Raw genomic sequence first — 922,746 nt, 5'->3', positions numbered from 1 at the left:
GATGCTTGGGAATCTGATCCATTTTTACCAGAAATTCGTGATGGTAAGTTGTATGGTCGTGGCAGTGCAGATATGAAAACCGCTTTAGCTGCAATGGTGGTTGCTTCTGAACGCTTTGTCAAAAAACATCCAAACCATAAAGGTTCAATTGCCTTTTTGATTACCTCAGATGAAGAAGGTCCATCGATCAATGGTACAGTCAAAGTTGTTGAGACCCTTGAAGCACGTCATGAAAAAATGACATGGTGCTTGGTCGGTGAACCTTCTAGTACTTCAACATTAGGGGACATTATCAAAAATGGTCGCCGTGGTTCTTTAAACTGCGTTCTTACCGTCAAAGGTAAGCAAGGTCATGTTGCTTATCCTCATCTTGCGATTAATCCTATCCACACAGCATCAAAAGCATTGGCTGAAATGTGTGAGACAGTATGGGACAATGGTAATGAATATTTCCCAGCAACATCTTTCCAAATTTCAAATATTCAAGCGGGTACAGGTGCAACCAATGTTGTGCCTGGCACAATGACAGTGACCTTCAATTTCCGTTATTCCACTGAAGTGACTGCGGAACAATTAAAAGCCCGTGTGCTAGAAATATTAGATCGTCATCAAGTCGATTATGAAGCACAATGGACTTTATCTGGTTTACCATTTTTAACACCTGTCGGTGAGTTGGTAAATGCGGCAACAACAGCAATTAAAAATGTCACAGGAACAACTGCTGAACTTTCAACCAGTGGTGGTACTTCGGATGGGCGTTTTATTGCTCCTACAGGTGCACAAGTGCTTGAATTAGGCGTATTAAATGCAACAATTCATCAAATCAATGAGCATGTTAATATTGATGAACTTGACCCATTAACCGACATTTATGAGCAAATTTTAGAACAATTACTGACCTAATCATATTGGTCAAAAAAAGGAATGCATCGCATTCCTTTTCTTTTATTCGCTTAGCTCTAATTCTTTTTGAATCTTCGCTAAGTTAGGGACATGGAAACTTTCCTCACCTACTCTCACCATATATAAAATGGTTTCATCCTCAGACTGCTGCTCCTCGTCTACTACTTCTGAGATACGTAAACGAATCGAACGTGGCATTTCATTGCACAATAAAGCAAAACGTTCATTTGCGGAATCACCTTCAATCACCAAAGCAACCCCTAAAGTTGTATGGGGATCGCTCACACGAAATACAGGTAATTTACGCTCATGCCACTCTACTGTTTTCACTTGTGTTGGACTATCGAGTGCGGAAATGACAATATTTTGTGGCAATAACATTGGTGCTTTTTCATAACAATCAATGATATATGCATCAATAAAACCCGTTGATACCGTAATAAGGTGCTGAAGCTCCTGTGTATTGGTTTGATCTAAAATCGATCCTTTGCCATTTTGAGACATCATTACTCCTTATTGTGCAACCAACAAATTCTGAATATTTTCCAACAAATCAGCTTCTTGGAATGGTTTACCCATATAATTCGTCACACCTAAACTAAATGCACGTTCACGATGTTTTTCACCTGTTCTTGAAGTAATCATAATGATTGGCAACTCATGATGAATTTCATGGTGGCGAATCCAATTGGTCACCTCAAAACCATCCATACGTGGCATTTCAATATCAAGCAACATTAAGTCTGGTTTGACATTTTCCAACTGCTCAATAGCATCTACACCATCTTTGGCAGTGATGACATCAAAGTTATGACGTTCAAGCAAACGCGAAGTCACTTTACGTACTGTCACTGAGTCATCCACAATCATTACCAAATGACGCTGATCACGGTGACGCGTTAACTCTCGTTGATCATTCGCTGCTTGACGTTTATTACTCAAAGCCTGACGTGCAATATTTTGTGCATCTAAAATTAAACAGACTTGACCATCACCCAAAATTGTTGCACCGGCCACAGCGCCAATTGATGTAAATTGCTTGCCAATTGGTTTTACAACAATCTGTGAGCGTGAACCAATCAACTGATCGACCAATAATGCTGTATTTTTACCGCTGTTATTTTTAATCAGCAGCACAGGTAAAGAATGTGCAATACCGGAGAAACGTGGCATTGGTTGGTGCGCCACAAACTCAGCCATATAACGTAAATTATAGCGTTGCTGATCGATGACAAAGTCTTCTTTATTACTATGGAAATATTCTTCCAAGGTACTTGGTGCAATACGTACAATACGGTCAATTTGTGATAATGGTACAGCAAATTGCTGATCACCCACTTTCACCATCAAGGCATCACTCACGGCAACAGTAGTTGGTACACGAATGGTAAAAGTTGAACCTTGACCGAGTACCGAAGACACTGAGACTTGCCCACCAAGTGACTTAATTTCACTTTGTACCACATCCAATCCAACACCACGCCCAGAAATCTGAGTAACTTGTTGCGCAGTACTGAAGCCATGATGAAAAATATATTGCAATATTTCTTCATCAGACACGCTTTGATCAGCTTGAATCAAACCATTTTGCAATGCTTTGGCTTTGATGATTTTCGGATCAATTCCCTTTCCATCATCCTTAAACTCAACCAAGACATCTGTACCTTGACGACTAATATTCAGCTCAATGCGTCCTGTTGCAGGCTTATTACATTGCTCGCGAATAGACGTTTCTTCAATACCATGGTCAATTGCATTACGTAACATGTGTTCTAATGGAGACATGAGCTTTTCAAGAATATTACGATCCAATTCACCTTCTGTATTATGTACAATCAGCTCGGTTGGTCGATTTAAACTTGAAGCCGTTTGACGTACCAAACGTTGTAAACGGGGTAATAAGCGGGTAAATGGTACCAAACGAGTACGCATTAAACCTTCTTGAATTTCAGCTTGAATACGTGCTTGTTGTAACAATAAACCTTCTGTATCACGAATTTTTTCAGCCAATGTGCTCTTAAAATCCACCAAGTCCGATGCAGATTCGGCAAGTGACTTAGATAACTGATTTAAAGAAGAATATTGGTCCATTTCAAGTGGATCGAAATCAGCATAACGTGAATTTGAATCACCATGCTTAGCAATAATTTGTGACTCTAATTCCCCTTCCATTCGGCGTAACTGATCTGCCAAACGTTGAATCGCCAATTCCATTTCCGACAGCGTATTACCAAACTGCCCCAAATCCATTTCAATACGTGAACGGTTAATTGAGTTCTCACCCGACAAATCGATCATTTTTTCAATCAAGTCTGCCGAGATACGAATCATCTCATTGCTGTTTTCAACTTGCTCAACTTGCCCCCATTCACCCAACATTGATGGTGGTTCAGTACCATCACCTTGAATAAACTCAACGCTCTGATTATCCCAAAAGATATCATTGCTAATTATTTTTTCAGGTAATTGTGCCGATACATCAACATACTGAATATTTTTAAGACCCGTTTTGATCGAATCAAAATGCTCATAATTATTCGACAAAATGGCATTTTTCAACCAATTAAATGCTTTACTCAATAACTGATCATAAGCATTTGAGTTGAAATTATGCAAACCAAAACGTTCAAATGTATTTTCTAATTCATATGCAATATCAGATATTTGTGTATAACCAACCATTTTTGCACCACCTTTTAAAGTGTGGGCAATACGTTGTAATTGCAATAATAGACTACGACTACTACGCTCATCAAACCATTGATCTAAAATATCATCAGCACGTGCCAATAATTCTTCAGCTTCTTCTGCAAAAGCATCTTGTGCCACATCTTCGACTGAAGAATCATTTTGTATCGCAGCGACAGATCCCACTTCATCAACTGGCGCTTGTGCTTCAAATTGCTGAATAGAATCAGACTGCCCTACATGTTCAGGCTCTGCAACGGCAGAAGGCTCATCCGATGTATCGAATGCAAGTTTGATCGGCTGTTGCTTTTCAATAGCTTGCAAAAGACCTAAAAGATGAACAGCTGGATAATCAATCCCTTGTTCACGAATCACTTGAATACGTTCTGCAATTTCATCCTGAACCATACGAATGGTTTGCATCAACGCCGCATTTACAGGAATTTGTTGCTTAATAATTCGTTCATAAATTGATTCTAAATGATGGGCAATCAGACCAATATGCTCTGCTTGTACCATATTCGCACCACCCTTTAAGGTATGCAAATAACGCATCAAATTATTTAATGACGTCAGATTTTGGCTATCAGAGAACCATACCGTTAAATCCTGATCAATCCCCACCAACAGCTCATCTGCTTCTTCAAGGAAAATATCCAAGACCTCAGCATCAAAGTCTTTAAAACTATCGGCAGAATGTAAATATTGCTGATCTTTTGCAATCAGATTAAAGATTTGATTGCTATTAAATTCAGCTGTCGCTGCAGTTTCAGGAACAGTGATCGTTTCCAAATCTACAGTTTCAAGTGACTCTGTCTGTGCAGAATCCACAGCTTCAATCTGTTCAATGTCTTGTGTAACATAGTCATACAATTGTTCTAAAACATGTTGACCATTTTCATTTAAAACGACGCGTTGACCAGATGCTAATGCATCAAATAGATGAATAAACTCTTGATGTACTTGATTAAAAATCTCAAATACATAATCTGTATTCAGTAAACGTTGATCAGCCAATATATGTTCATAAGCAACTTTTAATGCCAAGCTAATATCATGAATACCTTGTGCTGCGCGGTTGTCTGTATGTTCAATTAATACATCAGCTTCACGCATTAAGCTTTCAAAATATGCTGGATATTCAACTTTGGCTTTTTGATCAAAATCAAATTCAGCATCAAGCAAATGCTCAATATCTAAGTCAACCAGTTGAGAAACGAGATCTTGCTGATGCTCATTACTTTCTAAATATTCAGTTTGGAAATCATAACGTTCCCAAGCATCATTAAACTTTTGACAAATAACTTTTTGTTGTTCTGAACTATTTTCTTGCACCAGTGTATGCAAATAATCTCGAACAAATTCAGTATAATGTATTAAAAGTGCATTTTCATTGGTGCTATGCTGTGTATCGTCTTTTAACAAAATTTTAAATAATTGTTCAACTTTACTACTCGCATGAAATACATCATCCACATGCGCCATCGCTGAACTACCACGCAAGGTGTGTAATGCACGAATCAAACGATTATAGTGATCTGCGGTATGCTGTTCAATGCTTAAGAACGTGTCAATTGACGCCAGATGTTCTTCAGACTCTTCAATAAAGATTGCAATAGTCTCGGCCAGAAATCGACGATCCTCAGCTTCGTCAACCGCCTCCTTGTGATTCTCAAGTGAAGTTTTTTCAGACGAAATAACTTCTGGTTGTTCTGGGATAGTCACAGGACTTTCAGGAATTACAGACTCTACCATAGCAGTCGTTGGTTTTGCTTGTGCTATAACCTCAGCCGCATCATCGGTTGTAGAATATTCTAAGCCTGTCAAAACATCTGCACTATTTAATTGCGCTGAAAGTGCAAGTAATTCTTCAAGTGCTGGCTCAATACTCAGATTTTGTTGAATCTGTTGTCCCAACAAAACCAAAGGTCTTAAATCTAACTGATGCGCTTGTGCTTTGGCAAAATCATCATGCAGCTTAAATTTATAAATATTAAATACCGCATTGACATATTGCTGTAATGGTTGAGATAAACTCAAACTTTTAGCAATCACACGATTTAATGTATCTTCAACCGTCCAAGCCAACTCACCTGATGACTTTGCGCCCACCATACGACCAGACCCTTTCAAAGTATGGAAATTACGGCGAATTACAGTCAAAAGTTCAGCATCTGACGGTTCACTTAACCATTGTGTTAACAACGGCTGAACATTTTCGATGATCTCTTCGATCTCTTCCACAAAGATTTCTAAAATTTCAGGATCTTGGTCCACAAATTCGTCTTGGGGAAGATTTATATTTTCAACTAAATCTTTTAATATTTTTTTCATAGCTCAGGCTTCTATCATAGTTCCTTAGAGGGACTAAAACCTATCAACAGCTTAATTTTATTAACAATAAATTAAGTGATCTAAGCGTGATTAATACCCAAAGAATACTTTTACACAGTACTCTTTGGGTTGCTAAATTATTGCTCTGGTAATTTAAAGTCAGATACAGATTGACGTAACGAGTCTGCCATACTTGCTAACTCTGATACCGAACGTGCTGTATCAAACGTCGCAGTGGTCGTTTGCGATGTAATCTCTTGTACAATATTCATCGTATTTGCAATATGACCTGCTGACGCTGACTGTAGTTTTGCTGAGTCAGAAATGTTTTCAATCAATTTTGCCAAGCTGCTTGATACGCTTTGAATTTCATCCAAGGCAACACCGGCATCTTTCGCCAAATGCGCACCACGTACAACTTCCGAAGTGGTTTGCTCCATTGAGATTACCGCTTCATTGGTATCTGTTTGAATGGTTTTTACCAGTGTTTCAATCTGTTTAGTTGCTGAAGCTGAACGTTCTGCAAGACGTTGTACCTCATCGGCTACGACTGCGAAACCTCGACCTGCTTCACCTGCCATCGATGCCTGAATTGCAGCATTCAATGCCAAGATATTCGTTTGATCGGCAATATCGTTAATCAAAGAGACAATGTTACCAATCTCTTGTGATGATTCACCCAAACGTTTAATACGTTTAGACGTTTCTTGAATCTGTTCACGAATCGTATCCATACCTTCGATTGAACGGTTTACCACTTCCGCTCCATTCGATGCAATTTGTACCGAACGTTGTGCTACGTCTGCTGATTCAGTCGCATTGGCAGATACGTGCTCAATCGATTGTGCGATTTCATTAATTGCGGTAGACGCACCTGCAATTTCTTGCGCCTGATGCTCAGATGCCTCAGCCAACTGGTTAGTAATCAACTGAGTGTTTTGGGTATAGCTTGCAACTTCTTGAGACGTTTCATTGATTCGCGATACAAGGTCACGTAATTGGTCGATTGCAAAGTTAATCGAGTCGGCAATTGCACCCGTAAAGTCTTCCGATACTGTTGCATACGAACTCAAGTCACCATCCGCTAAGTCAGCAATCTCATCAAGTAAACGTAAAATTGCATTTTGGTTACGGTCATACTCATCTTGTAAACGAGTTACACGAACTTTATCAGCTTCACCACGTAAAGTTAAAAGTTTGAATACAGAGAATAAGAAAATACCAAGCATGATCACTAATAATATGCCAGGAATAACCGTCGTTGCCCAAGAGCTACTGCTGAGATTATTTAAATCTTTTAACAGCTGGTCAGATTTAGCAAAAATATTCGTCGATGCTTGACGTACTTTTACAATTTTTGAAGAGTTCTTTAAAATACTATCTGATGCAGATTTTAAGACATCATTATAATCAGACTGTATACTTTGTAATGACTCACGCATAGAAGGTTGATCAATACGTGTTACACCAAGCTCTGTACTTCCTTTAAGTTGAGCATCAAGATATGCACCAAATGTTTCGGTGTCAGCATTAAAGTCATCTGCCGATGCACGCGCATTTTCAGAACCACTTAAAACTGATGAAATAGAACGTAAAATACGTTCGGCGATAAACACTTGGTTTTTCGCCAACACAACCTGTGAACTTGGCATATTTTCACGTGCCATTTGGTTCACCATTAAGTTGTATTCTGCCTGAATTCCAGGAATAACATCACTCATGGTAACGTTAGTATCATATAATTGATTAATTACTTTTTGTTCAGATGCAATTAAACTGATATCTGCTGAGACTTCTGACCAAAGTTTTTCTACTTTTTTCATGTCCGCATTTGATGAGTGAATATCTTTAACAATTTCCAAGTTTTCATCAAATTTCTTTTGCGATGCAACAAGATCTTTAATCGTATCTTCTTTACCAGAAGCCGTTGCCTCTGTCGCCTGACGAGACATGGTTTGAGAAAGTAACTTTAACTCACCAATACTACGTGTTAAGTCATTGTTTCGTGGAACATTATACAATAATGTAAGCAAACAAATTACAGCGACAATGATGGTCACCAAAGCTGTAATCAGATATGGTTTCGATTTATCACTGTCGCCGAATAACTTGGAAAACTGATCCAATTGCGTTTGCAACTTTGATGCTGCAATTGGATTATTTTTCTGCGTATTTTCAGATGTATTTTTCTTTTTTAGCTTAAAGCCCATTCAGCTTCTCCCCGAAACGCTTAACCTAACATTGAGCGTAGAAACTCGTTTATTTAAATTTTTCCGATGCATTCATGTATTTAGGATCACTCAACAATTGGCTGAACAAAAATATATTCCACGCACGATTATGCTGTTGAAAATACCCTTGACAGTATGTTTTTAGCTTCTTTTCTAAATTTTTGTTTTCTGAAAAAAAACTTTTTTTATTGAAATGTTGAATCCCCAAAACTTGATCTACAATCAAACCGACATAATGATCATTATGGCTAATGCATAAAACTTTTTGTGTTGGTGTAAACTGACTTCTTTGTCCAGAAATAAAATAGGTTAAATCTGATACTGACAGTAAACGTCCCCGAATATTTGCAAGTCCTTTTACCCAATTTTGTACGTTTGGAACTGCTGTACATTTAGGTGGGTAAATCACTTCGGTCACTTCACCTAGTGGAGCAACAAAATATTGCCCCATCATTTCAAATGCAATGCCTGACCATCTATTTACTTCACTTTCTTTATCAACGTAGTTTTGATTTCCACGTTTGGACAGGCGAAGTAATTCGATAAATCCATTTGCTGCCATAATTATCCCGTCGTGAGATGCTGTTTAATCACATTGATTAAGACACTCTCATCAATTGGTTTGGTTAAATAATCACATGCACCTTGGCGTTTTCCCCAAACACGGTCAGTATCTTGATCTTTAGTACTGACAATCACCACAGGAATATGCTTTGTAGTTGCACCACGTGCGATTTGACGTGTCGCCTGAAAGCCATTTACGCCCGGCATCACAACATCCATCAAAACCAAATCTGGCTGTTCAGCTTGCGTTAACGTAACTCCATCGGCACCATTATTGGCTTCTAGAACATCATAGCCATGCCGACCTAAAATTTCTTTAAAGCGATACATCTCTGTAGGAGAGTCGTCTACGATTAAAATTTTTGCCATCTTATTTCCCCATTCAGAATTTAAAATTAAACATGTTTCCGAATAGCATTTAATAATTCATCTTTACTAAATGGTTTAGTTAAATACTCATCCGATCCTACGACCTTTCCTTTTGCTTGGTCAAATAAACCGTCTTTACTTGACAGCATAATCACAGGAATATTTTGATAACTCTGAGAATTTTTAATGAGAGCACAAGTTTGGTAACCATCTAATCGAGGCATCATAATATCAACAAAAACAATATCAGGATTCGCATCAGCAATTTTTGAAAGTGCTTCAAACCCATCTACTGCAGTGATGACTTCACACCCTTCACGCTGCAATAGTGTTTCAGCCGTTCGACGAATCGTTTTAGAATCATCGATAACCATGACTTTTAAATTTTGGAATTTTTCTTCCATTTAATGCCCTTCCCCATAAATTCAGAATTTGACATTCCGAATACATTTATTTTTTGAAATTTATCATCCTTATTTAACATGCATTTGCCCACTTTATCAATCAAGATTTCGCATAAACTTAGGAATCATGTTTAAAAGCACTATAAAACAGCGTTAAAAGCAGATTTACAGTTGATTAAGGAACTTATATATTCTTAAAATAGATCGCAAATTATCGTCTAATTTTAACGTAATTAAAAATAATTATTGAGTCACATTCTGCTTTATTTGGGGAATTAATCATGCTGCAGACTTGGTCTTGGCAGGTGCGATCTAAAAAGTACTCCACAGTATTTTTTCAAACACTTGTGATCGGGGTTCTAAACATCTTACTATCAACCTTATGCTTTGCTACAGATGCACAACCCAAAGCAGTTTGGTATCGTTATTATGATAAAGGTGTTGCTAATATTAGTAGTACAGTCACGCCTGCACATATTCGTCATGGCTATGAAGCTCTAGATGCAAATATGCAAGTCATTCGTCTTAATCGTCCTTATAATGCCGAAAAAGATGCTCAACAATCTACCTCGCGAGCTGCACAAGCCAAACAGTATGAGCAAAATGCGCGCCTTAAACGTGCATATGGCAGTAGCTCAGTTGCCATCAATAAACGTGATGAACAATTAGCAAGTATAAAAAAACAAATCTCAATGCAACAAGCTCAAGTGAAACAGTTACAAAATGACCGTATTTTACTTAAAAGACAGGAAATGGAACATTTTCGTAAAGGAACCTCTGTACCTCTTCATTTAAAACAATCGATCCAATACAACAGCGATCGAATCAATCAAACCAAGAAAAACATTGAAACCTTGCAAAATAATTATCAGAAAACACAAGACTCTTATAACAATATTATTCAACGTCTTAAAGCAATGGAATAAGATGAAATCATGGCTTTTTTTCTTCTGCGCATGATTTATCTTCCTAAAACATTGCGCATTTTGACACCAAAAAATTTATCCTGACAGATAATTTTCATCAAAAGAACATTATCAAATGTTCCCTTGTTGGTTTTATCGTATAATCTCCACTTTAATGCTTAAAATTTTAGGACAGTTTCCATGCGCGCGAGTCGCTTTTTATTTGCAACGTTAAGAGAAACCCCAAATGATGCGGAAGTTATTTCACATCAATTGATGCTACGTGCGGGGATGATTCGTAAATTGGCTTCAGGTTTGTATACTTGGTTGCCGATGGGTGTACGTGTGCTCAATAAAGTTGAAGCGATTGTACGTGAAGAAATGGATCGCGCAGGCTCATTACAAGTATTAATGCCTGTGACACAGCCCTCTTCTTTATGGGAAGAATCAGGTCGTTATGTACAATATGGTCCTGAACTTTTACGCTTTAAAGACCGCCATAATAATGACTTTGTCCTTGGTCCAACACATGAGGAAGTCATTACCGACCTCGCTCGTAATGAACTTAAAAGTTATAAGCAACTTCCTGCTAACTTTTACCAAGTACAAACTAAATTCCGTGACGAAATCCGTCCACGTTTTGGCGTAATGCGTTCACGTGAATTTGTGATGAAAGATGCTTATTCTTTCCACGTTGACCAAGCGTCTTTACAAGAAACTTATGATGTGATGTACGATGCATATTGCAAAATTTTCACACGTTTAGGCCTAAACTTCCGCCCTGTTCAAGCAGATACAGGTTCAATTGGGGGTTCAGGCTCACACGAATTCCACGTGTTAGCTTCAAGTGGTGAAGACGATATTGCTTTTTCAACTGAGTCTGACTATGCAGCTAACGTTGAAATGGCAGAAGCTGTACTTGTTGGCGAACGTGCTGCACCAACACAAGAAGTAAAAATCATTGATACACCTGATCAAAAAACAATTGCAGATGTTTCTGCATTTTTAGGAACTGATCCTACTCATTCAGTAAAAGCTTTGTTGGTTCAAGGTATTACAGATGAAAAAGGTCACGTCCCTGTAGTCGCATTATTCTTGCGTGGTGATCATGAACTTAATGAAATCAAAGCAGAAAAACATCCTTTAATTGCAGCACCATTAACTTTTGCAACTGAAGCTCAACTGCAAGAAAATGGCTTAACAGCAGGTTTTTGTGGTCCACAAGGCCTTGTTGAAAAAGGCTTAACAGTCATTATTGACCGCGCGGCTTCTGTACTTTCTGACTTTGTTGCTGGTGCAAATGTGGTTAACAAACATGCAACAGGTTTGAACTGGGAGCGTGATGCCAAATTTACTGAAGTTTATGACTTGCGTAATGTGGTTGAGGGTGATCCATCCCCCGATGGTAAAGGCACACTCCTAATCAAACGTGGCATCGAAGTTGGTCATATTTTCCAATTGGGTAAAAAATACTCTGAAGCACTTGGCTGTAAAGTATTAGGTGAAGACGGTAAGCCGATGGTCGTCACCATGGGTTGTTATGGTATTGGTGTAACGCGTGTTGTTGCATCTGCCATTGAACAAAATTTTGATGAAAAAGGCATCATTTGGCCTGCTGCGATTGCGCCTTTTGAAGTGGCGATTGTACCCATGAATGCACATAAATCTCCTCGCACTTTAGAGGCGGCAGAAGCATTGTATACAGAGCTACAAGCTGCGGGTTATGATGTATTACTTGATGACCGTAATGAGCGTCCAGGTGTGAAATTCTCTGACTTAGAGCTTACAGGTATTCCACATCGTATCGTGATTAGTGAAAAAGGTTTGGATGCAGGAACTTTTGAATATAAAGGTCGCCGTGATGCCGAATCTGTGAATATTTCTAAAGAAGAATTATTGGCTAAAATCGCTCAATAACCCCATATCAAAATGAAAAATCCCGCTCAGTGCGGGATTTTTTATGCAGACCAACTTAAAAAGTTAGCAAAATGTGAGAGAACCGTAACAGTTACGATAAGCAGGTTCCAATAATGTAATATTACCGTCTCGAGCATTACTTGTACTTGCAATATTATGAACCAAACTGCTTACTTTATCTTCAATATTAAGCGTAAAAGCATCCTGTAAATACATACTCCACCCTGTTGGTACTGCTTGTGCATACCCTGGATATTTAATCCCTTGTTTAGATAATGCAATACCAAAAGTATTTGAGTTGACGTCAATCTGATGCACATTTTTAAGATTATATGGCATGATATAATCATTTAAGGCTGCTCGGGTTGTTCCTAAACCACCTGCCAATTGATCTTTAATATAATTACCCACCCCACCTTTTAATACAGGCATCAAACCATTCGCTAGAGCTGTACCTAGACTCCCACCACAAATAAAGCCAATGAGTCTGACACAAGAGCGATCCACTACTAGCCCATTCATAATCTCATCAACTACGCCGCCTAGGCCAATACCTTGAATTTGTGCCTGTGTGACTCGATTTCCAATCACAGAAACGATTAAATTATTACGTTTTACCGTCTGATAATCTACTGTTAAATCTCGATAATCAACATAAGCAATGAGAGGAATACCTAAAATTTGTGCATTATCTAAACCCAAATAAGCACTTGCATCAGTATAACGACTTCGTCCTGCCGCATCACTACATACATCTGGGGCTTTACAGGTGACAGCCACATCCGTTTCACCTAACATAGATAAGTTAGCTACACCTGTTAAGTAACCACTAAAACTAGTTAAATTACCAAAACTTAAAGGACCTACAGCTTTATCTGCACCAATCCGCACACCCACGACTTCACGTGTTGCTGCTGTGTCTGCATTTTTTACTGCAAATTGAAAAAATGGATTTGTTAAAACAAAATCTTTTAAATTACTTTGGTTAGAAGCGGCATTATTTGAGTCTGCCCCTTTAGGTTGATTAGTTAACGTCGTCGGTAAAGTAATACAGGTACCACTTGCATTGGTTACACAACCAAAGGAAACATCAGAAATATCAATATCACATCCCGCCTTGCCTGTAGCAGAACTATTCGTACCGCCACAACCCAATTGTAGAGATTTCATATTAGCATTGAGTTGAACCTCAGCTTCCATTCCTAATGTATAAAATGATAATCCATCTTGCTCTTGCCGATTAAGAGAATACAAAGCCTGTCCTTGGGTTGCAGACAACTCATCATCGGTCATTTGCACCAAATGTGTGTTTGCGGCTACATTCACGTCAGATGTATTTTCTAAATCTGCCGAATGTGCATAAGCAAATGACGTCATGATTGACAATATTGCTATAGATAAACTTTTCATAAGTTCACCATTCCTTCATTTTTGTTTTTCTTGCTCATCCCAACCATGAGATAACTGTTTATTTCTTACCTCACTATAGGCTAGCATAACTTAATAATAAATGTAAAAAATACAATTTCCGATATATCGTAACAAAAAAATCTAATTTTTACATTTATAAAATTTTCAACAACTTAGTCAAATTTCACATTGCGTAGCAATTTCAATATAAAGATTAAAATATTACGATGACATTTATCAGATTAATTCAAAATATCACTCACTAAATGACAACATTTATTATGAACACTTAAAGCGCCGATTACGGCGCTTTATAGGCACTCTACAATTAGATTATCGTGGAGAGATTCCCAAAGTACTACGGATATTTCCACCCGTCATGACAATTTGTCCTAAAGTTTGAGCTGGAGGTAATACTGTGCTGCCTGTATTTTTAGGATATAAATTTACATCTGCACGTAAAACATTTGCAGGTGTTTTTGTCGTATTTAAATTTACAGAATTCGTAAACTCTACGGTTGTAGCACTCATATTTAATTTACTACTTAAGCTCATATTGCCAGAAAGACTTTCCAAGCCTAATTGGGACGGTGAGTCTGCACTTGTACTACCCGATTTATCACTTATTCTTAAATAATTTCGATTAGTATTCCCCGGCTGATCTGCATTTAAAGCAACATCACCATAAATCAATAAGCCTGATCCGCTACTTGGTGCGACAACCAAATTTGCTGTTCCATCTATACGTGCAGCAAGACCAAACAATACATCGGTATTTTTACTAAAGCTATCACTCGCAACAAAGCAATTACTTGCAGTAGAATCTTTACAAGTTGATGAAACAACACGAGAACCCGGTAATTGTCCAACAGCCAACTCTGCATCTAAAGCAGCGACTAATTTTGGTACATATATCCATAATCCACCAGTAATAAAACTTATATTCCCAGTTAAGTCTGCAAGTAAATTAATATTTCTTAAACCTGCATAATAGTTTACTGTTTCATTGTTATTAAATTGGTTTTTTGCACCATCAATCAATAACATGGAAGTCGTTTGAGAACCTGTACTGTTACGCCCCTCTGTACTCATGCTTAAGCCAAAACCAATACTCTGCTTATTATTATTTGCATCTTTTACACCATATATACCAAGGTTTGCATTCAAGTTATAAATAGGTAGACCTAAGCCCCATGAACTTCCTGCATTCGTTACAGGATTTATTATACTGTTATCAGCGACAAATAATCCTTGACGTGCAATAGCTTGAAAGTCCATGCCCCGCACAGCAACAACTAAAGCATTTGATGGCGTAGAACCTGGCGTGTTATACAAAGCTGTTTTCAGTGTTGAAGCAGCAGCAGATGAATTTCTAGCATATATCTTATTTAAAAGTGCACTAATAGGAAAATCAATCGTATTGGTCTGCGCAGCATTGATATAAACATCACCGAAATCTATAAATGCCGAATCACTATTCAAAGCTAGACTTGTCGCTGTATTACTTCGAATTTGTAAAGGTGTTAAATTACCATAACGTAAAACATACGCATTTTTACCTGACATTCCTATATCAAAATACGTTTTTTGGGTACTTGCCGCATCATTTTCAAAATCAGCTTTCATTTGTAGATGTAAGCCACCTTTACCCGCTAAATTACCCGTGCCTGTATTTGCTGATCCCGAAGTTGCTGCACCTAAAGTTGAGTCTTGTGTACCATTAACTTTTATATATGCATTTTTTAATGTGCCTGAAGCACCAATTCGACCAAAACTTGAAATATTAGAGTCTAATCCTGTTGCCTGATAGGCTTTATAATCCGAACCTACATTTTTTTTGTAGCGTAAATCTAAATTAAGACCTGGTTGTTTCTTACCAGAAAAATCAGGGTCATCGACATCAGCAAGAACAACTCTATTTATATTCGAAGTCTCATTCTTTTTATTGGTGGATAAAACCAAACCTTCCGCTGGGTCTATATACAAATAGCCATTTCCAGCAAAATTAAAGTTAAAGTCTTTAAATATGAGTTGATTATATTCAGTCGCATTATTTAATGTATAAAAAAGATTTGCATTTTTTAAGCCAAAACCTAAAGAGACTGGACTCCCCCCATTAAACAAGCCATTTTGAGTTTCTAAAGAAAAGGTTAAATCCTTTCGGTTCTGAAAAGTTAATGCACCTAAAGACTGACTGCCAGCCCCTGTACAATCTGCAGTAATACCCGCACCATTAGGGCATACAGCCAAATTACCAATATGCATCGTTGCAGGTCCAAAAACTGCACTTAAACCTAAACCATTCGATGCTGTCGCACTTGCTCCTGGTTTTCCCCCCACATCCGCAGTAAATTTTGCACTTAGCCCACCGGAACCATAAGGGGTAGTTTCGATATTTCGCATACTCACATTCAGTACGTCGTCCGCACCTGTCGTGGTTTGCGTACTATCCTTCCAATTTACCTCTCCAATTTGAACTTTGTTTGCTTCAATCTGTAAACTGATACCATCTTGACCTGAGATCTCACTCAAAGAACTATCTTCTAATTCTTGCAATGCAAAACAATGTTGCGCACATAAAATACTCAACGTTAAAATATTTAACTGTATTATTTTTTTTCTCATCACTTATCCCTACCTGTGACATTTATTTTCGCTTAAATGCTGATAAGCGGTTTTTTTAGCAACGTGAAGCACTCGAACCATTACAACCAAAAATTTTAAGCGTTCCTGCGATTGCTAAATTTCCATGCATATTTAGACCTGTAAAGCCTGTTTCCTTACCTTGATCAAAAACAGAAGCATGATTGGCAGCATAAGTTGTATTGTTTAAATAACCTTTTTGGGTGGTACTATCTGTCTCAATCTGTAAGGCTGCATAACCAAAATTACGAATTTTTAAAGGCTGAAAATAAGTTGGCGTTGTTGCACCATCATCACCAAAACGTAATTGAAGTGCTGTACGACTACCATCACCCGTTTGTGCCAAAGAAACTCCATCTAGTTGGAATTTTTCTAACTGTAAAGTTCCTTGCAATTGTTTAAAGACCAACCACTGTATATTTCCTGAGCCATCTTTACGATTATTCGGTGAAATTGCTAAACGACAATAAGCAGTATCACCAGAACATTCATATACTCTAGATAAAGAACCATCAGTGGTTGCCTTATGATTTAAAGACAATGTCCAACTTAAATCTGCACCACCTTGACCATTGATCTCACTCAATGTTTGATTATCTAATCCTATCAACCCTGCATGTGCGGTTGAAACCAAGAGTAACAAAGAACTCAATACTATTTTCATCATTAAGCTCCTTATAAACCCGTAGTGGTCATTTTAAAATGCTGAATTAATAGACCATCAATGACGGCAGAGCCTAAATTGACATCTGCGCCTGTGCCCTTCATCACAATGCCTGAAGTCGTTGATGCTTTATCTGCATTCATGATTCTATCATTATTTGAAAACGCAACTTTACCAATAGAAATACTACTATGCGTTGCGGTTGTTCCTTGATAATTAGTACCACCTATTGAAACTGTAGTACCACAATAACGTACGTTACACGTTGAACCGGTATAAGTGGTACTATCTAGGTTGCCATAATCAGTATAAATTTTATTATATACGGCTGCTTGATTTGGAATACGTGTCAATTCTAAACTGAGATTTTTTCCATCGGGTGTATCAATAATTAAAGGTTGATAGATACTTCCTAAAACAAGATTGATATTTGGACTATATATATACAGACCTTCATTTGTATCAAAGACTGCTGCTGCCCCACCATCAATCGCAGGCGTCTTTAAGTCTTTAGCTGCACCCGTGGTTTCACGGGTACTGATTCTTAATACTTTATCTGCCCAAGTACCACCATCTGCATTAAAATGCGTATTTAGACGCAATAATAGTCCAGCGCCTAAAGTATTATTATAGGTTGATGACAACCCACCTGTCCCTGTTGTTGCACCATCTAAAGTTTGAAATAGGCGTATTTGAGAACCTTCTAATAGCAAACCATTTGCAATCATTTGGACACGAAGCTTTTCTTCTAAGCCTTTTGAATCGATTGGTGCACCTGTATCAGGGTTCACAGCAGATGTTGAACCAGCTGTTGTTTGGTTACGCGCAAAAATATCCCCCCATAGACCTAATTTAATCGTTTGAGTATTTAAAGGCTGAATACCCACTTGCGCTAAAGGTGCTTCTAATTGTAAATAACTTAGATCTTTTGACGTACCTGCAAAATTTGGAACATTTTTGGTATCAACACTCAATATCCATGGATTTTTTTCTGTGCCAGAACTCACACCGACATTACTAAAACGTGTCGTTACGTTATTATCATTTTGAGAAAGTGCTAAACCATACAAGAAAATATCTGCTTTTTTAGCACCTGCATTCGTTGCAACGGATGTTAATGGTCCTACAGGAATAATACGAATTAAACCTGTATCTTTTGTTCGATCGCCCCATGATGCTTGTGGGTTTGCCACATTATCTTCAGCTTTTTGGAATACCATTTTAAAATTTTCAGGTAAAAAGGCCACGCCTTCACCTGTTGCCTCACTCAAGCTTTCATCGGTCAATGCTTCTAAGGCAAAACATGACTGTGATAACCCAAGTCCTAGCAGTGAAGCCAGTACCGTCTTTTTCAAGTTTACTGTATAACCGAGCTTAGTCATCTTGACCTTCCTATGTATACAATGCTCCGCACCATATTTTATTTTTCTAAAATTTCTTTGTTTTGAACAAATGACCATCTTTTTGTTCAAATAGGGCAATAATCCAATTCTGCCAACCTTTTCTCATTTTCCATTATGCTGAAAAATTTATCAAATGCAAAAAAAATACGATTTATCGTCCATTTTTCCGACAAACGTATGTTTATATAAAAAATCATAAATTAAATCAATATATTACATTTAAATAAAATCCACATTTCCACGATAAAATCGTGTGTGCTGAATTAATATTTATATACAAAAAAAGCAAGTGAGTCACACTTGCTTTTAAATGCTAAGGGGCTTTTAAGCCTTAGGTAAAGTCACACCTCTTTGACCTTGGTATTTACCACCACGGTCTTTATAAGAAGTTTCACAAACTTCATCAGATTCAAAAAAGAGCATTTGTGCCACACCTTCACCTGCATAAATACGTGCTGGTAAGTTTGTAGTATTTGAAAACTCTAAAGTTACATGACCTTCCCACTCTGGTTCTAGCGGGGTGACATTTACAATAATGCCGCAGCGTGCATAGGTTGATTTTCCTAAACAAACTGTCAAAACATTACGTGGAATACGGAAATACTCGACGGTACGTGCTAAAGCGAATGAGTTCGGTGGAATAATACACACATCAGATTCGATATCGATGAAGCTTTTATCATCAAAGTTTTTTGGGTCGACAATTGCAGAGTGCACATTGGTAAATACTTTAAACTCACGTGCGCAACGAACATCATAACCGTAGCTAGATACACCGTATGAAATTAGCTTTTCACCATTTGCATCTAAACGAACTTGGTTTTCAGCATACGGTTCGATCATCCCGTGTTTTTCGCTCATTTCACGAATCCAACGATCAGACTTAATTGCCATGTATTTTTCCCAAAATGCTTAACTGTATAACTGAACGTACTTTAACTTAAAATGCGTTTGATTGAAATGTTAAGCGCTTTAAAATTCAGGATTGCATGATATTCATACAAACCGCTATAGACTCAAAATTGCCGAATAACCAATAGGCACAGAAAATCCAAACAAGATTACAGAAGCTGTGCGCTGCATATTAAATGGGTTAAGCCAAGCAATTTTATTTGAAGTTAATTTTTTCCCTAAAAAGATCCAAAAGAACGCAATGGGAATAATTAAAACCAAGAAAACGAGCATGTGTGATACATAAGCAGCAAAATTATGCCAAACAAAACTTGGAAAAATTGCAGATGCAAAAAGTAAGGCTTTTGGATTCAGCAAAGTTGCACAAAATAATGCGCTTGGGCGAATAGTCGCCTGAGAATAATTTGGCTGTCGCTCTGCCTTATGCCAAAGTTTAAATGCTAAATAAATAATAAATACTGCACTAAACAATTTTAAAATGACAGGAATCATCGGAAATTGTTTGGCTAAACTGCCAATCAAAGCACCCCAAATCGTAATCGAAATAAAATACCCCAATGCTTCCGCAGGAATCAGGCTTAGAGATTTACGCACCCCCACTTGGATGCCAGAAGATGCCAACAATGTGTTGGTCGGACCCGGAGTCAATAAAATGGTGACAATGAGCCCAATAAAAAACCATGAAATCATTAAATGACCTCACTAAATTATTGAGCGCAGATTAAATCAGTTGCTCAGACTTATCAAAAAAATAATTGTAAGTATAGATCTAAATTTTGGAAAAATATTGAAAATAATATTAAATATCAATAAAATAAAAAATATTTACAATTTATTACTTTTAAGTCATTTTATAGTAACAATCGAGATAAACTTTTATTTTTGAACATTATTTATGCAAAAAACTGAATATTCTGTACTTTTAAGCCATTTTTCAGCTGAGCTTATTATGATTTATTCATATTTTTAGAGAAATAACATTTTCCTATTGTTTTTATAAACAATCATGCACAATAACCTCTTACGATTTACGTTTAATGATTATGGCGAAAAATTTCTTCAAATCATGGCTTCCTTCCCCAGAAAAAGTCAATCATCTGAAAATTATGAAAATTTTCGGTCAACATACATTGAACCCTCAGCTTTGGTATGTGAATCGTCGCTCTATTTCCAATGCCATGTTTATTGGTACATTTTGGGGTATCCTGCCAATTCCCTTACATAGTGCTTTAATTATTTTAACAGTCTTAATGTTTGAGGCGAATTTGCCTATTGCCTTACTCTTGGCTTGGATTATGAACCCATTCACGGTTGTTCCTATTCTCATTTTTGCCTTTTGGATTGGTGCAAAAATTTATCAAGTGAAAATGATCAATCAAGACATGCTTCTAGGTGTATTTCATCAAATTATTCATTGGATTCAAAACTTTGGTCATGGGCATATTGATTTTAGTCTAGCTAAAATCTTAGCCACAGGTTTATTTTTTGAAGCTTTATTGTTTGCGATTTTATTTTTTCTCGGTACACGTATTTATTGGCGTTGGAGTGTCGTGCGCAAATGGCAAAATCGACATTTAAAATTAGACTAATTTTTAATTCAAGACTACTTCAATCAATTCAGAATATCCTCTGGATAAATCACCATTTAACCATTGCCAATTTTCAACCAGTTTGATGACATCGTTTTCTAATAATTCTATTTTGGTTTGACACTTTCCTGTACGTAATTCACCCGAAACTGTTAAATGTTGATAACAAATTTCAAAGCGATCATCAGACAGCATTTGCCCGATAATTGAGCCAATTTGTACCACACCACCCTCATATTTTGCGGTAATAACTTTACCTTTTTGTGTGTAATAAAACCGTGTTGCACCATTCACATCACCATTCGCTGTATTGGCAAGGCTCATAAATACTTTATTATTGAGTAAATTTAAATTTTTCATCATCTGATCCCATACAGTTCATCATTGGCCTACGCCATGACAAAGAGCAAGGCGTAGGATGACAATATCAGAAAATTCTTTGTGGGTCTTTTTCGACTTTAGTCAGTGATTGGGCAATTTTTTCTGCTATCGCAATATAGTGAGGTGCAGCATCATCTCCAACCACCACAGAAGGCTTACCTGCATCTACATTTTCACGAATTTGCACATTTAAAGGTAAACGTCCAAGCAGTGGAATATCATATTGTTGCGCAAGTTGATCGCCGCCACCTGTACCAAAAATTTGCTCTTCATGACCACAGTTCGAACAAATATGTGTAGACATATTTTCGACTACACCTATCACTGGAATTTGTGCTTTATTAAATAATTCAATGCCTTTTACCGCATCCATTAATGCAACGTTTTGCGGTGTTGTTACAATCACTGCTCCTGTCACTGGTATACGCTGCGCCATCGTTAATTGGATATCCCCTGTACCTGGTGGCATATCAATCATCAGCACATCTAAGTCAGGCCATAATGTTTGATTAAAGAGCTGCATTAAAGCGCCTGTTGCTTTTGGTCCACGCCAAGCGACAGGTGTATTTTCTTTACCAATCAAATGCCCAATAGAAAGCACTGCCATGCCATAAGCTTCAAGCGGGACAAAATTTTCAGCTTCAATCATTGGGGTTTGCCCCGAATTTCCAAGCATAGTAGGAATACTCGGTCCATAGATGTCTGCATCGAGCACACCGACTTTTAGTCCTAATTTTTGTAAAGCCAAAGCTAAATTTACAGTCGTTGTCGATTTACCTACACCACCTTTACCTGAAGACACCAAGATGACATTTTGAATCCGTGGATGCTTAGGTACATCACGTTGTTGGGGTGCGGCTTTTTGGATAGGCGGATTATTGGGATCAATTTCAGTTTGTGGCTGCGGTGCTGAAGCATCAACGACAGGCGGTAACTTTTGGCTTTGATTCTGAGTTTGTGGTTTAGAAGAACAGCTATGACCTTCTTTGCCATGTTGATCACTTGAACAGCTATGACCGTGTTTATGATCATGTTGAATTTTTTGTTGGATCACATGCATATTCAATTCTTGAATACCACATTTTTCCAAAGCATCAGCCAAATCATCATGAATTTTTTGTAAATGTTCAGCTTCCTCAGGAAAAGTATTAATCGTAATTTGTAAAACTTGCCCTTGTACATTGACCTGTGTAATACGATCTTTTAAGGCATTTTTTGAGTTTGGCAAAATATAATTTTGAAGCACATGTTGGATTTCTTCCTCTTTCACCTCTTGTGCAGGAGAAAAAACCGATTTTAAAGAAGAAAGCCACGACATATATTTGCTCCAAAAAGTGAAAATGCACCTAAAACACCTATAGTCTATCTGTAAATGAAGCTTAGGTTAAGTGAAGTTGTATCAAGCTTTTTGAATGTACTTATAAATCTTAGTCATTTGGTTGGTTTTAGTTTCATTTTCATCATCAAAAATGAATAAAAATTAGATTCTTAGTCTTTAAAAATGCACTTCATTCATCTCAATAAAGTGCATTTTTTAAATCGCTTCAGCAAATTTCACATTAAACTTGTTGATCTTTATCTTGCTCATCCACTTTTGCCGAATCCTCTTTTTTGAATGAATTAATTTTTTCAGTTGCAGCTTTTTTTAATTCGTCAAATTTCGTTGTCGCTTGTGCTTTGAGTTCATCAAACTTGACCGATGCTTCTTGCTTCAGTTCATTGGCTTTAAGTTTAGCCTCTTCAAACTTATGTGATGCTTCAGTTTTCAAATGCTCTAATTTTTCCTGTGCCTGCTGCTGTGCATCACTCCATTTGGCTTTAGCATCCTCTAACTGTGAATGTGCAGCATCTGACTGTTCTGCACTCTCTTGTTTAAGATCATGTTTTAAATCATTTAGTTTTTCTTCACCTGCAAGTTGCACTGACTTTGCTTCATACTTGACATCATCAACTGCTTTTTCACCTGCAAATTTTGCCTCATCTGCTTTCAACTTAAGATCATCTTTTAACTCAGATGCTTTTTCTTTTAAATCATTCACTTTTTTTTCAATTGTCATGTCATTATCCTCTGAAGTATCGGTATGCTGTAAATTTTAAGCTTAACAATGCTTATCAATGATTTAGTTATACACTGTTTTTTACAGTGATGAATTATTACACAGCAATTTGCAATAAATACCATACGCAATGTTACGTATGTAACTTTTTGCTACTCTATTATTTATAATCTATTTTTCAATCATTGACGAATCATTTATTGCGCTGAACTTTTTCAATTTTAAGATAAGATGCTAAATTCTATATGATCATGATGGAATAGCTCATGACACCCGAAATGATTCGTAAGATGATTGCCATTTGCAACGAAAAAATTGCCAAAAAAGGTGAAAATGTCGAACTGTCCTTTTATGCGTTTTTGCTAATAAAAATGATGATCCTAAAACTTTAATGCAAGTCGTAACCTGGTGGATTCAAACCCACAAATTAGATCATTTTTGAAAAAGCCATCAAAATGAAGCTTTTGATTGAGAATAAAATGGATGAATAAACTTCTAGAAAACCATTGGTGGGGAATTGAGTTGCATTCAGCCATTGTGACATACGATACCCTTTCATGGCTCAGTGATGCTTATCAGTTAAACTCACAATCCTTCTATGAATTATCTGAGGATTTATTACAAATTGAATTTCCTCAAAAAGATTTGATCATCGATGTCGGTTGGTATAACCCTTTTGGCACTCGAAAAGGTTTTTTTCGTATAGTCGTGATTAAAAATATGGACTGGGAAAAACCATTATTCATTAAAAATTTTAGAAAAATAAATATACTGAAACAGCAAGTTTCAATACTGATTCAAACTATTGAACAAGGTCAATTTCAATAAAATGCAATGTGAAATAAGAGGTTATTTGTCATTTTTATAGTGGTGGAAACTGTAATCGTTTATATTTTCGGAACAATGGCAAAGCAGGTTTAAACACCCATTTTTTATTTAATATTTTCAAATAGATATAATTTCCACTCCAAATACCAATCAACAAGGGTACAGCAAAAATACTCAGACTGATGACCGCGAAAATTAGGCTTTCTATAGCTAAATACCAAATAAATCATTACAGTAATCTTTAAATAATTTATCAATATCTTTAACTCTAAACTTAGTTCGAATCGCCTTGACTCGTGACCACATATTTTCTATTGGATTTAAATCTGGACTATATTTAGGAAGCCACACAATGTAATGGCCTGCACAACGTATCAACTCCTGAAGTCTTTTCCCTTTGTGAAAGGTCGCATTGTCCATAATCAAAACACTGCTTTCTTTCAACTTAGGTAATAAATCCTGTTCAATCCAACATTCAAATACTTCTGTATTCACAGAACAATTAAACACACCAACTGTCAACAATCTATTTTCGATAATTGCACCGATCGCATTACTGCAATTCTTCAACTGCCAGTTAAATTCACCTTCAGCACGTGTTCCTTGAAGGCTATAACTATGAGTTCTGGTACTTTCACTTTGAAAACCACTTTCATCTATGTAAATCAGAGGCAATTTCCCTTCTAAACACTCTATGAGATTTTGAAATTGCTGACGTTGATTTTGATCTGCTTTAGGATGCTTTAACGTCTTTTTTTACGCGATATTCCTGCGGCATGTAATGCATTAAATACCGCATGAGTGCTTACTCCTAAACGTTCAGCTCGCTCATACTGATAATCATCAGGATATTGTTCAACATCCTTCAATATTTGCTCTCTGCTAATTTTAGCTGGACGGCCAGGAATAGGTTTGTTTGTAGTGGACTTTTTCCAGTTCTGAATCGTTTGTATACAGATGTTAAAATGCTGTGCTGCTTTTCGCACAGACATTTCATCTCGAATCATAATTTCTATGACTTTGTCTTTAAAATCTTTTGAATATCCCATATCTCTATTGTTCTATAGTTTTTAGGATTTGGCTATATAATTTCAGCCGTTCTGCCATCAAGCAATTGAAACAAGAAAATCAGACTCAGCCAAAGTGGAGTAAAGTAACGAATAACTTTAAAAAAACGTTGTATTTCAAATATTTTATGTGGCGTTTTTAAACATCTAAACAGCAAGCAAAAACTAAAAAATGCCATGATCATTAAAAAAGGCGTGAGATAGAGCATAACTTCTATACCCCGTTGTGCACTACGCGCTGAAGCAGCCACAAATAAATCGCCATGGTAAAAGTTTAAAAACAAACAAAAAGGGATCACAAGACTAAATACCGACACGATACTGGCGAAAAATGCCGAAAATAATAATGACCAAGATCTCATTTTTATGATCCTTTTTGAACTTGGTCTTATTCTGCCTGATTAAATTGTGATTTATATGAGAGAAATGTGAAATTTAAGTGAATTTGCTTAAGATTTAACTGCCCCCATAAAACTGATTGCACCAAACAACCAAATAAACAAGACAAAACAACGCCCTTGATTAAAATGATTTAAATCAGTCCCATGTAAAATATTATGCCGTGTTGCTGTGACTATAGAACTGGTATCCATTTTATAGGCAGCAAGTTCTGAGAAATACGGGTTTAGCTCATGCGCAATTTTGGCTTTATGCCACAAGCTCTTAATTTCATGACCTTTTAAGCCTGGGACAATTTTATAGACATCGACAAATTTACTGTCTTGCTGTTTTAAATAACCATGCTGAATCAGAAGATCTGTCAATAATCCTTCCAATTGTGCATACAATATTGGCGCACAACCTGCATAAAAACCCAGTTCGTACAATTTAAATGCTTCTTGAATCACATTTTTGCGTAATGCTTTATTGTCACCGATTTCTAAGCGATCGAATACTTGAAAAAATTCAGTTTGAAAATGCTCGGTATTGACCACTTCTAAAAGATTAAAGCTTTTTAAATCTTCAACGCGATGAATATCCTGCCAAAAATAGAGTAAATACAATGCATCATTGGCGACCTTCGCATCCAACTCCTGATTTAATTCGTCTGCAAGTACAGCAAAATAAGGCTCTTGCTTCGCGAATTGATGTAAGCATTTCTGTAAATAGCCATGTTCATCTTCTGCAATCTCTTCAAGATAGAACTGTGCTTCTTTTAAGATCTGTTTTCCAAGTTGTTGCTGGCTGCCTTTATTTTGTGGAATACGGGTGACAGGTTGGTCAAAATCAAAATCGTCATCATAAATCATGGTCTTAGCACTTTTCCGAAATCAGGCAAGACTCAATATCATAATGTATTCATAAGACAAAAAAGTGATTTAAAAAACATTTCACCTATTCTGTTGTGCATCTTGCTAGCAATTACGCTAAAATCAATGCCCTTGCATTAACTTTGAGAAAGAGAGTTATATCCGTGCGAAATATTTTAGTCACTAACGCCCTTCCATACGCAAATGGTCCTATTCATATGGGTCATTTACTCGGTTACATCCAAGCAGATATCTGGGTTCGTGCCATGCGTGCAATGGGTCATAACGTGACTTATGTCTGCGCGGATGATGCACATGGAACAGCCATCATGCTGCGTGCAGAAGCGAATGGGATTACACCTGAAGCGCAAATTGCCAATGTGCAAAAAGAACATATCCGTGACTTTGATGGCTTCGGCGTACATTTCGACCATTATGATTCAACCAACAGTGACGAAAATAAAGCACGTTCTTCTGAGATTTATATCAAAAACCGTGAAGCAGGCAATATTGCAATTCGTCCTGTGACACAGTTGTTTGACCCTGAAAAACAAATGTTCTTATCTGACCGTTTTATTAAAGGGACTTGTCCAAAATGTAAAGCAGAAGATCAATACGGCGACTCGTGTGAAGTTTGTGGTACAACATATAACGCAACAGAATTATTAAACCCTCGCTCAACCTTGAGCGGTGCAACGCCTGTAGAAAAATCATCTGATCATTACTTCTTTAAACTGCCAAATTTCTCAGAATATTTGCAAAAATGGACACGTGATGAAAATCGCTTACCTGTGTCCATTGCCAACAAATTAGATGAATGGTTTGAAGCAGGTTTGTCAGACTGGGATATTTCACGTGATGCACCATATTTTGGTTTTGAAATTCCTGATGCACCAAATAAATATTTCTATGTTTGGGTGGATGCCCCGATTGGCTATATGTCGAGCTTTGAAAACTACATCAAAACCAAACGTCCTGACTTAAGTTTTGATGATTATTGGAAAAAAGACTCACAAAATGAGGTGTATCACTTTATTGGTAAAGACATCGTTTACTTCCATGCATTGTTCTGGCCTGCAATGCTAGAAGGTGCCAACTACCGCACCCCGACAAGCTTGTTTGTGAATGGCTTCTTGACTGTCAATGGTCAAAAAATGTCGAAATCTCGTGGTACGTTCATCAAAGCGGAAACCTATTTACAGCATTTAAACCCTGAATATTTACGTTATTACTTCGCATCGCGTTTGTCAGATAAAGTGGAAGATTCTGATTTAAATCTTGATGATTTCGTTCAAAAAGTAAATTCTGACTTGGTTGGTAAAGTGGTAAACATCGCCAGCCGTTGTGCAAAATTCATCAATACTAAATTTGACAATAAATTATCTGCGACTTGTGCAGAGCCTGAGTTGGTACAAAGCTTTATTGATGCAGGGACATCGATTGCTAAAGCCTATGAAGCGCGTGAATTTTCGACTGCAATCCGTGAAATCATGGCACTTGCAGACCGTGCCAATCAGTATATTGATGAGAAAAAACCGTGGGCACTTGCGAAGATTGAAGGCGAAGAGCAACAAGTTCATGACGTTTGTTCTGTCGGTATTAACTTGTTTCGTCAATTGGCGGTTTACCTTGCACCTGTGTTACCGACACTTGCAGCACAAGTTCAAGACTTCTTAAAACTTGAATCTTTCGACTTTGCTTCAGCTCAAAGCATTTTGGTTGATCATGAAATTGCACAGTTCCAACCATTAATGCAACGTGTTGACCCGAAAGCAGTTGCAGCCATGGTGGATGCATCTAAAGAATCTTTAGGTGCACCTGCTGAAGCGCCAAAAGCTGAAAAGAAAAAAGAGAAAGCCAAAGAGAAGAAAGCTGAGCCTAAAGTGGGTGAAGCTGAAATTATCGGTATCGACGACTTTATGAAAGTTGACCTACGTGTAGCGGAAGTTTTAGACGCTGCTACGGTTGAAGGTTCTGACAAGTTGCTTCAACTCACGTTAAATGTCGGTGAAGCTGAACCACGTAATGTATTTAGCGGTATTCGTGAGTTCTACCAACCTGAAGACTTAAAAGGCAAATTGGTGGTGATGGTGGCAAACCTTGCACCTCGTAAGATGCGTTTTGGGATTTCAAACGGTATGGTTTTAGCTGCAGGTAATGGCGAAGGTGTTTGGGTGATTTCACCTGAAACTGGTGCTAAAGCAGGCGATAAAGTGTCTTAAGGTTTTAAATCTTAGATAAAAAGCCTCTACAATGTAGGGGCTTTTTTATGAAACATGAAATTTCATTATTCATATTTTATAGAGAATTATAAATTAATATTTCCATCACATTTAAAAGTGGTTTTTTCAACTAACTCGATATCAGATCCTGTACTAATAGAGGCATTATCAACATCAGCATCATAATGATTTTCAAAAATTTTAAGCTCAATAAGTTCTATATTTGCTTTACCTTTATAATAACATTGCTTTTCATACTGCATTTCTTCTTTAGGTATAACTGCTTGAGGATTATAAATTGCCAACTTATTTAAAATAGGCAACCATTCATTCTCATCATCTGACTCGGCGTTATGTAATTTTGCAACCACGATATTTCCTGCTATTTTTGCGGGTGATATTGGCTGTAATAATTTTAATTCTAAGATACTTTCATGTACATCATGATAATAATATAAGAATTCAACCAATGATGTTGTACCATCACGTTTAGATTCATAACTAACCATTTTCGTGCTTTCAGCAAAATTTTGTGCAAAAATAGAAGGTGAACATCCTAAGATGAACAATATAAATAAGAATTTAAAATTAGACATAATTGACTTTTAAAATAAAATTAAACACTTATATTATAAAATAAATATTTTAATTTAATATATTTTTATAAAAATGCATTTCATATCTTCATTAATTAATTTAAATACATATTTTGCATCAAAAAGCCTTAAAAATAAGTCTAATAATCCATTTTTTAAAGATAACTAAAAAATGGAACTTCAATCATGAATATCTTGATGATTATTAAAATATCAGAGGCTCAAATCACTCTCAAACATCTAAAAATTTTGACTATTCCACTCACTACCAAAATGATCAAAATCCAAAGTTACAATAATTGTCATTTATAAAAGTCAACCAATATACCTCTAATTTTCAGCATCTCTGAAGATTAAGACATCAATTAATTCTTTTAATTCTATTTGATTGTTAATAATACAATGCACCTTGTACTTGCTTATCAGCAACTGATATTTGTGAAATCGGCCTCAGTTTTTCACCCATTTTTAATAAATTTTGTATAAAAATATTCTGTAGAGGCGTTAATTCTACTTTGCACACTTCACATTGATAGCTATAACTCACCGAATTATTCATAAAAATGAGAGAATATCCCTCTCTATTCTTCACAAATAAAAACTCATCTTTCACATATTCGGCACTTTGTGTCAAATACAAATAATCATCCCATTCATAATAAGAAATTTTAGATCTATCTAGATTAAAATAACCTTCTAAGCGCTTATCATTAGATACATGAAGCTGAGATAAAATTTCAATTATTCGATGAACTGAAATTATTTTCGCCCTAAATTTTTTCCCAATTAAATACCCATATTCATTTCTAAACCATTCCCCTTCAACCAGTTCAGCTTTGATCACATGCGCTTTCAATACCTCTGTTGGTCGATCATCTAGACCATTGAGTTCAGAATGAGGTGGTAACCAAAGTAAATCATAAATGCCATTGCTTGTATTCTCTCCCTCAGATTCAAGTAAAACAATTTCATAGCTTTCACCTACTATCGGTAAAAGCTCAGACAATTCAATAATTGATTGCCAGCTTAAGTCCCATTTGGTTCGTGTCCAATTTGCCGAGGCAAGTAATTCAATTTTATTCTGATTCATTGCTAGCCTTATGGATGGATTACTTCATCCCAAAAATTAATTTCAAGCCAAGCACCGTCATCACCCCACCTGCAACACGGTCAAACACTTTCTTAAACTTCAAATACACACGACGCGGCTTTTCGGCAGACAAAGCAACTGCAACGAGTGAATACCAACCTGCATCAATAAAGAAGCATAGCATTGGTAAAACTACATAAAAATAACTTGGAATCTCTTTCGGTAAAAGTGCAGTAAAAATACTGGCTAAAACAATCGCAATTTTCGGATTACTCATCTGCGTAATCAAACCTAAACGATACGCTTGTTGATAACTCATTACAGCAGTTACACCATCTGCCTGTTCCATCGGCTCTTTGGCATGTTTAATAATTTTATAAGCTAAATAAAGCAAATACAGACCACCACAGATTTTTAAAGCCAAATATGCAGATGGCACAGCAAGTAAAATTGCCTGTAAACCCATGACTGCCAACAAGCCAAAAATCGCTGCGCCTGTACCCGTACCTAAAGCAGTAAAAAGACCATGCTTACGTGAAATCGCAATCGAGTTTTTTGCTACATAAATAAATGTAGGACCCGGACTTATTGCACCCAACATCAGTGCTAAGGTAATCGAGCCTAAAACAATCAAAGATTCCACGAAATCTACCTAAATTAAATTTTGAGCTATTTTAACCGATACTAAAAAGAAATAACGAACTTATTTATATTTTCTTCCCTCTATAAATTTTCAAAATCAATCTGAAAAATTAATTTTGGGCAAGCAAACGATAATCTTTGTCATGCACAGGTACCCCCCGATGATCATAGTACGAGATTGTTCCTGCATTTTCTGAGCTGTAGATTCTTGTGCGCTACAACCGACTAAAATAAAAGTGAATAATAAACTGAATGTGATCGATATTCTTTTCATGACATATCCCCTGTCATTTTCTTATCCATGCAGCATAGCAGCTTTGATTAAAAATACAGCAAATAAAGATTACTAAATTGTTTCAATTTTATACAAAATGAAATTTGTTAATCCATCACAATTCTATAATTTGCAGCACAAGGATTTTGCACAACTACATTTTGAATTGCCAATTCATGATCCATCGTATAAGTATATTCAAATCTAAAATCACCATTCGTCTCAAAATTTACATTTGATAATGTACTGAATTTTTTAAATTGTGGTACTTTATTATTTAAGACTAAACGTACTCTAAAATCAGGCACACTATAAAATACCAACGAATGAGGCATATTTTTTAAGCCTGTTTCGTAACTTACCATACAGCTTTGAGCATCATTAATCGCTTGAAAATCTGCATAGTCTTTCCGTTGGTTCTGTGCATTAATCACCGTTAAAATATGTCCTGAACCCGTTGCACCCAATAAAAAACCCATTAACGTTGGACTAAACTGATACACATTGGCTGTTCTCGACCAATCTTCGATTAAAACTTCACGATGACCTTGAGCATCATATAAAACATAGTCACAGTTATAACCCTCCGTATTGCAAAATTCTCGTTGGATTTTGATTTGACCTGCCTGCCCTAAAACCTGTGCTTGAGGATCTGCTTCATAGGCAATCGGTTTAATTTGATTCTTTGCTAAAACCACATGACTATTCATCAAAATCACCATGACCACAAGTGTTTTATAGTGCCACTGCATCGTATATTTTCCTTATTGTGAATGAGCTTAATTATTTAAACACGGCGATGATTTTACAGTGTAATCTTTTCCCCCCGTCCGATAGGATTGGGTATCGATATGAAAACGGTTATTGCCATATACGCCAAATCCCATTTTATATCGCTTCCCTTCTTTGCGCCAAAAATCACATAATTTTTTTTGCAATTTTTTGACTGTCGGCTTTGTGTGTTTCTTTAGGATTTAAGATATGAAAATCCACTGCAAAATTTTGTAGATGTTTACTTTTTTTAGCACCTGCGACACAGCGATTTAATTCAGGATTTCGATAAGTCGCTGTAATCGTATAGGTTTTAAAATATTCATTTTGATGTAATTTTTCTAATAGTATTAAACTTGATTTGAGATTATTCCAATATTTTTTGGGTGGAATACTAAAGCGTACATGCTCACAACTTTTTGGTACAAAGTTTCGATTGGTCACTAACTCCATCAATGGAGGTGGTGCTTTCATAAAACCAGCAAAAAAGAGCTGATATTGTTTTAAAGCGTTTGGGTCTTGTTTTGATTTCCAGGCCTGATATTGTGCATTTAATGCTGAGTTTTCTTGTTTTTTTTGACTATTTTGCTGTTCCAAATTGGGCTGTTTTGAACAGCTACTTAGTAAAAGCATACTGCTTAGAATAAAACTGCTTCGGATAAAATTTTTTATTCTGATTTTGCTCACAATATGAATACTCTAGTTATTTTAAATCAATAGATTAGCTCAAATATTTTAGATAGTTTTGATATAAAAACATATTTTCATTTACAAAAAAGTACAGAGCCTTTTATTTACAACGGACAAAAATGTCCGTTAAATACAGCTAAACTTTTTGTGTCATCGTCCAATTATGCTTAACCGCCAACAACAAGCCGCTCAAAATCGAGAAATCTTACTTGATGCAGCCCTGACTATTTTTAGAAAACATGGTATTCGTGCGCCACTACAAATGATCATGGATGAAGCAAATGTTGGACGTGCAACGTTTTATCGTAATTTTGCAGACCGTAGAGCATTAGTCATCGCCTTGATGGAACAAGCTTTGCTGCGCTTAGAAGAACGTGCAGCACAATTTGCTGATCGTCCTGATGGTTTTATTTTATTGATTCAAAATCATGTGCATAACTTGCCCTATTTAACGGCTTTAATGGAATATTGGCGAGTCATCGAACGGCAAGACCCTGTCTTAGTCGACCTTTATAAAAAGCGTGATGAGATCTTACAACCTCTCATTGATTGTGCAATCAAACATGGGGTGTGTCGTGCTGATTTAACACCTAAAGATTATGGTTTAGCAACAGCGATATTACGAGCATCTTTTCAAGGCTTAACTGATGATGAACAAATCAAACTCGCTACCCGTGCTGTTGAATTGTTAATCAGCGGTATTAAAGCCTGAGTTAGCATCCCATGGATCGTACACCTCGTTTACTTGAACCAGCACCTGATTGGACGCCTGAAGAACGCCCTACTTTACCGGGTTCTCCAGCTGCAATTGCGCATTCAATGCCAAAAAAGTTTTTATACTTCTTTATTGGTTTATTTGTTGCGCTGATGGGTAGCTTAAGTAATGGTTTTATTACAGCCAATTTACCCTTAATTCAAGGTGAATACTCACTTACACCGACACAAGCAGCATGGATTCCTGCTGCCTATGTCATGGCAAATATCAGCTCAAACTTGGTTTTATTCAAGGCGAGACAACAATATGGGTTAAGACTTTTTTCAGAAGTTGGACTCGTACTGTTCATCTGTGCCTTAGTGTTGCATATTTTTGTACACACCTTTGAAATGGCTGTCTTTGTTCGTGTAATCAGTGGATTAGTTGCCGCACCCTTAAGTTCATTAGGCATGTATTACATTATGCAAGCTTTTAAACGTGCCAATTTTGGTCGTGGGCTGTATTTAGCTTTAGGGTTTCAACAGTTAGGTATACCGATTGCATGGATCATTTCCCCGTATATTGTGGATGTCAATGATTGGTCAATTTTTTATACCTTTGAACTAGGCTTGGCACTATGTTGTTTGGCGATGGTAGTTTCACTCAAACTCCCTCGTAGCTTGCGTATTGCTGTCTTTGAAAAACAAGATTTTTTCACTTTTGCCTTGCTTGCACCTGCTTTCGCTCTTATTTGTATTGTGCTCACACAAGGTCCTATCGTGTGGTGGTTTGAAGCAAAATGGTTAGGTTATGTACTGATCCTAGGTTTTACCTTGTTAATGATTGGACTGACCTATGAGCACTTTCGGGTCAATCCCCTGATCATCACACGTTGGCTAGGGACATCCTCTACATTGCGCTTTATTTTAGGTGCATTTGCAATCCGTTTTTTAATGTCTGAGCAAAGCTATGCAGCGGTGAATTTTCTTAAAGCGATGGGTATGGGACCTGATCAATTTGTATCGTTATATATTGTGATCTTGCTTGCGATTGCTTCTGGTACTATTTTCAGCGCTTTGACTTTTAAACGTGAGCGGATTGTGTGGCATCTGCTATTTGCAGTGTCTTTGGTACTGATTGCTTGTGCTTTAGATTATCATCTGACCAGTGATGTCCGTCCTGAAAATTTTTATTTAAGCCAATTTCTCATGGGTTTTGCCAGTGGCTTATTTATTGGACCTTTGTTATTAACAGGTATAGTCAATGCACTGCAAAAAGGTCCTTCGCACATGGTCACTTTTATTGTGTTGTTTTCTGCAACACAAAGTTTTGGTGGCTTAGTGGGCAACTCATTTTTTTCAACATATCAACAATATCGCACTCAAAATTATAAAGTAGAATTGATGAGTGATTTATCTCAAACCGATCCTGTGGTTGCACAACGTTTGGCTTTGTATGAAAAAAATGCCAGTCAATATACGTTAGATCCAAAGTTAGAAGATGTTCAAGCACAACGAAATTTAGACCAAATTATTAGTCGTGAAGCACAAGTACGTGCCTATAACGATGTGATTGCTTTAAATGGAATCTTTGCAATTTTATTGCTGATTTGGGGTAGCCTTAATATTGCACGAACGTATTATCAAAATAAAAAACAGCAAGTACTCAATAATAGCAGTTAGCTTTACTTGCCAACTTAGATGGAGCAGATCCAATTTTCAGCAGATTGAATAGATTGAATGAATGAGTATAACCATGAGCCAAGATCAAAAAAGTGAACAAAGCACGACCACAGAAAAAGAGACGACACCGACAGCACCACAAGCTGTGCCATCGAGTAAATTGATTCCCACCGCCAAACGTACGTTATTTTTCATGTTCATTGTCCTGTTAATGGGCATTGCTTTGATCATGTATGCTTGGAAAATTGGTCCATTTCAAAGTGCTATTGAGTCCACCGAAAATAGTTATGTCAAAGGTAAAACCACGGTTTTATCCTCACAAATTAATGGCTATGTTAAAGATGTCCTTGTCACCGATTTTGATCATGTTAAACAAGGTCAAATACTGATGCACATTGACACTACAACCTATGATCAAAAAGTCACACAAGCAAAATCAGGTGTAGATCAAGCACAAAATAATCTATCCAATCAAACCCAAACTATCGAACAACGCAAAGCAGATATTGTGGCAGCACAAGCCAAAGTTGAACAAGCGCGCGCAGCTTATGAACTCTCAATCGCACAACAGCAACGCTATCAACAACTCGGCAATAGTGGTGCCGCTTCAAAGTCTGAACAAGACAAAGCCGCCGCAGATGCAAAAAATAATTTAGCCTTACTTCAACAAGCTCAAGCCAATGTGCTAGTGACACAGCAAGCCCTCAAAACAGCACAAGTTTCTGAAACTGGTTTAGCTGCTCAAGTGACCAATGCCAAAGCACAACTCGACCAAGCCGTGACCACCAAAGACTATAGTGTAATTCGTGCACCCATGGATGGACAATTAGGTGAAGTCAATCCTCGGGTTGGACAATATGTTGCCGCAGGTACACAACTGATGTATCTGATTCCACAACAAAGATGGGTGACTGCAAACTTTAAAGAAACCCAAATTGCCAAAATGAAAATTGGTCAAACTGCAACATTTACTGTTGATGCAATGAATCATCAAAAATTCACAGGAAAAGTTGAAGAAATATCACCTGCCGCAGGCTCAGAATTTAGTGTGCTTAAAGCAGATAATACAACAGGTAACTTTACCAAAGTGGTACAACGAATTTCTGTGCGTATCGCGATTGATGCCAATCAAAAAGGTTTAGAGCATTTACGTCCAGGAATGTCAGTGGTCACAAGTGTCGATACAAACTCTTAGCATGGTATGTCAGAATATCTTTTTAAAGCCTAAGGTTTTTAATGGTTACAATAGGCTTAAATTGTTTTGATGATCACTGTACATGTTTGATGATATTGCCCAAGGTATTACAGATCAGCAGATTTTTGTTGATGCACCTATTCAACTGACCATTCGGCGGCTTGATCAGATTCATCCGCAAATTTCAGGCAATAAATTTTTTAAACTGAAATACAACTTTTTAGCAGCCCAACAACAAGGCAAAACCTCACTGATCACTTTTGGTGGTGCATTTTCCAATCATATTGCGGCTACGGCTTATGCTGCAAATCGCTTTGGCTTTCAAAGTATAGGCATCATTCGTGGTGAGGAACTTGCCACTCAGCCACTCAACCATACGCTTGCGACAGCACAAAAATTGGGTATGCAACTTCACTTTGTGTCACGTAAAGACTATCGTTTAAAAGACAGTGCCGCTTATTTAAATGCACTTGAAACCCAATATCCAAACAGTTATATCATTCCTGAAGGTGGAACAAACGCTTTTGCCATCCAAGGTTGTACTGAAATATTATCTGCGGATGACCTAAATACTTACGATGTGATTTGTTGTGCGGTGGGTACAGGCGGTACGATCACAGGTTTAATCGAAGCCAGTACAGCACAACAACAAATTTTAGGATTTTCCGCGTTAAAAGGAGATTTTCTCAGCACCGATGTGGCACAGATGACAGAAAAAAGAAACTGGAAAATTTTAGATCATTATTGCTGTGGTGGGTATGCCAAGACGACCATTGAACTCTTACAATTTATTGAAAATTTTCAAAAAAAATATCAGATTCCACTTGAGCCCATCTATACAGGAAAAATGCTTTTGGGTATTTTTGATTTGATTAGTCAACATTATTTTGCAAAAAACAGTCGAATTTTGGTGATTCATAGCGGCGGTTTACAAGGTAGATCTTTATAAGCTACTGTTTAATTGCAAATCGCCACTTAAAAATCAAATGACCGTAGAATTAGTTTTGCACGAGCTTATTATCATTCAAAGCAATCAAACCTTTGATTAAACGATAAACATCCCAAATAAATACAACCAATAAAATCACAAAACCAACCAAAACAACGGCTAAAAGTGCACCTACGATATAGCCTACCAAACTGATCCAAAAAGTTTTGATTTGATAATTCAACGTGAATTCGGCTTAAGCAGATTTTAATTCAATAGGTTTTAAAATCTGCTGAATTCCTGAATTATATCCATTCACAAGTACCAACGCATATAAGGTTAAAGCTGAGAATATTGTCGTCAATAATCCTATTTTTGATCTATGGCGAGTGTGTTCAAGATCAAATTGACTTTTCATCAAATTAAATGGTGCTTCAATAATTCCACGTTTTTTTAATACAGCATGATCAAATGGATCTAAAACTTGTGGTTTCATATTTCTTTTTACACGTGTAATCAGTTGAACACCAACTTCTGCAAGGCGATCCTTCCAATTCTTACCAATATAGCCACGATCACCAAACAACTTACCTTTTAATTTTGAGTGTTCTATTAATTCTGGTAATACTTTACGGTCATCAACGTTACCTGTTGTTATACAATAAGAAACTAAGCGTCCAACATGATCGCAAATCAAATGAATTTTGAAACCATAAAACCAATCTACAGAGGTTTTCCCCCGACTTGCGCTGTCTACAAATACACGGTGTTGCTGAATACGTTTATTATGACACACAGCTAATTTGGTAGAATCAATAAAAGCAATTCCAGAGGATTGCACCTTTAAACTCTCAATAAGAGCGACAAAATACATCACATATTTTGCTTTTAATTCAATGAATCGGTTATAGCTAGGTAAGTTTGGAAAGTAAGAGCAAAGAAAAGGCTTAGCCCAATAAAGATAAAAAGCCTTGAAGTTTCTACTCCCTGTTAGATGAAACCACAATAATAAAGTGAGAACTTCAGAAGCACTGATTTTACTTTGGCGCAATCGCTTAGCTTGTCCTGAAGTAAGCCTATATTGTTCAACATTGTTGGTAATATCAGCACAAAAATCATCAATTAAACAAAAAAGTGTTGTAAGCTGTGTATCGATAGGCATTTGAGGTTATTCAGTTTTTTGTCGTGATTAAATTGTGACTCAAATGCCTATTCTTTATCAAATTTCTTATCCCGAATTCACGTTAATTCACATGACTTTCTAGCCATGTACCACGCATATCATCACGTTTAACATAGTTCATAATAATTGCAATAAGCCATGTAAAACCGACCACATAACCTGCAAGATACAAAATATATGTGATTTGATTATATTGTTTTAAAGATGCAATTTCTGCATCTGTCTTTGTTAAAAAATTCATGATTTTACCTTATATTTATGTACACTATTTATACTACAAAACATTTTAAGTTTCATTTAAGCTGTCGTACAAAAAAATATTATTTGCAAATTTGTTTTAACTTACGGCTTTTATTTCATCCTGTGATCACTGAAATTTCATCGCATTTTGTCTATAATGCGCTGCTTTCCTATTTTGATTTGAGTGTATTTATGTCTTCCAACGCCTATGATGTTGTTGTCCTTGGTGCAGGTGCTTCGGGCTTAATGCTTGCAGCCAAAGCCGCACAACGAGGTCGCAAAGTTTTAGTCGTGGAAAAAGCCAACAAAATTGGTAAAAAAATCCTAATGTCTGGCGGTGGTAAATGTAACTTTACCAATCTCTATGTCGAGCCTGAAAATTTTATTTCGCATAATCCCCATTTCGTCATTTCAGCACTCACTCGTTATACCAACTGGGATTTTATTGGAATGGTGTGTGAATATGGCATCGAGTATGAAGAACGTAAACACGGGCAACTCTTTACACTCAATGGCGCTAAAGAAATTTTAGCCATGTTACTCAATGAATGTGAAAAAACGGGTTTGGTCGAAATCAAAACCAGCTGTGAAGTCAAAGCAGTCAATGCCATTGATGAACAAAATTTCCAAGTCGCAACCAATATCGGCTACTTCCAAGCACAATCTGTGGTGGTGGCAAGTGGTGGCTTGTCTATTCCAACACTCGGTGGTTCAGACATTGGCTATAAAATTGCTCAACAATTTGGCCATCATATCTTTCCCACACGTGCAGGCTTAGTTCCCTTTACTTTTTCAGATCAATTTAAAGAAGTGACCACGCGTTTAAGTGGGAATGCCGTTGAAGCAACCTTATCGAATGAATTAAACAGCTTTACTGAAGCACTGTTATTTACCCATCGTGGACTCAGTGGTCCAAGTTCATTGCAACTGTCTAACTATTGGAATGTCGGACAAAGCTTTAAAATCGATTTTTTACCTTCAGAAGAATTATTCACATTTTTAAAAGCTAAAAAACAAGCACAACCCAAAGTTCTGCTTCGCACCCTGTTGGCTGACTTATTGCCCAAAAGTGTCGTACTTGAACTGCAAAACTTAATTTGGGCAGAATTTGCAGAGATAGCGATTGGACAACTCAGTGATGAAAAACTAGAAAATATTGCCCAGAAACTACATCAGTTTGAAGTTAAACCCTCAGGGACAGAAGGTTATCGTACTGCCGAAGTCACCTTAGGTGGGGTCGACACCACAGAAGTTTCTTCAAAAACCATGGAAAGTAAAAAGCAAAAGGGCTTGTTTTTTATCGGTGAAATCTTAGATGTAACAGGTCATTTAGGTGGCTTTAATTTTCAATGGGCTTGGGCTTCAGCACATGCAGCTTCAGAATATGTGTAATATGGTATAAATAAAGAGCACTCTTTTAGATGTTGACCTTATGAAACTTCATCCCCCAAGTGTGAAGTTTCATAAAAGATCTGCTGACAATTACTCCAAATAATCTGTTCTGAATAATATGATCTGTTGATTGTTTGCAACACGTTGCATTGCAATATTCATCAATACATATTCTGTATTTTCGGTTGTGTCAGCTTTACAAATCTGTTGATAAATATGATGTACAAAAGCAATAATTTTCATTTTAATTCCTTTTTAAATTTCATGTTTTATTGAAACTTCACATTAATATAAATCCAATTTATTTAATAAATATGAATACTTTAAATTTATCCAATAAACAGAAAGTTATCTACATTTTGTACAAAATATTTTCTATATATTCACTTAAATATTGTGAATATTCTCACTCTTCTGGTGCTTTTGCTGTTTCATCTGTTTCTTCAGGCTGGATGATTTCTGCTGTATGCGTTTTTTTAGGCTTAGCAAAAACAAATTTATAAGCACTGACTAAAAACCCCACTGTAATTCCTGCAATCACAATAGGAGCAATAAATTTATTCGGCTGTTTTTTTGACACGTTATTTCTCCTCATTTATGTTTCATTTTTCAAATAAAAAGATCGATCAGAACATCCTGATCGATCTTCATCATAAATTACAGGTTAATTCAGGTCATCTTTCAACGGATAATCAGAATTTGAATCTAGTGCAGGCTTTACTTGATCTAAAGTAGATTGATATTCAGATTCAATGGTCGGTGTATCAGTCGTTACTTGATTTTCTACAGGATTTGCTATTGTTGATTTTTGTGCCAAAGGATTCGGTTTATTACCTTCTTTCTTTGCTTTATCAATCAAATCCGTCAATACACGCTCCGCAGGTTGACGACCACCTAAACCAAATGCCAAAGCAAACGCAACTGCCACTGCACCCAAAGTTAAGCCAAATGCTAGATTTACAATCGAGTCAGCAATACCCATTGCACGTAGACCCATTGCAATGACAAGCCCCATGATCAGGATACGAACTAAATTACCTAACCAACGTGAACTGTTGTATTCACCGCGTTGCACCACATTTGCCACAAGGTTTGCCAACCAAAACCCGATTACTAAAATCACAGCACCGAGTAAGATATCCGCACCGAACTGGATAAACATCGAGATCAAGCCACTGACTTGCTCGAAGCCTAGACGGTTGGCTGCTTCTGATACAGCAAACAGCATGGTAAAAAATACAATCAGATAACCAACCACGCATGAAATTTTGGTTTGACCGAGAAAACGCTGTACATCGAGTTTTGCAGGAATCTCATCTACACCTGTCCCTGCAATGATTTCAGCAACCAAACGCCCAACAAAGCGAGAAACAACATATGCCACAATTAAGATCAGACCTGCCGCAATAATATGCGGAATGGCATTCATGATTTCAGCCAACATTGCAGTAGCAGGCTGAGAAATCGCTTGAATGCCTAATGCTTCAAATGCCACAATCAATGACGTAATCATCACAATGGCAAAAACAAATGAACCTAGTAGTTTAGATAAACTCCCATTTTTAAATAAACCAATTTTTTCAGCTTGCGCTTGTAGATTTAAACTATTGCTTAACCCTTCTACAATGCCACGTACAATTTTTGCTAAGATATAACCAACAAAAATAACCACACCCGCGATGAAAATGTTTGGTAAATAAGAAATAGCCTCATTGACCATATTTTGCACAGGAATCAATAAGCCTTGTAGACCTAAAATTGACAGTACAATGGGAAGGAAAAGCAATAAGATTAACCAATAAACAATATCTGCAATATTGTGACTAATTGGATTTACACCGACTTCTGCACTCAGCTTTTCATCGAGCTGAGTACGGTCTAATAAATTTTTTAGCCCGACTTTGACTAAATTGGCAACAATCCAACCCACAAAACCGATCGCAATGGCGGCAAGAAGTTGTGGAATAAACAATAAAAATTGCTGAATCATGTTACTAAATGGACTGCTGATACTGCTCAGATTGAGTACATTTAATGCACCAATCACCGCGATCACCATCACTACCCAAAAAATAACTCTCGAGACAATATTTTCAATATTTGAACGATGACCTGTCGCATTAGACAATTTTTGGTTTGTGCCTAACTTGGTCAATATCTTTTTAATCCCTGCTGCAATAATCAGTGCAATAATCCATCCCACCAATAAAATGACGATTGCAGCAATAATGGGTTGAAACTGTTCCCAATAATACAGGGCATCTAAATGACCACCACGCGCAACTAAAAATTCATTCATTTGTTATCCCCTTTTTTATGTTGAGGTTTTAAGTGGCTTAATTCAATTTCGTTTGATCATTTTTAAAGCACACCCTCACGTTATCTTGTGTTGTTTTTTTATTCAATTTTTAGCAGCATAAATACAACAAATATAAAATTTAAAAACTCTAACGAGCTGAACGCTGTTAGAGTTATTTAGGGTTTTCGATTATGAATTTTCAGCGTTTAAGTATATAAAAATATAATAAACAATAATTTATAAAACAGAATGAGCTTACATCCAATCTGCAAGCATATACACAACTAAAGCAACAAGAAATAACCCCACAAGAATCAGCATATACACAGGTAAACGTTTTTTCTGTGTGGTCTCTTCAGTACTTATAACATGTGCTGGTCTAGAAAAGTCATGTTTCATTTCTATACTCCTTCTCCATGTGATGCATTTTTATACTATCAGGTGATCATGTTGCGGTGTGTAAATTAATTTAAATGAAAGTAAAGCGTCTATTTCATGGCAAGATTTTGAATATCAGCTATACTAATGACCCTCTTATTTGGCTATGGACAATATGGCTTATCAACGGCAAAGTGTCTGTTTAGACTTAGACACAGATGTCACTCATCAATGCTTTTTGCATACCACACGTGATGAACATTTAATTGGGATCATTGAGTTTACAAAGCAAAGCTATGTTCTCAAATGGGGAGATTTAGAATATTTTCGCCGCCGTACTGAAGAATTATCCGTCATGCCATTTCCTGACTGTATTAATGCCATGATTATTGATATTCGTAATGTTGCGCCTTTTTTAGATGCAGAAGTCCCGATTATTCCTTGGCGTTTGGTTGAAGAAGAATGTCCGATTCGCATCGTTGTTCCACAAGAGCGTTTAGAGTTTTATTCTGGTTTTTTTGAACCTACATGGCTCAGTACGGACATGGAGTCTGCCATTTATGAATTACGTGAATTTATGGATATGTTCGTACATTAAGCATCAAAAAAGAGCATTTATATCATCTATAAATGCTCTTCATTCTAAAATCTAAGCTTTAGAAATATTCTACCAATAATTTTCTACAGCAATATTACCTTCACCACGTCTATTCATGCTCAAACCACGTGCCTTTAAAGCATCTTTGGTGTCATCCACCATTTGTGGATTTCCACACAACATCACGTGTGTCGTTGTAGGACTAAGGTTTAAACCGACTGCCTTTTCCAATTCACCATTTTCAATCAAAATTGGCAAACGATCATGTAAAGCAGCCTGTGGGTCTCGGGTAATAATCGGCACAAATTTAAAGCCTGTGTGCCCTTCCCCAAAAGTCTCAACGATTTCTTGAATACGGTCTACATAAGCCAGCTCAGCTGCTGAACGTACACTATAAACAAGCGTAATAAATTGATATTTCTGCCAAGTTTCAAAGTCTTGTAGCATGGAAATAAAAGGCGCTAAACCCGTTCCTGTCGCCAACAACCATAAATCATGCGGCAAAGGTAATTGATAGCGAGTTAAAGTTAAAAAACCATAGGCCACTTTTTCCAAATACAATTCATCTCCCACTTGTAGATGTTGTAAATTAGAAGTAAATGCACCATCTGGTACAACGATCGAAAAAAACTCTAAGGTTTCCTCGAACGGAGAAGAAACAACAGAATAGGCGCGCACCACCAAATCATCTGCAACTTTTAACCCAATACGTGCAAATTGCCCTGCGGTGAATTTAAAGTGTGCGGGTCGTGTCATGGTGAAGCTAAATAAAGTATTGGTCCAACGGTGTACAGATAAAACCTTTTCTACACTAAATTTTTCAATTGACATGATTTCAACGTGGCATGAATGACTATGCTCATGGTAGCATGTCAGGATAATTTATCGTATTTATTTCAATTGACTTCTTTCATCAAATCCAGTTTTTTGTTCATAAATCACCAATTAAATGGATTTTTAAAGCTTATGAAAAAACGTCTCAGCTTAAGGCTATTCACATGCGCATGACTTTACGTCAACTGGCTGTTTTCGTAGCAGTCGCTCAAGAAGGTACAGTAACCAAAGCCAGTGATGCTGTGCGGCTGACACAAAGTGCTGCCAGTATGGCTTTGGCAGATCTTGAAGATGGGTTGGGTGCACCTTTATTTGACCGCTTAGGAAAAAGACTACAACTCAATGATTTAGGTCGTTTTTTACTTCCACAAGCTTTAGAAATTTTAGGTCGTTGTGAATCTTTTGAACAAGCGGCCAAAGGTGAATTACAAAGTATCGACTTACGTATTGGTGCAACACTCACGATCAGTGATTACTTAATGCCTGATCTAATGGCCGATTTTTTACAAATCCGCCCACAAGCACATTTACAGTTACAAGTCGGTAATACCCGTCAAATGATTGAGGCAGTCAATCAATTTCAATTAGATTTAGCACTCATTGAAGGGTCATGTCATTTACCACAGTTACAATGCATTCCTTGGCGTGATGATGAACTCGCTGTGTGCTGCTCGTCCAACCATCCTTTGGCAAAATTAAATCGTCCATTGACCCCTGAGGATTTTTATACTGTTCAATGGATTTTACGTGAAGAAGGTTCAGGAACACGTGAAGTCTTCGATAATGCGATTTTACAAGATATTCCTGATGCCAATATACGTTTAACACTTGGACACAATGAAGCTATTCTAAAAATTGTCGCAGGTGGTTTAGGAGTATCGTGTATTTCTAAATTAGCCATTGAGCCTTTATTAGAAAAACAACAATTGGTTATTTTAAAAACACCTTTTTGGACACTGACTCGCCCGCTATATATGCTGGTACATCGCCAAAAATATCAAGGTCCAGGTTTACGTTCATTCTTGCAGTTCTGTGAAGATCAAGTCGAAATCCATACGCATTAACCTCATCATGGTATAGATTAAAATGATCAATGCTGCCGATTATCTTAAGGCAGCATTTTTTTGTGCAGCATTTTTCTTTTCTTGCTCTAATTTATATAAATTCAGCTTAGCCTCTTGCGCTTGTTGGTGCTTTTGATATTTTTGATATGCCAAATAACTCACGGTTGCACCAAGCACTATGATAATCACAGCGATCAAATAAAGTGGATTGACATAAATTTTACGTTGTTTTTTTTCTTTGATGGGCTGCCATTTGCCATATAAAATTTGGGTTTTTAGATTTAGATATACCGAGTTTTCTTTAAAACTTGATATTTCCTTCAGTACTTGCTCCTTCGCTACTCTTGTCTCTATATTATTTTGCTTTACATCACTTTTAGTCACTGCTGCCTTATCTAAATCGATTGTTTTTAAGATTTCAGATGACTCTGTTTTGCTCACAGCACAGGATGTAACATTTTCATGTTCCACTTTAGACTGTTCAGGCACAGCATTGTAATGTGTTAATTTTTCCATTTGATCTGAAGAGACTTCTAGACTTGGTTGTTCTTGTATAATTTCAGGCTGCTTCGAGACATCAATCGGATGCTCAGACGGCATCATGATACTTTTTTGTACTTCGTCACCTGTCTTTAACTCAGTAAAAGGCTCATCCGTAATTTGTATGACTTTTTCAGCGAGATCTACATTTTCAATAATTTGAAAAGATAACTCTTCTTGCTTAACAGATGAAGCACTCTCTATATCATCGTTGATATTATGCTGTGGTGGATGATGCTCAAATATAGGCATATCTTGTTTTTTTACAACAGAATGATCTAAATCAATTTTTAAATTTGATGAAGCTTGAGAAACATCAATTTCATGGATCACTATACTTTGAACTGGTTCTAATACTTTAGCCTCAACCTCTAGGACAGCATCCTTGGAATTAACCTCTTGTATAATGCTATCTTGTGCTAAAGACGGTATATCAACTTGAATTTGATCATCTTTCAAAAAAGCGTGGGTTAAGGGCTGTAACTCTACATCGAGCAATGCTGTACTCGAAAGTGCTGTATCGGGTAATGGAGCTTGCTCTAAATCACTTGATGCTATTGCTATTGAGGAATCTCTATCTATCTTAGATCCATGACGATGATCTAAAGTTTCATTAATCTGTGGATGTGAGGAGCTTTCACGTTCTACATCATCTGCTGGAACTGATGATAAATATTCATTCAGTTGCAATTTTGCTTGTGGTGTCAGCTGTCGAATCACTTCCGCAATATTGTTTTGTGCTTCAACTGCTTCAACTGCTTCAACTGCTTCAACTGCTTCAACTACTTCAACTGCTTCAACTGCTTCAACTGCTTCAACTGCTTCAACTGCTTCAACTGCTTCAACTGCTTCAACTGCTTCAACTGCTTCAACTGCTTCAACTGCTTCAACTGCTTCAACTGCTTCAACTGCTTCAACTGCTTCAACTGCTTCAACTGTTGTACGACTTTCATTTAACAAACGCAATTTAGCAAGCGTAGATTTACGACTCATACGCTTAGACTGAACATGCTGTTCTTCTATCAATTGTGAAGTATAAGAGGTTTTTGTATGTTGTACTTTTTGAGTCGCATTTTTAATATCTAAACGTACAATACAATTGGCGCTCAATTGATCAGCACTTTCTAAAACCGCACATTTAATTCGTTCATTTAGCTGAGGCGGAATGTCTGAATTTGGGAAATCAGACAAATGAAAATGAATGATGCGTTGATCTTGAACGAGTTCAATAAAACCCTTCTGTTCTTCAACATCATATTGAACCACGATCCCCTTATAGAACATAAATCAATTCTCTAATTTTTATAATAATTTCCGACAAAAAAGGAAGCCATAAAGCTTCCTTTTTATATTACTAAATTTTAGTCTTTTTGCACACTACCAAAAATTTTATCGCCTGCATCACCTAGACCAGGAACAATATAACCATTTTCATTTAGACCTTTATCAATTGAAGCTGTAAAAATAGTCACATCAGGATGTGCTTCAGTAACTCGTTTTATTCCTTCAGGTGCAGCAACAAGTACCATGACGCGAATATCTTTACAACCACTGGCTTTAAGCACATCAATTGCAGCGACTAAAGATGATCCCGTTGCAAGCATTGGATCAATAATCATCGCCAAACGATTTTGTACATCAGGCACTAGTTTTTTATAGTAAGTGCGTGCTTCCAAAGTTTCTTCATCACGCTCTAAACCGAGTACAGAGACTTTTGCACTTGGAATTAGATTAAGAAAACCATCTAACATGCCAATCCCTGCACGTAAAATAGGGACAACTGTAATTTTTTTACCGGCAATACGATCTACAGTCACTTTACCATTCCAACCATCAATTTCATGATCACATACAGGTAAATCTTTAGTTGCTTCATAAGTAAGCAGCATTGTGACTTCTTGCGCTAATTCACGGAAATTCTTAGTACTAATATCTGCACGACGTAATAAACCTAATTTATGACGAATAAGTGGATGGCGAATTTCTTGAATAGACACGGGAGTACACCTAAAAGGATAAAAGTAAATATTCACTATTATAAATGTTTTTTATATAAGATATAAGAAAAGCCCCCAATGTTTGAGGGCTTTTTTTGTTAAAACAAATCGTATTGATAGATTATTGCTGTTGGCTTAGCATCATATGAATAGGTGATAAAATTTCAGATTTAAGCGCTAAGTCAATCAATGGGTCTGGATAAACACCAATGATCAAGACTAAAGCAGCTGCACCTAAAACCATAAGACCACCGACTTTTTGTCCCCAATGATCAACAGCATCAATACGAGGATTTTCAGGTGGGGTCATATACATCACAACCATCACACGTAAATAGTAATATAAACCAATACCACTACCCACAATAATCATTGCAGCTAAGAACCAGTTTTGAGCTGTCACAGCAGACATCACCACAAGGAACTTACCAATGAAGCCCGCAGTTAATGGAATACCTGCAAGAGATAACATCATCACAGTTAAAGTTGCAGTCAATACTGGACGGCGCCAGAATAAACCACGATAGTCTGCAAGTGATTCAGCTTCATCAACATTGTTATATGGACTTGACATCAAAGCAACTGCACCAAAAGCACCAATCGTTGTTAATGTATAAGTCGCAATATAAACCGTTACACTGCCTAAGCTTGCATAGGTTGTGCTGACTAAAGCAATCAATAAATAACCAAAATGTGCAATCGAAGAATAACCTAAAATACGTTTTAAGTTTACTTGACGTACAGCAAGGAAGTTACCGACCAAGATTGAAAGTACTGCAATTACAGTAATGATTGTCACAATTGAAGGGACTAAAATTGCACCCGAAGTCAAAATGTAACGTACCAATAAACCAATCGTTGCAACTTTTGCCACAGTCGCCAAGAATGTTGCGATTGGCGCAGGTGCACCTTGATAAACATCAGGTGTCCATTTGTGAAATGGTGCAAGAGAAAGCTTAAAGCCAATTGCAAAGATAATGAGACCTAGGCCTAAGATCACCATTGGTTGTTGAATGACTTGGAACAATGCAGGTACAGCATCATAGAATGCTAAAGAACCTGTATATGCATAGATATATGCCATACCCATCAACAACATTGCAGACGCAGTTGCAGAAAGAACTAAATATTTAATTCCCGCTTCTAACGATTTTGAACGTTGATGTGTATAAGCCACCAAACCATACATCGGAATCGACATTAACTCTAAGCTAATAAAGAACGATGCAAAGTGCGAACTTGCTACCATTAACATCGCCCCTGCAACAGAGATCAACATCAAGATATAAAGTTCTTCACGATGGTCTTTATAGGTTTCAATGTATGCATGTGACAAAGTACAACATGCTAACGCAGCAACAATCGCAAGCAATTGATAGAACAATGTAAATGGGTCAACCATAAACATGCCCATCACATTTGATGGTGCGAACGCACCACCAAACATCATGATTATCAAATCAAGCGCCGCAAGGTTTAAACCAACCACTGAAGCTGTTGCAATCAAATTATGATTACGTTTGATTGCCGTTAAGATCATCACCACGACTGCAGTCAAAGCTACAATCATGACAGGTGCCAAAGGCATGAGATCCGAAAATGACATTGTAAAATTCATGACTATTGGATCCCCGCATTTTGTTGAGAAACAACTTGCTGCGTTGCTTCAACGGCTTCTTGAACAGGAATATAGCTATTTGCAATCCACGCCATGCTTGAGTTTGAAACATCTAAGAATGTTTGTGGATGCATACCTAACCATACCAAACCGATTACACAGATCATCAAAAGACCGATTTCACGTGCGCCAAGATCTTTTAACGGAGCTGTATAATGCTGTTTTTGTTGCTCATTTGGTGTACCAAATAATGCTTTGTGGATCAGGATTAAACCATAAAGACCCGCAAATACTAAACTGATCGCTGCAATGATGGTAAACATTGGGAATTTACCAAATGAACCCATCAAAATCAGGAACTCACCAATAAAGTTACCTAAACCAGGAATACCGACCAACGCCGCAATAAAGAACATTAAGAAGAATGGTAAATATTGGAATTGACCACGAATACCACCCATCAAACGTAAATCACGTGTATGTAAACGCTCATACACTTGACCACACATAATGAACAATGCAGCAGAAGATAAACCATGCGCCAACATCATGATCATCAAACCTTGGAAGGTCAAAATATTACCTGCATAAAGTGCAAGTAACACGAAGCCCATGTGCGAAATAGATGTGTACGCAAGTAAGCGTTTCATATCTGTTTGTTGGAATGCACACCAAGCACCGTAGAAGATACCAATTAAACCAAAGATGATTGCAATATCTGCAAATTGTGCCGATGCTGCAGGGAAGAACGGAATGACGAAACGTAATAAACCGTAAGCCGCAGTTTTAATCAAGATACCCGCTAAGTCGACAGAACCTGCTGTAGGTGCTTGCGCGTGGGCATCGGGTAACCAACCATGTAATGGAAAAACAGGAAGTTTTACCGCAAAACCGATGAACATACAGATCATCAATGCATAAGCAATATGTGGTGCTTGAGCATCTAATGTACGTGCAACAGCCATTAAGTAATAATAGTTGAAGCTGATATTGCCAGACATCATGTAGCCATAGATCACTAGACCTAGGATACCCACAAGCATGATCAGACCTGCAACTTGTGTATAAATGAAGAACTTGGTTGCAGCATATACGCGTGATTTACCATCCGCGCCTTTATGCCCCCAGAGTGCAATCAAGAAATAGATTGGTACAAGCATCATCTCCCAGAAGAAGAAGAACAAGAACAAATCAATTGCAAGGAATACACCAATCACCCCACCTAAAGACCATAAAAGGTTTAAGTGGAAGAAACCAACATTCTTTTGAATTTCACCCCATGAACAACCGACTGCAAGTACACCGAGTAATGCAGTTAAGCCGACCATCAAAAGTGAAAGACCATCTATCGCTAAATGGATATTAATCCCTAAAGATTTAATCCATTCAACTTGAAATTGTGCAGCCCAAGCTGGGACTTGTTGTCCCAACTCATAGGTAAAACCACCTTGACTCCAAAGCACACCTGTTAAGCCCAAAGTAATGAGCATCCCCACGAGTGCAATATAGCGAGGCAAATGTTCATCGAGCTTATCGACTAACCAGCAAATAAAACCTGCAATGAAAGGTACAAGAATTAATGCGGGTAAAATCCAGTTATTTGCTTCCATCTTATTTCCCCACTACCTGAATCACGATCAAGATCATCAGCAATACCACTACACCGAGTGACATACTTGATGCATATTCACGTAATGAACCTGTTTGACGGGTACTTGTAAACTTATTACCACCTTTCACAATCGCAGGTAACATGAGCCATAAACCGTCAATTGGATCACGACCTAAGATTTTTGCAATCAATAAATAAGGTTGAACAAATACAATGTTGTATAACGAATCGAAACCAAATGCATTACGGCAGATATTGGCAAGACCTGTACCAAATGATGTTGCAGCAAAGCCTTTTACCGCTTGGTAAGCAAATGCGAACAACACAACACCCACGACTAAACCTGCAAGTGCAATGCCGACTGCTGTATATTCAGCAGAATGCATACCGTGCATCAATTCTTCAGTTGGCACATTGAATACAGGAATTTGCGCAGCAGTCAGTGCTTTTTCCACTGGTGCTTTTAAGAAATAAGCCAAACCTGTTGACAGTACAGCAAGGATACCTAAAGGTAACCAATATGTTGCACCTTTGATTTCGTGATAAGGCGTATTTTCTTTGCCAAAGAATACAACCCAGATTAAACGGAATGTATAAATAGATGTTAAGAATGCACCTGCTACACCCACCCAGTACAACCAACCAAATGCTGCATTTGCTTGACCTTGTACCCAAACTGCGCCCAAGATCGCATCTTTAGAGAAGAAGCCAATTGTTACGAATGGAATCGCTGCAAGCGCACCACCACCGATGGCGAAACATGCAAACAAAAATTTGTTTTTGTAGAACAAGCCACCCATTTTGAAGATGTTTTGTTCGTGATGGTAAGCCAAAATCACCGCACCAGAAGACAAGAATAATAATGCCTTGAAGAATGCGTGAGAAAGCATATGGAATAGGCCAGCTTGATAAGCTTCGGCACCCACCGCCATAAACATATAACCGAGCTGACTCATGGTTGAGTAAGCCAAAATACGTTTGATGTCGGTTTGCACCAATGCTGCAAAACCAGCCACCAATAATGTTACTGCGCCTGTAATCGCAATGAATTGCATAATTTCAGGTGTCATTTCAAACACAGTGAACATACGGCAGCACAGGTAAACACCTGCGGTTACCATTGTTGCAGCGTGGATCAATGCAGATACTGGTGTAGGACCAGCCATTGCATCTGCCAACCATGTTTGTAATGGAATTTGTGCAGATTTACCCGCAGCACCTAAGAACAACATGAGTGAAGTCCAAAGCGCAAGGTTATGATCAAGTGCTAAAACTTGTGATGCATTGGCAACGATTGTACCGATATGCAAAGTACCAAATTGTTGATAAAGCAAGAACATCGCAATGAGTAAGAAAATATCACCCACACGTGTTACGGTAAATGCTTTGATCGCAGCCATACCATTTGACGGGTTTTGATAGTAGTAACCAATCAATAGATAAGAACACAGACCTACGCCTTCCCAACCTAAGAATAACAACGCTAAGTTGTCACCCAATACAAGCACGAGCATGCTTGCTACGAACAGGTTGAAATAAGAGAAGAAACGTGCGAAATCCTCTTCACCACGCATATACCATGTTGCGAAGATATGAATCAGAAAACCTACGCCCGTGATCATGCCCATCATTAACAATGACAAGCCATCTAAACTTAAAGTAATACCTGGCGCAAAACCACCAACGTTAAACCATGTCCATAAATTTTGAACAAATACAGTTTCACCGCTGTTGATAAATGCCATACCGCTGATCAACGCAAACAATGCTGAAAGACCAACTGAACCCGCACCAATAATCGCAGCGACATTTTCAGGAAGTTTATTACGTCCTGCCGCTAAAAGGATAAAACCAATAAGCGGAAATAAAATCGTTAAATATAAAGTACTCATCCGCGCATCTCACTAGCAGCATCTACATCCAAGTGATGGAAGCGATGATAGAACTGAAGGACGATCGCAAGACCGATACACGCCTCTGCTGCTGCAAGCGTCAAAATTAAGATAAACATAATTTGACCGTCTGGTTGTACCCATGCACTACCTGCAACAACGAATGCTAGCGCAGCAGCATTCATCATGATTTCAAGGCTCATTAACATAAATAAAATATTGCGTCGTACCATTACACCGTAAAAACCGAGTGCAAAAAGGATAGATGCAACGATTAAACCATGCTCTAAAGGGATATTGCCCATTATTGTTTATCCTCTTCTGCACTTGGTTCACGTTTGCCTAAGTGGAATGCTGCAACCAATGCTGCAAGCAATAACATCGCGGCTACTTCAACCAATAATAAGTAGTGTGTAAAGAGTGCTTGACCAACTTCTTTAGGGCCGACCATTTGCGTCCCTAAAACATGTTGTGTTTGCGTATAGTCTGAACCTAACATCCAAACCAAACACAAACCCATCAAGAAACTCATCAATGCTGGATAAGCCCAAGCATCAGAAGTCAACCATTTACGCTCTTGATCAACAGTATGTTGACCAAGATTGAGCATCATCACCACGAAGACGAACAACACCATGATTGCACCTGCATAGACAATAATTTCTAATGCAGCAGCAAATGGTGCGCCAATGGTTAAGAAAATCCCTGCAACGGCAAGCAGTGACACGATTAAGCTTAAAAGTGCATGTACAGGATTCGCATTGGTCACAACACGAACTGTAGAAACAATGGCCACGAGAGCCATTAAATAAAATGGCCACATCATGGTAATAAGCTCCGTACGTCAACAGGTGCGCTTTCACGTTGCGCTTGACCTTTTTCTTTACCATCAATTGCCATACCCGTTACACGATAGAAGTTGTAATCTGGGTATTTACCAGGACCCGAAATGAGTAAGTTTTCTTTCTCATAAACAAGGTCTTGACGCACATATTCACCCAACTCGAAGTCTGGTGTTAACTGAATTGCAGTTGTTGGGCACGCTTCTTCACACATCCCACAGAAGATACAACGTGAGAAGTTAATGCGGAAAAACTCTGGATACCAACGTCCATCTTCTTTTTCAGCTTTCTGTAATGAGATACAGCCCACAGGACATGCAACCGCACATAAGTTACACGCAACACAACGCTCTTCGCCATCAGGATCACGTGTTAATACGATACGACCACGGTAGCGTGGAGGTACGATTTGTTCGGCTGGAACTTCAGGATATAAAATCGTATCACGTGGACGAGTGGCATGGGTAAATACCATCCATAACGAACGAACGATTGATCCTACGCCAGCTAGAATTTTATACATTTTGTACTCCCTGCTGTCCTAGGCTTGATTCATCAGAATCACAGCACCAGTCACCAAAAGGTTAACCAATGCAAGTGGTAAACATACTTTCCAACCAAAGTTCATCACTTGGTCATAACGAGGACGCATTAACGAACCACGTGCCAAGACAAACATCATCACAAAGAATGCTGTTTTTGCAATGAACCAGAACGCATCTGGAATGAATGGAATGTTTAAGTTAAATGGTGCTAACCATCCACCAAAGAATAAAGTCACGATCAAGGCAGAAATTAAGATGATGTTGACGTATTCAGCAACGAAGAACATCCCCCATTTCATACCACCGTACTCGACATGGTAACCTTCAGCCAATTCTTGTTCAGCTTCTGGTTGGTCAAATGGATGACGATGCGTTACCGCAACACCCGCAACCACGAAGATCATGAAACCAATGAATTGTGGAATCACAAACCAAACATCACGTTGTGCTTCTACGATTTCACGTAAGTTGAATGAGCCTGCAATTGCAACTACACCCATCAATGAAATACCCAAGAACACTTCATAAGAAATGGTTTGTGCAGCAGAACGTAAACCACCTAATAATGCATATTTGTTATTTGATGACCAACCACCGAATAACACGGCATACACTGCGATACCCGCCATTGCCATAAAAAACAATAAGCCAATGCTCATGTCTGCAACACCTAAATAAGGTGAAACAGGAATAACCATGAATGACAGTACCGCAGTTGCCATTGCAACTGCTGGTGCTAAACGGAAAGTCAGTTTATCAACAAACTTTGGTGTCCAGTCTTCCTTGAACATGATTTTCAACATGTCGGCAACAATCTGGAACATACCGCCCGGACCTACACGGTTCGGACCATAACGGTCTTGCCATAAACCGAGCAAACGGCGTTCAATGAACGACATTAGTGCTGCAAGCAACACCACAACCAACAAGATCACAATCGCTTGAATCACGCTATATGCGATTGGCCAATCTTGTGCCCATGTCGGGAGGGCGCGTAAAGTTTCGTTCATGAATTACACTCCTACCGCCACAGATACAGGCTCTGCAAGAGAAACGGTCGGCGCTTGTCCAACTGGATATCCGATATAACCTGTAGGTAAATACTCAATCACTTGAACTGGAAGACTGATTGAAGTCTCACCTGCTTTCACAGTAATTTTCTGACCATCTTGTACGTTCAAGCGTGCTGCATCTTGCTCACCCACAGCAAACATTGCTTCAGGAATACGAGATTCCATTGCAGGTGTTTTCACGGTGAATTCACCAGAAGCAAAAATATGGTGCATTGGCACTAAACGGAAGCTATCTGGGTTTGCCACAACTGCTGCTGGTGCAACATAACTCCGTGCTGGACGTTTAGGTAAACGATCGAATAGACGAACGCCAGAATCACCACCTTTTAAGTGACCACCCACTTCATCTTGGTATTTGTTCCAAGACTGTGGAGAGTTCCAACCTGGTGCCCATGCAAATGGAACCAATGCTGCAGGTGTCTGATTCCCCACATAACCTTCCATAGAGAACGTTAATGCTGAGTCGACATCGACTGGTTGTTTTGGCTCATGAACATTAAGTGGCGCACGCATCGCAGTACGACCTGAATAACGACGTGGTTCACGCGCAATTTTCAAACCATGTACACGATAGCCTGCATCAGGTGCAACATCTTGAATCGCTTCAAGTGCAGGTACATTATTCACAACGCTTTCAATCACGTCATCAAGTAATGTCCAAGAAATCGCTTTGCCTTTCACACCGGTTTCAATGGCATGTAACCAGCGCCATGATTCTTTGATTGCAAGTTCTGGTTTGTAGTAGCTTGGGTCATACACTTGATAGAAACGTTGTGCACGTCCTTCTTGTGAAACCACTGTACCATCACCTTCAGCGAAACTCGCAGCAGATAAAACAACATCCGCAGCTTTTACAGTTTCAGTTTCAGAATGGTCGAGTACAATCACGCTTTGCGCTTTATTAAGCGCGGCTTGAACTTGTGCAGCAGGTAAACGACGGAATAAGTCATTTTCCATGATGATGATTGAGTCATAATCTTGTGCAAATGCTTGTTCTAAGCTTAAACCACCAAACAATGCCAAGCCCATTGAGTTCACTTCAGGAACAGTCAATGTTAAACCTGCTGTTGAACCAAGATTCTGTGCAACTTGTGCAGCAGCTTCCATGATCGCAGCATCTTGTAAACTTGTACCCGAGATAATGAGTGGTTTTTTCGCAGCTTTTAATGTGTCAGCAATGGTTTGTGCAAATGCTTTTGCATCCTCATCTAAACCAAGAATCGCTTCACCTTTTACGCCCGCAGCAATCGCAAAACCTAAACGCGCAATGTCATTTGGAGAAGCAACCACTTCACCTGTCGCAACATCAGCAAGACGTGTTTGCGTCGCAGATAAGATGTAAATTGGAGATTTGGCATCTTGACCAATACGTTTAACAGGCTCTGCTAACCAATCTTGTGTACGACGTTCTGCAGCCATTTCTTTGGCTTTGTTTTTCGCAGCTTGGCGAACAGACAATGCCATACGTGGTGCAGTTTGCGTTAAGTCTTCACCTAAGATCAATACTGCATCGTAGCTTTCAATTTCACGCATACCTGGGTTATAAACACCCTCTGTTTGCATGATTGATGCAGCTAACTCAACCAAGTTTTGCTCTTTTTGAGACAGACCTGTTGAATAGTGCTCTTGACCCACCAACTCACGTAATGCGAAGTTTGACTCAAGTGATGCACGTGGCGAACCAATACCCAAGACTTTTTTGCCTTGAACATTTGCAATCACTGTATCCAATGCTGTATCGACTGAAACTGTTTCTACAGCAGTCCCTTTACGGAATTGTGGTTGACGAGGACGATCTTCACGGTTGACATAACCTGTACCGAAACGACCTTTATCGCAGAGGAAGTATTGGTTTACTTCGCCATTGAAACGGTTTTCTACACGACGTAGTTCACCATAACGTTCACCCGGAGAGATATTACAACCTGAAGAACAGCCTTGGCATACGCTCGGTGCGTATTGCATGTCCCATTTACGGTTATAACGTGCGGAGTGAGTTTTATCGGTAAATACACCTGTTGGACAAACTTCAGTCAAGTTACCCGAGAATTCAGACTCTAAAGTCCCTGACTCAGGACGACCAAAGTAAACACGTGACGCATTGGCATATACACCAAAGTCAGTACCGCCCGCATAGTCGTTATAGTAACGAACACAACGGTAACATGCGATACAACGGTTCATTTCATGTGCAATGAACGAACCTAATTCTTGGTTGTGATGTGTACGTTTAGTAAAACGATAACGACGACGATCGTGTTGTGTCATCACAGTCATATCTTGTAAATGACAATGACCACCCTCTTCACAGACTGGACAGTCGTGTGGGTGGTTGGTCATTAAGAACTCAACGATCGATTCACGAAACGATGTCGCTTCTTTATCTTCAATTGAGATATAGGTATTGTCAGATGCAGGCGTCATACATGACATGACTAAACGCCCACGCGTATCTTCAGGATTCGCGTATTGCGTCACAGCACATTGACGGCAAGAACCGACAGAACCTAAAGCTGGATGCCAACAAAAATATGGGATGTCGATGCCTAGACTCAAACATGCTTGTAGCAAGTTTTCCGAGCCATTGACTTCATACGATTTTCCATCGACATGAATTGTAGCCATAGTCGAATTCCTTAAGCTTGTTCTACGTTGCGGGTTTGAGCAGCTGCATTGACAACTTTCGCTTCAAACTCGCCACGGAAATGTTTGAGTGCGCCCATAAGTGGTTCCATCGCACCTGGAGCATGGGCACAGAAAGTTTTACCAATCCATAATTTACGGGTCAATTCCTGTAAATGATCGATATCTTCCTGTTTACCTTCACCATTCTCAAGTGCTTTAAGCGCTTTAACCGCCCAAGGTAAACCATCACGGCAAGGTGTACACCAACCACATGACTCACGCGCAAAGAACTCTTCCAAGTTACGTGTAGCTGAAACCATACATTGAGTTTCATCAACCACCATCAGCAAACACGTACCTAAACGTGAACCTGCTTTCATGATGCTTTCAGCATCCATAGGAAGGTCGATATGTTCAGCAGCCAAGAAGTCAGTCGATGCGCCACCTGGTAACCATGCTTTAAGTTTCAAGCCATCACGCATACCACCGGCATGATCTTCAATGACTTCACGTGCAGTTGTACCAAATGGTAATTCCCATAAACCTGGGAATTTCACTTTACCTGATGCACCGTAGATTTTCGTACCTGGATCTTTAGACTTGCCCGCAGACAAACCAATATACCACTCAGGTCCACGCAACATGATTGCGGGTAAGTTGTTGTACGTTTCTACGTTGTTTACAATCGTAGGACGACCCCAAGCCCCTGCAACTTGCGGGAATGGCGGTTTAGTACGTGGATTTGCACGACGACCTTCAAGTGAGTTAATCAATGCGGTTTCTTCACCACAGATATAACGACCTGCACCAGTATGTACGTGTAAATCAAAGCTCCATCCTGAATCCAAGATATTGTCACCCAAATAACCTTTAGCACGAATTTGTTCTAAAGCTTCATTTAAGTATTGTGCAGCTTCGATGTACTCACCACGAATGAAGATATAACCTTGCGTTGCTTCAAGGGTATAACCAGCAATCAACATCCCTTCGATCAATTGATGTGGAAGTTTTTCCATCAACAAACGGTCTTTAAATGTTCCTGGTTCCATTTCATCGGCATTACAGATCAGGTAACGTGGACCACCATCATTGGGTGCCATCAATGACCATTTAATCCCTGCTGGGAAACCTGCACCACCACGACCTTTTACGGTAGCAGCTTTAATCACTTCAAGCACATCTTTCGGCGGCATAGAAAGTGCTTTTTTAAAGCCTGCATAACCTTCAAGTGCTTCGTAGTCATCTGCACTACGAACAGACTCTTGCTTACTCAAACGCCAAGTTAATGGATGAGTTTCTGGGTTACCGTCGCCATAAATTGGTTTTGGTTCAGTATTCATACATACTTCTCCAATAACTGTTTAATTGATGTCACTTCAACCAAGCCGTGAGTATCTTCATCAATCATCAAGGTAGGACCTTTGTCACAATTTCCTAAGCAGCAAATCGGCAATAAAGTGAAACGACCATCAGCTGTCGTTTGACCATATTGAATACCCAATTCACGCTGGAATGCTTCTGCCAAAGTTTCCGCACCCATCAAGAAACATGCAATTGAATCACATAATAAAATTACGTGACGCCCCACAGGTTGACGGTAAATACGGTTATAGAACGTCGCTACACCTTCCAAATCAGCAACGCTAATTGTCAATAATTGAGCAATTGCATGCAACTGTGCATCATCCACCCAACCATTACGGCGTTGTACGCACTTTAAGGCATCCAAAGATGCAGCACGTGGGTATGGATAATGACCAATGTGATGTTCAATTTCGTGGATTTCTTCCGCAGTCAAAATCCCTTCAACATTCACACGTGGCTTTTTATCAGTCAAAATCATCATAATGCGTTTACCCCTTAGCGATCCACGTCAGCCATAACGACATCAATCGTCGCTAAATAAATGATCAAGTCAGATACAAGACTGCCGTTAATCACGGAAGGAATTTGCTGTAAATGCGTGAAGGTTGGTGTACGAATACGGGTACGGTAACTCATGGTTGACTTATCAGAAGTCAAATAGTAGTTCGATGCACCTTTTACCACTTCAGCCATCACAGATGCTTCACCTGCAGGCATTACAGGACCCCATGACACGCTCAAGAAGTGCGTAATCAAAGTTTCAATATCTTGTAAAGTCTTGTCTTTTGGTGGTGGAACTGCCAAAGGATGATCCGCTTTATAAGGACCAGATGGCATATTATCCAAGCACTGTTTTATGATTTTTAATGATTCTTCGATTTCACGATAGTGAACCATCACACGCGCATACGCATCGCCTTCATACTCAACAGGAATTTCGAAGTCATAATTTTCGTAACCACTGTATGGACGATATTTACGAACATCGAAATCAATCCCTGTCGCACGTAGACCAGTACCTGTTACACCCCAAGCCAATGCAGATTTCGCATCGTATTGTGCAACATTACGCGTACGACCAATAAACACTGAGTTTTTCAATGCTGCAGTATGGTATTCCTTCAAACGTTTTGGCATCCATTCGAGAATTTCACGAATCAGTTTTTGCCAGTTGTTTGGAAGATCATGCGCTGTACCACCGATACGGAACCATGCTGGGTGCATACGGAAACCTGTGATCGCTTCAATCGCGTCATAGATTTTTTGACGGTCAGCAAACATATAGAATACTGGGGTCATACCACCCGCATCCTGAATCGCAGTACCGATATACAACAAGTGGTTATTGATACGGAACAGTTCAGACATCATGACACGGATACATTGTGCACGGTCAGGAACAGTGATTCCCGCCATTTGCTCCACACCCATCACATAAGGCATGTTTTGCGCACAACCACCTAAGTAGTCCACACGGTCTGTATAGGGAATGAAGGAATGCCAAGTCTGACGCTCAGCCATCTTTTCCACACCACGGTGGTGATAACCAATATCAGGCACACAATCTTTCACTTCTTCACCGTCCAACTGCAAGATCACACGGAACGCACCATGTGCAGATGGATGGTTAGGACCCAAGTTCAAGAACATGAAATCTTCGTCGTCATTACCACGAGTTAGACCCCAATCTTCAGGTACAAAACGAAGATGTTCTTGTTCGAAATCTTGTTTAGCCTTGTCTTGCATATACGGCGTATATTCAGTCGCACGTGCGGAATATTCTTTACGTAATGGATGACCTTCCCAATACGTTGGTAACAAAATACGACGGAGCATTGGATGCCCTTCGAAATTGATCCCAAACATATCGTAAGCTTCACGTTCGTACCAGTTGGCATTCGGCCAAATATTGGTCGCTGTTGGAATGTTAATATCATTCTCATTCAACGCAACTTTAATACGAATATCACTATTGCGTTCTAACGATAACAAGTGGTAAAACACTGTAAAGTCAGATGCAGGCAATCCATCACGGTGTGTACGTAAACGCTCATCTACTGCAGACAAGTCAAATAGCATCACGTATGGACGTGATACTGTACGCAAGTACATTAAAACTTCTTGTACACGTGCGCGCTCAACCCAGACCGTTGGAAAATCTTCAAACGTTGGTTGCACGTAAAAGTTCTCACCAAATTTGGTTTTGAGATCTTCTACAATCGCAAATGCTGGGCGTGAATCAACAGGAGTCGATTCTGGCATAGCAATTTCAGTTTCAGCCATTGGCTTGGCTTCCTATTTAATACAAATTCTGTCAAATTTCCCGATGATCACAGCCTTCAGCTATGTCAAACATTCATCAGAAAAAATTACTCAATTTCATCCATAGAGCGTAAGTTTTTCACTGCAATACGTTCAGCGTTCTTACGGTCGCGTTCTGGCATCATCTTTGGCTTATACACTGGCTGAAGATCATCACCGATTACCGCTGAAAGCGGACGACGTTCTAATTGAATTTGGTCTTGCAATAACATCAGCGCTTGAATCAATGCTTCTGGACGCGGTGGGCAACCTGGCACATAAACGTCGACAGGAATGATCTTATCCACACCTTGTACAACTGAATAGATATCGTACATACCACCAGAGTTTGCACATGCACCCATTGAGATCACCCATTTAGGTTCAAGCATTTGCTCGTACAAACGCTGAATTACAGGTGCCATTTTAACAAAGCATGTTCCTGCAACGATCATCAAGTCTGCCTGACGTGGTGAAGCACGAATAACCTCAGCACCGAAACGTGACAAGTCGTGCACACCTGTTAAGGTAGTTGCATACTCTACATAACAGCAAGAAGTACCAAAGTTAAAAGGCCATAATGAATTTTTACGGCCCCAGTTAACAGCTGTATGTGCCAAATCCTCTAAACGAGTCATAAACACATTTTTATTCACTTCTTCTTCAAGCGGATCTGTAACAATCTGACGATCTTGAAGTGGATATTGATCAGCTTCTGGATTCGCACGGGTTAATGTATATTTCATTCCCGACTTACTCCTTATTCAGTGACATAGTCGGTGTTTTCGATTTAACACGACCAGATGATTGAGCTGGAATCGTACCAGTAGGATCAACAACCAACTCTTCAATAGAATTGAAGCGTGTGATTTCAGCAAGATCCATATTTGGCGAACCTATCTTAGCTTTAATTCCTGCTGCCTTGCGCTTATCAGAAGGTGACCAATTTAAAGCCCCTGTAGATAATTCATAAATCAAACCAACAAGTAAAACTAAAATAAACACAGCAGCCGCTGCAAATCCTATCCAACCTACTTCACGAACAGAGTTTGCCCATGCATATAGATAAAGTGCTTCTAAGTCGAACACGACAAAGAAGATTGCAACCAAATAGAATTTTGCAGATAAGCGGATACGTGCACCACCAGCACCTACCACACCTGATTCAAATTGCTCTTGCTTCGCACGCCCCCATGCTTTACCCCCAAGGAGTAAAGGGACTGTGAGCATAAAGACACATAGAAATGTAACGCCGATCACGAAGGCAATGATTGCCCAATCGTATGGAGTAATGGCACTCATGCGGGGATAACTCCTGGCAGGCCTATTATTAACAAAGAATGTATGTATTGGCCTAAAAATACACCAAACACAAAATAAATCTGAACAATTGTACCCGATTGGTATCATCTCTTGCTAGTTTATAACTATAAGTCTTTTGGATGATTTTTTAGTCTTTTGGGGTATTGACATATATTTCAGACTCATACAATGCCTAATAATCGTATTATTAAATCAACAATACAAAAATAATAAGTTTTTCCAAACACATACCCTTTCTTTTGATTTTTTATCTTAAATCATTTACTTAATTTTAAACTCTATCTAATTTTTATGTCTAATTTTCCATATTTTCACAATTTCATGCCTTTTTTATAGCAAAAATTAACCGCAAAGATATTTAAAATATTTTGTTACATTCTTCAAAAAAAACCAAATGCAAAACCAATTAAAAATCTTAGAATTATCAAATAAAGATAATATATACAAAATTAAATACAAATTATTAAATTAAAAACCATTAAATTATCAAAAATATTTTACAATCGACACAGCTGACCAACACTTTACGATTACATAAAGAAATATTGCCTACTTCTCACCTACCTTAAGGACAATGCACCACAAAAGACACGACTCAAAAATGATAAAATTTAAGCAAGTTTTATTTTTCAATTCAATAACACCCCATTAATAAAGTTTATACAATTCATTAAGTTGTTCTGTGTATGCTAGAAAATAATAATAAGGAGTACAACACATGAGCATGAACTTTGCACACAAACCCAATTATTTTTTATTTGCTCAATTATTAGTTCGTCATATTGAGGGGTATATCAAAAAACATCCCGATGCCAATAATGCAATCTTCGATTTACGTGATATTTATGAGCTTTTTCGTCAAGATTTAGCCTCAACCACCACCAATTTAGAGGGTATTTTAAATATTGCAGACGAATATACGATTGACACCCTACATGGCGATCAAAAAATTATTAGCGAATATAAAATTGATGCTGAACAAAATAGCTTATTGATTGATTTTAATCCTGATGCGCTACAAGCTTTACGTGATGGCAAACCGATCATTGCACCTGATGCAACCTTACACCAATAAGTTAAATGCCTCTCAATGAAAAACTCGCAATGAAAACTAAAAAAGCACCGAAATCGGTGCTTTTTTTACAACAGGACTTAAACAAGCCCTATCACTAATTACTTCACTTTAAGTTTATTTCTATGTGCCGGCCAAGACATTTTAAAACGTGCACCACCTAAAGTTGGGCTTCCATCGACCTCAATCGTCCCACCAAACCAATAGGCGATTCGACTGACAATTGACAACCCTAAACCATAACCACCAGAAGCACGTGTACGACTGTCATCTAAACGAGCAAAGGCTTCAAAAATACGTTTACGATCTTCCTCAGGAATGCCCGGTCCATCATCTTCAACACAAACATAAGCCATACCTGTATCCGCATCAACACCACCACTAATATAAATACGATCATCGCAATAACGAATCGCATTACCGACTAAGTTTTGTACCACACGATGTAAATAACGGCGTTCTGCTTCCACGACTACATCACTAGACAATGGAACAAGATGTATTTCTTTTTGAGTTTTCAAGGCTTCTGTTTCAACAGCAACCTGATCTAACACATCGACCAAAATAATTTTTTCAAAATTAAGAGATGGCGTACCCTGCTCAAGCTTAGCATAGGTCATGATTTCATCAATTAACGTATTTAAAGCTTCAATATCTTTATCAATCATTTCCATCTGTTGCAAACGATATTCATAATCGTCTTCGTCTGCCAACATTTCCATACCAAAACGGATTCGAGCAACAGGGGTTCGCAATTCATGCGAAACTGCACGCATCAACTCCCTTTGTGCTTCGATCAAGCGTTGAATGTGGTCTGACATACTATTATAGCTTGTGGCTAAGCTTGCTAACTCATCATGCCCTTCTACAGGCACCCGTTGTGACATATCACCTGTCTTCATGACATCCAAGGCATCATTCACCTGTTTCAGTTTACGTTGCATTGGCACAATCAAGCCATAAACCCCCAGACACAGTAAAAACATACTGAGCAAGGTGATACCTGCAGCAAGTTTTACTGGCATCCAATTAAACATAGGTACTGGACCGATCACGAGCGCATCAGTTGGAGAGCTTGGCAAAGGAGAAACTATAGATATAGTTGTACCACGTACGGTTGCACTGTCGCGCCATAAAATAACAGGCTGATCTGAACGCAAACGTCCAAGTTGCTCAGGATCTAAATTAAGCCCCGAAACCTTTTCTACACCCACATGGTAGTAAAAATGTTGCTGAATTTTTTTCAGATACTCCTGCTCTTGCCCCGGATAGTAGACCAAATAATCCATGATAAAGACAGGAAGAGCTTTCATTTGTCGCTCTGCAAACTGATCAACTTTAATATATAAATAATGTTTAGGATCATTACGAATGCCTAAAACTAAATACGCAATACCATGTTCAGCATCATAACGTACAACAGCTTTTTGACTTTCTATACGTTTATTTTCAGTGCGAGAAAGTTCAACTTTACTGGCATCAACATAATGAATAGGAAGTTCTAATAAGTCGGAAGCATCTGAAATCCAATCTATTCTTTGTTGTTCAGTCTGTTGACGTGCCACCCCCTCACTGATGACATAAGAAATACCATCCGTTAGAGATTCACGATATTCTTGCGCACGTTGATAATTAATAATCTGAACAAGCAAATAGCCAAATAAAGCAACTAAGACGACAAGAATAACTAATCCTGCGTAAATACGCAGGAATATGCTGTGTTTGGACACGAAAACAACCTTATATAGAGCTAAATCCCTAACCAGAAAATAGCATTACATCCCATTTGTTTCTTTAACAAATAAGTACCCTTTACTACGTACAGTTTTAATGCGTTTTGGATTTTCAGGATCATCACCAATTTTTGGACGAATACGTGAAATACGCACATCAATCGAACGGTCTTGACCATCATATTCAATCCCACGCAGACGTTCAAAAATATCTTCACGTGACAAAATTCGTCCAGCATTAGATGCCAACAACCATAAAAGGTCATATTCTGCACTGGTGAAATCGACTAGCTCGCCGTTTAAAGTTACAGAACGACCACCGTTATCAATCACAAGATCATCAAACTCAATACGTTGTACTACTTCATCTTCTGGCGCTTTGTCTGTACGACGCAGTAAGGCACGAATACGCGCTAAAAGCACACGAGGTTGTACAGGTTTAGCAACATAGTCATCTGCACCCATTTCCAAACCAAGCACTTGATCCATATCTTCCGTACGAGCAGTCAACATCAAAATCGGTTGATGATAATGTGGACGAACTTCACGACAAACGGTTAAACCATCTGCACCTGGTAGCATCACATCTAGCACCACCATATCAGGTTGTTCAGCAATAATACGACGAATTGCACGGTTGCCGTCTGGCTCTACCCCAACCTCTAGCCCATTACGGATTAAATACTCTTGTGTTAAACGGGCTAAACGCTCATCATCTTCTACAATTAAAATTTTTGGTAACTTTTCTTCTTGGCTCATCTATTTGCCCCTGTATTTGACTTTGTGTCTGCTACAAATCTCGCAGATTCAACACACTATGCTTTGCAATATACACACGTTTACATTGTAAACAAGACCCTATTCACCAAACTGATACATGACAGTAGCATTTTGTTATATTTTATTAACTATTGAATTGTAGATAGTTTTCTATCACACCTTTGATGTTTTTTAAATTTATTCTATTTTTTACTACGCTAAGGCACGTTTTTTATACAATTTATTTCATTGTACACATTCTGTCTTTTTAAACGCACTGTTTTTAGTTATCCACAAGGTTATCTATAAGCAGCTTTTACAGAGTTTGCTATGCTATGCCCTTGTCTAATAAGGCATATATAAAAACTCCACAAGAGACCCTAAATATTGCAATTTTTTTTCAACTTTTTCAGAAAGAAAATTATCGAAATGTCAATATTGATCTCCCCTAATTTTTACCGTATCTTGTGTCCTAATTTACATTAAACCACTAAGTATTGTGTTTAGTCCTCAAACATCTCGACAACATATTTCTTCTATGTTGCTGCGATTCAAATGGTCCATAAACATAACAATGATGACAATGGAGCTACGCTGACAATGAACGCCATTACAACCCCAGGTCTACTTCAAGTGATTAAACGCACTGGTGATGTAGCCGCTTTTGATGCAGATAAAATTTCTGTAGCAATTGGTAAAGCTTTTTTGGCTGTAGAGGGTCAACAAAGTGCAGATTCAAGCCGTATTCATGATCGCATCACTCAGCTCACTGAGATGGTAATGAATACTTTTAATCGTCGTTTACCTTCAGGCGGAACAATTCACATTGAAGAGATTCAAGACCAAGTTGAATTGGCGCTTATGCGTACTGGCGAACAAAAAGTTGCTCGTGCTTATGTGATCTATCGTGAACAACGTTCTGAAGCACGTAAACAAACAGGTGCACATCACCACCCTACTTTACAAATCACAGATGCGAATGGTCAGCTACAGCCTCTAGATTTGGGCAAACTTCAAGCCACGATTGAAAAAGCAAGTGAAGGCTTAGAAGGCATCAATGTTCAAGCCATTGTCGATGAAACAGTTAAAAACTTATATAACGGTGTAAAACAGTCAGACATCTCAACCACGATGATGATGGCAACACGTACACGTATTGAACAAGAACCGAACTATACTTATGTGACTGCACGTTTACTCCGTGATGATTTGGTTGCAACAGGTCTTAAATTTTTAGGTCTTTCTGAAGAGACCTTAGAAAATGATGCTTTAGAAACCTACTTAAACAAAGGTGTTGAGTTAGAGCTGTTATCTGCTGACTTATTGAACTTTGACCTTAAAAAATTGGCAGCAGCGATCAAACCTGAGCGTTCAAACCAATTTACCTATTTAGGCCTGCAAACTTTATTTGACCGTTACTTCATTCACTCAGATGGCGTGCGTTTTGAACTTCCTCAATTGTTCTTTATGCGTGTTTCAATGGGACTTGCGTTAAACGAAGAGAATAAAGAAGAACGTGCAATCGAATTCTATGACTTATTGTCTAGTTTCGACTATATGGCATCTACACCAACATTATTTAACTCTGGTACTTTACGTCCACAGTTGTCGAGTTGCTACCTCACAACAATCCAAGATGACCTATATGACATCTATGGTGCGATGCGTGACAATGCCCTTCTTTCTAAATGGGCAGGTGGTTTAGGCAATGACTGGACACCAGTACGTGCTTTAAACTCGTACATCAAAGGAACAAATGGTAAATCTCAAGGTGTAGTGCCTTTCCTTAAAGTTGCCAACGATACTGCAGTTGCAGTCAACCAAGGTGGTAAACGTAAAGGTGCGGTATGTGCATACCTTGAAACTTGGCACTTGGACATTGAAGAATTCCTAGAGCTTCGTAAAAACACAGGTGATGACCGTCGTCGTACACACGATATGAATACTGCGAACTGGGTTCCAGACTTGTTCATGCAACGTGTCTTTGAAGATGCTGAATGGACTTTATTCACACCATCTGAAACACCTGACTTACATGATTTGACTGGTGCAGAATTCGCTGAACGCTATGCGTACTACGAAGGCATTGCCAAAGAAAAAAACATGCTTCATAAGAAAATCCGTGCGAAAGACTTATGGCGCAAAATGTTGTCAATGTTGTTTGAAACTGGTCACCCTTGGATCACATTCAAAGACGTATGTAACCTACGTTCACCACAACAACACGTGGGTGTCGTACATTCTTCTAACTTATGTACAGAAATCACTTTAAATACCAATAAAGATGAAATCGCAGTATGTAACTTAGGTTCGATCAACCTTGTTCAACACGTACAAGGTGGCAAACTCGACCGTGAAAAACTAGCACGTACAGTTAAAACTGCGGTTCGCATGTTGGATAACGTAATTGACATCAACTACTACGCAGTTGAACAAGCACGTAATTCAAACTTGAAACACCGTCCAGTGGGTATGGGGATCATGGGCTTCCAAGATGCTTTATATGAAATGAAGCTTGCTTATGGTTCTGATGAAGCTGTCGATTTTGCAGATGAATCGATGGAAGTCATCAGCTACTACGCAATTGAAACTTCAAGCAACTTGGCTGTTGAACGTGGTGTTTATTCAACATTTAAAGGTTCATTGTGGGATCAAGGGATTCTACCAATCGACTCTTTAGACATCGTTGCTAAATCACGTCCTGAACGCATGTTCGAAGTTGACCGTACAACTCGTTTGGATTGGGACACTTTACGTGCCAAAGTTCAAAAAGACGGTATGCGTAACTCAAATGTGATGGCGATTGCACCAACTGCGACTATTTCAAATATTTGTGGTGTATCTCAGTCTATCGAACCAACATTCCAAAACTTGTATGTAAAATCTAACCTTTCTGGTGAATTTACAGTGATCAACCCGTACTTAGTACGTGCGTTAAAAGATCGTGGTCTTTGGGACTCTGTGATGGTCAATGACTTGAAACATTTCGAAGGTTCAGTACAAAAAATTGCACGTATTCCTGAAGAATTAAAAGCCATTTTTGCCACTGCATTTGAAGTTGAACCACGTTGGATCGTTGATGCTGCGTCACGTCGTCAAAAATGGATCGACCAAGCGCAATCGCTTAACCTTTACATCTCAGGTGCAAATGGTAAGAAACTTGACCTAACTTATAAGATGGCTTGGTTACGCGGTCTTAAAACGACTTACTATCTCCGTGCATTGGGTGCAACTTCTGCTGAAAAATCTACCATCAATACGGGTGCATTGAACGCAGTTAAGCCAACTACGGTTGCAGCGCCTGTTGCTGAAGCTAAACCTGTTGCTCCTGCTGAGGAAGAAGGTTTCGCCAACGCTGCTCCAGTTCCACAAGCATGTTCAATCGACAATCCTGATTGCGAAGCTTGTCAGTAATTAACTAAAGGTATCTACTCAGAATATAGGCTACGCTAGTGGCCTCTCTGAAAATTTCAAACGTGGCTACGTGGCATAGTTATTTAGAATGAATAATTATGAAAAAAGAAATAGATATCTTTGGATGGAAATACAAACCATCTGTTAGAGAAATGACAGTAATTCAATCCATGATGGTACTAACAGTAATGTGCTTAATACTTACTAAAGGATTAAGATCGCCTTTCGCCTACAAAATATATGGCGGTATAAGCATTCTAAGTGGATTAGTATTCAGTGTTAAAACGTTTTTTTACTAAAAATCATCCGTGATTTTTAGTTTTAGCAAATTTACAGAGGCTAAGAGATGCTCCATTTAAGTCATAACTATGAGTTAGGCATAATTGTCCTGATCTTAGCCTTTTTAGTTTTTTATGTACCTATGGCATACGCATTCTTTGCCATTCGTAAGCAACAAAAGCGTAAGCAAAATAAGTAGTGTGGATATCTAATCTTTCGAACAAGATTAGAACAATCATCGGCAAAACTTAATTTTGCTTACACAGAATGAGCGTATAGTAGGACATCTCTCGTTTGAGATGTCTAAATAAAAGATATAAAGCAACGAAGAGAGAATTGATATGTCTATCCTAAGTTGGGACGATTTCGAAGATGATGAACCGAAACAAGCTGCACAAGCTCACCAGCCTGCGCCCGTCGAACCGAAAAAAACGACTGATTCGCAAGTGGTATCTGATGCACAGCACGCATCGTCGACTGTGGCAGCTACACAACCCGCTCGAACCTATTCAGCAGGAACAACAAATTCAGCCGATCCATTGGCAAGAGCATCTAACGCTCTAGAAACCTTAGACGTTGCACCAGGCTTAGAAGAGCTTGAAATGGGTGCGCAACGTGTTCAAGTTGATGATAAAGCGATGATCAACTGTCGTGCTGACTTAAATCAACTTGTACCATTCAAATACGAATGGGCTTGGCAAAAATATCTTGACGGATGTGCAAACCACTGGATGCCTCAAGAAGTCAACATGAACCACGACATCGCACTTTGGAAGTCTGAAAATGGCTTAACTGAAGATGAGCGTACCATTGTTATGCGTTCTTTAGGTTTCTTCTCGACTGCTGACTCTTTGGTAGCAAACAACTTAGTATTAGCGATTTACCGTCATATTACTAACCCAGAATGCCGTCAATACATTTTGCGTCAAGCATTTGAAGAAGCAATTCATACCCATGCTTACCAATACTGTATCGAATCTTTAGGTATGGATGAAGGCGAAGTCTTCAATATGTACCGTGAAGTTCCATCAGTAGCGCGTAAAGCAGCTTGGGGCTTGAAATATACGCAGTCTTTAAGTGATCCTACGTTCAAAACAGGCACACCTGAAAATGATCAAATCTTACTTCGTAACTTGATCGCATTCTATTGTGTACTTGAAGGTATTTTCTTCTACTGTGGTTTCAGCCAAATCTTGTCGATGGGTCGTCGTAACAAGATGAATGGTGTTGCTGAGCAATTCCAATACATCTTACGTGATGAGTCTATGCACTTGAATTTTGGGATCGACATGATCAACCAAATCAAGATCGAAAATCCACACTTATGGACAGCTGAGTTCCAAGAAGAAATTATTCAAATGATTCTTGAAGGTACGATGCTTGAGATTGAATACGCACGTGACACCATGCCACGCGGTGTATTAGGCATGAATGCGGCAATGATGGAAGAATATTTAAAATTCATTGCAAACCGTCGTTTAGCTCAATTAGGCTTACCTGAACAATTCACTGGTGTGAATAACCCATTCCAATGGATGTCTGAAATGATGGACTTACGTAAAGAGAAGAATTTCTTCGAAACACGTGTAACAGACTATCAGACTGGTGGTGCGTTAAGCTGGTAAGCTTGTGCCTCCGTATTCTCATCAATAAAAAAGGCGCTTTCTAGCGCCTTTTCTTTTACTCAAATATTATGCAGGAATACGTAATACTTGACCTGGAAAAATATCATCCGCATTTTTTAACAATGGACGATTAGCTTCAAAAATTTTGTTGTACTGATTCGCATCACCATAAAATTCTTTCGAAATTTTAGATAAGTTATCACCAGATTTAACTGTATAAAACTTGCTTTCCGGTTCTGGGGTCGCTACGGTCAACTGATCATCTACCTGTGCAACATGGTCGATGTTTCCAACAGCCAAAATAATCTTTTCTTTGTCTGCCTGAGTTTGCACTTGCCCTTTTACGGTTGCCAAATCTGAAGCACCATTATAAGTCACAGATAAACCTGCTACAGGCAAGCCTAATGCTTTGATATGACCCAATAATTTATTTGCAATTTCTTGTGCAGATGGTTCAGCAGGAGTTGTTGGTGCTGCCTGTGGTTCAGCAGGTGCTGTATTTTTTTTACCGATACCTTTTACAAAATCAAAAAGACCCATTATGTTTCTCCGTATAAATTTAAGTTTTATTTAATCAAGGATTATAAAAATTTGTACTCCATTTTTATAACTAAAAAATATACTGAAATCGGTTGTCATTGGTGACAGAAACGTAACGATATGTAAACAATGTTTTTGATTTATAAATAAAAAAGCCACCGTAATGGTGGCTTAATCGCTGATGATGACTCATCAAGCATTCAACAGATTAACCAAGTTTTTTAGTTACATAGTCAATAGCTGATTGAACAGTTGTGATTTCATTTGAATCTTCATCAGGAATCGTGATGTCGAAGTCATTTTCGAAAGACATTACAAGCTCAACTAAGTCTAAAGAGTCAGCACCTAAGTCATCCATGAAAGATGCTTCGTTTTTGATCTCTTCAGCTTTCATACCTAATTGTTCTGCAACAGCTTGTTTAATGCGTTGTTCGATATCGCTCACAGGAATTCTCCTCATTGCTTGTGGCGGCGTTTAATTGCCTATAGTTTAATTGAATATTGAATTTTTTCAAAGTTAATACATGACATTAAGCCATGTATAAACCACCATTTACGTGTAATACTGTACCTGTGATGTAACTTGCACGTTCCGAAGCCAAAAAACTGACCGCATTTGCGATGTCTTGTGGCTCACCAAAACGATTTAACGCTACTTGATCACTCATTTTTTTGCGAATGTCTTCACTCAACTGCTCAGTCATTTCTGTTGCAATAAAGCCTGGTGCAATGCAATTTACAGTGATTTGACGGCTACCCATCTCTTTTGCAAGGCTACGGCTAAATGCTTCAATACCTGCTTTAGCAGCAGAATAGTTTGCCTGCCCCGGATTTGCAAAGTGTGCAACCACAGAACTGATATTAATAATGCGACCAAAACGCGCTTTAGTCATGCCTTTCAGCACACGTTTAGACAAACGGAAAACCGCTTTTAAATGAATATTTAAAATATCATCCCAATCTGCTTCCGACATACGCAGTAACAAATTATCTTTAGTAATCCCTGCATTATTCACCAATACCATCACTGAACCATATTTTTGTTCAATATCTGATACCAATGCATCAATAGCATCACCATCGCGCACATCTAAAACCGCACCTACACCATTTTCTGCAAATGTTGCTGTTAATTGTGTCGCGCCTGCTTCAGAAGTCGCCGTACCTACTACAAAATAACCGTCTAAGATAAGTTGCTGAGCAATGGCTGCGCCAATCCCTCTACTTGCGCCTGTCACTAATGCGACTTTGCGTTCTTGTGTCATGCAATTTTTCCTTCTGCCACTAAAATGGCATTCAGCGCATCTTCCATACGACTTTGCGTGTCAATTGGAAATGCTTTTTCAATGTTCGGCAAACGTTTTGCAAGATTCGCTAAGACATTACCTGGACCACATTCAACAACATATTGAATACCTTGGTCTTGCAGATATTGCATGGTGTTCGTCCACTGTACAGACTGATACAATTGTGCCGTCAATGCTTGGCGTAAAGCCGTCACATCACTTGCAATCGCTGCGTTGACATTTTGTATTACAGGAATAGTTGGTAGCTCAATGGCAGTTTGTTCCAAAGCTTGTGCGAACTGCTCTGCCGCAGGCTTCATCAATGAACAATGCGAAGGAACGGATACAGGAAGTGCAATTGCTTTACCTGATTGCTCTTTGGCTTGTGCCATAACGTCTTGCACCAATGCCGCAGACCCTGCGATGACCACCTGACCATTTGCATTGTAGTTTGCAGCTTCGACTGAGCCTTCAGCTGCTTGTGAAGCAGCTTGACACAATGCGACCACTTGGGCATCTTCTAGCCCCAAAATCGCAGCCATTGCACCTGCACCTTGTGGTACAGCAGATTGCATCAATTGACCACGTAAATGCACCAATTTCACAGCATCGACCAATGAAATTGCATTTCCTGCCACCAATGCGCTGTATTCTCCGAGTGAATGCCCTGCAAGGTATTTAGGTGCAACACCACCCAAATCTAACCATACACGCCACATCGCAATACTTGCTGTTAACAAAACAGGCTGAGTATTTTCTGTTTGATTTAAACCTTCACCGCTTTGGGCAATATTCCATAAGTCAAAACCAACAGCCTCTGAAGCTTCTGCAAATGTTTCTGTCACTACAGTAAACTGTTCTGCAAGTTCAGCAAGCATGCCTACTTTTTGTGAGCCTTGACCAGGAAACAAAAATGCAGTTTTCGTTGCTTGAGCTGCTTGCTCCAGTTGTTTAGTAGACATATAAAAGTCCTTTCTTCATACCTAGCTCGTTTCCGATGCGGCAATTTAACACTAAAAAAATAAAAAATTAATTGCTAAATACAACAAAAATTCAAGACAAAAAAAAGGGAGCGAAATGCTCCCAATTTTTTTCACTAAGCTTTCGCTTAATGCATCAACAATTATTCAGCATCAGCTGCTTTAGCGAATAATTGACGACCACGGTAGAAACCATCTTTAGTCACGTGGTGACGACGATGAGTTTCACCTGTAGTTTGGTCTACAGTTAATGCATTCTCGGTTAAAGCGTCATGTGAACGGCGCATGTCACGGCGAGAGCGACTTTTACGGTTTTGCTGAACGGCCATGATGGCTCCTTACAAAGATCGAAAAAATGGATCAGAACAATTCGGTTGTCTTAACTAAACATTATAACACAAAAATTAGTTAAGTTTACCCTTTAAACCTGCTAAAACATCAAACGGATTATCCCGTTTTTCTTCAACAGCGTCCTGATCGACTGGCTGATGTTTATGTTCACAAGCATTATGCTTAGGAGACATTGGCATCAACGTTATCAATTCATCTTCTATTAGAGAAAGTAAATCCGCAGTCGCAGGAGTATTACTTGCATAATCACCCTGTTTTGTGGCTTCACTTTCGCCTAAGACGATGTAATCAGCATCCTCATCCAAGCGCTCTATCAGTGACTCATCATCGATCAAGGCTATATGAAAATCTGAAACAAGTTCAATTTCAACAGGCTCCAAACAACGTTGGCATTCCATTGGAACTTTTGTTTCAGCATGTCCATCTAACCATACGATGCGATGATAGGCATCCATTGATAGTGTACAGTCTATATTGACCAATTGATTATCAATTGATCCAACAGCTTCACGAGCAATACGAACACAGCGAGACAATGGCAGTGTACCTGACCATGTAAAGCCCTGTTCAGCCCATTTAAACGGCTCAATCTGTGCCGGAAAGGTTTTTGCTGACATAATTAAGGCGGCAATTCTACAAATTCATCGGTACTCTGTCAAAGATTAAGATACAATTTTGTACTTATTTAGACAGATCATTTGGGTAATTTAAGTTATGCATCAGTTGCAGCCGCAACCTGAAGTCACCACTTCATTACAGTTAAACACTGATTTAACTTCAATTTCTTCTAAAAAATCAAGCCTTGTGCAACGTTTACAATGGTGTGATTTACAAACTGAAGTTCAACAGGTCGATTGGCTTATCTTACACTTTAATCTTTGGTTTTCCCACTTAAATGTACAACTTGTTCGTGGAGACTTTGAACCTGAGTATTTTCCTGCGACGGCAGACCACCCTGCTCGCATCCAATTTGCCCATGGTTATTTTAATAGTGCGCTACATGAAATTAGCCATTGGACGATTGCAGGCGAACAGCGCCGCTTATTACCCGACTTAGGTTATTGGTATGCGCCTGATGGTCGTACTGCTGAACAACAAGCACTATTTGAACAAGTCGAAGTGAAGCCACAAGCGATTGAATGGTTATTTGCTCAAGCTTTTGGACGAAAATTTCGTGTGTCTTTAGACAATCTCACCGGTGAAGGTGGCGATGGCGCAACATTTAAAGACCGTGTTTTCGCCCAAGTGCAGTGTTATTTTTCAGGAGAAACCGTACTGCCACGAGATGCAAAACGATTTATAGAATGTATCTGCTCTTGCACACGAGGTGGCAAAACATTACAAAGTCACGAGTTTCAACGTGAAATGCTTGATTAATTTACATAAATCAACATAGTGACATTGCAACTGAGCTTTTAAGCAAGTGATAATGAATGAAAAATATTCAGGAGAAAAAATATGCTGCATTTGAGAGTTCATCCTGACAATCCTCAGCCACGTTTAATTAGCCAAGCGGTAGAACGCATTCGTGCAGGAGATGTGGTGGTCTATCCAACCGATGCGGCTTATGCGATTGGCTGTCAGATTGGGAATAAAAATGCCATGGAACGTATTGCACAAATTCGTGGCTTAGGTCCAAAGCATCAATATGCCATTATCTGTGCAGATTTATCTGACATTGCCACTTATGCCAAAGTCGACAATGCGATGTATCGCCTTCTGAAAGCCAATACGCCTGCTGTTACCACATATATCTTACCTGCAACAAGTGAGGTACCTCGTCGTTTGATGCATGCAAAAAAGAAAACCATTGGTTTACGTGTACCTAGTAATGCAGTATGTCAAATGTTATTGAAAGAATTAGGTGAGCCACTTTTGACTAGTACTTTGATTTTACCAAATCAGGATCAACCTTTGGATGATCCTTTTGATATTGAACAACAGCTCGAAAAGCGTATAGATGTTTTTATTGACAGTGGTTTAGGGACACTAACCACAACCAGTATTGTTGATTTATCAGGGGCAAATCCTGAAATCATCCGTCGTGGTGTGGGGGATGTCAGTGCTTTTGAATAAGCTGTTTTAAGAAATAGTAAGTCTATGACTTTGTTTTGATCTGAGCCGTTTTAATCTTAGCTGATATTCAAGACTTTCCTGAAGATACAATGATTTACACTGAACAACCTTAGTGTTTACACTCAAATACTAAGGTTATTTAGGATGAAAAAATATTGTCTTCAAATAAAAAATTGAATGTTTTAGAAGCGGCTCAAATGGAAGCCTCCTGCTTTTTCAGCCCATATCATTATGCAAGATGATCTAAATTTATGCTCACTTTAATTTGTTATGAAATTTAAGATGCTTTAAATCTAAAGATCTAGATCATTCTCTAGTTTGCAAACGCTTTTTTTGCTGACCTTTTGCATCAAAATTTTCAGGATTGAGCCAATTTTCATAAGCTTTTTGAATACTTTGCCATTCCTCATCAAGCATCGAAAACCAAGCCGTATTACGATTATTGCCTTTAGAAATACGATCTTGACGAAAAATTCCCTCAAATTGAAAGCCAAAACGTAATGCTGCTTGTCTTGAGGGTTCATTTAAGTCATCACATTTCCACTCAACACGTCTAAATCCTTGCTCAAAACACGCTTTTAATAATAAATAGATCGTTTCAGTTGCAGCAGCACTACGTTTCATTTGATGTGAAAAATATACATTACCAATCTCAATGACTGCATGTTCAGAACGTTCATTCATCAATGCAATCCAACCTAAAATCTTTCCGTCAACTTCAATCAAAAAATGTCTTGCCTCTGTAAAACCAAAATTTTTTTTCAATGCTTGTTCTAACTGGACTTGAAAACTAAATCTTGAGTACGGCAAATATGTCCAACAAGCGTGATCTGGTTCGCTTTCTATAGCTTTCCAAAGCGCTGAAAAAGCAGATGTTTGTAAAATGTCATTGTGAATAGGAAATAAGCGCACATAGTTTCCTACTAGAATATCTTCTTGAATTTTTTTTGGCTTTTCTCGCACCACAGTTTTACCAATTTTTTGCCCAAATTCATTAATTTGGTATTTTTGATAAGTCAGCATTTTGAGTATTTATAGTCAGACATGAAAGAATAATATGCCTGTTTTTTGCTATTTTCTCTAGTAAAACACCGCTTATTTGTTAGACAAAAAACTGACCATTATCACGCAAGAAAATATTCCCTATTTATTTTCAGGTTTTTTTCACATTTCTGCATAATAACAATTTATTCCCATCGCATTTTAATTTAGAATATAAGCACTTCTATATTCAATGCAATTCGACTATCACTTCACCTCTCCTATTCTTGAAAAGTGATCTCCCGAATCGCCTAACATGCCTTTGAAAATTCGCGTGGCTAAAAACGGTAATGACTCAATCAGTCCATAACTCAATGGAAAGCATTCCACAAATTCGAGTACTCGATGAGTGGCAAGATTCGATCCCTGAGGATTTATACATTCCACCTGCTGCATTCGAAATTTTGCTTGATCATTTCGAAGGGCCACTCGACTTCCTGATTTACCTGATTCAAAAAAATGGTTTTGATTTACTTCAATTAGACATTGCACCCATTGCAAGTCAGTATCTGTCCTATATGGATAGCATGAAATCTTTAAATATCGAGCTCACTGCCGATTATATGGTGATGGCTGCACTGTTAGCAGATTTAAAATCTCGTTTATTATTGCCAAAACCAAAATCAGTTACGCTAGAAAAAGACCCTAAACAAGCGTTGATTGATCGATTAGAAACCTATTTAAGAATTAAACAAGCTGCCGAACGTTTAGGGCAAATGCCTGTGTTTGAACGTGATATTTTCCCTACCCATGTTTCTCTTGGGCAAACAGCAACTGTATATGAAGGCTATACAGCTGAAATGCTGCGTGACGCTTTATATTGCATTTTTAATCGTCCTGAACCCGTCATTCATAAGATTGAACATGAGCCTGTTTTGCTTGGGGAACGTATTGCATATATTGAAAATATGATCACCTCTGGACAGGTTTTAAGCTTTGAAAGTCTGCTTCTGCCCACCCAAGGTCGTATGGGCATGGTTGTTACGTTTATGGCAGTATTAGAACTCACCCGTCAACAAAAAATACAGATTATTTCTACTGGACTTGATGCGCCGCTTGCAATTCAAGGAGCTGCCGCATGACCATAGATCAAAATAATGTATTCAATGTTGATGAGTTGCATCATGAAGTTTTAATGCAAATAGAAGCCATCATTTTTGCTAGTGATGCACCTGTTTCTATTGCTCGCTTAAAAGAAGCATTTCAAAATCAATATTCGAAACAACAGTTGCAAAATTATTTACAGCAATTGTCAGTTTTACAACACGGTCGTTCAATTGAATTGGTCGAAGTTGCACAGGGCTTTCGTTTTCAAGTCCGTGCCAAATATCGCAATATCATTAGTCAAGTTTGGCCTGAACGTCCAACTAAATTATCCCCGTCACTGTTAGAAACTATTTCAGTGATTGCTTATCATCAGCCCGTAACCCGAGCTGATATTGAGCAAATTCGTGGAGTGACAAATAATAGTCAGCTACTCCGTACTTTATTTGAATGGAACTGGATTAAAGAATCTGGTTTTCGCGAACTCCCAGGAAGACCTGCGTTGTTAGTTACAACGCCACAATTTTTAAATGCTTTTGGTCTAGCGTCTTTAGATCAATTGCCTCCCCTACAGGATGCCAAGGAAGCTTTTATGGCATTGGATGCGCAAGCACCAAAGTCGTGAATAGGTACACTGTTGATTATTATTTCTAAGGTTATGCTGTCATGAGTGAAAAGTTGCAAAAGGTACTCGCACGAGTAGGATTAGGCTCCCGCCGTTATATGGAAGAAGTCATTGCTGCTGGTCGTGTGAGTGTCAACGGTCAAGTTGCTCAAGTGGGTGAACGTATCGAACCAACCGATGAGCTTCGCATTGATGGTCGTAAAGTTCAGTTCCAAATTGAAGATGAAATTCGTCGTCGCGTGTTGATTTATTACAAACCAGAAGGCGAAATTTGTTCACGTAACGACCCGGAATCACGACCTACTGTATTTGAACACCTACCGCCAATTGCCAATGATCGTTGGGTTATGGTTGGTCGTTTGGACATTAACTCAACAGGTCTATTGTTATTTACCAATGATGGTGAACTTGCAAACCGTTTGATGCACCCTTCAAATGAAATTGAACGTGAATATGCTGTACGTGTGATGGGTGAAGTAACGCCTGAATTACGTAAAAACATGCTAAATGGTGTGGTTTTAGATGACGGTCCTGCGAAATTTGAATCATTTACTGAAATTGGTGGCGAAGGGATCAACCGTTGGTATCAAGTGGTGGTGAAAGAAGGTCGTAACCGTGAGGTACGTCGTATTTTTGAATCACAAGGTCTAAAAGTCAGCCGCTTATTACGTACACGTTATGGTACCGTGATTTTACCACGTGAGCTACGTACAGGTCGTTGGGTAGAATTAGATAAACAAGACATCGATAACTTAGCGAAAATTGTTGAGTTAAAACCGCGTCAAGGTACGGGTTTATTTGGTATGGCAAAACGCCGTAACGAACGTATGCAAGACAAACCAATGGCTGCACGCCGTGGTGGTTATCTACGTCAACAACGCCGTGATAGTGATGATGAGCAAGGTCATAACAACCATCACCGTCAGGACAATCGTCAAGATCGTGCTGGTTACGGTAACCGTGATCGCAATGATTTCCGCTCTGAACGTCCTGCACCTGCACGTTTTGAAGGTAATCGCGACCGCAATAGTAATAACTTTAACAGCCAAAACCGTGATGAAAATAAATTTTCACAACGTAAACCGTTTGGTTTAAAAAAAGGTTTTAACAAACCCTAATTTAGTTATATAGAACCTTTATTTTATATCCCCATAAGTTAAACACAATTTATGGGGTTTTATTTTTCTTTAAAGCCAACTAATTTTGAGCATCTTGCCAAAGCTGATATAAATGAAAAGGCAGATTCACTTGTCTTTGAGTATAAGATAAGCCTTGTTGCTCATGCGGAGCATCTCTTAAAATTTCCGCAATCTTCGCTGTAGATAAACCAAAAGGTTCGGCATCAGTATTAGAATAGGCATAGACAACTTTTTCGATACCTGCCATCCGTAATGCAGCCAAACACATTGGACATGGTTGTCCGCTCGCATAAACCACGCAGTCTTTCAGCGATATACTTTTTAGATTTTGTGCAGCCTGACGCAACGCATTAAGTTCTGCGTGTGAGGTTGGATCACCTGTAGTCAAAATTTGATTTACCCCTGTGCTGACGACAACATCATTTTTCACAATGACAGCACCAAATGGACGACCACCTTGCTCAATATTTGCTTTGGCAAGTTGTACAGCTTGGTTCAGGAAATCCATATCATTCATCTATATCAACCATTTTCATCATATTGAATACATTATTCTAATACAGGAATCTCAACCCACTGACAGTGAGGAAAATGTTTTGCCAGATAATTTTTTAAATAGTCGGCAGTATCTTTGGAAATCAGTTCATCTTGCGATTGATCATTTAAATTATAGGCCAAGGCATACAGCTCTAAACCACGACTTTTGAGTGCTTCTAGACTTAAAATGGTATGATTAATACTCCCCAAACGCCCTGAAGTGACCAAAATCACAGGCAGTTTTTTTGCAGCGACATAATCGATCGTCAGTAAATCTGTGGTGAGTGGTACCATCAAACCACCTGCACCTTCGAGCAAGACAATTTCATATTTTTCTGCAAGTTGTGCTGTGGCATTTTCAATTTTCTGAAAATCAATCTCACGACCATCTAGTTTGGTCGCTAAATGTGGCGATGCAGGATAAGTAAAAATTTCAGGCATAGTCAGCTTGCTTTCATCTTCAGGAAACCAGCCCATGCCCATAATCTGACGATGCTGTTCAATATCTTCCGAAATGTATACATTGCCCGTTTGGATGAGTTTTTGCGTGATGGTTTTCTTGCCTTGTTCATTCCAAAGCTTCGCCAAATAGCCAGTGGTATAGGTTTTGCCAATGCCTGTGTCGATTCCACTGATAAAGTAAACTGAACCTGTCATGGCATTCTCCGTGCAATACAATAAATCGGATGATAGGTTAAGGGATATAGCATTTGACCTGATTCATCACTGAATAAAAATTGTTGATAATCCTGATAAAAGTTCTGCAAACTTTGCTTTGTCCAACGAAAATTGGAAGCCGTTGCAGTCACTCCTGTGGCTTTTAAATGCTGTAAAACTTGTTTGGGATGCTGAAAATTTAAAGCGGTGATCTGCTCAGAAAGATGTAATATTTCAAAACCATTGTTCTGTAATTTATCCTGAAGATGTTCAAGACTTAAATAATCCAAACCTTGTCCTGTTAAAGCTTTTATTTCCTGTAGGTTTTGCTGTCCAAATGTGGAAAAACAAAAATAGCTTTCTGTATTTAAACTATGGAATGTTTTTTGTAAGATAGCCGCCAAATTTTGCACCCATTGCAAGGCTGAACTTGAGGTAATTAAGTCTAAATGCTGTGGAAATTCAAGCTGTTCAATATCACCTATGAGATAGTCGATTTTAGAATAGGTTTGAAAATGTTGCTGAATTTCAGGATACAGGTCATTTAAAATCAAATGATCAATCTGCATATTTTTAAGCAATAAATGACTTAAATTGCCTGAGCCACAACCGATTTCAAACACCTCTGCCAAATATCCACCAAACAATTCAGGACAATATTGTCCAATTAAATCAAATAAATGCTGTGCAATCTTCTTTTGTACAATGGCATGTTCAACATAACTTTGCCCTGCCTGTGCAAAACGGCGTGCCACTTGTGATTTATCTATTTTTAAATGATTCACGTTATTCATCACATGCTATTTACAATAAATCTATCAACTGATGGAGATCAGTCTGCTGAATTTGTGCGGTCAATGAAATACGCAAACGGGAACTGTTTTGTGGCACAGTCGGTGGGCGTACAGGCATAATATAAAAGCCTGCATTTTGTAAAGCTTTAGCTTTCCCCACAGTTTTTGTAGATTCACCAATAATCACAGGCACAATATGCGAGGTCGAAGGACAATCAAAACCTTTGGCTTGAACAGCTTGCTGTAAATATTGACTAAGCTGTTGTAAATGCTGACGCTCCGCATTTAAATGCAGGACTTTTTTAAATATAAAATCTGTCCATGCCATACAAATCGGTGGTTGTGCAGTACTAAAAATCAGCGGACGCATCGAATTAATCAGATAATCCCGAATAACTTGATGACAAATCAGATAACCGCCAATCGACGCCATTGCCTTGCCGAATGTTCCAACCAAAAGGTCAATCTCACCCATGACGCCATATTGTTCAGCACAGCCTAAACCGTGCTCGCCACGCACACCAATGGCATGTGCTTCATCGACATAGAGCATCACCTTTGAAAATTGCTTTTTAATCCGCACCAATTCCGCCAAATCGGTTTCATCTCCATCCATACTAAAAATGGATTCGGTGACAATGATGATCCGTTCAAATGCATCATCTGCATGATATTTCTGTAAAAGCTGAGTTAAATGTATCAAGTCATTATGACGATAACGCACATATTTCGCAGTCGATAAACGGATGCCATCAATCATACTGGCATGAATCAGTTTATCAGCAAGAATCAAAGTTTTACTGTCCGCAAGCGCAGGTAAAATCCCAATATTCATGTGATAACCACTGTTAAATAACAGCGCAGAGCGACCATGAAATGCCTGACTTAAACTCGCTTCGAGCTGTTCATATTCAGAGAAATTTCCTGTCAATAAACGTGAAGAAGATGAGCTCATCCAACGTGCTGTATTTGGGGTTTCATCAAAAAACTGTTCACGTAGATGAATGTTGGATCCTAAACCCAAATAGTCATTTGAAGCTAAATTCAACATCTTTTGATCATGAATGATGATGTAACGATCTTGCTGAATATTGGATGTGAACTGTCGTAGATCGCCTTGTTGCTTTAAAACATCCAATTGCGTTGAAAAATGATCGAGCAGACTCATTGCGGTTGCTCCATGTTTTGCACCACTTCGACCAATTGTTCTAATAAAGTTGTTAATTCAACTTCGGAAATAACATAAGGTGGCATCACATAAACCAGTTTTCCAAATGGGCGAATCCAAATGCCACGGCGCACAAACTCCTGTTGTAAGGTTTTCATATCCACATTAAAGCTGAGTTCTACTACACCAATTGCGCCAAGTACACGTATATCTTTCACATCATCAAGCTGCGCAAGTGGTTGTAAATGTATACTGAGTTGCTGTTGAATGCGTTGAATATTGCTTTGCCAATCTTGTGAAATCAGCAGTTCGGTACTTTTGGCTGCAACCGCACAGGCAAGCGGATTTGCCATAAAAGTTGGACCATGCATAAACACACCTGCCTCACCCTGACTGATGGTTTCAGCAATTTTTTGGGTTGTAAGTGTTACCGACAAGGTCATATAACCGCCTGTCAGACCTTTGCCGATGCACATAATATCAGGCTCAATGCCCGCCCACTCCCATGCAAAGAGCTTGCCTGTACGTCCGAAACCTGTGGCAATTTCATCAAAAATCAGCAGGATATTGTATTTTTCACACAGTAACTTGGCTTGACGTAAATATTCAGGATGGTAAAAGCGCATTCCCCCTGCACCTTGCACAATCGGCTCAAGAATCAATCCTGCAATATTTTCATGCTGTTCTGCCAACGTTTTTTCGAGTTCGGCAATATCAGTTTGATCCCATTCATCATAAAAGCCAACTTGTGGCGCAGGAACAAAGGTTCGATTGGGTAAACTTGAACCAAAAATCTGATGCATCCCTGTGACAGGATCACACACGGACATCGCATTCCATGTATCGCCATGATAGCCCGAACGTGGTGTGACAAAGTTGGTTTTTGCAGAATGACCCAAAGCAGTCCAATACTGTACCGCCATTTTTAAAGCCACTTCGACTGCAACTGAGCCCGAGTCTGCATAGAAAATTTTATCCAGACTGGGTGGGGTGATTTTTAATAGTAATTTTCCAAGTTGAATCGCAGGATCATGGGTAAAACCACCGAACATAATATGCGACATATTTTGCAGTTGATCCGTCACGGCTCGATTGAGTTCAGGATGGTTATAACCATGAATGGCACACCACCAAGACGACATACCATCAATCAACTGACGTCCATCTTCCAGTTCAATGATCGCACCTTGTGCCCTTTTGACTTTAAAGGTCGGCAATGGGTTCGTCATGGATGTATAAGGATGCCAAAGATGTTGTAGATCAAACTGTTGATCTGTTAATTCACTCAATGAATTAGCCAATACATCGGTCATCCTAAACTCCATTCCATTCGGTACAACAAAAATCTAATTTACAGATCTTAAACCTGTGCGGTTTAAATTGAAATTGCGATTTTTGCCAGTCATCCTGCAAATTATTCTATTTTTTGTAAATATTGGCAGATTTTGTCAGTTATATCTTCATAATGAAATACAGGACAGCCGTGAGAGCCATTAATCAGCTCTGCTTTTAAAAACTTCGCATCTAATTTTTGCAGATTTTCGCAGACTTTGTAACTAACTAAGTAATCTTGCTTTGCGAGTAAATGATATTGCTTTCCTGTATAATTTTTCAGGATACTGACAAGATTTAATTGTTCCAAAAGTTTTAAACCCGCTTCAAGCAATTCGATTTTTTGTGCTTGAAGCAAACTTTGCAACATGATGAAATCTGCTTTGGCAGTTTCTACACCCTGACAGACCATAAAACCAAATTTTTTTAAAGTCGCAATTGCATTGTGTTCAAAAGACTGCTTAAAGCTTTGAAATGTCGTTTGTGGCATTGCCGTGTGCCATTGTTCATTTTCTACAAAGCAAGGATTAGAGGCTAAAGTGATCAGCACTTTTTGTTCATCATATTGTTGATCAATCTGATCAACCAATAAAGTGGCCAGTTGCCCACCCAAAGACCAGCCCATGATCACATCAAAATCTTTGGCTTTTTCGACATGCTGTTGCAAAACATACTGATCTAAAGCATTAAAAATATTAATTAATTCAACTGCATGACCTTTATTTTCTAAAGCCTGTTGAAGTGAATTGAGCAGTTTAGTACCACCGCCCCAGCCTGTAATGAGTAGAATTCGTTGGTTCAATTTAACAGCCAAAATAATATTGATACTTCATTAGACCATGCTTAAAATTCAAGGACAATCATCATCACAAAATCTAAATGACTATCGCTTTAATTATTCACAATCCAATCAATGAATTAGAAGAAAGATCAATCCCCATTTCAACTGAATCATTTTTTACTGATGCTTGGCAACCTCTTGCGAAAGTCTTGAATTTAGAATGGATTCCTCTATTTCAAACAGGTGTTTTTATTACGAATGAGGATAAAGATGAAATCTTGGACGAATTAATTTTATTAATCAATAATCTAAACCTTATTCAACTCACCCAAATGGAAACTGATTACTTTAAAACACGATTAGATCTATTAATAAAAAAAATATCTGAGATTTTTGCATTAAGAGATGGAATTACCATTTATATTGGATAATATTATTTTGACTACCTTTCCAAATCGACCAACAAAGTTGCTTTATAACCTCTTTCCCAATTTTGTTTAAAAGCTTCATGCATCGCATCAATGGCAAACTGACTTTCACGTCCAATGTGCTGTGCTTTGGCAATATCTTCAGCACGCATATCAGCAATCAAATAATTCTGACCTTCTAATTCCACATGAAACCACGACTCAACCAAAAACCCCTTCTGCTTTTAAGGTTTCAATGGCTTCATTTTTTTACTGAGATAAACATATAATTTTGCTAAGATCAAAATTCGGCTTCTTTTAGGACAGGCATAATGAAAACTGCTCAATATGTTGCAATCACCATACTCGCAAGCTTGTCCATTTTTACAATCCATAGCCAAACCTATGCACAAAGTTCTATCTTTTCATCAACTGAACAAAAACAATGGGTTGGGAAACCTGCGCCTGCATTTAAGCTACAAGATCAAAATGCTAAATGGCACGAACTTAAACAATATAAAGGCAAATGGGTGGTACTGTATTTTTATCCGAAGGATAACTCGCCTGGTTGTACCCAAGAAGCTAATGAATTCAAATCTCTATATCCGCAATTTATTAGAAATAATGCCGTGGTTTTAGGGGTAAGTTTAGATGATGTGCAATCGCATCAAAAATTCTCTGAAAAATTAGGCTTAAACTTTCCAATTTTAGCCGATGAAAATCATCAACTTGCTAATGAACTAGGTATTGTACGTAATCTTGGAATTGTTAAAATAGCGAAAAGAGAAACTTTTTTAATTGATCCGCAAGGTATTGTGACTTATTACTATAGTAGTGTAAATACCCAAACGCATGCAGGGCAAGTTTTAGCGGATATTCAAAAGTTTGCTCAGAAATAATTAGAATGGATAACTTATTAGCAATTTCAGAAAATTATAAGATCATAAACGCACATGAGACCGTCTATTTAATAACACCGAAAAATCCTCATTCTCCTTATGACATCATCATCGGTGATTTTTATGGCAATCCTGAAGTTGCAATCATTGATCACAATGAAAATTGGTGTATATCCGCAGGTTGTGGTTTTATCCTCTATTATTTGAATGAGCCTTTTAAATCATACAGCTACAATACATTCAACAATCAATATGATGAATATTATCGTGATCCACCGAATATGTGGTGGATTGAAAATTTACAACAGATTTCTGATTCTGAAATTTTAATTACCAAAGAATTTGGTGAGCAATATATTTTCAATATACAAACCAAACAGTTTACAGTTCAAAATGGTGAATAAAAAAGCCCTTATACATTCATATAAAGGCTTTTAATATTAATTCATTAAATACGCAGATTTAACTCACATTTGCGATTGAATATAGTTTGGTAAACCAATTAACTGAATTAGACGCATTTGTTTTTCTAGCCAATAAGTATGGTCTTCTTCGGTGTCGGACATTTGCTGACGAAGCATATCACGAGTGACATAATCGCCCTTTTCTTCACACAATTTTACGCCTTGCGCTAATTTTTCACGTACATGATATTCAAGTGCTAAATCAGCTTTTAAACAGGTTACAACATCCGTACCAACTTCAATCTCATCACGGTTCATGTTTGGTGTGCCTTCAAGGAACAAAACACGGCGGATTAACGCATCGGCATGTGCGCCTTCTTCTTGGCTTTCATGATCGATCCGTTCAAAGATTTTACTTAAGCCCCAATCTTCATACATACGGGAATGAATTAAATATTGATCACGTGCAGCCAGTTCACCACCGATCAACATATTTAGATAGTCTATAACTTCTGGATTGCCACGCATTTCAATTACTCCATACCTTTTGCCACATTATGGACAAGTTTCTCTTACAATGCAAAAGATAAAATGTGTAAGTTTATGATTTTTATAAAATTAAAATGAGAAACATACGCATTTACAGTCACATTCATAATTTTTTTAGATAAAAAATAAGCCTTTGCAACATTTTCATAAATAAAAAAATGATAAATTTGAGCCAATAATTCAATTTTAAAATTTGTAACGATTCGCAATAGCACTGATTTGCACAGTGACCAGTGAGAATATTCATCTTTCGTTGATTAAGATGTTATAAACAGGTTTAGCATGGTTGTATTTTATGCTGTGCATTTAATAAAAAATAAAACCCATTTCTCAATATGAAAAATGGGCTGTCGTGCAATTTATGCTAGACCAGATATGTCGTAGTAAAGTTTAAATTTTTCATTTAAAAGTCAAAAGTTATCCCTGCTTTATAGGTACGAGCACCACCCACCAAAGCATAATTTTCATTAAACATGCCTTCCCAGTATTTCTGATCTGAGACATTGTCAACATTTACGAGGAAAGTCGTATCTACACCGCCCAATTTTGTCTTATAACGTGCACCGACATCCACAATGGTAAAATCAGGAAGTTCTAAGGTATTGGCATTATTCATATATTGCTTACCTACATAATTGACACGTGTGTTGACATTTAAACCATCAATAAACGGAATGGCATAGTCTAAACCAAGTGATGCAGTCCATTCAGGCACACCAAAGACGCTATTGCCTTGGTTCGTTACCCCTTTGCTAATACCTGCTTTGGTTAATTCAGCATCGTTATAGGCGACATTAGCCAATAGATTTAAACCGTGGACAACTTCACCTGAAATCGCCCACTCGACACCACGTGAACGCGTTTCAGCATCATCCGTTGTGATCTGATTAATGTCCTTATTGGTTGCACTTGAATACGGCATCACCATGGTACTTGGCTTTTCAATTTGATACAGAGCTAAAGTATTCAACCACTTACCTGATTGATATTTTGCACCCACTTCATATTGCTTCGTTTGAAATGGTGCAAATGTCACACCTGCATTAGCATCATTGCTTAATGTACTATCAACAGTTGACCCTTCTGATAATCCTTCCACATAACTTGCGTATAGAGATAGATTTTTACCAAAAGGTTTCACCACAATGCCTAGGCTAGGTGAAAGTTTGTCTTCACTATAGGCGGTATGTTTCTGTAAGTTTTTCGTGTCAATCTCTTGATAACGTGCACCTAAAATCAGTTGTAAACGGTCATCTAACATTGAGAGCTGATCAGTTAAAGTATAACTCACATAGTGATTATCCCCCATTGGTGCAATTTCAGGTCTTAGCAAAGGCATATGACCTTCATTCGATGGCTGATAAATATTGGTATTAAATGGTACAGCCGTTGCACCTTGTCCTTTATGCTGATCAAATTTACGGTTTAAATAATCTGCTCTTAAACCTAAAGTATGTTTGATTGAACCTGTTTCGAATTTTGCCTCAAAACCTGCATTGGCTGAAGTATTTTGCTCTTGTGAGCCAACACGATAATATTGTGAAGTTGCATCACCTTGCGCATTTTGCAAAATCATACGTGTACCAAACAAATGCCCTGCATATTGTTTTTCAATATAACCCACGCCGGCAAAAGCTTTTAGATCTGGAGTAAATTTATACTCCCCAGATAACCCCACAAAATTACTTTCTGTATACCCTTTTAAGTGTGGAAAGTAATTAGAGTCTCCTGCGGGTGCTTTAACAACATGGTCAAGTTTTTGCATGGAGATCATGGCAGGTGAGCCCCCTTTTCGGTCATCCCGCACAGCATAGGAGTCAAAGTTAATTTTGACTTTGTCTGTGGTATAGTCCGCAGCAATTGCACCTGAAATGTGACGATCATCCATTCCATCAATCGTATGTTCACCCTGACCATAAGTACCATTTACCCGTATGCCAAACTCTTGGTTTTCACCCAAACGGCGTGAAATATCAAAACCTGATGTGTAAAACCCTTCATCTTCAAAAGCGCCCGACACTTGCGTAACTTCTTTGTCAGCACGTTTAGATTTCGCAATCACTACGCCGCCAACACTACCTGTCGGTGCGACTCCTGAAACCAAGGCATTTGGGCCTTTCAACACCGTTACACTGTCTAAGAACTCAGTGGGCACACGACCATAAGGTGCCATTCCAAACAGACCGTTAAAGGACATATCTTCATGGTTTAAATCAAAACCACGGATTTTAAAGTTTTCGTTTAAATGCCCTTGGTTACTGGTAATACGGATACCTGGATCATTTTTTAGAACATCCCCAATGGTTGATGCTTGTTGTTCTTCAATCAGTTGTTCGCTGTATGAAGTAAGGCTAAATGGCGTATCAATAATTTTTTTATTTCCTAATGGACCTAAATGGGTCTGTTGTTTGAGTTGGCCATTGGCAAAAGTCTCATTATTTTTTTGTTTTTGTGCTTGTAACACCACCTCAGGTAATGTGGTCACTTCATCTTCTGCTGATACACTTGCGCTAAAAGTGCTGGTAAGCATGGCAAGTCCAATCGAACTGACTAATATTTTTTTTGAAAACATAGAAATAAACACACCATTGATAATGAGAATTATTATTATATTCATAATCAGTTTGTTTAATAATTGTAAAAATTAATCCTAATTTAAGTTTTCATTCAAATAAACAATAATAAATACCATTCTCATTTATATTGTAAGAGTGATTGAAAATTCAACCGAATGATTAAATTTCAATGACGTCTATCGTCCCCTACAGATTTAATATTCAACCTCTGAACATTAAAAAGCGAAAGACTGCATAAAATGATTTATTTTTATTTGCGCATATAAAAGGAGAGCCTAAACTCTCCATCATATCACTCAAAACTTATTGATATTGTTGAATAAATGCTAAAAATTCTTGCTCATTCATCACGGGTACACCCGCTTTTTGTGCTTTTTCTAACTTAGAACCTGCTTTTTCACCCGCAACCACACATTTAGTTTTACTCGAAACACTCCCACTGACGCGTGCACCTAAAGCTTGTAGCATTTGCGTTGCATCATCACGTCCCATGGTTGCCAATGTTCCCGTAATCACCCAACTTTCGCCATTTAACGGCTGACGGGTTGGTGCTGTTGGTGCATCCCAATGAATGCCTGCTGCCAATAAACGATCAATCACCTCAAGATTATGTGGTGCTTGGAAGAAATCTGCGATCCATTCCGCAGTAATATCACCCACATCAGGGGTTTTCTTCAATGCATCTACATCCGCTTGACGTAAAGCTTCAAACGTTTGGAATGTCTGTGCCAACATTCTTGACGTATTTTCCCCAACACCACGAATCCCTAAAGCATAAATAAATGCAAATAATGTGGTTTTCTTACTATTTTCAATCGCATCAAATAAATTTTGAACAGATTTCTCACCCATTTTTTCAATGCTAAGCAACTTTTCACGGTGTTCATGTAAATGGTAAATATCTGCAACATCATTCAATAGGTTCAGATGCAATAAAGACTCCACCCAACGCTCGCCCAAACCTTCAATATCCATAGCTTTACGTGAAACAAAGTGGCGAATCGCTTCAATACGCTGTGCTGCACAATACAAACCACCTGAACAACGTGCCAAAGCCTCGCCTTCAGGCATGACCACAGGTGAAGCACAGACAGGACAATTTTCAGGTAAATGTACTTCAACCACATCATTTGGACGGAATTCTAACCAAACTTTTTCGACCTTTGGAATCACATCACCACTACGATAAACACTGACCGTGTCGCCAACCCGCACATCTAAACGATGAATTTCGCCAATATTATGTAAAGTCACATTCGATACGGTTACACCACCCACTGCCACAGGATTTAAACGTGCTACAGGAGTGAGCGTGCCCGTACGCCCAACTTGCCAATCAATTTGATCAACAGTAGTCAGCGCTGCCACCGCAGGGAATTTATAAGCCGTTGCCCAACGGGGTTCACGACTTAAAAAACCCAGTTGTTGTTGCTGTTTTAGTGAGTCAACTTTGACTACCATACCATCGATTTCAACAGATAGATTTGGACGTTGTTGATTGATTTGTTCGTATTTTTCTTGAACTTCTTGAATACTGCTACAAACAAAATGCTGTTCACCAATGGCAAAACCAAAATTGGTCAGCCATTCCAAACTTTCTGACATTTTTTCTAAGCCATGATGCGGTTCACATTGTGCAATGCCATACGCATAAAATGCCAAAGGACGTGCGGCTGCAATATTTGGGTCAAGTTGGCGTAAACTTCCTGCTGCCGCATTACGTGGATTAGCAAAAGTTTTTTCACCTTTGGCTTCATTTTCCGCATTGAGTTTTTCAAAACCTGCTTTCGGCATCAACACTTCACCACGCACTTCGAGTAAGCGCGGTATTGCAACTTTGTCTGATGAAAGCACTTTCGGTAAGTTGCGAATGGTTTTCACATTTTGGGTAATGACCTCACCTGTTTCACCATCCCCACGAGTGACACCACGAACCAAGACGCCATCTTCATACCACAGTGAAATCGCCAAACCGTCAAATTTCAGTTCGACATCATATTCAATTTTTTGATTCGGTAAGCGCTCTTCCACACGTTTTGCAAAAGAAAATAATTCTTCTTTATCAAAGACATTGCCCAAAGATAGCATCGGTACTGTATGGGTAATGCTTTCAAATTTAGACAATGCCTTGCCGCCTACTTTATGGGTCGGGGTATCTGCTTGAACAAGGTCAGGATACTGCTCTTCCAACGCTTTTAATTGGTGAAAGAGTTGATCATATTCACTATCAGCAATGCTCGGTTGATCCATCACATAATAGGCATGATTATGTGTTGCCAAAATTTGAATCAATTGACGCATTTGAGAAATGACGGCAGTGTTATCCATATTGTTTTCACCCTATAAATAGGCGAAAAGTCCGCCCTAATGAAGTTTGATGGCAATTATAAAGGAATTTTGTGGCAGGATATAAGTCAATGCTTTGTGCTTTACGACAAAAATTGTCGTACTTATCTTTCAATAGATGGTATGCGCTATTTGAGTTTTTTATATTTTCCCATCAAAACATTTAAATCGGCATGCATAAAAATAACCCCGTGATCTTGATCACGGGGTTATGCTTCAATTGAGTCTTTTCTTTAAGCTTCTTGTTCAGAGCGATAATCAATCGCTTTATGACGCCAATGCTCTTTTAATTGTGGCGTAAACTCCAAATTATTTTCATCATAGACCGTACCATCCACTTCACGTGCAATCAAACCTGCAATACTTGCCATGGTGTCAAAGCCTTTTTGTACGTTGCTATGTGGTAAAGCGAGGAAAAATGCTAAACCTTTCACTTGCTCAGTTGACAGCGTTTCTAAATCAAAACCAACAGGACCTTCATCCGTCAAACGTAATACAGAGAACATGAGTGGGCTTGGCTCATCGATATTTTCATAACGATGGAAACAAGACAATTCACCATAACGTAAACCATATTTCAGCAACACTTTTAAGGTTTTATCGCCTGACAATGCTTTACGTGGATTTGGATAAACATTCAGTGCAATAATACTTTGCGCATTGGCTAGCGTACTTTCATCATCAAAACGTTGTTGTTCATGCAAATGCACATCCAAAATACTGCTTTCTTCATCAAATTCTTTGATTTCAGCCGTTTCAATATTGGGATTTAAGCTAAATTCATCTACAGGTTTTTCTTCTTTTGCACCAGCAATGGCATCTTTTTGCTCAGGCTCTACATGTGTTGCGGTTTCAGCTGCTGACTGTTCAAGTTCATCAACTTTTGCAACATTTGCTGTTTCAACCACTTTTTCAGCGATCGCGTCTTTATTTTCTACCGACTCAGGCGCAACTTCAGTGCTAACAGCATTTGTTTTGTGTTCAACATTTGCTTCTTCTGTGACCTGTGTCTTCTCTAAAGGATTTAAATCAGGCTCTACACGTACTACTTCTTTGGAACTATCGGCTTGGAGTTGATCACGAACATGACGTGGAATAACAGGCTGATTACTTTCTGAGTTAATGTGTAACTCAGATTCTAAAGAAGGTGCTGCATCATCTGATTTGCGTAAAACCATTCTTAAACCAATAAGAATAATAATGACTGCAACAACAATCCCAACGATTGTGGTGATTTCCATACTATGACTCCGCGGCTAAACCGTATTCTTTTGCCTCTTCCAAATTTACAGTGACGAGTTTTGATGTTCCCGGTTCGGGCATCGTCACACCCAGCAAATCGGTTGCCATCGTCATTGCAACTTTATTATGCGTAATGTAAATGAATTGGACTTGTTCAGAAAGCTCTTTTACCAAATTACAAAATCTTCCTACATTCGCATCATCTAATGGCGCGTCAACCTCATCTAATACACAGAAAGGTGCAGGATTTAATCTAAAAATAGAAAAGACCAAGGCTAATGCAGTGAGTGCTTTTTCCCCCCCTGACAACAGCGCCAATGAACTATTACGTTTTCCTGGTGGACGAGCCATCAATTTAACACCCGATTGCCAGTCATCTTCAAGACTTAAACTCGCCTCGCCACCATTAAATACTTTCGGGAAGAGCTCTTTGAGTTCAGCATTTACTCGATCAAAAGTCGTCATGAAGAGTTTTTTGGTTTCTTGATCAATACTTTTCATGGCATTTTTCAGTTGCTCAACCGTATTTTCCAAGTCTTGCATCTGATGGGTCAGTTCTTCATGGCGTTTTGACACTTCTAAATATTCTTCTGAAGCAGCCAAGTTCACTGCACCTAATTTTTCAAACCGACGTTGCGCTTGTTCTAAGTTCTGTTGATGGCTGAGCAAATCAATAGTTAAACCTTGTTTAACTTTGGCATTTAAATCATTGAGCTGATCTGAATAATGTTGCAAATCAGATTTTGCCACTTGCCAAGCCAAACGCTTTTCTTCTAACTGGGTACGTAACTTTTCATCATTTTGCTGATGTAAATGACGCATTTCCGTCAAAGTTTGCTGCTTAGACTGTACACTATTTAGCTCAACTTGCCAGTCTGCCCACGTTTTCTGTAATTTTTCAGTCAATTGTGATTGTTCAGCATATTGGCTTTGTAGACTTGGTAATTCAAGTTGGATCGGCTCGACAAATTTCTTTGCCTGATCCATTTGCACAATAATTTGTTGGTATTGTACTTTTGAAAATGTTAAATCTTTTTCAAGCAATTCAATTTGTTGCTTATTCTGTTCTGCTAAACGGCGTGTGCCTTCAAAATCTTGCTGTTTGAGTTGCAACTGTTGCTGTTGTTGCTCAACCTGTTCATTTAACTCATCGAGTTTATATTGCAACGTTTTATATTCAGGAAGATTTTGTTCAAGCTTGAGTAAGAGCGAATGTATATCGATTTCAAGGTCATCTTTCTGCATTGCATCTTCTTCAAGTTGCTCATCCAATTGTTGTAATTGACTGTTTAACTGAACTTTTTGCAGTGCAAATGCTTGTGACGTACTTTGCTGTTTGGCAATTTGTACATCAAACTGTTGTACTAACTTTTGCTGATTTTTGAGTGTGTCTTGATCAGCTTGAAGCTGTTTTTGAATATTGCTCATTTGCTGAGTTAAGGTTGGCAAGACACTTTCAGCTTCTAGCAACTTAGGCTGTAAATCTGTCAATAGATTTTCAATTTCTTCGAATCGGATACGATGACTTAATGCACCTTGCGCAGCTTGGCTCGATTCATCATAAAATAAGCCAATCACCCAATCTTGCCCAATATGATAACCATCCAAGCTCAGTAGACTTTGCCCCGTTGTGAGTTGTGCTTGAAGGCTCAAAGCCTGTGCAAGATTTTCGACCATCGCGACTTGATGCCACAAAGAATATTGTGGTGATTCAATCCAATCGGCTAAACAAGGCAAGCCATTGAGTTGAATTTTATCATGTGAATTTGATGCTTTCAGCTGACGGGCTATGCTTTCGCTAAATGTTGAATTTGAATCAATAACCTGCGCAGAAAGCCATTTCGCTAAAAACTTCTCGACCAATGCTGCATGCGCTTTGCCATGTTCATTTAACCTTAATACTTGCATCAATTGCACTGTATGTGCATCGGTTTTGATTGCACTTTTTGCCATCAATTGATTTAAGTTTTTCTGTTCTGACTGCAATACTTGCACTTCAGACTTTAAGCTCGAAATCTGCGTTTTTTGCTGATTGATCTGTTCTTGCAGCTGCTCTAACTGAACCTTCGATTGTGTAATGTTATTTTCCAACAACACAATCTGTTTTTGAGCCGTTGCTTGATCTTGCTCAAGTTGTTGTATATCTTCAGTCTGAAATTGACTTTGTATTTGAATCGCTTGGCTTTTTAAGGTGTCTTTTTGCTGTTCAATTCGAGCGACATTCTTCGCAAGTTGTTCAATCTGTGCCTGCATCTGCGCTTTTTGCTGTTGCTGCTTTTCAACTTGGTTTTTGATCTGCTCAAATTGTTTTTGTGCTTCACCTTGCTGTGCTTTTAAACTTTCACGACTTTGCTGACTCAGCAACATTTCAGACTCTAATGCTTGTAGAGTTTGACCTTGTTCAGCGACTTGAGTCAACAAGCCATCAAGTTGTAGTTCAAGCAATTGAATACGTTCTTTGGTTTGGACTTTTTGTTGTTCTAATTGTCTGAGCATGTCCGAATTTTGTTGGAATAAACCTTGCTTTTGCTCTAAGGTCATCTTTAATTCAGACAATTTTTTCTCTGCCTGTTGCCACTCAAGTTGCAATGGCGAGGACTGTTGAATCAAACGCTGGAATAATTCACTCGTCGCAGCAAGGTCATGCTCCAACGTAGTCATATCTGAGCGAACCAATTTAAAATGTTCGCCCAATTCATTCATTTCAACAGAATATTGTTCTTGTAAGCGTGAGCTTTGCTCGCACTGGAACGACAAAATTTCAACTTTTAAAGTACGAATTTGTGTTTCTAAAGTTTTATATTGAACAGCAGACTCAGACTGGCGTTTCAGTGTTTTTAACTGCGCTTGTAATTCACTGGAAATGTCTTCTAAACGTTCTAAGTTTTGTGTGGTGTGTTCTAAATGTTGCAGTGTTTCTTTACGGCGCGCTTGGTAACGAGAAACCCCTGCGGCTTCTTCAATAAAAACACGCATTTCTTCAGGTTTAGCATCGACCAAGCGGTTAATCATACCCTGTTCAATGATTGCATATGAACGTGGGCCTAAACCTGTCCCTAAAAAAATATCGGTAATGTCACGGCGACGGCACTTGGTGCCATTGAGAAAATATTCTGATTTTCCATCTCGGTTCACTTGGCGACGAACTGCTAATTCGGAATAGGCATTATATGCACCACCAAGTTTGCCATAGGTATTTTCAAAACGCAGCTCTACACTTGCCATACCTACAGGTTTACGTTTGCTCGTCCCTGTAAAAATAACATCCTGCATACTGCCGCCGCGTAATTGACGTGCACTTGACTCCCCCATCACCCAACGAATGGCATCAATCACATTGGATTTACCACAACCATTGGGTCCGACTACAGCAGTACGGTTTGCTTTGAATTGTAATGTTGCACTATCGGCAAAAGATTTAAAGCCTGAAAGTTTTAAGCTGCTTAAACGCATAATGTCCTAGTTACTTAGCAACGCCTCTTAGCGACGCGATCGCCTCGCCCATGCGAGTTCAATTTGTTTCATACGTGCCAGCGATTCCAACACGAGATTACGCAAGTGTCGACAAAAATCTTCCATAAATAAAGTAGCTTGTTGTGATTTTCGGATTAAAATTGCATCAATCACGAGTTTTATGAGTTCTAAAGCCTCTTGTAGCTCGCGTCTTGAAGTATTTAAGGTTAAAAAATAACTTCGACGTAAAGATGGAAGTAATTCTTTATAAAACTTCATCAAATAAGGATTTCCAACCATATCTTGCTGTTCTGAAAGAAATTGGAATATGCCATCGTAGAATTTTTCAGTATTGCCTTGTTTCACCTGCTCAATCAGGTGAGTCAGCATTTTTTGCATTGCTTCGGCTTCATGGTTACGCCATGTTTCACTCATACGAGAAACGATTTGCCCAAGCAATAAGGCACTGGTGTCAAATAATGCACGAACTTGTTGCGCTGACATTTCAGACACAATCGCGCCACGACGTGGATAGATTTCGATGAGATGTGTTCTTTCAAGCAACAAAAGTGCTTCACGTACAGAACCTCGACTGACATCGAGTTCTTTGGCGATCCGTAGCTCCTGTATACGCTCACCTTCAACCAATTCACCACTGATAATTTGCTCACTGATGTGCTTGGCAATTTGCTCTGAAAGGCTATCCACTTCTTCCAATTGCATATAAATCCTATCTTTAATTTTTTATTTTTCGACAAGGTTCTAACAATTTCAATTGTCTATATTTTAGTTTTACCTTATTCAACCTGTTTTAAACATGACATTGTCAGACAATATTCATGCATTTTAGGTCAACTTTGTTTTGGGAAAAAGCGCCTTTGGTCGGAAATGAATTTAAACCAGCATGGTCATTTACCGATATTGCACAATAACATTTGATGACAACTGTGACTCACCTCAAGTAATTCAAACCCATTGAATTAAGGAATCTCTCGTTTCAAGATTGATCAAATACATTAAATATAAATCATGTAAAAATGATGATCTTTCTTCACCCTCTAAAAGCGATAAAAGTAATTTAAAATCTACTGCATTCAACTTTTCTAAAATTTCATTCTGCAATCGCATAAATCACAAATTCAATAATAATTTGTTCGACCTTTGAAAACTTTGTTCATAATCGTAGATGAGATGTCCTATAACTGTTTCGAATTCAGCATCACTTTGATGTCCATGATCAATCATTTCTTCATAAAACTCATGTAAAACACCAAGTTTCAGCTTAAATAAATAATAGCCATCAGTGCTTCTCACCTACTTTCAGTCATGAATAACTATTAAAAAAATGGCATTACACCTTTAAAGATAAAGTAACAACCAATCACCGTGAGCAATCCCGCAAAACACTTTTTCAACATTGCTGGTGAAAGCGCATGTGCAACTTTCGCACCAAATTTTGCCGTAATAAAACTCATGATACTAATGCCAATAAAAGCATAAATATGCACAAAACCAATGGTATTCGGCACATTGATTTGCGCTTTAGCTCCAAAGAACATAAAACCGAGTGCACCAGCAATTGCAATGGGTAAACCACATGCTGCTGAAGTCCCGACAGCTTTTTGCATGACCACACCATTTTTATTGAGATACGGTACAGTCAAACTTCCCCCACCAATACCAAAAATTGCAGAAGCAACACCAATACCACCGCCTGCCAAAAGCTGCATGGTGCTTGAAGGTAATTGCTTGGTTTCATCTACTTTGACATTTGCCCCTTTAAACATTTTATAAGCCACCCAAATGGCAAATAGCCCAATAATCAGTTGTAAATTTGCACCCGATAGTAAGCCTGCAACGCCTGCCCCTAAAAATGAGCCTAAAACTAAGCCAGGTGCAAGATTTTTCACAACATTCCAAAGTACCGCACCATTTTTATGATGCGCCATCAATGAACTGATCGAAGTCACCATAATCGTTGCCAATGATGTCCCCAAAGCAAGGTGCATAATCACCGCAGGGTCATAGCCCATTTGGGTAAAAACAATATAAAGAATAGGAACAATAATTAAACCACCGCCCACACCAAATAGCCCTGCAGCAAAACCAGCGATTGCGCCAATCCCTAAATATATGATTAACTCCATAAATATTTTTCCATTCTCTTCTATTCAACATGGACTTAGAAACACGTCATCTACGCGAACTGCTGAGCAACGCACAGCAACTCCCTGAAATTTTGCTGTTAAAACATAGTACTACATCAACCAATGATGATGTACGCGACATCGCATTAAAAGGAATTAAAACGGTATTGGTGTGTAGTGAAATACAGACTCAAGGTCGAGGACAGCATCAACGCGAGTGGGTTTCTCCGATTGGGAATATTTATTTAAGCACATTGCTACAAACGCAAACAACAATAGATGGTCGTTTAGCTTTAGAAATTGCGTTAAATATCTTACAAATGCCAAGTCTTAAAAATTTGCCGCATTTGCAAATCAAATGGCCAAATGATTTATATAGCTCACAAGGGAAATGGGGCGGGATCTTAGTTGAACCCATTTCACCCAATGAAGCCATTGTCGGTGTAGGGATTAACTTACTGCCTTTACCACAAGCGCAACTTGACCAACAAGCCACATCTATTGTGCAGTTGGGCGTAGAATTTCCAAATCGTATTCAAATGATCAGTGAACTTTATCTTGCTATTCATCAAGCAGGACAATGGTTTGACCATGGCTGCTACAACCTTGCTGCTCGCTTCAATCACTATGCTGCATTTATGGATAAGAATGTATATTTTGAACAAATTAAAGGCAATATCGAAGGTACTTTTAAAGGTATCAGTGATGATGGATCTGTTCATTTACAAACAGCACAAGGTTTAATCAATGTCTACCAAGGACGTTTACGTCTCGCAAATCAAGGTGAACTATGAATACTCACGATAAAAAACTTTGGTTAGACATTGGCAATACACGTTTAAAGTATTGGGTCACAGAAGCAGATCAAATCGTTGAACATGCTGCTGAGTTACATCTACAATCTCCTGCTGACTTACTTTTAGGTCTCATTCAACACTTTAAAAATTTAGCCATTACTCGGGTTGGAATCTCTTCTGTTCAAGATAAAAAAAATAATCAACGCATTGAAAAAATTTTAAAGCTTCTTGAGGTCCCTATCCATTTTGCCAAAGTTCATTATGACTATGCTGGGCTCAAATGTGGTTATGATGACCCCAAACAACTTGGAATAGACCGTTGGCTCCAAGTACTCGCTGTGGCAAATCAAGATGAAGATTTATGTGTGATTAGTTGTGGTACTGCTTTAACCATTGACCTCACACAAGGTAAACAACACTTAGGCGGCTATATTGTTCCAAATTTATATTTACAACGCGACTCACTGATTCAAAATACCAAAGGTATTAAAATTCCAGATGCTGCGTTTAATGAACTCTCTCCTGGACGCAATACCATTGATGCTGTACATCACGGGATTTTCTTAGGTCTACTCAGTACTATTCAGCACGTGCTACAACAATCCCCACGCAAATTGATTTTAACAGGTGGTGATGCCCCCTTATTTGCTCAATTTTTAGCAAAATATTCACCTCATGTTGAAGCTGATTTACTGCTCAAAGGTTTACAAATTTATATTGAGTATCAAGCAAAATAAAGCAATAGAATGTCTAGAAAATAAAAATTTAATGCTCAAGCCAATGCAAAAAACAAGGATATTTACATGTCTCAGCTAAAACCATTTTTCAGTGTGAGCTTGGTCAGTATCATACTGATCGGATGTGCCAACTCAGCCCATATGGCACAACAAAAACCACTTGAAATCAATACTCTTAAAATGGAACAGCCGCTCGAACACAAACAAAAAGATCAACCGATTATTGCCTATTTTTCACCCAAAGCTGCCGAAGCATCAGATTTTGAAAATACCACTCACTTAGATACAGTGGGTGCGGGCTACTCTACCACTCCTGTAGAAAATGGTTACTATCGTAAACTGTTAGATCGTGATCAATATGGACGTTACTTGGTGCAAGACTTTTTCCAAAACAGCCATAAAAAACAAACCGATCCTTATTGGATCAAAGAAGTCTCAGCATTAAAAAGTTTTGATGGTATATCTTCTGATGGACTCATGGTGGCTTATTATGAAAATGGCAATATACATATCAAACATCATTATAAAGACTTTAAAAAAGTCGGAAAAAATGAGTATTACTATGAAAATGGGCAACTTGCTTTTGCAGAAGAGATTGTCAGTGATGAATTGATTTTACAAAAAATCTGGTATGACAATGGCAAACTCGCTGCCGATCTAAAAATAAATCCAGCGGATAACAACTGTATTTTTGACAGCAAGGTTTGGGATGAAAAGGGACACTTGGTAACAGACAGTGAAAAAATTGACACGATTTTGGCAAAATTAAATTCGTATTTTTAATGTGTACCCAACCATCCCTCACAATACTGCTTCATATTTACAAATTTATATTGAAAATCAATGATGATGCTGCAAAATAACAGTGCAGCGAATACTCAGCTTTATGTTTAATCTGTTAAAGCATATTTATAACAAGTGTAAAATAAGTGAACTTTATGATGCCAAATTTCAAACAACTTTTTTTGATCAGCCTACTTGGACTTTCAATTACAGGGTGTAGTCAATTACAGACCAATAACTCCACTGCTATTTCTAATGAAATTAAACAACAACTGCAAACAGAAGAACCTATTGTGGCATATTTTGATAAAGATGCCAGTTTAGGTGAAGAATATGACTCAGGTTATTCAGCAACGCCATTAAAAGATGGTTACTACCGTAAGCTTTTGGGACGCGACAAAGATGGACGTTTCTTAGTACAAGATTTTTATCAAAATAGTCATAAAAAACAAACAGCTCCTTTTTGGATCAAAGAACCTTTAGCTTTACGTAGCTTTGATATTATTTTCACGGATGGCCCAATTACCACTTATTTTGAAAATGGGCAAATTGCATCCACAGCAAACTATAATGAAGGTATGGAAGTTGGTCTTTCCAAAACCTTTTATCACAATGGGCAACAAGCTTATGAATATGAAATCGCAGACCCTGACCTTCATTCATACAAAATTAAATTTTGGTATGAAAATGGCAAACCTGCTGTTGAAGGTTTTGCTGCCTATGAAGACGATAAACCCACTTATAATGCAAAAGCATGGGATGAACAAGGACAGCTTGTGACAGACAATACCGAGATCAACAATATTGTTGAAAGTATTTATGAAAAAACCAATGAATAACTATTTTAATCACTAAAATACAAAATTTCGGGCGGTAAATATTCGACTGCCTGATTTTTATCTTGATATTTTCAATATTAGATTGAATTTTACTTGTTTATATTCTGTGGTATCGCAATCAATGGGCTTAATTTGTCCCATAACTGAGGAAATTCAGTAAAGCCATTGTACTGCATAAAATGCCCAGCAGATGGTACTTCAACCAATTGCGCATGGATCGCTTGCCCTAAACGAATACTCAACTGTGCAGCAACATAAGGATCATTATTCGATAAAAATACAAAGCGTTTCTGAATTGCAGTATGAATGACAAATTCATCTATTTTGGCTTGTTGAATAAATTCATTTAATTCAGGCAATGCAGGTAATAATGCTTTAAAAGGTGCTATTAAAAAAATTGCCTTAATTTTCTTCGTTTTGAGTGCTTCTGATAAAAAATCTAAACTACTCAAACAACCTAAACTATGCGCAATCACAATACTATTTTCATCCAAAGGGGAAATTTGCATGTGTAAGCATTCTTTCCACACGGCGTAATTCGGTGCATCTGCATCTTCTAAATGAACAATCTCACACGTAGCCCCAACAGATTGGATTTTCTGTGCAAGCCAAGGAAACCAATGATTTTCTGGTGCTGCACGATAGCCGTGGACAACAAAAACAGTATTCATATTAGATAACGTGAATTCGGCTTAAGCAGATTTTAATTCAATAGGTTTTAAAATCTGCTGAATTCCTGAATTATATCCATTCACAAGTACCAACGCATATAAGGTTAAAGCTGAGAATATTGTCGTCAATAATCCTATTTTTGATCTATGGCGAGTGTGTTCAAGATCAAATTGACTTTTCATCAAATTAAATGGTGCTTCAATAATTCCACGTTTTTTTAATACAGCATGATCAAATGGATCTAAAACTTGTGGTTTCATATTTCTTTTTACACGTGTAATCAGTTGAACACCAACTTCTGCAAGGCGATCCTTCCAATTCTTACCAATATAGCCACGATCACCAAACAACTTACCTTTTAATTTTGAGTGTTCTATTAATTCTGGTAATACTTTACGGTCATCAACGTTACCTGTTGTTATACAATAAGAAACTAAGCGTCCAACATGATCGCAAATCAAATGAATTTTGAAACCATAAAACCAATCTACAGAGGTTTTCCCCCGACTTGCGCTGTCTACAAATACACGGTGTTGCTGAATACGTTTATTATGACACACAGCTAATTTGGTAGAATCAATAAAAGCAATTCCAGAGGATTGCACCTTTAAACTCTCAATAAGAGCGACAAAATACATCACATATTTTGCTTTTAATTCAATGAATCGGTTATAGCTAGGTAAGTTTGGAAAGTAAGAGCAAAGAAAAGGCTTAGCCCAATAAAGATAAAAAGCCTTGAAGTTTCTACTCCCTGTTAGATGAAACCACAATAATAAAGTGAGAACTTCAGAAGCACTGATTTTACTTTGGCGCAATCGCTTAGCTTGTCCTGAAGTAAGCCTATATTGTTCAACATTGTTGGTAATATCAGCACAAAAATCATCAATTAAACAAAAAAGTGTTGTAAGCTGTGTATCGATAGGCATTTGAGGTTATTCAGTTTTTTGTCGTGATTAAATTGTGACTCAAATGCCTATTCTTTATCAAATTTCTTATCCCGAATTCACGTTAGATAGTTCTTCTTATCAATTGTTTTAGCAAATATAGCATAATTTAAGTTTAAATTTTTTAAAATATTATCCACAAAAAAGAGCGCTTAAAGCGCTCTTTTCAGATTATCGGTTTGGATTATTTTTTAGGTTCATTATTACCAAATAATGGCCCCATACCACCACCGCCACCAAATTGTTTTTGTAAGCCACTTAATGAACGCATCATTTTTGCCATCCCTGATGGATTGGCAAATTTTTTCATCATTTTGGCCATTTGTGCATGTTGTTTGATCAGTTTATTCACTTCAACAACATCCATACCACAACCCGCTGCAATACGTTTTTTACGGCTTGGATTCATCAAATCTGGATTACGACGCTCTTTGATGGTCATCGACTGGATAATCGCTTCCATCTTTTTCACTTGCTTTTCAGGGTTCGTTTGTGCAATTGCATCTTGAATTCCTGAATTACTCATGCCAGGCAACTTATCCAAGAAGCCCATCATGCCACCCATCTTATTCATTTGTTCAAATTGCATCAGCATATCTTCAAAGTTGAAGCTGCCGCCTTTTTGCAATTTTTTCGCCATTTTTTCGGCTTTTTCTTTGTCGATTTTACGTTCAACTTCTTCGACAAGAGAAAGTACATCACCCATACCTAAGATACGTTGTGCAACACGCTCAGGATGGAATGGCTCTAAGGCATCAAGTTTTTCACCCATACCTAAAAATTTGATTGGCTTACCTGTGATTGCCCGGACTGAAAGTGCCGCACCACCACGCGCATCACCATCGGTCTTAGTCAGGATGACCCCTGTCAAAGGTAATGCATCGTTGAATGCCTTGGCTGTATTGGCTGCATCCTGCCCCGTCATCGCATCAACGACAAACAAAGTTTCAGTTGGATTGATCGATGCATGTAATGCTTTGATTTCGTCCATCATGTCATCATCGACATGTAAACGCCCCGCAGTATCGACAATCAAGACATCATTGAAATTGATCTTCGCTTGTCCAATCGCACGTTGTGCAATTTTGATTGGATCTTCGGATGCTTCAGACTCAATAAAGTCCACACCGACTTCAGCTGCAACAGTTTGCAACTGTTTAATTGCCGCAGGACGATAAACGTCAGCAGAGACCATTGCCACTTTTTTCTTTTGACGTTCTTTTAAGAAACGTGCAAGTTTTGCAGCAGTTGTAGTTTTACCCGCACCTTGCAAACCTGCAAGTAAAATCACCACAGGTGGTTTTGCAGCCAAATCTAAGGTTTCGTTGGCCTCACCCATCATTTTGGTGAGTTCGTCATAGACAATTTTAACGAAAGCTTGACCTGGTGAAAGCTGTGTCATCACTTCCTGACCCAATGCCTCTTCCTTAACTTTCGCGATAAACTCACGAGTTACAGGCAGAGCAACATCGGCCTCGAGCAGTGCCATACGCACTTCACGTAAAGTGTCTTTAATATTATCTTCGGTCAGTTGTCCTGAGCCAGTAACATTTCTGAGACTCTGCGTGAGTCGTTCTGTTAAGGTATCAAACATTGCGAAATCCGCTTAAAATAGTTGTTGCAAAAAAACTTTCTGAAAAATAGAACTTTTATGCATAAGATGCTATAGGATACTTGAGTTCATATCGAATTTATATCTTATAACATGAATATTTATCATCCCGAAAAAGGTTTGACATGATTAGCCTCCCCTTGGTGTATACCATTTTAGCATTAATTGCCTATACCACATCATTTTGGTATTTATTTATGCATCTAATGTCTAAACGTGCGCCAAACCATTGGTTTATTGGCGTTGTCTTAGGCTTAGGGCTATTGTTACATGCTGCTGTACTGTATAACAATATGATCACCCCGTCGGGGATCAATTATGATGTATTTAATTTAATGTCTTTTACATCAGGTTTAATGTTGTTACTGAGTGTATTGTTTAGTACCTATCGACCTGTCATTGCGCTAAATCTATTAGGCATCCCTGTAGCAGCTTTAGGTCTAATCTTAGGCTTTGCTTTTAGTGTCCCTCGCCAGTTTATTGAAATGCATTCTTTAGGTTTAGATACGCATATCATTTTATCTTTATCTGCTTATGCCGTGTTATTGATGGCAACCATCCAAGCTGTACTGATGTGGTTACAAAATAGGGAACTCAAGAAAAAACAAAAAAAACGTGTTTGGGTCAACTTATTACCCCCCTTGCAAGTCATGGAATCCTTGCTGTTCGATATGTTGATCACAGGTTTTGCTTTATTAACGGTCGCACTGGGTTTTGGTTTCTTTACCGTTGAAAACTTCTTTGCACAACATTTAGCACATAAAACGGCATTTAGTATTATTTCTTGGTTTGTCTATGGTGCATTATTGCTTGGGCATTATAAATTTGGTTGGCGTGGTCAAAAAGCGATTCGCTTTACCATTATTGGATTTTTCCTATTAGCCATTGGTTTTATTGGTTCTAAATTTATTTTGGAAATGATTTTGCATCGTTAAACTTTCATACAAAGAGGCAAAAGAGAAAACCGAATCTCTCACTTTTTTGATCCAATATTTGCGCTAAATATCAGAAATAAAAATAAAATATCACTTTTATGACTTGCGTAAATATACGATTGGATCTAATCTCTTAAAAAAACTATGTGTATATATTTCACCCAAAAGGATTTTAAAATGACAATACCAACACATCCACCATTAGAACAACTCAATGCGATGACACCTGAAAGATGTCAACAATGTGATCAAATCTTTTTATTTAAAGATGCAGATCTCAATGATGATGGCGTAGTCTCTACCATTGATGACGACAGCTATTGTACATTTTCATGCGTTACCGAGAAAAAATAGTACGAGATGAGAAAATGTTTTATTTATAGCCAATCTATAAATGAACGTGATGAATTCAATATCTATATAACTTGATCATGCGCCTCATAAAGTTATAAAGAGGAATCGCATTGCATTTTGATCATTAGGGTACTCGTCTAATTGAATATGCTTAAAATGAATAATTTGAGTTTCAAATGACCAAGGAAATTGGCTTTGTTGTACGATCTGTTGCAGCATGGCTAAATCTTCTCCTGCAAGCCCCGATAATTCGCGGCGTTCAGACCATTCTCCTTTGTACAGATCGTTCCTATGATAAAAAACCAAGCCTTCTTTTTGAATTTTTCTGGGCTAATTCATTCTGATTCATTTTAGAATATTCATAGCAATTTGCATCTTCATTAAAAACTCTTTTCAGCTGAGGCGATGTTAAAGGCTGATTTCCCCCTAAGTAAAATGTATCAGGTAAGTTTGAATCAAAGTGAATGATTAATTGCTTTAACTTAGGCTGCATCCGATCTTGATAATCTACCTGGGATAAATCTGAAAATTCTTGAATAATAAATTTGGGATATTTTCACTTGTCCAATGAAATTGAAGCGTATTAGCTTGAATTTCATAGTTTCCAGCTAGAGCAGTAGCATAAGCAATCACCGCAAATTGTCGATGAGGTAATATATAAAGTGCACCGCCTTGTAAAGCATATTCACCTTCAAGCTGTGGGTTTGCCCAAACCATAGGTGTGCTACATAACAAACTGATGAACAGCATTTTATTTTTTTTCATTTTAATTGTCCGATCCGTATAAATTTATATGTACGTTGAAATACTTAATCGTCTGTATGTTTATTCACAGCTTACATTGCTAGACAATCATCTCAAAAAACCGTATAACGCTCCTGTTTAGATTTCGCATTTAGGTAATTCATTGAAACTCGTTCTTGCACCCATGGAAGGCTTAACCGACCCTATTATGCGTGATGTACTGACATCTGTCGGCAGCTTCGACTGGTGTGTAACTGAGTTCATTCGTGTCACAGATTCGATATTACCCGATCATATTTACCACAGCTATTGTCCTGAATTAAATAATGACGGTAAAACAGCGGCAGGTACACCTGTCCATGTACAGTTTTTGGGAAATAATCCTGACATGCTTGCAGCCAATGCAGTGCGAGCTGTTGAACTAGGTGCGCCTGCGATTGACCTTAACTTTGGCTGTCCTGCAAAAACGGTAAATCGTCACCGAGGTGGTTCCGTACTCTTAGATGAACCTGAAGTGGTGCATGAGTTGGTTAAAGCTGTACGTGATGCTGTACCAACACATATTCCTGTCTCAGCAAAAATGCGTTTGGGTTATATGGATCGTAACTTCACTATGGAAAATGCGCATGCCATTGAAGACGCAGGCGCAGCATGGGTAACGGTACATGCGCGTACCAAAGCTGATGGCTATACCCCACCTGCTTTTTGGGATCTATTACATCCTATCCGTGAATCACTCAACATCAATGTCATTGCCAATGGTGAAATTTGGACCAATGCCAATGCAAAACAGTGTCAACTTGAATCAGGCTGTGAAGATTTAATGATTGGTCGTGGTGCAGTGACCACACCTGACTTAACCCAATGTATTCGCAAAAATACCGATGAAGCCTTGATTACATGGAACGAATTACTTGGTTTACAGATTCGGTTTTTAAATGGCAGCTATAAAAAAGAAATGAATATGGTTGGGCGTTATAAACAATGGCTCGGCATGATGTCAAAACATTATCCTGAAGCCAAAGCCTTGTGGGATGAAGTCAAGCGTTTGAAAAAAATTGATGAAGTGGTTGAAAAACTTAACCTTTCCAAAAATTGATGAGGTACATTCACACCCTTACTGTTTTAAACCTTTCACCTCTACAATGACCGTCGGCAAACTCCATGCACCCCCTGCAAAACCTTTGCACATGCCTGTCGTTGAGTCTAGGGTTTGTACATAACGCTGACCATTCCACGTCCATTCAGTCTGAGACCAACAATCACCTATACCACGACCTTTATGATTTTCAAAAAGTTGATTGTCTGACTCATCACTGATGGATGTACTGACCAATTGTTTGACTTGTGTCAGTTTTTTATTCATGACCCAAACGCCTGTACCAAAATTATATGCGCCTGACCAACAAGGATGATGTACGATGCTTAATTCCGAAGTAATTGGTGTAATGACCACGCGATCTGACTCAAAATAATCTGATTCACCAAATAAAGTCGGGCAATCATCTGTGTTGGTGGTCGGCTTCAACAAGCGAATAATTTTTAATGCTTGTTCGCTTTTTGGCAAAAGTTGAGTTTCTTTGCCTTGCATCACGTCTTGTGCCACCATAATCGGCTTAGCTTCAGCTTGCAGTACATGTTGATTTGTATTTTGCCCTTTTTTAATCAATGCAGAAGATGTTCCAAGCCTTTTTTGAAACTCATCCATTTTCAATAAAACAGCACTCATGCCTTGTCCTGACAATCTAAAATTTTGCTTGCCTGCTTCAAAGGTCACCGTTGCATCACGTTGTGCCGTGGCTAATAAGGCTTTAATTTGACTGGGATTGAGCGTACTCGATTCAGTGCTATTATTCACCCAACCATAAGATTTGCCATTTATTTTAAGCTCATATTGAGCATGTACATTTGGGTTATCTTCATTTTCACCAAACTGTACTTCAGCAACTACAGGCATATTTTCACCTGCTTTTCGAGTCAACAGTACACTGACAGGAGACTCAAAATCCTCATCAGACTGATACCCTGCTGCGCGGCATGTTCCTGTATTATCACAGCTTAATTCCCAATCTTTATGTTCAAAACTCATTCCTTGTATGGCAGCAAAACTTGTACCATTAAAGAATATAAACAAAATCCCTAAGCTTATTTTTTTAGGTAAATGCGGTGTCATATCAGCATCCTATTTTTTAAATTTGAGTTATATTTAAATCTTATCTTAAACACATCTATTGTTATCTTGTGGAACGATAGACTTGTTAAAATGCCCGACTGTGTACCGTTCCATTAAAATTTAAACAATCTTCGATCCGCACTTTTTGCACAACTGAAAGCTCATCCAAAGTAAACCAACGATACGCTGAATGCTCAGCACTGAGTTGAATTTCGGCACATCGATCTAACTGACATTTAAAAATAAAAGCATGGGAGTTCACGGCTGAATGAAAATACACACCTGATAAATACTCGATCTGTACCTTGCATCCAATTTCTTCGTGACATTCTCGTATTAAAGCCTCATGAATAGTTTCACCAACATCCAAACCACCCCCAGGTAAGCCCCATGCATGATCGGCATAGGTGGCTTTTAACAATAAAATTTGCTGCTGTGCATTACAAATGACGGCATGTGAACTCATTCGGTAAAAATCATGAAAACCCATGGCTTTATTTCCTTAACGCGCCAAATAACATTTTGAAAAAATCAAACGTAATGCATAGACAATTGCCATAATGAAAACGGCATAACCAATCTCTGGCACCACATAAGGAATACTAAGCACAATGATTGTCGTCAATGGATACAGCCATTTTTTCATGCCCTGTAAATGATGTACTTCGTGTAATAGCCATAAACTTGCGCTATACATAACCAAAGGAATCGCCACCAACCATCCCCCCCATTGTGCCGAAATTTCGGCTTGATGGGTACTAATATCTACAGCAGCCGCTAGACTTGCACCCAGCGCCGCAATACTAATAAAAATAAAGAAATGCCCATATCCCCAAGAAAATGCACGTTTACGGCTATTTAGACGATCCGCAATTTCATGATCAAAATATGCCCACCAGACTGTAAACATCATGATCAAACCGCCGATCATTAAGAAAATAAGCTCAGTACTGACATGTTGATGTGCCAATGCGTCACTGATCGCAGCATAACTTCCCACAATCGACTCGCCTAATACAATAATCGTCAGCAGCGAATAACGCTCTGCAATATGATGTGGATGCCACGGTGTCATATTGGCAGATTCTGCCCAAATCGGCACACATAATTCAGCGATGACCAAGATTGCAAAAAGATAAACACTAAAATGAATCGGGCTAAAGTGAAAAAATAACCATCCGATTTGTACAACAACAATCCCACATGCATAACGTAAAGCTGTAGTTTTTCGTGCAGGATCACTGATGGCAACCCGTAACCATTGACTCACTAAAGCAAAGCGCATAATGGCATAACCAATGATAATCACATCAAAGTCTTGCTGTTGAAATGCACTCGGAATACCTGCTGCCAACACCAAAGAACCAATGATTTGGACAAAAGTCATGACGCGATATAAGGCATCATCATTGTCATAGGCAGACGCAAACCAACTAAAGTTCATCCATGCCCACCACAAAGCAAAAAACACCATGCAATACAGTAATATTCCATGTGCAAGATGATTTTCAACAATGGCATGATGGAGTTGCTGCCCTGCTGTTGCAATGGCCACCACAAAAATCAGGTCAAATAATAATTCTAAAGAAGTGGCAACCCGATGTTTTTCATGTGGATCACGAGGAGACAATGGTTTTAACCATTCATACTTTGCAAAAAATGAATTTGACATAGATCAATTTTTCTAAATATTTTGCACTATTTTAGCGAGAAATATGCCACTTTTCTGTTCTATATTTTGCTTTTTTTATCGATATTTCTTCTTTTATCATGCCATCCGAAAGTTGACATATTCCATGTCAATCTGCTCATTTATCACTCTTGATCTATAACAGCATGATATTAAAACACTAAAGTTATACCACTAACTTCAATTTTGGTTTAACCTTCAAATCAATTGCTTTTTTCGTCAGTATATTAACGGGCATAGAGATATGTTGATGCAATAAAATCCATTGTTCATCTTTCTTTTGTAAACATAATGTTGTACGACACCACGGCATTTGTAATATTGAACTCAATTGTGGATTTTCCACTTTGGTATAACAATATAAAAATGCCAAATCACCTGAGACATGAATTTTAATATCACGTCTACGAATATCCATACTCGAGGTAAAATATGGACTAACTTTTTCTAATTCTGTTTTGTATTGCTCAAGCCCATTTAGCTGTGAACTCACATCAAATAAACTGATGTCATCGGCATAGTGCTGAGTCATTTTTTCTAAATCATTATTTTTTAGTGCATCGTCCCATTTTTGTATTTGTGTCAGAATGTTTTTTGCAGTAATAGGATCACCATCCACCTCATATTTCATATAATTATTCTCACTAAATATCAATAAGTGTGATTAATTTTACATTTTTAAAAGTAAACCACAATATTAGTTTGATTATTTTTTTAATTATTTTATGTAAAAACAGCAAATTAATTAAAGATATAATTTAAATAAACTTAATAAAAAATCAAATCAAATCAAATAAATTCCAACTAATTGCCATTTTATATAATGGCGTTGAAAAATAAATTGAGTTTTACCTTGCGAAAATGTTGGCACAATCACTTGAAAAGTATTTAAAGAAATATACTGTGCTTCAACTTTATTTGGATGGATTGTTATGACATGCTGCTTATCTTTTTCAGATAACCACTGATTTGAGACTTGCTGATTAAGTGGTTTGGTTTCTTGTATCATAACGGCGGTTACATGAGATATTTTGAGTTGAATCACTTCTTTGAGTGCCTTGCCCTTCATTAAAACCATAATGCTTTCGGGGGTTACAAGTGTCTGCACGACTTGCCTTGCAAGTTGATCACTCACACGCTCACTAAAACGCCCGAACCAAGTATGATTATTTTCCAAACCTAAACGACTGATTATTTTTTGTTGAATTTGTGGTTCTAAACTTGCTTGTACACGAGGATAATCAATGTATTGAGAAATCTTCGCGGCTTGATTATGTTGTATCGCTTGATTGATTTGGTACAACATCCAATAGGGTGAAGCAAACCAAAGAACAAGAGACAACATTACAGAAAAACTCAAAAAATAAGATACTTTTCTCATATGCTGTCTCTTGAATCATGATCTGATTTTTAATCAGAATATGATGGAATATTTATGCCTTTTTCACAAATTCAGATTTGAGTTTCATACTCCCCACACCCTCAATTTTACAGTCAATATCATGACCATCACTCGCATCGGGCAATAAACGAATATTTTTAACTTTAGTACCGACTTTAACCACAGCAGATGAACCTTTAATTTTTAAATCTTTGACAACCGTGACTGTATCGCCATCATTCAAAATATTGCCAAAGGCATCTTTAATCATATGCTGTTCATCTTGTACGGCCTGCTCTCCTTGTGTCCACTCATGTGAGCATTCAGGACAAATCAGTAGATCACCATCTTGATAAGTGTACTCAGAACTGCATTTTGGGCAATGGGGTAAAGACATAACAACCTCAAAATAAAGAAAAAATAATGTCCACTATAGCGTAAAAATCATATAAAACCTAAAATCCCGTATTAAATATATGGGTTATGTTGCATGTTTTTTAGCATGATCATAAACGTTGTTTTATTTGAATTTTCATCTTATTTTTGTCTTGTTGCACCGCTCAGGTCTATATTTCTTTAGTATATGCAAACTTAAAAATTCTACTCGTTCAATAAAAAAAGCATACCTTTTCGTATGCTTTTTATTGGATATGTCACTGAAATTTATTTTAATTCACCTAATTCTTCTTCAGTAAAGTCATCTTCATCAAATGCATCATCAAAGACATAAGTGGTGCATCCCCAACCATCATATTCACCGTTAAATTCTGTCGCAATTTTGTTGAACCATTCTTCAAGATCAACAATATCGGTATATTCAGGAAGTAAATTGACAAAAACAGTAATCACCCATTCATTGGGCTCAATTTCTTCATCAAGATACATTGAGACTTTTTGTTCTTCTAGTAATAAATGTAATGCACATTTTTCAGCAAGTGCTTGGGTTTTAAAATACATTGAAAATTCAATTTCATGTACTTCATCTAAATCATCACCATCTTCTTGCATTTGCCACAATAAATTGCCGTTATCATCATCAGGGAATTGTTCAAAATCGCGTGTCATTTTGGTGTCCTTGTTCTGTTTGCCATTTTTCTAGATTTAGATTAACTGAGTTTTATTGCAATTTGGCGATTAAAGTTTTACTGAATATGAAATGAGCAAATAAATTTAAAATTGATTTCCCACATTCAACTCCTGCCACGAACAGCCTTGACCCTTTAGATTAGATCCCTTTTTCAATTAATTTTTCTATATATTTTCGATCTTTAATACTGATTTGTGGTTGCATTTTGATATTTTGAATCGTGAATAATAAATCTTGGTTATTCTCTCGTTTTGCCTGCTCTAAATACTGATTTATCTTTTCTAAATCTTGAGCATCAGCGGGAGTAAAATCATAAATCATGACAATCGCACCCATCATCAGCAAAATATACAACATAAATCTTCGATTTTCCTTTGTAACTTCATAGGGTGACAAACCTTTAATGGTGATATAAATCAACCAAAAAATGATTCCACCCCATGATAAAACTAACAATACAATTAAAATTATTTGAGCAATTGCAGGCTGTATCATTTTATTATTTTCCAATGTTATAAAGAGTGAGATTTATAAAAAATAATGAAAATTCTAATGAATCTTAAAAAGGTACATCTCCCTGAATGATAACTTTTTCACCATTTAAAGGTTGTATAAACTCTAAATAACTTGCATGTAAAGCCATACGTTTTAAAGGGCTTTGCTTTGGATCAGGATGATAAATTTTATCGCCTGTAATCGGATGTCCAATATGCATCATATGCACTCTTAATTGATGTGAACGTCCTGTAATGGGTGTGAGTAAAACCCGTGTAATATCTTGCTGCTCATCATAATTTAAAGCTTGATACAGTGTTTGGGCTGATTTACCTAGCTCAAAATGCACCATTTGACGAGGACGATTTTCCCAATCTGTGATGAGTGGAACATCTACACTGCCCTCACCGTCTAATTTTCCCTGCACCAAAGCAATATAATTTTTCTTCACAGTACGCGCCTGAAACATTTTACTGATCGCGACTTCCGCATCTCTATGTTTCGCAAACATTAAAATTCCAGAGGTTGCCATATCTAAACGGTGGGTGATTTTAGCATTGGGAAATTGCTCTAAGACACGAAAATAAGCACTATCATGATGTTCAGGTAAACGCCCCGGAACGGACAATAATTCTGCAGGCTTATCAATGACGACCAAGTCTGCATCTTCATAGAGGATAGCAAGGGGGTCTTGGGGAGGCATATATACAAAGGTTTGATCTAAAGGCATGTCAAAAAAATCAAAAAAATTGTGAAGATTTTAAGTTTTACAGTACTAAATCGCCAGTAAAAATTAATATACTCATTCAGAGACTCAATTTTATACTCTGATTTATTTTACCTCACCTTAATTCATGATATTTCAGACTAAAAACTCCCGTATTATTGAGCAAATTTAAGCTATATTTCATTGCTATTATCATAAAAAGCAAAATTTTAAATTTAATTTTTACCTTATCCAACGCCTCAACCCTATTTTCAAACTGTCATTATGACTATGCTAGGAGTACATAAAATCATGCATGATTGATAAATCTTTGTACAATACAATGACTCAGTATTGGGATTCAAAGGGTTAAATAAATATGAAATTTCTACATTTAGGATGTATTTTATGCTTCGCAGGATGTACTACAGTAATAGAGCAAACACCTAAACAAACTAATCCTTCCACACAGCACGCCTTACAACAAAGCGTATATCAATACACTCAAGACCAAACCCAATATTTATCAGCTTTTCATGATTTAAATCAAGATGGTCAACCTGATGCTCTAGTATTACTACAAGGTTTAGACTGGTGCGGCTCTGGTGGATGTACCTTATTGATTTATCAAGGTTTACCTAATCAGAAATTTAAATTAATCAATAAAACCACGGTTATAAACCCACCTATTTATGTCAGTCAACAACAAAGTCATGGTTGGAAAAATTTAGTGGTGCAATCTCGCAATCAAGGTGCAGTGCAATTAGCTTATAATGGAATGGCTTATCCAAGTAATCCATCCCTACTTCCTCCCCTAACCACACAACAACAAGCTCAAAAGATGCAGCTTTTAATTGCAAGCAAATAATGCTGCATCGTCTCATTTATTATATCAAGACAGATTATACTGCCTTGATATACCTATTTTTGTTGCTGTGCTGCATACCAAGCATTAATATCCTGCTTTTCAATGGCTTTTGCCATCAATTCAGGAAATTGATCGGGGGTACACGCAAAAGTGGGAATGCCTAATGCCGCAAACTTTTGTGCATTTTCACGGTCATAATAAGGTGTGCCCTCATCTGACAGTGCCAATAAAGTAATAATTTGTACACCACTATTGAGCATCTCAGCCACTTGTTTAAAGAGCTGTTGCTCACTGCCCCCTTCACATAAATCTGTGACCAACACAAAAATTGTTTCTTCAGGGCGGGTGATTTTACTACGACAATATTTAATCGCTTTAGCAATGTCCGTACCACCACCGAGTTGCGTTCCAAATAACACATCTACAGGGTCTTCAAGCAATGGCGTTAAATCAACAATTTGCGTATCAAACACCACCATTTGTGTGGTCACAGCCCGAATACTTGCCATCATCGCAGCAAAAATACTCGAATACACCACCGAGGGTGCCATCGAACCGCTCTGATCCACACACAGTACAATATCTTTTAAGGAACTGCGCTGGCGTGGATGTCCATGCAGTTGTTCAGGAATAATAGTTTTGTATTCTTCTTGCCAATGTTTTAAGTTGGCTTGAATGGTGCGGTGCCAATTAATATCTTGAATACGTTTTGGACGGCGCGTATGGGCTGAACGGTTGACTGAACCTTGAATGGCTTGCTCTAAACTTTGTTTTAAACGTCGCTCAATTTCCTCAACTAATTTACGTACCACAATACGGGCAGTTTCTTTGGTTTGATCAGGCATCAAGTGATTTAAGCCAATCAAAGTCGAAACCAAATGAATATCAACTTCGATATTTTCTAATAATTCAGGCTCTAGCAACATTTGTTGCAAGTTCAAACGTTCAAGCGCATCTTTTTGAATGATTTGCACCACAGAACTTGGGAAATACTGACGAATATCGCCCAGCCATTTGGCAATACGTGGACTAGAACGCCCTAAACCACCACGTTGTTGCTGTTGCGTGTTATATAACACATCTAAACACTGGAACATATTTTCATCATCACTCGACCAATACTCAGGTGATGACTGCTCAGGACGTTGACCTAAAATTAAGCGCCAACGTCGTTCTTGTTCTTGGGTATTTTGATTAATTTGTGACATCAGAACCCTCTTTTAAATCAGCTTTTTCAGCGCCATCTACACATGCAAGTTGAGGATGAAGTAAATTTCTTAAATTCAATAAAGTGTTATAACCACGCTCAAGATTAAATTGATGAGGCAGTTGCGCAATATGTACTGTCACCCCTGATGCTGCTTTTTCTGCAATTTTCGCAGATTCACTTGGACTAAAATCACTGGTTGAACGACGTAAAATAGGCAGAATATTGATAAATTGTTCTTCGGGTAAATCGCCTAGCCATGCATTCACCAAGTTCCATAAATTATCTTCATGTAACAATAATAACGCTTGATCACTGATAAAGCCTTCGAACCAACCTGCACTATAATCAACGGTTTGCCCAACCGATAAAGCTTGTGATAAATAATGTTCTATTTCATCTAAATCAAGCAATTGCTGCTGTTTTGCTAACTTGGTAACAGAGCCATGCAAATAACCATTCATATAGGTTTGTTGCAATAATTTGAGTATTAAGTCTTGCCAATATTGATTGAGCGTTGCATTGTCTAAACGCTGTAACAACAAATAAAGGCTATTTAACTGCTGTGCAGTTTGTTTTGCCATATCATCATTAATGGACTGACAATACTGTGGTAATGACAACATTAAACGTATGCTGAGCTGTTGAATAATTTGAAATAATTCATGCTCAGAAAATTGACGGACGCTACCATAACGCAAAGCTGTGACCAAAGGTGTTAAAGTCGCAAGCAATACATCAGGATCTTGGTGCAAGGTTGATAAAGATTGTAAACGCTGTAAAGCCACAGGCAAACTACGGTCTAAACCTGCCAGCAATATTTGCTCAATATATTTAGCAACAGTTGATAGATCATCACTATGCTCAATTTTATCTTGAATATAACTTGCGGCTGCATCAGCAATGGTATAGCCCCAAAGTGACATTTCATTGAGGTATAAACTGCTTTCAGGTTGCCATGACAATTGCCAGTTTTCTTTATAATTTCCTCGACCTGATGAGTAATTTTGTAATTCTGCCCATGCCAAACCCAGCAAATTTACCCGATGAAAAAACTGACTTTTACTTAAATCAAAAGGCTGACGCAAGTCCAGTTCAACCCCACGATGTACCGCTTCAAGCTTTAAACGCAACGACTTACATTGTTTTAAAAAGTCTTGTTGTATTGGTAATTCTGAATAATCTTCAGGTAAATGCCCCAGTTTTTCTGCCAATAGCATCTGATTCATGATCGGCTCAGGCAAATCATAACCATGATGCAGCACACTGCGAATCGCTTCTGTTAAATCATCAAGATCAGGAATACGGCGCTCACGCAATTGTAATAAAGACTGAATTAGTTGCGTTGCATCAATAATTTGCGCACTTGAGGCATCATGTCCTGCCTCACGCAAAGCATTGGCAAACTGACTGAGCCAATCAATACTAATTTTTTCAGCATCGACTTTGCCTGCAAGAGCTTGCTGATAATGCTTCCATAAATGTGCATACCAACCCACCGCTTGAATACCTGCACCATAACCACTATCACGATGTAAACGTCCATGTGTCCATGCAATCCAAGCGGATTCAATCTTGGTTTTTGGCAAACCTTTTAACAGTTGATTATCATCTTTTAAGCTTGTTTTTAAATCCACTAAAACAGGTGCATGCCATGCACCACAAATCACCACGATACGTTCAAAGCCCTGCTTCTGTGCTTGGCGAATGATTTTTCGCATAGACGCTTCGCGGTATTGTTCTATCAACTGATCATCATCAAGTTCAGTATTCGGATTTAAACTGTTTAAATAATCGCGAATTTCAGCCATTGCTTCATTGATCGACTGAAACATATCACCCGCATGGGGTTGCTGTTCAACCAAGTGTTCCCAAAAACGTTCGCTGTCCTGATAACCTGCTTGATGGGCTAAAAGTGCGATGGGATCATGACGATATTGCAAAAATTTGCGTTCTTCATCTGAGATTTCAAACGCATCTTCTTCATCTTCATCAATGCTTTCATTGTTAGCAGCTGATTCATCAGAAGCAGCATCAGCAAGCGTTTCATCAACATGCTCATCTTCAGATTTTTCTTCTTCTGAATCTGTCTGTTGTTCAGCTTCAAGCGCTTGTCGTACCTCTTCAGCCTGTTTTTCCAGTGCAAAACGATGCTGACAGGCTAAATCCATAAATTCAGTATGGATTTGATGTTTTAAAGCAAATTGTAATGCTTGCCATTCGGGTGAAAATTCTGCAAAAGGATAAAATATCGCACGTGGTCGTTCATCTTTTTGTACAGGCGTGTTGATGAGTAATGCAATCGGTGGCTCAATTTCAGCATGGCTGAGCTGTGCAATACGATCATTCGCATCAGGTGGTCCTTCAATGAGAATACAGTCAGGTTGCAACTGCTCTAGTGCATTTAAAACACTTCGAGCAGAGCCAGGACCATGATGACGTACCCCTAAAATATAATGCATGGGCAAATCCTTTGACTGTAATTATTCTAAATCTCGGCAAGCTTGGTAAATCTCATTCCAACCTTCACGTTGTTTAATGACGGTTTCGACATATTCTTTCCAAGGCACCACATCTTGCACAGGGTCTTTGACAATCGCACCTTGTAAACCTGCAACTAAATCATGGGCATTTAAACTGCCATCACCAAAATGCCCTGACATTGCCCAACTATGGCTCATCACTGAAATCGCTTCGGCTGTGGATAATGTCCCTGTAGTGCTTTTCAGTTTTTGCTTACCATCTACTGTTTTACCTTCACGTAATTCACGGAAAATGGTCACAAGGGTTTTAATGTGTTGATCGAGTGGTTGAATTTCAGGTAAAGATAAGCTACGACCAAGCGAGGCAACACGTTGTTGCACAATTTCAATTTCTTCAGCAATAGTGGCAGGTGGTGGTAAAATCACGGTATTAAAACGACGTTTAAGTGCCGATGAAAGTTCATTGACGCCTTTATCACGGTTGTTGGCAGTCGCAATCACACTAAAACCTTGTACCGCTTGATATTCAATGCCTAACTCAGGTACAGGTAGATTTTTTTCAGATAACAATGTAATCAAAGTATCCTGTACATCAGCAGGAATACGGGTCAACTCTTCAATACGAGCAATTTTTCCTGTACGCATCGCACGTAACATTGGGCTTTGTACCAAGGCGTCTTCTGTAGGACCTTTGGCAAGTAACTGTGCATAGTTCCAGCTATAACGTAAAGTATCTTCACTGGTGCCTGCTGTCCCTTGAATGAGCAAAGTACTGTTACCACTAATGGCTGCAGCTAAATGCTCAGAGACCCAAGATTTTGCTGTTCCTGGTACACCAAGTAACAATAAAGCACGGTCAGTGGCTAAAGTTGCAACCGCAATTTCCATCAAACGACGATTACCAATATATTTTGCTGAAATTTCAGTCCCATCAGGTAGCGTCGTCCCCATTAAATAATCGACGACAGCATTTGGTGATAACTCCCATTGTGCAGGACGTTGTTTTTTATCGTGTTCTTTTAAGGCTGTGAGTTCATGGGCATATTGTTGTTCTGCTTTGGCGCGTAAAACTTGACTCATGTCAGTATCCTTTTTTATCTAAAATGAAAGTGAGGTTTATTGTTTATTGAGGATCGCCACTTTTTGTTTGGCAATGCTATTTAAAATATCAAAACGACTAGAATCTAAATCTTTTAATGGGCTAATTTCAGTTGGATAGCCATAGACCACAAGCCATTCATACAATGGATGCAATAAATAGGCATATTCCTGCTCTTCCTGTAGATAGATTTCCGCCAATAAACGCTCAGTCAGTTCTTTGGATAAAACACCTATCTCTGACGCAGGCAATGGTAAGCGTTTCCAAACATCCAATAAAAAATCAGGTTCATGACGTTTACGGGCTTGGCGTAAATGCTGCACCATCAAATGATCACGTTTTTCGATGCTCAGTAGCGGATACAGATATTGCATATTGGAAGCAAAACGGATGCTTTCGAGTTCTTCTTGATCATTTTCATAGAGCCACGTTGCTAAATCGGCACGTTGCTCATGAAAACAACGAAAACAAAATGCATCTAAAATGTGATTTCGCTGATTTTTATATTTCAGCTTCAGTAAACTCTCCCAGGTTGGGAAAATCTGTTGCCAATAGGACAAAGGCATCGCTTTTAAAATAAAATATAAATAGTCTTCAGCTTTACTCGATTGTGAGAATTTTATTAAATTTTCTTCAATATCCAGCTCTTTAATGACCTTACGTTCATTGCCATTTGCAGTGTAATCAATGATATTGAGTTGTTGTAATTGTTCATCCAATTCAATGCTCATTCGCACGATCATACAGCGATTTTTAGCATCAAATTCAATGACATTTTCCAGTAATTGCAGCATTTTTTGCGTATAAGTATGTTCAGAATCATGCAAAAACAAATAGTGTAAACCTTGCCCTAAAGCTTGTTCAGGTTTCTTTTGATGCAATGCAGTTAAATATGCAACATGCGGGGCAAAAAATGAAAATGGCGTATTTTCAATCCAGTCTTTACGCTGTTCTTTATCAATACGTTTCCATAAGGCTTCAAAATTTTGATGAATAAAATCGGCATGTTCAAGTGCAAGGTTTTGAAGTAAACGCTCAGCAGGACCTTTACTTAAACTGGCAAATTTTGCATCTTCTTCATCAATGGGTTGTTGCAAAATCAATGTCTGATGTAAAATTTTAGCCACTTTTAAACGATTATCCTGACGCAAATCCTGCAATTTATAGCTTCGTTCAGGCAATGTTGCCGCTAATAGCACATCATTATTGGCAACATTCAGTACATCTAAAACCAAATGTGGCGCAATCGCCTGTTTCTGCAAACGAATGAGATGCAAGAGATAATTCATCCAAACAGGCTTATCATACTGAAAATTATATTGATTAAGTTGAACAATACTTTTAATTAGGCTATTCATACCCCGTTTACTAGGTGTAAATGGCGTTTCATCGTCAGCTAAGCGAGCAAGTTGTTGCGCTGAACAAGGATAAGCTTGTTGTGCAGACACTTGAAAAAGTGTCCATTGCAGATTTAAATCCAATACATCCTGTTCATCACTGACAAACTCAGAAATGGGCGCAGGTACATGAATCGGTTGTTGATAATGCTGCCCAAGGGTGAGTTTAAGTTCAAGTTGCTTGGTAAATTGTTCTAAAGGTGAGCTTATAGACATTGGTAATGCGCTCCTTGCCAAAGACTAATCAGTTGCAGTTCTAAACCATTCCACTCTAAACCTGCATAAAAAGGTTGATTACTCACCATCATCCATAACGAAGTAAATTGATCAGTACTGAGTGAAATCGGCATCATATGATGTGTCGAATCAATCAAATAATAACGCTCATCTTTTTGACTTAAACGCACAGGATTCATCCACCAAAAACTGGTCAGATGCATCGGATTATGACTGAGCTTTTCTGCATGTTTGGCTAAAGCATCTTCAAAACACACAAAACCTTGCGGCGGTTTATTTTCAATTTTAATGGCATCAATATCGTTGAGTGTGACTTGCTCTGCAAGTTTCAAACGTTGTTGTTCTACCCCAGGATAACGCTGTGCTTTGAGTTTAAAATGATGCTGACTTGGTAGGGTTAAGCCATAACGTGTATGCGGTGCAATATCAAAATCTAAAATTAAATAATCTGTACATGTTTTCTCGTCCCATAACCATTGACGACGAAAATTCCCTTTGGACTGTTGTAATGCTTGTGTACGAGAAGCAAGCACACTTAACTGTAGCTCTTCTGTACTTTGGCTTGACCAAAAATCACTAGCAAGGTTAATGCCCATCAACTGACGTAATTCTTGCTGTAAATCTAGAGAAAGTTGTGCTCTTTTTTGCCATAGTTCAGCAATCAGATATAAACGCGCAAGCCAAAAAGCACTGTGCTGTTGCCAATTTGGCTGATATAGCGCACTTGAAAATTCATCAATCCAAATATTGATTCCCGCAGCCTGACCATCTACCAAACGACTGGTAATTTCATGAAAAAATTGTCGTCCATTTTGTGAACGCACTTCACCTAAGCCTAAATTGACTACATCTTTCAGCCACAGTTGCAAAGCATCAATGGCTTGGTCAATTTTTTTATCACGTGATTCTTGACGCTTAGCACGTGCTGCTTCATCAACAGGTTTATTGGCTTTTTCGGCTTTTTTCTCGGTACTTTGCGTGAGTTTGTCACGCCATTTTGTGACCCGTTCAGGAAATTGTGTTTCATCTTCCTGAATTTGAAACTCGGCGGGATGTTCTTGATACACCATCAGTAAAGCAAGCGCATGTTTACAAGGACGTTTAAAACTTGGGCAACTACATTCACATTTTAGTTGGGGTAAAAAAATAGCACTTTGATAAATCGCACTCCCTTTGATTTCTGCCCAAACCCATTGATCTGTAGAAGCACCTTTATTATTCCAGTCATTGACTTTAGCCAATTTTTTAGCCGCTTTCTCTGAATTTGCATCAGGAATAATTTGTTGTATTTGGTCTGGCTGAATCGTCAGCAACATAAAAAGTCCTTATGTTATTTTTTCATTTTAAATTTCATTTGCTCAATCAATGTATATTTTTCATTTTAATAATTCAACGGAAAAAATCAGCTAAACGACAAAATTTGTCGTTAATGTTTAAGTCAAAATATCGGTGAAATTTTAGAAAAATTAGAATGCTCATACAACTTTTGTGGTTTTGGATTTAAGTTTATTGTTATTTGATTGTTTAAATTTTTTAGGGTATTGGGAAAACATCGTATGGTTTACTTCAACTATTAAAACTTGGTAAGTTCTAATCCTATTGCCTATAAACTTTTGGTCTATAGCGTCCTAAGCCGAATCGAGATCTTTTGGATTTGTACTACACTCACGTTATACGCAACTGGTAGCAGGCTACTCTTTTCGATCCCATCACACCCTTGAGATTTATAGTAGCCCAATGGCTACGGGATTAATTTCCTAAGATCAGGCAATTTTGCATAAATTTGAAAATATTTTTCACGATTTTCTGAATATTAATAATTTTTCCCATTCAAGCAAAATTTGTGCATTTTTTTACGTTATTTATGGTTAAAAATGAGATATTTTTCTTTGCTTAAACCTCATTTTGTATTTATACGGGAAAAGACTGGATTTTAAATAGTGTGTTAATGTGAGATTCAAATAACCACTGAATGCGCTGTGAGCGCTGCATTCAAAATATAATGCCGAGTGATACTTTAAAATCTGCGAAAAGCTCAATTTAAAAAAGTATAAATCACCATGAATCATGCAGAGGGTGAAAATATAGATATTGTGTTTTCAAGCGAAGATCTGACTGATCTAGAGAGGGACTTTTTTGATTATATATTGTTATGCTAAAAATTTTTTAGGGTATTTGGGAAAACGTTGTATGGTTTACTTCAACTATTAAAACTTGGTAAGTTCTAATCCTATTGCCTATAAACTTTTGGTCTATAGCGTCCTAAGCCGAATCGAGATCTTTTGGATTTGTACTACACTCACGTTGTACGCAACTGGTAGCAGGCTACTCTTTTCGATCCCATCACACCCTTGAGATTTATAGTAGCCAAATGACTACGGGATTAATTTCCTAAGATCAGGCAATTTTGCATAAATTTAAAAATATTTTTCATAAAAACTCGATTAATTCCAATTTTTTTCCTTTTAATCGAAAATTACTCATTTTTTACAGCGTAAAATCTCAATTCAGCAGAATTTTTATCTCTCTTCTACAGTTCTCTTTCTTCAAAATTTATAGATGAAGCGCCAATTTAGACTGGCTGTCCTTATAAAATTGCTCTAGCTGTTGTAATTCAGCATTTAAAAAACACAGTAGATACTGCCTTGCCGTAGCAAAGTCTAATTTTTTGAAAAAAATATAATCTTTGGTTTTACGGGTAATCAGTCCAAATACATCTTTTTGTGGCACGATAATGGCAACATCACTTTCAATTTTAAACTCTAAATCATCTAATTTTGAAAACGCGTTTAAAGTGAATCGAAGGCTTTGTTGGCTTTGCAAATCTGTAATCGTAAAACTCGCATTTTCACTATTAAATTGTAGTTGCCTTACCAAAAGTTGCCGCCAAGCAATACTGTCAAATTTGATCAAAGCCTGAATGGCTGTGAATTTTTCTAAAAACTCATCGCCACCTTCTTGTAAATTTTTCGGTGTATGTACCACTAAGTCGAATGTTTTCATTGTTATTTTCCTATTAAACAAGTGGATTTTAACAACTTATCTTATATTATCGTTTTTATTTCCGATAAAAGAACATTTTAAAAATCGATCATTTTCAGCATGATTTCTTCAGTTTTGGCAGCATTTTGGACATGCTTGTATTTTTTCTTTAGGCCAATTCATGCGTGCACGTTTATGTGCTAATTCTACATCAGCAAAATAACCAATTAAAATTTGATGATAATTTTTTGGCAAATCTTCACATCCTTGCGTTGCATTATGTAACTGATAGACGCCATTACTGAGTGGATTTTCATCTATGATAAATTTAAGCATGTCCATTCCATCACCTCTGAACTATGATTTTATTTTCAATAATCCCATAAAAAAATTATGGATATATATTTATCTAAAAATTATGATTTTTTTAGATAAAAATCAAATGTTTTTCGAGATCAATACCATGCAATATTTTTCAAAATATGTTGATCAACTCTTTATTGGTATTGGCGATTTATAATGGTGCTGAGGCTATCTTATTTTTCTTTTTTAAACGAATCCAACGTATCACCCAAATCATGGCAATAATACCCACGATGACCACGAGAACAGGAACAAGGAAGGACAAAATTGAAACCACTAATGCACTGATCCATTCACCTGTTGACACTACAGGATTAGCAATTCCTCCTGTCGTTGCAGTGGACAAGCCACGTACTGCAACTGTGCTCAGTTGTACTGCTGACGCTGTCCCGCCCCCAACAATAATTGCTGCTGCCCAACTGGCAAAGGGTGACATTTCTCCTGTGCTCACCGCCATCGTGGTCAGTGTGCCTGCAACCATTGCCGCAGGTGTAGAAATGGTGTCCAACGCATTGTCCACCCAAGGAATGTAATAAGCTCCAATTTCACAGACTGTAGCGACTGCAAGCCCAATACAAACCGATGGCATTGCCAACCATTCAAAGCCTTTCATCGGCTCAAACCATCCTGTTAAGGATGCTACACTCATCACAAGTAATGGGACAAATACACGAAAACCACAGGCAGCGCTTAATCCAATGCCAATGCACAAGCTAAGTATTGTTTCGATCATCATGCGTCTACCTGTATTTTTTATGGATGAATGGATAAGGTAGCAAAAAGCCCTATTGAGTAATAGGGCTTTTTTTTAAAACAGGGAGTAGCTGTTTTGCTTGTGCTGCTTAGGCATTCTTGTTGTTGAATTGATTGCCAAGGCATTTGGTACACGGTGGTAAACGATCTGTACCAATTTCTAAGTAGGTGCGGTGTCCGCAGTTGACACAAAAATAGAAGCCTGTTCCAGGTTTTTGACCAGCCATTACCATTTTTGTTCTCCATAGGTTTTTAGAAATGGTGAATAAATTATAGGCTGTTTTTTGTGTTTGTCTATTGGTCATTTCGACAAATGATGATGGCATTTGAGCAAAAAATACTTAAACCGTTTTTTTTATCAAATATCTCTCAATTTGTGACATATTTTACACTTTTTTCTGTTTTGTTCGCTTAAAAAGACTCAAATGAATTGAATTTCCTATGTAGTCAAATATGTTTCAAGTTATTTCTGCATCAATATTGGCATTCCGTCCTCGTCAAAGGATACGCCTCGCTCAATTAATTTTTCATATGCTGCATGATGGACTACGCCCCTTTTATTCACTTTAGCTTCGAGTAATCTGCATAAAGTCGCTTCGCTGACATTAGGATGATTCACCACTTCTATGCGTACACCCCAAAATTTGTCATCTGCAAAACGGTCAAGGATGTCTGCGTCTGCATCAGGGTTCATGGCAGCTGTAGCCCGAATCGCTTGATTGGGGTCTGTTAAAAAGGGTTCGAGTTCTGCTGTATTGGAAGCACTACATGCCAAAATATAGCGACGTTCTTCTTCAGCTTTTTGTTCGGGGGATTTTTTGGGCAATGGAAAACTCCTATTTATTTCTATTCAATTTTCTCGATTTTCTTTGGATTTTAGATTTTGGTTTTCTACTTGTTTTTTGTTTAGAACTTTTATTCTTTTCTGTGCCAAAAATATCCTCTCGTCGTATACGATGTAGAGATAATGGAACCTTCTTTAACTCATACTGTTCATCTACTAATGTTTTAAAATAAATTTCATCAAAAATATCAGCATCTTCCATTGACAGAGGTATATAGTCTGCTTTAGCTGAAATAAACCCTTTTAAGCCCCCTTGATATTTTAAATAAGCTCCCACATATTCCAACTCATCCATACTTAGTACTTTATTATGCAACTGATTTCTTTGTGATAAAAACTCATAAAAATCAGAATAATTTAGCTCTAAATGATCCCATGCCTGAACAATGCTATCCAAATTTGCAATATCAATAACCCATGGATATATTTCATCTTCATTCTTATCCAACAAGTAATTCAAATTACAACCAAGAGCTCCAAAATCGTCCCTTGTCACACAAATAGTATGAATAACTTTAATTTCTGCTAAAGGAATTTCTACTAAAAGTCTCCCTTTTTTTGTATATAAAGTTAATTTTTCATCCTCAATCACTCGTTTTTTTAAATTATTTGCTTGATCAAATGCTTTCTGTAACCCAGCGTTACTTTTAAAATGGTCTCTGATTCTAGTAAAAGCCTTTTCAGTATCACGCATTGGTTCTTTGGGAGGTGATGCTTTAGCCTCAACAATTAACAACACACCATTATCATAAATGACTAAATCATGCTCATTCCTTGAATTTGCATTTTCAAAAGCACTTTCATAAAAATCAGCATTACCACTGCATAATCTTTTAAATAATTCGGTAGTCTTTGTCTCTAACTTTTTATCTCGATTTTGAATAATTTTCTGAGCATTTTTGGCTTCTTTAAATAAATAATTTTCCAAAAAATTAATTATAGAAATAAAAAATGAATTATTCAGTACATAGTAAATTTTATTTTCCTTAAAAAATAAAGCCTTAAATGCAATTGGATTTTTATCAGTAATATAAGTTATTTCTTCTGCATCACCTCTTTTCAGACCAAAAATAGACAATATATTATTATATTTTTCTTCTCCTATTTTTTCTGAAATTTTAGATGACTCAATTGAAAATAATTCAAGAGTATTTTCAAAAAGTCTTTGCCCTCTTCTCTTTAACTCTTCGTCATTTTCAATACTATTAATTTCAGTATTATAGTTTTTAATATTCACTTGGAGCTTTTCTAAAAATTTTTTTCTACTTTCTTCTAAGTAGTTATAATCTTCTTGTAAATCATCCATTTTTCTTTGGATTTCATTCTCTAAAGAGCTTGCAAAATTAATTAAATCTTTTACTGTAAAGCCATAAGCATCATTTACTAATGGAGAATACTCGTCAAACCAAAATAAAATCCATTCTCTAATTTGATGAGAGCTTAATGTCTTACTTGTAAAAAAATAATGAATAAACGCTGACATTGCTACGAGTTGTGCTGTTCTATCGTTCTTATCTGAATCAAAATAGCTATAAGTATAAAAATTGAATATTTTGTTTAGTAAGTTACTAATTTTTTTGTCTAACTCCTCACTAAATTCAATAGGATTTTTGGGCTCTTCTTGTGATGCAGCTAAACCTAATAGATAACTCCCTTGCTGAAAGGGGGAACTTAATACCTTTGATTTTCCATGATTAAATTCATACTGTCGCCTACTTACAAAATTGACTAAAGACTCTAAACTAATTATTGTTGTTAATTGTTTTAACTCATCTATAGCTGTTAATAATTTATCATGTAATTCTGATTTCATCACATTCTCAAAATCTAAAGACCCCACTTAAAAGTAGGGTCTATTTACAACAATATCAAATACTTTTAGCTTAAATTATCAAGCCACATTCCCTTCCAAGAAATCCTGTGCAAAGCGTTGTAACACACCACCCGCTTCATAGACATGCACTTCTTCTTCCGTATCCAAACGACAAGTTACAGGCACTTTAATGATTTCATTTTGACCATTCTCAGTCGAACGCTCAATCACCAAAGTCAAATCAGAGCGAGGTGCAATATTACCGATCACACTATACAACTCAGTACCGTCCAACTTTAACGTTTTACGATCCGTTCCAGCTTTAAACTCAAGCGGTAACACGCCCATACCCACCAAGTTAGTACGGTGAATACGCTCAAAACCTTCCGCAACAATCACTTCTACACCTGCAAGACGAACACCTTTCGCAGCCCAGTCACGGCTAGAACCTTGGCCATAGTCCTTACCTGCAACAATGATGAGCGGTTGCTTACGATTCATATAGGTTTCAATCGCTTCCCACATACGCATTACTTCGCCTTCAGGCTCAACACGCGCCTTAGAACCCTGCTTGATCGTACCGTCAGAACGAACCACCATCTCATTGAACAATTTCGGATTGGCAAATGTTGCACGTTGTGCCGTTAAATGGTCACCACGGTGCGTTGCGTATGAGTTAAAGTCTTCCTCAGGCACGCCCATTTTATGTAGGTATTCACCTGCTGCCGAATCCATCATGATTGCATTTGATGGTGATAAATGATCCGTGGTGATGTTATCACCCAAAATCGCAAGAGGACGCATATTGGCTAACGTACGTGGCGCAGCCAAAGCCCCTTCCCAATACGGCGGACGGCGAATATAGGTACTTTGCGGACGCCAGTCATATAACGGACTTGCTGCCTGAACACGTTCACCCAAATCAAACATCGGGATATACACTTTTTTGAATTGCTCAGGTTTTACCGCTTCCTTCACCAATGCATCAATTTCAGCATCTGACGGCCAAATGTCTTTCAGGTAAATTGGATTACCGTCTTTGTCATTACCCAACGCATCTGTTTCGATGTCAAAACGAATCGTACCTGCAATCGCATACGCGACAACTAAAGGTGGAGATGCCAAGAATGCTTGTTTTGCATAAGGATGGATACGACCATCAAAGTTACGGTTACCTGAAAGAACTGCGGTTGCATACAAGTCACGGTCAATGATTTCTTGCTGAATCACTGGATCTAACGCACCTGACATACCATTACAAGTTGTACATGCATATGCCACGATACCAAAACCGAGTTTTTCTAAATCGTGTAATACACCTGCTTCTTCCAAATACAAAGCAGCCGCTTTAGAACCCGGTGCAAAAGAAGTTTTCACCCAAGGTTTACGTACTAAGCCAAGCTCATTTGCTTTACGTGCAAGTAAGCCTGCTGCAACAGTATTACGTGGGTTAGAAGTGTTTGTACATGAGGTGATTGCTGCAATGATGATTGCGCCATCAGGCATTAAGCCTTCAGCTTCTTGAGCTTTAGCCGCTTCTAAATTACCTGCAATACCTTTGGCTTTAAGGTCAGCGGTTGATACACGTGCATGTGGGTTTGATGGCCCTGCAATGTTACGGGTTACAGTTGAAAGATCGAAGCGTAATACACGTGGGTATTCTGCTTGCTTCATATCAGAAGCCCAAAGACCAATTTCTTTGGCATAAGTTTCAACCAATTTGACTTGTTCAGATTCACGACCTGTTAAGGTTAAATAATCAATCGTGTTTTGGTCGATGTAGAACATCGCCGCAGTTGCACCATATTCAGGGGTCATGTTGGAAATCGTTGCACGATCACCCACTGACATGCTGTCTGCGCCTTCACCGAAGAATTCTAAATACGCACCAACCACACGTTCTTTACGCAAGAACTCCGTCAATGCCAAAACGATATCCGTTGCGGTAATGCCCGCTTGACGCTGACCAACAAGCTCGACCCCGATAATGTCAGGTAGACGCATCCAAGAAGCACGACCCAGCATTACATTTTCTGCTTCTAAACCACCCACACCGATTGAAATCACACCCAATGCATCGGTATGTGGTGTGTGTGAGTCTGTACCCACACAGGTATCAGGGAATGCAATACCACCACGGTTTTGAATCACTGGAGACATTTTCTCCAAGTTGATTTGGTGCATGATGCCGTTACCCGCAGGGATCACGTCGACATTTTCAAATGCTGTTTTGGTCCATTCGATGAAGTGGAAGCGGTCTTCATTACGACGGTCTTCAATCGCACGGTTTTTCTCAAAGGCATCTGGGTCAAAACCACCATATTCTACAGCCAGTGAATGGTCTACAATCAACTGAGTCGGAACGACTGGATTGACTTTAGATGGGTCACCGCCTTGGTCTGCAATCGCATCACGCAAACCTGCAAGGTCTACAAGTGCTGTTTGTCCGAGAATGTCATGACATACCACACGTGCAGGGTACCAAGGAAAATCGTGGTCTTGTTTACGGTTGATGAGTTCTTTTAAAGATTGTTCGAGAATGGCTGGGTCACAACGGCGTACCAATTGCTCTGCCAAGACTTTAGATGTGTATGGAAGTTTTGCGTATGCGCCTGGCTGAATATCTTCTACGGCTTGACGCACGTCATAATATTCGAGCTGGGTACCTTGCAGGGGTTTGCGGTAGTTGTTATTCATTACGTGTGCCTCTTGCATCATTTTGTACTGCGTTCTAATGGCTGAATAGTACACTGTCGAAAAGCCATTTCCCAAATCTTTTATATTTCATATAGTTATATATAAAAATAGGGGTTTTAGAAATATTTGGTAACATATTGCTCGATTTATTTTTCTGAAATGTGCATTTTTTATAAAAATAGCGGAAAATAAGCTTAATTCTTTAGTATTAGATTTAAGATAAGTGAGCAATTCATGAGCAATTTAGCTTTCTCCTCGTTTACTTTAATTGGTGTCGATGCACTGAAATTCTTACAAGGACAAGTCACTGTCAATGTTGAAGCTTTGGCTGAAAATGTAAACCAGTACACAGCAATTTGTGATTTGAAAGGTCGTATTCACTTTGGTTTATGGCTTAAAAAACGTAATCCTGAAGAGTTTGAGATCGTAACGACGCAAGATCAGGCTGAGGAATTTGCCAAACATATTAAAAAATATGGTGCTTTTTCTAAGATGAAACTTGAACAAGTTGGACATGTTTTTCCAACAGTGAATGGCACGACAACTCACTTTTCTGACGTTGAAACTGATATCTCTGCATGGAAAATTGCTGCGATTCAAACAGGTCAAGCTTATATTGATCAAACGATTGAAGGTGTTTTTCAACCACAAGAACTCCGTTTACATCAACGTGGTGGTGTCAATTATGACAAGGGCTGTTATTTGGGTCAGGAAGTGATTGCCCGTCTTTGGTTTAAAGCAAAACCGAAAGCATGGTTACATGTGATTCAAGGTTCAGGTGCTGCTCCTGCTCAAGCTGAGCAACTGAATAAAGGCGTTCAAGTGGTCAATAGCACTGCTTTTGAAAATGGTTTTATTGCGCTTGTGGTGGCTCGACCTGAAGCTTTGGCTGAGCTTGAAGTGACTGTTTTAGACTTACCTGAAAGTTTAAGTGGTGATGTGGCTCGTCCTGTTTAAAAAACATAGATCACGTGAAAAAAAGCGTGATCTTCTTTTCCAAAGTAGATGATCATTATGAAATGTGCGCCTGCTGATTTATCTTTTTTATTTCAATTACCTTATTTAACATTAGCTCGTCATCAAACAGCTCTTCCATTTTTATTACATCATGTTCAACTCGCTGATGAACTAAGCAATATTTTAACTGCTTATCCAAATTTAAAATATCGGTGGTGTTTCAAAAAGTATGCTGACATTAAATGAAGCCATTATTGATGTAAAAAAAGGTTAAGTCGAAAGCTTTAAAATGGTTTTCAATCTTTTTTGAAAAATTACAACTCCTTCTAAAACCGCGCCTAATTCGATGCCTTATTTTGCAATTATTACCTTCAATACCTACAGTAAAAAATTTACCAATACTTTGCTTGCAGTTTTTAAAAGCAGTTATGAAACTGTCCCAATGATCACTTGCAATTCGGGTGTAGTGAATACCTAATTGTTTAAGCTTTGCCTTCAATCGTTGAACTGTAGCTAAGTCTCTTTTACCCCAAACATAAGCAACAATCTCACCTGTTTCTCGATGGTAGGCGTAAATAAGCCATTGTTTATTATTTTTATTTCCCACAAAAGTCCAAAACTCATCAACTTCAAGAGACTCATAATGACTTTGTTTAGGCTGAATTTGGTAGGTCGATTCGGTTAAAGTACGTAAAACTTTACCGATACTGATTCGCTCAACTTCAGCGATATCTCGTATACCACTACCTCTGACCATCAACTGTAATATTTTTCGAGTAATGCCTGAATGACATCCTAGATAGCTCAGAGCATGGTCACCAATAAACTGACGTTTACAGTCTTTGCACTGATAGTTTTGTTTCCCATCTACTTTGATGCCATTTTTCTTTATACTGTCACTGAGGCAGGTTGGACATTTGATTTCTAGAGTTATTCGCATTTCTCTATTTTATCAAAATTCAACCTGCTTTGTTTCAGCATACTTTTTGAAACACCACCAAATATCAACCTTTAGATTTTTATTATATTTTACATAAATCTCTGAGCATTATTGATGAAGATGTCATAACTGACTTAATGTCAAAATATGGATGGCAAGGAAAAATCATTGCCGCCTTTTTATGTTTTTTAGCACCTGATCCAAGCTACAAAAATACGATCAACAATGCTATACAACATACTCCTAAAAGGAATCAATGATTATTGCATCTCGCTTTATCTGAGTTCTGCTCAGACAATACCACCCCATATTTTTCAAATGAAATCTATACGTGTTTTAAAAATTTCCGAAAGAATTTAATACCCATCCGTCAAGCAAGATCAATCCGTAAAATCCCATATGAAAATTTAGAAACAGTAGAACAGCAACAAAAACTTTTGCTAAAAGAAATTTACAACTCCAAAGGCAAGGAAGCTGCTCATCAATTCATGAGGAATTCGATTTTTTATAATCTATTTTTTAGTTTCAAATAGAGCAATTATGAAAGTCATTTTCAAATCAAAATTAAGAGTTCTACGAGTATATTTTAACAAGCATCTAATATGTAATTGAAAATAGACAAAAATAGCCTCTAAAATTGATGACTAATCTTTCTTCCTCACATAATAAACCACCCCACCCCGATCATCGGAAAAATAAAATGAATTTGCATCAATTTTATAAATATCAGCAGGTCGACCATTTACTTTTTTACCCACTAAAAAACCATCCATAAAGGTTTCAAGTTTTTGCCCTTTACGCATCATCACAATTTTATAACCATGACCAATCTTTGCATCGGTTGAACCGTGTAATGCGACTAAAAAAGCATTTTTAATCGTGTCATCCGTGTTCGGATCATCAAAATAATCAAAACCTAAGGCCGAAGAATGCGATGGGAAATAGGCATAAGGCGATGGCACATTTTTACAGCCTGAGGCACGTTTAAACTTAGGGTCTGCAAAAACTTTTCCACCCGCTGAATAACAAGATGGCCAACCATAATCAGTATTCGCTTTTAGTGCATAAAATGTTTCATCAGGTTTATTTTTCCCTAAATGATCTGAGCCTTGATTGGTGGCAAATAAAAAGTTGCCAATCCATTTCAAACCCACTGCATTACGTAAACCTGAAGCATAAATTTTCTGCTCTGAACCATCAGGGTTCATTTCCAAAACAGTTGCCCGAACTTGTTCTTTCTCTACACAGGCATTGCAACTTGAACCGACTGAAACATAAATTTTACCATTGCCACCAACTGCTATCGTTCGTGTCAGATGCCAACCGCCATATTTATAACTTAAGCCATAATCAGGAAAAGTCGCCAGAACTTCAGACTTAGCCGAAGGTTTTATTTCACCTTGCGTGAATTTACGACGGGTGAGTTGATGGGTTTCTGCAATATAGATCCAATCCTGCCCGCCCGCATCTGTATAAAATTGTACTGAGTTTGGATTTTTTAAACCTGTCAGATAAGGTGTGATTTTGCTGAACTTTCCTGTTTGTGGATTCCATTCATCTAAAATATAAATACTGCCTTTATTATTATCAGACAGGTCATACATATCGGTGACAAACATTCTACCGTCTGGAGATTTAGCAAAAAAACGTACACGTTTTAAGCCTTCCGCAGCAGGAATAATCTCGTAATTTGCAGGTAAATTTAAGGAAAATTGCTGACCATTTTTCAGGTGAATTGGATGTGGAACCAATTTTGGTTGCTCAGCGAAAATGCTTGTTGAACACATTAAGCTGATGAGTAATATTGACCCTATTTTTATCATTATTGCATTCATCTAATTCAATATGAATTTTTATAATATAAACTGAATAAACAACAGATCACAAGATTCTTTTAAAAAAGAAAAAATCAAGCTATATGATTGTTTTATATAATTTTAAAATAAATTAAAAATCAAGTTTACAATTTTAAAGCATGCATCTACATCAGTGTGCCATATCTCGATTTAAAGTCAGTGAGCCGCAAAGCTTACTTTACTGCTCAACTCAATGATTTAACTCAGTTAAAGTAAATATTCTTGTCTTAAAAACCATGAAACAGCTTATTCATATCTTTACAAACATAGTCTTTAAAATGATAGGCACGGGCATGTTTTGCATCAAATTTTGCCGTCAAATCGCCTTTTTGAAAAATATAAACCCGATCTTCTTTACTGATCAGATATTCACTGCCCAATTTCATCAATAAAGCATCAATTTTATCTGCATCTGCAATACTTTCATCTTCAAACACTTTTGAATAATTGCGCTTAATGGTTTTAATAAACATGCTCTACTCTACAGTTCAATTGAATAGGAGAATTTAAACAAAATCTACAGCAAAAACCTATTTGAAAATGCAACAAAAGCGGTCATTCCTCTATTTCAATCTTGTCTAAAGCGAAGGATGCCGATAAAATTGCCACATCATGTGTTATCGCGGCTGCTGAACCCGATCAACTCATGAGTTTTAAAATAATGGACACTCACTATTTAGTTTTAGAGCAAACCAAAGCACCGCCACACACCCCAAAACGTAACCGAGCATGGCGACGTAAAAACAAATTTTTATATCGTGGGCGTGATTGCAGACATACTTCAACATTCTGGAAGCCTGAAAAACGCTTTAACTTAATGTCAGGGCGACCATTTAAATTAAAACGAGCAATGCAATTAGGCTTTGAATATCCACGAATCTCCAACCAACAAAGACGACTCAATGCTCAACATGAATACTGGAATTCTATCAATTGAATATTCTTTTTATTTGTAGTCGTAACCAATGGCGTAGTCCCACCGCAGAGCATGTCTTTGCCGTGGGTTATGGCATTAAAACCCGCTCGGCAGGCACTAGTCGTCACGCGAAACATACCCTTTCATCCAAAGATATTGCTTGGGCAGATCTTATTTTTGTGATGGAACAAAAGCATAAGCAAAATATCAAAGAAAAGTTTCCCAAACAGTTACAACATAAGAAAATCATCGTACTGGATATTCCTGATGATTATCACTATATGGATGAAGCACTGATCGAACTGCTACAGGATATCATTCCACCTTATTTAGATGATTTTGCATAAATTTTAATAATTTTTCTCAATAAAATAATTACAGGAATAGGCTATATTTTTTTAAATAACTACGCCAATATCCAACCAATATTTTTTCGAGATTGATTATGAAAACGTGGTTTACTGCGCTTAGTCTGAGCTTTTTTGCCATGACTGCAAGTCATGCAGACATTAAAACCGTAGAAAAAAATCTTAAACAAAATTTTCCAGATATTCCTGTTAAATCTGTCAGAACATCTGCTGTGAAAGATATCTATGAAGTCTATATGGGTGGGCGCATTGTCTATACCACCGATGATGCAAAATACTTTTTTGTCGGTAATCTCATTGATTTAAAACAGCAAAAAAACTTAACAGAAGAAAGTATGCAAGTTTTAAGTAAAATAGACATTGCACAACTTCCACTGAACCAAGCCATTAAAAAAGTCAAAGGTAAAGGTGAACGTGTCATCTATTTATTTAGTGATCCTGACTGTCCATATTGTCAAAAATTTGAGCATGAACTCCAAAAAATTGACAACTTGACTGTGTATTTATTCTTGTATCCAATTCCAACTTTGCATCCTAATGCAGTGAATATTGCTAACCAAATTTGGTGTTCAAAAAACCCATATCAAGCATGGCTCGACTATACACTTGAGAAAAAACAACCCTCAAATCATAAAGTATGTGCTACACCCATCACGAAAATCGCAGATTTAGGCAAGCAACTTGAAGTTGAGGGTACACCGACCTTTTTCTTAAAAGATGGTACTCGTATTTCGGGTATTCGTAGTGCAGAAGACTTAGAAAAAATTCTAAAATAAAACTATTAGGATGGTGACGATTCACCTACGCTCCACCATCCTTTTTTACAATCACAATATCATTTTCGAAACTTATTTTTTCAGTTATATTTAACCTCTGACACCTGTGAAATTATTTTCATACATTCATACTTTTATTGATTATTTTCGCTGTAAAAAAACATCATAAACCTTTATTTTTAAGAACTTAAAACGATGAAAAAAAATCTAATCACCTGCGTAATCTTAAGCCTAACACCATTGACTTTTTCGACTGCCAAAGACGTAGTGATAGAGCCTCGTATTGCTACCTCACCCGTTGAAATCATGCCACGCCCCATTCAAATTATCACAGCAAAAAATGAAACAGCAATTCAACTGAAAAGTGTCAAAACACAAGTGGAAATCATCAATGGTTTAGCTGAAACAACCGTGGAAATGCAATTATATAATCCAAATACGCGACCACTAGAAGGAAATTTAGAGTTCCCATTGCAAGAAGGTCAACAAATTACGGCGCTGGCTTTGGACATCAATGGTGAAATGCGTGATGCTGTACCTGTGCCCAAAGCCAAAGGACAGCAAGTTTTTGAAGCCATTGAACGGCGTAATGTAGACCCTGCTTTGCTTGAACAGACTCAAGGCAATAATTTTAAGCTGCGAGTCTACCCAATTCCTGCACAAGGTACGCGCACGGTTCGTATTCGTTACCAAGAAGCGTTAAGCCAGAGTTCACAAGATAAACGCTATCGCTTACCCTTACAATTTGCCAATCAAGTGCAAAATTATCAGCTTGAGATCAGCATAAAAGGTGTTGAAAATATACCTAAAAGTGAGCAGTTAACCTTTACTCGCAACGCAAAAAATGAATATCGTGCAACGCTTAAAAATCCAAAACTCACCGATCTCAAACACATCGATATTTTGATTCCTACTAGTCAACAAGCCCAACTATTTACACAACATTTTAAAAATGCTGATTATTTTTATGCCGAAATTCCTGTCGTGGATATGTCACAAGCACGTCCGCTACCAGAAAATATTGGCATTTTATGGGATACGTCTTTGTCTGCTCGACAACGTGATCTACAAAGTGAACTTGCCTTACTCGATGCATATTTTCAAAAGATACAAAATGCGACCGTTGAATTAACTCTGTTACGTTATAAAGCCTCTGCACCACAAAGCTTTAAAATTAAAAATGGAGATTGGTCAGCACTGAAAAAGTTCTTGGAAAATGTAGTATACGATGGGGCAACGCATCTTTCTGACTGGAAAAACAACAGCAATATTCAAGAATATTTATTGTTTAGTGATGGCTTAGACAACTATGGTCTGCAACAAAACATTCAACTCAGTGACAAGCAACGTTTATATACGATTCAAGGCAATGCCCTGAACTTAGATCATCAACAATTACGTCAACTTGCCGAAAAAAATCATGGGCAATATCTATTTTGGCAAAATACAAATGAGTTTAAACAAGCACAACATGCCCTACTCCATGATCAAAGCCGTTTAATTCAAGTCGATGGTAATGGCATCAGTGAATTATATATTCCATCGTATTTTCCTGAAAATGGAATTGTGCGCGTGTTTGGCAAATATTCACCCCTGGTCGGGGATCAAGCCGCCTTAAAGCTAAAATTAAACAATGGCGAGCAACAACAAACTTTACAATTGCCCTTTAACAACAGTTTGAACAGTCAACAAGTCGCAGCACTTTGGGCAAAACAAAAAGTCGCACAACTACTGCCACAAGAAACGCTGAATGAACAAGCCATTCAAAATCTTGCACAAGACTTTAACCTTGTGACGCCTAACACCTCTTTGATTGTCTTAGAAAATTTAGATGATTATGTACAATATAAAATTCAACCACCTGCAAGCTTAAAAGCGGAGTATGAACAACGCATCACTGCTCAACAACAAAGTATGCAGCAAAAACAGCAGCAAGCTCTTGCCCGCAGTATTGATGAATATAAAGAACATCAACATTGGTGGGAAAAAGATTTTCCGAAACAAAAAATCAAGCCAAGTCATACCGAAAAAATGGCCAATGCACCTGTAGTTGAAGTTGCACCTGCTCCTCAAATGCCCGCACCTGTCTCTGCTGAATATGCAGCAGATGCAATTGCGACAGATTCAGTTGCGGCTACAACCGAAACAAGAGAAGTTTTACAAAGCCGCAGTCAAAAGGCACAGCAACGCAGCAGCAATACACCACAAAATATTACGATTGAGATTCAGGCATGGAAAGATGACGCACCCTATGTCGCACGTTTAGAAAAAGCATCGAAACAACAAGCGTACCAAATCTATTTAGATGAACGTGAAAATAACTTAAACAATCCATCATTTTATTTAACTGTTGCGGAGATTTTTAAGCAAAAAGGCTTACATGATGAAGCCGTTTTGGTCATTTCAAATTTAGCTGAATTAAATCTGGAAAATCGTCATGTTCTACGATTATTGGGTCAGCAGCTCATGTTGCTCCAACAATATGGAGATGCGATTGTGATTTATCAAAAAGTTTTAAACATGGCAGAAGAAGAGCCACAATCTTGGCGTGATCTTGCTTTGGCCTATGCAGAAAACAAACAATATGATGATGCAATTCGCACCATGTACCATGTGGTAAGTCATGAATGGGATCAGCGTTTTGGTGGTATTCATTTAATTGCTGTAGATGAATTAAACAACTTTATTGCCAAAGCACCAAACAGCCCTGCGATCAAAGACATCGACAAAAAATTAATTCGTAATCTACCTGTGGGAATTCGTGTGGTACTGACATGGGACAGTGATAATTCAGATATGGATTTGTGGGTGGTCGACCCGAATCAGGAAAAAACCTATTACTCAAATCGTCATAGTGCACAAGGCGGTAAAATTTCCAATGATTTCACAGGGGGTTATGGTCCTGAAGCATTTTGGTTAAGGCAACCCATGAAAGGTGAATACAGCATCAAAGCACATTATTATGGTGACCGTCAGCAAATCGTGACTGGACCGACGACTGCATTTGTGCGCTTAATTCGTGATTGGGGAACCTCAAAACAAAGCGAAGAAATTTTACGAGTGAAAATGACCAAAGATCGACTGCAAACAGGTGAAGATGGTGCAGTATTGATTGGTAAATTTAAGGTGAATTAAGAAGCCATTGTGAAGTACAACATCTGTTTAATAATCACTTTTTTGAATAGATGTTGTCACCTACACAATATATTCTTTAAAATAACATTAAATAACAAATATTTAAAAACAGAATATTTTGTATACATTTTCACACCTATTCATCTGTTTGCCTCACAATACCATACAAAAATTAAAGAAAAACACGCCTTTTAAGGCTTTACATCTTATTTTTAGAGCACTTATGATGAAGCCACGAAAACTACAAAATTTCTTTCAGGAAGAAATGCTTCAATAAGGTTATGTATCAATGAAAAAAATTCTACTCTCTGCATTACTCAGTTTTTCTTGTGTAACTGCTTTTGCAGCACCACAAACCTCATCTGTCGATCCCAAATTTGCAAAAGTTGAACAACTGATTCAAAAGAAAGATTTTAACGCAGCCTATAAAGAACTTGAAAGCATTGCTAAAACAGGTGATGCACAAGCTTTATATAATTTGGCATTTTTAACTCAAGCAGGTCAAGGTACTACAGTTGACACTAAAAAAGCCTTGCAATACTACCAACAAGCTTCTGACAAAGGTTATTCTGTTGCAAGTTATGCACTTGCCAAAGCCTATCAAACAGGTGAATTAGGCGTTCAAGTCGATCAAAACAAAGTCCGCCAATACTTAGAGAAGTCCTCAAAACAAGGTTATGACGATGCCACTGTCGAATATGCTGTACAACTTTTCTCTGAAGACAAAGCAGAATCAGACAAATTGGCACTGCAAAAGTTAGATCCTTTAATTAAAAAAGGTAATATGCAAGCGATCCACGCTAAAGCACTGTATGACATTAGCCAAGGATTTAAAAATAAGAAAATCGAATCTGTACAACAAGGCATCAAGTCCATCCAAACACTTGCACAAAAAGGCTATATTCCTGCTTTGTTAGCAATGGCAAATATGATGGTAAAAGGCGAAATCATTGAGCAGAATTTACCTGAAGCAAAAAGAATTTATGAAGCTTTAGCCAAACAAAACGTGCCTACAGCCAAAGAAGCTGTTGAAGCGATCAATAAAATGATTACCAATAAAGCTGCGAATCCTGCAAAAAAATAGATATCCCCATATCATATAGACTTAAATCTTTTAAAATGGCAGTCAAATTGACTGCCATTTTTTCTTGATAATACATTGTAAAATAAAAATTATTTAAAAATCCATTCTCGTATTTCACAACTTCCCCACTCAATATCTGTAATCTTTTGTAAATTAATCTTGCTAAATAAATAGTCTTTGTGACACTATATTTATATAGGCTATAAGACACTATATAGAGATGTAAAGATGTCTATTCAAATTAAAGATTCAAATAACAAAATAATTGCTGTGAAGACCAGACAATTTTCAGGCGGAGAACGTCACGTACAGTTCGAAGCAGATGAACTCACGCAACGTCAAGGTCAGGTTTATATTCAAGCCAAAATCAAGAATAGTCAGGATTTGATGGATTATTTGTTGATTGAAAATGTATTGATGAATCAAGGTTTAACAATCAATTTGGAAATTCCGTATTTTCCTTATGCACGTCAAGATCGTATTTGTGCAACAGGTCAGGCATTTTCACTCGACATTATGACCAAACTTTTGAATATCAATACTGAGCAATTTCCAAAGCAACGTCATTCCATCAAAGTTTGGGATGTGCATAGTGTGGTATCTGAAAAATTATTGGGCGAAAACACATTATTTAATAAAGTGATTAATGTTCAACCTAGTGAAATTATTTTAAAAAGCCAAGCCTTAACAGATATTTTAACAGCTCAAGATACAGTATTGATTTGCCCTGACGCAGGTGCAAAACAGCGTACTCAAGGCATTGCGGATGTAATCAATGCTCATCGAGCAAGCGATATTGAGATTGTCTATTGCGAAAAAAACCGTGATCCAGTCACAGGTAAAATTCAAAACTCACATGTGCATACGACTGATTTATCAGGCAAAACAGCAGTCATTACAGATGACATCTGTGATGGTGGTGCAACCTTTATTGGTATTGCCGAAGAATTGAAAAAGTTAAACTGCGAACATGTGGTGCTCTATGTCACACATGGCATTTTCAGTAAAGGTTTGGCTGTATTTGATGGAAAAGTTGATCGGATTTTTACAACAGACAGTTTCCCTCAAATCGCCAATGAAAAACTATCAGTGATTCATTTTGACAGCAATGACTAAACGATTACCTAAATAAAGATATGATTAACTTAGGAAAATAAAAATGAGCTTAAAATTAAATCCACTCAATGCCATCGACTTTTATAAAGCAGACCACAGACGCCAATACCCTATTGGCACTGAATATGTCTATGCCAATTTCACACCACGCTCGGCTAAATTGGCAAAAATGTTGCCTGATTTTGATGACAAGATTGTATTCTTTGGTTTACAGGGTTTTATTAAACACTTTTTGATTGAAACATGGAATGAAGGCTTTTTTCAGCAAGATAAGAATAAAGTGGTTAGCACTTATAAACGCCGCATGGACAATGCCTTAGGTGATGGCGCAGTGCCTGTCGATCACATTGAAGCTTTACACGATCTAGGCTATTTACCTATTCGTATCAAAGCCTTAGATGAAGGCAGTCGTGTCAATATACGTATACCTGTATTGACCATTATCAATACTTTACCTGAATTTTTTTGGCTCACCAATTATTTGGAAACGGTGTTAAGTGCTGAGCTTTGGAAAAGTTGTACCACAGCGACGATTGCTTTTGAATATAAGCGTTTATTGACTGAATATGCAATTAAAACTGGCGCGCCTTTGGACTTTGTTGCAATTCAAGGACATGATTTTAGTAGCCGAGGTATGAGTGGTATTTATGATGCAACCCAGTCAGGTGTAGGGCACCTCACCAGTTTTATCGGGACAGATGCGGTGTCTGCGATTGATTATGCTGAGGAATATTACAATGCTGACGGTGTTATTGGTGTTTCTGTTCCTGCAACCGAACACAGCGTGATGTGTATGGGCAGTGAGGACAATGAAATTGAAACGTTTCGTCGGTTAATCACTGAACTGTATCCTTCTGGTGTGGTCAGTATTGTGTCGGATACTTGGGATTTTTGGCGAGTGATCACTGAGTTTACGGTGGAGTTAAAAGCTGAAATTCTTGCTCGCCAACCAAATGCAATGGGTTTAGCAAAACTGGTGTTCCGTCCTGACTCAGGCGACCCTGTTAAAATTTTGTGTGGTGACCCTGATGCAAAAATCGATAGCCCTGCGTATAAAGGCGCTGTGGAATGCTTATGGGAAATCTTTGGTGGTACAACAACAGATAAAGGCTATAAAGTTTTAAATGAACGTGTCGGTTTAATCTATGGTGATTCGATTACTTTAGAACGTGCTTCAAACATTCTTCAACAATTGGAAGCCAAAGGCTTTGCATCGAATAACGTGGTGTTTGGGATTGGGAGTTATACTTATAATTACATGACTCGTGATACTTTTGGTTTTGCTGTCAAAGCCACTTGGGGACAGGTCAATGGCGTTGCTCGGGAGTTGTTTAAAGACCCGATCACTGACTCAGGGATTAAAAAATCGGCAAAAGGTTTACTGCGTGTTGAAAAATCAGCAAATGATTTTGAGTTATTTGATCAGCAATCTGCCGAACAAGAGCAACAAGGCGAGTTAAAAACAGTGTTTGAAAATGGTCAGTTGATTCGTGAATGTCGCTTGGATGAGATTCGAGCTAGATTAGCTTCAAACTTATAAATATGCGAATGCTCTCCTTGTAACAAAATTGGTTTCAAGGAGAGCAAATTTATCCATAAGAAATTTTAGCAATCATCTACCCACAATTCATAATGGTCTAGATGATTATTTTTAAAATAAAATGTAATTGATTTATATTCGTCTTGTTCTGATGAAGCACTGAAACGATTGGGATTTTCTTCATCCAAATCAATCTTGCCTTTAAAGATTTTTTGAAAATTGGCTTTGGTCATCGAGCCATCTATTTTTTTACCATAGAAAATCACCGCATTATTTTTAAGCATGTGGACGGTTTGAATTCGATTGTAGCCATTGACCGTAAATGATCCAAAATCATATTCATCTGGAAATTTTCCACCATTACATTCATCTGGCTCACCTTTAATCACTTTTATGGGCTTTGGTAGTGTTTTTAGATTCAAATCAAATGAATGATATGTTTTACCATTGATCACAGGTTGAATGGTTTTATCTGCAAAGGTTAAAGTCGAAACGCAACATAATACTGAGATAAATAACGTTTTAGTGCTCATTGTCTGTTCTTATTGAATTTAGCGATGAATCGACATCATAAAGACTCGGTTGCAAACAAACAAGTTGGAAAGTGCTTGGCGAATATCCCCCTACCCTGTAATAATCCGAATACTCATCCACGTTGAAAATAAAGTGAGCCAGACCGTGACATTTACATCTGAACAGGAATTTTTATCCAACTATAATAAAAAAGACTTTGATGCACCTTTGTTCACGGTGGATATGGCAATTTTTTCTGTTGATGCAGGTCAACTGCAAGTGTTGCTGATCAAACGTTCTAACTTTCCTCAAAAAGATCAATGGGCTTTGCCGGGTGGTTTTGTCGATTTGTCGAAAGATACCGATTTGATGGCTTCTGCTCATCGTAAATTGGTGGAAAAAACAGGACTTCAGTCACCACATTTGGAACAAGTCGCGACTGTTGGCAATGCTACACGTGACCCACGGGGGTGGGCAGTGACATCTTTGTATTTTGCGCTGATTGATTTTAAAGCCTTTCAACGCGTTGCCAATGAACAGACCGAGCAAAAGCAAACCGAGTATAGTGAATGGTTTTCTATTGCCGATGCTAAAAAATTGGATTTAGCCTTTGATCATTTACAGCTTTTGGATTTGGCGGTAGAGCGTCTAAGCAGTAAAGCTCGTTATACAGCACTGCCTGCGAGTTTAATGCCTGAACTCTTTACCCTGACTGAATTACAGCAGATTTATGAAATCATTTTAGGGCAAAGTTTGGAGAAAAAATCCTTTAGACGTCGTATGATTGAAGCGGGTGCGGTTGAAGAAACAGATCAATCCAAAATTGCAGGCAAACGCCCTGCGCAGTTATACAAATATGCTTTGGACAATTTTGATTTTCATTTTCCACGCATTTTGGAATATCCGAGGGAAAATCACACTGAAAAGTAATCATTAGAGTATAAAATGCATTTAGAACTTAAACTTTTTTTTTGGATGGGTACAAATCAATCCAAATGTAGGATCAATTTAAAATCTTTAATTTAAACGATCAAAGCTGTGGCATATAAAATATTGGCAAACTCGACTCATAGAAAACATGCTAAATTATATATAGCATTTCAAACACTTGAATTCACATGACTGTACGCTTTCTTCATACTTCCGACTGGCATTTGGGACAATTTTTCTATAACCATTCCCGTCACTATGAACATGAGCAATTTTTGGCATGGTTACTTGAGCAAATCAAAGAAAAACAACCGCATGCTTTACTCATTGCAGGTGATATTTTCGATGTCATCAACCCCGCATCTGCTGCACAAAAACAACTTTATCAATTCCTCGCCGATGCACATGACCTCGCCCCACACATGCAAACCTTGATGATTGCAGGGAATCATGATTCGGGATATCGCATTGAACAAGTTGAACCTTTACTTGAAAAATACAATGCTAAAACTGTCGGTGTGATCCACAAAAATAATGAAGGTTCAATTAATTTAGACCGTTTACTTATTCCTATTTATGATACAAAAAATGATGAAAATAAAAAAATTGTTGCTTGGTGCTTAGCTCTACCCTTTTTACGTCCTGCTGAAATTACAGGTTTCAATGAGCAAACCACCAACAACCAAAACGCAATTACTTATTTACATCAACAGATTATTGCCGAAGCAATCAAACGAAAAACAGCTGATCAAGCCTTGATTTTGATGTCACATGCACACATGCAAGGTGGCGAAACGTCGGACTCAGAACGCCCAATTATTATTGGCAATGAAGAGGCACTTTCCACTGCCCTGTTTGATGATGTGATCGACTATGTTGCGCTTGGGCATTTGCATAAACCGCAAAAAGTCGGTCAGGAAAATATCCGTTATAGTGGCTCTCCGATTCCGCTTTCATTTAGTGAAATCAACTATAAACATCAAATCGTTGAAGTGATGATTGATCCAACAAAAACGGATGAAACACGTTTTAAATATGAAACTGTTTTAATTCCTCGTAAAGTTGATTTATATAAGTTTTCAGATCCATTACCAATTGTTTTGGAAAAATTAAAAGCTTTACCTAGTGGTGAAATTGACAATATTGACCATCGTCCATATATAGATATCCAATATTCAACAGATATTCCACCACAACCAAATTTAAGACAACAATTTGAAGATGCTTTACCCAAAGGTCGTTATCGTTTGGTGCGGATTTCACGTCAATATTTAGCTTCTGAAAAATCGGGCAATGAACAATCTCAAATTAGTTTAGCACCACCAACGCCAAAAAAACTCTTTGAACAAATTTGGCAAAAGCAAGGTTATGCCACTGATGATGCTGTGCTAAAAGACTTTCTAAGCTTGGTACAAGAAGCCGAAAAATCACTTGAAAATGAGCATGAAGGTTAAGGATTTGCCATGAAAATTTTATCTATTCGTATAAAAAATTTGGCATCTCTTGCAGGTGAGCATTTTATTGATTTTGAATCCGAACCTTTAGCTTCCGCAGGCTTAGTAGCAATCGTCGGGAAAACAGGTGCTGGTAAATCGACCATTTTAGATGCCATGTGCCTTGCGCTATTTAATAAAATTCCACGTTTAAAAGACAGTGATGGTAAGTTGCAAGATGTTGATGGCACAGAACTTTTAACCAATTCTCCTCTAACCGTATTACGACGTGGCACGGCGCATGGTTTTGCTGAACTGACCTTTGTCGCTCAGGATCAAAAACATTATCTTGCCCGTTGGGAACTGAAACGTTCACGTGAAAAAGCAGATGGAAAACTGCAAAGCGTACAACGTTATCTAAAATGTATAACCGATGGTGTGGTCGTTGCAGACAAAGCCAAAGCGGTTGATGCAAGTATTTTCAAAATCACACAATTGAGCTTTGAACAATTCACCCGTGCCGTCTTACTCGCACAATCAGAAGTCACCGCATTTTTAAAAGCCCGTGATAATGAACGTGGTGAATTACTTGAATATTTAACTAATTCTTCAATCTTTGGCAAAATTGGTCAATTGGCTTTTGAGCGCACCAAAGCTGTTGCAGTCAAACGCAAAGAACTTGAAAATTTACTGGGTCATATTGAAATTTTATCTGATGATGAAGTGGCTGAATTATCAAATCAATATCAACAAGTTGAAGCTGAATATAAAAAATTTGAGGCTGAAAAAACGCAACTCACGACCCAACAACAATGGTTTGAACGCAAGCAACAACTTGAAAGTGAAATTTTGGTTAAGCAACAGTTTGTTGATACACAACTCAAAGCACAACAAGATTTAGCACCTGAACGTGAGCGTTTGCATCGTTTAGAAATCTTTTCTGAAATTCGCTCAACCGTATTTCAACAGCAACAATTACTCAAAGCTGAACAACAACTTGCACCAAAAATTCAAAAGCAACAGCATTTATTTAGTGAGTTAAAAAATCGGTTTGATACACAAAAAACTGCGTTTGTTCAGGCTGAAACCGCATTAAATGAATCACAAAATTTTGAAAGTGTTCATTTTGAATCCATCAATCAAGTCCGTCATTGTAATACTGAGCGTGATCGAATCGGAGTTGAATTTAAGAAAACTCAAACGAAACTGAATGAATTAGAAAGTAATCAGCAACCTTTATTTGAACAGAAAAAAAACCTTGAACGACAGATTCAGCAGATTACTGAACAGCAAAGTTTAGTGAATAAAAACCTTGCTGAAACACAAAAATTTTCGAGTTTAGATCAGGGGTTAAATGCGCATCTACAACAACTCAATCAATTTATTCAGCAATATCAAAATATTGAAAATCAGTTCGGAAATTTAACACAAGCTGAACAGCAATTATCTGCTCAAAAAACTCAGCATAAGCAAACCATTGAACAAAACGGAACGATTGAGCAATTAGAACTTCAAATTGAGCAAGCTCGCCAGCAACGTGAGCAAAAAATTCAGCAACGTAATCAACTGGATTTAATTCAGCAAAAATTAACGCATTTTTTTGAATTAAAAACTGAATCGCAATGCTTGAATGATCAATTGCAAACTGCATCAACTCAACTTGAGCAATCTGAAAAAGAAGCATTACAAGCTGAGCAAGACTTTCAAGCTGCAAAAACCGAACGTCAAAAATTACAGGAGATTTTGCAACAGCAACGCTTACTGCATGCTGAAAATATTGAACATTTACGTGCTGAGTTGCAAGATGGTGAACCTTGCTTAGTTTGTGGTAGTACCTCACACCCTTATAAAGTGGATGATGCTGCTGTATCTAAAACCTTATTCGAACTGCAACAGCAACAAGAACAGCAAGCCATTATCAAAGAACAAGAAGTGTTTAAAATTTGGCAAAATTCTCAGCAAGTATTCACCAAATTTAAAACGGAACGAGAACAACTCCATTCATCTATTCAAAGTAATGCTAATAAAGTTGCTGTTGCTCAAAATACGCTACTTGCACAAGTTGATGCTATTAAAATCAAATTGAATTTAACTCAATCTCAAGTTGAAATTTCTGCTCAAATCAAACAACTTTTTGAACAATATCAGGCCGATATTCAGCAGATTGAAACGCAATCGAATCAATGGGTTCAAAGTATTAAAACTCAGCAACAGCTCAATCAAAATATCCAACACGCTGAAAATTTATTAGATAAAGCAACTCAACTACAACAGCAGGTTCAGCATATTGTCAGCGCATTATCCGATGCTGAAAAACATACATGGCAACAACACAGTACGAAGACAGCACAACAGATTTCTAATCAACTCAATCAACGCTTAAAAAATTTAGAACAAGCTGAAAAACTGCTGAAAGATTTTGATCAATTTAAACAAAAATTGCATGCGTTGACTTTAAATATTGAACATATTTCGAAGCAAGTAACGGATGCGAAACAAGCATTGGATGAAATCAAAATCAAAGGTTTGCAAAATACAGAAACGGCGAAACAACTGATTTTGCACATGACAGGTTTAAGTGATGTAAAACCGAATGAGTGGCTCATTCAGCATGATCAAAAACGCCTGCAAATACAAAATCAGTATCAACAACTCAAACAAAGCTTTGAACAGTTGCGCGTTCAATTTGAGCAACAAAAAAGCCAACTTGATCAACTCAATGCACAATTACAGCAGAATCAGAACAATGCTCATGCAGTGAATATTGAGATTCAAAATTGGTCGAATCATCATTCTGATTTTCAAACGACAGATTTGACCGAACTCTTACAGATCAGCCCTGCTCAAGAACAGCACATCCGTCAGCAAGTGCAAAATGCTGAACGCTTGTTGAATGAAGCAAGTTCTGCACTTAAAACCATGCAAGAACAAAGGACTGAACACACAAAAATGCAACCTGAGATTAATTTTGCTCAATTACAGCAATTGATTGCAGAAAATGCTGAAAGTTTAAAATCACAATTGGACGTTCGAGATCAACTCAAGCTAAAACTCGAATTGCATCAACAGAATGTAGCGAAGCAAAAACAATTTGCGGATCAAATCCAAGAAGTACAACAAGAGGAACATCGTTGGGGTAAAATTTCAGGCTTAATGGGCGATGCCACAGGTAAAAAATTCCGTGATTATGCACAGCAATATAATTTGGATATTTTACTTGAACATGCCAACCAGCAATTGGCGATGCTCTCGCAGCGTTATACCTTAAAACGTTTGGACAACTCACTAAGTCTAGCCATTATTGACCATGACATGGATGGTGAAACGCGTTCTGTGGCTTCACTTTCAGGAGGTGAGTCATTCTTGACAGCGCTTGCACTATCACTTGCAATTGCCAATATGGCATCAGGTTCAATGAAAATAGAATCGCTGTTTATTGATGAAGGCTTCGGAACTTTAGATGCCTCATCGCTACATATGGTCATGAATGCACTCGATCAACTGCAAAATCAGGGGCGTAAAGTTGTGCTGATTTCACATATACAGGACATGCATGAACGGATTCCAGTGCAGATTCAGGTCAAGCCTTTAGGTGCAGGCGCAAGTACCATTGAAGTGGTCAGTTAAAAAATGGCAACCTGTTGTTTGCCATTTTTGCATCATATGATTTATACATGCCTAACTTTCATCAGGTTTGATCTTCCAACCTTCAATTTTTTTCTAATGCATCTAAAGTCACGTCATAATTGCTAAGAAATTCTTCTGTTGTTGCTTGTGTTGCAATAAGATTTTTCAATGAATCTTCATGACCATGCGCAAATACAGTTGTCGTATTTAAAAAATAATCCCAAAAGCAACGTGGTCATTTCTTCATAACATTATGTTTTTATTAAAGGTATTTTCTACTTTTAAAAAACACCTTAACTCTCGTGTCTTTTCAATCACGATCTGCTGGGAATGCATTCGGTGGCGGTGCATATTTATTGGTCTGTTTCTGCTCTTCCTCTGGTGCTTTTAACTCATAGACCACTGTACCAATGATCCCTGTATTTTGAATTGAACCATTGTCCGAGTTTGCTGCATACGATTCTTCAGGTTTTCCAAATGTAAATGAAGCCACTGCGTCGGCACTTTTACGGAAGCCTTCAATGGTTAAAGTATCATGGGCATGTAAGACATAACCTGAATTACTGCGTGATGCTGTACTACCATCAATCACATCCACACCATCCACACTCGTCACGATCTCAAATGTTTTACTGGTATTATTTTCATAATGGAGTTGATAGCTTTGTCCTTCACGTCCTGCCAAAAAGTAATTACTACCTACGCGATACAAAGGAATATTCTCCCCACGATCATCAATAATCGTCAGGCTAATTTTACCCCCTGCAATTGAGATTCCTTGAATCGGTTTGCCTTGGTATTGTTTATCGGCATAACGGACTAAGGTTTCTGCAATCGGAGAATCTGACTTACGTTTTAAATCGACCTCGGTCACGGAGGAGTCAATTTCATCGCCCCATTTGGTTCCGAGTTTTTCATCACTTGCAACATCATTATTGGCATCAGTCGCAGCAGCATCTGCACTGGTTGTTTCACTACGTGTTGAGGGCTGTGTACTATTTTCTTCTGTTTTCTTCGCACATGCGGCAAGAAATACACACATCAGTAAACATAAAAAATAATTTATAATTTTCATCATGATGACCTTTTTTCAAAGATGACTGGGCATCTATTCGAAATTGATTATTTTCAATTGAATAGTCATTTTTAAGGCACTCGGATTATTATCAAGCTGAGCATAACCTGAATATTTCATTTTCTCTAATGCTTATTTTTTGTATTTATGTAACATTATAACATTATAAAAACTAGTCCGCAGGGAATGCATTTGGTGCAGGTGCATAACCATCATTTTGTACTGATCGTTCAGCTTTTGGTACTTTTAATTCATAAACCACTGTGCCAATGATCCCAGTATTTTGAATTGAACCATAGGTACTATTTGCTGCATAAGATTGTTGTGGTGCACTAAAAGTAAATGATGCCACAGCACGATTACTTTTCCTAAATCCCTCAATCGATATTGAACTATAAGGTCTTAATACATAGCCACTTTTTTGTCGAGATGCCTGACGACCATCCAGTACATCTAAACCATCTACACTTGCAACAATTTCAAATGTTTGTGCACTGCTATTGTTATAATGCAATTGGTAACTTTGCCCATTTTGACCTGATAAAAAATAACGCTGTCCTTCTCTATATAATGCTAATGTTCTTCCATGATCATCCAATATCGAAAAACTAATTTTTCCAGATGCCAATGAAATACTGTTAATACGACGTCCTGAAAATTGTTGATCTGCATAGCGAACTTGCGTTTCATCTACGGGCTGATTCGCCCCTCTTTTTAAGTTGACGTGTTGCACATAAGAACTGACATCATCACCCCATTTTGTGCCTAGCTGTTGACTCGCATCAATAAGATTGCTGCTACTCTCGGTTTGAATGGCTTTGGCTGAGTATTCTGCATGGCTGTTTGGCTACTGCTGAACAGGTTGTGATGTACATGCCGCAAGTAATCCAACCCAAAGCAAAGACAATAAATAATATGGCTTCATCATCTGTCATCCTGTTATTCAATTATTTTATGTAAAAAATGATTTAACTTCATATAAACAGATGTGAAACCAGTAATCTGTAGTCATTTGTAGGATAATTTTTATCCTATTGGCTAAGATTTAAAAATCTTTCAACGACGTTTTTATAATGGTCGTAATGTCAAAATTTGCTCACTACGTCCAAATGGTCCATGTATGTCGTGCAATACGGAACTGGTTAAGCCAATTCCATCCTCACCATACTGTTGCACTGTTTCTAAACCTAACCATCTACCTTGGGGTAAACGATATAAATGAATTTGTAAGTCTAGATTTGGAAAGCCCCATGTAAATGGAGGGCTTTGTCGTGCAACAATCCCATTTGCGGTGTCAACCATACCCATCAATTTGACAAATGCTGTGGTTTCTTGACCTTCCACCATATCTAATTCATTACTTAACCACACGATGCCTGCACCTTGACGGCGCTGTTCTGTACGCGCCTCAATAGATTTGATATAGCCTCCCGGCCACTGACGGATGTCATGCCAAATGGGTAAGTTGTCTGGCGTTCCAATTTTTTGATCTTCTAAACCTGCAACATCTTGGCTGTTATTGGTCATCATGCGCCATGTTCTTGCCACGATACAGACTTTGCCTTGAGCTACCATTTCAGATTCAACCAATTCAATGGTTTTTCCACCTCGAATGACTTTAGTGGTGATGCTAAATTCACCCCCTGCAATGAGTCCAAAAATATCTAAACTGATTCGTCCAATACGCACATCATCTCGTGGAGAGAATTGTTCTAGTTCAGCACAGATAATTCCTGTCGCAGGTGCCATATGCTGTTCATGTTCATTCCATGCACCTTGTGCATGAAGCGTAGATTGGTAATGTGCAGTGACCACGCCTTGTTCATCGACTGAACGTTTTAATAACTGATAATAACTCGACATCTTCTTCCCTGCAGCTTGATCTTTAAAATATTTTTACAGCAATTTATACAATTAAATCGCTATATTTTTGTACTCAATTTAGCAAGAAATGTCCAATTTTCAGCAAAATACTGAACCCTATAGTTCAGTATTTTCATATACTTTTATCACGTTTCTATCACAGTTTTGAATAATCTCGTGCACCAAACAAAGCCGTTCCCACGCGTACCATCGTTGAACCTGCTGCAATAGCAGCTTGCATATCCCCTGACATTCCCATACTTAAAGTGTCCCAATCTTCAGGATGCGCATGTTGTAATTTGACTTGCTCAAACAATTGTTTTGCATCAACAAATGCCTGTGTATTATTCGGTGCAGGAATCACCATTAAGCCCCGTAGTTTTAAGTGCGGAAGTTGACTGATGTGCTGTACCAATTCTTCAACTTCACTCGGTTGGCAACCATCTTTACTGTCTTGATTATCGATATTAACTTGAAGACAAATATTGAGTGGTACTTGCGCCACTGTTCTTTGACTCGACAAACGTTCCGCGATCATTAAACGGTCAACGCCATGCACCCATGCAAATTTCTCTGCCAGATGTTTGGTTTTATTGCGTTGTACATGACCAATAAAATGCCACTCAATATCTAAGTCTTGTAATTGTTCAATTTTATCTAACGCTTCTTGTAAATAATTTTCACCAAATGCACGTTGCCCCATATCATACATTGTTTTTAACATTTCACTTGGATGTGTTTTCGACACCGCCAATAATTGCACCTCATCCACATCACGTTGAGCAATGTGACAAGCATGTTCAATCTGTTCAAGGACAATCTTATAGGCTTGTGTTAAATCATTCATGGGCAGTGGTCTCATTTAAAAAAATTTCAGCTTTCTTGTTCATCAAATGTTGGTTATGCTGAACGAAAGCCTTATCATTCTACAAAATAATTAAGTAAATAGGTTTTACTTTGGGGACATTATGGACATTACAGAACTACTAGCATTTTCCGTTAAAAATGGTGCATCAGATTTACACTTATCAGCAGGTATGCCACCCATGATTCGTGTCGATGGTGAAGTGCGCCGTATTAACTTACCTGCATTTGAGCATAAAGATGTACACCGTCTTGTTTATGACATTATGAATGATAAACAACGCCGTGATTATGAAGAACAACTCGAAACTGACTTTTCCTTTGAAGTCCCAGGGGTGGCACGTTTTCGTGTCAACGCATTTAACCAAAATCGCGGTGCAGGTGCGGTATTTCGTACCATTCCATCTAAAGTTTTGACTATGGAAGACTTAGGTCTTGGGCAAATCTTTAAAGACATTTGTGATTATCCAAGAGGAATCGTGTTGGTCACAGGTCCTACGGGTTCAGGTAAATCAACTACCCTCGCTGCGATGCTCGATTATATCAATGACAACCGCTATGATCATATTTTAACGGTAGAAGACCCGATCGAGTTTGTACACCAGTCTAAAAAATGCTTGATCAATCAACGTGAAGTCCATCGTGATACACACGGCTTTAATGAAGCACTACGCTCAGCACTGCGTGAAGACCCTGACATTATCTTGGTCGGTGAGATGCGTGACCTTGAGACCATTCGTTTAGCCTTAACTGCTGCTGAAACAGGTCACTTGGTCTTTGGTACGCTCCATACCACTTCTGCGGCAAAAACCATTGACCGTGTGATTGACGTATTCCCTGCTGAAGAAAAAGACATGGTCCGTGCCATGTTATCTGAATCTTTACAAGCCGTGATTTCACAAACCCTACTGAAGAAAAATGGCGGTGGGCGTGTGGCTGCACATGAAATTATGATCGGTGTACCTGCGATTCGTAACTTGATCCGTGAAAATAAAGTCGCACAAATGTATTCTGCGATTCAAACAGGTGCCAACTACGGTATGACCACACTCGACCAAAGTTTAAAAACATTGGTCTCTAAAGGCACGATCAGCGCACAAGTGGCACGTACTGCGGCAAAACAGCCAGAATCATTCTTATAAGAAAAAGTAAATTTGGGGAATTAGAATGGATTTTAATGATTTGCTTAATATGATGATTGAGCAAAAGGCATCGGACTTGTTTATTACTGCCGATGTTGAACCATCAATGAAGATTAATGGTCAAATTGTTCCTGTGGTCAAAACTAAATTGACTGGAGAATTGGTCGGGCAAATTATTCACTCAATCATGAATGATAAACAACGTAAAGAATTTGCCGAAACGCGTGAGTGCAACTTTGCCATTGTCAACAAAGACAAAACTGCACGTTTTCGTGTCAGTGCATTTCAGCAACGTGATCAACCAGGGATGATTTTACGTCGAATCGAAACCACGATTCCGACCATGGAAGATTTAAAGCTACCACCAATCTTAAAAGATCTCGCCATGACCAAGCGTGGCATTATCATTTTTGTAGGAGCAACAGGTACAGGTAAATCGACCTCTTTGGCATCATTGATCGGTTACCGAAATCAAAACTCTAAAGGTCATATTATTACCATCGAAGACCCAATCGAGTTCGTACATGAACATGCAGGCTGTATTATCACCCAACGCGAAGTAGGCATTGATACAGACTCTTTTGAAGTCGCACTGAAAAATACTTTACGTCAAGCACCTGACGTCATTTTGATTGGTGAGATTCGTTCTCGTGAAACCATGGATTATGCGATTGCCTTTGCTGAAACAGGTCACTTGGTCTTTGCAACCCTGCATGCCAATAACGCCAACCAAGCCATCGATCGTATTATTCACTTCTTTGAATCAGACCGTCATAGTCAATTGTTTATGGACTTGTCCTTAAACCTCAAAGCCATGATTGCGCAGCAACTCATCCCAACCCCAGATGGCAATTCACGCCGTGCGGCAATTGAGATTCTCATTAACTCGCCATTAATTTCAGATTTGATCCGTAAAGGTGATGTACATGAAATCAAAGATTTAATGAAACGCTCACGTGAATTGGGTATGCAAACCTTTGACCAAGCTTTATTTGATCTTTATAAAGCAGGTCAAATTACCTATAAAGATGCGCTAAAACATGCAGACTCACCAAATGACTTACGTCTACAGATTAAGCTTGATGAAGAAGGTGGTGCACAGTTATTGAATGCCAACAACAAACTAACCTTTGACGGTCAATAATCATTTTTTAAAAGCGTGTAAAAAGGGAGCTAAACCACTAGCTCCCTTTTTTAATTTGTTGTATTTATGTGATTTTATTTCTTACGAAATGCTTCTTGGCATTCTTGTTCATCACAATAACCATAGAGGTTTAATGAATGTCCTGTAAGATTAAAACCGTATTGCTCAGCAACTTTATGCTGCTCATGTTCAATAATATCATTTGTAAATTCAATTACTTTATTACAGTTTTGGCACACAAGGTGATCGTGGTGATCCTCTTGCATGATTTCAAAAACAGAGTGATTATTTTCAAAATGATGGCGCTGAATAATTCCAGCTGCCTCAAATTGTGTTAACACACGATATACGGTCGCAAGACCCACATCTTCACCTTGTTCAAGTAATGTTTTATAAATGTCTTCCGCGCTCAAGTGATGTTGTCTTGAATTTTCTAATAATTCCAAAATCTTGATTCGTGGTAGGGTAACTTTAAGTCCAGCTTTGCGTAAATCCTGATTTGAAATAGGCATATAAAAGGGTCTCTCAACAAATTTTAAGTTGGAATATGCAACAGTCTTGAGATGCAGTATGATCTATCCATAGATCAATTGCATCATAATTAATTTGGGATAGTGTAGCAAAATGCAAAAAATCATGCTGACGTTATTCGTCGCTTCTTTACTTGGTGGATGTTCAGTATTCGGTGTCTATAAGGTAGACATTCCACAAGGAACACCACTCACCCAAGCCCAGGCCTCAAAAGTTCAAGTCGGTATGAGTTATCAACAAGTCCGCTTTTTGCTAGGCAGTCCAACTGTAACAGATCCATTAAATCCACTACGTTGGGACTACATTTACAACTACATCCCTGGAACTTACGCGAAAAAAGCAAAAATTCCAGCAGCACATGGGCAACACTTAAAAATATATTTTAATGAGTCAGGAATTGTGTCTAATATTGAAGGATTAGAGACGATCCCAGAATCTCAACCTGGTTTGCCTGCTTCCAAAGAAGCAATTTTGAATGCGCCTCCACTATAGTCAATTTAGAATAAAAAGAAACCCCTTAGCTAGGGGTTTTTTATTATCAAGTAGATAGTTTTAAGCGATCAACAAAATAAAGTACTATTTGGATAATAATTGGCGATAACGATTGCCACGACAATAGCGTCCAACAGGATTTGCCTTGGCGCGATTACGGCGAATATCTTTCGGATTGATGGTCAATGCACGATAAATTTCCACCCGATCCCCTGCTTGGAGCAACTGGTGTTCATCCGCGATCTTTAGCCCAAAAATACCCAACTGATATTTCTCAGGTAACTCAATCTGCGCTTGGATGCCACTTTGTACAATTGCATCCAAAGCCGTCATACCCTCTTGAAAAGCAACAGCGATATGAAACTGCTGCGTTTGAGTAGCATATGCCACCCAAACTTTAGATGTTCGATCCAGCGTCATTAGAACAATTGTCCCACTAAAGCAATGATTGCAAGCACAATCGCTAAAGGTGACACAATACGCACCGCGATACGCCAAATATTATAAAATGCCTCATTGCTGAAATTCATTGCTTTACGCAAATGACTGATCTTCATGATCCAACCCACAAAAATTGCATAGATTAAACAAATCACTAAACCCCATAACATCAAGATTGGATTGAAAATCACAGCTATATTTGGAATTGCCCATACCAACAATGCCACCAACACAATCACAAACTGTAAAACAGGTGCAATTTGACGTTGGCTTAACTGCTCTTTTGCCAATTGTAATAACAAGGCTGCACTTGCTATTGCGGCAAAACATACCGTATATGCAGGGATTTGTGCGGATACAGCAAAGAAACCAAAAGCAATGACAGCAATTAACTGTGCCAACCAAATTGGCAGTACAACACCCGTTGCAGCACTTTCTTTTGCATGCAAGGTGTTCGTCTGCCAATACAAACCTAGTCCTAAGCCACTCGCAACCAATGCCAAAATCGCTGCATTACCCCACTCCTTAAATTCAATAGCGGTGACATGCCAAGGCTGTAAGGCTGTACCAAATACATTTGCTACAATCAAAGAAGCAATCACAGCCAATGTCGTCAACACGACTAAAATCTGACGAGATAAAAATGACAATGCAAATGCCACCACCGCACAGATCACAAAGAATACATTGGCTTGTAAACTTAACTGTACACTTTGCAAAGCATTCACAGTGATATTAGATACAATTGCGCCTGCAAGAAATGGAATAAATACGACGGAAAGCCACCCCACAATGCGCCATTTTTGTGAAGCATCAGCATCACGTGTCAAAGCAGCCAAAGCGGCAAGCGGACTTTGTTTCGAACGTTTTGCAAGTGCAATTTCTAAATAGGTGATTGGCAATGCCAAAAGCAGCATAGTTGCTAACCACAATAACCAAAAATCAATTTGTCGATCAAACTGAATATCGAGACTTGGCGCTAAGCCAACAATAATCATAAATGAAAGACAAAATGCCATGAGCGGCGATAACCATCGTGACATAGAATAATCCTGCATGAGGTGTTTCGTAATAAAGTGCTGCTATTTTGCCTTTGTCCTCAGTGAAAATCAAAGTTTAGGCATAAAAAAAGCAAACCAAAACCTCTGGTTTGCTGCGCTAATAAGAATCTTATTCATTTTATTTCAGTTTTTATTATCTCAATTAATAGAGTTAAGAGAAAAAGCGTTGAAACCAGTTTTTGCCTTTTTTCTTTTCATTTTCACGAATAATCCCCATCATATTATGTTTCACTGCCCCAACATAATCTGCATCATCGTGTTGAATATGGTTAATCAACCATTTTGCTAAGACTTCACTTAACTCATTTTCAATCGATTTACCGTCTTGAAAATCTTGGCGATAACCCTCGATACGCTTAATAAATAAATCATGTACGCGTTTATGGGGTACACGATATTTATAATTTGCTTCTTCTTGCAAACTTTCTTCAAATGTAAAATGTGATTGCGTATAATCAATAATATTATCTAAAACTTCTTTAACTTGTGCACGATCAGAGACAATATCAACATTTTGCAAATCATTAATATAATCTAAAATGCGTTTATGTTGATCATCGATAACCTCTATCCCTGTATTATATTCAGGAAGCCATTTCATCTTCATCGCATTGCCCCACACAAGTTAAAATATTTTCACAATCATTCAGCTACATCATAAACCTTTAAAAAACAAATAAAAATCAATCAGATTAGTCGGGATTCACTATTTTTTATACAAAAAAACATAAATTACTGTTTTGTATTAATATTTAATATAATGCCAAGTAAAACAATAAAGTATTTTTTAACCAATCTATAGTTTGATTTTAATATTATATATAAAATATGATTTCTTAAAATAAGCTAATAAATCAAGAAAAAGTTAAATAAATATCAGTGATAATATTTATTTAAGCAGAAACAATATCAGAATATATTAGACCTCTTGCGAAAGTCGTTATTGCAAGTTCATTCGGTTTACCAGTACAGCGATTAAGTTAATGCGTAAACCGAATCTTTTTCGTCTATTTCGATAGCGTTCACTTAGTATTCTAAATCTTTTCAATTGACTGTTAATATGTTCGATTACAACTCGTATTTTTCCAATCATTTTATTGTAATTTTTCTCAGCATCAAATAAGGGGAAATTCTTCTTTTTCTTTATTGGCATCAATAATTTAAAGCCATCTTGCTCTAACCCATAGTACCCTAAATCGGTTATAACATAGTCACAATGTTTGAATTTCTTAACTGTTTTTCTTGCCAATTTAATATCATGCTGACTGCCAGACGATATATCTACTCCTATGATTTGTTTGCTCTTCGGATGATAGATCACTTGAGCTTTTAACGTATGTTTCTTCTTTTTACCACTGTAGAACTTACTCTGATTTTTTTTTCGGGCGTTCTATTGAACATTCTGTAGCATCAATAATGACCCAGTTAAATTGTTCGTTTGCTGTGGTAATGCTTCGTTTGGGCAAGGTAAAACGTCTTGATTTCATTAATGCATCTTCAACCTTTTTAATAGTTCGATTCACATTACTTTCAGCGATATGGTAATTTACAGCCAATTCCAATTGAGTGCTGTAATTCCGTAAGTAATTGAGTGTTAATAACAATTGATCCTCTATAGCTAAAGTATGAGGACGCCCAGATTTCTTTTTAAGTGATTCTGCTTCTTTTAAAACTTCGACCATTTCACTAAAAACTGGTCGAGGTACGCCAACCAAGCGCTGGAATTCAGAATCTGAAAAACGGTTTAATTTCTGATATTTCATGAAATCTATATTGAGGCAGTTTTTACTTTCGCAAGAGGTCTATTGAAAAAAAAATAATACACACCCCTATGATAGTATTATTTAATTAATATTGATCCGCTTTCGTAACACGTTTTAAACTTGGATCTTTCGCTTCACGCTGCAAACGTTCAACGACAGTCAGTGCTTGTTTAATCGGTTGTCCATTTTGAAATAAAATCATTTCACCCGCTTGATATGCATGCCACACTTCATTATTGGTTAAAGGTTCAGTGGTAATCACTGCAACCCGATCCTCAGGTGTCGTGACTTCACTAAAATCAACTTCAACATCAAGATCAATCAGACTTGCGGGTTGGAACGGATATTCACGCACAATCCAATGCAGTTTTGTAGTCGCATAGCTAAAAAGAGCCTGCCCATTCGATAAACAAAAGTTAAATGTACCGTGTTCAGCTATTTTTGGAGAGATTTCTAGAAGTGCAGCAAAAATCTCATTTAAAGAGGGTTCATGATAACCAAATTTTTCTACTAGTTTATCCAATAAATAACAAAAGGATAATTCACTGTCCGTATTGCCTACAGGGGTAAAACGCCCCGAAAGTCTTGGATTAAAATGATGTAAATCACCATTATGAGCAAAAATCCACTGCCTCCCCCACAACTCACGGACAAAAGGATGTGAGTTTTCTAAAGTGATTTTGCCTTGTGTTGCTTTACGGATATGTGCAATCACGTTACGTGACTTGATCGGATAATTACGAACCAACTCTGCAATCGGAGATTCAACTGCAGATTGATTATCCACAAATAAACGACAGGCTTTGTCTTCAAAAAAGGCAATGCCAAAACCATCTGAATGATCAGATGTTATTCCTGCTCGTTGAGAAAACCCACGAAAGGAAAACGTAATATCTGTTGGTGTTGCACAGTTCATTCCGAGTAATTGGCACATAATCTTTTATTTGAACATGATCATTATGTGAATATTGTGCATGAGTCACACTTCGCTTGCAAATCTGAATGTTTACAAACGAAATGTGCTTTTCTTATATTATGAACGATTGACCATTTTATTGAGCACAAAATGCTTGGCAATTTCATTGACATCTAAAAAGACAAAATAATCTAAACAATTAAATTGTTCATCATGGTAAGCCTGTTGTGACAAACGAGCTTTCATTTTCAAATACACATCAAATAATTTTGGAATACGTTCATCTTGTGGAAAACTAAACTCAGGATGGATCGGTTCATAACTCGGTCGTGCAGGAACATGAATGGTTTGGCTTTGATCTAGTTTTTTAATAAATTGATGGGTGTAATAGGCACGTGCTTTATTGTCTTCTAAGCGAATCGAAACACAGCCCATTAAATGTTTAGCTTTCATTTTCCAAAGCACCATCGGCACTAAATTTAACCATAAAATCGACAATGCCTTACCATTACGATAGCGCGGATGTACACAGGTGCGTCCAATTTCAACAATATTGCTTAAATGTGAAAATTGAGAAATATCAAATTCTTGAGCACTATAACTATTTGCTAAATCATCGCCTTGTACCAATTTTAAACGAGTATAAGCAACAATTTCATTGCTCCATTTATCACGCAAAACAGCATGATGACAATCTAAGTCATATAAATCTTGGTCTAAACCATGTTCAAATTGGATACCAAATTGTTGTGAAAATTGTTCTGCGCGAAACTTTTGAATCTCTTTGAGTTGTTTAATGTCTTCTGCCCATTCAAATTTATAATGTAATTGTGCTTTTTTAGCACGAGTTAATGGGAAGCTAATGTTTTGTCTGTATTGATTTAATCTTGCAAACATAATTTAGAACTCCTTGTGCTTTTCATCACACTAGAGAATCTAAATGACAAATGAATGACTAATTGATGACCATTCAAAAACAAATACATGTGTCTTCAATAGAAGCTAAATTTTCATCATAAAAAAGCCAGTTTAAACACTGGCTTCTTCAGTTGACGATTTTAAAGGATTAAGCACCGCTTGGCTTTGTTCGGTTGGTGATCAAAGTACCGACCCCATGATCAGTAAAAATTTCCAATAGCGTTGCATGTGGCACACGTCCATCCACAATATGTGCGCTCACCACGCCACCTTTCACAGCATCTAAAGCACAACCAACTTTTGGAATCATGCCACCATAAATCACACCTGTATCGATCAGATGATCAACTTCTTGGGTAGACAAACCTGTTAACAGATTTTTATTTTCATCCAAAACACCAGTGATGTTGGTCAGTAAAATAAGCTTTTCAGCACCTAAAGCTTCAGCCACTTTACCTGCAACCAAGTCGGCATTAATGTTATAGGTTTTACCCTCTTCATCGACACCTAAAGGTGCAATGACAGGAATAAAATCACTTTGGGTAAACATTTCTAAAACATCGGTTTTAACGCCAGTCACTTCACCGACTAACCCTAAATCAATGTGTTGTACTGAACCATCCTCCTGGATTTTTTCCATCAATAGTTTTTTAGCACGTAATAAATTACCATCTTTACCCGTGAGACCAATAGCACGACCACCATGTTTATTGATCAAATTTACGATAGATTTGTTCACACTACCGCCAAGGACCATTTCTACAACTTCCATCGTTGCAGGATCGGTTACACGCATCCCATCGATACGGTCAGATTCACGACCGAGTTGTTTTAAAAATGAATCAACTTGAGGACCGCCACCATGTACCACGATTGGATTAATCCCTACCGTTTTTAACAACACGATGTCACGTGCAAATGAGCTTTCCAAAGCAGGATCAGTCATCGCATTGCCACCATATTTCACGACTAGCGTTTTACCTGAAAAGCGTTGAATATACGGTAACGCTTCTGTCAAAATTTGCGCTTTGTCAGTGCCAGTATGTTGATGTGGCATTACGCCTCTCCCATGTAGAAATGATATTAATGAGCTTTCAAAATGTCTTGAGCAATCATAGGATAATGATCATGCAACATAGACGCAAATGTTTGTCGAATTTCATCTAAACGTGATGGATTGTCGGCATCAAAACGTACTGTAAAAAACTCACCCGTATTTGATGCTCGAATAATGCCAAATCCATGATCAAAATCAAGTCGAATGCCATCTATTTTAATCAATTCTGCACCATAACCTGTGCTCAATTGTTCAATTTCACTCAACACTTTTTTAGGATTCGTACTATGCGTACTGATATAAGTATCTTCGGTATAACAACGTTCAGGATAAGCTGCCAACACTTGCGATAACGTCGTTTCCTTGGGCGATTCACATAAATATTCCATTACACGCAACGCTGCATAGATACCATCATCGTAACCTAGACCACGTCCATCATTAAATACATAATGCCCTGCATATTCGCCGCCAAAAACAGCCTGCCCTTTAGATTGGGTTAAATATTTGCGTAAAAAACTACTGCCCGTACGAATCATGGTGGCTTTACCCCCCATTTTTTCAATAGTTTCACGTACCATAGAAGAACATTTCACATCAAAAACAATTTCACGATGTGGATTGGCACGCAGACAAATCTGTGCAAATAAAGCCATTAAACGATCTGCAGAAATAATGTGCGCATTTTCATCTAAAATCACCACACGATCGCCATCGCCATCCAGTGCAATCCCAAGATCAGCTTGATGAGTTAAAATATTTTGTCGTAATAATTCCAAATGTGTCGCTTGAGATGGATCAGGTGCATGATCAGGAAAATTACCATCGGCATTACAGCGTAAAGCAATCACTTCACAGCCAAGTTTTTTCAAAATAATATGTGAACAAAATCCTGCCGAACCATTTAAACCATCAATCACCACTTTCAAGGGTCGTTTTAAATAAATATCACGTAAAATTGCGGCTTGATAGGCTGTACAAAATTCTGTTTTGATTTCAGGTTTGACTTGTGGCACGACCATTGCTGATTTTTGTTGTGCCAATACATGCTTCGCTTCTTGACCCACTGCTTGAATCATATCAGGACAAGGGGGCTCAGCATTGATAATCCACTTTATCCCATTGTCAGTTTTAGGATTATGACTCGCAGTCACAATAATGCCATTGCCCTGTGTTTTTCTTGCAGCAAAATACATTTGTGGCGACGCACAGCAGCCAATCGAAATCACTTTAAAATGATGTTGTAAAAATACATTTTCTATAATTTTGGCAAAAATTGGACTCGTCAAACGTGCATCATATCCAATGACAATCTGGTCTTGTTGTTGTTGCTGATATTGTTTTACTAAAGCTTGCGCAATACAGTAAACCAATTCAGGTGTTAATAATTCAACTTTTCCACGAATATCATATGCACGAAAAATATGATGTGGAAATTCTAAGGAATTGATCATAAGCAATACTTCTAATGACTTCCGCCCTTTAGATAACCAATATAGAGTCACCTTTTTATAATGGGGACAAAATCAAAATGATTTAAAATTGTTGATATAACTATAGGCAAATATAAAACATATTTTAAATATACTTTTGGTTACAAAACGAGAAAAAATGACAAAAAGCCTGATTAACAGGCTTTTTTATCTAAAAAATTACAAATGTAGATCAATTCTGACCTGTATGTCCAAAACCACCTGCACCACGTTCAGTCGCTTCAAAATCATTGACTAAATCAAACTCAGCTTGTACCACAGGCACAAGTACATATTGTGCTAAACGTTCACCAGGCTCTAAGGTAAATGTAGTCTGTCCACGATTCCACACAGATACCATCAATTCACCTTGATAATCTGAATCAATCAAGCCGACCAAATTACCCAAAACAATACCATGCTTATGTCCTAAGCCTGAACGTGGTAATACTAAGCCTGCAAAACTTGGGTCTTGAATATAAATCGCCAAACCTGTTTTCACTAAAACCGTTTGACCCGGTTCAATTTGTGTCGCTTCATCTACACATGCACGTAGATCTAAACCTGCTGAACCTGTTGTCGCATATGTTGGCATTGGCCATTCTTGACCTAAACGCTGATCAAGTACTTTGACTTGCACTTTCATACTAAAATCCTATATTGAACACAATGAAAACTAAAAATCTCTCTTATTCCCACACAGGTCAGAGAGATTTAAAAAATAACTAAAAAGGGTATATTAACGTTTTAATAACGCTTTTAAATTTTGTAGATAATGCTGTGCTTGCTGTTTTGGATCGACATTTTCAGCGAACTTTTTCTTGCGTCCTAACCAATCCAACTCATCTTGTGGCAACTCATCTAGAAAACGACTTGGGGTCATTTGCTTCATTTGTCCGCCATTTTTGCGCTGTTCCGCCAAGGTCAAGGTCAAGCCCTGTTGTGCTCGAGTAATCCCCACATACATCAAACGGCGTTCTTCTTCGATGGTTTCAGCCGCAATCGAGTTTTTATGCGGAAGCAACTCTTCCTCTAAACCCATGATATAAACAAATGGAAACTCTAAACCTTTTGATGCATGCAAGGTCAACAGATTCACTTTATCCGTGTCTTCTTCTTCCTGTTGCTGTTCAAGCATATCAAGCAACACCATTTTACGAATCACACTTTCAATGTTTTTTTCATCGACATCTTCGGCACGATTAATCAAACTTTGGATACTGCTATATAGCATTTCTACATTATCCAACTTGGTTTTTTCTTGCGCAGGTGTGGCAGCAGATTCACGTAAATAATCAATATAGCCCGCTTCATTCATCATCTGACGAATTTTCGGCACAGGCTCATCATCATCTAATAGTTCACGGGTAAAGTCTTCAATAAAACCTGCAAACTCAGCCAGTTGTGTCGTCGCTTTTTTCGGCATCACCATGGTAAGACGTTGATCACTTGCAGCCGCTAAAAGTGATAAATGATTTTCTTGAGCAAATAAACCCAATTTTTCCAATGTCACAGGACCAATCGCACGTTTTGGGGTATTGATAATGCGTAAGAAAGCACTGTCATCTTCAGGGTTAATAATTACCCTTAAATAACTCATGATGTCTTTGATTTCAGCACGCGCAAAGAAAGACTGACCACCTGAAAGTTTATAAGGAATTTGCATTTGACGCAGTTGGGTTTCGAGTACACGGGCTTGGAAATTTCCGCGATACAACACCGCATAATCTTTCCAATTTTTCCCATTCATCAATTTATGCGTTAGTAAATCTTTCACTACACGTTCAGATTCATCATCATCATTACGACAAGTAATAACACGAATGACTTCACCATGCCCTTTATCACTCCACAATTTTTTATCAAAAATATGCGGATTGTTGTCAATCACATGGTTTGCTGCTTTTAAAATACGACTGGTTGAACGGTAGTTTTGTTCAAGCTTAATCACTTTTAAATTATGAAAGTCTTCTTTGAGCAATGCCATATTTTCAGGCTTTGCACCACGCCATGCGTAAATCGATTGGTCATCATCACCTACGGCAGTGAACTGCCCCATCACACCAACCAGTAATTTCACTAAAATATACTGTGCGGTGTTGGTGTCTTGATATTCATCAACCAGTAAATAACGAATACGATTTTGCCAACGGTCACGTACTTCGGCATTGTCTTGTAACAACCGTGTTGGCATCACGATTAAATCATCAAAATCTACGGCATTATAAGCACGTAAATTACGCTCATAAAGTTGATATAAATGGGCAAATTGCACATCTTCTGTGGTTTCACAGGTATTGTGCGCTTGCTCAGGTAAAATCAGATCGTTTTTCCAATCCGAAATTTTCTTCATGGCTTTGGCGATCAAATCTTTACTTTCTGCACCTGATAAATTATCGCGATGCATCAAATCCATCAAAATACGTTTACAGTCATCAGCATCTAAGATCGAAAAGTTATTTTTTAAAGGCGTATGCTTCAACTCTAAACGCAATAAATTCAAACCAAAGGTATGGAACGTCGATACAGAAAGGCCTTTGCCTTCTTCTTTACCCAGCAGTTTACCCACACGCTCTTTCATTTCACGAGCAGCTTTGTTGGTAAATGTCATTGCCGTAATACGATGTGCAGGAATGCCACACTGTTGTACCAAATAGGCAATTTTACGGGTAATCACTGAAGTTTTGCCTGAACCTGCCCCTGCAAGTACTAACAAGGGTCCTTGAGTATACTTCATGGCTTCAAGTTGCTTGTCGTTCAACTGACTTGCTTTTGACATTGTTCATCCTCTAAAAACTTCGAGCTAGATTATAGTCATCAAAAGCGATCTTGCCTAATTTTTCATGCTTTTTTGCAAGCTTTTTCACAAATAAAAAACCACCCGAAGGTGGTTCTTTAAGTCAATTTAGAAACAATAATTATTTAGTTTCATAAACTGTGATTTCTACACGACGGTTTTGTTCACGACCTGCAGCTGTTGAGTTATCAGCAACTGGCGAAGTTGAACCATAACCTCTCGCTGTCATACGAGACGCAGAAATACCTTGAGTCGCAAGATAGTTCAATACTGAACTTGCACGGCTTTGAGACAATGGAATATTGATTGAATCATTACCTGTGTTATCGGTATGACCATGAATAACAAGTGCTAATTTACCAGCTGTACCACCTTCAGCCAATACACGAGCAACGTCATTTAACGCTGATTGGAATTTAGGTTGAATTGATGCTGAGTTTGTCGCGAAAGTTACACTTGGCATTACCATATTGATTGAGCCATCTGGATTACGGTTTACATCAACACCTGTACCCGCTAACTCTTCACGTAAACGTTTTTCTTTACGATCAAGCAGTGCTCCTGCACCTGCACCAACAACTGCACCAATTGCAGCAGCTTGACCCATTTTATCTTTATCAGCATTTGAATACGCAATACCAGCGCCTAATAATGCACCTAAGCCAGTACCAATTGCTGCTTTATCATATTCCATATTTTGGCAACCAGAAAGTGCCAAAGCCCCTACTACCGCTGAGATTACAAGTGCACGCATTACATGCCTCCAAGGTTGGTGTTTTTCTATGTTAGAAATAATGATTTAAATTATGCGCTTAAACCATTGACATTTTGTTAAAAATATCCAAATTCGTTACATTTTGAAATAAATAACCGAGTATTTTCAGTGTAGTTCATCATAATTTATACATAGTTAAGAAATCAGACTTTTTAATTGCATAAACAACGACTATATTTAAAAGCAGTCATGCGTACATAAAACTCTTTTTTAGGACTTTTCTATGTCATCTCAACAGCAGAAACACCCTTTTTTAAAAAAAATAAGCAAAGGCTTTACTGTCGGTTCTGTGATTACAGGAAGTACTTTTTTTCATGGTCCACCTGTATTAGCACTCGGATTAACCAAACTCTTTAAACAATCTAAAAAAGTTGATGAAACCAATATTCAAATTACCAACAGTTGGTTAAGTGTCAACAATTGGCTCATCGACCATATCTTACCTGAAACACAGTGGGAGATTTCAGTCGATCAAAATCTCGACTTAAATATGCAAGGTCGCTACCTTATGACCTGTAATCATCAAAGTTGGGTCGATACCACAGTCAATCAATATTTTGGCTTAACCCGTATGCCACTGACCCGTTTCTTTACCAAATGGGAACTTATTTTTATTCCTTTTGTGGGACAAGCCTTTAAAATTTTAGGCTTTCCAATGATGAAGCGTCATAGCAAAGCACAAATCGAAAAAAATCCAGCCTTAAAACATCAAGACATGGCAGAAGCGCGTAAAGCATGTGAACAATTATTGAGCCAACCCTTTACGTTATTAAACTATCTTGAAGGTACACGCTTCACCCCTGAAAAACATCAACAGCAACAGTCCCCCTATCGTAACTTACTTAAACCGAAAGCTGGCGGATTAGCTCTCGCATTGAATATTTTAGGTGATCAAATCGATGCCCTGGTTGACATGACCATTGTCTATCCTGATGGTGCACCAGGCTATGGCGAATTTTGGCTCGGTGAAGTTCCACGAATCGTAGTTAATCTACGTAAAATCGAAATTCCAACATGGGTATTGGGCGGTGACTATGAAGAAGATCCAGAATACCGTGCTAAATTTCAACATTGGGTCGATGAGTTATGGCAAGACAAAGATCAATTGATTAGTTCGATGAAACAAAAATATCAAAACTAAAATCAGATAGAAACCAATAAGGATCGTTATGACAGAACAGGCTACAGCGAAGCAAAAAAGTATTCGCCCACAACATCACAATACTTTGGGTTGGAAAATGTTTTTAGTGTATGACATTTTCATGATGGCGATCATTGTCTTCAACCTGTTTTGTCTATGCGCTAACTTATTTTTAATGAGCAGTTTTGGGCAATTATTTTTTAATGAAATTTATTTGCCTGAAGTTTTAGCTTTTTATAAATCAGACTTACATCCATGGGTGATTAAAACTGAAGGATGGTTTATTTTATTTTTAGTAGTTGAACTCGCCATTCGTTGGTTGATTGCCATTATCTACAAACATCATCAGCGTTGGTTTTTCTTCCCTTTTATTCATTGGTATGAAATTTTAGCAATTATTCCTTATTTACGTTTCTTACGTCTAATTCGTGCAGGCATTATTGCCTATCGTTTACATGAGTTAGGCTATAAAGTTATTCCTGACAATATCATGAAAAAGGTATTGTTTTATTATCGCGTGGTGATGGAAGAAATTTCTGACCGTGTTGTTGTTTCTGTCATTGATGGGATTAAATATGAGCTTGATACCAGTTCAAGTCATAAAAAAATTATTCATGAATTGGTCGATCATCACCGAGAAATATTTGCTCAGGTCTTAGCAGAGATTTTACAAGATACGCTCGCCACCGAACTCAAAGCACAACAACGCTTCATTGCAGACAACGTTGGGCAAATCGTCAAACAAGCGATTGAAGATACCCCTCAACTGACTCAACTACTCAGACTGATTCCCATTGCAGGTGGCATGATTGAAAATCAAATCCAGAGTATTGGTCAGCGTTTAGGTGAAAACATTACTCAAGGATTGATTGCTCCTTTAACTGCTGGTTCACATGCTCAGCCGAACCAAATTTATATGCTCATTTCTGACAAACTAAGCCAATTAAACATTGAAAATAAAGCCTTAGAACAATTGGTCGAATCAGCAGTCTATGAAAGCTTAGCGGCGATCCGTAAACAAGTGAAAATTAAACAATGGCAGATTGAACTCGAAAAATATGACCAAGCCAATGATTAAGTGATTCAAAGATTGAGCAAATCAATGCAAATATTTGTATCTATGCTAGAGAAATCGTTCAATTTGTTCTAGCATTTGAGCAGTTTTTAAAGTTTGACTTTATTTATCATTTTCAGGTGACGAGCCTTTAAGGAATAGTTATGGCTGATATACGGATTACAGGCAGAATGGTTAATTTTACCCGATTAATCTTCGATACAAATGATCATGATGCTATCCGCCAGCAACTTAGCGCTATGATGGCAGAAACTTCTTATCAAGGGGCTTTGGTCGTTCTCGACAGTACTGTTGAACAAGAACTCATTGCGTTAATTCAGCTATTAATTAGCCTAGATTTACAACCGATGGGCGTGATTGATGGCATTTTAAGCGAACAAGCTCAAGCGATTCAATTTCCAATCCTGCCTTCTGACCGACCTTTACAACGTATTAAAGCAACGAAAGAACAGGTGGTTGCAGCACCCACAACAGCTTCACCTGCACATGACAATACAGATGCACCATCGAAAGTTACACAACAACACACTACGGTTAGCCATATAACGTCTTATCATGACGAAATTCTGCGGACTGGACAATGTTTAGTACAAGATCATGGTGACATCATTTTGAATGCTGGAATAAATAGTGGTTCAGAAGTGATTGCTTCTGGAAATATACATATTTATGGCAGTGTTCGTGGTAGAGTGATTGCAGGTGCAGGCGGTAATAGCGCTGCAAGAATTTTTTGTCATTCCTTAGAAGCTGAATTGGTTTCTATTGCGGGAACATATTGTGTAGCTGATGATATTCCAACGGAATTCATCAAAAAATCTGTGCATATTTACTTGAATGACCAGCAAGAACTTGAGTTTTCAGTTCTGCAATTTTAATGTATAAATTAACACCATAATAAACTCCCCTCACAAAGGGGATGAATGACCATAACAGGAGTGGATTCGGTGGCCAAAATTGTTGTCGTTACATCAGGCAAAGGTGGCGTAGGTAAAACTACAACAAGTGCATCTTTTGCAACAGGACTAGCCCTTCGTGGTCATAAAACTGTTGTTATTGATTTTGATGTCGGTCTACGAAACTTAGACTTGATCATGGGTTGTGAACGCCGTGTCGTTTATGACTTCGTGAATGTTTTGAATAATGAAGCCCGTTTACAACAGGCTTTAATCCGTGATAAAGACATCGAAAATCTTTATATTTTACCTGCATCACAAACCCGCGACAAAGATGCCTTAACAGACGAAGGCGTTGCACGTGTGATGGATGAGCTTTCACAAGAGTTTGATTATATTATCTGTGACTCTCCTGCAGGGATCGAACGTGGTGCTATTTTGGCAATGTACCATGCAGATGAAGCAATTATTGTAACCAACCCAGAAATTTCTTCAGTTCGAGATTCTGACCGTATCATCGGAATGCTAGACAGCAAAACCAAGAAAATCGAAAACAACGAAGGACGAGTACGTAAACATTTATGTATCACACGTTTCAACCCAGAACGTGCCGACAAACAAGAAATGTTAACTATTGATGATATTTCAAAAGATATTTTACGTATCCCGACTTTAGGTGTAATTCCTGAATGTCCAAGCGTGCTACAAGCATCCAACGAAGGTAAACCTGTTATTTTGTATACAGAAGCAAGTGCAGGACAAGCTTATGATGACTTAGTTGCTCGTTTCCTTGGTGAAGAGCGTCCATATCGACATATTACTGTTAAGCCTAAAGGTTGGTTAGCGAGATTATTTGGAGCGTAAGAATGGCGGGATTTTGGAGTAAATTATTTAGTAATGATGACAAGCCTTCAAGTGCGCAAACTGCTAAAGATCGTTTGAAAGTCATTGTTGCCTCTGAACAAGGTTTAGGCAAACGTTTGAGTCAAGATAAAATTGATCAAATGAAAAAAGAAATCATGCAAGTTGTGAACCGCTATGTCCGTGGTGTAGATGAACAACATATTCAAATGTCTGTACGTTCAGAAGCAAACATTGAAATGCTAGAAATGAATATCAATTTACCTGAAGAACGTTAATTTCATTATTGATTAGTCAAGTGAATTGATTCAGGGCAAAATATGAGACAAGCTGTATAGAAATTTGATTCTATTCAGTTGACTTACAGCAGCGCTGCAAGTCATTAGGTGAGCTAAAGCAATGCTTGACTCATCTAATCTCATATTTTGCCCTTTTTTATTAGACATAATTCAGAAAACCTTTGCAGTATTCCTTATAAACAGTTTTTCAAAAGCTTTTTATAATACTGAAGAATGTCAATTTTTTATTTTGAGGAGATGCTGTTATGGCACTTTCACAGCCAGCAACGTTCAATGAGGAATGGTCGGACGAGCGTGTTTTTGCCTATTTAGATCAGTTACCTCCTGCAGGTGTCAATGCTGACTTTCATGTGCTTTATCATGCTTTTAAACACATGCGTCCTTTTGACTATGAGCGCCTGTTAAATAAATTTATTGCAGATGGTCGTGACATCAATGCAACCAATCCTGAAGGTCAACGTATCCATGACGTGATCAAACAATATCCTCGTCAAAAAGATGGCTTTTTAGAAGTTTTAGCAAAATTTGCATAATCACGAATAAGATTAAAAAAACCTGCACAATTGTAGGTTTTTTTTATGGCTAGAATCAACTTTTAAACCATTTCACTCAAAATTTATAATTATTTATTGATAATTACTTATTAATAGACCTCTTGCGAAAGTCGTTATTGCAAGTTCATTCGGTTTACCAGTACAGCGATTAAGTTAATGCGTAAACCGAATCTTTTTCGTCTATTTCGATAGCGTTCACTTAGTATTCTAAATCTTTTCAATTGACTGTTAATATGTTCGATTACAACTCGTATTTTTCCAATCATTTTATTGTAATTTTTCTCAGCATCAAATAAGGGGAAATTCTTCTTTTTCTTTATTGGCATCAATAATTTAAAGCCATCTTGCTCTAACCCATAGTACCCTAAATCGGTTATAACATAGTCACAATGTTTGAATTTCTTAACTGTTTTTCTTGCCAATTTAATATCATGCTGACTGCCAGACGATATATCTACTCCTATGATTTGTTTGCTCTTCGGATGATAGATCACTTGAGCTTTTAACGTATGTTTCTTCTTTTTACCACTGTAGAACTTACTCTGATTTTTTTTTCGGGCGTTCTATTGAACATTCTGTAGCATCAATAATGACCCAGTTAAATTGTTCGTTTGCTGTGGTAATGCTTCGTTTGGGCAAGGTAAAACGTCTTGATTTCATTAATGCATCTTCAACCTTTTTAATAGTTCGATTCACATTACTTTCAGCGATATGGTAATTTACAGCCAATTCCAATTGAGTGCTGTAATTCCGTAAGTAATTGAGTGTTAATAACAATTGATCCTCTATAGCTAAAGTATGAGGACGCCCAGATTTCTTTTTAAGTGATTCTGCTTCTTTTAAAACTTCGACCATTTCACTAAAAACTGGTCGAGGTACGCCAACCAAGCGCTGGAATTCAGAATCTGAAAAACGGTTTAATTTCTGATATTTCATGAAATCTATATTGAGGCAGTTTTTACTTTCGCAAGAGGTCTAATAATTAAATAAGATCCAAATGCAGTAAATAATCCACCAGCGATACCATCAATCCATTTTGCTGCACGTTGATAAGCAGTTTTAAAACGGGGTAATGAAAAAATCAATGCCACAAAGACAAACCACATCAATGTTTCCACGCCAACAACCACTAGCAAAACAGCATGCATTTGATCTAATTGAGGATTTGCAAGAAACATAGAAAAAACACTACCAAAGTAAATCACAGCCTTCGGATTAGATAAGTTCGTCAACAAACCTTTCATAAAAAATTTAAAATGGCTTTTAGGCAATTCAACTTCAACGATTGGACTATTTATTTTTTGCTTAGAAAATGCAGATTTTAACAACTGAAAACCTAACCAACATAAATAAATACCGCCCAATACCAACATGACCTGTTTAAACCAAACAAATTTTTCAAAAATATAATTTAAGCCTATTAAAGCAAAAAATGCCCACAGCACTACCGCAACTGTAATTCCCAATACCACACACATTGCTTGAGTACGAGAACGACTAATCGCAGTTTGAGAAACAATAAAAAAATCTGGACCTGGTGTCACTAAAGCACAAAAATGAATAAAAACTAAGGTACTTAATGCCAATAACATGAGAGATCCCCTATTGGGTGAAAGAACATCTTGAATTGAAAATGATTTATTTCAAATTAAAAATCTCGCTGAATTAGCCACTAAGTGTGCTACAAAATTGCAATGAGCCGAAACTCATTGCAAATCTCAAGTTAAACTAAATCAAACTAAAATTTCTCGTTTGCCATTTGGTCCCATTGCACTCACAATGCCCTGTTCTTCCATCTGGTCAACAATACGTGCAGCACGGTTATAACCCAAACTAAATTTACGTTGTAAAGATGAAACAGATACTTTACGTGTTTCTAGCACAAAAGAGACGCACTGATCATATAAAGCATCACGATTTGGATCAGCATCGCCATCTTCAAAGCCTTTTGATGTTGGCTCTTCATCATATGGCGTTAAAATCTCGTCAACATAATTTGGATCACCACGTTCACGCCATGCATCACAAATTCGGTTGACTTCATCATCTGAAATAAATGCACCATGTACACGTTCAGGTTCAATTTTACCTGGTCCTAAGAACAACATGTCACCATGACCAAGTAAATCCTCTGCGCCGCCTGCATCTAAAATAGTACGTGAATCAATTTTACTATTGACACGCAGAGCCACACGCGTCGGTATATTCGCTTTAATTAAACCGGTAATCACATCGACCGATGGACGCTGTGTTGCAAGAAGTAAATGAATTCCTGCTGCACGTGACTTTTGAGCCAAACGCGTGATCATTTCTTCTGCTTTTTTTCCCACTTGCATGATCATGTCTGCAAATTCATCAGCCACAATCACAATCGAAGGTAATGGCTGTAAGCGCGGTGCACGTTCTTGTGTCGCTGAATCTGATGGCTTCCATGTCGGGTCGATTAAGTCTTCACCATTGGCGATTGCTTCTTCAACCTTACGATTATAGTCTGCCAATTTACGGATTTTTAAGAATGACATTAATTTATAACGGCGTTCCATCTCATTCACACACCAATTCAGCGCACTTACAGCATCTTTCATGTCCGTTACAACAGGCGTTAAAAGATGAGGAATATCATTATAGTTAGCAAGTTCGAGCTGTTTTGGATCAATGAGGATCAAACGCAACTGGTCAGGTGTATATTTCAATAACATGGATAAAATCATCGAGTTGACTGCAACCGATTTACCTGAGCCTGTTGTTCCTGCAACTAACATATGTGGGGCTTTACCCAAGTCAGTAATGACAGGATTGCCTGAAATATCCTTGCCCATCGCCATCGAAAGTAATCCCGAAGGATCTTTAAATGTCGGAGTTTCTAATAGTTCAATTAAACGTACCATTTCACGGGAACTGTTCGGCACTTCAATACCAATATAAGGCTTACCTGGAATCACCTCGACCACACGTACCGAAGCCATTGACATAGAACGTGCTAGATCACGTGAAATATTGGTCACTTTAGACGCTTTTACCCCTGGTGCAAGGTCTAATTCAAAACGTGTGACTACAGGTCCTGGTTGTGCTTCAATCACTTTGGCTTTAACATTAAATTCTTGTAATTTAATTTCCAATAACTCAGACAAGCGTGCCAATTGATCAGCCGTGAAGTTTACTTTTTTATTAGGATCGACCTTATCTAATAATTCATAACCAGGTAATGTTGGCAAATCACGTCTTTTTTGTGCAACTTGCATTGCACGAGACATTGGTCGACCTAAGGCATCCGTCAATGGTGCATCTAGATCAAATTCTTCATCTAAAACATCATCTTCAACAGGTTTACCTGCTGTTTCTTGCCAAGCCGCTCTAAATGCATCTTTATCAGAAGAAATACGTGACTTTTCTTCTTCAGACACCACTGAAGTCATTAAATTCGTTTGAATTTCAGCTTTTACCAAAGGTGAAGATTGTGCATAACTGCTTGCTCTACGCACTTCAGGCTGAACATCAGTGACTTGTTCAATAGATGCATCAGCCAAATGTGCTAAATCATCTAACTCTGCAGCTAAACGGTCAGCATCATGACTTGAGTGAGGCTGTTGTACTTGCGCCAAACTTGGGAGATCAAGATCTAAAGAATGCCCTGTTGAATGTGCTTCAGCTGCTTGACTAAATGGACGGTGTACATCTGTTGCAGTATTGTCTTTAGGTACAACCGCCAATAAATCATCAAAAACTTGGTCATCATCCCAATCTAAATCTTGCACATCATGTGTAGAGTGTTTGAGGACTGTCGTATTCTGCTCCGTATGGACTATGTTGTTATTCAACAAATCTGACGACGAATGAACATGATCTTTATGATCTTCTGAAGCACGTAATAAGGCATCAATATCACGGTTATGATCTTGATTTTGTTCCAAAGGCTTCCAAATTTCACCCGTAGGGACAAAACGTTTACTGTCTTCTTGTAAACGGCGCGCTTTTGCTAAAGTTTGTTCTAATTCATCGTCATCATTTTTATGTTCAGACAATACTTTTTGTTGGATGTTGTGCTCTTGATCCACCATATCATCAAACAAACGCGCAGCGACTTGTTCATGTTTTGTTGCTGTCGCTGTTTGAGCCACACTCATTTGTGCAACAACTTCAGTATGTTCTTTCTGCTGTTCTCTCTCTATTGCTTTTTTGGTTTTGACAACAGGTTTAGGTTCAGCAGTCAAATCATAAGCAGACTCACTTTCGGGTACATTTTTATAAAATAAATCTTGTAAATATGCTGGTGTTGCCTTAAGCGTTGCCCATGTTTTATTCCACTGAATACCAAAGGCTAAAGTACAGAGTACGCCAAGTAAAATGAATAAAAATGCACAAGCACCATAAATGGTCAACAACTGAGAAAGGCTTTCCCCCAACTCATACCCAATAATTCCACCTGACGCATTTGCCAAGGTATCTGCAGGGACATTCCACAATAAATACAATAAACTTGATGTGGTTAGTAAGATAAAAAATTGTGCTGCGTAGCGAAAAGGTTTACTCAAAAAACTTCTCGGCCACCAGACTTGAATCGCTTCAACAAAAAGATAAAATGGAATGAGTAAACTCGCCCACCCTAAAAATCCAAAGAGTAAATCTGCAATCCACGCACCCGCCACGCCACTGGCATTAGACACTTGTTGCGTGTCACTCGAGATATGCATCCAGCCTGGATCAAATGGGGTATATGTCACTGTCGCTAAGAACAGGTAAATCCCAAATGAAATCAAGAATAATGTTAATAAAAAGCGCTGTGCATAAACACTCGACACCGCAGTCATATACTGTCCTGTAACCAATTATTCATTAATGTACTTTTGATGAAACGAATTACTTTCTTCATGCAAGAAATCTTTATATTATGCACCTGTTCTTACAAAAAAGATGCAAGATTGTTGCAGTATGTTGTTAAGTTATTTGTATATATTCGGTATATGGTTCAATTCGATTTAGCTCATCAGTTTTATCGACATTGAACAACCCCAATCACATTCAACTTTCACGTATAATTTTAGCAGATTCTATATTTTCTGATATAAAAAGGATGGCATAAATGAGCGCTCGTCACTCACGTTTAATTATTTTAGGTTCTGGCCCTGCGGGTTATAGCGCTGCTGTTTATGCTGCACGTGCCAATTTAAAACCAACTTTAATTGCTGGTATGCAACTTGGCGGTCAATTAACCACTACAACTGAAGTAGATAACTGGCCAGGTGATCCAGAAGGTTTAACAGGCCCTGCTTTAATGGAGCGAATGCAAGCACATGCTGAACGCTTTGGTACAGAAATTCTGTATGACCATATTAATGAAGTTGATTTAAAAGTTCGTCCATTTGTGCTCAAAGGTGATATGGAAGAATATACGTGTGATGCGTTAATTATCGCAACAGGTGCAACTGCACAGTACTTAGGTTTAGAATCTGAACAAGCGTTCATGGGGCAAGGTGTAAGTGCTTGTGCAACCTGTGATGGTTTCTTCTATAAAAACCAAAATGTCATGGTTGTAGGTGGTGGTAATACTGCTGTTGAAGAAGCATTATATTTATCAAATATCGCATCACATGTTACTTTAGTACATCGCCGTGACAAACTACGTTCTGAGAAAATTTTGCAAGACCATCTTTTTGAAAAAGAAAAAGAAGGCAAAATCAGCATTATTTGGAATCATGCAGTTGAAGAAGTTCTCGGGGATGATGCTTCAGGCGTAACCTCAGTCCGTTTAAAATCAACACTTGATGATTCTCAGCAAGATGTTGCAGTAACAGGATTATTCGTTGCAATTGGTCACAAACCAAACACAGCAATGTTTGAGGGTCAACTTGAACTACGCAATGGCTATATCCAAGTACACAGTGGCACAGCTGGCAATGCAACTGCAACATCTGTGGCTGGTGTTTTTGCTGCAGGTGATGTTGCTGACGATGTGTATCGCCAAGCAATTACATCAGCAGGTTCAGGCTGTATGGCGGCACTAGATGCTGATCGCTATTTAGATAGTTTAGAAAAATAATTTTCTATCTTGAATGTAAAAAAACCGTCAGCAATGGCGGTTTTTTTATTGATATTTATCATTTTTAAATACAAAAAAATGCTATTTTTTTTAAAAGATATAGCTCTTTATGATCAAATAATTATATCTATTTATGACAACTTATATACACAGTCAAAACAGAAAAATTGTTTTCAACAACCTTCATTTAGCCACTAAAATATCTTTTAAAAATCAAAATGATACCCCTATTATATAAACAGAAAAATTGATCAGGATTTGCTTTTAAATACTACGTGATCTACAACATACTATATTCTTTAAAAGAATAAAAAGCTGCTATAAAAATTTCACTGTTATCCGAACTATTTAAAATACATGATATTAATCAATATTTTCCTTTTAATAGAATTCCAAATGATGTAATAAAAATATCTACACAAAAGTCATTTATTCACCAAAGAAGTGATGTAAGCTGTGCCTTGTTAGACATTTGCAATCTTTATTTTTTATGATTAAATTTTGAATCAAATGCCTATTCTTTAGAAGCTTTCTTACTCGAATTCACGTTAAAACCGATCTATTTAAGGATAAAAAATGAGCAACACATGGACTGATGGCTATCAAACAGAAGTGAATTATACGTATGGTTATTACAAAGATTTAAGCCCGAATTATCAAAAGTTCTGTTTATTGCTTAATGGTGTTGATAGTCCTAGTTCAAATGAACAACATTTTCATTGTGAATTAGGTTTTGGGCAAGGGGTCAGTCTAAACATTCATGCAGCTTCGAATTTAGGACAATTTATCGGTACTGACTTCAACCCTGCTCATGCTGGACATGCTTCAATGCTTGCAGAACATAGTCAGATCCCACATCAGTTTTATGACGCGAGTTTTGAAGAACTTCTCAACAAAGATTTACCGATGTTAGACTCTATCAGTCTACATGGAATTTGGAGTTGGATTAGTCATGAAAATCAACATATTATTTTAAAATTTATTCGTAAATACCTTAAACCAAATGGCATTGTTTATATCAGCTATAACTGCGTTACAGGCTGGGCAGCAAATATTCCGATTCGTGAATTATTCCATAGTCATTTTAAGTTTAATAGCATCAGCAATAATCCCATTCAAAAAGTCAAAGATTCGCTCGCCTTTAGTGAAGCATTATTACAGCAAAACCCTAATTTTGCGAAACGTAATCCGAATGCGATAAGCAAAGTCCAAGACTTACAAAAGCAAAATCCAAACTATTTAATTCATGAGTATTTAAACCAAAATTGGCAATGTTTTTCATTTCAACAAGTTGCACGCATTTTAGAAGAGGCAAAACTCACTTATGCATGCTCAACAGATTTAAACACTCAATTAAACAGTATTAACTTCTCAGAAGAGCACCAACAATTTTTAAATAAAATTGAACACCCTATTCTTAGAGAACAATGCCGCGACTATTTTGCCAATACACAATTTAGAAAAGATTTATTTATCCGTGGTAAAAATAATCTCAGCCCATTAGAAATACAAACTCGCTTAAGAAATACAGCTTTTGTTCTTTTAATAGCACCTGAGCACTTACCTAAAACCATCACAGGATATTTGGGTGAATTTAACTTAATCCAAGACATTTATGAACCATTAGGCAAACTGTTCAAACAAGAGAATTATGCTCCGCAAACCATTGCTGATATTGAAAAAAAATTACTAGACCAATCTTATGCAAAAATTTTAAATGCATTGGTTATTTTATGCCATTTAGGTTTCGCACAACCTTGTCAAGCAGAAGTCTCTCAAGAAACACTACAACACGCACATCAGTTAAATCGTTTTATTTTAGAACAAGCCAGTTTTCACAATAACTATCAAGTTTTAGCCTGCCCTATTTCTGGTATTGGCATTAATGCTGATCAATTCACGCAATTATTCTATCGTGCACATTTTATTGACGGCTTAAAAACAGCAAAACAGTTTGCTGAATATGCTCAACAAGTATTGAATGATTTAGGTTGGTTTATCATTGATAAAGGGGAAACGATTACAGACAAAGCAACAAGTCTGACACTCTTGCAAGAAAAAGCTCAACTCTTCCTTGAACAAGATAAAATTAAAATTGCTAAACAATTGAAACTTTTTGCATAACTTCTGCAATACATGACTAAAAAAGATCAGCTAATATAAAGCTGATCTTTTTTTATTTGATACATATGCTGAATCCTTCAAAATTTAAATTCCCTGATCCTTTAGAATATGACCCTGATGGTGAAGGATTAATTTGTATTGGTGCAGATCTCACTCCATCTACACTATTTGAAGCGTACACTCATGGACTATTTCCATGGTTTTCAGAAGGTGAACCAATTTGTTGGTGGAGCCCTGAACCCCGTTGCATCATCCGACCACAAGATTACCATCCAAGTAAATCTCTCGTGCGTAACATGAAAAAGTTTGATTATAGAATTACAATCAATCAAGCTTTTGAACAAGTCATTCGTTCTTGCTCCCTGCCTAGAAGCTATGCTGATGAAACATGGATTTCAGAAGATATTATTCAAGGTTACTGTGCACTATTTCAAGAAGGTTATGCCTATAGTGTCGAAGTTTGGGATCAAGATAAAGTCGTTGGTGGTTTATACGGTGTAACAATTGGTCATGGCTGTTTTGGTGAATCCATGTTTAGTACACAAACCGACGTCTCTAAAATGGCATTTTATACATTAATGCTGCTTGGTCATGAAAACCAACTGCCTTGGATTGACTGTCAATTGGTCAATGATCACTTACTCAGCCTCGGTGCCTGTACACTTTCTCGTCAAGACTACTTAAAATCGTTACAAGATGTAATTAAACACCCCTCTATAGATTGGAAAAGTTATCAAGAACGTGTATTTTCAAGTAAAACAATAGCGCAAACTGCAAAATTAATGGACTGAAAATAACTGGATAGGAACACTTGGAGGGACATATCGTTATGAACTCATATCAACCAAAGTCCCGCTTGAACGACTTACAATATTATATTACCCCACCACATGACTGTAGCTATTTAGCTGAAAAATCAGCACGTATGGTGTTTCTAGACCCTGCACATCGTATCGATGTCGTGACATTATCAGAATTATCACGTATGGGCTTTCGCCGTAGCGGTGATTTTGTCTATCGACCTGAATGTCATCTCTGTCGCCAATGTTTGTCGTGCCGTGTGCCTGTCAACGAATTTAAAATGAACAGCTCACAGAAAAAAGCATGGAAGCGTAATCAAGACCTCACGATGAAAATCGTATCTACACAAGATGCAAATATCACACACTATAAACTGTATGAACGCTATATCAATGAACGCCATGCAGATGGAGATATGTTTCCTCCAAGTTATGACCAATTCGAAAAATTTTTAATCCATAGTTGTAGTGACAGCTTTTTTTTAGAGCTTTGGAAAGATGATCAACTGATTAGCGTATCTACGTGTGACACACTTGATGACGGAATATCTGCCGTATATACGTTTTTTGATCCTGATGAAAATCGTCGCTCATTAGGGGTTTTTGCGATATTAAAACAAATTGAATATGTAAAATCGCAACAAAAAGACTATGTATACTTAGGCTATTGGGTGCCACATTCACAGAAAATGAATTATAAGTCTCAATATGCACCCTTTGAATTACTACTTGATGGGCAATGGCGACACATCGGTCGCCATTTAGATCAAGAAGAAATTAACAAATTAGGGAATATGCTCATGACAACCTTACCTTCTGAATGGAATGAACCCATCATAAAATAAGTATTTGATATTTCAAACTTTAAATAACTGTGAAAAATCATCTGTAAAGCTTTTTACCATGATAATCGCATGTTCACGACCACCGTCTTTGTTCGGATAATAATGTTTACGCAGATCAATTTGATGAAAATCAGACTTTTCATATAAAGCAATTGCCGCATGATTAGATTCACGCACCTCTAAAAAGACCTGAATTGGATTGTTTTTTAATAATTGAATAGATTCAGCTAATAATTGATAACCCAAGCCTCGACCTTGTTGCGCTGGATGAATAGCCATTAGCAATAAATTTGCTTCATCCAATACAGGTTGTAAAATACAAAAACCAACCACCGTTCCTTGTATTTCAAGTACCGTACTCTGATAACTATCAATAGCTTCTTGAAATTGCTTTAAGGTCCAAGGATGCGACTGAACAAGATTTTCAATCTGAGCAACAGCATGTAAATCTGTGCTTTGCATTAAACGAATCATCTTCGTTCATCATCTTTTATTAACAAAAATCAAATTATAAGAATTTCTATGTAGAAGTCTAATAAAAAAGGAAGATTTATAAAAATCTTCCTTTATATGAATCTAATCTATCAACATTAAATCCCTAATTTTGTTTTCCATGTCTGTAATAGTTCAACCGTATCTAAATCATTTGGATGAAAACTTGGACGGAAATATGCCAACATTTCTTTAGTCATTCCTGCAATAATCCCTTTTGATGGACTATATGCATATTTATAAATGATGCCTAATTCTTTCAGATTGAGTTTGCCGTCATTTTTTAATAATCGAATGACAAATGAAGATTGTGCACTCAAAATTAATGCCATTGCGATTACTAAGGCAGTGCTACGCAAAGCATAAGCTTTTATGCCTGTACCAAATACACCCTCATATACATCAAATGCAACTGCTTTATGTTCATTTTCTTCCACTGCATGCCAATACCACATATAAGACATGGTTGGATCCGTCATTAGTTCTTGAATATGCGGATTACGCAATAACTCTGAAGCAATTGTTGCAGTAAAATGCTCAAGTGCTGTAGTTGCAGTCAAATCTACCATTTCTTGCGTCATACCAAATGGCTTCACTGCACGAGCAAACCATTTACGTGTCGCTTGAATCAAACGCCCTGTTTCACGTTCGTACTTTGCTACGTCATGACCATATTTTTGTGCTGATGCATTAAAACCCACATGCTCTTGAGTATGCATTGCTTCTTGACCAATAAAAGCACTAATCTCTTTTTGCAAAGCCTCATTGTCTTTAATCGCAGGGTGATAACGTACTGCTCGTACTGAATCGATAAATAGCTTTTCACCATCAGGAAACAATGCTGATAATGCTGTCATAAAATGAGTAATACCTGCAGAATTATTTGCCCAATACTCTGGCACATGATCAAAATTAAAATTCATTCGACGTACTGGGAAAGAAGCACCTGCACGATTAGAAATATTGACTTTTGCATTCATTAAAACAACTCCTATTAAGTGAATGACCACTTAAATCTTTTGTGATTTTTTTTCTTATTTTTATATTACGTTTTTATCGAATTGAAATAATTGCTGATCAGGTCAAACAAATATCACTTAGGGACATGAAGAACTATCATAAGAAATAAAGTGAACAGGAAAATCTTCAAGACAATGACTAAAATACAACTTTAATCAAATAGAATATAAAAAAATGATCAATGAAATAAAAAGAACAACATCAAAAACTTAATATGATTTTAATTCTATTAATGACAAAAAAAGCGCCCCAAAGGAGCGCTTTTTTTACACAATCAGTGATTATGCAGTAACTTTAGAAACTACACCAGCACCCACTGTACGACCACCTTCACGGATCGCAAAACGTAGACCTGGGTCCATTGCGATTGGGTGGATCAATTCTACTGACATTTCTACGTTGTCACCAGGCATAACCATTTCAACGCCTTCTTTCAAAGAGATTGCGCCAGTTACGTCAGTTGTACGGAAGTAGAACTGTGGACGGTAACCGTTAAGGAATGGAGTGTGGCGACCACCTTCGTCTTTAGAAAGTACGTATACTTCTGCGTCGAATTTAGTGTGTGGTTTGATTGAACCTGGTTTAGCCAATACTTGACCACGTTGTACGTCTTCACGTTTAGTACCACGTAGAAGAATACCACAGTTCTCACCTGCACGACCTTCGTCAAGCAATTTACGGAACATTTCTACGCCAGTTACAGTTGTTTTAACTGTATCTTTAATACCAACGATTTCAACTTCTTCGCCGACTTTAACGATACCAGACTCAACACGACCTGTTACTACTGTACCACGACCAGAAATTGAGAATACGTCTTCGATTGGCATTAAGAATGCTTTATCGATTGCACGTTCTGGTTCTGGAATGTAAGTATCAAGCGCTTCAACAAGTGCAAGTACAGCTGGAACACCGTATTGACCATCTTCACCGTTAAGTGCAGCTAAAGCTGAACCACGGATTACTGGAGTGTCATCACCTGGGAAGTCGTAAGTAGAAAGAAGTTCACGAACTTCCATTTCAACTAATTCGATTAACTCTTCATCATCAACGATGTCACATTTGTTTAAGAAAACAAGAATGTAAGGTACACCTACTTGACGAGAAAGAAGGATGTGTTCACGAGTTTGTGGCATAGGACCATCAGTCGCTGAACATACAAGGATCGCGCCGTCCATTTGAGCAGCACCTGTGATCATGTTTTTAACATAATCGGCGTGTCCTGGGCAGTCTACGTGCGCGTAGTGACGGATTGGAGAATCGTATTCTACGTGAGAAGTATTAATTGTAATACCACGTGCTTTTTCTTCTGGTGCAGAGTCAATTGCAGCGTAGTCTTTCGCTTCGCCACCAAAAGTTTTTGCACATACAGTTGCAATTGCAGCTGTTAAAGTTGTTTTACCATGGTCAACGTGACCGATTGTGCCCACGTTTACGTGTGGCTTATTACGTTCAAACTTAGCCTTAGCCATGAGTTCTTCCTTTTTAAACTACTCATGTAGGGTCACTACATGAGCACTTGGTTTTTAACTATGTATTAGTTGGGCTTATAGTAATCGAAAGATTACTCGTCGTCACCTTTTTTACCACCATTTTGGAATTTAGAAATGATGCCTTCAGCCACGTTACGTGGAGTCTCTGCATATTTAGCAAATTCCATAGAGTATGTCGCACGACCTTGAGACATAGAACGCATTTGAGTTGCGTAACCGAACATCTCAGCAAGTGGAACTTCTGCACGAATCGCTTTAGTACCACCAGGTAAATCGTCCATACCTTGAACCATACCACGGCGACGGTTTAAGTCACCCATGATATCGCCCATGTAGTCTTCTGGAGTTTCTACTTCTACTTTCATGATTGGTTCAAGAAGGATAGGATCCGCTTTCATGAAACCATCACGGAAGGCATAAGAACCTGCCATTTTGAACGATAATTCGTCAGAGTCGACATCGTGGTAAGAACCGTCGAATAATGTCGCTTTGATGCCTACAACTGGGTAACCAGCAAGGACACCATTCTTCATACGTTCTTGAATACCTTTGTCAACCGCACCAAAGAATTCTTTAGGTACTACACCACCAACAACTTCTTCAGCGAACTCGTAATCTTTACCAGCGTCTTCAGCAAGCGGTTCTAAACGTACGTATACGTGACCGAATTTACCTTTACCACCAGTTTGACGTACGAATTTACCTTCTTGTTCAACCGATTTTTTGATCGTTTCACGATAAGAAACCATTGGTTTACCAATGTTTGCTTCTACACCGAATTCACGTTTCATACGGTCAACAATGATGTCAAGGTGAAGCTCACCCATACCCGCAATAATCGTTTGACCAGATTCTTCATCTGTACGAACGCGGAATGATGGATCTTCTTTTGCCAAACGACCTAAAGCAACTGACATTTTTTCTTGGTCAGCTTTAGTTTTAGGTTCAACTGCAAGTGCAATTACTGGCTCAGGGAACTCCATACGCTCTAGTGTAATTACATGATTTTCATCACATAATGTATCACCAGTTGTTGTATCTTTAAGACCTACACACGCTGCGATATCACCCGCACGAATTTCTTCGATGTCGTGACGATCGTTCGCATGCATCTGTACAATACGACCAATACGCTCACGTTTCATTTTCACTGGGTTATAAACAGGGCTACCTGCTTGAAGAACACCAGAGTAAACACGTACGAACGTTAAGTTACCCACGAATTTGTCGTTCATGATTTTGAACGCAAGTGCAGAGAACGGAGCTTCATCAGACGCTTCACGAGAACCTTCAGTTTCGTCTTTGTCGTCAAGAATACCTTTGATCGCTTCAACGTCGGTTGGTGCAGGTAAGAATTCAATTACAGCATCCAACATACGTTGAACACCTTTGTTTTTGAATGCAGAACCACACATCATTGGCTGAATTTCGTTTGCCAAAGTACGTGTACGTAGACCGCCAACAATCTCTTCTTTAGTAAGATCGCCTTCTTCTAGGTATTTATCCATGAGTTCTTCTGATGCTTCCGCAGCAGCTTCAACCATGTTAGTACGCCATTCTTGCGCTAATTCTACCAATTCAGCTGGGATCTCACCGTATTCAAACTTCATACCTTGAGATGCTTCATCCCAGATAATCGCTTTCATTTCGATCAGGTCAACAACACCTTGGAAGTTTTCTTCTGCACCAATTGGAACAACGATCGGCACTGGGTTTGCGCCCAAGCGAGTTTTCATTTGTTCTACAGCACGGAAGAAGTTCGCACCAGTACGGTCCATTTTGTTTACGAACGCAATACGTGGAACTTTATATTTGTTCGCTTGACGCCATACAGTTTCAGACTGAGGTTGAACACCACCTACCGCACAGTAAACCATGCAAGCACCGTCAAGAACACGCATAGAACGTTCAACTTCGATTGTGAAGTCTACGTGCCCCGGTGTGTCAATTACGTTGATACGGTGTTGATCAAACTGGTTACCCATACCTGACCAGAAGCATGTTACAGCTGCTGAAGTAATGGTAATACCACGTTCTTGCTCTTGTTCCATCCAGTCAGTAGTCGCAGAACCTTCGTGAGTTTCACCAAGTTTGTGGCTTTGACCTGTATAGAACAAAATACGTTCTGAAGTTGTTGTTTTACCCGCATCAATGTGTGCAGAGATACCAATGTTACGGTAACGAGAAATTGGGGTTTGACGAGCCATGATTTCTAGCATTCCTAAATTTTGTTGTTTAAAACAGGACGCATCAATAAGTATTGATGCGTACGGATACTTAATACGGATTTAAGCGCAACTTAAATTCCCGCAAATCCCCCACTTTGGTAGAGGGCGATGTTAAATCGTGCTGCAATTCGCATTAGTATTCTCCTGATAAGGGACTGTTTTAGCCGCTTAGAAGCGGTAGTGAGAGAAGGCTTTGTTGGCTTCAGCCATACGATGCACATCTTCACGTTTTTTGATTGCTGCGCCTTTACCTTCAGCTGCATCAAGCAACTCACCAGCAAGACGTAAAGCCATAGTTTTTTCAGAACGCTTAGCAGCAGCATCTACTAACCAACGCATCGCTAAAGCAGTACGACGGGATGGGCGTACTTCCATAGGAACTTGGTATGTAGCACCACCAACACGGCGTGCTTTTACTTCGACCATTGGACGAACTTTTTCAAGCGTAGCTTCAAAAAATTCAACTGGGTCTACTTTGTTTTTTTCTTGAACGCGGTCTAAAGCACCGTAAACGATACTTTCAGCAATAGATTTTTTACCATCTTGCATTACGTGGTTCATGAATTTAGCGATTGTTTGGCTACTGAACTTCGGATCCGGAAGGATTTCACGAGCAGCAACTACGCGACGTCTTGGCATTTTAAACTACCTATAAATATGACACTTCAGGTTTATCCAGCAGCAGTACAAAGTGTCATGTACTTTTCGCTGGCCTTACTACACGTCGCTTGAATTTCACAAAATAAATGCAGAAATCAGACAAGCGAGACGATAAAGGATTGCAGTTCTATAATCTTAAGATTGAATTCTGAAAGAATTATTTCTTAGGACGTTTAGCACCGTATTTAGAACGAGACTGGTTACGATCTTTCACACCAGCACAGTCTAAAGAACCACGAACGGTATGGTAACGTACACCTGGTAAGTCTTTAACACGACCACCACGGATAAGAACAACACTGTGCTCTTGTAGGTTATGACCTTCACCACCGATGTAGCTAGAAACTTCGAAACCTGAAGTTAAACGCACACGGCAAACTTTACGCATTGCTGAGTTAGGTTTTTTAGGTGTAGTTGTATAAACACGTGTACAAACACCACGACGTTGTGGACAAGCCTTCAACGCAGGAACTTTAGATTTTTCAACTAAAGTTGTGCGACCCTTACGGATCAACTGATTTGTTGTTGCCATATGGCAATTCTCCCGTTAATAAAAAGCCTCAAAAAAATACCGCTTTTTGAGGGCATGCAATTGTAAGTCAAGATGTAAAAATGGTCAACATTCGACACTTATCAAATATTGACCATCTCTGTATTTTTTCAATCTTTTTTAGATGTTTTTTCCAACTCACCTAAAATAAATCTTATGTATGTTATTTTAAACTTTTTTATTGCGGTTAGATTTTGCTGTCGCTTCAACATTTTGCGTCACAGCTTCGTTTTCACTCGACTGATCAATGACTGTTTCTGCGTCAACATTTGCCTGTGTATCTTGTGCATCTTTTGTTGCATTTTTTTCATCTGCTTGCGATTTTTCGGTCAATTTTGCTGTTTTTACAACCTCACTCGCTTGTGATTCATCAGTAGAAAGCGAATTTTCTGTGGCAACATGCGCTTTGGCTAAATCTGCAATACTGATTTCTTCCTTACTTTTAAGTTGCTGAGCCTCATCTTTTGTCAATACTTGCACATCTTGAATAACGTCATTTTCTACAGTTTCTTCAATCGCAGGAACGGAAGCTGCATCTTCTTGCTCTGGTGCTTGTAACAATAAACTGGCTTGTGTAAGTAAGATTTCTGACTTTTCAAAAGCAGCTAAAGCACTTATATTTTCTTCAGGATGTTGCGCTTGATATTGTTGCGCCCCTTTAAATACAATTTGTGCTTTTTCAGTCGCATCATCAACCAATTTCCAACTATAAGTTGCACTAATGCTCATACATGCTAAGGGTGCAAGTTTAGTCACAATTTTAAATTGGGGTAGATTGTCCAACCAAGACCATTTCCATGTACCATCTTGATTACTTAACCAATTTTTCAATACATCAGATGAGGTGCTTGATCCCACTAATTGTTGAAACTGACTGACATCATGGGTTTGTAAAGTGGTGGAAAATGTTCGTACCGCAATTAACAACGCTTGTTTTTCCGCCACAGAACCTAGATCAATTTTTTTGAAAATAAATTCAACAATCTCATGATCCTCAGGCTTCAACTCAAAGCCATGTGCACGTCCTGTTTGGTAAATACTACGCAAAGCTAGTGCAATCGATGTTGGCACATCAATCGCTGAACCAATCACACCTGTTGCACCTGTAAATGCACCTTGAATAGCAGCAAGGATTTTATTTTGATTTGCTAAAGCTTGGCTAATGCGCTGTGAGCGAGCTGGATCTTGGGTGAGTTCTTTTAAATCTTTGGCACCGACTTCTTTGAGCAGCTTATCAACTGAACTACTCTCTGAAACAAAATCATTCAATTTATCAAAAAAATAGTCTGACATTTTGTCATTTAATTGTGGTGAAATAAATGAAGCTACATTATTGATTTTTGTATAATGTCGTCCTAATAACTGACTCGATACTTTGGGTAAATGTTCGCGCATCATCTGTTGCGGGTTATCATATTGTTTTTTTTCAAACATGCTTTGATTACGGGCTTTGCCTTCCACAACTGAATCTTTTGCAGGGCTTTGATTGAGCTTAGTGACAGAATTAGGCGCAACATGATTTAACATATTTAAACCTGTCGCAGTTATTTTTTTAGCGAGTCCAAATGTATTGGATAACATGCGCTTTGTCTGTTTATTATTAGAATCTGCCATTTGCACTCTACTCCACTCATTTTTATGGGTTTAGCCCAATACTAAGGATTGTGCATGATTATCTCAACTCTAATTGTGTACGTTTGACGAAAAATATAAAAAACCATAATACCGTTACACAAAAATATATACATAAGTCACAATTTGTCGCATTCATGCTAACAATGCTGGCGCTCCCTGTCATGCCTCGTTATGATCAATTATATAACTGAATATCAAGATGATTCACAATATGGATAATAATCGACAATACACCTTAAAGCTCAGTGCTGAACAAAAATATGCTAATGAGTTAAAACGCTTAAAAGAAAAAGACCAAAAGCGTAAACCACAAGGTTGGCAACTTTCAGCCTATGCCGTACGGGATTTTATCTTGGGCAACGCTCAGCTCAATATTCAAAAGAAATTTTATGGCGATGATGCTTTGGTTGATCGTGCCTTAGTTACCTTAATGGGCAATCAAGGTCTAATGCTGGTTGGGCAACCGGGCACAGCCAAATCTATGCTGTCAGAACTCTTAAGTGCCGCAATTAGTGGCAACTCTCAACTTACGGTACAAGGAACCGCAGGAACCACCGAAGACCATATTAAATATTCGTGGAATTATGCCCTATTGCTGTCTGAAGGTCCTTCGGATCGTTCCTTAATTCCATCCCCTATTTATTTTGCTATGCAACAAGGAAAATTGGCACGCTTTGAGGAAATTACCCGTTGCCCGCCTGAAATTCAGGATGTTTTGGTATCATTATTGTCTGAAAAACAAATGATGATTCCTGAAATGGGACAAGATTTCAGTGTCTCAGCACAACATGGTTTTAACTTAATTGCCACGGCCAACTTACGTGATCGGGGTGTACATGAAATGTCTGCTGCACTGAAACGCCGTTTTAACTTTGAAACTGTGAAACCTATTCAAAACCGTGCCTTTGAGGTGGAGTTAGTACAGTTACAACTCAAACAACAAGTCGGTGATTTATTTTCAGAGTTAACCGTACCACCGCAAGTAATTGAGCTGCTTGTCACTATTTTCAATGAATTACGTACAGGTCAAAGCTTACAAGGTGCCAACTTAAAAACGCCTGATGCAGTCATGTCAACGGCGGAAGCGGTAAATATTGCGCATGCAGCAAGTTTACAGGCAATTTATTTGGGCAATGGCGTACTGCAAGCTGAACATATCGCACAGCAATTAATGGGTGTAGTATTTAAAGACAATCCTGAAGATGCCAAACGTCTACGTTATTATTTGGACAGTGTGGTCAAAGAACGTGCACGCCAAGATCAAGATTGGAAAGCCTTTTTTGATGCTAGCCGTGAGTTTTAACCATGGCAGAATTTCATGCAGCAGCACTGCCTGAACGACTGCAACAGGCATTTCAAGCCAAGCAAACGCTCGCCGCAGCACAACAGGTTTATTTTGCGCCTATACGTCACCATAGCCCTGCTTGTGCCTATGCCTTGCAACATTATATTGAGGCATTACAACCCACACATATTTTAATCGAAGCACCACATCGCTTTCAGTTTTTACTTGAAGCTTTATTAGATGAAAATACCCAACCCCCAATTGCAATTTTTGCACAAGCACAACAACAAAAAGCCACTCAAGCAAAACAATCGAATCAAAACCAAGATACACAAGGCAATCAAACACCTGCACTGTTTTCAGCCTATAGTCAAACTACTTTATTATTCATACAGGATTCGAAAAAAACTTGAAATAACTCATCGACTGAGTCGATCAACCATTCTTTACGCTTACGTTTAACCCATGCCCACATCTGTTCTATAGGATTTAAATCAGGGCTGTATGCAGGAAGCCAAAGAATTTTATGCCCTTGTTGTTCCAATAACTCCTGAATATCTGCTCTTTTATGAAATGCTGCATTATCCATAACCACTACACTATTTTCAGGTAATGCTGGTATGAGGAATTGCTCTATCCAAAAATGAAAAACATCTGAATTGATTTTGCAGTCAAATAAACCGACTGAAAATAACTTACCCTCATGGATTGCTCCAATGGCATTGGTCTGATTCTTTAATTGCCAATTATATTGCCCTAAACAAGGTACTCCTTTTCGTGAGTAGCCATGAGGTCTGTAATCATGTGACTTAAAACCACTTTCATCCACATAAATAATCGGGTGGTTTGTTTCTAATTCATTCACTTGCTGAATAAATTTATCCCTAAGCTTTGTATCTGCTTTAGGATGGCTTAACGTCTTTTTTTAACTGTAATATTTAAGCGCTTTAATGCAGCACCAATAGATGAAACACCACAATTAAAACGTGCAGCACGTTCATATTGATAAGCATCAGGATACTTTTCAACATCTTCACGTAAAGCATCATCGTTAATTTTAGAAGGTTTCCGTACACGAGTTTTTTTAATCTCTATACGTTTCTTCCATTCAACAATGGTATTTTTATTAATTTCAAATTGTGCAGCTACCGCTCGAATAGAATAACCTTCCTCAAGTTTAGCTAAAATTTTACGTCTAAAATGTTCTGAATAACTCATTGCACCATTGTATTGGTTTTATAATGATTTGACTATATTACCCATTTTGTGAATATTCGCCTGAATGGGTGGCATTAAAACAAGGGGCTGTACAACACGCAAAAATTGAATTTATTGATCTGTCTTGGCAAGAACAAAGTGCTTTTAAATTGGCAAATGACTCCTTAGATTGGTCTCAAAAAAATCTGATTTCTGAGCGTTACTTAGCGCATAGCCAATATATTCAAAATCTTGCACAGCAGTTACATTGTCGTAACCATGATGAACTTTGGGATCATTTATTTGAATTACAAAGTATTTCTAAACTCAAGCAAGCTGAAAAATTTTTCGAGGATGTCTTTACATGGTGTTCATTGGCACGTTTGGACTATGAACAGGATGTGCTATTACAAGAAGCATCGTTGCATCGTGAAGATTGTATGTGGCAAAAAATCCAAGCCTGTTTAAGTCCTGAGCATAAAATTTTGGTGGTCACAGGTGGTTTTCACACCTTGGCTTTGATTGAAAATTTAGCAAAAAAAGACACAGCAAAACGCTACCCTATTCAGGTCAATAAAAAAGACAAATGGCAGGAAAATGCATGGTTAATTCGTTATAGTTTTGACCGTTTAGATGCGCTAAATGGTTATGCGTCAGGTATGCCATCTCCCGCATTTTATCAACAGTTCTGGCAAGATTTGAATCAAGGACAAATCGATGATGCTCTCATTCAACAGCAGTTTTTAAAATATCTCACTGAAATTTGTCATCATTTAGAGGATAAAAAAGTTCTAGATGTCACCGCATATATTGCACTTAAAAACACGGCTGAACTCGCATTGCAATTGGCACATTTGCGCGGTCATTACCGCCCAAGTCGTTATGACCTATTAGATGCTTTACAAAGCGCCTTAGTCAAAGGTGAAGTGGACGATGGGCAACAACTGTTATTTCAGGAAATTTATACATATTTAAGCGGGCAACAACTGGGGAATGTCGCTGTACATCAACACAGCCCCGCACTGTTACAAAATATTTTCAAACAAATCGAAAAATATCGTTTTAATGTCAGCGATACAATTCCTCGCCATCGAAAACTTGATATTTACCGCAAGCCTTTACAGCAAGAAATCAGTCAATTTCTCAATTTACTTGAATTTGTCGATTGTGGCTTTGCACATCGCTTATCAGGTCCAGATTTCACCCATGGCGCGGGCATGGATTTGCTATTTGAAGAATGGCGTTATGCGTGGTCACCTTCGGTTGAAGCGCGTTTAATTGAACTTGCAGAATTAGGCGATCAATTACCTCACATCGCTTTAGGAAAAATTCTCGCTTTACAGCAATATCACCAGCAAAATGGGCTCGGACAATCGGCATTTGAAACCGCAAAATTGCTGACTTTAGCCTGTCGTTTGGGCTTAAAAGAACAACTGAATATTTTACAACAACAGTTAGATGATTATTTAGAAACAGATCAAAGCTTACACTCAGTCGTGGCTGCTGCACAGCAATTGTATTATCTATGGAGTGGTCGAAAGTTATTACAATTGCCTGAACACATTTTACAGCACAGTTTAGTGCGTTCAGTGAAACAAGCTTGTTTCTTACTCGAACAACTATATGACACCCATGAAGATAAAATTGAAGAAAATTTAAATAGTTTTAAGACTTTACATCATTTAATTTTGTCAGTTTCTAAACTAAAACTGCAACAAGAAAATGATGCATTGCTCGACTTATTTTATCAGCATATTGAACGTCAGCAATTTGATCACTTCCATCTCAGTAAATTAAAAGGTGCTTTGGATACCTTAATGTTTCTTGATCATCGGATTGATCAGGAACAATTACAGCAGTATTTAAAAATTGCCTTTGCTGTCGGCTGTGATGCCAATGAAGCTGTGCAATATGTGCAAGGAATGTTTGCAATTGCACCTGAAATTTTTGTGCAATCCCCCATTGCCATCAGTGCTTTATATGATTTGGTTAAACATTGGCGAGAAGAAACCTTTTTACAGATTTTGCCTGATCTGCGTTATATTTTCAGTCAACTCAGTCCAAAGCAAAATTCTGCTGTTTCACAAAAAGTCGCCCGTATGGCAGGACTTGCTGAAGATGTGATTCTAGATCAAGCGCACAGTCATATTAGTGAACAAGACATGTTACAGGCTGCTCAGTTAAATCAACAATTACAACAATTTTTACAGCATGATCAACTTGAGCATTGGATTACAGGAGTGGCAAAATGACATCCAACAATACCGCACCATCCGATGTAGACTCAGATGAAAATGTATTGGACAGCCTAGAAGCTGCCCGACGTTGGCGACTCATTTTAGGACGTTATTCCGATCAAAGTTTATCAGCAGCCCATTTGTCAGGTGAACAACTGAGATTAGAACGCAATCTCGATTATTTATATCAAAATGAATATAAACGCCGTGGCGTTCAACAAGGCTCTAAGCGACATGGTGGACTTGAAGGCTCACAATTGACCGCAATCAATTGGCTCAATCAAAGTCGTAAATTATTTCCCAAATCTACCTTTGAACGTATGCAAAAACATGCGCTCGAACGCTATCAACTGCAAGACTTACTTAAAGACCCTCAAAGTATCCGAGCGTTAACACCTCATCCTGCCACAGCCAAAGCCCTGCTCAGTATGCGTGGACATTTAAGTACTGAAGCCAAAGAAGCAGTACGTGATGTGATTCGCCAAGTGGTTGAGGAATTATTACAAAAAATTCGCACGCAATTTTTGCAGTCACTACAAGGGCGACGCAATCGTTTTCGTCGTACCCATATCAAGCAAGCGCAGAATTTTGATTGGAAACGCACCATTCACACCAATCTGAAAAATTATCAACCTGAACATAAAAAGCTGATCATTCAAAATCCAATTTTTAATGCTCGGGTGCAAAAGCATTTATCTTGGGAAATTGTGCTGTGTGTGGATCAGAGCGGTTCAATGCTTGACTCTGTCATGTATGCCGCAATTTGTGCCAGCATTTTGGCAGCATTACCTACAATAAAAATCAGCTTGGTACTGTTTGATACACAAATTGTTGATCTCAGTCATTTAGCACATGATCCTGTCGAAGTGTTACTCACCGTACAACTTGGTGGCGGAACCAATATTGGTCAAGCCATGCAATATTGTGCTCAAAAAATTACGCAGCCGAATCGTAGCATTTTGATTTTGATCAGTGATTTTGAGGAAGGAGCCTCGGTTCAGCATTTGTTAAATACGACAGCGCAACTGAATGAACAAGGCTGTAAATTGCTTGGACTTGCAGCTTTGGACAGTCAAGCCAATCCTGTTTATGACAGCAACATGGCACAAAAATTACAACAACGTGGTATGCAAATCGCTGCGATGACACCTGAGCATTTAGCCACTTGGTTTGCGGAGGTGATGCAATGATTGGACAAATTTATCTGCATTATGATGAAGAAAGTTTAGCCTTACATAGCAACACAGGCTTGATTCGTCGTGCCAAAAAGTCACTTGAAGAGGTGCAACTCATTGAAGGCAATACTGCACCTTTGCAATTTAAAGTCGAAGAATTTGAAGTATGTTTACCAGAACAAGGTATTACCGAAGCACAATGCAACTGCCCTGCTCAAAGTTGTTGCAAACATATTCTCAGCAGTATTTTTTGGTTACAGCAAAATCAACATATCACTCAAACGACCATTGAAAGCACTGAACAAAATAATACACATGAGCATCTAGAAACTGCGAAAAGTCCTGCTCGCCTTGCAGAAAATGTCAAAGCAATCGCGACAGAAAGCGTTGTCCAAAATTCAGCGTTAAACACAGTTTTAGCCCTAAAAGACAGCACATTATTTAAAAAAATAGGCAAAGCACAAACCCGTTTAGCTTTTGAAATTTGGCAAAATTTTTGTGAGAATAAAGACTCTTGTTCTCTTGAAATATCAACTGAAAAAATCAGTTTTAAAACCACATTCAGCGAAAATCCAATTTTATTTTTCCCGCCAACAGCTTTTGACGGGATTTTGTCAGATATTAACGACAATAAAAAAAACGCTGTACATTTAGCCTGTATTGCCTATGTATTTCATCTGCATGCGCCTGAACAATGGCAATGGTCGGAGGATTTAAAACAACAACTTCATCTCAATCATTCACACACTTTAACCCCTGAAGACGTTGAATTTATCCAAGAACTACAACAACTTTGCCAACACTTTATTCAGCAAGGTCTCTCTCATATCGCTAAAGAATCTGTCTTGTCATTGCACATTTTAAATATGCAAGCACGTGCGCAAAATTTACCTCGCTTGGCAACACAGTTAAGACAGTTACACGGCATGATGCAACAGTTGCTAGAAGATGACTTTCAAATGGACGAACAACAGATTTTCTCACAACTCGCCTATTTAAACGCTTATTTATTTGCCTTACAAAACAGTCAAAACCAAGCTAAAAATTTCAAGCGTCTCAAAGGCACTATGCAACGTGATTATCAAGAACAGAGTACAGAACGCTTAATTCCTTTGGGCTGTGAATGGTGGCAAACCGACAGCGGTGCACAAGGTCTAACACTTACGTTTTGGGATGTAGAACAACAGCATAGCCGTGAAGTCACCCAAGCCCGAGCCAATCGTTTAGACAGCACATTTGACAAAAATAGTGTGGCACAAACAGGCATTTGGGGCACATCTTTAGATTATTTACTGAGGCATCAGATTCAACTCAATATTTCCAAAGCAAGCTCTGAGGTCAATCTCAGTGCGAGTGCAGACACTCGGTTTACTCAACTTGCAAGTTTTCAAGACCTGACGTTAGATGATTTTCAACAGTTGAATATCGGGGTTAGTCGTTGGTCTGATCTCGTTCGATATGTGCAACCTACCTCAAGTTTGGAGCAAAATCCGTATCGTTATGTATTACTACGCCACCAACAGATTGATGCACCTGAACTGAATGAACAGCAACAATGTTTTGAATGTCGTATTCAGGATGATGATGCTTGTCATTTAAAACTCACTTTACCGATTGAAATTGAATATCAAGTTCGGATCAAACACCTCACTACGCTTATTCAAAAGAATGAAAAAATTGTAGCAACACTCGTGCGTTTGGACACCTCACAACAAAATATTCAACTCATTCCATGTAGTGTCATTTTGCAGAAAAAGCAACATTTGGAAATTTTCAGTTTGGACTACCATCACCCGTCCTATAAAAAGAGCAGTTTGGGCGAGTTGATCACAGGTCGGATCGAAAAATTACTGCAACAAAAAAAACAATGGCAAAGCCAACAGCACTATTCTGCTTTAGATATTGCCATCAGGCAAACCCAATCTGTGCTTGAGTTTTATGCCAATACAGGACGTGCTGTACTCGATCCGCAAGACAAACTTAAATTACAACATGCTGCACAATTATATGAGGACTTGGGCTTGGCAATATTGCAACGTAGTATTCAAACAGGCATCGAAAGTGATAATTTGCCAGCGACTTTACTAAAATGGCGACATTTATTTTTACAAATACAGCGATTGTCTTCTCGCTTACCGCTATAAAATTCAATTTGGAATGATCAACCCGATGTACGACAAAACAAGACCTCTAAAAACCTAAATGAAGACATCAATAAAACACCTTTAATAAGTCAAGTTATGTCGTACAACGCCAAAAGCATGCTTCAATTCTTGTGTTATTTTTCTAAGATAGGAACATATTTTTTTAATCGACTTCACTGATCTACCCTGAAATAAAAAATACATTTTTTCAGAATAGGAATTTTTTATAATGCTGAATAATTTTATGTCAAAGCTTGAAACTTTATTTTCCAATAAAGGCCATCAACAAAACAATGAAGTAATTCATACATTTAATGAAACACAAAAGAATAATGTAAAAAAAGTTTTATCGGTATTTTTACCACTCAGCGAAATTGAGGAAGGCTTAGAGCAAGCGATTAGCTTATTTATTTTTACAGGTGAAAACCCAGAAATATTACTCAAACTGAATCAACTCCCTGATGAAAAAGCCAGTGACTTGATCGGTAGCCCTGGTACTTATGAATGGTATTGGACAAATATCGAGCTCAACAAAGCACAAGAAAAATTAAAAAATCAATCTATTAAATCACGCCAGCAACTCAATGATGATTTATTTGATACCTTAAATAATGAACAGATTATTCGTTTGGGCAAAGTATATGAAAGTATTACCCAACAAAAAAATTATAAAGAACTGTACGCGCCTATTCCTGTGTGGTTTCACTATATTGTGGTCGATGCTTTGGTCACATTGCAGCAGCGTCATGGTTTTAGTGAACTTGATGCAAAAAAACTGATTAAACAACAATGGACATTGGCTAAATTAGAGCAACTTTTAGCTGCAGATGAACCCACTTTGGCGCAACATTTACCGCTATTTCTATTCGAACGAGTCGGTTGTAGTAGTTATTATACAGACCGTATGAATTTAATTTTTGAACTGTCTGATACAAATACTTATATTGAACAACATCTTGATATCTTCAAACAAGAGGTTCCAAATCTCAATGTCGATGGGCAAACTGTATTTTTAGATTATTTAAAAGCTCAACCTGAGATTTTAAAGCAACTTCCTGAATTAATCGTAAAATTAACCATTGGTCGTTCTAAAACCATTCGTGATTTGGCAGTAAGTTTACTCAGCCAACTCAATGCAGAAGACAGTCAACGTTACTTACAGGACTATTTAATCCATGGTTTAAGCAAGGAACGTGGTTTTGCTGCAGAACTTTTAGCACGCTTAGGTGAACATAACCTTGCTGTTTTAGAACAAGCTCTTGAAAGTGAAAAGCAAAAATCTGTACAACAAGTGATTTTAATGGCTGTACAACGCTTAAAAGCAGTACATGAGTCTACTCACGCTACACATATTGAAATTCCAAGTTTTAGCCCCTTGCTTGCACAAAATATTCCTTCTGATTTCATTGATGTTTTACAAGATAATTTTGATAAAATTCTAAAAAAAGCCGAACAGTCTGCTGCGGCTGAAATCGAAGAAAATAAAAATCGTAGTTATCGTTCAGATTGGGCGCAAAAAAATTTAAAGCGTTTAAAAAACGTGAAAATTAGTAATTTTAAAGTGTTGTTAGATCAGGTAAATGGTCAACCCTCCCGAAAACCCTCTGAACAAGATACTCAGATCATCACCTATCAAAAAAATATACAAAAATATCCTGAATATTCACTGATTCATGCAATGCGCATTCATGTTTCTCGTAGGGCGGATCAAACGATCAGTTGGCGCACCATTTTTGAGGATGTACCACCTTCCCTATATGCGAATGTAGAGTTACGTCAAATCAACCAAGCACTCCAAGATATAGGATGTAGCAATACTGAGCGTCAGATCGCACAAGGTATGTTAATGTCTTATTGGAATAATTTAGATGACTATATCACCGAGCCACAACAGATTTGGCCTTTTTTTGCTGAACATCCTGAGTTTATCAGTGAAGCATTGGGTTTAAGTCCATCTTTAGAAGAAAGTGCCTACTATCAATTTGAAGCCATCAAAGCGATTAAAATTTTAGAATATTTCCCAAGCATTCCACAGCAATTTATTCCCCGTTTACTTGAATATGCTTTAGGGGAAAATAAACGTCTGCGTTTCGACGCACAGCAAGCTTTACAAACGTTGCCAGAAATTCATTTACGTGCCATTGAAGCTTTAGACTCAGGTAAACAGGAAATTCGCATTACTGCCATTGAATGGCTCGCACGTTTACAACGTCAGGAAGCTGTTAAACCACTAAACGCTTTACTGAAAAAAGAGAAAAAGGAAATCGTTCGTGCCGCCCTACTCACTGCTTTGGAAAAATTAGGACAAGACATCAGCCCTTATTTGTCTGAAAAAGTGTTACTTGCTGAGGCTCAACAGGGCTTAAAAGCGAAGATTTCCAGTAGTTTTACTTGGTTTGATGCCAAAACTTTACCTGAATTATCGTGGAAAAATGGTACAACTGTAAAAGCCGAAATTATTCACTGGTGGGTGGTGTTGGCTGAAAAACTTAAAGACCCAAAAGCCAATGCACTTTTTCAACGTTACTTAGATTTACTCGATGAAAAAAGTCAGCAACAGCTTGCCAACCATCTATTACATCTTTTTATTCAACAAGATACTTTATCTCCTACTTTAGAACAAGCGATGGAGGTCGCAACCAAAGAAGCACCACAACGCCTACAAGGCTACCGAGATAGTTATCAACATTATGGACATAAATACCCTGAATATTATGGGCATTATGCAACCATTACACTTGAAGAAGTCATTGAAGAAGTTAAGCGTCAACAACTGTCAATTTATTTAGGTTCAGCGATTAAAAGTAAAGGGATGTTGGCACTCACTTATCCCGCACAAGGTAGTTTTGCTGTAAAAATGCTACAAAATTATATGAAGCAGCACTACCCTCGCCGCTCACAAATTGAAGCGATGATTTCAGCATTATCTCTCAGCAATGATCCATTAATCATTCAATTACTATTATCATTATCACGGCGTTATCGCACGACCTCTGTACAAAACTTAGCGACCGATTTAGTCACAGAAATTGCTGAACGTAATCAATGGAGTAATGATGAATTGGCTGACCGCACGATTCCAACAGCAGGATTGGATGAAAATGGTATTTTAAACTTAGAATATGGCACACGCTTATTTACAGCGATCGTCGATGATAAAGACAAATTTGTATTAAAGAATGAAGAAGGTAAAGTGGTCAAAACCTTACCTGCAGCGCGTCAAAATGATGATGAGAGTTTGATTAAAGAAGCAAAAGCATTATTCAGCAGCAGCAAAAAAGAATTTAAACAGGTCGTTGACATGCAAACAGGTCGTTTGTATGAGGCAATGTGTAGTGAACGACAATGGAATGTTATGGAATGGCAAGAATATCTGTTTCAACATCCAATCATGCAGCGTTTAATTCAACGTTTAGTTTGGCTTGAAGTCACTGAATCAGGTGAAAAAATCGCGTTCCGTCCAAGTGATGATGGCTGCTTACTGAATCTAGATGATGATGAAATTGAACTTAGTAACACCAGCAAAATTCAAATTGCACATGCCGTGATTGTCGGTAAAGATCATGCAGATGCATGGATGGCACATTTTAAAGACTACAAAGTCAAATTTTTATTTGAACAAATGAGCCATCATTTACCTGAACTCACCGATCCCAAAGCCAATCAAATCGAAGATCGCAAAGGTTGGATCACAGATACTTTTACTTTACGTGGTATCGTCAACAAACTCGGTTATCAACGCTCAAGCATTGAAGATGCAGGCTCATTTGACCGTTATAGCAAACCATTTAAACAATTGGGTATCGATGTACAAATCGTATTTAGTGGCAGTTATGTCCCTGAAGAAAATATTCCTGCGGTTCTGTATGACTTAGAGTTTGATCAACTCGGTAGCCGTTCTTGGAACTCAAATCGTCTACCCTTAAGTGAAGTTCCGCCAATTCTACTGGCTGAAAGCTACGCAGATTATTTGAAAGTTGCAGATGCATGTCGTGGTTTTGACCCTGAGTGGGAAAAGAAAACGCCTTGGTAAAACAAGTAAGATTTTCTCAAAGCTGCTCTTTTGTGAGATAAATTTGAGTAGCTTTGTCTTATTTTGCAAATATTTTACTTTTCATATTTATTTTTAAATACGGCAAAAGTAACTTGTAGCCAAGGATTGACCAAAAAGTCAGAGGATCAGGTAAATAAAGTCAATCCTTGTAGAATCTATATCTTTCGCCATTGCGATAGAAAACTAAAAACGCTTAAATGAGCCCATTGTATCGCTTATTTTAAAATAAAGGACTTTGTATGAATCGTCGTGTTGTGATTACGGGTATGGGTATTAACTCATGTATCGGAAATACCTTAGAAGATGTGACCCATTCTTTACAAAATGGAATTTCAGGCACACGTCATAACCCGACTTATGAAGAACTCAATTTTAAAAGTCATGTCAGTGCTGCGGCTGAACAAGATTTTGACCATATTGACCGTAAACTTAAACGTTTCATGGGCGTATGTGCAATGTATGCCTATAATTCTGCGGTAGCTGCGGTTGAACATGCAGGTTTAACTCCTGAACAATTGGGTGGCAATCCACGTTATGGTATCGCAGGGGGGTCGGGTGGTAACTCTACTGCCTCTGTTGCTGAAATGATTAAATTACTTGAAGAAAAAGGCGCACGTAAGGTTGGTCCTTTCTTCGTTCCACGTAATATGTCAAATACCATTACTGCAAACGTCGGTGTAGCCTTCAAATTACAAGGTGTTGCACACTCAATTACTAGTGCTTGTGCCACTTCTGCAGATGCGATTGGTTATGCATATAACCTGATTCAATTGGGAAAACAAGATTTAATGCTTGCAGGTGGCGGTGAAGAAGATCATTGGTCACAAAGCTTATTATTTGATGCGATGGGCGCACTGTGTTCTAAATACAATGAAACACCTGAAACAGCATCACGCCCTTATTCTGCTGACCGTGATGGTTTCGTGATTGCAGGCGGTGGCGGTTTCGTGGTTCTTGAATCACTGGAACATGCTCAAGCACGTGGTGCAAATATCTTGGCTGAAGTGGTTGCTTATGCTGCAAACTCTGACGGTGCTGACATGGTTGCACCATCAGGCGAAGGTGCGACACGTTGTATCTTGATGGCACTTGATGAAGCAAAGCAACACGGCGTAGAAAGCATTGACTATGTAAATACACATGGTACATCTACACCTGCAGGTGATGTAACTGAGTTAAAAGCCATGGAGCGTGCTTTTGGTGAAGGTCAAGTTCCACCATTGAGTTCAACAAAGTCAATGACAGGTCATAGCTTAGGTGCTGCGGGTGTACAAGAAGCCATTTATTCTGTACTGATGATGCAAAATGACTTTATTGCACCAAACATCAATGTCACAGAATTAGACGAAGGTGCAAAACCATTCGACATCGTACTTGAAAAACGTGATGCAAAATTGAATACTGTCATGAGTAACAGTTTCGGTTTTGGCGGTGTTAATGCATGTCTCATTTTCAAAAAATGGGAAGGCTAATTTGAAAATGGTTGATCTATTACTCCAATAGGTCAACCACTTCCGCACTGCCCTTTACATAAGGGTGATTTGATGGATGCTCCTTCTGATGCTTTCCTCTGGGTAAAAGCATTTCATATTATTGCAGTGGTCTGTTGGTTTGCTGCATTGTTCTACCTCCCACGCCTCTATGTTTATCATGCGATGAGCGAAGATCAGCTTAGCCATCAACGCTTTGAAGTGATGGAACGCAAATTATATCGAGGCATCATGTGGCCTTCGATGATCATCACACTGATCACCGCCCATTTCCTCGTGGATTGGGGGGATGCAACACGTCATTATCACGAAGCACTGTGGTTCTATCTGAAAGTAGGCTTAGTGGGTTTATTGGTCATTTATCATTTTGTTTGTGGTTATTACCGTAAAAAACTCATTGGCAATGCACATTACAAATCACACAAATTTTGGCGTTTTTTTAATGAATTACCCACCTTAATTTTACTTGCTGTGGTTATTTTAGTGGTGGTTAAGCCCACATTTTAAGCCCCCATATTTTAAAAACCTCCACACGGAGGTTTTTTAATTTTTTGGCTTATATAAAATTTCAAATACCCTAAATATCCATTGAGCAACTTATTTTTAACAATCCTTTTTATTGGGAATATTCACCACCACAATGCAATCAGCGCACTAATGATCACGAAACCCAAAAATGTACTGATCATCAACGGTGTTAAGGTTTTTTGATCTTGCAACTGATAGGCTTGTGAGAAAATAATAAAAGCCGCAGGCATCGGTAAAGCCGCAATAATCGTACCTGCATAAAGCATTTCCTGACTGACATTTGGCATCCAAGACAAGCCTGTAAATACTGCTAATGGCATTATGATCATTTTAGCAAACACCAAAAATACACTTTCCATATCAATTTTTTGAATTGATAAACCCACCAAACCACCACCAATAACAAAAAGTGCAATGGGTGAAGCTGTTTTACCTAGCAAATCTAATGCTTGATGCAGTTGAGTGGGTAATTGAATCTGAAAAAATGCAAAACTCAAACCCAAGATCACCGATAAAATCACAGGATTTTTTAATAACTTAAGTAAAGTCTGACGGAGTAATAATCCAAGATTTTGCTGTTGCTGCAAACCCATTTCAGCCAAAGCCAACACCATGGTCACTATGATGACATTTTCCACAATCAAGGTTAACGAGATATAAACGGTCGCCTGATTTCCCATCAGCAAGGTTAAAATTGCAGTCCCAATAAAGCCCGTATTTGACATTGCACCGCCCATCGCAAATACCGCAGCATGGCTAAACCGATGTTTAAAAAAGTAATAAAAAACCAGAAATACAGTCAAATATAAGAGAAAAGACACAGTCGCATAGACAAAGAAATAGCTTGGATACCAAATTTCATGCAAATCTTTAGAAGCCAAAGCCACAAACAATAATGCAGGAAGAGAAATGCGAATCACAAAAGCACTCAGTGCTGAAATTTGTGCTTTATCAATAAGATTGATTTTTACACTCAAATATCCCAAAAAAATGAGGATAAAAATAGGTAAAAGCACTGAAAGTACCATTGGGTGAATCCTTTTTCCGTATGGTAAAATAAAAAGAGAAATATATCCTAAAATATATTTCTCAAAATCTTAAATACCATTAAGGCATAACTTTTTACTCAAATGGCGTAAAGAGACTTTTCAATGCATGGGGCTGACAACGCAGATATTGTGGTGCAATAGCCACTTGTGCATTCAACACAGCAGCTGCATGCCAAGGCCAACGTGGGTCATACAAAATTGCTCGTGCCAATGCAATCGCATCAGCTTGTTTATTTTGTAAAATATTTTCTGCTTGTTGTGGCTCAGTAATCAAACCTACCGCAATCACAGGAATATTCACATGTTTTTTGATTTCAGTAGCAAAAGGTACTTGATAATTTGCACCGATTTGAATGTTTTGCTGTACATGTAAACCACCTGAAGAGACATGAATATACACCGCACCGCATTGTTCCAATGCTTTAGCAAGGTCAATGCTAGAAGAGACATTCCAACCGCCCTCTTCATCCATCCAATCTGTTGCTGAAATACGTACCCCAATTGGATAATCAGCAGGCACTGCGGCTTTCATCGCTCTCGTCGCTTCTAGAGTCAGGCGAATACGATTTTCAAAACTGCCACCATACTGATCTGTACGGTGATTAGACAATGGTGACATAAATTGATGCAACAAATAACCATGTGCTGCATGCACTTCTATTAAATCAAACCCTGCCTCTACTGCACGTTTTGCCGCAGCTGCAAAATCAGCAATGATTTGTTGGATCTCATCAACGGTCAATGTATGTGGTGCAACATCATCTACATTAAATGCAATGTTACTCGCTGAAACTGTTTGCCATCCTAAATCTTGCTCAGGTGCAATCTGTCCCTTGCCCAACCAAGGTTTATCCGTAGAAGCTTTACGTCCTGCATGTGCTAACTGCACAGCAAAAGGCATCGGTGAAAGGGTTTTTACTTTTTGCAGCAACACCTGAATTTTGTCACGCTGTCTATCATTCCATAATCCGACATCGGCATAGCTAATTCGACCTTCTGGCTGTATGGCTGTTGCCTCAATGATACACAACCCCGAACCTGACAATGCGTAATTTGCCCATTGCTGTTCATGCCAATAGGTCACTTCACCTTGCTCAGTGGCAGAATATTGGCACATTGGTGCAATGATGATTTTATTATTGAGTTTCAGTTGTCCAAATTGAATCGGTTGAAATAGCAATGACATGTAAATTTTCCTTAAAATGCTTTTGTAATATTTAATCCTGCGCTCCAATTCACCCCATCCGCAGGTTCAAAGAAACGCCCATTTCCATCATTTACAATCACAGAACCAATATAATTTTTATCAAAAACATTATCTACACGCGCAAAGGTTTTAATTTTCCAATCATGATTTTTCCAAATATACCCCACATTGGCGCTGGTCACGGTATAACTTGGCGCAGCATCACTATTACTATCATTGACATAAATTTTATCCATATAACGAACATCTATGCCCGCATTCAAACCTGTTTCAGGTAACCATCCCAAACTTGCATAGGCTTGGTTTTTGGCAATCCCAGGAATGACATTATCTTTTGGAATTTTACCCGCAAGCACTTCATGTTGATCATTTAAAATTTCAGGAACATCTGCATTAAACGTAGCATCTAAATAACTATAAGAGGCTTGTGCCGTGAAATCTCGCCATAATTTTTTATTCCAAGACAGCTCTAGCCCTTCACGTAACGTCTGCTCTGCATTGCGAAAGGTATTTCGTCCATTATTTGACTGCCCTGAGATAATGTCGTCTTGGGTTTTACTTTGAAAAATTGCTACGGTGAATTGCCCTAAACGATTTTTGGCTTTCAAACCGATTTCATAATTATCACTTGTCGCAGGTTTTAACGCAAAATTAATGCCTGACGTTGCCAAGGTTGGATAAGCCATTTCAGTAAATGTCGGCGTTTCAAAGCCTTTAGAATAACTAAAATAACTCATCAGATGTGGAGAAATATCCCAAGTCAAAGCAGCAGAAGGTAATACTTTGTCATAATCCGTTTTACCACTATCATTGCCATTATCTTTATCGGCAATATATTCAGCACTTCTATAATAATAATCTTTAGATTCATAATGAACATTACTATAGCGTAAACCTGCATCTAATCGCAGTGCAGGAACCAACTGCCAAGAGGCTTGCAGATAAGGATCTAAATTCCATAAAGTATTTTTTTCATCACGACGCAGATCACCCTTTACCCCATAATTCGGCTGATTTTGCGGATTTAAAATAAAGTTTTCATAACCTTGACGGTCTTCATTCATTGCATCATAAGCCACACCTACACTCAATCGTGTATTTAGCAATAACGCTTTGCCTGTCCAACGCAGATCTACACCATAATAATCACGATCAAAATCAATCACTCCCCCAGCATGTCTAGGGTTCATTTGACTTGTTGATGGTTTAGACTTGCCATAATTATCCAATCCAAGATTTGGAGATATTTCACCTTTTGGAATCGATTGATACTGGGTCACTTCACGATGACCAAAATATGCCATTGAATAAAGTTCATTTTGATCATTCAAGGGTTTAGTCCAATTGATCCCTGTTTGCGTTTGATTAATTTCTTTTCGGACATCAAATTGTTTTAAAAATGGAACTTGTTGTTTCGGATTGGCTTGCCATTGTTCACGGGTCAATCCTTGTGGATCATCGGCATTGATATCAACATGATTCACGGTCCAATTAATTTTAGAACCATCCTCCAAATCCCAACTGAGCTTGGCATTACTGAGGACTTTTTTCGCATCACTATGTTCACGATAACCATCTGTCGCAAAATACGACGTACTGAGCACATAACTCGGCTCATTGGCTTGATCTGCACCGCCTTGCAAGACAATGTCGGCACGATTTTTATCATGACTCCCTGCCGAATATCCTAATTGTATCGAGTCTCGCCCTTGCCCTTCTTGGGTTGTGGTTAATATCGTTCCACCTGAAGAATTACCATACAAGGCTGAAAATGGTCCTCCAAGAACTTCTATATCTTTTAAGCTACTCAAATCAATATTCGAAGTTTGCCCTTGACCATCAGGCATTGTTGCAGGAATCCCATCCACATATAAGCGAATGCCACGTACGCCAAACGTTGAACGTGCACCAAAACCACGCATCGACAACTGTAAATCTTGGGCGTAATTTTCACGATTATTCAGTTGTAATCCCGGCACCCCTTGCAATGTTTCAGTCAGATTAACCCCGAGATTATTCGCTTGCTCTTTTTGTTCAATCCGATAAACCGAAGCAGGTGTATGCAACCATGTCGTATCGCTACGCGTTGCGTGTAAAGTCAGTGTATCCAAAAGCTGAACGGGTTCTGATGTCCCCGTTTCAGCATAAAGTTGTTGACTAATACATGCTGTTAAACAAAGTAAGCTAAAATTTAGAGAGATAAATCGTATATTACTTTGCATCAGCATATTCCTTATGTTTGTTTTACATTTTAAAAATAAGACTAGAAAATAACTTTCGAGCCGAATCCAACCACAAAAGCATCATCCACTTTATTTGTTGCACCTGGATGTACAACATACTGAACTAAAGGACGTAACATCAACCATGGGGTTGGATAATAGGAATAATTAAGTTCCATATTATATTCTGCACTTTGATTCAGCACTGCAGCTTTAGGCGCTCGATAGCGCTCATTGACATGCACGCGATTCACAGCAAAACCTAAAATATCATTGGGATGACCATCAAAAAGACCAATATATTTCAAACCGAGCTGCTGAGAATTATCCACTTGTGTGGTGGTTTGATCATGAAAGGTAAAATTACCAAAGCTATGTAAACCACGGCGACCTTCGCCTGTAGACGTCAGTTGTTGTTCAAATGAAAGCCAACCACCATAACTGCGGTCTTTACCGACTGTACCTGCTTTATAAGCAACATCATATTGATTCTTTGCATCATCAGCCGTATTGTACAACAGCCCTGCACGGTAACTACCTGCTAAATTGTTAATTGCTGTTTTCGGAGACCATACGGTTTCAGCTAAAATATTAATCCCATCTGCATTTTGGGTATCTAAATTCCAACCGTGACGTTCTAAAGCATTTTCAGGGTTATATTCAAACACACCCACTTGTGTAAACAACTCAGGTTGTATTTGCCACTTTACACGCCCGCCCCATTGTGAAACAGGTGTGTTGTACCATAGCTTACCTTGCCATTTCCCCATCTGCGCAGCACAAAAAGCATTGCTTTGGAAATCGCATGCCATTGTATTAAATTCTGTTCCCAAGCCCATGCGCCCAATACGGACATTCACGCCTTGTGCTTTAAAATTTTTTTCAATATATAATTCACTCAAACGACTCCCTGAGTTACCACGCCCCCAATTGGCTTGAGAATTGGCAAATTGTGGTGCACTTGGGTCTTGAATCCCTTCCAAACTGGTACTTTGCCCCTGACGAGCGGTCACCATAGCACGTACCGTCACCCCATCCCAACCAGCGAGTTGTTCAAGATTTAGCGTTGTTCCTGCGGCAAATTGTGTCCCAAATGTCGGCGATTGATGTGCGTCGTAACCACCGTCCGCCAAATATGAACCATCCATTGCAATATTGGCATCAAATTTAATACCTTGTTCTGCAAGCGCAGTGCGTTTACCGCCCCAGTCTCCTGTTAAAGTTTTTCCATTGGGGTCAAATGCAGATTCTGCATGTGTAGCTGACATTAAAGAAGCAGTTGAAATTGCCAATAAAGAAAGCGCAATAATTTTCATAGCAGAGCCTAATTTAAAACTGTATAAATTTTGTTTGTAGGGTGTTAGATATCTATAATTAAGAGAAACATCACATTTACAACCTACAAATATGCTGCAATGGCATTGCTTACAATGGATGCCATTACAGTTTTATTACAAGAAAATTACACATTTTTATGAACTTCCACTAGGTGATTATTTTTATGAGTAAATAAACTTTTTTTTATATAATATCAGCTCATCTTATTACCAATTGTTTAGTATTATTAAATTTTACTCACTGAATCCTCATTTTGTCTGTACATGTATTAACAATGTACCATCGCAACTGACCTGTATATTTTTAGAAAACTTTCTTGAACTGACAAATTTCACTACAATATTATTCTTATCTTATTATTCTCCTGTTCAACCGCCTTATGCCTGAATTACCAGAAGTTGAAACTACCAAAACCAGTCTTTTCCCATTACTTGAGCAAAAAGTAATCTCTGTACAAGTTCGGGAATCACGCTTACGTTGGGCAATTCCTGATGATCTATCAAAATTAGTTGGACAAAAACTGATTCAACTAACTCGCCGTTCTAAATATATTTTGGCTGAATTTGAACACAATACCATGCTTTGGCATTTGGGAATGTCTGGCAGTTTTCGTTTATGTGATGCACATGAAGAACTGCGTAAACATGATCATTTAATTATTGATTTTGAAGACATTCAACTCCGTTACCATGATCCACGCCGCTTTGGTTGTATCCTTTGGTTAGATGAACACTCACAAAGTAAACTGATTGACACTTTGGGTCCTGAACCCCTCAGTGCTGAATTTACAGCAGAATATTTGACTGAAAAATTAAAAAATAAACAAACAGCCATAAAAGTTGCCATCATGGACAATCATGTCGTGGTCGGTGTGGGTAATATTTATGCAACCGAAAGTTTATTTAATTTAGGCATTCATCCTGCCCAACCAGCTAAAACACTGAATTCAACCCAAATTGCTAAATTAGTAATTGAAATTAAACGTATTTTAAAGCAAGCCATAGATTTAGGTGGATCAACCTTACGTGATTACACTAACGCTATGGGTGAAAATGGTTATTTTCAGCAAACCTTACTCGCATATGGTCGTGCAGGTGAAATGTGCGTAAATTGTGAAACAACATTAGAAAATTTAAAACTTGGACAACGTGCGAGTGTATTTTGCCCACAATGCCAACCCTTAAAAAAAATCAAAGTCGTTCACCCCTCATCAAAAGGTAAATCCCAATGAAAACTGCAATTGCTCGTCATATTTTGGTGAAAGATAAGGACTTAGCTCAACAATTAAAACAAAAAATCTTGGATGGCGCTGACTTTGCTAAAATTGCTAAACAGCACTCTACTTGCCCTTCAGCGAAAAAAGGCGGTGAATTGGGGGAAATTAAAAAAGGGGATTTAGTTGCGCCCATCGACAAAGCTGTGTTTAGTTTAGCTGAACGCGAACTTCATGGGCCAATTAAAAGTCAATTTGGCTTTCATTTGTTAGAAATCAAATTCCGTATGGACTTTTAAAATTGAAATAACAATAAATTAAGGACTTTGTTCTAAGCTGTTATAGTTTTCAATAAAGTCCGCATATTCATTGATATAGCTTCTAAACATCTCTGCACGAGTAGCAAAATAAAACACCTCATTGCCATTTCTAACAATATTTTCAGGCGTTTTACCATTGCAAAAACCATGATTAGAAAAGACAGCTGACTTCAATGTACTGTAATGCTGAATGGCTTGCGCCTCACTCTCGAAGCCAAAAACCAACATCGTAAAGTCTGGAAAATACTTTTTCTTTTCACCTATTCCCACTTTACTCTTTGCAGTGTAAATTCGTAATCCTTCGCCTTTAACTTGGAGTACTTTGTTCAGATCACAATCATTTTCTGACCAATTTTTACCACTTTCACTTTCAAATAACTCAAAATTTTGCTTTAACAACTTGACTTGTAAAGCATTCATTAAGACTTCATTTTCATTAATATTATTGGCTTCTATTGTTTCATATTGTGTTTTTTGATTAGGAATATCTTCAAAAGTCAGTTGTTGATTTAATTCTGATGTATTTTCATTCTTGCTATTGGGCAGTGCAATTTTTTCTAATTCAGGATCTACTTTACTTTTTTGGGGTTCACTACATGCAAATAGACTGAAAATCATTAAACTTATCAGTAGTTGTTTTTGCATGTTCTCTTCCCTTCCCTTAATTTTAAATCCTTTATTCATAGTACACATAAAAAACGGTACCTCAAAGTACCGTTTAATATACATGATAAATACTGAAAAGGATTATTGACGTTTTTTCAATTCATCACGAATTTCACGTAATAATTCAATATCTTCTGGCGTAGCTGCAGGTGCTGCTTCCACAGGTTTACGAATTTTATTTAAGAATTTAACCAACAAGAAAACCACCCAAGCTAAAATTAGGAAGTTTAAGAAAATTGTAATAAAGTTACCGTAGGTTAGAACGTTAATTCCCGCTTTAGTCAACTCATCTAAAGATTGTAAATTGTTCGGATTATCTCCTAATACGAAGAATTTTTGCGTAAAATCAACACCGCCTCCTGTAATCACAGTGATCAGTGGCATAATGATATCTTTCACAAGAGAGTCAATAATTTTACCGAATGCACCACCGATGATGACACCGATCGCCATGTCCATCATATTGCCTTTGACAGCAAATTCTTTAAATTCTGAAACAATACCCATGTGTATCTCCACGCTTGCTTTTGCGTACTTTTTATGTGACGAAGTATACATTAATTTCTAATATATATTTCCGCCTAATTTACTAGGTTTTAAAGAACTTTCTATATTTTTTTTCATTTTATACAAAAAGTATACTTTTCCACGATTTAATATTAGTCTGAGCCCTTAGGATTACTCAAACTAAAAACTGGCTTTGCAATAAAATATTCGACAAATAACATGATTTTCAAATCATACGCACCATAGCCCAAATCAACCAGACATTTAGTTTAAGCATAAAAAAACCGCCAATATATGACGGTTTTTTTGAAACTGTAAAATTAACCGTTACGGTTACGTTTACGTTCGTTTTCAGTCAACCAGCGTTTACGGATACGGATTGACTTAGGCGTTACTTCAACTAATTCGTCGTCTTCGATAAATTCAAGCGCTTGTTCAAGCGTAAATTCAATGTGCGGAACGAGAGTCAACGCATCATCAGTACCAGAAGCACGTACGTTAGTTAACTGTTTCGCTTTAGTTGGGTTAACAGTCATGTCGTCTGAACGTGAGTTAATACCAACGATCATACCTTCATAAACTTCTAACTGAGGTTTAGCGAATAGACGGCCACGGTCTTGTAAGCTGAATAGTGCATAGCCCAAGCAAGTCCCTTGAACCATAGAGATCAACACACCATTTTGACGTTTTGCAACAGTACCTTGTTTCATTGGACCGTAGTGCGAGAAGCTTGAAGTCATGATACCTGTACCTGAAGTCATAGTTAAGAATTCAGAACGGAAGCCAATCAAACCACGTGAAGGCACAGTTGCTTCAATACGGATACGACCTTTGCCGTCAACTTCCATATTGGTCATTTCGCCTTTACGATGACCCATTTGTTCCATGACAGCACCTTGATGCTGTTCTTCAACGTCAAAAGTTACATTTTCATACGGTTCTTGTTTCTCACCGTCGATTTCTTTGATGATTACTTGTGGACGTGATACACCCATTTCGAAGCCTTCACGACGCATGTTTTCAATAAGAACTGAAAGGTGAAGCTCACCACGACCAGATACTTTGAAACGGTCAGGACTGTCAGTATCTTCAACACGAAGTGCGACGTTGTGAATCAATTCGCGATCTAGACGTTCACGGATATTACGTGAAGTCACAAACTTACCTTCTTTACCCGCAAACGGTGAATTGTTGACTTGGAAAGTCATCGAAACTGTAGGTTCGTCTACAGAAAGTGCAGGTAAAGCTTCAACTGCTTTCGGATCACAAATCGTGTCAGAAATATGAAGTTCATCAATACCCGTTACACAAACGATGTCACCAGCAGAAGCTGATTCAACATCAATACGCTCTAAACCATGGTAACCCATAATTTTTAAGATACGACCGTTACGTGTTTTACCGTCTTTGTCGATGACAGTTACAGGTGTATTTAATTTCACTGAACCACGTTGAATACGACCAACACCGATAACACCAACGAAGCTATTATAGTCGAGTGAAGACACTTGCATTTGGAATGGACCGTCAACGTCAACTGCTGGTGGCTCAACGATATCTACAATTGTTTCGAACAACGGCGTCATGTCTTCAGCAAGTTCTTCCGGTGATGGACCCGCCACACCACGAAGACCTGAAGCGTAAACGACTGGGAAGTCTAACTGTTCGTCAGTACCACCAAGGTTATCGAATAAGTCGAATACTTGGTCAATTACCCAGTCTGGACGCGCGTTTGGCTTGTCAACTTTGTTAATGATCACGATTGGTTTCAAACCACGTGCGAACGCTTTTTGTGTTACGAAACGCGTTTGTGGCATTGGGCCTTCTTGAGAGTCAACAAGAAGAAGTACGCAGTCAACCATTGACATTACGCGTTCAACTTCACCACCGAAGTCGGCGTGTCCCGGGGTGTCGACAATATTAATACGATATTCAGTATCAGTACGTTTATCTAACCATTTAATTGCAGTGTTTTTTGCAAGAATGGTAATACCACGTTCACTTTCAATAGCGCCAGAATCCATGACACGTTCAATCTCGCCCGCACGTTCACCGAGCGCACCTGATTGTTGTAAAAGTTTATCAACTAAAGTTGTCTTCCCGTGGTCGACGTGAGCAATAATAGCAATATTGCGGAGAGTTTTAATATCTGACATGTAAATTCGATACGCCTAAAGTTTGAGGGCAAATTATACAGAAAAATCTTAACTTTTAGTAGTGACAGTTTATGGACTGTTACAAGTTTTTTTCACAATAACGGGCTTTTTATTTTGTAAAAGAGTGTAAAGAGATTAGAATAGCACCATCTTGCCGCTGTTCTCCCACTCCCATGTCCGATTTAAATACCTCTCAAGAGCAACAACAAGGTCAAATTGATCTTGTTTATGGCTTAAATGATCGTCCAAAACCGTTGATCGCATTTTTTGCAGCTCTACAACATTTACTTGCCATTATTGTCCCAATCGTGACACCAGGTTTGCTCATTTGTTTAGCGCTCGGCGTTTCCACACACGATACCAACATGATTTTATCCATGTCTTTGGTCATTTCAGGGATCGCAACCTTTTTACAATGCAAAAAAGTAGGACCCTTTGGTGCAGGATTATTGATTGTCCAAGGGACTAGTTTTAACTTTATTGGTCCGATTATCGGGATTGGTTCAGCAATGGTTGCTGCAGGCACACCTGTAGAAGCGGTCATGGCTTCGATTTTTGGTGTTGTCATTGCAGGCTCATTTATTGAAATGGGTGTATCACGTATTTTACCTTGGGTGAAAAAACTCATTACCCCATTGGTTACAGGTATTGTCGTACTACTTATTGGTCTGACTTTAATTAAAGAAGGTCTAATCAGTATGGGTGGCGGCTATCAAGCCATGGAAAATAAAACCTTTGCCAGTACTGACAACTTAATTATGTCATGTACCGTATTGGCCATCATCATTTTACTCAACCGTTTTAAAATCGTATGGCTAAAAAGTTCTGCAATCTTGATTGCATTAGTCATTGGTTATGCGCTCGCTGGCTATATGGGTTATCTGAATTTTTCAGGTTTAAAAGATGCACCATTAATCCAAGTACCAACACCGATGCATTTTGGTCTAAGTTTCTCTTGGAGCTTATTCATACCCATGGCATTTATTTACCTCGTCACTTCTTTAGAAGCAATTGGAGATGTCACTGCAACCTCTAAAATCTCCAACCAACCTGTTGATGGTCCTTTATGGATGCAACGTATTAAAGGTGGTGTACTGGTCAATGGTGCAAACTCATTCCTTGCAGGGATTTTTAATACTTTTCCAAGTTCAGTATTTGCACAAAATAACGGTGTAATTCAGCTTACAGGTGTTGCAAGTCGTTATGTCGGCATCTGGATCGCGATCATGCTGATCGTTCTTGGCCTATTCCCTGCGGTTGCAGGTGTGATCCAAGCTGTTCCACAAGCTGTACTCGGAGGTGCGGTCATGGTGATGTTTGGTGCAGTGGCTGCATCAGGTATTAACATTTTGTCAGGTGTTAGTCTTGATCGTCGTGCATTATTGATTATTGCAATTTCTTTAGCACTCGGTTTAGGGGTTGCTCAAGTTCCTCAAATTTTAGAGCATCTTCCTGAATTACCACGTAATATTTTTAGCTCTGGTGTGGCAACAGGCGGTATTTCAGCTTTGATCTTAAATTTAGTTTTACCTGAAACTAAAAAATAATTGAGTAATTCCTTATAATGCCCAGTTTTGACTGGGCATTATTGTTCAAACTTTTCTAATGGATGGTGATTATGGAGCCAAGCAGTGAAGTTGTCATTCGACAGCATGACTACCTTTCTGGACGTGTATTATTGGTCAATGCGCCAACGGATGATCTACTTTCAAATTTAGCTCATGACATCGAAGCCAGCGTTTGGACATGGAATTTTAATGAATTTCAATATTTCCAAAACTTAAAGGCCAATGTGCATTTTGGTACAGATTTACCTACGCATGATTTTGATCAAGCAATCGTATTTGTGCCAAAATCAAAAGAATTACTCAATTATATTTTGCACAATTTAGTCAGCCGCTTAGCAATAGGTGCGTCTATTTTCCTTGTTGGTGAGAAAAAAGGCGGTGTTGAACGAGCATCAAAACAGTTACAGCCCTTTGGTCAAGCCATCAAATTGGACAGTGCTCGTCATTGTCAAATGTGGCAACTGACAACTGACAAAACGGTACATGCAAAACCTTTAGCAGAATGGGTTCAACATTATCCAGTTGCAACGCCTGCAGGCGAACTGACCATTTGTGCGCTTCCGGGCGTGTTTAGCCAAAATCGTCTTGATGTCGGTACTGCAGTGTTGTTACCGTATTTATCACAAGTGACTTCAGGCAAAATTGCTGATTTTGGTTGCGGTGCGGGTGTGATCAGTGCATATTTATGCAAGCTAAATCCGAAAAATCGTATTTTTGCTTTGGATGTAGATGCTTTTGCTTTAGCATCCACCCAAATGACCTTTGAAAAAAATAATTTACCCCTAGAACAACTCGAAATAAAAGCAGTGACAGGGATTGATGATGCGCCATTATTTTTGCACGCGATCGTCAGCAATCCTCCATTTCACCAAGGAATTCAAACCGATTACAATGCCAGTGAAACACTGTGCAAAACTGCAAGACGACATTTAAAATCAGGTGGCGAATTATGGATTGTGGCGAACCGCTTCCTCAATTATCCATTACTTATTGAACAAAGTTTTGGTCAATGTGCGACCAAAGCTGATCAACAAGGTTTTAAAGTGTTATTCGCCAACACTCAAAAAAATCTTAAGGAAGCATGATGAGCGGACAAGATCATCCTCAACTCAAGCGTAAGCTCGGCGCTCGACATTTAAATATGATCGCCATTGGTGGTTCAATCGGTACAGGTTTATTCCTAGCATCAGGTCAAACCATTGCCACAGCAGGACCCGGCGGTGCATTACTTGCTTATGCCTTGATTGGTGTCATGATTTATTTCTTGATGACCAGTTTAGGCGAACTCGCAACACATAACCCAACATCAGGTGCATTTTTTACCTATGGTAATAAATATGTCGAAGAAGGTTTTGGCTTTGCACTCGGTTGGAACTACTGGTACAACTGGGCAATTACTGTTGCCTTTGAATTGGTGGCAGTTCAATTCATCATGAAATTTTGGTTCCCTGATATTCCTGGAGTCTGGTGGAGTGCAATCTTCCTTGCCATCATTTTCTTTATCAATGCCTTAACTGTGAAAGGCTTTGGCGAAAGTGAATTTTTATTTTCATTGGTTAAAGTGATTGCAATCATTTTCTTCATTGTGATTGGTTTATTCATGATTGGTAAAATTATGCTTGATCCAACACAGTCTGTGACCAAAAACTGGACCATTGGCGAAGCACCTTTTGTGGGTGGTTTCCAAGCCTTAGTTGGCGTGGCTATGATTGCAGGATTTTCATTCCAAGGGACTGAAATGGTTGGGGTTGCTGCGGGTGAGTCGAAAGATCCAAAGAAAACCATTCCAATTGCCATTAAGCAAATTTTCTGGCGTATTCTATTATTTTACATTTTATGTATTTTCATTATTGGAACATTGGTTGCTTATACCGACCCAAGTCTCAAACTTGCTGCCGAAGGTGATGGTAATATTACCCTTTCACCATTTACCCTGCTCTACGAAAAAGCAGGGTTAGCTTTTGCTGCAGGTTTGATGAATGCCGTGATTTTAACTGCAATCATGTCTGCAGGTAACTCAGGTATGTATTCTTCTACCCGTATGTTATTTGATATGGCACGTCAAGGACGCGCACCGAAATGGTTTGCTAAACTTGATCTACGTGGCGTACCAATGAATGCCTTGTATGCAACAACTGCGATTGCAGCACTGTGTTTCCTGACCACGCTTTTTGGCGAGAATGAAGTCTTTACATGGCTATTAAACATGTCAGGAATGTGTGGCTTTATTGTTTGGTTAGGTATTGCAATTTCGCATTATCGCTTCCGTAAAGGCTATTTGGCGCAAGGTTATAAATTAGAAGATTTGGCATATCGTGCAAAATTCTTCCCATTTGCCCCTTGGTTTGCGTTCATTCTTTGTACCATTGTTGTCCTTGGACAAAACTATGAAGCATTTCTCAACGGTGACTGGATGAGTGTACTATCGACCTATATCAGTCTTCCACTTTTCCTCGCAATTTGGCTGATCTATAAATTTAAAAATGGCTCAAAATTGATTGCCTATAAAGATATGGATGTAAAACCAATGGACGAAGATAAAGCATAACTGTATTAAGCTTCATTTTATTACAAGCGCTTAGCCCTATTTCGATAGGGCTTTTTTATTGCAAAATGAATATTTTAATTTTTTTAAGCTAAAAATATCAATGAATAAACAATAGGTTAAATATTTTAAGATTATAAATTTATTTAAAAATGAAATAATAAATCGTAAGCTCTCCTTGACAGTCAACTTTAAATGCTTAAAATAGCGCCAAATTCGATTCATCTTTTCCAAAAGATTTTATAGGAGGACATCATCATGCTGACATTGGAAAACACAACAAACTAATACAGCAATGATGTCGCTCACGGACACTTGCTGTACCAAAGTGTCCGAATGCCAAGATTCTAAACCTAGTATTCGCTGGGTTTTTTTATGCCTGAAAAAACAGGTAAATAGAATTATTCGGACAAATATAAAATTGCTTAGAGTAAAGATCATGGGCATACAAAAAATTCTGAACGCCAAAGCAGATTATGGCGTTCCCGTAAAAATTTATACCAACGACATTGACGAAGAAAGCATGACCCAATTGCGTAAAATGGCGCAATTGCAATTTATTCATTCCCATATTGCGGTCATGCCTGATGTGCATGTCGGCAAAGGCGCAACCGTAGGTAGTGTCATTCCGACCAAAAATGCCATTATTCCTGCCGCGGTGGGCGTAGACATTGGCTGTGGCATGAATGCGATGCGTTTGAGTTTAAAAGCAGATCAACTGCCTGATAATTTAAGTACATTACGTAATGCAATTGAGCGTAAAGTACCTGTTGGGTTTGAAATGCATAAGCAAATTAAAGCCAAAGCTTCAACGCTGATACCACTCGATAAACGTTTAAAATTGATTACCGATAAACACCCTGCGCTTAAACGTATGCTGCGCCATTTCGACTCGACATGGCAAAAGCAAATCGGCACACTCGGTGGTGGTAACCATTTTATCGAGTTGTGTTTAGATGAAAATCATGATGTTTGGATCATGTTGCATTCAGGCAGTCGAGGTCTTGGTAATGTAATTGGCACCTATTTTATTGAACGTGCCAAGAAAGAAGCCCAAAGCCGTTTTGGTCATGTACCTGACAAAGATTTATCTTACTTTGCCGAAGGTTCAAACAGTTTTGATGATTATTTTGAAGCCCTAGAGTGGGCACAAGAATATGCTTATGAAAACCGACGTGAAATGATGCGTTTGATTTTAGAAGCCATTCGTCCACTACTGCCCAGCTTTCAAATGACCAAAGAAGCGATTAATTGTCACCATAATTATGTGCAAAAAGAACTGCATTTTGGCGAAGAGGTTTTTGTGACGCGTAAAGGTGCGATTCGTGCAGGTACAGAGGAATATGGCATTATTCCCGGTTCAATGGGAGCAAAATCTTTTATTGTTAAAGGGAAAGGTAATCCCGATTCATTCTGCTCATGCTCGCATGGTGCAGGTCGAAAAATGAGCCGTAGTAAAGCCAAAAATCTGTTTAATCAGCAAGATTTAATTGCCCAAACTGAAGGAATCGAATGTCGTAAAGACAAAGGCGTGGTGGATGAAATTCCAAGTGCCTACAAAGATATTGATGAAGTGATGGCAAACCAAACCGACTTAATTGAAGTGGTGCATACTCTCAAACAAGTCATGTGTATTAAAGGCTAAAAATAAAAGGTCAATCTAATGAAGCTGAAAAAAATGCCAAAAATTAAAGCCCGTAATCCTGTTGCACTATCCCCGCTTTTACATAAAAGTGGCATGCATGAAGCAGAAAAACCCAAAGCACAACATCGCCGTGACCGTAAACACTCGAAACAGTAGTTACGTAAAACTGATTGGGCACATGCTTAAATGCTCACCTGATCAATGCTAAAACATCAGGTTCAGCAAATTCGTTTGCTGAACCTATCTTTATCTCATATTTATGCTTATTTCTATTTTTAGCTCAATGGTGTAGCAGCTTGATAACAATGAATTACTATGGCTTGTTGGCAAATTCCTTCTGCTAGGCGCTGTTTTTCAAAAACATCTCGTTGCATCGCATCTAAACTATCAAAAAAGCAAATTTCATCTTCATCAATACTATATACCAAAGAATGATTCCCTACGCCCTCTAAATCATCATAAAATACAATCACTAAAGCTTGATTTTCTTCTATTTCATGTTGAATACTTTCATAACTTAGCGCAGGTAAAACCGCAATACCAAGTTGTTCTGCCTCAAAATATGCCACTTGCTCTTTCACATGCTGATCAGGATCAGGGTCGCTATAAAAAGAGACTTCAAATCCCATTTTATACAAAGCAACAGCCAAGCCAATACTAAAAGTACCATCTTCAGCATCATGCCGAGAAAGTTCAATCAATTGTAGCGGCTGAATATCTAAACCATACTGTCGAACCACACACCATAAGGCAAACACCCCACAATTGGAGGGTAAATTTAAAATTTCATCAGGCATGCTCACGGTGTTTAATCCTCTTCTATATCAATGCTGAATATAACATTCTTAAAGTATCAACATAAAAATTGGCATAAAAAAACGACTCCGAAGAGTCGTTTTTTATCACTCAGTGACTCAATATTATTGAGCTGGTTGAGCAAGAACAGTACGGCTACCAGAAATCGCAGCGAATACGCGACGGTTCATAGCACGACCTTCTTTAGTTTTGTTGTCAGCAATCGGTTGATCCCAAGCGAAACCTTGAGTAGACAAACGAGATGCATCAATGTTGAATTCGCTTACAAGTGCAGATTTAACAGAGTTAGCACGAGCTAAAGATAAACGTTCGTTTAACTTACGTGGACCAGTGTTATCTGTGTGACCTTCAATACGAGCAGTCGCATTCGGGAATTCATTTAACTTCTCAGCAACCTTAGCGATTTCTGGTTTGTATTGTGCTTTGATATTTGATTTGTTTGTATCAAAGAATACACGAAGTTCCATGTTAAGTGGTTCAGTGATTTCTTGAGGTGGTGGAGCAACTGGAGTTGGAGCAACTTCAGGTACTGGAGCAACTTCTACTACAGGCGCAGCAGGTTTCAAGTGACCACCAAGAACTACGTTAAGACCAGCAAGTGCTGTGTAGTTCCAGAAATCTTCATCGATGTTATAAGTTGCACGAGCTTCTGTACGAAGAGATAGAGCATCGTTTAAGCGCCAGAATACACCTGCACCAGCGTTACCTAAAGTACCTTCTTCACCATCACGATAGTTTAATGCAGGTGCATCAAAATCGTATTTATAGTGACCAGCACCTAACAATACGTAAGGTTTGATTTTGCTGTCATAATCTTTAGTGATTAAATCAGAAGTAACATAGAAGTTACCGTTGATTTGTTGTTGCTTATATTCACCTGCGTTAGGGTCAACATCACCTTTAACTTGGTTATATTCAGCTTCGAAACCTAACCATGGAGTTAATTCAACACCAAGCGCAGCACCAACAAATAAGTCATCTTGTAATTCATGGCTATCTGTTAAGTTACGGTTGTTGTGCTCTGTGTCTTGGAATGTGTAACCTACTAATAATGGAGTTACAGTTACACCAGCGTTAGCAGCAGCGAATGGCGCAGCAACAAGCATAGCAAGTGCGATACGACTCAATTTCATGGATATCCTCCAGAGATAACAAATTGTTGTTCAAACTCAGCCTAAAATTTTTTGGCTTCCTGAGATAAGCTTTTTATACCCCAGTATTATTTTTAAGCTACTCACGTTGAATCATACAAACACTTGAGACTTTTTCCAAGTGCTTGATAACTTTAATCAAGCTTATTATTGACAAAATTACTTACAATTTCCGTTGTAATTCGGTAAATTTTTACTCGATTATATTTGTGAATACCTTACTCTTTTCACTAACCGTTATTTTAGCAGTAAAACAATACGATAGTAATACATATTTTAAAAACTTATCGCTAACTGCATAAATAATTAGAAAAATATTAAAACTCATAAACTTAATCTATTCAAAAGTAGAATAAATCATGTATTTTTATTGTAAACAAGAGGGCGTTTCCCTGATTGAGCTAATCACTTGTATCTGTATTATTGGAATTATTGCATGTATTGCAACTCCACACTTCCTCCACATACTACAAGAAACTGAACAAAAAAATATTTTTCCTTTATTGGATCAACACATCAAATTTGCTAAAAATAGCGCAATATTACATCACAGTGATATTGTCATTTGTTCTTCTGTCGATCTAGATACCTGCCAAAATGATCAATGGAATACAGCGATCATCATTTTTATTGATAGAAATCATAATCAACAACATGATATGAATGAACAATTATTACAACAAACCAAAACAGAATTAAAATATGGCAATCTTAAATGGAACGGCAATAGTACTCATCGTAAATTATTAACATTCAAAGGTGATACTGGTTTACCAAGAGGTGCCTATGGAAGTTTTTACTATTAGACCTCTTGCGAAAGTCGTTATTGCAAGTTCATTCGGTTTACCAGTACAGCGATTAAGTTAATGCGTAAACCGAATCTTTTTCGTCTATTTCGATAGCGTTCACTTAGTATTCTAAATCTTTTCAATTGACTGTTAATATGTTCGATTACAACTCGTATTTTTCCAATCATTTTATTGTAATTTTTCTCAGCATCAAATAAGGGGAAATTCTTCTTTTTCTTTATTGGCATCAATAATTTAAAGCCATCTTGCTCTAACCCATAGTACCCTAAATCGGTTATAACATAGTCACAATGTTTGAATTTCTTAACTGTTTTTCTTGCCAATTTAATATCATGCTGACTGCCAGACGATATATCTACTCCTATGATTTGTTTGCTCTTCGGATGATAGATCACTTGAGCTTTTAACGTATGTTTCTTCTTTTTACCACTGTAGAACTTACTCTGATTTTTTTTTCGGGCGTTCTATTGAACATTCTGTAGCATCAATAATGACCCAGTTAAATTGTTCGTTTGCTGTGGTAATGCTTCGTTTGGGCAAGGTAAAACGTCTTGATTTCATTAATGCATCTTCAACCTTTTTAATAGTTCGATTCACATTACTTTCAGCGATATGGTAATTTACAGCCAATTCCAATTGAGTGCTGTAATTCCGTAAGTAATTGAGTGTTAATAACAATTGATCCTCTATAGCTAAAGTATGAGGACGCCCAGATTTCTTTTTAAGTGATTCTGCTTCTTTTAAAACTTCGACCATTTCACTAAAAACTGGTCGAGGTACGCCAACCAAGCGCTGGAATTCAGAATCTGAAAAACGGTTTAATTTCTGATATTTCATGAAATCTATATTGAGGCAGTTTTTACTTTCGCAAGAGGTCTATTGTAGTAATTACGATCCATCCAAACATTTACGCTTCAAGATGGGACAAATGGCAAATTTAAATGTAGCCTCAACAATAACATGTTAAAAACTAGTCTCTAGCGTCTAGAGTTCTATAGACATTCTTCTTTATTCTATATCTTTTTTTTATATACTGCTTAGGCTCTGGAAACAATCAACAACAAGTGAATTGGAGAATACAACAATGACTGACATCGTAATTGTCAATGGTGCACGTACTGCAATGGGCGGATTTCAAGGGAGTCTGGCGAGTGTCACTGCACCTGAACTAGGTGCGACTGTAATTAAAGAAGCTGTGTCTCGTGCGGGTTTAGACACAAACGATGTAGAAGAAGTCATTATGGGCTGTGTGCTTCCAGCAGGTTTAAAACAAGGCCCTGCTCGCCAAGCCATGCGTAAAGCAGGTCTTCCTGACTCAACAGGTGCTGTAACCATCAATAAACTATGTGGTTCAGGAATGAAAGCCGTCATGCAAGCTGCTGATGCGATCAAAGCAGGTTCTGCCAATATCATCGTTGCAGGTGGTATGGAGTCGATGACCAACGCACCGTATTTACTACCGAAAGCACGTGGTGGTTACCGTATGGGGCATGGCGAAGTTAAAGATCATATGTTCTTTGATGGTTTAGAAGATGCTGAAACAGGTCGGCTCATGGGATCTTTTGCACAGGATATGGCAAATACCCGTGGCTATACCCGTGAACAAATGGATGAGTTTGCAATCCGCTCTTTACAGCGCGCGCAAAAAGCCATTACTGAAGGTTATTTCGCTGACGAAATCGTTCCTGTCACTGTTTCAGGTCGTAAAGGCGATGTGGTTGTTGATCAAGATGAACAACCCTTCAATGCCAATATTGAAAAAATTCCGACATTGCGTCCTGCTTTTGCTAAAGACGGTACAATCACTGCTGCCAATGCCAGCTCAATTTCAGATGGAGCTTCAGCTTTAGTTTTAGCTTCTGCTGAACTTGCGGCACAAAAAGGTTTACAGCCTCTTGCTAAAATTGTTGCTTATGCTTCAAACTCACAGCATCCATCTGAATTTACCATTGCGCCTGTAGGTGCGATTCAAAAAGTTTTAGACAAAGCTGGCTGGACTGCTCAAGATGTTGATTTATGGGAAATCAATGAAGCATTTGCTATGGTGACTATGTGCCCAATCGATGATTTCAAATTGGATGCTGAGAAAGTTAATATCAATGGTGGTGCTTGTGCACTAGGACATCCTGTCGGCTCTACTGGTTCACGTATTATCTTGACATTGATTCATGCGTTAAAACGCACGGGCGGTAAAAAAGGTATTGCTGCACTATGTATCGGTGGTGGTGAGGCAACTGCTGTTGCAATTGAGCTTTTATAATTGCTCAATAAATAAGGTCTGATTTTAATAAAAAATCCCTCAACATTGAGGGATTTTTTATACTGTCGATTCATTTCAAAATAATCACTCTAACAATGACTAAAATAGAATAGCGCATGATCTTATGCTTACTTAAATTTGTGGTATTTAAGATGCGATTTCAGCTAAAACTGGGGCGCGAACGAAGTATTCTCTATATTCATCATTTATGTAAAAACGTTTTCATTTTTACATTTGTTGTTTACGTACTGAATGTCATCATTCATACAAACTCACACATCAATATTGGAAAACTGAGCAATAATCGTTAAACCAATCGTAATAAAAGCGATGCCTAACCAACCTGCAAAATCGATATTTTGCCCAAGAAATGCTTTTGCCAAAAGTGCTGTTGCAATTACGCCAATGCCTGACCACAACACATATAGAATGCCTGCCTGCATAAATTTCAATGCATAAGCTGCACATGCAAACGAAATCATATACAAAACCAATGCAATCCCTTGATCAACTTTATTTACCAAACCATCACCCTTTGCCGAATAAAAAGTTGACAATACATCGGTAGCGATTGCGATCAATAGCCAAATGACCCCAGGATTTATTTTTGCAAGCAATAAAGACATGGTTATTTTCATTTTATCATCATGGGCGGATTTTAGCCCAAACGACTTAAAACCACTAGTATGCAAAGATGTTCCAATGTACTTCCAAGAAAAAAGGTGAATATAACATTCACCTTTTTATCAAATACTGAGTTTAATCAAAGTAACTCTTTACGCAATTGTTCAGGTGACTTCATTGACAACAAACCTGGGGCAACATCAAATGCAGTCTTGGCACCATACTGCTGCATTTGGTTTAAGCGATAACATGCACGTGCATATGCAACCAATACACTCGCGGTAAACTCAGGATTACTGTCCAATTTCAGTGAAAATTCAACCACTTGATTTTGTTCAGTGCTGGTATGACCACTACGAATGACAAAACCGCCATGCGGCATTTTTTGATGATCTTTTGCCAAAGTTGCTTCATCAATGAAATTTACAGTCGTATTATAATCTGCAAAATAGTCCGGCATGGTCACAATCGCTTGCTCAACGACATCTGCATCTGCGCCTTCTGCAAGTACAACATAACATTCACGATGATGTTTTTCTTTGGTACTTAAGGTTGGACGTGCACCACTACGAACTTTTTCAATCGCATCGGTTGATGGAATGGTGTACTGAACACCCGCTTTCACACCATCTACACGGCGAATTGCATCCGAGTGTCCTTGACTCAAACCTTTACCCCAAAAAGTATAGGTTTCACCATCAGGCAATAATGCTTCACCAAATAAACGGTTGATCGAGAACATGCCTGGATCCCAGCCAATTGAAATCATGGCTGTTTTCTTATTAGCTCTTGCAGGAGCATCCACCGCAGCAAAATATTCTGGAATACGGGCATGCGTATCAAAACTGTCCACGGTATTGAACTGAGCTGCCAGAATTGGGCCTTGCTGTGGCAAATCATCTTTAGAGCCACCACATAAAATCAAGACATCAATTTTATCTTTAAAATCATTTAAAGAATCCATTGCATATACTTGTGTTTCAGCAAAGCATGGAGAAACTGTTGCAGGTTCACGACGGCTAAAAATACCGACCAATTGTAAATCTGGATTTTTTTGAATCGCAGTTTCAACACCACGCCCTAGGTTACCGTAACCGACGATACCAATACGAATTAAATTTTGCATAAGAACGATGTCACTTCTGATGAGAAAGTTAAAATAGCCCAGCACAAAAAAATGTTGCCATTTTTTGACTGTTTATAGGCTGTATAAAGAAGATTACAGATCAGGATCGCTGATATTCAGACACAGACACCTTAACATATTAAATTAAAATTAATAGAAAACATGTAGATATAATTTTTAATTTTCCATTTGTTCAATCATAAAAAAGCCTGCTTAAAGCAGGCCTTTGAAACTTCAAATTGAATCAAGCACCCGTTTGATAATGTGCTTTTGGTACAGCCGTTGACGCTTGGTACGGGTTTTTAAAGTCATTTAAACCCGCAGCCGCTTCAGTAATATCTTTACCTTCTTTAATCACGAAAGTATCAAAACCTGAACGCTTCATGTAGTTTAAAACATCTTTAAATACATCACCTGTTGCACGAAGTTCGCCTTGGTAACCTTGACGGCGTAATAACGCAGCAAATGAATAACCACGACCATCATTAAAACCTGCAAAATCAATAAAAATTGCGTCGAGCTGGTCAAGTGGAAATTGATTCACTTCAGGCGAAGTGTCCACCGTAATGAACAAGGCTTTTTTACCCGTTACATTTGCAATCTGATCTAACTGTTCTACAGTTAAAAGTACGTCACCTTGTGGTAACACCCCATCTTCACCAATGATTTGGTAAGTGTTGTCTGCAATCGTGCCATCTTTAGAGAGGACTTGAAGTGCTGTATTAAGCATATGCACGCTCCTTAAATGGTTGAATGCCAACACGACGATAGGTTTCGATAAACGCTTCACCTTCGTTACGTAGGTCAAGATAAGTATTTAAAATTTCTTCAACCACATCAGGCACTTTTTCCGCTGCAAATGATGGCCCTAAGATGTCACCAATAGACGCATCATGATCTGCATTACCACCTAAAGTAATTTGGTAGAATTCTGCGCCTTTTTTATCAACACCTAAAATACCAATGTTACCCACATGGTGATGACCACAGGCATTCATACAACCTGAAATATTTAAGTCAATATGACCCAAATTGTATACCGTATCTAAGTCATCAAAACGGCGTGAAATGGCTTCTGAAATTGGAATCGATTTTGCATTTGCCAGTGAACAGAAATCACCGCCCGGACAGCAGATAATATCAGTAATAAAACCAATATGTGCACGAGCAAGATTATTCTGTTCAAGCACTTGCCACAATTCAAACAAATCTTTCTGTGGCACATCCACCAATGAAATATTTTGTTCGTGTGTGGTGCGTAATTCACCGAAGGTATATTTGTCTGCAAGATCAGCAATCAAATTCATCTCTTCCGTGGTCATATCACCTGGCGCAATCCCTGCACGTTTCAGTGAAATCGTCACGATACGATAACCTGTCACTTTATGGGCATTGGTGTTGATATTGAACCATTGTTTGAATTTTGGATGCTCTGCAAACTGTGCTGTGAAATCTTCATCTGCATAGTTTTGATAGTTAAATGGTGTGAATTCTTCATCCATTTTCTTCAAAGTTTCAGCATCAATTTTCAAAGTTTTAATGGTTTCAGCAAATTCTGCTTCGACTTTTTCAGCAAATACCGCAGGCGTTAATGCTTTAACCAAAATCTTAATACGCGCTTTATATTTATTGTCACGGCGACCATGTAAGTTATATACACGAAGTACCGCTTCAAGATAAGCGATTAAATCTTCACGTGGCAACCATTCACGGATCATGGAACCGATGATTGGCGTACGTCCTAAACCACCACCTACTTTAATTTTGTAGCCTAATTCGCCAGCTTCATTACGCGTTAAATACACACCAATATCATGGAAAGATACTGCTGCACGATCAATCTCAGCCAAAGCCGATACCGCAATTTTGAACTTACGTGGCAAGAAAGCAAATTCTGGGTGGAATGTTGACCATTGACGGATCAACTCACACGTTGGACGTGGATCTGCAACTTCACCTGCAACCACACCTGCATATTGGTCAGTGGTGGTATTACGAATACAGTTCCCTGAAGTCTGAATCGCATGCATTTGAACTGTCGCAAGTTCAGCAAGCATATCAGGTACATTTTCCAATGCAGGCCAGTTGAACTGAATGTTTTGACGGGTTGAAACATGCGCATAACCACGGTCAAATTCCTGAGCCAATTCAGCAACTTTGCGTAATTGCTTTGAGTTCATCAGACCATATGGCACGGCAATACGTAACATCGGCGCATAACGCTGTACGTATAAACCATTTTGTAGACGTAATGGACGATACTCATCTTCAGTGAGTTTACCCGCTAAATAACGTTCCGTTTGATCACGGAATTGTGCAACACGTTCATTGATCAGTTGCTGATCGAAATCAGTATATAAATACATGGCGTACAGCTAGTAGTTTCATTATAACGATGCACAATATAACGAGATTTAATCTATCAGCGAAATGCTTTTTTTACATATTTCATAGCGGTTTTATTGATAAGCATGCTGCAAAGACATAAACAGCAATGCTTTGAAAACATTTCACTAATGTATTTACACTATTGATATTTTTCTTCATTGCTTATCTATATTTGTGATAAGAATCATTCCACTACCATACGGACTGTTGTATTGTAATTCAAAGTGTTAAATATGTATTTTCCCAATATTCTTGTTTAAATTCACCTTCACGCAATTGCACATAACGCCCATATACATGGTCTATCGCGATGCAATCATCAACATCCAATACACGGTCAGTATGTTGTTTTTGCCAATGCTGTGCAAAATTTGCCTTGCCCTTTTCTTTAGCAGCCTTCGCATTTTGTGCCACCACCAATACATAGCGGTGTAACTCACCAAACTCATGGGCATCGTAACCACCCAAATTGATCAGCCACAACTTTTGCTCAGATGCATTCGGCTGCGCATTACTCCACTGAATTTGATATTTTTTATTTTCAAACTCAAGACCTGAAACTTTCATCCAAGCATCGATATGTAAACCTTTTTGCTCACCAAACCATGCGCTTTTCAATTGCGGATAAATGTCTTCAAGTGAGTCTCCCACAGCAAGCACAACATCATGCACTTCAGTATTGGCACGTGCATGACGACCACCCAACATCACAATAAACAAACTTGGCATTTCCAATCCTTTATACAGCACCAGCCACATGTAAAAATTTGAGTAAAATTAAAGCACCTAATGATAATACGGCATTATTGAAAAAATGAATCAATAACACATGCCAAATATTGCGCGTCCACAAATAAATAAGATTTAAAAACAAACCTGCTGTCATAAAACTGATGGTCGCAATCACATTGCCATCAAAGTTATGATAATGAATCAAACCGAATAAAATAGAGTTGAACAACACTAAAAGCACACGCCACAGCCACGGCGTGATAAAAAGCTTTTGCAATAAAGTATAGCGAAACACAATATCTTCGAGTAAAGCTGTAAATAAAGGTCCAAGGCTAATCATGAATAAACTAAAAAATGGAATAGTTTTAGGATCAATCAGCGCGGTCTGTTCAGTGTTTGTATCTGTAATTATCGGTAAAAATTGTCGAGTGATGGAGACCACCACTTGCAACAAAACAGCCCCAACAATAACCAACACACTCGAACGCCAAAACGCGCGTTTATATTTCTGCCAATGCGCATAGAGCATGTCTTTATATAAATAACATACGATGGCGAATAAAATGCCACGAAAAATTGAATCACCTAACGCAACATTGGCACTCATCCCCCAAAGACGCTCTAAAAATGCCCCATTTAAGAAAATGAGTGGGATAATCAATAAAGCAAAACTATCGCGCCATTGCCATGTAATTTTTTCGGGAAATTCTTCTGCACGTATCAATTGAACAAAATTTGACATTTTAATTTTTAAACATAATGATCTATCGTCGCTATTATCCCGAATTGAACAAGCGTAGGTCTGTGCATCTTCTGTGAATTTTTAGACAAAAAAATCCCCCTTAAATTAGGAGGATTTTTGTTCAAAAGCTATGCAAAAGCATCTTGCTAGATATTTACATATCGACCATTTCTACACCATCAATGCGGGCAACCGTCATCAAGTCTTTATCACCACGACCAGAAACAGTTGCAATGATGATTTGATCTTTATCCATCGTCGGTGCAAGTTTGGTCACGTATGCCATCGCATGTGAGCTTTCTAGTGCAGGAATAATCCCTTCAATTTGAGTTAAATCACGGAAACCTTGCAGTGCTTCAGTGTCATTGATCGGAACATAATCAACACGGTGCATATCTTTTAAGAAACTATGCTCAGGACCTACACCTGGATAATCTAGACCCGCAGAGATTGAATGTGTTTCAATGATTTGACCTTGTTCATCTGACATCAGGTAAGTACGGTTACCATGTAATACCCCCACATGACCTGCATTGAGTGGTGCTGAATGTTTCCCTGTTTCAATGCCATAGCCTGCTGCTTCGACACCATAGATTTTTACATCTTGATCGTTTAAAAATGGATAAAATAAGCCCATCGCATTTGAACCACCACCAACACATGCCACTAAAGCATCAGGTAAACGACCTGCTTGTTCTAGAATTTGCTTACGTGCTTCACGACCAATGATCGATTGGAAATCACGCACCAATTGTGGATATGGATGCGGGCCTGCCACAGTACCAATCACATAATAAGTAGAATCAACATTGGTCACCCAATCACGCATCGCTTCATTTAATGCATCTTTTAATGTTTTAGAACCACTTTCTACAGGCACAACTTTTGCACCTAACAAACGCATACGGTACACATTCATGGCTTGACGTTTAACATCTTCTGCGCCCATGTAAACCACACATTCCATCCCTAAACGTGCTGCAATTGTCGCGGTTGCTACACCATGCTGACCTGCACCCGTTTCAGCGATAATACGTCTTTTGCCTGAAAGTTTAGCCAGTAAAGCTTGTCCAATGGTGTTATTCACTTTATGAGAACCTGTGTGATTAAGGTCTTCACGTTTTAAATAAATTTGTGCACCACCCAACTCTCTCGACCAACGTTCAGCATGATATAAAGGGCTTGGACGACCCACATAATATGCCAAATCACGGTCAAATTCTGCCAAGAACTTTTCATCTGTTTTCATGCGGTTATAAAGATTTTCTAGATCTTCTAACGCCGCCATCAAAGTTTCTGATACAAAACGTCCACCATGGATCCCAAAATGCCCTTTTGCATCAGGAAATTGGGTATAGTCAATCACTTGATCTTGTTGATTACTGTGCTGATCCACGTTGGACTCCTTGCATAAACTGTTGAATAAGTTGTTGGTCTTTTATACCTTTTGCGGACTCTACACCGCCACTGACATCGACTGCATAAGCAGCTGTTGTCTTGATCGCATCTTCAATATTTTCAGGTTTTAAACCACCCGCCAAAATTAAAGGCAGATCAAGTTTTGGGAATTTTTCCCAATCAAAACTGTGTCCTGTTCCACCTTTCAGTTCAGGATGCCATGCATCAAGAAGCATAGCACTTGCACCTGCCTGTTGATATTGCTCAATCTCTGCAATCACATCTAAATCTGCTTTGACTTGGATGGCTTTATACCAACGACGTTGATTGTCTTGTGCAATTTTTTGGCACTGTGCAGCTGTTTCATCGCCATGAAATTGTAAAATATCCAATGGAACTTCTGCCAACACCTGTGCGATCTCCTCGCTGCTTGCATTGACAAATAAGCCAACAATACTGACATAAGCAGGAATATGTTGTGCTAGAACTTTCGCTTGTTGAATACTGACAGCACGTGGACTTGGTGCATAAAAGACCAAACCAATCGCATCCACACCTGCATTGACTGCAGCATGAATATCTTCTGTACGGGTGATTCCACAAATTTTGGCACGTGTTCGCATCGTTCTAACTCTAATTCCATTTTATAAAATAGAGGTTGTTTCTATTTTAACACCGTCATTGTAATGCAATTTTTTTAATCCTGTCCGTTTTGTTTTAAGTTTGCTCTTAAAATATTTTTTGGCTATCTCCATACACCGATATCTGACTATTATTACAATAAAAAATAACACCTTTAATGAAATATTCCATTTCAAAATCTAATTCTTCACCTAAATCATCTTTGATTAAAACTTTTACATCGGGTTCGATTTCAAGTTCTATCGCCCACGGTTCTACAATCACTGTAATTTTTTCTTTCGCACTATTTTTAAATCTCAATTCTTTCATTTTTTCTTACTGTTTTTTATATTGTTTAATTGAATATCTAACTTTATACTGCGCGCAAAGACAGCAAGTCTATAGCTTCGGCTTTGGGAAGTTGGTGAAAATCCAACACTGCCCCCGCAACGGTAATAAAGAATCTTATTTCGTTTAAATTTTTCAATTTAAGCAACTGTACATAACATGACGTATGGGAAGGTAGAAATAAGTGGAATATTGACTATTCTATATTTAAGTCCGGATACCAACTTGTTGTACCTCTCAACTCAATCATTCACGTGGGGTGAATGTATGGAGCATCTCATGACTACTTTTTTTAAACCTACTGCGCTTGTAGGTGCTGTCGCTGCTGCGATGGGGATTTCTGCTACTGTTTTTGCGGCAACACCAACAACTCAAGACATTATTACCTTAGACCCTGTCGTCATTACAGCAACACGTGCTGAAACAAAAGTGAATGAAGTCCCTGTACGTATTAGTGTCATTGACCAAAAAACGATTCAACAGTCTCCAATTGCAGATTTAGGTCAATTATTGCAACGTGAAGCGGCTCTAAATATTGTACAAAGCGGTGGTATTGGTCAACAAACATCTGCGTTCATTCGTGGTACAAACTCAACACATGTATTGTTTTTAAAAGATGGTGCAAGTCTAAATACCGCATTAGATGGTGGTGCAAGTATTCCATATATTGATTTAAGTGATGCGGGTCAAATTGAAGTCTTAAAAGGCCCCGCTTCTGTTCAATATGGTACAGATGCCATCGGTGGTGTGATTAATGTCCGTTCAGCAATTCCAACCAAACCCCAATTTTTCGTCACAGGCGAAATGGCTGAAAATAAGACTTATAAAACTGTAGTTGGTGCAGACTTCGCTCAAGATGGCATCTATGCGCAAGTTCGCAGCCAACGTCTTGAGAGTGATGGAACAACCGTCACCAATAAAGATAAAAATCGTGCATCTTATGACCAAAAAGGCTACAGCGCTAAAGTGGGCTATGAACAAGAACAATATGGTGCTGCTGTCAGCTTAAGTGAGAATAAAGGGACCAATGTTTACTATGGTGGTGCTCAAGATTTCTTTAACCGTCTAATTAATGTCAATGGTCGCTTTAATTTCACGCCTGATTTAATTTTAAATGCACGTTATTCTAATTTTAAAGATGAGTTAACAGGGAAATCATACCTCAGTTATTTCAACACAGAACGTAACGAAGCTGATCTCAATTTACGTTGGAAATTTAGCGAACATCAAAATGTATTGATCGGTGCTTCATTAAATAATGCAGATATAGAAAGCTTATCAATCATTGGAAAATCTAAAAGTCTAGACTCAGTCGGCTATTATGTTCAGCATCAATATGATCATGCAGGTGTTCATACCCAAGCTGGGGTGCGTGTAGAAGACAATGATCAATTTGGAACACACACTGTGGGTCAACTTGCTGGGCGAATCCAAATTGCACCATTAACCAGTATTTATGCAAACATTGGCAGTGCATTTAAAGCACCTACAGGGAACCAACTGTATTACATTTACGAAGATACGCAATGGGGCAATACCTATGGCAACCCAGACTTGAAACCTGAAAAAAGTCTTTCTTATGAAATAGGACTTGATCAAAAGCTTGCTTATGGCTTATCAGCTTATACGTCTATTTATCAAACTAAAGTAAAAAACTTGATCGAATACACATATGGATATCCTGATTCAACCTATCAGAATGTCAGCAAAGCCAAAATGACAGGTGGTGAAGTCGGTTTGAAATGGAATCAAGATGATTTATTTTTAACCACTGAATATGCTTATGTGAAAACAGAAAATGAAGACACAGGTTACGAATTAATTCGTCGTCCTCGCCAATCTTTCACGGTAACAGCAGGTTTAGAAAATCAAACCTATGGAATCAGTACATCGGTGATTGCGAAGTCGACATCGAAAATTTCAAATTCAGCCAATTCAGCAACACTACCTGGGCATGCAACTGTAGATTTAAATGCCTATTGGAATATCAGTCCTTACGCTAAACTGTTCACAAATATTAAAAACATGGGTGATGTGAAATATAAAACTGCAAACTATTATGCAGATGAATATTACATTAACTCAGGACGCCAAGCGTCTGTTGGTGTGACATTTAAATACTAAGATGCTTTAAGCTTAGACAAAAACTTTTGAGGATAATGCCATGATGAAGGCATTATCCTTTTTAATGTCATTGAGTTTTAAAACTTTCAAGGAAAAATTATGGGACACCGTTTAAGTAAAATCTATACGCGTACAGGTGATGCAGGCACCACAGGTTTAGGTGATGGCTCTCGTATTGCAAAAGATGACTTACGCATTGCAGCTTTGGGCGATGTCGATGAACTCAACTCCATTGTGGGTGTTTTACGTTCCCAAATTGCACTCAGCACAATTGAGAAAAAAGCAGATTGGGACAAATCTTTAAGCCTGATTCAGCATTGGCTATTTGATTTAGGCGGTGAAGTATGTATTCCAAATTACAACTTACTACAACCGATTTGTGTGGAATTTCTTGAACAAGACATTGACCGTATGAACGAAGACCTGCCAATGTTAAAGGATTTTATTTTACCAGCAGGCACAATTGTATGTAGTTATGCCCATCAAGCACGTGCTGTATGTCGCCGCGCAGAACGCAGTTTGATGACCGTGCATACACGTGATCAAAATATTCAAGCAACCGCTTTACAATTACTGAATCGTTTATCGGACTGGTTCTTTGTCGCATCACGCACTTTACAACGAGCGGAAGGCGGTAGCGAAGTACTATGGCAAAAAAATATTAATGAGACGATTTGATCAAAAATTGATATAAATGAGATGGAATTATTTATAGCAATCCTCTCCCTAGCTCTCTCCTTTTAAAAGGAGAGGGAACCTCCATTATAAATTCAATATAAATGACAACTCGACATACAAGAAATTTAATCATCTCTATTGAATATTTTGAGCAGAACAACAATCATCTTTTTTGTTAGATTGACCAAACAGGGCTCATTATGAAAATTATCGGACATCGTGGCGCACGTGGCGAAGCACCAGAAAATACCTTGGGGGGATTTCAATACATCCATGACTTAGGTATTCGTGCGGTTGAGTTTGATGTACGCCAACTCAAAGACGACGAACTCATCATTATGCATGATGATAATTTTTTGAGGACTACAGGCGTTGAACAAGCACTATATCCCCTAAAAAGTACCGAGTTGGACACCTACAACCAAGCACATATTTGGATGGATTGGGCAAAACAAGTCACGCCTACACTGAAACAATCACTCCAGATCATGCAAGACTTTCAACATATTGAAGTGGAAGTGAAAGCAGTTGAAACAGAAGCACAAGCTGAAAAATTAACTTTAGAATTACAACGCCAATTACAAGGTTTCGAACACAACGCGGTGATCACCAGTTTTGATCTGAAAATTCATCACGCTTTAAAACAACAAGGTACCCAATTTAAACAAGGCTTACTCATTGAAAAGGACATCGGTGAACGTGCAATTGAACAAGCGCTTGATCTTAACTGTGTTCAAATCGGTTGGATGGATCAACTTGCTCATGATGACATCATTAAAAAAACGCAAGCGGCACAACTCAACATCAGTGTATGGACAGTCAATGACATTGAGCGTGCCAAACATTTACGTGAACTAGGCGTTCAAGGTTTAATTACCGATTTTCCTAAAATGATGCAAATAGCCCTACAGCAAAAGCAATAATGCTGCATTAAAATTGTGGATTTTTGTTTTTATTTTATTTAAACCCCACAAATGAAATGTAACTTTATATATAAAATCAAAAACTAAGCGAAGTTTCATGCACATTTTCCACACATAAATTAACTTAAATTTGCACAAACTTCGCTGTTTCTTTTTTCCGATTAATCCCATCAAAATGATGTTTTATTCTGTTACTGTTTCGTACAATACAGTTGTACAATAATGCTAGTGGATAGCTGTTATAGCATGTTAAAATTCACCCATTACAGCCCTATAAAAAGTCGTTGGCTGTATCATATTTTTACCTCATACTTTAAGGTTCTTAGGAGTGCTGTTGGAGATGAATGCTCCCCTACCCAAAGCCCCAATTAACTGGATCGGTGTATTTGCGTTAGTTTTTTTACCTATCGTCGCACTGATCGCCATTCCTTTATATGCTTGGCATCATGATTTCAGTACTGCGGCGTGGATCAGCTTATTCGTACTACTTGGTTTAAGTAGTTTAGGTATTACTGCCGGTTACCATCGTTTATGGGCACATCGTGCTTATGAAGCGACTGTGCCACTTAAAATTATTTTAATGATCATGGGAACTTTTGCCGTTCAGAACAGTATTTTGTTTTGGGCTTCAGGTCACCGTACTCACCATCGTCATGTCGATGATGTTGACCAAGATCCATATTCGATTAATAACGGTTTTTGGTATGCACATATCGGTTGGATGTTACGTAACTATCCTGCCTCAGAAGCCAATTATAAAAATGCACCAGATTTACTGAATGACAAAATTGTCATGTTCCAGGACAAATATTACATTCCATTGGTTATCATCGTTCATGCTTCGATTTTATTGCCAATTGGTTGGGCTGTTGGTGATATTTGGGGGGTGTTGTTATTAGGCGGTCTATTGCGCTTAATATTTAGCCATCATGTCACCTTCTTCATTAATTCATTGTGTCATATGTGGGGCAAACGTCCTTATACAGACGAAAATACAGCACGTGATAACTTTATTCTTGCCATTGCAACATGGGGGGAGGGTTATCATAACTATCATCACATTTTCCAGTACGACTACCGTAATGGTGTGAAATGGTGGCAATATGATCCAACAAAATGGCTCATCTGGACTTGCTCTAAAGTTGGCTTAGCAAAAAATTTACGCCGTATTCCAAGCTTTAATATTAAAAAAGCAGAATTGGCAATGAAGTTTAAATACGCTGAACAAGACTTGGCTGTGTATGGACATGATGTGAATGCTGATATTTTGGCAATGAAACAAAAAGTGGCGCAAGAATATGAAGCATTTACCCATACGCTCAATGATTGGGCGAAGTTAAAAGAGCAAGAGATTCAAGCGAAAAAAGCCGCTGTTGCTGAAAAAATTCACCAAATGGATGGAAAACTTAAAGTTGATTTTCAGTTGGTTGAACAAAAGCTGAGTTACCATCGTTCACGTTTAGAAACTTTAATGCGCGGCATTAAAAAGAACGTCGTTTCTTAATCTCAATCTGAATTGACTGAAAAGCTCCAAAATGGGGCTTTTCTTTTGGCTTTTTAAAGCCCTTTCTTCGTTTGATAAAGATAACTGATACAATATTTTTTATCGTAGATTAAGTTGATTTTGAATTGAAATATATTGAATTTCGAAATTTTCATAATGAACTTCCATCTCACTGAAAGATAAGTTTAAAGCTTCGAATAAACTTTGAAATAAGTGTTGTGAAGATTTTAAACTTGTCGTGTAAATTTCAGAAAATTGGATTGATTTTTTATAAACATGAATAAAATAATAATCTCGATCAAGCTTAAATAGAAAAATTTCTGCTTCACCTAAGCCGTCACTTTGTTCAAAAAATGAATGGTAGCCTTTTCCTTTCAACACTTCATCGAGTGCAACATTGACACAGCCTATCTCTGCCACACTATTTTTAGCAAAAATTGGTAACTGCTCTACTTCTACTTGTTCAATCATGTTGTCATTCTTTTTAATTTGCACAGCTTATCCTATAACTTTGCTATAGTTTTCACAAAGCCATTGTGATGACCTGTTATGAAATTCAACCCACGCTACCCATCCCTCAACCCAAAACTCTACCATGAGCAAATGCCCTCACCACTCAAAGGGGCAAAAGCAGGACATTTCAATGAAGCACTTGCGGATGATCTGCAATGGTCTGCGGATGAAAAAGCGCAGTGGGTTGAAATTTGTAGCGGACAAAAAACTTTTCCTGAATTTCACCCTTTGGCAATGGTCTATGCAGGACATCAATTTGGACAATGGGCAGGACAACTCGGTGATGGACGAGGTTTATTGATTGCCCAAGTTTTAAATAAAGAAGGTCAAACCATCGACTTGCATTTAAAAGGTGCAGGCTCAACGCCCTACTCTCGCATGGGTGATGGTCGTGCAGTACTGCGTTCAGTAATTCGTGAATATTTAGCAGGTCATGCGCTGAATTCTCTAGGCATACCCTCAAGTAATTCCGTCGGTTTCACAACTTCTGAACAAAGCGTACAACGTGAAAAGTTAGAGCTTGGCGCAATGATGCTTCGTACATCTGACTGTCATATTCGTTTGGGACATTTTGAATGGATCAATCAATATCAACCTGAATTACTCAAAGAATTTACCGAAAAATGCATCGAATGGCATTATCCTGAATGTCTTGATGCTGAACAACCGATTCTGGCCTTTGCCACCAAAGTCATTCAAAATACAGCCGTCATGATTGCAAAATGGCAATTGGTGGGTTTTGCCCACGGTGTGATGAATACCGATAATTTAAACATTACAGGTTCAACTTTAGACTTTGGACCTTATGGTTTTATGGAGCGTTTCCGCCCGAATTGGATCAACAATCACAGTGATTACAATGGTCGTTATACCTACCAAAACCAACCGAGTATTGCGCATTGGAATTTATGGAATTGGCTCAACAATTTAATTCCTTTGGCAACACCTGAAAACAAAGAGCAATTTAAACAAGACCTTGCCGCTTGTTTGGAACATTTTGAGCCAACATTCTTAGAACATTATACCCATGGTTTATGTCAGAAAATGGGGCTACCAAGCTTCCATAAAGACAGTTTTGACTGTGCCATGGCATTTTTAAGAATTCTACAAACAGAGCAACTCGACTATACCGACAGTTTTATTCGGTTACAGAACAAACACTATGAAGCCATTAAAGATGACTGCTTAGACCGTCGTCAGTTTGAAAGTTTCTTAGCACAATATGAAAGTATTCGAACAAACCAAGACACGGAGCAACTCGATGCAGAAATGATTAAAGCCAATCCTGTGTATATTTTACGAAATCACATGGCACAAAAAGCGATCGAATTGGCGGAACGTAATGATTTTTCAGAAGTAAATCGTCTGTTTAAATTACTCAGTCAACCATTCAGCAAACAAAGTAATCTGGAAAAAGCTGAAGACTTAGCACCTTTACCTAGTGATGTGCCTGAAGTCATGGTGAGTTGTTCCTCATAAATCAATGTTAAATTACCAATGGGTAGCTTGTCCTACCCATTGTCATTCAAGAGAAAATTTAAACAATATCACCACGATATAAGTAACTCATTTTTTATAAAATATTGGTTAAATAAACAAGTTATTTTAACAATGAATAAAAACATTATTTTCTTGATCACCTTGATTATTCTTGCAATTGCAGGGGCTTTTGCTTATCAAAAATATAATCAATATTTACCGACCGCATCACAAGAGATACAGGTTGAAAATTTTTCTACCGCACAAATTCAACAGATTCGCCAAAATACCCCCATAACCGAAGTTAAAGTGTATAAAGCTAAACGCCTAATTAAACTCATGCATCGTGATCAAATCATTCAAAGCTATCCCATGCGTTTGGGCTTTAATCCCATTGGACATAAAGTTCAAGAAGGCGATGGTAAAACCCCTGAAGGACAATATATTTTAGATTGGCGTAATCCGAAAAGTGCATTTTATAAGTCGTTACATGTATCGTATCCCAATGCACAAGACCAAGCCAAAGCCAAAAAACTTGGTGTTTCTGCGGGTGGTGATATTATGATTCATGGTTCTGCAACCACTACACAAGTCAATAAACTCCCCAAACTCATGACCTATTTGCCACAAAAAGATTGGACATGGGGCTGTGTTGCTGTTCGCAATGTCGACATGGATGAAATCTGGAAATTGGTGGATGATGGAACCATAATCACGATTTATCCATAAATAATCTGTGCTTGATATAGGAAATAAAAACATGCATGAAGATGAGATTCAGACATTGGCGATACAGATCGCAGCACAGCTTCCCTTGGCTGAACTCAGCTATCCTTTTGGTGAAGATGTTCGTGTTTTTAAAGTCATGAATAAAATTTTTATGATGAGTTTTAAACATGCAACTCAGAAAATTATTAATCTCAAATGTACGCCTGAACAATCTGAAATTTTACGGGATTTATATCCCTCTATTCATACAGGCTATCACATGAATAAACAACACTGGATTTCAATCTATGCCGGTGAAAAAATTGATGCACAGTTGATTGAAGATTTAGTCGAGACCTCGTATCAATTGGTGACAGAGCAATTGACTAAAAAACAAAAACAAGTACTCGCGATACATTCAGCCATTTAATAATTGTTTAATTTACAAGATGTCGAATGAAAGAAATCACAGTACGCATTAAAAAAACAAAAATATGAAAAAAACCTTCAATAAACCACTGATCAAGCAGAACTTCTTGTGCTACATCCGACTTCCAGCTTCGTCTTCCTTGTGAATATGGTGCAATAAAATAAGTCAAAATAAACAAAATAACCATAACAACAAGCAAAATATAATGCTGCAAACCTGTACTCAAAAATGCGATTAGACAGCCAAAAGCAGAAAGAAAAAACAGCACTGCAAAAAATCGACGAAGATGGTAATAATCAGAGGTGTTAGACATGTCATTTTTCTATAGATGTTATTCGATTGTGTTACGTTCACAAAAGATCAAGATCAAAACGAGTTCAAAGAGTGAAGTATCATTTTTATAAAATACATGATTCAACGTCGTTTTCATCATATAAATATGAAATTGATTGTCTGTTTTTTAATTGCTGTTATCAACACTTATACCCAATATCTGTGGATAAACCTGTGTTTATCCACAGATAATGTTTCAGATTGTAACTTTTTTAATCTTCTGGATATTCAAAACGGTAGCCTACACCATAAACCGCTTGTACCCATTCATGACGATTACCTGTTTCCGCTGCCTCTGAAATTTTACGACGTAAGTTCTTGATATGGCTATCAATAACACGATCAGCAACATCAAAACTGTCTGGATTAATATGGTCTAAAAGCTGTGCACGTGAATACACTTGTCCCACATGCTCTAAGAATAACTCCAATAAGCGGAACTCAGTTGGTGTTAAATTCAACGATTTTTGTTGATACCAAATGCGTTGTTGTGCTTTATCCATGCGGAATAAATTATTTTCCTCAGGCTCTGCTTTACGTTCTAAACGGCGTAACACAGCTTGGACACGTGCCACCAATTCTTTAGGGCTAAACGGTTTACAGACATAATCATCCGCGCCCATATTTAAGCCCAAAACACGGTCAATTTCTTCTGTACGTGCAGTGACCATAATAATAGGTAAATCAGACTGTTCACGCACTTTACGGCAAATGGTTAAGCCATCCATACGCGGCACCATCAAGTCTAAAATCATTAAACTCGGTTTACGTTGCAAGAAGCTATCGTAAGCTTCTTGTCCATCATGAAACATACTGACTTCTAAGCCTGCTGCTTCTAGATAATCTCGCACCAATTGCGCAAGTTCCACTTCATCTTCGACAAGCATAATATGCTTCATGTTGTATTTTCCTCTTTTAACACTTTGTTTATTTTGGGAAAGTTAATTTACAACGCAAACCACCCAATGGAGAATGCTCAAAACTCAACTTACCACCTAAGGCTTGGGCAATTTTACCTGATAATGCCAAACCTAGACCTGTACCACCTGTACTACGTGTCCGAGAATCATCCACTCGATAAAAACGCTCACCAAGTTTTGCCAATTGCTCATCACTTAAACCCAATGGACTATCATCAACATAGATCGTCCAACTTTGTGTATCTTGTACGGTATGAATCTGTACTTCACCACCTGCTTCAGTATAGCGAATACTATTCCCCAACAAGTTCACCATAATTTGTTTAAAACGATCTATATCTAATTGTAATTTTGTACCTTCACCACTAACTTGAATTGATAAATTGGCTTGTTCAAATTTCGGTCTAAAGTTTTCAACTTCTTGCAAAACCACATCCCACGGATCTACGTCAGCAAAATAGCATGTCAGTTGCTGTGCTTCAGCTTGCGCTAAATCTGCCAAATCTTGGGTCAATTTCTTCAAACTGGTAACTTGACGCAACATCGAATCAAAATGTTCTGGTGTTGGTTTTCTAATCCCATCTTGCATGGCTTCGATTTGCGCCTGTAACACCGCTAAAGGTGTTTTCAGTTCATGTGATGTATCTGCGACCCATTGACGACGTGAATGTTCATGCTGATCCAAAATAACTGCCAACTGATTAATTTCTTTAGATAAATCACCCAACTCATCATTTCGCTTAACGACAACTTGATGTTGATAATTCCCTTGGGTTAACTCACGTGTTGCATGTAATAAGCGTTGAATCGGCTTTTTAAAATAAGTTGCTAATAATAATGCTGCAACTAAACTTGCAATCACAGATAAAATATAAATGAGCAGTAAAAAGCGCTTTTGATTACTAAAAAAATTAATACTTAAAGCATCATCCTGATCTAAAACAGGTTTTAAGCCCAAATAACCCACGACTTGATCTTTGACAATAATCGGACGAAATGAGACTTGATCTTCTGATGGCTCACCAATAATGAATTGATGTTTCGCATCATATAAAGATAAACGAGAACTCAAACCTAAACGGTCAGGCATTGAAATAAAACGTTTTTTACCTTCTTGCTTCAAAGAAGATACCGCTGTTTGACTCTTATTATTTTTTTCAACTGGTTTAAAAAAGTTTTGATTAGCACTTAAGGGAAATTTTAAACCTTCAAAAGGTTGATATTCGGAAGGTAAATTTTCTTGCAGCATTTGCAATTCAGCAGGATCAAGTTTTCTTTGATTCATGCCCGAATCTTGGCTGATCTGACTGACTAAAGTATGCTCTTTAAAATAACGCTGTTGCAAGGCAATATCATACTGACGTCGCAACCACCAGCGTGATAATTTATCATAATCATCAGGTGCAGCTTCCCCTTCAATTTGTAAAATTTGTGCCTGAACAGCATTGCCCCAGTCATGGTACAAACCATATACGCCCGCCAAATTTTCAATTAAATGATCGAGTTTTTGCATCTCTACATCTGCAACATATTTCGCGAAATTTTTCTGCATTGTCCAATGCAACACACCCAAACTGACGGTCGTAATCACTAAGGTCGTAAGTAAAACCGTCAAAAATAAGCGTAATGCGATGGGGACTCGGCGTATGTTCAAATTAACTCTCACACATTTTCTTCTTTATTATTCATTGTAACCAACCATGTTGGAAAATACTCTCCATTGTTTCTACATCATTATTATTTAATCTTTAAGCATTTAAAATATTAATAAGATCATTGGAGTAAACACAATGCAAGCTCACACTAAAATCGCACTTGTTGCTGCTAGTATTCTGAGTATGGGGGCATTAACTGCCTGTCAATCGACGTCTAGTTCAAAGCCTGAATATGCTGGGCATATGATGGGACATCATCATGACCGTCAGATGAGTCCTGAACAACGTGCCCACTTCAAACAAATGCGCGCTGAACGTCAAGCTTTTCATGAACAAGTTCAAAAAGCCTGTGATGGTAAAACAGTAGGTCAAACGACCCAAGTAAAAGCAGGTGACAAAACTGTAGATGGCACATGTAATATGGTGTTTAAAGCAGATCGTAAAGCATTACGTGAGATGCGAAGCGAATTTCGTCAAGCTCAAGGTCGTATGATGCGTGATCATCATCGTGGTCAACATCATATGCAACAAATGACCGAAGAACAACGTGCACAATTGCAACAGCAACGTGAGCAAAAGCGTACTGAACGTCAAGCTTTTCATGAACAAGTTCAAAAAGCTTGTGCAGGACAAAATAATGGCCAACCTATTCAAGTCAAATTAGGCGAAAAAACTATTACTGGAACATGTGTAGTTAAGTTCCAAGCACAAAAATCTGTGTAACCGATGCAATCTATTCCCCCGATAACAGATATAAAAGCATCATAAAACTTCAAAATCTGTGAGATTAAATCGCCTTTCGGGGCGATTTTTTTAAACTAAAATAGAAAAATGACTGACCTTCAATGAAAGCGTAGTGATCAGCCAAAAATGCCACACTTTTTATGTTTTTTGAGATAAAAGTAAAGCAATTATGTACTGACTAATTTTTTTGAATTCGTCATTCTGACAAACGCATGTTTGGAAATATCTTTTTACGATTTTGACTATTTGTGAACATAATTTCTTTATAAAACTGTTTACACTCAAGGGACTTACAAGATTGATACTATTTTTCTTTGACTTTACAGTCACAGAGAAATCACACAGAAATACTTGTACGTTATTATAAGTTGTTGCACGATGTACATAACAACTATGTGTCGATGAAGACATGCATCGTATTTATTAGGATTATAAATCTGGTTTAACCAGTATTGAGGAAACCGATATGCCACAATACAAAGCACCCTTACGTGATATGCAATTCGTTTTACATGAATTATTAAATGTCGAAGAACACTACGCTAAACTCCCTGCATTTTCTGACACCGTAAGCCGTGAGTTGGTTGACCAATATTTAGAAGCTGCGGCTGACTTTTGTGAAAATGAACTTTCTCCACTCAATCAAGTGGGCGACCGTGAAGGCTGTACATGGAATGACGGTGTAGTAACTACACCAACTGGCTTCAAAGAAGCATATCAAAAATATATTGAACTTGGTTTCCCATCGCTTTCTGTACCAGAAGCACATGGCGGTCAAGGTTTACCTGGTTCATTAGGTACCGTTATTTCTGAAATGGTAGGTTCTGCAAACTGGGCATGGGGTATGTATCCTGGTTTGTCTCATGGTGCAGTACGTACCATTGAACATCACGGTTCTGCTGAACAAAAAGATACCTATTTACCAAAACTTGTGTCAGGTGAATGGACGGGTACCATGTGTTTAACAGAATCTCATGCAGGTTCTGACTTGGGGATTATCCGTTCTAAAGCTGAACCACAAGCAGATGGTAGCTATGCAATCTCTGGTGAGAAAATCTTTATCTCAGCAGGCGAACATGACATGGCTGAGAACATCATCCATATCGTATTGGCACGTTTACCAGGTGCACCGAAAGGCACCAAAGGTATTTCTCTATTCATCGTACCAAAATTCAATGTCAATGCAGATGGCTCTCTAGGTGAGCGTAATGCGGTGCGTTGTGGTTCGATTGAACACAAAATGGGGATCCATGGTAATGCTACGTGCGTCATCAACTTTGATAACGCAAAAGGTTTCTTGATCGGCCCTGAAAATCGCGGTCTAAACTGCATGTTTACTTTCATGAACACTGCACGTATTGGTACGGCTGTTCAAGGTTTAACCGCTTCTGAGTCTTCTTTCCAAGGCGCGCTTGCTTATGCGAAAGAACGTTTAGCGATGCGTTCACTTTCTGGCCCTAAAGCACCTGAAAAAGAAGCAGATCCAATCATCGTGCACCCTGCTGTACGTAACATGTTAATGACGCAGAAAGCTTTTGCTGAAGGTGGTCGTGCGCTTGTTTACTTCTTGTCTCAATATGCCGACATTGTCGAACAAGGTGCGACAGAAGAAGATCGTAAATTTGCTGACAATATTTTGTCTTTATTAACACCAATTGCGAAAGCATTCTTAACTGAAACTGGTTCAGAATCTGCAAAACACGGTGTTCAAGTCTTTGGTGGTCATGGCTTTATTTCTGAACATGGTATGGAGCAAATCGTACGTGATACACGTATCTCTTGCTTATACGAAGGTACAACTGAAATTCAAGCACTTGACTTGCTAGGTCGTAAAGTTTTAGGGACTCAAGGTGCAATGTTGAAAGACTTCACTAAGATCATCCATAAATTTATCGAAGCAAACAAAGACAATGCTGAATTAAAAGAATTCTTAGAACCACTTGCTGCGCTTAATAAAGAGTGGGGTGATCTAACCATGCAAATCGGTATGAAAGCAATGCAAAATCCAGACGAAGTGGGCGCTGCAGCAGTTGATTACCTATACTTCTCTGGTTATGTAACACTTGCATTCTTATGGGCTCGTATGGCACTTGTTGCACAAGAAACTTTAGCAGCAGGTACAACCGATGCAGATTTCTACAATGCCAAAGTAACCACTGCACGCTTCTACTTCAAGAAAATCTTGCCACGTGTACGCTCACACGTAGACGTAATTGCAGGCGGTCTAGAGCCTTTAATGACTTTAGATGCTGAACACTTTGCATTTTAATTGATTAAAAAACTGTACCCATGCGTGCAGAAATCGAGAAAGGACAGTCATAGCTTTGATTGTCCTTTTTCTTTATAAATACACATCATCAATCTTTGGTTGAATAACACCATTGAACGCTTTGTTTTAGACTAAGATTGACACAGATACAAACAAAAAACAGGTGAATGAACTATGCCAATTTATAATGCGCCTCTTGCAGATATGCGTTTTATTCTTAATGATGTTTTTAATGCAGAGCAATTCTGGCAAGCGAACGAAAACCTTGCTCATTTAGATGCAGCAACCGCTGAAGCTATTTTGGAAGAAATGGCTAAATTTGCACAAAATGTTACCCTTCCTTTAAACCGTACAGGTGACGAAGAAGGTGCACACTATGAAAATGGCAAAGTCACTACACCTGCAGGTTTTAAAGAAGCATTCAAACAATATGCTGAAGGTGGTTGGATCGGCTTAGGTGCTGACGAAGAATGGGGCGGTCAAGGCATGCCAAAAATGCTGACTGTACTTGCAGATGAAATGTTATTTGCAACCAACCCATCATTCATGCTCTACCCGCTTCTTTCAGTCGGTGCAGGTATGGCGTTAAACAGCTATGCATCTCAGGAACAAAAAGAGACTTACCTGCCTAAAATTTACTCTGGTGAATGGTCAGGTACCATGTGTTTGACTGAGCCACATGCAGGTACAGACTTAGGCATTATCAAAACCAAAGCTGAACCGAATGCAGATGGTACTTATAACATCACAGGTACAAAAATCTTTATTACAGGTGGTGATCATGATCTTGCTGAAAACATCATTCACCTTGTTTTGGCAAAAACACCTGATGCACCTGCGGGTTCACGTGGTATTTCTCTATTCATCGTTCCGAAATTCATTGTCAATGCTGACGGTTCTCTAGGCGAGCGCAATACTGCAGGCCCGGGTTCCATTGAACACAAAATGGGGATCAAAGCATCTGCAACTTGCGTGATGAACTTTGACGCTGCTAAAGGCTACCTCGTAGGTAAAGAAAACGAAGGTTTAGCGGCAATGTTCGTGATGATGAACTACGAACGTTTATCGATGGGCATCCAAGGTCTAGGTGCTTCTGAATACGCTTATCAAAATGCTGCGCAATATGCGACAGATCGTTTGCAAGGTCGTAGTGCTCAAGGCGTTCAATCTCCAAACAAACCTGCGGACAGCATCCTTGTTCATGGTGATGTACGTCGTATGTTGTTGAATGCGCGTGCAAACAACGAAGCCTCTCGTGCTTTTGCAGTGTATGTCGGTCAACAGCTTGACATCACTAAATTCTCTACAGATGCTGAAGCTGTAGCAGCTGCAAATAACCGTGTTGCCCTGCTTACACCTATCGCAAAAGCCTATTTAACAGATACTGCATTTGATGCTGCAATTGATGCACAAATGGTCTTTGGTGGTCATGGCTTTATCCGTGAATGGGGCATGGAACAATGCGTTCGTGACTTGCGTATTGCACAAATTTACGAAGGAACCAACGGCGTTCAATCACAAGATTTAATTGGTCGTAAAACCATTAAATGCAATGGTGCATTTATTGCAGAATATATTGCGGAAATCCGTGATTTTGCCAATGATCTAGATTCTGACTTAAACTTCATTAAAGATGCAACTTTAGACGTTGCAACTGAAATTGAAGTGGTGACTCAGCGTATTCTTGAACGTGCTAAGGAACATGCTGATTTTTCTAATGCTGTAGCGGTTGATTACTTACATGCAGTTGGTTTACTCAGCTTTACTTATATGTTTGCACGTATTGCCAAAGCAGCATCAGCGAAAGAAGGTCAATTCTACCAAGACAAATTGGCATTGACACATTACTTCATTCAACGCGTGCTGCCTGACCTAAGCTCACGTATTGCTAAAATCAAATCTGGCGCAGAAGTGATTATGGGCTTTAGCGAAGATTACTTTACTAATCAGGCTTAAGCTCTAAATTTTAAAAAGTTTTAAACTTTGAAAATGCCCTCAGCTTGTAAAAGTTGGGGGTGTTTTTTTATAGCTTTTACTTTTACACCAAAGTAAGGAAATCATATTAAAAATGAATATTATAGAAATAGGTACAAAAGAATTCTCTTTTTCTATTCTTAACAAGTACACTCATAAGAATCTAATAGCTTTGAAAATGAATATTAATAAGCATTCATATGGAACTTTTGATTCACCAACATATATTCCAAGCTTCATTGGGAGCTTAAAAAATTTAATACAAGACCCGATTTATAAAAATGATAATTTAACTATAGAAAATTATTTAGAAAACCTAAGTACAAATCATGAACTAACTACTCATTACAGACTAACGTTAGAAGAAACCTTTGACGACTTTTCAAAAGTTGCTGTGAGAAACCAAAACTCCATTTTTTTCTTGTTTAAATTACACAAAGATCCATTTTTTTCATACCCAAACTTAGTAGAAGGAATCATTTATGCTGACCATGTTAATATTAATTCTGTAAATTCAGCTCTTGATGATTTGATTGAATACATAAAAGTACTAACTTAAATCATAAAGCACCCCATCTAAGCTAATATTTTTTTTGAATTATTTAAAATAATACCTCCTCACCGACTCCGCCATTTGAGTATTCTTATTTTCCAACGCCTGCGCCACATTTCCAGCATCTACAGCACTGCGATTTTGACTGACTTTAAACTTACCGATGATTGAATCTATTTTGATTTCAATCGCCACAATTTTCTCTAATTGCTCTGCTATAAAATCATTCGGGGCATCACCCATTTTCCATGGTAATGGCTGAGTCGCTTCATGCGTTCGAGTAAGTCGAGCCAACACGCCACGCAAATATTTATCATCTTCAACTTTACGAATCTTGCCTTTCACATGCACCACCCGATAATTCCAGGTCGGTACAACTCGATGATGCTCCTGTTTACCTTCATACCAATTCGGTGAAATATAAGCCTGATCGGCATGAAATATCACATAAGCAGATTGGTCATTGTCCAACAAATGAAATAATGGATTGGCTTTCGCAATATGCCCTCGCAGGACTCCATTTGCATCTACTGAACGATCTAACTCTAAAGGAATATGATTGGCTTCAATTTCACCTTCATGAACGACCATTAAACTCCCTAATGGATTGTTTTCGACTAAGTCAAAAAGTTCTTTTAAATCTTCTTGTTTAAAGTGTGTTGGTAAGTACATTGATAATTAATACTCTTTTGAACCGTCTGGGCTGGTTTTAAATATCTCAGGTAATTTGGCATTTTCAGTAAAAGCCTCACCTTTGAAAATATTAACCACTTCAATTTTACCCATGATTTGCTGATTAAACTCATCCAAACGTTCCGCAGGTATCCACATTTCCTGACAAAAATCATCACCTACAGTATGTACTTCAAATTGAGCCAAATACTCATCTGCCAACTCAAAACGTGTGACATAACCGATGTAACCACTCGCTTGATCTTTGGTATTCCAATCTAATGCAATCTTTTCAGCATACTTTTGATTGAGTACAGGATAAAAAATAGGTTGCCAATACAGACGTGGTGGAAATGCTCGAAAATTTGTACTTTCAATTAAACGGTATTCAAATAATCCAACAGGGCGATATAAATACATATTTGTCCTTATTTTTATCAAAATTGATCTTTGTATTGATCTTAATTGACAGATTAATATTTTCAAAATTTTATTTGCTTCACAACTCCCTTTCATGTGCATGAAATTTGCATGGTTTTAAATAACTTAAAACTTAGGCAATGGAGGACGATATGAATAAAGACCCGCGTATAGAGAAAATTGAGAAAATCCTCGATAAATTTGGCAATCTTGCTGTTGAAGCCTTTCATTATTTAGCACTTTTTATTATTGGCTGTATGATTGCATGGTCGGCGGTACATACCATTGTAGAAATTTTAACTGTTAAAAAATATGCCAGCATTGATGATATTTTATTGTTATTCATTTATCTAGAACTCGGTGCAATGGTTGGAATTTACTTTAAAACCAACCATATGCCTGTACGCTTTTTGATTTATATTGCCATTACGGCACTGACTCGGCTACTAATTTCAGACATTCAACATGATCATAAAGCGGATATAGATCAAATTATTATTACAGGTTCAATTTTAATTTTAGCGATTTCCATTTTAATTGTGCGTTTTGCTTCATGGAAATTTCCTTCCGTGATTCGGGAAAAACAGCACGATCATCCTGTACCACATGGCAAAACCCCACGCCCAGAAGACGATGAACTGGCTTAAAAAACCACTTACCCCTCTCCTCAAGGAAAGAGCATTATGTTGAAGGTCGATATCTATTGCTCTAGCGATCATTAGGGATTTGAATATAACGCCCATTTTCATAGATCCAATGCATACCGACCTGAGGATCAGGCAAGCCATAACGGCGCCAGTCACTAATCAGCATATATTGTGAACTTTCAATCCGCCCACCGTCACCATTGACATAACCATAACTGCTGCCCGAAGACTGTGTCTGGGTTGGAAATTGCTGTTGATAAATAATCGTCACGCCATTCTGTGGTGGGTAAACAGGATAAGGTCGACGTGGATAGTTTTGATGTGGATAATGCGGATAATTTGGATAAGAATTTCCCCATTGCCCATAATTTTGTGGTGGTCGAATGGGAATCTGCTTGCTTTGGGTTAAACCGTTTTGATCTGTATATTGATAAGTTTGCGTTGGAATTTGATGCTGCCGACGTTCAACACTCCGATACCCCGTCCAATCTCGTGCATCTGCATAGAGTGTGGTTGAAAATGCACTACACATCAGTGTCACTACACTCAAGTTGAATAAGTTTTTCACCTCAACCTCCACCATAAAACCGTTTAGTTGTTATTTTAATGCCAAATCTGAGATAAATAATGAATATTTTATACACAATATGAAATGGCATTTTAGTATTAACTTGATTTCATTTAAGTCATTTAAAATACAATCTGCTAAGATATTCTTTTTTGTCGGATGGATGCTGTACTGTGGCTGAACTGAGTTTTGACCGTTTACATCAATTTTTTTGTAAAGTACCAAGTGTGCAAAAAGCGTTTATTGACAGTTATGGTACGGATGGAAAATCGGCATGGTGGTTTAAATTTCAGATTAATATCGAACACCCTTTGGCTTGGCAAACGGTACAAGAATTGGGACATGTGCTGAATTATATTTCAAAAAATGAACGTCTTCCGACTCAATTTTTACCTGTTTCACCACCACCGTATATGAATGGTGAAGCAAAACAATTTTTAGCTTGGGTCATTCAATGTAATCACGCAGACTTTCCACCAGATGTCGTCTGTGACTGGTTAGAAGCGCGTTTACCACAACCCGTTGAAGATGAAAGTCAGTGGAAAATCAAAACTGATTTGCATGAACTAGATAAAATCTCAGATAAAGATTTAGATAAAATGGTGCCACCGAATCCACAATAAAAGATGCTCTGTACTCATGCCATTTTAAACATGAGTACAGCATTATTTTTAGTTTGGTGGAAATTGAATGTTATCAATTTTCTTTTTAATGGCAACGAGCTGTTTAATTTCTTTGGCTTTTTCTACATTTTTAGAAATACCTAAACCCTTTTCAAAAGCGACTTGGGCTAACTCTAGGACATCTATATTATCACTGCCATTTTCATAAGCTTTTACTGCCCATTGATAATTTTCAGGTTCATCCTCTATAACAGCCAATGAATCCATTGCTTGCAGTTGTCCCTTTTCAGCGGCACGCTTAAATAAATTGATACTTTCTTGAAACAATTTTTGTTGATCACTTTCCCCAGTTAACTGACGATATTTCCATATTGCCAACTGATTCATACCATTCACATCACCAAGAGCAACTGATCGTTCTAATAATTTTTCAGCTTTCTGAACCAATTTCGGGTCATCTTCTAAAAACATCCATTGTAAGGCAAGCTGATTCATTGCAACTGTACTATTTAAATCAATGGCTTTGAGTAACCACTTCTGTCTCTTATCATTCTCCACTTCTTGTTTGGCAAGATGAATATATGCATCTGCATGACCTTGTTTAGCCTGCTTTTCATAAAATTTTTGAACTTGCTTTTGTATTTCAACAAGATCTTTATCAGTAAAAATATCTGAAACATCATAAAGCTGTTTATCATCTAAAATCTCAAGTTTAGCCAGAATACGCCCCTGATCTGACTGTTGTTTAAGTTTAGACAGCTTTTGATTTAACACATTTCGTACTTCAGCCGTAATCTGTTCTCGAGATGGGGCTTTTAATTTAACTAAATCTTGAGATGAACAGATGCTGCTTTCAAAACCAAAATTATCAAGTTTACTTCCAGCTTTAAATGCAGAATATGACCATTTACATGCTTGATCTGAGTATTCATTGGATGCAATAAATGCCATCATGATCATTGCATCAGCAGATATTTGTGCATCATTTTTCACGATTGGCTTTAAAATTTTAATTTGTTGCTCTAAATCAGAAACGCCATTATTAAGCTTATCACTATAATATTCAAAGAATATTTCATACATGGCAGTATAATCACCAAGTCTTGCAGCATTAAAAGCCAATTTTTTATATTGACGGTTACTTTCAAATAAATATGGATTTAAATCCATCTTTTGATAATATTGCGCCAACAAATACATCGCTTCAGCATCACCTTCATCCGATGCTTTTTTTAGTAAAACAATGGCTTTTTGATGGTCAATACCCACTTTTTCACTACCTGTTTGCAACTCTTTCGCCTGAGTGACTAAAGGATTTTTGGCAAAGGTCGATACTGAACTCAGTATTAATGCAATTGATATAGTTAAAGCCTTACAATGTTGTTTAAAAAAATTCATTTATTGTTTTCTCTCAAATTCAAAAGTTTAATTCTTTATTTCGATTAAAATTAAATACCAAAAACTGCTTTTCTAGTCTCTTCTTTTTCAACTAAGTTTTTTAACTTTTTCTGTACTCGATCTGCTAAAACTTTATCCTTCGGTACACCTAAGCCTTCAGAGTATGCTTTATACGCTATTTCTAAAATACTTTGTTCTTTTGTCCCATTTTTGTAGGCTTCAACTGCCCAGAAATAACTGTCAGATTCAGCTACAGCTTTTGAAAGATTTTCCATCGCATTGAGAGAATCTAGTTCTGCGGCAGACTTTAATAGTTCAATTGAATGATCAAGCACTTCTTGATCTTCACTTTCATTGTAAAGCCAAGTTCCTAATACCCCCATTGCAATAGGATCATTTAAAACAATTGCTTTTTCTAAATACTTTCGTCCTAGCGCTACATTCTGCTTAGATCCATTCTCGCCATATAAATAGTTATAACCTAAATCTGTTATCGCAATACGATTATTTAGTGCAGCAGCTTTCTCAATCCATACATCGTGGTTTTTGTCACCTAAATATTCATCTGCGAGTTTTAAATATGCATCACTATAACCTTTCTTTGCTTGTGACAAATAAAAATTCTTTATTTCACGATTTAAATTATCTTTGAAAGTACTCAAATTTTTATCTAATTCTAAATTTCCAAACCGCTCTAACAATATAATTTTCTCTCCAATTGAAGGCTTAGAAACTAATTTATATTCTCCCACTGCGTCCTTTAATTGTTGTATATATTTATTTTTAAATTCTTCAGTTGAAGGTAACTTTAATTTTTTCAGTGCTTCTTCTTCACAAAACTGCATTCGATATCCTGCCCCCCAAATATCTCCAGTCTGCAAGCCTTGATTTAAATAATCGCATTGTTTTAAATTATATCCTCGATCGCGATACTGTTCATTCAAATCTGCTATAGCAAGAAATGCTCTACTATTTCTTTCCTTCGCCCCTTTTATAATCAATGGCATTAATGCATTTATTATTTGTTTTTTATCTGGTGTTTGAAACATATTTTCCTGAATTTTAACTTCAGAGATTAAATTATCTATAGCATCCCAGTTACCCTTTTTAGCTGCTGAAATTCTCAACTCATCATTTAAATATGGGTTTTCTGGTAAATATCGAAAAGCTGAGGTGAAATTATAATACTGACTTAATAAATACATCGCCTCTGCATCACCTTCATCAGAGGCTTTTTTCAGCAATGCAATGGCTTTTTGATGATCAATACCGACATTTTCACTGCCTGTTTGCAACTCTTTGGCTTGAGTGACTAAAGGATTTTCAGCAAAGGCAAAAGGCGAAATAAATATCCCTATGGCAAGAATCGATGTTAAAAAAAATGATGTTTTAAATTTTTTTAAAGTTTTATGGTTTTGCATGATTTTTTGCATATTTAGGCTCAAGTTTTTAATTAAAATATTTTGAGCAGCAATTATGCACTGAATCATTCACCATTCAGTACATAATTTACAATTTTATAAATCAAATCAAAATGTTGACAGACCACTCCATTCCATAAATCGATACACGCCATATTTGAATGTCGATTCATCCGCAAACTTTGAATAATCCACACTCATATTGCGACCATTTAAGTTCGACCAAGCCGTATTAAAATACTGTGTCGCATCCAGAAAAATCTGCTGTTGCGGATTGCCCACAACACGTAAATCTGTTTCCAAATTATAGTTTTTCAGATTACGTGCGGTAAAATTGGCAGAACCTAAAATCAACTCTGCAGACTGCGCATTACGTTTGATGATCATCTTGCTATGACATTGCTCGCCTTGTGTATTGCACCAACGCACATCAACACCTGCATCATGCAATTCAGATGCCACTTGACGGTTTGGAATGCCATTTTTCTGACGACCGAATGCGTCTTTATTTGGATCAAGCAAAATACGCAATTTCACACCACGTTGCTTTGCAGCAATCAATCCTTTGACAATTTTACGCTCTGACAGATAGAACATTGCCAAATCAATTTGATCATTGGCTTTTGCACTGTCTAATAAATTTAAAACTGCATCATAAATTGCGTGTTCAGTCAGCACTTGCACTTGTGGATTGGCTGGACTTTCAGGTAATTTCCCCACGATCACAAAAGGTGTATCTCCACCTGACATCTGTGCCACAGGTTGTTCAGACTTCAACACATCAGTTGCGACAGCACCATTCACCATCAATGCCACATTAGAATGACGAGAACTGCCATCATGCGGATTTGCCGAAGTGACAATCGTTTTCCAACCTTCGTTCGTATCAACCACAATGGTTTTACGGTGATTGGCTTTGAAATTAAATAAGTTTAAATAACTACGAAGGGTGATCGGCTCTTTACCAAATGGATTGTTTAACCAACCTTTTTCAGCATTATTGCCGATATCTTGGCAGCATAAATACCAAAAACCAGACCATGTCGGATTTGAAGCCCGTAGCGGGGTAAGATTGGTTTCAATCACCTCAATGCCACCTTGACGCAATTTACGATATTGTTCAGGGGCAATTCCACCATAAACAGAGTTAATGGGGTCAGTAATAAATTTAATTTCCAATGTAGGATTGACCACTTTTTGATTAATCAATGCTTCGGTTAATTGATGGGTTAATGCTCTTTGCTGAACTTTAGACTCACCCACCTCACTGTTAAATAGAAATATATCCACCACGATGGTGGTTTTTGCTTGTTTAATCAAAGCTAAAATTTGATCAAAAATATGATGATCTAGCTGCTGTTTACCTTGTGCATCAATATAGGTTTCATCTGCAATAAATTTCACATCAGCATACCGTAAAGGTCCAGTAAAATTCAGTCCTTGTGGTAAAGATTTCACTGTATGATAAATCGCAGAAGATAAATAACCCAATGCCAATGCAGCAAAGATTAAACTTAAATAACGACGTTTTGACCAATTCAACTTACTGTGAATTTTATGAAAGATACGCATATTAAAAAACCTAGTCTACTGCTGTCAGACTAGGTCGAATCTCTTTTATTTTCAATAACGATTTGGTGAATGAATTTAAATTTTAGAATTTATAATCCACACCGATGACAAAGTTTCGTCCCATTTGTGGAATGGTTGACAAGAATGAGCTATGTTCATAGACCGTTTCATCGAGTAAATTATTGGCATTCAAATAAACTTTGGCAACTTGTTTATTGGCAAACGGATGCTGATAAGCCACACCGACATTCACCATATTGTAGCCTTTGGTTTCTCGCTCATAAGAAGCAAATTTATCTTGATTAAACACATGTGAATATTCAGCAGAACCTGACCAGTTGTCATCAAAATTTGCATTTACACGTGTACCTAAACGACCTGCGGGCACACGAGGCGCATTTTCATTGTCAATTTTGCCACGTACATAGTCACCAAAAATCGTTGTTTTATACATATCATTCCACTGATAAGCCACTTCTGCTTCAGTGCCATAAAACTTGGCTGCATCTTGGCTATATTCAATCAGACGGAAATTTTCGTACTGATCCAAAGTTTTGGCATAAATGTAATTATCAAACCAATTATGATATAGATGAACATGATAACTGAGCTGATCTCCATCATAATGCAGCCCAACTTCAACATTATTTGACTTTTCTTTGTCTAAATTTTCATTGCCTAATTCATAAGTATTGGTCGCAAAATGTCCACCCTTTGAATATAGTTCTTGTGCCGAAGGTAAACGTTGCTGATGCGATGCCGATAAAGACAATGTGTAATCTGGCTTAAATTCCCAATTTGCTGCACCTGAAACAGAAAAGGCATTGCCATCAAAGTCTTTTTGCGTTGAATCAATATCAATTTTTTGATGATCAAAACGAGTCCCTAACTCTAAATGCACATCACCTAACTGACGATGCTCTAAACCAAATAGACTATATTTTTGAGTTTTATTCGGTGCAAAAATCGCTTCTTCACCTGAAATATCGAGTTTTTGCTGGCTTGCTTGTAGCCCCCATACACCTTCCCACTGCGCTAAAGGATTGTGCACCAATTCAATACGCCCTTCATAACCTTTACTTTTGAAAGTGGTCATTGCCTCATCACCTTCAATTTCATCATGTTGATAATCTGTATAACTGGCTTGAGCACGTAATTTTTTAAAGCCAGCAAATGGATTGTTTAATTCTGAGCGGAAATCATAACGTTCCGTTTTTAAATCGATCCATGGTCCTGCACCTGAGTGATCATGATCATGTCCTTCGTGATCATGTGCCGATTCATCTTCATGTTCATGGTCATCATGTCCGCCACAATGTAAATGATCGCCATGTGGATGACATGATTCATACTCATGACTATGTCCGGGTAAACCATATTGATCTTGGCGGTTGCTATAAGACACACCTGCAAAACCTCGTTCACCAATCCAAGATAAACCAACATTGACATTGTCTGATTCAGAGAATGTATTGCCCACACGACGCTCTTTCGTGCTGTGTGTATGATCGCCATGATCTTCGGTTACGCTATAATTGGGTGCAATATAATCATTGGCTTCACGCTTTAAACCTTCAACTCGCAACGCAACATTTGAGCCTAAGCCGACTGTCACCCCCGCATGTGCTAATTTTTCATCATTACCTGAGTTATAGCGTAGGCCGACATCCCCTACATAACCGTCTTTTGGCATTTTTGTGGCAATTTTAGAGTCAACAACATTGACTAGACCACCGACCGAGCCCGCACCATACAATAAAGTCGAAGGCCCTCGAATCAATTCAATTTTTTCAGCCAATTGCGGGTCGACAGTGACCGTATGATCGGGTGACAAACTGGATACATCCATACTTTCAGTGGCATTTTGTGTGACTTTTACGCGTGCACCTTCTTGCCCACGAATCACAGGTCGGCTTGAACCTGCACCAAAACTATTAGAATACACACCTAATTGTTGTTTTAGTGCTTCACCTAAAGTAGAGCCACCTTGCTGTAAGGTGTCCCGAGAAACGGTTTGATCGGCAACACCAAAATCTTGCTTTGACTGTTGTAAAGGATGTGCGGTTAAAGTCAATGTATCTAATTGTTGAATGCCGTCCTCATTGGCAATCGTTTTTTGCTGTGGTGTAGCTTGTTCTTCAGCCCAACTGCTTGTAGAAAAGACAGTCAAAATAGAGAGTGTCAAAATATGTTTTGAAAAAGACATGTGATTGCGCTCGAAGCATCATATTTTAAAATTATTGTTATATTATAACATTTCAATATAATTGCAATAAAAAACATTCTGCTTATCAGAAATCGTTAGAATAATAGAGTTTTATATTTTATTTTTTTGATATGCCTTTTACCATTTCTCATGCTGTTTTAGCGCCACCGATTTCTAAACTGACAGGACATCGTTTGCCGATTGCTGCATTGGCGATTGGCTGTATGACACCTGATTTATATCGTTTATTTACCGATGCAAATTATGATCAATCACACCAATGGTCAGGCTTGATCTTTCCCAATCTATTAATGGGCTTATGTTTCTGTGGACTTTGGTATGGGTTGTACCGCCCAATGCTATTTGCCTTTTCAGGGCTTAACAAAGCGTTAAATCTAAAAAATTTAAATGATTACTCAGGTTTTATACTCAGTATTATTGTGGCAGTTTTGGTTGGTGTGACCACGCATATTATTTGGGATGGTTTTACTCATGTTGATTTTCGAACGGTTGCGTTTAAGGACGTGTTAAGTCGCCAAATTTCTATTTTTCAGCATAGTTATCCTTTACATCGAGTTTTACAAATTGGCATGTCAGCATTGGCATTACCCATTCTATTTTGGATGATTTATCGCCACCACCAGCATTTTAGGCATACACAACCGATCCATAAAAATATTAAAATTTATGTCATTGCACTTTTTTTTCTCTCTATATTTTCAGGTTTTTTAAGTTACTTCAATTTTTCTGAAAGTCTCACTGCAAGTACATTTTCCGATGATTTATATCAGTATATCGGCAGATCAATTAATTATTTCTTTAGAGCATTTTTAGTCGTTTTTAGTTTAGGCAGTTTGATTTTTATCATTTTGCAGAAAACCTGTGCAATATTTTCCAAATCTTAAAATCTTTCATTATTTTAATTGAGCAATCCGCGTGAATTTTTATAGTTTTTCGCCCAAGTCCTTGTGACAACATGCTCAAAGAGGCATAATCTCAGTTTACATTTTTAGGCGGTGCGCTGTTTACGTACCCGCTTCCTTAACCCATATAGTTGGATTTCTAACGCTATGATGCGAACTCATTACTGCGGCTCATTGACTGAAGCCCAAATCGACCAAACCGTGACATTATGCGGTTGGGTTCACCGTCGCCGTGACCACGGTGGTGTAATCTTCCTTGACATGCGTGACCGTGACGGTCTTGTTCAAGTGGTGATTGACCCTGATACTCCTGAAGCTTTTGCAACTGCAGACAAAGCACGTTCAGAATTTGTATTAAAAATCGTAGGTCGTGTACGTCGTCGCTATGAAGGCACAGAAAATGCCAATATGGTGAGTGGTCAAATCGAAGTTTTAGGTAAAGAAATTGAAGTTCTTGCTTCATCTGAAACGCCTCCATTCCCATTGAATGATGAAAACGCAAACATTTCAGAAGAAATTCGTTTGAAATATCGTTTCTTAGACATCCGTCGTCCAGAAATGATTGACCGTTTACGTTTCCGTTCTAAAGTGACTAACTTAATCCGTAATTACTTAGACGAACACGGTTTCCTTGACGTTGAAACACCGATCTTAACACGTGCTACACCTGAAGGCGCGCGTGACTATTTAGTGCCAAGTCGTGTTTCAAATGGTAGCTTCTATGCACTTCCGCAATCACCACAATTATTCAAACAATTGTTGATGGTGGGTGGTGTAGACCGTTATTACCAAATCGCGAAATGTTTCCGTGACGAAGACTTACGTGCGGACCGTCAACCTGAATTCACTCAAATCGACATCGAAACATCGTTCCTTAACGATGACGATATTATGGATTTGATGGAAGGTATGACGGTTAAGATGTTCGATGAACTTCTTGGCGTGAAATTCGACAAATTCCAACGTATGACTTATGCAGATGCAATGCGTGACTATGCATCTGACAAACCTGACTTACGTATTCCTTTGAAATTGGTTGACGTTGCAGACATGATGCAAGACGTTGAATTCAAAGTATTCGCAGGTCCTGCTAAAGATCCTAAAGGTCGTATCGTTGCACTTCGTGTACCAGGCGCAGGCTCACTTCCACGTAGCCAAATCGACGAATATACTAAATTCGTGGGGATCTACGGTGCGAAAGGTTTGGCTTATATCAAAGTCAACGAACTTGAAAAAGGTATCGAAGGTCTTCAATCTCCAATCGTTAAATTCATCGAGCCAATCGTGCTTGATTTGTTGAAACGCGTTGGCGCTGAAAATGGCGACATCGTCTTCTTCGGTGCGGATAAAGCCAAAATTGTAAATGATGCAATGGGTGCGTTACGTATCAAAATCGGTCATGACATGAACATGGCAACTTGTGAGTGGGCACCACTTTGGGTTGTTGACTTCCCAATGTTCGAAGAAACTGATGACGGTAAATGGACGTCTGTTCACCACCCATTCACACTACCAAAATCAAGTGTTGAAGAAGTGAAGAACAACCCTGGTCAAGCACTTTCAGTTGCTTACGACATGGTCTTGAACGGTACTGAAATCGGTGGTGGTTCACTGCGTATTTATACTTTAGAAATGCAAAAAGCGATCTTTGAAGCGCTTGGTATTTCTGAAGAAGAAGCAGAGGAGAAATTCAGCTTCTTGTTAAATGCATTGAAATTCGGTGCGCCTCCGCATGGTGGTTTAGCATTCGGTCTTGACCGTCTTGTCATGTTGATGACAGGTTCATCTTCAATCCGTGACGTAATCGCATTCCCGAAAACCAAGACTGCTGAATGTCCATTGACTCAAGCACCAGCACCTGTTGAAGCAAATCAATTGCGTGACCTTGGCATTCGTTTACGTGAAAAACCAAAAGCTGAAAATAAAGAAGCTTAATTCTTTATTTGAGTAATAAAACCCTGCCTTTGTGCAGGGTTTTTGATTTTTTACGATGAATATTTCCCCATATATTGACTAAAATGATGTTTTGATTGTTTTTGATAACTCATCTGACTTTAAAAGTGTATATGATGAGGTACGCCAAAATAAATATTTTGAAAGTTGGAAATTTCATTCATTTCCATCCTCATTTTGTTCATAAGATTTTTCAAATACCTTGTATTTTAGCCCTGCAATGTTTCTGACGTATTCCTAATCTTTATAGCATTTTATTTCTTCCATTTATTTTTTCTCATCATTCAATCTGTCAGATCTTTTTATGTATTATATTCTTAAGTTTATAGCACGCTTTCCATTGGGTGTCTTACAACGCTTTGCCATATGCATTGCAATAATAATGCAGTTTTTTAACTCCTCAATAAAACGAAATACCCATATAAATCTAAAAGTTGCATATCCCACTTTAAGTGATTCCGACCATCATGTCATGCTCAATGAGAGTATCAAAAGCCAATATATGACCTATCTAGAGTCAATCAAATGTTGGGGAATGCCTGCTGCTTATAGTTTAAGCTTGCTTAAAAATATCTATGGTGAAGAGCATTTTGTAAATGCATTAGCAAATAAAAAGGGCGTTATTCTGGTCGTTCCACATTTTGGTTGTTGGGAGCTTTTAAATGCATGGATCAATGTATACGCCCAACCTCTCATCATGTACAAACCGAATAAAGTTGCAGGGATTAACCGATACTTATTAGAAGCACGTCAAAAATCAAATGCAAAACTTGTCCCAACAGATGAAAGTGGGATTCGAGCAATTTTCAAACATTTAAAAATGGGGGGATTAACGGTGATTTTACCTGACCATGTACCTAAACAGTCCGGTGGAATTTACTCTCTTTTTTATGGGCAAAATACGCTTTCAAGTACCTTGGTTTCTAAACTTGCACAGAAAACACAATGTAATGTGATCGGTTTAAGCTGCATTCGCAATACAGACCATCGTAGCTTTGACGTGCATTGCAATCGCCTATCTCATGAAATTTTATCAAAAAACTTACAGCATTCTGTGGATTGCCTCAACCAAGAAATGCAAAGAATCATTGACGGTGCACCTGAACAATATATTTGGTCATATAAACGTTTTAGAAAAAATGCTGATCAAATCAATATCTATAAAAAATCTTGACCTTATCATCCGCTCTATTTTTTACAGACTTAGATTTAAGGAATATTATAAAGTCTAACTCAAAAATTAGTTGTGCTTATTCAATTGAGATTAGGCCTTAAAAATGGCATACTAATGGTGCTCTTTGGAACGGTAATTTCTCTCATGGCTATGCGTCCCGATGTTCGTCGTCATACGATCATTCTTATTGCGTTTTCACTTATTCAATGGGGCTTTGTCTTATATATACTCAATCATCAATTGTTTGATTTAGACAAATATCAACGTATTTTATTATTTTGCTTGAGTTGTTTTGGTGGTGCATTTGTCATTATGGGGGCACTTATCTATTTAGTTGTGAAAGGCAATGCTGATGATGGATAATAAATTGAATCATCATTCAAAAAAAATTTTATTTATTATTGATGATTTAGGCCGTGGTGGAGCTGAAAAAATTACTGCTGATTTAGCATCCTGTTTAGCTGATCAAGCACATCAGGTCTCGGTTGCAGTATTAAGCAATGATAAAACAGTACAAATTCTAAATAAGAAAATTCATTTTATTGATTTGAATATCCGCTCTGAATTTGCCTTTGGCAAATTATGGAAAAACAAAAAGCTGAATGATTGTGAAAAACGAACCATCGACTCCCTGATTAACTCCACATCTTTCGATTTGATCATTTTAGGTCATCATAATGGTTATTATATCTACGATGAATTATCTCAAAAAGATAAAGTATGGCATTGGATCCATGCTGAACTCATTGAGTTTAGAAATACCCAAAACCCGCTAAAATTATTAAAAGAATACCTTCGACAAATTCGTAACCGAAAAAAATTTAAAAAATTATTTAACGGGAAAAAATGCATTACTGTCAATTCTGACCTGGCTCGGCGCTATCAAAAACTATGTCCAGACAGTCAGCTTACCAACATTGCCAATGGTACTAAAATTATTGCTGCTCCAAATCCGTCTCAGGCTTATAACAAAAAATGGGACTGCATTTTTGTTGGTCGCCTGGTTGCGATTAAACAGGTTGATCATGCGATCAAGGCATTTTTACAAAGTGGTTTAACAGGGAAAATGGCGATTATCGGTGAAGGTCCTGAACGTAACCGCCTGGAACAATGGGTACGATCACTGAATACTCAGGACAAAGTTGAATTTCTTGGATGGATTGAGCAACCTAAAACCTATATGCAACAAAGTCAATGCGTCATTATGTCTTCATTTTATGAGGGGAGTCCTGTCACCTTGCTAGAAGCGATTTCATTGAATATCCCTGTCGTCAGTTATGCGTCCTCTACGGGAATTACAGACTTGTTTACAGAAGAATATAAAGCACTATGTCTGGCTGAAAAACAAAATATTAAAGAATTGGCACAGAAACTGTATACCCTTGTAAACCACCCGATACAATACAACACTGCAATGCAAAGAAATATTAGTATTGATCGAATGGCAGAACAATTTTTACAACTGACTGAGCAGCATTAAAGTCATCAGAAACATCATGATTTGAAACGCTCTACAACAGCGGTGACAAATTGATTATGCGCTTTCGCAATTTGCTCAAAACAATAGACGTCCAATGCTTCTTTCTTGGCTTGTTGCGCCAACTGTAGCGCTTCTTCTGGATGAGCGATGAGATATTCAATCCCATTTGCAAGATCCTGTGCATCACCAAGTTTGGCCACCCAGGCATTTTCACGATGTTTACATACTTGCATAGGACCAATATGATCGCTACTTAAAACGACTTTTCCCCATCCAAAAGCATCAAGAATGCCAAGAGGTTGGATATCATTTAATGATGGTATAGCCATCATATCCGCACGATGATAAATCTCGACTTTTTGCTGAGCATCCACCCATCCAGGGAACTGAACTAAATGCTCAATGCCAAAATCTTGTACCATTTTTTCATATTCTGCTTTGTTCTCACCATCTCCTGCAAGAATTGCATTTACCTGAATATTTTTTTGATTGAGTAGATGAATCGCTTCAATTAAAATATGAACACCCTTGTTTGGAATCATCCTGGTCAACATTGCGATTGTCGGCGGAGTCCGTAGTGGCTGTGGTAGAGCGGGTTCATTAGGTAAGTGTATTAAATTGGAAATGACAGCATGCATTTTTTTGGCATTTTGTGCCTCTGTCATTCTTTGCTGAACTAAATGCTGAATATGCGGTGTAATGTGTATAAATGCATCAGCCCTCACAGTACGCTTGACATTATGGCTATGATTAACTGCAATCACTGGAATTTTTTTGGCCATCCCCATCATTGCATTCTTAAACAACCAGACTGCTTTTCCACTATGTGCGATGACAGCATCAGGTTGCTGTTCCAATAAAAACTTACGAATCTTCATTGCGGCATTGACACTATAAAAGCCTGTATTTGCAATGACATGAATGGAGCGGTTTCCACTGCTCAAATGCTTATTTTCTTCACCACGTAATAAAACAACCTCATGTCCACCCAGTTCCAATGTATCTGCTATATTTAACATGGCTTGCCAACGGCCACCTGTCGCATCACCATAAACTGTGTTAATAATTTTCATGCCACAAAGAATCCTTGAATTAATTAAACCTATTACTTTTAAAGCTTGGTCAATTATAAATTATTTGATTCAAATTGAGCCTTAATTAGTTCTTCTAATTTTATCGCATGATATTCATATTTAAAATCATTTAAAATTTGAATATCAAAATGTTCTGGGGAATAAAACTTTATCCAGCCACGATTTTTTTTATCAGCATAATATTTTTCAAATTCTGAGTTTAAGCGTGTGCCAGCGAAATGTGCAATTAATACTGGTTTTTGCAACATCAAACTTTCACTCACCATCGAAGTCGAATCTGGTGAACAAATAATAATATTTGCTGCATACATTAAATCCTTTACTGGTGTCTTATCTCCTTCACCCACCAGTATCAAATGCACATTTTTATATTGTTTTAAAACATTTTTCAAAGCTTGTTCAAATAATTTTGGTGTTCTTCTAGATGTTGAAATAAAAAACTCATCTGCACTAAAATTTTGTGCAAGGTTTTCCAACATGATAATCCAGTCTTCAACGGAACCAATTGAAACATCATGTGAATCAGCACCAATCAAAACACTCCACACACCTGTGCCAGATTTTAAATTAAGTTTTTGACGTGCACCTTGTTCATCTTTATCTAAATTAAAACTCAACAATTTATTGGGTGCAATAGGATAGTAAATAAATGGTGACTGCCCTGCTTTATTTTCATCAATGGTAAATACTGCATCAAATGCACTAGCTGGCATTCCTCTCAATGACGTTGCAATAATATTTTTGGCGGGAACATCAACGCTGCTTAAATATACTTTTAACAATGCATTTGCTAGCAAAGTATCACCACCTGCAGAAACGATATATTCGATACTGTCTATATCCATATCTTCAAATTCATCAAGATCAAAGATTTGCCCCAACATCCACGATTTTGAAAAAAATTTAAATCCCCACATCAAAATTTTCTTTTTAAACTTAGAAATCGTCTTTATTTTTATATATTCAACTAAATATTTTTGATCTCGATTTAATATTGTACAAATACCTTGAGTCTGCGTTTCATGACCAGGACGACCATCTGTTATGGCGAGAATCATTGGCTTTTGTAAATCTTGCATGAATTTATCCAAACTTTATTTATGTGAATGTTGTACTTTCATATAGACATCAATAGTATGAGCAATCATTTTATCAAAGCTAAGTTGCTGTTTTGCTAAATCAAAAGAAATGCCGAATTTTTGACCAATATCAGGTTCGTTTATATAATGCTTTATCAATTGCTGTAAAGCATCAGGTTGGTTAATTTCACATAAAAACTCACGTGGAATAAACTCTGACATCATTCCAACATCAGTTCCAATCACTGGACGCTGTAACAGTAAAGCCTCACTCAAGGTATAAGGCCCACCTTCACGATGCGATGAAATGATTAATGCTTCTGATTGGTTAATTTGTTGATGAATATGATCAGAGTATCCATACAATTTGACGCGATCTTGTAAATCCAATTGCTCGATTAAATACTGTAATTTTTCTTGCTCTTCACCATCACCGATAATCAATAATTCATGTGAAATATCTTTCCAAGCACGGATCAAAACATCAAAACCTTTCACTTCATTTAAGCGACCAATCGCAAGAAATTTGTGGTTTCGCTGCAATGCAGTAACAGGTTCAGTCACAACAGCTCCGTTATAAACGACACTGACTTTATTTGGCTGATTAATTTCATTTGCTAAACGTTGACTCACTGCAATAATTTGATCAAAAGCTAGATAAGCTTTGATATTACTTTTCAAACCGTGCATGGTGACAACACTTGGAAAATCAAAACTAGAAATCATATACTGTAAAAATTTTGCAGTTTTTGAAGCATGTGCATGTAATACATCTGGTTGTGTTTCAAGTATTTTTTGTTTTAATTTAATCTTAGTAAATGGATTATGACGGCTGCCACTCATATCCATTTCAATAAAATTAACCTTTGGACTCATTAAAGGTAAAAAACGTGAATGTGCAATTAAACTTACATCATGAAACTGAGCTAAACCGTTACTCAATTCAATGACATGCTTTTCAAGCCCACCATCTTCGTTACTTGCCATGACCATTGTTATACGCATGATCAGCCCTCACGCTTGCCAAGTTTAAGACGGAGTTTGACAACAAACATTGAATCCTTACCGCTGATTTTAATCCGTTGTAGCTGCATAAAGTCAGGGCTTAGACCATCAATGCCTTCTTTGGTGGTAACTGCATTGTGATAACCTACCTGTTTTGCCAAATCGACATCACGTTGTGAATAGATTCCAAAGGGATAAGCAAAACTTGTCACCGCTTGCTGAGTCAGTTGCTCCAGTTGTATTTTAGAGTCCTGTAACTCATGCAGACACTGCTCATCCGTCAGTTTATCCAGATTGGCATGAGTTAGGGTATGTGACCCAATTTCAACCACAGCACCTTGTGCCAAAAAACGGACTTGTTCATCATTAAGTTTAGGCTCACGTGCCAATTCACCACTATTATGATGAGCTTTTTTATAAGTAGACCAATCACGATCATGACGATCAACCACTACATAAATCGTGGCTTTGGCTTGATATTTTTCTAAAATAGGATAAGCATTTTCCAGATTATCCAGATAGCCATCATCAAAAGTAATGGCAACCGTTTTTTCAGGGTGTTTGCCCCAATTCTGCTGTAACTCCTGCATAGTCACAAAGTGAAAATCTTGTGCTTTCATCCATGCGATTTGCTTTTCAAACTCAGCAGGTTTAACTCGTAATTTATTGAACTTCGCACCCTCTATATGCTCGCGCACCATGTGATACATCAGAACACGCGGACGTTTCCAGTCTACAGCAGGTTTCCACCATGCATATTTCATGCTAAATGCAATCATTAAAACCAACAGTAAAATGAGAATATAAATCACGGTCATGGCCAGTTATTTTGCTAAAAGATATGTTGCCACACGATCTGCTTCTTTAAAAGTCTGTGCTTGTGGTAAATCGGCAATGTTTTCAGCAGTGGAAATCAAATGCGCTGTCAAAATCTGATCGATAGATTGCGTGATTCGATCTTGCTTGCTGCGATCAATTAAAATCGTCCCAACTTTACATCCTGCCGTCAATGCCTCAAAAATCATTGAAACACTGTCCTCTGTCACCCAAACTGCTTCTGCTAATTGCATTTGTTCAAAAATCCAGCCTTGTGGTGTTTGCTCTACAGGAAAAATTTGTAATTTTTCTGCATATTTTTTTTGCTTTAATTGACTCAAAAAATCTGCGGGTGTACGTCTTGATGTGGTTAAAATGATATCGCCATGCGGATTTTGCTGAACAATATTTTCAATAGCAGCGAAAACTTTTTGATCATTCCATGTATGACGTTTCGATGAACCACCCAGTGCAATCAAAATGCGACCTGAAATATGTCGTTGCTCATCGACAATGGGATTCAGCGCGCCTCTGCTCACAATCACATTGCCCTGTTCTGTCACAGCATCATGTTCAGGAATCACAGCATAATCAAACAATGAGCATGGAAAATTTGGCTTCATCAAAATGACAGTTTTTGCCTGTTTATAGACTTTCCCTAATAGCAATACACGTAACTGCGTATGGCTTCCCACCCCAAAGATATAATCAGGTGTTTGTTGAAGCTGAGGAATTTTATGTTGCATCATTCCCATAATTAAAGGAAAAATCGAAAGCTCCACAATTGAGATTTCTTCAAAAGTGACAGCTTGCTGAGATTGTCTTTGCATCGCTTTAAACAAGCCCATTGCCTGTGAACGATGTCCTGCTTTTCCATCACTGACGTAGACAATATGCATGAAAATCCTTATTTAACCACCATAAAAATCATAAAAAAAGGCGAAACCAAGTTCCGCCTTTTTATCTTAACCGATCAACTTATTTTACGTAAGTCAACCAATGTGCATATTTAGGATCTTTGCCCTGAACTGCATCAAAGAATGCTTTTTGAATTTTCTCAGTGATCGGACCACGCGCACCAGAGCCGATTTCACGGTCATCATACTCACGGATTGGCGTTACTTCAGCAGCAGTACCTGTGAAGAATGCTTCATCACCAATGTAGAATTCATCACGCGTAATACGACGTTCAAATACTTCAATACCAAGGTCTTTCGCAATAGTAATGATGGTTTGACGAGTAATCCCATCCAATGCACCACCTGCAATATCAGGTGTATGCAATGCGCCATCTTTGACTAAGAATACATTTTCGCCTGAACCTTGACATACATAACCCTGTGGGTCCATCAACATTGCTTCGTCATAACCAGCTTGAGCAACTTCTTGATGGGCAAGAATAGAAAGCGTGTAATTGCCCGCAGCTTTTGCCTTACACATCGTCACGTTCGGGTGATGATGCGTAAATGATGAAGTTTTAACACGAATGCCTTTCGCCATTGCGTCATCACCAAGGTAAGCCCCCCAACTCCACGCTGCTACAGTTGCATGAATCGTGTTGTCTGTTGCAGCAATCCCGAGTTTTTCCGAACCAATGAAAATGATTGGACGTAAATAGCAAGAAGCTAATTTATTTTCACGTACAACATCAATTTGAGCTTGTTCTAAAGTTGCTTGATCAAATGGAACTTTCATTTGATAAATTTTTGCAGAATTTAACAAACGTTTTGTATGGTCTTGGAGACGGAAAATCGCGGTACCATTTGGTGTTTCATAAGCTCGGACGCCTTCAAACACACCCATACTATAATGTAAAGTATGGGTTAAAACGTGAACTTTCGCTTCACGCCAATCAACCATTTGTCCATCTTGCCAAATAAAACCATCACGATCAGCCAAATTCATGGCACACACTCCAAATTTTTACACTATTATTCACTTTCCAAAGCGAAAGCCGCTGTTGGATCAATTAATCTTTGCCATAACTTACAAACGACCTCTCGGGTATCGTGCCAATCAGCTGCGCTAACTTGCATATTATGATTTGCAAGTGCTAAGCGATGGCTCTCGGCGCGTTCACTAAGATAAGCTTGAATCAGTGCGGATACATCGTCGCTGGATAAGCAACCTGCCTTTGCGGCATCCTCAAGAATTCTAACATTGTCGGAATAATGGGCGAGATCAGGATTCGTCCCACTCCAGGCTAATACAACATACTGTGCCATAAATTCAATGTCAACGATACCACCTGCATCCTGTTTTAAATGAAAAATTCCATCTTTTTTCTGTTCTTTTGAAGAACCTAGATGATCTTTCATCTTTTGCCGCATTTTTAATACTTCTTGTCGAACTGTTTCTTCTTCTCTCGGCAAGGTCAGAATTCGACAACGTAGTTGCTCAAACTTGCTTCTTAAGATTGCTTCCCCTGCGATAGAACGTGCTCGTACAATGGCTTGATGCTCCCATAACCATGCATTCTTTAATTGATATTGTTCAAATGCTTTTAGACTGGTCACTAAAAGCCCAGCTTCACCTGATGGACGTAAGCGCGTATCCACCTCATAGACTCGACCATCGAGTGTTTGCGTGGTCATTAAAGACATAAATTTCTGTGCAACGCGCATAGCAAATTCAAAACCACTAATGATTTTCATGCCATCGGTATCGGCTTGCTCATCCATATAATGAATAAATACTAAATCTAAGTCCGAACCATAACCCAACTCAATTCCACCCAATTTACCATAGCCTGCAACAACAAAAGCCATGTGATCAAGTGAACAGCGCTGTCCTTCTGCATCTAATGGATAACCATGCCGTTTCGCCACAGTTTGATAAGCCAAATTTAAAGTCGCAATGACAGATACTTCAGCAATATCAGTCAGTGCATCTGAGACTTTCATGAGGGGGCTTTCAGCCAGTACATCACTTGCCGCAACCGTCAGAACATTCGATTTTTTGAATAAACGCAATACACGCATTTGATCTTCAACTTGATCAATCTCAATGCGTAATAACTGTTGGCGTAAAGAATCTTCCAAATCTTTGCGTTTTGGCAATTCAAAATCCATCGACAAAAATTCATCTAATAACACTGGATAATGAGTCAGCTCTTCACAGATCCAAGGGCTTACCGTTGCCATTTTAACTAAGCGCTGCAATGCCCCTTTGCTTTCAATGAGCATGACTAAATAGACAGTACGGCGCATCACCGACTCGACCAAAGGCATCAAACGCATGAGCGCCACTTGCGGTTTATCTGATTGTAAAATCGCTTCAATCAAATGCGGCCAGAACTCTTTTAAGCGCTGTACTGCTTTGGCAGGAAGTTTTTTAATGGCATGTCCGTACCAAAATTCATGAATTAAATTTTTTGCATTTTCATCTAAGACATTTTCTAATTGTTGCTCAAGTTGGCTAAAACTTTCCGCAGGTGAATCGTAGCCTTTTTCTTTAATTAGATGTTCAAATTGGTAAATGACTCTACTACGCTTTTCATTTAATACATCAAGAAACTGTTGCCAATCCTTAAAACTCAAAGTATCAACAATACGCTGTCTAAGTTCTGGCTCAGTTGGCAAAGATTGGGTTTGTTGATCATTCAATGCTTGAATAGCATGCTCAACACGACGTAGAAAAAGATAAGCATCCTCAAGATCTAGAACTGATTGTAAGTCTAGTAGTCCAACTTCACCCAAGTGTTTTAGGCTAACTAGGCATTGCCGATCTTGTAATTCTAATTTTGAACCGCCATAAATCAGTTGAAATACTTGAACAATGAATTCAACCTCGCGAATCCCTCCAGCACCTAGCTTAATATCATCAGCAATATTACGACGTGCAACTTCGCGCTCAATCATGGCTTTCATTTCACGCATCGCTTCAAAAGCCGTGTAATCCACGTACTTACGGAAAACAAAAGGTCGTGTCATTTCTAACAGCTCATCCCCCTCTTTTCCACCAGATACGATACGCGCTTTAATCCATGCATAACGCTCCCATTCACGTCCATGCTGACTGAGATATTTTTCTAATGCCACATGACTAATGGCAAGTGCGGAACCATCACCCCAAGGACGTAAACGCATATCAACACGAAATACAAAACCATCTGCGGTGATATGCTCAAGCAAATAAATCAGCTTTTGTCCCCAATGAATACAAAACTGTTGTACATCAACACACTTACGACCGTTGGTTTCACCCTGTTCATCAAAAGCAAAAATCAGGTCGATATCACTCGATAAATTCAGCTCTTGCGCACCCAATTTCCCCATTGCAATGACAATCAGATCTTGCACTTTGCCATTATAACCAATCGGTTCTCCATACTTGGCAATCAATGGAATTCTGGCAAAATCTTTAGCCGCATTAATACTTGCATCTGCAAAATCGGAAAGTTCACGTGTTAAAGTAACCACATTTGTAAGCTGATTAGCATCTTGCCAAATCCAACGAAACATTAAACGTGCACGTAAAATACGAATGGCTTTCATCCATTGCAATTCATCTGAAATTCCAACTAAGGTTTCATGCACATATTGTTGAATTTTTTCGGTTGAAAGCGAATACTGAAACTGATCAATAGCATAATCTTGTTCTAAAAAAGCCTGATGTAAACTTAATACTTGTTCTGCGTATTGACTGGCACGTAACGTTTTTTGCAATTGCTCAGCATTCATTTGGAAAGAGCCTATACTTTTTAATTCACCTTATCTTTATAACAGGTTATCACTGCCACGGGCAGATTTCAGAGGCAAATTTCCGGCATTTTTAGTCAAAATATTAGACATCACGAACGCTTTGCGCTCTACTTAAATGCTGTTGATGAATGTTTTATACATTGTTTTTCTGACACGTTTTTTTATCGATTGATGCTGTCACTAAAGCTTGATGACTGTGCTTCGCTGTAGGCAATATCAAAGTAAAGACTGTCCCCTCTCCTATTTTAGAGCTCACTGAAATCACACCATGATTTAAATCAACAAAACGTTTACATAGAACCAAACCTAAACCTGTTCCTCGCTCACCAGACGTTCCTTTAAAGCTGGCATTGATTTCAGGCTCAAAAATGTTCTGCATTTGTTGTTCTGTCATTCCAATCCCTGTATCACGGATTGAAATTTCAATGCCTTCTAGACTTTCTTTTGCACTAAGAATGACTTTGCCTGAACCATCAACATGAGTAAATTTCAATGCATTCGAAACTAAGTTTTGAATAATCGAAGTCACCATATTGATATCAGCATATACTTTAAGATGCTCCGGCACCTCATCCACTAACTGAATATTTTTTTTGATAGCCAACATATTCAGCACATCATAAACAATCTTTGTAGATTGTTTTAAATTGAAGTTAATCGGGTGATAAACAAAGCGCCCGCCTTCTGCCATTGCCCAATTCAGTAAATTCTCCAATAACGTATAAGTTGACATGGCAGTATCGTATAAATATTCAGCAATATTCTGAATACTTTCACGATCTAATGTATCTTGCTCTTTCGCTAAAACCTCAGAAAAACCAATCAAGCCATGAAATGGTGCTCGTAAATCATGTGCAATGATTTGGAAAAATTTAGTTTTACTAAAATTGAGTGCACACTCTTGTTCATAAAGTTCTAAATAATTTTCCGACTCTGTTCTTTTTTCTAAAATCGTCACCAAACCAGAACTTAATTCATCTAACAAACTCATTTGTTCGACAGTAATATCTTCCTCAGCATCATCAAAAAAAATGACCTGACCAAATGATTCGCCTGTTTCACTATATTTAAAATTTAATCCCACTACACGTTGGTGAGGTATATTTAAACCACGTAAATGTTGTGAAAATTCTTGATAATTATGATGTTTGGCAGTAATCATTAAATCTTGTTCAAAATAAGGCAGTAAACTTTTATTTTTTTCGATAACGAGCATTCGAAAATCGTACAATGACTCGGTATACCAGGCATAAGGTTCATCATGAAACGAAAAAATTGCTTTTTTTAAATTCAATATGCCACGTGCAACCCGCATATAACGCTCAATTTTATTATCCGAGCTATTTACACCCAATAATAAAGATAATTTACAAGCGCTTAGCTTATCAGCCTCACTCATTTCTAAGAGTTTTAATGTCATGGCTGCCTCATGAGGACGAGTAAAAAGAATGTATGACTCAGCTTATTTACAAGATGTCACATTTTATAATATAACAACAATATGTCTAGAATAATACAACCTTCTATCGATAATAATTCCAAACTCTATTTTATTTAAAAAACACCACAAAATCAATTACATAAAACTATGACATATAAATTAAAATATAGTCCTATACTTCATTTAGATCTGTTAAATTATATTTACCTACATTTGATGATTTTCTAAATCAGATTTATAAACCGAAAAATAGATATATATCCTTCATATAAATTATATTTTAATTTAAATACCATCAATCAAAAATAGATAAAATTAAATAATGTTAAAATTTTACTGATTTTCATTGATATATTTAGTTTCTATCTTATACAAATAATACAATGACCGTTTTCTATTCTAGCTCTATTTTGTTCGATGCTCATACGTCATTACTGTACACCTAATTAAGCATATTTAAACAAATTCTGTTATCATGTCACTAAGTTATAGATTTGCAAATATTGACAGGTTGTGTATTGTTTCGCCAGAACACACACGGTGTTCAATGTGTGAGTGTTTGTCGCGATATAAAAATAAGAAATACTGCGCTGTTACAATTCACTCTCATTCTACACCAAACTTATCCTACACAAGTTGTTCTGTGTTTTGTCGTATAGATCAAGAAACTGAAGGTATTTTCAGATTTACAACCCATGTGACAGATCTCGTCATGAAGCAGTCATACAAGCTCTAGTATCATTTTTTAGCGAAATGTCGTTATCACTAGATCTTACATTGACTGAAAGGAAATGAACATTGATACTTTCAATGTTTTTATTTAAGCAAATCGGTTCGTAGGGACTGAACCACAAGTTTAGTCCTCAAAAACATAATCCAAAGCAAGGGGCTATATATGGCTGGTGGAAAGTCAACTATCATTTACACATTGACCGACGAGGCGCCACTGTTAGCGACCTATTCTCTGCTACCGATCATTGAGACCTTTACTAAGCCCGCTGGCGTAGAGATCGTTAAAACCGACATCTCTGTTGCTGCACGTGTGCTTGCAGAATTTACAGACTATCTAAAAGATGAGCAAAAGGTTAACAATAACCTTGCTGAATTAGGTCGTCTTACTCAAGATCCTGATACCAATATCATTAAATTGCCAAATATCAGTGCATCTGTTGCTCAATTAACAGCATGTATTAAAGAGCTTCAATCGAAAGGTTTTGCGATTCCTGATTATCCAGAAAATCCAACAACTGATGAAGAGAAAGAAATTAAAGCACGTTATGGCAAATGCTTAGGTTCTGCTGTAAACCCAGTTTTACGTGAAGGTAACTCTGACCGCCGTGCACCTACTGCCGTAAAAAATTATGCAAAAAAACATCCACACTCTATGAGTGAATGGAAACAGTGGTCACAAACCCACGTTTCACATATGGATGAAGGTGACTTCTATCACGGTGAAAAGTCAATGACTTTAGACCGTGCACGTAATGTGAAAATGGAATTGATCACCAAATCAGGTGAAACCATTGTTCTTAAGCCAAAAGTTGCGCTTCAAGACGGTGAAATCATCGACTCTATGTTCATGAGCAAAAAAGCACTTTGCGACTTCTATGAAAAAGAATTAGATGATTGTAAAGAAGCGGGCATTTTGTTCTCTTTACACGTTAAAGCAACCATGATGAAAGTTTCACACCCGATCGTATTCGGTCACTGTGTGAAAATTTATTATAAAGAAGCGTTTGAAAAACACGCTAAATTATTCGCTGAACTCGGTATTAACGTAAACAACGGTATGGCAGGTCTTTATGAAAAGATCGAAACCCTACCAACTTCTTTACGCGAAGAAATCATCGAAGATTTACATGCTTGTCAAGAACACCGTCCTGCACTTGCAATGGTTGACTCTGCAAAAGGCATCACGAACTTCCATTCTCCTAACGACGTAATTGTAGATGCTTCTATGCCTGCAATGATCCGTGGTGGCGGTAAAATGTGGGGTGCTGACGGCAAACCTTACGACTGTAAAGCAGTAATGCCAGAATCTACGTTCGCACGTATTTACCAAGAAATGATCAACTTCTGTAAATGGAATGGTAACTTTGACCCACGTACGATGGGTACTGTTCCTAACGTTGGTTTGATGGCGCAAAAAGCTGAAGAATACGGTTCACACGACAAAACTTTCGAAGTTCCAGCAGCTGGTGTTGCAAACATCACTGATATCGAAACTGGCGAAGTGTTAATGTCTCAAAACGTGGAAGAAGGCGATATCTGGCGTATGTGTCAGGTGAAAGATGCACCGATCCGCGACTGGGTTAAACTTGCTGTAACTCGTGCTCGTAACTCTGGTATGCCAGCAATCTTCTGGCTTGACCCGTACCGTCCACATGAAAATGAATTGATCAAGAAAGTTCAAACTTACTTGAAAGATCATGACACTGCTGGCTTAGACATTCAAATCATGTCTCAAGTACGTGCAATGCGTTATACACTTGAACGTGTAGCGCGCGGTCTAGATACAATTTCTGTAACAGGTAACATTTTACGTGACTATCTCACAGACTTGTTCCCAATCATGGAATTAGGTACTTCTGCGAAAATGCTTTCTATCGTTCCGTTAATGGCGGGCGGTGGTATGTACGAAACTGGTGCAGGCGGTTCTGCGCCTAAACACGTACAACAACTTGTTGAAGAAAACCACTTACGTTGGGATTCTTTAGGTGAGTTCTTAGCACTTGCTGTTTCTTTAGAAGAAATGGGCATTAAAGAAGATAACGCGAAAGCAAAACTTCTTGCGAAGACTTTAGACCAAGCAACAGGTAAACTGCTCGACAACGATAAATCTCCATCACGCCGTACAGGTGAGTTGGATAACCGTGGTAGCCATTTCTATCTTGCTAAATTCTGGGCTGAAGCTTTGGCTGCACAAGATGAAGATGCTGAGCTTAAAGCGAAGTTTGCACCACTTGCTAAAACACTTGCTGACAACGAAGAAAAAATCGTTGCTGAACTTGCTGCAGTGCAAGGTAAAGCTGCTGATATCGGTGGTTACTATGCAGTAGATACAGCAAAAGTTGATGCAGTAATGCGTCCAAGTGCAACTTTAAATGCAGCACTTGAAGCAGTACAATAAGTGATCTAGCACAAATTTATTTGTGTGATAAAAAACCGATGCCAAGGCATCGGTTTTTTTATTTATAAATGCAAAACTTATACAGATGATTTTTCAATCAACATCGCATCACCATAACTAAAGAAACGATATTTGCTTGCCACTGCATGTTGATATGCATTCAAAATATTTTCTTTATTTGATAATGCCGAAACCAACATCAGTAAGGTTGATTCAGGTAAATGGAAGTTCGTAATTAAACGATCTACGACACAGAACTGATAACCTGGATAAATAAAAATCTGTGTATCCCCTGTCCAAGCGCCAATTTTCCCACCACAAGCTTGTGCAGCACTTTCGACTGCACGTGTTGCCGTTGTACCAATGGCAATCACTTTATTACCACGAGCTTGCGTATCTTGAATCATTTTTGCAGCAGATTCTGATACTTCACACCATTCACTATGCATAATGTGATTTTCAATATCTGTGGTACGTACTGGCAAGAAAGTGCCTGCACCAACGTGTAAAGTGACAAAAGTTTTATTCACACCTTTTTGGGCTAATTTGGCTAGAAGGTCTTCATCGAAATGCAAACTTGCTGTTGGCGCTGCAACAGATGCTAACTTAGTCGGGTTATTAAAAACTGTTTGATAGCGTTCAGTGTCAATCGCTTCAGCTTCACGATTAAAATATGGTGGAATCGGTAGCTGACCATAAACCTCTAAAACTTGTAAAATAGGTTGTGAAAACTCCACGACAAATAAATTTTCATGTCGACCAGTGACAGTCACTTTGACTCCATCTTCACCAATAAATAATTCAGCGCCTGCTTTGGGAGAATTACTGGCTTTGATATGACAATGGGCAATGGTTTGGTCAAAAATACGTTCAACGAGAACCTCGACTGCACCACCTGTTGCACGCTTACCTTTAAGGCGAGCTTTCATCACTTTGGTATCATTTAACACCATTAAGTCACCTTCTTCGAACAAATCTAAAATATCGGTGAAATGATGGTCTTGGTATGACCCATCTGCATTGAGATGCAGTAACCGTGATGCACTACGTGTGTCTAAAGGATAGCGAGCAATAAGCTCATCGGGGAGGTCAAAGTTAAAATCAGAAAGTTGCATAAAACGAAAATTTAGGAAATAAAACTCGACGTAGTATAGTCTTTTTTATACTTTATCGCAGAAATTGCTGCTTTTTAATCCAAAAAAATCACATCTGAATTAAAAATAAACAAATGTGAAATATCTTGATTGACAATGATCTGAAAAACGCTATTATAGCCACACAACCTCTCCCGAGGTGGTGAAATTGGTAGACGCGGTGGACTCAAAATCCACTGTCAGCGATGACGTGTCGGTTCGAGTCCGACCCTCGGGACCATATATATGAAAAGCCTCTAAGCGCATTAAGACTTAGGGGCTTTTTTATTATCTAAATCAATAGCATACATGCTTTTCTGAGTTTCATCCATAGATACCTCATAACCTGAAAACAGGGTGGTTGTGGTAGATAATGAGTACCCAATTTTTGTTTTAGGTACTCATGGTACAGTTCTATGGCTAAAACGATAAAACCATTCATAGTCACTCAAATTGAAGCAAGCACAGCAAAAGAAAAAATTACAACCTTTTAGAGGGTAACGGTCTTTACTTAAGAATTAGACATTCAGGTACTAGAATTTGGATATTCCGAAGATGATAAAAAAACCCATCAAAAGATGGTTAGGTATGCCTAAAATTTTGGAGGCGATTCAATCAATGAATTCATCTTCACCATCAAACCGTCAATATAGATAATCCAAAACATTGAAAATTATGAAAAAATATATCCTACTTTAAAGTATTGAAGTGAATTCACTTTAACAATTACCAACCAATAACCCTGTTGAGGACATTTCCCACTGCTTTAATCGAAACTTTATAATGATCTTAAAGAAAATTTATTCCTGAAGTTTTGAGCGTAAATGTGTGATAAAAATCAACCAAATCTTTGGGGTAATATAAGTATTGATGTAAGACTGTATCATTTTCTATCTCTAACAGAATAACAGCGCATGCTGCTTCAAAAGCCCAATATCCATAATAACCGCCGTCAGATGTGTGAGCATCATACCAAGGTGCTCCTGATAAATCTTTGTACCAATTCTTTAAAAACTGACGAACAAAACCTAAAGAAGTTTCATTATCTTGATTTGAAAATGCTTCACATAATAATAAATAAGGTTTTGCAACCAATACTGTTGAGCAATCATATCTATTTTTATCTGAAAAAGATAAATACTCTTCAATTAACCAATCTTGAGCGACATTTTCTTTCTTTTCACCGTCAATCAATTTCGCAACTCTAGGTAGTAAATCCTTTCTGTGGAGTAAGTAACACAAACTGATTAACCAAATACATGGACAATAGCCATCAATAGTAAATAATTCAAAAACTGGTAAGTTTATATTTTTATGATAACTTCTTAATTTACTTCCATACTGCTCATAATAATCAATGACTATTTCTAGTTGGCTTCTCATGAACAGTAAACTATTGCCAGCTGTATATTCCAATATAAGCAGATTTAAATAGTTCTCTGCGACTAGAGCATAAGAATATACCCATCTTTCTTCTAGAGAATGACCAACACCTGTAGGATTTACTTTAAAAGTTTCAATAGTATCCAGAGTTTCTGCCTTGAATGTTTGGTACATTTGAGGTGTTAGAAATTGTTGTCTTCGTTCCAATTGTGGTAAAGCCATTATCTTCAATTACCTAAATTACTTGGATTAGATCCTGTTAACCTACCTTTATTATCAACAACTTTACTGATATTAGATTCTACCCAAATACGAATAGGTTGATGTATGCTGATAAAAATGGAGATTTTAGCTTGATAAAAAAAATAAACTTATTAAAAGTTTAGCATGAGCAAAAAACAAAAGATTGATACGGCACCCTTTAAAACTGAAGCGATTAAATCAAGTAAAGAAAATACCTCTGAAACGGCACGACAGCTTAGTATATTTCCATGCAAACGCAGTCGAATTGGCATCATAAAAAGCAAAGACAGGAACACTCGTTGGCTCACAGCAATATTGTCCTGACCCTGCTGCTTTGCTCAAAGAAAATAAAAAACTCAAACAGCAACTCAAAATAATCAGCACAAAGGGAAATAAGTACCCAAATCGATACCCAGTGCTAATTTAGATCCAGTAAAAACTGCTGTGTTAAAGCGTTCAAACAAAGCTTTCATTTTCAATTCATATTTAGTCTTTATCATGACTAGCAATTCACCATAAAAACATGGGAAAATAGTCAACTTTTGCAGCAATCAATCAGCGAACTGTTTTTTCGCCAGATTTAGGTCATTTATGAAGTTTGAAAAATTAGGTCAGTCGGGACGTGCCCGTCGTGGTCGTTTAACCTTAGAACATGGTGTTGTAGAAACGCCTGTGTTCATGCCAGTCGGCACTTATGGCACGGTCAAAGGCATGTTGCCGCGTGATATTGAAGATATTCAAGCTCAAATTATTTTGGGTAATACTTTTCATCTTTACTTGCGTCCTGGTTTAGATGTCATTCGTGAACACGGTGGTTTGCATGAGTTTATGAAGTGGGGAAAACCAATTCTCACTGACTCAGGTGGTTTCCAAGTCTTCAGCTTAGGCGCAATGCGTAAAATCAAAGAGGAAGGTGTTACTTTCCGCTCACCTATTGATGGCTCAAAAGTCTTTTTATCACCTGAAATTTCAATGGATATTCAGCATACATTGAACTCAGATATCGTGATGATTTTTGACGAATGTACGCCTTATCCTGCAACGCATGAAGAAGCACAAAAATCATTACAGCTTTCATTACGTTGGGCGAAACGTTGTAAAACTCAGCACCATGATGTATTAAAAAATAAAAATGCATTATTTGGCATTATTCAAGGTGGCATGTACGAAGACCTGCGTGAAGAATCACTCAATGGTCTAAAAGAAATTGATTTTGATGGTTTTGCCATTGGCGGTTTATCTGTAGGTGAACCTAAAGAAGAAATGATTAAAGTTTTGGATTATTTGCCTGCAAAAATGCCAGAAGATAAGCCACGTTACTTGATGGGTGTTGGGAAACCTGAGGACATTGTTGAAGCGATTCGTCGTGGTGTAGACATGTTTGACTGTGTCATGCCAACCCGTAATGCGCGTAATGGGCATTATTTCGTGACTGATGGTTTGGTGCGTATTCGCAATGCTAAATATCGTCATGATCAAAGTCCACTTGATCCACATTGTGATTGTTATACTTGTACAAATTTTACCCGCGCCTATTTATTCCATTTAGAAAAATGTGGCGAAATGTTGGGTTCAATGCTCGGTACGATTCACAACTTACGTTATTACCAACGTTTTACTCAAGATATTCGTGATGCTTTAGACAATGGTACCTTTGATGAATTTGTCGCTGATTTCTATCAACGCCGTGGCTTAGAAGTTCCACCTTGCCCAGTCGATGAATAATCCTAAGGATGGCGTATTTTTCATTCATCAGGATTTGCGCTGAGCTACAAGACCATGTAAATTGCAGAACAAGTCAATTTAAATGTCATGTTTTTGACACCCGTTATTTAACTTTAGGAAACTAAAATGAGTTTATTTATTTCTGCTGCTCATGCAGCCGATGCACCTGCACAAGGTCCAAGCATGATGGCTAACTTATTGATGATTGCTGTTTTTGTTGCAATCTTCTATTTCCTTATTTGGCGTCCTCAAGCAAAACGTGCTAAAGAACACCGTGCACTGATTGAAAGCTTAGGCGTTGGCAGTGAAGTGGTTTTTGCAGGTGGCTTAATGGGTCGTGTGACAAAAATTGACGGTGACTTTGCAGTAATTGAACTCAACCGTGGTAATGAAGTAAAAATACAACGTGCAAGTGTTATTTCAGTACTCCCTGAAGGCACATTAAATAACCTTTAATCAAAAAGTAGTCGTGCTTCTTGCACGACTTTTTAATTTTAAGAAGAAAGCGAATGCGTTACCCTGCATGGAAATATTTACTGATCCTCGTTGTTCTTGTGGTCAGTACATTATATGCCCTGCCAAGTTTGTATCCTGATGAACCTGCTGTTCAGATCTCTGGTGCCAAAGCTGGTACGCAGATTGATCAGTCTGTCATACAAAAAGCAGAGCAAATATTAAAGAGTGACAATATTGCCACTCATGACAATACCTTTACCAACAATGCAGCATTGTTGCGTGTAAGTTCATCTGATGCTCAGCTCAAAGCCCAAGAAGCTTTGCGTAAAGGTTTAGGTGAAGAGTATGTTGTTGCGCTCAACCTTGCGCCAACCACGCCAGAGTGGCTACAGAAAATTGGTGCAAAACCAATGAAACTGGGTCTCGACTTACGTGGTGGTGTTCATTTCCTACTTGAAGTAGATATGGACAAAGCAATTGCACAACGCATGGAAACTTCGGCAACTGATCTACGTCGTGATTTGCGCGAACAAAAAATCAAATTCAACAGCTTAACGTTGAATAACAACACGATTACCTTATTATTTGCAAATAATGATGATCGCGCTGCTGCGATGGATTTTTTACGTCGTGATGGTAATAAGTATGACCAGCAAGCGCTTGCAACTGAGACAGGCTCTACTCTGAAACTCACTTATAATGATACGACTAAACAAGAAATCCAATCTTATGCTTTAGATCAAAACTTAACGACTTTACGTAACCGTATTAATGAGTTAGGTGTGGCTGAAGCTTTGGTACAAAGTCAAGGTAGCAACCGTATCGTGGTTGAATTACCAGGTGTTCAAGATACTGCTGAAGCAAAACGTGTATTGGGCCGTACAGCGAACTTAGAATTCCGCTTAGTGTCCGATTTGAATGATCAATATGTCATTCCAAATGGTCAGTCTAATGGTCAACCAATTCCACCGGGTACCGAGTTATTTGCTTATGAGTCATTAGACAGTGGCAAACAGCTATTGTTAAACCGTAACCGTATCTTAACAGGTGAACGTGTTCAAAATGCATCAAGTGGGTTTAGTCAAGATACTGGCGGTGCTGAAGTCAACATTACGTTAGACAATGCTGGCGGTAAGCTCATGGCAGATGCAACGCGTAATGCTGTTGGGAAACGCATGGCAGTATTGTTTATTGAAAATAAACAAAAAATTGAATTCATTACAGACCCAACAACAGGTGTACAAACTGAAGTACGTACACCATATACAGAATCTGTGGTCATCAATGCAGCAACGATTCAAGCTGTGCTAGGTGCTCAGTTCCGTATCACTGGCTTAGACTCGCCACAAGAAGCGGCTGAACTTGCATTGATGTTACGTGCAGGTGCACTTGCTGCGCCAATGTATTTCGTTGAAGAACGTATCGTGGGTCCAAGTCTTGGTCAAGAAAATATTGATAAAGGTGTACTTTCGACCCAAGTCGGCTTCATCCTTGTTGCAATTTGGATGGTGGTATTCTTCCGTGTGTTTGGTGTGATTGCTGACTTAGCATTAATGATTAACCTTGCCATGCTACTGACCATCATGTCATGGATTGGTGCTTCTCTTACTTTACCGGGTATTGCAGGTATCGTCATCACCATTGGTATGGCTGTTGATGCCAACGTACTGATCTGTGAGCGAATACGGGAAGAAATGCGATGGGGTGCCTCCCCTAAACAGGCCATTGTGGCGGGTTATGATCGTGCTTATAACACCATCTTCGACTCGAACTTAACCACCTTTTTGGTTGCATTTATCTTATTTGCGATTGGCACAGGCCCGATTAAAGGCTTCGCTGTTACTTTGATGATCGGTATTGTTTGCTCAATGTTTACTGCGATTACAGTGACTCGCGCTATCGTACAGATCATTTATGGTAAAAAACGCAACTTGAAAAAGTTGAGCATATAGGAGATCGATGATGACTGATGTGACTCAACCTCAAGAGCAAAAAGCCAAAAAGTATGGTCGCCCTGATGATGAAAAAATCATCAACTTTATGAAGATTGCGAAACCAGCGGCAATCCTTTCGATCATCCTCACGATTGGTAGTATTTTCTTTATTGTCACCAAGGGTCTAAATTTAGGTTTAGACTTTACTGGCGGGGTTTCTGCTGAACTCAACTATCAACATGAAGCAAAACCTGCTGACGTGATTAGTACTTTAGATAAAGCAGGCTTTAAAGATGCGGTAGTGCAAACCTTAGGGTCAAACAAAGATTTAATTGTACGTATGCCAGTACAAGATATTAATGTTGAAGACTTAAATAACGCACTGACTAAGGCTGTACAACTGCCTGGTAACGCAGCAAATGTCCATAAAGTGGACTCTGTCGGCGGTCAAGTCGGTAATGAGCTTTATATCCGCTCTGCGGGTGCTGTTGCGCTTGCAATGCTGCTCATGCTTGTCTATGTCACTATTCGCTTTGAGTTTAAACTCGCACTGGGTGCAGTGTTATCTTTGCTCCATGACGTTATTGTAACTGTGGGTATTTTTGCCATGATGCAATGGCCATTTGACTTAACAGTTCTCGCTGCGATTCTTGCCTTAATCGGCTTCTCACTCAACGATAATATTGTAGTTTCAGACCGTATCCGTGAAAATTTCCGTAAGATTCGCGGTGCAAGTCCACTTGAAGTCGTGAACTCAGCATTGACTGAAACACTACGTCGTACTATTCACACCTCGATGACACTTTTGCTTGTGGTTATGGCCATGATGTTCTTAGGTGGTGATGGTTTACATTGGTTTTCTGTTGCCATGTTCATTGGGGTATTTGTCGGTACTTATTCTTCAATCTATATTGGTACAGCCTTCGCTTTATGGCGTGGTCTCAACCGTCAAGACTTCATTGTTCAGGTTAAACCTGAGTTTGAAGATGAAGAACAAATTCCACATTAAGGCACTATTTTAAAAATAGCCCATCTTCGGATGGGCTTTTTTATTTCTGCATTTTAAACAAGCAAATATTAATGTTGAATCATCTTAATTTGAGGAAAGGCGAAGCCCTTGCATGAGTGTTCTGAACGCCATGCAATGGTGAGCATACAATTTGGCAAACGATAATTTTGATAGGCAAATACCCCAATCAGAGGATGAGTACATATTCCCCCATGATCAAAAGGGTGTACTTGGGTATTCAAAGTATTCAAACTCAAACGAATACCTAAACCTGAGGCTTTTAACACCGCCTCTTTGGTTGTCCATACCTTAAACCAATATTCTGAGTCAAATTCTACATCTTGCCATGTTTGATATTCTTGAGGATGAAAAGCATGCTTTGCCAATGCTTCAAAACGCACCTTTCGATCTAGATCTTCAACATCAACACCAATGTCTGCCATATTTTGAGACATAATCAAAGCATAGTGCTGCTGGCTATGAGAATGGTTAAATGCAATTTTTTCAAGATGTGCTAAATAAGGCTTACCAAATTCGTTGCGCAGAATATCTGCTTCTGAAATATGGTGCTGTAAAAATACAGACAGGTAATGATTACGCTGCTGATAAATTATGTTTTTTTTATATTGATGATATTCAGGTAAATTTTTAAAATCTGATTTGACTAAATGAATAAATTGAGCCAATGGTTGAACATGGACTTGAATCGTTCTGTTTTTCACTGGCTCAATCATACTCACTTCACATTAAAATTTAGCAATGTCACCTTTCAAAGCAACACCAGCAACGGCTGTACCTTTTGCACAATCATATGTTGTTGTACTACGTGTTTCATTGGATTTATAAAAACTCACGAGATTAGTGACTGCATTTGCACCACGAGATTTTGCCGTATTTTGAAATTGAATCAAGGCTGAACGTAATACATGGTCACAAGCATTCTCTGCTGACTTACCAAAACCATTGGTCTTTTTATTGGTGACCAAACCTTTTTGAAGTACCTGCCCACCCGACTTGGTACCTGCCAAATAAAATTTTACAGAACCATCTAATACGCCATCAGCAACAGCGCGGTCAACAGCTTCTTGGAAATTAAATTGATGGATTGAATCTGCTGCTTGTACAGAAGCAATGCCACTTACGCCTAACGCTAAAGCGATTAAGATATTTTTAATAGACATGTCGTTACCCTTGTTTATGATCTATTTTTTTGAAAATAATGGACGTATTAATACCTCCAAAAGCGAAATTATTACTCATCAATATTTCGGCATTTATTGTTCGAGCTTTCCCCACAATATAATCTAAATCGCCACAAAGTGGATCAATATTTTCTAAATTTAATGTCGGAATAAATTGCTGTCTTTGCATCATTTCTAGGCTCAGCCATGCTTCAATTGCACCACAAGCCCCCAATGTATGCCCAAAATAACTTTTCAGCGAGCTGATCGGTTTACGCCCTAGCACCCGTGCGGTTGCCTGTGTTTCAGCAATATCCCCCTGATCTGTTGATGTGCCATGAGCGTTAACATACTCAATCTGATCAGCATTAATGTTGGCATCCTTCAATGCCAATTGCATACAACGTCCCATCATCTCTGAGTCAGGACGGGTCACATGCTGACCATCGGTATTGCTACCATAACCGATAATTTCCGCATACATTGTAGCACCACGTGCTTTGGCATGTTCATATTCTTCTAAGATTAAACACCCCGCACCCTCACCGACCACTAAACCATCTCGGTTTTGGTCAAAGGGACGTGGTGATTTTTCAGGTTGTTCATTCATACCACTGGTCGCCAACAACACATCAAAAACGGCACAGCCTGCCGCACTCAGTTCTTCTGCACCACCTGCAAGCATCACAGTTTGCTTACCATACTTAATGGCTTCATAGGCTTGACCGATTGCCATTGAACCTGAAGTACAGGCACTTGATGTTGGCAATGTCAGTCCTTTTAAACCGAAGTACACGGTCATATTGACTGCACTGGTATGTGACATCATGCGGATATAAGTGGTTGCATTCATTTTATTCATATTATTTTGCAATAACATAGAACCAAACTCAGCGACTGCATCGACACTGCCCGCAGATGAACCAAATGCCACACCTGTTTCACCGTTTTGTAAAATCGGATCATTCAGCAAATTAGCATCGATCAAAGCTTTTTCTGCACAGATCACAGACATTAAAGCCACACGCCCCATGCCACGTGTCACCTTACGGTTAAAGTGCTTTGGCGTTTCAAAAGACTCCACAGGTCCTGCAATCTTACAGCGTAAATCGGTAAATATTTCCCATTCAGGCATGTAGCGAATACCACTTTTTGCCGCAGCAAACTGTTCAAAAATAGAGTCTGCTGTCTCACCTAATGAGGTAATACCTGCCATTCCTGTCACCACGACACGCTTCATTAGATCAAGCCTCCGTTGACTGAAATGACTTGTCGGGTGATATAACTGGCATCATCACTGCACAGAAATTTCACCACTTTTGCCACTTCATCGACTTGCCCCATGCGCTGCATTGGAATCATTTTCAAGGCATGTTCCTGTACATCTTCACTGACCATTTCTGTTTCAATCAGACCAGGTGCAACGCAGTTAACCGTAATTTTACGTTTTGCCAATTCCAATGCTAAGGCTTTGGTGGCACCAATCAGTCCTGCTTTGGCAGCACTATAGTTCACCTGTCCACGGTTGCCCATCACGCCCGACACCGAAGACATCGTGACAATACGCCCGCCTTTTTTCAGACGAATCATCGGCATCACCAAGGGTTTTAAAACATTGTAAAAACCGTCCAATGAGGTGGAAATCACCTCATCCCAATCATGGTCAGTCAATGCTGGAAATGCCGCGTCATGGGTTAAACCTGCATTCAGCACCACACCATAAAATGCACCATGTTCAGCCATGTCTTTTTCTAATATTTGCTGTACTTGCACTCGTTCAGTCACATCAAATAACAGCGCATGACTTTGTCGTCCCATGGCTTGAATTTCAGTAACCACTTGCTCTGCTTCCACTTTTCGAGAACGTGCATGTACTGTGACATCAAAACCCGCTTGCGCCAATTGTAATGCAATCTCTTTTCCAATACCTCGGCTTGACCCCGTTACTAAAATTCTTCTTGTCACACGCTTATCCTAATATTTTCTCATCTTTTCAACTGACGAATGTTATTCAGGTTCATACACACTTAACATGGCATTGATTGTATGTTCTTGATACTGAATTTCACAGGCAAATTGTCCCAATCCTTCATGCAGATACTGACGCTCAGCACGAATGGTCACAACTTCACCCATGGCAAAATATGCAACAGGTAAATGCAACTTTCTTGTGCCCAAAAGAAAACCTATTTTGGGCCTTTGCCCCACTTTTTGACTTTGCGCTCCAGCATATAAACTCACCGTTTGTGCCATCAACTCAATGCTTGACCACGTTGGTAATCCTGCTGCTTCACAAAACATCAATGCAGGTTGAATAGTGAGTGTCGCCTCTGCAAAGTTTTCGCCAACCTCAACCAAATCATCCACGAAAACCATTGGCTTTTCATGAGGTATAAAATCAACAGCAGCTAATTTTTTTGAAGCATTCATGGCAATGTGGTTCCAAAAATTAAACTAATGTTGCTACCGCCAAAAGCAAATGAGTTCGACATGACATAGCTGATTTTTTGTGTCAATTGTGCATCTTCAACAAAATTGTGCATATCCAATTCAGCATCGAATCGTGTATTTTGATGTAAAGGCAACCATGTTTGATCCTGTAGAACCTGTGTGCAAATCATGGCTTCGATTGCCCCTGCTGCCCCAAGGCAATGCCCTGTTTTATGTTTGGTACTACTTAAAGGCACTGCATAATCCTGAAATACTTGCTGAACGGCTTTAATTTCCATTGCATCATTTTGCGGCGTTGCTGTGCCATGCAAATTTAAATAACCAATATCTTGTGCTTTTAGCTGTGCTAAATCCAAAGCAGCTTGCATGGCTTTGGCTGCACCTTGCCCTTCAGGATGTGGTGCCGAAATATGCCACGCATCCATCGACTCACCTGCAGATATCAACATGGTTGGAGCTATTTGCTTTGATAGTAAAAATAAGGCGGCTGCTTCACCAATATTGATGCCATCACGTTGTTGCCCACAAGGCTGACAAATCCCTTGAGATAAACTTTCAAGACTATTAAAACCATTTAAGGTGAGTTTACATAAAGTATCAACACCACCGACCAGCACAGCATCTGCAAGCCCAGCATTGATTAAGCGTTGCCCCGCAGCCAATGCTTTAGCACTCGAAGAACATGCTGTTGAAATGGTATATGCGAGCCCCTCCCAAGCCAAATATTGCTTTAGTGCTTTGGCTAAACTGTCCATTTCCTGTTTTTTTTGCACGACTTGAACGGTTTGATCACCTTGGAAATAACGTCGTAACTCAGGTTCATTATCTGCAATCCCTGAGGTCGATGTCCCGATAATAATCGCCAAACGTTTAGGGTCAAATTGGGCAGTATAAGTCCGTAGCTCGGCTTCAATACGTTGTAGTGCAGTCAAAGCAAAACGTAAATTTCGAGTTTCAACCGCTTTTAAGGCATCAGGCACGGTCTCAATTAAATCAACGGAACAGGCACCGACCCAAACCTTTTTTTCTACAATAAAGTCTGATCTTAAGCTCAAGGTCTGATCCGTTTGGGTTAATGCTTGTCGCATCTGTACTGCATCTGCACCCAAAGCAGACAAGCCCACACTGAGTTGAATGCCAACGGCTGGATTTTGCGTATCAATCTGTTTAGACATTCAACATTTACTCATTATTTTCTAACGTATTTGGCACGGGACTAAAGACCATTTGGTAGGGTACTTGCAGATTATCCAATTCAATCTGTGTCGCGAAATGTCGTATATTTAATACTTTTTGTTTTTTAATTTCAACATCTTGAATTTTCACATCTGCAGCATCCACATATTGTTTTACATGAACCTGTTCAGGTGGATGTTGAATAAAATTGGGATAAGTTGCAAATAAAATATCACGTACCACAAACTCAAAAGGTAATAATTTCATTGCATCAATACGCTGCTCTACTGTGACCTTTTGCCCATCAAAATGCACTTTAAACAACTGCTGCCCTGTTAAGCTTAAAGCCAGAAACTCCAACTTTTGATCTTGCTGTTGTTGATACAGCAAAAAGCTAAAGCTGTGTTCTTGCCACTGCACTTCCACTTGATCTTGACGTTGGTATTGCTGCGCAGTCCATTGCGTAGTCGCCAGACCTTGAGCTTTGGGCAAGAGCTGCTGACATGCACTCAAGGGTACCATCATCAGCAACGCTAAAAAGCTATTTTTCCATCTCATTCGCATTCTTCGATTCCAATAACAGCTGCTTGTGGCTGATCTTCTCGACAATATGCTGCCAAAGTACTCAAACGTTGCTTGGCATTTTTATGAATCGGGTTGTGCTCATCCCATGCATAGCCTGCTAAAAGCGATGCAATCATACGGCGAATTTTATCATTTTGAGTTTTTGAAAAAACCACATCCTGAAACTCACCCTCATACCAAGACTCCACATAGGCACGGAAGACTTTAATCCCTTTACGTAGCGGCTGTTCATAGTCTTGCATCCAATCTACAGCTTGCCCCTGAAGCACACGTTCAACCAAAGGCACTGCTAAACTTGATGACTTCAAAGCAATCGTCACACCTGAAGAAAACACAGGGTCTAAAAACTCACCTGCATTGCCCAATAATGCATAATTTTGACTCGCCAAGTGTTTCACATTAGCAGAATAACCCACCAAAGTTCGCACAGGAGTATCAAACTTTTTATTACGCAGTACATGTGATAAAGCAGGATCATCCGCTAAAATGCGCGCAAATGTTGCCTGCAAAGTTTCAGGACTGGCATCATCAAACTGATAATGATCAAAAAAATCTTGTTCAGCGACTACGCCAAAAGAGGAACGACCATCTGCAAATGGAATCAACCAATACCAAGCGCGTGGATCTTTTTCATGTACGGTAATCAAAATCTTTTCACGATCAAAATCAGGATCATCTAAAATTCCATCTTCAATATGAGTAAAAATCGCACGACGCACAGGAAAATTAGACGGACTTTCAAGGTCTAAAAACTTCGGTAAAATGCGTCCAAAACCACTTGCATCAAGTAAAAATTTTGCTTGAATTTGATATTGGACCGCTTGCTCATCTTTAACCGTTAAAATCGGATGTTGAGATTCAACATCCACTGCGATGACTTCATGTCCAAAACGAATTTCTGTACCATATTCTTCAGCTTGTAATGCCAATAAATGGTCAAAATTAGCACGGCGTACTTGCCAAGTCGTACCTGGACCTTCGCTAAATTTTTCAGTAAAGTCATAGAAACTACGCTGTTGACCTTTTAAAAAAGCTGCCCCATTTTTAAATTGAAATGCATATTCTTCCACATGCTTTCGAACAGTGTCTAATAAACCTGCTTCTTCTAAAAATACCATCGATTGTGGTAATAAAGACTCACCAATTGAAAAACGAGGAAAATATTGTTTTTCAATGATGGTCACGGCATAGCCTTTTTTGCGTAATAATGCGGCTGCTGAACTCCCCGATGGACCTGCACCAATAATTAATACATCTGTGTGTTGAATTGAATTCATGATTTCCCCAAATTTTAGCTATTTTGCTGATTCTTTTAAAATAATAGAATGTTGATGATCTGCTTTCGTAAAAATAGTCGCGTAAATAAATGAAAATATCACGCCAAATAAAACCGTTAAACCAAAACAATGAATGGCATATGTCGAACTCAATGACAATAAACCAAAACCGAGTAAAGTCGACATCATACATAAGAATAATGCCATACCGACAACTTGTGGATGATCATGCCCATGCCGATAAAAAATCGCATAATCCACCCCAATCCCGATAATCAAAAATGTGCCCATAATACTGAACAAATTAATTTCTACCCCAAGCCATGCTTGGACAGCAAAGGTACTGAGCAATGCCAAACTGACGGGTAAAATCAGTGCAACAATCGCATTAACACCATAAATCAAAGTCAAACCGATCAGCAATGCTGCCAAAGCATAAAGCAGCAAGTATTGTGCTTGAATACGATGATTGTGAAACAAAGTTGATAAATTACTCACCGGCTGCAAAAATTGAATCTGTGCTGTTTGTAACTGCTTCAATGCTTGTACCTGTTGTACGCCTTGCACCATCACCAAACGCTCATGTGCATTGACCTGTAAAAATGCCAAAGGATGCTGTGCAAAATCAGACAGGCTTAATAACGGTTGCTGTGAAAGTTGTTGTTGCCATGCCCATACATCTGCCACATCGAGTTGCATTGCTGTGGCATAACGGCTCAACTCAGCTTTTGGAATCTGTTGTAACAGTTGAATATTGGCACGTTGTGTGGCTAAAGACGGTACAGATTGCCCAATCGCTTGTGTACTTTGTAATACACCCTGTTGCTGTAAGTGATTTAATTGGATCAATAAATCTTGCTCAAGCTGTTCAATTTCAGCCGTATTTTTGCCACGAATGACGAAATAATCATTACTTTGCTGCTGCCCAAAACGTTCCCGCACATAGCGATCTTCTTGTTTCAGCTTTTGGTCCATACTTTGTAAATTACGAATATCATCATTGGCTTTAAGAAAATATAGACTGCCTATCGACACCACTGCGATGACGGTAATCATGCCAAAACGTAAGGTGTTACGCGTTAAAACATAGTCACGTGCACGCCCAATAAAGCGCAAGGTATCAATTGCAGGCTGTGCATTGAGTGCCTTTAAACGTGGCAATAATAAAATACTGGTGATCCACGCAGCACTTAACCCCACAATGGAGAAAACTGCAATCTGCTTAAAGCCCGGAAAGGGTGTAAATGTCAAAAATACATATGCAACCAAAGTCGTCATCAAGCCCATAAACAGACTTGGCAAAACAGGTTTTAGAACCTTAAAACCATCGACTTTACGATGCTGTGATTGCAATGCCATAAAATAAAAAGAAAAATCGACACACACCCCAACTAGACTGGCACCAAACACCAAGGTCATCAGATGGATTTCACCAAATACCCAATGCGTAACCGCAAAAGCCACCAGACTGCCACTACTGACTGCAATAAATTCCGTCAGCATTGGACGTAATGAACGGAAACCAAACCAGACCAACAACAACACACCCAAACTTGAGCCTAATCCGATTGTCGAAATTTCTTTTTCAGCCGACTGCGTACCAAAGCTTGAAAATAATAACGTCCCTGTCCAATGGGTTTTTGCCCCGATTTTTTGCATCTCTGAATCGAGATTATGCATCCAAGTCGTTGTATTTTCTTGATAATCAATATTATAAGGGCTTTGTGTGAGTAATAAATTAAAAAACCGTGAATGTCCTTTTTCATCATGAATGGTGGCAAAGCCCTGTTCCATTTCAATGCTTTGGTCTGTTTTCTGATTGGACAGATTCATTGCAAAACGCGGAAATAATAACAGCGGATCTTTTTGCAATAATTCAGCCGTGATCGGCATTCCCGGACTCATCACTTGTAATAAAGCTTGCTCTGTAATCGCGGCATAATCTTGCTGTTTTAACGCAGTTATATCTTCTGCACTTAACAACCCTGCATGGTGCTGATAGAGCGTTTGCGCAAACTGATCAGTGTCTAATTGTGGTTTTAATGGCTGCCATAACGCAGTCTCAGCGACCCGTTGTTTCAGTAAATCAGTCGCATGTTGTAAAACCTGATCATTGGGCGCATCTATGACCAAAAACAATTGATTATTCAACTGTTCACTGACATATTTTTGCGTTTGCTCAGAGGCTTTGTCTTGGTTTTCTTTCGGTAACAGTGCAAAAATATTGGTTTGAATATGAATATCACGCTGCACCCATGCATAGGCTAAGCAAGAGATCACAATCAATAAAATAGCAAGCCACAGCGTAGTGAGTTTATTTTGCCAATTTGAAAAGAGCATCTTCTGTCGCCATCATTTGAACAGGTTGGGTCGTATGCTGACTAAATAGAATGGTCGTTGCATTATTGGCTTTTTCAGTGATCACAATACGGTCCACAAAGCGCTGACCTTGTGCATCTACACGCACAAATAGCTTTTTAAATAAGCTACTTTTTGGGGTTAATGTTACATTCCATTGCGTTGGGGAATAATGGGCTGAAACGATATTAAAGTTTTTTGCCAATGCCGCTTCATTGCCTGACATCAACTGTAAAAACATGGTGGCTACTGAGCCATAAGGTGATTTATCAATTTCAATTTGGCTCAAAGTCCGTTGGGTTTTTTGCACCAATTTTTTTGGAGTCACAATCAAACTGGCTTGTACAGGACTTTGAATCTGCCATAACACACCATTTTGTTTGGAAAATAGAACCTCACCATTGGACACAAAGGTTTTATTCAACGATGCCAATTTCTTTTGCTGTTGAAAATTCGCACGTACTGTTGGTGTGGCTGACAATTGTTTAAAGATCTGCCCCACTTGGCTAGTTTGCGCAAAACTTGTCGTGGAAAATGTCATACTCAACACCACCGCATACAAGCACATCCACAACAACTTCAATAGCAGAGCAGATGTAAATTTCGTCTGCTGTAGCGCCAATGCTTGCAATGCGACTTTCATATTTTGCATGACAATTTCCTCTAAATTCACACTAAGCAGGCTGAAAAGCCGACCATGCATTTAAACGTTCAAACAGGACAGATGGCGATTGAAAACACATTTCACGCGTTTCAATATGAACGGCAACCTGTGAGGTAAAGCCTTTGGTCAAACGCTTGCCTGAGTCTGCATCAAAAATCTGATATTCAATTTTCAGACGGTTTTCCCATTCTTTTAAAATGGCACGCACACGTATTTTTTGTTGAAACTCGATGCCTTGTACATAACGTACATAGCTTTCAATGACCGGCCATGCATAGCCCGATTGTTTCATTTGTACATAGTTATACTGAAATTCATCGAGTAATTTACAACGTGCGATTTCAAAATATTTGATGTAGTGCCCATGCCACACAATGTTCATGGTGTCGATATCATGAAATGGTATTTCAATGATTACATCAGCATGCATAACTCAGCTCCATTTCAACTGTTGATCATGACCATTGAGCAAATCAAACTGTTCAAAACGGTCAACCAAACGCTGTAAATCCTGTTGTAAAGGGCGATCTTCCTCTACAAAGGTGAAGCTTTCAAGCACCCACTGTTGGAACTGCGTTAACACCTGCCCCAATTGTGTATTCAGTCCTTTGAGTTGAATTGCTTGTACTGCGGCACAACTGAGTGCTGCCATCACTTGCTCAGTCAATAGGATCACTCGGCTAGCATCACGTGCAGCAATGGTGCCCATACTAACTTTGTCTTGATTGTGACATTCGGTCGAACGTGAAAAAATTGAAGCGGCAACGGTTTGTTTTAAGGCTTCTGCCGTCCATGCTGATACCCCAATTTGCACAGCTTTAAAGCCATGATTGAGTGGCAAACGCTCAAGACTTGAACCTGTTAAATTACGCGGCAAACCATGATTCATCTTGTGATCGACCAATTGTGCAAGCTGTCGATCCATTAAATCGGCAATATTGGCAATCATGATTTTTAAACTGTCCATGGCTTGGGCAATGTGTCCACCATAAAAATGCCCACCATGTAATACCCGTAAATTGACAGGATCAATCAAAGGATTGTCATTACTTGAATTTAATTCATTTTCAATAAACTGACGCAGCCATACTTTAGAGTCTTCAAATACCCCAATCACATGCGGTGCACAGCGTAATGAATAACGGTCTTGTAAACGTGGGCTTTGGTGTGCTGTCTGTACTTCACTGTTTAACCAATTGCGTAATTGCGCCGCAATCTGTTGTTGCCCCTGATGCGGTTTTTGTGCAAATAAAACTTCATCAAAATGGCTCGGATTACCCTCTAAAGCCAAGACATTCATGGCTGTGACCAAAGTACTGCTGAGTGAAATCTGTTCCGCTTTTTTATAGTTCAGGCATGCGATGGCGGTCATGACTGCAGTACCATTCATCAGTGCCAAACCTTCTTTTGGACGCAGTACCAAAGCCTCAATTTTCTGTTCAGCATAAACTTCTGCAATTGGAACGATTTTTTGCTGTGACTGCAAATACACATCACGCTCACCAACCAAAGCACCTGCAATATAAGACAATGGTGTTAAATCACCACTTGCCCCGACAGAACCTTCAGATGGAATCACAGGAATAATATTTTCATTGAGCATCCAAACCAGACGTTCCAACAATGCCAAAGACACACCTGAATAACCACGTGCCAAAGAACATAAACGTGTCACCACCACAGCACGTGCAGTGATTAAATCAAGATTCTGCCCCAAACCACAGCCATGAAAGCGTGATAAATGCAGGGGTAATTCGTGCACCTGATGCGTTGGAATTTCTACAAGACACGAGTCACCATAACCTGTGGTCACGCCATAAATTACCCCTTCATCTTCAAGCAACTGATCTAAAAAATCAGCACCACGTTGAATCAACTGACGCCATTCTGCTGTTTCAGGTAATGCCACATGGCAACGATGTTGTGCCACAGCCACAATCTGCTCGATGGTTAATGCCTGTTCCCCGACGACTAAAACTTGCATATTGTTATTTTCCAATTATTTATTCCAAAAATGATAAAAATTAAACCATTGATATGGTGCACGTATGCAATGTTGTTCTAGCAACTGTACATACTGTCGTGTAATGCGATGGATCGCAGCAGTACGTTCACGGCGTGGCAATTGCATTTTCTCAGCCAACAGATGGATATGCACATCAAAACCCTGTTGTTGACGATAACAAAACACCGCTAATAACGGCACTTTCAGCAAATTTGCCAAGATCCATCCACCTTGAGGCCAAAGTGCATCTTCACCTAAAAACTGTACACTTTGCACACGGTCTGACTGTACAGGTACACGGTCAGCCGCAATCACGACCCATTCCCCTTGGTCAACTTTATCTTGTAGCAGTAAAGCGGTGTCTATTCCTAACTCATCGACTGCAATCAGTCGTACATCGGCCTTACTGTTTAATTTTTTAATAAAATCATTAAACTTGGTGGCATGCTTTTGATAAACCAAGACATTAATTTTTTGTGTATGTTCTGACTTAATGGCACGTAACAATTCGGTATTGCCAAAATGTGATACAACAATAATCGCTCCCTTTTGATAATGTGCCCGAAAATGTTCATGCCCATGCAAATTCAGTTTTTGCTCAGAAATATGCCCCAACCAACCTTCAATTTTATCTAAAAGACATTCGCCAAATTGCATAAGATGGGTATAACTATTTGCAAGCGTAGGTGCATGAGTAAACGGTGACTGTTCACCTGCAAATTGATGTAATTTGCTGAGATATTGCAAAGAAGCTTGCTTCGCGGTTTTAGAAAATAGCCAATACCACATAATCACAAAGTACAACACGATACGACATAAAAAACGCCCCCCTAAACGATAGAACCACAACATCAGCATCAAAGGCAGTGCACCACCTTTTTCTTTGAGCTCATTCCAACGCGGTGATCCTGCTTCAGACATCTGCCGAACCTTTATATTTATTTTTGAGCAGTTTAGGCAAGCGCAATAACATTCCAGCAAACAAACGAGAATGCGCTTGAGACATGCCTAAATTATCTCGCCACACATGAAAGTGTGAAATACCTTGCTCAGGATAAATTACTTTGGTTGGTACATTAATAAAAGGGATATTTTCCCATTTCAGACGCACTAAAATTTCACTGTCAAAGCCCATACGTGCTTGAAATTTTGCAGTATTTAATATTTGAATGGTCGCTGCCAATGGGTAAATCCGAAATCCACACATACTGTCTTTAATGTCAAAAGACAGACTATTGATCCATACCCAAATATGCGTTGCATAACGTCCATATAAACGCTTTTTCGGTACAGTGTCATCAAAAATGGGCTGGCCGATCACCATTGCTTTTGGGTGCTGCTGTGAGATCTGTAAAAACTTAGCGATATCCTGCCAGTCATGCTGACCATCTGCATCAATTTGTAATGCATGGCTAAGACCTAAATCAAAGGCTTTTTGCAGCCCTGTCATGACCGCTTGCCCTTTGCCTTGGTTCATTGCATGTTCAACCAAAATAACATGTTCACACTGCTGATCTAGTATATGCAAGAGCTGTGTGCATTCAGCATCACTACCATCATTTACCACAATGACAGGCAAGGCAAAATCATTTAAATGCTCAAGCAATGCTTGAATATAATGTGGATGATTATAAACAGGGATCACAAAACCATACTGCGCCATATTCATCTCCTAGATCGTATCGGTTTGCTGTTGCAGTACAAACAGTAAACGCCCTGATGCCAAAAGCTGTTGTTCTGAGCGCATTTGGAAATATACTTTGTGTTGTTTACGCTCTAAAAGCAAAGTCACCACAGCAAAAGGTTTAATCAAATCTTGAAATTTAAGTTGCTCATAGCCATTGCACCATGCTAAATCTGCCCATGCTTGTTTTGCAAACTGCTGAATAAATCCAATCTGCCCAACACCAGGATAAATAGGATAATTCGGAAAATGCCCCTTAAAACATTCAAGTTCAGGTGGAAATTCCAATAAATATTGTGCAGATTCTGCAGTATATGACTGATTCAGGACGACGGGCGTCAATAAAGGCTGAAACAAAGATTGCATCATCTGTTTATTCAGTTTGGATTGACTGTTACGAGGCAATTGTGACAAAAAGCGCCATTGCCGTGGTATTGCTATACTTTCTAATTTATCAGTTAGTTGTTGTTTGAGTTGTGCCACAAACTGTGCTTTACCGACTTGCGCTAAATGCTGTCTTGCACTTTCAGATAAAACAGCGACACACACTAAAATGTACCGATGTTGTTTTTCAATTAACAGCGTATGACATTCAAGCACATCGGTTAAAGTTAAGATTTTTTGCTCAATCGCATCCAAACTTAGCCGTTTTTCTTCAAGTTTAACAATACGATCTAAACGTCCAAGTAACTGAAAAGCAGATTGAGTTTGTGCTGCATCTACAGCCTGCGCACGATCACCCGTAAAAATCCAGTCGTCAGTAAATGCATGATTGGTTTTCACGCCTAACTCTTCTTGTGCTGTGACCTGTATTTCTACATTAGCAAAAGGGGTCCATATAGCCTCATCCTGCTGACGATGGGCGATTCCACCTGTTTCTGAGCTCCCCAACACTTCCACAATCGGACGATTCAGCAAAGGGCGTATGCCTGACTCTAATTTTCCACCCGAAGAATATACAGACTGACAATCTTGCAATACCACGTCCCTTGTCCAACGCTTCAATAAAGCAGGACTTGAAATCACATAATTTTTACGTTGCAAATGCTTTAATTTTTGCTGTACTGCGACCACATCTTCGGGAAAGGCGAGCTGTGGAAGATAAAAACTGCGCCCCGTTGCTAAAGGCAAAAGGAGTTTAAATAACAACCCATAAATATGCTGATGACTGACCGTTGCGATGGCAATACTGTCCTGATCTAAATCAAAACTTTGATCTAAACCTTGTACTTCATTCAGCAGTTGACGCAATGTTCTGGGAATTTTTTTCGGTTGTCCTGTAGAACCCGAGGTATAAAAGTAAACTTGTGCTTGTGTCAGAAATGCATCATCTAAAAGGAGCGAGTCACAATAAAATGGTGCTTTTACATCTGTAATATGTTCTACAATCGGCTGAGGGCTTAAAAAATAAATATCTTGTGCTGCCAATTCAAGTTCCAAATCTTTCACACGATTCGGTGCCAACAGCAGTTCTTTATTGGCCAATAATGCTGCAAAAAACAGCACCAAAAATGTATAGCTGTCATTTTCCCAAAGTGCATATTGTTTTGCTTTTAACTGTTGTATCGCATTGGCTTGCTGACAGACCTCTTGCCAAAAATCACGAAAACTGATTTGACCCAAATCTGCTTGGACACACAATGTTTTCAAAGATTGGATATGCGTTTGGAAATGACACAACAACATTTTAAATCACTCTTTCTTTTGGTTATTTAACTCAGCCAATTGCTGCTGATTTAAACGCTGATGGCGTTTACGCAAAATAAACTCACCTAAAAACAAAATTCCCATCAACATATAGGAAATAAAGCCATTATAAATGACCCAAATTTTCATGGGTGCAGCGATCACCGTATATAAAGCAATGGCAGCATTAAATACAAAAAAAATGCACCAAACAATGGTGACCTTTCTTGTCCAAATCACCCCTGACTCAGGTAAATTCGGCTCAACCAAACGCGCAAAACGCTCAATCATTGAAGGTGGTTTGATTAAGGTTGAAGCAAAAATAATCCCTGCTCCCACACTCATCAATACCGGGTACATTTTTAACCAAGCATGCTCTTGGAGCAATAGACTAAGCCCACCACACAGAATGGCAAACCATGTCAGTGGCAAGAGTAAGGGATGACCTTGACTGAATAATCGGATGATACCGAGGACAATCAAGACGACACTGACCCAAACGAATTGTCCTTGAGATAAGCCCCAACCAACGAAAAAGGGATATGCAATCATTAAAATGACAACAATCCCTTTAAAAATATGCTTCATTCAACTGACATGTTTTGAATGACCGTCACCACATCTTGAACTGTGCGGACATTTTTAAAGTCTTCAGGCTGCACTTGCTTCCCTGTTAATTCTTTAATTTTCACAACTAAATCAATCGCATCAATACTGTCTACATCTAGATCAGAATACAAATTTGAATCCAACTGAATATCATCAGGTTCAATTTCAAATAACTCTTCCATCCACTCACGCAGTTTTTCTAAGATTTGTTCTTGTGTTAACATCTTATCCTCTTATGCTTTTTGTTGGCTTTCAACCAAAGCCACTAAACTTTGAATTGATTTAAAATGCTGTTTAGTGTCTGCTGACTCAGCATTGAGATGAATGTTGTAGCGTTTTTTCAATGCTAAACCTAATTCTAATGCATCAATTGAATCTAAACCTAAGCCATCCCCAAATAAAGGGGCTTCAGTGTCGATGTCATCTATGCTGATGTCCTCGAGTGCAAGTACATCAATAATCATTTGTTTTAATTCATCAGCAAGATTGCTCATTGTTGGATAGCTCTTGATTAAAAAATTGTTGAAGTTTTTGATTTAATTGACGAACACGCTTTGGCGAAACCTGAGTATCCTCAAGTAACTCATCAATTTGAATCGCATCTAAAACTTTGATTTGGATATGAAAAGGTTCAGATGGCACGTGATACCATTTTTCATTTTTGGTTAATGTCGATGGCGTACAACGAATTAAAATTGGACGAATAGGCACATTGGCACGTAATGCAATATTGGCTGCACCGCGTTGAAACTCATTCAGTATTTCACCTTTCGCTGTGCGTGTTCCTTCAGGGAAAATCAATAAGGAAGCCGCATGATCTTCTTGCAATCGTGCGACACAATCTTGAATAAACTGCTCAGAACCTGCATTTAAAATATAGCCTGCTGAACGTACTGGACCTTTAGTAAATGGATTTGACCACAGCGCCTCTTTCACCACACAATTGGCTTTTTCCATCAGTCCAATTAATACGACGACATCCACCAATGTTGGATGATTCGCGATCACCAATTCTTGACGGCTTTGTTGTAACTTTTCTAAGCCTTCAATGTCATAAGTCATAATGCCCAATTTGACCATCATTTCAGTAAAACCTTTGAAACTGTGGCGAATCACTTGCTGTGCACGATTTTGTCGAATTTTGGCATCGGAACTCGATAAATTCACCAAAGGAGCAATAATCCCACCGATCGCCACACCACCTAAGCCAAAACTAGCAAAACTGAATCCCGTTGCACCCACACGCCAAGCATAGTTTATTTTTTTACGAAGTTGTTTCATCATTCACATCTTGACCAAGCACCACAGCTTGACTGTGATGGGTTCGTCCAAAAATTATAAAAATTATCTGCATCTAAATATTTAGGTTCTACTTCTCGCACAGCACGTTCATCAAGTTGTACATTTTCCGCCCTTAAATCCAATACAGCAGCAAAGGCAAAACCTTGAAATGCTTGCTGTTCCACATAAATATCTGGCAAGGCTTGGTCATAATATACCACCATTGCCCGACCTTGAGGACACATGGTTTTTAAATACGCATAAGCCTCTAATACTGCTTCAGACCAATTTGCACATAAACTGGTAGAGAGCGTTGCATCCTGACATAAAATCGAATACAAACCGCCGATTGCATTGTGTACAGAGGTTGAAAACTGTGTCGGTGAAGGCGTTAAACCTTGCAAAACATCTTGTAGAATTTTATAGGTTTTATGTTCATCACCATATTGAGATGCCCATACAATATAATCTACAGGGTTTTCCTCAACACATTCAATGGCAGTATTTAATGCTAATTTTGCAAGAGAAGATAATCGTCTACGCTGCATGGCAGGAATATGCTCAAGCGCAGGCAAACTTTCTCCTGCACAACGACGATATTTAAACTGTGAGATATTCAATTGAATCATGTTGAATCTCTGCCTACGGCATCACTATTTTCTATTTTTTTGCAACCTATAAAAATTGCGCGATGATTATATCACTGCATATAAAAAATACTCATCAAAAATCAATCTGTTTTTTGTATTTTTCAGTAAAAATATTTAACCAAATGAGCAAAACCCAAAGCGAACTTTGGGTTTTTCTTTTGAAAAAATATAAAGTAATGAAAGTTAACGATTAAATTTTTTTTCTGCTTTCTTAAATTTCTGAATATAACGACGACGACGTGCTGCTGTACGCTCATCCACCTGAGATTTACGTCCTTCAAATGGGTTTTCCGAAGTTTTAAAATCAATGCGTACAGGTGTACCTTCTAACTTGTAGACTTTACGGAACACATTTTCTAAATAACGACGATAGTCCGCAGGCGTTTTGTCGACTTTATTCCCATGAATCACAATCGTCGGTGGGTTCTGTCCGCCCATATGCGCATAACGCATTTTGATTCGTTTACCACTAAACATTGGCGGTTGATGTGCATCAGTCGCATCATTCAAAATTTGTGTTAATTTTGCAGGTGAAACTTTTAAGTGTGAAGAATCATAAGCACGATGAATCGAAGGATATAAATCCCCTACACCTGTGCCATGTAATGCTGAAATTAAATGAATTTTTGCCCAGGGAATAAAGTCAAAACGACGATCGACATCCAATTTACACTGTTTGCGGTCATACTCAGACATATTGTCCCATTTGTTAATGGCGATGACCATGGCACGCCCTGCTTCAAGCGCATAACCAATTAAATGTAAATCTTGTTCAACAATCCCTTCACGTGCATCCACAACCACGACCACAACATGTGCATCTTTCATTGCCTGTAAAGTTTTCACAACTGAGAATTTCTCAATCATTTCATCAACTTTACCTTTACGACGTACCCCTGCGGTATCAATCAGTGTATATTGGCGACCATCACGTTCAAAGGGAATATAAATCGAGTCACGTGTTGTCCCTGGTTGGTCAAATGCCACCACACGTTCTTCACCCAATAATCGGTTAACTAAGGTTGATTTACCGACGTTTGGACGCCCAATAACAGCCAAACGTAAACCCGTCGCTTTATCGTGCTCTGCTTCATCTTCATCTTCAGGAACATCCGCAAGGACATCTTCAAGCATTTGCTGCACACCACGACCATGACTTGCAGCCACTTGTAGGGGCTCACCCATACCAAGTTTAAAGAACTCAACCAAAGCCGCTTCAGCATGTACGCCATCGACTTTATTGGCAACTAAAAAGACTTTTTTACCTAAGGTACGAAGCTCACGGGCAATTTGTTCGTCTGAAGCCAACAAACCTGCACGTGCATCAACTACAAATACAATGATATCAGCTTCATTGATGGCAGTTTTTGACTGCTCCGCCATGTAGGAGTCAATTCCTCCTTCATTTTCACCAATACCGCCAGTATCAACAACAATAAACGATTTATTTTGGTATACAGCATCACCGTATTTACGGTCACGTGTAAGACCTGCAAAGTCTGCAACAAGTGCATCACGACTCTTGGTAATCTGGTTAAATAACGTTGATTTTCCGACGTTCGGACGTCCAATGAGCGCAATTACGGGTTTCATAGATTAACCTTAATTCAAGATCAGCCAGTTGGACTGGTCTGAACATCAGAGAGCGAGGAAGAATGTGGGAGTAAATAATACTCCACGATCTTTCGATCAAATTCACTAAAATAAAGAACTCGGGGTATTGATTTTCAATCACCCCGAGTCATAAAAAATATATAGGTATTAGTTTAACACATGCGTTAAAAAAATTAACGGTTCTGCCAAACAGTTAATTTACCTGTGCGTGTTGCAACATACAGTTGATTATCAATCACACGTAGTGTACGTACTTCACCACTGGTTTTTGCACGCCCCACAATTGTACCTGAGTTAGGGTCAATCAGATGCAACACACCATCCAAATCACCGGCAACTAAATATTGTCCAAGAACAACCACATTACTCAGTTCACGATTTAACAATTGATCATTTGACCAAATGACTTGACCCGAAGTTAAGTCAAATGCTGCAACTTTACCATTGGTTTGCGCAACAAAAACTTTATTATCATACACTTCTGGACGTGTTGAACTTCCTGCATCAACACTCCAAATCACACGTTGTGAAGCTAAGTCCAATACAGTGACTTGACCTTGATAACTATTGGTCACGACAAACTGACCCGCCACCACAGGTTCACCATCCACATCAATAAGACGCTGAATATCTGAGCGACCATCTGTCACTGCAACACGGCGCTGCATACGTGGCATACCCGACAAACTATCAATCGCATACACATAGCCCGTCGATGTCGCTACCGCAATGGTCCGTGGATCTAACTCTACAGGTGCAGCTTGACCACGTAAACTAAATGATGCATTCGATAGCTTGTATGTCCATGCTTGTTGACCTGTTTCTTGATCAAAAGCATAAACCGTACCATCATTGGCAACCACAATCACACGCCCCGTTTGGATATGCGCTGGGCTAATAATCGCACCAGAAAGCTGTGCTGCCCATTTTTGCTCACCTGTTGCTTGATCTAAAGCAAACAATTGACCCTTACTATTACCAACAATCACAAGCCCTTGTGCTGCTTCAACACCTGAACTCAAACCGTTTTTAGATACTTTTTTTGACCATAAGCGTTGTTTACCTTGGTATGCTTCAACTTTACCATTCGGATCAAGTAAGAAAATTTTACCGTTATCTGCATCAAGTCTTAAACGTAAAGGATCTTCTTTTGCAGTCGAAGAAACACTTTGCGAAAACACTTGGACAAGACCTGTTGCTTGCGCAATCTTAGGAAGTGGGTTGGGTTTAACTTTTTCTTCTTTGACTTTGTTGCTTGAACAACCAACCAATGCAACTGATAATATTGCCAAAGCAAAAGGTATTTTATATTTTCTATCCATTAAGACTCATCCACTTGTGTTTCTAAGATTGGGCGTTCAAAATCAGGATCATCCACTAATACGCCGACACTTTCGAGTTTAATTTGTAAAATTTGACGCTCTTGTTTACGTTCCAATAACGCATCCCATGCAGCTTGATATGATTTTTTAGCATTCTCAATATCATTTTTTGCCACATAAACATCACCTTTCATTTCTTCCGCAGTCGATTTGAATGTAGGTTCATTCACTGCAGATAACGTTTTTAAGGCTTCATCATATTTCTTTTGTGCAAATTGTGCATCTGCTAGACGAATTTTAACAGCTTGTAAAATACCTTTATCGTCAATTTTAGAGTTTTCGACTTTTTTCAGCTCACGCTCAGCTTTGGCATAATCTGCTTGATCATACGCCAATTTAGCCATAGTAAATTGGGTCTGAATCGCCTGAATCGAGTCTGGATCTTCTTTAACGAGCTTATCTGCTGCTGTCGTTAATGCCGCTGTTGCTTTTGCATCACCATTTGCCGCATGTGCTTGATCAAACAATTGCTGCACTTTGGCAGTCTGATTTTGCGCTTTTGCCAAATTATTTTTTTGCCAATACTGCCAACCAAAAAAGGCGATCAACGCAATGAGAACCCCGCTCACCATAGCTGAGCCATATTTCTTAAAAAATGACTTCAAACTATCTAGTTGTTCTTCGTCAGTCATTGCGCTCATAAGATTGCCCTTTTATTCATGTTTTCAATTATTTTGCAGAAAATTTTTCTATAGAAAATGCAACTAGATCAGTCACGGCAACTTCATGCTGCTCAGCAGTTGCAAGTTCTTTCACCAAGACCTGCTGTGCTGCGGCTTCACGCTCACCATAAATCAATGCGTAAACTGCACCCGATTGATCCGCTTTTTTCATTTGGCTCTTCATCGAACCTTGTGAACCTGTTTTCAAGCGAATTGAACAATTTGCAGCATCCAGTTGATCACGAATTTGCTCAGCAAGTACCAACGCCTGACCTTGAGTCGCAGGGTCAGACACCAAGAACATTTCACATTCACGTACGGGTGTATTGTCTTCCACTTGCTCAAGTAGAAGTAATAAACGCTCCATTCCCATCGCAAAACCAACAGCAGGAACAGATTGATCAGGCTTACCTTTTAACTGTCCAACTAAACCATCATAGCGACCACCTGCACATACTGTGCCTTGTGAACCTAAATGTGTTGTTGTCCATTCAAAAACAGTTTTATTGTAATAATCCAAACCACGTACTAATTTTTGATTAATTACAAATTTTATACCTGCATCGCTCAAATATTGCTGCAATTGAGCAAAATGCTGCATGGTCTCTTGACCCATAAAATCATGCAATTTTGGCGCATTTTGCAAAATTTCTTGGGTACGTGCATCTTTTGAATCTAAAATTCGAAGTGGATTGGTACTTAAACGACGTTGAGAGTCTTCATCTAATTCTGCTTTGTGTGCATTTAAAAATTCAACCAATGCCGTACGATATTCAGCACGTTCATCTGACTCACCCAAAGTATTCAATTCTAATTGAACTTTATCTGCCACGCCCATGCGTTTCCACAAACGTGCAGTCATTAAAATCAGTTCTGCATCTTGGTCAGGTGTAGCGACACCAAAAGTTTCCACACCAAATTGATGAAATTGACGATAGCGCCCTTTTTGTGGCTTTTCATAACGGAACATTGGCCCCACATACCAAACACGTGGGTTTGCACCACGCAGTAAGTTATGTTCAAGCATAGCACGCACACAACCTGCAGTTCCTTCAGGACGCAAAGTCAAAGACTCGGGTGGATTACCTTTGTCTAAGAATGTGTACATTTCTTTTTCAACAATATCCGTTGCATCACCAATTGAACGCTTGAACAAATGGGTCTGCTCAACCATCGGCAAACGAATTTGTTGATAGCCATAGGCATCCATCAACGATGCTAAATGCTGTTCTAAACGTCTCCACGCAGGCGTTTGCGTTGGAAGAATATCGTTAAAACCTTTAATTGCGACAATTGAACTCATGACTTACTCAGAAAAACTTGTGCGGATAATCTCTTTAGCTTTCGCTTCTTCAAGCTCTACAATACGTTGACGAACCATTGCTTCGATTTCATCAACAAGCTGATTAGTATCAATCAAATGGCTCTTTTCACCATTACGATAGACCAATGAGCGTGGGGCTGCCCCAACCACACCAATATCAGCTTCTTTCGCTTCACCTGGCCCATTCACTTTACAGCCAATCACCGAGACATCCATTGGTGTGCGCACATCTTCTAAGCGCTCCTCCAATGTTTGCATCACTTTGATGACATTAAATTCTTGACGTGAACAACTTGGGCAAGCAATAAAATTAATCCCATTAGAACGTAAGCCTAATGATTTTAAAATATCAAAACCGATTTTAATTTCTTCTTCAGGCTCTGCTGCCAAAGAAATACGCATGGTATCGCCAATGCCTTCCATCAACAAACCACCCAAAGCAATGGCTGATTTTACTGAACCTGTGCGATATACACCTGCTTCAGTCACCCCCAAATGCAATGGATTGTCAATTTGTGCAGACAATAAACGATAAGCATCCAGGGTTAAAAACACATTCGATGCTTTCACTGAGACTTTAAACTCTTGGAAATCCAAACGATCTAAAATATCAATATGGCGCATTGCAGACTCAAGCAAGGCCTGACCTGTCGGCTCACCATATTTTTTTTGAATATCTTTTTCTAACGACCCAGCATTTACCCCAATTCTCATCGAAATATCATGATGTTTTGCCGCAGCAACCACTTCACGAATTTTCGCTTCCGAACCAATATTCCCAGGATTAATACGTAAACAATCCGCACCAAAGTCAGCGACAGCAAGCGCAATTTTATAGTCAAAGTGGATATCAGCAACCAAAGGCACTGAAACACGTTTACGAATTTCACCGAAAGCTTGAGCTGCTTCCATGCTTGGCACAGACACACGCATGATGTCCGCACCAACGTCTACACAACGTTGAATCTGTGCAACAGTCGCTTCGACATCACATGTTTCAGTATTGGTCATGCTTTGGATGCTAATCGGTGCATCACCACCAACATACACTGAACCGACACGAATTTTTCGGGTTGGACGACGTTTAATTGGATTTTCAATCATTGTACCGCTCGACTTAATTTAAATTAACGAGATAAACGGAATTCTGCTTTCCCGTTCACAGTATATGGAGACAATGAAATCTGTTCATTATTAAGGCTTAATGACACAGCAGCAGCATCATCAAGTCGAATCTGGAATGGAGATTCACCTGTCAATGTTAATGTTGATGATTGACGACCCGTCGCCAACACTTTACCTTTGCTATCCACAATATTGACAGAGGTTGGGCGGCTAAAGTTCAACACCATCTGATCGCCAGAGCTATGACTTGAGCTATTGTTCATCGACAACACTTCAACATCGGATTGTTGTGGTTTGGCATCTGAACCGTCATTTTTACTTGATGACCATTTTTGAATCCCTGCAACCACCGCCCAAATCACCGCCAATGCAATCACGGCAATTAAAGCACGTTTCAACCATTTTTTGTTGCGATCACTGTTAGAACCCGGCAATTTCCCCATGATTTTAATCGGAGAATTGTTTAATGCATGGTTGGGCATCAATCCAGTATCATTTTGATAAATGTCATCAAAACGTTGAATGATTGCAGTTGCATCAACATTCAAATATTTTGCATACGAGCGATAATAGCCTTTAATAAACGTGGCTTCAGGCAAAGATTTATATTCATCTTTCTCTAAAGCTTCTAAAGTTTTTAAAGGCATATTTAAGTCTGTAGCAACGGCTTTAATATCACGATGCTGTGAAACACGAACTTGACGTAAGTACTCGCCCGGACGCTGAACATTTCCTAAACCATTAGGTGCTACGTTTGAACCAGTAGGTTGCTGTGAATTAGGATTTACTTCCATACGGCCTCAGTACTGTACTGTAATTGCAAATAACGTTGATATTCTTGGCTTTCAGGAAAAAGTGCGCGTAATTGATTGACCAATACTTGCGACCCCATCTGATCACCATTCGCTCTCGCGATACGAATTCCGATCCAAAGCGCTCTTGAGTCTTGATTTTTCTGACCCACTAAACGCACAAACTGCTCATACAGTTGACTGGCTTGAGCAGTTTGCTGTTTTAAATATAATAGTTCTGACAACTCGATTAAAGATATAACAGAATCTCGATTGACTTGTAGCGTTTGCTTGAACGTTTTTTCAGCATTCTCTTTATCGCCTACAATCATATAGACTTTACCGAGATTTTCCAAAGCTCTATAGCGTTGGTCATAGCCTAAAATCGCACCTGCAAACTGCAGTTGTTCAATGGCGTCATTATAACGCTTCATCAAATATAAGTAAGTCCCATAATTATTACGGGCTTGTGCATTGTCTGGATCACGGGAAATAGCACGTTTAAAATAACTATCCGCTTTATCCATGCTGACTTTACTGCCTTCTTGTTGCAGTAAAACCCCCATCATCATATTGGCAGTCGAATCACCTGAATCAATTTCTAAGGCTTGATCAAGTGAACGTTTTGCGGCATCTAAATCATGCGTTCGAATATATTCAGCAGCCAATTGAGTACGTACTTTGACTGCTTTTTCAGGATCTTTTTTTAAAACTGACCCTGTTTGTGTCGTTTCACAAGCCGTCAAGAACACAGCACAACTGATTGCAGCGACTGTGATCAATTTTTTGTACATATGATTTCTCAAAGCTTGCTCCCCATATTTAATTTTAAAAATGGTCAACCTTGTGAACGCAAAATCTCGTTCTGCTGCGCAACTTTTTTCTTCCATTGTTCTGCACGGCGAGTACGGTCAGCCACCTGACCAACCAATTGACCACACGCAGCATCAATATCATCACCACGTGTCTGACGAATCGTACACACAAATCCTGCATCAGACAAAGTTTTTTGAAAAGAAATAATTCGATTACGGCTTGAACGACCATAAGGTGCATGCGGAAACGGATTAAATGGAATTAAATTAATTTTACTTGGTAAGTTTTTCAACAACTTAATCATTTGCTGTGCATGTTCAGGCTGATCATTCACCCCTTCTAACATGACATATTCAATGGTGACATGTTTACGTGAACTTTCATTGCCATCTTTGGCAATATAACGCTGACATGCTGCAATGAGTTGTTCTAATGGATATTTTTTATTAATTGGTACTAATTCATTACGCAGTTCATCATTTGGTGCATGTAAAGAAATGGCTAAAGCAACATCGATATCCTGTGCCAATTGATCAATTTTTGGCACCACACCTGATGTAGACAAAGTCACGCGACGTTTAGACATACCATAAGCAAAGTCGTCCAACATGATATTCATTGAGCTTAAAACAGCATCATAGTTAAGTAATGGCTCACCCATTCCCATCATCACAACATTGGTCACCGAGCGTTCACGCTCTGCAACTGGCACTTCTTCCATATACGAGTAGTTCGCCATCCATAACTGACCAATAATTTCACTCGGCGTTAAATCACGTTGAAAACCCTGTTTACCTGTTGAACAAAATGAACAGTCCAATGCACAACCCACTTGTGAAGAAATACATAAAGTTTTACGCGAACCTGTTTTATCTTCAGCAGGAATTAAAACAGTTTCAACCAATGAGCCTTCCCCTTCGCCCACTCGGAACACCCATTTACGGGTACCATCTTTTGAATAATTACGATGTACGACTTCTGGTGCTTCAATCACACACACTTTTTCTAATTTTTCACGCAACTTACCTGAAATATTAGTCATTTCAGCAAAATCTGTGACGAAAAATTGATGAATCCATTTCATCACCTGTCCTGCACGGAATTTTTTCTCCCCCATATCTTCGAAGAATTTTTCCAATTGTGGACGTGACATGCCCAGTAAATTCACTTTCTGTACATGTGTTTGCTGTGCAGATTTTGATGATGCAGGCTTCTGTTCATCTTGCGTTAATGACGAAGCGACAACTTCAGAATTCATGAGTATTACCTAAAAAACATGCCAATGGGTAGGATTCGTTCAATATTCGAACATTAAAAATAAAAAAACCAGACAAGCAGTATAACACTTATCTGGTTCAGGGTCTGTTTACAATTTACAAAACGTAAAACGCTTCTGTGAATTTTAAGACAACCCTATTGACTCAGAATTAACGAGTACGTGGGCAAACTTCAGTTTGAGCGAAGAAGTAGTTTACTTCACGGTCAGCAGAAGCTACAGAGTCAGAACCGTGAGCAGCATTTTCATCGATGCTTACAGCGAAATCTGCACGGATTGTACCAGGAGCAGCTTCTTTAGGGTTTGTAGCACCCAAGATTTCACGGTGAGCAAGAACTGCGTTTTCACCTTCAAGAACTGAAACAACCACTGGACCAGAAGTCATGAATGCAACTAAGTCAGCAAAGAAACCACGTTCTTTATGTTCAGCATAGAAACCTTCAGCTTCAGCTTGAGAAAGGTGTTTCATTTTAGTCGCAACGATTTTAAGACCAGCTTTTTCGAAACGAGCAAAGATATCACCAATGTGGTTTTTAGCAACTGCGTCTGGTTTTACGATAGATAAAGTACGTTCAATAGCCATTGATTGGCTCCTTAAGTCAAATTGACACGAAAATTTTGGCGCATTATACCGAATAATGCGCGATTTTCCGCTGTTTAAACTGTAAAAAAATGATTTTTTAGACAGATTGGGTTGATTTTTTAACTTGCTTCGTCAATCCAAGCCATTTGGATCGCCTCTAGCAACCCTTCCGTTGACTTGGTTGGGTCATCACTAAAGTCAGGTAATGCACAAATCCATGCATGTAAATCTGTAAAACGCACCCATTGCGGGTCAACATCTGGGTGAGCTTCATATAGCTCAATTGCGATATCTAATGTATCAGTCCAACGTAAACCCATTGAGGTCATCCTATCCGTTCAATTTATTGAACTACTTTAACAAAATCCGTAGCGTTGCCAAAATAGATTTTATTTTTAAACCTGCTGATTTTTCATCGACTCCACTTTGATCAACTAAAATATTTACAAAGCAATACTCAGAAATGGTGCAGCGACCAAAATCAAACTCGCTACCGTTGCCCCAATCAAAGCCCCCACAATCACATCACTCGGATAATGCAAACCCAAGACCATACGTGACAATGCCACTAAAATTGTAAAAGGCATCATGATCAATAACAACACAGGGTGAATATAACCAAGCACGACTGTCGTCATCACAGCGTGCAAAGTATGTCCCGAAGGAAAACTAAAATGATCCAATGGACGCTCACCTAAACGAATCACTTGATGTACTTGGTATGGACGTGGACGTACTGTTTTATGCTTTAATATTTTATAGATGCCTGTGCCAATCAAGGCACTTAAAACCACATATAACAGTTTCAACCCATAGAGCAAACCTTTGTTCAACCAAACAATAAACAACATTAGGTACCAAAAAGCACCATCCCCCAACCGACTGATCACTTTAAAAAACACAGCAATATGTTGTACGTGTGACAAATTATTGAGATATAAGCAGCCTTTTAAATCTAAATCGAGTATTTTTATTTTGGTCTCTTTAAAATTCATTGTCGCTCTCCTCTCTATCCGAGATGATTTTAAGTCACTAAAACCTGATCTTGCGTGACTTGATAAAGTGCCTGTTCAAATTGTTGTACCGCCTGTTGCCAACCAATATTTTGCACATCACGCATCGCATGTTGCCCCATGTCATGCAAAATCGAATTGTTTGGAAGTCGAAGAATATTCTGAATAAATTGATCTGTTGCACCCAAAGGACAGATCCAACCTGTTTGTTGATGTTTCACATAAAGTTGTGTGCTTGCATAGTTATACGCAACGATCGCCAAACCACTTGCCATCGCCTCAAGCACCACATTACCAAATGTTTCCACCTGACTTGCAAAGACAAAGACATCTGCACTCGCATAAGCTTCAGCAAGTTGCTGACCACTCAAGTTCCCTGTAAAAATAATATGTTCCGCAGCAAGCATTTGTTGCAAACGCTTACGATCAGGTCCATCCCCCACGATGACCAATTTCACTTTTTTATTCCGACAATTTCTCATTGCCGCATAAGCATCAATCAAAACATTGATTTCTTTCTCAGGAGATAAACGTCCGACATACAATAAAACAGTGGTATCTTGGTCAACACCCCACATGCGTCTCAGCTTTTCTGAGCGATGTTTTGCCGAAAACTTTTCAACATCCACCCCTCGTCCCACCACTTGCATTGGACAAGTCACACCAAATTGGCGCAATGCTTTTTCAGTATCAACACTAGGGACACAAGTAAGCTGCGTATTATTATGAAACCATTTCAAATAATGCTGCACCGGTTTTACTAAAAATGCTAAATCAAAAAATCGGCTAAACTCTTGAAATGGTGAATGAAAACCACTTGATACAGGGATACGTTTTGCCTTCGCCGCATGTAAAGCCGTAAAACCTAAGGGCCCTTCAGTCACGATATGAATAATATCTGGCACAAAATCAGAAATTGCTTGGGATACTTTTAAATATTGTGGCCAACCAAAACGCATATCAGGATATTTTGGAACGGCTTGAGCTGTCACTAAGCACTCTTTATTGGGCGAAAATTCATAACATACATGTTTTTGTTTTGGGCGAATCAGTAAAATTTTATGCCCTTGTTTCTGCAACCCCTTGCATAACTGCATCAATGACATTGCTACCCCATTAATTTCAGGCGGCCATGTTTCTGTCACAATGACGATTTTCAGCCGTGGACGAACAAGTTTTTGAAGCGTATTTAAATTCTCTGAAATATGAGTGGGATTTTTATTTTTCTTTAAATAAAATTTAAAATAGTCTGGAAATTCTTGTTGTTTATACAATAAGGTTTCTGCGTACGTCTTGGTCATACGTTTACCCCAATCTTCTCTTCATTTTTGAATAGTTTAAATTTTCTTTTTTACATTTCGATGATGATGCAATGACGTTTTGCTTACAGCATTATTGTTTTGTTAAATTGAATTCTAAAAATGCATAAAATGCTTCATTACGAACGGAATAAATATATTGATGATTAAACATACTTCGCACACACTCAGCAAAAGGACCTATTGTATTTGTCCAGTTTTCTAACAATACTCCCCTCTCACTCACCCTAGACACAATTTCAAAAGATGTACCCTGATAAAACTGTGCACAAAAACCAATAGAAACTGAAAGCGGCTCTGCATAAGAGCGATTTAATTGTGATTTTTCTTGTTCAGTTAAACTATTTTCATATTCAACGGCTTGTTCTTTCAATAGGTCATAATCTATGACTTGTGCATGAACACCTCCCACCATCAAGACTAAAAATATTTTCACAACCTGTTTTAGCATAAAAATTTAACCTAAATTTAGCCTTAAATCACCAACAAATATGCTCATTACATCCCTTGAGCTCTGTGCATGTGCCCCCTAGACCATAAAGTATCTCCTAGGGGTTACGCATATTATCGAAAATTAAAAGCTAAATTCGATTTAATAAGCCATTTTTCACTTGATATACTCGACCACCTCCAAAATCAATTTGCTGTTTTTCACCATGTAAATTTGGGAAACCGATGATTTTATCAAGTTGTGGCGAACGCTGAAATTGTCCTGTTTTTGGATTATACATCCAATAAATATAACGCTTATCTTCTACAGAATAAGACTGTGAAATATCAGATAAAATGACATCATAATAACCATCAAAGTTAATATCCATATAACCTATACTTTTTGGATAGGCAACAAACCCCGTCAAGGACTGAATCGTCTGATTATTACTTTTATTAACCACATCTACACGCTGTAAAGGCGCACCATAGGTTGTCGTTTGATCACCACTATAAAATTTAAATACAAATGAAGGCTTGTTGCTCACTTTCACAGCTGGTTCAAACTGAATATTTTTACCAAAAGTATCACCGCCTGCTGAGAGTAAAGTTTTGAAATAACCCGTATTTGCATTTAACGTTCCCGTCAACTGATAAGCACCATTTTCAATTGCATCAGTTTCAGAATTTACTGACTTTAGCGTGAGTTGATCTGCTTTTTGTAAGCCTTTAAATGCAATATTTTTATTTTCTACTAAATCCGTCAGTACCGCATGTGGATTCCAAATACCCGCATACAGACTTAAAAAATAACGTCCTTCGGTAGAACGCAACATCCGTTGCATAGAAACACGAACTTCGTTCAGCGGTTTAAACTCTTTTGAATTTATTACAGTTTCAGCATGATTTAAATTTGAAAATGTTATAGCAACCATGCCCAATAAAATTTTAAATTTCATAATTTCACCACATTTAAAAACAGCAAAATAATGCGTAATTTATCACAAAAAAAAGCCCACTCAATAGAGTCGGCTTTTATAAAGTTAAAAACTTAAACTTAGTTTTTCTTTTATCAACAATTCTATTTACTTGAATTCAAAGTATGAACGAGGACTAGCAAAGTACTGCTTTGTTATGTTTTAAAGCATGTAGTGAATACTCATTTCTTTAGAACATAAAAAAGCCCTTGTTTTAACAAGGGCTTTTTTGACTCAAAAATTAGAACTTAGTTCTTTTCTTTATCAACGATTTTGTTCGCTTGAATCCAAGGCACGAAAAATATAGTAAAGCATTGCTTTGCTATATTTTGAGGCACGTAACTTTAATTTTGATCTATTAAAAAACCCACTCAAGTTGAGTGGGTTTTCGCAATCAAATCAATCGATTCAAGAAATTAGTTTTTCTCTTTATCTACGATTTTGTTTGCTTGAATCCAAGGCATCATCGCACGTAACTTGTTACCAGTTACTTCGATACCATGCGCCGCGTTTTGACGACGACGAGCTGTCATAGAAGGATAGTTCAACGCACCTTCTTGGATGAACATCTTCGCGTATTCACCAGATTGAATACGTTTAAGTGCATTACGCATTGCTTCACGAGACTGTTCGTTGATCACTTCAGTACCAGTTACGTATTCGCCATATTCAGCATTGTTCGATACTGAGTAGTTCATGTCCGCGATACCGCCTTCGAACATCAAGTCAACGATCAATTTAAGTTCGTGTAAACATTCGAAGTAAGCCATTTCTGGTGCATAACCCGCTTCAACCAAAGTTTCGAAGCCCATTTTAACCAATTCAACAGCACCACCACAAAGAACTGCTTGCTCACCGAATAAGTCAGTTTCAGTTTCTTCGCGGAATGAAGTTTCGATAATACCAGTACGACCACCTCCAACACCTGAAGCGTAAGAAAGCGCAACGTTACGTGCATTACCAGAAGCATCTTGGTGAACAGCGATAAGATCAGGTACACCTGAACCACGTTGGAATTCTGAACGTACAGTATGACCAGGCGCTTTTGGAGCAACCATGATTACGTCAAGGTCAGCACGTGGAACAACTTGGTTATAAAGAACAGAGAAACCATGAGCAAATGCTAGCGTTGCACCTTGCTTGATGTTTGGCTCAATTACGTCACGGTAAAGTTGTGATTGGAACTCATCAGGCGTCAAGATCATAACTAAGTCAGCTTGAGCTACAGCAGCAGGAACTTCTGAAACTTTAAGACCAGCATTTTCAGCTTTTTTCCAAGAAGTAGAACCAGCGCGTAGACCTACAGTTACGTCAACGCCTGAATCTTTAAGGTTAAGCGCATGCGCATGGCCTTGTGAACCATAACCAATGATTGCTACTTTTTTGCCTTGGATGATAGATAAGTCACAGTCTTTATCATAAAAAATTTGCATTGCTGTCTCCGCTTAAATGCTTTTGTTTCCTTTAACTTAGTTGGTACGGCTTTATTGTGTACTGGTCAACTAAGCCTCTCCTTTTTTCTAGGAGAGGAGTATAGGTGAATAAATTAAATAGTTAAAACTTTTTCGCCGCGTGCCACGCCTGACACGCCCGAACGTACAACTTCAAGAATGGTATTTTCAGCAAGTGCGTCAATAAAACCATCAATTTTTTCAGTTGTACCTGCAATCTGAATGGTATAAGTCGTTGGTGTTACATCGACAATTTGTGCACGGAAAATATCGGCTGTACGTTTAATTTCAGCACGTGCTGAACCTAAAGCCTTAACCTTAATGAGCATCAATTCACGCTCAATATGTGCACCCTCTGATAAATCAACCACTTTTACTACTTCAACCAATTTGTTTAGTTGCTTGGTAATTTGCTCAATTTTGTGCTCATCACCATACGTGGTTAATGTCAAACGTGACAAAGTTGGATCTTCTGTGGGCGCAACATTTAATGTTTCAATGTTGTAGCCACGTTGACTAAATAAACCCACCAAACGAGAAAGCGCACCAGCTTCGTTTTCCATGAGTACAGAAATTATATGTCTCATTGCGTACGCTCCCCTTTAGACAACCACATATCTTTCATTGATTGACCCGCGATCAGCATCGGATAAACATGCTCTGAACGATCAACCATGACATTAATAAATACGCATTTATCATTAATTGCCATTGCTTCAGCAAGTTTAGATTCAAGCTCGTCCGCATGGTCAATTTGAATCCCGACATGGCCATAAGCTTCCATCAATTTAGCGAAGTCTGGTAATGACTCAACATAAGAACTTGAATGACGACCTTCGTAGTTCATGTCCTGCCATTGCTTAACCATCCCTAAAGCACGGTTATTCAAACACAGAATTTTCACATTTAAGCCATATTGCTTACATGTTGAAAGCTCTTGGATACACATCTGAATCGATGCTTCACCTGTAATACACACCACTTGTTGATCTGGGAATGCAAGCTTAGCAGCCATTGCATATGGTAAGCCTACACCCATTGTTCCTAAGCCACCCGAGTTAATCCATTGACGTGGACGAATATAGGTGTAGTACAGTGCACCAAACATTTGATGCTGACCTACATCAGAGGTAATAATCGCTTGGCTGTTGGTCACTTTATCGAGTGCTTGAACCACTTGTTGTGGTTTCATTACACCATCTTGACCTGCTTCATATTTCAAACCATGAACTTTGCGCCATTCATTGATTTGATCCCACCAAGCTGCAATTGCTTCTGGATTTGGTTTTGAAACATTCATTTGTTTCAATTGAACCAACATTTCTTGTAATACAGGCTCAACTGCACCCACAATCGGGATATGCGCCATAATGGTTTTAGAAATGGTTGCAGGGTCAATATCAATATGAATGACTTTAGCATTTGGACAGAATTTAGCTGGATTATTGGTTACACGGTCATCAAAACGTGCGCCAATGGCTAAAATTAAATCTGCATTTGCCATGGTCATATTGGCTTCATACGTACCATGCATCCCCAACATCCCCACAAATTGTGGATCATTACCAGGGAAAGCACCTAAGCCCATTAAGGTATTAGTTACAGGATAGCCCAATAAATGTGCAAGCTCCGTTAATAACGCAGAAGCATTGCCTTGAACCACACCACCACCTGTATAAATGACAGGACGTTTTGCATTAACCAGCTCATCAATTGCTTTACGAATCTGACCAGAATGACCACGATGCGGCGGTTGATACGAACGCATTTTCACCTTTTCAGGATATTCGTATGCAAATTTTTCAGCAGGATTTGTTGCATCTTTTGGAATGTCAACAACAACTGGGCCTGGACGACCACTTGAAGCAATATAAAATGCTTTTTTAATAATTGCAGGAATTTCGCTTGCATGACGCACTTGGAAACTATGCTTCACGATTGGACGAGAAATACCGACCATATCCGTTTCTTGGAACGCATCCTCACCGATTAAATGGCTTGCAACCTGACCAGACAAAATCACCATAGGGATTGAGTCCATATAAGCGGTCGCAATTGGCGTTACGGTATTGGTCGCACCTGGACCAGATGTTACAAGTACAACACCTGTCTTACCTGTCACGCGTGAGTAAGCATCAGCCATGTGACCTGCTGCTTGTTCATGACGCACGAGGTAATGATTGATTTTCTCTTGTTGAAATAGCGCATCATAAATATGCAAAACTGCGCCGCCTGGGTACCCAAAAACATGTTCAACGCCTTCGTCCGCCAATGCACGAACAAGCATTTCACCACCAGATAAAAGTTCCAACGTATTCACCCTAATCTTTTTTCCACAACACTATGGGAGACATAGTTTGTGTTTTCATTCATTGATTTGTGTGCTCTGTTATAACACACATATTTAATAGTTTTTGCAGCAATAAAAAATTAAATCATCACACAGCCGTTTGGGCTGTATAAATCACTAAAAAATGTTGGGATAAACATCTTTCGGTTAGGTTCGACTTCTCGGCTTAGAGAAAACGTTATTGCTTGCTTTGATATTTTTATTCGAAGGGTGATCGAATAAAAGCATATAAAACTGTTTCAGCATTTTTGTTGTTTTAGCAAGCAAAGTCAAGGTTTCTATTCGCTTTTTTATTGATTATTTCCCATACGCATTTTTTTTAAACTATTCCTTTTTTTTAACTTAGTTATAACTAAATTTTCAAATAGTTATAACTTAATAAATTTATGATAAAAATCTGCATTCTTTTAAAATTTTGTTTAAAATAACAGCACGCAAAATCACAATAACAATTTCTTTATTTTAAGTCGCTTTGCAACACCGCATACTTAAAATATTGATAAGTTCAGTAATAAGGTTTAGGTATGTATCATCTAAAAAAATTAAAAATGGCTTTGATTTCAGGGATAGGATTACTCTTAACACTTGGCGTGACTGCTCCAAGTTTTGCCAAAGAGTATTATAAATGGGTCGATCAAAATGGGTCGACCCATTATTCAGAAACCCCTCCGCCACGTAATGCAAAGCACAAAACCACGGTAACAACCTACGGGCACAATGTTTCAAGTTCAGCAAGCGCTGCTGCACCTGCAAATACAGCACCTACAAATACAACGACAGCAGCACCTACAAATGATGTCCCGCATACAGACCAACAAAGTGAGGCAAATGCTGCACTACAAAAAGGTCTGTTAGAGCGCGCACCGCAATAATTAAAAAATGCTATGAAACAAAATAGCAAAAGCCTTTCAAAATGAAAGGCTTTTTTATGGTCATTTTAGATTGAGAGATTGAGTTCTTTAAAATTTAACTCACATCGACACATTGCGTTAAATAGCAACCTTTTACATAAATTGCGTGCGAAAATCTGACATTTTTTTAGGTTTTAAGCTATGCTGTGTGACACATTTTAACTTTGTTCTTATTAAATACGTTTATTTACTATGACTAATCCTCACATTGACCCTGAATATCAAGCGAGTGCAATTGAACCTAACGTCCAACAAGACTGGGAAACTCGCAAAGCATTTAAAGTTGCCGACACTGTAGAAGGTCCACGTCGTTATATCCTCTCGATGTTCCCTTACCCAAGCGGTAAACTGCATATGGGTCATGTGCGTAACTATACCATTGGTGACGTGATCAGCCGTTTTCACCGTCTTAAAGGTGAAACTGTCCTACAACCTATGGGGTGGGATGCCTTTGGTCTTCCTGCTGAAAATGCTGCGATTGCTCACCAAGTGGCGCCTGCAAAATGGACATTTGAAAATATCGCTTATATGCGTGACCAATTAAAAAAATTAGGTCTTTCAGTTGACTGGGATCGTGAATTTGCCACCTGTACCCCTGAGTACTATCACTGGGAACAATGGTTATTTGTTCAGCTTTATAAAAAAGGTCTGATTTACCGTAAACTTTCTACCGTAAACTGGGATCCTGTAGACCAAACTGTTCTTGCCAATGAGCAAGTGGAAAATGGTCGCGGTTGGCGCTCAGGTGCATTGGTTGAAAAACGTGATATTCCAATGTACTACTTCCGTATTACCGACTATGCACAAGAATTATTAGACGATTTAGACACTTTAAAAAATGGTTGGCCACAACAAGTCTTGACCATGCAACGCAATTGGATTGGACGTTCACAAGGGATGGAAATTACCTTCCCTTCAGCGAATACAGACGTTTATGCTGATGGTTTAACGGTATATACCACGCGTGCTGATACCTTAATGGGTGTGACTTATGTTGCAGTAGCAGCAGAACACCCTATGGCATTAAAAGCAGCTGAAAGTAACCCCGAACTTGCAGCATTTATTGAAGAATGCCGTATGGGTTCAGTCGCAGAAGCGGATCTTGCAACTGCTGAAAAGAAAGGTATGGCAACAGGTCTTTCTGTTAAGCATCCTGTGACTGGTGAAGAAGTGCCAGTTTGGATCGCGAACTATGTGTTGATGTCATATGGTTCAGGTGCTGTGATGGCGGTTCCTGCACATGATGAACGTGATTTTGAATTTGCCAATAAATACAACTTGCCAATCAAACAAGTGATTGATGCCAAAGGTGCTGATGATGCAGATTACTCTGCAACTGAATGGCAAGAATGGTACGGTTCTAAAGAAGGTAAATTGGTCAATTCAGCTGAATTTGACGGTTTAGATTTCCAAGCGGCTTTTGATGCATTCCTTGCAAAATTAGAACCACAACAACTTGCAAATTCTAAAGTTCAATTCCGTTTACGTGACTGGGGTGTATCTCGTCAGCGTTATTGGGGTTGTCCAATTCCAATGATCAACTGTGACAAGTGTGGTCAAGTACCAGTGCCTGAAGAACAACTGCCTGTGGTATTACCAACGGATGTTGTTCCTGATGGCTCAGGTAACCCACTGAATAAAATGCCTGAATTCTATGAAACCAAATGTCCATGTTGTGGTGGCGACGCACGTCGCGAAACCGATACTTTGGATACTTTCGTAGAGTCGTCTTGGTATTATGCACGTTATGCGTCTCCTGATTTCACGGGTGGTATGGTGAAACCTGAAGCTGCACAATCTTGGTTACCAGTGAACCAGTACATCGGTGGTGTAGAGCACGCGATCCTTCACTTACTTTATGCACGTTTCTTCCATAAATTGATGCGTGATGAAGGGGTAGTTCAAGGCAACGAACCATTCACTAACCTTTTAACACAAGGCATGGTCCTTGCTGATACTTTCTATCGTGAAGCTGAATCTGGTAAGAAAACTTGGTTCAACCCTGCTGATATTGAGTTAGAAAAAGACGAAAAAGGTCGTGTTCTTTCTGCAAAATATAAAGGTGATGGTCAAGAAGTTGTGGTTGGCGGTCAAGAAAAAATGTCGAAATCGAAAAATAACGGTATCGACCCGCAAGCCATTATTGACCAATACGGCGCAGATACTGCTCGTGTCTTCATGATGTTTGCTGCTCCACCTGATCAATCACTTGAATGGTCAGATGCAGGTGTTGAAGGTTCAAACCGTTTCTTAAAACGTGTATGGCGTTTAACCACAGGCTTCCTTGAAAAAGGCAACAATGCATCTGCTATTGATACTGCAAAACTATCTCAAGATGCGCAAGATTTACGCCGTAAAACGCATGAAACGATTCAGAAAGTCGGTGATGACATTGAACGCCGTCATGCCTTTAACACTGCAATTGCTGCGTTAATGGAATTGTTAAATGCCAATAACAAGTTTGATGCAAAAGATGACAATGATATCGCGGTTGCTCGTGAATCGATCATCACATTGCTGACTTTACTTGCACCATTTGCACCGCATTTAAGTCAGACTTTATTAGCGCAATTTGATATTGATTTAACTACAGTATTATTCCCTGCTGTCGATGAGTCTGCACTCACGCGTAATACGCAAACAATCGTGGTTCAAGTCAATGGTAAGCTTCGTGGTAAGTTAGAAGTGTCTGTAGATGCGTCTAAAGATGACATCTTGGCACAAGCGAAAGCTTTACCTGAAGTGCAACAATTTTTGACAGGTCCAACCAAGAAAGAAATCGTTGTACCAAATAAATTAGTGAATTTGGTGGTTTAAAATCCTTACAACCCTTTCTCCCTCTGGGATGAGGAATATATTCCGCAAGGGGATGAGGGTTCTTAAATAAATTACCTCTCCCCTTGCGAAACAGTGTTTCTCATCTCCTAAAAAGAGAGGGAATTTAAGGCTAAAAACAAAACCCTAACAAAGCCCGTTGTCATTCAACGGGCTTTGACTTTACAATCCATCCCAAGATCTTTAAATTATTTTCCATTTTGGAAAAATCAGAGGACACCACATGCATTTGGTTCAACGTGTTGCCGCAGTTGTATTAACTTTGGGTTTCAGTGCAGGCTTAGTGGGTTGTGATTTCCATTTAAAAGGCACAAACCAATATGTAACCCCTTTGGTTTATACCAAACTTAATCTACAACTTCCTAAAAATACAGACGATCTAGAAAGTAAACTGAGTGTTTATTTGACAGCATCAGGCGTACAACTCGGCAATAGCAGTGATGCCTATGTATTACGTGTGTTAGATTACAAACCGATTCGTCATGAACTCAATGGTCAATTGATTGAAACCCTATTACGTCTCAGTGTGACTTTTCAAATTGAAGATCAACAAGGTCATGCGATTACTGAGCCACGTACCTTGACTGCATCACGTAGTTACCAATATGACGTTGCGACGGTCAATACCGATGATCAACAAGAAAAGTATTTAAAACAAGTTATTATTGATGATATTGCACAACAAATTAGTCGTCAAATCTCAGCAAATCGTTTACCTAAAGCGCAACATTTATTGAACCCAGCACCACAAACTGCACAGTAATCTGATTTAATTATGAAACTTGACTATCTCCAAGCCTTAAAACGTGTTGATGAAGCTCGTGGGGCTTGGATTATGTACGGTCAAGAACCGTTATTAGAACAAAATCTACTCGATGCTTTTCGTAAAAGTTGGAGTACGCACGACATTGAACGTCAACGTTATGATTTAACGAGCGTCAGTGATTGGAAACACGTATTTAATGCATTAGATAGTTTGTCATTGTTTTCTCAGCATTTGGCTGTGGAAGTGCATGGCAATATTAAGCCTGATGCCAATGGACTCAAACAACTTAAACATTATCTTCAACACAATGAGCATAATTTATTGCTCATTGTAATGCCAAAACAAGATACAAATAGTTTAAAGTCTAGTTTCTTTCAAACCGTTGAAGCCAATGGGGTTATGGTACAGCTTAGTGCCAATTCCCCCAAAGATCGTCAACGAATTTTAACCATTGAAGCTGATCAATTGGGTATTCAATTGGATCAAGATGCTTGGCTATGGCTTGAACAGCATCATGAGCATAATTTATTGGCTGCAAAAAATAGCTTAATGCGTGTTGCCGATACATTTCCTGAACAAAAACAGATCAAGATTGAACATCTATATGAATGTTTACAGGATCAATCACGTTATAACAGTTTTGACTTAAGCGATGCATTTTTGGCAGGAGATTTTGCTCAAAGCATCAAAATTTTAAATTATTTATTTGAATCAGGTGAAGCACCTAGTCTATTGTTATGGACGATTAGTAAAGAAATGCGCCTGTTGATGCAATTGTATGAACAGCCGCAAAATGCTTTACAGCTTGGCATTTGGAAAACTAAAATTGCCACTTATCAGCAAACATTACGCCGTTTAAATCCACAAACCTTTTTATTATGGCCCGCGTTATTACTCAGCATTGATGCCTCAATTAAAGGTTTAAGTCAGGAAAATCCTGAACATTTAATCCAGCAAGCGATTGCTCTACTGTGTGGAAAAAGCTTATTCACCAACCACTAAAGAAAATAATTATCATTTAGCTTTGTGAAAAAATTCACTGTTTATCCTTATTTACATCTTATAATTTAACCAATTATCTTAGTTTACCTGCGACCATCATGCCAAAAATAAAACCGTCCAAAATCATTGTAATTGTGGTCTGTATTGCCATTATTGCTGCAATTTCATGGTTTATGTTGAAGCCAAAAGATGAAAAACCGCAGTTCATCACCTCAGAAGTAGTACGTGGAGATATTGAAAATGCTGTCCTTGCCACAGGAGGTCTTGAAGCCACAAAAATGGTCAGTGTCGGCGCACAGGTTTCAGGTCAGGTCAAAAAAATGTATGTTCAACTTGGTGACCAAGTCAAACAAGGTCAATTGATTGCACAAATTGACTCAGTACGCCAGACCAATGATTTAAAAACGGCAGAAGCCAATATTAAAAATCAACAAGCACAGTTGGCAACCAAACAAGCGACTTTAGCAAAAGTTGAAGCTGAATATAATCGTCAAAAAAATATGTATGCACAGGATGCAACATCAAAAGCTGAATATGAAAGTGCACTTGCTGCATTTAAAACTGCACAAGCAGATATTACTGCAATGAATGCACAAATTGAACAATCACGCTTAACACTTGCAACAGCAAAAGAAGATTTAGGTTATACCCAAATCCTAGCACCAATGAATGGTACAGTCGTAGCAATCGTCACGGAAGAAGGTCAAACCGTAAATGCGAATCAAAGTGCACCAACGATTGTAAAACTTGCTCAACTCAATACTATGACCATCAAAGCGCAAATTTCTGAAGCTGACGTGATGAAAGTAGAAGAAGGTCAAAAAGTTTATTTTACAACTTTGGGTGATAGTGAGAAAAAACGTTACGCAACTTTACGTCAAGTAGAACCTGCACCTGAGTCGATCAATACTGAAACATCAAATAACAGTTCATCATCTTCAAGTAATGCTGTTTATTATAATGCTTTGTTTGATGTCCCAAATGATGATGGCAAACTGCGGATTGATATGACGGCACAAGTGTATATCATCCTTGCTGAAGCAAAAAATGTACTGACTGTTCCTGCTGCTGCATTGCAAAGTTCAAACCGTCCACAACGTGCTAACCGCAATAATGCCGATAAAAAACCAGAAACAACTCAGAAAGACAAAACAGACCGTCCACAACGCTTAGAACTCACTGCGGAGGAAAAAGCTTTAATCGATCAGGGCAAAGCATCTGTGTCGATAGTTCGTGTCGTGCAAGCAGATGGTACAGCCAAACGTCAACAAGTTTTGGTTGGTTTAAACAATCGTGTCACTGCTGAAATTATGCGTGGTCTTAAACAAGGTGATCAAGTGGTCATTGCAGATGGTTCTGACACCAGTAATGATTCAGCAAAACGTAGCAATCGAGGCGGAATGAGATTTTAATCATGAATCAGCATCAGCAACCTCTACTTGAGGTGAATAATCTGATCCGTGAATTTCCCGCTGGTGATTCGACTGTTCAGATTTTAAAAGGGATCGACTTAAAGATTTATGCAGGTGAATTGGTTGCCATTGTTGGTCAGTCAGGTTCAGGTAAATCAACTTTGATGAATATTTTAGGTTGTTTAGACAAACCTACTTCGGGCAGTTATCAAGTGAAAGGACGTGAAACACGTGAACTTGAACCCGATGAACTGGCACAGTTACGCCGTGAATATTTTGGTTTTATTTTCCAACGTTATCACTTATTGGGTGACATCAATGCGGCAGGCAATGTAGAAGTTCCTGCAATCTACGCAGGGATGAATCCCACTGCCCGCCAAGAACGCTCTAAAGCATTGTTGACTGAACTAGGACTAGGTGAAAAAACTCAAAACCGTCCAAACCAATTATCAGGTGGTCAGCAACAACGTGTCTCTATTGCACGGGCGTTAATGAATGGCGGTGATGTGATCCTTGCTGATGAACCAACAGGTGCATTGGACAAGAACAGCGGTATAGAAGTGATGCGTATTTTACGTGAACTGAATGCCAAAGGTCATACCATTATCTTGGTAACCCATGATATGAATGTGGCAAAAAATGCAACGCGTATCATTGAAATCAGTGATGGTAATATCATTTCAGATACACCCAACACCCCCGAAGCTGAAAGGATTGCAGCAACAGAAAATGCACTTGATGGTATAGAAAAGCAAAAAAAATCTTCTGCTTGGCGTTCGATATTAGACCGTTTCAGTGAAGCTTTTCGCATGGCATTATTGGCCATGAATGCACATCGTATGCGTACATTTTTGACCATGCTTGGGATTATTATCGGGATTGCTTCGGTCGTTTCGGTTGTGGCGCTCGGGAATGGCTCACAAAAACAAATTTTAGAAAATATTAGCAGTTTGGGTACCAATACCATCACGGTATTTCAAGGGCGAGGCTTTGGAGATAACTCCAAAACTGCTCAAGTCAAAACCCTGATCCCTGCCGATGCCGACGCCTTAGCAGAACAACCTTATGTACAAGCGGTCAGCCCATCAGTTAATTCAAGTTTAACTGGGCGTTTCAAAGATACGGAAGCTGCAATTACGGTTAATGGGGTCAGTAGTGACTTTTTTGATGTCAAAGGCATGATCTTTACCTCAGGACAAGCTTTTGACAAACATAGTGTGATTGAGCGTGCTCAAGATGTGGTCATTGACACCAATACAAAAAATACTTTTTTCGCTGATGGAACAAATCCCGTTGGACAAGTCATTTTATTAGGGACTGTACCCAGTCGAATTATTGGGATTGTAGATGCTCAAAAAGGGATGATGGGCTCAGACAGTTTAAATGTCTACCTGCCCTATTCAACAGTGATGAGTCGTATGTTAGGGCAATCTAACGTACGCAGTATTATCGTTCGTGTGAAAGATGAATATCCTACAGCAATCGCAGAAAATGCCATTCTCAGCTTACTTGAACAACGTCATGGTACACAGGATGTCTTTACCCAAAACTCTGACAGTATCCGTGAAACCATTGAACAAACCACTGCAACAATGACCTTACTCGTTTCAGCAATTGCCGTCATTTCTTTGGTGGTCGGTGGAATTGGCGTCATGAATATTATGCTGGTATCGGTGACTGAACGTACCCAAGAAATTGGGGTACGTATGGCTGTGGGTGCTCGACAAAGCGATATTTTACAACAATTCCTGATTGAAGCGATTTTGGTTTGTATCTTAGGCGGGATTTTAGGGGTGCTCTTATCTTTAGGAGTTGGTCAACTGATTAGCCACTTTGCGGGTGATAGTTTCCAAATGGCGTATTCTACAACCTCAATTATTGCAGCTTTCGTCTGTTCAACCTTAATTGGTGTGGTATTTGGCTTTATTCCTGCCCGTAATGCTGCACAACTTGATCCCGTCGATGCTCTCTCACGCGAATAAACAGAATAAGGAAATTATTATGCAAATGAATTTAACAAAGCTTGCAACTGCCTTAATTCTTGGAAGTTCTTTGGTGGGATGTGCGGCTGTGGTAAAAACCCCTTATCAAGCACCTGCGGTTGATATTCCAAACCAATTTGCCTATAGCAAAGTCAATCAACAACAGATTCATACAGCGCTAAATGCCGACCAATGGTGGAGCTTATTTGGTGATGCTCAACTCAACAGTTTGGTTGAACAGGTCATTGCAAAAAATGCAGATTTAACTGTTGCTGGAATCAATTTACAAACAGCTCGCTTAAAAGCGGGTTTAGCTCGTGATCAACAAGGACCTCGTGTCAACTCAGGCGTATCGACAGGTCATTCATTTGATTTAAATTCAGGGGATGACAGTGCGAAGGGTTTATCGCTCAGTACAGGCGTCAGTTATGAAGTTGATCTATTTGGAAAATTGGCTCGTCAAACCGAAGCGGCAAAATGGGAATCTTTAGCGACCGAGCAAGATTTACAAGCCACAGGGCAAACACTGATTGCCACGACAGCAAATCTATATTGGCAATTAGGTTATTTAAATGAACGCTATAGCGTAGCACAGCAAAGTTTATCCACCACGCAAAAGCTCTATGAACTGGTACGCACGCAATATCGTGCAGGTGCGGTTTCAGGCTTAGATTTGACCCAAGCAGAACAGTCTGTACAAAGTCAAAAAGCCAGTTTGAGCCAAATTGAACAACAGCTGGTCGAAACACGTACTGCTTTGGCGGTGCTATTACAAATTCCTGTACAGCAGCTGAATATTCAAGAACCCAAAAAACTGCCACGCATCAGCTTACCGTATATTGCAACAGGCTTACCTGCCGATATTTTGTCACGTCGCCCCGATTTACGTGCTGCTGAGTTACGCTTGCGTGAAGCGCTTGCCTCTAAAGATGCAACCAAAGCCAGTTATTATCCTTCGATCAGTTTGACAGGGAACTTAGGCTCAAGCAGTACTTCACTCACCAATTTACTCAAAAATCCTGCACTAACACTCGGTGCAAGTTTGAGTCTGCCCTTTTTGCAATATAATGATATGAAAAAGGACTTAAAAATTAGTGAATTGGATTATGAAAAAGCCATTATTCAATATCGTCAGACTTTATACCAAGCCTTTGCTGATACTGAAAATGCACTTTCAAATCGCATTGAATTAGATAAGCAAGTTGCTTTGCAGCAGAAAAATTTAGAACTGGCTGAGAAAACTGAACGTTTAACAGATGTACGTTATCGCAATGGCGCGATTGCTTTAAAAAATCTGTTAGATGCGCAAGAAACCACACGTAATGCACGACTGTCTTTAGTACAAGTCAAGCAAAATCAATACAATGCTTATGTGACCTTAATGCAAGCACTAGGGGGTAGCCCGATTCAGCAATTACCAAATATCACTAGCACTGAAGTCACACCATAAATTTCATATAAAAAAGGCACTGAATCCAGTGCCTTTTTTACCATCAAGTCATAAATAACTTATTCGCTATCCATCATTGATGCACTCATACCCACAGTATTGAAACCTGCATCTACATACAAAATTTCACCTGTAATCCCATTTGCCCAAGGTGAACAAAGGAAAAGTGCGGCATTTCCTACATCTTCAATCGTCACATTACGTTTTAACGGGGCAATTTTTTCATTCGCATCTAACATTTTACGGAAAGATTTAATACCTGATGCTGCTAAAGTACGGATTGGACCTGCCGAAATCGCATTTACACGAATCCCTTCAGCACCTAAGCTCGATGCCAAATAACGCACACCTGCTTCTAAAGATGCTTTTGCCATGCCCATTACATTGTAGTTTGGCATCACAACTTCAGAACCTTGGTAAGTCAATGTGAGTAAGCAACCTTGACGCGCAAGCAATAACGGTTTTGCTGCACGCGCCATCGCAATAAAGCTATATGCGCTAATGTCATGTGCAACTTTAAAACCTTCACGATCGGTAACTTCAGTAAAGTCACCATCTAAGGTATGTGCAGGTGCAAAGCCGATCGAATGCACAACACCATCTAAACCGTCCCAATGTTTTGCCAACTCAGCAAATGCATGATCAATTTCAGCATCAACAGCAACATCACAAGGAAAAACCAAAGTAGAACCAAATTGCTCTGCAAAGTCGTCTACACGTTTTTTCAATTTTTCGTTTGGATAAGTAAATGCAAGCTCTGCTCCTTCACGATGTAGCGCTTGCGCAATACCAAATGCAATCGATAATTTACTTGCAATTCCTGCGATGAGGAAGCGCTTACCTGCCAAAAGTCCTTGTGCCATGAAATTCTCACTTACAATAAGTTTGTATGCATAATGCCAAGAGTTTAATCAGAACAAAATTGCATAATCCACCTTTTTTCAGAACTTTACTCAAATCATAAAAAAATCGCCCATAAAGGACGATTTTTGAATTTATAACAAGGTGAAAACTTAATCATCGCCTTGCAATAAGCTAAATAAACGCATGAATGAATAATACATCCAAACTAAAGTAGCTAATAATGCGATACCACATAGCCATTCAAACGCTTTTGGTGCACGTTGTGCAGCAGCATTTTCAATTAAATCAAAATCTAAAATTAAGTTCAATGAGGCAATAACCGCAACAAAAGCAGCAAAGCCTATGCCCAACCAAGAACTTTCAAATAGCCCAGGAATGCTTGAACCAAATGCCAAATTCATGATGAACTGCACAATAAAAACTAATGCAATCGCAATCGTTGCTGACATCACAATGGATTTAAATTTTTCAGTGGCACGAATAATTTTAAAACGATACAAACCAAACATCACAAAAGTAGTGACAAAAGTTGCCAACAACGCTTGTAACGGTACACCTGGAAATTTCAACTGGAAAATAACCGATGCACCACCTAAAAATGCACCTTCAAACAGCGCATAAGGAATTGCTAAAACACGTGCAGTATTTGGTTTAAAAGTTGCAACTAATGCAATGATGAGACCGCCAATTGCACCAACCATTGCAGCTGCATAGGCCATACCAAAATTCATGGTTGCAAAACTATAAATGAAAACACCCAAACCAAGCACAGCAGCAATCACAGTCATCAATATCGACTTTTGAATTGCACCCTGCACGGTCATCGGCTGACTGTAGTCCGCATGTGTTTCCACACGGGTTAAAATAGGGTTATTACTTTGCATATCTCAACTCATTGTAATATTTAAAATATAAAGGGATTGTAAAACGAATAATTGTCAAATTAATGTACAGCTTACTTCTTTTTGTAACAAAAGCAAAAATGTTGCCTAAATTAGTATAACTTAATTTTTAAAAATACACAGTGCATAAAAAAGAGGCAATTTCTGCCTCTTTTAATCATTTTCAATATGCAATTAATCTTGATTTGAGATAAAGAAATACTGACGATAGTATTTTAACTCCGCAATTGAATCACGAATATCATCCATTGCTAAATGTGAGGCATTTTTCTTCAGACCGCTCATAATCTCAGGGCGCCAGCGTTTTGCCAACTCTTTTACAGAAGAAACGTCTAAATTACGATAGTGGAAATATTGTTCCATTTCAGGCATTAAACGATGTAAAAAACGACGATCTTGGCAAATTGAATTACCACACATTGGCGATGATTTTGGATTGACCCATTTCTTTAAAAATTCCAAAGTCTGTAACTCTGCATCACGTGCAGTCAATTTACTACGACGGACACGTTCAATCAGACCTGACTGACCATGCTGTTTGGTATTCCACTCATCCATTGCATTTAAAATAACATCTGATTGATGTACTGCGAGCACTGGACCTTCCGCAAGAATATTTAAATGATCGTCCGTTACAATGGTGGCAACTTCAATAATTTGATCGTTGTCCGTATCAAGACCTGTCATTTCAAGATCAATCCAAATCAAGCGTGTATCTGGGGTGCTGCTGCTCATAAAGTGCAATCTTATTAGGCTATAAAACATGAATAGTAGCAAATTTCTGACATCTGCGCTGTAATTCATTCGTTCAGCATGTTATTTTTGCCTTCTTATTTTTACGGTTTTTTAGGATATGAATGGCTTTAATTCGTAAACGTCGTTTAACTGAACAGCAACAACGTCGCATTCAGAAACAACATAAAACACGTCAAGAAGAAATCGACACTTCAAATGACCTCGAAGGTTTAGTGGTCCAACATTATGGACGTCAACTTGAAGTACAAGCCCTTTCTGTTCCTGATCAACATCCTGAAAAACCGCAAGTTAAAGCAGGTGATCCCGAACCCTTTTGGAAAACCATTGAGCTAGACAGTGTTTGGCGTTGCCATACGCGTACCAACTTAGAACTTTTGGTCACAGGCGATAAAGTCAAATGGCAAGCTGATCCCAATACAGGTTTAGGGATTATCACAGCCATTCATCCACGAACATCATTACTCACCCGCCCTGATCGTTATCACAAAGTTAAACCCGTGGCAGCTAATATTAGTTTGATTGTCATTGTCTTTGCAGCTTTACCCGAACCTGCACCGACACTGATTGACCGTTATCTGGTTGCTTGTGCTGATGCCGATATTCCTGTGTTATTGGTACTGAATAAGTCTGACTTACTTAAAGAAAATGATCCTATTTTAGATATGCTTAAAGAGTATCAAGCTTTAGGCTATGAAGTCCTCATCACACGTTCTGATGGTGATTTGACGCCACTCGCACAACGTCTTGATAATGAAACGGTTGCTTTTGTGGGGCAATCTGGTGTGGGCAAAAGCTCTCTGATCAATGTCATCGTGCCTGATGCAGCGCAAAAAACCAATATTATTTCTGAAAACTCAGCTTTAGGACAACATACCACCACATCTACGCGTTTAATTCGCTTTGGTGAAAATGGTGCGCTGATTGACTCACCGGGCATTCGTGAGTTTGGACTTTGGCATTTAGATTTAGAAAAAATTGATGCTGGATTTTCAGATATTGCCAATTTTTTAGGGCATTGCCAATACCGCAATTGTACCCACACGCATGAAAAGCAATGTGCACTGAAACAAGCTGTTGCCGAAGGTGAAATCTTAGCAAGACGCTTAGACAGTTATTTGCGCTTGGTAGACGAAATTACCGAGGCGCAACAAAAAAATTAATTTTCTTTAAATCTAGCCTTGAAGCAGTGATTTTGATCACCATATATATAGGCTATACTCGACACAAATTTTGATTGTAATTAGGTGAATTGTGGAACGTTGGTTTGAGTTTATGGGGAATCACCCCTTCTTATTTGGTGTTTTAGGGGTTCTGATCATTTTGTTCTTCGTATTTGAAGGTCAACGCAGTGGTCGTAAAATCTCTCCTCAATCACTCGGTATTTTAGTGAAAGCAAAAAATGCCATGTTGATCGATTTACGTGATGCCAAAGATTTTAAAGAAGGTCATATCAGCGGTAGTCGCAATATCCCTTACAGCAAAATTACAAGTCATTTAGAAGAGTTAAAAACTGCTGATCGTCCATTGGTCTTTATTTGTAATATGGGTCAAGTTGCAGGCAGTGCATTGCAACAAGTCGGTCATACAGATAGTTACCGCTTAGACGGTGGTATTAGCAATTGGAAAGCCCAAGGCTTACCATTGATCAAAGCGAAATAAGTTTAAGGAGTTGAAAATGACTGCTAATGTAATTGTATATTCTACAGTTTCTTGCCCATATTGCGTTCGAGCAAAACAACTTCTTGAACGTAAAGGTATTGAGTTTAAAGAAATTAATCTTTCAAATGAAGCACCTGAAGTTCGTGTAGAACTCATGCAACGTACAAAACATCGTACAGTGCCACAAATTTTTATTAAAGATCAATTCATCGGTGGGTTTGACCAACTTTATGCGCTTGAAAAAGCTGGCAAACTTGACGAATTACTCGCTTAATCACTTCATAATATTTAAGGAATATAAAGAATGAGTGAAGAACAACAAGCTCAACCACAACTTGCTTTAGAACGTTTATATGCAAAAGACTTATCTTTTGAAGTTCCTGGGGCGCAAGTTTTTACTAAAGAATGGCAACCTGAGCTGAACATCAATTTGTCTTCTTCTGCTGAAAAAGTAGACCCAACACACTTCGAAGTTTCTTTGAAAGTGGTTGTTCAAGCGAACAATGGTGGTGAGACTGCTTTTATCGTTGATGCAACACAAGCGGGTATTTTCCTGATTGATGGAATCGAAGAAGAACGCTTACCTTACATTTTAGGTGCTTACTGCCCGAACATTTTGTTCCCATTCCTTCGTGAAGCGGTGAATGATCTTGTCACTAAAGGTAGCTTCCCACAATTACTTCTTACTCCGATCAATTTTGATGCTGAGTTTGAAGCAAATATGGAACGTGCTCAAGCCGCTGCTGCTGAAGGTCAAGCTTAATTTTTTCGAATTAAGTGTTGATTGAAAGACCGCTTTATGCGGTCTTTTTTATGACTTGGATTCTCAAATGAAGTGCAACAGAGATTAAATTATTGGAAGGAAGCAAGATGAGCTAGCATTTTGCTTCCGACCGACCAAAGTCAAAGTTGCATCATGAACTATACTCATCTTACTCAAGAAGAAAGATATCAGATTTCCACATTGTTACGTGAAGGTTTTTCTAAACGTTATATCGCCTGGAGGCTAAATCGTTCACCTTCCACTATTTCTAGAGAAATAGCACGCAATCGAGCAAGGAATGGTTATTTCGCTCAACATGCCCATAAATTAGCTTGCAGACGGCATTGTCCTAATCCTAAAAGAATCTCTCGAGAGGTTTGGGCACAAGTTATGGCTTACCTTGAACTTCAGTGGAGCCCCGAACAGATTGCTTCTCATGTTTCAGTCAGCCTGCATTCCATATACAGGTTTATACAGCAGGATAAAAGCAGAGGTGGTGTGCTCTTCCGCAACTTACGTTTCAGAAATCAAAGAAAGAGAAAATATGGCTCCATTGAGACTCGTGGCCAACTGACAAACCGCAAAAGCATTCACGATCGACCTGCTGAGATTGAGCAGCGCTCCCGTTTCGGTGATTTGGAAATAGATACGATTGTTGGCAAGAATCACCAACAATCCCTGGTTTCAATTGTAGATCGGAAGACAGGTTATCTTTGGCTGAAAAAGTGCAGCACGCGCAAGGCTGAGGAAGTTTGCCAGGCTACGATCAGATTATTGGAACCGATCAAAGCACACCTAAAAACAATTACCGCGGACAATGGTAAAGAATTCAGCCTGCATGAGTATGCTGCTCAGGAATTAGATATAGATTGGTATTTCGCTGATCCCTATAGCGCCTGGCAGCGTGGAACAAATGAAAATACGAATGGATTGATCAGACAATATATTAGAAAAGGCAGTGACTTGAATGACTATACGGATGCATATATTGCAGAAATTACTCAACGCTTGAATCATCGTCCAAGAAAAAGACTCGGCTTTAAAAGTCCGAGTCAGGTATTATGGCAACAACATGGTGTTGCACTTCAAATGCTAATCTAAGTGATAAATTTAAAAATGACTAAAGCTTTATATCTGGTTGTTCATCAGAGCTATTTATAGTTTGGTTTACTTAAACGACTCCGTAAACACCCTCCTTAACCTCCTAAGCCTCAATTGTAGGATTATTTTCTTACTTATCTTATCGATAAAAAGATGGAAATACTTTTAGATTATCCGTACTTTTCTCATATTTCATGTCATAAAAAACCGCATCTCAATGCGGTTTTAAAGGGAGCAGGTTTAACGCGATGCTTCAACTGATCAATTTAACGATAAATTTTATGCCCTTGATCACGAATCTCAGCAATTTTCTTTGCTTCTATTTTAGCATGGTCTAAGTGACCACCTTTTACCAGCGATTGAGTTTTATCAATTTCTGCAATGATCTGATCATATAATTGCGTTGAGGTGACCGCTTGCGCTTCGCCACGACCTTTGAGTTTAACTTTTTTAGCATCATTTGCAGCTAGGCGCATATTATCTAAAGCTTTATTGGCTTCAGCAGCATTATTACTCTGATTAAATGCTTTATAGTTTTTTGCAAGTGTTTTCATATTCTCTTCTAGACTTGCAGCAAAGCTCATAGAACTCATGACACATGTTGAAGCAAGTAGAAAAGTGGCTAAAGTTTTTTTGATCATCTCGATCATCCTTTAAAACTGTGGCTGTCAATAAAAATTAAATAGCGCAATACTGTTATATTTATTGTCCATTTATATGCTTAAACATAAGTTAAAATCATTCAAAATTGCAAATAAAAAATGCAACGGATTCGTTGCATTTTCTTAGACTAATTACAGCTAAAATCTTAAATAAACGATTAAACAGGCTCTATTTCGTGATGTAAGGCATCGTGAATTGCTTCAATAAGTTGCTGCGCGATCTCCTGTTTAGAGGCTTTTTCTAGATCACGTTTTTCCATTTGGTATTGCTCTGCAAAAAATACGGTCATGGCGTTTTGATCTGACGCAAAACCAATATCTGTACGGGATACATCATTACAAGCAATCATATCGAGCTTTTTAGCCACCAATTTTCCTGCAGCATATTCTTCAACATGACGTGTTTCTGCTGCAAAACCCACCATAAATGGACGTTTCTTTTGCTGTGCAATCGTTGCCACAATGTCGGGATTTTTAATCAATGCGACATTGAGCTCATCACCCGCTTTTTTAATTTTATGTTCAGCAACTTCAGCCACTCTATAGTCTGCTACGGCTGCTGTCGCAATAAAAATATCACAGCCTTCTTCAAGCTGTTTCATGCTTTCATCTAGCATCTTTAAGGCAGATGAAACATTAATACGTTTTACACCATTTGGTGTATCTAAGCTCACAGGACCTGCTAACAATGTCACTTTGGCTCCTGCACTATAACATGCTGCTGCAATCGCAAAGCCCATTTTGCCAGTACTATGATTTGAGATATAACGCACGGGATCAATCGCTTCACGTGTTGGCCCTGCCGTAATTGTCACTCGTTTCCCTGCCAATAAACCAAATTTTTCTGCAATCGCTCTTTGTGCTTGATGGAAATAATCTTTGACTTGATCTGCTAAATGCTCAGGTTCAGGCATACGTCCTAAGCCAACATCGCCACAAGCTTGTGAACCTGCATCAGGCATAATGACATGTACACCATCTTCAACCAGAGTATTTAAATTACGCTGCGTTGCTTTGGCTGCCCACATTTGCTGATTCATCGCAGGTGCAACCCAAACTGGCGCTTTGGTTGCTAAATATAAAGTGCTGAGTAAATCGTCTGCTAAACCAGCCGCAAACTTAGCAAGGGTGTCACAACTTGCAGGGGCAACAAGGAGCAAATCTGCCCAACGTGCCAGCTCAATATGCCCCATACCTGCTTCAGCTTCTGGGTTTAATAATTCAGTATGGACGGGATTTCCCGACAACGCTTGAAATGTTAATGGGGTAATAAATGCTTGAGCGCCATGGGTCATCACCACACGCACGTTAAAACCGTAATCCTTTAAACGGCGGACGAGAATGGCACTTTTATATGCGGCAATTCCGCCTGTGACAGCGAGAAGAATATTTTTATTAGAAAATACACTGAGATCGAAACTCACGATCAAGTCACCTTTCTGTTGCAGTGGCGCTCACAATAGCATTAAATAATCTAGATCCCAAGACATTCACTTGGGAAATTGAAAAGTAAAATAAATCAAAATAGTGAATAATAATGAATAATTCCACTAAAACGACATCAATTAAACAATGGCCTGAACAAGAACGTCCAAGAGAACGTTTACTCAACCAAGGGGCTGAAAGCTTGTCTGATGCTGAGCTTTTAGCAATTTTCCTACGCTCAGGCTCAAAATAACATTCTGCTGTAGAGTTGGCACGTATACTCATCCAACATTTTGGGCATCTCAATGCCGTATTTGATGCAACATCTGATGAAATCAAACAGTTTCATGGTATTGCAGATACCAAATACTCTCAGCTCATGGCAGTTAAAGAACTTGGACGACGTTATCTCAAACAACAACTCTATCAAGGCGTAGATTTAAGTCGCTCCGATTTAATTGGTGATTATCTACGTTATGAATTACTTGGTGAACGTCAGGAAGTCTTTGCCGTTCTATGTTTGGACAGCCAATTACGCAAACTTAGCTTTAAAAAATTATTTTATGGTTCAACTAACTATTGTGATATTTCAATCAATCAACTATTACGCTATGCCATACAAAAACAAGCCAGTTTTATTGTAATCGCGCATAATCATCCCAACGGCGCTGCCGAACCTTCTATTGCAGATCAGCAGCTTACTCAACAGATTTTAAAAGCATGTCAGCTTGTGGAAATACAATTGCTTGATCATATCATTGTCACAACAACACAAAATTATTCATTTGCTGAACATCAACAAATCATTACCACGGGTTTTGTACCAAATCATATTGACAATAACCATTAATGTGAGGAAGATCATAGAAAAATAACAGATTCGATTTACATGATTGTTCGGGAACAAAACGACACTTTTAAACTACTTTTTTCATGGCGTGGTACAATTTTACCGAAGGTTTTACCGCCTTTAGGTTTTGTCATGCTGATTTCTGCGATCGTAGGAGGAATTGAATATACGGGTTTATATCGTTTCCCAGAATTACCTTTAGTCGGATTTACTTTAATCGGTGTTGTACTTTCAATTTTTTTAGGCTTTAAAAATACAGCTTGTTATGATCGTTGGTGGGAAGCCCGAAAACTTTGGGGAATGCTGATTGCCAATGCACGACATTTTGACCGAGACTGTCGTATGTTTCCTCAAGGTCGTCGTGAACGTATCATTCAACATGTAATTGTTTTTGCAAATGTATTACGCGATCGCCTACGTCACCAAACCGCAAGTCCAGATGTTTTAGTTGAAACCAGTGGTATGAGCCAACAGGCTTTAAAACAACTCTATCAACAATCTAATGCACCTCAATACACACTCAGCCTAATCCAATGGGAACTGATGCAAGCGCTAAAAGAAGGTGAAATTTCCGATATTATTTATACTCAGCTCAATGAGCATGTCAATGAACTCAGCCTCGTACAAACAGGTTGTGACCGTATTGCCACCACGCCTTTGCCCTTTGCTTATTCTGTGTTGCTCAATCGTACTGTCTATTTCTTCTGTTTTATGCTGCCCTTTAGTTTGGGCTCATTATTGGGGTTAGGTACACCACTTTTGGTCGGAATTTTAGCATACACATTTTTAGGCTTGGATGCTTTAAGCTCTGAAATTGAAGAACCTTTTGGTACCCAAAGCAATGATTTACCCTTAGATGCAATGGTTCGTACCATCGAAATCGAGCTTTTAGGCACTTTAGGTAAACCAACACCACCACCGATTCAGGCACAGGATCATAATTTGTTGTAATGTGTATTTTCTGTTCTTCATCTCCATTGTTCCACCTAAATAGTGAAAATGAAATTAAACAGAACGCATTAACGAAAATACTCCCAAATCCCCACTTGTCCTTCTTTTACACGTGGAATATTGCCGAGTTTAATCCAAGGCATATGACTACCATGAAAATCACTTCCGACAGAAACCTTTAAAGTAAATTGTGCAATCATCCGATCTACCATTTGTCGGGTAGATAAAGTTTCTATCGCAGGTGGAAGTTCTACAGCGTCCCCCCCAAATTGGGCAAAAATCTCAATCAAATAACGAATATTCGTTGCTGATAAATCATAACGTGTGGGGTGTGCCAAAACAGCAAAACCTTGGCTGTCATGAATCACTTGAATGGTTTCTGCCAAACCTAAACCATCAAATTTTACATAGGCTTTTTTACCTTCTTTGATATATTTATCAAATGCTTGTTGTACTCGACTCACAATGCCTTTTTGCACCAATATTTTAGCAATATGGGTACGTGTCACTCGATCTGCCTCACCCTCTACCATCAATAAAACTTCAGGATAAATATCCTGCCCAATGAGGGGAATAAGTAATTGGCAAATTTTTTCGGCACGTTCAGCACGAATACGTTTTTGTTCGGCAAGTAATTTCTCTAATGGCGCAGGATTTTGCATATTCAGCGCCACAATATGCACACCATAGGTTTTTTTAGTGGCAGGACGTGACCATTGACTTGAGATTTCTACACCTGAAATCAGTTGCATGCCTAAGGCATCAGCACATTTTTTCGCACGTTGTACACCATCCATCGTATCATGGTCAGTCAATGCAAAGGTCTTTATTCCCAATGCATGTGCAGCTTCAATCAGCTCTTCAGGTGTAAGTGTTCCATCTGAAATATTACTATGCGTATGTAAATCGACACCAATCATTGTTTGTATTATGCTAAGTCACCAAAATTTGATGACTCTACTGTAGCATGAAAGCGCTATTTGATTATTTACCAATTATTATCTTCTTTTATTTTTATAAAACGACAGATCCCAAAGATAACCATCACCCATTATTAGAATTAGTGGGAAGTACAGGCAATGCAGACCAAAACCATATTTTAGTTGCAACCTGTGCCTTATTAATCGCAACCTTAGTGGTTTATGGGTGCTTATTCTTCGCACAAAAATTCAGACTGGAAAAAATGCAATGGTTTATTGTCATTATGTCTGTCATTTTTGGTGGAATTACCCTCGCATTTAGTGATGTGACCTATATCAAACTTAAAGCAGTCATCTTAAATTTAGGCATTGGTATTGGCTTTTTAGTTACACCATTCTTCAATAAAGAACGTTTACCAATTATTCAAAAAATGTTAGGTTCGATGCTTGAACTCACACGCCAAGGTTGGATGCGCTTGAACTGGGCATGGTGTGGTCAATTCTTCCTACTCGCTGCTTTACATTACTTTTTCGGTTTCTTGTATATGAATGGCAAATATTGGGGCGAATTTACCGCTTTTGGCGATATTATCGTATCCTTGAGCTACCTTGCTGTTATACTATTTTGCTTGCGAAAACATTTTAAATCTTCAGAGTAAATCAGGTTTTTTCCATGCCTTTATTTGTGATTACCTGTACCGATCGAGATGGTACAGTTGAAAAACGTCTTGCTGTGCGTCCTCAACATTTGGCACGTTTAGAAAAATTAGATGCCGAAGGTCGCGTCATTGTCGCAGGCGCTATGCCAAAAGACCGTGAGAATCCACAAGCAGGTTTTTATGGTAGTACCATGATTTTAGATTTTGAAAGTCGTGAAGCATTGGATGAATGGTTGCAGGATGAACCTTTTGTCAAAGAAGGTGTGTATAGCCACGTTGATGTTAAACCATTTAACAAAGCTCTACCAAAAGGATAAGCCAATGCGTGTTGTTGTCCAAAGTTTATTGGGTTTTTCTTTATTCTGCTCGTCTGTCGTTTGGGCAGAACCGACAGCTACAACACCAACCAATCAAGCTGCACAAATTGCTGCGGCAACGCCTCCCCCAAAACCCTCTATTCTGCCTGCGGTTGCGGGTGCTAATGCGATTGTACAAAATCAAGCGCAAGCACAGGAAAATAAACCATTAACCGCAGAACAGATCATCAAAGAAAAAGCCGCGCAAGATGCCAAAGTCAAAGCTTTGGTCAAAGATCAAGCGACTCGCTTACAGCAGCTTGAAAAAGCCAATTTGGAAGCATTATCACAAAACCAAGAGTTACAATTGAAAAATGACAATCTTGGTGTGCAAGTTCAAGTTTTACAGAGTGAACAAAGTGCACAAATGTTTTTATACGGCGCCGCAACCATCGCTGTGGGTGTATTATTAGGCTTCTTGATTGCCAGTTATATCTATACCAAGCGTCGTCGTCAGTGGTAAGCCACTGACCTCACCGACTTGATTTAAGCGTTCTATTTAAAATTTCAAAAGGTATATAACATTGCCAAATACCATTCAAACTGCTGACTTGGATTGGCAATGCGTTGATGGAATTGAAGTTCCTGTCTCTAAACAATTTGGTGATGTCTATTTTTCCAAAGACAATGGACTACTCGAAACACGCCATGTATTTTTAAATGGCAATGATCTTTCCACCCGCTTAGCCGATTTACATGATTTTGAATATTTCACAGTCGCTGAAACAGGTTTTGGCACAGGTTTAAATATTTTAGCGTTATGGCAACTTTGGCAACAGGTTCGTCCTGATAATCATAGCCATTTACATGCCATCAGTGTTGAAAAATTTCCATTGTCCAAAACGGATCTGATACGTGCTTTAAATGCTTGGGACGAACTCAAGCCTTTAGCAGATCAACTGATTCAGCAGTACCCTTTACCTCTTGCGGGTTGTCATCGTCTAAACTTTCCATCTGAGCGCTTTTCCATTGATTTATGGCTCGGTGACGCACAGGATGTTTTCCCCATCATTCCAAAAACCACATCGGTGAATGCATGGTTTTTAGATGGTTTTGCACCCGCGTGTAATCCTGATTTATGGGCAGAACATATTTTCAATCATGTCGTGCGTTTATCTGATTATGGGACGAGCTTTGCCTCATTCAGTGTTGCAGGTGTTTTAAAACGAGCTTTAAAACAACATGGCATTTCTATTTCACGTCCCAAAGGTTTTGGGCATAAACGGGAAATGCTCAAAGCGATTTGGATTGACCCCGAAACACAATCAGCGCCGCATAACAATGATGATGCAAAGCAACATCGAGAGGTAGTGCAACAAAAATCTAAAGCCAATGCTACTCAACATGATAAACAACGTTATATTGCGATTATAGGCGCAGGAATCGCGGGCTTAAGCTGTGCTTGGGCATTTGCCGAGCGTGGGCATCAAGTGAGCATCTACGACCAATCAGCGCCATTGGTAGGTGCTTCGGGTAATCCCCTCGCGTTACTTAACCCTAAACTCAGTCCGATTGCACAAAGTGCAGATCATCTGATGACCTTGTCATGGCAATTTGCACAACATTATTACCCGCAATTTAAAGCCTTTCGGGCAATTTCAGTGCAGCAACTGATTCAAAAAAATCTGCAAGAGGCTTTAGATTTAGTCAATGATTATTCTTCTGAGGTTTTAGAATATTTCACTGCTGAGCAATTAGATCTGCAAACCCACTATGCCAGTGTGCAACTTAAACAGGCAGGTGCAATTTCACCGCAGCAACTACGTGATCAAATCCTTGCGCATGATTTAATTGATTTTAAAATCGCACAGATTGAACAATGCCAAAAATTAGACAATAAACAGGTTCAGCTTTTAGATGTTCATAAAAATATCTTAGGGCAGTTTGATCATGTTGTGGTGTGCTGCGCACGTGAAAGTCAGAAGTTTTTCTCACACTATCCACGCTTAAGGGCCATTCGCGGGCAAGTGAGTTGGCTCAAAAATACAGGATTGGCTTTAAATCCCCAACATGCCTACAGTTTTGGTGGTTACTGTATGCAACTTGATGCTGAACATTTGATTTTAGGTGCATCATTCCATCCTGAATGCGATGATTCAGCTGTAGCACAAGCCGACCATGTGCATAACTACGAACTTATCCACAATGCCTTTCCTGCCTATGCTGAAGCATTGCCTCAAATAGATAGTTGGCAAGGGCGTGCCTCTGTACGTGCGCAAACATTGGACTATTTTCCTGTACTTGGGCAAGGCGTAGATGATCTAGAGATGTATAGCTTTGCAGGCTTAGGTTCGAAAGGTTTTTTATTTGCACCGCTTTGTAGTGAAATTTTAGCAGCATTGGTTTTAAAGGAAGCCTGCCCTATTTCGCAAAATTTATTGAATATGCTCAGTCCTACACGTGGTCGAAAAAAGATCAGGGTGCGTAAACCCTATTATCAAGCACCACAAATTTAAATTTTTATTTATGCTCAGAATTTAAAACGCTTCTATCATTACAGAAAAAGCGCCTTGCGGCGCTTTCCTTTATGCTTCTTGCTCTAAAGGCAAGCCTGCATCACGTGCTGCACGTGTACCACCCATAAGTACGACATAATCACGAGAGCTATCTAAGCTTTCTAACTTTTCAGCTGCACGTGGGGCTTTACTACCACCGCCACATAAAATGTATATGGGTTGATCCGAATTCACTTGAGTTAAGCTCTCCGCCGATAAATTATCAATAGGCTGATTAACAGCACCTTTGATATGACCTTCAGCATAAGCTTTTTGATCACGGACATCCCAGATAATTGCATTTTCTGGGAACTCAAATGTTGTAATTTCTTGTTTACGGATCATTGCGCACTCCTTTGATGTAAACAACACTTGGCAAATGAAGAAAACATCCCTAGCATCTCAGATATTCTTTCCATTTGTAAAGGTCTAAACTATGCCATCTTTCGATATTGTTTCAGAATTAGAGATTTTTGAAGTAAATCATGCCGTTCAGAACACACAAAAAGAGATTGCGACTCGATTTGACTTTCGTGGTCAAGACGTTTCGATTGAAATTAATGAAAAAAACAAAGAAATCAAAATTTCAACTGAAAGCGATTTCCAATGTGAACAAGTCTATACTATGCTTGAAAATCATTTCTTTAAACGCAAAATTGACATTCAAGCACTTGATCCACAAAAAATGACAGCTTCAGGTAAAAATGTGATTCAAATCATCAAACTCAAAGATGGTCTTGACTCTGATACTGCAAAAAAAATTAATAAAGCCATTAAAGAAAGTGGTGTTAAAGTGCAATCATCTATTCAAGGTGACAAAATTCGTGTAACTGATAAAAAGCGCGATACTTTACAGCAAGTCATGGCATTTTTAAAAGAACAGCAGTTTGGTGTCCCACTCCAATTCAATAACTTTAAAGACTAAGGTCTTTTCATCAGGGATCTCATATGACTCAGACCAATCGTTTAGCAAAAATCGTCAAAGCAACATCTAAATTGCCTTCAGGTATTCGTAGTACCGTTTTAAGCAAAGCGTTTGGTCGAGTCGTCCCGATGGTGGGAACGGCAAAACTACGTTATATCGACATCACACCCTCACGTGTCGAAGTCAAAATTGAAAATAATAAAAATATGCAAAACCATATCGGACAAGCGCATGCGTGTGCGATGGCCTTAGTGGCAGAAACTGCGACAGGTTTTGTGACAGGTATGAATATTCCTGATTCATGCATCGTCCTCATTAAACATATGAATATTCAGTTTAAACGCCCATCAAAAGGTGGGTTAACTGCGATTGCAACATTAACCGAAGAACAACGTAAGCTCATGCAAGACACCGAAAAAGGTGAAACTGTTGTCGCTGTCACAGTCACAGATGAGTCAGGTCAACAACCTATTGAAGCAGAAATGTTGTGGGCTTGGGTATCAAAAGCACATCTTAAAAACAAATAAATGTAAATAAAACTTACTTTTGAGTAAGTAAAAATTTTACCAAATCACTCAAAATCAGAGACGAATATTCACTATATTCTCTCGTATTTAATCTTCAAGATGGTGTATATAAACATCATCTTGAGAATAATCATGTTGCACGCTACTTTAAAAAAAGCGCTTATTTCTAATGCTATTGTACTGCCATTACTCATCACTGCATGTAGTCAAAGTCCAATACAAAATTCACAATCTTCAGCTACAACAACGCTCACAACAGCACAAAACAGTGCAGAACAAAATAAAAAAATCGTCATCGATTTCTATGAAGGTGTATTTTTAAAACATCAAGTCAAAGAATATGCTGATCGTTATATCGGTGATCAATATATTCAACACAACCCACATGTCCCTGATGGTAAAGCACCATTTGTCAATTATTTCATAGGACATTTCAAAGAGAATCCTGAAGCTAAAAGCGTGATCAAACGTGCTGTTGCAGAAGGAAATCTGGTCTTTTTACATGTACATTCAACACAAAATACACAAGACCGTGGCGTTGCCATTGTCGATATTTTTAGAGTAGAAAATGATAAAATTGTAGAGCATTGGGATGTACAACAGGCTATTCCTGAACAAAGTGCCAATAGCAATACGATGTTTTAAAGTGAATATTTAAAATCACATAGACATAAAAAATCCCAAACATAATTGGGATTTTTTATTTTTAATCTTTACAAAAAGTTAAGCACTTTGCGATGCAGCGTATTGTACTTTCACTTCTTCAGGAATTTGACGTTTATTCCCAGCAACATCAACAGCAACAAAGGTAAAGACGCCTTCTGTTACACGTTTTGCTGAACGAGAACTGTCATGACTATCCCATACTTCAATCTGCATTTGAATTGAGGTATTCCCCACTTTTAAAATCTTCGTATAACAACTAATCACGTCACCGACTTTTACAGGAACTAAAAAAGTCATCTGATTAATTGAAATCGTTGCACAACGTCCTTTACTAAAACGTTCTGCATGAATTGCACCTGCCAAATCCATTTGCGAAACGATCCATCCACCAAAAACATCACCACTCCAGTTGGTATCCGCAGGCATTGCGATGGTTTGAAGGGAAAGCGTACCTTCAGGTTTTACATGAGAATCTGACACATGAACTCCAAATTGGTCAATTAACTAAAAAGATTTTAACTGCTCATCTAACCAATCTTGTAACTGGCTAGAACGTAAAGCGCCGCTTATTCTAGCAATTTCTGTGGTTTTATTCATTAAAACTAACGTTGGAATACTACGAACATTAAATGCACTGCTCAAACGCGGGTTTGCTTCCGTGTCAATTTTAGCAAATACCACCTGTGGATTATGCTTTGCAACTTCTGCAAAATGTGGTGCCATCATTTTACAAGGTCCACACCAATCCGCCCATAAATCAATTAAAATGGGTAAATCACTGTGACTGACAAAATTGCTAAAATTTTGTTCATTTAACTCAATTGGTGCGAGTGGAATAAGCGCTTGATGACATTGACCACACGTGGGTTGTGCATCTAATTTTTCATCAGGTACGCGATTTTTAGCGCCGCAAGCTGGGCATACAATGATCATGAGCTCACTCCAATATGTTGATGTAAAAACTCTAATTGGGTCAAAATGGCTTTTTCCAACCATTGCCCATGATAAATATCATAATGAGACATGTTCCATTCGTAATATTTTACAAATGGTGCAATATTTGTTGCTGTTTCACGGCTAGATGAAATAGGAACAACACTGTCTTTTTTCGCCGCAATAAACAACACAGGAATATTAATCCTTCTCACGATTTCAATCGGGCGATAGCGAATCAAATTAAAGAACACCCGTGCAGGAACTTCACCACTCCAATAATAATCAGGATTGACTATCGACATATAACCGTTATAGCTGTCCCTTGTCGGAATAAAACACAAACTAAAAGGATGTACCACAGGCAATGTTTTTGGCTGCATCCCTATTTTTGCACTCATATAGTCTTGGCTAGAGAGTTTCAGCGCTTTCGGTAAATGATGAATCGGATAAAGTTTAGCCGTTTCAGTACCATCCACAAAAGGAATTTGCACCATGACCGCTTGAATATTTTTCACTTCTGCTGCGAGTGTTAAGACATATCCCCCACTGAGTGATGTTCCCCACAACACCATTTTACGTGAGTTAATACTTTTTTTACTACTCACGTAGGTGATCACTGTTTTCCAATCTTCTAATTGATCGGTCAAGGAAATTTGTTCACGGGGTTGCCCAGTACTCCCCCCCCAATAACGATAATCAAATAGTACAACCGCATAACCTGCTTGAGCAAAACGCTTGGCATATTCGATTAAACGAAATTGTCTTAAGGCTGCAAATCCATGCGCCATCACAATCACTGCTGGTTTTTTTATATTTTTAGGTCTATAGAAATCAGCAGCAATCACCTCCTGACCGCTTGGAACATACAGTGGTTCGACTGTATAAGCGTACATAGGCACTCCATTCCATTATATTTTGTTGGTTTTATCTTATAAATCTACTTCATTACTAAATCGTAATACAAAGCTTAATGCTATGATACTAACATAGTTTTTTTAAATATTGTGGAGCATCATCATGAGTGAAAATGTTGGATTTGCAGGCCAAATTGGTCCTGAACATATTTCCCAAGTTGTTGAAAAAGGTTTTAAATCGATTATTAATAATCGCCCAGATTTAGAAGGTGGTGCTGAACAACCAACAAGTGCTCAAATTGAGGAAGCTGCACGTAATGCTGGCTTAGATTATGTACATCAGCCTGTGGTTGCAGGTCAAATTACAGAAGTAGATGTACGTACTTTTGCGAATCATTTTAATGAACTTCCAAAACCTGTGCTAATGTTCTGTCGTACAGGGAATCGTTCAAACAACCTTTACCAACTTGCAAAACAAATGGATCTCTTAGATGACTAAGAAACAATTTACCTTTTGGATTGTTTTTCTTTGTTTTAGTATTTCAAACACTTTTGCAGAAACACTTTTTGATCGAACTACACTGACACCATCAGTCAGTGTAGCGGGGAAAATGACTATCGATAAATTTCAAGTTTTGCTCACTCAAGGCTTTAAATCTGTCATTGTGAACCGACCTGATAATGAAAGGGGTAATCTTGTTACAGCATCTCAATTGCGTCAAATATCTGAAAAATCTCAAGTCAGTTTGGTTTATCAGCCTGTCATTTCAGGTAAGATCTCACAACAAGATGTCATTGAATTTTCAAAATATTACAATAGTTTACCCAAACCTATTTTAATGATTTGCAAAAGTGGCTCAAGATCAACCTCATTATTTAATCAAGCAAAAGAGGCGGGACTTCTTCATGAATAAAGTCATTTTAGTAATTATGAGTGTTGTACTTTTAAGCGCTTGTAGCAGTATGAATGTTAAACCAACTGTTGGCGTGAGTATGGGGGCGTCGATTTAAATTAGAAGAAATATGATATGGTGCTATTTGCACCATATTTTAACTGTGCTATCTTTACATAATATAAATAAATTTATACATACATTTCAAATCATTTTTTTGGGGTACTCATGAATTTTCTGAAAGGAACATTAGCATTAAGTCTGTCTTATTTACTCGTTGCGTGTGGCGGTGGAGGTAGCGATGGTTATTATGATAATAAAGTTACTGATAATATACCTCCAACAACACAATCTGAAGAAACTATCAAAGCACAAAAAACATTAGATCTACTAAAAACTGAAGGGCAATATTTATTTGGAAACTATGATCCAAATGATTCTACAACGGCTAAAGGCTATATTGATCATGCTTTAGATACATTTTCTCAAGGTCCACTACAGCTAGCTATAGATGCAAAAAAACTATTTGATAAGGACAAAACAGCTTTCTATTATCGTGAAAAATGCATGGACTCTGGAACATATGCAAATACTGGCTGCTATATTCTTTTCGGCGACAATGTGATTAAAAATGCCTTAAATAATATTAACCCTCAAAAATATACTTCTTGGGATTTTGATGTAAACGATAATGAAATTGCAGGAATGAAACTTTCAGAAGATCAAATTAATAAATTTACCGGTAAAACAATGATCATCATATTTGATAATCGTAATACTGATAAAAAATATAATGATATTTGGGTCACTGGTGTATTTGGATATCCATACAAACAATCGTGGGGGCTCACTCAAACTGATCAACTAAGAATTGTTTCTATGAATGAAGCTGATAGTAACTATCAAGTAACATTAACTTATGATGATGAGACTACCGAAACTAAAGGTGCTTTAAGTATTTATAAAGACCCAACTTCAAAAGATGGTGAATTATACGTACTCCAAAACAATTCATCATTTGACGTTCTTACAAATGACAACCCAAATACTCCTGAAGTAGAACCTGTATCCTTTACAATTAATTCAATTCCAGGTGATAATTCAGCTTTAGCTACTTATCGCATTAAGTCAAACCTAACACAAGTACTTAATTTACCTAATGTATCAGCAATTTCAGGTACACGTATCGAAAATGAAACTCCATCAGCCAATACCCAAAATTTTACGGGAAGTATTTATCTTGAAGGTAGAAATATTTTTACATTTAAACAAGCCCTAAATGGTTCAATCTTGAAATTCAAACATGCACTTAATGGTATTACGTTTGAGGGACAATCTGTCAATCAGAATGGTAAGATTAGCACAACTTTAACTCAACCAAATAACATCAAATACTAATGTAAATATTTGCAAGAAAGCCTTCATTTGAAGGCTTTTTTTATTATATTCTTTTTAAAATAGTGAGTTATGAGTTATTTTTTATGTACGATATTATTATTATTGGTGCTGGTACAGCAGGCATTTCAGCCTATAAAGAAGCTGCAAAATACACTTCAAACCTACTGATCATCAATGATGGTCCTTGGGATACAACATGTGCACGTGTTGGCTGCATGCCAAGTAAAGTGCTGATTTCAAGTGCAAATCGTCTATATGATATACAACACGCAGATGAAGTTGGATTAAACATTAAAGCAGAGATTAATACGACACAAATTATGCCTCATGTCCGCCAACTGCGTGACCAATTTACACAAGCAACATTAAAAGATGTAGAAAGTTGGAATTCTACCCATAAAATAAATGGCAAAGCCAAATTTATTAATTCCAATACAATCGAAGTCAATCAACAACAATTTCAAGCAAAAAGTTTTATTATTGCCGTAGGCTCAACACCAAGTTTTGATGTTGCATGGAAACAAGAACTCAAAGAACACCTTATTACCTCAGATCAAATCTTTGAATTAGAGCAACTTCCTAAATCACTCGCAGTCATTGGCAGTGGTGTAATTGCAATTGAGCTAGCACAAGCCATGCAGCGTTTAGGTGTAAAAACAACTGTTTTTGCACGAAGTAAGAAAGTCGGTTCACTTTCTAGCCCACAATTGCAAGAATTAGCACAACAAACTATTGCCAAAGAAATAAATATTTTATTTGAAACACTGCCACAAAAAGTTGAAAAAACAAAAAATGGTGTAAGAATTCATTATCAACTTGGAAATGAAAATATAACTTTAGAGGTCGACTACTTATTAATAGCAACAGGTAGACAATCTTTGCTGAACACCTTGAATTTAGAAAATATTCATCCTGAATATCAAGACCTAAAAAAACTTCCGATCCATCCCCAAACGAAGCAATTAGCAAACTTACCTATTTTTATTATTGGAGATGCATTTACAAATACACCTATTCAACATGAAGCAGCTCATGAAGGTAGAATGACTGTACACAATTGTCTAAATACCCCAATTAAAAATATTAAGACATTAACACCACTTGCGATTATGTTTAGTTCACCTGAAATGGCAACAGTAGGACAGAGTTATAAAGCATTAAAAGACAAAGAAGTTGATTTTATCACTGGTTTCGCATCCTATCAAAAACAAGGACGTGCTCTTGTACTCGGTAAAAATAAAGGTGGCATTGAAGTTTATATTGATAAAACATCACGAAGACTTTTAGGTGCAGAACTTTTTGTAGAATCCGCTGAGCATATGGCACATTTACTTTCTTGGATGATCGCTGAAGAAGTAACACTTGACGATCTTCTTACAAAACCCTTTTATCATCCAACACTTGAGGAAGGATTGCGTACTGCTTTCAAACATGCTAGAAGACAATTAAATCAATAAAATATAATAAGGAATAATTGAAATAATTATTCCTTATTTATAAATACTATTTTCCCACCCGCCATAAAAAACACCCCCAACCGTATGGTTGGGGGTGTTTTAAATTTAAAAGCTGGCGATGACTTACTCTCACATGGGTAATCCCACACTACCATCAGCGCTAAGAGGTTTCACTTCTGAGTTCGGGAAGGGATCAGGTGGTTCACTCTTGCTATTGTCGCCAGCAAACTGTTATGGATACTCGCTATGGTCTTATTTAGATGCCACGGCTTTCAACCAAATGAGTTATTAACAGGATAATTTGAGTTGCTATTGTAACTAGCTTTTGAACTAAATCAAGCATTTTGCTTTGAATTCATTGAAACATACAACTGTTTGGGTGTTGTATAGTCAAGCCTCACGAGCAATTAGTATTGGTCAGCTTCATGCATCGCTGCACTTCCACATCCAACCTATCAACGTCGTAGTCTTCAACGGCTCTTTAGAGGACATAAAGTCCTAGGGAAATCTTATCTTGAGGTAGGCTTCCCGCTTAGATGCTTTCAGCGGTTATCCCTTCCGAACATAGCTACCCGGCGATGCGACTGGCGTCACAACCGGTACACCAGAGGTTCGTCCACTCTGGTCCTCTCGTACTAGGAGCAGATCCTCTCAAATTTCCAGCGCCCACGGTAGATAGGGACCGAACTGTCTCACGACGTTCTAAACCCAGCTCGCGTACCTCTTTAAATGGCGAACAGCCATACCCTTGGGACCTGCTTCAGCCCCAGGATGAGATGAGCCGACATCGAGGTGCCAAACACCGCCGTCGATATGAACTCTTGGGCGGTATCAGCCTGTTATCCCCAGAGTACCTTTTATCCGTTGAGCGATGGCCCTTCCATACAGAACCACCGGATCACTAAGACCTACTTTCGTACCTGCTCGACTTGTGGGTCTCGCAGTTAAGCGCGCTTTTGCCTTTATACTCTACGCGTGATTTCCGACCACGCTGAGCGCACCTTCGTACTCCTCCGTTACTCTTTAGGAGGAGACCGCCCCAGTCAAACTACCCACCAGACATGGTCCTCGTCCCGGATCACGGGACAGAGTTAGAACCTCAATATTACCAGGGTGGTATTTCAAGATTGGCTCCACCGAAACTAGCGTCTCGGTTTCAAAGCCTCCCACCTATCCTACACAAGTAAGATCAAAGTTCAATGTCAAGCTGCAGTAAAGGTTCACGGGGTCTTTCCGTCTAGCCGCGGGTACACCGCATCTTCACGGCGATTTCGATTTCACTGAGCCTCTGCTGGAGACAGCGCCCCCATCATTATGCCATTCGTGCAGGTCGGAACTTACCCGACAAGGAATTTCGCTACCTTAGGACCGTTATAGTTACGGCCGCCGTTTACTGGGGCTTCGATCAAGAGCTTCGCTTACGCTAACCCCATCAATTAACCTTCCAGCACCGGGCAGGCATCACACCCTATACGTCCACTTTCGTGTTTGCAGAGTGCTATGTTTTTAATAAACAGTTGCAGGGGCCTAGTTTCTGTGGCTGCTCTCAGCTCAGGAAGCAAGTTCCATCACCAAAAGCAGCGTACCTTCTCCCGAAGTTACGGTACCATTTTGCCTAGTTCCTTCAGCAGAGTTCTCTCAAGCGCTTTGGTCTACTCGACCTGACCACCTGTGTCGGTTTCGGGTACGATTCCTGTGTAACTGAAGCTTAGAGACTTTTCTTGGAAGTATGGTATCAGCCACTTTACTGTACAAGTACAGCTTGCTATCAGTTCTCAGCATAGAGTACCCCGGATTTGCCTAAGATACATGCCTACAACCTTTCACCTGGACAACCAACGCCAGGCTGACTTAACCTTCTCCGTCCTCTCATCGCATTACACAGAAGTATTGGAATATTAACCAATTTCCCATCGACTACGCCTCTCGGCCTCGCCTTAGGGGTCGACTCACCCAGCCCCGATTAACGTTGGACTGGAACCCTTGGTCTTTCAGCGAACGGGTTTTTCACCCGTTTTGTCGTTACTCACGTCAGCATTCGCACTTCTGATACCTCCAGCAGACTTCTCAATCCACCTTCATCGGCTTACAGAACGCTCCCCTACCACGTATACATAGTATACATCCGCAGCTTCGGTACTATATTTTAGCCCCGTTACATCTTCCGCGCAGGCCGACTCGACTAGTGAGCTATTACGCTTTCTTTAAAGGGTGGCTGCTTCTAAGCCAACCTCCTAGCTGTCTATGCCTTCCCACATCGTTTCCCACTTAATATAGATTTTGGGACCTTAGCTGGCGGTCTGGATTGTTTTCCTCTTGACTACGGACGTTAGCACCCGCAGTCTGTCTCCCGGATAGTACTCATTGGTATTCGGAGTTTGCATCGGTTTGGTAAGTCGGGATGACCCCCTAGCCGAAACAGTGCTCTACCCCCAATGGTATTCGTCCGAGGCGCTACCTAAATAGCTTTCGGGGAGAACCAGCTATCACCGAGTTTGATTAGCCTTTCACCCCTATCCACAAGTCATCCCCTGGCTTTTCAACGACAGTGGGTTCGGTCCTCCAGTTAGTGTTACCCAACCTTCAACCTGCTCATGGATAGATCACCCGGTTTCGGGTCTATACCCAGCAACTATACGCCCTATTAAGACTCGATTTCTCTACGGCTCCCCTATACGGTTAACCTTGCTACTGAATATAAGTCGCTGACCCATTATACAAAAGGTACGCAGTCACCGAACAAGTCGGCTCCCACTGCTTGTATGCATGCGGTTTCAGGATCTATTTCACTCCCCTCACAGGGGTTCTTTTCGCCTTTCCCTCACGGTACTGGTTCACTATCGGTCAGTCAGGAGTATTTAGCCTTGGAGGATGGTCCCCCCATATTCAGACAAGGTTTCACGTGCCTCGCCCTACTCGTCATCATTATATGTGCCCTTTCGTGTACGGGACTATCACCCTCTACGGTCGCACTTCCCAGAGCGTTCCGCTAAAACACATATAACTTAATGGGCTGATCCCCGTTCGCTCGCCGCTACTGAGGGAATCTCAATTGATTTCTTTTCCTAAGGGTACTGAGATGTTTCACTTCCCCTCGTTCGCCTCGTATGACTATGTATTCATCATACGATACCTACCTTATGGTAAGTGGGTTTCCCCATTCAGAAATCTCCGGATCACAGGATATTTGCCGCCTCCCCGAAGCTTATCGCAGGCTATTACGTCTTTCATCGCCTCTGACTGCCAAGGCATCCACCACATGCACTTAATTACTTGACTATACAACCCCAAACAGTCGTTCATCCCTACAAGTAGGATAACCAACATTACAGTTTGAAGTACTGTGTATCTAAACACCGTACAGCTTCAATCTAAATTCATATACCAAAACGCTTGATTCAGTTTTATCGCTAGTAACTCATTTCTTGTAGTTGCCTACTTGAAACGAGTATGAACAATTTATTTCAACTCAAATATATTCTGTTAATGATTCACTACGTCTTCGTCAGATCGCAGTCAACTGTGATAAATCACAGAGCTTAATAACAATGCAGCGTATTATACGCTTCTTTATCACTAAGCTCTATAAGCTATCATTTTATTTGCTTGTTTATTAGCTAGTTAACATTCCGTAAGAATGTGGTGGAGACTAGGAGAGTCGAACTCCTGACCTCCTGCGTGCAAAGCAGGCGCTCTACCAACTAAGCTAAGTCCCCAGCTTAAGATCTAAAATATCTAATTCCCTGTACTCAATATTTAATTTTTCAATTAAATAATGTGTTCGTCAGAATGGTGGGTCTGACAAGACTTGAACTTGTGACCCCACGCTTATCAAGCGTGTGCTCTAACCAACTGAGCTACAGACCCTCAGATACTTCAATGAAGAACAACTTGTTGTGGATTCTTACCGATCGTCAATCTTTCGTTAAGGAGGTGATCCAGCCGCAGGTTCCCCTACGGCTACCTTGTTACGACTTCACCCCAGTCGTCGGCCACACCGTGGTAAGCGTCCTCCTTGCGGTTAGACTACCTACTTCTGGTGCAACAAACTCCCATGGTGTGACGGGCGGTGTGTACAAGGCCCGGGAACGTATTCACCGCGGCATTCTGATCCGCGATTACTAGCGATTCCGACTTCATGGAGTCGAGTTGCAGACTCCAATCCGGACTACGATCGGCTTTTTGAGATTAGCATCCTATCGCTAGGTAGCAACCCTTTGTACCGACCATTGTAGCACGTGTGTAGCCCTGGTCGTAAGGGCCATGATGACTTGACGTCGTCCCCGCCTTCCTCCAGTTTGTCACTGGCAGTATCCTTAAAGTTCCCACCCGAAGTGCTGGCAAATAAGGAAAAGGGTTGCGCTCGTTGCGGGACTTAACCCAACATCTCACGACACGAGCTGACGACAGCCATGCAGCACCTGTATGTAAGTTCCCGAAGGCACCAATCCATCTCTGGAAAGTTCTTACTATGTCAAGACCAGGTAAGGTTCTTCGCGTTGCATCGAATTAAACCACATGCTCCACCGCTTGTGCGGGCCCCCGTCAATTCATTTGAGTTTTAGTCTTGCGACCGTACTCCCCAGGCGGTCTACTTATCGCGTTAGCTGCGCCACTAAAGCCTCAAAGGCCCCAACGGCTAGTAGACATCGTTTACGGCATGGACTACCAGGGTATCTAATCCTGTTTGCTCCCCATGCTTTCGTACCTCAGCGTCAGTATTAGGCCAGATGGCTGCCTTCGCCATCGGTATTCCTCCAGATCTCTACGCATTTCACCGCTACACCTGGAATTCTACCATCCTCTCCCATACTCTAGCTCCCCAGTATCGAATGCAATTCCTAAGTTAAGCTCAGGGATTTCACATCCGACTTAAAAAGCCGCCTACGTACGCTTTACGCCCAGTAAATCCGATTAACGCTCGCACCCTCTGTATTACCGCGGCTGCTGGCACAGAGTTAGCCGGTGCTTATTCTGCGAGTAACGTCCACTATCTTTAGGTATTAACCAAAGTAGCCTCCTCCTCGCTTAAAGTGCTTTACAACCATAAGGCCTTCTTCACACACGCGGCATGGCTGGATCAGGGTTCCCCCCATTGTCCAATATTCCCCACTGCTGCCTCCCGTAGGAGTCTGGGCCGTGTCTCAGTCCCAGTGTGGCGGATCATCCTCTCAGACCCGCTACAGATCGTCGCCTTGGTAGGCCTTTACCCCACCAACTAGCTAATCCGACTTAGGCTCATCTATTAGCGCAAGGTCAAATGATCCCCTGCTTTCCCCCGTAGGGCGTATGCGGTATTAGCGTCCCTTTCGAAACGTTGTCCCCCACTAATAGGCAGATTCCTAAGTATTACTCACCCGTCCGCCGCTAGGTCCAGTAGCAAGCTACCTTTCCCCGCTCGACTTGCATGTGTTAAGCCTGCCGCCAGCGTTCAATCTGAGCCATGATCAAACTCTTCAGTTTAAAATCAATAGTGTTTTATTCTAAACACCAAATCTGGCTCATCAATTTTCTGACATTAATTTCTCAAATAAACTTCGAGTAATTTCTACCATCAATCAATGAAAATAATTTCGATCAATCAACCAGTAAAAATCCACACAAGTTGTTCTTCATATTCTCTTAATGATCTTCTTAATGCTTCGTCAGCATCAAGCTAGGTCGGCTATATTACTCTCTATCTTTAGAAAGTCAACATGTAATGAAAATTATTTTTAATCCTTCCTTCTAAAACCCAACTTAATCAATTCAACCAAGTCATTGTTTTATCAGAAGTTTTAATCTTCATCACCGCCGATGGATGTGCATTCTACAGTATTTCAGATACGACGCAACCCCTTTTTTGATTTATTTTTTAAAAAGCTTATCGCTTGCTTATTTATTCTACAATTTTGGCTGTTTTTGTTATTTTTTGAGCGTACATGGCATGATATTCATTGCTTCATCCGCTTTTTTTTCGTCATTTTCTTTTTCTTGCCACTTTAAAGGACGACAATCAATGTATTCACAATAGCCACTTTCTCCTGTTTCTTCAATTCCATCAATATTTACACAATATTTAAAACTGCCGACATAACCTGCTGCTAGACCAAATTTATAATCACCACGGCTTTCTGCATGGATTTCTATTTTTCTATTTCCATTTTGAAAAGTCCAATAAAACTCTCGTGGTAAGTACATTTCTTGGTGATTAGGTGTTTTTACTTTTGGATACACTCGCAAAATTTTGAAATGAACATCTTCATCAAACATCTCAGCGATTGAAGTTTGCGCATCTCTAAAATAAATACGCGACTGTACGATTTGATTAAAGTTATTACGAATCTGTCCTAACAACAATTGACGTTGATTTTGCAGGTTAATAATTTGATAGGTAAAAAAACACAAAGGTAAATAAGGAATATTGATTGCGCGAGCATATTCAAATGAACCCATTTCATCAATGTTGTAACTTTGTCCCTTGTAACTCAGTTCACCCCGACAATGACACAGCAAAGACCAATGATTAAAAATACCTAATTTTAGTTTGGTGAAATGTGAAATGATCGGGGTAGTTTGAATTTTAAGATCAAAACTCAGCTCGTCATCTTGGCGCGTTAATCGAAAAAATGGAAAAGTACCTTGTAATATTTCTTTATTTGAAAATTGATAAAAATCTGATTTGAAATTGCAATCATTTTCAATGGAATAAGAAGAAAAATGCCCAGCCATATGCGCACTACAACTTACAATAATCGTTGCTGTATCCAAAGCTGTAGTGTGAATCGCATCTTGATTACGTAATATAGGAATGTTGGATTGCCCAATGATGCTCAGGAAATTGAGGTAATATAAAGGTGCGGGTAGATTAGGAATCATCAATCCTTGATGAATAATTTTAAATCGTCCACGTTGTGGATGATAATCGAGCTTTAGCGGAAAAGGAGCCTGATTGAGCTGTTTGGATTCATCGATAAAATTCATGAACAACTGCATATCAAACTCCTACTTTTTATTAGCTCACCGCATTTTTTCTAGCCAGAAAAGTGGTTATAAATCCAGACATGGCATAGATAATTGAAATAATAAGAATGCCTACAGGAATATTATAGGTCACTGCTGCCAAAATAAATACAGCGATTGGTAACACGAAAAATGGGACACGTTTACGATCAACAGTTTTAAATGAATAATATTTGATATTGGAAATCATCAATAATCCTACAGCGACAATAATCACAGCATTAACAATTTGAATACCGATATCTTTCAAATCAAAAATAGCGGGAAAATCTCGTCCAACCCAGACCAATGAAATGATCATCACAGCGGCTAATGGACTTGCAACGCCAATAAAATAGCGTTTATCGACTACACCGATTTGCACGTTAAAACGTGCTAAACGAAATGCAGCACATGCGGTATAGACAAAACATGCAGCCAAACCGATGCGACCGAGATCATGTAAACTCCAACTGTACATCAGGATTGCAGGTGCAACACCAAATGCCAATAAGTCAGAGAGCGAATCAAATTGTTCACCAAATGCACTTTGTGCACCTATTGCACGGGCTACACGCCCATCTAAACCATCAAATAAAGCAGCAAGGAAAATTGCGTAAATCGCTTGGGTAAAATCACCATTCATACTGGCAATAATTGAGTAAAAACCCGATAACAATGCAGCAGTGGTGATTAAATTTGGCCACAAGTAGATCCCGCGACGTTTGACCTTTTCCCCTTCATAGGTATGCTCCACCTCTTCGACTTCAAAGGTAATACCGTCAAAAGCATGATCATCGTGCGAAGAAGGATTGCTTTCAGGTTTATTTATATTTGTCATTGTTCGATCCTACTGTGACCTTTTTCATCAATTTTGCTTATTCGCCAACTAACCAACGTACTGCTGCATGACCACCATTTTCACTCATACGTAAATGTGGAAATAGCCATTGTAAAGCTTCATCAGCATCTTCAGAGAATTTCCAAGGTGGATTAATCACCAATAGACCACAACCATTTAAACCTACAGGCGTGTCATCTGGCCAGACACAGACTTCACACACCAACTGACGGCGAATGCCTGTTTTGATCATTTTCTTTTCAAAGCGTTCAATCATGGCACGATCTTTAATTGGATACCAAACTGCAAAAATACCTGTAGGCCATTTTTTATAAGCTGCAACTAAAAGTTCTACCAATTGAGGAAAATCTTTACGCTCCAACTCATATGGTGGATCAATCATGACCAACCCACGTTTTTCTTTCGGTGGAATCACACCAAGTAAGCCTTCATAAGCATCACGCTCATGTAAGCCTGCACGTTTGTCACGAATATTATAATAAAGCTGTTGAAATACATCTCGTTGCATTTCAAAAATAGTGGCTTTATCTGTTTCACGCATACCTTCAAGTGCAAACCACGGCGAACCTGGATATGCCCCTTTGCCTGAACCTGCACGCATATCTTCAACAATTTTAAGATATTGTTTTACGCCTTCAGGCGCATTACGCTTAATCGAGTCATCTAATTTGACCAAACGGTGAATACCATTTAAAAATTCACCTGATTTTTGTGCTTCTGCAGTCGATAAATCGTATCTACCCGCACCACCATGCGTGTCTACATAACGATATGGTTTATCTTTGCCATTTAAACGTGCCAAAATTTGCAGTAATAACACATGTTTCATGACATCGGCAAAGTTGCCTGCATGGAAATGGTGACGGTAATTCATGTTTTGATTCATTCCTAAGTTCAACAACTATTTTAGCACGAAAAAATATTTCTTCACTGTCCCGTTCTTGTTCTAAAATAAAGCCTTTATTTTTTCGTTATTTTTTGGATATGTATGGATGTGATCTTTCTCCCAAAGTCTTGGAATGTTGATCAAATTTTAGATGATTTAGATCAACACGGTTTTGCCATTATTGATGATGTTTATCCCACAGACTATTTACAAGCACTTGTACTCGAATGTACCACCCACCTTAATGAATTTCGTGCTGCTGCCGTTCAAAATGGTGTCATCAGCAATATTCGTAGTGATCATATTTTATGGATCAATGACAATTTAGACATTGCCCAACAACATATCGACACATTAAAACAACTCTCCAATACATTAAATCGTTATTTTTATTTAGGAATCAATGAAGTAGAAGCACATTTTGCTTGTTATAATGCAGGCGAATTTTATACTTTACATCGTGATAATCCACAAGGTAAAAATGGTCGAATGATCTCCGCTGTGTATTATTTACATAAGCAATGGCAAGATGATTGGGGTGGTCAATTACATCTACAAGATAAAAATAATCAATGGCACTATATCCACCCTAAACCCAATCGTCTTGCGATATTTCAGAGTGATTTATTACACGAAGTCATTGAAGCTAAACATCAGCGTTTATCCATTACAGCATGGCTGCGTTCAGATCAGCAACTATTATAAGTTTTACGCTTTGTTCTTTTTAGCTGCTCATTATCTTTAAATTTAAATATTCATCCTCATATATAGCGCTATTGAAAAATGAGGATGAAGGCGCATGTTTGAAAATACAAAACAAATCATTGCACGTATTGGTGAAACAGACCAAATGTATTTGCAAGAAAACACGCCTGAACTCGCTTTGGAACGAGCTGACTTACGCTTGCAATTGGTGGTACTTAGCCATGTACGCCAAGAACAAATTCATTTTCTACAAGAAGCCATTGTATTGCTTGAAAGTGCACGTGTGGAATATGAAGAAATGCCGATGAGTTTATATCTCAAATTGTCGCTACATTTAGCTAAAGCCTATATGTTGTATTTTGAAATTACTCAAGAAAATCGTTTTGCATTAATTACGCAGCAAATTTTAAAACCATTAACACCGCATGAACATAATGAAATTTATTTCTTCCTTGCTTATGCCTCTGCGGTTAAAAATGAATTGGCCTTAACACGACATTGGCTCAGTAAATATGTGAAAACTGAACAATGTGATGTAGCATTATTGCAAGAACATCCTGCCTTTAAACAGGTACGTCAAAACACATGGTTTAATGATTTAATTCAACATAAATTACATTAAGCTTTGAATTTAAAACAAAAAAAGATGGTGAAATACCATCTTTTTTTCAGTTTGAAATAAATACTTTTAAGCCGTTTGTAGTTTATAGGCATCCATGTGTAATTGTTGATTTAGTTCATCAATCCACATTGCCCAATCATCATCTTGAACCAAATGACTGATTAAAAAGTCACGTTGTGATTTATTCCAAAATGGCGCGTCATGCAAATTTTGACTAGATGTTAATTGATGAGTACGAATATAGAGCTCAATTGCAGCAGGACTATTTGCCAAACCGAGCTGAGAAAATAATAAGGCTAAAGATGGTTGAGTGTTCATGAGCTTCCTGCCCTCCCTCGGTAAATTTTTATCGTTCAAACATTTATGAAGCTTATCCAATAAATTTATATCAATAAAATTGTATTTCCTTATACAACCAACTTATAAGAATTTAGACAAAAAAAATAGTCCTAAGACTATTTTTTGTTGTTTCAATTTGTGATTAATTTTCACACACTTATAGAAAGCATAGACATTCTATTTAAAATCTAAGACTTATCTGCCAATAACTCGTTCAGTTCATCAATCACCAAAGCCCAATCGTCATCTTTACGCCAATGGCTTGCAATAAACTCACGCTGTGAATCACTCCAAAAACTCGCTTCATGTAGCATCGCCCCTTGTGGTAGCTGATGTGTTGCAACAAATTGATCAATTGAAGCCTGATCTGAATCCAATCCCAATTGATCAAATAACAATTTAAGTGTCGGTTGTTCATCAAACATAGAGGTGGTTCCACTTGTTTGAACAACTAAAAGCGTATTTATAAGTGATATTCCGCTCTAGTTAAGCCACCTTGTTTTGTTGGGGTAGCTGATCATAGTAAAACTCATTTGGTGTCATTTTGTCTAGACTCGAATGAGGTCGTTTCAGATTATAAAACTCAAAATATGCACTCAATTGCTTTTTCGCATCTGTGACACTGCTATAAGCTTTGAGATACACCTCTTCATATTTAACGCTCCGCCATAATCGTTCAACCATCACATTATCTACCCATCGACCTTTACCATCCATACTGATTTGAATGCCATTTGATTTCAATACATCAATAAATGCATCACTGGTGAACTGACTGCCTTGGTCTGTATTCAATATTTCAGGTGATCCATATTTTTCAATCGCTTCATTTAAAGCCGAAATACAAAAATCCACCTCCATACTAATCGATACCCTATGCGCAAGTACCTTGCGGCTATGCCAATCAATCACAGCACATAAATAAACAAAGCCTTTTGCCATAGGGATATACGTTATATCAGTAGACCACACTTGATTACTGCGCTGAATAGCCAATCCTTTGAGCAGATATGGATATTTACGGTGAGCTTGATTAGCCTGGCTTAAATTTGGTTTGCAATATAACGCCTGAATACCCATTTTCTTCATTAAAGTACGTGTATGACGTCGTCCTATATGATGCCCTTGACGATTCAACAAATCACGCATCATACGACTGCCTGCAAAAGGATATTGCATATGTAATTCATCAATACATCGCATCAGCTTCAGATCTGATGAGCTAACAGGTTTTGGGCGATAATAATAACAACCACGAGAGACTTTCAGTAACTTAGCTTGTTTAGATACTGAAATCTGAAGTGAGTGATCGATTAACTTTTGTGGTTGAAGCGGCCCAGTTTCTTCAACACACCTTCTAAAAAATCAATTTCTAATGCCTGCTCACCGATTTTTGCATGTAACTTTTTAAGATCAATGGGAGGTTCTGATGGAGCTTTTGATTGATCGAAAGCTTGTGAGGAAGCTGAGATCAATTGATTTTTCCAGTCAATAATTTGGTTTTGATGAACATCAAACTCAGAACTCAATTCAGCAAGTGTTTTTTCTGCTTTGATCGCAGCAAGTGCTACCTTAGCCTTAAAGTCGTTTGAATGATTTCTTCTTGGTCTACGTGCCATAAAATACTCCATATATTGATGTTTATAACATCATTTGAGGAGCAGAGTATCACTTATAGGAGTTGTTCAAATTTCCGGATCCATCTCTCATATTATTTTCCTGCGTTGCTTATTGTTAAAGTTTAAATTGACGATATCACTTTTAAAATTAACTGTTTTTTATTCTAAATTCAGCATGATCTTGCTTTATTCTTGTTATTGTTTGTTAATCATTTTTATCAACGAATACCAATAAAAAGCACCCCCAAATGGAGTGCTTTTTTTAATTCAATCTAAAAGATCAACGATCTTAAAAATTCAATTATTTAACCATGTCAGCAACTGCTGCACGTTCGCCTTCTAACTCTTCTAAAGTGAAGTTGATACGTTCACGGCTGAATTCGTCGATTTCAAGACCTTGAACGATTTTGTACTCGCCATTTTCGCAAGTTACAGGGAAACCGAACATTACACCTTCAGGAATACCATAAGAACCATCAGAAGGAATACCCATCGTTACCCATTCACCGTTTGTACCAAGCGCCCAATCACGCATATGGTCGATCGCAGCGTTTGCAGCAGATGCAGCAGAAGATAAACCACGTGCTTCGATGATCGCAGCGCCACGTTTACCAACAGTTGGAAGGAATACATCTTTGTTCCATTCTGCATCATTGATTTTGTCTTTTAAGCTTTCGCCGTTTACTGTCGCAAAACGGTAGTCAGCATACATTGTTGGAGAATGGTTACCCCAAACAGTCATGTGTTTGATATCAGAAACTGCAACGTTCGCTTTTTGAGCAAGTTGAGTTAACGCACGGTTGTGGTCAAGACGTAACATTGCTGTGAAGTTTTTCGCAGGAAGATCTGGTGCAGATTTCATTGCGATATAAGCGTTCGTATTTGCAGGGTTACCTACAACAAGAACCTTAACGTCACGGCTTGCAACTTCATTCAATGCTTGACCTTGACCGATGAAGATTTCACCGTTCACTTTAAGTAATTCAGCACGTTCCATACCTGGACCACGTGGACGTGAACCAACTAAAAGTGCATAATCAGCATCTTTAAATGCAACTTTAGGATCATCAGTACCGATCATGCCTTCTAATAATGGGAATGCACAGTCGTCTAGTTCCATCATTACGCCTTTAAGCGCAGCTTGAGCTTTCTCAAATGGAACTTCTAATAATTGAAGGATAACTGGTTGGTCTTTACCAAGCATTTCACCACTAGCGATACGGAATAATAAGCTGTAACCGATTTGACCTGCAGCGCCAGTAACGGCAACACGAACTGCTTGCTTCATGTAATTATCTCCAATTGAGGATCGTTAATGTGATTAAAGGACTATTTCCATTTAATCGAATTATCATAAACGCCAAAGATTGTACTCCAATCTTTTCCGTTATGCATTTAAAAGAAAATGATTTTCAACAAAAGTATTATAGGAAAAATAAATAAGTGCTTTCAAAACCTTAATAGGCACCTTTTATGGAAAAACTATTTGGGCAATTTGAAACCAATTGACTTGAGCATTGTTTATATTGACCATTTACTTTGTAACAGACTTCAATTTCAGTCAAAATTGTGCTTGATCGACTGCTTTGGCAAATAAAATTCAGACTATTTGAAGGCAAACTTGGGTTCAGTTTAGTAAATTGTGCTTTTAATTGATTGTGATACACCACTCGACTGTCTGCACTAGTCAGATCAGCAGGAATTTTTAATTTTTCAGCCAAATTAATCATTGTCCTAAAATATTGACTCGCATTCATGGGGACACACCCTCCAACACTCGCCCAAAGTTGGGTTCGTGCGTTTTGATCGGGCATCACACGAGCAACAACTTTAGATTGTAGTGGCGTAAGTGTTGCAGATGAAGATGTTTGGCAATCTTTTTGTGTGGTTTCAGGTAGTAAACCTGTAATGGTCAGTGAATAGCCTTCTAAACATTTACGTTGCTTTTGTTTAGAGCTATCCAAAGCACAAACCGCTGGCGTCAACTGTATTTGCATTACATAACCTTGTGGTCGTGCGGGTGCAGCAGATGCATCCATTTTAAATAAGAAAAATCCTGTGCAGATCAATACCCACACACGAATTTTTCTTTTCAAGCGATTCAACACAACGTTCTTCATTGTAACCATGCACACAAAAATTTATTACAAAATCATCCAATTCTGTTATTCAAAAGCTCGAATGGCAATATTTGGCATACGGCTTTCAATGACTTGTGGTCCTTGCCCGAGTAACATGCCGTAATGTACCGCATTGGTCATCACATTTTTTACATAATCGCGTGTTTCATTCAGTGGAATCGCCTCAGTATATTGATCTGCGGCTAAACTGCGATCATTTGGCTGCCAACGTTTAGCACGGTTTGGGCCTGCATTATACCCCGCTGTCGCTAAAACAGGATTATTACTTAACTGTTGTTGAATCATAGATAAATAATATGTGCCATAGCGAATGTTGGTATTTGGATCACTCAGTGCGGCAGGATTATAGGTTTCACCCATTTGTCGTGCAACTTGCTTTGCTGTCCCTGGCATGATTTGCATCAGACCACCTGCCCCCACATGTGAACGAGCCGCAGTGACAAAACGACTTTCTTGACGCATCAAACCATATGCCCAAGCAGGGTCAATGCCAACATTACGACTGTGACTGACAACTAAAGATTGATGTGGTGTGGCATAACGATACGTATAGTTATGCTTCTTCTTGGTTCGATCTGCTGCATAAATTGCACGATCATACCACCCCATATTCGTCGCACGTTGTGCAGCAGCAAGCAATAAACCATCATCTTGTTTTAAATACGCTTGGCGCACTGCCCAGTTCCATTCACGATTGGTATAACTCGGATTGGCATTGATATTTTTTAAGGCAAATGCACGGCGGAAATGAATATCTTGATTCAAACGTTGCACATCGCTTGACGATGGTTGTTCCTGACTCAAACCGTCATTATATTTTTGACCAATATGATCTCTTGCTAAGAGATTATGGTAATCATCGCCTGACATTGCCAAACGTTTAAAAATTTCTTCGGCAGTCTTTTTCGAGGATTTATCACCCCGTTGTTCAGATGCACGTGCTAACCAATATTGCCAACGATCTTCTTGTTTTTGTGTCACACTCATGCTCTCAATCGCACGAATGACACTTTCCCATGCCCCAAAACGAATGGCTTGTCGTGCATAAATTTCAGCCTCTTCTGCACTAAATGGCGCACCATAACTGGCATCTAAACTTTCTAAGACTTGGCGATTGAAATTATTTTTCATCACCGTTGTCCCGCCAATATAACCGACTGTACGGTATAAATACTTTTGTACTGTATCAGGCACACCCTGAGCAAGGCGTGGCACAGACTGTAAGGCAGAGGTTAAATCAGTGTCTGCAGCACGCCCTAAAGCAAATATCATATAAGCATAATCTGTAACATTGGCTTTAGGTGCTGTCCATAAATAATTTAATGGATTGGCTTGAATCTGATTAAGTTGTGCCAATGAAAGATTAACACCGATCGACTGTGCGGTAGCAATGGCTTGTCCAGACTGCCCCGCACGAAGCTGTGCATAGAGTCGCTGTTGACGATCTTCAGCCGTCAATAACGGACTAGACAACATTAAACGACCTAAGCCATTACATGATTCAGGTTGAGAATTGGTCGCCAACCAAACATCTTTAAACTCAGCAAAGACTAAGGAATCGCCTGTTTTGGCACGTACTTGTGCCATAGCACAACTTTCTGCTTGGTCTGGATTAGACACATAAGCCAAAACAGGTTGAGCACTCGCAAAGTCGGCTTGTTTTACTTTTTCTTCGACATAATCTGCAGCAAGCTTTTCTGCCATAGCAGACTGTGGGTAACGCTGTGCAAAGCTCACAATATTTGCAGCAGGTTGAAATGCTAAATTTGAATTTAACGAGAAATATTCTGGGTAATATCCTAATGCATCATTTTGCATGGAATACTTGTATTGCTCTAAAGCTGCTGGATTATTGGCATTACGAAGTACATCATTAAATTGTTCTTCTACAGCCTGCGTGACTTGTAAACCTGCACATGCAACTAAACCTAAAACACACGATGTTATTTTATTTTTTTTGATTGATTTTTGATTTAACACGTTTTCTCTCACCAAGGTATTGTTATCTTGCATGGTTAACCTTTTTCAACATCGCACGAAATAACGTGTAGTTTAATTATTCTCATGCTTTTCTACTGTTCTGTTGTGTAACCTTATGATTCAACGTTATTAATTTTATCCATTTTTCGTTCTTTTTTAGCATGATTTGAATATTCATCTTACTGTATAGATTTTTATTATGGCTTTGTATGTAAATACTGTAAAATGCGCTACTTTATTGGTTTGACGAAACGTCACTCCATTTAATTTTTGGTTTTATATAGGATAAACACCTCCATGACGGTTCAAACCTTCATCCCCAATGGTGCCAAAGCTGCCTCAGAAAACACTGTTCTCCAGCCACAGCACACCCCAGCAGACGGTACAGTGAAAAAACTGTATATCGAAACGCAAGGGTGTCAGATGAATGAGTATGACAGTCATCGTATGGCAGATCTTTTAGGCGATTCACACGGTTATGTACTGACCACTGATCCTAAAGATGCAGATATTCTCCTAATGAATACCTGTTCAATTCGTGAAAAAGCACAAGAAAAAGTGTTTTCTGAATTGGGTCGCTGGCGCAAACTCAAAGAACAAAATCCAGATTTAGTGATTGGTGTCGGTGGATGTGTTGCTTCGCAAGAAGGTGACAATATTCAAAAACGTGCGCCATATGTCGATATGGTTTTTGGTCCACAAACCTTACACCGTTTGCCACAAATGCTTGATCAACATCATGATCAAGTCGAAAAACCGAAAAAAGAAAAAATTAAATTGGTCGATATTTCATTTCCAGATATTGAAAAATTCGACTTTTTACCTGAGCCACGTGTGGAAGGTTTTAAAGCTTTTGTTTCGATCATGGAAGGCTGTTCAAAATACTGCTCTTTCTGTGTTGTACCATATACACGTGGTGAAGAAGTTTCTCGTCCACTTGATGACGTTTTAGCTGAAATCGCAGGTTTAGCTGAAAAAGGCGTGCGTGAAATTAGCCTTTTAGGTCAAAACGTGAATGGTTACCGTGGTGAAACCTTTGAAGGTGAAATCTGCACCTTTGCAGATTTACTGCGTTTAGTCGCGGAAATTCCAGGGATTGGTCGTCTACGTTACACAACTTCACATCCACTTGAATTTAATGATGATTTGATTCAATGCTACCGTGACTTACCACAAATGGTTTCACATTTACATTTGCCTGTACAAAGTGGCTCAAATGATGTGTTACAAGCAATGAAACGTAACCATACTATCGATGTTTATATCGACAAAATTGCGAAGTTACGTAAAGTTCGCCCAGATATGCATTTATCTTCAGACTTCATTATTGGCTTCCCTGGTGAAACTGATGCAAATTTTGAAGAAACTTATCAGTTTATTCAAGATTTAGATTTTGACCATTCTTATAGTTTTATCTATTCAAAACGTCCAGGTACGCCAGCATCTGAACTTGCAGATGAAACGCCTGAGTCTGTCAAGAAAGAACGCTTGGCTAAAGTTCAACAATGGATTAAACAATCCAGTATTGAAAAAACTGATGCCATGCTTGGAACCATCCAACGTGTTCTAATTGAGAGTGTTTCCAATAAAGATCCTAATTTATTGGTTGGAACCGCAGACAATACACGTTTAGTAACATTTATTGGCGATGCGAATTGGGTGGGACGCTTTGCAGAGATTGAGATCACAGAGATTAAAACCTTAAATTTAGTTTATGGTGAACTCTTGAATCTTGAGCCTGACGTGTCGTAATGTAGAGCTATCCATTAAGCTTATAAAAAGGATATCTCTTGACTGCCGAAATTCGACGTACAGTAGCTTTTCCTGGCATTTCTATGGAACGTTTAAAAAGCATGCTTGGTGCTTATAACAGCCATATGAAACAAATAGAACAACGTTTAGAGGTCAAAATCTCCCATCGAAGTGAAGCTTTTTTTATCGATGGGAAATTAGATGCTGTTGAAAGAGCAGAAATTTTATTGCAACGTTTATATGACGAAGCTGAATTTTCTGCTCAAATTAGTGCAGATACCGTTCACCTCATGATTCAAGGCAGCCAAACTGACCGAGAGTTACAAGCTGATTTATCAGATAACGAACATACAGGGCTTGAAGCCATTTGGCTGCAAACTCCTAAAGGGCGTGTTAATCCACGCGGCATCAACCAAAAACGTTATGTACAACGTATTTTACAAAGTGACATTTCTTTCGGGATTGGTCCTGCAGGTACGGGTAAAACCTATCTTGCTGTTGCTGCCGCAGTCGACATGCTTGAGCGCAACGAAATTCAAAGAATTTTACTCGTCCGTCCTGCTGTTGAAGCGGGTGAAAAGCTGGGTTTTTTACCCGGCGATTTAACTCAAAAAATTGACCCCTACTTACGCCCACTTTACGATGCCTTGTATGAAATGCTTGGCTTTGAAAAAGTCGCAAAACTCATTGAGCGTCAAATCATTGAAGTTGCTCCCCTCGCCTATATGCGTGGTCGTACTTTAAATCATTCTTTTGTTATTTTGGATGAAGCGCAAAATACTACACCTGAACAAATGAAAATGTTTTTAACGCGTTTAGGTTTTGGTTCACGGGCTGTCATTACGGGGGATATTACCCAAGTTGACTTACCACGTGGTCAACAATCAGGTCTTGCACATGCACTGCGTGTACTTGAAAATGTCAAAGAAATTCATATCACACGTTTCCATTCTCGTGATGTTGTTCGTCATCAATTGGTTCAAAAAATTGTTGAAGCTTATGAAGGATGGGAAGGTGAACAACACCGTTTAAGTTCTGCTGCACGTGCTGAGCGTAAAGCGCTACAACAAGCCCTCATCGCAGATAATGACCTCAAAGCAGATGCACAGGACTAAAACGTTATACATGGTTAAAGTTAAGGATTCATTTTGAAACTTAGTTTATCGTTACAACAAGCGTTTGAGGCACCTGAATTGGTACTCAAACGTGCCTATGTAAAAAAAGTCGTTGAAACGACACTGCGCTTTATTGACACACAAAGTGATTGTGAAATTGGTATTGCCTGTGTGGATGTCGATGAAAGTCACAAACTCAATTTAGAATATCGTGGTAAAGACAAACCGACTAACGTGCTGTCTTTCCCAAGTGATTTGCCTGATGAAATGGCTCAAATCTTAGATACATTCCCCATTGGTGATTTGGTGATTTGCATTCCTGTGGTTTTACAAGAAGCGCTTGAACAAGAAAAAACACCAATTGAGCATTTCACACATATGCTGGTGCATGGCTCTTTGCATTTAATGGGTTATGACCATGAAACTTCTGAAGCTGATGCTGAGGAAATGGAAGCTTTAGAAATTGAGATTTTGACAAAATTAGGTTTCGATAATCCTTACACCATCAAAGAAAGTTAATATCAACTTTCCTTGCAAGATAAGTAATGTCAACATTGCTTATCTTGTTTTTATTTGAGAATAAGAAAATCGTTACACTTATACGGTAAAATTACAAAAGTTAGTTCTATCACCGCAAACACCTTTTATCTATACTGTCAAAGTCCCTAAAAATATTAGATAATTTATCACTTAAATCATGTTCGACCGCCTATTCAACGAGTTTTTAGATGCCCTCAAACGCAGTATCTATTTAAGTATGGGTGCGCCAGAGAATCACGATTTAGATTGGGATATCCTTGCAGCTTCAATATTGAGCAAGCTCTTTATTGTCGTCATCTTAATCGCATTTTTTTGGCTACTGAGTCGGGTTTTACGGCTTTTTGTTCGCTATATATCTAAAAAGTTTAATACTAATCCAATCATTACAAACATCATCAACAATACCATTCACTTTTTTTGGTTACTTGCCTCAGTCATTACGATTCTTTCGCAATTTGGTTTATCTGAAAAATATTTACAAGCTGTTTCACGCGCTGCGATTGTTTCTTTGATCTTTTATATGATTTGGATGCTATTTACCAAACTCACTATGCGTTTCTTAGATCGTTTTTATATTGATGATTCGTTAAAACAACTGTTACGTAACATTATTTCTGTGCTCCTCGTCATTTTTGGCATCGCAGCCATCATGGCACAGTTTGGCTTTAATATTATTTCGATTATGGCAGGTCTTGGGATTGTCGGGATTGCAGTGAGTTTCGCCGCTCAGTCCACATTGTCTAATTTTATTGCGGGTATTACAATTTTAATAGAACGCCCTTTTCATATTGGCGACTGGGTGCGTATTAATAAATTTGAAGGAAAAATTACGCAAATTTTACTCAGAACGACCCATATTCGTAACCGTGATAATTTATTGATTATTATTCCAAACTCAACCGTTGCCAATGCCGAGGTCACCAATTTAACTGCGCATGAAAGAATGCGTTTTGAAAGTTATTGCCGTATTTCACTGCATGAAGATATTGAAAAAGCACGTCAAGCTATTTTAATGCGTTTAGACCAAGAAGATGAATATTTAAAAACCCCTGCACCGAGTGTTGATGTGCGTGAATTTGCAGAATCAGGCATCGTGCTGATTGTGCGTTATTGGCTCGAACCCTATCAAATGGAGCGCTTACCTCGTATTCAAGAAAAGTTACTAGAACACGTCAAAGAAGCCCTGCAAGATGCCAAAATTGAAGTACCCTATCCACATCTACAATTACTGCCTCAACCTTTTTCAAAGCAAAATGAAAATGAATGAAATACATGAATGAACAAAACACGTTAACCACATTGTGGACAATTCAAGACTATTCTTTTTATGAAAAAATTTTGCAAAATCAAATTATTTACCCATACTATTCAGATCACATAGATCGACGTTGTGTACATGGCTACCAATGGCTTATCCAGCAAATGAATATGCGTATTGGGGCTTCATCTCAATATGCCAGTTGCCCAATCTGGGCATGGTATCAATGGCAATCATCCACACAGAAGCGCCCTGATTTGAGATATTCAGGACATTTAAGCAAAGGAAGCAAAGCGGTTCGCATCGAATTTCAAAAGAAAAGCCATGAGATTTTATTGTCTGATTTTGATTTATGGCATTATCCTTATTCTTTTAAATCATATATCCCTTGTTCAACAGCAGATGAAATTCAATTTAATGAAAAATTAAAAAACTTAGGGCTAGAAGATACTGATTTTTATCAATTACCTAGAGACATTAAACAAGAGATAAAAACCAGTTGGCAACATTGTTTTGATTTAAACTTTGACCATACTGAGTACAGCCGTATCGCTGAAAATAAATGTATTCAAGCCACTCTTTGGTCACTGAGCATTGATGAAATCGTCACAGTCGATGAATTTATTGCTCGTTAAAATGTCCTCAATGCACTTCAAACTCAGATTCAGCAGGATCAAAACGCCAAGTTCGTATAATTCTCAGCTCAGAAATATCTTTCATATTGGCATCAAAATTTCCAAACGGCGCACCTTTACGCACTGAGTTTTTTGCAGCTTCATCTAAAATTGGATGCCCTGAACTTTCAATCAAACGAATCGCACGAATACCACCTGAAGCATTCAAGATCACCATTAAACGAACTTCACCCGATAAGCGTTGTTGTTTTGCCTCATCAGGATAATAACGGTTACCATACAATTCTACTTTGGCACGAAACTTCTCCAAATAAGCTGCTGAAGCGTCTTTTTTCGCTTGAATACCATCCACAGTTTTAATTTTTTGCTGTTTACTAAAATTTTGCTGTTTTTGTAAATATTGTGCTTCTAAACTCGCCACCATGGCTGCTTTGGCTTGAAATTGACTTTGCAGCTCATCCATGGCTTTTTTACGTTCATTTTGTTCTGCTTGTTTCTGCCAACTGAGCACAGTCATCAATACTTTTTCTTCAAACTTTAATTCACGCTTTTGCTGTACTTTTTCCAACGCTTCTAACTCTTGCTCACCAACGCTTAGATCTTTTGTCTGTGCGGGCATATCACTCGACATACGGTGCTTTTCACGAAATACACCAGAGCCTTGTTGGTCTTCTTGCGCTAAAAAGTCTGCATCTTTGACTTCATCTGCACTTGGGCGCAAGGTCACAGCAATGTCTTTGCTATGATGTAAATCATGTTCTTTGGGCTCAGCAAACTGTAATGAAATAAAAACCAGATGCAGTGCAATCGCCACTACGACAGCACTTAAGAAGATATTGTCTTCCCACCAAGGTAAAAAAGCCTTAGATGAAATCTTCATTTTTTTAAACATGACAATTGACCGCCATTCCCCAACTGAATCAAAAATAAAACTATTTTAGCATTACACTTTTAATACTTTTCAGTGCTGCTTTTAATAGAAAATATATCATTAGAATAAAACGTTAAAATGGTGCATCTAAATTTGCTAAACTGCAAGAATAAAGCTTGGAAATTTTAAACAAATCGACAAGATACACCGAATAAAATGAAGCTGATTTGGAACTCACTTATGCCGTCGCTACTTTCTAAGATTGCTCAACGTATTCAACGTATTTACCAAAAAGCTGGGGATTTTATTGAAGAAGAACGTGAGTTCCCTATATCACAGGTTTTTCTCAATGCCACTTTTCAACGTTTTGTCACTGACAATGTTGAAATTTTAGAAGACTTACATGCTGACTTACATAATGATTGGCTACGTTTATATGCAACATTGAATGTTAAAGGCATGCATCTAGTCTTAGGCGTAGATCTTAAACTCATTCAAATGGAATTTAACAAAGACATGCAACTCATCGTCTTTGAACAAATTAGCAATACCGAAGTCATTGAAGCAACTTATCCCAATTTTTTCTATAAGCTTGGGGTTAATGCTGCATTATTTTTCTATCAAAAAATTCTAAAAAAAGACCCTTTGGGCATGATTTTAGAAAAATTTAATGTATTGACTGTCAAAGATGAACTTTTGCATTTAGACCTTAATCGTTGGCTTGGTGACAAACGCTCAATTATGGATACCCTAAACAAAGTCCATATTAATCATGCTGAACTGAGAGAAACTGAACTTGTGGTCATTGGCAATGTCAATCTCATGGCACTATTTAACAAAGTAGGGAGTAATGACTGGGATGACGACTCCGCTGAGGATGATTTTATTGAAACGGATGTCACACCAATTCAACAAAAATAGCTTAAGCCCATGTTTAAAATGAAAACTTTGAAATAGATGTATGCAAAATAAATACACAAATTCACATATTTTGCTTAAATTCTAAGTTTTTCTCCTTAATTCAGTCGCATAATAGCTATATCGCGTCAATTGCATAGGATATTCCTTATGGCAACACAATTAATGAAAAAAATGAGTCTTACCACAGGGCTTGTTGCAGCTATATGCTTCACAGGTTTTTCAAGCCATGCTCTTGCCATGAGTCCATTCCAAGCCACTTACCAATTTTCCTATAATGGTAAAAATATGGGTTCGGCTACCCGCACCTTGAGCAAAAATGGTAACAATTGGAGTTATGTATTTGCAGCTAAAGCAGCAGCCATTGCCTCTGCCACAGAAACCAGTAATTTTTCTTTAAACAATGGTCAAATCCAATCCAATAACTTCAGTCGTACCAGTAAAATTTTGGTTCATAATGACACTATGACCATCAAGTTTAATCCAAGTACCAAAACTATTAACACCAATAAAAGTAATAAAGCCCGTTCTTTTGCTTGGAAAGCAGGTGCATTGGATGAGTTAAATGCTGAGTTACAAGTTCGTGAAGACTTAAAAGGTTCAGGCTTAAAATCAAGCTACCTCATTGCAGATGCCAAAGGTTTAGACACACGTCATTTTGTCAAACAAGGTAATGAGTCTGTCAAAACCAGCTATGGGACCTTCGATACTATTAAAGTCGTACTCACTCATGATAACAAAACCAAACAATCGATTTTTTGGTTAGCACCGAAGTTGGATTACTTACCTGTAAAAATGTCACACCAAGATGGTAAGACATCTTATAATCTTTCTCTGACAGGCTACAAAAAATAAGCTATTTTCCACTTTTCGTGAAATTGAGCTTGCTTTTTTCTTGGTGCTTTTTAAAATACGCCTTTGCTTGAAAAAGCACCTTGCCCTTAGAGGATTCTTCCCGTGTACGCACTAGAACAGAAAATCTTGGCTGAAGGTATCGTTCTATCTGATCAGGTTCTGAAAGTCGATTCTTTTTTAAACCATCAAATTGATCCTGTTATGATGCAGCAAATTGGTCAGGAATTTGCGCGTCTATTTAAAGATGCAGGTATTACCAAAATCATTACGATTGAAGCTTCAGGTATCGCGCCAGCAGTAATGGCCGGACTTGAGCTTGGTGTTCCCGTGATTTTTGCACGTAAATACCAATCTTTAACGTTAAAAGATGACCTATATCGTTCTAAAGTTTTCTCATTTACTAAACAAGTTGAAAGCACCATTGCGATCTCAAAAAAGCATATCAGTGCAGGTGATAAAGCCCTTGTTATTGATGACTTTTTAGCAAATGGTCAAGCTGCTTTAGGACTTGCTGATCTTATCCATCAAGCGAATGCTGAAGTTGTCGGTATTGGCATCGTGATTGAAAAATCATTCCAATCAGGTCGCCAACTACTTCTTGATAAAGGTTACCGTGTTGAGTCTTTGGCACGTGTTGAATCTTTAGCAAACGGTACAGTTACTTTCGTTCAAGAATAACTGTAACTGTTTAAAATTGGGCGCTTTAGGCGCTCTTTTTTATTTCTGATCGAAAGGATAAATACTTTATTCATTCATTTCTTAAGTTGACTCGACTATATTATTTACAAATACAAAAATTAGGTCACCACCAGAATGGATTCACTCACACAGCAACTGACGCATTTATTAAATGTGCAACAAATTGACCAATATCTTTTCCAAGGTCAAACCAATCAACTTTTTGGTTCACATTTATTTGGCGGACAAATTTTAGCACAAGCTTTGATTGCTGCCTCTAAAACTACAGACCGCCCTGCACACTCCCTCCATGCTTATTTTATTCGTAGTGGTCGCACCGATTTACCGATTTTATTTAAAGTTGAAAATTTACGAGATGGTTCAAGCTTTTCAGCACGACAAGTTCACGCATTACAAGATGGTAAAGTCATATTTTCAGCAATGCTGTCTTTTGCGCAACCAGAACAAGGGTTAGAGTTTCAAATTTCAGCACCTGACTATCCTCACCCTGACACACTCATCCCTGAACAAGAGCATAAAATGATGATTGTGAATGATATTCCTGAAAGTCGCCGTGCCATTGTGATGCAACAATTTAACTTATTAATCCACCCTGTTGAATTTGCGAATCCATTTCACCCCATCAAAGCAGATACACAATATGCTGAATACTTTAGAAGTTTTGATAAAATTGAAGGTGAATTAGATACTATTGCAATGCATCAAGCCATTGCAGCTTATTATTCTGATTATAATTTACTCACCACATCTTTACGTCCGCATGGTGTAAGTTACGCCAACGGCGGTGTGCGCAGTGCAAGTTTAGATCACACCATACATTTTCATCATCATTTTCGGGTCGATGAATGGATGCTATATGACATGTATGCCACGCGCTCTAGCCAAGCACGCGGTTTAAATTTTGGTGAAATGTGGCAAAATGACCGTTTGGTATGTAGCGTTAGTCAAGAAAGTTTGATGCGTCAACGTACGTTTAGATCAAATCAGTAAAAATGATGAAAACCAAAATTATTCTTATGTCGGTGCTCTTATTGGCATGTACTGGGTTGATTGTATATTTCTTTACCCCAACCAAAACGATTTATTTACATCCTGAGGCAATAGGAACTTTGTATGATCAGCATACTGGACGCCCTTTAGCGTATAAGACGGGAGATATTGGTTATTACATGGCTGCGGATCATCGCTTCGAAAAAACCTTATCTGCTCAAGGTGCTTTTCAACTGCCTGCTTTTGAAATTCATTATAAATTTTTTAGACCCAATATGCGTAAGCTAGAAGGTCCTTTACAAATTTATATCGCCTTTGAAGGCTATGAAGGGAAAATTTATGATTATTCAGAAGTGTACTGGCAGCAAGTCCCTGATGAAAAAAATTCACCGCATATTTTCAATAAAATCAATGTCGGAAAAATTTATTTAAACCCTAAAAAATAATCAAAAATTTCTTTGTATTTGTTACATGAATGATAAAAATCAAGTGTTTGAATGAGTTACAATTTAGATGTCATAAGATTGAAATCATGACTTCAATTCAATCTAATAATGAATAGCATCAACAGAATAGACAAAGGCAAATGGACTTTATCCGAAATGAGTACTGATCAATGACTGATGAAATGGTTGTAATCTGCCCTAAGTGTGGTTCAAGTGAAATCGAAACACGTAATCATGAACAACTACTGCAAAAAGCAGGTGGCGTACTGCTTAGCTCAGCGGGCGCAGCAGCAGGAACTGTCGGCGGGGCTGCTTCAGGTGCATCGATTGGCGCTGCGATTGGAACTGTTGCAGGACCATTAGGCGTGATTATGGGAGGCACGATTGGGACGTTTGTCGGTGCAATCAGTGTCGGAATCACAGGTGGATTTTTAGGACATCGCTTTGGTAAGAAAGCGGGGGTGATGGTCGACCAGAATATTTATTTAGATTATGTATGTAAAAAATGTAAGCATCGTTTTAATATGACGACCAATACAAATGCAAATCAAAAACAACTCAAATAGAGCCCCATTCAGAAAAATACTTTGTGCATTACAAGATTAAATTTTAGAAAGTGAAAGTCACTCACTTTCTAATTTCATCCAAAATGAAATGAAATTACTTTGATCGCTCTGCCTTCTATTGAATCATCGAATGAATAGCATTGATCAAAAAACCATTAAAAGGTCTTAGGATCAATTTTCATATCATTAAAATTGAGTATTTTTAATCATTTTCCGATTTTCTAAATCAGCATTTTGAACATATTTTTTTGTTTTAATTCGTATTCAATACATAAAATAATGGCTCTCTAATCAACTCATATAAATACTGTAGACCAGAGAACCTTGCACACATATTAAAGTGCCATTTTTTTCACCACTTCACCCAAGCGTTTGCCTTGTGCTTCACATAAAACTTTTTCATCTTGGCTTAAACTTAAATCATGACGTGGACCACTCACATGAGTTGCACCATACGGCGTCCCCCCTGTTTTTGTATTCGACAATGCAGGCTCTGCATTGGTTAGACCCATGATCATCATGCCATGATGGAACAATGGAGGCAGCATCGTTAACAGTGTACTTTCCTGACCACCATGCATTGAACCTGAAGAAGTAAACACACACGCAGGTTTATTATGTAAAGCACCATTGAGCCAAAGACTTGTAGTCTGATCCCAAAAATATTTCATTTCAGATGCCATATTGCCAAAACGTGTTGGTGAACCTAAGGCTAAACCTGCACAATTTTGTAAATCATCCAAAGTACAATAAATATCACCTTCTTCTGGAATACTGGCTTGCGCTTCTGTCACCACGGTTGATAAATTGGGTACGGTACGTATTTTTACAGCAACCCCTGCTGCTTCAATACCATTGGCAATTAAATGTGCCATTTCTTTGGTTGCACCATATTTACTGTAATACAGAACTAAAACATACATTTGCATAATTTTTTAAAGATGTAAAAAAGAAAACTATACGGTATTTTTCTGTATTTTTGGTTAAGCTGTAACAGTAAATCTAGATAAACATGATGAAAATAAATTGAGATAGACAAAATATGATGAATTTACTGAAAAAGCTCCCCTTTTATGACAAAACTTGGTTTCAGTTTATTCTGTTTGTGATTCGTCGTTTTGAAGCGGATCGTTGTCGTGATCAAGCAGGCTCTTTAACCTATACCACGTTATTTGCTGTTGTCCCGATGTTGACGGTTTTTCTAGTGATTATCTCCTCGATTAAAGCACTTGAACCCGCTCGACAGCAGTTGCAACAAATGATTTATAGTAATTTTTTGCCAAAAACCAGTATTGCTTTTGACAAAGCCTTTAACGTTTTTACGCAAAACTCGAGCAACTTAACCGTAATCGGGATACTTTTCCTCTTCATCACCACCGTGATGATGCTAACCAGTATTGAATCAGTCTTTAATCGTATTTGGCGTGTCCAAGAAACCCGCAATGGTATAGTCGGCTTTATGCGCTATTGGACGATTATTTCTTTAGGACCAATTTTGCTCGGCAGTGCATTTGTGATTTCATCAACTCTTGCATCAATGAATGTACTCAGTAACAACTTTGCAGGTTACCAAGTGGATGGCACAGCATTATTATGGATTATCTCTTTTGCCTTAACGGTGCTCGGCTTTTTCATTTTATATTGGACTATTCCAAACCGTAGTGTACCCGTAAAAGCTGCAGCAATTTCAGGTCTATTTAGTGCCATTGTTTTTGAATTACTGAAAAACTTGTTTGGTTTCATTATGACCAACTTTACCAGTTATACCATTGTTTATGGTGCTTTTGCCGCAGTACCTATTTTCCTATTATGGATTTTTATGTCATGGAATATTGTATTACTAGGGGTTGAAATCAGTTATGCACTTACTGCATTTCATACAGGTAAAATCCAAACTCGTCATCCTATTTTAATGTTATTAGACGTTTTAGAGTTATTTTATCAGAAGCAAAAAAGTGGCAAAGCTGTGAGTGATGCAGAAGTGCTAAAAATTTTGGGCCGTGGTGAAATTGGGCGTTGGCCTGCTTATGTCAGCATGCTAGAAAAACAAAATTTAGTGACACGGACAGACAATAACGAATATGTATTGGCACGTAATTTAGACACTATTGATTTTTGGACATTTTATACTGCCTTACCTTATCCACTACCACGCCGTCAGGACGTTGGAAATATTCACCCTGATGATGTTTGGATGCAACGTATTGGTCCTGCCTTGATTGAGTCGGATGAATACTTGGCTGCGAAATTATCAATTCCACTTTCAACAATTTTAGAGAATAAATAGCAAAATCAAATCTCTTCTGAGATGATCCATTGTTTTAAGCTCAATGGATCTACTCGTTCCACTTTAAGCGGTATTAGTTCTTGTTTTGCTAATCATTGTTAATGATCTATACGGTGAAAAGAGGCAGCATCTAAATGATATAAATAACCATAAGTGCGACCTTGTAAACTGACCACTAAAATTGCCAATAAAAAAGGGCTGTAAAACTACAGCCCTTTTCATCTTAAAATATTGACCCATATAATTTTTCAACTATGCATTGATATGAATCACATGCTGAAAAATTATATGGCTTGCTGCTCTCGATTTTCACTCTCAAGATAAGCCTCCAAAGAGTCATCTAAAGCATATAACCACGGTGTATGATGCGGTTTCGACATTTTACCCGTCATGACAGAACGATAAGTTTTATCTCTAAAGTTCATAATGCCTTCTTTTTTATGCTTTTTCCATTGCATAAAAATATCATTTACGGCATCAATGTCAAAACTAGGATAATCGGTGGCTGCTATCAATTGTTTGATATATTCGCCTTGGAATTTCACCATTTGCTCAGGCGTTTTTAACTTACTTTCACGTGCCATCCACATTTGAGAGTGTGCTTGCATGTCAGCCGATGGAGGTAATTCAATTTTCCCCATGATAATGTCACGCACATACCAAGCTTGTGCATCGAACATATTGAAGGTATACCACTGGTCTTGCATACCCAAATAGAATAGTTTTGGATTATTTTCCCAAACCACGCCTTGATATAAAGATTGTGGATACAAGCAATTGTGCGTTTTGAGTCGTAAATCTTCCGCCATATAAGGAAAATGGTGCAAATAACCCGTGCACAGGATAATCGCATCAATTTTGGCAGAACTTCCATCACCAAAATAGGCTGTATTTTCATCTACTTTTAGCAGATGCTGCTTTTCAGACCAGTTTTTTGGCCATTTATAGCCCATCGGTTGACTACGATAACAACTATAAATTTGCTTTGCACCATATTTATAACATTGTGAACCAACATCTTCGGCAGAATAGCTACTTCCAACAAGCAGCACGGTTTTGCCTTTAAATTCAACAGCATCACGAAAATCATGTGCATGTAGAATTCGACCATTGAATTGATCAAAACCTTCATATTCAGGAACTTTAGGTGTAGAAAAATGTCCTGAAGCAACTACCACATAGTCAAACTGTTCCGAATACACTCGATCTTGTGTGTGGTCACATACGTAAACTGTAAATTTTTCCGTTACTTGATCATATTCAACATGACGTACTGCTGTATTAAAGCGAACCTGATTTTTCACACCAGCCTTTTCAACACGTCCTTTGATGTAATCCCAAAGTACCGCACGTGGAGGATATGAAGCGATTGGCTTTTTAAAATGTTCATCAAACGTATAGTCTGCGAACTCCAATGCTTCTTTTGGTCCATTAGACCATAAATAACGATACATACTTCCGTGTACCGCTTCGCCATGTTGATCTACACCTGTACGCCAAGTGTAATTCCATAGTCCGCCCCAATCGTTTTGTTTTTCGAAACATACAATTTCTGGAACTTGTAGACCTTTGGACTTTGCTGATTGAAATGCTCTTAATTGAGCCATGCCACTAGGACCTGCTCCGATAATTGCAATTCGGGTCATTGCTATCTCCATTAGTTTTTGAGTTCTTTGAAAAAGCTCCTAAAATGATGAGTTTAGCTAGCATTCAGATGCTACAGACATCATTTTTTATGATAAAAAAATAAGAACAAATAGAATCTGAATTTCAAGATCAACATCATCTTTTAAATTAGGATGCAGAGACAAATGAATATGAGTTCTTAGAGAAAAGTACATTGTTTATCCAACAAAATATCTCTAAATAAGAATAAAACTCATACAAAGAATAGACACCATATCACAAAAATAGATTTTATTTACCGATATCCATCAATTTAATGAATAATAATTTGTTACAACAGTTTCTAAATATTTCAAATAGTTATTTTTAACAATCGTAAAAAAAGCAGATCAAGTTATACTTAATCTGCTTTTCATCCATCGAATCTGTACTGAATCAAAATCAAAACAACATCAAATTCAGATGTAATTCCAAGTTCATGAATGAATTACTTCACAAAGCTTTTCCAAACGAAATCTTGATTTTGACCATTCAATGTCATCGTCAGTTGATCACCTGAAGCCAATGCACCCACACCAGCCGGTGTACCAGTCATCACTACATCACCTGGCTCTAAACTGAAAACTTGGCTTATATCCGCAAGCAAATAACCGATGTCGAAAATTAATAACGACGTATCCCCCTTTTGACGGACTTGCTCATTCACGGCAAATTCGAAAGTAATTGCATCCCAAGCTTTGACTTCATCGACACTGACCCAATCGGCAAGTACACATGAACCATCAAATGCTTTCGCACGTTCCCAAGGTTGACCTTTTTTCTTTAAGTCATCTTGCATATCACGCAAAGTTAAATCTAGACCAAGCGTGATAGCACCAATAGCTTCTAAGGCTTTCTCAGGATTAGTTTCACCCTTTAATGGCTTGTCTATACGTAAAGTTACTTCACATTCATGGTGCAAACTGCCCCAATTTTCATTCCAAGAAATACCTTCTTGTAAAGAAATCAAACTACTGGGTGGCTTAATAAATAAAACAGGACGATCTGGTGTTGCATTACCTAATTCTGCAATATGCGCTGCATAGCTACGACCGACACAGACAATTTTCGATGGACGTGTACTCATAATCTTCCCTTTTTCATATTAGTTTTGTTCGTATTAGGTTATTTTTTAAAAGTATTGGCAAATCGTGTTTGATCAGCTGAGTCTGCAAAAGCACGTTTCGGTACAATAATCACAGTACGATTTTTCAACTCAATCATATAAGTTAATTTGCCTTCCAAAAAATGTTGTACATCACTATATTGGAAAGATTTTTTAGGACGACCACTAGAAAAAATTTCTGCATGATCTTGAAATAATTCAATTCCTTGCTCACTTTTACCAAATTGGTATTTAATAAACTGGCGTTTAAACATCATGGGTAAAAACCAATAACGCATCAAGCCTTGCAGTAGCAAAAAGAATAGACCTAAAAAAACATAGTAACGTCCAACTGTTGCCATGCCCAAATACACGCCATATCCTATAATTGCAATGCTGACCAAAGGCGTTAAAAAACGTGAAATTTGCTTTTTGCCTAAGGTTGCAAGCTTAAAACCGTCCTGTGATTCTTCTAGATTAAGATAATAACGTGCAGATAATGCAGGCTGAGTGTCTGACATAGTGCTTCAATACAAAATTTAACGATGCCAAGATATTACACCAGAAATGACATTTAGCACTGCGTTTTCATGTTAATTTACATGCTTAATTTTAAAGTTTAGGTCAATTCAAAAAAGATCATTTTCATGTAAAAGATAAATCTAAAAATGCAGTACAAAAATAAGGATGCAAGGATGAAACTTATTCAAAAAACCCTATGTACATTACTTTGTGTAAGTGCAAGTTCGTTCAGTTTTGCCCAACTTGTGACATGGAGCGACAACATTCCGAGCAGTCTAAAACCTTTTCAAAATAGTGCACAGCAACTTGCGAGTTATGTACAGGATGATATTTTTATCTATCCTCAAGCAGCAACCAAAACAAGTTTACCCACATTAAAAGCCAACCCGAACCCAACTGCACGCTTCACCTCTGCGGCTATTATTGTGCCTGTTAGTAGCCAAGAGGTGGCAAAAACTTTAAGTAATTACACTCAATATGTCGGCTTATTTCCAACCTTAAAAACAGCAAAGTTGCTTGAACAAAAAGGCAATGTCAGCAAAATGCAATATCGCGTATCAATTCCGACACCCATTCCTGTACTGAATTTTAACGAAGATATCGTGATGCAACATCAAGTCTCTAGCAACAGTATTTCCACAATTGTCATTGATGCACCACTCCCCTATGCAGTTGGCAAATTAGAATGGTTTAGCTTAGGGGATAAAAAAACCCTTGTGACACTGACCCAATGGGGTGACACAAATCAACCTAAAGGATTCTTATTTAAACAAATTTTAAATGCAATTCCTGAAGCCAAACTTGGGATTCCAACAGGTACAGGTGCTTTTGTTCTAGAGTCATTACGACAACGCTTTGGAACAAAAAATGTCATTGCACTGAATGCTGGACAATTACCTGAACCTAAACTGAGTGCTGCTCAACTACAGAAAATTGATGCTTTAAGTGAAAATACAGGACAACCCGTGAGCATTGTGAACATGCCGACAACCGTACCTTATACGCATGGACGGGAGATGTTACGCTTTACCACTACCTATCAATCCTTTAAAGAAACACCGCAACAATTACAAAAATGGCTACAACCCACTTCTTACCAAAGTGTTTTTCCGCGTCAAATCAAGAAAATCACCACATCAGCCCTCACAGTACAAGGGCAAGATACCGATTTTAAAGTCAGTATCGGTCTCGGTGTAGTCAGCATTCCCTTTGACTTTAAAATGCATTTTAATTTTCCAAAAAGCAATGAAAATAACTTTTTCGCCAATGGCGGTGATTTACGTTATCTCAAAGGGCAAGTCCAACTCAATCCGCAAGATACAGGTACATTTATGCGTGTAACGACAGCCGTCAAAGTCGATGAAAAAGCACCTTTCTTACTCAGAGCTGCACGTAGTTTGCCATATCATGATATGTTACCTGCCGTAGGTGGAAATGCTGTATTTACTCAAAAAATTAGAGCGCAAAGCAAATCATAGGACAAAATAAACATGTTACAGGGACGCAGTCGATATTTAGTCAGCACATTCGCATTGTTATTGATTGGATGTGAAAAAATGCCTGAATATCAAGTCCCTATTACCCTTGAACCGCAATATACTTTTGTTGCACCTCAACACATACCTGAATTAGATCGGCATGGTTATCTATTATTTAATACCACTGCCTTCAGTCAGAAACCATTACATAAAATTTATGATGAATATCGCTTTCATTATGCCCACTTTAAATGCCCAATTAACGACAAATTTGAAGTGAGTGGCTCTATTGCTGCAGATGAACTGGAAGACAATCCGATCATTTATGAAAATCATCATTTTAAATATGATGTTTTATTTACGATCTGCCCTGAAAATGACGCATCCAAATTAGAATGTATCTATGACTTTAAACAATTAAAAGCATTGCCTAAAGAACTTTCTTGTCGTGTCATTTTTGGACGAATGTTTGGGCGTAGTGCTGTAATTTCAGAAAATATTAAAATGGATATTTCACAGCTTGAACATGCAAAAGTGTATGAACCACCTCAGCTTAAAGAAAATCAATAATATATTTTTTAGACACAAAAAAACCGCAATTAAGCGGTTTATTGTCTATTTTACATCTATCGATGATCAAGTTGGTGCGCTCAGAGAGATTCGAACTCCCGACCCCTTAGTTCGTAGCCAAGTGCTCTATCCAGCTGAGCTATGAGCGCGACGTCTTGATGGGAGGCATTATACGCCTTTTCACTTTATTGAAAAGACTTTTATATAACTTTTACAACTGAATGTATATGAATTAAACATTCGTACAATATATTGTTGATTATTCATTCAAAATAGATTGTATGCAATAACAATTATTCCACTAACAAATCTTTCGGATTGATTGTGTCACCATAAACAGGTTTTAAGGTTTTTTCATAGGCTTGTTGGATCACACCTTCTTTAGCTAATTTCTCTAAATCTTGATTCAACCAATCTAATAATTCCTTATCGCCCTTTTTCACTGCTGGTGCAATCAAATCATGCTGACCTAAACTGGTGATTCCCACGGTATAGTTAGGATTTTCTTTTGCCCAAGCCAAAACCAATAAATTATCATGAGCCAAAGCTGCACCACGACCATCTTTTAAAGCATCGAAAGTTTCCGTATTTTGCTCATATTTCTGCAATTTGATTTCAGGATGTGACTTGGTAAAGAATGAATCTGCTGTCGTGCCTTTATTGACCAATAAAGTTTGGTCTTTCAATTGTGCCACATCTGTAATCGGTTTGGCTTTTGGAGAAACAACGCCTAAAGATACTTTCAAATATGGCTTAGAGAAATCAACCACCTCCTGACGTTCTGGTGTGACTGTGAAATTGGCGAAAATAATATCCACCTTATCCGCCTTTAGATATTCAACACGATTAGCTGCCTCAGTTAAAACAAACTGAACCTTGTTTTCGTCACCCAATAAATCTTTCGCAACGTGCTTAGCAATTTCAACATCGAAGCCTTGATTTTTCCCTTGCGCATCCAAATAACCAAAAGGTGGCTTATCGCTAAATACTCCGATACGTATTACACCATTTTTCTTAATTTGCTCGATTGTTGAAACTGTTTTTTCTGTGTCTGTCGTCTTATCAGGTGAAGTAGAATTTTTATTACATGCGACTAAACCTAAACTCAATACAGAAGCGACCAAGAGTTGAGTTACATTTTTTATGGCGATGTTCATTTTATTTTCCTCTTATTGATTCAAAATTATTTTGCTGTGACATCTAAAAAGACTTTTGCATCAACGCTTTCACCATAAATTGGCTTTAAGGTTTGGTCATAAATCTTCTGGATTTCACCATTTTTTTGTAGTGTCAAAATTTCTGTATTGAGCCAATTGAGCAGTTGGGTATTGCCCTTTTTCACCGCAGGTGCAATAAAGTCTTCATTGCCAATTTGTTGAATTCCTGCGGTAAATGTTGGATTTTCTGCTGCCCAAGCCAATGCATAGGTACTGTCTTGAGAAATCGCATCACCACGCCCATCCTTCAAAGCATTAAAAGCATCGGTATTTTGTTCAAATTTCAACAAATTGATTTTTGGATAATTTTTGGTGAAATAAATATCAGAGGTCGAACCTTTATTCACAATCAAAGTTTTAGCTTCAAGCTGTTTAATATCGGTAATGGCTTTGGCTTTTGGTGAAACGATACCTAAAGCTGCTTTTAAATAGGGCTGTGCAAAATCCACAACTTCCTTACGTTCAGGTGTAACAGAAAAACTGGCAAATACCGCATCTGCTTTACCCGATTTTAGAAACTCCACCCGATTCGCCGCCTCAGTCACCACAAATTCAATTTTTGACTCATCACCTAATAGGTCTTTGGTGACTTTCTTAGCTAAAGCGACATCGAAGCCCTGCGGCTTACCTGCGCTGTCGACATAACCAAAAGGAGGGTTGTCAGCAAATACTGCGACACGAAACACACCATTCTTTTTCACTTGTTCTAAAGATTGATCTTCTGCAGATTGTTGCTTGGTCTGATGGTCTGTAGGTTTCTGACAGGCAGAGAGAGAACCAACAAGTAAAAGTGTACTTGTCCAAATACCCATCGCTTTTAAGTTTTTTAATACAGTCATTTTTACAACTCTAATTCTAGTAATTCAACATATTTAAAAATGCTTTAGCACGTTCAGTTTTCGGCTGTTCAAAGAACTGTTCAGGTGTGGCTTGTTCGATGATTTTGCCTTTGTCCATAAAAATAATCCGATCTGCAACCTTACGAGCAAAGGACATTTCATGGGTCACGATCAACATGGTCATGCCATCATGAGCGAGTTTTAACACCACATCTAAAACTTCACGTACCATTTCAGGGTCTAATGCTGCGGTAATTTCATCCAAAAGAATCACTTGTGGTTGCATCACCAATGAACGAACAATCGCAATACGTTGCTTTTGTCCACCTGAAAGTTGGCGCGGATAATCCAATTTACGATCATACAAACCCACACGTTTTAGCAATTTATCCGCAACTTTTTCCGCTTCTGCACGATTCCTTTTTTGAACTTTCAAAGGACCGAGTAGAATGTTATCAATCACATTCATATGCCCAAAAAGCTCATAATTTTGGAATACCATGCCAATTTTTTGACGGACATCGACCCACGGTACATCCTGTCCAAGTACGCCTAAACCCTGCAACGTGATCGAGCCACTTTGGATTTTTTCTAAGCCATTTACACAGCGCAATAAGGTGCTTTTTCCACAGCCTGAAGGCCCAAGAATAACAACGACCTCACCCTGTTCTACGTCCAAATCAATCCCTTGTAAAATATGACTTTCTGCAAATGATTTCTGTAAATGTTGTATAGATAACAAAGCCATAATGAATCTTTACTCCCAAACTTTTTCTAAATGGGTCGCTAAACGTGACAAGGGATAACAAATAATGAAATATAAAATAAAGATCAAACCGTAAATCCACAGTGAAGCGTTGGGCACAATTAAAAGTGAATTTTCAATAATTTGTTGTCCTACTTTAATCACTTCGATCACACCAATAAGCACCGCTAAAGAACTGGTTTTCACCATACGCGTAAATAAGTTGATTGCACCTGGTGTAACTCGTTTTAAGCTCTGTGGAAAAATGACATAAGTTAATGTTTGAATTGGGTTGAGTCCTAGCGCATAAGCTGAATCACGTTGATGTTGATCTATAGATGTTATTGCAGCACGGACGAGGTCGCCCATTTCCGCTGTACCCCATAGGACAAATACAACGATACAAACAGCCGTTGCTGAAAATTGCCAATTAAACCAAGTGGCAAAACCAAAATAGAAAACAAAAAGCATCACCAAAATAGGAATAATACGGATGGCTTCTAAATACAGTCGGCAAATTGCTTTCACCAATAAATTTTTTGATGTCATGATGACACCGAAAATCGTGCCAAAAATCGCGGAAAAGAATACTGAAATAAAAGCAATTTTCGCCGTCACCCAAAGCCCTGCGAGAAGTCGTTCAAGATGATCGGGTTGGAATAAATAGTTAAACTCCATGACTCACCTTCCGACTACGAAATTCTAAATAACTGGTGAGAATGGAGACTGGCAGTAAAATAATCAGATATGACATGACCAATAAAAACAACGCTTCTGTGGTTTTGTAATCCATGCCAATTAAGTCTTTGGTCAGGAACAATAATTCCACTACGGCGATTGCACTGACCACTGAGCTTTCTTTGATCAGGAATAGACAGTTTGCTCCAATCGCTGGGATTGAGACAGCCAAAGCTTGCGGAAAAATCACATATTGAAAAACTTGAAATCGGTTTAAACCAATACTTTCCCCTGAATCAATTTGCCCCTTGGCAACTGCTTGCAGACCTGCTCGAAATGCTTCTGCCATATAGCTTCCCCCTAAAAAGGTTAAGCCAATCACACCACAGGTAAACCCATCAATTTTGATCCCTAACTTGGGAAGCCCGTAATAGAGGAAAAAAAGCTGAATCAGCAAAGGTGTATTGCGTGATATTTCAATATAAATTTTGGCGATTTTATCAAATACACGTACATGATAAGTGATCAAAATACTGCAAATTAAGCCAACGACGATTGCAAGTAAGATACTGATCACTGAAATTTTTAATGTGGTCAAAGTCGCTGAAACAAACTGTGGCATCACACTGTAGATATATTGCCAATTCAAAGAAGTCGTCCAAAATATTATTGTTTTGCTTTGTGCTAAAGCAGAAATAGTGATTTTGGATTATCTTACTGTGATTATTTTTACTAAAGAAATATGTTAATAGAATAAGTATTGCTAAAATAATGCAGTGCATTCACACAAGCGATATAATTTCCACAAATTCAATTTTTACCAACAAATAAAATTTTAATAAAAGGAAAAAATGAAAGATTCTGAAAATGCAGTAGATATAAAGTTAATTTTTCAATTTTTCATGTGCTGTCTCGTTGCCATTGTCTTTTTATCATCAACTTACCTAGAGTTTTCAGATTATGCTCAATTCCAACATAAATTAAAAAACAAAAATTGGGTTCAAAAAACAATGGAAATAACACCTCAAATGGAGATTGAGATATTCCATTACCGAAATCATCAATCCAAAATAATATTTAAGGAAAACCAACAAGAGATTTTCTCCAAATCCTGTAATGGGCAACTCGAACTGATTTGTAAATATATTGAAAACCACGAAATTCAGATTATTTCACTTAACTTTTATACTTTTTTAGACAAAAACACTAATAATTACAATGAATTCCTTCTCAACACAATCGCATTTAAAGACAAACAGGGACAGCTGCAAACTTTCCCATACATGACAGACGCTCCGAATTCGCCTCAATATATTGCAGAAATAAAAACAGAATTTCGCAGCTTTTTTATCTTTGCATTTTTGAAACATTTAATTTTTGCAATCATGTTTTTAGGATTCAATCTATCTTTCAATGTCTTTAAAAAATCGACGATAAAATTGATTAACAATCTCATCATTACGACTTTTTCACTCAGTTTTATCTCATTCGTCATCCGGTATTTTTTGCTCTAATAGATCATGCAATTTAATTAGCACTGATCAACTCTAATTGTTCCATACAAGATGCACAAAAAAACACCACTTCATTATCAAAGTTCTGAATTTGTAATTCGTAGACAAAACCTGTCATGGTACGATTACAACCATCACACTGCTGCAAGTTGAAATGGCAAATAAAATCAACATGCTGGTAAATATAATATCCATCTGTATATTTTTTCATGTTCTTTTCAGGGCTTCTATTCTTATGCTTATTTTAATGTTTTTAGTTGGCGGATAGCGTGATGAATAAGGGTTGTGCGACAAGAATAGTCGTACCATATTACATTTTAATAAAAGCTATAGACTTACTCTTAAATTTATTGTTTTATTAACTGAACCTTTAAAAAACAAACAACAATAATGAGCGCTTACTCATCCCTATATTTATCCAATACACCACTTACAGAACATCTTGTATCTGATGAAAATCAAGGTTATTTTGCAAAAAATCTTGTGCCTTTATTTTGGCTATCGCTATTCACTAAGGAAGATATTTGTTTGTATCAATCAAACCATGAAAATGCATATTCTTTCTATTTCTTACAAACAAAGCGAATGAATGCTATTTATAATTTTCAAAAGCACTTCGGGATATGGATTCATTTCAATTATCAGGCCTTTCAACTTGCATCTTTATTTTTAGAATTTCTAAAAAACAGAAATGAACAATATTTGACACTTAGACTGGATGATATTTATGCAATAGGTTGTGAACCTGATGACACTTTTGTACGCAATGATATTTTGAAAATGTTAGATTTTTTCCCGCTATTCTTGAAAAACCCAAACTTTAAAAAAGTTAAAGCGACCAGTTACGTAGATTTATCTATAAAGCTATATTTGAATGATCAACTCAGGAATGGATTAGATGCTGACATGTTTCAACTCGTTAAAAGTAATCCACAAAATCAAGTTCGAGAATCTAAGAATAATTTAAAATCTTTTTTTTTCAAACATATTTAAATAATAATGACAACTTATCAAATTTCAGACACAAAAAAACCGCAACATGTGCGGTTAATTCTTCAAGTTGGTGCGCTCAGAGAGATTCGAACTCCCGACCCCTTAGTTCGTAGCCAAGTGCTCTATCCAGCTGAGCTATGAGCGCAATACTTGTGTGTCAAAATATTGACGATTCGTTACTTTCGATTAACTTATTGGTGCGCTCAGAGAGATTCGAACTCCCGACCCCTTAGTTCGTAGCCAAGTGCTCTATCCAGCTGAGCTATGAGCGCGACATAAGTAATCGTTGGCGGTGAGAGAGGGATTCGAACCCTCGATACAGTTGCCCGTATGCATCCTTAGCAGGGATGTGGTTTCAGCCACTCACCCATCTCACCGTAACGAGCCGCCATAATACAAACTAAAACCTCATTCGGCAAGTCATGATTTAAAAAAAATGCAGTTTTTTTGCCTGATTACATATTTTTTAAACAATTTTTATAAATTTGTACTTTTTTTAATCCAAACAGCGCTTTAATCCAATGAATTTTTTGATAAATCTGCATAAATTTAAATTTAAAACAGTTTATTGCAATCAATTACGTGCAGTATTTGCCTGTTTGACTTATGCTAATCCTACCTTCTGACTAGAAACCACATACATGATGAAAAATTGGGTCGATCCTGAAGCGAAAGCTGAAGCCGAACGTTACGACAATCCTATCCCAAGTCGTACCCTTATCCTTGAAACGATTGAACAAAAACAAGAACCTCAATCACACGCAGATTTAGTAGATCTGTTTGAAATTGCTGATCAAAAAAGTATAGATGCGCTGAGCCATCGTTTAAGCGCAATGGTGCGTGATGGTCAGCTGATGAAAGATGGTTTTAAATACCAACTTATGGCGGATCAACCGATTTTAGATGCGACGGTATACGTTAACTCCAAAGGTTTAGGCGTTGCCAATATCGATGGTAAAAAAGAAGAATTTTTACTGCCTGAACGTGAGCTACGCCAAGTCTTCCACGGCGACCGTGTCAAAGTTCAACAGACTTCCGTAGACCGCAAAGGCAAAGCATGGGGCTATATCACCGAAGTCACGCAACGCCGTGTGAAACAGTTGATTGGTAAAGTCGCTGAGTTTGAAGATGAGTATTTCATTCAACCCGCAAATCCCAATGCACATCAACCAATCACATTAGAAAAAGAATTGATTGAGCATGCCAAAGCCAAAGTGGGTGATTCAATTCGTGTCGAAATTGATGACTATCCAACACGGGATGAATTTGCCACAGGTCATGTCATTCAATCTATGGCAGACAAAGCGGATACCGAAATCATTATTCCTCAAACCATTTTGGAATATGGTCTACCGTATGAATTTCCTGAAGAAGTGGTCAAAGAAGCTGAAAGCTTTAAAGAGCCTTCAGAAAAAGACCGTGTAGGTCGCATCGATCTACGTGATTTACCGCTTGTCACCATTGATGGTGAAGATGCACGTGACTTCGATGATGCAGTCTATGCGGAAAAACGTCCGGGTGGCGGTTATCGTGTCATTGTGGCTATCGCAGATGTGAGTCACTATGTTCGTATCGGGAAACCGTTAGACGATGAAGCACAAGAGCGTGGTACTTCGGTGTATTTCCCACATTTTGTGTTACCAATGTTACCTGAAGCACTGTCTAATGGTTTATGTTCACTCAATCCAAATGTCGACCGTTTATGTATGGTCTGTGACTTGAATTTGAGTCGTGCAGGCCGTGTGACCAAGTTTGAATTCTACCCTTCTGTGATGCATTCAAAAGCACGTTTGACCTATACCCAAGTTGCACAGTATTTAGATGGTGACAGCAAAGCAGTACCTGAAGACCGCAATGTTCGCAAATCATTAAATACGCTTTATCAACTCTATGAAACACTCAAAGGTTTACGTGCTGAGCGTCATGCAATGGAATTTGAAACCGTTGAAACCTATATGACCTTTGATGAGTTAGGCGGAATTAAAGAGATTTTGCCTCGTTCACGTAATGTCGCACATAAACTGATTGAAGAATGTATGTTGCTTGCCAACGTGGCAGCAGCAGAATATTGCTTAAAAAATGAAGTGCCAATGTTGTACCGTGTACATGAAGCACCTGAATTTTCACGCATTCAAAAAGTTAAAGACTTTGTCAAATTACTGGGTTTACCTTTCCCTGATCAACCCACACAAGCTGATTATCAGAACGTCATTGAAGCAACCAAAGACCGTATCGATGCGCCAAGTATTCACGCCGTGTTATTACGTTCAATGATGCAAGCGTATTATGGTGCAAAAAATGTCGGTCACTATGGCTTAGCGTATGAAGCCTATACCCACTTCACATCTCCGATTCGCCGTTATCCCGACTTGTTATTACATCGTGCCATTAAAGCGAGTTTAACCAGCAAACAATATCCGCTTTCAGGTGCAGCATTGGATGATGCAGGTGAACACTTCTCTGCAACTGAACGTCGTGCCGATGAAGCATCTCGTTCTGTCACCTCATGGTTGAAATGTCACTATATGCATCAGCATATTGGTGAAGAATTTGTTGGTGTGATCAGCGCAACCGCTGAGTTTGGACTATTCGTCACCCTGAAAGATTTGTATGTGGATGGCATGGTACATGTCAGCCAGTTGGGCGATGACTATTTTGTCTTTGATCAAGCGAGTCAAACCTTAGTTGGGCAAAATCGTGGACAAGTCTTTGGTTTAGGCGATGAAGTTAAAATCAAAGTTGCAGGGGTCAACCTTGAAGAACGCAAGATTGACTTCGAGCTTTTACAACAGCTTTCTCATGCAGGTCGTGTGATTCGTAGCCGTGCGCCACGTGTGGCAAAACCTGTAGCCAAAGAAGAGGTTTTCGCTGAACGTCCTGCGAAAAAAAGCAACTCTGAATCTTCGAATGTCAGTGAAGATGGAGAACGCCCCATTCGAAAGAAAAAATCCAAAGGAAAACCTAGCACTTACAGCAAAAAGCCTGCTAAAAACACTGCAACGAAGTCTGAAACGAAGACTAAAGATAAAGTAAAGAAAAAGGCAAAAGCGAAAAAGAAAAAGTCCAATGCAAAGACGAAAAGTGAATAATTAGATGTAACAATAAGAGCGCTTCGGCGCTCTTGTTTTTTATAATTGTCCAAAATTTATTACCATATTATGGTTTTAATTTATTGCCAAAGCTTGATTTCCCCTATCAAAAGCCCTACATCTATCCATAACAAAGCATATATTTGGCATAAAGACATGACATTAGAAAAGGCGACTTTACCTGTACCCCAATTCGATCAAATCACTTTAGAGAAACTAAAACAAAATATTGAACAAGCCATTCAAGATGGACAAGATTTCTTAAATGAACTTCAGCAAGTACCTGAAACGTTACAGCAACAACTGCAAGTATTAGAAAAAATTGATACGCTTGAAAATAACATGAGTGAGTCATGGGGGATTTTGTCACACCTAAATGCCGTGATGAACAACTCAGAAACCCGTGAAGTATATCAATCGTTATTGCCGAGTCTAAGCGAATATTACACACAACTGGGTCAGCATGTTCCACTTTACCAAAGCTACCAACATGTATTTGACAATGCGATTTTTAACGACCTACCCGCCGCACAACAAAGTGCCATTAAACTCGCTTTACGTGACTTTAAACTGTCTGGTGTCGCTTTAGAAGGCGAAGCAAAAAAACGTTATGCAGAAATTTCAGCACGACTTTCACAACTGTCCTCAGATTTTTCTAACCATGTATTAGATTCAACCCAAGCATTTTTCTTACCGTTAAATGAACAACAACTCAAAGGTTTACCACAAAGCAGTATCGAACTATTAAAACAGTACGGTCAACAACGTGAATTAGACCAAGCTGTTGCCACTTTAGATATTCCATCTTATTTAGCCATCATGACCTATGCTCAAGATCGTGATTTACGTGAACAGCTTTATAATGCCTATACCACCCGTGCTTCAGACTTAGCAGCCGATCCACAATATGACAATGCCCCTGTCATGGTTGAAATTTTAAGTTTACGTCAAGAAATGGCAAAACTTTTAGGCTTTGACAACTATGCAGAATATTCATTAGCTTCAAAAATGGCACCTGATGTTGAAACCGTCAATCAGTTCTTGGTTGACCTCGCAGAACACGCACGTGCACCTGCTGAAAAAGAAATCGCTGAACTGAAAAGCATTGCAGCACAAGATGGCATCAGTGAATTACAAGCATGGGATACCACGTATTATTCAGAAAAACTCAAAGTTCAGCAGTTCAATCTTTCACAAGAAGATTTAAAACCTTATTTTCCAGCACCAAAAGTGATTCAAGGCTTATTTAATGTCGTGAATCGTCTCTATGGCATCGATGTGATCGAACGTGAAGCACCACTTTGGCATCCAGATGTACATTATTACGAACTTGAAGATCAAGGTTCAGTGATTGGTGGTTTCTATTTTGACCTCTATGCACGTAGTGGCAAACGGGGTGGCGCTTGGATGAGTGGTTTCCGTTCACGCATGCAAACTGAATCAGGCCTGCAAAAACCAATTTGTTATATGGTTGGAAATTTTACCCCACCTGTTGGTGATCAACCTGCTCTGCTGACACATGATGAAGTCAATACATTATTCCATGAGTTTGGACATGGCTTACATCATATGTTAACAGAAGTGGATAATATTGCGGTGGCAGGCACACACGGCGTAGCATGGGATGCTGTTGAACTACCAAGTCAGTTTATGGAGTTTTGGACTTGGGACAAAGACAGTCTAGACCTGCTTTCTGAACATATTGAAAGCAAGCAAACCTTATCTGAAGAGTTATTAAAATCTTTACTTGATGCACGTTTCTTCCAATCTGGAATGCAAACTTTACGTCAAATTGAATTTGCCTTGTTTGACCTTAACATCCACAAACTTACACCTGCTTTGGATGCAAAACAGATTCAAGCCACTTTAGATGACATTCGCCAAAAATTTGCTGTTGCCCCTAGCACAACAACAAACCGTTTCCAAAATAGCTTTAGCCATATTTTTGCAGGTGGCTATGCCGCAGGTTATTACTCCTATAAATGGGCTGAAGTTCTTGCGAGTGATGCCTTTGATCGTTTTGAAAATGAAGGTGTTTTCAACACTCAAACGGGGCAAGAATTCCGCAAAGCCATTTTAGCAGTGGGGGGAAAAGATACTGCTCTAGATGCTTTTATCAATTTCCGAGGTCGTGAACCTAAAATTGATGCATTGTTACGTCATCAAGGTTGGACGAATGCCTCTAAAAACGCTTAAACTACGCATGTAAAATTAATTATGTGGTGAGTGTATGAATATCAAACGTCGTTTCATTGCAGGGGCTAAATGTCCAAGATGTGAGGCGATGGATCGAATCGTCATGCTCACCACTGACGATGCTGAATGGATTGAATGTATCGAGTGCGATTATTCTGAAAACCGCCCTACTTATGTAGATGCGCCTGAAGAATCTGCTGCACCTGATGAAATTGGGGTCATTCAATTCAAGCCTCGTTCTTCAAAATAAATTTGGATTAAACATGCAATTAGATACAAGAAATAATTCTAAACTGATGTGGTTTATTGCTGGGGGATTGATCATTATTGTAGCTTTAGCCAGTGCATTATTTTGGCTTAAAGCAGATCAAGATCAAACAAAAACTGTAACGCCTGCAGAAACCAAAGCACCCGCTAAGGCAGTAGCGCCACCATTGGCACAGCCTGTAGAACAAACAGCTACATCAGAAACAACGACACAAACCTTGGTCGATTCCTCTATTTTACAAGAGCCTGTTTCTGAAAATGAAAGTCTTGCTAAAGAAGAAATTGCAAAACTTGATGACATTCAAACACAATTAAAAGATCAACAACAGTCTTTAGAATCACAACATGCTGATGCAGATCAATTGATTAAACTCAAAGAAGAGCAATTAAAACTACTTGAACAACAACTTGCTGCTGAACAAAAATAGTCTTAATACTCCAATTAAAAAACACTATTCAACTCCATTTGGATGGTGTTTTTTAATTGCTCACCACTTCTGCACTTTATCTTAGCACTACACTTTCCATCAAAAACAAATACAACTATACGTATTAGCCGCATCATTCCAATTACAGCTATAAACCACCTGATTTTACAGCACTGGTCCTTTGCATTATCTTAAGATCAATCATAGACATTCATTAATAAAAACTGTTTTTATACAAACGGACATGCAAGTGATGTGATCCCATGAGGCAACTTTAAAGCTTGATTTAAATAGAATCGACTGAAAACAAAAAAGCACCCGAAGGTGCTTTAATGAAATGAAGTTGTTACTTATTGGTATACCAATCAAACATATTGAGTAAGTATGGAACAAACGTCACAATCACAAGAGCAGAGAACAAGACGATCATCGGCAATAACCAACGTTCATAACGATAATAGAAGCTTGTATACTTCTCTTTCGCTTCCGCATCTGCGGCGGCGACCTCCTCATCCCCAACAGAGAGCCTCGTCAGCAAGTGGTTGAGTGCAACAGGTGGTGTCACATAACCAAACTCGAAAGCAACCAATACAATCATCCAGAAATGAATCGGATGGATGCCATTCTCATACGCTACAGGTGCAATTGTTGCAGCCACCAAAATCACCGCACCAAATGGATCTGTCGTCATACCAATAATCGCAAGCAAGATCGCAAGGAATGCCAATGAAAGCATGATGCTACCTAAATGCGTCGGTACCATTGTCACGATTTCACTACGCTCGATCAGACCACCCATACTCGCTGAAAGTGCCATTAGAATGATCAAAGCACCGATATGTCCAACACTTTCAGATGAGGCGAACCAGATCGATTGACCAAAGCTACGTTTATGTTCAGCCGCACTACCATGTGTGCGTAAATATTCAGAGTTTTTCGCATGTTCTTGTGCTAAAGCAGTATTGTACTCAGGCACAGGAACGCGGTCCCCCCAATATTTATCAAATAAAATATAAGCCAATAGCATGATTGGAAGAATCACAGGGGCTGTAAATTCATCCATTTGTGTATCTAAGCCATAGCTATAGAAACCCACAACCCATGCGGTAATTACCACATATGGAATCACAGGAACCAAAGCTTTCAACATGCCAGGGACTGCAATTTTTGGTGAATTAATACGGAATTTATCTTCTGCAAGGTATAAAGACACACCAAGGAAAATAAACGCAGTTAACCAGAAGACATAAATACCATGATTAAATAACTCATCAGAAGTAACATGACGGCTATCTAACATCGAAATCAAGATCACCAATAGACATGGACGTAATACAACACCCAGTGAACCAGACATCGCTGAGACTGCAAGTGCATACTGACGGCGTGCACCAGAGTTCCATACTTCACGATAGATAATCGCACCCGCTGCCACAACGAAGATCCCTGAAGCACCTGTATACGCTGTTGGAATCGCAGCAGCAATCAAAATGATCCAAGTTAATGTTTCTGGCGCAAGGTTCCATGGACGTAAGATCGCAAGGAATACGTCCATGATTCGTGTTTGTGTTAGTAACATACCTGCCCAAATAAATAGGGCTAAGTTCAGGAAGATTCCTGAGAATTCAACCAACTGACCAAGGTAAATACCTTGCCCCATTGGATAATCCATAAAGAAGGTAAATGCAATACCCGTGACAATCGCCATAATGGCATATAACGGAATACTGATGAGCGCAAGCCCGATATTTCCACCTTCTTTGGCAGTTTTTGGAATCGCGAAAAACTGATACAAACTAATCAATGTCACACTGACAAACAAGATCAACCATAGCCAATATCCCCAAATCGTCTCATAAGTTGACTCTACCCCTGAGCTCATAACAGACTGATATTGACTCCAGACAGAGTATGTCAATAAACCATTACCCAAAATCATGGCAATTGAATACACTCTGAAATCGAGTTTCGTTGTTGGTGGACGTAAACTAATATGATGCATTTTCAACGACGCAGTAATCGATGAAATCATGACCATAAACAGTAAGATCAAGACACGGTTTTCTGTACCAAACTTAAACAACCAGAAAAATCCCGTTTCCATCGTACGATAAGAACGAATAGAAGGATGCTGCTCCATATGCTTCATTGACTTATCATAAAATGCAAATTTTTCTTCACATTCAGTTTTAGCCGCTAAAAAAGATTGACGCACATCAGCTTCAGATGTCACCCCAAAGAAACTGGCATCTGGATCGCTTGCCTCAGCCTTCATACGCTCTTGCACAAGCGCATCAATATTTGGATTTCGTTCACAACTTGGTTTAGTGGGTTCAGCTCTTAAAAAGGAATATTGCATTCCTATTTTTTCGTCACCGTATAGACGTTCGCCTATACGTAACATTTGCCCATGAATCATTTCCCCTGTACCAATCAATAAGGTCAACAAGAGAAGTAGAAGAACGAGAAAAGTTGAGATCCCTTCTGTCCATATACGACCAATCAGCCCTAAGCCTGATTTATTTTCTGCACTATCATTCATGATAATTCCATTTTTATCTCTAATCTTATAAATCTTTTATAAGACTAATTTTTTTATAAGTTATGAGTAACGCGGAAGTCCTCATTTCCTATTTTTATGTCCACTTGCAAATCTGCATGTTTTTTTAAATTAAAAGAATGGCAGTGTTACATTTTTTTTCATGCATTTTTGTCAAGTATAAAACGATAAATGTAAATTAACGCACTTAAGTCTATGCATTAATAAGCAATTTAAGATAAAAAACAATAGATTCGCTCCAAATAGCAGAGAAATATTTTTATTTCAGTTGCTTAAATACATCCTCATTTTATATAGAGCATAAATTGCAAAATAGGAGGCTTATCTTTTAAATGACATTCGTTAAGATTTATTCTTATTTTCTATAAAAAGCTGCTGATAGAGCAAATACATTACGGCTAAAATTGCCCCCCAAAATGTACCCACCAAATGCGCTTCAACCAAAACTGGACTACCTATGAGCTGCGCTGTACCAATTTGACCAAACGTATTTTCCCAAATGAGTTTTGCAACCACCAAACATAAAACCAATACCGCAAAATTGCGCTCTTTACGAAATTTTAAATAGAAAAATGCAGCAGCAACATATAAACCATGCAATACACCCGATAGTCCAGCATAAGCTTCAATTTCAGGATAAAAATAATAAAAACTTAGGCTACATAAAGGAGCTAAAATCAAAAGCAGTAAAATGATAAAGCGATTTTGAATATGTGGGAATATAAAGGGCAAACATGCAAATGCAATCATATTTAAGGCAAAATGAATCCAACCCACATGTACCCAATGTGCAGTCCACCATCGCCAAATTTCACTAAAAAATGTATAACGCCAATAAATGAAAGTGGACTGGAAAATTTGCAAGCAAGCAGCAATACATATGCAACTTGCAATCAAGATCATACGTTTCTTGAGTTGTATTTCTTGCATATCCAGTTCCTCTAAAAAAACAAGAAAAGCCGAAGCTTTTCTTGAGTATAAATACAAAAATTAAATTTCAATGTGTATTTTTGCAGTTAAGGTGTTGCACTTTCTGGCGTAGCTTCTTCAGTCGGTGCAGCTGTTTCTTGTTGAGCTGGAGCAGCCCCAGAATCCTCCGTTGCAGGATCGCCTAATCCCTCAAATAAAGAATCATCGCCTGTTGCACCTTGCTCATCCCAGAATACAGTCATACCATCATCTGCTGCACGCACACCTGTATGTTCAGTCCAATAACGGTCTGCAATCGCTTGTACCATTTGCCCTGCCATTGCATCAATCAATCTAAACTCTGGATTAACAGGTTTATCTTCTTCACGAGATGCAGCATAAGTTCGTAATGCTTCACGAATACGTGCATCATCACCACTGGCTTGAGCAGATACAGCATATAAAGCATGGGCTAGACGCACACCTTTTTGTTCACCGATTTGCATAGACTGTTTCAAAGTTTGATATGGATCAGGCTTACCTTCATCCGCACCAGGTAATAATGTCCAAATCACTGCACGTGTCGCCATTGGCGCACCCCAGAATTTATTATTATCCAAACACGTCATACCACGTTCGACAATTGCTGCGATATCCTTTGGAACGTTTGCTGCACCACCTGAATTAATATCATTGGTCATCGCTTGCAAACCACTAAGCATTCCCAAGAGATAAATGGTCTGATCTAAATCTTTTTTCATCGTTGGGCAAGAATCACCCAATGTATATTTATATTTGGCTTGCCAACGTTCAGCAAATAACTGATAGCCGGCATACTGACGATTTGCAGCCAATGCAGCCCAACGTTTTTGCTCTACTCGTGCATCTTGCGCTTCTGATACTTTACCGTCTTTTGAAGCACGTAAATAACGCAACTCCGCCTCTAAAGCACGATTTTCAGCACATATCCCTGCCGCAGAGTACAGCAATACAGCCATACGAGTTGGATCAGCCCCCATATCTTTGGTTGCCATCACAGCGGGGGTTAAAGCACTACCGGATTGGCATGCCATATCTGCATCATTACCTGCTAAAATGGGTGGCACAATATGATTTTCACTAAAGCCTAAAGCGACATTTGCCCCAGACTTAACCACATATGAACAACCAGATAAAATGGATGAAGCAACAATGGCAGTCACCATAAATTGCCCAATTTTTTGGACTTTAGACATACTTCCTGTCCTCTATATAATTGTGTTTATGTCCTTTTTACTTAAAATATCAGATGCTCTATTTGATGAAAAGAGCAATAACTCTAATTTTATTAATATAATTTGCCACAATCCACATAGAAATGAATTGACCGCACAATAAGAACTAGCAAATTTTAGGCAAAAAAAAGTAGCATTGCGACGGTTCAGCACATGCTACTTATTAAACAATAAACCCTCAAGAGAGTTTGTTAGTTTTGAGCTTTCTTTTCTCAATCTGTTCCCTCAGCACAGTTCCTAGTCTTCCTACCACAATCGCAAGAATAATTGCGACCACTAGAAACAACCATTGTTGAACTTCAGTCATCTCGAAATTCCTCATTTGCTGTTGGTAGGTTTAATGTACAGGTAAAATTTAAAATTCATAAATATAATTGTCTAACAATCCATTTTTTTGCTTAGTTTGTGTGATTTTAGTCTAACAATCGATTATTTTGTACTTAATACACATTATAAGATATTATTTTTAAATAATTTTATAAAATTCAACCCAATTAAAAAATGTCCAACAATTAACCTAAGTTTGCATGTGCTTTTAACATTTTCCAGCTTTTTAAGTCACATTGATCATGCCAAATAATGATATTTGATGACTTATTGAGCGCATTGATATCCTCAAAATAGATCACAATATAAAAAAGATGATCCACCATTTTTTTGATTTTCACCCGTTGAATGACTGTGTCTTGCGTCATTTTGACCGACCAAAGATCTACATCCAACTGTTCAAATTGCTCAATTCTTGCCTGCCTATGCCAAAAACACGCTGAAATAAGCAACAGAAAGACCGCAACCAACCAAATACCAAGACTCAAAATTTGAAATAAAATTATGCTAATCACAAGACCGAAAAAAAACTGAAACCCATATTTAAATCGACTAGGTTTCAGTTGAAAACACGGATAAAAATTAGAATTAACCGTGGACATATTTTTTTAATTTAATAATAAGTTGTCTTAATTCAGGTTTTGGTGGCTCAGAAACCTCCATAAACCAATCTAGCAAATCAGGGTCTTCCTGATCCACTAACTCTTTAAACAAGCCTTTCTCTGTCGCATCTGCTTGTAAATAATATTGCTTCACATAAGGATCAAAATAAACATCTATTTCTTTTAAACCACGACGTGCACGATAAATGACTTTACGCTCTTCCAAAGTTAATTCTTCAAACATTGATTTTCCCCGAAGATGATAGTGAGCAGTATTTTACCTGATTCCATCATAAATACTTGAGTATATATGTCGATTGGCGAAATATATCAATATTTAATATCAAATGAGCATTCACCTCATTGAGACTAGCTGAATGTTCACTTAATTTATAAATATTAAACAATAATTTGGAATAAAAAACATGCAATCAGGCGCAATTCGTCCATTGGCAAATATGCTACCTCGCAATTTATTTAATGCTGAACATGAAGCATTTCGTGAAACAGTCCGCAAGTTTTATGAGAAAGAAGTCGTACCCAATATCGCCAAATACGAAGAACAACAACACGTTGACCGTGATTTATGGAATAAAGCAGGCGAAATGGGCTTATTGTGTGCAACCATGCCAGAAGAATATGGTGGTTATGGTGTAGACCGTTTATACAGTATGATTTTGATTGAAGAACAAGCCTATGCAATGGATTCTTCAACAGGTTTTTCATTACATTCTGACATTGTTGCAAACTATATCAACAACTTTGGTAATGAAGAACAAAAGAAACATTGGTTACCCAAAATGGCATCAGGTGAAGCAGTAACTGCCATTGCAATGACCGAACCTGGCACAGGTTCTGATTTACAAGGTGTACGTACCACAGCCGTTTTAGATGGCGATGAATATGTCATCAATGGTTCGAAAATCTTCATTACCAATGGTTATTTATGCGACATGGCAATCGTCGTGTGCAAAACAGGCAATACAGACAAAGGTTCTGCTAACTTATCTTTGATCATTGTTGAAGCTGACCGCGCAGGATTTAGCAAAGGTAAACCACTCAACAAAATAGGGATGAAAGGTCAAGATACCTGTGAGTTATTCTTTGAAGATGTCCGTGTCCCAAAAGAAAATTTACTGGGTATGGAAGGCATGGGGTTTATCATGCTTATGAAAGAATTGGCTTGGGAACGTATGCTCGTTGCGATTATCTGCCAAGCAGGTGCTGAAGCTGCATTTGCACATACCGTGCAATATACGAAAGATCGTAAAGCATTTGGCAAACCCATCGGTGCGTTCCAAAACACACGTTTTAAACTTGCTGAAATGCGGACTGAAATTGACTTCTGTCGTGCTTATCTAGATCGTTGTATGGAACTACAACTTGAAGGCTCACTTGGTGTAGATGCAGCCGCAGCCGCTAAATATAAAATTTCTGAATTATTCTCAAATGTTGTCGATGAGTGCCTACAACTCCATGGTGGATATGGCTATATGCTCGAATACCCAATTGCTCGTGCTTATATCGATAACCGTGCAAACCGTATTTATGCAGGGACCAATGAAATTATGAAGGAATTGATTTCTCGTTCACTTTAAATACGGTCAATGCTGTCTTCATATAGAACTTAAAGCATCTTCCTATTAGAAGGGAGATGCATTCTCATTAAAATTTATTTTTATAAAAAAAGTGATCAGTTTACTTAATATTCACATTTAAACATTTATTCAATCGCAATATTTAAGTAATTCTTTTTAAAAATCCTTCAACCAATTCTAAAACGTCATGCTGTTTTTCTTGATGAGGAAAATGTCCACAAGCCTCAATAATCGCCAATACATTTTCACCCTGCCCTCGCTCAACGAAACGTCTCGGTTGCGCTAAAGTTGCATATTCATCATGTTCGCCATGAATCGCCAAAAGGGGACATTGAATTAAAGTCAAATACTCATCCAAATTCCATGTTACAAAATCAGGTGAAAGCCATGTTTCTGTCCATGCATCTAATACCCATTGTGTTTTGTCTGCATGGTATTTAGCTAAACGATTAAATAATTTTTCATTTTTAAAATTTTCTTTAGCTTGCCTAATCCCTGCTAAAGTCACGTCTTCTACTTGAGATTGCGCAGACACTGTGATTAAAGCTTGGCATTGCCTTGGGTAAAGTGCAGCACAAACACTAGCCATACCACCACCTGCACTATGCCCCATTGCAATAAAAGTATTGGTGGTGTTTCAAAAAGTATGCTGACATTAAATGAAGCCATTATTGATGTAAAAAAAGGTTAAGTCGAAAGCTTTAAAATGGTTTTCAATCTTTTTTGAAAAATTACAACTCCTTCTAAAACCGCGCCTAATTCGATGCCTTATTTTGCAATTATTACCTTCAATACCTACAGTAAAAAATTTACCAATACTTTGCTTGCAGTTTTTAAAAGCAGTTATGAAACTGTCCCAATGATCACTTGCAATTCGGGTGTAGTGAATACCTAATTGTTTAAGCTTTGCCTTCAATCGTTGAACTGTAGCTAAGTCTCTTTTACCCCAAACATAAGCAACAATCTCACCTGTTTCTCGATGGTAGGCGTAAATAAGCCATTGTTTATTATTTTTATTTCCCACAAAAGTCCAAAACTCATCAACTTCAAGAGACTCATAATGACTTTGTTTAGGCTGAATTTGGTAGGTCGATTCGGTTAAAGTACGTAAAACTTTACCGATACTGATTCGCTCAACTTCAGCGATATCTCGTATACCACTACCTCTGACCATCAACTGTAATATTTTTCGAGTAATGCCTGAATGACATCCTAGATAGCTCAGAGCATGGTCACCAATAAACTGACGTTTACAGTCTTTGCACTGATAGTTTTGTTTCCCATCTACTTTGATGCCATTTTTCTTTATACTGTCACTGAGGCAGGTTGGACATTTGATTTCTAGAGTTATTCGCATTTCTCTATTTTATCAAAATTCAACCTGCTTTGTTTCAGCATACTTTTTGAAACACCACCAAAGTATTGATTTGAAAATGATCTAACAGAATAGGCAATATTGATTTGGCTTCTTGTGCAACAAAATCAATAGCTAAGGGATGATCTAATGCAGAGGAACAACCAAATCCTAAACGATCATAAGCAATGACACTACGCCCTGTCACCATTGCCAATTTTTCAGGAAAATCACGCCACAATTCCACACTTCCCAGTGATTCATGAAATAAAATAATCGGTGATTTTTGCTCAAAAGTGCAATCCTTTTGCCAATGCTGTGCAAATAATTCAGCCTTTTCAATTTTAATTCTATGCACTGAATGTATAAGCTGCATCATGTATTCATCCTAAATTTATAATGAAAGCTGAATATTTTTAGCATATTTTATCGTAATAAAAATGAACCCTTTGGTCTTGAAAATAAAAAAGGAGCTTTCGCTCCTTTTCTGATTCCCTATTTTAATTAAGAAACCAATTTAGGCTTTTTTGCCGCTTGTGCTTCACGCTTACGAAATTTCAACACACCATCATCAAACTTAGCATGTTTCAATTCTTTACGGTCTGCAAGATAGTTGTTCGTCACTTTCCAAGGTGCATGTTTACCTTGTTTAGGCATCACATCAGCAGCACGTGCAATATAACCCGATGATAAGCTTCCCATAACGGTGTCTTCCATCAATTCAGTTGCATCACCTTGTGGAACCACCTCATCATAGCCTTTCTTATCCATATAATTGAGGAGACGAGTAATATAATCCGCTGCAATATCAACTTTAAGTGTCCACGATGCATTAATATAACCAATAATCATCGCCATATTTGGGACATCACTCACCATCACACCTTGATACAACATATGTTGTGAGGTATTTAGCGGTTTACCATCTAATGTTGCTTTAATACCACCTAAAATCTGAATTTCCAAACCTGTTGCAGAGACGATAATATCTGCATCCAAATGCTGACCTGATTTAAGTTGAATGCCTGTTTCAGTAATTTTTTCAATATGATCCGTTTCAACACTCGCTTTACCAGAACGTAAAATCTTAAATAAATCACCATCAGGCACGACGCATAAACGTTGATCCCATGGATTATAGCTTGGCGTAAAGTGTTTCATATCCACTTTACCTTTTAGCTGCATTTCAATTGATTTTAATAACAATTTACGCAGTACTTTAGGCTGCTTTTGTGCAAGTGCATAAATACCACGTTGCATACCAATATTACGTGCACGCGTCAATTTATAGGCTAAATCTTCAGGCAATACTTTGCGCATTTTGTCATACACAAAATCCACCGATGGAATTGATGCAATATAGGTAGGTGAACGTTGTAACATGGTCACATGACCTGCACCCCCTTTTGCCATTGCTGGAACCAAGGTAATTGCTGTTGCACCACTACCAATAATCACAACTTTTTTACCTGCATAATCTAAATTTTCAGGCCAAAATTGTGGATTAACAAACTCACCTTTAAAGTTTTCTTTACCAGGATAATCAGGCTGATAACCTTGGTCATAGTTATAATAACCGGTACAACCTACCACAAAGTTTGCTATCCAAGTCTGTAATTGACCATTCGGATCTTCAATTTCCACAGACCATTTTTTTGTTACCGAATCATAATTCGCAGTGCGTACCCGATGATTAAAATGAATTTTATCCTTAAGTTTAAATTCATCAACAACTTCAGAAACATAACCTTTAATTGAAGCACCATCTGCAAGTACATTTGCTTTTTGCCAAGGCTTAAAATTAAAACCAAAAGTCGACATATCCGAATCTGAACGAATACCAGGATATTTAAATAAATCCCAAGTACCACCAAAACTATCTCGGCGCTCAATTATTTCAAACGAACGTTGTGGCGAATTTTTAGATAAATGTGCAGCTACTCCAATACCAGAGATCCCTGCGCCTACAATGAGAATATCAACTTGCTTTTCCATTTTCTTTTTATAACCTTTTTAAGAGTACATTTTTATTAAAACATAAATTTGACAATACACAATGTCAAGTTTGACTTTTTCTGACAAAATGCATGTCACTTGAGGACATTTTTAATATTTTGTCTAACAATTATTATTCCGAAGCATAAAAAAGGTCGGTATAAAAACCGACCTTTTCAAGAACAACCGAAGTTCTTAGAGAAGTATTAGTTTACTTCACGATCTACAAGTTCTACATAAGCCATCGGTGCAGCATCACCTGCACGGAAACCAGCTTTAAGAACACGCAGATAACCACCGTTACGTTCTTTATAACGAGGGCCTAGAACGGTAAATAATTTACCAACAGTTGCTGCTGAACGAGTACGAGCAAACGCTAAACGACGGTTTGCAACAGTATCGTTTTTAGCTAAAGTGATTAAAGGCTCAGCTACACGACGTAACTCTTTTGCTTTAGGAACAGTAGTTTTGATTAACTCATGTTCAAACAAAGAATTCGCCATGTTTTGGAACATCGCTTTACGATGACTGCTTGTACGGCCTAATTTCACACCACTATTACGATGACGCATGGTGATAGTCCTACTTAATTAACGGCTACGATAGGCAAAACGATCGTCCATACGCAAACTAGCTGGTGGCCAGTTTTCTAAACGCATGCCGAGTTGTAAGCCTTTTGAAGCCAGAACATCTTTGATTTCAGTCAACGATTTTTTACCTAAGTTAGGAGTTTTTAATAACTCAACTTCAGTACGTTGTACTAAATCACCAATGTAGTAAATATTTTCTGCTTTCAAACAGTTAGCAGAACGAACAGTAAGCTCTAGATCATCTACTGGACGAAGCAAGATTGGGTCAACTTCTTCACGAGGTTCTTGAGCCACTGGCGCTTGATCTTTCTGAAGATCAACAAAAATTGCAATTTGTTGTTGCAAGATTGTTGCCGCTTTGCGGATCGCTTCTTCTGGATCTACAGTACCATTTGTTTCAAGATCAATGACCAATTTATCAAGGTCAGTACGTTGTTCTACACGCGCATTTTCTACGGTATAAGAAACACGTTTGATTGGGCTATAAGAAGCATCTAACTGTAAACGACCCACTGGGCGAGTTTCGCCTTCAGGGAAGCGTGAGTCAGATGTTTCATAACCACGACCTTGAGCAACTTTCAAGCGCATTTTTAATGAGCCTGTAGCACTTAAAGTGCCGATCACATGTTCAGGGTTAACCACTTCAACATTATGTGGCAAACGAAGATCAGCAGCAGTTACATCGCCAGGACCTTGTTTTTCTAATGTTAAATATGCTTCGTTTTGATCGAACAGCTTAATAGACAATCCTTTTAGGTTCAGCAAGAGCTCGACGATGTCCTGCTGCAAGCCTTCTAAAGTACTGTACTCGTGCTCGACACCTTCTATTTCCACTTCAACCACAGCAGCGCCAGGCAAAGAAGATAATAGAATGCGACGTAAAGCATTCCCCAGAGTATGACCAAAGCCACGCTCTAAAGGTTCTAGAATCACTTTCGCCGAGGTCCCGCTTGCCGCTTCGACCTTGATCGCTTGCGGAGTAAGAAACTCGTTTGCAGTACGCGTCATTATTGCTACCTCAAGGATTATTTAGAATACAATTCTACAATCAAGCTTTCGTTGATTTCAGCAGGTAAATCAGAACGATCTGGTGCAGCTTTAAATGTACCTTCAAGTTTCGAATGATCTACTTCGATCCAAGGAGAAGTACCACGTTGAGCAGCTAATTCAATTGCGTTTTTAATACGTAATTGTTGTTTAGCACCTTCGTGAACTGCGATCACGTCACCCGCTTTAACTTGGATAGACGCGATATTAACGCGACGACCATTTAAAGTGATTGAACGGTGAGATACAAGCTGACGAGCTTCTGCACGTGTAGAACCAAAGCCCATACGATAAACAACGTTATCTAAACGGCTTTCAAGCAATTTCAACAAGTTTTCACCTGTTGCGCCTTTAACACGAGCAGCTTCTTTATAGTAATTACTAAATTGACGCTCTAACACACCGTACATACGACGTACTTTTTGTTTTTCACGTAATTGTAGTGAATACTCAGATTGTTTACCACCACGAGCCCCGCCATGTTGACCAGGCGCTTTAGCAGCTTTTTTAGTTTTGACGTCAAAAGGTTTAACGCCAGATTTTAATTGCAGGTCTGTCCCTTCGCGGCGAGAGAGTTTGCATTTTGGACCAATATAACGAGCCATGAATGTTTCTCCTTACACGCGACGTTTTTTAGGTGGACGGCAACCGTTGTGCGGAATTGGAGTCACATCGGTAATGCTGTTAATTTTATAACCCACTGCACCTAATGCACGAACCGCAGATTCACGACCAGGACCAGGACCTTTTACAAGGACGTCCAAGTTTTTCAAACCGTAATCTAAAGCAGCTTTACCAGCAACTTCAGCAGCTACCTGAGCAGCAAACGGAGTTGATTTACGTGATCCACGGAAGCCTTGTCCACCTGAAGTGGCCCAAGCCAATGCATTACCTTGACGATCAGTAATCGTAACAATGGTGTTATTAAAAGAAGCGTGAATGTGTGCAACACCTTCAGAGACGGTACGGGTGACCTTCTTGCGTGTGCGAGTATCTTTAGCCATCTTTTAGCTTCCAGAAATCTTATTTCTTAATAGGTTTGCGCGGACCTTTACGGGTACGTGCGTTAGTTTTGGTGCGTTGTCCGCGAACAGGCAAGCTGCGACGATGACGAAGACCGCGGTAGCAGCCTAAATCCATTAAACGTTTAATGTTCATGGAAATTTCGCGACGTAAGTCACCTTCGGTTGGAACCTTAGCAACTTCAGCACGAATCGCATCAAGCTGAGCATCATCTAATTCACGAATTTTAGTAGTTGTAGCAACACCCGCAGCAGCTAAGATAACTTTAGCAGTATGGCGACCAATACCAAAAATATACGTGAGAGAGATAACAGCATGCTTGTTATCCGGAATGTTTACACCGGCAATACGAGCCATTCAAATTTCTCCAAAAAGGCAGTAGAGATAATCAACCGCCCCACAAAAATCTTGAGGGGCGGATAATAACCTAATTAGCCTACTGAAATCAACAGGTCTTAATTAAATTAACCTTGACGCTGCTTATGACGAGGTTCAGCGCTACAAATTACGCGAATAACCCCATTACGACGGATAACTTTACAGCTACCACAAATTTTCTTTACAGAAGCTTGTACTTTCATGATGAAACCTCTAAGTGCGCTTATCCTTTAGGATGAGCAGTCGTTTTTCTCATTAACGTTTGATTGTCATATTGGCGTGAAGTGAGATGTGCTTGTAGCTGAGCCATAAAGTCCATCACCACAACAACAACGATCAACAATGATGTACCACCAAGGTGGAACGGAATACCAAAAGAACTTTGCAGAATCATTGGCATCAAACAAATCACAGTAATATAAATCGAACCAATAAACGTCAAACGATTAAGAATATGATCTAAGTAACGAGCAGTTTGCTCACCTGGGCGAATACCAGGTACATAAGCTCCGCTGCGTTTCAAGTTCTCTGATACTTCTTTAGGGCTAAATACAAGTGCCGTATAAAAATAACAGAAAAAGATAATTAACGCACCAAAGAGCACCAAATACAAAGGTTGTCCAGGCGACAATACGAGTGCCAAATCTTGAAGGCTACGTTTTACAATTCCTGCATTTGGATCAGCACTACCCAACCATTGACCTAAACTTGCAGGGAACAACAATAACGAACTTGCGAAAATTGCTGGAATAACCCCTGCCATGTTAATTTTCAATGGCAAATGTGTTTGCTGTGCAGTGAATACACGACGACCTTGCTGCTTTTGAGCATAGTTAACAGGTATGCGGCGTTGCGCTTTTTCAATAAACACAATCGCTGCAAGTACAGCAACCGAGAGCAATCCAAAAATAGCCAAACCAATTAAACTTGACTGACCATTATCTACCGAAGTAAATGCTTGAATTACTAGGTTTGGTAAGCCAGCAACAATACCTGCGAAGATAATCATCGAGATACCATTACCAATACCGCGCTCTGTAATTTGCTCACCCAACCACATTAAGAACATCGTACCTGCAACTAACGATGTTAGTGCTGGAATGTAAAATGCCAGTCCAGAAGTCAAAGTAATACCTTGACTAATTAAACCTGCACACATCCCGATACCTTGAACAAATGCGAGTAAAAGTGTGCCATAGCGTGTGTACTGATTAATCTTACGCTTGCCCTGCTCGCCTTCTTTCTTTAATGCTTCCAGCGAAGGAACAACCGTTGACATTAACTGCACGATAATCGATGCAGAAATGTATGGCATGATCCCTAACGCAAGAATTGACATTCGCTCTAATGCCCCGCCTGAGAACATATTAAACAAGCCTAAGAAGGTACCCTCATTAGCCTTGAAAAAACGTTCTAAAGCGACATTATCGATACCTGGTAGCGGAATATGCGCTCCTAGTCGAAAGACCACCAATGCACCAATTAAGAACATTAATCGGCGTATAACTTCACGATATTTCACATGAAACGGTTGACCTTTCATCATATTCACATGACCTGAAGAACTAGGAGACATACTCACTCGCGATTACTCCTCGACTTTACCGCCAGCAGCTTCTACAGCAGCTTTAGCGCCTTTAGTCAAAGCAACACCTTGTACAGTGAACGCACGAGTAATTTCACCAGAAAGAACGATACGAGCACGTAACATATCTTTACGTACAACATTCGCAGCTTTCAAAGTTTCAAGTGAAACAATATCACCTTCAACTTTAGCAAGTTCTGACAAACGTACTTCAGCAGTTTTCAAAGCCAATTGGCTAGTGAAACCGAATTTAGGTAAACGACGATATAACGCAGTTTGACCACCTTCAAAGCCTGGACGAACGCCACCACTTTTACGTGATTTTTGACCTTTGACACCACGGCCACCGGTTTTACCAACGCCAGAACCGATACCACGGCCTAAACGACGGTTTTCACGTTTTGCACCTTCAGCAGGTGCAAGCTCATTTAAACGCAGAGTCATGGCTTATTCCTCTACACTAACCATATAGTAGACTTTGTTGATCATACCACGGTTAGAAGGAGTATCTACCACTTCTACAGTATGACCAATACGACGCAGACCTAAACCTTGTAGGCAAAGTTTGTGATTTTTCAAACGATGCGAAGCAGATTTAGTCTGGGTAACTTTAATCGTTTTCATGATTGATTACCCTAAAATTTGTTCTACTGAAAGACCACGTTTTGCAGCAACTTTCTCTGGAGAAGTCATATCACGCAAACCATTAAAAGTCGCGTTTACAACGTTTGCAGCGTTTGTAGAACCATAACATTTAGTCAATACGTTACGTACACCAGCAGCTTCAAGTACCGCACGCATAGAACCACCAGCGATTACGCCAGTACCTTCTGATGCAGGTTGCATGAATACACGGCTAGCGCCATGACGCGCATTGATTGGGTGTTGTAAAGTACCGTCAACAAGATCAACAGTGATCATGTTACGACGTGCAGCTTCAAGTGCTTTAGAAATAGCAGCTGGAACTTCACGTGCTTTACCACGACCAAAACCTACACGACCATTACCATCACCAACCACAGTCAATGCTGTGAAAGAGAAGATACGACCGCCCTTAACAACTTTGGCTACACGATCAACGGCAACCAGCTTTTCAACAAGACCTTCGTTTTGTTCAACTTTAGCCATGATTAGAACTCCAAGCCGTTTTCACGAGCAGCATCAGCCAAGGCTTTGATACGACCATGATATTTAAAACCAGAACGGTCAAACGCTACTTTAGTAACACCAGCAGCTTTCGCACGTTCTGCGATTAAAGCACCTACTTTAGTAGCTGAATCTACATTACCTGTAGTACCGCTACGTAAAGATGCATCCAAAGTAGAAGCTTGCGCTAATACTTTGCCACCATCTGCTGAAATAACTTGCGCATAGATGTGACGCGGCGTGCGGTTTACACACAAACGAGTCGCACCCAATGCACGAATGTGCAAGCGTGTGCTTTTTGCACGACGCAAACGGGATTGTTTCTTTTCGTTCATAAGAACCTCGCGCCTTATTTCTTCTTAGCTTCTTTACGAAGAACAACTTCGTCAGAATAACGAACACCTTTACCTTTATAAGGCTCTGGTGGACGGTAACCACGGATATCTGCAGCCACTTGACCTAAAGCTGCTTTATCAGCAGATTTAAGAATAATTTCAGTTGCAGTTGGAGTTTCAGCAGTTACACCTTCTGGAAGGTTGTAGTCGATTGGGTGTGAAAAACCAAGGTTAAGGTTAACAACGTTACCTTTAACCGCAGCTTTATAACCAACACCAATGAGTTGTAACTTGCGTTCGAAACCTTCGCTAACACCTTTTACAAGGTTGTTAAGAACAGCGCGAGCAGTACCAGCTTGCATCCAAGCGTCTTTCGACTCAGCTTTAGGAGCAATGTGAAGTTGACCTTCTTCCTGTTTTAGCTCGACCAGCGCATGCAGGTTGAAAGACAACGTACCTTTGCTGCCTTTCACTTCGACCTGCCGGCCGTTCTGAGTAACTGTTACACCATTAGGTACAGTTACTGGGGCTTTAGCCACACGAGACATGAGGAATCACCTATTAAGAAACAAAAGCAATAACTTCACCACCAACGCCCGCAGCACGTGCAGCGCGATCAGTCATGATGCCTTTGCTTGTAGAAACAATTGCAATACCTAAACCTTGCTTAACGCTAGGAAGTGCATCTTTACCGCGATATTGGCGTAGACCTGGACGGCTTACACGTTTCACAGTATCAATAACTGGTTTGCCTTCGAAATATTTTAAAGTAATAGTCAAAGTAGCTTTGCCTTCATTATCAGCAACTTCTACGTTTGAAATATAACCTTCTTGTTGAAGTACGTTCGCAATCGCAACTTTCAACTTAGAGTTTGGCATAGAAACAGTTTGTTTCTTTGCCATTTGTGCGTTACGAACACGTGTTAACATGTCGGCAACGGTATCTTGCATACTCATTTATAGTCGCTCCTTACCAGCTTGCCTTAACAACGCCCGGTACATCACCTTGCATTACTGTGTCACGTAATTTGTTACGGCTTAAGCCGAACTTACGGAAGTAACCATGAGGACGACCAGTTAAACCACAACGGTTACGAAGACGCACTGGAGATGCATTACGTGGTAATGCTTGTAACTTCATCATCGCTTCGAAACGCTCTTCATCAGTTGCATTTACATTTGCAATCGTTGCTTTTAATTCAGCACGTTTTGCAGCAAATTTTGCAACTGTTTTTTCGCGTTTCAATTCGCGATTAATCATACCTTTCTTAGCCATATCGACCTCTTATTTGAATGGGAAGCCGAAACCACGCATAAGCGCACGGCCTTCGTCATCAGTGCGAGCAGTCGTAGTGATGGTGATATCCATACCACGAATACGATCGATCTTATCAAAATCGATTTCAGGGAACATAATTTGTTCCTTGAGACCCATAGAGTAGTTACCACGACCGTCAAATGATTTCGCAGAGAAACCACGGAAGTCACGGATACGAGGGATCGCAATTGAGATCAAACGGTCTAAGAATTCGTACATTTGTTCGCCGCGTAAAGTAACTTTACAACCAATCGGCCAACCATCACGGATTTTAAAACCAGCGATTGATTTACGAGCTAAAGTTAATACTGGTTTTTGACCAGCAATAGCTTGCATATCAGCTAAAGCGCCATCTAACAATTTCTTGTCAGCTGAAGCCGCACCAACACCCATATTAATGGTAATTTTTGTGATGCGAGGAATCTCCATCACGTTCGCCAAACCAAGTTCTTCTTTCAACTTAGCTCGGATTTCGTCGTTATAACGCGTTTTAAGTCTGGCCATAGCCTATTTCAACCTATTACTTCGCTACCGCCACTGATTCACCATTTGACTTGTAAACGCGAGTTTTCACGCCTTCAGACACTTGGTAACCAACACGGTCAGCCTTTTGGGTTGTAGCATTAAAAATTGCCACGTTTGAAATATGAAGCGAAGCTTCTTGTGTAACGATAGCGCCTTCAGCACCTGTTGCACGGTTCGGCTTTTGATGCTTCTTAACCAAGTTAAGGCCTTCTACCATAACACGGTCATTAGAAACAGACAGAACAGTACCCTGTTTGCCTTTTTCTTTACCTGCGATCACAATTACTTGATCGCCTTTTCTAATCTTAGCCATGATTGCCTCTATTATAGAACTTCAGGAGCCAATGAAATGATTTTCATGAACTGTTCAGTACGAAGTTCACGAGTCACTGGTCCGAAAATACGAGTGGCAATCGGAGCCTTGTTGTTGTTCAAAATAACTGCAGCATTGTCATCAAAACGGATCACAGAACCGTCTGGACGACGAATACCGAATTTAGTACGAACCACAACAGCATTCATCACGTCACCTTTTTTAACACGGCCACGTGGAATTGCTTCTTTTACAGTAACTTTAATAATGTCGCCAACAGAAGCATAACGACGATGTGAACCACCTAGTACTTTGATACATTGTACGCGGCGAGCACCACTGTTGTCTGCTACGTCGAGCATACTTTCGGTTTGAATCATTGCCCTACTCCAAAACCGAGTCGCATCACCGGTCGCAATTTCGAAAGGCTCAAAGAGTACTCGAAATTAACCAATGATGCAACCAGAACGTTAATTACTCAGCAGCAGCTTCAACTACTTCAACTAAAGTCCAAGACTTAGTTTTAGAAATTGGGCGGCTTTCTTTGATGCTTACTAGGTCGCCAACTTTAGCAACGTTGTTTTCATCATGAGCGTGTAATTTAGTTGAACGGCGGATTGATTTGCCATACAACGGGTGTTGAACGCGGCGTTCAATAAGAACAACAATAGACTTGTCCATTTTGTCACTTACGACTTTGCCAGTTAACGTGCGAACTGTTTGCTCACTCATTGTCCGTTCCCCTGTTTTTCGGTAAGGAGTGTCTTGATACGAGCAATAGTTTTACGAGTAAGCGCAACTTCATGCGATTTACCCAATTGACCAGTTGCTTTCGCCATACGAAGACGGAATTGGTTAAGCTGTTGCTCATCAAGCAAAGCTGTCAACTCTTCTACCGATTTTTCACGTAGATCTTTAGTTTTCATTACATCACCGTCTTAGTAACGATAGTGGTTTTGAACGGAAGTTTAGCCGCTGCAAGCGCAAACGCTTCACGAGCCAATTCTTCACTAACACCATCCATTTCGTACAAGATCTTACCTGGTTTGATTTGACAAACCCAGTATTCCACAGAACCTTTACCTTTACCCATACGAACTTCTAATGGTTTTTCAGTAATTGGTTTGTCTGGGAAAACACGGATAAAGATCTTACCACCACGTTTAACACGACGACTAATTGTACGACGACAAGCTTCAATCTGACGCGCAGTCATTTGACCACGTTCAATAGATTTAAGCGCAACAGTACCAAAAGATACAGTGCTACCGCGATGTGCTAGACCAGTGTTACGGCCTTTTTGTACTTTACGGAATTTAGTACGTTTAGGTTGCAACATGGATTATTCTCCTTTTTCAGCAGAACGATCATTGCGACGACCACGACGCTCTTGACCTTCACCACGACCACGACCACGTTTAGCTGGACGCTCTTCAGCAGGAGCAGGGTTCATGACTTGTTTCATGCCACCTAAGATCTCACCACGGAAAATCCATACTTTAACGCCGATCGTACCGTAAGTAGTCTCAGCACGCATAGTTGCGTAATCAATATCAGCACGAAGCGTATGCAAAGGTACACGACCTTCACGATACCATTCAGTACGTGCAATCTCTGCACCACCTAAACGGCCTGAAACTTCAACTTTGATACCTTTAGCGCCAGCACGCATTGTGTTTTGAACCGCACGCTTCATAGCACGACGGAACATTACACGTTTTTCTAATTGAGAAGCAATTGCTTCAGCAACTAGACGCGCGTCTAAGTCTGGACGATCAATTTCATTGATACTTACTTGCGCAGGAACACCCATAATATTGGTAAGTTCACGCTGTAATTTCTCAATGTCTTCGCCTTTTTTACCGATCACGATACCTGGACGAGCAGTGCTAATTGTTACTTTAGCAGCGCCTGTAGGACGTTCGATAAGAATATTGCTGATCATTGCATTCTTAAGTTTTTTAGTCAAAAACTCACGAACTTGCAAATCTTTAAGCAAGTATTCAGCGTATTGTTTCGGATTCGCATACCAGTTAGCGTTATGACGTTTCACAACACCTAGGCGGATACCGATTGGATGAACCTTCTGACCCATATCAAACCCCTACCTTAACGGTGATGTGACAAGTACGCTTAGTAATACGATCTGCACGGCCTTTAGCACGTGGCATAATACGTTTAAGGCTCATGCCTTCATCAACGTAAATCGTAGTTACTTTAAGATCGTCTACATCTAAACTGTTATTATGTTCAGCGTTTGCAATTGCAGATTCCAATGCCTTTTTAACCAAAACTGCAGCTTTTTTGTTGCTGAAGTTAAGGATGTTAAGCGCGTGAGCAACAGATTTGCCACGGATTAGGTCTGCAACCAAACGAGTTTTTTGTGCCGAGATAGCGGCACCGCGTAATTTAGCAGTAACTTCCATCATAGCACCTTAACGTTTAGACTTCTTGTCAACACCGTGACCACGATAGGTACGAGTTGGCGCGAATTCACCTAATTTATGTCCAACCATATGTTCAGATACAATCACTGGAACATGGTTACGACCATTATGTACAGAAATTGTTAAACCAACAAAATCTGGGAGGATCATCGAACGACGCGACCAAGTTTTGATCGGCTTACGAGAATTACTCGCTACAGCCGCTTCAACCTTAGCGAACAAGTGCGCATCGACGAATGGGCCTTTTTTCAGAGAACGAGGCATTGTCAGATTCCTTTACTTGTTACTTAACGCGACGGTCGCGAATGATCATCTTAGTCGTACGCTTATTGGTACGAGTCTTGTACCCTTTCGCTTTTTGACCCCATGGGCTTACAGGTTGAATACCTTTATTACGCCCTTCACCACCACCATGTGGATGGTCTACTGGGTTCATCGCCATACCACGAACGGTAGGACGAACGCCACGCCAGCGTGATGCACCTGCTTTACCAAGTGAACGAAGGTTGCTTTCTGAGTTAGATACTTCACCTAACACAGCGCGACATTCAACGTGTACTTTACGCATTTCGCCTGAACGTAGACGAATAATCGCGTAAGAACCGTCACGACCTAACAACTGAGCAGAAGTACCAGCAGAACGTACTAATTGTGCGCCTTTACCGATTTTAAGCTCGATGTTATGTAATGTAGAACCGATTGGCATGTTGCGAAGTGGCAAGCAGTTACCTGTACGAATTGGAGCATCGTTACCAGATTGTACTTTATCACCAGCACGAAGGCCTTTAGGTGCAATGATATAACGACGTTCACCGTCAGCATAAAGCACAAGTGCAATATGAGATGTACGGTTAGGATCGTATTCAATACGCTCTACAGTTGCAGGAATACCATCTTTGTTACGTTTAAAGTCAACAAGACGATAGTGCTGCTTATGACCGCCACCAACGTGACGAGTTGTAATGTGACCGTTGTTATTACGACCACCAGTACGTTTTTTAGCTTCTACCAACGGTGCATAAGGCGCGCCTTTGTGAAGATGGCTATGAACCACTTTCTCTACAAAGCGACGTCCTGGAGACGTTGGCTTACATTTTTGAATAGGCATAATTCTCGTCCTTACTCCGCTGCGTTTTCAGCGGTATCGCCCAAGTCAGCCATTTCAACATCTTGGCCAGCTTTCAGGGTGACGTATGCTTTTTTAACATCAGAACGACGTCCTAATGTACGACCAAAGCGCTTAGTCTTACCTTTAGTGATAGTCGTGTTAACTTTAACAACTTCCACACCAAACAATTGTTCAACTGCTTTTTTGATTTCAAGTTTGTTTGCATCAAGTGCAACTTTAAATACTTGAACACCAGCAGTCTCACCTAAAACTTGTGCTTTTTCTGAGAATACAGGTCCTTGGAGGACTTGATAGATACGTTCGTTGTTCATCCGAGTTCTACCTCAATTTTCTTAGCAGCAGCAACAGACATTACAACTTTATCGAACGCGATCAAGCCAACAGGATCGATCCCAGCAGCATCAACCACATCAACGTGTGGAAGGTTACGTGCAGCTAAATATAGATTTTCATCTACAGCTTCAGTAACGATTAATGCGCGAGTAGCGTTCAAGTCGTTAAGTTTTGCAAGCAATTCTTTAGTTTTAGGCGCTTCAACAGCAAACTCTTCAACTAATACAAGACGATCTTGGCGAACAAGTTCAGCTAAGATACATTGCATTGCACCGCGGTACATTTTACGGTTCACTTTTTGTGACCAATCTTGTGGACGAGCAGCAAAAGTTTTACCACCACCAACCCAGATTGGGCTACGAATAGAACCAGCACGAGCGCGGCCAGTACCTTTTTGACGGAATGGTTTTTTACCACCGCCAGAAACGTCTGCACGTGATTTTTGTGCTTTTGAGCCTTGACGACCACCAGCTAAATAAGCTGTAACAACTTGGTGTACAAGCGCTTCATTGAATTCACGACCAAACGCAACTTCAGACAATTCAACAGCAGAGCCGGAAACAGTATTTAAATTCACGTTATTTCCCCTCAGGCCTTGATAGTAGGACGAACAGTTACGTCGCCACCAGTAGCACCAGGAACCGCGCCTTTAACAACAAGAACTGAACGTTCAACGTCGATAGCAACGATTTCAAGACCCTGTGTAGTTACACGTACATCACCTAGGTGACCAGGCATTTTTTTGCCTTTGAATACGCGACCAGGAGTCTGGTTTTGACCTGTAGAACCGATTACACGGTGAGATACAGAGTTACCATGTGTAGCATCTTGCGTACGGAAGTTCCAACGCTTAACACCACCTTGGAAACCTTTACCTTTAGATTGACCAGTTACGTCAACAACTTGACCTACTGTGAACAAGTCTACACCGATAGTTCCACCAACTTCACGACCTTCAAGATCAGCTTCTGTAGCACGGAATTCTTGAACTAAACGACCAGCTGCAACACCTGCTTTCGCAAAGTGACCTTTCTGAGCATTAGTTACGCGAGATTCGCGACGTTCACCAGTAGTGATTTGAATCGCTTGATAACCATCAGTTTCAAGCGTTTTGATTTGAGTGATACGGTTAGGATCAACCTCAATCACTGTTACAGGTACAGAAACACCAGCATCTGTAAAGATACGTGTCATACCGCACTTGCGACCGACTAAACCAATAGCCATGTGCATAAACCTCTAAAAAAGCGGCTTAATTAACTTAGAGCGTTAATTAACCGAAAGCCTTAACCCAATGCGATCTGAACATCAACACCAGCTGCAAGATCCAATTTCATCAACGCATCTACAGTTTTATCTGTAGGCTGAACGATATCGATCAAACGTTTATAAGTGCGGATCTCATATTGGTCACGCGCATCTTTATTTACGTGTGGTGATGTTAAAACGTTAAAACGTTCAATGCGTGTAGGCATTGGAATTGGACCACAAACTTGCGCACCAGTACGTTTTGCTGTTTCTACGATTTCTTGAGAAGATTGATCAATTAAACGATGATCAAAAGACTTAAGACGGATACGAATTCTCTGGTTAGACATACCAGTTAACTCCAAGCCAAATATATAAAGAATCACTCCTGACGCATCTCACCCCACTAAAAAGGCAAGTGTCAAGAGCAGTGAAAATCACTAAGGTCGTGATCGATGCCACGACTGTAACGATCTGGGTAACTTTCTTCGTTACCCAACCCTTCGTATTAAAGGGTCGCCCATTATAACGATTGTTTAACGCTTAAGCAAATATATTTAGCATTTTTTAATTGTTTTTAAATAGTTCATCAAAATCAATCTGCTTAAATCTCAAGCAGACTTTTTAATGTCTTAAGACATAATCAATCGCCTGATTTAAGATTTGATGACCTGCCATAAAATCATCTTTTGGCGATATTTTTAAACTCTCTAATGGCTGCACATAATGCCCTTGAAAGACTTGCTGATCTTCTTCATGTTCAATAAAGAGCCCTAAACTTTGTGGGGTAATTTCAGGATGGAACTGGAAACCCAATACATTTTTCCCAATCTGATACAGCTGATTTCTACAAATTTCGTTTTCAGCCAAACGTACAGCACCTTTAGGAATATCAAAGGTTTCACTGTGCCATTGCATGACTCGCATTTTCTCAGGCAATTGAAAACAAAACTCAGGTGTGGCCGTACTTTTATATACGGTTGTCCAACCCAGCTCTTGCATTGGATTACGATAGACATTTGCACCTAAAGCATTGGCGATCAGCTGCCCACCTAAACACAAACCAATTGCAGGTTTCTCTGTTGCCAAATATCGGCGTATCCAACGCTTTTCAATTTTTAACCAAGGATAATTCGCTTCATCATTCACACTCATTTCACCACCCATAATGATCAGCAGATCCACATCATCGACTTGAGGCAGAGCCTCTATATCTAATGCGAAATCCTTAGGTAAGGCATAAAATTCAGTTGCTGTAATGTGTGCATTTAGGGATTTTAAATAGTCATAACATGCGCCAAAATCTTCGCCTGCAATATGTCTAAAATAATGTACTTTTAATTTTTTCATCTGAGCACCATTTTTGTCATAATGTCTTTGATCATGATTTTAATTAAGCAAAAATGAAGCCAAATCCTTTTTAATTTATAAATATTCACATTTTAAAACTTTGCGCTACATGCTTTCTGTGTTTCTCTTTAATCATCTTTTATTGGTATCTAGAGCCTTGTTGTGAAACTTCATCCGCAAACTGCTTTGGTTCATGCTGAACGTAAAGCACCTCAATGGATCAACACGATTCAACCCCCAATCTATCGTGCATCTACCATTATTTTTAATGATACAACAGCATTGTTTGATCGGCATTGGACTGATCCGTATGACTATAGTTATGGTACGCACGGTACACCTAGCACGTTCACACTAGGCGATAATATTGCCCAAATCGAAGGTGGTGAATATTGTCTATTATGCCCAAGTGGTCTATCTGCAATTAATTTAGTCAATGCTTGTTTTCTAGCAACAGGAGATGAGGTCTGGGTTGCAGACAATATTTATGGTCCTAATATGGAACATTTGCGCAATTTAGAATCACGTTATGGCATTATCGTTAAAGTGTATAACGCAATTGATATTAATAGTTTTCAACCCACAGAGAAAGCCAAACTGCTTTGGTTAGAAGCAGCTGGATCAGTCACTTTAGAGTTTCCCAACCTGATCAATTTGGTAAAAAAAGCCAAAGCCAACAATATACTCACAGCACTTGATAATACGTGGGGCGCAGGTTTAGCCTTTAATGCCTTTGATTTCAGTCAGGAGCATTTAACTGTAGATATGACTGTACATGCCTTGACTAAATATCCAAGCGGTGGTGGTGATATTCTCATGGGCTCTGTGGTCACGCGTGATCAAGCTTTACATCACAAGCTGTTTCGCGCACATGCGATTCAAGGCATTGCGATTTCAGGTGATGATGCTGCACAAGTCCAACGTAGCCTAGCATCTATGCAACTTCGTTATGAAAAACAATCTCAAAGTGCTATAAAAATTTTACAATGGTTAAAAACACAAGATGCTTTTGCACAAGTGCTTCATCCTGCTGACCCTGATAATATCAGCCATGCTTTTTGGAAAGAAACTTGCCAAAATGAGCAAAGTGCGGGTTTAGTCAGTGTCATTTTTAAAGCTGAATATGACATGACTGCTATTCGTAAATTCTGTGACCATTTAAAGTTATTCAAACTCGGCTTTAGTTGGGGCGGTCCTGTGAGTTTAGTGATGTTATATAACTTAAATGATATGCGCCATTTGGAACATTCACATTTGCAAAAGGGTTTGTTGGTACGTTTCTGTATTGGCTTGGAAGATGCGGATGATTTGATTGAGGATATTGAAAATGGATTGAAGGCACTTCTAGGTTAATTTATCACACCCCTCATCCTAACCTTCTCTGAGCCACACATGGCGCAAGAGAAGGAACTTTTCATTAGCCACTCATTCATAATAAAAACAGTTTTACTACACCTTTAATTCATGGCATTTTGTATAACAACAATGAGATAAAAATTGAATTCAACAAAATACTCAAACTCAAATTAAAGCTATAGGAATAACAATGGGTACACCAATCGTCATCGCAAAAAAAACTTCAGATACTTCACAAGACATCGTATTACATTCACAATTTGCTAACCGACATGGCTTGATTGCGGGAGCAACAGGTACAGGTAAAACCATCACCTTAAAAGTCTTAGCTGAAAGCTTTTCTCGTATTGGTGTACCCGTATTTTTAGCTGATGCCAAAGGTGATGTGTCGAGTATTGCTAAAGCAGGATCAAGCAATCCTAAATTTGATGAACGTATTCAAAGCTTAAGCATTGAAAGTATTCCTTTTGCTGCATCTCCTACAATTTTTTGGGATCTCTTTGGTGAACAAGGACATCCGATTCGTACCACAGTTTCTGAAATTGGCCCTTTACTTCTTGCACAAATATTGAATTTAAATGAAACGCAAGAAGGTGTGCTCTCGGCTGTATTTCGTATTGCTGATGATCAAGGTTTACTTCTGATCGACTTTAAAGACCTCAAAGCCATCCTCAGCTATGTCAGTGAAAATGCAGCTGCGCTAAAAACTGAATACGGCAACCTCTCTCCTGCCAGTCTTGGTGCAATTCAACGAAATTTGTTAGCACTTGGTGATCAGGGCGGTGATCGCTTCTTTGGTGAACCAAGCTTAGACATTATGGATTTCATCCAAACAGATTCCAATGGACAAGGTTATATCAATTTATTGGCTGCGGATAAATTAATCAATATCCCAAAACTCTATGCAACATTCTTACTTTGGATGTTATCTGAGTTGTTTGAAAAACTACCTGAAGTCGGTGATATGGATAAGCCCAAATTGGTATTTTTCTTCGATGAAGCGCATTTATTATTCAACAATACAAGCCCTGCATTACAAGAAAAAATTCAACAAGTGGTACGCTTAATTCGTTCTAAAGGTGTCGGGATTTATTTTATCACCCAAAGCCCATTAGACATTCCAGAAGATGTACTTGGACAATTAGGTAATCGTGTACAACATGCGCTTCGTGCATTCACACCAAAAGATCAAAAAGCAGTCAAAACCGCAGCAGATACCTTCCGCGCAAATCCTGAGTTTAAAGTCGATGAAGCGATCACCGAACTTGCTGTAGGCGAGGCTTTAATTAGTTGTTTAGATGAGCAAGGCACACCTCAAGTTGTGGAACGTGGCATGGTCATGCCGCCTTACTCATCATTTAGTCCAATCACCTTAGATGAACGTAAAGCACTCATGACACAAAGTATCGTTGCCGGCGTATATGAGGCTGAAGTGGACCGTGATAGTGCCTATGAAATACTACAACGTAAAGTCGCTGAAAGTACTCAGCAACAAGCTGCTATCAAAGCCGCTGCAGAACAGGAAAAACAACAGCAGATTATAGAAAAACAACAAGCCAAAGCACAGCAACAGCAGGAAAAAGAAGAAGCCAAAGCAGCAGCGGCAAGAGCTAAAATGACTCAGGATGTACTCGGTACATTCGCCAAAAGTGCAGCACGCAGCCTAGGGGGGACAACAGGTCAAAAAATTGTGCGTGGTCTGCTTGGCTCATTATTTGGCGGGAAATAATCCCTTCTCTTATTTTTATAATTACTGATTAAATAAGGAGTATTTAACTATTCCTTATTTACTTTATGGTTTTTATTTCAAGAAAGCTTGCTATTTCCCCCTTAAAAATGTATTTTAAATACATCTTATAAACGCAAATAAAAAAAGGCCTCCCATGACCCCTCAACATATCGAACTTGTTAAATCTACAGTGCCTGTACTACGTGAAAATGGCGTTGCCTTAACGCAATATTTTTATAACCGCATGTTGAATAATAATCCTGATCTAAAAAATGTCTTTAACATGGATCATCAAAGTAGCGGTCGCCAACCTCGTGCACTCGCTGCTGCAGTTTTAGCTTATGCAGAACATATTGAAAACCCAAGTGTTTTAGCTAAAGCCATTGAACACATCACCACGAAACATGTCAGTCTAAATATTCAAGCAGATCAATATGCAATTGTGGGTGAAAATCTTTTACATTCAATCAGTGAAGTTTTAGATGTCCCATTTGAATCAGAATTAATTGCTGCGTGGAAAGAAGCATACTTACAACTTGCAGATATTTTAATTAATGTCGAAAAAGCGAAATACGATGGCTTAGCAACACAAGAAGGCGGCTGGAAAGGTTGGCGTGAGTTTGAAATTACTGCACTAGAAAATACGGAGACAGGTAAGAAATTCACACTAAAAGCAAAAGATGGTCAAAGCCTCCCTGCTGCTGAAGCGAGTCAGTACATTTCAGTAAAAGTACAAGTGCCAAATCACAACATTCAACAACCTCAACAGTTTACTTTTGCAACAGCACAAAACAATACTGAATATCAAATTGAAGTTAAACCTGTAGAGACAGCAACTGAATATTCTGTTGCAAATATTCTATTAGAAAGTTACAAAGTTGGTGACAGCTTAGAAGTCACTGCGCCATTAAAAGGCTAAGCTAAACTTCTGTGTACTTAAATAGGTCAAACGATGTTTGACCTATTTGATTGATTTAAAAATTTATACTCTTACCCAATCATTTTTCAATATTCTATTTTGATTTCTTTTCATCATTCATTCAGTCAGATTTATTTTCAATTTTTTTGCTTTCAACAAGTTTCACGTTAACATAGTCTTAAACTCACCAACTGAAAGCGTTATGCAGTTAAATAAATTTACCGATTACGCACTTCGCCTCGTCTTATATACAGCAAGACCTAAAGATATGCCCTATACCATTGCTGAAATTGCCAAAGACTTACAAGTTTCAGAAAATCATTTGGTTAAAATTGTACATTTTATGGCAAAAAAAGATTGGCTCATCACCACGCGAGGTAAAGGCGGGGGCATTCGCTTAAATCCTAGTGTTCACAGTTTAAAATTAGGCGAGATGGTTCGCATTTTACAAGGTCAAGTCCCAATCGTAGAATGCAATACTCCGCCCTGCGTTTTACGTCGTAATTGCGGATTAAAAGGTATCTTAGATCAAGCTGTTGAGCAGTTTTATCAAGTATTAGATCAATATACGGTTGCAGATGTGTTACATCGTTCTAATGGTACAGCGCCATCGCAAAATTCACTTATTGCATTGATTCAACTCGGATGATGCTTGTTATTTTTGAATTTATAGCAAGAAATTCGTCAGATGCAGCTTGATCATTTATACTAGGCATAATTTTTAGTTTGAAGTTGAATTATGCATCGCAGCAGTGGAAAGTCGAAAAACAGTAAAACAGCAAATGCGCCTCGGCAGAAAATTAGCTACGAAAAAAAAGTCGATTCAGCTATTTCTGAATATGCGAGTACAGCACTCAATTGGCTACGCAAAGCTGAGTTTTTAATGAGTGCACCCAAACTCGACCTATGTGTAGAAGACACGGGGTATGAGGTTGCATTTGCAGGTCGTTCAAATGCGGGGAAATCTAGCGCAATTAACGCCATCACCAACCAAAAACAACTCGCACGTGCGTCAAAAAAACCTGGTCGTACCCAAATGATCAACTTTTTTAGTTTGGGCAATCCAGATCAACGCTTGGTCGACTTACCAGGTTATGGTTATGCAGCCGTTCCCGAAGCAATGAAAATTGTTTGGCAGAAAGAATTGGAAAATTACCTGATTCATCGCAAAAGTTTACAAGGCTTAATTTTACTGATGGATATTCGCCATCCTTTACAACATTTTGATGTCATGATGTTGGAATGGGCATACTCTCGTCAGCTATTTGTCCATGTATTACTCACCAAATCTGACAAACTCAATCGTGGACCTGCCAATAAAGCACTTTTAGAAGTGAAACAAGAATTGAAAAAAATGAAATTAAATTTTTCTATTCAATTGTTTTCATCTTTAAATAAAGAGGGCTTAGAAGAATTAGCAAGCATCATGGGTGGTCGTTTAAATTTCACGTTAGACAACCCAACAGGTTTTGACTTAGACAGCATTCCAGAGTTCTCTGATGATGAGATAGAAGAGACTGACTTATCAAAATTTGATGAAAACTTAGTGAATAATGTAGACCAGATCAAATAATTTTGTAATTGTCTGACCAAATACATCACCTATTGATATTTGAATGTCCTAAATTGCTAATAACTATTTAGGACATTTTTTTATACTAAATATAAAATGTGTAGTAACAGATTAAAAAAATTAGGACACTGTAATGAAATTATTATCGAAATTAAAAAACAGTAAGATTGGATCGTCTATTCAGTATCATATCAAACCACGAAAGGTGAAGTTTGAATGGCAGGAAACCCCTATTGATTGGATCCCAAATCAGCCTTTTGCAAGCTATTTTATTAATGAAATTAACAATATTTTGCCTGCGGGTGAATTTTGGTTCTGCCGCCTTTATAACCGTGTATTACCTAAAGTCACTGACGAAAAATTAGCAGAAGATGTTCGTGCTTTTATTCGCCAAGAAGCCATGCATGCTCAAGCACATACATCCGCAAATAAAGAATATTTAACTGTGCGGAATATTGATATTCAACGCAACCTAGATGTGATGGACTTTCTATTTGGTAAGTTATTAGCAGATCAGCCTTTAGGTTTAAAAATTCCTGAGGCTCTTGATCATCAATGGGATCTATTCCGTTTAGGCGTTGTCGCGACTGTAGAACACATGACCTGTGTTCTTGGTAAATACGCACTTTACAATAAAAAGTGGGGCGATCTTGGTGCAGATCCCAATATGCTTGACCTAGTGAAATGGCATGGTGCTGAAGAAATTGAACACCGTACTGTCGCATTTGATTTATACCGTCATTTAGGTGGTGGTTATATTTCTCGTTATTACCAAAGTGTGATTGTCATTGCCGCAGTACTAGGGTTATGGGTAGATGGTGCAGCACATATTATGGGACAAGACCCTCGTTTTGCCGATAAAAAACCTGCGGTATATAAACCATGGATTTGGCGTGAATGGGCAAATATTGCACAAAAAGATAATCGTATTATGCCTCATCCTCTTTGGTTGGTTTCACAACAACTTGGTTATTTGATGCCTTGGTATGACCCTGTACATGAAGCGAAAACTGAAGATGCAATTGCATATTTAGATCAGTCTCCTGCTGCTAAGCGCGCACTCCCTAAAGTTGCCTAAACAACACAAAATCACAATTGAGTTCAAACATAAGATCTGTATGCACAAAGTATGCAGATCTTTTTTTATTGCTCGATTTAATGTATTTATAATGTTAAATTACAACAAATATCACAATAAATGAGAAATTCGTGATGAATAGCATTATTTTATTTTTCCAAAAACTCTTTGGAATATTCAAAGCCTCAAGTCAACAACTACAGGCTGAACACACATCTAACATCAATCAATCAACCTCTGCAATTTCATATTCAGAACAACTTATTCCTGCACTTAAACATGATCATCAAGCCTTGATCAACTTATATGGTCAAATTTCATACTATATTTTATCGCAAAAATATGACGCAATTCAGCAAAATCTAGATACGCTCAAAACTGAGTTTAATCGTCATATCATGCAGGAAAATGTCAGTTTTTATTGTTATCTTGAGCAAAAATTTATTCAAAATCCTGAACAGCTCGAAACCATCAAATTTTATCGTAAAGAAATGAACGGTATTTCCCATGCCTTTATTAAGTTTATTAAAAAATGGCAAACAACCGCTATTTGTGATGATAATATTGAAGAGTTTCGCACTGAATATGAAACCATTGGTCAAGTATTAGCACAACGAATCAATCAAGAGGAAGACCATCTTTATACAATGTATCAACCCTCATAAGCTCTAATCATAGGATTACATTTCCCGAGTATGGCGATCTACCACCACACTGATCATCATATCGCCTTGTACATTCACCACAGTTCTCACTGTGTCCAACAAGCGATCAATTGGGAGTAAAATTGCAATTGCTTCAGCGGGTAAGCCTACTGATTGCAATACCATAATCATCGTGACCATGCCAGCACTTGGAATCCCCGGTGCTCCTAAAGATGCAATCATTGCTGTCAAACAAACAATCACTTGTTGTCCGATACTCAGATCTAATCCCATCAAATTTGCAATAAATAAGGCGGCTGCAGCCTCATATAGTGCCGTACCATCCATATTTAATTGTGTACCCAATGGAATCACAAAACCTGCTGTCTGAGGTCTCACACCTAAATTTTCCTGTGCACACTTCATCGACAGTGGCATTGTTGCTGAACTTGAACTGGTCGCAAATGCAGTAATTAATGCAGCACGTGTACCTTTAAAAAAGGTGATTGGATTCATTTTGCCAAATATCCACAGCAGTAAAGGTAAGACCACTGCCCCATGAAAAATGGTTGTTCCTGTTACCACCGCAGCAAATTCTGCTAAACGGCTCAAAATTGAAAGATCTTCAGTAGAAATCAGCTTCACCAATAATGCAAAAATACCGATTGGTGCGAGCTTCATTACCCAACTCACAAGCAGCATCATCACTTCAAAGAATTGCAAGCTTAAGGCACGAATGCTGTTAAATTTCTCTCCACCTTTCACCAATGCCGCCCCTAAAAACAGTGCAAAAACAACAACTGCAAGAACGTTGCCCTCTGCAAATGCTTTAAAGGGATTAATTAAAGTATTTTGAATAAAATTGGTAAAAAATGAGCTTGGGGTTAGGGTATCTGGTGTTTGATGACGATTCATTGCATCTTGAAATAACGCAATGTCTACCCCTTTACCCACATCAAATAAATGGGCACAGGTGAGACCTAAAATCAGCGCTAAAGTTGTTGTCGTTACACAACATGCTAAAGTGATTTTCCATGTACGACTGAGTTGCCCACCCGCCTGTAAGTTGGATACCCCCACCACAATCGAGCTAAAAATAAGTGGCACGAGCAGCATTTTGAGTAAACCAATAAAAATACTACTGGCTATCCCTAATGCATAAATACTGGTGTCAAAAAATTGGGTTTCAGGAAATTGGTTGAGTAGAAATCCAAATGCGACTCCTAATATTGCAGCAATTAATATTTGCGTATTTAAGCTCATCTTCACTGACTATTTTTCTTGAATTAGCAGAACTATGCCATTGAAAGCATGAACAATCGAGCATTTTTTGTGACAAGTGTTGCACTAAAAACACAAAAGCCATCAAAAATTGATGGCTCTTTATATATTTTTATAAATAAAATAAAAAACTTAACGTTGCTCGATTTCACGCATACGCATCAAGCCTTCTTGCACTGTGCTACAGACCAATTCACCATTTTGCCACATACGTCCATGATTCAAACCACGAGAACTTGCAGTCACCGTTGCATCCATGTCATATAACATCCATTCATCAGCTTTGACTGGTTTATGGAAATAAATTGCATGATCAATACTGGCAATCTGAATACTTGGACTTAAATACGTCATTCCGTGTGGACGTAATGCTGTCACCATAAAGGAATAATCTGAGTAAAATGCTACAATTGACTGGTTTAAAGCCACATCATCTGCAAGTTGTTGTGGCAGCTTTTCATAGGTTTTCATATAAAATGCATTTAATGGCGCTTCAGGTTGTGGCTGAAATGGATTACCGATATTAATCGGTTTAATTTCTACCTGACGTGGGCGCATAAATGCTGCACGAATATTTTCAGGAATAAAACTGATTAAATTTTCTTTTAATTCTTGTTCCGATTTCAACTCATTAGGCGCTGGATAATCAGGTTCAGCAACTTGATAGTTCAAACCTTCTTCAGGGGTAGCAAAGGACACCATCGCTGAAAAAATGGTACGTCCATGCTGTATAGCACGCACTTGGCGACTTAAAAAGCTTTTACCATCACGCAGTTTATCAACTTCATAAATAATCGGGGCATTAATATCGCCCCCATAAAGAAAATAGGCATGCATCGAATGTGCAGGACGGTCTGCGGTATAAGATGCTGCACGCAATGCCTGACCCAGCACTTGACCACCAAAGACACGCTTACCCACAAGGTTACGACTTTGCCCACGAAAAATATGTTCTTCAAGCTTTTCCAGTGTAAGTAAATCTACGAGATCTTGGGTTAAAGCATTCATATAAAACCTATTCTTATTTGGGCTATAGTGAAGTAAAATTCCACATTGGCCTGAAACTTTAGATAATGGTGGTTATTCTGCCATAATTTCAGAGTGATTTACTAAAGTTTCATAAACAATGTCGTCACTTATTTTTTTGTTATAATTCTTAAAAATACGATTTTTAACGATAAAATTGCATACGATCGTCATGATTTATTAGAAAATGACATATTGTTTAATGGCAATTTTTTAATATTTAATGGGTTTTGACCCAATACAATATGTCTAGGTGCTAGGAGTAAATATGTCCAAGAATGGTTTTGGTCAAATGTATCGTCGGCTTTCCAGTAAGCTACTTGACCTTGTGGTCACACCACATGTTCTTGGAGAGGTTCCTACCCCAGAGACTCCCCTCTTAGCCCATGAAAATAACCAAGAGCTTGCTGTAACACCTCCCACAAAAGTTGTGTGTTACGTTTTACAAAATTATTCACGTAGTAATGCGTTAGTTGTAGATGCGGAAACACGCCGTTTAAATTTACAACCTGCACTCGACCCGATTCAACTTGAAAGTCAAAAAGAAAAAGCCGCTGTTATATTTTTACAAAATAATGATGATGTACAGTTTTTAGGACAGCACAGCCATGCTTTTCCACCTCGTCTTGTACGTTTAATTGACTTTATTGAACAACATCCTGACGTGAATGTTGAACTGATTCCTGTGACTGTGTTATGGGGACGTTCACCTGATAAAGAAGATTCATTATTTAAACTTCTATTTACAGATACATGGGCAACACCAAGTAAAGTGAAGCAGTTGGTGAATATAGGCGTGCATGGTCGTCAATCCTTTATTGAATTCCATGAAGCAAAATCTTTACGTAGCTTAGTGAACTATGCAAAAGAACAGCATCCAAATGTTTCTCCTGTTACTTATATTGTCAATCAACTGAATGATTATTTAGACCGTCAGCGTGAAGTGGTACTTGGTCCCGACTTATCAGATCGCCGTAACGTGATGCAATCTTTAATCAAATCACCCGATGTACAGGATGCCATTCGTAAAGAAAGTATCCGCTCAAAGATTAGTATGATTGAAGCAGAGCGCAAAGCGGTTGGTTTTGTCAATGAAATTGCATCTGACTATTCTGCATCAACGGTTCGTTTTGCAGAAAGAGCTTTAACACGTCTATGGACGCAGTTATATGACGGTGTAGAAGTTCATAACTTCAGTACAGTACGAGAGTTGGTTAAAGACTATGAAGTCATTTACACCCCATGCCATCGTAGTCATATCGATTACTTACTGCTGTCTTATGTGATCTATAAACGTGGCTTGATGGTGCCATATATTGCCGCAGGTGATAACCTCAATATGCCATTTGTTGGGCAAATTTTACGTGGTGGCGGTGCATTCTTTATTCGTCGTTCATTCCGTGGGAATGCGCTTTATACATCTGTATTCAAAGAATATTTATTTAATATTTTATCACGCAATACCCCATTAGAATACTTCATCGAAGGTGGTCGCTCACGTACTGGTCGTTTATTGCCACCGAAAACAGGGATGTTAGCCATGACAGTACATGGCCATTTACGTGAAAAAGCCAAACCGATTGTCTTTATTCCAACCTATATCGGTTATGAGCGTTTGATGGAAGGTGCGACCTACGTCGGCGAAATGAATGGTAAGGCTAAAGAATCTGAATCAATCTGGGGTATTATTCAAACCCTGAAAAAGATTGAGCGTATCTTTGGACGTGTACATGTCAATTTCGGTGAACCTGTTTTCTTGGATGATTTACTGAAACAACACGGCGCAGATCAGATCAAAATTGAACACAATGACGATCCGATTCCGCAAGAAATTTCCAATGCGGTCAATAGTTCTGCCAATGCTATTCTGGAAAATATCAACCGTGCCGTGGTGATCAATCCTGTTTCGTTATTGTCCCTGATTTTATTAGCGACACCGAAACACACGCTTGATGAAGGTATTTGTGTTAAACAGCTCGATACGTATCGCAATTTGCTGACTGCAATTCCGTATGACGGTCGTACTCAAGTTACCCCTCTTTCAGGCAAAGAAATTATTGCTTATGGTCTAAAACTGAAATTAATTAAACGTGTTCAACACGTACTTGGCGATATTATTGCGATTGAAGACAATCAGGCTGTTTTACTGACTTATTTCCGTAATAATATTTTACACGCCTTTGTTTTACCTTCACTTATTGCTGCATTGGTTGAGCATAATGGGAAAATCAGTAAGGCTGATTTACTCAATGTGATTCGTACGCTTTATCCATTCTTAAAAGCTGAATTATTCTTGAAATGGAAAGACAGTGAAATCAAAGCGCAAGTAGAAGAGTATGTAAATGCGCTAGCCGAAGCGAATTTGATTTTTGTCGATGATGAAGATTTTATCTACTGCCCTGTGCCAAACTCGGAAGATCATAATCAGCTTGCAGTATTGGCTGCACCTGTACGTCAAAGTCTTGAGCGTTATTACATGACTCTGGCTTTGATCACGCAACGTGGTTCTGGCAATATTTCAATTCGTCAGGTTGAAGAGCTGAGTCATCTTGTTGGTCAGCGTTTGTCTGTGTTGTATGAGTTCAATTCGCCAGAATTCTTTGATAAAGCCTTATTCCAAAGCTTTGTGAAAGTCTTAACTGAGCAAGGTTATATCAAGACCAATGAAGACAATGCGATTGTATTTGATGCGCAATTCCGTAATGTTGCACAATATGCCAACTTGGTGTTGGATGATGTAACTTTGCAAATGCTTCAACACATTACATCGTTTACCGATGATGAGTTAAAAGAAGCGTTGGATGCTTTAGCTGCACAACAAGCGAAGAAGCGTTTGAAACGGAAGAAGAAGTAATTTTTTTGCGTTCCCTCTCCTCTTCAGAGGAGGGGGTTTAAAAGTAAAGTTTAGAAATATTGTTTTTATGATCAGAAACTTGAATTGAGAATTTTATATGGAAATTAATATATTTACAGATTATGGTGAAGTTGATCAAAAAATTATTGAAAATTATGCTGAAAAATTAGGATTTAAATTTCCAAAATCTTATATAGAACTTTTAAGAAAACATAATGCACTTAGACCATCCGACAATTTTTTTGAAATTTTTGATGAAAATAATAATAGCATAGCAGGAGGCAGTATCTACTTTTATGGTTTCGGTTATGAAGATTTTGAAATTTGGGATGATGAAGATCGCTTACGATATCAAAATTCTATAAAAAGCTACGATGCGATAGAATTAAATCAACCCGATGAGTGTATGTATAAAAATATGATTGTATTTGCTCAATGCGCCAATGGTGATTACATTGCGTTTGATTACAATCCTAATTTAAATTCTAATAATCCTAAAATCGTATTTCTATCACATGATGAATTCACGAAAGATATAGATGAAGAATATAAAATGTTAGCAGTGACTATTGCTAATGATTTTGAGTCATTTATGTCTTTATTAAAGAAAGATGATTTTTAAATAACTCAAAAAACAATATGGTATATCATAATTTTTTTTTACAAAGAAAGTTTCCAAATCTTTCAGTAAATGGCTGATTATCTTTAAAAAACTATCAGAACCGATTAAATCCATTTTTCATCTTTATTGCCATATAGAAGATTATGGAATATATGAATTACACAAGGCTGTTAAAGCCCCAACTTGGGCCATTGATATCTTTACGATTAAAAAGCAAATTATTGAAGTTATAGAAAATTCGACTGAGTACATTGAGGATATTAATCTTGTTACAGGCAATGAGTTTGATACGAATGAAGAATTACAGGATTGGTTAATTCCGATTAAGAATAGGATTTTGTCTTTATAATTTTGATATCACATATTTTACAAAATCTTCCTAAAGGTCAAACTCATTCTCGCCTGATCTGTTTCATGTTTTGGAATAGCATGTTGCCATTCTTTCTGCACACTTTGAGTCATATAAAGCAAACTCCCCGAAGCCAACAAATACTCTTTCGTGATTTCAGGATTACCTATTTTTCTAAATTTCAGAATCCGCTCACTACCTAAAGACACGATCGCAACACCTGTTTCAGGGTACAGAATATCTGTTTGATCAGAGTGCCATCCCATACGTGCCTGACCATTTTCATAAAAATTAATCAAACAATTATTCGGCTCAAAACCCAGTACATTTTCAATCTGAACAATTAACGGTTTTAACTCCTCTAAAAAAGTCACTTCAGGATAAGACATTTGAGAATAATTATAAGCCTTACCGAAACTTGCCGTTTTACGCGCGGTCATGCGACTATCCCATACAATTTTATGACTTAAAACCTCGAATAATTTTTGTGGGTCTTCTATAAAGTTATCAATATAAAGAATATCTTTCATTTTCTTATAAACACTTGAATCTAATCATTATGAAATATCACTATAACAAGTTTAATGCTCAAACTTAAATCCTGATTAATCTAATCTCCCCGCAAAAATCCTCTTCCCCGTTTCCCTATCACTCTCCAAAACCAACTCAGGCAACCCCATCTCACGTTGAATCTTTAAAATTTTCTCATGCAAAGGCTGAGGATGATTATCGGTACAAATATATGATTTTTCAGGATGTTCCACGTGAAGCAAACGCGCTAAGAAATTGGCAAGATCATCAATATGAATCCGATTTGACCAATGAATATTCGGATAAGTTTTTGTTATTTGAGCAATTTTCACCATTCTTTCAGATGAAATCCCATAAATCCCTGTCGGACGTACAATTACACATTCATTTGGATAAGCCTGTTGCCATAAAGCTTCCATTTTTAACAGCAAATGACCTTGTTCATCACTAGGGATCGTTGGCGAATCATCATTGATGATTTCACCATTATTCTCACCATACACACGTGTAGATGACACCACGATAATTTTCTTTACAGGATGATCTTTTAAAGCATTTACAATGGGTTTTACAGAATCCACATAAGTGTGCGTGTAAGCTTCCACAGAACTTAAAGTGCTATTTCGAGATGGTGCAAGTAACACATAAACCGCATCGACAGGTTTGATTTGCGATAAATCGAGCTGATGAATGTCTTGAATCAAATGTTCAGCAAAATCATCCTCTTTCGCGCTACGGCTGACTGTGGTAATTTGGTGATCTTGTTGAAATAATTGTTTAGCAACACGCTGTGATGTTTTACCATAACCGATAAATAGAATATGCATCAAACCACCTATTTTCAAAACTGATCCATCAAGATCACTAGAACCTAAGTTGAGGGGACATGGCTGCCGTCCATCAATTGCAAGGGGTTGGCAATGCCGCCGCTGCTTTACTTGAAAAACTGAATATTTTCACAACAGACGATCTGCTGTTTCATTTGCCACGTGACTATGAAGATCGTAGCACGATCATTCCCATGAACCAATTACAGGTTGGGCGTAGCTACCTCATGGAAGGCGTGGTCAAATCGATTGATATGCCACCCGGAAAGCGTAAGTCGATGGCGATTTTGCTACAGGATGATTTCGGCAAAGTCACCTTACGTTTTTATCATATTTATAAAGCCTTGATGGATCGTGCCAAAGCAGGCAACCGTTTAAGAATCTTTGGTGAAGTTCGAGTCGGCGCACGTGGTTTAGAGTTATATCATCCTGAAATACAGCTCATCACCGAACATACGCCTTTACCACAAACTGAACTCACGGCAATTTACCCTGCGACCGAAGGCTTGACGCAACCTAAACTGCGTGACTATGTCAAACAAGCACTGAACCATCATGCCGATGATTTACCTGAGCTATTGCCTGAGAAATTTACCAATGGCTACGCTATGAAACAAGCGCTTGAATATATTCACCATCCTCCTGTCGATGCCAATATGTTGCAACTGTCACAAGGTTCACACCCTGCACAGCAACGGCTGATTTTTGAAGAATTGGTGGCACACCAAATCAGTTTATTGACTCGTCGTGCTTATATTCAGCAAATTTCAGCACCATCATTTTCACCAAGTAAAACTTTTGCCAAACAACTTTTGGCAAGTTTGCCTTTTGAAATGACAGGTGCACAAAAGCGTGTGTCGAATGAAATTGCCAAAGATTTAAAACAAAACAAACCGATGTTACGCCTTGTTCAAGGTGATGTCGGCGCAGGAAAAACCTTAGTTGCAGGTGTTGCCGCCTGTCATGCTCTGGAAGAAGGTTGGCAAGTTGCCTTGATGGCACCAACTGAAATTTTAGCCGAACAGCATTATCTAAATTTTAAGAAATGGTTTGAGCCACTGGGTTTAAATGTGTCATGGCTTTCAGGCAAGCAAAAAGGTAAAGCACGTACAGCAGCAGAACAAACTATCAAAGATGGTACGGCGAATGTTATCGTCGGTACACATGCGTTGTTTCAGGACAATGTCGAATTTGCCAAACTCGGTTTAGTCATCATCGATGAACAACATCGTTTTGGGGTCGATCAGCGTTTAGCCCTGCGCAACAAAGGTCAGGACAACACCACGCCACATCAATTGGTGATGACCGCAACACCGATCCCACGAACTTTGGCAATGTCTGCTTATGGCGACTTAGATACCTCAGTGATTGATGAACTTCCACCCGGACGTACTCCAATTCAAACGGTGACTATACCACTCGACAGACGTGAAGAAGTCTTACAACGCATTGCCAAAAACTGTGCTGAGGGCAAACAAGCCTATTGGGTCTGTACCCTCGTTGAACAGTCTGAAACTTTAGATGCGCAAGCGGCAGAAGCCACGTATACGGAAATTAAAGAGCGTTTTCCTGAACTCAATATCGGACTTGTACATGGCAAAATGAAAGCCGATGAAAAGCAATCTGTGATGCAACAATTTAAGGACAATGAATTACAGTTACTCATTGCAACCACAGTGATTGAAGTCGGTGTAGACGTACCGAATGCTTCGATTATGGTCATTGAAAATGCTGAACGTTTAGGACTTTCACAACTACACCAATTACGTGGGCGTGTGGGTCGTGGCGCAACAGCAAGTTTCTGTGCCCTACTGTATAAAAATCCGCTGTCGCAAAATGGGCAGGAGCGTTTACGCATCATGCGTGAAACCAATGATGGTTTTATCATTGCCGAAAAAGATTTGGAAATACGTGGACCAGGTGAATTACTCGGCACCAAACAAACAGGAGATATGGGCTTTCGCGTCGCCAAACTTGAAAGAGATGATCATTTGCTCAATCAAGCACATTATGTCGCAAGCCAAGTGTTAAAAGATTATCCTGAAAATGCAGAAGCATTACTGAAAAGATGGTTACCTGAAGCACCTAGATATGCGTATGTTTAAATACCTCTTTACAAAATAAAAGAAAAAATCACAAAGGAATTTGCTATCGCGTTAGGCGACATGGATGTCGCCGTTGGGCAAGGGCATCATGGACGTGCCCTTTGCCCAACAAAGAGGTTTTTTTACTTTTGTCCAGTCAAAAGTAAAGAATTGCCTACACAAATTCATTTAAACTTTTCACTGTAAATTAAGGCAGTGCAAACCTTAAATTTATATTACCCAACTTTGATTGAATGGTATTAGAATCAATATTCAAAAATAAAAAAGAACAAAAATATGCTCCAATTTATCAACCAACTACTCTACAAAGGCGTACAAAGCATTTCCCCTTGCCTGCTTTGTGGTATCGACCGCCAACAACAGCATTCACTCTGCAATGATTGTTGGGAACAACTGCCTTGGTTTAAACAACATACTATACGCCATGAACAAAATATCCTTTGCGCACATCACTATGATTTTCCAATCAATCGCATTATTCAAACCTATAAATACGAACAACAACTGCAATATCAAAACTTACTTGCTCACAGTCTTTTAAATTTAAGACTTCCAAAAGTCCAAGCCATCGTGCCCATGCCAATTTCTACAGAACGCTTAAAAGATCGTGGCTATAACCAAATGCTGCTCATTGCCAAAATTATGGCAAGAGAACTCAAAGTCCCTGTCTGGCAACCTGTGATTCGTGCAGCACAACATTCACAAAAAGGGTTAAGTCGAATCGAACGACTGGAAAATATTGAAAACCAATTTCAAATCATCCCTGCTGAAAAACGAAAATATAAAAAAGTATTGATTATTGATGATGTAGTGACAACAGGAAGTTCAATTCATGCACTCAACCAAGCACTAGAAAAATTAGGTTGTCAGCAGATTTATAGTGCATGTATCGCTGTTGCTGGAACAAAATAGCCCTCTTTGCCTTTGAAAGATGAGATACCGTCTTGGTAGTCAATCAGGTTTTGAGATTATTCGACCAATAAATAATCTCTTTGATAGGCAGTCTGATGTTTTAAAACGCCATAACACAGATGTATAAGCTTGCGCATTGCAGCACCTAAAGCACACATTTTATTTTTACCCTGGCTTAATAATCGTTGATATAAAGCTTCAATGTGTGGATTATATTTAATCGCTGTTAATGCTGACATATACAATACTGAGCGTATTTTACTGTCACCTGCTTTTGATAAGTGACTTTGCTTGTTGACTGAACTGCCAGACAACTGATGTACTGGAACCAAACCTACATATGCAGCAGCTTGACTTGCTTTTTCAAACTTGTGCGAATGAAATAACCCCAACAGTAATAAGCCTGATCGTTCACCGATTGAAGGAATAGTTTGCAGTAATTTCAAATCCTGTTTCAATGTTGGATCTTGATCTATGTGATCATTTATTAACTTATCAATATGTTCAAGTTGCTGATTTAAATACTCAATATTTTTTTCAAGTAATTTAATCACAACAACAGAGGTATGAGTGGACTGTGCCTTTTCAAGTCGATTCTTTTCCTGCAATAGACTACCTAGATAGACATCTCGTCTGCCTAGTAAAGCTTTTAATAATCTGACATTTTCAGGTTCAGGCTGCCATATGATTAACTTTGCGGTGTAACCATAACGTGAAAGAGCTTCACTATCAGCTTTATCCGTTTTATTTAGCATGGACATGCCTTTGGCAAAGGCTCTTACTCGTGAAGGATTAGCCACACAAACCTTTACACCTGCATCATATAGATAATATCCCAAATTCTCATGATAAACCGAAGTCGCTTCCATGATTGCTGTCACTTGATCAGGTTCAATTTTAAGAGTGATGAGCCATTTGAGCAGACTGCCAAAGCCACTTTCTGTATTAGTAAATATTTTATTTTTTCTTTTTCCAGTCAAACCTTGAGGGAAAATGCAACAATCTATTTTGGTTTTACTGACATCAATACCTAGCATAATCATGGTGATATTCCTTGAGTTTAAGCTATGATTTTTATCCCATTAACCATCATCTTACCTTGTGAATACAGCATCAAAGTGCTTAGTTACCGTTCAGAGTTGTATGAGGGATAAGGGCAAATTGTAGGTTTTATCTCAGGTTCAAATTTAAGATTTTAGCAGCATTCCAAACTCTACAATTTGCGTATAGTGGTAGCTAATCACTATATCAATCAAGATACAAGAAGCATTGCTTCACAAGTAAAGAGGGTACTTAGCCAAGATTCTCCCTACACCACGGAATCACGACTTCATTGGTTAAAGGAGCAAGCCAAGTTGGATCGTCATCCAAAGCAATCCATTTCATCTCTGCAATTTCAGCATCAATTTTCGGCGCTTGATCTAAGGTGACGTGATAAACATAGCTCACCAATTGATGCCCTGCTTCATTGGCTGCACGCGTTTCAAAACGACCAATAAATTGCTGAATGTTTGCTTTTGCACCAATTTCCTCTGCAATCTCACGTAACATGGTGTGTTCAGGTGCTTCATTTTCTTCTAACTTACCACCCACCTGCATAAAGAAGTCAGTATTTTTCTTTCGAACCAACAGCAATTGATTTTGATCATTTAAAATAATGGCAGCAGCAACAGTAATAACGTTCATGATGACTAAAAATAAAATACACAATATATTGTGATATTATTTTATTTAACATGCAATATATTGTGTTTTAGATAAATGTAAAATGTAAATAATCGCTGTGTTTTAATTAGTCAAATTTTTTTATCTGCGTCATCCAATTTAACCAATTCTTCACGGTCTTTTACCCCCCATTTGGGTTCAGGTGCTTGATAATTTTCAAATTTCAATAAAATTTCATCCAAAGCATCGGAATAAATCAATTGATCTGTAAACCTTGCTTTAGAAAAACCTTTATTCGTGGTCAATTGGATAAATTTTAATAAGTCATCATAAAAACCTTCGACATTTAAAAATGCACACGGCTTTAAATGAATCCCAAGTTGTGCCCATGTCCATTGTTCAAAAATTTCTTCGACTGTACCTGCACCACCCGGCAATGCAATAAATGCATCCGCAAGTTCAGACATTTTCGTTTTACGTTCATGCATATTCTTTACAATATATAATTCAGTTAAATGTGGATGTGCAAGTTCTCGCTCAACCAAACCTTCTGGAATCACCCCAATGACTTTGCCACCAACCGCTAAAGCACTATCTGCAATAATCCCCATTAGGCCAGAACGTGCACCACCATAGACTAATGTTTTCCCTTGATTGGCGATTGTTTCGCCAGTCAGTTTTGCAGTAGCTGCAAAAATTGGATCTGTACCAAGAGATGAGCCACAAAAAATTGCAATAGAATTCATGAATTTAACCTATTTTAAATTTTATTATGCAACAATTGTAAAATGTATCACAATTTTTTTTTACAAAAGAGCAATGTAATCCGTGTTTTTACTGAAATCCTTGTCTAAAATACACGCATTGATTGAACACTACAGCGCAAGGAAGAAAAGACACTATGCTTGAAGCCTTTTACGCCACTGAGCGCGGTAGCTTGGAAGATGCCACCATTAATGGTGGATTTGATCTACATCCTGAACTGGTCTGGATTGATCTTATTGCACCCTCACAAGAAGAACAAGAATGGGTTTTAGATGCTTATGAGCAAAATTTTCCAACGCTAAAATCATTGGAAGACATTTCATCATCTGCTCGATTTTATCGTGATGATGATGGGATTTTACATATCAGTACTTATTTTTTAACGAAAAATAAAAATTATCAAGTTGAAGATGATCCTGAAGACTCATCCAACATGCTTGCCAATGTACAAACGGTTGCTTTTATTTTACATAAAGATCGTTTATTTACTTTGCGTGGCGAAAAACTTGTTGCTTTCCGTGCTTTTCGTGCACGTGCACGCCGTAATGACTACGATATTGACTACAAAGATCCAACTTGGATTTTATTGGGTTTACTCGAAGCCAAATTGGATGAACTTGCGGATATCTTAGAAGATGTCCACAAGGACTTAGAACTATATTCAACCGAAGTACTCAATGTACGTCATCGTGAACAAATTTTAGATTTGGATGACATGATTACTCGCTTAGCACAAAAAGAGGACATGATCGGAAAAGCACAACTCTGTCTCATCGACTTACGCCGAGTTTTGACCTTTCTTTCTCGTCCTCGTGCTTTGGGCAGTCATATTTATGATGCAGATATTCGAGAGCTCAGTGAAGATGTTCGCTCATTGGTTGAACATGATGCTTTCTTGTTTCAAAAAGTTCGATTCCTACTCGATACAACGTCAGGATTCATTAACACCGAACAGAATGATACGATTCGTCGATTCTCGATTCTACCTAGTATGCTTGCACCTCCGATGCTCATTGCCAGTATTTATGGAATGAACACTGAAGTTTTACCTTTTGCTCATGGTACAACGAGTTTTTATGTGGTCATTAGTATTTTGATTGCATTCTTTGTTGGACCACTGATTTATTTTAGATGGAAAAAATGGATTTGAGCAAGCTTTGAGGCATTTCTTCAAAGCGAAGCGCAAAAAACACACCGAATCTACAATCCTGTTAGTATGTTTTTACATCCATTCTATAAAGCAAACTTCAAAATGCTACAGTTGTAAAAGAAAAGCACCTTTCGGTGCTTTTCTTTTTACTTTAACAATTTAAATCAATTTTAAATCATCTTGTAAATGACAGGCTTGAATGATCTTCATCATTTTTTCAGGAACAGCTTTAAATTGTAAGCCTTGCGTATTTGGTGTATGGCGTAACCATTGCACTAAAACAGACAAAGCTAAGGTACTACCATGTTCCAACTGCGATAAATTTACAGTCATTGGAAATGTTTTCTCAGCCTGAATGATTTTCAAACCATTTAAATAATAGTTTTCAGCATTCTCATAAGCGATCTTACCACTTACATGTAATTCCTGATTTTTAAATTCAATCACTCACGACCACCTATCTTGATCTTACTTTTTATTAACTGCTGCATCTGCATCTGGTTCAAATGTCGCAATCGCTTTGTCAATATTACCGCCATTACGTTTCACATTTGCAGCAAACTGATTACGGAATTGCAAACCTAAATCAATGCCTGAAACATTGATGTTACGGATTTTCCATTGTGAACCATGATCAGCCAACTGGAATGACACAGGAATTTTTTCGCCTTTATTATTAAAGTCGATGGTCACTACAGGATTCTTACTATTCGTTGCTTTAAATGGGCGCATGGTGTACGTTTGATTGGTATATTTAGCAAAAGCTGAACCATAATTTTCAATCAATGTATTACGGAAATTTTGCTCAAACTTAGCACGTTGTGCTGCATTACTATACTGATTGGTCGCATAAGTACCCATCACAATACGTGTAAATGCTTGACCATCTACGTACGGATCAAGATTCTGACGTACAATTGCTTTTACTGCTGCAGGGTTATTTTGCAGTTTTGCATGATCTGTTTTTAAACGTGTAATCAAACCATCTGCAACACGTTTCACAAATGCTGATGGTGCTTCTGCAGGGGCTGCATTCGCAGCAGTTGCCAACATAGTTGCCAATACTGTTGCTGTAAAAGTTTGTTTCATTAAAATATTCATCTTTCAATATTTCCTCTAATGCTTATTCAACAAAAGATGTTTGAGCATCTGTCGTTTCATTTGATGCAGGTGCGTCTTGTGAACCTGATGCACCCTCTGATGATTTCCCTGCACCACCAGTAATAAATTTCGAAATAAGGTCTTCCAGATCCATTGTACCTTGGGTATTTGTGACACTTTCACCGCGTTTTACATAGTTTAAACCACCACCAGGAACAACTTTGAGGTATTTCTCACCTAAAAGACCATTGGTTGCAACCATTATGTAAGCATCTTCATCGATACTTGTGATGGATTTCATGTTATTCAATAGTTGCTGTTCCATTTCTTTTTGTTTCTTTGGATCAGCAGCTTGATAATCAGAACTATAACGTAGTTCTTCTAAAGCATTTTGCTGTACTGTTTTTAATTGCGCTGGGCTAAAACTGGTTAATGAACCATCAAGATCAAATTTTACAGTCGCCAAACGTGTGACAGGGTCTAAAGAAATAGATTCAACTTGACCAATTTTCACACCGCTCATGGTTACTTTGGCACGTGGTTTTAAACCATTTACATTGTCAAAGGTTGCAGTCATGCTATAACTATCTTTCAGCGTGTTGCCAACCAAGCCACTCACTTTCATCGCCAAGAAAAATAAAGCAATACCGAAGACGATGACAAAAACACCTACGGTCAACTCACTTGTACGTGATTTCACTAAACACCTCCGAACATGACCGCAGTCAACACAAAATCAAAACCTAATACACATAATGATGAATACACGACTGTACGTGTTGTCGATGTTGCAATACCTTCTGATGTTGGCTCACAAGCATAACCTTGATATACCGCAATCCATGTACAAATTAAGGCAAAAACTAAACTTTTAATAATCGTGCCATTGAGTACATCTTTGTAAAATTGGGTACTACTCATGATGCCACTCCAATAAGAGCCTTCATCTGCCCCCAAAAAGTCAACACCGACCATTTTACCACCCATGATTCCAATCGCAGCAAAAATCACAGACAACATCGGTAAACTAATAATACCTGCCCACAAACGTGGAGAAACCACACGTTTTAATGGATCTACACCAATCATTTCCATACTAGACAGCTGTTCTGTCGCTTTCATCAAACCAATTTCAGCCGTTAATGCTGAACCTGCTCGCCCCGCAAATAGCAGCGCTGCAACCACAGGTGCTAACTCACGTAACAACGTCAATGCAACAGCCGCACCCAACATCGCTTCACTACCAAAAGTGACCAAGATGTTATACATCTGCAAGCCAAGTACTGCACCGATAAACAAGCCCGATACAGCAATGATCAAGAAGGATAAAACACCGACTCGATACATTTGATAAATAAAAAGTTTCACACCTAAAATCGTAGGCATTGAAAATAAGACACGTAACAACATTTGAGTTGCAACGCCTATGCCTTGAATACGTTCTAAAACACGTCTACCCAATAAGGCAATTGCATTCATGAAATGACCTCATTGCTTAAATAGGCTTGATGGCTAAATTGATAATCAACAGGACCTTCAACCGATCCTGTCAGGAACTGACGTACAAATGGCGATGCATGTTCACGCAATTGTGCAGGTGTCCCCTCGCCTTGTACTTTCCCTTCAGCAACCACATAAATATAGTCTGCAATAGATAAAGTTTCATCCACATCATGTGAAACAATAATCGTGGTTAAATCCAAAGCTTCACGTAATGAACGAATTAAACGGGTGAGTACCCCCATCACAATCGGATCTTGTCCTGCAAACGGTTCGTCATACATAATTAAATCAGGGTCTAATGCAATCGCACGAGCTAACGCAACACGGCGATTCATCCCACCTGATAGCTCCGCTGGCATCAACTTCTCTGCACCACGCAAACCGACAGATTCTAATTTTAAAGCGACAATTTCAGCGATTAAATTTTCTGGTAATTTTGTATGTGCTCGAATGGGAAAGGCAACATTTTCATATACGGACATATCTGTAAATAATGCACCGCTTTGGAATAACATGCCCATACGTGCGCGCGCTGCAAATAATTCACTTCGAGACATTGTAGCAATATTCTGACCATCGAGTAATATTTCACCTTGATCTGGTGTTAATTGTCCACCGATCAAACGCAGTAATGTGGTCTTTCCTGTGCCAGATGGCCCCATAATTGCGGTAATTTGTCCACGACGAATTTTTAAATTTACATTGTCATATATGACACGCTCCCCTCTCTTAAAGCTTAAATTTTTAACGTCAATTAAAGCTTGAGCATCGGGATATAATTGATTATTCATAGCTGAACGTTTTCCTGCATTCATCAGCTCGCATACTATACGCTGAAATCAAATTTTTTGTTGTAATTAAAGATAAAGAACGTATTGTATTTTTCAACTAAGAATTTGGAAACGATATTTTTATAAGAACATTGCAATGAGATTTTATTTATTCTTTCACTCATTCAAAGTATTCATGGTTATTTAAACCAAACTACTATAAATAAAATACACAATGTTGGAAATCAATAGAATCGAAAAAATATATAACATAATTTCCCCATAACTTTCTTTAATCACAGTACTGACCTAGCGGTGAATTTGTCATACCATAGCATAAATGTGATAAGAATCACAAATATTAAAATAAAAGCAAAAGAAATAGACATAAAAAAACCAGCATAAATGCTGGTTTTTAGATCTATAGGTGTTAGTCGTTAAATTTACGACGACGATCACCGCCTTCACGACGTGGTTGATCTTCACCGAATGAACGCTTAGGACGGTCATCACCAAAAGAGCGTTGTGGACGATCACCATTAAACTCACGACGTGGACGATCTTCACCAAATGAACGCTTAGGACGATCACCGAAGCTACCTTCACGACGTGGTTTGTAATCTACACGATTACCACGGTTGTCATCATTTGAGTCAAAACGTGGTTTATCATTGAAACCACCTTCACGACGTGGGCGATCATTGCTGAACTCGCGACGTGGGCGGTCTTCAAAACCACCTTCACGACGTGGACGATCATTATTGAACTCACGACGTGGACGGTCTTCAAAACCACCTTCACGACGTGGACGATCATTGCTGAACTCGCGACGTGGGCGGTCTTCAAAACCACCTTCACGGCGTGGACGATCGTTGTTGAACTCGCGACGTGGACGGTCTTCACCACCGAATGAACGTTTTGGACGATCTTCGCCATAAGATGGACGATCACCACGTGGTTTATCATCGAAGCTACGACGTGGACGGTCTTCACCACCTTCACGGCGTTTGAAGTTAGATTCCCCTTCAAAACGGCGACCGCCATCACGACCACGACCGCTACCAAAGCCACGACCACCATCACGACGACCGCCACCATTGCGACCACGACCATCACGGCTACCGCGTGCAGGCGGTGGAGATGGCTCTAAGCCTTCAATTTCAGAAACATCTAAACGAGTTTCTAAATAGTCTTCTAAAGCACGAATTTTGCCACGCTCACGATAAGTCGCCAAAGTAATCGCTTTACCTGTACGACCTGCACGACCTGTACGACCAATACGGTGTACATAGTCTTCGTTTTTCATTGGAAGACCGAAGTTGATCACGTGAGAAATCGTTGGTACGTCTAAACCACGTGCTGCTACATCAGTTGCAACTAAGATTTTTGCACGACCTTCACGGATTGAACGTAAACGACGGTTACGTACCGTTTGTGGCATTGCACCATGAAGCGCAACAACAGATAGACCCGCTTCTGTTAACTCTTCAGCAAGCATGTCTGTGTCTTCTTGTGTAGACGCAAATACAACGGCTTGATCCAAATCTTCTTCATTTAACCAATGAGTAAGCAATTTTTTCTTATGCTCAAAACCATCAGTCCAATGTAAAGTTTGGGTAATGTCAGTATTGGTAGAATGACCTGTTTCAATTGCAATACGTTCAGGATCATTCATCATGCGTTCAGCAAGGTTAATGATACGTGGTGCAAATGTTGCAGAGAACATTAATGTTTGTTTACGGTTAGCAGCTAAGTCGCTAATTGCTTCTAGGTCTTCAGAGAAACCTAAATCCAGCATCCGGTCAGCTTCATCCACAATTAAAGAATCAACTTTATCAAGTTTGATTTGACGACGGTTTACAAGGTCAAGTAAACGACCCGGAGTCGCAACAACAACTTGCGCGCCTTTTAATTGTTGGATTTGTTTACCAAATGGCATACCCCCCATGATTGCAGCAATACGAACACCTTTCATGTGACGTACAAATGCAATTGCGTCTTGACATACTTGTTGTGCAAGTTCACGCGTTGGAGAGATCACCAAAATATTTGGTTGTGTTACTGCTTTCATACGTTCTTTAAAAGGAACAAAAGTGTCTTGTCCTGCTAAAGCGTTTAATGTAGGCAGTAAGAATGCAGCAGTTTTACCAGAACCCGTTTGGCTAGATACTAAAAGATCTTTACCTTCTAAAGCCGCTGGAATTGATTGTTCTTGAACAGGAGTAGGTGTAGTAAAACCAAGAGATTCGAGTGCTTTATGTAATGACTCGTCTAAAGGAAAATCAGCAAAAGTTTTGCTCATAGAGATATTCACCCCGAATGTGGGTGCTCCATTAAAAATATGGTCTGATGGACATCGGCAAAAAGCGGCACAGCAATTATCGCTGAAAATATAGAATCAGCGGCGATCCGAGAACGACGATGCGTATAACGCACATTTGATTACAGCCGCAACCTGAAGGAATCGCTTAAGCGATTGGGTGGGGCGCGAAATATTGTCCTCTCTTGGACCGGACGCGCATACACAATATAGAAGAGAATGTTCAGGTAATGAACGAAATTTAGTGCGTGGGCGGAGTATAGCAGAATTTAAAATAATGTCACGAAGTTTTATTGTTTTTTCCTGTGAAAAATGTCACCTCTACCCATCCTCATAACATTAGCAATAAACATTATCTACATAAAGCCTTTATACTCATTACAAATAACCCTATCGATGAGTTTTCTAAATGAATAAACAAGAATTACTCAATGAGATACAAAAGCTAGAATTTCCAAACACCGACTTTATTATCGTTGGTGGAGGTGCTTTAGTCATCAGGAATCTTCGAGAAACTTCTGACCTTGATATTGTCGTAACCGCTGAATTATTTGAAAAACTAAAAAAAGATCATCAATAGAGTTATACAATTCGCCCAAACGGCAAACCAAAACTCTTTAAAGATTTCATTGAAGTTTATCTTGATGTAAATACTGACGATTTCCAACGAACTACATCTCAACTATTTGAACATGCAGATATTTTCAATCAAATACAATTTATTAATTTACAAACATTGATGCAGTTAAAGCAAAGTTATAGAAGAGAGAAAGACCTTCACGATATTGAACTTATTCAGACTTATCTTGCTACTCAAAAAATGAAATAGGCATAAAAAAAGCCCTCATTCACATGAAGGCTTTTCAAAACTCAAACTACAAAAGCATAAATTACTTCGCAGCTTCACCCCAAGCAGGAACAACTTGTTGCATCAGTGGTTTTAACATTTTCATCGAACATGCGATCACTTGACCGTTTTCCATAGAATCAGAACCACCACGCGCATCAACCACTGTACCACCCGCTTCTTTCACGATCAACTCGCCTGCTGCGATATCCCAAGGTTTCAAACCAAGTTCAAAGTAACCATCTAAACGACCAGCAGCAACATAAGCTAAATCCAATGCAGCAGAACCTGCACGGCGGTATTGCGCGCCTGCTTCAGTTACGTTTAACAATGATTCAAAATGGTTTTTCGCATAAGAAACCACTTCACCGTTACGAATTTTACGGTAAGCATGACCTACGCCCATGAATGTATTTTCAAGGCTGTCTTTCACGTTTACACGAATACGGCGTTGGTTCAACATTGCACCGCGACCACGGCTTGCAGAAAATAGCTCATCTTTCACAGGGTCATAAATAACACCGTGTTGAGTAATTCCTTTATGTTGAACTGCGATAGAGACACAGAAATGAGGGAAGCCATTGATAAAGTTTAAAGTACCATCAAGCGGATCGATCACCCAACACCAATCAGCATCGTGACCTTTACCTTCTTGCATACCAAACTCTTCACCAAGGAAGCTGTGATTTTTATAACTTTTACGAAGAGTATCAATCGTCAGCTGCTCGATGTAACGATCTACACGAGTCACAGGACCATCAATACCTTTTTCTTCGACTTGTAGATCGAGTTTATGACGATTTTGATGCGCTTTTAAAAGCTCTTGACCAACTAATTGAGCCGCACGCGCAGCCATCACCACCATAGGTTCCATTGAACACCCACTACAAATTTGAAGATACTGATAAAGAATAATGCATAAAAGCGCCGACATTTTAACAAATATCGACGCTTTTGGGGAAATTTTGTTTCTAAAATTTTACATTTTCAAATTTAGAAAAAATCTATCATATTTTAAACAGGTTGCGTAAGCTTTAACCAAGCCTGTTCAATTGAGTTCTGAATGCCGTTGGCATCCAAACCACAATCTTGCAACATTTCAGCATGCGTCGCTTGAGGTAAGAACTCATCAGGTAGACCTAAATTCAAAATAGGTTTAACAATTTTTGCTTGAGCAAGGAGCTCATTAACTGCACTACCCGCACCCGCCATTACCGCATGTTCTTCTACAGTGACAAATAAATGAGTTTTATCCGCTAAGTCACAAATGATTTGTTCATCCAATGGTTTTACAAAACGCATATTCACCACGCGAACTGCGATATGCAACTGAGTAGCAAGTTGTTTTGCAGATTCAATTGCAGGCTGAACACGACTACCAAAAGCAAGGATGCTAATGCCTCCTTCATGCTCGGTATTAAACTCAGCAACAATTTCAGCTTTACCAATTTCAAGTTCAGTGAGTTGTTGTTGAATCTCGACACCTAAGCCATTCCCACGTGGATAGCGAACGGCTGTCGGACCTTTGTATAGATAGGCTGTATGCAGCATTTGACGACATTCATTTTCGTCTTTTGGTGCCATGATCACCATATTTGGTACAGTGCGCATATAGGCATAATCATATGCGCCTGCATGTGTAGGGCCATCTTCACCCACCAATCCAGCACGGTCGATGCCAAACGTCACATCCAAATTTTGCAACGCTACATCATGAATCAACTGGTCATAACCACGTTGTAAGAATGTTGAATAAATTGCAACAACGGGTTTTAAACCTTCACATGCCATACCTGCTGCCAAAGTCACAGCATGCTGTTCTGCAATCGCAACATCAAAATAACGTTCAGGAAATTGTTGTGCGAACTTGACCATGCCTGAACCTTCACACATTGCAGGTGTGATGGCGAGTAATTTGTCATCTTGGGCAGCTTCATCACATAACCATTGCCCAAATACATCTGAGTACTTTGGTGCAGTGGTTTTAGAGGGCGCTGTATTTATTTTACTAATTGCATGATATTTAATTTGATCTGCTTCCGCAGGTGCAAAGCCTTTACCTTTCACTGTATAGATGTGAATTAGACGAGGACCTTTACGTTTTTTCAGTGCATTAAACACTTGTACCAATTGTTCGACATCATGACCATCAAACGGTCCAAAATAGTCAAATCCAATGGCTTTGAATAAGTTATCGGCTGCATCTGTTGCAGATTCATGCAAACGTGAGTTGTAATCCCATTTAGGACAGTCTTGCACAAATGCCTGACCGTGTTCATCAATATTGATAAACTGACCCTGTTCCCAAATTGAAGCAAGGTGCTTTGCAAAACCACCTGTGCTTTGGGAAATTGACATATCATTGTCGTTCAAGACCACCATCAAATCTGCATTGTGGGCAACCGCATCATTCATGGCTTCAAAAGCCATTCCTGCCGTCATTGCACCATCACCGACAATAGCAACCACTTCGCGAGCTTCTTTTTGATAACGACTCGCCAAAGCCATCCCCAAGCCTGCTGAAATAGCAGTGGATGAATGACCGACACCAAAGGTGTCAAATTCAGATTCTTCACGTGCAGGAAAAGCGGCTAAACCATCTTTAGAGCGAATTGTCGTCAGTTGTTCACGGCGACCTGTTAAGGCTTTATGTGGATAGGCTTGATGCCCTACATCCCAAACTAAACGGTCTTTCGGTGTTTCAAAACAATAATGTAGTGCAACCGACAACTCGATTACACCCAAATTTGCACCAAAATGCCCGCCACTTTGACCAGCAGCATACAAAATAAATTGACGCAATTCGTCTGCGACCTGTGCCAATTGGCTTTGCTCAAGTTGACGTAATTGTTGAGGATAATGGATCCCATCCAACAATGGCGTTACAGGACGTTGACTAGGTATTTCAGTATACAACATATGTGGCAAAGCCTTCTAAAGCCTGGCAAATCTAAGCGAGGTACACGGGTTAGCATGATTGAGAAATCGAATCATATCACATTCGATCAGCCACATTTATAATGATGCGTCATTGAATTCAATCCAATGATGCAAGTATGTTCATGATCGTGATTATCCTGAATAATCTATCTCTAGATCAACTATTATTGTCTGCTTTATACAAAAAAGAAAATTTTATCGCAAAGTTATCTATAAAAACTTGTTTGACAATTCTACCAATGTCCAAGCATTACGCTATACTTTAGTCAATTTCTAAACAAAAAATGGAAAATTCTGTGCCAATAGCGTTTGTTGCCACTTCAAAATTACCTACTGCTTATGGTGATTTTAAAATTTCTGTATTTCAGGATCCTCAGACGGGCGAAGAGCATGTTGCTCTTTCTAAAGGTTTGGAAAATGCGCCTTCTGAACCCGTTTTAGTTCGTATTCATTCCGAATGTTTAACAGGCGATGCCTTCGGTTCTTTAAAATGTGATTGTGGCCCACAACTGCATAACACCATGAAAATGATGAATGACGCAGGTCAAGGCGTGATTTTATATTTACGTCAGGAAGGTCGTGGTATTGGTTTGACCAATAAAATCCGTGCTTATGCTTTGCAAGATCAAGGACATGACACTGTAGATGCCAACTTGCTGTTAAATCTACCTGCCGATGCACGGACTTATGAAATGTGTAGCATCATGCTCGATCATTTACAGGTTAAACACGTCAAACTCATTACCAATAATCCGTTGAAATTAAAGGCGTTAACTGATCTTGGCATTGATGTCATTGATCGTGTGCCCTTGACCGTAGGCTTAAATGAATTTAATGCAGATTATTTAAAAACCAAACATGATCGTATGTCACATATGTATGATAAAGATGATTTTTAACTACTGGCGACTTTAAAAGCCATTTCATTTAAAAATTAGAGATTAAGCAAATAAAATTCACTTCCATTTTATTTGCTTCCTAACTTTTTATTTAACGATGAGTCAGCGAGTGAATATCGCAATACCAAAACTAAAACAATTCGTTGAGATATTAATAGCATTTAAATAACACGCTGTGATTGAGTAAATGACTTTTCATCTATAAAACATCAGCGTTACAGAAATGAAATAACATCAAAACAAATGCTTAAACTGTATGCATGATGCATATAAAATTTATGTTAAATTCGCTATTTATTTCACTGCCCCACACGACAAAAAAGAAATCATTCAAAAGCCTTACTTTTTTTATGGTTTTGTGTTTTTATATACTCAATACAGCATTTTTTGAATTCAAATCTTCCCAATGAGGGTCATCATGCAGAATCCAACTTCAGCTGATATTCAGCGTGTCCGTGAATTTCTCCTCGACTTACAAGCCCGTATCTGTGCAGGCTTAGAAACTCGTGAACTTGAAAGCGGTGGTACAGCAATATTTGAAATCGATGAATGGGAACGTCCAGAAGGTGGCGGTGGTCGTTCACGTGTTTTACAAAATGGTACGGTAATTGAAAAAGGCGGTGTGATGTTCTCACACATTAACATTTCAAAACTGCCAGCTTCTGCAACAGAACGTCATCCACAAATTGCAGGTGCAAAAGCCCAAGCACTCGGTGTTTCCTTAGTAATTCATCCTAAAAACCCAAATGTCCCAACCTCTCATGCCAATGTACGTTTATTTGTCGCTGAACCTGAAGGACAAGACCCAATTTGGTGGTTTGGTGGTGGTTTTGACTTAACGCCATTTTATCCCAACGATGAAGATGTTTTAGCGTGGCATCAAAAAGCCTCTGATCTATGCGCCCCTTTTGGTGAAAATGTGTATGCTGAACATAAAAAATGGTGTGATGACTATTTCTATTTAAAACATCGTGATGAGCAACGTGGTGTAGGTGGATTATTCTTCGATGACTTAAATCAATGGGATTTCGAGAAATGTTTTGAATATATCCAAGCGGTCGGGAATGGTTATTTAGAAGCAATCTTACCTATTTTCCAAAAACGTCAAAATCAACCATTTACCAAAGCGCAACGTGATTTCCAATTGTATCGCCGTGGTCGCTATGTTGAATATAATTTAGTGTATGACCGTGGAACACTGTTTGGCTTACAAACAGGTGGGCGCATTGAATCTATTCTCGTCAGTATGCCACCGCTTGCAGCATGGTCATATCGTCCCGAATGGGATGAAGATTCAGCAGAAAAACGCTTAACCGACTATTATTTAAAACCTAAAGATTGGCTTGCTGAATTAAAATAATTTTGATGTCAAATATAAACAGAAATCTCTTTAGGGTTTCTGTTTATGCTTTTAATGCACTCTATTTTTGATTTCATTCTTACAAAACACACGCATACCCACATAGTTTGTCACACTTTCACTACGCCTTTGCCATCTTTTCATGCTGAAATGGCGTACACTAAAACTCCGACCTAATCCCACGACATGGACAGCAAAATCAATTTTTATTTGCTATTTTGTATGCCCTACACTCAGGAAGTTGAGATGCAGACAAAACGTATTAACCTTAACTGTGCGGTATTTTGCATACTTTTCATTGCCCTCATGAGTGCGATCAGCACAGTGATTTTTTCTGAAAAGCCCTTGAATGATCATTTTGGTTTTAGCTTAATGTTCTTTGCAATTATCGGTTTATGTTTAAATATGTCTTATATTTTTATGAACACGATTCGAGATATTTGTAACCCATAATTTTTTAGTCTTTTCAATGTTCTTGTTGAGATTTAGGCTTTAGAGCAATGCATTTTTGACGTATATTAAGCCCTCTTTTTAGCCCAAGGATGTTGCAACATGCGCAAACAGTTTGCCGTTATTGGTAATCCTATCGAACAATCTCGCTCCCCTGAGCTTCATCATGCTTTTGCTGAAAAAACAGGAATTGCACTCGATTATGTCAAACGTTTTGCGCCTTTAGATGGTTTTGAAGACAGTGTTCAGGCTTTTTTTGCAGATCATGGCACAGGCATGAATGTCACTGTACCATTTAAAGAACAAGCTTTTGCCTTATGTCAGCATCTTTCTGAACGTGCAAAAATTGCGAAAGCAGTCAATACCTTATGGATGGAAAATGGCGAACTGCATGGCGACAATACGGATGGACAAGGTCTAGTCGAAGCCATTCAGGCACTCGATTGGGCATTAGACCAGACCTCAATTTTAATCATTGGTGCAGGTGGTGCGACCCGTGGCGTGATTTATCCATTGGTACAAGCTGGTGTAAAAAAAATAGTCATTGCCAATCGTACTCTTGCACGTGCTGAGCAATTAATTGCTGATCTACAAGATGCAGTTCCTGAGGCAACATTATCTGCCTGCGCTTTAGATGATCTCAATGGACAATTTGACATTGTCATCAATGCAACCTCAGCAAGCCTTTCTGGTGATGCTTTAATTTTACCAGAAAGTTTACAGTTTAATGCAGCTTATGAAATGGCATATGGCAAAGCTTCAAGCTTTTTAGACCAAGCCAAAGCACGTGGTGTCGCAACTTCTGAAGGTTTTGGCATGTTGGTTGGTCAAGCCGTAGAAGCTTTTTATATTTGGCATGGGGTGAAGCCGAATATTAAAGATTTTCTCTAAAAAATTGTTTGGATTTTTAATAAAAAGAACCTCCGTAGAGGTTCTTTTTACAGCATTTAAAATTTTATTTTAAATTTGCATCGCTCAAGGCAATGTAGGTTTCTTTAAATAGTGCATAATCAATAAATTCCACTGAATTTTCAGTTAAATTTGCAATAACATTGTCTTTAAACTTGTTATTTTTCAATGCCACATAGGCTTTACCCAGCGTCTTTACCGTTTTCTTAAACTCATCTTGTTGCAATGCCTCAAGACCATTTTCTTGCTCAAATTTTTCTGCATAATAATGTGCAAATACGGCTTCTGCGGTCTTGTATTTCTTCAACAATTGCTGCATTTCAATCACGCTTTTTTGTGCTGTCATTGCTGCAACCACAACATCATCAACATCATTACCTAAATCATGGTCAAACTGCTCATCTTCTTCTAAATGATGCTTTTTCTTTAAAGCCTCAATGTGTTTTAAAGCTTGCCCTTTCGGATTGTAAATATCTTCATCACTGTAAGAATAAGCATATACAGCAGCAATCTCTTGTAAATCTTGTGCAGAATACTGTTTTACAATTTGTGCTGAATCATGCGTGAGTTTGGCAATAAATACGGCCTTATAGGTTTTTTCATAAGACTGTGTTTGTTGATAAACTTTATTGGCTAACTGCTGTAATGAGTCAGAGAAATCAATGACTTTGCCTTCATCTTCTGAGGCTTTTCCAAAGCCGCCAAACAATTTTTGCATTGGGCTGCCTTTAAAGACCTCTTGGAATGACTTCGCTTGATTTAAACTTTGACGGTCAATTTTGCTGGCATTGCCATAATTTTTAAACTGCATATCAAATTTGACATTTAATTTACGTTGAAAATCATCTAAGTCATAGTTTAAATCATAGTCAGCTTTGACCATACGCCCCTTTTCATCAAGTGAAACATCTATAATAAAAGGGTTACGCTTTTCTTGCGAAACTAAAACGGCATCAATCTCTTTTTGATTCTCTAGCCACAATTGCTTAAATTGTTGTGCAGTAACCAATTCATCTTTTGAACCCAATGATGCAAATTTTTCAGTTAATGCCTTATTCTTTTCAGATAACTGCATTTCGACCAAGGACGGTGCTGAAGTCGCTTCAAAGACATCTATGTCATAAGCATACTGACAATAAGTCACATCACCGATTCGTAAGTTTGTTTTATTTTGTGTTAAATCTTCACATTGTTGTGAAGTCAATAATACACCTTCTTCAGATTCCTCATCTTCTTCACTACTCGCCGTCGCATCTGCAGCTGTTGCATCCATTGCCGCAGCTACCGCAGCATCAGCCGCTGCTGTTGCTGTTTCTGCTGTTGCGATGTCGTCATCTTCATCAGAAATATCTAAAACCGTTTTATTCACTGCTTCATAGAGTTTATACATCGCAGCAGTGGCTTCATCACGCTCCTCTTCTGCCGCATGCTCAGCCTCTGCTTCCGCAACGGCTTGTGCAGCTAAGTTTTCAATTGCTGACTGTTCTGCCGCTGCTGCATCTATGCCAAAGACAGCATGCATTAAATAATCACGGTTAACCGTGCCATATAAACTTGCCTGTAAGAAAAATTCTTCAACACTGCCATTTAAACGAATTTTTTCAACAATCCCTTGCTGCTTTTCAGCCGCACTCACACGTAGATTTTGTACTTGCTTTGGGTCAGCCAAAACATAACTTGTTGCACTTGATTGTTTTAAAAATTCAATCAGTGCCTTATTGTTTACTTTCGAAATTTGATCTTTATATTTTGAAAAATCTAAATAAGCATACTTATCTTGATCTTGTGGATTTGCCAAATAAGGCATCAATGAAAAAATTTGGGTATAAAATTTATAATCACTAAAATCAATCACTGTCGGAATTCGTACTGCAACCAATAAGTTCGGTTTTTTATACTGCGATGACAGATTAAGTGACGCTATTTTTTGCCGATAATTGACTGTCCCGTCATACTGAATATTTAAATCATTCAGCATACTTTCAACAAAACTTGAACCTTTCCCCAATACATCCGACAGGGAGGATACATCTTGCTTAGCAAGACTTTGATATAAAGCTTGCTGATCTTCATGTGTTAATTTGATCTGTTGTGCTTTTAAATACTGATCTAATTTTCTTTTAATCTCAGCATCTAAACTTAACTCTGGATTGGCATAAGTGTTTGTTTTTACATCCTGACTTTGAGCTAAATTGACCTTGACCTGACCTGAATAATCAAAACTTGGATACTCATAAATTGCGTTTAACGCCTGTGTTGCACGTATAGATGACGTTATATCTGATTGGTTAGGATTGGTTTTAATGACATGAGATGAACATGCACCCAAACTCAAACTAAAAAGACTTAAAGTTAAATATTTTAATCGCATAAGATTGTCTAACACCTTGAATAATTATAATTACCAATAGCAATATTTAAAATAATATTTTAAAAATTGATTAAAACTATAGCAAATAATTAGCTAAATGACCTGCATTATTTATAACAAATTAGCCTTTCTGACATTTTATTTATTGACAATTATCAATGTAATTCTATCTGATTTATGAATAATAAAATTATCGATCAAAGATCCACAACTATTTTTAAATTAGGATTAAAGACATGCCAGCATATAAAGCCCCGCTCCGTGATATTCGCTTCTTAATGAATGAAGTTTTTGACTATCCTGCACACTACAAAACACTTTCGATCGGTGAAAATGCCGATGCCGATACCGTAGATATGATTTTAGAAGGTGCAGCCGATTTTTGTGAAAATGTACTTTCTCCTTTAAACCAATCAGGTGATGAAGAAGGCTGTCATTTTAAAGATGGCGAAGTGACTACACCTAAAGGCTTTAAAGAAGCCTATGAACAATTTATTCAAGGTGGTTGGCAAGGTCTGTCTTATCCAGAAGAGTTTGGTGGTCAAGGCTTACCAATGTCTCTTAATCTTGTAAAATCTGAAATGATGGGGACTGCAAACTGGTCATTCACCATGTACCCAGGTTTAAGTATGGGTTGTATGAATACCATCATGCAATTTGGTACAGAAGAACAAAAAGCGACTTACATGCCTCATCTTACGGCGGGTACTTGGTCAGGCACGATGTGCTTAACTGAACCACAATGTGGTACAGACTTAGGTCAAGTAAAAACTAAGGCTGAGCCAAATGCAGATGGGACTTATGCAATCACAGGGACAAAAATCTTTATCTCTGCAGGTGAGCATGATTTAACTGAAAATATTGTTCACATCGTACTAGCACGCCTTCCAGATGCACCTGCAGGTACTAAAGGTATTTCGTTATTCATCGTACCTAAATTCATCCCAACTGCGGATGGCGGTGTAGGTGAACGTAATCCTGTAACCTGTGGTTCGATTGAACACAAAATGGGGATCCGTGCTTCTGCAACTGCTGTACTCAACTTTGACGCAGCAACAGGTTACTTGATTGGTGAAATCAATAAAGGTTTACATGCCATGTTTACCTTCATGAACACAGCACGTATCGGTACTGCGGTTCAAGGTTTAGCGCATGCTGAACTTTCTTTCCAAGGCGCTTTACCATACGCAAAAGATCGTATGTCTATGCGTGCACTTTCAGGTAAAAAAGAGCCTGAAAAAGTGGCTGACCCGATCATTCACCATGCTGATGTACGTCGTATGTTATTGACGCAAAAAGCGATTGCTGAAGGTGGTCGTTCAATGATTTATCATGCAGCTCAACTTGCAGATAAAATGGCTGATGCTCTTGCACAAAACGACCAAGCAAAATTTGATGAATATGATGACAAACTTGGTTTCTATACCCCAATCCTCAAAGGTTTCTTAACTGAAATGGGCTTGGAAGCTGCAAACCACGGTATGCAAGTCTTTGGTGGTCATGGTTATATCAAAGAACATGGTATGGAACAGATCGCACGTGATGCGCGTATTTCTACCTTATATGAAGGGACAACAGGGATTCAGGCACTTGACTTGATCGGTCGTAAAGTACTGCTTTCTTCTAAAGGTAAAGTGGTTCGTGAATATACAGGTGAAATCCTGAAATTCTGTGGTCAACATGCACGTAATAAATACATGCGCCGTTTTGCATGGGATCTCACCAAGATCTGTGCACAATGGAATGCGTTAACTGTACGTATCATGCTTGCTGCACGTAAGGACCGTGACATCGTCTCTTCTGCTTCTGTAGACTTCTTAATGTTCTCTGGTTATTCAATGATGGCGTATTATTGGGCACAGCAAGCGGCTGTTGCTTCTGAAAAATTAGCGTCTGGTACAGGTTCAGAAACTCCTGAATTCTATAAAGCAAAAATCAAAGTGGCTGATTTCTACTTTGAACAATTGTTACCACGTGCACAAGGTCATGCAGAGTCTATGGTGAATCCTTCTAAGACGATGATGGCACTTGAAGCAGATCATTTCAGCTTTGATTACTAAACTTTCAGTCATTTGAAAATTTTAAAGACCGCTTCGGCGGTCTTTTTTTTCTCATTCAGTATTCATCGAAATTTAAAATTCAAACTATTGCAAAATTATCTTTAATCACAAGTTATTTTAGGTTTACTTACTTCACTAGCGGAAACCAAATAGGTAATATCTAGTACTGAAGGATCTATAGAAGAATATAATGAAAAGTTTTTTATTTTGATCTTTGCATTTCCTTCATATAAACAACCTTTTTTACCATTTATTGGTAAATTAAGTATCTTATGAGCCTCTCTAGAATTTTTAAAACAAAAGTTGGCACTTACAGGAGATGGCGCAGCCTTAAGCTGTTTGAGTGAAAGATTAAAACAGACAGGGTTTTCTATACCCATAACTGTATAATCCTCATAATTTCTAGAATATTGCCCAATAAGAATTGCTTCCCCACTGTATAACGGCTCTTCATAATCTTGACCAACCCCTATTAATTTAAATGTTTGTGCTTGAGCAAAAACAGATATAAACGGCAATATAAAAAAAACACTAACAATATTTTTTTTCACGCTTATTCCTCTTCTTCTAAGGTAATACCCCCATTATTAACTGAGGTCAAAATTAGAAAACTCCAAGCCCTTGTTATCGTTTAAAGTTAGGTGGTCTGCCATCAATTGCCATATGTGGTCTTTCATGATTATAAAAGTACTGCCACGCAGTTGTATAGTTTTGTACCTCCTCAATATTGTCAAATAAATGCTGATTTAAACATTCATAACGCACTGTTCGATTAAAACGCTCAACATAGGCATTCTGCTGTGGATTGCCAGGTTGGGTAAAAACATGCTCAATCTCATGCTTTTTACACCACTGATCCATTAAATCACTCACATATTCTGGGCCGTTATCGGATCGAATACGCTTGGGCTTTCCTCGCCATGCAATCAGTTGATCTAGGTCTCTCAGAACTCTTTGAGCTGGTAGTGAAAAATCCACCACCATGATTAAAGACTCACGATTATAGTCATCAATGACATTATGGACACGATAACTGCGCCCATCACTCAATTGATCATACATAAAATCCATCGACCATGATTCATTCTGAACAACAGGTACAGCAAGCCTCTCAGGGATTTCACGCTTTATGCGCTTGTTTGGTTTGATTCTTAAATTCAGTTCAAGTTCCTTGTATATTCGGTAAACTCGCTTATGGTTCCATTTATATTGCTTAACATTACGTAAATACAGGAAGCAAAGCTTAAAGCCCCATGTTTTATGATCATTCGTCAGCTGAATTAACCAATGTGCGATCTGCTGATTCTCATCATCCAAACAGGTCTTATAGCGATAGCAGGTTTGACTCACATTGAAGATTAAACAGGCCATAGTGACTGAAATATTAAATTGCTCAGTCGCCTGCTGAGCAAGTGATTTGCGCTGTTGTGGCCTTAAAACTTTTTTGATAATGCATCTTGCAGTACATCTGATTTAAGGCGCTCATCAGCGTACATTCGTTTTAAACGTGCATTTTCAGCTTCGAGTTCTTTTAGCCGAGTCATAAGTGATAAATCCATACCACTATATTTGGACTTCCACTTGTAGAAAGTTGCTGTACTCATCCCATGCTCACGACAAAGGTTAGGCACGGGTGTTCCTGCTTCAGCTTGTTTTAAAATGCTCATGATTAAGCTATCTGAATATTTAGATGTTTTCATGGAAAATCTCCTTGTTCAAAGACTAGTCGATTTTCTACTTTTAAACTCGTTTAATTTTCGGGAGCATTACCCTAAAAACTAACACAACTAAATAATTTTAACCTGAGTTCGATATAAAAAAAGAGTATAAAAAAAAGCCCTGTATTTGTAACATATTGGTTCTCAAGACAAAATGTTATAAAACAAGGCTTTTCAATGGATCATATTACCGAATTATTTTGTATTTTGGATGATTTCTGCAAAAAATTTAATGAATCTTTAGAGAAAGCTTTAATTTCTGATCAAAAATCTAGGTTGAAAAAGTCAGCTTTAAGCTTGTCTGAAGCAATGACCATTGTCATTTTATTTCATCAATCTGGGTTTAGATTCTTCAAATATTTTTATTGCCAAATGATCGTTCCATTCTGGAAATCTGCTTTTCCTAAACTGCTTAGCTACAACCGATTTATTGAAATCATGCCCCGTTGTTTGCAAGCTCTGAGTAGTTTCTTCCATCAAGTAAAAGGAAAAGATACGGGAATCAGTATCATTGACTCCACTAAATTGGTGGTTTGCCATAATCTTCGGATTAAAAGGCATCGTGTATTTAAAGGTTTGGCCGGTCGTGGAAAAAGTAGTACGGCTTGGTTTTATGGTTTTAAATTACATTTAGTTATCAATAATTTGGGTGAAATTATTAACCTCAAACTCACATCGGGAAATGTTCATGATGTTGCTATATTAGATTCTTTAACTCAAGAATTAAAAGGGATCCTACTCGGAGACAAAGGCTATTTGAGCAAAGCAAAAGCCGAAGCTTTAGCAGCAAGAGGACTGAAAATATTGACCCCATCACGTCGGAATATGAAAAACAAACCTATCCAAACAGAAGAAGAAAAACAATTACTTTGCAGAAGAGGATTGATCGAAACAGTGAATGATCAATTAAAAAATTTACATCAACTTGAACATTCACGTCATCGTTCGGTAAATAACTTCATGGTGAATATCATGGCTGCTGTAGTGGCTTATTGTTTGAACCCCAATAAGCCAACTTTCCAAAATATGTTAAAAGGCTAAGTAGATTTCATCGAACTCAGGTTAATTTTATTAAACCAAATAAATATAATTACATCATCATAAGTTACCTACTAAAAATTAGTCATCTTTCGGCGCAGGTTCTTTCACTGTTTTTAATAGTTTAAATTTATTATGTTCAAAGAGATAAAATCGAGTGGTGATACTCTCCACTTCCCAATTTTCATTATTATGTTCTTCTTGAGTGACCAATAGACGGCTGTTTGCCCGTGAGTCGATCACATCTTCCTGACTTCCCTCACCACCAAAACCGCCCTCCAGCAACTTTCCTGTCCGTTTATTGATAAAGGCATAACTACGGCAGCTCGCACCACAACCCCACATGGTAATGACATATTCACCTGCAAAATTTGGCTTTTCTTTTAATGCATCACGTAAACGAGTGCGAAACATTCGGGCACTTTCATCCCTCATATCCAATTGTGCAGTTTTACCCGTATAAGGTTGAACAGGATAATCCTTAAATTGAGGGACATTACTTTTAGCATAGCTCAATGTCATTCCCATCAATGAGAATAACAATGCAATCAATATTTTTTTCATTGTTATATTCCTAGTCAAACAGCATTTATATCGTTGTTTATACATTAAACATACGGAGAATATGGCTCATCCAATGTTGCTATCCAACATTGAAATGCATCTGACATTTCTTTCTTTTGTTCTTTGCTAACATTAGCATACGAATAAAATCTTTCATAATCTTTTCGATGTTGACTGCTTTCAATTCTCTTTGCCAATGCATCAATAAAAGCTCGACCATTTTTTAAATAACTTTGAATCGCCTCTTCATCCAAAACAATCGTCTTTTCATATTCTGCTACTCTCAAATCGATAATAACGTTGAGATACATCCTCGCATCATCTTTATACAACTCCCAACGATGTGGCTCTATTTCTATTAATTGCATCATTTATTTTCTCCAATACCGATTTATTAAAGAAACGCTTCTAAAACTGAATTTAAAAATAAATGTCCTTTGTTGGTACAATTTAAAATATCAGGATCATTCACCATCAACTGACGCTGTTTTAAAGAATCTAAAATCTCTAAATCTTTTAAATCCAAACCTGTACGTTCTGCATATAAATCTGCTTTTACGCCATCCATCAAACGCAGTGCATTCATCATAAATTCAAAAGGCATATCTTCATTTTCAATACGTTTAAATTGCAAATTTTCCGCAGGCACTTTGGCTAAATAGTCTTTCGGTAAGCGGGTTTTCTGAAAACGATATACACCATCCGCTTGAGTCACTTTGCCATGCGCCCCTGCCCCGATTGCCAAATAATCGCCAAATTGCCAATAATTCAGATTATGTGCAGAAGGTTGTTCTTTACGCCAAGCCGACACTTCATAGTTGATAAATCCATTGGCTTTTAAGTACGCTTCGCCCTGTTCCTGAATATCTTCCAACACATCATCGACAGGTAAAATCGGCTGTGTACGGAAAAATACGGTATTGGGTTCAATGGTCAATTGATACCAAGAAATATGCGTTGCACCACTTTCCACCGCAAGTTTTAGATCATTTAACGCTTGTTCTAAAGTCTGTTCAGGCAAGCCATGCATCAAATCTACATTGACACGTTCAAAGCCTGCTTGTTTGGCATGTTGAATCGCCAAAATCGCATCATCATTGGAGTGAATACGTCCCAATTTTTTTAAATGCTCGGTATTAAAACTTTGTACCCCTATCGATAAACGGTTAATGCCTACATCCAGATAATCTGCAAATGGATCATGCTCCACCGTGCCGGGATTGGCTTCCAACGTAATTTCACAGCCTTGTTGAAATGGAATCAGAGCTTTTAATTGGGTAAATAACCATTGATAACCCTGCGCTGAAATCAGTGAGGGCGTACCTCCACCAATAAATACACTATGAATTTCACGTCCCTGCGCAAAATCAATTTGTGTTTTAAAGTCCTCAACCAATGCCTGTAAATATTCCTGTTCCAAATCTAAAGACAATTTTCCATCAGGCACGGCATGCGAGTTAAAGTCACAATAAGGACATTTACGCACGCACCACGGCATATGAATATAGAGAGAAAGTGGAATATTTTGAGGATTTAAATCAGCCAAGGAAGAAGCTCAGAAAAATTTGGAGAATGGTGAATTTTAGCATGAGTCAGAGTGATTCAAATCAGACAAATGAAAATGATTTTTCAGCTAAGATCTTTATAATTTCAGAAAATAATGAAAAGAGCACTACAACATGGAAATTGATCATATTTTACACCACACTCCAAAATTAGAACTTAACGATGCGGTGCTATCGCAGGCGACATGGATGTCGCCGTTGGGCAAGGGTGATATGGATATCCCCTTTGTCCAACAAGGGATTTTTGTTACTTTTTATCCCTAAAAAGTAAGGCATCGCCTACGCAAAAAAATTCGAACTTTGTAATATCAATGAGGCAGTGCAGAATAATATTCTACTCATTTCTTTGATGATCAAGTTAGCATACTTTTTTAGAACACCACTGATTTTAGACCACTGCTTCCACTGATTTTTTACTATTAGACTGTATCTATCATTCGCACATTGCTTAACTTTGCATTAGACTAAAATTCAGACAGGGAACACAGACAATAAAAATATGATGAAGCTCTCGAGCCAAATGCTTTTATTATTGCCTCTTGCGATGGGCATTGGCATTGCCATGACCTTTCAAACTGCACTGAATTCACAAGTACGAGAATATTTACACTCCCCGATTCAAGCTGCCCTTTTGTCCTTTTTAGTTGGTACAATAGTCCTCGCTATTTTTGTGTTTTTTCAGTCTGCGCCCAAACCCACATTGCAAAATTTGGGGCAAATTCCGTGGTATTTATGGCTGGGTGGATGTCTAGGTGTGTATGCCATCAGTATCAGCATTTATACCGCGCCCAAACTCGGCTTTTTAACCTTGTTTGGTCTGATTATTTTTGGGCAAATTTTGATGTCGATGGTGTTTGATCAATTTGGTTTACTCGGCGTCGAAAAAACACAACTCAATTGGCAACGTCTTTTAGGTGGCGTGGTGATTTTTATTGGTGTGCTTCTCACTCTACAACGCTAACCGTTTTTTATTCTAAGCACATTTAAAACGAGTAATTTCTGTGTCTGAATCCATAAAAGCCACAACTACCCGCTTTGAATTAAAGCAACTGTTTCACTTGATGCTTCCGATTTTGGTCACTCAGTTTGCCTACGCAGGTTTCGGACTGATTGACACCATTATGGCAGGACATATGTCTGCCGAAGACCTCGCCGCGATTGCTGTCGGTGTCGGCTTGTGGATTCCAATCATGTTGCTGTTCAGTGGCATCATGATTGCAACCACACCTTTGGTGGCTGAAGCCAACGGCGCACGTACACCTGAACAAATTCCGAGTATCGTGCGCCAATCCCTGTGGGTGGCTTTGGTGCTCGGCATTATTGCCATGCTGATCTTACAAGCCATGCCCTTATTGCTGCCGCTGTTTGGTGTACCTGACTCATTATTGCCTAAAGCAAGTCTGTTTTTACATGCCATTGCTTTTGGTATGCCTGCTGTCACCATGTATGCAGCGCTGCGTAATTATTCAGAAGCATTAGGTTATCCACGTCCTGTTACATTGCTCAGTCTGATGGCTTTAGTGGTTCTGATTCCGCTGAATTTTATTTTTATGTATGGCATTGGCCCCATTCCACACTTAGGCAGTGCAGGCTGTGGTTTTGCTACCGCCATTTTACAGTGGCTGATGTTTATTGTTTTAGCCATCTATGTGTTTAAAGCCAAACGCTATCAAAAGACTCAACCACTCACGCATTTTGAAAAAATTAATCCTGTTTTGATCAAACGAATTTTAAAGTTGGGTTTCCCGATTGGACTTGCGATCTTTTTTGAAGTGAGTATTTTCAGTACAGGGGCTATTGTTCTAAGTACTTTGGGTGAGGTCACTATTGCAGCGCATCAGATTGCGATTTCGGTGACATCACAATTATTTATGATTCCGATGTCATTGGCACTTGCCTTAACGATTCGGATCGGAACCTATTATGGTGAAAAGAATTGGGTGGCTATGCGTAAGGTACAAAAAGTCGGCATGTTGACTGCTACAGTATTTGCATTCATTACCATGTTACTCATGTGGTTGCTGCGCAATGAAATTGTGGCGGTCTACACCTCTGATTATGAAGTTGCTCAGATTGCAGTGTATTTAATTTTATTCGCAATTGCCTATCAACTGATGGATGCATGGCAAGTCAGTGCCGCAGGATGTTTACGTGGCATGCAAGACACTAAAGGTCCAATGTGGGTGACGATGCTTGCCTATTGGGTGATTGCTTTCCCTGTCGGAATTTATCTAGCACGTTATACCGAATTGGGTGCTGCAGGTGTATGGACGGGCTTAATTGTCGGTTTAAGTATCGCTTGTGTGTTATTGCTGATGCGTTTGTTTATGAATAATAAAAGACTCAGTCAGCAGACCCATTAAACTTGTAATATGATTCACTCTGTGTTGTCGGATGTGGTAGCAATTATAATTTTGCCATCGCATCCTTCAATCCTAGCGGAACTTCACTGTCATCCCCCACTTCTTTCACAATGGCTTGCCCAACAATCACATTCTGACCATTAAATGTCATGGTCGGTGAACCATAAAGTTCATAGCCTTCATTCAGTGCTTTGGTGACTCTGGCACAAAAATTCACATCATCCTGACCTGTTAAATAACGATAAACTTTCATAGTCACTCACCACATTTTCAACTAAAATCATTGTAACGCGAAACAAGGCGTACACAATGAAAAATCCAAGCAATGCTGCTTTTAGAAAAATAGCAAAGTAGAAACAATATCTTAACAATTTAAAGTAGGCAGTTTAAGAATAGTCGCCTATGATCAAAATGAGAAAAAAACTTCATCAAAGTTTAAGGATTTGTCTGAATGTCGAAAAATTCAAGTACACCAGGTCGTCGTTTTATGAAACTTGCAGGGATGACCGCAAGTATTGCGACCAAAACTGTGTCCAATTCCATTCGCAACTTTAATGCTGATGAAGATCAAAAAAATGAAGCTCGCAGCAAACTGTTTCAAGACATTGGTTTACAAATTGCTGACACCTTAGGTGAAATGAAAGGTGCAGTAATGAAAGTTGGACAAATCGCTTCACAGTACAAAGATATTTTTCCACCTGAAGTGGCAAAAGCCATTGCAAAACTGCAACGCCAAGCCCCTGCCATGCCCTTTGCTGACATCAAAAAACAGGTCGAAAAAGAATTAGGCAAACCTTTAGAGCAAGTCTTTACAAGTTTCGAAGAACAACCTTTTGCCGCTGCATCTATTGGGCAAGTGCATAAAGCAACCCTACCGAATGGCACAGAAGTTGTGGTTAAAGTGCAATATCCGGGTGTAGATGAGGCTTGTGAAAGTGACTTAAAACAAGTCCGTTTGGCGCTGCGCTTAATGGGTGTGTTAAAAGTCGATAAAAAACTACAAGACCGTTTATTTAAAGAAATTCAAGACAGTTTGCATGAAGAACTGAACTATGAAATTGAGGCACAGAACTTACAAGTCTTTAAAACATTCCATCAAAGCTTAGATAACAAAATTATTATTCCTCATGTTTATCCTGAATATTCAAGTAGACGTATTCTGACGCTGAGCATGGAAAAAGGCGACAATATTGAAACTGCAAGTACATGGGACTTGGCGATTCGCAATGAAATCGGTGAACGTTTAATTCGAGCATTGGGACAGCAAATATTCTTTTTAAAACGTTTTCACTGCGACCCACATCCTGGTAACTTTGCTTTCCGCGCCGATGGTAGCGTGATTATTTATGACTTTGGTGGCGTAAAAACCCTTTCTACAGAGATCATTAGCCATTTTAAAACTTTAGTGCGTGCAGGTCGTAAAGCCGATATTAGCACCATTGAAAATGAATTAATCGCTTTGGATGCCCTTTCTGAAAAAGGTAAATTTCCTGAAGATTTATATAAAGAATGGTTAGAAGTTTTATTACGCCCACTGACTACACATTATGATTTTGCTGAAAACTCAGCACATCATGATGGCATGAAACTGGTGAAAAAATCACTGAAATATTGGGATGTTTTCAAGCCCTCACCCGATACACTCATGGTCAATCGCACAATTTCAGGACATTATTGGAACCTGATCCAACTCAAAGTCCACGATGATTTAAGCGATGTCTTTGAAGAATTAGTTCCTCAGTAAAATTAAGATTTTATTCATGTTTAGTTAATTATTTTTTAAGCAGCTCCGATTAAAGTAAAACCATATTTTGAAGTCTAAGCAAACTATCCTCCTGCTTAGGCTTCTTTTTTTTTGCCTTATTTTTTGACTCATCTTTTCAACATGGTCCTTAACAAACTTAGAATGCACTTTACATTTTAAATGTTATGTTATAACATTTCTTTTATCAAAAAAATTTATTGGAGAATAATATGCGTCCTAACATCCATCCTGAATACCGCCAAGTTTTATTCCACGACACCAATGCCAATGCGTACTTTGTGATTGGCAGTACGATTCAGACCAAGCAAATACGTGAATACGAAGGGCAAGAATATCCTTATGTGGCCTTGGATATTTCAAGTGCTTCGCATCCGTTCTACACAGGTGAAGTCCGTCAAATCAACAATGAAGGACGTATTGCAAGCTTTAACAAACGTTTTGCACGTTTTAAACGCTAATTTTCACCCACATATTTGAGTTTAATTTATTCACTGTAGCCTAAAGCACTCCTCCCTTTAGGCTTTTTTTTATTTTCCATTTAACATCATTTGAAACAGATAAAAACCGATGGCTAAACAAATAAGACCAACAATGACGCTTGAAATGGTATATGCCAAAGCAAGTGGAAATTGTCCTTGACGAATGAGCTGAAATGTCTCCAAACCAAAGCTAGAAAATGTGGTAAAACCACCCAAAATTCCGACCATTAAAAAGAGACGCGTTTCTTGCTGTAAAATTGGATATTTCTGTGTAAATGCAAAAAACACCCCTGCTAAAAAGCAACCTAAGAGATTAATCGACCATGTTGCCCATGGAAATAAACTCTGGGGTTTAACAATGATGAGTCCTGCACCATAGCGTAAGCTTGCACCGATTGCACCCCCACATGCGACCAATAACCAATTCATTTCAATCGTCCCACGTGTGTATAAATCCAATGTTATCCACAGAATAGCACTTGGCTCATCAAGAATCTAATCAGGTTGTTGATTTAAAACCATGCAACTCAAACAAGAACAATCATTTAATTTTAAGCTGTCATGCCCTTCTCATTATTTTTCTGTCTTTTTCATATCTACTGATGCATTGACCTCAGTTTCATTCGATATAGATTCAACAGGATTTTCGCCCAATACATGAAAATCTAAATGTGGAATAAAAAAGCATAAGGCTTTACTTTGTGCATCAATCCCAAACTCTGCAAGCAGTGGACAATCAATTTCTTGTATTTCTAAAGGACGAATTTGTGCAAAATCACTGACAATTTGAATATTACCCTGAGAAAGCTGTTGTGGCTGATCAACACACTCTACCCAAACATGCTCTTGTGGCACAAAAAATTCTAAAGCGTCATCCCATGTTGGAAAAACATTAGCCCAATCCCCTTGTAACGGCTGCTCAACCGTATTTTTCAGTTTTACATCTAAGCAATAACGTTCATCCATATTGATTTTGGCATGAATCTTTAAATGCGCCTCTCCTTGCTCAACATGGTGTACAAAATTTGGATCATATTGTGCGGGCATCGCATCACTCAACATACGCCCACCCATGACATGCAACATTTTATCTACCACGATTTGCTCAAAAATCACTGTTTTAGGGAGTAAATCTGCTGCCAAATAAAAGCGCCAATTACTCTGATGTGGAGAAGGAAATATTTTCCGAGCAGGACCAAAACAATGTAAGCCAAAGTGATGGTGATGATAAAACAAAATACTAAAAATGGTTTTTCCTTGATGCTCCCATAAACGAATCGGCTCAGGAAAGCGTTGCTTCACCAAATCAACATCCACCAACCATGACATATAAACGGTATCTGTTGCTTGGCTTTCTAAACGTAAAAACGGTGAAAAACGCATTAAATAACGGCGTAAAATCAACAAAATGGGAGATTGCAATAATCGTGAAAATAAGCGGAAAAATATTTTTTCTTGTTTAAATTTAAATAAATGGCGATTCATAGGGTAATTTAAAATCTTATTTGAGCGATTGCTATCCTGTTTTGATATTAACAAAAAAAGCAATGTCTATTCATTTTAATCGCAGAGCATGTCGATTTTAATACATTTTCGCTATCATAGCGCAGTATTCAATTTTAGACCCTTTTGGAAATTAAAAAATGACCCACCCACTTTTGACACAACTTGCAGCAGGCGAAGCCCAATTTTCAGATGTATTGGCATTTATTGAAGCACGCTATACACACACCCCAACTGCCTTTCAAAATGGCCAACAGCACAATGCTTCAACAGAAAACCAAGGCAGTGCAAAGGTCTTTTCATTTGCTCAGCTAAATGGATTGGATCAGGCACAAACCTTGAGTTTATTTGCTGAACATTATGCTGCTGTTTTGGCAAGCCCTGAAGCAACAGACCACCAAAACATTCGTCAGTTTATGCAAAATGGTTGGGAAGGCATCAAGTTTGAAGGTAACGCTTTAACTGCAAAATAACCCTACACAGGTTATTCCTCCCTTTTTAAAAGGCGAAAAACACTGCTTTGCAAGGGAGGAATGTAATTAAAATAAATGATGATTATGATGTGATTTGACTCTTTAATTCACCCCATTAAGGTCGTTCATCATACTGTGGCAAACCATCACAAATCGTGTCCCACTCTGCTTTATAAGCAGCAAAAATGTGCATAGTCGGCTTATGCTCAAGTGGGGTATCTAACGTCCCAATTCTTAAACGATAAGTATCAGGCGTTTCGGCTTTAATGCTGATAATCGGTGAACCACACTCAGCACAAAAACAGCGTTCTGTGGTTGGTGTAGAAGCAAACTTTTTCAGTAAAGCTTCACCTTTGACAATTTTAAAATCAGCTTTTTGAATCGGGGCGTTGGTGGCAAAGGCTGTCCCATTGGCTTTACGGCAACGCTTGCAATGACACTCGATAAGGTCACCAATTTCACCATGAATTTCATAATGAATCCCGCCACACAAACAACTTCCTGTATATAATTTTTCAGCAGACATGCCTTTCTCTCTTCATATCAAACCATTTCAAAGTAGCATATATTTGGAAAGTTAATCTAAATTTAATCTTATACAATTTTTGCATCATGGCTTAAATATTGATGTACACCTTGCCCTGCTGCACGCCCTGTCGCAAAACAAGCCGTCAACAAATAGCCGCCTGTAGGTGCATCCCAATCCAACATTTCCCCACAACAAAATACAGATGAATTGGATTTGAGCTGTAAATACTCATTCAATCCCGTTTTTCTGACACCGCCAGCACAACTGATCGCTTCCTCAATGGGACGAAAACCTGACAGCTCAATTTTCAAATGCTTAATCTCATGCGCTAACGTTTCGACTTGATTCCACAAAGATTTATCGACGATTTCACGCACTAAACTGGCTTTAGCAACATCCAAACCTGCTTTACGCCAAATATTCGCAGTAGATTGTTTTCTTGAGGGTTGTAATTTTTGTATCAATTGCGCAAGGCTTAAATCAGGCAATAAATCTAAATATAGTGTTAAAGCCTGCTCCTGCTTTTGTAAAGCACGCAAAGCCCGACCTTGTTTATAAATCAACCCACTTTCCAAACCATAATGGGTGATGACAATATCACCCTGCGTCTTAGACTGTCCTTTTACCCATGCTTCAACACGTTTCAACGGTTGCCCTAATACAGGTTGCATAAACGTCGACCAAGCTCTTTCAACGCCCGCATTGCTTGCTTGAAAGGGTTCTATTTCATTCGCATCTAACCATTTTTGCCATGCACCGTCACTCCCTAGGCGTGACCATGATACTGCGCCACAAGCAAGAACAATTGCATCAAAATTTTGTTCAAATATCTGTTCTGATTTTAAATTTTGAATGCTTAAAGTCTGGTGTTTTAAATCCAAAATTTGATGACGATAATGAAATTTAACCTTCTGTTCCATCAAACGTTTTAACCATGATCGAAGCAAAGGTGCAGCTTTCATTTCAATCGGGAAGATCCGCCCTGACGTCCCGACATAAGACTCAATCCCTAAATCCTGCATCCATGCTTGAATCCAATTTGCATCCCATTGTTTGATCCAAGGACTTAACCATTGCACCTGATCATAACGTTGTAAAAATTGTGCTATAGGCTCGGCATGGGAAATATTCAGCCCTGTTTTCCCTGCCATCAAAAACTTACGTGCTGCTGAAGGCTTTTGCTCAAAGACATGCACGTCATAATCAAATGCACTGAGTACTTCCGCAGCCATTAAGCCTGCAGGTCCTGCCCCAACAATGGCAATTCGCTTATTCCTCATCTGTAAGCTCAGTCACTTGTACATTTTGACCTTGTAAAGGCTGAAAATCATCAAAGCGAGTGACATAGTTTTCAGGCTTAGAAATGACCAACTGTTGACACAATTCACCACGCGCTAAATATTTCACTTCAAAATGCGTACGTGCTGAATCCTGTGCAATCACCTGTTTTTCATAAGGCAATTTCCAAATATCCTTGAGTTGTTGCTCTGCTTCTGCAATATATTCGGGAATATTACTTGCCAATGTCACTGTACCGTTATACTGCAAGCGTGAAATTAGAAATTCAAAAAATGGCATATTTAACCAACGCTGAGCAGGATTATGTGGTTCAGGATTCGGATATAAAATAAAGAATTGTTGTACTTGTTGTGGATACAAGGCATGTACCACCCACGGTAAAGCATCTGCATGAATTGTGGTTAAATTGGCTTGTCCTTCAAGCTGATGCTGTTTTTGCATGGCTAAAAATTTTTCTCGTGTCCTTTCAACCGCAATGAGTTTTAAATCAGGATGTTGTCCTGAAAACAGCAATGCATGTTTACCCTTGCCTGCGCCAATTTCTATACAAATAGGATTATTTTCAATCGGTTGAAAATCACGGGGAGCATGCATACGCTGCGCTTGAAATTGACGAATCGGCATAATCAGATCAAACTAAGAAAAATCGGCACAAGTCTAGCAAGTCTCACGCACTTTGCCTATTTCACTTTTCAAAATGAGGAACAAATCATGCCACGCACTTTTCCATGCCCACGTTGTGGTGAGCCAACGACTTGGGAAAATAATGAGTTTCGTCCATTTTGTTCAGATCGTTGTAAACTCATTGATCTGGGTGCTTGGGCTAGTGAAGATTATAAATTACCGACAGAAGATGCCCCGCAAGCTGAAGACTCATAAGTACGGGCAATATTTCATTACAATATAACAAGAGCAACTGATGCACTTTGTATTATAACTTAACCATATTTTCAAATTATTGCTGTTTTATTTTAAAAATAATGTGACTTCACTCGAGAAAAATTATGTCTTTCGTATTAAAAATTATTTTTATTCTTTCGCTTATTTTAAGTTTGCTTTTTATTGTCCTCGGCTTTTACGCTTCTGATGGACTCTTCTTTGTCATTGCCATACTTTTCATCATTGCAGCAGTTTTAATCGGCTTAGAGATTCGTAAAAAAAATTCTAACCCTTTTGAATAGCGTAATAGATGATAAAAAAGCTTTATTCACTCAAGGTTTATTACCAAAAGGAATAAAGCTTTTTACGGCAAACGTAAAAGAAGAGTTTAACCTGCTTTACTTGCTACAAATGGATTATGCTGTTTTTCAAAACCAATTGTACTCATCGGTCCATGCCCAGAAATAAATTGGGTTTCATCAGGCAAACTAAAACATTCACGTTGAATCGAGTCTAATAACTGTTGATGATTGCCTTTCGGAAAATCTGTCCGCCCAATCGAACCTTTAAATAAAACATCACCCGTCCACAGTACGCCATACTTTGCATTGTAAAACATCACATGGCCGGGTGTATGTCCCGGTGCAAAGCGTACTTCAAACTCTTCATCCCCTATTTTCAGCGTTTCGCCACCTTCTAACCATTGATTGACCTGCACAAGTTCAGGGATAGGAAAACCATAGCGCGCTGATACTTCTTGAATCATATCCAACCAAAAAGCATCTTCTTTATGTGGACCAATCACAGGTACATTCCAATCTTTCACCAGAGCACCGACAGCGCCTGCATGATCTAAATGCCCGTGTGTCAGCCACAACACTTTTACTGTTAGACCTAAAGCTTCGACTTCTTTCTTTAATTTTTCAGGCTCACCACCTGCATCAATTAACACCGCTTCTTTAGATTCAGAATCCCACACAATTGAGCAATTTTGAGCAAATGCAGTGACGGGTACAATTTTGACTTGTAACATATTTTTTCCTCAAATCGCTTTAAATGTGGTACTGAGTGGATCTAAATTTGCTTGTAACAATTCAGCTAAAAATTCAATATGGGCAGCATCACTATTTAATGCAGGAATATATTGATACGACTGCCCGCCTGCTTGCATAAATAATTCTGCATTTTGCAATGCCAATTCTTCTAAAGTTTCCAAACAGTCGGCTGAAAATGCAGGACTCATAATTTGTACTGACTTCACGCCTTGTGCTGCCCAATCTTGTAATACTTGGTCTGTATAGGGTTTAACCCATTCTTGTTTACCAAAACGAGATTGGAAACTAATTTGCCATTGATCATCCGTTAAATTTAGAGCATCTGCAACTTTCTGTGCCGTCACACGACAACGCTCTGCATAGGGATCACCTTTATCTGCATAAGGCTGTGGAATACCATGAAAAGACATCAATAATTTTTCAGCGTAGCCATGCTCTTGTTGAAACCGAATGACGCTGTCTGCTAAAGCCTGAATATATGCAGGATGTTGATAATAATCACGAATAATGGTCAGTGCAGGCAAATTACGTTGTGTGGGGATCCATTTTGCAACAGCATCATACAAGGGTGCAGTCGATGTTGCTGAATATTGTGGAAAAAGTGGCAACAAAATAATTTGATCATACTTTTGCTGCTCGGCATCTTGCAGTACTTGCGTAATCCCAGGTTGACCATACGTCATCGCAGGAACAAGATGCAGATCAAGTGTTGGATTTTGTGCGATAAGTTGCTGCTTTAATAGGCTGGTTTGCTGTAACAAAATTTCTCGCATAGGAGAATCTTTTAGCCACACTTGTGCATAAGCATGCGCAACGCGTTTAGGACGAAATGGTAAGACAAAAGCATGTAAAATAATTTGCCAAATGAACTTGGGAATTTCAATCACACGCCCATCAGACAAAAACTGTTTTAGAAAGCGCCGAACAGCCACCTCAGTCGGCGCATCAGGCGTACCTAAATTTGCAACAATCACTAAAACTTTCGGTTTTGCAAGCTTCATTGTATTTTCAAATTAATTGACTTCACTATACCTTACCGAATATCTAAGCAAATGTCCTTAATTTTAGATAATCAAAGAACGTGCACCTAACATTTGTGAGTTTTCTAGAAGTCTTAAAGCTTTGCTAGTAATTTGCCATAACATACGCTGACGATCATCACGACCAATCGGTACAATCCAATCATTTTGCCGCATTTGCTGTTTAATGGTATGTAAGGCACGCACATTAATTTGCGCGCGTGCCACAGCATGTACTCTTGGCATCGAAACCTGAACATCAGCTAAACCAGATCGATTCAGATATTCATTTAATACTTTAGAAAAGCTATCTTCAGGGGTCTTTTGTCTAAACTCTACAGATAATACTTTTAAAATTTCAATCCATGTCATTTCACGGATGGGATTCATTTCTTTAAAATTGCCATCTTGATAAGCATGAACCCGATAGTCAAAATTAAACACATCGTGAATAGACACTTTCGGTAGAGTCAAGAAAGGGTCTGCTTCTTTCGGCGCTTGACTGTGTTTTACCTGTGCCAATTGCGTTTTTAAACGATCAATTTCATCTTGCAACACTTGGATATTTTGTGGACGTACCCATCCCACAACAGGATAACGCTCCAACATTTGTGGCATATAAGAACGTACGCTTAATTCTAAATCTCTTAAGGTTCTATACGTCACCACTTGCTCAACTTCTCTTTGCAACTGGTTTCGAAACTCATAAAACTTTTCTTTTAATTCTGCACGTGATTCCTGCAAAGTCGCATCACGTGACTCAGGCGCTTCATGCAAAAAGACAATTACAGGTTTTTGTTTGGTCACAGCATAAATATATTCTAAATGCATATAGCTGACACCAGACACGGACTGCTCTCCGTATTGGCTTCCTAAAAGCAATAAAACGTAATCACAATCATCAATCTGACGACGTGCAAATGCTGTGCTTAAAGGTGTACGTTGCTCTAAACCCCATGAAAAAAATCCCATTCCAATGAGTGTTTGTGACACGATCATTCGTTCTGGCTGCATTTCTTTGCCAGATGTTGTAATAAAGACTTGATAACGTTTGTCGAGCATAGGTTAACCCATCCTTCTCATATAGCTTAAATATTGATCTGCCCCAAACAAATCATGAAGTTATATGCCCTACACTTATAAATATAAATAAATAAAATTAAAGTTTTCTTAATTTTATATGTTGGACTGATCTTGCAGTTTATCAAATAACATCATGAATTGACCATGATATTTTTTCTGGAATTAAATATTTTAGGACGGGTTGTAAAGTATGTGCATTATGACCACTGACATTACACATCAACTGGATTTCATGTTGCAACGGGATTTCGGATAATAACCCATTTTTAATTAAAATTCTTGCCGTTTGTCGTGCAACTGCAAAACCAGAATCCACCAAAGTCAATTGATCTGCATAAATCTGCTGAATCGCTTCTTTTAAAAATGGGTAATGCGTACATCCCAATACTAAATAATCTGCATGTTGTGCGATCACAGGGTCTAAAACTTTTTTTAAGGCTTTTTTACACTGTTCACTATTTTGTAAACCTGCTTCCACAAAAGGTACAAGTTCTAAGCACGTGACTGTGATCACATCAACGCCTGAAGGCTCAGCAAAACGTTGCACGACATCTTTAATCAATTTACCCCGAAATGTCGCAGGGGTTGCCAACACAGCAACAACTTTAGATTTAGTTTGCAATACCGCAGGTTTTAATGCAGGCACTAAACCCACGATTGGAAAATTCTCCCCATAATGTTCACGTAAATAATCCAAACTAAAAGCTGAAGCAGTATTACACGCGACTACCGCAATTTTACAACCTTGGCGATATAACCATTCAATGGCATGAGCTGTAAGCTCACGAATATTTTGGTCATCACGCGCACCATACGGCACATGTGCGGTATCTGCATAATATAAAATACGCTCATTCGGTAAATAGTTGGCAATTTCTTGAGCAACCGACAACCCACCTATGCCCGAGTCAAAAATACCAATGGGGGCATCTGCAGATGCTTTGGGCATTGGATTTTCTAAAGGATATAAAGGGAGAATGGCGCTCATCTGATCCACTACGATATGAGTCAAAAAATTATAGACTAGCTTAAACCTCAAGTGCCCAATTGCAAGTGAAAATCACCACTTTGTAGCGATAAAATCGTATCACCTTGCGCATTTTCGAGCAATGTACCGTACTCAACGAGATGGAAAAATGCGTGACGTTGAATCAATGCATTTATTCCAAAGCGAATATGCACATAAGGTCTTAATTCACCTTGATATTGTCGCATAAAAATCGGATGTTCTGCATCGACCAAAACCACATCTTGATTGCTCGTTGTGACTTGTAAATATGTTTGTCCGCCAATCTCAACTTGATTGACTTGATTCACCAATAAAGGTTCATCTTCCACTTCAATTTCAATTTGCTCAACAGGGGTTTTTAAATAAAACTTCCCGTCTTCCTTCCACAGCACTGTACTGAACAGATCTAAGAGTGCTTGACGTTTGATCAATTGACCTTCGTGCCACCATTCTCCATTGGCTTTTACCTTTAAATCCATTTTGCCACAATGCTTTGGTTGCCATTGCTGTAAAGGGGGTATTGACCTTTTGTGACCCGACTGTACACCTTTTAAGTATTGTGCAATGCTGATTAAGTTTTTATTATCAGAATCAGGCTGATTTTGAGCCTCTGATGTTGGATTATTTTGATTTACCATGGTTTATGCCTTGCTGACTAAAAAATAATACGACTCAGCCAATTGGCTAGATCAAGGTTTATAACTATACTAGCGCAAAATATATTAATGATACGAGTCCTAATTCGTATCACGGAAGTTTAGAACACTCACGGCAGCACCGATTTATTGTTGTTCGATTTAAAATTAAAGCAATGATGCACACGGTTGCCACCCTTAGAAATATGAGGAGTCCTACATGGAACACATCGAACGTGAATCGATGGAGTTTGACGTAGTGATCGTAGGCGCAGGTCCTGCGGGTCTTTCTGCTGCGATTAAAATTCGTCAATTGGCTATTGAAAACAACCTCCCAGACCTTTCCGTCTGTGTTGTTGAAAAAGGCTCTGAAGTTGGTGCGCATATCCTTTCTGGTGCTGTACTTGAACCTCGTGCTATTAATGAGCTTTTTCCGAACTGGAAAGAAGAAGGCGCACCTTTAAACGTGCCTGTCACAGAAGACAAAACATTCTTCTTAATGTCAGCTGAAAAGTCTCAAGAAGCACCGCATTGGATGGTACCTAAAACCATGCACAATGACGGCAACTATGTCATCTCTTTAGGTAACGTGGTTCGTTGGTTAGGGACTAAAGCTGAAGAATTAGAAGTGTCTATTTTCCCAGGCTTTGCTGCTTCTGAAGTCCTTTATCATGAAGATGGTTCTGTAAAAGGCATTCAAACAGGTGATATGGGCATTGGTAAAGATGGCGAACCGACGCACAACTTTACCCCAGGTTATGAACTTCATGCCAAATACACCATTTTTGCAGAAGGCTGCCGTGGTCACTTAGGTAAACGCCTCATTGCAAAATACAACCTAGACCAAGATGCCGATCCACAACATTATGGTATTGGGATCAAAGAACTTTGGGAAATCGACCCTGCAAAACATAAGCCTGGTCTTGTCATGCACGGTTCGGGTTGGCCATTGGCTGAAACAGGTTCTTCAGGCGGTTGGTGGTTATACCATGCTGAAAATAACCAAGTGACTTTGGGTATGATCGTAGATTTATCTTACGAAAACCCACACATGTACCCATTTGCTGAAATGCAACGTTGGAAAACCCATCCACTGATCAAGCAATATCTTGAAGGTGGTAAGCGTATTTCATACGGCGCACGTGCAGTCGTAAAAGGTGGTTTAAACTCACTGCCTAAATTGACGTTCCCAGGCGGTTGCTTGATTGGTGATGATGCAGGTTTCTTAAACTTTGCAAAAATCAAAGGCTCGCATACGGCTATGAAGTCAGGCATGCTCTGTGGTGAAGCTGTATTTGAAGCGATTGCTGCGGGTGTTGAAAAAGGTGGTGAAGTTGGCTATGCACGTGTTGCTGAAGGCGAAGATTTCTTCATCAAAGAATTAACCTCTTATACAGACAAATTCAACAATAGTTGGTTAAAAGAAGAGTTACATCGTTCACGTAACTTTGGCCCTGCAATGCATAAATTCGGTTTATGGATGGGTGGCGCATTTAACTTTATCGATCAAAACATTTTTAAAGTGCCATTTACATTGCATGACTTAGTGCCTGATTTCAGTGCATTAAAAACTGTAGATGCGTCTACATTCAAACCGAACTATCCAAAACCAGATGGTAAGTTGACTTTTGACCGCTTGTCTTCTGTATTCGTTTCAAATACAGTTCATGAAGAAAATCAGCCTGCGCACTTGAAGTTAACGGATGCCTCTATTCCTGTAAATGTAAACTTACCAAAATGGGATGAGCCTGCTCAGCGCTACTGCCCTGCGGGTGTTTATGAAATCATGGAAAATGATGACGGCTCTAAGCGTTTCCAAATCAACGCTGCGAACTGTGTTCACTGTAAGACTTGCGATATTAAAGACCCTTCACAAAACATCACTTGGGTAACACCTGAGGGTGGCGGTGGTCCTAATTACCCTAACATGTAATTTCTTTTTGACATAAAAAATAAACCCGCCGAGTGCGGGTTTATTTCTTTGTATATTTAATTTAATTCTAATAACCCAACATCAAATAAAGATTGAGTAAAATTATCCCAAAATTTCTCAAAATTTTTCGGAATATGCTTATTATCAGTAAATCCAAACTCACTTTTTTCAGCTTTCCATCGCTGAGATAATTCTCTTCGAGCATCAGCCAAAATCAATTTCTTCGGGCTTAAATAGTCTTCTAAAATGATTCCATCCCGCTCACACTCAGCTTTTAAAGTTTCAATTGTAGAGAGTTGTGAATTAATATTTTTAAAAGATGAATGCTTTAACAAATAGGTTAAATCAAAAATATCTTTGAAACGAGGATTCACAATACATTGATGCAACTTCCATGCAATTTGTGTCGCTAAAGAAGGCGTTTGTGATAAGTTAAAATTCTTTCCAACCAATGGAATGTATGTCAGATTGTACTGAAAATCAGAAATTTTTAAATTGAATGAAACATCAATATTAACATCAATTTTCTGCCCATTAATCCATGCAAGTATAGAAGTACTGACTGTTGGAAAATCATCAGACATCACATAATCTAATTCCCACCAATAGTGTTCTTTTGAAAATGCTTCATAGCGAATACCATCATTCAAATCAACGGTCGTTAAATAATTCATCCACTCATTTAAATGATCTTCTACAAAACTTCGATCTACAAGCGGTTTTAGACATACCCAATCTAAATCTTGAGGCTTCCGTTCAATATATGCAGGAAAATATTGTCGAGTTAAAAAACTACCTTTCAACATAAAAGGGAAATAGTGATGACTTTTAGCAAAACGTCGAATCAGCCCTTCACATGCAAGTTGTCTCATTTCATTCATTTTAGTCTTCTTTGTTATTCAAATACTGAGCCAACCTTGATCTAAAGCGATATTACTATCATAAATACAGCACTCTACTCTTTCTTTAATGAGTTTTCTATTTTGATTGTATAATTCCGCTTTTAATTGTACTAATCTTGCCAAAAAAATCGAGGCATCACCATATTCACGCAAGGTTAAAAATCTATATTTTTCAAAATTTTTTAATGAATTATAAGACAAATGAACTCGATGAATTTCACAGAATATTTTTAATTCTAAAAGATGTTTATATTCAATTTGTCCATGCCATTCATAATAATCGATTTTAAAATCATTGCTTACATCTTTAAAAAAAGGAATTTCATATTTTTTTCGAATGATGGCTATTTGATTTTGTTCAAAAAGATCAATCCAACGTTGTACGGCTTGATGTACTCGTGTTAACTGATTTTCTTGCATTTCTTTTGAAAGCATAATTTGACGTGGGTGATCACCTCTAGCAAGAATGATTTCAAGAGGCTTCGCATCCAATTCCAAACAAACTTTTTTAAATTTGAAAAATGATTCCTCATTTTTCAAATCAGCAGTCAGATGCACTTCTATTTTTTGTTTTTGCATCTATTTTCCTTAAAAAATCATCAGCCTTTTTGCACCAAATAATGAAATTCTTTATTGCCCTGCTCATCAAGTTTTTCTTCTTGCAAAAGTAGCTCATGTCCCAAATGCATACAGAACTTTGGAATATCCCAAGAGGTTGAATTATCCGTTGCAAAAACCTCAACAATATCACCTGATTTGGACTTACGAATCGCTTGATGCAACATCATCACAGGTTCAGGACAACGCAAACCACGAGTATTCAACTGTATGCTCGGTGTAGGCAACTGTTCAGACATATTCATTCTCAAAATCAGGAAAAGAGTGATCTGATTTTAACATAAACTTCCTTGATGAATCAGCACTGTCTCTTCTCTACAAAATGACGCATAGTTTCATCATCTCAATGCATTTATTCGATAGACATCTGTATTTTCTAAGGTATGATAAAAATTCGATTATTTGATATTTAGAGTCTTTAGGAAAGATCATGCACGAGGAATCAGGCACGTCGTGGGGAATGCGTGGCTTACGCAAATGGTTAGGTACAGCACCCGAAACTCGCGATGAATTGCTAAAATTAGTACAAGATTCACGTCGTTTTTTAGAACCCGATACCGTTGCCATGTTAGAAGGCGTTTTAGACCTTCCTGCAACAAAAATTCGTGAAGTCATGACCCCACGAACTGCAATGGTTAGCTTACAAGAAGACGACCAATTACTTGATATTTTGCATGTTTTAATCGAATCTGCACATTCTCGTTTTCCTGTATTTTCAGCCGACCAACCTGAAAATGTTGTGGGTATTTTACTTGCAAAGGACTTATTACCTTACTTAACTGATCGCACCATTAAGGTTGATGTGCATAGCATTATGCGTCAGCCTCTGTTTGTCCCTGAAAGTGCGCGTTCTGACCAAGTTTTGCGTATGTTGAAAAATACGCAAACCCATATTGCCATTGTGATTGATGAATATGGTTCTACAGCAGGTTTGGTCACTTTAGAAGATATTTTAGAAGAGATCGTGGGTGAAATTGAGGATGAACATGACAATGTTGATGAAGAGGCTCAATTTATTCTCCCCGACCCTTCACATAACACAGCCAATGCGTGGATCGTACAAGCACTTACACCAATTGAACACTTTAACAATGTTTTAGATGCTGATTTTTCTGACGATGAAGTAGAAACTATGGGCGGTCTATTGCTTCAAGAAATGGGCTTAGTAAGTGACTTACAAGGACAAGTGATTGAACTTGAATCATGGCAATTTACCATTATTGAAGCAGATGCCCGCACTATTCATCTGATTCGAGCTGTACGTAAATGAGAGCCTATTTTGACAAATTACTAAATCCGTCAGAACAACAAAAGCAAATTCCTTTTATTATTCCACTTTTAATTTGTTTGATGTCAGGTGCGGTGTTTAGTCTCGCACTTGCCCCTTTTCACTGGTGGTGGCTGGCTATTTTATCGCCTGCACTTCTTTATGCGAGTCTTAAAGGACGTAATCCCAAACAAGCATTCATTTTGGGTTGGAGCTATGGTTTTGGTCTATGGTTCGTTGGTGCTTTTTGGCTCTATACATCCATTCATACTTATGGCGATACAAATGCAGTTCTAAGCGTCCTCATGATCATGATCATGGCGCTGTTAATGGGTTTATTTACAGCCGTTCAAACATGGTTATATCGACGCTTCTTCCCAGAAACGCCTTTAACCTTTGCACCGCTTTGGGTCGCATTTGAATGGGCAAAAACATGGGTATTTACAGGCTTTCCGTGGTTATTTGCAGGTTATGCCTTCACTGAACGCTTCTTAGATGGCTATGCACCGTTATTTGGTGTCTTTGCAGTGTCATTTGTCGTGATTATTCTTGCTTGTGCACTCGTTGAGATTTTGCATAAAAAACTGATTTGGATCATTCCTTCAGCCATTTTATTACTGGGTGCTTGGGGTGCTTCATTTATTCATTTTGTGCAACCTAAAGCTGAGAAACCACTTTCTGTTTCACTCATTCAAGGCAATATTCCACAAGATTTAAAATGGCTGACTGAATATCAAATCAAGACCTTACAAATTTATGTAGAGTTAACCCGTAATGAATGGGGACGTGATCTGATTGTTTGGCCTGAGTCTTCTATTCCTTTATTCCAAAGTGATATTCCTGACTTTTTACACATGATGGATGAAAAAGCCAAGCAAACAGGTTCAGCATGGGTCACAGGGATTCCTTATTGGGACTTACAAGAGTCCAAACAAGTGGGACATCCCATGTATTACAATAGCATGATGGCTTCTGGTACAGATTCATCAGGTCTATATAAAAAGCAACGCCTTGTTCCTTTTGGTGAATACATTCCATTATCAGGTTTACTGAGTTGGGTGCTTCCTGCTCTACAAAATGACCCATCTATGAGTGGTTTCTCTCGTGGTGAAAGTGATCAAAAACCTTTTAAAATCAAAAATCATGAACTTGCAGCAGCAGTTTGTTATGAGGTGGCATATCCGAACTTGACACGTCGTAATGCGAGCAATAGTGATTTTCTGGTGACTGTATCTAATGATGCGTGGTTTACAGGTACAGCAGGACCTCAACAGCATTTACAAATGGTACAAATGCGCGCCAAAGAAAATGGACGATGGTTTATTCGTGCGACGAACACAGGGGTTACTGCTTTTATTGACCATAATGGTCATATTGTGAAACAAGCACCTATGGATCAAAAGGCAGTTTTACGTGGTGATTTACCCGCAATGCAAGGTGAAACTTTGTATACACGCTTAAGTGATTGGCCAATTTTAATCTTCTCTTTGTTATTATTGGTTGTGGGTTGGATATATCGTCCACGTAAAGTTGATGTAAGTTTTAAGTCTAGACGTTGATTTCACTACATCAGCAACTTTATTTTAAAAATAAAAAACCGAGCATCCAAGCTCGGTTTTTTACGTTATCGTCATCTTATTAAATTTGAGTTGCTAAATAAGACAACATACTCGCTAAAAATAGCATAGGCATATAGCGATAAACTCGAACTAAAATGCCATCAAATTTAGATAAATGCTCAATATTTAATGTTGAAACTATTGCATTTAAAGCGTGATAAAAACTGATGATCGCAACTGCGCTAAAGACGCTCAAACCTAAAAAGCCCATCATAATTTGGCTACTTGCATCTAGGTCTTGCCATACATTGAATAATACTCGACTCATCGGCAATAAACTCAAAATCAAAAGAACAGATTTGAGCATAGAACAATGAAATTGATTAATTTCATCTGACAAAAATAATGCTTTCATCTTATTCTCCTTGCAATTTAGTTGCCTTTAAAGAGCATTATGCAAGCTTTTAAATAAATAAAAAGTCTATTTTTATCCATGATTTAACTTTCTTGTAACTATTAAATATGGAAATAATTCTTATTATATATCTCAATAAAATAATTTATTTATTTTTAATATTTATCATCAAGTTACATTTAAACATATAATCAAGAAACATAATCACTTCACTTCATATTTATTCATTCAACTAAGTAAAGTGATTATTTCCTTCACAACAAAGCGATTTAATTAAGGTTGATAATAAATATCCGCATCATTGCCTTCACCACCTTGCTGACCATCTGCACCAAACGAATATAAATCGAATGGACGACCTTCAGAACCTGGAATCACATATTGCACATCATTTTCCCAACTGTCTTTTGGATAACCACCTTTCAAATACCCCCCTGGCATCCAATTTTTCGCATTGGCAGGTTGATTCACCAAAGCATCTAAACCACCTTCTTGAGTATTAGGGAAATGTCCATTGTCCAATTTATATTGGTCTAAAGCACCCGCAACACCTTTTAAAGTAATTTTTGTGGTATCCACTTTGGCTTTTTCGCCACGTCCCATCACATTCGGTACGATCAGTGCAGCCAACACACCTAAAATTACAATCACCACCATCACTTCAATCAGTGTAAAACCCGATTGTTTATTTCTATTCATTTTCCTTTGCATTTACTTACTCTCTAAAATTATTTATAAAAATAATCAAAATATTTCGCTTAAATCATATTGTTCATATTGACGATTGGCAACATCACAGCGATCACAATCACCAAAACAATACCTGCCATAAACACCAACATCAAAGGTTCAAGCAGTGCCAATAACGTTGAAATAAACGTACTCACTTCACGATCTTGCATATCTGAAGCACGCTCTAACATACGATCTAACTCACCTGATGCTTCGCCACTTTTAATCATTTGCACCATCATCGGTGGGAAATAACCACAACGTTCTAATTGAGTTGCGAGATTCCCTCCTTCCGTGACTTTTTCTGCAGCAATATTCACAGCATCACGAATGATCCAATTATTACTGACGGCTGCGCCAATTTTCAGTGCATCTACCAATGGAACACCTGATTTGGTTAAAATGGACAAGGTACTGGCAAAACGTGCCGAATTTATACCACGGGATAATTTACCAAATAATGGCAACCTGAGTGCTAAACGATCAAAAGCATAATGACCTGCGGTCGTTTTTAAAAAACGTATAAGCAAGAAAATACCCATCACACTTGCAACCAACACAAAAGGCCATGAAGTACGAATAAAATCACTGGCTTTCATCAATGCGACCGTAATCCAAGGTAAGGCTTGTTTACTTTGATCAAAGGTTTTAACAATGTCAGGGACTACATAAGTCATCAATCCCATGACGATGCCAAACGACATGAGCATCAAAATGATGGGATAGATCATGGCACCTTGTACTTTCTTTTGCATGGCAAAACGGTTTTCGGTGTAATCTGACAATTGATCTAAAATTAAATCCAAATGCCCTGAACGCTCACCCGCAGCAACTGTGGCAATGTATAAGTCTGGAAAACTTCCCGATTGTTGCATCGCTTGTGCCAAAGAATGCCCTTCAAGCACTTTAGAGCGCACAGCTAACAGTAAGTTTTGTACATGTGTTTTTTCACTTTGTTTGGCAACAGCACGTAAAGCCTCTTCAAGTGGAATAGATGCCGCAACCAACACTGATAACTGACGCGTCATCAGTGCCAACTCATAGGCTGAAAATTTCTTTTGAAATAATCCCGTACTTTTACTTTTATCCTTTTGCTCGACAGCGTCAACGGTCACTGGAATCCATTCTTTATCCCGCAATTGTTGTCGAATTTGGCGTGCTGAATCTCCCTCTAACACACCTTTTTGTTGCTTTCCTGAAGCATCAATAGCAGTAAATTGATATGCTGGCATTATAATGCTCTAGTTTTCCCAAATTCTTGTCTCTTAGCAGTTGCATAAGACCCTTAAAATCATTCATATTCTAAGACATTATTCAAAGATCATCATGACTGCTACACTCTATCATACGCTCAACGCTACACGATACTTTTTCATTCAAGTGTAATTCATCATTTATGCCAAACTCTGTAAATGCCACCTCGCCTGTATCCGAACCCACCATCTACCGTGTACGCGTTGCTGTACCCGTATTTTTATATGACCACTTTGACTATAAAGTAACGGCAGAGCAATATGCTCAAGCAGATGTAGGTATGCGTGTCGCTGTGTCTTTTGGACGGCAAAAGCTTGTTGCCATTATTACTGAAAAATTAGCAATAGATGAACCACTTGACCCTCGTTTTCAACTTAAATTTGTCACTGAATTTTTAGATGATCGTCCAATTCTAAATGACAAAGTTTTAAGTTTGTTGACATGGGCAGCACAATATTACCAATTTCCAATGGGTGAAGTCATGCACACGGCTTTGCCGACATTATTGCGCCAAGGTAAACCGTACAACTTACTCGCACGTGTTTGGAAAGTATTAGATTTACATGCCGAAGATAAAGTTAAACGCTCTGAAAAACAGCAAGATGCTTATAAAATTTTAAAATTACACCCTCAAGGCACACAAGAAAATATTTTAAATCTGAGCGGTATAGAAACGGCAACCTTAAAAGCGTTGGAAAAGAAAGAAATCATTGTCTGTGATTTAGAGCCACAAAACTTTAAACCTGAGCCTGTTCGTTTGGCACAAATGCCACTCACAGCAAATGATGAGCAGAAAAAAGCCATTCAAACCATTTTAAAAGCTCAAAAAAAATATCAAGCATTTTTACTCGATGGTTTGACAGGCAGTGGGAAAACTGAAGTCTATCTGCAAGTTATGCAAGAGGTCTTAAAGCAAGGCAAACAAGTACTCGTACTAGTGCCCGAAATCGGTTTAACACCGCAAACCGTCAGCCGTTTCCAATCTCGTTTTCACTGCAATATTGCGCTGTTACACTCAGGTTTAAATGATAGTAAACGCTTACAAGCATGGCAGCACACTGAAACAGGAAAAGCCTCGATTATTCTAGGAACACGTTCTGCAATTTTCACCCCCATGCCTAATCTGGGTTTGATTATTCTGGATGAAGAGCATGATCTTTCCTTCAAGCAACAAGAAGGTTTTCGTTATCACGCCCGAGATGTTGCCTTGTATCGTGCACATTTGGAAAATTGTCCGATTATTTTAGGCTCTGCGACACCAAGCATTGACAGTTATTGTTTAGTCCAACAAGGCAAACTCACTCGCTTAGAGTTAAATCAACGTGCAGGTACAGCAGTCATGCCTAAAATGCACGTCATTGATTTAAAAATCAGTAAAAAAACCGCAGGTTTAAGCGAGCAATTGATCAGTGAAATTGGTAAACGTCTAGAGAAAAAAGAACAAGTTTTAATTTTTTTAAATCGACGTGGCTATGCTCCTGTCCTGATTTGTGAAAGTTGTGGATGGCAAGCCAATTGTCCACATTGTGATGCACATTTCACCCTGCATTTAAAACCTTATTCGCATTTACATTGTCACCATTGTGGGACGATTAATCGCTTACCTGATGCTTGTCCTGAATGTCAGCAAGAGACCTTAAAACCGATTGGCATGGGTACAGCCAAAGTGGAAGAAGCACTTAATGAGCTATTCCCTAAATATCCTGTACTCCGTGTCGATCGTGACTCGACGAGTCGGGTTGGCAGTTGGCAAAAAATCTATGATCAGATCCAAAAAAGTGAACCCACCATTTTATTAGGTACACAAATGTTGGCAAAAGGACATCATTTTCCTTATGTCACTTTAGTGGCGATTTTGGACATCGATACAGGTTTATTGAGTGTTGACTTTCGTGCTACAGAACGCACAGCGCAGTTAATTGTACAAGTGGCAGGACGTTCGGGACGTGGTGAGAAAAAGGGTGATGTTTATTTACAAACATTAAGACCTGAGCATCCACTATTAAATATATTATTGAATGAAAATTATCGGGCTTTTGCCAAACAAACATTAGCAGACCGAAAAATTGCTCAAATGCCGCCCTATCGTTACGCGATTTTGATCCGTTGTGAGTCAAGAGTTCAACAGGATAATCAAAGCTTTTTAACGGAAATGACCCAACAATTAAGACAACAGTCAGCGGAAAATTTAATCGATATTTGGGGACCTATTCCTGCCCCTATGGAGCGTAAAGCAGGTCGTTATCAAGCTCATGTTGTTTTACTCTCGCATGACCGTGCCAAAATGCACTTTTATGTTCGTCAATGGTGGCAATATGTACTTCAACAAAAACCTTCTCAAATGAAACTGACCATTGATGTCGACCCACAAGAGTTAAGCTAATGTTGATTTGCACACTATATAGGGTAGAGCAACAAGATAACGTTCAGCTTTATCAAGTCTAATATCTTTATGGCCATCATGTTAGAAATTTTTTTGTTACTTCTGCCCTATGAAAAATAAATTATGACCGCTCCCTATCTCAATTGTTCAATAACATATGGGTGCTATGCCAAAAAGCCATAATTAATTTTATAGAATGATGCAAAAATACAGTACAGGTAAAACATGCAGTCTCAGTAAAACTACTGAGTGCATTTAAAAATCAAGGTACAATTTCTAAAGTAAAAAATCAGGACAGGTCAATGTCACCGTTATTACAAATAACGCTTTTTCTAGGTGCAGCATTAATACTCGTACCTTTAGGTAAAAAATTTGGGATCGCTACAGTTCTCGGCTATCTCTTTACAGGAATCTTACTCGGCCCTAGCGTTTTTAATATTGCCAGTGATCCCGAAGAAATTATGCACCTTGCCGAATTTGGCGTGATTTTACTGATGTTTCTCATCGGGCTAGAACTACGCCCACAGCGTTTATGGGAAATGCGTCAATCCATTTTTGTCATGGGTAGCTTGCAAGTTGTTGTGACAGGCATCGTGCTCATGGGAACCGTGTTTTTACTGTTACAACAATCACTTTCTGCAAGTTTTGTCATTGGTTTTGCGCTAGCCCTGTCTTCCACAGCTTTCGTTCTACAGCTTTTATCAGAAAAACAACAACTCAATACCACACATGGTCAGCAATCTTTTTCTATTTTACTGTTCCAAGATATTGCAGCGATTCCCTTACTTGCAGTAATACCACTGCTCTCAGGGAATGAATCTACCCATCATGGTATTGCTTATTTTGCAGCGATTATTGCAACCTTTACAGGACTGTTTTTATTTAGTCGCTATGTCATGCGCCCTTTTTTCAGATTTGTGGCAAAAAGTGGCGCCACTGAACTACTGACTGCTGTGGGTTTATTTATTGTCCTTGCAGTCGTTTTACTCATGGATACGCTTGGCATCAGCACGACGCTAGGTGCATTTTTAACAGGTGTGCTGTTGGCTGATTCAGAATTTCGTCATGAAATTGAAGCTAGTATTTCTCCATTTAAAGGGCTGCTTTTAGGTTTGTTTTTTATGACCGTGGGCATGACTACGCAATTAAATTTGCTGGTGGAACATCCTCTACAAATTATCGGTGCTGCCCTGCTCTTAATCATTATTAAAATGATTGCCATGACCGCAATCGCTCGTTTTAAAAAAATGAATTGGCAAAATAGTTTGATGGTTGCAACCTGTCTTGCTCAAGGCGGTGAATTCGCTTTTGTTGTGTTAAATGTTGCCAAAAGTGAAAAAGTCATTCAGGCGGCCATTTCAGAGCCAATTACATTGGTCGTAACCTTGTCGATGGTCTTTACGCCTATCGTGTTTTGGTTGGTTTCAACATGGGTTTTACCTTTATTTAATAAAGATCAAACACCTGAATATGACGATATTCCAAATCAGCATCCACCGTTAATTATTGCGGGCTTCGGTCGTGTTGGGCAAATTGTGGCTCGTTTAGCCCATATGCAACATTTTCCTTTTACAGCCATTGACCATAACTTACAAAAAATAGACTTTGTACGGCGCTATGGCGGTACATTGTATTATGGTGATGTGACTTTGCCTGATTTATTACGTTCGGCAGGCATTGAACAAGCAAAAGTATTTGTGCTTGCCATTGATGACGTAGAAGATTCAATGAATGTGGCACGCCATATCCGTTTAAATTATCCAAATTTAACGTTATTGGTCCGTGCACGTGACCGTTATCATATGCACTTATTACGTGATTTAGGTGTTAAGCATATTTGGCGCGAAACCTATTTAACGTCTTTAGGCATAGGGTACCGTACTTTATGTGAATTGGGTTTAGACAAGTCAACTGCTTATGACAGCGTTGAGTTATTTAGAAATTATGATGAAGAACTCTTAGCACGCCAACAACGTATTTATACAGATGAACAGAAAGTATATGAAAGTTATCGTGATTTCATATCAGAACTTGAGCATTTATTTGAAAGCGATGCGCAAATCACACAACATGATGCAGACCAATTTGAAGACAATCCTGATATTGATGAGTCAGGTTTAGAACGCAAAGAGGTATTAAAACACACCGATGATCGTATCAATGTAACCCGTGATCATCAAAACTAAGCGGATATTTCTAAAAAAGTATGCTTGTGATTTACAATATCGTCACCATTTAAACAGGGATTTGGAGAATTTTATGTCTGATTTACGTCAACGTTTTTATATTGAAGATAGCCCTGTTCGTGGTGAAGTTGTGCATTTAGAAAATGCTCTACAGACAATTTTGGCACAACGTCAATATGCACCAGCAATTCAAATACTATTAGGTGAAATGCTCAGTGCAACCGCTTTGCTTGCAAGCACATTAAAAATTAAAGGGCGTATCAGCTTACAAATCCAAGCACAAGGCAGCTTTAAGTGGGCAATGGCTGAATGTAATCATTTAGGCGAAATCCGTGCGCTGGCAGATTATGAAGAAGATCCACGTTTTGCTGATGCAAAAGACAGTAGTACCGTACTCGCTACGCTCACTTCACCTGTATTATTTATTAATATCGAGCCTGAACATGGTGAACGTTATCAAGGAATTATCGCATTAGATCAACCTACTTTGGCAGGTTGCTTGATGCAATATTATGACCTGTCTGCACAAATCCCCACCCGCATTGTTTTAGCAAGTACCGCAGAGCGTTCAGGCGGCTTACTCATTCAACTCTTACCTCGTAATGATGATGAAGAACAACAATGGGTCGATGAAGACTTGTGGCCACGCCTCACCATGTTAACTGAAACACTAAAACATGATGAACTGACTGACTTAACAGCGCAAGATATGCTCTATCGTCTCTATAATGAAGAAGAAGTTCGTTTACCTGAAGCTGAGCAACTCAAGTTTTCATGTACTTGTTCACGTGAAAAATGTGCGAACGCACTGATTCAAATTGGTTTAGAAGCAGTAAAAGAAACCTTAGAAGTCAACAACCCAATCGATATGGATTGTCAATTTTGCAATAAACGCTATCAATTTACTGCAAAAGAAGCCCTCAGCTTATTTGGTGAACATTTAAGTTAGTAAAAATAAAAAATAAATTAAGTGACACTAAGTAATTTAATTTATTCAGAAAATGTGTCTTGCCTTTCTTTAAAAAAAGAGTAAATCTAGATTTACTCTTTTTTAATTATAAGATTAGGGGGACACAATAATGCTAACAAAATCACTTATTCTATCAAGTCTCATTTTTTCCACACTCTGTTTTGCAGCGCCTGATTTGACGGGAAAATGGCGAACGGTAGATGATAAAACAGGTTATTCCAGAGCGGATGTAGAAATTACCAAGAACAATCAAGGAGTTTATACTGGTAAAATTATTGAGATCCGCCCAATTCCAAATAAACCTTTAGAAGAAAATTGTAGTCATTGCAAAGGCACTTTAAAAAATGTGCCTTATATGAATTTGGAAATTTTAAGTGGTTTTCGTCAATCACCTAAAGAGCCGCTTTTATTTACAGATGGTCAAGTTTTAGACCCGCTTTCGGGCAATGTCTATCATGGGAAGATTAAACTCAATGCCAAAGGTACACGCTTAACGATGCGTGGCTATATTGGTATTTCATTACTCGGGCGCTCTGCAACTTGGATTCGCTTAACAGAATAGAAGTCAGCGTGTCGTCACAAAATGCCTTTTCTTTTTCCTAAATATATGCACTAAGCTAGTCATTTTTATCATGATTAGCTTTAATCTATAAAAATACACATCAACCCATTATTTTGAATATCATATTTAAACAATAAAATCATATAGATAAAAAATAAAGAATATCGAATCACATATTATCATCTTTATTTTGACAGTTTTTGAAACAATATCTTAACCAAGTAACCCTTTTAACTTTGCTCAAAATGGCATATTAATGAATGAAATCAAGATCAAAAATGATATCTAAATATGGCAAAAAATTATTATGAAGAACTTGGTGTTGCAAGAGATGCAACAGCAGACCAAATCAAAAAAGCATACCGAAAATTAGCACGTAAATACCATCCTGATGTCAGCAAAGAAGCGAATGCTGAAGAAAAGATGCAAGCCATCAATGTCGCATATGACACGCTAAGCAACGAAGAAAAGAAAAAACAATATGACTTTGAACTTGACCATCCACAAGGCTTTACAGGGGGTGGTTTTGGTGGTCAAGCAGGTGCTCAAGGCTTCGATGGCAGTCAATTTTATCGTAGCAGCAGCACAGGTGATGCACAAGATTTTAGTGGTTTTGAAGATTTGTTTGGACGCTTTGGTGGCGGCTTCGGCGGTGGTCATCAACAAGATTTCGGGCAACGCCAATCTCGTCAACAGCGCAGTTATCGAGGTGAAGATCAACACGCAAGTATAGAAGTCCCCATTCAAGTGGCTTATGAAGGTTCAACACAAACTATCACCCTACAAATTCCAACCTATAATGCTTATGGTGAACCTGAAGTTCAACGTAAAACCTTACAAGTTAAAATTCCTAAAGGAATGAAAGAAGGTCAGCAAATTCGTCTGTCTAAACAAGGACAAGCTGGCATCAATGGGGGTGAAAATGGTGACTTATATATCGAAATATTGTACCAAGACACTGACCGCGTTCGTGTTGAAGATGCTGATATTTATTACACTATAGATATTACACCTTGGGAAGCAGCATTAGGAAAAAGTGTAGAAATCAATACACCTGCTGGTAAAGTTCAAGTGAATATTCCTAAAAATAGTAAACAAAGCCAACAATTACGTTTAAAAGATAAAGGAATACCAAGTAAAACTGCAGGACATTTATATCTTATTTTGAATATTGTTTATCCTAAAGCGGATACCCCTCAAGAGCAACAAGCATATCAAGACTATGCCGATGCTTTTCCAAACTTTAAAGTACGATAAGCTTGCGAGATCCTAAAGGAGCACATTCATGACTACTATACATTATCGGGAAATTATCTGTAATGGCTGTCAAGACGTTGAGATCGTTGATGAACGATTGTGTTTTGATTTAACTCACTTTGCTCAAGCATGCGGTCAAAGCCCTGAATGGGTACTGCAACTTCTTGAATATGATATTTTACCAGCAAGACCACAAGACCGCATTCATCAATTTTTTGGTGAAGATGTCACTCGTGCACGCCGTGCATACCGACTACAACGTGATTTTGAAGCGAGCTTCTCAGCCGTTGCCATGATGATGGATTTAATTGATGAAGTGCAACAGTTACGTAAGCAAATCAAACACACGCATCATTAATTTAAACTTTTATTCACTGCAAAACCCACAAAAGCAAACTAGAATATCCTTTTAGCGATATTCTAGTTTGGATATGATCAATTTAATGTTTTCACTTTAAATCCCTCACCTGGTAATACCCCCATTATTAACTGAGGTCAAAATTAGAAAACTCCAAGCCCTTGTTATCGTTTAAAGTTAGGTGGTCTGCCATCAATTACCATATGTGGTCTTTCATGATTATAAAAGTACTGCCACGCAGTTGTATAGTTTTGTACCTCCTCAATATTGTCAAATAAATGCTGATTTAAACATTCATAACGCACTGTTCGATTAAAACGCTCAACATAGGCATTCTGCTGTGGATTGCCAGGTTGGGTAAAAACATGCTCAATCTCATGCTTTTTACACCACTGATCCATTAAATCACTCACATATTCTGGGCCGTTATCGGATCGAATACGCTTGGGCTTTCCTCGCCATGCAATCAGTTGATCTAGGTCTCTCAGAACTCTTTGAGCTGGTAGTGAAAAATCCACCACCATGATTAAAGACTCACGATTATAGTCATCAATGACATTATGGACACGATAACTGCGCCCATCACTCAATTGATCATACATAAAATCCATCGACCATGATTCATTCTGAACAACAGGTACAGCAAGCCTCTCAGGGATTTCACGCTTTATGCGCTTGTTTGGTTTGATTCTTAAATTCAGTTCAAGTTCCTTGTATATTCGGTAAACTCGCTTATGGTTCCATTTATATTGCTTAACATTACGTAAATACAGGAAGCAAAGCTTAAAGCCCCATGTTTTATGATCATTCGTCAGCTGAATTAACCAATGTGCGATCTGCTGATTCTCATCATCCAAACAGGTCTTATAGCGATAGCAGGTTTGACTCACATTGAAGATTAAACAGGCCATAGTGACTGAAATATTAAATTGCTCAGTCGCCTGCTGAGCAAGTGATTTGCGCTGTTGTGGCCTTAAAACTTTTTTGATAATGCATCTTGCAGTACATCTGATTTAAGGCGCTCATCAGCGTACATTCGTTTTAAACGTGCATTTTCAGCTTCGAGTTCTTTTAGCCGAGTCATAAGTGATAAATCCATACCACTATATTTGGACTTCCACTTGTAGAAAGTTGCTGTACTCATCCCATGCTCACGACAAAGGTTAGGCACGGGTGTTCCTGCTTCAGCTTGTTTTAAAATGCTCATGATTAAGCTATCTGAATATTTAGATGTTTTCATGGAAAATCTCCTTGTTCAAAGACTAGTCGATTTTCTACTTTTAAACTCGTTTAATTTTCGGGAGCATTACCACCTGATTTATTGATAAACATTCAGTAAAGCCAATTTTTTTAAAGTTTCCATCGTATTTCTATTCACAATATCCAAAGGATTGCGTTCAGGCGCATAATCTACGACTTGCGCTAACTTTCCATCAGTATTCTCTGCATTTAAAGGCAATAACATCAGCGTGTTTCCATTTCTAGACAGTATAGTCTTCTTTGAAATTACCTTTATATTGTTAGCTCTGAACTCCGCATAACCATCATTTGCATGTTTTTTATACGATGGATTAGCCACAGAATGTAATCCTAGTTTTTCTGATTGTGGATTGGCAAATTCGTCTAAATAAATTAAAAGAACATTAAATTTATTCAATAACTGTTCATCATTCATTGCTAAATCAGCAAATTTTAATGAATAATCCCAATTCAAATCTCTATCATTGTACAAAAATGAATTACTGGTTGAAGTGATTGCCTCTTTCATTTCATTGTTTAAAACTTGATAGCGATCTTGCTTATCATCATTATCATTTACCCAAAACTCCCATAACGGTGTGATGCTTGGAACAATATTTTTGACTTTTGATTCATATACCCCATTCTTATGATTCTTATCGACCGTTCCAAGCCATTTATGTGTAGGTTGCACAACCCATTCACGCCCATAAATCACCTGATAAACACCAAACATTTGTACAAATACAAGTGTAGGCACTTGTCCTTTATTATAAATATATACTGGATACCATGGCGTTTGCATCGGCGTATTTGTATAAAGACGCAGTGGATTCATTCCATTGTCATCATAAACCACTGATTGAACCACTTGATAATTTGCCGAAATATCCTTCCAAGTCATTAATTCAGGATATCCTTTGTCATTTGTACGCATTGGCATATATCCTCCTGAACCTTTCGACCAAACTTTCCCATATGCGGGATCGAGTAAAGCCATCACATACTTATAGTACTCAGGAGTATTTAAAGCTTTATAAAGCTTACTTTGTGTCATCTGCTGCTCTGTGCCTAATTCTTTTAGCACCCAATCATTAAAAATCTCATTCGGAATATCTACACCTTGTTGGATGGCAATCAAAATAGTGCTATAAGCAGAATCCGTTGCAGCTTGATAAAATGTGTGGAATTTGTCCTTCATTTCCACGGATACACCACTGACAGAAATGCCTGAAAGAAAATTTAAATAGCTATCTAGACGCCCAAGTTTTTCTAAACGCATCAATAAATTGACTAAATTTGGAAAATCCGCCAATGTCCGTGCTTGCTCGCCTGGAATATTCAACTTAGGGCGCAGTTGAGGAATCACCTCATCATAGCTTAGGGTCTCAAAACTACTGGTAAATGTACCAGGAATGAGAATTTGATTACTATTATTTTGTAATAATGGTGGTTTGATATTATTTTGTCTCACATCGTTAAGCTTAGCTAACTCTTGCTGAAATTTTTGATCCATTTCCACAGAATTGTTTGCTTTCATTAGTGTATTGATTGCAACTTGCTCTGTTTCTAGATATGCCTCTTCCGCCATCTTTGCGATTGTAGATTGTTGTAAACCACTGTTCATCAAATGTTTAGCTTGTGATTCATCTGCACCATAGTAAGCTTTCCATTCCGCCAAATCTTTAAACACGGAATCAGGTGGAGTCAATTTTTTTCTAGGTTCAGTTGGCTCAGGAAGTTTAAGTTCTACTTGTGTAGGCAGTGTGCTCATCGCTGGAATTTGTACACTATCATTTTGTTGCTCTGCCATACTATTCAACATATTGGTTAAATTGGATTGCCACTCCGTTGTATTAATCGAATTATCAGGTTCTGCTTCAACATTTACGGTTATATTTTTAAAGGCTTTTGCATCTGCATTTCTTACATGATATTGATAACTTCCTGAAGCATTCCCGCCCCATGTCAATGCACTATAAGAAATCGATGCTGTTCCACCATGTTGTCGCTCTCTATTTTTTGTTGTTTTCCCCCAGTTTAATTGACCAATTCCTCGCGCACGATTAATCACATTGACTTTTGATACAAAAGAATCACCATATTGGCTATAAAAATGCTGAATAGATGCAATTATATGACCACGTAATTCCTTCATATTTTTCACCAATACTTCCCGTATTTTAGTATCAGCACAAAGCCCATATTGGGTTTGAAGTTGAGCAAATACATCCTCCATTTCAGATAAAATCTGAATATCACCATAAGGATTCATTGCATCATCACTCCATGGCTTAGTATCAATCGTCACCTCTTTAAAATAAGGCTTCTGATCACATTGACCTTCGGTTGGCATGTCTACAATGGTTTGTATTTTCTTTTTAAGCTGCTCAGATGTCAGCTCCGTCCCTCTCAGATAGCGTTCAAAATTTTCATAGCCATTAAAGTTATCAGGTAAAATTTGGATCGACTTACCCACATTCTCTCGTGTCATAATGGCTGAGATATCACCTGTTGAACTCGCATCCAAATAGGCTAAAGCATGATGTGTCGAACCCGCTACTTTTAAACCACCATACCGAACACTTGCAGAAGCATCTATCGTATGTTGACTGGATACAGAATGATTACTGGCTTTACTGCTTAACTCAAAACTACTTTTTTCTTTCCCTTGTTGCTGCTCTATATATAGGCGATCCCCAAGTGAACCTAGATCAAAGATTGAAATAGGGTGATAGGTTGAATCAAGTGTATTGACAGGATATCCGACATTCATCGATTTAATGCTTGTCGCTGTAATGGGTGTTCCTTTTCCACTTGCATTTAAATAAATATTGAAATCACTTTCATTCATATCAAAGTGTTCAGCCAACACAGGATATTGTGTAGCAAAAGATGATTGTAAAGCTTGTTCTGTTGCAGTCTCATTTTTATTTTCTGTTTCACACCCCACCAAAGGAAACAGAATAATTAACATCATAGGTAATCGATAAGCCATCCCATTTCCCATCCATTTTTTAAAATAATATATTAAAACAGTATCTTAACGACTGATATCACTGAGATTGGGTATTTTAAAGACTATTTTTTAATCAAATCTAATAAAATTATTTAGTTTTTTTTCCGCTTTAAATCAATTAGAAATCAGCTCATCATCGGGATGTTAAATACATTCGTCATTAATTTGATTAATTCATTTCAAATTGTTAAATAAGGATGACAGGTGAAGATTTAACCTGTCATCATAGTCTTCTTATCAAATCAAAACTGGTATTAAGAGGTTATTTGCACCGATGAATTCCAAAATTATTAATAAGAAAATCAAACACATGTTTCCTGAACACAGTGAACTTGTAAATACGCTTAAAGATGAGAATCCACGATTTGCCAAGCTCTTTGAAGAGCATGATGAATTAGACAGAACCATCACGCATCTAGAGCTCGACCCAATTAATCATGTACATGATGATATCGAGGTTCTAAAGCGTAAAAAGCTTAAAATTAAAGATGAACTCTATCTACTTTTACAAAAAGCATCTGTATTGCCCCCCAAATAATCTTATCGTGGCTTATTTCAGTTTTGTGATTTTTTCAACTTCTTTCATGGTTTGTTTAATCGGCTCATAGTCCAAAAACCATAACAGATTGACGTGTTGATTTTTATGTTGTTGCGCCAACATGTCAATCACACTTCTTTCACCACGTCCCACCAAATGTCTACGATAAAAATAAACTAGCAATGCAACAGTACAAATCAACATGGCAGAAAGCATCAACCAAAAACCGATCGGACTTTTTAAGCCTGGAATAAACTCAAAGTTCATTCCATACACCCCTGTCAGCAATGTTAATGGTGCAAAAACAGCAGTAATAATCGCCAAAATACGCATATTTTCATTGGTTTGGTTAGATATCGCTGAAAAATGTAAATTAATTGCTGCTTGTATTGCACTGCTTAAACGTGATGTATATTTTTGAATTCGCTCTACATGGCTACTTAAATCATCAACGCGTACTAACATTAAATCTTGTTTATCTGATTTTTTCTTGCCTTTAAAATGGGAATAATTATCCACGATCTCATCGCGTAGCTCCTGTAAAGCATCCATTTGTTCTTCACATAAATTTTCAATCTGTTGAAAAACCATCATTTCTTGAAAAAGCTGATGCCATTTAGAAAAACGTCGATTACCCTGTAACAAATCTTGTTGCCAATACTCAACCCGTCGCGTCAGTGGCTTTCTTAAATCTAAATAGCCATCAATCATACTATTGAGTAAACGCAATGCTAAATCTAAAGGCGTCGCAGGTAGTTTTCTAGGTTTATTTTGTTCCTCAAAATCTTTAGTCATAATATTCATAATACGGTTTAAATAACTTTCAAAAGCATAGTTACCCTTTTCATGAATACTGACCAACACATGCGGTGTAATGACAAAACTGATCGGAGAAGATGTTAATCCAAATACACTTTCATGCTGTTCAACCGCGGCTTCCCCACTCAAGATATGATCATCTGGCGTAATAAGTTTACGAAAAATCAATAAATCATAATCTTCCATAGCATCAAAAGCACATGGATGCTCAAGATTTAAAATGTCACGAATATGATATTCATTTAAATGAATCCCTGTTAATTCAAAAATCTCTTTTTGCCAATCCTCACTGCGATTCACCACATCTTCACGCGTACAATCAATCCAAATAAATTGTTGCTCTGCCAAAGAGACAGGCTGATTTTGAATACAAATATAGCTTTGTTCTAAAGGTTGAAAAAAATAAAAAGTTTGCATAAATCATATTCTCAAACACAATTTTATTGACAAAAATTGGCGCTATTTTTAGAAAATTAATTCGCATATCTTACTGTAAATTAAACACTGACTTTATGCTGAATCCATGATTTTTTGTAGAGCAATAGTGCATGTTATAAAGGTTAAAAATACAGATACCTTAAAAATCTAGACGAACCCGCCATAATCCCATAATATATTTATGGGATAAAGGAAATCTGAAACCCACTCCAACATTCAGTCCATACGCGTCAGGCACAATCAAAAACAGAACAATATTTTTAAACCTAAGAGGACGATATATGTTTCCAGAATACCGCAATTTAATTAGTCAACTTAAGCAAGATGATGCCCATTTCTCTAGAATTTTTGATGAGCATAATAAGTTAGATCATGAAATCATTCGCTTAGAACAAGATCCTATCACTCAAGGAATTGATACGATTGATGTTTTAAAAAGAAAGAAACTCAAACTTAAAGAGGAATTATATGAAATTTTACAAAAAGCAGATCAAAATTAATCTTTTGAGATAAATTTTAAAAAATAAAAAGTCCGCATCAAGCGGACTTTTTATTCAACTTACACATTAAGCTTGTGCAATGTCTTTCATTGTTAATTTGATACGACCACGATTGTCTACATCAGCAACTTGTACTTTGATTTCTTGACCTTCAGCAAGAACATCTGACACATTAGCGACACGTTCATTTGAAATTTGAGAAATGTGAAGTAAACCGTCAGTACCTGGAAGGATATTCACGAACGCACCGAATTCAACGATACGAATCACTTTACCTGTATAAATTGTACCTGGTTCAACTTCAGCAGTCAGTGCTTGGATTTTTGCAATTGCAGCTTGAGCAGCCGCTTTAGACTCACCAAATACACGTACTGTACCATTGTCTTCAATATCAATCGCAGCTTTGGTTTCTTCTGTGATTTGACGAATGGTTGCACCACCTTTACCGATCACATCACGGATTTTATCAGGATTGATGTTGATCACTTGGAATGTTGGAGCAAACATTGAAATTTCAGGACGCGCACGTGAAATCACTTGGTTCATTGCATTGAGGATGTGCATACGACCTGCATACGCTTGATTCAATGCAACTTCCATGATCTCTTCAGTAATACCTTCGATCTTGATGTCCATTTGAAGCGCAGTAATACCGTTTGCAGAACCTGCCACTTTAAAGTCCATGTCACCAAGGTGATCTTCGTCACCCAAGATGTCAGAAAGAACGGCAAAACGTTCGCCTTCTTTCACTAGACCCATTGCGATACCCGCAACTGGTGCTTTAAGTGGAACACCTGCATCCATAAGTGACAATGAAGCACCACATACAGAAGCCATTGAAGATGAACCGTTAGATTCAGTGATGTCAGATACGATACGGATGACGTACGGGAAGCGGTCAGCTGCAGGAAGAACAGCTTGAACACCACGACGTGCCAAACGACCATGACCGATTTCACGGCGTTTAGGACCAGACTCACGACCTGTTTCACCTACAGAGTATGCAGGGAAGTTGTAGTGAAGCATGAAGTTATCAGTTTTCGTACCTGCAAGGGTATCGACCATCAACGCATCACGTGTATTACCTAATGTCGTTGTCACTAATGCTTGAGTTTCACCACGAGTAAATAATGCAGAACCGTGTGCACGATCTAACACGCCTACTTGTACGTCTAATGCACGAACAGTTTTCGTATCACGACCATCGATACGTGGCTTACCAGACAAGATATTGTCACGTACTGTACGATATTTAAGATCTTCGAATAATTCGTTTAATTCATCTGCAATGCCAGTTTCGTCGTTTTCTGGAACGAACTGAGCTACTGCTTCAGCATGAAGTGCATCAAGTGCAGCATAACGGTCTTGTTTCACTGCAATGGTGTAGGCTTCTGAGATTTTCGCTTCAAAAGATTCTTTTAATTTCGCACGAAGGTCTTCGTTTTTCGCTGGAGCAACCCAGTCAGACTCTTTCGCACCCGCAGCAGCTGCAAATTCTTTAATCGCTTGGATCGCGATTTGCATTTCGTCATGACCGAAAAGTACTGCGCCAAGCATTTGGTCTTCTGAAAGTTCTTTCGCTTCAGATTCAACCATGAGTACTGCAGATTCAGTACCCGCAACCACTAAATCTAAATCAGATTGAGCTTGTTGTTCAAAGTTCGGGTTAAGAACATATTCACCGTTGATTAAACCAACACGTGCCGCACCAATTGGACCACGGAAAGGAGTACCTGCAATGGCAAGTGCAGCAGAAGTACCTAACATTGCAGCAATGTCAGCTTCCATAGATTTGTCAGAAGACACTACAGTTGCAGTCACTTGAATTTCGTTATAGTAACCTTCTGGAAACAATGGACGAATTGGACGGTCAATCAAACGAGAGATTAAAGTTTCAGCTTCTGAAGCACGACCTTCACGCTTACCATAACCGCCCGGGATACGACCCGCAGCATATTGTTTTTCTTGGTAGTTTACTGTAAGTGGGAAGAAGTCTTGACCTGCTTTTGCAGTCGGTTGAGCAACAACAGCAACTAAAACGGTTACGCCCCCCATAGTAATGACAACAGTATTTGCTTGACGCGCAACACGACCCGTTTCAAGTACAACATTGTACTGACCATATTGAAATTCTTTACGAACGATATTAAACATTGACATGTATTTTTGTTTCCTAGTTCTTTTGAACAGTTATTCTAGTGGAGACCCCTAAGGTTTGGCATTCACACCACCTCAACAGCTGGCAAATGACAAAGCTTAGAAGCCGACCTCACTAGACAATCATTTTATAAAACTTACGTTTTAGACACGAAGAAGGAGCGAATATTCGCCCCTTCCATTATCTAGCCAAACCTAGACAGACTTTAGTTTTCAGCAATACAGCATTGATCATGCAATAATCCGAAAATAAAAGTTTAAATCGAATTAACGACGTAAACCTAAAGCAGCAATCAAATCGCTGTAACGTGTAGTATCTTTACCTTTAAGGTAGTCAAGAAGTTTACGACGTTGGTTAACCATACGGATCAAACCACGACGGCTGTGATGATCGTGTTTGTGATCTTTGAAGTGACCTTGTAAATCATTGATTTGAGCAGTCAATAAAGCAACTTGTACTTCAGGTGAACCAGTGTCATTTTCTGCACGAGCGAATTTTGCAATGATTTCTGCGCGATCTGCGTTTGTTAAAGCCATTCGATTTCTCCGAGATGCTTAAATAAGTATTTGATAAAAATCAATTTAATATTAAAAATTAAATTTGACTGCCGTGCATCACTACAGCAGTCGACTATTTTAAAGGAACTGCCCTGAGATTGCAAAATTATCGTCAGGATATTTCAGTTTTATCACGTTCTCTTTGCACATTTATGACAAGGTTAAGGCAGTTCGGACACTGACAATAATGGCACACAAAGGCAGACTAAACCTTAGAAAAATAAAATGGATCCAGTCGTGAAAACATTTTCAACCAACACCTGTTATGTACCCAAAGATTTAGGCCAAATTATACAGTCCAAACATGAGGTCTCAGCCGAACTCGGTGGTATGACCGAAAAGCAAGTCGATAAAATTTGGTCAAGTATTGAATCCCTTTATAAAACAGGTAATCACCCCTTGATCAGTATATGCCTTCGACGTAATGGACAAGTCATGCTCAATCGCAGCATTGGTTACGCACAAGGCAGCACAGCTCAAGGTTTGGCTGAAAATGCCATCATTGCCACACCAGACACACCAATCTGCCTATTTTCAGCATCGAAAATGATCACAGCAATGTTGATTCATATGTTAGATGAAACAGGTGAAATCAATTTACTTGATCCGATTAGTTACTATATTCCCGAATACGCTCAAAATGGCAAACGCCGTGCCACTATTTTTCACTTATTATCACATCGTGGTGGTATTCCTCGAGTAGAAGCCGAGGTCACTCCTGAGTTACTCTTTGATAAAGAAAAAATTTTACAACAGCTCTATGCATCGAAACCGATTTCACCAGCAGGTGCACACCTTGCTTATCATGCCGTGACCGCTGGCTATATTTTAGGTGAGCTGATTGAACGAGTAACAGGACAAGATATTCGACAATTTTTACATGAGAAAATTGAAAAACCGATGGATATGCCCTTTTTCAATTATGGCTTAAAACCAGAATTTCGTGATCAAGTTGCCCTCAATAGTGCAACAGGTATCCATCCAAAATTTGGAACTGACTTATATTTGAATCATGTTTTAGGTGGCGGTTTAGAATTAGCGGTGAATGTCACCAATGATCATCGTTTTATGGACACTGTTTGTCCTGCTGGCAATATTTATACCAATGCCGAGCAAGCCAATCGTTTTTTTGAAATGCTACTCAATGGCGGACAATATCGTGGTAAACAGATCATGAGCCCACGCACAGTTTTCCGTGCCACGCTACCGACATCCACGACAACCATTGATCGTACGATTTTAGCTCCCATGCGCTATGCACTCGGTCCTATGCTAGGCAGTAATCCTGTGGGAATTTTTGGGCCACATACTGGACAAGCATTTGGACACCTCGGTTTTTCAAATATCTTATGCTGGGCAGACCCTGAACGTGACATTAGTGTCAGTATTTTAAATACTGGCAAATCTGTGGTGGGTACTCATTTGGCGGCGCTTGCTAATGTACTGTTTCAAGTTTCTACACAATGCCCAAAAATTCGCAAAGAACAACGCCGTGGTTTGTTTGGGACAGATGCAACAGAAACGGATCAGGTCTAAAGTACAAATTCATGTGAATATTTTATTGAAAAAATATGAGAGCTTATTCATTACATCTAAATGATTTAAACTTCAATTAAGAAAAAGCCCTTAGATTACTCTAAGGGCTTTTTTTGCGCTGTAGTTTCTTATTTTGTCTTTCTTGTTTTTTTATTTATTTTTATAGTGATCTCATTTCACTTATAACTATATAGTGAGTCCTTTTGTTTATATATTTCCTTATGTACATATAATGCCACAATCAAAAATATGATGAAAGTCGCATTTATCTTATATTTTTGTAAGATATAACGTACATTGTGTATGTTTTATAACATTATTGTAAATACAGAAGATATAAAAAAGCCCTGTAGTCTCTCCCAAAACTACAAGGCTTAGCGGCTGTAAGTTTCCTCTTTTATACTTACATCATGTAAGTTCGCAGTCTCTCGACTTTAAATTATTGTTATTGTGCAATTTTGCTTAGTGTTCCTTACCAAGCTTCTTTATGTAACCATCATCTCAAAAACTTTGATCTAGCTCTATGCGTCAATCTCTTGAATTAGTGTAAGCAATTTCTTACAAAACCAACATTATTTAATTAAGATTAATAATTAATACAAATTTTTAATTTTTTTAATCAACCCACTCTGTCTTTGTGTTGCTACAGTTAATGCTTGATGAAAAGCACCTGCCTCGACTAATAAGCTGACTACTGATTTTGCACGGGTAATGGCGGTATAAAGCAATTCTTGACTTAACGTTTTTTGTGCTGCGGCATCCAAAATGACCATCGTATGCTGAAACTCAGAACCTTGTGATTTATGAATGGTTAAAGCAAATGCTGTTTGAATTGATTTTGGTAAACGTGAAGCCACAATCCATTTATCTAAACTTGGGAAATACACTTCAAACTGCTCCAGGTCCTGACGATGTTTAAAGCAGATCCCAATATCACCATTCGATAAGCCCAATTGATAATCATTGTAATCCATCATCACAGGTCGGCCCACATACCAGTCCCCTTGTCTATAAATCTGTGGAATGGTAGACAATAAGGTATTTTCCATTTCAGCATTAATGGCTTTCAAACCAAGACCACCATGGCGAACTGCAGTTAAAATGCGATACTGATCAAAAGCTTGAATTACTTTTTCTATTTGTTGAGGTGATTCAATATCCTCTAAATATGCCTTTAAACTATTAAAATAATCTTGAAAACCAAGTACTAACTTTTGGTAATACGTCCTATATAAATCATGGGGAATCTGTTCAGGTAAGTATTCCAATTGCACCACATCACGCATCTGTGCGCTGAGTTCAATTTTTTGTATCGGCTTTTGAGTCACAATATGCTGCTCAAAATCTTGTAAAAGTTGTGATTGAGAGTGTTCTACAAGGTGACTTTGTTGAATAAAATGCGCAAATTTTCCAATGGCTGCATCTTGTTTAAAACGGTGTGTGGTCACTAAATTTACCCGATTGTCTTGTAACATCGGAACACGTTGTAAATCCGCCAAGACTGAGCCAACATCGACAGAAGCTAATTGATTAGCATCTCCCAATAAAATCAAACGACAATTTTCAGGTACGGCTTCAAAGAGCATTGTTGCGAGATTTAAATCCAACATAGATGCTTCATCAACCACAATCACATCATAAGGTAAAGGCTGCGTTAAATGAAAACGTGGCATATGTTGATTGCCCAACCCCAATAATCGATGAATGGTGACAGGCTTAAACACGTCTAAACTCAACCCAAACCCTTGTAGTTTTGGGTCACTCAAAGATTTTTGTAAGGCTTCGCCCATACGCTGTGCCGCTTTTCCTGTAGGGGCTGCCATTGCAATGCGAATATTGGGCAAGGCCTGATGTAAAACAGCAATAATACGTGCCAGTGTGTAAGTTTTACCTGTCCCCGGGCCACCCGTAATAATATTAAATGCATTTTGCGAAACCATATTTAACGCATTTTTTTGATGTAAATCACTCAATAAATGATCAAAATCTTGCGTTGAAATCTGCTCAATATGTTGCTGTTTTAAGCGAATCACTTGCTGCGCTAAACGCTTTTCAAGTTGCCAATAACGGTACAAATACAGATATTCATCATCAAATACAAAAGGTGCAACACGCTGTTGTTGCTGATTTTTATCATGAATTTCATTTTCATCTATAAATAGTGGTGTGAGGTTGTCTACATTTTGCCTCTCGCGTTTTAGACAACTGTCTCCTTGTAAAGAAGTCATTAAGATTTCACTGATGATTTTAAATGAATCTTCATGTAATTTCTCATTATTTAAATACTGTTGTAACAAATAATTTGTCCAGTTGCTAACCCATTGAGGTAATTCATTTTCTAAATTTTGACTATTTTCCACACAGTTATCCTCAGAGTTATCTACAGAGTTTTCAACAAATTTATCCACAACATAGTTCATTGTTTATACAGAAATTCATCTAAATATTCATGCAATATTGCCAAGTTTATCCTCAGCAAAATAACCCAATATCGCGTCAAGCCTAAGAATAAATTCTGAATCAGGTCGCCAATAATAGTACCCTTGCCCAACTTCACCATTCATGCCACGTAGGTATAAATAACTTGCGCCACCTAAATGTTGATCAATCTGATAATGCTCAAGTTTAATGCTTAAGTAACGATGTAAGGCCACCAGATACAATGCCGCTTGTAACCAATAACTTGCGGAACTCATACTATTTTGAATAGCATCAGCGTTATAGTGCTGTTGGTCTGTACCTAAAAAATTACTTTTATAATCGGCAATGTGATAACGCTGACCATCAAAAAATACAAGGTCGATTGAACCATTCAAATATCGTGCTGAATTTGCACGATTAAATTCAGGCATTTGAATCTTTTGTGTATCTTTATATTCATCAAATAAGTCATAAATACGTTGAATGGCCAAGACCCGATCTGACAGTGCCAAATAAAATGGAAACTCCGCTAAATGTTCATGTGCTTGCAATTGTCCTAAACAAAAATGATCCAATAGGGGCGTATTCAAAACATCCTGTAACCATGCCATAACCCATTGAATGAGGGTATCTTCATGCTGCTGTTGCAACGCTTCACTCGGAAATGCCTGTTGATATTTTTCAATCAGCTCCGCCCATAATCCTGCATAGTCATTTTTAAAACGGCGGTGAATTTCTAAATGCCAAAATTGTCGGTTCTGAAAATCGATATGCTCAAAAATTTCATGTAAGAAATTCCCTGCGACTGTACCTTTGGGAAAATTAGCTTTGATCCATGCAATGGGTTGCACTGGCTGTGATGGATTGGCTGGATTGTTTTGCCATCCAAAATTTGCTTTTTCAGATTGCACTTCATCCGCAGCACGGTCTTGCCCATGTTCAAACACTGCCAAATGATCCTGCGCTTTTTGTCGTACTGAATGCTGAGCCAAAGCACTGAAACTGGTTTTTCCTCGTGGATAAAAACGTTGACTTGGAAAAGCTTGGGCAACAATGACAGGCTGAATCTCTGTTTTGATCTTTTTTAAACGTGGTGGACATTCTGTCAGTAAGGGTTCAACAACACTGCCGCAATGTTCAAAAGCTGCAGCAGGATGCCCACGCCAAAACGCAAGTCCTGTGGTCGATTTGGTTTTTAATTTGCCCTTTTTATCATATTGATCAAGATCATTACGCATCACGGCATAGACACGGTGACTTGCCCGCGTCAGTGCGACATACCATAAACGGTGATGTTCAGCTAAAGCGCGCTCTTTATGATGTTGTTTTGCTAAGCTTTTGTCATCTTTATCTTCGGTATTTAAAGAAATGACTCGATGTTTTTCAATTTGATGATTGTCGTGATTCAATTGTTCAGTATGGGTAAAAATCAAAGAATTATCACTATTGAGGGCTTTGTCTGCACCCAATAAAAAGACCACATTAAACTCTAAACCTTTAGAAGCATGAATGGTCATCAACCTGATCCCTGCTGCATTGGACAATTTACGTTCTAACTCCCATTCTCGCTCCATTGGTGAAGTCAGTTGTTTTAAATACCAATGATAAAGATTTTGTGCACCTTGATATTCCTCACTATGTTGACTCAGCAGCTCAGTCAAATGACGTAAATTGACCACCACACGTTCATTATCACGGCTGCGTGTTGCGACTAATTTCGTCCAGACGGAAAATTGATGCAGCGTATATTGCCATGCTGTTAAAAAGCCTTGATTCAGCCACATTTCACGAATTAAATCGAACTGTTCAATATATTGACTCAAGCCATCAGCATGTTGTTCCAATTTAATCAAATCAGACAATTGAAAACCCAATAAACGACTCAGCAAAGCACGTTTTACTTTCGCCTCGTCATAAGGGTGCATAATCGCTGTCAATACAGCCCCAACATCACGGGCGATTTGACTGTCAAATACGCTCTGTTTAGATTCTCTATTGCATAAAATGCCATAAAACTGCAATGCGTTTTGCGCTGCATCTAAGTCACTTTTGCTCGGTGCTAAAATTGCAATATCGCTTTCATCTAAAGGGCGTTGTTGTCCTTTTTCCTGAAAATATAATGTCCCTTGAATACTTTGATTGAGTAAATCTCGAATCTTCCAAGCCACTTGCTCTGCTTCTTGTTCAGGCTTTTCCAATTGTAGCCAGCGTAAAGGCTGTAAATTTTCACTTTCCCCTTGCATAAGTGCAGGATGCGGACGACTACCCGCTTGCACAGGTGGGTAAATCACCTGTTCTCCAAAATCCATTTGTCGTTGAAATAAGGCATCTACTGTTTCAACTAAGGGTTTGACCGAACGATGGTTATAAATCAGGTTATATTCATGCCCGTCTTTACCAAAGACATCTTGATGTGCCTTTAAGAACGTCAACATATCACCACCACGGAAACCATAAATAGCCTGTTTACGGTCACCGACCATGATCATACAGCCTTGTTTGACACGACTGGGATGGCGCCAAATTTGTGCCAACATATCATCCTGATCTTGGTTGGTGTCTTGAAATTCATCCACTAAAATTAAGGGATAACGTGCATGTACAAAAGTCGCAAAACGTTGTCCCTGCTCACCTTGCAACGCTTCAGCCAGTGTCCGAATTTGCTGTGCAAAGGTAGTTTCACCTTTTTGTTGTAAAACTTGTGGTAAGCGTTTTTTAACTTCCTGAACCAAATGGATATTTAACTGTTCTTCTACTTTGGTTAAAGCACCTTTAAATGCATGATAAATTTCAAAAAAAATAGTGAATGCACGAATGACAGGATGAAAATTAAAATCATCATACACTTGCTGTGGAATTTTTTTGGTTTTTGCAGTACTTAACGTTTTTTGGGTTAATTTTTCTAAAAGACTGAGGGTTTGACTGTATTTTTCATCAAAAAGTACCGCATAACCGTTTTCTTTGAGTTTTTCGATCAAGAGGGGCAAGTCGTTAAACAATAAAGACTTCATCACACCTGGCTCGCTCCAAGGTTTAAGGAACTTATCCGCTGAAATACTCTCTAACTCATAATAAGGTGAAAGCTTCGGAATAGTACTCAAATCCACTGCGACCAAATCAGCAACAGCTTGTTTTAACTGATTAAAATCAATATTAACATCTTGAGATTGCAATATTTTTGCATTGCTAAAATTAAGCGTTTTATCGACAAGATCAATGTAGCCATCTTGAGATTTTAGCTTTTTATTGAAGACTAAATAATCCACCACTTCTTGTGGTTGTGCTTGAATCCATTCTCGTAGCACATCGTGAATGAGTTGATGACTATAACTTTTTGCATCATCGGTAATTTCAGCCCGTTCAATCTTGCCACTTTCAAAGGCAAATTCACGCAATAACTTTTGACTAAAACTGTCCAATGTCCCCACAAATAATTCATCTAACTGATCAATAACCAATTTCAAACGCTCACAAGCATAGGCAACTTGTGTCGCAAAAGTCAGTAATAATTTGGCAAATAATGGATCTTTTTCCTTTTGTGCTTTAAGCAATATTTCTTGTTCGCTCAAGTCACGACAAGCATCAAAATAACGATACGTTTCCTGTAAACGCGCACGAATACGACTCTTTAACTCCGCTGCCGCTTTACGGGTAAATGTCGTCGCAATCACTTGGCGAGGAAGATATTTTTCAAGAAAAATCCGCACCATTAGACTCGATAAGGTATAGGTTTTCCCTGTCCCTGCTGATGCTTCAATCCAATGCAAACCTGAAAAATGCAAATCTGCAATTGGTTCATTCGAAATCTTTTTATTCAGCATACTGGTCTTTATAAAACTCTGATGAACAACAGTGTTGGCAGAAGTGTGCTCAGTCATGATTATTCCTCTGCAACTTTTTGATGTTGATAAATCGGTTGATATAAGTCGTAGGCAAACAGATCACAAGCATGTTGCAGCAAAGCTGTTGCGTCTTGTTCCTGTAAAATAAACTGCCAGTCTCTGTGTTTTTTACTCGACTCTGTTCGATCCAAACTATACGTCAGGAACGCATCGCTTTTATTCCATTCTTTTAATACAGCATCAATGCTATTCAACACCCATTGCCCTGCTTCATTCTGAGTCCATTCCACTTCCTTCTCTGCATTCATCACCAATAAATCTTGGCTATTTGCTTTCTTCGTCATCAATAATTCAGCAGGTAAAACCAAAGGTTCAGCCTGACCATAAACATAGGCTTTAAACCATGCCAATAAATGCGCCTTAGCTTGCGCCGAAGTTAAGCCTGTGTTGACAATGGTGGCATCACTAAATATTGCAATACGTTGTAAACCCTGTGCTTGTTCACCTGCTAAATTTAAATAGCTCAGCCATAGCAAATATTCAAGCCATACTTTGGTACGCCGTGTACCCCGTGCACTTGCAGCATCCAAACTGATCCAATGCCCAGCATGTTGTTTCGGCACCGTGATATTCATCACCACATTATTTTCAAGACGCCATTGCCGTTGCGTAGTCGCTGTTACTTCAGCTGCATACAGATGCAAACGTTCTTTTAAACGCTCCTGTTCAACCAAACTCATTTGCCATGCACTGTATTGCACTTTACCAATCGGCAATTGATCTTGTAATAATCCAATATCAGCCATTAAATTTGATTCACAATCAGCATGGTCTGCATGCACTGCATTTTGTTTTTGTAGAAAATGTTGAATTTGATATTTTGCCAAACCATCAAGCACCAAGGGTTCATTTAATGCAGGGATATCTTCCGCGCGTAGATTTTCCACACCCAAAGTTTTCAGATATAACCGTGCAGGAAACGTCACATCCTGAATCCATTGTGCTGCATCCAACACCGTGATGTTTTCTTGCACCATAGGATAAGGTGTATTCACCCAAGCTTCTCGCGGTGACAAATTTGTCGTTTGCTGAATTTTTTGTGCCACTGCAAACCATTGATCTTGATAACGTAACTGATCTGTAGAGGTAAAACCACTTGGATCAAATGGTTGTAAGCGATGCACATGATATAAAGACTGAATTTGTTCAGGAATTTCAATACCTTCTTTTTCAATCATCCGATCAGCACGCTCAAGGGATGGTTTGTCAGATGGATCATGCCTCATATCGTCAGGCGATTGTGCAATCAATGCGATATGATTGATCAATTCTTGTAATACGCTCGATGGATCACGTACTTCACCATCACTGACGTCAAAGCCATTGTAAAATAACCACAGATTTTCCTGCGCAAGCAATAAAGCATCTAAAAATGCACCTTGATCATCATCCAAACGTGAACGATCACCCAATTGTGGTTTTAAAATTTCCATTAAATCAAAAGGTAAATGAGTATTTCGATTTGGAAATTTGCCACTATCCAAATTCAACATCACAATCAATTTATAAGGTAATGGTCGAATTTGCCCAATTTGGCTAAAAGTAACCTGTCCTGTCGGTAAAGCCTGATCAAATTGTCCTTCCAACACATTTTGAATTTCATGCAACAAATAAGGCAAAGGTAGATCGATATTACGCAGCACTGCTATATCTTGCGCATCATGCTGTGGTGCATTACGCTGATCATAATAATTTGCCAAAGTCAGCATACGTTCTTGTTTTTTGACAATTTCACGCACCGATTTTAAAGCCTCAACCCCACATTGCTCAAACTCAACAATGTCTTGCATCAAACGTTTTAACCATGATTCAACATGGATTTTTTGCTGAGATAAAGTAGACGTTTCATGTGCAATCATCCACTCACGGCGCGCGGCAAAATCCTGATAAATCTCGATCAAGGTCGCAATCAGTTCAAAATCACTCGGCAATACTTGCGCATAACTTAATGTATCGCCCTGTGGATGAGAAAAAATGGTATGTTCAGGAATGGCAACACCCAATGCCAAACGATCTAGCGCATATTTAAAACTAAAGCGATAATCGGTATCGTCAGCACTTAAAGTACGCTGTAAATGTACTGCATCCAAACCACGTTTAAAGCCTGCATTGATCAATAACGCAACCATACGTTCAGTATTGGAAATGTCCAAGCCATAACGCAATTGGGTGGCATTCAAACTCAGCCAATCCGCGAAATCTTCAACACTGAAACGCCCTTGTACCAACTGAATCCGCCCCAACACTGCTCGCCATGCATTGACTGCATCAAGCTGTGTAACCCCTGCAATTTTGACAGGTAAATAAACACTATCTTGGTTGGGAATATGCGGAAAAATACTGCGAACCAGTGGTTCAATTTGTTTTAAATCCGGTGCTAACACCAAAATATCACTTGGACGATGTGGATTGTCCGCTGTGCCCTGCGCTAACCAATGGATGAGTTGATCTTTCAATACTTCCAACTGACGCAATGCCGAATGACAAACATGAATTTGAATCGAATCATCCTCTTTAGCAATCGGATAAGCATGTGGTTCAGGTTCAACCAAATACAAAATATCGGACTGTAATTTGGTCAGTAAATTTTTCGGTTCTTCATCGACAAATGCATCAATCCACTGTCCTTCTTCACCTGAAGACAAATTGGAAAGAATCGAGAAATGGTCACGCGCTTGCTTACCAAAACGAGTCAGCAAGGGATGACGAGACTCACGAATTTCAGCATTAAAATTTAACGTAAATTCATCAAAAAACTTTTGAATATCGGCATCTGTGGCTTTGGGATATTTGGCAATAAAACGTTCTTTCACCCGTAAATCGTATTGTTTTTTCCAATTCGGATCGACACTGTCTGCCCAATATTCTTGTGAGGGGTTGTAGTGCAAAATCACCACATCCACATATTGCCCCAAACGTCTTAAAAACTGCAACTGACTGGGTGGTAAGTCCAATAAGGTAAACACAATCAACTGGTCAGGTAATTTTTTCAGGGCTTGTGGTCGTTTCGCGGGATCATCCATAACTTGCCAAAAATCCGCATCAATCCCTTGCATTTCAACAAAGTCTTCATGAAAGGTATGTTGCCACAACCAGCGCTGCCAATGTTCCAACTCTTGGGCTTGATTTAACGTAAAAGCCGAAACTTGTTGCTGAGTCTTAAAAAATTGTTGTTCTAAATCAAGTTCCTGACCACGTCCCCATTGCCCTAACCAATTGCTTGGACAATGACATAACTCACCGCAGCCTCGCTGACAATCCCCTCGATATTGCATATAGTTACTGAACAATTTCGAGACTTGTTCTGCAGTCCAATACAACATGCTTTGTTTTTTCAGTTGTTTTTCCAAACCATGGTCCAGCTGTGCAGCTGCATCATAAATCCGCTGAATAATACCAAATAATGGATGATCTTCTGCAAGTGTATTGTCCTCGGCAACAATAAAGCCTTTTAAAGTTTGATAAATACGCCACTTCATAATCAAACGGGGAATATTGGCTTTACGGACTTTATCTTTATCCTCCAAAACTTGCTGATATGCAAACCACTGAAAGCCACGAATACGCTGATGAAAGATGGTATTGGCACTCATGCCTTGCTGTTCTGCCATTTTTTGGCTCAGCCATTCTTCAATTGCAGGACTAGGAACAATAAAATGTTGTGGCTTTAGGACAGAAAAAGGGTCATTTGAGACAACATGGGTGCTTTTTACCCCCCCCTGAACCAAGACCTCTATTGATTGGCTTTGAATAACATGAATTGCCATAATCCCTCAACCATTTTGCTACTTATTGTTCTGTTTATGCACAAAAACATAAACATTCGCCACTATACAACTGCATCATACTATGGCATTTTTACTGCATTATTTGGAAATAACTTTATTATTTCAAGCTAAAATAATGCAACCGCATAAATACGATAAATAGTTTGAATTACAGGTAGATATTTTATGAAAATTGATAAAATTCCAGACTCCATTGACCCAAGTCTAAACCTAGAAACTGTTCGAAATGAATGTTTAGAACTCGTCAAAAAACGTGCTTATTTTTCAGCAGGTGCTGCGATTATTCCCGTCCCATTTTTTGATGTCGTGATCGATGTGGGAATTTTGTCGCAATTAATCCCTGAAATTAATGCCCGTTTTGGTTTAGCCCCTGAGCAAATCAGTGTATATGACCCAAAAACCAAACAGATTCATTGGAATGAACTACGTAAACGTGGCTTTGAGTTTTCAGGTCTAGTGGTGGCACGTACTGCGGTTAAATCCTCACTCAATAATGTTGCAGCCAAAGTCATTACCAAACAAGTGACCAAATTTATTCCTTTGGGTGGTTCAATCATTGCGGCAAGTTTGGGTTATATCGTGATGAAAAAAGTGGCTGAAGCCCATGTAGATGAATGTTATAAATTAGCAAAAGGCATTCAAAACAAACAAAAAGAAAAGATTGTGCAATATTCTTAATGTCTTAATTGAAAAAGCGGATGATTAATCCGCTTTTTTTTTGCATGAGATAAAGTGTTATTCAACAGTATATTTGGCAATAGTACGATAAATATACTAGATTCAAAAACACCTACCTAGCTCTCAATCTGCTTTCAATTGCTTTAAAATGGTCTTTAAAATTTCAATACGTGCTGTATATTTATCATTGGTTGAAATCACATGCCACGGTGCATAAAACGTATGTGTGCGTTGCAACATATCTGCTGCGGCATTCAAATAATCATCCCAATGGCTACGATTGCGCCAATCATCTTCTGTAATTTTAAAACGCTTATGTGGTGTTTCTTCTCGTGCTTTAAAACGTGCTTCTTGTTCATCTTTGCTAATGGCAAGCCAAAACTTCACAATGACATATTGATTATCAGTTAAGTCTTTTTCAAAACGATTAATTTCATCATAGGCACGTTGCCACTCAACAGGTGTGGCAAAACCTTCGATGCGTTCGACCAAGACACGCCCGTACCATGTACGATCAAAAATCGAGATCTTCTCATCTTCCAATAATTTTGTCCAAAAGCGCCATAAATAAGGACGTGCTAATTCATATTTTTCAGGTGCTGCAATGGTATAAATGCCGTATTCTCGTGGGTCTAACTTTTTAACAATCCGCTTAATTGCCCCACCTTTACCCGCAGCATCCATCCCCTCAAAGGTAATAATCACTTTACGCCCATCAAAACGCATGGCTTCCGCGACTTTCTTGGTCAGCTTTTTCAACTCGTTTTGATAGTCTGACTCATCCATTGCATCACTTGAAACGTCAAGTAATGCTTTAGGCACTTCTGCTTGCTGCCATTTTTCTTTGACTTGTGTGGCATAGCTTGGCAAATGCTGCAAGTTTTTTAAAATATATTGCGCAAACTGCTGATCCCGCATTTCTTCATTTTCACAGTCAATCACCATCCAATCATCGGTAAAACGCTGACGTAATTTTTGCACATTGTCATATTGTTTTTTATTGCGCCAATCTAAACCGTGTAATTTGTGCCAACGTTGGTCTTCAGCATCCATTTTATCTAAGCGTTTTTGTAATGATTTCCATGACAAATCAAACCAAACTTTGATGACATCAACATGATTATTTTTTAAATCCTGTTCAAAGGCATTCATTTGTGAGACATAAGCATCGAACAAGGTATCATCCATGGGTGCAGAAACATGCAAAGCTGTGGACAATAAGTCACTGTACCAATTCCCAAACATCACTAAAATCTGCCCTTCAGCAGGAATATAACGCGCGTATGGCTGCCAAAAGGCTTGATCTTTTTGCATCATATACGGAGGATCAGCTTTGACTCGTAAATATCGAGGATCAACCCACTCACGCAGTTGTTTCACTGCTTCGCCCTTACCCGCAAGTTCAATGCCACTGACCAAAATCACCAAACTTTTGGCATTTTTTTGTCCTCGCGTATTTTTCAAAGCATATTGTGCTTCGATCAGATCCAAAGACAGTTGATTGGGATCAACCAATTCACATGCGGATTCAGTTATTTTCATAAATAGGCTCTTTTCTTATGTTTTCATTATACTTTTTTAAGTTTACAAAGATTTGCTCTGCCTGCACACATTTTTTGTATCAGTTTTTATAGCAAAATATGCCTCTTATATTTTCAATTACACTCTAAATCAAGCACCAACTGACTTAATTTCAGTCATTTTCATGTCATATCGTCATGGTTGTTCAGATAAACTGTGATTATGATTTTCTTGAATATATAGAAATTGAGTTCACACATGTCTAAACTCGCAGCACTTGACCAACTTTTAGAAGAATATAAGCAGTTAAATTATCATCAAAATCCTGTACTTAAAAAACGTTTGCATGAAGCACAAGATTGGTTAAAAACACGTATTTTAGCAACCCATACTGAGTTATTTAACCGCAAAGAAAATAAACTCATGGCAGACTATTTTATTCACCGTCTCTATGGTGGTCCTGATTTTGATGATTTAGCCATTCAAATTGAACGTTTGTTAAAATATGCACACAAAGCGGAAAAAATCATTCCTGAAAATGCCATCCAAACAGGTTTAAAATCAGTTGGTTTGGCTGTATTAGCAATGCGACTTGATGAGCAAGTTGCAGCGCAACTGTTACAAGATTATCCCATAGATCAATCGATTGATGATGAAATGATGCGCTTAACATTAATCAAGCTTGATCAACATGATGCCCGTTTACAACAATTGGGCTTATTGGATGATTTAGGAGCTGCATTGGACAAATACATGCGTTCATTTATCATGCATACTGCTTTTAAAATGTGTAAAGGCACCGCACATAAGTATCAATTTGATTTGATGTATGACTTTATTGGTGAGGGTTTTACTGCAATGAAACCAATGAAATCTGCGGCTGATTTTATTCATGCATTTACAGTCAAAGAACGTGAAATTGTCAATAATGTACATTCAGGACAAGCCAATCCTTTTAGAATATGATAAGGTTTTATGATCGAATTGACGACATAAACGCCATATTTTCTATAATATTATTTGGGGTTTAACATTAACCTTAAATTTTGCATGATCGGCACTGTAAAAAATCACAGAATCTGTCATCATGCAAAATATGGCAAGATTTCTTATTTTTGTGTTCAGGAGTGACTCACGTGTCGGATGAAAACCAAAAGCCAAGCCAAGCAGCTGAATCGGCAACAAATACAGACAAAGTCAGTCCATTCTTAACAGAACCATTACCGCAAGGTGCGCCACAAGGTCAGCAACAATCTTTACAACAACAGTTGACCGATACCCCTGTTTCAGGAACAGTACCCAAATATAATCTGCCACGTGGTGCCAATACAGGCAATGTCGGTGCAACCACGCATTTCGGGTATCAAACCGTCAACAGTGAAGATAAAGCACAAAAAGTGGCTGAAGTATTCCATTCTGTTGCAGCCAAATACGACATCATGAATGACTTAATGTCATTTGGTATTCACCGTTTATGGAAACGCTTTGCGATCAATATGTCTGGTGTGCGCCGTGGTCAGCGCGTGCTTGATATCGCAGGCGGTACTGGTGACTTGGCTAAAGTATTTAGCCGTGAAGTCGGTCCTACCGGTCATGTGGTTCTATCAGATATTAATGAATCCATGCTCAATGTCGGTCGTGACCGTCTGATTGATGCAGGCTGTACCAATGTCGATTTTGTCTTGGCAAATGCTGAAACCTTAGAGCCATTTGAAGACAATAGTTTTGACCTACTAACCATCAGTTTTGGTCTACGTAATGTGACCGATAAAGATGCAGCCCTTGCAGCCATGTACCGTGTGCTTAAGCCGGGTGGTCGTTTACTGATTTTAGAATTCTCTAAACCTGTGTTTGAGCCATTCTCAAAATTGTATGATCTGTACTCATTCACTGCATTGCCTATCATGGGTAAACTTGTGGCGAATGACTCAGAAAGCTATAAATATTTAGCTGAATCCATCCGTATGCACCCTGACCAACGTACCTTAAAAGGCATGATGGAAAATGCAGGCTTCCAAAATACCGATTACCATAACTTAACGGGTGGAATTGTTGCAGTACACCGTGGCTTCAAACTCTAAGTTTTCTCCAAAATAGCATAAAGGTTGAATTATGTGGTCCATTCTGGCACTGGGTGCAGTTGAACGACTCATCAATCAATTTATCAATCTGGATGCGATCACTCGCATTCAGTTCAATCAATTACAAGACAAGTTGCTGCGTGTAGTGATTGATTCCCCACAACTGTCTGTAGATGTCTTTTTTGATGAAAATAAAGTCCGTTTAGAACCGACTGTAACTGGTAAAAGTGAAACACCTTCGGTTTTTGAGCAACGTCCTTTTGATCAAAATACAGTCATCACGGAAGCAACTGCAACCTTGCATGTAAAAAGCATCGTTGAATTGGCAAAGCTATTTTTAGCTGATGATATTGGCAATATTCCATTGCAAGGTGATTATCATTTATTGCAGGATATTCAACGTATTATCCAACAGGCTGAGCCTGATTTAGCGTCACATTTAAGCCCGTGGATTGGTCCTGCATTGGCACATGAAATTGCCAAAATTCAGCTTGCACCTAAACATTTAAAGCGTTCCCTGCAAAGTCATTTATTCTTTGCCGAGGACTTTTTAAAAGAAGACACTGGTTTATTTGCTCCACGCTGGCAAATGGATGATCTGCAACAAGACACTCGTCAACTCAATCAGAATATCGATCGACTTGAAGCTAAAATTCAGCAGCTACAGCAACAACTCAACCCCACTACTCCCTCTTAACATCAGGTAATGTAATTTATGATTCCGCATATTAGCCGTTTACTCGAACTTTGGCGCATCGCCGCGCACTATAGACTCGACACACTGGTTCCTGCGGAAGAATTACCTGAAAAAGCCCGCCATGCTTTGTCGCTTATTCGTATGCACCCTGCAGCATGGTCAAGTAAAGAGAAAAAGAATCCACTCAAGCTCAAAGAAGCTTTGGAGCAAATGGGTCCTTTGGCAATTAAAATGGGGCAGTTACTGTCAACACGCCGTGATTTAATTCCACCTGAAATTTTACAACAATTGGTTTTATTACAAGATCGAGTGAAACCATTCGGTGTTGATGTTGCCAAAACCCGTATTGAAGAATCCTTAAAAGCCAATATTACGACACTTTTTGCTCGTTTTGATGAACAGCCTTTGGCGGCGGCGTCTATTGCTCAAGTGCATACTGCGGCTTTGCATGATGGTCGTGAAGTGGTGGTCAAAGTCACCCGTCCTGACATTCGCAGTCAAATTTTAGAAGATTTTGAAATTTTAAGATGGCTCGGTGCAAGCTTAGAAAAACGTTTGGAAGCTGCACGTGCTGTGCATATTTCCGAAATTATTGAGAACTATCGTCAAGTCATTTTAAATGAACTGGATCTGACTTTAGAAGCGGATAACACACGCCGTATGCGCCATTACTTCACAGGCTCAAGCATGATGTATGTGCCTGAAGTGTATATGGACAGCAAAGATGTGATGGTGGCTGAACGCATTACAGGCGTACCAATTTCGGATATTGCAACCTTTGAAAAACTTGGCATGGATCGTAAAGATCTAGCTGAAAAAGGTTTAACCATTTTCTTTACTCAAGTATTCCGTGACAACTTTTTCCATGCCGACATGCATCCGGGAAATGTCTTTGTTGAAACCCTGAATCCGAGCAAACCTCGTTATATTGCACTCGATTGTGCAATTATGGGGGAATTGTCTAAGTCCGATCAGATGACGGTTGCCCGCATGTTACTTGCGGTCATGAACAGCGACTTTATGCAACTGATTCAGATTGTACATCAAGCAGGTTGGATTCCACCGGGAACCGATCAAGATGCTTTAGCCCGTGAAATGCGTCGTACAGTTGGACCTATGGTGTCCAAACCGATGCATGAATTGGACTTTGCTGGCATCCTGATTCAGGTCATGGATATTGCACGTCGTTTCCATTTGGAAATCCCACCACAACTGATGTTATTACTGAAAACTTTAGTCCATGTAGAAGGTTTAGGCACAGACCTTTATCCTGATTTGGACATTTGGAGTCTGGCAAAACCGATTCTAACCGAATGGGTTAAAGCGCAAATGAATCCACAGAAAAACTTAAAAGAATTGGGACAAAAAATTCCTGATTTACTTTTAGGGGCGCAGGATTTCCCAACCTTAATGATCGATAGTTTAAATGGTTTAAAAAATCAGTCGGCATGGCATGCTAAACAGCTACATGAATTACAAATGATGCGTTTGGAAGTGGAACATCAACAAAAACGTAGTTGGATGTTCGGCAGTATCATGGCGATTTTCTTGTCTATTGCGATTATTGCACCGTGGTATATTTCTATTGTGTTGATTGTATTGGTAAGTGTTTTAGCCGTTTGGCGGATTGCAAAGTAAATTAAGAAAAGCATCAAAAATCACATCAAAACTGGTGTGATTTTTAAATCAGAAATACAAATATAATATAATATGGCTACTCATTCTAAAATAAGCATTCTCCATCCTTCCATCCAAACTATCTTAGATGAAATAAAAAAATTTTATAAAGTTACTGACCAACTAAGTTTACCTGTTGTTCAAGAATGGTATTTTCACGACTACGATAAAAAGACTGATACTATTATCGTTTCATGCAACTACAGTATTCATTGGGTTGATATTGTCTTGGTAATGCTCCCGAAAATTAAACGAGTTTAAAAGTAGAAAATCGACTAGTCTTTGAACAAGGAGATTTTCCATGAAAACATCTAAATATTCAGATAGCTTAATCATGAGCATTTTAAAACAAGCTGAAGCAGGAACACCCGTGCCTAACCTTTGTCGTGAGCATGGGATGAGTACAGCAACTTTCTACAAGTGGAAGTCCAAATATAGTGGTATGGATTTATCACTTATGACTCGGCTAAAAGAACTCGAAGCTGAAAATGCACGTTTAAAACGAATGTACGCTGATGAGCGCCTTAAATCAGATGTACTGCAAGATGCATTATCAAAAAAGTTTTAAGGCCACAACAGCGCAAATCACTTGCTCAGCAGGCGACTGAGCAATTTAATATTTCAGTCACTATGGCCTGTTTAATCTTCAATGTGAGTCAAACCTGCTATCGCTATAAGACCTGTTTGGATGATGAGAATCAGCAGATCGCACATTGGTTAATTCAGCTGACGAATGATCATAAAACATGGGGCTTTAAGCTTTGCTTCCTGTATTTACGTAATGTTAAGCAATATAAATGGAACCATAAGCGAGTTTACCGAATATACAAGGAACTTGAACTGAATTTAAGAATCAAACCAAACAAGCGCATAAAGCGTGAAATCCCTGAGAGGCTTGCTGTACCTGTTGTTCAGAATGAATCATGGTCGATGGATTTTATGTATGATCAATTGAGTGATGGGCGCAGTTATCGTGTCCATAATGTCATTGATGACTATAATCGTGAGTCTTTAATCATGGTGGTGGATTTTTCACTACCAGCTCAAAGAGTTCTGAGAGACCTAGATCAACTGATTGCATGGCGAGGAAAGCCCAAGCGTATTCGATCCGATAACGGCCCAGAATATGTGAGTGATTTAATGGATCAGTGGTGTAAAAAGCATGAGATTGAGCATGTTTTTACCCAACCTGGCAATCCACAGCAGAATGCCTATGTTGAGCGTTTTAATCGAACAGTGCGTTATGAATGTTTAAATCAGCATTTATTTGACAATATTGAGGAGGTACAAAACTATACAACTGCGTGGCAGTACTTTTATAATCATGAAAGACCACATATGGCAATTGATGGCAGACCACCTAACTTTAAACGATAACAAGGGCTTGGAATTTTCTAATTTTGACCTCAGTTAATAATGGGGGTATTACCTCTTTAATTATCATGATTTAACAGATCCTCTCATTTTTGATTTTTTAATCTATTTATCAAAAAAATATAAGACCATAATTTTACTTGGTTATCTACAAACTACTAGCGCAGATGCACAATTTATAATACTTGAAAATGGAATTATCCAATACAATATTGCACAGTATTTAATTGAAGATAAAATTGTCATGACTCAAAAATTTGGCTTAGAAAATTCTAATCATATTTTTAGGTCGGACTTACCTGAAGTTGGTCAGGCATTTAATTCAGAAATACAAGAATTCTTAGATTTAGATGATTGGAATAACTTTTTTGACAGCTGTAATCGTGAATATACTTTTGACTATTCAACCCATCTCGAAGAATATTTGCATTTATGTTGGTATAAAGAAAGCCCATGACTCCCAAGTCACCTACTGAAACCTATCGCCATTGTCCTGTCACGGCTTATTCCTAAAATACTCACATCCGTTTGAGTGAGTGAAACCATGACCCAAATTTTACAAAAACGCCCTGCTGCATTAACAATTCAAGCAGGCTCACTTGCCAAACAACTCATAGAAAAAGAAGGACTACAAGCACATCATGTCGACATGATTCCCGGTGCGGCAGGTGGTCCAAAAGGCATTGGTTTAATGGGTCTCGACCAAGCCATCTTTGGTGAGTTTCTTCCACAAGCCAAACAACGCCGCTTTTTAATTGGCTCATCTGTGGGTGCATGGCGTTTTGCAGGAATTGTAGCGCAAGGTGAAAAACTTGGACCTGAAAAATTGGCTGAGTTATATATCAATTTGCCCTTTAAAAAAGGCATGAAAATTGCGGATATCGAAAAAATATCACGTGATATGTTGCATGGTATTTTAGGCGATCAAACGCAAAGATTGGTTGATCATCCTGATTATCATTTGACGATCATTGCGGCTAAAGCTGAGCATCTGTTTCAAAGTGACCACAAATTTGCGCTATATAGTTCCTTGCTTGGAATTATCGGTAGCAATGCGATTTCACGTGATCATTTAAATAAATTTATGCAACGTGTCATTTGTCAGCCGACTGATTTTCCACAATTTAAAATTCAGGATGATGCGTTTAAAACCCATTATATTAACTTTAATACCGACAATGTCGCCGATTGGCTCATGGCTTCGGGTTCCATTCCTGCGGTCACCCCTGCAGTGAAAAATATTGCTGACGCACCTAAAGGGGCTTATCGTGATGGGGGTTTAATTGACTATCACATTGACCTACCTTTTGAGAGTAAAGGCATTGTTTTATATCCCCATTTTACCGACAGCATCACCCCTGGCTGGTTCGACAAGATGTTTAAATCGCGCAGAGCCAATCCACAAAATCAGGCACGTACTTTGCTGATTTCTCCTTCTCAGGATTATCTAAATTCATTGCCTTTAGGTCGTTTACCTGACCGTAAAGACTTTGTTTTAAAAGGCTTGTCTGATGCTGAGCGTAAAAAATTATGGACGCAATCTGTCGCAGAAAGTCAGCGCATGGGCGATGAGTTTTTAGAGTTGCTTGAAAAGCAGAATTTTACGGAAGTAATGCAGGGTTTATAATTCAAAAATAAAGAATTTATGATTATACAAAGCTTTGGCAGACTTACCATCAACATCGTCAATGCTCTACTGCTTTTTATCACTTTTAAGTCATCTACTGACACTGTTATATCAATCTGATCATTGGTGGGCGTGTGATTTGATCTTACAGGCCCACATTGAAAATATAGATTCAAAACTTATTCTGACTTTACCACTCTTTAGATCATAAGCTGATTAAATAATTTCCAAGATTTCCCGCAAATCATTTCAAATCACGTAAACTATAGACCGCTACGAAATAGCATAAAATTTTTAATCAATGAATTGGTGAAATCCTATGAACAACTTGCAATGGCTCGATGAAGTAAAATTTAACGAACAAGGACTTATTCCTGCTATTGCACAACATCATCAAACAGGACGCATTTTGATGGTGGCATGGATGAACCGCGAAGCACTCCAACTCACCGCAGAAAAAATGCGTGGCGTTTACTTCTCACGTTCACGCAATAAACTCTGGTTCAAAGGCGAAGAATCTGGACATTTTCAAACCGTTTACGAAATCCGTTTAGACTGCGATGCAGATGTAATCGTGCTACAAATTGAACAAGAAGGTGGTATCGCTTGCCATACTGGTCGTGAGTCTTGTTTTTACCGCAAACTTACGCCAAATGGTTGGGAAATTGTCGATGCTCAGCTCAAAGATCCGAACGCCATTTATGGTGGCAAGTCTGAAGAGAAGTCATCTAACCCACATACATTGGCAATGAATGCTTCCAATGCCCAAGCTGAACAAATTGAAGTGTTGGGTTATTTGGGCAAAATGATGGCAGAACGTAAAAAAGCAGATCCTGAATCGTCTTATGTGGCAAAACTTTATCATAAAGGTTTAAATAAAATCTTAGAAAAAGTCGGTGAAGAAAGCTTTGAAACTGTGATTGCTGCAAAAGAATATCAAGCACATGACAATGAAGACAATAAAAATGACCTCATTTATGAAGTGGCGGATGTTTGGTTTCATACTATTGTCATGCTAGGTTATTTCGACCTAGATGTACAATTGGTACTTAATGAATTGGCACGTCGTCAAGGTTTATCGGGGTTGGTTGAAAAGGCCAATCGCCAACACTAAAGTTTTCCAATAAAAATAAGCGCAGAATGCGCTTATTTTTATTAACTTAATCTTTTAAAGCTAAAGCTTAACGTTTTTGTTCAATCGCAGCACCTGCACCACCACCGATTGCACCACCAATCGCAGCACCTGCATTGCCACCGAATACGCCTTTACCAATTGCTGAACCAATCGCGCCACCTACACCACTATAGGTTGCATTACGGTTAGAACCATTTTGGGTTTTACTGCCCACTGCAGCACCTGCACCACCGCCAAGCGCAGCACCTGTACCGCCACCCACGTTATTCCCCACACCACCACCAATTGCACCACCTAAAGCAGCTGATGCAACACGTTTATCATTACTTGACATATTTTCACAACCTGCCAACAGCATAGTTGAAAGTGATGCAACTGCCAAAACTGTAATAACCTTTTTCATATTCATCTCCATCAGTCCTTTTTTAACTCTTGCCATCTTAATCTTATTTCATGAATTGAATCTTTATAGTGTGTTAAAAAACGCAACTTTTCATGCATATTTTGTAAATCCATAGCACATAAAAAAAGACGCCCTCGGGCGTCTTCTTCATTTCAAATTCTAAATGAATTTCTTAGAAAGAATCTTCATTTAAAGCTTGTGAAAATGCTTGGTCAACTTCAGAGAAGTCATTTACAAGTTCATGTTCAGCAGCTTCTGCTTCTTGACGACGACGTTCTAAGTGGTAAGCCAAACCTGTACCCGCTGGGATCAGACGACCTACAACCACGTTCTCTTTCAAGCCACGTAATTCATCTTCTTTACCTGTTACAGCCGCTTCAGTTAACACACGTGTTGTTTCTTGGAACGATGCAGCAGAGATGAATGAGTCTGTAGAAAGCGATGCTTTGGTAATACCCATCAATTGACGTTCAAACTTCGCAGGGAATTTGTTTTGAGCCGCAACCGCTTGGTTTTCGCCCACAACACGGATGTAATCCACTTGTTCGCCTTTGATGAAGCTTGTATCACCGCCATCAGTGATATCAACTTTACGCAACATTTGACGTACGATAACTTCAATGTGCTTATCGTTGATTTTTACACCTTGTAGACGATAAACGTCTTGAACTTCGTTCACGATGTAGTTGGTTAATGCAACTTCACCTTTCAAACGCAAGATGTCATGTGGGTTTTGAGGACCATCAGAAATGGTTTCACCACGGTTCACATGCTCGCCTTCGAATACGTTGATTTGACGCCATTTCGGAATCAATTCTTCGTAGATTTCAGAACCATCATCAGGTGTGATCACTAAACGGTTTTTACCTTTAGTTTCTTTACCGAAGCTGACGATACCAGACACTTCTGCAAGGATCGCATGTTCTTTCGGTTTACGTGCTTCGAATAAGTCAGCTACACGTGGTAAACCACCGGTAATATCACGCGTACGAGAGGTTTCTTGTGGTACACGACCGATAACATCACCGACACCGATTGTTTCGCCATCACGAACAGTCACAATCGTGTTTTGTGGCAAGAAGTAGAACTGTTCACCACCATCGGTTGTATCTAGCACAATCGCAGGACGTAAATCTTTACCAGAAGCTGGACGCGCTGTTACAGGTAAAATTTCAGTTGTGGTCATACCTGTTGCATCATCAGTTTTCGATGTTGCAGTCACACCATCAGCAATTTGGCTGAAGCGTGCTTTACCAGCAACTTCCGTCACCAATGGATGCGTATGTGGATCCCAAGTTGCAACAATACCGCCTCCTTCAACAAGCTCACCATCTTTAATTAAGATGGATGCACCGTAAGGAAGTTTATAACGTTCACGCTCACGACCTAAATCATCCGCAATACCAATTTCACCTGAACGTGAAACAGATACCAAATGCCCTTTAGCATGTTGTACAGTTTTCACATTGTGGAAACGTACTGTACCTTTATTACGTACTTGAACGCTATTTGCAGCAGAAGTTCGACTTGCAGCACCACCGACGTGGAACGTACGCATGGTTAACTGTGTACCAGGCTCACCAATAGATTGTGCAGCCATTACACCGACAGACTCACCTGGATTTACCAAGTGACCACGCGCAAGGTCACGACCGTAACATTTCGCACAAACACCAAATGTCGATGCACAGCTTACAACTGAACGTACTTTAACTTCGTCAACACCAGAATCTTCAAGGTATTGAGCAAGTTTTTCATCAATCAAAGTATTACGTGGCAAGATAACTTCATCTGAACCCACTTTAGTAACATCTTCAGCAGTTACACGACCTAATACACGTTGGCTCAATGGCTCAATGACATCACCACCTTGAATAAATGGTGTCATGACAAGACCATCATAAGTACCACAATCAGGCTCAGTGATGACTAAGTCTTGTGCTACGTCAACCAAACGACGAGTCAAGTAACCTGAGTTCGCTGTTTTCAATGCAGTATCGGCCAAACCTTTACGTGCACCGTGTGTTGAAATGAAGTACTGAAGTACAGTCAAACCTTCACGGAAGTTTGCTTTAATTGGGGTTTCAATGATCGAACCATCTGGTTTCGCCATCAAACCACGCATACCTGCTAACTGACGAATCTGAGCTGCAGAACCACGGGCACCTGAGTCAGACATCATATAGATACTGTTGAAGGATTTTTGTTTCTCGTCTTCACCCTGTTTATTTTTAACAGTCGTGAATGACAAGTTATCCATCATCGCTTTGGCAACTTGGTCATTGGTACGTGCCCAAATATCGACCACTTTATTATAACGTTCACCCGCAGTTACGAAACCTTGCTCAAACTGATGTTCAATTTCACGAACTTCTGTTTCAGCTTTGTCGATAATTGCTTGCTTTTGTGGCGGAATCAACATGTCTTCCATACCCACAGAAACACCTGAACGTGTTGCTTGACGGAAGCCCAAGTACATCAATTGGTCAGCGAAGATAACTGTATCTTTTAGACCCAATTTACGGTAGCACGAGTTGATTAACTTCGAGATGTTTTTCTTGGTCATCTCAACGTTAATTTGTTGGAAATCCATCCCTTCAGGAACAACTTCCCAAAGGAGGCAACGACCTGGAGTTGTGTCTACAACAATGGTTTGATGCTCACGGTTACCATTTTCATCAATCACAGTTTGGTGTACACGTGCTTTTACACGCGCATGTAAGTCTACTTGACCTGTAGCCAATGCACGGTTAACTTCGTGAGTATCCGCAAACACCATGCCTTCGCCTTTGGCATTGATTGCATCACGTGTGATGTAATACAAGCCCAAGACCACGTCCTGAGAAGGCACGATAATCGGCTCACCATTTGCAGGTGATAAGATGTTATTGGTTGACATCATTAACGCACGAGCTTCAAGCTGAGCTTCAAGTGTTAATGGAACGTGTACCGCCATTTGGTCACCGTCGAAGTCGGCGTTAAACGCAGCACATACGAGTGGGTGAAGACGGATCGCTTTACCTTCAATTAAAGTCGGTTCAAATGCTTGAAGACCTAAACGGTGAAGTGTTGGCGCACGGTTCAACATAATTGGATGTTGACGAATTACAGATGCAAGCACGTCCCAAACTTCTGGTGTCTCACGTTCAACCATTTTCTTCGCAGCTTTAATGGTTGTTGCTTGGCCTGAAGCTTGTAGTTTCGCAAAGATAAATGGTTTGAATAATTCAAGTGCCATTTTCTTAGGAAGACCACATTGGTGCAAACGTAGTGATGGACCAACGGTAATCACCGAACGACCAGAGTAGTCAACACGCTTACCAAGTAAGTTTTGACGGAAACGACCTTGTTTACCTTTGATCATATCTGCCAAAGATTTCAGCGGACGTTTGTTTGAACCTGTAATTGCACGACCACGACGACCGTTATCTAACAATGCATCTACAGATTCTTGTAACATACGTTTTTCGTTACGTACGATAATGTCTGGCGCTGCAAGGTCAAGAAGACGTTTCAAACGGTTGTTACGGTTGATGACACGACGATACAAATCGTTCAAGTCAGAAGTCGCAAAACGACCACCTTCAAGCGGTACAAGCGGACGAAGATCTGGTGGAAGAACTGGAAGTACAGTCAACACCATCCATTCAGGCTTGTTATTTGAATCGTTGAATGCTTCCATCAATTTCAAACGTTTAGAGGCTTTTTTAAGTTTAGTCTCAGACGTTGTATTTGGAATTTCTTCACGAAGACGCGTAATTTCAGCTTCAAGATCGATGTCTTTTAACAAATCTTGAACTGCTTCAGCACCCATTTTCGCGCTGAATTCATCACCGTGTTCTTCTAACGCTGTGAAATATTCTTCATCATTCAGAAGTTGATATTTTTCAAGCGGTGTCATACCTGGATCAGTAACGACATAAGATTCGAAATACAATACACGTTCGATATCACGTAAAGTCATATCAAGTAACAAACCGATACGGCTTGGTAATGATTTCAAAAACCAAATATGTGCAACAGGTGAAGCAAGTTCAATGTGACCCATACGTTCACGACGAACTTTCGCAGTCGTTACTTCAACGCCACATTTTTCACAAATGACGCCTTTGTATTTCATACGCTTGTATTTACCACACAAGCATTCGTAATCTTTGACTGGGCCAAAGATTTTGGCACAGAATAAACCATCACGTTCTGGTTTGAACGTACGATAGTTAATCGTCTCAGGTTTTTTTACTTCACCATGAGACCATGACTTAATCATTTCTGGTGACGCAAGACCAATACGGATGCGATCAAACTCTACAGGAGCATGACCGTCTGAGTCCGTCTTTTTGCGCATGATATCGAGCAAGTCTTTCAATTTTTTTCTCCGTGTGTTGTGGAGATTTTCACTCTACAACTGGGTCACAAATATTGTTTTTTAACTGAAAAATCCCCTAAGTCCCCCACTTAGTACAAATGAGGTCTTAGGGAGATTTCAATGGCTAATTAGTCACCATTTTTCAGTTCAATGTTGATACCTAAAGAACGGATCTCTTTGGTCAATACGTTGAACGATTCAGGCATACCTGGGTCCATATAATGGTTACCATCTACAATATTCTTATAGATGCGAGTACGACCTTCAACGTCATCCGACTTCACAGTAAGCATTTCTTGAAGTGTATAAGCAGCACCATAAGCTTCAAGTGCCCAGACCTCCATCTCACCGAAACGCTGACCACCGAATTGAGCTTTACCACCCAATGGCTGTTGCGTTACTAGAGAGTAAGAACCAGTAGAACGTGCATGCATCTTGTCATCAACCAAGTGGTTGAGTTTCAACATGTACATATAACCTACAGTGACTGGACGGTCGAAACGCTCACCTGTACGTCCGTCATACAATACGGTTTGACCTGTACGTGAAATACCACCAAGTTCAAGTAAGTCTTTGATTTGTGACTCTTCAGCACCATCAAATACTGGTGTTGCTAAAGGCACACCCTTACGTAAATTACCTGATAATACCAAGATTTCATCATCAGTTAAGCTATCAAGATCTTCTTGCTCGCCACCAACTTGGTTATAAATCTTGTCTAAGAATTCACGTAACTCAAGAATAGTACGTTGTTCTTGCAACATCTTATCGATCTTGTCACCAAGACCTTTTGCTGCCATACCCAAGTGAGTTTCTAGAATCTGACCCACGTTCATACGTGATGGTACACCTAACGGGTTAAGTACCACATCAACAGGCACACCGTTTGCATCATGTGGCATGTCTTCTACAGGTAAGATGTTTGATACAACACCTTTGTTCCCGTGACGACCCGCCATTTTATCACCCGGTTGGATGCGACGTTTAACAGCTAAATACACTTTAACAACTTTCAATACGCCAGTTGTAAGTTCATCACCTGTAGAAAGTTTGCGTTTTTTCTCTGCAAATTTCTCATCAATTTCAAGACTCTTCTCTTTCAAGAACACTTGAATTTGTGTCAAACGTTCAGCAATTGCTTCGTCAACAGGTTGGATTTCAAGCAGATCTACCAACTCTAAACTAGACAACACGTCTTCAGTGATTTTTTGACCACGTTTAGTTGTGCCACCACCATTCGACTCTTGACCATTCAACAAGCGAACCACACGCTCACGTGCTGCTTCTTCGAAGATTTTGTATTCTTCTTTCAAGTCTTTACGGTAAGCATCAAGTTGTGCTTTTTCAATTGCTTGAGCACGTTCATCTTTTTCAATGCCATCACGAGTGAAGACTTGAACATCGATGACTGTACCTTTCACACCAGACGATACGCGTAAAGATGAATCTTTAACGTCAGCCGCTTTCTCACCAAAGATTGCACGAAGCAATTTTTCTTCAGGTGTTAATTGCGTTTCGCCTTTCGGTGTTACTTTACCAACAAGAATATCACCTGCTGTCACTTCAGCACCGATATACACAATCCCTGACTCATCCAATTTAGACAGTGCAGCTTCACCCACGTTAGGAATATCCGCAGTAATTTCTTCTGCACCTAACTTAGTATCACGTGCTACACATGACAATTCTTGAATATGAATTGAAGTCAAACGATCTTCTTGAAGTACACGCTCAGAAAGTAAAATCGAGTCTTCGTAGTTGTAACCGTTCCAAGTCATGAACGCAACGCGCATGTTTTGACCGAGTGCTAATTCACCACCATCAGTCGATGGACCATCAGCAAGAACGTCACCACGCCCCACTTTATCACCAAGGCTTACAAGCACTTTTTGGTTAATACAAGTGTTTTGGTTCGAACGTGTATATTTGATCAAGTTATAGATATCTACACCTGCCTCACCCGCGATCATTTCGTCTTCATTGACACGAATAACCACACGAGAAGCATCAACAAACTCAATACGTCCGCCACGTTTCGCAATCACACACACACCAGAGTCATGTGCTACGTTTGCTTCCATACCTGTACCAACAAGTGGTTTGTCAGCAAGCAATGTAGGAACAGCCTGACGTTGCATGTTTGAACCCATCAATGCACGGTTGGCGTCATCGTGTTCAAGGAATGGAATGAGGGATGCCGCAACAGATACAACCTGCTGTGCAGAAACGTCCATATGCGTCACTTTTTCAGGAGGCATACGTACAAATTCACCTTGGTGACGTACAGATACAAACTCTTCAGTCAAATGACCATCTTGATCGATCCCTGAATCAGCCTGTGCAATCACAGTACCTACTTCTTCAATCGCAGATAAATATTCAACTTCATCTGTTACACGACCATCAATAACTTTACGGTAAGGTGTTTCCAAGAAACCGAAGCTATTACATTTCGCATACACTGAAAGTGAGTTGATCAAACCAATGTTTGGACCCTCAGGAGTCTCAATTGGACATACACGACCATAATGCGTTTGATGTACGTCACGTACCTCAAAGCCCGCACGCTCACGTGTTAAACCACCAGGCCCGAGTGCTGATACACGACGTTTGTGTGTAATTTCAGACAATGGGTTATTTTGGTCCATGAACTGAGACAATTGGCTTGAACCAAAGAATTCTTTGATTGCAGCAGCCACTGGTTTTGCATTAATCAAATCTTGTGGTGACAAATTATCTGTTTCAGCTTGGCTTAAACGCTCTTTTACAGCACGTTCAACACGAACAAGACCTACACGGAATTGGTTTTCTGTCATTTCACCAACAGAACGCACACGACGGTTACCTAAATGGTCAATATCGTCGACTTCGCCTTTACCATTACGAATTTCAACCAATGTTTTTAATACATCAGTAATGTCTTCGTTTGAAAGAATACCTTCAACTTCACGTGATTTTTGGTCAGTACCGACTTCATAAGGACGACCTAAACGACGGTTAAACTTCATACGACCCACTGGCGATAAATCATAACGCTCAGTTGAGAAGAATAAGTTATTGAATAAGTTTTCAGCAGCTTCTTTTGTTGGTGGCTCACCTGGACGCATTACTTTGTAGATTTCTACCAGTGCTTCTTCACGACCTGAAGTCGTATCTGCACGTAAAGTATCTGCAACGAATGGACCACGGTCGATGTCATTGGTATAAAGCACGTTAAACTGCTTAACGCCGCCTTCCGCAATTTTCACCATAATTTCATGGCTAAGCACTGTATTGGCAGGAATCACTTCACCATCATGTAAAGTAATATCCTGTGCAACAATACGCTCATATAAATATTCATCAGGTACAGGAAGCTTCGTTAAGCCCGCTGCTTCCATTTGACGTACATGACGCGCATTGATACGCTTACCTTGTTCAACAATCACTTTACCGTCATTGTCTGCAATATCAAACTGCGCCATTTCACCACGTAGGCGTTCTGGCACTAGGTCAATTTGATAACTGCCCATATCAAGATATACAGGAACTTTTTCATAGAACATGTCTAGAATTTGTTCGTTGCTATAGTTCAACGCACGTAAAACAACAGTCGCAAGTAATTTACGACGACGGTCAATACGTACATAAACTAAATCTTTCGCATCAAACTCAAAGTCTAACCATGAACCACGGTAAGGAATAATACGTGCTGAATACAACACTTTACCGCTTGAATGAGTTTTACCTTTGTCATGATCGAAGAACACACCTGGAGAACGGTGTAACTGAGATACGATTACACGCTCAGTACCGTTAATCACAAATGTACCGTTCTCTGTCATGAGTGGCATTTCACCCATGTAAACTTCTTGTTCACGAACGTCTTTTATTGATTTCGTTTCACGATCTTTAATGATCAAACGAATTTTTACGCGCATTGGTGCCGCATAAGTTGAGCCGCGAAGAATACATTCACGTACATCAAACTCTGGTTTACCAAGGCTATACTCAACGAATTCTAAAGCAGCATTGCCAGAATAACTTTCTATTGGAAACACTGAACGAAATGCGGCTTGGAGACCGATATCTTCGCGGTTTTTTGGAGTTTTGCCATCTTGTAAGAATGTTCTGTACGAGTCGACTTGGATCGCGAGCAGGTACGGAGCATCCATAACTTGGGGCAATTTACCAAAATTCTTACGGATCCGTTTCTTTTCGGTATATGAGTATGCCATCTGGAGTCCTCGGAAAGTAAACTAAACCCGCCTGCAGAACGGATTTAGAAGGAATTACGCAGGTCGATATGACCACCACCTTTTACAAATGCTGCAATTTTCAGTGGTATAAAACGCTTAACAATATTTTTAAAATGGAAAAATATTGTTAAGCGTTTGATTTTGTTTGCTTATTCTTAAAATTGATGATTTTTCTATCATTCAATCTAAAATCGAGCCGATTATTGTAACGCAAAAAGGCTGATAGCCCAAGAGCTATCAGCCAATTTGTGGAGTCGATTTTTAAATAATCGACCCCCTAAGCGATTACTTAAGTTTAACTTCAGCACCAGCTTCTTCAAGTTTTTTCTTAAGTTCTTCAGCTTCTTCTTTAGAAACGCCTTCTTTGATTGCAGAAGGAGCGCCTTCAACAAGATCTTTCGCTTCTTTAAGACCAAGACCAGTTGCTTCACGAACTGCTTTAATTACAGCAACTTTGTTAGCACCGAAGCTAGCAAGTTCAACTGTGAATTCTGATTGCTCTTCAGCAGCAACAGTAGCTGTACCAGTAGCAGCAACTGCAACAGCAGCAGCAGATACATTGAATTTTTCTTCGAAAGCAGAAATTAATTCAACAAGTTCAAGAACAGTTTTTTCAGCAACTGCGTTTAAGATTTCTTCGTTAGTTAAAGCCATGAGAGTAACTCCAAATGGATATTGAATGGTGTGTAAAAATGTTTAAGCTTAAGCAGCTTCTGACTCGTTTTTCTCTTTGAGCGCTGTAATAAGGCGACCCAATTTCGAAATAGGAGCTTGAAGAACGTTTGCAAGCATAGTAAGCGCTTTCTCTTGGTTTGGAAGGTTCGCGATTACGCTAACTTCAGCACCTTGATAAACTTTACCGTCAAATGCAGCAGCTTTAAGTTCAAATGCTTTATTAGTTTTAGCAAATTCTTCAAACAAACGAGCTGCAGCGCCCATGTCGTCTTCAGAAGTTGAGAAAGCTAAGATTGTTGGGCCAACAAGGTTGTCATTCAAAATATTGAATTGAGTGTCTTGAAGCGCACGTTTAGCCAAAGTATTACGTACTACACGAGTAGCAACACCTAGTTTACGCGCTTCAACACGTAGAGCAGTTAATTGCTCAACAGTTAAACCTTGGTAGTCAGCAACAACAGCAGCATACGCAGTAGAAGCAACTTCTGTTACTTCAGCTACGATCTGTTTTTTGTCTTCGATAAGAAGAGCCATTGTAAAACCTCCTAACGGTGATTTATGCACTCTAAAAAAGTGCACTCCCAATTCGTAAACCTTTCGATTTACACGCGGAGGAGGAACAAATCACACCACCGCGTCTACTCAGACTGGATTTTTAAGAAGTGGCTTCGAAAAACCACCTCGCCTGAGGTCTTTGACGCTGATAAATATTCACTTATCAATTCAAAGTTTGCCTGAGTTTGCGAGAAACTACGTTTCTTGCGAAAATTTTAAAGCGATGCTTTAAAATTTTCTCAGGGCTTTAAAATTCTTTATTTAAATAAGTTAAAACTTATTTAGAAACGTTTTGTACATCCACAGTAAGACCAGGACCCATCGTTGAGCTCAAAGTGATCTTTTGAATGTAGATACCTTTAGAAGTCGCAGGTTTTGCTTTCTTAAGGTCAGCAATAAGTGCTTCAACGTTTGAACGAACAGCTTCAGCAGTAAAACCTACTTGACCGATCGCAGCATGGATGATACCCGCTTTGTCTACACGGTAACGTGCTTGACCCGCTTTTGCATTTTTAACTGCAGTTGCTACGTCAGGAGTTACAGTACCCACTTTAGGGTTTGGCATTAAGCCACGTGGACCAAGAATTGTACCTAACTTACCTACAACGCGCATTGCATCTGGAGCAGCAATAACAACATCAAAGTCAAGGTTACCCGCTTGGATGCTTTCAGCAAGATCATCAAAACCAACAACGTCCGCGCCTTCAGCTTTAGCAGCTTCAGCAGCAGCGCCTTGAGCAAACACAGCTACACGTACAGTTTTACCAGTACCTGCAGGAAGTGTCGTCGCGCCACGAACAACTTGGTCAGATTTACGAGGGTCAACACCTAGGTTTACAGCAACATCCAAAGACTCTTTGAATTTAACTGCAGGAAGACCATTAAGAACTGCAACCGCTTCTTCCAAAGTGTAAACTTTGTGTGCTTCAACAGCAGCAACGATGGCTTTTTGACGTTTAGTTAATTTAGCCATGTCTTATAGCTCCACTTCCAAGCCCATAGAACGTGCAGAACCAGCGATGGTACGAACACGTGCGTCTAAATCAGCACCAGTTAAATCTGGTTCTTTAGTAGTCGCAATTTCTTCCAATTGAGCACGAGTCAACTTACCAACTTTAGTTTTGTTAGGTACAGCTGAACCCTTTTGGATACCCGCAGCTTTCTTAAGAAGAATCGCAGCAGGAGGAGTTTTCATGATGAAAGTGAACGACTTATCGTTGTACACAGTAATCACGACTGGAATTGGAAGACCAGCTTCAAGTTTTTGTGTCGCAGCATTGAATTCTTTACAGAATGCCATGATGTTAACACCACGTTGACCTAGTGCAGGACCAATCGGTGGAGATGGATTCGCTTTACCAGCTGGAACTTGCAGCTTGATATAGCCGTCAATCTTCTTAGCCATTATCTAATACCTCTGGGTAGTAACGCCGTTAGGCTCCCCATTTTATTCACACAGCAAACACATTACTGCGATAATAACAATGCCCGATAAAATCGGGCGCTTTTCAACCAACGATGATTAAACTGTTTTTTCGACTTGACGAAATTCCAATTCAACTTGCGTTGGTCGATTAAACACGTTAATCGTTAAGGTTAAACGTGATTTATCGTATATAACTTCTTCCACCACACCTTTAAAGTCTGTGAATGGACCGTCAATAACCAATAATTCTTCGCCTGGTTCAAACATTGTCTTAGGACGAGGTGCTTCACCAGTATTGCGTACACGTGCAAGAATCGCATCAGCTTCTTTTTGCGTAATGGGTGCAGGCTTTTCTGCTGTACCACCGATGAAACCTAATACTTTTGGACATTCTTTAACAATGTGCCAAGTTTCATCATTCATTTCCATTTCAACTAACACATAGCCAGGAAAGAATTTACGCTCTGATTTACGTTTCTTACCATCCTTCATTTCCACTACTTCTTCAGTAGGAACAAGGACTTCACCAAAGCTATCAGCAACAGCGCTACGCTGGATTCGATCATTAAGTGAACGCATCACTTGTTTTTCATAACCAGAATAGGCATGAATAATGTACCAACGTTTCATAGCTCTCTTACCCGATAATAAACTTCATAAACCAACCAATAATGTAGTCAAAGCACCACAAAATGATCGCCGCAACCACTACTACCAGTAGAACTTGCCATGAAGCTGTAACTGTTTCATGTTTCGTAGGCCAAGTCACTCGACGTAATTCTAATCGAGCATCTTTCAACAAACGAACAAAGCCTTTGCCTTGATGGGTGGCGTATAATAAACCTAAAGCCACTACGATACAAGCTATAATTACCCCAATGCGCACCCAAATACTATTTGCAGGTGCCCAATATGCTGGTAAAAACTGTGGAACCATCATTGAACCAATCAACAGAATCAATGCAAAGATCCATAACACCACATCAAATGGTGTACCAGAACTTACAACTTCAGCAGGGTTATTTCTTTGAGGAATTGGCGCGCCGCCCATTGCGTCACGCGATTTATCATTCGACATTCTTTTACTCGTCGTAGGATTCGCGACTTATTATATGACCAGATCAGTCGGCATCAAGCTTTTTATTTAAAAATATGGCAGGTCAGGAGGGACTCGAACCCCCAACATTCGGTTTTGGAGACCGACGCTCTACCAATTGAACTACTGACCTATAAGACAAACCGAGAATCGAAACCCTCGGTTTGAGATAAAACAATTATGCAGTAACTTTAGAAACTACACCAGCACCCACTGTACGACCACCTTCACGGATCGCAAAACGTAGACCTGGGTCCATTGCGATTGGGTGGATCAATTCTACTGACATTTCTACGTTGTCACCAGGCATAACCATTTCAACGCCTTCTTTCAAAGAGATTGCGCCAGTTACGTCAGTTGTACGGAAGTAGAACTGTGGACGGTAACCGTTAAGGAATGGAGTGTGGCGACCACCTTCGTCTTTAGAAAGTACGTATACTTCTGCGTCGAATTTAGTGTGTGGTTTGATTGAACCTGGTTTAGCCAATACTTGACCACGTTGTACGTCTTCACGTTTAGTACCACGTAGAAGAATACCACAGTTCTCACCTGCACGACCTTCGTCAAGCAATTTACGGAACATTTCTACGCCAGTTACAGTTGTTTTAACTGTATCTTTAATACCAACGATTTCAACTTCTTCGCCGACTTTAACGATACCAGACTCAACACGACCTGTTACTACTGTACCACGACCAGAAATTGAGAATACGTCTTCGATTGGCATTAAGAATGCTTTATCGATTGCACGTTCTGGTTCTGGAATGTAAGTATCAAGCGCTTCAACAAGTGCAAGTACAGCTGGAACACCGTATTGACCATCTTCACCGTTAAGTGCAGCTAAAGCTGAACCACGGATTACTGGAGTGTCATCACCTGGGAAGTCGTAAGTAGAAAGAAGTTCACGAACTTCCATTTCAACTAATTCGATTAACTCTTCATCATCAACGATGTCACATTTGTTTAAGAAAACAAGAATGTAAGGTACACCTACTTGACGAGAAAGAAGGATGTGTTCACGAGTTTGTGGCATAGGACCATCAGTCGCTGAACATACAAGGATCGCGCCGTCCATTTGAGCAGCACCTGTGATCATGTTTTTAACATAATCGGCGTGTCCTGGGCAGTCTACGTGCGCGTAGTGACGGATTGGAGAATCGTATTCTACGTGAGAAGTATTAATTGTAATACCACGTGCTTTTTCTTCTGGTGCAGAGTCAATTGCAGCGTAGTCTTTCGCTTCGCCACCAAAAGTTTTTGCACATACAGTTGCAATTGCAGCTGTTAAAGTTGTTTTACCATGGTCAACGTGACCGATTGTGCCCACGTTTACGTGTGGCTTATTACGTTCAAACTTAGCCTTAGCCATGTTTATTTTCCTCGTTTACGTCGAACACAGTTCTAATACAACCCATCGACATATTGTCTAAAAACCAGACACCCAATACTTGAAAAGCAGACTAATAAGCCTGCTTTTTGAATTTTTGTAGAATAATCTACTAAACTGTAATCTGGAGCTCTTATCGAGATTTGAACTCGAGACCTCTCCCTTACCAAGGGAGTGCTCTACCACTGAGCTATAAGAGCAATCATCTTCGATGGAGCGGGAGACGAGGGTCGAACTCGCGACATGTAGCTTGGAAGGCTACCGCTCTACCAACTGAGCTACTCCCGCTAAATGTTGGTAATTACCACTTCAATCGAAGTTAATGGTGGTGGGAGAAGGATTCGAACCTTCGAAACTTTCGTGGCAGAGTTACAGTCTGCTCCCTTTGACCGCTCGGGAATCCCACCAATTACACTTACTTTCAGTGTTGAACCTTTACTATTACATTACAAAACTTTAGATGGTGCCGGCACACGGATTCGAACTGTGGACCTACTGATTACAAGTCAGTTGCTCTACCAACTGAGCTATGCCGGCGTTTCTTTTGTTTCGTACCTTTCGTATCGGAACGGTGTGCAGTTTAGCAAAAAGAAAAATCCTTGCAAGTGTTTTTTTTAAAAAAATCGCTAAAAACCTATAAAATCAATCCATTTGATGATAATTCAACCGCTTTGATCACTGCGCGAGCTTTTATTTGGGTTTCATTCCACTCAGATTCAGGATTTGAGTCATAAACTAAGCCTGCTCCTGCCTGTACATAGACCTTATTTTCACGAATTACGCAGGTACGGATCGCAATCGACATGTCCATTTCACCATGCCAGCCTAAATAACCAACAGCACCACCAAAAATTCCACGTTTTACAGGCTCGACTTCGTCAATAATTTCCATTGCACGTATTTTTGGTGCACCTGACAGCGTACCTGCAGGGAAAGTTGCTTTAAAAACATCCAAAGCATCCACATCATCACGCACTTCGCCTTGTACATTGGACACAATGTGCATAACGTGTGAATAGCGCTCGATCACCATTTGATCAGTCACTTGCACTTTGCCTATTTTTGAAATACGACCAACATCATTTCGCCCTAAGTCAATCAACATTAAATGTTCTGCAATTTCTTTTTCATCAGACAATAAATCTTTTTCAAGTGCTAGATCTTCTTCTTTGGTTTTACCGCGTGGGCGAGTCCCAGCAAGTGGACGCACTGTGGCAATGCCATTTTCTAAACGAGATAAAATTTCTGGGGAAGAACCGACAATATGGAACGGTTGATTATTTTCCAAAGTCTGTCCTTGCACCAAAAACAAATAAGGCGATGGATTCAAATGACGTAAGGCTCTATACACCTGCAAAGGCTCACCATCAAAATCTGACACCATACGATGCCCAGGTACTACTTGCATCACATCGCCTGCACGGATGTACTCTTTAACCTTTTCAATCGAAGCAAGGTAGTTTTCTTTACCTGTTAATGATTCAAAATGCGGTGCAGTATGTTTTTTGGCTTGTAAGCTGATTGGCGTTGCCAGTAAAGTCTCAAGTTCATCAAGTTGTTGCTGTGCTTTTTGATAAGCATCTGCATCATTGACATCTGCATGTACAATCAAAAACAAGGTATCTTTTAAATTATCAAAGACAATCACAGTTTTAGACAGCATCATCCATAAATCAGGCAAACCCACCGGGTCTGCTTCAGGCACGTTATTTAATCGTGGCTCGATATAGCGCACTGAGTCATAACCAAAGTACCCCACCAAGCCTCCAGTAAATTGTGGTAAATCTGGAATAAGGTCATGTGGCGGCACCTTAAACTGTGCTTGAAAGTCTCGAATATATTGAAAGGGATCTAAGCATGTCTGCTGACTTATATCGCCATTGGCTTGTTGAATGGTGAGTTGCCCTGCATTACAGGAAAAAACCGTTGATTCCCCCAAACCAATAATCGAATAACGCGCCCAGTTCTCACCACCTTCTACAGATTCAAATAAATAAGCTTGTTTATGATCTTTGAGTCGGGCAAATACAGATAAAGGCGTGTCTGTATCTGCAAGACGTTGGCGATAGACAGGAATAAGGTTGTAGCCTGCTGTTTTTAATTGTTCAAATTGATTTAATGTCGTCATCAGGAAGTTCTCTTTTTCGATTTTACTCAGTGGCTTAAAATAAAAATCTTACTTAGTATCGCCATCGAAAAACTTTTTTACTGTTCATTCCTCTTTCCTTTGTCATCAATTTATTTTGCAGGGTTTACATTCACTTAACGCAGCAATTCCATCATATTATCGACCACCTGTTGTGGCTGACATAACTGAATATCCTCACCATGATTATAACCATAGCTTAAAACAACACAATCGACCTGGGCACGGCGTGCTGCTGCAACATCATTACTCGAATCACCAATCATTAAGGTTTTATCAGCACTAGACTTATAATGTTCTATACAATAATTTAACTGTATCGGATCAGGTTTGCGTTCTGCAAAACGGTCACCGCCAATCACATCTATAAAATAGTGATCCATTTTCAATTCTTGTAAAATTTTTCGAGCGGGTTGCTCAGGCTTATTGGTCACGCAAATCAATTTTTTATTGTGTTTCAACCCCCACTCTAAAAAATCAAGAACACCATCAAATGCTTTGGTATCTACACAAGGTTCAGCATTATAAATTTCTAAAAATGTAGCCAAAAGCTGTTGATGCAAATCAGGATCAACTTCACCTTTTAGATATTGCAAGGTGCTTTCACAAAATAATGATGTTCCCTTACCAATCCAAACCCGCACTTGCGCCTCAGTCACCAAAGGTAAATCCAAACGTGCCAGACTTAAATTCATCGCACGATAGAGATCAAATGCTGAATCAACTAAGGTTCCATCCAAATCAAATAAAATAAGTTCTCGCTGATCCAACTTTGCAACATTCATCTTTTTACATCCACTGATCACTGATAAAACAAAGGCATGCGATTGCATGCCTTGATTGTAGGTTGAAACAAGGCTTATTTAAAGAATAGCCAAGCAATCACCGCCAAAATGACCAAAGTAATAATGGTAATGAGTCCAACTTTTGCATTTTTCTGGGTTTCTACTTCTTTCTCAACACAAACTTCAGGTGTTTTAATTTCACACGCTTCTGGTACTGGTGCATGGATGTCTACATTGGCAGGGATTGGCGCAGGTTTTGGCACACCGATATTGGTTGGCATACCATCACGTGACAGTTGCACATGTTCATCTCGTGATGAAAGTTCAGGCATCCCCTGTTCATTCATTTTTTCTGCTGCGGTTTTTTCTTTTTCAATTTTTTCCTCTACCACAGGTGGTTTAATCTCTGAGGTAGCAATTGCTTCAGCAGGTTGAATAATTTCCTCAACGTCAGCAGTGACCATAGGCGCAACGATTTCAGGCACAGTCTCCACCTGAACAGCAGGTGCATAGACATGAAATTTTAGACTAGCAAATTGAACAATATCATTATCTTTTAACAATTTTTGTTCATCAATACGAATATCATTTACAAATGTACCATTAGAAGATTTCAAATCTTGAACCCAAAGTGCATCATCTTTTACTAAAAAAGCAGCATGGCGACGTGAAATTTCTGCCGCTTGCAATAAAATATCAGCCTCTTGATGGCGACCAACTAACATGTCTTTGTCAATTGAAACCTCTTTCCCTTCAAGTTCTGCACTAATTGCCTTTAATTTCCAAGTCATGATGATCTTCTCATTCTGATTCAAAAGCATATTAACATGCAAAATTCAGTTTTTAATAGTCTTAACCACGATCAGACAAACTGAATTCTACAATCTTTATCGCCAAAGTGAAGTTAACTCAAGATTTAATTGACCCTTTGCTGCTGAATTTTAGATTGATCTTCTGCAACAGGTGTAGTGACGGCTTTGTGTGCACCACCCGACGGAACCTGTTGATAATTTTGAGGAGTAGGCTGAATAATTTTTGGCTGATTTTGTGGATTAGAGGTCAATGGTAGACGTTGTTGATACACATCTTCTATATTGGCAGGCAATTTAGCAAAGTTACCATCTTTATCCATTGCCAATTGCAAACCATAGAGTTGGTCATAACGTTGCTGAGTTAAACGGCGCACATCCGTATTATCATCGACAATGGTTGGATGAATAAAGATCAATAAGTTACGTTTTTGATTACTATTATTGTCTGATCTAAAAAGACGCCCTAGACCCGGAATCGCACCCAAGAAAGGTACTGACTGACGCCCAGTCACGCTATTATCTGCAATCAAACCACCTAAAACGATAGTTTGCCCATGATCTGCCAAGACCGTGGTTTTAATCGCACGTTTACTGGTGACCAAATCCGCTGCTTGTCCACGACTTTGATTCACATTTGAGACTTCTTGTTCAACTGCAAGTCGCACTGATCCACCTTCTCCAATTTGCGGGGTTACTTTCAAGGTAATCCCGACATCTTTACGCTCAATCGAAGTATATGGATTGACTGTGCCGCCACTTCCTGTACTGACAGAACCCGTCACAAATGGAACGTTTTCCCCCACTACGATATACGCCTCTTCATTGTCCATCGTCACAATAGACGGTGTAGATAATAAATTAGATTTGGTTTTCTCTTTGAGTGCTTGGATCATCGCGCCATAAAGTTTACGAGAACCATTCGCACCTTCTCGATAATCTCCTAAGATTAGAGATGTACCCGCACCTTGATTACTGTTCCCAGCCATTGCTGCACCAATGCCTGCTGCACCACCTGTCAAATAACCTGCTGCTAAGCTTGCTAAACTCGACCCGACATTAGAGAAGTTAATCAAACCTACGCCTGTACTCAAATCCCCCATTGCCCATTGCACGCCTAGTTGATCTGCATCATTGCCTTCTATTTCAATGATGGCTGCTTCTATCAAAACTTGTTGACGACGTATGTCAAGTTGTTGAATCGCAGCATCAATTTCTCGCATAAGCTGCGGTTCAGCTTTTACAATCAAGGCATTTTGCGTGCTGTCAGCAATAATACTGACTCCATTGGCATTAAAGCTGCTGATATTATTTTGATTATTATTTGAAGTATTACTGTTTAAATTAATCGATGAACCTGTCGCACTTGAAGCGCTTGAGCTATTACTCAGCGATGAACCATTTGTATTGTTATTGGTTAAGTTATTGATTGAGCTATTGTTGCTATTATTGTTGCCGTTATTGCTTGAGCTCACAGCCTGACCTGTAACCAGTCCTTGTAAAATTTCAGATAAGTTTTTTGCATTGGCATATTTTAGCTTAAAGACTTTCAAGCCACCCAAACGATCTGCTGAAGGTACATCCAGCATTTCTACCATGTGACGCAAACGTTTACGTGATGTCGGATCACCTTTTAAAATAATTCGATTCGTCCGTTTATCTGCAATGATTCGCACACGAGAACCAGCAAAATCTTTAGAAGATCCTGTCGCCGCCATCGAATCAAGCAGACTTATAATTTCTTCGGCTTGACTCGATTGCAGGGTAATCGCTTCAATGTCATTTTGCCCCGTACCATCTAAGTTACGGATAATCGTTTCAATCTGATAAATATTACTTGCACGATCTGACACGATTAGAGCATTTGTTCCCTGAATGGCTGCCATATGGGCAAATTGGGGCATCAGTGGACGTAAAGCAGGAATCAAATCATTTGGATTGGTATTTTCTAGCCAAATCACACGTGTTACGACTTGATCACCACGTGCATTATTTCGCGGGTCGTACTGCACATTCGTGTTGCGAATATTACTGTCAGGAATAAGGCGAATGGTGTTACCTGATGGCACAGCAACCACCCCATTAACATTAAGTACACCTAAAAATAAGTCATAAACTTCATTTTTATTCAGCGGCTTATTTGAAATCACCGTAACGTTGCCACGCACACGCGGATCAACTGCAAAATTTTTCCCTGTAATGTCTGCGACTTCATTAATAAAAGCAGTTAAATCTGCATCACGTAAGTTAATTTTCCATGTTTGTGCATGGCTTGCTGTGCTGATAACCGTCATTAAAGGAGCAGCGACTACAAGAGCCCAAACTGGTCGATGATTCAAAAAAGCCATAACTTATTATCTTTCCTAATTTTATTTGTAGTTCTCATCACTTACAAACTTTGCTGAATGGTCATCACCTGATCACCACGCTTAATTTCAATTCTTACTTTACCATCACGTTTGGCTTGTTCTAACAGTTGTATATCACTTTGTCCCTGCCCCACAGCTTGTCCATTAAGAGAAATAATACGATCACCCGACCTCAAGCCTAATTTGTTACGCAGCACCGCAGGCGTTTGATCTGTCACTTCATAGCCCTGTCCACCTTGTGTATTGACGCCCATATTTTTTAAATATTGATCTTTGTCTTGATTCATTTTCTCAATGGCTTGAGTCAGTGCGCTTTGACTATTACTCGGTGAAGGCTCTGTTGCAGGCTGTACATCTTGTTGGAGTGGTGCGACACTTGCTGAACCCGATTGATTTGGCTCAATAGGTTGGTACAAGCTACCTAAACTATTAAATTTTAACTCTCGAGTTGCACCACTTGCCTGACGTAAAATGACCCGATCCCAATATACTTCTGACAATTCATAGCCACTGTTGTCAATATTCTGTCCAACAATAAAACGGTCTGCAACTTCATTAACCTTAATTACAGCTGAGGAGTTTCGGCTTGGATAACCTACAACCACGCCTTGCAATTGCATTGGAATAGTTTCATCCGCCGCGGCTTCACTTTTATTGGCTTCATAAAATAGTGCAAAACTCGAAATATTCGGAACTTGGGGTTGTTGTGCCCCAAGCTGCACCGCTTCGGGCTGTATCACTTGAGGAGGTGCAATCACCCACCAAAACATTGCAGCCAATTTCCAAGCGATTGCCAAAATCAATAACAATAAAACCACAGGCGCAAGTTTATCGAGCTTTTTCCACGAAATATGTTCAAGGTGTTGTTGAAAATTCATGGTTATGAGCCTCCTTGCAACAAAGGCTGACGACTACTGATTACATAAGTATCTAAACCAGCTTTACCATCATAAGAAGGGACATTTAACAAGAAACGTTGTGTCAATTGCACATCGAGCATCATTGTGGGATCTAAAGTAATATTGACCATTTTTTGACTACGTTGATCTTGAATATCAAAAATCAGTTTACCTGCTTCATCCTTCAGTTGACCATTCAACGATGGCATATTCATACGATCTTGGCGCTGAGCATAGGTGTAAATTAACTCACCACCCGCCCACTGTAGTTGACCATCACTTTCACTAAAACCTGTCTCTTGCTTAAACTTAAAACTGACATCTTTAAGTTGAATGGCATTGACGGGCCATTGCCAATCAACAATGCTTTTCAGTGTTTCTGGTGCAATTTGTCCCGTCATATTTTTAATGGTGACTCGCTTACCCAAACCATATGCTGCAACACCGTTAAGCTGTGTTTGCCCACTATGAATTTCAACATTTGCACCCGCACGCAACAAAATCAAATCAAAAGGACGTGTGTGCCAAGTCACTGAGCCGCGTAAATTGCCTTGCTGCCAATCTGCTTGACCTTGCCAAATATTGCCACTGACATTGTGTAAAATTTGATTGTTTTTATAAAATTTAGAAATTAACCACGTCGCAGGTACTTGTAATAATACAAAAATGAAAAAGGCAACAATGCCAAGAATCCACCATGTTAACTGTTTCGATTTTTTATTCATCTAGCCATACCAACACATATTCATTTATTCTTCCATGCAAGATGATGCCTGAGTTATGACTACACATTATGCATAATTTTCGAGTATCTCCAATTGACTCTTATAAAAAAACCAAGCAGTTTTGCTTGGTTCTTTAGATTTTAGGGACTTTGCATGACATTTACATGAAGATTAGATCAAGAAATCTTCTAATTTAGCGCCTTTTTCAATTTCCGCCACTAACCAACGAGGTTGTTTACCACGTCCAGTCCATGTTTCTGCTGCATTGTTTTTGTTACGATAACGTGGTTCAACGGCTTTACGCGTTGTCTTTTTACGTTTATGCGTACCATATTCGATGAACTGTTCTAAAGTTAGACCCGCAGCTTCTGCAATTTCAATAATTTTATTATAAGCATCTTCTATTTTTTGATCTTTTTTTGATTCAATCAAGGCTTCAGCTTGTGCTGCTAAACGCTCTAACTCTTCTACCGAAAGATCACTAATATCAGGCATCATATTAACTCCATAGTCAATTCTTAATAATTATTCAAAATAATTCCGCTATTATAATATTTTTAATAATATTAATTAGCAATACTAAACCCTTTATTCATTCACATAAAATCAACAAAAAAATAAAGTTATTTTGATTATACATGAATAATTAATATACACCATATTCCTTACTTAATAAGTAATCTTGACTTTTTATATCCAAAACCCAAATAAAGCATTTCTAAAGGACACTTTTTACTAATCTTAAGGATGTATATTATTTTAAGTTATTTCCACTTTGATTTTCTAAATCAATTATTTTTTGTCTTAAAATAACTGGAATAGTAGTTTTTTTCATTTCGATTTTATCCACAAAGACTACAACAGCTTCACCTTCTGCTACAACTTGGTTTTGTTGCATGCTATATAAAACATAATGCATACGAATCGCACTATTACGCATTTCTTCAATACGTGTATAAATCTTTAATTGATCTGGATAGAACACAGGTTTTAAGTATTTACATTGACTTGATGCAACCACAGTTAATATATCTTCAGCCAATACATTTAAGGCATCAAAATATGCAATACGTGCACTTTCTATATAACGATAATATTGCACATTATTAACATGTCCAAATGCATCCATATCTCCCCATGCGACTTTTTGCTCATAAACAATTGGATAGTTTGATAATTCCAACATATATATAACCCTTAAATTTTAAATTTCACAAAATTTGCATCATTTTCAAAAATCGAATTTAACTGTAAAATTAAATCATCATTACCATTTAAAGTGGACTTAATTCTCAAATAATTCATCAATGGATCATCGGGATAAAGTGATAACAATTGTTCTGCTTTTTGAGTTTTACCAGTAGCGTTATAGATATGCCACTTCGCAAATGCAAATACAGGAATACCTGAATACTTAGTTTCTAAATACTCGATTTGTTGTTCAATATATTCATAATCTGGGTTCTGGCGTAATAAATAATGCTGGAATAATAAATAAAATACATCCTGATCAAATTTTTCATTTAATAATTGCAATGCCAAATTTTGATGCTGTTGACTCATTTCAGGATAATGAGTTAATACTTTCAACCACAATACCTTTATCTCATAAGACAAATCTGTCAAATGCTCAGCCGCAAGTAGATAACGTTGTTGAATCAGTTCATTTTCTTTCGCTGTAGCCGTTTCGAGCTTAGAAAGCAATTCAGTCAACCAAAGTCGTTGTGTTTCTTCATTTAATAAGGCAGCAAACTGCGTCGAGTGTAAATATTCAAATGGAAATTTAATCGCAAATGCTCCCCATAAATTTTGTAATTTATGCGCATAGGCTTGACTGACTTGCTTTAACCACGGTGATAATTCATGTCCACTCAAAAACTCTAAATGTGTCAGTGCTTGCTGTGCTTGATTTTCTGCCAAATAAATTTTAATGCGTTGTATTTCCGCGAGCTCAAAAGCTGCTGTTGAGCTCTGCTCCAAAGCAGTTAACGCTTCAATATAATGCTGAGCACGAAATAACAACCGAGCTTGAATAATATTTTTTAACAAACCAGATTGATTAAACACTTCTTGAATAAATTCTTGTTTCTCACTTTCACCTTCGAGTAACCACACCACACCCAATTGTTCATAAGGATGCAAACGGCTAAAACTAAAGGTATTTTCCAATTTACGGCGCTCTTGATTCAGATAACGCTTCATCAAATACCAAGTGCTATGCACCATAAAACTCAACAACAGGAAGAAGAAAACCATCACCCAAATATTGGTCTGGATTTGAATATCACGCCACAAAACATAAATATAGCCAGCACCTGAGGAATAACTCAGCAAACTCAAAACAGCGAGCAGAATTAAAGCAACAAAACTATAGACGCCCAAAATTTGCTTCATCTTATGCCCCCAATACTGTGGTTGTATTGAGTTTTGGCACTGATAAAATAGGCATTTGTTTAATTTGTAATAATTTTTGTTTAAATTTCTGACTTTGTGCATCAGGCAACGGATCTAATTGTTGAATCACTAGATTGAGCATATTTTGGTATTCAACATATTCGCCACGCAATAACGCGTTTTGTGCCAAAATAATACGTAGCTGAGTTTCTTTTAGAATTAAACGACGATTCACCAATTCATTGGCAGAACGATCAACACGTTGTACCTGCAACCAACGCTGCCAAAAATGTTCAGGATTCTGTTGAGCAGGACTTAAACGAGGTTGTTGAATCTCGACTTGAATCGCTTGATCTAGTTGATGCAATACATGATTGAGCTGTTCCTGCTGCACATCTCGGGCTTGACTAAACTTTTGAATCGCTTGTATATCTTTTTGAATCGCTTGACGTAAACTATTTTTTAACGAGTCAGCTAAATTATATTTTTCTACCTGCAGGTTCAGCTGCACCAATTGCTCTACGGCAAAAATATATTGTTGCTGTTGTAAGGCAAACTGCACCAATTCTAACTGTTGTTTAATCACAGTAGATGGCTGAATACTTTGTATTTCTAATGTTTTACTCGGCAAACTATTCGGTACATTTTTCGCAGGTACACTATTTACCACTGTGGGATCGCGTTGTAATGCCACCACTTGGTCATTCAAAGTGGCATTTTTTTGCTCACTTTGATGCAAAGTATTTTGAATATCAGCCAGTTGTTGAGAAATATGATAAAAGTCGTAACTAAGTTTACCTAACCATGCCAATGCGATAAAAAATAAGAAATGGATAAACTTCTTCATATATTCCTTTGCAATAGTTGAATCTGCTGCAATACGGTCACCGTTTTTAAATTTGGAAGTGTGCTGATATTAAAACACATTGTCATTTTTTTCTTATATTGTTGCAAAATTTGATACAAACGCTCACCTAAAACTAAATAATGACACTGATCAACCAACTTCAAGTTTTCTTGGTTTAACTGTAACCAATTGAGCCAGCTGGCTTCACTACTGATACACACCACATAAGGCTGGTGCATCTGATCAAGCTTTAACAGCATAGTACGATATTGTGCCAAACTTGTGGCAGGCAAATGCCGCTCATACAAAATAAAATTCAACACCTCAAGCTGACGTGCTTGGCATTGTTGCATCATAAATTGCCGCCCACCCTCACCTCGCCAAAAAGCAATTTTGCTAAGAGGTTGAACATGTTCAAAAATACTTAGTCCTAACATACCTTCTGAAGTTTCTACTTCAGGCACATGGCTGCTGATTTGATATTTTGCTAAAGCTTGGGCGGTCATTTGCCCCACAGCAATCCACTCAATGTGCTGTAGCTGTGAAAGCTGCACACCACTTTGTTGTAAATATCTCATCCCAATTTCGACTGCCGTTGGACTCACCACCACAATCATTTGCGCTTTTAAAAGCTGTGAATAGAGTGCTTTTAATTCATCTGAAAAGGGGTGTGCAGACAATTCTAATAAAGGCAGTTCAATCGTGTCTATGCCTGCCTGTATCAGATTTTGGCTGAGTGCCTGTGCACGGTCAGTCGGTCGGGTATTAATAAATAACATTAATCTTGATAAAGTGCTTTGAGTAGATCACCCGCACCCAATGTAAGTAAAGCTTTCGCCAATTCTACACCCAATTGCTCGGCTTGATCTTCAGCACCTTGTACACGTTGTACCAATAGTGTTTGGCCATCAGGGCTACCCACACGACCTTCAAGCTGAATTTGTTGCTGTTGCACGGTTGCATAGCCTGCAATCGGTACTTGGCACCCGCCTTCTAAATAGGCGTTGAAAGCTCGTTCTGCACGGACACAGACATTGGTATCATGGTGCATTAACGGCATAATCAAGTCCAAAACTGCTTCGTCATGACTCCGACACTCTAAACCTAAAGCACCTTGACCCACTGCAGGTAAACTCACCTCAGGTGCAAGTGTATGACGAATACGGTCATGCAAACCTAAACGCTTTAAACCTGAACTTGCCAAGATAATGGCGTCATATTGTTCAGCATCAAGTTTAGATAAACGTGTGCCAACATTCCCTCTTAAATCAATCACATCTAAATCAGGACGTTGTTTTAATACTTGGCATTTACGGCGTAGACTTGAGGTACCAAGCTTTGCACCTTGGGGTAAATCTTCAAATTTTGCATAGTGATTTGACACAAAAGCATCAAAAGGATCTTCACGCTCACAAATCACTGCCAACTCTAAACCTTCTGGCAACTGCATCGGAACATCTTTCATTGAATGTACAGCTAAATCTGCTCGTCCATCTAATAAAGCCGCTTCTAATTCTTTAACAAATAAGCCTTTACCACCGATTTTTGCCAATGGCGTATCTAAAATTTTGTCACCTTGCGTCACAAACGTCACTAACTCCACTTGAAGTTGTGGATGCAACTGCTCTAAACGATCACGAATGTGTTCAGCTTGCCACATTGCAAGTGGGCTTTGTCTTGTCGCTATTTTCAAGGTCTTCATCATTTCAGCTTTGCCACAGTTTAAACACTCTAAACTTAACCTCCTGCTCTAAAAAAGCAAGTAAAATTATCACAGAAGCTATCTGTTCTATTTTATAGGTTCTGCATTCGCTCTCTTAAATTCGGTAAATGACGGCGACTTACAGCAAGTTTTTCATCTAATTCACGACAGCGCACCTGATATTGCCCTGAAGCAACCATTTCCAAACCATCCAAATAATCTATTGCAATGAGTGCATTACGGTGAATACGAATAAATTTACCCGAAAATTCTTGCTCAAGGTCTTTTAATGTTTCATCAATCAAAACACTGCCATTTTTATGACGTACAGTGACGTATTTTTGATCTGCCAAAAAATAGTAAATATTTTCAATTGGAATCAACTCCAATCCACGATAGGTTTTTGCAGCAATTTGCTGTCTTTGCACTTTTTCTTCCATGAGTTCTTTTTTTTCTAAATTAGTGATTTGCGCTTGAGTTAACTTAGTTAAACTCTCCAATACATCATTTAGATCGTCCTTTGCGATCGGTTTTAACAAATATCCTTTTGCTTGAGATTGAATTGCTTGCAATGCATGTTCATCATATGCAGTACAAAAAATAATTGCAGGCATAGGGTCAAATTGGCTTAATTGTTTAGCACACTCTAATCCGTCCATTTCAGGCATTTGAATATCCAATAGCACCACATCAGGTGCGTAATGTTCGACAAGTTCGAGTGCTTCTTGTCCATGCTGTGCCGTTGCCACCACATGATGTCCCAATTGCGTTACTAATCGTGATAATCGCTCGACTGCAAGTGGCTCATCATCACAAATTAGGATGTCCATTCTCCCTCCTTTTGCATCATCATTCTTTTAATGTTTTGCTCTGTCATTATATTACTTATATTGATACTGCATCACTGTAGTAAAACGCTCTTTGCCTGCGATGCTCCGAAATTGAACAGATTCACCAAAATGCGCTTTTAAACGCTGTTTCACATTTTCCAATGCTATGCCATGTCCTTCTCTTGAATTTATTCTATCCTGTATAAATGGGTTAGTAATGACTATAGTGACTTGATTTTGCAATATTTCAACCAATATCCCAATTTTAGCATTGATATGCTTCTGCTCAACACCATGAAAAATACTGTTTTCAATGAGTGGCTGTAATGTGAGTAAAGGTATTTTAACCTGCTTTAATAATTGAGGTTGTTGAATATTCCATTCTACGTTTAAACGATCACCCAAACGAATTTGTTCGATGCTAATGTATTTTTTTGATAATTCAATTTCTTCAGCCAAACTCACCAATTTCAACTCTTGAAAACTCACCCGAAAGAGTTTAGATAAATCTATGAGCATCTGTTCAGCTTTGTCAGGATTAATACTAATCAGACTCACCACACTATTTAAACTATTAAATAGAAAATGCGGGTGAATCCTTGCTTGCATCGCTTGTACACGTGCATTCAATTCACTATTTTGCTGTTTTAACCATTGCCCACGCATATAAATATAACGCAAACAAAATGCGCCCAAGAGCGCCCCATAACTCAGATGTAAAATAATATGTTCAAAAACAATAGCCGCGGTTAAATGCGTTAAAGAAAAGTTCGCTCCCCAATACAGCACACAATTTAAAACAATCGTGGTGATAAAAACAATCAACTCAAGCAAGATAAAACCGAAAATTGCTGCGTTTAAATCGCTCATTTTTTTGAGTTTATCTTGGAAAAAATCAACCCAAGCCGTAAATGCCAATAAAATCCAATTGATATATAAAACATATTGAATCACATGACTAAATTGTAAATCTGACCATGCTTGCGCCTCCGCCAAAGCCAAGACAAGTGCCAGGACATTACTGCCAATAAACAGCTCAATAAAATATTGCCATTGGCTAATTTTGCTAAAAAAATGTGGACGATTTTGAGCATTTTGCATATTTAAACCAGATTCATGTTACTGCGCTGCGGAAAGTAAGCTTGAATTTGCTATACTATTTTCCAGTTCTATTGCTTTTTTAAATGAGCCGACATGACCACATCTTCTAATTCCTCAAATCCGTCACAAGCCCAAACTTCGGGTATGTGGGGCGGTCGTTTTTCTGAAGCAACTGATGCTTTTGTTGCTGAATTTACAGCATCTGTTCAATTTGACCAACGCTTTTATAAACAAGATATTGCTGGTTCTATTGCGCATGCAACCATGCTTGCAAAAGTAGGTGTTTTAACAGAACAAGAACGTGACGACATTATCAATGGTTTAAACACCATTAAAGCTGAGATTGAAGCAGGTCAATTTGAATGGCGCATCGACCTTGAAGATGTGCATATGAATATCGAGTCACGCTTGACTCAACGTATTGGTATTACTGGTAAAAAACTTCATACTGGACGTAGCCGTAATGACCAAGTCGCAACTGACATCCGTTTATATGTACGTGATGAAATTGATGCCATTTTACAATTACTTGAAAAATTACAAAAAGGTATTTTAGGTTTAGCTGCTCAAAACACCAACACCATTATGCCGGGCTTTACCCATTTACAAACAGCACAGCCTGTAACCTTTGGTCATCATTTGATGGCGTGGTTCGAGATGCTCGTTCGTGACTCTGAGCGTCTTATTGACTGCCGTAAACGTGTCAATCGTTTACCTTTAGGTTCTGCAGCACTTGCAGGAACAACCTATCCGATCGAGCGTGCCTATACGGCTGAACTTTTAGGTTTTGAAGCAGTATGTGAAAACTCACTTGATGCTGTATCTGACCGTGACTTTGGTATTGAATTTAATGCTGCCGCATCACTCATCATGATGCATTTGTCGCGTATGTCTGAAGAAATGATCCTTTGGACATCTGCACAGTTTAAATTTGTCAATATTCCTGACCGTTTCTGTACAGGTTCATCGATCATGCCACAGAAGAAAAACCCAGATGTACCTGAGTTGATCCGTGGTAAAACGGGTCGTGTTTATGGCGACTTGATGAGTCTTTTGACCCTTATGAAAGGCCAACCGTTGGCATACAACAAAGACAACCAAGAAGACAAAGAACCATTGTTTGATGCAATTGATACAGTGCGTGGTTCATTGATGGCATTTGCTGACATGATTCCTGCATTAGTACCGAACATTGAAATCATGCGTGAAGCGGCGCTTCGTGGCTTCTCAACTGCTACAGATTTGGCTGATTACCTCGTTAAAAATGGCGTTGCGTTCCGTGACGCACATGAAATTGTCGGTAAAGCGGTGGCGTTAGGCGTGCAAGAAGGCAAAGACTTGTCTGAACTCACACTTGAGCAACTACAACAATTCTCTGACTTGATTCAAGCAGATGTATTTGAAAAAGCATTAACCCTTGAAGCATCAGTCAATGCCCGTAATCACATTGGTGGTACTGCACCTGCTCAAGTTGAAGCTGCCATTCAACGTGCTTATACACGTTTGGAAAAACTGTACGCTTAATTTTTTTAAGTTTAACTTTAGGTCAATTGGAGTATTGATATGTCTCGACAAGTATTTTGCCGTAAATATCAAAAAGAAATGGACGCTTTAGACTTTGCACCTTTTCCTGGTGCAAAGGGTCAAGAACTATTTGACACTATCTCGAAGCAAGCTTGGCAAGAATGGTTAAAACACCAAACCACGTTAATCAATGAAAAACGTTTAAATGTGTTTGAACCTGATGCGAAAAAGTTTCTCGAAGAACAACGTGAAAAATTCTTTAACAATGATGAATCATTGGAAAAAGCTGAAGGGTTAAAACCTGAGTAAAAAACACTGCTTTCTTTACATTCAAGACAAGAATGAAGTCCACATAGACTTTAATATGAAAGAATCTCCATATTTGGGGATTCTTTTTTATGTTCCGTCTTATGTTTTGCCAAATCAGTTTCAAACAGGTAAATAAATTTTAATTTAAAAACAAACTCAATCGCATTGATAATCTTTTATTATGAAATTAAGCCATGCCATAAAAAATTGACTGAGAGATCAATAATATACTTATTTTGGATAAAATAAAGCTCAGATATTTCAGCGAATTTTACAAAAAAATGATTATAAAACATACCCACGGAGTCAATTTAGGATTTTTAATTACACGCTGAAATGCAATTTTACATTCAATACACAGGAGTCATCATGACTGTTGCAGTTTTTTTTTATACTATAATCACATCAGCTAATGAAACATTGTTTCCCCAAGACAATCCATTAGATAAATATTCTCCAGAATATTTCTGTTTTCTTTCCTAGATTTTCCCCCAAAAATCTAGGAATTTTTTTTGTCTCAATTTTTTCAAATACACTATCACAACATTATTTTTAACATAAAAAAGCCCTAACTTTCGCTAAGGCTCTTGTAAAAATATCAAAATTTAAACGGCTTATTTACCTTGTACTTTTTCTTCAATTTCTTCAATTTTAGTATGACGCACATCAAAGCCTTTTGCTATATAGATGACTTGCTCTGAAATATTACGCGCATGATCCCCAATACGTTCGAGTGAACGTAAAACCCACATGACATTGATCACACGACTAATATGACGGGGATCTTCAATCATATAAGTCATCAAGGTACGTGTAGCTGATTGATACTCACGATCGATATCTGCATCCGCCAACAAGACTTTTAAAGCTTGCTCTGCATCAATACGTGCAAATGCATCCAATGCATCATGAATCATCACACGCACTTGGTTACCGATATGACGGGTTTCCATATAACCACGTGGTGACTGACCTTCTTCACATAGAGTTTGTGCAATCCGAGCAATTTTAGCGGCTTCATCACCAATACGTTCTAAATCAGTATTGGCTTTACTCATGGCAATCACCATACGTAAATCAATTGCAGCAGGATGACGGCGCGCCAAAATGAGTGTCAAAGCTTCATCAATTTCACGTTCAAATTGATTGACTGCATTATCTTGAAATTGTACATCAATGGCTAAATTCGCATTGGTATCTAATAATGCATGAATTGCATTTGCCACTTGCTGTTCAACCAATCCCCCCATTGTCATAAACTTAGTATTTACACCTTGTAAATCTTCATTAAATTGTGAAGAAATGTGATGCCCTAAGGCAGGATTATTGAGACTCAAGGTGCTTACTCCACAACAAGTAAAATGACATGAATGAAATTGGCGTATTTAAACATACATATTATGAAGTTTTGATGACAACTTTAAAATATTGAGCATCATTGCGACATAGTAAATTTCATATATTTCAGACTAAAATGTCATAAAATACTTAGGGTTTAGCATGTCTTTCAAAGTACCAATCATAAAGTAATGTTTAATGGTATCTTACAATGAAGTCATCTAAAAACTGCTATTGTCAAAATACAGCCTTTATGCGCTAAAAGATGTAAATAATTAACGTATTCGCTGCACAAAACTACAAAATATTTCATTCTTTCAGCCTAATTTAGGTGAAAATAGCTTCTATCAAATCTCCCTACTGTTCTGTTTTTCATGATCAAATGAATTTTAATTGCTCACTTAAACCTCTAAAGTCATTGAGTATTGTATTCAGCCTGTGTGCTGTACTTTCAGCATGCCAAAAACCTGAACCCGAAATGGCAGTTGAAACCAAAGAAGCACCTAAATCAGAAAAAGTACAACCTGATTTGACATTAATTTGTGAAAATTTAAAAAAAGAAATGTTGGCAATGAATGCTCAGCGTACCGCTTTAGCGATTGAGCAAGTCAATCAAGATATTCGTTTATGTTTACCTTTAATGGCATGGGACGAGCAAAAAGAGTTAATTGATTTGTCCAACCAAATGTATAAGCAATTTTTAAAAATTGAACGTACCGCTACCCAGCAACTTGCCTTTGAAAGTTATGCATTGGGTAAATCAGACTACCCAACCATTCAACAAAATCATTTCGAACAATTAAATATTCGAGATCAATATTTAATTCGGCATCAAGGACAAGCCTATATTGAATTGGTTGACCAAGGTCCAAAACAAATTTTTTATCGCCGTAACCCACAATATTTAGCGAAGGTCTTTGCACCTTATTTACCAGAAGCAGAACGTGTTTTTATTGAACATTTAGCAGAACAAAATGGTCAGCTCTTATTGCAAAATCAAAAGCTGAATATTACGCCAAGTGAAATTGTTCAACGGGCTATTTTTTGGGAAAGTTATATTCAAAGTTATCCCAAAAGTCATTATTTAAAAGATGCACAATATTTAGCTCAAACTTATCAGGCTTTATTATTCAAGGGTTTAGAAACATCTCCTGTTTCAGAGCAGTATATTGACGCGAGTGACATTTCAGCATCGGTTTGGTTGGAAATAGAAGCGTTATCGCAACAAAATGACAGTACTTTAGCCAAGCAGGCGCATAAATTTGTTGAATACATCAACATGACACCTGAACAACGCTTAGAGAAAATTGTGTTGCCAGCCTCCCAATACAATCAAGTCAAAAATGATCCTCATCAATTGGCTGTGGCACAGCTCAATCAGTTTTTAAATTTAAAAAATGTGAGTCTAACGCCGAAAAGTCGTGATTGTTTTAATGATTCTATTTGTATGTCACCAGATAACTAACTGATCTATATTTTGTTAAGCAAAAATGTTCTTCATTCATCTGATTTTAGGTATGCTCATCAAATCGGTCTTTGCAACCGACTTCCATTTTTAAATTCATAGATTTAACAATAAAGCCAACTTCATGAAAAAAATAGTTTCTTCCCTGCTCTGTTGTATGACGCTCAGTGCTTGTCAGCAAAAAAATCAGGCAACAGAACAACCTGACATAACACAAGAAAAAGTACAGCACATATTAACAACTGTGGATTGTTTTTCTGACACCAAAGCAATTCTGTCTCAAATTGATCAAAAAAGTTCGATTCAACAACTTGCAGTGACCAATAGCACACTGAAAAAATGTATAAAAAACCTCAACCATACACAAATTTATCAACTGCTTGAAAGCACAAATTTGATGTATCAGCGTTTTTTAACAACATCTTCAGGGGATGAATCGATGCAAGGGCTAAATGCCTATGGTTATGCTCTATTTTACCCTGACAATGCAAAAGATTTAGGACAGGGAGATGCTGCAACGATCAAGAAAAATTTACCACAGCGCGATCAATATTTAATGGATCAAGTGGGTAAACAATACATTCAATTTCTAGATGTAGGTGAAGGTTATTTTGAACTTAAACAACATCCGAAATATACAGTAGATATGTTTGCTGCTTACTTACCTCAAGCCGAAGCGGTTTTTATACAACGCATGGCAAAGGACAATGCCGATATTTTATATTCAGATGCAGCCATTGCGATTTCAGGTCAGGCGCTTGCTGAACGTGCATTATTTTGGGAAAACTATATCAAACAATATCCACAGAGTAGGTATATTAAAGATGCTGAATTATTATTGAATGAGTATCAGTATTTGATCTTTATCGGCTCAGAGAATTCACCTGCATTTAGCTTTTCTAAGCATCATTTCACCATTCAGCCTGAAACCCAACAAGCCCTCGATTGGCTAAGTAGACAACCTGATACACCGCTCGTGCTCAGTGCACAATTTTATGCTGAAGCATTGGCCGAGCCAGCAACAACATTAAGTGACGAACAACAAGCATATGATTTTGTAAAACAATACATGAACTTAAAACCACGCAATGATCGCCGTGATTGTCATCAGTATGCTTTATGCAATGACACCCCTTAACCATGCCATTAAATCTAGATGTTTTTTTCGACATGTCATGTTAGTATCGTGGCATCGCTTGACGGAGCGCGAGTATGCCCTCGCTGAGATCATCTAATGAAGATGAGTACCGTTGAACCTGATCAGGTTAAAACCTGCGTAGGAATCAAGCCCACCTAAAAACTGCAGCAAAAAGTTTCACTATTTTTGTAGAAATACCTGAATTTACAGACATAAATGTAAATGATAGCCAGAAAATAGATGTCACTGCCCCCTGTTTTTGGTCGTGCTTGATTCGTTGATGTCATTCATAAGGATCATTGCAATGAACCAATTAACGAATCTATCCCCTGTCGATCAACTTGCACAACATGAGCAAGAAGCTAAAGATCTGACTCGTATTTTACCTGCATCTAAAAAAGTCTATATCCAAGGTTCACGTCCTGACATCCAAGTCCCAATGCGTGAAATTGAACTGACCGATACGCCAACAGGCTTAGGCGGTGAAAAAAATCCACCCATCATGGTCTATGACACTTCAGGCGTGTATACCGACCCTAATGTACAGATTGACCTGAATAAAGGTTTACCCAATGTTCGCGAAACATGGATTGAGGAGCGTGCAGATACAGAACGCCTCGACACCTTAACGTCTGCTTTTGGTCAGGAACGCTTAAAAGATATTCGTACTGCAGACATTCGCTTTGCGCATATTCAAAAACCTCGTCGTGCTAAAGCAGGTAAAAATGTCTCTCAAATGCACTATGCCAAACAAGGCATTATTACCCCTGAAATGGAATACATTGCGATTCGTGAAAATCAGCGTCAGCGTGAAGGCGTAGATATGCGTCAACATGCAGGACAAAACTTTGGTGCACGTAATCTGATGGAAATCACCCCTGAATTTGTGCGTAAAGAAGTTGCCGAAGGTCGTGCCATTATTCCTGCCAATATTAACCATCCTGAATGCGAACCCATGATTATTGGACGTAATTTCTTGGTGAAAATTAATGCCAATATTGGTAACTCAGCATTGGGTTCATCGATTGATGAAGAAGTGTCAAAAATGACATGGGCAACCCGTTGGGGAGCTGACACCATCATGGACTTATCGACAGGTAAAAATATTCATGAAACTCGTGAATGGATTATTCGTAACTCACCTGTACCGATTGGAACTGTACCAATTTACCAAGCTTTAGAAAAAGTCGATGGTGTAGCTGAAGACCTCACTTGGGAAATATTCAAGGACACACTGATTGAACAAGCTGAGCAAGGTGTCGATTACTTTACTATTCATGCAGGTGTGTTATTGCGTTATGTTCCAATGACCGCAAATCGTTTAACAGGCATCGTGTCTCGTGGTGGTTCTATCATGGCACAGTGGTGTCTGGCGCATCATGAAGAAAACTTCCTTTACACCCATTTTGATGAAATCTGTGAAATCATGAAAGCCTATGACGTATCGTTCAGTCTAGGTGATGGTTTACGTCCAGGTTGTATTCAAGATGCCAATGATGAAGCTCAATTTTCTGAATTACGTACTTTAGGTGAGCTCACACATCGTGCATGGAAACATGACGTACAGGTGATGATCGAAGGTCCAGGACATGTGCCTATGCATATGGTGAAAGAAAATATGGATCTGCAGCTTGAAGTTTGTCAAGAAGCACCATTCTATACGCTTGGTCCACTGACAACTGATATTGCACCAGGTTATGACCATATTACTTCGGCAATCGGCGCAGCCATGATTGGTTGGTATGGCACAGCGATGCTCTGCTATGTGACTCCGAAAGAGCATTTGGGCCTACCGAATAAGAAAGATGTGAAAGACGGTATCATCACTTATAAAATTGCGGCACACGCTGCCGACCTTGCCAAAGGTCATCCGGGTGCGCAGGTTCGTGACAATGCTTTATCTAAAGCACGTTTTGAGTTCCGATGGGAAGATCAATTTAATTTAAGTTTGGATCCTGATACAGCTCGGTCAATGCATGATGAAACCATGCCTAAAGAAGCGCACAAATCAGCGCACTTCTGTTCAATGTGTGGTCCAAAATTCTGTTCAATGAAAATTACGCAAAATGTGCGTGATTATGCACAAAATCAAGATAAAGTTGAGCAAAATACTCAAGTGAATCCTGATGTTGAAGCAGGTCTCGCTGCCATGAAAACCGCTTATCAGGAACATGGACAAAAGTTGTACCATAAAGTTTAAAGCTTTAAAAAATGATTTGTCTTTAATCAATTCTCCGTTAGGATGGAACGACTACGTTTCATCCTAATTTTTTCATACATGAATATTATCCAACGTGCGACTTACTCTCATCAAGATGTTGAAATACAATCTCGTGACATATTGTATTCAGGTTTTATACGTGTCGAAAAAGTTAGTTTAAGACATCGCTTATTTCAAAAAAATACCTATACACCGACGATTCAAAGAGAGCTCATTCAACGCAAAGAAGCTGCGGGTGTACTGATTTATAATGATCAACAACAAAAATTTGCCTTAATTGAACAGTTTCGTATTGGGGCAATGGACGATATTGTTTCACCTTGGCAACTGGAAATTATTGCAGGGGTACTTGATGCTGATGAATCCCCTGAAAGTTGCATTCGTAGAGAAAGTCTAGAAGAGTCAGGCTGTGAACTCAGTCAACTACACCATATCTTTAGTTTTTACCCATCCGCAGGCGCATGTAATGAAATTTTCCATCTTTACACTGCCCAAGCAGAACTGCCTGAGACAGGTGGTATTTTTGGTGTCGCAGATGAAGGGGAAAATATTCAACTGCATATTTTAGATTATGCTGTTTTGGATGAGCTTTTGACGGGAAGTCGTCTGTGTAATGCGCCGATTATTATCGCATTACAATGGTTAAAACAACACATTTCATCGTTGAATACGTTATAGAGGGATCGACATGTCCACATATCAGATCAACTCGAAAAATCGTGAGCCTGTTATTATTCAGATCTCAGATACACATTTGATGACTGACCCCAATGAGCATTTTATTGGTATTTCACCCGAACAAAATTTTCATGCTGTGATTGCACAAATCTTACAAGAACATCCACATATCGATGCGATTGTACATACAGGTGATTTAGCTCAGCAAGCCACGACTGAAACCTATCAACGCTATCAAGCGTATATGCAGAGCTTAGGCATTCCTTTTTTCCAAATTCCAGGAAATCATGATGACCTCAGCTTATTTCCTTTTTTAATGCCTCTTCCTGAACCTGCATGTGTAGAAATAGGCGATTGGTGCTTTATTTTGCTCAATAGTGCAGTTCCCAAACAAGTGGATGGTTGGATTCAGACTGAACAACTGCTTCACTTAACGCACTTGCTGCAACAAACTCAAGATAAATTTGTGATTTTAGCCTGTCATCATCATCCTTTTGAGATGCATTCACAGTGGATTGATCAGCACAAACTTAAAAATACCGATCAACTTACCACGTTGTTGTCACAATTTACCCATATTAAAGCAGTATTGTTTGGGCATGTCCATCAGGAGTCGATTCATGTCTGGAACAATATCCAGTTTTTATCGACACCTGCAACCTGTGCACAGTTTAAGCCTTTAAGTGAAAATTTTGCCTTAGATGAGGCTGCACCTGGTTACCGTTATTTACATTTAAAATCTGATGGGCAATTTGAAAGCGCTATATTTCGCTTAAAAGATTATAATCAAACAATAAATAACGAAATTTCAGGTTATTAACTTTTCATTTTGCTATTTTTGCTTTAAGTTATTCCACCTCAAATGGAGTTTGAGTTCGAAATAGCAAGCTTGACTGCTTTCATCTTAGTGAAAAAGTCTATATGATGACGACCCCCGATAGCAGCATTCTATCGGTAGCGATAAAAATACTTGCATATCACCATATTTTTTACGTATAACCATACGTATATGATGAGGAATGCCCTTTATGGCGAATGACAACCAAAACCAAGTCTTGGACGAACAAACCGATGTTTTGGACGACAAGTCTGTAAAACGTGTACGTAAAACCAAGCCCAAAGCGACTGAAGGCGGGAGCACTGCAAGTCTTTTTGGTATTGAGCCTTATCAGCCTAAGAAAAATGAAGAATATATGTCTGAAGGGCAACTTGAGCATTTCCGCAGTATTTTACTTGCATGGAAAGCTGAGTTAATGTCTGAAGTAGACCGTACTTTAAATACCATGCAAGATGAGTCTTCTTCTTTACCTGACGTCAATGACCGTGCAACACAAGAAGAAGAATTTGCTATTGAACTGCGTACCCGTGACCGTGAGCGTAAATTGATTCGTAAAATTGAGCAATCAATTGAAGCGATTAAAAATGATGATTATGGTTTCTGTGAAACTTGTGGGATCGAAATTGGTTTACGTCGTTTAGAAGCACGTCCAACTGCCACTTTATGTATCGACTGTAAAACGCTTGCAGAAATCAAAGAGAAGCAGAATAACGGTTAATTATGCTATTCAATAATCCTCCCCTAACCCCTCCTTTAAAAAAGGAGGCGGATAATAGGATGGCTTATGTGGGTCGGTTTGCACCATCGCCAACCGGCCCTTTGCATTTTGGGTCACTTATTACCACAGTTGCGAGTTACTGCGATGCCAAAGCACACCATGGTCAGTGGATCGTCCGTATTGAAGATACAGATATTCCACGGATCTATCCCAACAGTGAACAACATATTCTGCAATGCTTAGACGCTTTTGAATTTGAGTCTGATGTAAAGATCATTTATCAAAAAGATCGTTTAGATATTTATGAAGCTGTTATTGGACAACTTAAACAAAAAAACCTGGTTTATGCCTGTGAATGTACTCGCAAAATATTGGGTTCCAATCATATCTATGCAGGCACTTGTCGAGAAAAAGGTTTAGCTTTCCAAGATCAAGCCATTCGGATCAAAGTTTCAGATTCAATCATTTGTTTTACAGATCACTTACAAGGTCAGCATTGTTCAAATCTTCAAAAGGATTTAGGTGATTTTGTTTTAAAACGTCGTGATGGCATCATTAATTATCAACTCGCCGTAGTCGTCGATGATTATTTGCAAGGTGTCACCCATGTGGTACGTGGTGCCGACCTTTTAGATAATACTGAACGGCAAATCTGGCTAAGACAATGTCTTGGCTATCCGCAATTACAATACCTGCATCTGCCTTTAGCAATGAATGACCAAGGGCAAAAACTGTCTAAGCAAAATTTAGCCCAAGCACTCGATATTCAGCAAGCACCACAACTCCTACAACAGGCAATTTCTGCCTTAGGTCAATTACCTGTAGATCTAGACCAACCCCATAAAATGCTCGCTCAAGCAAGCGCACAATGGGATGTGCAACGTATTCCGAAAGGTACTGAGATTCAAGGCATTTTCAAATAAAATAACAATGCTCGTTTTTTAAACAAAAAATCGTTATATTGAAGTCATTATTCTGCTTATTTGCTTGAGGTGCATGATGTTCTTTATCTTTGGAATCTCGCCCAAAACCATCAAAACCGATCAAGGACAATTTCTCTGTCCCGTGTGTAAGATACATACTACTTATGAAATACAGACTCAACGCAGCTATTTTTCATTATTTTTTATTCGAATTTTTCCTGTGTCCAAGCCCAAACAAAACGCTTTAGTGTGTCAAAATTGTGGTACGCATATGCCAAAAATGGTGCTAGAACATTAATTCATAGCACCATTTTTTTAATCTAACCACACAAAATCAAATTTAAAAACTCGATTCTTCTTTGCTTGGATTGGTCACTCGGGTTGTGGCATCAATTTTCAAAATCAAACTGATCATGACCGCACACATGATGAGTGATGAACCACCATAACTAATAAAGGGTAACGTTAAACCTTTGGTTGGCAACATCCCCATATTCATCCCTGCATTCACCAAAATCTGTAACAAGAAAATAATACTAATACCATATGCCAAATAACCTGCGCGTAAGTATTGATGTTTCAAGGCACGATGTGCGATGCGAATACAGCAAAACAGCATACCAAAAGACAAAATTAAAACAGTCGAAATGCCAAAGAACCCAAATTCTTCACCTAAAATCGCCAACATAAAGTCAGTATGTGCTTCAGGCAAATATGACATTTTTTGGATACTGTGTCCTAAACCTACACCCGTCCATTCACCACGACCAAATGCCATCAAAGCATTAGACAATTGATAACCTGTACCTAATGGATCTGCCCAAGGATTTGAGAATGACATCAGACGGTCGTAACGATAAGGCTCAAAAATAATCAAGAAGATAAATGCGGCAATAATTGCCCCAAATGCAATCCCGAACTGAATGGCTGGAGCACCTGCAAGAAAGAAAATTCCCAGCATTGAAGCAACAATCACCACTGTTGCCCCTAAGTCAGGCTCAAGTAGAATCAACAATACGGTCAGCCCCATCACCACCGCCAATCGCCCAAGCCCTTTCCAGCTCTTCAAGACAAAGAAACCTGACCAACCGTATTTCACCTCAGTCGAACGGCGCACCACATAATCGGCAGTGAAAATAATCATCACGACTTTAGCAACTTCCGTTGCCTGTAGGGTAAACCCTGCAATCCGAATCCAACGTGTCGAACCGTTGACCTCTGTCCCGACCACAAGGACTGCAGCAAGCAAAAGAATGGTAATAAACCACAGTAAAAAAGTGTTTTTAAACCATACATTTAAACTAATACGATAGGTAATCGTTGCTGCAACCGCCGCCACTACAATCGAAATTGCATGACGAATCACATAATGAAATGGGGCTTCATGCATACGCTCTGCATAAGGCATAGATGCCGAAGCCACCATTACTGTGCCAAGACACAACAGTGAAATGACACAAAAAATAAGTAAATTACGTGGTGTGATTTCCGCAGGAAGCTTTGGAATCCAACGCTCACATACCGCTGTAATTTTATTGACTGTTGTCTGAGCTAACCCAGCCATACTGTTATCCTTATGATTCTTTTTAGTTTAGTGCATTTACATAGTCTACAAAGCGATGACCACGCTCAGGATAGCCTGTAAACATATCAAAACTTGCACATGCGGGTGAAAGTAAAACGACATCGTTTGCACGGGTATTTTGCTGGCACAATTCTACCGCTTCTTGTAAAGACTCGGCGTGTAGAAGTGTTGTAGTTCCTTCAATGGCTTTTTCAATAATAGGACGATCCTCACCGATCAGCACCGCAACTTTGGCATATTTTGTTAAAGATTCACGTAATGCAGTAAAGTCTTGTCCTTTGCCTTGACCACCTAAAATGATGGCAACTTTGCCACCTTTCGCCTCAATTGCCGCACCTAAACCATCAATTGCTGCCAAAGTTGCCCCAATATTGGTGCCTTTGGAGTCGTTATAATAACGTACAGCATTGACCTCTTTAACAAACTCACAACGATGCTCTAAGCCTTTAAAGGTTTTTAAGGTTGCTAACATTTTATCTAAAGCTAAGCCAATCGCTTCACCCAATGCTAAACATGCCAAAGCATTAGCTACATTATGCGTCCCTTGAATATACATCTCTGCACTATTCAATAAACGCTCACGACCGCGTGCCAACCACATGGTGCCATCATCATCACGTAAAACACCGTATTGATTTAAATCAGGTGCATTTAAACCAAAGCTTTGCATCGGTGTAACATCAGGGACTAAAGGACGAGTCAATGAATCATCACGGTTAAATACAACTTTTTTAACTCCTTGGAAAATGCGATGTTTTGCTGCGTGATAACCAAACATATCACCATGACGGTCTAAATGGTCTTCACTCATATTCAGCACAACTGCAACCTCAGCATTGAGATTAGAAGTCGTTTCAAGTTGGAAACTTGAAAGTTCTAAAATATAAACATCAGGATCATCATGCGTTAAATCCAATGCAGGACGACCAAGATTGCCACCAACAGCGACTTTCACCCCTGCCTCTTGTGCCATTAAGCCAATTAAAGTGGTTACTGTACTTTTGGCATTTGAGCCAGTAATCGCCACAATGGGTTTATCTGTTGCACGGCGTAAAACCTGAATTTCACTAATGACAGGAATACCTTGCGCAATTGCAGCTTGAATTTCTGGCAGCTTTGGATCAAGCCCTGGGCTAATAATGATTTCTTCGGCTTGTAATAATAAGTCTTGGTCAAAATGCCCAAAACTGGTTTGCACATCGCTTGGAATTTTGTCATGCCCCGGCGGAACTTCACGTGAATCCGTTACTGCAACGCGGTAGCCTTTTTCATATAAAAAATTAACTGCTGAAACACCCGAAATACCTAGACCAGCAACGACTTTTAAGCCACCACGTTGAATTAACATTTTTGTCCCACTCAGAGTAAATTTTGAAACTTGCAAAATGTTAGCACTTTGCAGATTTGAAAGCTTTTTATGTTTTCACTTTATCTATAATTTTTTGTGTCAGTGCGTAAAAAAACTGTCATATTTTATTGCATCAGATCTGTGTAGCATCGATCTACCTGCATCACAAATCAATATATTTAAATCGCTTTATTTTTTTATTTACTCTGAAGCGCTTTCGGTATAATCGGTGCAATATCTAAATTTAACTCCGTTACAAACTACATCCCAAAATCATTCACTTTATTTTTCATTTGTATTCTCAGCATAAAAAAGCCACCCTAATATGAGAATGGCTTTCGATATATTTTAAGTTTTTATTTCCATTTTACGGCTTGGACTTCAACTTTTTTCTGTGCTGGTGCGTCACTACTTGAACAACCACATCCACCGCCACAGCCTGTAACCATCGCAGGTTGTAACCATTTGGCTAGACCATTCCAACCACGCGATCTACACAACTGAGCCAGTTTTGAAAATACCGAATACGCTGATTTTGGAAAAACCTTTTTAAACACAAAGATCGCACTCCAAATCACCAATGCTGTAATCATCAATAATTCAACCATCTCAAACTCCTTAAGTTTTGTGAGGTCTTATCAACCAAAATAATGAGTTGCAATTTGGTAAGTCAGAAAAGACATTAAATACGCCAAACCAAATAAATAAGCCGTCATGCCTGCAACTGTTTTCCATGAACCTGTTTCACGTTTTACCGTTGCTAAAGTTGCTAGGCAATGCGGTGCATAGATAAACCAAACCAATAAAGATAAACCAGTCGCCAATGACCAACTTAAATCACCTTGGCTGATAATTTGCGATAAACCTTGAGTTACAGCATCTTCATCCGTTGCAGAAAGTGCATAAACCACACCTAAAGATGCAACGAGCACTTCACGTGCTGCCATTGCAGGGATAAGAGCGATACAAATTTGCCAATTAAAGCCCAGTGGTGCAAAAATTGGTTGCATCAAATGCCCTAACATACCTGCAAAAGAATAATCAATCGCAGGCAATGTTCCACCTTCAGGAGGTTGCGGGAACGTACACAAGAACCACAACAAAATCGACAAAGCGAAAATGATCCCACCGACACGTTTTAAGAAAATTTTGGCACGGTCAAGTAAGCCAATCCAAACGCTTTTAAGATCTGGAATACGGTAACTTGGCAGTTCCATCAGCAATGCATGTGCAGATTTATCTTTTTGGAAGAACTTCAATACCGTTGCGACAATCAAGGCACTCACAATACCTGACATATACAAAGCAAATAGCACTAAACCTTGTAAATTTAAAAAGCCCCATACTGTTTGTGATGGAATAAAAGCAGCAATGAGTAAAGCATAGACAGGTAAACGTGCCGAACATGTCATCAGCGGCGCTACAAAAATTGTGGTCAAACGATCTCGTGGATCACTAATGCTTCGTGTCGCCATAATGCCAGGTACAGCACAGGCAAAACTAGACAATAATGGAATAAATGAACGGCCACTTAAACCCGCTTTAAACATTAATTTATCTAACAAAAATGCTGCACGCGGTAGATAGCCTGATTCTTCCAAAACCAAAATAAAGAAAAACAAAATCAAAATCTGTGGCAAGAATACGACCACACCACCTGCGCCGGCAATCACACCATCAACCACAAGGCTATTGAGCAATGGCGCTGAGATAAATTGACCGACAAATTCACCTAACCATGCAAATCCATCTTCAATCAGCGTCATGATGGGTTCTGCCCACGCAAACACTGCTTGGAAAACCACAAACATCATCAACGCAAGACTTGCTAAGCCCAAAACAGGATGCAAGAAAATTTTATCCAGAAAGTCTGTACGCTTGTCTTCGTGATCAACAAAAATCACTACATCTTTTAAGATCTGTGTGACTTTGTCATGATTTGAACCCGTCAAAATCACATCACTTAATGCAGCATCTGGGATACGGAATTTTTCTTGATCAAGTGCGCTCATCAGGTTTTCAATACCCGCATTACGCACAGCAACAGTTTCAACGACTGGTACACCTAAACGCTGTGCAAGCTTTTCAACATTAATTTGCATACCACGACGGCGCGCTTCATCCATCATGTTCAATACAAGTAGAATCGGTTTGCCTTGTGCAATAATTTCAAGCACTAAACCCAAGTGTAACTTTAAGTTGGTTGCGTCCACCACACACAAAAAAGCATGTTGTTCTTGTTCTTCCGCAATTTTACCCATAACTACATCACGAGTAATTGCTTCATCTGGACTGGTTGCATTTAAGCTATAAGCACCAGGTAAGTCCAATACACGTACAGCTCGCCCTGAAGGTAAAGTAAATGCCCCAACTTTACGTTCAACGGTTACCCCTGCATAGTTGGCAACCTTTTGACGTGTTCCTGTTAAATGATTGAAAAGTGATGTTTTACCGCAGTTAGGATTCCCGACTAAAGCAACTCGTAAAGTTTCGCTCATGCGGAAGCTCCTTGTAAATTTTGATCAATTTCAATACGTGCCGCTTCGATTTTACGCAAGGCAAAACGGGTAAATCCAACCTGAATTAAAATTGGATCGCCACCAAAAATACCTTTGGTAATCACTTGCACCGTTGTACCAGGCACAAAACCTAAGGTTTCTAAACGACTCGCAACGAGATCGGGTTGACTTGAATTATCGGCTAATGTTCGATTAACTTTAGTAATAATAGCAGTCTGCTTCACTTTCAATTCTGACAAACGCACTGCAACTGATCCTAAAAAAGAAACGGTATTTATGTCGATTATACATACAAATGAGAATAATTACCAAGTAAGGTTTGATTACAATTCTCATTCTCTATCTAGGTTCGACTTCTGTATTTTTTTGGTCTACATTCCTCTTATCGCTTTTAAAAATCGTCGTTTTCCATAATGCTCAATAAAAAACCCCGCACTCCTACGGCTGTTACGATTCCTGAACACTTGAGCTTTTTAAATGGTTATAAAGACTATTTAATTGCCCAAACGGTTAGCCCACACACCCGTAATGCATATCTTTCTGACCTCATTCAATGTAGTGAATGCTCAACGCAATATTTACCCACATGGTCACATGATGATATTTCCGATGTCATGATTAACTTGACCAAACAAGGCAAAAGCCCCCGCTCTATTGCCCGTAGTCTTTCTGCTTTGCGTTCTTTTTACAAATTTTTACGTGAACAAAAAATCCGTCTAGACAATCCCATGGTGGCACATAAAACCCCAAAAATTGGACGTGCCCTGCCTAAAGATCTTTCGGAACAAGATGTCGATGCGCTGATTCAAGCCCCTGATTTAACAACCGCTTTAGGACTACGTGACCGTGCAATGCTAGAAGTACTATACGCTTGTGGTTTACGTGTCAGTGAACTACTGAATTTACGTTTAGATTTAATTAATTTAAAACAAGGCTATTTACGCATTGTGGGTAAAGGCAATAAAGAGCGTTTAGTGCCTTTAGGACAAATCGCTTGTGAATGGGTGGAAAAATATTTAAATGAAGCCCGCTCTCAACTTTATAAAAGTAGTACGGATTATTTATTTCTCACCCAACATGGCGGCATCATGAGTCGACAAAATTTTTGGTATGCGATTAAACGTTATGCCTTACAAGCCAATATTCAAACAGAACTGTCACCACATACACTTCGACACGCCTTTGCAACACACTTACTCAATCATGGGGCAGACCTGCGTGTCGTACAAATGTTACTTGGACATAGTGATTTATCGACCACACAAATTTATACCCATGTTGCTCAAGTCCGCATGCAACAGCTGCATGCACAACATCATCCACGGGCTTAATTCTAAATTTTATATATCGTCGTTTTACAGCCCTTAATCAAGTTTTAACGTATGCCATTCATTTTTTTGCTATGCTTCTTCATTCAAAACGTATTTCTAAAAATCACGCTGAACAAACAAAAGAGTTATTTATGCAACTAAAACGTTCAAAATTAATGCTTGCTTGTATGCTTGCGAGTGGCCTTACACTCAGCGCTTGCTCTAAATCTCCTGATGCAAAAAAAGATGATACTTTGACAGCGACTGCACCTGCGACGGGCGAAGCATCAAATTTGACTGAACGTAATGCACAGCAACGCTTAATCCAAACGCTACAAGGCCATTTAAAGAAAGCCAACATTAATGCCAAAATTTTAGATGTAAAACCCACTGAGATGCCTAATTTATATTGGGTGAGTCTAGAAGGTATGAGTTCAGTCTATGCCACAGGTGATGGTAAATATTTAATCCAAGGTGATGTGATCCGTTTGGGGGGTAAAGAACTCAGCAGTATTGGTGACTCATTACAAGCGGCGGAAAATAAAAAGTATTTAACACAATTAAAAACTGAAGACTTATTGGTCTACCCTGCCAAAGGCAAAACCAAACATGTGATCTATGTCTTTACCGATGCAAGCTGCCCATACTGCCATAAACTACATGAGCAAATTCCTGAAATTAATGCCAAAGGCATTGAAGTCCGTTATATCGCTTGGCCACGTGGTGAACAGTTTATGCCTGCGATGGAAAGTGTGTGGTGTAGTGCCAACCGCCAAGAAGCCTTTGACCAAGCCATTGCAGGCGTACAACTTCCACCTGCAAGCTGCCAAAATCCAGTTCGTGCACAATATGAACTTGGCTTAAAAATGGGCGTAAATGGCACACCTGCAATCTACAATGCTGAAGGTGAACATATCGGTGCATATATGACGGCTGATGATCTAGCTGCACGCCTTAAATAACCTATATTTATAAGTTAATTTACTATTTTTTATAGCAAAATATAAAGATGCGTCAGCCTCTAGAGTCTGACGCATTTTTTAGCTATGATCTAAGGCGAATAAAATTTTTATATATTTTGGAGTGTGACGTGAAACCAGTACGTCTGGCAATACTCGGTCTTGGAACCGTAGGTGGTGGTGCCCTTAAACTATTACAAGAAAACGCTGCTGAAATTAGACGTCGCACCGGTCGTGAAATTGAAATTACCTATGTGGGAACACGTCGCCCACGCCCAGATCTAAACTTACCTGCGAGCGTCAAACAAAGCTCGGATCTCCTTGATATCGTTCGTCAACCTGATGTTGATGTTGTTGTTGAAGTCATGGGTGGTATTCATCCTGCTTATGAAGTGATTATGGAAGCCATTAAACATGGTAAACAAGTGGTCACTGCCAATAAAGCCTTGCTTGCAGAACATGGTAATGAGCTCTTTAAAGCAGCCGATGACCATCATGTACAAATCGCGTATGAAGCTGCAGTTGCTGGCGGTATTCCAATCATCAAAGTGATTCGTGAAGGTTTGGCAGCCAACAAAATTGACTGGCTCGCAGGCATTATTAACGGTACAGGCAACTTCATTCTGACTGAAATGAGTGAAAAAGGTCGTGCGTTTGATGATGTACTTAAAGAAGCACAAGAGCTCGGTTATGCTGAAGCAGATCCAACATTTGATGTTGAAGGAATCGATGCTGCACATAAACTGACTATTCTTGCGTCTTGTGCCTTTGGTATTCCATTACAATTTGACAAAGTGTATACCGAAGGGATTACTAAAATCACAGCACAAGATGTCAAATATGCTGAAGAACTCGGTTATCGTATTAAACATTTAGGTATTGCTCGCCGTTCAGCAAAAGGTATTGAACTGCGCGTACATCCAACTTTAATTCCTGAAGAAGAATTGATCGCCAATGTAAATGGTGTAAAAAATGCAGTCTTGGTACAAGCCAATGCTGTTGGTCCAACACTGTACTACGGCGCAGGTGCGGGTGCGGGTCCTACTGCGTCTGCGGTCATTGCTGACGTGGTTGATATTGTTCGTGACATTATTTATACAGAAGATGGCGCAGGAACGATTCCACAACTGGCATTTGAGGCACTTTCAGACCTACCAATTTTAGAAAGTGACGAAATGACAACGGGTTACTATATCCGTATCAATGCTGAAGACCAAACAGGCGTACTTGCTGATGTTACGACCATTCTCAGCCGTGCAGGGATCAGTATTGATGCCATCATGCAGCAACCGCGCTTAAAAGATTTGATTCCTATTGTGATTTTAACTGATCCAGTCGTTGAATCAAAAATGAACGAAGCTTTATCTCAAATTCAAGCTTTACCTGTGATTCATGGCGAAATCGTACGAATTCGTTTAGAATTGCTTGATAACTAATCGGGTTTAAATTTTCCTAAACTCCTCTTATTTATGCTAAGGGGAGTGATTACGCGAATAAATTCATTGGAAATGCGTAATTTAGGAAAGTTAACAAATATCTCTATTTGCTCTACATAACACTTGGAACACCCTCATGTCTAATGCAAATCGCTATACAGGACTTGTTGATCGCTATCGTGACCGCTTACCAGTATCTAAAACTACACGTGCTATCTCTTTAAATGAAGGGAATACTCCACTCATTAAATTAGATAATATCCCACGTCTTATTGGTAAAAATGTTGAAATTTATGTGAAGTATGAGGGCTTAAACCCGACTGGTTCATTTAAAGACCGTGGTATGACCATGGCTGTAACAAAAGCTGTAGAAGAAGGCTCTAAAGCAATCATCTGTGCATCTACAGGTAATACCTCTGCTGCTGCTGCCGCTTATGCTGCACGTGCAGGCATCAAAGCGTTTGTTTTAATCCCAGAAGGCAAAATTGCGATGGGTAAAATGGCGCAATCCATGATGTATGGTGCTGTGACTTTACAAATTCATGGTAACTTCGATGATGGTATGCGTCTTGTTAAAGAAGTTGCAGACCAAGCACCTGTAACAATTGTAAACTCAATCAACCCTTACCGTTTACAAGGTCAAAAAACTATTGCTTACGAAATCGTAGAAGCTTTGGGTCGTGCACCTGATTATCACTGCTTGCCAGTTGGTAACGCAGGGAACATCACTGCACACTGGATGGGTTATACCGAAGCAGTTGCTGATCAGCCAGCAGAAGAGTTTGAGCAAGTGGTTTATGATGCTGAAACTGACAAATTTACAGGTCCAAACCCAGAAGGTCGCCCAATCATGGTTGGTTACCAAGCATCTGGCGCTGCACCATTCTTACGTGGCGGTCCTGTAGAAAACCCTGAAACTGTTGCTACTGCAATCCGTATTGGTAATCCACAAAGCTTTAACCATGCTAAAGCAGTCGTTCGTGATTCAAATGGTTGGTTTGATGAATTAACAGATGCTGAAATTTTAGAAGCGCAACGTTTACTTTCTATGTATGAAGGTGTATTCGTTGAACCTGCTTCTGCTGCATCTATCGGTGGTGCAATCCGTGATATTAAAGCAGGTAAAATTGCTGAAGGTTCTGTGATCGTATGTACTGTAACAGGTAACGGCTTAAAAGACCCTGATACAGCCATCAAACAATGTGCTGATGCAGTCATGTTATCTATTGATGCTGAACTGAATCAAGTTCGTGATTCTATTCTTTCAAATATGTAAAGTTTGAATAGATCATAAAAAAACCTGCCAAGTGCAGGTTTTTTATGATCTGAAAATTAATGCTATTCGCTCATAATAAAAAGCTCCATTTAGTAGGAGCCTTTTCATATCTCATGATTAGATACGTTTTGGTAAATTACTCACCCAATTTAATAGATTGGTTGCATCATTCGTACGGGATTGTGAAGTGCTTGCACCCAACAAGACCACAACAGCAGGACGGTTATTTACAGTCGTATGCATCACGACGCAACGCCCTGCTTCATTAATATAACCTGTTTTTGAAATATTAATGTTCCAACCACCATTACGCACCATTGCATTGGTATTGTTAGATTTTAAAATACGATAACCAAGATTAAAGTCATAATGTGCTGTAGTAGAGAATTGACGAATCAAACCGTATTGTGAAGCTGCACTCACCAAAATACCCAAATCACGAGCAGATGAAACATTACGAGGGTCTAAACCTGTAGACTCTGTATAATGCGTTGAATGCATGCCCAATTGACGAGCTTTTGCATTCATTGCTGCAATAAATGCAGAACGACCACCAGGATAAGTCCGCGCTAAAGCTGCTGCTGCTGGATTTTCAGATTTCATCAAGGCAACCAGTAACATTTCTGCACGGTTCATGGTATCGCCAACTTTTAAAGTTGAACTTGAATTTTTACCACCTGCTCCAGCAAAGTCGATGGATTGCAACATAATGTCTTCTGACATATTTAAATGTGCATCTGCTGTCACCACTGCGGTCATTAACTTAGTAATAGAAGCAATCGGCAATGCAGCATTGGTATTTTTACTGTACAGTACCTCACCTGTGTTGGCATCCATAACCAGTGCTGCACGCGCACTGACCGAAGGTTGGTTTAGATAGCGATTGGTATCACTGATTTGTACAGTTTGTGGTACAGGTGCAGCCGTAGGTGAACCATATGATTTTGTTGCGGGTGCAGATAAAAAGGTCACAGAACCAGCAGGTGATGGCTCATCACCATCTTCGCTGATGGAGACATCACCATTGAGTAACTGACTTGCATCATCAGCTGACCAGCTCATTGCAGCACGTTGCGTTCCCCCCGAAGAATTCATTACAAGCTCTGCAAAACTGGCTGAACTCAAACTGAGTAGCACTGCTGCAGACAGGGCATGCATTAACGTTTTTTTTGACTTTATCACGGTAACTTACTCATTCAGGGAGGTTTTTTGCACTATTGCTAATTACCTCAATTATGACTTACATTTATACTCAAACATGACTAATATTGAATAATCAAATTAGCTACACCATTGTGCATAAAAGCTTAAGAAAGATTAGGAATAGCATTGCTAATTTTGTTATGACATTGCAAGTACTTTTTGCTTTGTGTAACAAAAAAGTTGCTTTTTTGAAAGTATAAGGAGGTCTTAGTGATCACGGTTTTAGTGGTAGACGACCATGAATTAGTACGTACAGGTATCTGCCGTATGCTTGAAGACCAAGCAGATATTCAAGTGATTGGTCAGGCTGAATCTGGTGAAGAAGCCATTGCTATCGTCAGACAGCAGCATCCGAATGTGGTTTTATTAGATGTTAACATGCCTGGTATTGGTGGTGTTGAAACAACGCGTCGTTTATTACAAACAGCACCCGAAACCAAAGTTCTTGCTGTAAGTGGCTTAGCTGAAGAACCCTATCCTTCTTTATTGTTAAAAGCAGGCGCGCGTGGCTATATCACCAAAGGTGCACCAATCTCTGAAATGGTACGTGCCATCAATAAAGTCATGCAAGGCGGTAAATATTTTAGTGCCGATATTGCTGAGCAATTGGCGAGTTCGTATTTATCCGACAATCAAAGCTCACCTTTCGATGCCTTATCTGAACGTGAAATGCAGGTGGCAATGATGGTTGTCAACTGTATCAGTGCGCAAGAAATTTCAGATAAACTTTTTGTCAGTGTCAAAACTGTGAATACTTATCGTTATCGTATTTTTGAAAAATTAGGTATTGATAGTGATGTTAAGCTCACACATTTAGCAATACGCTATGGTTTAATCAAACCATAAATTTGGTATAAAAATGAATACGATGTGGCCTGCGGTATCCAATTCACTTCAACAAACTATTTATCGGTTAGGCACATTATATTCAGTTTATAGATTTACTTTATCTTTTTGTTTAATCATTATTTTTTTGTTCACATCTGAACATAATGGAATCAACTACCTACATAGTAAATTGTATTTTGATAGCTTAATTATTTTTGGCTTTCTGAGTTTTCTACAATTACTCTCTCTGAAATTTTTTACTCGATATATATCTGAGCAGCTTTTTGCAATTTTTCTCGTCGATATTATATTTTTAAGTACGCTGACTTTTTCTTTAGGTGGCCCTAGTCTTTCAATCAGTTTGTTATTTGTCATCATGGTTTTTTCAGCCAATTTTTTATTGAAAAAAAATGAAGCACTGATTGTGACACTTGTTTCTGTTATTGCTGTTATTTATCAACAGTTTGTTGGCTCATTATTTGATGTATCTAACCTGAATAATATTAGCAATAGTGCACTGTTGGCTTTTCTATTCTTTCTCGTCTATGGTATTGGGCAAGTCTCGATTCAGCGCTTTAGAGTATTAGAAACGATTAACTCATTGCAGTCTTTAGAATTATTAAAACTGCAAAATATTAACCGTTATATTTTAGAACAAATTGAACTCGGCTATTTGGTTTTAGACGAAAATTATCGCATTGTGGTTTGTAATCCTGCGGCATGTTCATTATTAGGCATCGCCCCATTATATGCTTATGCAAATGAACAGTATTCACTGGTCAAATTTCAAAAAGAGCTATTTGATCTACTACAGATCAAAACTTTGGAAGAAGGACAACGTTTCCAATTTCAATCGAATCAAAGTCATTATACCGTGGATATTCGAGTGCAAAAACTCATTGTGCCACATCAAGCATTAACGCTGTTGACCTTAGAAGATTCACAAAAAATAAATCAAAAAGTGCAACAACTCAAATTGGCTTCTCTTGGACAACTCTCTGCAAGTATTGCCCATGAAATTCGTAATCCCTTAGCCGCGATTGCCCAAGCCAATGAATTAAGTTTAGATGCAGATCTTGAGCAACGCCAAATGCTGAATGCAATGATTGAACGACAAAGTCAACGTATTAACCAAATTATTCAACAAACCTTAGATATGGCAAAAAATAAAAAAACCATAATGTCCGATATTCAACTTAACATTTTTTTTAAAGATTTATTCATCAATGACTTAGCAGATGTAAAAAATCAAATTGCGTTAAGCCTGCCGCAAAATTATATGATTCAGTTTGATGAATCACAGTTAAGACAAGTTTTGATTAACCTCGTTCGTAATGCGATACGACATAATGCCCATGATGCTGATTTTATCCAAATTCTAGTACATGCTGAGGCTCAACATCTGTATATTGATGTGATAGACTTCGGTGAAGGGATTGCAAGACAGAATCTTGCACAATTGTTTCAACCCTTTTTTACGACTGAAATCAATGGCACAGGACTTGGCTTATACTTATCGCAGAGTATTTGTGAAGCAAACCAAGCCAAGTTGATGTATATAGAGCAAAAACAAAAAGGGGCATGTTTTCGAATAGAGTGCCCATTGAAAATTTAATTTAGGTTATTGGGGATATGACCACACGACAACCATTAGTTCTACTTGTGGATGATGAGCACGATTTATGTGTACTCATGCAAATGACATTAGCGCGCATGGGCATCAAAACCCATATTGCACATCATCTACAGCAAGCCAAGTTGTTCTTTAGTGAGCACAACTACAATGCCTGTATTACCGATTTAAACCTACCTGATGGAAGTGGTTTAGAGTTGGTTAAGCACGTGACACAGCATTATCCAAAAGTACCCATTGCGGTACTCACAGCCTATGGCAATATGGAAATTGCAATCGCCTCACTCAAAGCAGGTGCATTTGATTTCGTGAATAAACCAATTAATCAACAGCATTTACACCAACTGCTCACCAAAGCCTTGCACGTGCCTTTAATCGATTATAGTGAGGAAAATCTGCAACTAGAGCATCAACTTCTCATTGGCGAATCTAAGCCCATGTTAAAGTTGAAGGAAACCCTTAAAAAAGTCGCTCGCTCACAAGCCCCTGTTTTTATTTCAGGTGAATCAGGCACAGGCAAAGAAGTCGTTGCAAATTTGATTCATAAACTGAGTAATCGCAGTGATAGCCCATTTGTGGTCATTAACTGTGGTGCTATTTCTGAAGAACTCATCGACCGAGAACTTTTTGGCTACGTCAGTCATAGTTTTGCAGGAGCAACCCAAGATAAACTGGGGTTAATTCAATCGGCTAATGGGGGGTGTCTATTTTTAGATGAAATTGCGGAACTATCCTTAAATACACAGACCAAACTATTACGCGCCTTACAAGAAAAGAAAATTCGTCCACTAGGCAGCGAACAAGAAATCGATGTAGATTTTCGCATCATCAGCGCAACCAATCAAAATCTTGAAGAACGCGTGCAACAAGGTAAATTTAGACAAGATCTATTTTTCCGTATCCATGTCATGGACTTACACTTAGCTCCCCTGCGTGAAAGGGGCAAAGATATTCTCATTTTAGCAGAACATTTTATACACAATATCTGTTTGGAATGGGATATTGCCAATAAAGAACTGTCTGAAGAGGGCAAACGCTTTTTACAATCGCAACCCTTTTTAGGCAATGTTCGTGAATTACGCAATATGATTGAACGTGCAATTACCTTAAGTGATGGGCACCTGATCTGTATTGAGCATTTGCAATATTCACAGAAACGTAATTTTAATGTGGAAAAATCAGATACGGGCATCAGTTATGAAAACTCAACAAATTCACAAGAAGCGTCTGGGAAGATCCCCACTGAAGGCTTAGAACAATACTTAGAAAAAGTGGAAAAAGAAGTGTTATTAAATGCTTTAAATCAAACCCATTGGAACAGAACCTTAGCCGCCAAAAAACTCGGTATGACATTCCGTTCTTTGCGCTATCGCTTGAAAAAGTTTGGCTTAGACAGTGATGATGATTAATCTCAATATCTGAGATTAATCATCTATCAGACTTACATTGTGGGTTGTAGACCCACAGTACCCTCAGATTAGACTGAGCGTAAAGAAATTTGCACTCAGGCTAACTCAAGATTTTATAAGTTTTCAAAATATCGGCTGTGCACACTGAACATGAAGATTGAATTATTTTTTAGTTTCAGTAGCCTATTTCCATCAATCACGATGCTTCAACAAAAGTTCAGAGACATTATTTAAATATGTGTCTTCTTTCATTTCTAAATGCCAAGGGTACTCTTGATTTGGTGTGATCCCTAAGCCATCAATTTTCGTGTCTTTAGGCGTGAAATAATGTGATACCGTCATTTGTAAGGCTGCACCATTCGGTAATGGAAAAAGCTTTTGTACCACCCCTTTACCATAACTTTTCTCACCCATCACCCACGCACGTTGATGGTCTTTCATCGCAGCAGTAAATACTTCTGCTGCCGATGCTGAGCGATTATTAATTAAAATCCCTATTTTAAGTTGGGTAAACTCATTGCCGGGTAAAGCTTGAAATTGTTGATTACCTTCGGAACGGCTTTTGGTTGAAACAATCGTTCCTTGATTTAAAAATAAATCCGCGGTTTCAACAGCAGATGATAATAATCCACCTGGATTATTACGTAGGTCAATCAATACCGCTTTAATCCGTGCTGCGCTATACTCTTCTAAAAGACGCTTGATTTCATTTGCAGTATCCTGCTGAAATACTTTAACTTTTAAAACCAAGACTTGATTGTGTAATAACACAGGCTCAATATCTGCAATTTCTAGTTTCTTATTGCGTAATAACGTAATCGCAGGGCTTTTCGGGTTGAGTTGTAATTGAAAACTCGAACCAATTGAGCCATGTAACAAGTCTTCAACTTGTTCTGCATTTAAATTTTTTAGCTCTTGATTATCAATTTTAAAAACAGTGAAGCCTTCTTTTAAGCCTTGTTTTGCTGCGTCTGAATTTTCTTTTAATTGGCTGATTTGCCACTGATGCATATGTGTATCAAAAACCAGTTTAAAGTCGACTGTTGCCAAATCTGCTTCAGTATATTGCATCAACTGCTTATAGTCTTCTGGACTTAAATAACGTGAATAGCGATCTAACCCACTCACCAAGCCTTTAATTGCTTGTAAAAATAAAAAATCATCAGGTTTTTCTTGTACATAATTGTCTTTGACAATGCCATAAATTTGCACAAATTGTTCAATAGACTCTATGGGGACTTCGGCTGTACTTTGCTCCATTTCATCATCAAAATCGAGCACTGCGGATTGCTCCGCAGCCCAAACAGAATGGCTTCCACTGGCAATTAACCCTGTTAAAACAGCAATGTATTTCCAAGCTTGAGCCATTCACTCACCTTTTTGGTTTTATGGATTTAGCGTAATTAAATTACGTCCCTGCATTTCTTTAGGTACAGGAATATTCATGAGATTCAACAATGTTGGAGCAACATCTGCCAACACACCACCTTCTGCAATTGTAGCTGAAGTTGGACCAACATAGATAAATGGAACTAATTCAGTGGTATGTTGAGTATGAACCTGACCGCTGACATAGTCTTGCATTTGTTCTACATTACCATGATCGGCAGTAATAATCATATGCCCATGTTTTGCCATCACTGCTTCATACAAACGCCCTAAACTTGTATCTACAGCCTCTACTGCTTTTACAGCGGCATCAAAGACACCTGTATGACCGACCATATCACCATTGGCATAGTTCACCACCAATAAGTCATATTCACCTGAATTAATTGCAGCAACCAATTGTTCTGTAACCTCAGGCGCACTCATTTCTGGCTGTAAGTCATAGGTTGCAACTTTTGGTGATGGAATCAAAATACGCTTTTCACCTGGATATTCATCTTCACGACCACCACTAAAGAAGAATGTTACATGTGCATATTTTTCAGTTTCAGCAATACGTAATTGGGTTTTTCCCAATGAAGATAAGTATTCACCAATTGAATTTTTAAGTTCTTCAGGCATATACGCAACAGGTGCATCAATCGTTGCCTGATAGCGTGTCAACATGACAAATTTAGACAGATTTGGTACAACTTTACGTTCAAAACCTGCAAAGTCTTTTTCAACAAAGGCTTTGGTGATTTCACGTGCACGGTCAGCACGGAAATTCATAAACACAATGCTGTCACCATCTGAAACTTTGGCAATTTCACCAATGCGAGTCGCTTTCACAAATTCATCATTTTCATTGGCTGCATACGCTTGTTCTAAGCCTTCAATCGCAGAGTCAACAACACGAAGCGCTTCGCCTTCGGTCATTAAACGGTAAGCTTGTTCAACTCGCTCCCAACGGTTGTCACGATCCATGGCAAAATAACGACCAATCATGGTGGCAATACGACCTTGATTTGAATATTGTGCAAATAAAGCATCCAGTTTTTCCAATGAAGGCTGTGCACTACGTGGCGGTGTATCACGTCCATCAAGGAAGGCATGTAAATACACTTTAGCACCACGTTTCAATGCTAACTCGCACATTGCCACGATATGATCTTCATGTGAATGCACACCACCTTGTGACAATAAACCCATGATGTGCACTGCCCCATTCGCTGCTTTGGCTTTTTCTACAGCATCGACAAGAACTTCATGCTCAAAAAAAGCACCATCACGAATATCTTTGGTAATACGGGTAAAGTCTTGATACAACACACGACCTGCACCCAAGTTCATGTGACCGACTTCAGAGTTACCCATTTGACCATCAGGTAGACCGACATCTTCACCAGAGCCTGAAATTAAACTATGCGGATGCTTGTCTTGCATCATGGTTAGATTTGGCGTTTTTGCTGCTAAAAACGCATTATCTTCGACCGCTTCACGATGACCCACACCGTCCATGATCACAAGAACGTGAGGGATTTTGCCAGCAGTTGCATCCGTCATGATTTACACTCTTTTCTGTTTACAAATTAATCGTCATATCTTACCTTCTTTTGAGATAAGACTCTATGTGCTGCTGATGGTATTCATTTATAAGTACCATCAGTATTTTAAATGAGAAAGATTACTATCTCGCTCGATATAATAAATAACTACCCACACCAAACATCAGTACGATTGGTACGAATACAAACCATGCAGGAGATGGTGAATAGACCAAACTCGCATAACCTAAAAAGTCTTGAATATAGTAAAAACCAAGTCCAACAAATAGAGCAATCACTAAACGAAAGCCCATAGACTGCTGACGTAATGGTCCAAAAATAAATGAACAAGCAATCAAAACCAGTGCTAACAAAGCAAACGGCGAACCAACATTTTGCCAAAATGCCAATAAATATGTTTTGGGCACTTGGCTATATTGATCCATATAGCGCATAAAGCTGACCAATTGGCTAGGTGATAAATCTTCAGGATCAATCGTCACCATATGCACATATTTAGGTTGTAATGCTAAAGCAAAATTATGCTGGCGATCACGGTTCAGGGTTGCTCGGCCATCTGATTGTAAATTTACTTGTGTCGCTTGGCTGAGGTTCCATTGACCATTTTCAACAAAATTGCCTTGTTCAGCATTTAACAGCGATTTCATACGATAATCTTGATCAAAGTCAACAACTTGGACTTGCTTTAAATTACCTTTTGAGTTGGCATAGTCAATATAAATAAAACGCTGCCCTTCTCTTGTCCAATAACCTTTAACTTCACCTAAAGCTGCAACACTTTGTTTACTTTTGATACTTTTCGCTTGTTCGTTGGTATAAGGCACAACAAATTGGCTCAAGATAAAAGAAAGTACAACCAATAGCATGGCTGATCGCATGACCCAACCCACAATACGCCACAGACTAATTCCTGAAGCACGCATTACAATCAATTCACTATTCGATGCTAATGTGCCTAACCCCAAAACCGCACCAATCAAAGCAGAAATAGGGAGAATCTCATAAAGGTATTTCGGTGCGCCCCACATCACATACTGGAAAGCATTCCAAGCGCTATAACCGTCTTTTAACTCTCCCAATTCACCTAAATAAGTAAATAGAATTTGCAAGATCGATAATACTGCTGTTGCACCCAACATTGCGAGTGCTGTCGTATTGACCACATGCTTGGCGACAATTTTACGTGCTAACATTATGATTTCACTCGCTGAATTTGTTTTTTGATTTTAGGTGCTAACTTTTGCTTACGGGAAAATAATGCAGCAGCAATTGCATAGAATAACAATACTGCAGGATATGCCCACATGCCGATTTCATCTTTACTGATGCGGGTTTTAATCGCCATGAGTGCGACAATTAAACTGGCAAAAATCAACAATGCTGGAAAGAGTTTTAAATAACGCCCTTGACGTGGACTCACTTCTGACAATGCTGTTGCTAACATCAATGCCACAATCATGCTAAAAGGTACAAAAATCCGCCACCCCAACTCACTACTTATCACAGGGTCGGCAGTATTTTTGAGTAACTTAGAAAATGGCAAAGCTTCTACTTCATTACTTTCAAATTTGGCTTCTTTGTCATTTTCTAAACGTAAACGATAAGACTGAAACTCAGCTTGGGTATATTCAGGCCGACCTGGATAAATTTCGTAACGGCGACCTTGCAATAGGTCTACAACATTCGCCGTATCATCAGCAACTTCAACACGAGTGGCTTCTTTTGCCAAAATCATCACATCAGGTTTACCTGCTTTTTCCGCTCGCTGATAAAAGAAAATATCTTTTAAATTTTTACGATCATCAGATAAAGAACCTGCATAGATGGTATAAGGACCTGAAGAAATAAATTCTTTGGGTCGAACCAAGTCAAAACCTGTTCGCACTGCTTGGGTTGATACTAATTTTTCATATTCACGAATACCCCAAGGTGACATCCAAATCATCAACACACTTTGTACCACCAAATACACCACAGTTAATGGAATAAGTAAGCGTGCAAGTTGGATTTTACTGACCCCACTTCCGTTTAAAACCGCCATTTCATGATCTACATAGAGCCGACCAAAGACCAGCATTAAGCCAATAAAAAAGCCAAGCGGCAAAATTAAAGTCAAAAATTCAGGTAAGCGATAGCCAATAATACTAAATAAAATCGTGGCATCTAAGCGCCCTTGAGCTGCGACACCAAAATACTTGATCAAACGTCCACCCATCATAATGAGTGTGAGCAGTGCAACAACAACCAAAGATGTTGAAACAACTTGTTTGACGAGATAACGTCTTATAATCAAGGGAATCTTCCAAAGTGAGTTGGGGAATATGCGTTTTAGTATTTTACCCGAATGTTAAAAATATAAAACCACATTGAAATTCTATCATTGGTAGTGTTTCAATGGTTTAATGTTTTCAAACGTCTCTAAAGGCATATAGATCGCATATGAAATTAAGCATTCATACTTCAGCAACAAGCAGTGCATCAAGCCAAGCACTTTTTATTTTGGCAAGTTCAGACCACTTAGCAGAAGTACATTCTAACTATCAAATCAAAGATTTAGATACTGCAATTAACGCAACACAATTTAAAGCAAGTGTTGCGGAAACGTTAACACTGGTTGGTCAAGTGACACAAAATGCTTACAGCATTTTAGTCGGAGTTGGTCAAGCAAGTGAGTTAAAAGCTGCAAAATTAGCAAAAATCTCACAAATCATTATCAAAGCGTCACAAAAAAAATTCAAACAAATCAGTATTGATATTTCGGCTTTACCTGCTGAATTACATTACCTCTTTGCTTTAAGTTTGACGCAAGCTGCATATGGCTATGATGAGTTCAAAAGCAAAAAGAATGAATTTCTGCTCACTGATGTTGAACTTGTTGCTGCACAAACTAGCCTTGATGCAGCACAAATCAGTTTGATTGAAGCAGTGCAACAAGGTCAAAACTTTGCACGTGACTTAGGCAACTGCCCTGCAAATATCTGTTTTCCTGAATATTTAGCAGATCAAGCACGCGCGCTTGCTGCTGAATTCCCTGATGTTTTAAAAGTAACAGTACTCGAAGAACAGCAATTGGCTGATTTAGGCATGCATTCATTCCTTGCTGTCAGCAAAGGTTCAGAACGCCCAGGACGAGTCATTACCCTTGAATATAAAGCCAATCCAGATCAAGCCCCTGTGGTCTTAGTCGGTAAAGGGATTACTTTTGATACTGGCGGTATTTCGCTTAAACCTGGTATCGGCATGGATGAAATGAAGTTTGATATGTGCGGTGCAGCCTCTGTACTTGGTACATTACGCGCTTTATGTGAAGCCAACTTACCGATCCATGTGGTGGGTACGATTGCTGCTGCTGAAAATATGCCATCAGGTCATGCAACCCGTCCGGGTGATATTGTCACCACAATGAGTGGACAGACTGTTGAAATTTTAAATACCGATGCAGAAGGTCGTTTGGTATTGTGTGACACGCTGACCTACGTCAAACGTTTTAATCCTGCAGTGGTGATTGATATTGCGACATTGACAGGCGCTTGTGTAGTTGCACTTGGTAAAGTACTCAGTGGTTTATTTACGCCAGATGATGAACTTGCACAAGAAATCAATGTTGCAGGTGAGGAAAGCTTTGACCGTGTATGGCGACTTCCTGTCATTGACGATTATCAAGAAATGCTCGATTCAAACTTTGCAGACATTGGCAATATCAGTGGTGCAGGTCCTCAAGCAGGCGCAATTTTAGCAGCATGCTTCTTACAACGTTTCACACGTGAATACCGTTGGGCACATTTAGATGTGGCAGGAACAGCATGGTTATCAGGTGCAGCGAAAGGCTCTACAGGGCGTCCTGTACCATTGCTCATGCAATTCATTGCCAATCGTGCGAAAACCCATGGCTAAAATTAGCTTTTATCTGTTTGAAAAAAGCCCAGAACGACGAGTGCAAAGCACTTGTCGTCTCTGCCGCAAGATTTCAAAGCAACATGCCAAAATTTGGATTCATTGTCCTGATCTCGAAATACAGCAGCAACTTGATGATTTACTATGGGAATTTGATGCAAGTAGCTTCCTCGCACATGGGATTGATCAAGAAACAGCACCCATCTGTATTTCTGCTCATTTACCCAATGCATCTGAATGGATTGTGTTTAATTTTAACAATCAAGCACTTGAACAAGCTGCACAATTTAGTCACATTATTGAAATTGTTGAAAATGATGAGCCTGCTAAACAAATCGGTCGTGAAAAATACAAAACATACCGACGTTTAGGCTTCTCCCCTCAAACATTTAAACTCTAAAAGTATTTTCAAATCTCAAAAGGAGATGCATGGTGGCATTGAATGTAGGTCAAGATTTTAAACAGCGTTGGCTAGACGCACCTGAGGCTGTACGCCAAACCTATCTAGATGATCTCAATCGCATTTGTGATTTGTTAAGTCCTGAGTCAAATCTCCAAGCATGGATGGACAATGACAAACGTGCCATGCAAGTCGCACAGCTTAAAGTTGAACAAGCTTATGCAGATCTCAAAGCTCAACTGATCGAAGAGGCACGTGTTCGTAAACAATTGGCTTTAGAAAAATCTTTAGCTGAAAAAAGAGCACTACAAAAGCAATATAATCAGCAACTGTTAGATGATGAAATACGCCAATATCAACAGCAAACTGTTTCTCTTGCTGCTTTACGTGAAGACATTCTTTCTGAGATTTCAAAACATACTGAACGCTATACCAAAAATCCCAATACACCTGCGACAGATTATGCAAATAATCATTTTAAAATTGCAGACCATCAAATCATGTCTGAACTAGAAAGTGTGCGCTTACGTTTAGAGCTTGAAGCAGAAACCTGGATTGAAAAAGCGGTTCAAGACTTTAGAGCTAAACTTAAAGCAGCCTCAGATGAAGAAATTGCCTACATTTTGAAAAATTCACAATTCTCTAAAGAAGAATAACGGATAACCTTAGTATTTTTTGTGATTTAAGATGTCATTAAATTGACATGAAAGTGTCACATCATAGTCATGTTTTAATCTTTTGATGATCAAAACAATTTTTGAATTCTTCAAAATTGCATGACTAGGAACATAAAATGGATATGTTAGATCAAATCTCTGAGCAAATTGCAGTTCTTGATTCAGGTGAAAAATGGACGCTTTCCGCGCAGGACTTATTGATCAGTCGTGCAGACTTTCATTCAATTTCTGTATTTTTAAGTCTTGAATCTGAAAAAGGTTTTTTTTCAATCGAACAAGATCTCCCGAAAAAACAATGGTTCCAGCCTACAGAAATCACCATTACCAAACATTGATTTTTATTTTTAAAATTATTTCATAGACCAAGCTCAATTCAAATAGGCTTGGTTTTTATCTTCATTTAAAAGCATGCAGTTTTATTAAAATAAATCAACTGTGTAAGAAATCAAATTCCCTGTCCCATAACCAATTCCTAATAAAATACCAATCCAAAAAACCCCGCCTAAGACATTATAAAACATAAAATTACTCATCTTCATATGCCCTGCACCTGCGGCAAATGGTGCAGATGAACGCACAAAAGGAATAAAACGTGCCATCATGATGGTCTTACCGCCATGTTTTAGAAAATAAGCATTGGTTTTTTCAATATAATCAGGTTTGAAAACTTTAGGATGCTTGTTAAAAAAACGAAATCCGAGTGCTCGCCCTGTATAGTAATTCACGATATAACCTAAAATTGAAGCAATCATCAGCAAAATTGCCATATAGCTCAAATGCACCGCTTCAGCCGTTGAGCACAATGCGCCAATGGCAATGAGCAAACTATCGCCTGGCAAAAAAAACATAAAGACTGAGCCAGTTTCTGCAAAAATAATCAGAAATAAAATGGCATAAATCCATAAACCATATTGATCAAGTAACACAGGCAATAATTGTTCTATATGCATCAAAAAATCAAGCAATACTCTATTCTCCTGTTAATAAAGTCATTGCAATATATTCGTCTAGTTTCATGATGTAAATAAAAAAAAGCCTAAAATAAATTAGACTTTTGATTTCTCAAGCTACACTCGCCTATTTTAAAAAGCCATTTTGTGCTAAAAATTCCATACTGAGTTTTGACTCAGTTTTCACTTCAGCCGCTTTATCACCAAGTAATAAACGCTCAATATAACGTGCTAAAATATCTACCTCTAAGTTGACTTTTGTTCCGACTTTCCATGTCCCAATGTTGGTACGTTCTGCCGTATGAGGGATCAAATTTAAACTCAGAATATTTCCACGTAAATGATTAATCGTTAAGCTAATACCATCGACAGTAATGGAGCCTTTTTCTGCTAAATATTTCGCAATTTCAACAGGGGCAGTGACTTCAAAATATAATGAACGCGCATCTGAACGAACAACCGTAATCTCACCGACCACATCCACATGCCCACTGACAATATGCCCACCAAAACGTGTGGTAGGCAACATGGCTTTTTCAACATTGACCACCTGCCCGACTTTCCAATCTGCCAAAGTCGAACGGTTTAAGCTTTCCAGTGAAACGTCAGCCGCATACCAATTTTCACCCCAATCAATCACGGTGAGACAAATTCCATTGGTTGCAATTGAATCGCCTAAATGTACATCAGACATATCTAAGTCGGTATGAATACGTAAACGCACATCACCGCCTACGCTTTGCAAACTTTCTACTTGACCTAAACTTTCAATAATGCCTGTAAACATATTTCACCTTTGTTTTTGGGTTGCAATGCTATTCTATGCAAGAACGTCGTGTAATTCGATCTTTTCTTTATCACGCTTCTTGCCCAATGCGCATTTAAAAGTTGTTATATACAGATCATAACAAAGCTGAGCGCGATTCAATGATGCCATCAATTCCATGGCATTTTCAGCACTAAAAAAGATGCTATTTTTAAGCATCTGTTTTATTTCGCCTTACCACAAATCCAGTTGCGTACAAACACCTGACGTATCTACTCCGCCCAATTCAGCGAAATGATAAAGCTGACCTAAGAGTTGGCGCAGTGGTGGGCCTGATTTAGCATGCGTATCGGTAATCACAATAAACTCTAAGACACGTGCACGCTCTGACTGACGTTGCTTACTCACTCGATAACGGGGTACATCTTGAGTCAAAAGCGACACTTTGCCACGTTTTAAATTGGCTTCGAGCAAGTCTTTAACTTCGATATTACCATCCGTTGAATAACTGGTTAAAATATAACGAGCATTAATCGTCGACAATAATTTTTCATACGCTTCTTGTGCATGTTTAGAAGAATTATAAGGACTTGGGCGCTCTTTACGCCATGCTCGGTCAATCCCGCTCTTAAATCCCTTGGTATCAGGTGTTGGAATATCCACTTGATCCCACAAGGTTAAAGAGTTTAAAACATGATAATTACTACTATATGCATGCTGATTATACGGCGGGTCAAGATAAGCAACATCCACTTCAAAGCCACTCATTTGATTGGCTAAATGCTGTGCATCGACACACCACATTTCTGCCATGGGTGTACTTTGTTTCGCATCTGCCCCAATGTCACAAAAACGGCTTGGCATCAACCAAAGTAAAGACTCAATCCGTTCCAAAGCAGACTGCGTACGCCCGCCCCAACCATGATGAAAGCTTTTAAATACGCCACTGGTATTACTGACAAAACTTGCTGAGTATAATAAAGGTGCAAGCAAAGCACTCATTTCCACATCATCAATTGCACCTTGCGCTTGCCATGTCGCAATTTGCTGACGAATGGCATCTATTCGCATCCCATTACGACGTTTAAAGAATAAACGGTCACGACTAGGATCATAAATCTCATCATTACGTGGACATAGATTATGGGTTACCCAACCTTTGACTTCGGGCAACCGGTTTAAATAATCTATCGCTTTTTGATACCCCCCCAATTCCTTAAATGCGGGCGCATCTGTACATGCCAAAAGTGCATGATTTAAGGCGTGGCTATAAGGTTCCCAATCATTTGCAATCACACGGTAACCATTTTGTCGCGCTAAACGCGACACCACACCACTTCCTGCAAAAAAGTCAGCAAAAATTGGAGCACGTTTTCCTTTATGGTGTAATGTCCCTGTCTGCTCCAATGCTTCTAAAATCAGATGTAACAATCGGCGCTTGTTCCCCAAATAAGGTACAAGCTGATTGAAAAGATATTCATCTGTCGTACGGGCGGCGTGACGACGTTTGTGATATACCGAAGAAGTCTCTGAATTCATACTGACTCTTGCAAAGGAGTTAATCTTAAGCGGATGTCTTGTCCTAATGGGATCACATCCTCAAGTTTAAAACGAAGTTGTTGTGACATCTGTTCAAAATTAGCATTGAACATGGCACGTGCGGATTGACCTAAAAATGTTGGTGCAACATAGCTAATCACTTCATCGACTAAATTTTCTTGTAAAAAAGCGGTCGAAAGTGTTGCACCTGCTTCAACCATCACATCATAAATTTGAAAATCTTTCAGTGTTCTGAGTAACGCTGACAAAGACTGAATTTCCAATTGTGTCACACCCAATTGGGCAAGCTCCTGACGAAATGGCCCCATGACCATGACAGTTTCAGGGTGCTTGAGAATCTGTGCATCCAACGGCAAACGCCCTTGACGGTCTAAAACAACCCGTTGTGGTTGCACGATATCATCAAGATTAACATCCACTAACTGACGTACATTAAGTTGTGGATCATCAGCTAAAATGGTTTCAATACCTGTGATCACAGCACCCGAAATGGCACGCCAATGCTGCACATCTTGACGTGCTTCATAACCTGTAATCCATTTTGACTCACCTGATGCCATCGCTGTACGCCCATCTAGACTAGAAGCGACTTTTAAACGCACATAAGGCATATCACTCGCCATCGCTTTTAAAAAGCCTTTATTTAAAACGGCAGCTTCTGGTTCACAGACCCCAACTTCAACGTGAATGCCTGCCTCTTTTAGAATTTGCACCCCCTTCCCTGACACCAACGGATTCGGGTCAGAACATGCCACCACCACATGCGCTACACCTGCCTCCACCAAACCTTTGGCACAAGGTGGTGTACGACCATAATGCGCACAAGGTTCTAAGGTCACATAAGCTGTTGCACCTTGTGCCAATTGCCCTGCTTCACGTAACGCAAAAACTTCTGCATGGGGTTGACCTGCTTTGGGGTGAAAACCTGTTCCAACCACTTTGCCATCTTTCACAATGACACAACCGACATTCGGATTTGGACGTGTGGAATATTGACCCTGTTGTGCCAATGCAATGGCTTGTCGCATCCAATATTGATGCTGTGCATCTTGCTCAAAAGAGGTAAGGCTCATAATTTTCTCAGATATTCCGTATCAATCTTGCTTTTCTTGATCACGGTGTTGCATCAATTCAATCTGACGGCGAAAAGCTTCAACGTCTTGGAAATCTTGATACACCGAAGCAAAACGCACATATGCCACATGATCTAATGCAAACAAAGACTGCATCACAATTTCTCCGATTGTCCGTGAACGTACATCTCGCTCACCCAAACGGCGAATTTTGAGTTGAATATCACTGAGTACGGTTTCAATTTGTTCTTGCGTGACGGGACGTTTTTGAAGTGCATGCATCAGTGAGCGACGTAGTTTTGACTCATCAAAAGGTTCACTTTTACCATCAGACTTATTTACCCTTGGCATCACCACTTCATAGGTTTCAAAAGTGGTAAATCGTTCTGCACATTTAATACATTCACGGCGTCTACGAATTTGGCAACCTTCAGCTGCCAAACGTGAGTCGATCACTTTACTATCTGCGGCGTTGCAAAATGGACAATGCATAATGATTTAATTGAACACATTTGTAAGATTTGCTTTAGTGTATCAAAAAAAAGGATTGTTGTTGAGCTTTACGCAATATATAGAAAAAAAACAGCCCAATTGGGCTGTTTTCCACAATATATAGTACTGCTTTAGATGTAATTCTATGATTAGTCTTATTCGATACGCTCGCCATGTTGACTTAAATCAAGTCCCATACGCTCATCATCTGTACCAACACGGATACCAATCACCAAATCAATCACTTTCAAGATGATAAAAGTCATAACCGCAGAATATGCAATTGTTGCAAGCACACCTTCAACTTGTACCCAAATTTGATGCATCATGTCAGTTGGAGCTTTTTCACCCATGATAAATTCACTTGCAAATACCGCTGTTAGAATGGCACCAACAATACCGCCCACACCATGTAGACCAAATGCATCTAAAGAGTCATCTGCTTTAAGGATACGTTTAAGACCAGAGATTCCCCAGAAACAAACCACACCACCAATCAAGCCCATAATCAAAGCACCACCAACAGTGACAAAACCTGCCGCTGGAGTGATGACCACTAGACCTGCAACTGCACCTGATGCAGCACCCAATACAGATGCTTTCCCACGTACCACTTTCTCAACCAATAACCATGAAATTGCTGCTGCGGCTGCGGCAATTTGTGTGGTCATTAAAGCATAGGCTGCTGAGCCGTTTGCACCTAAAGCAGACCCACCATTGAAACCGAACCAACCGACCCAAACCAGACTTGCACCAAGCACGGTTAAAGTTAGATTATGTGGCGCCATTGACTCTTTACCAAGCCCAATACGTTTACCCAATAAATATGCGGTAACTAAGCCTGCTACACCTGAATTGATATGCACCACCGTACCGCCTGCAAAATCAAGTGCACCATCATTCATTAACCAACCACCACCCCATACCCAATGGGCAATAGGGGCATACACAATCACGACCCAAATTGTAATAAATGCAATATAAGCACTAAATTTCATACGTTCAGCGATAGAACCGCTGATAATCGCCACAGTAATAATGGCAAAGGTCATTTGAAAAATAACAAAAAGAATTTCAGGAATCGTACCACTGAGTGCATCGGTTGTGATACCTGAAAGCATGAGTTTATCTAGATTACCAATAAAGGCATTACCACCACTAAAGGTTAAGGTATAGCCAACGACCACCCAAACAATACTTACAATTGCAGCAGCAAGTAAGCTGTGTGCCATGGTACTTAGGACATTTTTTTTACGCACCATACCGCCGTAGAATAATGCGAGACCAGGAATCGTCATCAGCAAAACCAAAGCAGTTGAAACCAAAATCCAAGCCGTATCACCCGTATTTAACGTTGGTTCTTCTTTTACTGCTGGAGCAGCAACAGGTGTACTTTCTGTTGTTGATATAGATGTTGGCGTAGCAGCACTTGATGCTGTGACTGCTGTAGCAGTGGGTTCAGTTACGCTTTCTTCAGCCCACGCAACTGATCCACCAAGAAGTGCGCCAGACAGGCTGAGCGCAAGTAGTATTTTTTTCATTCGTATCCCCCAACCAAGTTTTTCTGAGTTATCTGTTACTCAGCAAACTTCATGCCAAATTAAACAGCATCCGCACCAGTTTCACCTGTACGAATACGAATGACTTGTTCTAGATTAGTGACAAAAATTTTCCCATCACCAATTTTCCCAGTGCTTGCAACACGTGTAATTGATTCGATCACTGAATCTACCATTTCGTCACTGATTGCAATTTCAATTTTCACTTTTGGTAAAAAATCAACGACATATTCAGCACCACGATAAAGTTCAGTGTGACCTTTTTGACGACCAAAACCTTTCACTTCTGTGACGGTAATCCCTTGAACGCCAATTTCTGACAATGCTTCACGGACATCATCTAATTTGAATGGTTTTACAATTGCTGTTACGAGTTTCATGTTGTTTTCCTTCGGCTTTTATCACCAGTAAGGTTTTATGTTCAATTTTCATGCCAAAATTACTTAACGGTTGGGGAGTGTTAAGTGATTTTGTCAGAAATCGCCTTGTACCTTATTTTATACATTTTCTTGTAGTTTTCACTTTAAAAATTTTATATTTGCGATTGATTTTTTGTATTTTATTATTAATTCACTCGATACTATTCAGTTAACACTAGGGTCTATTTCAAAGCAATGTTAAACTAAACCAATCTCACTATTTTTTGGACATTAAAATGATTGAAACACTATTACAGGCAATTTTGGAACAAATTGATCAACCCAAGAAAGATTTAGAGCACAATTTACGTGCATTACTCAATGAAACTGTCAGTAAAATGGATCTGGTCTCAAAAGATGAATTAGAACGCCAAAAAACTGCACTACAAAATGCCAATACCCGTTTAACAGCCTTACAAGCACAAGTTAAGACCCTAGAAACCTTGATTCAAAAATAAAAAATAATATTTTTTGCACAAAAGAAGTGCATAAAAACAATAAAACGATTAAAAATAAAGCAAATTGGAATAATAACATGTCTTTTGCCAAAATTTATACACGAGGTTTACTCGGGTTACATGCACCACAAATAGAAGTTGAAGTTCATGTCAGCGCAGGTTTACCCTCTTTAACCATTGTAGGTTTACCTGAAGCTGCGGTGAGAGAAAGTAAAGATCGAGTGCGCTCAGCCATTATTAACAGTGGTTTTCAATTTCCGACCAAACGTTTAACCATTAATTTAGCCCCAGCCGATTTACCCAAAGATGGCTCACGCTTAGACCTCCCCATTGCAATGGGGATTTTAATTGCCACAGGTCAAATTCCTGAAGGTCAAACGGATGATTTTGAATTTATTGGGGAATTAGCACTCGATGGGCATCTTAGACCAAGCTCAGGCACATTGACCATTGCTATGGCATGCCAACAGGCACAACACTGCTTAATGCTCCCCACAGAAAATGCAACAGAGGCAGCACAACTGCCTGAAATCAAAGTCTTCGCTGCGTCTCACTTAAAACAAGTCTGTGCGCATTTTTCCAATACGCAAACAATTTCTGCAACTGAAAATGTAAGTACTGCATTGCAGCAACATTATAAGTTTGATTTAGCAGATGTAAAAGGACAAATGCGTCCACGCCGAGCTTTAGAAATTGCAGCTGCTGGTGGGCATTCTATTTTATTTAAAGGTCCACCCGGCACAGGCAAAACATTATTAGCCTCTCGGCTACCCAGTATTTTACCGCCACTCAATCATCAGGAAAATCTGCAAGTTGCCAGTATTTATTCGATTGCCAATTTAAAGCATCACTTTGGACAACGTCCCTATCGTGCTCCGCACCATACGGCATCTGCTATTGCCTTAGTCGGTGGCGGGTGTCACTTACAAAAATAAAAGCTAGTTTACAAAAATAGAAGCTAGTCAAATATATAAAAATAGACTATTAATAACTCATAATTTCTTTTTTATAATAACCTTTATTAGAGTATATTCTGATATGACCTCTATTGACTCATTTCCTGATGATGAAATCGAACGAGTTGTCTACCTATATAGTTGTTTAAAGTTAAATTCGAGTTCTGAATCTGACAATATATTAATTGAAGTTCTACTTGTTGAGCTTGATGCGGCAAACCCTAATCGTTTAAATGTATCTGAAAATTCTTACAACAAATATGATGTCACTTTTCGAGATTTGGATACAGTACAAATTGGCACAATATGGAAAGGCCAAACACGAATAGAGGGAAGAAAATTCTCTTTTAATAACTGTCTAAGAACAGTTAATTTTGAGTTTGATTTTTCCATTAACGAACCAAAGATCATTAGATTTGATGCTAAGATTCCTGATTCAGACGAATACTACTTATATAATGAAAAAATATTCATTCCTAAAAATGAATACAGTGCAAATGTGCCTTTTAGATATTACCCATTTTTAATGAGTAAATATTGTATTTTAAAATCAAATGATAATATCGAAGTACTTACAAGTTGTATTCATTCACTCCATGCTTTTTATATCCCTGCAAGAAAGGACATTAGAGGCCATATCATCAATGAAAATTACAGTATTTCACATATAGTTGATTTATTTTTAGAAAAATATGAAATTCAAAATGTTGAAAATGTTGAAAATGTTGAAAAAATATCTGTTGTACTGAAAAAAAATATGGTTAAAACCATAGGAAAAGAAGCGATCACATTTTTGGCAAATCTAGCACTAAACAAAAACACCCAAGAAAAAGTGCTAAATATACGAAATTCGTTAAATGACATAAAACTCGATAAAACTGGAAAGCCATATCCATCTAGATTTCCTAGTGTAATTCCTCCGCATTCAACAACAATGAGCTTAACTGCCGAAGGTATTTGGCTTGAAAATGGAAAACGATTTTTAATTACACACGTATCTAAAGTTTCTCCTATTGCTGATTTTCCTATAGTAGCTTATGCACCTGTAACAGAATCAGAGGAACAGATAGAAACCATTGATAAAGATAAAGTTCATAGACAAGGTCGAAACAAAAAAAAACGCAATAACACTCGTATCAACACCCAAGAAGACCCATCTCACAACAGAGGTGAAAATAAAAAACAGACTGATATTTCAGTAGATTTTACTGACTTCGATATTGAGATTATTGAAGAAGTAATTGAAACTGAATCAAATATACAATATATTGAAAGTAAAGAAAAAAATGAAAATAAAGATGAAGAATCATCAGGCAACCGTTATGGCAATAGAAAGAATAAACCTACAAAATCTGAAAATTCAGAAAAAAAACCGAATAAACTAGATGTAGATGATCTTGCTCTTATATTTAGTAGTTTAAAAAACATTGAAGCTAAAAAAGATTCTACTAAATTAACTAAAGTATCTTGCATTGATCAAAGTGGAAATCTTTCAGACACCTTTTCACTTTTACAGATAAAGCCCATCGTTAAATTCCCTATTCATAATACTTGGATTAACGATGACGTTGGAAGATTACTTTTGTTTTTAAAGTTAGAGTTAGCCGAATTTCATGATCATCTTTACCTTATTGATATTAAGAAAAATAACAAAAATAATGAAGCATTTTGTTTTTTTCTATTTATTACCAAAGAGATGCTTAATGAAAAAAATATAACCATGATTTGTGAAGCAATTGAGGGGAAAAAAGGAACAAAAAAATGGTTCGATATTTGCAAGACTAACTTCAATCAAAAAAGAGCCATGAAGCACATGCATACTGACCAAGCTGATTGGGTTGCAAGTTTTAATAAAATTTTCAAAATATTAATAAAAAAGAAAAAATTATAAATAGAGAATTAAATTTACTAAAATATGCTTCGTATTTATTGAAGAATTACGAAGCAGCTTGTTTTAAAACTTCTACTTCAAAATGATCCATTAGCTTCTTTATTACTTCTTTTTAAATAGATAACTCATATAAAGAATAGTATGAAATATATCTAAAACTTCTAACAGGTTTCTCAATCAACCAATATTAATAAAGTTATTATAAAATAATAATTTAGCTTAACAAAATCAAGTGTTTATTATTAATAATAGTTTCAGCCAGATTAAAATTACTTCCCATTTAACAGTTTTCTCCACACAATCTCCACATAACATTAGCAATTCATAAACACTGCTATTTCAAAATAGTAGCATCTAAAACTCTCTCTGAAAAAACATGCAAACATGTCATCATTTAATAAGTTCAATACTTATTACAACTGTACTTTTGATCGGCTGTACACAATCCAAAGATGCTGAACAGTCCGCAGCAGAAATGCCGCCGGTGGTGGTCAGTACCATCACTGTATTACCGCAATCTATGAATGTAATTGAAAATCTTCCCGGCCGTGTTACAGCTTACCGGATTGCTGAAATTCGTCCGCAAGTAGGTGGAATTGTTGATAAAGTGCTTTTTAAACAAGGCTCTTATGTGCAAGCAGGTCAACCACTTTTTAAATTAAATTCTGAAATCTTTCAGGCAGATGTAAAAAGCAATCAAGCTACTTTAAACCGTGCACAAGCTGAGGTGACACGTTTGCAGGTGCTGTTAAAACGCTACACTGAATTGGTAAAAGTAAATGCGGTTAGTCAGCAGGAATACAACAATACGGAAGCAGATTATAAAAAAGCAAAAGCCGATGTGGCGCAAATGCAAGCTATGTTAAGTAGACAGCAGCTCAATCTTAAATATGCCACTGTCACAGCACCCATCTCAGGAACGATTGGTGAAATCTTAGTGACTGAAGGTGCATTGGTTGGTCAAGGCGATAGCAATGCGATGGCCGTAATACAACAGATTAATAAAGTCTACGTCGATGTAAAGCAATCAATTAGTGATTATGAAAAGCTACAGGAAGCTTTGCAGCAAGGTGACGTGTCAAACATCAAACATACGGTTGAAATCCTGAATAGTCAGGGTAAACCTTATAATGTCACAGGTGAAATCCTATTTTCAGATACTAAAGTTGATCCTGACACGGGTGATGTCACGATTCGTATTCTAGTCAATAATCAAAATCAAAAACTTTTGCCAGGCATGTATGTTCGAGTCAATATGAGCCGAGCTCAAGTTGAAAATGCGCTGTTAGTACCTGAACAAGCGATTCAACATGATATTAGTGGTAAAGCCAATGTTACGATTGTTAATCAAAAAGGTTTAGCGCAAAGCAAGCCTATTCAGCTTGGTCAACGTTATCAAAATAGCTATGTAGTAACACAAGGATTACAAGCAGGCGAAAAAGTTATTGTTGAAGGCGCTGATCGTATACAGCCTGAGCAAAAACTAAAAATTAAGCAGTGGCAACCTACAAATACTCAGGAAAGTGGAGGCAAGAAATAATGTCTCAATTTTTCATTAAGCGTCCTGTTTTTGCATGGGTGATCGCTTTATTTATTATTTTGTTAGGTGTACTCAGTATTCCCAAGTTACCTATTGCAAGATTTCCGAGTGTTGCGCCACCACAGATCAGTATTACTGCAATCTATCCAGGTGCTACCCCAAAGACACTGAATGATAGTGTTGTGACATTGATTGAGCGGGAAATGTCAGGTGTCAAGAACTTACTGTATTACAGTTCAAGTTCGGATAGTTCTGGAACAGCAACAATCACCGCAACCTTTAAACCAGGCACAGATGTAGAACTGGCACAAGTTGATGTACAAAACAAAATTAAAGCCATTGAGTCGCGCCTACCCCAAACAGTTCGACAACAGGGGCTGATGGTTGATGCTGCATCATCTGGTTTTTTAATGATGGTGGGGTTGAGTTCACCAAATGGCAAATATAGTGAAATTGATGTCAGTGACTATATGACTCGCTATGTAATTGAAGAATTAAAACGGGTCGAAGGTGTTGGTAAAGTCCAAAACTTTGGTGCTGAGAAAGCCATGCGAATTTGGGTCGATCCAGACCGCTTGGTCTCTTATGGATTGAGTATTCAAGATGTGAATACAGCCATCCAAAACCAAAACTTGCCGATATCACCGGGTCGTATTGGTGATGTTCCTGCGTTGAAGGGGCAACAAATCACCATTCCTTTGACTGCTCAAGGTCAATTAGAAACTGTAGAGCAATTCAAGAACATTAGTTTACGTGCTCAACAAAATGGTGCCATTGTTCGATTATCGGATGTTGCTCGTGTCGAAATTGGTGCGCAAATGTATAACTTTGCGATTTTAGAAAATGGTAAAGCCTCTACAGCTGTGGCGATACAAATGAGTCCTGGTGCCAATGCTGTTAAGACTGCAGAGGGTGTAAAAGCAAAAATTGAACAATTAAGTCTAGCATTGCCTGATGGTATGAAATTCTCTATACCTTACGACACTGCACCTTTTGTAAAAGTTTCGATTGAAAAAGTAATCATGACATTGCTTGAAGCTATGGCTTTAGTTTTTATTGTCATGTTTATTTTCTTACATAATGTTCGATACACCTTAATTCCAGCGATCGTTGCACCGATTGCATTGCTTGGCACATTTTCAGTCATGCTACTTGCAGGTTTTTCGATTAATGTGCTGACCATGTTCGGCATGGTGCTTGCGATTGGGATTATTGTCGATGATGCGATTGTGGTCATTGAGAATGTTGAACGAATTATGGCGACAGAAAGTTTATCTCCAGTTGAAGCCACATCTAAAGCCATGAAGGAAATTACCAATCCGATTATTGGTATTACCTTAGTGTTAGCCGCTGTATTCTTGCCGATGGCATTGGCGTCAGGCTCGGTGGGGATTATCTATCGCCAATTCACCATTACCATGTCAGTTTCCATTTTATTCTCAGCTTTCCTTGCATTGACATTAACCCCTGCGTTATGTGCAACAATGTTAAAACCGATTGATCAAGACCATCAGAAAAAAGGTGTTTTTGCATGGTTTGATCGCAGTTTTGAGAAGCTGAACAATCGCTACGAACGTAGTTTATTTAAAGTAATTAAACATAAAACCCTCGCAATGTTATGTTTCTTAGGCATTGTCATTGTGCTGATTTTTAGTTTTAAACACGTTCCGACTGCGTTTATGCCAGAAGAAGATCAGGGGTGGTTTATGACTTCAATTCAGCTTCCTGCGGATGCAACTCAAGAACGTACCCGTAAAGTCGTTGCTGAGTTTCAAAATCATTTAGACCAAGAAACGGGTATTAAAGACAATATGGCAGTCTTAGGTTTTGGTTTTAGTGGTTCTGGTCAGAATACAGCGATGTATTTTACTAATCTATTGCCATTCGAAGAGCGTACTATTACGGCACAAGAAGTCGTGAATAATGCAAATATAGCGATGGCTGAAAGTTCAGAAGGTCAAACCATGTCTGTGTTACCACCAGCCATTGATGAATTAGGTAACTCATCTGGTTTTTCACTGAGATTATTAGATCGTGGCAATATTGGCATGCCTGCTTTAAGAGAAGCGCAAGATCAGCTTTTAGCATTAGCAGCACAAAGTAAAATCGTGGCGGAGGTCTATCCTGAAGGTTTGCCAGATGGCAGTTCTGTACAGCTTAAAATTGATAGAGATAAATTGCAGGCATTAGGTGTTAATTTCAGTGATGTGACCGATATTATTTCAACCTCAATGGGTTCGATGTACATCAATGACTTTCCAAATCAAGACCGCATGCAGCAAGTCATAGTGCAGCTTGATTCCAAATCACGCATGAGTATTGAAGATATTCTTCAGATTAAAGTGAACAGTCAAAGCGGTAAATTGGTTTCAATGTCTGAAATAATTACACCCATTTGGCAACATTCACCACAACAATACAATCGTTACAACGGTCGTCCATCATTGAGTATTTCTGGCAGTCCAGCAGCAGGTGTATCTTCAGGACAAGCCATGACTGAGATGGAAAATTTGATTAAACAGCTTCCGAAAGGTGTGGGTTATGAGTGGACTGGGATTTCTCTAGAAGAAAAACAGTCGGAATCACAAACCTTGTTTTTATTACTGTTGTCGATGTTAGTCGTTTTCCTTGTCTTGGCAGCACTTTATGAAAGCTGGTCAATTCCATTCTCTGTGATGCTAGTTGTCCCTCTAGGGTTGATTGGCGCCTTTTTAGCAGTAATGTTACGTGGTATGCCAAATGATATTTTCTTTAAGGTCGGCATGATCACGATTATTGGTCTATCTGCAAAGAATGCCATTTTGATTGTTGAGTTTGCAAAAGCATTAAGAGAAGAAGGAATGGGTTTAGTGGAGGCAACCGTTGCAGCCGCTAAATTGCGCTTACGTCCAATCCTAATGACATCTTTGGCATTTACCTGTGGCGTTATTCCTTTAGTCATTGCCAGTGGCGCTAGTTCTGAAACTCAAAAAGCGATTGGTACAGGCGTCTTTGGCGGCATGATCAGCGCAACAATTCTAGCTGTTATTTTTGTACCGATTTTCTTTATTGTCGTCATGAGCATGGTTGAGAAATTCTCGAAACGTAAAGCGGCACATTAAGCATCAAAACTGAGAATAAAAGCTAAATATAAAAGCTGTGGGTTAACGAGTTTAGCCCACAACAAATCTTTCATTTACATCTTTATTTCAGAATTGATTTAATAAACCATCAATATAGGTTTGATCATGAAAGCTACGAATCTTGATCCGAAACGCTGGTGGATATTGCTCGCTGTCGTGCTTGCATTTCTGCCGATTGTGATTGATATGACTGTACTGCATGTTGCGGTTCCATCATTAACCCAATCATTGAGTGCCTCAAGCAACCAAGTCTTATGGATTATTGATATTTATCCATTACTTATGGCTGGACTTTTAGTTCCGATGGGAACTTTGGCTGATCGTGTCGGCAATCGTAAGATTCTGCTGATTGGCTTGGTTATATTTGGAATTGCCTCAGTCCTTGCGGCATTTTCCCAAACGGCTTCTATGCTGATTGCCGCACGTGCTTTATTAGCATTAGGCGGTGCCATGATTATGCCCTGTGTATTGGGTATTATTCGCAGAACCTTCGAAGACAGTCGCGAACGTGCCATTGCGCTGGGTATTTGGGGCACAATCGGATCAGCCGGTGCCGCCATTGGACCGCTCATTGGTGGTGGATTGTTAGAATATTTCTGGTGGGGTTCAGTTTTCCTCATTAATGTCCCAATCATGTTAGTTGTCGCCCCAATGTGCTATTTCTTATTATCCAAAAATGAAGCTGTAACCTCTGGACATTGGGCATTTGGTCAGGCGCTATTGCTAATTTTCGGTTTGGTTTCATTTGTATATGCGCTCAAAGCAGGCTTAGGCGGTAAACAGTCGTTGTTAATTGTCCTTCCTTTAGTCATTTTTTCTATTGGATTATTAACCATATTTGTACGCAAACAGCTGAATTCTCCTCAACCGATGCTAGATCTTTCACTATTTTCACGCCCTGCTATTTTAGCAGGCATTATTATGGCAATGGTTGCTGCAGGCGCTTTGGCAGGTGTGGAATTAACCTTAGCGATGGAGCTGCAATATGTCATTCGTTTAACACCACTACAAGCTGGTCTTTTTATGGTTCCGATTATGGTTGCTGCTGCTATTGGTGGGCCTATTGCTGGATTTTTATCTAATAAATTCGGACTGCGTCTAGTTGCAACATTTTCATTAATATTGGCAGCAATTGCGTTGATCAGTTTGAGTTATTCAGATTTTCATCATCCGGGAATTATTGTTCCCTTTATTTTAGCTTCAATTGGACTCACTCTAAGTATCGGTTTAACAGCTTCATCCATTGCGATCATGGGCTCAGTACCTGCAGAAAAGGGCGGTGCGGCAGGTTCACTTGAAAGTACAGGTTATGAACTGGGTACAGGACTAGGTATTACTTTATTTGGTGTTTTCATGGCCTATATATTTGGCAGTCATCTTCAAGTGCCGTCAGATTTAACTGCTGTTTTAGCAGAAAAAGCCAGACTATCGATTGGTGATACCTATTTAGTGGCGAGCCAGTTACCCGTTGAACAAGGTACAGCATTGATTAACGCAGGTAAAATTGCCTTCAGTTCAGCTCATGTTAATTTATTATTAACAGCAGGGATTATCATCGGCATACTCTCCATTGTGGTATTTTTTATGCTAGCGAAATATCGAGATGAGAATTCATTGTGATGAAATTTATTTGAGGATCATCAAACAGAATGGTTAAGTTCAGACATCAATTTATCTTAAATTTATGGTTTAAATGAAGCCGTATTGATCTGAACTTAACACATTATAAATGAGTTGATGTCTTACGATTTATACGATTTAGTTGAATAGTAAAACAGCTGCCACCTAAGTTTTTGGATTTAGAATAATAAATATGACCTTGGTGTGCTTCAATAATTGCATCAATCACTGCCAAGCCTAATCCAGTACCGCCATCTAGACGTGATCTAGAGTCTTCCAGACGATAGAATGGCTTGAACAGATGTGCAAGATGCGATTCATCAATACCAGGACCTTCATCTTCAAACATTAATAGCCAATGTTCTGCTGTGGCCATCGTTGTAATATTGATTTGTCCAGCATTCGAATATCTTAGAAAATTAGAAAATAATGCAATAAAGACTTGTTCCATCCTTCTTATATCAACGCAAACCAATTTATCCGTCAAATTTAAAATAATAGTTAAACCTTTAACCTGAAACCGTTCATTAAACATCTGCAGACATTTTTCAATACTATCTTTTAAATTGGTCTTTTCTAGTTCTAAACGTAATTGTTTATTTTCAATAAGTGTCAGTGTCCGTAAATCTTCCACAAGGTAAGATAAGCCTTCGACTTGGTTCAATAAGCTTAGGTGTAAAGCTTGATCGGCAATAAATATACCATCGACAATACCTTGCAAGCGACCTTGTAATATTGTCACAGGTGTTCGTAATTCATGTGCAATTGCAGCATTCCAAACAGTTGAATTCTTAACTGATACTTCAAGTTGGTTTGCCATTTCATTGAAGTTCTCAATAAGGGACTTGATTTCATGTGGAATATCATGATGTGGCTGTTTAATTCTGAGTGCTAAATTACCTTGTTGAATTTGTTGAATAACATCTGCTAAATCACTAATTGGCTGTGTATAGCGTTTTCCATATTTAAAGGCGAGGATAGTAGAAAGAAAAAAGCCTGTTAATAGCACTAAAAACAGCCAGATAAAGTCAACAAAGGTAACTGAAAATTCATTTGAATTAATAACTTGCGTATTTAGAAAACCTATTTTTATCGCCCAGCTATAAACAAAATAGCCAATCATGAAAGATAACAGCGTAATGCCTAAATTGAGTAGGCTCATCATGATAATAAACTGGAAGTTAATTCCAACTGAATTTTTAAAAAAGTTAAATTTCATGATTTTGATCTAAGCGATACCCCACGCCACGGACATTGATTAATAAACCATTTACATAATTTTCTTCAAGTTTTTTGCGTAATTTGCTGATATGGCTATCTACAGTGCGATCTAAAGCATCACTTTCAGGCATACAGTTTTGGATCAATTCATTACGTGTAAAGACTTTATTTGGTGTTTTTGCCATCAAAACCAGTATCTTATACTCAGTTAACGTAAGGTTGAGCAGCTGATTTCTTTGACCATTTGAAATGTAAACTTGATGATGATCTGGATTAATTTCAATATTTTTATAACGAATAATATTAGTTATTTCCGTATTTTGGCTTGTACTTCGTCTAAGTACGGCTTGTATTCGCGCAATCACTTCATTTGGGTTAAATGGTTTAATAATAAAATCATCAGCACCCATTTTTAGCCCCATGATCTTATTCACTTGATCATCTAAGGCAGTCAGCATAATGACAGGTAAATGACTTGTTTGACGGATGATTTGTAGAATTTCCCAGCCATTTAGTTTGGGTAATTTAATATCAAGGAGAATCAGGTCTATAGAGTTGGCTTTTAAGCACTCTAAAGCTTGTTGTCCATCCAATGCACGGATGACCTTCATGTTTTCATTTTTTATGTATTTTTCAAGAATGTCACCAATATCATAATCATCTTCTACAACGAGAATTACGCTATTTTCAAAGCTATGTTGTAAGTTCTGATACATACAAGTTATTCGGATAAAATCTTGGTAAGTAAATAGTTTAACAGTTTGAATTGTAAATTTCAGAATAACTGAATTCTACTTCTGCTTACCCAATACATTGAGAAAAATGTACCTGAGCTTCAATTACTCACTAGGTTTCTCATCTTTTTTCTTCTGAATCAAATCCCATATAGAGAAATCAGGCTTAGCTTTATCAGAATGTTCCGCAGGGTTAACTTTAAATGCTTCAAGATTGATTTCTAAAAGTTTTAATTTAAGCTCCTCTGAACCAGTAACTCCTAACTTTTCAAGCTCTTGAATTTCTGTTTTGTACCGTTCATAAGATTTAGCCAATGCTTCTTTATGAGAATATTCTTGCTCTAATTTAGAAAAACGATTTAAATTTATATTCGCAATTGTTGCAATCCAAATCAAAGGTGCGTTGATCAATAATTTGAATAAGAATGTATCCCACTTCATATTCAAAAAATCTGATTTATCAAACAAATAAAAATTAAATCCAAAAATTGCTAATACAACTAATACAAATACAATAATACTGATGAATTGTCCTTTTTTGGCTTCTTGTCCTTTTACAACAAAACCACCTGCAAGCCCTGCTTCACTTGATAATCCAATAACTGATTTTGCTCGCTCCTCAACATTTTTTAAATTTTCTAACCTTTTATCCAAATCTTCACTTAATGCAGTAATGTTTTTTTCTTCATTACCATAAATTTTGTCATAAAAATTTTGGACTCTCGATAACTGAAAATTTATCTGCTCATTTTTACTTTTATTATCAGGATCATCAGAAATAAATAAATCGTCATAGTATGCAACTAACTCATTAATTTTTCTTTCGTATTCTTTAACTTTCGTTTCACCATTATCATTTAGTTCATCAAACAATTTGTCATATTGATCTAAAATTTTATCAATTACATAATTTACTCGATCAACTTTAGAAGTATCCTCACCATTTCGATCAAATAATTGACTATAAGCTGTGTGAATTTTTTCGGACTCAACTTCCAAAATATCTAGATTATCTTCATTGGTTACTTCTAATATACGAGAATAAATAGAACTACCATTTTCATCATTAGCTAAAACAGATTGAATTTTTTCAATAGCAATTAGAGACTCATCTAATTTGGCTTTTAGTTGAGATAACTCATTCGTTTTATTAATTAAACTTTGTTGGTGAGCTTTAATCTTATCTAATTCACCTTGTAAAAGTGAACTAACAGTATGCCGATTATCTGTTAAATCTCTTAAGTCAGACCTCAAAGAATACATGGATGATAAATGATCATTTAAAGCCCTAAGTTGTGCTAATCCTTCACGTAGTTTTTTTTCATCACTTTCTTTCAGACCAAGCAAATCCTTTAAGCCCATTTTTTTCTCTTAATTAATGAATTATCAAAATATTAAACTAAATTATATATCGAAGTATTGAAACTTTAGACTTACTTTTTAAAAGATGGATCAATGTTCTTAGGCAACCAATAATTTTGGTTATTGTACAAAACATTATAGCCATCTTTTATTTCAACGATCATTTCCAACTTGATCTTCAATGAATCCTGATAACTCATCTCATGGAATAGTTGTAAGCCATTTTTCACCCATACCATGACATTGAAATCAGTATTTGGGCTGAGCATCGAGATCAATTCTTTTTCCAATTTCCGCTTACTTGCTTCTTTTATGAAGTTAGAATGCTTTAAGGAAATATAATCAATATCCGTATCATATTGATCGTTTAAGAAATTAATAAACCCTGTTAATGCAGCAGCCTGACCTGAATACTCATTTAAATAAGCTTTTACTTTTGCCAAATCTGGCAGTAATTGCTTATCCTGAATAGATAACATCAATGCAACAGCAGGCTTCATTGCAAGCCTTACAGATCGAGCAGATGTTTTTCCTTGATGCATTTTTTCATCGAGCTTTTGCTTATAAGCAAATACAACATCAAAAGCCAATGAGGGCTGCGGTAACTGATCAATCAACTTATTGGCTTGATCTATCTCAGAACATTCATTTTTATTTATAGTTGAGATTTTTACCCCATGCATTTGATCGAGCCACTGTGTTACTAATTCAAACTTTCTAAGTCCACTCGTCCGTAAAGTCAACAATAATTGGTCTGCATCAGGAATATTACTCTCCCATAACATTTCTGTTTTAATAAAAAAATGAGTATGTTTATTCAAATACAAAGCTGCTTGATGTGCTCCAACTAAATCGACCAACCAAAGCACGTAGTTTTCATATTGTTTTTTTAAAAAAGATGACTCGAACAAATAAATATTTTGATGGAACTTTGACCATAGATTTTTAATCCAGTAGCAATCATCACATAGATCACCGCATCCTGCTGAGATCATCGTTTTACATTCAATACAAGGTTTATTCGGTTGAGTTATACATTTTTTACAAACTTTATTTCCTTTTTCATCTAACTCTAACAAGCGATATTTATGACATGAAGGACATGTTTCATAATCCCTTGTTGAACATTTCGGACAAACTCTGAGGTCATCATTAAAGCGTGATATTTTCGTTAATTTTTGCGATTGAACATTGCATCGCTCACATCGTTCAACCTCTCTAAAATAAACAGAACAACTATTACAAACGACCCCATACTCTGTAAGCGTTCCTATCGGTCTGTTAACTTGATTGCATCTTATACAAGGTTGTTTTTTAATACATTCATTACAGATCGCTTGATCATCATTTTTAGGTAATCGAGCAGATAACCCACATTTTGGGCAAAGACATTTTTTAAAAATTCGAGCATAACAAGTTGAGCAATATTTTTTCCCTTTATATCTTTTTTTTAGTTGGGTAACTGATTTTTCACACCCATTACATAACTGCTCAATATTAATCTCCGCCAAGCTTATGACTCCGTTTCTTTCTTGATTTTCTTAACAAATTAAGCCACTTACGTTGCACGGTTTTTTTTGCTTTTGGTTTTCCATTATGAGAACTCACACGTTGTAAAGCATATACTCTTATAGGCTTGATCATTGCTGATTTCATTTGTTGAAGTTGAATCGGTAGTTTTTTACGCTTATCCCAAAAATTTGCACTACTAATCCCGTACTCATAAGAGCGGTCAATAATCAACTCACATGGGATTTTCATAATTTCATTCAAGATGGAAAGCAAAATTATACGTTCGTTTGTATTTAAATATTCGAAAGCAATTGGTGTGAAAGGAGTTATGGTATTTAAATTTATACCAAAGCTCTTAAACATTTCAATAAGTTGAATATTATCTGTATCTACAAGTAATCTGATTTCACTTATCCATGCACGAGCAATCGCAAACCATTCGGTAGCTGAAATATTTTGATTATTATATAAACCTGAGCCTTGTTTTAAAACGTTATCTGCATTTTTTTGAAAATCTAAAATTTGAATATTGCTAGGTTGTGGCTGATATAAAGTCAAATTAAAATGGCATGAGAAACATACTGCTAATGATCCATGCTCTAAATCTATTTTAAATGGCTGAATGACTACACCGCAATTCGGACAATGATCAATTAAATTTATTTGATGTTTTTCACAACAACAATGCCACCCCATTCGCCACATTAACCGTAAATAAGCTGATCTACCATCACTTTCAAAACATTGAGTACACACCTGCCGACCTGAAAAATTTGATCTACTACGCTGACCTAAACTTAAAACCCATCCACTATTTGAACTCTTAACTAGATAGGGAGCCACATTAGTTAGCATTGTTTTCAAAATTTTTTGTTTATCATCAAAAGAATGTACAAATAATAATTCAAGCCGATCTTCCGTCATACCTCGATCAAGATCAATCGTTAATGCTCTCCATCTACCCCACAATGCTTCTATAAGTGTTAAAGGGGAACATCCCATGTCTAAGGCTGAACGAATGAGCCATGATGATAATACTTCACCTTGTTCAATGGGGGTATGTATAAACCAATTTTGAGCATAATTAGGCATATTACACCCTCAATAATACTAAATAGAATTAAGCTGAATAGTGCGAATATTACGAGCACCCTCTGTTGGTTTAAGCCACTTGAATTTTTTAACAATTTCGAGGGTAATTTCTTCTTTACCAGTCAATATTGCTTCTTTTGCACATTCCACCAATAAACGATTTAAATCACCAAAATTACCACCTGAAATTTCATAGAGTAAGGTCGCAATTTCTTGTGATGCCAAGTTTGATAATTTTTTTAGGGGAAGTAAGCGAACATAACTTAAAAGAAGTCTTAAAAAATCCGCATCCAATTTCCATAAAGGCAAATCTATAATTTCAAAGCGACTGGCATACTGAGTATCCGTATGAAGAATAAGAGATGCATCACGAGTACCAACACCAATGATATTCATACTAAGTTCATTGCTTAGCGTTTTAAGTGTATTCATCACTTCTTGCCGTTGCCTAGCACTCCCACTTAAACAATTATGCAACTCATCAATAATTAACATTTTGGTTTCATATTTACGCAGTAGATGGGTTGCTTGATACCTTAATTTGCTTTCAGGATCAGTGACACGAAAAGGGACAAAAAAATGATCTAAGATATTAATATATAAATCTTTTACATTTGCCCTAGCAGGGGCTTGAATAGGAATGACTGGTTTAGTCAATGACATAAGCTGCATGTCCATATCATCAACTCTCTTAGTATAGTATTCTTTTGCAAACTCATGAATAATCTTAGTTTTTCCCATATTTGAATCACCAACAATTAAAAGACATTCTGGTCTTAATTTTCTAGGTCGTTTCAAAATATCAGTCAGTGTATTCAAAACTGCAATTGCTTTCTGATAACCAATCCACCGATCCTCATAAAGAATATTAATTCTTTCAGCATCACTAAGAATCATAGTGTCAAGGACATGCTCAGCAAGGTAATCATATTGTTTCATGGTCTTACCTCAAATCGTCAAAAGCAGTTAAATTTTGATCCCATAAACTATTTTGTGACTTTGGAGCATCTACATTTGTATGGATAACTGAATTATTTTTATTTTCATGGTGTAGTGCAGCAACTATCTTACCATTCTCTTTTTTTCTTTGATTCATTCGGCGTTGCTTTTTAGTTAAAGTCACGGCTTGATCTACTTTTTCACGGAGATAAATAATTGCTCTGTAAATAGCATCTTGATCAACTGTATCTAATCGCTCACTCTTAAGATATGCTTGGACTTGTCTATATTCATGCAATCCGATTGATGGAATTTCACGTTTGGCTGTAGGTACTTTAAAATATGTATTTGTATTCGGTTCATAAAACCAAATCATTGAAATATCACGAGGATCTCTTTTAAAAATAAACTTTCTTTTACGCTTTTTCTCATCGTCAGTTGGATCAATCGCATTGATCCAAGGTCTTAAACAATCAGCAAAATAAAAAAGTTTATCTTTTTTTACGCCCGTTCTTTGAATGGTTGATTCAAATTCAGGGGCGAAATCCAAAAATAGTGTTGCTTCATCCGCAACCCTTTCTTTTAAACCAGTACCAACTTTAAATTTTGTTCCCCAAATACCCTCTTCCCACATTTGTTGTGGCGGAATTTCAAGTATTGAATGCTTGCTTTTATGATAAACATTTACAATCCAATAGACGATGTAATGTTCTAATTCACGAAGTGTTAAACAAGCATTCTTAGCGGAATCATAAGTTCCTTTTTCAAAAATATTAGATTTAGTCGTTCCATCTAAAACATGCATTTCAAGATTTACGATTCCAAGTAAACGCTCAATATGCCCACCATATTTTGCACCACCAATAGGTCGATACTCCCAATTAATATCGTACTTTAGACATGCTTTATGCAGATGGTTTGTTCTAAAATCAGAACCATTATCAGAATGGACTGAATCCATAATACCTTCGATATCCCACTCACCATCCACATCTAACTCAAGCAGTTTTCTTTTCTTTGAAATAATGGCTGATGAAATACACATTGCTACCGATGTTGCACTTGGAGCTTCTAAAGAAAGGTAATAACCAACAATCATTCTACTAAAAACATCAATTGCTAATGTCAAATATGCCTTGCCTATTGTTTCACGGTATTGTTCATCAACGATTTCTATATCTAAAGGAGTGTGATCAATCTGCACATACGCCAAAGGATAGTCTGCATTCGGAAAAGTCCCTGCTGATGCTTCATACTTATCTTTAGCAGCCTTTTTTCCGTATCTTGCCTTAGTCACTTCATAGCCATTAAGGGCTTCAATTCTATAGCGAATCGTATTGTCATGAGGTGGTTCAATTTTTCTTTTGAAGCACTCAAGCTTCACTTCCAAAATTGTTTTGGCAACACTTGGCTTTAAACTTGTTAAATACTTAGTATGGATCGCTTGTTGAATAATATGATTTAATTCAGGCGACAACCTTGTTTTTTCTGTTGTCCAACCACGTTTTTTTGGGACTAAAGCTAAGATAGACTTGTTTTCTCGGTAAGCTTTAAGCCATTTCCAAATAGTATTTACATGAAGATTATGTTCACTTGCAGTCTTCTTAACCGCCTCAACTGTGGAATAGTCAATGAGTTCCCTAATAATTTCATAATGATCTAAAGCGATTTGCCATGACTCAGCAGAAATATCCTCACCTTGGTTAAGCTTAGAATTATCTTCACTTAAAACAGATAATTCCCTTATGCTCACTTGTAAACTTCGAGCAGATTCCAAATTTGCAATCACGACATCTTTTGCATTTAAAATATTGATAATTTTATATTTATTACCTTTATAACCAACAATTGCATTTGGTTTAATAACTAGGCGTTTTCTATCAATCTTTACTGAATCATCCTGTATCATTTAAATAACTCCTTGTGCTTTAGAGCCATCATTTACCCAAATAACAGTTTCAGTAGTAAAAGGGTTATATAGATCGCAAGCAAGTATATTTTTTGAAATTAAAACCCATATTTGGCGAATAGCCTTTAATACATTTTTTTCATCTTTAAAAATATAAGCAGGCAATTGATTAACTGTTGAAAAGCCTAGTTTTAATAAAGTTTCAATTAATACTCTCTGATCTACCTCATCAACATGAGAACGTCTGAATCTTTTTAAAAAATTGATATTTTCCCAATATTGATCATACAAACGAGACTCATCAATAATTTTGAATTTCCATGCCTTTTCAGAAGCTAAAGCATAAGCTGCCCTAAATTTTGGTCTAAGGGTATTCCAATCTTCCTTTAATTTTTTTCTAGGCTTAATTTCAATCAATAATGGTGCAGGAAAGAAATCAATATCATTATAAATTGCACTTGAAAATTGCACCAAATAATCAGGGGTATATACCGATTCATTTCCTAATTCAGTTATATAAGGAATAGAAATAGGCTGTTCAACCACATCAATAACATTACTGTTATATTCTTGCTTAAAAAGAAAATCACGCTCCAAAGTGGATTCAAACCAAATCGTTTTTTCTCCCCTAAAAGAGTAATTCCCCGAAATACTTCCGTAAACGGTTTGGGCTTTTCTAACGGGACTATATTCATCACTTATTCTTTTCATATCAGACCTCAAGAGTAATCTACTAGCCCCTATTATTGTAGTTTTGTAATCTACTAGCCCTTATTATTGTAAAAACTAGCTTTTATTTCTGTACAAAACGACATGCAACTAGCTGAATTTATATAATGCCACTAGCTTCTATTATTGTAAATGACAGCGGGTCGCATCCTAAACCTGGTGAAATCACCTTGGCACACTTAGGTGTACTGTTTCTCGATGAATTACCCGAATTTGACAGAAAAGTCTTAGAAGTTTTACGGCAACCTTTGGAAGGAAAAGAAATTGTCATTTCAAGAGCATCTCGTCAGATTACTTTTCCTGCTGATTTTCAACTCATTGCTGCAATGAATCCCTGTCCATGTGGTTATGCCTTTAATCAAGACAGTCGTTGTCAATGCTCAAGCGATGCCATTAAACGTTATCAAAATCGTATTTCAGGGCCATTGCTCGACCGTATTGATTTACACATTGATGTGCCTCCGTTAAAAGCACAAGAATTACAAAGTAATACAGAAGTCGAAAATTCAGCAACGGTGCGTGAACGTGTTTTACGTGCCTATGATTTTCAAATCCCACGTCAAGGCGCGACCAATCAAAGTCTGTCACCTCAACAGCTTGAAGCCCATGCCCAACTTAATCAAGCCTCCAAGAATATGCTAGAAATAGCACAACAACGTTTAAATTTATCTGCACGGGCATATCATCGGATTTTACGTGTGGCACGAACAATTGCTGATTTATCACAAAGTTCGGACATTGAAACTGCACATTTAAGTGAGGCTTTGTCTTATCGTAAGCAAGAGACCTAACCTAGACATAGACGTCAACGACAAAAAAATCCCTCTTATTTTTCAAAGAGGGAGAGCGCATTTTTTTGTATTTGACAGTTATTTTTATGCTGTCTATTTTAATGTTTGTTTCTTAGAATGCTTTGGTTAAAGTAAATACGGCACCTGTCTCTACACCACGTTCTGCAGCAGATGTCCAACCATCGGTATCAATATTTGTCCCCACGGCTGCAAGTTCTGCACTCAAACCTTGTACAGATTTAAAGCCATAATTTACGCCAACTTTCCAGTCTATATAATTATCATCGCCATTAAATGAATATTTTTCTTCATCATCAACTACGGTATAACCGACTGCTGCAACGCCACCAAATCCTGTTTCACCAAATGGCAATGCATAACCAAAGTTAATATTCCAACTGTTGGTATCTGCTCCCGCATAATCATTAGTAAAATTAAGATTGGTCAGTAAGCTATCGCCTGAAACAGCGAGATCTTTCAAAGTCACTTTCCCGTATAATTCCGCCCAATTTGCATCGCTATAACTTGGATAGTTGTAATACACCACCCCCACATCAATCACAGGCTTTTTACTAAAATTTTCCAATGTTGTTGAATAACCAATTGATGGATCTAATTCTAAATGTGGGCTGTCTCCACCAAAGTCGACATTTGAACCCCAAACACTTGCATATAAACCTGATGAATGTGCAAGTGTAAAACCTGCTTGTACCGCAGGATCATTCCCCGTTTGAGTCACGCCACGAAAACGATAATCACTGGTTAAAGCCGCACTTCCAGAAAATGTCAGTCCTAATTGAGACAATGTATTGTCTTCTGCCATACTTACACTTGCAGTTGAAGCCAAGATACCCAATGCTAAAAGTTTAGTTGTAAATTGCATGTCAAATGCTCCCCTATCGTGCTGATGATTTGTTTTGTTTCATTTTTAAAACTCATATGACATTGAGCAATTGTTATGCCAACTTAGAAAATTCATGGTTATTCATAACATGAAAAATATTTAAAATATTGTTTTTAATGATATTAAAAAAATAAACTCACATCGCATAATGCAGTAATAGAAAGAATTTACAGATTTTGATTCGATATTTATATGTTCCATACATTGGTTAGATTATTCTCGCAATCACATCTTATTTATTTTCAGTATTTATCATTTCATCTTATATAACGGTTGGTTAATCATGTTATTGGTTCAAATGCTCAGCGATATATAAATAAAAATCGAAATTGTCACTTTTTTAAGCAAAATTTAACATCATACTTATTTTGTGCTTAAAAAAAGTGCATTTCCCTAGAAAATACACTTTATCAAAAGAAACTGATCTCAAGCTTTGCATTAAAAATTATAATTTAAACCAAAAACCACATGATTATCAAAATCTTCCCCTAAACGATCCTCACCTCCTAAGACATAGTCTACGGATGCTACTACACCTGATTCTGCAAGATGATTACTCAAACCAATACGTGCTTCATTAAAAGCAAAATCTTGAGTGGTTTGAATCATTTCATCATCACGGCTGCTGTTATATGCCGAACCACCTACAGAGGCATTCAGTGTGAAATTTTTTGGCAATGCATGACTGTAGGCTGCACTCAGATATACATCTCCAGCATTACCAAAAGAAGCGTCAGCAAGCAGTACAGATCCAGCAACTGTCACTTCTTTATAAGTCAATGCACCTAGTACATCAAAAGCAGTGGTTTTACGTTTATGTTCGTCACCATATACCGTACCGCCATGATGATAAACATAGGCTGTAGCTTGCACGTTATAACTTAAGTCTGGGCGAATTTCATGACCATAAGCCATGTAAACGTCATGTTCAAAACCACGATGACGATTTTCATCTGTTGCATCATAATCTAAAGTTGAACCCCAATAACCAACACTGATGCCACTTTTATGGGCATAGTCCAAACCCGCTTGTAGAGCAATATCATCATTTTCTACTCCACCCCGATAAATATACTTCGACACTGTCCCCACACTTCCAGATAAAACTCCATTTGAATGGGTCAGTGCTGTATCTTCTGCATAAACAACACTAGAAATAAGTAACAAACATGGCACAACCATCATTTTTTTAGAGAAAGATGCAGTCATTTTTTCGCACAGATCGAGGGGAAAGAAAGGCTGAATTTTACTGTGTTTTTTAAACTTTTGGTAAATTTTTCAATATGATTGGCGATTAATTTGCAGATTTATTTTATTTAACTAAATCTAGCAATATGAGATTAAAAGCTAAGATTAGGAAATAAAATTGTTACAAATACTAGTTTTTCTGTAATTTAATTATACAATTCACTGAAATTAAATATTTTGAAACAATCAACAATCATTGTAAGAGGCAAGCCGAATGCTAACCCCACAAAAACTTACATTAGCAGTTCTAATTCAGGCCGCTCTTCTGTCTTCAGCTTATGCCAGTGAGCAAAGCGAAGCAAAAGGATTTCTTGAAGATGCTGAAGGATCAGTTTTATTCCGTACTGGTTATATTAGTCGTGATAAGAAAAATGGCATAGAAGATACTAGCTCTTATGCACAGTCTGCTATTGTTGAATTAAACTCTGGCTTCACTCAAGGTGTTGTTGGTTTTGGCGTAGGTGTATTGGGTGATGGCTCAATCAAACTAGGTTCAAACAACAATGCTGGCAACCAAATGATCCCTTTACATAATGATGGTTCTGCATATGACCATTGGGGTCGTGGTGGTGGAAATGTAAAAGCACGTTTCTCAAATACCACTGCTGTTTATGGTACACAAGTACTTGACCTACCTGTACTTGCAAGTAACACTGGTCGTATGGTACCTGAGTATTTCGAAGGTACCTTAGTTACAAGTCGTGAGATCAAAGGTTTAGAATTAACTGCAGGTAAGTTTACCAAAGATCAAATGTCTGACCAAATCAACAGTGATGCTGATGCAGGTGGCAAAGGTCTTGATCGTGCAATCATTTGGGGTGCAAAATACAAATTTGATGATCAATTGAGTGCATCTTACTATGGTTTAGATTCTAAAAATGCGTTAGAACGCCATTATGTAAATGCCAACTATAAACTTCCACTTGCAGACAAAAGCTCTTTAACTTTTGACTTTAGTGGTTACCACACTGAATGGGATAAAGCAGCAGCAACTTATTCATCGACTATTGGTAATAAAGATGTTGATGGTCGTAGCAACAACATTTGGGCATTATCGAGTACATATAACCAAGGGCCGCATAGCGTAATGTTGGCTTACCAACAAAACACAGGCAATACAGGTTATGACTATGGTCAAAATGCTGATGGCTTCCAGAGTATTTATCTACCAAACTCATATTTGTCTGACTTTATTGGCAACCATGAAAAATCAGCACAATTGCAATATAACTTAGACTTCGGTGGTTATGGTGTTCCTGGTCTGAACTGGACGACAGCATTTGTTTATGGTTGGGACATCAAAGTTGATGGCTTAACTGACGATGCACAAGAACGCGAATTCTTTAACCAAGTTAAATATACCGTTCAAAGTGGTTTTGCAAAAGATGCAAGTTTACGTGTACGTCATTCTTACTACCGTGCAAGTGATGCTTACCAAGCCAATGCTTACATTGGTGATACCAATGAATGGCGTCTATTCTTAGATATTCCTGTTAAATTATTTTAATTTTTCAGTGATCTAAAAGATTAAGCCTGTATTTCGATACAGGCTTTTTTATCACCACATTGTTTTATCTGAGTATATCTCTGCAATAAAAAAACCACCTATATACAGATAGTTTTTTTGTTTGGATGAAATCAATATAGTGGACTTAATGTTGTGCTTTTAAAATATGTACAGTTGCCGTGCGCCCTGCCACAAAAGCCAATTCATTGTGCGGTAATTCATCCAAAACAATTTTTACAGGAACACGCTGTGCCAAACGTACCCAACTAAAAGTAGGGTTAACGTTAGCAAGTAAGCCTGATGAGGTTGTACGTTCACGGTCTTCAATCCCTGACGCGATCCCTTGTACATGACCTTTGATTTTTTCAGAGTCACCCATTAACTGTACGGTAGCAGGATCACCCACATGGATTTTATTCAGTTTAGTTTCTTCAAAATAACCCACGACAAAAAGTTGTTTACGATCTAACAAAGCTGCGACAGCTTGTCCAACTTTGACATAGTTGCCTGCACGCATATCAAAGTTTGATAAGGTTCCATCCGCAGGCGCACGTACTTCAGAACGCGTGAAATTAAGTTTTGCGAGATTTAGATTACTCTGTGCGACTTCGATTAACGCTTTTTGCTGTTTAATGTTGGCTTCGGCTTGTTGAATTTCGGCTTGCAATTGTTCATGTTCAGCATGAGATTGATCACGTGTTGCAAAAACTTGGTCTTGCTCTTGACGAGAAATTGCACCATCCATCAAATCAGCATAACGATTTGCCATTTTATCTGCGAGTTTAATATTGGCTTGAGATTTTATCAGATTAGCTTTTGCTTGTGCCAAAGTGGCTTCTGCTTCTGCTAAGCCTGATTGTGCTTTACTAATGTCCGATTTGGCTTGCTCTACATCTAAAGCTTGACGCTCAACATCAATTTTAAATAAAGTCTGCCCTTTTTTAACACTTTGGTTATCTTGTACCAAAACTTCTGTCACCAAACCCGAAACATCAGAAGATACTTGAATCACATCACCACGCACACGTCCATCACGTGTCCACGGTTCAGCATTGTAATAATTCCACAAATGTACAATACACAGTATTGCCAATACGACAATCACAAGTAAACCTAGGGGACGTATTACTTTACGCATATCAAAGTTATTCATTTTATCTCATCCAAATCATCAAACTTCGCTTAACTCACATACACCACATATAAACTGTGGATTCCCCAAAGCAGTACAATATATATACATAAATTAAAAATACTTGGTAAAGCAATCCAACCTTGCTCCGCCCATCGGTCTGTCCATACATTAATCAACTTAAGTAATAAGTATGCAATGACTGCCTGTACCAAAAAAATCGGAATATAAACCCCATAAATATTCAACTCGCTCATTGAGATACTCCTAAATTGGCATCGGCAAAGTCCTGTATGTCCACCGTTTTGACTTGTTGGTGACATACACTATTACGAATATTATTCACTGAAATTTTTAAACGATGGCGAATATCTTCATCACCTATACTGTCTGCATCATATTGAATATTCTGTAATTGTTGTAAAACATTATGCAAAGTCAGATCTGCAGGTTGCTGTTTTTCTTTCTCACTAAACCATTGTTCCAAATACTTTTGTAACTGTGCAATCTCTGCGACAACAGGAGATTCATTAGACAATTTCCCCGCCAATTCTTGTAAACGGGTAAAGTCAATCACTGCGCTCGATTCAACCAAGGCGGCATTGACGTCATAACTCAATTTTTCTGATTGCACCTGTTTAGTATTTAAGACCCCAATCCGATCTAGCATGCTGCGTAAGTGAATACGGAAATTTGCACCATAGTGCATGCGCACGGCTTCACGCATCGCTTGATAATGTAAAGCCAAGATACGCTGTACCGTGATTTCTGGCGACATTGCACGCACAATATGCACAATATATACCGAGATAATTGGACCAATCACAGTACCCAAAGAAAAGTCAAAAAAAGCCACTTGATCCATAAAATATCGATTTTGAATATTCATTCCCATGATACTGCCCATAATTAAAGGCAAACCCAAACCATTCAAAGGCGGATGTAAATACAACATCAAACAAAAAATCAGAAAAGGAGCTAAGACCAACATTAACTCTATAAAAGAGTGAACATGTGGGAAAATTCCATACGCATAGATAAATATGATGATCGCAGCATAAATACTGGCACGAATAAATATTTTCAAAGCGGGCACAGGATTATCCAATGCAGTCAGGATACACGCACTGATCGCAGCCATCTGCGCCATCATGAAACCTGATTTCCAACCGCTTAAAATCCAGATACTTGATGCAATCATAATGGTCAAAAAGGCAGATAAACCACCACGTACCGCAACACCATAATCACGATGTAAACTCGGATAAGACGTGGTTAATGGTACAATTTGTTCAGGTAAACTGGTGTCACCTTGTTGCATCCGTTGCCAGATCAAACGTACCGCACGCACATTTTGAATAAAATGGCGAATATCCATTTTTAGACTACCAAGCATAACCTGCTGCGACTCAGGTGCATGTTTTAAAATAACATCAAACTCTACGTCAAAATGCTTAGGTAAATGATTGAGTTCATTCTCTAAAATCGGATGCTGATCATCTAAAAAGGCATCCACATGCCGATGTAAGACGGTTAAATTTTCTCGATACCCCATATCAATATGATCAAGCTGTTTCAGCCGTTCAGACATTGCTACTAAATTAGCCACCAACATGGTGACTTGATGCAATAACTCTTGTAATGGCTTGGTCATGCCTTTTAGTTTAGATTTCTCATAACTTAAATGCACTGCCATCGTATGAATATCAGAAGTATCACGCGTAATATGCGCCATCAATTGAGTATAATTTTTCTCGTGATGATCTGTTCCCAATATAATTGAATCAAATAAAGACTGGGTGTCACTGATGGTTTTTTTGACACGATTTTCCACGACAGGGCCAATATGCATTGGCATCAGGGTTGTCGTCACCACTGCACTGCAAATTACCCCAATCGAGATTTCTAAGAAACGCCCCAATGCCATATCAAAAATCGAAATCTTATCGATATAATAAATGCTATTAAAACAAATAATGACGGCTGTATACCCTGCTAGCATCACCACATAACTACGAGGTGTACGATCTAATAAAGAAATATATAGACAAATACCGACCCAAACTGCCAATACAAACGTAAATAACCAAGGGGTATTAATCAAATAGGGCGTCACTACCACAGCAAAAATTGCCCCAAAAGCAGTACCTAATAAACGATATAAACTTTTTGATGCCACCATCCCCGAATAGGGATTTGCAATGACAAAAACTGTACCAATCGCCCAAATCGGATAACTCAGATTCAGTTCAAATGCGATAAACAGTGCCAACATACCCGCAATAAATGTCTTGATCGAAAAGATCCAGTCCAATTTATTGGGACGAAATGCCAACAGCTGCTTGGTAAGTAACATGCAAAATCTCTATTTGAGGATAATCAATACAATGAATAACACTGCTCTACATTTTTCAACGACCAAAAAAGTGCACCATTTATCTATGTAAACAGTGTACCGATTTCAAAATCTTAAAATATAAGAAAACCCCAACGCAGTCAGAATAGAGGTGATTGGGATTTCATACGAGGATATTCATCATCAACACGATGACAACCTAGCAAAACTAAGTTTAAAAATTCATCATTAGATATTTAATTTAACAATTTTTTCAAAAAAAATATAAATAGTCAATAAAAATATCTTATATTGATAATACAAACAAGATTAAGCAAAATAAATTTTCTTTTTCATGGTCATTTTCCATAATATGATGAAAATAAGCCTTAATTTTTTGCTTATATTTGAATCTTTTTACTTTAAATTTTTGCGCATTTAAATTTTATCGCTCATTTTTTTAAAACACCGCAATTTATGATGAAATTACTTTTTATTTAGGTTTTTTTTGTTATAAAGTAACATTGTAAATTTTCTTTTTTGGTATACAGGTACTAAGTAGGTAATCAATGGCGCTTTCAAGTTTTGGTAAAATTCTCACTGTACTCGATTTATTCTCGGTGACACGCCCAGTAATTAATGTCGATGTCATTTGTGCTGAACTAAATCTATCAAAACCAACAAGTTATAGATATTTAAAAGAACTCGTTTCAGCAGATATCTTACAACGTCTGAGCGGAACTTCTGGTGACTACACACTAGGACCTAAAATTGCGGTGATGGACTATATCTCTAGAACCACAGATCCGTTGGTACAAATCAGCAAACCCTTTATGCAAGAAATTTCTGAGCGCACGGAACTTTGCTGTCTACTCACCCAACTGAATGATCATTATTGTATTGATATTCATCATGAAGTGTACCGAGATGAGACGCTTTTAACCTATGGTCGTGGTTGCCCTCGCCCTGTCTTTATGGGCTCTTCACCGAAAGCCATCATGGCGCATTTGTCTAAGCAGAACCTACAAAGTTATTATGCACGTTTTCAAACTCAATTGGCTGAAGTTGATTTTGCGGAAAATGAAGAAAGTTTCATGCAGAAAATGAAAAAAATTAAAAAGCAAGGTTACTATTTTTCACAAGGTGAACTTGATCCAAATGTATCTGGCTTATCGATTCCAATCAAATTTTCAAACAAAGAAGCGCCGCTTGCGCTGACTGTTTTGGCATCTAAAAATCGCTTTGAATATTTAAATTTGCAAAAGTTAATTGAAACACTACAAGCTTCTGCTGAACAAATTGAAAAGCGTTACCAAGCACTTTCAGAAAATGATCAACTTTCTGAACTCAACCCAACCTTAAAGCATTTTCAAATCAACATGTAAGTTATTTTTGATAATTGTAATAAATTTTACAATTTATCAGATTGTAAATTTGCAAAAATTCTCATATTATGATTATGTTCTCCAGCAGTTTTATATTCTAGCAGCGTTATTTTCACGAAAATAACGCTCACTCAGAGGAATGCCAGTTAATACACAATTGACTGGCATTTTTTATGTCTCATCAATCCGTTAATCATCTGCGAAAAATGATGTATTTACCTTATTCAGTATAAAAATATTTTTTCGGTAATTGCGCTCTACATTATTTCGTGAATAATTCCTTTATCAAATAACAATGAATTTGAATACAATTTTAAGGAACGACCATACATGAATATTCTGATTATCCATGCACATCCAGAGCCACAGTCTTTTTGTACTGCACTGAAAAATACCGCCATTGAAGAATTACAAAAACAAGGGCATCAAATCGAAGTCTCTGATTTGTATGCGATGAATTTTAATCCTGTAGCATCGGCTGCTGACTTTGCTGAACGTGGCAATGCTGACTATTTAAATTATGCACTTGAGCAACGCCATGCTTGTCAGCAAAAAGTTTTAGCTCATGACATTCAAACTGAAGTGGAAAAAGTGCAAAAAGCTGACTTACTGATTTTAAATTTTCCAATGTATTGGATGTCCATGCCTGCGCTATTAAAAGGTTGGATTGATCGGGTATTTGTGTCAGGCATTTTTTATGGAGGCAAACGCTTTTATAACCATGGTGGTATGACGGGCAAAAAAGCCATGTTAAGTTTTACTTTAGGTGGGCGTGATCATATGTTCGGTGAAGGTGCGATTCATGGTTCTATGGACAATATTTTAATTCCCATCCAACGTGGCACATTGGCTTATGTCGGTTATGACGTTTTACCGCCATTCATTGCTTATCATGTGCCTTATATTTCTCAGGAAGCGCGTGAGCAAATATTGCTAGACTACCGTCAGCATTTACACAATATTGAAAATTTACCAGCAATTGTATTTCCCACTTTAGAACAGTTTGATGACAAGCTTTATCCCTTGAAAAATGCTTAACTGTATAATGCAACTTGAGTAGACATCACGCTATTTTGGTCAAAGTGCTTTTAAGCGCTAGATAAATCTGAATAAAAATAACGAAATGTTAAATTGATGCGAGGTTGCAAAACCTTAGTACTTTTGGCTAAACAATGTTTCCAATAACATTGCGTTTGTCCTCGCATCACGATCAATTGACCAGGCTGTAATTGTAAATCGATCTTTTCTGCTGTGGTTTTATGTTTAAAACTAAATTTTCGAGTTGCACCCAAACTTAAAGATGCGATCACCGTTTCTAAGCCGCGTTCAGCCACAAAAGCTGGCTCATCATCACTATGCCATCCCATGCCTTGTGTACCATCATCATATAAATTGGCTAAACAAGTATTGAATGGATGTCCAACAAGCTGCGCAATGTGTTGCTTTAATCGAAACAAACCTGCATTCCATACCTGTGCTTGTTTCACCATGCCTGAATATTGATATTGATAAGGTTGATCGCCATACCATGCAACTTTACGCTCAGTTTGATGATACTGTCCTAAAATAAACACTTCATCTGGTTGCCATGCCAAATGCTGCGCAAAGTAATTGAAATATTTTTGGCTTTGCTCATCATTGAGGATTAAACCATAATCTTTCACTACACCATCATAAGGGAGTAAATTCTCATTTACTTCAGGCTGAAATAACTCTAAGTTCATGACTTATTTATCTTATTCATTATTTATTCTACAATGATTGAATCGATACAATGAAACAAGTCTTTTTTCTAAAACACAAATAAAATATAAGTTCACTTACAAAATATGCTCAACTTTTCGTATTCTCTCGACAAGATACGCTTGTTGTGTTTGTATAAAAATCTACTATAAAAAATAGAGATAAGGAATTGAACACATGAAAAAGCTAGTTTTTATTTTCTGCTGTATTTTGAGTATTGATAGCTACGCTGCGCATTCTTGTGACCGTTTAGCACAAATTGCTGATAAGCATGGTGTGATGTATGGCACCAAATATAGCTTTACTGTGGTCGGTAAAAAAGGATTTCGTAGCTATTTTCATTCAGCCCCCTCTGAACAATGTAAATTAAAAAATACTTTTATTATTCCAAACGATTCTGTCATTGCTTATCAAGATTTTAAACATGAAAATCAAGATTGGATGTATGTCATGTATATTGATAAAAATGGCAATGACACCTCTGGTTGGGTCAAAGCAAAAGATTTTAAGGTTTCGGGTCGTATGAGCCCAAACTAACTGTCACTCAATAGAAAAAAGCATTTTAATCCAGCATAAAAAACCAAAGTAAAAAAGAGTAATGCGATGACCCTTTGGCACTTATTTCAAAAATTACGTCCTTTTGTCCAACCGTATCGTTGGTTAGTGATTGCGACCTTAATTTTGACACTCATTGGTTCACTCACCGCACAGGTCAATGCACTCACTTTACAATATGCCGTAGATCGCATTAATAAATTGGTCGAATCAGGTCAAGGGTTAACTGAAGGTTGGCATATTCTCATCACCATCACGGTGATTTTATTGGGTAAGGAAATTATCAACGCCATCGTACAATTTGGACAAAAATTTTATGGCGAAAAGCTGCGCATCTTAGTATCTCAAGATTTAGCGCAAGGCATTATTGAGAAATTCCTCACCTATCGCTTAGCGTTTTTTAACGATGATAATAACCAAGCAGGTAAATTACAAACCCGTATTGACCGAGGCATTGGTTCATTGACTCGTTTGGTACAAATATTTTTTATTGATATTTTACCGCTATTTACCAGTGCATTTGTGGCTTTGGGGCTGATGTACTATGCTAACTTTTGGGTCGGTTTAGTCGCAACGGCTATTGTGCCAATTTATTTTTGGCTAACCTATAAACAAGCACAAAAACTCGGTGGATGGCGTAGAAATTTACGTGATGGACGAGAAAAGAAAAGTCAGGGAATTTTAGGTATTATCAACTCAATCACAGTGATTAAATCATTTAACCGCGAGTCGATTGAAGCTGAAAAACAACTCAAACTACAAAAAGAACTCACTGAAAACCAAATGCGTACCCGTCAAACCAGTTTCTTGTTTGATGGTCTAAAAACGTTTATTGAACAAATTGGCATTGTCCTCATTATTATTCTTACGGCTTATTTTGTTTTAGATGGGCAAATGAGTATCGGTATGATTATGTACCATGTGCTGTTATTTAATAACGTTTCTGCCCCGATTCGTTCCTTACATCGTATTTATGATGAAGTGAATGATGCCATGATTTATTCAGAAAGTTTCTTCAAAATCCTTGAAGCCGATGACGAGATTGAATCAAGTGGCTCACTCAAACCCCACATTCAAGGTCATTTCTCTTTAGAAAACGTCAACTTTAGCTATCCCAATGGGCATCAAGCGTTGTACGACATTAATATGACCATTCAACCCAATAAAATCACTGCTTTGGTAGGTTTATCAGGTGCGGGTAAGTCAACCTTGATCAGTTTATTGGATAAATTTTATGTTCCTGAATCAGGCTGTATTCGTTTAGATGGGATTGATCTAGAACAGATCGATACACAATATTTACGTGATCATATTGGTTTAGTCTTACAGAAAAATCATATTTTCCAAGGCTCTATTTTTGACAATATCCGTTATGGTAAAACTGATGCTACGCTCGAAGATGTCATGCATGCTGCAACAAAAGCCTCAATTCACGATCAAATTTTAAAGCTTCCACAAGCTTATGATAGCGATGCCCTCATGCTGTCTGGTGGGCAACAACAGCGTATCGCGTTGGCACGTATGTTTTTGAAAAATCCACCGATTATCTTTCTTGATGAACCAACAGCAAGCTTAGATGCTATTGCAGCTGAACAAATTAAGCAGAGTTTAGATGAGATCAAACAAGGACGAACAGTGATTATCATTTCACATAGTCTGTCGCAGATTATTGATGCCGACTATACCTATGTGATGAAGGAAGGACATATTGCAGAACATGGCGAGCATGATGATTTGTATCATCAAGATGGCGTTTATAAAGAAATTTTTGATGCGATGGCAAAAAGCTTAAATATTGAAAAAATTGCGAGAACTTTTGAGGATGATGCTGAGGAAGAAACCCATAGTTAAGAAATACATCTACAGATATTATTTGGATTTACTTATATCAATATTATGCAGTGAGAACTCTTAGATATGGATTTAGATTTTAAAAAATTAGAACAAACACAGCATATGCTCGAATGGCTATCTGAAAATCCATTTCAAGAAATGATTATTGCACTTGAAAATATGTTTACTCAACAATCTGCAACGACCAAAGTTTTATCATTTAAAATTAGTGGTGAACCTGAATGGCTTACAGGAGCCAAAAAAGTTGAAAAATCGGAACAAATGGTTCTAGTTCGGGTTGGACTCGCAGTACCTTGTGATTTCACCTTAAAAGATCAAACGGGTATTCATCACCTCAGTGCGATTTTTACTTGGGTAGGCACAGATTTAGACCAGCATCCAAAAACACAAATGTGGGTGGATTTAGATCAAACGATCCAAGACTATGGCGCTAATGGAAAGTTAAAAAGTCGAATTTATGAGGGAGATTGATATTTAGTTATGCATAAAAAACCCCAGTAATCACTGAGGTTTTTTAAATTAACTTACGGCTGTTTTAAATATGGCCAAGCCGCTTTTAGGTAAATAAACATCGACCAAAGCGTTAAAATCACTGCGGTATACAATAAAGCATACGCCAACATTTCAAGTGGCTGCCAATTGAGTAAAAACACAGTAATCGCAATCATTTGGAAGGCTGTTTTATATTTACCTACAGTTGATACTGCTACATTGGTTCTCGCACCCAATTCAGCCATCCACTCTCGTAATGCAGACACTGTAATTTCACGTGAAATAATGACAATCGCAGCAAATGCCATCGCAATACTTGGTTTCCATTGCACCAAAACAATCAATGCAGCAGCAACCATTAATTTATCTGCAACAGGGTCTAAAAAACGCCCAAAAGCAGAAGTTTGATTTAATGTTCTCGCAAGGTAGCCATCAAACCAATCTGTGACTGCGGCTATCACAAAAATAGCCGTCAAAATCAAATGACGGGTCATGCCACCTTCATGTCCACCAACACCAATTGCAGGAGGCCAATAAGCGATCGCTAAAAAAACAGGAATTAACGCAATACGAGCTAGCGTCAAGATATTTGGAATATTCAGGATACGACCTGTAGTCATAGACACCGCCAGTAAGTCCCCTATTCGCCTTTGGAAAGGCAAACTATAATTTAGAGTAAAGCTCTATTTCGTGAATACTTTAAACGATTCACATGAAACTGTCGACTAGGCAAATACAGTAACCGTCTGTCTTGCAATCGCAATCAAGCGATTTTCACTGTCCCACAGATAAGCATGTTCTGTCACATAACCATGTTCTGCATGATCTGTGATCACTTGATATTTAAACCAATCATGCAATTGATGGTGCAAAGGATGAATAAATGTCACATGCCAACTTAAACTACTGGCAGGTGCAGGCTTTTTAAACATGGGCAATACACCCGGTGGCCAGACATCCATTAAGGTTAGAACATCTGCAAGGGTCATACTACGCTGTGCATGAAGGTCAGGCTCAAAACGACATAAACCTGCAAAATCAGGGTTTTTACTGCCTGATATTGGATAATGTCCATCTGTCCATGCCAGTTGAAAATTTTGCACACATTCAGGAAAGGGTAAATATTTCGGAATAATATTAATTTGATCCAGAGCAGGAAAGTTTGGCGGCTGTGGTGCTAAATCCACCTGAATCATTGACTCTCGTTGACTACCAAAACTTGCGATTAAAATACTTTGTACAGCATCATTTTGCCAAAGTCGCACTTCAATGGTCGTGACGGACTTCCCTTGACGTAAAATTTCTGCAGTGAATTTTACTTGTGCTCGATCGACAGGTCCAACAAAGGTAATACTGCAACTGAGTAATTTTTTCAGTGGATCATTGATGGTTACAGTGGCTTTATGAATCAGCATACCTGCAACTAAACCACCAAAAATGGTTCGCCCTTGCAACCAACCTGTTGGCATTTCAACCCATTCTTGTTGTTCGATTTGACTAAATACATCCGTGAGTTGCATGCCCATTCTCATTGATTTTTCATATCACGCTATCTTGCACATTTTAGCTCATGTTGTGAATGATCAATGACCAGCGAGTTTATGGATTTTTAGGTCATTTCAATAATCGATCTAAATTCAACATGAGGCTTTCACCTAACCACTGTGCTCCTTCAGTATGTGCCAGATATTCATTCTCCCATAAAGGATGAATCAACACAGATAGCCCCAAATGACGACAATTCAATGTATGTTTCAACTGTGGCAAAACAGCTTGATCAAATGCCAGTTGAAACATGGGTTTGGTATGTGGCCCAACCAATTTTTGATGGATACGACCGTAACTCATCGCTTCACCAAACTCTTGCTGTAGTTGCACATAAAGCGATTCTATCAGCTCAATTTGCGTCAAATCAAAATAGATATGTGCATGATATTTCATCAATTTATAATATCCAAAACAGTTAAATCTACATTCCAAAAAGTTTGAATCAATGACTGACTATTCGTGTAACACTTTATAAATAGTTCTCGCCATCACATCGCCCAAGCCCGGCACAAGTTTCAAATCATTTTCAGAGGCTTTCAATACCCCCTGAATCCCGCCAAAATGGGTCAATAAATCACGACGGCGTTTTGGCCCTAAGCCTGGAATTGCTTCCAAAACCGACCCCCCTCGACGTTTATCTCGTTTAGCACGATGTCGAGTAATCGCAAAACGGTGTGCCTCATCACGTACTTGCTGAATCAGATGCAAAGCTTTATTGTCCTCAGGCAACTGAATTTTGCTTCCATCGGTAAAATGTAAAGTTTCCAAACCTGGTTTACGTCCTTCACCTTTGGATACCCCCACCATAAAGGCATCTAATCCTAGCTCCTGCATGACTTCCATTGCCATATGTAATTGTCCTTTTCCACCATCAATCAACAATAAATCAGGCAACATGGCTTTTTTATAACGGCGTGTAAGTGCTTGACGCATGGCAGCATAGTCATCACCGCCTGTAATATCTTCAATAGAAAACTGACGATAATCCCGTTTGCGTGCACCGCCTGCATCAAATACCACACAAGATGCAATGGTCGCCTCACCCATGGTATGTGAAATATCAAAGCATTCAATACGATCTATCGGACGACCACATACTTGTTCAAGCTGATGAAACCGTTCATTAAGTTCTAAATGGTTTGCCAATTTTCCTTTGATCGCATGTTCAACATTCATCTGTGCCAGTTCAAGCCATTCAGCACGTGTTTCACGCACTTTATGTTTAACCTGAATTTTTTTCTCGAATTGCTGCTGCAAAGCTTCTTCAAGCTGTTTTCGATCGGGAATTTCTACATTTACAATCAACTCACTCGGAACTTCATCTGCCACTTGGAAATAGAAATTTGCCATAAAGTCAGACAACATTTGTGCCAAATCATCGCCCAACATATCGGGAAAATAGCTTTTTCCACCCAACATTTTGCCATTGCGTACATGCATGATTTGCACACAGGTCACCCCTGCTTGATAGGCAATTGCCAGAATATCCGCTTCACCTTTGATTTTATAAATGGCTTGTTGCGCCTGCACATCTCTTAACAATGCCATACGGTCCCGATAGAACACCGCTTTTTCAAATTCTAATTTTTCGGCGGCTTGTTCCATTTTCTGAATCAATTCCTGATTCAGCTCTTTGGTATCACCATTTAAAAATCGAATCGAATTTTTCACATCTTCCTGATAATCTTCAGGTGAAATTAAGCCCACACACGGTGCGGTACAACGCTTAATTTGGTACTGTAAACACGGGCGTTTACGCTGTGAAAAATAGCTATTTTCGCATTGACGGACATGAAATAATTTTTGTAAAACCAATAAGGTATCTTTGGCATTATACGCACTAGGATAAGGACCAAAAAACTTGCCGACTTGGTGTTTTCCTTTACCCCGCCCTGCGGCAATGCGGGGATAAGGCTGATCTGCTGACACAAAAATATAAACGTAGGATTTATCGTCACGCAACATAATGTTATATGGCGGACGATGGAGTTTAATCAGGTTTTGTTCAAGCAATAAGGCTTCCGTTTCGGAGCGAACCACCAAAGTTTCAATGTTATAAATACGCGCAACCAAAGCCTGTGTTTTAGGATGCTCAATGGTTTTAACAAAATAACTCGACACACGATTTTTTAGATTTTTGGCTTTGCCGACATAGAGCAACTCCCCCTCCTTACCTAACATGCGATACACACCAGGCAACGTGGTCATATTGGCTAAAATCTTTTCGATATTTTCTCGTGCGTTTTCGTTCACTGTTAACCTATTCTTTTCAATTCTGTCTCATGATGTGATGATTTTTTTGCTCATTTCAAGCAATTTATTGCTAACGTAAATAAAAACCATAAGATTCAACAATCATCTGATTGCTAAAAACTATGAATCTCACCACTTAATTTTGTTATGCTCAAAGCATCTAATACGTCATTTCTTCGATCAGGTTGCAATTGCATGACCATTGAAAACGCTGCTATTCACATTGTCAAACCAACAACAAATACACAATATTCTTCTGAAAAAAAGCCTGTTTTTGGTCAGCCACGTTTTCATTTTAAACCTCAAACCGTAATGCAACATTTACGTCGTCGAATTATTGGACAAGAAAAAGCATTAAACGAAATAGAAAAAATGTTGCATGTGGTCAAAGCCGACTTTTCTGCACCTGATAAACCGCTTAGCGTAACACTTATGCTTGGTCCAACAGGCGTAGGAAAAACAGAAACCGTACGCTTAATTGCTGAAGCCATTTACGGACAACCTGATGCTTTTTGTCGTATTGATATGAATACCTTAGCGCAAGAACACTATGCAGCAGCTATTACAGGTGCTCCCCCAGGCTATGTCGGTTCAAAAGAAGGTCATAGTTTATTTGATGAAACTGCCATAGCCGGTTCACATACCCGCCCCGGTATTGTGTTATTTGATGAATTAGAAAAAGCCTCAACCGAAGTACTTCGTGGTTTGATGAACATTTTAGATACAGGAAAACTAACATTAACTGCGGGCACAAAAACCATAGATTTTCGCAACTGTATGATTTTTATGACCAGCAACATTGGTGCACAAGCGGCTCAACAGTATTTAGATAAACTCAATGTCTTACCTAAAAAATTGCAGGATGTGTGCCTTAAACGAGTTCCAACCAAAACCATTATTGAAAAAGTCATGTACCGCAAATTTGATCCTGAGTTTATTAACCGTATTGATCGTATTTTGCATTATCAAACGGTGCGGGCAGATGCACTGCCACACTTGCTTGAGATTGAACTAGAAAAGCTTAATCAGCGTTTGGCGCATCAAAAGCGTAGCGTGTTTTTAACAGATTCAGCCAAAGCTTATTTTTATCAAGATCATGATATTCGCTTTGGTGCCCGCCACTTAGCCCGAAAAATCCGTACAGAACTTGAACCTATTTTGGCGGTTTTTTTTATCAACAATCCAGCGAATAAGCATATTTATTTAGATTTTAATACTAAAAATAAACTTATAATTACAGACTCAAAGGAAACTTGACTCTGTAATCCATTTGTAATTATTGTCGTTTTATACAAAAATCTATCGTGTTATTTTCAACTCTATAACAACCTAAAGCTTTTTCATTAAAATTATTTGGATTTAAAATTTGAAAATTTCGTACATCTCTTTGAAGAAAAGTTGCTAAACGCCCATTTAATGTAAGTGGATCATCAGCTGATGATTCTACTGTAATAGATTCATCACCTATATTATAAGTTGTTGCATTCCACCCCCCACTCCCATATTGAGTTTCAACAATACACGGTTGTTTTTTTATTGCCTCATCATTTTTCACTAAATAACATATTGCCATTTCATCTTCTTGTGAACCTAAACTATCCGTAATTAATTCCGTTAAGCTTTTTGATTCAGCATAAGCAACTGAACTCATCAAACAAAGCAAAAAGAAATTGATCAATCCTTTCATATACTCCCCCATTTTATAAATTATTACTAATACAACCCTATTATTGCATAATAATCAATCACATCTAAAATAAATTTAATCTACGATAATCAGCATCAATAACCTCGTTATTTTTGATTTGCATAAGCATCAATGAAAAGCCCATTTTCAATATTTTTATTATTTTTTGAAAGTTAATTTGTTTTAAATCACTATTTATTCATAAACTTAAACGCTATATTTTTCTAAGCCCCTAGATAAAATGCCCTTGCGAGCATTTAATTGTAAAAGCGATTGATTTTAATTTTTTAAATAACGCTCAAAAATTTCAGAAAAATCATAATTTTCAATCTCTTTAATACGTTGGTTGGCGTATTCTTCAACTTGATGTGACGTTTGATTAATAATTTCAGGTAAATTTAAAATCACCTGTTCACTTAACTCACGTAAATTAAACATTTTCTGAACATTTTCATTGCTTTGTAGCAAGATATTGCGCTTACGATTAATTTCTTTGCAGGTTTCACCAATGGTAAATAAGGCTTTGTACAAATCACGAATTTTTTCTATTTGCTTTTTATCAATATCAATTGAAAAAGCTTTTTCACCCAATTGAAATTTAATTTCAGCATCTAAATCGACTGTACCTGCAGTTTCGAGCAAGACATTTTTGATCGGATGATGTTTATATAAATAGCGGTATAACATGCGTTTTTTACTCATCGCACTGGTACCATCAAGGTGCATAAAAGCGACGTTGGTAAAACAATATTCATCGGTTTTGCTTTTAATCACAAAAAATATTTTTTCGTTATCTTCATGAAAAATATAATCATCTATATCCGTTTTATTAAAATCATGCGGTTCAATAATAACGCCAATATCACTTGTTCCCATCATTTCTGAGGCTAAATTTTTAAACATTTTCAGATTCCATCTTATTGCTTTGTCTTAAAAATTTAGCAGTTTTACATACTGCTACAAGTTGATAATTGTTATTAAAGCTAATGTATCTTCAAGTTTAAAATAAAAAACGCCCCGAAAGGCGTTTAAATTTAAAACTTGAGCGATTTAATGAAAAACATAAGGTCGAATAAAAATTAAGAAAAACAAACCCAACATCAAAAACCATTTTAAAAAATAGTACAATTTACGATTGGTTTTCTTCAGTGCTTTGGCTTTAATGCGAATTTGGTAAACATAACCAAAAACTTTATTTAAGCCACCTGTTTGATCCCCTGCTTCATTGGGTGAACTTGCCGCTGTCATGACGTTTTTACCAAACCAATGATTAAAACGTTCCATCCATTTTGTCGTTAATGGACGTTCGACATCGGCAAAGAAAATAATGCGATTTTGATCGGTTTTATTTTCAGCATAGTGAATATAGGTTTCATCAAACACGACACTCTCACCATCACGCCATGAATACTTTTGACCATCCACATCAATAAAACAACGATCATCATTGGGTGTAATTAAACCCAAATGATAACGTAAAGAACCTGCATAAGGGTCACGGTGACGGACTAAACGGCTATCAGGGGCAAGCTCAGTAAACATCGCAGCTTTAATGGTCGGTAATGTTTTTAATAAGGCTGTAGTTTTTGGACAAAGATCTGCAGCCGATGGATGTGCAGAGTCATACCATTTCAGATAAAAACGCTTCCAACCCGTTTTAAAGAACGAGTTAAAACCAAGATCATCATAGCTACTTGATGCTTTAATCCCACCTTGTGCATAAAGCGCTTGCGCCTCATCTCGAATCATTTCCCAATTTTCATCGAGCACTTTTAAATCTTGAAAATGTTGTGTCTCAATATAAGGCTGATTCGGCACTTTGGAAAACATATACATTAAAAAATTAATCGGTGCGAGGAGCGTAGAATGGTCAAAAAATTGACGATAAAACGAATGACGCACTTTACCGCGATTTTGGATATACAGCGCTGAAATCACAAAAATCGCCAATATGATCCATTTAATCATATAGCACTCTTTATCAAATCTTTAAGGAGCTTTCCATCTGATCTAGATGGATGTTCTAGGTCTAGAACTTACAGGATGGACAAATATTAGCAAATCCAAAACATAAAATCTTGGCTATTTTCTCATCTTGAGAGAATATTTTTACAAAAACCTCGCTATTTTTCATCAAAAAAACATAGGGTTTTTATCTCAAATTATTCATTTTCAATTAGATTTTTGACATTAATTTTCATCAACAATGAAGCAACTTTAATCCAACTCATGCTTTCGCAGCTGTTGAAGAACTTGGCTAAAGCGTATTATTTTTTGTATCCGTCATTGACCGAAATGACCAAAAATACACAGCAACATGTTCAATATATCACACTAAAATAGCATAAAAATACTTTGCATATTTCATAAAATTATAATAAAAATAATACATTAACAATCAAAAGACTGAATATAAGCAAGCAAAGCCCCATGTGCTCATGCGTATTAGACAAAAAAATTCATGACCCTTGCGTCACGGCTTGATACAACTTGTTATGTTCTTTTTCGATATAGTTATCGTAAGATTAGAGAAGTCGAAATGTGTGTAGGAAAAACGCACACGTACTTCAAAACATCAACTTAGAAGTCCTCCAAAAAAAGGAGATCAGGGCATGATCCACGCTGGCAATGCCATTACCGTCCAAATGCTTTCGGACGGAATTGCAGAATTCCGCTTTGACTTACAAGGTGAGTCGGTTAACAAATTCAACCGTGCAACGATTGAAGACTTTCAAGCAGCCATTGCAGCCGTAAAAGCTGATAGCAACATTAAAGGTTTGATCGTCACTTCAGGTAAATCTACCTTTATCGTAGGTGCGGATATTACTGAGTTCGGTGAAAACTTCGCTCAAGGCGAAAAAGCGATTGTGGATTGGGCGATGCCTGTTCACGAAATCTTCAATTCATTTGAAGATCTAGAAATTCCTAAAGTTGCTGCGATCAATGGTATTGCATTGGGCGGCGGTTTCGAAATGTGCTTGGTTTGTGACTATCGTGTGATGTCGGAAGCTGCAACTGTAGGCTTACCTGAAGTGAAATTGGGCATCATCCCAGGCTTCGGTGGTACAGTTCGTTTAAGCCGTGTGATCGGTATCGACAATGCTGTTGAATGGATCGCAACTTCTGCAAATAAAAAGCCTGCTGCTGCACTGAAAGATGGTGCTGTAGATGCGGTTGTTGCTGCAGACAAGTTACAAGAAGCAGCGATTGATCTTGTAAAACAAGCAATCTCTGGTCGTCTAGACTGGAAAGCAAAACGTCAAGAAAAATTACAGCCTGTTAAACTCGACATGCTTGAACAAATGATGGCGTTTAACTCATCTAAAGGTGTTGTTTTAGCGAAAGCAAACCCTGCGCAATATCCTGCGCCAAAACTTCTTCTTGATTCACTTCAAGCGGGTGTGAGCCAAGAGCGCGATGCAGCGTTAAAAATTGAAGCTGAAGCATTTGCTAAAGCTGCAGTAACGCCACAAGCTGGTGCGTTGATTGGTCTATTCATCAACGATCAAGTGGTGAAAAAAGCATCGAAGAAACATGAAAAAGGTGCTCATCCTGTGAATCAAGCAGCTGTATTGGGTGCTGGTATCATGGGTGGTGGTATTGCGTATCAAGCGGCAAGTAAAGGCACACCAATCATCATGAAAGATATTGGTAATCCACAACTTGCTTTAGGTATGAAAGAAGCAAATGGCTTGTTGACTAAACAAGTTGAACGTAAGCGTTTAACCCCTGCAAAAATGGGTGAAACCCTTGCACGTATCCGCCCAACTTTAAGCTATGACGAGTTTAAAGAAGTGGATATCGTGATCGAAGCGGTAACTGAAAATCCAAAGATCAAAGAAGCAGTACTTGCTGATACTGAAGCAAAAGTACGTGATAACACGATCATTGCATCAAATACTTCAACAATTTCAATCACGCGTTTGGCAAAAGCTTTAAAACGTCCTGAAAACTTTGTTGGTATGCACTTCTTCAACCCAGTTCACATGATGCCACTTGTAGAAGTCATTCGTGGTGAAAAAACTTCTGAAGAAGCGATTGCAACGACTGTTGTTTTAGCTCAAAAAATGGGTAAAACACCGATTGTTGTCAACGACTGCCCAGGCTTCCTCGTCAACCGTGTATTGTTCCCTTACTTCGGTGCGTTTGACCTTCTTCTGAAAGATGGTGCTGACTTCCAACAAATCGATAAAGTGATGGAAAAATTCGGCTGGCCTATGGGTCCTGCTTACTTGATGGACGTTGTTGGTATCGACACGGGCGTTCATGGTGCAGAAGTGATGGCGGAAGGCTTCCCTGACCGTATGAAACCTGATTATAAAGGTTCAATCCAAGCGATGTATGAAGCAAAACGCCTAGGTCAAAAGAACGATGTCGGTTTCTATAAATACGTTCTCGACAAGAAAGGCAAGAAAGCAAAAACTGTTGATCCAACAGCTTATGAAGTGATTGCTCCAGTCATTACTGGTGAAAAACGTGAATTTGATGCACAAGAAATCATTGACCGTATGATGCTTGCTTTCTGTAACGAAACTGTTCGTTGCTTGGAAGACAAGATCGTTGAAACTCCAAATGAAGCAGATATGGCGATGATTATGGGTGTAGGTTTCCCTCCATTCCGTGGCGGTCCAGCACGTTATATCGATCAAACTGGTGTTGCTGAATACGTTGCGCTTTGCGACAAATATGCACACTTAGGAAAAGCTTATGAAGCGCCACAATTGTTGCGTGACATGGCTGCTAACAACAAAAAATTCTACGGTTAAGGAGCAACGTGAATGGCTACTTTAAATCCACGTGACGTTGTCATCGTTGATGGCGTACGTTCTGCAATGGGTAAAACCAAAAACGGTATGTTCCGCAATGTACGTGCTGACAGCTTATCTGCTGAACTCGTTCGTGCTTTAGTTGCTCGTAACCAATTTGATGTCAACGAAGTTGAAGATGTCATCTGGGGTTGTGTCAACCAAACTTTAGAACAAGGCATGAACATTGCCCGTAACATCGTGTTATTGGCTGATCTTCCTAAAACTGTGGGTGGTCAAACTGTAAACCGTCTTTGCGGTTCTTCTATGCAGTCGATCCACACTGCTGCGGCTCAAATTGCAACCAACCAAGGTGATATTTTCATCATTGGTGGTGTAGAGCACATGGGGCATGTGGGTATGATGCACGGTATCGACCTTAACCCTGAAGCATCTAAGCACTATGCAAAAGCGTCTAACATGATGGGCTTAACGGCTGAAATGTTAGGTCGTATGAATGGCATTAGCCGTGAAGAGCAAGATGCGTTTGGTGTTGAATCTCACCGTCGTGCTTGGGCTGCAACTCAAGAAGGTCGTTTCAAAAATGAAATCATTGGTGTTGAAGGTCATGATGCGAATGGCTTTAAACAACTTTGCGATATTGATGAAGTGATTCGTCCAGATGCTAACCTTGAAGCGTTCCAAGCGTTACGTCCAGTATTTGATCCTAAAGGTGGTACAGTCACTGCTGCAACGTCTTCTGCGTTGTCTGATGGTGCGTCTGCAATGTTGCTCATGTCTGCTGAACGTGCGCAAGCTTTAGGTCTTAAGCCACGTGCTGTAATTCGCTCTATGGCGATTGCAGGTTGTGATGCTGCGATCATGGGTTATGGTCCTGTTCCTGCGACTCAAAAAGCGCTTAAACGTGCTGGTTTAACAATGGATGACATCCAAACGATTGAGTTAAACGAAGCGTTTGCTGCTCAAGGTCTTGCAGTAATGAAAGGCTTGAATATTTATGATAAACAAGACAAGATCAACTTGAACGGTGGTGCGATTGCATTGGGTCACCCATTGGGTTGTTCTGGTGCGCGTATCACAACGACATTACTTAACGTAATGGAGCAACAAGATACGCAAATCGGTCTTGCGACCATGTGTATCGGTCTTGGTCAAGGTATTGCGACTGTGATCGAACGTGTTTAAGATTTAAATACGTGAGAAAAAGAACCCCGCTCATTGCGGGGTTTTTTATTTTCTTAAATTTTTCAATTCATTCTGTGCATCTTCATAGCTAAATGCAGTAGGCTTCAAGTGATCAACATAATATTCTAGCATTTCAATCTGATTAGCGCGCATTGCTTGCATACACTGCTCTTTAACAGGACTGCGATCTGACAATAAATCCGCATGTACACTTATCATTGTAATCATAGAATAAAACTCATCGTCACTCACCAATTGAGAATTTTTTACGCGTAGTAAAGGAATTTTTTCAGCATACATTGCACCACAATGCTGTTGATAATTGTCCATGACTTTTTGAAAATCAAATTTAGACAGTATTGCTGTATCAGTAACAATCTTATGGCATGCCTTCATCTGCTTCTCAAATCTAGGCTGATACCAAGCCTGATCCTGTTTCAAAAATGCATTTAAATGGGGATCTGCAACCAAAGTTTTCGTTGTGCACTGTACTTCATCTGTACCAATTAAACCTGCTTGTTCAATCCATTTTTGTACATTTCCCATATCATTCAACTTATAAAATGCATAGGTCAAACGTTCAGCTACCGCTTCTTTTCGAATGACCTCATCAAAATCTATATGGGGATATTTTTTATGAAATTCATCTGCTAATAATTGATTGTCATAAAGCTGACTATATGATTTTACTCTGCTTTTGATGCGTTCAACATCATTAAGTTGTATCGCACTTATCAACTGATATGCTTCATTGGAATAATCAAATTGTGTGATGAAAACAGGCAATATTTGTTGAAATAGCAAATCATCATGTAGAGAATCATTTTTATAAATTTTTTTAAATATCTTATTAAACTCTTGGTTAATATAAAAAATTTTATGATTAGCTTCGGGTGAATAATGCAAATCATATTTTAATAAACGTATTAATGGCACAATTGGCAGATACGCATGTGCCATACTATCAGGATTTTCATCCAATTTATTAAGCAACTGCTGAGTTGCGCCCTTTAACTGTTCAATATCAGATTTAGAATAGGCTCGTTCATCATATAAACTTTTCAGTGAGCGATAGATCAAAATCTCAAAATCTCGTACGATTTCTCTCGCATCTCCTTTAAGTAGCTTTTTTTCTTGCTGTACCCATTCAAGTTGGTTATTAATGAGTGTCTTTTGGCATTGATCCATGAGTTTCAATGGAAAATAAGGTGTAATGTCTGGGTCTAGTAAGTCAGCATGATAAGAAGATACTGTATTACCATTTTGCAAGTCTTCGTGTTGATAACTCTTCAATTCCTGATATTGATACACCTGTTCATAATTTTGACAATTTTGTTCTAAATCTACAAGCATCTGATCAACAACGAGGGCTTTCGCCATGACTGATTGTGTCATCATCAGAAACATACCAAATAATATTATTTTGTTAGGCTTGAACATAACTGTACTTTTTAAATTTTTATGAAGTCCTGATTATATTGAAAAATGAGTTGTTCCCAACCCATTTTCACGTTGCTTTCATGCTTCGTTTTAATATAGCTTAATCGATCTCCCCTTCAATCTCTGCTGCATTCTGTTTTTTCTTCTGTTCAATCTCTTTATTTAACTTTAAAACGTCCTGATACAACGCATTAAACTGCTTCACTTGCGCATCTTTTTGCAACATGATCTGCCCATTTTCCTTATGCCACTCATTATTTTTTAACAATACAAACATCTGCTCCGTCTTATCTAAAATTTGCAATTCCAACACAATCAAAGCACTTTCCTGATCCAACTTTAGATTTTTCTCTAACTTCTCTTGCAAAGGCTGCTGCAATGCAGGATCAATGTGCAAGGTCTTGACCTTTGCCAATGCATCTTGCTTATCTGCCAAATTTTGACGCTGATACTGAGTCATGATCCTACGCACGGCTTGTAACATCTGTTCAGTTTCAACAAACTTCTGCTTACGGTCTATATCCAAACGGTTCACATCTAAGACATGATTCCACTTTGCCGCTTCTAAATCCCTTAAATAAGTATTCCGAGTTTCAATATTTTGCAGCCAATAATTTAAAACAAACTCAGACAAAACCTTATAATCACCACTTAAACGTGCATCATGTACATCCATTGTGACAGGCTTAGACCAATCCTGCGCAACTTCATATAAAGTCTGCATTTTTTCAGTCATGACCACATCAAACATTTGCCGTTGTGCCTCACTCTTTTTCAACTGGTAATGCTCATAGCCAAAATATGAAACAATACCGACAATGATCAGGGTCACAATGCTAATGATTCTGCGCATAAATAGCTCTTTCACAAGGGATAATCGCTAGATTAACCGAAATTTCATAAACTGTATAATTTTCATGCAAACTTATAGATCATCTGTATGCAACGCACTTGCCAAAACATCAATCACGAAAAAATGCTTTAAATCCTGAAACGATAACGCTACCCTCTTATCCAATTGAGCAGTTTAAGGAATTCCCATGCGTGTAGATATTTGGTCAGATGTGGTTTGTCCATTTTGTTATATTGGCAAAAAACGCTTAGAAGCAGCAGCACAACAGCTCGGTATTGAACTTGAAGTACATTGGCATAGTTTTGAGCTTGATCCTGAAGCGCCAATTCGCCAAGAAATTTCGAACTCTGAACGTCTAGCACAAAAGTACGGTCGTACATTGGCTGAAGTCGAAGACATGCAACGTAATATTGCAATCATGGCACTCGAAGAAGGCATCCAATTTAACTGGCAAAATGCCAATTCTGGCAATACTTTTAATGTGCACCGCATTATTCACCTTGCACAAAGTAAAGGTTTAGGTTCAGAAGCAGAAGAAGCATTTTTCTACAGTTATATGACACAAGGCTTGCCCATTGGCGAACGTGAAACCATTGAAGATGTGGCAGCACGAATTGGTTTAAACCCCGTAGAAGTAGATGATGTATTAGACTCGGATGAATTTGCAGACTTTGTCAAATTTGACCAAGAAGTTGCTCGTGAACAACTTAAAGTTACAGGTGTGCCATTTTTTGTATTTGATCAACGCATTGCGCTTGCAGGTGCACAACCTCGTGAGGTTTTTGTACAAGTACTTCAACAAGCAGTTGAAACCTGTTCAGATGAAGTGACTACACAACAAAATGCCGTATGCACTGATCAATCTTGCGATATGCCTGATACAAAATAATTTTTAGTGTATTGCTGTATTTTTATATTTTCTTAGGCATAAAAAGCCCACATCATTGTGGGCTGTCAAGAAATTGATATTAAACACTTAATCGACCAAAAAGCTAATTTTAAGATTTACACGATATTCCGTGATTTTATTGTCTTTGATAATGACCTTTTGCTCATTGACCCACGCACCTTGCACATTTTTAATGGTTTCGGTGACTTTCGCGATACCTGAATGAATCGCATCTTCAAAACTTTTCTGACTACTTGAATTGACTTCAACAACTTTTGCGATCGCCATATCCATACTCATGATATAAATAAAAATTCATCATAATGTATTTTTAAAATTATGTGATATAGATTAAAAAATAAGCATCATTTCTATATACTATTGTCACATAAACCAAGATATGCATATAGTTTGTAAATTTATACACCCAATCTGTATATTTATTCACCATTTAAAATAAATATTGTATGACTATTTTATGTCATTTTTTAACAAAACTTTGTTAAATAACAACAACTTCAAATCTAAATTTTGTTAAAAATTTATATAAAATCAATTATCTTTTTATAATGCAGGTTTAAAAAAGTATTTTCATATTTACTTAAAATTTGATAAAAATTGTCACTTCATGCCATTTATTCCATTTTGTTCATCACTTTAAAGGCTATCCATATCAGTCAACTTGATATATGCTATATCTCAGAATTTAGTTTCAATGAATTCATGCGCTGTAAGTTTCTTTTTTATTTTCTTATTTTATAAGACTACAAATCCTCCTTTATGGGGGATTTGTAGTTTCTGCTAAGCTAAAAATATAACACTATCTATTTTACGTACAGAATATTCGGCTGACTGATATTCACTTTAAGTTACATATACATTCTTCACTTAACGTAAATCAATGAGAAAATTACAGCTTCTGTACAGCTTATCTTAAATGACCCGCCTATGCTCAATGATGGCTTCATGTGAATCAAACTCATCATGAATTTTCTTTTTATCCAATTTTACTAAGAGAGATATTATGACTGATACACATCAAAATTCTGATTTACATCACAGTAATTTAACCTCTGACACCTCGAACCCACAATCATCTGTAAAAAAATCACGCTTTTCACCCACAATTAAAGGCGTATTAATTGGTGCTGCTGTGGGCAGTATCCTTCCGATTTTTGGAACCTTTAGTGGTGCAGTGATTGGTGGTATTGCGGGTAAAGTATATGAGAAAAAATACTGCTCACACAAAGCTTAAAATCTCATTCTAATTTGTTCTAATGAAAGCCCCTTATTTAAATCCGATCAGGGGCTTTTTTATGTCAAATTGCGACATGTTTTGATTTTGTAACCAAGCTGCAACTTGTTTTTTATATGTCGGTTATTTCCTTGAAAAATCCACTATACTTTTTTACATAACCATCAAATTAACAGAGTGGTTCATATAAATATTTATTTTAAATCAAATAGTCGAAGACGGAATATTATGGACAAAATTACATCCCCCGTTGCATGTTATCAAGCCACAATACTGCTATTAAGCTGTTTGGCTAGCATGTATAGCTATGCTGAAGATGGAAATTCCGCTAAAACAACAACCTCATCTATTTATATTCCGTCACCTCAGCTTGAAAGTGACTTTAATATTTTAGAATATGTTCCCAAACTTTTGGACATGACACCGACTGTACTCCCTGCTCAATCAGATGAAGTCACCGTTCCCCCTACAGAAGACACTGAAAATGCCACATGGATTGATCAAAAACAAAAAGGTATTCGTAACTGGGCTGACCGCACTGCAAATCATATGAATCATTGGTTTGGTGAAACTGATCCCGCTGAACCCGCTTCAGCGACCTTACGTATTTTATTAGATAATCGTTGGAATGAACATGATGGTTATGATGTTAAACCACGTATTCGAGGAAAAATTAAATTACCTGCATTAGAAAATCGTTTGAGCTTAGTATTTGGTGATGACGCTTTGGACAATGAAATCAATAATAACATTGCCATTACCAATGAAAATCCGAATGGTAATCCTGATAAATCAATAGATGGAAAACGTATTCGAGATGATAACAGCTCAATTGCATTACGATGGTCGCAACTGTCTAAACAGCTCCCTTTTGATGTAGATGCTGATCTGGGTATTCGTTCTGGAGATGATGTCTATGCACGTTTAAAAGCTGAAAAAGATTGGAAGCTTGAGCATGATTTTACCTTTCATGCTGAACAAATCTATCGCTATGGTATTGATAGTGAAAATTATCTACGCACAAATTTAGAACTGACTCATGCACGTCCAAACCAAGCCTTTCTTTCTAATCAATTTAATCTGACCTATGCAGACGAGCAAGATGATGATTTAACGTGGGACAACCGACTTTATCGTCAACATCAATTCTTTAAAGGCAATCGCTTTAACTACGGTATATATACGGGTGGTTTTTATAATAATGATGACCTGCGTTTAAACAGTTGGGGACCTTTTGTGTCTTGGCGTCAACCGCTTTGGCGTGAATGGTTTTATGTACAGGGGGATTTAAACTATTTTAATGATCATCGTGAAGACAAAAGCCATTATCCAAGTGCATTGGTACGACTTGAGGCACTTTTTTAAAATGTCTATATAACATTTTTAACTCTCTGTGGATAACTTCTCACTTATCCACTTTAAATAATCTAGTCGTATAAAAAAGCCCATCGTTTCGATAGGCTTTTTTTCAATATAATGACTTATTTCAATAATAAATTATTAATACGCTTTACATATTCAGCAGGATCATCAGGTAAACCACCCTCTGCAATCACCGCTTGATCGAAGATGACATTCGCCAAATCATCAAACTGCGCTGAACCTTCTAATTTTTTCACTAAAGGATGCTCAGGGTTGATCTCGAGAATCGGTTTAGACTCAGGTACAGCTTGTCCTGCTTGTTTCAACATACGAATCAATTGCGGAGAAAGTTCACCGTCACCCGTTACCAAACACGCAGGAGAGTCAACCAAACGAGTTGTGACACGAACTTCTTTGGTTTTAGCTTTGAGTGAGTCTGATAATTTATCAACCACAGGCTTAAATTGTTCAGCTGCTGCCTCAAGCGCCTTCTTCTCTTCAGCGTCCTGTAAGTCACCTAAGTCAACCGCACCTTTTGCGACGTTTTGCATTGGTGTACCATCAAACTCATGTACAAACTCCATTGCCCACTCATCTACACGATCACCCATTAACAATACGTCAATGCCTTTTTTCTTAAACACTTCAAGCTGTGGCGAGTTTTTCGCAGCTGCTAAACTGTCCGCAGTAACATAATAAATGGCTTTTTGACCTTCTTTCATGTTGGCTTTATATGCCTCTAAAGAAGTGTTGATTTCATCATTTGTCGATGTTGCAAAACGAAGTAGTTTTAAAATGCGGTCACGGTTGCCCATGTCTTCGCCTAAACCTTCTTTGATCACTGAACCAAATTCAGTATAGAACGTTTTGAATTTTTCTTGATCCGCTGCATCTTCAGATTTTGCCAAAGCATCCAAAGTTGTAAGAATACGACGTGTATTGCCCTCACGAATGGTTTTGACATCACGACTTTCTTGCAATAACTCACGGCTGACGTTTAATGGAAGATCTGCACTGTCGACCACACCTTGTACAAAACGCAAATAATTTGGAATCAGATTATCTGCATCATCCATGATAAACACACGTTTTACATAGAGTTTGATGCCTGCTTTGGCTTCACGTGTAAAAATATTGCTCGGTGCCTTACTTGGAATATATAACAATTGAGTATATTCAGTACTACCTTCAACACGGTTATGCGCCCATGCCAATGGTGCTGCATAGTCATGCGTTAAATTTTTATAGAACTCAACATACTGTTCTTCTGTCACTTCTGATTTATTACGGGTCCAAAGTGCACTTGCAGAGTTAATCGCTTCCCATTCATCCGTTTTGACATACTGACCGCCTTTAGGTTCTTCACCTTCTGCAGTCTCTTCTTCCTGCCAAACTTCTTTTTGCATTTCGATTGGCAAACTGATGTGGTCAGAGTATTTATTGATAATCTGCTTAACTTTGTAACTTTCCAGATAATCCAAAGCATCATCACGTAAATGCAAAATAATATCTGTTCCGCGTGAAGCCTTATTAATCACTTCAACTTCAAAATCACCCGTACCGCCACTCATCCAACGTACAGCATTACTTTCAGGTTCACCCGCACGGCGTGATTCAACTGTAATTTTTTCAGCAACAATAAAACCAGAATAGAAACCTACACCGAACTGACCAATCAGTTGTGCATCCGCTTTTTGATCCCCTGAAAGTTTCGACATAAAGTCTTTGGTACCAGATTTGGCAATCGTACCGAGATTATCAATCGCTTCTTGTTGTGTCAGACCAATACCATTATCTGAGATAGTGATCGTTTTCGCTTCTTTGTCTAGGCGCACACGTACATGTAAGTCAGGATCATTCTCATAATATTCAGGATGATTAATCCCTTCAAAACGTAATTTGTCACATGCATCAGAGGCATTAGAAATCAATTCACGGAGGAAAATTTCAGGATTTGAATACAGCGAATGGGTCACTAAATGTAAAAGCTGCGCAACTTCTGCTTGGAAGCTATGTTTTTGTGCTGCTTGTTGTGGATTCTGTTCACTCATAAATCACTCCTTAAATTCATAACACTTTTTTATTGAATGCTTTAGAAATGGAGTGACTTAAGAATATTTCAATAGTAAAATTAAAAAATAATTGATAAAAAATAACTAAAATGGACCTTGTTTATAAACACGTTCCATATACATATCGAGTTTTTGCTGACGCATTTTATAGACATCGGTTAAGCAGGTCACATTGTCTCGACACTGATCCCGTAGTTGTAACCATTTGACTTGTTGATCTTGAATTGCGCCTCGTGTGCCCATAGGGACTAAACGACGAATAATGTTATACGTGGTTGCCATTTTGACATCTGCATCATTTAACACCCGATGCTCACAAACAGCGTGTTCCGTTTGAGTTTGTGCATGTTCACATTTAAAACTTGCTGCATAGGCATTTGACATTAAACTTATGCCACTAAAAAGCACAGCGCTATATAAAAATAATTTCATCATATTATCAGTGCTCTTTTTCCAATTCATCTTCAACTAGCATAAAAAAATTATGTCACTTTTAATATGATCTTTTGTCTCAATCTGGTTATTGTTATCGATTTATTTTTGACCATCAAAATCAAAAAAACCTCAGACGAATCTGAGGTTTTTAACATTGTATAACTTAATTCTAAGCTTAGAATTTGTAGCTATAACCTAATGTATAAACGATTGGATCGATGTCTAAATCGAATTTTTTAACACCTGTTGCAGCTGCGGCAGCATCAGTTAAAGTTACTTCTGGGCTTAATTGTGCATAACGTGCATCAAAGAATACACCCCAGTTTTTCGCATCAGCAGGTTTAAAGTTCACACCGATTTGCCCCGCAAAACCAAAGTCTTCTTTTACATCTTTTGCTACACCAGACTCATCCCATGCAATAAATGCAGTACCACCTACACCGATGTATGGTGTAAAAGGTGTTGAGTTTTTAAGATTATATTTAAAAGTTATTGTTGGTGGTAAATGTTTAATTTTTGCAGCTTTTTCACCATTTAACAAAACATCATGACCAATTGGTGTAGCCAATAACAATTCAGCAGAAAAGTTATCATTTAAGAAATATTCTACAGATGGTGTAAATGCATACTCATGATCTGCTTCTACAACAGCACCAGGTGCAAGTGCAGTATCTTGTGTTGGTGCAATTACAGAACCACCGACTTTGACCTGAAAACCAGCTTCAGCAAAAGATAAAGTTGAAATCCCCATTAATGAAACAAGAGCAATTTGTTTTAACATTTTTCAAACCCCAGTAAAAAAATAATTATATTAAATATTAAACACAGCAATTATATTTGATGCAAGTCTCATTTTAAAATATTTTGTAATATTATTTTCAAGTCACTGAAAAATTAAATATTATATTTTTATTCCTAGTGGAATACTTGGTTTTAATATTATTCATATAACAAGATTAAATATAGTTAAAATATGCTTTAAATATAATGATAATTAAATTTGACTATTTTAACATTTATATTTAATGATGACATCTTTACAAATAATTCTCATTTCTATAAATCAAAAGTTTAAAGATGCCATCACACTTGAAGAAAGGATTTAAAGCTTAAAGCGTCATTGCTGCGATCCAGCCAAAGATTAATAAAGGAATATTAAAGTGGATAAACGTCGGAACCACCGTATCCCAAATATGATCGTGCTGACCATCTACACCTAAGCCTGCTGTTGGTCCTAAAGTTGAATCTGATGCTGGAGATCCTGCATCACCAAGTGCCGCTGCCGTACCAATTAACGCCACTGTTGCCAATGGAGAAAAACCAAATTGAACACACAATGGAACATAAATCACAGCAAGTACAGGCACACTCGAGAACGATGAACCAATGCCAATGGTTACAAATAAACCGATAAATAGCATCAAGAAAGCAGCAAGTGCTTTATTATCCCCGATAATATGTACAACACCATTGACCAAACTATTGATATCACCTGTATGGGTCATTACTGATGCAAAACCTGCAGCAGAAATCATGATAAACCCTACCAATGCCATCATACGCATACCTTGTACGAAGACATCATCAGCATCTTGCCATTTAAAAATACCTGATGCAGAAAGTACCGCAAAACCAACCAAACCACCCAAAATCATTGAACCAGAATACAGTTGAGAAACGAGTGTGAGAACAATCGCAAGTAAAGCCATTAAAATGGTTTTTGTTGCAATTTTAGGTGCTTGTTTGGCTTCATTTTCAAGCTCAATAGCATCCGCTTTTAACTCATCCACATTGACTGCACGTAATGGTTTATCTAAGTCAATGTTTTGTACTGTTTTAACCTGACGGTCTACATATTCTCGTGGTTTACGATAGCTAATAAACACTGCCACTAAAGTACCAATGACCATCCCTAATACAGGAATTGCCATACCCATTGGCATCATCCAACGGTCTACATGCAAGTTATATGCCGCACCAATTTTGTTGATATTTCCCATTAAAATTTGTTCAAGGAAAATGGCACCAAAACCCACAGGTAAAAAGATATATGTTGCAACCAAGCCCAAAGTTAAGACACATGCCGCAGCACGACGATCTAACTTAAGATGGTTCATGACTTTTAATAGCGGTGGTACAAGTACAGGGATAAAAGCAATATGTACAGGAATTAAGTTCTGTGAAAAAATGGCAGAAATCAATAAAATAAATAACAATAAGTATTTTACTTTACGCGCTTTACTGTGGGTTGCTTCTCCCCCCAATAAGCCAATTAATTTATGTGCCAATAAATCAGGTAAGCCAGATTTTGATAAAGCCAATGCAAATGCACCTAATACTGCATAAGCTAATGCAACTTCAGCACCATCACCTAAGCCTGCATTAAATGCTTCTACAGTATCTTTTAAACTTAAACCTGCAACTAAACCACCAACTATTGCTGAGATAACCAACGTTAAAACAACAGAAACTCGTGCCAGTGATAGTATAAACATCATGGCAATCGCGATAACGACAGCGTTCATGGAAAAATTTACGATAATTTGAAAGTTTATATTTTAGCAGATTCATTACAATCGCTGTGATTCTTTAATCAGATTACATCCGAACTTAAAAGTTTCAGAATAAAAAGCCTGAGTGATCCTATTTAGAATAAACTCAGGCGAACAATAAAATATTTAAATATTAAAATTTTTTTAAACAATAATTTCCATTTAATGATTTTTAATTATTTTTAGTGGCAAATTGCGCAATATAAGCTGCAATTTCTTGTGGGCGACTCAGCACTGCCCAATGGTTGGCATCAACGTCAACACGTTCAAAATCTGCCACCCATTTTGGCATTTCATCGATCAGTTCAGGACTTACAAATTGATCACGCTTTAGCACCACAGCTTGTACAGGACATACTGCATGTCGCTGACGTGGTTTCAACAAACGTGGCACAAAGTTAGCGCGATACAATGCAATACCATGCTCACCATCTTTAGAAATATTTGGATTGAGTGGTAAATCTTTGGTTTTTTCAAGCTGGCTCAACACTTTCCCCCAGCGTTCAGGATTAAAGAAATGCCAAACTGTTGGTGCAAGGATCGGAAGCTGGAATGCCACAATGTACCAAGACTTAATTAATTGTTTAAAAAATTTACTTTTTTGATGTGTAAATTGATCACGCATCCAAAAAGCGGCATGGTCTAAACATGGTCCAGAAATCGTCGTATAAGACAAAATACGATCTTTAAATTTTGCTTCAGTGACCGACTCCCATGTTTGGATTGAACCCCAATCATGTGCAGCCAAGTGAAACTTACGATTAGGCAGGAGTTCATTTACAACGCACTCTAAATCTAAAGACAAACGCGGTAAGGCATAATCACGAACACGTTTAGCAACCGAAGACTGCCCTGCACCTCGCACATCATAAGTTACAATGTAAAATTCTGTGATAAGTTGCTCAATTATCGGCTCCCAAACTTCTTGATTATCAGGATAACCATGCACCAAAACTAAAGCAGGCTTTTCAGGCTTACCCCATGTTTTTGCAAAAAGTTTTTGTTGATCTTGCGTTGAAATCCAATGAGTTTGTGCTTGCATTTGAATACCTTTTTTGTTTTTACATTGACTTTGCAATGACTGTACTGCGCATTTTGATCAATGTCACATCACCATTGATTATTTATTATGAACTAAAACTATCAAACTAGAATTGACCATGATCAATGTTATCAAAAAACTACAGACAATCCCTTTTATCTCTAAATTCTTTCTCAACCATTATTCACCTTATAAAGGTGCAGGCATTGAGATCGAAAAGATAGATCTGAAAAACTATTATGTGCGTGTGAAAATGCCATTAACACATAAAAATCAGAATATTGTCGGCACACACTTTGGCGGCAGTTTATATTCCATGATTGATCCATTTTACATGTTAATTTTGATGCATCATTTGGGTGATAAATACATTGTATGGGACAAATCTGCCACTATTCAGTTTTTACTGCCCGGTCGTAGTACCGTTTATGCTGATATTCGTTTAGATTTTGCAGAAATTGAACATGTCAAAGCATTGGCTGAAAATTTTGCACCTGTACATCGTACTTATGTCCTGAATATTTTTGATGAATCAGGCTCAAGAATCGCTGAAGTACATAAAACGATTTATATCCGTAGAAAGAAACCGCGTGCATTTCAGCAATAATCTATAATTTTCATTGCATGAGAAAATATTCTTTTTAGTCGAATGCATCATTGCTTGCGCTCATCAAATTTAAACATCTTTCTTGGTTGATTTTTGCTATGATGCAGCGTCCCCTTTGCGATTTCTTTAAAGATTTTTTAATACTGTGCCTGACATTTTTAAACCAACCTCAGAACAAAGCTTTGCAATTGCTGAAGCACAAAAAGGGCAATCCTTTAAGGTCATTGCCTATGCAGGTACAGGCAAAACCACCACATTAAAACTGATCAGTGATGCGATGCCACAGCGCCGTGGGATGTACTTAGCATTTAATAAAGCCATTGCCACCGAAGCACAACATAAGTTTCACCGCAATGTCGACTGTCGTACATTCCATTCATTGGCATTTCGCAGCGTTCCACGTGGAGTAACGGATAAACTCCGTTTACCACGGCTTAGTCCAAGTTTTATTGCCAAAGAATATCGTTTGATGCCAATTACACTGCGTCGCATGATGGGCGGACGTTATGAAAAATATGTGTTGATGCCAAGTCGTTTGGCGAGTTTGGTTGCCAATGCCGTCAGCTATTTTTGCTCTACGAGCTCTCAGTACCCTGCACCCCGCCATATTCAAGCACCTAGTTGGCTCCATCCTGATGATATAGAAAGCCTACAACAACACCTTTATCCTGCGGTTGAACGGCGTTGGTTAGAATCTATTGATCAAAATCATCAAGCGGGTATTGGTCATGATATTTATTTAAAATTATGGGCATTGTCTGATCCAGTCATCCCTGCAGATTATGTTTTATTTGACGAAGCACAAGATGCTGATCCGCTGATGCTCGGTATTTTATTACGTCAACGCAGTACCCAAGTAATTTATGTGGGCGATGCCCATCAACAAATCTACGCATGGCGTGGTGCAGTGAATGCCATGCAGCAAATGCCCTTACCTGAGTCCCGTTTAACCACTTCGTTTCGTTTTGGTGAGTCGGTTGCCGAGGTTGCCAATAGTTTATTGGGTGCCTTAAATGAAACGGTTCCTTTATTGGGCAATCCAGAACTAAGATCCTCAGTAGTGAATAAACCGCATACCAAAATGCGAGATGCGATTTTATGCCGTACCAATGCCCGTGCAATGGAGTTGTTATTGTCAGGTTTAGTACAAGGCGATAAAGTCAGTTTACAAGCTGACCATGCGCGCTTAAACCGTTTTGTCGATGCAGCAAGTTTACTCAAACAAGGTAAACGTGTGACCGATGTTCCCGAACTAGCGTGGTTTAACTCTTGGCATGATGTACATGAATATTGCGAAACCAATGATGGTAGTGATATTAAGCCCTTGGTGAAATTGGTCGATGATCATGGTACAGAACCACTCAAAAAAGCACTTGCCAAAATTACCCCAATAGAGCAAGCTGATTATGTCATTTCGACTGCACACAAAGCCAAAGGTTTAGAATGGAATCGAGTGCATATCGAAGATGATTACCAATTTAAAATCAATGGACTTGAACATAAAATCAGTGATGAAGAACTGCGTTTACTGTACGTGGCATGTACACGTGCCAAACTCAGTTTAAATATCCATCACATTTACGATCTCATTCAACAGTTAAAAATCAAAAATCCGTTAAAACACCAAGCAACTGCATAAGTTTTAAAACTCAAGTAAATATTTGCAGGTATATTATGAAACTTCTCTCGATCCATCTGCGCCACGTCTATCATTTTGCAGATTTAAAATTAGAGTTGCGTCCTACACAGCAGCCCATCACCTTGATTTTAGGTGCCCAAGCCTCGGGTAAAACTGCCATTTTAAAAAATATTTATCAGTCTTTAACTTGGTTTGCAGCCCGTTTTAAAGATCTACGCACACCAGGTGTGGTCATGCTGGATCAAGACATTATGCAAAATCGTTTGCAGTCCAAACTTGAGGTGTCTATCAAATTTCCGACTGAATTAGGTATATTGCCTGAAAGCAACAACTCACCAGAACAAGACCCTTCAATTTGCACATGGCAGCTCTATAAAACCTTAAATGCAAATGGTGTTGGCATCAGTCGTCCTGAATTGCAACAACTTGAACAATTGGTCGGTTTATATTTAAAAGCCATTCACCAAGATCCATTACAAGGTTTACCTTTAATTGCGTATTACCCTGCTGAGCGTTTTATTAATGAAATTAATTTACTCAGCAAAAACAATCCTGCGGTGATGCAAACCACGGCTGCTTATGAATTAACGCCCATTCCTTTTACCACTTTTACACGCTTTTTTGAGTGGTTTAGAGAAATCAGCGATATTGAAAATGCACAATCAGCACAATTATTTCAAAAAATTCTCAATGAAAATACACAGGCTAATCCAACTCAAGATAACCAATTAAATTCAGATTTTCAGAATGCCCTGTTCCAAGCCCGCAGCCACTTACACTCACCCAGCTTACAAGCTTTAAAAAATAGCCTGAATACCGTTATTCCTGAACTCAGTGATATTTTCATTGAATATAAGCCTAAATTACAGTTAATGGTCACTTATAAAAATCAAACTCAAAATTTTCAACAACTTTCCAGCAGCATTAAAAATTGGATCGCTTTAGTAGGAGATATCGTAAGACGTTTATGTTTACTCAATCCTTTGAGTTTATACCCATGTTTAGAAGGCGATGGTATTTTATTAATTGATCATATAGATGCTGAACTTGACCAAGATCATGCACAAATGATTTTGCCGCGTTTACATCAAGCTTTTCCAGAAATTCAGATTATTGCCAGTACTTTGCATGAGCAATTATTTGAACCTACTGAAAATATGCAACTTTTCCAACTGAATCAGCAAAGAATTCAAGAAATTAAACTCCAAGAATACCATGCAAATTTAGCACAGCTTTATGAAGATCTACAGGATCAAATACCCAACCACACAAACACAGAGATCATGTCTGAACCCGTTTCAGCAGTCGACCAATTGTTTGCACAATTTCAAAAAATGTCGGCACAAGAACAGCAACAATTACGTGAATTATTACATATTGATGATGATCACACCTCGCTCAAGCCCGTACTGTAATAAAGCGCGTTTATACTCTAAATATCAAAAAAGAGGTTGATTTCTCAAATCGTGAATATGCTATAAACGATATACTGCTTAGAAAAATCGAGGTACTTTGCGTCGCTCGTTCTACCTCAACCTTACTGGGTATTTTTCATACAAAATAAATGTCGTATAAGACGTATAATCATTACTCTTTGTGCAAAAACTGACAAAATAAATTGATGTTGAACTAGCCATGTAATAAGATAAAAAATCAATATGAATTAAATTTTTCAATTCATATTGATTTTTCAATCGTTTTATCAAGTTGTGCAACATAGCTTATTTTTTTGTTTTTTTACAATATTTCGGCTTTCAAGATTTAAGTCATTGGATGGTTCTTTGCTTTCCTCAAATCCTTGAAAGATAAAATTCACGATAGGTTCCATGACCTATTCACGACAATGGATATACGTGTGCTACCGATTATCATATTGCTACCGTTAATACTCGGCACCACCCTTGTCTCATGGCTGAAAAATGTCTCACGTGAGGCTACAGCTTTAGGGGCAATTGGAGTCAGTTCAACTAGTTTCATCTTGTTACTGACTCAAGCAAAGCAAGTCTTTCAAGGGGCTGTAATTTCTCAAAGTTGGCCATGGTTGCCACAAGTTGGAATTGATTTAAGTTTTCGCCTCGATGCGCTCGGTTTGATTTTCGCCCTGCTGATTACAGGCATCGGTACACTGATTTATATTTATGCCTATTTCTATCTCAGTGCTAAAAATTCTCTCAGTAAACTGTATTTTTTACTCATGCTGTTTATGGCAGCAATGTTGGGCATTTCTCTCTCCAATAATCTCATTATTCTCTTGGTATTTTGGGAGCTAACCAGTATCTCCTCATTTTTATTGGTCGGTTACTGGAGTAATTATGAGGCAGCACAACGTGGCTCACGTATGGCCTTGACCATTACAGGGATGGGCGGTTTAGCTATGCTTGGTGGGTTTGTGTTGCTAGGGCAAGTCACCCAAACCTATCAAATTGACCAAATTTTAACGATGACAGATACCATTCAAAATAGTCATCTGTTTGTACCCATTTTGTTCCTGATTTTATTGGGTGCTTTTACCAAAAGTGCGCAATTCCCGTTCCATTTTTGGTTGCCCAATGCAATGGCAGCACCAACGCCTGTCTCTGCTTATCTGCATTCGGCAACGATGGTCAAAGCAGGGATTTTCCTATTAGCACGTCTATTACCGATCTTTGTGGGATCAGCTTTATTTCATAATATTGTGACCACGATTGGTCTATTTACGCTCTGCATGGCTGCATTTTTTGCCATTTTCAAAGAAGACTTAAAAGGCTTATTGGCATATTCCACTATCAGTCATCTCGGCTTGATCGTATGTTTATTGGGAATCGGTTCTCCGCTTGCCGTGGCTGCTGCTATTTTTCATATCATTAACCATGCAACCTTTAAAGCAGCATTGTTCATGATTGCAGGTATTATTGATCATGAGTCTGGTACACGAGATTTAAGAAAACTCAGTGGTTTATGGCAACTCTTGCCCTTCACAGGGACCTTAACCATGATCACTGCTGCTTCAATGGCAGGTGTTCCATTGACCAATGGTTTCTTGTCTAAAGAAATGTTCTTTACTGAACTATTGGCAAACTTGTCAGGGACATACGTTGTTTTTGCAGCAATTGTCGCAACATTGGCAGGCTTGTTTGCTGTGGCATATTCTACGCGTTTGGTACACGGCGTATTTTTCGATGGTGGTTTGGGCAAAGATGTTCCCAATAAAGATGCACATGAACCCCCAATTGGCATGCGTCTACCCGCCATTCTGTTAGCTATTTTATGTATTGCAGTGGGTGTATTGCCTGCGCTCTTGGTTGAAAATATTGTCAATGCGGGTACACGTTCGAGTACACAATTAGCCGATTTTACAGGGGTGCATTTAGCGATTTGGCATGGTTTTAATTTGCCTTTACTCATGAGTGCCATTGCCTTAGTCGGTGGTGTAGTCTTCTATTTTACTTTGGCAAAAGGCAGCCGTATCCGTGACATTGACCTTGATCCCAAGCTTGGTCCCTTACAAGGTTATTTAATCTTTGAAAATTTCCTTAAATATTTATTACGTTTTGCACAAAAACTGAAACGCTCCACTGAAACAGGTTCGTTGCAAACGTATTTATTTTGGATTGTGGCATTTAGTCTTGTTTTGGTGGCCACACCAATGCTTAACCAAGGGCTGAGTACAGGCACACGTGAACTCACGCATGCTCCATTTATTGCCATCGTTTTATGGCTGATCCTGTTCTCTGGTTGTTGGATGATGCTATGGTTTCACCATGAGCGTATCAAAGCCGTTTTGATCAGTGGTGCTGTTGGCTTAGTCGTGACGATGGTTTTTGTTACCATGTCTGCACCCGATTTAGCACTAACGCAAATCACGGTTGATGTCGTGACTACAGTATTGTTGCTGATGAGTTTATCGTTATTGCCACAACTCACCCCGTATGAATCAAGTCGTACTCGTCGTTGGCGCGATGCCATTTTGGCGATTGGTGGTGGTTTTGGTATCGGCTGGATTGCTTGGTTAATTCTGACCCGTGATCATAATTCGATTTCTTGGTTCTTTGCACAGCAATCTATTCCTTTAGGCGGTGGCTCAAATATCGTGAATGTGATCTTGGTCGACTTCCGTGGCTTCGATACCTTTGGTGAAATTACCGTGCTTGGTATTGCAGCCATCGGTGCACTTTGTCTGATGGATGGTATGCGTGCGCATGGTACAACGATGACGCAAGGTCTAACCTTCCGTTTCAATCCTTCACCCTTGATGTTTCGTATGACGGCATCATGGGTACTGCCATTGGCATTGGTGGTCAGCCTATATATTTTTCTACGTGGGCACAATTTACCAGGAGGTGGATTTATTGCTGGCTTAATTACCTCTATGGCATTGGTCATTCAATACATCGGTTTAGGTCAAGACAAAGCTGAACAACTCTTACGTGCAAAATCAGGTCGTTTGTATGAAATTTGGATTGGTGCGGGTTTAACCATCGCAGGTTTAACAGGTCTCGCAGCATGGTTCTGGGGACGTCCGTTCCTGACCAGTGCGCATATCTATGTGGAAACCAGTATTTTTGGAAAATTCCATCTCGCATCCGCAGCGGCATTTGACTTAGGCGTATATATCTGTGTGGTTGGCGCAACAATGTTGCTCATTTCAGTGCTGGGCGACTCTCGACATTCGAGTCTTTCTGGCCCTGTACCTAAGGAGTAACTCATGATCAGTCTAGAATTTTTACTCGCTTCAGCCATCGGTTTATTGGTGGCAACAGGAATTTACTTACTGCTTCGTGCACGTACATTTCCCGTGGTATTAGGTTTAGCCATGATCGGCTATGCAGTCAATTTATTCTTATTTGCGATGGGGCGAATCAATATCAATGCGCCTGCTGTACTCACTGATGCAAGTAAAGTCACAGATCCTTTACCACAAGCGTTAGTGTTAACCGCAATTGTGATTGGTTTCGCCACAACTGCATATATTGTGCAACTGGCATTACGCAGTCGCTATGAGTCAGGGACAGATCATGTGGACTCCAAAGATGAGCCGAGCAACTTTGACTCTCGTGAGGATGCACCATAATGAATTTTCTTGATTTTTGGCTGTCTCACACGCCTATTTTCAGTATTTTAATTCCTGCCTTTACAGGTTTTATTCTCATTTTACTGGGTAATCCAGGTTCAGGTTCATTAGCAAATGACTGGCGTCAACCGTGGCGACGGAGTATTAGTTTAATTTCTGCTGTTCTCGGTTTTGTTACAGCACTTTACTATCTCTACCAAGCCAATACTGGGCAGATTTTTGTGTATCAGCTCAGTGAATGGTCAGCACCTTTCGGCATTGTACTGGTTTTAGATCGCTTATCTGCACTGATGTTAGTACTCACCTATGCACTTGCTACACCACTGCTTTGGTTTGCCAGTAAAGAATGGGATGAACGTGGACGTTATTTCCATGCCATGTCACATCTGCTTCTTATGGGGGTATGTGGAGCGTTCTTAACAGGCGATTTATTTAACTTATTCGTCTTTTTTGAAATTTTATTAATGGCATCTTATGTCTTGTTGTTGCATGGACAAGGCAAAGCACGCTTCCAACTTGGTATTCATTACGTCACGATTAATCTTTTAGCTTCAGCTCTGTTCCTTATTGGCTTGGGCATGATCTACGGTAGTGTCGGCACTCTAAATATGACTGATGTGGCACGTATTATTCCAACCTTAGAAAATGATCAGCATACGCTCGCTATTGCAGGTGGATTACTGCTATTTGTGGTCTTTGGTATCAAAGCAGCAATGTTACCTGTAGGTTTTTGGCTACCGAAAACCTATGCCGTTGCTGCAACCCCTGTCGCAGCACTGTTTACCATCATGACCAAAGTCGGAATTTATTCGATTTTAAGGGTCAATGGTACTGTTTTTCAGGATACATGGGGACAGCAAATTTTCAGCAACTATTTGTTGATTATCGGTTTAGTCACCTCTTTATATGGTGCAATCGCGGCGATTGGTACTGAACGTTTAAGACGTTTTGTTGGCTTTATGATTTTGTCTTCAGTCGGGACTATTTTGGTTGCGATTGCATTGTTAAATGAACAGGCATGGTCAGCAGGTTTGTATTACATGGTGCACAGTACCATTATTGCGGCATCGTTCTATTTACTCTGTGGTTGGATCACGTCACAACGTGGCATATTCAAAGACCACCTCAAAGTTGCACCTAAAATGAAGCAAGAAAAAGCCGTTTCAATCAGCTTTTTTATCATTGCTTTAATGATGGCAGGTTTACCACCATTTAGTGGTTTTTTAGGTAAGGTTTTGATTTTGCAAGCGACTGCTGGCTCAGCATATCAATTATGGATCATTATTATTGTTTTATTGGTCAGTTTACTCAGTATCATCGCATTTACCCGTGCTGGCTTTATACTGTTTTGGCGTGCAACAAAACCTGAAGATAATCCTAAAGAAGAAGCCTTTGCTGCTTATCAGCAATTACCTGAAAAATCACCTGCACGAAATGATAAAACCATTTACATTTTATTATTTGGTTTGATCATGTATGTGGTCTGTGCTCAACCGCTTGTACATTATTTAGAATTAACATCGAAACAGTTAAAAGATACCCAACTGTATCAAAAAATGATTTTAAAAACAGATGCTGACCATAATGTCATTAGTGTACAACCGTTTGATCCAAACTACTTACCAGAAACGAAATATGGGGGTGAAAGCCCTGATGCCAATGCTCATCTGATTCCTTATATTGTTTCGCCAAAAACCATGCAAGGCGAGCATATTTCTGAGTTTAAGCAACGCCAAATTCAACAGCAAGGACATGAGTTAACCCCTATTGATGACAATAAACTAAAACCGATGGAGGAACAATAAATGGACAATAAAGTTTCATTCCTTGACCGTTATTTTCCTCATCCTTTTATCTCAATAATCGTGGCTTTAAGTTGGCTCATGCTGGGACATAGCTTTGAGTTATTTGATATTTTTTGCGCTTTAATTTTAGGGATCATCATTCCTAAACTGCTTCAACCTTTTGTTGTACGCACACCTAATATTCACTGGACTTTGGCAGCTAAACTATTTTTTGTCGTACTGTGGGATATTATTATTTCTAATATCCGTGTTGCTAAACAAGTACTTGGTCCAACAAAAAATTTACATCCCAAATGGTATCGGGTGCCTTTAGAAACTGATCATGAACATGTCAATACCTTACTGGCCATGATTATTACCACCACCCCAGGCACTGTCACAGCAGGGATCGACCAAGAACGTGGTGATATATTGGTACATTCGTTGAGTTCAGATGATCCTGAAGCGGAAATTCAAGACATTAAAGCTCGTTATGAAGCCCCTCTGATTGCCATTTTTAATGCAACACAAGGAGATGATGCATGATCATTTTGCCTTATGCTTTAGGAATTTGCTTATTGGCATTGGCTATCTCAATGCTATTTTGCCTCTATCGTTTAATCATCGGACCTTCGATCGTTGACCGTTTATTGGCGCTTGATACCTTATTTTTAAATGCCACTTGTCTGGTGGTCTTGCTTGGCATCTATTGGGCAAGCACCAATTTATTTGAAGGGGCATTATTGGTTGCAATGCTTGGTTTTGTTTCAACTGCAGCATTAGCACGTTACTTCACCACTGGTCATGTGATCGATTAGGAGCAAAAAATGGAAATCAATATGCAACTGATCATGGAAATTATTGTTTCATTCTTCCTAATTGTAGGTGCATTCTTCCTGCTAGTCGGTGGCATTGGGATGGTGAAACTGCCCGATTTATTTATGCGCCTGCATGCACCAACTAAATCGAGTACTTTGGGTTTAGGAAGCTTTTTATTGGCTGCGATGATCTATGCAGCTTTTCAAGGTCGTTTTGGATTTGCAGAATTGCTCATCACTTTATTTGCATTTATCACAGCACCTGTATCTGCAAATTTAATTGCACAGGCCGCGATTCACCTACGTTTACGCTCCACCTCAGGTGATGTACCCGAAGCTCTTGACCGCCCTTTACCTTGGCAGCGTCAACGTAAACTTAAACAGTTTGATGATGAAATTTAACTCAAAAGCCAATGATCGACATTGGCTTTTTTATATCAAAGCATTAACTATATAAAGCTGGATGAGCATCTTCTTGGAAGCTTTCCATGCCATAATCATCTGCTAACTTTTCTTTCCAATACGCCACGATTTTTGAATAATCAATTTCATCAGGATGAAAATCTGCTTTGTAATATGACAAATATTCAGGAATTAATGAAATCAACATTTTGGAAATCATATATACACCAAAAATATTTTGTGGCACTTTAGGTAAGCTTTTCTTCCAATCTTGCATAAATAAACGCGTTGCAGAATAAAACGTCAAACTTGCAAAACCTGTCGTGACATTGCGCATTACACGGCGACGTACTTGATCATCATGGTAAATCGCTTGATACACATCAAAAGCCACTGCACGATGTTCAATTTCCTCAATTGCATGCCATACCCACAGTTTAATTGCATCGTCATCTAAGGTTTGCAGCACTTCAGGATGACGTAAAATATAGCCCCCCAAGAGTGCCGTAAAATGTTCAAAAGCAGCCGTTACCGCAAGTTGTAACTTTGGATGCACGCTCTTAATAAAAGCATCACGACGACCTAACCAAGCTTGAAAACTATCTAAGTTATAGTCATCACGACGCCAAGCATCATTAAAATCAGCATGGGCTTTAGAATGCATCGCCTCTTGACCAATAAACGCCGCAATCTGTGCTTGTAATTTTTCATCCGTGATTTTGTCACGCACATTCCGCACGCTATGAACAAAGAATTGTTCACCAATTGGAAATGTTGAAGACAATGCTGTCAATAAATGTGACATGACTGGAGAATTCGCAAAAAAATGTCTGCGAATATTTTTCGGATTAAAGCTAGGTTTACGTACTTTAATCCCAATCGCTTTTGGGCGGTTTAAATATGATTTTTCTTTCGCCACTTGTGCAACTGTCATCGGGATAATCCTACATTTGTTGGAATTTAAATCTATACTGACAGATCATTCAAAATTGTATATTGCCAAAATGATCACACAATTGGCATAAACGTTAATTGAGTCATTTCAGCCAATTTAACCGCAGAACACTGGTTATAAATAAAATCATAAACCATTGAATATAAAATGAATAATAAAAAATAAATCACATATATTTTTTTACATTTTACCCTGTATTTCATCATAAAAACAAAACCCGCATGACTGCGGGCTTTGGAAATGGGTCTTTGAATTTTAGACGTATCATCCAATCAAACGTCAAGGTAATCCAAAATACCTTCTGCTGCCTGACGACCTTCCCAGATAGCAGTCACTACCAAGTCAGAGCCACGCACCATATCGCCACCCGCAAAAATTTTCGGATTAGATGTTTGGAATTTATATTCTTGTTTCTCAGCGGCAACAACACGCCCAGAACCGTCAAGGTTAATATTTGCATCTGCAAACCAATCTGCTGGACTCGTACGGAAACCAAATGCCAATAAAACTGAATCAGCTGGTAAAACTTCTTCAGAACCTGGAATTGGCTCAGGGCTACGACGACCACGACTGTCCGGTTGACCCAATTGAGTCGTAACAAATTTAACACCTGTTACTTTTCCATTTTCACCAACAATTTCAATCGGTTGACGGTTAAATTGGAATTCCACACCTTCTTCACGTGCATTTTTTACTTCACGACGTGAACCCGGCATGTTTTCTTCGTCACGGCGATATGCACAAGTCACAGAAGTTGCACCTTGACGAATTGAAGTACGGTTACAGTCCATCGCAGTATCACCACCACCAAGAACGATCACCTTTTTACCTTCAACACTGATGTATTCAGACGGATCTTTTTCCCAACCTTGGGTGCGGTTCACATTCGCAATGAGGAAATCAAGTGCATCGACCACACCATCTAAATCCTCACCTGCAAAACCACCTTTCATGTAAGTGTATGTTCCCATACCCATAAAGACTGCATCATAGTCAGCAAGTAACTGATCAATGGTCACATCCGTGCCAATTTCAGTATTTAAACGGAATTCAACGCCCATACCTGAGAAAATCTCACGGCGACGTTTCATCACATCTTTTTCCATTTTAAATTCAGGAATACCAAAAGTGAGCAAACCGCCAATTTCAGGGCGCTTGTCGAATACAACAGGCTTAACACCATTACGCACTAAAATATCTGCACAACCTAAGCCTGCTGGACCTGCACCAATGATGGCAACTTTTTTATTGGTCCATTTCACAGATGACATATCTGGACGCCAGCCGAGTGCAAACGCCGTATCATTAATATATTTTTCAGCATTACCAATCGTCACTGCACCAAAACCGTCATTTAGGGTACATGCTCCTTCACATAAACGATCTTGTGGACATACACGACCACACACTTCAGGCAAAGTATTGGTTTGATGGCAAAGCTCTGCCGCTTGGAAAATGCGACCTTCTGCAATCAGTTTCAACCAGTTTGGAATGTAGTTATGTACTGGACATTTCCATTCGCAATATGGATTACCACAACCTAAACAACGGTGGGTCTGATTTGCTGCCACTTCGGCTGTAAAAGGTTTATAAATTTCCACAAACTCTGCTTTGCGGACATTGAGATCTTTTTTCTCAGGGTCTTGGCGTGCGACATCCAGAAATTGAAAGTCATTATTTAGGCGCTCAGCCATGTCTCTCTCCGTGGGTAGGCACAAACAGTGGATTGATCTGTTGTGCCTGCCTATGTATCAGCAGTAGTAGAATTATTGTGGATCAGCTTTGGTTGTTTTTAATAAGGTCTGTAAATTTGCAGCCTTTGGTTTAACCAACCAGAATTTACGACTGTAAAAATCAAACTCATTACGAATTTTATACGCCCAAGCACTACCTGTTTCAGCAATATGTTCATCCAAAATACGAAGTAAGAATTCTTGATGTTCTTCCATCGCTTCTGTAGAAATACGGTTCAATTCGATGAGTTCATGGTTATAGTAATCAACAAAGTCATTATCTAAGTCAAGTACATAAGCAAAACCACCTGTCATCCCTGCACCAAAGTTGTGTCCAACTTTGCCCAGTACTGTCACGATCCCGCCTGTCATGTATTCACAACAATGGTCGCCTGCACCTTCAATTACTGCAAACGCACCAGAGTTACGTACCGCAAAACGTTCACCTGCTGTACCTGCTGCAAACAACTTACCGCCTGTTGCACCATAAAGACAAGTATTACCAATAATCGCGGTTTCTTGAGTTTGGAAAGGTGAGCCTTTTGGTGGGAAAATTGAGACACGACCACCCGCCATGCCTTTACCCACATAGTCATTCGCATCGCCTTCAAGGCTGATATGCAAACCACCTGCGTTCCACACACCCAAAGACTGACCTGCTGTACCCGTCAAATTCACTTTAACAGGATGGTTTTCCATGCTTAAGTTACCATAACGCTTCGCAATTTCACCTGAAATACGCGCACCGATTGAACGATCACAGTTACCGATAGTAAAGTGATATTCACCGCCTGTACCTGCTTCAATCGCAGGCAGCATTTCTGCCACCATTTTCTCTGCAAGAACACCTTTATCAAATGGTGCATTGCCTTGAACTTGACAATATTGCGCTTTACCTTCGGCAGCAGGATGCGATTCTAACAAAGCACTTAAGTCAAGGTTGGCATGTTTTTCAGTTTCACCTGGTAACATTTCAAGTAAATCAGTACGACCAATCAAGTCTTTTAAACTTGCAACACCAAGTGCTGCCAACCATTCACGTGTTTCTTCGGCAATGAAGTGGAAGAAGTTAATCAACATTTCAGGTTCACCAATGTAGTGTTCCTGACGTAAATGATCTTGTTGAGTTGCAACACCTGTTGCACAGTTATTTAAATGGCAAATACGAAGATATTTACAACCCAAAGCAATCATTGGCGTAGAACCAAAGCCAAAGCTTTCAGCACCGAGAATGGCTGCTTTAACCACGTCTAAACCTGTTTTCAGACCGCCATCGGTTTGTACACGCACTTTACCACGGAGATCATTTACGCGAAGCGCTTGGTGAGCTTCAGAAAGACCCAATTCCCATGGCGAACCTGCATGGTGAATCGAAGAAAGTGGAGATGCTGCTGTACCACCGTCATAACCTGAAATGGTAATAAAATCGGCATAAGCTTTGGCAACACCTGCGGCAATCGTACCGACACCTGGCTCAGATACCAATTTCACCGATACCATCGCTTGAGGATTGACCTGTTTTAAGTCGAAGATCAATTGCGATAAATCTTCAATTGAATAAATATCATGGTGTGGTGGTGGAGAAATAAGCGTTACACCTGGTACAGAATAACGTAAACGTGCAATTAAGCCATTTACTTTACCACCCGGTAACTGACCACCTTCACCCGGTTTTGCACCTTGCGCAACTTTAATCTGTAAAACTTCAGCAGACGTTAAATAGGCAGGCGTTACACCAAAACGACCTGATGCAATTTGTTTGATTTTCGAGTTACGAATTGTGCCATAACGTGCAGGATCTTCACCGCCCTCACCTGAGTTTGAACGACCACCAATGGTGTTCATGGCAATTGCAATCGCTTCATGTGCTTCAGGAGACAATGCACCCAATGACATGCCTGCTGAGTCAAAACGTGGCAGAATTTCTTCAACCGACTCAACCGCTTCCAATGGAATGGAGTTATCAGTTTTGAGTTTTAATAAATCACGAATGGTTGCAATTGGACGTGTATTTACAAGCTCTGCATATTCTTTAAAGTCAGCATAATTGCCTGAACGCACTGATTTATGTAAGGCATTGATTACGTCAGGATTAAAGGCATGGTATTCCTTGTCGAAGACGAATTTCAACAAACCACCCTGCTCGATTGGTTTACGTGATTTCCACGCTGTCTCTGCCAATTTTTTCAAATCATTTTCAAGGTCAACAAAAGTTGCACCTTTGATACGGCTTGGCACACCTGTGAAGCATTTATTAACCACTTCTTCAGATAAACCAACGGCTTCAAACAACTGACCACCACGGTAAGAGGCAACAGTCGAAATCCCCATTTTCGAAAGAACTTTCAATAAGCCTTTTTCAATGCCTTTACGGAAGTTGGCTTGTGCATGGATTGGATCGCCCAATAACTCACCTTTTGCGATCAAGTCATTGATCACGTCATACGCTAAGTATGGATAAATCGCAGTCGCACCAAAACCAAGGATTACCGCAAACTGATGTGCATCACGTGCTAAAGCAGTTTCAACAATAATGTTGGCATCGGTACGTAAACCCACTTCAATTAAATAATGATGAATCGCACCTGTCACCATCGCAGCATTGGCAGGCAAGAAACCTTCACGGATTTTTTTGTCCGAAATCACCAATAATGTTTTGCCATCACGAATCGCCTGAGCTGCCTCGCTACAAATACGCGTAATTGCTGCTTCCAAACCTTCGTTTTCAGCATAGTTCAAATCGATGTCTGCAATTTCATATCCCTTACGACCAAGGGTACGAATTTGGTGCATTTTTGAATTAGATAATACAGGGCTTGAAATAATCAAACGGTCTGCATGCTCAGGACCTTGTTCAAAGACATTTTGTTCACGACCTAAACAAGTTTCGAGTGACATGACAATTGATTCACGTAACGGATCAATTGGTGGATTGGTCACTTGGGCAAACTGTTGACGGAAATAATCTGTCACATGGCGAACTTGACGTGACAATACAGCCATTGGTGTATCATCACCCATCGAGCCAACAGCCTCTTGACCACTTTCAGCGATTGGGCGAAGCAATTGATCACGTTCTTCAAAGGTCACCATAAACATTTTTTGTGCCGATTTTAAAGCATCGCCTTTCAAACCTTGGTCACATAAATACTCTTCAAGCTCAGGGCTACCTTGTACACGTACTGAATTTTCACGTAACCATTCACGGTATGGACGCATTTTTTTCAGGTGGTTGCTGACATCTTTAGTATCAAGCATTTTACCTGTAAAAGTATCAACAACTAAAATTTGACCTGGTCCCACACGACCTTTAGACACTACATCTTCAGGTTCATAACCCCAAACCCCAATTTCTGATGCAAGTGTGATATAGCCATTTTTAGTAATCACCCAACGTGCTGGTCGTAAACCATTACGATCAAGCATACAAATTGCATGACGACCGTCTTGAATAACCAGACCTGCAGGACCATCCCAAGCTTCCATATGCTTAGAGTTAAACTCATAGAATGCGCGTAAGTCAGCATCTAGAGTTTCCACGTTTTGCCAAGCTGGTGGGACTAACATACGTAATGCACGGAACAAGTCCATACCACCACCGACCAAGATCTCAAGCATATTATCCATACTTGAAGAATCCGAACCTGTACGGTTTACAATCGGATTTAAATCAGTTAAGCCTGGTAATAATGGATTTTCGAATTTCGGGGTACGTGCTGCAGCCCAATTGCGGTTTGCAGTAATGGTGTTGATTTCACCGTTGTGTGCCAAATAACGGAATGGCTGTGCCAATGGCCAACGTGGCAATGTATTGGTAGAGAAGCGTTGGTGAAACACTACGATATGCGAATCTAAACGCTCATCTGCAAGGTCAGTATAGAAGTCTGCAATATAAGCAGGCATCATTAACCCTTTATAACTGATCACAGTTGAACATAATGTAGTGACATAAAAATATGGATCATTCGTGATTTTTTGTTCAGCACGACGACGTGCCATAAATAACTTACGGTTAAATTCCGCTTCAGTCACACCCATTGGGCAATTGACAAAAATTTGTTCAAATGCAGGTAAAGACTGCATTGCGATCGAACCAAGTGCATCATTATTGGTTGGAACGACACGCCAACCAATCACACGACAACCTTCTTCTTCGATTTCTTTGGTCAGTACTTGTTTTGCATGTGCTGCTAAAGCAGGATCTAAATTTAAAAAGACGGTTCCGACCGCAAAAATTTCACTCAGGGTAATATCACTGATTTTTTTTGCTTCTTCACGAAAGAATGCTTTTGGCATCGCTAAGAGTAAGCCACAACCATCACCGGTCTTACCATCTGCAGCAATACCACCACGATGCGTCATACAACTTAAACTATGAATTGCGGTCTTGACGAGGTCATGACTTGCATCACCCTGCATATGGGCGATCAAACCGAAACCACAGTTATCTTTAAACTCATCCGGTTGGTATAAACCTTGAGCGGGAGCTACAGTATTAGGCGATGGCATGTGCATAGCGTACCCTTCTTTTAACAAAGGCCCATAAGGGCAAAAATCTAATATATAAAACCAGTGAGAGTATTGACTAATCATTAGTAATACACTTTCGGTTCTCACTACTCCAGTTCGTTTTGAATTAAATTGCAAATAGTTTTTACTTGTTCACTCTGCACTTATTTAAAGCAATCCAACTGGTTTCAAGCATCAATTGATTTAATCAGTTTGCGCCAAAATAGGGACAACTTCATCAATCAATGCACCAATAAAGCAATAAATATGCCAAAACCTATTTTTATTCACCATTTAATGCAAATCTAATAAAAATAAAGCTTCTTTTCAGTATTTATTCTTTATTTCTTTTATACATCATTGCACTATTCTTGTGCAAATGCTTTTATTTAGCCCCAAATTCGCTCTATTTTAGTACCATTCAGTTAAATGGGTCACTAATTTCCTGCGTAGTTGGTTTTCGTTCTATTGTTGGTGCAGTTGTTGTATTCGTTGTAGGCGTTGTGGTTGTCATTGGCCGCTTTTGCTCTGTAGCTGCTGGATCTTTATTTACTGGAGCTGTAGAGGGTGTCGAAGTTGTAGGTGCGACTGTTTTGGTTGTACTAGAAGAAGATGGCGCAACAGGCTTAGGCTGTGCCAACAAAGACTCATCAATAATAGGCAATGCAGCAGGTCTTAAGTTGATATTATAAAGTTTATTTCCACCCAACATTTCCTCTGAACCTAAATCATTGACCAAACTTGCATATTGCTCCAAACCAACTACTTGCGGTTGAATCGTATTTGGTAATTTTAATGTGGTTAGTTGTTGTAATGCTGCTTTGGCTTGATCATCATTTTTATAAACACCATATGCCATGACATATTGTTCAGCTTGATCTTCAGCACTTAAACGAAAATAAATCAAATTTTTACGGTCTGCTTGCTTCAATAAAAAACCACGAATCACATCTTCATTCGATGATTTAAACAATTCAATAATATAATTTTTCTTATTTTCCTCAAAAAATTTAGTCCCACGAAACTCAGGCTCATGATTACCTGAAGCAACCACTCGCGTGGTCATTTCAAGTGGGCGGACTTCATCCATTAATGCACCAAGATGGGTCGTTGCAGCAACTTTCTCAGGTTGGATTTGAACTTGAGTTTCCTCAATTGGATTACTGACTTCAACCAACTCTTTGGTATCCGTCATGGCCCAAAAAATCAGTGCAGCAACAAAGCACAGCAATCCCATTATTAACCAAATATAGTGTTGAATATTCTGCCAATTTAAACGAATTGCTGCCATTGCCTGAACCTTATTATGCTTGGTTAGCGAGAATTGCCTGTTTCATCAACTCTACATCAAAATCTTTGGTAATTACTGCTTGCCCAAGTTGCTTCATGAGCACCAAACGCAATTGACCATTTAACACTTTTTTGTCGTGTGACATATATGCCAAAAACTCCTCAAGTGGAATTTTAGGACATACTATAGGTAATTTGGCACGTTGTATGATTTTTTTTGTACGTTCTAAATCATCAGCACTGATCCACCCCATCCGCTGAGATAGATCAGCCGCCATGACCATACCTGTTGCCACAGCTTCGCCATGCAACCATTCACCATAACCAAGATAGGATTCAATTGCATGCCCAAAGGTATGCCCTAAATTGAGCAATGCACGTTCACCTTGTTCTTTTTCATCATTAGCCACAATACGTGCTTTATGCGCACATGAACGATAAACTGCTTCTGCTAATAATTCAGCATCTTGTTTCAGCAAACCCTCGATATTCTGCTCAAGCCATGTTAAAAATTCTGCATCGCCCAACAAAGCATATTTGATCACTTCAGCCAAACCTGCTGATAACTCACGCGGTGGCAAGGTACTCAGCTGTGCCATATCGGCTAAAACCACCTGGGGTTGCTGAAATGCACCAATCATGTTCTTGCCGAGTGGATGATTAATTCCTGTTTTACCACCCACACTTGAATCAACTTGCGACAACAAAGTTGTCGGAACCTGAATGAAATAAACACCTCGTTGAAAACATGCTGAAGCAAAACCAGCCATATCTCCAATCACACCACCGCCCAGTGCTAATACCGTTGCATCACGGTTAAAACCATTTTCCAATAAAGCATCAAAAATTAAATTCAAATGTTCAATATTTTTATATTTCTCACCATCAGGCAACACGCATGTGGCAACTTTTTTTCCTAATTTCTTAATCGCTTCAACATAATATTCTAGATATAAAGCTTGTACAGTTGTATTTGTCACAATCATCACTTGCTGCCCCTGAATATAAGGTTCGAGTAATTCTTGCGGGTTTAAATGACTACCAATAAAAATTGGATAACGACGATCACCAAGTTCAACATGTAAAGTTTGCATGAATACCTATGCCTAACAACCAAGATTAAATAATATCTTTAGAAATAATCAATTGTAAAATACGTTGTGCTAAATCTCGCGCAGCACCTTGATTGGTCTCAATAATATAATGTGCGACCTCTCGATATAAAGGATCACGAACATTTAACAGGTCTCTTAATTTTTGCTCTGGATTTTCCACTTGCAATAAAGGACGATTTTTATCACGGTAGGTTCGTTGTAATTGAAGTTCTACAGGCGTATATAAATAAATGACGATACCACGATGTTTTAAATATTCTCGATTCACCGCTTGTGTGACTGCACCACCACCTGTAGCAAGAACTAAATTCTTTTTGGTCGTTAACTCGTTAATTACCACTGACTCACGAGAACGAAATCCCGTCTCCCCTTCCTTTTCAAAAATCCAAGGAATGGTTGCACCTGTTTTACGCTCAATTTCATGATCACTGTCTAGAAATTCACGTCCTAACAAATCTGCTAAATGTCGACCAACAGTTGTTTTTCCTGCTCCCATTGGCCCTACCAAATAAATATTTGGTAGGGTTTCAAACTCTTTGCTTGGCAAGGAGTCACCTATTGAATTGCTGTCATTGAAAGTATATTAATGATTTCTACTACGACTGTCATTAATAATTCGAGGAGTCACAAAGATTAACAACTCTCGTTTGTTTTCAACTTTAGCATCATTACGGAATAAACGCCCGATATAAGGTAAATCACCAAAGAATGGAACTTTCGTCGTTTTATTTGATGTTTCTTGTTCAAAAATACCACCTAACACCACAGTTTCACCATTATCAACAAGCACATTGGTATTGATTTCATTTTTATTTAAAATCACTTCACCATTTGGTGCTGTATCACCACGTGAATCGCTGGTAATGTTCAATTGCATTTGAACTTTCCCATCAGGTGTAATACTTGGTGTCACATCTAAACTCAGTAATGCATCTTTAAATTCAGTGGTTGCTGTTGAACCCGCAGCAGAATTTGTTGTTGTGGTATATGGAATTTGTTGACCTGAAGACACTTTCGCTTTTTGCTTATCTGCTGTCATGACTTTTGGTGTCGAAATTACCTCACCATAACCATCTGCTTGTAAAGCAGATAATTCTAAATCCAACATAAAATCAGACAAACTAATCAAACCAAATGCAATTTTACCTGCAGCATTGGCCACACCTAAGTCAACGTTTAGGTTATCTGGACGAGTAACGGTAATTTTTCCATCATCATCAGGGGTTTTTAAATCCCAAAGCGATTGGTCACTCCCACCAACCAGCAAGTCATTATTACGTGGTACACCTTGCGATAAAATCCCCCATTTTACGCCCATCTCTTTCGAGAAACCCGTAGATGCACGGACAATACGTGCTTCAATCATCACTTGCTTTACAGACACATCAAGCAAATCGACCATTTTACGAACTTTATCAATATTCTGTGCAGTATCATTGATAATCAATGTATTGGTTCGTGTATCTGCAACAGCACTACCACGTGAACTAAGTAAACTTTCAAGTGCTAATGAGTCAGTATTTGTAGTGCCATTTGTCTGTGCATTTTTAACGTTGCGCGAATCCTCTAATAATTTTAGTACATCGGCAACTTTGGCATAACTGAGTTGAATGTATTCAGTTTGAATCGGTGCGAGTTTAATGCTCTGCGCAATCGCTTTAGCTTCATCTTCTTCTGACTTGATCAACTCAGGTACAGGTGCAATCCAAATCACATCACCACTACGGCGTTTGTCCAAGTTTTTGGTTTTCAGGATAATATCAAGTGCCTGATCCCAAGGGACATCTTTTAAACGTAAGGTAATATTGCCTTGCACAGAGTCTGCAGCAACCATGTTTACTCCGGTAAAATCAGCCAATAACTGCAATACACGGCGTACTTCAATATCTTGGAAGTCTAAAGAGATTTTCTTACCTGTATACGTTTGACTTGAACTCGGTTTGTTTGGACGTGTGTCTTCAGGGCGTTTCAGACTGACTGTGAGTTTATCTTCAGCTTGGTATGCCATATATTCATAGCTACCAGTGGACTGAATGGTAATCACACCATTATTACCATCATTGTGTGCATCAATAGTTGCTACAGGTGTTGCAAAATCATTGACATTTAAACGGCGAATTAAGTGTGTCGGAATTTTATTACCTAACACGCGCACAACAACTTTACTGCCCTGTTGTTGTACATCGACAGGAGTATTCACACCTGCCAAATTGATACTCACCTGACCTTCACCTTTGCTACCACGTTGGAAGCCAATATCCGATACACCTTGTGCAGATTTTGCTGTTGCTGGTGCAAAATTTTCAAGAGTATTGCTTTGATTGGCACTATTAATTTTTAAAATAAAAGTATTGCCTTCAACACGTGTTGTGAAAGTACTTTTATTATTGAGATTAACAGTCAAACGTGAACGCTGTGCATCCGAAGCAACATTAACTGCCGAAGCTTCTGAAGTAGACACAGGAATTGCTGCTTGTGTTAATCCTTGTTTCGTATCATTAAAGTCAAGTACTAAGCGAGAGGGTGACTCTAATTGGTATGCTTGAGGTTGTGGTGGTAAACCATTAAACATGACACGAATTTCTGTACCTTGCCCAGGTAGTTGCATGGGTACTACATTGGTCATTGTCACTTGTGCAGCAGCTGCTTGCATCACCGCAATCGATACTGCCGCCATTGAAAATTGACGTAAATAAGTGTTCATAAATATGCCGTCCCCACCCCAAAAGTTTTTAATGCTATTTTTCATTTTTATTCCTTCATGCTCAATCTAACTGACCAATCAAGACTAGACTACGTGGTCGTTCAATATAACCATCACGCCCGTCAGGTATAATCTCTAATAAATCAATTCGTGTCGGAGTGATTGAAATAATTCGCCCCTGATTCATTCCCAAATAGTTGCCTATTTGCACACGTTCTACTTCTCTATCAGGTGTTTGAATTAGACCCACGATTTGCCCTGAATTTGATTTCATACTGCCTTTAAAACTTAAGGTTTCAAGTGCATAACTTTCTAAAGGTTGTGGCTGTCTTGAGAAGTTTGGATACACACGCTTCCCTGACATAATTTTCAATTCATTTGCCAATGAACTCGGTAGAAATGGGCTGCGTAATTGTTGAGCAGAATAGTTAAAGCTTGGCACAGGCTCAAAAGTCGGCGCAGGTTCAATCGGTAATGGCGGTTGATTTCGAATTTCTGCCATTTGTTGATTGACTGCATCAATACGTGAATCACATCCAACCAATAAAACAGCAAGAGAGAGTCCACTGATTAATTTAAATAAATTCATGCTTATCTTCTCCCCTTGTTATTTGTTGTTTGTGAAGAGTTATTTGAGCTTGAAGTTGTACTTGCTGCTGATGATGAAGTCGTTGTTGCTGTCGTACTTGTATCAGAAGCGACTTGACCAGAAGCAGGTGTAGTTTCAATATCTGTACCGATGTAACGATAAGTCTTAGCTTTTAAAACATAATTGACTAAAGGCACATCAGACTTCGCATCTTTTGGCGCTTCAGCTGTAATGGTAAAATCATGCAACGTCACAATTCGCGGTAAAGCAGCAATACTGCTCACAAAACCACCAAAAGAATGATAATCGCCTGTTGCTTCAATTGAAATCGGTTGTTCAATAAAAAATTCTTGCTGAATTTCATCTTCGAGTCTGATGTTTTTAAATTTCAAACCAGAACTCACACCTGTGACGTTAATATCTTCAACCAAACCTGGGATTTCAGTTTCTTTCGGCAACTGCTCCAACTGTTGTGTAAAGTCCATTTGCATTTGCTGCAATTGTGCTTGATATTGTTGAAGGTTTCTAAGTTTTGAATCTTTTTCTTTAAATTCATTTAATAAGGTTTGTTCTTGTGCACGCGCTGAATCAATCGCATCAAGTTTTGGTTTGATCACCAGAAAATAACCAATTGCACACACGACAAATAGGATAAATAACCAACAGGTAATTTTGACCGAAATTGGCCAGCTCCCGTAGTTATTCATATCTAAAGTATTAAATTGCTGAAAAAATTTATCTACAGACATTTTTTTCTTTTGCGGAGTATCTTTGACTGAATCTGCTTTTTCAAGATCTAAACGACTCATTTAGCACCTCCAGCTGCTTGTGCTTGTTCTGCATCAGGTTTCGCCGCTTGTGCAATTTCCCCGATATCCACACTCACAACAAAACTTCCATAAGATTCTTCAGCTCTCGGGACAACCGAAGTCGCTGGTTTATTTTTGTTTTCTTCTGCCGCCAAGAATGAATTCATGAAGGCATTTCGATACCATTCTGATGCTTCTAAACCACGTAAAAAATCTGCGACCGTATTTGGACTTTCTGCTTTACCTTCAATGGTAAACTTATCTCCAGTCCGACTAAATTTAGTGATATACATTGCAGGTGGTACAACACGAACTAACTCATCCACTAAACGCACAGTTACAGGACGCTGCCCTTGTAAACCTTGAATTAGTTTCATACGTTCAATAATCGCATTACGCTGTTCTTGCAAACCATCTAATGTTTTTAATTGCGTATCCAAGTTCTGATTAGTGCTAGTAACCAATTGATTTGCTTGTTCTTGATCATCTAATCTTTGATTAAAATACATCCAAGCCAATAATACGATGATAAACCCCAATACAGCGATTCCAATACTAATCGCAACAAATTGCTTTTTTCGTTGTTCTCTTAGTTCTTCACGCCATGGGAGTAAATTAATCTTTGCCATTAATCAAAACTCCTCATTGCTAAGCCACATGCGACCATTAAGGAAGGTGCATCATTTTCTATTTTTTTCAAATCGATTTGTGGTGAAAAACCCATTTGTAAGAAAGGATTTGCCACAGTGACTCGATAACCCAATTTTTGTTGTAATAATTTCGCAAGTCCTGGAATATTGGCATTGCCTCCAGCCAATAAAATATGATCAATTTCATTAAATTGAGAGGATGAGAAAAAGAATTGTAATGAGCGTGCTGCTTGTTGAACAACAGCTTCCAAAAATGGAATCAACACTTCTGTTTCATAGTCATCAGGCAATGAGCGATCTTTTTTGGCACGGCCCGCTTCTTCATAAGAAAGACCATAACGCGCTTGTACATCTTGGGTCAGCTGTTTCCCCCCAAAGACTTGTTCACGCGTATAGATAATTTTACCGTTTTGCATGACAGACAGTGTAGTCATGGTATGCCCGATATCTAAGATCCCGACCATATTCGCGCCAATAGGTAAAGTATCCGCGAATACTTCAAAGGCACGCTCCATGCAATAGCTCTCTGTATCAACCACTTTTGCAGTCAATCCAGTAATCTCAAGTACTTCAACGCGCGAGTCGACATTTTCAGTACGTGTTGCAACAAGCAATACATTCACCCGATTTGGGTTAGGTAACTTGTCAGGTAAAACCTCAAAGTCTAGACTGACTTCATCTAATGGGAATGGAATATATTGCTCTGCATCCATACGAATTTGAACTTCGCGTTCTTCATCGTTCATGTCTGCATCCATTTCAATGACTTTTTGAATCACCATAGAGTTAGTCACTGCTACAGCCGCATTCGTGGATTGAGGATTGGCAATATTCATCGCACGCTCTAAAGCATCCGAAACTGCTTCTGGGTTGAGAATATTCTTCTCAACCACACTTCCATCTAACAATGGACTTAATCCATAGCTTTCCACCCAATAACGACCGTTTTTAACAGAGAGTTCTAATATCTTTACAGAGGTTGAACTGATATCTACCCCTATAAGCCCCTTAACTTGCTTACGACTTATTCTAAGCACGACAGAATTCCTATTATTTTTATCCCCAAAAACGTCACAAACTGATTGCAATTGGTCTAAATTTTTTATAGATACAATAAGTCATCTAACAATCTGCTAAACGAAAAGCTATACTGACCATCAATTAGTTTGCTATTAGCTCTTATTAAAACTTACTTGTTATGAAAAAGCTATCTCGATCAGGGTATGTTCATCCATTTTTTTTGCTGATTATCATTATTTTAATAGCAATCCCGATGGGTTTTTATGGAATGTACCTCTATATTGCACCATCTTTACCAGAAATGAGCTCTTTAAAAAAGGCGCCATTACTTAAACCTATGCAGGTATATACTGCGGATAATCAATTAATTGCGGAATATGGTGGCAAACTTTCTGTACCCGTTGAATACAATCAAATCCCAAAAAACTTTATTCATGCGTTCTTGGCTGCTGAAGATTCATCTTTTTTTGAACATAGCGGTGTAAGTTTTAAAGGTTTAGGGCGTGCTGTCAGTGAATCTGTCACTGGTGGTGCACAAACAGGTGGTTCAACGATCACCATGCAGGTGGCTAAGAATTATTATTTATCACCTGAACGTACTTTAAAACGAAAATTAACAGAAGTTTTTTTAGCAAGAAAGATTGAACAAAATTTATCAAAAGAAGAAATTATGACACTTTATGTCAATAAAATCTTTTTAGGTAAAAATGCTTATGGGATCGCAGCGGCAGCAAAAATTTATTATGACAAGAGCTTAGATCAACTCAGTATTGCGCAGATGGCAATGATTGCTGGATTACCCAAAGCACCTTCAAAATATAATCCTGTTGCTAATCCTGAACGTGCTTTAGAACGCCGTAATTGGATTTTAGGACGTATGTTGCAATTGGGGTATATCAATCAAGCACAATACAACAAAGCTGTAGCAGAACCTGTCAGCTTGAGTATGCCTGACCGTGGTATAAACAATAAGTTTCCATATGTTGGTGAAATGGTTCGTTCCGAATTGGTTGAAAAATTTGGCGAAATTGCAGTAGATTCTGGCTATAAAGTCTATACGACGATTGATAGCAAACGTCAACAATATGCTGAAGATGCTGTACAAAAAGGCTTAGAAGATTATGACCGTCGTCATGGTTGGCGTGGTCCAGAAGCACATGATAAGCCTCTTAATGAGTTTTTACCATATGCGAACACCTATCCTGCTGAAGTGGTTAAAGTCTATGCCAATAGTTTTGATGCGCTAATGCAAGATGGCTCTAAAGTCACTGTTCCTTGGTCAGGCATGTCATGGGTCCGTCCATATCGTAATGCCAATAGCGTTGGTGGTGGATATAGCCGTGCATCACAGATTGTCAAAGTCAAAGATATTATTCGTTTACGTCCTAATGATGAAAAAACTGCGTGGGCATTGGTTCAAGTGCCTAAAGTTCAGGGACAATTGATTGCAATCAATCCGAATGATGGTGCGATCGAGGCCATTGTCGGTGGTTATAACTTTTATCAATCTAAATTTAATCGAGCTTTACAAGGTTGGCGTCAACCTGGTTCTACAATTAAGCCTTTCATCTATGCATTGGCACTTGAGCGCGGTATGACACCTTATAGTATGGTGAATGATAATCCTATTACCATCGGACGTTGGACACCGAAAAACTCAGATGGTCGTTATTTGGGTATGATTCCTTTGCGCCGAGCGTTGTATTTATCACGAAATACGGTATCAGTACGTTTATTGCAAAGTGTTGGTGTAGAGCGTGCACGTCAATTATTAATGGACTTTGGTTTACAAGAGGATCAAATTCCACGTAACTTCACCATTGCTTTAGGTACACCGCAAGTTTTGCCTGTGCAAATGGCAACAGGTTATGCTGCAATTGCCAATGGTGGGTATCGTGTACAACCGCATTTCATCAGCCGTATTGAAGATGCATATGGCAAAACCATCTATGAAGCCAAACCTGAATATGCATGTATCTCATGTATTAATGAAAAAGATACAGATGTTGATGCAGAAGCAACAACCCCTGATGATGAAGTCATTGAAATGACCAATCAAACTGTAGAAGAAACACCTGCGCCTAAAGCGCTCAGTAAAGAAGAGCAAAGCCAATATCGTCAAGCACAACGTATTTTAAAATCACAATCTGCTTATGATATGGCCAATATTTTGCGTGATGTTATTGTACATGGTACAGGTCGTGCTGCATTGAAAATTGGTCGTAGTGATATTGGCGGGAAAACAGGTACAACCAATGATGCAAAAGATGCTTGGTTTGCTGGGTTTAATGGTAAGTTAGTGACGATTGCTTGGGTGGGTTTTGATAAACCATCAACCCTTGGTCGCCGTGAATACGGTGGTATTGCTGCACTTCCAATTTGGACTAACTTCATGGGTAAAGCTCTCGAAGGGACACCATCAGCATGGGTACATTTCGATAAAAATGCTAAAGACCCAGTTTCAAGAGAACAACGTGGTCTATCTGAAAATGGAGAAAATACGCAAGCGAAGAAAGAACAGTATCGCACCTCACCACCATTAGCACGACCTATTTATCGTCCTGCACCTGTGGCACCTGTTCGTAATCCATCCAATGACTTTGATGATTTACCAGGCCAAAGTAATGATGTAGAGCGCGTATTAACACCTACACGTCAAGCACCACCTGCGATGAATAATTCGCACTCTCAATCCTCTAATCATCAAGAATCACATGATTCTTTAGAAAAATTGATCAATGAAGTGCAATAAACTGCTATAAGGCATGCATAAAAAGAGCGTATTTGATATACGCTCTTTTTTATTACCCTATGTAAATATCAAATAAAAAATTAAAAAGAGCATTAATGAATACACTTAAAATCAGTATAGTTATCAGCCTTTCGCTTATTGCAAAAAATTGCTAAACATATATTTTTTATAATTTTAAAATCAAAACCCTTCGTTTACGTTCGCTATATTCTTTTCTAATTTCAAACAATGACCTTAGCGTGAATGCAAGAACAAGTAAACGACATAGCTCATATCGCTTCATACAATCGCATCACCAACCAGAAAATGGCGCTTATAAAAAATCACTTTCAAAATGCAGATCAATTGCAAAGATGATGATAAGAGTGCAATACAAGCTATTTTTCAAACAAAAAAATAAGCTGCACACGGCAGCTTATTGCAGAGAAGATGATTTAAAACGATCAATCATCATCTTGTGGTTTTTCCAAGGGCACAATATGAACTTTATCAATCTTATGTCCATCCATTGTGACCACTTCAAACATATAGCCATCTGCTTCAAACTTCACACCACTTTCAGGCAAACGACCTAAGTGAAATAAAATATAGCCAGACAGTGTTGAATATTGTTCAGACTCATCAACAAGATCTCGTCCTAAAAGTAAAGACACATGACGAATGTCAGTTGACCCTTCAAGCATCAATGAACCATCTTCTAAACTTTCAGCTGCAGCCTCTAATTCATCTTCATCAGGGAATTCACCTGCGATCGCTTCTAACACATCGATGGGTGTAGCAATCCCTTCGATTGAACCATATTCATTCAGTACAATTGCCATCTGTAAAGGAGCTTGACGTAATTGCTCCATCACCATCAATACTTGTGCATTTTCGTGCACAATTACAGGCTCTCGTAAATGTTTTTCGAAATCTAAAATACCCGTTTCAATATAATCGTTGAGTACTTTATGGGTGGGTACAATCCCTGCGATATTGTCCAATTCACCATGTGCCAAGATCAAACGTGAATGTGCCATCGACATTAAATTTGCTTTAATAGTGGCTTCATCTTCATCTAAATCTAACCACTCTAGCTCTGGACGTGGTGTCATCACTGACTTTACAGGACGCTCAGATAAACCTAAAACACCTTGCACCATGACACTATGATAAGCACTATTTTCTGAATCAAAGATTTCATCAGCTAAAGCTTGTGTCGCAAGAACATCTTCAGGCTTATGACTTTGAATATCAGAACTTGCCGCACTTTTTCCACCTAACATACGCATCACTGCGGAAGCTGTACGAAAGCGTAAATCTGTAGTCGTTACTGATTTTTCTTGGTTTTTACGCATGGTTTGGTTAAAGAACTCAATCATGACTGAGAAACCAATCGCTGCATATAAGTAGCCTTTTGGAATGTGATAACCAAATCCTTCCACAATGAGCGAGAAGCCGATCATCATCAAGAAACATAAACATAAAATCACGATGGTTGGATGCTTATTCACAAACTCCATCAATGGCTTAGATGCCCATAGCATGATGCCCACGGCGATTACAACTGCAATCATCATCACAGAGAGTTCTTTCACCATGCCCACGGCAGTAATGACACTGTCTAATGAAAATACTGCATCCAATACCACGATCTGAACAATTACCATCCAAAAAGCGGCATGTACAGGATTTTCTTCTTTGATCGGACCATGACTTTCGAGCTGTTCTCGCAGTTCCATTGTGCCTTTAAACAGTAGGAACACACCACCAAACAGTAGAATCAAATCTCGCCCTGAAAATGGATGTTCTAAAATATAGAATAAAGGATTGGTCAGCGTAATTACCCATGCAATGGACGCTAACAAGACCATCCGCATACACAATGCGAGCATTAGCCCTAAAATACGTGCTTTATTACGTTGTTCAGGGGGCAATTTTTCTGCAAGAATTGCAATAAAAACAAGGTTATCAATCCCAAGAACGATTTCTAGGACCACAAGCGTTGCCAAACCCACCCATGCGGAAGGATCGGACATCCATTCTAAAATCATGACTGTACCTCTCTAGACCAGAGAAGCACGATGCTTTTGCGTAAACTGCAGCTTAGATTCAATGGATGGAATACTTTTGTTATGTGAGAAGAATATGTTTTTTCGGAGCGATGACAACCACTACCCATGTTGATTCATTTGTTTGTTGTAAAACAGATGCCAATTATATCAAGACTCTTTAGGAATTCATCCTTTTTTTCAAAATCTCTATAAATCAGGCTTTTCACAGTAAATTCAAACACAATACATTACAAAACATTGCAAACAAAACATAACTGCATACAACCTTGTCATATTTATGGCGTAGAATCATAATGAAAAATAAAGATTTAATGATGAAGGTGAAAAATAATTTATGAATAATGCATTAAGCAATCCACTTGATCCAACTCTATTAGCCGAACATCAAACAACACAAGTTTTAATTGCGCTCTATTGTGGTTCACGCTTTGGTCATCACCCGATTTATCAAGAAAAAGCCATTCATTTGGCAACCGGTATTGCTGAACATGGTTTTGGTATTGTCTATGGTGGTGCAAGTATTGGCTTGATGGGACAAGTTGCAGATACAGTCACTGAACATGGCGGAGAAGTTGTTGGCGTCATTCCTGAGTTTATGTTGGACTATGAAGTTGCGCATAAAAATCTAACGGAATTACATATTGTTAAAAATATGCATGCTCGAAAAGCCATGATGGCAGAGCGTGCGAGTGCTTTTGTTGCGCTACCTGGCGGTTTAGGAACATTTGAAGAAATTTTAGAAATTGCCACTTGGGGGCAACTTAATCAACACCAAAAACCAATGATGTTATATAACGTCAATGGTTTTTATAACCACATGATTGCACAGCTTGATCATGCAGTTCAGGAAGGTTTTTTACCGCCACAACACCGTGCAAAATTAATCGTTTGTGAAACAGAAGATGAAATTTTCTCTGCCATTCGTAATTTACATGCACCGAAAAAATTTGTGATTTAAACTTTTAGACAAAGCAGTCAAACAAAAAATCGAGCCAACGACTCGATTTTTTAATTTCAATATTTAAGATGTGATCCAACCATATAACCATGGCAATGCCGTTGCTAATAAAATACTGACCACCAAACCAAACATTAATTTCATTGCATCCTTACTGACATTACGAGACGTCCGATACTTATTGACTTCGTTTAAATGCATTGCCATAGCAAACTCACGCCCTGCCAGCAAACCTAAAAACACCCATGTCGTACTCATGGGAATATTGCTCACTTCTTTAAAAATCAAAAGAATGAATGCATACATAAAGTCAATAATGGTTGCAGAGCGCACATCTTGCACTCCAGTTTTGGTATCAATGATATTTTGAATTGCCCCACCACGCTGATAGAACACTACGCCAAGTAACGTAATAAATACCACGATCGCAAATAACATAAACCACAACGGCACAACACGCGGTACATAAACGAAGATATTTGCCAAATCTTGAATTAACCACTGACTCCATAAAAAGCCTGTTGCTACCCACTGAATGGCAATCCACGTTTTGGGTGTGGGTTCATGTCGTGTTTCACTAAAATAAATCGTGACTTTTTTCACCACAAAACGATAAATCAAAATAGCCGCAACAAATGCAACGGCATATCCCATCATCGACTTCGTCAGCATGGCACTCAAACTGCTTGGTGAAAAAATGGTGAGTACTAAAAATGTAGTACTGACAGGAATACCAAAACGCGTAAGAAATAACAAAATGAGAGGTGGAATCACATACAACCATGTCATGCCCTCTTTGGGAAATGGAATCGTTTCTAATCGCCCATAAGATGCATCCCCCACACCTGATACCCACCAGCCATACAGCAGTACAAGGGTTAAAATCGTACTAGTATATAACCATAACATCCACCAAGGACGATGAGCATTGGAGGAAATAAATGTTCCTAAAGTCTGTGGTACGTCGTTGCCCACAATTGAATAAGCTGCTAAACAAAAGCCAATGATCATTAAAATATCAATGCTCACAGTGCCATACCTTTATGTAGACGCATATACGACATTCTTCAATTTGATAAAGTATGCGAGATTATGACACTTTTATGAATTTACAAAATTTAAATTTCTCATATTCTGCAAAAATCAAAAGAAAAACGCAGAAATAATAGTTATAAGCATTTGAAAATGATAAATAATGATTAAAATAATAGATCGAATACACTACCTTGTTAACACCATATGCAAAAACCAGTGGGATCAAGTTTTAGGCCTATTGTATACACAGTCGCTCAATAGATCTGTGGATTGTGGTTATCATGCCCCCCCTTAATGAAATGATGAGCATTTATTCACCCAAAACCAAACATGCTTTTTACAGCTTTCATATAACGTTTACTTTAGAATATTAAAAAATCTAACTTTTGCAGAGCTATGACCACCACGCCATCGCATCAAAAATTACAGCCTGAGTTTTATCTATTGGTCTTTTTGGTGTCCATTGGCTTTTTCATGCAAGGTTTAGACACCACCATTATCAATACTGCACTCCCCTCTATGGCAGAAAGTTTGCAGGAAGATCCATTACGCATGCATGGTGTGGTGATCAGTTATGTACTATCCGTTGCAGCCTGTATTCCACTCAGTGGCTGGCTTGCTGATCGTTTTGGTGTGAGAAATGTTTTCTTTGCTGCCATTGTGATTTTTACACTCGCCTCTCTCGGTTGTGCATTTTCAAGTAGTTTCAATACTTTAATTGCATTTCGAGTACTACAAGGTATTGGTGGTGCATTGCTCCTGCCGGTTGGTCGTTTGGCAATGTTACGCATTATTCCCCGTGAACAGTTTTTGTCTGCGATGAGTTTAATGAGTTTGGCGGGTTTAATGGGACCACTCATGGGACCAACTTTAGGTGGTTGGTTGGTAGAGTTTGCTTCATGGCATTGGATTTTCCTGATCAATTTACCCATTGGACTGTTAGGCATATTTGTTACTTTTAAAGCCATGCCCAATGCCACCGAACCTTCAGTGAAAAAGTTTGACTTCAGTGGCTTTATTTTATTGGTCATTGCGATGGTAGGTATGGCATTGGGTATTGAAAATATTGCAAGTCGTGAAGTTTCAAAAAGCGTCAGTCTTGCTTTATTGATAAGCGGTTTGATTGCCGCCATAATCTATGCCTATCACGCCCATACCCATCAAAATGCACTATTTCGCAGTAAATTATTTAAGAATAAAATCTATGCCCTTGGCATTTTGGGCAATTTCTTTGCACGTTTCGGCAGCAATGCAATTCCATTTATTTTACCTTTGATGTTGCAAGTGGCTTTTCAGATGGAACCACTGATGACCGGCCTTATGCTGACACCCATCGTATTGGGCTCGCTCTTTTCTAAACCGATCATCCGTCCGATCATCTCTAAAATGGGTTATCGAAAATTCTTACTGATCAATACTTTTTTGGTCGGTGCATGTATTGCAAGTTTTGCACTGACCACAGCAGACACACCAACATGGCTAAGAGCATTACATTTCTTTGTTTTTGGCACGCTAAATTCTTTACAGTTTGTTGCCATGAATACATTAACCCTCAAAGACTTACCTCAACAAGATGCCAGCAGTGGTAATAGTTTTTTGTCCATGATCATGATGCTCTCGATGAGTATCGGAATTGCTTTAGCAGGAACCTTACTCAATGTGTTCACGCACTTTTTAGGTGAAGCACAGGTTACACAAGCCTTTCATTACACTTTGATTTGTTTAGGTTTAATCAACATTTTTACTGCTATCATTTTCTATCAGATCCCTAAAGATCAGGCGATTTAAAAGATAGCTCATCATGGTCATGGTTTTGCCAAACCGTTCACGTTAAACTATAAATCTCGCCTCTTTTAGAATGACAATGCTCAAAAACTCAGCCAAGACCACAAAGCTCACTCGTCATCGCATCGCATTGATCATGCTGATACTGTGCTGTGTGATCGGCTTCATTTTGATCATGTTACAGATTAAGATTGCCGCTGCTGAGCCTTATCCAATTCAAGGTTTTGATGTGTCACATCATCAAGGGCAAATTAATTGGCAAAAAATTTCACCACAACAATATCAATTCGTCTATCTCAAAGCCACAGAAGGCGGCGATTTTAAAGATACACAATTCCAAAACTATTGGCTCAAAGCACGAGAACGTGGCATGCGGGTAGGTGCTTATCATTTTTTCCGTCTGTGCCGTGAGGGTGAGATTCAAGCGCAAAATTTTATTGAAACTGTGCCAAACAAGCCTGATGCGCTACCGCCCGTCATCGATTTAGAATATGACAGTAACTGCATCAATATGTTTACGAAAGAACAACTGCTCAAACAAATCAAAACCATGCATGACCGTTTACAACAGCATTATGGTAAACAACCCATTTTTTATACTTCTAAAAATTTTTACAATATTATTTTAATCGGTGAATTTCAAACCACCCCGATTTGGATTCGTGAATACCACGATAAGCCAGACCTAAAAGACAAAAGACCTTGGACATTTTGGCAAACGACCAATCAAAGCAAAATTTCAGGTATCAATAAAAATGTAGATTTAAATGTTTTTTATGGTGATGAAACACAATGGCAGCAATTTTTGCAAAGCAACCATGTAAAACCTTAATGCAATAAAATATGACACATACAAATTTTAAAGATGAGTCCTCCTTCCAATTCAGTTAAGATAAAATCTATCTCGTCGCTTTGACTTGAGCATGTATGCGAAAAATCATTCATATTGATATGGACGCTTTCTACGCTTCAGTAGAATTGCGTGAACGCCCAGACCTCAGACACTTACCTGTTGTCATTTCCTCGCATCACCCACGGGCGGTAATTGCCGCAGCATCCTACCCTGCTCGTCAGTTTGGACTACGTTCTGCCATGTCGATGTCACAAGCCAAAAAACTGTGTCCTCAAGTTGTCGTCATCGAACCTCATTTTGAAAAATATCGAGAAGTTTCAGCACAAATTCATCAAATTTTCCAATACTACACCCCTCTCATTGAACCCTTATCTTTAGATGAAGCCTATTTAGATGTGACTGAAAATTTACACAATATTCCCAGTGCGACCGAAGTTGCTGAAAGGATCCGTGCTGATATTTTTCGTATCACAGGACTGACGGCGTCCGCAGGTGTTGCGCCCAATAAATTCCTCGCGAAAATTGCCTCTGACTGGCATAAACCGAATGGAATTTGCATCATAAAACCAAGCCAAGTACAACATTTCATTCATGATCTACCACTCAATAAAATTCCAGGTGTTGGCAAGGTCACGCAAGAAAAACTTAAAAATCTAAACTTAGAAACACTCGGAGATTTACAAAAAATCGAGGAAAACATACTCATTCAACATTTTGGCAAATATGGCAAGCAATTATTTTTATATGCGCAAGGCATTGATGAGCGTCCTGTACAAGCCGAACGGCAACGACAACAAATTTCCAATGAAACCACCTTTGATGATGATCTCACTTTGGAACAATGTAGCCCCTATTGGGACAATTTAATTGAGCGTGTATGGCGAAATTTAGATAAAAAAAACATGCAAGCACGTGGAGTGACGGTTAAATTAAAACTTAAAAATTTTCAGGTTTTACAACACAGTAAAAGCTTCAAACAGGCTTTAAATTCACAACATGATATGCAAAAAGTGGTGCAAATTTTATTATCAGAAATGCAGATTCCTGAACATTTTCAATTTCGCTTAATTGGTGTCGGACTGTATCAACTCTCAGCGCAACAAGAAGAATCACAATTATCGCTATGGTGATTTAGGAAAACTAAGAACCTCTGCAATCACCTGCCTATTTTTCAAGCAAATGGATTAATTTCAACCAAATATTCTCCCACCTGACTGAAAATTAGAGTACTCTATTTCGCGCAATACATTATCCATGTATCTGCTGAGTCAGTAGAAGTCACCAATACTTTTACTCTGCTGTCCTGTGATTGGCGTGACGATCAAATCCGAATGTTACAGGGCACTCAGAATAATATGGGTAAATTGTTCCCACCTTTGCACAATTCCGCATTTTAGTTTTTCTAAAGTTCACACAAACTTCATCTAAATTTCATTCGCCTAAAAGATTGATTTTCAGTACACTCAAATCGATTCAATGAAATTCTAAGTCCGATGAATAATAAAAAACAGATTTTATGTGTTGAAGATGATGCCGCTATTTTAATGCCTTTACGTTATGCACTTGAACGTGAAGATTGGCAAGTCACTTGGGCAAATACAGGCACACAAGCAATTGCCGATGTGCAACAACAAAACTTTGATTTTATTATTTTAGATGTGGGTTTACCCGACTTAAATGGCTTTGATGTCTGTAAAAAAATTCGTCAATTTAATCATACTCCATTGTTATTTTTAACAGCACGCGATGATGAAATTGATCGTATAGTCGGTTTAGAAATCGGTGCAGATGATTACTGTACAAAACCCTTTAGTTCACGGGAAATTGTCTCTCGCATCAAAGCCATTTGGCGCAGAATGGAAATTCAACATCAATTACAACATACGCCATCTAATGAAAATGTCCGTACTGAAATAACGATAGAGCCCCTCACAGCATCTGCTAAAGTTTGGCACTGTGTCGAAGAAGCTCTACAAATTTATTATTTTGGAACAATGTTGCAACTGACCCGTTATGAATATCGTTTATTGAAATTGTTCATTGATCATCCTGAACAGGTGTTTAGTCGGCAACAATTGATGGATCATATTTGGGAACATCCTGAACATAGTTTGGAACGCACAGTCGATACACATATCAAAAGTTTAAGACAAAAACTCAAACTGATTACAGCCATACACGATCCGATTCAAACTCATCGTGGTTTTGGTTATAGCCTAAAAAGAATGCAATAACATGTCCATTTTCATTCGTATTTGGTTTTTCTTTGGTTTGATCATTTTGCTCGGACTGTGGTTTATGTCCTATACATTTAACCAACAAGTCAAACCCAATGTACGCCAAGTGGTTGAAGATACACTTGCAGAAAATGCCAATATTATCGCGATGTTAGTCGCTGAAGATGTATATGAGCATAAAGTCAGTACGGCACAATTTGATCAAAAAATCCAACAAGCCCTGAACCGCAAACTCAATGCCACCATTTGGCAGCACAACAAAAAAGAGATTAACCAACAGATTTATATCACTGACGCAAAAGGCATTGTGATCTATGATTCTCAAGGCATCGCCACAGGACAAGATTATTCCCAATGGAATGATATCTATCTGACGTTACAAGGCAAATACGGCGTACGCTCAACCCGCAATTATGATATGAAAGGCAATGATCTTTGCAGCAGTAATAGCACCATGTTTATTGCTGCACCGATTTATTATCAGGTCAAGCAACAGCAGCAACTGATTGGCGTGGTCAGTATCGGTAAGCCAAATCGTTCTGTTCAACCTTATATTCAACGTTCTGAAAATCAGCTTTTCCGTCAAGCAGCATGGATTACGCTGCTGAGCTTATTTCTCGCCAGTTTGGTCGCTTATTGGCTCAAACACAGTATTGACCGTGTGCGTAAATATGCCCAAGCCCTTGCCCCTGTCAATCAAGCACCACATTTTCGTTCTGCACAAGAGTTAAATCTTGTTTCACAAGCGATTGAAACGATGAGAGAAAAACTTGAAGATCGTGCCTATGTCGAGCACTATGTCAACACACTCACGCATGAACTAAAAAGTCCATTAACCGCCATCCAAGCAAGTGCCGAATTACTTAAAGAAGATCTGCCTTTACAGCATCAACAGCAATTTGCCACTCATATCCATGAACAAAGTCAACGTCTAAAAATTTTGATTGATCGAATGCTCTTACTGACACGTTTAGAAAAATCTAAACATCAAATCGAACGCCAAACTTTTAATTTATCCGCGTTGATTCAACAGGTTTTGCAGCAATATACCAGTCAGATGCAGCATAAAAAAATTCAATGTTTACTTGAGATTGAAAATGAATGCATGATCCAAGCAGATCGTTTTTGGTTACAACAAACCATTGCCAATATCTTGGATAATGCTTTGGACTTCGTACCGCATTCAGCCAAAATTTTGCTTCAGCTACATCACAAAAAAAACCATCAGGGTATTGAATTTAAAATATTTAATGAAGGAGAATGGATTCCTGACTACGCCCTATCGCAAGTCTTTAATACTTATTTTTCTTTGCCTCGTCCGCTTTCACAACAACGGAGTTCAGGTATCGGGCTCAGTATCGTCAAACAAGTGATTGAACAACATCATGGGCAGATTTTCATTGAGAATATTCAGGAAAATCAAATCGCTGTGATTCAACCCCATCAACGGGGTGTCATGCTGAGTATTCAATTACCTTAAAATCATTGCACGAAAACTTCACCCAAACTTCATATAAAACTCAACAGCACATCAAATAAAATACATCAGCGTTTTACAGACTATTTCCTGACACTATAAGATTCAGGAAAAACTTATGCGTTCTAATTTTCTCACATTAAAGATCATTACGATGATGATTTTAATGGCAATTTTTTGGCTAGGACTATTATTTATCAGTCACTTGGTCTCAGAACGTCAAAGCTATCAACAAGATTTTATTCGTGATATTTCAAGTACACAAATCAGCCCTCAAAGTATCATCGCGCCCTATGTTCGAGTTCCCTACAGTGAAGAAAAAGTCTGTGTTGATGAACAAAAAAAATCTTTCCCATGTACTGAAGAACACTTTAGCTACTTTGGCGCAGATCACACCCATTGGCTAGCCAACTTCAAAGTCACAGATGATACCTATAAACGAACGATTTATCGTGCTGTCAGTTATCAGGCAGACTTGTCAGCAAAAGGTCACTTTGCAAAACCTGAAATCACACATAAAAAATATCATTGGGAACGTGCACAGATCATTTTACCTGTCAAAGACCCTCGTGGTTTAGACCAACAACCCAGTATACAAATTTTCAATCAAAACTATCCATTTCAAATCAGTGATCAAGGCAATAGTGAATCAGGCTTTGATTTTATGCACATTTCGGTAGACAAATATCCTGAAATTCTCAAAGCTATTCAAAATGGATTTAACTTTAATCTACAGCTTAAGCTTACGGGTTTAAGTCAGTTTAACCTCATTCCAACCAGCCAACATGTCACTTACGATGCAAAAGGCAATTGGGCAGATACGAAATATGATGGACAAAGTTTACCTTATACCAAAATGAGTCAGACTGAACAATTCAGTGCACAATGGAAAAATATTGCTCTCGGGCAGCAAAATCTCAATAAAATCGCAAATTGTGAAAATAGCGAATGTATGCGTCAGCTCAGCAATGCCTATTTAACACGTAGCCATCATGATTCTCCTGATGAAGAGACCAACACTGTTGAAAAAATTGGGCTGTCTACTGAGTTTTTAGAGTCAGTCAATGTCTATACGCAAACGGATCGTGCCATCAAATACGGCATCGTGATTATTCTGATTACTTTTGGTTGCTTCTTTATCTTTGAAGTACTGAAAAGTCTACGTATTCACCCGATCCAATATGCATTGGTTGCAATGGCACAAGGTATTTTCTTTGTTTTACTCCTGTCCATAAGTGAATATTATGCTTTTACATGGGCTTACCTTGTTGCAGCAATTGCCTGTATCAGCCTCATGACATGGTACTTGTTCTTTGTTATGCGTGGTATTAAAGCTGCTGCCGTCTTTAGCCTCATTTTAAGTATGCTTTATGCCGTGATCTACCTGCTATTACAGTCAAATGGTAAAACTTTCCTCATCGGCTCAGTCATTTCTTTCATTGTCCTTGCAGCCATTATGTTTATCACCCGACATATCGATTGGTATCAAGTCAGCACAAAACCAAAATCAGAACTTAAACACGATACAGCAACAGCACACCACTAAAACAGTATGCAAATGGAGGTGTATAGCCTTCATTTTTAATAACCTTGATAGGTGAAAATATGAAAAATCAGATGTTTACGCTTGACAATATTCATGGGCTACCACAACTGTGCCCCACACATAGCTCTATTGCTTTTTGCTTAAATCAACTCAGACAAGCCCATATCGTATTTTTCAACTTAGGTAATATCATCATTTGTCCTGAACAAAAAATTATGATGATTTTTAAAGAAAAATATTTATCACATATGGAAAAAATTTACCTATTTCCCTAAAAACACATATTCATACGCAAGATCATCACGTAAAATTCAGCGATAAAAAAATAGATGAGTATTCGCATGGCTGTACAACGTTTACACATTACTCCACGCTTTTCAGAAGTGGCAATTTCAGGAAATTTAGTACATTTGGCAGGTCAATTGGCAAGTGATTTAAGTTTAGACATCAAAGGTCAAACCCAACAAACTTTTGATATGATTGATCGTTTCCTCGCAGATGCAGGTACAGACAAAAGCCAGATCATGTCCGTAACGATCTATTTAAAAGATATAGAAAAAGATTATGCTGCGTTTAATGAAGTTTGGGATGCATGGGTTGCAGATATTGAAGCACTGCCACGTACCTGTGTAGAAGCAAAATTATATGATCCCAAGGTTTTAGTTGAACTTACAGTAGTTGCTGTAAAAGCCTAATTTTAATACTACACTTTAATGACATAAAAAAGTGCATGGTGTATACATGCACTTTTTATTAGCCAAAGACACGAGGACGAGCTAAACGTTCTGCATATTCTTCTAAACCAGCTGCTGGTTGCGTGGTCAAAGTCTCATGACTCTGTGCACCGACTGCCATGAAGTCTTCACGTAATTGTTGATACTCTGGCACACCTTGATAACGAATCACACGATAACCCGCCATTTCAAGTAAAGTATCTTGGTTTTGTTCGGTATTCATCCATTTCATAACATTCGGATCATCTAATGTAATGACCGCAATGACTTTAAATTCATGATCTAACACAACGAAATCTGCAAACATTTTTTGATATTTACGGCGTGTATGTAAATATTTAGTGGTCAACAATGCATCAAAAGATACATGTGCCAAAATATTTGCAGAAGGTAAAATTTCTTGAATACGTGTATACGTCATTAATTCATGTGAATTAAAAACAGCACGCTGTCTTAAAGGACTATCTATTTTTTGCTTATTCTTCAATCCATTATAAGCAATAACACTTACAACAGCCAATATTGCAAGCGTTACAAGTAACAGTAAATCCATGAGTTAAATTCCTTATCTATTTTTATAATTTATTGGTTTTTATACCGCTTTTTATTTCACTTTTCTATCAATAAGTTAAAGGTATCATCTAAAGTATTAGATTTCATATTCACTTTAAAATTCACCTATTGGCTTATAGTTATCTTACTTTTGTTCAATTGATCAACAATTTTATTTTACAACGCTAAGATACGCTTTTCTTATGACAAAAAAATGACATTCCCATATTTCATTTATAGCGATAATCATCAGAAATTTCAACTTTTACCGATAAAAGATAGGTCATATTGTTTGACAATTTATGTAATGTTAAAAAAGGATGCTTAAGCACCCTCTTTTAACCTAGCACATCTTCTAAAATTTAAGCTCTATTTTTTGGCTTAGACTTTCCTTTACCATTACCGCCAAACGGTTTTTTATCACCTGTTTCACGTGGTGGTAAACCTGTATGTTGTGTCAAGATCTGCCCACGTTCAGGACGTTTTTTCGTATTCGATGGACGTGACTGAGTTTGTTCCGCTTTGCTTCGATTACCTTGTTCACCTGTGCGTTTTTGTGAGTCGCCCGCCACGCTTGAGTTTTTCTTACGTGCAGACTTGTACTCACCCTCAACACTTGCGGGCTGATAAGTCGGAATCAAATGTTGTTTCGAGTTTCCAATCAAATCCTGACGACCCATTTCCTTCAACGCATCACGTAGTAAAGGCCAGTTGTTTGGATCATGATAACGCAAGAATGCTTTATGCAGACGACGACGTTTCTCACCTTTCACGATGTCGACATCTTCAGTATAACGTGCCACTTTAGCCAGTGGGTTTTTACCTGTGTAGTACATGGTGGTCGCTGTTGCCATTGGTGATGGATAGAAGGTTTGTACCTGATCGGCACGGAAACCGTTCTTTTTCAACCAGATCGCCAGATTCATCATGTCATAATCAGTCGTACCTGGATGCGCAGCAATAAAGTACGGAATCAAATACTGCTCTTTACCCGCTTCCTTACTGAAACGGTCAAACATTTGTTTGAAACGGTCATACGTTCCGATCCCAGGTTTCATCATCTTCGACAATGGACCTTTTTCGGTATGTTCAGGCGCAATTTTTAAATAACCACCGACATGATGCTGTACAAGCTCTTTGACATATTCAGGGTTCAATACCGCTAAGTCATAGCGTAGTCCCGAACCAATCAAAATCTTTTTAATGCCCGGTAAAGCACGTGCTTTACGATACAACTGCGTTAATGGTGCATGATCCGTATGTAAGTTCTGACACACACCCGGAAATACACACGAAGGCTTACGACAGTTTTTCTCAATTTCAGGATCTTTGCAAGCCAAGCGATACATATTCGCCGTTGGGCCACCTAAGTCTGAAATAATACCCGTAAAGCCCGGTGCTGTATCACGGATTTTTTCCACTTCACGTAAAATGGATTCTTCGGAACGGTTCTGGATAATACGCCCTTCGTGTTCTGTAATCGAACAGAAGGTACAACCACCAAAACAGCCGCGCATGATATTTACAGAGAATTTAATCATGTCGAATGCAGGGAAACGTGCCTCACCATAGGCAGGATGTGGCAGACGTGCGTATGGCAAGTCAAACACATAATCCATTTCTTCCGTGGTTAATGGAATTGGCGGTGCGTTTAACCAAACATCACGCTCACCATGCTTCTGAACCAGAGCACGTGCATTCCCCGGATTGGTTTCCAAATGCAGAATACGGTTGGCATGTGCATACAAAACAGGATCATTCGCTACGTCTTCAAAAGCAGGTAAACGAATGACTGCCAATTCACGGGGTGGCAATTTGTGTTTAATGGCTTTAGAGGCAGGTTGTAATTGAACAATCTGCGTATTTTCATCTAAGTTGTCACCTTCTCGGACAATTGGATTCGCCACAATTTCTTTCTGGAAATTTTGATACTGGGTTAAAGAGTTGCCCTTATCTTTTTCAATTTCACAGCCATCCAAATCTTCCGTCATCACATAAGGATTGATGATTGGATCTACACGACCAATCGCATCGACATCATTGGAGGCAATTTCTACAAACTGTGCTTTAGAGGCACGATTATTTTTATTGATAATAAATGCTGTACCGCGAACATCGGTGATTTCATGGATTTTTTGACCCTTAGCAAGGCGATGCATGACTTCTACGATTGAACGCTCACCGTTACCGTACATCAACAAATCTGCTTTTGAATCCATCAATACTGAACGGCGGACTTTGTCTGACCAATAGTCATAATGTGCAATACGACGCAAAGAAGCTTCAATCCCACCTAACAACACTGGCACATCAGGAAAGGCTTCACGGCAACGCTGACAATACACAGTTGCAGCACGGTCTGGACGTTTGTTGGGTTGATTATCTGGAGAATAGGCATCATCTGAACGAATTTTACGATCTGCCGTATAACGGTTGATCATAGAATCCATATTACCTGCGGTCACACCCCATGCAATATTCGGCTTACCCAAGACTTTGAATGCTTCAGCCGAAGTCCAGTCGGGCTGTGCAATAATACCAACACGGAAACCTTGCGCTTCAAGCACACGACCAATAATGCCCGAAACAAAAGACGGATGATCAATATAAGCATCGCCACAGACTAAAATAAAGTCACAACTGTCCCAGCCGAGTAAATCCATTTCCTCACGTGACATCGGCAAAAATGGTGCAGGATCAAAACATGATGCCCAATATTTGTCGTAATCAAACAACGCCTTAGGCGCCGTCTGCATGGTATAAGCAGTAGACATGGCTAGCAATTCTCGGCTGGCAGAAGGAAGATCTGATATCAGATAAAATCTGATCAAAGATGAAAGCTGATCATTTTACCATGAATTTGATTCATGATGTTTGATTATAATTTACACAGAACAAATAAGTCGAAAAAGTCGAAAAAGTCAGCAAGATTTAAGCTTTGTTGCAAAATTCCAACCTTTTCCGACAAATGACGGATTTAAAGAAATTTAAAATTTCCTTATAAATCATAAATAAAATATCAATACTTGCATTTTTGTTCATTTTATAACAAATAAATAATACTTTTTGCATATTTCTTCACGCGCGAATCAGACTAATCTATCTCAAAATAAAAATGAGAAATAGGTCATGTTTTTAAAACGTATCCTGCTGTCTTTTCTAATGTTTTTTCAAACCTTAGGTTGGTCAGCACCAATCAAAGAAAAATTTTATAAAAATCAACAAGCATGGAAAGATTTACAAACCCGTTTGCCTGAAGCTTATCAACTCGATGAAAACAATCAGCCACAAGAATATTTTTGGCAATGGCAAAAAACCAATGTTCATGTTGACTACTATCCACAACCCAATGCATCTGCAAAAGTGATCTTATTACATGGTGTTGGGACAAATGGACGACAGCTCAGTCTGATTTTAGGTCACCCCTTAGCACAGGCAGGCTATGAAACAATGGCATTGGATTTACCAGGTTATGGGCTCACACAATACCCATCAAAAAGTGCTATTCGTTATGATGATTGGGTGCAATTGGTCAGTGATTTTATTGATGCTGAAGCACAAAAAGATCAACGTCCAATTTTCCTGTATGGCTTATCTGCAGGCGGCATGCTCACTATGCATGTCGCAATGCAAAATAAACATGTCAAAGGGATCATTGGAATGACTTTTTTAGACCAACAACGTTTAGCGGTAAAAAAAGGAACGATGCGTTTTAGCTACTTAAGCCCTGTACTTTTACCAGGCATGAAAATTGGTGCAATAACGCCTGTAGTGAACAGTGTTCCTTTACCTATGTCCTTAGTGTCTAAAATGTATGCACTTACCAACGACCCACAAGCTTTAAAAATTATGCTCAATGACAATACTTCGGCAGGTAATGCCATGTCGATCAAGTTTTTAAACAGCTATATGAACTATAAACCTAAATATAATTTATCCAGTTTTACCCAATGCCCTGTGCTCCTAACACAACCTGAGGAAGACCATTGGACACCCTTACAACTGAGCCAACCTGTACTTGAACGCTTATCTGTTCCACATCAAGTGGTGATGTTACCCAAAGGTGGACATTATCCTGTAGAAGCTGAAGCATTGGAGCAACTGAAAAAAAGCAGTATTGAGTTTATTCAAAGTCACTTAAATCATTAATCACTTGTCGTAATTTTCTGCATTTGATATAACTTGTAAGCTATACATACGCCAAGTAATAAGATCACTGTGATGGTAAGGGTTAATCCAAACCATCCATATTTTTCCCAAACCAATCCATTGGCACTGCCTAAAAAACTAGAACCCAAATAGTAGAAAAATAAATACAGTGATGATCCTACTGCACGATATTTTAGAGACTGAACCGATACCCAACTGCTTGACGTTGAATGTGCGGCAAAAAATGAAAAAGTAAAAATCAACAAACCCAGCAAAACCACCCAAAGCGATGGAATCAACATGATCCACAAACCCAAGATCATGGTGCAAAACATCGTAATCAAGACTTTATCACGTCCAAATTGACGGCTCCAACTTGCAGCACGCGGTGAACTGTAAATTCCTGATAAATAAGCAATCGAGATCAGACCAATCCATGTTTGAGACAACTCAAAAGGTTTTTCTAACAAGTGATAACTCATGTAATTAAAAACTGTAACAAAACAGCCCATGAGAATAAAACCTTCAATAAACAATAAGCGTAGTTTGCGATCTGCTAAGTTTTTTCGAAAAGACTCAGTAAAGCGCTTCAGTTGAATCGGATAAGCTTTAAAATGTTTCGAACTTGGCAAAGCAATATAAAAAACGAAAGCAATCAACAAATTTAACAAACCAATGATCAGCGTTGCCGTTTGCCATGAGATAAAGTCCAATAACACCCCAGCAATTAAACGCCCACCCATGCCACCGATAGCGGTGCCTGAGATATACAATCCCATCGCAAAGCCAACATCTTTTTGTGCAATTTCCTCACCAATATAAGTCATCGCCACTGAGGCAACACCACTGACTGCTAAACCAATCATCATTCGAGTTATGAGAAAAATTTCCCAATACGGTAAAAATGAACTGATCAATAACAAACTTGCTGTGGAAAATAAAGCAATGACCATGATCTTCTTACGACCAAATCTGTCCGAAATAAGACCTGCAAATAACAAACCTAAAGCCAAAGCAATGGTCGAAAATGACAGTGGAAAACTACTATGTGTAGGGCTAATTTGAAAAAATTTGGCTAAAAAAGGCATCATCGGTTGTACACAATACAGCGATGAAAAGACAGCGAATCCTGCTAAGAATAGCGACAATAAAATGGCATAAAAAGGACGTGTGCCATATTCGATATAAACCGCAGACTCAACTGTGTCAGACATAATTACTCCTGATGTCGGTACAGTATACGCCTGTTTATCATGCAGATAAAAACAAAGCGCCTAATTTAGGCGCTCAGCTTGACGCATAGAACTTAATACAAATCTTTAGGCAATCGAATTTGAATCATCTCGTTATTGTCTGCTTTATTTGCATTACGTCCTGAAGAGCTCGGAAAATTATTGTCATTCAATACTGTAAGTGTATTTTTATTTTCAATAATCAGATCTTCAATGGTAAAGAATGGAAATGCAAAATTTACACCTGTGCCCACATCTCCTGTACGCGCCGTCCCATACAGTGCATTAGGATTGTGAATCTTCATCAAATCAACCAATTCATGACTCTGAATCGTTTGCCCTGATTGACCCAATTTCACATGAATAAGCTTCTTATAACCCTCTAATTTATTTTCAGAATCATCACGTTCAATTAGAATACCAGCGTCATTACTATATAGTTGGAAATCACCAATCGCAGTGGCTTTATCATGTAAATCAAACAAATAATATTTGCCTGTATATGCCTTTTGCCTAAGATCAAACTGAGAAATGATCAACTGACGTTTTGCTGAATTTTTAAGTGGCTTTTCTAATAATGGATACAGATATTGACCATCTTTAGACAGTGCCATGCCTTCAAAACCACCACTTTGCTGTACCAATGGGGCAATATAATCAATATTCGCTTTATTCAATTGATTTTGTGGCGAACGTAATTCAGTTCCTGATTGTAATGGATTTGGCAATGAAATCGGCGCATCTAATAACACACCGTCTTTGTCAAAATGCAGTAAATATGGACCAAACTCATCCCCAATCCAGTAACTACCATCTTCTGTTCTTTGAATAGATTCAGGATCAAAATCTGCACCTGTCAACAGACGCTCAGTGGTATTTTGATTGATAATATCAAAAGGAATCAATTTATTCGGATCACGTAACTGTATAAAACTCATCACTTGAACTTGAGCTGAACCCGTAGTTTTTGTTCTAAAATCAGGTTTAATTTGATAAATACGTAATAAGAAATCGGCGGAATTGTCTTGTGCACCAAAACCATTGTCTGCCATAACCATATACGTCCCATCAGTATTTTTTAAAGCACCTGAAAAACCTTGTACAGGCTGACCTTTAAAGGGTGGAAAAATACCATTCCCTCCTTTCACAGCCAAACCTGAGTTCGGGCCTGCGGCATAAGTTTCAACATCCAATTGTGCAAAAGACACTAACGTTGGCTCTTTTATATTGGAGTCAGCTATCACGTCGTGATCATCGTCATTACATGCTGTTAAAGTGAAAAGACCCGTAGTTAACAGTGCAATGTATAATTTCTTCATCATGTGAATGGTCACTTATTTTCATCAATAAATGCTTTCATTTAAACCTATAGAAATGACCGTTTTAGGTAAATTTGATGACAAATTGAGGTCATTCTTTTCATTTTTCTAAGATAAAAAATCGTTCAAAAGCACTTCTTTTAATATCAATGGTGTTGTAATCCATTGCGTACAAAAACTGAGGTTTTTGACAGCTTTTCCTCATCCTATGTTTTGGATATTCTACATACATCAGGAAACAGGAAGTTTCCATATAACAAAAAGCCAATAGGGAGTTTGGCAAAGCTCATCAGGGATAGATGATATTTGGGGATGAATAATAAAAAATACACGAATAAGTGAAAAAGAAATTTATAAGTAGAAACGACAATAAACAGATCATAGAAAAGCCCCGATCAAACATCGGGGCTTTTTTCAATTACAAAATATTGATTATGAAAATACCTAAAATCAAATCATGATATTCCCATCACCATGTAAGAAATCACCTACATCAATTACAGAAAATCTCATCTAGAATAGATCATTCTAAATTATCTATTCTAGACACATAGGGAACAGGAAGTTTCCCAGACATAAAACAATAATCATCAGTCTGAGCATCAGGAACGTGAGATTCGACAGGAGTCAAATCTAACTCACCAATACAAAGAAACCCCGTCAGGATGATGGGGTTTCTTTTTTAGTTTTGAAATTTTTATGATTTTAAATTTTTTAAGTAGGTGACGATTTGCGTATTTTCAGCCATTTCAGCAAGTTCTAAAGCAGTATATTCAGCTTTATATGCCACATCTGCGCCATGTACTATCAATAATTTTACAACAGCTAAATGATCATTTTCAGCAGCAGCATGCAAAGCACTATAGCCTTCGTCATCTGTAGTATTTACATCAATCCCATCAGCAAGACACTTCTCAACTTGTTCTAGATCACCTAAAGATGACCAATAAACTAATGCTGGAAGATGCAGTTCTTCATCATCTTCAGGAATAGGTGAGAATGAATTTAATTTCATTAGAATAACTCGATGCTCAAGATCAATCTTTATATTATGTATTCATTCCATACAAAGCAATGTGCAACTTTTGTTGTGGCCTCAAAAAAAGACCTCCAATAAATGGAGGTCTTTAGTATAGAGTACAATTAAGCTTTTGCAGCAACGCCTGAGCTTGCAGCTACTTTTTCAGATTCATCATCATGCATAATTAAAGCAACTGCAATTGCAGTAATTAATACAGGTAAACCCACTGCAATAAAATTAAAATGTGCAGGCAAATTCATCCCTAACAAGCCACCAATTAAAATGGGTCCAACAATTGCACCCATACGACCAATTGCCGAAGACCAACCAATTCCTGTTGAACGAATCGCTAAAGGATAATATTGTGCAACATAGCTATATAACAACATTTGCGAACCAATTGAGGCCGCACCTGCTAAGAAAACTAAAATGTATAACAAGAATTGATTTGATTGGAAGCCCATTAAGCTCATGACAATCGCACCCATCATGCCAAGAACCATCAAAACAGGTTTTAAATGGAAACGATCCGCAAGGATACCACCACCTACAACCCCAACAACCGCACCGACATTCATGACCATCATAAACATCAAGCTATTGTCCATTGAATAACCTGCTGCCATCATCAATTTTGGTAACCAACTACTCAATGCATACATCGTCAATAAACATGTAAAAAATGCTAACCAAAATAGGAGTGTATTGGTTGCGCGCCCACGACGAAATAAGCTGACCACGTTAGCAGCTTCAGGTACTTCAACTTTAGGTAAAGTAAAATTTGTCCCATCTGTCACCGTCACATTCGGTGCTAAACGACGCACAATACTTCTGGCTTTTTCTTGCTTATTTTCTTTTACAATAAATGCCAAAGACTCTGGTAGAAACTTCCAAATTACAGGCAATAAAAATAATGGAATCCCTGCAATAAAGAACATGATTTGCCAACCAAAACTTGGGGTAAACCATGAACCTAATAAAGCAGCCATGACACCACCAACGGCATAACCACTAAACATGGTTGTAACCAATGTACTGCGCATTTTAATGGGTGCATATTCAGAAGTTAATGCAACCAAATTTGGCATGACACCGCCAATTCCTAGACCTGCTAAAAAGCGCAAAATTGCAAATTCAGTTGGATTTGAAGCAAAACCACCTGCGAAAGTTAATCCACTAAAAAGTACAATGCAGATCATAATGACTTTTTTACGACCAATCTTATCGGCTAAAGAGCCAAAGAACATTGCACCAAACATCATACCTGCTAATGCAGTGCTGGCAAGCATTCCTGCTTGCATCGCAGATAGCCCCCAATCTTGCATTAAGAGTGGCAATACCACACCATTAATCGCTAAATCATAGCCATCAAACAAAATAATCAATAAACACCAAGCCACTACATTGAAGTGGAACGGGGTAAATTTTGCTTTATCGACTATCGAGTTAATATCTAAATTTTCCGTCGTCATCGTTCTCATCTCCCATGAGTACTTGTCCAATATTTCAGATGAATTTTTAAGTAAAATTCAAGGTTTCGAAATATAATCAGAGCAAGTTTTAGGGACAATTAGACAAAGGGATAATAAAGATTTATAGTCATATAAATCTAATAAATATATGATTTTAAATAATATAAAATTTATCAAAATATGATTTTTAATGCTTAATTTTTATTGATTTATATTTATTTTACACACTGATTATCTTTAATTTTTCTAAATAGATTTGCAATCCTATTTGAATAAAATAAGAAATTATCATTGAAGAGTTGAAAAATTTTATGAATCATCTTCCTTTAATAACTGTTCAACTCTTTTCTCATAATTATTTAAAAAATCACGTGTAATTCTAAAATGATCTGTTTCCTCATACTTTACTTTTTTAATTCCAGTATCAGAAAATTGATAAATCGTTGCATTGGGATAAGCAAGTAAAATTGGTGAATGTGTAGCAATTATAAGCTGTGATTGATCTTTACATAATTGATCTATAACTGCCAATGCTGTCATTTGCATATAAGGAGATAAAGCTGCTTCTGGTTCATCAAGCAAATATAAGCCATTCCCTGTTAATTTATGGCTCAATACTTTAAAAAAAGCCTCCCCATGCGACCGTTCATGAATATTTCCACCATACCCGTCAATATAACCTAATTCATTCATATACGTGCCAACGTTATAAAAGCTTTCAGCACGTAGAAAATAGTAATCTTTCGGCTTTTTATAGCTTTTAATCAGTTTGAGAGCTTCATACAAGTTGGAACTACTACTTGCAGAGTTTAATTGTACATTTAAAGTCCCTCCCTCTTCTGAAAATCCAAGTGCTAATGCAAGCGACTCTAATACTGTAGACTTACCAGAACCATTATCCCCTACAAAAAATGTTACATCAGCATGAAAATCAATATTTTCCATATCATTAACAGCAGGAATATTAAATGGATAAAGTGACCAATCATGTTGATTTGGTTCTTTTATTTCTACATAACGTAAATAAGGCTTAGCTTGCATAGGAATTGATGATCTGATTAGCATTTAAATCATAAATTAACCGAAAAAACTTTAGGATAAAATATTTAAATTCAACCAAACGACTCATCAAGTCGTACATTTTTCTTTTTACTTTAGACAAGCATAAAAAAACACCCCCAACCGTAAGGTTGGGGGTGTTTAAATTTAAAAGCTGGCGATGACTTACTCTCACATGGGTAATCCCACACTACCATCAGCGCTAAGAGGTTTCACTTCTGAGTTCGGGAAGGGATCAGGTGGTTCACTCTTGCTATTGTCGCCAGCAAACTGTTATGGATACTCGCTATGGTCTTATTTAGATGCCACGGCTTTCAACCAAATGAGTTATTAACAGGATAATTTGAGTTGCTATTGTAACTAGCTTTTGAACTAAATCAAGCATTTTGCTTTGAATTCATTGAAACATACAACTGTTTGGGTGTTGTATAGTCAAGCCTCACGAGCAATTAGTATTGGTCAGCTTCATGCATCGCTGCACTTCCACATCCAACCTATCAACGTCGTAGTCTTCAACGGCTCTTTAGAGGACATAAAGTCCTAGGGAAATCTTATCTTGAGGTAGGCTTCCCGCTTAGATGCTTTCAGCGGTTATCCCTTCCGAACATAGCTACCCGGCGATGCGACTGGCGTCACAACCGGTACACCAGAGGTTCGTCCACTCTGGTCCTCTCGTACTAGGAGCAGATCCTCTCAAATTTCCAGCGCCCACGGTAGATAGGGACCGAACTGTCTCACGACGTTCTAAACCCAGCTCGCGTACCTCTTTAAATGGCGAACAGCCATACCCTTGGGACCTGCTTCAGCCCCAGGATGAGATGAGCCGACATCGAGGTGCCAAACACCGCCGTCGATATGAACTCTTGGGCGGTATCAGCCTGTTATCCCCAGAGTACCTTTTATCCGTTGAGCGATGGCCCTTCCATACAGAACCACCGGATCACTAAGACCTACTTTCGTACCTGCTCGACTTGTGGGTCTCGCAGTTAAGCGCGCTTTTGCCTTTATACTCTACGCGTGATTTCCGACCACGCTGAGCGCACCTTCGTACTCCTCCGTTACTCTTTAGGAGGAGACCGCCCCAGTCAAACTACCCACCAGACATGGTCCTCGTCCCGGATCACGGGACAGAGTTAGAACCTCAATATTACCAGGGTGGTATTTCAAGATTGGCTCCACCGAAACTAGCGTCTCGGTTTCAAAGCCTCCCACCTATCCTACACAAGTAAGATCAAAGTTCAATGTCAAGCTGCAGTAAAGGTTCACGGGGTCTTTCCGTCTAGCCGCGGGTACACCGCATCTTCACGGCGATTTCGATTTCACTGAGCCTCTGCTGGAGACAGCGCCCCCATCATTATGCCATTCGTGCAGGTCGGAACTTACCCGACAAGGAATTTCGCTACCTTAGGACCGTTATAGTTACGGCCGCCGTTTACTGGGGCTTCGATCAAGAGCTTCGCTTACGCTAACCCCATCAATTAACCTTCCAGCACCGGGCAGGCATCACACCCTATACGTCCACTTTCGTGTTTGCAGAGTGCTATGTTTTTAATAAACAGTTGCAGGGGCCTAGTTTCTGTGGCTGCTCTCAGCTCAGGAAGCAAGTTCCATCACCAAAAGCAGCGTACCTTCTCCCGAAGTTACGGTACCATTTTGCCTAGTTCCTTCAGCAGAGTTCTCTCAAGCGCTTTGGTCTACTCGACCTGACCACCTGTGTCGGTTTCGGGTACGATTCCTGTGTAACTGAAGCTTAGAGACTTTTCTTGGAAGTATGGTATCAGCCACTTTACTGTACAAGTACAGCTTGCTATCAGTTCTCAGCATAGAGTACCCCGGATTTGCCTAAGATACATGCCTACAACCTTTCACCTGGACAACCAACGCCAGGCTGACTTAACCTTCTCCGTCCTCTCATCGCATTACACAGAAGTATTGGAATATTAACCAATTTCCCATCGACTACGCCTCTCGGCCTCGCCTTAGGGGTCGACTCACCCAGCCCCGATTAACGTTGGACTGGAACCCTTGGTCTTTCAGCGAACGGGTTTTTCACCCGTTTTGTCGTTACTCACGTCAGCATTCGCACTTCTGATACCTCCAGCAGACTTCTCAATCCACCTTCATCGGCTTACAGAACGCTCCCCTACCACGTATACATAGTATACATCCGCAGCTTCGGTACTATATTTTAGCCCCGTTACATCTTCCGCGCAGGCCGACTCGACTAGTGAGCTATTACGCTTTCTTTAAAGGGTGGCTGCTTCTAAGCCAACCTCCTAGCTGTCTATGCCTTCCCACATCGTTTCCCACTTAATATAGATTTTGGGACCTTAGCTGGCGGTCTGGATTGTTTTCCTCTTGACTACGGACGTTAGCACCCGCAGTCTGTCTCCCGGATAGTACTCATTGGTATTCGGAGTTTGCATCGGTTTGGTAAGTCGGGATGACCCCCTAGCCGAAACAGTGCTCTACCCCCAATGGTATTCGTCCGAGGCGCTACCTAAATAGCTTTCGGGGAGAACCAGCTATCACCGAGTTTGATTAGCCTTTCACCCCTATCCACAAGTCATCCCCTGGCTTTTCAACGACAGTGGGTTCGGTCCTCCAGTTAGTGTTACCCAACCTTCAACCTGCTCATGGATAGATCACCCGGTTTCGGGTCTATACCCAGCAACTATACGCCCTATTAAGACTCGATTTCTCTACGGCTCCCCTATACGGTTAACCTTGCTACTGAATATAAGTCGCTGACCCATTATACAAAAGGTACGCAGTCACCGAACAAGTCGGCTCCCACTGCTTGTATGCATGCGGTTTCAGGATCTATTTCACTCCCCTCACAGGGGTTCTTTTCGCCTTTCCCTCACGGTACTGGTTCACTATCGGTCAGTCAGGAGTATTTAGCCTTGGAGGATGGTCCCCCCATATTCAGACAAGGTTTCACGTGCCTCGCCCTACTCGTCATCATTATATGTGCCCTTTCGTGTACGGGACTATCACCCTCTACGGTCGCACTTCCCAGAGCGTTCCGCTAAAACACATATAACTTAATGGGCTGATCCCCGTTCGCTCGCCGCTACTGAGGGAATCTCAATTGATTTCTTTTCCTAAGGGTACTGAGATGTTTCACTTCCCCTCGTTCGCCTCGTATGACTATGTATTCATCATACGATACCTACCTTATGGTAAGTGGGTTTCCCCATTCAGAAATCTCCGGATCACAGGATATTTGCCGCCTCCCCGAAGCTTATCGCAGGCTATTACGTCTTTCATCGCCTCTGACTGCCAAGGCATCCACCACATGCACTTAATTACTTGACTATACAACCCCAAACAGTCGTTCATCCCTACAAGTAGGATAACCAACATTACAGTTTGAAGTACTGTGTATCTAAACACCGTACAGCTTCAATCTAAATTCATATACCAAAACGCTTGATTCAGTTTTATCGCTAGTAACTCATTTCTTGTAGTTGCCTACTTGAAACGAGTATGAACAATTTATTTCAACTCAAATATATTCTGTTAATGATTCACTACGTCTTCGTCAGATCGCAGTCAACTGTGATAAATCACAGAGCTTAATAACAATGCAGCGTATTATACGCTTCTTTATCACTAAGCTCTATAAGCTATCATTTTATTTGCTTGTTTATTAGCTAGTTAACATTCCGTAAGAATGTGGTGGAGACTAGGAGAGTCGAACTCCTGACCTCCTGCGTGCAAAGCAGGCGCTCTACCAACTAAGCTAAGTCCCCAGCTTAAGATCTAAAATATCTAATTCCCTGTACTCAATATTTAATTTTTCAATTAAATAATGTGTTCGTCAGAATGGTGGGTCTGACAAGACTTGAACTTGTGACCCCACGCTTATCAAGCGTGTGCTCTAACCAACTGAGCTACAGACCCTCAGATACTTCAATGAAGAACAACTTGTTGTGGATTCTTACCGATCGTCAATCTTTCGTTAAGGAGGTGATCCAGCCGCAGGTTCCCCTACGGCTACCTTGTTACGACTTCACCCCAGTCGTCGGCCACACCGTGGTAAGCGTCCTCCTTGCGGTTAGACTACCTACTTCTGGTGCAACAAACTCCCATGGTGTGACGGGCGGTGTGTACAAGGCCCGGGAACGTATTCACCGCGGCATTCTGATCCGCGATTACTAGCGATTCCGACTTCATGGAGTCGAGTTGCAGACTCCAATCCGGACTACGATCGGCTTTTTGAGATTAGCATCCTATCGCTAGGTAGCAACCCTTTGTACCGACCATTGTAGCACGTGTGTAGCCCTGGTCGTAAGGGCCATGATGACTTGACGTCGTCCCCGCCTTCCTCCAGTTTGTCACTGGCAGTATCCTTAAAGTTCCCACCCGAAGTGCTGGCAAATAAGGAAAAGGGTTGCGCTCGTTGCGGGACTTAACCCAACATCTCACGACACGAGCTGACGACAGCCATGCAGCACCTGTATGTAAGTTCCCGAAGGCACCAATCCATCTCTGGAAAGTTCTTACTATGTCAAGACCAGGTAAGGTTCTTCGCGTTGCATCGAATTAAACCACATGCTCCACCGCTTGTGCGGGCCCCCGTCAATTCATTTGAGTTTTAGTCTTGCGACCGTACTCCCCAGGCGGTCTACTTATCGCGTTAGCTGCGCCACTAAAGCCTCAAAGGCCCCAACGGCTAGTAGACATCGTTTACGGCATGGACTACCAGGGTATCTAATCCTGTTTGCTCCCCATGCTTTCGTACCTCAGCGTCAGTATTAGGCCAGATGGCTGCCTTCGCCATCGGTATTCCTCCAGATCTCTACGCATTTCACCGCTACACCTGGAATTCTACCATCCTCTCCCATACTCTAGCTCCCCAGTATCGAATGCAATTCCTAAGTTAAGCTCAGGGATTTCACATCCGACTTAAAAAGCCGCCTACGTACGCTTTACGCCCAGTAAATCCGATTAACGCTCGCACCCTCTGTATTACCGCGGCTGCTGGCACAGAGTTAGCCGGTGCTTATTCTGCGAGTAACGTCCACTATCTTTAGGTATTAACCAAAGTAGCCTCCTCCTCGCTTAAAGTGCTTTACAACCATAAGGCCTTCTTCACACACGCGGCATGGCTGGATCAGGGTTCCCCCCATTGTCCAATATTCCCCACTGCTGCCTCCCGTAGGAGTCTGGGCCGTGTCTCAGTCCCAGTGTGGCGGATCATCCTCTCAGACCCGCTACAGATCGTCGCCTTGGTAGGCCTTTACCCCACCAACTAGCTAATCCGACTTAGGCTCATCTATTAGCGCAAGGTCAAATGATCCCCTGCTTTCCCCCGTAGGGCGTATGCGGTATTAGCGTCCCTTTCGAAACGTTGTCCCCCACTAATAGGCAGATTCCTAAGTATTACTCACCCGTCCGCCGCTAGGTCCAGTAGCAAGCTACCTTTCCCCGCTCGACTTGCATGTGTTAAGCCTGCCGCCAGCGTTCAATCTGAGCCATGATCAAACTCTTCAGTTTAAAATCATTAGTACCTATAAGGGTACAAATCTTGGCTCATCAATTTTCTGACTTTAATTTCTCAAATAAACTTCGAGTAATTTCTACCATCAATCAATGAAAATAATTTCGATCAATCAATCAGTAAAAATCCACACAAGTTGTTCTTCATATTCTCTTAATGATCTTCTTAATGCTTCGTCAGCATCAAGCTAGGTCGGCTATATTACTCTCTATCTCTAGAAAGTCAACATGTAATGAAAATTATTTTTAATCCTTCCTTCTAAAACCCAACTTAATCAATTCAACCAAGTCATTGTTTTATCAGAAGTTTTAATCTTCATCACCGCCGATGGATGTGCATTCTACAGCATTTCAGATACGACGCAACCCCTTTTTTTAAATTAAGTATTTACATGTCTAACTTTCAATCAATAAACAAACTAAGCTTATGTTTTTAATTAATTTTTTATTTATTATTTTATTTCATTTATATTTTCCACCTCTAAATAAGCCAATATCATCATGGTCAGTTCTTTCTTAAGCTGTTGTTCTGAAATAAGAAAACTATTGTTACTCACATAGCGCATCATGGTAAATAAGGTGCTATTAACGATCACAAATGACTTATTTTTCAGCATTTCGAAACTCCAATGCTGAAAAAACTGATTAAACACATAGATACCTACTTCAAAAAAGTGTTGTTCAACGATCTGCGCTGCTTCTGAGTTAATATATTGATGCCAATGTTTTAATACTTCAATAAAAAAACCGTTATCGGCTTTCATCATATCAAAACCAAACTGAATGCTGATTGAAATCAATTGCTCTAAAGGTCGTTGTTTTTGTTGGGTTGTAAGTTCTTTCAGTGCCATCCCAAGATTTTCACTCTTTCGACGCAGAAGTTCATCAATAATTTGTTCTTTATTTTCAAAGTACTGATAGATTGAGCCAACACTAACACCTGACTTTTCTGAGATCTTGGGTGTGGTCAGTTGGTGTATCCCCTGTTCGACTATGCAGTATTGTGTCGCTTCTAAAATATCATTCACAATCTGAATAGCTCTTTGTTGTTGAGGTTGTTTTCTCATTTATTGTCTCTTTTATGAGTGATTTAGTGCATTTTCAAAATGCGAATTGAATACGAATAATTATTCATATTAAAGTTTGAACAAATAATAATCAACAAGAGACTACTATGTCAGAACCAATGATTGCGAAACGTTTGGCATCATTTGAAAAAATGCGTCACAGCGACTTGATTTCAAAAATCTTAAATCATTTCACTGATCAGCACTTTATTCCAAGCTATGAGGATTATCTTGAATTAAATCAGAGTTTGTTCACAGGTGATGTTGCCATAGACAAAGTGATGCAATGGGTAATGGAGAATCCACGGCGCAATCGTAAGTTATTTGAAACAGCCTTGTATCAGGGAGTAGAAAAGCTTGATATTGATGAACCCGTTTTAACTGAGTTTTTCGACTTGGTGACCACCCCACCTGTATGGCTTGAACCTGAGAAATTAACCACAGCAGTTAAGTTTACCCATCGGCTTGGGCATAACAGTACATTTATTTTACGGGATGCTGCTCTGATGGTCGGTTATCAATTCCCGGGATTTAATCAACCCTTGATTATGACGGGTGCATTGAATCAATATGCCGGCAAGCGTTTAGCCGAAACGCAAAAATGGTGGCTCGATGTCAATCAACAGCAAAGTTTTCAGCGTTTCAACTCAGGTTTTATCTCAACCATTTATGTCCGTTTTATTCATGCCTTAGTACGTTTTCAGCTCAATAAATCTAAAGATTGGGATCATGCATTTTGGGGTACACCCATTAATCAGTATGACCAAGCGATGACCAATATTGCCTTTAGTGGTTTGTTGTTAATCGGTTCACGTGTTTTAGGGATTTTTCCAAGTAAAGCCGAATCGGAAGCGGTATTACATTTTTGGAAATATACAGGATGGTTAATGGGTATTGATGAAAAATGGCTCGTCAACAAAGAATCTGAAGGATGGAAATTACTGCAATGGATGAATTATGCCCATCCTGCGACTGATGACAGTAGTCGTACCTTAGCCGTCAGTTTATCTAAAGAACCTTTCGAACGACAATATCCATATTTCAAAACCTTTTTACAGAAAAAAGCCTATCGTAATCATTTAGATATTACCCAATGGTTTATTGGTAAGAAAAAAATGAAAGCGCTCGGTTTAAAACCACGCGCTGTAGCATGGTATCCATTGTATTTATTTGCCAAGAATACAATGATTTATGGGAGCGCCCGTTATAACGCACGTTTGCAACAGTTTTTACAACAACATGGTCGGGCGCAACAGGAGTATTCTAATACTTTATATCAAAATGCAGGTCAGCAATTGGCAAGTATGTATCAGTAATTTTGGGTGCAATAGGACTACAAATTGATGTATATCTTTGTCATGCAATTGAACGATGTTCTAGTCGATTTTTATAAATATTCATCACGACATCACTAAATTGATTCAGTACGTATTGAACCCATAAATCACTATACCAATTCATGTCAGTACTTAAACGATAATCCATGCTCAAAATAAGTTGGGTTTGCTGTGGTGAAATCTGTACTAGACGATATTCACTGGATAAAACATCAAAATATTGCCCACCGATTTCGATATGATCATCTAAAGAACCTTGGGGAAATGACGCTTTGTTAAATTCAGGTTTCCATGCTAAAACATAAGGTGGCTCAAAACGGGTGACTTTTTCTTGGAAATAAATACCCCGTTGCCAATAAATATGGCGTAGCAAACCTGCCTGAGTTGCTTCATTTTTCCCAAGCATTGGTTTTGGAAAACCCATGGTAAAAATAAAATTATGGGCAATCTCATGGTCTTGAACTTTCTGCACATCTGAAATTGCATCAAAAGTCTGCTGAATCGGGGCATTGATGACTATTGTACGTTCAACTTTTCCAAATTGATCAGGACTGTGTTTCGGTAAAAAACCAATCAATAAAAGTGGCAGTAATGCTAAAGAATAGATTTTATTGCTCGGCTTCCATAAATACTGACATAGACTACGCATCAATAAAGCACCGATCACCAGTGCAGCAAAAAGCAAGGGCAATGCCATAATTACGCAAATCGTACCTTCTTTGAGTACAAAAATACTGATGATCAATACCATAAGCATGACCCACAATTGGGTTTTTAATACATTTTTGACACTTGCAACACGTTTGCTGCTCACGCTACGCACGTATTCAAATAATGCCCCCATCACAAAAGGCATGCTGATTAAAAATGTCGCCGATAAAAAGGCATCTTTATATTTTGCAAAGAATGCAGTGAGTAAAAATAGGGTAAATAATAAGAGGAAAGGTACACTTCGCCTTAAAAAACTTGCTTGACGATATTCTGCTTCACAGGCTTTAGCTGTTTGATGAGAATCCAGACACAGTAAATAAAGTGTTTCACCCTGCTCTTTACGCAGTAATCGATAGACTTTAAACGGTTCATCGGTATATTTTTTTAATGCATGGGCTAATGCAGCTTTGCGATGCTCATCCCAATGTAAAGCCGAAATCTCATATTCTTCACATGCAGCTAAAGTACGGGCGATTTCATCAATATTAATTGTCATTTCTAAAATTAAATACTTTATTTTTATAGATTTTGACAGAAGCCACTGCATGAAAACAATGGCTTTTGTCATGAATTATTTTACAGCATTGTGCTTAGAACTTCATACTGATCCGTGCCCAGTAATTGCGTCCAATATTATTGAACTGTTCTGTACTGGCAAAGCCGAAACCTGAACTGCCTGCTTTATTGAGATGCTCGGTATAGGTTTTATCGAAGACATTATCTACACCAATTGCAAGATTGACATCATCTACAAGATTATAAGATGCGTTCAGAGCCAATGTATTAAAGCTCTTACTTTCCGCCATATCATAGCCCACAATATTGCCTTGATTTAGACTAATACGGTCTTGTTTTGCCACCACACGCCACAATAAACCCAACGTATATTTGTCTTGAACATAACGTAAATTAAAACGTCCTTCTAGAGGTGCAATTTGTGGTAATGCCGTATGAGCTGTCGTATTTTCACCCCAAGCATAGGCAAGACTAAGATCTGACTGTAGTGCTTCAGTAAAGTCATAACCAATCCCTGCTTCTGCGCCTGCAATGGTTGCATCGACATTTTTAGCACCTGCACTGAAGGATGAACCATGCTGATGATAACTCATTAAAATATAGTCATCGATTAGACCTGCATATGCAGATGCCCATGACTTAAATGCGCCATGTTGGTGTTGATATCCTAGATCTAACTGCAAAGTTTTTTCCGTATTTAAATCATTAAAAGTCGGTTTAGACATGCCTGAATTGCCATGTGCTGTACTAAACAGTTCCCAGTAATCAGGCACACGTTCGACATAGCCAAGACCGATATAGGTTTTAGCATCGTGTTCAGGGTGTTGATTTTCTAAACGAATAAATGCACTTGGTAAGGTTTCTTTACGGTCATCATTTAGCTTTAATGCATCAATTTTGACTTGGTCAATACGCGCACCTGAAACCAGCTTATAACGATCATTGAATTTATATCCCAACTCACCAAAAACACCATAGGATTCAAATTTCATATTGGTTGTTAAAGGCTTGTTCATCATACTGCCTGCATGATGATTTTGTTGTGTATCCACCCCTGTGATGAAGCTCAGTTTGTCCCATTCAGACGTTACCGCAAGTCGTGAGTTTAACGTACGGCGCGTCACTTGCATTTCAGATGGACCTTTCATACTGCCATGATCTGCATCACCATGATGCATACCCATATCCATATCGTCATGATCCATATCCATCATTGGTGGTGTTCGTAGTCTAAAATTATCCATCACATGGTCGTTATAGCTATAGTTCACTTGCCCTTCAACCTTTTTAATCACATCGGTCAGGTTCTTTTTCTCAAATCTTAAACCTAAACTTTCACGGGCAAATTGCGAACCATCCATGTCACGCCCTGCATACAGTGCTTCACCATCAGATTTACCGCCTGTCAACTCTACCCACGTGTCTGCATCAGGCGTCCAACCTAAAGCGACATCCGCATTCCAACGCTCCCAAGCTGAAGGAACTGTACGACCATCACCATCTTGATAACTATTTGACTCTGAACGTCCTGCATTTAAACGCATATATTTTTGTTCATCACCAACAATGGCTTCAATATTCTGATCAATGCGTCCATACGAGCCGACCAATGCACTGGCTTGTCCTTGGTAAGGATGATCTTCAGAAAGTTTTGGTTTTTGACGTTCAAAAATCACCGTTGCCGCAGAGCCAGTATTGGCATATTGAACGGTTTGAGGTCCTTTAGTGACTGTGATTCGGTCAAAACTTTCAGGCTGAATATAAGACGTTGGCGCATCCATACGTGATGGACATGCACCTAAATTTTCCGTGCCATCGGTTAAAATTTTAATACGTGAACCAAACATTCCTCTAAACGTTACATCACCGTTGGTACCACCATTCTTGATTGAGCTAAAACCTGCAATGCTTTGTAGATAATCAGCACCATCGGTTGCAGGTACAGGCTGAATCGGCTGTTTAGGATCAGCACGAACCACCAAACCATTGGCATCGTTGGCTTTTTGTGCAGTTAAGACCACAGGTGCTAACTGCTGAATATGTGGTTCAGTCTCAATTTGTTCTGCCTGAACACTTCCCGAATAACACGCAACACAAATCGCAGCCGTCAGTGGCTGTAAAAAGAATTTTGGCTGAGCCATTTTCATTTCTCACTTAAATTTTAAATAAATCTCGACTGGAGCCTATGCAGACCCAGAAAAAAAGAATTGGATTTAAGCGAAAATTGGTGGGGCTCGCCCTTGTGGAATGAGAAATAAGCGCTGTAAAACGAACCAAACATGACTAAATGTCTGTTGAAATGCGAGTAAGCGAACTTGTATACGATCCAGAACCTGCTTCACCTCAAGCTCAGGAGGTAAAACCAAGTTGCCATACACTGTACAATACTGACATTGGTGGTTTGGATCATGGTGATCATGCCCAAGATTGGCAGGTTTCTCTTGCATGGCATGAACAAAAGATTCATGAGAAGTATGTTGATGGTGAGTTGAATGTTGATGCTTATTATAAAAATCAGTTTGTATTAAAACCTGAGAAATGGTTTCACAGACCGGCGCAATTTGATATTGCTTCGGTAGCAAAGGCTGTAAAAAAACAGCGATCTGTAAAAATACTGCTAAGCTACTTAGCAATAACCCATTTCTTAACAACATTTCAACATGTTTAACCCAACATTTTCATTGTTACAGTATAACAAAGCCCAATCAGAATTGGGCTTTTATTCAACAAAATGTCTGACAATGCATTAACGCTTTGCGGGAACTTTCTGTTTTTCACGCTGACGCACGACTTTTTCAACTTTTTCACGCGCGCGTTGACGCTTTAATGGTGACAAATAATCGACAAATAATTTACCATTTAAATGGTCGATTTCATGTTGAATACACACTGCGAGCAAACCATCTGCTTCAATTTCAAAAGTTTCACCTTCTAAATTGATAGCTTCGATTTTGACACGTGACGGGCGTTCAACTTTATCGTATATTTGAGGCACAGATAAGCAACCTTCTTCATAAGGGAGGGTTTCTTCTGTCAGCGGAATAACTTTGGGGTTAATGAATACCATCGGTTGATCTTGATGTTCAGACAAATCCATCACGATGAGTTGAATATGATGATCAACTTGTGTTGCGGCTAAACCAATGCCTGGCGCTGCATACATGGTTTCAAACATATCCGCTGCAAGCTGACGGATCTGATCCGTCACTTCATTGACTGGTTTTGCAATGGTGCGCAAACGGGGATCAGGAAAACTTAAAATAGGTAATAAGGCCATACTTATCCTCACTTGCTATGCCATTGATCTAAAAAACTAAATGAAGAATATGCTTCATTAAATAAAAGTGTGTAAGATGCAATTATAACGTATTTATACGCATAATTTCAGGAATTATGATAATGATAAAGTTTTTCAATGGCACAAAGATTAATGCCACGGGGTTTAAGAAGCAGGTTTTGGCTATGGCACTCTGCATCAGTGCAGGTGTAGCTGTAGTGGACGTTGCACATGCAGCGCCGAGTCCAAACCAAAACCCACCCTCTCTAAAAGCCAATGCACCGCATGTTTATGTGGTCAAACGTGGCGATACGTTATGGGATATTGCAGGACGATTCCTCAGCAAACCATGGCGTTGGAAAGAGATTTGGGCCAGTAACCGCCATGTCAAAAACCCACATTGGATCTATCCCGGGGATAAATTATTACTCTGTAGCGTAAATGGTCGTCCACTGGTCGGTGTCGATGAGGGTGACGGCTGTGATGGTATTATTCGCCGTCATCAAGGTGGTGCATCTTTACGCCCACAAGTACGTGTTGAATCTATTGGAAATACTATTCCAATCATTTCAAGTGCAGATATCAAACCATGGTTAGAACATAGTATTATCGTTTCACCTGAATCACTCATTGGCGTGCCTTATATTCTGGGTGCAGCGGATAATCGTGTGATTACAGGTGCAGGTCAAACCGTCTATGCTCGTGGCAATGGTTTAGTTGTTGGACAACGCTATGGTGTGTATCGTCAAGCTGAGCCATATTTCTTTGTCGATGAAAAAGGCAAAAAAATCAATGCAGGTCAAGAACTTACTGAAGTCGCTTCTGCTGTTGCAGTTGCAGGTGAGAATGATGTTACAACGCTTGAACTGACTGACAGTTATAATGCTGAAGTCCGTAATGGTGATTATGTCTTACCTGTGTATGAGTATAATTTACCTTCTATTTTTTATCCTACAGCACAAAATGAAGTACTCACTGGTGGTAAAATCGTTCGTGTACAAGGCTCAATTGGCACAGGTGCAGTCAATGGTGTTGTAACTATTGATCGTGGTAGCGTAGATGGTGCAAAAGCTGGACAAGTATTTAGCATTTACCAACAGGGTGAAGTGGTAAAAGATCCAAAAACCAAAGAACCAATCAAACTACCGAACCAAAATGTCGGCACTTTGATGGTCTTCAAAACGTTTGAGCGTTTTAGCTATGGCTATATTTTAGATAGTGCATTGCCAATTAAAGTGGGTTCTTCAATTCAAACCCCTGCGATTGCAGAAAATTAATCTTTCTAAAACGCTCTAAAATCTAAAAACAACTAAAAAATGTGATATCGGCATGTTGAACTTTATATCTGATGTGCAATTAGACACCATCAAGTTATGGTATTTAGTTCAACATTCCAATCTTGCATTTCGTAGTCTCGAAACTTATTTTGGCTCAGTGGCAAAAGCAGTTTCGAGTGAAAATTTGCTGCGTTGGTCTGAGGTGAATATTCATAAAAATCACCTCCAACGTGCCGAAGAGTTTCTCACAGATAAAGGACAAACTTCCTTTTATCTGTGCCTTGAGAAGTTAAAACAACACTGTGATTTTATACTGTTAGACCACGACAGCCATTATCCACAACAACTCCTCCCCTATGCCGATCATCCACCCATTTTATTTGGTCAAGGCGCTTGGCAAAATTTAACACAACCCCAAGTAGCAATTGTAGGTAGCCGAAAGCCAAGCCCCCACGGTAAACAAGTGGCTTATGATTTTGCCTATTATCTCAGTGAAAAAGGCTTTTTTATTACCAGTGGTTTAGCTGAAGGAATTGATGCTGCGGCACACGCAGGCGCATTAAAAAACTTACGCACCATTGCGGTCATTGGAACAGGTTTAGAACAAGTCTACCCTACACAAAATCGACAATTACACGCACAGATTTTAGAACATGCAGGAACGATTATTTCCCTGTATTTACCCAATACACCGCCCTTAAAATCTAACTTTCCACGCCGCAATCGGATTGTGAGTGGTTTAAGTTTAGGGGTTTTGGTGGCTGAAGCTGCTTTAGAAAGTGGCTCCTTGATTACCGCTCAAGCCGCAGCCGAACAAGGCAAAATTATTTTTGCCATTCCTGGGCATATTTACAGTGAATACCATCAAGGTTGTCATCAATTAATCCGTGAGGGTGCTATTTTGGTCGACCATCCTGAGCAAATCATTGAAGATTTAGCATTACCTACACAATGGCATTGTGAAAATACTCAAAAAATCGAAGAAAAAGAAAAATTACCCGTGTTGCCTGAACATTTATTTCAACTTTATCAACAACTCGATTGGGTTGGACAAGAGATTGATATTCTTCATCAAAAGCTCAATTTAGATATTGCTGTTTTAACAGGATATCTCATGGAACTAGAGCTTTTAGGCTTATGTATTCAACAATCTGGCTTGTACTTACGTTGCCGAGCGAGTCATTAAGGTTCACAATAGCCCTTTAAAAACTGATAAGGTGGAAAGATCCATGATGACAACCTCAGTTGCTGAAGCTGCTCAAATTCTGCGTCAAGGCAAAGTGCTTGCTTATCCGACAGAGGCAGTATGGGGCTTAGGTTGCGACCCAATGAATGAACAGGCATTTTTAGAAATTTTACGCTTAAAACAGCGCCCAATTGAAAAAGGTGTCATTTTACTTGCGGGACAACTTACTCAAGTTGAACATTTATTGGAAAACTTAGAACCCAAAATCCGTCAACAAGTCATTGAAACTTGGACACATCGCACACAGACTGAACGTGCAACCACTTGGCTTCTCCCTGCTGATGAAAGCATTCCCCAGTGGATTAAAGGCAACCATCCCAAAGTTGCTGTTCGTGTCACCACACATCCTTTATGTATTGCACTCTGTAATGCGTTTAATGGTTTTATTGTTTCAACCAGCGCCAACCCTGCGGGTTTAGAACCTGCTCGTTCATTACAAGACGCCAACCGCTATTTTGCATCACAACTGAATTATTTAAATGGTGATTTAGGACTCAGCCAACAGCCAAGTCGTATTTTAGACGCTGTCACAGGTGAGATTATTCGAGCTTAAATGAGATAGCATTTTAGAATATTTGAGACTGTAAATTGAGGCTTAGGCAAAATAACGCCAAAGTATTTAAATTTCACCTCAATCATTCCATCACTTTTCTCAAATGATAGACAAAAAAAAGCTCAGCCATATAGGGTCGGCTGAGCATGAAAAAGGATGTGGATCACATCCAGAGGGTATACAAAAATTTGGTTTAAACAACAGATAAATGATCTTTCATACCTTGTTGTCTATGGGTATTATTATGCTATAAAAATACTATTCATACAAATTTTATCTTTATTTTACAAAAATAAAACTATGTTTAAATCAAGCTAACAGATGAGTATATTGATAAAATTAAACCTATCTATTTGCTTTATATTTTTTTTAAAATGAACGTATCAAATTTTAACCAAAATTCAATTAATATATTTTAAGCCTAAATTTATATAAAAAAAGTCTAATAAAAATCAAAAATATTTCTCATCTTTACCGATTAATTCAATACTTTTACTTTTTTCTGCGCAAGTACAATACCCAATAAAATAATCAAACCACCGATGCTATGATAAATCGTCCACGCCTCATTTAACCAAAAAAAGGCGATAATCGCGGTAAAAACGGGCATCAGATTCATAAAAATACTGGTACGATTTGGGCCTAAATATTGAACGGCCATCATCCATACAAATGGTGCAATCAAAGAAGGAAAAATTCCTGCGTACAATACACTACCAACATTATTCATATCGATACTTTGCAGACCAAACCAAGCAATAAACGGTAAGTGATAAAGCAATGCAAAAGCAATTTGAATATATAAGCTAATCAACAAAGGGACTTTGAGCTGCCATTTTTTTAGAAATACACCATAAAATGCATAAAAGAACACTGCAAGCACCATTAACAGGTCACCTGAATGTCCACCCAATTGTGTAAGGCTAGCGACATCTCCTCGACTTATGACATAAAGTAAGCCGAGGAAGGACAAGATACTGCCGATCACCGCAAAACGATTGGGAATTTCACGTAAAATTAGAATAGAAACAAAAATGGTAAAAATAGGAATAAAAGCATTGATAATGCCCATATTGGTCGCGGAAGTATGATGGGCTGCGGAATAGGATAAACCTTGATATAACACCATTCCAAAAGCACTCAAAATAGCAAACTGCCAAAAGTGCTGACGAATCAAATGACGGTTTTGCCACATTTTTTTTGCCATAAATGGCGTCAAAATAATAAATGCAACGAACCAACGGTAAAAGCTGATACTGACTGGTGAGATATAGTCTGAAACATAGCGAGTGACAGCAATATTCATTGACCAGATCAAAACTGCAATGATGGGTAAACACACTGCCCACCACATCGGCTTGGTATTGGTGTACATAATTTTAACGCTTCAGAATGAAAGCTCGATTATTGACTAAGTCGGAAATAATTTAAATATCGTATTTCCGACATCTATAGCGAATTTCAGACAGCCCTTATTCCGCATATTGGATTGATGTTTTAAAATAAATCGTAGGTTTTCAGCGCTAAAAGTACCACTTTCTCAAGTTGTTCTAGTCCAACACCATCACGAGCCTGCATCGTCAATCCTTGAATCACCGTTGTATAATAATCTGTCATCGCTTGAATATTGGTTTCAGCTTTTAAGTCACCATCCAGCACACCCTGTTGTAAACGCTGATAAATTTTTTCTTTGACTTGATTACGTTTCGACAGTAAATCTTGTTGCAACTCAGTATGTTCTTGTGAGCAATTCATGGTTGCCGTGAGTAACATACAACCGGTGGGTTTGTTTTGCTGAACGATTCTTTTTAAATTTTCATATAAATAAAGTTCAAGTGCGATTTTAGCTGTTGTTGATTGTTGGAAAATCGCCTCTAATGCGCATGCTTCATGTTCAATATAATAGTCTAAACAAGCATGAAACAATTGCAACTTATCACCAAAACTACTGTAAATACTCGGCGCAGTCAGATGTAATGCTTTGGTTAAATCACTCATCGATGTCGCTTCATAGCCATATTTCCAAAACAACAACATGGCTTTTTGTAACGCTTCTTGTTCGTTAAAGCATTTTGGGCGACCTCGCCCACGTTTAAGCGATTGTTTACCTTCAATTAAACTTTGCTCTTCAAAATCTGCCATAAACTTCACATATATTTTTATAACGAACATTATTAAATTAATTGACAGCTAAAAATTAATCAAATACTTTATTTTTATAACGATCGTTAATGAATTAAAAACAAGCAAAACTCAGTTTAGCCAACGTGCCCTTCAAAGTAGGAACCCTGCTCATGAATACGATGCAACCTCAAATTTCAGAACATAGCACGACCGATGTTCCCCCCAGTAGCCAAGGTAGTTGGATTGCTTTGCTCACCGTTGCAATCACTGCCTTTGCATTGGTCACCAGTGAATTTCTCCCCATTGGTGTCATCAATAATATTTCTACAGATTTACATGTTTCAGTAGGTACAGCGGGTTTAGTCATCACCTTACCTGGCATCATGGCCGCATTTGCAGCACCATTACTGCCTGTACTGGTCAAGAATCTTGATCGTCGTTACCTACTATTGGGACTGGCTGCCACCATGGTGGTCGCGAATGCAATTACGGCAATCGCACCCAATTTTGAAATTTTATTGCTCAGTCGCTTTATCCTCGGGTTTGCCATTGGTGGATTTTGGGCAACAGCAATTGCCCTGAGTGGACGTTTAGCACCATCACATCTTCCTATAGCCAAAGCCACAGCAACAGTCATGGCAGGTGTGACTTTAGCCACTGTACTTGGAGTACCGATTGGAACGTGGTTAAGTGATAGCTATGGTTGGAGGTCATCCTTTGCCATTACCTCTGTGATTGGCTTCTTTGTGGTCGCACTCGGTTTTAAATTTATACCTAGCTTAAAGCCTGAATCGGCAATTCATTTCAAAGACTTACCTGCACTGCTTCGCATTGATAAAGCACGACAAGGGCTCATTATCATTTTACTTTTGGGTCTTGCACATTTCTCGACCTATAGTTACCTCACGCCTTTCTTTAAACATTCTGCGGGTTTTGACAGTACAACCATCAGTTCGCTGTTATTACTTTTTGGTATTTCAGGTATTTTTGGTAATGCATTTGCAGGTTATTGTGGCAATTTAAATGTGCGTTATACCTTTGCTTTTGTGGCAATCTGTTTTGCCTTGGTATTTTTTGGATTCCCAATTTTTGCAACCCATACCACAGGTGCATTTATTCTCACTGCACTATGGGGATTTGCCTTTGGTGCATTTCCAACAACCGCCAATATTTGGATGTTTTTACATGCCCCACATGCCGTAGAAAAAGGAATGCCCTTGTTTGTTGGCTTTTTCCAAGTCATGATTGCAACAGGCGCGTTAATTGGTGGTTATATTGTTGATCACTTCAATGCCGATACCTTGCTTTATAGTGTTTTGAGTTTCATCATTTTAGCGGTGATTTCCATCTTCACTTTAAGCCGTGGTTTAAATAACCCTAAAACTAAACAACAGCCAATACAATGTGAGAATTAGTTTTATTCACTATGTCATATACCTCACTGATTTCTGTAGAAGAATTCTTTTACCAAAAACATGATATTGTCACACCCCATTCAAATTTATGGGGTGATTTTAATTTGAGTCTAAATGGTACTTTAGAACTCAATATCGCAGATCAAACCTATCTTTCACCACCAAGCTATGGTTTATGGATCCCCCCTCAAATTGAGCATTGTTGTACGGCTGTGGATGATCATTTAACACATTATATTTGTATCCGTATCCATCCAAAGTTATGCCAAAATTTGGCGAAACAAGTACAAACACTCAATGTTCGCCCTTACCTCCGCCAAACCATTGAAGAAATTTTAAATCAGCAAAAGTTAGGCATCCCTAGGGTTGAATACTACGAACATTTATTACAATTGGTACTTGATCAGATTCAGTATAGTGACTCATACACGCATTATTTACCTCAGACTAACCACCCTATTTTAAAACCGATCCTTGAACGACTTTCAGATCAAAATCTATTTAATAAAAGCTTGCAACATATTTTAAATGACTTCGATATTACAGAACGACACGCACTGCGTCTTAGTCAGGAACAACTTAAGCTTTCACTCTCTGAATGGCGCAATCGCGCCAAAATCATTTATGCAATTTCATGCATACAACGTGGCAACGCTGTGAAAAAAGTCAGTTTAGAATTAGGTTACCAACACAGCTCTAGCTTTATTGAGTTTTTTAAACGCTACACAGGACAAACACCTACACAGTTACTTGGAAAATAAAATTTAATTTTTAAATATAGGCACAGCACAAGCAAAATTAGAAATTGAGATAAAATATGATTCTTTTTAAAATTTGAATAAGTGAAATGAAAAAAATAATCTGTATATGCCTACTCTTTTTTACATATCATTATTGCGCTTTCGCAACAACTTATCCCCAACCGCCACAAAAGGTTCAATCACTTACTCCTCAAATAAACAACACCAGTAAAGATGAACTTGCTGAAATTCAAACACTTTCGACAAATAAGGCCAAAGATGCACTGGCATTTCAAGATGCCGTTATACAAGCAGCACAAAACCATGATCAAATTGAGTTACAAGCCCTTGTTCACAAAATGAAAAAATTCGTCGAAGATTTTAACCAAGACTTAGATGCACTGACATTAAAAAGCCCAGAAGCAAATAGCATCCGAAGTAAAATAAAACAAATCAATAATTTAGGTATTAAACTTTCTGAAGAAGCTGTGAAAGATTCGCCTGACTTAGATAACATCAAAGCACTTCAAGCAGAAATTAACGAATTACAACAACTGTTATCAACAGAAATTATTCATGTGCAAAATAAAATAGACATCGCAAAATAATGATTCAACGTCTAACAAAAGCAGCGTATTTGATCTGCTTTTTTTGTCTTAAATTGTATGATTCTAACAATTATATCTTGCTGAAAAGCAGAATAATCGCTAAAACATTAAAGCATAATATTTTTGAAAATGACTTTAGGACAATAAGATGAGCGCATCTGTTTACGACATTCCGGTAAAAACTATTCAAGGTGAAGAAGTCACCCTCAATCAGTATCAAGGTAAAGTTTTACTGCTAGTCAATGTTGCATCTAAATGTGGATTAACACCACAATACGAAGGCTTAGAAAAACTGTATCAAGCCAAAAAACAAAAAGGCTTAGAAATTTTAGGTTTTCCAGCCAATAACTTCTTGGCACAAGAACCGGGTTCAAATGAAGAAATTCAACAATTTTGTTCACTGACCTACGATGTACATTTTCCACTTTTTGCTAAAATTTCAGTCGCAGGCGATGACAAACATCCACTCTATAACACCCTAATTCATGCAATTCCTGAGCGTATTGGTGAAGGACCATGGTGGAAAGACTTGGTCGATTATGGCTTAACACCAAACCCAAAACCCGAAATACTCTGGAATTTTGAAAAATTTTTAGTGAATAAAAATGGGGAAGTCGTGGCACGTTTTGCGCCAGACATTACCGCAGATGATCCTCGTATTGTACAAGCGATTGAAGCGGAACTTGCCAAAGCATAATCAATGCGTTGTAATCAAGATGACTGAGGTCATCTTTTTTTATGCGCTCAAAACACTAAAATATAAATACAGTAATAAACTGTTATTCATTTGCAACAATCCTATCTTTATCCATAGTTCAGTTTTATATTAAAAATCATAAGATTATTTTTGAATTTGAATGTTATGAAAAAGCTAATTCAAGGCGCCCTTCTCCCTTTTATTATTTTTACCTCAGGGGTGCTTTTACTCGGTTGTAACCAAACCACTGAGCCACAGGAACATACTGAACAATTTGAACAAACAGAAACATTAAAAGATGAAACACATGAAAATGCATCATTAGCCGCAGAGGTTGAAACTGAAACAGCACAAGTACAAAACAATGAAAATTTAAAAAGCGGCAACATGTTTTATATCGCGCGTGACGTTGCTGATGTTCAGCTAAAAACAGGAACTTACATCGAAAAATTACAACAAGCACAAACTGATTTGCAAACAGCAATTGACAGTAAAGATCAGCAACAACTGCAAGAAACAGCAAAAAATTTAAGTCATGAGTTACAAGGTTTTAATACAGCATTGATTTCTTTAGATTTAAAAAGCCAAGAAATTGACAATATACGTCAACACGTTTTATTCGCAAATAAACAAGTGCTTAGTTCGCCACTACTCAATGGTGAAGTTGATTTTACAAAAATTGATTTTGATAAAATTGAAAAACAAATGAGTACAATTCAATCTGAAATGATCAAATTGGCAGGAATGATGATTCCCAAAGGTGGATCTTCAGACAGCCACAACAGCTAATTTAAGTGTCACTTCAAATTCATTTACAGTTAAATAGGATATTCCATACGGAATATTCTATTTTTTGCTGACATTTGCACATTTAAAAATTTAAGTATGTGCTTTAAATGCATGTTGCATTAATTTTTGAACCTGCTCAGAAACCTCACGTTGTTCTAAAAAAGAAAAATCACCACGATAGGCTTGTTGAACGATTTCTTGTGCAAAATCATGCAGGAATGGTCGCCCATTTTGTTGATAAAACACAGCTTCTTCAGCATCTAAATGAATATACCAACATGACACCACCGAACTCATGTCGATGGCAATACTAAAATAATACCGTGTATCATCCTGATATAATTCCCAAAAATGTACTTCTTGCTCAATCATTTTCATCATGATGTATTCTACTTTTACCTTTTTTATAAAATACATAGAAATATTTCAGCATCTAATACCACTTTAGCGCTAGAACATCAACATTTTCAAGCTCAGACTATATTTGCCATTACAAGCATGTTTTAATCTAAAAATAGATAAAAATGACTGAAGTAAACCATGCAACTGATTATTTTTACAGGTGTCCAAGCATCGGGTAAATCGACATTTTATAAAGAATATTTTTATAAAACACACTTACGTCTAAATTTAGACATGCTAAAAACACGCCATCGTGAAAATATTTTATTTGAAGCAGCTTTAGCTTCTAAAACCAAGATGGTGATTGATAATACCAACATGACGAAAGCAGATCGTGCGCGTTATATCCAACGTGCTAAAGATGCTGAATTTGAAGTGATTTCTTATTATTTTGAAGCTGATTTGGACAGCACATTAGAACGCAACCGACAACGATTCGGTAAAGAACGAATTCCTGATCAAGGTGTACTTGCCACAGCTAAAAAGTTTGAACTACCCTCGCTTCAGGAAGGTTTTGATGAACTTTATAAAGTTAACATTATAGAAAATCAGCAATTTTCCATACAGCTTTTAGCAATTCGAGAATAACCTCATGAGATTTAATGATTTAGATACTCGCTTACGTGTATATGAAACAGCTTATGATTTTTGCGTACCACCTGAACAATATATCGTGGTACGACTTGATGGTAAGGGGTTTACACGATTGACTAAAGAAATTTGGCAATTTGAAGCACCTTTTGACATTCGCTTTAGAGATTTGATGGTCGAAACTACTGCACATTTAATGCAATGTGGTTTCAACATTATTTATGGCTATACACAAAGTGATGAAATTTCACTGCTTTTTCATCTTAAGGATGACAGTTTCAACCGTAAAACACGCAAAATCATTTCGATATTGGCGGCTGAAGCCAGTGCAAAATTCAGTATTTTACATGGGCAAATGGCAACTTTTGATGCTCGAATTTGTATTTTACCCAATGCAAAAATTGTTGAAGACTATTTTCGTTGGCGACATGAAGATGCTCATCGTAATGCTTTAAATGCACATTGTTATTGGATGTTACGTAAAGAAGGTGAGACTATTAAAAAAGCAACCCATCAAGTCAAAGGCTTAAATCGTCAAGAAAAGCATGATCTTCTGTTTAGCCGAGATATTAATTTTAATGAATTGCCATCGTGGCAAAAAAGAGGGACTGGTCTATATTGGCAAGAAGTTGAAAAAGTAGGATTTAATCCAAAAACCAAACAACCAACAGTATCGACTCGTCGGAAAATTTTTAAAGACTATGAATTGGCTTTAGGGGATGAGTATAGTCAATTTATAAAAAAACAATTTTTATAAATAAAAAACCGCCCTTTCGGACGGTTCTTCAATCTCAAACTGCGTCTTATTGAGCGCGGTTTTTGATTTTGCGGATGGTTTCCAACTGAGCAGCAGTTTCTGCAAGCGCAGCCAAAGCAGCAGCAGCGTCCAAATCGCTCTTTTGATTTGCAAGCAATTGTTCAGCATTTTTACGTGCTTCAATAATTGCAGCTTCATCTAAGTTTTCTGCACGGACAGCAGTATCTGCTAGAACCGTAACAACATGCGGTTGAACTTCAAGTACACCACCAGATACATAGATTAACTCTTCTGTACCGTTCTCAAGCAGAACGCGAATCGCGCCCGGCTTAAGTAAAGTAACTAACGGAGCATGACCAGGCATAATACCGAGTTCACCGCCAGCACCTTTCGCGATTAGCATTGTTACAGTGCCTGAGTACAAAGACTCTTTAACACTGACAACATCACATTGCATCGTAGACATGAGAATCTCCTAAATTAGGGAACTAATTAAAGTTTCTCAGCTTTAGCAATCACTTCGTCAATACCACCAACCATATAGAACGCTTGTTCTGGGATGTGATCGTATTCACCAGCTAGAAGACCTTTAAAGCCACGAATTGTTTCTTTAAGCGGTACAAGTTTACCAGGAGCACCAGTAAACACTTCAGCTACGTGGAACGGTTGAGAGAAGAAACGTTGAATTTTACGCGCACGGTAAACAGTCAATTTATCTTCTTCAGCCAATTCGTCCATACCAAGAATTGCGATAATGTCTTTCAATTCTTTATAACGTTGAAGAACGTTTTGAACTGCACGAGCAATTTCGTAATGCTCAGTACCCACTACAAGTGGATCTAACTGACGTGAAGTTGAGTCAAGTGGATCGATCGCTGGATAAATACCAGAAGATGCGATGTCACGGCTCAATACAACAGTTGCGTCCAAGTGAGCGAACGTCGTTGCAGGCGATGGATCTGTTAAGTCATCGGCAGGTACGTATACCGCTTGAATTGACGTAATAGAACCAGACTTAGTCGATGTAATACGTTCTTGTAGAACACCCATCTCTTCTGCAAGAGTTGGCTGGTAACCTACAGCAGACGGCATACGACCTAACAATGCTGATACTTCAGTACCCGCAAGTGTATAACGGTAGATGTTATCTACGAACAATAATACGTCACGGCCTTTACCGTTTTCGTCTTTCTCGTCACGGAAGTACTCAGCCATAGTCAAACCAGTTAACGCTACGCGTAAACGGTTACCTGGTGGCTCATTCATCTGACCGTAGACCATTGCTACTTTGTCAAGAACGTTAGAGTCTTTCATTTCGTGATAGAAGTCATTACCTTCACGAGTACGCTCACCAACACCAGCAAACACAGATAAACCTGAGTGAGCTTTTGCGATGTTGTTGATCAACTCCATCATGTTTACAGTTTTACCAACACCGGCACCACCGAACAGACCAACTTTACCACCTTTCGCGAACGGGCATAGTAAGTCAATGACTTTAATACCAGTTTCTAAAAGGTCAGTAGAAGCAGCTTGTTCAGCATAAGAAGGCGCTTGACGGTGAATCGGTAAACGTTCTTCAGTTGCAACTGGACCAGCTTCGTCGATTGGGCGACCAAGAACGTCCATGATACGACCCAAACATGCAGTACCTACAGGTACAGAGATTGGAGCGCCAGTATTAGTTACGTTCAAACCACGCTTAAGACCTTCAGTAGATCCCATTGCAATAGTACGAACTACGCCATCACCAAGTTGTTGCTGAACTTCTAAAGTAGTTTCAGTACCGTCAACGTGGAGAGCGTCATAGATCTTAGGAACGCTGTTGCGTTCAAACTCGACGTCGATAACCGCGCCGATGATCTGAATGATACGACCGCTACTCATTGCTGTCTCCTCAATTCAAAATAATGTTAAACGGCAGCGGCACCACCAACGATCTCAGAAATTTCCTGAGTAATCGCGGCTTGACGCAGCTTGTTATAAATGAGTTGTAGGCTCTTGATCAATTCACCCGCATTATCTGTTGCAGCTTTCATTGCAACCATACGAGCAGACTGTTCACATGCGATATTTTCAATCACACCTTGATACACCATAGACTCAATGTAACGAACCAATAAACCATTCAAAAGCTCTTCAGCTTCTGGTTCATAGAGGTAGTCCCAACCGTATTGGCGGTTTAGACCTTCATTCTCTTCAGCAGCAGCTAAAGGAACAAGTTGTTCGATTTTTTGGTTTTGAGTCATGGCATTGACAAAGCCGTTTGACACAAGATAAATACGATCTAATTCGCCTTTATCAAATGCGTCCAACATCACTTGTACAGAACCAGTTAACTGTTCAAGACTTGGTGCATCGCCTACATTCGTAGTCGCCCCAAGTACTTTACCGCCGTAGTTTTTAAAAAACGAAACCGCTTTTTGACCAATCAAAGCAAATTGAACTTCAATTGACTGCTCTTGTTGCTGTTGTACGTGTTTAACCACTTTTTTGAACAAGTTAATGTTCAAACCACCAGCAAGACCACGATCTGAAGACACAATGATATAGCCAACGCGTTTGACTGGGCGTTCAACCATATAACGGTGTTTATATTCAGGATTCGCTTGTACCAAATGAGCAATTACACGGTGCATATTTTCGGCATACGGACGGCCCTGAGCCATGCGCTCTTGCGCACGACGCATCTTAGAAGCTGCTACCATTTGCATCGCGCGAGTAATTTTCTGCGTGCTCTTGATACTAGCTACTTTGGCGCGAATTTCTTTTAAATTTGCCATACGCTTAACCTAGTATTCGAAAGCCCTTTCGAGCCTTCGAAGGTTGATTCCGTGAACCAAACCATAACTAGATTCAACATCGTTGAATCTTAGTAAGTTTGAGTCGCTTTAAAGCTTTCAATACCTGCTTTAATTGCAGCTTCGATGTCTTTGTCATAAGCACCAGTTTCATCGATTTTTTGCATTAACGCAGCATGTTCTGAACGGAAGTAAGAAATTAACGCAGCATCAAAGTCTACGATTTTCTTCACTTCAACGTCAGCCATATAACCTTCGTTAGATGCATAAATTGAAACTGCTTGGTCAGCAATTGAATATGGAGCATATTGTTTTTGCTTCATTAATTCAGTTACACGTTGACCATGTTCAAGTTGCTTACGCGTTGCTTCGTCAAGGTCAGAAGCGAACTGAGCAAACGCAGCCAATTCACGGTATTGTGCTAAAGCAGTACGGATACCACCAGACAATTTTTTGATGATCTTCGTTTGTGCAGAACCACCAACACGCGATACAGAGATACCCGCGTTCACAGCAGGACGAATACCTGCGTTGAATAATGATGTTTCTAAGAAGATCTGACCGTCAGTAATCGAAATTACGTTGGTTGGTACGAATGCAGATACGTCACCTGCTTGAGTTTCAATAATCGGTAATGCAGTTAATGAACCAGTTTGGCCTTTAACTTCACCGTTAGTGAATTTCTCAACGTAGTCAGCAGATACACGAGAAGCACGTTCAAGTAGACGTGAATGAAGATAGAACACGTCACCTGGATAAGCTTCACGACCTGGTGGACGACGAAGAAGCAATGAAATTTGACGATACGCAACCGCTTGTTTAGACAAGTCATCATAAATGATAAGCGCATCTTCACCACGGTCACGGAAGTACTCACCCATTGTACAACCAGCATATGGAGCAAGATACTGCATTGCTGCAGGATCCGCTGCAGCAGCTGCTACAACAGTTGTGTACGCCATAGCACCAGTTTCTTCAAGCTTACGTACAACGTTTGCAATCGTTGATTGTTTTTGACCAATCGCAACGTATACACATTTAATGCCTGATTGTTTTTGAGCAATGATCGCATCGATCGCCATCGCTGTTTTACCAGTTTGACGGTCACCAATGATCAACTCACGCTGACCACGGCCTACAGGAATCATTGTATCAACTGATTTATAACCAGTTTGTACAGGCTCATCTACAGATTGACGCCAAATTACACCAGGTGCTACTTTTTCAACAGCATCTGTAAGTTTTGCATCAATTGGGCCTTTACCATCAATTGGATTACCCAAAGCATCTACGACACGACCAAGAAGTTCAGGACCAACTGGAACTTCTAATACACGGCCTGTGCAACGAGCTTTTTGACCTTCTTGAAGGCTTAAGTAGTTACCTAAAACAACGGCACCCACTGAATCCTGTTCTAGGTTCAGTGCCATACCGTATAAGCCGCCGTCGAATTCGATCATTTCACCGTACATTGCATCAGCAAGGCCGTGAATACGCACAATACCGTCGGAAACCATCACAATGGTTCCTTCGTTCTTAGCGGTCGCGCTGGTGTCCAGATCGCCGATACGCTGTTTAATGAGCGCACTGATCTCGGATGGATTCAGTTGTTGCATTGCGCTATACCTCAATCTTTTATTAGTTCAGTCTTCGTCTTATGTAATTATGATGCACAATTACGCTAAAAGACGAGTACGCATTTTTTCAAGCTTGCTAAGCGCAGAATCATCTATCACTTGGTCGCCTGCACGAATAACAACACCAGCAATCAATGCTGGGTTTACTTCAACTGTAACTTTCACAGCGCTGTTCAAACGTTTTTCCAACGCATGAGCCAACTTCTGTTCTTGTACTGAATCTAGCGGGAAAGCCGATTCAATCACAACGTCTACAGTGTTGTTATTTTGCGATTTGAGTTGTTCAAATTCAGCTTCAATTTCAGGTAACAAGGTCAAACGACCGTTGTCAGCAAGAAGTGTCAAAAAGTTTGACACCGCTTCAGTTTGCTGTTCACCTAAAACTTTCGCGAAAAGTGCAACCTGCTCAGCAGGTGTCAACTCAGGGCGATTTAAATAAGCGGAGAATGCTTCATCTTGCACCGCAGCACTGAGCAGTTGTAATGCATTTGACCAAGCGTCAGTTGCATTTTGCTCAGATGCATAAGCAAATGCTGCTTTAGCGTATGGGCGTGCCAACGTCAAGAGTTCAGCCATATTCGCCTCTCTTAAAGTTTAGCAGCCAGCTGATTCAGCATGGCATTATGAGCTTCTGCGTCAACTTGTTGGTTCAGAATTTTTTCTGCACCAGCAACTGCAAGAGCAGCAACTTGTTGACGTAATTCTTCACGAGCAGAATTGATGTCTTGGTCAACAGCATCTTTCGCTTGTTGACGAATACGCTCACCTTCAGCAGATGCTTGGGTACGCGCTTCTTCGACCAATTGTGCCGCACGACGGTTCGCTTGTTCGATCAATTGAGCCGCTTGTGCTTTTGCTGCATCAATTTCTTGCTTTACTTGTGCTTGCGCATCAGCAAGATCAGCTTTCGCTTTTTCAGCAGCATTTAAGCCATCAGCGATTTTACGCTGACGCTCACTAATCGCATTGATTAGTGGTGGCCATACAAACTTCATGCAGAATGCGACAAAAATCGCAAATGCAATCGCTTGGCCAATCAATGTGAGGTTGATATTCATTGCAAATTCCTCAATGGTTTAATTTAGGAATTAAGCTGATTAACCTACAAATGGATTTGCGAAGATGAAGAACAAACCAATACCAACGCCGATCATAGGCACAGCATCAAGAAGACCCGCAATTAAGAACATACGAGTTTGAAGTTGTGGAGCCAATTCTGGTTGACGAGCAACAGCTTCAAGGAAGCGACCGCCTAAAAGACCAAAACCAATCGCAGTACCTAAAGCACCAAAAGCGATCAAGATAGCAGATGCAATTGCAACTAGACCTAAAGTGAGTTCCATGATAATTCCTCAGAGGTTAGGTTTTATACCAAATTAAGTTAAAAAAACTGTACCTAACCACCGATTGATAGTTAGGTAATACCATTAATGCTTTTCGCTTGCCATGCTTAGATAAACGATGGTGAGCATCATAAAAATAAATGCTTGCAGGGTGATAATCAAAATATGGAAAATCGCCCATGGCACAGACAATGCCCACTGGATCCAGAACGGTAATAATGCGATAAGAATGAAGATTAATTCACCCGCATACATGTTACCGAAAAGTCGGAGAGCCAAAGAGATTGGACGTGCAAGGAAAGTTACCAATTCCAAAAGCAAGTTAAATGGAATTAAAAGCGCTTTAGCGATTGGATTCTTAGGATTGAATGGATTCAGTGCCAATTCGCCTACAAAACCACTCACACCTTTTTCACGAATACTGTAGAAAATAATGAGAGCAAATACAGATAAAGACATACCAAGAGTAATGTTAGGATCTGTAGTAGGTACAATTTTGAAATACACACTGTGTGGATCCATACCAAACACGTTGCTACCAATAAGCGTAGCGAGATGTGGAATGAAATCTACTGGTACTAAGTCCATTAAGTTCATGAGGAAAATCCACACAAAAATGGTTAGTGCCAACGGTGCAATCAAACGAGACTTCCCGTGGAAAGTATCACGAACACTTGAATCTACAAACTCAATAATCATTTCAATTGCAGACTGGAACTTGGTAGGAACACCAGAGTTTGCAGCTTTCGCTACGCACCAGAACAACAAACAGAAAATTAAACCAAGTCCGATAGACCAACCCATTGAATCCAAGTGAATAGCAGTGAACCCCATCTGTTGAGCTTCAGCACCACTTTCAGCCAATTTCCATGTACCGTCTGGCATTTTACCATAGGTCATATTGGTCAAGTGATGCTTGATATACTCGGTCGAAGTAAGGGCATGTTCTTCAGCAGCCATAAATCACACCTGGTCAATGTAAAAAAACTAATAGAATAAAACGAATATCGCGTGCTGCTTGATATCTCGCCTATTCCTGAAAAACTTTTCAATTTTTGCTGTGCTTATACTCATTTTTGTAAACGGGTTGCCCAAAAAGGAGCAATCCACGTCATGGCTTGTACAAGTATAAAACCACAAAACAATGCGACCGGGGATAACGGTTTGACATTGCTTAAAATTAAAATGAATCCAACGATCACAATTGCAAATTTGCCCATCATGCCCCGATACATGTTCGAAAGAACTTGTTTCGATGCTCGCGCGCCTGCTGCTCGAAATGACTGCCAAGAAAAATAACAACTAGCAAGCCAACATATTAGTGCACCTAATGCTGCACTCAAAGCCGCAGTCGAGTCTTTCAAGACCCACCCTATCAAGGCTGAAACAGGAATCATACATGCTTGTAAATAGACCAAAGCTTTCGCTAATCGTCGGTCAATCATGCGACTAGTTCGGCTCATTTTTTATCCACTCACAGCATAAATGCTTGACAAGTTTAGCTGATGATCGTTTTTAATCGCAGGCATTATAGAGTTACACCCCTGAACATGCAATCTTTTCCCGACCTTAGTCGTGTTTTTTTCACAGATTAAATTGCTTTTGATCTGTACAATTGTTGCTTAATATTTGCATCATTTTCGTGCATTAACTACGCAAGCTTGTGTTTGTGCAGCTAAAGTTTGCCATGCAACCACAAAATCTTGTTGTTTCGCTAAAGATTCATCAACCGATTGAAATGTAATTGCACCCAATTTTTTATATTGACTTGGGCTCGCACTGGCTTCAGCAAGTAAACAGACTTTTTTGCTTGGTCGATGGTCATTGAGGTATTTAATTTGGGCAATCGTGGGTGCAACATGTGGGTCATCAGTCATCGCACCCGCAAATTTTAAGTTAAGCGAACGTTCTAAATATTGATAAGCATCATGATATGCCCAATATGGTCGTGCTACCCCCTCTCCTGTATATTTTTGTGATGCTAAAAGCATTTCATTGGCAAATTTTTTCGCATTATTCCAATACGCTGTTTTATTTTCAGGATGTTGTTGTGAACGTAAAGCTGCAATAAAGAAACCGATACGTACAGCATTGTTTGGATCAAGCCATACATGAGTATCGACAGTATCTTTTAAGGCAATACCTCGTGGACTTCTTAAGGGCAAGGCTTGGATAATACCCGAATCTAAAATAGAAATGGCATTGGCATTATCTTGCAACGCTTTTTCGAGCGGTGCTTCATGGGCTTTACCCAGCCAAATCACCAAAGATGCCTCTTTAATGGTTTTCCGGTTCAATGGCGTTAGCTGTACATCATGTCCACTTTGATGATCTAAAAGCAATACAGGTTCTTCAATACCTTGCATGACTTTTTTTGAAATCAAATAAATAGGATGTGTTGACACCACCAAAGGTGCTTGTGCCCACGCCATACCTGCAAATAATGCGCTGACACAGAAAGCAAAGAAGCGTTTCATGTGGAAAAATTTACCAAAATTACTTAAATGTTATAATATAACAAATATGAAAAAAAACCTATGCCATTCGTAACATGATCAGGCTTCATGTTACTATTTGTGATTGTCCTTTTACTAAAAACGTCTTTTGAGGTGTGCAATGAACCTATGTTCACACGAGCATCATGATACTTTACATGGCGTCCATGACCATCAAAATGTCAAAACTCGTCTAATAGAAGCAGAAAATATTTGTGCTGCTGCGGGTGCTCGTCTCACACCTCTACGAAAAGAAGTGCTAGAACTCATCTTAAATTCGACAGGTCCCGTGGGTGCGTATGACTTATTAGCAAAACTAAAAGGCTCATCTGAACGCCCTGCTGCCCCACCAACAGTGTATAGAACATTAGACTTTTTATTAGAAAAGGGTTTTATTCACCGTTTAACCTCTATCAATGCCTATATTCCGTGTTGCCACCCTCGTGAAGGACACCAAGCGGCTTTTTTGATTTGTTCTGAATGCCATACGGTGAAAGAGGCTTCTGCTAAAGGTCTGATTGAGCAACTTGATCAACTCTCAGATTCAGATGGATTTAAAGCACACCACAGTATTATCGAGATTTCAGGACTATGTCAGCAGTGCTCGAACAAGGCTTAAAGCCAGTCACAGCTTCGCTTGTGCAATTACAACAGATCAATGTGCGGATTGATGAGCGTGATATTTTAAAAAATGTTGATTTTTCTTTACATGAAAAAGAAATTGTCACGCTGATTGGTCCCAATGGCGCAGGAAAATCAACCCTGATTAAGGTGCTATTGGGCATAGTAAAGCCCAACTCAGGTAAAATCATTAGCCCTAAAAAACTCAAACTGGCATATGTACCACAAAAATTCAATCCTTCGCATAGTTTACCACTACGTGTGAAAGATTTACTTGATCTCGAAAAATGCGACAAAACCATTAAAACCGAAATCATTCGAGATACAGGCATTACCAAACTAAAAGACTCAAAAGTACAGCAGCTTTCAGGTGGCGAACGTCAACGTGTGCTATTGGCACGGGCGTTATTACGCCAACCGGATGTTTTAGTGCTTGATGAACCTATGCAAGGCTTAGACATTCAGTCTGAAGCTGAACTCTATGATTATGTGCGCAGTTTGCCTGAACGCTATGGTTGTTCGATTTTAATCGTATCGCATGATTTACAATGGGTCATGCAAGGGACACAACGGGTCGTGTGTTTAAACAAACATATTTGCTGTAGTGGTTTACCTGAAAATATTCAACAACATCCTGAGTATCAAGCGATTTTCGGGACAAATCGTGTCCCATATCAACACCATCATGATCATTGTGCACACGGTGACTCTGCAAAAACCTGTGAACATGATGCTCGTCCCCACATTCACCCTGAACCGGAAGCCTAGATCATGATGGAATGGTTACAACTGCTATTACCAGCATGGATTATGGGCACACTTTTGGTTTTTCTAACAGCACCTTTGGGGTGTTTAATGTTGTGGCGCAGGATGTCTTTTTTTGCCGATACCATGGCACACGGCACGCTCTTAGGGGTGGCACTTGCAGCAGTGCTAAGTCTGCCTTTATGGATTGGTGTAACGTTTACCGCTATTTTATTAGTGGCAATTCTTTGGGTATTGCACGATCCTCGTTTACCCAATGATGCTTTGCTTGCGCTGTGCTCCGCAACTTTACTCTGTTCAGGCTTGTTGCTGATTCAGCACTTACCTGCCCTACGACCTGAATTATTGAGTTATCTATTTGGTGACCTACTCACCATTGAATGGTCAGATTTACCTGTATTTATTGGTATTATCATCGCAGCTTTGGCTGTTTTATTTCACTATTGGCAAGCGCAGATTCAAATTGCCATTGATCCTGATATTGCGGTCAGTGAAGGGGTTAATGCAAAATGGCAACGCCTAATTTTCATGTTGCTTTTGGCATTATTTACCGTTTTAGCATTACGTGCTGTGGGCTCTTTACTCATGGGTGCATTGTTGGTTATTCCTGCACTCAGTGCACGTCTCGTGTCACACTCTCCAAAACAAATGGTCATTGCTGCTTTTATCATTGCTCAAATGGGTGTGACTGTCGGTTTATGGTCAAGTACGGGTTTAAATATTTCCACAGGTTTAAGCATTGTTTTAACCATGTCGATTGTATTTGCCATGATCTTTATTATTCAAAAAGTTAAAAAAATCCGTTAAAACCTGAGAGCTTCAAATCATTAAACTCACTGCCAAAGTTTAATATAGTCTGTTTAATGATTTGCTTTTTACGGTATATGTCTCCACTCAAACATAAGATCATTATGACTCAACGTTTTTCGTGTAAATATAAGCTCATTCTAAAAAAGAATACTTAAAATGTATTCCATCACTGATGCACCAAACTCAACAAAGCTGCGGCGCAACTAAATAATATGGCAAAAGTACGATTCATATATTTTTGTTGTTTTGGTGATTTCAATAATCGTAGTACTTTAGCGGCTAAACCTGTATAACCTGCCATCACGATCAAATCAATCGTAATCATGGTGACAGCCATAATCATATATTGAATCCACTGTGGTTTAGACAAATCTAAAAATTGTGGCAAGACTGCGAGTAAAAACACAATGGCTTTAGGATTACTCATATTCACCAAGAAACCATGTAGAATGAGCATAGGAATCGTTTTAGGCTGAGTTTCGGCTTTAATATCGATCGACTGAATGGGTGCATTCCATTGTAAATATGCCAAATACAATAAATACAACACTCCAAACCATTTCACCAATAAAAATGCCCAAGGTGTCGTCGCAAATAACACCCCTACCCCTGCTGCAACAATGCCAATTTGTACAATTAATGCCAGTTGTAAGCCTAAAGCATTCCAATAACCACGGCGAAAACCATAGCTTAAACCACTCGACATCGATGCAATTGCGCCCGCACCAGGGGAAATACTGATCACCCAGCACGCCAACATATAAGCAAACCAGACTTGATAAGACATAATAAATATCAGGAGAATTTTTGAAATGTAATTATAACGATTTTAATACCATACTTTTCGATTAATTTAATCGTTAAAAAATATAAAGCTTCGCTTTCTAGTCTGTGTATGATCATGCACAATAGTTAAATTGAATGAATAATAAATGAAGGAGCCATCTCGTAATGACAGCCCAATCTGTAATTTTGCCTTTACCGTCAAATCATGCCCGCTTTATTGTTTTAAATTTAAAAGATCTGTCTATTGATGCTTTAAAAGAACAACTCAATGCGCTGTTTAGCACACGTGATCGTTTAATCACCCAGCATCCTGAAGCTGAAATTAAAACGTCTGTCGCATTTGGTCCCGCACTTTGGACACAGCTTTATTCTCAAACTCCGACAGGTTTTAAACAACTTGAACCGATTCAGGGTTCTTTCAACATGCCTGTAGTGCCTGCGGATGTCCTGATTCATATTGCTTCAGCACGTGCAGATTTATGTTTTGCAATGAGCCAATCATTTTTTGATGGCATCCAAGACCAAGTTGAAGTTTTGGACGAACGAGTGTGTTTCCGCTATTTAGATGGTCGTGATTTAACAGGTTTCATTGACGGTACTGAAAATCCACAATTCCCTGATGACCGTGACGAAGTCGCATTACTTGGTGAAGAAGCAGGTATTTTTGCTGAAGGCTCTTTTGTCTTTGCACAGCGCTATGTACATAATCTTGACAGCTGGAAACGCTTAAAAGTGGATGCCCAGGAAAACGTTATTGGACGTACCAAGCTCGAAAGTATTGAACTTGATGATGATGTTAAACCTGACAACGCCCACATTGCGCGTACGGTGGTTGAAGACGATGCTGGTGAAGAACTGGAAATTCTGCGTCATTCTCTACCCTATGGCGATGGTCAGGGTGAACAAGGCTTATTCTTTATTGCCTATACCAAAGACTTAACGCGTATTGATAAAATGCTCGTGCGTATGTTTGGTACAAGTGGCGATGGCATTCATGACCGTTTACTTCACTTTGTGACCCCAGTAGATGGCGCTTATTTCTTTGCCCCGAATGAAGACATACTCGAAGAAATTCTAGATACAGAATAATTTTGCAAGCCAATATTCGACTTATCGGAGAAGAATATTTTCTAGATCAACATTAAGGTGCATTGGAATTTCGTACTTCCAATGCGTCAATACATTGTTGCTCCGTTGAATATGCAAAAATACGTAAGGAAGCTTCTTCAATATAAATTGCATCATTTCCCAAACCAAACGCCTGCTTAGAAATATCACATTGGTCAGGTTTCAGTTTATAAAATTTCACTGTATGACACATCGGCTCTGGCGAGTTTTCATCAAATCCAAACCATGTTTCCACATTCATCGTTTCACAAAATTCTTTTGAATCCATAGATGCTTCTTGGGATGATGTTTGTGCTGAACGGTTAATTTGTTCTACTTTTTCTTCAACAGCAGCTGTAATTTGAGCTTGATCATCGCCTATTTTTGTGATGGGTCATGACATGCTGTCACCCCCATCAACACAAGAATGACAATACTAATTTTATTAAATTTTTTCATTTCCCACTCAATCTTTGTTTTAGACTGTCGGCTTCTTCATATTCAATGTCCTGAATTCGCATACAGTTTTGCTCCATACGCATTTTGAAATCAATGAATTGTTCGCCAACTTTAAGTAGTGCACGATGCTCTGTCGCGTCCAAAACACGAATAGAAATATCATCAGCTACATCCTGTGCATTACTCAAAATGTTAAAATCTAAATGACATTGACCCTGTATTTTTGCCGCACACTTTTGCTCACGCAATAAAAGTTGCACCATATTGGCATCAAAATAATGACGCAAAATCTGTCGAGGCTCGCCTGCAATATCTTTGTCTGAGTGCGGTGGATAATCCCGATACAATTCAGAAATCAAGTCACGACTACTTTGCACACACGAAATATTATCTGCAAAGACCTGTGCGCTACTTAACAGTAAAACCACAACTAAATATTTTTTCATGTCTTTTTAAATCTGCGTCTATATTTATTTACTGTTATCGTCAAAAGAATAATGTGTTAAATCTATGCCTCGTTGAAAAATATTTTGGATCAAAATATACGGCAATTTTGAATTATTCCCTAACGCTGCACATTTCAAATCAACGCCGTGTCGATTGGCTGTTTGGGTTGGAATAAATTTATCTTCTACAAATGAATATTTGCCTAAATCTCTAAAAAATCCATACAGATTATTGTTTGAATCGCGAAGCACGTACAAATTACTCAAGTCATTTTTATAATAAGCTTGATACAAGGTGTATTTTTGCTGCCCCGCTTGGATCACATCACACTCATCGGTTGCCATCCATTGATCATTATTGTGGTTTAGCCCCATCTTTTTTAGTAACGCACTGACTTTGGCATCCTCCCAAATCAAAGCACAATGTTGACGTTTGAGCTTTTTGATTTGAATGGTTTTTTTCTGTTCAGTTTGCCACTGTGTTTCGCATATATTTTCTTGTGCATACACGCTTGAAACTGACAAACATACGGCAAGTGCTAAAACTATTTTTCTCATATATACATCGCTTGCTATACGCATTTTAAATATAAAAATGGAGTCTATGTAGACTCCATCTTATGTGAATAGACAATAAATTCAACTTAAAATGGTATACGTTTATAACGACGATACTCAGGTTTCCAAAAGTTTGCTTCAATATTTTCTTGTAATTGCTCATCACTAATCGCAGGTGCAACACCATCTTCGATCGCTGCTTTTGCTACTTTAAAAGCAATGATCTTAGAAACTTTTTGTAGCTCGTTCAAATCAGGCAATAAGTCAGCATGAATATCTTGTAATTTTGGTGAACAATCTGCCAAAGCATTACTTGAAGCCATTAACATATTATCTGTGACACGTGTTGCTTGTACTGCAACAACGCCCAGCCCTATACCAGGGAAAATGTATGAGTTATTACATTGTGAAATATTAAAGATTTGACCTTGATAATTCACAGGTGCAAATGGACTACCTGTTGCGATTAAAGCTCGCCCTTCTGTCCATTCGATAATATCAGCAGGCACAGCCTCTACACGAGAGGTCGGGTTTGATAATGGTAAAACAATCGGATGCTCGCAATTGGCAGCTAAAGTTCGGATAATTTCTTCCGTGAATAATCCTGGTTGTCCCGACACCCCAATAAGAACCGTTGGTTTAGCATTTTTAACTACATCAAGTAATGAAATGACTTCTTCTGCATTGCCCCAATGCGCGACTTCCTCAGGCTTTTGTGCCAATTTACGTTGGAAATCTAACAGGTTCGGCTGATTTTCAGTGATTAAACCAAAACGGTCGACCATAAAGACACGTGCACGTGCTTCAGTATCGGTCAGACCTTCTGCCACCATTTGTGCAACAATTTGTTCTGCAATACCACAACCTGCTGAACCTGCACCTAAAAATGCCACTTTTTGGTCTTTCAGTTGTTTGCCTGCCGCACGACTTGCAGCAATGAGACTGCCTACTGACACTGCTGCTGTCCCTTGAATATCATCATTAAAACAGCAAATTTGATTCCGATATTTTTCCAGTAAAGGCATCGCATTTTTTTGTGCAAAGTCTTCAAATTGAATTAATGCTTTTGGCCAACGACGCTTGATCGCCGCAATCACATCATCAACAAAATGATAATATTCTTCGCCGCTGATTCGAGGCTGATTCCAACCGAGATAAATTGGATCATTTAACAATTGTTGATTGTTCGTCCCCACGTCTAAAGTAATCGGTAATGTATATGCAGGACTGATGCCACCACATGCGGTATAGAGCGATAATTTTCCGATTGGGATACCCATGCCACCAATGCCCTGATCGCCTAATCCCAAAATACGTTCACCATCGGTAATGACAATTACTTTGACATTTTTCTTATTCACATTATGCAAAATATCATCGATATGTTCACGGTCTGGGTAGGAAATAAATGTCCCACGATGACGGCGATAAATATCCGAGAAACGCTGACATGCTTCACCAACGGTTGGTGTGTAGATGATTGGCATCATTTCACTGAGATGATTTTCAATCAGGTGATAAAACAAGGTTTCATTGGTGTCTTGAATATTTCTAAGATAAATATGTTTATTGATAGCGTCATTAAAGTCGCAATATTGTTGATATGAGCGTTGACTTTGTTCTTCGATGGTTTCGATCACATGTGGAATCAAGCCATATAAATTAAATTGGCTACGCTCTTCTTCCGTAAAGGCCGAGCCTTTATTTAAAAGCGGAAGCTCAAGGAGAGTGTTCCCTGCATAAGGGGTATATAACGGTTTCTTTACTTGCAAGTTTTCTGTGGTCATGTCCCATCTCATTATGTTTAGATTTAGATGAAAATCCAGATAACAAACACTCGAGTTTCATCTATCTCGGGCTATAGATTAGTCCTTTTTTTACGATTTAGGGTATTTCTTAAATTGATAGTGATATGAGATAGATTTAGACATGTAATACAGCTTTAAAAACAACAGATCAGCTTATTTATGCGGTTGATTTGGTGACATGTCGACAAATAAACTGGTTAGTTTTCTTACAATTGGCAATATGATCAACACGATAGGATAAGCAAACATCCATGACATCATCCAAGCAGAAAAGAAAATAGAGAATAAATTTTCGATCCAGCCCAAGTTCTTGACAGTATTTATAAACGAAATGATACCACTCATCAGTCCTGATAATAATAAAGGTAAAATCCAAGGAGCATATTTGGCAGGTAACTTCGGAATATTACCAATAATCATGGCTTTTTTCTGATTCATACAACGCGCTTTTGACACATATAAACCACATACAATAATTGAAAGTATTAAGATTTTGAATCTTTTTCAGTATTTATCAAAAATTAAACAAACGTATTTGTCTTCTTTTGTACTTTGCATACAAATGGTTTTACCTAAAAGCATGGAAATTTGCTATATTTGCTGTTTTTCTGCGACATTTATTTCTCGATCGATTATGAATACGGCAATACAAGCAGCTCTTGATCATGCAGTGCAATCCCTACAAGCTGAAGGGACCCTTCCATCTGACTGGAACAACACCAGCGTTTTAACGCGAACCAAAGACCGAAGCCATGGGGATTTTGCGTCAAATATTGCCATGATGGGTGCGAAAGTTGCAGGTATGAAGCCTCGTGATCTTGCAGAAAAAATCTTGGCAAATTTGCCAGAAGTTGCAGATATTAGTAAAGCTGAAATCGCAGGTCCTGGTTTTATTAACTTCTTTTTAAATGCAGACCAACGTTTTGCAGTGCTTGATCGTATCGAAGCACAAAAAGATCAGTTTGGTAAAACCCAAGCCAATGCAGCAAAGAAAATCCAAGTTGAATTTGTGTCTGCAAACCCAACCTCAAGCCTTCACGTTGGTCATGGTCGCGGTGCAGCTTATGGGATGACCGTTGCAAACTTACTTGAAGCAACAGGTGCAAAAGTTGACCGTGAATATTATGTCAACGATGCAGGTCGTCAAATGGACATTTTGGCAACCTCAACTTATTTGCGTTATTTAGAGCTAACAGGTCAAACTTTAGTTTTCCCTAAAAATGCCTACCAAGGCGACTATGTAAAAGAAATCGCGCAAAGCATTATCGACAAAGATGGTGAAGCGTACGTTCGCCCTGTCGCTGAGGTATACAAAGATGTCCCTGAAGATGTTCAATATGCAGCAGAACTTGATGCTGATGGCAACAAAGTTGTACTTTCAGGTGATAAAGAAAAACACATTGATGGTTTAATTCATAACTCGCAAAACTTAATTGGCGAAGGCTATCGTGTTTTCCATCAAGCGGCTTTACATGCCATTTTAGATGACATTAAGGATGACCTTGGTGAATTTGGTGTGACCTTTGACAAATGGTTCAGCGAAGCATCATTGACTGAAAAAATTGATGAAGCATTACAAACTTTAGACCAACGTGGCTTCCTTTACGAAAAAGATGGCAACATTTGGTTTAAATCGACTGAATTTGGTGATGAAAAAGACCGTGTCGTCAAACGTCGCAATGGTCAAACCACATATTTTGCCTCTGACATCGCATATCACTTGAACAAATTACAACGTGGTTATACCGATATTATCGATATTTGGGGTTCAGATCACCACGGTTATATTGCACGTGTCAAAGCGGCAATTGATGCGATGGGCTATGACTCGAAAAAACTTACCGTATTACTTGTTCAATTTGTGAGCTTATGGCGTGGCGGTGAGATGATACAAATGTCATCTCGTTCAGGTCAGTTCGTGACTTTGCGTGACTTACGTAAAGAAGTGGGCAATGATGCTGCACGTTTCTACTATGTAATGCGTAAATCTGAACAACACATTGATTTTGACTTAGATCTTGCTGTGTCACAAAGTAAAGACAATGCGGTGTATTACATCCAATATGCACATGCGCGTATTTGCCGTATGCTTGAAAAAGCGGCTGCAGCGGGTATCAATTTTGATACAGTAAATGCACGCCAATTTGCTGCAAAATTAGACTTAGATGCAGAAACAGAAATTCTTGCAAAACTTGCAGCTTATCCTGAAATTTTGATTCGTGCTGCGAACAATTATGAACCACATCAAGTGGGGAATTATTTAAAAGAATTAGCGTCTTTATTCCATGGTTGGTACAACGAACATAAAGTTTTAGGTGATGATGCCGAGTTAACACAAGCTCGTTTATTATTGTCAAAAAATGTTCAACAAGTCATCTATAATGGACTAGAGTTACTCGGTGTTTCTGCACCAGAGGCAATGTAAGGTATCGCTAAAATACTGTAGAAATCTATTGAGTATCGTCCACCGTGTCGGTACTCAAAGACGTTGTCAAATATAACGTTGTTATTGAGTAAGAGGAATTCCACGTGTTTGGAAAAACGCAACGCGGCGTGTCTGAACGACCTAATAAACCTAAAAAACCATTGATTCCAAAATGGTTAGGGATGCTTGTCGTTATATTAATTATCCTCAGTTTTGGTGTCGCACTGATGCTCTGGAAACCGTGGGCACCTGTAAAAACACGTAGTAATGAAGTGACTTCTGATCATTATCAAGAAGATACCAATAAAGATTACCGTTTTTATGACCTCTTGCCCAACCAACAGGTAACACCAATTCCAGAGCAAGCTGTGCCTGAAACTCAAACAAGTACACAGCCTGTGATCGTGGAAGCACCTGAAACACCAAGCAGTAGTGAGGAAGTGAATGTTGGTTTAGATAGCTCTGAACAAGCACCTGCACCTGTACAACCTGAATATATTTTACAAGTACGTAGTTACCCTGACCCTGACAGTGCCGATGCGCGCCGTGCTGAAATCATTTTAAATGGTCTATCAGCAGATGTCGTTAAAGCAACCGAAGGTGGTCAAACATGGTACCGTGTAATTTCTGGTCCTTATGATTCTCAAAATGCAGCAGTGATTGCACAGCAGACCTTACAACATAGCGGTATTGACTCAATCGTAGTCAAACGCTAATGCTCAATAAAAATGGATGCTAAAAGCATCCATTTTTATAACATCACAATAAATTACACTTTTTTCTCTTCAATATTCAGTGCACTGATCGCCAATACCGCTTGGGTACGATTTTGCACGCCCAATTTACGGAAAATTGCAGTGACATGCGCTTTAATTGTCGCTTCAGACACTTCAAGTTCATAAGCAATTTGTTTATTCAGCAAACCTTCTGCCACCATCATCAACACACGGAATTGTTGCGGCGTCAAAGATTGAATGCGTTCAGCCAAGGCAGCCTCATCTGCTGCACGTGGATCAAAACTCATATTTGCAGGTAAATTTGGAGGTAACCAAATGTCCCCTTCTAACACCTGTCGAATCGCTTCACCAATATGGCTTGGATGCGCTGATTTTGGAATGTAACCCATTGCACCATGTGCAATGGCACGTTGGATAATCGAAGCTTCTTCATGCGCAGAAACGACAATGATGGGCAATGAAGGATATTGTGCACGGACATGCACCAGTGCAGAAAACCCAGATGCACCCGGTAAATTTAAATCTAACAGAACTAAATCAGGTTCAGGACCATTCTCTAAACGCTCATAAAATTCATTCACTGCAGCAGTTTCATGAATTTGAGCTTGGGGTAAACTATAACGCACCGCTTGAATTAAAGCATGGCGAAACAGTGGATGGTCATCAACGATTAAAATATTCATAAGCGAAGTGAGAGCTCTCTAGCACAGTCTTTCATTCTAACTGTACTATTGCTGTTAAAGATAATTAAATATAACGAATTTTTAATAATTTTGTCGCTTTAAATATAAAATCCCTACACATTTTATGTTATTTATCATTTTTTGTATTTCTTTATCGTTTTTAAATATAAATTTAAGCATTTGCAAAGAATTGCTTATATATTTTAAAACTAAATAAATATATCAAGCAGTTAAAGAATAAAAATAAACCTCAAAATAAATTTTTAGCATATATCCAAAAATCTGATAACCAATCTGTTTTTGCTTATTTTACAGAATATATTGAATGTTGATTAATAAATGTCATTCCGATATTAAACGCTTTTAGGTTATTGACATGTCATTTATTCAACAGAAACCCTTAAATATTGTTGCTGTATCAGGTGGCTTAAATCACCCTTCAAAAACCGAAGCTTTAGTCCAAGCCATTTTAGATGAATTAGGTGAAGCCACGCCCATCCATGTACATTTCATTAAATTTAGTGAAATTGGGCAACTCTTAGGTGGTGCAATTTACCGTCATCAACTCCCACAACGTGTACAAGAAGATTTAGCAGCCGTAGAAGCAGCCGATGCACTGATTGTTGGAACCCCTGTTTACCGTGCGTCATTCACTGGGTTATTTAAACATTTCTTTGACTTTGTTGAACAAACTGCATTGGTCGATGTACCTGTATTGCTTGCTGCATCGGGTGGTTCAGACCGTCATGCTTTAGTACTTGAGCATCAACTGCGTCCATTGTTCAGCTTCTTCCAAGCACAAACTCTACCGATTGGTGTTTATGCAACAGATCGTGATTTCACACCTGAATATACGATTCACAGCGAATTTTTACGCGATCGCATCACGCTTGCCGTTGCACGTGCATTACCCATTTTAGAGTGGGCACCTGCCAAAGGAAAACGTGCAGATGTGGTGAAAGTAAAATCTCAACAGGCGTCACAAAACTTAGGCATTAACAAACAAATCGAGCAAGAAGAAGTTTTACCCTCCGCTGCTGTACCAAGTTTAGATGCAGCAGAAGCACGGATTCATCATAAAAAGCCAAAAACACACGTGGCTTAATTATTAATTATTCCAAGGATCAACTAATGTCACAACACGATAAAAATATTAAATTTGCGTATTGGGTACCGAATGTGAGTGGTGGTTTGGTGGTGAGCCAAATCGAACAGCGTACAGATTGGAGCTATGACTATAATGTGCGTCTAGCAAAAGCCGCTGAAAAAAGTGGCTTTGAATATGCACTCACTCAGATTCGCTTTACAGCAGGATATAACGCAGAAAATCAACATGAATCAGTGAGCTTTAGTCATGGTATTTTGGCAAAAACTGACAAATTAAAAGTGATTGCCGCAATTTTACCAGGTCCTTGGAAACCAGCACTGGCAGCCAAGCAATTAGCTACCATTGACCATTTAACCAATGGGCGTATTGCCATCAATGTAGTCAGTGGTTGGTTTAAAGGTGAATTTGATGCTATTGGTGAGCCTTGGCCTGAACATGATGAACGCTATGTTCGTTCAGAAGAGTTTATTCGCACACTAAAAGGGATTTGGACAACAGATCATTATAGTTTTGAGGGTAAATATTATCAGTTCCAAGATTATACCCTCAGCCCAAAACCCATTCAAAAGCCGCATATTGAAATCTTCCAAGGTGGTAGCTCTCGTGCCGCACGCGATATGGCTTCACGTGTATCGGATTGGTACTTTACCAACGGCAATACGCCTGCTGAGCTGAAAAAGCAGATTGATGATATTCGTGAAAAAGCAAAGGCAAACAACCATCAGGTTAAAATTGGGGTCAATGCCTTCATTATTGCCCGTGATACTGAAGAAGAAGCTCAAGCCGTGCTACAAGACATCATTGATCAAGCCAATGTTGAAGCAGTCAATGCCTTTGGCGATGCAACTCGTGAAGCAGGTGCAGCTTCTAAAGAAGGTGAAGGTAACTGGGCAAAATCTACTTTTGAAGATTTAGTGCAATACAATGATGGCTTTAAAACCAATCTGATTGGCACACCACAACAAATTGCTGAACGTATTGTGGAATTAAAAAGTGTGGGGGTAGATCTTGTGCTTTCAGGTTTCTTACATTTTATTGAAGAAGTGGAATATTTTGGCGAAAAAGTATTACCTCTCGTTCGTGAATTAGAGGAGGCTCAAAAACATCAAATCACTGCAAAATCAGCTTAAAGTGTGGGTCAATAATCACAATAAATTATTTTAATCGATCATCAGTTTTTATCCCTCAGGACTCGGCTTGAGGGATTTTTTTAATCAAAAAATCCTAAATGATATTTATTTTTATAAAATCATGGTCTTAATAACTTTCATCCTTTAAATCAAATTTATAGCCAAAATGGTTTAGGCAAATTTTTATTCCATTCAAAGAATAGTTATCACACCCTTTATGAATACACTTATTTTCCAAAAAGCCTTCATGAGTCAATACGACTAAAAATATCTGTAAAACCATTTGGGCATACAAAGAAGTTATCAATTTTTTGACACGTTCACATAAATTTGTCTTATCTAATAGCAATTTTATTTAGTGTGTATAAATCTAAAATCTTTCAAAGTAATGTCTAGTTTAAATTCTCTAGGCTTTTTAATTTCTTAGATTAGCATTTGAAGTGCAACACCATGTTGTTGCCATAATACCTGACTCGGACTTTTAAAGCCGAGTCTTTTTCTTGGACGATGATTCAAGCGTTGAGTAATTTCTGCAATATATGCATCCGTATAGTCATTCAAGTCACTGCCTTTTCTAATATATTGTCTGATCAATCCATTCGTATTTTCATTTGTTCCACGCTGCCAGGCGCTATAGGGATCAGCGAAATACCAATCTATATCTAATTCCTGAGCAGCATACTCATGCAGGCTGAATTCTTTACCATTGTCCGCGGTAATTGTTTTTAGGTGTGCTTTGATCGGTTCCAATAATCTGATCGTAGCCTGGCAAACTTCCTCAGCCTTGCGCGTGCTGCACTTTTTCAGCCAAAGATAACCTGTCTTCCGATCTACAATTGAAACCAGGGATTGTTGGTGATTCTTGCCAACAATCGTATCTATTTCCAAATCACCGAAACGGGAGCGCTGCTCAATCTCAGCAGGTCGATCGTGAATGCTTTTGCGGTTTGTCAGTTGGCCACGAGTCTCAATGGAGCCATATTTTCTCTTTCTTTGATTTCTGAAACGTAAGTTGCGGAAGAGCACACCACCTCTGCTTTTATCCTGCTGTATAAACCTGTATATGGAATGCAGGCTGACTGAAACATGAGAAGCAATCTGTTCGGGGCTCCACTGAAGTTCAAGGTAAGCCATAACTTGTGCCCAAACCTCTCGAGAGATTCTTTTAGGATTAGGACAATGCCGTCTGCAAGCTAATTTATGGGCATGTTGAGCGAAATAACCATTCCTTGCTCGATTGCGTGCTATTTCTCTAGAAATAGTGGAAGGTGAACGATTTAGCCTCCAGGCGATATAACGTTTAGAAAAACCTTCACGTAACAATGTGGAAATCTGATATCTTTCTTCTTGAGTAAGATGAGTATAGTTCATGATGCAACTTTGACTTTGGTCGGTCGGAAGCAAAATGCTAGCTCATCTTGCTTCCTTCCAATAATTTAATCTCTGTTGCACTTCATTTGAGAATCCAAGTTTTATCATTAAGAATAAAAACTTGGCTCAGGTACTTTTCCTGTCAACACCCATTCCCCAACTTCTTGATACTTATAATCAATCGGATCATGCAAAGTTTGTGTGCGTACATTACGCCAAAAACGATCTAAATTGAGTTTTGCTGTCGTTGCCCGAGCACCCATCACTTGGAAAATATTTTGTGTCACAAACAATGAAGTATTGGTCGCTGCAATTTTCGCTGTGGCAATGGCAATCGATACTTCTCCTCGCTGTTCAGCATTCAAACCTTCTCCAATATCCCAAGCAGATTGAAAAGTTTCAACCGCTTTATTGGCAAGTAAACGTACACTTTCAAGTTGTACATAAAACTCTGCAAAATGCTTTTGAGTAAAGGGATCATTCACTGCATTTTCTGCTAAGGATTTTGACCATGCTTTTTGGCTTTGCACCATTTCTTTGGCAATATCAAAAGCCCCTTCCGCTACACCTAAAAATAAATGCACAAAGATCAATTGAGCAATTAAAGGGCGTAAACTTGAGTATGGAGTACTTAATGGTCCAGGATTCAGCAATAACTCATCTTTAGAAATTTTCACTTGCTCGAAGTGACTTGTTCCACTATCCGTTTGGCGTTGTCCCATATTGTTCCAATCACCCAAAAAGCTGATGCCTTCACGTGCCGTTGGAATCACCCCAATCAATAATTTTCCCGCCTCATCAAACCCTGAACAAAGCAAAATATCTGAGTCAATCGAACCTGAACAAAAGCTTTTATCGCCATGAAAAATAAACTCTTGCTCTGAAACTTGAGTTGCTTTGGTACGTCTGTCTAAAGGGTTTAAGGTATTGCCCCAAAACAGGTTATTTTTTGCAGTATCTTCAAACCATTTTGCATATTGCGTAGGTTGTGCAAATAACTGTACCGTTGCAATGAGTAAATGGTGGAAAGCATAAATATGCGCTACAGAACTATCCACTTGGGCAATGGTGCGGACAGTTTGGAAAATGGTTGCCCAATCTGCACCTTGCCCACCATATTGTTTAGGAATAGACAAACTCAATAAACCACTTTGACGAATTAAATCCCGTTCCAATTTGGCATTACCGCCTGCTTTGTCTCGCTCAGCAGCTGTTTTTGCAAACGTGCGAGCAAGTTGCTGCGCAATTTCTAGTGCTGTGAAATTCAGAGGATGTAAAGCATTCATGAGATGGTCCTTATTTTTAATATTTTTAGCTTAGCAGATCATTCTGAATGGCTTTATCTCAATGCCTGCTGTACTTATACATGATGTTGGAAACATTGAACGGGATATAAAATAGCGTCGTTGATATACAACGTGATTTAACTTTAAGCTTAGCAGAATTAGACCATAAATCATCTATTGCATATCCCCCTCTCCCTGTAGGAGAGGGATAGACCAAGGGCTTCAAATCAATGATTGGCTTTCACTTCTGCAATCAACTGATCCACCACACTTGGGTCAGCCAAAGTCGATGTATCACCTAAACTATCAAGTTCATTCGCCGCAATTTTACGTAAAATACGGCGCATAATTTTCCCTGAACGGGTTTTCGGCAGCGCAGGTGCCCAATAAATCGCATCAGGTGTGGCTACTGGGCCTAAGACTTTACGCACCCAAGCTACTAACGCATTACGTAATTCTTCAGTTTCAGTTGCATCGGCTTGTAAAGTCACATAAGCTGCCACACCTTGCCCTTTAATGTCATGTGGCATCCCCACGACAGCAGCTTCTGCAACCAGCTCATGTGCCACTAATGCACTTTCAATTTCAGCAGTCCCCAAACGATGCCCTGAAACATTTAATACATCATCGACACGTCCTGTGATCCAATAATAACCATCTTTGTCACGGCGTGCACCATCTCCAGTGAAATAACTGCCCGGATAAGTTGAGAAATATGCCTCAATAAAGCGTTCAGGATCACCCCAAATAGTCCGCATTTGACCCGGCCATGAATCCTTGATAATTAAATTACCTTCTGCCTCGCCCTCAAGTTCATTTCCGTCAGCGTCAACCAAAGCAGGCTGTACACCAAAAAATGGGCGTGTTGCAGAACCTGGCTTCAATGCTGTTGCACCCGGTAAAGGAGAAATCAGAATCCCACCCGTTTCAGTTTGCCACCATGTATCCACAATTGGACAACGACTTTCGCCCACGACGGTATAATACCAATTCCATGCTTCAGGGTTAATCGGCTCACCGACCGATCCAAGCAAGCGCAAACTGCTACGATCACTTTCACGAATATACGCATCCCCTTCACGCATCATGGCACGAATGGCAGTCGGTGCAGTATATAAAATGGTGACATGGTGTTTATCAACAATATGTCCTGTACGTGCCCATGTTGGGTACTGTGGCACACCTTCTGAGATCAATGTGGTTGTACCATTGGATAAAGGTCCATATAGCACATAAGAATGTCCTGTGATCCAACCAACGTCAGCAGTACACCAAAACACATCATCTTGTTTAATATCAAAAATTTCACGAAAGGTACAATTCACATAGGTTAAATAGCCACCTGTGGTATGTAAAACACCTTTCGGTTTCCCTGTCGAACCTGATGTATATAAGATAAATAATGGATCTTCAGCATTCATGGGTTCAGGTGGACAATCATCCGTGACGGTCATAATTTCCATGTGATACCACAGGTCACGCCCTTCTTTCATTTCAATCGGTTCACCCGTGCGATACACCGTCAACACGGTTTCAACGGATTCTGTCCCTTTGATATTTAAGGCTGCATTGACATTTTCTTTGATTGGAATCGGTTTACCACCGCGTAAACCTGAGTCAGCCGTGATCACCAATTTTGCCTGACTGTCTTCAATGCGACTTGCCAAAGAGTCAGGGGAAAAACCGCCAAATACCACACAATGTACTGCACCTATTCGCGTACATGCCAACATTGCAATGGTGGTTTCAGGCACCATTGGCATATACAGCACAACACGGTCACCTTTTTTTACGCCATGCTTTTTGAGCACATTAGCAAAGCGGCAAACTTCATCATGCAGCTCTACAAATGAAATAATTTTATGTCGCGAAGGATGATCCCCTTCCCAGATAATTGCAGGTTTATGTGGATGGACTTTTAAATGCCGATCTAAACAGTTTTCACTGACATTGAGTTGCCCATCTGCAAACCATTCTATTTTGAAATTATCCTTGTCATAACGGGTATTTTTAACTTGGGTAAAGGGTTTGATCCAATCCAGTTGTTGCGCAGCCTCAGCCCAAAACTGATCAGGATTTTCAACAGACTTTTGATAACGTTGAAAATATTGTTTTTCATTGGTTCTTGCAGTTTTTACAAAATTTTCTGGTACTGGATACACTTCATTCATATTATACGTCCTTATTTTCTAATCATCTCGTCTCGAGATCTATGCCTACGTTCTTGATTTTATTCCTTGCATACATTCAGTATTACGATAGCGCATTTTAGATCACAATAGTGCTTTGGTCGTAGACGAGGCGTTCACTTTAATGATGGTGTTTGTACAAATCATTTGCAAAAACATTCAAAAAAATCAGCTTTTTTGTCGTTTTTTGATCTTATAATTTCACAAATGCTTTAGGCATATTTTTTAAGTCGTTACACTTTCTTACTAGACGTATTCAAAAGTTAATCTCTATGTCATCTCAAGATAGCGCCCCATTTTTTTCTCGGCAAAATACTGTGCCCACAGCCCCACCCTCTACAGCACAAGGGCGTTTTAATCGTCTCAGTTATATTGCTTGGTATGGTTTGCTACATTTTATTTTTTTGGCAGCAGTCATTGCACTCAGTTTAGCACTAGGCATTTTTAACCTAAGTCAGTTGTCATTAAATCAACATGCTTTAAATACTTTTGGCATGATGAGTAGCATAAGTTATGGTCTGCTTGTTGTGTTGTATATTTATTTTAACTTTGTGATCATTATTCGTCGCTTACATGATCGTGATCATTCTGGCTGGTTGTGTTTACTGCTGTTTTTACCTGTGGTGAATTTCTTTTTTACACTGTATTTACTGTTTGCTCAAGGTGATGCGACATATAATCGCTATGGACATCCTCGCCCTGCCACAGTGATTGAAAAAATCATTGCATGGACACTGATCTTATTGACCATATTCAGTTTAATCGCAACTGCCAGTGCCATCTCCTATTTGGTCGGAACAGGTGACCTAGAGAAACCAACTGAAATCATTCAGCACAGTACTGATTATTTCTAACCTGACAACCCAGTGATTTAACTGCTTGTCAAAACTCGCCTTGTGATCATTTATTTTGTCAATGCAAGGCAGAGTCACTCAACTTTTTATTGGACTTTAAAGTGGCTGAAGAAACAACCAAACTTAGTGATGTTGCCCAAGACACCACTCAATTGCTACATACTGCTAGTGAAAAAACAGCAGAAACAGTGATTAAACACACCGCGAAATATAATGATGCCTATACCACAATCGATAAAATTATGGATGGTTTTTGGGAACGTGTGCCTTATTTCTGTATTGCGCTTGTGGTACTGATGATTTTTTGGCTTTTGTCAAAAGTCTTTAAATTTTTCGTACGTAAAACCCTTGAAAATCGCTCATATACCCGCCAAAACTTAGTTTTAGTACTCAACCGTGTTGGTAGTACCTTCATTATTTTCTTTGGTTTCCTCATTGCGATGGTCATCGCTATTCCAGGTTTTACCCCAGGTCAATTAATGAGTGCATTGGGTATTGGTTCTGTTGCGATTGGTTTTGCCTTCAAAGACATTTTCCAAAATATGCTATCAGGGATTTTGATTTTACTCAGTGAACCTTTCAAAATTGGCGATACGATTGTGGTCAATAATATGGAAGGAACGGTTGAAGATATTCAGATACGTGCAACTTTTTTACAATCACCTGATGGTCGCCGTATCGTCATTCCTAATGCAACGGTATATACCAGTGCAGTAACGGTGAACACCGCTTACCCACGCCGCCGTTGTGAGTTTGTGGTGGGAATTGGCTATGAGGACAATGTACAAGAAGCCAAAAGCATTATCATGAAAATTTTGGATCATGATCAAACCATTCTCAGTCAGCCTTTATTTAGTGTGAATGTCGCAGCATTAGCAGATTTCTCAGTCAATTTAAAAGTGCAATGGTGGGTAAATACCTCTGAAACCACAACATCTGCATCGATCAGTGAAGTCCAAGAACGTGTCATTCAGGCTTTTGCAGAAAATAGTATTTCGATTCCATATCCTGTACAGGAAGTTAAAGTCTATCGTGGCGAAAACTCAGAAGAAGAATCAGCACGTGCTAAATAAGCGTCCTAAAACATAAGGAATCACAGTTTCAGTACGGATAATACGGTTGCCTAAGCTTACAGCTTGGCAGCCGTTTTTGATGAGCAAGTCAATTTCATATGGAATAAACCCACCTTCAGGACCAATCACAATGCTACAAGCATGATCAATCGCAAAAGGCATTTTTTGTTCTACATAAGGATGCGCCACATAAGCAGGACATTGCTCATGAATAAGCATCGGCAATACATCTTCTACAAAGGGTTTAAAGCGTTTATACAGCTCAATTTGGGGAGGTTGAGTATCACCTGCTTGTTCTAAACCTAGTGTAATAAAATGCTCAAGTTGTTGTAAAAAAGGCGTCTGCCAATAACTTTTATCCACCCGATAACTATGTAAAAGAATGATTTTTTCTACACCCAAAGTCACTGCATCCATAATCAAACGGCGCAAAACTTTTGGTCTTGGCATTGCGACAATCAAGGTCACAGGTAATTTAGCAGGAACGCTTTCTTCTCGAATAGCCTGAATTTTAATTGCATTTTCCGCAATACTCACAACCTCTGTAAGATAACGCTTTCCTTGAAGAATACCGACTTTTAAAGTATCTCCAACCTGAACACCCACATGCGTCTTTAAATGTTCTAGTTGTCTTTTAGAGGTGATTGTCCACATTTCCGATTGGGTTTGTCGTGGGTCTAATAACACAATATTCATAAATAGGTATCAATCACTGCAATATGCTTATGCAAAGAACCTTTATTTTGAGTCAACACACGATCTGCATGTTGAGTAAGCTGTTGTTCAAAATCTGTATCATCGATACAACGCAGCAGCAAAGCCACGACATCCTCGACAGATTGACCAACTTTTACGGCATCTGCCTGTAAAAAATCATCGACAATGACTTGGAAATTAAAATAATGAGGACCTATCACAGTCGGCACATGTAATGCCATCGGCTCTAAAATATTGTGTCCACCGCCTGGCTCATTTAAAGACCCCCCTACAAAACAGGCTTGGCTTAACGCATACCATTGCCATAACTCACCCATGCTGTCTGCTAAGTAGACCTGAGTATTGACTTGAATCGTTTCACTTAAACTACGGCGCTGGGTCTCTAAGCCCAAACTTTGCGCAACCTGAAAAACCTCATCAAAACGTTCAGGATGTCGAGGTACAACCACACACAACAATTCAGGTCGTTGTTGCAAATATGGCTTTAACGCAGTGAGTAATTTTTGTTCTTCAGGAGAATGAGTACTGGCAAGAGTAATGATTTTTCGAGCACGTAAATTCCACTCCTGCTGTAACTGTTGCGCTTTTTCAATAAATATTTGCGGTGCTGAAATATCAAACTTAATGCTGCCCACCACATTCGCGGTATTTTTAGCTAAGCCTAAAGCAATAAAACGTTGTGCTGTGGCTGTATCTTGTGCCAAAACATCATCCAATTTTTGCAACATTGAACGCGTCAAGCTCGGCACTTTGCCATAGCCTTTGGCTGATTTCTCCGAAAGTCGAGCATTGACCAACAAGCAAGGCACATTGAATTGCTTCGCTTGATCAATCAAATTTGGCCAAAGTTCTGTTTCAACCAAAATAAGCAGTTTCGGTTGATATTTACGATAAAAATCTGCAACCAAATCTTTCAAATCTGCAGGTAAATATACCGCTTGGAAATGTGACTCAAACGGTGCTTTTAGAAATAATGACTTGGCACGTGCTTGACCTGTCTTAGTGGTATTGGTCACTAAAACTGCATGCCCTTGTTGTAAATAATGTTCAATGAGCGGTTGTGCCGCATTGGTTTCACCCACAGAGACACAATGAAACCAAATGGCCTGCGTATTTTTCACGGCTTGGAAGGGACCAAAACGCTCAAGATATTCCTGTTGGTATTCGGCCAAATCTCTCGCACGTTTTTTGATACGCCATTGATACAAAGGTTTGACGATCGCAAGTGCTGCGTTATACCAAAAAGGAGTAGCCAAGCAAAATTTCTCATATCAAGATCAATGGGCAAATATAACAGAGCGCTATTGAGTTGTTAATCGAATCACCCAAGTTGATACAATATCACTCATTTTCTAGCAAAATTGCTTGGAAATTAAACGCTCATTTTATCTTTAAGTTTTTTAAATCTTTTCTTTTACGGCTGCATTTATCCCAGTTTGTAACAACGTCCATTTAAAATAATGCACATAGCGTATCCAACATTTTTTTATGTATTTTATAAATCTTTGTGACCCAATAAAAAAAAGAGCAACATATGCTGCTCTTCTTAAATTGATTTTATAAGACCATCTTTAGAACAGGAATGAAACACCAAATCCTGCATTGTAACTACGATCTTGACCCTCTAAATCAACTCCGATGCTACCATCAAGTTGAGTACGGTCATTCAACGCATAGATCAGACCTGAAGCCAAACCATATTGATAATCTTCGCTTTCACCTTTACGGTAAATAAACTCAGAAAAACCTGATAAATTGCCCGCAATTTTATAACCCACAGTTGGAATCGCAGTCACTGACCAGTCACCATCTTGCACTGCATAATTCATGGTAATGCCCGTATTCACCAAGTCATTATATTTATAGTCGAGTGAAGTACCTACGCTATAAATATCATCTTCGTTACTAAAGCCTTCATTCCCTGTTGCAATCACAGCTTGTGCTAAAACCGCCATAGACAATTTATCATCGTCTAAATCAATCGCTTTCTTTAAACCGATGCTGACATCACCCAAACCATTATCATCAACTTTTTCACCTTTATATTTGGTTTGTGTCCATGCAGGTCCTGCCCACCCGAGTTGTAATTCTAAGCCTGATGCCAAACCTGTACGCAACAACATATCACCATTTAAGGTCACCGTTTTCGCCTTTGCACCATCGATCGTTGTTTCGCTATAAGTTGCACTCGGTAAACCTTGCTCCCAAGCCACCTGACCTACAGGTGTAATCCCCGTACTAAATCCTGCACCAGGACGATCAAATGAAAATTCTGCTGCAAAGCTGCTCATACTTGCACTTGCTACAAGCAGAACGATGATTTTGTTAGATATTGTCATACTATTACTCTGTTAAGCTAATTCTTTAGACATTTTGGCGCCGTGGCTACGCAATAACTCTAAAGTTTCTTTCTCTTCAGGTAAAGCCTGTGACCAATCTATTTCGTCAAAATCTTGATCAAAAAATAGATCACAAATTGAAGTAAGAATGGTTTTTCCTTCTTCATCTTTGCTATTTGGGTCAACTTTATGTTCTAACAAACGTTTGACCGCAGGTACACATGCAGCACTTGCTGCATCCCACAATGGACCATAACACTCTTCTGCATCCCATAAATGGAAGTTTGCATTGGCTTGAATTAACTGTTCTAAAATCTCTAAGTGCACACTGAGCTGTGCTTGCTTTTGTTCAGCACTGAAGGGTTGACCCGCCTCATAAGCTTCACAAACCACTTCCCACCATTGAAATAAACCATCCGACCATACAGATACAGCAGGTCCTTTCTCAGGATCAATAAAATTAGGGTCTAGACCCTCAGCCAATAGACGCTTTACTTGTTCCAAATCTAATGCTTCTATAGCCTGTAAGAAATGTTGTTGTGGCGCAGTCAGCATGTGTTTATCTCATTTTGGAGTTCATATGCAATATATTATGCCGAAAAATAAAAAAGATAGTTCAAGTAATTATTAGCTTACTGATTTTGCAAAATTTTATGTCATTTTTTGTTGTTTTCTGACCAAAACTTTTCAACATGCCATAAAAAAAGCCCCTTTCGGGGCTTTTCTCATTAAGCTTCATCAGCTTCGACATCTGTCTCACTAAATTCTAACTTTCCACCACGTGGATTTTCTTTTTTCTCTAGAACATGTTCAATACTACGTTTAATACGATCAATTGCACCATGCAAAGCGAGATCAATATTTTTCGCCTTATGTGTAACAACCACTGGTTTTAAACCTGCAGCTTTGGCTTCGATCATACAACGAATATCGTCATCGCCGCCTTTATCCCCATTTTCATCACTAATATGAACCGAAAATTGCGTAATACGCTCACTATGACGTTGAAATTCTTGATTTAATTCTTCACGTACATAGGTAATTAAACGATCACTATTTTGAATATTTTTATCTGTACGAATTTCAATGTTCATAAATATTAACCTCTTTTAACCAATTTTAACCAATTTTATATTTTCAATAAATTTAAAAAAAATCATTTATGTGTATGTGCAAAACTTTCTTATGTCGGCACGTTAGATTCTGGCTGATGCTTCAGCACTAAGCACATCTTCATTTAAATTTTGGTCGTAACCTCCATAATGAATGATGAACACTTTAAAGAAGTTTCTGTGTCCTTATATCTTCAATATCGGGCTATATTGAAAAATATGCAAGCGGATTTTGAAAATATTTATGAAAACAATATGAAAAATGACAACTTGTTACTTTATTTTCTAATTTAATGATTTATTTATCTTTTTTTATTTATAATTTCACACTTTTCACACATTTAAAATCGCTTAAAAAGCATACAAGTGTACATGTAAAAAATAGCGGTTACAGAATATTACTATTTTAGATATTTTCCTGCCCTGCTTAAATTACATAATAATTTACATTTTTGACCATTGTGGCTTTATTTTTGCTTAAGAATCTGTATCCTTGTTACGCTTTCTTTGGGGAAGAGATTTTCATGAAACTCACACACTTTGCAACTCTATGTACACTGGCTTCAACTGCAACTTTCGCACAAGCGAATCCTGTAGTTTGGCAAGATTTCAGCTTAACGGGACTTTATGGTGAAAACTATGAAGTGGGTACTGAAGACCGTACAACAGTTACTGCTGAATACGCAGCAAAATTGAAATACGCTGATGTATTTTTCTTTGTAGACCACCAACTTGATGGCAATGACGAACAAAATACCTATTTTGAGTTATCTCCACGTTTAAGCTTGGGTGAAGTTTCTGGTGAAAAACTTGCTTTTGGTCCAATCAAAGATGTACTCATTGCAACCACGTGGGAACATAACGCAGGTTACGATCTTAACCAAGAATTCAACAACTTTTTGTATGGTGTAGGTTTTGACCTTGCTATTCCTTATACACAGTTTGCTAGCATCAACTTCTATAAAGCAGACAATGACAAACAAGATGATGATTATCAAATGACCATCACTTATGGTGTGCCATTTAAACTCGGTTCAGAAGACTTTTTAGTTGATGGTTTCCTTGATTGGTCTACAGCAGAAGATGACCATGCAAGCGAACTGAACTGGACAACTCAGTGGAAATGGAATGCAGGTAAACACATTTCACCGAAAACTAAGCTTTATGTCGGTGTTGAACACTCTGTTTGGAATAACAAATACGGCATTAAAGGCGTTGACCAAAATGACGTGAGTGCCTTAGTAAAATATCATTTCTAAAACTATAAAAATTTGATTTTTAAAGCAAGATTTCGGTCTTGCTTTTTTATTTTTTAAAGCGTAAAAATTGTTTAATTCTTTCTTTTTATTCATCTAATTGTCTATGCATTTTCATATCCGCCCTGCACAAGCACAGGATTTAATTCATATTATGAATATTTATAATCAGGAGATTGCAACAGGTTTAGCCACATGGAATAGCGAAATAAAAAGTTTAGACGCATACCAAAATTGGTTTGAAACCTTACACAGCCAAAATTTCCCGATTTTTGTTGCAGAAGAAACTGAAAGTAAGCACATTGCAGGTTATGCCGATTATTCAAGTTTTCGGGCGATCCATGGTTATAAACATACTGTTGAACATTCAATTTATATTGACCCACGCTTTGCAAGACAAGGTCTAGGTAAAGCTTTATTGCTCAGCTTAATTCAACATGCCAAGCAACAACAAATCCATGTCATGGTCGCTGCAATTGATCATGAAAATACCGCCTCGATTCAACTGCATCAAAACTTAGGCTTTCAACAAACAGGATATATGCCGCAAGTGGGACAAAAATTTGGACAATGGCGTGATTTAGTTTTGATGCAACTCGTTATAGATACTGAAATATTTTGATTTTTTAAATTCAGCAAAGCATGAAAATAATAATTTTAGTTTCAGCAATTGCTGAATTATTTTCTAGCGTATCAATCTTTCAAAAAACATAATTCATTGAATTTTATAAAATAATATTTATGGCATGTTTCTTGATTATCTAAAAGTACAACGACAAGGAATCCATCGTTGTTTTTTAATATTCATGGAGATGGCAATGAAAAAATGTATTTTACTCTGTCTAGGATTAAGCTCATTTTCAAACAGTTATGCTGAAATAGACCTAAGTAAATTTAAATCACGTTTAGGGGTGACGCTGATTGAGCCGAAAGACCACCCAGGCAATTTATACGATGGTACAGTAACCAGTATTTCGCGTAGTTATGCATTAACTGCATCCAATTTGTACTTTGTCACTCCCAATGTCGCTGTTGATCTGTTGGTTGGAACTGCGCCAAAGCATCGTATCTATGGCAATGGTGAAAAAATTGGTTATACCCGTTATTTACCACCAACCTTGAGCGTACAATATAACTTCAATCCAGATGGCAAATTCAATCCTTATGTCGGTGCTGGGGTCAATTATACTTACTACTTCAATGAAAAATTGATCAGCAATGATAAGCTTAATATTAGCAATTCTTTTGGCTATGCTGCAACGTTGGGTATAGATTATAACATGAATAAAAATATAAGCTTAGGTACAGAACTTCGCTATATTGATGTCAACTCTGATATTGAAATTAATGGCACTAAAGTCGGTAGTGGCGATGTCAACCCAATGCTTTATACACTGACACTCGGTTATAAATTTTAAAGTTTTTAGGCTGTAACTTTCCCAACAATGAAGTCTAAAGGCTTCATTGTCTTTTCAAATTTTGACAATATAATCCCAAATATTTTGCTATAAAGATTTCATTTAAAATTTTTAATGTTAAATAACAATGCAAAAAATCCTTATTTTTTCGAGTGCTATATTCGCTTTTTCCGTCCTTCAAAATGTACATGCTGAACCGTCCTCTTTTCAACAAGAATTACAGCAAGGATGCCTAGCAATAAAGACTGAAGCAACATTAGGCAAAAAATTATATGACCAAAAAAATTATAAAAAAGCATTAGAACATTTTCAAACCCAAGCCGCATGGACATCTTTTTGTCTGAGTAATGCAGATGAAACCACTGTTAAATTTTCTGAAAATAATGTGATTACGGCACAAAATAATGTGGCACTGACGTATGCCAAATTGGGAAAACCGATGTGGGCAAGAGCATGGTTAATGATTAACAAAAATGAAAAGTCCAATCAATTTAATTTAAAAAATCTTGTAAAGCCTAAAATTTCACATGATTTATCAGGTGAATATGTCAGTTATGCAGGTTTTGGCGAATGGGATCATATTTCAGTTAAACGTACTAAAAATGCTTATGAGATGAGCTATGCAGGTCTATATATGGGTTTAAGAAGTCTTATTTATGGACCTAATATGGGCGAGTTTGATACGACTTTTGCTTTAAATCAAAAACGTGCAATGTATAAATATGAAGACTGTACCATTCAGCTTGATTTTAAAGCAGATCAAAATTTAGGAAATTATATTGAAGTTAAACAAGATGATGGAGACTCAGGTTGTGGCTTTGGGCATAATGTTTATGCAGGTGGTACTTTCTATAAGGTTGAGACTTAGATGAAGTTAAAACTTATTCCAGTCTTTGAATTAGAATATTCACATCCTGATGTTAAATCCCCACCATATCCATTTTCAGATGAAGAATATACAAATTACCTTGATCAAGTATATAAATTAAATGGCTTTATGGACCCATTTGAACCTATTGCAGAAGGTTATAATTTATATGCTATTCAACAAACCAGTGAAAATAATCTTGTTAAAATTATAAAAGATGCTATTTACAAAGATCAAAATAGTCTTGAAGGTGGATTTGTTTTATGTGAAATAGCTGAAACATTAAATCCCATTCTCACACATAGATGTTGTTCCGATCTCAATGATGTGGATAGCTGGATTAACTTAGCTAAAAAAAATTTAACTGGGTTTTGGATTGGTCATCCTATGTTGAGTTGTAAAATAGAAAATGATCAAATTCGATTTATTGAAGAAGAGGAAGAAGAGCTTGAAGATATTGTTATTCCATTTTCTGATTATCAAATTGCTATTCAGGAATTAAAACAAGAGCTTATTGAAATTCGTAAAAGAATTTTAGAAATATCAGCAAGACATCAACTCAACAATAAATCAGTCTCTCAACTTCTAAACTTTACCTTAATTGATCAAAGTAATGCTTAACATTACTTTGATCATTATATTTTATCAAACACCTAAATCCGCTAAATTACCTTTCTGTTCTAACCAATGTTTACGGTCAGCAGAACGTTTTTTCGCAAGTAATTTATCCAACAAGCCCGCAGTAAACTGACTATCATCCAAATCTAACTGCACCAAACGACGAGTATTTGGATCCATCGTGGTTTCACGAAGTTGACTTGCATTCATCTCCCCCAAACCTTTAAAGCGAGTGATTTGTGGATTTTTAGATTTTACTTTCTTTAAGATGGTTTCTAACTCATCTTCATCAAGTGCATAATGCACATCTTTAGCATCATCAATACGGAACAATGGCGGCATTGCCACAAACAAATGCCCTTCTTCGACTAGATTCGGGAAATGTTTCACAAACAATGCACAAAGCAAAGTCGCGATGTGCAAACCATCCGAGTCAGCATCGGCAAGAATACAGATTTTACCATAACGTAGTTCTGACAAATCATCACTGCCGGGGTCTACGCCAATCGCAATCGCAATATCATGCACTTCCTGAGAAGCCAAAACCTCATCCGAAGACACTTCCCATGTATTTAAAATCTTACCGCGAATCGGCATGATCGCTTGGAAGTTTTTATCACGAGCTTGTTTGGCAGAACCACCCGCAGAGTCACCTTCCACAATAAACAATTCAGATTCTTCAAGGGTATGCCCAACACAATCCGCCAATTTCCCTGGTAAAGCAGGCCCTGAAACAATTTTTTTACGTTCCACTTTTTTCGCCGCTTTTAAACGGCGACCTGCTTTAGCAATTGCCATTTCAGCAAGTTGCATGGCTGTTTCTGAGTTTTGATTGAGCCACAAAGTAAACGCATCTTTGGCAATATTTAATACAATATTTGATGCTTCACGGCTCGACAGACGTTCTTTGGTTTGCCCTGAAAATTGTGGTTCTTGTAATTTCAAAGACAGAATATAATTTACACCATCCCATACATCTTCAGCAGACAGCTTCATATTGCGTGGTAATAAATTACGTAACTCACAAAACTCACGTAAAGCCTCAGTGATACCTGAACGCAAACCATTCACATGCGTACCACCTTGCGCTGTTGGAATCAAATTCACATAACTTTCTTGAATCTGTTCGCCACCATCAATATTCCAACAAATCGCAAATTCAGCACTGGCACGTTCTGCCTCACCATTGGCGACAAAAGCAGGATTTGGCAAAATCTCACGGTCTTGCACTTCATCCATCAAATAATCGACTAAACCATTTTCAAATTGCCACTGAATTTTTTCATCATTGATCTGGTCTATATAATTGATTTCTAAACCTGCGGCTAATACGGCTTTGGCTTTTAAATTATGCTTTAAGGCTTTGAGTGCAAATTTTGGTGAATCAAAATATTTTGCTTCAGGCCAAAAACGAACCGTTGTTCCTGAAGCACGCTTCGGTGCTTTGCCTTCTAGAACGTCTAAAGGCGCAACAGGCTCACCATGTTCAAATGCCATTTTGTAGAGATTACCCTGACGCTGAACTTCAACTTCAACGCGGTCCGACAAGGCATTAACTACTGAAATCCCGACACCATGTAAACCACCTGAAAATTGGTAGTTATCTGTACTGAACTTACCACCTGCATGGAGTTTAGTAAGGATGATTTCGATCCCGCTTTGCCCATATTCAGGGTGAATATCGACTGGCATACCACGCCCATTGTCTTCAACCGACAATGAACCGTCTTTATATACCGTAACGGTTATTTTATTGGCATGCCCTGCAAGTGCCTCATCGACAGCATTATCAATAACTTCTTGTGCCAAATGGTTTGGACGTGTGGTATCGGTGTACATACCCGGACGACGGCGAACAGGGTCTAAACCAGATAAAACCTCAAGAGATTGGGCTGTGTATTGCGTCACGTTGCAAGTTTCCCTTTTTTAAAAATTAAGCAGATAGATTATGAGTTGGTACAGTATCTCATTTTCAGTAAAAAAACAGCTTTGATCATCATCTTAAATGGGGTAATACGACAGTCAGTGACGTAATTGTTACAGATTCACTCATTTTTCACTCAAGTTTTGATTGAAAATTTGTTAAGATTCTCTTGATTTATTTCAATCTGATAATAGTTTTTTGCAAAAAAAATCATGCTTTGCCTTATAAAAATTGAGATAAATTTTTTAATATGAATGAGAAATGATATGAAAAATATACTCCTACTCTCCAGCCTTGTATCAACACTACTCCTAACTGCCTGTGGTGGTGGAAGTGACTCGGATGATAATAATGCTGTAGAACCAAAACCAGAACCGCCAAAACCTGCCGAATATGTTCCGTCACAGTACAAAACCTTGAAAGATAATTTCAAATATGTACAAGACCCTCTCACTGAGGTAAAAAATAACAATTTATATGACATAAGCTATTGGGTAAATGAAAATCCTCTCGAATTATCAAGTTATAGCTATTTATACTCAAAAGATGATAAAACTTTCAAAACTAAAACATATGCAACACAAGGATCATCTTATAATACTTGGCAAGAAGACTCTGCTCCATCATTGGTATTTAATATTGCTCAAAATAAATGGGTAGAAACTCAAGGAGATATGACCGTTTCACAAGGTCCTGTTGGTACTGAAGGTATTAAAACGCTCTATATTCAGTCAGATACAGGCATTAAATACTATACATTAACTGAAAAATCTCTTGCAGGACTCAGCCTTGCACAGGGTATCAACCAAGGCTTTGGTAATGGTATTCCTTTACCTGAAGCTATTAAAACTCAATATTTTTCTCAAGGTGCCAAAGCCTATGCTTGGGTACAAGATATTACTCAACCGAATTACTCTATTAATCGTACCCATACAGTATTTAGTTCAACAAATACACCTCATCCTATTTATACCTGTAACACGGTAAGTTCATATTGTTCAACGACAGCCCCAACACTTGAAAAAGCCATCGAAAGCAAAGCTTGGTACCAAAATACTGGACGTAATGGTGTCATTCGCTTAAATGACAAACAAGTCGCTGATGTTGCAGTTTTTGATAAAGAGCAAAATAAAACACTCAACTACACGATCAAATATGAGTTGATTGCAGCAAAACAAGGTGCACCAAAGCATATTTTATTTACTGCGTCAGACACAGCAGCAAAAGAAGCACTTAAAACTTATTTTAGTGTTAATGATAGTCAAATTGCATGGTTTGAATACAATAATCAAGTTGTTAGAGGAAACTACAACTTACCAATCAAAGGTTTACAAAGCACATACTATAGCTACAACAAAATTGCGGTGAATGACATTTTAACCAAATGGAACCCAAGCAAACGTCCAGTGCTTGAATAAGTGTTCCAAAAATATAGACTGTATAATGCTAAGGCTATGAACTATCCTTAGCATTTTTATTTTTAGAATTAAACTTGATAAAAACTTGATAAAAACTCAATCAACATCGGAATTTTTTCTGCAAAGTTTTCCATCGCATGATTCCCCTGCATTTCTGTAATCACAAAAGAATTTGGTCTATAAAATGCTTGTGCTTCACGATAATCTAAAACTTCATCACCTTGTTGTAATAACACTAAAAAATTTTCAGAATGTTGTAATTTTTTTATCGCCGTCTGCTCTAAGAAATTAAGCTGTGTATTATCTAAAGTCCATTTTTCATTGACTTGATAAGGTAACTGCTCTATTCCAAATAATGTTCTAAATAATACCCACGGTTGTACAGCAGGATTAATTAAAACTGCTGGAATATTAAACTTTTCTGCTAATTGTGTTGCGTAAAAACCACCAAGACTACTTCCCACCAAAGCCACTTGATCGAGTGAAGTGAGCATTGTTGAGACTTTCTGTATCACTTCATCAGGTCGACAATTTAAATCTAGCAAATGTACCTGACATTCGCTAATGTATTGACAGTGTTGATACAGCTGTTGCCCTTTTATAGAAAAGGGGCTGCTTTTAAACCCATGTAAATAAATAATATTCATCTAAAACCATTTGCAAATTTAACAAAGCTCATATAATTTTTAGTGTGATATACATCACATAATGTTTCAATTTGTACAACACAGTTTATTGTCCGACAAAAAAACAATATGCTGAAACTTGAAACAGTATGCTAATCAAGTTTCAAGATGATGAATAGAATGATATAGGGATATAAGTCTAGATCTAACTCATTTTAATGGGTTTAGATCGTATGGAGGATAAGAAAATATGGCAAGTTTAACACCACTACACGAGACTTATTGTAAATGGGATCGCTCTCCACCCAGTCAGGCTGATGTATTAGAAGGCTTAGCACAACTGGTCAGCACACCACTTAATAGTGTCGTGCAAGATCTGATTCAATCTTTACAACGTGAAGTTTTACTCAGTGTTTTTGGTTTAAGTAAACAAAAAGCCAAACGTTTCCAAGCACGTCCTTATGTCGAAAAAATCTATCAGTTTGGTTTTAACTCACTGCAAAACTACGGGCATTACTTTTTGGCACCTAGTTTACGTAAAGTGATTGAGCATTTTCCTAAATTACATGACAAACCATTAACCCCCACACTGACGTTCTTGATCAGTGCGCTTAATGGTGTACTTGGCGACTACTTACTCGCAACACATAATCCTTTAGCATTATCCACTGTATTGTATGACCATTATGGTGAAATTCAGCAAGGCGATTTGGCTGGACGCATGGTGATTTTTTCACATGGTTTATGTATGAATCATTTGGATTGGAGCAACCGTGGCAATGGCGGAATTGGTGAAAAATTACTTGCCCAACGTGACAATAACACCATGTTATATGTACATTACAATACAGGTCGTCGTATTTCAGCCAATGGGCGTTCTTTAGCTAATATGTTAGAAGATTTAGTCAAACGTAATCCGCGTATTACCAGTATTGACTTGATTGGACATAGTATGGGTGGATTGGTTTCACGTAGCGCCTTGTTTTATGGGAAGCAAAATATGCATCAATGGATTCATATGGTTGAAAACCTTGTCTGCTTAGGTTCGCCTCATCATGGTGCTGTATTAGAACGATTTGGTTTTGCACTACAAGATAAAATCGGACATTTTCCTTTGGTCAAATTAGTCAGTCATGTCGTTAATATTCGTAGTAATGGCATTTTGGACTTACGTTTTGGCAGTGTGCGTGATGATGATTGGGAACATAACCATGCACGAATTGGTTTAATGGATGACAACCGTAAACCTGCTCCTTTACCTTCTTATATCAATACCTATCTCATCGCAGGAACTCTTGAGTTTGAAAATCGCAAGAATCGTACTTTAAAAATCATCGGCGATTATTTAGTTAGTGTAAAAAGCGCACTAGGCGAACATCCTAATCCAAGATTTCAATTAAAATTGCCTGAATCACATAAAGCTGTTTTTTATGGGTTAAATCATTTTGAATTGCAATATCATCCTCATGTTGCTGAACAAATCGCGAAATGGTTTTATCCACACCATGATGAAATCGCAGAAGAACAGATTCGTAAATATTTAATTAAATTAGAAAGTTTAGAAGGAATTGTGGAAACTTGACCCAAAGTTATCACGATGGAATATAAAAAATGCCAACATTTACGTTGGCATTTTTACATTTATGTAGGATATTTTCTAAATAACTGCCATAAACTAATTAACGCAAGCACACTAAAGAAAGTCAGCGACCATACAGGTAAAGATTGTCCTAAGAAAGTCCAATCAATCATGGCACATTCACCTGAACCTTTAAGGACATTTGCAAATACTTCTTTTAACGGCAAAGTATCCACCCAATAATTTAGCCCTGGACCACAACTAGGTACCTGATCAGGGGGTAAATTTTGCAACCAGACATGACGCCCCGCGATCGCAACTGACCATCCAATTGATAGCAACCCCAAAAATGCATAAAAACGCCTAAAGACATTGGTTCTTGGATGATGTAATAGTGCAATTAGGGAAATTAAACCTAACCCGATCAAGCCTATTCGTTGGAATATACACAAAGGACAAGGGTCTAAACCTTGCACATGTTCTAAATACAACGCAAATGCCATTCCAATCACACTTGCTAAAAATAAAAGACCACTAACGAAGCGATAACTCTGCCATTGCATGGCTTTTCCTCTCATTTTTTGATGTGGTTATATCATCTAAATTTGGCAAGATAATCTTCAAAATTCAAATCTGTTTCTTGCTCAAGTTGCTGTTGTTGTTGCAATGATGAGGTTGCAAGTTGTTCAAAATACGCTAAAGTTTCTGCACTTAATACATGTTGTTCGTAACTTTTCACATGCTGATGTGCCATCGCACTACCGAAGCTCCATGTACCACCATGGTGTAAAGTATCTTCAATGACTTGTGCCGATAGTGTCTCATCTACATTACGAATGCGTTGCTGCATTACAGTCAAAGCATCCGTATATAAACTGGTGTCATAGCTTTCATTCAATAATGCAGCCAATGGCAACATTGCAGATAAATGCTGAGATGCCCATTGCTCAAGCGGATAAGATTGTCCTGCTTCTTGGATCGCTGCATTCGGCGCACGTCCACGGTTAACCACTTCATTTTGATTTTTTTCAATCAAATCTTGCTCTTCTTCCCAAAGCTCAGGACTGTCTTTAAGTAAGCAATACAAAGCTAAAACTTCCAAGAAACCTGCAGTCGTTTCATTGATCCCAATCGCCACATACGGATTAACATCTACCGCCCGTAATTCAACATAACCAATACCACGTTTTGCTAATGCTTCCGATGGTGTTTCACCTGCTTGTGGTACTTGTTTAGGACGTACTAAACTGTAGTATTCATTTTCAATTTGTAGCACATGATCATTGATCTGAATGGGCTCACCATTACTATTATTTAAGCCCAAATGGCTAAATTGTGCATAGGGTGTATTGACGGCTTTCTGTAGTTCTGCAACATAGCATTCAAGGTTGTTATAATGAATACCCAATTGTTTTTGTGCAGAATTTTGATAACCAAAACGTCCCATACGCAAAGCCGTTGCATAAGGGGTAAATAATGTCCCTTTGACCAATGGCAATAAATGATGCTCACGCCCTGTCATAAAACATTTACATACCGATGGACTCGCACCAACCAAATACATCACTAATGGTGTTAAGCGAATAAAATTACGTACTAAGCCCAAATAACGATGGCTACGATAATCTTGTAAACTCAGGTTTTTTAATGCTTCATCTGTTTCATGTTGTTGTAATTGTTCAAATAAAGTATCGGGAAATGACACATTATAATGCACGCCTGAAATGGTCTGCATACGGCGACCATAACGAATGCCTAAACCATGACGATACAAGGTTTTAAATTTACCAATATTCGATGAACCATATTGTGCCAAACGAATACTCTCTTCTTGGTCATCCAACATACAAGGCATCGACAAAGGCCACAGTTTTTCGCCATTTTCTAAATGACGATGCACCACGGCATGAATATCTGCCAAATAATTCAATGCTTCAGGAATACTTGCTTTCGGTGGCGTGATGAACTCCATCAACGCTTCAGAATAGTCTGTTGTAATATGCGGATGGGTCAGCGCAGAACCCAAACTTTGCGGATGATCTGCTTGAGATAAGAAGCCATTACTTTGCATACGCAAACTTTCACGCTCAATGCCACGTAACATGCCTTGTAATAATTCAGCACTTGCCCAAGTTGGCAAAATGGCTTGAGAATTGGCTTCAGTTTGACTCATTATTTACTCACTTATCTTAAAAAAGTTTTTAAAATAAAATATTTTTGATGCCCACAAGTATAACGTGAATTATCGATATACATGTATATTCAAAGTACTTTTAAACAGAATATTCATTTTTTCGGCAATTTTTTATCACAATTAAACGCTTTTAGACACTTCAGAATTGTGATTTTATGCAAGAATACTTTCAAAAGAATTTAAATAGATATGAAGTCTCAAGACATTCTCGATTTTTGGTTTGCTCCAAATACTCAACCTTTTTGGTTTGCAAAAAGTGATGACTTTGACCAACAACTTCATCAACGCTTTAATCAAGTTTTAGCACAAGCCAAACAGGCTGAATTGTATACATGGCGTGATAGTGCTGAAGGTCGTTTGGCTGAAATCATTGTGCTTGACCAATTTTCACGAAATATTTATCGAGATCAAGCTGCCGCTTTCTCACAAGATGCACAAGCCTTAACCCTAGCGCAAGAAGCTGTTCATTTAGGTTTAGACAAAAATCTGCGTCCTGAACAGCGTTCATTTTTATATATGCCGTATATGCACAGCGAATCTAAACTGATCCATGTAGAAGCATTAAAGTTATTTGCAGCTTTGGGGAATCCTATCAATTTGGATTTTGAGAAAAAACATAAAGTCATCATCGATCGTTTTGGGCGTTATCCACATCGAAATGCAATATTAGGACGTGAATCTACTGCAGAAGAAATTGAATTTTTAAAACAACCCAATAGTGGTTTTTAAGCAGATGTTATAACTTAATCCAACACGGCAAGGTGGAGGAATGCACTTTCATTTTGCCCTTAAAAAAATAAAATTATCCTAATAATTTTTTTATAAAACCCCTAACAAACATCTCAATTAAAATTGAATATTTTTCATTTTATAATGTTGTATTGCAGTAATCATTGAAATCATGCTTCTCAAAATACATTTAACAAATTTCTGCTTAAAATACATCATTTATCCCACTATATTCAGGCAATATAAATACTCTTAATCACTGACCCATCCCAAGGAGCACGGTATGAAAAAAATACTCATCGGTCTAACTGCGGTGGCAGTATTCACCATGACGGGATGTGCTTCTACACCTTCAAAACCCCGTACCTTTGACCAACTGGGACAGTTTTCAACGTTAGCGCTAAACACACATACATTTCGCATCAGCTTTGAAACGCGTAACATGAGTTATGGTACAGCTGAAGAAATTACCTTACTCAAAGCTGCACAAACCACAGTACAAAATGGTTTTCAATTTTTTAAAGTGCTTGATGACCCAAGCAATCGTACACAACAACCGCCTCGTAGAGCGGTGGTTTACCCAACACCAAACTATTATCCATATGGTTATCGACGTCATGGGGCTTTCTTCGACCCATTTTATGACATGCCACAAGTGGTCACACTTGACCCAACTCAAGTCTCTTATACCATTGAATGTTATAAAGATAAAAAATCAGCACCGAATGATGCTTTTGATGCAGGCTTGATTTTACAGTCTTTAGGACAAAAATATGGCCTTAGTCCGACAGGACAAGTATTACAACCACAAGCGACTGATGTATCATCAAACAAACCATAATTTTCAGGATGTTGCATGAACCAAGCCCAAGACGTGAATGTACCGAGTCTGAATCGCAGTAAACGCTTTGCCACCATCGCTTTAGTTGTGGCAGTGGTGATTTGGATTGCACTGATTATTGCAGCCAAGCTTTTACCTGAATACGTTTGGTTTATTCACATCTTAATGCTCGGTGCAGAAGCAGGCGTGGTCGGTGGTCTGGCAGACTGGTATGCCATTACCGTACTGTTTCGCAACCCTTTCGGCAAAATTCCTATTCCAAAATTTTTACGTGATCACACGGAAATTATTCCGCGCAATAAAGCCCGCATTGCTGAGTCAATGGGAAAATTTGTACAAGAAAACTTCCTTTCACCGCAAATTGTGGAAAAAAGTCTACAAAAAACTGACTTGAGTTTGGCTGTTGGACAATGGCTTGCCAATCCAAAAAATAACAGCCAAGTGACGGATGTCATCCAACAGACTGTTCCCAAGATTTTTGATTTTGTCGGTCAGCAACAAATTGGAAAATTCATCCAAAATAACAGTGTGCAATGGGTCAAAAATACACACATTAATCACCTTGCCAGTGAAATGCTGCGTGCAGTTTTAGACAATGATTTTCATCAAGACGTACTACAACGTGGCTTGGACATAGCACATGAATGGATGGTCAATCATCCTGAACAAACCCAAGATTTGACTCGCCGTTTATTTAAAGAATTAGGTGTATGGAAACTTGCCAAAGGTGCAAGTTGGATTGGTATTGATGTTCAACAACGTACGATTGATTCTTTATTGGAAAAAGTTGAAGCGATTTTGGCTGATCCTGAGCATCCATTTCGCAAAAAAATTGAAGATGTTGCCAACAACCTGATGCTACAACTTGCGGACAATGATAGTGCTGTCAGTATTCGTTTGAATGAAACCAAAAATGCATTATTGGACAGTGAGTCCGTGCTCAATTTCATCACAGGTGCTGTGGTAATTTTATGTGATGCCATCAAAGCCGATTTATTAAAAGATGACTCAGGCATTGCTCTGAATTTGCGTGTCGCCATTCAACAAGTCGGTGAAAACTTAATTGAAAATCAATCTGTACGTCAGTTATTAAATGAGCGTATGAGTGAAATGGCAATTCTTTTAAGTGATCAATACAGTGAAAAGGTGATTAAATTTATCAGTCAACGCATCCATGAATGGGACTCTCGTGAAATGATTGACAAGATCGAAAGTGAAGTCGGTGGTGACTTGCACATGATTCGAGTCAATGGCGTGGTGGTAGGTGCTTTTATCGGTCTAACTTTAGGTGTGATTCGTGCGGTGATTGATTATTTGATTTGATCGTTCTCATTCGTTCTACAGATCACTATTTAGCTCATAAAACCCACCTGCTACACTCACTGAAACAGCTTAAAAATCCGTATTATCATGATCAAAGTCAATTCCAAACTGCCTGCACAAGGGGTCACTATTTTCAGTACGATGAGTGCGATGGCTCAGCGCTTGAATGCACTCAACCTTTCACAAGGCTTCCCTGATTTCCCTGCCCCACCTGAACTTTTATATGCCCTCAGTCAAGCCACTTTAGAGGGACATAATCAATATGCTGCTGGTGATGGATTACTAAGTTTAAGAGAACAAGTCGCAGTACAATTTCAAAAAAGAGACCAACTGAAGCTCGATCCAATCACAGAAATCACCATCACACCTGGCGCAACCATTGGCATATTTTCAGCAATCCAAGCCATCGTGCATGCAGGTGATGAAGTGATTATTTTCGACCCAAGCTATGACAGCTATGCACCTAGTGTACAATTGGTCGGTGCGAAAGCCATTCATATTGCACTACAAACACCTGACTTTTCAGTGGATTGGAATCAGGTCAAAGCAGCAATGACCGAGAAAACCCGTATGATTATTGTCAATACACCGCATAATCCCACAGGAGCAATTTGGTCAAAGCAAGATTGGTTAAACCTAATTGATTTAATTCAAGATAAAAATATTGTGGTGCTGTCTGATGAAGTCTATGAACATCTCATTTTTGATGGGCAAAAACACTACTCTGCTTTGTCATTTCCTGAACTGAGGGAACGGAGTTTTGTAATTGGTTCTTTTGGAAAGACTTTTCATGTTACAGGTTGGAAAACCGGCTATTGTGTGGCTGCCCCTGAACTCATGAAAGTATTTCGCCAAGTCTATCAATTTGCTAACTTTTGCGGGGTTACACCTGTACAGATTGCACTTGCCAATTTTATGCAACAGCATCCTGAACATATTGAGAATTTATCGAGTTTTTATCAACAAAAACGAGATTATTTTAATATCGGCTTACAGCAATCTCGTTTTAAATTTACGCCCTCACAAGGGACTTATTTTCAAAATGTCGATTATTCCGAAATTCGCCCTGATTTAAATGATGTCGAGATGTGCAAGTTTTTAGCAGAACAACATAAAATCGTGGCGATTCCCGTATCCGTTTTTTATCAAACTGCTCCACAAGATTTACGTTTAATTCGCTTTTGTTTTGCCAAAAAGGAAGCCACCTTGACACAAGCGTGTGAAATTTTGAGCCAAGTTTAAGCGCATATTTGCAGTAAAATATGAAGCCTTAGTTACTTAAAAGCTAAGGCTTTTTTTTATAATTATGATATTTTGAGGAATAAAATAATTTCAATGGATTGGACAAAATAGCAAAAATGTCAGCAAAAGATAATTTATTGCATCATCAAAAATTTTGGAAAGGTTTCCTTATTTTTTTAGTTCCTTTGATTGCAACCAATATTCTACAAAACCTCTCAGGCACGATGAATACCATCTTTGTTGGACAGATGATGGGGGTAAATGCGATTGCTGCAATTTCAGTATTTTTTCCAATTTTGTTTTTCTTGTTGGCTTTTGTGATTGGACTGTCCGCAGGCGCGACTGTTTTAGTGGGACAAGCATGGGGAGCAAAAAACCTTGAAAAAGTTAAAATGGTGGTCGGTTCAACGCTGTTTATGACCTTGATTGGCGGTTGTATGATTGCTTTACTCGGTGTGATCAGTGCCAAACAAATTTTACTACTTTTAGGCACCGACCCTGACGTCATGCATTTGTCTTTGCCTTATGTACAATGGATGCTTGCAGGTAGTCCATTATTGTTTATTTATATTATCTATACCTCGATTTTACGTGGTGTAGGTGACAGTACCACACCACTGATTGCTTCTGGTCTGACTATTGTTATCGGTGTGATTGTGACACCTATTTTGATTGCGGGTTATTTTGGCTTTCCTCAACTTGGCATCATCGCTCCAGCCATTGCGACCAGTATTGGTTATATCGCCGTTTTAGGATTTTTAGCTTTTTATCTTCATTATCGTGATCATGCTTTAAAACTTGATAAAGCCTTGCTCAGCCATATTCGATATCATCCTGAACTCAGCAAAATTATTTTACGTTTAGGTATCCCAACAGGGATCCAAATGGTGACGACCTCTGCTGCAGGTCTCGTGATTATTGGGCTCGTGAATCATTATGGTTCCCATGCTACCGCAGCATACGGCGCAGTCAATCAAGTACTCAATTACATTCAGTTCCCTGCTTTATCCATTTCAATCGCAGCATCAATTTTTGCTGCTCAAGCCATCGGTGCAGGAAAATCAGAACTACTACGTAAAGTGACACGTACGTCATTGATTATGAATGTTGTGATCACAGGCAGTTTGGTGATTTTGGCATATTTATTTTCTAAATATTTAATGGCGCTATTTATTACAGATCCAAGTGTGATCGAACTTGGACAAAGTTTATTATTTATTGTGCTATGGTCGATTCTATTTTTTGGTGCGGGTTCAATTTTTGCATCGATTATGCGTGCCAGTGGTACAGTGACTGTACCGATGATTTTAAATATCTGCGCTATTTTACTGATCGAAGTGCCTGCCGCTTATTTGTTTAGTGAATGGTGGGGCTTAAAAGGTATTTGGTATGCATATGCTTTGGCTTTTATATCATTATGTTTAATGCAAGCTCTTTATTATCAATTTGTTTGGAAGAAAAAAGCGATTCAAACGTTGATTTAATCGATTTAATCTAAAGAATCAGATCGTTATACTTCTAAAAATAAAAAATGCCCTTTCATGAGCATTTTTTATTTACTTAATTGACTTTACCATGCCAGCCCGTAACGCTCTAACTCATGCGGCTCAGATCTCACCTGCTGAGCTGTAAAATCCTGCAAAATGTCATGTTTTAAAGCTGTCAAACGATAATCCTCTCGACGTCGAGGACGCTCCAAATCAACATTCACAATACGTTTAATTCGCCCCGGATTTGGTTGCATCACCACAATACGATCACCCAACAACACAGCTTCCTCAACATCATGGGTTACTAAAATCGTGGTGACTTTTTCTGACAATAAAATACTTTGTAGTTCTTGTTGTAAATTAGAACGTGTCAATGCATCCAAAGCACCAAAGGGCTCATCCAATAATAAAATACGTGGACGATTCACTAAACTACGTGCAATTGCTACACGTTGACTCATCCCACCTGAGAGTTGACTCGGGTAGGTATGTTTAAATGCAGTGAGCTGTACAAGTGCTAAGTGATAATCGATCAATTCTTGTTTTTCAGCCGCTGTAAATAGGCTTTTTTCCAATGCCAATGCAATGTTTTGTTCAACCGTCAACCATGGAAATAAGCGGTGATCTTGAAAAACAATGCCACGATCCAAACTTGTTCCCTGAATCGGTTGATGATCAATTTCAATAGAGCCTTCAAAATTGGCATCTAGACCGACCAATAATCTCAGTAAAGTCGATTTTCCACAGCCACTATTGCCCACGATGCTGATAAATTCGCCGGCAGCAATGTCTAAATTAATATGTTCAAGTACGTGTAAATCTTGCTGCTCACCGTGAAAAGATTTATTTAAATTTTGAATGCTAACCTGTCCTGCAACACTCTCTTTCTGCTTCATGTTCTATCCTCTTATTTGTGTGTGCCTTGGCGCCAACGTAAATTATAATTTTCAAAATATTGTGCAATTTTTGAAAAGACCAAACCCACCAAAGCAATGATGCTCATCCCATACAGTACGGTTTCCATTTGGAAGAGATTCTGTCCATCTAAAATAGGATTAACCACACCTGGTGCTGCCACAAAGAAATATTCTGCACCAATGGTAGCGACCCAAGAAAACACCAAGGCAATGTTTAAACCCGCAAAAATACTCGGTGCCGCCGAAGGTAAAATCACTTTAAAAAAGCGGGTCGAACGACTCAATTGAAAAATTTGTGCAACTTCTTTATTTTTTTCTGAGACATTTTTCACGCCATCATAGGTATTAAAAAATACGGGATAAAACACCACTAGTGCAATAAAAATAATTTTGGAGAGTTCACCATTACCAAACCACATGATCATCAGTGGAATCCAAGCAAAGACTGCCACATGTTTAATGGCATTTAGGGTCGGTGAAAAAAAACGATCTGCCCAAATATTTAAGCCTAAAAACAATCCCAAAGCTGCACCTAAAATGCCACCTGCAATAAAGCCCGTGGTATTACGCAGCAAACTATAGGCAATATTTTCAAACAGCTCTTTAGACTGCCAACTGTCTAAAAAAACCTGCCATACGTCTTGTGGTAAGGGCAACAAGGCACGATCCACCCAATTTTTATTGCTGACAACAGTCCAAATGAACAATAAAATGAGCGGAATCACCCATGCTCTCAAGTCTATTTTTTTCATCATTTTCTCCATTATTTTTGGGTTGTCCATGCTGAAAAACGCTTCTGAATCAAACGAATAATTAAATCAAAAGCAAAACCCACTACACCAATCACAATGACGGTTGCCATCACCACATCAAGCTGAAAGATTTGTCGCCCATAGACCATGAGATAACCAATGCCCTCACTCGATGCAAGCAGCTCGACTGCAACCAATGCCCCCCATGCGCTAGCGAGAGATAAGCGTAATCCACCGATAAAACTTAAAAATGCCCCAGGTAATACTAGATATTTAAAGCGAGACCATGTATTGAGTTGATAGACATTCGCCACCTCTGTCAGTGCAGTGGGAATATTGCGTACACCTTTAAACACATTAATGGTCATTGGCACTAAAGCAGATTTTGCAATTAAGACAATTTTTAAAGCTTCATCTATGCCAACCAATAAGATCAGTAAAGGAATCCACCCCACCACAGGAATCAAATTAATCACTTTAAACGTCGGCCATACATAGGCTTCGACTGTACGAGAAAGCCCCATGCTCAAACCTAAAATAAGCGCAATCACGATTCCTGCACTAAATCCGTAAGCGATTCTTGTCAGGCTAATACTTAAATTTGCCCATAACTCACCACTACCATACAAATCCTTCAGGGCAGTCCACACTAAGTCGGGTGCAGGTAAAAGCAATGGATTGACCCAATTTTTTTCAACTGAAATATGCCAAAGCCACAGCACAACCAAAGGGAAAATTGCACCAACTACCCAACTCAATAGAAGTTTATTTTTCAAAAAGAAAGTCAAAGAAGTTGTTTTTGCCGATACTATTTGAGTGTTATGTACAGTGCTTTGTCTTAAAAGAATATCCTGAGACATTTTTAAATCTCCTGTCACAAAAAATACGAGGGCTTATTTAGCACTCGCACCTTGAGGTGTCCAAAATGTCTGTAAATTCAGTGTTTTCAATGCATTATTAACATATTTAGGCTCAATCCAACGATCAACATCAATATTGCCACGAATCAATTTAAGGTCTTGCCCTGCTTTTAATTTTTGCTTGATCAGTGCAACGTTATAGCCATCAAAAATAGGAGAACTATGTCGTTTCAAATCTACACCTGCGTATGCTTTATCAAAGTTGGCATAAGGCAAGCCTGATTTTGACCAGAGTTTAAAAAGCTCGGTTTTATTGGCAGGATTACTTTCCCAAGCAGCTTGTTTCACCAATACATTAACAATCCGTTGTACAGTTTCGGGATATTTCTGTTCAAATTTTGAGTTAACTAAGACATAGCCTGAAAGCCGATTTACCGCAGGTTCTTGTTTGGTGCTATAAATAATTTTGGCAATTCCTCGATCGACAACAGGAAATAAAGTCTGATTACTCCAAATCGCATCTAAATCACCACTCGCTAAAGCTGAATAACCCACTGGCCCATCGGTATTCACAAAACGGAAGTCTTTTTCAGATAAACCTTGTCTTTTCAATGTACTAATCAAAGATAAATGGATATTTGTACCTTTAAAGAAACCAATTTTTTTACCTTTTAAATCGGCAAATGACTTCGCAGTTGAACCTGTTGGCACAGCTAAATAGGCATTGTCATTACTTCCGCCTACAGCGATTAAACGTGTATCTAAACGACTGGCTTTACCAATTAAAGACGGTAAGTCACCTAACCAAGTGATATCCACGAGACCATTGGCAAAAGACTCATTAATTGCAGGACCTGCACCCTTAAAGTTATTCCACTGAATCTTGATACCATCTTTTTGAAATTCTTTTTCAATCAAGCCTAATGTTTGTGTGGTTGAATAATAATTACTATAGCCCACAGGTCGATTACCTGTACCGACATAAGGGGTGGCTAAACGAATGACTGTTGGCTTTACTTCTGCGGCAAAAATCTGTGCGCTTGAAAATAAAGTCGTTGTTGCCAATACACTACCTACGAGTATTTTTGAGCATGCTGACATTGTATATTCCTCTTTAAATTTTAAAATTTTGACTAAAAGCCATATTGGAACTGCGCAACCAGTTCGTTATATTTTTGGTTGATAATTTGATTGTCTACGTGATTAAAATTGAGCTGAAATTTAGTGGTTTCAGCAAAAAATGCATTTAACCCAATACTGTGAATATCTATCTTTTGATGATCTAGATGGGTATCTCGGTCGATGCTGTCAAAACGGTAAAAGCTTTGATAGGATTTCGGCCACCAGTCGTCATAGCGACCTTGATTACGGAAACCTTTGACAAATTGCTCACCAAAATTCCAAAATAACGTACCTGTATGTGCTTCACTTTTACGGTTATAGACACCGCCTGTGGCATTAATGAAAGTATCGTCTTCACCCTGTACATATTCATAGGTCACGCCAAAAGGATGGTGGTTGTAATAAATATCAAAACCTTTACGCAGGACATCACCTTTGCCTGCAAAGCTCGCTTCAGTACCACTTAAATCAAATAAATTGCTTTTGCCCTGATACCAAGACACGCCAAAGCTCAGTTCACGTAACCACGAGTTATATTCAGCAGGTAAGGTGTAACGTAAACGCCCAACAAAATTTTTATCATCATTGTCATCTGACTTATTTGCTCCATTACCATTGACCAAACCAAAGGCATAACTCAACATCGGTGAACGATAGTTATAGCCATAATCTACAGTTGGAAATGCATCACCACGCACAATCAAACCCACTTCCCGCAGTGCCAAACCGTAGCCATAACCTGGTAAGCTAAACAGTGCGTTGTTAATCGTTGGTTTTAAGTCTTCAGTTGCTTGTACTTCTTGCCCAAAAGGCAAAAGTTGCTGACCCAAATTGGCACTCAAACGTCCTGTGTCTAAACTTATGGTGGGTAATATGTTATAGATCAGCTGTGCATCTAATAAATTTAAATAACTGTTATTTGTACCTGACTGCGGTGAAGTACCAAAACGCAAATTAAAGTCTAAGTTTTTTCCCTCGTTATAATCTTTATATAAATTGCCACTAAAACCAATTTGCACCGCACCCAAATCAAAGGATGAATGACGATCATTCACCGCTGTCGTCGTATTTTTGCCATTGGGGTTGATATGTTGTGATTCATCCACATAAGCAGCTTTGGCTTGCACTACCCCATTGATCAACAACTGACGGGTTGACAACGCCGTCTTGGTGTCTCGTTCACGTTGAACTTGGTACTTATAATTTTCCAAATCACTTTGCATGCCTTGAAATTCAGCCTGCGTGACATAACGCTGATCTGCGTTTTCAGCTAAATTTTCCGTAGCAAGATCTGTAGTAGATGGTTCTATCGATTCTGCAACGGAAGTCACTGGTGAATTTTGTTCAGTCGATTGATTTTTTAAACGGTTAATTTCACTTTTTAACTGTTGTAAAGAACTTTCGAGCTGTGCAACCTGCTGTTGTAACTGCTGAACATCGCTATCGGCATGGCTTAATGAAATACTGGCACTCAATAAACTCACCGTTGTGAGAACATATTTAAAATTTTGCTTCATCAAACGTATACACCTACAGCTTTGCAAGTGATACATCAGTCGATTTAATCAGCACAATCACTTGGCTTCCGACTTGTAACTCAAGTTGTTCCACAGAACGAGTCGTAATGACTGAAGTAAAAATACCTGATGCTGTCACGACATCGACCTCAGAAACGACATCACCTTTAATAATTTCTTGGATTGTACCTTTTAACTGATTTCTAACATTGATAGATTGAATGGTCATCATTAACTCCTAATTTAACTTAGAAATTAATATGTAATATTTTCATAATATTCAAAAATAATATAAAAATATTTTAATATCACTTTTAATAAAATAAAAAATTAATATTTTAAATATCATTGACTTTATATTTCAAATACTGAAGATCTTTAATAACAATATTTTCATACTGCCACTCAATAATATTTAAACCCACTAAGTTTTTTATTTCTTTATTAATTGTTTGTCTGGAAGTAGACAATAAATCGGCTAAATCATGCTGTGATATTTTTAAATAAATTTCTATCCCTAAAGGATGATGCAGACCATATTGCAATGCCAAATTTAACAAAGTCTTACAGATTTTTTGATGTAAATTAGCAACATGCAAAAACTTAATTTCGGCAATAAGGTGATGCATTCTGAGTGCAATAAGGTCAAATACATCTTGTTTTAAACCATTGTTATTCTTTAATTCTTCTAAAAAAATATGCTTTGGAATCACCAAAACACGCACTTGATTAAATGCATAATAGTCATAATCAATAATGTGCCCTTTTAAACAAGGCAGTGCATTGATTAAATTTTTTTCTGAAAAATAATTAAAAGCATGAAAACGTCCAGATACACTTAAATATCCAATATGAATAATACCATTCAATAGAATATAAAGTGCTTCCGAACAATTTTCTTTATTTAAAATTAATTCATTTTTTTGATATTTTTTAATATAAGCATAATCCAAAATATATTTAATATTATCTCCTGACAAACTTTTAAAAATATTTTTTAAAACATCAAAATTAGAAACAGAGTTTAAGTCATAATATTGCATAAAAGTATCCATCTAATATTTTATTTAATATTAGATGGAGAATAAAAATCGATCTAATGATTTATTCCGCTATTCAACGCTTATTTTATGCAAAGTTATTTTAAATTTTATCTGTACTTATGAAACTTTTTCATATACCCCTTCTTCACTCAAACGATAATCCTTGATATCAAATTTTTCTTCTTTTACAATTGTTTGACTTAAACGTCCATCCACGCCGACAGGAATATCACCTTCTAAGGTCACACGGCGTACTACACGGTGTTGATCACCATAATCATTGATTGCGCGATGCTGTGTTGCACGGTTGTCCCAAATTGCCACATCACCTGCTTCCCAATGCCAACGGACAATATTTTCCTGTTTTACGACATAACTTTGAAATAAATCAAATAATTTACGAGAGTCTTTGCTATTAAAACCGACAAAACGTTTGAAAAAATGCCCTAAGACCAAGGTTTTTTCACCTGTTTCAGGATGTACACGTACTAAAGGATGCTCAGTTTCATATTCTGTAGATTTAAAGAAATTTCTATACTTTGCCAACGCTTCTTTATTAATGCTCAGCTCACCACTGGCATAATCATAATCGTTACTGTGTACAGCACGAAGCGTATCAGCCAATGCTTTTAAAGGTTCAGGTAATGATGCATATGCCGATGTAGTATTTGCCCAAACAGTATCACCACCTGCTTCAGGTGCAATCACACTACGTAAAATCGAGGCTTTAGGGTAAGCATCTAAAAAAGTAATATCGGTATGCCAACTATCTGCACGTGCACCGTGCGTTGAATCTAACTCTAAAATATGTTTAGAACCATTTTTAATGGGTACAGTAGGATGATTCAGTGGTGTTCCCAAACGTGCAGCAAATGCTTCTTGTTCTGCATCATCCAAATGCTGCTGTGCTTTAAAGAAAATTGCTTTGTATTGCAACAATGCTTGATTAATTTCAGCAATAACCTGATCCTCTAATTGTCCAGATAATTTTACACCCAAAATTTCCGCACCGATTCGACCTGTGATGGGTTTGACTTGAATGTGTTGATAGCTATAGCTCATTGTTATTTCCTCAAAATTTTATCATTAAATAAGAACAAAATTGTCTATGGCTTGATCTTGCCAAAAGTCCTTATTCCAATCTGTCAAATAAGTGACATTTTTATGCTGTATTTTAAATAAATAAAAAAATTAAAATGATTTAGCGCTGAAGCCACTCACACAATTAAGAAAATCATCTAAATTAATCTTGTCAAAAATGAATTTTGCAGCAAATTTTGATTATTTTGCAGTAATTTAAATCCCTTCCTGTCTTTACGTGGCGAAAAAAAAACCGTCATAAATGACGGTTTTTTGTGGTCTAAACCTATTATTTTGGTTCAAAACGCTTGGTTAACTTGGTCAAACCTGTAGCCAGTTTCTGATAACCTGTTGGTAATAAACGTTGTGCCAAATCAACAATCACCGCATCGCCACCAATCAATAAACGGCGTTTGTCTGCTAAAACTGCATCCAAAATTTCTTGTGCAGCTTCGACCGCAGGTTTACGCAACAGTTTATTAAATGCTTTCGCTGATTTATCAGGACTCATACCCAATGATTTTAAGCTGTCGTTCATACGCGCATCATTGGCAATGTTGGTACGAATACCCCCTGGGTGTACACATAGTGCACTCACGCCACATTTTTCAATATCAAGTTCTTGGCGTAAAGACTCAGTAAAACCACGTACCGCGAACTTCGTTGCATTATAACCCGACTGCGTTGGCTGAGCAGTTAAACCAAAGATACTTGAAGTATTGATGATGTGCCCCTCACCTGTTTGCTTGATGTATGGTAAAAACTCTTTCGTACCATAAACCACACCCCAGAAGTTAATCCCCACGATCCACTCTAATTCTTCGTATGTTTCACCCTCGACGGTTGCACCCAGCGCTACACCAGCATTATTAAAGATCATATTAACAGAGCCATGATCTTTCACCGTTTCTTCTGCCCAAGCCTTAACTTCAGGCTGTTTTGCTACATTTACTTTTTTTGATGTTACTCGTACATCATATGCTTTTAATAATTCAACAGTTTCGGCCAAGCCCTTTTCATTGACATCACTGATGGACAAATGACAACCTGCTTTTGCTAATAGAACTGCCAATTGTTGTCCCATACCTGAGCCTGCACCTGTAATTGCAGCGACTTTATTTTTAAAATTTTTCATTGAGTTTCCTTGTTTGAATTCTTTCTGTATGTACTTTTTCTATACATACACTCACAGCTACACTATAATTTTGACAATGACTATTGTCAATATAATATGTTAAGCTTTTCAATGTTGATGAGTTGCTCAGAAGTATGACGTAAATTTCAACTATTTTTATTGATCAAATATTGCTATTTGCACACTTAATTTGGCACAAATTCATATGACTACACACGTATTAAATGAAACGATGCAACATGCTCAGAACGAAAATACATCTAAAAAAATGGTAAAAGAAAGACAATTTAAAGGTATGTCTCTTTCTGAACGAAAGTTAGCTCGCCGTGAAAAACTGATTGAAGCGGGTATTGAAACCTATGGCACACAAGGATTTTTTTCAGTTACCGTGAAAGACGTCTGTAACGAAGCTAAACTGACTGAACGCTATTTCTATGAATCTTTTAAAAAAAGCGAAGAGCTATTCCAAACTATATTTTTACAATTGATTGATCAATTGCAACACAACGTGATGCAAGGGGTAATGCAAGCTTCTCCTGAACCTAAAAAAATGATTCATTCGGGCTTATTTGCATTATTTTCTATGCTCAAAGCTGACCCACGTATGGCACGCATCATTTATGTCGATGCGATGTTGGTGCAAGAGTTGCACAATCAGGCAACAATCCATGAAACCATGAGTCGCTTTGACCGTATGATTCAAGCTTTTGTCATGTTAATGATGCCGCAGATCAACCACAGCGAACAGGAAATTTCATTGGTCTCGACTGGCTTAAATGGCTATGTTACACAAATTGCAGTACGTTGGGTCATGGGTGGTTTTAAACTTTCTGTCGAACAAGTCGTCTTTGCCTGTGAAGCGGTATTTTTTTCATTATTAGAATCTTTTTCTGAAAAACAAAGTGCTTAAATATACCTGAACTTCTCAACCTTTAAATTTTTCATCCCGATATGAAAAATCAATGTCGACCATTATTTTATGGATTTAGCATACAAATTCAAAAGTTTTGTCACAAAGTTTTGCAAAAAATAGCCAATATGTTTTTTTTGCAATGATACTGTCATAATTAATCTTTGTAATAAGCCTGTCATAAATAATAAAACGGTACACCGTTCATACATAGGATATTGCGTTGTGAAAGATGACTATATTTTAATCGTCGATGACGAACTTCCAATTCGCGAAATGATCCATACCTCATTAGATATGGCAGGTTTCCAATGCTTACAAGCAGAAGATGCCAAACAAGCACATCAAATGATTGTCGATCAACGCCCTTCACTCATCCTATTAGACTGGATGATGCCTGGCGGAATTAGTGGTGTGGACTTGTGCCGCCGCTTAAAACGTGATGAGAACTTGGCTGAAATCCCTGTAATTATGCTCACTGCACGAGGTGAAGAAGATCATAAAGTGCAAGGCTTAGATGCAGGCGCTGATGACTATATGACTAAACCCTTTTCAACGCGTGAATTGGTTTCACGTATTAAAGCCGTGCTACGTCGTGCCAATGCACTTAGTGGTGAAAAATCAATTGATGCCAATGGTCTAATTCTCGACCCTGTCAGTCAACGTGTAAGCTTTGGTGACAGTATTTTAGAAATGGGACCAACAGAATACCGTTTATTGGCTTTCTTTATGACTCATCCTGAACGTGCATATACACGTGCACAATTGCTTGACCAAGTCTGGGGCGGTAACGTCTATATTGAAGACCGTACTATTGATGTACATATCCGCCGTTTGCGCAAAGTATTAGAACCCTATGCTGCAGATCGTTACGTACAAACCGTTCGCGGTACAGGCTATCGTTTTTCGACACGTGCTGATGTCGCTTTAGGCTAAATTTAGGTCAGTTTTTTTATGTATGAACCCTACCCCGTCCCAGATCTTGCACGTGAACATAAACGATTTCGTTACAGCAGTTTATGGACTTTTGCTAAACAAGATTTAAGACTGTTAGCATTTTTATTCGTCATCGGATGCTTTATCGGTTTTGGGATTGGGTACTTTTGGCTCTGTATTTCGTTCTCTTTTGCAATTTTTTTTATTTTGCAACTTCGCTCGTTATATTTGGTCAATGAGTGGATTTCTAACCGTCCTTATGATGTACCACCGAATTTAAATGGAATTTGGGGTGCATTGCTATTTAATGTGTATCGTGCCCAACGTCAAGAACGTGTTGTTCAAGCCGAAATGGTCGGGTTAATTGATCGGGCACAATCATCCTTGGTTGCGTTAGCAGAAGCTGTCGTTTTAACTGACGAGTTACATCAAATCGAATGGTGGAATCCTGCGGCTGAAAAATTACTTGGCATCCAAATGCTTGATCGTGGTCGCAATTTATTGACCATTATTCGCCAACCTGGATTTATTGAATATTTTAACAATATTGATCAATATCCTGACGGAATAAAAATAAAATCAACGGTTTATGACGAGCATTATGTACAGATCAAACTCACTCGCTTCGGCAGTGAAAGTCGTTTATTGGTCGCTTATGACGTAACCCGAATTCATAACTTAGAACAAATGCGTAAAGACTTTGTCGATAATATTTCACATGAATTACGCACACCGCTCACGGTTCTCAGTGGTTATATTGAAACATTTACTGATCAAGAAGATTTAAACCCACGTTGGAAACGTGCTTTTGATCAAATGCAATCACAAACGCGACGTATGAATGCCCTAGTGAATGATTTATTGCTCTTGTCACGTCTTGAAGGCAATAAACAAATTGCTAAAAATCAAATCATTGAAATGCCGAGTTTAATGAATCAATTATTTGATGATGCGCAAGCCTATAACGTCGATTATGGACATACGCTCAATTTAGACATCGACAGCCATTGTGACTTGATCGGCTCTGATACTGAACTTGCGAGTGCTTTTAGTAATTTAATTACCAATGCCATCAAATACACGCCTAAAGGGGGCTCAGTTACAATGGGATGGCATGATGATGGGTTACATGGTTATTTCACAGTACAAGATACAGGGATCGGTATTGACCCTAAACATTTACCTCGCTTAACTGAACGTTTCTATCGAGTGGACAGTGCACGTAGCCGACAAACAGGTGGCACAGGTCTAGGTTTAGCGATTGTGAAACACGTACTGATGCAACATAATGCTTATTTAGAAATTGATTCTATTGAAAATCAAGGCTCTACATTTAGAGTGGTATTCCCTAAAGAACGCTTATATAACCCTGAATAATTTTTGTTCTAATCTACATCTTAGAATAAACAAAAGGTGAAGAATATAATCCTCTTCACCTTTACTCAAACTGAGTATTTTTAAATACTTATAGGATATGCCCTAAAGCCTCACCCATGACAACCACGGAGTTCGCTTTAAATTGTGCATCCCAATTCATTTTACCTTGTTCAAATAAAACGATCGCGGTTGAACCTAAATAGAAGCGTCCTAACTCATCACCTTTTTCAAGTTTTAACTCATGATGGTTGAGTTCCAAGCGACCCGATGGTTTCACTTTACCTGTTGCTACGGTTTCAATACCAGCAACAATCATTGCACCCACCAAAACAACGGCCATACGACCTAATTCTGTATCAAACAAACACACCATACGTTCATTACGGGCAAATAAACCTGGCACATTTTCCGCAGTCGTTTTATTGACAGAAAATAATTCACCCGGAATATATAACGTTTCAGTTAATGTTCCTGCAAAAGGCATATGCACACGATGATAATCACGTGGTGACAAATAGACGGTCGCAAATTCACCATTTTTAAACGGTGCTGCAAGCTGCGGATCACCAATCAATTTTTCAACTGAAAAACTTTGACCTTTGGCTTGAAATACATCGCCTTCTTTCACTTGACCTAATTGGGAAATTGCACCATCCGCAGGTGAAACAATACTATTTGCATCTGTATCAATTTCACGCACACCCTCTTTTAAAGCACGGGTAAAAAACTCATTAAATGATTTATATTTTAATGCATCACTTTGCTGTGCAATCGACATATCAATGCCATATTGTGCTTTAAATGCTTGAATAACGACATTTTTAACCAATGGATTTTCACTAGCTGCAAGTTTACCCACCACACGGCTGAGTTGTTGTTGCGGTACTAAATTTTGAGCACGAATAAAAAGTTGTTTTTTTAAGTTTGAGGTTAGACTCACGAAGGTGATTCTCCACTAATAATAGGACTGTCGAGGCGGTTGCCCCATTCGCTCCACGCACCATCATAAGCTTGAATGTTCCAACCGAGTAATCGACCTAAGATATACGCTAAGCCTGAACGATGATGTGATTGACAATACACCACCACAGGTTGATCTAAATGAAAGCCCAATTGTTCTAAACGTTGTTGCGTGCGTTCTAAAGGATGCAATTTTAAATGATTTTGACGATTAATTGCAGTACTCCATTCAAAATGTCGTGCATTTGGAATATGACCACCGCGTCTTGCTGCTAAACGTTGTCCTGTATATTCTTCTGTCGTACGACAATCCCAGACTTGTACTGCATTTTGTTGTACTTTTTCTAATAATTGATCATATTCGATTCTATATTTTTCTATATTTTGCAAATCCACCTGAACCAAATTTTCTACTTTTGTGAATGCTTCAACCTCAGATGAAGTTGGCAAGCCTGCACCTAACCATGCATGAATACCGCCATTCAGTAAACTGACATGTTCAAAGCCTAAACACTGTAAGTTCCAAATCAAACGCCCAGCCCACGCACCGCCTTCATCATCATAAACCACCACATGATGCTCAGGAGAAATGTTTAAGTAGTCTATTAAAGCAGCTAAACCTTGTTCATCAGGCAATAAACCCGAAGCATGTTCTTCTTGTCGCACTAAATACTGTGGCTTAAGATGTAGTGCATATGGAATATGTAATTGTTCATAAACCGAGCTACGGCTTAAATCAACAATGCGTAATTTTTCATGTCCTAAGTAAGGAACAAGCTGTTCAGCTTCAACCAACAAATCAAAATTAAAAATGGGAGCAGTCATACGATTTTTTGAATTTTAGCAGGATTATTTTAACCATCTTAGCATAGTCTTTTTTAGGCTTTAGCTGATTTCCTGCATTTCTTTAGCAAAAAATCAGCTATCGTTTTTCTTCTAATTGCTTGGCTCAGCAATTTCAAAAACCTGACGTAGATAGGCTAAAAAGGTATCGTTATCCGTCATTGTTTTTCCTGGACTGTCAGAAATTTTTGCCACAGACTGACCATTACACTCCACCAATTTTAACACGATATTGAGCGGTGTTTGTCCCATATCATTGGTCAAGTTAGTGCCAATCCCAAAACTGACTTGGAAACGGTCTTTAAAATATTGGTAAAGTGCCCAAGCGCGTTCTAAATCCAAACCATCACTAAAAGTTAACATTTTGGTTTTGGTGTCAATTTTGAGTTTACGATAATGCTCATATGCTTTATCTCCCCACGCAAATGGATCACCACTGTCATGACGTAAGCCATCAAATAATTTGGCAAAATATAAATCAAAATCACGTAAGAATGCATCCATTCCCACAACATCTGTGAGGGCAATACCTAAGTCACCACGATACTCTTGCACCCATGTTTCTAATGCTGATTTTTGAAAATCTCGTAGACGTACATCTAACGCTTGGAAAGCTTGTAAAAACTCATGTGCCATGGTGCCTATTGGAAAAATATTGAGTTCTTTCGCAATGAGAACATTACTGGTTCCACGGAAAACATTAGGTGCCGCTTTATGAAAAGTTTGAATCACATGGCGTTGCCAATCTAGACTATAACGGCGACGTGTCCCAAAGTCAGAAACTAAAAATGGCGGATCATTTGATTGGATCTGTGCTTCATATTTTTGCATCAGAACCACTTTGGCTTGTAAACGACGCTCACCTTCTGCCAAGACCTCATCTGAACGAATACGGCGAAAATAGAGTTCATTGACAATAGCCAATACAAAAATTTCAAACATCATTGCTTGAACCATGGGACCTTCTATCCAAATGTCCAAACGTCCTTCTGCATCAATACCTGCTTTAATAAAACGGCGCTTGAGTTGAAATAATTCTAAATAATCAACAAAGTCACTTTTGATAAAACGTAGCGTGCGTAGATATTGTAATTCGTCTTCTTTAAAGTTGAGCTGACAAAGATAATCTAGCTGTTCATTCAAATCATCTAAAATATCCGTCAATGGATATACGGTATCTTGTAAATTTCGGCAACGGAAATGGTATACGCTATGTGTTTGTGGAAATTTATGAAGTACCACTTGCAACATTGTAAATTTGTACAAATCCGTATCAAGCAATGACTGAATGATGGGTTGCATATTCGATCCAATTAATCTGTATCTTCTCACTATAAAAACTTAATCAAAACTTGCAAATCAAAAAATAGATGATCTTGCGTTTTTAACAAAAATCTGACGACTTTCAATTTTTAAATATCGTGAAATACTCAAATAGTTATAATTATATTATAATAAAATAATATTTAATATTTTATCATTAATATATATTGAAATTAAATATTTTTTTAATTAACATTAAATAAGATATAAATGTATTTAAAAATGTCAAAATCTAAAAATACTTTTTATATTTTCAAAATAAATGGGGTCAAATTAGGAAATCCTTATGTCAAAACTTAATTTAAGTGCATTAAATGAAATTGATGGTTTTATCGCAGCAGCATTAGTCGACAGCTCAAGTGGTTTAGCACTAGGAGCTGTAGGTACAGGCTTAGATTTAGAACTTGCAGCAGCAGGAAATACTGAAGTGATTCGTGCAAAGCGCAAAGTTGCAAATGCACTAAAACTTAATGATAAAATTGAAGATATTCTAATTACTTTAGGCAAGCAATATCACTTGTTACGCCCTTTAGACCGTAATGATGAGTTATTTTTATATTTGGTTTTAGATCGTCAAAAATCTAACCTTGCGATGGCACGCCATGAATTACGTGCCTTTGAAAAAGAACTTGATTTTTCTTAAGTAGAATTAGCTACCACCACATTTCGTGGTGGTAGTTTTATCATTTTGCTAAAATAACTAAATGAACATTATTATTTAATTTATTGATTTTTATCCGCAGTATTATTTTTCAATTTGGTCGCATAATCTACGCCATGTGATTGTAAGTATTCACGGATCAGTTGACGTACAACTTGCGATGGTGTGATATCTTGTTGGTTACATAAGTCTTCAAATGCTTTCTTTTTGATCGGATCAATCAAAATAGTCAATCGTGCAGTTTTATTTTCCATGCGTCTCTCTTGTATGATTGATTATAACTAAATTATAATTTAATTATAATTCAAATTCATCTATTTTTTATACACTTTACATTTCTTCAATATTTTTGAATAGCGAAAATTTGCAAAAAAAAATTATTCAATATTATCTAGGCTCTAGACTAGCAAAATGATTATGTTAGTCTAGAATCATGATAGAAAACAGTAAATTAAGTCACTACAAGATTAAAAAAATTATTCAATGCTTTTGTGTTGATATTCCTGCTTCCAAAACAGCCTTATTACTCAATTTAAATCGTAATACGATTAACTATTGGTACATGCTTTTTAGAGAAACTATCTATGATCATCAAACAGATTTAAGAGCTAAGTTTGTTGGTTCAATAGAAGTAGATGAAAGCTATTTTGGAGCGAAAAGGCAACGTGGGTTTCATGGAAAGTTAAAGCGTGGTCGTGGGACTCTAAAACAGCCAGTATTTGGAATATTCGAACGTAATGGGCGCGTCTATACTGAAATCGTACCTGACTGTAAAATGAAGACTTTACAAGAGGTTATCATTGGTAAAGTTTCACTTGAGAGTGTGATTTATAGTGATGGATGGCGTGGCTATAATGGTCTTGTTGATGTGGGCTATTCAAAGCATTTTAGGGTAAATCACGGAGCAAATGAGTTTGCTAGAGGAGAATGTCATATAAATGGAATAGAATCATTTTGGAGCTTTTGTAAAAGAAGGCTAGCAAAGTTTAACGGCATATCAAAAGAGTACTTTGATTATCATCTTAAAGAAACTGAATGGCGTTGGATGAGGGAACCTAATGAGTTAGCAACTGAGCTGTGGAACCTCATTAGGTAAAATTAAGTGTAAATCTGCTAGTCTAGAGCCTTATCTATTTTTTGAAGCGTTTCTAGCTGTCCAATAACTTCAGCAAAGTCTTCTGTGGTTTTCCGTCCTATTTTTTTAGCGCGTGCATCACATTCTTTATGACGTAATTGCTTCACAATCCCCCATTCTAGCTTAAAAATTGCTGCCATTACTGCTGTATTACCCTTATGGTCACGTAAACAACGATCCGCACCATATCTCAATAAAGTACTGACTATTTCTTGCTGACCCGCATATGCCGCAATCATCAATGCACTAAAACCTTTTTCATTTTGAACATCAACAGGAAAGCCATATTGTAAAAATTCCTGAATCACGTCATTTTGTCCCGTGCGTGCAGCTGCAAAAAATAGATCCATCAATTCATTTTGTGCGTTCTGTGTGACTTTAACTTGCTGCTGTTCAAACTCTTTTGCAGAAGCGGTACTGATCCCCAACGTGAGTAATGTCATCATTGCAATACTCAACAAAGATAGCATGATCCCTTGTAAATATATTTTCATTTCAAACACTCCACATCAATATAGCAAGTGCCTGTAAAACTCCCCTAGGGTTGCAGGAAAGGATTCGAGTTTTACAGGACTTTTAGGAGGTGACATCCTTGATGCCCTAGTCACCAATTTGATTGGTCAATCGTAATTGACCCTTTACAATAGTATTAGTCTTTCAACTGAGCTGCTTTTGCTTTAACCGTGGTAAGGTTGCCATTGACAGCTTTCGTCATACGTGTACCGTAATCTGCATCAGCTTTATAGAAGTAAGACAACATAATGTGCTTAGTTTCTGAATCTTTTACATTACCTAGATCAGCCGCTAAGTTCATGATTAAATCGTCTTTCTCTTTTGCAGAGTAAGAACGGTATAAATCACCCGCTTGCTTAAAGTTTTGCTCTTTCACACCAATTTGCTGAACTGTACCTGAAAGTGGTGTTTGTACTGCACGCGCTTTCGCAGTCGATGGTTTTGGCTCTTTACGGCTTGGTTCGTAATTTACATCAGAGCTTGTTGCACCCACGTTCATGTAACCATCTTGGTTGTTGTTGTTCACAGCAACAAGTGGACGGTTAACCGGAATTTGCTGATGGTTAGCACCTAAACGGTACATTTGCGTATCAGAGTAAGAGAAGATACGACCTTGAAGTAGACGATCTTCTGATGGCTCGATCCCTGGTACCAAGTTACCTGGTGCCAACGCCACTTGTTCCGTTTCTTGGAAGAAGTTTTTCGGCATACGGTTCAGTGTCAATGTACCCACTTTAGTTTCAGGCACTAAATCTGTAGGCCAGATTTTTGTTGGATCAAGTGGATCAAAGTCAAAGCTGTTTAGATCTTTAGGATCCAACACTTGGATGTAAAGATCCCATTTCGGGAAATGACCCGCATTGATGTTTTTGTAAAGATCGTTGGTTAAGTGGTTGAAGTCTTTGCCTTGTAATTCAGCAGCTTCTTTAACGTTCAGACCTTTCACGCCTTGTTTAGAACGGAAGTTACATTTAACGTATTTGTATTCGCCTTTGTCGTTGTACAATTTAAATGCATGTACACCGAAACCATCTTGTTCACGATAGCTGGTTGGAACACCTTGCTTACCATAGACATAGGTCAACATATTGGTTGCCCATGGTTGACTTGATAAGAAGTCAAATACACGGTTAGCATCTTGAACGTTGTTGATTGGGCTTGGCTTCATTGCATGAATGAAGTCAGGGAATTTAATCGCATCACGGATAAAGAACACTGGAGTCTGGTTACCCACTAAATCCCAGTTACCTTCTTGCGTGTAAAACTTGATCGCGAAACCATGCGGGTCACGTAAAGTTTCAGGCTAGTGCTTACCGTGAATGACTGTAGAGAAGCGTAAGAAAACTGGAGTTTTAGTACCCGCTTTGAACAATGAAGCAATGGTTAAATCAGATAAATCTTTAGTTGTTACAAACTCACCATAAGCACCTGTACCACGTGCGTGTACCACACGCTCCGGGATACGCTCACGTCCAAAACGTTGTAATTTTTGGATCAACTGAACATCTTGAAGCAATACAGAACCGTTTGGACCTGCAGTGATTGAATTCTGGTTATCACCAACTGGTGCACCGTTGTCTTTTGTTAATGGCGCAGCTGTTGCAGCTGTCGCTGTTGCAAGCATTGCAACCAATAAAGAACGCTTAAACATTGTTCATCTCTTTTCATTTAACCTTTCCTGCGAGTGCTAATCTAACCTTTTTGTAATAATTGGTAAAAAAGATTATTATTAATCGACTAAATAGATTAAAAATTTACTCTCAATCAAATCTATATACAAAACACCACATTAGAGAATGTTCTAATTATTGAGATTTGATAAAATAAGCACTCGTTCAGCCGATTTATATCCTAGCAATGCGTGCATTATTACAAAGAGTTCTCGAAGCAAAAGTTGTTGTCGATGGTCAAACTACAGGTCAAATTGAAAAAGGAATTTTAGTTTTTTTAGGTCTAGGAAAAGATGATAATTTTGAAAAAGGCAAGAAGCTGATTGATAAAATTTTGAAATATCGTTTTTTTGATGATGAACAAGGCAAAATGGGCTGGAATGTCAGCCAAGCTGGTGGTGGCATTTTACTGGTTTCACAATTTACCCTCATGGCACAAACTCAAAAAGGCTTACGCCCTGATTTTGGTCCTGCGATGCCCCCAATTGAGGCTGAAGCACTCTATGATCAACTGGTTGAATATGCCAAGACCCAATTTGAACATATACAAACGGGTATTTTCGCTGCCGATATGAAAGTTCACTTGGTCAATGATGGACCTGTGACCTTTAATTTAGAAGTGGAATAATCCATATGATTTCGATTGCACAGAAAAATTGATTGAAATCATAACTTCCAATGTTAGGTCAATTTTCACTTGGAGTTGACCTACTTGTGCTCTTTTCAATCACAAAGTCCATATGCTTTCGATACGTCAGTCCTTGCTGATCTATCACCTCAATCATCAAGTCTGTATCTTGTAAACTTAGTCAATACTGATGCAGTGTTAAAAATGCAGGTAACTATTTATTAAAGTAAAACTGACCTTTTGATAAATCCCCCCTGACTTCAACAATGTGTGTCACGGTTTTATTCAAAATATAGAGATCAATAAAAGTTATGGCGGGTGTTGGTTGTAACTAGCTACATCCGTTGAATAGATGATTAGCAAATAAAATTAAATACGTATTTTTTATTTTCATTCTTTTATTTAGTAAGAAACTGATGCGTTTTAATCACCAGTTTCTATACGTCAAGCAAAATTAGCGACCTGTCTTTTCTTTAAGAAACTGACGCGCCAAGGCAATTTTTTCTTTCACTGGTTTTGGCACTTTAGGTGGAATCAATTTAGCCACTTGGTTAAACCAAACCAATAAGCTGAAATCACCTTCCATTTTGATGCTGCCATTTTGCATGCCTGTCATGAATGCACTTGGATCACCTTTGACTAAAGTTTTGACCCCTTGCTCACTGTCTGCAAACTGTAGAATAAAGTCAGCTTTTTCTGCATTTCCTGTAACGGATTCGATTTGACCGTTATTGACAATAATTTGACGAGCAACGCCTGTATCTGTGCCAATTTCAATACGGAATTGACGGTCATGGGTCAATTCAATAAATTTTGGACTTGTACGTGCCAGTTGTTTCATACGTAATGCTAAGCCGAGTACCAAAAGATCTAAAGGATCAGTACTTGCATCAACAATAGGTAACTTTACAACGGGTATTGAAGAAAGTTTCATGACATTTTAGCCTGTTGTTTTAATATAAAAAATCTACTCATTATCCTAGCATAACTTATTATTTCTAAGACAAAGCTTCTAACAAAAGTATACGCAGAAAAAAGGTATATCATTCGATATACCTTTTAAATATCTTTTATGATTATTTTATTGAACTCTAAAGTCAGTCATGCTCAGAACATCGGCTTTTATTCATCTTCATAAACAGGCGTATGCTCAATATATTGGCGATTTTGCAATGCCTTTTGTGCCAATTTGTCTGCGCGTAACAAAACCACAATCAGTGCACTCATTGCCACAAGGATCGCTGTTAAATAACTATAAGATACCGATAATTCAAAAAAACTTTGCACATTAAACCGTATCGCCTCTAATATGCCCCAGAACACCATTCCAGCAAACATAAATCCCAACCAATGACGATAAGGAGAAAAGAACACAGTCACCAACGCTACGGCAATCAGACCAAATCCAATCAATGTTGCCCATGTCGCTGCTACCATAACAACCTCCGTCAAAATGAAGTGTCCACTTCTGAATTAAAGTGATAAACCACAATTTTCATCAAGCCAATCTTTTTTTCTTTGCAATTTTACCAAAGCTTATGTTGTGCATTATGGCGATTTTTTTTTAGAAGAAAATACCTGTTTTTAGGTAAAACGACATACTTTGTCGTCATATTATTTTGTCATTACATTTTTTTATTTTGTATTTTGCATGCATGCTAATCTTTGCCTGTGCTCCCGTGTCATTACAAAAAAATACAAAGCTATTTTTTGATAAAAATAACTTTTTCCTATCTGCTCAATCTATAATCTGAATATTGAGATAATTTTTACATTCACAATAAAAAACAATATTTTTCAATAAAAAAAGAGCAACTTTACGCTGCTCTTTTTCATCAGACTGACATATTTAGAGCAACTTAAGCACGACTTAAATCTTTGTCATGTACACCGAGTAAATATAAAACACCATCTAAGCCGACACTTGAAATCGCTTGATTGGCATTTTGACGAACCAATGGTTTTGCACGGAAAGCAACGCCTAAACCTGCAATTGAAAGCATTGGCAAGTCATTTGCACCATCCCCTACCGCAATTGCTTGCTCAAGTGAAATACCCATTTTTTCAGCCAATTCAGTCAATAAAAGCGCCTTGCGTGCGCCATCCACAATATGACCTTTGACTTCACCTGTCACTATGCCATCTTGCACATCTAAAATATTGGCATGCACTTCATCAATACCCAGTTTTGCTTGCAAATATTCAGCAAAATACTGGAAGCCACCAGAGAGAATAGCTGTTTTATAACCCAATGATTTTAAGGTTTTAATTAAACGCTCAGCACCTTCGGTTACAGTTAAACGTTCCGCAATTTTAGGTAAAACTGCCGCATCTAAGCCTTTCAACAAGGCGACACGAGCACGGAAACTTTGCTGAAAATCCAATTCACCTTGCATGGCACGCTCAGTAATTTCAGCGACTTGTTCACCAACACCCGCTTCGATGGCAAGTTCATCAATGACTTCTTGCTCAATTAAAGTAGAATCCATGTCAAAACAAACTAAACGGCGGTTACGACGATAAGCGTTGTCTTCTTGAACTGCGACATCGATACTCGATTCTGCAGAAAGTCGTAAACATGCTGCACGCATCGCTTGTGCATCCAACATTTGACCTTTCAAACCAAATTGGACACAAGAACGTTTAGGTTCATGATCATGTTCTTCTCTTTCAGGGCGTCCTGAAAGACGAGTGACTGTTTCAATATTAAAACCTTGACTCGACACAATATTTGTTACTGCTTGTAAATGAGCAGCCGTCAGTTCAGGCGCTAAAGCCGTCACAATATAACGGGTTCGGCCACCTTCGCTTACCCATTGATCATATTCCGCACCTGTAATTGGCTTAAATCGAACAGTGAGTCCAATATCGTGTGCTAAAATAAGGATATCTTTCATGGCTAAAGCCGTGGCGGTTTGGTCATCTGACGAAACCACAATCCCTAAAGTTAACTGGTTATGAATGACTGCCTGCCCTACATCTAATATTTGCAAAGAATGTACGGACAACACTTGCATTAATCGAGTAAACTGATTGGGTTGGTCAGGTCCTAAAAATGATATAAGAATGATTTCTCGCATGAATTGACTCGGGTCTGAGCTACAACTATTGTTAGAATCATAATCGAAATCGAATATTTTTTCTTTGGAAGTTTAAGTTGAATGCGCCAAGACAAGGGCTATTTGCTAGCCTACTCATTATAAGTTTTGCTTTACATACCTTTTTGATGGTAATTGCAACAACTCATCAACTCAATGCGAACCGCGCAAACCAAGGTCAACTCATGACCAGTCAATTGGTTGCAGATAGTCTTTCTGAGCTTGAACCTGCCAATACAGTCTCTTTAGCCCTGCTGGCAAATCGTTATGCCACGAACCCTAGTGTCGCTTCGATTCGCATTTTAGATGCGCAAAAGCAAGTACTTGCAACAAGCGGTTTAGCCAAAACACGTCAAGGTGAGGTGTTTGTACGTGATGCATTACAAAATGAGAAAAAAGTGGGTAGCATTGAAATCACCTTAATTAAACCTAGCATTGGTGAGATTTTAAGAACTCAATGGTTGGCGATTTTGGTTTCATTTATTATTCATGCTTTGATTTGGCTTGCTTATCGTGCCATTGCTCGTCCAACACGTAGTGAATTATTAGCACGTTTCAACAAAGAAGCTCGCCTAAAACATGAAATTCAACAACTTTTAGAAGCTTTAGAAGCTGAAAAAGCAGATAAAACCTTAGCCATTGCACAAGCTAAACAACAGGTAAAACCAAAACCACTAAAAGTAGAGATACCAGCTGATTTTGATCACCAACAAGCAGTAATTGCGTTAAATATCCAATACTATGATCCAAAACAGTTAATGAATACTGTTAACCAATCAGTGTCGGTACCCTATTTTAATTTATGCCAAATTTTCTTAAATAAAAGTATAGAGTTATCAGCACAACACTTTAAGCTCAACTCTAAAGACTTTGTGGTACATCAAGAGTTTAATCAACAAGGTGCTTTGCTCACTGTGGCCGCAGATAAACCAAATGCTGCACATTGTATTCTAATGATTGGATCTGTATTTCAACTTTTATCAGAGGTGTTATATAAGCGTTATCGTGAAGATAAACGTTTTGTTTTACAAACACGTTGTGCTGTAACTACCGAAGTTGAAGCTATGCAACTTGATGCCATGCAAGCTGCAGATCGTTTGACTCATCATTTAATTGCCAAAGAAATGGCACTCTATTTAAGTAATGACTTACTCAAACAGATTGGTGAAAATTATCAATTGGTGTCTATGCCAAATCCTACCAACGTACTGACACGCCATGCCTTTATGATTAATGGAATGAATGCCGAATCTGCAGAAATTGCACAAAATCTTCGCACTGAAATTTTAAAAGGTAAAAAAAGAAACGTAAGTACAGCGGTTTAAAATTCTATTTAATCAACAAATAAAAAAGCATGTTCAAAATGAATGTGCTTTTTTATAGATATTTATTTTTATAATATTCAATAATGATTTTTTGCTAAACAAATGTTGAAAGATTAAACAAATTTGCACTAAAAAGAACTGTATCTACTTTTCATTTCCCTACAGCCTTGTGTATAACTATGTTTCTCAAAGGAATGTGATAAGCATAGGCAAACTACCATAAAACACGGTAGACTATGTCACAATGAATTAAATGAAAATGTCACATAGACAGAACAAAAAGGTGAAGCTTGATGGCGCTCAATACTGTTGAAGAGCTTGTAGCAGATATTCGTGCAGGAAAAATGGTCATCCTGATGGATGATGAAGATCGTGAGAATGAAGGTGATTTGGTCATTGCTGCAACTCATGTACGTCCTGAAGACATCAACTTTATGATTACCCATGCTCGTGGATTGGTTTGTCTGACTCTAAGCCGTGACCGTTGCAAGCAATTAGACTTACCTTTAATGGTTGATAGTAATGGCGCGCAACACGGCACCAACTTTACGTTGTCCATTGAAGCCGCTGAAGGCATTACTACAGGTATTTCTGCTGCAGAACGTGCGCATACCATTCAGACAGCTGTTGCTGCACATGCCAAACCAACTGACATTGTTCAACCTGGGCATATTTTCCCGCTCATGGCGCAGCCAGGTGGCGTATTGCACCGTGCAGGACATACTGAAGCAGGCTGTGATTTGGCTCGCTTAGCTGGACTTGAACCAGCATCTGTCATTTGCGAAATTATCAATGAAGACGGTACGATGGCACGTCGTCCTGATCTTGAAGTATTTGCTGAAAAACATGGCATAAAAATGGGGACGATTGCCGATCTGATTCATTATCGTATGACCAATGAACAGACCGTTGAACATTTAGACCATCAAGAAATTGAAACCGAATACGGTACATTTAATTTGCACCGTTATCGTGAAATTGGTAATCCAGACATTCATCTTGCTTTGGTGAAAGGCGAGCCGAAAGACGGCGTAACTACAGTTCGTGTACATGGCTTTAATCCAGCTCGAGATTTGTTAAAACTCAACAAGAAAGATGGTGAGCCTGCATGGAACTTAGACAAAGCACTCAAAACCATTGCCCATAGTGAACGCGGAATTTTGGTGTGGATTGGTCAACGCCATTTGTCTGATTTAGGACCTGCGCTAGAAGCATTAAGCAAGCCAAAACCAACCAAATCCAATGCTGTACTTTCTCAACAATATCAAACCATTGGTGTCGGTGCGCAAATTTTACGTGATTTAGGTGTTGAGAAAATGAAATTGCTCAGTTCACCATTACGTTTTAACGCATTATCAGGTTTTAATTTGGAAGTGGTAGAATACGTTACCGCTGATCAAGCTTAAGCATTTTGCATATATTCAATTATTGATCTATTAAATCATCGAGGTTGCTATGGCGATTCGCCGAATTGAAGGTTTGTTACATCTCGCGAGCGAAGACCGTTACGCGATTTTAGTTGGTCGTTTTAACAGCTTTGTTGTTGAACATTTATTAGAAGGTGCAATTGATACATTGCATCGCCATGGTGTTAGCGACGATAATATCACTGTCGTTCATGCACCTGGCGCATGGGAGCTCCCTGTAGTTGCAAAAAAACTTGCAAGCTCTGGTAAATTCGATGCTGTAATCGCACTTGGCGCAGTCATTCGTGGGAGTACACCACATTTTGACTTCGTTGCAGGTGAATGTGCCAAAGGTTTAGGTGTGGTTGGTCTCGATACTGGCTTACCTGTGATCAATGGTGTATTGACTACGGACAGTATTGAACAGGCGATTGAACGCTCTGGTACAAAAGCAGGTAATAAAGGTGGTGAAGCTGCCCTTACTGCAATTGAAATGGTTAACCTGTTAAAGGCAATTTAAAGCATGTCGCAAACACTCCAAGCTACTTATGCAGCAAAACGTAAAGCACGTCGTTTTGCTGTACAAGGGATTTATGAATGGCAAATGAGCCACAACCCTGTGCATGAAATCGAAGCACGTACGCGTGCTGACAATGCGATGCATAAAGTGGATCTCAGCTATTATCATGAGTTGCTCACAGCCGTGATCGCAAACCATGAGGCATTGGATGCTTTACTTATTCCAGTTCTTGATCGTGAGATCGAAGCATTGGATGGCGTTGAACTTGCAACATTGCGTTTAGGCGCATATGAACTCAAAGATCATCTTGAAGTTCCATATCGTGTTGTTTTAGACGAAGCAATTGAACTTGCAAAACACTTTGGTGGTGCAGACAGTCATAAATACATCAATGGTGTATTAGACCGTTTAGCAACAAGCCTGCGTGAAGCAGAAAAGCAACAAGCAAAATAACTTGTGGTTATGGCTGAGTTCTCAATTATCGATACCTATTTTAACCGTCAATCTACGGATGTAGATTTAGGTGTCGGTGATGACTCAGCACTGCTTTCTCCTCCATGTAATCAACAATTAGTGATTTGTACAGACACACTGGTTGCAGGTCGGCATTTTCCTTTAGAGACTTCTCCTCATGCCATAGGCTGGAAATCTGTTGCTGTCAATTTATCTGACATTGCTGCAATGGGTGCAAAACCGCATAGTATTCTGCTCGCATTGAGCCTACCCCAAATTGATCATTCTTGGCTCAAAGATTTTAGTCAGGGTTTATATGATTGTTGCGATCAATTTGGTGTACGTTTAATCGGTGGTGACACCACACAAAGTCCACATCTCACCATTACAGTGACTGCACTCGGCTGGATTGAGACAGGTCAAGCCGTGACGCGTTCAGATGCACAAGTCGATGATCTTATCGTAGTCAGTGGTACTGTGGGCGATGCTGCATTTGCACTCGAGCATTTAGGGCATCCCTTACAACAACGTTTGGACTACCCCACTCCCCGCTGCGAACTGGGGATGCTGTTAAAAAATCTTGCACATAGCATGCTTGATATCTCTGATGGTTTGGCACAAGATTTAGGACATATTCTGGATGCATCAGGTGTTGGCGCAAGTTTAAACTTAGACCAACTCCCTATAAATGCAGCACTTCACAGCTTGGCCTTAGAAAAACAGTGGGAATACGCGCTTTCGGGTGGCGATGACTATGAGTTATGCTTTACAATAAGTCAGCAAAACTATCAAAAACTTTTGCAATTACAACCCAATGTTAAGACTACAATCATCGGGAAAATTAAGGCACAACACGGACTCACATTTGAAAAAGATGGCTTAGATCATCCTCTTCACTTTCATGGATATCAACACTTTGCATAAACCTCCTATTATCTTTAAAGAGATGACTTGGTCTGAACGCTTTATTGTGTTCTGCGGTGTTGGTTTTGGCTCAGGCCTAGCCCCCAAAGCACCCGGTACTTTCGGTTCAGCCTTTGCCTTATTATTCATTCCTCTTTGGCTTATGCTTGGCTTTTATGCTTCTGTAGCCGTTATCATTCTCATGTCATTCATTGGTATTTATATTTGTGGGCAAACTGCAAAGATTATTCACGTGCATGATGATGGACGCATTGTTTGGGATGAATTTGCAGGGCAATCAATTACTTTTCTTCCTCTGATTTATTTAGGGGAAATGAGTTGGTTATGGGCATTGATTGGTTTTGCTTTATTCCGTTTGTTTGATGTGTGGAAACCTTGGCCGATTCGTGTCATTGACCAGCGAGTTGATGGCGGCTTTGGCATCATGTTTGATGACATCATTGCTGGAATTTGGGCTGCGTTGTGTATTGCGATTTATTTTTATTTTATTTGATTTAAATTTATTATCAGGTGTTATATGTCAACAACTGTAATCATTCTTGCTGCTGGTAAAGGAACACGTATGCGTTCTAGCCTGCCTAAAGTGTTACAACCTTTAGCTGGACGTCCTTTACTGGGTCATGTGATTGAAACAGCAAAAAAATTACAAGCAAAAAATATAATTACAATTTTTGGGCATGGTGGTCATTTAGTTCAAAATGCATTTGCTAATGAAAACGTGCAATGGGTTGAACAAACTGAACAACTCGGTACAGGACATGCGGTAAAAGTCACTTTACCCGTACTTTCTACAGAAGGGATGTCTTTAATTTTGTCAGGTGATGTACCTTGTGTACAATACAGCACTTTGCAACGTCTGATTGATGCATCTCATACATCTGGCATTGGTTTAGTCACGCTCACTTTAGATGATTCTACAGGCTATGGTCGTATTGTTCGTAAAGATGGAAAAATTCAAGCCATTGTTGAACATAAAGATGCATCTGATGAGCAACGCCAAATCAAAGAAATTAACACAGGTATTTACTGTGTCAGCAATGCTAAATTGCATGAATGGTTACCAAAACTGAGTAACGACAATGCCCAAGGTGAATATTACCTCACCGACATCGTTGCTATGGCATTGGCTGATGGCATGGAAATCGCCTCAATTCAACCTGAACTCGCTTTTGAAGTTGAAGGTGTGAATGACCGTCTACAACTTGCTGCATTAGAACGTGAATTCCAAAATCACCAAGCAAAATTGTTGATGCAACAAGGTGTACATATTATTGATCCACAACGTTTTGACCTTCGTGGAAAACTCAAAACAGGCAATGATGTTCGTATTGATATCAATGTGGTCATTGAAGGTGACTGTGAGTTCGGCGATCATGTCGAAATTGGCGCAGGTTGTATTATTAAAAATACTAAAATTGCGGCTGGCACCAAAGTTCAACCTTATAGCATTTTTGACAATGCCATTGTTGGAGAACAAGTTCAAATTGGACCATTTGCACGTTTACGCCCAGGTGCAAAATTAGCCAATGAAGTACATATTGGCAACTTTGTTGAAGTGAAAAATACGTCTATTGGTTTTGCATCTAAAGCCAATCATTTTGCTTATCTTGGTGACGCTGAAATTGGCGCTGAATCCAATATTGGTGCAGGGACAATCACGTGTAACTATGACGGTGCCAACAAACATAAAACCATTATTGGTAATCATGCCTTTGTCGGTACAAATAACTCATTGGTTGCACCTGTAACGATTGGCAACGGTGCAACAACAGGTGCAGGCTCAGTGATCACGCATGATGTTGCAGACAACAGCCTTGCATTTGAACGAGCAAAACAAATTTCTAAAGAAAATTATCAGCGTCCCCAAAAGGTCAAGAAATAAGAGGATATAACTATGTGTGGTATTGTTGGTGGCGTTGCAGAACGTAGTATTACAAATATTTTAATCGAAGGTCTAAAACGCCTCGAATATCGTGGTTATGACTCTGCGGGTGTTGCACTCGTTGATCACGGTCAAATTTTACGTGAACGTCGTGTAGGTAAAGTTGCAAACCTTGAACAAGCCGTGAATGAAGCAGATATTATCGGTTCTCTTGGTATTGCACATACACGTTGGGCAACGCATGGCAAACCAACTGAAAATAATGCACATCCGCATATTTCTGGTGATGTAGCCGTTGTTCATAATGGTATTATTGAAAATTATCAAGAACTTAAAAATGAATTAGAAGCTTTGGGTTATGTATTTACCTCACAAACAGATACTGAGGTTGTTGCGCATTTAGTCCATGAAGCACTCAAAACAATTCCAGATTTATTGAAAGCGGTAGAGAGCATCGTACCTCAACTCAAAGGTGCCTATGCCTTAGGTATTGTACATACTGCACATCCTGATGAATTGATTACAGTTCGTGAAGGTTCTCCACTTGTGATTGGTGTCGGTATTGGTGAAAACTTTATTAGCTCTGATCAATTGGCTTTACTTCCAATTACCAATCGCTTTATGTACCTTGAAGAAGGTGATATTGCACGTTTAACACGCAATAGTATTGAAGTATTTGTAAATGGACAGTTGGTTGAACGCCCAATTAAAGAACTAGATGCAACGGTCAGTAATGCATCAAAAGGTGAATACAAGCACTACATGCTCAAAGAAATTTATGAACAACCCGAAGCGATTCAGCAAACCATTTCTCAAGCACTCAATGGCAATGCGCTACGTGATGATTTCTTAAAAAATGCAGAAGTTGATTTCAATAATATTCAACAAGTTCAAATCATCGCTTGTGGTACCAGTTACCATGCAGGCATGATTGCCAAATATTGGTTCGAGCAAATTATTGATTTACCTTGCCAAGTTGAAATTGCAAGTGAATTCCGCTATCGCTCACCTGTCATTGTAGGCAATACATTATATGTATGTATTTCTCAATCAGGCGAAACAGCGGATACTTTAGCCGCATTACGTGATACGCAAAAACGTGCAGCAGCGAAAAATCTATCTATTTCAACCATGACGATTTGTAACGTTGCAACATCATCAATGGTCCGTGAAACCAATCATCACTTACTTACACTTGCTGGTCCTGAAATTGGGGTTGCTTCAACAAAAGCATTTACCACTCAGCTTGCTGCGTTAATGTTGTTGATCTTAAAAATTGGTCAAGTGAAAAATTCAATTTCTGCTGAAAATATGGCAGAAATTACAACCGCTTTATGGCATACACCAAAAGTTATTTTAGATACTTTACAAGGTGACAAAGCAATTTTACGCTTGTCAGAACTCTTTAAAGAAAAACAACATTGTTTATTCTTAGGGCGCGGCACGGAGTTCCCTATTGCGCTTGAAGGTGCTTTAAAGCTCAAAGAAATTTCATATATTCATGCTGAAGGTTATGCTGCTGGCGAACTTAAACATGGTCCACTGGCTTTAGTGGATAATGACATGCCTGTGGTTATTCTCGCGCCAAACGATGATATGTTAGATAAGTTAAAATCTAATATGGAAGAAGTTCAAGCACGTGGTGGTGAACTCTTTGTCTTTGCAGATGAAAACAGTGGTATTGTAGAAAAAGATCGCCAACATGTTGTGCATATTCCAACCACAAATCATTGGTTAGCCCCTATTGTTTATAGCATTCCAGTACAACTTTTGTCGTATCATGTTGCTGTATTACGTGGTACAGATGTCGATCAACCTCGTAACTTGGCAAAATCTGTCACTGTAGAATAATTAAGTAATACTGAAAAATTACTCTGATATAGGTGTGGTCAGACAAAATAGTTATTAACTATACAAAACAGTTGCTAACTATGACATTAAAGTTATTAACTACACAAAATAGTTGTTAACTATAAAAAGCCCAAGCATACTGATTAAAAAGTATACTGGGCTTTTTAATGGCTAAATCTCTGAATGGCTTAACCGAGATACAGATTGCTAAACGAATCAAAGAAGGACGTGGACAAGGTTCAGGTGCTAACTAACGTGAATTCGGGATAAGAAATTTGATAAAGAATAGGCATTTGAGTCACAATTTAATCACGACAAAAAACTGAATAACCTCAAATGCCTATCGATACACAGCTTACAACACTTTTTTTGTTTAATTGATGATTTTTGTGCTGATATTACCAACAATGTTGAACAATATAGGCTTACTTCAGGACAAGCTAAGCGATTGCGCCAAAGTAAAATCCGTGCTTCTGAAGTTCTCACTTTATTATTGTGGTTTCATCTAACAGGGAGTAGAAACTTCAAGGCTTTTTATCTTTATTGGGCTAAGCCTTTTCTTTGCTCTTACTTTCCAAACCTACCTAGCTATAACCGATTCATTGAATTAAAAGCAAAATATGTGATGTATTTTTTCGCTCTTATTGAGAGTTTAAAGGTGCAATCCTCTGGAATTGCTTTTATTGATTCTACCAAATTAGCTGTGTGTCATAATAAACGTATTCAGCAACACCGTGTATTTGTAGACAGTGCAAGTCGGGGGAAAACCTCTGTAGATTGGTTTTATGGTTTCAAAATTCATTTGATTTGCGATCATGTTGGACGCTTAGTTTCTTATTGTATAACAACAGGTAACGTTGATGACCGTAAAGTATTACCAGAATTAATAGAACACTCAAAATTAAAAGGTAAGTTGTTTGGTGATCGTGGCTATATTGGTAAGAATTGGAAGGATCGCCTTGCAGAAGTTGGTGTTCAACTGATTACACGTGTAAAAAGAAATATGAAACCACAAGTTTTAGATCCATTTGATCATGCTGTATTAAAAAAACGTGGAATTATTGAAGCACCATTTAATTTGATGAAAAGTCAATTTGATCTTGAACACACTCGCCATAGATCAAAAATAGGATTATTGACGACAATATTCTCAGCTTTAACCTTATATGCGTTGGTACTTGTGAATGGATATAATTCAGGAATTCAGCAGATTTTAAAACCTATTGAATTAAAATCTGCTTAAGCCGAATTCACGTTACAATAGTAGTGAAGTCTTACGAGAAGGCTGGTTACATCGTAGTGATGAAATACAACGTCCTCAGAACCTAAAAGCAGTATATGACCTTCAAAACACAAATAAAATCTATCTTTTCCCAAATTCTGCTAGCCAATCCTATGGGACTTGTTCCTTAAATATTCGGAGTCGTGCTTATGCAAATATGAGTTTCTCGGAGGTTTGGGATAAGCAATATCTTGAGAAATATGCGCAAGCGAATGCTAAACATGCAGAAACTCCACACAGTATCGCCTTTAAAAGATCAGTTCAGGCAATCATTGATAACGCCAAAAAGCAAACTCCTAAATCAACTCAATCAAGCCGTGAAAGAATTAGCCAAATTCGAGCCAATAAAAAGGAACAAAGGCAAGAAACTAATTTAACACCTTTACCAGAAAGTCAACAAATGGCTAATATTATAAAGTTTAATAAATCAGTAGAAGATGATGACTATAGTCTCCCATTCTCTCCTGGACTATTCAGTGATGATGAGGAGTAAATTTTCATGCATCCATTAAAAGTTCAAGCTGTTTACCAAGATACAGGTGTTCCTGCCTATAAGGGCAACCCATTCATTGAAGCTTTACCTCCTTTACTGGAAGCTTATACTCAGACTCGTCATTTAAGATCTAGTTCAGACCCTTCTCTTCAAGATCTCAATGCCCCACGAGTCGTCCGCTCCCATTCAATTGCTCGTCTTAGTGATGAGTTTTTCCAACCACTTAATAACCACATCCTTTTAACAGAAAGAATTTCATTGATGATTCGTGGAGGGTATGTCAGAAGGAATCCACGTACAGGTGATCTTCAAAAACACCTACAAAACGGATACGAGCGCATACAGAAAGGTGATCTTCAAGCTTTTAGATTTGAAAGTGTGAAATCAACAGCTCAAAGTATGGTTCTGATTGGCTGTTCTGGATACGGAAAAACGACGTCATTAATTAGAACTCTTTCAGCCTATCCTCAAGTTATTTATCACCCTGATCTAAATATTGAGCAAGTCGTTTACACTAATTGATTGTTCACATAATGGTTCCTTAAAAGAAATTTGCTTAAATTTCTTCCGAGCATTAGATCAAGTCCTTGATACTCAATATGAGAAGCAATATGGGCTAAAACGCTACAACATTCAGGCATTACTCACTAAAATGTCACAACTAGCGAATGCTCATGCATTAGGGCTATTGGTCATTGATGAGATCCAGCATTTAAGTCGCTCAAAATCTGGTGGCCCTCAAGAAATGTTAAATTTCTTTGTCACTATGGTAAATACTATTGGTGTACCTATCATGTTAATTGGTACACCTAAAGCCAGAGAAATTTTTGAGGCTGACTTTCGCTCAGCACGTAGAGGAGCTGGTTTTGGAGCTATTTTCTGGGAGCCATTACAAGAATACATTGATAATCAGCTTAACCCTGAATGGATAGCTTTTACAGATAAGCTTTGGAAACAGCAATTACTTAACCAAAGAGATGAGTTCCTATCAGATGATATTCGACATATTTGGTATGACTTGAGCCAAGGCATTATTGATATTGTAGTTAAGTTATTTGTTCTTGCCCAATTAAGAGCTATTGCAACAAATAAGGAACGAATTACATCTAAGCTGCTGCAACAAATTTATAATGAAGAATTGAAACCTGTACACCCCATGCTAGATGCATTACGATCAGGAAATATTGAGAAAATTTCACGCTATTCTGATTTAGTTATCCCTGATATGGATCGTAAAATTTTTGATCTTCAACAAAAAATCAAAAGTATACCTGTTGATAAATCATCAGAAGATTTTTTTAGACAATTGGTTACTGAGGATGAGCGTCGTATTTATACTATGTTCAAAGATGAATATAAGCCCCAACACCTGATCGAATGTATCAAGACTGCATATCAAGAGCAGCCGACAGCTTCACGCCAACAGATTATTCCAATTATTTTTAACTTATTATCTGCTGATAGCTATTCATCAAGTGATATTGTTAAATTAATACCCCAAAAATCAGAATACTTAAAGCCTAATCAATGGGATACATTGTCCCAAGATGATTTACGCTTTATTCATTCTCAATTGCTCACAGAAAAAGATTTACATAAATCACTTTTAGAAAAAAATTTGATTTTAGAGATAGAGAAAGTTTTATTAAAGACTGGATAATTACTGGACGCTATTTTAAGTATCTGATGACCCCTTATTGTGCTTCCAAAAGACTTTTACATTATGTAAAGATTGGTGAATTTGTGACATATACTACCTTCAGGGAAAACCATTGTATCAGAGGAGACATTAGCTATCCTGCTAAAGTACATCATACAATTTATACAAATGAGTCATTGAATAGTGTGATCCGTCAATCAAGAAAAGAAAAATCTTTTCTTCCGATGATTCTGTGAAGAAAGAAGTAATTTACTTCGTAACATTAAATCTTGCTAAGAAATAGACATTGCCAATCTTATGTGGCATTACTACTCATGACTTTAAGCAATGAATTGATTTACTATTCATTTCGATGGTTGATTAAATGATCATTTATAAAAAATCGGACTTACACAAAATGAGTTACAGACTCTAATATCACCCTCACTTTAAGTGGCATAAGTTATATTACTGCTTTTATCAGACTTATGCTGCAATATATGAGTGTAGGACAGTAGGCTTTTTTACCTCTGTCGCTATATAGCCATAAGTAGTTATGGCACCCCAATCTTCAATTTTAAAAACTAGTTCTCAGCCCATTAAATAGCGTCATTATTTAGTTCTGCTGGTTAAATTCAATCCTAACCATAAGACCACCAATAGCATTTGTCCGACGTAACTCAACTTTTCCGTGATATAAATCGACAATTTGCTTAACAATCGATAAGCCGAGACCACTACCAATAATGACACTGTTCTGATTCACCCTATAGAATCTTTGGAAAATCAGCGGTATTTGTGCTTCATCCAAACCAATTCCATTATCCTCAATCTGCACAAAGCTATAATTTTTAACACAGCCACAACTGATTTTTATGACACACGGGCGTTCATAACTACGATAGATGATGGCATTCTCTAAAAGATTACGGAGCATAATTTCCAATTGATCCATTTGTGCCATGACCAGGGCCGACTCCAGTTGTAACTGTAAGTCAATCTTTGCCTGACGAAGCTGAAAATCCATCATCGCAAGGGTACTTTGAATCACATTAACGAGATCAACCGAGCCTTGAGCTTGATGAGCATTGGGTTCAATCCGTGCCAAGGTTAGTAACTGCGTAATCATTCGCGAGGTTTTATCAATGCCAATCATGATGTCCTCAGTTGCTTCTCGCGCCTCCTCGGTAGAACGTGCGCTCTGCAAAACTTGTGCATGCAGGCGGATCGCAGCTAGAGGTGTACGTAACTCATGAGCTGCATTTGAGGTGAAACGTTTTTCACGTTGCAAACTTTCTGCAATTTCACTCAATAATGTATTTAATGAATTCACCAAAGGTTCGATTTCTTTGGGTACGACAAGATTAATAGGTTTTAAATGCTCAATCGACTGCTTTTCCAAGTTTTGACTGATGCTGAACACAGTAGAAAGATGGCTGCGTATGGTCTGTAAAATCAGCCAGGACAGTAATGGTAAAAAAAATGCTGAAATCCCTATTAAAAATAACAACATATCTCTCTGGATATCCTGACGGATCGTCCAAACCTGTGCAATTTGTACTTGTATAGTGTGGGTGCTGTCCCAAACCGAATAACTGCGATAGGTTTTATTACGAATCTGAATCCAGCCAAAGTTGGCTTGCTGGACAAACGGATGTGTGCCAACGCCAACCGAACGATAAATCAACTTGCCATTACGATGCCAGATCTGGAAAATAATCTGATTATAATGCTCCCCTTGAGCTTTCTCGATGACCGTATGATCCGGGATTTGCCCCGCCAGTGAACTTGAAGTAGTCGAAAGTAAAGCATGGGCTGTTTCAGCCAGTGATTTATCAAAAATATTGTTCGCGGTACGCTGCATTCCCCAGTAAATACAACCTAAACTACCCACCCAGACACTGGCGGTGATGACCATTAAAATAAATGATAGACGTCTGGTCAGTGAATAACTGCGAATGAAATTGGCCATTAATAATTTTCATCCATAATATATCCAAAGCTTTGTACAGTGCGCACGATATTTTTTCCCAGCTTACGCCGTAAATTATGAATATAAACCTGTATCACATTACTGCTCACATCTGCATCATAGGCATAAAATGAGTTTTCTATACTCTCCCGTGAAATGATCCGGCCACGGTTAAGGATAAATAGTTCTAGCAAGTGAAACTCTTTCGGGGTTAATTCAACTTCAGTGTGATCTCTCAGTACCTGTTTAGTCGCTTTATTAACCGCAATATTGCCAATCTGAATCAAATCACTCACTTCTCCTGAAATACGGCGTAATACTGCTTGAATCCGTGCAATAACTTCATACAAATCATAGGGTTTAACTACAAAATCATCTGCCCCAGCATCTAAACCGGAAATTCGCTCCTGAATTTTATCCTGAGCAGTCAAAATAATAACGCCTACTTTATTCTTTTTACGACGCAGTGACTTTAAAATTTCCAATCCATTCCTGTCTGGCAAACCTAAATCAAGCAAAATAAACTGATAATCATAACTCGCCAAAAAATGATAGGCTTGTTCTGCTGTGGTGGCGATATCAACAACAAAATTCGCTTGGTCTAAGCCCCGTGCTGTCGCCTTAGCCAGTAAGACATCGTCTTCAACTAACAATATTCTCACGTCTGAGCTCCCCCTCTCATTCTACTTCTTGCAAGCCTAAATTTTATTTCCGTGAAAACGACAGCTATAGCTGAATTCTGAAAGACATAGCACCGAAATATTTTCGTAAAATACTATTTTATCAAGATTTTACCGTGCTGCTCAATTAAGTAATCAGCTATACTCTTGCCCCAAAAAGACAGAATACCAGCCGAATAATGACCACACAGGGCATTGATGTATCAGCACTCTACTATATTTTACTCTGCCTGATGATCCTCATGTAAAGGCCATAGTTGATGTGAATTCAGCAATAGCAAACTCAAGCTTTCTGCATAATCAATTTTGGCTTGATCAATTCGACCACGCGCATCAACCAGTTGCTGCGAATGGAGTAACAGTTCATTTAAACTCAATTCACCGAGCTTATATGCTTTTTGCATCAATCCATGTTGTTGCTGTAACTGTGCCAAATTCTGTTGAGCCTGCTCACTCCGTACAGTTGCCGACTCCATCTGCGTGAACCAGTATTGCGTTTCCTGACGCAAACGGTTTTCTACTCGTCCGATCTCAAAATTGGCCTTTTGAGCTTCCGCCATGGCCATACCAGAAGCTATCCGCACTTGCCGACTGGCGAGTGGAATTGAAACGCTCACACTCATCAAATTTTCAATGCCTGACTGCTCACGACTATAGCCCACTCCGACCGTAGGATTAGCTACCCGATTGAGTTTCTCTCTTTTGACTAACGCATCTTGCTGTGCTGCCTGCGTTTTGGCCAACTCAAGCTCATGGTTAGCAGACAAAACCTGCTGTATCCATTCAGTCTGTGTATATTCGAGTGGGCGAATTTTGATGACATCACTGCTCCAGTGTTCTGGAATTTTCCCCTGATAATCACGTGACAATAGCTGCTGTTCTTGGTAGTAAGCTGTTTTAGCCTGCATATATTGTTCTTCGATTTGCCGAGATTCATTGCTGAGCAGCATCAGTTCCAGTCGTGGGGCATCTCCAGCACGGATACGCTGCTGGGTCATTTGCATATAGTGTTGTATTCTTGCCTGCTGTTCCTCTAAGCGGGTCAATTGCAAAGCACTACGCATATAGGCAAACCACTGATTCAGCAAGGTTTTGGCAACTTCATGTTTGGCATCTTCATATTTTAATTCTGCAATACTCATCCCTCGTTGCGCCAAATCCTGATCCAGCCGGTATTTGCCAGGCAAACGAATCTGCTTTTCAACACCAAAGTTCGGCTCATAACTATTGGACTTTGTTTGACCATCCTGGGCATCGGTGTTACGAAGCTGCATCCCCGCACGTACGGTCCAGGGATGGCCCAGTTTTAGCCCTTGTCCTGCAAAATTGGCATAGTCCTGATCCGAGACTGCCGACCGAACAGTTGGATGCTGTGACAAGCTCTGTTTGATCGCATCGAGTGGTGGCAAGACCTGATCCAAAGCGGGTTCCGCGGAGACGACAGAAGCCATCATCACACAACAGCCCAAGCCTATTAAACATAAGGCTTTACCCAGCAAACGGGGTTGAGTAGCTATCTCTGGTTTCATTCGTTCACCTTTCCTTGACCAGCATAACCCGATGCTATGGTTGGTAATACCCAATAGAAACAGTCACTTGATTTAAATTTCTTTTGGATATGGGCTAAAATTAAAGGTACAGTTGCGAGGGGTAAAATCAACAGAATCAAATTACGCTCAGTTGCACCCCGAATTTTTTCTTGAATGTTGCGATAATGTTGGTGGCTACCGAAACCTTGTGCCGGGATACAGGTACATCCTGTCACAATCTCGGGAATGAGCCATAAATGGCTCATTAATTCTTCCGCAATATCACTGGAGATGTTGATAGAGAGTTGGCACATTTCAGACATGAATATCTCGCACTAAACCAAATTGTTTAAACAAGTTAGGAAGTAAAATCAGCGTCAGTAAGGTGCAGGAAATTAACCCGCCAATTACCACGATCGCTAATGGACGCTGAATTTCAGCACCTGGCCCAGTGGTAAAGAGCAAGGGAATTAAACCCAAAGCCGCGATACTTGCAGTCATCATCACTGGACGTAAACGTCGCATAGCTCCCTCACGAACCACCTCTTCAATTGCAATGCCGCGTGAAATGAGCTGGTTAAAATAACCGATCATCACCAAACCATTCAGTACAGCAATCCCCATTAATGCAATAAATCCGACCGAAGCAGGCACCGATAAATATTCACCGGTAATGGCTAAGGCCACGACTCCACCAATTAAAGCAAAGGGAATATTCACAAAAACCAGTACTGCCTGACGAACAGAACCTAAAGTTGTAAAGAGTAGGAAAAAAATCATGGTCAACGCTGCAGGGACAACCAGCATCAGACGCGCTGCTGCACGTTGTTGATTTTCAAACTGGCCACCCCATTTCAATGAATATCCTGCCGGTAATTTAACTCTCTGGGCAACCTGCTGTTTTGCTTCCTCGACAAAACCGACCAGGTCGCGGTCACGCACATTGGCACGGACAACGGACATTCTTGAAGCATTTTCCCGGTCAATTTTAACGACACCTTCAGTCTTGACCATTTCTGCTAAAGAGGACAATGGTACAGCCGCTGAGTTTTCAACAGGTAAATTCATATTTGCAAGGGCAAAACTGGATTGCCCCAGACGCAGATCACCTTTGATCATCAACGGAACCGGTCGACCCTGTTCAATAATCGAACTAATTTGCTGCCCTTCGATGAGCATTTTGAGTTGTGCCTGTATGCTTTGACTATCTAGCTGATTGCGAACAGCCATATCACGACGAATACGTAATTCCTGATATTGGACCCCGGAATTTTCCAACGTCATGACATCTTCACTGCCTTTGATCCCTTGTAGAACGGTAGAAATTTGCTTAGACAGCTGATTTAGCTGGTCTAAATCGGTACCAAAAATTTTGACTGCTAAATCTCCACGTACACCTGATAACATTTCTGAGGTCCGCATTTCAATCGGCTGACTAAAGGTCAGATTGACTCCAGGAACGTCAGCCAATACATGGCGAACTTTGGCTAAAATCTGCTCCTTACTTTGTCCCTGCCACTGATCTTGCGGTTTCAAAATGACAAAGCTATCAGTTTCATTTAAGCCCATGGGGTCCAGGCCCAGTTCATCCGAGCCTGTTCTTGCCACAATGCGGGCCACTTCTGGAACTTGTTTTAGAATTCTTTTTTGAATATCCAGATCAAGTGCAATTGAATTTTGCAGACTGATCGATGGCATTTTTTCCAGCTGCAATATGGTGTCACCTTCATCCATGGTTGGCATAAAAGACTTACCAATGAGTGGGAAAATAAGTGCAGCAACCACCAAAGCACCTCCGGCCAAAGCATAAACACGTTTCGGATGAGCTAAACTTGCATTTAATACCTTGCTATATGCCTGTTCCAGCTTAGCAACAATATACGGCGTGTGATGTGCTTGAGATTTCAAAAAATAAGAACACAGCACCGGAATAATTGTTAATGAAAAAATCAGTGAGCTCGACAGTGCAAAGACAATGGTCAGCGCCACCGGAGAGAAAAGCTTCCCTTCCAGACCCTGCAACGTCATCAACGGAATGAAGACCAGCATAATAATGATCATTCCTGCGGTCACCGGCACCGCCACCTCACAAACCGCGCGATAAATGACGTTCAGCGACGGTAAAAACAAACGGTGTTTGGACTCGTGCGCATCTGCCAGTTGCATTTCGATATTTTCCACCACCACAACAGCCGCATCGACCAGCAAACCAATAGCAATGGTTAAACCACCCAATGACATCAGGTTGGCACTTAATCCAAACTGACGCATCATTAAGAAGGTACTCAACGCAGATAAAGGTAAAATCGCGGCAACAACCAAAGCGGCTCTTAAATTGCCTAAAAATAACAGCAATAAAATCAGGACCAGTACAATCGCCTCGATCAAGGTTTTACTCACGGTATGAATGGCACGATTCACCAGTTCACCACGGTCATAAAAAGGCTTTATCGTAACGCCCGGGGGTAAGTTTTTCTCAATGTCCTGCAAATGTTCACGCACACTTTGCACAACCTGACGTGCATTGGCGCCTTTTAAAGTAAGGACAATCCCTTGAACAGCTTCACCCTGACCATTTTCGGTCACTGCCCCGTAACGGGTAAGTGCACCGGTATGGACATCGGCAATGTCCTTCACTTTCACCAGTGTCCCTTGATGATTGGAAACAATAATCTCACCCAGCTCTTGTAAATTGGTGACACGACTATCGCTACGAATCAGTAATGATTCTCCATTTTCATTCAGACGACCGGCACCGTCACTTGCATTATTTAATTCAATTGCTTGTTTTAACTGATCAAGAGATAGACCTCTTGATGCCAGAGCATCCAGGTTGGGTGTCACTTCAAAGGTACGTGCCAAACCACCCAGGACATTGACATCCGCTACCCCTTCAATTTTTCTGAGCTGTGGACGGACTACTCGATCGAGCAAAGTTCGTTTTTCCATATCACTCATAGGGCCATGTAAAGTGAACATAAAAGATTCACCTAATGGCGTCGTCATAGGCGCAATCCCGCCAGAGGCATTGCCAGGCAAAGCTGGCATGACTCCAGTCAAACGCTCATTGACCTGTTGTCGGGCCCAATAAGGATCTGTCCCTTCTGCAAAATCCAGGGTAATGATTGCAATGGCATATTTAGATTGTGAACGTAATACAGTCTGATGAGGGATTCCCAACATTTCCTGTTCTATCGGTACCACAATACGGCTTTCCACCTCTTCTGGCGTCATGCCAGGAGATTTCATCACAATTTGAACCTGTGTGCTTGATACATCGGGAAAGGCATCAATCGGCAATTTTGTAAATGCCAAATAACCTGCAACACTGATTGCCACACCCAATAACAGCATTAGGATTCGTTGACTCAGTGAAAATGCAATAATACGTTTTAACATGTGCCTAACCTCATTTCATCACAGTGCTACTACTGGCAGGTGGTGCCTGCTCTGCACCGAAACCTGACCAAATGGCTTTTAGACGTTCGACACCATTCACAGCAACTTGAGTTCCAGGTTTTAATGTGTTTCCAATCACATGACTTTGCTGCTGGTTCGCACCCACCAATTCCACCGGCATTGCAAAGAAACCATTTTGATTTTTGATAAAAATGAAGTGCTTGTTATCTTTTAAAGTCAAGGCAGTACTTGGTATTACCCATGCAGTTTCTGTTGTCGGGTTATGGCTTTGAATATTCGCTTTAATAAACTGTTGTACTTTTAAACAGTTATCCTTGGCATTCATCTGAACTAAAATATTTTGAGATTGCGTATTGTCTGAAAGTGCTGGTGCAATTTTTTGTACCTGCCCAGTAATTTCACACCCCTCAACTTTAACCAGATCGCCAATCTGGATATATTTGCTATCCGCTAAAGGGGCTTGCAACATTAATTGCAAAGGTAGATCACTATTCACCAACTGACCCAGTACTGCGCCGGTTTCTACATATTGACCTGCAGATACCTGTAAACTTTCTACACTACCTTTGGCGGGACTTTTAACATACACTACGGAATTCAGTCCCTGACTGCTACTTCCTCCCATAAACTGCAACATGCGTTGCTTGGCACTCAAATCAATATTCAGTCGTTGCACTACATTCTGGGCTTCCTGTACACGTTTTTCAGCAATAATCCCTTCAGCATATAAACTGCGTTCACGTGCCAAATTTTGGCTGGCCAATTGCAGTTGTGCACGAATTTGTAAAATTTCATTTTGAATCTGAATTAAATCAGGGCTATGAATGGCCAGTACAGGACTATGGAGACCAACTTCTGCTAAAGGTTGCACCAGTACCTGTTGAACTATCCCCGCTATCGGGCTGGTTAAGACCACTTTACTTTGAGGTGACCACTGCGCTTGCCCCTGCAAAGTCAGTGCAAGTTGTACATCACTTGTCGCTTGTCCTAAAGTTTGTAATTGAATACCTGCCTGTTGAATCTGTGTGGGCGAAATTAAAATCTGATTACCAGAGACATCTATGGTTTCTGTTTCATTGGCGGTTACATTTTGTGGCTTTGATTTTTCCGCTTTATTTTTATTAAATAGTGAACTGCTCGCCCACCAAACTCCTAAAATTACCAAGACCAATGTGCAAATACTGAGAAATATTTTATTATTTCGTAATACACTCACTTGTTGACTCACTGATCTACCCTCAAAAATATTTTCTCTCAGGATAAATTTAAGTTCTTAAGATCTAATTAAGTTTGGAAATCCAATTTTTTCAGGATCTAAAGGGTAATTTCCACCTAAGCATAATATCTCGGTTATTTCTAAAGAGCAGATGAAGGCGGAAAAAGAAAACCATATCCCCCTTATCTCGAGAAGCAATGAGTTTGCTTAAATCAATTCAAGAATATACTCAGTCACAAAATTTCATCTCCGTTAAAGGGCCAGTTAATAAATATCCCTACAATGTCGTGAAAATACATTCATCTACTTTACTTTATAAATTTTAATCATTATTTTTTTAGAGCAAAATTAATCATGCACGATTTCAATCTGAATTGATTCAGATTGAAATCAATTATTTTTACTTTATCCTAAAAATTATTACGCTGGATTAAATCAAAACTATTAAATTAATATCGCTTATACTTTTAATAAATAGTAATTCTGCTACAATCTAACCATCTTACTTGGATAATTGAGACAATCTAAGTGATCATGGTTTTAGGAAGATTGCTCGCATTCTCAGCAATCTTGTTACAGATTGCTGTTTTTATACAGCCTTTGCTTCCAGAGAAATATCAAATTTCTCCTGTCTGTGAAACTATTGTCTATGCACTTCAATTAGATACTTCTTACCATAAGCATAGCTCAGATCATTCTACGCATAATCACTCTCATCAAGAGCTGGATTTAGCTAATCATGATACTGAAAAGCTTAATCATGCAAATCTTGAACAAAAAACTTCATCTAGCCATCATCACGATGCAAATCATCAATGTCAGTACTGTGTTGTTTACGCACATGTCGTTCCACTACCAGACATGGGTGTTAAAGAAGTAGTCGTGAGAATTCAAGTTCGGTTATTAGCTTTTAAAGAAGCTTTCTTTCATATCTTCTTTCTTTTAAAGCAATTATTTCTGATCCCTCAAGGTCGAGCACCTCCTCTCTCTTTTGCTGTCTAAATTTATTGGCAATTCCTTATTGTTTTGAAATTTAATTAGTTGAAGAGACTAATCGCTATGTTATTACTTTTAAAAAATGCACGTATCTGTGTAGGCACACTCATATCAGAGCATATGCAATCTAGAGCATGCTTCGGATGTGGAGAGTTGCTATGACCTTAGGTTTTACGGCACTTGAGTTAGCACGTATTCAGTTTGCATTCACGGTGTCATTTCATATTATTTTCCCTGCGATTTCTATTGGGCTTGCAAGCTTTCTTGCAGTTTTAGAATGGCGATGGCTTAGAACAAACGACTCTATTTATCATGATTTATTCAAATTCTGGGTGAAAGTATTTGCATTATCATTCGGTATGGGTGTCGTTTCTGGTGTCGTGATGAGTTATCAGTTTGGTACAAACTGGAGTGAATTTTCTCGATTTGCAGGAGGCGTTACAGGCCCGTTACTGAGCTACGAAGTTCTAAGTGCTTTCTTCTTAGAAGCAGGATTTTTAGGCATTATGCTTTTTGGATGGGGGCGTGTCGGTAAAAAAGCACACTTTTTTGCCACACTGATGGTCGCCATCGGTACATGTATTTCAATGTTCTGGATTTTGTCTTCAAACAGTTGGATGCAGACACCACAAGGCTTCACGATTGAAAATGGGGTTGTTGTACCTCAAGATTGGTTTGCTATTGTTTTTAACCCATCCTTTATCTATCGCTTATTCCATATGGCACTTGCAGCCTTTTTAGTAGCTGCTCTTCTTGTTGCTGCTACTGCTGCGTGGCACTTGCTCAAAGGCCGTAGAGATGCATTAGTCAAAACATCATTTTCAATGGCGCTTTGGTTAATCCTTATTTTAGCCCCCCTCCAAGTTTTTATTGGTGATGCCCATGGTTTAAATACCCTAAAACATCAACCAGCTAAACTTGCTGCTATGGAAGGCCATTGGGAAACGAACCATGATCATGGGATGCCCTTATATTTATTTGGTATTCCTGATATGCAAGAAGAACGCACGAAATATGCGATTGCAATTCCACATTTAGGAAGCCTAATTTTGACCCATTCCATGAATGGGACGGTGAAAGGATTAAAAGATTTTGCACCTGAAGATCGTCCAAATTCAACAATCGTATTTTGGAGTTTCCGTATTATGGTTGGGCTTGGCATGCTTATGCTCTTCCTTGCAGTCACGGCCCTATGGCTCAGAAAAACAGGCAGCCTCTATGAGAGTAAGTGGTTTCATCGCTTTGCAATCCTAATGGGTCCTTCAGGCTTCATCGCGTTACTCGCAGGTTGGTTCACCACAGAAGTAGGACGTCAGCCATGGATTATCTATGGCGTTATGAGGACAAAAGATGCCCTTTCTCCAGTCTCAGCAGAACAGGTGGGATTAACCCTCATTATTTTTGTGATCGTGTATTTCATTGTCTTTGGTGTTGGCATTTATTACATGCTCAAACTCATGCATAAAGGACCTGAGTTTTTACATAACGCACCTGAAGAAATTGGAGGTGTTGGCCATTTCAAAACACCAATGCGACCTCTGAGTGCCATTGATGAAAAAATTGATGATCAGGATCAAGGAGCATCTTTATGATTGATTTATCGTTAATCTGGATTGTCATTATTGCAGTTGGTGTTTTTATTTACGTGGTACTTGATGGCTTTGATTTAGGGATCGGGATTTTATTCCCCTTTATTAAAAATCAGCAAGAACGTGATGTCATGATGAACACCGTTGCCCCTGTTTGGGATGGTAATGAAACATGGATGGTTTTAGGTGGTGCTGGTCTTTTTGCGGCTTTCCCTATTGTCTATTCAGCGGTTCTGTCAGCCTTATATTTACCTATCATCTTGATGGTAATAGCTTTGATTTTTAGAGGCGTGGCTTTTGAGTTTCGTTTCAAAGCTACACGAACAAAGTACATTTGGGATAATGCATTTATTTGGGGCTCTATTATTGCCAGTTTCTTACAAGGTGTAATCTTAGGAGCTTATATTCAGGGTATTGATATTGTTGATAATCGTTACGCTGGTGGTGGCTTTGACTGGTTAACACCTTTTTCATTATTTACAGGTTTGGGGGTTGTAGTCGTTTATGCAGCATTGGGATGTGGTTGGCTCATCATGAAGACTGATGACATACTACAAAAGCATATGTATAAATTAATGCCCAAGCTTTTGATTGGCTTATTGGTTATTTTCATTGCTGTCAGCATCTATACGCCTATCGCACATCCACAAATTGCTGAGCGCTGGTTTGCCCCCAATCAATTGATTTATTTTAGCCCAGTACCTTTGCTTGTTCTAGTTTGTACCGTTTTAGCAGTACGCTCATGTATTAAGCAAAATGAGGCTATGCCCTTTTTATATACCTTAGGACTCGTATTTCTGGCGTACTCAGGATTTTGTATCAGTATTTTTCCTTACATTATCCCGCCCTCAATTACCATTTGGGATGCTGCTGCACCTACCAATAGCCAACTATTCGCACTGATTGGAGCACTGATCTTGATTCCAATCATACTTGTCTATACCGCCATATCATACTGGGTATTCAGAGATAAAGTTCGTATTGGGGATGAAGGTTATCATTAAAGGAATTCCTAATGAAATTATCTAAATTTCAATGGTTCATATTGTTATGGCTAGTCGGTTTCTTAAGTTTATTGGTCATTGCTATGAGCTTTAGATTCTTACTTCAACTTGCTTATTAGGTAATTAGAAAGAAGAGGATATTATGCATCTACTTCAACAACACCATATAAATTTTAATCATGATTTCCCATATATCGTCAATTTAACATTAGCTCAGGAAATTATAAGAGTGCGTAAAAAAATGAATATTTCTCAACAACAGCTAGCCTCAAAACTTGGCATATCTCCAAAAACACTAGAAAGTTGGGAACGCGGAGTTCGCCATCCTTCAAGTGCAGCACAAGCCTTGCTCAAATTATTTCTAAAATCTCCTCAGTTTGTATTGGACAATCTTTCCTAAAAAGCCTGAGCTATATTTTGAGTAATTTATAAATCGTTAAGAACTGGTACGAACCTGTAAAAAGGTAACCGTATCAGTTTGGAGAAATTTTCATGTTTATTGTAATCACATCTCAGCATCAGCATCAGCGTAAACGTCCGCTGAACCCCACTTTTTCTAACTCATTAATACCGCGATAGTGTCCACTTAAATTTAAGTGGACACTTATTTATGGATTTAAAGACAGTTATAGACAGCGCACCAACGCTAAAAAAGCCCCGTGGAACCTTCACGGATGAATTTAAACATCAACTTATTCAGCAATGCCAGCAGCCAGACACATCGGTGGCTAAGGTAGCAATGCAACATCAGATCAATGCCAATCTTTTGCATAAATGGATTCGTCAGTTCAGATCAATGCCCCCTGCATTAACAACCCCATCCAGTATACAGGTCGACTTTCTTCCCATTGTGCTATCTTCGACTCCAGTCAAACAAGAAGCACCTCCGCCACCTATGCCAGAGAATAAAGCAGTCGCTCATATCAGGATTCCACTACGTGAGGAACAAGGTTCCGCAAGGGATCAGATGATCGAGATCGACTGGCCTGTGGAGTCAGTAACTGAATTACTGTTGCTGATCCAGGGTTTGACTCAATGATCCGCATCGATGAAATCTGGCTTTCTACCCAGCCGATGGATATGCGTGCGGGGATGGATACTGCCATGGCTCAGGTGGTGAGAGCCTTTGGCTACATCAAACCGCATTGCGCCTACCTGTTCTGTAATAAACGTGGCCATCGCATGAAAGTACTGGTGCATGATGGGCTGGGTATCTGGCTGTGTGCCCGGCGGTTGGAACAGGGTAAATTTCACTGGGCTCAGATTCACCAGGGTGAAACCGTAGCTCTCAGCCCGGAACAGTTACAGGCACTGATTCAGGGTTTACCCTGGCAGCGCATTGGACGACAGCAAGTGGTCACTATGCTCTAAACCAAGCTCGTCTATTCTGCCATCCTCCGAACGTCCTATTTCCTCTGCGTCATGACCTCAGGCATACTGCGGTCATGAATACGCTGCCTGATTTAAGTAAGCGTCCGCTGAACACACCTTATGAATTCATCCTATAAGCCTTAATTTAGTCCCCACTTAGAAACAAGTGGGGACTTAAATTTATGACTACAAATAATCAGACATCCATCGCATCTCTTGCGAAAAAACGAAGAACATACAGTCCTGAATTTAAACAGCAGATCGTTCAGGCTTGTAAAGCACCGGACGTTTCAATTGCTTCAGTCGCTTTGCAACATGGATTGAATACAAATCTTGTATCCAAATGGATTCGCTTAATTGATGCTAAGCCAGGGAGTGATCGCTCACCACTACCGAATAAACCTGCATTTATTGCCTTATCTTGCTCTGCACCATTAGATCCTACTCCTACTGACATGTTAAAAGTTCAAATTACTTTACCCAACTCAAAAGCAGAAATTGGCTTGAAATGGCAAGTATCAGAAATATCTGCTTTAGCAGAATTACTCAAGGCACTTGCAACATGATCCGCATTGATGAAATCTGGTTGTCTACTCAGCCCATGGACATGCGTGCAGGAATGGATACTGCCATGGCTCAGGTGGTGAGAGCCTTTGGCTACATCAAACCGCATTGTGCTTACCTGTTCTGTAATAAACGTGGCCATCGCATGAAAGTGCTGGTACATGATGGACTGGGCATCTGGCTGTGTGCCCGGCGGCTGGAACAGGGAAAATTCCACTGCTAACCCTCCGTATCGAGCATGAACCTGCATCAACGCAATGCAGTTGTGGCTGCCAGTTACGTCGTATCGGCGAAGATATCAGTGAAAAACTGAATTTCAGACCGGCACAGTTCTATAAGGAACAGCATGTGCGTGGTAAATGGGTCTGTGATCAGTGTGACACTCTGACTCAGCAAGCGATGCCAGCCTATGTGATTGATAAAGGCATTGCTAGTCCTGAACTGCTTAGCCATGTGTTGGTCTCCAAGTATGCCGATCATTTACCTCTTTATCGCCAGCGCCTGATCTTTCTACGCGCAGGTGTTGATCTGTCCAGATCCACATTATCTGACTGGGTTGGTCGCTGTGGTGTGGAACTTGAACCTCTGGCTAATGCCTTAAAACAGTTGGTGCTGCAACAGCAGGTGATGCATGCAGATGAAACACCGGTCATCATCATGCAGCTTGGTGATGATGAGAAAAAAACAAAGAAAGGTTATGTCTGGGCCTATGCCACCACACAGTACAATCCAGTTCAGGCAGTCATCTATGAGTTTCAAGATAGTCGTTCAGGTCAGCATGCTGAAGACTTCCTGAAAGGCTGGCAGGGTCATTTGGTCTGTGATGATTACAGTGGTTATAAAGCACGCTTTAGATCAGGCCAGGTCATTGAGGTGGGCTGCATGGCACATGCACGTCGTAAATTCCATGAACTACATGTGACAGGGAAAAGTCAGGTCGCTGAACAGGCCTTAGTGCTGATTCAAAAACTCTATGCTATAGAAGCAGAACTCAGAAAAAAGACCGATAGTACAGCGGAACACCGCCGCGAATACCAGCAACAGCATAGTCAACCGGTGATGCAACAATTATATGAATGGCTCAACCAACATCATCTGACGGTGCCATCGAGTTCTGCCACCGCCAAGGCCATTAATTACACTCTGAAGCGTTGGCCAGCCTTAAGCCGCTATCTGGATGATGGCAATTTGCCAATTGACAATAACTGGGTGGAAAACCAGATGCGGCCTTGGGACGCAAGAACTGGCTGTTTGCTGGGTCACTGCGTAGTGGTCAGCGAGCGGCAAATATCATGACTTTAATCCAGTCAGCAAAACTGAATGGGCTGGATCCGTATGCCTATCTCAGTGATGTGTTGAAAAGGCTGCCGACACATAAAGCGACCCAAATAGAAGAATTACTGCCACACCGCTGGAAACCTGAACCGAATTAAAAAATAGGTATGGGGTTCAGCGGACGCTTACGCATCAGCATCAGCATCAGCATCAGCATCAGCATCAGCATCAGCATCAGCATCAGCATCAGCATCAGCATCAGCATCAGCATCAGCATCAGCATCATATTAAGCCCCATGCGGGAAAATGTCGGAAATTTTGGAAATATGAATTAAAAGATGGAGAAGTGACTGACAAACAACTTATCGAAGTTGGAAAGGAGCAATCCTTTTCCCAGTCTGGTGAAGTACTCGAAAAACTGCTGCCTATGGATATATTCGTAACTACGGGAATGGGCGATCGATTACGAGAAAAACTCAGAAATATTGGTGTTCATGTCATGGTAACAGCAGAAATTGAACCAGAACAATTTATCTGCAGTTTAATTTCAACCAAATAAAAGTCTTGATAGAAGCTGTAATTTATCATGAACAAAATAAGAAAACCCTGCATCTGCAGGGTTTTCTTATTTCATTTATTATTGTGAAGTATAAGAACCATCAACTGTATATTGACTGCCGGTCACAAATGAAGCTTCATCAGATAATAGAAAAGCCACTACTTGAGCAACTTCTTCTGGTTTACCCAATCGACCAACTGGATGAAGTTTCACTAATTCTGATTCCTCAAATTCTCCAATTAATGGGGTTTGGATATAACCTGGGTGAACAGAATTTATGCGTATACCTTGATCAGCGTACTCCAATGATGCAGTCTTTGTCAGACCAGTCACACCATGCTTCGCTGCAACATATCCTGAAATATTCTTTGTCCCGACTAAACCTAAGATTGATGCGGTATTAACAATTGCTCCACCACCTGACTTAAGTAGTGCTGGAATCTGATAATGCAGCCCATAGAAAACAGCATTCAAATTAATATCGATGACTCTACGCCAAGCGTCAATACTCAACTCAGCAATCGGATTGACTTCACCTAAAATACCCGCATTATTAAATGCTAAATGCAGAGCCCCAAAGCTTTCCACGGCAAACTCAACAGCTTGCTTCATTTCCTCAGGATGAGATGTATCTGTTTTATTCGCAACAGCATGACCGCCAGCAGCTATAATTTCAGCTGCAACTTTCTCAGCCGCATCAAGATTAATATCTGAAACAACAACTTTTGCCCCTTGTTGAGCAAGAAGCAATGCTGTACTTCGCCCAATACCTGAACCTGCACCTGTAACTAAAGCCACTTTATTATTAAAACGTGTTGACATCATAAACCTCTCTTTTTAATAAAATGAGCATGTGAGCCATACTCGTGCTTGAAACTTTTTAGACCCTATTTCTTCACTTGAATTGCAAATTGAACTACATGACATTTTCCGTTATGTAACTTGCCTTCATGACGTTCTTGTTCTCCCACATAAAAATGATAAAGATGATCATTTTTAAATACTGAAAGAAACGACATTGGATCGTACAAATAGTTAATATCTTTCGGACCACCGGTTTGATAATCAATCTGCTCTTTAGAATAAAGCTCTCCAATAAACCAGCCATTGTTTGTCAATGCTTGACGTATCCCTGTGAGAACATTGAATTGAGTATTTTCGTCAAAATGCCCATACACACACATCACATTTTGATAACACTCTCTTGGCCATTCGACATCATTGAGATCAATATTTCTAAGTGTGAAGTCAAAACCTGCTTGTTGGGCTTTTGCAGATAAGTGTTGCAAAGCAACTTTTGAGTAATCCCATATTTCTGCTGAAAATGAATCATTTTGCTGTTTCGCTTTATTAGCCAAATAAAGGATATTCCTCCCCTCACCCTCTGCTATAGCAAGAGTTTTTCCCACAATTGGAACCTGATCTGCTATCTGTTGAATAAAATGATTGGGCGAAATGCCATACAGATCCTGTGTTTGCGAATAAAGATTATCCCAATGCTGATTCATATCGTTTCCCAATGATTGAAAAAATTAAGCTGTGAATTCTTTAAATGCTTCCAATGCATTAGTGGCATACATCAATGAAGGACCGCCCCCCATATAAACTGCAACACCAAGCACTTCCTCTAATTCTTGCAATGTCATTCCCATTTTGACTAGGGTTCTGACATGAAAACCGATACATCCATCACATCGTGCTGCAACACCAATCGCTAAGGCAATCAGTTCTTTTGTTTTAGGCTCAATAACACCATCTCGCATTGCAACTTGTGACAATTGATTAAAACTTTTCATTAAATCAGGAGAATCCTGCGCTAATGTCTTTAAACTGCCTGAAATATTTTGAGTTAATTCTTTGTATTTCATGATTTTCTCACTTGAATGTCCATAAACTTAAGTTAGACTTAAAATAGAAATCTAGTTATTTCTCTACTGGATAACCCTGCTCTAGCCATGCTTGGAATCCACCCTGAACAGATTTCACCTGAGTAAATCCCATATTCTGTAAAGTATCTGTAGCCAGAGCTGATCGGCCACCCGTCCCACAAATCAAATAAATCGGCTGATCTTTAAGATGTTCTAGTGCTTGCAAGGTATCGCAATGATGGCTTGCCACAGGATGCTGGTGAATTCTCATTTCTAAAACACCACGAGGATAATTCACGGCTAGGTCTATCGCTGCCGCCTGAAATTCATCCGGTTCCCGAACATCAATCAGAATTGTTTTATGATTTTTCATGGCTTCAAGTAAGTCTGCGACAGTCACTTCTTGAATTCGGTTTTTTGCCATTGAAATTAATTGTTCTGCTGTTTTCATTACCCTTCACCTCTTCCGATCTATAAAAATCTGGTCTCTGATTAAATATTCATGTCTTTAAAACGCAGTTTTTAAATTTGAATCTAATCTCTTGCTTGTATTAAGTTATGAAGACTGTAGAAATTAAATAAAATGCTACGCTTATGACAGTTATGGCAAAAACCTTTTGGATTTGACTATTCTTAACTAAAGGCATCAAAGTTCGACCAATCAACATCCCAGCCATGCAAGCTAAAACGAAAGTCAGCGTGACCGAAATGGGGTATTGAAAACCATCTAAAATATGAGCTGAAATACTGACACCACCTATCAAGAAAATAATCATCAGCGAGGTCGCAACAATACTTCGCATATCAAGATCAGTTACTTTACTCAGTGCTGGAACAATCACGAAACCACCTCCAACTCCAAGCAAACCGGTAAGTAACCCTGCAACCAGACCAATACTGCCGAGTGACAATGCAGTTTTCATGTTCCAAATCAGACGACCAGTTGTTTGGTTAACTTTACACAGCACACCTATATGGTCATTCACTTTTTTAAAAAAAATCCGGTAAGCAACAACGAGCATGACTAAACTGAATGCCAATGTAAGCCATACAGGAGAAATTATTCCTCCCAGATGCACACCATAACGTGCTGAAGGAATGCTGATCAGTGCAATCCAAAGCGCAGCCCGATAACGTACTATCTTCTTAAATAAACCTTCAAATGTACCAACCAGGGCAGATAAAGTGACTGCAAGCAAGCCAACAGGTGCAGCTTGTGCGACCGTCCACCCTTGACTTGCCATCAGTGCGGGTACAGCCAGAATGCCGCCACCTGCACCGGTTAACCCTAGCAAACCACCGATGGCCAGACCTTCAAGTGTTAGCATCCACATCGCTACTGTCCCCCCCCTCTCTTACCAATCCAATTAAACAAAACTTGTTGTTTAATCTAAAAATTTGCCTATTTGAAGTAATTAAGTGGAAGCTTTAAATAAGAAACACCATTCTCTTCTGGTTCAGGGAATTGTCCTGCTTTCATATTGATCTGTATTGAAGGTAAAATCAGTTTGGGCATACTTAAACACGCATCGCGTTTATTACGCATTTCAACAAAATCATCTTTGGTCGTGCTATGGTGAATATGGATATTCTGATTTTTTTGAGTATGAATATCCGTTTCACACATATAGGTATCGCGCTTTTCTGGCAAATAATCATGGCAGAGAAATACACGTGTTTTCTCAGGCAATTGATATAAGCTTTGTATTGAATCAAAAAGAATTGATGCGCTTCCCTTCGGGAAATCACAGCGTGCCGTACCATAATCTGGCATAAACAAAGTATCGCCCACAAACACGGCATCACCGATGACATAACTTAAGCAGGCTGGAGTATGTCCAGGAGTGGGGATGTTATATGCTTCGATTGAACCAATTAGAAATTGCTCATGATCATCAAACAAATAATCAAATAATTGTTGGGTATTCCACTGTTTGATATCCAAATAATAGATCGCAGAAAAGGTCTCTTGTACCGCAGCAATTCTCTTGCTCATGGCGATTTTTCCGCCTAATTTGGTTTTGAGATATTGTGCAGCAGTTAGATGATCGGCATGAACATGGGTTTCTAAGACCCACCCGACTGTTAAACCCTGCGCTTTGACATAGGTAATGATCTGATCGGCATGTGTGGTAGAAGTTGTGGCTGATGCAGCATCATAGTCCAGCACACTGTCAATAATTGCGCATGACTTAGTGGCTGGATCACTCACCACATAACTGAACGTATTGGTATCTTCATGAAAAAAATCTTTTACAACAGGTGAATTTGACATGATTAAGCTCCTGTCCACTTACGATGAAGCAAGATGCCTGCAAACATTGAGACAATAAAATACAGAACCTGATAATGCCCAAGACCAATCAAGGTAAAACTGGGTGCAGGACATATCCCAGCAATCCCCCAACCAATACCAAATAAAAGGCTGCCCGAGATCAATTTAAAATCAATTTTATGATTGCTAGGTAACTCAATTGGTTCATTAAATACGGTTTTAGGTGCCTGACTGCGTACCACCTTTTGAAAAGGAATAATTGCAATCATAATCGCCCCAATCATTACAAAAGCTAGGCTTACATCCCAATCACCAAACAAATCTAAGAAGTTTAGAACTTTTTCTGGATTGGACATCCCTGAAAGCATCAAACCTATAGAAAATAAACCGCCGAAAATGAAAGCAAGAAAATTCTTCATTTAGAAAGCTCCTGTGACATGGCGAATCATATAAACCGTAACAAATCCAGCGAACATAAAACTCATGGTGGCTAGAATAGAACGTTTAGATAAGCGGCTGATTCCACAAATGCCATGACCACTGGTACAGCCTGAACCTAGGCGTGTCCCAAAACCCACCAATAGCCCAGCAATGATCATCATCAACGGACTGGCATTCAATTCAATTTCTGGCTGAACAAATCGCCCATAAATGAAAGGTATAATGATCAAACCTGACATAAACCAAATAGCAGGTGTCTTAAATATCGTTTGAGGGTTTAGAATTTGTGCAACTAATCCACTAATTCCAGCAATACGACCATGTACATATAGGTAGCCAACTACAGCTGCACCTAGCAATAATCCACCCATAAAGGAAATCAAATAGTCATACATACAATTCAAATCACGCCAAACAATATACTTATTAATATTATATAATTAAATAATATACAAGTATTACTTTATTTTTTTGTATAATAATAAGATGATTTTTAGGATACGCTTATGAAAACCAATGAATTAAAAATGAAAATAGATCTTTCAAAAGTCGACCTTGTCACTGATTGTCTAAAAGTCTTATCGAATCCTGATCGTCTTAAAATTTTATGTGTCTTAATTGATGGTGAGCTGAATGTTCAACAAATTGAAAAAACCGCTCAGGTATACCAACCAACATTGTCCCAACAACTAACGATACTCAGAAAAAGTAAAATGGTATCGACACGCCGCGAAGGCAAACAAATCTTTTATCAATTTAGTGATATGAGAATATTACAAATCATGCAGACCCTATACGGTTTATATTGTATGAATGACATGGACTCGGACTAGAAATGTTAACTCCCTAAAAATATTTCACATTTGGAATAACAGACTCTTCTGCTAACTTTTCAAGCAAAAAAGTCTGTTACTTTTTTTCAAATCAATTATCTGAAGATTGCTCTAAGTTCTCCCACTCAGGAAATGGATTAACTATAAGTTTCCACTGCTCAGGTCCTCCTGCCATTTCCTCATCCGTCAGTAAACATTGGTCAAACTGTTGGATTAAACTCTGTTCATCCATATCCATTCCAATCATTACAATTTCCTGTCGTGCATCCCCAGTACGCTCATCCCAATTTCTGATGATTTCATCACGGCTTTGCTGATCCTCTGGCCAATGCTCGTCAGGAACCGTTGCCCACCAATAGCCGGCAACGCCATGTCTAGCCATTGCACCCGCTTGTGACCAAGAAGCAGCAAACTCTGGGTTTGAAGCCAACCAAAAATAGCCTTTCGAACGAACCACACCTTTCCATTCGGAATTGATGAAATCATAAAAGCGTTGTGGATGAAATGGACGTCTTGCGCGATACACAAAACTTTTAATTCCGTACTCTTCGGTTTCAGGTGTATGTTCCCCACGCAATTCCTTCAGCCATCCTGGGGCTTGAGAGGCTTCATTAAAATCAAAAAGCCCTGTATTTAAAACTTTATCTAAATTGACTTTACCAAATTCAGAAATTTCAATTTTTGCTCGTGGATTAAGTTTATTTAGAATTGCAAATAAACGTTGTTTATCATCCTCATTGATCAGATCTACTTTATTTAAGATGATGACATCACAAAACTCAATTTGATCAATCAACAGGTCAACCACAGTACGCTCATCTTGTTCACCCAACGACTCTCCGCGTTGTTGCAAACTATCATACGAGCTGTAATCTTTTAAAAAATTAAAGGCATCTACAACAGTCACCATGGTATCAAGTCGTGCAAACTCATTCAGTGACACACCATTTTCATCTTCAAAAGTAAAAGTTTCGGCTACGGGCAATGGCTCAGAAATTCCCGTTGACTCAATGACTAATTGATCAAAACGATACTCTTGAGCAAGGCGACGAACTTCTACCAGTAAATCTTCCCGCAAAGTACAGCAGATACAACCATTACTCATTTCTACCAGTTTTTCATCAGTACGGGAAAGTTCTGCGCCACCATCTCGTACTAAAGCAGCATCAATATTTACCTCCGACATATCATTAACAATGACCGCGATACGACGACCTTCGCGGTTATTTAAAATATGATTGAGTAACGTCGTCTTACCTGCACCGAGGAATCCCGACAGCACAGTTACAGGTAATTTGGCTGGAGTGGCTAAAAAATTATCCATTGGCTTTCTCACTTATCTTAATAAAAGGCTTGTTACGTTTGGAAAAACATAAAGCACATTGACCTAATAGCTCTAAACAATGATGTTTAGGGCTAAAATCCTGATGAACAAGTGATTGTTCAATCACTTGAGTAAACTGAGGTGAATCAAGAATTTGAACTGTCTGACACTCTGTACAAATTGTGACGAGTAAGTAATTTTGTTTATTTTTCAATTCATACGCTAAATATTTATTCAATGTATCAAGTCTAAGTATTAAGCCATAGCCTGACAGTTTTTTTAAAATACGATAAATTTGTACTGGAGATTGCAAGCCATAAGGTTTTACCTTTTCTAATAAAGCATAAGCACTTATTGCTTTCTGCTCATTTTGCAAAATTGTTAATACCCTTTGCTGTATCGCACTAAGTTTTAATTCACTCATCTACATTTCCTTTATCATTTCGATTAGATAAAAGCTGGGTGATACAGGGAGATGAGGTACTTCTATGATCCGGTCCCCATGTGCGATATCCAGCACTATCAATATGAATTTGACCAGAAGCATAGACTCCGAGTCCCATATTCAAGCGATCACCATTTTTGACCCAAAATTGACACAAATTTGTTTTTGTTTGCTGAATCGTTGTAAGTTCTTCTGGTATTGGCTGTTCTGGACCAATCCTAAAATCGAGTGCAGCATTAAAAACATGTCTGGAAGAATCTGCTCCTTTCGAACAACGATTTAAGGCATAGTTACGGTAAACAGAAGTGACTGTAAAATCATCAATCACATTGTCATTAATTAATTCCTTCAAAATATTTAAAGTCGGTACGATATTGTTCCAAATTTCTTGCGGTGGAATTTCATATTCAGATGCATGGCAGTTTTGCCAATCTCGCGCTGTTTGAAATAGTTCAAATTCAGGCACTACATTCTGCAAGTCTTGATTTTTTAAAAAAGATTGATAACGATGAACTTGATTTTTATTAAAAGGTTGAGATAACCAGTTCTGATAAGAAGCAGGTGTAATTTTCTGAAGTGTTGGACGAGACTGCACAGATTTATGTTTGAATGTGTCATCTTCTTCCGAAGAGTAGGGTTGCGAAACCAAATGCCGTATTGGTTTTTGACTACATGCGATAAGACAAAAAAGTACCCCGAAAATTAAAAAATGTTTCATTACTCATTTATACCCTAATATCACAGCTCTCAATCTTATTGAGATTGCTTCAGTATTTGTTATGTTATAACATAACAAATATATTTAAAAGCTGTTCTTCTTAATTTAAGTAGGCGGAATGAGATTTTATTTAATAATTTTTTGCAATTTATAGAGGGTTAATAAGGAAAAAATAATGTCTGATTTGTATGTTTATAACGCTGAAACTCGCTCAAAAGAGCACTTTGAGCCCATCGTAGTAAACGAGATCAAGCTCTATGTCTGTGGAATCACCGTTTATGACTACTGTCATATTGGACATGCCAGAACCATGATTGCATTTGATTTGATTGTGCGTTTTTTAAGATCACAGGGCTGGAAAGTAAAATACATTCGTAATATTACGGATATCGATGACAAGATTATTCAAAAAGCACAAGACAACCACGAATCCATCGGCGAATTGACGGATCACTTTATTCAAGCAATGCATAAAGATTTTCAGACTTTAGGCTGCCTCTCTCCTGATGCAGAACCTAAAGCAACTGATTCTATTCAAGATATTCAAACTATTATCCAAACCTTATTCCAAAAAAAATACGCCTATCAAACATCAAATGGTGATATTTATTTTTCCATTGAAAGCTATCCTGACTATGGACGATTATCTGGCCGAAAATTAGCACATATGCAAGCAGGCGCTAGCCAACGCATCAACATAGAAACTGAAAAGCGTCACCCTTTTGATTTTGTACTCTGGAAAGCTTCAAAACCCAATGAACCTTTTTGGCAATCGCCTTGGGGAAATGGGCGACCAGGTTGGCATATTGAATGTTCGGCAATGTCAATGTGTCATCTTGGCAGCCATTTTGATATTCATGGCGGTGGGGGTGATTTAATTTTCCCACATCATGAAAATGAAATTGCGCAGAGTGAAGCTGCAACTGGAGAAAAATATGTGAATTACTGGTTGCATACAGGCTTCATCAATGTCAATGGAGAAAAAATGTCGAAATCATTAGGTAATTTTCTCACCATCCGCGATGCATTCAAGTCTTATCATCCTGAAGTCATTCGCTTATTAATGATGAGTTCTCATTATCGGAGTCCTATTGATTTCTCTGATCATATTTTAAAAGATACACAAAAAGTATTGTCTCGATTCTATCAAGCAATTTACCACGCACAACCCTTTATCACATCAAAAGATGATGCTATTAAAACAGAACTAAATAGTAATCCTTTTATACAAAAATTTAACCAAGCCATGAATGATGACTTTAACACCCCTGAAGCACTCGTCATTTGTTTTGACTTATTGAAGCAGTTAAACATAGCCTTAAAAGAAGAGAGCCCAGAAAACGTTATTAAAAATTATCAGTTACTTCTTTGGATCGGCAATATTCTAAATATTTTTCAGTATGATCCTGAGAAAATATTAAAGCACTCAGCTAGTGAACAAGATTCACCCCTTTCCGAGCAGGAAATCCAAGAAGCGATTCTGGCAAGAAATACAGCACGAAGCAATAAACAATATGCTTTAGCAGATCAAATTCGACAGAAATTGCTTAAAAGTGGCATCCTTTTAGAAGATACCCAGACACAAACAATTTGGAGACTCAATCAATAATGAATGATGTTTACTTATTAAGATTCATCCTTCCCACCTTTATCAAATACGGATTACACATATGGCAATTAGCAATCAAGACCTGAGAAAAGCAGGACTAAAAGTCACTCTTCCGCGAATAAAAATTTTAGAAATATTGGAAAACTCAATTCCTCACCATCTGAGTGCCGAGGATATTTATAAAAAACTATCGGAGCAAGATGAGGATGTTGGACTGGCAACGGTCTACAGAGTCTTAACTCAATTTGAAATGGCAGGTATTATTCAACGCCATAACTTTGATCACAATCATGCTGTATTTGAGATAAAGCAAAATACTTCGCACGATCATCTTGTCTGTCAAGAAACAAACCAAATCATTGAGTTTAAGAATGAAGAAATTGAAAAATTGCTTCTAGATATTGCAACAAAGCATGATTTTCAACTCACAGGACATTCTCTGATCTTATTTGGATATTGTAGAAATTCAACTCAGTAAAATAAAAATCGACTATTTATCAGTTCTTATCACAAGCATACTAGAAATAACACCCATTAAGTGTTATGTTATAACATAACATTTAACACTTACTTTCAATTATGAATGCCTTGCAGCTCCCAGATGTCTCATCTGAACCTTTTCTGAATATGCATGCCTATCCTCTCGATTGGGTCGGAATGGAGAATATCGCCTTACCTATTCACATTCAAAATACACTGTGCGCAAGTAAAGTGAATGCCTATGTCAGCTTAGATGATCCTCAGGCTAAAGGTATTCATATGTCTAGACTGTATACTCGACTGCTGGAACTCCATGCCCTACCTGACCTAACTTTAAGTAAAATTTATCAAGTGCTTCAAGATTTTTTAGCGAGCCATACTGAGCTCTCTCAACAAGCCCGCCTTGATATTCAAGCGGAGTTTAATTTAGAACAACCTGCTTTAGTCAGCGCACTATCGGGCTGGAAAAGTTATCCATTTAGCTTATCCTGTAAGTTAAGTGAGCATACTTTTGAAGCAGAATTAGCAATAGAAATCACCTATTCCTCAACCTGTCCTTGTTCTGCTGCTTTAGCACGTGACCTCATTCAAAAAAGCTTTCAAGATGCCATTGATACAAAAAAAATAAATCCACAAAACACCGATGAAATTATGGCGTGGTTAGGTACAACAGATGCGATTGTAGCAACTCCACACAGCCAAAGAAGTTTTGCTCAGCTACGTTTTAACTTAGACCCTTGTTTACAGTCCATTCCAATTCGGCAATTCATTTCACATGCAGAAAAAGCCTTGACAACACCTGTTCAGACAGCTGTCAAACGCGTAGATGAGCAAGCATTCGCATTAGCAAATGGTCAAAATTTAATGTTCTGTGAAGATGCTTTACGCCGCTTATACCACGCATTTGTCAACTACTCAGGTATTTCAGGATTTAACTTCAAAGTCATCCATGCTGAAAGTTTACATGCTCACGATGCAGTCGCTCAGGGATCATGGCAATGGTAGGTTCAACAGTTTTTCTAGACATTGAACAAGGAAAGATGGGGCAATGTTATGAACTGAAAAGCATTATTGATGCTATTCCCTGGAACAAGGATGGACTAATCACTGCCATTGCCCAAGATGGACAAAGTAAAGATGTCTTAATGCTTGCTTGGATTAACCGTGATGCACTACTTGAAACCCTAAATACAAGACAGGTTTGCTATTGGTCTCGCTCGCGGAAGTGCTTATGGCGAAAAGGCGAAAGTTCAGGACATCGTCAAAAACTCATTGAAACCAGACTTGATTGTGACGGTGACAGCATCCTTTTTTTGGTCGAGCAAACTGGACCAGCCTGCCACACTAATCGCCCCAATTGTTTTTATCTTGGATTAAACACACAACACGCCACAATTTTAACTCAGCCCATTATTTAGCTAATTTATATAACATTGAAGACATTACCATGATTCGTAAAAATCCAACTGGTCATCTCCCTGTCATTGACCAATCCGCTTATATTGATCAGACCGCAATTATTTGTGGAAAAGTCATTATTGAAGCGAACGTATTTGTCGGTCCTTATGCGGTGATCCGTGCAGATGAAGTGGATGAAAATGGCGACATGCAACCCATCATCATTGGTGAAAATTCAAATATTCAAGATGGTGTTGTCATTCATTCAAAAGCAGGTGCACAAGTCACGATTGGAAAAAACTCATCCATCGCCCATCGTTCGATTATTCATGGTCCATGTGTGGTTGGTAACCGCGTATTTGTCGGCTTTAACAGTGTCTTATTCAACTGTAAAGTCGGTGATCATAGTGCCATCCGTCATAATGCAGTTGTCGATGGTCGCGATTTACCTGAATCATTTTATGTCCCTGCGATGAGCTATATCAATGCCCGAACCGACTTAAGCCTGTACCCACCGATCGATATTTCTATCAGTGAATTTTCTGAAAGTGTGGTGAGCACTAATATTGAGTTAGTACAAGGTTATAAGGCATTACAAAATGAATTTTAGACAACTCCCAAATCTCATCATACGTAATGCGAATATAGTTAATGAGGGGCAGCAACAAATCGGTGATGTCCTTATTCAGCAAGGTCGTATTCGTAAAATACAATCTAATATAACGGGTATCCACAATGCCAAGAGCATCGAGGCTGATGGCGCATGGTTACTCCCAGGCATGATTGATGATCAAGTCCACTTCCGCGACCCAGGCTCACCAAAAAAAGGGAGTTTTGCCTCAGAATCTTTGGCAGCTGCGATAGGTGGAATTACCAGCTTTATGGATATGCCGAATACCAATCCTGCTACATTGGACTTAACTGCACTACACGATAAAAAAGCAATTGCAGCTCAACATAGCATAGCCAATTATGCATTTCACTTTGGGGTAAGTGCACAAAATTTAGATATTGTTGAAGCGCTTGATCCTAAATTGGTTAGCGGCGTGAAAGTTTTTATGGGAGCATCAACGGGTAATATGTTGGTTGATGATCCAAAAATTTTAGAGCGCCTATTTGCGAATGTACCCACTATTTTATTAACACATTGCGAATCCACGCCCCGGATCAAACAGCTGGAAGAGTTTTATCGTGATAAATATGGCAAAGATATTCCAGCAAACTTACATCCTAAAATTAGGGATAAACAAGCCTGTTTTGAAAGCTCTCGATTAGCCGTATCACTCGCTGAGGAATTTGGTACACAGCTACATGTGTTGCATCTGACGACAGCAAAAGAGCTTTGCTTATTTAAAAATTTACCATTAGATAAAAAGCATATTACTGCTGAAGTATGTATACATCACTTAACTTTTGATGAGTCTGATTATGCAGATTTAGGACATTTAATTAAATGTAATCCAGCAATAAAAACTGCCAGTGACAAGCATACCCTCATTGATGCTGTCGCCAATAGTGAGCGTTTAGATATTATTGGCACAGACCATGCGCCGCATACTTGGCAAGAAAAACAGCAAACTTATTTTAATGCCCCTTCAGGGTTACCGCTAGTTCAGCATGCCTTACCCGCATTATTAGAATTAGTGGCAGATCAAAAGCTATCAATTGAAACGCTGGTAAGAAAAACTTCTCATCAAGTTGCCGATTTATTCCGTATTAAAGATCGAGGCTATATCCGCGAAGGCTATTGGGCTGATTTAGTCCTCATCCGCGAAAATCAGAAAAAACAATCAGTAGCTGAACAGACTAATTTTATGCGTTGCGGCTGGACACCCTTCCAAGATAAAACGTTCCGCTATCTGGTGGATACAACCATCATTTCTGGTCAACTCGCATGGCACCAACAGCAACCTTATCTTAACTGTCAGGGTCAAGCCTTAGAAATTGACCGTTAATCTGCAATAACCCAACCTGTATTTAGACGACTCTACATGAATATCCAGCTTAATTTCCTTGGTTCAGCACAGCATCTTCAACTTGAGCAACCAATGTCGATTTTTGAAACCTTATCCCGTTTCAAAATTCAAGGCTATAAAAAAGCTTTTCTCGCCAAAATTGATGCTCATTTCGTTGATGTGCATCATGTCATCCAACATGACTGTCACATCGAACTTTTCAGTCTGAACGATGACAATAATTTAAATCTACTACGACACTCCTATGCTTATTTATTAGCACAGGCTGTCCATCAGTTATACTCTGCTGCTCAACCTGTAGAATATCAAATTACCAATCAAGGTATTTATTATGATTTCGCCGATACGCCGCATTTTAATCAGGATGATTTACAACACATTGAACTGAAAATGCATGAGTGGGTACAACAACATTTAGATATTCGCACTGAAAAGATTACAGCCGATCAAGCAGCTAATTTTTTTAAACAGCAAGATTTGGATTTTAAGTATCAATACTTAAAAAATACGAGTAACTCAAGCGACTTATTTTTCCATCAAAATAATGATTTCTCAGACGTTTACTTATATCCACTTGTTCCAAATACTGAATTTTTAGAATATTTTAAAGTGACTCATGTTTCTGGTGCATATTGGCAAGGCGACGCTACACAACCGATGTTACAGCGGATTTATGTCACATGTTGGGCTGACCAAAAACAATTAAAAAAACATTTAAAGCAAGTTGAAGAAGCCGCAAAACGAGATCATCGTAAATTAGCACAACAACTTGATTTACTACATTTTGATGATAAAGCACCAGGTGCCGTGTTCTGGCACGCGAAAGGATGGAAATTATTTCAGTTATTATCAGATTATTTACGCCAGCAACAAGATGATGCGGGTTATATCGAAGTTAATACTCCCGATGTCATGGATCGTGAACTTTGGGAAATTTCGGGACACTGGCAAAACTATCAGCAGCATATGTTTACCACCGTCACTGAAGATCAGCGAAGTTATGCACTTAAGCCTATGAGTTGTCCTGGCGCAGTTTGTCTATATGCACATGAATTAAGAAGTTATCGTGACTTACCATTACGTATGGCGGAATTTGGTAAAGTTCATCGCTATGAGCCATCTGGATCTTTACATGGATTAATGCGTGTTCGTCATTTTACCCAAGATGACGCCCATATTTTTTGTACTAACAGCCAGCTTTTATCTGAATGTAAAAATACAATTGCCCTCATTTATAAAATTTATGAGCAATTTGGCTTTAATGAAGTTTCGCTTAAATTATCGACAAGGCCTGATCATCGTGTCGGCACGGAAGAAATTTGGGATTTCTTAGAAAACACACTAGAACAATCTCTCGAACAGCTTAATATTCCTTATACATTAAATATCGGTGAAGGTGCATTTTATGGCCCTAAACTTGAATTTACCTTAAAAGATGCCATTGGTCGTGAATGGCAATGCGGAACAATTCAGGTTGATTTAAATTTACCAGAACGTTTTGATATTCATTACATTGATGAAAATAATGAAAAACAACGGCCTGTGATGTTGCACCGTGCTTTATTTGGATCTCTTGAGCGCTTTATTGGTATTTTGATCGAGCATTATATGGGGCACTTCCCATTTTGGCTTGCACCTGTCCAAATCGCAATTTTACCGATTACAGATGCACAACATGATTACGCTAAACAAGTCCAAGAATCACTTAAACAGAATGGCTTTAGGGCAACATTAGATTTAAGTCAATCGAAATTGAACTATAAAATCCGTGAAAATACGCTACAAAAAATACCTTATCTGATCATTGTTGGGGAGCAAGAAATGCAACAATCATCTATTCGAATACGTGCGCAAAATGGGCAGGATTTTGGGGATATCCTGATTACAGATCTGCATGATTTCTTTACGACTCAAGCACATTTTGTGAATTGATTGCTTATGTGGCATCAAACACATAATCAGGTTAAAAATTTACAGCAGGAAAAGAAGATTTTTAACCTGAGAATCTATTTTGCAATGGCTCTAGTGGGAATTTGTCTTGCTGTCTTGATCATTAGATATGGTTATTTGCAGCTCTATCAGCATCAACATTTTCAAACTATCTCAGAATCTAACAGAATTCGTTTACAGTCAATCCCACCTGCGAGAGGAAATATTTACGATCGTAATGGAATATTACTCGCCCATAATTATCCTATTTTTTCAATTACTGTAAATAAAGCTCAATATCCAAAAATTAACAATTTAATCAAAAATTTACAACCAATATTAAATTTATCAGCAGAAGATATTGGACAAGTTCAAAAACGTTTTAAAGATGCACGAAAAACTGACAAGTCACCATTAAATTCCATCTTACTGATGAAGATATTGCACGATTTAGTGAAGTTAAATATCAATTTCCTGATGTTGAAATTGCAACCCAAATGACACGAATTTATCCTTATGATGATTTGTTTGCTCATTTAATTGGCTATGTGGGACGAATTAATGATAAAGAGCTAAAAGTTATTGATAAAGATAAATATGCAGGTACAAACCTGATTGGTAAAATCGGTATAGAAAAATTTTATGAACAACTTTTACATGGGCAAAAAGGTCATGAATCTGTTGAAGTCAATGTACATGGGACAGTTTTAAAACATTTAGAAGATCAACCTGCAATTCGTGGCAATGATCTCTATCTTTCACTTGACTTTCATTTACAAAAGTTTGCATCGGAACAACTTGCACAGAAACGTGGAGCGATTATCGCCTTAGATCCTCGTAATGGTGAAGTACTGGCAATGGTATCTAGCCCAAGTTTTAATCCGAATTTATTTGTGACGGGTATTAGCCATAAAGATTATAACAATCTCAATGAGAATCTTGATCAACCATTATATAACCGAGCATTACAGGGGACTTATCCACCAGCATCAACAATTAAACCTATGGCTGGATTGGGCGGTATTCATTATGGCTATATTGACTGGAATACCAAAATTTTTGATCCTGGCTATTTCCAAATCCCTGGTGATAGTCTTGACATCCTCCCCGACCTAAAGGACGGAGATTCCTCCTGCGAGACGCTCATGTCCGAGCGCAAGAATATTCAGTGCGGCATTTATATCCCGATCCCATGAGCTACCACACTCACAACACTGCCATTCTCTTATTCCTAAGCCTGCTCTACCTTTCGGACTACTGAAGCGTGAGCCACAGCACGAACACGTTTGGGTGGTATACGCTTCATTGACTTCTTCATACCATACACCTGCGTTCTCGCATTTATACTTGAGCATGGTTCTTAGTGTTGTCCAACTTGCATCTAACACTGACTTAGCTAATCTAGTCTGTGCTAATGCTTTGGCATTCACATTGCCAACGAAGATTGCTGCATGTTCATTCACCAATTTATGGCTGAATTGATGCAGCATGTTTTGACGAATATTTTTGATCTTGGCGTGAATCGCTTTAACACGTTTCTTATTTTTTGCACGTTGTGCAATGCCAAGTTTTTGTTCATATTGCCGATAGATTTTAGGCGCTTTCAACTTTACGCCATCTGAACAAGTCGCTAAATCTTTTAAACCTAAATCTATGCCAATCGAGGTTTTAGCGGTGGTTTTCTCAGTTTTAATTGAATCAATCACAAGGCAAACATACCAACGCCCACGGCTATCCTCGACAAATGAGCCTGTTTTAACATTGTATTTGCTGAGTCCGTAACTATCCCATAGTTTGAATTGATGCTTACCATATTGAACATAGCCATCAGCATATTTGATTGCTACTTTCTTGAATGGTATCCATCCTAAAGAGCGTCTAGCTGATTTCTTATTGCTGACACGCCATTTTAATTTTGATTTCTTGAATTGCTTGCGTCTTGTCACTAATTCTTCTGCAACTGCCTGTATGGTTTGGCTGTGCAAGTTACATTCCTTAGATGCACCTTTTGTATATTTTGCAATATCGTATGCTGAAAAGAATTGTTGTTTTCTTTGCAAGTGTTTAAAACACAAATCATTGACATAATTCCAAACAAAGTTTACCTCTAACGCTAGTTGGTCTAGTATCTTGCAATGTTTATCTTTTATGCGTAATTTAAGTGTCTTCATACTTAAAATATATTTGGCGTATGAGTACTAGTCAAGAAATTAGAACAGGTCGCCATTGTATTTTTAATATGCATGTACATTTAGTCTTTGTAGCTAAATATCGTAGAGATGTTTTTACCAAAGCAATGCAAGAAACGATGCGTGAAGTATTTGAGCGTGTCTGCTTAGACTTTGAAGCTGAATTGATGGAATTTGATGGAGAACATGACTATGTTCACTTACTTGTGAATTATCCGCCAAAAATAGCAATTTCTAGCTTAGTAAATAGTTTAAAGGGTGCTTCTAGTCGAATTTTACGAACCAAACACCCCGAAATTAAAAACAAGCTATGGGTAAATGCTCTGTGGTCACCTAGTTACTTCGCTGCATCATGTGGCGGTGCTCCGATTTCAATTATTAAACAATATATTGAGAGTCAGCAGACACCGCATTAGCAATCCTAGCTAATCCCCACAAGGAGGACTAGCGGATTGCAGCCTTATATCCCCGCCCTGAAGGGCAAGGTTTTACGGCTATTCAGATAAATTTCGTGATTGGAAAAAATCTGGCCATGGCATTGTCGATTTACATAAAGCGATCACACAGTCTAGTGATACCTATTTTTATATATTGTCTTATCAAATGGGTATCGACAATATGTACAAATGGATGACCCAGTTTGGCTTTGGTGAAAAAACAGGAATTGACTTACCTTATGAAGGTTCGGGATTATATCCATCACCCGAATGGAAAATGCGAACCCGTGGGACAAAATGGTTAATGGGTGAAACAATTTCCGTAAGTATTGGTCAGGGGGCATTCACCGCTACACCATTACAATTAGCCCTTTCGACAGCAATCGTTGCCAATTCTGGTAAGCATATTACCCCTCATTTACTTAAAGAAAGTAAAGGTTCAACACCCTACCCAATCCACCATGATACAGATGGTAAAATTCTCTTTAATGGCACCCCTAACGATTGGGTAAAAATGCATCACGCCATGATTGATGTGATTCAGTCTGGTACAGGTCAAGGTATCAAGTCGGGACTACAATATCAAATTGCAGGAAAAACAGGTACAGCCCAAGTTAAAAGTATTGCACAGGGCAAACACTACAATGAAGCCTTACTCATTGAACGGCATTACGATCATGCTCTATTTATTGGCTTTGCTCCTGCGGATAACCCTCAAATTGTTCTTGCCATTATTTTAGAGAATGGACGCAGTGGTAGTGCTGCTGCCAAAGTTGCTCGTCCAATTTTTGATTATTGGTTGAAAGAAAGTATTCCCAGAGGTGGATCCAGAAATTTGAACAACTGCTATAAGTGATATTCTGCTCCTCAAATGATGTTATAAACATCAATATATGGAGTATTTTATGGCACGTAGACCAAGAAGAAATCATTCAAACGACTTTAAGGCTAAGGTAGCACTTGCTGCGATCAAAGCAGAAAAAACACTTGCTGAATTGAGTTCTGAGTTTGATGTTCATCAAAACCAAATTATTGACTGGAAAAATCAATTGATCTCAGCTTCCTCACAAGCTTTCGATCAATCAAAAGCTCCATCAGAACCTCCCATTGATCTTAAAAAGTTACATGCAAAAATCGGTGAGCAGGCATTAGAAATTGATTTTTTAGAAGGTGTGTTGAAGAAACTGGGCCGCTTCAACCACAAAAGTTAATCGACGACTCACTTCAGATTTCAGTATCTGGTGGTGTTTCAAAAAGTATGCTGCCATTAAACGAATCCATTGTTAATATAAAAGAACACTAAATCAAAGGCTTTGAAATGATTGTCCAGATTTTTTGAGAAGTTACAACTCCTCCTAAACCCTCGTCTAATCCGATGGCGTAAGCGACAATTATTGCCCTCAATACCTACAGTGAAAAACTTACCTATCAACTGTTTACATTTTTTAAAGGTCGTAACAAAGCTATCCCAATCGTCACTTGATATACGGGTATAGCTCACACCTAGCTGCTTTAATTTTAATTTAAGTCGTTTTGCTGTGGTTAAATCTCGTTTACCCCATACATAAGCAACGATTTCACCTGTTTCTCGGTGATAGGCGTAAATCAACCATTCTTTATTTTGCTTATTACCGACAAAAGTCCAAAACTCATCTACTTCAATGGTTTCATAATGAGTTTGCCGTGCTTGAAGTTGATAGTTTGATTGGCTGAGCGTACGTAAAACCTTACCAATACTCACTCGCTCAACTTTGGCAATGTCTCTAACACCACTGCCTCGTACCATCAGATGTAGTATTTTACTTTTGATACCAAAGTGACAACCTTGGTAACTCAGTGCATGATCACCGATAAATTGACGTTTGCATATTTTGCATTGGTAATTTTGCTTACCATATAGTTTTATGCCATTTTTCTTTATACTGTCACTCAGGCAGGTAGGACATTTGATTTCTAGAGTTATTTGCATTTCCCTATAGTATCAAATTCTTACCTGTCTTTCTTTCAGCATACTTTTTGAAACACTACCCAGTATCTAAGCAAGCTAAGCTGCTGAAAGTCTCTCGTGGTTGTTATTATTATCGCCCAAAACCTGTTAGCTCATCAGATCTGAAGCTGATGCGGTGTATTGATGAATTACATATGCAATATCCTTTTGCAGGTAGCCGTAGGATGCGTAATTTGTTGAATCGTCAAGGACATCATATAGGACGACGTCATACACGTACTTTAATGAAGAAAATGGGTATTCAGGCGTTATATTGCAAACCAAATTTAAGCCAGGCTAATCAAGCTCACAGTAAATATCCATATCTGCTCAAAGGATTGGCAATTCAGCGCAGTAATCAAGTGTGGCCTACGGATATAACGTATATCCCTATGGCAAAAGGCTTTGTTTATTTATGTGCTGTGATTGATTGGCATAGCCGCAAGGTACTTGCGCATAGGGTATCGATTAGTATGGAGGTGGATTTTTGTATTTCGGCTTTAAATGAAGCGATTGAAAAATATGGATCACCTGAAATATTGAATACAGACCAAGGCAGTCAGTTCACCAGTGATGCATTTATTGATGTATTGAAATCAAATGGCATTCAAATCAGTATGGATGGTAAAGGTCGATGGGTAGATAATGTGATGGTTGAACGATTATGGCGGAGCGTTAAATATGAAGAGGTGTATCTCAAAGCTTATAGCAGTGTCACAGATGCGAAAAAGCAATTGAGTGCATATTTTGAGTTTTATAATCTGAAACGACCTCATTCGAGTCTAGACAAAATGACACCAAATGAGTTTTACTATGATCAGCTACCCCAACAAAACAAGGTGGCTTAACTAGAGCGGAATATCACTTATAAATATGCTTTTAGTTGTTCAAACAAGTGGGACCACCTCTAAACTAAGCGTCCAACATGATCGCAAATCAAATGAATTTTGAAACCATAAAACCAATCTACAGAGGTTTTCCCCCGACTTGCACTGTCTACAAATACACGGTGTTGCTGAATACGTTTATTATGACACACAGCTAATTTGGTAGAATCAATAAAAGCAATTCCAGAGGATTGCACCTTTAAACTCTCAATAAGAGCGACAAAATACATCACATATTTTGCTTTTAATTCAATGAATCGGTTATAGCTAGGTAAGTTTGGAAAGTAAGAGCAAAGAAAAGGCTTAGCCCAATAAAGATAAAAAGCCTTGAAGTTTCTACTCCCTGTTAGATGAAACCACAATAATAAAGTGAGAACTTCAGAAGCACTGATTTTACTTTGGCGCAATCGCTTAGCTTGTCCTGAAGTAAGCCTATATTGTTCAACATTGTTGGTAATATCAGCACAAAAATCATCAATTAAACAAAAAAGTGTTGTAAGCTGTGTATCGATAGGCATTTGAGGTTATTCAGTTTTTTGTCGTGATTAAATTGTGACTCAAATGCCTATTCTTTATCAAATTTCTTATTCCGAATTCACGTTAAATAGAAATCCTTTCGGTATTTCAGCCATAGATATCAAAGCTCTTTTTATGGGCGCTACAAAATGTAGTTGGCACGATACAAAATCAAGCTCAATAGATAAATATGTACATCCGACCTTACAAGGTGATCATAATGCTTTGCATGATGCAAAATACCAAGTAGAGCTATTCAGATTAGTTTATGAGTTAAATCGCTCAAAATAAATAATATTTTGAGTTCTGAAATCATATTTTAGTATCTGAATTAATTTAGATGCTAAAATATACTGAGTATCAAAGAGAAAGGCTGGTAACTTCAGCAGTCAGTTAATAACTATTTTGTCCTTTAATTTTTTAGTATCAATTTCATGACATTTATTAGTTAATAACTATTTTGTAATAAAAGACAATTTAACTAAGTTTAAGTTATTGATTTTTAATAGTCACTAGTTAACAACTATTTTGTCTGACCACAATAGGCTGGATATAAACCAGCCTTTTCTTTATCAAACGAGAGAAGATATGAGCCAACTCACTTGCTTTAAAGCTTATGATATCCGTGGAAAACTCGGCACAGAACTCAATAACGATATTGCATATAAAATCGGTCGTGCTTATGGGCAAATTTATCAACCTAAAACTGTAGTTGTCGGTTGTGATGTTCGCTTAACCAGTGAAGCACTCAAACAAGCCACCATCCGTGGTTTAAATGATGCGGGTGTTGATGTCCTTGATTTAGGTATGACAGGTACGGAAGAGGTTTATTTCGGTGCTTTTCACTTAGATGTTCAAGGTGGGATTGAAATCACAGCCAGTCATAATCCGATGGATTATAATGGCATGAAATTAGTGCGTGAAAATGCACGACCAATCAGTGCAGATACTGGCTTAAAAGACATTCAAGCTTTGGCTGAAACAGAACAATTTAAAGACGTTGCCAAAAAAGGAACCACTCAAAAATATAATATTTTGCCTGAGTTCATCGAGCATTTAATTACCTATATTGATCCAAGTAAAATTCGTCCATTAAAATTAGTCATGAATGCAGGCAATGGTGCAGCAGGTCATGTTGTTGATGCTATTGAAGAAAAATTCAAACAGCTGAGTATTCCTGTTGCATTCATTAAAATTCACAATGATGCAGATGGTCACTTTCCAAATGGGATTCCTAACCCAATTTTAGTGGAAAACCGCGATAGTACCCGTAATGCTGTACTTGAACATCAGGCAGATATGGGGATCGCATGGGATGGTGACTTTGACCGTTGCTTCCTTTTTGACGAAAAAGGTCAATTTATCGAAGGCTATTATATTGTAGGTCTACTTGCCCAAGCATTTTTACTGAAACAGTCAGGCGAAAAAATTGTGCACGATCCTCGTTTAGTGTGGAATACGTTTGATATTGTTGAAAAATATCAGGGAACAGCAATTCAATCTAAATCAGGGCATGCCTTTATTAAAGATGTGATGCGTGAACATAATGCGGTTTATGGTGGAGAAATGAGTGCACACCACTATTTCCGCGATTTTTCATATTGTGACAGCGGTATGATTCCTTGGTTATTGGCAATTTCAGTGCTTTCAGAGACCCATCTATCTTTATCTACACTGGTCGAAGATATGATTGAAAAATTCCCTTGTAGTGGTGAAATTAACTTTAAAGTCGTTGATACTCAACAGACGATTCAAAAGATACTTGACTATTTTGCGGATCAAAATCCAAAAATTGACCAAACCGACGGTGTGAGTTTAGATTTTGGTGCTTGGCGTTTAAATGTTCGTGCTTCAAATACAGAGCCTTTATTACGCCTCAATATTGAAAGTCGTCAGGATAAAAATCCAAAACCAATGCAAGCTTATGTCGATGAATTAACGACTTTAATTCAAGGATAATCTGATTTTCATTAAAAATCTTGATAAAAATGGGAGCAATCAGCTCCCATTTTTAAATACTTAACGTGAATTCGGCTTAAGCAGATTTTAATTCAATAGGTTTTAAAATCTGCTGAATTCCTGAATTATATCCATTCAAAAGTACCAACGCATATAAGGTTAAAGCTGAGAATATTGTCGTCAATAATCCTATTTTTGATCTATGGCGAGTGTGTTCAAGATCAAATTGACTTTTCATCAAATTAAATGGTGCTTCAATAATTCCACGTTTTTTTAATACAGCATGATCAAATGGATCTAAAACTTGTGGTTTCATATTTCTTTTTACACGTGTAATCAGTTGAACACCAACTTCTGCAAGGCGATCCTTCCAATTCTTACCAATATAGCCACGATCACCAAACAACTTACCTTTTAATTTTGAGTGTTCTATTAATTCTGGTAATACTTTACGGTCATCAACGTTACCTGTTGTTATACAATAAGAAACTAAGCGTCCAACATGATCGCAAATCAAATGAATTTTGAAACCATAAAACCAATCTACAGAGGTTTTCCCCCGACTTGCACTGTCTACAAATACACGGTGTTGCTGAATACGTTTATTATGACACACAGCTAATTTGGTAGAATCAATAAAAGCAATTCCAGAGGATTGCACCTTTAAACTCTCAATAAGAGCGACAAAATACATCACATATTTTGCTTTTAATTCAATGAATCGGTTATAGCTAGGTAAGTTTGGAAAGTAAGAGCAAAGAAAAGGCTTAGCCCAATAAAGATAAAAAGCCTTGAAGTTTCTACTCCCTGTTAGATGAAACCACAATAATAAAGTGAGAACTTCAGAAGCACTGATTTTACTTTGGCGCAATCGCTTAGCTTGTCCTGAAGTAAGCCTATATTGTTCAACATTGTTGGTAATATCAGCACAAAAATCATCAATTAAACAAAAAAGTGTTGTAAGCTGTGTATCGATAGGCATTTGAGGTTATTCAGTTTTTTGTCGTGATTAAATTGTGACTCAAATGCCTATTCTTTATCAAATTTCTTATCCCGAATTCACGTTACTTAAAAAATTATTTTTTATATCCTTCTGGATTTTGCTTTTGCCAATTCCAACTATCTGCAAGCATATCTTCAAGTTTATATTGAGGTTTCCAACCTAACTCTGCAACAGCACGCGCATTGTCTGCAAATGAAGTTGCAACATCTCCTTCACGACGTCGAGCAAATTCAAATGCAATAGCCACACCATTTACTTGTTCAAATGTGTTTTTGACTTCAAGTACAGATGAACCATTACCTGTACCAATATTCCATGCACGGCAGCCTTCAGCATCTAGGCGATTATTTAATGCACATAAATGTGCATTCGCTAAATCTACGACATGGATATAGTCACGTACACCCGTACCATCGACCGTATCATAATCTTGACCAAAAATAGACAGCTTTTCACGGCGACCTACAGCAACTTGCGTTACATAAGGCATTAGATTATTAGGAATCCCTTGCGGATCTTCACCAATACGACCACTTTTATGCGCACCCACGGGATTAAAATAACGCAATAATGCAATTGACCAACGTGCATCAGCAATCGCTAATTTTTGCAGCATTTGCTCAACAATGAGTTTGGTATACCCATAATTATTGCTTGGCATACCTGTAGGCATATTTTCATTCAGCGGTGAAATATTGGCTTCATCATACACCGTTGCAGATGAACTAAAGACCAAATGAAAGACTTCAGCACGTTGCATGGCTTGAACCAAGCTAATCGAACCCGCAATATTATTATCAAAATAAGTCAATGGAATTTGCTGACTTTCACCAACAGCTTTCAAGCCCGCAAAATGAATCACAGCATCAATTTGATGTGATGCAAACACTTGATCTAAAGTAGAGGCATCTCGAATATCCCCCTCAACAAAAGTCAAACTTTTTGCTGTGAGCTCTTGCACACGGAGTAGCGCTTCTTCAGAACTGTTAGATAAATTATCGAGTACAACAACAGAATGACCCGCATTCAGTAGCTCTACACAAGTATGTGAACCGATGTATCCTGCACCACCTGTCACTAAAATGTTTGCCATAATAAAACTCTGTTATTTTTGAAGAAGGATTTTGATTAAACCTTGTGTTGATGCATCCAAGGCAGATAAGTCATGTTGCTGCTGATTTAAAATAGGCAATAATTGATTGGCAATTTCCTTACCTTTCTCAACCCCCCACTGATCAAAAGGATTAATATTCCATATCACAGATTGTACAAACACTTTATGTTCATATAAAGCAATTAACATCCCCAAACTGTAAGGACTTAATTCTTTCATGAGAAGTGTGGTACTCGGTTGATTCCCTGTATATTGTTTATATTTAGGTAAATCGGTCAGCTCTTTTTGATCCAGTGCTTGATTACCGAAGGCCAATAAACGTGACTGTGCTAAACAATTCGATAATGCTAAATGATGTTGTTCAATCAATGCTTCTGCATTTTGAGCATAAGTAAATTGATTGGCATTGTAACGATGAACAGGTGCAATAAAATCACAGCTCACTGAATGCGTGCCTTGATGCAATAATTGATAAAAGGCATGCTGTGCATTTGGCCCCACTTCGCCCCATAAAATCGGACAAGTATCATATTCTACCTGTTCATTATTACGCTGAATGGATTTCCCATTCGATTCCATTTCTAATTGTTGTAAATAAGCTGCAAAATATTTTAAACGCCCATCATAGGGCAACACAGCATGGGTCTGGATGTTTAAAAAGTTATTATTCCAAACACCAAGCATACCCATCAACACAGGTAAATTTTCTGAAAATTCAGCATTTTGGAAATGCTCGTCGATCGCATACGCACCCGCAAGGAGTTGTTTAAAACCATCTACACCAATCGTCAATGCAATCGGTAAACCAATGCATGACCACAGCGAATAACGACCCCCCACCCAATCCCACAGCAGCAACTGATTTTCAGGCGCGATCCCCCATGCCGTCATTTTTTCAGGTTTGGTCGAAACACCAATAAAGTGATTTTTTAAAACTCCTTCACACTGCCCTAAAGACTTTTCTAACCATTGGCGTACCGTTTGTGCATTCGATAATGTATCGATCGTACCAAAAGACTTGGAAGAAATAATAAATAACGTCGTTTCAGGACGTAACTGATGCAACAGTTCTGAAAGCTGACTGCCATCCATGGTTGAAACAAAATGAACATGCAGAGGCTTGGTCGTATGTACCTGATAATCAGATAGCGCATGTGTAACCATTAAAGGTCCTAAATCTGAGCCACCCACACCAATATTCACCACATCTTGGATTACTTCACCGGTTACTCCACGATATTGTCCCGCATGAATTTTTTCAACAATGCGATACATGCGTTCTAACTGTTCATGTACAGCCTGTACAATTTTACTATTTTTTTTATTTTCAGATGGTTGTCGCAAAGCCCAATGCATTGCAGCACGCTGCTCGGTATAGTTAATCAGCTCTTCCGAAAATAAACGCTGAATCCATTGCGCTAATTTTTTTGATTCAGCAAATTGTATTAAATTTTTAAAAATCGCCTGATCAATGCGATGCTTACTGAAATCAAAAGTTAAATCTTGATACTGTACAGAATACTGTTCAAAACGCTGTGTTTCTTTTTCAAATAATTCATTTAAATGAATATTTTTTTGTGCTTCAGCCAATTGGTTCAGTTGTTCTCTAAGCTCTGTCACTACAGAAAATTGTTCGATATGACTCATGAACGCCCTACTCCTTGGTATGCAAAGCCTTGTGATTTCACATAAGCGGGATCATAAATATTACGACCATCTAAAATCAAAGGATGCTGCATTTTCTGCTTGAGTTGCAGATAATCTGGACTCCAATATTGCGCCCAAGCGGTCATTAAACACAGTGCATCTGCATGCTCAACGGCTTGATATTGATCTTCACATAAAATCAGATCAGCACGCGTGCCATACATATTTTCAATTTCTTTTAATGCTTGGGGGTCATGTAATTTTACGATTACACCTTGTGCCCATAAAGCTTGTAGCATCACATGAATTGGTGCATTTTGAATACTTGAGGTATTTTCTTTAAAAGAAGCACCCCAAATAGCAACAGTTTTGCCTTTTAAATGGCTATGGTAATAATTCCATAACTTTCTAAATAAAACTTCTTTTTGTTGCTCGTTAATTGCCCAGACTTGTTCCAATAAATGACTATGAACCCCCATATACGCCACAGTATTCGACAAGGTTAAGATATCATGCGAAAAATTCTCACCACCAAAACCTGCACCGGGAGATAAATACGTTGCACCAATGCGTGTATCAGCGGCTAAGCCTTGACGTACATTACTAATATCTATTCCTAACTTTTCAGAGACGACAGCCAAGTCATTCATATAACTAATACGTGTCGCCAACATACCAGAAATACTGAGTTTGGTAAATTCAGCATCTAAAATCGGCATAAATAAAAATTGATGTTGTAGCTGAAAAATAGGACGGAGTAATTCAGACATCAGATTTTGAGTTTCTTCTTGCTCCACACCCACAATCACTTGTTTAAGCTGCGTAAAACTCTGAATTGCATTACCTTCTTGAATGACATCAGGTAAATATGCCCAATAATCCTGAGATAAAATACTTTTTAATTTTTCAGTGCCCTGCAACCCAAAGGTTGAACCATTAATCATCAATTTAGGATGAATGAACGGAGATAAGCTAATCTTTTTTGCAATATTTAAAGCAATATCAACTTCTGTCGGTGTAAATGAAAATAAATAAACATCTTGATCTAAATTCAGTTGATCTACATCAACAATATTTAGAAAACCAAGCTGAGCTTGGCGTTCAATCAACTGGTTGACTTGCTCATCCTGATAATTCAATGTTTTTTGTGAATTTAAACACCACGACACTTGATGACCAAATTCAGCCATCAAACCTGCCAGTACGCCTGCTTGTAAAGTCGTACCAAAAACACTAATTTTCATTGATCACCTAATTTTGAATCTTTATAAATCTAATTCTTGAATGAGCTGTTTGAACTCTGCACCCAATTTTGGATGTTCAATGCCATAGTGTAATACAGCTTTTAAATAACCGATTTTACTGCCACAGTCAAAGGTTTGACCTTTCATACGATAAGCTTCAACGGTTGCTGTATTTTGTAATGCAGCAATCGCATCGGTCAACTGAATCTCATTACCTGCACCTTTGGGTGTATTTGCTAAAAGTTGCATAATTTCAGCAGGTAAAACATAACGCCCCACAACCGATAAATTTGAAGGTGCAGTACCTACTGCAGGTTTTTCTACAATCCCTTGCATTACGATGCTTTCACCTTCATTCGGTGATTGAGCAACATCAACAATACCGTATTGATCGACTAAATGATCAGGCACAGCTTCAACCATAATCTGTGACGCATTTGATACTTGAAAACGTTCAATCATTAAAGCCAAATCATTCTTTGTATCTGCATCTTTTACTAAAACATCGGGTAATAACACAGCAAAAGGTTCATTTCCAACAATATCTTTAGCACACAGTACAGCATGTCCTAAACCTAAAGGTTGAGGTTGACGCACGCTCACAACACTGACATTTTTAGGCAAAATATCGGTAATTTCTTTGAGTAAATCAAATTTCTTTTTATGTTCTAAGGTTGTTTCTAACTCAAAATTACGATCAAAATAATTTTCAATGGATGCTTTAGATGAATGTGTTACAAGAATAATTTGTTCGATTCCTGCAGCAACCGCCTCTTTTATAACATATTCAATCGCAGGACGGTCTACCACTGTGACCATTTCTTTAGGAATAGACTTACTTGCAGGTAAAAAACGCGTGCCTAAACCTGCTACAGGAAGAATTGCTTTTTTGATCATAACTTAATTTACTGACACTTGGACTTATTGATGAGAATGCGGTTTTGAATTTGAAGAAGTATTACTACCAGAAAAACGTTCAGCACCCACTTCTTGGTCAGGTGCATTAATACCTTCTTTCTTCAGCATCACTTCAACTGTTTTAAACATAATTTTAAAATCAAGTAAAGTAGATTGTTTTTCAACATATTCTACATCTAAATCAAACTTCTCTTCCCAAGACAAATTATTACGACCACTCACCTGCGCCAATCCAGTCATTCCAGGTTTTACTTCGTGGCGACGCATTTGATGCGGTGTATAGTGATCTAAAAACTCTTTCATTTGTGGGCGTGGACCAACAATACTCATATCACCTTTTAAAACATTAATGAGCTGCGGCATCTCATCCAAACTCGTTGAGCGCAGTTTCTGTCCAAAAGGCGTAATACGTTGATCATCAGGTAAGGGATTACCATCTTTGTCAAATGCATCTTTCATAGAGCGGAATTTAATCATTTTAAATAATTTCCCATCTCTACCTGGACGTTCTTGATAGAAAAAGATGGGGGAACCTAAGTTCTGACGAACTTTATTTGCAACCAATAAAAAAATAGGTAACAAAATGATTAATGCCATCAAAGAAATAATAATATCAATTAGTCTTTTCATTTGGTTCCTTTAAACCCATAATCTCTATAAGTTTGGAATTTACTTTTTTAGCATCAAATTTTTCTTGAGCGATTTCATAGCTCTTCAATCCCATTTTATTCACTTGCTCAGGATTTTCGATAAAATAACACATTTTCTCTGCTAAAGCTTTCGCATTCCATTTCGGCACAAGAAAACCATTCACGCCATCCACCACAGTTTCACGACAACCTGGTACATCCGTCGTGATCACAGGACGACCTATAGCCATCGCTTCTTGTGTACTACGTGGCACACCTTCACGGTAATATGAAGGTAATACAAAAACTGCAGTATCTTGTATACGTTTAGCAACATCTGTTACAAAACCAGGATACTCCACTACCGCAGATGATATCAAGTTATCTAACTGTTGCTGAGTCAAACCATAAGGATTTTCTGTATCTAGCCCACCAATTATTTTAAATATTATATTAGGATATTTTTGTTTAACTAATTTTGCAGCTTCAATATATTCAAAAATACCTTTTTCTGCTAAAAGACGTGCAATAAAAATAAATGATACTTCTTTACTTTCATCCCATCGACTATATGAATACTCTTCAAGATTTAATCCAATTGGCCCTAATATTTCCACAGCATTTTTTTTATGTCTAATATGATTTTTTTCAATTAGATCAATTGGATCATCAGGATTTAAAAAAATAATCTTATCCAAAAATGGAAAAACAAATTTATATAAACGTACTTGTATAAAACGAATAATTTTGACTTTGATACTTTGACCATGTTTATGAATGGTAAATGGCGTTCCCAACCCTTCAACCATGCCAATAACTTTTGGTGTTTTACTCATTTTTGCAGCCAATGAACCATATATCACAGGCTTTGTAAAATACGAAAAAACAATATCTGGATGGATTTCACTAATTTTACTTTTAAGTTCAATTAAAGATTTTAGATCTGCGAAAGGATTTAATCCACCTCGTTGCATATTGTATATAACAGGAATCGCACCAATATCGTTAATCGCTCTTAAATCTTTATCATTGTATTCACAAACAAAAGCGTAGACTATAAAGTTTTTACTTTTCAAGTCTTTGATCAAATCAATGCGGAAGCCTAAAATACTTGTAGCAGTATTTCCAATGATAATAACTTTAGATGCCACCTCATTTCCCCATTTGTTGAATACGATCTAAATTTTTAGAATATCTAATCAAATCATCTTCATTCAATTTTGTGACACGTCTTTTTTGTAAAATTGACATTAAATTTGTTGCGCTTAATATTTTTACAATTGCTTTTTTGACTTGAAACTTTCTTATTATTTTATGACGATTAGCATCTGAAATGACACCCTTTGAATACTGGTTAATAACTTCAATTTGAGTATTATAACCTTTAATCATTTTTTCAATTTTCACATTTTCTACTTCTCTATAATAATATAATGGCTCTTGTATCACATGATATTTTAGATCTTTTTTTATAGCTGAAGATAACCATAATTCATAATCTTCGGCAAGAGCATTATCAACTTTATATGGATTACGCAAACACCAAGTTTTTCTCGCTAACATTGAGGCGTGTAGTAAATTTGTAACTCCTTGTAATATTTCACTTGCACTCATCATATAGTCTTGAGGAATACGTTTTCCTAAAGCTTCATTTGACTTACCAATTGAATACATACCAGTTGTCACCAGATCAATTTCAGGATGCTTTTTTAGATGTTCTATCTGAATTTTTAAACGATTTATATCCATTAAATCATCTGCATCCATCCGAGCAATATAGTCATATTTTGCTAATTGAATAATTTGATTTAGACGATATGGTAATCTTTTATTTGTTCCATCTGCATAAATACGAATTCGAGGATCATTAAATGATTGTGCAATAGTTAAAGAATTATCTGTAGACCCATCATCTATCAAGATAAGCTCAAAATCTTTAAACGACTGAGCTAAGACAGATTTTATAGCATCTTCTAAATATGTCTCAGCATTATAAATAGGAATGCCTATTGTAATCATAATTTACTAACGTCTCCATAATCTGTACTAGTTAATCTAGAATACATAAAAAATATTAAAATTAAAAAAGTTAAATTAGCTAAACCTTTAAAATTCAAAAATAAAATCACCAAAAGTAATGCGATTAAGGATAAAACTAATCTCTTAAATTTAATATTATATAGTAAATATACTTGCATCGATAAGAATGTAATTAAGCCCAACATACCGTTAGCAAAAATAATTCTCGTATATCCTACATCAATTCCTTTATAATAATAACCATTTTGATCTATAAAGAAATTATCACCAACTAACCACGTAGATACTTTACTTGGTAAAATATTCCACATACTTACTAATTCACTAGCCGAATCTGATGCTTGAGAGTTTTTAAAATCAAAAATAAAACTAAAAGAGAAGTCTATAATTGTTTGTATTCGCTCATTTGTAAAATAGGCAAAGTTTAAAGAAATTAAGAGAATAATTAATACTGCAAGTAAATACCTGTAACTAGACTTATAATCTTTAAGCAGAATAATTAATGATAAAGTAATACCAAAAATTGTAGTTCTTGCTGATGCAATTCCTAAAATTGCTATAACAACCCATAAAACAATAAGTATTTTTTTGTATTTTGAAAATTTAAAGTGCACTGCCAATAAAACTAAAGTAAAACAATTTATTATTGCCGATCCAAAAAAAGGATTACCTATAGCAATCATACGCTGTTCATTAAATTTATCAACAGCATCACTATCTGCATATCCAATAGCTGTATCAAATATACTAAAAAAAGCATCGAATAAACTCGGACTCATAAACAACACAAATGAAAAAAATAATTGAGTAGCTACTGAAGTTATAAAAAATAAAACAAGCTTATCGAAATCATTATTCTGATTTATTAAAAAAATTTTAATTATAAAAAATATATAAAAAAAGGAAATTATAGAATATAAATAAATTTGACGAACATAAAAAAAATCCCCTATTTGATTAACTAAAAGTGAAATAGCAGAAATAATTAAACTCAAAAATATAATAAAAAAGAAAGTTAAAAATTTTCTATCTAAAAGAAATTTAGACACATAAAAATCTTTCAGAAATAAAAACAAACCAATTGGTGCAAAAAAATAAAATATTGGGAATGAAAAAAAAACTGTTTTCAAGTTAACAACAAAAATAAACAAAAATATGAAAAATATAAAATTAAACATCACCTAGTGCCTCTTTATATAAAGTTTCATATTTTTCCAACATAACTTCAGATGAGAAGAACTTTTTATAATATATATAGTTTTCTAACTTTATATCCTCCTTAGCTTCTTTATTTAAATAAAAAGCAAACTTCATAGACTCACAAAGTGAATTCACATTATTATTTTCAGCAATAAAACGAGTATCTTGAATTATTTCTTTGACTCCTCCACAATTAGTAGAAACAACCAATACCTTTTGTACATAAGCCTCAAGAATAACCATTGGTAAACCTTCAGTTAAACTAGACAATACCAAACAATCTATAGAATTCAATATTTCAGTTATATCTTGCCTAAATCCTAAAAAATAAATATTTTTTATATCATTCTGACTACAATAGCTTTTTAAAAAAGATTCTTGTTCACCATTTCCAACCAAATATAAGCTTATTTTTTGTCCTCTTTGTTCTGCTTGAATTCTCTGAAAAGCTTGTATTAATAAGATTACATTTTTTTCTGGTGAAAACCGACCAATATAACAAAATTTAAAACTATCATCTAAATCTACATCATTAATCTTACTAGTTAAATTTTGACTTAGACCTATTCCATTATAAACAACTTTTATCTTTTCTTTTGAAATGATATTACTATCTAGATATGTTTGGGCACTAAACTTACTAACAAAAGTTATTTTATTTGCAGAACCTGATAAAATTTTATATAGTTTAAATATTAATTTATCTTTTTGATCATCAACTAGAGAACCATGCTCCGTATTAATAATGATAATTTTTCTATTGAATAAAAACTTATACAATAAAACAATCAAATGTGGAAATATAGTGTGAGAATGAATTATATCAGGCTTATATTCTGATACAATTTTTTTCAGCCTTAATAGTGCTAAGATTAAATCAAGTTTTGAATTTATATTCAAGCTATCCAACTGATTCTCAGATTGTTTTAAACATATAATTTTAGAGTCACAACCTCTTGACTTCATCTCAGCGTCAAGACTTTGGACAACTGTTGTTACCCCTCCAACTTTAAAATCAGGAACTACATATAAGATTTTCACAAGAATTTAATTTCCAAAAAATTTTAATTTAACCAGTTTCACTAAAATCACTAAAGCATTTAAAAATTCTTTATTTTTTTTATAATATGAAAATTCCATACGATATACTTTAATTAATGCCTTTTTATATAACTTACTATCTCGATAATCCTGTAATATTGATATCATTTCAATACTCATCAACTTCATGTTTTTTGAAAAATTTTCATTATGAAATCTATACATACACATTAATTGATCTAAATAGTGTACCTCAAATTGCTCTTTTACTGTCATCTTAAGCAACATATACCAATCTTCTATTTTTATATTTGTATTATATCCCCCTATTTCTTTAATTATTTTTAATCTTGCTAACTGTGTTGAAGCAGGGAGATCATGCTGATTTAAAATTATCTCTTTAAAAGAAAAAACTTTAGTTTCATTTAATCGTTTACCAATTATATTATTACTCTCATCTATAAGTTCCACCCCACCAAATACTGCAGCACAATTTTTATGAGCTTTTAGATAGCTGACTTGTGACTCAGTTTTTTTAATACACATCATATCATCTGAAGCAATAGCAGAATAATACTCCCCACGACACCACTCTAACGCCTCATTTAATGTTGCAGTTAATCCTTTATTTAGTCTATAACGAAACTCAAAACGCACAAATCTTTTTTCACAACTTTCTATCATTTGTTGTATTTTTTCTACTGAGCTGTCTTTTGAGCCGTCATCTATAACAATAAGCTCAATGTTTTCATATGTCTGATCTATTACACTTTGAATACAGTCTTGTACAAAATTTTCATGGTTATAACAAGGAATAACTACTGAAACCAATGGTTGATTATTTAGACTCATCAATCACACCTTTTCTCTCAAAACTTTAAACACAAAATAACTCATAACAGCCCAATACATTCCATAATTTAACATGTGAGCAAGCGAAACACCTTCAAACCCCATGACTTGTGTACAAATATAAGTGAGCGCAATCGATGTTAACGCAAATATAATTTCAGTCTTTATAAATAGCTTTGTCATCGCCTTACTTAACATCAAGTAAGCCAAAATCCAACTCCCTATTTTTAATGTGTCACCGATCATTTGCCAAAAAAACAGATCGCGCATAGGTAAAAAGTTTTTTGTAAACAGCAAAGCAATAATCCAGTCCCTTAAAATATAAACTGCAAACCCACCTATGACAGCAAGGGGAAAGATATATTTATATCCTAAGTAAACCTCAACCTTAATCTCTGTAAGATTTGATAACTCTGATAGTCTAGGTAGGTAATATACACCAAGTGTTGTAGTCACAAGCATAAGATATGCTGCACTCAACCGAATCATTGCCTCCCAATAACCTGCATAGGTTGCGCCATATTCATGACTTAAATAGCCACGAATAACCATCTGTGATACTGGGACACAAATAGCACTTACCAATGCCATTAGCGCAAAGGCTGCAAATTTTTGAGCAATCTCTTTATCTATTTTTCCAAATAAATAATTCAACTGAAACCAATCAGACTTATAGCATAAAAATAGCGTTATAAAAAAAGCCAATGACTGATAAATCGAAATCGCAACTAAAGCACCATATAAACTATATTTTATTGCTAGAATACTTGTGATCGCGAGAGAAAATAAACTTCCAAAAATATTAGCAACAACTAATTTAAGAACTTCTTTCTTACCATTAAGAATTGCTAAAAATAGTGCGTTAAATGTAAAAAAAGTTAAAAATACAGCAAACCAAACAAAAACTGATTGGTACATATCTGTATGAAAGATGTAAAGTGATAGTTGCTTTTGAAAAACAAGAAGAGTTAAAGAAAATAAAACACTAAAGAATAGAACAATACTACCCGCTGTTTTCCAAATTGTACGTTGCTTAATTTCATCATCATAGTACTCAGCAGTATATTTAATCACTGCTGTATTAATCGCACTACCAGCAAAGGTCGTCACCATTTGGATAAAGTTTTGAAACTGACCAATTGCAGCATACCCTGCTGGACCAACATAGACAGCTAAAATTTTATTCAAGATAAACATTGTGACTGTTTTAATTAAAACAGCCACACCATTTAAAACACTGGTTTTAAGTAAATTCATTTTATACGGTAAAGCGATTGCAAAGCTGAATAACTTTCTTAGTCTCTGCCAAACTTAAAGTTGGTCCCATAGGTAAACTGATCACTTCGCGATGAATCCGCTCAGAAATTGGGAAACTTAAATCATTCCAATCTTTATACGCTTGTTGCTTATGCGGAGGAATCGGATAATGAATTAGCGTTTGTACACCATTTTCAGAGAGATACTTCTGCAAAGCCTCACGATGTTCTGTACGAATTACAAATAAATGCCAAACATGCTGATGATCATCTTCTACATTTATACCATTCAAAGGTAATTGAATGAGAGAGTTTTTGATATTTTTTAGATACAAATCAGCAATTTTACGGCGATGTTCAACTTCATGATCCAGAAACTTAAGTTTAATATCGAGTATTGCTGCCTGAATTTCATCAAGACGACTATTCACACCGGGCACTAAATTTTTATATTTTTCATGTGACCCATAATTACGCAGTGCTTTTAGCATATTTGCCAGTTCTTCGTCATTGGTCGTTACTGCACCAGCATCGCCCAACGCACCTAGATTTTTCCCAGGATAAAAACTAAAGCCAGATGCGTCCCCCCAGTTTCCAGCTCGTTTATTATCTATTTCTGCACCATGTGACTGAGCGGAATCTTCCAGAACTAATAAACTGTATTTTTTAGCAATCGCCATAATTTTTGGCATTTCAGCAAGTTGCCCATATAAGTGTACGGGTAAAATTACTTTCGTTTTAACTGTAATAGCTGCTTCGATTTTTTCTGGATCAATATTATAGCTATATATGTCTGGCTCAACTAACACTGGTGTTAAATTATTTGCTGTGATCGCTAGAATACTTGCAATATATGTATTTGACGGGACTATTACTTCATCACCATCTTTTAATTTACCAAGTTCTTTCCATGCTCGTAATGTAAGAATAAGAGCATCTAAACCATTCGCAACACCTATTGCAAATTTAACCCCACAATACTCCGCAAAGTTTTTTTCAAATTGTTCTAATTCCTTACCACCGATATACCATCCAGAATCAATAACACGTGTACATGCCTCTACTAATTCAGCTCTATATTGCCCATTAATATTTTTCAAATCAAGGAAAGGAATCATTTTTCTACATAACCTTTTATTATTGCTGGATTTCCAACCATTATTGCATTTTCAGGAACATTCTTTGTCACTACAGCACCTGCGCCAATCAATGCATTTTTACCAATTTGAATGCCAGGTAATATTGTTGCATTTGCACCAATACTTGCACCTTGTTCTACTACAGTTTTAGGAAACTCATCAGGATACTGTTTCGAACGGGGCTTTTTATCATTAGTAAAAGTGACACTAGGCCCAACAAAAACATTATCTTCTAATGTAATACCATCCCAAAGATAGACACCTGATTTGACAGTGACATTATTACCAATTAATACATCATTTTCGATTAAAGTATGCGCGCAAATATTGCAGTTTTCCCCAATTATAGCCTTAGAAAAAACCACACTAAATTGCCAAACTTTGGTTTTCTGACCAATATTTACAGACTTTACATCAGCTAAAGGATGAATATATGGTCTGTTGACTATACTTATAAACTCATCATAATCTCGAATATAATCACTTTCATCATAATGATCGCTCGCCAATACCAACATAATGCAATCTTCTGAAAAATCATGCATCTCATGCCACACCATAGGCGGGATCACCAAACCTTTATCCGCTTGATCGATCCATACTTCTTGCTTATCCACCCCATTATCCATAAGCATTTTGCATTTACCTTTTATACAAAATGCTACTTGGCTTAATTCTTTATGTGCATGAAAACCACGAGGTACATTTGGTTTTGCATCAAAAATATAATAAAGACGTTTAATATCAAACGGAATGTTTTTATTTGCTTCGGCTATAACCAAAGCACCTCTTTCATCACCTCGGTTAGGTAAATCAATCCATTGTATTAAACTCATAGCTGATCACTCACCAAAGAAATCAAATACTGACCATAGTCATTTTTACTCATACTTTGACCAATTTTCAAAACTTGCTCTTTACACAACCAACCATTATTCAGCGCAATCTCTTCAAGACAAGCCACTTTATACCCTTGTCGTTTTTCAATGGTTTCAACAAATTGAGCAGCTTCCAGTAAACTTGCATGTGTTCCAGTGTCCAACCATGCAAAACCACGTCCCAATAGTTCAACATTTAAATCACCACGTTCCAAATACAATTGGTTTACCGTCGTAATTTCAAGTTCACCACGATCAGAAGGCTTCACTTGCTTGGCAATCTGTATTACATCATTGTCATAGAAATACAGACCAGTTACAGCATAATTTGATTTTGGATTTTTAGGTTTTTCTTCAAGAGACACGGCTCTACGCTGCTCATCAAATTCAACGACGCCAAAACGCTCAGGATCTTTGACTTGATAACCAAAAACTGTAGCTCCTTGACCTCTTGCAACAGCCTGTTTCAACATTGGTGTAAAGCCTTGACCATAGAAAATATTGTCGCCAAGCACTAAGCAGACATTACTATCACCAATAAACTCTTTCCCAATAATGAAGGCTTGAGCTAATCCATCAGGACTTGGTTGAATTGCATATTGCAAGCTGATACCAAACTGAGAACCATCCCCCAACAAGCGTTCAAAACTTTCCTTATCTTCAGGTGTAGTAATAATAAGAACATCCTGAATCCCTGCCAACATAAGTACAGAAAGAGGATAATAAATCATAGGTTTATCATAAATAGGGAGCAGTTGTTTTGAAATACCCTTAGTAATAGGATACAAACGAGTTCCTGAACCACCTGCTAAAATAATACCCTTTGTATTCATTATGCATTCACTCCCAATCTTTCACGTTGGTAACTGCCATCCTGAACACGGCGACACCACTCTAAATTATTCAAATACCACTCAACTGTTTTACGAATACCCGTTTCAAATGTTTCTTCTGGCTTCCACCCTAAATCATGAGCAATTTTTGTAGCATCAATCGCATAACGCAAATCATGTCCTGGTCTATCTTTTACAAAAGTAATCAACGATTCATATGGTTGCTGATTTTTTTGCGGCTTGAGTTCATCCAAAATTTTACAGATGATTTTAACAACTTCTATATTCTGCTTTTCATTATGACCACCAATATTATAGGTTTCACCTACTTTACCCTCAGTGACCACTTTATAAAGTGCACGTGCATGATCTTCTACAAATAACCAATCACGAATTTGATCACCTTTGCCATAAATCGGTAAAGATTTGCCATCTAAAGCATTTAAAATAACCAAGGGAATCAATTTTTCAGGGAAATGATACGGACCATAATTATTGGAACAATTGGTAACAATCGTAGGTAAACCATACGTACGATACCAAGCACGAACCAAATGATCAGAACTAGCTTTACTTGCTGAGTAGGGTGAGCTTGGTGCATATGAGGTTGTTTCGGTAAATAGATCTGTTGTACCTTCTAGATCTCCATATACCTCATCTGTAGAAATATGATGAAATTTAAACTTCGCTTTCGCTGGTTCATCAAGCTGCATCCAATATTTTCGAGCAACCTCTAAAAGTGTATATGTTCCAACAATATTTGTAGTAATAAACTCAGCTGGACCATCAATTGAACGATCTACATGTGATTCAGCTGCTAAATGCATTACTAAATCGGGTTTAAACTCATTAAAGGCTTTTATTAAATCATTTTCATTACAAATATCAATCTGCTTAAACTGGTATTTTTTATCTTGATCAATTTCTATGAGTGATTCTAAATTACCTGCATAGGTCAATTTATCAACATTTAAAACCTCATCTTGGGTATTTTTTATAATATTTCTTATAACAGCAGATCCAATAAAACCAGCTCCACCTGTAACTAAAATTTTCATAAAATTCCTGTATTAGTTGTTACAATCTGATATCACTTTCTTGTTTATCTAAAACATATTTTAAATCATATAAAACATGTTTATCTTTGCCTAAAAGATCAAACTCTTGTTTAGACATACTTTTAAACTGGCCATGTGCAACAGCAATTACAATTGCATCATATTGACCTTGCTTAAGTTCTAAAACTGGCGCAAGACCATATTCTGCTTCAACTTCTGTGCTGTCTATCCAAGGATCATAAATATCAAGATCTAGTTCATACTCTTTGAGTGCCTTAACCATATCTACTATTTTGGTATTACGAATATCAGGACAATCTTCTTTAAAGCTTAAACCCATAATTAAAATTTTTGAGCCTACCACCTGAATTCTTTGCTTGACCATTTCTTTTATCAACTGGGTTGCAACATACTCTCCCATACGGTCGTTTAAACGCCGTGCAGCTAAAATAATTTCAGGATGCAATCCAATTGATTGTGCTTTATGAGTTAAATAATATGGGTCAACTCCAATGCAATGCCCACCAACCAAACCAGGTCTAAAGTTTAAAAAATTCCACTTCGTTCCTGCTGCTTTAAGCACATCCTCTGTATCAATACCCATTTTATTGAAAATTAGTGCCAACTCATTAATAAGTGCGATATTTACATCACGCTGCGTATTTTCAATAACCTTTGCAGCCTCAGCAACTTTCATGGTTGGTGCTTTATATGTACCCGCTTTAATAATCAAGTTATAAACTTGATCAATATAATCAGCAACATCAGGCGTCGACCCCGATGTGATTTTCAAAATATTTGTTACATGACGAGTTTTATCCCCAGGATTAATACGTTCTGGACTATAACCCACAAAAAAATCTTGATTAAATTTCAAACCAGAATATCGCTCTAGCTCTGGAATACATATTTCTTCAGTCGCCCCAGGATAAACCGTTGACTCATAAACAACGATATCGCCCTTTTTAAGAACTGTTGCAATGCTTTGGGAAGCCTTAATCAATGGTGTCAAATCAGGTTGTTTAAAATTATCTATTGGTGTCGGAACAGTAACAATAAAAAAGTTGGCTTCTTTCAAGTCTTCGATATTAGAAGTATATGAAAGATTCTGAACTTGCTTTAGCTCCTCGGTATCAACTTCTAAGGTATGATCATGTCCATTTTGTAACTCAAAAATACGCTGTTGATTGATATCAAATCCTAAAGTTGGCTTATATTTACCGAATTCAACGGCTAAAGGTAGACCAACATAGCCTAGACCTATAACTGCCAATTTAAGTTGTTCAAGTTGAAACATATATGAAACCTAGCCATTTATTCTAAATGGACTCACATTATAGATACGTGCTACTATGATAATATAGCAGACTTTAAACAAAGATTTCTTGCAATATACATTTAATCCCTTAAAAATAAAGTATGATTTGGGTTAATAGTAGACTACAATTCTAGATACTCATGTAAGCTACCGTTGGATTACAGATATTAAAGGGTTTAAATGTGAAGTATAAGAGCACATTATTATTTTTAGCAATTTCTTTATCATTTACAGGATGCATGATCACTTCAGGTTTACAGACCTATGATTTGCCTGAAAATGGAACTTTTAAGACAGACCAAGGGGCTGAGGTTGCTGTTGTTCAATTAACACAAAATAATATACCTGACATTAGTTTAAATATTTCTCGCCCACAAGAAAATATAAGTTCTCTTTTTAATACACCTTTTTATCAGTATCGTTTAAGTCCTGGGGATGTTCTTTCTATCCAACTGTGGGCATATCCTGAGATTACTCCCCCTATTCAAGGATCATCTGCAGATATTAAAGCATTCGGTTATCCTATTGACTCTAATGGGAATGTACAATTACCGCTTATTGGGCAAGTCCATATTTCAGGGAAAACACTTGCTGAATCAAATCGTTATCTACGCAGTCAATTTGCCAAATATTTAAAAACACCAGATGTAGTTGTTCGTGTATTGTCTTATGAGGCGAAACGGTATTTTGTCAATGGTCAAGTCATGAAAAGTGGTCAATATACTTTAGATGATCGACCAATCAGTATTTATACCGCATTAAGTATGGCGGGTGGTGTAAATCAAGAGTCAGGAGACAATACCGATATTCAGCTTATTCGAAATGGTCAAGTCTATAATCTAAATGTAGTCGCATTAGAAAAACAAGGTTATTCATTACACAAACTTTTGGTTCAACCTAATGATACAATATATGTAAATACAAAACAGAATCAAAAGCTTTATGTTATGGGTGAATCTAATAAAAGTTCAGCTATCCCTCTGCGTGACCAAGGTATGACCTTGAGTGATGTATTAGGTGAAAGTGAAGGGGTAAACCCTTATTCTGCAAGTGCAGCACGCATTTATGTGATGCGAACTGATTTGCAAAATCGTAAGTCAACCATTTACCAATTAAACTTGAGTAGTCTTGGTAACCTTGCTTTATCCAATCAATTTCAGATGCAAAAAAATGATATCGTATATATCGATGCAACAGGGTTAACTCGTTGGCAACGTATCATGAATCAAATTGTGCCATTCTCAAGTGCGCTTTATACATTTGATCAATTGGGTAAAAACTAAAATGCAGTTTAAAAATATTTTAGTTGTTTGTGTAGGAAATATTTGCCGTAGCCCGATGGCTGAGTATTTTTTAAAAACTCAACATCCAACATTAAATATATCTTCAGCAGGTATTTCTGCACTTGTTGGACATCCCGCAGATGACAAGGCTATTTATTGTATGGATCAACTCAATATTGATCTCAGACCGCATATTGCCCGTCAGCTGAATGCTGATTTAATTAAGCAAAATGATCTGATCTTAGTGATGAGCCATAATCAACAAAAGCATATTGAACAAACTTGGAATTTTGCTAAAGGTAAAGTTTTTAGATTGGGACATTGGCAAGCTCAAAATGTTCCAGATCCATATAAACATGACCAAGCTTTTTTTGATCAAACTTGTCAAAATATCCAAAAATATGTGCAAGATTGGCACTCTCAATTATAATTTTGTATTAGTTGTTAACTTATGAACGAAAACTCTAAAACTAGCGAAGATACTATTGACTTAAAAGAGTTATTATTTTCTCTAATTGCTCAATGGAAAGTAATTGCGCTCTGTATTATCTTAAGTTTGATTTGTGCATTGTTATATTTACGAGTCACACCAGATACTTATTCAGTGGATGCTCTTGTCCAAGTTGAAGATAGCAAAGGTGCTGCCTCAGCAGCTCTACTAGGTGATCTATCTAAAGTGGCTGGTGGGTTCTCACAAAAATCTCCTGCGGATGCAGAAATTGAGATTTTGAAATCTCGTATGGTTTTAGGGACAGTCATTCGCAACTTAAATCTTGATATTGATATTGAAGATAATAATCATAATTTAATCAACCGCTTTATCTCAAAAGATAAAAATAAAATAGAATATAAACCTGATTCTGTTTTATATACCTATGGTGATTCTAGTCTTCTAGTCAAACAACTGAATGTTCCAGAGTATTATCTCGATAAACCATTAAAATTAACATTTAAAAATAATAATCAGTTTGATTTAACGTATAAAGATCAAGTCGTGTTTAGCGGGAAGCTAAACAGCAAAAATATGTTAGAAACCACAAAAGGTAAATGGTTGGTTGAACTCAATGCACAAGGTAACTTAAAAGATCAAAGTTACAATTTAACCAAAATAGCATTGCCTACTGCTGTTTCTAATTTTAATAGTATTTATAGTGTTGCAGAAAGAGGAAAAATGACAGGTGTAATTGGTCTCAGTTATCTTGGCTTAAACCCTGAACAAATTACTCAAATTCTCAACGATGTACTCGCTGTTTACCAAGAACAAAATATTGAACGTAAATCGCTTGAATCGAAACAAACGTTAGCATTTTTAGATAAACAACTTCCTGAGCTCCGTAAGCAACTTGAAGAATCTGAAATTAAATTTAATCAATTTCGTGAAAAATATAAAACGGTTGATGTAAACGCTGAATCTGAGTTATTACTCAAGCAAAATATTGATCTTGAAAAACTGAAAATTGAGCTTCAACAAAAACAAGCTGAATTATCAGCGAAGTATACAAACGATCACCCATTAATTCGTCAAATTGATGCACAAGTGACTGAAATAAACAAAAAAATTGGAGAACTTAACAACCGTTTAACACAATTACCTGAAACGCAACGATTATATTTACAACTCTATCGTGATGTTAAAGTCAATAATGAACTTTATACCGCATTACTAAACAGTTATCAGCAGTTAAAAATAGCCAAAGCAGGTGAAATTGGTAATGTGCGTATTATTGATACTGCTGTAGAACCTGTAAAACCAATTAAGCCACGTAAACTCATTATTCTGATTCTCTCTATTTTTGTCGGTGGTTTTGTTGGTGTATTAATTGCTTTATTACGTAACCTCATGCATACAGGCATTAAAGATTCAGCACAAATTGAAAATGAGTTAGATCTTCCTGTTTACGCCACAGTTCCACGTTCTCCTGTACAAGAAAGTCGTATTCAAATCCTCAAGAAGAAAAAGTCAATTCCTATTCTTGCAGTGAAAAACAGTGATGATATTGCCATTGAAAGTTTACGTAGTATTCGTACCACGATTCACTTTTCTCTAGCAAATGCCAAAAATAATATCATTGCGGTATCCGGTCCTGCACCAGAAGTCGGTAAATCATTTATTTCGACAAACTTGGCGACTATTTTTGCGCAAAGTAATAAACGTGTCTTGTTAATAGATGCCGATATTCGTCGTGGGTATTTACATAAATATTTTTCTCGTGAGACTTCCCCTGGTTTGACTGAACTGTTAAACAATCAAAGTTCACTAGAACAAACCATTTTTAAAACCCAAGTGCCAAATTTAGATTTTATTGCGCGTGGTAAAAACCAGAGCAATCCATCTGAAATGTTAGCTTCAAGTCAATTTAAAACATTACTTGAACAGTTGTCTCAACAATATGATCATATCATTTTGGATACACCACCTGTATTGGCGGTGACTGATGGTATTATCATTTCACAATATGCAGGTGTGAACTTAGTTATCGCTCGTTATGCTAAAACTCAAATGAAAGAGCTTGAAATAACGCTTACACGTTTTGAACAAGCGGGTAGTAAAGTCAACGGTATTATCTTAAATGATATTAACCGTGCATCAGGTGGTAGCAGCTACGGCTATAACTATGCTTATAGCTATACATCACATAAAGATGATTAAGTTAATTGAATGTCGAAAAATCCAGATCTATGATCTGGATTTTTTTTGGGAAATCCCTGTATATTTTTCGTTGATTTCATTGAATAAGTATATCGTTTCAGAGTAAGACGTTATATGCTTTGAGAGTTCAAGCTATCATTTAAAATATTTAGCTTTTTGCACGATAAAAATTTTAGGAAAGACCATGAGTAAAGCCTTACCCATCGCTGTTGCTGTATTATTAGGCGGTGCTGCACTTGTTCCTGTTTACTATGCAACACAACATCCTGTGGATGTAAATGCAAGTTCTATCTCCAAATCAGCAAAACCTGTCGAAAAAATCAGCTACGCTTTAGGCTATGAAGTTGCCAGCCAAACGCCACCTGAAGTTGATGTAGATACATTTATTACAGGGATCCGTGATGCACATGCGAAAAAAGAACGCATCTTCACTGATGAAGAATTACAAGCTGCGTATATTGAATTCCAAAAAGAAATGCAGACGAAACAAATCGCTGACTCAAAAGAAGAGGTATCTAAAAGTGATAATTTCTTAGCGGAAAATGCGAAAAAAGAAGGGATTAAAACCACTGCTTCTGGTCTACAATACAAAATCACTAAACAAGGTGATGGTAAAGCACCCTCTGCCAATTCTGTTGTTACTGTCCACTACAAAGGTCAACTTCTTGATGGTAAAGTCTTTGACAGTTCATATGATCGTAATAAACCTACTGAATTCCCACTAAATCAAGTGATTCCAGGTTGGGCTGAAGGTTTACAATTAATGAAAGAAGGTGGAAAAGCGACCTTATATATTCCATCTAAATTGGCTTATGGTGAGCAAGGTTTCCCTGGTGCTATTCCTCCAAACAGTACCTTAATTTTTGATGTTGAATTAATTAAAGTAAAATAAAAATAAGGAGAGCATCTGCTCTCCTTTTTGGATGTATATGATGAAGAAAATAATTTTAGGGTTAAGCATTTTAATGGCAGTAAGTCATAGTCAGGCTGCAACTGTTAATAATAAAAGCACACAAAAAGATCAATTTAGCTATAGCTATGGTTATGCTATGGGTAAAACGTATGCCGATATTTTAAAAGATATTCATCCAGAGGCTTTTTTACAAGGCTTACAGCAAGGTGCGCTTGGACAAAAAACCAGTTTAACCGATGAAGAAATGGCGAAGGCTTTAGCACAGTATAAACAACAAAGTGAAGCCAAACAGCTCATAGCATTTCAACAAACAGCACAAGAAAATGGCAAACGTGGTGAAGCTTTTTTAGCTGAAAATGCAAAAAAATCAGGCATTATGACCACAAAATCAGGTTTGCAATATCAAGTTTTACAAGCAGGTCAAGGAAAAAAACCAACTGCGACATCTAAAGTATTCGTCAATTATGAAGGACGTTTGTTAGATGGTACGGTTTTTGATAGCTCAATTGCACGTGGGCAACCTGTTGATTTTCAAGTCAGTCAAGTCATTTCGGGCTGGACGGAAGGTTTACAACTGATGCAAGAGGGCGCGAAATATCGCTTCTTTATTCCTGCAAAATTAGCATATGGGGATATAGGTGCAGGCGATAGCATAGGCCCGAACAGTACCCTGATTTTTGATGTTGAATTATTAAAAATTTTTCCTTAATTTTATTTATCCGAATAGCCGTAAAACCTTGCCCTTCAGGGTGGGGATATAAGGCTGCAATCCGCTAGTCCTCCTTGTGAGGATTAGCTAGGATTGCTAATGCGGCGTCTGCTGACTCTCAATATATTGTTTAATGATTGAAATCGGAGCACCGCCACATGATGCAGCGAAGTAACTAGGTGACCACAGAGCATTTGCCCATAGCTTGTTTTTAATTTCGGGGTGTTTGGTTCGTAAAATTCGACTGGAAGCACCCTTTAAACTATTCACTAAGCTATAAATTGCTATTTTTGGCGGATAATTGACAAGTAAATGAACATGATCATGTTCACCATCAAATTCCACCAACTCAGCTTCAAAGTCTAAGCAGACACGTTCAAATACTTTACGTATCGTTCCGAGCATCGCTTTAGTAAAAACATCTCTACGATATTTAGCTACAAAGACTAAATGTACATGCATATTAAAAATACAATGGCGACCTGTTCTAATTTCTTGACTAGTACTCATACGCCAAATATATTTTAAGTATGAAGACACTTAAATTACGCATAAAAGACAAACATTGCAAGATGCTAGACCAACTAGCGTTAGAGGTAAACTTTGTCTGGAATTATGTCAATGATTTGTGTTTTAAACACTTGCAAAGAAAACAACAATTCTTTTCAGCATACGATATTGCAAAATATACAAAAGGTGCATCCAAAGAATGTAACTTGCACAGCCAAACCATACAGGCAGTTGCAGAAGAATTAGTGACAAGACGCAAGCAATTCAAGAAAGCAAAATTAAAATGGCGTGTCAGCAATAAAAAATCAGCTAGACGCTCTTTAGGATGGATACCATTCAAGAAAGTAGCAATCAAATATGCTGATGGCTATGTTCAATATGGTAAGCATCAATTCAAGCTATGGGATAGTTACGGACTCAGCAAATACAATGTTAAAACAGGCTCATTTGTCGAGGATAGCCGTGGGCGTTGGTATGTTTGCCTTGTGGTTGATTCAATTAAAACTGAGAAAACCACCGCTAAAACCTCGATTGGCATAGATTTAGGTTTAAAAGATTTAGCGACTTGTTCAGATGGCGTAAAGTTGAAAGCACCTAAAATCTATCGGCAATATGAACAAAAACTTGGCATTGCACAACGTGCAAAAAATAAGAAACGTGTTAAAGCGATTCACGCCAAGATCAAAAATATTCGTCAAAACATGCTGCATCAATTCAGCCATAAATTGGTGAATGAACATGCAGCAATCTTCGTTGGCAATGTGAATGCCAAAGCATTAGCACAGACTAGATTAGCTAAGTCAGTGTTAGATGCAAGTTGGACAACACTAAGAACCATGCTCAAGTATAAATGCGAGAACGCAGGTGTATGGTATGAAGAAGTCAATGAAGCGTATACCACCCAAACGTGTTCGTGCTGTGGCTCACGCTCCAGTAGTCCGAAAGGTAGAGCAGGTTTAGGAATAAGAGAATGGCAGTGTCGTGAGTGTGGTAGCTCATGGGATCGGGATATAAATTCCGCACTGAATATTCTTGCGCTCGGACATGAGCGTCTCGCAGGAGGAATCCCCGTCCTTTAGGTCGGGGAGTATGTCAAACTTTGAGAGCTTTTTAGCTCTCTTTTTATTTACACATATTCATGATCTCAGCCATACTGCGGTCATGAATACACTGCCTGATTTAATCCAACTACTCCATAGACAACTGCTGGAATTTACGCAGCAGTTTTGTAATAAGTGGGTGGGAAATCAAATGCACCCATGGGCTTTAGGAAGAAAGAATTGGCTATTTGCAGCATCACTGCGTAGTGGTCAACGGGCAGCCAAGATCATGACATTCAGTTAGCCAAGCTGAATGGCCTAGATCCATATGCCTATTTAAGTGGTGTGTTGAAAAGATTACCAACACATAAAATGAAAGACATCGAAAACTTGTTGCCTCATAAATGGAACCCTACTTGAGTTCAAGTACGGTTCAGTGGATGCTTGGAAATAAAATAACTATTTCTTATTCTTAAAGATTCAGTGGTTGCTTACCAAGAATTTAAGAGTGGTAAAGAAACTTGGCCTTACGTTATGCATTTTTGGAAAAATGGAAATACTGCAGAAAGTTGGATGCTAGAAAAACACCTTAAAATTTCAGGTCGCATAACGCCTTAAGTAATTTACTTTCAAGTTTTAATCTAGAAGATAGATACTATAATTTATTGAAATAAATCATTTCTTTTGATTTTAAAATAGAATATTGTACAGATACTAAGATAACCAAGTAGTCAATCATGAAAAAAATAGCATTATTAACATTCCTTTTATTCGGTACGCTTAGCAATGTATATGCAAAAAACGACGATCTAAGAAAAATACAGTTGATCAAAAAAATTTATGCAACAGAGCTAAGTTTAAACCCACCAAATAACATGTTGGAAAAAAATGCTACTCCTGAGTTAAAAAGTCTATTAAATTCACGAGATAGAATCCATTCTAGGTTCGGTGGTGAATATTGCGATTGGGCTAGATCACTTTATGTTCCTGGCAATGACTTTGATACAAAAGTAGGACAAATGAAATTTACTACTTTAAACAATGGATTAATTAGAGCGAGTGGAACTAGTTTCGGAGAAAAATTTCATCGAGACTTCAAAGTACAATGTGATACTAGCTCTTGTAAAATAGATGATATATACGATCCAAATAGCTATAAAAAAGAAATGCAACAATTAGTTAAAAAACCATACTGTTAATGCATATTGAGACTATTTACTATGAAATTATCAAAAAAAATGACCTTGACTTTAGTAACTCTAATTCTTGGAGTTTGTTCACAAACAGTTTCAGCAAAAGTTTCTTCATGTGAAATCGTTGAACAAGGGAAAATAACTTTTAAGAACAAGTGTAACTTTAATCCAATCGGTGGCGGCTCATTCTACTTAACTAATTTAAATTCAAATAAACCATTCATACGTGACACAATGGATGTATCTGTAAATGTTATAGAAACAGGTTCTGCTGAAGTAATAGGATCTAGAGTTGGTGGTACTAATACTCGGTGGGGTAAAGCAAAAAGAGTTCGAGCATGCTGGGTAGGTACTGATTTCAAAGTATGTGCTCGTTGATTTAATTCAAATATTCATCTCTAGAAAACTTTATCAAAGATTAATAATGCTTTAACAAAGTAACAGCTTTGTTGCATAAGCCTACCGTTAAAGGCTTATTCAAAGGTATAATTCTCAAATGAATAAGCCCACACCTAAAATCTGTCGTACAAGCAATTGGTCTTCTTATAACAGAGCATTAATAAATCGAGGAAATATCTCTATTTGCTTTGATCCATAAGCATCCGCTGAAAACACCTTATGAATTCATCCTATATTTAAGTAATGTGCTGAAAAGATTACCAATACATAGAATGAAAGACATCGAAGACTTGTTGCCTCATAAATGCAATCCTGCTTGAGTTGGAGTAAGGTTCAGCGGATACTTACACTCAATGTTTTAAATGACGTGGTCTAAATCCGCTTGCCACTAAACCAATCGCATAGGCCAACACACCGACGACACACAATCCAACTACTTCAAGTATACGAATCCACTGCGCAGCACTACCATCATACCAAGTTAATGCACACCACAGCACAGCAATCATGCTGATATTAGCAATGAAAAATTGTACAAATAATTTTTTCCAATGTGCACCAAAACGGAAAATATTGCGTTTATGCAAATAGAAATACAGCATACCTGCATTCACCAATGCAGAACCTGAAGATGCAATGGCAAGTGCCATATGCTCAGCATGCCAATCAATCAGTTTAAAAATACCAATAAAGATCACGTTTAAAATTGCATTCGCTGCAACGGCCATTAAACCAACACGTACAGGTGTCTTTGTATCTTGAATCGCGTAAAAACCAGGTGCAAAGACTTTAATCAACATAAATGCCAATACCCCTGCACTCATACATTGCAACGCCATAGCCGTCATTTGTGTATCACGTACATCAAAAGCACCATGTTGGAAAAGCGCTTGAATAATCGGCGTAGACAACATAAACAGTGCAATACTTGCAGGTACACCCACTAAAACAATGACACGGGCTGCCCAATCTAGCATTTTTCTAAATTTTTCTTGGTCTTGTTCAGCTTTACTCATCGACAAAGACGGTAAAATGACAGTACCGATTGCGACACCAATTAAACCTAATGGTAGCTCTGTCATTCGCTCGGCACTATATAACCAAGACACTGAACCATCCTGCATAAAAGATGCCCAAATGGTATTGAGTAATAAATTAATTTGCGTGACCGAAACACCAAACAAAGCAGGCAACATTAATTTTAAAATGCGTTCCACACCTTCATGTTTAAAATCAACTTTTGGTGGAATCAATAATTTTTTACGCCACAATTCAGGAATTTGAATGGCAAGTTGTAAAATGCCTGCTGCAACCACAGCCCAACCCAGTGCCATGATGGGTTCAGCCATATGTGGAGCAAGCCACCAAGCCCCTGCGATCATCGCAACATTTAACAATACAGGTGAAAATGCAGGTGATGCAAATGAACCGTAACTATTTAAAATACTGCTGGCAAATGCTGTTAGTGACATAAACATCAAATATGGAATCGTTAAACGAAACATATCAACAGCTAAGTCAAATTTAGCAGGATCATCATGGAAACCAGGTGCATAAATATACAAAATCACAGGTGCCGCAATCATAGAAAATAGCGTCAATAATGACATAACCGTTAATAAACAACCAAAAACACGGCTAATTAAAATCTGTACTTCGGCATGTAGTTTTGTAGTTTTATATTCAGTTAAAACAGGAATAAAGGCTTGTGAAAAAGCTCCTTCAGCGAATAATCGCCGAAAAAAATTGGGGATGCGAAATGCAACAACAAAGGTATCAAAATCCTTACCTGCACCAAAAACATTTAACAACACCATATCTCGTACGAGTCCTAAGACCCGAGACAACATGGTCATAGAACTGACAATAAAGGTGGATCGCCACAGCGCCATTGCATTTACCTAGTTAAAATAAAGTCGTTATTGTAAAGAAACTCAAAACAAATATCGTTGTAAAATCTTGACATCCTCCCCGACCTAAAGGACGGAGATTCCTCCTGCGAGACGCTCATGTCCGAGCGCAAGAATATTCAGTGCGGCATTTATATCCCGATCCCATGAGCTACCACACTCACAACACTGCCATTCTCTTATTCCTAAGCCTGCTCTACCTTTCGGACTACTGAAGCGTGAGCCACAGCACGAACACGTTTGGGTGGTATACGCTTCATTGACTTCTTCATACCATACACCTGCGTTCTCGCATTTATACTTGAGCATGGTTCTTAGTGTTGTCCAACTTGCATCTAACACTGACTTAGCTAATCTAGTCTGTGCTAATGCTTTGGCATTCACATTGCCAACGAAGATTGCTGCATGTTCATTCACCAATTTATGGCTGAATTGATGCAGCATGTTTTGACGAATATTTTTGATCTTGGCGTGAATCGCTTTAACACGTTTCTTATTTTTTGCACGTTGTGCAATGCCAAGTTTTTGTTCATATTGCCGATAGATTTTAGGCGCTTTCAACTTTACGCCATCTGAACAAGTCGCTAAATCTTTTAAACCTAAATCTATGCCAATCGAGGTTTTAGCGGTGGTTTTCTCAGTTTTAATTGAATCAATCACAAGGCAAACATACCAACGCCCACGGCTATCCTCGACAAATGAGCCTGTTTTAACATTGTATTTGCTGAGTCCGTAACTATCCCATAGTTTGAATTGATGCTTACCATATTGAACATAGCCATCAGCATATTTGATTGCTACTTTCTTGAATGGTATCCATCCTAAAGAGCGTCTAGCTGATTTCTTATTGCTAACACGCCATTTTAATTTTGCTTTCTTGAATTGCTTGCGTCTTGTCACTAATTCTTCTGTAACTGCCTGTATCGTTTGGCTGTGCAAGTCACATTCTTTGGATGCACCTTTTGTATATTTTGCAATATTGTATGCTGAAAAGAATTGTTGTTTTCTTTGCAAGTGTTTAAAACACAAATCATTAACATAATTCCAGACAAAGTTTACCTCTAACGCTAGTTGGTCTAGCATCTTGCAATGTTTATCTTTTATGCGTAATTTAAGTGTCTTCATACTTAAAATATATTTGGCGTATGAGTACTAGTCAAGAAATTAGAGCAGGTCGCCATTGTATTTTTAATATGCATGTACATTTAGTCTTTGTGGCTAAATATCGTCGAGATGTTTTTACTAAAGCGATGCTTGGAACGATACGTGAAGTATTTGAACGTGTCTGCTTAGACTTTGAAGCTGAGTTGGTGGAATTTGATGGTGAACATGATCATGTTCATTTACTTGTCAATTATCCGCCAAAAATAGCAATTTCTAGCTTAGTAAATAGTCTAAAGGGTGCTTCCAGTCGAATTTTACGAACCAAACACCCCGAAATTAAAAACAAGCTATGGGCAAATGCTCTGTGGTCACCTAGTTACTTCGCTGCATCATGTTGCGGTGCTCCGATTTCAATTATTAAACAATATATTGAGAGTCAGCAGACACCGCATTAGCAATCCTAGCTAATCCCCACAAGGAGAACTAGCGGATTGCAGCCTTATATCCCCGCCCTAAAAGGCGAGGTTTCACGGCTATACGGATAAATAATGATTACTTTTGCTTATATGTAGCAATGCTCTAAACTCATTCCATTGAAAATGCGGGCCAGGATCTGTTTTACGATGTGGTGCGATATCTGAATGCCCAGCTAAATGCTGATCTGTTTTAGGATAAACTTTTTGTAAAGTCGCAACCACTTGCGCCAATGTTTGATATTGAATATCTTCAAAATCTAAATCATCACTCCCTTCGAGCTCAATGCCAATTGAATAATCATTGCATTCTACTTTACCCAAGTAACTTGAACGTCCTGCATGCCAAGCACGGTCTTTAAAATTGACAAATTGCAGTACTTCACCTGTTCTTAAAATCAGTAAATGTGCTGAAACTTGCATCCCTTCAATGCTTTGAAAATAGGGATGTACTGACCAATCCAATTGATTTTGAAAAAATTGTTCAATATAACCTCCACCAAATTGCGAAGGTGGCAAGCTGATATTATGAATCACGATCAGCTGAATTTCAGTATTTTCAGGACGTTGATTATAGTTTGGTGACGGTACTTGTCGTGCACCAATCAATTGACCATCTTTAACTTGGAATGGTGAACCCGATTGCATGTAGATTTCCTAAAAGCAGTATTTTTTGCTGTCATTTTCTTGTATTGCATTCAAAGTAGACCATCAACACAAGCTAAACTGAGTGTACTCTGTTCTGCGTTAAATGAAAAACTTCTTCAATATTACAACCACAATGCTAATATATCGCTCAAATTTTAGGGTGAACCGAAAGGGAATTTCCATGAGCATTTCGCAAGCACTGCTTGAACAATCCATACAAATCAATATTCAACAAGCACTACAAGAAGATATTGGCGAAGGTGATATTACTGCCCTACTCACGCCCGAAGATGAACAAGCAACAGCGACGATCATTACCCGTGAAGACATGATTTTAGCAGGTCAGCCTTGGGTCAATGCCTTGATTCAAGCTTATGATCCAAATGTACAGATCACATGGTTGAAAAATGATGGTGACATGGTCAAAGCCAATGAAACCATTTATAAACTTGCAGGTTCTGCACGTAGTTTACTCACTATAGAACGCCCTGCTTTAAACTTCATCCAAACCTTATCGGCTGTAGCGACCAAAACTGCAGATTATGTCAAACAACTCGAAGGGTTGAACACCAAATTACTGGATACACGTAAAACCTTACCAGGCTTACGTATTGCACAAAAATATGCGGTTGCAATGGGTGGTGGTCAAAACCATCGTTTAGGTTTATTTGATGCCTTTTTAATTAAAGAAAATCACATCATGGCAGCAGGAGGCATTGCACAAGCGATTGCTAAAGCACATCAAATTGCACCCAATAAACCTGTGGAAGTGGAAGTAGAAACATGGGATGAACTTAATCAAGCCCTTGAAGCCAAAGCAGATATTGTGATGTTAGATAATTTTAGCCAACAGCAAATGATTGATGCAGTCAAACATGTTGCAGGACGCTGTAAATTAGAAGCATCGGGTAATATTACCATTGATAATTTACGTGAAGTGGCAAGTACAGGCGTTGATTATATTTCTATGGGTGTACTGACCAAAGACGTCAAAGCCGTTGACTTATCGATGCGTTTTAATGCTTAACTGATTTGAATATCATGTATTTCTCCTTGGGCTTATCTCACCAAGGGGAAATAATGATTGCATTTTGATTACAATTTAATCTAATTAAAACTTTGAAAACCCTCTTGAGCGGCTTATAATTGCCATCCTCCTAAAATCAAACTTCTCTCTGCAAATGAAGACTTTAAGACAACAAGTACTTTTTCTACTTGTGGCTTTTGTATCAGTATTGGCTTTTTTTCTGTATCAAGAAAATATTCAACATTTCTTGAATTTACCTGAAGCTTATCGAAAATTACGTCTATTTAAATATGGCTTTTCTGTACTGTTAAATTATGCCCTGATTAGTTTGATTTATTTGATATTCAGACGTACTTTTGCCACGATTCTGGTCAGCCAAGTGTTGATCTTTGTCTTAACCTTTATCAATATTAAAAAAGAGCAATATCTATCTGCAAGTTTGATTCCAAGCGATTTTTTATTGCTCAAAGAAACGCTCATTGCAGCACCAATGTTACTCAAATTTGTATTTTTTGCAGGACTGCTTGTCTGTATTGCACTGATAGTATGGTTATATAAAAAAGAACGCGCCGAAAAAAATATCTTACTTTGGACGAATGCAGTATTATCCCTATCAATTTTAGGCTTCTTCGTTACTGCTAATTTTCAAAATAATTTTAGTCAAACCTGTTCAGGTGACAATAAGCCAAGCTTATGTAAATACAATATTTATTTACCAAATACTCACAGTGATTGGGTTGGCGATCATATGAATATTCGCCAACTCGGTTTTAGCGCATTTTTCTTTTCTAAAACAGTCGATGGCATTAAAGCCAAAATTTCGAATACTGCAAATATTCCTGAAACGAAAATTCAGAGTTTACTCACTGCTCCCGCTACAACGCTAGATGTAGACAATCAGCCGAGTTCAGCGACAGACAAAGTATTACCCAATATTATTTTTGTCATGAGCGAGTCACATTGGGATGCAACCAAGCTTGATTCCAGTATTCCTAAAAATATTACCCCAACCATTGCAAAAAATCAGGTGAGTCAATTGTTATCACCGAGCTTTGGTGGTGGCACTGCCAACGTTGAATTCGAAGTATTGACCAGTTTAAATACCTATTTAAACCAGAACCAATTGGCTTATGTGGCAAAATTAAAACGCCCGACCTATTCATTACCTATGTATTTAAATAGTTTGGGCTATAACACGACTGCCATGCACAACAATGGTAAATATTTTTATAATCGTAGCAGTGTCTATCAAAATCTGGGGTTTAACCAATTTACCTCGATTGAAAATATGGTCAGCGCTGCTCAACGCAGTCAATATATCAACAAAGCAGGTTGGGCAAATGATGATTTGATTTATAACAGCATTCAACAACAGCTCAGACAACAGGATCAGCCACAATTTATCTATGCCATCAGTGTCGAAAATCATCCAATGTATAATGATGACCGTTTTGGCGCGGATAATTTTAAAATCACCAAAAAAGGCATTAGTGATCGATCAAAACGTGCGCTAAATACCTATTTATCAGGTATGCAACGTGCCGATCAGCATTTAAAAGCTTTACTTGATTCGGTCAAACAGTTACAACGTCCAACCATTGTCATTTTCTTTGGCGATCATTTACCTAATTTACAAAACGTCTATGATGAATATGGTTTTTGGGGGTCTGAACAAGCCAAAACTGAAAAAAACGATGTTCGTTTTTATGAAACACCTTTGGCAATTTGGAGTAATTTCCCAATAGACAAAAAACAATGGGCTGAACCTTTTATTCCTGCGCACTTTCTCGCACCCCGTGTGTTAGAGGCTGCTCATGTCCCACTGTCGCCGTATTATCAATTTATTCAAAAAGTGAATCATTGCTATACCGCGATTCATAAAACAGGGAATCACAGCAATCAAAATTGTGAAGGCAATGCAGCACAATTATTGAATGATTACAAAGCTTTGAATCTTGATGTTTTAGATGGGAAAAACTTTAGTTATCAGTTGATGCATCCGAGTTTGGCAGCAAATCAAGCGGCTTTATAACATTATGTTGACATTAAACTTCTGAATCCTGTTCTATAGATTGAGAAGTTTTTTGATATTTTTGTACTGAAATCTGTTCAACTTCTTGTGTTGAACGTGGTGCTGTGGTCATTAAAAGAAAGGTCGTCACCATCAATCCGATAATCAATAAATTCATATTCCCTCTCGTCATCGTTTCTAAAGGCAAGCATTGTAAAAATAAAGCATGCTGATTTTTTTAAAGATGACGTTACACAAGCCCTATTTTTATCTGAATAGCCGTAAAACCTCGCCCTTCAGGGCGGGGATTAAGGCTGCAATCCGCTAGTTCTCCTTGTGGGGATTAGCTAAGATTGCTAATGCGGTGTCTTTTAAGTGTCAGTGACACTCATGCTGAATGTATTGTTTAATAATCCCAATTGGTGCACCGCCACATGATGCAGCGAAGTAACTAGGTGACCACAGAGCTTCCCCATAGCTTGTTTTTAATTTCGGGGGGTGGTTCGTAAAATTCGACTGGAAGCACCCTTTAAACTATTCACTAAGCTATAAATTGCTATTTTTGGCGGATAATTGACAAGTAAATGAACATAATCATGTTCACCATCAAATTCCACCAACTCAGCTTCAAAGTCTAAGCAGACACGTTCAAATACTTCACGCATCGTTCCGAGCATCGCTTTAGTAAAAAAATCTCTACGATATTTAGCCACAAAGACTAAATGTACTTGCATATTAAAAATACAATGGCGACCTGTTCTAATTTCTTGACTAGTACTCATACGCCAAATATATTTTAAGTATGAAGACACTTAAATTACGCATAAAAGATAAGCATTGCAAGATGCTAGACCACCTAGCGTTAGAGGTAAACTTTGTTTGGAATTATGTCAATGATTTGTGTTTTAAACACTTGCAAAGAAAACAACAATTCTTTTCAGCATACGATATTGCAAAATATACAAAAGGTGCATCCAAGGAATGTAACTTGCACAGCCAAACCATACAGGCAGTTGCAGAAGAATTAGTGACAAGACGCAAGCAATTCAAGAAAGCAAAATTAAAATGGCGTGTTAGCAATAAGAAATCAGCTAGACGCTCTTTAGGATGGATACCATTCAAGAAAGTAGCAATCAAATATGCTGATGGCTATGTTCAATATGGTAAGCATCAATTCAAACTATGGGATAGTTACGAACTCAGCAAATACAATGTTAAAACAGGTTCGTTTGTCGAGGATAGTCGTGGGCATTGGTATGTTTGCCTTGTGGTTGATTCAATTAAAACTGAGAAAACCACCGCTAAAACCTCAATTGGCATAGATTTAGGTTTAAAAGATTTAGTGACTTGTTCAGATGGCGTAAAATTGAAAGCGCCTAAAATCTATCGGCAATATGAACAAAAACTTGGCATTGCACAACGTGCAAAAAATAAGAAACGTGTTAAAGCGATTCACGCCAAGATCAAAAATATTCGTCAAAACATACTGCATCAATTCAGCCATAAATTGGTGAATGAACATGCAGCAATCTTTGTTGGCAATGTGAATGCCAAAGCATTAGCACAAACTAGATTGGCTAAATCAGTACTAGATGCAAGTTGGACAACACTAAGAACCATGCTCAAGTATAAATGCGAGAACGCAGGTGTATGGTATGAAGAAGTCAATGAAGCGTATACCACCCAAACGTGTTCGTGCTGTGGCTCACGCTTCAGTAGTCCGAAAGGTAGAGCAGGCTTAGGAATAAGAGAATGGCAGTGTTGTGAGTGTGGTAGCTCATGGGATCGGGATATAAATGCCGCACTGAATATTCTTGCGCTCGGACATGAGCGTCTCGCAGGAGGAATCTCCGTCCTTTAGGTCGGGGGAGGATGTCAAATGGAGAAATGTAAAGGGTAGTGTTTCAAAAAGTATGCTGAAAGAAAGACAGGTAAGAATTTGATACTATAGGGAAATGCAAATAACTCTACAAATCAAATGTCCTACCTGCCTGAGTGACAGTATAAAGAAAAATGGCATAAAACTATATGGTAAGCAAAATTACCAATGCAAAATATGCAAACGTCAATTTATCGGTGATCATGCACTGAGTTACCAAGGTTGTCACTTTGGTATCAAAAGTAAAATACTACATCTGATGGTACGAGGCAGTGGTGTTAGAGACATTGCCAAAGTTGAGCGAGTGAGTATTGGTAAGGTTTTACGTACGCTCAGCCAATCAAACTATCAACTTCAAGCACGGCAAACTCATTATGAAACCATTGAAGTAGATGAGTTTTGGACTTTTGTCGGTAATAAGCAAAATAAAGAATGGTTGATTTACGCCTATCACCGAGAAACAGGTGAAATCGTTGCTTATGTATGGGGTAAACGAGATTTAACCACAGCAAAACGACTTAAATTAAAATTAAAGCAGCTAGGTGTGAGCTATACCCGTATATCAAGTGACGATTGGGATAGCTTTGTTACGACCTTTAAAAAATGTAAACAGTTGATAGGTAAGTTTTTCACTGTAGGTATTGAGGGCAATAATTGTCGCTTACGCCATCGGATTAGACGAGGGTTTAGGAGGAGTTGTAACTTCTCAAAAAATCTGGACAATCATTTCAAAGCCTTTGATTTAGTGTTCTTTTATATTAACAATGGATTCGTTTAATGGCAGCATACTTTTTGAAACACCACCATGTAAAGCAGTCAATATAGGGGAAATAAAAAAACGCATCCGAAGATGCGTTCATTTTCAAGCGAATTAAATTACCAACCTAATGCTTCTTGTTGTTTTTTCACAAGTTCTGCAATGCCTTTTTCAGCCATTTCGAGCATGGCATTTGATTGCGCACGGGTAAATGGTTTTTCTTCTGCAGTACCTTGAATCTCAATGAATTCGCCAGATTGTGTCATCACTACATTTAAGTCAGTTTGGCAGTTTGAATCTTCTTCATAGCAAAGATCAAGTAATACTTCATCTTTATAGATTCCCACTGAAATTGCAGCAACTAAACCTTTTAATGGGTCTTGTTTAATTTTTTTCTTTTCAAGCAATACATTCATTGCATCGATCAATGCAACCGCAGCACCTGTAATCGATGCTGTACGTGTACCGCCATCTGCTTGGATTACATCGCAGTCGATTGTGATTGTGTTTTCACCGAGTTTTTTCAAATCGACCATTGCACGTAGGCTACGACCAATCAAACGTTGGATTTCCTGAGTACGACCTGATTGTTTACCACGCGCTGCTTCACGGTCACTACGGGTATGTGTCGAGCGTGGCAACATGCCGTATTCTGCAGTGACCCAACCTTGACCTTGACCTTTGAGGAAACGTGGTACTGAGTTGTCAATACTTGCAGTACAAAGCACTTTGGTATGACCAAATTCAACCAATACAGAACCTTCCGCATAACGTGTGTAATTACGGGTAATTTTAACGTCACGTAATTGGTCTAATGCACGTTGGTCAAGACGCATAGTAAATCCTTAGTTTGCTCGAAAATAATGCGAGATAGTATAACAGATGATAAGGTGATGGTTTTGTTACAAGTTGAGTTTTTAGGTTTGGTTTATAAAAATGCAATTTGTCTAAATTTTTTGGTTTTGGATCTATGATTGGAAAACCATCATAAACTAGACATTTTTATTGGTGAGAATATAGACACTTTAAATGGTGAGTAACACACACTTACATTAATATTTTATTTCAATAACTTAAATACAATTAAAAAGCCTAGATTATTCAAACTAGGCTTTTTCATGATTAATAGCGTTTCACAATTTTTATTAGCAAAACTAAGCAAAAATCCCCTTCACTTTTGCAAAAGACTGCGTAATTTTAGCCGTCATATTATTTGGCAAAGAACACTTCGCTAAACGAACCCAGACACTCCAAAACTGCTGAAAGAAATTGGCTTCATTGTAGTTAATGCCATATTCAGCACATAAGGCTTTAATCTTTGGGGCAACTTCCGCATAACGGTTAGCAGGCATATCAGGGAATAAATGATGCTCAATCTGATGGCTCAAATTACCACTCAGAATATGCAACCAATCTGTCCCCGTAAAATTACTCGAACCACGAATCTGACGTAAATACCACTCAGCACGGGTTTCATTTTCAGTATTATCGGGCTCAAAAGTTTCAGCATCTTCAGTGAAATGACCATTAAAAATCACAGCCGAAGACCATAAACTACGGATCACATTGGCAATCGCATTACCCGCTAAAACAGGCAAAGCATTTGGACCTGCAATCACAGGAAAAAATACATAATCTTTTAAAATTTGACGGCGGGCTTTTTTACGGAACTTGGTCGCATCTGCCCACACTTGTTTCCAAGTTTTAGTTTTATAGACCAATGCATCTTCTAAATGTAGATTTTGCACACCCACATACCACTCAAAAAACACCATAAGCTGAATTGCTAAAGGAATATTCAATAAGAAACGAGGCTCCCATTTTTGCGACTCACTCACACGTAGCAAACCATAGCCCACATCATGGTCTTTACCGACAATATTGGTATAAGTGTGATGCACATAATTATGCGTATATTTCCAGTCATCACCTGAAGCAATAGTGTCCCAATCATAATTGGCACCATTCAAACTTGGATCATTAAGCCAGTCGAATTGTCCATGCATCACATTATGACCCAGTTCCATATTTTCCACGATTTTGGAAATGCCGAGTAAACCTGTACCCACCACCCATACAGGTGGAATCCAGCCGCCAAACATCAACATGCCACGTGATGCAATCTCGCTATAACGGACAAAATTACGGATTTTATAAATATATTGGGTATCCGACTCTCCTAAGCTGTCCATCACCTCGCGACGGATTTCATCGACACGGCGACCAAATGCTGCTGTGTGTTCAGCATTTAAATGCTTTGATTTACTGTTTAAAAAATTCACTGATATATTCATTGTTTTACTCCTCAGCGCTTCATTTTTTAGAAGCCTGTGCTGAATTTTGGCCACAACGTCCCCTGTCTTAATGGATGAGACAAAGATCGTGTTTAAATAAAAATTTGGAAAATAGCTTTTAAAATTAACTCTGACTTAAAGATTGATCACCACAGGACTCACTGCTTGGCTAATACATAGTTTGATTTGTGTATTGGCAGTATGATCAATTTCACCTGTCAGCATATTTTTGGTTGAACCACTGACTTTGGTACATGTACAGGTATTACACATGCCCATACGGCAACCATGTGTCGGTTTTAAACCTGCTTGCTCAGCACTTTCAAGCAAGTTAGTTTTGGCAACAAATTCCTGCTGTGAGCGTAAAAAAGTTACAGGTTGCTGATTCAGGCTCTCATCTGCAACTACCTGAAAATATTCTTGTTTAAGCTGATGCTGAATATTCAACTCACGATATATTTGCTGAATACTTTGCATCATTGCATTTGCACCACAGGCATACGTTTGACGTTGCTGAAAGTCTGTCACATGTTCATTTAGCAAGGCTAAAGTTAAACGCTGCTGAGTTTTTAATGTATTGAAATATAAGTAATTCAACTGTGAATGCTGCACGGCAAGTTGCTGTAAGTCAGCATGAAAAGCTTCATCTCGACTAAAATACAACACAGTAATTTTGCGCTGTGACTGTTTTAAAGCGGCATTGAGCAATGCATAAATCGCACTGATCCCACTTCCCGATGCAACCAACAAAAGCGGCATGCTGTTTTGATCAAGAATAAATTCTCCTTGTGGTTGTGAAAGCTCTATGATGCTCCCAAATGTTAACTCGCTCAAAGCTTTAGACACTTTACCCTGACGCTTCACCGCCAAAACAAGGTCACCATTCGCCAATGTTTTCACAATGGAATAATGCCGTTGCTGCCGTACCCCTTCAATCAACACAGTGACTAAAACACTTTGCCCTGCTTTTAAATGTTGATTCTTAAAATTACGGTTAGGACGTAATTCAATTTGGAAAAAATCTGTGCTTAAACTGCGTATTTTGACCACAGATGCTTTGACTTTTTTCCATGCCCATAAGGGATTGATCTTGGCTGCGACAAAATCAACAAAATCCTCACGGATCCATTCAGGTTGATATGACATCGTTTGTATGGTTACAGATTTACTCATGTTGCGTTCCTCTTTATGCTGGCTATTTATTGAGTGAACATGCGTTCTTTTAGTGAACAGTCGTAAACTATACTTATTTTTAAATTCAGTCAACACCTGTGCACTGACATTCGTCGTTTAATTTGTAGGTTTATTTGTTAAACTCTTGCCATCACAAAATTTAAGGTCACACAATGTCAATACGGGATGAACGTAAACAGCAAAGTCGTCAGGCTTTACTTGATGCTGCACTCACACTCAGCACATCAGGTCGTTCATTTTCAAGTATCAGTTTGCGAGAAGTTGCGCGTGAAGTGGGTTTAGTGCCTACTGCCTTTTACCGACATTTCCAAGATATGGAAGAACTCGGTAAAGAGTTGGTCGATCAAGTTTCCTTATATTTAAAAAATGTCTTGCATCAACTCGGACATGGTCTCGCCTTGCCTGAAGCCAAAACCCAGACCACCATGGATTCATTTTTTAAAGCCGTTGAACAAAATCCACAGCAATGGATTTTTATGATTGCAGAACGTTGGGGCGGTTCAGAAACGGTGCGCCGTGCCATTGATCGAGAAATTCGTTATTTAAATGATGATCTCAGTAATGATCTAAAAAAATTACAAATTTTTGAACATTTTCAAAATGAAAATGATTTATATGTGTTGACCAGTTTATTGATTAACTCTGCTTTTACTTGGGCAATGTCATGGCTCAGTTTAAGCCGCCAGTATTCTGGGCAAGAATTAGAATTGCAAAAAATAATATATAAAAAACAATCTGTGACCCAAATCCGTTTTATTTTTAGAGGCATTTTAAATTGGGAAACACCCAAAATGGATCCTTTAGATTAATGCCACAATATTGAAGAAACAAAAAAACCCGCAATTTGCGGGTTTTTAATTCATCACACCATCAGATGCTTATTTACGTTCTTTATTGATTAAGTAATCAACTACTTGAGTGACTTTACCATCTTCACCTTGCACCACGTATTTACCATTTACAACCACCGCAGGTACACCACTGAGCTGATATTGTTGCGCCAATTTATTGGCTTGCGCAATTTTTGCAGTGATCGCAAATGAGTTATATGTACTGTTAAATTTCGCCTCAGGAATGCCATATTTTACAAAGAATTTTGCAAATTGATCTTTTTGTAAAATTTGCTGACCTGTACCATTGGCATGGAATAAAGGTAAATGCGTACGTTTGCGTACACCCAAAGCCTCAGAAACAAAATATGCACGTGCACCTTGTTCCCAAAGTGGATTCATTGATGCAGGGGTACGGATAAAGTTCACATCTTTTGGAATTTTTTTGAGCCAAGCTTGCATATGTGGCTCTAATTTAAAGCAGTGTGGGCAACCATACCAAAAGAATTCACGTACTTCAATTTTGCCAGGAACCTCAACTTTACCTGGGTTTTGCACCACAGTGTAGTCTTTTCCTGCAACAAAATTTGCTGCCATAGTATTTGCAGAAAATGCCATGAGCATTGCAGTTGCGCTACCCAAAAGTAATTTTTTCATTCAGTTTTTGTCCTCTAATATCATCTTGTCTAGCTTATGTACTAACTATAAAACAAATATGGGAAAATCGTTTTCCTTCTGTGAAGTTTTTTACACGATTCATCGCTTTTTTCAGAATTATGGGTACACTAGCATAGTTAAACTTAATTTTTGATTAAAACAAATGACCCAGAGGTGGCTCCCATGTCGCAACTCAATGTTGATCCACAAGAAATTGTAAAATTCGAAGCACTTGCAGCCTTATGGTGGGATCAGCACTCAGAGTTCCGCCCATTACACCAAATTAATCCACTCCGTTTAAACTGGATTGATGAACATTCGGGTGGTCTAACAGGTAAAAAAATTCTTGATGTCGGTTGTGGCGGGGGGATCTTGGCTGAAAGCATGGCACGCCGTGGTGCCGATGTACTTGGTATCGATATGGGTGCAGCGCCGCTCAATGTCGCGCGTCTGCATGCAGAACAAGAAAATGTACACAATATTGAATATCGTCAAGTGCCTGTAGAGCAACTTGCTGAAGAACAAGCAGGTCAATATGACATCGTGACCTGTATGGAAATGCTTGAGCATGTACCTGATCCTGCATCGATCATTCAAGCGTGTCAAAAACTGGTAAAACCAAATGGTCATGTGTTTTTTTCGACCATTAACCGTAATCCAAAATCTTATTTATTTGCCATTGTGGGTGCTGAATACGTCTTACGTTTACTCAAACGTGGCACACATGATTACCACAAATTCATTAAACCTTCTGAGCTTGCACATGACATCCGTAGTGCAGGATTAAAACTCAAAGACATGACAGGTTTACATTACAACCCATTGACCAAGCATTATTGGTTAGCACCAAATGTTGATGTCAACTATATGGTATATACAATCAATGAGTCTGCACAATGAAAGCAGTACTCTTTGACCTCGATGGTACTTTGATTGATACCGCTGCTGATTTCATTCGCATTATTCAAAATATGTGCCGTGAAAAAGGCTGTGCGGTTGTCGATGCCGCATTGATCCGCACACAAGTGTCTGAGGGGGCACGTGCGATGGTGAAATTGGTTTATCCCGAACTAGAAGTGGATGATCCTGTATTTTTAGCCCATCGCCAACGCTTTTTAGACATTTATGGTGCAGACATTGCTGTTGATACCGATCTTTTTGCAGGCATGTATCCCCTTCTAGAAGATTTAGAAAAGCATCATATTCCATGGGGCATTGTGACCAATAAACCACGCTGGCTCAGTGAAGCATTACTTAAAGCACTCAATTTAACAGAACGCTGCGCCGTTTTGGTCTGCCCTGAGGATGTTCAAAATACTAAACCTGATCCAGAGCCGATGTATTTAGCAGCAAAGCACTTGAAGATTGATGAAAAACAGATTATTTATGTAGGTGATCATCCACGCGATATTGATGCTGGTCGCAATGCCAAGATGTATACCATTTTAGCAGCCTATGGCTATTTACCTTTACAATATAAAGATGACTTAAATGCATGGCATGCTGACTGTATCGTCAATGATGTGACAACGCTTCATCAGGTGGTTAATCGCTTGGTTCAGATCGAAAAGAGCACTTAAACAGCAAAGTATAATGACATCATAACAATTAAAGGAGGTCTCCCATGAAATATTCTGAATATCAACCTCGTCCTGACTTACTGAAGGATAAAATCATCCTAATTACAGGTGCAGGAGATGGTATTGGACGTGCAGCAGCACTCAGCTATGCACTACACGGTGCTACCGTGGTTTTACATGGTCGTACACTCAATAAACTTGAAGTCATTTATGATGAAATTGAATCTTTAGGTGCACCGCAACCTGCTATTTTACCGCTTCAATTATCGACAGCCTCACCACGAGACTATGAGCTTTTGGTACAAACCTTAGAACAACAGTTTGGTCGTTTAGATGGCATTTTACATAACGCAGGGATTTTAGGTGAACGTGTTGAATTAGCACATTATCCTGAAGAAGTGTGGGACGATGTCATGGCGGTAAATTTACGTGCACCTTTTGTCCTTACACAAGAATTAATGCCACTTTTACAAAAGTCTGAACACGCTTCTGTGGTTTTTGCCAGTTCAGGTGTAGGACGTGAGGCACGTGCTGAATGGGGTGCTTATTCGGTATCTAAAATTGCAATTGAAGCGGTAAGCCAAATTTTTGCAAAAGAACGAACTTATCCAAATATTCGTTTTAACTGTATTAATCCAGGCGGTACACGTACTGCAATGCGTGCTAAAGCTTACCCAGCAGAAGACCCAAAAACTTTGCCTACGCCTGAAAATATTATACCTGCCTATTTATATTTAATGGGTGAAGACAGCTTACACATGAATGGTGAAAGTATTGATGCTCAGGACTAACCATTAACAGCGCTATTGTTCAATACCAATACCCTCCTGTTTTAAATTAGAGGGTATTTTTTATTCAACAAAATAAAGACTTTACTATCTGCATTTAAAATCTGTGTATTATTTTTTAATGTCACAGTCTGCGAAGTATTCCAATGTGAATGCCCACAAAACAATAGATTATCCGCATATCTTTCAAGGATTTTCGTCAACTGTGGTTCACCTAAAAAAGCATATTCTTCAAGATGCGGTGACAAATGCGTTAATACGATATCGGGTTGCTGTTTTAAGAATTTTTCCAAGCTATTTAAATAAACATGTGCTTCTTGTCTAAAGTTTTTATCTGTTCGTCCAATGATGCCACTAAGTCCTGCAATGTTTAATCCATTCATTTTTACAACATCATTTTCTAAAAAGTGTACATTCTCAATCTTCTTGAGTTGGTTTAAATTTATGCCAAAGTCATCATGATTGCCAGCTATGCCAATTACTTGCTCAAAATATTGTGCAAATGTCTGCCACACTTGGATTGGATTACCGCTACTGCCTCTTTTTTCTAAATTAGCGTACAAATCACCACACAAAAAAGCCCACGATTTTTTAATGCTAAATCCTGTCAAATACATCTCATAAATTATTGGCAAACTTTCAGCTAAAACTTCACCAAGTAATATGCTCGAGGTTTGATCAAACTGACAGACTCCTTGTAAATCTGAACTCACTACAATTGAATCAATATTCTCTGCTAATCCTTCGATTTCACCAATATAAATAGGTAGTTGAAATTTTTGCGCTATCAAATCACCATGCGGTATGGTTAAATAATCTATATATTCAATAGGATGCTCATTAATCTTTAGAATTTTTAATACTGTACCTATTTTCATTTATACCTACTGTTTTTTATTCAACCACCACTTTGATCGGTCTTGAAACCAAGTGATAGAAATTTTGTGCATCTAATTGTACTTTATAGCTTGCCAATACATAGCCCACACCTTTTTGAGTGAATTTTAGGCTGGTATTTTCCAAATGATGTGTCGGTGAGCCCGCCAAAACCACAAAGTTTTGCACTTTTGCATTCACTATTTTTTTATCTTGCTGCTGCAATTGGACATCTAAACTCAATGTTTGTCCACGTGCCACTTTCACTGTTTGAGGCGCTCGAATATCAACAATATAATGTGAATATTGCTGTATAAAATTGGTGGTAACCCCATTCAAACCCGCAATATAAAACTGTTTAAATGCTGCATCATTAAGATTCCAAGGCCAATAAGTCACTCCACGTTGTTGAGTATCTTGCACCACTGCCAATAATTCTTTTTGATAAACAGGATGATACGAGGCTGTATAATTTTGTACACTATTTAAAACAGTTTTCACATGATCTGCTGTGCTTTGCTGACTTGCAAATGCACCCGCCAACACACCTATTGAGACATCTGCAATTTCCCGATGCGCACGCTGTAACTGTTCTCGATTAAAAGAAGTAATCACCACTTGATCTGCAACTTTGTAACGTGCAATTTCTTGTTTTAATGCAGGAATAATCAAAGGATTATTACTTTTAATTTCAATCATTAAAACCACGTTCTTATTATTTTTAAATGCCTTAAAATATTCAGCGAGTGTTGGAACATGACGATTTTTTGTTTTGGTACGGAGTTGCTGAATCTGAGCAAGAGTCATGTCTTCGATTTTGCCTGTTGCATAGGTCGTCCGGTCAACCGTTGCATCATGCATAACAATAATCTGATGATCTTTACTGAGATAAATATCATTTTCAACAAGATCTGCCCCTAGATTTACTGCACGTACAGCACTTTCTAGCGTATTTTCATCCTCTAGACTCGGTACACCCCGATGTCCAATAATCAACGGTTGATGTAACAAAGTCTGTGCAGGAAGTTTCTTGAGCACTTGATTCAATAATAAATAATTGGAACTGATGACACCATTGGCACCTGAAATCATGACAGAAGCTGCTTCTACCTCATTCTTGGCAGAGCTCATGACCCAAACATTCATTAAACGTTGTTGGATATATTGCACAGACTTTTTAACTGCCAAATGTTCAGGCAAAATTACAACTTTTGCATGCGCTTGATTACTTTGTTGCACAATTTGATTTAAGTCACTCAAAGCATGACCTAACTTTTTGTTCTGACTAAAATCTAAAACCATTCGCACCGTAGGCAGTAAATCATGTGCTGTTTTTAAAAGATCAGAGGATGACGATACGATCATTAGATCAGAAATATCACGTGAAGCTGACCATTGTTTCAGTGCATTCAAAGTCGCAACATCTGAAACTTCTAAAATTGCTAAGCTTTTACGTTGCGGGTCTAACCAATATTGAGCAAATGACGCCTGTACTTGACCTGAGGCATTCAACAGATTGAGTTGTTGATTTAACTTAAGATAAAGCTGACCTGTCTGTATTTTTTGCTGCTCAGCATGGATCGTCACTTTTGGAATAATGGTTATCGCAGCAAATCCTTGATGATTTGGTGCAGTGGCCACATTTTGAATCGGTGTGATTATGGCAATCTGTGGTGTTGTTAATTTCACAGATTTTATTTTCATTTGTAAGCCTGCTGCAGAAAATCCGATCTCTCCCAAATCTTTTCTTTTTATTTCAGTATTTTGTAGTAAAACATCATTTAAATAATGTTTCACTTGCTGCCCTGAAACCCATAACGTTGCTTTATAGATTTTATTGGCTTGAATATCTTCAGAAAAAGCTGCTTTTGCTCGCACATGCCACTGACCATTTGCCAATTTTCCGCCCAGCTCAGTGCCGTTTTGTGCACGTGCATTTTGCCGTAGCGTAAACTGAGTATAAGCTTGTGGAATCACACCTTGTCCAAGTGCGATATCATAAATCAGTGCGCCCCAACGACTCGGATTGTTCACATCTTGCAAAGAAAACTCAACATCTAAACGATAATGACTTAAGTTTGCTAACTCAGAAGGCAATAAAATAGAAGTCGGCTCAAAGCTTTGTTTGCGCCCATCAACCCATAAAAAGCCATCTTTTATATAAATGCTACCTGCATTATTTCCGGGAATTTTCCAACCTTTGGGTAATTGTTTTATCTTAGAAAAATCAATTTCATAACGTATTTTTTCTAATTGTTCAGGACTTTTTTGTGCCGTTTCTTGCGGTTGAACAAGCACAGCTTGTGCCATACTTTGCTGTGAAAAAATACTCAAAACGAATAGGGCAGGAAAAATATAAACATGCATAGATCAAAATGATGCCGACCAAAATACACATTGTTTTAGGCTGATATTTTGGTCTTTCATTCCTTATTATCAATGAAGTGATTATTTTAAACCCATCTATAACAAAACACAGTATCTTAAATACCAATCGCCATTAAAATTACTGTTGTTGCTGTTCTTGTTGCCAACGGCGTTGCTGTAAACGCTCTCCTTCTACTTCACGTTTATTACGTGCAGATTCATATAATTTTGTGCCTTTAAGTTCAGGTGGCATGTAGTCCTGCAACACAAAATGTTCAGGATAGTTATGTGGATAGAGATAATCTACACCATAGCCTTGTTCTTTCATCAACTTCGTCGGTGCATTTCTTAAATGTAAAGGCACAGGCAGATTTGAGGTTTTTTCAGCGAGTTCTAGTGCTTTATTGATTGCTAAATAAGTACTGTTACTCTTGGCACTAGTTGCCAAATAAACCGCACATTGTCCTAAAATAATACGGCATTCAGGCATCCCCACCGCTTGTACTGAACGGAAACACTCTCCTGCAAGTAACAATGCATTGGGGTTAGAATTACCAATATCTTCCGATGCAGCAATCAGCATACGACGCGCAATAAAAACGGGATCTTCACCACCTTTGAGCATCCGCGCCATCCAATACAAAGTAGCATCAGGATCACTGCCTCGAATCGACTTAATAAAAGCCGAAACCAAATCATAATGTTGCTCACCTGATTTGTCATAACGGGCAATATTTTGCTGTGCCACTTTCACGACCACAGCATTTGTGACGATATTCTCTTGGTCTGGCTCAAATGTACTTGCCACTAAATCAATTAAATTGAGGGCTTTACGGGCATCACCTGCAGCAAACTGTATCAGTGCATCAAATTCTTCAATTTGAATATGACGGTCTTTTAAAAATTGATCCTGCTGAATCGCATTTTCAATCAAGCTTTGAATCGCCTCATTACTTAATGCATTTAAGCTATAAACCTGACAACGTGACAGCAACGCACTGTTGACTTCAAAAGATGGATTTTCTGTGGTTGCCCCTATTAAAGTGATTTTGCCTTTTTCTACAGCATTGAGTAATGCATCTTGTTGTGACTTGTTAAAACGATGAATTTCATCAATAAAAACCACAGGCGTAAGCAAATCACCACTTTCAGCAATCACCTCACGCAGCTCTTTTACCCCTGTATTGAGCGCAGATAAACTCACAAAAGGTCGATCAACCGCTTGCGCCAACAACAATGCAATCGTGGTTTTCCCTACACCCGGTGGTCCCCAAAAAATAATGGATGGCAAATGCCCTTGATCAATCATTTGACGCAAAGGGGCTTGTTCTCCAAGTAAATGATCTTGCCCAATAATTTCAGACAAATCACGAGGACGAAGGCGTTCAGGTAAAGGAATATGGGTGTCTGACATAGTTGTTTTTGCAAAATAAGAGCTGTTCATAGTCTACTATGGTTTAGACAATTGTCGATAAAATTCCCATGCGATGCCTTGACATCCTCCCCGACCTAAAGGACGGAGATTCCTCCTGCGAGACGCTCATGTCCGAGCGCAAGAATATTCAGTGCGGCATTTATATCCCGATCCCATGAGCTACCACACTCACAACACTGCCATTCTCTTATTCCTAAGCCTGCTCTACCTTTCGGACTACTGAAGCGTGAGCCACAGCACGAACACGTTTGGGTGGTATACGCTTCATTGACTTCTTCATACCATACACCTGCGTTCTCGCATTTATACTTGAGCATGGTTCTTAGTGTTGTCCAACTTGCATCTAACACTGACTTAGCTAATCTAGTCTGTGCTAATGCTTTGGCATTCACATTGCCAACGAAGATTGCTGCATGTTCATTCACCAATTTATGGCTGAATTGATGCAGCATGTTTTGACGAATATTTTTGATCTTGGCGTGAATCGCTTTAACACGTTTCTTATTTTTTGCACGTTGTGCAATGCCAAGTTTTTGTTCATATTGCCGATAGATTTTAGGCGCTTTCAACTTTACGCCATCTGAACAAGTCGCTAAATCTTTTAAACCTAAATCTATGCCAATCGAGGTTTTAGCGGTGGTTTTCTCAGTTTTAATTGAATCAATCACAAGGCAAACATACCAACGCCCACGGCTATCCTCGACAAATGAGCCTGTTTTAACATTGTATTTGCTGAGTCCGTAACTATCCCATAGTTTGAATTGATGCTTACCATATTGAACATAGCCATCAGCATATTTGATTGCTACTTTCTTGAATGGTATCCATCCTAAAGAGCGTCTAGCTGATTTCTTATTGCTGACACGCCATTTTAATTTTGATTTCTTGAATTGCTTGCGTCTTGTCACTAATTCTTCTGCAACTGCCTGTATGGTTTGGCTGTGCAAGTTACATTCCTTAGATGCACCTTTTGTATATTTTGCAATATCGTATGCTGAAAAGAATTGTTGTTTTCTTTGCAAGTGTTTAAAACACAAATCATTGACATAATTCCAAACAAAGTTTACCTCTAACGCTAGTTGGTCTAGTATCTTGCAATGTTTATCTTTTATGCGTAATTTAAGTGTCTTCATACTTAAAATATATTTGGCGTATGAGTACTAGTCAAGAAATTAGAACAGGTCGCCATTGTATTTTTAATATGCATGTACATTTAGTCTTTGTAGCTAAATATCGTAGAGATGTTTTTACCAAAGCAATGCAAGAAACGATGCGTGAAGTATTTGAGCGTGTCTGCTTAGACTTTGAAGCTGAATTGATGGAATTTGATGGAGAACATGACTATGTTCACTTACTTGTGAATTATCCGCCAAAAATAGCAATTTCTAGCTTAGTAAATAGTTTAAAGGGTGCTTCTAGTCGAATTTTACGAACCAAACACCCCGAAATTAAAAACAAGCTATGGGCAAATGCTCTGTGGTCACCTAGTTACTTCGCTGCATCATGTGGCGGTGCTCCGATTTCAATTATTAAACAATATATTGAGAGTCAGCAGACACCGCATTAGCAATCTTAGCTAATCCCCATAAGGAGGACTAGCGGATTGCAGCCTTATATCCCCGCTCTGAAGGGCAAGGTTTTACGGCTATTCAGATAAATCCTTCATCTTTAAAATAAACGGTTATATAACACCTCCATTAAGGAAGCTTGAAAAACATCACCATGACTAAGATTTGGATAAAGCAATAATTGGGTTTGGGTTTTTTTAGCGGCTAATGTACGAATCACTGCTCGATTATTTTCAATCAAATTAGCATCAAAGTTTTGACTTTGCTGTTGTCCATGTTCACTTGCAATATCACCTTCCATGATCCACAATTTCTTATTTTCAACCTGATGACCCGCTACATGCTGCAAGCTTTTTAACATTCGGTGCTCAGCCCAAGAAAGTGATGGGCTTGCTGCAATATAATAACTAAATGAATCACTGTGCATAAAACTATCTAAGACGAATAAACCACCATAAGAATGTCCCCACAAGACTGTACGTTGAGCATCGAGTTGCACCTGTTGATGCACCCAAGATTTGATTTGTTTTAAAATAAGTTCACGAAACTGCGCACTGCCGCCCGTCATACGCTCTGGATTTCGTGGATCAGGTTGTATGTTTCCTGTTGCATCTGCAGGCGTATAGTCCAATGCTCGTGCTTTCGTTTCAAAAGGCAAATTGGTGTCATAGCCAATCGCCACTAAGACAGGTGCATCACCCTGTGATAAATCTTTTAAGATATCGTCATTCAAACGAGCCATCACCGAATTACCATCGAGCATAAAAATGGCAGCTTGCTGCGCTTGACTAGATTGCTTGGGGATACCCAACCAAACTTTATACGTTCTTTTTTGGTCAACAGACTGAAATTTCTGTATTTTAAACTGATAGTACTTTGAGCCTTGCTCTGCGATATTTGCCCCCAAAGGCTGTAAATTCGGCTGTGCATGCAATGAAATATTTACAGTCAAAATCAATGTAAATAGCAATAAAATATGCCCAATCTGAATTTTATTTGGTGACTTTGACATCTGCAAGGCTCGCAATAGACAGCCTCTATTTTAATTTTATTTGATAATGATTATCAATATCTATCTCACCCAACGTACAACATACTCGTCAATATCCTCTTCATCAACTTCAGTTTCAGAAATACAACGCCCTGCTGCTGATTTTCGTGCTTGGATAATATTTTCTCTTGAGCCTGTATTTAAATAATGCCAGGTTGGTAATTTTTTACCTTCTTTTAAGCGTTGATATGCGCAACTCGAAGGCAACCAATAAATATGCTCTAATTTTTCAGGAGTCAATTGAATACAATCTGGAACATGTTGCATACGATTGGGATAATCTGAACATTGCGCCGTTTTACAATCTAATAACTGACATGCCACTTTGGTATAGGCAACTTCATTGGTTTCATCATCTTCAAGTTTGACCAAACAGCACAATCCACAACCATCACACAAAGCTTCCCACTCTGCTGGATTGAGTTCTGTCAGCGCATATTTTTTCCAAAATTCAGGACGTAATTCGGCAGGCATAATTCAAATTTAATCTGTGATTTAACCGTAAATCATAGCATTTTTAGGTGAGAATTATTTTAGATTTTCAAATTACAAATCATTTACTTAAATTTATACAATTTATACCTTTGCAACAAAACTCAGCTACATTGCAATCCTGCAGATTTTTATACTCGTATATGAACAGTATAAAAACATGGGAGAATAATTATGTTTCGTTGGGCGATTATCTTTGCAGTGATTGCACTTATTGCAAGTCTGTTAGGTTTTGGTGGTGTCGCTGGCATGTCTAAAGATTTTGCAGTGATCTTATTGGTTGTCGCAGTGATCCTTGCCATTGTAGGATTTATTTCACGCGGACGTGTCTAAGTTTCATTCCAGTATCATCAAAAAAAGAAGGAATATTCCTTCTTTTTTTATTTCTATATACGGCTCTTTGCTCATGAATGCTCATGTTTTTGCACGCCATCATGACAATTTTTTTAGAAATATGGAGTCATTTTTCTAAAACATCATTATATTATGTGATTATTCAATCAATAAATAAGATTGAACACCACTGCAATGCACATAATAATTTCTCACATTTCTATGTACATTATTGTGTATAAAGTCATTTGAAAACTCAAAAACTATGTTTTAATCAAAGTATTCTCAAAATTATACAAGGATTTATAGCATGGCAATGACGATTACAACACGTGAAATTTCTTATCAAGCCCAAGACGGCACAACGCTGATTGGTTATTTTGCAAGTCCTGTTTCTGATACACCAGTAGCAGGTGTGATCGTTGCGCCAGAATGGTGGGGTCGTAATGAATATACAGAACAACGTGCGCGTGAGCTTGCTGAACATGGCTATGCTGCCCTAGCCATCGATATGTATGGCGACAAGAAAGTCACCACAAATGTACCGCAAGCCAGTGAATGGATGACACAAACCTTTGAAAATGAAAATACCATTGTTGAGCGTGCAACTGCAGGCTTAAATACTTTGGCAGCTCAATCGGAAGTAGATGCATCACGTTTGGCTGCCATTGGTTTTTGTTATGGTGGCAAAGTGGTACTTGATCTCGCACGTACAGGAGCAGCACTTAAAGCTGTCGCAACCTTCCATGCTGCCAATGTTGCACCACGCCAAGCAGGTGATGCTCAAAATATTCAAGCTGAATTATTGGTTTTACATGGTGAATTAGACAGTATGTTATCGCTCGATGCGATTGCTGAATTTAAACAGGAAATGCATGCTGCTCACATCCCACATGAAGTTATTGTATTTGAAGGTGCTAAACACGGCTTTAGTAACCCTTTAGCAGATGAACGTGCAAAAGCAAATAATGTGGATCTAGGTTATAACGCTGAAGCTGAACAACAAAGTCTAGCTGCAATGTATGAACTGTTACAGCGCCAACTGAAATAAGGTTTACATTATATTAGACATTAAAAAATCAAATAATTTCGAGAGGATATTGAGATGACTGACTTAAACTGCCCTTATTGCAATTTTGACGAATACGATATTATTGCCAAAAATGAGTTTGGTGCAATTTTGCCTGAGCCAAATCCACTTTCGAAAGGGCATTCTGTGATTGTTCCTTTACGCCATATCACTTCTTTTTTTGATGTCTCTGAAAAAGAAAGAAAAAGCTTATCTAGCTTACTTGAACTGGCACGTAATGAATTAAAAATCCGTCATCAGCCAGCAGGTTTCCACATTGCATTTAATGATGGTGATGTCTTTGCTGATGAACATACTGAACATTTTCACATCCATATTATTCCCCGTTATCAAGATCAAGTTTTGGTCCTAGATCAACGTTGGGGCGTGACCTCTAAGCAATAATTTTTTTCTTTAAACTATCAAAGACGCTACGGCGTCTTTTTTAATCTCAATATTCTCTCACATGCACTCTCCTAAGTTTCGCTATACTAATACCCTCTTTTTCATTCGAAGTCAGCATGTCGCAGTTTTCATTTTCAGATGCACTCCTCACATGGTTTGACCAACATGGTCGTCATGATTTACCTTGGCAAGTCGCGGATGATCCGTACAAAGTATGGGTCTCCGAAATCATGTTGCAACAGACGCAAGTGAAAACTGTCTTACAATATTTTGAGCCTTTTATTGACCGTTTTCCAACTGTAGATGACTTAGGCAAAGCTTCTTGGGATGACGTTGCTCCGTATTGGGCAGGTTTAGGTTATTACGCTCGTGCACGTAATCTGCATAAAGCAGCGGCTATTGTCAGCCAACAAGGACATTTTCCTGCAAAGCTTGAACAATGGGTTGAGCTACCTGGTATTGGTCGTTCAACGGGGGGCGCGCTGATGTCTCTCGGTTTACGTCAGTATGGCGTGATTATGGATGGCAATGTCAAACGTGTATTGGCACGTTTTTTTGCCATCGAAGATGATTTGAGTAAACCCATTCATGAACGGGAAATGTGGCAACGTGCAGAAGCACTGTGCCCAACTGAACGTAATCATGATTATACGCAAGCCATTATGGATTTGGGTGCAACCATTTGTACGCCGAAAAAACCGCTATGCCTATATTGCCCAATGCAACAACACTGCCAAGCGCATCAGCAAGGTTTAGAAACAGAACTGCCTTATAAGAAGCCGAAAAAGCCTGTCCCTGTAAAAACAGCCAAAGTTTTACTGATTCAGTCAGACCAACAATGGTTATGGCAACAACGTCCAAACAGTGGTTTATGGGGTGGTTTATGGAGTTTACCTATTCTTGAGGATGATGCTGAATTTGAAAACATCTGTAAGCGTTTTAAGCTGATTTCTAAAGTTAAACCTGTACAAATTTCACATAGCTTTACCCATTTCACCTGGATTTTAAATGCTCATATTTTCCAGATTGAGCCTGATCAACAGGAATATCTGCAAGCAGAACTGAGCGGTGAATGGCTTTCGCCACAAAAAGCTACACAAATGGGCATTCCAACTGCCATGAAAAAATTGATCTCAGCGGTTGAGATATGACATAGTCAGACACGGGTATTCACCACTTATTTTCAATTTTCATCTGTACTTTTAAAACTTGAACAATGAATAAATTAGGATTTCTCGTGTCATTTTATTTTCGTTATAGTTTGCTTGTATGTTTTGCAATGTTCATCAGTGCTTGTACCACTACACCTAAAAAACCAAGCCCTTTACCTCAAAATACGATTTTAAAACTAAAATCAATGTCGATGCCAAACCGCTTACCTATTCCTGTAGAAGGAATCAAAGCAAAAAATTTGACTGACACTTGGGGAGCATCTCGTAGTGCAGGACGTAGTCACGAGGGTATTGATATTTTGGCTCCACGTGGAACAAAAGTTTATAGTACCACTGAAGGCTTAGTGACTAGCCTCAAAGGGAATAACTTAGGTGGCACAGTCATTTGGATCATGGGGCCGAGTGGGGCTTATCATTATTATGCACATTTAAATGGACATAAACGTGGTTTAAAAGAAGGCGACTATGTCCGTCGTGGTGAACTAATTGGCTATGTCGGCAATACAGGAAATGCACGACATACTGCCCCTCATTTGCACTATGGATTATACTTAAACGGTAAAGGGCGTGGCGCAGTCAACCCTTACCCTTATTTAAGATAGTTTTTTATTTAAAAATCAGTTAGGAATATTCCATGTCAGAAGCAGTGCTTGAGCGTTTGGTTGAATTTGCAGAATCAGGCAATCAACAAAAAATTGTCTTTAATGGACAAAGCCATCAAGGCTGGATTATGGAAATCACCGATGAAGCTTTGCTGATCAGTACAGGTTTTGCAGATAAGACAGGTAAAGATTTGTGGCTAAATTTCAACGAGCTGCAACAGTCTGAATTATTTTATTGGGACAATAAAACCGATCAATGGGTCGAATTTAAACTTTAAAAAATAAAATTCAGGAGCACTTAAAAATGACAAATAAGCGTTGTGGCTGGTGCTCCAATGACCCGATTTATATCCATTACCATGATCATGAATGGGGCAAGCCCAATCACAATGAACAGCATTTATTTGAAATGCTGTGTCTAGAAGGACAGCAAGCAGGTCTGTCATGGATTACCGTCCTGAAAAAACGCGAAGCTTATCGGACGCATTTTTTTCATCGTCCTATTGCTGAAATTGCGCAACTGACCGATCAGCATCTTGACTATAAATTACAGGATGCAGGTCTAATTCGTCATCTTGGTAAACTCAAAGCCATTCGTGACAATGCCATCGCTTGGCAAAACATGAAAGCTGAAGGTTTAGATCCTGTCCAATGGCTATGGGATTTTGTCGATCAGAAACAGCAGATCAATGATGTACCTGACTACAAACTCGCCCCTGCTCAGACTGAAATCAGTCAGCAGTTATCGAAAACCTTAAAGAAAAAAGGCTTTAAATTTGTTGGACCAACCACAGTCTATGCTTTTATGCAGGCGGTAGGTATGGTCAATGACCATGAAAATGATTGCGCATTTCGCTGATATTTTTCATTAAAAACTCAAAATAACAGGAAGGATTCACATGACAGATAATACCATCCATGCTTATGCAGCTTTGCAAGCAGGTGCCACACTTGTACCTTACACATTTGATGCAGGCGAATTACAAGCGCATCAAGTTGAAGTCAAAGTCGAATATTGCGGACTTTGTCACTCCGATGTTTCCGTGATCAACAATGAATGGGGCAATGCTGTTTATCCTGTGGTGGGTGGTCATGAGATTATTGGTACGATTACTCAACTTGGTTCAGAAGCCAAAGGCTTAAAAGTCGGACAGCGTGTCGGCATTGGTTGGACTGCGGAAAGCTGCCAACACTGTGACCCTTGTGTCAGTGGTCAACAAGTCCTTTGTACAGGGGGTAAAACAGCGACCATTGTTGGGCATGCAGGTGGTTTTGCCGATAAAGTCCGTGCAGGTTGGCAATGGATTATTCCTCTACCTGAAGACCTAGAACCTGAAAGTGCAGGACCTTTACTGTGTGGGGGGATCACTGTATTTGACCCCATTTTAAAGCATCAGATTCAAGCCATTCACCATGTTGGTGTCATTGGCATTGGTGGTCTAGGTCATATGGCGATTAAACTACTGAAAGCTTGGGGCTGTGAAATTACAGCTTTTACCTCAAGTCTGGATAAGACCGATGAACTCAAAGCCATGGGCGCAGATCATGTGGTCAATAGCCGTGATGTTGATGCTTTAAAAACACAACGTGGCAAATTTGATCTGTTACTGTGTACAGTCAATGTCAGCCTAGATTGGAAAGCCTACCTGAACACACTTGCACCCAATGGTACGATTCATATGTTGGGTATGGTTCTTGACCCAATGCCAATTCCTGCGGGAACTTTAATCAGTGGCGCAAAATCAGTGACAGGCTCACCAACGGGTTCACCATTTGCCTTACGTCAATTGCTACAGTTTGCTGCGCGTAAAAACATTGCACCACAAATTGAGCTTTATCCGATGTCAAAAATTAATGATGCTTTGGAGCGACTACACTCAGGACAGGCACGTTATCGCATTGTGTTAAAGGCGGATTTTTAAGTCAGATATCCAAATTACAGATCATTTTAAAATACTTATAATTCATAATTAAAATTCCCTCTCCTTTCAGGAGATGAGAAACACTGTTTCGTAAGGGGAAAGGTAATTAAAAACCTTCCTCCTCTTGCTACTCATCTTTTTCAAAGAGGAGAATGTTACGTATTGGCTAGACGTCTAATTCGCAAAGCTCCTCCCTTTTTCAAAGGTGAGCAGTATTACTGCGCAAGGGAGGGATTAAATGTATAAATTAAGCCACATTTTCAGAAGCTAACTCCCCTCTCACCCAATCCGCTAACAACACAATCGCCGCTCGAATCTCATCCGATAACTGATGCCCTGCATTTAAACGAATACAATTGTTATAACGATTATCTTCACCAAAAATTAAACCCGGAACAATATTAATACTGTGCTTTTGCGCATGATAATACAGCGCCAAACTATCCACCTGTTCAGGAAACTGTAACCACAATGCATAACTGCCCTGCGGTTGATTCAATCGAATCTCCACGCCCTGAAAAGCCTGTGAAATAAACTGACGATATTGCTCCACCTGTGCCATCAATTTAGGTCTTAATTCACTTAAATGCTGACGATACGCCCGACTAAAAATCAAATCGGCAAGCCCCAACTGCAACGGCGTATTCACCGACACATTTTGTAAAATCAACTTGGCATGCAAATGCTTCAAACGCTGTGGCAAACAAAACCACCCCAAACGATAAGATGGTGATAAAGACTTGGAAATCGAACTGCAATAAATCACATAACCTGCACGATCCCAATATTTGATCGGTAAAGGACGTTTGGCATTGAAACTACATTCGGCATAAATATCATCTTCAATTACATAACACTGATATTTTTCAGCAAGTTGAGCAATTTTTTCTTTTTCAGCATTACTCAGACAAAAGCCCAAAGGATTTTGAAAATTTGCAGTCAATAAACAGACTTTTGCACCTGATTTTTGCATGGCTTGTTCTAAACGCTGCAAGTCAAAACCCTCAGTATCGGCAGGAATTTCAATGATCTTGCGCTTTAACAATGCCAACAGTTGCAATTGCCCATTATAGTTGGGCGTGGGCACGATAATACTATCACCTTCATGGCTGACACTCTGAATCATCATGGACAATGCAGGCATGCAACCATTGCTGATATAAATATCCTCTTTGGCAATATAAAAGCCATCTTCCGCCCAATGCGCGGACAGCGCTTCACGTAAAGTGGGATGACCTTGCCGATTATTATATAAAAAATCCTCAGGTTTACAGTGTTTTAGTGCACGTTGAATCGAACGTCTCAGGGCTTCTACAGGCACGAAATCAGGTGACAACTGGATCGAACCTAAATGTACCAAACGGTTATTGGCAGAGGCTTCATGAATTTGTATTTGTAATTCTAAATTTGACACTTCACGTGGTCGGGATGGAAAACTCGGATGATCAGGTACAGCAATGCGTTGTGCATCCTGTTGTGATTGCACAAAATAACCTGACTTTTCCTTCACATAAATCAAGCCTTGTGCTTCAAGCAATTCATAGCAACTTTTTGCAGTATTCAGACTAATGCTTTGCTGCTCGGCAAATTGACGTAATGAACTCAAACGCTGCCCGACTGTCAATTCACCACTATAAATTTTCTGTGCAAGTTGCTGTGCCAAACTTTGGTATTGAAATGCCATATCTGTACCCAAATTTTAGTATTTGTTGTATCTGTACCCAGAAAGCTATCAGATTTATGCTTCTTTCACAGCCCCATCTTGCAACTGAAATGATTTGAAAGGAGAAAATAATGAGAATATTCACGTTACTGACGACAGCTTTATTGCTCAGTGCCTGCCAACCCCAAGCCACCAATCAAATCGCACAGCAACAACATTTTATCTGTAAATCATTGATTGAAGGATTTTTAAAAACGCAACGATTGGGCGAATATCAACTTGAACATTTACAGCCGACTTTACAACATACAGCACCGATTAGAGCATACACTTACCGTGTCAGCAGTGACATTACGATGCGCCTCAACATGCCGACACAGCAGAATTTAAATTTTGAATGTCAGCAGGATACTGCTCAACATTTTGAAGTGCGTTTGGTCAATCAAACACAAAATAGCAAACAAAATTTGCTCAGTTTGGATTTACCGCCACAAAAAACTATCGATACTTTGACAGCTTTTGCGCTAAAAACTCAATGAATAAACGGACACGCTTCGGCAAGTGCTCTTGCTGATAATACACGGCATGGATGCTCTGCTCATATAACTCGATTTGATCTTCAAATAAAGCCACCAATCGCCCTTGCTTTAAATCTTGCATAATTTCAAATGCAGATAAGCGTGCGATCCCAAATCCACCCACGCATAATTGCCGTACTGTTTCTCCACTTGACGCCTTAATTTGAGGCTGAATCGTCAAATACTGACCATCAACCTGAATCGGCCAAGTATTGAGATGCGCCACTTTACTAAAACCGATTTGTTGATGGCTGAGAATGTCCTTTGGCGTTTGCGGCTTGCCATTTTTTGCTAAATAACGTGAATTCGGGATAAGAAATTTGATAAAGAATAGGCATTTGAGTCACAATTTAATCACGACAAAAAACTGAATAACCTCAAATGCCTATCGATACACAGCTTACAACACTTTTTTGTTTAATTGATGATTTTTGTGCTGATATTACCAACAATGTTGAACAATATAGGCTTACTTCAGGACAAGCTAAGCGATTGCGCCAAAGTAAAATCAGTGCTTCTGAAGTTCTCACTTTATTATTGTGGTTTCATCTAACAGGGAGTAGAAACTTCAAGGCTTTTTATCTTTATTGGGCTAAGCCTTTTCTTTGCTCTTACTTTCCAAACTTACCTAGCTATAACCGATTCATTGAATTAAAAGCAAAATATGTGATGTATTTTGTCGCTCTTATTGAGAGTTTAAAGGTGCAATCCTCTGGAATTGCTTTTATTGATTCTACCAAATTAGCTGTGTGTCATAATAAACGTATTCAGCAACACCGTGTATTTGTAGACAGTGCAAGTCGGGGGAAAACCTCTGTAGATTGGTTTTATGGTTTCAAAATTCATTTGATTTGCGATCATGTTGGACGCTTAGTTTCTTATTGTATAACAACAGGTAACGTTGATGACCGTAAAGTATTACCAGAATTAATAGAACACTCAAAATTAAAAGGTAAGTTGTTTGGTGATCGTGGCTATATTGGTAAGAATTGGAAGGATCGCCTTGCAGAAGTTGGTGTTCAACTGATTACACGTGTAAAAAGAAATATGAAACCACAAGTTTTAGATCCATTTGATCATGCTGTATTAAAAAAACGTGGAATTATTGAAGCACCATTTAATTTGATGAAAAGTCAATTTGATCTTGAACACACTCGCCATAGATCAAAAATAGGATTATTGACGACAATATTCTCAGCTTTAACCTTATATGCGTTGGTACTTGTGAATGGATATAATTCAGGAATTCAGCAGATTTTAAAACCTATTGAATTAAAATCTGCTTAAGCCGAATTCACGTTAAATATTCAGGACTTGCCACAATATATAAACGACTCTTACACAACAAGCGAGCATGCAGACTTGAATCGGTTAATTGTCCAAAACGAATGGCAACATCTGTTTTATGTTCAAGCAGATCAATAATTTGGTCATTACTGTTTAGTTCAATCTGAATATTGGGATATAGCGCGAGAAACTCAGGAATCAACGGCGTAATCACATGCAATACAAAAGGCGTTGCGGAGTCGACCCGTACAATGCCTGAAGTATCGTTGTCTGATTTGAGTAAGGCATCCTCTGCTTCATTCAGATCGTGAACGATTTTTCGGGCTTTTTCTAAAAATATTTGTCCTTCCTGCGTCAATTTTAATTTGCGTGTGGTGCGTTCAAGTAAGGTCACATTCAACTTGGTTTCAAGGCGTTGCAAGGCTCGACTCACGCCCGAAGTGGTTTGATGCAACTGCTCTGCCGCCCCAACAATGGAGCCACTATCAACAATAGAGATAAATGCCTGTAATTCTTCTAAGGTGGATTTCATGACTATCACAGTTTACTGTTGACTAAAAATCAATAATATTTTGCAGAATCTTAGATTTGTCCGCAACAATAAATCTTGCACAATACTCATAATCTCAAAAACAATGTGAAATATCCATGAATACGATCATTCCGCAATTCGGTGTCGGAACTTTCCGTCTAACAGGTCAAACCGTCATTGATTCGGTAAAAACGGCTTTGGATGTCGGTTATCGTGCTATTGATACGGCACAAATCTATGGCAATGAAGCAGAAGTGGGGCAAGCGATTGCTGAAAGCCACATCAACCGAAATGAGTTATTTATCACCACAAAAATTTGGACAGAACATTATTCACCAGACAAACTGATTCCAAGTTTAAAAGACAGCTTACAAAAACTCAGAACGGATGCGGTAGATTTAACGCTAATCCATTGGCCTGCACCAAGTACAGGTATTTCCGTGGCTGAAATGATGCAAAACCTGTTACAGGCAAAACAGCAAGGTCTGACCAAACATATGGGTATTTCAAATTTCAATATTGATTTGACCCAACAAGCGATTGCTGCGGTGGGTGTGGAAAATATTGCCACCAATCAGATTGAACTCAGTCCGTATTTACAAAACCGTAAAGTTGTTGAGTTTTTACAAGCGCAAAATATTGATGTAACTTCATATATGACTTTGGCATATGGCAAAGTCTTGCAAGACCCTGTTTTGGCTGAAATTGCTCAACATCATCAAGCATCGACTGCACAAATTGCCTTGGCTTGGGCATTGCAAAAAGGCTTCTCTGTGATTCCATCATCAACCAAACGTGAAAATCTGATCGCCAATCTAAAAGCACAAGACATCCAACTGACTGCTGAGG

The 922,746-nt window shown here is 38.5% G+C and carries 856 protein-coding genes, 14 tRNA genes, 6 rRNA genes, 27 pseudogenes and 2 riboswitches (2 of these 905 running past the window's edge); of the genes and pseudogenes, 362 read left to right on the top strand and 541 right to left on the bottom strand.

The window, feature by feature from the left end; translation table 11 throughout:
- A protein-coding gene (dapE, locus tag G0028_RS04715) for a succinyl-diaminopimelate desuccinylase (protein ID WP_180046710.1) crosses the window boundary here: on the top strand, positions 1 to 903 show its 3' portion. The gene continues 231 nt to the left of window position 1, outside the view; only the last 903 of its 1,134 coding nucleotides appear in the window; its start codon lies beyond the left edge, outside the window; it ends in the stop codon at positions 901 to 903.
- Positions 904 to 945: 42 nt separating this feature from the next.
- Here dapE and G0028_RS04710 read toward each other — a convergent pair whose 3' ends face one another.
- From G0028_RS04710 to pilG, 6 genes are all read right to left on the bottom strand, one after another.
- Positions 946 to 1,410, bottom strand: coding sequence for a hypothetical protein (locus G0028_RS04710; protein ID WP_413782951.1), 465 nt, complete (start codon positions 1,408 to 1,410; stop codon positions 946 to 948).
- A gap of 6 nt (positions 1,411 to 1,416) precedes the next feature.
- Positions 1,417 to 5,925 carry an Hpt domain-containing protein gene (locus tag G0028_RS04705; protein ID WP_180046714.1) on the bottom strand — a complete coding sequence of 1,503 codons (4,509 nt, stop codon included), beginning with the start codon at positions 5,923 to 5,925 and terminating at the stop codon, positions 1,417 to 1,419.
- Positions 5,926 to 6,062: 137 nt separating this feature from the next.
- Positions 6,063 to 8,135, bottom strand: a complete 2,073-nt coding sequence (locus tag G0028_RS04700; RefSeq protein ID WP_180046716.1) for a methyl-accepting chemotaxis protein — start codon at positions 8,133 to 8,135, stop codon at positions 6,063 to 6,065.
- Positions 8,136 to 8,184: 49 nt separating this feature from the next.
- On the bottom strand, positions 8,185 to 8,718 hold the full coding sequence (locus G0028_RS04695; RefSeq protein ID WP_130073890.1) for a chemotaxis protein CheW: 534 nt from the start codon (positions 8,716 to 8,718) through the stop codon (positions 8,185 to 8,187).
- Between the two features lie 2 nt (positions 8,719 to 8,720).
- The gene (locus G0028_RS04690; protein ID WP_130073891.1) at positions 8,721 to 9,089 is read right to left on the bottom strand and encodes a response regulator; all 369 of its coding nucleotides are present in this window, start codon (positions 9,087 to 9,089) and stop codon (positions 8,721 to 8,723) included.
- Positions 9,090 to 9,115: 26 nt separating this feature from the next.
- Positions 9,116 to 9,493 (bottom strand): twitching motility response regulator PilG, encoded by a 378-nt coding sequence (gene pilG, locus G0028_RS04685; protein ID WP_130073892.1) that lies wholly within the window; start codon positions 9,491 to 9,493, stop codon positions 9,116 to 9,118.
- 281 nt (positions 9,494 to 9,774) lie between these two features.
- On the opposite strand from pilG, the gene G0028_RS04680 reads away from it, so the two are divergent.
- Both G0028_RS04680 and G0028_RS04675 read left to right on the top strand, forming a co-directional pair.
- Complete coding sequence (locus G0028_RS04680) at positions 9,775 to 10,419, top strand: hypothetical protein (RefSeq protein ID WP_227554772.1); 645 nt, start codon at positions 9,775 to 9,777, stop codon at positions 10,417 to 10,419.
- A gap of 180 nt (positions 10,420 to 10,599) precedes the next feature.
- Positions 10,600 to 12,315 (top strand): proline--tRNA ligase, encoded by a 1,716-nt coding sequence (locus G0028_RS04675; RefSeq protein ID WP_180046719.1) that lies wholly within the window; start codon positions 10,600 to 10,602, stop codon positions 12,313 to 12,315.
- 63 nt (positions 12,316 to 12,378) lie between these two features.
- Here the strand turns inward: G0028_RS04675 and G0028_RS04670 are convergent, their stop codons facing one another.
- The 6 genes from G0028_RS04670 to G0028_RS04645 form a co-directional block, all read right to left on the bottom strand.
- Positions 12,379 to 13,725 (bottom strand): hypothetical protein, encoded by a 1,347-nt coding sequence (locus tag G0028_RS04670; protein ID WP_227554771.1) that lies wholly within the window; start codon positions 13,723 to 13,725, stop codon positions 12,379 to 12,381.
- A 333-nt stretch (positions 13,726 to 14,058) separates the two neighbouring features.
- Positions 14,059 to 16,350 carry a DUF6160 family protein gene (locus tag G0028_RS04665; protein ID WP_180046722.1) on the bottom strand — a complete coding sequence of 764 codons (2,292 nt, stop codon included), beginning with the start codon at positions 16,348 to 16,350 and terminating at the stop codon, positions 14,059 to 14,061.
- 55 nt (positions 16,351 to 16,405) lie between these two features.
- Positions 16,406 to 17,035 (bottom strand): hypothetical protein, encoded by a 630-nt coding sequence (locus G0028_RS04660; RefSeq protein ID WP_130073895.1) that lies wholly within the window; start codon positions 17,033 to 17,035, stop codon positions 16,406 to 16,408.
- An 8-nt stretch (positions 17,036 to 17,043) separates the two neighbouring features.
- Entirely contained in the window at positions 17,044 to 18,414 is a 1,371-nt protein-coding gene (locus G0028_RS04655; protein ID WP_180046724.1) for a hypothetical protein, read from the bottom strand.
- Positions 18,415 to 18,759: 345 nt separating this feature from the next.
- Positions 18,760 to 19,329, bottom strand: coding sequence for a dCTP deaminase (gene dcd, locus G0028_RS04650; RefSeq protein ID WP_130073897.1), 570 nt, complete (start codon positions 19,327 to 19,329; stop codon positions 18,760 to 18,762).
- A 114-nt stretch (positions 19,330 to 19,443) separates the two neighbouring features.
- The gene (locus G0028_RS04645) at positions 19,444 to 20,037 is read right to left on the bottom strand and encodes a LysE family translocator (RefSeq protein WP_180046726.1); all 594 of its coding nucleotides are present in this window, start codon (positions 20,035 to 20,037) and stop codon (positions 19,444 to 19,446) included.
- A gap of 353 nt (positions 20,038 to 20,390) precedes the next feature.
- Here G0028_RS04645 and G0028_RS04640 point away from each other — a divergent pair, with 353 nt between their 5' ends.
- Entirely contained in the window at positions 20,391 to 20,936 is a 546-nt protein-coding gene (locus G0028_RS04640) for a DUF2062 domain-containing protein (RefSeq protein ID WP_130073899.1), read from the top strand.
- Between the two features lie 3 nt (positions 20,937 to 20,939).
- On the opposite strand, the gene G0028_RS04635 is transcribed toward G0028_RS04640, so the two are convergent.
- The 3 genes from G0028_RS04635 to G0028_RS04625 form a co-directional block, all read right to left on the bottom strand.
- Positions 20,940 to 21,296 carry a hypothetical protein gene (locus tag G0028_RS04635; protein ID WP_180046728.1) on the bottom strand — a complete coding sequence of 119 codons (357 nt, stop codon included), beginning with the start codon at positions 21,294 to 21,296 and terminating at the stop codon, positions 20,940 to 20,942.
- 67 nt (positions 21,297 to 21,363) lie between these two features.
- Positions 21,364 to 22,635, bottom strand: a complete 1,272-nt coding sequence (gene apbC / locus G0028_RS04630; RefSeq protein ID WP_180046730.1) for an iron-sulfur cluster carrier protein ApbC — start codon at positions 22,633 to 22,635, stop codon at positions 21,364 to 21,366.
- Between the two features lie 241 nt (positions 22,636 to 22,876).
- A complete protein-coding gene (locus tag G0028_RS04625; protein WP_180046732.1) occupies positions 22,877 to 23,374 on the bottom strand; it encodes a hypothetical protein in 498 nt (165 codons plus the stop codon).
- 266 nt (positions 23,375 to 23,640) lie between these two features.
- Here G0028_RS04625 and G0028_RS21015 point away from each other — a divergent pair.
- Positions 23,641 to 23,865, top strand: a pseudogene (locus tag G0028_RS21015) (DUF6500 family protein).
- Complete coding sequence (locus G0028_RS04620; RefSeq protein WP_180046735.1) at positions 23,858 to 24,202, top strand: hypothetical protein; 345 nt, start codon at positions 23,858 to 23,860, stop codon at positions 24,200 to 24,202. Before G0028_RS21015 ends, G0028_RS04620 begins: the two are co-directional and overlap by 8 nt.
- A gap of 210 nt (positions 24,203 to 24,412) precedes the next feature.
- Here G0028_RS04620 and G0028_RS04615 read toward each other — a convergent pair whose 3' ends face one another.
- From G0028_RS04615 to G0028_RS04600, 4 genes are all read right to left on the bottom strand, one after another.
- Positions 24,413 to 24,898 (bottom strand): transposase, encoded by a 486-nt coding sequence (locus G0028_RS04615; RefSeq protein WP_227554803.1) that lies wholly within the window; start codon positions 24,896 to 24,898, stop codon positions 24,413 to 24,415.
- 47 nt (positions 24,899 to 24,945) lie between these two features.
- Positions 24,946 to 25,251 (bottom strand): IS630 transposase-related protein, encoded by a 306-nt coding sequence (locus G0028_RS04610; RefSeq protein ID WP_087547287.1) that lies wholly within the window; start codon positions 25,249 to 25,251, stop codon positions 24,946 to 24,948.
- Positions 25,252 to 25,283: 32 nt separating this feature from the next.
- A complete protein-coding gene (locus tag G0028_RS04605; protein ID WP_194088750.1) occupies positions 25,284 to 25,520 on the bottom strand; it encodes a hypothetical protein in 237 nt (78 codons plus the stop codon).
- 198 nt (positions 25,521 to 25,718) lie between these two features.
- Complete coding sequence (locus G0028_RS04600) at positions 25,719 to 26,519, bottom strand: hypothetical protein (RefSeq protein ID WP_180047677.1); 801 nt, start codon at positions 26,517 to 26,519, stop codon at positions 25,719 to 25,721.
- A gap of 164 nt (positions 26,520 to 26,683) precedes the next feature.
- Between G0028_RS04600 and metG the strand changes: the two genes are divergently transcribed.
- Positions 26,684 to 28,741 (top strand): methionine--tRNA ligase, encoded by a 2,058-nt coding sequence (metG, locus tag G0028_RS04595; RefSeq protein ID WP_180047679.1) that lies wholly within the window; start codon positions 26,684 to 26,686, stop codon positions 28,739 to 28,741.
- An 86-nt stretch (positions 28,742 to 28,827) separates the two neighbouring features.
- Here metG and G0028_RS04590 read toward each other — a convergent pair whose 3' ends face one another.
- From G0028_RS04590 to G0028_RS04570, 5 genes are all read right to left on the bottom strand, one after another.
- Positions 28,828 to 29,337: a hypothetical protein gene (locus G0028_RS04590; protein ID WP_180047681.1), complete on the bottom strand. Its 510-nt coding sequence runs from the start codon at positions 29,335 to 29,337 to the stop codon at positions 28,828 to 28,830.
- Positions 29,338 to 29,728: 391 nt separating this feature from the next.
- Positions 29,729 to 30,427: a hypothetical protein gene (locus tag G0028_RS04585; protein ID WP_180047683.1), complete on the bottom strand. Its 699-nt coding sequence runs from the start codon at positions 30,425 to 30,427 to the stop codon at positions 29,729 to 29,731.
- Positions 30,428 to 30,446: 19 nt separating this feature from the next.
- Positions 30,447 to 31,028, bottom strand: a complete 582-nt coding sequence (locus G0028_RS04580) for a LysE family translocator (protein ID WP_174493617.1) — start codon at positions 31,026 to 31,028, stop codon at positions 30,447 to 30,449.
- 422 nt (positions 31,029 to 31,450) lie between these two features.
- Complete coding sequence (locus G0028_RS04575; RefSeq protein ID WP_180047685.1) at positions 31,451 to 32,095, bottom strand: hypothetical protein; 645 nt, start codon at positions 32,093 to 32,095, stop codon at positions 31,451 to 31,453.
- Positions 32,096 to 32,261: 166 nt separating this feature from the next.
- On the bottom strand, positions 32,262 to 32,747 hold the full coding sequence (locus tag G0028_RS04570) for a D-Ala-D-Ala carboxypeptidase family metallohydrolase (protein WP_227554770.1): 486 nt from the start codon (positions 32,745 to 32,747) through the stop codon (positions 32,262 to 32,264).
- Between the two features lie 220 nt (positions 32,748 to 32,967).
- On the opposite strand from G0028_RS04570, the gene G0028_RS04565 reads away from it, so the two are divergent.
- The 4 genes from G0028_RS04565 to G0028_RS04550 all read left to right on the top strand — a co-directional run bounded on the left by G0028_RS04565 (position 32,968) and on the right by G0028_RS04550 (position 37,324).
- Complete coding sequence (locus G0028_RS04565) at positions 32,968 to 33,516, top strand: TetR/AcrR family transcriptional regulator (RefSeq protein ID WP_180047686.1); 549 nt, start codon at positions 32,968 to 32,970, stop codon at positions 33,514 to 33,516.
- Positions 33,517 to 33,527: 11 nt separating this feature from the next.
- Positions 33,528 to 35,180 carry an MFS transporter gene (locus tag G0028_RS04560; RefSeq protein WP_180047688.1) on the top strand — a complete coding sequence of 551 codons (1,653 nt, stop codon included), beginning with the start codon at positions 33,528 to 33,530 and terminating at the stop codon, positions 35,178 to 35,180.
- Positions 35,181 to 35,253: 73 nt separating this feature from the next.
- Positions 35,254 to 36,375 carry an HlyD family secretion protein gene (locus G0028_RS04555; protein ID WP_180047689.1) on the top strand — a complete coding sequence of 374 codons (1,122 nt, stop codon included), beginning with the start codon at positions 35,254 to 35,256 and terminating at the stop codon, positions 36,373 to 36,375.
- Positions 36,376 to 36,457: 82 nt separating this feature from the next.
- Complete coding sequence (locus G0028_RS04550; RefSeq protein WP_180047691.1) at positions 36,458 to 37,324, top strand: 1-aminocyclopropane-1-carboxylate deaminase/D-cysteine desulfhydrase; 867 nt, start codon at positions 36,458 to 36,460, stop codon at positions 37,322 to 37,324.
- Positions 37,325 to 37,373: 49 nt separating this feature from the next.
- Here the strand turns inward: G0028_RS04550 and G0028_RS04545 are convergent, their stop codons facing one another.
- From G0028_RS04545 to G0028_RS04535, 3 genes are all read right to left on the bottom strand, one after another.
- Positions 37,374 to 37,547 (bottom strand): hypothetical protein, encoded by a 174-nt coding sequence (locus tag G0028_RS04545; protein WP_180047693.1) that lies wholly within the window; start codon positions 37,545 to 37,547, stop codon positions 37,374 to 37,376.
- Between the two features lie 12 nt (positions 37,548 to 37,559).
- On the bottom strand, positions 37,560 to 38,465 hold the full coding sequence (locus G0028_RS04540) for an IS982 family transposase (protein WP_194088734.1): 906 nt from the start codon (positions 38,463 to 38,465) through the stop codon (positions 37,560 to 37,562).
- A gap of 82 nt (positions 38,466 to 38,547) precedes the next feature.
- Positions 38,548 to 38,727, bottom strand: a complete 180-nt coding sequence (locus G0028_RS04535; protein WP_180045863.1) for a hypothetical protein — start codon at positions 38,725 to 38,727, stop codon at positions 38,548 to 38,550.
- A 191-nt stretch (positions 38,728 to 38,918) separates the two neighbouring features.
- Between G0028_RS04535 and G0028_RS04530 the strand changes: the two genes are divergently transcribed.
- Positions 38,919 to 40,118, top strand: coding sequence for an NAD(P)/FAD-dependent oxidoreductase (locus tag G0028_RS04530; protein WP_180045865.1), 1,200 nt, complete (start codon positions 38,919 to 38,921; stop codon positions 40,116 to 40,118).
- Between the two features lie 90 nt (positions 40,119 to 40,208).
- Here the strand turns inward: G0028_RS04530 and G0028_RS04525 are convergent, their stop codons facing one another.
- From G0028_RS04525 to G0028_RS04510, 4 genes and pseudogenes are all read right to left on the bottom strand, one after another.
- Positions 40,209 to 40,361 (bottom strand): hypothetical protein, encoded by a 153-nt coding sequence (locus tag G0028_RS04525; protein ID WP_180045867.1) that lies wholly within the window; start codon positions 40,359 to 40,361, stop codon positions 40,209 to 40,211.
- A 163-nt stretch (positions 40,362 to 40,524) separates the two neighbouring features.
- Complete coding sequence (locus G0028_RS04520; protein ID WP_218946308.1) at positions 40,525 to 40,713, bottom strand: hypothetical protein; 189 nt, start codon at positions 40,711 to 40,713, stop codon at positions 40,525 to 40,527.
- A gap of 69 nt (positions 40,714 to 40,782) precedes the next feature.
- A complete protein-coding gene (locus G0028_RS04515; RefSeq protein WP_180045871.1) occupies positions 40,783 to 42,417 on the bottom strand; it encodes a mechanosensitive ion channel in 1,635 nt (544 codons plus the stop codon).
- 264 nt (positions 42,418 to 42,681) lie between these two features.
- Positions 42,682 to 42,816 (bottom strand): annotated as a pseudogene (locus tag G0028_RS04510) (hypothetical protein); the annotation flags it as partial.
- A gap of 154 nt (positions 42,817 to 42,970) precedes the next feature.
- Between G0028_RS04510 and G0028_RS04505 the strand changes: the two are divergent.
- The gene (locus tag G0028_RS04505; RefSeq protein WP_130073918.1) at positions 42,971 to 43,393 is read left to right on the top strand and encodes a hypothetical protein; all 423 of its coding nucleotides are present in this window, start codon (positions 42,971 to 42,973) and stop codon (positions 43,391 to 43,393) included.
- Between the two features lie 69 nt (positions 43,394 to 43,462).
- On the opposite strand, the gene G0028_RS04500 is transcribed toward G0028_RS04505, so the two are convergent.
- Positions 43,463 to 44,224 (bottom strand): ferredoxin--NADP reductase, encoded by a 762-nt coding sequence (locus tag G0028_RS04500; RefSeq protein ID WP_180045873.1) that lies wholly within the window; start codon positions 44,222 to 44,224, stop codon positions 43,463 to 43,465.
- 167 nt (positions 44,225 to 44,391) lie between these two features.
- Between G0028_RS04500 and gigC the strand changes: the two genes are divergently transcribed.
- Positions 44,392 to 45,291 (top strand): LysR family transcriptional regulator GigC, encoded by a 900-nt coding sequence (gigC, locus tag G0028_RS04495; protein ID WP_130073920.1) that lies wholly within the window; start codon positions 44,392 to 44,394, stop codon positions 45,289 to 45,291.
- A 39-nt stretch (positions 45,292 to 45,330) separates the two neighbouring features.
- On the opposite strand, the gene G0028_RS04490 is transcribed toward gigC, so the two are convergent.
- From G0028_RS04490 to ndhC, 15 genes are all read right to left on the bottom strand, one after another.
- Positions 45,331 to 47,115 carry a hypothetical protein gene (locus G0028_RS04490; RefSeq protein WP_194088749.1) on the bottom strand — a complete coding sequence of 595 codons (1,785 nt, stop codon included), beginning with the start codon at positions 47,113 to 47,115 and terminating at the stop codon, positions 45,331 to 45,333.
- A gap of 77 nt (positions 47,116 to 47,192) precedes the next feature.
- Positions 47,193 to 47,828, bottom strand: coding sequence for a uracil phosphoribosyltransferase (gene upp / locus G0028_RS04485; protein WP_130073921.1), 636 nt, complete (start codon positions 47,826 to 47,828; stop codon positions 47,193 to 47,195).
- 121 nt (positions 47,829 to 47,949) lie between these two features.
- Positions 47,950 to 49,446 carry an NADH-quinone oxidoreductase subunit NuoN gene (nuoN, locus tag G0028_RS04480; protein ID WP_130073922.1) on the bottom strand — a complete coding sequence of 499 codons (1,497 nt, stop codon included), beginning with the start codon at positions 49,444 to 49,446 and terminating at the stop codon, positions 47,950 to 47,952.
- 2 nt (positions 49,447 to 49,448) lie between these two features.
- Positions 49,449 to 51,056, bottom strand: coding sequence for an NADH-quinone oxidoreductase subunit M (gene nuoM / locus G0028_RS04475; protein WP_180045877.1), 1,608 nt, complete (start codon positions 51,054 to 51,056; stop codon positions 49,449 to 49,451).
- A 1-nt stretch (position 51,057) separates the two neighbouring features.
- A complete protein-coding gene (gene nuoL / locus G0028_RS04470; RefSeq protein WP_130073924.1) occupies positions 51,058 to 52,950 on the bottom strand; it encodes an NADH-quinone oxidoreductase subunit L in 1,893 nt (630 codons plus the stop codon).
- Positions 52,947 to 53,255 (bottom strand): NADH-quinone oxidoreductase subunit NuoK, encoded by a 309-nt coding sequence (nuoK, locus tag G0028_RS04465; RefSeq protein ID WP_111860838.1) that lies wholly within the window; start codon positions 53,253 to 53,255, stop codon positions 52,947 to 52,949. The genes nuoL and nuoK overlap by 4 nt, the downstream gene beginning before the upstream one ends.
- Positions 53,255 to 53,773 (bottom strand): NADH-quinone oxidoreductase subunit J, encoded by a 519-nt coding sequence (gene nuoJ, locus G0028_RS04460; RefSeq protein ID WP_171457477.1) that lies wholly within the window; start codon positions 53,771 to 53,773, stop codon positions 53,255 to 53,257. The genes nuoK and nuoJ overlap by 1 nt, the downstream gene beginning before the upstream one ends.
- Positions 53,773 to 54,315 (bottom strand): NADH-quinone oxidoreductase subunit NuoI, encoded by a 543-nt coding sequence (gene nuoI, locus G0028_RS04455; protein ID WP_130073926.1) that lies wholly within the window; start codon positions 54,313 to 54,315, stop codon positions 53,773 to 53,775. Before nuoI ends, nuoJ begins: the two co-directional genes overlap by 1 nt.
- 18 nt (positions 54,316 to 54,333) lie before the next feature.
- Positions 54,334 to 55,347: an NADH-quinone oxidoreductase subunit NuoH gene (gene nuoH / locus G0028_RS04450; RefSeq protein WP_130073927.1), complete on the bottom strand. Its 1,014-nt coding sequence runs from the start codon at positions 55,345 to 55,347 to the stop codon at positions 54,334 to 54,336.
- A gap of 3 nt (positions 55,348 to 55,350) precedes the next feature.
- On the bottom strand, positions 55,351 to 58,035 hold the full coding sequence (nuoG, locus tag G0028_RS04445) for an NADH-quinone oxidoreductase subunit NuoG (RefSeq protein WP_180045879.1): 2,685 nt from the start codon (positions 58,033 to 58,035) through the stop codon (positions 55,351 to 55,353).
- An 11-nt stretch (positions 58,036 to 58,046) separates the two neighbouring features.
- Positions 58,047 to 59,375: an NADH-quinone oxidoreductase subunit NuoF gene (nuoF, locus tag G0028_RS04440; protein WP_130073929.1), complete on the bottom strand. Its 1,329-nt coding sequence runs from the start codon at positions 59,373 to 59,375 to the stop codon at positions 58,047 to 58,049.
- Positions 59,372 to 59,881, bottom strand: a complete 510-nt coding sequence (gene nuoE / locus G0028_RS04435; protein WP_130073930.1) for an NADH-quinone oxidoreductase subunit NuoE — start codon at positions 59,879 to 59,881, stop codon at positions 59,372 to 59,374. Before nuoE ends, nuoF begins: the two co-directional genes overlap by 4 nt.
- A 14-nt stretch (positions 59,882 to 59,895) precedes the next feature.
- Positions 59,896 to 61,683 carry an NADH-quinone oxidoreductase subunit C/D gene (nuoC, locus tag G0028_RS04430; protein WP_174493164.1) on the bottom strand — a complete coding sequence of 596 codons (1,788 nt, stop codon included), beginning with the start codon at positions 61,681 to 61,683 and terminating at the stop codon, positions 59,896 to 59,898.
- 86 nt (positions 61,684 to 61,769) lie between these two features.
- Entirely contained in the window at positions 61,770 to 62,447 is a 678-nt protein-coding gene (locus tag G0028_RS04425) for a NuoB/complex I 20 kDa subunit family protein (protein ID WP_130073932.1), read from the bottom strand.
- Positions 62,448 to 62,454: 7 nt separating this feature from the next.
- Positions 62,455 to 63,003 carry an NADH-quinone oxidoreductase subunit A gene (gene ndhC / locus G0028_RS04420; RefSeq protein WP_130073933.1) on the bottom strand — a complete coding sequence of 183 codons (549 nt, stop codon included), beginning with the start codon at positions 63,001 to 63,003 and terminating at the stop codon, positions 62,455 to 62,457.
- 739 nt (positions 63,004 to 63,742) lie between these two features.
- On the opposite strand from ndhC, the gene G0028_RS04415 reads away from it, so the two are divergent.
- Positions 63,743 to 64,099, top strand: a complete 357-nt coding sequence (locus G0028_RS04415) for a hypothetical protein (RefSeq protein WP_180045881.1) — start codon at positions 63,743 to 63,745, stop codon at positions 64,097 to 64,099.
- A 98-nt stretch (positions 64,100 to 64,197) separates the two neighbouring features.
- Here the strand turns inward: G0028_RS04415 and bfmS are convergent, their stop codons facing one another.
- Together bfmS and bfmR are read right to left on the bottom strand one after the other, a co-directional pair.
- The gene (gene bfmS, locus G0028_RS04410) at positions 64,198 to 65,826 is read right to left on the bottom strand and encodes a sensor histidine kinase BfmS (protein ID WP_227554769.1); all 1,629 of its coding nucleotides are present in this window, start codon (positions 65,824 to 65,826) and stop codon (positions 64,198 to 64,200) included.
- Between the two features lie 45 nt (positions 65,827 to 65,871).
- A complete protein-coding gene (bfmR, locus tag G0028_RS04405; protein WP_130073936.1) occupies positions 65,872 to 66,588 on the bottom strand; it encodes a response regulator transcription factor BfmR in 717 nt (238 codons plus the stop codon).
- A gap of 555 nt (positions 66,589 to 67,143) precedes the next feature.
- Here bfmR and G0028_RS04400 point away from each other — a divergent pair.
- From G0028_RS04400 to G0028_RS04390, 3 genes are all read left to right on the top strand, one after another.
- Positions 67,144 to 70,002, top strand: coding sequence for a ribonucleoside-diphosphate reductase subunit alpha (locus G0028_RS04400; protein WP_180045883.1), 2,859 nt, complete (start codon positions 67,144 to 67,146; stop codon positions 70,000 to 70,002).
- A 346-nt stretch (positions 70,003 to 70,348) separates the two neighbouring features.
- Complete coding sequence (locus G0028_RS04395) at positions 70,349 to 70,480, top strand: preprotein translocase subunit YajC (protein ID WP_130073938.1); 132 nt, start codon at positions 70,349 to 70,351, stop codon at positions 70,478 to 70,480.
- A 142-nt stretch (positions 70,481 to 70,622) separates the two neighbouring features.
- Positions 70,623 to 71,906: a ribonucleotide-diphosphate reductase subunit beta gene (locus G0028_RS04390; RefSeq protein WP_180045885.1), complete on the top strand. Its 1,284-nt coding sequence runs from the start codon at positions 70,623 to 70,625 to the stop codon at positions 71,904 to 71,906.
- A gap of 66 nt (positions 71,907 to 71,972) precedes the next feature.
- Here G0028_RS04390 and lysM read toward each other — a convergent pair whose 3' ends face one another.
- The 6 genes from lysM to G0028_RS04360 all read right to left on the bottom strand — a co-directional run bounded on the left by lysM (position 71,973) and on the right by G0028_RS04360 (position 75,680).
- Positions 71,973 to 72,446: a peptidoglycan-binding protein LysM gene (gene lysM, locus G0028_RS04385; protein WP_180045887.1), complete on the bottom strand. Its 474-nt coding sequence runs from the start codon at positions 72,444 to 72,446 to the stop codon at positions 71,973 to 71,975.
- Positions 72,447 to 72,654: 208 nt separating this feature from the next.
- Positions 72,655 to 72,891, bottom strand: coding sequence for an acyl carrier protein (acpP, locus tag G0028_RS04380; RefSeq protein ID WP_065994154.1), 237 nt, complete (start codon positions 72,889 to 72,891; stop codon positions 72,655 to 72,657).
- An 85-nt stretch (positions 72,892 to 72,976) separates the two neighbouring features.
- Positions 72,977 to 73,711, bottom strand: coding sequence for a 3-oxoacyl-ACP reductase FabG (gene fabG, locus G0028_RS04375; RefSeq protein WP_180045889.1), 735 nt, complete (start codon positions 73,709 to 73,711; stop codon positions 72,977 to 72,979).
- Positions 73,708 to 74,694: an ACP S-malonyltransferase gene (gene fabD / locus G0028_RS04370; protein ID WP_180045891.1), complete on the bottom strand. Its 987-nt coding sequence runs from the start codon at positions 74,692 to 74,694 to the stop codon at positions 73,708 to 73,710. The genes fabG and fabD overlap by 4 nt, the downstream gene beginning before the upstream one ends.
- A gap of 161 nt (positions 74,695 to 74,855) precedes the next feature.
- A complete protein-coding gene (gene rpmF / locus G0028_RS04365) occupies positions 74,856 to 75,041 on the bottom strand; it encodes a 50S ribosomal protein L32 (RefSeq protein ID WP_004723964.1) in 186 nt (61 codons plus the stop codon).
- Between the two features lie 75 nt (positions 75,042 to 75,116).
- A complete protein-coding gene (locus G0028_RS04360; RefSeq protein ID WP_180045893.1) occupies positions 75,117 to 75,680 on the bottom strand; it encodes a YceD family protein in 564 nt (187 codons plus the stop codon).
- Positions 75,681 to 75,777: 97 nt separating this feature from the next.
- Here G0028_RS04360 and G0028_RS04355 point away from each other — a divergent pair, with 97 nt between their 5' ends.
- Positions 75,778 to 76,440, top strand: a complete 663-nt coding sequence (locus G0028_RS04355; protein ID WP_130073953.1) for an elongation factor P hydroxylase — start codon at positions 75,778 to 75,780, stop codon at positions 76,438 to 76,440.
- 81 nt (positions 76,441 to 76,521) lie between these two features.
- The gene (locus G0028_RS04350; RefSeq protein ID WP_111858271.1) at positions 76,522 to 77,139 is read left to right on the top strand and encodes an L-threonylcarbamoyladenylate synthase; all 618 of its coding nucleotides are present in this window, start codon (positions 76,522 to 76,524) and stop codon (positions 77,137 to 77,139) included.
- A 306-nt stretch (positions 77,140 to 77,445) separates the two neighbouring features.
- Here G0028_RS04350 and G0028_RS04345 read toward each other — a convergent pair whose 3' ends face one another.
- Positions 77,446 to 78,162 carry a GNAT family N-acetyltransferase gene (locus tag G0028_RS04345; protein WP_180045895.1) on the bottom strand — a complete coding sequence of 239 codons (717 nt, stop codon included), beginning with the start codon at positions 78,160 to 78,162 and terminating at the stop codon, positions 77,446 to 77,448.
- A 308-nt stretch (positions 78,163 to 78,470) separates the two neighbouring features.
- Here G0028_RS04345 and G0028_RS04340 point away from each other — a divergent pair, with 308 nt between their 5' ends.
- From G0028_RS04340 to rluB, 3 genes are read left to right on the top strand one after another with little or no spacing between them, the layout of a single operon-like run.
- Complete coding sequence (locus G0028_RS04340) at positions 78,471 to 79,262, top strand: segregation and condensation protein A (protein ID WP_180045896.1); 792 nt, start codon at positions 78,471 to 78,473, stop codon at positions 79,260 to 79,262.
- A complete protein-coding gene (gene scpB, locus G0028_RS04335; RefSeq protein ID WP_130073957.1) occupies positions 79,259 to 79,849 on the top strand; it encodes an SMC-Scp complex subunit ScpB in 591 nt (196 codons plus the stop codon). Before G0028_RS04340 ends, scpB begins: the two co-directional genes overlap by 4 nt.
- A gap of 41 nt (positions 79,850 to 79,890) precedes the next feature.
- Complete coding sequence (rluB, locus tag G0028_RS04330) at positions 79,891 to 80,967, top strand: 23S rRNA pseudouridine(2605) synthase RluB (protein ID WP_180045898.1); 1,077 nt, start codon at positions 79,891 to 79,893, stop codon at positions 80,965 to 80,967.
- Between the two features lie 79 nt (positions 80,968 to 81,046).
- Here the strand turns inward: rluB and G0028_RS04325 are convergent, their stop codons facing one another.
- From G0028_RS04325 to G0028_RS04300, 6 genes are all read right to left on the bottom strand, one after another.
- On the bottom strand, positions 81,047 to 81,505 hold the full coding sequence (locus G0028_RS04325) for a nucleoside deaminase (RefSeq protein ID WP_180045900.1): 459 nt from the start codon (positions 81,503 to 81,505) through the stop codon (positions 81,047 to 81,049).
- A gap of 32 nt (positions 81,506 to 81,537) precedes the next feature.
- Positions 81,538 to 82,182 (bottom strand): dethiobiotin synthase, encoded by a 645-nt coding sequence (bioD, locus tag G0028_RS04320; RefSeq protein WP_180045902.1) that lies wholly within the window; start codon positions 82,180 to 82,182, stop codon positions 81,538 to 81,540.
- A complete protein-coding gene (gene bioC / locus G0028_RS04315) occupies positions 82,179 to 82,967 on the bottom strand; it encodes a malonyl-ACP O-methyltransferase BioC (protein ID WP_180045930.1) in 789 nt (262 codons plus the stop codon). The genes bioD and bioC overlap by 4 nt, the downstream gene beginning before the upstream one ends.
- A 19-nt stretch (positions 82,968 to 82,986) precedes the next feature.
- A complete protein-coding gene (locus tag G0028_RS04310; RefSeq protein WP_180045904.1) occupies positions 82,987 to 84,144 on the bottom strand; it encodes an 8-amino-7-oxononanoate synthase in 1,158 nt (385 codons plus the stop codon).
- Complete coding sequence (gene bioA / locus G0028_RS04305; protein ID WP_180045906.1) at positions 84,141 to 85,457, bottom strand: adenosylmethionine--8-amino-7-oxononanoate transaminase; 1,317 nt, start codon at positions 85,455 to 85,457, stop codon at positions 84,141 to 84,143. Before bioA ends, G0028_RS04310 begins: the two co-directional genes overlap by 4 nt.
- Positions 85,458 to 85,558: 101 nt before the next feature.
- Positions 85,559 to 86,278: a hydrolase gene (locus G0028_RS04300; protein WP_180045908.1), complete on the bottom strand. Its 720-nt coding sequence runs from the start codon at positions 86,276 to 86,278 to the stop codon at positions 85,559 to 85,561.
- Between the two features lie 77 nt (positions 86,279 to 86,355).
- Here G0028_RS04300 and G0028_RS04295 point away from each other — a divergent pair, with 77 nt between their 5' ends.
- Positions 86,356 to 86,688: a hypothetical protein gene (locus G0028_RS04295; RefSeq protein WP_180045910.1), complete on the top strand. Its 333-nt coding sequence runs from the start codon at positions 86,356 to 86,358 to the stop codon at positions 86,686 to 86,688.
- An 11-nt stretch (positions 86,689 to 86,699) separates the two neighbouring features.
- Here the strand turns inward: G0028_RS04295 and G0028_RS04290 are convergent.
- Positions 86,700 to 86,934: pseudogene (locus G0028_RS04290) on the bottom strand (DUF6176 family protein); the annotation flags it as partial.
- A gap of 62 nt (positions 86,935 to 86,996) precedes the next feature.
- Here G0028_RS04290 and G0028_RS04285 point away from each other — a divergent pair.
- On the top strand, positions 86,997 to 87,563 hold the full coding sequence (locus G0028_RS04285) for a peroxiredoxin (protein WP_180045912.1): 567 nt from the start codon (positions 86,997 to 86,999) through the stop codon (positions 87,561 to 87,563).
- A 5-nt stretch (positions 87,564 to 87,568) separates the two neighbouring features.
- Entirely contained in the window at positions 87,569 to 87,967 is a 399-nt protein-coding gene (locus G0028_RS04280; RefSeq protein ID WP_180045914.1) for a hypothetical protein, read from the top strand.
- 63 nt (positions 87,968 to 88,030) lie between these two features.
- Here the strand turns inward: G0028_RS04280 and ftn are convergent, their stop codons facing one another.
- The 7 genes from ftn to G0028_RS04245 form a co-directional block, all read right to left on the bottom strand.
- Entirely contained in the window at positions 88,031 to 88,495 is a 465-nt protein-coding gene (gene ftn, locus G0028_RS04275) for a heteropolymeric bacterioferritin subunit Ftn (protein WP_130073967.1), read from the bottom strand.
- A gap of 424 nt (positions 88,496 to 88,919) precedes the next feature.
- Positions 88,920 to 91,046, bottom strand: a complete 2,127-nt coding sequence (locus G0028_RS04270) for a TonB-dependent receptor (RefSeq protein WP_257222229.1) — start codon at positions 91,044 to 91,046, stop codon at positions 88,920 to 88,922.
- Between the two features lie 349 nt (positions 91,047 to 91,395).
- Positions 91,396 to 93,420 carry an NAD-dependent DNA ligase LigA gene (ligA, locus tag G0028_RS04265; protein WP_174493197.1) on the bottom strand — a complete coding sequence of 675 codons (2,025 nt, stop codon included), beginning with the start codon at positions 93,418 to 93,420 and terminating at the stop codon, positions 91,396 to 91,398.
- A 251-nt stretch (positions 93,421 to 93,671) separates the two neighbouring features.
- A complete protein-coding gene (locus tag G0028_RS04260; RefSeq protein ID WP_180045916.1) occupies positions 93,672 to 94,679 on the bottom strand; it encodes a cell division protein ZipA C-terminal FtsZ-binding domain-containing protein in 1,008 nt (335 codons plus the stop codon).
- 1 nt (position 94,680) lies between these two features.
- Positions 94,681 to 98,133, bottom strand: a complete 3,453-nt coding sequence (gene smc / locus G0028_RS04255; RefSeq protein ID WP_180045918.1) for a chromosome segregation protein SMC — start codon at positions 98,131 to 98,133, stop codon at positions 94,681 to 94,683.
- 27 nt (positions 98,134 to 98,160) lie between these two features.
- Positions 98,161 to 98,856, bottom strand: a complete 696-nt coding sequence (locus G0028_RS04250) for a GntR family transcriptional regulator (RefSeq protein WP_130073971.1) — start codon at positions 98,854 to 98,856, stop codon at positions 98,161 to 98,163.
- A gap of 614 nt (positions 98,857 to 99,470) precedes the next feature.
- Positions 99,471 to 100,280 (bottom strand): sulfite exporter TauE/SafE family protein, encoded by an 810-nt coding sequence (locus G0028_RS04245; protein WP_130073973.1) that lies wholly within the window; start codon positions 100,278 to 100,280, stop codon positions 99,471 to 99,473.
- 29 nt (positions 100,281 to 100,309) lie between these two features.
- Here G0028_RS04245 and G0028_RS04240 point away from each other — a divergent pair, with 29 nt between their 5' ends.
- The 4 genes from G0028_RS04240 to G0028_RS04225 all read left to right on the top strand — a co-directional run bounded on the left by G0028_RS04240 (position 100,310) and on the right by G0028_RS04225 (position 103,436).
- Positions 100,310 to 101,074 (top strand): biotin--[acetyl-CoA-carboxylase] ligase, encoded by a 765-nt coding sequence (locus tag G0028_RS04240; protein WP_180045920.1) that lies wholly within the window; start codon positions 100,310 to 100,312, stop codon positions 101,072 to 101,074.
- A complete protein-coding gene (locus G0028_RS04235) occupies positions 101,071 to 101,814 on the top strand; it encodes a type III pantothenate kinase (RefSeq protein ID WP_180045922.1) in 744 nt (247 codons plus the stop codon). The genes G0028_RS04240 and G0028_RS04235 overlap by 4 nt, the downstream gene beginning before the upstream one ends.
- Before the next feature lie 66 nt (positions 101,815 to 101,880).
- Entirely contained in the window at positions 101,881 to 102,597 is a 717-nt protein-coding gene (locus G0028_RS04230) for a toxin-antitoxin system YwqK family antitoxin (protein WP_180045924.1), read from the top strand.
- Between the two features lie 155 nt (positions 102,598 to 102,752).
- Positions 102,753 to 103,436 (top strand): toxin-antitoxin system YwqK family antitoxin, encoded by a 684-nt coding sequence (locus tag G0028_RS04225; protein WP_130073976.1) that lies wholly within the window; start codon positions 102,753 to 102,755, stop codon positions 103,434 to 103,436.
- Between the two features lie 89 nt (positions 103,437 to 103,525).
- On the opposite strand, the gene G0028_RS04220 is transcribed toward G0028_RS04225, so the two are convergent.
- From G0028_RS04220 to ffh, 3 genes are all read right to left on the bottom strand, one after another.
- The gene (locus G0028_RS04220) at positions 103,526 to 104,107 is read right to left on the bottom strand and encodes an RBBP9/YdeN family alpha/beta hydrolase (RefSeq protein WP_180045926.1); all 582 of its coding nucleotides are present in this window, start codon (positions 104,105 to 104,107) and stop codon (positions 103,526 to 103,528) included.
- A gap of 21 nt (positions 104,108 to 104,128) precedes the next feature.
- Positions 104,129 to 105,034 (bottom strand): IS982 family transposase, encoded by a 906-nt coding sequence (locus G0028_RS04215; RefSeq protein WP_194088734.1) that lies wholly within the window; start codon positions 105,032 to 105,034, stop codon positions 104,129 to 104,131.
- A 202-nt stretch (positions 105,035 to 105,236) separates the two neighbouring features.
- A complete protein-coding gene (ffh, locus tag G0028_RS04210) occupies positions 105,237 to 106,646 on the bottom strand; it encodes a signal recognition particle protein (protein WP_180046050.1) in 1,410 nt (469 codons plus the stop codon).
- A gap of 143 nt (positions 106,647 to 106,789) precedes the next feature.
- Between ffh and G0028_RS04205 the strand changes: the two genes are divergently transcribed.
- Both G0028_RS04205 and G0028_RS04200 read left to right on the top strand, forming a co-directional pair.
- Positions 106,790 to 107,599, top strand: coding sequence for an inner membrane protein YpjD (locus G0028_RS04205; RefSeq protein WP_130073979.1), 810 nt, complete (start codon positions 106,790 to 106,792; stop codon positions 107,597 to 107,599).
- A gap of 177 nt (positions 107,600 to 107,776) precedes the next feature.
- Positions 107,777 to 107,953, top strand: a complete 177-nt coding sequence (locus tag G0028_RS04200) for a hypothetical protein (protein ID WP_174493203.1) — start codon at positions 107,777 to 107,779, stop codon at positions 107,951 to 107,953.
- Between the two features lie 507 nt (positions 107,954 to 108,460).
- Here the strand turns inward: G0028_RS04200 and G0028_RS04195 are convergent.
- On the bottom strand, positions 108,461 to 108,718 hold the full coding sequence (locus G0028_RS04195; RefSeq protein ID WP_180046052.1) for a hypothetical protein: 258 nt from the start codon (positions 108,716 to 108,718) through the stop codon (positions 108,461 to 108,463).
- Between the two features lie 142 nt (positions 108,719 to 108,860).
- On the opposite strand from G0028_RS04195, the gene G0028_RS04190 reads away from it, so the two are divergent.
- Complete coding sequence (locus G0028_RS04190; protein ID WP_180046054.1) at positions 108,861 to 109,796, top strand: tRNA dihydrouridine synthase; 936 nt, start codon at positions 108,861 to 108,863, stop codon at positions 109,794 to 109,796.
- Positions 109,797 to 109,814: 18 nt separating this feature from the next.
- On the opposite strand, the gene G0028_RS04185 is transcribed toward G0028_RS04190, so the two are convergent.
- The 9 genes from G0028_RS04185 to G0028_RS04145 form a co-directional block, all read right to left on the bottom strand.
- A complete protein-coding gene (locus G0028_RS04185; protein ID WP_180046056.1) occupies positions 109,815 to 110,870 on the bottom strand; it encodes a DUF1176 domain-containing protein in 1,056 nt (351 codons plus the stop codon).
- An 85-nt stretch (positions 110,871 to 110,955) separates the two neighbouring features.
- Positions 110,956 to 111,360 (bottom strand): NUDIX hydrolase, encoded by a 405-nt coding sequence (locus G0028_RS04180; protein WP_130073982.1) that lies wholly within the window; start codon positions 111,358 to 111,360, stop codon positions 110,956 to 110,958.
- Positions 111,361 to 111,372: 12 nt separating this feature from the next.
- Positions 111,373 to 112,542 (bottom strand): low temperature requirement protein A, encoded by a 1,170-nt coding sequence (locus tag G0028_RS04175; protein ID WP_180046058.1) that lies wholly within the window; start codon positions 112,540 to 112,542, stop codon positions 111,373 to 111,375.
- A gap of 184 nt (positions 112,543 to 112,726) precedes the next feature.
- Positions 112,727 to 113,191, bottom strand: a complete 465-nt coding sequence (locus tag G0028_RS04170) for a YybH family protein (protein ID WP_180046061.1) — start codon at positions 113,189 to 113,191, stop codon at positions 112,727 to 112,729.
- A 153-nt stretch (positions 113,192 to 113,344) separates the two neighbouring features.
- On the bottom strand, positions 113,345 to 113,941 hold the full coding sequence (locus tag G0028_RS04165; RefSeq protein WP_194088748.1) for a DUF2939 domain-containing protein: 597 nt from the start codon (positions 113,939 to 113,941) through the stop codon (positions 113,345 to 113,347).
- A 52-nt stretch (positions 113,942 to 113,993) separates the two neighbouring features.
- Positions 113,994 to 114,338 carry a zinc ribbon domain-containing protein YjdM gene (locus G0028_RS04160; RefSeq protein ID WP_180046065.1) on the bottom strand — a complete coding sequence of 115 codons (345 nt, stop codon included), beginning with the start codon at positions 114,336 to 114,338 and terminating at the stop codon, positions 113,994 to 113,996.
- A 266-nt stretch (positions 114,339 to 114,604) separates the two neighbouring features.
- Positions 114,605 to 115,006 carry a ribonuclease E inhibitor RraB gene (locus G0028_RS04155; protein WP_174493210.1) on the bottom strand — a complete coding sequence of 134 codons (402 nt, stop codon included), beginning with the start codon at positions 115,004 to 115,006 and terminating at the stop codon, positions 114,605 to 114,607.
- A gap of 160 nt (positions 115,007 to 115,166) precedes the next feature.
- Positions 115,167 to 115,523 (bottom strand): hypothetical protein, encoded by a 357-nt coding sequence (locus G0028_RS04150; protein ID WP_174493211.1) that lies wholly within the window; start codon positions 115,521 to 115,523, stop codon positions 115,167 to 115,169.
- Positions 115,524 to 115,587: 64 nt separating this feature from the next.
- Positions 115,588 to 116,253 carry an RluA family pseudouridine synthase gene (locus G0028_RS04145; protein WP_174493212.1) on the bottom strand — a complete coding sequence of 222 codons (666 nt, stop codon included), beginning with the start codon at positions 116,251 to 116,253 and terminating at the stop codon, positions 115,588 to 115,590.
- A 355-nt stretch (positions 116,254 to 116,608) separates the two neighbouring features.
- Between G0028_RS04145 and G0028_RS04140 the strand changes: the two genes are divergently transcribed.
- Positions 116,609 to 117,097, top strand: a complete 489-nt coding sequence (locus G0028_RS04140; protein WP_180046067.1) for a hypothetical protein — start codon at positions 116,609 to 116,611, stop codon at positions 117,095 to 117,097.
- A gap of 53 nt (positions 117,098 to 117,150) precedes the next feature.
- Here the strand turns inward: G0028_RS04140 and G0028_RS04135 are convergent, their stop codons facing one another.
- The 12 genes from G0028_RS04135 to acnD all read right to left on the bottom strand — a co-directional run bounded on the left by G0028_RS04135 (position 117,151) and on the right by acnD (position 132,972).
- The gene (locus G0028_RS04135) at positions 117,151 to 118,305 is read right to left on the bottom strand and encodes a VWA domain-containing protein (RefSeq protein ID WP_180046069.1); all 1,155 of its coding nucleotides are present in this window, start codon (positions 118,303 to 118,305) and stop codon (positions 117,151 to 117,153) included.
- Positions 118,292 to 120,766, bottom strand: coding sequence for a DUF5682 family protein (locus G0028_RS04130; RefSeq protein WP_180046071.1), 2,475 nt, complete (start codon positions 120,764 to 120,766; stop codon positions 118,292 to 118,294). Before G0028_RS04130 ends, G0028_RS04135 begins: the two co-directional genes overlap by 14 nt.
- Positions 120,767 to 120,787: 21 nt before the next feature.
- Positions 120,788 to 121,867: an ATP-binding protein gene (locus G0028_RS04125; RefSeq protein WP_130073995.1), complete on the bottom strand. Its 1,080-nt coding sequence runs from the start codon at positions 121,865 to 121,867 to the stop codon at positions 120,788 to 120,790.
- A gap of 36 nt (positions 121,868 to 121,903) precedes the next feature.
- Positions 121,904 to 123,499, bottom strand: coding sequence for a hypothetical protein (locus G0028_RS04120; protein ID WP_180046073.1), 1,596 nt, complete (start codon positions 123,497 to 123,499; stop codon positions 121,904 to 121,906).
- Entirely contained in the window at positions 123,490 to 124,836 is a 1,347-nt protein-coding gene (locus G0028_RS04115; protein ID WP_130073997.1) for an SWIM zinc finger family protein, read from the bottom strand. The genes G0028_RS04120 and G0028_RS04115 overlap by 10 nt, the downstream gene beginning before the upstream one ends.
- A 1,237-nt stretch (positions 124,837 to 126,073) precedes the next feature.
- Positions 126,074 to 126,523 carry a hypothetical protein gene (locus G0028_RS04110; RefSeq protein ID WP_130073998.1) on the bottom strand — a complete coding sequence of 150 codons (450 nt, stop codon included), beginning with the start codon at positions 126,521 to 126,523 and terminating at the stop codon, positions 126,074 to 126,076.
- Between the two features lie 108 nt (positions 126,524 to 126,631).
- Positions 126,632 to 126,838: a hypothetical protein gene (locus G0028_RS04105; RefSeq protein WP_130073999.1), complete on the bottom strand. Its 207-nt coding sequence runs from the start codon at positions 126,836 to 126,838 to the stop codon at positions 126,632 to 126,634.
- Positions 126,839 to 127,016: 178 nt separating this feature from the next.
- The gene (locus G0028_RS04100) at positions 127,017 to 127,595 is read right to left on the bottom strand and encodes a DUF4126 domain-containing protein (RefSeq protein WP_180046114.1); all 579 of its coding nucleotides are present in this window, start codon (positions 127,593 to 127,595) and stop codon (positions 127,017 to 127,019) included.
- Positions 127,596 to 127,707: 112 nt separating this feature from the next.
- The gene (locus G0028_RS04095; RefSeq protein ID WP_180046076.1) at positions 127,708 to 127,944 is read right to left on the bottom strand and encodes a zinc ribbon-containing protein; all 237 of its coding nucleotides are present in this window, start codon (positions 127,942 to 127,944) and stop codon (positions 127,708 to 127,710) included.
- A 137-nt stretch (positions 127,945 to 128,081) separates the two neighbouring features.
- Positions 128,082 to 128,444: a hypothetical protein gene (locus G0028_RS04090; protein ID WP_180046078.1), complete on the bottom strand. Its 363-nt coding sequence runs from the start codon at positions 128,442 to 128,444 to the stop codon at positions 128,082 to 128,084.
- Between the two features lie 10 nt (positions 128,445 to 128,454).
- Complete coding sequence (locus tag G0028_RS04085; protein ID WP_180046080.1) at positions 128,455 to 130,275, bottom strand: hypothetical protein; 1,821 nt, start codon at positions 130,273 to 130,275, stop codon at positions 128,455 to 128,457.
- Between the two features lie 78 nt (positions 130,276 to 130,353).
- Entirely contained in the window at positions 130,354 to 132,972 is a 2,619-nt protein-coding gene (acnD, locus tag G0028_RS04080) for a Fe/S-dependent 2-methylisocitrate dehydratase AcnD (RefSeq protein WP_174493622.1), read from the bottom strand.
- Positions 132,973 to 133,206: 234 nt separating this feature from the next.
- Between acnD and G0028_RS04075 the strand changes: the two genes are divergently transcribed.
- Complete coding sequence (locus tag G0028_RS04075) at positions 133,207 to 133,929, top strand: YgfZ/GcvT domain-containing protein (RefSeq protein WP_174493224.1); 723 nt, start codon at positions 133,207 to 133,209, stop codon at positions 133,927 to 133,929.
- Positions 133,930 to 134,167: 238 nt separating this feature from the next.
- Here G0028_RS04075 and G0028_RS04070 read toward each other — a convergent pair whose 3' ends face one another.
- The 3 genes from G0028_RS04070 to G0028_RS04060 form a co-directional block, all read right to left on the bottom strand.
- Complete coding sequence (locus G0028_RS04070; protein WP_015586042.1) at positions 134,168 to 134,869, bottom strand: IS1-like element ISPa14 family transposase; 702 nt, start codon at positions 134,867 to 134,869, stop codon at positions 134,168 to 134,170.
- A gap of 644 nt (positions 134,870 to 135,513) precedes the next feature.
- The gene (locus G0028_RS04065) at positions 135,514 to 136,692 is read right to left on the bottom strand and encodes a PQQ-dependent sugar dehydrogenase (RefSeq protein WP_180046084.1); all 1,179 of its coding nucleotides are present in this window, start codon (positions 136,690 to 136,692) and stop codon (positions 135,514 to 135,516) included.
- 260 nt (positions 136,693 to 136,952) lie between these two features.
- Positions 136,953 to 137,198, bottom strand: coding sequence for a hypothetical protein (locus tag G0028_RS04060; protein ID WP_180046086.1), 246 nt, complete (start codon positions 137,196 to 137,198; stop codon positions 136,953 to 136,955).
- Positions 137,199 to 137,299: 101 nt separating this feature from the next.
- On the opposite strand from G0028_RS04060, the gene G0028_RS04055 reads away from it, so the two are divergent.
- The 7 genes from G0028_RS04055 (at position 137,300) to G0028_RS04025 (ending at position 145,660) form a co-directional block, all read left to right on the top strand.
- Positions 137,300 to 137,662, top strand: a complete 363-nt coding sequence (locus G0028_RS04055) for a hypothetical protein (protein ID WP_413782950.1) — start codon at positions 137,300 to 137,302, stop codon at positions 137,660 to 137,662.
- Positions 137,659 to 137,988, top strand: coding sequence for a low molecular weight protein tyrosine phosphatase family protein (locus G0028_RS04050; protein ID WP_180046090.1), 330 nt, complete (start codon positions 137,659 to 137,661; stop codon positions 137,986 to 137,988). Before G0028_RS04055 ends, G0028_RS04050 begins: the two co-directional genes overlap by 4 nt.
- A 98-nt stretch (positions 137,989 to 138,086) precedes the next feature.
- The gene (locus tag G0028_RS04045) at positions 138,087 to 138,785 is read left to right on the top strand and encodes a DsbC family protein (RefSeq protein WP_180046092.1); all 699 of its coding nucleotides are present in this window, start codon (positions 138,087 to 138,089) and stop codon (positions 138,783 to 138,785) included.
- A gap of 195 nt (positions 138,786 to 138,980) precedes the next feature.
- Entirely contained in the window at positions 138,981 to 141,920 is a 2,940-nt protein-coding gene (locus tag G0028_RS04040; protein ID WP_180046094.1) for a VIT domain-containing protein, read from the top strand.
- Between the two features lie 289 nt (positions 141,921 to 142,209).
- The gene (locus G0028_RS04035) at positions 142,210 to 143,004 is read left to right on the top strand and encodes a tetratricopeptide repeat protein (RefSeq protein ID WP_180046096.1); all 795 of its coding nucleotides are present in this window, start codon (positions 142,210 to 142,212) and stop codon (positions 143,002 to 143,004) included.
- Between the two features lie 228 nt (positions 143,005 to 143,232).
- Positions 143,233 to 144,120 (top strand): phosphoribosyltransferase family protein, encoded by an 888-nt coding sequence (locus tag G0028_RS04030; RefSeq protein ID WP_180046098.1) that lies wholly within the window; start codon positions 143,233 to 143,235, stop codon positions 144,118 to 144,120.
- A gap of 43 nt (positions 144,121 to 144,163) precedes the next feature.
- Positions 144,164 to 145,660: a nicotinate phosphoribosyltransferase gene (locus G0028_RS04025; protein ID WP_180046100.1), complete on the top strand. Its 1,497-nt coding sequence runs from the start codon at positions 144,164 to 144,166 to the stop codon at positions 145,658 to 145,660.
- A 65-nt stretch (positions 145,661 to 145,725) separates the two neighbouring features.
- Here G0028_RS04025 and G0028_RS04020 read toward each other — a convergent pair whose 3' ends face one another.
- Positions 145,726 to 146,193: a hypothetical protein gene (locus G0028_RS04020; RefSeq protein WP_180046102.1), complete on the bottom strand. Its 468-nt coding sequence runs from the start codon at positions 146,191 to 146,193 to the stop codon at positions 145,726 to 145,728.
- 145 nt (positions 146,194 to 146,338) lie between these two features.
- On the opposite strand from G0028_RS04020, the gene G0028_RS04015 reads away from it, so the two are divergent.
- From G0028_RS04015 to G0028_RS04005, 3 genes are all read left to right on the top strand, one after another.
- Positions 146,339 to 147,103 (top strand): NUDIX hydrolase, encoded by a 765-nt coding sequence (locus tag G0028_RS04015; RefSeq protein WP_180046116.1) that lies wholly within the window; start codon positions 146,339 to 146,341, stop codon positions 147,101 to 147,103.
- A 188-nt stretch (positions 147,104 to 147,291) separates the two neighbouring features.
- Positions 147,292 to 148,557 (top strand): exonuclease SbcCD subunit D, encoded by a 1,266-nt coding sequence (locus G0028_RS04010; RefSeq protein WP_180046104.1) that lies wholly within the window; start codon positions 147,292 to 147,294, stop codon positions 148,555 to 148,557.
- A 9-nt stretch (positions 148,558 to 148,566) separates the two neighbouring features.
- Entirely contained in the window at positions 148,567 to 152,163 is a 3,597-nt protein-coding gene (locus G0028_RS04005; RefSeq protein WP_180046106.1) for an AAA family ATPase, read from the top strand.
- Positions 152,164 to 152,473: 310 nt separating this feature from the next.
- Here the strand turns inward: G0028_RS04005 and G0028_RS04000 are convergent, their stop codons facing one another.
- From G0028_RS04000 to G0028_RS03985, 4 genes and pseudogenes are all read right to left on the bottom strand, one after another.
- Complete coding sequence (locus G0028_RS04000; protein ID WP_130074017.1) at positions 152,474 to 153,238, bottom strand: hypothetical protein; 765 nt, start codon at positions 153,236 to 153,238, stop codon at positions 152,474 to 152,476.
- Positions 153,239 to 153,410: 172 nt separating this feature from the next.
- A pseudogene (locus tag G0028_RS03995) lies at positions 153,411 to 154,166 on the bottom strand (hypothetical protein).
- Between the two features lie 140 nt (positions 154,167 to 154,306).
- Entirely contained in the window at positions 154,307 to 155,101 is a 795-nt protein-coding gene (locus tag G0028_RS03990; protein ID WP_180046108.1) for a thioesterase family protein, read from the bottom strand.
- A 157-nt stretch (positions 155,102 to 155,258) separates the two neighbouring features.
- Complete coding sequence (locus G0028_RS03985) at positions 155,259 to 155,948, bottom strand: YggS family pyridoxal phosphate-dependent enzyme (RefSeq protein WP_180046110.1); 690 nt, start codon at positions 155,946 to 155,948, stop codon at positions 155,259 to 155,261.
- A gap of 121 nt (positions 155,949 to 156,069) precedes the next feature.
- Here G0028_RS03985 and G0028_RS03980 point away from each other — a divergent pair, with 121 nt between their 5' ends.
- Together G0028_RS03980 and G0028_RS03975 are read left to right on the top strand one after the other, a co-directional pair.
- Entirely contained in the window at positions 156,070 to 157,107 is a 1,038-nt protein-coding gene (locus G0028_RS03980; RefSeq protein WP_130074021.1) for a type IV pilus twitching motility protein PilT, read from the top strand.
- Between the two features lie 25 nt (positions 157,108 to 157,132).
- Entirely contained in the window at positions 157,133 to 158,251 is a 1,119-nt protein-coding gene (locus G0028_RS03975) for a PilT/PilU family type 4a pilus ATPase (protein ID WP_180046112.1), read from the top strand.
- A 74-nt stretch (positions 158,252 to 158,325) separates the two neighbouring features.
- Here the strand turns inward: G0028_RS03975 and fur (G0028_RS03970) are convergent, their stop codons facing one another.
- On the bottom strand, positions 158,326 to 158,763 hold the full coding sequence (gene fur, locus G0028_RS03970; RefSeq protein WP_130074023.1) for a ferric iron uptake transcriptional regulator: 438 nt from the start codon (positions 158,761 to 158,763) through the stop codon (positions 158,326 to 158,328).
- 112 nt (positions 158,764 to 158,875) lie between these two features.
- On the opposite strand from fur (G0028_RS03970), the gene G0028_RS03965 reads away from it, so the two are divergent.
- Positions 158,876 to 159,274, top strand: coding sequence for an outer membrane protein assembly factor BamE (locus tag G0028_RS03965; RefSeq protein WP_130074024.1), 399 nt, complete (start codon positions 158,876 to 158,878; stop codon positions 159,272 to 159,274).
- 84 nt (positions 159,275 to 159,358) lie between these two features.
- On the opposite strand, the gene G0028_RS03960 is transcribed toward G0028_RS03965, so the two are convergent.
- From G0028_RS03960 to G0028_RS03910, 11 genes are all read right to left on the bottom strand, one after another.
- Complete coding sequence (locus G0028_RS03960; protein WP_174493240.1) at positions 159,359 to 159,694, bottom strand: RnfH family protein; 336 nt, start codon at positions 159,692 to 159,694, stop codon at positions 159,359 to 159,361.
- A complete protein-coding gene (locus tag G0028_RS03955; RefSeq protein WP_174493241.1) occupies positions 159,694 to 160,773 on the bottom strand; it encodes a hypothetical protein in 1,080 nt (359 codons plus the stop codon). Before G0028_RS03955 ends, G0028_RS03960 begins: the two co-directional genes overlap by 1 nt.
- Positions 160,774 to 160,927: 154 nt before the next feature.
- Entirely contained in the window at positions 160,928 to 161,383 is a 456-nt protein-coding gene (locus G0028_RS03950; RefSeq protein ID WP_130074027.1) for a bacteriohemerythrin, read from the bottom strand.
- A 333-nt stretch (positions 161,384 to 161,716) separates the two neighbouring features.
- Positions 161,717 to 162,539, bottom strand: a protein-coding gene (locus G0028_RS03945) for an IS5 family transposase (protein WP_194088746.1) whose coding sequence is annotated in 2 segments (ribosomal slippage) — positions 161,717 to 162,157 and positions 162,159 to 162,539 — 822 coding nt in all. Because the reading frame shifts where the segments join, the coding sequence is not laid out codon by codon here.
- Positions 162,540 to 162,624: 85 nt separating this feature from the next.
- Positions 162,625 to 163,473, bottom strand: a complete 849-nt coding sequence (locus tag G0028_RS03940; protein ID WP_174493242.1) for a class II glutamine amidotransferase — start codon at positions 163,471 to 163,473, stop codon at positions 162,625 to 162,627.
- Between the two features lie 99 nt (positions 163,474 to 163,572).
- Positions 163,573 to 164,352 (bottom strand): GNAT family N-acetyltransferase, encoded by a 780-nt coding sequence (locus tag G0028_RS03935; protein WP_180047587.1) that lies wholly within the window; start codon positions 164,350 to 164,352, stop codon positions 163,573 to 163,575.
- A 169-nt stretch (positions 164,353 to 164,521) separates the two neighbouring features.
- Entirely contained in the window at positions 164,522 to 165,430 is a 909-nt protein-coding gene (argB, locus tag G0028_RS03930) for an acetylglutamate kinase (protein ID WP_130074030.1), read from the bottom strand.
- A gap of 26 nt (positions 165,431 to 165,456) precedes the next feature.
- Positions 165,457 to 166,884 carry a phosphomannomutase/phosphoglucomutase gene (locus G0028_RS03925; protein ID WP_180047588.1) on the bottom strand — a complete coding sequence of 476 codons (1,428 nt, stop codon included), beginning with the start codon at positions 166,882 to 166,884 and terminating at the stop codon, positions 165,457 to 165,459.
- A gap of 211 nt (positions 166,885 to 167,095) precedes the next feature.
- Positions 167,096 to 167,548: a dUTP diphosphatase gene (gene dut / locus G0028_RS03920; RefSeq protein WP_130074032.1), complete on the bottom strand. Its 453-nt coding sequence runs from the start codon at positions 167,546 to 167,548 to the stop codon at positions 167,096 to 167,098.
- Between the two features lie 93 nt (positions 167,549 to 167,641).
- Positions 167,642 to 169,681: a UvrD-helicase domain-containing protein gene (locus G0028_RS03915; RefSeq protein WP_180047591.1), complete on the bottom strand. Its 2,040-nt coding sequence runs from the start codon at positions 169,679 to 169,681 to the stop codon at positions 167,642 to 167,644.
- A gap of 139 nt (positions 169,682 to 169,820) precedes the next feature.
- The gene (locus G0028_RS03910; RefSeq protein ID WP_130074034.1) at positions 169,821 to 170,453 is read right to left on the bottom strand and encodes an OmpA family protein; all 633 of its coding nucleotides are present in this window, start codon (positions 170,451 to 170,453) and stop codon (positions 169,821 to 169,823) included.
- 244 nt (positions 170,454 to 170,697) lie between these two features.
- On the opposite strand from G0028_RS03910, the gene G0028_RS03905 reads away from it, so the two are divergent.
- From G0028_RS03905 to G0028_RS03880, 6 genes are all read left to right on the top strand, one after another.
- Positions 170,698 to 171,615 (top strand): acyltransferase, encoded by a 918-nt coding sequence (locus G0028_RS03905; protein ID WP_180047593.1) that lies wholly within the window; start codon positions 170,698 to 170,700, stop codon positions 171,613 to 171,615.
- A gap of 28 nt (positions 171,616 to 171,643) precedes the next feature.
- On the top strand, positions 171,644 to 172,693 hold the full coding sequence (locus G0028_RS03900; RefSeq protein WP_180047595.1) for a preprotein translocase subunit SecA: 1,050 nt from the start codon (positions 171,644 to 171,646) through the stop codon (positions 172,691 to 172,693).
- Positions 172,694 to 172,833: 140 nt separating this feature from the next.
- On the top strand, positions 172,834 to 173,565 hold the full coding sequence (gene minC / locus G0028_RS03895; RefSeq protein ID WP_180047597.1) for a septum site-determining protein MinC: 732 nt from the start codon (positions 172,834 to 172,836) through the stop codon (positions 173,563 to 173,565).
- Positions 173,566 to 173,634: 69 nt separating this feature from the next.
- Complete coding sequence (minD, locus tag G0028_RS03890; protein WP_130074058.1) at positions 173,635 to 174,447, top strand: septum site-determining protein MinD; 813 nt, start codon at positions 173,635 to 173,637, stop codon at positions 174,445 to 174,447.
- A gap of 2 nt (positions 174,448 to 174,449) precedes the next feature.
- On the top strand, positions 174,450 to 174,722 hold the full coding sequence (gene minE / locus G0028_RS03885; RefSeq protein WP_004648029.1) for a cell division topological specificity factor MinE: 273 nt from the start codon (positions 174,450 to 174,452) through the stop codon (positions 174,720 to 174,722).
- Between the two features lie 266 nt (positions 174,723 to 174,988).
- Positions 174,989 to 175,276 (top strand): PA4642 family protein, encoded by a 288-nt coding sequence (locus tag G0028_RS03880; protein ID WP_180047599.1) that lies wholly within the window; start codon positions 174,989 to 174,991, stop codon positions 175,274 to 175,276.
- Positions 175,277 to 175,410: 134 nt separating this feature from the next.
- On the opposite strand, the gene G0028_RS03875 is transcribed toward G0028_RS03880, so the two are convergent.
- The 3 genes from G0028_RS03875 to G0028_RS03865 all read right to left on the bottom strand — a co-directional run bounded on the left by G0028_RS03875 (position 175,411) and on the right by G0028_RS03865 (position 180,105).
- Positions 175,411 to 176,233 (bottom strand): IS5 family transposase gene (locus tag G0028_RS03875; protein WP_194088746.1). Its coding sequence is split into 2 segments (ribosomal slippage): positions 175,411 to 175,851 and positions 175,853 to 176,233, totalling 822 coding nucleotides; the frame shifts between segments, so codons are not numbered across the junction.
- A 5-nt stretch (positions 176,234 to 176,238) separates the two neighbouring features.
- On the bottom strand, positions 176,239 to 176,889 hold the full coding sequence (locus G0028_RS03870) for a LysE family transporter (protein WP_180047760.1): 651 nt from the start codon (positions 176,887 to 176,889) through the stop codon (positions 176,239 to 176,241).
- Positions 176,890 to 177,030: 141 nt separating this feature from the next.
- The gene (locus G0028_RS03865) at positions 177,031 to 180,105 is read right to left on the bottom strand and encodes a DNA translocase FtsK (protein ID WP_180047762.1); all 3,075 of its coding nucleotides are present in this window, start codon (positions 180,103 to 180,105) and stop codon (positions 177,031 to 177,033) included.
- Between the two features lie 272 nt (positions 180,106 to 180,377).
- Here G0028_RS03865 and trxB point away from each other — a divergent pair, with 272 nt between their 5' ends.
- From trxB to G0028_RS03845, 4 genes are all read left to right on the top strand, one after another.
- Positions 180,378 to 181,334 (top strand): thioredoxin-disulfide reductase, encoded by a 957-nt coding sequence (trxB, locus tag G0028_RS03860; RefSeq protein ID WP_180047764.1) that lies wholly within the window; start codon positions 180,378 to 180,380, stop codon positions 181,332 to 181,334.
- A 576-nt stretch (positions 181,335 to 181,910) separates the two neighbouring features.
- Complete coding sequence (locus G0028_RS03855; RefSeq protein WP_180047786.1) at positions 181,911 to 183,458, top strand: class I SAM-dependent methyltransferase; 1,548 nt, start codon at positions 181,911 to 181,913, stop codon at positions 183,456 to 183,458.
- 65 nt (positions 183,459 to 183,523) lie between these two features.
- Positions 183,524 to 184,249, top strand: a complete 726-nt coding sequence (gene aat, locus G0028_RS03850) for a leucyl/phenylalanyl-tRNA--protein transferase (protein ID WP_218946383.1) — start codon at positions 183,524 to 183,526, stop codon at positions 184,247 to 184,249.
- A 38-nt stretch (positions 184,250 to 184,287) separates the two neighbouring features.
- A complete protein-coding gene (locus G0028_RS03845) occupies positions 184,288 to 185,103 on the top strand; it encodes an arginyltransferase (protein ID WP_180047788.1) in 816 nt (271 codons plus the stop codon).
- 12 nt (positions 185,104 to 185,115) lie between these two features.
- Here G0028_RS03845 and rimI read toward each other — a convergent pair whose 3' ends face one another.
- The 7 genes from rimI to G0028_RS03810 all read right to left on the bottom strand — a co-directional run bounded on the left by rimI (position 185,116) and on the right by G0028_RS03810 (position 193,160).
- Positions 185,116 to 185,577: a ribosomal protein S18-alanine N-acetyltransferase gene (rimI, locus tag G0028_RS03840; RefSeq protein ID WP_180047790.1), complete on the bottom strand. Its 462-nt coding sequence runs from the start codon at positions 185,575 to 185,577 to the stop codon at positions 185,116 to 185,118.
- Between the two features lie 116 nt (positions 185,578 to 185,693).
- On the bottom strand, positions 185,694 to 186,575 hold the full coding sequence (locus G0028_RS03835) for a metal-dependent hydrolase (RefSeq protein ID WP_180047792.1): 882 nt from the start codon (positions 186,573 to 186,575) through the stop codon (positions 185,694 to 185,696).
- 321 nt (positions 186,576 to 186,896) lie between these two features.
- Positions 186,897 to 188,087, bottom strand: a complete 1,191-nt coding sequence (tuf, locus tag G0028_RS03830; protein WP_174493252.1) for an elongation factor Tu — start codon at positions 188,085 to 188,087, stop codon at positions 186,897 to 186,899.
- A gap of 92 nt (positions 188,088 to 188,179) precedes the next feature.
- Positions 188,180 to 190,315, bottom strand: coding sequence for an elongation factor G (gene fusA / locus G0028_RS03825; protein WP_180047889.1), 2,136 nt, complete (start codon positions 190,313 to 190,315; stop codon positions 188,180 to 188,182).
- A 189-nt stretch (positions 190,316 to 190,504) separates the two neighbouring features.
- Entirely contained in the window at positions 190,505 to 190,975 is a 471-nt protein-coding gene (gene rpsG / locus G0028_RS03820; protein WP_004901967.1) for a 30S ribosomal protein S7, read from the bottom strand.
- Between the two features lie 178 nt (positions 190,976 to 191,153).
- On the bottom strand, positions 191,154 to 191,528 hold the full coding sequence (gene rpsL / locus G0028_RS03815; protein ID WP_000246374.1) for a 30S ribosomal protein S12: 375 nt from the start codon (positions 191,526 to 191,528) through the stop codon (positions 191,154 to 191,156).
- Positions 191,529 to 191,714: 186 nt separating this feature from the next.
- Positions 191,715 to 193,160 carry an EcsC family protein gene (locus G0028_RS03810; protein ID WP_180047891.1) on the bottom strand — a complete coding sequence of 482 codons (1,446 nt, stop codon included), beginning with the start codon at positions 193,158 to 193,160 and terminating at the stop codon, positions 191,715 to 191,717.
- A 232-nt stretch (positions 193,161 to 193,392) separates the two neighbouring features.
- Between G0028_RS03810 and G0028_RS03805 the strand changes: the two genes are divergently transcribed.
- Positions 193,393 to 194,484, top strand: coding sequence for an ATP-binding protein (locus tag G0028_RS03805; RefSeq protein ID WP_227554768.1), 1,092 nt, complete (start codon positions 193,393 to 193,395; stop codon positions 194,482 to 194,484).
- Between the two features lie 2 nt (positions 194,485 to 194,486).
- Entirely contained in the window at positions 194,487 to 194,879 is a 393-nt protein-coding gene (locus G0028_RS03800; RefSeq protein WP_194088747.1) for a DUF5682 family protein, read from the top strand.
- Here G0028_RS03800 and G0028_RS03795 read toward each other — a convergent pair.
- Positions 194,837 to 195,331, bottom strand: a complete 495-nt coding sequence (locus G0028_RS03795) for an IS630 family transposase (protein ID WP_004785793.1) — start codon at positions 195,329 to 195,331, stop codon at positions 194,837 to 194,839. The two genes, G0028_RS03800 and G0028_RS03795, sit on opposite strands and share 43 nt — an antisense overlap.
- 47 nt (positions 195,332 to 195,378) lie before the next feature.
- Complete coding sequence (locus G0028_RS03790; protein ID WP_000122230.1) at positions 195,379 to 195,684, bottom strand: IS630 transposase-related protein; 306 nt, start codon at positions 195,682 to 195,684, stop codon at positions 195,379 to 195,381.
- Positions 195,685 to 195,719: 35 nt separating this feature from the next.
- On the opposite strand from G0028_RS03790, the pseudogene G0028_RS03785 reads away from it, so the two are divergent.
- The 6 genes and pseudogenes from G0028_RS03785 to hemJ all read left to right on the top strand — a co-directional run.
- Positions 195,720 to 197,915 (top strand): annotated as a pseudogene (locus G0028_RS03785) (DUF5682 family protein); the annotation flags it as partial.
- Positions 197,912 to 199,090, top strand: a complete 1,179-nt coding sequence (locus G0028_RS03780) for a VWA domain-containing protein (RefSeq protein ID WP_180046886.1) — start codon at positions 197,912 to 197,914, stop codon at positions 199,088 to 199,090. The pseudogene G0028_RS03785 and the gene G0028_RS03780, both read left to right, overlap by 4 nt.
- Positions 199,087 to 201,219 carry a hypothetical protein gene (locus G0028_RS03775; protein ID WP_180046888.1) on the top strand — a complete coding sequence of 711 codons (2,133 nt, stop codon included), beginning with the start codon at positions 199,087 to 199,089 and terminating at the stop codon, positions 201,217 to 201,219. Before G0028_RS03780 ends, G0028_RS03775 begins: the two co-directional genes overlap by 4 nt.
- Positions 201,220 to 201,448: 229 nt before the next feature.
- Positions 201,449 to 205,252: a DUF4132 domain-containing protein gene (locus tag G0028_RS03770; protein WP_180046890.1), complete on the top strand. Its 3,804-nt coding sequence runs from the start codon at positions 201,449 to 201,451 to the stop codon at positions 205,250 to 205,252.
- A 260-nt stretch (positions 205,253 to 205,512) separates the two neighbouring features.
- Positions 205,513 to 206,745 carry a beta-ketoacyl synthase N-terminal-like domain-containing protein gene (locus tag G0028_RS03765; protein ID WP_130074237.1) on the top strand — a complete coding sequence of 411 codons (1,233 nt, stop codon included), beginning with the start codon at positions 205,513 to 205,515 and terminating at the stop codon, positions 206,743 to 206,745.
- Between the two features lie 72 nt (positions 206,746 to 206,817).
- Positions 206,818 to 207,270 (top strand): protoporphyrinogen oxidase HemJ, encoded by a 453-nt coding sequence (gene hemJ / locus G0028_RS03760; RefSeq protein ID WP_130074236.1) that lies wholly within the window; start codon positions 206,818 to 206,820, stop codon positions 207,268 to 207,270.
- A gap of 122 nt (positions 207,271 to 207,392) precedes the next feature.
- Here the strand turns inward: hemJ and G0028_RS03755 are convergent, their stop codons facing one another.
- The 4 genes from G0028_RS03755 to G0028_RS03740 form a co-directional block, all read right to left on the bottom strand.
- Complete coding sequence (locus tag G0028_RS03755; RefSeq protein WP_180046892.1) at positions 207,393 to 208,319, bottom strand: AEC family transporter; 927 nt, start codon at positions 208,317 to 208,319, stop codon at positions 207,393 to 207,395.
- 94 nt (positions 208,320 to 208,413) lie between these two features.
- The gene (locus G0028_RS03750) at positions 208,414 to 209,526 is read right to left on the bottom strand and encodes an NADH:flavin oxidoreductase/NADH oxidase (RefSeq protein WP_180046894.1); all 1,113 of its coding nucleotides are present in this window, start codon (positions 209,524 to 209,526) and stop codon (positions 208,414 to 208,416) included.
- 11 nt (positions 209,527 to 209,537) lie between these two features.
- A complete protein-coding gene (locus G0028_RS03745; protein WP_180046896.1) occupies positions 209,538 to 211,769 on the bottom strand; it encodes a TonB-dependent receptor in 2,232 nt (743 codons plus the stop codon).
- Between the two features lie 41 nt (positions 211,770 to 211,810).
- Positions 211,811 to 213,085: a carbohydrate porin gene (locus tag G0028_RS03740; protein WP_180046898.1), complete on the bottom strand. Its 1,275-nt coding sequence runs from the start codon at positions 213,083 to 213,085 to the stop codon at positions 211,811 to 211,813.
- A 401-nt stretch (positions 213,086 to 213,486) separates the two neighbouring features.
- Between G0028_RS03740 and mutM the strand changes: the two genes are divergently transcribed.
- Both mutM and G0028_RS03730 read left to right on the top strand, forming a co-directional pair.
- The gene (mutM, locus tag G0028_RS03735) at positions 213,487 to 214,338 is read left to right on the top strand and encodes a bifunctional DNA-formamidopyrimidine glycosylase/DNA-(apurinic or apyrimidinic site) lyase (protein ID WP_180046900.1); all 852 of its coding nucleotides are present in this window, start codon (positions 213,487 to 213,489) and stop codon (positions 214,336 to 214,338) included.
- A complete protein-coding gene (locus G0028_RS03730) occupies positions 214,335 to 214,619 on the top strand; it encodes a peptidylprolyl isomerase (RefSeq protein ID WP_130074230.1) in 285 nt (94 codons plus the stop codon). The genes mutM and G0028_RS03730 overlap by 4 nt, the downstream gene beginning before the upstream one ends.
- An 18-nt stretch (positions 214,620 to 214,637) precedes the next feature.
- On the opposite strand, the gene G0028_RS03725 is transcribed toward G0028_RS03730, so the two are convergent.
- The 3 genes from G0028_RS03725 to typA all read right to left on the bottom strand — a co-directional run bounded on the left by G0028_RS03725 (position 214,638) and on the right by typA (position 217,969).
- Positions 214,638 to 215,324: a hypothetical protein gene (locus G0028_RS03725; protein ID WP_227554766.1), complete on the bottom strand. Its 687-nt coding sequence runs from the start codon at positions 215,322 to 215,324 to the stop codon at positions 214,638 to 214,640.
- A gap of 63 nt (positions 215,325 to 215,387) precedes the next feature.
- Complete coding sequence (gene mscL / locus G0028_RS03720) at positions 215,388 to 215,813, bottom strand: large conductance mechanosensitive channel protein MscL (RefSeq protein ID WP_130074228.1); 426 nt, start codon at positions 215,811 to 215,813, stop codon at positions 215,388 to 215,390.
- 320 nt (positions 215,814 to 216,133) lie between these two features.
- Positions 216,134 to 217,969 carry a translational GTPase TypA gene (gene typA, locus G0028_RS03715; RefSeq protein ID WP_180046902.1) on the bottom strand — a complete coding sequence of 612 codons (1,836 nt, stop codon included), beginning with the start codon at positions 217,967 to 217,969 and terminating at the stop codon, positions 216,134 to 216,136.
- A 173-nt stretch (positions 217,970 to 218,142) separates the two neighbouring features.
- On the opposite strand from typA, the gene G0028_RS03710 reads away from it, so the two are divergent.
- The 5 genes from G0028_RS03710 (at position 218,143) to G0028_RS03690 (ending at position 223,883) form a co-directional block, all read left to right on the top strand.
- Positions 218,143 to 219,516, top strand: a complete 1,374-nt coding sequence (locus G0028_RS03710; RefSeq protein WP_174493264.1) for a uracil-xanthine permease family protein — start codon at positions 218,143 to 218,145, stop codon at positions 219,514 to 219,516.
- A gap of 71 nt (positions 219,517 to 219,587) precedes the next feature.
- Positions 219,588 to 220,622 carry a class I SAM-dependent methyltransferase gene (locus G0028_RS03705; RefSeq protein ID WP_174493265.1) on the top strand — a complete coding sequence of 345 codons (1,035 nt, stop codon included), beginning with the start codon at positions 219,588 to 219,590 and terminating at the stop codon, positions 220,620 to 220,622.
- Positions 220,622 to 222,085, top strand: coding sequence for an amino acid permease (locus tag G0028_RS03700; protein ID WP_130074224.1), 1,464 nt, complete (start codon positions 220,622 to 220,624; stop codon positions 222,083 to 222,085). The genes G0028_RS03705 and G0028_RS03700 overlap by 1 nt, the downstream gene beginning before the upstream one ends.
- Positions 222,086 to 222,521: 436 nt before the next feature.
- Entirely contained in the window at positions 222,522 to 223,727 is a 1,206-nt protein-coding gene (locus tag G0028_RS03695) for an RtcB family protein (protein WP_180046904.1), read from the top strand.
- Between the two features lie 18 nt (positions 223,728 to 223,745).
- On the top strand, positions 223,746 to 223,883 hold the full coding sequence (locus tag G0028_RS03690; RefSeq protein WP_180046906.1) for a hypothetical protein: 138 nt from the start codon (positions 223,746 to 223,748) through the stop codon (positions 223,881 to 223,883).
- Between the two features lie 119 nt (positions 223,884 to 224,002).
- Here the strand turns inward: G0028_RS03690 and G0028_RS03685 are convergent, their stop codons facing one another.
- Positions 224,003 to 224,524 (bottom strand): peptidase C39, encoded by a 522-nt coding sequence (locus G0028_RS03685; protein WP_130074251.1) that lies wholly within the window; start codon positions 224,522 to 224,524, stop codon positions 224,003 to 224,005.
- Positions 224,525 to 224,647: 123 nt separating this feature from the next.
- Positions 224,648 to 225,676: an outer membrane protein Omp38 gene (omp38, locus tag G0028_RS03680; protein ID WP_180046908.1), complete on the bottom strand. Its 1,029-nt coding sequence runs from the start codon at positions 225,674 to 225,676 to the stop codon at positions 224,648 to 224,650.
- Positions 225,677 to 226,053: 377 nt separating this feature from the next.
- Between omp38 and G0028_RS03675 the strand changes: the two genes are divergently transcribed.
- A complete protein-coding gene (locus tag G0028_RS03675; RefSeq protein ID WP_180046910.1) occupies positions 226,054 to 226,500 on the top strand; it encodes a GspH/FimT family pseudopilin in 447 nt (148 codons plus the stop codon).
- 17 nt (positions 226,501 to 226,517) lie between these two features.
- On the opposite strand, the gene G0028_RS03670 is transcribed toward G0028_RS03675, so the two are convergent.
- Positions 226,518 to 227,340 (bottom strand): IS5 family transposase gene (locus tag G0028_RS03670; protein WP_194088746.1). Its coding sequence is split into 2 segments (ribosomal slippage): positions 226,518 to 226,958 and positions 226,960 to 227,340, totalling 822 coding nucleotides; the frame shifts between segments, so codons are not numbered across the junction.
- A 247-nt stretch (positions 227,341 to 227,587) separates the two neighbouring features.
- Between G0028_RS03670 and G0028_RS03665 the strand changes: the two genes are divergently transcribed.
- A complete protein-coding gene (locus tag G0028_RS03665; RefSeq protein ID WP_130074220.1) occupies positions 227,588 to 228,763 on the top strand; it encodes a thiolase family protein in 1,176 nt (391 codons plus the stop codon).
- A gap of 272 nt (positions 228,764 to 229,035) precedes the next feature.
- On the opposite strand, the gene G0028_RS03660 is transcribed toward G0028_RS03665, so the two are convergent.
- From G0028_RS03660 to G0028_RS03620, 9 genes are all read right to left on the bottom strand, one after another.
- Positions 229,036 to 229,389, bottom strand: coding sequence for a DMT family transporter (locus tag G0028_RS03660; RefSeq protein ID WP_130074250.1), 354 nt, complete (start codon positions 229,387 to 229,389; stop codon positions 229,036 to 229,038).
- Positions 229,390 to 229,526: 137 nt separating this feature from the next.
- Positions 229,527 to 230,513, bottom strand: a complete 987-nt coding sequence (locus G0028_RS03655) for a diaminopimelate dehydrogenase (protein WP_180045269.1) — start codon at positions 230,511 to 230,513, stop codon at positions 229,527 to 229,529.
- 244 nt (positions 230,514 to 230,757) lie between these two features.
- Positions 230,758 to 231,243 (bottom strand): DUF934 domain-containing protein, encoded by a 486-nt coding sequence (locus tag G0028_RS03650; RefSeq protein WP_130074218.1) that lies wholly within the window; start codon positions 231,241 to 231,243, stop codon positions 230,758 to 230,760.
- Positions 231,236 to 232,879, bottom strand: a complete 1,644-nt coding sequence (locus G0028_RS03645; RefSeq protein WP_180045268.1) for a nitrite/sulfite reductase — start codon at positions 232,877 to 232,879, stop codon at positions 231,236 to 231,238. The genes G0028_RS03650 and G0028_RS03645 overlap by 8 nt, the downstream gene beginning before the upstream one ends.
- Before the next feature lie 241 nt (positions 232,880 to 233,120).
- Positions 233,121 to 233,630, bottom strand: coding sequence for a DUF1543 domain-containing protein (locus G0028_RS03640; RefSeq protein WP_180045267.1), 510 nt, complete (start codon positions 233,628 to 233,630; stop codon positions 233,121 to 233,123).
- Between the two features lie 10 nt (positions 233,631 to 233,640).
- Complete coding sequence (locus G0028_RS03635) at positions 233,641 to 234,375, bottom strand: CPBP family intramembrane glutamic endopeptidase (protein ID WP_180045266.1); 735 nt, start codon at positions 234,373 to 234,375, stop codon at positions 233,641 to 233,643.
- Positions 234,376 to 234,529: 154 nt separating this feature from the next.
- Entirely contained in the window at positions 234,530 to 235,771 is a 1,242-nt protein-coding gene (trpB, locus tag G0028_RS03630) for a tryptophan synthase subunit beta (RefSeq protein ID WP_130074214.1), read from the bottom strand.
- Positions 235,755 to 236,396, bottom strand: a complete 642-nt coding sequence (locus G0028_RS03625; RefSeq protein ID WP_130074213.1) for a phosphoribosylanthranilate isomerase — start codon at positions 236,394 to 236,396, stop codon at positions 235,755 to 235,757. Before G0028_RS03625 ends, trpB begins: the two co-directional genes overlap by 17 nt.
- Positions 236,397 to 236,502: 106 nt before the next feature.
- On the bottom strand, positions 236,503 to 236,724 hold the full coding sequence (locus G0028_RS03620; protein ID WP_180045265.1) for a hypothetical protein: 222 nt from the start codon (positions 236,722 to 236,724) through the stop codon (positions 236,503 to 236,505).
- 48 nt (positions 236,725 to 236,772) lie between these two features.
- Positions 236,773 to 236,986, top strand: a riboswitch (cobalamin riboswitch).
- A gap of 35 nt (positions 236,987 to 237,021) precedes the next feature.
- On the opposite strand from G0028_RS03620, the gene G0028_RS03615 reads away from it, so the two are divergent.
- The 4 genes from G0028_RS03615 to G0028_RS03600 all read left to right on the top strand — a co-directional run bounded on the left by G0028_RS03615 (position 237,022) and on the right by G0028_RS03600 (position 241,971).
- Entirely contained in the window at positions 237,022 to 238,866 is a 1,845-nt protein-coding gene (locus G0028_RS03615) for a TonB-dependent receptor plug domain-containing protein (RefSeq protein WP_180045264.1), read from the top strand.
- 99 nt (positions 238,867 to 238,965) lie between these two features.
- Positions 238,966 to 239,544 carry a cob(I)yrinic acid a,c-diamide adenosyltransferase gene (locus G0028_RS03610; protein ID WP_130074210.1) on the top strand — a complete coding sequence of 193 codons (579 nt, stop codon included), beginning with the start codon at positions 238,966 to 238,968 and terminating at the stop codon, positions 239,542 to 239,544.
- Positions 239,545 to 239,744: 200 nt separating this feature from the next.
- Positions 239,745 to 240,467, top strand: coding sequence for a glycerophosphodiester phosphodiesterase (locus tag G0028_RS03605; protein WP_180045263.1), 723 nt, complete (start codon positions 239,745 to 239,747; stop codon positions 240,465 to 240,467).
- Between the two features lie 340 nt (positions 240,468 to 240,807).
- Positions 240,808 to 241,971, top strand: coding sequence for an acyl-CoA desaturase (locus tag G0028_RS03600; RefSeq protein ID WP_180045262.1), 1,164 nt, complete (start codon positions 240,808 to 240,810; stop codon positions 241,969 to 241,971).
- Between the two features lie 99 nt (positions 241,972 to 242,070).
- Here G0028_RS03600 and G0028_RS03595 read toward each other — a convergent pair whose 3' ends face one another.
- Positions 242,071 to 242,466 carry a hypothetical protein gene (locus G0028_RS03595; RefSeq protein WP_180045261.1) on the bottom strand — a complete coding sequence of 132 codons (396 nt, stop codon included), beginning with the start codon at positions 242,464 to 242,466 and terminating at the stop codon, positions 242,071 to 242,073.
- A gap of 54 nt (positions 242,467 to 242,520) precedes the next feature.
- Here G0028_RS03595 and G0028_RS03590 point away from each other — a divergent pair, with 54 nt between their 5' ends.
- From G0028_RS03590 to G0028_RS03580, 3 genes are all read left to right on the top strand, one after another.
- Positions 242,521 to 243,963, top strand: coding sequence for a protein adenylyltransferase SelO (locus G0028_RS03590; protein WP_180045260.1), 1,443 nt, complete (start codon positions 242,521 to 242,523; stop codon positions 243,961 to 243,963).
- Between the two features lie 132 nt (positions 243,964 to 244,095).
- Positions 244,096 to 244,692, top strand: coding sequence for a L,D-transpeptidase family protein (locus tag G0028_RS03585; RefSeq protein WP_130074205.1), 597 nt, complete (start codon positions 244,096 to 244,098; stop codon positions 244,690 to 244,692).
- A 31-nt stretch (positions 244,693 to 244,723) separates the two neighbouring features.
- On the top strand, positions 244,724 to 245,101 hold the full coding sequence (locus G0028_RS03580) for an MmcQ/YjbR family DNA-binding protein (RefSeq protein WP_130074204.1): 378 nt from the start codon (positions 244,724 to 244,726) through the stop codon (positions 245,099 to 245,101).
- Between the two features lie 7 nt (positions 245,102 to 245,108).
- Here G0028_RS03580 and G0028_RS03575 read toward each other — a convergent pair whose 3' ends face one another.
- The 3 genes from G0028_RS03575 to baeS form a co-directional block, all read right to left on the bottom strand.
- The gene (locus G0028_RS03575; protein WP_130074203.1) at positions 245,109 to 245,414 is read right to left on the bottom strand and encodes a hypothetical protein; all 306 of its coding nucleotides are present in this window, start codon (positions 245,412 to 245,414) and stop codon (positions 245,109 to 245,111) included.
- A 232-nt stretch (positions 245,415 to 245,646) separates the two neighbouring features.
- Entirely contained in the window at positions 245,647 to 246,333 is a 687-nt protein-coding gene (locus G0028_RS03570) for a response regulator (protein ID WP_111861215.1), read from the bottom strand.
- A gap of 28 nt (positions 246,334 to 246,361) precedes the next feature.
- Positions 246,362 to 248,008 carry a sensor histidine kinase efflux regulator BaeS gene (baeS, locus tag G0028_RS03565; protein ID WP_180045274.1) on the bottom strand — a complete coding sequence of 549 codons (1,647 nt, stop codon included), beginning with the start codon at positions 248,006 to 248,008 and terminating at the stop codon, positions 246,362 to 246,364.
- 136 nt (positions 248,009 to 248,144) lie between these two features.
- Here baeS and G0028_RS03560 point away from each other — a divergent pair, with 136 nt between their 5' ends.
- The 4 genes from G0028_RS03560 (at position 248,145) to G0028_RS03545 (ending at position 253,555) form a co-directional block, all read left to right on the top strand.
- Entirely contained in the window at positions 248,145 to 248,732 is a 588-nt protein-coding gene (locus G0028_RS03560) for a hypothetical protein (protein WP_180045259.1), read from the top strand.
- Positions 248,733 to 249,219: 487 nt separating this feature from the next.
- The gene (locus G0028_RS03555) at positions 249,220 to 251,022 is read left to right on the top strand and encodes an acyl-CoA dehydrogenase C-terminal domain-containing protein (RefSeq protein WP_130074200.1); all 1,803 of its coding nucleotides are present in this window, start codon (positions 249,220 to 249,222) and stop codon (positions 251,020 to 251,022) included.
- Between the two features lie 174 nt (positions 251,023 to 251,196).
- Positions 251,197 to 252,978: an acyl-CoA dehydrogenase C-terminal domain-containing protein gene (locus tag G0028_RS03550; protein WP_180045258.1), complete on the top strand. Its 1,782-nt coding sequence runs from the start codon at positions 251,197 to 251,199 to the stop codon at positions 252,976 to 252,978.
- A 112-nt stretch (positions 252,979 to 253,090) separates the two neighbouring features.
- Positions 253,091 to 253,555: a hypothetical protein gene (locus tag G0028_RS03545; protein WP_218946268.1), complete on the top strand. Its 465-nt coding sequence runs from the start codon at positions 253,091 to 253,093 to the stop codon at positions 253,553 to 253,555.
- A gap of 39 nt (positions 253,556 to 253,594) precedes the next feature.
- Here G0028_RS03545 and G0028_RS03540 read toward each other — a convergent pair whose 3' ends face one another.
- On the bottom strand, positions 253,595 to 254,221 hold the full coding sequence (locus G0028_RS03540) for an FMN-binding negative transcriptional regulator (RefSeq protein ID WP_180045257.1): 627 nt from the start codon (positions 254,219 to 254,221) through the stop codon (positions 253,595 to 253,597).
- A gap of 6 nt (positions 254,222 to 254,227) precedes the next feature.
- Positions 254,228 to 254,641, bottom strand: a complete 414-nt coding sequence (locus G0028_RS03535) for an ADP-ribosylation/crystallin J1 (protein ID WP_180045256.1) — start codon at positions 254,639 to 254,641, stop codon at positions 254,228 to 254,230.
- A gap of 152 nt (positions 254,642 to 254,793) precedes the next feature.
- Between G0028_RS03535 and G0028_RS03530 the strand changes: the two genes are divergently transcribed.
- Entirely contained in the window at positions 254,794 to 255,288 is a 495-nt protein-coding gene (locus G0028_RS03530; protein WP_130074195.1) for a phosphate-starvation-inducible protein PsiE, read from the top strand.
- A gap of 61 nt (positions 255,289 to 255,349) precedes the next feature.
- Here the strand turns inward: G0028_RS03530 and G0028_RS03525 are convergent, their stop codons facing one another.
- The gene (locus tag G0028_RS03525; protein WP_180045255.1) at positions 255,350 to 255,856 is read right to left on the bottom strand and encodes an RcnB family protein; all 507 of its coding nucleotides are present in this window, start codon (positions 255,854 to 255,856) and stop codon (positions 255,350 to 255,352) included.
- A 173-nt stretch (positions 255,857 to 256,029) separates the two neighbouring features.
- On the opposite strand from G0028_RS03525, the gene G0028_RS03520 reads away from it, so the two are divergent.
- Positions 256,030 to 256,479 carry a hypothetical protein gene (locus tag G0028_RS03520; RefSeq protein ID WP_180045254.1) on the top strand — a complete coding sequence of 150 codons (450 nt, stop codon included), beginning with the start codon at positions 256,030 to 256,032 and terminating at the stop codon, positions 256,477 to 256,479.
- 48 nt (positions 256,480 to 256,527) lie between these two features.
- Here the strand turns inward: G0028_RS03520 and G0028_RS03515 are convergent, their stop codons facing one another.
- From G0028_RS03515 to znuD, 4 genes are all read right to left on the bottom strand, one after another.
- Positions 256,528 to 257,877, bottom strand: coding sequence for a tetratricopeptide repeat protein (locus tag G0028_RS03515; protein WP_180045253.1), 1,350 nt, complete (start codon positions 257,875 to 257,877; stop codon positions 256,528 to 256,530).
- A 50-nt stretch (positions 257,878 to 257,927) separates the two neighbouring features.
- Entirely contained in the window at positions 257,928 to 259,310 is a 1,383-nt protein-coding gene (locus G0028_RS03510; protein WP_180045252.1) for a tetratricopeptide repeat protein, read from the bottom strand.
- A 96-nt stretch (positions 259,311 to 259,406) separates the two neighbouring features.
- Complete coding sequence (locus tag G0028_RS03505; protein ID WP_180045251.1) at positions 259,407 to 260,870, bottom strand: phospholipase D family protein; 1,464 nt, start codon at positions 260,868 to 260,870, stop codon at positions 259,407 to 259,409.
- Between the two features lie 82 nt (positions 260,871 to 260,952).
- Positions 260,953 to 263,076, bottom strand: coding sequence for a zinc piracy TonB-dependent receptor ZnuD (gene znuD, locus G0028_RS03500; RefSeq protein WP_180045250.1), 2,124 nt, complete (start codon positions 263,074 to 263,076; stop codon positions 260,953 to 260,955).
- Between the two features lie 131 nt (positions 263,077 to 263,207).
- Here znuD and G0028_RS03495 point away from each other — a divergent pair, with 131 nt between their 5' ends.
- The 5 genes from G0028_RS03495 (at position 263,208) to G0028_RS03475 (ending at position 268,606) form a co-directional block, all read left to right on the top strand.
- Entirely contained in the window at positions 263,208 to 263,981 is a 774-nt protein-coding gene (locus tag G0028_RS03495; RefSeq protein ID WP_180045249.1) for a DUF4184 family protein, read from the top strand.
- 165 nt (positions 263,982 to 264,146) lie between these two features.
- Complete coding sequence (gene aspS, locus G0028_RS03490; RefSeq protein ID WP_130074188.1) at positions 264,147 to 265,934, top strand: aspartate--tRNA ligase; 1,788 nt, start codon at positions 264,147 to 264,149, stop codon at positions 265,932 to 265,934.
- 322 nt (positions 265,935 to 266,256) lie between these two features.
- On the top strand, positions 266,257 to 267,126 hold the full coding sequence (locus tag G0028_RS03485) for a lysophospholipid acyltransferase family protein (protein WP_180045248.1): 870 nt from the start codon (positions 266,257 to 266,259) through the stop codon (positions 267,124 to 267,126).
- Between the two features lie 144 nt (positions 267,127 to 267,270).
- On the top strand, positions 267,271 to 267,489 hold the full coding sequence (locus G0028_RS03480) for a hypothetical protein (RefSeq protein ID WP_174493296.1): 219 nt from the start codon (positions 267,271 to 267,273) through the stop codon (positions 267,487 to 267,489).
- Entirely contained in the window at positions 267,479 to 268,606 is a 1,128-nt protein-coding gene (locus tag G0028_RS03475; protein ID WP_174493297.1) for a glycosyltransferase, read from the top strand. The genes G0028_RS03480 and G0028_RS03475 overlap by 11 nt, the downstream gene beginning before the upstream one ends.
- Before the next feature lie 14 nt (positions 268,607 to 268,620).
- Here G0028_RS03475 and G0028_RS03470 read toward each other — a convergent pair whose 3' ends face one another.
- The 8 genes from G0028_RS03470 to G0028_RS03435 all read right to left on the bottom strand — a co-directional run bounded on the left by G0028_RS03470 (position 268,621) and on the right by G0028_RS03435 (position 278,723).
- Positions 268,621 to 269,679 (bottom strand): glycosyltransferase family 4 protein, encoded by a 1,059-nt coding sequence (locus tag G0028_RS03470; RefSeq protein ID WP_174493298.1) that lies wholly within the window; start codon positions 269,677 to 269,679, stop codon positions 268,621 to 268,623.
- Positions 269,680 to 269,732: 53 nt separating this feature from the next.
- Positions 269,733 to 270,779, bottom strand: a complete 1,047-nt coding sequence (locus G0028_RS03465) for an ELM1/GtrOC1 family putative glycosyltransferase (RefSeq protein ID WP_180045247.1) — start codon at positions 270,777 to 270,779, stop codon at positions 269,733 to 269,735.
- A gap of 15 nt (positions 270,780 to 270,794) precedes the next feature.
- Complete coding sequence (locus G0028_RS03460; protein WP_180045246.1) at positions 270,795 to 271,784, bottom strand: glycosyltransferase; 990 nt, start codon at positions 271,782 to 271,784, stop codon at positions 270,795 to 270,797.
- A 2-nt stretch (positions 271,785 to 271,786) separates the two neighbouring features.
- Positions 271,787 to 272,596, bottom strand: a complete 810-nt coding sequence (locus tag G0028_RS03455) for a polysaccharide deacetylase family protein (RefSeq protein WP_180045273.1) — start codon at positions 272,594 to 272,596, stop codon at positions 271,787 to 271,789.
- Between the two features lie 12 nt (positions 272,597 to 272,608).
- Positions 272,609 to 273,499, bottom strand: a complete 891-nt coding sequence (locus G0028_RS03450; protein WP_180045245.1) for an ELM1/GtrOC1 family putative glycosyltransferase — start codon at positions 273,497 to 273,499, stop codon at positions 272,609 to 272,611.
- A 79-nt stretch (positions 273,500 to 273,578) separates the two neighbouring features.
- Positions 273,579 to 274,505, bottom strand: coding sequence for a branched-chain amino acid transaminase (locus G0028_RS03445; protein ID WP_130074175.1), 927 nt, complete (start codon positions 274,503 to 274,505; stop codon positions 273,579 to 273,581).
- 26 nt (positions 274,506 to 274,531) lie between these two features.
- Positions 274,532 to 277,282 carry a bifunctional [glutamate--ammonia ligase]-adenylyl-L-tyrosine phosphorylase/[glutamate--ammonia-ligase] adenylyltransferase gene (gene glnE, locus G0028_RS03440; RefSeq protein ID WP_180045244.1) on the bottom strand — a complete coding sequence of 917 codons (2,751 nt, stop codon included), beginning with the start codon at positions 277,280 to 277,282 and terminating at the stop codon, positions 274,532 to 274,534.
- Positions 277,283 to 277,436: 154 nt separating this feature from the next.
- A complete protein-coding gene (locus G0028_RS03435) occupies positions 277,437 to 278,723 on the bottom strand; it encodes a sensor histidine kinase (protein ID WP_180045243.1) in 1,287 nt (428 codons plus the stop codon).
- Positions 278,724 to 279,639: 916 nt separating this feature from the next.
- Here G0028_RS03435 and G0028_RS03430 point away from each other — a divergent pair.
- Positions 279,640 to 281,874, top strand: a complete 2,235-nt coding sequence (locus G0028_RS03430; RefSeq protein WP_180045242.1) for an NADP-dependent isocitrate dehydrogenase — start codon at positions 279,640 to 279,642, stop codon at positions 281,872 to 281,874.
- 77 nt (positions 281,875 to 281,951) lie between these two features.
- Here G0028_RS03430 and queA read toward each other — a convergent pair whose 3' ends face one another.
- Positions 281,952 to 282,989 (bottom strand): tRNA preQ1(34) S-adenosylmethionine ribosyltransferase-isomerase QueA, encoded by a 1,038-nt coding sequence (queA, locus tag G0028_RS03425; protein WP_180045241.1) that lies wholly within the window; start codon positions 282,987 to 282,989, stop codon positions 281,952 to 281,954.
- A 172-nt stretch (positions 282,990 to 283,161) separates the two neighbouring features.
- On the opposite strand from queA, the gene G0028_RS03420 reads away from it, so the two are divergent.
- Positions 283,162 to 283,248 (top strand) — tRNA-Leu (locus G0028_RS03420).
- Positions 283,249 to 283,796: 548 nt separating this feature from the next.
- Here the strand turns inward: G0028_RS03420 and G0028_RS03415 are convergent.
- Positions 283,797 to 284,612 carry a PoNe immunity protein domain-containing protein gene (locus G0028_RS03415; protein WP_180045240.1) on the bottom strand — a complete coding sequence of 272 codons (816 nt, stop codon included), beginning with the start codon at positions 284,610 to 284,612 and terminating at the stop codon, positions 283,797 to 283,799.
- Positions 284,613 to 284,777: 165 nt separating this feature from the next.
- Between G0028_RS03415 and G0028_RS03410 the strand changes: the two are divergent.
- The 5 genes and pseudogenes from G0028_RS03410 to secF form a co-directional block, all read left to right on the top strand.
- A pseudogene (locus G0028_RS03410) lies at positions 284,778 to 285,006 on the top strand (transposase); the annotation flags it as partial.
- Positions 285,007 to 285,224: 218 nt separating this feature from the next.
- A complete protein-coding gene (gene tgt / locus G0028_RS03405) occupies positions 285,225 to 286,358 on the top strand; it encodes a tRNA guanosine(34) transglycosylase Tgt (protein ID WP_130074127.1) in 1,134 nt (377 codons plus the stop codon).
- Positions 286,359 to 286,484: 126 nt separating this feature from the next.
- Positions 286,485 to 286,814, top strand: a complete 330-nt coding sequence (gene yajC, locus G0028_RS03400; RefSeq protein ID WP_111858849.1) for a preprotein translocase subunit YajC — start codon at positions 286,485 to 286,487, stop codon at positions 286,812 to 286,814.
- Positions 286,815 to 286,867: 53 nt separating this feature from the next.
- Entirely contained in the window at positions 286,868 to 288,766 is a 1,899-nt protein-coding gene (secD, locus tag G0028_RS03395; RefSeq protein ID WP_180045239.1) for a protein translocase subunit SecD, read from the top strand.
- A gap of 7 nt (positions 288,767 to 288,773) precedes the next feature.
- Positions 288,774 to 289,757, top strand: a complete 984-nt coding sequence (gene secF / locus G0028_RS03390; RefSeq protein ID WP_130074125.1) for a protein translocase subunit SecF — start codon at positions 288,774 to 288,776, stop codon at positions 289,755 to 289,757.
- A gap of 68 nt (positions 289,758 to 289,825) precedes the next feature.
- Here secF and G0028_RS03385 read toward each other — a convergent pair whose 3' ends face one another.
- The 37 genes from G0028_RS03385 to G0028_RS03205 form a co-directional block, all read right to left on the bottom strand.
- Positions 289,826 to 290,491 carry a 4'-phosphopantetheinyl transferase family protein gene (locus G0028_RS03385; RefSeq protein WP_174493305.1) on the bottom strand — a complete coding sequence of 222 codons (666 nt, stop codon included), beginning with the start codon at positions 290,489 to 290,491 and terminating at the stop codon, positions 289,826 to 289,828.
- A gap of 12 nt (positions 290,492 to 290,503) precedes the next feature.
- A complete protein-coding gene (locus G0028_RS03380) occupies positions 290,504 to 290,938 on the bottom strand; it encodes an excinuclease (RefSeq protein ID WP_180045238.1) in 435 nt (144 codons plus the stop codon).
- Positions 290,939 to 290,942: 4 nt separating this feature from the next.
- Complete coding sequence (locus G0028_RS03375) at positions 290,943 to 292,178, bottom strand: beta-ketoacyl-ACP synthase (RefSeq protein WP_180045237.1); 1,236 nt, start codon at positions 292,176 to 292,178, stop codon at positions 290,943 to 290,945.
- Positions 292,178 to 292,903, bottom strand: a complete 726-nt coding sequence (locus tag G0028_RS03370) for a 3-ketoacyl-ACP reductase FabG2 (RefSeq protein WP_130074121.1) — start codon at positions 292,901 to 292,903, stop codon at positions 292,178 to 292,180. The genes G0028_RS03375 and G0028_RS03370 overlap by 1 nt, the downstream gene beginning before the upstream one ends.
- A 42-nt stretch (positions 292,904 to 292,945) precedes the next feature.
- Positions 292,946 to 293,368: a 3-hydroxylacyl-ACP dehydratase gene (locus tag G0028_RS03365; protein WP_130074120.1), complete on the bottom strand. Its 423-nt coding sequence runs from the start codon at positions 293,366 to 293,368 to the stop codon at positions 292,946 to 292,948.
- Positions 293,365 to 294,564 carry a beta-ketoacyl-[acyl-carrier-protein] synthase family protein gene (locus G0028_RS03360; RefSeq protein ID WP_180045236.1) on the bottom strand — a complete coding sequence of 400 codons (1,200 nt, stop codon included), beginning with the start codon at positions 294,562 to 294,564 and terminating at the stop codon, positions 293,365 to 293,367. Before G0028_RS03360 ends, G0028_RS03365 begins: the two co-directional genes overlap by 4 nt.
- A gap of 7 nt (positions 294,565 to 294,571) precedes the next feature.
- Positions 294,572 to 295,129, bottom strand: a complete 558-nt coding sequence (locus G0028_RS03355; RefSeq protein WP_180045235.1) for a DUF3261 domain-containing protein — start codon at positions 295,127 to 295,129, stop codon at positions 294,572 to 294,574.
- On the bottom strand, positions 295,120 to 296,427 hold the full coding sequence (locus tag G0028_RS03350) for an NAD(P)/FAD-dependent oxidoreductase (protein WP_130074117.1): 1,308 nt from the start codon (positions 296,425 to 296,427) through the stop codon (positions 295,120 to 295,122). Before G0028_RS03350 ends, G0028_RS03355 begins: the two co-directional genes overlap by 10 nt.
- An 18-nt stretch (positions 296,428 to 296,445) precedes the next feature.
- Positions 296,446 to 298,767, bottom strand: coding sequence for an MMPL family transporter (locus tag G0028_RS03345; protein WP_180045234.1), 2,322 nt, complete (start codon positions 298,765 to 298,767; stop codon positions 296,446 to 296,448).
- Complete coding sequence (locus G0028_RS03340; RefSeq protein WP_227554802.1) at positions 298,742 to 299,326, bottom strand: LolA family protein; 585 nt, start codon at positions 299,324 to 299,326, stop codon at positions 298,742 to 298,744. The genes G0028_RS03345 and G0028_RS03340 overlap by 26 nt, the downstream gene beginning before the upstream one ends.
- A gap of 133 nt (positions 299,327 to 299,459) precedes the next feature.
- Positions 299,460 to 299,879 carry an acyl-CoA thioesterase gene (locus G0028_RS03335; RefSeq protein WP_180045233.1) on the bottom strand — a complete coding sequence of 140 codons (420 nt, stop codon included), beginning with the start codon at positions 299,877 to 299,879 and terminating at the stop codon, positions 299,460 to 299,462.
- Positions 299,880 to 299,882: 3 nt separating this feature from the next.
- Positions 299,883 to 301,433 carry an HAL/PAL/TAL family ammonia-lyase gene (locus G0028_RS03330; RefSeq protein ID WP_180045232.1) on the bottom strand — a complete coding sequence of 517 codons (1,551 nt, stop codon included), beginning with the start codon at positions 301,431 to 301,433 and terminating at the stop codon, positions 299,883 to 299,885.
- Between the two features lie 15 nt (positions 301,434 to 301,448).
- Positions 301,449 to 302,375 (bottom strand): acyltransferase, encoded by a 927-nt coding sequence (locus tag G0028_RS03325; RefSeq protein WP_180045231.1) that lies wholly within the window; start codon positions 302,373 to 302,375, stop codon positions 301,449 to 301,451.
- Positions 302,368 to 303,117, bottom strand: a complete 750-nt coding sequence (locus tag G0028_RS03320) for a glycosyltransferase family 2 protein (protein ID WP_180045230.1) — start codon at positions 303,115 to 303,117, stop codon at positions 302,368 to 302,370. The genes G0028_RS03325 and G0028_RS03320 overlap by 8 nt, the downstream gene beginning before the upstream one ends.
- 9 nt (positions 303,118 to 303,126) lie before the next feature.
- Entirely contained in the window at positions 303,127 to 304,821 is a 1,695-nt protein-coding gene (locus G0028_RS03315; RefSeq protein ID WP_180045271.1) for an AMP-binding protein, read from the bottom strand.
- A gap of 9 nt (positions 304,822 to 304,830) precedes the next feature.
- Positions 304,831 to 305,412, bottom strand: a complete 582-nt coding sequence (locus G0028_RS03310; RefSeq protein ID WP_180045229.1) for a septation protein IspZ — start codon at positions 305,410 to 305,412, stop codon at positions 304,831 to 304,833.
- A complete protein-coding gene (locus G0028_RS03305; RefSeq protein ID WP_130074110.1) occupies positions 305,409 to 305,657 on the bottom strand; it encodes an acyl carrier protein in 249 nt (82 codons plus the stop codon). Before G0028_RS03305 ends, G0028_RS03310 begins: the two co-directional genes overlap by 4 nt.
- A 9-nt stretch (positions 305,658 to 305,666) precedes the next feature.
- The gene (locus tag G0028_RS03300) at positions 305,667 to 305,927 is read right to left on the bottom strand and encodes a phosphopantetheine-binding protein (RefSeq protein WP_111858831.1); all 261 of its coding nucleotides are present in this window, start codon (positions 305,925 to 305,927) and stop codon (positions 305,667 to 305,669) included.
- Positions 305,911 to 306,717 (bottom strand): lysophospholipid acyltransferase family protein, encoded by an 807-nt coding sequence (locus G0028_RS03295; protein ID WP_174493318.1) that lies wholly within the window; start codon positions 306,715 to 306,717, stop codon positions 305,911 to 305,913. Before G0028_RS03295 ends, G0028_RS03300 begins: the two co-directional genes overlap by 17 nt.
- Entirely contained in the window at positions 306,714 to 307,343 is a 630-nt protein-coding gene (locus G0028_RS03290; protein ID WP_180045228.1) for a beta-ketoacyl synthase chain length factor, read from the bottom strand. Before G0028_RS03290 ends, G0028_RS03295 begins: the two co-directional genes overlap by 4 nt.
- Before the next feature lie 204 nt (positions 307,344 to 307,547).
- Complete coding sequence (gene der, locus G0028_RS03285) at positions 307,548 to 308,957, bottom strand: ribosome biogenesis GTPase Der (RefSeq protein ID WP_130074107.1); 1,410 nt, start codon at positions 308,955 to 308,957, stop codon at positions 307,548 to 307,550.
- A gap of 194 nt (positions 308,958 to 309,151) precedes the next feature.
- Complete coding sequence (gene bamB, locus G0028_RS03280; RefSeq protein WP_180045227.1) at positions 309,152 to 310,300, bottom strand: outer membrane protein assembly factor BamB; 1,149 nt, start codon at positions 310,298 to 310,300, stop codon at positions 309,152 to 309,154.
- Positions 310,300 to 311,001, bottom strand: coding sequence for a YfgM family protein (locus tag G0028_RS03275; RefSeq protein ID WP_174493321.1), 702 nt, complete (start codon positions 310,999 to 311,001; stop codon positions 310,300 to 310,302). The genes bamB and G0028_RS03275 overlap by 1 nt, the downstream gene beginning before the upstream one ends.
- A 28-nt stretch (positions 311,002 to 311,029) precedes the next feature.
- Positions 311,030 to 312,325 (bottom strand): histidine--tRNA ligase, encoded by a 1,296-nt coding sequence (hisS, locus tag G0028_RS03270; protein ID WP_130074104.1) that lies wholly within the window; start codon positions 312,323 to 312,325, stop codon positions 311,030 to 311,032.
- Positions 312,326 to 312,328: 3 nt separating this feature from the next.
- A complete protein-coding gene (ispG, locus tag G0028_RS03265; protein WP_130074103.1) occupies positions 312,329 to 313,450 on the bottom strand; it encodes a flavodoxin-dependent (E)-4-hydroxy-3-methylbut-2-enyl-diphosphate synthase in 1,122 nt (373 codons plus the stop codon).
- Positions 313,451 to 313,473: 23 nt separating this feature from the next.
- On the bottom strand, positions 313,474 to 314,265 hold the full coding sequence (locus G0028_RS03260; RefSeq protein WP_180045226.1) for a helix-turn-helix domain-containing protein: 792 nt from the start codon (positions 314,263 to 314,265) through the stop codon (positions 313,474 to 313,476).
- A complete protein-coding gene (pilW, locus tag G0028_RS03255; RefSeq protein WP_180045225.1) occupies positions 314,256 to 315,056 on the bottom strand; it encodes a type IV pilus biogenesis/stability protein PilW in 801 nt (266 codons plus the stop codon). Before pilW ends, G0028_RS03260 begins: the two co-directional genes overlap by 10 nt.
- 44 nt (positions 315,057 to 315,100) lie before the next feature.
- Positions 315,101 to 316,336, bottom strand: coding sequence for a 23S rRNA (adenine(2503)-C(2))-methyltransferase RlmN (rlmN, locus tag G0028_RS03250; RefSeq protein ID WP_130074100.1), 1,236 nt, complete (start codon positions 316,334 to 316,336; stop codon positions 315,101 to 315,103).
- A 169-nt stretch (positions 316,337 to 316,505) separates the two neighbouring features.
- A complete protein-coding gene (gene ndk / locus G0028_RS03245; protein ID WP_016166212.1) occupies positions 316,506 to 316,937 on the bottom strand; it encodes a nucleoside-diphosphate kinase in 432 nt (143 codons plus the stop codon).
- Positions 316,938 to 317,056: 119 nt separating this feature from the next.
- Positions 317,057 to 317,257, bottom strand: coding sequence for a Fe-S cluster assembly protein IscX (iscX, locus tag G0028_RS03240; protein ID WP_130074099.1), 201 nt, complete (start codon positions 317,255 to 317,257; stop codon positions 317,057 to 317,059).
- A 123-nt stretch (positions 317,258 to 317,380) separates the two neighbouring features.
- Positions 317,381 to 317,932, bottom strand: a complete 552-nt coding sequence (locus G0028_RS03235; protein ID WP_180045224.1) for a phosphatase PAP2 family protein — start codon at positions 317,930 to 317,932, stop codon at positions 317,381 to 317,383.
- 29 nt (positions 317,933 to 317,961) lie between these two features.
- On the bottom strand, positions 317,962 to 319,251 hold the full coding sequence (locus G0028_RS03230) for a glycosyltransferase family 4 protein (RefSeq protein WP_180045223.1): 1,290 nt from the start codon (positions 319,249 to 319,251) through the stop codon (positions 317,962 to 317,964).
- A gap of 91 nt (positions 319,252 to 319,342) precedes the next feature.
- Positions 319,343 to 319,720 (bottom strand): hypothetical protein, encoded by a 378-nt coding sequence (locus tag G0028_RS03225; protein ID WP_180045222.1) that lies wholly within the window; start codon positions 319,718 to 319,720, stop codon positions 319,343 to 319,345.
- A 130-nt stretch (positions 319,721 to 319,850) separates the two neighbouring features.
- Positions 319,851 to 320,660 carry an XAC2610-related protein gene (locus G0028_RS03220; RefSeq protein ID WP_130074095.1) on the bottom strand — a complete coding sequence of 270 codons (810 nt, stop codon included), beginning with the start codon at positions 320,658 to 320,660 and terminating at the stop codon, positions 319,851 to 319,853.
- A 434-nt stretch (positions 320,661 to 321,094) separates the two neighbouring features.
- Positions 321,095 to 322,111 carry a ketol-acid reductoisomerase gene (ilvC, locus tag G0028_RS03215; protein ID WP_130074094.1) on the bottom strand — a complete coding sequence of 339 codons (1,017 nt, stop codon included), beginning with the start codon at positions 322,109 to 322,111 and terminating at the stop codon, positions 321,095 to 321,097.
- A gap of 113 nt (positions 322,112 to 322,224) precedes the next feature.
- Positions 322,225 to 322,716: an acetolactate synthase small subunit gene (ilvN, locus tag G0028_RS03210; RefSeq protein WP_130074093.1), complete on the bottom strand. Its 492-nt coding sequence runs from the start codon at positions 322,714 to 322,716 to the stop codon at positions 322,225 to 322,227.
- Complete coding sequence (locus G0028_RS03205; protein ID WP_180045221.1) at positions 322,713 to 324,440, bottom strand: acetolactate synthase 3 large subunit; 1,728 nt, start codon at positions 324,438 to 324,440, stop codon at positions 322,713 to 322,715. The genes ilvN and G0028_RS03205 overlap by 4 nt, the downstream gene beginning before the upstream one ends.
- A 563-nt stretch (positions 324,441 to 325,003) precedes the next feature.
- Between G0028_RS03205 and G0028_RS03200 the strand changes: the two genes are divergently transcribed.
- From G0028_RS03200 to G0028_RS03170, 7 genes are all read left to right on the top strand, one after another.
- A complete protein-coding gene (locus tag G0028_RS03200; RefSeq protein ID WP_227554765.1) occupies positions 325,004 to 325,351 on the top strand; it encodes a DUF4124 domain-containing protein in 348 nt (115 codons plus the stop codon).
- Between the two features lie 231 nt (positions 325,352 to 325,582).
- Complete coding sequence (leuS, locus tag G0028_RS03195) at positions 325,583 to 328,207, top strand: leucine--tRNA ligase (protein ID WP_180045220.1); 2,625 nt, start codon at positions 325,583 to 325,585, stop codon at positions 328,205 to 328,207.
- Positions 328,208 to 328,448: 241 nt separating this feature from the next.
- Positions 328,449 to 328,988 carry an LPS assembly lipoprotein LptE gene (gene lptE, locus G0028_RS03190; protein WP_130074090.1) on the top strand — a complete coding sequence of 180 codons (540 nt, stop codon included), beginning with the start codon at positions 328,449 to 328,451 and terminating at the stop codon, positions 328,986 to 328,988.
- Between the two features lie 12 nt (positions 328,989 to 329,000).
- The gene (gene holA / locus G0028_RS03185) at positions 329,001 to 329,993 is read left to right on the top strand and encodes a DNA polymerase III subunit delta (protein ID WP_180045219.1); all 993 of its coding nucleotides are present in this window, start codon (positions 329,001 to 329,003) and stop codon (positions 329,991 to 329,993) included.
- 98 nt (positions 329,994 to 330,091) lie between these two features.
- The gene (locus tag G0028_RS03180; protein WP_180045218.1) at positions 330,092 to 331,405 is read left to right on the top strand and encodes a MacA family efflux pump subunit; all 1,314 of its coding nucleotides are present in this window, start codon (positions 330,092 to 330,094) and stop codon (positions 331,403 to 331,405) included.
- Between the two features lie 2 nt (positions 331,406 to 331,407).
- Positions 331,408 to 333,387, top strand: coding sequence for a MacB family efflux pump subunit (locus tag G0028_RS03175; protein WP_180045217.1), 1,980 nt, complete (start codon positions 331,408 to 331,410; stop codon positions 333,385 to 333,387).
- 19 nt (positions 333,388 to 333,406) lie between these two features.
- On the top strand, positions 333,407 to 334,837 hold the full coding sequence (locus G0028_RS03170) for an efflux transporter outer membrane subunit (protein ID WP_180045216.1): 1,431 nt from the start codon (positions 333,407 to 333,409) through the stop codon (positions 334,835 to 334,837).
- A 59-nt stretch (positions 334,838 to 334,896) separates the two neighbouring features.
- On the opposite strand, the gene G0028_RS03165 is transcribed toward G0028_RS03170, so the two are convergent.
- The 3 genes from G0028_RS03165 to orn form a co-directional block, all read right to left on the bottom strand.
- Positions 334,897 to 335,700 (bottom strand): enoyl-ACP reductase, encoded by an 804-nt coding sequence (locus G0028_RS03165; RefSeq protein WP_180045215.1) that lies wholly within the window; start codon positions 335,698 to 335,700, stop codon positions 334,897 to 334,899.
- A 150-nt stretch (positions 335,701 to 335,850) separates the two neighbouring features.
- Positions 335,851 to 336,585: a Bax inhibitor-1/YccA family membrane protein gene (locus tag G0028_RS03160; RefSeq protein ID WP_180045214.1), complete on the bottom strand. Its 735-nt coding sequence runs from the start codon at positions 336,583 to 336,585 to the stop codon at positions 335,851 to 335,853.
- Positions 336,586 to 336,777: 192 nt separating this feature from the next.
- Positions 336,778 to 337,338, bottom strand: a complete 561-nt coding sequence (orn, locus tag G0028_RS03155) for an oligoribonuclease (RefSeq protein ID WP_171457479.1) — start codon at positions 337,336 to 337,338, stop codon at positions 336,778 to 336,780.
- Positions 337,339 to 337,460: 122 nt separating this feature from the next.
- Between orn and rsgA the strand changes: the two genes are divergently transcribed.
- The 5 genes from rsgA to G0028_RS03130 all read left to right on the top strand — a co-directional run bounded on the left by rsgA (position 337,461) and on the right by G0028_RS03130 (position 340,882).
- Positions 337,461 to 338,519: a ribosome small subunit-dependent GTPase A gene (rsgA, locus tag G0028_RS03150; protein WP_174493334.1), complete on the top strand. Its 1,059-nt coding sequence runs from the start codon at positions 337,461 to 337,463 to the stop codon at positions 338,517 to 338,519.
- 91 nt (positions 338,520 to 338,610) lie between these two features.
- Positions 338,611 to 339,018: a rhodanese-like domain-containing protein gene (locus tag G0028_RS03145; protein ID WP_111858804.1), complete on the top strand. Its 408-nt coding sequence runs from the start codon at positions 338,611 to 338,613 to the stop codon at positions 339,016 to 339,018.
- A gap of 16 nt (positions 339,019 to 339,034) precedes the next feature.
- A complete protein-coding gene (grxC, locus tag G0028_RS03140; protein ID WP_130074081.1) occupies positions 339,035 to 339,292 on the top strand; it encodes a glutaredoxin 3 in 258 nt (85 codons plus the stop codon).
- A gap of 30 nt (positions 339,293 to 339,322) precedes the next feature.
- Positions 339,323 to 339,781: a protein-export chaperone SecB gene (gene secB / locus G0028_RS03135; protein ID WP_130074080.1), complete on the top strand. Its 459-nt coding sequence runs from the start codon at positions 339,323 to 339,325 to the stop codon at positions 339,779 to 339,781.
- 153 nt (positions 339,782 to 339,934) lie between these two features.
- Positions 339,935 to 340,882, top strand: coding sequence for an IS30 family transposase (locus G0028_RS03130; RefSeq protein WP_180048122.1), 948 nt, complete (start codon positions 339,935 to 339,937; stop codon positions 340,880 to 340,882).
- 266 nt (positions 340,883 to 341,148) lie between these two features.
- Here G0028_RS03130 and G0028_RS03125 read toward each other — a convergent pair whose 3' ends face one another.
- Both G0028_RS03125 and coaBC read right to left on the bottom strand, forming a co-directional pair.
- Entirely contained in the window at positions 341,149 to 341,523 is a 375-nt protein-coding gene (locus tag G0028_RS03125; protein ID WP_130074079.1) for a cytochrome b562, read from the bottom strand.
- Between the two features lie 179 nt (positions 341,524 to 341,702).
- Entirely contained in the window at positions 341,703 to 342,968 is a 1,266-nt protein-coding gene (gene coaBC / locus G0028_RS03120; protein WP_180047489.1) for a bifunctional phosphopantothenoylcysteine decarboxylase/phosphopantothenate--cysteine ligase CoaBC, read from the bottom strand.
- Between the two features lie 113 nt (positions 342,969 to 343,081).
- Between coaBC and radC the strand changes: the two are divergent.
- Positions 343,082 to 343,819 (top strand): annotated as a pseudogene (gene radC / locus G0028_RS03115) (RadC family protein).
- Between the two features lie 39 nt (positions 343,820 to 343,858).
- A complete protein-coding gene (locus G0028_RS03110; protein WP_130074076.1) occupies positions 343,859 to 344,770 on the top strand; it encodes a bestrophin family protein in 912 nt (303 codons plus the stop codon).
- A 68-nt stretch (positions 344,771 to 344,838) separates the two neighbouring features.
- On the opposite strand, the gene G0028_RS03105 is transcribed toward G0028_RS03110, so the two are convergent.
- A complete protein-coding gene (locus G0028_RS03105) occupies positions 344,839 to 345,690 on the bottom strand; it encodes a PHP domain-containing protein (protein ID WP_130074075.1) in 852 nt (283 codons plus the stop codon).
- A gap of 47 nt (positions 345,691 to 345,737) precedes the next feature.
- On the opposite strand from G0028_RS03105, the gene G0028_RS03100 reads away from it, so the two are divergent.
- The 4 genes from G0028_RS03100 to mnmC all read left to right on the top strand — a co-directional run bounded on the left by G0028_RS03100 (position 345,738) and on the right by mnmC (position 349,161).
- The gene (locus tag G0028_RS03100) at positions 345,738 to 346,349 is read left to right on the top strand and encodes an inner membrane-spanning protein YciB (protein ID WP_180047490.1); all 612 of its coding nucleotides are present in this window, start codon (positions 345,738 to 345,740) and stop codon (positions 346,347 to 346,349) included.
- Positions 346,350 to 346,363: 14 nt separating this feature from the next.
- A complete protein-coding gene (locus G0028_RS03095; protein WP_130074073.1) occupies positions 346,364 to 346,666 on the top strand; it encodes a YciI family protein in 303 nt (100 codons plus the stop codon).
- A gap of 4 nt (positions 346,667 to 346,670) precedes the next feature.
- Positions 346,671 to 347,168, top strand: coding sequence for a hypothetical protein (locus G0028_RS03090; protein WP_130074072.1), 498 nt, complete (start codon positions 346,671 to 346,673; stop codon positions 347,166 to 347,168).
- Between the two features lie 61 nt (positions 347,169 to 347,229).
- Positions 347,230 to 349,161, top strand: a complete 1,932-nt coding sequence (mnmC, locus tag G0028_RS03085; protein ID WP_180047491.1) for an FAD-dependent 5-carboxymethylaminomethyl-2-thiouridine(34) oxidoreductase MnmC — start codon at positions 347,230 to 347,232, stop codon at positions 349,159 to 349,161.
- 69 nt (positions 349,162 to 349,230) lie between these two features.
- On the opposite strand, the gene G0028_RS03080 is transcribed toward mnmC, so the two are convergent.
- Positions 349,231 to 349,545, bottom strand: coding sequence for a rhodanese-like domain-containing protein (locus G0028_RS03080; RefSeq protein WP_130074070.1), 315 nt, complete (start codon positions 349,543 to 349,545; stop codon positions 349,231 to 349,233).
- Positions 349,546 to 349,636: 91 nt separating this feature from the next.
- On the opposite strand from G0028_RS03080, the gene G0028_RS03075 reads away from it, so the two are divergent.
- The 3 genes from G0028_RS03075 to G0028_RS03065 all read left to right on the top strand — a co-directional run bounded on the left by G0028_RS03075 (position 349,637) and on the right by G0028_RS03065 (position 351,297).
- On the top strand, positions 349,637 to 350,125 hold the full coding sequence (locus G0028_RS03075) for a YajQ family cyclic di-GMP-binding protein (RefSeq protein WP_130074069.1): 489 nt from the start codon (positions 349,637 to 349,639) through the stop codon (positions 350,123 to 350,125).
- Between the two features lie 23 nt (positions 350,126 to 350,148).
- A complete protein-coding gene (locus tag G0028_RS03070) occupies positions 350,149 to 350,652 on the top strand; it encodes a DUF4442 domain-containing protein (protein ID WP_130074068.1) in 504 nt (167 codons plus the stop codon).
- A gap of 132 nt (positions 350,653 to 350,784) precedes the next feature.
- Complete coding sequence (locus G0028_RS03065) at positions 350,785 to 351,297, top strand: nuclear transport factor 2 family protein (RefSeq protein ID WP_180047492.1); 513 nt, start codon at positions 350,785 to 350,787, stop codon at positions 351,295 to 351,297.
- A 78-nt stretch (positions 351,298 to 351,375) separates the two neighbouring features.
- On the opposite strand, the gene G0028_RS03060 is transcribed toward G0028_RS03065, so the two are convergent.
- The 3 genes from G0028_RS03060 to G0028_RS03050 form a co-directional block, all read right to left on the bottom strand.
- A complete protein-coding gene (locus G0028_RS03060; protein WP_218946370.1) occupies positions 351,376 to 351,744 on the bottom strand; it encodes an acyl-CoA thioesterase in 369 nt (122 codons plus the stop codon).
- 78 nt (positions 351,745 to 351,822) lie between these two features.
- Positions 351,823 to 352,251 (bottom strand): thioredoxin TrxC, encoded by a 429-nt coding sequence (gene trxC / locus G0028_RS03055; RefSeq protein ID WP_130074065.1) that lies wholly within the window; start codon positions 352,249 to 352,251, stop codon positions 351,823 to 351,825.
- Positions 352,248 to 353,147: an alpha/beta hydrolase gene (locus G0028_RS03050; protein ID WP_130074064.1), complete on the bottom strand. Its 900-nt coding sequence runs from the start codon at positions 353,145 to 353,147 to the stop codon at positions 352,248 to 352,250. The genes trxC and G0028_RS03050 overlap by 4 nt, the downstream gene beginning before the upstream one ends.
- A gap of 124 nt (positions 353,148 to 353,271) precedes the next feature.
- Between G0028_RS03050 and G0028_RS03045 the strand changes: the two genes are divergently transcribed.
- The 4 genes from G0028_RS03045 (at position 353,272) to G0028_RS03030 (ending at position 356,856) form a co-directional block, all read left to right on the top strand.
- Positions 353,272 to 353,607: a TIGR01244 family sulfur transferase gene (locus G0028_RS03045; protein WP_130074063.1), complete on the top strand. Its 336-nt coding sequence runs from the start codon at positions 353,272 to 353,274 to the stop codon at positions 353,605 to 353,607.
- Entirely contained in the window at positions 353,600 to 354,022 is a 423-nt protein-coding gene (locus G0028_RS03040; RefSeq protein ID WP_180047494.1) for a beta-lactamase hydrolase domain-containing protein, read from the top strand. The genes G0028_RS03045 and G0028_RS03040 overlap by 8 nt, the downstream gene beginning before the upstream one ends.
- Positions 354,023 to 354,229: 207 nt before the next feature.
- Positions 354,230 to 355,399: a hypothetical protein gene (locus G0028_RS03035; RefSeq protein ID WP_180047495.1), complete on the top strand. Its 1,170-nt coding sequence runs from the start codon at positions 354,230 to 354,232 to the stop codon at positions 355,397 to 355,399.
- 83 nt (positions 355,400 to 355,482) lie between these two features.
- Entirely contained in the window at positions 355,483 to 356,856 is a 1,374-nt protein-coding gene (locus G0028_RS03030; protein WP_180047496.1) for a dihydrolipoyl dehydrogenase, read from the top strand.
- 110 nt (positions 356,857 to 356,966) lie between these two features.
- Here G0028_RS03030 and rrf (G0028_RS03025) read toward each other — a convergent pair.
- From rrf (G0028_RS03025) to G0028_RS02990, 8 genes are all read right to left on the bottom strand, one after another.
- Positions 356,967 to 357,081: ribosomal RNA gene (gene rrf / locus G0028_RS03025) — 5S ribosomal RNA — on the bottom strand.
- A gap of 161 nt (positions 357,082 to 357,242) precedes the next feature.
- Positions 357,243 to 360,135: ribosomal RNA gene (locus G0028_RS03020) — 23S ribosomal RNA — on the bottom strand.
- Positions 360,136 to 360,496: 361 nt separating this feature from the next.
- Positions 360,497 to 360,572 (bottom strand) — tRNA-Ala (locus G0028_RS03015).
- 74 nt (positions 360,573 to 360,646) lie between these two features.
- Positions 360,647 to 360,723, bottom strand: a tRNA-Ile gene (locus G0028_RS03010).
- Between the two features lie 59 nt (positions 360,724 to 360,782).
- A 16S ribosomal RNA gene (locus tag G0028_RS03005) occupies positions 360,783 to 362,319 on the bottom strand.
- Together the 16S, 23S and 5S rRNA genes with 2 tRNA genes alongside form the textbook arrangement of a ribosomal RNA operon.
- A 441-nt stretch (positions 362,320 to 362,760) precedes the next feature.
- Positions 362,761 to 363,831: a DUF6670 family protein gene (locus G0028_RS03000; RefSeq protein ID WP_180047942.1), complete on the bottom strand. Its 1,071-nt coding sequence runs from the start codon at positions 363,829 to 363,831 to the stop codon at positions 362,761 to 362,763.
- A gap of 19 nt (positions 363,832 to 363,850) precedes the next feature.
- Positions 363,851 to 364,678, bottom strand: a complete 828-nt coding sequence (gene pssA / locus G0028_RS02995) for a CDP-diacylglycerol--serine O-phosphatidyltransferase (protein WP_130074401.1) — start codon at positions 364,676 to 364,678, stop codon at positions 363,851 to 363,853.
- A gap of 37 nt (positions 364,679 to 364,715) precedes the next feature.
- Positions 364,716 to 365,573: a 23S rRNA (adenine(2030)-N(6))-methyltransferase RlmJ gene (locus G0028_RS02990; RefSeq protein WP_130074400.1), complete on the bottom strand. Its 858-nt coding sequence runs from the start codon at positions 365,571 to 365,573 to the stop codon at positions 364,716 to 364,718.
- Positions 365,574 to 365,687: 114 nt separating this feature from the next.
- Here G0028_RS02990 and G0028_RS02985 point away from each other — a divergent pair, with 114 nt between their 5' ends.
- Together G0028_RS02985 and G0028_RS02980 are read left to right on the top strand one after the other, a co-directional pair.
- Positions 365,688 to 366,290, top strand: a complete 603-nt coding sequence (locus tag G0028_RS02985) for a 2OG-Fe(II) oxygenase (protein ID WP_180047944.1) — start codon at positions 365,688 to 365,690, stop codon at positions 366,288 to 366,290.
- A gap of 94 nt (positions 366,291 to 366,384) precedes the next feature.
- Positions 366,385 to 366,912 (top strand): hypothetical protein, encoded by a 528-nt coding sequence (locus G0028_RS02980; RefSeq protein WP_180047946.1) that lies wholly within the window; start codon positions 366,385 to 366,387, stop codon positions 366,910 to 366,912.
- Between the two features lie 66 nt (positions 366,913 to 366,978).
- Here G0028_RS02980 and G0028_RS02975 read toward each other — a convergent pair whose 3' ends face one another.
- The 6 genes from G0028_RS02975 to G0028_RS02950 form a co-directional block, all read right to left on the bottom strand.
- Positions 366,979 to 367,230, bottom strand: coding sequence for a DUF2789 family protein (locus G0028_RS02975; protein ID WP_174493349.1), 252 nt, complete (start codon positions 367,228 to 367,230; stop codon positions 366,979 to 366,981).
- A gap of 209 nt (positions 367,231 to 367,439) precedes the next feature.
- Positions 367,440 to 367,676 carry a DUF2789 family protein gene (locus tag G0028_RS02970; RefSeq protein ID WP_130074396.1) on the bottom strand — a complete coding sequence of 79 codons (237 nt, stop codon included), beginning with the start codon at positions 367,674 to 367,676 and terminating at the stop codon, positions 367,440 to 367,442.
- Between the two features lie 61 nt (positions 367,677 to 367,737).
- Positions 367,738 to 368,882 (bottom strand): IS3-like element ISAba14 family transposase gene (locus G0028_RS02965; RefSeq protein WP_099046175.1). Its coding sequence is split into 2 segments (ribosomal slippage): positions 367,738 to 368,618 and positions 368,618 to 368,882, totalling 1,146 coding nucleotides; the frame shifts between segments, so codons are not numbered across the junction.
- 289 nt (positions 368,883 to 369,171) lie between these two features.
- Positions 369,172 to 370,158, bottom strand: a complete 987-nt coding sequence (locus tag G0028_RS02960) for a malate dehydrogenase (protein WP_130074395.1) — start codon at positions 370,156 to 370,158, stop codon at positions 369,172 to 369,174.
- A gap of 169 nt (positions 370,159 to 370,327) precedes the next feature.
- Positions 370,328 to 370,990 carry a ribonuclease T2 family protein gene (locus G0028_RS02955; RefSeq protein WP_130074394.1) on the bottom strand — a complete coding sequence of 221 codons (663 nt, stop codon included), beginning with the start codon at positions 370,988 to 370,990 and terminating at the stop codon, positions 370,328 to 370,330.
- A 45-nt stretch (positions 370,991 to 371,035) separates the two neighbouring features.
- Positions 371,036 to 373,024 (bottom strand): lytic transglycosylase domain-containing protein, encoded by a 1,989-nt coding sequence (locus G0028_RS02950; RefSeq protein WP_180046431.1) that lies wholly within the window; start codon positions 373,022 to 373,024, stop codon positions 371,036 to 371,038.
- 264 nt (positions 373,025 to 373,288) lie between these two features.
- Between G0028_RS02950 and miaB the strand changes: the two genes are divergently transcribed.
- The 5 genes from miaB to G0028_RS02925 all read left to right on the top strand — a co-directional run bounded on the left by miaB (position 373,289) and on the right by G0028_RS02925 (position 378,291).
- The gene (miaB, locus tag G0028_RS02945) at positions 373,289 to 374,743 is read left to right on the top strand and encodes a tRNA (N6-isopentenyl adenosine(37)-C2)-methylthiotransferase MiaB (protein WP_130074392.1); all 1,455 of its coding nucleotides are present in this window, start codon (positions 373,289 to 373,291) and stop codon (positions 374,741 to 374,743) included.
- A gap of 38 nt (positions 374,744 to 374,781) precedes the next feature.
- On the top strand, positions 374,782 to 375,858 hold the full coding sequence (locus tag G0028_RS02940; RefSeq protein ID WP_130074391.1) for a PhoH family protein: 1,077 nt from the start codon (positions 374,782 to 374,784) through the stop codon (positions 375,856 to 375,858).
- A gap of 33 nt (positions 375,859 to 375,891) precedes the next feature.
- Complete coding sequence (gene ybeY, locus G0028_RS02935; RefSeq protein ID WP_180046433.1) at positions 375,892 to 376,377, top strand: rRNA maturation RNase YbeY; 486 nt, start codon at positions 375,892 to 375,894, stop codon at positions 376,375 to 376,377.
- Positions 376,378 to 376,555: 178 nt separating this feature from the next.
- Positions 376,556 to 377,665: a mechanosensitive ion channel family protein gene (locus tag G0028_RS02930; protein WP_180046435.1), complete on the top strand. Its 1,110-nt coding sequence runs from the start codon at positions 376,556 to 376,558 to the stop codon at positions 377,663 to 377,665.
- Between the two features lie 5 nt (positions 377,666 to 377,670).
- Complete coding sequence (locus G0028_RS02925) at positions 377,671 to 378,291, top strand: DUF3841 domain-containing protein (protein ID WP_165353080.1); 621 nt, start codon at positions 377,671 to 377,673, stop codon at positions 378,289 to 378,291.
- A gap of 7 nt (positions 378,292 to 378,298) precedes the next feature.
- On the opposite strand, the gene G0028_RS02920 is transcribed toward G0028_RS02925, so the two are convergent.
- Positions 378,299 to 379,183 carry an energy transducer TonB gene (locus G0028_RS02920; RefSeq protein ID WP_180046437.1) on the bottom strand — a complete coding sequence of 295 codons (885 nt, stop codon included), beginning with the start codon at positions 379,181 to 379,183 and terminating at the stop codon, positions 378,299 to 378,301.
- A 219-nt stretch (positions 379,184 to 379,402) separates the two neighbouring features.
- On the opposite strand from G0028_RS02920, the gene G0028_RS02915 reads away from it, so the two are divergent.
- The 6 genes from G0028_RS02915 to G0028_RS02890 all read left to right on the top strand — a co-directional run bounded on the left by G0028_RS02915 (position 379,403) and on the right by G0028_RS02890 (position 383,636).
- A complete protein-coding gene (locus G0028_RS02915; protein WP_174493354.1) occupies positions 379,403 to 380,083 on the top strand; it encodes a hypothetical protein in 681 nt (226 codons plus the stop codon).
- Positions 380,084 to 380,230: 147 nt separating this feature from the next.
- Entirely contained in the window at positions 380,231 to 380,935 is a 705-nt protein-coding gene (locus G0028_RS02910; RefSeq protein WP_130074385.1) for a DUF3108 domain-containing protein, read from the top strand.
- Positions 380,936 to 381,037: 102 nt separating this feature from the next.
- Positions 381,038 to 381,613: a xanthine phosphoribosyltransferase gene (locus tag G0028_RS02905; protein ID WP_130074384.1), complete on the top strand. Its 576-nt coding sequence runs from the start codon at positions 381,038 to 381,040 to the stop codon at positions 381,611 to 381,613.
- Positions 381,614 to 381,748: 135 nt separating this feature from the next.
- Complete coding sequence (locus G0028_RS02900) at positions 381,749 to 382,624, top strand: acyl-CoA thioesterase (protein WP_130074383.1); 876 nt, start codon at positions 381,749 to 381,751, stop codon at positions 382,622 to 382,624.
- Positions 382,625 to 382,626: 2 nt separating this feature from the next.
- Positions 382,627 to 383,070 carry a hypothetical protein gene (locus G0028_RS02895; protein ID WP_180046439.1) on the top strand — a complete coding sequence of 148 codons (444 nt, stop codon included), beginning with the start codon at positions 382,627 to 382,629 and terminating at the stop codon, positions 383,068 to 383,070.
- A gap of 170 nt (positions 383,071 to 383,240) precedes the next feature.
- Positions 383,241 to 383,636: a hypothetical protein gene (locus G0028_RS02890; protein ID WP_174493358.1), complete on the top strand. Its 396-nt coding sequence runs from the start codon at positions 383,241 to 383,243 to the stop codon at positions 383,634 to 383,636.
- Positions 383,637 to 383,971: 335 nt separating this feature from the next.
- Here the strand turns inward: G0028_RS02890 and wrbA are convergent, their stop codons facing one another.
- The gene (gene wrbA, locus G0028_RS02885) at positions 383,972 to 384,565 is read right to left on the bottom strand and encodes an NAD(P)H:quinone oxidoreductase (RefSeq protein ID WP_130074380.1); all 594 of its coding nucleotides are present in this window, start codon (positions 384,563 to 384,565) and stop codon (positions 383,972 to 383,974) included.
- Between the two features lie 113 nt (positions 384,566 to 384,678).
- Here wrbA and G0028_RS02880 point away from each other — a divergent pair, with 113 nt between their 5' ends.
- Complete coding sequence (locus G0028_RS02880; protein ID WP_130074379.1) at positions 384,679 to 385,923, top strand: YihY family inner membrane protein; 1,245 nt, start codon at positions 384,679 to 384,681, stop codon at positions 385,921 to 385,923.
- A 284-nt stretch (positions 385,924 to 386,207) separates the two neighbouring features.
- On the opposite strand, the gene G0028_RS02875 is transcribed toward G0028_RS02880, so the two are convergent.
- The 3 genes from G0028_RS02875 to G0028_RS02865 all read right to left on the bottom strand — a co-directional run bounded on the left by G0028_RS02875 (position 386,208) and on the right by G0028_RS02865 (position 389,214).
- The gene (locus G0028_RS02875; RefSeq protein ID WP_180046441.1) at positions 386,208 to 387,569 is read right to left on the bottom strand and encodes an NAD(P)-binding domain-containing protein; all 1,362 of its coding nucleotides are present in this window, start codon (positions 387,567 to 387,569) and stop codon (positions 386,208 to 386,210) included.
- 467 nt (positions 387,570 to 388,036) lie between these two features.
- Complete coding sequence (locus G0028_RS02870; RefSeq protein ID WP_130074377.1) at positions 388,037 to 388,675, bottom strand: fumarylacetoacetate hydrolase family protein; 639 nt, start codon at positions 388,673 to 388,675, stop codon at positions 388,037 to 388,039.
- Positions 388,676 to 388,713: 38 nt separating this feature from the next.
- Complete coding sequence (locus tag G0028_RS02865; RefSeq protein WP_180046442.1) at positions 388,714 to 389,214, bottom strand: YcxB family protein; 501 nt, start codon at positions 389,212 to 389,214, stop codon at positions 388,714 to 388,716.
- 174 nt (positions 389,215 to 389,388) lie between these two features.
- On the opposite strand from G0028_RS02865, the gene G0028_RS02860 reads away from it, so the two are divergent.
- On the top strand, positions 389,389 to 390,693 hold the full coding sequence (locus G0028_RS02860; protein ID WP_180046444.1) for an SRPBCC family protein: 1,305 nt from the start codon (positions 389,389 to 389,391) through the stop codon (positions 390,691 to 390,693).
- A gap of 12 nt (positions 390,694 to 390,705) precedes the next feature.
- The gene (locus G0028_RS02855; RefSeq protein WP_130074374.1) at positions 390,706 to 391,263 is read left to right on the top strand and encodes a hypothetical protein; all 558 of its coding nucleotides are present in this window, start codon (positions 390,706 to 390,708) and stop codon (positions 391,261 to 391,263) included.
- 72 nt (positions 391,264 to 391,335) lie between these two features.
- Here the strand turns inward: G0028_RS02855 and G0028_RS02850 are convergent.
- From G0028_RS02850 to G0028_RS02825, 6 genes are all read right to left on the bottom strand, one after another.
- Positions 391,336 to 391,412 (bottom strand) — tRNA-Arg (locus tag G0028_RS02850).
- A 144-nt stretch (positions 391,413 to 391,556) separates the two neighbouring features.
- Complete coding sequence (locus G0028_RS02845; RefSeq protein WP_130074373.1) at positions 391,557 to 392,420, bottom strand: cysteine ABC transporter substrate-binding protein; 864 nt, start codon at positions 392,418 to 392,420, stop codon at positions 391,557 to 391,559.
- Positions 392,421 to 392,446: 26 nt separating this feature from the next.
- Positions 392,447 to 393,292 carry a transporter substrate-binding domain-containing protein gene (locus G0028_RS02840; RefSeq protein WP_180046464.1) on the bottom strand — a complete coding sequence of 282 codons (846 nt, stop codon included), beginning with the start codon at positions 393,290 to 393,292 and terminating at the stop codon, positions 392,447 to 392,449.
- Between the two features lie 43 nt (positions 393,293 to 393,335).
- Complete coding sequence (locus G0028_RS02835) at positions 393,336 to 394,067, bottom strand: amino acid ABC transporter ATP-binding protein (RefSeq protein WP_180046446.1); 732 nt, start codon at positions 394,065 to 394,067, stop codon at positions 393,336 to 393,338.
- 9 nt (positions 394,068 to 394,076) lie between these two features.
- On the bottom strand, positions 394,077 to 394,742 hold the full coding sequence (locus G0028_RS02830; protein ID WP_180046448.1) for an amino acid ABC transporter permease: 666 nt from the start codon (positions 394,740 to 394,742) through the stop codon (positions 394,077 to 394,079).
- Positions 394,732 to 395,391 (bottom strand): amino acid ABC transporter permease, encoded by a 660-nt coding sequence (locus G0028_RS02825; RefSeq protein ID WP_218946334.1) that lies wholly within the window; start codon positions 395,389 to 395,391, stop codon positions 394,732 to 394,734. Before G0028_RS02825 ends, G0028_RS02830 begins: the two co-directional genes overlap by 11 nt.
- A 202-nt stretch (positions 395,392 to 395,593) precedes the next feature.
- Between G0028_RS02825 and G0028_RS02820 the strand changes: the two genes are divergently transcribed.
- Complete coding sequence (locus tag G0028_RS02820; RefSeq protein WP_180046450.1) at positions 395,594 to 396,256, top strand: hypothetical protein; 663 nt, start codon at positions 395,594 to 395,596, stop codon at positions 396,254 to 396,256.
- A gap of 13 nt (positions 396,257 to 396,269) precedes the next feature.
- On the opposite strand, the gene G0028_RS21010 is transcribed toward G0028_RS02820, so the two are convergent.
- Entirely contained in the window at positions 396,270 to 396,467 is a 198-nt protein-coding gene (locus G0028_RS21010; RefSeq protein WP_180097338.1) for a hypothetical protein, read from the bottom strand.
- Between the two features lie 179 nt (positions 396,468 to 396,646).
- Here G0028_RS21010 and G0028_RS02815 point away from each other — a divergent pair, with 179 nt between their 5' ends.
- A complete protein-coding gene (locus G0028_RS02815; protein WP_180046452.1) occupies positions 396,647 to 397,249 on the top strand; it encodes a hypothetical protein in 603 nt (200 codons plus the stop codon).
- A gap of 68 nt (positions 397,250 to 397,317) precedes the next feature.
- Here the strand turns inward: G0028_RS02815 and G0028_RS02810 are convergent.
- The 3 genes from G0028_RS02810 to G0028_RS02800 form a co-directional block, all read right to left on the bottom strand.
- Positions 397,318 to 397,394 (bottom strand) — tRNA-Arg (locus G0028_RS02810).
- Between the two features lie 50 nt (positions 397,395 to 397,444).
- Positions 397,445 to 397,521 (bottom strand) — tRNA-Arg (locus G0028_RS02805).
- A gap of 15 nt (positions 397,522 to 397,536) precedes the next feature.
- Positions 397,537 to 397,626 (bottom strand) — tRNA-Ser (locus G0028_RS02800).
- Between the two features lie 267 nt (positions 397,627 to 397,893).
- On the opposite strand from G0028_RS02800, the gene rnr reads away from it, so the two are divergent.
- From rnr to G0028_RS02780, 4 genes are all read left to right on the top strand, one after another.
- Entirely contained in the window at positions 397,894 to 400,338 is a 2,445-nt protein-coding gene (gene rnr / locus G0028_RS02795) for a ribonuclease R (RefSeq protein WP_180046468.1), read from the top strand.
- 141 nt (positions 400,339 to 400,479) lie between these two features.
- A complete protein-coding gene (locus tag G0028_RS02790) occupies positions 400,480 to 402,534 on the top strand; it encodes a M3 family metallopeptidase (protein WP_180046470.1) in 2,055 nt (684 codons plus the stop codon).
- Positions 402,535 to 402,574: 40 nt separating this feature from the next.
- On the top strand, positions 402,575 to 402,784 hold the full coding sequence (locus tag G0028_RS02785) for a YheV family putative zinc ribbon protein (protein ID WP_165353081.1): 210 nt from the start codon (positions 402,575 to 402,577) through the stop codon (positions 402,782 to 402,784).
- A gap of 13 nt (positions 402,785 to 402,797) precedes the next feature.
- Positions 402,798 to 403,229, top strand: a complete 432-nt coding sequence (locus tag G0028_RS02780) for a hypothetical protein (RefSeq protein WP_180046454.1) — start codon at positions 402,798 to 402,800, stop codon at positions 403,227 to 403,229.
- Between the two features lie 346 nt (positions 403,230 to 403,575).
- Here G0028_RS02780 and G0028_RS02775 read toward each other — a convergent pair whose 3' ends face one another.
- From G0028_RS02775 to G0028_RS02755, 5 genes are all read right to left on the bottom strand, one after another.
- On the bottom strand, positions 403,576 to 405,771 hold the full coding sequence (locus G0028_RS02775; RefSeq protein ID WP_180046456.1) for a TRAP transporter large permease subunit: 2,196 nt from the start codon (positions 405,769 to 405,771) through the stop codon (positions 403,576 to 403,578).
- A gap of 360 nt (positions 405,772 to 406,131) precedes the next feature.
- Complete coding sequence (gene rrtA, locus G0028_RS02770) at positions 406,132 to 406,719, bottom strand: rhombosortase (RefSeq protein WP_130074362.1); 588 nt, start codon at positions 406,717 to 406,719, stop codon at positions 406,132 to 406,134.
- Positions 406,720 to 406,805: 86 nt separating this feature from the next.
- Complete coding sequence (locus G0028_RS02765) at positions 406,806 to 407,933, bottom strand: hypothetical protein (RefSeq protein WP_180046458.1); 1,128 nt, start codon at positions 407,931 to 407,933, stop codon at positions 406,806 to 406,808.
- Between the two features lie 551 nt (positions 407,934 to 408,484).
- Entirely contained in the window at positions 408,485 to 408,769 is a 285-nt protein-coding gene (locus G0028_RS02760) for a hypothetical protein (RefSeq protein ID WP_180046460.1), read from the bottom strand.
- Positions 408,770 to 408,887: 118 nt separating this feature from the next.
- Positions 408,888 to 409,145 (bottom strand): succinate dehydrogenase assembly factor 2, encoded by a 258-nt coding sequence (locus G0028_RS02755; protein ID WP_130074359.1) that lies wholly within the window; start codon positions 409,143 to 409,145, stop codon positions 408,888 to 408,890.
- Between the two features lie 181 nt (positions 409,146 to 409,326).
- On the opposite strand from G0028_RS02755, the gene G0028_RS02750 reads away from it, so the two are divergent.
- Positions 409,327 to 410,499, top strand: a complete 1,173-nt coding sequence (locus G0028_RS02750; protein ID WP_130074358.1) for an acyl-CoA dehydrogenase family protein — start codon at positions 409,327 to 409,329, stop codon at positions 410,497 to 410,499.
- 142 nt (positions 410,500 to 410,641) lie between these two features.
- Here G0028_RS02750 and G0028_RS02745 read toward each other — a convergent pair whose 3' ends face one another.
- From G0028_RS02745 to G0028_RS02585, 33 genes and pseudogenes are all read right to left on the bottom strand, one after another.
- The gene (locus G0028_RS02745) at positions 410,642 to 411,088 is read right to left on the bottom strand and encodes an alpha/beta fold hydrolase (RefSeq protein WP_180046462.1); all 447 of its coding nucleotides are present in this window, start codon (positions 411,086 to 411,088) and stop codon (positions 410,642 to 410,644) included.
- Positions 411,089 to 411,154: 66 nt separating this feature from the next.
- Complete coding sequence (locus G0028_RS02740) at positions 411,155 to 411,856, bottom strand: IS1-like element ISPa14 family transposase (protein ID WP_015586042.1); 702 nt, start codon at positions 411,854 to 411,856, stop codon at positions 411,155 to 411,157.
- 34 nt (positions 411,857 to 411,890) lie between these two features.
- A complete protein-coding gene (locus tag G0028_RS02735; RefSeq protein ID WP_180046757.1) occupies positions 411,891 to 412,232 on the bottom strand; it encodes an alpha/beta fold hydrolase in 342 nt (113 codons plus the stop codon).
- Between the two features lie 125 nt (positions 412,233 to 412,357).
- Positions 412,358 to 413,848, bottom strand: coding sequence for a flavin-containing monooxygenase (locus tag G0028_RS02730; RefSeq protein WP_174493371.1), 1,491 nt, complete (start codon positions 413,846 to 413,848; stop codon positions 412,358 to 412,360).
- Between the two features lie 206 nt (positions 413,849 to 414,054).
- The gene (gene rplQ / locus G0028_RS02725) at positions 414,055 to 414,420 is read right to left on the bottom strand and encodes a 50S ribosomal protein L17 (protein ID WP_004281488.1); all 366 of its coding nucleotides are present in this window, start codon (positions 414,418 to 414,420) and stop codon (positions 414,055 to 414,057) included.
- An 18-nt stretch (positions 414,421 to 414,438) separates the two neighbouring features.
- Positions 414,439 to 415,446: a DNA-directed RNA polymerase subunit alpha gene (locus G0028_RS02720; RefSeq protein ID WP_130074355.1), complete on the bottom strand. Its 1,008-nt coding sequence runs from the start codon at positions 415,444 to 415,446 to the stop codon at positions 414,439 to 414,441.
- A gap of 17 nt (positions 415,447 to 415,463) precedes the next feature.
- On the bottom strand, positions 415,464 to 416,090 hold the full coding sequence (rpsD, locus tag G0028_RS02715) for a 30S ribosomal protein S4 (RefSeq protein WP_130074354.1): 627 nt from the start codon (positions 416,088 to 416,090) through the stop codon (positions 415,464 to 415,466).
- Positions 416,091 to 416,102: 12 nt separating this feature from the next.
- Positions 416,103 to 416,489, bottom strand: a complete 387-nt coding sequence (rpsK, locus tag G0028_RS02710) for a 30S ribosomal protein S11 (protein WP_001040166.1) — start codon at positions 416,487 to 416,489, stop codon at positions 416,103 to 416,105.
- Positions 416,490 to 416,508: 19 nt separating this feature from the next.
- Positions 416,509 to 416,865: a 30S ribosomal protein S13 gene (gene rpsM, locus G0028_RS02705; protein WP_130074353.1), complete on the bottom strand. Its 357-nt coding sequence runs from the start codon at positions 416,863 to 416,865 to the stop codon at positions 416,509 to 416,511.
- Positions 416,866 to 416,972: 107 nt separating this feature from the next.
- Positions 416,973 to 417,089, bottom strand: coding sequence for a 50S ribosomal protein L36 (rpmJ, locus tag G0028_RS02700; RefSeq protein WP_000867907.1), 117 nt, complete (start codon positions 417,087 to 417,089; stop codon positions 416,973 to 416,975).
- Positions 417,090 to 417,109: 20 nt separating this feature from the next.
- Positions 417,110 to 418,429: a preprotein translocase subunit SecY gene (gene secY, locus G0028_RS02695; protein ID WP_180046759.1), complete on the bottom strand. Its 1,320-nt coding sequence runs from the start codon at positions 418,427 to 418,429 to the stop codon at positions 417,110 to 417,112.
- 45 nt (positions 418,430 to 418,474) lie between these two features.
- On the bottom strand, positions 418,475 to 418,915 hold the full coding sequence (rplO, locus tag G0028_RS02690) for a 50S ribosomal protein L15 (protein ID WP_004869511.1): 441 nt from the start codon (positions 418,913 to 418,915) through the stop codon (positions 418,475 to 418,477).
- A gap of 3 nt (positions 418,916 to 418,918) precedes the next feature.
- Positions 418,919 to 419,095: a 50S ribosomal protein L30 gene (rpmD, locus tag G0028_RS02685; protein ID WP_130074352.1), complete on the bottom strand. Its 177-nt coding sequence runs from the start codon at positions 419,093 to 419,095 to the stop codon at positions 418,919 to 418,921.
- A gap of 6 nt (positions 419,096 to 419,101) precedes the next feature.
- Complete coding sequence (rpsE, locus tag G0028_RS02680; RefSeq protein ID WP_065994106.1) at positions 419,102 to 419,599, bottom strand: 30S ribosomal protein S5; 498 nt, start codon at positions 419,597 to 419,599, stop codon at positions 419,102 to 419,104.
- Between the two features lie 2 nt (positions 419,600 to 419,601).
- Complete coding sequence (rplR, locus tag G0028_RS02675) at positions 419,602 to 419,952, bottom strand: 50S ribosomal protein L18 (RefSeq protein WP_004725713.1); 351 nt, start codon at positions 419,950 to 419,952, stop codon at positions 419,602 to 419,604.
- A gap of 14 nt (positions 419,953 to 419,966) precedes the next feature.
- Positions 419,967 to 420,500: a 50S ribosomal protein L6 gene (gene rplF / locus G0028_RS02670; RefSeq protein WP_174493372.1), complete on the bottom strand. Its 534-nt coding sequence runs from the start codon at positions 420,498 to 420,500 to the stop codon at positions 419,967 to 419,969.
- A 13-nt stretch (positions 420,501 to 420,513) separates the two neighbouring features.
- Positions 420,514 to 420,909, bottom strand: coding sequence for a 30S ribosomal protein S8 (gene rpsH, locus G0028_RS02665; RefSeq protein WP_107007583.1), 396 nt, complete (start codon positions 420,907 to 420,909; stop codon positions 420,514 to 420,516).
- Positions 420,910 to 420,922: 13 nt separating this feature from the next.
- Positions 420,923 to 421,228, bottom strand: a complete 306-nt coding sequence (gene rpsN / locus G0028_RS02660) for a 30S ribosomal protein S14 (protein ID WP_130074350.1) — start codon at positions 421,226 to 421,228, stop codon at positions 420,923 to 420,925.
- A 9-nt stretch (positions 421,229 to 421,237) separates the two neighbouring features.
- Positions 421,238 to 421,774, bottom strand: a complete 537-nt coding sequence (rplE, locus tag G0028_RS02655; RefSeq protein ID WP_130074349.1) for a 50S ribosomal protein L5 — start codon at positions 421,772 to 421,774, stop codon at positions 421,238 to 421,240.
- A 16-nt stretch (positions 421,775 to 421,790) separates the two neighbouring features.
- Positions 421,791 to 422,108 carry a 50S ribosomal protein L24 gene (gene rplX / locus G0028_RS02650; protein WP_130074348.1) on the bottom strand — a complete coding sequence of 106 codons (318 nt, stop codon included), beginning with the start codon at positions 422,106 to 422,108 and terminating at the stop codon, positions 421,791 to 421,793.
- A gap of 11 nt (positions 422,109 to 422,119) precedes the next feature.
- On the bottom strand, positions 422,120 to 422,488 hold the full coding sequence (gene rplN / locus G0028_RS02645) for a 50S ribosomal protein L14 (RefSeq protein ID WP_004725701.1): 369 nt from the start codon (positions 422,486 to 422,488) through the stop codon (positions 422,120 to 422,122).
- A gap of 94 nt (positions 422,489 to 422,582) precedes the next feature.
- Positions 422,583 to 422,840, bottom strand: a complete 258-nt coding sequence (gene rpsQ / locus G0028_RS02640) for a 30S ribosomal protein S17 (protein WP_086178145.1) — start codon at positions 422,838 to 422,840, stop codon at positions 422,583 to 422,585.
- Entirely contained in the window at positions 422,837 to 423,034 is a 198-nt protein-coding gene (rpmC, locus tag G0028_RS02635; protein ID WP_004650482.1) for a 50S ribosomal protein L29, read from the bottom strand. Before rpmC ends, rpsQ begins: the two co-directional genes overlap by 4 nt.
- Positions 423,034 to 423,447, bottom strand: a complete 414-nt coding sequence (rplP, locus tag G0028_RS02630; protein WP_130074347.1) for a 50S ribosomal protein L16 — start codon at positions 423,445 to 423,447, stop codon at positions 423,034 to 423,036. The genes rpmC and rplP overlap by 1 nt, the downstream gene beginning before the upstream one ends.
- Positions 423,387 to 424,203 (bottom strand): annotated as a pseudogene (gene rpsC / locus G0028_RS02625) (30S ribosomal protein S3). Before rpsC ends, rplP begins: the two are co-directional and overlap by 61 nt.
- Position 424,204: 1 nt before the next feature.
- Positions 424,205 to 424,534, bottom strand: coding sequence for a 50S ribosomal protein L22 (rplV, locus tag G0028_RS02620; protein ID WP_065994096.1), 330 nt, complete (start codon positions 424,532 to 424,534; stop codon positions 424,205 to 424,207).
- Between the two features lie 9 nt (positions 424,535 to 424,543).
- Positions 424,544 to 424,819 carry a 30S ribosomal protein S19 gene (gene rpsS / locus G0028_RS02615; RefSeq protein WP_004869548.1) on the bottom strand — a complete coding sequence of 92 codons (276 nt, stop codon included), beginning with the start codon at positions 424,817 to 424,819 and terminating at the stop codon, positions 424,544 to 424,546.
- Positions 424,820 to 424,838: 19 nt separating this feature from the next.
- Entirely contained in the window at positions 424,839 to 425,663 is an 825-nt protein-coding gene (gene rplB / locus G0028_RS02610; protein WP_107007577.1) for a 50S ribosomal protein L2, read from the bottom strand.
- Positions 425,664 to 425,674: 11 nt separating this feature from the next.
- Positions 425,675 to 425,995, bottom strand: coding sequence for a 50S ribosomal protein L23 (rplW, locus tag G0028_RS02605; protein WP_130074346.1), 321 nt, complete (start codon positions 425,993 to 425,995; stop codon positions 425,675 to 425,677).
- On the bottom strand, positions 425,992 to 426,594 hold the full coding sequence (gene rplD / locus G0028_RS02600; RefSeq protein ID WP_130074345.1) for a 50S ribosomal protein L4: 603 nt from the start codon (positions 426,592 to 426,594) through the stop codon (positions 425,992 to 425,994). Before rplD ends, rplW begins: the two co-directional genes overlap by 4 nt.
- Before the next feature lie 11 nt (positions 426,595 to 426,605).
- Positions 426,606 to 427,244, bottom strand: coding sequence for a 50S ribosomal protein L3 (gene rplC / locus G0028_RS02595; protein WP_130074344.1), 639 nt, complete (start codon positions 427,242 to 427,244; stop codon positions 426,606 to 426,608).
- Between the two features lie 59 nt (positions 427,245 to 427,303).
- On the bottom strand, positions 427,304 to 427,615 hold the full coding sequence (rpsJ, locus tag G0028_RS02590) for a 30S ribosomal protein S10 (RefSeq protein WP_004725677.1): 312 nt from the start codon (positions 427,613 to 427,615) through the stop codon (positions 427,304 to 427,306).
- A 274-nt stretch (positions 427,616 to 427,889) separates the two neighbouring features.
- Entirely contained in the window at positions 427,890 to 428,615 is a 726-nt protein-coding gene (locus G0028_RS02585; RefSeq protein WP_180046753.1) for a type 1 glutamine amidotransferase, read from the bottom strand.
- Between the two features lie 162 nt (positions 428,616 to 428,777).
- Here G0028_RS02585 and G0028_RS02580 point away from each other — a divergent pair, with 162 nt between their 5' ends.
- The 7 genes from G0028_RS02580 to G0028_RS02550 all read left to right on the top strand — a co-directional run bounded on the left by G0028_RS02580 (position 428,778) and on the right by G0028_RS02550 (position 435,935).
- Complete coding sequence (locus G0028_RS02580; RefSeq protein ID WP_180046751.1) at positions 428,778 to 429,968, top strand: PLP-dependent transferase; 1,191 nt, start codon at positions 428,778 to 428,780, stop codon at positions 429,966 to 429,968.
- 193 nt (positions 429,969 to 430,161) lie between these two features.
- Entirely contained in the window at positions 430,162 to 431,700 is a 1,539-nt protein-coding gene (locus tag G0028_RS02575) for a helicase HerA-like domain-containing protein (protein WP_180046749.1), read from the top strand.
- 154 nt (positions 431,701 to 431,854) lie between these two features.
- A complete protein-coding gene (locus tag G0028_RS02570) occupies positions 431,855 to 432,619 on the top strand; it encodes a globin domain-containing protein (protein ID WP_130074340.1) in 765 nt (254 codons plus the stop codon).
- Positions 432,620 to 432,821: 202 nt separating this feature from the next.
- Complete coding sequence (locus G0028_RS02565) at positions 432,822 to 433,268, top strand: RrF2 family transcriptional regulator (RefSeq protein ID WP_180046747.1); 447 nt, start codon at positions 432,822 to 432,824, stop codon at positions 433,266 to 433,268.
- A gap of 90 nt (positions 433,269 to 433,358) precedes the next feature.
- Positions 433,359 to 434,192 carry a ribosome biogenesis GTP-binding protein YihA/YsxC gene (gene yihA, locus G0028_RS02560; RefSeq protein ID WP_180046745.1) on the top strand — a complete coding sequence of 278 codons (834 nt, stop codon included), beginning with the start codon at positions 433,359 to 433,361 and terminating at the stop codon, positions 434,190 to 434,192.
- Positions 434,193 to 434,325: 133 nt separating this feature from the next.
- The gene (locus G0028_RS02555) at positions 434,326 to 435,270 is read left to right on the top strand and encodes a metal-dependent hydrolase (RefSeq protein ID WP_180046743.1); all 945 of its coding nucleotides are present in this window, start codon (positions 434,326 to 434,328) and stop codon (positions 435,268 to 435,270) included.
- A 134-nt stretch (positions 435,271 to 435,404) separates the two neighbouring features.
- Positions 435,405 to 435,935: a hemerythrin domain-containing protein gene (locus tag G0028_RS02550; protein WP_130074336.1), complete on the top strand. Its 531-nt coding sequence runs from the start codon at positions 435,405 to 435,407 to the stop codon at positions 435,933 to 435,935.
- Between the two features lie 15 nt (positions 435,936 to 435,950).
- Here G0028_RS02550 and G0028_RS02545 read toward each other — a convergent pair whose 3' ends face one another.
- Together G0028_RS02545 and G0028_RS02540 are read right to left on the bottom strand one after the other, a co-directional pair.
- Entirely contained in the window at positions 435,951 to 437,177 is a 1,227-nt protein-coding gene (locus tag G0028_RS02545; RefSeq protein WP_180046741.1) for a dicarboxylate/amino acid:cation symporter, read from the bottom strand.
- Between the two features lie 150 nt (positions 437,178 to 437,327).
- On the bottom strand, positions 437,328 to 438,203 hold the full coding sequence (locus G0028_RS02540; protein WP_130074334.1) for an acyl-CoA thioesterase: 876 nt from the start codon (positions 438,201 to 438,203) through the stop codon (positions 437,328 to 437,330).
- Positions 438,204 to 438,489: 286 nt separating this feature from the next.
- Here G0028_RS02540 and plsB point away from each other — a divergent pair, with 286 nt between their 5' ends.
- Together plsB and G0028_RS02530 are read left to right on the top strand one after the other, a co-directional pair.
- Positions 438,490 to 441,075, top strand: a complete 2,586-nt coding sequence (gene plsB / locus G0028_RS02535; RefSeq protein ID WP_130074333.1) for a glycerol-3-phosphate 1-O-acyltransferase PlsB — start codon at positions 438,490 to 438,492, stop codon at positions 441,073 to 441,075.
- 97 nt (positions 441,076 to 441,172) lie between these two features.
- The gene (locus G0028_RS02530) at positions 441,173 to 441,697 is read left to right on the top strand and encodes an SMI1/KNR4 family protein (RefSeq protein ID WP_130074332.1); all 525 of its coding nucleotides are present in this window, start codon (positions 441,173 to 441,175) and stop codon (positions 441,695 to 441,697) included.
- Positions 441,698 to 442,063: 366 nt separating this feature from the next.
- On the opposite strand, the gene G0028_RS02525 is transcribed toward G0028_RS02530, so the two are convergent.
- Complete coding sequence (locus G0028_RS02525; RefSeq protein ID WP_180046739.1) at positions 442,064 to 442,576, bottom strand: alpha-ketoglutarate-dependent dioxygenase AlkB; 513 nt, start codon at positions 442,574 to 442,576, stop codon at positions 442,064 to 442,066.
- A 75-nt stretch (positions 442,577 to 442,651) separates the two neighbouring features.
- A complete protein-coding gene (locus G0028_RS02520; RefSeq protein WP_130074329.1) occupies positions 442,652 to 443,404 on the bottom strand; it encodes an NAD(P)H-binding protein in 753 nt (250 codons plus the stop codon).
- A gap of 59 nt (positions 443,405 to 443,463) precedes the next feature.
- Here G0028_RS02520 and recG point away from each other — a divergent pair, with 59 nt between their 5' ends.
- Together recG and G0028_RS02510 are read left to right on the top strand one after the other, a co-directional pair.
- Positions 443,464 to 445,509: an ATP-dependent DNA helicase RecG gene (gene recG, locus G0028_RS02515; RefSeq protein ID WP_180046737.1), complete on the top strand. Its 2,046-nt coding sequence runs from the start codon at positions 443,464 to 443,466 to the stop codon at positions 445,507 to 445,509.
- Positions 445,510 to 445,785: 276 nt separating this feature from the next.
- Positions 445,786 to 446,421, top strand: coding sequence for a ComF family protein (locus G0028_RS02510; protein WP_174493382.1), 636 nt, complete (start codon positions 445,786 to 445,788; stop codon positions 446,419 to 446,421).
- A gap of 56 nt (positions 446,422 to 446,477) precedes the next feature.
- On the opposite strand, the gene G0028_RS02505 is transcribed toward G0028_RS02510, so the two are convergent.
- The 3 genes from G0028_RS02505 to G0028_RS02495 form a co-directional block, all read right to left on the bottom strand.
- Positions 446,478 to 447,464, bottom strand: coding sequence for an IS110 family transposase (locus G0028_RS02505; RefSeq protein ID WP_111885219.1), 987 nt, complete (start codon positions 447,462 to 447,464; stop codon positions 446,478 to 446,480).
- Positions 447,465 to 447,714: 250 nt separating this feature from the next.
- A complete protein-coding gene (locus G0028_RS02500; RefSeq protein WP_174493383.1) occupies positions 447,715 to 448,107 on the bottom strand; it encodes an NUDIX hydrolase in 393 nt (130 codons plus the stop codon).
- A 110-nt stretch (positions 448,108 to 448,217) separates the two neighbouring features.
- Positions 448,218 to 448,832, bottom strand: coding sequence for a TIGR00730 family Rossman fold protein (locus G0028_RS02495; protein WP_174493384.1), 615 nt, complete (start codon positions 448,830 to 448,832; stop codon positions 448,218 to 448,220).
- A gap of 155 nt (positions 448,833 to 448,987) precedes the next feature.
- Here G0028_RS02495 and G0028_RS02490 point away from each other — a divergent pair, with 155 nt between their 5' ends.
- Entirely contained in the window at positions 448,988 to 450,001 is a 1,014-nt protein-coding gene (locus G0028_RS02490) for a CorA family divalent cation transporter (RefSeq protein WP_130074324.1), read from the top strand.
- Positions 450,002 to 450,160: 159 nt separating this feature from the next.
- On the opposite strand, the gene G0028_RS02485 is transcribed toward G0028_RS02490, so the two are convergent.
- From G0028_RS02485 to G0028_RS02460, 6 genes are all read right to left on the bottom strand, one after another.
- Entirely contained in the window at positions 450,161 to 450,448 is a 288-nt protein-coding gene (locus tag G0028_RS02485) for a lipid asymmetry maintenance protein MlaB (protein WP_130074323.1), read from the bottom strand.
- Positions 450,449 to 450,469: 21 nt separating this feature from the next.
- On the bottom strand, positions 450,470 to 451,102 hold the full coding sequence (locus tag G0028_RS02480) for a phospholipid-binding protein MlaC (RefSeq protein ID WP_130074322.1): 633 nt from the start codon (positions 451,100 to 451,102) through the stop codon (positions 450,470 to 450,472).
- A gap of 22 nt (positions 451,103 to 451,124) precedes the next feature.
- A complete protein-coding gene (locus G0028_RS02475) occupies positions 451,125 to 451,802 on the bottom strand; it encodes an outer membrane lipid asymmetry maintenance protein MlaD (RefSeq protein WP_130074321.1) in 678 nt (225 codons plus the stop codon).
- On the bottom strand, positions 451,802 to 452,581 hold the full coding sequence (gene mlaE / locus G0028_RS02470) for a lipid asymmetry maintenance ABC transporter permease subunit MlaE (protein ID WP_130074320.1): 780 nt from the start codon (positions 452,579 to 452,581) through the stop codon (positions 451,802 to 451,804). The genes G0028_RS02475 and mlaE overlap by 1 nt, the downstream gene beginning before the upstream one ends.
- Entirely contained in the window at positions 452,578 to 453,396 is an 819-nt protein-coding gene (locus tag G0028_RS02465) for an ABC transporter ATP-binding protein (protein WP_130074319.1), read from the bottom strand. The genes mlaE and G0028_RS02465 overlap by 4 nt, the downstream gene beginning before the upstream one ends.
- Before the next feature lie 409 nt (positions 453,397 to 453,805).
- Positions 453,806 to 455,677 (bottom strand): DEAD/DEAH box helicase, encoded by a 1,872-nt coding sequence (locus G0028_RS02460; RefSeq protein WP_130074318.1) that lies wholly within the window; start codon positions 455,675 to 455,677, stop codon positions 453,806 to 453,808.
- Between the two features lie 427 nt (positions 455,678 to 456,104).
- On the opposite strand from G0028_RS02460, the gene G0028_RS02455 reads away from it, so the two are divergent.
- Complete coding sequence (locus G0028_RS02455; protein WP_180047293.1) at positions 456,105 to 456,275, top strand: hypothetical protein; 171 nt, start codon at positions 456,105 to 456,107, stop codon at positions 456,273 to 456,275.
- 310 nt (positions 456,276 to 456,585) lie between these two features.
- Here G0028_RS02455 and G0028_RS02450 read toward each other — a convergent pair whose 3' ends face one another.
- Together G0028_RS02450 and dxs are read right to left on the bottom strand one after the other, a co-directional pair.
- Positions 456,586 to 457,416 carry an inositol monophosphatase family protein gene (locus G0028_RS02450; RefSeq protein ID WP_174493389.1) on the bottom strand — a complete coding sequence of 277 codons (831 nt, stop codon included), beginning with the start codon at positions 457,414 to 457,416 and terminating at the stop codon, positions 456,586 to 456,588.
- Between the two features lie 140 nt (positions 457,417 to 457,556).
- Positions 457,557 to 459,461, bottom strand: coding sequence for a 1-deoxy-D-xylulose-5-phosphate synthase (dxs, locus tag G0028_RS02445; RefSeq protein WP_180047291.1), 1,905 nt, complete (start codon positions 459,459 to 459,461; stop codon positions 457,557 to 457,559).
- 317 nt (positions 459,462 to 459,778) lie between these two features.
- On the opposite strand from dxs, the gene ribA reads away from it, so the two are divergent.
- The 4 genes from ribA to aroE all read left to right on the top strand — a co-directional run bounded on the left by ribA (position 459,779) and on the right by aroE (position 463,082).
- A complete protein-coding gene (ribA, locus tag G0028_RS02440) occupies positions 459,779 to 460,381 on the top strand; it encodes a GTP cyclohydrolase II (RefSeq protein WP_130074314.1) in 603 nt (200 codons plus the stop codon).
- Between the two features lie 418 nt (positions 460,382 to 460,799).
- Positions 460,800 to 461,741 carry an oxygen-dependent coproporphyrinogen oxidase gene (gene hemF / locus G0028_RS02435; protein WP_180047289.1) on the top strand — a complete coding sequence of 314 codons (942 nt, stop codon included), beginning with the start codon at positions 460,800 to 460,802 and terminating at the stop codon, positions 461,739 to 461,741.
- Between the two features lie 246 nt (positions 461,742 to 461,987).
- Positions 461,988 to 462,194 (top strand): hypothetical protein, encoded by a 207-nt coding sequence (locus G0028_RS02430; protein WP_130074312.1) that lies wholly within the window; start codon positions 461,988 to 461,990, stop codon positions 462,192 to 462,194.
- Positions 462,195 to 462,293: 99 nt separating this feature from the next.
- Entirely contained in the window at positions 462,294 to 463,082 is a 789-nt protein-coding gene (aroE, locus tag G0028_RS02425) for a shikimate dehydrogenase (protein ID WP_180047287.1), read from the top strand.
- 64 nt (positions 463,083 to 463,146) lie between these two features.
- Here the strand turns inward: aroE and G0028_RS02420 are convergent, their stop codons facing one another.
- Positions 463,147 to 465,471 (bottom strand): hypothetical protein, encoded by a 2,325-nt coding sequence (locus G0028_RS02420; RefSeq protein WP_180047286.1) that lies wholly within the window; start codon positions 465,469 to 465,471, stop codon positions 463,147 to 463,149.
- 236 nt (positions 465,472 to 465,707) lie between these two features.
- On the opposite strand from G0028_RS02420, the gene G0028_RS02415 reads away from it, so the two are divergent.
- A complete protein-coding gene (locus G0028_RS02415; protein ID WP_130074309.1) occupies positions 465,708 to 467,531 on the top strand; it encodes an acyl-CoA dehydrogenase C-terminal domain-containing protein in 1,824 nt (607 codons plus the stop codon).
- A gap of 101 nt (positions 467,532 to 467,632) precedes the next feature.
- On the opposite strand, the gene G0028_RS02410 is transcribed toward G0028_RS02415, so the two are convergent.
- Positions 467,633 to 468,082, bottom strand: a complete 450-nt coding sequence (locus G0028_RS02410; protein WP_130074308.1) for a hypothetical protein — start codon at positions 468,080 to 468,082, stop codon at positions 467,633 to 467,635.
- Between the two features lie 73 nt (positions 468,083 to 468,155).
- Positions 468,156 to 469,231 (bottom strand): IS3 family transposase gene (locus G0028_RS02405; protein WP_180097343.1). Its coding sequence is split into 2 segments (ribosomal slippage): positions 468,156 to 468,979 and positions 468,979 to 469,231, totalling 1,077 coding nucleotides; the frame shifts between segments, so codons are not numbered across the junction.
- Between the two features lie 195 nt (positions 469,232 to 469,426).
- Here G0028_RS02405 and G0028_RS02400 point away from each other — a divergent pair.
- The gene (locus G0028_RS02400) at positions 469,427 to 470,290 is read left to right on the top strand and encodes an IS982 family transposase (protein WP_180046794.1); all 864 of its coding nucleotides are present in this window, start codon (positions 469,427 to 469,429) and stop codon (positions 470,288 to 470,290) included.
- A gap of 78 nt (positions 470,291 to 470,368) precedes the next feature.
- Here G0028_RS02400 and G0028_RS02395 read toward each other — a convergent pair whose 3' ends face one another.
- The 3 genes from G0028_RS02395 to hemW are packed head-to-tail and all read right to left on the bottom strand — an operon-like array spanning position 470,369 to position 472,397.
- Entirely contained in the window at positions 470,369 to 470,851 is a 483-nt protein-coding gene (locus G0028_RS02395) for a hypothetical protein (RefSeq protein ID WP_180046796.1), read from the bottom strand.
- Positions 470,852 to 470,895: 44 nt separating this feature from the next.
- Complete coding sequence (locus G0028_RS02390; RefSeq protein WP_227554762.1) at positions 470,896 to 471,222, bottom strand: hypothetical protein; 327 nt, start codon at positions 471,220 to 471,222, stop codon at positions 470,896 to 470,898.
- A 23-nt stretch (positions 471,223 to 471,245) separates the two neighbouring features.
- On the bottom strand, positions 471,246 to 472,397 hold the full coding sequence (gene hemW / locus G0028_RS02385; RefSeq protein ID WP_180046798.1) for a radical SAM family heme chaperone HemW: 1,152 nt from the start codon (positions 472,395 to 472,397) through the stop codon (positions 471,246 to 471,248).
- 133 nt (positions 472,398 to 472,530) lie between these two features.
- On the opposite strand from hemW, the gene G0028_RS02380 reads away from it, so the two are divergent.
- The 3 genes from G0028_RS02380 to G0028_RS02370 all read left to right on the top strand — a co-directional run bounded on the left by G0028_RS02380 (position 472,531) and on the right by G0028_RS02370 (position 474,779).
- The gene (locus G0028_RS02380; protein ID WP_171405089.1) at positions 472,531 to 472,680 is read left to right on the top strand and encodes a hypothetical protein; all 150 of its coding nucleotides are present in this window, start codon (positions 472,531 to 472,533) and stop codon (positions 472,678 to 472,680) included.
- Between the two features lie 235 nt (positions 472,681 to 472,915).
- Positions 472,916 to 473,377 carry a DMT family transporter gene (locus G0028_RS02375; RefSeq protein WP_180046801.1) on the top strand — a complete coding sequence of 154 codons (462 nt, stop codon included), beginning with the start codon at positions 472,916 to 472,918 and terminating at the stop codon, positions 473,375 to 473,377.
- Between the two features lie 100 nt (positions 473,378 to 473,477).
- Positions 473,478 to 474,779, top strand: a complete 1,302-nt coding sequence (locus G0028_RS02370) for an MATE family efflux transporter (protein WP_180046837.1) — start codon at positions 473,478 to 473,480, stop codon at positions 474,777 to 474,779.
- 43 nt (positions 474,780 to 474,822) lie between these two features.
- Here the strand turns inward: G0028_RS02370 and G0028_RS02365 are convergent, their stop codons facing one another.
- Complete coding sequence (locus G0028_RS02365; RefSeq protein ID WP_130074304.1) at positions 474,823 to 475,032, bottom strand: DUF1737 domain-containing protein; 210 nt, start codon at positions 475,030 to 475,032, stop codon at positions 474,823 to 474,825.
- A gap of 198 nt (positions 475,033 to 475,230) precedes the next feature.
- Between G0028_RS02365 and G0028_RS02360 the strand changes: the two genes are divergently transcribed.
- Together G0028_RS02360 and G0028_RS02355 are read left to right on the top strand one after the other, a co-directional pair.
- Positions 475,231 to 476,523, top strand: a complete 1,293-nt coding sequence (locus tag G0028_RS02360) for an ABC1 kinase family protein (RefSeq protein WP_180046803.1) — start codon at positions 475,231 to 475,233, stop codon at positions 476,521 to 476,523.
- Positions 476,524 to 476,753: 230 nt separating this feature from the next.
- Positions 476,754 to 477,002 carry a type B 50S ribosomal protein L31 gene (locus G0028_RS02355; RefSeq protein WP_130074302.1) on the top strand — a complete coding sequence of 83 codons (249 nt, stop codon included), beginning with the start codon at positions 476,754 to 476,756 and terminating at the stop codon, positions 477,000 to 477,002.
- A 69-nt stretch (positions 477,003 to 477,071) separates the two neighbouring features.
- Here G0028_RS02355 and crcB read toward each other — a convergent pair whose 3' ends face one another.
- A complete protein-coding gene (gene crcB, locus G0028_RS02350; RefSeq protein ID WP_130074404.1) occupies positions 477,072 to 477,452 on the bottom strand; it encodes a fluoride efflux transporter CrcB in 381 nt (126 codons plus the stop codon).
- A gap of 144 nt (positions 477,453 to 477,596) precedes the next feature.
- Positions 477,597 to 478,508 carry a DUF2071 domain-containing protein gene (locus G0028_RS02345; protein WP_130074301.1) on the bottom strand — a complete coding sequence of 304 codons (912 nt, stop codon included), beginning with the start codon at positions 478,506 to 478,508 and terminating at the stop codon, positions 477,597 to 477,599.
- A 158-nt stretch (positions 478,509 to 478,666) separates the two neighbouring features.
- Between G0028_RS02345 and G0028_RS02340 the strand changes: the two genes are divergently transcribed.
- Positions 478,667 to 478,999 carry a HopJ type III effector protein gene (locus G0028_RS02340; RefSeq protein ID WP_180046805.1) on the top strand — a complete coding sequence of 111 codons (333 nt, stop codon included), beginning with the start codon at positions 478,667 to 478,669 and terminating at the stop codon, positions 478,997 to 478,999.
- Between the two features lie 115 nt (positions 479,000 to 479,114).
- On the opposite strand, the gene G0028_RS02335 is transcribed toward G0028_RS02340, so the two are convergent.
- The 3 genes from G0028_RS02335 to G0028_RS02325 all read right to left on the bottom strand — a co-directional run bounded on the left by G0028_RS02335 (position 479,115) and on the right by G0028_RS02325 (position 481,457).
- The gene (locus G0028_RS02335) at positions 479,115 to 479,525 is read right to left on the bottom strand and encodes a GFA family protein (RefSeq protein WP_130074299.1); all 411 of its coding nucleotides are present in this window, start codon (positions 479,523 to 479,525) and stop codon (positions 479,115 to 479,117) included.
- Between the two features lie 68 nt (positions 479,526 to 479,593).
- Complete coding sequence (locus tag G0028_RS02330) at positions 479,594 to 480,808, bottom strand: TIGR03862 family flavoprotein (RefSeq protein ID WP_180046807.1); 1,215 nt, start codon at positions 480,806 to 480,808, stop codon at positions 479,594 to 479,596.
- Positions 480,798 to 481,457 carry an SAM-dependent methyltransferase gene (locus tag G0028_RS02325; RefSeq protein ID WP_180046839.1) on the bottom strand — a complete coding sequence of 220 codons (660 nt, stop codon included), beginning with the start codon at positions 481,455 to 481,457 and terminating at the stop codon, positions 480,798 to 480,800. The genes G0028_RS02330 and G0028_RS02325 overlap by 11 nt, the downstream gene beginning before the upstream one ends.
- Before the next feature lie 81 nt (positions 481,458 to 481,538).
- On the opposite strand from G0028_RS02325, the gene G0028_RS02320 reads away from it, so the two are divergent.
- Positions 481,539 to 481,706 (top strand): DNA gyrase inhibitor YacG, encoded by a 168-nt coding sequence (locus G0028_RS02320; protein ID WP_130074296.1) that lies wholly within the window; start codon positions 481,539 to 481,541, stop codon positions 481,704 to 481,706.
- A 388-nt stretch (positions 481,707 to 482,094) separates the two neighbouring features.
- Here G0028_RS02320 and G0028_RS02310 read toward each other — a convergent pair whose 3' ends face one another.
- The 5 genes from G0028_RS02310 to G0028_RS02290 form a co-directional block, all read right to left on the bottom strand.
- The gene (locus tag G0028_RS02310; protein ID WP_180097346.1) at positions 482,095 to 482,739 is read right to left on the bottom strand and encodes an MBL fold metallo-hydrolase; all 645 of its coding nucleotides are present in this window, start codon (positions 482,737 to 482,739) and stop codon (positions 482,095 to 482,097) included.
- A 9-nt stretch (positions 482,740 to 482,748) separates the two neighbouring features.
- A complete protein-coding gene (hemH, locus tag G0028_RS02305; protein WP_180046811.1) occupies positions 482,749 to 483,762 on the bottom strand; it encodes a ferrochelatase in 1,014 nt (337 codons plus the stop codon).
- A gap of 63 nt (positions 483,763 to 483,825) precedes the next feature.
- Entirely contained in the window at positions 483,826 to 484,842 is a 1,017-nt protein-coding gene (locus tag G0028_RS02300; RefSeq protein WP_180046813.1) for a DUF4062 domain-containing protein, read from the bottom strand.
- Between the two features lie 142 nt (positions 484,843 to 484,984).
- Positions 484,985 to 485,851, bottom strand: coding sequence for a glutamate racemase (gene murI, locus G0028_RS02295; protein WP_130074292.1), 867 nt, complete (start codon positions 485,849 to 485,851; stop codon positions 484,985 to 484,987).
- A 47-nt stretch (positions 485,852 to 485,898) separates the two neighbouring features.
- The gene (locus G0028_RS02290; RefSeq protein ID WP_180046815.1) at positions 485,899 to 486,510 is read right to left on the bottom strand and encodes a DUF1285 domain-containing protein; all 612 of its coding nucleotides are present in this window, start codon (positions 486,508 to 486,510) and stop codon (positions 485,899 to 485,901) included.
- A gap of 217 nt (positions 486,511 to 486,727) precedes the next feature.
- Between G0028_RS02290 and G0028_RS02285 the strand changes: the two genes are divergently transcribed.
- Positions 486,728 to 488,440, top strand: coding sequence for an electron transfer flavoprotein-ubiquinone oxidoreductase (locus G0028_RS02285; protein ID WP_180046817.1), 1,713 nt, complete (start codon positions 486,728 to 486,730; stop codon positions 488,438 to 488,440).
- Positions 488,441 to 488,496: 56 nt separating this feature from the next.
- Here the strand turns inward: G0028_RS02285 and G0028_RS02280 are convergent, their stop codons facing one another.
- Genes G0028_RS02280 through tusA form a run of 3 tightly spaced genes read right to left on the bottom strand, consistent with a single transcriptional unit; the run spans position 488,497 to position 490,199 of the window.
- Positions 488,497 to 489,321, bottom strand: a complete 825-nt coding sequence (locus G0028_RS02280) for a nucleotidyl transferase AbiEii/AbiGii toxin family protein (protein ID WP_180046819.1) — start codon at positions 489,319 to 489,321, stop codon at positions 488,497 to 488,499.
- 18 nt (positions 489,322 to 489,339) lie between these two features.
- Positions 489,340 to 489,921 (bottom strand): hypothetical protein, encoded by a 582-nt coding sequence (locus G0028_RS02275; protein ID WP_180046821.1) that lies wholly within the window; start codon positions 489,919 to 489,921, stop codon positions 489,340 to 489,342.
- Positions 489,922 to 489,941: 20 nt separating this feature from the next.
- Entirely contained in the window at positions 489,942 to 490,199 is a 258-nt protein-coding gene (gene tusA, locus G0028_RS02270) for a sulfurtransferase TusA (RefSeq protein ID WP_130074287.1), read from the bottom strand.
- Positions 490,200 to 490,390: 191 nt separating this feature from the next.
- Here tusA and G0028_RS02265 point away from each other — a divergent pair, with 191 nt between their 5' ends.
- Together G0028_RS02265 and lnt are read left to right on the top strand one after the other, a co-directional pair.
- Entirely contained in the window at positions 490,391 to 491,230 is an 840-nt protein-coding gene (locus G0028_RS02265) for an HlyC/CorC family transporter (RefSeq protein WP_217431197.1), read from the top strand.
- Positions 491,227 to 492,786: an apolipoprotein N-acyltransferase gene (gene lnt / locus G0028_RS02260; RefSeq protein ID WP_130074285.1), complete on the top strand. Its 1,560-nt coding sequence runs from the start codon at positions 491,227 to 491,229 to the stop codon at positions 492,784 to 492,786. Before G0028_RS02265 ends, lnt begins: the two co-directional genes overlap by 4 nt.
- 79 nt (positions 492,787 to 492,865) lie before the next feature.
- Here the strand turns inward: lnt and G0028_RS02255 are convergent, their stop codons facing one another.
- From G0028_RS02255 to gspF, 3 genes are all read right to left on the bottom strand, one after another.
- The gene (locus G0028_RS02255; protein ID WP_180046823.1) at positions 492,866 to 493,201 is read right to left on the bottom strand and encodes a hypothetical protein; all 336 of its coding nucleotides are present in this window, start codon (positions 493,199 to 493,201) and stop codon (positions 492,866 to 492,868) included.
- 273 nt (positions 493,202 to 493,474) lie between these two features.
- The gene (gene gspG, locus G0028_RS02250) at positions 493,475 to 493,912 is read right to left on the bottom strand and encodes a type II secretion system major pseudopilin GspG (RefSeq protein ID WP_130074283.1); all 438 of its coding nucleotides are present in this window, start codon (positions 493,910 to 493,912) and stop codon (positions 493,475 to 493,477) included.
- A 47-nt stretch (positions 493,913 to 493,959) separates the two neighbouring features.
- A complete protein-coding gene (gene gspF / locus G0028_RS02245) occupies positions 493,960 to 495,165 on the bottom strand; it encodes a type II secretion system inner membrane protein GspF (RefSeq protein WP_130074282.1) in 1,206 nt (401 codons plus the stop codon).
- Between the two features lie 164 nt (positions 495,166 to 495,329).
- Here gspF and G0028_RS02240 point away from each other — a divergent pair, with 164 nt between their 5' ends.
- The 6 genes from G0028_RS02240 (at position 495,330) to G0028_RS02215 (ending at position 502,903) form a co-directional block, all read left to right on the top strand.
- Positions 495,330 to 497,570 (top strand): primosomal protein N', encoded by a 2,241-nt coding sequence (locus G0028_RS02240; RefSeq protein ID WP_180046825.1) that lies wholly within the window; start codon positions 495,330 to 495,332, stop codon positions 497,568 to 497,570.
- Between the two features lie 302 nt (positions 497,571 to 497,872).
- The gene (locus G0028_RS02235; RefSeq protein WP_174493411.1) at positions 497,873 to 499,756 is read left to right on the top strand and encodes a monovalent cation:proton antiporter-2 (CPA2) family protein; all 1,884 of its coding nucleotides are present in this window, start codon (positions 497,873 to 497,875) and stop codon (positions 499,754 to 499,756) included.
- 73 nt (positions 499,757 to 499,829) lie between these two features.
- Entirely contained in the window at positions 499,830 to 500,705 is an 876-nt protein-coding gene (locus tag G0028_RS02230; RefSeq protein ID WP_180046828.1) for an Hsp33 family molecular chaperone HslO, read from the top strand.
- Between the two features lie 130 nt (positions 500,706 to 500,835).
- On the top strand, positions 500,836 to 501,288 hold the full coding sequence (locus tag G0028_RS02225) for a DUF2147 domain-containing protein (RefSeq protein WP_180046831.1): 453 nt from the start codon (positions 500,836 to 500,838) through the stop codon (positions 501,286 to 501,288).
- A gap of 291 nt (positions 501,289 to 501,579) precedes the next feature.
- The gene (locus G0028_RS02220) at positions 501,580 to 502,545 is read left to right on the top strand and encodes a DnaJ C-terminal domain-containing protein (RefSeq protein ID WP_130074277.1); all 966 of its coding nucleotides are present in this window, start codon (positions 501,580 to 501,582) and stop codon (positions 502,543 to 502,545) included.
- Between the two features lie 28 nt (positions 502,546 to 502,573).
- Entirely contained in the window at positions 502,574 to 502,903 is a 330-nt protein-coding gene (locus G0028_RS02215; protein ID WP_180046833.1) for a chaperone modulator CbpM, read from the top strand.
- A 164-nt stretch (positions 502,904 to 503,067) separates the two neighbouring features.
- Here G0028_RS02215 and G0028_RS02210 read toward each other — a convergent pair.
- Positions 503,068 to 504,143, bottom strand: a protein-coding gene (locus G0028_RS02210) for an IS3 family transposase (RefSeq protein ID WP_180097349.1) whose coding sequence is annotated in 2 segments (ribosomal slippage) — positions 503,068 to 503,891 and positions 503,891 to 504,143 — 1,077 coding nt in all. Because the reading frame shifts where the segments join, the coding sequence is not laid out codon by codon here.
- A gap of 78 nt (positions 504,144 to 504,221) precedes the next feature.
- Positions 504,222 to 507,140 carry a hypothetical protein gene (locus G0028_RS02205; protein WP_180047110.1) on the bottom strand — a complete coding sequence of 973 codons (2,919 nt, stop codon included), beginning with the start codon at positions 507,138 to 507,140 and terminating at the stop codon, positions 504,222 to 504,224.
- Between the two features lie 295 nt (positions 507,141 to 507,435).
- Between G0028_RS02205 and G0028_RS02200 the strand changes: the two genes are divergently transcribed.
- A complete protein-coding gene (locus G0028_RS02200; protein ID WP_180047112.1) occupies positions 507,436 to 507,699 on the top strand; it encodes a YdcH family protein in 264 nt (87 codons plus the stop codon).
- A 12-nt stretch (positions 507,700 to 507,711) separates the two neighbouring features.
- On the opposite strand, the gene G0028_RS02195 is transcribed toward G0028_RS02200, so the two are convergent.
- Complete coding sequence (locus G0028_RS02195) at positions 507,712 to 508,935, bottom strand: magnesium transporter CorA family protein (protein ID WP_174493416.1); 1,224 nt, start codon at positions 508,933 to 508,935, stop codon at positions 507,712 to 507,714.
- Positions 508,936 to 509,237: 302 nt separating this feature from the next.
- On the opposite strand from G0028_RS02195, the gene G0028_RS02190 reads away from it, so the two are divergent.
- Positions 509,238 to 509,456, top strand: a complete 219-nt coding sequence (locus tag G0028_RS02190) for a YdcH family protein (RefSeq protein ID WP_174493417.1) — start codon at positions 509,238 to 509,240, stop codon at positions 509,454 to 509,456.
- A gap of 66 nt (positions 509,457 to 509,522) precedes the next feature.
- Here the strand turns inward: G0028_RS02190 and pnp are convergent, their stop codons facing one another.
- Together pnp and rpsO are read right to left on the bottom strand one after the other, a co-directional pair.
- Positions 509,523 to 511,610: a polyribonucleotide nucleotidyltransferase gene (gene pnp / locus G0028_RS02185; protein ID WP_180047129.1), complete on the bottom strand. Its 2,088-nt coding sequence runs from the start codon at positions 511,608 to 511,610 to the stop codon at positions 509,523 to 509,525.
- A gap of 270 nt (positions 511,611 to 511,880) precedes the next feature.
- The gene (gene rpsO / locus G0028_RS02180) at positions 511,881 to 512,150 is read right to left on the bottom strand and encodes a 30S ribosomal protein S15 (RefSeq protein WP_130074271.1); all 270 of its coding nucleotides are present in this window, start codon (positions 512,148 to 512,150) and stop codon (positions 511,881 to 511,883) included.
- 258 nt (positions 512,151 to 512,408) lie between these two features.
- Between rpsO and G0028_RS02175 the strand changes: the two genes are divergently transcribed.
- On the top strand, positions 512,409 to 513,707 hold the full coding sequence (locus G0028_RS02175) for a serine hydrolase domain-containing protein (protein ID WP_180047114.1): 1,299 nt from the start codon (positions 512,409 to 512,411) through the stop codon (positions 513,705 to 513,707).
- Positions 513,708 to 514,300: 593 nt separating this feature from the next.
- Here the strand turns inward: G0028_RS02175 and recD are convergent.
- The 3 genes from recD to G0028_RS02160 all read right to left on the bottom strand — a co-directional run bounded on the left by recD (position 514,301) and on the right by G0028_RS02160 (position 523,797).
- Positions 514,301 to 516,067, bottom strand: a complete 1,767-nt coding sequence (gene recD / locus G0028_RS02170) for an exodeoxyribonuclease V subunit alpha (RefSeq protein ID WP_227554761.1) — start codon at positions 516,065 to 516,067, stop codon at positions 514,301 to 514,303.
- A gap of 87 nt (positions 516,068 to 516,154) precedes the next feature.
- On the bottom strand, positions 516,155 to 519,949 hold the full coding sequence (locus G0028_RS02165) for a UvrD-helicase domain-containing protein (protein WP_180047131.1): 3,795 nt from the start codon (positions 519,947 to 519,949) through the stop codon (positions 516,155 to 516,157).
- A gap of 59 nt (positions 519,950 to 520,008) precedes the next feature.
- The gene (locus tag G0028_RS02160; RefSeq protein WP_180047119.1) at positions 520,009 to 523,797 is read right to left on the bottom strand and encodes an exodeoxyribonuclease V subunit gamma; all 3,789 of its coding nucleotides are present in this window, start codon (positions 523,795 to 523,797) and stop codon (positions 520,009 to 520,011) included.
- A 186-nt stretch (positions 523,798 to 523,983) separates the two neighbouring features.
- Here G0028_RS02160 and G0028_RS02155 point away from each other — a divergent pair, with 186 nt between their 5' ends.
- Positions 523,984 to 524,496, top strand: a complete 513-nt coding sequence (locus G0028_RS02155) for a hypothetical protein (protein WP_130074267.1) — start codon at positions 523,984 to 523,986, stop codon at positions 524,494 to 524,496.
- 123 nt (positions 524,497 to 524,619) lie between these two features.
- On the opposite strand, the gene G0028_RS02150 is transcribed toward G0028_RS02155, so the two are convergent.
- Complete coding sequence (locus G0028_RS02150; RefSeq protein ID WP_174493422.1) at positions 524,620 to 526,038, bottom strand: phosphate--AMP phosphotransferase; 1,419 nt, start codon at positions 526,036 to 526,038, stop codon at positions 524,620 to 524,622.
- A gap of 237 nt (positions 526,039 to 526,275) precedes the next feature.
- Here G0028_RS02150 and G0028_RS02145 point away from each other — a divergent pair, with 237 nt between their 5' ends.
- The 8 genes from G0028_RS02145 to hisIE all read left to right on the top strand — a co-directional run bounded on the left by G0028_RS02145 (position 526,276) and on the right by hisIE (position 534,587).
- The gene (locus G0028_RS02145; RefSeq protein ID WP_180047121.1) at positions 526,276 to 526,983 is read left to right on the top strand and encodes an FFLEELY motif protein; all 708 of its coding nucleotides are present in this window, start codon (positions 526,276 to 526,278) and stop codon (positions 526,981 to 526,983) included.
- A gap of 170 nt (positions 526,984 to 527,153) precedes the next feature.
- A complete protein-coding gene (gene ubiE / locus G0028_RS02140; RefSeq protein ID WP_180047123.1) occupies positions 527,154 to 528,098 on the top strand; it encodes a bifunctional demethylmenaquinone methyltransferase/2-methoxy-6-polyprenyl-1,4-benzoquinol methylase UbiE in 945 nt (314 codons plus the stop codon).
- A gap of 31 nt (positions 528,099 to 528,129) precedes the next feature.
- Positions 528,130 to 528,795, top strand: a complete 666-nt coding sequence (locus G0028_RS02135; protein ID WP_180047125.1) for an SCP2 domain-containing protein — start codon at positions 528,130 to 528,132, stop codon at positions 528,793 to 528,795.
- Positions 528,796 to 528,813: 18 nt separating this feature from the next.
- Complete coding sequence (locus G0028_RS02130) at positions 528,814 to 530,433, top strand: ABC1 kinase family protein (protein ID WP_180047127.1); 1,620 nt, start codon at positions 528,814 to 528,816, stop codon at positions 530,431 to 530,433.
- A 340-nt stretch (positions 530,434 to 530,773) separates the two neighbouring features.
- A protein-coding gene (locus G0028_RS02125; protein WP_180097343.1) for an IS3 family transposase occupies positions 530,774 to 531,849 on the top strand; the annotation gives its coding sequence in 2 pieces (ribosomal slippage) (positions 530,774 to 531,026 and positions 531,026 to 531,849; 1,077 coding nt in all).
- 241 nt (positions 531,850 to 532,090) lie between these two features.
- Positions 532,091 to 532,303 (top strand): hypothetical protein, encoded by a 213-nt coding sequence (locus G0028_RS02120; protein ID WP_180047455.1) that lies wholly within the window; start codon positions 532,091 to 532,093, stop codon positions 532,301 to 532,303.
- Between the two features lie 87 nt (positions 532,304 to 532,390).
- Positions 532,391 to 533,473, top strand: a complete 1,083-nt coding sequence (locus G0028_RS02115; RefSeq protein WP_180047453.1) for a patatin-like phospholipase family protein — start codon at positions 532,391 to 532,393, stop codon at positions 533,471 to 533,473.
- Between the two features lie 319 nt (positions 533,474 to 533,792).
- Entirely contained in the window at positions 533,793 to 534,587 is a 795-nt protein-coding gene (gene hisIE / locus G0028_RS02110; RefSeq protein WP_180047451.1) for a bifunctional phosphoribosyl-AMP cyclohydrolase/phosphoribosyl-ATP diphosphatase HisIE, read from the top strand.
- Between the two features lie 67 nt (positions 534,588 to 534,654).
- Here hisIE and G0028_RS02105 read toward each other — a convergent pair whose 3' ends face one another.
- From G0028_RS02105 to G0028_RS01965, 29 genes and pseudogenes are all read right to left on the bottom strand, one after another.
- Positions 534,655 to 535,011 (bottom strand): DNA transfer protein p32, encoded by a 357-nt coding sequence (locus tag G0028_RS02105; protein ID WP_130074258.1) that lies wholly within the window; start codon positions 535,009 to 535,011, stop codon positions 534,655 to 534,657.
- Between the two features lie 172 nt (positions 535,012 to 535,183).
- Positions 535,184 to 539,377 carry a DNA-directed RNA polymerase subunit beta' gene (gene rpoC, locus G0028_RS02100; RefSeq protein ID WP_130074257.1) on the bottom strand — a complete coding sequence of 1,398 codons (4,194 nt, stop codon included), beginning with the start codon at positions 539,375 to 539,377 and terminating at the stop codon, positions 535,184 to 535,186.
- A gap of 128 nt (positions 539,378 to 539,505) precedes the next feature.
- Positions 539,506 to 543,594, bottom strand: a complete 4,089-nt coding sequence (rpoB, locus tag G0028_RS02095) for a DNA-directed RNA polymerase subunit beta (protein ID WP_174493427.1) — start codon at positions 543,592 to 543,594, stop codon at positions 539,506 to 539,508.
- A 306-nt stretch (positions 543,595 to 543,900) separates the two neighbouring features.
- Positions 543,901 to 544,269: a 50S ribosomal protein L7/L12 gene (gene rplL / locus G0028_RS02090; RefSeq protein ID WP_130074255.1), complete on the bottom strand. Its 369-nt coding sequence runs from the start codon at positions 544,267 to 544,269 to the stop codon at positions 543,901 to 543,903.
- A 48-nt stretch (positions 544,270 to 544,317) separates the two neighbouring features.
- A complete protein-coding gene (rplJ, locus tag G0028_RS02085; protein WP_130074254.1) occupies positions 544,318 to 544,824 on the bottom strand; it encodes a 50S ribosomal protein L10 in 507 nt (168 codons plus the stop codon).
- A 298-nt stretch (positions 544,825 to 545,122) separates the two neighbouring features.
- Positions 545,123 to 545,818 carry a 50S ribosomal protein L1 gene (rplA, locus tag G0028_RS02080; protein WP_174493428.1) on the bottom strand — a complete coding sequence of 232 codons (696 nt, stop codon included), beginning with the start codon at positions 545,816 to 545,818 and terminating at the stop codon, positions 545,123 to 545,125.
- 3 nt (positions 545,819 to 545,821) lie between these two features.
- Positions 545,822 to 546,250 carry a 50S ribosomal protein L11 gene (gene rplK, locus G0028_RS02075; protein ID WP_004813566.1) on the bottom strand — a complete coding sequence of 143 codons (429 nt, stop codon included), beginning with the start codon at positions 546,248 to 546,250 and terminating at the stop codon, positions 545,822 to 545,824.
- A gap of 117 nt (positions 546,251 to 546,367) precedes the next feature.
- Complete coding sequence (gene nusG / locus G0028_RS02070; protein ID WP_111861062.1) at positions 546,368 to 546,901, bottom strand: transcription termination/antitermination protein NusG; 534 nt, start codon at positions 546,899 to 546,901, stop codon at positions 546,368 to 546,370.
- Positions 546,902 to 546,908: 7 nt separating this feature from the next.
- Positions 546,909 to 547,349 carry a preprotein translocase subunit SecE gene (secE, locus tag G0028_RS02065; protein ID WP_180047449.1) on the bottom strand — a complete coding sequence of 147 codons (441 nt, stop codon included), beginning with the start codon at positions 547,347 to 547,349 and terminating at the stop codon, positions 546,909 to 546,911.
- A gap of 75 nt (positions 547,350 to 547,424) precedes the next feature.
- Positions 547,425 to 547,500 (bottom strand) — tRNA-Trp (locus G0028_RS02060).
- Positions 547,501 to 547,545: 45 nt separating this feature from the next.
- Positions 547,546 to 548,736 carry an elongation factor Tu gene (gene tuf, locus G0028_RS02055; protein WP_174493252.1) on the bottom strand — a complete coding sequence of 397 codons (1,191 nt, stop codon included), beginning with the start codon at positions 548,734 to 548,736 and terminating at the stop codon, positions 547,546 to 547,548.
- Between the two features lie 143 nt (positions 548,737 to 548,879).
- Positions 548,880 to 548,954, bottom strand: a tRNA-Thr gene (locus G0028_RS02050).
- Between the two features lie 12 nt (positions 548,955 to 548,966).
- Positions 548,967 to 549,042: transfer RNA gene (locus G0028_RS02045), tRNA-Gly, on the bottom strand.
- 35 nt (positions 549,043 to 549,077) lie between these two features.
- Positions 549,078 to 549,161 (bottom strand) — tRNA-Tyr (locus G0028_RS02040).
- Positions 549,162 to 549,215: 54 nt separating this feature from the next.
- A tRNA-Thr gene (locus G0028_RS02035) sits at positions 549,216 to 549,291 on the bottom strand.
- A gap of 97 nt (positions 549,292 to 549,388) precedes the next feature.
- On the bottom strand, positions 549,389 to 550,882 hold the full coding sequence (gene trpE, locus G0028_RS02030) for an anthranilate synthase component I (protein WP_130074523.1): 1,494 nt from the start codon (positions 550,880 to 550,882) through the stop codon (positions 549,389 to 549,391).
- Between the two features lie 134 nt (positions 550,883 to 551,016).
- The gene (locus G0028_RS02025; protein WP_180044925.1) at positions 551,017 to 551,685 is read right to left on the bottom strand and encodes an HAD-IA family hydrolase; all 669 of its coding nucleotides are present in this window, start codon (positions 551,683 to 551,685) and stop codon (positions 551,017 to 551,019) included.
- A 74-nt stretch (positions 551,686 to 551,759) separates the two neighbouring features.
- Positions 551,760 to 552,476: an FHA domain-containing protein gene (locus G0028_RS02020; protein ID WP_130074521.1), complete on the bottom strand. Its 717-nt coding sequence runs from the start codon at positions 552,474 to 552,476 to the stop codon at positions 551,760 to 551,762.
- Positions 552,477 to 552,601: 125 nt separating this feature from the next.
- A complete protein-coding gene (gspD, locus tag G0028_RS02015) occupies positions 552,602 to 554,842 on the bottom strand; it encodes a type II secretion system secretin GspD (RefSeq protein ID WP_180044926.1) in 2,241 nt (746 codons plus the stop codon).
- Positions 554,843 to 554,883: 41 nt separating this feature from the next.
- A complete protein-coding gene (locus G0028_RS02010) occupies positions 554,884 to 555,741 on the bottom strand; it encodes a type II secretion system protein N (protein WP_180044927.1) in 858 nt (285 codons plus the stop codon).
- 2 nt (positions 555,742 to 555,743) lie between these two features.
- Positions 555,744 to 556,487: a type II secretion system protein N gene (gene gspN / locus G0028_RS02005; RefSeq protein ID WP_180044928.1), complete on the bottom strand. Its 744-nt coding sequence runs from the start codon at positions 556,485 to 556,487 to the stop codon at positions 555,744 to 555,746.
- 171 nt (positions 556,488 to 556,658) lie between these two features.
- Positions 556,659 to 556,985, bottom strand: coding sequence for an H-NS family nucleoid-associated regulatory protein (locus tag G0028_RS02000; RefSeq protein WP_130074517.1), 327 nt, complete (start codon positions 556,983 to 556,985; stop codon positions 556,659 to 556,661).
- Positions 556,986 to 557,241: 256 nt separating this feature from the next.
- Positions 557,242 to 557,673 (bottom strand): acyl-CoA thioesterase, encoded by a 432-nt coding sequence (locus tag G0028_RS01995; RefSeq protein WP_130074516.1) that lies wholly within the window; start codon positions 557,671 to 557,673, stop codon positions 557,242 to 557,244.
- An 11-nt stretch (positions 557,674 to 557,684) separates the two neighbouring features.
- Entirely contained in the window at positions 557,685 to 558,881 is a 1,197-nt protein-coding gene (locus G0028_RS01990; RefSeq protein ID WP_180044929.1) for a heme biosynthesis protein HemY, read from the bottom strand.
- A gap of 1 nt (position 558,882) precedes the next feature.
- The gene (locus tag G0028_RS01985; RefSeq protein WP_174493435.1) at positions 558,883 to 559,728 is read right to left on the bottom strand and encodes a hypothetical protein; all 846 of its coding nucleotides are present in this window, start codon (positions 559,726 to 559,728) and stop codon (positions 558,883 to 558,885) included.
- Positions 559,725 to 560,507 (bottom strand): uroporphyrinogen-III synthase, encoded by a 783-nt coding sequence (locus G0028_RS01980; RefSeq protein WP_180044930.1) that lies wholly within the window; start codon positions 560,505 to 560,507, stop codon positions 559,725 to 559,727. The genes G0028_RS01985 and G0028_RS01980 overlap by 4 nt, the downstream gene beginning before the upstream one ends.
- Entirely contained in the window at positions 560,507 to 561,430 is a 924-nt protein-coding gene (gene hemC / locus G0028_RS01975; RefSeq protein ID WP_171457493.1) for a hydroxymethylbilane synthase, read from the bottom strand. The genes G0028_RS01980 and hemC overlap by 1 nt, the downstream gene beginning before the upstream one ends.
- 92 nt (positions 561,431 to 561,522) lie before the next feature.
- On the bottom strand, positions 561,523 to 562,260 hold the full coding sequence (locus G0028_RS01970) for a LytR/AlgR family response regulator transcription factor (RefSeq protein ID WP_130074511.1): 738 nt from the start codon (positions 562,258 to 562,260) through the stop codon (positions 561,523 to 561,525).
- Positions 562,261 to 562,311: 51 nt separating this feature from the next.
- Positions 562,312 to 563,464 (bottom strand): annotated as a pseudogene (locus tag G0028_RS01965) (sensor histidine kinase).
- Between G0028_RS01965 and argH the strand changes: the two are divergent.
- Together argH and G0028_RS01955 are read left to right on the top strand one after the other, a co-directional pair.
- Entirely contained in the window at positions 563,455 to 564,885 is a 1,431-nt protein-coding gene (argH, locus tag G0028_RS01960) for an argininosuccinate lyase (protein ID WP_171457489.1), read from the top strand. The pseudogene G0028_RS01965 and the gene argH overlap by 10 nt on opposite strands.
- Before the next feature lie 39 nt (positions 564,886 to 564,924).
- Complete coding sequence (locus tag G0028_RS01955) at positions 564,925 to 565,194, top strand: oxidative damage protection protein (RefSeq protein ID WP_068972953.1); 270 nt, start codon at positions 564,925 to 564,927, stop codon at positions 565,192 to 565,194.
- Between the two features lie 614 nt (positions 565,195 to 565,808).
- Here the strand turns inward: G0028_RS01955 and phoU are convergent.
- A complete protein-coding gene (gene phoU, locus G0028_RS01950; RefSeq protein WP_130074509.1) occupies positions 565,809 to 566,531 on the bottom strand; it encodes a phosphate signaling complex protein PhoU in 723 nt (240 codons plus the stop codon).
- Positions 566,532 to 566,914: 383 nt separating this feature from the next.
- Here phoU and G0028_RS01945 point away from each other — a divergent pair, with 383 nt between their 5' ends.
- The 8 genes from G0028_RS01945 to G0028_RS01910 all read left to right on the top strand — a co-directional run bounded on the left by G0028_RS01945 (position 566,915) and on the right by G0028_RS01910 (position 574,811).
- Positions 566,915 to 567,997, top strand: a complete 1,083-nt coding sequence (locus G0028_RS01945) for a hypothetical protein (RefSeq protein WP_180044931.1) — start codon at positions 566,915 to 566,917, stop codon at positions 567,995 to 567,997.
- A gap of 124 nt (positions 567,998 to 568,121) precedes the next feature.
- Complete coding sequence (locus G0028_RS01940) at positions 568,122 to 569,135, top strand: hypothetical protein (protein ID WP_180044932.1); 1,014 nt, start codon at positions 568,122 to 568,124, stop codon at positions 569,133 to 569,135.
- Between the two features lie 52 nt (positions 569,136 to 569,187).
- Positions 569,188 to 569,297, top strand: a riboswitch (TPP riboswitch).
- Positions 569,298 to 569,439: 142 nt separating this feature from the next.
- Entirely contained in the window at positions 569,440 to 571,335 is a 1,896-nt protein-coding gene (thiC, locus tag G0028_RS01935) for a phosphomethylpyrimidine synthase ThiC (protein ID WP_180044933.1), read from the top strand.
- Between the two features lie 78 nt (positions 571,336 to 571,413).
- Positions 571,414 to 572,034 (top strand): NUDIX domain-containing protein, encoded by a 621-nt coding sequence (locus G0028_RS01930; RefSeq protein ID WP_130074505.1) that lies wholly within the window; start codon positions 571,414 to 571,416, stop codon positions 572,032 to 572,034.
- Positions 572,035 to 572,044: 10 nt separating this feature from the next.
- Positions 572,045 to 572,854 carry a 3',5'-cyclic-AMP phosphodiesterase gene (gene cpdA / locus G0028_RS01925; RefSeq protein ID WP_180044934.1) on the top strand — a complete coding sequence of 270 codons (810 nt, stop codon included), beginning with the start codon at positions 572,045 to 572,047 and terminating at the stop codon, positions 572,852 to 572,854.
- A gap of 208 nt (positions 572,855 to 573,062) precedes the next feature.
- Positions 573,063 to 573,590: an RNA polymerase-binding protein DksA gene (dksA, locus tag G0028_RS01920; RefSeq protein ID WP_130074503.1), complete on the top strand. Its 528-nt coding sequence runs from the start codon at positions 573,063 to 573,065 to the stop codon at positions 573,588 to 573,590.
- Positions 573,591 to 573,592: 2 nt separating this feature from the next.
- Entirely contained in the window at positions 573,593 to 574,513 is a 921-nt protein-coding gene (gluQRS, locus tag G0028_RS01915) for a tRNA glutamyl-Q(34) synthetase GluQRS (protein WP_180044935.1), read from the top strand.
- Between the two features lie 73 nt (positions 574,514 to 574,586).
- Complete coding sequence (locus G0028_RS01910) at positions 574,587 to 574,811, top strand: zinc-ribbon domain-containing protein (RefSeq protein WP_373687873.1); 225 nt, start codon at positions 574,587 to 574,589, stop codon at positions 574,809 to 574,811.
- Between the two features lie 42 nt (positions 574,812 to 574,853).
- On the opposite strand, the gene ftsW is transcribed toward G0028_RS01910, so the two are convergent.
- The 5 genes from ftsW to G0028_RS01885 form a co-directional block, all read right to left on the bottom strand.
- Complete coding sequence (gene ftsW / locus G0028_RS01905) at positions 574,854 to 576,077, bottom strand: putative lipid II flippase FtsW (RefSeq protein WP_130074500.1); 1,224 nt, start codon at positions 576,075 to 576,077, stop codon at positions 574,854 to 574,856.
- A gap of 22 nt (positions 576,078 to 576,099) precedes the next feature.
- On the bottom strand, positions 576,100 to 577,446 hold the full coding sequence (gene murD, locus G0028_RS01900) for a UDP-N-acetylmuramoyl-L-alanine--D-glutamate ligase (protein ID WP_174493443.1): 1,347 nt from the start codon (positions 577,444 to 577,446) through the stop codon (positions 576,100 to 576,102).
- Between the two features lie 356 nt (positions 577,447 to 577,802).
- A complete protein-coding gene (locus tag G0028_RS01895; RefSeq protein WP_180044936.1) occupies positions 577,803 to 578,054 on the bottom strand; it encodes a DUF6587 family protein in 252 nt (83 codons plus the stop codon).
- 30 nt (positions 578,055 to 578,084) lie between these two features.
- Positions 578,085 to 579,944, bottom strand: a complete 1,860-nt coding sequence (gene feoB / locus G0028_RS01890; RefSeq protein WP_174493445.1) for a ferrous iron transporter B — start codon at positions 579,942 to 579,944, stop codon at positions 578,085 to 578,087.
- Positions 579,941 to 580,210, bottom strand: a complete 270-nt coding sequence (locus tag G0028_RS01885) for a FeoA family protein (RefSeq protein WP_130074496.1) — start codon at positions 580,208 to 580,210, stop codon at positions 579,941 to 579,943. Before G0028_RS01885 ends, feoB begins: the two co-directional genes overlap by 4 nt.
- 168 nt (positions 580,211 to 580,378) lie before the next feature.
- Between G0028_RS01885 and xerD the strand changes: the two genes are divergently transcribed.
- The 4 genes from xerD to thrC all read left to right on the top strand — a co-directional run bounded on the left by xerD (position 580,379) and on the right by thrC (position 584,946).
- A complete protein-coding gene (gene xerD / locus G0028_RS01880; protein ID WP_174493446.1) occupies positions 580,379 to 581,296 on the top strand; it encodes a site-specific tyrosine recombinase XerD in 918 nt (305 codons plus the stop codon).
- Between the two features lie 131 nt (positions 581,297 to 581,427).
- Positions 581,428 to 582,237, top strand: coding sequence for a DsbC family protein (locus tag G0028_RS01875; RefSeq protein WP_130074494.1), 810 nt, complete (start codon positions 581,428 to 581,430; stop codon positions 582,235 to 582,237).
- Between the two features lie 128 nt (positions 582,238 to 582,365).
- Positions 582,366 to 583,670 (top strand): homoserine dehydrogenase, encoded by a 1,305-nt coding sequence (locus G0028_RS01870; protein WP_107008526.1) that lies wholly within the window; start codon positions 582,366 to 582,368, stop codon positions 583,668 to 583,670.
- Positions 583,671 to 583,806: 136 nt separating this feature from the next.
- Positions 583,807 to 584,946 carry a threonine synthase gene (gene thrC, locus G0028_RS01865; RefSeq protein WP_107008527.1) on the top strand — a complete coding sequence of 380 codons (1,140 nt, stop codon included), beginning with the start codon at positions 583,807 to 583,809 and terminating at the stop codon, positions 584,944 to 584,946.
- Positions 584,947 to 585,063: 117 nt separating this feature from the next.
- Here the strand turns inward: thrC and G0028_RS01860 are convergent, their stop codons facing one another.
- On the bottom strand, positions 585,064 to 586,128 hold the full coding sequence (locus G0028_RS01860) for a D-alanyl-D-alanine endopeptidase (RefSeq protein ID WP_130074493.1): 1,065 nt from the start codon (positions 586,126 to 586,128) through the stop codon (positions 585,064 to 585,066).
- Between the two features lie 231 nt (positions 586,129 to 586,359).
- Between G0028_RS01860 and G0028_RS01855 the strand changes: the two genes are divergently transcribed.
- The 3 genes from G0028_RS01855 to G0028_RS01845 are packed head-to-tail and all read left to right on the top strand — an operon-like array spanning position 586,360 to position 590,019.
- Positions 586,360 to 586,995 (top strand): response regulator, encoded by a 636-nt coding sequence (locus G0028_RS01855; protein WP_130074492.1) that lies wholly within the window; start codon positions 586,360 to 586,362, stop codon positions 586,993 to 586,995.
- 22 nt (positions 586,996 to 587,017) lie between these two features.
- Positions 587,018 to 588,592 (top strand): sensor histidine kinase, encoded by a 1,575-nt coding sequence (locus G0028_RS01850; RefSeq protein WP_130074532.1) that lies wholly within the window; start codon positions 587,018 to 587,020, stop codon positions 588,590 to 588,592.
- Between the two features lie 17 nt (positions 588,593 to 588,609).
- A complete protein-coding gene (locus G0028_RS01845; RefSeq protein WP_180044937.1) occupies positions 588,610 to 590,019 on the top strand; it encodes a sigma-54-dependent transcriptional regulator in 1,410 nt (469 codons plus the stop codon).
- Positions 590,020 to 590,211: 192 nt separating this feature from the next.
- On the opposite strand, the gene G0028_RS01840 is transcribed toward G0028_RS01845, so the two are convergent.
- The 4 genes from G0028_RS01840 to lptF form a co-directional block, all read right to left on the bottom strand.
- Entirely contained in the window at positions 590,212 to 591,387 is a 1,176-nt protein-coding gene (locus G0028_RS01840) for a S41 family peptidase (protein ID WP_180044938.1), read from the bottom strand.
- 18 nt (positions 591,388 to 591,405) lie between these two features.
- Positions 591,406 to 592,953, bottom strand: a complete 1,548-nt coding sequence (gpmI, locus tag G0028_RS01835; RefSeq protein WP_180044939.1) for a 2,3-bisphosphoglycerate-independent phosphoglycerate mutase — start codon at positions 592,951 to 592,953, stop codon at positions 591,406 to 591,408.
- Positions 592,954 to 593,077: 124 nt separating this feature from the next.
- Positions 593,078 to 594,148 carry an LPS export ABC transporter permease LptG gene (gene lptG / locus G0028_RS01830; RefSeq protein ID WP_180044940.1) on the bottom strand — a complete coding sequence of 357 codons (1,071 nt, stop codon included), beginning with the start codon at positions 594,146 to 594,148 and terminating at the stop codon, positions 593,078 to 593,080.
- Complete coding sequence (gene lptF, locus G0028_RS01825; RefSeq protein ID WP_130074487.1) at positions 594,148 to 595,248, bottom strand: LPS export ABC transporter permease LptF; 1,101 nt, start codon at positions 595,246 to 595,248, stop codon at positions 594,148 to 594,150. The genes lptG and lptF overlap by 1 nt, the downstream gene beginning before the upstream one ends.
- A 146-nt stretch (positions 595,249 to 595,394) precedes the next feature.
- Between lptF and G0028_RS01820 the strand changes: the two genes are divergently transcribed.
- From G0028_RS01820 to G0028_RS01805, 4 genes are all read left to right on the top strand, one after another.
- The gene (locus tag G0028_RS01820) at positions 595,395 to 596,849 is read left to right on the top strand and encodes a leucyl aminopeptidase (RefSeq protein ID WP_180044941.1); all 1,455 of its coding nucleotides are present in this window, start codon (positions 595,395 to 595,397) and stop codon (positions 596,847 to 596,849) included.
- The gene (locus G0028_RS01815; RefSeq protein ID WP_130074485.1) at positions 596,842 to 597,249 is read left to right on the top strand and encodes a DNA polymerase III subunit chi; all 408 of its coding nucleotides are present in this window, start codon (positions 596,842 to 596,844) and stop codon (positions 597,247 to 597,249) included. Before G0028_RS01820 ends, G0028_RS01815 begins: the two co-directional genes overlap by 8 nt.
- Positions 597,250 to 597,278: 29 nt before the next feature.
- Positions 597,279 to 597,905 (top strand): hypothetical protein, encoded by a 627-nt coding sequence (locus G0028_RS01810; RefSeq protein WP_218946242.1) that lies wholly within the window; start codon positions 597,279 to 597,281, stop codon positions 597,903 to 597,905.
- A 137-nt stretch (positions 597,906 to 598,042) separates the two neighbouring features.
- On the top strand, positions 598,043 to 598,261 hold the full coding sequence (locus G0028_RS01805; RefSeq protein WP_130074484.1) for a hypothetical protein: 219 nt from the start codon (positions 598,043 to 598,045) through the stop codon (positions 598,259 to 598,261).
- Positions 598,262 to 598,345: 84 nt separating this feature from the next.
- Here G0028_RS01805 and G0028_RS01800 read toward each other — a convergent pair whose 3' ends face one another.
- The 7 genes from G0028_RS01800 to glnK all read right to left on the bottom strand — a co-directional run bounded on the left by G0028_RS01800 (position 598,346) and on the right by glnK (position 604,706).
- Positions 598,346 to 598,891 (bottom strand): VTT domain-containing protein, encoded by a 546-nt coding sequence (locus G0028_RS01800; RefSeq protein WP_180044942.1) that lies wholly within the window; start codon positions 598,889 to 598,891, stop codon positions 598,346 to 598,348.
- Positions 598,892 to 599,003: 112 nt separating this feature from the next.
- A complete protein-coding gene (locus G0028_RS01795; protein ID WP_180044943.1) occupies positions 599,004 to 599,663 on the bottom strand; it encodes a riboflavin synthase in 660 nt (219 codons plus the stop codon).
- Positions 599,664 to 599,876: 213 nt separating this feature from the next.
- Positions 599,877 to 601,181, bottom strand: a complete 1,305-nt coding sequence (locus G0028_RS01790) for a DNA adenine methylase (RefSeq protein WP_130074481.1) — start codon at positions 601,179 to 601,181, stop codon at positions 599,877 to 599,879.
- Positions 601,178 to 602,275, bottom strand: a complete 1,098-nt coding sequence (gene ribD / locus G0028_RS01785; RefSeq protein ID WP_180044944.1) for a bifunctional diaminohydroxyphosphoribosylaminopyrimidine deaminase/5-amino-6-(5-phosphoribosylamino)uracil reductase RibD — start codon at positions 602,273 to 602,275, stop codon at positions 601,178 to 601,180. Before ribD ends, G0028_RS01790 begins: the two co-directional genes overlap by 4 nt.
- Before the next feature lie 21 nt (positions 602,276 to 602,296).
- Positions 602,297 to 602,767 (bottom strand): transcriptional regulator NrdR, encoded by a 471-nt coding sequence (gene nrdR / locus G0028_RS01780; RefSeq protein WP_065995122.1) that lies wholly within the window; start codon positions 602,765 to 602,767, stop codon positions 602,297 to 602,299.
- A gap of 155 nt (positions 602,768 to 602,922) precedes the next feature.
- Complete coding sequence (locus G0028_RS01775; protein ID WP_180044945.1) at positions 602,923 to 604,308, bottom strand: ammonium transporter; 1,386 nt, start codon at positions 604,306 to 604,308, stop codon at positions 602,923 to 602,925.
- A gap of 59 nt (positions 604,309 to 604,367) precedes the next feature.
- Complete coding sequence (gene glnK, locus G0028_RS01770) at positions 604,368 to 604,706, bottom strand: P-II family nitrogen regulator (RefSeq protein ID WP_004650081.1); 339 nt, start codon at positions 604,704 to 604,706, stop codon at positions 604,368 to 604,370.
- A gap of 275 nt (positions 604,707 to 604,981) precedes the next feature.
- Between glnK and G0028_RS01765 the strand changes: the two genes are divergently transcribed.
- From G0028_RS01765 to G0028_RS01740, 6 genes and pseudogenes are all read left to right on the top strand, one after another.
- On the top strand, positions 604,982 to 605,203 hold the full coding sequence (locus tag G0028_RS01765) for an accessory factor UbiK family protein (RefSeq protein WP_130074478.1): 222 nt from the start codon (positions 604,982 to 604,984) through the stop codon (positions 605,201 to 605,203).
- A 77-nt stretch (positions 605,204 to 605,280) separates the two neighbouring features.
- Positions 605,281 to 606,126: pseudogene (locus G0028_RS01760) on the top strand (YifB family Mg chelatase-like AAA ATPase); the annotation flags it as partial.
- Between the two features lie 115 nt (positions 606,127 to 606,241).
- Entirely contained in the window at positions 606,242 to 608,050 is a 1,809-nt protein-coding gene (locus G0028_RS01755) for a hypothetical protein (protein ID WP_046267466.1), read from the top strand.
- A gap of 376 nt (positions 608,051 to 608,426) precedes the next feature.
- A complete protein-coding gene (locus tag G0028_RS01750) occupies positions 608,427 to 609,590 on the top strand; it encodes an efflux RND transporter periplasmic adaptor subunit (RefSeq protein WP_038346572.1) in 1,164 nt (387 codons plus the stop codon).
- On the top strand, positions 609,587 to 612,691 hold the full coding sequence (locus G0028_RS01745) for a multidrug efflux RND transporter permease subunit (RefSeq protein ID WP_269465455.1): 3,105 nt from the start codon (positions 609,587 to 609,589) through the stop codon (positions 612,689 to 612,691). The genes G0028_RS01750 and G0028_RS01745 overlap by 4 nt, the downstream gene beginning before the upstream one ends.
- Before the next feature lie 126 nt (positions 612,692 to 612,817).
- Positions 612,818 to 614,332: an MFS transporter gene (locus G0028_RS01740; protein ID WP_020752726.1), complete on the top strand. Its 1,515-nt coding sequence runs from the start codon at positions 612,818 to 612,820 to the stop codon at positions 614,330 to 614,332.
- A gap of 103 nt (positions 614,333 to 614,435) precedes the next feature.
- Here G0028_RS01740 and adeS read toward each other — a convergent pair whose 3' ends face one another.
- The 8 genes from adeS to G0028_RS01700 all read right to left on the bottom strand — a co-directional run bounded on the left by adeS (position 614,436) and on the right by G0028_RS01700 (position 623,812).
- Complete coding sequence (gene adeS / locus G0028_RS01735; protein ID WP_020752725.1) at positions 614,436 to 615,551, bottom strand: two-component sensor histidine kinase AdeS; 1,116 nt, start codon at positions 615,549 to 615,551, stop codon at positions 614,436 to 614,438.
- A complete protein-coding gene (gene adeR, locus G0028_RS01730; protein WP_020752724.1) occupies positions 615,541 to 616,269 on the bottom strand; it encodes an efflux system response regulator transcription factor AdeR in 729 nt (242 codons plus the stop codon). Before adeR ends, adeS begins: the two co-directional genes overlap by 11 nt.
- Positions 616,270 to 616,392: 123 nt before the next feature.
- Positions 616,393 to 617,649, bottom strand: a complete 1,257-nt coding sequence (locus G0028_RS01725; RefSeq protein ID WP_020752723.1) for a hypothetical protein — start codon at positions 617,647 to 617,649, stop codon at positions 616,393 to 616,395.
- A 71-nt stretch (positions 617,650 to 617,720) separates the two neighbouring features.
- Positions 617,721 to 619,160, bottom strand: coding sequence for a hypothetical protein (locus G0028_RS01720; RefSeq protein ID WP_020752722.1), 1,440 nt, complete (start codon positions 619,158 to 619,160; stop codon positions 617,721 to 617,723).
- A complete protein-coding gene (locus G0028_RS01715) occupies positions 619,147 to 620,253 on the bottom strand; it encodes a TniQ family protein (RefSeq protein WP_020752721.1) in 1,107 nt (368 codons plus the stop codon). Before G0028_RS01715 ends, G0028_RS01720 begins: the two co-directional genes overlap by 14 nt.
- 18 nt (positions 620,254 to 620,271) lie before the next feature.
- Positions 620,272 to 621,192, bottom strand: coding sequence for a TniB family NTP-binding protein (locus G0028_RS01710; RefSeq protein WP_020752720.1), 921 nt, complete (start codon positions 621,190 to 621,192; stop codon positions 620,272 to 620,274).
- 4 nt (positions 621,193 to 621,196) lie between these two features.
- Positions 621,197 to 623,101: a Mu transposase C-terminal domain-containing protein gene (locus tag G0028_RS01705; protein WP_020752719.1), complete on the bottom strand. Its 1,905-nt coding sequence runs from the start codon at positions 623,099 to 623,101 to the stop codon at positions 621,197 to 621,199.
- A complete protein-coding gene (locus G0028_RS01700) occupies positions 623,102 to 623,812 on the bottom strand; it encodes a TnsA endonuclease N-terminal domain-containing protein (protein ID WP_038346575.1) in 711 nt (236 codons plus the stop codon).
- Positions 623,813 to 623,967: 155 nt separating this feature from the next.
- Between G0028_RS01700 and G0028_RS01695 the strand changes: the two are divergent.
- A pseudogene (locus tag G0028_RS01695) lies at positions 623,968 to 624,621 on the top strand (ATP-binding protein); the annotation flags it as partial.
- Positions 624,622 to 624,733: 112 nt separating this feature from the next.
- On the opposite strand, the gene G0028_RS01690 reads toward G0028_RS01695, so the two are convergent.
- Together G0028_RS01690 and G0028_RS01685 are read right to left on the bottom strand one after the other, a co-directional pair.
- Entirely contained in the window at positions 624,734 to 625,504 is a 771-nt protein-coding gene (locus G0028_RS01690; RefSeq protein ID WP_130074476.1) for a TorF family putative porin, read from the bottom strand.
- Between the two features lie 459 nt (positions 625,505 to 625,963).
- On the bottom strand, positions 625,964 to 626,734 hold the full coding sequence (locus G0028_RS01685; protein WP_180044948.1) for a TorF family putative porin: 771 nt from the start codon (positions 626,732 to 626,734) through the stop codon (positions 625,964 to 625,966).
- Between the two features lie 253 nt (positions 626,735 to 626,987).
- Here G0028_RS01685 and G0028_RS01680 point away from each other — a divergent pair, with 253 nt between their 5' ends.
- Positions 626,988 to 628,280 carry an OprD family outer membrane porin gene (locus tag G0028_RS01680; RefSeq protein ID WP_180044949.1) on the top strand — a complete coding sequence of 431 codons (1,293 nt, stop codon included), beginning with the start codon at positions 626,988 to 626,990 and terminating at the stop codon, positions 628,278 to 628,280.
- Positions 628,281 to 628,425: 145 nt separating this feature from the next.
- Here G0028_RS01680 and G0028_RS01675 read toward each other — a convergent pair whose 3' ends face one another.
- From G0028_RS01675 to G0028_RS01665, 3 genes are read right to left on the bottom strand one after another with little or no spacing between them, the layout of a single operon-like run.
- Positions 628,426 to 629,433 carry an HlyD family secretion protein gene (locus tag G0028_RS01675; protein ID WP_180044950.1) on the bottom strand — a complete coding sequence of 336 codons (1,008 nt, stop codon included), beginning with the start codon at positions 629,431 to 629,433 and terminating at the stop codon, positions 628,426 to 628,428.
- Positions 629,434 to 629,462: 29 nt separating this feature from the next.
- Complete coding sequence (locus G0028_RS01670; RefSeq protein ID WP_174493459.1) at positions 629,463 to 629,669, bottom strand: DUF1656 domain-containing protein; 207 nt, start codon at positions 629,667 to 629,669, stop codon at positions 629,463 to 629,465.
- On the bottom strand, positions 629,666 to 631,768 hold the full coding sequence (locus G0028_RS01665; protein WP_180044951.1) for an FUSC family protein: 2,103 nt from the start codon (positions 631,766 to 631,768) through the stop codon (positions 629,666 to 629,668). The genes G0028_RS01670 and G0028_RS01665 overlap by 4 nt, the downstream gene beginning before the upstream one ends.
- A gap of 548 nt (positions 631,769 to 632,316) precedes the next feature.
- Between G0028_RS01665 and G0028_RS01660 the strand changes: the two genes are divergently transcribed.
- Together G0028_RS01660 and G0028_RS01655 are read left to right on the top strand one after the other, a co-directional pair.
- Positions 632,317 to 633,132 carry an IclR family transcriptional regulator gene (locus tag G0028_RS01660; protein ID WP_180044952.1) on the top strand — a complete coding sequence of 272 codons (816 nt, stop codon included), beginning with the start codon at positions 632,317 to 632,319 and terminating at the stop codon, positions 633,130 to 633,132.
- A 330-nt stretch (positions 633,133 to 633,462) separates the two neighbouring features.
- Positions 633,463 to 634,170 carry an NAD(P)H-dependent oxidoreductase gene (locus tag G0028_RS01655; protein WP_180044953.1) on the top strand — a complete coding sequence of 236 codons (708 nt, stop codon included), beginning with the start codon at positions 633,463 to 633,465 and terminating at the stop codon, positions 634,168 to 634,170.
- A gap of 50 nt (positions 634,171 to 634,220) precedes the next feature.
- Here the strand turns inward: G0028_RS01655 and G0028_RS01650 are convergent, their stop codons facing one another.
- Entirely contained in the window at positions 634,221 to 634,856 is a 636-nt protein-coding gene (locus G0028_RS01650; protein ID WP_180044954.1) for an alpha-ketoglutarate-dependent dioxygenase AlkB family protein, read from the bottom strand.
- 196 nt (positions 634,857 to 635,052) lie between these two features.
- Between G0028_RS01650 and G0028_RS01645 the strand changes: the two genes are divergently transcribed.
- From G0028_RS01645 to G0028_RS01635, 3 genes are all read left to right on the top strand, one after another.
- The gene (locus G0028_RS01645; RefSeq protein WP_174493463.1) at positions 635,053 to 635,412 is read left to right on the top strand and encodes a hypothetical protein; all 360 of its coding nucleotides are present in this window, start codon (positions 635,053 to 635,055) and stop codon (positions 635,410 to 635,412) included.
- A gap of 66 nt (positions 635,413 to 635,478) precedes the next feature.
- Positions 635,479 to 637,281: an ABC transporter ATP-binding protein gene (locus G0028_RS01640; RefSeq protein WP_180044955.1), complete on the top strand. Its 1,803-nt coding sequence runs from the start codon at positions 635,479 to 635,481 to the stop codon at positions 637,279 to 637,281.
- Positions 637,282 to 637,347: 66 nt separating this feature from the next.
- A complete protein-coding gene (locus G0028_RS01635) occupies positions 637,348 to 637,755 on the top strand; it encodes a hypothetical protein (RefSeq protein ID WP_180044956.1) in 408 nt (135 codons plus the stop codon).
- 53 nt (positions 637,756 to 637,808) lie between these two features.
- Here the strand turns inward: G0028_RS01635 and pgsA are convergent, their stop codons facing one another.
- From pgsA to uvrC, 4 genes are all read right to left on the bottom strand, one after another.
- Entirely contained in the window at positions 637,809 to 638,396 is a 588-nt protein-coding gene (pgsA, locus tag G0028_RS01630) for a CDP-diacylglycerol--glycerol-3-phosphate 3-phosphatidyltransferase (RefSeq protein ID WP_130074464.1), read from the bottom strand.
- 105 nt (positions 638,397 to 638,501) lie between these two features.
- Entirely contained in the window at positions 638,502 to 639,296 is a 795-nt protein-coding gene (locus G0028_RS01625) for a thioesterase family protein (protein WP_180044957.1), read from the bottom strand.
- 94 nt (positions 639,297 to 639,390) lie between these two features.
- Positions 639,391 to 639,717, bottom strand: a complete 327-nt coding sequence (locus G0028_RS01620) for a DOPA 4,5-dioxygenase family protein (RefSeq protein ID WP_180044958.1) — start codon at positions 639,715 to 639,717, stop codon at positions 639,391 to 639,393.
- A 60-nt stretch (positions 639,718 to 639,777) separates the two neighbouring features.
- Positions 639,778 to 641,577, bottom strand: a complete 1,800-nt coding sequence (gene uvrC, locus G0028_RS01615; protein WP_180044959.1) for an excinuclease ABC subunit UvrC — start codon at positions 641,575 to 641,577, stop codon at positions 639,778 to 639,780.
- Positions 641,578 to 641,772: 195 nt separating this feature from the next.
- On the opposite strand from uvrC, the gene G0028_RS01610 reads away from it, so the two are divergent.
- Complete coding sequence (locus G0028_RS01610; RefSeq protein ID WP_180044960.1) at positions 641,773 to 642,834, top strand: AAA family ATPase; 1,062 nt, start codon at positions 641,773 to 641,775, stop codon at positions 642,832 to 642,834.
- A gap of 19 nt (positions 642,835 to 642,853) precedes the next feature.
- On the opposite strand, the gene G0028_RS01605 is transcribed toward G0028_RS01610, so the two are convergent.
- The 3 genes from G0028_RS01605 to lpxO all read right to left on the bottom strand — a co-directional run bounded on the left by G0028_RS01605 (position 642,854) and on the right by lpxO (position 645,232).
- Positions 642,854 to 643,264, bottom strand: coding sequence for a hypothetical protein (locus tag G0028_RS01605; protein ID WP_180044961.1), 411 nt, complete (start codon positions 643,262 to 643,264; stop codon positions 642,854 to 642,856).
- A 279-nt stretch (positions 643,265 to 643,543) separates the two neighbouring features.
- Complete coding sequence (locus G0028_RS01600; RefSeq protein ID WP_130074458.1) at positions 643,544 to 644,167, bottom strand: PH domain-containing protein; 624 nt, start codon at positions 644,165 to 644,167, stop codon at positions 643,544 to 643,546.
- 147 nt (positions 644,168 to 644,314) lie between these two features.
- The gene (gene lpxO, locus G0028_RS01595; protein ID WP_130074457.1) at positions 644,315 to 645,232 is read right to left on the bottom strand and encodes a lipid A hydroxylase LpxO; all 918 of its coding nucleotides are present in this window, start codon (positions 645,230 to 645,232) and stop codon (positions 644,315 to 644,317) included.
- 644 nt (positions 645,233 to 645,876) lie between these two features.
- On the opposite strand from lpxO, the gene fadB reads away from it, so the two are divergent.
- Together fadB and fadA are read left to right on the top strand one after the other, a co-directional pair.
- On the top strand, positions 645,877 to 648,030 hold the full coding sequence (fadB, locus tag G0028_RS01590; RefSeq protein ID WP_130074456.1) for a fatty acid oxidation complex subunit alpha FadB: 2,154 nt from the start codon (positions 645,877 to 645,879) through the stop codon (positions 648,028 to 648,030).
- Positions 648,031 to 648,042: 12 nt separating this feature from the next.
- The gene (gene fadA / locus G0028_RS01585; protein ID WP_180044962.1) at positions 648,043 to 649,215 is read left to right on the top strand and encodes an acetyl-CoA C-acyltransferase FadA; all 1,173 of its coding nucleotides are present in this window, start codon (positions 648,043 to 648,045) and stop codon (positions 649,213 to 649,215) included.
- 45 nt (positions 649,216 to 649,260) lie between these two features.
- Here fadA and G0028_RS01580 read toward each other — a convergent pair whose 3' ends face one another.
- Both G0028_RS01580 and G0028_RS01575 read right to left on the bottom strand, forming a co-directional pair.
- Complete coding sequence (locus tag G0028_RS01580) at positions 649,261 to 650,613, bottom strand: hypothetical protein (protein WP_180044963.1); 1,353 nt, start codon at positions 650,611 to 650,613, stop codon at positions 649,261 to 649,263.
- A gap of 142 nt (positions 650,614 to 650,755) precedes the next feature.
- A complete protein-coding gene (locus G0028_RS01575) occupies positions 650,756 to 651,508 on the bottom strand; it encodes a hypothetical protein (RefSeq protein ID WP_180044964.1) in 753 nt (250 codons plus the stop codon).
- Positions 651,509 to 651,695: 187 nt separating this feature from the next.
- On the opposite strand from G0028_RS01575, the gene G0028_RS01570 reads away from it, so the two are divergent.
- Complete coding sequence (locus G0028_RS01570; protein ID WP_180044965.1) at positions 651,696 to 652,397, top strand: DsbA family protein; 702 nt, start codon at positions 651,696 to 651,698, stop codon at positions 652,395 to 652,397.
- An 87-nt stretch (positions 652,398 to 652,484) separates the two neighbouring features.
- On the opposite strand, the gene G0028_RS01565 is transcribed toward G0028_RS01570, so the two are convergent.
- Complete coding sequence (locus G0028_RS01565; RefSeq protein ID WP_130074449.1) at positions 652,485 to 652,685, bottom strand: dodecin family protein; 201 nt, start codon at positions 652,683 to 652,685, stop codon at positions 652,485 to 652,487.
- Positions 652,686 to 653,421: 736 nt separating this feature from the next.
- Here G0028_RS01565 and G0028_RS01560 point away from each other — a divergent pair.
- Positions 653,422 to 653,652 (top strand): hypothetical protein, encoded by a 231-nt coding sequence (locus tag G0028_RS01560; protein ID WP_180044966.1) that lies wholly within the window; start codon positions 653,422 to 653,424, stop codon positions 653,650 to 653,652.
- A 228-nt stretch (positions 653,653 to 653,880) separates the two neighbouring features.
- Positions 653,881 to 655,017 carry a hypothetical protein gene (locus G0028_RS01555; RefSeq protein ID WP_180044967.1) on the top strand — a complete coding sequence of 379 codons (1,137 nt, stop codon included), beginning with the start codon at positions 653,881 to 653,883 and terminating at the stop codon, positions 655,015 to 655,017.
- Between the two features lie 116 nt (positions 655,018 to 655,133).
- Here G0028_RS01555 and htpG read toward each other — a convergent pair whose 3' ends face one another.
- The 5 genes from htpG to G0028_RS01530 all read right to left on the bottom strand — a co-directional run bounded on the left by htpG (position 655,134) and on the right by G0028_RS01530 (position 661,115).
- Positions 655,134 to 657,065, bottom strand: a complete 1,932-nt coding sequence (gene htpG, locus G0028_RS01550) for a molecular chaperone HtpG (RefSeq protein ID WP_130074446.1) — start codon at positions 657,063 to 657,065, stop codon at positions 655,134 to 655,136.
- Positions 657,066 to 657,170: 105 nt separating this feature from the next.
- Positions 657,171 to 657,518, bottom strand: a complete 348-nt coding sequence (locus tag G0028_RS01545; RefSeq protein WP_130074529.1) for a lysozyme inhibitor LprI family protein — start codon at positions 657,516 to 657,518, stop codon at positions 657,171 to 657,173.
- A 178-nt stretch (positions 657,519 to 657,696) separates the two neighbouring features.
- Complete coding sequence (locus G0028_RS01540; protein ID WP_180044968.1) at positions 657,697 to 658,302, bottom strand: OmpW/AlkL family protein; 606 nt, start codon at positions 658,300 to 658,302, stop codon at positions 657,697 to 657,699.
- Positions 658,303 to 658,630: 328 nt separating this feature from the next.
- The gene (locus G0028_RS01535) at positions 658,631 to 660,046 is read right to left on the bottom strand and encodes a Na+/H+ antiporter family protein (RefSeq protein ID WP_130074444.1); all 1,416 of its coding nucleotides are present in this window, start codon (positions 660,044 to 660,046) and stop codon (positions 658,631 to 658,633) included.
- Positions 660,047 to 660,245: 199 nt separating this feature from the next.
- A complete protein-coding gene (locus G0028_RS01530; RefSeq protein WP_180044969.1) occupies positions 660,246 to 661,115 on the bottom strand; it encodes an alpha/beta fold hydrolase in 870 nt (289 codons plus the stop codon).
- A gap of 118 nt (positions 661,116 to 661,233) precedes the next feature.
- Between G0028_RS01530 and G0028_RS01525 the strand changes: the two genes are divergently transcribed.
- From G0028_RS01525 to G0028_RS01485, 9 genes are all read left to right on the top strand, one after another.
- The gene (locus G0028_RS01525) at positions 661,234 to 661,722 is read left to right on the top strand and encodes a PaaI family thioesterase (protein ID WP_171457488.1); all 489 of its coding nucleotides are present in this window, start codon (positions 661,234 to 661,236) and stop codon (positions 661,720 to 661,722) included.
- A 145-nt stretch (positions 661,723 to 661,867) separates the two neighbouring features.
- Positions 661,868 to 663,361 carry a UvrD-helicase domain-containing protein gene (locus G0028_RS01520; protein WP_174493479.1) on the top strand — a complete coding sequence of 498 codons (1,494 nt, stop codon included), beginning with the start codon at positions 661,868 to 661,870 and terminating at the stop codon, positions 663,359 to 663,361.
- Between the two features lie 35 nt (positions 663,362 to 663,396).
- The gene (locus tag G0028_RS01515; protein ID WP_180044970.1) at positions 663,397 to 664,776 is read left to right on the top strand and encodes an ATP-binding protein; all 1,380 of its coding nucleotides are present in this window, start codon (positions 663,397 to 663,399) and stop codon (positions 664,774 to 664,776) included.
- Between the two features lie 428 nt (positions 664,777 to 665,204).
- Positions 665,205 to 668,042 carry a monovalent cation/H+ antiporter subunit A gene (locus G0028_RS01510; RefSeq protein ID WP_180044971.1) on the top strand — a complete coding sequence of 946 codons (2,838 nt, stop codon included), beginning with the start codon at positions 665,205 to 665,207 and terminating at the stop codon, positions 668,040 to 668,042.
- A gap of 3 nt (positions 668,043 to 668,045) precedes the next feature.
- Complete coding sequence (locus tag G0028_RS01505; RefSeq protein ID WP_130074439.1) at positions 668,046 to 668,411, top strand: Na+/H+ antiporter subunit C; 366 nt, start codon at positions 668,046 to 668,048, stop codon at positions 668,409 to 668,411.
- The gene (locus tag G0028_RS01500) at positions 668,408 to 670,216 is read left to right on the top strand and encodes a monovalent cation/H+ antiporter subunit D (protein WP_180044990.1); all 1,809 of its coding nucleotides are present in this window, start codon (positions 668,408 to 668,410) and stop codon (positions 670,214 to 670,216) included. Before G0028_RS01505 ends, G0028_RS01500 begins: the two co-directional genes overlap by 4 nt.
- Positions 670,217 to 670,741, top strand: coding sequence for a Na+/H+ antiporter subunit E (locus G0028_RS01495; RefSeq protein WP_130074437.1), 525 nt, complete (start codon positions 670,217 to 670,219; stop codon positions 670,739 to 670,741).
- Positions 670,738 to 671,013, top strand: a complete 276-nt coding sequence (locus G0028_RS01490) for a monovalent cation/H+ antiporter subunit F (RefSeq protein ID WP_130074436.1) — start codon at positions 670,738 to 670,740, stop codon at positions 671,011 to 671,013. The genes G0028_RS01495 and G0028_RS01490 overlap by 4 nt, the downstream gene beginning before the upstream one ends.
- A 21-nt stretch (positions 671,014 to 671,034) precedes the next feature.
- Positions 671,035 to 671,415, top strand: coding sequence for a Na+/H+ antiporter subunit G (locus G0028_RS01485; RefSeq protein ID WP_130074527.1), 381 nt, complete (start codon positions 671,035 to 671,037; stop codon positions 671,413 to 671,415).
- Between the two features lie 43 nt (positions 671,416 to 671,458).
- Here the strand turns inward: G0028_RS01485 and G0028_RS01480 are convergent, their stop codons facing one another.
- The 11 genes and pseudogenes from G0028_RS01480 to G0028_RS01430 all read right to left on the bottom strand — a co-directional run bounded on the left by G0028_RS01480 (position 671,459) and on the right by G0028_RS01430 (position 686,806).
- A complete protein-coding gene (locus tag G0028_RS01480) occupies positions 671,459 to 672,349 on the bottom strand; it encodes a metal-dependent hydrolase (protein ID WP_180044972.1) in 891 nt (296 codons plus the stop codon).
- Between the two features lie 293 nt (positions 672,350 to 672,642).
- Positions 672,643 to 674,064 carry an FAD-dependent oxidoreductase gene (locus G0028_RS01475; protein ID WP_130074434.1) on the bottom strand — a complete coding sequence of 474 codons (1,422 nt, stop codon included), beginning with the start codon at positions 674,062 to 674,064 and terminating at the stop codon, positions 672,643 to 672,645.
- 72 nt (positions 674,065 to 674,136) lie between these two features.
- Positions 674,137 to 678,612 (bottom strand): glutamate synthase large subunit, encoded by a 4,476-nt coding sequence (gltB, locus tag G0028_RS01470; protein WP_180044973.1) that lies wholly within the window; start codon positions 678,610 to 678,612, stop codon positions 674,137 to 674,139.
- 421 nt (positions 678,613 to 679,033) lie between these two features.
- Complete coding sequence (locus tag G0028_RS01465) at positions 679,034 to 679,903, bottom strand: hypothetical protein (protein ID WP_174493483.1); 870 nt, start codon at positions 679,901 to 679,903, stop codon at positions 679,034 to 679,036.
- A gap of 13 nt (positions 679,904 to 679,916) precedes the next feature.
- Positions 679,917 to 680,996 (bottom strand): 3-dehydroquinate synthase, encoded by a 1,080-nt coding sequence (gene aroB / locus G0028_RS01460; RefSeq protein WP_130074431.1) that lies wholly within the window; start codon positions 680,994 to 680,996, stop codon positions 679,917 to 679,919.
- Positions 680,997 to 681,021: 25 nt separating this feature from the next.
- The gene (gene aroK / locus G0028_RS01455) at positions 681,022 to 681,564 is read right to left on the bottom strand and encodes a shikimate kinase AroK (RefSeq protein WP_130074430.1); all 543 of its coding nucleotides are present in this window, start codon (positions 681,562 to 681,564) and stop codon (positions 681,022 to 681,024) included.
- Between the two features lie 36 nt (positions 681,565 to 681,600).
- The gene (pilQ, locus tag G0028_RS01450) at positions 681,601 to 683,766 is read right to left on the bottom strand and encodes a type IV pilus secretin PilQ family protein (protein ID WP_180044974.1); all 2,166 of its coding nucleotides are present in this window, start codon (positions 683,764 to 683,766) and stop codon (positions 681,601 to 681,603) included.
- A gap of 16 nt (positions 683,767 to 683,782) precedes the next feature.
- Positions 683,783 to 684,310, bottom strand: a complete 528-nt coding sequence (locus G0028_RS01445) for a pilus assembly protein PilP (protein ID WP_130074428.1) — start codon at positions 684,308 to 684,310, stop codon at positions 683,783 to 683,785.
- A 145-nt stretch (positions 684,311 to 684,455) separates the two neighbouring features.
- A pseudogene (locus G0028_RS01440) lies at positions 684,456 to 685,119 on the bottom strand (type 4a pilus biogenesis protein PilO); the annotation flags it as partial.
- Positions 685,116 to 685,748: a PilN domain-containing protein gene (locus tag G0028_RS01435; RefSeq protein ID WP_130074426.1), complete on the bottom strand. Its 633-nt coding sequence runs from the start codon at positions 685,746 to 685,748 to the stop codon at positions 685,116 to 685,118. The gene G0028_RS01435 and the pseudogene G0028_RS01440, both read right to left, overlap by 4 nt.
- Complete coding sequence (locus G0028_RS01430; protein ID WP_130074425.1) at positions 685,748 to 686,806, bottom strand: pilus assembly protein PilM; 1,059 nt, start codon at positions 686,804 to 686,806, stop codon at positions 685,748 to 685,750. Before G0028_RS01430 ends, G0028_RS01435 begins: the two co-directional genes overlap by 1 nt.
- 161 nt (positions 686,807 to 686,967) lie before the next feature.
- Between G0028_RS01430 and ponA the strand changes: the two genes are divergently transcribed.
- A complete protein-coding gene (gene ponA, locus G0028_RS01425) occupies positions 686,968 to 689,541 on the top strand; it encodes a penicillin-binding protein PBP1a (protein ID WP_174493486.1) in 2,574 nt (857 codons plus the stop codon).
- Between the two features lie 443 nt (positions 689,542 to 689,984).
- Here the strand turns inward: ponA and G0028_RS01420 are convergent, their stop codons facing one another.
- Positions 689,985 to 691,574, bottom strand: coding sequence for a TerC family protein (locus tag G0028_RS01420; protein WP_180044976.1), 1,590 nt, complete (start codon positions 691,572 to 691,574; stop codon positions 689,985 to 689,987).
- 355 nt (positions 691,575 to 691,929) lie between these two features.
- Between G0028_RS01420 and G0028_RS01415 the strand changes: the two genes are divergently transcribed.
- Entirely contained in the window at positions 691,930 to 692,553 is a 624-nt protein-coding gene (locus tag G0028_RS01415; protein WP_174493488.1) for a TIGR00730 family Rossman fold protein, read from the top strand.
- Between the two features lie 63 nt (positions 692,554 to 692,616).
- Here G0028_RS01415 and G0028_RS01410 read toward each other — a convergent pair whose 3' ends face one another.
- Complete coding sequence (locus G0028_RS01410; RefSeq protein WP_180044977.1) at positions 692,617 to 693,582, bottom strand: hypothetical protein; 966 nt, start codon at positions 693,580 to 693,582, stop codon at positions 692,617 to 692,619.
- Between the two features lie 402 nt (positions 693,583 to 693,984).
- Here G0028_RS01410 and mdtD point away from each other — a divergent pair, with 402 nt between their 5' ends.
- The 8 genes from mdtD (at position 693,985) to G0028_RS01370 (ending at position 702,181) form a co-directional block, all read left to right on the top strand.
- Positions 693,985 to 695,376: a multidrug transporter subunit MdtD gene (gene mdtD / locus G0028_RS01405; protein WP_180044978.1), complete on the top strand. Its 1,392-nt coding sequence runs from the start codon at positions 693,985 to 693,987 to the stop codon at positions 695,374 to 695,376.
- A gap of 76 nt (positions 695,377 to 695,452) precedes the next feature.
- A complete protein-coding gene (locus tag G0028_RS01400) occupies positions 695,453 to 696,205 on the top strand; it encodes a GH25 family lysozyme (protein ID WP_130074419.1) in 753 nt (250 codons plus the stop codon).
- A 95-nt stretch (positions 696,206 to 696,300) separates the two neighbouring features.
- Positions 696,301 to 697,356: a DNA polymerase IV gene (gene dinB / locus G0028_RS01395; RefSeq protein ID WP_130074418.1), complete on the top strand. Its 1,056-nt coding sequence runs from the start codon at positions 696,301 to 696,303 to the stop codon at positions 697,354 to 697,356.
- Between the two features lie 363 nt (positions 697,357 to 697,719).
- Complete coding sequence (gene creB, locus G0028_RS01390; protein WP_180044979.1) at positions 697,720 to 698,460, top strand: two-component system response regulator CreB; 741 nt, start codon at positions 697,720 to 697,722, stop codon at positions 698,458 to 698,460.
- 1 nt (position 698,461) lies between these two features.
- Positions 698,462 to 699,943 carry a two-component system sensor histidine kinase CreC gene (gene creC / locus G0028_RS01385; RefSeq protein ID WP_180044980.1) on the top strand — a complete coding sequence of 494 codons (1,482 nt, stop codon included), beginning with the start codon at positions 698,462 to 698,464 and terminating at the stop codon, positions 699,941 to 699,943.
- Between the two features lie 115 nt (positions 699,944 to 700,058).
- Positions 700,059 to 701,486, top strand: coding sequence for a cell envelope integrity protein CreD (gene creD, locus G0028_RS01380; RefSeq protein WP_180044981.1), 1,428 nt, complete (start codon positions 700,059 to 700,061; stop codon positions 701,484 to 701,486).
- A 59-nt stretch (positions 701,487 to 701,545) separates the two neighbouring features.
- Complete coding sequence (locus G0028_RS01375; protein ID WP_227554759.1) at positions 701,546 to 701,761, top strand: hypothetical protein; 216 nt, start codon at positions 701,546 to 701,548, stop codon at positions 701,759 to 701,761.
- 66 nt (positions 701,762 to 701,827) lie between these two features.
- Positions 701,828 to 702,181: a RidA family protein gene (locus tag G0028_RS01370; RefSeq protein WP_180044982.1), complete on the top strand. Its 354-nt coding sequence runs from the start codon at positions 701,828 to 701,830 to the stop codon at positions 702,179 to 702,181.
- A 58-nt stretch (positions 702,182 to 702,239) separates the two neighbouring features.
- On the opposite strand, the gene G0028_RS01365 is transcribed toward G0028_RS01370, so the two are convergent.
- Both G0028_RS01365 and G0028_RS01360 read right to left on the bottom strand, forming a co-directional pair.
- Positions 702,240 to 702,773 (bottom strand): DUF2726 domain-containing protein, encoded by a 534-nt coding sequence (locus G0028_RS01365; protein WP_174493496.1) that lies wholly within the window; start codon positions 702,771 to 702,773, stop codon positions 702,240 to 702,242.
- A 361-nt stretch (positions 702,774 to 703,134) separates the two neighbouring features.
- Positions 703,135 to 705,546, bottom strand: coding sequence for a YgiQ family radical SAM protein (locus tag G0028_RS01360; RefSeq protein WP_180044983.1), 2,412 nt, complete (start codon positions 705,544 to 705,546; stop codon positions 703,135 to 703,137).
- Between the two features lie 355 nt (positions 705,547 to 705,901).
- Between G0028_RS01360 and G0028_RS01355 the strand changes: the two genes are divergently transcribed.
- Positions 705,902 to 706,921: an alpha/beta hydrolase gene (locus G0028_RS01355; RefSeq protein ID WP_218946245.1), complete on the top strand. Its 1,020-nt coding sequence runs from the start codon at positions 705,902 to 705,904 to the stop codon at positions 706,919 to 706,921.
- Here G0028_RS01355 and G0028_RS01350 read toward each other — a convergent pair.
- The 11 genes from G0028_RS01350 to G0028_RS01300 all read right to left on the bottom strand — a co-directional run bounded on the left by G0028_RS01350 (position 706,918) and on the right by G0028_RS01300 (position 719,599).
- Positions 706,918 to 708,135 carry an MFS transporter gene (locus tag G0028_RS01350; RefSeq protein ID WP_180044984.1) on the bottom strand — a complete coding sequence of 406 codons (1,218 nt, stop codon included), beginning with the start codon at positions 708,133 to 708,135 and terminating at the stop codon, positions 706,918 to 706,920. The genes G0028_RS01355 and G0028_RS01350 overlap by 4 nt on opposite strands.
- A 92-nt stretch (positions 708,136 to 708,227) precedes the next feature.
- On the bottom strand, positions 708,228 to 709,475 hold the full coding sequence (locus tag G0028_RS01345) for an esterase-like activity of phytase family protein (RefSeq protein WP_180044985.1): 1,248 nt from the start codon (positions 709,473 to 709,475) through the stop codon (positions 708,228 to 708,230).
- A 694-nt stretch (positions 709,476 to 710,169) separates the two neighbouring features.
- Positions 710,170 to 710,487, bottom strand: coding sequence for an ankyrin repeat domain-containing protein (locus G0028_RS01340; protein WP_180044986.1), 318 nt, complete (start codon positions 710,485 to 710,487; stop codon positions 710,170 to 710,172).
- A gap of 128 nt (positions 710,488 to 710,615) precedes the next feature.
- Positions 710,616 to 711,965, bottom strand: coding sequence for an aromatic acid/H+ symport family MFS transporter (locus G0028_RS01335; protein ID WP_180044987.1), 1,350 nt, complete (start codon positions 711,963 to 711,965; stop codon positions 710,616 to 710,618).
- 309 nt (positions 711,966 to 712,274) lie between these two features.
- On the bottom strand, positions 712,275 to 713,006 hold the full coding sequence (locus tag G0028_RS01330) for an AAA family ATPase (RefSeq protein ID WP_180044988.1): 732 nt from the start codon (positions 713,004 to 713,006) through the stop codon (positions 712,275 to 712,277).
- 170 nt (positions 713,007 to 713,176) lie between these two features.
- Positions 713,177 to 713,291, bottom strand: a 5S ribosomal RNA gene (rrf, locus tag G0028_RS01325).
- Between the two features lie 161 nt (positions 713,292 to 713,452).
- Positions 713,453 to 716,345: ribosomal RNA gene (locus tag G0028_RS01320) — 23S ribosomal RNA — on the bottom strand.
- A gap of 361 nt (positions 716,346 to 716,706) precedes the next feature.
- A tRNA-Ala gene (locus G0028_RS01315) sits at positions 716,707 to 716,782 on the bottom strand.
- Positions 716,783 to 716,856: 74 nt separating this feature from the next.
- Positions 716,857 to 716,933 (bottom strand) — tRNA-Ile (locus G0028_RS01310).
- A 59-nt stretch (positions 716,934 to 716,992) separates the two neighbouring features.
- Positions 716,993 to 718,529: ribosomal RNA gene (locus G0028_RS01305) — 16S ribosomal RNA — on the bottom strand.
- Between the two features lie 455 nt (positions 718,530 to 718,984).
- Complete coding sequence (locus tag G0028_RS01300; protein ID WP_180046504.1) at positions 718,985 to 719,599, bottom strand: TetR/AcrR family transcriptional regulator; 615 nt, start codon at positions 719,597 to 719,599, stop codon at positions 718,985 to 718,987.
- A gap of 107 nt (positions 719,600 to 719,706) precedes the next feature.
- Between G0028_RS01300 and G0028_RS01295 the strand changes: the two genes are divergently transcribed.
- Positions 719,707 to 720,915, top strand: a complete 1,209-nt coding sequence (locus G0028_RS01295; protein WP_180046506.1) for an oxygenase MpaB family protein — start codon at positions 719,707 to 719,709, stop codon at positions 720,913 to 720,915.
- A 40-nt stretch (positions 720,916 to 720,955) separates the two neighbouring features.
- Here G0028_RS01295 and G0028_RS01290 read toward each other — a convergent pair whose 3' ends face one another.
- The 4 genes from G0028_RS01290 to def all read right to left on the bottom strand — a co-directional run bounded on the left by G0028_RS01290 (position 720,956) and on the right by def (position 725,440).
- Positions 720,956 to 722,143: a hypothetical protein gene (locus G0028_RS01290; RefSeq protein WP_180046508.1), complete on the bottom strand. Its 1,188-nt coding sequence runs from the start codon at positions 722,141 to 722,143 to the stop codon at positions 720,956 to 720,958.
- A gap of 94 nt (positions 722,144 to 722,237) precedes the next feature.
- Positions 722,238 to 724,304, bottom strand: a complete 2,067-nt coding sequence (locus G0028_RS01285; RefSeq protein ID WP_180046510.1) for a TonB-dependent copper receptor — start codon at positions 724,302 to 724,304, stop codon at positions 722,238 to 722,240.
- A gap of 72 nt (positions 724,305 to 724,376) precedes the next feature.
- Positions 724,377 to 724,817: a DUF2946 family protein gene (locus G0028_RS01280; protein ID WP_130074794.1), complete on the bottom strand. Its 441-nt coding sequence runs from the start codon at positions 724,815 to 724,817 to the stop codon at positions 724,377 to 724,379.
- Positions 724,818 to 724,909: 92 nt separating this feature from the next.
- Positions 724,910 to 725,440, bottom strand: a complete 531-nt coding sequence (gene def, locus G0028_RS01275; RefSeq protein WP_130074795.1) for a peptide deformylase — start codon at positions 725,438 to 725,440, stop codon at positions 724,910 to 724,912.
- Positions 725,441 to 725,562: 122 nt separating this feature from the next.
- Between def and G0028_RS01270 the strand changes: the two genes are divergently transcribed.
- The 3 genes from G0028_RS01270 to G0028_RS01260 are packed head-to-tail and all read left to right on the top strand — an operon-like array spanning position 725,563 to position 728,516.
- On the top strand, positions 725,563 to 726,717 hold the full coding sequence (locus G0028_RS01270) for a LysM peptidoglycan-binding domain-containing protein (protein WP_180046513.1): 1,155 nt from the start codon (positions 725,563 to 725,565) through the stop codon (positions 726,715 to 726,717).
- Positions 726,718 to 726,769: 52 nt separating this feature from the next.
- Entirely contained in the window at positions 726,770 to 727,903 is a 1,134-nt protein-coding gene (gene dprA, locus G0028_RS01265) for a DNA-processing protein DprA (protein WP_180046515.1), read from the top strand.
- 43 nt (positions 727,904 to 727,946) lie between these two features.
- On the top strand, positions 727,947 to 728,516 hold the full coding sequence (locus tag G0028_RS01260; protein WP_130074798.1) for an L-threonylcarbamoyladenylate synthase: 570 nt from the start codon (positions 727,947 to 727,949) through the stop codon (positions 728,514 to 728,516).
- Positions 728,517 to 728,994: 478 nt separating this feature from the next.
- On the opposite strand, the gene G0028_RS01255 is transcribed toward G0028_RS01260, so the two are convergent.
- Both G0028_RS01255 and G0028_RS01250 read right to left on the bottom strand, forming a co-directional pair.
- On the bottom strand, positions 728,995 to 729,870 hold the full coding sequence (locus G0028_RS01255) for a DMT family transporter (protein WP_174493646.1): 876 nt from the start codon (positions 729,868 to 729,870) through the stop codon (positions 728,995 to 728,997).
- 143 nt (positions 729,871 to 730,013) lie between these two features.
- Positions 730,014 to 730,658: a TetR/AcrR family transcriptional regulator gene (locus G0028_RS01250; protein ID WP_130074799.1), complete on the bottom strand. Its 645-nt coding sequence runs from the start codon at positions 730,656 to 730,658 to the stop codon at positions 730,014 to 730,016.
- A gap of 152 nt (positions 730,659 to 730,810) precedes the next feature.
- On the opposite strand from G0028_RS01250, the gene G0028_RS01245 reads away from it, so the two are divergent.
- The 5 genes from G0028_RS01245 to G0028_RS01225 all read left to right on the top strand — a co-directional run bounded on the left by G0028_RS01245 (position 730,811) and on the right by G0028_RS01225 (position 734,889).
- On the top strand, positions 730,811 to 732,055 hold the full coding sequence (locus G0028_RS01245) for an MFS transporter (protein ID WP_180046518.1): 1,245 nt from the start codon (positions 730,811 to 730,813) through the stop codon (positions 732,053 to 732,055).
- 11 nt (positions 732,056 to 732,066) lie between these two features.
- Entirely contained in the window at positions 732,067 to 732,816 is a 750-nt protein-coding gene (locus tag G0028_RS01240; protein WP_180046520.1) for a helix-turn-helix domain-containing protein, read from the top strand.
- Positions 732,817 to 732,902: 86 nt separating this feature from the next.
- Positions 732,903 to 733,403, top strand: coding sequence for a hypothetical protein (locus G0028_RS01235; RefSeq protein ID WP_180046522.1), 501 nt, complete (start codon positions 732,903 to 732,905; stop codon positions 733,401 to 733,403).
- Between the two features lie 148 nt (positions 733,404 to 733,551).
- Positions 733,552 to 734,100 (top strand): glutathione peroxidase, encoded by a 549-nt coding sequence (locus G0028_RS01230; RefSeq protein WP_180046524.1) that lies wholly within the window; start codon positions 733,552 to 733,554, stop codon positions 734,098 to 734,100.
- 165 nt (positions 734,101 to 734,265) lie between these two features.
- A complete protein-coding gene (locus tag G0028_RS01225; protein ID WP_130074804.1) occupies positions 734,266 to 734,889 on the top strand; it encodes a hypothetical protein in 624 nt (207 codons plus the stop codon).
- 90 nt (positions 734,890 to 734,979) lie between these two features.
- Here the strand turns inward: G0028_RS01225 and G0028_RS01220 are convergent, their stop codons facing one another.
- Complete coding sequence (locus tag G0028_RS01220; RefSeq protein ID WP_306669460.1) at positions 734,980 to 735,270, bottom strand: hypothetical protein; 291 nt, start codon at positions 735,268 to 735,270, stop codon at positions 734,980 to 734,982.
- A 159-nt stretch (positions 735,271 to 735,429) separates the two neighbouring features.
- Between G0028_RS01220 and G0028_RS01215 the strand changes: the two genes are divergently transcribed.
- A complete protein-coding gene (locus G0028_RS01215; protein ID WP_130074805.1) occupies positions 735,430 to 735,879 on the top strand; it encodes an ATP-binding protein in 450 nt (149 codons plus the stop codon).
- A gap of 4 nt (positions 735,880 to 735,883) precedes the next feature.
- Positions 735,884 to 736,639, top strand: a complete 756-nt coding sequence (locus tag G0028_RS01210; RefSeq protein WP_130074806.1) for a tRNA(His) guanylyltransferase Thg1 family protein — start codon at positions 735,884 to 735,886, stop codon at positions 736,637 to 736,639.
- A gap of 46 nt (positions 736,640 to 736,685) precedes the next feature.
- On the opposite strand, the gene G0028_RS01205 is transcribed toward G0028_RS01210, so the two are convergent.
- From G0028_RS01205 to G0028_RS01160, 10 genes are all read right to left on the bottom strand, one after another.
- Positions 736,686 to 737,105 (bottom strand): F0F1 ATP synthase subunit epsilon, encoded by a 420-nt coding sequence (locus G0028_RS01205; protein WP_120375742.1) that lies wholly within the window; start codon positions 737,103 to 737,105, stop codon positions 736,686 to 736,688.
- A gap of 26 nt (positions 737,106 to 737,131) precedes the next feature.
- A complete protein-coding gene (gene atpD, locus G0028_RS01200) occupies positions 737,132 to 738,526 on the bottom strand; it encodes a F0F1 ATP synthase subunit beta (RefSeq protein WP_130074807.1) in 1,395 nt (464 codons plus the stop codon).
- A 26-nt stretch (positions 738,527 to 738,552) separates the two neighbouring features.
- A complete protein-coding gene (gene atpG / locus G0028_RS01195; RefSeq protein ID WP_130074808.1) occupies positions 738,553 to 739,422 on the bottom strand; it encodes a F0F1 ATP synthase subunit gamma in 870 nt (289 codons plus the stop codon).
- 89 nt (positions 739,423 to 739,511) lie between these two features.
- Positions 739,512 to 741,056: a F0F1 ATP synthase subunit alpha gene (gene atpA, locus G0028_RS01190; RefSeq protein ID WP_130074809.1), complete on the bottom strand. Its 1,545-nt coding sequence runs from the start codon at positions 741,054 to 741,056 to the stop codon at positions 739,512 to 739,514.
- 60 nt (positions 741,057 to 741,116) lie between these two features.
- Entirely contained in the window at positions 741,117 to 741,653 is a 537-nt protein-coding gene (locus G0028_RS01185) for a F0F1 ATP synthase subunit delta (RefSeq protein WP_130074810.1), read from the bottom strand.
- A gap of 11 nt (positions 741,654 to 741,664) precedes the next feature.
- Positions 741,665 to 742,135 (bottom strand): F0F1 ATP synthase subunit B, encoded by a 471-nt coding sequence (locus G0028_RS01180; protein ID WP_130074811.1) that lies wholly within the window; start codon positions 742,133 to 742,135, stop codon positions 741,665 to 741,667.
- A 39-nt stretch (positions 742,136 to 742,174) separates the two neighbouring features.
- Positions 742,175 to 742,420: a F0F1 ATP synthase subunit C gene (atpE, locus tag G0028_RS01175; protein ID WP_000424060.1), complete on the bottom strand. Its 246-nt coding sequence runs from the start codon at positions 742,418 to 742,420 to the stop codon at positions 742,175 to 742,177.
- A gap of 84 nt (positions 742,421 to 742,504) precedes the next feature.
- Positions 742,505 to 743,380 (bottom strand): F0F1 ATP synthase subunit A, encoded by an 876-nt coding sequence (gene atpB, locus G0028_RS01170; RefSeq protein ID WP_068975643.1) that lies wholly within the window; start codon positions 743,378 to 743,380, stop codon positions 742,505 to 742,507.
- 110 nt (positions 743,381 to 743,490) lie between these two features.
- Positions 743,491 to 743,883, bottom strand: coding sequence for an ATP synthase subunit I (locus G0028_RS01165; protein WP_111861471.1), 393 nt, complete (start codon positions 743,881 to 743,883; stop codon positions 743,491 to 743,493).
- A gap of 171 nt (positions 743,884 to 744,054) precedes the next feature.
- Positions 744,055 to 744,897 carry a metal ABC transporter solute-binding protein, Zn/Mn family gene (locus tag G0028_RS01160; RefSeq protein ID WP_174493514.1) on the bottom strand — a complete coding sequence of 281 codons (843 nt, stop codon included), beginning with the start codon at positions 744,895 to 744,897 and terminating at the stop codon, positions 744,055 to 744,057.
- 139 nt (positions 744,898 to 745,036) lie between these two features.
- Here G0028_RS01160 and G0028_RS01155 point away from each other — a divergent pair, with 139 nt between their 5' ends.
- The 3 genes from G0028_RS01155 to znuB are packed head-to-tail and all read left to right on the top strand — an operon-like array spanning position 745,037 to position 747,108.
- Entirely contained in the window at positions 745,037 to 745,534 is a 498-nt protein-coding gene (locus tag G0028_RS01155; RefSeq protein ID WP_130074813.1) for a transcriptional repressor, read from the top strand.
- Positions 745,507 to 746,304: a zinc ABC transporter ATP-binding protein ZnuC gene (gene znuC / locus G0028_RS01150; protein ID WP_174493515.1), complete on the top strand. Its 798-nt coding sequence runs from the start codon at positions 745,507 to 745,509 to the stop codon at positions 746,302 to 746,304. The genes G0028_RS01155 and znuC overlap by 28 nt, the downstream gene beginning before the upstream one ends.
- A gap of 3 nt (positions 746,305 to 746,307) precedes the next feature.
- On the top strand, positions 746,308 to 747,108 hold the full coding sequence (gene znuB / locus G0028_RS01145; RefSeq protein ID WP_180046526.1) for a zinc ABC transporter permease subunit ZnuB: 801 nt from the start codon (positions 746,308 to 746,310) through the stop codon (positions 747,106 to 747,108).
- Positions 747,109 to 747,277: 169 nt separating this feature from the next.
- Here the strand turns inward: znuB and G0028_RS01140 are convergent, their stop codons facing one another.
- The gene (locus tag G0028_RS01140) at positions 747,278 to 747,898 is read right to left on the bottom strand and encodes a LysE family transporter (RefSeq protein WP_180046528.1); all 621 of its coding nucleotides are present in this window, start codon (positions 747,896 to 747,898) and stop codon (positions 747,278 to 747,280) included.
- Between the two features lie 164 nt (positions 747,899 to 748,062).
- On the opposite strand from G0028_RS01140, the gene G0028_RS01135 reads away from it, so the two are divergent.
- Positions 748,063 to 748,986, top strand: coding sequence for a Dyp-type peroxidase (locus G0028_RS01135; protein WP_180046530.1), 924 nt, complete (start codon positions 748,063 to 748,065; stop codon positions 748,984 to 748,986).
- Between the two features lie 52 nt (positions 748,987 to 749,038).
- Here the strand turns inward: G0028_RS01135 and G0028_RS01130 are convergent, their stop codons facing one another.
- From G0028_RS01130 to G0028_RS01110, 5 genes are all read right to left on the bottom strand, one after another.
- Positions 749,039 to 749,293, bottom strand: coding sequence for a hypothetical protein (locus tag G0028_RS01130; protein WP_180046532.1), 255 nt, complete (start codon positions 749,291 to 749,293; stop codon positions 749,039 to 749,041).
- 166 nt (positions 749,294 to 749,459) lie between these two features.
- Complete coding sequence (locus G0028_RS01125) at positions 749,460 to 749,909, bottom strand: hypothetical protein (RefSeq protein ID WP_174493519.1); 450 nt, start codon at positions 749,907 to 749,909, stop codon at positions 749,460 to 749,462.
- 24 nt (positions 749,910 to 749,933) lie between these two features.
- Positions 749,934 to 750,467, bottom strand: coding sequence for a hypothetical protein (locus G0028_RS01120; RefSeq protein WP_180046534.1), 534 nt, complete (start codon positions 750,465 to 750,467; stop codon positions 749,934 to 749,936).
- Positions 750,468 to 750,553: 86 nt separating this feature from the next.
- On the bottom strand, positions 750,554 to 752,254 hold the full coding sequence (locus tag G0028_RS01115; RefSeq protein ID WP_130074821.1) for an NAD-dependent malic enzyme: 1,701 nt from the start codon (positions 752,252 to 752,254) through the stop codon (positions 750,554 to 750,556).
- 174 nt (positions 752,255 to 752,428) lie between these two features.
- Positions 752,429 to 752,713, bottom strand: coding sequence for a DUF2798 domain-containing protein (locus G0028_RS01110; RefSeq protein ID WP_130074822.1), 285 nt, complete (start codon positions 752,711 to 752,713; stop codon positions 752,429 to 752,431).
- Positions 752,714 to 752,909: 196 nt separating this feature from the next.
- On the opposite strand from G0028_RS01110, the gene argS reads away from it, so the two are divergent.
- Complete coding sequence (gene argS, locus G0028_RS01105; protein WP_180046536.1) at positions 752,910 to 754,700, top strand: arginine--tRNA ligase; 1,791 nt, start codon at positions 752,910 to 752,912, stop codon at positions 754,698 to 754,700.
- A gap of 104 nt (positions 754,701 to 754,804) precedes the next feature.
- Positions 754,805 to 755,416: an SPOR domain-containing protein gene (locus G0028_RS01100; protein ID WP_130074824.1), complete on the top strand. Its 612-nt coding sequence runs from the start codon at positions 754,805 to 754,807 to the stop codon at positions 755,414 to 755,416.
- 53 nt (positions 755,417 to 755,469) lie between these two features.
- Here the strand turns inward: G0028_RS01100 and G0028_RS01095 are convergent, their stop codons facing one another.
- Positions 755,470 to 756,120 (bottom strand): response regulator, encoded by a 651-nt coding sequence (locus G0028_RS01095; protein WP_130074825.1) that lies wholly within the window; start codon positions 756,118 to 756,120, stop codon positions 755,470 to 755,472.
- Positions 756,121 to 756,496: 376 nt separating this feature from the next.
- On the opposite strand from G0028_RS01095, the gene msuE reads away from it, so the two are divergent.
- Positions 756,497 to 757,225: an FMN reductase gene (gene msuE / locus G0028_RS01090; RefSeq protein ID WP_130074826.1), complete on the top strand. Its 729-nt coding sequence runs from the start codon at positions 756,497 to 756,499 to the stop codon at positions 757,223 to 757,225.
- Between the two features lie 26 nt (positions 757,226 to 757,251).
- Positions 757,252 to 758,358: a dimethylsulfone monooxygenase SfnG gene (gene sfnG, locus G0028_RS01085; protein ID WP_130074827.1), complete on the top strand. Its 1,107-nt coding sequence runs from the start codon at positions 757,252 to 757,254 to the stop codon at positions 758,356 to 758,358.
- A gap of 423 nt (positions 758,359 to 758,781) precedes the next feature.
- Here the strand turns inward: sfnG and G0028_RS01080 are convergent, their stop codons facing one another.
- The 3 genes from G0028_RS01080 to acs form a co-directional block, all read right to left on the bottom strand.
- Positions 758,782 to 759,729 carry an IS30 family transposase gene (locus G0028_RS01080; protein ID WP_180048122.1) on the bottom strand — a complete coding sequence of 316 codons (948 nt, stop codon included), beginning with the start codon at positions 759,727 to 759,729 and terminating at the stop codon, positions 758,782 to 758,784.
- Positions 759,730 to 759,836: 107 nt separating this feature from the next.
- Positions 759,837 to 761,015, bottom strand: coding sequence for an acyl-CoA dehydrogenase family protein (locus G0028_RS01075; protein WP_180046428.1), 1,179 nt, complete (start codon positions 761,013 to 761,015; stop codon positions 759,837 to 759,839).
- Between the two features lie 227 nt (positions 761,016 to 761,242).
- Entirely contained in the window at positions 761,243 to 763,186 is a 1,944-nt protein-coding gene (gene acs / locus G0028_RS01070; RefSeq protein ID WP_180046427.1) for an acetate--CoA ligase, read from the bottom strand.
- Between the two features lie 290 nt (positions 763,187 to 763,476).
- Here acs and G0028_RS01065 point away from each other — a divergent pair, with 290 nt between their 5' ends.
- On the top strand, positions 763,477 to 764,058 hold the full coding sequence (locus G0028_RS01065; RefSeq protein ID WP_130074831.1) for a DUF805 domain-containing protein: 582 nt from the start codon (positions 763,477 to 763,479) through the stop codon (positions 764,056 to 764,058).
- Between the two features lie 101 nt (positions 764,059 to 764,159).
- Positions 764,160 to 765,131 (top strand): mechanosensitive ion channel family protein, encoded by a 972-nt coding sequence (locus G0028_RS01060; protein ID WP_180046425.1) that lies wholly within the window; start codon positions 764,160 to 764,162, stop codon positions 765,129 to 765,131.
- Here G0028_RS01060 and G0028_RS01055 read toward each other — a convergent pair.
- The 5 genes from G0028_RS01055 to G0028_RS01035 all read right to left on the bottom strand — a co-directional run bounded on the left by G0028_RS01055 (position 765,114) and on the right by G0028_RS01035 (position 769,281).
- Positions 765,114 to 765,827, bottom strand: coding sequence for a 16S rRNA (uracil(1498)-N(3))-methyltransferase (locus G0028_RS01055; RefSeq protein ID WP_180046422.1), 714 nt, complete (start codon positions 765,825 to 765,827; stop codon positions 765,114 to 765,116). The two genes, G0028_RS01060 and G0028_RS01055, sit on opposite strands and share 18 nt — an antisense overlap.
- Positions 765,824 to 767,104, bottom strand: coding sequence for a 3-deoxy-D-manno-octulosonic acid transferase (locus G0028_RS01050; RefSeq protein ID WP_180046420.1), 1,281 nt, complete (start codon positions 767,102 to 767,104; stop codon positions 765,824 to 765,826). Before G0028_RS01050 ends, G0028_RS01055 begins: the two co-directional genes overlap by 4 nt.
- Positions 767,105 to 767,419: 315 nt before the next feature.
- A complete protein-coding gene (locus G0028_RS01045; RefSeq protein WP_130074835.1) occupies positions 767,420 to 768,187 on the bottom strand; it encodes a transporter in 768 nt (255 codons plus the stop codon).
- 12 nt (positions 768,188 to 768,199) lie between these two features.
- Positions 768,200 to 768,742 (bottom strand): ankyrin repeat domain-containing protein, encoded by a 543-nt coding sequence (locus tag G0028_RS01040; protein ID WP_130074836.1) that lies wholly within the window; start codon positions 768,740 to 768,742, stop codon positions 768,200 to 768,202.
- A gap of 173 nt (positions 768,743 to 768,915) precedes the next feature.
- The gene (locus tag G0028_RS01035) at positions 768,916 to 769,281 is read right to left on the bottom strand and encodes an HPF/RaiA family ribosome-associated protein (protein WP_130074837.1); all 366 of its coding nucleotides are present in this window, start codon (positions 769,279 to 769,281) and stop codon (positions 768,916 to 768,918) included.
- Between the two features lie 542 nt (positions 769,282 to 769,823).
- Here G0028_RS01035 and G0028_RS01030 point away from each other — a divergent pair.
- The 5 genes from G0028_RS01030 (at position 769,824) to G0028_RS01010 (ending at position 773,462) form a co-directional block, all read left to right on the top strand.
- Positions 769,824 to 770,558: an outer membrane protein OmpK gene (locus G0028_RS01030; protein ID WP_130074838.1), complete on the top strand. Its 735-nt coding sequence runs from the start codon at positions 769,824 to 769,826 to the stop codon at positions 770,556 to 770,558.
- Between the two features lie 103 nt (positions 770,559 to 770,661).
- Positions 770,662 to 771,177: a GNAT family N-acetyltransferase gene (locus G0028_RS01025; RefSeq protein WP_180046418.1), complete on the top strand. Its 516-nt coding sequence runs from the start codon at positions 770,662 to 770,664 to the stop codon at positions 771,175 to 771,177.
- Positions 771,178 to 771,373: 196 nt separating this feature from the next.
- The gene (locus G0028_RS01020) at positions 771,374 to 771,973 is read left to right on the top strand and encodes an OmpW/AlkL family protein (RefSeq protein ID WP_180046416.1); all 600 of its coding nucleotides are present in this window, start codon (positions 771,374 to 771,376) and stop codon (positions 771,971 to 771,973) included.
- Between the two features lie 127 nt (positions 771,974 to 772,100).
- Entirely contained in the window at positions 772,101 to 772,841 is a 741-nt protein-coding gene (locus G0028_RS01015; RefSeq protein WP_174493529.1) for a hypothetical protein, read from the top strand.
- The gene (locus G0028_RS01010) at positions 772,842 to 773,462 is read left to right on the top strand and encodes a hypothetical protein (RefSeq protein WP_130074842.1); all 621 of its coding nucleotides are present in this window, start codon (positions 772,842 to 772,844) and stop codon (positions 773,460 to 773,462) included.
- A 24-nt stretch (positions 773,463 to 773,486) separates the two neighbouring features.
- Here the strand turns inward: G0028_RS01010 and parE are convergent, their stop codons facing one another.
- Positions 773,487 to 775,367 (bottom strand): DNA topoisomerase IV subunit B, encoded by a 1,881-nt coding sequence (gene parE, locus G0028_RS01005; RefSeq protein ID WP_130074843.1) that lies wholly within the window; start codon positions 775,365 to 775,367, stop codon positions 773,487 to 773,489.
- A gap of 282 nt (positions 775,368 to 775,649) precedes the next feature.
- Here parE and G0028_RS01000 point away from each other — a divergent pair, with 282 nt between their 5' ends.
- Complete coding sequence (locus G0028_RS01000; protein WP_130074844.1) at positions 775,650 to 776,801, top strand: hypothetical protein; 1,152 nt, start codon at positions 775,650 to 775,652, stop codon at positions 776,799 to 776,801.
- Between the two features lie 68 nt (positions 776,802 to 776,869).
- On the opposite strand, the gene G0028_RS00995 is transcribed toward G0028_RS01000, so the two are convergent.
- Complete coding sequence (locus G0028_RS00995) at positions 776,870 to 777,448, bottom strand: YqiA/YcfP family alpha/beta fold hydrolase (RefSeq protein ID WP_180046414.1); 579 nt, start codon at positions 777,446 to 777,448, stop codon at positions 776,870 to 776,872.
- Positions 777,449 to 777,677: 229 nt separating this feature from the next.
- Between G0028_RS00995 and G0028_RS00990 the strand changes: the two genes are divergently transcribed.
- A complete protein-coding gene (locus G0028_RS00990) occupies positions 777,678 to 779,009 on the top strand; it encodes a hypothetical protein (RefSeq protein ID WP_180046412.1) in 1,332 nt (443 codons plus the stop codon).
- A 59-nt stretch (positions 779,010 to 779,068) separates the two neighbouring features.
- Here the strand turns inward: G0028_RS00990 and G0028_RS00985 are convergent, their stop codons facing one another.
- Positions 779,069 to 779,569: a disulfide bond formation protein B gene (locus G0028_RS00985; protein ID WP_130074847.1), complete on the bottom strand. Its 501-nt coding sequence runs from the start codon at positions 779,567 to 779,569 to the stop codon at positions 779,069 to 779,071.
- 32 nt (positions 779,570 to 779,601) lie between these two features.
- Complete coding sequence (gene gshA / locus G0028_RS00980) at positions 779,602 to 781,179, bottom strand: glutamate--cysteine ligase (protein WP_180046410.1); 1,578 nt, start codon at positions 781,177 to 781,179, stop codon at positions 779,602 to 779,604.
- A 210-nt stretch (positions 781,180 to 781,389) separates the two neighbouring features.
- On the opposite strand from gshA, the gene G0028_RS00975 reads away from it, so the two are divergent.
- From G0028_RS00975 to G0028_RS00955, 5 genes are all read left to right on the top strand, one after another.
- Positions 781,390 to 781,929 (top strand): DUF924 family protein, encoded by a 540-nt coding sequence (locus tag G0028_RS00975; RefSeq protein ID WP_180046408.1) that lies wholly within the window; start codon positions 781,390 to 781,392, stop codon positions 781,927 to 781,929.
- 283 nt (positions 781,930 to 782,212) lie between these two features.
- Positions 782,213 to 782,770 (top strand): CC0125/CC1285 family lipoprotein, encoded by a 558-nt coding sequence (locus G0028_RS00970; RefSeq protein WP_130074850.1) that lies wholly within the window; start codon positions 782,213 to 782,215, stop codon positions 782,768 to 782,770.
- A gap of 15 nt (positions 782,771 to 782,785) precedes the next feature.
- On the top strand, positions 782,786 to 784,093 hold the full coding sequence (locus tag G0028_RS00965; RefSeq protein WP_130074851.1) for a DUF445 domain-containing protein: 1,308 nt from the start codon (positions 782,786 to 782,788) through the stop codon (positions 784,091 to 784,093).
- Positions 784,094 to 784,180: 87 nt separating this feature from the next.
- Positions 784,181 to 785,335 (top strand): methionine aminotransferase, encoded by a 1,155-nt coding sequence (locus tag G0028_RS00960; protein ID WP_180046406.1) that lies wholly within the window; start codon positions 784,181 to 784,183, stop codon positions 785,333 to 785,335.
- A gap of 116 nt (positions 785,336 to 785,451) precedes the next feature.
- Positions 785,452 to 786,819, top strand: coding sequence for an MATE family efflux transporter (locus tag G0028_RS00955; protein ID WP_130074853.1), 1,368 nt, complete (start codon positions 785,452 to 785,454; stop codon positions 786,817 to 786,819).
- Between the two features lie 86 nt (positions 786,820 to 786,905).
- Here the strand turns inward: G0028_RS00955 and G0028_RS00950 are convergent, their stop codons facing one another.
- The 9 genes from G0028_RS00950 to G0028_RS00910 form a co-directional block, all read right to left on the bottom strand.
- Complete coding sequence (locus G0028_RS00950) at positions 786,906 to 787,721, bottom strand: ABC transporter ATP-binding protein (RefSeq protein WP_180046404.1); 816 nt, start codon at positions 787,719 to 787,721, stop codon at positions 786,906 to 786,908.
- An 11-nt stretch (positions 787,722 to 787,732) separates the two neighbouring features.
- Positions 787,733 to 788,494, bottom strand: coding sequence for an ABC transporter permease (locus tag G0028_RS00945; RefSeq protein WP_130074855.1), 762 nt, complete (start codon positions 788,492 to 788,494; stop codon positions 787,733 to 787,735).
- 11 nt (positions 788,495 to 788,505) lie between these two features.
- A complete protein-coding gene (locus tag G0028_RS00940) occupies positions 788,506 to 789,354 on the bottom strand; it encodes an ABC transporter permease (RefSeq protein WP_180046402.1) in 849 nt (282 codons plus the stop codon).
- Between the two features lie 33 nt (positions 789,355 to 789,387).
- Entirely contained in the window at positions 789,388 to 790,455 is a 1,068-nt protein-coding gene (locus G0028_RS00935) for an ABC transporter substrate-binding protein (RefSeq protein WP_180046400.1), read from the bottom strand.
- A gap of 32 nt (positions 790,456 to 790,487) precedes the next feature.
- Positions 790,488 to 791,993, bottom strand: coding sequence for a hypothetical protein (locus G0028_RS00930; RefSeq protein WP_180046398.1), 1,506 nt, complete (start codon positions 791,991 to 791,993; stop codon positions 790,488 to 790,490).
- Positions 791,994 to 792,006: 13 nt separating this feature from the next.
- The gene (locus G0028_RS00925; protein ID WP_130074859.1) at positions 792,007 to 792,222 is read right to left on the bottom strand and encodes a TOBE domain-containing protein; all 216 of its coding nucleotides are present in this window, start codon (positions 792,220 to 792,222) and stop codon (positions 792,007 to 792,009) included.
- Between the two features lie 109 nt (positions 792,223 to 792,331).
- Positions 792,332 to 793,036: a Crp/Fnr family transcriptional regulator gene (locus tag G0028_RS00920; RefSeq protein ID WP_227554758.1), complete on the bottom strand. Its 705-nt coding sequence runs from the start codon at positions 793,034 to 793,036 to the stop codon at positions 792,332 to 792,334.
- A 117-nt stretch (positions 793,037 to 793,153) separates the two neighbouring features.
- Positions 793,154 to 794,098, bottom strand: coding sequence for a TauD/TfdA dioxygenase family protein (locus G0028_RS00915; RefSeq protein WP_180046394.1), 945 nt, complete (start codon positions 794,096 to 794,098; stop codon positions 793,154 to 793,156).
- Between the two features lie 307 nt (positions 794,099 to 794,405).
- Entirely contained in the window at positions 794,406 to 795,251 is an 846-nt protein-coding gene (locus G0028_RS00910) for an SDR family NAD(P)-dependent oxidoreductase (RefSeq protein ID WP_180046392.1), read from the bottom strand.
- Between the two features lie 232 nt (positions 795,252 to 795,483).
- Here G0028_RS00910 and G0028_RS00905 point away from each other — a divergent pair, with 232 nt between their 5' ends.
- The 3 genes from G0028_RS00905 to phoR all read left to right on the top strand — a co-directional run bounded on the left by G0028_RS00905 (position 795,484) and on the right by phoR (position 798,474).
- Complete coding sequence (locus G0028_RS00905; RefSeq protein ID WP_227554801.1) at positions 795,484 to 796,161, top strand: TetR/AcrR family transcriptional regulator; 678 nt, start codon at positions 795,484 to 795,486, stop codon at positions 796,159 to 796,161.
- 225 nt (positions 796,162 to 796,386) lie between these two features.
- The gene (phoB, locus tag G0028_RS00900) at positions 796,387 to 797,097 is read left to right on the top strand and encodes a phosphate regulon transcriptional regulator PhoB (protein WP_130074864.1); all 711 of its coding nucleotides are present in this window, start codon (positions 796,387 to 796,389) and stop codon (positions 797,095 to 797,097) included.
- 18 nt (positions 797,098 to 797,115) lie between these two features.
- Positions 797,116 to 798,474: a phosphate regulon sensor histidine kinase PhoR gene (gene phoR, locus G0028_RS00895; protein WP_130074865.1), complete on the top strand. Its 1,359-nt coding sequence runs from the start codon at positions 797,116 to 797,118 to the stop codon at positions 798,472 to 798,474.
- An 88-nt stretch (positions 798,475 to 798,562) separates the two neighbouring features.
- On the opposite strand, the gene asd is transcribed toward phoR, so the two are convergent.
- The 3 genes from asd to pncB all read right to left on the bottom strand — a co-directional run bounded on the left by asd (position 798,563) and on the right by pncB (position 801,579).
- On the bottom strand, positions 798,563 to 799,414 hold the full coding sequence (gene asd, locus G0028_RS00890; protein WP_180046390.1) for an archaetidylserine decarboxylase: 852 nt from the start codon (positions 799,412 to 799,414) through the stop codon (positions 798,563 to 798,565).
- On the bottom strand, positions 799,411 to 800,259 hold the full coding sequence (locus G0028_RS00885) for a sulfurtransferase (protein WP_130074867.1): 849 nt from the start codon (positions 800,257 to 800,259) through the stop codon (positions 799,411 to 799,413). The genes asd and G0028_RS00885 overlap by 4 nt, the downstream gene beginning before the upstream one ends.
- 111 nt (positions 800,260 to 800,370) lie before the next feature.
- A complete protein-coding gene (gene pncB / locus G0028_RS00880) occupies positions 800,371 to 801,579 on the bottom strand; it encodes a nicotinate phosphoribosyltransferase (protein WP_180046388.1) in 1,209 nt (402 codons plus the stop codon).
- Positions 801,580 to 801,886: 307 nt separating this feature from the next.
- On the opposite strand from pncB, the gene G0028_RS00875 reads away from it, so the two are divergent.
- The gene (locus tag G0028_RS00875) at positions 801,887 to 802,243 is read left to right on the top strand and encodes a roadblock/LC7 domain-containing protein (RefSeq protein WP_130074869.1); all 357 of its coding nucleotides are present in this window, start codon (positions 801,887 to 801,889) and stop codon (positions 802,241 to 802,243) included.
- Between the two features lie 80 nt (positions 802,244 to 802,323).
- Here the strand turns inward: G0028_RS00875 and G0028_RS00870 are convergent, their stop codons facing one another.
- Entirely contained in the window at positions 802,324 to 802,515 is a 192-nt protein-coding gene (locus tag G0028_RS00870; RefSeq protein WP_130074870.1) for a CopG family transcriptional regulator, read from the bottom strand.
- Between the two features lie 179 nt (positions 802,516 to 802,694).
- On the opposite strand from G0028_RS00870, the gene G0028_RS00865 reads away from it, so the two are divergent.
- A complete protein-coding gene (locus G0028_RS00865; RefSeq protein WP_004783898.1) occupies positions 802,695 to 803,357 on the top strand; it encodes an IS1595-like element ISAcra1 family transposase in 663 nt (220 codons plus the stop codon).
- 17 nt (positions 803,358 to 803,374) lie between these two features.
- Here the strand turns inward: G0028_RS00865 and G0028_RS00860 are convergent, their stop codons facing one another.
- On the bottom strand, positions 803,375 to 803,866 hold the full coding sequence (locus tag G0028_RS00860; protein ID WP_180047534.1) for an ankyrin repeat domain-containing protein: 492 nt from the start codon (positions 803,864 to 803,866) through the stop codon (positions 803,375 to 803,377).
- Positions 803,867 to 804,045: 179 nt separating this feature from the next.
- Positions 804,046 to 805,560: pseudogene (locus G0028_RS00855) on the bottom strand (catalase).
- A gap of 206 nt (positions 805,561 to 805,766) precedes the next feature.
- On the opposite strand from G0028_RS00855, the gene dtd reads away from it, so the two are divergent.
- The gene (gene dtd, locus G0028_RS00850) at positions 805,767 to 806,207 is read left to right on the top strand and encodes a D-aminoacyl-tRNA deacylase (RefSeq protein ID WP_130074871.1); all 441 of its coding nucleotides are present in this window, start codon (positions 805,767 to 805,769) and stop codon (positions 806,205 to 806,207) included.
- Positions 806,208 to 806,661: 454 nt separating this feature from the next.
- On the opposite strand, the gene G0028_RS00845 is transcribed toward dtd, so the two are convergent.
- The 3 genes from G0028_RS00845 to serB all read right to left on the bottom strand — a co-directional run bounded on the left by G0028_RS00845 (position 806,662) and on the right by serB (position 809,287).
- Positions 806,662 to 807,141, bottom strand: a complete 480-nt coding sequence (locus G0028_RS00845; RefSeq protein WP_130074872.1) for an SCP-2 sterol transfer family protein — start codon at positions 807,139 to 807,141, stop codon at positions 806,662 to 806,664.
- Between the two features lie 188 nt (positions 807,142 to 807,329).
- Entirely contained in the window at positions 807,330 to 807,644 is a 315-nt protein-coding gene (gene aciT, locus G0028_RS00840) for a ciprofloxacin tolerance protein AciT (protein ID WP_130074873.1), read from the bottom strand.
- 422 nt (positions 807,645 to 808,066) lie between these two features.
- Positions 808,067 to 809,287: a phosphoserine phosphatase SerB gene (serB, locus tag G0028_RS00835; RefSeq protein WP_130074874.1), complete on the bottom strand. Its 1,221-nt coding sequence runs from the start codon at positions 809,285 to 809,287 to the stop codon at positions 808,067 to 808,069.
- Between the two features lie 77 nt (positions 809,288 to 809,364).
- Here serB and G0028_RS00830 point away from each other — a divergent pair, with 77 nt between their 5' ends.
- The 12 genes and pseudogenes from G0028_RS00830 to G0028_RS00775 all read left to right on the top strand — a co-directional run.
- A complete protein-coding gene (locus G0028_RS00830; protein ID WP_130074875.1) occupies positions 809,365 to 810,630 on the top strand; it encodes a hypothetical protein in 1,266 nt (421 codons plus the stop codon).
- A 293-nt stretch (positions 810,631 to 810,923) separates the two neighbouring features.
- Positions 810,924 to 812,036: a bifunctional 3,4-dihydroxy-2-butanone-4-phosphate synthase/GTP cyclohydrolase II gene (gene ribBA / locus G0028_RS00825; RefSeq protein WP_180047528.1), complete on the top strand. Its 1,113-nt coding sequence runs from the start codon at positions 810,924 to 810,926 to the stop codon at positions 812,034 to 812,036.
- A 49-nt stretch (positions 812,037 to 812,085) separates the two neighbouring features.
- Positions 812,086 to 812,556, top strand: a complete 471-nt coding sequence (gene ribE / locus G0028_RS00820) for a 6,7-dimethyl-8-ribityllumazine synthase (protein WP_180047529.1) — start codon at positions 812,086 to 812,088, stop codon at positions 812,554 to 812,556.
- Between the two features lie 3 nt (positions 812,557 to 812,559).
- The gene (nusB, locus tag G0028_RS00815) at positions 812,560 to 813,009 is read left to right on the top strand and encodes a transcription antitermination factor NusB (RefSeq protein ID WP_130074878.1); all 450 of its coding nucleotides are present in this window, start codon (positions 812,560 to 812,562) and stop codon (positions 813,007 to 813,009) included.
- 9 nt (positions 813,010 to 813,018) lie between these two features.
- Positions 813,019 to 813,933 (top strand): thiamine-phosphate kinase, encoded by a 915-nt coding sequence (gene thiL, locus G0028_RS00810; protein WP_180047530.1) that lies wholly within the window; start codon positions 813,019 to 813,021, stop codon positions 813,931 to 813,933.
- Complete coding sequence (locus G0028_RS00805; RefSeq protein ID WP_180047531.1) at positions 813,911 to 814,426, top strand: phosphatidylglycerophosphatase A; 516 nt, start codon at positions 813,911 to 813,913, stop codon at positions 814,424 to 814,426. Before thiL ends, G0028_RS00805 begins: the two co-directional genes overlap by 23 nt.
- 24 nt (positions 814,427 to 814,450) lie before the next feature.
- On the top strand, positions 814,451 to 815,815 hold the full coding sequence (glmU, locus tag G0028_RS00800; protein WP_180047532.1) for a bifunctional UDP-N-acetylglucosamine diphosphorylase/glucosamine-1-phosphate N-acetyltransferase GlmU: 1,365 nt from the start codon (positions 814,451 to 814,453) through the stop codon (positions 815,813 to 815,815).
- A gap of 12 nt (positions 815,816 to 815,827) precedes the next feature.
- On the top strand, positions 815,828 to 817,666 hold the full coding sequence (gene glmS / locus G0028_RS00795; protein WP_180047533.1) for a glutamine--fructose-6-phosphate transaminase (isomerizing): 1,839 nt from the start codon (positions 815,828 to 815,830) through the stop codon (positions 817,664 to 817,666).
- A 336-nt stretch (positions 817,667 to 818,002) separates the two neighbouring features.
- Positions 818,003 to 818,909, top strand: a pseudogene (locus tag G0028_RS00790) (IS982 family transposase).
- A gap of 196 nt (positions 818,910 to 819,105) precedes the next feature.
- Positions 819,106 to 819,441, top strand: a complete 336-nt coding sequence (locus G0028_RS00785) for a hypothetical protein (RefSeq protein WP_180047497.1) — start codon at positions 819,106 to 819,108, stop codon at positions 819,439 to 819,441.
- 6 nt (positions 819,442 to 819,447) lie between these two features.
- Positions 819,448 to 821,101: pseudogene (locus G0028_RS00780) on the top strand (AAA family ATPase).
- A gap of 62 nt (positions 821,102 to 821,163) precedes the next feature.
- Positions 821,164 to 821,381, top strand: a pseudogene (locus tag G0028_RS00775) (IS256 family transposase); the annotation flags it as partial.
- 315 nt (positions 821,382 to 821,696) lie between these two features.
- Here G0028_RS00775 and G0028_RS00770 read toward each other — a convergent pair.
- The 6 genes from G0028_RS00770 to G0028_RS00745 form a co-directional block, all read right to left on the bottom strand.
- Complete coding sequence (locus G0028_RS00770; RefSeq protein WP_130075493.1) at positions 821,697 to 823,052, bottom strand: ATP-binding protein; 1,356 nt, start codon at positions 823,050 to 823,052, stop codon at positions 821,697 to 821,699.
- Positions 823,052 to 823,714, bottom strand: coding sequence for a response regulator (locus G0028_RS00765; protein ID WP_092692964.1), 663 nt, complete (start codon positions 823,712 to 823,714; stop codon positions 823,052 to 823,054). Before G0028_RS00765 ends, G0028_RS00770 begins: the two co-directional genes overlap by 1 nt.
- Before the next feature lie 239 nt (positions 823,715 to 823,953).
- The gene (locus tag G0028_RS00760) at positions 823,954 to 825,261 is read right to left on the bottom strand and encodes a TolC family protein (protein ID WP_130075494.1); all 1,308 of its coding nucleotides are present in this window, start codon (positions 825,259 to 825,261) and stop codon (positions 823,954 to 823,956) included.
- Positions 825,258 to 825,584 carry a DUF3240 family protein gene (locus tag G0028_RS00755; protein ID WP_092692960.1) on the bottom strand — a complete coding sequence of 109 codons (327 nt, stop codon included), beginning with the start codon at positions 825,582 to 825,584 and terminating at the stop codon, positions 825,258 to 825,260. Before G0028_RS00755 ends, G0028_RS00760 begins: the two co-directional genes overlap by 4 nt.
- Entirely contained in the window at positions 825,577 to 828,660 is a 3,084-nt protein-coding gene (locus tag G0028_RS00750; RefSeq protein ID WP_180047498.1) for an efflux RND transporter permease subunit, read from the bottom strand. The genes G0028_RS00755 and G0028_RS00750 overlap by 8 nt, the downstream gene beginning before the upstream one ends.
- A 10-nt stretch (positions 828,661 to 828,670) precedes the next feature.
- On the bottom strand, positions 828,671 to 829,909 hold the full coding sequence (locus G0028_RS00745; protein WP_130075496.1) for an efflux RND transporter periplasmic adaptor subunit: 1,239 nt from the start codon (positions 829,907 to 829,909) through the stop codon (positions 828,671 to 828,673).
- A gap of 522 nt (positions 829,910 to 830,431) precedes the next feature.
- Here G0028_RS00745 and G0028_RS00740 point away from each other — a divergent pair.
- The 9 genes and pseudogenes from G0028_RS00740 to tnpC form a co-directional block, all read left to right on the top strand.
- Positions 830,432 to 830,899, top strand: a complete 468-nt coding sequence (locus G0028_RS00740; protein WP_180047500.1) for a DUF2946 domain-containing protein — start codon at positions 830,432 to 830,434, stop codon at positions 830,897 to 830,899.
- 152 nt (positions 830,900 to 831,051) lie between these two features.
- Positions 831,052 to 832,485 (top strand): cytochrome ubiquinol oxidase subunit I, encoded by a 1,434-nt coding sequence (locus tag G0028_RS00735; RefSeq protein ID WP_130075497.1) that lies wholly within the window; start codon positions 831,052 to 831,054, stop codon positions 832,483 to 832,485.
- Complete coding sequence (gene cydB / locus G0028_RS00730; RefSeq protein WP_130075498.1) at positions 832,482 to 833,486, top strand: cytochrome d ubiquinol oxidase subunit II; 1,005 nt, start codon at positions 832,482 to 832,484, stop codon at positions 833,484 to 833,486. The genes G0028_RS00735 and cydB overlap by 4 nt, the downstream gene beginning before the upstream one ends.
- 142 nt (positions 833,487 to 833,628) lie before the next feature.
- Positions 833,629 to 833,886 (top strand): helix-turn-helix domain-containing protein, encoded by a 258-nt coding sequence (locus G0028_RS00725; protein WP_130075499.1) that lies wholly within the window; start codon positions 833,629 to 833,631, stop codon positions 833,884 to 833,886.
- Between the two features lie 210 nt (positions 833,887 to 834,096).
- Positions 834,097 to 834,525, top strand: coding sequence for an IS66-like element accessory protein TnpA (gene tnpA / locus G0028_RS00720; RefSeq protein WP_180047499.1), 429 nt, complete (start codon positions 834,097 to 834,099; stop codon positions 834,523 to 834,525).
- Positions 834,522 to 834,857 carry an IS66 family insertion sequence element accessory protein TnpB gene (tnpB, locus tag G0028_RS00715; RefSeq protein ID WP_130075501.1) on the top strand — a complete coding sequence of 112 codons (336 nt, stop codon included), beginning with the start codon at positions 834,522 to 834,524 and terminating at the stop codon, positions 834,855 to 834,857. The genes tnpA (G0028_RS00720) and tnpB (G0028_RS00715) overlap by 4 nt, the downstream gene beginning before the upstream one ends.
- A 182-nt stretch (positions 834,858 to 835,039) precedes the next feature.
- Positions 835,040 to 835,423 (top strand): IS66-like element accessory protein TnpA, encoded by a 384-nt coding sequence (tnpA, locus tag G0028_RS00710; protein WP_004863613.1) that lies wholly within the window; start codon positions 835,040 to 835,042, stop codon positions 835,421 to 835,423.
- Entirely contained in the window at positions 835,366 to 835,644 is a 279-nt protein-coding gene (tnpB, locus tag G0028_RS00705; protein ID WP_413782949.1) for an IS66 family insertion sequence element accessory protein TnpB, read from the top strand. Before tnpA (G0028_RS00710) ends, tnpB (G0028_RS00705) begins: the two co-directional genes overlap by 58 nt.
- Positions 835,638 to 836,854 (top strand): annotated as a pseudogene (gene tnpC / locus G0028_RS00700) (IS66 family transposase); the annotation flags it as partial. The gene tnpB (G0028_RS00705) and the pseudogene tnpC, both read left to right, overlap by 7 nt.
- Here tnpC and G0028_RS21195 read toward each other — a convergent pair.
- Positions 836,851 to 836,982: a hypothetical protein gene (locus G0028_RS21195; protein WP_257222286.1), complete on the bottom strand. Its 132-nt coding sequence runs from the start codon at positions 836,980 to 836,982 to the stop codon at positions 836,851 to 836,853. The pseudogene tnpC and the gene G0028_RS21195 sit on opposite strands and share 4 nt — an antisense overlap.
- On the opposite strand from G0028_RS21195, the gene G0028_RS00695 reads away from it, so the two are divergent.
- Positions 836,983 to 837,255, top strand: a complete 273-nt coding sequence (locus G0028_RS00695; RefSeq protein WP_130075426.1) for a NifB/NifX family molybdenum-iron cluster-binding protein — start codon at positions 836,983 to 836,985, stop codon at positions 837,253 to 837,255.
- 78 nt (positions 837,256 to 837,333) lie between these two features.
- On the opposite strand, the gene G0028_RS00690 is transcribed toward G0028_RS00695, so the two are convergent.
- The 8 genes from G0028_RS00690 to G0028_RS00655 all read right to left on the bottom strand — a co-directional run bounded on the left by G0028_RS00690 (position 837,334) and on the right by G0028_RS00655 (position 842,234).
- Positions 837,334 to 838,080, bottom strand: a complete 747-nt coding sequence (locus G0028_RS00690; RefSeq protein WP_228257119.1) for an SDR family NAD(P)-dependent oxidoreductase — start codon at positions 838,078 to 838,080, stop codon at positions 837,334 to 837,336.
- A 62-nt stretch (positions 838,081 to 838,142) separates the two neighbouring features.
- A complete protein-coding gene (locus tag G0028_RS00685; RefSeq protein ID WP_087553661.1) occupies positions 838,143 to 838,763 on the bottom strand; it encodes a methyltransferase domain-containing protein in 621 nt (206 codons plus the stop codon).
- Between the two features lie 24 nt (positions 838,764 to 838,787).
- Positions 838,788 to 839,123: a carboxymuconolactone decarboxylase family protein gene (locus G0028_RS00680; RefSeq protein WP_180047361.1), complete on the bottom strand. Its 336-nt coding sequence runs from the start codon at positions 839,121 to 839,123 to the stop codon at positions 838,788 to 838,790.
- Positions 839,124 to 839,178: 55 nt separating this feature from the next.
- The gene (locus G0028_RS00675; protein ID WP_130075423.1) at positions 839,179 to 839,574 is read right to left on the bottom strand and encodes a rhodanese-like domain-containing protein; all 396 of its coding nucleotides are present in this window, start codon (positions 839,572 to 839,574) and stop codon (positions 839,179 to 839,181) included.
- A gap of 100 nt (positions 839,575 to 839,674) precedes the next feature.
- Positions 839,675 to 840,457, bottom strand: a complete 783-nt coding sequence (locus tag G0028_RS00670) for a sulfite exporter TauE/SafE family protein (protein WP_180047359.1) — start codon at positions 840,455 to 840,457, stop codon at positions 839,675 to 839,677.
- 68 nt (positions 840,458 to 840,525) lie between these two features.
- Positions 840,526 to 841,398 carry an MBL fold metallo-hydrolase gene (locus G0028_RS00665; RefSeq protein ID WP_130075420.1) on the bottom strand — a complete coding sequence of 291 codons (873 nt, stop codon included), beginning with the start codon at positions 841,396 to 841,398 and terminating at the stop codon, positions 840,526 to 840,528.
- 2 nt (positions 841,399 to 841,400) lie between these two features.
- Positions 841,401 to 841,817, bottom strand: a complete 417-nt coding sequence (locus G0028_RS00660) for a DUF6691 family protein (protein WP_111861123.1) — start codon at positions 841,815 to 841,817, stop codon at positions 841,401 to 841,403.
- A complete protein-coding gene (locus tag G0028_RS00655) occupies positions 841,818 to 842,234 on the bottom strand; it encodes a YeeE/YedE family protein (RefSeq protein WP_111861124.1) in 417 nt (138 codons plus the stop codon). It lies immediately after the preceding gene.
- 111 nt (positions 842,235 to 842,345) lie between these two features.
- Here G0028_RS00655 and G0028_RS00650 point away from each other — a divergent pair, with 111 nt between their 5' ends.
- Complete coding sequence (locus tag G0028_RS00650; RefSeq protein WP_111861125.1) at positions 842,346 to 842,672, top strand: ArsR/SmtB family transcription factor; 327 nt, start codon at positions 842,346 to 842,348, stop codon at positions 842,670 to 842,672.
- A 91-nt stretch (positions 842,673 to 842,763) separates the two neighbouring features.
- Here the strand turns inward: G0028_RS00650 and zigA are convergent, their stop codons facing one another.
- The 3 genes from zigA to G0028_RS00635 are packed head-to-tail and all read right to left on the bottom strand — an operon-like array spanning position 842,764 to position 845,159.
- Positions 842,764 to 843,996: a zinc metallochaperone GTPase ZigA gene (gene zigA / locus G0028_RS00645; protein WP_111861126.1), complete on the bottom strand. Its 1,233-nt coding sequence runs from the start codon at positions 843,994 to 843,996 to the stop codon at positions 842,764 to 842,766.
- Positions 843,989 to 844,420 carry a Fur family transcriptional regulator gene (locus tag G0028_RS00640; RefSeq protein WP_111861127.1) on the bottom strand — a complete coding sequence of 144 codons (432 nt, stop codon included), beginning with the start codon at positions 844,418 to 844,420 and terminating at the stop codon, positions 843,989 to 843,991. The genes zigA and G0028_RS00640 overlap by 8 nt, the downstream gene beginning before the upstream one ends.
- Positions 844,413 to 845,159, bottom strand: coding sequence for a D-Ala-D-Ala carboxypeptidase family metallohydrolase (locus G0028_RS00635; protein ID WP_111861128.1), 747 nt, complete (start codon positions 845,157 to 845,159; stop codon positions 844,413 to 844,415). Before G0028_RS00635 ends, G0028_RS00640 begins: the two co-directional genes overlap by 8 nt.
- Before the next feature lie 175 nt (positions 845,160 to 845,334).
- Here G0028_RS00635 and cysS point away from each other — a divergent pair, with 175 nt between their 5' ends.
- The 8 genes and pseudogenes from cysS to G0028_RS00595 all read left to right on the top strand — a co-directional run.
- Positions 845,335 to 846,768 carry a cysteine--tRNA ligase gene (gene cysS / locus G0028_RS00630; protein WP_111861129.1) on the top strand — a complete coding sequence of 478 codons (1,434 nt, stop codon included), beginning with the start codon at positions 845,335 to 845,337 and terminating at the stop codon, positions 846,766 to 846,768.
- A 61-nt stretch (positions 846,769 to 846,829) separates the two neighbouring features.
- A complete protein-coding gene (fur, locus tag G0028_RS00625) occupies positions 846,830 to 847,246 on the top strand; it encodes a ferric iron uptake transcriptional regulator (RefSeq protein WP_130075417.1) in 417 nt (138 codons plus the stop codon).
- A gap of 101 nt (positions 847,247 to 847,347) precedes the next feature.
- Positions 847,348 to 848,253, top strand: coding sequence for a GTP cyclohydrolase FolE2 (folE2, locus tag G0028_RS00620; protein WP_111861130.1), 906 nt, complete (start codon positions 847,348 to 847,350; stop codon positions 848,251 to 848,253).
- Positions 848,247 to 848,666, top strand: coding sequence for a phosphoribosyl-AMP cyclohydrolase (gene hisI / locus G0028_RS00615; RefSeq protein WP_111861131.1), 420 nt, complete (start codon positions 848,247 to 848,249; stop codon positions 848,664 to 848,666). The genes folE2 and hisI overlap by 7 nt, the downstream gene beginning before the upstream one ends.
- A 29-nt stretch (positions 848,667 to 848,695) precedes the next feature.
- Complete coding sequence (locus G0028_RS00610) at positions 848,696 to 849,256, top strand: carbonate dehydratase (protein WP_000619803.1); 561 nt, start codon at positions 848,696 to 848,698, stop codon at positions 849,254 to 849,256.
- Positions 849,246 to 850,601 (top strand): dihydroorotase, encoded by a 1,356-nt coding sequence (locus tag G0028_RS00605; protein WP_180047357.1) that lies wholly within the window; start codon positions 849,246 to 849,248, stop codon positions 850,599 to 850,601. Before G0028_RS00610 ends, G0028_RS00605 begins: the two co-directional genes overlap by 11 nt.
- Before the next feature lie 36 nt (positions 850,602 to 850,637).
- Positions 850,638 to 852,554, top strand: a complete 1,917-nt coding sequence (gene thrS, locus G0028_RS00600) for a threonine--tRNA ligase (RefSeq protein ID WP_111861133.1) — start codon at positions 850,638 to 850,640, stop codon at positions 852,552 to 852,554.
- Between the two features lie 6 nt (positions 852,555 to 852,560).
- Positions 852,561 to 853,645: pseudogene (locus tag G0028_RS00595) on the top strand (penicillin-binding transpeptidase domain-containing protein); the annotation flags it as partial.
- Positions 853,646 to 853,663: 18 nt separating this feature from the next.
- Here G0028_RS00595 and G0028_RS00590 read toward each other — a convergent pair.
- Positions 853,664 to 854,722: an RNA-guided endonuclease InsQ/TnpB family protein gene (locus G0028_RS00590; RefSeq protein ID WP_194088738.1), complete on the bottom strand. Its 1,059-nt coding sequence runs from the start codon at positions 854,720 to 854,722 to the stop codon at positions 853,664 to 853,666.
- A 20-nt stretch (positions 854,723 to 854,742) separates the two neighbouring features.
- On the opposite strand from G0028_RS00590, the gene tnpA (G0028_RS00585) reads away from it, so the two are divergent.
- From tnpA (G0028_RS00585) to G0028_RS00575, 3 genes and pseudogenes are all read left to right on the top strand, one after another.
- On the top strand, positions 854,743 to 855,156 hold the full coding sequence (tnpA, locus tag G0028_RS00585) for an IS200/IS605 family transposase (RefSeq protein WP_194088744.1): 414 nt from the start codon (positions 854,743 to 854,745) through the stop codon (positions 855,154 to 855,156).
- A 76-nt stretch (positions 855,157 to 855,232) separates the two neighbouring features.
- Positions 855,233 to 855,979, top strand: a pseudogene (locus tag G0028_RS00580) (penicillin-binding transpeptidase domain-containing protein); the annotation flags it as partial.
- A 91-nt stretch (positions 855,980 to 856,070) separates the two neighbouring features.
- A pseudogene (locus tag G0028_RS00575) lies at positions 856,071 to 856,417 on the top strand (transposase); the annotation flags it as partial.
- Between the two features lie 27 nt (positions 856,418 to 856,444).
- On the opposite strand, the gene G0028_RS00570 reads toward G0028_RS00575, so the two are convergent.
- Positions 856,445 to 857,146 (bottom strand): IS1 family transposase, encoded by a 702-nt coding sequence (locus G0028_RS00570; protein WP_194088743.1) that lies wholly within the window; start codon positions 857,144 to 857,146, stop codon positions 856,445 to 856,447.
- Between the two features lie 62 nt (positions 857,147 to 857,208).
- Between G0028_RS00570 and G0028_RS00565 the strand changes: the two are divergent.
- A pseudogene (locus G0028_RS00565) lies at positions 857,209 to 858,012 on the top strand (IS3 family transposase); the annotation flags it as partial.
- Between the two features lie 62 nt (positions 858,013 to 858,074).
- Here the strand turns inward: G0028_RS00565 and G0028_RS00560 are convergent.
- Positions 858,075 to 858,569: pseudogene (locus tag G0028_RS00560) on the bottom strand (transposase); the annotation flags it as partial.
- Between the two features lie 43 nt (positions 858,570 to 858,612).
- Here G0028_RS00560 and G0028_RS00555 point away from each other — a divergent pair.
- Together G0028_RS00555 and G0028_RS00550 are read left to right on the top strand one after the other, a co-directional pair.
- Positions 858,613 to 858,858, top strand: a complete 246-nt coding sequence (locus G0028_RS00555) for a hypothetical protein (protein WP_180048078.1) — start codon at positions 858,613 to 858,615, stop codon at positions 858,856 to 858,858.
- A 297-nt stretch (positions 858,859 to 859,155) separates the two neighbouring features.
- Positions 859,156 to 860,526 carry a phosphomannomutase CpsG gene (locus G0028_RS00550; protein ID WP_111861322.1) on the top strand — a complete coding sequence of 457 codons (1,371 nt, stop codon included), beginning with the start codon at positions 859,156 to 859,158 and terminating at the stop codon, positions 860,524 to 860,526.
- Positions 860,527 to 860,602: 76 nt separating this feature from the next.
- On the opposite strand, the gene G0028_RS00545 is transcribed toward G0028_RS00550, so the two are convergent.
- The 17 genes from G0028_RS00545 to tviB form a co-directional block, all read right to left on the bottom strand.
- Positions 860,603 to 861,508, bottom strand: coding sequence for an IS982 family transposase (locus G0028_RS00545; RefSeq protein ID WP_194088742.1), 906 nt, complete (start codon positions 861,506 to 861,508; stop codon positions 860,603 to 860,605).
- Between the two features lie 94 nt (positions 861,509 to 861,602).
- Positions 861,603 to 862,622, bottom strand: a complete 1,020-nt coding sequence (galE, locus tag G0028_RS00540) for a UDP-glucose 4-epimerase GalE (RefSeq protein WP_180047133.1) — start codon at positions 862,620 to 862,622, stop codon at positions 861,603 to 861,605.
- A 12-nt stretch (positions 862,623 to 862,634) separates the two neighbouring features.
- The gene (gene pgi, locus G0028_RS00535) at positions 862,635 to 864,290 is read right to left on the bottom strand and encodes a glucose-6-phosphate isomerase (protein WP_180047135.1); all 1,656 of its coding nucleotides are present in this window, start codon (positions 864,288 to 864,290) and stop codon (positions 862,635 to 862,637) included.
- Complete coding sequence (locus G0028_RS00530) at positions 864,287 to 865,534, bottom strand: nucleotide sugar dehydrogenase (protein ID WP_130075392.1); 1,248 nt, start codon at positions 865,532 to 865,534, stop codon at positions 864,287 to 864,289. The genes pgi and G0028_RS00530 overlap by 4 nt, the downstream gene beginning before the upstream one ends.
- Positions 865,535 to 865,555: 21 nt before the next feature.
- The gene (galU, locus tag G0028_RS00525) at positions 865,556 to 866,431 is read right to left on the bottom strand and encodes a UTP--glucose-1-phosphate uridylyltransferase GalU (protein ID WP_180047137.1); all 876 of its coding nucleotides are present in this window, start codon (positions 866,429 to 866,431) and stop codon (positions 865,556 to 865,558) included.
- Between the two features lie 24 nt (positions 866,432 to 866,455).
- Positions 866,456 to 867,082 carry a sugar transferase gene (locus tag G0028_RS00520; RefSeq protein WP_180047139.1) on the bottom strand — a complete coding sequence of 209 codons (627 nt, stop codon included), beginning with the start codon at positions 867,080 to 867,082 and terminating at the stop codon, positions 866,456 to 866,458.
- Positions 867,066 to 868,232, bottom strand: a complete 1,167-nt coding sequence (locus tag G0028_RS00515) for a glycosyltransferase family 4 protein (RefSeq protein WP_180047141.1) — start codon at positions 868,230 to 868,232, stop codon at positions 867,066 to 867,068. Before G0028_RS00515 ends, G0028_RS00520 begins: the two co-directional genes overlap by 17 nt.
- A gap of 1 nt (position 868,233) precedes the next feature.
- Complete coding sequence (locus G0028_RS00510; RefSeq protein ID WP_180047143.1) at positions 868,234 to 869,100, bottom strand: glycosyltransferase family 2 protein; 867 nt, start codon at positions 869,098 to 869,100, stop codon at positions 868,234 to 868,236.
- Positions 869,097 to 870,299, bottom strand: a complete 1,203-nt coding sequence (locus G0028_RS00505) for a hypothetical protein (protein ID WP_180047145.1) — start codon at positions 870,297 to 870,299, stop codon at positions 869,097 to 869,099. The genes G0028_RS00510 and G0028_RS00505 overlap by 4 nt, the downstream gene beginning before the upstream one ends.
- Positions 870,292 to 871,362, bottom strand: coding sequence for a glycosyltransferase family 4 protein (locus G0028_RS00500; protein ID WP_180047147.1), 1,071 nt, complete (start codon positions 871,360 to 871,362; stop codon positions 870,292 to 870,294). Before G0028_RS00500 ends, G0028_RS00505 begins: the two co-directional genes overlap by 8 nt.
- A gap of 6 nt (positions 871,363 to 871,368) precedes the next feature.
- Complete coding sequence (locus tag G0028_RS00495) at positions 871,369 to 872,214, bottom strand: glycosyltransferase family 2 protein (RefSeq protein ID WP_180047149.1); 846 nt, start codon at positions 872,212 to 872,214, stop codon at positions 871,369 to 871,371.
- Positions 872,215 to 872,217: 3 nt separating this feature from the next.
- On the bottom strand, positions 872,218 to 873,471 hold the full coding sequence (locus G0028_RS00490) for an O-antigen translocase (RefSeq protein ID WP_180047150.1): 1,254 nt from the start codon (positions 873,469 to 873,471) through the stop codon (positions 872,218 to 872,220).
- 1 nt (position 873,472) lies between these two features.
- A complete protein-coding gene (locus G0028_RS00485) occupies positions 873,473 to 874,588 on the bottom strand; it encodes a DegT/DnrJ/EryC1/StrS family aminotransferase (RefSeq protein WP_180047152.1) in 1,116 nt (371 codons plus the stop codon).
- Positions 874,585 to 875,445, bottom strand: a complete 861-nt coding sequence (locus G0028_RS00480; protein ID WP_180047154.1) for a WxcM-like domain-containing protein — start codon at positions 875,443 to 875,445, stop codon at positions 874,585 to 874,587. The genes G0028_RS00485 and G0028_RS00480 overlap by 4 nt, the downstream gene beginning before the upstream one ends.
- Positions 875,442 to 876,320, bottom strand: a complete 879-nt coding sequence (gene rfbA, locus G0028_RS00475) for a glucose-1-phosphate thymidylyltransferase RfbA (protein WP_180047156.1) — start codon at positions 876,318 to 876,320, stop codon at positions 875,442 to 875,444. The genes G0028_RS00480 and rfbA overlap by 4 nt, the downstream gene beginning before the upstream one ends.
- Positions 876,320 to 877,378, bottom strand: coding sequence for a dTDP-glucose 4,6-dehydratase (gene rfbB, locus G0028_RS00470; RefSeq protein ID WP_180047158.1), 1,059 nt, complete (start codon positions 877,376 to 877,378; stop codon positions 876,320 to 876,322). Before rfbB ends, rfbA begins: the two co-directional genes overlap by 1 nt.
- Positions 877,379 to 877,397: 19 nt before the next feature.
- Positions 877,398 to 878,675, bottom strand: coding sequence for a Vi polysaccharide biosynthesis UDP-N-acetylglucosamine C-6 dehydrogenase TviB (tviB, locus tag G0028_RS00465; protein WP_180047160.1), 1,278 nt, complete (start codon positions 878,673 to 878,675; stop codon positions 877,398 to 877,400).
- 203 nt (positions 878,676 to 878,878) lie between these two features.
- On the opposite strand from tviB, the gene G0028_RS00460 reads away from it, so the two are divergent.
- The 5 genes from G0028_RS00460 (at position 878,879) to G0028_RS00440 (ending at position 884,251) form a co-directional block, all read left to right on the top strand.
- Entirely contained in the window at positions 878,879 to 879,979 is a 1,101-nt protein-coding gene (locus G0028_RS00460; RefSeq protein ID WP_180047162.1) for a polysaccharide biosynthesis/export family protein, read from the top strand.
- Between the two features lies 1 nt (position 879,980).
- Complete coding sequence (locus G0028_RS00455) at positions 879,981 to 880,409, top strand: low molecular weight protein-tyrosine-phosphatase (protein WP_180047164.1); 429 nt, start codon at positions 879,981 to 879,983, stop codon at positions 880,407 to 880,409.
- Between the two features lie 21 nt (positions 880,410 to 880,430).
- Positions 880,431 to 882,629, top strand: a complete 2,199-nt coding sequence (locus G0028_RS00450) for a polysaccharide biosynthesis tyrosine autokinase (protein WP_180047166.1) — start codon at positions 880,431 to 880,433, stop codon at positions 882,627 to 882,629.
- 184 nt (positions 882,630 to 882,813) lie between these two features.
- The gene (locus G0028_RS00445; protein ID WP_180047168.1) at positions 882,814 to 883,521 is read left to right on the top strand and encodes an FKBP-type peptidyl-prolyl cis-trans isomerase; all 708 of its coding nucleotides are present in this window, start codon (positions 882,814 to 882,816) and stop codon (positions 883,519 to 883,521) included.
- Between the two features lie 40 nt (positions 883,522 to 883,561).
- Positions 883,562 to 884,251, top strand: a complete 690-nt coding sequence (locus tag G0028_RS00440; protein ID WP_180047170.1) for an FKBP-type peptidyl-prolyl cis-trans isomerase — start codon at positions 883,562 to 883,564, stop codon at positions 884,249 to 884,251.
- Positions 884,252 to 884,347: 96 nt separating this feature from the next.
- Here the strand turns inward: G0028_RS00440 and tnpA (G0028_RS00435) are convergent, their stop codons facing one another.
- Complete coding sequence (tnpA, locus tag G0028_RS00435; RefSeq protein ID WP_180047172.1) at positions 884,348 to 884,761, bottom strand: IS200/IS605 family transposase; 414 nt, start codon at positions 884,759 to 884,761, stop codon at positions 884,348 to 884,350.
- A gap of 20 nt (positions 884,762 to 884,781) precedes the next feature.
- Here tnpA (G0028_RS00435) and G0028_RS00430 point away from each other — a divergent pair, with 20 nt between their 5' ends.
- The 5 genes and pseudogenes from G0028_RS00430 to G0028_RS00410 form a co-directional block, all read left to right on the top strand.
- Positions 884,782 to 885,840 carry an RNA-guided endonuclease InsQ/TnpB family protein gene (locus tag G0028_RS00430; RefSeq protein WP_180113488.1) on the top strand — a complete coding sequence of 353 codons (1,059 nt, stop codon included), beginning with the start codon at positions 884,782 to 884,784 and terminating at the stop codon, positions 885,838 to 885,840.
- A 151-nt stretch (positions 885,841 to 885,991) separates the two neighbouring features.
- Positions 885,992 to 886,221: pseudogene (locus tag G0028_RS00425) on the top strand (transposase domain-containing protein); the annotation flags it as partial.
- 317 nt (positions 886,222 to 886,538) lie between these two features.
- Positions 886,539 to 887,000, top strand: a complete 462-nt coding sequence (locus tag G0028_RS21005; RefSeq protein WP_227554757.1) for a hypothetical protein — start codon at positions 886,539 to 886,541, stop codon at positions 886,998 to 887,000.
- Between the two features lie 21 nt (positions 887,001 to 887,021).
- Positions 887,022 to 887,372: a hypothetical protein gene (locus tag G0028_RS00415; RefSeq protein WP_180048018.1), complete on the top strand. Its 351-nt coding sequence runs from the start codon at positions 887,022 to 887,024 to the stop codon at positions 887,370 to 887,372.
- Positions 887,373 to 887,490: 118 nt separating this feature from the next.
- A pseudogene (locus tag G0028_RS00410) lies at positions 887,491 to 887,589 on the top strand (IS5/IS1182 family transposase); the annotation flags it as partial.
- A 154-nt stretch (positions 887,590 to 887,743) separates the two neighbouring features.
- On the opposite strand, the gene murJ reads toward G0028_RS00410, so the two are convergent.
- Both murJ and G0028_RS00400 read right to left on the bottom strand, forming a co-directional pair.
- Positions 887,744 to 889,285, bottom strand: a complete 1,542-nt coding sequence (murJ, locus tag G0028_RS00405; protein ID WP_180048016.1) for a murein biosynthesis integral membrane protein MurJ — start codon at positions 889,283 to 889,285, stop codon at positions 887,744 to 887,746.
- 84 nt (positions 889,286 to 889,369) lie between these two features.
- Positions 889,370 to 890,428 (bottom strand): RNA-guided endonuclease InsQ/TnpB family protein, encoded by a 1,059-nt coding sequence (locus tag G0028_RS00400; protein ID WP_194088741.1) that lies wholly within the window; start codon positions 890,426 to 890,428, stop codon positions 889,370 to 889,372.
- A gap of 20 nt (positions 890,429 to 890,448) precedes the next feature.
- Here G0028_RS00400 and tnpA (G0028_RS00395) point away from each other — a divergent pair, with 20 nt between their 5' ends.
- A complete protein-coding gene (gene tnpA / locus G0028_RS00395; RefSeq protein ID WP_180047932.1) occupies positions 890,449 to 890,862 on the top strand; it encodes an IS200/IS605 family transposase in 414 nt (137 codons plus the stop codon).
- Between the two features lie 78 nt (positions 890,863 to 890,940).
- On the opposite strand, the gene ampD is transcribed toward tnpA (G0028_RS00395), so the two are convergent.
- Complete coding sequence (ampD, locus tag G0028_RS00390; RefSeq protein ID WP_180047934.1) at positions 890,941 to 891,528, bottom strand: 1,6-anhydro-N-acetylmuramyl-L-alanine amidase AmpD; 588 nt, start codon at positions 891,526 to 891,528, stop codon at positions 890,941 to 890,943.
- A gap of 181 nt (positions 891,529 to 891,709) precedes the next feature.
- Between ampD and nadC the strand changes: the two genes are divergently transcribed.
- Both nadC and G0028_RS00380 read left to right on the top strand, forming a co-directional pair.
- Positions 891,710 to 892,555 carry a carboxylating nicotinate-nucleotide diphosphorylase gene (gene nadC, locus G0028_RS00385; RefSeq protein WP_180047936.1) on the top strand — a complete coding sequence of 282 codons (846 nt, stop codon included), beginning with the start codon at positions 891,710 to 891,712 and terminating at the stop codon, positions 892,553 to 892,555.
- A gap of 154 nt (positions 892,556 to 892,709) precedes the next feature.
- Positions 892,710 to 894,587, top strand: coding sequence for an LTA synthase family protein (locus tag G0028_RS00380; RefSeq protein WP_180047938.1), 1,878 nt, complete (start codon positions 892,710 to 892,712; stop codon positions 894,585 to 894,587).
- Positions 894,588 to 894,600: 13 nt separating this feature from the next.
- Here the strand turns inward: G0028_RS00380 and G0028_RS00375 are convergent, their stop codons facing one another.
- Positions 894,601 to 894,744 carry a hypothetical protein gene (locus tag G0028_RS00375; RefSeq protein ID WP_180047940.1) on the bottom strand — a complete coding sequence of 48 codons (144 nt, stop codon included), beginning with the start codon at positions 894,742 to 894,744 and terminating at the stop codon, positions 894,601 to 894,603.
- A 272-nt stretch (positions 894,745 to 895,016) separates the two neighbouring features.
- Positions 895,017 to 895,300, bottom strand: a pseudogene (tnpA, locus tag G0028_RS00370) (IS200/IS605 family transposase); the annotation flags it as partial.
- 68 nt (positions 895,301 to 895,368) lie between these two features.
- On the opposite strand from tnpA (G0028_RS00370), the gene G0028_RS00365 reads away from it, so the two are divergent.
- On the top strand, positions 895,369 to 896,427 hold the full coding sequence (locus G0028_RS00365) for an RNA-guided endonuclease InsQ/TnpB family protein (RefSeq protein WP_194088740.1): 1,059 nt from the start codon (positions 895,369 to 895,371) through the stop codon (positions 896,425 to 896,427).
- Between the two features lie 94 nt (positions 896,428 to 896,521).
- Complete coding sequence (locus G0028_RS00360; RefSeq protein WP_194088739.1) at positions 896,522 to 897,223, top strand: IS1 family transposase; 702 nt, start codon at positions 896,522 to 896,524, stop codon at positions 897,221 to 897,223.
- 98 nt (positions 897,224 to 897,321) lie between these two features.
- On the opposite strand, the gene rph is transcribed toward G0028_RS00360, so the two are convergent.
- The 3 genes from rph to G0028_RS00345 all read right to left on the bottom strand — a co-directional run bounded on the left by rph (position 897,322) and on the right by G0028_RS00345 (position 900,669).
- Entirely contained in the window at positions 897,322 to 898,038 is a 717-nt protein-coding gene (rph, locus tag G0028_RS00355) for a ribonuclease PH (protein ID WP_174494107.1), read from the bottom strand.
- Positions 898,039 to 898,356: 318 nt separating this feature from the next.
- Positions 898,357 to 899,496: a fatty acid desaturase family protein gene (locus G0028_RS00350; protein WP_218946379.1), complete on the bottom strand. Its 1,140-nt coding sequence runs from the start codon at positions 899,494 to 899,496 to the stop codon at positions 898,357 to 898,359.
- Between the two features lie 135 nt (positions 899,497 to 899,631).
- Positions 899,632 to 900,669, bottom strand: a complete 1,038-nt coding sequence (locus G0028_RS00345; RefSeq protein WP_227554756.1) for a flavin reductase family protein — start codon at positions 900,667 to 900,669, stop codon at positions 899,632 to 899,634.
- 173 nt (positions 900,670 to 900,842) lie between these two features.
- Between G0028_RS00345 and G0028_RS00340 the strand changes: the two genes are divergently transcribed.
- Positions 900,843 to 901,499: a TetR family transcriptional regulator gene (locus tag G0028_RS00340; protein WP_111860235.1), complete on the top strand. Its 657-nt coding sequence runs from the start codon at positions 900,843 to 900,845 to the stop codon at positions 901,497 to 901,499.
- A gap of 69 nt (positions 901,500 to 901,568) precedes the next feature.
- On the opposite strand, the gene G0028_RS00335 is transcribed toward G0028_RS00340, so the two are convergent.
- Positions 901,569 to 902,177 (bottom strand): thiol:disulfide interchange protein DsbA/DsbL, encoded by a 609-nt coding sequence (locus tag G0028_RS00335; RefSeq protein WP_180047695.1) that lies wholly within the window; start codon positions 902,175 to 902,177, stop codon positions 901,569 to 901,571.
- Between the two features lie 183 nt (positions 902,178 to 902,360).
- Between G0028_RS00335 and ubiG the strand changes: the two genes are divergently transcribed.
- From ubiG to G0028_RS00320, 3 genes are read left to right on the top strand one after another with little or no spacing between them, the layout of a single operon-like run.
- Complete coding sequence (gene ubiG / locus G0028_RS00330) at positions 902,361 to 903,077, top strand: bifunctional 2-polyprenyl-6-hydroxyphenol methylase/3-demethylubiquinol 3-O-methyltransferase UbiG (RefSeq protein WP_180047697.1); 717 nt, start codon at positions 902,361 to 902,363, stop codon at positions 903,075 to 903,077.
- On the top strand, positions 903,074 to 903,757 hold the full coding sequence (locus G0028_RS00325) for an HAD family hydrolase (protein ID WP_130075464.1): 684 nt from the start codon (positions 903,074 to 903,076) through the stop codon (positions 903,755 to 903,757). Before ubiG ends, G0028_RS00325 begins: the two co-directional genes overlap by 4 nt.
- Positions 903,758 to 903,801: 44 nt before the next feature.
- On the top strand, positions 903,802 to 904,548 hold the full coding sequence (locus G0028_RS00320; protein ID WP_180047700.1) for a YciK family oxidoreductase: 747 nt from the start codon (positions 903,802 to 903,804) through the stop codon (positions 904,546 to 904,548).
- A 41-nt stretch (positions 904,549 to 904,589) separates the two neighbouring features.
- Here G0028_RS00320 and G0028_RS00315 read toward each other — a convergent pair whose 3' ends face one another.
- The 4 genes from G0028_RS00315 to G0028_RS00300 all read right to left on the bottom strand — a co-directional run bounded on the left by G0028_RS00315 (position 904,590) and on the right by G0028_RS00300 (position 910,356).
- Positions 904,590 to 905,423, bottom strand: a complete 834-nt coding sequence (locus tag G0028_RS00315; RefSeq protein WP_180047702.1) for a metallophosphoesterase family protein — start codon at positions 905,421 to 905,423, stop codon at positions 904,590 to 904,592.
- Positions 905,424 to 905,439: 16 nt separating this feature from the next.
- Complete coding sequence (locus tag G0028_RS00310) at positions 905,440 to 907,788, bottom strand: glycerophosphodiester phosphodiesterase (protein ID WP_180047704.1); 2,349 nt, start codon at positions 907,786 to 907,788, stop codon at positions 905,440 to 905,442.
- A gap of 139 nt (positions 907,789 to 907,927) precedes the next feature.
- The gene (locus G0028_RS00305) at positions 907,928 to 909,202 is read right to left on the bottom strand and encodes a replication-associated recombination protein A (protein WP_130075456.1); all 1,275 of its coding nucleotides are present in this window, start codon (positions 909,200 to 909,202) and stop codon (positions 907,928 to 907,930) included.
- A gap of 95 nt (positions 909,203 to 909,297) precedes the next feature.
- Entirely contained in the window at positions 909,298 to 910,356 is a 1,059-nt protein-coding gene (locus G0028_RS00300; RefSeq protein ID WP_194088738.1) for an RNA-guided endonuclease InsQ/TnpB family protein, read from the bottom strand.
- Between the two features lie 20 nt (positions 910,357 to 910,376).
- On the opposite strand from G0028_RS00300, the gene tnpA (G0028_RS00295) reads away from it, so the two are divergent.
- Entirely contained in the window at positions 910,377 to 910,790 is a 414-nt protein-coding gene (tnpA, locus tag G0028_RS00295; protein WP_180047808.1) for an IS200/IS605 family transposase, read from the top strand.
- 101 nt (positions 910,791 to 910,891) lie between these two features.
- Here the strand turns inward: tnpA (G0028_RS00295) and G0028_RS00290 are convergent, their stop codons facing one another.
- A complete protein-coding gene (locus G0028_RS00290; protein WP_180047810.1) occupies positions 910,892 to 911,803 on the bottom strand; it encodes an alpha/beta hydrolase in 912 nt (303 codons plus the stop codon).
- A 60-nt stretch (positions 911,804 to 911,863) separates the two neighbouring features.
- Entirely contained in the window at positions 911,864 to 912,316 is a 453-nt protein-coding gene (locus tag G0028_RS00285) for a YcgN family cysteine cluster protein (RefSeq protein WP_130075489.1), read from the bottom strand.
- A gap of 192 nt (positions 912,317 to 912,508) precedes the next feature.
- Here G0028_RS00285 and G0028_RS00280 point away from each other — a divergent pair, with 192 nt between their 5' ends.
- From G0028_RS00280 to ahr, 8 genes are all read left to right on the top strand, one after another.
- A complete protein-coding gene (locus G0028_RS00280; RefSeq protein ID WP_130075488.1) occupies positions 912,509 to 912,667 on the top strand; it encodes a DUF1328 domain-containing protein in 159 nt (52 codons plus the stop codon).
- A gap of 310 nt (positions 912,668 to 912,977) precedes the next feature.
- Complete coding sequence (locus G0028_RS00275; RefSeq protein ID WP_130075487.1) at positions 912,978 to 913,718, top strand: dienelactone hydrolase family protein; 741 nt, start codon at positions 912,978 to 912,980, stop codon at positions 913,716 to 913,718.
- Positions 913,719 to 913,772: 54 nt separating this feature from the next.
- On the top strand, positions 913,773 to 914,141 hold the full coding sequence (locus G0028_RS00270) for an HIT family protein (RefSeq protein WP_130075486.1): 369 nt from the start codon (positions 913,773 to 913,775) through the stop codon (positions 914,139 to 914,141).
- Between the two features lie 116 nt (positions 914,142 to 914,257).
- A complete protein-coding gene (gene mutY, locus G0028_RS00265) occupies positions 914,258 to 915,292 on the top strand; it encodes an A/G-specific adenine glycosylase (RefSeq protein WP_180047812.1) in 1,035 nt (344 codons plus the stop codon).
- A 128-nt stretch (positions 915,293 to 915,420) separates the two neighbouring features.
- A complete protein-coding gene (locus tag G0028_RS00260) occupies positions 915,421 to 915,915 on the top strand; it encodes a M23 family metallopeptidase (RefSeq protein WP_227554800.1) in 495 nt (164 codons plus the stop codon).
- 32 nt (positions 915,916 to 915,947) lie between these two features.
- Positions 915,948 to 916,193: a hypothetical protein gene (locus G0028_RS00255; RefSeq protein ID WP_107009059.1), complete on the top strand. Its 246-nt coding sequence runs from the start codon at positions 915,948 to 915,950 to the stop codon at positions 916,191 to 916,193.
- Positions 916,194 to 916,219: 26 nt separating this feature from the next.
- A complete protein-coding gene (locus tag G0028_RS00250; RefSeq protein WP_130075483.1) occupies positions 916,220 to 916,774 on the top strand; it encodes a DNA-3-methyladenine glycosylase I in 555 nt (184 codons plus the stop codon).
- 40 nt (positions 916,775 to 916,814) lie between these two features.
- Positions 916,815 to 917,837 (top strand): NADPH-dependent aldehyde reductase Ahr, encoded by a 1,023-nt coding sequence (gene ahr, locus G0028_RS00245; RefSeq protein WP_130075482.1) that lies wholly within the window; start codon positions 916,815 to 916,817, stop codon positions 917,835 to 917,837.
- A 247-nt stretch (positions 917,838 to 918,084) separates the two neighbouring features.
- On the opposite strand, the gene G0028_RS00240 is transcribed toward ahr, so the two are convergent.
- The gene (locus G0028_RS00240; RefSeq protein ID WP_180047813.1) at positions 918,085 to 919,521 is read right to left on the bottom strand and encodes a PLP-dependent aminotransferase family protein; all 1,437 of its coding nucleotides are present in this window, start codon (positions 919,519 to 919,521) and stop codon (positions 918,085 to 918,087) included.
- Positions 919,522 to 919,631: 110 nt separating this feature from the next.
- Here G0028_RS00240 and G0028_RS00235 point away from each other — a divergent pair, with 110 nt between their 5' ends.
- Positions 919,632 to 920,039 (top strand): hypothetical protein, encoded by a 408-nt coding sequence (locus G0028_RS00235; RefSeq protein ID WP_130075480.1) that lies wholly within the window; start codon positions 919,632 to 919,634, stop codon positions 920,037 to 920,039.
- On the opposite strand, the pseudogene G0028_RS00230 reads toward G0028_RS00235, so the two are convergent.
- Positions 919,999 to 920,397: pseudogene (locus tag G0028_RS00230) on the bottom strand (LysR substrate-binding domain-containing protein); the annotation flags it as partial. The gene G0028_RS00235 and the pseudogene G0028_RS00230 overlap by 41 nt on opposite strands.
- A 62-nt stretch (positions 920,398 to 920,459) precedes the next feature.
- On the opposite strand from G0028_RS00230, the gene G0028_RS00225 reads away from it, so the two are divergent.
- On the top strand, positions 920,460 to 921,365 hold the full coding sequence (locus G0028_RS00225) for an IS982 family transposase (RefSeq protein WP_194088734.1): 906 nt from the start codon (positions 920,460 to 920,462) through the stop codon (positions 921,363 to 921,365).
- A gap of 13 nt (positions 921,366 to 921,378) precedes the next feature.
- Here G0028_RS00225 and G0028_RS00220 read toward each other — a convergent pair.
- A pseudogene (locus G0028_RS00220) lies at positions 921,379 to 921,897 on the bottom strand (LysR family transcriptional regulator); the annotation flags it as partial.
- 116 nt (positions 921,898 to 922,013) lie between these two features.
- Between G0028_RS00220 and dkgB the strand changes: the two are divergent.
- On the top strand, positions 922,014 to 922,746 hold the 5' portion of the coding sequence (gene dkgB / locus G0028_RS00215) for a 2,5-didehydrogluconate reductase DkgB (protein WP_180047501.1). It continues 77 nt past the right edge of the window; 733 of the gene's 810 nt are visible here — the first part of the coding sequence; it begins with the start codon at positions 922,014 to 922,016; its stop codon lies beyond the right edge, outside the window.

This window comes from Acinetobacter piscicola (assembly GCF_015218165.1).
In the GTDB taxonomy this organism is placed as follows: domain Bacteria; phylum Pseudomonadota; class Gammaproteobacteria; order Pseudomonadales; family Moraxellaceae; genus Acinetobacter; species Acinetobacter piscicola_A.
The sequence above is the reverse complement of the archived record's forward strand: the minus strand, read 5'-3'. Positions and strand labels throughout refer to the sequence as shown.

What these genes read in the sequence shown, in the direction of transcription:
- G0028_RS00545 (WP_194088742.1), bottom strand. Translation starts at nt 861,508, where the DNA reads ATGCCTATCGATACACAGCTTACAACACTTTTTTGTTTAATTGATGAT.
- G0028_RS00635 (WP_111861128.1), bottom strand. Translation starts at nt 845,159, where the DNA reads ATGAAACATTTTTTAATTTTCGGGGTACTTTTTTGTCTTATCGCATGT.
- G0028_RS04030 (WP_180046098.1), top strand. Translation starts at nt 143,233, where the DNA reads ATGTCTATTCAAATTAAAGATTCAAATAACAAAATAATTGCTGTGAAG.
- G0028_RS00455 (WP_180047164.1), top strand. Translation starts at nt 879,981, where the DNA reads ATGCAGTTTAAAAATATTTTAGTTGTTTGTGTAGGAAATATTTGCCGT.
- G0028_RS03375 (WP_180045237.1), bottom strand. Translation starts at nt 292,178, where the DNA reads ATGAAGCGTGTCGTGGTGACAGGAATGGCAGGTATTACCTCATTAGGT.
- znuB (WP_180046526.1), top strand. Translation starts at nt 746,308, where the DNA reads ATGATGGAATGGTTACAACTGCTATTACCAGCATGGATTATGGGCACA.
- tviB (WP_180047160.1), bottom strand. Translation starts at nt 878,675, where the DNA reads ATGTTTCAACTTGAACAACTTAAATTGGCAGTTATAGGTCTAGGCTAT.
- ribBA (WP_180047528.1), top strand. Translation starts at nt 810,924, where the DNA reads ATGGCGCTCAATACTGTTGAAGAGCTTGTAGCAGATATTCGTGCAGGA.
- G0028_RS03580 (WP_130074204.1), top strand. Translation starts at nt 244,724, where the DNA reads ATGCATGAAGATGAGATTCAGACATTGGCGATACAGATCGCAGCACAG.
- G0028_RS04025 (WP_180046100.1), top strand. Translation starts at nt 144,164, where the DNA reads ATGAGCTTAAAATTAAATCCACTCAATGCCATCGACTTTTATAAAGCA.
- recG (WP_180046737.1), top strand. Translation starts at nt 443,464, where the DNA reads ATGGCTGCCGTCCATCAATTGCAAGGGGTTGGCAATGCCGCCGCTGCT.
- scpB (WP_130073957.1), top strand. Translation starts at nt 79,259, where the DNA reads ATGACCATAGATCAAAATAATGTATTCAATGTTGATGAGTTGCATCAT.
- G0028_RS01640 (WP_180044955.1), top strand. Translation starts at nt 635,479, where the DNA reads ATGACCCTTTGGCACTTATTTCAAAAATTACGTCCTTTTGTCCAACCG.
- G0028_RS03695 (WP_180046904.1), top strand. Translation starts at nt 222,522, where the DNA reads ATGGGCATACAAAAAATTCTGAACGCCAAAGCAGATTATGGCGTTCCC.
- G0028_RS03160 (WP_180045214.1), bottom strand. Translation starts at nt 336,585, where the DNA reads ATGCAAAGTAATAACCCTATTTTAACCCGTGTGGAAACACATGCGGAC.
- G0028_RS01510 (WP_180044971.1), top strand. Translation starts at nt 665,205, where the DNA reads ATGGATATACGTGTGCTACCGATTATCATATTGCTACCGTTAATACTC.
- G0028_RS02720 (WP_130074355.1), bottom strand. Translation starts at nt 415,446, where the DNA reads ATGACGCGTACTGCAAACGAGTTTCTTACTCCGCAAGCGATCAAGGTC.
- G0028_RS00495 (WP_180047149.1), bottom strand. Translation starts at nt 872,214, where the DNA reads ATGAGTCTAAATAATCAACCATTGGTTTCAGTAGTTATTCCTTGTTAT.
- fadB (WP_130074456.1), top strand. Translation starts at nt 645,877, where the DNA reads ATGATCCACGCTGGCAATGCCATTACCGTCCAAATGCTTTCGGACGGA.
- G0028_RS04110 (WP_130073998.1), bottom strand. Translation starts at nt 126,523, where the DNA reads ATGAAAACATTCGACTTAGTGGTACATACACCGAAAAATTTACAAGAA.
- def (WP_130074795.1), bottom strand. Translation starts at nt 725,440, where the DNA reads ATGGCCTTATTACCTATTTTAAGTTTTCCTGATCCCCGTTTGCGCACC.
- feoB (WP_174493445.1), bottom strand. Translation starts at nt 579,944, where the DNA reads ATGAGCGAAACTTTACGAGTTGCTTTAGTCGGGAATCCTAACTGCGGT.
- G0028_RS02460 (WP_130074318.1), bottom strand. Translation starts at nt 455,677, where the DNA reads ATGAGCAAAACTTTTGCTGATTTTCCTTTAGACGAGTCATTACATAAA.
- thrC (WP_107008527.1), top strand. Translation starts at nt 583,807, where the DNA reads ATGTCTAATGCAAATCGCTATACAGGACTTGTTGATCGCTATCGTGAC.
- G0028_RS00255 (WP_107009059.1), top strand. Translation starts at nt 915,948, where the DNA reads ATGTCAGAAGCAGTGCTTGAGCGTTTGGTTGAATTTGCAGAATCAGGC.
- G0028_RS02120 (WP_180047455.1), top strand. Translation starts at nt 532,091, where the DNA reads ATGACTCAAAAATTTGGCTTAGAAAATTCTAATCATATTTTTAGGTCG.
- G0028_RS01845 (WP_180044937.1), top strand. Translation starts at nt 588,610, where the DNA reads ATGACCACACGACAACCATTAGTTCTACTTGTGGATGATGAGCACGAT.
- G0028_RS00610 (WP_000619803.1), top strand. Translation starts at nt 848,696, where the DNA reads ATGATTCGTAAAAATCCAACTGGTCATCTCCCTGTCATTGACCAATCC.
- G0028_RS01475 (WP_130074434.1), bottom strand. Translation starts at nt 674,064, where the DNA reads ATGGCTGAGCGCCTAAATAATGACTTTCAATTTCTGGATGTCGCACGC.
- G0028_RS03125 (WP_130074079.1), bottom strand. Translation starts at nt 341,523, where the DNA reads ATGATCAAAAAAACTTTAGCCACTTTTCTACTTGCTTCAACATGTGTC.
- G0028_RS02450 (WP_174493389.1), bottom strand. Translation starts at nt 457,416, where the DNA reads ATGGAACCTATGGTGGTGATGGCTGCGCGTGCGGCTCAATTAGTTGGT.
- G0028_RS03450 (WP_180045245.1), bottom strand. Translation starts at nt 273,499, where the DNA reads ATGCATATTGTCTACGTCAGTGATGGAAAAGCAGGACATCGTTCACAG.
- G0028_RS04115 (WP_130073997.1), bottom strand. Translation starts at nt 124,836, where the DNA reads ATGTTGCTGACGATTCAGCCAGACCAAATACAACAAATTATTCCTGAT.
- pilG (WP_130073892.1), bottom strand. Translation starts at nt 9,493, where the DNA reads ATGGAAGAAAAATTCCAAAATTTAAAAGTCATGGTTATCGATGATTCT.
- G0028_RS03915 (WP_180047591.1), bottom strand. Translation starts at nt 169,681, where the DNA reads ATGTCAAAAGCAAGTCAGTTGAACGACAAGCAACTTGAAGCCATGAAG.
- G0028_RS01365 (WP_174493496.1), bottom strand. Translation starts at nt 702,773, where the DNA reads ATGGATTTACTGTTACTTGTAACGCTTGCAATATTGGCTGTTGTAAGT.
- G0028_RS01400 (WP_130074419.1), top strand. Translation starts at nt 695,453, where the DNA reads ATGCTCAAAAACTCAGCCAAGACCACAAAGCTCACTCGTCATCGCATC.
- G0028_RS00845 (WP_130074872.1), bottom strand. Translation starts at nt 807,141, where the DNA reads ATGAAACTTTCTTCAATACCCGTTGTAAAGTTACCTATTGTTGATGCA.
- smc (WP_180045918.1), bottom strand. Translation starts at nt 98,133, where the DNA reads ATGCGTTTAAGCAGCTTAAAACTTTCAGGCTTTAAATCTTTTGCCGAT.
- argH (WP_171457489.1), top strand. Translation starts at nt 563,455, where the DNA reads ATGACCACATCTTCTAATTCCTCAAATCCGTCACAAGCCCAAACTTCG.
- G0028_RS01340 (WP_180044986.1), bottom strand. Translation starts at nt 710,487, where the DNA reads ATGAAATTAAATTCATTCTCACCTATTCCTGAAGATGATGAAGAACTG.
- G0028_RS04165 (WP_194088748.1), bottom strand. Translation starts at nt 113,941, where the DNA reads ATGAGAAAAGTATCTTATTTTTTGAGTTTTTCTGTAATGTTGTCTCTT.
- creD (WP_180044981.1), top strand. Translation starts at nt 700,059, where the DNA reads ATGCGTTCTAATTTTCTCACATTAAAGATCATTACGATGATGATTTTA.
- G0028_RS00445 (WP_180047168.1), top strand. Translation starts at nt 882,814, where the DNA reads ATGAGTAAAGCCTTACCCATCGCTGTTGCTGTATTATTAGGCGGTGCT.
- G0028_RS04530 (WP_180045865.1), top strand. Translation starts at nt 38,919, where the DNA reads ATGTCTTCCAACGCCTATGATGTTGTTGTCCTTGGTGCAGGTGCTTCG.
- G0028_RS01485 (WP_130074527.1), top strand. Translation starts at nt 671,035, where the DNA reads ATGCAACTGATCATGGAAATTATTGTTTCATTCTTCCTAATTGTAGGT.
- G0028_RS03560 (WP_180045259.1), top strand. Translation starts at nt 248,145, where the DNA reads ATGCAAGCTCACACTAAAATCGCACTTGTTGCTGCTAGTATTCTGAGT.
- dcd (WP_130073897.1), bottom strand. Translation starts at nt 19,329, where the DNA reads ATGGCAATTAAGTCTGATCGTTGGATTCGTGAAATGAGCGAAAAACAC.
- G0028_RS01210 (WP_130074806.1), top strand. Translation starts at nt 735,884, where the DNA reads ATGAGATTTAATGATTTAGATACTCGCTTACGTGTATATGAAACAGCT.
- G0028_RS03685 (WP_130074251.1), bottom strand. Translation starts at nt 224,524, where the DNA reads ATGCCTGATGAAATTTTAAATTTACCCTCCAATTGTGGGGTGTTTGCC.
- G0028_RS01375 (WP_227554759.1), top strand. Translation starts at nt 701,546, where the DNA reads ATGAAAAATCAGATGTTTACGCTTGACAATATTCATGGGCTACCACAA.
- lptG (WP_180044940.1), bottom strand. Translation starts at nt 594,148, where the DNA reads ATGTTAGCACGTAAAATTGTCGCCAAGCATGTGGTCAATACGACAGCA.
- G0028_RS03460 (WP_180045246.1), bottom strand. Translation starts at nt 271,784, where the DNA reads ATGCGTATAACAATGGTCATGGCAAGTAACGAAGATGGTGGGCTTGAA.
- G0028_RS01610 (WP_180044960.1), top strand. Translation starts at nt 641,773, where the DNA reads ATGACCATTGAAAACGCTGCTATTCACATTGTCAAACCAACAACAAAT.
- rluB (WP_180045898.1), top strand. Translation starts at nt 79,891, where the DNA reads ATGAGTGAAAAGTTGCAAAAGGTACTCGCACGAGTAGGATTAGGCTCC.
- G0028_RS03960 (WP_174493240.1), bottom strand. Translation starts at nt 159,694, where the DNA reads ATGACGCTGGATCGAACATCTAAAGTTTGGGTGGCATATGCTACTCAA.
- G0028_RS04690 (WP_130073891.1), bottom strand. Translation starts at nt 9,089, where the DNA reads ATGGCAAAAATTTTAATCGTAGACGACTCTCCTACAGAGATGTATCGC.
- G0028_RS01505 (WP_130074439.1), top strand. Translation starts at nt 668,046, where the DNA reads ATGATCAGTCTAGAATTTTTACTCGCTTCAGCCATCGGTTTATTGGTG.
- rplA (WP_174493428.1), bottom strand. Translation starts at nt 545,818, where the DNA reads ATGGCTAAATTAACTAAACGTCAAAAAGCCATCGTTGCTGCTGTTGAA.
- G0028_RS00530 (WP_130075392.1), bottom strand. Translation starts at nt 865,534, where the DNA reads ATGAAAATTAGTGTTTTTGGTACGACTTTACAAGCAGGCGTACTGGCA.
- G0028_RS03080 (WP_130074070.1), bottom strand. Translation starts at nt 349,545, where the DNA reads ATGATCCGTAAACAAGAAATTACAACATTTGAGTTCCCAGAAAATGCA.
- G0028_RS03465 (WP_180045247.1), bottom strand. Translation starts at nt 270,779, where the DNA reads ATGCAAGATTTACAAAAGCCAATGATTCTCGCCATAACAGATGGTCGT.
- G0028_RS04105 (WP_130073999.1), bottom strand. Translation starts at nt 126,838, where the DNA reads ATGCTTAAATTTATCATAGATGAAAATCCACTCAGTAATGGCGTCTAT.
- G0028_RS04585 (WP_180047683.1), bottom strand. Translation starts at nt 30,427, where the DNA reads ATGAATCAGAATAAAATTGAATTACTTGCCTCGGCAAATTGGACACGA.
- adeR (WP_020752724.1), bottom strand. Translation starts at nt 616,269, where the DNA reads ATGTATCAGAACTTACAACATAGCTTTGAAAATAGCGTAATTCTCGTT.
- crcB (WP_130074404.1), bottom strand. Translation starts at nt 477,452, where the DNA reads ATGAATTGGTTATTGGTCGCATGTGGGGGTGCAATCGGTGCAAGCTTA.
- G0028_RS01110 (WP_130074822.1), bottom strand. Translation starts at nt 752,713, where the DNA reads ATGAATCAGAAAAAAGCCATGATTATTGGTAATATTCCGAAGTTACCT.
- G0028_RS04340 (WP_180045896.1), top strand. Translation starts at nt 78,471, where the DNA reads ATGACTCAATCAGTCCATAACTCAATGGAAAGCATTCCACAAATTCGA.
- G0028_RS01740 (WP_020752726.1), top strand. Translation starts at nt 612,818, where the DNA reads ATGAAAGCTACGAATCTTGATCCGAAACGCTGGTGGATATTGCTCGCT.
- G0028_RS01620 (WP_180044958.1), bottom strand. Translation starts at nt 639,717, where the DNA reads ATGAAATATCATGCACATATCTATTTTGATTTGACGCAAATTGAGCTG.
- G0028_RS03555 (WP_130074200.1), top strand. Translation starts at nt 249,220, where the DNA reads ATGCCACAATACAAAGCACCCTTACGTGATATGCAATTCGTTTTACAT.
- G0028_RS00440 (WP_180047170.1), top strand. Translation starts at nt 883,562, where the DNA reads ATGAAGAAAATAATTTTAGGGTTAAGCATTTTAATGGCAGTAAGTCAT.
- ftn (WP_130073967.1), bottom strand. Translation starts at nt 88,495, where the DNA reads ATGCGTGGCAATCCAGAAGTTATAGACTATCTAAATATGTTGATCGGT.
- znuC (WP_174493515.1), top strand. Translation starts at nt 745,507, where the DNA reads ATGTCAGCAGTGCTCGAACAAGGCTTAAAGCCAGTCACAGCTTCGCTT.
- G0028_RS02300 (WP_180046813.1), bottom strand. Translation starts at nt 484,842, where the DNA reads ATGCTCGACAAACGTTATCAAGTCTTTATTACAACATCTGGCAAAGAA.
- G0028_RS00505 (WP_180047145.1), bottom strand. Translation starts at nt 870,299, where the DNA reads ATGTTTAATTTTATATTTTTCATATTTTTGTTTATTTTTGTTGTTAAC.
- fur (WP_130074023.1), bottom strand. Translation starts at nt 158,763, where the DNA reads ATGCCTATTTCAAATCAGGATTTACGCAAAGCTGGACTTAAAGTTACC.
- G0028_RS00240 (WP_180047813.1), bottom strand. Translation starts at nt 919,521, where the DNA reads ATGGCATTTCAATACCAAAGTTTGGCACAGCAACTTGCACAGAAAATT.
- G0028_RS04005 (WP_180046106.1), top strand. Translation starts at nt 148,567, where the DNA reads ATGAAAATTTTATCTATTCGTATAAAAAATTTGGCATCTCTTGCAGGT.
- G0028_RS04160 (WP_180046065.1), bottom strand. Translation starts at nt 114,338, where the DNA reads ATGTCTTTACCCCATTGCCCAAAATGCAGTTCTGAGTACACTTATCAA.
- G0028_RS00270 (WP_130075486.1), top strand. Translation starts at nt 913,773, where the DNA reads ATGACTGACTTAAACTGCCCTTATTGCAATTTTGACGAATACGATATT.
- G0028_RS04665 (WP_180046722.1), bottom strand. Translation starts at nt 16,350, where the DNA reads ATGAGAAAAAAAATAATACAGTTAAATATTTTAACGTTGAGTATTTTA.
- bioD (WP_180045902.1), bottom strand. Translation starts at nt 82,182, where the DNA reads ATGACAGGTTCAGTTTACTTTATCAGTGGAATCGACACAGGCATTGGC.
- G0028_RS00375 (WP_180047940.1), bottom strand. Translation starts at nt 894,744, where the DNA reads ATGAATTTATTGATTATCGGATTGATGGTGACGACCTTTCTTTTAATG.
- G0028_RS04345 (WP_180045895.1), bottom strand. Translation starts at nt 78,162, where the DNA reads ATGCTGACTTATCAAAAATACCAAATTAATGAATTTGGGCAAAAAATT.
- G0028_RS03235 (WP_180045224.1), bottom strand. Translation starts at nt 317,932, where the DNA reads ATGAATTTTAAAGAGACCAAAATAAAAATACTCGATTTAGATTTAAAA.
- tuf (WP_174493252.1), bottom strand. Translation starts at nt 188,087, where the DNA reads ATGGCTAAGGCTAAGTTTGAACGTAATAAGCCACACGTAAACGTGGGC.
- G0028_RS04695 (WP_130073890.1), bottom strand. Translation starts at nt 8,718, where the DNA reads ATGGCAGCAAATGGATTTATCGAATTACTTCGCCTGTCCAAACGTGGA.
- G0028_RS02220 (WP_130074277.1), top strand. Translation starts at nt 501,580, where the DNA reads ATGGCAAAAAATTATTATGAAGAACTTGGTGTTGCAAGAGATGCAACA.
- G0028_RS00310 (WP_180047704.1), bottom strand. Translation starts at nt 907,788, where the DNA reads ATGCATGTTTATATTTTTCCTGCCCTATTCGTTTTGAGTATTTTTTCA.
- G0028_RS02105 (WP_130074258.1), bottom strand. Translation starts at nt 535,011, where the DNA reads ATGAAAAAGGTTATTACAGTTTTGGCAGTTGCATCACTTTCAACTATG.
- G0028_RS02525 (WP_180046739.1), bottom strand. Translation starts at nt 442,576, where the DNA reads ATGAAAGATATTCTTTATATTGATAACTTTATAGAAGACCCACAAAAA.
- G0028_RS01625 (WP_180044957.1), bottom strand. Translation starts at nt 639,296, where the DNA reads ATGCAACTCACGGATGTATTTAGTCAAATCGAACAACAAGAATGGGTT.
- G0028_RS03780 (WP_180046886.1), top strand. Translation starts at nt 197,912, where the DNA reads ATGACATCCAACAATACCGCACCATCCGATGTAGACTCAGATGAAAAT.
- G0028_RS02455 (WP_180047293.1), top strand. Translation starts at nt 456,105, where the DNA reads ATGAATAAACAAGAATTACTCAATGAGATACAAAAGCTAGAATTTCCA.
- G0028_RS02830 (WP_180046448.1), bottom strand. Translation starts at nt 394,742, where the DNA reads ATGGAGTTTAACTATTTATTCCAACCCGATCATCTTGAACGACTTCTC.
- G0028_RS03295 (WP_174493318.1), bottom strand. Translation starts at nt 306,717, where the DNA reads ATGATGAAACAACTTCGTAAAAAAATAAACTATGCTTGGCGTGTGGGT.
- G0028_RS02380 (WP_171405089.1), top strand. Translation starts at nt 472,531, where the DNA reads ATGGAAATTGATCATATTTTACACCACACTCCAAAATTAGAACTTAAC.
- G0028_RS03225 (WP_180045222.1), bottom strand. Translation starts at nt 319,720, where the DNA reads ATGCTAAAACAGGTTGTGAAAATATTTTTAGTCTTGATGGTGGGAGGT.
- G0028_RS03510 (WP_180045252.1), bottom strand. Translation starts at nt 259,310, where the DNA reads ATGCAAAAAATCATGCAAAACCATAAAACTTTAAAAAAATTTAAAACA.
- G0028_RS02985 (WP_180047944.1), top strand. Translation starts at nt 365,688, where the DNA reads ATGGATGTGATCTTTCTCCCAAAGTCTTGGAATGTTGATCAAATTTTA.
- apbC (WP_180046730.1), bottom strand. Translation starts at nt 22,635, where the DNA reads ATGTCGTGGCTTTCTTCTTTAAAATCGGTTTTTTCTCCTGCACAAGAG.
- G0028_RS03620 (WP_180045265.1), bottom strand. Translation starts at nt 236,724, where the DNA reads ATGAAAGAATTGAGATTTAAAAATAGTGCGAAAGAAAAAATTACAGTG.
- G0028_RS00865 (WP_004783898.1), top strand. Translation starts at nt 802,695, where the DNA reads ATGATAGAAAACAGTAAATTAAGTCACTACAAGATTAAAAAAATTATT.
- nusB (WP_130074878.1), top strand. Translation starts at nt 812,560, where the DNA reads ATGTCGCAAACACTCCAAGCTACTTATGCAGCAAAACGTAAAGCACGT.
- tnpA (WP_180047808.1), top strand. Translation starts at nt 910,377, where the DNA reads ATGAGTACTAGTCAAGAAATTAGAACAGGTCGCCATTGTATTTTTAAT.
- G0028_RS03540 (WP_180045257.1), bottom strand. Translation starts at nt 254,221, where the DNA reads ATGTACTTACCAACACACTTTAAACAAGAAGATTTAAAAGAACTTTTT.
- G0028_RS02205 (WP_180047110.1), bottom strand. Translation starts at nt 507,140, where the DNA reads ATGGCTTATCGATTACCTATGATGTTAATTATTCTGTTTCCTTTGGTG.
- G0028_RS03290 (WP_180045228.1), bottom strand. Translation starts at nt 307,343, where the DNA reads ATGATTCAATTGAATATCTCACAGTTTAAATATCGTCGTTGTGCAGGA.
- G0028_RS03990 (WP_180046108.1), bottom strand. Translation starts at nt 155,101, where the DNA reads ATGTCGAGTTATTATCAGTTATTAAAACGTTCAGTCGATGAACAAGGC.
- G0028_RS01245 (WP_180046518.1), top strand. Translation starts at nt 730,811, where the DNA reads ATGAATACGATGCAACCTCAAATTTCAGAACATAGCACGACCGATGTT.
- yihA (WP_180046745.1), top strand. Translation starts at nt 433,359, where the DNA reads ATGCATCGCAGCAGTGGAAAGTCGAAAAACAGTAAAACAGCAAATGCG.
- G0028_RS02520 (WP_130074329.1), bottom strand. Translation starts at nt 443,404, where the DNA reads ATGCATATTCTATTTATCGGTTATGGTAAAACATCACAGCGTGTTGCT.
- tgt (WP_130074127.1), top strand. Translation starts at nt 285,225, where the DNA reads ATGAAGTTTGAAAAATTAGGTCAGTCGGGACGTGCCCGTCGTGGTCGT.
- folE2 (WP_111861130.1), top strand. Translation starts at nt 847,348, where the DNA reads ATGAATGCCTTGCAGCTCCCAGATGTCTCATCTGAACCTTTTCTGAAT.
- G0028_RS02990 (WP_130074400.1), bottom strand. Translation starts at nt 365,573, where the DNA reads ATGAATTACCGTCACCATTTCCATGCAGGCAACTTTGCCGATGTCATG.
- G0028_RS03865 (WP_180047762.1), bottom strand. Translation starts at nt 180,105, where the DNA reads ATGACTGCGGTGTCGAGTGTTTATGCACAGCGCTTTTTATTAACATTA.
- G0028_RS04125 (WP_130073995.1), bottom strand. Translation starts at nt 121,867, where the DNA reads ATGAGTCAAGTTTTACGCGCCAAAGCAGAACAACAATATGCCCATGAA.
- miaB (WP_130074392.1), top strand. Translation starts at nt 373,289, where the DNA reads ATGACGGTTCAAACCTTCATCCCCAATGGTGCCAAAGCTGCCTCAGAA.
- hemF (WP_180047289.1), top strand. Translation starts at nt 460,800, where the DNA reads ATGCAGAATCCAACTTCAGCTGATATTCAGCGTGTCCGTGAATTTCTC.
- G0028_RS04550 (WP_180047691.1), top strand. Translation starts at nt 36,458, where the DNA reads ATGTTTGATGATATTGCCCAAGGTATTACAGATCAGCAGATTTTTGTT.
- G0028_RS04400 (WP_180045883.1), top strand. Translation starts at nt 67,144, where the DNA reads ATGGTCCATAAACATAACAATGATGACAATGGAGCTACGCTGACAATG.
- G0028_RS00250 (WP_130075483.1), top strand. Translation starts at nt 916,220, where the DNA reads ATGACAAATAAGCGTTGTGGCTGGTGCTCCAATGACCCGATTTATATC.
- G0028_RS00690 (WP_228257119.1), bottom strand. Translation starts at nt 838,080, where the DNA reads ATGATGTCAACACGTTTTAATAATAAAGTGGCTTTAGTTACAGGTGCA.
- secE (WP_180047449.1), bottom strand. Translation starts at nt 547,349, where the DNA reads ATGTCGAATGATAAATCGCGTGACGCAATGGGCGGCGCGCCAATTCCT.
- G0028_RS00930 (WP_180046398.1), bottom strand. Translation starts at nt 791,993, where the DNA reads ATGAAGCAAAATTTTAAATATGTTCTCACAACGGTGAGTTTATTGAGT.
- G0028_RS04180 (WP_130073982.1), bottom strand. Translation starts at nt 111,360, where the DNA reads ATGGGTTTTCATGATTTTTACCGAATGAGTTCACATGCCGTCATTTGT.
- fusA (WP_180047889.1), bottom strand. Translation starts at nt 190,315, where the DNA reads ATGGCTCGTCAAACCCCAATTTCTCGTTACCGTAACATTGGTATCTCT.
- galE (WP_180047133.1), bottom strand. Translation starts at nt 862,622, where the DNA reads ATGGCAAACATTTTAGTGACAGGTGGTGCAGGATACATCGGTTCACAT.
- G0028_RS03470 (WP_174493298.1), bottom strand. Translation starts at nt 269,679, where the DNA reads ATGAAAATTATTAACACAGTTTATGGTGATGCGACAGGTGGCCGTTGG.
- G0028_RS03305 (WP_130074110.1), bottom strand. Translation starts at nt 305,657, where the DNA reads ATGTTAACACAAGAACAAATCTTAGAAAAACTGCGTGAGTGGATGGAA.
- G0028_RS01635 (WP_180044956.1), top strand. Translation starts at nt 637,348, where the DNA reads ATGGATTTAGATTTTAAAAAATTAGAACAAACACAGCATATGCTCGAA.
- mdtD (WP_180044978.1), top strand. Translation starts at nt 693,985, where the DNA reads ATGACCACCACGCCATCGCATCAAAAATTACAGCCTGAGTTTTATCTA.
- G0028_RS00430 (WP_180113488.1), top strand. Translation starts at nt 884,782, where the DNA reads ATGAAGACACTTAAATTACGCATAAAAGACAAACATTGCAAGATGCTA.
- acnD (WP_174493622.1), bottom strand. Translation starts at nt 132,972, where the DNA reads ATGAATAACAACTACCGCAAACCCCTGCAAGGTACCCAGCTCGAATAT.
- G0028_RS03585 (WP_130074205.1), top strand. Translation starts at nt 244,096, where the DNA reads ATGAATAAAAACATTATTTTCTTGATCACCTTGATTATTCTTGCAATT.
- G0028_RS03350 (WP_130074117.1), bottom strand. Translation starts at nt 296,427, where the DNA reads ATGAATTCAATTCAACACACAGATGTATTAATTATTGGTGCAGGTCCA.
- G0028_RS01215 (WP_130074805.1), top strand. Translation starts at nt 735,430, where the DNA reads ATGCAACTGATTATTTTTACAGGTGTCCAAGCATCGGGTAAATCGACA.
- G0028_RS02735 (WP_180046757.1), bottom strand. Translation starts at nt 412,232, where the DNA reads ATGATGCAGCTTATACATTCAGTGCATAGAATTAAAATTGAAAAGGCT.
- G0028_RS02870 (WP_130074377.1), bottom strand. Translation starts at nt 388,675, where the DNA reads ATGAGTACACGTCCATCGAAAATTGTCTGTGTCGGTCGTAGCTATGCA.
- G0028_RS04625 (WP_180046732.1), bottom strand. Translation starts at nt 23,374, where the DNA reads ATGACAATTGAAAAAAAAGTGAATGATTTAAAAGAAAAAGCATCTGAG.
- G0028_RS01710 (WP_020752720.1), bottom strand. Translation starts at nt 621,192, where the DNA reads ATGAAACAATATGATTACCTTGCTGAGCATGTCCTTGACACTATGATT.
- hemJ (WP_130074236.1), top strand. Translation starts at nt 206,818, where the DNA reads ATGGATGCTCCTTCTGATGCTTTCCTCTGGGTAAAAGCATTTCATATT.
- G0028_RS04535 (WP_180045863.1), bottom strand. Translation starts at nt 38,727, where the DNA reads ATGAATTTTTTAACAAAGACAGATGCAGAAATTGCATCTTTAAAACAA.
- G0028_RS00260 (WP_227554800.1), top strand. Translation starts at nt 915,421, where the DNA reads ATGTTCATCAGTGCTTGTACCACTACACCTAAAAAACCAAGCCCTTTA.
- G0028_RS00920 (WP_227554758.1), bottom strand. Translation starts at nt 793,036, where the DNA reads ATGCAATATTATGACTTAAACTCTGTTTCTAATTTTGATGTTTTAAAA.
- G0028_RS03475 (WP_174493297.1), top strand. Translation starts at nt 267,479, where the DNA reads ATGATGGATAATAAATTGAATCATCATTCAAAAAAAATTTTATTTATT.
- rplX (WP_130074348.1), bottom strand. Translation starts at nt 422,108, where the DNA reads ATGGCTAAGATTAGAAAAGGCGATCAAGTAATTGTGATCGCAGGTAAA.
- rplW (WP_130074346.1), bottom strand. Translation starts at nt 425,995, where the DNA reads ATGAACAACGAACGTATCTATCAAGTCCTCCAAGGACCTGTATTCTCA.
- hemC (WP_171457493.1), bottom strand. Translation starts at nt 561,430, where the DNA reads ATGAAGACCTTGAAAATAGCGACAAGACAAAGCCCACTTGCAATGTGG.
- G0028_RS04200 (WP_174493203.1), top strand. Translation starts at nt 107,777, where the DNA reads ATGACAATACCAACACATCCACCATTAGAACAACTCAATGCGATGACA.
- G0028_RS02920 (WP_180046437.1), bottom strand. Translation starts at nt 379,183, where the DNA reads ATGTTTAAAAAAATGAAGATTTCATCTAAGGCTTTTTTACCTTGGTGG.
- G0028_RS04310 (WP_180045904.1), bottom strand. Translation starts at nt 84,144, where the DNA reads ATGAGTCTGCTCGATCATTTTTCAACGCAATTGGATGTTTTAAAGCAA.
- G0028_RS04270 (WP_257222229.1), bottom strand. Translation starts at nt 91,046, where the DNA reads ATGCTTACCAGCACTTTTAGCGCAAGTGTATCAGCAGAAGATGAAGTG.
- G0028_RS03445 (WP_130074175.1), bottom strand. Translation starts at nt 274,505, where the DNA reads ATGAATTTGGCTGATCGTGATGGTTTTATTTGGCAAGATGGACAAATG.
- G0028_RS00970 (WP_130074850.1), top strand. Translation starts at nt 782,213, where the DNA reads ATGAAAAAAATACTCATCGGTCTAACTGCGGTGGCAGTATTCACCATG.
- G0028_RS03545 (WP_218946268.1), top strand. Translation starts at nt 253,091, where the DNA reads ATGAATATTATAGAAATAGGTACAAAAGAATTCTCTTTTTCTATTCTT.
- G0028_RS02360 (WP_180046803.1), top strand. Translation starts at nt 475,231, where the DNA reads ATGTCGAAAAATTCAAGTACACCAGGTCGTCGTTTTATGAAACTTGCA.
- G0028_RS01360 (WP_180044983.1), bottom strand. Translation starts at nt 705,546, where the DNA reads ATGTCTACTGCTTATACCATGCAGACGGCGCCTAAGGCGTTGTTTGAT.
- G0028_RS01270 (WP_180046513.1), top strand. Translation starts at nt 725,563, where the DNA reads ATGATAAAGTTTTTCAATGGCACAAAGATTAATGCCACGGGGTTTAAG.
- G0028_RS00885 (WP_130074867.1), bottom strand. Translation starts at nt 800,259, where the DNA reads ATGACTGCTCCCATTTTTAATTTTGATTTGTTGGTTGAAGCTGAACAG.
- rph (WP_174494107.1), bottom strand. Translation starts at nt 898,038, where the DNA reads ATGCGTCTTGACCAACGTGCATTAGACCAATTACGTGACGTTAAAATT.
- G0028_RS02570 (WP_130074340.1), top strand. Translation starts at nt 431,855, where the DNA reads ATGACCCCTCAACATATCGAACTTGTTAAATCTACAGTGCCTGTACTA.
- G0028_RS01140 (WP_180046528.1), bottom strand. Translation starts at nt 747,898, where the DNA reads ATGTCTTATCAAGTCTGGTTTGCTTATATGTTGGCGTGCTGGGTGATC.
- G0028_RS01600 (WP_130074458.1), bottom strand. Translation starts at nt 644,167, where the DNA reads ATGTTTAAAAATTTAGCCTCAGAAATGATGGGAACAAGTGATATTGGC.
- G0028_RS03065 (WP_180047492.1), top strand. Translation starts at nt 350,785, where the DNA reads ATGTTGCACGCTACTTTAAAAAAAGCGCTTATTTCTAATGCTATTGTA.
- G0028_RS01255 (WP_174493646.1), bottom strand. Translation starts at nt 729,870, where the DNA reads ATGTGGTGGGCAGTGTGTTTACCCATCATTGCAGTTTTGATCTGGTCA.
- G0028_RS04140 (WP_180046067.1), top strand. Translation starts at nt 116,609, where the DNA reads ATGAAATTTCTACATTTAGGATGTATTTTATGCTTCGCAGGATGTACT.
- G0028_RS02330 (WP_180046807.1), bottom strand. Translation starts at nt 480,808, where the DNA reads ATGAGGAATAAGCGAATTGCCATTGTTGGGGCAGGACCTGCAGGCTTA.
- dinB (WP_130074418.1), top strand. Translation starts at nt 696,301, where the DNA reads ATGCGAAAAATCATTCATATTGATATGGACGCTTTCTACGCTTCAGTA.
- G0028_RS02575 (WP_180046749.1), top strand. Translation starts at nt 430,162, where the DNA reads ATGGGTACACCAATCGTCATCGCAAAAAAAACTTCAGATACTTCACAA.
- G0028_RS01555 (WP_180044967.1), top strand. Translation starts at nt 653,881, where the DNA reads ATGGACAAAATTACATCCCCCGTTGCATGTTATCAAGCCACAATACTG.
- G0028_RS00805 (WP_180047531.1), top strand. Translation starts at nt 813,911, where the DNA reads ATGGATATCAACACTTTGCATAAACCTCCTATTATCTTTAAAGAGATG.
- G0028_RS00995 (WP_180046414.1), bottom strand. Translation starts at nt 777,448, where the DNA reads ATGAATATTATTTATTTACATGGGTTTAAAAGCAGCCCCTTTTCTATA.
- G0028_RS01575 (WP_180044964.1), bottom strand. Translation starts at nt 651,508, where the DNA reads ATGCGCAGAATCATTAGCATTGTGACCCTGATCATTGTCGGTATTGTT.
- atpD (WP_130074807.1), bottom strand. Translation starts at nt 738,526, where the DNA reads ATGAGTAGCGGTCGTATCATTCAGATCATCGGCGCGGTTATCGACGTC.
- G0028_RS03965 (WP_130074024.1), top strand. Translation starts at nt 158,876, where the DNA reads ATGCAAAAAATCATGCTGACGTTATTCGTCGCTTCTTTACTTGGTGGA.
- G0028_RS00655 (WP_111861124.1), bottom strand. Translation starts at nt 842,234, where the DNA reads ATGTATGACTATTTGATTTCCTTTATGGGTGGATTATTGCTAGGTGCA.
- rfbA (WP_180047156.1), bottom strand. Translation starts at nt 876,320, where the DNA reads ATGAATACAAAGGGTATTATTTTAGCAGGTGGTTCAGGAACTCGTTTG.
- G0028_RS02780 (WP_180046454.1), top strand. Translation starts at nt 402,798, where the DNA reads ATGCAATTAGATACAAGAAATAATTCTAAACTGATGTGGTTTATTGCT.
- G0028_RS01670 (WP_174493459.1), bottom strand. Translation starts at nt 629,669, where the DNA reads ATGAGCGAGTTGAATATTTATGGGGTTTATATTCCGATTTTTTTGGTA.
- xerD (WP_174493446.1), top strand. Translation starts at nt 580,379, where the DNA reads ATGCTCAATAAAAAACCCCGCACTCCTACGGCTGTTACGATTCCTGAA.
- thrS (WP_111861133.1), top strand. Translation starts at nt 850,638, where the DNA reads ATGAATATCCAGCTTAATTTCCTTGGTTCAGCACAGCATCTTCAACTT.
- G0028_RS00860 (WP_180047534.1), bottom strand. Translation starts at nt 803,866, where the DNA reads ATGCTATCTTTGTTGAGTATTGCAATGATGACATTACTCACGTTGGGG.
- G0028_RS03535 (WP_180045256.1), bottom strand. Translation starts at nt 254,641, where the DNA reads ATGTATTTATATCGCCCTGTTGGATTATTTGAATACCGTTTAATTGAA.
- G0028_RS04075 (WP_174493224.1), top strand. Translation starts at nt 133,207, where the DNA reads ATGAGCAATTTAGCTTTCTCCTCGTTTACTTTAATTGGTGTCGATGCA.
- G0028_RS02345 (WP_130074301.1), bottom strand. Translation starts at nt 478,508, where the DNA reads ATGAATCGCCATTTATTTAAATTTAAACAAGAAAAAATATTTTTCCGC.
- nuoJ (WP_171457477.1), bottom strand. Translation starts at nt 53,773, where the DNA reads ATGTGGCCATTTTATTTAATGGCTCTCGTGGCCATTGTTTCTACAGTT.
- glnE (WP_180045244.1), bottom strand. Translation starts at nt 277,282, where the DNA reads ATGAATGCTGAGCAATTGCAAAAAACGTTACGTGCCAGTCAATACGCA.
- pssA (WP_130074401.1), bottom strand. Translation starts at nt 364,678, where the DNA reads ATGACAAATATAAATAAACCTGAAAGCAATCCTTCTTCGCACGATGAT.
- G0028_RS02540 (WP_130074334.1), bottom strand. Translation starts at nt 438,203, where the DNA reads ATGAATGCTTTAACCCAAGATCTCGTAGATTTACTTACACTGGAAAAG.
- tnpA (WP_180047172.1), bottom strand. Translation starts at nt 884,761, where the DNA reads ATGAGTACTAGTCAAGAAATTAGAACAGGTCGCCATTGTATTTTTAAT.
- G0028_RS02510 (WP_174493382.1), top strand. Translation starts at nt 445,786, where the DNA reads ATGCTCCAATTTATCAACCAACTACTCTACAAAGGCGTACAAAGCATT.
- rpsH (WP_107007583.1), bottom strand. Translation starts at nt 420,909, where the DNA reads ATGAGTATGCAAGATACCGTTGCCGACATGTTAACACGTGTTCGTAAC.
- G0028_RS01910 (WP_373687873.1), top strand. Translation starts at nt 574,587, where the DNA reads ATGATGTTCTTTATCTTTGGAATCTCGCCCAAAACCATCAAAACCGAT.
- G0028_RS01525 (WP_171457488.1), top strand. Translation starts at nt 661,234, where the DNA reads ATGATCAATGTTATCAAAAAACTACAGACAATCCCTTTTATCTCTAAA.
- G0028_RS02400 (WP_180046794.1), top strand. Translation starts at nt 469,427, where the DNA reads ATGGATCATATTACCGAATTATTTTGTATTTTGGATGATTTCTGCAAA.
- G0028_RS02750 (WP_130074358.1), top strand. Translation starts at nt 409,327, where the DNA reads ATGCAATCAGGCGCAATTCGTCCATTGGCAAATATGCTACCTCGCAAT.
- G0028_RS04540 (WP_194088734.1), bottom strand. Translation starts at nt 38,465, where the DNA reads ATGCCTATCGATACACAGCTTACAACACTTTTTTGTTTAATTGATGAT.
- G0028_RS03800 (WP_194088747.1), top strand. Translation starts at nt 194,487, where the DNA reads ATGGCAGAATTTCATGCAGCAGCACTGCCTGAACGACTGCAACAGGCA.
- G0028_RS04565 (WP_180047686.1), top strand. Translation starts at nt 32,968, where the DNA reads ATGCTTAACCGCCAACAACAAGCCGCTCAAAATCGAGAAATCTTACTT.
- mutM (WP_180046900.1), top strand. Translation starts at nt 213,487, where the DNA reads ATGCCTGAATTACCAGAAGTTGAAACTACCAAAACCAGTCTTTTCCCA.
- G0028_RS03220 (WP_130074095.1), bottom strand. Translation starts at nt 320,660, where the DNA reads ATGAAATTTAAAATTTTATTGGGCATGGTTGCTATAACATTTTCAAAT.
- G0028_RS02145 (WP_180047121.1), top strand. Translation starts at nt 526,276, where the DNA reads ATGTCTAAACTCGCAGCACTTGACCAACTTTTAGAAGAATATAAGCAG.
- creC (WP_180044980.1), top strand. Translation starts at nt 698,462, where the DNA reads ATGTCCATTTTCATTCGTATTTGGTTTTTCTTTGGTTTGATCATTTTG.
- G0028_RS02025 (WP_180044925.1), bottom strand. Translation starts at nt 551,685, where the DNA reads ATGAATGTTGCAAAGTTGGATCAGCGAGAACTTATTTTATTTGATTTG.
- G0028_RS02910 (WP_130074385.1), top strand. Translation starts at nt 380,231, where the DNA reads ATGGCAACACAATTAATGAAAAAAATGAGTCTTACCACAGGGCTTGTT.
- G0028_RS02150 (WP_174493422.1), bottom strand. Translation starts at nt 526,038, where the DNA reads ATGAAAATAACTGAATCCGCATGTGAATTGGTTGATCCCAATCAACTG.
- G0028_RS00290 (WP_180047810.1), bottom strand. Translation starts at nt 911,803, where the DNA reads ATGTCAAAGTCACCAAATAAAATTCAGATTGGGCATATTTTATTGCTA.
- G0028_RS00520 (WP_180047139.1), bottom strand. Translation starts at nt 867,082, where the DNA reads ATGAAAAGACTAATTGATATTATTATTTCTTTGATGGCATTAATCATT.
- rpsO (WP_130074271.1), bottom strand. Translation starts at nt 512,150, where the DNA reads ATGGCTTTAACAAACGCAGATCGCGCAGAAATCATTGCAAAATTCGCT.
- G0028_RS02490 (WP_130074324.1), top strand. Translation starts at nt 448,988, where the DNA reads ATGCTTGAAGCCTTTTACGCCACTGAGCGCGGTAGCTTGGAAGATGCC.
- rplK (WP_004813566.1), bottom strand. Translation starts at nt 546,250, where the DNA reads ATGGCTAAGAAGATTGACGGCTATATCAAGCTGCAAGTTCCAGCTGGT.
- G0028_RS03810 (WP_180047891.1), bottom strand. Translation starts at nt 193,160, where the DNA reads ATGGCAGATTCTAATAATAAACAGACAAAGCGCATGTTATCCAATACA.
- G0028_RS02890 (WP_174493358.1), top strand. Translation starts at nt 383,241, where the DNA reads ATGACTGATGAAATGGTTGTAATCTGCCCTAAGTGTGGTTCAAGTGAA.
- G0028_RS01155 (WP_130074813.1), top strand. Translation starts at nt 745,037, where the DNA reads ATGAACCTATGTTCACACGAGCATCATGATACTTTACATGGCGTCCAT.
- G0028_RS01495 (WP_130074437.1), top strand. Translation starts at nt 670,217, where the DNA reads ATGGACAATAAAGTTTCATTCCTTGACCGTTATTTTCCTCATCCTTTT.
- G0028_RS02950 (WP_180046431.1), bottom strand. Translation starts at nt 373,024, where the DNA reads ATGCAAGATAACAATACCTTGGTGAGAGAAAACGTGTTAAATCAAAAA.
- G0028_RS00550 (WP_111861322.1), top strand. Translation starts at nt 859,156, where the DNA reads ATGAGCCAACTCACTTGCTTTAAAGCTTATGATATCCGTGGAAAACTC.
- G0028_RS04500 (WP_180045873.1), bottom strand. Translation starts at nt 44,224, where the DNA reads ATGTCAATTGAAAAATTTAGTGTAGAAAAGGTTTTATCTGTACACCGT.
- G0028_RS01535 (WP_130074444.1), bottom strand. Translation starts at nt 660,046, where the DNA reads ATGAACGCTGTCGTTATCGCGATTGCCATGATGTTTATACTATCACTG.
- G0028_RS02430 (WP_130074312.1), top strand. Translation starts at nt 461,988, where the DNA reads ATGCAGACAAAACGTATTAACCTTAACTGTGCGGTATTTTGCATACTT.
- G0028_RS02775 (WP_180046456.1), bottom strand. Translation starts at nt 405,771, where the DNA reads ATGAATGATAGTGCAGAAAATAAATCAGGCTTAGGGCTGATTGGTCGT.
- rplC (WP_130074344.1), bottom strand. Translation starts at nt 427,244, where the DNA reads ATGGCTATTGGTTTAGTCGGTCGCAAGTGCGGTATGACACGTATCTTT.
- G0028_RS00650 (WP_111861125.1), top strand. Translation starts at nt 842,346, where the DNA reads ATGAAAACCAATGAATTAAAAATGAAAATAGATCTTTCAAAAGTCGAC.
- G0028_RS01545 (WP_130074529.1), bottom strand. Translation starts at nt 657,518, where the DNA reads ATGAAATTATTTTTATATAGCGCTGTGCTTTTTAGTGGCATAAGTTTA.
- G0028_RS01490 (WP_130074436.1), top strand. Translation starts at nt 670,738, where the DNA reads ATGATCATTTTGCCTTATGCTTTAGGAATTTGCTTATTGGCATTGGCT.
- fur (WP_130075417.1), top strand. Translation starts at nt 846,830, where the DNA reads ATGGCAATTAGCAATCAAGACCTGAGAAAAGCAGGACTAAAAGTCACT.
- G0028_RS03175 (WP_180045217.1), top strand. Translation starts at nt 331,408, where the DNA reads ATGAATCAGCATCAGCAACCTCTACTTGAGGTGAATAATCTGATCCGT.
- rpsK (WP_001040166.1), bottom strand. Translation starts at nt 416,489, where the DNA reads ATGGCTAAAGATACTCGCACACGCAAGAAGGTCACCCGTACCGTCTCT.
- G0028_RS02755 (WP_130074359.1), bottom strand. Translation starts at nt 409,145, where the DNA reads ATGTTTGAAGAATTAACTTTGGAAGAGCGTAAAGTCATTTATCGTGCA.
- G0028_RS03625 (WP_130074213.1), bottom strand. Translation starts at nt 236,396, where the DNA reads ATGCGAACACGTGCCAAAATTTGTGGAATCACCCGTACAGAAGATATT.
- pnp (WP_180047129.1), bottom strand. Translation starts at nt 511,610, where the DNA reads ATGTTTAATATCGTTCGTAAAGAATTTCAATATGGTCAGTACAATGTT.
- G0028_RS00415 (WP_180048018.1), top strand. Translation starts at nt 887,022, where the DNA reads ATGAAATTATCAAAAAAAATGACCTTGACTTTAGTAACTCTAATTCTT.
- G0028_RS03705 (WP_174493265.1), top strand. Translation starts at nt 219,588, where the DNA reads ATGGAGCCAAGCAGTGAAGTTGTCATTCGACAGCATGACTACCTTTCT.
- G0028_RS01330 (WP_180044988.1), bottom strand. Translation starts at nt 713,006, where the DNA reads ATGCAAGCTAAGCCTTATTTACGTTATGTAGAAATAAAAGAACCAAAT.
- G0028_RS03335 (WP_180045233.1), bottom strand. Translation starts at nt 299,879, where the DNA reads ATGCATGCTGATGTAATCATTGAAATACCATTTCATGATATCGACACC.
- rpmJ (WP_000867907.1), bottom strand. Translation starts at nt 417,089, where the DNA reads ATGAAAGTACAAGCTTCTGTAAAGAAAATTTGTGGTAGCTGTAAAGTT.
- G0028_RS01775 (WP_180044945.1), bottom strand. Translation starts at nt 604,308, where the DNA reads ATGAAAAAAATACTACTTGCGCTCAGCCTGTCTGGCGCACTTCTTGGT.
- adeS (WP_020752725.1), bottom strand. Translation starts at nt 615,551, where the DNA reads ATGAAATTTAACTTTTTTAAAAATTCAGTTGGAATTAACTTCCAGTTT.
- thiL (WP_180047530.1), top strand. Translation starts at nt 813,019, where the DNA reads ATGGCTGAGTTCTCAATTATCGATACCTATTTTAACCGTCAATCTACG.
- G0028_RS01755 (WP_046267466.1), top strand. Translation starts at nt 606,242, where the DNA reads ATGACCTCTATTGACTCATTTCCTGATGATGAAATCGAACGAGTTGTC.
- galU (WP_180047137.1), bottom strand. Translation starts at nt 866,431, where the DNA reads ATGATCAAAAAAGCAATTCTTCCTGTAGCAGGTTTAGGCACGCGTTTT.
- G0028_RS00940 (WP_180046402.1), bottom strand. Translation starts at nt 789,354, where the DNA reads ATGTCTCAGGATATTCTTTTAAGACAAAGCACTGTACATAACACTCAA.
- G0028_RS00225 (WP_194088734.1), top strand. Translation starts at nt 920,460, where the DNA reads ATGCCTATCGATACACAGCTTACAACACTTTTTTGTTTAATTGATGAT.
- G0028_RS03550 (WP_180045258.1), top strand. Translation starts at nt 251,197, where the DNA reads ATGCCAATTTATAATGCGCCTCTTGCAGATATGCGTTTTATTCTTAAT.
- G0028_RS01415 (WP_174493488.1), top strand. Translation starts at nt 691,930, where the DNA reads ATGAATAATGCATTAAGCAATCCACTTGATCCAACTCTATTAGCCGAA.
- rpsJ (WP_004725677.1), bottom strand. Translation starts at nt 427,615, where the DNA reads ATGTCTAACCAGAGAATTCGTATCCGTCTTAAGTCTTTTGATCATCGT.
- G0028_RS04560 (WP_180047688.1), top strand. Translation starts at nt 33,528, where the DNA reads ATGGATCGTACACCTCGTTTACTTGAACCAGCACCTGATTGGACGCCT.
- rpmC (WP_004650482.1), bottom strand. Translation starts at nt 423,034, where the DNA reads ATGAAAACTAAAGATCTACGTGAAAAATCGGTAGAAGAGTTGACAGCT.
- G0028_RS01350 (WP_180044984.1), bottom strand. Translation starts at nt 708,135, where the DNA reads ATGTCTGACACAGTTGAGTCTGCGGTTTATATCGAATATGGCACACGT.
- serB (WP_130074874.1), bottom strand. Translation starts at nt 809,287, where the DNA reads ATGCGAGAAATCATTCTTATATCATTTTTAGGACCTGACCAACCCAAT.
- G0028_RS02815 (WP_180046452.1), top strand. Translation starts at nt 396,647, where the DNA reads ATGAGCGCTTACTCATCCCTATATTTATCCAATACACCACTTACAGAA.
- ribD (WP_180044944.1), bottom strand. Translation starts at nt 602,275, where the DNA reads ATGAGCCTTACCTCTTTTGAGCAAGATGCACAGCATCAATATTGGATG.
- G0028_RS04710 (WP_413782951.1), bottom strand. Translation starts at nt 1,410, where the DNA reads ATGATGTCTCAAAATGGCAAAGGATCGATTTTAGATCAAACCAATACA.
- G0028_RS01355 (WP_218946245.1), top strand. Translation starts at nt 705,902, where the DNA reads ATGTTTTTAAAACGTATCCTGCTGTCTTTTCTAATGTTTTTTCAAACC.
- G0028_RS02130 (WP_180047127.1), top strand. Translation starts at nt 528,814, where the DNA reads ATGATTCCGCATATTAGCCGTTTACTCGAACTTTGGCGCATCGCCGCG.
- G0028_RS01465 (WP_174493483.1), bottom strand. Translation starts at nt 679,903, where the DNA reads ATGGCAGCAATTCGTTTAAATTGGCAGAATATTCAACACTATATTTGG.
- G0028_RS01230 (WP_180046524.1), top strand. Translation starts at nt 733,552, where the DNA reads ATGAGCGCATCTGTTTACGACATTCCGGTAAAAACTATTCAAGGTGAA.
- G0028_RS02550 (WP_130074336.1), top strand. Translation starts at nt 435,405, where the DNA reads ATGAATAGCATTATTTTATTTTTCCAAAAACTCTTTGGAATATTCAAA.
- G0028_RS00480 (WP_180047154.1), bottom strand. Translation starts at nt 875,445, where the DNA reads ATGAGTTTAATACAATGGATTGATTTACCTAACCGAGGTGATGAAAGA.
- G0028_RS00335 (WP_180047695.1), bottom strand. Translation starts at nt 902,177, where the DNA reads ATGAAAAAATTACTTTTGGGTAGCGCAACTGCAATGCTCATGGCATTT.
- G0028_RS03725 (WP_227554766.1), bottom strand. Translation starts at nt 215,324, where the DNA reads ATGAATAAAGGATTTAAAATTAAGGGAAGGGAAGAGAACATGCAAAAA.
- G0028_RS04245 (WP_130073973.1), bottom strand. Translation starts at nt 100,280, where the DNA reads ATGGAGTTAATCATATATTTAGGGATTGGCGCAATCGCTGGTTTTGCT.
- G0028_RS03355 (WP_180045235.1), bottom strand. Translation starts at nt 295,129, where the DNA reads ATGCGAATGAGATGGAAAAATAGCTTTTTAGCGTTGCTGATGATGGTA.
- pilQ (WP_180044974.1), bottom strand. Translation starts at nt 683,766, where the DNA reads ATGAAAAATAGCATTAAAAACTTTTGGGGTGGGGACGGCATATTTATG.
- G0028_RS03100 (WP_180047490.1), top strand. Translation starts at nt 345,738, where the DNA reads ATGAAAGCGCTATTTGATTATTTACCAATTATTATCTTCTTTTATTTT.
- G0028_RS03805 (WP_227554768.1), top strand. Translation starts at nt 193,393, where the DNA reads ATGGATAATAATCGACAATACACCTTAAAGCTCAGTGCTGAACAAAAA.
- G0028_RS00590 (WP_194088738.1), bottom strand. Translation starts at nt 854,722, where the DNA reads ATGAAGACACTTAAATTACGCATAAAAGATAAACATTGCAAGATACTA.
- G0028_RS01580 (WP_180044963.1), bottom strand. Translation starts at nt 650,613, where the DNA reads ATGATGACACAATCAGTCATGGCGAAAGCCCTCGTTGTTGATCAGATG.
- G0028_RS01985 (WP_174493435.1), bottom strand. Translation starts at nt 559,728, where the DNA reads ATGAAGAAGTTTATCCATTTCTTATTTTTTATCGCATTGGCATGGTTA.
- phoR (WP_130074865.1), top strand. Translation starts at nt 797,116, where the DNA reads ATGTATGAACCCTACCCCGTCCCAGATCTTGCACGTGAACATAAACGA.
- atpA (WP_130074809.1), bottom strand. Translation starts at nt 741,056, where the DNA reads ATGCAACAACTGAATCCATCCGAGATCAGTGCGCTCATTAAACAGCGT.
- G0028_RS02865 (WP_180046442.1), bottom strand. Translation starts at nt 389,214, where the DNA reads ATGTCAGACACTCAGCCTGCATTATCTGCACGTTATTATCTTAATCTA.
- G0028_RS01160 (WP_174493514.1), bottom strand. Translation starts at nt 744,897, where the DNA reads ATGAAACGCTTCTTTGCTTTCTGTGTCAGCGCATTATTTGCAGGTATG.
- ndhC (WP_130073933.1), bottom strand. Translation starts at nt 63,003, where the DNA reads ATGAGTGCCATTACTCCATACGATTGGGCAATCATTGCCTTCGTGATC.
- znuD (WP_180045250.1), bottom strand. Translation starts at nt 263,076, where the DNA reads ATGTCTTTTTCAAAACATATTTTGACACTCTCTATTTTGACTGTCTTT.
- G0028_RS03570 (WP_111861215.1), bottom strand. Translation starts at nt 246,333, where the DNA reads ATGAAGCATATTATGCTTGTCGAAGATGAAGTGGAACTTGCGCAATTG.
- G0028_RS00870 (WP_130074870.1), bottom strand. Translation starts at nt 802,515, where the DNA reads ATGGAAAATAAAACTGCACGATTGACTATTTTGATTGATCCGATCAAA.
- G0028_RS02530 (WP_130074332.1), top strand. Translation starts at nt 441,173, where the DNA reads ATGGAAATTAATATATTTACAGATTATGGTGAAGTTGATCAAAAAATT.
- G0028_RS02165 (WP_180047131.1), bottom strand. Translation starts at nt 519,949, where the DNA reads ATGCTGAATAAAAAGATTTCGAATGAACCAATTGCAGATTTGCATTTT.
- G0028_RS01185 (WP_130074810.1), bottom strand. Translation starts at nt 741,653, where the DNA reads ATGGCTGAACTCTTGACGTTGGCACGCCCATACGCTAAAGCAGCATTT.
- G0028_RS03975 (WP_180046112.1), top strand. Translation starts at nt 157,133, where the DNA reads ATGGATTTTAATGATTTGCTTAATATGATGATTGAGCAAAAGGCATCG.
- G0028_RS03325 (WP_180045231.1), bottom strand. Translation starts at nt 302,375, where the DNA reads ATGTCTGAAGCAGGATCACCGCGTTGGAATGAGCTCAAAGAAAAAGGT.
- G0028_RS04660 (WP_130073895.1), bottom strand. Translation starts at nt 17,035, where the DNA reads ATGATGAAAATAGTATTGAGTTCTTTGTTACTCTTGGTTTCAACCGCA.
- G0028_RS03415 (WP_180045240.1), bottom strand. Translation starts at nt 284,612, where the DNA reads ATGGCTTTACCACAATTGGAACGAAGACAACAATTTCTAACACCTCAA.
- G0028_RS03030 (WP_180047496.1), top strand. Translation starts at nt 355,483, where the DNA reads ATGTACGATATTATTATTATTGGTGCTGGTACAGCAGGCATTTCAGCC.
- der (WP_130074107.1), bottom strand. Translation starts at nt 308,957, where the DNA reads ATGAAACCCGTAATTGCGCTCATTGGACGTCCGAACGTCGGAAAATCA.
- G0028_RS01705 (WP_020752719.1), bottom strand. Translation starts at nt 623,101, where the DNA reads ATGATACAGGATGATTCAGTAAAGATTGATAGAAAACGCCTAGTTATT.
- G0028_RS04000 (WP_130074017.1), bottom strand. Translation starts at nt 153,238, where the DNA reads ATGAAAATTATAAATTATTTTTTATGTTTACTGATGTGTGTATTTCTT.
- secY (WP_180046759.1), bottom strand. Translation starts at nt 418,429, where the DNA reads ATGAAAGGTCAACCGTTTCATGTGAAATATCGTGAAGTTATACGCCGA.
- G0028_RS01135 (WP_180046530.1), top strand. Translation starts at nt 748,063, where the DNA reads ATGACAGCCCAATCTGTAATTTTGCCTTTACCGTCAAATCATGCCCGC.
- G0028_RS02225 (WP_180046831.1), top strand. Translation starts at nt 500,836, where the DNA reads ATGCTAACAAAATCACTTATTCTATCAAGTCTCATTTTTTCCACACTC.
- G0028_RS01240 (WP_180046520.1), top strand. Translation starts at nt 732,067, where the DNA reads ATGTCATATACCTCACTGATTTCTGTAGAAGAATTCTTTTACCAAAAA.
- dtd (WP_130074871.1), top strand. Translation starts at nt 805,767, where the DNA reads ATGCGTGCATTATTACAAAGAGTTCTCGAAGCAAAAGTTGTTGTCGAT.
- G0028_RS04155 (WP_174493210.1), bottom strand. Translation starts at nt 115,006, where the DNA reads ATGACACGCGATTTTGAACAATTCCCTGATGATGATAACGGCAATTTA.
- G0028_RS03900 (WP_180047595.1), top strand. Translation starts at nt 171,644, where the DNA reads ATGACAGAACAGGCTACAGCGAAGCAAAAAAGTATTCGCCCACAACAT.
- pgsA (WP_130074464.1), bottom strand. Translation starts at nt 638,396, where the DNA reads ATGACTACAGGTCGTATCCTGAATATTCCAAATATCTTGACGCTAGCT.
- G0028_RS02840 (WP_180046464.1), bottom strand. Translation starts at nt 393,292, where the DNA reads ATGGGTATTTGGACAAGTACACTTTTACTTGTTGGTTCTCTCTCTGCC.
- G0028_RS02235 (WP_174493411.1), top strand. Translation starts at nt 497,873, where the DNA reads ATGTCACCGTTATTACAAATAACGCTTTTTCTAGGTGCAGCATTAATA.
- G0028_RS00365 (WP_194088740.1), top strand. Translation starts at nt 895,369, where the DNA reads ATGAAGACACTTAAATTACGCATAAAAGATAAGCATTGCAAGATGCTA.
- nuoH (WP_130073927.1), bottom strand. Translation starts at nt 55,347, where the DNA reads ATGAACGAAACTTTACGCGCCCTCCCGACATGGGCACAAGATTGGCCA.
- G0028_RS01690 (WP_130074476.1), bottom strand. Translation starts at nt 625,504, where the DNA reads ATGCAATTTACAACTAAACTTTTAGCATTGGGTATCTTGGCTTCAACT.
- ispG (WP_130074103.1), bottom strand. Translation starts at nt 313,450, where the DNA reads ATGATTGAAAATCCAATTAAACGTCGTCCAACCCGAAAAATTCGTGTC.
- murI (WP_130074292.1), bottom strand. Translation starts at nt 485,851, where the DNA reads ATGAGCGCCATTCTCCCTTTATATCCTTTAGAAAATCCAATGCCCAAA.
- tnpA (WP_180047932.1), top strand. Translation starts at nt 890,449, where the DNA reads ATGAGTACTAGTCAAGAAATTAGAGCAGGTCGCCATTGTATTTTTAAT.
- G0028_RS03745 (WP_180046896.1), bottom strand. Translation starts at nt 211,769, where the DNA reads ATGCAAAGTAATATACGATTTATCTCTCTAAATTTTAGCTTACTTTGT.
- tnpB (WP_413782949.1), top strand. Translation starts at nt 835,366, where the DNA reads ATGGCAAGTATCAGAAATATCTGCTTTAGCAGAATTACTCAAGGCACT.
- G0028_RS01480 (WP_180044972.1), bottom strand. Translation starts at nt 672,349, where the DNA reads ATGACAGTTGCACAAGTGGCGAAAGAAAAATCATATTTAAACCGCCCA.
- G0028_RS00915 (WP_180046394.1), bottom strand. Translation starts at nt 794,098, where the DNA reads ATGAGCTATAGCTATCAACACATTCAAGTCAAACCCATCACAGGTCGA.
- G0028_RS04135 (WP_180046069.1), bottom strand. Translation starts at nt 118,305, where the DNA reads ATGTCACAAATTAATCAAAATACCCAAGAACAAGAACGACGTTGGCGC.
- G0028_RS02265 (WP_217431197.1), top strand. Translation starts at nt 490,391, where the DNA reads ATGCACGAGGAATCAGGCACGTCGTGGGGAATGCGTGGCTTACGCAAA.
- G0028_RS02275 (WP_180046821.1), bottom strand. Translation starts at nt 489,921, where the DNA reads ATGCAAAAACAAAAAATAGAAGTGCATCTGACTGCTGATTTGAAAAAT.
- G0028_RS03000 (WP_180047942.1), bottom strand. Translation starts at nt 363,831, where the DNA reads ATGCAGTTGTTCATGAATTTTATCGATGAATCCAAACAGCTCAATCAG.
- G0028_RS04425 (WP_130073932.1), bottom strand. Translation starts at nt 62,447, where the DNA reads ATGAAATATACATTAACCCGTGCGAATCCAGAAGCTGATCAATATCCA.
- G0028_RS01995 (WP_130074516.1), bottom strand. Translation starts at nt 557,673, where the DNA reads ATGTTGGAATTATCAAACTATCCAATTGTTTATGAGCAAAAAGTCGCA.
- G0028_RS04095 (WP_180046076.1), bottom strand. Translation starts at nt 127,944, where the DNA reads ATGCCATCATCATTTGTCGAAATGACCAATAGACAAACACAAAAAACA.
- rfbB (WP_180047158.1), bottom strand. Translation starts at nt 877,378, where the DNA reads ATGAAAATTTTAGTTACAGGTGGAGCTGGTTTTATTGGATCTGCTGTT.
- G0028_RS04515 (WP_180045871.1), bottom strand. Translation starts at nt 42,417, where the DNA reads ATGAATGAATTTTTAGTTGCGCGTGGTGGTCATTTAGATGCCCTGTAT.
- hemH (WP_180046811.1), bottom strand. Translation starts at nt 483,762, where the DNA reads ATGAAGCTTGCAAAACCGAAAGTTTTAGTGATTGTTGCAAATTTAGGT.
- G0028_RS01990 (WP_180044929.1), bottom strand. Translation starts at nt 558,881, where the DNA reads ATGAAGCAAATTTTGGGCGTCTATAGTTTTGTTGCTTTAATTCTGCTC.
- G0028_RS02585 (WP_180046753.1), bottom strand. Translation starts at nt 428,615, where the DNA reads ATGAAAAAATTAAAAGTACATTATTTTAGACATATTGCAGGCGAAGAT.
- G0028_RS03575 (WP_130074203.1), bottom strand. Translation starts at nt 245,414, where the DNA reads ATGTCTAACACCTCTGATTATTACCATCTTCGTCGATTTTTTGCAGTG.
- G0028_RS03870 (WP_180047760.1), bottom strand. Translation starts at nt 176,889, where the DNA reads ATGTTATTGGCATTAAGTACCTTAGTTTTTATTCATTTTTGTGCTTTA.
- rpsS (WP_004869548.1), bottom strand. Translation starts at nt 424,819, where the DNA reads ATGCCTCGTTCTCTGAAAAAAGGCCCATTCGTCGATGCGCACTTGTTC.
- G0028_RS01420 (WP_180044976.1), bottom strand. Translation starts at nt 691,574, where the DNA reads ATGATTTTAGAATGGATGTCCGATCCTTCCGCATGGGTGGGTTTGGCA.
- G0028_RS03130 (WP_180048122.1), top strand. Translation starts at nt 339,935, where the DNA reads ATGAACTATACTCATCTTACTCAAGAAGAAAGATATCAGATTTCCACA.
- G0028_RS04070 (WP_015586042.1), bottom strand. Translation starts at nt 134,869, where the DNA reads ATGCGAATAACTCTAGAAATCAAATGTCCAACCTGCCTCAGTGACAGT.
- omp38 (WP_180046908.1), bottom strand. Translation starts at nt 225,676, where the DNA reads ATGAAATTGAGTCGTATCGCACTTGCTATGCTTGTTGCTGCGCCATTC.
- rplR (WP_004725713.1), bottom strand. Translation starts at nt 419,952, where the DNA reads ATGAACGAAAAGAAACAATCCCGTTTGCGTCGTGCAAAAAGCACACGC.
- G0028_RS03430 (WP_180045242.1), top strand. Translation starts at nt 279,640, where the DNA reads ATGGCTGGTGGAAAGTCAACTATCATTTACACATTGACCGACGAGGCG.
- G0028_RS04670 (WP_227554771.1), bottom strand. Translation starts at nt 13,725, where the DNA reads ATGAAAAGTTTATCTATAGCAATATTGTCAATCATGACGTCATTTGCT.
- bioA (WP_180045906.1), bottom strand. Translation starts at nt 85,457, where the DNA reads ATGACCGATGTATTGGCTAATTCATTGAGTGAATTAACAGATCAACAG.
- G0028_RS01970 (WP_130074511.1), bottom strand. Translation starts at nt 562,260, where the DNA reads ATGGACATCCTAATTTGTGATGATGAGCCACTTGCAGTCGAGCGATTA.
- G0028_RS01435 (WP_130074426.1), bottom strand. Translation starts at nt 685,748, where the DNA reads ATGGCAAAGATTAATTTACTCCCATGGCGTGAAGAACTAAGAGAACAA.
- orn (WP_171457479.1), bottom strand. Translation starts at nt 337,338, where the DNA reads ATGAGCAGCAGCACCCCAGATACACGCTTGATTTGGATTGATCTTGAA.
- atpB (WP_068975643.1), bottom strand. Translation starts at nt 743,380, where the DNA reads ATGGCTGCTGAAGAACATGCCCTTACTTCGACCGAGTATATCAAGCAT.
- rpmD (WP_130074352.1), bottom strand. Translation starts at nt 419,095, where the DNA reads ATGAAAACGATTAAAGTTACCCAGACTAAATCTGCTTCGCATCGTTTG.
- G0028_RS00760 (WP_130075494.1), bottom strand. Translation starts at nt 825,261, where the DNA reads ATGAAACCAGAGATAGCTACTCAACCCCGTTTGCTGGGTAAAGCCTTA.
- G0028_RS01065 (WP_130074831.1), top strand. Translation starts at nt 763,477, where the DNA reads ATGTCATCTCAAGATAGCGCCCCATTTTTTTCTCGGCAAAATACTGTG.
- G0028_RS01025 (WP_180046418.1), top strand. Translation starts at nt 770,662, where the DNA reads ATGCATTTTCATATCCGCCCTGCACAAGCACAGGATTTAATTCATATT.
- G0028_RS04170 (WP_180046061.1), bottom strand. Translation starts at nt 113,191, where the DNA reads ATGAAATATGAGGTGGATGGTGATCCTATTACTGCAAAAAACATTCTG.
- pncB (WP_180046388.1), bottom strand. Translation starts at nt 801,579, where the DNA reads ATGCAACCCATCATTCAGTCATTGCTTGATACGGATTTGTACAAATTT.
- nuoM (WP_180045877.1), bottom strand. Translation starts at nt 51,056, where the DNA reads ATGGAAGCAAATAACTGGATTTTACCCGCATTAATTCTTGTACCTTTC.
- G0028_RS03740 (WP_180046898.1), bottom strand. Translation starts at nt 213,085, where the DNA reads ATGAAAATTATTGCGCTTTCTTTATTGGCAATTTCAACTGCTTCTTTA.
- G0028_RS03980 (WP_130074021.1), top strand. Translation starts at nt 156,070, where the DNA reads ATGGACATTACAGAACTACTAGCATTTTCCGTTAAAAATGGTGCATCA.
- lptE (WP_130074090.1), top strand. Translation starts at nt 328,449, where the DNA reads ATGCATTTGGTTCAACGTGTTGCCGCAGTTGTATTAACTTTGGGTTTC.
- G0028_RS01815 (WP_130074485.1), top strand. Translation starts at nt 596,842, where the DNA reads ATGGCTAAAATTAGCTTTTATCTGTTTGAAAAAAGCCCAGAACGACGA.
- G0028_RS01980 (WP_180044930.1), bottom strand. Translation starts at nt 560,507, where the DNA reads ATGTTATTTATTAATACCCGACCGACTGACCGTGCACAGGCACTCAGC.
- leuS (WP_180045220.1), top strand. Translation starts at nt 325,583, where the DNA reads ATGACTAATCCTCACATTGACCCTGAATATCAAGCGAGTGCAATTGAA.
- G0028_RS02960 (WP_130074395.1), bottom strand. Translation starts at nt 370,158, where the DNA reads ATGAAGCAAGCAGTTCGTGTTGCCGTTACTGGCGCTGCAGGTCAAATC.
- G0028_RS01875 (WP_130074494.1), top strand. Translation starts at nt 581,428, where the DNA reads ATGCAACTAAAACGTTCAAAATTAATGCTTGCTTGTATGCTTGCGAGT.
- G0028_RS02355 (WP_130074302.1), top strand. Translation starts at nt 476,754, where the DNA reads ATGCGTCCTAACATCCATCCTGAATACCGCCAAGTTTTATTCCACGAC.
- G0028_RS02390 (WP_227554762.1), bottom strand. Translation starts at nt 471,222, where the DNA reads ATGATGCAATTAATAGAAATAGAGCCACATCGTTGGGAGTTGTATAAA.
- G0028_RS03765 (WP_130074237.1), top strand. Translation starts at nt 205,513, where the DNA reads ATGAATCGTCGTGTTGTGATTACGGGTATGGGTATTAACTCATGTATC.
- G0028_RS01795 (WP_180044943.1), bottom strand. Translation starts at nt 599,663, where the DNA reads ATGTTTACAGGCATTATTGAAAGTTTAGGTCAAGTAGAAAGTTTGCAA.
- G0028_RS02420 (WP_180047286.1), bottom strand. Translation starts at nt 465,471, where the DNA reads ATGCGATTAAAATATTTAACTTTAAGTCTTTTTAGTTTGAGTTTGGGT.
- G0028_RS03935 (WP_180047587.1), bottom strand. Translation starts at nt 164,352, where the DNA reads ATGTTTGCAAGATTAAATCAATACAGACAAAACATTAGCTTCCCATTA.
- ftsW (WP_130074500.1), bottom strand. Translation starts at nt 576,077, where the DNA reads ATGGCTGGGTTAGCTCAGACAACAGTCAATAAAATTACAGCGGTATGT.
- G0028_RS00660 (WP_111861123.1), bottom strand. Translation starts at nt 841,817, where the DNA reads ATGAAGAATTTTCTTGCTTTCATTTTCGGCGGTTTATTTTCTATAGGT.
- G0028_RS00950 (WP_180046404.1), bottom strand. Translation starts at nt 787,721, where the DNA reads ATGAAGCAGAAAGAGAGTGTTGCAGGACAGGTTAGCATTCAAAATTTA.
- tusA (WP_130074287.1), bottom strand. Translation starts at nt 490,199, where the DNA reads ATGTCTGAACAGTTGCCTACACCGAGCATACAGTTGAATACTCGTGGT.
- G0028_RS03515 (WP_180045253.1), bottom strand. Translation starts at nt 257,877, where the DNA reads ATGAATTTTTTTAAACAACATTGTAAGGCTTTAACTATATCAATTGCA.
- G0028_RS01515 (WP_180044970.1), top strand. Translation starts at nt 663,397, where the DNA reads ATGAAACTTCTCTCGATCCATCTGCGCCACGTCTATCATTTTGCAGAT.
- G0028_RS01765 (WP_130074478.1), top strand. Translation starts at nt 604,982, where the DNA reads ATGATTGAAACACTATTACAGGCAATTTTGGAACAAATTGATCAACCC.
- G0028_RS02215 (WP_180046833.1), top strand. Translation starts at nt 502,574, where the DNA reads ATGACTACTATACATTATCGGGAAATTATCTGTAATGGCTGTCAAGAC.
- G0028_RS02340 (WP_180046805.1), top strand. Translation starts at nt 478,667, where the DNA reads ATGACCCACCCACTTTTGACACAACTTGCAGCAGGCGAAGCCCAATTT.
- G0028_RS04250 (WP_130073971.1), bottom strand. Translation starts at nt 98,856, where the DNA reads ATGCAATTGGAAGAAGTGGATAGCCTTTCAGAGCAAATTGCCAAGCAC.
- G0028_RS00875 (WP_130074869.1), top strand. Translation starts at nt 801,887, where the DNA reads ATGTCAAAACTTAATTTAAGTGCATTAAATGAAATTGATGGTTTTATC.
- G0028_RS03615 (WP_180045264.1), top strand. Translation starts at nt 237,022, where the DNA reads ATGACTACTTTTTTTAAACCTACTGCGCTTGTAGGTGCTGTCGCTGCT.
- mscL (WP_130074228.1), bottom strand. Translation starts at nt 215,813, where the DNA reads ATGGGTATTGTTTCAGAATTTAAAGAATTTGCTGTCAAAGGCAATATG.
- G0028_RS00955 (WP_130074853.1), top strand. Translation starts at nt 785,452, where the DNA reads ATGTCAGCAAAAGATAATTTATTGCATCATCAAAAATTTTGGAAAGGT.
- G0028_RS02255 (WP_180046823.1), bottom strand. Translation starts at nt 493,201, where the DNA reads ATGAAAGCATTATTTTTGTCAGATGAAATTAATCAATTTCATTGTTCT.
- aciT (WP_130074873.1), bottom strand. Translation starts at nt 807,644, where the DNA reads ATGGTAGCAGCGACATGGGCAACATTGATTGGATTTGGTCTGATTGCC.
- G0028_RS01280 (WP_130074794.1), bottom strand. Translation starts at nt 724,817, where the DNA reads ATGTTGTTAAGAAATGGGTTATTGCTAAGTAGCTTAGCAGTATTTTTA.
- G0028_RS04145 (WP_174493212.1), bottom strand. Translation starts at nt 116,253, where the DNA reads ATGCCTTTAGATCAAACCTTTGTATATATGCCTCCCCAAGACCCCCTT.
- G0028_RS02975 (WP_174493349.1), bottom strand. Translation starts at nt 367,230, where the DNA reads ATGAACACTCAACCATCTTTAGCCTTATTATTTTCTCAGCTCGGTTTG.
- G0028_RS02820 (WP_180046450.1), top strand. Translation starts at nt 395,594, where the DNA reads ATGAAAGATTCTGAAAATGCAGTAGATATAAAGTTAATTTTTCAATTT.
- G0028_RS03090 (WP_130074072.1), top strand. Translation starts at nt 346,671, where the DNA reads ATGCGTGTTGTTGTCCAAAGTTTATTGGGTTTTTCTTTATTCTGCTCG.
- G0028_RS03755 (WP_180046892.1), bottom strand. Translation starts at nt 208,319, where the DNA reads ATGGTACTTTCAGTGCTTTTACCTATTTTTATCCTCATTTTTTTGGGA.
- G0028_RS03365 (WP_130074120.1), bottom strand. Translation starts at nt 293,368, where the DNA reads ATGAATGCTTCAAAAAAATTAGCTGCTGTTGATTTTATACCTCATGAA.
- G0028_RS03835 (WP_180047792.1), bottom strand. Translation starts at nt 186,575, where the DNA reads ATGAATGCAAAAGTCAATATTTCTAATCGTGCAGGTGCTTCTTTCCCA.
- yajC (WP_111858849.1), top strand. Translation starts at nt 286,485, where the DNA reads ATGAGTTTATTTATTTCTGCTGCTCATGCAGCCGATGCACCTGCACAA.
- rpsD (WP_130074354.1), bottom strand. Translation starts at nt 416,090, where the DNA reads ATGGCTCGTTATATTGGTCCAAAATGCAAACTCTCTCGCCGCGAAGGG.
- G0028_RS04260 (WP_180045916.1), bottom strand. Translation starts at nt 94,679, where the DNA reads ATGGAAATCACCACAATCGTTGGGATTGTTGTTGCAGTCATTATTATT.
- aat (WP_218946383.1), top strand. Translation starts at nt 183,524, where the DNA reads ATGCTGAATCCTTCAAAATTTAAATTCCCTGATCCTTTAGAATATGAC.
- trxC (WP_130074065.1), bottom strand. Translation starts at nt 352,251, where the DNA reads ATGATCATTGTATGCCCAGCTTGCGGCGCTAAAAATCGCGTACCTGAT.
- G0028_RS00785 (WP_180047497.1), top strand. Translation starts at nt 819,106, where the DNA reads ATGAGTTTCTCGGAGGTTTGGGATAAGCAATATCTTGAGAAATATGCG.
- G0028_RS01290 (WP_180046508.1), bottom strand. Translation starts at nt 722,143, where the DNA reads ATGACAATTAATATTGATGAAATCGCCCGTACTTTAGCTGCATGTGAA.
- bamB (WP_180045227.1), bottom strand. Translation starts at nt 310,300, where the DNA reads ATGGATAGAAAATATAAAATACCTTTTGCTTTGGCAATATTATCAGTT.
- zigA (WP_111861126.1), bottom strand. Translation starts at nt 843,996, where the DNA reads ATGGATAATTTTTTAGCCACTCCAGCCAAATTACCTGTAACTGTGCTG.
- gltB (WP_180044973.1), bottom strand. Translation starts at nt 678,612, where the DNA reads ATGCCATCGCCTAATACTGTAGCTCCCGCTCAAGGTTTATACCAACCG.
- G0028_RS01750 (WP_038346572.1), top strand. Translation starts at nt 608,427, where the DNA reads ATGCAAACATGTCATCATTTAATAAGTTCAATACTTATTACAACTGTA.
- G0028_RS00965 (WP_130074851.1), top strand. Translation starts at nt 782,786, where the DNA reads ATGAACCAAGCCCAAGACGTGAATGTACCGAGTCTGAATCGCAGTAAA.
- G0028_RS04205 (WP_130073979.1), top strand. Translation starts at nt 106,790, where the DNA reads ATGATTAGCCTCCCCTTGGTGTATACCATTTTAGCATTAATTGCCTAT.
- G0028_RS01605 (WP_180044961.1), bottom strand. Translation starts at nt 643,264, where the DNA reads ATGAAAGGATTGATCAATTTCTTTTTGCTTTGTTTGATGAGTTCAGTT.
- G0028_RS01220 (WP_306669460.1), bottom strand. Translation starts at nt 735,270, where the DNA reads ATGATGAAAATGATTGAGCAAGAAGTACATTTTTGGGAATTATATCAG.
- lysM (WP_180045887.1), bottom strand. Translation starts at nt 72,446, where the DNA reads ATGGGTCTTTTTGATTTTGTAAAAGGTATCGGTAAAAAAAATACAGCA.
- G0028_RS00905 (WP_227554801.1), top strand. Translation starts at nt 795,484, where the DNA reads ATGCAACATGCTCAGAACGAAAATACATCTAAAAAAATGGTAAAAGAA.
- G0028_RS02495 (WP_174493384.1), bottom strand. Translation starts at nt 448,832, where the DNA reads ATGAATTCTATTGCAATTTTTTGTGGCTCATCTCTTGGTACAGATCCA.
- ilvN (WP_130074093.1), bottom strand. Translation starts at nt 322,716, where the DNA reads ATGAGACATATAATTTCTGTACTCATGGAAAACGAAGCTGGTGCGCTT.
- G0028_RS04225 (WP_130073976.1), top strand. Translation starts at nt 102,753, where the DNA reads ATGATGCCAAATTTCAAACAACTTTTTTTGATCAGCCTACTTGGACTT.
- msuE (WP_130074826.1), top strand. Translation starts at nt 756,497, where the DNA reads ATGTCATTTATTCAACAGAAACCCTTAAATATTGTTGCTGTATCAGGT.
- ffh (WP_180046050.1), bottom strand. Translation starts at nt 106,646, where the DNA reads ATGTTTGATACCTTAACAGAACGACTCACGCAGAGTCTCAGAAATGTT.
- G0028_RS01095 (WP_130074825.1), bottom strand. Translation starts at nt 756,120, where the DNA reads ATGAATATTTTAATCGTTGATGACCATCCACTGTTTCGCCATGCTTTA.
- secD (WP_180045239.1), top strand. Translation starts at nt 286,868, where the DNA reads ATGCGTTACCCTGCATGGAAATATTTACTGATCCTCGTTGTTCTTGTG.
- G0028_RS03905 (WP_180047593.1), top strand. Translation starts at nt 170,698, where the DNA reads ATGTCATCTCAACAGCAGAAACACCCTTTTTTAAAAAAAATAAGCAAA.
- G0028_RS03435 (WP_180045243.1), bottom strand. Translation starts at nt 278,723, where the DNA reads ATGACATTAAAACTCTTAGAAATGAGTGAGGCTGATAAGCTAAGCGCT.
- glmS (WP_180047533.1), top strand. Translation starts at nt 815,828, where the DNA reads ATGTGTGGTATTGTTGGTGGCGTTGCAGAACGTAGTATTACAAATATT.
- G0028_RS04525 (WP_180045867.1), bottom strand. Translation starts at nt 40,361, where the DNA reads ATGAAAATTATTGCTTTTGTACATCATATTTATCAACAGATTTGTAAA.
- G0028_RS03730 (WP_130074230.1), top strand. Translation starts at nt 214,335, where the DNA reads ATGAAAACTGCAATTGCTCGTCATATTTTGGTGAAAGATAAGGACTTA.
- G0028_RS03110 (WP_130074076.1), top strand. Translation starts at nt 343,859, where the DNA reads ATGATTGTTCGGGAACAAAACGACACTTTTAAACTACTTTTTTCATGG.
- G0028_RS00640 (WP_111861127.1), bottom strand. Translation starts at nt 844,420, where the DNA reads ATGAGTGAATTAAAACTTAGTGCGATACAGCAAAGGGTATTAACAATT.
- G0028_RS03690 (WP_180046906.1), top strand. Translation starts at nt 223,746, where the DNA reads ATGAAGCTGAAAAAAATGCCAAAAATTAAAGCCCGTAATCCTGTTGCA.
- glnK (WP_004650081.1), bottom strand. Translation starts at nt 604,706, where the DNA reads ATGAAACTCGTAACAGCAATTGTAAAACCATTCAAATTAGATGATGTC.
- G0028_RS01850 (WP_130074532.1), top strand. Translation starts at nt 587,018, where the DNA reads ATGTGGCCTGCGGTATCCAATTCACTTCAACAAACTATTTATCGGTTA.
- G0028_RS01570 (WP_180044965.1), top strand. Translation starts at nt 651,696, where the DNA reads ATGCGTGTAGATATTTGGTCAGATGTGGTTTGTCCATTTTGTTATATT.
- G0028_RS03750 (WP_180046894.1), bottom strand. Translation starts at nt 209,526, where the DNA reads ATGTCATTGCTATTTCAACCGATTCAATTTGGACAACTGAAACTCAAT.
- G0028_RS02845 (WP_130074373.1), bottom strand. Translation starts at nt 392,420, where the DNA reads ATGAACATCGCCATAAAAAATGTAACTCAACTCTTGGTCGCTTCTGTA.
- G0028_RS01810 (WP_218946242.1), top strand. Translation starts at nt 597,279, where the DNA reads ATGGTGGCATTGAATGTAGGTCAAGATTTTAAACAGCGTTGGCTAGAC.
- G0028_RS01235 (WP_180046522.1), top strand. Translation starts at nt 732,903, where the DNA reads ATGAAAAAAATAATCTGTATATGCCTACTCTTTTTTACATATCATTAT.
- queA (WP_180045241.1), bottom strand. Translation starts at nt 282,989, where the DNA reads ATGCAACTTTCTGATTTTAACTTTGACCTCCCCGATGAGCTTATTGCT.
- G0028_RS03610 (WP_130074210.1), top strand. Translation starts at nt 238,966, where the DNA reads ATGGGACACCGTTTAAGTAAAATCTATACGCGTACAGGTGATGCAGGC.
- G0028_RS02925 (WP_165353080.1), top strand. Translation starts at nt 377,671, where the DNA reads ATGAATGAACAAAACACGTTAACCACATTGTGGACAATTCAAGACTAT.
- rpsG (WP_004901967.1), bottom strand. Translation starts at nt 190,975, where the DNA reads ATGCCAAGACGTCGCGTAGTTGCTGCTCGTGAAATCCTTCCGGATCCG.
- G0028_RS04195 (WP_180046052.1), bottom strand. Translation starts at nt 108,718, where the DNA reads ATGAAAAAAAATAAAATGCTGTTCATCAGTTTGTTATGTAGCACACCT.
- G0028_RS03925 (WP_180047588.1), bottom strand. Translation starts at nt 166,884, where the DNA reads ATGATCAATTCCTTAGAATTTCCACATCATATTTTTCGTGCATATGAT.
- G0028_RS03380 (WP_180045238.1), bottom strand. Translation starts at nt 290,938, where the DNA reads ATGTCTATTAAAAATATCTTAATCGCTTTAGCGTTAGGCGTAAGTGGC.
- G0028_RS02000 (WP_130074517.1), bottom strand. Translation starts at nt 556,985, where the DNA reads ATGATGCCTGATATTAGTGATCTTTCGGTAGAAGAGTTAGAGCGTTTA.
- glmU (WP_180047532.1), top strand. Translation starts at nt 814,451, where the DNA reads ATGTCAACAACTGTAATCATTCTTGCTGCTGGTAAAGGAACACGTATG.
- G0028_RS00605 (WP_180047357.1), top strand. Translation starts at nt 849,246, where the DNA reads ATGAATTTTAGACAACTCCCAAATCTCATCATACGTAATGCGAATATA.
- dksA (WP_130074503.1), top strand. Translation starts at nt 573,063, where the DNA reads ATGGCGAATGACAACCAAAACCAAGTCTTGGACGAACAAACCGATGTT.
- G0028_RS00570 (WP_194088743.1), bottom strand. Translation starts at nt 857,146, where the DNA reads ATGCAAATAACTCTAGAAATCAAATGTCCTACCTGCCTGAGTGACAGT.
- G0028_RS02010 (WP_180044927.1), bottom strand. Translation starts at nt 555,741, where the DNA reads ATGAATTTTCAACAACACCTTGAACATATTTCGTGGAAAAAGCTCGAT.
- G0028_RS03260 (WP_180045226.1), bottom strand. Translation starts at nt 314,265, where the DNA reads ATGGAAGTAAATCCTAATTCACAGCAACCTACTGGTTCAAACGTAGCA.
- G0028_RS04395 (WP_130073938.1), top strand. Translation starts at nt 70,349, where the DNA reads ATGCTCCATTTAAGTCATAACTATGAGTTAGGCATAATTGTCCTGATC.
- G0028_RS03775 (WP_180046888.1), top strand. Translation starts at nt 199,087, where the DNA reads ATGATTGGACAAATTTATCTGCATTATGATGAAGAAAGTTTAGCCTTA.
- gspD (WP_180044926.1), bottom strand. Translation starts at nt 554,842, where the DNA reads ATGGCTTTTTTGAATCATCGACCAGTTTGGGCTCTTGTAGTCGCTGCT.
- aspS (WP_130074188.1), top strand. Translation starts at nt 264,147, where the DNA reads ATGATGCGAACTCATTACTGCGGCTCATTGACTGAAGCCCAAATCGAC.
- rpsQ (WP_086178145.1), bottom strand. Translation starts at nt 422,840, where the DNA reads ATGAGTGAGCAAACAGTTCGCACGTTAACTGGCAAAGTCGTAAGTGAC.
- G0028_RS03985 (WP_180046110.1), bottom strand. Translation starts at nt 155,948, where the DNA reads ATGAATGATTTAACACAAGCCTATAAGATTGTCCTTGAACAGATTGAA.
- G0028_RS01685 (WP_180044948.1), bottom strand. Translation starts at nt 626,734, where the DNA reads ATGACTGCATCTTTCTCTAAAAAAATGATGGTTGTGCCATGTTTGTTA.
- G0028_RS00400 (WP_194088741.1), bottom strand. Translation starts at nt 890,428, where the DNA reads ATGAAGACACTTAAATTACGCATAAAAGATAAACATTGCAAGATGCTA.
- G0028_RS02545 (WP_180046741.1), bottom strand. Translation starts at nt 437,177, where the DNA reads ATGAGCTTAAATACGCAAATATTAATTGCTGCAATATTAGGAGTCGCA.
- G0028_RS03530 (WP_130074195.1), top strand. Translation starts at nt 254,794, where the DNA reads ATGAATAAAGACCCGCGTATAGAGAAAATTGAGAAAATCCTCGATAAA.
- tnpA (WP_180047499.1), top strand. Translation starts at nt 834,097, where the DNA reads ATGGATTTAAAGACAGTTATAGACAGCGCACCAACGCTAAAAAAGCCC.
- G0028_RS04230 (WP_180045924.1), top strand. Translation starts at nt 101,881, where the DNA reads ATGTCTCAGCTAAAACCATTTTTCAGTGTGAGCTTGGTCAGTATCATA.
- G0028_RS04120 (WP_180046073.1), bottom strand. Translation starts at nt 123,499, where the DNA reads ATGTCTATAAGCTCACCTTTAGAACAATTTACCAAGCAACTTGAACTT.
- G0028_RS02190 (WP_174493417.1), top strand. Translation starts at nt 509,238, where the DNA reads ATGTTTCCAGAATACCGCAATTTAATTAGTCAACTTAAGCAAGATGAT.
- G0028_RS04235 (WP_180045922.1), top strand. Translation starts at nt 101,071, where the DNA reads ATGAATACTCACGATAAAAAACTTTGGTTAGACATTGGCAATACACGT.
- G0028_RS02160 (WP_180047119.1), bottom strand. Translation starts at nt 523,797, where the DNA reads ATGGCAATTCATGTTATTCAAAGCCAATCAATAGAGGTCTTGGTTCAG.
- aroB (WP_130074431.1), bottom strand. Translation starts at nt 680,996, where the DNA reads ATGCAAACTTTACATGTTGAACTTGGTGATCGTCGTTATCCAATTTTT.
- G0028_RS01650 (WP_180044954.1), bottom strand. Translation starts at nt 634,856, where the DNA reads ATGAACTTAGAGTTATTTCAGCCTGAAGTAAATGAGAATTTACTCCCT.
- G0028_RS02740 (WP_015586042.1), bottom strand. Translation starts at nt 411,856, where the DNA reads ATGCGAATAACTCTAGAAATCAAATGTCCAACCTGCCTCAGTGACAGT.
- sfnG (WP_130074827.1), top strand. Translation starts at nt 757,252, where the DNA reads ATGTCACAACACGATAAAAATATTAAATTTGCGTATTGGGTACCGAAT.
- G0028_RS00485 (WP_180047152.1), bottom strand. Translation starts at nt 874,588, where the DNA reads ATGATTCCTTTCCTTGATTTGAAAAATATTAATGGGCAATATAGAGCT.
- G0028_RS00755 (WP_092692960.1), bottom strand. Translation starts at nt 825,584, where the DNA reads ATGTCTGAAATGTGCCAACTCTCTATCAACATCTCCAGTGATATTGCG.
- G0028_RS01660 (WP_180044952.1), top strand. Translation starts at nt 632,317, where the DNA reads ATGGCGCTTTCAAGTTTTGGTAAAATTCTCACTGTACTCGATTTATTC.
- rpsN (WP_130074350.1), bottom strand. Translation starts at nt 421,228, where the DNA reads ATGGCTAAGAAAGGTATGATTAATCGCGAATTGAAACGCGAAAAAACA.
- G0028_RS04280 (WP_180045914.1), top strand. Translation starts at nt 87,569, where the DNA reads ATGGATAACTTATTAGCAATTTCAGAAAATTATAAGATCATAAACGCA.
- G0028_RS03045 (WP_130074063.1), top strand. Translation starts at nt 353,272, where the DNA reads ATGAGTGAAAATGTTGGATTTGCAGGCCAAATTGGTCCTGAACATATT.
- G0028_RS03385 (WP_174493305.1), bottom strand. Translation starts at nt 290,491, where the DNA reads ATGATTGAGCCAGTGAAAAACAGAACGATTCAAGTCCATGTTCAACCA.
- G0028_RS03955 (WP_174493241.1), bottom strand. Translation starts at nt 160,773, where the DNA reads ATGCAGGATTATTCTATGTCACGATGGTTATCGCCGCTCATGGCATTT.
- G0028_RS02505 (WP_111885219.1), bottom strand. Translation starts at nt 447,464, where the DNA reads ATGATTATGCTAGGTATTGATGTCAGTAAAACCAAAATAGATTGTTGC.
- G0028_RS21195 (WP_257222286.1), bottom strand. Translation starts at nt 836,982, where the DNA reads ATGATGCTGATGCTGATGCTGATGCTGATGCTGATGCTGATGCTGATG.
- creB (WP_180044979.1), top strand. Translation starts at nt 697,720, where the DNA reads ATGAATAATAAAAAACAGATTTTATGTGTTGAAGATGATGCCGCTATT.
- G0028_RS04600 (WP_180047677.1), bottom strand. Translation starts at nt 26,519, where the DNA reads ATGATTTATGATGACGATTTTGATTTTGACCAACCTGTCACCCGTATT.
- G0028_RS00910 (WP_180046392.1), bottom strand. Translation starts at nt 795,251, where the DNA reads ATGAAAAATTTTAAAAATAAAGTCGCTGCAATTACAGGTGCAGGCTCA.
- holA (WP_180045219.1), top strand. Translation starts at nt 329,001, where the DNA reads ATGAAACTTGACTATCTCCAAGCCTTAAAACGTGTTGATGAAGCTCGT.
- G0028_RS02465 (WP_130074319.1), bottom strand. Translation starts at nt 453,396, where the DNA reads ATGAATAATCAATTATATCCCGATGCTCAAGCTTTAATTGACGTTAAA.
- rplF (WP_174493372.1), bottom strand. Translation starts at nt 420,500, where the DNA reads ATGTCTCGTGTGGCTAAAGCCCCAGTAACTGTACCTAATGGTGTAACA.
- G0028_RS01080 (WP_180048122.1), bottom strand. Translation starts at nt 759,729, where the DNA reads ATGAACTATACTCATCTTACTCAAGAAGAAAGATATCAGATTTCCACA.
- G0028_RS02895 (WP_180046439.1), top strand. Translation starts at nt 382,627, where the DNA reads ATGATGAAAACCAAAATTATTCTTATGTCGGTGCTCTTATTGGCATGT.
- G0028_RS02980 (WP_180047946.1), top strand. Translation starts at nt 366,385, where the DNA reads ATGTTTGAAAATACAAAACAAATCATTGCACGTATTGGTGAAACAGAC.
- G0028_RS00960 (WP_180046406.1), top strand. Translation starts at nt 784,181, where the DNA reads ATGATCAAAGTCAATTCCAAACTGCCTGCACAAGGGGTCACTATTTTC.
- ampD (WP_180047934.1), bottom strand. Translation starts at nt 891,528, where the DNA reads ATGCAATCGGGTTCACCATTCCAAGTTAAAGATGGTCAATTGATTGGT.
- G0028_RS03345 (WP_180045234.1), bottom strand. Translation starts at nt 298,767, where the DNA reads ATGCTCTTTTCAAATTGGCAAAATAAACTCACTACGCTGTGGCTTGCT.
- G0028_RS03790 (WP_000122230.1), bottom strand. Translation starts at nt 195,684, where the DNA reads ATGAGTTATTCAGAACATTTTAGACGTAAAATTTTAGCTAAACTTGAG.
- G0028_RS02730 (WP_174493371.1), bottom strand. Translation starts at nt 413,848, where the DNA reads ATGGAAAAGCAAGTTGATATTCTCATTGTAGGCGCAGGGATCTCTGGT.
- G0028_RS01805 (WP_130074484.1), top strand. Translation starts at nt 598,043, where the DNA reads ATGGATATGTTAGATCAAATCTCTGAGCAAATTGCAGTTCTTGATTCA.
- G0028_RS01895 (WP_180044936.1), bottom strand. Translation starts at nt 578,054, where the DNA reads ATGGTTGAATTATTGATGATTACAGCATTGGTGATTTGGAGTGCGATC.
- lnt (WP_130074285.1), top strand. Translation starts at nt 491,227, where the DNA reads ATGAGAGCCTATTTTGACAAATTACTAAATCCGTCAGAACAACAAAAG.
- G0028_RS04520 (WP_218946308.1), bottom strand. Translation starts at nt 40,713, where the DNA reads ATGAGGAGAAATAACGTGTCAAAAAAACAGCCGAATAAATTTATTGCT.
- G0028_RS00300 (WP_194088738.1), bottom strand. Translation starts at nt 910,356, where the DNA reads ATGAAGACACTTAAATTACGCATAAAAGATAAACATTGCAAGATACTA.
- G0028_RS01045 (WP_130074835.1), bottom strand. Translation starts at nt 768,187, where the DNA reads ATGACAATATCTAACAAAATCATCGTTCTGCTTGTAGCAAGTGCAAGT.
- G0028_RS02320 (WP_130074296.1), top strand. Translation starts at nt 481,539, where the DNA reads ATGCCACGCACTTTTCCATGCCCACGTTGTGGTGAGCCAACGACTTGG.
- G0028_RS00510 (WP_180047143.1), bottom strand. Translation starts at nt 869,100, where the DNA reads ATGATTACAATAGGCATTCCTATTTATAATGCTGAGACATATTTAGAA.
- argB (WP_130074030.1), bottom strand. Translation starts at nt 165,430, where the DNA reads ATGCCACATCAACATACTGGCACTGACAAAGCGCAAATTTTGACAGAA.
- cpdA (WP_180044934.1), top strand. Translation starts at nt 572,045, where the DNA reads ATGTCCACATATCAGATCAACTCGAAAAATCGTGAGCCTGTTATTATT.
- G0028_RS04620 (WP_180046735.1), top strand. Translation starts at nt 23,858, where the DNA reads ATGAATAAACTTCTAGAAAACCATTGGTGGGGAATTGAGTTGCATTCA.
- ubiG (WP_180047697.1), top strand. Translation starts at nt 902,361, where the DNA reads ATGTCGCAACTCAATGTTGATCCACAAGAAATTGTAAAATTCGAAGCA.
- G0028_RS03310 (WP_180045229.1), bottom strand. Translation starts at nt 305,412, where the DNA reads ATGAAGCATATTTTTAAAGGGATTGTTGTCATTTTAATGATTGCATAT.
- gspG (WP_130074283.1), bottom strand. Translation starts at nt 493,912, where the DNA reads ATGCAAAGGAAAATGAATAGAAATAAACAATCGGGTTTTACACTGATT.
- tnpA (WP_004863613.1), top strand. Translation starts at nt 835,040, where the DNA reads ATGACTACAAATAATCAGACATCCATCGCATCTCTTGCGAAAAAACGA.
- G0028_RS04215 (WP_194088734.1), bottom strand. Translation starts at nt 105,034, where the DNA reads ATGCCTATCGATACACAGCTTACAACACTTTTTTGTTTAATTGATGAT.
- G0028_RS00665 (WP_130075420.1), bottom strand. Translation starts at nt 841,398, where the DNA reads ATGTCAAATTCACCTGTTGTAAAAGATTTTTTTCATGAAGATACCAAT.
- G0028_RS04325 (WP_180045900.1), bottom strand. Translation starts at nt 81,505, where the DNA reads ATGAATGATATGGATTTCCTGAACCAAGCTGTACAACTTGCCAAAGCA.
- G0028_RS01225 (WP_130074804.1), top strand. Translation starts at nt 734,266, where the DNA reads ATGAAAAAGCTAATTCAAGGCGCCCTTCTCCCTTTTATTATTTTTACC.
- G0028_RS03170 (WP_180045216.1), top strand. Translation starts at nt 333,407, where the DNA reads ATGCAAATGAATTTAACAAAGCTTGCAACTGCCTTAATTCTTGGAAGT.
- G0028_RS03070 (WP_130074068.1), top strand. Translation starts at nt 350,149, where the DNA reads ATGACTCAGACCAATCGTTTAGCAAAAATCGTCAAAGCAACATCTAAA.
- G0028_RS03495 (WP_180045249.1), top strand. Translation starts at nt 263,208, where the DNA reads ATGCCTTTTACCATTTCTCATGCTGTTTTAGCGCCACCGATTTCTAAA.
- G0028_RS02565 (WP_180046747.1), top strand. Translation starts at nt 432,822, where the DNA reads ATGCAGTTAAATAAATTTACCGATTACGCACTTCGCCTCGTCTTATAT.
- G0028_RS04130 (WP_180046071.1), bottom strand. Translation starts at nt 120,766, where the DNA reads ATGCATTATATTTTAGGGGTACGTCATCATGGTCCTGGCTCTGCTCGA.
- G0028_RS03640 (WP_180045267.1), bottom strand. Translation starts at nt 233,630, where the DNA reads ATGCCAAGTTTGTTTATTGTGATGTTGGGTGGTCGTCATGCACGTGCC.
- G0028_RS02135 (WP_180047125.1), top strand. Translation starts at nt 528,130, where the DNA reads ATGTGGTCCATTCTGGCACTGGGTGCAGTTGAACGACTCATCAATCAA.
- G0028_RS00360 (WP_194088739.1), top strand. Translation starts at nt 896,522, where the DNA reads ATGCAAATAACTCTACAAATCAAATGTCCTACCTGCCTGAGTGACAGT.
- G0028_RS01015 (WP_174493529.1), top strand. Translation starts at nt 772,101, where the DNA reads ATGCAAAAAATCCTTATTTTTTCGAGTGCTATATTCGCTTTTTCCGTC.
- G0028_RS04635 (WP_180046728.1), bottom strand. Translation starts at nt 21,296, where the DNA reads ATGAAAAATTTAAATTTACTCAATAATAAAGTATTTATGAGCCTTGCC.
- atpG (WP_130074808.1), bottom strand. Translation starts at nt 739,422, where the DNA reads ATGGCAAATTTAAAAGAAATTCGCGCCAAAGTAGCTAGTATCAAGAGC.
- G0028_RS00750 (WP_180047498.1), bottom strand. Translation starts at nt 828,660, where the DNA reads ATGTTAAAACGTATTATTGCATTTTCACTGAGTCAACGAATCCTAATG.
- G0028_RS03330 (WP_180045232.1), bottom strand. Translation starts at nt 301,433, where the DNA reads ATGCAAGTTTTAGTCGTCGGGGAACAGGCATTAACCATCGAGCAGATT.
- G0028_RS02900 (WP_130074383.1), top strand. Translation starts at nt 381,749, where the DNA reads ATGGATTCACTCACACAGCAACTGACGCATTTATTAAATGTGCAACAA.
- G0028_RS02285 (WP_180046817.1), top strand. Translation starts at nt 486,728, where the DNA reads ATGGAACACATCGAACGTGAATCGATGGAGTTTGACGTAGTGATCGTA.
- G0028_RS00275 (WP_130075487.1), top strand. Translation starts at nt 912,978, where the DNA reads ATGGCAATGACGATTACAACACGTGAAATTTCTTATCAAGCCCAAGAC.
- murJ (WP_180048016.1), bottom strand. Translation starts at nt 889,285, where the DNA reads ATGGCGCTGTGGCGATCCACCTTTATTGTCAGTTCTATGACCATGTTG.
- G0028_RS00380 (WP_180047938.1), top strand. Translation starts at nt 892,710, where the DNA reads ATGAAGACTTTAAGACAACAAGTACTTTTTCTACTTGTGGCTTTTGTA.
- rpoB (WP_174493427.1), bottom strand. Translation starts at nt 543,594, where the DNA reads ATGGCATACTCATATACCGAAAAGAAACGGATCCGTAAGAATTTTGGT.
- G0028_RS01335 (WP_180044987.1), bottom strand. Translation starts at nt 711,965, where the DNA reads ATGACGACGGAAAATTTAGATATTAACTCGATAGTCGATAAAGCAAAA.
- G0028_RS02855 (WP_130074374.1), top strand. Translation starts at nt 390,706, where the DNA reads ATGTTACAGGGACGCAGTCGATATTTAGTCAGCACATTCGCATTGTTA.
- typA (WP_180046902.1), bottom strand. Translation starts at nt 217,969, where the DNA reads ATGTCAGATATTAAAACTCTCCGCAATATTGCTATTATTGCTCACGTC.
- G0028_RS02335 (WP_130074299.1), bottom strand. Translation starts at nt 479,525, where the DNA reads ATGTCTGCTGAAAAATTATATACAGGAAGTTGTTTGTGTGGCGGGATT.
- G0028_RS03635 (WP_180045266.1), bottom strand. Translation starts at nt 234,375, where the DNA reads ATGTCAAATTTTGTTCAATTGATACGTGCAGAAGAATTTCCCGAAAAA.
- G0028_RS04705 (WP_180046714.1), bottom strand. Translation starts at nt 5,925, where the DNA reads ATGAAAAAAATATTAAAAGATTTAGTTGAAAATATAAATCTTCCCCAA.
- G0028_RS04390 (WP_180045885.1), top strand. Translation starts at nt 70,623, where the DNA reads ATGTCTATCCTAAGTTGGGACGATTTCGAAGATGATGAACCGAAACAA.
- G0028_RS01945 (WP_180044931.1), top strand. Translation starts at nt 566,915, where the DNA reads ATGAATTTTAATTGCTCACTTAAACCTCTAAAGTCATTGAGTATTGTA.
- G0028_RS04045 (WP_180046092.1), top strand. Translation starts at nt 138,087, where the DNA reads ATGAAAACGTGGTTTACTGCGCTTAGTCTGAGCTTTTTTGCCATGACT.
- gspN (WP_180044928.1), bottom strand. Translation starts at nt 556,487, where the DNA reads ATGAATAAAAAATCGAAACAGTTAACATGGTGGATTCTTGGCATTGTT.
- fabG (WP_180045889.1), bottom strand. Translation starts at nt 73,711, where the DNA reads ATGACACAAGAACGCAAAGTCGCATTAGTGACAGGCGCAAGTAGAGGG.
- gpmI (WP_180044939.1), bottom strand. Translation starts at nt 592,953, where the DNA reads ATGACGGATGCAACTGCTGGCAAAATCCCTCACGTTCTTGTGATCATG.
- G0028_RS01655 (WP_180044953.1), top strand. Translation starts at nt 633,463, where the DNA reads ATGAATATTCTGATTATCCATGCACATCCAGAGCCACAGTCTTTTTGT.
- G0028_RS01040 (WP_130074836.1), bottom strand. Translation starts at nt 768,742, where the DNA reads ATGCTGACTGCGCCACAACAACATTTCTTACAGGCTATAGAAGCATTA.
- rlmN (WP_130074100.1), bottom strand. Translation starts at nt 316,336, where the DNA reads ATGAATTCTGAAGTTGTCGCTTCGTCATTAACGCAAGATGAACAGAAG.
- G0028_RS21005 (WP_227554757.1), top strand. Translation starts at nt 886,539, where the DNA reads ATGAAAAAAATAGCATTATTAACATTCCTTTTATTCGGTACGCTTAGC.
- G0028_RS01700 (WP_038346575.1), bottom strand. Translation starts at nt 623,812, where the DNA reads ATGAAAAGAATAAGTGATGAATATAGTCCCGTTAGAAAAGCCCAAACC.
- G0028_RS04680 (WP_227554772.1), top strand. Translation starts at nt 9,775, where the DNA reads ATGCTGCAGACTTGGTCTTGGCAGGTGCGATCTAAAAAGTACTCCACA.
- acs (WP_180046427.1), bottom strand. Translation starts at nt 763,186, where the DNA reads ATGAATGAAGTGTATCCAGTACCAGAAAATTTTGTAAAAACTGCAAGA.
- G0028_RS01930 (WP_130074505.1), top strand. Translation starts at nt 571,414, where the DNA reads ATGAATATTATCCAACGTGCGACTTACTCTCATCAAGATGTTGAAATA.
- rplO (WP_004869511.1), bottom strand. Translation starts at nt 418,915, where the DNA reads ATGACTCTGCGTTTAAATGAGCTTGCACCTGCTGAAGGTGCAAAACGT.
- fabD (WP_180045891.1), bottom strand. Translation starts at nt 74,694, where the DNA reads ATGTCTACTAAACAACTGGAGCAAGCAGCTCAAGCAACGAAAACTGCA.
- G0028_RS03075 (WP_130074069.1), top strand. Translation starts at nt 349,637, where the DNA reads ATGCCATCTTTCGATATTGTTTCAGAATTAGAGATTTTTGAAGTAAAT.
- rplL (WP_130074255.1), bottom strand. Translation starts at nt 544,269, where the DNA reads ATGGCTTTAACTAACGAAGAAATCTTAAACGCAGTTGCTGAAAAAACT.
- G0028_RS00320 (WP_180047700.1), top strand. Translation starts at nt 903,802, where the DNA reads ATGAAATATTCTGAATATCAACCTCGTCCTGACTTACTGAAGGATAAA.
- G0028_RS01000 (WP_130074844.1), top strand. Translation starts at nt 775,650, where the DNA reads ATGAAAAATATACTCCTACTCTCCAGCCTTGTATCAACACTACTCCTA.
- G0028_RS02155 (WP_130074267.1), top strand. Translation starts at nt 523,984, where the DNA reads ATGAAAATTGATAAAATTCCAGACTCCATTGACCCAAGTCTAAACCTA.
- G0028_RS03485 (WP_180045248.1), top strand. Translation starts at nt 266,257, where the DNA reads ATGTATTATATTCTTAAGTTTATAGCACGCTTTCCATTGGGTGTCTTA.
- G0028_RS01445 (WP_130074428.1), bottom strand. Translation starts at nt 684,310, where the DNA reads ATGAATTTATTTAAATTAATCAGTGGACTCTCTCTTGCTGTTTTATTG.
- G0028_RS03050 (WP_130074064.1), bottom strand. Translation starts at nt 353,147, where the DNA reads ATGTACGCTTATACAGTCGAACCACTGTATGTTCCAAGCGGTCAGGAG.
- G0028_RS01115 (WP_130074821.1), bottom strand. Translation starts at nt 752,254, where the DNA reads ATGACCACAGAAAACTTGCAAGTAAAGAAACCGTTATATACCCCTTAT.
- G0028_RS21010 (WP_180097338.1), bottom strand. Translation starts at nt 396,467, where the DNA reads ATGAAAAAATATACAGATGGATATTATATTTACCAGCATGTTGATTTT.
- G0028_RS00670 (WP_180047359.1), bottom strand. Translation starts at nt 840,457, where the DNA reads ATGTGGATGCTAACACTTGAAGGTCTGGCCATCGGTGGTTTGCTAGGG.
- G0028_RS03605 (WP_180045263.1), top strand. Translation starts at nt 239,745, where the DNA reads ATGAAAATTATCGGACATCGTGGCGCACGTGGCGAAGCACCAGAAAAT.
- G0028_RS04575 (WP_180047685.1), bottom strand. Translation starts at nt 32,095, where the DNA reads ATGCAGTGGCACTATAAAACACTTGTGGTCATGGTGATTTTGATGAAT.
- atpE (WP_000424060.1), bottom strand. Translation starts at nt 742,420, where the DNA reads ATGGAACTCACTTTAGGTCTAGTTGCAATTGCATCTGCTATCTTGATC.
- cysS (WP_111861129.1), top strand. Translation starts at nt 845,335, where the DNA reads ATGTCTGATTTGTATGTTTATAACGCTGAAACTCGCTCAAAAGAGCAC.
- G0028_RS02375 (WP_180046801.1), top strand. Translation starts at nt 472,916, where the DNA reads ATGATGAAGCTCTCGAGCCAAATGCTTTTATTATTGCCTCTTGCGATG.
- ahr (WP_130075482.1), top strand. Translation starts at nt 916,815, where the DNA reads ATGACAGATAATACCATCCATGCTTATGCAGCTTTGCAAGCAGGTGCC.
- G0028_RS01180 (WP_130074811.1), bottom strand. Translation starts at nt 742,135, where the DNA reads ATGAATATCAACCTCACATTGATTGGCCAAGCGATTGCATTTGCGATT.
- G0028_RS02280 (WP_180046819.1), bottom strand. Translation starts at nt 489,321, where the DNA reads ATGAATGAAATGAGACAACTTGCATGTGAAGGGCTGATTCGACGTTTT.
- G0028_RS02020 (WP_130074521.1), bottom strand. Translation starts at nt 552,476, where the DNA reads ATGACTTGGAAATTAAAGGCAATTAGTGCAGAACTTGAAGGGAAAGAG.
- G0028_RS03665 (WP_130074220.1), top strand. Translation starts at nt 227,588, where the DNA reads ATGACTGACATCGTAATTGTCAATGGTGCACGTACTGCAATGGGCGGA.
- rpmF (WP_004723964.1), bottom strand. Translation starts at nt 75,041, where the DNA reads ATGGCCGTTCAGCAAAACCGTAAAAGTCGCTCTCGCCGTGACATGCGC.
- G0028_RS00725 (WP_130075499.1), top strand. Translation starts at nt 833,629, where the DNA reads ATGCATCTACTTCAACAACACCATATAAATTTTAATCATGATTTCCCA.
- mlaE (WP_130074320.1), bottom strand. Translation starts at nt 452,581, where the DNA reads ATGAATGCAATTGCCTTATTGGGTAGACGTGTTTTAGAACGTATTCAA.
- G0028_RS04645 (WP_180046726.1), bottom strand. Translation starts at nt 20,037, where the DNA reads ATGATTTCATGGTTTTTTATTGGGCTCATTGTCACCATTTTATTGACT.
- G0028_RS01345 (WP_180044985.1), bottom strand. Translation starts at nt 709,475, where the DNA reads ATGATGAAGAAATTATACATTGCACTGTTAACTACGGGTCTTTTCACT.
- G0028_RS04700 (WP_180046716.1), bottom strand. Translation starts at nt 8,135, where the DNA reads ATGGGCTTTAAGCTAAAAAAGAAAAATACATCTGAAAATACGCAGAAA.
- G0028_RS00685 (WP_087553661.1), bottom strand. Translation starts at nt 838,763, where the DNA reads ATGAATCAGCATTGGGATAATCTTTATTCGCAAACACAGGATCTGTAT.
- G0028_RS01955 (WP_068972953.1), top strand. Translation starts at nt 564,925, where the DNA reads ATGTCTCGACAAGTATTTTGCCGTAAATATCAAAAAGAAATGGACGCT.
- G0028_RS04675 (WP_180046719.1), top strand. Translation starts at nt 10,600, where the DNA reads ATGCGCGCGAGTCGCTTTTTATTTGCAACGTTAAGAGAAACCCCAAAT.
- nuoF (WP_130073929.1), bottom strand. Translation starts at nt 59,375, where the DNA reads ATGAATACTGAACCAAAACCAATTTATGGCGACGGTAACCCAGAAACT.
- G0028_RS01370 (WP_180044982.1), top strand. Translation starts at nt 701,828, where the DNA reads ATGGCTGTACAACGTTTACACATTACTCCACGCTTTTCAGAAGTGGCA.
- minE (WP_004648029.1), top strand. Translation starts at nt 174,450, where the DNA reads ATGGCGGGATTTTGGAGTAAATTATTTAGTAATGATGACAAGCCTTCA.
- G0028_RS01205 (WP_120375742.1), bottom strand. Translation starts at nt 737,105, where the DNA reads ATGTCTACGATGCAATGTGATGTTGTCAGTGTTAAAGAGTCTTTGTAC.
- ponA (WP_174493486.1), top strand. Translation starts at nt 686,968, where the DNA reads ATGAAAAAGCTATCTCGATCAGGGTATGTTCATCCATTTTTTTTGCTG.
- G0028_RS04590 (WP_180047681.1), bottom strand. Translation starts at nt 29,337, where the DNA reads ATGTCTAATTTTAAATTCTTATTTATATTGTTCATCTTAGGATGTTCA.
- G0028_RS00315 (WP_180047702.1), bottom strand. Translation starts at nt 905,423, where the DNA reads ATGAAAATAGGTACAGTATTAAAAATTCTAAAGATTAATGAGCATCCT.
- G0028_RS02290 (WP_180046815.1), bottom strand. Translation starts at nt 486,510, where the DNA reads ATGGTAAATCAAAATAATCCAACATCAGAGGCTCAAAATCAGCCTGAT.
- tnpA (WP_194088744.1), top strand. Translation starts at nt 854,743, where the DNA reads ATGAGTACTAGTCAAGAAATTAGAACAGGTCGCCATTGTATTTTTAAT.
- nrdR (WP_065995122.1), bottom strand. Translation starts at nt 602,767, where the DNA reads ATGCATTGTCCATTTTGCAACGCCGCAGATAGTAAAGTGATCGACTCA.
- G0028_RS04220 (WP_180045926.1), bottom strand. Translation starts at nt 104,107, where the DNA reads ATGAATACTGTTTTTGTTGTCCACGGCTATCGTGCAGCACCAGAAAAT.
- G0028_RS04085 (WP_180046080.1), bottom strand. Translation starts at nt 130,275, where the DNA reads ATGAAATCAGAATTACATGATAAATTATTAACAGCTATAGATGAGTTA.
- nuoG (WP_180045879.1), bottom strand. Translation starts at nt 58,035, where the DNA reads ATGGCTACAATTCATGTCGATGGAAAATCGTATGAAGTCAATGGCTCG.
- G0028_RS01250 (WP_130074799.1), bottom strand. Translation starts at nt 730,658, where the DNA reads ATGGCAGATTTTGAAGAGCAAAGTTTAATTGAAGGTAAACAATCGCTT.
- nuoI (WP_130073926.1), bottom strand. Translation starts at nt 54,315, where the DNA reads ATGTATAAAATTCTAGCTGGCGTAGGATCAATCGTTCGTTCGTTATGG.
- lpxO (WP_130074457.1), bottom strand. Translation starts at nt 645,232, where the DNA reads ATGATTAAATGGATCATATTGGCGATTTTTGTGATTTCAGCGCTGTAT.
- dut (WP_130074032.1), bottom strand. Translation starts at nt 167,548, where the DNA reads ATGAAAGTGCAAGTCAAAGTACTTGATCAGCGTTTAGGTCAAGAATGG.
- G0028_RS01125 (WP_174493519.1), bottom strand. Translation starts at nt 749,909, where the DNA reads ATGAAAAAATATTTAGTTGTGGTTTTACTGTTAAGTAGCGCACAGGTC.
- G0028_RS04415 (WP_180045881.1), top strand. Translation starts at nt 63,743, where the DNA reads ATGAGCATGAACTTTGCACACAAACCCAATTATTTTTTATTTGCTCAA.
- G0028_RS04490 (WP_194088749.1), bottom strand. Translation starts at nt 47,115, where the DNA reads ATGTTCTATAAGGGGATCGTGGTTCAATATGATGTTGAAGAACAGAAG.
- rplN (WP_004725701.1), bottom strand. Translation starts at nt 422,488, where the DNA reads ATGATTCAAACCGAAAGTATGCTCGACGTAGCAGACAACAGTGGTGCT.
- G0028_RS00770 (WP_130075493.1), bottom strand. Translation starts at nt 823,052, where the DNA reads ATGGCCAATTTCATTCGCAGTTATTCACTGACCAGACGTCTATCATTT.
- G0028_RS03645 (WP_180045268.1), bottom strand. Translation starts at nt 232,879, where the DNA reads ATGTATTTATATACTGATTTCGATCAGCAACTGATCAATGAACGTGTT.
- G0028_RS02915 (WP_174493354.1), top strand. Translation starts at nt 379,403, where the DNA reads ATGCCGTCGCTACTTTCTAAGATTGCTCAACGTATTCAACGTATTTAC.
- G0028_RS03770 (WP_180046890.1), top strand. Translation starts at nt 201,449, where the DNA reads ATGCTGAATAATTTTATGTCAAAGCTTGAAACTTTATTTTCCAATAAA.
- G0028_RS01035 (WP_130074837.1), bottom strand. Translation starts at nt 769,281, where the DNA reads ATGAACATTGAAATTCGTACAGATAAAAATATTCAAAATAGTGATCGT.
- G0028_RS02555 (WP_180046743.1), top strand. Translation starts at nt 434,326, where the DNA reads ATGAAATTATTATCGAAATTAAAAAACAGTAAGATTGGATCGTCTATT.
- G0028_RS03845 (WP_180047788.1), top strand. Translation starts at nt 184,288, where the DNA reads ATGAACTCATATCAACCAAAGTCCCGCTTGAACGACTTACAATATTAT.
- G0028_RS04035 (WP_180046096.1), top strand. Translation starts at nt 142,210, where the DNA reads ATGAAAAAAATTCTACTCTCTGCATTACTCAGTTTTTCTTGTGTAACT.
- trpE (WP_130074523.1), bottom strand. Translation starts at nt 550,882, where the DNA reads ATGACGACATTAAATCAATTTGAACAATTAAAAACAGCAGGCTACAAC.
- G0028_RS01055 (WP_180046422.1), bottom strand. Translation starts at nt 765,827, where the DNA reads ATGAATATTGTGTTATTAGACCCACGACAAACCCAATCGGAAATGTGG.
- rplE (WP_130074349.1), bottom strand. Translation starts at nt 421,774, where the DNA reads ATGGCCAGACTTAAAACGCGTTATAACGACGAAATCCGAGCTAAGTTG.
- hisIE (WP_180047451.1), top strand. Translation starts at nt 533,793, where the DNA reads ATGAACAACTTGCAATGGCTCGATGAAGTAAAATTTAACGAACAAGGA.
- G0028_RS03910 (WP_130074034.1), bottom strand. Translation starts at nt 170,453, where the DNA reads ATGCGTGCACTTGTAATCTCAGCGGTAGTAGGGGCTTTGGCACTTTCT.
- nuoL (WP_130073924.1), bottom strand. Translation starts at nt 52,950, where the DNA reads ATGAGTACTTTATATTTAACGATTTTATTTCCGCTTATTGGTTTTATC.
- G0028_RS01820 (WP_180044941.1), top strand. Translation starts at nt 595,395, where the DNA reads ATGAAATTAAGCATTCATACTTCAGCAACAAGCAGTGCATCAAGCCAA.
- G0028_RS03855 (WP_180047786.1), top strand. Translation starts at nt 181,911, where the DNA reads ATGAGCAACACATGGACTGATGGCTATCAAACAGAAGTGAATTATACG.
- G0028_RS00990 (WP_180046412.1), top strand. Translation starts at nt 777,678, where the DNA reads ATGGCAAGTTTAACACCACTACACGAGACTTATTGTAAATGGGATCGC.
- rplQ (WP_004281488.1), bottom strand. Translation starts at nt 414,420, where the DNA reads ATGCGTCATCGTAATAGTGGTGTGAAATTAGGCCGTACAAGCAGTCAT.
- G0028_RS00345 (WP_227554756.1), bottom strand. Translation starts at nt 900,669, where the DNA reads ATGAGTAAATCTGTAACCATACAAACGATGTCATATCAACCTGAATGG.
- G0028_RS01665 (WP_180044951.1), bottom strand. Translation starts at nt 631,768, where the DNA reads ATGTTACTTACCAAGCAGCTGTTGGCATTTCGTCCCAATAAATTGGAC.
- G0028_RS00975 (WP_180046408.1), top strand. Translation starts at nt 781,390, where the DNA reads ATGAAGTCTCAAGACATTCTCGATTTTTGGTTTGCTCCAAATACTCAA.
- G0028_RS00985 (WP_130074847.1), bottom strand. Translation starts at nt 779,569, where the DNA reads ATGCAATGGCAGAGTTATCGCTTCGTTAGTGGTCTTTTATTTTTAGCA.
- G0028_RS01645 (WP_174493463.1), top strand. Translation starts at nt 635,053, where the DNA reads ATGAAAAAGCTAGTTTTTATTTTCTGCTGTATTTTGAGTATTGATAGC.
- nadC (WP_180047936.1), top strand. Translation starts at nt 891,710, where the DNA reads ATGAGCATTTCGCAAGCACTGCTTGAACAATCCATACAAATCAATATT.
- pgi (WP_180047135.1), bottom strand. Translation starts at nt 864,290, where the DNA reads ATGAGTCATATCGAACAATTTTCTGTAGTGACAGAGCTTAGAGAACAA.
- rplP (WP_130074347.1), bottom strand. Translation starts at nt 423,447, where the DNA reads ATGTTGCAACCTAAACGTACTAAATTCCGTAAAGTACAAAAAGGCCGT.
- rplB (WP_107007577.1), bottom strand. Translation starts at nt 425,663, where the DNA reads ATGCCTATTCAAAAATGTAAGCCAACGTCTCCAGGACGTCGCTTTGTA.
- G0028_RS02880 (WP_130074379.1), top strand. Translation starts at nt 384,679, where the DNA reads ATGATGAATTTACTGAAAAAGCTCCCCTTTTATGACAAAACTTGGTTT.
- cydB (WP_130075498.1), top strand. Translation starts at nt 832,482, where the DNA reads ATGATTGATTTATCGTTAATCTGGATTGTCATTATTGCAGTTGGTGTT.
- G0028_RS04010 (WP_180046104.1), top strand. Translation starts at nt 147,292, where the DNA reads ATGACTGTACGCTTTCTTCATACTTCCGACTGGCATTTGGGACAATTT.
- rrtA (WP_130074362.1), bottom strand. Translation starts at nt 406,719, where the DNA reads ATGCAAGAAATACAACTCAAGAAACGTATGATCTTGATTGCAAGTTGC.
- nuoN (WP_130073922.1), bottom strand. Translation starts at nt 49,446, where the DNA reads ATGAATTTTACAATGTCATTTTCGGATCTCATGCCTTTGGCACCTGTC.
- G0028_RS01285 (WP_180046510.1), bottom strand. Translation starts at nt 724,304, where the DNA reads ATGGCTCAGCCAAAATTCTTTTTACAGCCACTGACGGCTGCGATTTGT.
- G0028_RS04150 (WP_174493211.1), bottom strand. Translation starts at nt 115,523, where the DNA reads ATGATACAGCCTGCAATTGCTCAAATAATTTTAATTGTATTGTTAGTT.
- wrbA (WP_130074380.1), bottom strand. Translation starts at nt 384,565, where the DNA reads ATGCAAATGTATGTTTTAGTTCTGTATTACAGTAAATATGGTGCAACC.
- G0028_RS02860 (WP_180046444.1), top strand. Translation starts at nt 389,389, where the DNA reads ATGAAACTTATTCAAAAAACCCTATGTACATTACTTTGTGTAAGTGCA.
- nuoE (WP_130073930.1), bottom strand. Translation starts at nt 59,881, where the DNA reads ATGATGATTTTGACTGATAAAAAGCCACGTGTGAATGTTGAAGGGATT.
- G0028_RS03590 (WP_180045260.1), top strand. Translation starts at nt 242,521, where the DNA reads ATGAAATTCAACCCACGCTACCCATCCCTCAACCCAAAACTCTACCAT.
- G0028_RS03700 (WP_130074224.1), top strand. Translation starts at nt 220,622, where the DNA reads ATGAGCGGACAAGATCATCCTCAACTCAAGCGTAAGCTCGGCGCTCGA.
- rpsL (WP_000246374.1), bottom strand. Translation starts at nt 191,528, where the DNA reads ATGGCAACAACAAATCAGTTGATCCGTAAGGGTCGCACAACTTTAGTT.
- G0028_RS01560 (WP_180044966.1), top strand. Translation starts at nt 653,422, where the DNA reads ATGACTGATACACATCAAAATTCTGATTTACATCACAGTAATTTAACC.
- tnpB (WP_130075501.1), top strand. Translation starts at nt 834,522, where the DNA reads ATGATCCGCATCGATGAAATCTGGCTTTCTACCCAGCCGATGGATATG.
- G0028_RS03600 (WP_180045262.1), top strand. Translation starts at nt 240,808, where the DNA reads ATGAATGCTCCCCTACCCAAAGCCCCAATTAACTGGATCGGTGTATTT.
- G0028_RS03710 (WP_174493264.1), top strand. Translation starts at nt 218,143, where the DNA reads ATGTCCGATTTAAATACCTCTCAAGAGCAACAACAAGGTCAAATTGAT.
- G0028_RS00490 (WP_180047150.1), bottom strand. Translation starts at nt 873,471, where the DNA reads ATGAATTTACTTAAAACCAGTGTTTTAAATGGTGTGGCTGTTTTAATT.
- dprA (WP_180046515.1), top strand. Translation starts at nt 726,770, where the DNA reads ATGTTGAACTTTATATCTGATGTGCAATTAGACACCATCAAGTTATGG.
- hisI (WP_111861131.1), top strand. Translation starts at nt 848,247, where the DNA reads ATGGTAGGTTCAACAGTTTTTCTAGACATTGAACAAGGAAAGATGGGG.
- G0028_RS01020 (WP_180046416.1), top strand. Translation starts at nt 771,374, where the DNA reads ATGAAAAAATGTATTTTACTCTGTCTAGGATTAAGCTCATTTTCAAAC.
- G0028_RS04060 (WP_180046086.1), bottom strand. Translation starts at nt 137,198, where the DNA reads ATGTTTATTAAAACCATTAAGCGCAATTATTCAAAAGTGTTTGAAGAT.
- G0028_RS00935 (WP_180046400.1), bottom strand. Translation starts at nt 790,455, where the DNA reads ATGTCAGCATGCTCAAAAATACTCGTAGGTAGTGTATTGGCAACAACG.
- G0028_RS01165 (WP_111861471.1), bottom strand. Translation starts at nt 743,883, where the DNA reads ATGAGCCGAACTAGTCGCATGATTGACCGACGATTAGCGAAAGCTTTG.
- secF (WP_130074125.1), top strand. Translation starts at nt 288,774, where the DNA reads ATGATGACTGATGTGACTCAACCTCAAGAGCAAAAAGCCAAAAAGTAT.
- G0028_RS01940 (WP_180044932.1), top strand. Translation starts at nt 568,122, where the DNA reads ATGAAAAAAATAGTTTCTTCCCTGCTCTGTTGTATGACGCTCAGTGCT.
- G0028_RS00450 (WP_180047166.1), top strand. Translation starts at nt 880,431, where the DNA reads ATGAACGAAAACTCTAAAACTAGCGAAGATACTATTGACTTAAAAGAG.
- G0028_RS04580 (WP_174493617.1), bottom strand. Translation starts at nt 31,028, where the DNA reads ATGTTGGGTGCAATAAGTCCGGGTCCTACATTTATTTATGTAGCAAAA.
- G0028_RS04065 (WP_180046084.1), bottom strand. Translation starts at nt 136,692, where the DNA reads ATGATAAAAATAGGGTCAATATTACTCATCAGCTTAATGTGTTCAACA.
- G0028_RS00740 (WP_180047500.1), top strand. Translation starts at nt 830,432, where the DNA reads ATGGTTTTAGGAAGATTGCTCGCATTCTCAGCAATCTTGTTACAGATT.
- thiC (WP_180044933.1), top strand. Translation starts at nt 569,440, where the DNA reads ATGAACCAATTAACGAATCTATCCCCTGTCGATCAACTTGCACAACAT.
- trxB (WP_180047764.1), top strand. Translation starts at nt 180,378, where the DNA reads ATGAGCGCTCGTCACTCACGTTTAATTATTTTAGGTTCTGGCCCTGCG.
- G0028_RS04360 (WP_180045893.1), bottom strand. Translation starts at nt 75,680, where the DNA reads ATGTCAGCAAAAACCTTTCCGGCACAGATTGAGCCGTTTAAATGGGCT.
- G0028_RS02955 (WP_130074394.1), bottom strand. Translation starts at nt 370,990, where the DNA reads ATGAAGAACGTTGTGTTGAATCGCTTGAAAAGAAAAATTCGTGTGTGG.
- G0028_RS01295 (WP_180046506.1), top strand. Translation starts at nt 719,707, where the DNA reads ATGTCAGAACCAATGATTGCGAAACGTTTGGCATCATTTGAAAAAATG.
- G0028_RS03675 (WP_180046910.1), top strand. Translation starts at nt 226,054, where the DNA reads ATGTATTTTTATTGTAAACAAGAGGGCGTTTCCCTGATTGAGCTAATC.
- G0028_RS04610 (WP_087547287.1), bottom strand. Translation starts at nt 25,251, where the DNA reads ATGGGATATTCAAAAGATTTTAAAGACAAAGTCATAGAAATTATGATT.
- G0028_RS03165 (WP_180045215.1), bottom strand. Translation starts at nt 335,700, where the DNA reads ATGGCACAAGGACTTTTGGCAGGTAAGCGCTTCCTCATCGCAGGAATT.
- G0028_RS00675 (WP_130075423.1), bottom strand. Translation starts at nt 839,574, where the DNA reads ATGAAAACAGCAGAACAATTAATTTCAATGGCAAAAAACCGAATTCAA.
- G0028_RS03650 (WP_130074218.1), bottom strand. Translation starts at nt 231,243, where the DNA reads ATGCTTAATACAGCACTTCAAGTCCTCTCTAAAGATGGCACGATTGCA.
- argS (WP_180046536.1), top strand. Translation starts at nt 752,910, where the DNA reads ATGAATACGGCAATACAAGCAGCTCTTGATCATGCAGTGCAATCCCTA.
- G0028_RS04505 (WP_130073918.1), top strand. Translation starts at nt 42,971, where the DNA reads ATGGCTTATCAACGGCAAAGTGTCTGTTTAGACTTAGACACAGATGTC.
- G0028_RS00285 (WP_130075489.1), bottom strand. Translation starts at nt 912,316, where the DNA reads ATGCCTGCCGAATTACGTCCTGAATTTTGGAAAAAATATGCGCTGACA.
- G0028_RS03180 (WP_180045218.1), top strand. Translation starts at nt 330,092, where the DNA reads ATGCCAAAAATAAAACCGTCCAAAATCATTGTAATTGTGGTCTGTATT.
- rsgA (WP_174493334.1), top strand. Translation starts at nt 337,461, where the DNA reads ATGGCTTTAATTCGTAAACGTCGTTTAACTGAACAGCAACAACGTCGC.
- rnr (WP_180046468.1), top strand. Translation starts at nt 397,894, where the DNA reads ATGAAAAATTGGGTCGATCCTGAAGCGAAAGCTGAAGCCGAACGTTAC.
- G0028_RS03275 (WP_174493321.1), bottom strand. Translation starts at nt 311,001, where the DNA reads ATGAGCGCAATGACTGACGAAGAACAACTAGATAGTTTGAAGTCATTT.
- minC (WP_180047597.1), top strand. Translation starts at nt 172,834, where the DNA reads ATGGCTGATATACGGATTACAGGCAGAATGGTTAATTTTACCCGATTA.
- hisS (WP_130074104.1), bottom strand. Translation starts at nt 312,325, where the DNA reads ATGAGTTCAATTGTCGCAATTAAAGGTTTTAACGATATTCTTCCAACG.
- ilvC (WP_130074094.1), bottom strand. Translation starts at nt 322,111, where the DNA reads ATGCAAATTTTTTATGATAAAGACTGTGACTTATCTATCATCCAAGGC.
- G0028_RS04350 (WP_111858271.1), top strand. Translation starts at nt 76,522, where the DNA reads ATGCTGCATTTGAGAGTTCATCCTGACAATCCTCAGCCACGTTTAATT.
- G0028_RS02930 (WP_180046435.1), top strand. Translation starts at nt 376,556, where the DNA reads ATGTTCGACCGCCTATTCAACGAGTTTTTAGATGCCCTCAAACGCAGT.
- G0028_RS02365 (WP_130074304.1), bottom strand. Translation starts at nt 475,032, where the DNA reads ATGAAAGTTTATCGTTATTTAACAGGTCAGGATGATGTGAATTTTTGT.
- mutY (WP_180047812.1), top strand. Translation starts at nt 914,258, where the DNA reads ATGTCGCAGTTTTCATTTTCAGATGCACTCCTCACATGGTTTGACCAA.
- G0028_RS02500 (WP_174493383.1), bottom strand. Translation starts at nt 448,107, where the DNA reads ATGAACGTTATTACTGTTGCTGCTGCCATTATTTTAAATGATCAAAAT.
- G0028_RS00280 (WP_130075488.1), top strand. Translation starts at nt 912,509, where the DNA reads ATGTTTCGTTGGGCGATTATCTTTGCAGTGATTGCACTTATTGCAAGT.
- G0028_RS04355 (WP_130073953.1), top strand. Translation starts at nt 75,778, where the DNA reads ATGCATCAGTTGCAGCCGCAACCTGAAGTCACCACTTCATTACAGTTA.
- secB (WP_130074080.1), top strand. Translation starts at nt 339,323, where the DNA reads ATGAGTGAAGAACAACAAGCTCAACCACAACTTGCTTTAGAACGTTTA.
- G0028_RS02310 (WP_180097346.1), bottom strand. Translation starts at nt 482,739, where the DNA reads ATGTTACAAGTCAAAATTGTACCCGTCACTGCATTTGCTCAAAATTGC.
- G0028_RS01030 (WP_130074838.1), top strand. Translation starts at nt 769,824, where the DNA reads ATGAAACTCACACACTTTGCAACTCTATGTACACTGGCTTCAACTGCA.
- G0028_RS03105 (WP_130074075.1), bottom strand. Translation starts at nt 345,690, where the DNA reads ATGATTGGTGTCGATTTACATACGCATAGTAATATTTCAGATGGAACA.
- bfmR (WP_130073936.1), bottom strand. Translation starts at nt 66,588, where the DNA reads ATGAGCCAAGAAGAAAAGTTACCAAAAATTTTAATTGTAGAAGATGAT.
- G0028_RS00680 (WP_180047361.1), bottom strand. Translation starts at nt 839,123, where the DNA reads ATGAAATACAAAGAATTAACTCAAAATATTTCAGGCAGTTTAAAGACA.
- G0028_RS02200 (WP_180047112.1), top strand. Translation starts at nt 507,436, where the DNA reads ATGAATTCCAAAATTATTAATAAGAAAATCAAACACATGTTTCCTGAA.
- G0028_RS02835 (WP_180046446.1), bottom strand. Translation starts at nt 394,067, where the DNA reads ATGGCTTTGTTATCTATACAACATTTACAGAAATCATTTGCAGAAAGT.
- G0028_RS00305 (WP_130075456.1), bottom strand. Translation starts at nt 909,202, where the DNA reads ATGTCAGACACCCATATTCCTTTACCTGAACGCCTTCGTCCTCGTGAT.
- G0028_RS02745 (WP_180046462.1), bottom strand. Translation starts at nt 411,088, where the DNA reads ATGGCTAGTGTTTGTGCTGCACTTTACCCAAGGCAATGCCAAGCTTTA.
- G0028_RS00325 (WP_130075464.1), top strand. Translation starts at nt 903,074, where the DNA reads ATGAAAGCAGTACTCTTTGACCTCGATGGTACTTTGATTGATACCGCT.
- G0028_RS01790 (WP_130074481.1), bottom strand. Translation starts at nt 601,181, where the DNA reads ATGAATTCAGAGACTTCTTCGGTATATCACAAACGTCGTCACGCCGCC.
- G0028_RS03950 (WP_130074027.1), bottom strand. Translation starts at nt 161,383, where the DNA reads ATGAAGATGAAATGGCTTCCTGAATATAATACAGGGATAGAGGTTATC.
- fadA (WP_180044962.1), top strand. Translation starts at nt 648,043, where the DNA reads ATGGCTACTTTAAATCCACGTGACGTTGTCATCGTTGATGGCGTACGT.
- G0028_RS04185 (WP_180046056.1), bottom strand. Translation starts at nt 110,870, where the DNA reads ATGACACCGCATTTACCTAAAAAAATAAGCTTAGGGATTTTGTTTATA.
- G0028_RS03230 (WP_180045223.1), bottom strand. Translation starts at nt 319,251, where the DNA reads ATGACCAAGACGTACGCAGAAACCTTATTGTATAAACAACAAGAATTT.
- G0028_RS00555 (WP_180048078.1), top strand. Translation starts at nt 858,613, where the DNA reads ATGCCTATTCTTTATCAAATTTCTTATTCCGAATTCACGTTAAATAGA.
- grxC (WP_130074081.1), top strand. Translation starts at nt 339,035, where the DNA reads ATGACTGCTAATGTAATTGTATATTCTACAGTTTCTTGCCCATATTGC.
- G0028_RS01565 (WP_130074449.1), bottom strand. Translation starts at nt 652,685, where the DNA reads ATGGCGATCGCAAAAGTTGTTGAAGTCAATTCAAGTAGTCAGAAAAGT.
- ribE (WP_180047529.1), top strand. Translation starts at nt 812,086, where the DNA reads ATGGCGATTCGCCGAATTGAAGGTTTGTTACATCTCGCGAGCGAAGAC.
- G0028_RS01300 (WP_180046504.1), bottom strand. Translation starts at nt 719,599, where the DNA reads ATGAGAAAACAACCTCAACAACAAAGAGCTATTCAGATTGTGAATGAT.
- G0028_RS01675 (WP_180044950.1), bottom strand. Translation starts at nt 629,433, where the DNA reads ATGAATAACTTTGATATGCGTAAAGTAATACGTCCCCTAGGTTTACTT.
- G0028_RS02240 (WP_180046825.1), top strand. Translation starts at nt 495,330, where the DNA reads ATGCCAAACTCTGTAAATGCCACCTCGCCTGTATCCGAACCCACCATC.
- nusG (WP_111861062.1), bottom strand. Translation starts at nt 546,901, where the DNA reads ATGAAACGTTGGTACATTATTCATGCCTATTCTGGTTATGAAAAACAA.
- G0028_RS01540 (WP_180044968.1), bottom strand. Translation starts at nt 658,302, where the DNA reads ATGTTAAAACAAATTGCTCTTGTTTCATTAATGGGGATTTCAACTTTA.
- G0028_RS03040 (WP_180047494.1), top strand. Translation starts at nt 353,600, where the DNA reads ATGACTAAGAAACAATTTACCTTTTGGATTGTTTTTCTTTGTTTTAGT.
- G0028_RS01075 (WP_180046428.1), bottom strand. Translation starts at nt 761,015, where the DNA reads ATGAATGCTTTACATCCTCTGAATTTCACAGCACTAGAAATTGCGCAG.
- G0028_RS02415 (WP_130074309.1), top strand. Translation starts at nt 465,708, where the DNA reads ATGCCAGCATATAAAGCCCCGCTCCGTGATATTCGCTTCTTAATGAAT.
- rplV (WP_065994096.1), bottom strand. Translation starts at nt 424,534, where the DNA reads ATGGAAGTTACTGCTAAATTACGCGGTGCCGCTATCTCGGCACAAAAA.
- G0028_RS00340 (WP_111860235.1), top strand. Translation starts at nt 900,843, where the DNA reads ATGTCAATACGGGATGAACGTAAACAGCAAAGTCGTCAGGCTTTACTT.
- plsB (WP_130074333.1), top strand. Translation starts at nt 438,490, where the DNA reads ATGTCCAAGAATGGTTTTGGTCAAATGTATCGTCGGCTTTCCAGTAAG.
- G0028_RS01120 (WP_180046534.1), bottom strand. Translation starts at nt 750,467, where the DNA reads ATGAGAAAAATAGTTTTAGCACTTGCCGTATGTTTGTCAGTTTCAAGC.
- G0028_RS04570 (WP_227554770.1), bottom strand. Translation starts at nt 32,747, where the DNA reads ATGCTTTTACTAAGTAGCTGTTCAAAACAGCCCAATTTGGAACAGCAA.
- murD (WP_174493443.1), bottom strand. Translation starts at nt 577,446, where the DNA reads ATGTTAATTCAACGTGGTGGCTTAAAAGTCGTTGCTGGTCTAGGTATT.
- G0028_RS01715 (WP_020752721.1), bottom strand. Translation starts at nt 620,253, where the DNA reads ATGCCTAATTATGCTCAAAATTGGTTTATACATACCCCCATTGAACAA.
- G0028_RS03320 (WP_180045230.1), bottom strand. Translation starts at nt 303,117, where the DNA reads ATGGCGCAGTATGGTTTTGTGATCCCTGTTTATAATCATCCACATTAT.
- aroE (WP_180047287.1), top strand. Translation starts at nt 462,294, where the DNA reads ATGCGCAAACAGTTTGCCGTTATTGGTAATCCTATCGAACAATCTCGC.
- G0028_RS00235 (WP_130075480.1), top strand. Translation starts at nt 919,632, where the DNA reads ATGAGAATATTCACGTTACTGACGACAGCTTTATTGCTCAGTGCCTGC.
- htpG (WP_130074446.1), bottom strand. Translation starts at nt 657,065, where the DNA reads ATGAGTGAACAGAATCCACAACAAGCAGCACAAAAACATAGCTTCCAA.
- G0028_RS00735 (WP_130075497.1), top strand. Translation starts at nt 831,052, where the DNA reads ATGACCTTAGGTTTTACGGCACTTGAGTTAGCACGTATTCAGTTTGCA.
- G0028_RS03340 (WP_227554802.1), bottom strand. Translation starts at nt 299,326, where the DNA reads ATGACATTTTCCACGACAAGTTTTGCGCAAACTAGCCAAGTGGGGCAG.
- G0028_RS01680 (WP_180044949.1), top strand. Translation starts at nt 626,988, where the DNA reads ATGCTAACCCCACAAAAACTTACATTAGCAGTTCTAATTCAGGCCGCT.
- G0028_RS04555 (WP_180047689.1), top strand. Translation starts at nt 35,254, where the DNA reads ATGAGCCAAGATCAAAAAAGTGAACAAAGCACGACCACAGAAAAAGAG.
- G0028_RS03095 (WP_130074073.1), top strand. Translation starts at nt 346,364, where the DNA reads ATGCCTTTATTTGTGATTACCTGTACCGATCGAGATGGTACAGTTGAA.
- G0028_RS03035 (WP_180047495.1), top strand. Translation starts at nt 354,230, where the DNA reads ATGAATTTTCTGAAAGGAACATTAGCATTAAGTCTGTCTTATTTACTC.
- tuf (WP_174493252.1), bottom strand. Translation starts at nt 548,736, where the DNA reads ATGGCTAAGGCTAAGTTTGAACGTAATAAGCCACACGTAAACGTGGGC.
- G0028_RS02765 (WP_180046458.1), bottom strand. Translation starts at nt 407,933, where the DNA reads ATGTCTAAAGTCCAAAAAATTGGGCAATTTATGGTGACTGCCATTGTT.
- gigC (WP_130073920.1), top strand. Translation starts at nt 44,392, where the DNA reads ATGCGCATGACTTTACGTCAACTGGCTGTTTTCGTAGCAGTCGCTCAA.
- G0028_RS04285 (WP_180045912.1), top strand. Translation starts at nt 86,997, where the DNA reads ATGAAAACTGCTCAATATGTTGCAATCACCATACTCGCAAGCTTGTCC.
- G0028_RS01010 (WP_130074842.1), top strand. Translation starts at nt 772,842, where the DNA reads ATGAAGTTAAAACTTATTCCAGTCTTTGAATTAGAATATTCACATCCT.
- G0028_RS02395 (WP_180046796.1), bottom strand. Translation starts at nt 470,851, where the DNA reads ATGAAAAAAATATTGATTGCATTGTTATTCTCATTGATGGGAATGACA.
- G0028_RS02875 (WP_180046441.1), bottom strand. Translation starts at nt 387,569, where the DNA reads ATGACCCGAATTGCAATTATCGGAGCAGGTCCTAGTGGCATGGCTCAA.
- G0028_RS02195 (WP_174493416.1), bottom strand. Translation starts at nt 508,935, where the DNA reads ATGCAAACTTTTTATTTTTTTCAACCTTTAGAACAAAGCTATATTTGT.
- iscX (WP_130074099.1), bottom strand. Translation starts at nt 317,257, where the DNA reads ATGGGTTTACGTTGGACTGATACATTAGATATCGCAATTGAGCTATAT.
- rpsE (WP_065994106.1), bottom strand. Translation starts at nt 419,599, where the DNA reads ATGGCTAAAGTTGAACAAAACGAAGGTCTTGTTGAAAAGCTGGTTGCC.
- ligA (WP_174493197.1), bottom strand. Translation starts at nt 93,420, where the DNA reads ATGGATAACACTGCCGTCATTTCTCAAATGCGTCAATTGATTCAAATT.
- G0028_RS03300 (WP_111858831.1), bottom strand. Translation starts at nt 305,927, where the DNA reads ATGAGCAATCTTGCTGATGAATTAAAACAAATGATTATTGATGTACTT.
- G0028_RS03880 (WP_180047599.1), top strand. Translation starts at nt 174,989, where the DNA reads ATGGCACTTTCACAGCCAGCAACGTTCAATGAGGAATGGTCGGACGAG.
- G0028_RS01530 (WP_180044969.1), bottom strand. Translation starts at nt 661,115, where the DNA reads ATGCAAGCACAAACTCATTGGATTTCAACGCAAGATCAACAAAAACTT.
- gluQRS (WP_180044935.1), top strand. Translation starts at nt 573,593, where the DNA reads ATGCTATTCAATAATCCTCCCCTAACCCCTCCTTTAAAAAAGGAGGCG.
- nuoC (WP_174493164.1), bottom strand. Translation starts at nt 61,683, where the DNA reads ATGGCTGAAACTGAAATTGCTATGCCAGAATCGACTCCTGTTGATTCA.
- G0028_RS03660 (WP_130074250.1), bottom strand. Translation starts at nt 229,389, where the DNA reads ATGTCTTTATTGCTTGCAAAAATAAATCCTGGGGTCATTTGGCTATTG.
- G0028_RS01130 (WP_180046532.1), bottom strand. Translation starts at nt 749,293, where the DNA reads ATGGATTCAAAAGAATTTTGTGAAACGATGAATGTGGAAACATGGTTT.
- G0028_RS03200 (WP_227554765.1), top strand. Translation starts at nt 325,004, where the DNA reads ATGTATCATCTAAAAAAATTAAAAATGGCTTTGATTTCAGGGATAGGA.
- G0028_RS02970 (WP_130074396.1), bottom strand. Translation starts at nt 367,676, where the DNA reads ATGTTTGATGAACAACCGACACTTAAATTGTTATTTGATCAATTGGGA.
- nuoK (WP_111860838.1), bottom strand. Translation starts at nt 53,255, where the DNA reads ATGGGCAATATCCCTTTAGAGCATGGTTTAATCGTTGCATCTATCCTT.
- ndk (WP_016166212.1), bottom strand. Translation starts at nt 316,937, where the DNA reads ATGGCTATTGAACGTACTTTATCTATCGTAAAACCAGACGCAGTTGCT.
- G0028_RS03360 (WP_180045236.1), bottom strand. Translation starts at nt 294,564, where the DNA reads ATGTCTAAACAGATTGATACGCAAAATCCAGCCGTTGGCATTCAACTC.
- G0028_RS04655 (WP_180046724.1), bottom strand. Translation starts at nt 18,414, where the DNA reads ATGACTAAGCTCGGTTATACAGTAAACTTGAAAAAGACGGTACTGGCT.
- G0028_RS01725 (WP_020752723.1), bottom strand. Translation starts at nt 617,649, where the DNA reads ATGGGCTTAAAGGATTTGCTTGGTCTGAAAGAAAGTGATGAAAAAAAA.
- G0028_RS02115 (WP_180047453.1), top strand. Translation starts at nt 532,391, where the DNA reads ATGACCCAAATTTTACAAAAACGCCCTGCTGCATTAACAATTCAAGCA.
- G0028_RS04020 (WP_180046102.1), bottom strand. Translation starts at nt 146,193, where the DNA reads ATGAGCACTAAAACGTTATTTATCTCAGTATTATGTTGCGTTTCGACT.
- G0028_RS02230 (WP_180046828.1), top strand. Translation starts at nt 499,830, where the DNA reads ATGTCTGATTTACGTCAACGTTTTTATATTGAAGATAGCCCTGTTCGT.
- G0028_RS02370 (WP_180046837.1), top strand. Translation starts at nt 473,478, where the DNA reads ATGCTTCCGATTTTGGTCACTCAGTTTGCCTACGCAGGTTTCGGACTG.
- rimI (WP_180047790.1), bottom strand. Translation starts at nt 185,577, where the DNA reads ATGATTCGTTTAATGCAAAGCACAGATTTACATGCTGTTGCTCAGATT.
- G0028_RS04295 (WP_180045910.1), top strand. Translation starts at nt 86,356, where the DNA reads ATGACTATCGCTTTAATTATTCACAATCCAATCAATGAATTAGAAGAA.
- gspF (WP_130074282.1), bottom strand. Translation starts at nt 495,165, where the DNA reads ATGCCAGCATATCAATTTACTGCTATTGATGCTTCAGGAAAGCAACAA.
- G0028_RS00350 (WP_218946379.1), bottom strand. Translation starts at nt 899,496, where the DNA reads ATGAATATATCAGTGAATTTTTTAAACAGTAAATCAAAGCATTTAAAT.
- G0028_RS01840 (WP_180044938.1), bottom strand. Translation starts at nt 591,387, where the DNA reads ATGGCTCAAGCTTGGAAATACATTGCTGTTTTAACAGGGTTAATTGCC.
- G0028_RS04240 (WP_180045920.1), top strand. Translation starts at nt 100,310, where the DNA reads ATGGACTTAGAAACACGTCATCTACGCGAACTGCTGAGCAACGCACAG.
- gshA (WP_180046410.1), bottom strand. Translation starts at nt 781,179, where the DNA reads ATGAGTCAAACTGAAGCCAATTCTCAAGCCATTTTGCCAACTTGGGCA.
- G0028_RS03505 (WP_180045251.1), bottom strand. Translation starts at nt 260,870, where the DNA reads ATGCGTATCTTTCATAAAATTCACAGTAAGTTGAATTGGTCAAAACGT.
- dxs (WP_180047291.1), bottom strand. Translation starts at nt 459,461, where the DNA reads ATGTTGTATACTGAAATACCTAGTCAACGTCCTGTAACGCCATTGTTG.
- G0028_RS03480 (WP_174493296.1), top strand. Translation starts at nt 267,271, where the DNA reads ATGGCTATGCGTCCCGATGTTCGTCGTCATACGATCATTCTTATTGCG.
- pilW (WP_180045225.1), bottom strand. Translation starts at nt 315,056, where the DNA reads ATGTACAAAAAATTGATCACAGTCGCTGCAATCAGTTGTGCTGTGTTC.
- G0028_RS02480 (WP_130074322.1), bottom strand. Translation starts at nt 451,102, where the DNA reads ATGAATATTTTAATGAAACAAACTTTTACAGCAACAGTATTGGCAACT.
- G0028_RS01260 (WP_130074798.1), top strand. Translation starts at nt 727,947, where the DNA reads ATGATGACAACCTCAGTTGCTGAAGCTGCTCAAATTCTGCGTCAAGGC.
- G0028_RS04640 (WP_130073899.1), top strand. Translation starts at nt 20,391, where the DNA reads ATGGCGAAAAATTTCTTCAAATCATGGCTTCCTTCCCCAGAAAAAGTC.
- G0028_RS00925 (WP_130074859.1), bottom strand. Translation starts at nt 792,222, where the DNA reads ATGACCATTCAATCTATCAATGTTAGAAATCAGTTAAAAGGTACAATC.
- G0028_RS03655 (WP_180045269.1), bottom strand. Translation starts at nt 230,513, where the DNA reads ATGCAAAATTTAATTCGTATTGGTATCGTCGGTTACGGTAACCTAGGG.
- G0028_RS04040 (WP_180046094.1), top strand. Translation starts at nt 138,981, where the DNA reads ATGAAAAAAAATCTAATCACCTGCGTAATCTTAAGCCTAACACCATTG.
- rplJ (WP_130074254.1), bottom strand. Translation starts at nt 544,824, where the DNA reads ATGGCTCTTCTTATCGAAGACAAAAAACAGATCGTAGCTGAAGTAACA.
- G0028_RS00945 (WP_130074855.1), bottom strand. Translation starts at nt 788,494, where the DNA reads ATGAAAAAAATAGACTTGAGAGCATGGGTGATTCCGCTCATTTTATTG.
- G0028_RS03060 (WP_218946370.1), bottom strand. Translation starts at nt 351,744, where the DNA reads ATGCCTGCGGATACCAACTGGAGTGGTGATGTTTTTGGTGGATGGATC.
- G0028_RS04175 (WP_180046058.1), bottom strand. Translation starts at nt 112,542, where the DNA reads ATGTCAAATTCATTTTTTGCAAAGTATGAATGGTTAAAACCATTGTCT.
- G0028_RS03940 (WP_174493242.1), bottom strand. Translation starts at nt 163,473, where the DNA reads ATGTGCCAATTACTCGGAATGAACTGTGCAACACCAACAGATATTACG.
- rpsM (WP_130074353.1), bottom strand. Translation starts at nt 416,865, where the DNA reads ATGGCTCGTATTGCCGGTGTAAACATTCCGGATAACAAGCATGCTGTT.